The sequence below is a fragment of the Kribbella sp. NBC_01245 genome (genome assembly GCF_036226525.1).
GTDB lineage: Bacteria > Actinomycetota > Actinomycetes > Propionibacteriales > Kribbellaceae > Kribbella.
Window position 1 is genome coordinate 633,752 of the sequence record NZ_CP108487.1, and the last position, 922,746, is coordinate 1,556,497.

Annotated in this window: 801 protein-coding genes, 9 tRNA genes, 6 pseudogenes and 3 riboswitches (1 of these 819 running past the window's edge); of the genes and pseudogenes, 443 read left to right on the forward strand and 373 right to left on the reverse strand. The window is 67.2% G+C overall.

Features of this window, described 5'->3' with window-relative positions:
- A protein-coding gene (locus OG394_RS02705; protein WP_328993195.1) for a sensor histidine kinase crosses the window boundary here: on the reverse strand, window positions 1-248 show its beginning. The gene continues 1,492 nt to the left of window position 1, outside the view; only the first 248 of its 1,740 coding nucleotides appear in the window; its start codon is at window positions 246-248; its stop codon lies off the left edge, out of view.
- Between the two features lie 100 nt (window positions 249-348).
- On the opposite strand from OG394_RS02705, the gene OG394_RS02710 reads away from it, so the two are divergent.
- The 6 genes from OG394_RS02710 to OG394_RS02735 all read left to right on the forward strand — a co-directional run bounded on the left by OG394_RS02710 (window position 349) and on the right by OG394_RS02735 (window position 5,687).
- Window positions 349-1,362, forward strand: a complete 1,014-nt coding sequence (locus OG394_RS02710) for a Bug family tripartite tricarboxylate transporter substrate binding protein (protein ID WP_328993196.1) — start codon at window positions 349-351, stop codon at window positions 1,360-1,362.
- A complete protein-coding gene (locus OG394_RS02715) occupies window positions 1,359-1,874 on the forward strand; it encodes a tripartite tricarboxylate transporter TctB family protein (protein WP_328993197.1) in 516 nt (171 codons plus the stop codon). The genes OG394_RS02710 and OG394_RS02715 overlap by 4 nt, the downstream gene beginning before the upstream one ends.
- Entirely contained in the window at window positions 1,874-3,376 is a 1,503-nt protein-coding gene (locus OG394_RS02720; protein ID WP_328993198.1) for a tripartite tricarboxylate transporter permease, read from the forward strand. The genes OG394_RS02715 and OG394_RS02720 overlap by 1 nt, the downstream gene beginning before the upstream one ends.
- Window positions 3,373-3,765, forward strand: coding sequence for a universal stress protein (locus OG394_RS02725; protein ID WP_328993200.1), 393 nt, complete (start codon window positions 3,373-3,375; stop codon window positions 3,763-3,765). Before OG394_RS02720 ends, OG394_RS02725 begins: the two co-directional genes overlap by 4 nt.
- A gap of 232 nt (window positions 3,766-3,997) precedes the next feature.
- Complete coding sequence (locus tag OG394_RS02730; RefSeq protein ID WP_328993201.1) at window positions 3,998-4,771, forward strand: L,D-transpeptidase; 774 nt, start codon at window positions 3,998-4,000, stop codon at window positions 4,769-4,771.
- 16 nt (window positions 4,772-4,787) lie between these two features.
- Window positions 4,788-5,687, forward strand: a complete 900-nt coding sequence (locus OG394_RS02735) for a hypothetical protein (RefSeq protein WP_328993202.1) — start codon at window positions 4,788-4,790, stop codon at window positions 5,685-5,687.
- A 23-nt stretch (window positions 5,688-5,710) separates the two neighbouring features.
- Here OG394_RS02735 and OG394_RS02740 read toward each other — a convergent pair whose 3' ends face one another.
- Window positions 5,711-6,106 carry a hypothetical protein gene (locus OG394_RS02740; protein ID WP_328993203.1) on the reverse strand — a complete coding sequence of 132 codons (396 nt, stop codon included), beginning with the start codon at window positions 6,104-6,106 and terminating at the stop codon, window positions 5,711-5,713.
- Window positions 6,107-6,367: 261 nt separating this feature from the next.
- Here OG394_RS02740 and OG394_RS02745 point away from each other — a divergent pair, with 261 nt between their 5' ends.
- From OG394_RS02745 to OG394_RS02765, 5 genes and pseudogenes are all read left to right on the forward strand, one after another.
- Window positions 6,368-6,718 carry an AfsR/SARP family transcriptional regulator gene (locus OG394_RS02745; RefSeq protein ID WP_328996792.1) on the forward strand — a complete coding sequence of 117 codons (351 nt, stop codon included), beginning with the start codon at window positions 6,368-6,370 and terminating at the stop codon, window positions 6,716-6,718.
- Window positions 6,628-7,710, forward strand: a pseudogene (locus OG394_RS02750) (BTAD domain-containing putative transcriptional regulator); the annotation flags it as partial. The gene OG394_RS02745 and the pseudogene OG394_RS02750, both read left to right, overlap by 91 nt.
- A 705-nt stretch (window positions 7,711-8,415) precedes the next feature.
- Entirely contained in the window at window positions 8,416-8,946 is a 531-nt protein-coding gene (locus OG394_RS40005) for a tetratricopeptide repeat protein (protein WP_442914295.1), read from the forward strand.
- Window positions 8,947-9,054: 108 nt separating this feature from the next.
- Window positions 9,055-9,498 (forward strand): VOC family protein, encoded by a 444-nt coding sequence (locus OG394_RS02760; protein WP_328993205.1) that lies wholly within the window; start codon window positions 9,055-9,057, stop codon window positions 9,496-9,498.
- A 64-nt stretch (window positions 9,499-9,562) separates the two neighbouring features.
- On the forward strand, window positions 9,563-10,987 hold the full coding sequence (locus OG394_RS02765; protein ID WP_328993206.1) for a dihydrolipoyl dehydrogenase family protein: 1,425 nt from the start codon (window positions 9,563-9,565) through the stop codon (window positions 10,985-10,987).
- Window position 10,988: 1 nt separating this feature from the next.
- Here the strand turns inward: OG394_RS02765 and OG394_RS02770 are convergent, their stop codons facing one another.
- Window positions 10,989-11,990 (reverse strand): ArsR/SmtB family transcription factor, encoded by a 1,002-nt coding sequence (locus OG394_RS02770; RefSeq protein WP_328993207.1) that lies wholly within the window; start codon window positions 11,988-11,990, stop codon window positions 10,989-10,991.
- 56 nt (window positions 11,991-12,046) lie between these two features.
- Between OG394_RS02770 and OG394_RS02775 the strand changes: the two genes are divergently transcribed.
- Together OG394_RS02775 and OG394_RS02780 are read left to right on the forward strand one after the other, a co-directional pair.
- Window positions 12,047-13,024: an NADP-dependent oxidoreductase gene (locus OG394_RS02775; RefSeq protein WP_328993208.1), complete on the forward strand. Its 978-nt coding sequence runs from the start codon at window positions 12,047-12,049 to the stop codon at window positions 13,022-13,024.
- Between the two features lie 13 nt (window positions 13,025-13,037).
- Entirely contained in the window at window positions 13,038-13,595 is a 558-nt protein-coding gene (locus tag OG394_RS02780) for a nucleotidyltransferase family protein (RefSeq protein WP_328993209.1), read from the forward strand.
- Here OG394_RS02780 and OG394_RS02785 read toward each other — a convergent pair.
- From OG394_RS02785 to OG394_RS02805, 5 genes are all read right to left on the reverse strand, one after another.
- Window positions 13,525-14,496: an XdhC family protein gene (locus tag OG394_RS02785; RefSeq protein WP_328993210.1), complete on the reverse strand. Its 972-nt coding sequence runs from the start codon at window positions 14,494-14,496 to the stop codon at window positions 13,525-13,527. The genes OG394_RS02780 and OG394_RS02785 overlap by 71 nt on opposite strands.
- A 5-nt stretch (window positions 14,497-14,501) precedes the next feature.
- Window positions 14,502-16,736: a xanthine dehydrogenase family protein molybdopterin-binding subunit gene (locus tag OG394_RS02790; RefSeq protein ID WP_328993211.1), complete on the reverse strand. Its 2,235-nt coding sequence runs from the start codon at window positions 16,734-16,736 to the stop codon at window positions 14,502-14,504.
- Window positions 16,733-17,734: an FAD binding domain-containing protein gene (locus OG394_RS02795; protein WP_328993212.1), complete on the reverse strand. Its 1,002-nt coding sequence runs from the start codon at window positions 17,732-17,734 to the stop codon at window positions 16,733-16,735. Before OG394_RS02795 ends, OG394_RS02790 begins: the two co-directional genes overlap by 4 nt.
- A gap of 5 nt (window positions 17,735-17,739) precedes the next feature.
- Complete coding sequence (locus OG394_RS02800; protein ID WP_328993213.1) at window positions 17,740-18,231, reverse strand: (2Fe-2S)-binding protein; 492 nt, start codon at window positions 18,229-18,231, stop codon at window positions 17,740-17,742.
- A gap of 99 nt (window positions 18,232-18,330) precedes the next feature.
- Window positions 18,331-19,131 carry an AraC family transcriptional regulator gene (locus tag OG394_RS02805; RefSeq protein WP_328993215.1) on the reverse strand — a complete coding sequence of 267 codons (801 nt, stop codon included), beginning with the start codon at window positions 19,129-19,131 and terminating at the stop codon, window positions 18,331-18,333.
- 270 nt (window positions 19,132-19,401) lie between these two features.
- Between OG394_RS02805 and OG394_RS02810 the strand changes: the two genes are divergently transcribed.
- The 6 genes from OG394_RS02810 (at window position 19,402) to OG394_RS02835 (ending at window position 25,241) form a co-directional block, all read left to right on the forward strand.
- Complete coding sequence (locus OG394_RS02810; RefSeq protein WP_328993217.1) at window positions 19,402-19,761, forward strand: SPW repeat protein; 360 nt, start codon at window positions 19,402-19,404, stop codon at window positions 19,759-19,761.
- A 37-nt stretch (window positions 19,762-19,798) separates the two neighbouring features.
- The gene (locus OG394_RS02815; protein WP_328993218.1) at window positions 19,799-20,413 is read left to right on the forward strand and encodes a TetR/AcrR family transcriptional regulator; all 615 of its coding nucleotides are present in this window, start codon (window positions 19,799-19,801) and stop codon (window positions 20,411-20,413) included.
- A gap of 250 nt (window positions 20,414-20,663) precedes the next feature.
- The gene (locus OG394_RS02820) at window positions 20,664-22,319 is read left to right on the forward strand and encodes a sugar ABC transporter substrate-binding protein (RefSeq protein WP_328993219.1); all 1,656 of its coding nucleotides are present in this window, start codon (window positions 20,664-20,666) and stop codon (window positions 22,317-22,319) included.
- Window positions 22,320-22,327: 8 nt separating this feature from the next.
- The gene (locus OG394_RS02825) at window positions 22,328-23,332 is read left to right on the forward strand and encodes an ABC transporter permease (RefSeq protein WP_328993220.1); all 1,005 of its coding nucleotides are present in this window, start codon (window positions 22,328-22,330) and stop codon (window positions 23,330-23,332) included.
- A complete protein-coding gene (locus OG394_RS02830) occupies window positions 23,329-24,228 on the forward strand; it encodes a carbohydrate ABC transporter permease (RefSeq protein ID WP_328993221.1) in 900 nt (299 codons plus the stop codon). Before OG394_RS02825 ends, OG394_RS02830 begins: the two co-directional genes overlap by 4 nt.
- 23 nt (window positions 24,229-24,251) lie before the next feature.
- Entirely contained in the window at window positions 24,252-25,241 is a 990-nt protein-coding gene (locus tag OG394_RS02835; protein WP_328993223.1) for a LacI family DNA-binding transcriptional regulator, read from the forward strand.
- 1 nt (window position 25,242) lies between these two features.
- On the opposite strand, the gene OG394_RS02840 is transcribed toward OG394_RS02835, so the two are convergent.
- Window positions 25,243-26,007, reverse strand: a complete 765-nt coding sequence (locus OG394_RS02840) for an IclR family transcriptional regulator (protein ID WP_328993224.1) — start codon at window positions 26,005-26,007, stop codon at window positions 25,243-25,245.
- Window positions 26,008-26,146: 139 nt separating this feature from the next.
- Between OG394_RS02840 and OG394_RS02845 the strand changes: the two genes are divergently transcribed.
- The 3 genes from OG394_RS02845 to OG394_RS02855 all read left to right on the forward strand — a co-directional run bounded on the left by OG394_RS02845 (window position 26,147) and on the right by OG394_RS02855 (window position 29,467).
- Window positions 26,147-27,403: a DUF6986 family protein gene (locus OG394_RS02845; protein WP_328993225.1), complete on the forward strand. Its 1,257-nt coding sequence runs from the start codon at window positions 26,147-26,149 to the stop codon at window positions 27,401-27,403.
- 298 nt (window positions 27,404-27,701) lie between these two features.
- Entirely contained in the window at window positions 27,702-28,079 is a 378-nt protein-coding gene (locus OG394_RS02850) for a YciI family protein (protein ID WP_328993226.1), read from the forward strand.
- Window positions 28,076-29,467 carry an RNA polymerase sigma factor gene (locus OG394_RS02855; RefSeq protein WP_328993227.1) on the forward strand — a complete coding sequence of 464 codons (1,392 nt, stop codon included), beginning with the start codon at window positions 28,076-28,078 and terminating at the stop codon, window positions 29,465-29,467. Before OG394_RS02850 ends, OG394_RS02855 begins: the two co-directional genes overlap by 4 nt.
- Before the next feature lie 66 nt (window positions 29,468-29,533).
- Here OG394_RS02855 and OG394_RS02860 read toward each other — a convergent pair whose 3' ends face one another.
- The 10 genes from OG394_RS02860 to OG394_RS02905 form a co-directional block, all read right to left on the reverse strand.
- Entirely contained in the window at window positions 29,534-30,895 is a 1,362-nt protein-coding gene (locus OG394_RS02860) for an 8-oxoguanine deaminase (protein WP_328993228.1), read from the reverse strand.
- A gap of 540 nt (window positions 30,896-31,435) precedes the next feature.
- Window positions 31,436-32,341: a factor-independent urate hydroxylase gene (gene pucL, locus OG394_RS02865; RefSeq protein ID WP_328993229.1), complete on the reverse strand. Its 906-nt coding sequence runs from the start codon at window positions 32,339-32,341 to the stop codon at window positions 31,436-31,438.
- 4 nt (window positions 32,342-32,345) lie between these two features.
- Window positions 32,346-32,678: a hydroxyisourate hydrolase gene (uraH, locus tag OG394_RS02870; RefSeq protein WP_328993230.1), complete on the reverse strand. Its 333-nt coding sequence runs from the start codon at window positions 32,676-32,678 to the stop codon at window positions 32,346-32,348.
- On the reverse strand, window positions 32,675-33,184 hold the full coding sequence (uraD, locus tag OG394_RS02875; protein ID WP_328993232.1) for a 2-oxo-4-hydroxy-4-carboxy-5-ureidoimidazoline decarboxylase: 510 nt from the start codon (window positions 33,182-33,184) through the stop codon (window positions 32,675-32,677). The genes uraH and uraD (OG394_RS02875) overlap by 4 nt, the downstream gene beginning before the upstream one ends.
- 3 nt (window positions 33,185-33,187) lie before the next feature.
- Entirely contained in the window at window positions 33,188-34,477 is a 1,290-nt protein-coding gene (locus OG394_RS02880) for a guanine deaminase (protein ID WP_328993233.1), read from the reverse strand.
- A complete protein-coding gene (gene xdhC, locus OG394_RS02885) occupies window positions 34,474-35,301 on the reverse strand; it encodes a xanthine dehydrogenase accessory protein XdhC (RefSeq protein ID WP_328993234.1) in 828 nt (275 codons plus the stop codon). Before xdhC ends, OG394_RS02880 begins: the two co-directional genes overlap by 4 nt.
- A 10-nt stretch (window positions 35,302-35,311) precedes the next feature.
- Window positions 35,312-37,675, reverse strand: a complete 2,364-nt coding sequence (xdhB, locus tag OG394_RS02890) for a xanthine dehydrogenase molybdopterin binding subunit (protein ID WP_328993235.1) — start codon at window positions 37,673-37,675, stop codon at window positions 35,312-35,314.
- Window positions 37,672-39,126: a xanthine dehydrogenase small subunit gene (locus OG394_RS02895; protein ID WP_328993236.1), complete on the reverse strand. Its 1,455-nt coding sequence runs from the start codon at window positions 39,124-39,126 to the stop codon at window positions 37,672-37,674. Before OG394_RS02895 ends, xdhB begins: the two co-directional genes overlap by 4 nt.
- Window positions 39,123-41,048, reverse strand: coding sequence for a 2-oxo-4-hydroxy-4-carboxy-5-ureidoimidazoline decarboxylase (gene uraD, locus OG394_RS02900; RefSeq protein ID WP_328993237.1), 1,926 nt, complete (start codon window positions 41,046-41,048; stop codon window positions 39,123-39,125). Before uraD (OG394_RS02900) ends, OG394_RS02895 begins: the two co-directional genes overlap by 4 nt.
- A gap of 131 nt (window positions 41,049-41,179) precedes the next feature.
- Window positions 41,180-42,709 (reverse strand): helix-turn-helix domain-containing protein, encoded by a 1,530-nt coding sequence (locus OG394_RS02905; protein WP_328993238.1) that lies wholly within the window; start codon window positions 42,707-42,709, stop codon window positions 41,180-41,182.
- Between the two features lie 139 nt (window positions 42,710-42,848).
- On the opposite strand from OG394_RS02905, the gene OG394_RS02910 reads away from it, so the two are divergent.
- Genes OG394_RS02910 through OG394_RS02925 form a run of 4 tightly spaced genes read left to right on the forward strand, consistent with a single transcriptional unit; the run spans window position 42,849 to window position 47,462 of the window.
- Window positions 42,849-43,676, forward strand: a complete 828-nt coding sequence (locus OG394_RS02910) for a hydroxypyruvate isomerase family protein (protein ID WP_328993239.1) — start codon at window positions 42,849-42,851, stop codon at window positions 43,674-43,676.
- The gene (locus OG394_RS02915; RefSeq protein WP_328993240.1) at window positions 43,673-44,557 is read left to right on the forward strand and encodes a 2-hydroxy-3-oxopropionate reductase; all 885 of its coding nucleotides are present in this window, start codon (window positions 43,673-43,675) and stop codon (window positions 44,555-44,557) included. Before OG394_RS02910 ends, OG394_RS02915 begins: the two co-directional genes overlap by 4 nt.
- Window positions 44,557-46,326 carry a glyoxylate carboligase gene (gene gcl, locus OG394_RS02920; protein ID WP_328993241.1) on the forward strand — a complete coding sequence of 590 codons (1,770 nt, stop codon included), beginning with the start codon at window positions 44,557-44,559 and terminating at the stop codon, window positions 46,324-46,326. Before OG394_RS02915 ends, gcl begins: the two co-directional genes overlap by 1 nt.
- The gene (locus OG394_RS02925) at window positions 46,326-47,462 is read left to right on the forward strand and encodes a glycerate kinase (protein WP_328993242.1); all 1,137 of its coding nucleotides are present in this window, start codon (window positions 46,326-46,328) and stop codon (window positions 47,460-47,462) included. The genes gcl and OG394_RS02925 overlap by 1 nt, the downstream gene beginning before the upstream one ends.
- A gap of 63 nt (window positions 47,463-47,525) precedes the next feature.
- On the opposite strand, the gene OG394_RS02930 is transcribed toward OG394_RS02925, so the two are convergent.
- On the reverse strand, window positions 47,526-48,701 hold the full coding sequence (locus OG394_RS02930) for an RNA-guided endonuclease InsQ/TnpB family protein (protein WP_328993243.1): 1,176 nt from the start codon (window positions 48,699-48,701) through the stop codon (window positions 47,526-47,528).
- Window positions 48,702-48,799: 98 nt separating this feature from the next.
- Between OG394_RS02930 and allB the strand changes: the two genes are divergently transcribed.
- Both allB and OG394_RS02940 read left to right on the forward strand, forming a co-directional pair.
- Window positions 48,800-50,134 (forward strand): allantoinase AllB, encoded by a 1,335-nt coding sequence (gene allB / locus OG394_RS02935; protein ID WP_328993244.1) that lies wholly within the window; start codon window positions 48,800-48,802, stop codon window positions 50,132-50,134.
- A complete protein-coding gene (locus tag OG394_RS02940) occupies window positions 50,131-50,964 on the forward strand; it encodes a bifunctional allantoicase/(S)-ureidoglycine aminohydrolase (RefSeq protein ID WP_328993246.1) in 834 nt (277 codons plus the stop codon). The genes allB and OG394_RS02940 overlap by 4 nt, the downstream gene beginning before the upstream one ends.
- 738 nt (window positions 50,965-51,702) lie before the next feature.
- On the opposite strand, the gene OG394_RS02945 is transcribed toward OG394_RS02940, so the two are convergent.
- Both OG394_RS02945 and OG394_RS02950 read right to left on the reverse strand, forming a co-directional pair.
- Window positions 51,703-52,779: an IS110 family transposase gene (locus OG394_RS02945; RefSeq protein ID WP_328989881.1), complete on the reverse strand. Its 1,077-nt coding sequence runs from the start codon at window positions 52,777-52,779 to the stop codon at window positions 51,703-51,705.
- Window positions 52,780-53,063: 284 nt separating this feature from the next.
- Window positions 53,064-53,195 carry a hypothetical protein gene (locus OG394_RS02950; protein WP_328993247.1) on the reverse strand — a complete coding sequence of 44 codons (132 nt, stop codon included), beginning with the start codon at window positions 53,193-53,195 and terminating at the stop codon, window positions 53,064-53,066.
- Window positions 53,196-53,275: 80 nt separating this feature from the next.
- Between OG394_RS02950 and OG394_RS02955 the strand changes: the two genes are divergently transcribed.
- The 3 genes from OG394_RS02955 to OG394_RS02965 all read left to right on the forward strand — a co-directional run bounded on the left by OG394_RS02955 (window position 53,276) and on the right by OG394_RS02965 (window position 57,633).
- Entirely contained in the window at window positions 53,276-53,455 is a 180-nt protein-coding gene (locus OG394_RS02955; protein ID WP_328993248.1) for a hypothetical protein, read from the forward strand.
- A 62-nt stretch (window positions 53,456-53,517) separates the two neighbouring features.
- A complete protein-coding gene (locus OG394_RS02960) occupies window positions 53,518-55,596 on the forward strand; it encodes a transglycosylase domain-containing protein (protein ID WP_328993249.1) in 2,079 nt (692 codons plus the stop codon).
- Between the two features lie 63 nt (window positions 55,597-55,659).
- Complete coding sequence (locus OG394_RS02965; RefSeq protein WP_328993250.1) at window positions 55,660-57,633, forward strand: acyl-CoA dehydrogenase family protein; 1,974 nt, start codon at window positions 55,660-55,662, stop codon at window positions 57,631-57,633.
- Window positions 57,634-57,639: 6 nt separating this feature from the next.
- Here OG394_RS02965 and OG394_RS02970 read toward each other — a convergent pair whose 3' ends face one another.
- From OG394_RS02970 to OG394_RS02985, 4 genes are all read right to left on the reverse strand, one after another.
- Entirely contained in the window at window positions 57,640-57,966 is a 327-nt protein-coding gene (locus tag OG394_RS02970) for a DMT family transporter (protein WP_328993251.1), read from the reverse strand.
- The gene (locus OG394_RS02975) at window positions 57,963-58,337 is read right to left on the reverse strand and encodes a DMT family transporter (protein ID WP_328993253.1); all 375 of its coding nucleotides are present in this window, start codon (window positions 58,335-58,337) and stop codon (window positions 57,963-57,965) included. Before OG394_RS02975 ends, OG394_RS02970 begins: the two co-directional genes overlap by 4 nt.
- Window positions 58,334-58,894: a TetR/AcrR family transcriptional regulator gene (locus OG394_RS02980; protein ID WP_328993254.1), complete on the reverse strand. Its 561-nt coding sequence runs from the start codon at window positions 58,892-58,894 to the stop codon at window positions 58,334-58,336. Before OG394_RS02980 ends, OG394_RS02975 begins: the two co-directional genes overlap by 4 nt.
- Window positions 58,895-58,955: 61 nt before the next feature.
- On the reverse strand, window positions 58,956-59,480 hold the full coding sequence (locus tag OG394_RS02985) for a carboxymuconolactone decarboxylase family protein (RefSeq protein ID WP_328993256.1): 525 nt from the start codon (window positions 59,478-59,480) through the stop codon (window positions 58,956-58,958).
- Between OG394_RS02985 and OG394_RS02990 the strand changes: the two genes are divergently transcribed.
- Window positions 59,479-60,396 carry an aminoglycoside phosphotransferase family protein gene (locus OG394_RS02990; RefSeq protein WP_328993258.1) on the forward strand — a complete coding sequence of 306 codons (918 nt, stop codon included), beginning with the start codon at window positions 59,479-59,481 and terminating at the stop codon, window positions 60,394-60,396. The genes OG394_RS02985 and OG394_RS02990 overlap by 2 nt on opposite strands.
- Before the next feature lie 191 nt (window positions 60,397-60,587).
- Complete coding sequence (locus OG394_RS02995; protein ID WP_328993259.1) at window positions 60,588-62,888, forward strand: glycoside hydrolase family 97 catalytic domain-containing protein; 2,301 nt, start codon at window positions 60,588-60,590, stop codon at window positions 62,886-62,888.
- A gap of 4 nt (window positions 62,889-62,892) precedes the next feature.
- On the opposite strand, the gene OG394_RS03000 is transcribed toward OG394_RS02995, so the two are convergent.
- Both OG394_RS03000 and OG394_RS03005 read right to left on the reverse strand, forming a co-directional pair.
- Complete coding sequence (locus OG394_RS03000; RefSeq protein ID WP_328993260.1) at window positions 62,893-67,392, reverse strand: glycoside hydrolase family 2 TIM barrel-domain containing protein; 4,500 nt, start codon at window positions 67,390-67,392, stop codon at window positions 62,893-62,895.
- Between the two features lie 111 nt (window positions 67,393-67,503).
- Window positions 67,504-69,216 (reverse strand): glycoside hydrolase family 9 protein, encoded by a 1,713-nt coding sequence (locus OG394_RS03005; RefSeq protein WP_328993261.1) that lies wholly within the window; start codon window positions 69,214-69,216, stop codon window positions 67,504-67,506.
- 209 nt (window positions 69,217-69,425) lie between these two features.
- Here OG394_RS03005 and OG394_RS03010 point away from each other — a divergent pair, with 209 nt between their 5' ends.
- Together OG394_RS03010 and OG394_RS03015 are read left to right on the forward strand one after the other, a co-directional pair.
- Window positions 69,426-70,724 (forward strand): VCBS repeat domain-containing M23 family metallopeptidase, encoded by a 1,299-nt coding sequence (locus tag OG394_RS03010; protein ID WP_328993262.1) that lies wholly within the window; start codon window positions 69,426-69,428, stop codon window positions 70,722-70,724.
- 128 nt (window positions 70,725-70,852) lie between these two features.
- Window positions 70,853-71,515, forward strand: coding sequence for a protein-L-isoaspartate(D-aspartate) O-methyltransferase (locus tag OG394_RS03015; protein ID WP_328993263.1), 663 nt, complete (start codon window positions 70,853-70,855; stop codon window positions 71,513-71,515).
- Between the two features lie 227 nt (window positions 71,516-71,742).
- Here OG394_RS03015 and OG394_RS03020 read toward each other — a convergent pair whose 3' ends face one another.
- Entirely contained in the window at window positions 71,743-73,962 is a 2,220-nt protein-coding gene (locus OG394_RS03020) for an NADP-dependent isocitrate dehydrogenase (protein WP_328993264.1), read from the reverse strand.
- A gap of 146 nt (window positions 73,963-74,108) precedes the next feature.
- On the opposite strand from OG394_RS03020, the gene OG394_RS03025 reads away from it, so the two are divergent.
- Window positions 74,109-74,534: a hypothetical protein gene (locus OG394_RS03025; protein ID WP_328993265.1), complete on the forward strand. Its 426-nt coding sequence runs from the start codon at window positions 74,109-74,111 to the stop codon at window positions 74,532-74,534.
- A gap of 10 nt (window positions 74,535-74,544) precedes the next feature.
- On the opposite strand, the gene OG394_RS03030 is transcribed toward OG394_RS03025, so the two are convergent.
- Together OG394_RS03030 and OG394_RS03035 are read right to left on the reverse strand one after the other, a co-directional pair.
- Window positions 74,545-75,174 carry a formylglycine-generating enzyme family protein gene (locus OG394_RS03030; RefSeq protein WP_328993266.1) on the reverse strand — a complete coding sequence of 210 codons (630 nt, stop codon included), beginning with the start codon at window positions 75,172-75,174 and terminating at the stop codon, window positions 74,545-74,547.
- 272 nt (window positions 75,175-75,446) lie between these two features.
- Complete coding sequence (locus OG394_RS03035; protein WP_328993267.1) at window positions 75,447-75,764, reverse strand: hypothetical protein; 318 nt, start codon at window positions 75,762-75,764, stop codon at window positions 75,447-75,449.
- A gap of 1,162 nt (window positions 75,765-76,926) precedes the next feature.
- On the opposite strand from OG394_RS03035, the gene OG394_RS03040 reads away from it, so the two are divergent.
- On the forward strand, window positions 76,927-78,249 hold the full coding sequence (locus OG394_RS03040; protein WP_328996794.1) for an amidase: 1,323 nt from the start codon (window positions 76,927-76,929) through the stop codon (window positions 78,247-78,249).
- On the opposite strand, the gene OG394_RS03045 is transcribed toward OG394_RS03040, so the two are convergent.
- Complete coding sequence (locus OG394_RS03045) at window positions 78,226-80,952, reverse strand: ATP-binding protein (protein WP_328993268.1); 2,727 nt, start codon at window positions 80,950-80,952, stop codon at window positions 78,226-78,228. The two genes, OG394_RS03040 and OG394_RS03045, sit on opposite strands and share 24 nt — an antisense overlap.
- Before the next feature lie 98 nt (window positions 80,953-81,050).
- Here OG394_RS03045 and OG394_RS03050 point away from each other — a divergent pair, with 98 nt between their 5' ends.
- Both OG394_RS03050 and OG394_RS03055 read left to right on the forward strand, forming a co-directional pair.
- Window positions 81,051-82,130 (forward strand): class I SAM-dependent methyltransferase, encoded by a 1,080-nt coding sequence (locus OG394_RS03050; RefSeq protein WP_328993269.1) that lies wholly within the window; start codon window positions 81,051-81,053, stop codon window positions 82,128-82,130.
- Window positions 82,131-84,245 carry an alpha/beta hydrolase gene (locus OG394_RS03055; RefSeq protein ID WP_328993270.1) on the forward strand — a complete coding sequence of 705 codons (2,115 nt, stop codon included), beginning with the start codon at window positions 82,131-82,133 and terminating at the stop codon, window positions 84,243-84,245.
- A 47-nt stretch (window positions 84,246-84,292) separates the two neighbouring features.
- On the opposite strand, the gene OG394_RS03060 is transcribed toward OG394_RS03055, so the two are convergent.
- From OG394_RS03060 to OG394_RS03070, 3 genes are read right to left on the reverse strand one after another with little or no spacing between them, the layout of a single operon-like run.
- Complete coding sequence (locus OG394_RS03060) at window positions 84,293-84,490, reverse strand: YbdD/YjiX family protein (protein ID WP_328993271.1); 198 nt, start codon at window positions 84,488-84,490, stop codon at window positions 84,293-84,295.
- Window positions 84,490-86,676, reverse strand: a complete 2,187-nt coding sequence (locus tag OG394_RS03065) for a carbon starvation CstA family protein (RefSeq protein WP_328993272.1) — start codon at window positions 86,674-86,676, stop codon at window positions 84,490-84,492. The genes OG394_RS03060 and OG394_RS03065 overlap by 1 nt, the downstream gene beginning before the upstream one ends.
- The gene (locus tag OG394_RS03070) at window positions 86,673-86,924 is read right to left on the reverse strand and encodes a DUF3311 domain-containing protein (protein WP_328993273.1); all 252 of its coding nucleotides are present in this window, start codon (window positions 86,922-86,924) and stop codon (window positions 86,673-86,675) included. Before OG394_RS03070 ends, OG394_RS03065 begins: the two co-directional genes overlap by 4 nt.
- Window positions 86,925-87,146: 222 nt before the next feature.
- On the opposite strand from OG394_RS03070, the gene OG394_RS03075 reads away from it, so the two are divergent.
- The 6 genes from OG394_RS03075 to OG394_RS03100 are packed head-to-tail and all read left to right on the forward strand — an operon-like array spanning window position 87,147 to window position 92,582.
- Entirely contained in the window at window positions 87,147-88,682 is a 1,536-nt protein-coding gene (locus OG394_RS03075) for a sodium:solute symporter family protein (RefSeq protein WP_328993274.1), read from the forward strand.
- Entirely contained in the window at window positions 88,679-89,296 is a 618-nt protein-coding gene (locus tag OG394_RS03080) for an RNA polymerase sigma factor (RefSeq protein WP_328993275.1), read from the forward strand. Before OG394_RS03075 ends, OG394_RS03080 begins: the two co-directional genes overlap by 4 nt.
- On the forward strand, window positions 89,293-89,583 hold the full coding sequence (locus OG394_RS03085; protein WP_328993276.1) for a hypothetical protein: 291 nt from the start codon (window positions 89,293-89,295) through the stop codon (window positions 89,581-89,583). Before OG394_RS03080 ends, OG394_RS03085 begins: the two co-directional genes overlap by 4 nt.
- Before the next feature lie 43 nt (window positions 89,584-89,626).
- Window positions 89,627-90,322 (forward strand): metal-dependent transcriptional regulator, encoded by a 696-nt coding sequence (locus tag OG394_RS03090; protein WP_328993277.1) that lies wholly within the window; start codon window positions 89,627-89,629, stop codon window positions 90,320-90,322.
- Window positions 90,322-91,374 carry a multicopper oxidase domain-containing protein gene (locus OG394_RS03095; RefSeq protein ID WP_328993278.1) on the forward strand — a complete coding sequence of 351 codons (1,053 nt, stop codon included), beginning with the start codon at window positions 90,322-90,324 and terminating at the stop codon, window positions 91,372-91,374. Before OG394_RS03090 ends, OG394_RS03095 begins: the two co-directional genes overlap by 1 nt.
- Window positions 91,371-92,582: a ZIP family metal transporter gene (locus OG394_RS03100; protein WP_328993279.1), complete on the forward strand. Its 1,212-nt coding sequence runs from the start codon at window positions 91,371-91,373 to the stop codon at window positions 92,580-92,582. Before OG394_RS03095 ends, OG394_RS03100 begins: the two co-directional genes overlap by 4 nt.
- Before the next feature lie 5 nt (window positions 92,583-92,587).
- On the opposite strand, the gene OG394_RS03105 is transcribed toward OG394_RS03100, so the two are convergent.
- Both OG394_RS03105 and OG394_RS03110 read right to left on the reverse strand, forming a co-directional pair.
- Complete coding sequence (locus tag OG394_RS03105) at window positions 92,588-93,727, reverse strand: MFS transporter (RefSeq protein WP_328993281.1); 1,140 nt, start codon at window positions 93,725-93,727, stop codon at window positions 92,588-92,590.
- 36 nt (window positions 93,728-93,763) lie between these two features.
- Window positions 93,764-96,553 (reverse strand): ATP-binding protein, encoded by a 2,790-nt coding sequence (locus tag OG394_RS03110; protein ID WP_328993282.1) that lies wholly within the window; start codon window positions 96,551-96,553, stop codon window positions 93,764-93,766.
- Between the two features lie 297 nt (window positions 96,554-96,850).
- On the opposite strand from OG394_RS03110, the gene OG394_RS03115 reads away from it, so the two are divergent.
- Window positions 96,851-98,065 (forward strand): MFS transporter, encoded by a 1,215-nt coding sequence (locus tag OG394_RS03115; RefSeq protein ID WP_328993283.1) that lies wholly within the window; start codon window positions 96,851-96,853, stop codon window positions 98,063-98,065.
- On the opposite strand, the gene OG394_RS03120 is transcribed toward OG394_RS03115, so the two are convergent.
- Entirely contained in the window at window positions 98,062-98,520 is a 459-nt protein-coding gene (locus OG394_RS03120; RefSeq protein ID WP_328993284.1) for a hypothetical protein, read from the reverse strand. The genes OG394_RS03115 and OG394_RS03120 overlap by 4 nt on opposite strands.
- 151 nt (window positions 98,521-98,671) lie before the next feature.
- On the opposite strand from OG394_RS03120, the gene OG394_RS03125 reads away from it, so the two are divergent.
- The 4 genes from OG394_RS03125 to OG394_RS03140 all read left to right on the forward strand — a co-directional run bounded on the left by OG394_RS03125 (window position 98,672) and on the right by OG394_RS03140 (window position 103,185).
- Window positions 98,672-100,801 (forward strand): hypothetical protein, encoded by a 2,130-nt coding sequence (locus OG394_RS03125; protein WP_328993285.1) that lies wholly within the window; start codon window positions 98,672-98,674, stop codon window positions 100,799-100,801.
- A 161-nt stretch (window positions 100,802-100,962) separates the two neighbouring features.
- Complete coding sequence (locus OG394_RS03130; protein ID WP_328993286.1) at window positions 100,963-101,739, forward strand: hypothetical protein; 777 nt, start codon at window positions 100,963-100,965, stop codon at window positions 101,737-101,739.
- A gap of 148 nt (window positions 101,740-101,887) precedes the next feature.
- Window positions 101,888-102,583: a sensor histidine kinase gene (locus OG394_RS03135; RefSeq protein ID WP_328993287.1), complete on the forward strand. Its 696-nt coding sequence runs from the start codon at window positions 101,888-101,890 to the stop codon at window positions 102,581-102,583.
- On the forward strand, window positions 102,580-103,185 hold the full coding sequence (locus tag OG394_RS03140) for a response regulator transcription factor (RefSeq protein WP_328993288.1): 606 nt from the start codon (window positions 102,580-102,582) through the stop codon (window positions 103,183-103,185). Before OG394_RS03135 ends, OG394_RS03140 begins: the two co-directional genes overlap by 4 nt.
- Here OG394_RS03140 and OG394_RS03145 read toward each other — a convergent pair.
- A complete protein-coding gene (locus tag OG394_RS03145; RefSeq protein WP_328993289.1) occupies window positions 103,168-103,743 on the reverse strand; it encodes a hypothetical protein in 576 nt (191 codons plus the stop codon). The genes OG394_RS03140 and OG394_RS03145 overlap by 18 nt on opposite strands.
- A 54-nt stretch (window positions 103,744-103,797) precedes the next feature.
- Window positions 103,798-104,694 carry a hypothetical protein gene (locus OG394_RS03150; protein ID WP_328993290.1) on the reverse strand — a complete coding sequence of 299 codons (897 nt, stop codon included), beginning with the start codon at window positions 104,692-104,694 and terminating at the stop codon, window positions 103,798-103,800.
- Window positions 104,695-104,851: 157 nt separating this feature from the next.
- Here OG394_RS03150 and OG394_RS03155 point away from each other — a divergent pair, with 157 nt between their 5' ends.
- Complete coding sequence (locus OG394_RS03155) at window positions 104,852-108,082, forward strand: BTAD domain-containing putative transcriptional regulator (protein WP_328993291.1); 3,231 nt, start codon at window positions 104,852-104,854, stop codon at window positions 108,080-108,082.
- Here OG394_RS03155 and OG394_RS03160 read toward each other — a convergent pair.
- The gene (locus OG394_RS03160) at window positions 108,063-108,536 is read right to left on the reverse strand and encodes an iron chaperone (RefSeq protein ID WP_328993292.1); all 474 of its coding nucleotides are present in this window, start codon (window positions 108,534-108,536) and stop codon (window positions 108,063-108,065) included. The two genes, OG394_RS03155 and OG394_RS03160, sit on opposite strands and share 20 nt — an antisense overlap.
- Window positions 108,537-108,649: 113 nt before the next feature.
- On the opposite strand from OG394_RS03160, the gene OG394_RS03165 reads away from it, so the two are divergent.
- Together OG394_RS03165 and OG394_RS03170 are read left to right on the forward strand one after the other, a co-directional pair.
- Entirely contained in the window at window positions 108,650-109,234 is a 585-nt protein-coding gene (locus tag OG394_RS03165) for a GNAT family N-acetyltransferase (protein WP_328993293.1), read from the forward strand.
- 66 nt (window positions 109,235-109,300) lie between these two features.
- Window positions 109,301-110,596 carry an ABC transporter ATP-binding protein gene (locus OG394_RS03170; protein ID WP_328993294.1) on the forward strand — a complete coding sequence of 432 codons (1,296 nt, stop codon included), beginning with the start codon at window positions 109,301-109,303 and terminating at the stop codon, window positions 110,594-110,596.
- Here the strand turns inward: OG394_RS03170 and OG394_RS03175 are convergent.
- Window positions 110,593-110,733, reverse strand: a complete 141-nt coding sequence (locus OG394_RS03175) for a hypothetical protein (RefSeq protein ID WP_328993295.1) — start codon at window positions 110,731-110,733, stop codon at window positions 110,593-110,595. The two genes, OG394_RS03170 and OG394_RS03175, sit on opposite strands and share 4 nt — an antisense overlap.
- Window positions 110,734-111,895: 1,162 nt before the next feature.
- Here OG394_RS03175 and OG394_RS03180 point away from each other — a divergent pair.
- A complete protein-coding gene (locus tag OG394_RS03180) occupies window positions 111,896-112,195 on the forward strand; it encodes a hypothetical protein (protein WP_328993296.1) in 300 nt (99 codons plus the stop codon).
- Between the two features lie 72 nt (window positions 112,196-112,267).
- On the forward strand, window positions 112,268-112,786 hold the full coding sequence (locus OG394_RS03185; protein WP_328993297.1) for a VOC family protein: 519 nt from the start codon (window positions 112,268-112,270) through the stop codon (window positions 112,784-112,786).
- Here the strand turns inward: OG394_RS03185 and OG394_RS03190 are convergent.
- Entirely contained in the window at window positions 112,783-113,682 is a 900-nt protein-coding gene (locus tag OG394_RS03190) for a MurR/RpiR family transcriptional regulator (protein WP_328993298.1), read from the reverse strand. The two genes, OG394_RS03185 and OG394_RS03190, sit on opposite strands and share 4 nt — an antisense overlap.
- Before the next feature lie 296 nt (window positions 113,683-113,978).
- Here OG394_RS03190 and OG394_RS03195 point away from each other — a divergent pair, with 296 nt between their 5' ends.
- The gene (locus OG394_RS03195; RefSeq protein ID WP_328993299.1) at window positions 113,979-115,118 is read left to right on the forward strand and encodes a carbohydrate-binding protein; all 1,140 of its coding nucleotides are present in this window, start codon (window positions 113,979-113,981) and stop codon (window positions 115,116-115,118) included.
- Between the two features lie 38 nt (window positions 115,119-115,156).
- On the opposite strand, the gene OG394_RS03200 is transcribed toward OG394_RS03195, so the two are convergent.
- The gene (locus OG394_RS03200) at window positions 115,157-115,888 is read right to left on the reverse strand and encodes a lipoyl protein ligase domain-containing protein (RefSeq protein WP_328993300.1); all 732 of its coding nucleotides are present in this window, start codon (window positions 115,886-115,888) and stop codon (window positions 115,157-115,159) included.
- Between the two features lie 121 nt (window positions 115,889-116,009).
- Here OG394_RS03200 and OG394_RS03205 point away from each other — a divergent pair, with 121 nt between their 5' ends.
- Window positions 116,010-117,350 (forward strand): FAD-dependent oxidoreductase, encoded by a 1,341-nt coding sequence (locus tag OG394_RS03205; RefSeq protein ID WP_328993302.1) that lies wholly within the window; start codon window positions 116,010-116,012, stop codon window positions 117,348-117,350.
- 497 nt (window positions 117,351-117,847) lie between these two features.
- On the opposite strand, the gene OG394_RS03210 is transcribed toward OG394_RS03205, so the two are convergent.
- Complete coding sequence (locus OG394_RS03210; protein ID WP_328993303.1) at window positions 117,848-119,668, reverse strand: alpha/beta fold hydrolase; 1,821 nt, start codon at window positions 119,666-119,668, stop codon at window positions 117,848-117,850.
- A gap of 198 nt (window positions 119,669-119,866) precedes the next feature.
- Here OG394_RS03210 and OG394_RS03215 point away from each other — a divergent pair, with 198 nt between their 5' ends.
- The gene (locus OG394_RS03215; protein WP_328993304.1) at window positions 119,867-120,838 is read left to right on the forward strand and encodes a helix-turn-helix domain-containing protein; all 972 of its coding nucleotides are present in this window, start codon (window positions 119,867-119,869) and stop codon (window positions 120,836-120,838) included.
- Here OG394_RS03215 and OG394_RS03220 read toward each other — a convergent pair.
- Together OG394_RS03220 and OG394_RS03225 are read right to left on the reverse strand one after the other, a co-directional pair.
- Entirely contained in the window at window positions 120,835-121,485 is a 651-nt protein-coding gene (locus tag OG394_RS03220) for a response regulator transcription factor (RefSeq protein ID WP_328993305.1), read from the reverse strand. The two genes, OG394_RS03215 and OG394_RS03220, sit on opposite strands and share 4 nt — an antisense overlap.
- On the reverse strand, window positions 121,476-123,425 hold the full coding sequence (locus OG394_RS03225) for a sensor histidine kinase (protein WP_328993306.1): 1,950 nt from the start codon (window positions 123,423-123,425) through the stop codon (window positions 121,476-121,478). Before OG394_RS03225 ends, OG394_RS03220 begins: the two co-directional genes overlap by 10 nt.
- A gap of 139 nt (window positions 123,426-123,564) precedes the next feature.
- Between OG394_RS03225 and OG394_RS03230 the strand changes: the two genes are divergently transcribed.
- The 4 genes from OG394_RS03230 (at window position 123,565) to OG394_RS03245 (ending at window position 125,780) form a co-directional block, all read left to right on the forward strand.
- On the forward strand, window positions 123,565-124,230 hold the full coding sequence (locus tag OG394_RS03230) for a hypothetical protein (RefSeq protein WP_328993307.1): 666 nt from the start codon (window positions 123,565-123,567) through the stop codon (window positions 124,228-124,230).
- Between the two features lie 74 nt (window positions 124,231-124,304).
- Window positions 124,305-124,640, forward strand: coding sequence for a hypothetical protein (locus OG394_RS03235; protein ID WP_328993308.1), 336 nt, complete (start codon window positions 124,305-124,307; stop codon window positions 124,638-124,640).
- Between the two features lie 2 nt (window positions 124,641-124,642).
- Complete coding sequence (locus tag OG394_RS03240) at window positions 124,643-125,230, forward strand: carboxymuconolactone decarboxylase family protein (RefSeq protein ID WP_328993309.1); 588 nt, start codon at window positions 124,643-124,645, stop codon at window positions 125,228-125,230.
- Between the two features lie 31 nt (window positions 125,231-125,261).
- Window positions 125,262-125,780 (forward strand): hypothetical protein, encoded by a 519-nt coding sequence (locus OG394_RS03245; RefSeq protein WP_328993310.1) that lies wholly within the window; start codon window positions 125,262-125,264, stop codon window positions 125,778-125,780.
- Here the strand turns inward: OG394_RS03245 and OG394_RS03250 are convergent.
- On the reverse strand, window positions 125,756-126,673 hold the full coding sequence (locus tag OG394_RS03250; RefSeq protein ID WP_328993311.1) for a LysR family transcriptional regulator: 918 nt from the start codon (window positions 126,671-126,673) through the stop codon (window positions 125,756-125,758). The two genes, OG394_RS03245 and OG394_RS03250, sit on opposite strands and share 25 nt — an antisense overlap.
- A gap of 87 nt (window positions 126,674-126,760) precedes the next feature.
- On the opposite strand from OG394_RS03250, the gene OG394_RS03255 reads away from it, so the two are divergent.
- The 3 genes from OG394_RS03255 (at window position 126,761) to OG394_RS03265 (ending at window position 129,772) form a co-directional block, all read left to right on the forward strand.
- Complete coding sequence (locus tag OG394_RS03255; protein WP_328993312.1) at window positions 126,761-128,053, forward strand: aspartate aminotransferase family protein; 1,293 nt, start codon at window positions 126,761-126,763, stop codon at window positions 128,051-128,053.
- A 118-nt stretch (window positions 128,054-128,171) separates the two neighbouring features.
- Complete coding sequence (locus OG394_RS03260; protein WP_328993313.1) at window positions 128,172-128,774, forward strand: hypothetical protein; 603 nt, start codon at window positions 128,172-128,174, stop codon at window positions 128,772-128,774.
- Window positions 128,771-129,772: a hypothetical protein gene (locus OG394_RS03265; RefSeq protein WP_328993314.1), complete on the forward strand. Its 1,002-nt coding sequence runs from the start codon at window positions 128,771-128,773 to the stop codon at window positions 129,770-129,772. Before OG394_RS03260 ends, OG394_RS03265 begins: the two co-directional genes overlap by 4 nt.
- Here the strand turns inward: OG394_RS03265 and OG394_RS03270 are convergent.
- The 10 genes from OG394_RS03270 to OG394_RS03315 form a co-directional block, all read right to left on the reverse strand.
- Window positions 129,769-130,443, reverse strand: a complete 675-nt coding sequence (locus OG394_RS03270; protein WP_328993315.1) for a hypothetical protein — start codon at window positions 130,441-130,443, stop codon at window positions 129,769-129,771. The two genes, OG394_RS03265 and OG394_RS03270, sit on opposite strands and share 4 nt — an antisense overlap.
- A gap of 2 nt (window positions 130,444-130,445) precedes the next feature.
- Entirely contained in the window at window positions 130,446-131,012 is a 567-nt protein-coding gene (locus OG394_RS03275) for a carboxymuconolactone decarboxylase family protein (protein ID WP_328993316.1), read from the reverse strand.
- Between the two features lie 135 nt (window positions 131,013-131,147).
- Complete coding sequence (locus tag OG394_RS03280) at window positions 131,148-131,771, reverse strand: RNA-guided endonuclease InsQ/TnpB family protein (protein ID WP_328993317.1); 624 nt, start codon at window positions 131,769-131,771, stop codon at window positions 131,148-131,150.
- A gap of 80 nt (window positions 131,772-131,851) precedes the next feature.
- Window positions 131,852-133,483 (reverse strand): helix-turn-helix transcriptional regulator, encoded by a 1,632-nt coding sequence (locus tag OG394_RS03285; RefSeq protein WP_328993318.1) that lies wholly within the window; start codon window positions 133,481-133,483, stop codon window positions 131,852-131,854.
- A 566-nt stretch (window positions 133,484-134,049) separates the two neighbouring features.
- The gene (locus OG394_RS03290; RefSeq protein ID WP_328993319.1) at window positions 134,050-135,687 is read right to left on the reverse strand and encodes a glycoside hydrolase family 28 protein; all 1,638 of its coding nucleotides are present in this window, start codon (window positions 135,685-135,687) and stop codon (window positions 134,050-134,052) included.
- A gap of 20 nt (window positions 135,688-135,707) precedes the next feature.
- A complete protein-coding gene (locus tag OG394_RS03295) occupies window positions 135,708-137,168 on the reverse strand; it encodes a hypothetical protein (RefSeq protein ID WP_328993320.1) in 1,461 nt (486 codons plus the stop codon).
- A 160-nt stretch (window positions 137,169-137,328) separates the two neighbouring features.
- Window positions 137,329-140,241, reverse strand: a complete 2,913-nt coding sequence (locus OG394_RS03300; RefSeq protein ID WP_328993321.1) for a hypothetical protein — start codon at window positions 140,239-140,241, stop codon at window positions 137,329-137,331.
- A gap of 5 nt (window positions 140,242-140,246) precedes the next feature.
- On the reverse strand, window positions 140,247-141,131 hold the full coding sequence (locus OG394_RS03305) for a carbohydrate ABC transporter permease (RefSeq protein WP_328993322.1): 885 nt from the start codon (window positions 141,129-141,131) through the stop codon (window positions 140,247-140,249).
- Window positions 141,128-142,084, reverse strand: a complete 957-nt coding sequence (locus OG394_RS03310) for a carbohydrate ABC transporter permease (protein ID WP_328993323.1) — start codon at window positions 142,082-142,084, stop codon at window positions 141,128-141,130. Before OG394_RS03310 ends, OG394_RS03305 begins: the two co-directional genes overlap by 4 nt.
- Window positions 142,081-143,346, reverse strand: coding sequence for an extracellular solute-binding protein (locus OG394_RS03315; RefSeq protein WP_328993324.1), 1,266 nt, complete (start codon window positions 143,344-143,346; stop codon window positions 142,081-142,083). Before OG394_RS03315 ends, OG394_RS03310 begins: the two co-directional genes overlap by 4 nt.
- A gap of 648 nt (window positions 143,347-143,994) precedes the next feature.
- Here OG394_RS03315 and OG394_RS03320 point away from each other — a divergent pair.
- The 13 genes from OG394_RS03320 (at window position 143,995) to OG394_RS03380 (ending at window position 159,291) form a co-directional block, all read left to right on the forward strand.
- Window positions 143,995-145,023: a LacI family DNA-binding transcriptional regulator gene (locus tag OG394_RS03320; protein ID WP_328993325.1), complete on the forward strand. Its 1,029-nt coding sequence runs from the start codon at window positions 143,995-143,997 to the stop codon at window positions 145,021-145,023.
- Between the two features lie 66 nt (window positions 145,024-145,089).
- A complete protein-coding gene (locus OG394_RS03325; RefSeq protein WP_328993326.1) occupies window positions 145,090-147,036 on the forward strand; it encodes a cellulase family glycosylhydrolase in 1,947 nt (648 codons plus the stop codon).
- Between the two features lie 75 nt (window positions 147,037-147,111).
- Window positions 147,112-148,410: an ABC transporter substrate-binding protein gene (locus OG394_RS03330; RefSeq protein ID WP_328993327.1), complete on the forward strand. Its 1,299-nt coding sequence runs from the start codon at window positions 147,112-147,114 to the stop codon at window positions 148,408-148,410.
- Complete coding sequence (locus OG394_RS03335) at window positions 148,410-149,348, forward strand: carbohydrate ABC transporter permease (RefSeq protein ID WP_328993328.1); 939 nt, start codon at window positions 148,410-148,412, stop codon at window positions 149,346-149,348. Before OG394_RS03330 ends, OG394_RS03335 begins: the two co-directional genes overlap by 1 nt.
- Window positions 149,341-150,174, forward strand: a complete 834-nt coding sequence (locus OG394_RS03340) for a carbohydrate ABC transporter permease (RefSeq protein WP_328993330.1) — start codon at window positions 149,341-149,343, stop codon at window positions 150,172-150,174. The genes OG394_RS03335 and OG394_RS03340 overlap by 8 nt, the downstream gene beginning before the upstream one ends.
- Before the next feature lie 9 nt (window positions 150,175-150,183).
- The gene (locus tag OG394_RS03345) at window positions 150,184-151,557 is read left to right on the forward strand and encodes a hypothetical protein (protein WP_328993332.1); all 1,374 of its coding nucleotides are present in this window, start codon (window positions 150,184-150,186) and stop codon (window positions 151,555-151,557) included.
- Between the two features lie 22 nt (window positions 151,558-151,579).
- Window positions 151,580-152,455, forward strand: a complete 876-nt coding sequence (locus OG394_RS03350; protein ID WP_328993333.1) for a MurR/RpiR family transcriptional regulator — start codon at window positions 151,580-151,582, stop codon at window positions 152,453-152,455.
- 11 nt (window positions 152,456-152,466) lie between these two features.
- Window positions 152,467-154,701: an FAD-dependent oxidoreductase gene (locus tag OG394_RS03355; RefSeq protein ID WP_328993334.1), complete on the forward strand. Its 2,235-nt coding sequence runs from the start codon at window positions 152,467-152,469 to the stop codon at window positions 154,699-154,701.
- 108 nt (window positions 154,702-154,809) lie between these two features.
- Window positions 154,810-155,643 (forward strand): DUF6597 domain-containing transcriptional factor, encoded by an 834-nt coding sequence (locus OG394_RS03360; protein ID WP_328993335.1) that lies wholly within the window; start codon window positions 154,810-154,812, stop codon window positions 155,641-155,643.
- Window positions 155,644-155,697: 54 nt separating this feature from the next.
- A complete protein-coding gene (locus OG394_RS03365; RefSeq protein WP_328993336.1) occupies window positions 155,698-157,011 on the forward strand; it encodes an FAD-binding oxidoreductase in 1,314 nt (437 codons plus the stop codon).
- Window positions 157,012-157,028: 17 nt separating this feature from the next.
- On the forward strand, window positions 157,029-157,634 hold the full coding sequence (locus tag OG394_RS03370; protein ID WP_328993337.1) for a dihydrofolate reductase family protein: 606 nt from the start codon (window positions 157,029-157,031) through the stop codon (window positions 157,632-157,634).
- Window positions 157,631-158,548 carry an NAD-dependent epimerase/dehydratase family protein gene (locus OG394_RS03375; protein WP_328993338.1) on the forward strand — a complete coding sequence of 306 codons (918 nt, stop codon included), beginning with the start codon at window positions 157,631-157,633 and terminating at the stop codon, window positions 158,546-158,548. The genes OG394_RS03370 and OG394_RS03375 overlap by 4 nt, the downstream gene beginning before the upstream one ends.
- A 257-nt stretch (window positions 158,549-158,805) precedes the next feature.
- Window positions 158,806-159,291 carry a carboxymuconolactone decarboxylase family protein gene (locus tag OG394_RS03380; protein ID WP_328993339.1) on the forward strand — a complete coding sequence of 162 codons (486 nt, stop codon included), beginning with the start codon at window positions 158,806-158,808 and terminating at the stop codon, window positions 159,289-159,291.
- 589 nt (window positions 159,292-159,880) lie between these two features.
- Here OG394_RS03380 and OG394_RS03385 read toward each other — a convergent pair.
- Window positions 159,881-161,290, reverse strand: coding sequence for an FAD-dependent oxidoreductase (locus OG394_RS03385; RefSeq protein ID WP_328993341.1), 1,410 nt, complete (start codon window positions 161,288-161,290; stop codon window positions 159,881-159,883).
- A 166-nt stretch (window positions 161,291-161,456) separates the two neighbouring features.
- Here OG394_RS03385 and OG394_RS03390 point away from each other — a divergent pair, with 166 nt between their 5' ends.
- The 5 genes from OG394_RS03390 to OG394_RS03410 all read left to right on the forward strand — a co-directional run bounded on the left by OG394_RS03390 (window position 161,457) and on the right by OG394_RS03410 (window position 168,665).
- Complete coding sequence (locus tag OG394_RS03390) at window positions 161,457-162,638, forward strand: alpha/beta fold hydrolase (RefSeq protein ID WP_328993342.1); 1,182 nt, start codon at window positions 161,457-161,459, stop codon at window positions 162,636-162,638.
- A gap of 18 nt (window positions 162,639-162,656) precedes the next feature.
- The gene (locus tag OG394_RS03395; protein WP_328993343.1) at window positions 162,657-163,484 is read left to right on the forward strand and encodes a GDSL-type esterase/lipase family protein; all 828 of its coding nucleotides are present in this window, start codon (window positions 162,657-162,659) and stop codon (window positions 163,482-163,484) included.
- Between the two features lie 100 nt (window positions 163,485-163,584).
- On the forward strand, window positions 163,585-164,406 hold the full coding sequence (locus tag OG394_RS03400) for an alpha/beta fold hydrolase (RefSeq protein WP_328993344.1): 822 nt from the start codon (window positions 163,585-163,587) through the stop codon (window positions 164,404-164,406).
- A 9-nt stretch (window positions 164,407-164,415) separates the two neighbouring features.
- A complete protein-coding gene (locus OG394_RS03405; RefSeq protein WP_328993345.1) occupies window positions 164,416-166,431 on the forward strand; it encodes an ATP-binding protein in 2,016 nt (671 codons plus the stop codon).
- Window positions 166,428-168,665, forward strand: coding sequence for a WD40 repeat domain-containing protein (locus tag OG394_RS03410; RefSeq protein WP_328993346.1), 2,238 nt, complete (start codon window positions 166,428-166,430; stop codon window positions 168,663-168,665). The genes OG394_RS03405 and OG394_RS03410 overlap by 4 nt, the downstream gene beginning before the upstream one ends.
- A gap of 16 nt (window positions 168,666-168,681) precedes the next feature.
- On the opposite strand, the gene OG394_RS03415 is transcribed toward OG394_RS03410, so the two are convergent.
- The gene (locus tag OG394_RS03415; RefSeq protein ID WP_328993347.1) at window positions 168,682-170,160 is read right to left on the reverse strand and encodes a hypothetical protein; all 1,479 of its coding nucleotides are present in this window, start codon (window positions 170,158-170,160) and stop codon (window positions 168,682-168,684) included.
- Window positions 170,161-170,482: 322 nt separating this feature from the next.
- Here OG394_RS03415 and OG394_RS03420 point away from each other — a divergent pair, with 322 nt between their 5' ends.
- The 3 genes from OG394_RS03420 (at window position 170,483) to ligA (ending at window position 174,089) form a co-directional block, all read left to right on the forward strand.
- A complete protein-coding gene (locus OG394_RS03420; protein WP_328993348.1) occupies window positions 170,483-170,962 on the forward strand; it encodes a pyridoxamine 5'-phosphate oxidase family protein in 480 nt (159 codons plus the stop codon).
- 88 nt (window positions 170,963-171,050) lie between these two features.
- Window positions 171,051-172,022, forward strand: coding sequence for an alpha/beta fold hydrolase (locus tag OG394_RS03425; RefSeq protein WP_328993349.1), 972 nt, complete (start codon window positions 171,051-171,053; stop codon window positions 172,020-172,022).
- 72 nt (window positions 172,023-172,094) lie between these two features.
- Window positions 172,095-174,089 (forward strand): NAD-dependent DNA ligase LigA, encoded by a 1,995-nt coding sequence (gene ligA, locus OG394_RS03430; protein ID WP_328993350.1) that lies wholly within the window; start codon window positions 172,095-172,097, stop codon window positions 174,087-174,089.
- A gap of 58 nt (window positions 174,090-174,147) precedes the next feature.
- On the opposite strand, the gene OG394_RS03435 is transcribed toward ligA, so the two are convergent.
- The 3 genes from OG394_RS03435 to OG394_RS03445 form a co-directional block, all read right to left on the reverse strand.
- Window positions 174,148-175,026 (reverse strand): alpha/beta fold hydrolase, encoded by an 879-nt coding sequence (locus OG394_RS03435; RefSeq protein ID WP_328993351.1) that lies wholly within the window; start codon window positions 175,024-175,026, stop codon window positions 174,148-174,150.
- Entirely contained in the window at window positions 175,023-175,712 is a 690-nt protein-coding gene (locus OG394_RS03440; RefSeq protein ID WP_328993352.1) for a TetR/AcrR family transcriptional regulator, read from the reverse strand. Before OG394_RS03440 ends, OG394_RS03435 begins: the two co-directional genes overlap by 4 nt.
- 340 nt (window positions 175,713-176,052) lie before the next feature.
- Window positions 176,053-176,445: a hypothetical protein gene (locus OG394_RS03445; protein WP_328993353.1), complete on the reverse strand. Its 393-nt coding sequence runs from the start codon at window positions 176,443-176,445 to the stop codon at window positions 176,053-176,055.
- A gap of 229 nt (window positions 176,446-176,674) precedes the next feature.
- Here OG394_RS03445 and OG394_RS03450 point away from each other — a divergent pair, with 229 nt between their 5' ends.
- Both OG394_RS03450 and OG394_RS03455 read left to right on the forward strand, forming a co-directional pair.
- Window positions 176,675-177,856: an NAD(P)/FAD-dependent oxidoreductase gene (locus tag OG394_RS03450; RefSeq protein ID WP_328993354.1), complete on the forward strand. Its 1,182-nt coding sequence runs from the start codon at window positions 176,675-176,677 to the stop codon at window positions 177,854-177,856.
- Window positions 177,857-177,909: 53 nt separating this feature from the next.
- On the forward strand, window positions 177,910-178,791 hold the full coding sequence (locus OG394_RS03455) for an RNA polymerase sigma-70 factor (RefSeq protein ID WP_328993355.1): 882 nt from the start codon (window positions 177,910-177,912) through the stop codon (window positions 178,789-178,791).
- Between the two features lie 15 nt (window positions 178,792-178,806).
- Here the strand turns inward: OG394_RS03455 and OG394_RS03460 are convergent, their stop codons facing one another.
- On the reverse strand, window positions 178,807-179,379 hold the full coding sequence (locus OG394_RS03460) for an RNA polymerase sigma factor (protein WP_328993356.1): 573 nt from the start codon (window positions 179,377-179,379) through the stop codon (window positions 178,807-178,809).
- Window positions 179,380-179,400: 21 nt separating this feature from the next.
- Between OG394_RS03460 and OG394_RS03465 the strand changes: the two genes are divergently transcribed.
- Window positions 179,401-180,765 carry a serine/threonine-protein kinase gene (locus OG394_RS03465; RefSeq protein ID WP_328993357.1) on the forward strand — a complete coding sequence of 455 codons (1,365 nt, stop codon included), beginning with the start codon at window positions 179,401-179,403 and terminating at the stop codon, window positions 180,763-180,765.
- A 42-nt stretch (window positions 180,766-180,807) separates the two neighbouring features.
- Here OG394_RS03465 and OG394_RS03470 read toward each other — a convergent pair whose 3' ends face one another.
- Complete coding sequence (locus tag OG394_RS03470) at window positions 180,808-182,013, reverse strand: hypothetical protein (RefSeq protein WP_328993358.1); 1,206 nt, start codon at window positions 182,011-182,013, stop codon at window positions 180,808-180,810.
- Window positions 182,014-182,205: 192 nt separating this feature from the next.
- On the opposite strand from OG394_RS03470, the gene OG394_RS03475 reads away from it, so the two are divergent.
- Window positions 182,206-183,807 carry an MBL fold metallo-hydrolase gene (locus tag OG394_RS03475; RefSeq protein ID WP_328993359.1) on the forward strand — a complete coding sequence of 534 codons (1,602 nt, stop codon included), beginning with the start codon at window positions 182,206-182,208 and terminating at the stop codon, window positions 183,805-183,807.
- On the opposite strand, the gene OG394_RS03480 is transcribed toward OG394_RS03475, so the two are convergent.
- The 22 genes from OG394_RS03480 to OG394_RS03585 all read right to left on the reverse strand — a co-directional run bounded on the left by OG394_RS03480 (window position 183,780) and on the right by OG394_RS03585 (window position 213,447).
- On the reverse strand, window positions 183,780-184,478 hold the full coding sequence (locus OG394_RS03480; RefSeq protein ID WP_328993360.1) for a sugar transferase: 699 nt from the start codon (window positions 184,476-184,478) through the stop codon (window positions 183,780-183,782). The genes OG394_RS03475 and OG394_RS03480 overlap by 28 nt on opposite strands.
- A gap of 18 nt (window positions 184,479-184,496) precedes the next feature.
- The gene (locus OG394_RS03485; protein ID WP_328993361.1) at window positions 184,497-185,570 is read right to left on the reverse strand and encodes a hypothetical protein; all 1,074 of its coding nucleotides are present in this window, start codon (window positions 185,568-185,570) and stop codon (window positions 184,497-184,499) included.
- Window positions 185,567-186,904 carry an oligosaccharide flippase family protein gene (locus OG394_RS03490; protein ID WP_328993362.1) on the reverse strand — a complete coding sequence of 446 codons (1,338 nt, stop codon included), beginning with the start codon at window positions 186,902-186,904 and terminating at the stop codon, window positions 185,567-185,569. The genes OG394_RS03485 and OG394_RS03490 overlap by 4 nt, the downstream gene beginning before the upstream one ends.
- Window positions 186,904-188,196, reverse strand: coding sequence for an O-antigen ligase family protein (locus OG394_RS03495; RefSeq protein WP_328993364.1), 1,293 nt, complete (start codon window positions 188,194-188,196; stop codon window positions 186,904-186,906). Before OG394_RS03495 ends, OG394_RS03490 begins: the two co-directional genes overlap by 1 nt.
- Window positions 188,193-189,242 (reverse strand): aminoglycoside phosphotransferase family protein, encoded by a 1,050-nt coding sequence (locus tag OG394_RS03500; RefSeq protein WP_328993365.1) that lies wholly within the window; start codon window positions 189,240-189,242, stop codon window positions 188,193-188,195. Before OG394_RS03500 ends, OG394_RS03495 begins: the two co-directional genes overlap by 4 nt.
- Window positions 189,239-189,676 (reverse strand): hypothetical protein, encoded by a 438-nt coding sequence (locus tag OG394_RS03505; protein ID WP_328993366.1) that lies wholly within the window; start codon window positions 189,674-189,676, stop codon window positions 189,239-189,241. Before OG394_RS03505 ends, OG394_RS03500 begins: the two co-directional genes overlap by 4 nt.
- Complete coding sequence (locus OG394_RS03510) at window positions 189,673-190,833, reverse strand: glycosyltransferase (protein ID WP_328993367.1); 1,161 nt, start codon at window positions 190,831-190,833, stop codon at window positions 189,673-189,675. The genes OG394_RS03505 and OG394_RS03510 overlap by 4 nt, the downstream gene beginning before the upstream one ends.
- Window positions 190,833-191,852, reverse strand: a complete 1,020-nt coding sequence (locus tag OG394_RS03515) for a hypothetical protein (RefSeq protein ID WP_328993368.1) — start codon at window positions 191,850-191,852, stop codon at window positions 190,833-190,835. The genes OG394_RS03510 and OG394_RS03515 overlap by 1 nt, the downstream gene beginning before the upstream one ends.
- Window positions 191,849-193,093 carry a hypothetical protein gene (locus OG394_RS03520; protein ID WP_328993369.1) on the reverse strand — a complete coding sequence of 415 codons (1,245 nt, stop codon included), beginning with the start codon at window positions 193,091-193,093 and terminating at the stop codon, window positions 191,849-191,851. Before OG394_RS03520 ends, OG394_RS03515 begins: the two co-directional genes overlap by 4 nt.
- A 31-nt stretch (window positions 193,094-193,124) precedes the next feature.
- Window positions 193,125-197,351: a right-handed parallel beta-helix repeat-containing protein gene (locus OG394_RS03525; protein ID WP_328993370.1), complete on the reverse strand. Its 4,227-nt coding sequence runs from the start codon at window positions 197,349-197,351 to the stop codon at window positions 193,125-193,127.
- A gap of 27 nt (window positions 197,352-197,378) precedes the next feature.
- A complete protein-coding gene (locus OG394_RS03530; protein ID WP_328993371.1) occupies window positions 197,379-198,728 on the reverse strand; it encodes an RtcB family protein in 1,350 nt (449 codons plus the stop codon).
- A 160-nt stretch (window positions 198,729-198,888) separates the two neighbouring features.
- On the reverse strand, window positions 198,889-200,373 hold the full coding sequence (locus tag OG394_RS03535) for a polysaccharide biosynthesis protein (RefSeq protein WP_328993372.1): 1,485 nt from the start codon (window positions 200,371-200,373) through the stop codon (window positions 198,889-198,891).
- A complete protein-coding gene (locus OG394_RS03540; protein ID WP_328993373.1) occupies window positions 200,370-201,587 on the reverse strand; it encodes a DegT/DnrJ/EryC1/StrS family aminotransferase in 1,218 nt (405 codons plus the stop codon). Before OG394_RS03540 ends, OG394_RS03535 begins: the two co-directional genes overlap by 4 nt.
- A gap of 96 nt (window positions 201,588-201,683) precedes the next feature.
- Window positions 201,684-202,397 carry a response regulator transcription factor gene (locus tag OG394_RS03545; RefSeq protein WP_328993374.1) on the reverse strand — a complete coding sequence of 238 codons (714 nt, stop codon included), beginning with the start codon at window positions 202,395-202,397 and terminating at the stop codon, window positions 201,684-201,686.
- Window positions 202,394-203,035: a response regulator transcription factor gene (locus OG394_RS03550; protein WP_328993375.1), complete on the reverse strand. Its 642-nt coding sequence runs from the start codon at window positions 203,033-203,035 to the stop codon at window positions 202,394-202,396. The genes OG394_RS03545 and OG394_RS03550 overlap by 4 nt, the downstream gene beginning before the upstream one ends.
- On the reverse strand, window positions 203,032-203,676 hold the full coding sequence (locus OG394_RS03555; protein WP_328993376.1) for a sensor histidine kinase: 645 nt from the start codon (window positions 203,674-203,676) through the stop codon (window positions 203,032-203,034). Before OG394_RS03555 ends, OG394_RS03550 begins: the two co-directional genes overlap by 4 nt.
- A 279-nt stretch (window positions 203,677-203,955) precedes the next feature.
- Complete coding sequence (locus OG394_RS03560; RefSeq protein WP_328993377.1) at window positions 203,956-205,287, reverse strand: right-handed parallel beta-helix repeat-containing protein; 1,332 nt, start codon at window positions 205,285-205,287, stop codon at window positions 203,956-203,958.
- Between the two features lie 78 nt (window positions 205,288-205,365).
- Entirely contained in the window at window positions 205,366-206,313 is a 948-nt protein-coding gene (locus OG394_RS03565; protein ID WP_328993378.1) for a sensor histidine kinase, read from the reverse strand.
- Complete coding sequence (locus tag OG394_RS03570) at window positions 206,285-206,950, reverse strand: response regulator transcription factor (RefSeq protein ID WP_328993379.1); 666 nt, start codon at window positions 206,948-206,950, stop codon at window positions 206,285-206,287. The genes OG394_RS03565 and OG394_RS03570 overlap by 29 nt, the downstream gene beginning before the upstream one ends.
- A 141-nt stretch (window positions 206,951-207,091) precedes the next feature.
- Entirely contained in the window at window positions 207,092-208,306 is a 1,215-nt protein-coding gene (locus OG394_RS03575; protein ID WP_328993381.1) for an alginate lyase family protein, read from the reverse strand.
- A gap of 27 nt (window positions 208,307-208,333) precedes the next feature.
- A complete protein-coding gene (locus OG394_RS03580) occupies window positions 208,334-210,094 on the reverse strand; it encodes a glycosyl hydrolase family 28 protein (protein WP_328993382.1) in 1,761 nt (586 codons plus the stop codon).
- Between the two features lie 11 nt (window positions 210,095-210,105).
- Window positions 210,106-213,447, reverse strand: coding sequence for an alginate lyase family protein (locus OG394_RS03585; RefSeq protein WP_328993383.1), 3,342 nt, complete (start codon window positions 213,445-213,447; stop codon window positions 210,106-210,108).
- 178 nt (window positions 213,448-213,625) lie between these two features.
- Here OG394_RS03585 and OG394_RS03590 point away from each other — a divergent pair, with 178 nt between their 5' ends.
- The gene (locus OG394_RS03590; RefSeq protein WP_328993384.1) at window positions 213,626-214,627 is read left to right on the forward strand and encodes a LacI family DNA-binding transcriptional regulator; all 1,002 of its coding nucleotides are present in this window, start codon (window positions 213,626-213,628) and stop codon (window positions 214,625-214,627) included.
- Window positions 214,628-214,664: 37 nt separating this feature from the next.
- Here OG394_RS03590 and OG394_RS03595 read toward each other — a convergent pair whose 3' ends face one another.
- Complete coding sequence (locus OG394_RS03595) at window positions 214,665-218,081, reverse strand: putative Ig domain-containing protein (RefSeq protein WP_328993385.1); 3,417 nt, start codon at window positions 218,079-218,081, stop codon at window positions 214,665-214,667.
- A 56-nt stretch (window positions 218,082-218,137) separates the two neighbouring features.
- Window positions 218,138-220,237: a glycoside hydrolase family 36 protein gene (locus OG394_RS03600; RefSeq protein WP_328993386.1), complete on the reverse strand. Its 2,100-nt coding sequence runs from the start codon at window positions 220,235-220,237 to the stop codon at window positions 218,138-218,140.
- A gap of 74 nt (window positions 220,238-220,311) precedes the next feature.
- Between OG394_RS03600 and OG394_RS03605 the strand changes: the two genes are divergently transcribed.
- Together OG394_RS03605 and OG394_RS03610 are read left to right on the forward strand one after the other, a co-directional pair.
- Entirely contained in the window at window positions 220,312-221,343 is a 1,032-nt protein-coding gene (locus OG394_RS03605; protein ID WP_328993387.1) for a LacI family DNA-binding transcriptional regulator, read from the forward strand.
- A gap of 5 nt (window positions 221,344-221,348) precedes the next feature.
- Complete coding sequence (locus tag OG394_RS03610; RefSeq protein ID WP_328993388.1) at window positions 221,349-222,071, forward strand: alpha/beta fold hydrolase; 723 nt, start codon at window positions 221,349-221,351, stop codon at window positions 222,069-222,071.
- Here OG394_RS03610 and OG394_RS03615 read toward each other — a convergent pair.
- The 4 genes from OG394_RS03615 to OG394_RS03630 all read right to left on the reverse strand — a co-directional run bounded on the left by OG394_RS03615 (window position 222,050) and on the right by OG394_RS03630 (window position 226,857).
- Window positions 222,050-223,609, reverse strand: a complete 1,560-nt coding sequence (locus tag OG394_RS03615; protein WP_328993390.1) for an ABC transporter substrate-binding protein — start codon at window positions 223,607-223,609, stop codon at window positions 222,050-222,052. The two genes, OG394_RS03610 and OG394_RS03615, sit on opposite strands and share 22 nt — an antisense overlap.
- Before the next feature lie 36 nt (window positions 223,610-223,645).
- Entirely contained in the window at window positions 223,646-224,527 is an 882-nt protein-coding gene (locus OG394_RS03620; protein WP_328993391.1) for a carbohydrate ABC transporter permease, read from the reverse strand.
- On the reverse strand, window positions 224,524-225,555 hold the full coding sequence (locus OG394_RS03625; protein WP_328993393.1) for an ABC transporter permease: 1,032 nt from the start codon (window positions 225,553-225,555) through the stop codon (window positions 224,524-224,526). The genes OG394_RS03620 and OG394_RS03625 overlap by 4 nt, the downstream gene beginning before the upstream one ends.
- A gap of 264 nt (window positions 225,556-225,819) precedes the next feature.
- Window positions 225,820-226,857: a LacI family DNA-binding transcriptional regulator gene (locus OG394_RS03630; RefSeq protein WP_328993394.1), complete on the reverse strand. Its 1,038-nt coding sequence runs from the start codon at window positions 226,855-226,857 to the stop codon at window positions 225,820-225,822.
- A 62-nt stretch (window positions 226,858-226,919) separates the two neighbouring features.
- Between OG394_RS03630 and OG394_RS03635 the strand changes: the two genes are divergently transcribed.
- The gene (locus OG394_RS03635) at window positions 226,920-228,503 is read left to right on the forward strand and encodes a glycoside hydrolase family 43 protein (RefSeq protein WP_328993395.1); all 1,584 of its coding nucleotides are present in this window, start codon (window positions 226,920-226,922) and stop codon (window positions 228,501-228,503) included.
- On the opposite strand, the gene OG394_RS03640 is transcribed toward OG394_RS03635, so the two are convergent.
- The 3 genes from OG394_RS03640 to OG394_RS03650 are packed head-to-tail and all read right to left on the reverse strand — an operon-like array spanning window position 228,500 to window position 231,155.
- Window positions 228,500-229,096 carry a GerMN domain-containing protein gene (locus OG394_RS03640; protein ID WP_328993396.1) on the reverse strand — a complete coding sequence of 199 codons (597 nt, stop codon included), beginning with the start codon at window positions 229,094-229,096 and terminating at the stop codon, window positions 228,500-228,502. The genes OG394_RS03635 and OG394_RS03640 overlap by 4 nt on opposite strands.
- On the reverse strand, window positions 229,093-230,448 hold the full coding sequence (locus OG394_RS03645; protein ID WP_328993397.1) for a sensor histidine kinase: 1,356 nt from the start codon (window positions 230,446-230,448) through the stop codon (window positions 229,093-229,095). The genes OG394_RS03640 and OG394_RS03645 overlap by 4 nt, the downstream gene beginning before the upstream one ends.
- Before the next feature lie 5 nt (window positions 230,449-230,453).
- Window positions 230,454-231,155, reverse strand: coding sequence for a response regulator transcription factor (locus OG394_RS03650; RefSeq protein WP_328993398.1), 702 nt, complete (start codon window positions 231,153-231,155; stop codon window positions 230,454-230,456).
- Between the two features lie 139 nt (window positions 231,156-231,294).
- Between OG394_RS03650 and OG394_RS03655 the strand changes: the two genes are divergently transcribed.
- Together OG394_RS03655 and OG394_RS03660 are read left to right on the forward strand one after the other, a co-directional pair.
- Window positions 231,295-231,609: an STAS domain-containing protein gene (locus OG394_RS03655; RefSeq protein ID WP_328993399.1), complete on the forward strand. Its 315-nt coding sequence runs from the start codon at window positions 231,295-231,297 to the stop codon at window positions 231,607-231,609.
- A gap of 118 nt (window positions 231,610-231,727) precedes the next feature.
- Window positions 231,728-234,517, forward strand: a complete 2,790-nt coding sequence (locus OG394_RS03660) for an AAA domain-containing protein (RefSeq protein WP_328993400.1) — start codon at window positions 231,728-231,730, stop codon at window positions 234,515-234,517.
- A 20-nt stretch (window positions 234,518-234,537) separates the two neighbouring features.
- On the opposite strand, the gene OG394_RS03665 is transcribed toward OG394_RS03660, so the two are convergent.
- Entirely contained in the window at window positions 234,538-234,915 is a 378-nt protein-coding gene (locus tag OG394_RS03665) for a DoxX family protein (RefSeq protein WP_328993401.1), read from the reverse strand.
- 274 nt (window positions 234,916-235,189) lie between these two features.
- Between OG394_RS03665 and OG394_RS03670 the strand changes: the two genes are divergently transcribed.
- Both OG394_RS03670 and OG394_RS03675 read left to right on the forward strand, forming a co-directional pair.
- A complete protein-coding gene (locus OG394_RS03670; RefSeq protein ID WP_328993402.1) occupies window positions 235,190-236,029 on the forward strand; it encodes a GTP-binding protein LepA in 840 nt (279 codons plus the stop codon).
- Window positions 236,030-236,106: 77 nt separating this feature from the next.
- Entirely contained in the window at window positions 236,107-237,132 is a 1,026-nt protein-coding gene (locus OG394_RS03675; protein ID WP_328993403.1) for a M14 family zinc carboxypeptidase, read from the forward strand.
- Window positions 237,133-237,161: 29 nt separating this feature from the next.
- On the opposite strand, the gene OG394_RS03680 is transcribed toward OG394_RS03675, so the two are convergent.
- Together OG394_RS03680 and OG394_RS03685 are read right to left on the reverse strand one after the other, a co-directional pair.
- Complete coding sequence (locus tag OG394_RS03680) at window positions 237,162-237,860, reverse strand: response regulator transcription factor (protein ID WP_328993404.1); 699 nt, start codon at window positions 237,858-237,860, stop codon at window positions 237,162-237,164.
- A 142-nt stretch (window positions 237,861-238,002) separates the two neighbouring features.
- On the reverse strand, window positions 238,003-238,713 hold the full coding sequence (locus tag OG394_RS03685; protein WP_328993405.1) for an A24 family peptidase: 711 nt from the start codon (window positions 238,711-238,713) through the stop codon (window positions 238,003-238,005).
- Between the two features lie 296 nt (window positions 238,714-239,009).
- On the opposite strand from OG394_RS03685, the gene OG394_RS03690 reads away from it, so the two are divergent.
- The 7 genes from OG394_RS03690 (at window position 239,010) to OG394_RS03720 (ending at window position 246,136) form a co-directional block, all read left to right on the forward strand.
- A complete protein-coding gene (locus OG394_RS03690; RefSeq protein ID WP_328993406.1) occupies window positions 239,010-239,183 on the forward strand; it encodes a Flp family type IVb pilin in 174 nt (57 codons plus the stop codon).
- Between the two features lie 125 nt (window positions 239,184-239,308).
- Complete coding sequence (locus OG394_RS03695) at window positions 239,309-239,725, forward strand: TadE/TadG family type IV pilus assembly protein (protein ID WP_328993407.1); 417 nt, start codon at window positions 239,309-239,311, stop codon at window positions 239,723-239,725.
- The gene (locus OG394_RS03700; RefSeq protein ID WP_328993408.1) at window positions 239,713-240,798 is read left to right on the forward strand and encodes a pilus assembly protein TadG-related protein; all 1,086 of its coding nucleotides are present in this window, start codon (window positions 239,713-239,715) and stop codon (window positions 240,796-240,798) included. The genes OG394_RS03695 and OG394_RS03700 overlap by 13 nt, the downstream gene beginning before the upstream one ends.
- 22 nt (window positions 240,799-240,820) lie before the next feature.
- Window positions 240,821-241,639, forward strand: a complete 819-nt coding sequence (gene cpaB, locus OG394_RS03705) for a Flp pilus assembly protein CpaB (protein ID WP_328993409.1) — start codon at window positions 240,821-240,823, stop codon at window positions 241,637-241,639.
- A gap of 11 nt (window positions 241,640-241,650) precedes the next feature.
- The gene (locus OG394_RS03710) at window positions 241,651-242,826 is read left to right on the forward strand and encodes an AAA family ATPase (RefSeq protein WP_328993410.1); all 1,176 of its coding nucleotides are present in this window, start codon (window positions 241,651-241,653) and stop codon (window positions 242,824-242,826) included.
- Window positions 242,823-244,202, forward strand: a complete 1,380-nt coding sequence (locus OG394_RS03715; RefSeq protein WP_328993411.1) for a CpaF family protein — start codon at window positions 242,823-242,825, stop codon at window positions 244,200-244,202. The genes OG394_RS03710 and OG394_RS03715 overlap by 4 nt, the downstream gene beginning before the upstream one ends.
- Complete coding sequence (locus OG394_RS03720; protein ID WP_328993412.1) at window positions 244,199-246,136, forward strand: VWA domain-containing protein; 1,938 nt, start codon at window positions 244,199-244,201, stop codon at window positions 246,134-246,136. Before OG394_RS03715 ends, OG394_RS03720 begins: the two co-directional genes overlap by 4 nt.
- A gap of 41 nt (window positions 246,137-246,177) precedes the next feature.
- Here OG394_RS03720 and OG394_RS03725 read toward each other — a convergent pair whose 3' ends face one another.
- On the reverse strand, window positions 246,178-247,041 hold the full coding sequence (locus tag OG394_RS03725; protein ID WP_328993413.1) for an RNA-guided endonuclease InsQ/TnpB family protein: 864 nt from the start codon (window positions 247,039-247,041) through the stop codon (window positions 246,178-246,180).
- Between the two features lie 98 nt (window positions 247,042-247,139).
- Here OG394_RS03725 and OG394_RS03730 point away from each other — a divergent pair, with 98 nt between their 5' ends.
- The 3 genes from OG394_RS03730 (at window position 247,140) to OG394_RS03740 (ending at window position 250,222) form a co-directional block, all read left to right on the forward strand.
- Entirely contained in the window at window positions 247,140-248,054 is a 915-nt protein-coding gene (locus tag OG394_RS03730) for a type II secretion system F family protein (protein WP_328993414.1), read from the forward strand.
- A gap of 5 nt (window positions 248,055-248,059) precedes the next feature.
- Window positions 248,060-248,719: a methyltransferase family protein gene (locus OG394_RS03735; RefSeq protein ID WP_328993415.1), complete on the forward strand. Its 660-nt coding sequence runs from the start codon at window positions 248,060-248,062 to the stop codon at window positions 248,717-248,719.
- A 195-nt stretch (window positions 248,720-248,914) separates the two neighbouring features.
- Window positions 248,915-250,222: a family 43 glycosylhydrolase gene (locus OG394_RS03740; protein WP_328993416.1), complete on the forward strand. Its 1,308-nt coding sequence runs from the start codon at window positions 248,915-248,917 to the stop codon at window positions 250,220-250,222.
- A 20-nt stretch (window positions 250,223-250,242) separates the two neighbouring features.
- On the opposite strand, the gene glyA is transcribed toward OG394_RS03740, so the two are convergent.
- Window positions 250,243-251,553 carry a serine hydroxymethyltransferase gene (gene glyA, locus OG394_RS03745; protein WP_328993417.1) on the reverse strand — a complete coding sequence of 437 codons (1,311 nt, stop codon included), beginning with the start codon at window positions 251,551-251,553 and terminating at the stop codon, window positions 250,243-250,245.
- A 54-nt stretch (window positions 251,554-251,607) separates the two neighbouring features.
- Window positions 251,608-251,703, reverse strand: a riboswitch (glycine riboswitch).
- Window positions 251,704-251,798: riboswitch (glycine riboswitch) on the reverse strand. It lies immediately after the preceding riboswitch.
- Between the two features lie 63 nt (window positions 251,799-251,861).
- Window positions 251,862-252,479, reverse strand: coding sequence for a M15 family metallopeptidase (locus OG394_RS03750; protein WP_328993418.1), 618 nt, complete (start codon window positions 252,477-252,479; stop codon window positions 251,862-251,864).
- A gap of 87 nt (window positions 252,480-252,566) precedes the next feature.
- On the opposite strand from OG394_RS03750, the gene OG394_RS03755 reads away from it, so the two are divergent.
- Both OG394_RS03755 and OG394_RS03760 read left to right on the forward strand, forming a co-directional pair.
- Window positions 252,567-253,250, forward strand: a complete 684-nt coding sequence (locus OG394_RS03755) for a response regulator transcription factor (protein WP_328993419.1) — start codon at window positions 252,567-252,569, stop codon at window positions 253,248-253,250.
- Window positions 253,243-254,355, forward strand: coding sequence for a sensor histidine kinase (locus tag OG394_RS03760; RefSeq protein ID WP_328993420.1), 1,113 nt, complete (start codon window positions 253,243-253,245; stop codon window positions 254,353-254,355). The genes OG394_RS03755 and OG394_RS03760 overlap by 8 nt, the downstream gene beginning before the upstream one ends.
- A 25-nt stretch (window positions 254,356-254,380) precedes the next feature.
- Here the strand turns inward: OG394_RS03760 and vanX are convergent, their stop codons facing one another.
- The 3 genes from vanX to vanH are packed head-to-tail and all read right to left on the reverse strand — an operon-like array spanning window position 254,381 to window position 256,970.
- On the reverse strand, window positions 254,381-254,989 hold the full coding sequence (vanX, locus tag OG394_RS03765; RefSeq protein WP_328993421.1) for a D-Ala-D-Ala dipeptidase VanX: 609 nt from the start codon (window positions 254,987-254,989) through the stop codon (window positions 254,381-254,383).
- Complete coding sequence (gene vanA / locus OG394_RS03770) at window positions 254,986-256,017, reverse strand: D-alanine--(R)-lactate ligase (RefSeq protein ID WP_328993422.1); 1,032 nt, start codon at window positions 256,015-256,017, stop codon at window positions 254,986-254,988. The genes vanX and vanA overlap by 4 nt, the downstream gene beginning before the upstream one ends.
- Complete coding sequence (vanH, locus tag OG394_RS03775) at window positions 256,008-256,970, reverse strand: D-lactate dehydrogenase VanH (protein ID WP_328996795.1); 963 nt, start codon at window positions 256,968-256,970, stop codon at window positions 256,008-256,010. Before vanH ends, vanA begins: the two co-directional genes overlap by 10 nt.
- Window positions 256,971-257,309: 339 nt before the next feature.
- On the opposite strand from vanH, the gene OG394_RS03780 reads away from it, so the two are divergent.
- The 3 genes from OG394_RS03780 (at window position 257,310) to OG394_RS03790 (ending at window position 260,070) form a co-directional block, all read left to right on the forward strand.
- A complete protein-coding gene (locus tag OG394_RS03780; protein WP_328993423.1) occupies window positions 257,310-258,653 on the forward strand; it encodes a UDP-N-acetylmuramoyl-tripeptide--D-alanyl-D-alanine ligase in 1,344 nt (447 codons plus the stop codon).
- A 119-nt stretch (window positions 258,654-258,772) separates the two neighbouring features.
- On the forward strand, window positions 258,773-259,294 hold the full coding sequence (locus tag OG394_RS03785; RefSeq protein ID WP_328993424.1) for a SigE family RNA polymerase sigma factor: 522 nt from the start codon (window positions 258,773-258,775) through the stop codon (window positions 259,292-259,294).
- Window positions 259,291-260,070, forward strand: a complete 780-nt coding sequence (locus tag OG394_RS03790) for a hypothetical protein (RefSeq protein ID WP_328993425.1) — start codon at window positions 259,291-259,293, stop codon at window positions 260,068-260,070. Before OG394_RS03785 ends, OG394_RS03790 begins: the two co-directional genes overlap by 4 nt.
- 31 nt (window positions 260,071-260,101) lie before the next feature.
- Here OG394_RS03790 and OG394_RS03795 read toward each other — a convergent pair whose 3' ends face one another.
- The 7 genes from OG394_RS03795 to OG394_RS03825 all read right to left on the reverse strand — a co-directional run bounded on the left by OG394_RS03795 (window position 260,102) and on the right by OG394_RS03825 (window position 269,913).
- A complete protein-coding gene (locus OG394_RS03795) occupies window positions 260,102-260,857 on the reverse strand; it encodes an aminoglycoside phosphotransferase family protein (protein WP_328993426.1) in 756 nt (251 codons plus the stop codon).
- The gene (locus OG394_RS03800; RefSeq protein WP_328993427.1) at window positions 260,850-264,089 is read right to left on the reverse strand and encodes an AfsR/SARP family transcriptional regulator; all 3,240 of its coding nucleotides are present in this window, start codon (window positions 264,087-264,089) and stop codon (window positions 260,850-260,852) included. The genes OG394_RS03795 and OG394_RS03800 overlap by 8 nt, the downstream gene beginning before the upstream one ends.
- A gap of 59 nt (window positions 264,090-264,148) precedes the next feature.
- Window positions 264,149-265,015 carry a hypothetical protein gene (locus tag OG394_RS03805; RefSeq protein WP_328993428.1) on the reverse strand — a complete coding sequence of 289 codons (867 nt, stop codon included), beginning with the start codon at window positions 265,013-265,015 and terminating at the stop codon, window positions 264,149-264,151.
- 402 nt (window positions 265,016-265,417) lie between these two features.
- The gene (locus tag OG394_RS03810; RefSeq protein ID WP_328993429.1) at window positions 265,418-266,311 is read right to left on the reverse strand and encodes a carbohydrate ABC transporter permease; all 894 of its coding nucleotides are present in this window, start codon (window positions 266,309-266,311) and stop codon (window positions 265,418-265,420) included.
- Between the two features lie 4 nt (window positions 266,312-266,315).
- Window positions 266,316-267,371: a carbohydrate ABC transporter permease gene (locus OG394_RS03815; protein WP_328993430.1), complete on the reverse strand. Its 1,056-nt coding sequence runs from the start codon at window positions 267,369-267,371 to the stop codon at window positions 266,316-266,318.
- Window positions 267,372-267,379: 8 nt separating this feature from the next.
- Window positions 267,380-268,639, reverse strand: a complete 1,260-nt coding sequence (locus OG394_RS03820) for an extracellular solute-binding protein (protein ID WP_328993431.1) — start codon at window positions 268,637-268,639, stop codon at window positions 267,380-267,382.
- Complete coding sequence (locus tag OG394_RS03825) at window positions 268,636-269,913, reverse strand: hypothetical protein (protein ID WP_328993432.1); 1,278 nt, start codon at window positions 269,911-269,913, stop codon at window positions 268,636-268,638. The genes OG394_RS03820 and OG394_RS03825 overlap by 4 nt, the downstream gene beginning before the upstream one ends.
- A gap of 134 nt (window positions 269,914-270,047) precedes the next feature.
- On the opposite strand from OG394_RS03825, the gene OG394_RS03830 reads away from it, so the two are divergent.
- Together OG394_RS03830 and OG394_RS03835 are read left to right on the forward strand one after the other, a co-directional pair.
- Complete coding sequence (locus tag OG394_RS03830; protein WP_328993433.1) at window positions 270,048-271,829, forward strand: glycoside hydrolase family 36 protein; 1,782 nt, start codon at window positions 270,048-270,050, stop codon at window positions 271,827-271,829.
- 13 nt (window positions 271,830-271,842) lie between these two features.
- Window positions 271,843-272,874, forward strand: coding sequence for a LacI family DNA-binding transcriptional regulator (locus OG394_RS03835; protein ID WP_328993434.1), 1,032 nt, complete (start codon window positions 271,843-271,845; stop codon window positions 272,872-272,874).
- An 18-nt stretch (window positions 272,875-272,892) separates the two neighbouring features.
- On the opposite strand, the gene OG394_RS03840 is transcribed toward OG394_RS03835, so the two are convergent.
- Window positions 272,893-275,649, reverse strand: coding sequence for an ATP-binding protein (locus OG394_RS03840; RefSeq protein ID WP_328993435.1), 2,757 nt, complete (start codon window positions 275,647-275,649; stop codon window positions 272,893-272,895).
- A gap of 144 nt (window positions 275,650-275,793) precedes the next feature.
- Here OG394_RS03840 and OG394_RS03845 point away from each other — a divergent pair, with 144 nt between their 5' ends.
- The 9 genes from OG394_RS03845 to OG394_RS03885 all read left to right on the forward strand — a co-directional run bounded on the left by OG394_RS03845 (window position 275,794) and on the right by OG394_RS03885 (window position 284,006).
- Window positions 275,794-276,993 carry a hypothetical protein gene (locus OG394_RS03845; RefSeq protein WP_328993436.1) on the forward strand — a complete coding sequence of 400 codons (1,200 nt, stop codon included), beginning with the start codon at window positions 275,794-275,796 and terminating at the stop codon, window positions 276,991-276,993.
- Window positions 276,990-278,183 carry a hypothetical protein gene (locus OG394_RS03850; RefSeq protein WP_328993437.1) on the forward strand — a complete coding sequence of 398 codons (1,194 nt, stop codon included), beginning with the start codon at window positions 276,990-276,992 and terminating at the stop codon, window positions 278,181-278,183. Before OG394_RS03845 ends, OG394_RS03850 begins: the two co-directional genes overlap by 4 nt.
- Window positions 278,180-279,376, forward strand: coding sequence for a hypothetical protein (locus tag OG394_RS03855; protein ID WP_328993439.1), 1,197 nt, complete (start codon window positions 278,180-278,182; stop codon window positions 279,374-279,376). The genes OG394_RS03850 and OG394_RS03855 overlap by 4 nt, the downstream gene beginning before the upstream one ends.
- Window positions 279,377-279,388: 12 nt before the next feature.
- Window positions 279,389-281,032: an ATP-binding SpoIIE family protein phosphatase gene (locus tag OG394_RS03860; protein WP_328993440.1), complete on the forward strand. Its 1,644-nt coding sequence runs from the start codon at window positions 279,389-279,391 to the stop codon at window positions 281,030-281,032.
- Window positions 281,019-281,384, forward strand: a complete 366-nt coding sequence (locus OG394_RS03865) for an STAS domain-containing protein (protein ID WP_328993441.1) — start codon at window positions 281,019-281,021, stop codon at window positions 281,382-281,384. The genes OG394_RS03860 and OG394_RS03865 overlap by 14 nt, the downstream gene beginning before the upstream one ends.
- The gene (locus OG394_RS03870) at window positions 281,377-281,727 is read left to right on the forward strand and encodes an STAS domain-containing protein (RefSeq protein WP_328993442.1); all 351 of its coding nucleotides are present in this window, start codon (window positions 281,377-281,379) and stop codon (window positions 281,725-281,727) included. The genes OG394_RS03865 and OG394_RS03870 overlap by 8 nt, the downstream gene beginning before the upstream one ends.
- Before the next feature lie 13 nt (window positions 281,728-281,740).
- Complete coding sequence (locus OG394_RS03875; RefSeq protein WP_328993443.1) at window positions 281,741-282,505, forward strand: hypothetical protein; 765 nt, start codon at window positions 281,741-281,743, stop codon at window positions 282,503-282,505.
- A 143-nt stretch (window positions 282,506-282,648) separates the two neighbouring features.
- A complete protein-coding gene (locus OG394_RS03880; protein WP_328993444.1) occupies window positions 282,649-283,047 on the forward strand; it encodes a hypothetical protein in 399 nt (132 codons plus the stop codon).
- Window positions 283,044-284,006 carry a GNAT family N-acetyltransferase gene (locus OG394_RS03885; RefSeq protein ID WP_328993446.1) on the forward strand — a complete coding sequence of 321 codons (963 nt, stop codon included), beginning with the start codon at window positions 283,044-283,046 and terminating at the stop codon, window positions 284,004-284,006. The genes OG394_RS03880 and OG394_RS03885 overlap by 4 nt, the downstream gene beginning before the upstream one ends.
- Before the next feature lie 19 nt (window positions 284,007-284,025).
- Here OG394_RS03885 and OG394_RS03890 read toward each other — a convergent pair whose 3' ends face one another.
- On the reverse strand, window positions 284,026-284,487 hold the full coding sequence (locus OG394_RS03890; protein WP_328993448.1) for a GNAT family N-acetyltransferase: 462 nt from the start codon (window positions 284,485-284,487) through the stop codon (window positions 284,026-284,028).
- Between the two features lie 135 nt (window positions 284,488-284,622).
- Here OG394_RS03890 and OG394_RS03895 point away from each other — a divergent pair, with 135 nt between their 5' ends.
- The 3 genes from OG394_RS03895 (at window position 284,623) to OG394_RS03905 (ending at window position 286,297) form a co-directional block, all read left to right on the forward strand.
- The gene (locus tag OG394_RS03895) at window positions 284,623-285,459 is read left to right on the forward strand and encodes a DUF6597 domain-containing transcriptional factor (protein ID WP_328993449.1); all 837 of its coding nucleotides are present in this window, start codon (window positions 284,623-284,625) and stop codon (window positions 285,457-285,459) included.
- 101 nt (window positions 285,460-285,560) lie between these two features.
- A complete protein-coding gene (locus tag OG394_RS03900; protein ID WP_328993450.1) occupies window positions 285,561-285,899 on the forward strand; it encodes a hypothetical protein in 339 nt (112 codons plus the stop codon).
- A 41-nt stretch (window positions 285,900-285,940) separates the two neighbouring features.
- A complete protein-coding gene (locus OG394_RS03905; RefSeq protein ID WP_328993451.1) occupies window positions 285,941-286,297 on the forward strand; it encodes a hypothetical protein in 357 nt (118 codons plus the stop codon).
- Between the two features lie 351 nt (window positions 286,298-286,648).
- On the opposite strand, the gene OG394_RS03910 is transcribed toward OG394_RS03905, so the two are convergent.
- Both OG394_RS03910 and OG394_RS03915 read right to left on the reverse strand, forming a co-directional pair.
- The gene (locus OG394_RS03910; protein WP_328993452.1) at window positions 286,649-288,532 is read right to left on the reverse strand and encodes a hypothetical protein; all 1,884 of its coding nucleotides are present in this window, start codon (window positions 288,530-288,532) and stop codon (window positions 286,649-286,651) included.
- 4 nt (window positions 288,533-288,536) lie between these two features.
- Entirely contained in the window at window positions 288,537-288,758 is a 222-nt protein-coding gene (locus OG394_RS03915) for a hypothetical protein (protein WP_328993453.1), read from the reverse strand.
- Window positions 288,759-288,838: 80 nt separating this feature from the next.
- Between OG394_RS03915 and OG394_RS03920 the strand changes: the two genes are divergently transcribed.
- Window positions 288,839-289,198, forward strand: coding sequence for a DUF4345 domain-containing protein (locus tag OG394_RS03920; RefSeq protein WP_328993454.1), 360 nt, complete (start codon window positions 288,839-288,841; stop codon window positions 289,196-289,198).
- Between the two features lie 3 nt (window positions 289,199-289,201).
- On the opposite strand, the gene OG394_RS03925 is transcribed toward OG394_RS03920, so the two are convergent.
- Window positions 289,202-289,810, reverse strand: coding sequence for a TetR/AcrR family transcriptional regulator (locus tag OG394_RS03925; protein WP_328993455.1), 609 nt, complete (start codon window positions 289,808-289,810; stop codon window positions 289,202-289,204).
- A 64-nt stretch (window positions 289,811-289,874) separates the two neighbouring features.
- Complete coding sequence (locus OG394_RS03930; RefSeq protein WP_328993456.1) at window positions 289,875-290,255, reverse strand: VOC family protein; 381 nt, start codon at window positions 290,253-290,255, stop codon at window positions 289,875-289,877.
- A 91-nt stretch (window positions 290,256-290,346) separates the two neighbouring features.
- Here OG394_RS03930 and OG394_RS03935 point away from each other — a divergent pair, with 91 nt between their 5' ends.
- Complete coding sequence (locus OG394_RS03935; protein WP_328993457.1) at window positions 290,347-290,676, forward strand: cupin domain-containing protein; 330 nt, start codon at window positions 290,347-290,349, stop codon at window positions 290,674-290,676.
- Window positions 290,677-290,931: 255 nt separating this feature from the next.
- Here OG394_RS03935 and OG394_RS03940 read toward each other — a convergent pair.
- From OG394_RS03940 to OG394_RS03965, 6 genes and pseudogenes are all read right to left on the reverse strand, one after another.
- A pseudogene (locus tag OG394_RS03940) lies at window positions 290,932-291,051 on the reverse strand (respiratory nitrate reductase subunit gamma); the annotation flags it as partial.
- A 226-nt stretch (window positions 291,052-291,277) separates the two neighbouring features.
- On the reverse strand, window positions 291,278-292,651 hold the full coding sequence (locus OG394_RS03945; RefSeq protein WP_328993458.1) for a hypothetical protein: 1,374 nt from the start codon (window positions 292,649-292,651) through the stop codon (window positions 291,278-291,280).
- Window positions 292,652-292,935: 284 nt separating this feature from the next.
- Window positions 292,936-295,866, reverse strand: a complete 2,931-nt coding sequence (locus tag OG394_RS03950; protein ID WP_328993459.1) for a M36 family metallopeptidase — start codon at window positions 295,864-295,866, stop codon at window positions 292,936-292,938.
- 37 nt (window positions 295,867-295,903) lie between these two features.
- On the reverse strand, window positions 295,904-297,379 hold the full coding sequence (locus OG394_RS03955) for a PQQ-dependent sugar dehydrogenase (RefSeq protein ID WP_328993460.1): 1,476 nt from the start codon (window positions 297,377-297,379) through the stop codon (window positions 295,904-295,906).
- Between the two features lie 216 nt (window positions 297,380-297,595).
- Complete coding sequence (locus OG394_RS03960; RefSeq protein WP_328993461.1) at window positions 297,596-298,969, reverse strand: LVIVD repeat-containing protein; 1,374 nt, start codon at window positions 298,967-298,969, stop codon at window positions 297,596-297,598.
- Between the two features lie 84 nt (window positions 298,970-299,053).
- Window positions 299,054-300,439, reverse strand: a complete 1,386-nt coding sequence (locus OG394_RS03965; RefSeq protein ID WP_328993463.1) for an LVIVD repeat-containing protein — start codon at window positions 300,437-300,439, stop codon at window positions 299,054-299,056.
- Between the two features lie 337 nt (window positions 300,440-300,776).
- Here OG394_RS03965 and OG394_RS03970 point away from each other — a divergent pair, with 337 nt between their 5' ends.
- From OG394_RS03970 to OG394_RS03985, 4 genes are all read left to right on the forward strand, one after another.
- Window positions 300,777-304,481: a 5'-nucleotidase C-terminal domain-containing protein gene (locus OG394_RS03970; RefSeq protein ID WP_328993464.1), complete on the forward strand. Its 3,705-nt coding sequence runs from the start codon at window positions 300,777-300,779 to the stop codon at window positions 304,479-304,481.
- Window positions 304,482-304,524: 43 nt separating this feature from the next.
- Window positions 304,525-305,076 (forward strand): RNA polymerase sigma factor, encoded by a 552-nt coding sequence (locus OG394_RS03975; protein ID WP_328993465.1) that lies wholly within the window; start codon window positions 304,525-304,527, stop codon window positions 305,074-305,076.
- On the forward strand, window positions 305,069-305,761 hold the full coding sequence (locus OG394_RS03980; protein WP_328993466.1) for a hypothetical protein: 693 nt from the start codon (window positions 305,069-305,071) through the stop codon (window positions 305,759-305,761). Before OG394_RS03975 ends, OG394_RS03980 begins: the two co-directional genes overlap by 8 nt.
- Before the next feature lie 99 nt (window positions 305,762-305,860).
- Window positions 305,861-307,543 (forward strand): fibronectin type III domain-containing protein, encoded by a 1,683-nt coding sequence (locus OG394_RS03985; protein ID WP_328993467.1) that lies wholly within the window; start codon window positions 305,861-305,863, stop codon window positions 307,541-307,543.
- A gap of 31 nt (window positions 307,544-307,574) precedes the next feature.
- Here OG394_RS03985 and OG394_RS03990 read toward each other — a convergent pair whose 3' ends face one another.
- The 3 genes from OG394_RS03990 to OG394_RS04000 are packed head-to-tail and all read right to left on the reverse strand — an operon-like array spanning window position 307,575 to window position 308,919.
- Window positions 307,575-308,099, reverse strand: a complete 525-nt coding sequence (locus OG394_RS03990) for a hypothetical protein (protein ID WP_328993468.1) — start codon at window positions 308,097-308,099, stop codon at window positions 307,575-307,577.
- Window positions 308,096-308,788, reverse strand: coding sequence for a hypothetical protein (locus OG394_RS03995; RefSeq protein ID WP_328993469.1), 693 nt, complete (start codon window positions 308,786-308,788; stop codon window positions 308,096-308,098). Before OG394_RS03995 ends, OG394_RS03990 begins: the two co-directional genes overlap by 4 nt.
- Window positions 308,776-308,919, reverse strand: a complete 144-nt coding sequence (locus OG394_RS04000) for a hypothetical protein (protein WP_328993470.1) — start codon at window positions 308,917-308,919, stop codon at window positions 308,776-308,778. Before OG394_RS04000 ends, OG394_RS03995 begins: the two co-directional genes overlap by 13 nt.
- A gap of 385 nt (window positions 308,920-309,304) precedes the next feature.
- On the opposite strand from OG394_RS04000, the gene OG394_RS04005 reads away from it, so the two are divergent.
- The 7 genes from OG394_RS04005 to OG394_RS04035 all read left to right on the forward strand — a co-directional run bounded on the left by OG394_RS04005 (window position 309,305) and on the right by OG394_RS04035 (window position 316,892).
- The gene (locus OG394_RS04005; protein ID WP_328993471.1) at window positions 309,305-310,603 is read left to right on the forward strand and encodes an aconitase X catalytic domain-containing protein; all 1,299 of its coding nucleotides are present in this window, start codon (window positions 309,305-309,307) and stop codon (window positions 310,601-310,603) included.
- Entirely contained in the window at window positions 310,600-311,013 is a 414-nt protein-coding gene (locus OG394_RS04010; protein WP_328993472.1) for an aconitase X swivel domain-containing protein, read from the forward strand. The genes OG394_RS04005 and OG394_RS04010 overlap by 4 nt, the downstream gene beginning before the upstream one ends.
- Window positions 311,014-311,125: 112 nt before the next feature.
- Window positions 311,126-312,397: a branched-chain amino acid ABC transporter substrate-binding protein gene (locus OG394_RS04015; RefSeq protein ID WP_328993473.1), complete on the forward strand. Its 1,272-nt coding sequence runs from the start codon at window positions 311,126-311,128 to the stop codon at window positions 312,395-312,397.
- 67 nt (window positions 312,398-312,464) lie between these two features.
- Window positions 312,465-313,559, forward strand: coding sequence for a branched-chain amino acid ABC transporter permease (locus OG394_RS04020; RefSeq protein ID WP_328993474.1), 1,095 nt, complete (start codon window positions 312,465-312,467; stop codon window positions 313,557-313,559).
- Window positions 313,556-315,376 carry a branched-chain amino acid ABC transporter permease gene (locus tag OG394_RS04025; RefSeq protein ID WP_328993475.1) on the forward strand — a complete coding sequence of 607 codons (1,821 nt, stop codon included), beginning with the start codon at window positions 313,556-313,558 and terminating at the stop codon, window positions 315,374-315,376. The genes OG394_RS04020 and OG394_RS04025 overlap by 4 nt, the downstream gene beginning before the upstream one ends.
- An 11-nt stretch (window positions 315,377-315,387) precedes the next feature.
- Entirely contained in the window at window positions 315,388-316,170 is a 783-nt protein-coding gene (locus tag OG394_RS04030) for an ABC transporter ATP-binding protein (protein WP_328993476.1), read from the forward strand.
- Window positions 316,167-316,892, forward strand: coding sequence for an ABC transporter ATP-binding protein (locus OG394_RS04035; RefSeq protein ID WP_442914269.1), 726 nt, complete (start codon window positions 316,167-316,169; stop codon window positions 316,890-316,892). Before OG394_RS04030 ends, OG394_RS04035 begins: the two co-directional genes overlap by 4 nt.
- 77 nt (window positions 316,893-316,969) lie before the next feature.
- On the opposite strand, the gene OG394_RS04040 is transcribed toward OG394_RS04035, so the two are convergent.
- Window positions 316,970-317,350: a VOC family protein gene (locus OG394_RS04040; protein ID WP_328993477.1), complete on the reverse strand. Its 381-nt coding sequence runs from the start codon at window positions 317,348-317,350 to the stop codon at window positions 316,970-316,972.
- 91 nt (window positions 317,351-317,441) lie between these two features.
- Here OG394_RS04040 and OG394_RS04045 point away from each other — a divergent pair, with 91 nt between their 5' ends.
- Window positions 317,442-317,771 carry a cupin domain-containing protein gene (locus OG394_RS04045; protein WP_328993479.1) on the forward strand — a complete coding sequence of 110 codons (330 nt, stop codon included), beginning with the start codon at window positions 317,442-317,444 and terminating at the stop codon, window positions 317,769-317,771.
- Window positions 317,772-317,850: 79 nt separating this feature from the next.
- On the opposite strand, the gene OG394_RS04050 is transcribed toward OG394_RS04045, so the two are convergent.
- Window positions 317,851-318,570, reverse strand: coding sequence for an SGNH/GDSL hydrolase family protein (locus tag OG394_RS04050; RefSeq protein WP_328993480.1), 720 nt, complete (start codon window positions 318,568-318,570; stop codon window positions 317,851-317,853).
- Between the two features lie 233 nt (window positions 318,571-318,803).
- Here OG394_RS04050 and OG394_RS04055 point away from each other — a divergent pair, with 233 nt between their 5' ends.
- Window positions 318,804-319,172, forward strand: a complete 369-nt coding sequence (locus OG394_RS04055) for a hypothetical protein (RefSeq protein ID WP_328993482.1) — start codon at window positions 318,804-318,806, stop codon at window positions 319,170-319,172.
- Window positions 319,173-319,620: 448 nt separating this feature from the next.
- Window positions 319,621-320,691 carry a hypothetical protein gene (locus OG394_RS04060; protein ID WP_328993483.1) on the forward strand — a complete coding sequence of 357 codons (1,071 nt, stop codon included), beginning with the start codon at window positions 319,621-319,623 and terminating at the stop codon, window positions 320,689-320,691.
- 38 nt (window positions 320,692-320,729) lie between these two features.
- On the opposite strand, the gene OG394_RS40010 is transcribed toward OG394_RS04060, so the two are convergent.
- The 10 genes from OG394_RS40010 to OG394_RS04105 all read right to left on the reverse strand — a co-directional run bounded on the left by OG394_RS40010 (window position 320,730) and on the right by OG394_RS04105 (window position 329,364).
- Window positions 320,730-321,212: an AfsR/SARP family transcriptional regulator gene (locus OG394_RS40010; RefSeq protein WP_442914296.1), complete on the reverse strand. Its 483-nt coding sequence runs from the start codon at window positions 321,210-321,212 to the stop codon at window positions 320,730-320,732.
- Entirely contained in the window at window positions 321,127-321,522 is a 396-nt protein-coding gene (locus OG394_RS40015) for an AfsR/SARP family transcriptional regulator (RefSeq protein WP_442914270.1), read from the reverse strand. Before OG394_RS40015 ends, OG394_RS40010 begins: the two co-directional genes overlap by 86 nt.
- Window positions 321,523-321,555: 33 nt before the next feature.
- Window positions 321,556-322,239, reverse strand: a complete 684-nt coding sequence (locus OG394_RS04070; protein ID WP_328993486.1) for a molybdopterin-dependent oxidoreductase — start codon at window positions 322,237-322,239, stop codon at window positions 321,556-321,558.
- Window positions 322,240-322,440: 201 nt separating this feature from the next.
- On the reverse strand, window positions 322,441-322,665 hold the full coding sequence (gene infA, locus OG394_RS04075; RefSeq protein WP_328993488.1) for a translation initiation factor IF-1: 225 nt from the start codon (window positions 322,663-322,665) through the stop codon (window positions 322,441-322,443).
- Between the two features lie 2 nt (window positions 322,666-322,667).
- The gene (locus tag OG394_RS04080) at window positions 322,668-323,468 is read right to left on the reverse strand and encodes a GNAT family N-acetyltransferase (RefSeq protein ID WP_328993489.1); all 801 of its coding nucleotides are present in this window, start codon (window positions 323,466-323,468) and stop codon (window positions 322,668-322,670) included.
- A 220-nt stretch (window positions 323,469-323,688) separates the two neighbouring features.
- A complete protein-coding gene (locus tag OG394_RS04085) occupies window positions 323,689-325,257 on the reverse strand; it encodes a DUF4139 domain-containing protein (RefSeq protein WP_328993490.1) in 1,569 nt (522 codons plus the stop codon).
- A 9-nt stretch (window positions 325,258-325,266) separates the two neighbouring features.
- On the reverse strand, window positions 325,267-326,931 hold the full coding sequence (locus OG394_RS04090; protein WP_328993491.1) for an FAD-dependent monooxygenase: 1,665 nt from the start codon (window positions 326,929-326,931) through the stop codon (window positions 325,267-325,269).
- Complete coding sequence (locus OG394_RS04095; RefSeq protein WP_328993492.1) at window positions 326,928-327,890, reverse strand: MBL fold metallo-hydrolase; 963 nt, start codon at window positions 327,888-327,890, stop codon at window positions 326,928-326,930. Before OG394_RS04095 ends, OG394_RS04090 begins: the two co-directional genes overlap by 4 nt.
- Window positions 327,891-327,945: 55 nt before the next feature.
- Entirely contained in the window at window positions 327,946-328,296 is a 351-nt protein-coding gene (locus OG394_RS04100) for a DUF2200 domain-containing protein (RefSeq protein WP_328993493.1), read from the reverse strand.
- An 84-nt stretch (window positions 328,297-328,380) separates the two neighbouring features.
- The gene (locus OG394_RS04105) at window positions 328,381-329,364 is read right to left on the reverse strand and encodes a GlxA family transcriptional regulator (protein ID WP_328993494.1); all 984 of its coding nucleotides are present in this window, start codon (window positions 329,362-329,364) and stop codon (window positions 328,381-328,383) included.
- A gap of 76 nt (window positions 329,365-329,440) precedes the next feature.
- Here OG394_RS04105 and OG394_RS04110 point away from each other — a divergent pair, with 76 nt between their 5' ends.
- Window positions 329,441-330,241 carry a dienelactone hydrolase family protein gene (locus OG394_RS04110; protein WP_328993495.1) on the forward strand — a complete coding sequence of 267 codons (801 nt, stop codon included), beginning with the start codon at window positions 329,441-329,443 and terminating at the stop codon, window positions 330,239-330,241.
- A 52-nt stretch (window positions 330,242-330,293) separates the two neighbouring features.
- Here OG394_RS04110 and OG394_RS04115 read toward each other — a convergent pair whose 3' ends face one another.
- Complete coding sequence (locus OG394_RS04115; RefSeq protein ID WP_328993496.1) at window positions 330,294-333,140, reverse strand: glycoside hydrolase family 48 protein; 2,847 nt, start codon at window positions 333,138-333,140, stop codon at window positions 330,294-330,296.
- A 291-nt stretch (window positions 333,141-333,431) separates the two neighbouring features.
- Between OG394_RS04115 and OG394_RS04120 the strand changes: the two genes are divergently transcribed.
- Window positions 333,432-334,766 (forward strand): glycoside hydrolase family 6 protein, encoded by a 1,335-nt coding sequence (locus tag OG394_RS04120; protein ID WP_328993497.1) that lies wholly within the window; start codon window positions 333,432-333,434, stop codon window positions 334,764-334,766.
- Between the two features lie 2 nt (window positions 334,767-334,768).
- On the opposite strand, the gene OG394_RS04125 is transcribed toward OG394_RS04120, so the two are convergent.
- The 3 genes from OG394_RS04125 to OG394_RS04135 all read right to left on the reverse strand — a co-directional run bounded on the left by OG394_RS04125 (window position 334,769) and on the right by OG394_RS04135 (window position 338,383).
- Window positions 334,769-335,800 (reverse strand): P1 family peptidase, encoded by a 1,032-nt coding sequence (locus tag OG394_RS04125; protein ID WP_328993498.1) that lies wholly within the window; start codon window positions 335,798-335,800, stop codon window positions 334,769-334,771.
- Window positions 335,801-335,949: 149 nt separating this feature from the next.
- The gene (locus OG394_RS04130) at window positions 335,950-337,149 is read right to left on the reverse strand and encodes a glycoside hydrolase family 5 protein (RefSeq protein WP_328993499.1); all 1,200 of its coding nucleotides are present in this window, start codon (window positions 337,147-337,149) and stop codon (window positions 335,950-335,952) included.
- Between the two features lie 226 nt (window positions 337,150-337,375).
- Window positions 337,376-338,383, reverse strand: coding sequence for a PaaX family transcriptional regulator (locus tag OG394_RS04135; protein ID WP_328993500.1), 1,008 nt, complete (start codon window positions 338,381-338,383; stop codon window positions 337,376-337,378).
- Between the two features lie 164 nt (window positions 338,384-338,547).
- Between OG394_RS04135 and OG394_RS04140 the strand changes: the two genes are divergently transcribed.
- The 3 genes from OG394_RS04140 (at window position 338,548) to OG394_RS04150 (ending at window position 342,886) form a co-directional block, all read left to right on the forward strand.
- Complete coding sequence (locus OG394_RS04140; protein WP_328993501.1) at window positions 338,548-339,594, forward strand: LacI family DNA-binding transcriptional regulator; 1,047 nt, start codon at window positions 338,548-338,550, stop codon at window positions 339,592-339,594.
- Window positions 339,595-339,944: 350 nt separating this feature from the next.
- On the forward strand, window positions 339,945-340,988 hold the full coding sequence (locus tag OG394_RS04145) for a rhamnogalacturonan acetylesterase (protein WP_328993503.1): 1,044 nt from the start codon (window positions 339,945-339,947) through the stop codon (window positions 340,986-340,988).
- A gap of 20 nt (window positions 340,989-341,008) precedes the next feature.
- Window positions 341,009-342,886, forward strand: coding sequence for a rhamnogalacturonan lyase (locus tag OG394_RS04150; RefSeq protein ID WP_328993504.1), 1,878 nt, complete (start codon window positions 341,009-341,011; stop codon window positions 342,884-342,886).
- Window positions 342,887-342,934: 48 nt separating this feature from the next.
- On the opposite strand, the gene OG394_RS04155 is transcribed toward OG394_RS04150, so the two are convergent.
- Together OG394_RS04155 and OG394_RS04160 are read right to left on the reverse strand one after the other, a co-directional pair.
- On the reverse strand, window positions 342,935-344,266 hold the full coding sequence (locus tag OG394_RS04155; protein ID WP_328993505.1) for a helix-turn-helix domain-containing protein: 1,332 nt from the start codon (window positions 344,264-344,266) through the stop codon (window positions 342,935-342,937).
- 96 nt (window positions 344,267-344,362) lie between these two features.
- A complete protein-coding gene (locus OG394_RS04160) occupies window positions 344,363-345,214 on the reverse strand; it encodes a glycoside hydrolase family 16 protein (RefSeq protein WP_328993506.1) in 852 nt (283 codons plus the stop codon).
- A 269-nt stretch (window positions 345,215-345,483) separates the two neighbouring features.
- On the opposite strand from OG394_RS04160, the gene OG394_RS04165 reads away from it, so the two are divergent.
- The 11 genes from OG394_RS04165 to OG394_RS04215 all read left to right on the forward strand — a co-directional run bounded on the left by OG394_RS04165 (window position 345,484) and on the right by OG394_RS04215 (window position 360,723).
- Window positions 345,484-346,833 (forward strand): ABC transporter substrate-binding protein, encoded by a 1,350-nt coding sequence (locus tag OG394_RS04165; protein WP_328993507.1) that lies wholly within the window; start codon window positions 345,484-345,486, stop codon window positions 346,831-346,833.
- On the forward strand, window positions 346,833-347,756 hold the full coding sequence (locus OG394_RS04170) for a carbohydrate ABC transporter permease (protein WP_328993508.1): 924 nt from the start codon (window positions 346,833-346,835) through the stop codon (window positions 347,754-347,756). Before OG394_RS04165 ends, OG394_RS04170 begins: the two co-directional genes overlap by 1 nt.
- Entirely contained in the window at window positions 347,743-348,609 is an 867-nt protein-coding gene (locus OG394_RS04175) for a carbohydrate ABC transporter permease (protein WP_328993510.1), read from the forward strand. Before OG394_RS04170 ends, OG394_RS04175 begins: the two co-directional genes overlap by 14 nt.
- Window positions 348,610-348,621: 12 nt before the next feature.
- Window positions 348,622-350,175 carry a glycosyl hydrolase 53 family protein gene (locus OG394_RS04180; protein ID WP_328993511.1) on the forward strand — a complete coding sequence of 518 codons (1,554 nt, stop codon included), beginning with the start codon at window positions 348,622-348,624 and terminating at the stop codon, window positions 350,173-350,175.
- A gap of 50 nt (window positions 350,176-350,225) precedes the next feature.
- The gene (locus OG394_RS04185; RefSeq protein WP_328993512.1) at window positions 350,226-351,542 is read left to right on the forward strand and encodes an RICIN domain-containing protein; all 1,317 of its coding nucleotides are present in this window, start codon (window positions 350,226-350,228) and stop codon (window positions 351,540-351,542) included.
- An 82-nt stretch (window positions 351,543-351,624) separates the two neighbouring features.
- The gene (locus OG394_RS04190) at window positions 351,625-352,728 is read left to right on the forward strand and encodes a glycoside hydrolase family 43 protein (protein WP_328993514.1); all 1,104 of its coding nucleotides are present in this window, start codon (window positions 351,625-351,627) and stop codon (window positions 352,726-352,728) included.
- Between the two features lie 41 nt (window positions 352,729-352,769).
- On the forward strand, window positions 352,770-354,671 hold the full coding sequence (locus tag OG394_RS04195) for a glycosyl hydrolase 53 family protein (protein ID WP_328993515.1): 1,902 nt from the start codon (window positions 352,770-352,772) through the stop codon (window positions 354,669-354,671).
- Window positions 354,672-354,691: 20 nt separating this feature from the next.
- Window positions 354,692-356,098: a GDSL-type esterase/lipase family protein gene (locus OG394_RS04200; RefSeq protein WP_328993516.1), complete on the forward strand. Its 1,407-nt coding sequence runs from the start codon at window positions 354,692-354,694 to the stop codon at window positions 356,096-356,098.
- Window positions 356,099-356,138: 40 nt separating this feature from the next.
- Window positions 356,139-357,665 carry a family 43 glycosylhydrolase gene (locus OG394_RS04205; protein WP_328993517.1) on the forward strand — a complete coding sequence of 509 codons (1,527 nt, stop codon included), beginning with the start codon at window positions 356,139-356,141 and terminating at the stop codon, window positions 357,663-357,665.
- 23 nt (window positions 357,666-357,688) lie between these two features.
- The gene (locus tag OG394_RS04210; RefSeq protein ID WP_328993518.1) at window positions 357,689-359,332 is read left to right on the forward strand and encodes a carbohydrate-binding protein; all 1,644 of its coding nucleotides are present in this window, start codon (window positions 357,689-357,691) and stop codon (window positions 359,330-359,332) included.
- Window positions 359,333-359,403: 71 nt separating this feature from the next.
- Window positions 359,404-360,723 carry an SGNH/GDSL hydrolase family protein gene (locus tag OG394_RS04215; protein WP_328993519.1) on the forward strand — a complete coding sequence of 440 codons (1,320 nt, stop codon included), beginning with the start codon at window positions 359,404-359,406 and terminating at the stop codon, window positions 360,721-360,723.
- 175 nt (window positions 360,724-360,898) lie between these two features.
- Here OG394_RS04215 and OG394_RS04220 read toward each other — a convergent pair whose 3' ends face one another.
- Window positions 360,899-361,501, reverse strand: a complete 603-nt coding sequence (locus OG394_RS04220) for a hypothetical protein (RefSeq protein WP_328993520.1) — start codon at window positions 361,499-361,501, stop codon at window positions 360,899-360,901.
- Window positions 361,502-361,645: 144 nt separating this feature from the next.
- Between OG394_RS04220 and OG394_RS04225 the strand changes: the two genes are divergently transcribed.
- From OG394_RS04225 to OG394_RS04235, 3 genes are all read left to right on the forward strand, one after another.
- Entirely contained in the window at window positions 361,646-361,837 is a 192-nt protein-coding gene (locus tag OG394_RS04225) for a hypothetical protein (protein ID WP_328993521.1), read from the forward strand.
- 125 nt (window positions 361,838-361,962) lie between these two features.
- Window positions 361,963-362,676, forward strand: coding sequence for a hypothetical protein (locus OG394_RS04230; RefSeq protein ID WP_328993522.1), 714 nt, complete (start codon window positions 361,963-361,965; stop codon window positions 362,674-362,676).
- A gap of 94 nt (window positions 362,677-362,770) precedes the next feature.
- On the forward strand, window positions 362,771-365,170 hold the full coding sequence (locus tag OG394_RS04235; RefSeq protein WP_328993523.1) for a polysaccharide lyase 8 family protein: 2,400 nt from the start codon (window positions 362,771-362,773) through the stop codon (window positions 365,168-365,170).
- A gap of 2 nt (window positions 365,171-365,172) precedes the next feature.
- On the opposite strand, the gene OG394_RS04240 is transcribed toward OG394_RS04235, so the two are convergent.
- Window positions 365,173-365,817 carry a response regulator transcription factor gene (locus OG394_RS04240; RefSeq protein ID WP_328993524.1) on the reverse strand — a complete coding sequence of 215 codons (645 nt, stop codon included), beginning with the start codon at window positions 365,815-365,817 and terminating at the stop codon, window positions 365,173-365,175.
- Window positions 365,814-367,013 carry a sensor histidine kinase gene (locus OG394_RS04245; RefSeq protein WP_328993526.1) on the reverse strand — a complete coding sequence of 400 codons (1,200 nt, stop codon included), beginning with the start codon at window positions 367,011-367,013 and terminating at the stop codon, window positions 365,814-365,816. Before OG394_RS04245 ends, OG394_RS04240 begins: the two co-directional genes overlap by 4 nt.
- A 145-nt stretch (window positions 367,014-367,158) precedes the next feature.
- On the opposite strand from OG394_RS04245, the gene OG394_RS04250 reads away from it, so the two are divergent.
- Together OG394_RS04250 and glnII are read left to right on the forward strand one after the other, a co-directional pair.
- Complete coding sequence (locus OG394_RS04250) at window positions 367,159-368,127, forward strand: SMP-30/gluconolactonase/LRE family protein (protein ID WP_328993527.1); 969 nt, start codon at window positions 367,159-367,161, stop codon at window positions 368,125-368,127.
- Between the two features lie 116 nt (window positions 368,128-368,243).
- Window positions 368,244-369,263 carry a glutamine synthetase gene (glnII, locus tag OG394_RS04255; protein ID WP_328993528.1) on the forward strand — a complete coding sequence of 340 codons (1,020 nt, stop codon included), beginning with the start codon at window positions 368,244-368,246 and terminating at the stop codon, window positions 369,261-369,263.
- A gap of 37 nt (window positions 369,264-369,300) precedes the next feature.
- Here the strand turns inward: glnII and OG394_RS04260 are convergent, their stop codons facing one another.
- Genes OG394_RS04260 through OG394_RS04270 form a run of 3 tightly spaced genes read right to left on the reverse strand, consistent with a single transcriptional unit; the run spans window position 369,301 to window position 373,427 of the window.
- Complete coding sequence (locus OG394_RS04260; protein WP_328993529.1) at window positions 369,301-371,352, reverse strand: glycoside hydrolase family 36 protein; 2,052 nt, start codon at window positions 371,350-371,352, stop codon at window positions 369,301-369,303.
- A gap of 9 nt (window positions 371,353-371,361) precedes the next feature.
- The gene (locus OG394_RS04265; protein ID WP_328993530.1) at window positions 371,362-372,111 is read right to left on the reverse strand and encodes a FadR/GntR family transcriptional regulator; all 750 of its coding nucleotides are present in this window, start codon (window positions 372,109-372,111) and stop codon (window positions 371,362-371,364) included.
- Window positions 372,108-373,427 (reverse strand): L-fuconate dehydratase, encoded by a 1,320-nt coding sequence (locus tag OG394_RS04270; protein WP_328993531.1) that lies wholly within the window; start codon window positions 373,425-373,427, stop codon window positions 372,108-372,110. The genes OG394_RS04265 and OG394_RS04270 overlap by 4 nt, the downstream gene beginning before the upstream one ends.
- Before the next feature lie 141 nt (window positions 373,428-373,568).
- Here OG394_RS04270 and OG394_RS04275 point away from each other — a divergent pair, with 141 nt between their 5' ends.
- The 9 genes and pseudogenes from OG394_RS04275 (at window position 373,569) to OG394_RS04315 (ending at window position 384,842) form a co-directional block, all read left to right on the forward strand.
- Window positions 373,569-375,944: a glycoside hydrolase family 95 protein gene (locus tag OG394_RS04275; protein WP_328993532.1), complete on the forward strand. Its 2,376-nt coding sequence runs from the start codon at window positions 373,569-373,571 to the stop codon at window positions 375,942-375,944.
- Between the two features lie 25 nt (window positions 375,945-375,969).
- Window positions 375,970-376,962 (forward strand): ABC transporter permease, encoded by a 993-nt coding sequence (locus OG394_RS04280; protein WP_328993533.1) that lies wholly within the window; start codon window positions 375,970-375,972, stop codon window positions 376,960-376,962.
- Complete coding sequence (locus OG394_RS04285; protein ID WP_328993535.1) at window positions 376,959-377,909, forward strand: carbohydrate ABC transporter permease; 951 nt, start codon at window positions 376,959-376,961, stop codon at window positions 377,907-377,909. Before OG394_RS04280 ends, OG394_RS04285 begins: the two co-directional genes overlap by 4 nt.
- Before the next feature lie 35 nt (window positions 377,910-377,944).
- Complete coding sequence (locus OG394_RS04290) at window positions 377,945-379,633, forward strand: ABC transporter substrate-binding protein (RefSeq protein ID WP_328993536.1); 1,689 nt, start codon at window positions 377,945-377,947, stop codon at window positions 379,631-379,633.
- 60 nt (window positions 379,634-379,693) lie between these two features.
- A pseudogene (locus tag OG394_RS04295) lies at window positions 379,694-380,785 on the forward strand (alpha-L-fucosidase); the annotation flags it as partial.
- Complete coding sequence (locus OG394_RS04300) at window positions 380,783-381,145, forward strand: alpha-L-fucosidase C-terminal domain-containing protein (RefSeq protein WP_328996797.1); 363 nt, start codon at window positions 380,783-380,785, stop codon at window positions 381,143-381,145. The pseudogene OG394_RS04295 and the gene OG394_RS04300, both read left to right, overlap by 3 nt.
- A gap of 430 nt (window positions 381,146-381,575) precedes the next feature.
- Window positions 381,576-382,148, forward strand: coding sequence for a winged helix-turn-helix domain-containing protein (locus OG394_RS04305; RefSeq protein ID WP_328993537.1), 573 nt, complete (start codon window positions 381,576-381,578; stop codon window positions 382,146-382,148).
- Window positions 382,145-383,395, forward strand: coding sequence for an MFS transporter (locus OG394_RS04310; RefSeq protein ID WP_328993538.1), 1,251 nt, complete (start codon window positions 382,145-382,147; stop codon window positions 383,393-383,395). The genes OG394_RS04305 and OG394_RS04310 overlap by 4 nt, the downstream gene beginning before the upstream one ends.
- Before the next feature lie 31 nt (window positions 383,396-383,426).
- Complete coding sequence (locus tag OG394_RS04315; RefSeq protein WP_328993539.1) at window positions 383,427-384,842, forward strand: CapA family protein; 1,416 nt, start codon at window positions 383,427-383,429, stop codon at window positions 384,840-384,842.
- A 24-nt stretch (window positions 384,843-384,866) separates the two neighbouring features.
- Here OG394_RS04315 and OG394_RS04320 read toward each other — a convergent pair whose 3' ends face one another.
- Window positions 384,867-385,874, reverse strand: a complete 1,008-nt coding sequence (locus OG394_RS04320) for a M28 family metallopeptidase (protein ID WP_328993540.1) — start codon at window positions 385,872-385,874, stop codon at window positions 384,867-384,869.
- A gap of 160 nt (window positions 385,875-386,034) precedes the next feature.
- Here OG394_RS04320 and OG394_RS04325 point away from each other — a divergent pair, with 160 nt between their 5' ends.
- Window positions 386,035-386,511: a hypothetical protein gene (locus tag OG394_RS04325; protein ID WP_328993541.1), complete on the forward strand. Its 477-nt coding sequence runs from the start codon at window positions 386,035-386,037 to the stop codon at window positions 386,509-386,511.
- 43 nt (window positions 386,512-386,554) lie between these two features.
- Here the strand turns inward: OG394_RS04325 and OG394_RS04330 are convergent, their stop codons facing one another.
- Genes OG394_RS04330 through OG394_RS04340 form a run of 3 tightly spaced genes read right to left on the reverse strand, consistent with a single transcriptional unit; the run spans window position 386,555 to window position 389,337 of the window.
- Entirely contained in the window at window positions 386,555-387,361 is an 807-nt protein-coding gene (locus OG394_RS04330; RefSeq protein WP_328993542.1) for an alpha/beta fold hydrolase, read from the reverse strand.
- Between the two features lie 33 nt (window positions 387,362-387,394).
- Window positions 387,395-388,054 (reverse strand): response regulator transcription factor, encoded by a 660-nt coding sequence (locus tag OG394_RS04335; protein WP_328993543.1) that lies wholly within the window; start codon window positions 388,052-388,054, stop codon window positions 387,395-387,397.
- Window positions 388,054-389,337: a sensor histidine kinase gene (locus OG394_RS04340; protein ID WP_328993544.1), complete on the reverse strand. Its 1,284-nt coding sequence runs from the start codon at window positions 389,335-389,337 to the stop codon at window positions 388,054-388,056. Before OG394_RS04340 ends, OG394_RS04335 begins: the two co-directional genes overlap by 1 nt.
- Window positions 389,338-389,365: 28 nt before the next feature.
- Between OG394_RS04340 and OG394_RS04345 the strand changes: the two genes are divergently transcribed.
- Complete coding sequence (locus OG394_RS04345; RefSeq protein WP_328993545.1) at window positions 389,366-389,950, forward strand: DUF308 domain-containing protein; 585 nt, start codon at window positions 389,366-389,368, stop codon at window positions 389,948-389,950.
- Between the two features lie 44 nt (window positions 389,951-389,994).
- Here OG394_RS04345 and OG394_RS04350 read toward each other — a convergent pair whose 3' ends face one another.
- On the reverse strand, window positions 389,995-390,594 hold the full coding sequence (locus OG394_RS04350) for a hypothetical protein (protein ID WP_328993546.1): 600 nt from the start codon (window positions 390,592-390,594) through the stop codon (window positions 389,995-389,997).
- A 75-nt stretch (window positions 390,595-390,669) separates the two neighbouring features.
- On the opposite strand from OG394_RS04350, the gene OG394_RS04355 reads away from it, so the two are divergent.
- Window positions 390,670-391,281 (forward strand): SMI1/KNR4 family protein, encoded by a 612-nt coding sequence (locus OG394_RS04355; RefSeq protein ID WP_328993547.1) that lies wholly within the window; start codon window positions 390,670-390,672, stop codon window positions 391,279-391,281.
- A gap of 10 nt (window positions 391,282-391,291) precedes the next feature.
- Here OG394_RS04355 and OG394_RS04360 read toward each other — a convergent pair whose 3' ends face one another.
- Window positions 391,292-392,179 carry a formylglycine-generating enzyme family protein gene (locus OG394_RS04360; protein ID WP_328993549.1) on the reverse strand — a complete coding sequence of 296 codons (888 nt, stop codon included), beginning with the start codon at window positions 392,177-392,179 and terminating at the stop codon, window positions 391,292-391,294.
- A gap of 181 nt (window positions 392,180-392,360) precedes the next feature.
- On the opposite strand from OG394_RS04360, the gene OG394_RS04365 reads away from it, so the two are divergent.
- The 7 genes from OG394_RS04365 to OG394_RS04395 all read left to right on the forward strand — a co-directional run bounded on the left by OG394_RS04365 (window position 392,361) and on the right by OG394_RS04395 (window position 401,361).
- Window positions 392,361-393,608, forward strand: a complete 1,248-nt coding sequence (locus OG394_RS04365; RefSeq protein ID WP_328993550.1) for an ROK family transcriptional regulator — start codon at window positions 392,361-392,363, stop codon at window positions 393,606-393,608.
- A complete protein-coding gene (locus OG394_RS04370) occupies window positions 393,592-394,434 on the forward strand; it encodes an ABC transporter permease (protein WP_328993551.1) in 843 nt (280 codons plus the stop codon). Before OG394_RS04365 ends, OG394_RS04370 begins: the two co-directional genes overlap by 17 nt.
- Window positions 394,431-395,243: an ABC transporter ATP-binding protein gene (locus OG394_RS04375; protein WP_328993552.1), complete on the forward strand. Its 813-nt coding sequence runs from the start codon at window positions 394,431-394,433 to the stop codon at window positions 395,241-395,243. The genes OG394_RS04370 and OG394_RS04375 overlap by 4 nt, the downstream gene beginning before the upstream one ends.
- Window positions 395,244-396,245 carry an aliphatic sulfonate ABC transporter substrate-binding protein gene (locus OG394_RS04380; RefSeq protein ID WP_328993553.1) on the forward strand — a complete coding sequence of 334 codons (1,002 nt, stop codon included), beginning with the start codon at window positions 395,244-395,246 and terminating at the stop codon, window positions 396,243-396,245.
- Window positions 396,242-397,747: a sulfatase-like hydrolase/transferase gene (locus tag OG394_RS04385; RefSeq protein WP_328993554.1), complete on the forward strand. Its 1,506-nt coding sequence runs from the start codon at window positions 396,242-396,244 to the stop codon at window positions 397,745-397,747. Before OG394_RS04380 ends, OG394_RS04385 begins: the two co-directional genes overlap by 4 nt.
- A 39-nt stretch (window positions 397,748-397,786) precedes the next feature.
- Window positions 397,787-400,204 carry a family 43 glycosylhydrolase gene (locus tag OG394_RS04390; RefSeq protein WP_328993555.1) on the forward strand — a complete coding sequence of 806 codons (2,418 nt, stop codon included), beginning with the start codon at window positions 397,787-397,789 and terminating at the stop codon, window positions 400,202-400,204.
- Between the two features lie 104 nt (window positions 400,205-400,308).
- On the forward strand, window positions 400,309-401,361 hold the full coding sequence (locus OG394_RS04395) for a M4 family metallopeptidase (protein ID WP_328993556.1): 1,053 nt from the start codon (window positions 400,309-400,311) through the stop codon (window positions 401,359-401,361).
- A 57-nt stretch (window positions 401,362-401,418) separates the two neighbouring features.
- Here the strand turns inward: OG394_RS04395 and OG394_RS04400 are convergent, their stop codons facing one another.
- Window positions 401,419-402,330 carry a LysR family transcriptional regulator gene (locus OG394_RS04400; RefSeq protein WP_328993557.1) on the reverse strand — a complete coding sequence of 304 codons (912 nt, stop codon included), beginning with the start codon at window positions 402,328-402,330 and terminating at the stop codon, window positions 401,419-401,421.
- A gap of 126 nt (window positions 402,331-402,456) precedes the next feature.
- On the opposite strand from OG394_RS04400, the gene OG394_RS04405 reads away from it, so the two are divergent.
- Window positions 402,457-403,164 (forward strand): SDR family NAD(P)-dependent oxidoreductase, encoded by a 708-nt coding sequence (locus tag OG394_RS04405; RefSeq protein WP_328993559.1) that lies wholly within the window; start codon window positions 402,457-402,459, stop codon window positions 403,162-403,164.
- A gap of 25 nt (window positions 403,165-403,189) precedes the next feature.
- The gene (locus OG394_RS04410; protein ID WP_328993560.1) at window positions 403,190-403,558 is read left to right on the forward strand and encodes a hypothetical protein; all 369 of its coding nucleotides are present in this window, start codon (window positions 403,190-403,192) and stop codon (window positions 403,556-403,558) included.
- A gap of 48 nt (window positions 403,559-403,606) precedes the next feature.
- Here OG394_RS04410 and OG394_RS04415 read toward each other — a convergent pair whose 3' ends face one another.
- Window positions 403,607-405,115 (reverse strand): serine/threonine-protein kinase, encoded by a 1,509-nt coding sequence (locus OG394_RS04415; RefSeq protein ID WP_328993561.1) that lies wholly within the window; start codon window positions 405,113-405,115, stop codon window positions 403,607-403,609.
- 137 nt (window positions 405,116-405,252) lie between these two features.
- On the opposite strand from OG394_RS04415, the gene OG394_RS04420 reads away from it, so the two are divergent.
- Complete coding sequence (locus tag OG394_RS04420) at window positions 405,253-406,494, forward strand: MalY/PatB family protein (protein WP_328993562.1); 1,242 nt, start codon at window positions 405,253-405,255, stop codon at window positions 406,492-406,494.
- Window positions 406,495-406,575: 81 nt separating this feature from the next.
- On the opposite strand, the gene OG394_RS04425 is transcribed toward OG394_RS04420, so the two are convergent.
- Window positions 406,576-407,130, reverse strand: coding sequence for a TetR/AcrR family transcriptional regulator (locus OG394_RS04425; protein WP_328993563.1), 555 nt, complete (start codon window positions 407,128-407,130; stop codon window positions 406,576-406,578).
- A gap of 62 nt (window positions 407,131-407,192) precedes the next feature.
- Here OG394_RS04425 and OG394_RS04430 point away from each other — a divergent pair, with 62 nt between their 5' ends.
- Window positions 407,193-408,101, forward strand: a complete 909-nt coding sequence (locus tag OG394_RS04430; protein WP_328993564.1) for an alpha/beta fold hydrolase — start codon at window positions 407,193-407,195, stop codon at window positions 408,099-408,101.
- 23 nt (window positions 408,102-408,124) lie between these two features.
- Here OG394_RS04430 and OG394_RS04435 read toward each other — a convergent pair whose 3' ends face one another.
- Entirely contained in the window at window positions 408,125-408,412 is a 288-nt protein-coding gene (locus OG394_RS04435) for a DUF1905 domain-containing protein (protein ID WP_328993565.1), read from the reverse strand.
- A gap of 160 nt (window positions 408,413-408,572) precedes the next feature.
- On the opposite strand from OG394_RS04435, the gene OG394_RS04440 reads away from it, so the two are divergent.
- The 3 genes from OG394_RS04440 (at window position 408,573) to OG394_RS04450 (ending at window position 411,921) form a co-directional block, all read left to right on the forward strand.
- Window positions 408,573-409,085, forward strand: coding sequence for a DUF2461 family protein (locus OG394_RS04440; RefSeq protein WP_328993566.1), 513 nt, complete (start codon window positions 408,573-408,575; stop codon window positions 409,083-409,085).
- Between the two features lie 118 nt (window positions 409,086-409,203).
- Complete coding sequence (locus tag OG394_RS04445) at window positions 409,204-410,514, forward strand: cytochrome b (protein WP_328993568.1); 1,311 nt, start codon at window positions 409,204-409,206, stop codon at window positions 410,512-410,514.
- Window positions 410,515-410,559: 45 nt separating this feature from the next.
- Window positions 410,560-411,921 carry a serine/threonine-protein kinase gene (locus tag OG394_RS04450; RefSeq protein WP_328993569.1) on the forward strand — a complete coding sequence of 454 codons (1,362 nt, stop codon included), beginning with the start codon at window positions 410,560-410,562 and terminating at the stop codon, window positions 411,919-411,921.
- Here OG394_RS04450 and OG394_RS04455 read toward each other — a convergent pair.
- On the reverse strand, window positions 411,836-412,738 hold the full coding sequence (locus OG394_RS04455) for a DMT family transporter (RefSeq protein WP_328993570.1): 903 nt from the start codon (window positions 412,736-412,738) through the stop codon (window positions 411,836-411,838). The two genes, OG394_RS04450 and OG394_RS04455, sit on opposite strands and share 86 nt — an antisense overlap.
- A gap of 75 nt (window positions 412,739-412,813) precedes the next feature.
- Between OG394_RS04455 and OG394_RS04460 the strand changes: the two genes are divergently transcribed.
- A complete protein-coding gene (locus OG394_RS04460) occupies window positions 412,814-413,722 on the forward strand; it encodes a LysR family transcriptional regulator (protein ID WP_328993572.1) in 909 nt (302 codons plus the stop codon).
- Window positions 413,723-413,726: 4 nt separating this feature from the next.
- Here the strand turns inward: OG394_RS04460 and OG394_RS04465 are convergent, their stop codons facing one another.
- From OG394_RS04465 to OG394_RS04475, 3 genes are all read right to left on the reverse strand, one after another.
- Window positions 413,727-415,163 carry a family 43 glycosylhydrolase gene (locus tag OG394_RS04465; protein WP_328993574.1) on the reverse strand — a complete coding sequence of 479 codons (1,437 nt, stop codon included), beginning with the start codon at window positions 415,161-415,163 and terminating at the stop codon, window positions 413,727-413,729.
- A gap of 11 nt (window positions 415,164-415,174) precedes the next feature.
- Window positions 415,175-416,545 (reverse strand): glycoside hydrolase family 43 protein, encoded by a 1,371-nt coding sequence (locus OG394_RS04470; RefSeq protein WP_328993575.1) that lies wholly within the window; start codon window positions 416,543-416,545, stop codon window positions 415,175-415,177.
- Between the two features lie 95 nt (window positions 416,546-416,640).
- On the reverse strand, window positions 416,641-417,324 hold the full coding sequence (locus OG394_RS04475) for a FadR/GntR family transcriptional regulator (protein ID WP_328993576.1): 684 nt from the start codon (window positions 417,322-417,324) through the stop codon (window positions 416,641-416,643).
- Window positions 417,325-417,735: 411 nt separating this feature from the next.
- Here OG394_RS04475 and OG394_RS04480 point away from each other — a divergent pair, with 411 nt between their 5' ends.
- Window positions 417,736-420,120: a ricin-type beta-trefoil lectin domain protein gene (locus OG394_RS04480; protein ID WP_328993577.1), complete on the forward strand. Its 2,385-nt coding sequence runs from the start codon at window positions 417,736-417,738 to the stop codon at window positions 420,118-420,120.
- Window positions 420,121-420,170: 50 nt separating this feature from the next.
- Here the strand turns inward: OG394_RS04480 and OG394_RS04485 are convergent, their stop codons facing one another.
- From OG394_RS04485 to OG394_RS04505, 5 genes are all read right to left on the reverse strand, one after another.
- Window positions 420,171-420,371: a sigma factor-like helix-turn-helix DNA-binding protein gene (locus tag OG394_RS04485; protein WP_328993578.1), complete on the reverse strand. Its 201-nt coding sequence runs from the start codon at window positions 420,369-420,371 to the stop codon at window positions 420,171-420,173.
- 4 nt (window positions 420,372-420,375) lie between these two features.
- Window positions 420,376-421,146, reverse strand: a complete 771-nt coding sequence (locus OG394_RS04490; protein WP_328993579.1) for an enoyl-CoA hydratase/isomerase family protein — start codon at window positions 421,144-421,146, stop codon at window positions 420,376-420,378.
- A 9-nt stretch (window positions 421,147-421,155) separates the two neighbouring features.
- Window positions 421,156-422,352: a hypothetical protein gene (locus tag OG394_RS04495; protein WP_328993581.1), complete on the reverse strand. Its 1,197-nt coding sequence runs from the start codon at window positions 422,350-422,352 to the stop codon at window positions 421,156-421,158.
- On the reverse strand, window positions 422,349-423,854 hold the full coding sequence (locus tag OG394_RS04500) for an amino acid adenylation domain-containing protein (protein ID WP_328993582.1): 1,506 nt from the start codon (window positions 423,852-423,854) through the stop codon (window positions 422,349-422,351). Before OG394_RS04500 ends, OG394_RS04495 begins: the two co-directional genes overlap by 4 nt.
- Before the next feature lie 545 nt (window positions 423,855-424,399).
- Window positions 424,400-425,407, reverse strand: a complete 1,008-nt coding sequence (locus OG394_RS04505) for a glycoside hydrolase family 5 protein (protein ID WP_328993583.1) — start codon at window positions 425,405-425,407, stop codon at window positions 424,400-424,402.
- A 598-nt stretch (window positions 425,408-426,005) separates the two neighbouring features.
- Here OG394_RS04505 and OG394_RS04510 point away from each other — a divergent pair.
- The 8 genes from OG394_RS04510 to OG394_RS04545 are packed head-to-tail and all read left to right on the forward strand — an operon-like array spanning window position 426,006 to window position 437,799.
- A complete protein-coding gene (locus OG394_RS04510) occupies window positions 426,006-427,496 on the forward strand; it encodes an endo-1,4-beta-xylanase (RefSeq protein ID WP_328993584.1) in 1,491 nt (496 codons plus the stop codon).
- A gap of 15 nt (window positions 427,497-427,511) precedes the next feature.
- Window positions 427,512-429,035: a non-reducing end alpha-L-arabinofuranosidase family hydrolase gene (locus OG394_RS04515; protein ID WP_328993585.1), complete on the forward strand. Its 1,524-nt coding sequence runs from the start codon at window positions 427,512-427,514 to the stop codon at window positions 429,033-429,035.
- A gap of 10 nt (window positions 429,036-429,045) precedes the next feature.
- Window positions 429,046-430,686 carry a glycoside hydrolase family 27 protein gene (locus tag OG394_RS04520; RefSeq protein ID WP_328993586.1) on the forward strand — a complete coding sequence of 547 codons (1,641 nt, stop codon included), beginning with the start codon at window positions 429,046-429,048 and terminating at the stop codon, window positions 430,684-430,686.
- A gap of 59 nt (window positions 430,687-430,745) precedes the next feature.
- Window positions 430,746-433,559, forward strand: a complete 2,814-nt coding sequence (locus OG394_RS04525; RefSeq protein ID WP_328993588.1) for a PQQ-dependent sugar dehydrogenase — start codon at window positions 430,746-430,748, stop codon at window positions 433,557-433,559.
- 32 nt (window positions 433,560-433,591) lie between these two features.
- A complete protein-coding gene (locus tag OG394_RS04530) occupies window positions 433,592-435,295 on the forward strand; it encodes a ThuA domain-containing protein (protein ID WP_328993590.1) in 1,704 nt (567 codons plus the stop codon).
- A 26-nt stretch (window positions 435,296-435,321) separates the two neighbouring features.
- Entirely contained in the window at window positions 435,322-435,702 is a 381-nt protein-coding gene (locus tag OG394_RS04535) for a hypothetical protein (protein ID WP_328993592.1), read from the forward strand.
- Window positions 435,699-436,475, forward strand: a complete 777-nt coding sequence (locus OG394_RS04540) for a ricin-type beta-trefoil lectin domain protein (protein ID WP_328993593.1) — start codon at window positions 435,699-435,701, stop codon at window positions 436,473-436,475. The genes OG394_RS04535 and OG394_RS04540 overlap by 4 nt, the downstream gene beginning before the upstream one ends.
- 13 nt (window positions 436,476-436,488) lie before the next feature.
- Window positions 436,489-437,799 (forward strand): ricin-type beta-trefoil lectin domain protein, encoded by a 1,311-nt coding sequence (locus OG394_RS04545; RefSeq protein WP_328993594.1) that lies wholly within the window; start codon window positions 436,489-436,491, stop codon window positions 437,797-437,799.
- Window positions 437,800-437,855: 56 nt separating this feature from the next.
- Here OG394_RS04545 and OG394_RS04550 read toward each other — a convergent pair whose 3' ends face one another.
- The 5 genes from OG394_RS04550 to OG394_RS04570 are packed head-to-tail and all read right to left on the reverse strand — an operon-like array spanning window position 437,856 to window position 442,762.
- Window positions 437,856-438,947, reverse strand: a complete 1,092-nt coding sequence (locus OG394_RS04550; RefSeq protein ID WP_328993595.1) for a Gfo/Idh/MocA family protein — start codon at window positions 438,945-438,947, stop codon at window positions 437,856-437,858.
- A complete protein-coding gene (locus tag OG394_RS04555) occupies window positions 438,940-439,716 on the reverse strand; it encodes a ThuA domain-containing protein (protein ID WP_328993596.1) in 777 nt (258 codons plus the stop codon). The genes OG394_RS04550 and OG394_RS04555 overlap by 8 nt, the downstream gene beginning before the upstream one ends.
- Before the next feature lie 25 nt (window positions 439,717-439,741).
- Window positions 439,742-440,557 (reverse strand): carbohydrate ABC transporter permease, encoded by an 816-nt coding sequence (locus OG394_RS04560; protein WP_328993597.1) that lies wholly within the window; start codon window positions 440,555-440,557, stop codon window positions 439,742-439,744.
- A 13-nt stretch (window positions 440,558-440,570) separates the two neighbouring features.
- On the reverse strand, window positions 440,571-441,530 hold the full coding sequence (locus tag OG394_RS04565; RefSeq protein ID WP_328993598.1) for a carbohydrate ABC transporter permease: 960 nt from the start codon (window positions 441,528-441,530) through the stop codon (window positions 440,571-440,573).
- Window positions 441,531-441,535: 5 nt separating this feature from the next.
- Window positions 441,536-442,762, reverse strand: coding sequence for a sugar ABC transporter substrate-binding protein (locus tag OG394_RS04570; RefSeq protein ID WP_328993599.1), 1,227 nt, complete (start codon window positions 442,760-442,762; stop codon window positions 441,536-441,538).
- 184 nt (window positions 442,763-442,946) lie between these two features.
- On the opposite strand from OG394_RS04570, the gene OG394_RS04575 reads away from it, so the two are divergent.
- Window positions 442,947-443,963, forward strand: coding sequence for a LacI family DNA-binding transcriptional regulator (locus OG394_RS04575; RefSeq protein WP_328993600.1), 1,017 nt, complete (start codon window positions 442,947-442,949; stop codon window positions 443,961-443,963).
- Window positions 443,964-444,377: 414 nt separating this feature from the next.
- Here OG394_RS04575 and OG394_RS04580 read toward each other — a convergent pair whose 3' ends face one another.
- On the reverse strand, window positions 444,378-444,920 hold the full coding sequence (locus tag OG394_RS04580) for an endonuclease V (protein WP_328993601.1): 543 nt from the start codon (window positions 444,918-444,920) through the stop codon (window positions 444,378-444,380).
- Window positions 444,921-445,070: 150 nt separating this feature from the next.
- On the opposite strand from OG394_RS04580, the gene OG394_RS04585 reads away from it, so the two are divergent.
- The gene (locus OG394_RS04585; protein ID WP_328993603.1) at window positions 445,071-445,271 is read left to right on the forward strand and encodes a hypothetical protein; all 201 of its coding nucleotides are present in this window, start codon (window positions 445,071-445,073) and stop codon (window positions 445,269-445,271) included.
- A gap of 58 nt (window positions 445,272-445,329) precedes the next feature.
- Here the strand turns inward: OG394_RS04585 and OG394_RS04590 are convergent, their stop codons facing one another.
- A complete protein-coding gene (locus OG394_RS04590; RefSeq protein WP_328993604.1) occupies window positions 445,330-446,592 on the reverse strand; it encodes a hypothetical protein in 1,263 nt (420 codons plus the stop codon).
- A 10-nt stretch (window positions 446,593-446,602) separates the two neighbouring features.
- On the reverse strand, window positions 446,603-447,574 hold the full coding sequence (locus tag OG394_RS04595) for a hypothetical protein (protein WP_328993605.1): 972 nt from the start codon (window positions 447,572-447,574) through the stop codon (window positions 446,603-446,605).
- Between the two features lie 222 nt (window positions 447,575-447,796).
- Here OG394_RS04595 and OG394_RS04600 point away from each other — a divergent pair, with 222 nt between their 5' ends.
- The gene (locus tag OG394_RS04600) at window positions 447,797-448,555 is read left to right on the forward strand and encodes an IclR family transcriptional regulator (protein WP_328993606.1); all 759 of its coding nucleotides are present in this window, start codon (window positions 447,797-447,799) and stop codon (window positions 448,553-448,555) included.
- 132 nt (window positions 448,556-448,687) lie between these two features.
- Here the strand turns inward: OG394_RS04600 and OG394_RS04605 are convergent, their stop codons facing one another.
- A complete protein-coding gene (locus OG394_RS04605; protein WP_328993607.1) occupies window positions 448,688-449,137 on the reverse strand; it encodes an Lrp/AsnC family transcriptional regulator in 450 nt (149 codons plus the stop codon).
- 157 nt (window positions 449,138-449,294) lie between these two features.
- On the opposite strand from OG394_RS04605, the gene OG394_RS04610 reads away from it, so the two are divergent.
- Both OG394_RS04610 and OG394_RS04615 read left to right on the forward strand, forming a co-directional pair.
- Entirely contained in the window at window positions 449,295-452,795 is a 3,501-nt protein-coding gene (locus OG394_RS04610) for an indolepyruvate ferredoxin oxidoreductase family protein (RefSeq protein ID WP_328993608.1), read from the forward strand.
- A 40-nt stretch (window positions 452,796-452,835) separates the two neighbouring features.
- On the forward strand, window positions 452,836-454,749 hold the full coding sequence (locus OG394_RS04615; RefSeq protein WP_328993609.1) for a hypothetical protein: 1,914 nt from the start codon (window positions 452,836-452,838) through the stop codon (window positions 454,747-454,749).
- A gap of 35 nt (window positions 454,750-454,784) precedes the next feature.
- On the opposite strand, the gene OG394_RS04620 is transcribed toward OG394_RS04615, so the two are convergent.
- From OG394_RS04620 to OG394_RS04635, 4 genes are all read right to left on the reverse strand, one after another.
- The gene (locus OG394_RS04620; protein ID WP_328993610.1) at window positions 454,785-455,567 is read right to left on the reverse strand and encodes an alpha/beta fold hydrolase; all 783 of its coding nucleotides are present in this window, start codon (window positions 455,565-455,567) and stop codon (window positions 454,785-454,787) included.
- 675 nt (window positions 455,568-456,242) lie between these two features.
- A complete protein-coding gene (locus OG394_RS04625) occupies window positions 456,243-456,449 on the reverse strand; it encodes a hypothetical protein (protein WP_328993611.1) in 207 nt (68 codons plus the stop codon).
- Between the two features lie 8 nt (window positions 456,450-456,457).
- Window positions 456,458-456,667, reverse strand: a complete 210-nt coding sequence (locus tag OG394_RS04630; RefSeq protein WP_328993613.1) for an FAD-dependent oxidoreductase — start codon at window positions 456,665-456,667, stop codon at window positions 456,458-456,460.
- Window positions 456,668-456,797: 130 nt separating this feature from the next.
- Window positions 456,798-457,781: an iron-containing redox enzyme family protein gene (locus OG394_RS04635; protein ID WP_328993614.1), complete on the reverse strand. Its 984-nt coding sequence runs from the start codon at window positions 457,779-457,781 to the stop codon at window positions 456,798-456,800.
- A gap of 83 nt (window positions 457,782-457,864) precedes the next feature.
- On the opposite strand from OG394_RS04635, the gene OG394_RS04640 reads away from it, so the two are divergent.
- Complete coding sequence (locus tag OG394_RS04640) at window positions 457,865-458,080, forward strand: CDGSH iron-sulfur domain-containing protein (protein ID WP_328993615.1); 216 nt, start codon at window positions 457,865-457,867, stop codon at window positions 458,078-458,080.
- A gap of 60 nt (window positions 458,081-458,140) precedes the next feature.
- Here OG394_RS04640 and OG394_RS04645 read toward each other — a convergent pair whose 3' ends face one another.
- From OG394_RS04645 to OG394_RS04655, 3 genes are all read right to left on the reverse strand, one after another.
- On the reverse strand, window positions 458,141-458,533 hold the full coding sequence (locus OG394_RS04645) for a 50S ribosomal protein L11 methyltransferase (protein WP_328993616.1): 393 nt from the start codon (window positions 458,531-458,533) through the stop codon (window positions 458,141-458,143).
- The gene (locus OG394_RS04650; RefSeq protein ID WP_328993617.1) at window positions 458,530-459,690 is read right to left on the reverse strand and encodes a carboxylate-amine ligase; all 1,161 of its coding nucleotides are present in this window, start codon (window positions 459,688-459,690) and stop codon (window positions 458,530-458,532) included. The genes OG394_RS04645 and OG394_RS04650 overlap by 4 nt, the downstream gene beginning before the upstream one ends.
- 130 nt (window positions 459,691-459,820) lie before the next feature.
- Window positions 459,821-460,045: a DUF7218 family protein gene (locus tag OG394_RS04655; protein ID WP_328993618.1), complete on the reverse strand. Its 225-nt coding sequence runs from the start codon at window positions 460,043-460,045 to the stop codon at window positions 459,821-459,823.
- A 527-nt stretch (window positions 460,046-460,572) separates the two neighbouring features.
- Here OG394_RS04655 and OG394_RS04660 point away from each other — a divergent pair.
- The 3 genes from OG394_RS04660 (at window position 460,573) to OG394_RS04670 (ending at window position 463,606) form a co-directional block, all read left to right on the forward strand.
- Window positions 460,573-461,526, forward strand: coding sequence for a carbohydrate ABC transporter permease (locus tag OG394_RS04660; RefSeq protein WP_328993619.1), 954 nt, complete (start codon window positions 460,573-460,575; stop codon window positions 461,524-461,526).
- Complete coding sequence (locus OG394_RS04665) at window positions 461,523-462,488, forward strand: carbohydrate ABC transporter permease (protein WP_328993620.1); 966 nt, start codon at window positions 461,523-461,525, stop codon at window positions 462,486-462,488. The genes OG394_RS04660 and OG394_RS04665 overlap by 4 nt, the downstream gene beginning before the upstream one ends.
- A gap of 98 nt (window positions 462,489-462,586) precedes the next feature.
- A complete protein-coding gene (locus tag OG394_RS04670; RefSeq protein ID WP_328993621.1) occupies window positions 462,587-463,606 on the forward strand; it encodes a dienelactone hydrolase family protein in 1,020 nt (339 codons plus the stop codon).
- Between the two features lie 16 nt (window positions 463,607-463,622).
- On the opposite strand, the gene OG394_RS04675 is transcribed toward OG394_RS04670, so the two are convergent.
- Window positions 463,623-464,957, reverse strand: coding sequence for an ABC transporter substrate-binding protein (locus OG394_RS04675; protein WP_328993624.1), 1,335 nt, complete (start codon window positions 464,955-464,957; stop codon window positions 463,623-463,625).
- Window positions 464,958-465,072: 115 nt separating this feature from the next.
- On the opposite strand from OG394_RS04675, the gene OG394_RS04680 reads away from it, so the two are divergent.
- The 4 genes from OG394_RS04680 to OG394_RS04695 all read left to right on the forward strand — a co-directional run bounded on the left by OG394_RS04680 (window position 465,073) and on the right by OG394_RS04695 (window position 473,098).
- Window positions 465,073-466,686, forward strand: coding sequence for a glycoside hydrolase family 43 protein (locus OG394_RS04680; RefSeq protein WP_328993626.1), 1,614 nt, complete (start codon window positions 465,073-465,075; stop codon window positions 466,684-466,686).
- Entirely contained in the window at window positions 466,687-468,648 is a 1,962-nt protein-coding gene (locus OG394_RS04685; RefSeq protein ID WP_328993627.1) for a DUF6807 family protein, read from the forward strand.
- A gap of 185 nt (window positions 468,649-468,833) precedes the next feature.
- The gene (locus tag OG394_RS04690; protein WP_328993628.1) at window positions 468,834-472,130 is read left to right on the forward strand and encodes a pectinesterase family protein; all 3,297 of its coding nucleotides are present in this window, start codon (window positions 468,834-468,836) and stop codon (window positions 472,128-472,130) included.
- A 119-nt stretch (window positions 472,131-472,249) separates the two neighbouring features.
- Window positions 472,250-473,098: a rhamnogalacturonan acetylesterase gene (locus OG394_RS04695; protein WP_328993629.1), complete on the forward strand. Its 849-nt coding sequence runs from the start codon at window positions 472,250-472,252 to the stop codon at window positions 473,096-473,098.
- A 23-nt stretch (window positions 473,099-473,121) separates the two neighbouring features.
- Here OG394_RS04695 and OG394_RS04700 read toward each other — a convergent pair whose 3' ends face one another.
- Window positions 473,122-474,384, reverse strand: a complete 1,263-nt coding sequence (locus OG394_RS04700; RefSeq protein WP_328993630.1) for an MFS transporter — start codon at window positions 474,382-474,384, stop codon at window positions 473,122-473,124.
- An 86-nt stretch (window positions 474,385-474,470) separates the two neighbouring features.
- Between OG394_RS04700 and OG394_RS04705 the strand changes: the two genes are divergently transcribed.
- On the forward strand, window positions 474,471-475,340 hold the full coding sequence (locus tag OG394_RS04705; RefSeq protein WP_328993631.1) for a redoxin domain-containing protein: 870 nt from the start codon (window positions 474,471-474,473) through the stop codon (window positions 475,338-475,340).
- On the opposite strand, the gene OG394_RS04710 is transcribed toward OG394_RS04705, so the two are convergent.
- The 4 genes from OG394_RS04710 to OG394_RS04725 all read right to left on the reverse strand — a co-directional run bounded on the left by OG394_RS04710 (window position 475,279) and on the right by OG394_RS04725 (window position 477,773).
- On the reverse strand, window positions 475,279-475,887 hold the full coding sequence (locus OG394_RS04710; RefSeq protein WP_328996798.1) for an aldo/keto reductase: 609 nt from the start codon (window positions 475,885-475,887) through the stop codon (window positions 475,279-475,281). The two genes, OG394_RS04705 and OG394_RS04710, sit on opposite strands and share 62 nt — an antisense overlap.
- Complete coding sequence (locus OG394_RS04715; RefSeq protein ID WP_328993632.1) at window positions 475,883-476,287, reverse strand: NUDIX domain-containing protein; 405 nt, start codon at window positions 476,285-476,287, stop codon at window positions 475,883-475,885. The genes OG394_RS04710 and OG394_RS04715 overlap by 5 nt, the downstream gene beginning before the upstream one ends.
- A gap of 169 nt (window positions 476,288-476,456) precedes the next feature.
- Complete coding sequence (locus OG394_RS04720; RefSeq protein WP_328993633.1) at window positions 476,457-477,047, reverse strand: GNAT family N-acetyltransferase; 591 nt, start codon at window positions 477,045-477,047, stop codon at window positions 476,457-476,459.
- A 210-nt stretch (window positions 477,048-477,257) separates the two neighbouring features.
- A complete protein-coding gene (locus tag OG394_RS04725) occupies window positions 477,258-477,773 on the reverse strand; it encodes a CbrC family protein (RefSeq protein WP_328993634.1) in 516 nt (171 codons plus the stop codon).
- A gap of 49 nt (window positions 477,774-477,822) precedes the next feature.
- Here OG394_RS04725 and OG394_RS04730 point away from each other — a divergent pair, with 49 nt between their 5' ends.
- Window positions 477,823-479,757, forward strand: a complete 1,935-nt coding sequence (locus OG394_RS04730; protein ID WP_328993636.1) for a hypothetical protein — start codon at window positions 477,823-477,825, stop codon at window positions 479,755-479,757.
- Window positions 479,758-479,822: 65 nt separating this feature from the next.
- The gene (locus tag OG394_RS04735; RefSeq protein ID WP_328993638.1) at window positions 479,823-480,641 is read left to right on the forward strand and encodes an MBL fold metallo-hydrolase; all 819 of its coding nucleotides are present in this window, start codon (window positions 479,823-479,825) and stop codon (window positions 480,639-480,641) included.
- Between the two features lie 128 nt (window positions 480,642-480,769).
- Here the strand turns inward: OG394_RS04735 and OG394_RS04740 are convergent, their stop codons facing one another.
- The 4 genes from OG394_RS04740 to OG394_RS04755 form a co-directional block, all read right to left on the reverse strand.
- Window positions 480,770-481,561, reverse strand: a complete 792-nt coding sequence (locus OG394_RS04740) for a class I SAM-dependent methyltransferase (RefSeq protein ID WP_328993639.1) — start codon at window positions 481,559-481,561, stop codon at window positions 480,770-480,772.
- Between the two features lie 84 nt (window positions 481,562-481,645).
- A complete protein-coding gene (locus OG394_RS04745; protein ID WP_328993641.1) occupies window positions 481,646-481,924 on the reverse strand; it encodes a transposase in 279 nt (92 codons plus the stop codon).
- Window positions 481,925-481,942: 18 nt separating this feature from the next.
- Window positions 481,943-482,587 carry a phosphatase PAP2 family protein gene (locus OG394_RS04750; RefSeq protein WP_328993642.1) on the reverse strand — a complete coding sequence of 215 codons (645 nt, stop codon included), beginning with the start codon at window positions 482,585-482,587 and terminating at the stop codon, window positions 481,943-481,945.
- A 12-nt stretch (window positions 482,588-482,599) separates the two neighbouring features.
- Window positions 482,600-484,063 (reverse strand): PhoX family protein, encoded by a 1,464-nt coding sequence (locus OG394_RS04755; protein WP_328993643.1) that lies wholly within the window; start codon window positions 484,061-484,063, stop codon window positions 482,600-482,602.
- Window positions 484,064-484,490: 427 nt separating this feature from the next.
- On the opposite strand from OG394_RS04755, the gene OG394_RS04760 reads away from it, so the two are divergent.
- Window positions 484,491-489,707, forward strand: coding sequence for a fibronectin type III domain-containing protein (locus OG394_RS04760; protein ID WP_328993644.1), 5,217 nt, complete (start codon window positions 484,491-484,493; stop codon window positions 489,705-489,707).
- A 224-nt stretch (window positions 489,708-489,931) separates the two neighbouring features.
- On the opposite strand, the gene OG394_RS04765 is transcribed toward OG394_RS04760, so the two are convergent.
- Window positions 489,932-491,131 carry a cation:proton antiporter gene (locus tag OG394_RS04765; protein WP_328993645.1) on the reverse strand — a complete coding sequence of 400 codons (1,200 nt, stop codon included), beginning with the start codon at window positions 491,129-491,131 and terminating at the stop codon, window positions 489,932-489,934.
- A 116-nt stretch (window positions 491,132-491,247) separates the two neighbouring features.
- On the opposite strand from OG394_RS04765, the gene OG394_RS04770 reads away from it, so the two are divergent.
- The 4 genes from OG394_RS04770 to OG394_RS04785 all read left to right on the forward strand — a co-directional run bounded on the left by OG394_RS04770 (window position 491,248) and on the right by OG394_RS04785 (window position 495,495).
- On the forward strand, window positions 491,248-491,934 hold the full coding sequence (locus OG394_RS04770; RefSeq protein ID WP_328993646.1) for a TetR/AcrR family transcriptional regulator: 687 nt from the start codon (window positions 491,248-491,250) through the stop codon (window positions 491,932-491,934).
- A gap of 84 nt (window positions 491,935-492,018) precedes the next feature.
- Entirely contained in the window at window positions 492,019-492,927 is a 909-nt protein-coding gene (locus OG394_RS04775; RefSeq protein WP_328993647.1) for an ABC transporter ATP-binding protein, read from the forward strand.
- Complete coding sequence (locus tag OG394_RS04780) at window positions 492,924-494,534, forward strand: ABC transporter permease (protein WP_328993648.1); 1,611 nt, start codon at window positions 492,924-492,926, stop codon at window positions 494,532-494,534. Before OG394_RS04775 ends, OG394_RS04780 begins: the two co-directional genes overlap by 4 nt.
- 367 nt (window positions 494,535-494,901) lie before the next feature.
- Window positions 494,902-495,495 (forward strand): hypothetical protein, encoded by a 594-nt coding sequence (locus tag OG394_RS04785; RefSeq protein ID WP_328993649.1) that lies wholly within the window; start codon window positions 494,902-494,904, stop codon window positions 495,493-495,495.
- Window positions 495,496-495,519: 24 nt separating this feature from the next.
- On the opposite strand, the gene OG394_RS04790 is transcribed toward OG394_RS04785, so the two are convergent.
- Complete coding sequence (locus OG394_RS04790; protein WP_328993650.1) at window positions 495,520-496,809, reverse strand: ArsB/NhaD family transporter; 1,290 nt, start codon at window positions 496,807-496,809, stop codon at window positions 495,520-495,522.
- A gap of 19 nt (window positions 496,810-496,828) precedes the next feature.
- Window positions 496,829-497,275, reverse strand: coding sequence for a CBS domain-containing protein (locus OG394_RS04795; RefSeq protein ID WP_328993651.1), 447 nt, complete (start codon window positions 497,273-497,275; stop codon window positions 496,829-496,831).
- A gap of 562 nt (window positions 497,276-497,837) precedes the next feature.
- Between OG394_RS04795 and kdpF the strand changes: the two genes are divergently transcribed.
- Genes kdpF through OG394_RS04825 form a run of 6 tightly spaced genes read left to right on the forward strand, consistent with a single transcriptional unit; the run spans window position 497,838 to window position 505,561 of the window.
- Entirely contained in the window at window positions 497,838-497,927 is a 90-nt protein-coding gene (kdpF, locus tag OG394_RS04800) for a K(+)-transporting ATPase subunit F (protein ID WP_328993653.1), read from the forward strand.
- The gene (kdpA, locus tag OG394_RS04805) at window positions 497,927-499,588 is read left to right on the forward strand and encodes a potassium-transporting ATPase subunit KdpA (RefSeq protein ID WP_328993654.1); all 1,662 of its coding nucleotides are present in this window, start codon (window positions 497,927-497,929) and stop codon (window positions 499,586-499,588) included. Before kdpF ends, kdpA begins: the two co-directional genes overlap by 1 nt.
- A gap of 8 nt (window positions 499,589-499,596) precedes the next feature.
- Entirely contained in the window at window positions 499,597-501,666 is a 2,070-nt protein-coding gene (gene kdpB, locus OG394_RS04810) for a potassium-transporting ATPase subunit KdpB (protein ID WP_328996799.1), read from the forward strand.
- Between the two features lie 13 nt (window positions 501,667-501,679).
- Entirely contained in the window at window positions 501,680-502,312 is a 633-nt protein-coding gene (locus OG394_RS04815; protein WP_328993655.1) for a potassium-transporting ATPase subunit C, read from the forward strand.
- Window positions 502,313-502,319: 7 nt separating this feature from the next.
- Window positions 502,320-504,887, forward strand: coding sequence for a sensor histidine kinase (locus OG394_RS04820; protein WP_328993656.1), 2,568 nt, complete (start codon window positions 502,320-502,322; stop codon window positions 504,885-504,887).
- Window positions 504,884-505,561: a response regulator gene (locus tag OG394_RS04825; protein WP_328993657.1), complete on the forward strand. Its 678-nt coding sequence runs from the start codon at window positions 504,884-504,886 to the stop codon at window positions 505,559-505,561. The genes OG394_RS04820 and OG394_RS04825 overlap by 4 nt, the downstream gene beginning before the upstream one ends.
- Window positions 505,562-505,720: 159 nt before the next feature.
- On the opposite strand, the gene OG394_RS04830 is transcribed toward OG394_RS04825, so the two are convergent.
- Entirely contained in the window at window positions 505,721-506,140 is a 420-nt protein-coding gene (locus tag OG394_RS04830) for a GPGG-motif small membrane protein (protein ID WP_328993658.1), read from the reverse strand.
- 101 nt (window positions 506,141-506,241) lie between these two features.
- Here OG394_RS04830 and OG394_RS04835 point away from each other — a divergent pair, with 101 nt between their 5' ends.
- Both OG394_RS04835 and OG394_RS04840 read left to right on the forward strand, forming a co-directional pair.
- Entirely contained in the window at window positions 506,242-507,576 is a 1,335-nt protein-coding gene (locus tag OG394_RS04835; RefSeq protein WP_328993659.1) for a TrkH family potassium uptake protein, read from the forward strand.
- Window positions 507,569-508,243 carry a potassium channel family protein gene (locus OG394_RS04840; protein ID WP_328993660.1) on the forward strand — a complete coding sequence of 225 codons (675 nt, stop codon included), beginning with the start codon at window positions 507,569-507,571 and terminating at the stop codon, window positions 508,241-508,243. The genes OG394_RS04835 and OG394_RS04840 overlap by 8 nt, the downstream gene beginning before the upstream one ends.
- Before the next feature lie 59 nt (window positions 508,244-508,302).
- Here the strand turns inward: OG394_RS04840 and OG394_RS04845 are convergent, their stop codons facing one another.
- Window positions 508,303-508,608, reverse strand: a complete 306-nt coding sequence (locus tag OG394_RS04845) for a hypothetical protein (RefSeq protein ID WP_328993661.1) — start codon at window positions 508,606-508,608, stop codon at window positions 508,303-508,305.
- 726 nt (window positions 508,609-509,334) lie between these two features.
- Between OG394_RS04845 and OG394_RS04850 the strand changes: the two genes are divergently transcribed.
- Window positions 509,335-510,561, forward strand: a complete 1,227-nt coding sequence (locus OG394_RS04850; protein ID WP_328993662.1) for a recombinase family protein — start codon at window positions 509,335-509,337, stop codon at window positions 510,559-510,561.
- Between the two features lie 287 nt (window positions 510,562-510,848).
- Here OG394_RS04850 and OG394_RS04855 read toward each other — a convergent pair whose 3' ends face one another.
- From OG394_RS04855 to OG394_RS04875, 5 genes and pseudogenes are all read right to left on the reverse strand, one after another.
- On the reverse strand, window positions 510,849-511,343 hold the full coding sequence (locus OG394_RS04855; RefSeq protein ID WP_328993663.1) for a hypothetical protein: 495 nt from the start codon (window positions 511,341-511,343) through the stop codon (window positions 510,849-510,851).
- Between the two features lie 43 nt (window positions 511,344-511,386).
- Window positions 511,387-511,932: a methyltransferase gene (locus OG394_RS04860; protein ID WP_328993664.1), complete on the reverse strand. Its 546-nt coding sequence runs from the start codon at window positions 511,930-511,932 to the stop codon at window positions 511,387-511,389.
- A 1,825-nt stretch (window positions 511,933-513,757) separates the two neighbouring features.
- Window positions 513,758-514,258 (reverse strand): annotated as a pseudogene (locus OG394_RS04865) (ATP-binding protein); the annotation flags it as partial.
- A gap of 21 nt (window positions 514,259-514,279) precedes the next feature.
- Window positions 514,280-514,666 carry a hypothetical protein gene (locus OG394_RS04870; RefSeq protein WP_328993665.1) on the reverse strand — a complete coding sequence of 129 codons (387 nt, stop codon included), beginning with the start codon at window positions 514,664-514,666 and terminating at the stop codon, window positions 514,280-514,282.
- 28 nt (window positions 514,667-514,694) lie between these two features.
- Complete coding sequence (locus OG394_RS04875) at window positions 514,695-515,276, reverse strand: hypothetical protein (protein ID WP_328993666.1); 582 nt, start codon at window positions 515,274-515,276, stop codon at window positions 514,695-514,697.
- A gap of 210 nt (window positions 515,277-515,486) precedes the next feature.
- Between OG394_RS04875 and OG394_RS04880 the strand changes: the two genes are divergently transcribed.
- From OG394_RS04880 to OG394_RS04890, 3 genes are all read left to right on the forward strand, one after another.
- Window positions 515,487-516,017, forward strand: coding sequence for a hypothetical protein (locus tag OG394_RS04880; protein WP_328993667.1), 531 nt, complete (start codon window positions 515,487-515,489; stop codon window positions 516,015-516,017).
- Window positions 516,018-516,104: 87 nt separating this feature from the next.
- Window positions 516,105-517,004 carry a dienelactone hydrolase family protein gene (locus tag OG394_RS04885; RefSeq protein ID WP_328993668.1) on the forward strand — a complete coding sequence of 300 codons (900 nt, stop codon included), beginning with the start codon at window positions 516,105-516,107 and terminating at the stop codon, window positions 517,002-517,004.
- A 647-nt stretch (window positions 517,005-517,651) separates the two neighbouring features.
- Entirely contained in the window at window positions 517,652-518,350 is a 699-nt protein-coding gene (locus tag OG394_RS04890) for a hypothetical protein (RefSeq protein ID WP_328993669.1), read from the forward strand.
- A 206-nt stretch (window positions 518,351-518,556) separates the two neighbouring features.
- Here the strand turns inward: OG394_RS04890 and OG394_RS04895 are convergent, their stop codons facing one another.
- Together OG394_RS04895 and OG394_RS04900 are read right to left on the reverse strand one after the other, a co-directional pair.
- The gene (locus OG394_RS04895; RefSeq protein WP_328993670.1) at window positions 518,557-520,413 is read right to left on the reverse strand and encodes a hypothetical protein; all 1,857 of its coding nucleotides are present in this window, start codon (window positions 520,411-520,413) and stop codon (window positions 518,557-518,559) included.
- A gap of 269 nt (window positions 520,414-520,682) precedes the next feature.
- Window positions 520,683-520,904 (reverse strand): hypothetical protein, encoded by a 222-nt coding sequence (locus OG394_RS04900; protein WP_328993671.1) that lies wholly within the window; start codon window positions 520,902-520,904, stop codon window positions 520,683-520,685.
- Between the two features lie 219 nt (window positions 520,905-521,123).
- Between OG394_RS04900 and OG394_RS04905 the strand changes: the two genes are divergently transcribed.
- The 4 genes and pseudogenes from OG394_RS04905 to OG394_RS04915 all read left to right on the forward strand — a co-directional run bounded on the left by OG394_RS04905 (window position 521,124) and on the right by OG394_RS04915 (window position 524,029).
- Window positions 521,124-521,273 carry a hypothetical protein gene (locus OG394_RS04905; protein ID WP_328993672.1) on the forward strand — a complete coding sequence of 50 codons (150 nt, stop codon included), beginning with the start codon at window positions 521,124-521,126 and terminating at the stop codon, window positions 521,271-521,273.
- A gap of 703 nt (window positions 521,274-521,976) precedes the next feature.
- On the forward strand, window positions 521,977-522,732 hold the full coding sequence (locus OG394_RS04910; protein ID WP_328993673.1) for a class I SAM-dependent methyltransferase: 756 nt from the start codon (window positions 521,977-521,979) through the stop codon (window positions 522,730-522,732).
- Between the two features lie 292 nt (window positions 522,733-523,024).
- Window positions 523,025-523,270 (forward strand): annotated as a pseudogene (locus OG394_RS40020) (hypothetical protein); the annotation flags it as partial.
- Between the two features lie 297 nt (window positions 523,271-523,567).
- The gene (locus OG394_RS04915; RefSeq protein ID WP_328993674.1) at window positions 523,568-524,029 is read left to right on the forward strand and encodes a hypothetical protein; all 462 of its coding nucleotides are present in this window, start codon (window positions 523,568-523,570) and stop codon (window positions 524,027-524,029) included.
- Between the two features lie 81 nt (window positions 524,030-524,110).
- Here the strand turns inward: OG394_RS04915 and OG394_RS04920 are convergent, their stop codons facing one another.
- A complete protein-coding gene (locus OG394_RS04920) occupies window positions 524,111-526,876 on the reverse strand; it encodes an AfsR/SARP family transcriptional regulator (RefSeq protein WP_328993675.1) in 2,766 nt (921 codons plus the stop codon).
- 158 nt (window positions 526,877-527,034) lie between these two features.
- Between OG394_RS04920 and OG394_RS04925 the strand changes: the two genes are divergently transcribed.
- From OG394_RS04925 to OG394_RS04945, 5 genes are all read left to right on the forward strand, one after another.
- Entirely contained in the window at window positions 527,035-527,280 is a 246-nt protein-coding gene (locus OG394_RS04925) for a hypothetical protein (RefSeq protein ID WP_328993676.1), read from the forward strand.
- A gap of 159 nt (window positions 527,281-527,439) precedes the next feature.
- The gene (locus tag OG394_RS04930; protein WP_328993677.1) at window positions 527,440-527,715 is read left to right on the forward strand and encodes a hypothetical protein; all 276 of its coding nucleotides are present in this window, start codon (window positions 527,440-527,442) and stop codon (window positions 527,713-527,715) included.
- Entirely contained in the window at window positions 527,715-528,761 is a 1,047-nt protein-coding gene (locus OG394_RS04935) for an extracellular catalytic domain type 1 short-chain-length polyhydroxyalkanoate depolymerase (RefSeq protein WP_442914297.1), read from the forward strand. Before OG394_RS04930 ends, OG394_RS04935 begins: the two co-directional genes overlap by 1 nt.
- A gap of 37 nt (window positions 528,762-528,798) precedes the next feature.
- Window positions 528,799-529,317, forward strand: coding sequence for an RDD family protein (locus tag OG394_RS04940; protein WP_328993679.1), 519 nt, complete (start codon window positions 528,799-528,801; stop codon window positions 529,315-529,317).
- A 91-nt stretch (window positions 529,318-529,408) separates the two neighbouring features.
- On the forward strand, window positions 529,409-530,539 hold the full coding sequence (locus tag OG394_RS04945; protein WP_328993680.1) for a patatin-like phospholipase family protein: 1,131 nt from the start codon (window positions 529,409-529,411) through the stop codon (window positions 530,537-530,539).
- Here OG394_RS04945 and OG394_RS04950 read toward each other — a convergent pair.
- From OG394_RS04950 to OG394_RS04990, 9 genes are all read right to left on the reverse strand, one after another.
- Window positions 530,510-531,898, reverse strand: coding sequence for a hypothetical protein (locus OG394_RS04950; RefSeq protein ID WP_328993681.1), 1,389 nt, complete (start codon window positions 531,896-531,898; stop codon window positions 530,510-530,512). The two genes, OG394_RS04945 and OG394_RS04950, sit on opposite strands and share 30 nt — an antisense overlap.
- Window positions 531,895-535,491, reverse strand: a complete 3,597-nt coding sequence (locus tag OG394_RS04955) for a hypothetical protein (protein ID WP_328993682.1) — start codon at window positions 535,489-535,491, stop codon at window positions 531,895-531,897. The genes OG394_RS04950 and OG394_RS04955 overlap by 4 nt, the downstream gene beginning before the upstream one ends.
- Complete coding sequence (locus OG394_RS04960) at window positions 535,472-536,932, reverse strand: CHAT domain-containing protein (RefSeq protein ID WP_328993683.1); 1,461 nt, start codon at window positions 536,930-536,932, stop codon at window positions 535,472-535,474. The genes OG394_RS04955 and OG394_RS04960 overlap by 20 nt, the downstream gene beginning before the upstream one ends.
- Window positions 536,929-538,035 carry a CHAT domain-containing protein gene (locus OG394_RS04965; RefSeq protein WP_328993684.1) on the reverse strand — a complete coding sequence of 369 codons (1,107 nt, stop codon included), beginning with the start codon at window positions 538,033-538,035 and terminating at the stop codon, window positions 536,929-536,931. The genes OG394_RS04960 and OG394_RS04965 overlap by 4 nt, the downstream gene beginning before the upstream one ends.
- Window positions 538,032-539,171: a ComEC/Rec2 family competence protein gene (locus tag OG394_RS04970; protein WP_328993685.1), complete on the reverse strand. Its 1,140-nt coding sequence runs from the start codon at window positions 539,169-539,171 to the stop codon at window positions 538,032-538,034. The genes OG394_RS04965 and OG394_RS04970 overlap by 4 nt, the downstream gene beginning before the upstream one ends.
- A 757-nt stretch (window positions 539,172-539,928) precedes the next feature.
- Complete coding sequence (locus OG394_RS04975) at window positions 539,929-540,528, reverse strand: RNaseH domain-containing protein (protein WP_328996800.1); 600 nt, start codon at window positions 540,526-540,528, stop codon at window positions 539,929-539,931.
- 197 nt (window positions 540,529-540,725) lie between these two features.
- Window positions 540,726-541,013 (reverse strand): hypothetical protein, encoded by a 288-nt coding sequence (locus OG394_RS04980; protein WP_328993686.1) that lies wholly within the window; start codon window positions 541,011-541,013, stop codon window positions 540,726-540,728.
- Window positions 541,014-541,039: 26 nt separating this feature from the next.
- A complete protein-coding gene (locus OG394_RS04985) occupies window positions 541,040-541,843 on the reverse strand; it encodes an SDR family NAD(P)-dependent oxidoreductase (protein WP_328993687.1) in 804 nt (267 codons plus the stop codon).
- A 15-nt stretch (window positions 541,844-541,858) separates the two neighbouring features.
- A complete protein-coding gene (locus tag OG394_RS04990; RefSeq protein ID WP_328993688.1) occupies window positions 541,859-542,581 on the reverse strand; it encodes an SDR family NAD(P)-dependent oxidoreductase in 723 nt (240 codons plus the stop codon).
- Between the two features lie 154 nt (window positions 542,582-542,735).
- Between OG394_RS04990 and OG394_RS04995 the strand changes: the two genes are divergently transcribed.
- Window positions 542,736-543,749: a sigma-70 family RNA polymerase sigma factor gene (locus tag OG394_RS04995; protein ID WP_328993689.1), complete on the forward strand. Its 1,014-nt coding sequence runs from the start codon at window positions 542,736-542,738 to the stop codon at window positions 543,747-543,749.
- A 98-nt stretch (window positions 543,750-543,847) separates the two neighbouring features.
- On the opposite strand, the gene OG394_RS05000 is transcribed toward OG394_RS04995, so the two are convergent.
- The gene (locus tag OG394_RS05000) at window positions 543,848-544,606 is read right to left on the reverse strand and encodes a class I SAM-dependent methyltransferase (RefSeq protein WP_328993690.1); all 759 of its coding nucleotides are present in this window, start codon (window positions 544,604-544,606) and stop codon (window positions 543,848-543,850) included.
- A gap of 235 nt (window positions 544,607-544,841) precedes the next feature.
- Between OG394_RS05000 and OG394_RS05005 the strand changes: the two genes are divergently transcribed.
- The gene (locus tag OG394_RS05005) at window positions 544,842-545,168 is read left to right on the forward strand and encodes a hypothetical protein (RefSeq protein WP_328993691.1); all 327 of its coding nucleotides are present in this window, start codon (window positions 544,842-544,844) and stop codon (window positions 545,166-545,168) included.
- Between the two features lie 416 nt (window positions 545,169-545,584).
- Here the strand turns inward: OG394_RS05005 and OG394_RS05010 are convergent, their stop codons facing one another.
- The 3 genes from OG394_RS05010 to OG394_RS05020 form a co-directional block, all read right to left on the reverse strand.
- Window positions 545,585-546,577, reverse strand: a complete 993-nt coding sequence (locus OG394_RS05010) for a phosphotransferase (RefSeq protein WP_328993693.1) — start codon at window positions 546,575-546,577, stop codon at window positions 545,585-545,587.
- Window positions 546,578-546,676: 99 nt separating this feature from the next.
- Window positions 546,677-547,105: an exodeoxyribonuclease V subunit gamma gene (locus OG394_RS05015; protein ID WP_328993695.1), complete on the reverse strand. Its 429-nt coding sequence runs from the start codon at window positions 547,103-547,105 to the stop codon at window positions 546,677-546,679.
- Between the two features lie 258 nt (window positions 547,106-547,363).
- On the reverse strand, window positions 547,364-548,083 hold the full coding sequence (locus OG394_RS05020) for an SGNH/GDSL hydrolase family protein (RefSeq protein ID WP_328993696.1): 720 nt from the start codon (window positions 548,081-548,083) through the stop codon (window positions 547,364-547,366).
- Between the two features lie 273 nt (window positions 548,084-548,356).
- Between OG394_RS05020 and OG394_RS05025 the strand changes: the two genes are divergently transcribed.
- Both OG394_RS05025 and OG394_RS05030 read left to right on the forward strand, forming a co-directional pair.
- The gene (locus tag OG394_RS05025) at window positions 548,357-554,926 is read left to right on the forward strand and encodes an RHS repeat-associated core domain-containing protein (RefSeq protein WP_328993697.1); all 6,570 of its coding nucleotides are present in this window, start codon (window positions 548,357-548,359) and stop codon (window positions 554,924-554,926) included.
- Complete coding sequence (locus tag OG394_RS05030; RefSeq protein WP_328993698.1) at window positions 554,926-555,300, forward strand: hypothetical protein; 375 nt, start codon at window positions 554,926-554,928, stop codon at window positions 555,298-555,300. Before OG394_RS05025 ends, OG394_RS05030 begins: the two co-directional genes overlap by 1 nt.
- A gap of 144 nt (window positions 555,301-555,444) precedes the next feature.
- On the opposite strand, the gene OG394_RS05035 is transcribed toward OG394_RS05030, so the two are convergent.
- Both OG394_RS05035 and OG394_RS05040 read right to left on the reverse strand, forming a co-directional pair.
- The gene (locus OG394_RS05035) at window positions 555,445-556,152 is read right to left on the reverse strand and encodes a glycoside hydrolase family 3 C-terminal domain-containing protein (RefSeq protein ID WP_328993699.1); all 708 of its coding nucleotides are present in this window, start codon (window positions 556,150-556,152) and stop codon (window positions 555,445-555,447) included.
- A 660-nt stretch (window positions 556,153-556,812) separates the two neighbouring features.
- Window positions 556,813-557,814, reverse strand: a complete 1,002-nt coding sequence (locus OG394_RS05040; protein ID WP_328993701.1) for a LacI family DNA-binding transcriptional regulator — start codon at window positions 557,812-557,814, stop codon at window positions 556,813-556,815.
- A gap of 83 nt (window positions 557,815-557,897) precedes the next feature.
- Between OG394_RS05040 and OG394_RS05045 the strand changes: the two genes are divergently transcribed.
- From OG394_RS05045 to OG394_RS05085, 9 genes are all read left to right on the forward strand, one after another.
- Window positions 557,898-558,251 carry a hypothetical protein gene (locus OG394_RS05045; RefSeq protein ID WP_328993703.1) on the forward strand — a complete coding sequence of 118 codons (354 nt, stop codon included), beginning with the start codon at window positions 557,898-557,900 and terminating at the stop codon, window positions 558,249-558,251.
- Window positions 558,251-561,649 carry an alginate lyase family protein gene (locus OG394_RS05050; RefSeq protein ID WP_328993704.1) on the forward strand — a complete coding sequence of 1,133 codons (3,399 nt, stop codon included), beginning with the start codon at window positions 558,251-558,253 and terminating at the stop codon, window positions 561,647-561,649. Before OG394_RS05045 ends, OG394_RS05050 begins: the two co-directional genes overlap by 1 nt.
- Window positions 561,650-561,876: 227 nt before the next feature.
- Complete coding sequence (locus tag OG394_RS05055) at window positions 561,877-562,890, forward strand: LacI family DNA-binding transcriptional regulator (RefSeq protein ID WP_328993705.1); 1,014 nt, start codon at window positions 561,877-561,879, stop codon at window positions 562,888-562,890.
- 140 nt (window positions 562,891-563,030) lie between these two features.
- Window positions 563,031-564,275 (forward strand): polysaccharide pyruvyl transferase family protein, encoded by a 1,245-nt coding sequence (locus OG394_RS05060; RefSeq protein ID WP_328993706.1) that lies wholly within the window; start codon window positions 563,031-563,033, stop codon window positions 564,273-564,275.
- Window positions 564,275-565,261 carry an ABC transporter permease gene (locus OG394_RS05065; RefSeq protein WP_328993707.1) on the forward strand — a complete coding sequence of 329 codons (987 nt, stop codon included), beginning with the start codon at window positions 564,275-564,277 and terminating at the stop codon, window positions 565,259-565,261. Before OG394_RS05060 ends, OG394_RS05065 begins: the two co-directional genes overlap by 1 nt.
- A complete protein-coding gene (locus OG394_RS05070; protein WP_328993708.1) occupies window positions 565,258-566,208 on the forward strand; it encodes a carbohydrate ABC transporter permease in 951 nt (316 codons plus the stop codon). The genes OG394_RS05065 and OG394_RS05070 overlap by 4 nt, the downstream gene beginning before the upstream one ends.
- A gap of 36 nt (window positions 566,209-566,244) precedes the next feature.
- Window positions 566,245-567,873 carry an extracellular solute-binding protein gene (locus OG394_RS05075; protein ID WP_328993710.1) on the forward strand — a complete coding sequence of 543 codons (1,629 nt, stop codon included), beginning with the start codon at window positions 566,245-566,247 and terminating at the stop codon, window positions 567,871-567,873.
- A complete protein-coding gene (locus OG394_RS05080; RefSeq protein WP_328993711.1) occupies window positions 567,870-568,934 on the forward strand; it encodes an alginate lyase family protein in 1,065 nt (354 codons plus the stop codon). The genes OG394_RS05075 and OG394_RS05080 overlap by 4 nt, the downstream gene beginning before the upstream one ends.
- 13 nt (window positions 568,935-568,947) lie before the next feature.
- Window positions 568,948-569,928, forward strand: coding sequence for a hypothetical protein (locus tag OG394_RS05085; protein WP_328993713.1), 981 nt, complete (start codon window positions 568,948-568,950; stop codon window positions 569,926-569,928).
- Window positions 569,929-570,541: 613 nt separating this feature from the next.
- On the opposite strand, the gene OG394_RS05090 is transcribed toward OG394_RS05085, so the two are convergent.
- The gene (locus OG394_RS05090) at window positions 570,542-571,426 is read right to left on the reverse strand and encodes an AfsR/SARP family transcriptional regulator (RefSeq protein ID WP_328993714.1); all 885 of its coding nucleotides are present in this window, start codon (window positions 571,424-571,426) and stop codon (window positions 570,542-570,544) included.
- A 175-nt stretch (window positions 571,427-571,601) separates the two neighbouring features.
- Here OG394_RS05090 and OG394_RS05095 point away from each other — a divergent pair, with 175 nt between their 5' ends.
- Both OG394_RS05095 and OG394_RS05100 read left to right on the forward strand, forming a co-directional pair.
- Complete coding sequence (locus OG394_RS05095; RefSeq protein WP_328993715.1) at window positions 571,602-572,468, forward strand: TetR/AcrR family transcriptional regulator; 867 nt, start codon at window positions 571,602-571,604, stop codon at window positions 572,466-572,468.
- Between the two features lie 85 nt (window positions 572,469-572,553).
- Window positions 572,554-576,732 carry a carboxyl transferase domain-containing protein gene (locus tag OG394_RS05100; RefSeq protein WP_328993716.1) on the forward strand — a complete coding sequence of 1,393 codons (4,179 nt, stop codon included), beginning with the start codon at window positions 572,554-572,556 and terminating at the stop codon, window positions 576,730-576,732.
- Here OG394_RS05100 and OG394_RS05105 read toward each other — a convergent pair.
- On the reverse strand, window positions 576,721-577,635 hold the full coding sequence (locus OG394_RS05105) for an AfsR/SARP family transcriptional regulator (protein WP_328993717.1): 915 nt from the start codon (window positions 577,633-577,635) through the stop codon (window positions 576,721-576,723). The two genes, OG394_RS05100 and OG394_RS05105, sit on opposite strands and share 12 nt — an antisense overlap.
- Window positions 577,636-577,716: 81 nt before the next feature.
- Here OG394_RS05105 and OG394_RS05110 point away from each other — a divergent pair, with 81 nt between their 5' ends.
- From OG394_RS05110 to OG394_RS05210, 21 genes are all read left to right on the forward strand, one after another.
- The gene (locus OG394_RS05110; protein ID WP_328993718.1) at window positions 577,717-579,528 is read left to right on the forward strand and encodes an NAD(P)/FAD-dependent oxidoreductase; all 1,812 of its coding nucleotides are present in this window, start codon (window positions 577,717-577,719) and stop codon (window positions 579,526-579,528) included.
- Window positions 579,521-581,203, forward strand: a complete 1,683-nt coding sequence (locus OG394_RS05115; protein ID WP_328993719.1) for an NAD(P)/FAD-dependent oxidoreductase — start codon at window positions 579,521-579,523, stop codon at window positions 581,201-581,203. Before OG394_RS05110 ends, OG394_RS05115 begins: the two co-directional genes overlap by 8 nt.
- Window positions 581,200-582,912, forward strand: coding sequence for an NAD(P)/FAD-dependent oxidoreductase (locus OG394_RS05120; protein ID WP_328993721.1), 1,713 nt, complete (start codon window positions 581,200-581,202; stop codon window positions 582,910-582,912). Before OG394_RS05115 ends, OG394_RS05120 begins: the two co-directional genes overlap by 4 nt.
- Window positions 582,909-583,805 (forward strand): thioesterase II family protein, encoded by an 897-nt coding sequence (locus OG394_RS05125; protein WP_328993722.1) that lies wholly within the window; start codon window positions 582,909-582,911, stop codon window positions 583,803-583,805. The genes OG394_RS05120 and OG394_RS05125 overlap by 4 nt, the downstream gene beginning before the upstream one ends.
- Window positions 583,777-589,356 (forward strand): type I polyketide synthase, encoded by a 5,580-nt coding sequence (locus OG394_RS05130; RefSeq protein WP_328993723.1) that lies wholly within the window; start codon window positions 583,777-583,779, stop codon window positions 589,354-589,356. The genes OG394_RS05125 and OG394_RS05130 overlap by 29 nt, the downstream gene beginning before the upstream one ends.
- On the forward strand, window positions 589,340-590,293 hold the full coding sequence (locus OG394_RS05135; RefSeq protein ID WP_328993724.1) for a DUF1702 family protein: 954 nt from the start codon (window positions 589,340-589,342) through the stop codon (window positions 590,291-590,293). Before OG394_RS05130 ends, OG394_RS05135 begins: the two co-directional genes overlap by 17 nt.
- The gene (locus OG394_RS05140; RefSeq protein ID WP_328993726.1) at window positions 590,290-591,219 is read left to right on the forward strand and encodes a DUF1702 family protein; all 930 of its coding nucleotides are present in this window, start codon (window positions 590,290-590,292) and stop codon (window positions 591,217-591,219) included. Before OG394_RS05135 ends, OG394_RS05140 begins: the two co-directional genes overlap by 4 nt.
- A gap of 10 nt (window positions 591,220-591,229) precedes the next feature.
- On the forward strand, window positions 591,230-592,573 hold the full coding sequence (locus tag OG394_RS05145) for a cation:proton antiporter (protein WP_328993727.1): 1,344 nt from the start codon (window positions 591,230-591,232) through the stop codon (window positions 592,571-592,573).
- Window positions 592,570-593,559 carry a DUF1702 family protein gene (locus OG394_RS05150; protein WP_328993728.1) on the forward strand — a complete coding sequence of 330 codons (990 nt, stop codon included), beginning with the start codon at window positions 592,570-592,572 and terminating at the stop codon, window positions 593,557-593,559. The genes OG394_RS05145 and OG394_RS05150 overlap by 4 nt, the downstream gene beginning before the upstream one ends.
- Window positions 593,556-594,482 (forward strand): DUF1702 family protein, encoded by a 927-nt coding sequence (locus tag OG394_RS05155; RefSeq protein WP_328993729.1) that lies wholly within the window; start codon window positions 593,556-593,558, stop codon window positions 594,480-594,482. Before OG394_RS05150 ends, OG394_RS05155 begins: the two co-directional genes overlap by 4 nt.
- 28 nt (window positions 594,483-594,510) lie before the next feature.
- Window positions 594,511-595,785 carry an NAD(P)/FAD-dependent oxidoreductase gene (locus tag OG394_RS05160; RefSeq protein WP_328993730.1) on the forward strand — a complete coding sequence of 425 codons (1,275 nt, stop codon included), beginning with the start codon at window positions 594,511-594,513 and terminating at the stop codon, window positions 595,783-595,785.
- The gene (locus tag OG394_RS05165; RefSeq protein WP_328993731.1) at window positions 595,785-596,069 is read left to right on the forward strand and encodes a 4Fe-4S dicluster domain-containing protein; all 285 of its coding nucleotides are present in this window, start codon (window positions 595,785-595,787) and stop codon (window positions 596,067-596,069) included. Before OG394_RS05160 ends, OG394_RS05165 begins: the two co-directional genes overlap by 1 nt.
- A gap of 105 nt (window positions 596,070-596,174) precedes the next feature.
- On the forward strand, window positions 596,175-596,504 hold the full coding sequence (locus OG394_RS05170) for an SCP2 sterol-binding domain-containing protein (RefSeq protein ID WP_328993732.1): 330 nt from the start codon (window positions 596,175-596,177) through the stop codon (window positions 596,502-596,504).
- Window positions 596,505-596,532: 28 nt separating this feature from the next.
- Window positions 596,533-597,315: a methyltransferase domain-containing protein gene (locus OG394_RS05175; RefSeq protein ID WP_328993733.1), complete on the forward strand. Its 783-nt coding sequence runs from the start codon at window positions 596,533-596,535 to the stop codon at window positions 597,313-597,315.
- A 13-nt stretch (window positions 597,316-597,328) separates the two neighbouring features.
- The gene (locus OG394_RS05180; protein ID WP_328993734.1) at window positions 597,329-597,661 is read left to right on the forward strand and encodes a YciI family protein; all 333 of its coding nucleotides are present in this window, start codon (window positions 597,329-597,331) and stop codon (window positions 597,659-597,661) included.
- 84 nt (window positions 597,662-597,745) lie between these two features.
- Window positions 597,746-599,221, forward strand: a complete 1,476-nt coding sequence (locus OG394_RS05185) for an MFS transporter (RefSeq protein ID WP_328993735.1) — start codon at window positions 597,746-597,748, stop codon at window positions 599,219-599,221.
- Window positions 599,222-599,297: 76 nt separating this feature from the next.
- The gene (locus tag OG394_RS05190; RefSeq protein WP_328993736.1) at window positions 599,298-599,636 is read left to right on the forward strand and encodes a TfoX/Sxy family protein; all 339 of its coding nucleotides are present in this window, start codon (window positions 599,298-599,300) and stop codon (window positions 599,634-599,636) included.
- Window positions 599,626-600,321: a DUF2461 domain-containing protein gene (locus OG394_RS05195; protein ID WP_328993737.1), complete on the forward strand. Its 696-nt coding sequence runs from the start codon at window positions 599,626-599,628 to the stop codon at window positions 600,319-600,321. Before OG394_RS05190 ends, OG394_RS05195 begins: the two co-directional genes overlap by 11 nt.
- A 14-nt stretch (window positions 600,322-600,335) precedes the next feature.
- On the forward strand, window positions 600,336-600,503 hold the full coding sequence (locus tag OG394_RS05200) for a hypothetical protein (RefSeq protein WP_328993738.1): 168 nt from the start codon (window positions 600,336-600,338) through the stop codon (window positions 600,501-600,503).
- Window positions 600,504-600,523: 20 nt separating this feature from the next.
- Window positions 600,524-600,949: a VOC family protein gene (locus OG394_RS05205; protein WP_328993739.1), complete on the forward strand. Its 426-nt coding sequence runs from the start codon at window positions 600,524-600,526 to the stop codon at window positions 600,947-600,949.
- A gap of 17 nt (window positions 600,950-600,966) precedes the next feature.
- On the forward strand, window positions 600,967-601,857 hold the full coding sequence (locus tag OG394_RS05210) for a hypothetical protein (protein WP_328993740.1): 891 nt from the start codon (window positions 600,967-600,969) through the stop codon (window positions 601,855-601,857).
- Window positions 601,858-602,062: 205 nt separating this feature from the next.
- On the opposite strand, the gene OG394_RS05215 is transcribed toward OG394_RS05210, so the two are convergent.
- Window positions 602,063-602,147, reverse strand: a tRNA-Leu gene (locus OG394_RS05215).
- A gap of 98 nt (window positions 602,148-602,245) precedes the next feature.
- Between OG394_RS05215 and OG394_RS05220 the strand changes: the two genes are divergently transcribed.
- Window positions 602,246-603,601 carry a M20/M25/M40 family metallo-hydrolase gene (locus OG394_RS05220; protein ID WP_328993741.1) on the forward strand — a complete coding sequence of 452 codons (1,356 nt, stop codon included), beginning with the start codon at window positions 602,246-602,248 and terminating at the stop codon, window positions 603,599-603,601.
- Between the two features lie 327 nt (window positions 603,602-603,928).
- Window positions 603,929-604,507, forward strand: coding sequence for a hypothetical protein (locus tag OG394_RS05225; RefSeq protein ID WP_328993742.1), 579 nt, complete (start codon window positions 603,929-603,931; stop codon window positions 604,505-604,507).
- A gap of 75 nt (window positions 604,508-604,582) precedes the next feature.
- Here OG394_RS05225 and OG394_RS05230 read toward each other — a convergent pair whose 3' ends face one another.
- Window positions 604,583-605,449: a LysR family transcriptional regulator gene (locus tag OG394_RS05230; protein ID WP_328993743.1), complete on the reverse strand. Its 867-nt coding sequence runs from the start codon at window positions 605,447-605,449 to the stop codon at window positions 604,583-604,585.
- 72 nt (window positions 605,450-605,521) lie between these two features.
- Here OG394_RS05230 and OG394_RS05235 point away from each other — a divergent pair, with 72 nt between their 5' ends.
- Together OG394_RS05235 and OG394_RS05240 are read left to right on the forward strand one after the other, a co-directional pair.
- A complete protein-coding gene (locus tag OG394_RS05235) occupies window positions 605,522-606,760 on the forward strand; it encodes an MFS transporter (protein ID WP_328993744.1) in 1,239 nt (412 codons plus the stop codon).
- Window positions 606,761-606,847: 87 nt separating this feature from the next.
- Window positions 606,848-607,126 carry a hypothetical protein gene (locus OG394_RS05240; RefSeq protein WP_328993746.1) on the forward strand — a complete coding sequence of 93 codons (279 nt, stop codon included), beginning with the start codon at window positions 606,848-606,850 and terminating at the stop codon, window positions 607,124-607,126.
- Here the strand turns inward: OG394_RS05240 and OG394_RS05245 are convergent.
- Complete coding sequence (locus tag OG394_RS05245; protein ID WP_328993747.1) at window positions 607,119-608,081, reverse strand: NmrA/HSCARG family protein; 963 nt, start codon at window positions 608,079-608,081, stop codon at window positions 607,119-607,121. The genes OG394_RS05240 and OG394_RS05245 overlap by 8 nt on opposite strands.
- Before the next feature lie 89 nt (window positions 608,082-608,170).
- Between OG394_RS05245 and OG394_RS05250 the strand changes: the two genes are divergently transcribed.
- Window positions 608,171-608,668 carry a MarR family winged helix-turn-helix transcriptional regulator gene (locus OG394_RS05250; RefSeq protein WP_328993748.1) on the forward strand — a complete coding sequence of 166 codons (498 nt, stop codon included), beginning with the start codon at window positions 608,171-608,173 and terminating at the stop codon, window positions 608,666-608,668.
- A 15-nt stretch (window positions 608,669-608,683) separates the two neighbouring features.
- Here the strand turns inward: OG394_RS05250 and OG394_RS05255 are convergent, their stop codons facing one another.
- The gene (locus OG394_RS05255) at window positions 608,684-608,869 is read right to left on the reverse strand and encodes a DUF5703 family protein (RefSeq protein WP_328993749.1); all 186 of its coding nucleotides are present in this window, start codon (window positions 608,867-608,869) and stop codon (window positions 608,684-608,686) included.
- A gap of 20 nt (window positions 608,870-608,889) precedes the next feature.
- Window positions 608,890-609,831, reverse strand: coding sequence for an aldo/keto reductase (locus OG394_RS05260; protein WP_328993750.1), 942 nt, complete (start codon window positions 609,829-609,831; stop codon window positions 608,890-608,892).
- A 51-nt stretch (window positions 609,832-609,882) separates the two neighbouring features.
- On the opposite strand from OG394_RS05260, the gene OG394_RS05265 reads away from it, so the two are divergent.
- Both OG394_RS05265 and OG394_RS05270 read left to right on the forward strand, forming a co-directional pair.
- A complete protein-coding gene (locus OG394_RS05265; protein WP_328993751.1) occupies window positions 609,883-610,938 on the forward strand; it encodes an LLM class F420-dependent oxidoreductase in 1,056 nt (351 codons plus the stop codon).
- Between the two features lie 7 nt (window positions 610,939-610,945).
- A complete protein-coding gene (locus OG394_RS05270) occupies window positions 610,946-611,773 on the forward strand; it encodes an undecaprenyl-diphosphate phosphatase (protein WP_328996801.1) in 828 nt (275 codons plus the stop codon).
- Window positions 611,774-611,965: 192 nt separating this feature from the next.
- Here OG394_RS05270 and OG394_RS05275 read toward each other — a convergent pair whose 3' ends face one another.
- Window positions 611,966-613,291, reverse strand: coding sequence for an IS4 family transposase (locus OG394_RS05275; RefSeq protein ID WP_328988392.1), 1,326 nt, complete (start codon window positions 613,289-613,291; stop codon window positions 611,966-611,968).
- Between the two features lie 588 nt (window positions 613,292-613,879).
- Window positions 613,880-614,854, reverse strand: a complete 975-nt coding sequence (corA, locus tag OG394_RS05280) for a magnesium/cobalt transporter CorA (RefSeq protein ID WP_328993752.1) — start codon at window positions 614,852-614,854, stop codon at window positions 613,880-613,882.
- 49 nt (window positions 614,855-614,903) lie between these two features.
- Here corA and OG394_RS05285 point away from each other — a divergent pair, with 49 nt between their 5' ends.
- The 4 genes from OG394_RS05285 to mshC all read left to right on the forward strand — a co-directional run bounded on the left by OG394_RS05285 (window position 614,904) and on the right by mshC (window position 618,334).
- A complete protein-coding gene (locus tag OG394_RS05285; RefSeq protein WP_328993753.1) occupies window positions 614,904-615,608 on the forward strand; it encodes a histidine phosphatase family protein in 705 nt (234 codons plus the stop codon).
- A gap of 13 nt (window positions 615,609-615,621) precedes the next feature.
- Window positions 615,622-616,200, forward strand: coding sequence for a DUF3090 family protein (locus OG394_RS05290; RefSeq protein ID WP_328993755.1), 579 nt, complete (start codon window positions 615,622-615,624; stop codon window positions 616,198-616,200).
- A 3-nt stretch (window positions 616,201-616,203) separates the two neighbouring features.
- The gene (locus OG394_RS05295; RefSeq protein ID WP_328993756.1) at window positions 616,204-617,010 is read left to right on the forward strand and encodes an SCO1664 family protein; all 807 of its coding nucleotides are present in this window, start codon (window positions 616,204-616,206) and stop codon (window positions 617,008-617,010) included.
- A gap of 103 nt (window positions 617,011-617,113) precedes the next feature.
- Window positions 617,114-618,334, forward strand: coding sequence for a cysteine--1-D-myo-inosityl 2-amino-2-deoxy-alpha-D-glucopyranoside ligase (gene mshC, locus OG394_RS05300; RefSeq protein WP_328993758.1), 1,221 nt, complete (start codon window positions 617,114-617,116; stop codon window positions 618,332-618,334).
- A 1-nt stretch (window position 618,335) separates the two neighbouring features.
- Here the strand turns inward: mshC and OG394_RS05305 are convergent, their stop codons facing one another.
- The gene (locus tag OG394_RS05305; RefSeq protein ID WP_328993759.1) at window positions 618,336-619,184 is read right to left on the reverse strand and encodes a PAC2 family protein; all 849 of its coding nucleotides are present in this window, start codon (window positions 619,182-619,184) and stop codon (window positions 618,336-618,338) included.
- A gap of 159 nt (window positions 619,185-619,343) precedes the next feature.
- Here OG394_RS05305 and metH point away from each other — a divergent pair, with 159 nt between their 5' ends.
- The 8 genes from metH (at window position 619,344) to OG394_RS05345 (ending at window position 631,533) form a co-directional block, all read left to right on the forward strand.
- Window positions 619,344-622,844, forward strand: coding sequence for a methionine synthase (gene metH, locus OG394_RS05310; protein ID WP_442914298.1), 3,501 nt, complete (start codon window positions 619,344-619,346; stop codon window positions 622,842-622,844).
- Complete coding sequence (locus OG394_RS05315) at window positions 622,841-623,491, forward strand: HAD family hydrolase (protein ID WP_328993761.1); 651 nt, start codon at window positions 622,841-622,843, stop codon at window positions 623,489-623,491. Before metH ends, OG394_RS05315 begins: the two co-directional genes overlap by 4 nt.
- 232 nt (window positions 623,492-623,723) lie before the next feature.
- Window positions 623,724-625,283, forward strand: coding sequence for an ABC transporter substrate-binding protein (locus tag OG394_RS05320; RefSeq protein WP_328993762.1), 1,560 nt, complete (start codon window positions 623,724-623,726; stop codon window positions 625,281-625,283).
- Window positions 625,284-625,516: 233 nt separating this feature from the next.
- Entirely contained in the window at window positions 625,517-626,512 is a 996-nt protein-coding gene (locus OG394_RS05325; protein WP_328993763.1) for an ABC transporter permease, read from the forward strand.
- A 94-nt stretch (window positions 626,513-626,606) separates the two neighbouring features.
- Window positions 626,607-628,334: an ABC transporter substrate-binding protein gene (locus OG394_RS05330; protein ID WP_328993764.1), complete on the forward strand. Its 1,728-nt coding sequence runs from the start codon at window positions 626,607-626,609 to the stop codon at window positions 628,332-628,334.
- A 96-nt stretch (window positions 628,335-628,430) separates the two neighbouring features.
- On the forward strand, window positions 628,431-629,444 hold the full coding sequence (locus OG394_RS05335) for an ABC transporter permease (RefSeq protein WP_328993765.1): 1,014 nt from the start codon (window positions 628,431-628,433) through the stop codon (window positions 629,442-629,444).
- The gene (locus OG394_RS05340; RefSeq protein ID WP_328993766.1) at window positions 629,441-630,469 is read left to right on the forward strand and encodes an ABC transporter ATP-binding protein; all 1,029 of its coding nucleotides are present in this window, start codon (window positions 629,441-629,443) and stop codon (window positions 630,467-630,469) included. The genes OG394_RS05335 and OG394_RS05340 overlap by 4 nt, the downstream gene beginning before the upstream one ends.
- Before the next feature lie 14 nt (window positions 630,470-630,483).
- Window positions 630,484-631,533, forward strand: coding sequence for an ABC transporter ATP-binding protein (locus OG394_RS05345; protein ID WP_328993767.1), 1,050 nt, complete (start codon window positions 630,484-630,486; stop codon window positions 631,531-631,533).
- A 48-nt stretch (window positions 631,534-631,581) separates the two neighbouring features.
- Here the strand turns inward: OG394_RS05345 and OG394_RS05350 are convergent, their stop codons facing one another.
- On the reverse strand, window positions 631,582-632,724 hold the full coding sequence (locus OG394_RS05350) for a hypothetical protein (protein WP_328993769.1): 1,143 nt from the start codon (window positions 632,722-632,724) through the stop codon (window positions 631,582-631,584).
- Window positions 632,721-633,263 (reverse strand): SigE family RNA polymerase sigma factor, encoded by a 543-nt coding sequence (locus OG394_RS05355; protein WP_328993770.1) that lies wholly within the window; start codon window positions 633,261-633,263, stop codon window positions 632,721-632,723. Before OG394_RS05355 ends, OG394_RS05350 begins: the two co-directional genes overlap by 4 nt.
- 2,013 nt (window positions 633,264-635,276) lie before the next feature.
- Here OG394_RS05355 and OG394_RS05360 point away from each other — a divergent pair.
- From OG394_RS05360 to OG394_RS05370, 3 genes are read left to right on the forward strand one after another with little or no spacing between them, the layout of a single operon-like run.
- Entirely contained in the window at window positions 635,277-636,110 is an 834-nt protein-coding gene (locus OG394_RS05360) for an MIP/aquaporin family protein (protein WP_328993771.1), read from the forward strand.
- 30 nt (window positions 636,111-636,140) lie between these two features.
- Window positions 636,141-637,658 carry a glycerol kinase GlpK gene (gene glpK, locus OG394_RS05365; RefSeq protein WP_328993772.1) on the forward strand — a complete coding sequence of 506 codons (1,518 nt, stop codon included), beginning with the start codon at window positions 636,141-636,143 and terminating at the stop codon, window positions 637,656-637,658.
- 52 nt (window positions 637,659-637,710) lie between these two features.
- Window positions 637,711-639,423 carry a glycerol-3-phosphate dehydrogenase/oxidase gene (locus OG394_RS05370; RefSeq protein WP_328993773.1) on the forward strand — a complete coding sequence of 571 codons (1,713 nt, stop codon included), beginning with the start codon at window positions 637,711-637,713 and terminating at the stop codon, window positions 639,421-639,423.
- Between the two features lie 30 nt (window positions 639,424-639,453).
- On the opposite strand, the gene OG394_RS05375 is transcribed toward OG394_RS05370, so the two are convergent.
- Window positions 639,454-639,567 (reverse strand): winged helix-turn-helix transcriptional regulator, encoded by a 114-nt coding sequence (locus OG394_RS05375; protein ID WP_328993775.1) that lies wholly within the window; start codon window positions 639,565-639,567, stop codon window positions 639,454-639,456.
- A 270-nt stretch (window positions 639,568-639,837) separates the two neighbouring features.
- Window positions 639,838-640,224: a hypothetical protein gene (locus OG394_RS05380; RefSeq protein ID WP_328993776.1), complete on the reverse strand. Its 387-nt coding sequence runs from the start codon at window positions 640,222-640,224 to the stop codon at window positions 639,838-639,840.
- Window positions 640,225-640,441: 217 nt separating this feature from the next.
- Here OG394_RS05380 and OG394_RS05385 point away from each other — a divergent pair, with 217 nt between their 5' ends.
- Entirely contained in the window at window positions 640,442-640,576 is a 135-nt protein-coding gene (locus tag OG394_RS05385; RefSeq protein WP_328993777.1) for a hypothetical protein, read from the forward strand.
- A gap of 41 nt (window positions 640,577-640,617) precedes the next feature.
- On the opposite strand, the gene OG394_RS05390 is transcribed toward OG394_RS05385, so the two are convergent.
- The 5 genes from OG394_RS05390 to OG394_RS05410 form a co-directional block, all read right to left on the reverse strand.
- On the reverse strand, window positions 640,618-641,091 hold the full coding sequence (locus tag OG394_RS05390; protein WP_328993778.1) for a carboxymuconolactone decarboxylase family protein: 474 nt from the start codon (window positions 641,089-641,091) through the stop codon (window positions 640,618-640,620).
- 90 nt (window positions 641,092-641,181) lie between these two features.
- Window positions 641,182-642,684, reverse strand: coding sequence for a glycerol kinase GlpK (gene glpK, locus OG394_RS05395; protein WP_328993779.1), 1,503 nt, complete (start codon window positions 642,682-642,684; stop codon window positions 641,182-641,184).
- Window positions 642,684-643,442 carry an IclR family transcriptional regulator gene (locus OG394_RS05400; protein ID WP_328993780.1) on the reverse strand — a complete coding sequence of 253 codons (759 nt, stop codon included), beginning with the start codon at window positions 643,440-643,442 and terminating at the stop codon, window positions 642,684-642,686. The genes glpK (OG394_RS05395) and OG394_RS05400 overlap by 1 nt, the downstream gene beginning before the upstream one ends.
- Before the next feature lie 39 nt (window positions 643,443-643,481).
- Window positions 643,482-646,022: an ABC transporter permease gene (locus tag OG394_RS05405; protein WP_328993781.1), complete on the reverse strand. Its 2,541-nt coding sequence runs from the start codon at window positions 646,020-646,022 to the stop codon at window positions 643,482-643,484.
- Window positions 646,022-646,768 (reverse strand): ABC transporter ATP-binding protein, encoded by a 747-nt coding sequence (locus OG394_RS05410; protein ID WP_328993782.1) that lies wholly within the window; start codon window positions 646,766-646,768, stop codon window positions 646,022-646,024. The genes OG394_RS05405 and OG394_RS05410 overlap by 1 nt, the downstream gene beginning before the upstream one ends.
- 64 nt (window positions 646,769-646,832) lie before the next feature.
- Between OG394_RS05410 and OG394_RS05415 the strand changes: the two genes are divergently transcribed.
- Window positions 646,833-647,636 carry an SDR family oxidoreductase gene (locus OG394_RS05415; RefSeq protein WP_328993783.1) on the forward strand — a complete coding sequence of 268 codons (804 nt, stop codon included), beginning with the start codon at window positions 646,833-646,835 and terminating at the stop codon, window positions 647,634-647,636.
- Here the strand turns inward: OG394_RS05415 and OG394_RS05420 are convergent.
- The 4 genes from OG394_RS05420 to OG394_RS05435 all read right to left on the reverse strand — a co-directional run bounded on the left by OG394_RS05420 (window position 647,622) and on the right by OG394_RS05435 (window position 648,997).
- Complete coding sequence (locus OG394_RS05420; protein WP_328993785.1) at window positions 647,622-647,777, reverse strand: hypothetical protein; 156 nt, start codon at window positions 647,775-647,777, stop codon at window positions 647,622-647,624. The genes OG394_RS05415 and OG394_RS05420 overlap by 15 nt on opposite strands.
- A gap of 311 nt (window positions 647,778-648,088) precedes the next feature.
- The gene (locus OG394_RS05425; RefSeq protein ID WP_328993787.1) at window positions 648,089-648,295 is read right to left on the reverse strand and encodes a hypothetical protein; all 207 of its coding nucleotides are present in this window, start codon (window positions 648,293-648,295) and stop codon (window positions 648,089-648,091) included.
- 139 nt (window positions 648,296-648,434) lie between these two features.
- Window positions 648,435-648,758 carry a Clp protease N-terminal domain-containing protein gene (locus OG394_RS05430; RefSeq protein ID WP_328993788.1) on the reverse strand — a complete coding sequence of 108 codons (324 nt, stop codon included), beginning with the start codon at window positions 648,756-648,758 and terminating at the stop codon, window positions 648,435-648,437.
- Complete coding sequence (locus OG394_RS05435) at window positions 648,755-648,997, reverse strand: RNA polymerase subunit sigma-70 (protein WP_442914271.1); 243 nt, start codon at window positions 648,995-648,997, stop codon at window positions 648,755-648,757. The genes OG394_RS05430 and OG394_RS05435 overlap by 4 nt, the downstream gene beginning before the upstream one ends.
- 105 nt (window positions 648,998-649,102) lie before the next feature.
- On the opposite strand from OG394_RS05435, the gene OG394_RS05440 reads away from it, so the two are divergent.
- From OG394_RS05440 to OG394_RS05450, 3 genes are all read left to right on the forward strand, one after another.
- A complete protein-coding gene (locus tag OG394_RS05440) occupies window positions 649,103-649,516 on the forward strand; it encodes a MerR family transcriptional regulator (protein ID WP_328993789.1) in 414 nt (137 codons plus the stop codon).
- Entirely contained in the window at window positions 649,506-650,462 is a 957-nt protein-coding gene (locus tag OG394_RS05445) for an alkylmercury lyase family protein (protein ID WP_328993790.1), read from the forward strand. Before OG394_RS05440 ends, OG394_RS05445 begins: the two co-directional genes overlap by 11 nt.
- A 70-nt stretch (window positions 650,463-650,532) precedes the next feature.
- On the forward strand, window positions 650,533-651,075 hold the full coding sequence (locus OG394_RS05450; protein WP_328993791.1) for a hypothetical protein: 543 nt from the start codon (window positions 650,533-650,535) through the stop codon (window positions 651,073-651,075).
- A gap of 11 nt (window positions 651,076-651,086) precedes the next feature.
- On the opposite strand, the gene OG394_RS05455 is transcribed toward OG394_RS05450, so the two are convergent.
- Window positions 651,087-651,974: a RecB family exonuclease gene (locus tag OG394_RS05455; RefSeq protein WP_328993792.1), complete on the reverse strand. Its 888-nt coding sequence runs from the start codon at window positions 651,972-651,974 to the stop codon at window positions 651,087-651,089.
- A 162-nt stretch (window positions 651,975-652,136) separates the two neighbouring features.
- On the opposite strand from OG394_RS05455, the gene OG394_RS05460 reads away from it, so the two are divergent.
- The 5 genes from OG394_RS05460 (at window position 652,137) to OG394_RS05480 (ending at window position 657,423) form a co-directional block, all read left to right on the forward strand.
- On the forward strand, window positions 652,137-652,958 hold the full coding sequence (locus OG394_RS05460) for an intradiol ring-cleavage dioxygenase (protein ID WP_328993793.1): 822 nt from the start codon (window positions 652,137-652,139) through the stop codon (window positions 652,956-652,958).
- Window positions 652,959-652,979: 21 nt separating this feature from the next.
- A complete protein-coding gene (locus OG394_RS05465; RefSeq protein ID WP_328993794.1) occupies window positions 652,980-654,143 on the forward strand; it encodes a site-2 protease family protein in 1,164 nt (387 codons plus the stop codon).
- Window positions 654,144-654,155: 12 nt separating this feature from the next.
- Window positions 654,156-655,130 carry a tRNA (adenine-N1)-methyltransferase gene (locus OG394_RS05470; RefSeq protein ID WP_328993796.1) on the forward strand — a complete coding sequence of 325 codons (975 nt, stop codon included), beginning with the start codon at window positions 654,156-654,158 and terminating at the stop codon, window positions 655,128-655,130.
- Between the two features lie 69 nt (window positions 655,131-655,199).
- The gene (gene arc, locus OG394_RS05475) at window positions 655,200-656,942 is read left to right on the forward strand and encodes a proteasome ATPase (RefSeq protein WP_328993797.1); all 1,743 of its coding nucleotides are present in this window, start codon (window positions 655,200-655,202) and stop codon (window positions 656,940-656,942) included.
- 145 nt (window positions 656,943-657,087) lie between these two features.
- Window positions 657,088-657,423 (forward strand): hypothetical protein, encoded by a 336-nt coding sequence (locus OG394_RS05480; protein ID WP_328993798.1) that lies wholly within the window; start codon window positions 657,088-657,090, stop codon window positions 657,421-657,423.
- Window positions 657,424-657,427: 4 nt separating this feature from the next.
- On the opposite strand, the gene OG394_RS05485 is transcribed toward OG394_RS05480, so the two are convergent.
- Genes OG394_RS05485 through OG394_RS05505 form a run of 5 tightly spaced genes read right to left on the reverse strand, consistent with a single transcriptional unit; the run spans window position 657,428 to window position 660,156 of the window.
- Window positions 657,428-658,231, reverse strand: coding sequence for a hypothetical protein (locus OG394_RS05485; RefSeq protein WP_328993799.1), 804 nt, complete (start codon window positions 658,229-658,231; stop codon window positions 657,428-657,430).
- Window positions 658,231-658,374: an RNA polymerase sigma factor gene (locus tag OG394_RS05490; RefSeq protein ID WP_328993800.1), complete on the reverse strand. Its 144-nt coding sequence runs from the start codon at window positions 658,372-658,374 to the stop codon at window positions 658,231-658,233. The genes OG394_RS05485 and OG394_RS05490 overlap by 1 nt, the downstream gene beginning before the upstream one ends.
- The gene (locus OG394_RS05495; RefSeq protein ID WP_328993801.1) at window positions 658,356-658,847 is read right to left on the reverse strand and encodes an RNA polymerase sigma factor; all 492 of its coding nucleotides are present in this window, start codon (window positions 658,845-658,847) and stop codon (window positions 658,356-658,358) included. The genes OG394_RS05490 and OG394_RS05495 overlap by 19 nt, the downstream gene beginning before the upstream one ends.
- Before the next feature lie 37 nt (window positions 658,848-658,884).
- Window positions 658,885-659,652 carry a phosphotransferase gene (locus OG394_RS05500; protein WP_328993802.1) on the reverse strand — a complete coding sequence of 256 codons (768 nt, stop codon included), beginning with the start codon at window positions 659,650-659,652 and terminating at the stop codon, window positions 658,885-658,887.
- A gap of 3 nt (window positions 659,653-659,655) precedes the next feature.
- Window positions 659,656-660,156, reverse strand: coding sequence for an NUDIX hydrolase (locus tag OG394_RS05505; protein WP_328993803.1), 501 nt, complete (start codon window positions 660,154-660,156; stop codon window positions 659,656-659,658).
- Between the two features lie 73 nt (window positions 660,157-660,229).
- Here OG394_RS05505 and dop point away from each other — a divergent pair, with 73 nt between their 5' ends.
- The 12 genes from dop (at window position 660,230) to OG394_RS05565 (ending at window position 670,061) form a co-directional block, all read left to right on the forward strand.
- Window positions 660,230-661,750, forward strand: coding sequence for a depupylase/deamidase Dop (gene dop / locus OG394_RS05510; RefSeq protein WP_328993804.1), 1,521 nt, complete (start codon window positions 660,230-660,232; stop codon window positions 661,748-661,750).
- 54 nt (window positions 661,751-661,804) lie between these two features.
- Entirely contained in the window at window positions 661,805-662,014 is a 210-nt protein-coding gene (locus tag OG394_RS05515; RefSeq protein WP_328993805.1) for a ubiquitin-like protein Pup, read from the forward strand.
- An 8-nt stretch (window positions 662,015-662,022) separates the two neighbouring features.
- Complete coding sequence (gene prcB, locus OG394_RS05520) at window positions 662,023-662,862, forward strand: proteasome subunit beta (RefSeq protein WP_328993806.1); 840 nt, start codon at window positions 662,023-662,025, stop codon at window positions 662,860-662,862.
- A gap of 38 nt (window positions 662,863-662,900) precedes the next feature.
- Entirely contained in the window at window positions 662,901-663,839 is a 939-nt protein-coding gene (prcA, locus tag OG394_RS05525; protein WP_328993808.1) for a proteasome subunit alpha, read from the forward strand.
- A complete protein-coding gene (locus tag OG394_RS05530; RefSeq protein WP_328993809.1) occupies window positions 663,836-664,405 on the forward strand; it encodes an NUDIX hydrolase in 570 nt (189 codons plus the stop codon). Before prcA ends, OG394_RS05530 begins: the two co-directional genes overlap by 4 nt.
- Window positions 664,406-664,644: 239 nt before the next feature.
- On the forward strand, window positions 664,645-665,538 hold the full coding sequence (locus OG394_RS05535) for a bifunctional 5,10-methylenetetrahydrofolate dehydrogenase/5,10-methenyltetrahydrofolate cyclohydrolase (RefSeq protein ID WP_328993810.1): 894 nt from the start codon (window positions 664,645-664,647) through the stop codon (window positions 665,536-665,538).
- A 19-nt stretch (window positions 665,539-665,557) separates the two neighbouring features.
- Window positions 665,558-665,941 (forward strand): chorismate mutase, encoded by a 384-nt coding sequence (gene aroH, locus OG394_RS05540; protein WP_328993811.1) that lies wholly within the window; start codon window positions 665,558-665,560, stop codon window positions 665,939-665,941.
- Window positions 665,938-667,014 carry a prephenate dehydrogenase gene (locus tag OG394_RS05545; RefSeq protein WP_328993812.1) on the forward strand — a complete coding sequence of 359 codons (1,077 nt, stop codon included), beginning with the start codon at window positions 665,938-665,940 and terminating at the stop codon, window positions 667,012-667,014. Before aroH ends, OG394_RS05545 begins: the two co-directional genes overlap by 4 nt.
- Window positions 667,015-667,171: 157 nt before the next feature.
- On the forward strand, window positions 667,172-667,861 hold the full coding sequence (cmk, locus tag OG394_RS05550; RefSeq protein WP_328993814.1) for a (d)CMP kinase: 690 nt from the start codon (window positions 667,172-667,174) through the stop codon (window positions 667,859-667,861).
- A complete protein-coding gene (locus tag OG394_RS05555) occupies window positions 667,858-668,577 on the forward strand; it encodes a lysophospholipid acyltransferase family protein (protein ID WP_328993815.1) in 720 nt (239 codons plus the stop codon). The genes cmk and OG394_RS05555 overlap by 4 nt, the downstream gene beginning before the upstream one ends.
- Window positions 668,577-669,947: a ribosome biogenesis GTPase Der gene (gene der / locus OG394_RS05560; RefSeq protein WP_328993816.1), complete on the forward strand. Its 1,371-nt coding sequence runs from the start codon at window positions 668,577-668,579 to the stop codon at window positions 669,945-669,947. The genes OG394_RS05555 and der overlap by 1 nt, the downstream gene beginning before the upstream one ends.
- Before the next feature lie 40 nt (window positions 669,948-669,987).
- Window positions 669,988-670,061: transfer RNA gene (locus tag OG394_RS05565), tRNA-Pro, on the forward strand.
- 62 nt (window positions 670,062-670,123) lie between these two features.
- On the opposite strand, the gene OG394_RS05570 is transcribed toward OG394_RS05565, so the two are convergent.
- The 3 genes from OG394_RS05570 to ypfJ all read right to left on the reverse strand — a co-directional run bounded on the left by OG394_RS05570 (window position 670,124) and on the right by ypfJ (window position 672,753).
- Window positions 670,124-670,996 carry an SDR family oxidoreductase gene (locus tag OG394_RS05570; protein ID WP_328993817.1) on the reverse strand — a complete coding sequence of 291 codons (873 nt, stop codon included), beginning with the start codon at window positions 670,994-670,996 and terminating at the stop codon, window positions 670,124-670,126.
- A 43-nt stretch (window positions 670,997-671,039) separates the two neighbouring features.
- Window positions 671,040-671,753, reverse strand: coding sequence for a TetR/AcrR family transcriptional regulator (locus tag OG394_RS05575; protein ID WP_328993818.1), 714 nt, complete (start codon window positions 671,751-671,753; stop codon window positions 671,040-671,042).
- Window positions 671,754-671,850: 97 nt separating this feature from the next.
- Window positions 671,851-672,753, reverse strand: a complete 903-nt coding sequence (ypfJ, locus tag OG394_RS05580; RefSeq protein ID WP_328993819.1) for a KPN_02809 family neutral zinc metallopeptidase — start codon at window positions 672,751-672,753, stop codon at window positions 671,851-671,853.
- A 23-nt stretch (window positions 672,754-672,776) separates the two neighbouring features.
- On the opposite strand from ypfJ, the gene abc-f reads away from it, so the two are divergent.
- From abc-f to OG394_RS05605, 5 genes are all read left to right on the forward strand, one after another.
- The gene (gene abc-f, locus OG394_RS05585) at window positions 672,777-674,375 is read left to right on the forward strand and encodes a ribosomal protection-like ABC-F family protein (RefSeq protein ID WP_328993820.1); all 1,599 of its coding nucleotides are present in this window, start codon (window positions 672,777-672,779) and stop codon (window positions 674,373-674,375) included.
- Window positions 674,376-674,432: 57 nt separating this feature from the next.
- Window positions 674,433-675,203 carry an enoyl-CoA hydratase/isomerase family protein gene (locus OG394_RS05590; protein WP_328993821.1) on the forward strand — a complete coding sequence of 257 codons (771 nt, stop codon included), beginning with the start codon at window positions 674,433-674,435 and terminating at the stop codon, window positions 675,201-675,203.
- A 43-nt stretch (window positions 675,204-675,246) separates the two neighbouring features.
- A complete protein-coding gene (locus OG394_RS05595; RefSeq protein ID WP_328993823.1) occupies window positions 675,247-677,130 on the forward strand; it encodes an ABC transporter ATP-binding protein in 1,884 nt (627 codons plus the stop codon).
- Between the two features lie 222 nt (window positions 677,131-677,352).
- Complete coding sequence (locus OG394_RS05600) at window positions 677,353-678,306, forward strand: trypsin-like serine peptidase (protein ID WP_328993824.1); 954 nt, start codon at window positions 677,353-677,355, stop codon at window positions 678,304-678,306.
- 72 nt (window positions 678,307-678,378) lie between these two features.
- Window positions 678,379-679,350 (forward strand): trypsin-like serine peptidase, encoded by a 972-nt coding sequence (locus OG394_RS05605; protein ID WP_328993825.1) that lies wholly within the window; start codon window positions 678,379-678,381, stop codon window positions 679,348-679,350.
- Here OG394_RS05605 and OG394_RS05610 read toward each other — a convergent pair.
- On the reverse strand, window positions 679,347-679,844 hold the full coding sequence (locus tag OG394_RS05610; RefSeq protein WP_328993826.1) for a hypothetical protein: 498 nt from the start codon (window positions 679,842-679,844) through the stop codon (window positions 679,347-679,349). The two genes, OG394_RS05605 and OG394_RS05610, sit on opposite strands and share 4 nt — an antisense overlap.
- 101 nt (window positions 679,845-679,945) lie before the next feature.
- On the opposite strand from OG394_RS05610, the gene OG394_RS05615 reads away from it, so the two are divergent.
- The 3 genes from OG394_RS05615 to OG394_RS05625 all read left to right on the forward strand — a co-directional run bounded on the left by OG394_RS05615 (window position 679,946) and on the right by OG394_RS05625 (window position 682,450).
- Window positions 679,946-681,022 (forward strand): ATP-dependent DNA ligase, encoded by a 1,077-nt coding sequence (locus tag OG394_RS05615; RefSeq protein WP_328993827.1) that lies wholly within the window; start codon window positions 679,946-679,948, stop codon window positions 681,020-681,022.
- Window positions 681,023-681,106: 84 nt separating this feature from the next.
- Window positions 681,107-681,895, forward strand: a complete 789-nt coding sequence (locus OG394_RS05620; RefSeq protein ID WP_328993828.1) for an ArsR/SmtB family transcription factor — start codon at window positions 681,107-681,109, stop codon at window positions 681,893-681,895.
- Between the two features lie 9 nt (window positions 681,896-681,904).
- Complete coding sequence (locus tag OG394_RS05625) at window positions 681,905-682,450, forward strand: kinase (RefSeq protein ID WP_328993830.1); 546 nt, start codon at window positions 681,905-681,907, stop codon at window positions 682,448-682,450.
- Here the strand turns inward: OG394_RS05625 and OG394_RS05630 are convergent.
- The gene (locus tag OG394_RS05630) at window positions 682,447-683,424 is read right to left on the reverse strand and encodes a LysR family transcriptional regulator (protein ID WP_328993831.1); all 978 of its coding nucleotides are present in this window, start codon (window positions 683,422-683,424) and stop codon (window positions 682,447-682,449) included. The genes OG394_RS05625 and OG394_RS05630 overlap by 4 nt on opposite strands.
- Before the next feature lie 90 nt (window positions 683,425-683,514).
- Here OG394_RS05630 and OG394_RS05635 point away from each other — a divergent pair, with 90 nt between their 5' ends.
- Window positions 683,515-685,710 carry a M4 family metallopeptidase gene (locus OG394_RS05635; protein ID WP_328993832.1) on the forward strand — a complete coding sequence of 732 codons (2,196 nt, stop codon included), beginning with the start codon at window positions 683,515-683,517 and terminating at the stop codon, window positions 685,708-685,710.
- 63 nt (window positions 685,711-685,773) lie between these two features.
- On the opposite strand, the gene OG394_RS05640 is transcribed toward OG394_RS05635, so the two are convergent.
- Window positions 685,774-686,757, reverse strand: coding sequence for a zinc-binding dehydrogenase (locus OG394_RS05640; protein WP_328993833.1), 984 nt, complete (start codon window positions 686,755-686,757; stop codon window positions 685,774-685,776).
- Window positions 686,758-686,866: 109 nt separating this feature from the next.
- Here OG394_RS05640 and zapE point away from each other — a divergent pair, with 109 nt between their 5' ends.
- The 3 genes from zapE to OG394_RS05655 all read left to right on the forward strand — a co-directional run bounded on the left by zapE (window position 686,867) and on the right by OG394_RS05655 (window position 689,772).
- Window positions 686,867-687,928: a cell division protein ZapE gene (zapE, locus tag OG394_RS05645; RefSeq protein ID WP_328993834.1), complete on the forward strand. Its 1,062-nt coding sequence runs from the start codon at window positions 686,867-686,869 to the stop codon at window positions 687,926-687,928.
- Entirely contained in the window at window positions 687,897-688,760 is an 864-nt protein-coding gene (locus OG394_RS05650) for a PPK2 family polyphosphate kinase (RefSeq protein WP_328993835.1), read from the forward strand. The genes zapE and OG394_RS05650 overlap by 32 nt, the downstream gene beginning before the upstream one ends.
- 133 nt (window positions 688,761-688,893) lie before the next feature.
- On the forward strand, window positions 688,894-689,772 hold the full coding sequence (locus tag OG394_RS05655; protein WP_328993836.1) for a hypothetical protein: 879 nt from the start codon (window positions 688,894-688,896) through the stop codon (window positions 689,770-689,772).
- 40 nt (window positions 689,773-689,812) lie between these two features.
- Here the strand turns inward: OG394_RS05655 and OG394_RS05660 are convergent, their stop codons facing one another.
- The 7 genes from OG394_RS05660 to OG394_RS05690 all read right to left on the reverse strand — a co-directional run bounded on the left by OG394_RS05660 (window position 689,813) and on the right by OG394_RS05690 (window position 696,265).
- Entirely contained in the window at window positions 689,813-690,595 is a 783-nt protein-coding gene (locus tag OG394_RS05660) for a sirohydrochlorin chelatase (RefSeq protein ID WP_328993837.1), read from the reverse strand.
- Window positions 690,592-691,881 carry a sulfate adenylyltransferase subunit 1 gene (locus tag OG394_RS05665; protein WP_328993838.1) on the reverse strand — a complete coding sequence of 430 codons (1,290 nt, stop codon included), beginning with the start codon at window positions 691,879-691,881 and terminating at the stop codon, window positions 690,592-690,594. Before OG394_RS05665 ends, OG394_RS05660 begins: the two co-directional genes overlap by 4 nt.
- Window positions 691,881-692,783 carry a sulfate adenylyltransferase subunit CysD gene (gene cysD / locus OG394_RS05670; RefSeq protein ID WP_328993839.1) on the reverse strand — a complete coding sequence of 301 codons (903 nt, stop codon included), beginning with the start codon at window positions 692,781-692,783 and terminating at the stop codon, window positions 691,881-691,883. The genes OG394_RS05665 and cysD overlap by 1 nt, the downstream gene beginning before the upstream one ends.
- Window positions 692,780-693,466 carry a phosphoadenylyl-sulfate reductase gene (locus tag OG394_RS05675; protein WP_328993840.1) on the reverse strand — a complete coding sequence of 229 codons (687 nt, stop codon included), beginning with the start codon at window positions 693,464-693,466 and terminating at the stop codon, window positions 692,780-692,782. Before OG394_RS05675 ends, cysD begins: the two co-directional genes overlap by 4 nt.
- Window positions 693,463-693,612 carry a hypothetical protein gene (locus OG394_RS05680; RefSeq protein ID WP_328993842.1) on the reverse strand — a complete coding sequence of 50 codons (150 nt, stop codon included), beginning with the start codon at window positions 693,610-693,612 and terminating at the stop codon, window positions 693,463-693,465. The genes OG394_RS05675 and OG394_RS05680 overlap by 4 nt, the downstream gene beginning before the upstream one ends.
- Window positions 693,609-695,309 (reverse strand): nitrite/sulfite reductase, encoded by a 1,701-nt coding sequence (locus tag OG394_RS05685; protein ID WP_328993843.1) that lies wholly within the window; start codon window positions 695,307-695,309, stop codon window positions 693,609-693,611. Before OG394_RS05685 ends, OG394_RS05680 begins: the two co-directional genes overlap by 4 nt.
- A gap of 380 nt (window positions 695,310-695,689) precedes the next feature.
- Window positions 695,690-696,265, reverse strand: a complete 576-nt coding sequence (locus OG394_RS05690) for a mycothiol transferase (RefSeq protein ID WP_328993844.1) — start codon at window positions 696,263-696,265, stop codon at window positions 695,690-695,692.
- Window positions 696,266-696,389: 124 nt separating this feature from the next.
- On the opposite strand from OG394_RS05690, the gene OG394_RS05695 reads away from it, so the two are divergent.
- The 3 genes from OG394_RS05695 to OG394_RS05705 all read left to right on the forward strand — a co-directional run bounded on the left by OG394_RS05695 (window position 696,390) and on the right by OG394_RS05705 (window position 699,785).
- Window positions 696,390-698,315: a glycoside hydrolase family 9 protein gene (locus OG394_RS05695; protein WP_328993845.1), complete on the forward strand. Its 1,926-nt coding sequence runs from the start codon at window positions 696,390-696,392 to the stop codon at window positions 698,313-698,315.
- A 90-nt stretch (window positions 698,316-698,405) separates the two neighbouring features.
- Window positions 698,406-699,104 carry a hypothetical protein gene (locus tag OG394_RS05700; protein ID WP_328993847.1) on the forward strand — a complete coding sequence of 233 codons (699 nt, stop codon included), beginning with the start codon at window positions 698,406-698,408 and terminating at the stop codon, window positions 699,102-699,104.
- Between the two features lie 84 nt (window positions 699,105-699,188).
- Window positions 699,189-699,785 (forward strand): hypothetical protein, encoded by a 597-nt coding sequence (locus OG394_RS05705; protein ID WP_328993848.1) that lies wholly within the window; start codon window positions 699,189-699,191, stop codon window positions 699,783-699,785.
- 39 nt (window positions 699,786-699,824) lie between these two features.
- Here the strand turns inward: OG394_RS05705 and OG394_RS05710 are convergent, their stop codons facing one another.
- Both OG394_RS05710 and OG394_RS05715 read right to left on the reverse strand, forming a co-directional pair.
- Window positions 699,825-701,273, reverse strand: a complete 1,449-nt coding sequence (locus tag OG394_RS05710; RefSeq protein WP_328993849.1) for a glycine hydroxymethyltransferase — start codon at window positions 701,271-701,273, stop codon at window positions 699,825-699,827.
- 26 nt (window positions 701,274-701,299) lie between these two features.
- A riboswitch (ZMP/ZTP riboswitch) is annotated at window positions 701,300-701,382 on the reverse strand.
- Window positions 701,383-701,384: 2 nt separating this feature from the next.
- Window positions 701,385-702,986 carry an acyl-CoA dehydrogenase family protein gene (locus OG394_RS05715; RefSeq protein ID WP_328993850.1) on the reverse strand — a complete coding sequence of 534 codons (1,602 nt, stop codon included), beginning with the start codon at window positions 702,984-702,986 and terminating at the stop codon, window positions 701,385-701,387.
- Between the two features lie 78 nt (window positions 702,987-703,064).
- On the opposite strand from OG394_RS05715, the gene OG394_RS05720 reads away from it, so the two are divergent.
- The 7 genes from OG394_RS05720 to OG394_RS05750 all read left to right on the forward strand — a co-directional run bounded on the left by OG394_RS05720 (window position 703,065) and on the right by OG394_RS05750 (window position 709,165).
- Window positions 703,065-704,198, forward strand: a complete 1,134-nt coding sequence (locus OG394_RS05720; protein WP_328993851.1) for a YhjD/YihY/BrkB family envelope integrity protein — start codon at window positions 703,065-703,067, stop codon at window positions 704,196-704,198.
- Window positions 704,199-704,349: 151 nt separating this feature from the next.
- Window positions 704,350-705,408 (forward strand): ribosome small subunit-dependent GTPase A, encoded by a 1,059-nt coding sequence (gene rsgA / locus OG394_RS05725; protein ID WP_328993852.1) that lies wholly within the window; start codon window positions 704,350-704,352, stop codon window positions 705,406-705,408.
- Between the two features lie 103 nt (window positions 705,409-705,511).
- Window positions 705,512-705,871: a hypothetical protein gene (locus tag OG394_RS05730; protein ID WP_328993853.1), complete on the forward strand. Its 360-nt coding sequence runs from the start codon at window positions 705,512-705,514 to the stop codon at window positions 705,869-705,871.
- 40 nt (window positions 705,872-705,911) lie between these two features.
- Entirely contained in the window at window positions 705,912-706,487 is a 576-nt protein-coding gene (locus tag OG394_RS05735) for a hypothetical protein (protein WP_328993854.1), read from the forward strand.
- Window positions 706,488-706,565: 78 nt separating this feature from the next.
- A complete protein-coding gene (locus tag OG394_RS05740; protein ID WP_328993855.1) occupies window positions 706,566-707,249 on the forward strand; it encodes a YcnI family copper-binding membrane protein in 684 nt (227 codons plus the stop codon).
- Window positions 707,249-708,943 carry a copper resistance protein CopC gene (locus OG394_RS05745; protein ID WP_328993857.1) on the forward strand — a complete coding sequence of 565 codons (1,695 nt, stop codon included), beginning with the start codon at window positions 707,249-707,251 and terminating at the stop codon, window positions 708,941-708,943. Before OG394_RS05740 ends, OG394_RS05745 begins: the two co-directional genes overlap by 1 nt.
- A gap of 75 nt (window positions 708,944-709,018) precedes the next feature.
- Window positions 709,019-709,165, forward strand: a complete 147-nt coding sequence (locus OG394_RS05750; RefSeq protein WP_328993858.1) for a hypothetical protein — start codon at window positions 709,019-709,021, stop codon at window positions 709,163-709,165.
- On the opposite strand, the gene OG394_RS05755 is transcribed toward OG394_RS05750, so the two are convergent.
- The 7 genes from OG394_RS05755 to OG394_RS05785 all read right to left on the reverse strand — a co-directional run bounded on the left by OG394_RS05755 (window position 709,149) and on the right by OG394_RS05785 (window position 711,611).
- On the reverse strand, window positions 709,149-710,759 hold the full coding sequence (locus tag OG394_RS05755) for an LCP family protein (protein WP_328993859.1): 1,611 nt from the start codon (window positions 710,757-710,759) through the stop codon (window positions 709,149-709,151). The genes OG394_RS05750 and OG394_RS05755 overlap by 17 nt on opposite strands.
- A 170-nt stretch (window positions 710,760-710,929) precedes the next feature.
- Window positions 710,930-711,001, reverse strand: a tRNA-Val gene (locus OG394_RS05760).
- A 17-nt stretch (window positions 711,002-711,018) separates the two neighbouring features.
- Window positions 711,019-711,089: transfer RNA gene (locus OG394_RS05765), tRNA-Cys, on the reverse strand.
- Between the two features lie 23 nt (window positions 711,090-711,112).
- Window positions 711,113-711,185 (reverse strand) — tRNA-Gly (locus OG394_RS05770).
- Window positions 711,186-711,332: 147 nt separating this feature from the next.
- Window positions 711,333-711,407: transfer RNA gene (locus tag OG394_RS05775), tRNA-Val, on the reverse strand.
- A gap of 26 nt (window positions 711,408-711,433) precedes the next feature.
- A tRNA-Cys gene (locus OG394_RS05780) sits at window positions 711,434-711,504 on the reverse strand.
- 34 nt (window positions 711,505-711,538) lie between these two features.
- A tRNA-Gly gene (locus tag OG394_RS05785) sits at window positions 711,539-711,611 on the reverse strand.
- A gap of 120 nt (window positions 711,612-711,731) precedes the next feature.
- Here OG394_RS05785 and OG394_RS05790 point away from each other — a divergent pair.
- Complete coding sequence (locus OG394_RS05790; RefSeq protein ID WP_328993860.1) at window positions 711,732-712,556, forward strand: aminotransferase class IV; 825 nt, start codon at window positions 711,732-711,734, stop codon at window positions 712,554-712,556.
- Between the two features lie 75 nt (window positions 712,557-712,631).
- Here the strand turns inward: OG394_RS05790 and OG394_RS05795 are convergent, their stop codons facing one another.
- Entirely contained in the window at window positions 712,632-713,192 is a 561-nt protein-coding gene (locus tag OG394_RS05795; protein WP_328993861.1) for a CGNR zinc finger domain-containing protein, read from the reverse strand.
- Window positions 713,193-713,291: 99 nt separating this feature from the next.
- Between OG394_RS05795 and OG394_RS05800 the strand changes: the two genes are divergently transcribed.
- Window positions 713,292-713,363: transfer RNA gene (locus tag OG394_RS05800), tRNA-Val, on the forward strand.
- An 833-nt stretch (window positions 713,364-714,196) separates the two neighbouring features.
- On the opposite strand, the gene OG394_RS05805 is transcribed toward OG394_RS05800, so the two are convergent.
- Entirely contained in the window at window positions 714,197-715,315 is a 1,119-nt protein-coding gene (locus tag OG394_RS05805) for a phosphotransferase enzyme family protein (protein WP_328993862.1), read from the reverse strand.
- Window positions 715,316-715,829: 514 nt separating this feature from the next.
- Between OG394_RS05805 and OG394_RS05810 the strand changes: the two genes are divergently transcribed.
- A complete protein-coding gene (locus OG394_RS05810; protein WP_328993864.1) occupies window positions 715,830-716,705 on the forward strand; it encodes an acyltransferase domain-containing protein in 876 nt (291 codons plus the stop codon).
- Here OG394_RS05810 and OG394_RS05815 read toward each other — a convergent pair.
- Window positions 716,702-718,174 (reverse strand): ArnT family glycosyltransferase, encoded by a 1,473-nt coding sequence (locus tag OG394_RS05815; protein ID WP_328993865.1) that lies wholly within the window; start codon window positions 718,172-718,174, stop codon window positions 716,702-716,704. The genes OG394_RS05810 and OG394_RS05815 overlap by 4 nt on opposite strands.
- A gap of 88 nt (window positions 718,175-718,262) precedes the next feature.
- Here OG394_RS05815 and OG394_RS05820 point away from each other — a divergent pair, with 88 nt between their 5' ends.
- From OG394_RS05820 to OG394_RS05840, 5 genes are all read left to right on the forward strand, one after another.
- Window positions 718,263-719,225 carry an alpha-L-fucosidase gene (locus OG394_RS05820; RefSeq protein ID WP_328993866.1) on the forward strand — a complete coding sequence of 321 codons (963 nt, stop codon included), beginning with the start codon at window positions 718,263-718,265 and terminating at the stop codon, window positions 719,223-719,225.
- 196 nt (window positions 719,226-719,421) lie between these two features.
- A complete protein-coding gene (locus OG394_RS05825) occupies window positions 719,422-720,018 on the forward strand; it encodes a TetR/AcrR family transcriptional regulator (protein WP_328993867.1) in 597 nt (198 codons plus the stop codon).
- A 55-nt stretch (window positions 720,019-720,073) separates the two neighbouring features.
- A complete protein-coding gene (locus OG394_RS05830; RefSeq protein WP_328993868.1) occupies window positions 720,074-721,732 on the forward strand; it encodes a sensor histidine kinase in 1,659 nt (552 codons plus the stop codon).
- Window positions 721,729-722,406, forward strand: a complete 678-nt coding sequence (locus OG394_RS05835; RefSeq protein WP_328993869.1) for a response regulator transcription factor — start codon at window positions 721,729-721,731, stop codon at window positions 722,404-722,406. Before OG394_RS05830 ends, OG394_RS05835 begins: the two co-directional genes overlap by 4 nt.
- A gap of 156 nt (window positions 722,407-722,562) precedes the next feature.
- On the forward strand, window positions 722,563-723,867 hold the full coding sequence (locus OG394_RS05840; RefSeq protein WP_328993870.1) for a MinD/ParA family ATP-binding protein: 1,305 nt from the start codon (window positions 722,563-722,565) through the stop codon (window positions 723,865-723,867).
- Here the strand turns inward: OG394_RS05840 and OG394_RS05845 are convergent.
- Window positions 723,864-724,520 (reverse strand): DedA family protein, encoded by a 657-nt coding sequence (locus OG394_RS05845; RefSeq protein WP_328993871.1) that lies wholly within the window; start codon window positions 724,518-724,520, stop codon window positions 723,864-723,866. The genes OG394_RS05840 and OG394_RS05845 overlap by 4 nt on opposite strands.
- A gap of 207 nt (window positions 724,521-724,727) precedes the next feature.
- Here OG394_RS05845 and thrS point away from each other — a divergent pair, with 207 nt between their 5' ends.
- Together thrS and OG394_RS05855 are read left to right on the forward strand one after the other, a co-directional pair.
- Window positions 724,728-726,749, forward strand: coding sequence for a threonine--tRNA ligase (gene thrS, locus OG394_RS05850; RefSeq protein ID WP_328993872.1), 2,022 nt, complete (start codon window positions 724,728-724,730; stop codon window positions 726,747-726,749).
- Entirely contained in the window at window positions 726,746-727,321 is a 576-nt protein-coding gene (locus tag OG394_RS05855) for an HIT family protein (RefSeq protein WP_328993874.1), read from the forward strand. The genes thrS and OG394_RS05855 overlap by 4 nt, the downstream gene beginning before the upstream one ends.
- Here the strand turns inward: OG394_RS05855 and OG394_RS05860 are convergent.
- Window positions 727,311-728,252, reverse strand: coding sequence for a hypothetical protein (locus tag OG394_RS05860; protein WP_328993875.1), 942 nt, complete (start codon window positions 728,250-728,252; stop codon window positions 727,311-727,313). The two genes, OG394_RS05855 and OG394_RS05860, sit on opposite strands and share 11 nt — an antisense overlap.
- Window positions 728,253-728,292: 40 nt before the next feature.
- Here OG394_RS05860 and pgsA point away from each other — a divergent pair, with 40 nt between their 5' ends.
- From pgsA to OG394_RS05880, 4 genes are all read left to right on the forward strand, one after another.
- Window positions 728,293-728,949: a phosphatidylinositol phosphate synthase gene (pgsA, locus tag OG394_RS05865; RefSeq protein ID WP_328993876.1), complete on the forward strand. Its 657-nt coding sequence runs from the start codon at window positions 728,293-728,295 to the stop codon at window positions 728,947-728,949.
- A gap of 5 nt (window positions 728,950-728,954) precedes the next feature.
- Window positions 728,955-729,806, forward strand: coding sequence for a phosphatidylinositol mannoside acyltransferase (locus tag OG394_RS05870; RefSeq protein ID WP_328993877.1), 852 nt, complete (start codon window positions 728,955-728,957; stop codon window positions 729,804-729,806).
- Between the two features lie 3 nt (window positions 729,807-729,809).
- Window positions 729,810-730,922, forward strand: a complete 1,113-nt coding sequence (locus OG394_RS05875) for a glycosyltransferase family 4 protein (RefSeq protein WP_328993878.1) — start codon at window positions 729,810-729,812, stop codon at window positions 730,920-730,922.
- Window positions 730,923-731,019: 97 nt separating this feature from the next.
- Entirely contained in the window at window positions 731,020-731,556 is a 537-nt protein-coding gene (locus OG394_RS05880; RefSeq protein ID WP_328993879.1) for a hypothetical protein, read from the forward strand.
- Between the two features lie 86 nt (window positions 731,557-731,642).
- Here OG394_RS05880 and OG394_RS05885 read toward each other — a convergent pair whose 3' ends face one another.
- From OG394_RS05885 to OG394_RS05900, 4 genes are read right to left on the reverse strand one after another with little or no spacing between them, the layout of a single operon-like run.
- The gene (locus tag OG394_RS05885; protein WP_328993880.1) at window positions 731,643-731,876 is read right to left on the reverse strand and encodes an anti-sigma factor family protein; all 234 of its coding nucleotides are present in this window, start codon (window positions 731,874-731,876) and stop codon (window positions 731,643-731,645) included.
- A complete protein-coding gene (locus OG394_RS05890) occupies window positions 731,873-732,493 on the reverse strand; it encodes an RNA polymerase sigma factor (RefSeq protein ID WP_328993881.1) in 621 nt (206 codons plus the stop codon). The genes OG394_RS05885 and OG394_RS05890 overlap by 4 nt, the downstream gene beginning before the upstream one ends.
- Window positions 732,494-732,521: 28 nt before the next feature.
- Entirely contained in the window at window positions 732,522-733,727 is a 1,206-nt protein-coding gene (locus OG394_RS05895; RefSeq protein ID WP_328993882.1) for an MFS transporter, read from the reverse strand.
- A gap of 30 nt (window positions 733,728-733,757) precedes the next feature.
- The gene (locus tag OG394_RS05900) at window positions 733,758-734,165 is read right to left on the reverse strand and encodes an HIT family protein (protein WP_328993883.1); all 408 of its coding nucleotides are present in this window, start codon (window positions 734,163-734,165) and stop codon (window positions 733,758-733,760) included.
- A gap of 53 nt (window positions 734,166-734,218) precedes the next feature.
- Between OG394_RS05900 and OG394_RS05905 the strand changes: the two genes are divergently transcribed.
- From OG394_RS05905 to OG394_RS05915, 3 genes are read left to right on the forward strand one after another with little or no spacing between them, the layout of a single operon-like run.
- Window positions 734,219-734,569: an ArsR/SmtB family transcription factor gene (locus OG394_RS05905; RefSeq protein WP_328993884.1), complete on the forward strand. Its 351-nt coding sequence runs from the start codon at window positions 734,219-734,221 to the stop codon at window positions 734,567-734,569.
- Window positions 734,566-735,003 (forward strand): SRPBCC family protein, encoded by a 438-nt coding sequence (locus tag OG394_RS05910; protein ID WP_328993886.1) that lies wholly within the window; start codon window positions 734,566-734,568, stop codon window positions 735,001-735,003. The genes OG394_RS05905 and OG394_RS05910 overlap by 4 nt, the downstream gene beginning before the upstream one ends.
- A gap of 9 nt (window positions 735,004-735,012) precedes the next feature.
- Complete coding sequence (locus OG394_RS05915) at window positions 735,013-735,600, forward strand: TIGR03086 family metal-binding protein (protein ID WP_328993887.1); 588 nt, start codon at window positions 735,013-735,015, stop codon at window positions 735,598-735,600.
- On the opposite strand, the gene OG394_RS05920 is transcribed toward OG394_RS05915, so the two are convergent.
- Together OG394_RS05920 and OG394_RS05925 are read right to left on the reverse strand one after the other, a co-directional pair.
- Complete coding sequence (locus OG394_RS05920; RefSeq protein WP_328993888.1) at window positions 735,601-737,754, reverse strand: elongation factor G-like protein EF-G2; 2,154 nt, start codon at window positions 737,752-737,754, stop codon at window positions 735,601-735,603.
- A 213-nt stretch (window positions 737,755-737,967) separates the two neighbouring features.
- Window positions 737,968-738,975, reverse strand: coding sequence for a hypothetical protein (locus OG394_RS05925; protein ID WP_328993889.1), 1,008 nt, complete (start codon window positions 738,973-738,975; stop codon window positions 737,968-737,970).
- 289 nt (window positions 738,976-739,264) lie between these two features.
- Here OG394_RS05925 and OG394_RS05930 point away from each other — a divergent pair, with 289 nt between their 5' ends.
- The 3 genes from OG394_RS05930 to OG394_RS05940 all read left to right on the forward strand — a co-directional run bounded on the left by OG394_RS05930 (window position 739,265) and on the right by OG394_RS05940 (window position 743,810).
- Window positions 739,265-740,698, forward strand: a complete 1,434-nt coding sequence (locus OG394_RS05930) for a tyrosine-type recombinase/integrase (protein ID WP_328993890.1) — start codon at window positions 739,265-739,267, stop codon at window positions 740,696-740,698.
- A gap of 116 nt (window positions 740,699-740,814) precedes the next feature.
- Window positions 740,815-741,423 carry a hypothetical protein gene (locus tag OG394_RS05935; RefSeq protein ID WP_328993891.1) on the forward strand — a complete coding sequence of 203 codons (609 nt, stop codon included), beginning with the start codon at window positions 740,815-740,817 and terminating at the stop codon, window positions 741,421-741,423.
- Between the two features lie 497 nt (window positions 741,424-741,920).
- Window positions 741,921-743,810, forward strand: a complete 1,890-nt coding sequence (locus tag OG394_RS05940; protein WP_328993892.1) for a DUF2207 domain-containing protein — start codon at window positions 741,921-741,923, stop codon at window positions 743,808-743,810.
- Window positions 743,811-743,840: 30 nt separating this feature from the next.
- Here OG394_RS05940 and OG394_RS05945 read toward each other — a convergent pair whose 3' ends face one another.
- Genes OG394_RS05945 through OG394_RS05955 form a run of 3 tightly spaced genes read right to left on the reverse strand, consistent with a single transcriptional unit; the run spans window position 743,841 to window position 747,350 of the window.
- A complete protein-coding gene (locus OG394_RS05945) occupies window positions 743,841-744,368 on the reverse strand; it encodes a ferritin (protein ID WP_328993893.1) in 528 nt (175 codons plus the stop codon).
- Window positions 744,369-744,420: 52 nt separating this feature from the next.
- On the reverse strand, window positions 744,421-746,340 hold the full coding sequence (locus OG394_RS05950) for a DUF2264 domain-containing protein (RefSeq protein ID WP_328993894.1): 1,920 nt from the start codon (window positions 746,338-746,340) through the stop codon (window positions 744,421-744,423).
- Complete coding sequence (locus OG394_RS05955; RefSeq protein ID WP_328993895.1) at window positions 746,337-747,350, reverse strand: hydroxyacid dehydrogenase; 1,014 nt, start codon at window positions 747,348-747,350, stop codon at window positions 746,337-746,339. The genes OG394_RS05950 and OG394_RS05955 overlap by 4 nt, the downstream gene beginning before the upstream one ends.
- A gap of 183 nt (window positions 747,351-747,533) precedes the next feature.
- Between OG394_RS05955 and OG394_RS05960 the strand changes: the two genes are divergently transcribed.
- Entirely contained in the window at window positions 747,534-748,451 is a 918-nt protein-coding gene (locus OG394_RS05960) for a proteasome assembly chaperone family protein (RefSeq protein WP_328993896.1), read from the forward strand.
- A gap of 74 nt (window positions 748,452-748,525) precedes the next feature.
- On the opposite strand, the gene OG394_RS05965 is transcribed toward OG394_RS05960, so the two are convergent.
- Window positions 748,526-748,648: a hypothetical protein gene (locus tag OG394_RS05965; protein ID WP_328993897.1), complete on the reverse strand. Its 123-nt coding sequence runs from the start codon at window positions 748,646-748,648 to the stop codon at window positions 748,526-748,528.
- A 101-nt stretch (window positions 748,649-748,749) separates the two neighbouring features.
- On the opposite strand from OG394_RS05965, the gene OG394_RS05970 reads away from it, so the two are divergent.
- The gene (locus OG394_RS05970; RefSeq protein WP_328993898.1) at window positions 748,750-749,280 is read left to right on the forward strand and encodes a SigE family RNA polymerase sigma factor; all 531 of its coding nucleotides are present in this window, start codon (window positions 748,750-748,752) and stop codon (window positions 749,278-749,280) included.
- A 962-nt stretch (window positions 749,281-750,242) separates the two neighbouring features.
- The gene (locus tag OG394_RS05975) at window positions 750,243-751,082 is read left to right on the forward strand and encodes an aminoglycoside phosphotransferase family protein (protein WP_328993899.1); all 840 of its coding nucleotides are present in this window, start codon (window positions 750,243-750,245) and stop codon (window positions 751,080-751,082) included.
- On the opposite strand, the gene OG394_RS05980 is transcribed toward OG394_RS05975, so the two are convergent.
- A complete protein-coding gene (locus tag OG394_RS05980; protein ID WP_328993901.1) occupies window positions 751,041-751,856 on the reverse strand; it encodes an inositol monophosphatase family protein in 816 nt (271 codons plus the stop codon). The two genes, OG394_RS05975 and OG394_RS05980, sit on opposite strands and share 42 nt — an antisense overlap.
- A 111-nt stretch (window positions 751,857-751,967) precedes the next feature.
- Between OG394_RS05980 and OG394_RS05985 the strand changes: the two genes are divergently transcribed.
- A complete protein-coding gene (locus OG394_RS05985) occupies window positions 751,968-752,549 on the forward strand; it encodes a nitroreductase (protein WP_328993902.1) in 582 nt (193 codons plus the stop codon).
- A 62-nt stretch (window positions 752,550-752,611) separates the two neighbouring features.
- Here the strand turns inward: OG394_RS05985 and OG394_RS05990 are convergent, their stop codons facing one another.
- Window positions 752,612-753,034 carry a nuclear transport factor 2 family protein gene (locus tag OG394_RS05990; RefSeq protein ID WP_328993904.1) on the reverse strand — a complete coding sequence of 141 codons (423 nt, stop codon included), beginning with the start codon at window positions 753,032-753,034 and terminating at the stop codon, window positions 752,612-752,614.
- 63 nt (window positions 753,035-753,097) lie between these two features.
- Here OG394_RS05990 and OG394_RS05995 point away from each other — a divergent pair, with 63 nt between their 5' ends.
- Window positions 753,098-753,961, forward strand: coding sequence for an acyl-CoA thioesterase (locus OG394_RS05995; RefSeq protein WP_328993906.1), 864 nt, complete (start codon window positions 753,098-753,100; stop codon window positions 753,959-753,961).
- Window positions 753,962-754,023: 62 nt separating this feature from the next.
- Window positions 754,024-754,698: a hypothetical protein gene (locus tag OG394_RS06000; protein ID WP_328993907.1), complete on the forward strand. Its 675-nt coding sequence runs from the start codon at window positions 754,024-754,026 to the stop codon at window positions 754,696-754,698.
- On the opposite strand, the gene OG394_RS06005 is transcribed toward OG394_RS06000, so the two are convergent.
- The 4 genes from OG394_RS06005 to OG394_RS06020 are packed head-to-tail and all read right to left on the reverse strand — an operon-like array spanning window position 754,691 to window position 758,948.
- Window positions 754,691-755,530 carry a MaoC/PaaZ C-terminal domain-containing protein gene (locus OG394_RS06005; RefSeq protein WP_328993908.1) on the reverse strand — a complete coding sequence of 280 codons (840 nt, stop codon included), beginning with the start codon at window positions 755,528-755,530 and terminating at the stop codon, window positions 754,691-754,693. The two genes, OG394_RS06000 and OG394_RS06005, sit on opposite strands and share 8 nt — an antisense overlap.
- A gap of 1 nt (window position 755,531) precedes the next feature.
- Window positions 755,532-756,866 (reverse strand): 3-oxoacyl-ACP reductase, encoded by a 1,335-nt coding sequence (locus OG394_RS06010; protein WP_328993910.1) that lies wholly within the window; start codon window positions 756,864-756,866, stop codon window positions 755,532-755,534.
- Between the two features lie 13 nt (window positions 756,867-756,879).
- The gene (locus OG394_RS06015; protein WP_328993911.1) at window positions 756,880-758,157 is read right to left on the reverse strand and encodes an acetyl-CoA C-acetyltransferase; all 1,278 of its coding nucleotides are present in this window, start codon (window positions 758,155-758,157) and stop codon (window positions 756,880-756,882) included.
- Window positions 758,154-758,948, reverse strand: a complete 795-nt coding sequence (locus tag OG394_RS06020) for a TetR/AcrR family transcriptional regulator (protein ID WP_328993912.1) — start codon at window positions 758,946-758,948, stop codon at window positions 758,154-758,156. The genes OG394_RS06015 and OG394_RS06020 overlap by 4 nt, the downstream gene beginning before the upstream one ends.
- A gap of 113 nt (window positions 758,949-759,061) precedes the next feature.
- On the opposite strand from OG394_RS06020, the gene OG394_RS06025 reads away from it, so the two are divergent.
- Window positions 759,062-760,393 carry an acyl-CoA dehydrogenase family protein gene (locus OG394_RS06025; RefSeq protein WP_328993913.1) on the forward strand — a complete coding sequence of 444 codons (1,332 nt, stop codon included), beginning with the start codon at window positions 759,062-759,064 and terminating at the stop codon, window positions 760,391-760,393.
- Between the two features lie 369 nt (window positions 760,394-760,762).
- Here the strand turns inward: OG394_RS06025 and OG394_RS06030 are convergent, their stop codons facing one another.
- The 4 genes from OG394_RS06030 to OG394_RS06045 form a co-directional block, all read right to left on the reverse strand.
- A complete protein-coding gene (locus OG394_RS06030; RefSeq protein ID WP_328993914.1) occupies window positions 760,763-764,350 on the reverse strand; it encodes a hypothetical protein in 3,588 nt (1,195 codons plus the stop codon).
- Between the two features lie 395 nt (window positions 764,351-764,745).
- Window positions 764,746-765,558 carry a hypothetical protein gene (locus tag OG394_RS06035; RefSeq protein WP_328993915.1) on the reverse strand — a complete coding sequence of 271 codons (813 nt, stop codon included), beginning with the start codon at window positions 765,556-765,558 and terminating at the stop codon, window positions 764,746-764,748.
- A gap of 273 nt (window positions 765,559-765,831) precedes the next feature.
- Entirely contained in the window at window positions 765,832-766,986 is a 1,155-nt protein-coding gene (locus tag OG394_RS06040; protein ID WP_328993916.1) for a tyrosine-type recombinase/integrase, read from the reverse strand.
- Between the two features lie 482 nt (window positions 766,987-767,468).
- Window positions 767,469-768,329, reverse strand: a complete 861-nt coding sequence (locus OG394_RS06045; protein WP_328993917.1) for a GIY-YIG nuclease family protein — start codon at window positions 768,327-768,329, stop codon at window positions 767,469-767,471.
- Between the two features lie 653 nt (window positions 768,330-768,982).
- On the opposite strand from OG394_RS06045, the gene cutA (OG394_RS06050) reads away from it, so the two are divergent.
- Complete coding sequence (gene cutA, locus OG394_RS06050; RefSeq protein WP_328993918.1) at window positions 768,983-769,303, forward strand: divalent-cation tolerance protein CutA; 321 nt, start codon at window positions 768,983-768,985, stop codon at window positions 769,301-769,303.
- Window positions 769,304-769,399: 96 nt separating this feature from the next.
- On the opposite strand, the gene OG394_RS06055 is transcribed toward cutA (OG394_RS06050), so the two are convergent.
- A complete protein-coding gene (locus OG394_RS06055) occupies window positions 769,400-769,981 on the reverse strand; it encodes an HD domain-containing protein (protein WP_328996803.1) in 582 nt (193 codons plus the stop codon).
- A gap of 667 nt (window positions 769,982-770,648) precedes the next feature.
- Between OG394_RS06055 and OG394_RS06060 the strand changes: the two genes are divergently transcribed.
- Window positions 770,649-771,542, forward strand: coding sequence for a phosphotransferase family protein (locus OG394_RS06060; protein WP_328993919.1), 894 nt, complete (start codon window positions 770,649-770,651; stop codon window positions 771,540-771,542).
- Here OG394_RS06060 and OG394_RS06065 read toward each other — a convergent pair.
- Window positions 771,539-773,197 carry a hypothetical protein gene (locus tag OG394_RS06065; protein WP_328993920.1) on the reverse strand — a complete coding sequence of 553 codons (1,659 nt, stop codon included), beginning with the start codon at window positions 773,195-773,197 and terminating at the stop codon, window positions 771,539-771,541. The genes OG394_RS06060 and OG394_RS06065 overlap by 4 nt on opposite strands.
- Window positions 773,198-773,494: 297 nt before the next feature.
- Here OG394_RS06065 and OG394_RS06070 point away from each other — a divergent pair, with 297 nt between their 5' ends.
- A complete protein-coding gene (locus OG394_RS06070) occupies window positions 773,495-773,764 on the forward strand; it encodes a hypothetical protein (RefSeq protein ID WP_328993921.1) in 270 nt (89 codons plus the stop codon).
- A gap of 203 nt (window positions 773,765-773,967) precedes the next feature.
- The gene (locus OG394_RS06075) at window positions 773,968-774,810 is read left to right on the forward strand and encodes a class I SAM-dependent methyltransferase (RefSeq protein ID WP_328993922.1); all 843 of its coding nucleotides are present in this window, start codon (window positions 773,968-773,970) and stop codon (window positions 774,808-774,810) included.
- 33 nt (window positions 774,811-774,843) lie between these two features.
- Here OG394_RS06075 and OG394_RS06080 read toward each other — a convergent pair whose 3' ends face one another.
- From OG394_RS06080 to OG394_RS06110, 7 genes are all read right to left on the reverse strand, one after another.
- Window positions 774,844-775,368 carry a hypothetical protein gene (locus OG394_RS06080; RefSeq protein ID WP_328993923.1) on the reverse strand — a complete coding sequence of 175 codons (525 nt, stop codon included), beginning with the start codon at window positions 775,366-775,368 and terminating at the stop codon, window positions 774,844-774,846.
- A 376-nt stretch (window positions 775,369-775,744) separates the two neighbouring features.
- Window positions 775,745-775,954, reverse strand: a complete 210-nt coding sequence (locus OG394_RS06085) for a hypothetical protein (protein WP_328993925.1) — start codon at window positions 775,952-775,954, stop codon at window positions 775,745-775,747.
- Between the two features lie 289 nt (window positions 775,955-776,243).
- Window positions 776,244-776,717, reverse strand: a complete 474-nt coding sequence (locus tag OG394_RS06090) for a hypothetical protein (protein WP_328993926.1) — start codon at window positions 776,715-776,717, stop codon at window positions 776,244-776,246.
- Entirely contained in the window at window positions 776,714-777,718 is a 1,005-nt protein-coding gene (locus tag OG394_RS06095) for a site-specific integrase (protein WP_328993927.1), read from the reverse strand. The genes OG394_RS06090 and OG394_RS06095 overlap by 4 nt, the downstream gene beginning before the upstream one ends.
- Window positions 777,719-777,986: 268 nt before the next feature.
- The gene (locus OG394_RS06100; RefSeq protein ID WP_328993929.1) at window positions 777,987-779,444 is read right to left on the reverse strand and encodes a hypothetical protein; all 1,458 of its coding nucleotides are present in this window, start codon (window positions 779,442-779,444) and stop codon (window positions 777,987-777,989) included.
- On the reverse strand, window positions 779,445-779,780 hold the full coding sequence (locus OG394_RS06105; RefSeq protein ID WP_328993931.1) for a helix-turn-helix domain-containing protein: 336 nt from the start codon (window positions 779,778-779,780) through the stop codon (window positions 779,445-779,447).
- Between the two features lie 2 nt (window positions 779,781-779,782).
- A complete protein-coding gene (locus OG394_RS06110) occupies window positions 779,783-780,916 on the reverse strand; it encodes a tyrosine-type recombinase/integrase (RefSeq protein WP_328993932.1) in 1,134 nt (377 codons plus the stop codon).
- 708 nt (window positions 780,917-781,624) lie between these two features.
- Between OG394_RS06110 and OG394_RS06115 the strand changes: the two genes are divergently transcribed.
- The 5 genes from OG394_RS06115 to OG394_RS06130 all read left to right on the forward strand — a co-directional run bounded on the left by OG394_RS06115 (window position 781,625) and on the right by OG394_RS06130 (window position 786,520).
- Entirely contained in the window at window positions 781,625-782,626 is a 1,002-nt protein-coding gene (locus tag OG394_RS06115) for a nucleotidyltransferase (RefSeq protein WP_328993933.1), read from the forward strand.
- Window positions 782,623-784,131 (forward strand): ThiF family adenylyltransferase, encoded by a 1,509-nt coding sequence (locus OG394_RS06120; protein ID WP_328993934.1) that lies wholly within the window; start codon window positions 782,623-782,625, stop codon window positions 784,129-784,131. The genes OG394_RS06115 and OG394_RS06120 overlap by 4 nt, the downstream gene beginning before the upstream one ends.
- 23 nt (window positions 784,132-784,154) lie before the next feature.
- On the forward strand, window positions 784,155-784,583 hold the full coding sequence (locus OG394_RS40025) for a Mov34/MPN/PAD-1 family protein (RefSeq protein WP_442914299.1): 429 nt from the start codon (window positions 784,155-784,157) through the stop codon (window positions 784,581-784,583).
- The gene (locus tag OG394_RS06125; protein WP_328993935.1) at window positions 784,583-785,395 is read left to right on the forward strand and encodes a DUF6602 domain-containing protein; all 813 of its coding nucleotides are present in this window, start codon (window positions 784,583-784,585) and stop codon (window positions 785,393-785,395) included. The genes OG394_RS40025 and OG394_RS06125 overlap by 1 nt, the downstream gene beginning before the upstream one ends.
- A 300-nt stretch (window positions 785,396-785,695) precedes the next feature.
- Entirely contained in the window at window positions 785,696-786,520 is an 825-nt protein-coding gene (locus tag OG394_RS06130; protein WP_328993936.1) for a hypothetical protein, read from the forward strand.
- A gap of 150 nt (window positions 786,521-786,670) precedes the next feature.
- Here the strand turns inward: OG394_RS06130 and OG394_RS06135 are convergent, their stop codons facing one another.
- Window positions 786,671-787,687, reverse strand: a complete 1,017-nt coding sequence (locus OG394_RS06135) for a hypothetical protein (protein ID WP_328993937.1) — start codon at window positions 787,685-787,687, stop codon at window positions 786,671-786,673.
- 801 nt (window positions 787,688-788,488) lie between these two features.
- Between OG394_RS06135 and OG394_RS06140 the strand changes: the two genes are divergently transcribed.
- From OG394_RS06140 to OG394_RS06165, 6 genes are all read left to right on the forward strand, one after another.
- Entirely contained in the window at window positions 788,489-789,259 is a 771-nt protein-coding gene (locus OG394_RS06140) for a hypothetical protein (RefSeq protein ID WP_328993939.1), read from the forward strand.
- Window positions 789,260-789,580: 321 nt separating this feature from the next.
- Window positions 789,581-789,847 carry a divalent cation tolerance protein CutA gene (gene cutA / locus OG394_RS06145; RefSeq protein WP_328996804.1) on the forward strand — a complete coding sequence of 89 codons (267 nt, stop codon included), beginning with the start codon at window positions 789,581-789,583 and terminating at the stop codon, window positions 789,845-789,847.
- A 431-nt stretch (window positions 789,848-790,278) separates the two neighbouring features.
- Complete coding sequence (locus tag OG394_RS06150; protein ID WP_328993940.1) at window positions 790,279-791,043, forward strand: hypothetical protein; 765 nt, start codon at window positions 790,279-790,281, stop codon at window positions 791,041-791,043.
- Complete coding sequence (locus OG394_RS06155) at window positions 791,040-794,009, forward strand: CHAT domain-containing protein (RefSeq protein ID WP_328993941.1); 2,970 nt, start codon at window positions 791,040-791,042, stop codon at window positions 794,007-794,009. The genes OG394_RS06150 and OG394_RS06155 overlap by 4 nt, the downstream gene beginning before the upstream one ends.
- Entirely contained in the window at window positions 793,999-794,502 is a 504-nt protein-coding gene (locus OG394_RS06160) for a hypothetical protein (RefSeq protein ID WP_328993942.1), read from the forward strand. The genes OG394_RS06155 and OG394_RS06160 overlap by 11 nt, the downstream gene beginning before the upstream one ends.
- Before the next feature lie 147 nt (window positions 794,503-794,649).
- Window positions 794,650-795,504 (forward strand): S1 family peptidase, encoded by an 855-nt coding sequence (locus tag OG394_RS06165; protein WP_328993943.1) that lies wholly within the window; start codon window positions 794,650-794,652, stop codon window positions 795,502-795,504.
- A gap of 186 nt (window positions 795,505-795,690) precedes the next feature.
- Here OG394_RS06165 and OG394_RS06170 read toward each other — a convergent pair whose 3' ends face one another.
- Together OG394_RS06170 and OG394_RS06175 are read right to left on the reverse strand one after the other, a co-directional pair.
- Window positions 795,691-795,882 (reverse strand): hypothetical protein, encoded by a 192-nt coding sequence (locus OG394_RS06170; RefSeq protein WP_328993944.1) that lies wholly within the window; start codon window positions 795,880-795,882, stop codon window positions 795,691-795,693.
- Window positions 795,883-795,997: 115 nt separating this feature from the next.
- Entirely contained in the window at window positions 795,998-796,570 is a 573-nt protein-coding gene (locus OG394_RS06175; protein WP_328993945.1) for a GNAT family N-acetyltransferase, read from the reverse strand.
- A 411-nt stretch (window positions 796,571-796,981) separates the two neighbouring features.
- On the opposite strand from OG394_RS06175, the gene OG394_RS06180 reads away from it, so the two are divergent.
- Together OG394_RS06180 and OG394_RS06185 are read left to right on the forward strand one after the other, a co-directional pair.
- Window positions 796,982-797,566: a hypothetical protein gene (locus OG394_RS06180; RefSeq protein WP_328993946.1), complete on the forward strand. Its 585-nt coding sequence runs from the start codon at window positions 796,982-796,984 to the stop codon at window positions 797,564-797,566.
- Between the two features lie 20 nt (window positions 797,567-797,586).
- Window positions 797,587-800,235, forward strand: a complete 2,649-nt coding sequence (locus tag OG394_RS06185) for a sialidase family protein (protein ID WP_328993947.1) — start codon at window positions 797,587-797,589, stop codon at window positions 800,233-800,235.
- 30 nt (window positions 800,236-800,265) lie between these two features.
- Here the strand turns inward: OG394_RS06185 and OG394_RS06190 are convergent, their stop codons facing one another.
- Together OG394_RS06190 and OG394_RS06195 are read right to left on the reverse strand one after the other, a co-directional pair.
- The gene (locus tag OG394_RS06190) at window positions 800,266-801,462 is read right to left on the reverse strand and encodes a cation:proton antiporter (protein ID WP_328993948.1); all 1,197 of its coding nucleotides are present in this window, start codon (window positions 801,460-801,462) and stop codon (window positions 800,266-800,268) included.
- A 30-nt stretch (window positions 801,463-801,492) separates the two neighbouring features.
- Entirely contained in the window at window positions 801,493-802,197 is a 705-nt protein-coding gene (locus OG394_RS06195; RefSeq protein WP_328993950.1) for a flavodoxin family protein, read from the reverse strand.
- Window positions 802,198-802,452: 255 nt separating this feature from the next.
- Here OG394_RS06195 and OG394_RS06200 point away from each other — a divergent pair, with 255 nt between their 5' ends.
- From OG394_RS06200 to OG394_RS06230, 7 genes are all read left to right on the forward strand, one after another.
- Entirely contained in the window at window positions 802,453-804,630 is a 2,178-nt protein-coding gene (locus OG394_RS06200) for an AAA family ATPase (RefSeq protein ID WP_328993951.1), read from the forward strand.
- A gap of 2 nt (window positions 804,631-804,632) precedes the next feature.
- Window positions 804,633-805,502, forward strand: a complete 870-nt coding sequence (locus tag OG394_RS06205; protein WP_328993952.1) for a hypothetical protein — start codon at window positions 804,633-804,635, stop codon at window positions 805,500-805,502.
- A gap of 30 nt (window positions 805,503-805,532) precedes the next feature.
- A complete protein-coding gene (locus OG394_RS06210) occupies window positions 805,533-807,527 on the forward strand; it encodes a hypothetical protein (RefSeq protein WP_328993953.1) in 1,995 nt (664 codons plus the stop codon).
- Between the two features lie 126 nt (window positions 807,528-807,653).
- A complete protein-coding gene (locus tag OG394_RS06215; RefSeq protein WP_328993954.1) occupies window positions 807,654-808,415 on the forward strand; it encodes an arsenate reductase/protein-tyrosine-phosphatase family protein in 762 nt (253 codons plus the stop codon).
- Window positions 808,412-809,086 (forward strand): arsenate reductase ArsC, encoded by a 675-nt coding sequence (locus tag OG394_RS06220; protein ID WP_328993955.1) that lies wholly within the window; start codon window positions 808,412-808,414, stop codon window positions 809,084-809,086. The genes OG394_RS06215 and OG394_RS06220 overlap by 4 nt, the downstream gene beginning before the upstream one ends.
- On the forward strand, window positions 809,083-809,832 hold the full coding sequence (locus tag OG394_RS06225) for an MIP/aquaporin family protein (RefSeq protein WP_328993956.1): 750 nt from the start codon (window positions 809,083-809,085) through the stop codon (window positions 809,830-809,832). The genes OG394_RS06220 and OG394_RS06225 overlap by 4 nt, the downstream gene beginning before the upstream one ends.
- Window positions 809,829-810,227 (forward strand): arsenate reductase ArsC, encoded by a 399-nt coding sequence (locus OG394_RS06230; RefSeq protein WP_328993957.1) that lies wholly within the window; start codon window positions 809,829-809,831, stop codon window positions 810,225-810,227. Before OG394_RS06225 ends, OG394_RS06230 begins: the two co-directional genes overlap by 4 nt.
- Here OG394_RS06230 and OG394_RS06235 read toward each other — a convergent pair.
- The gene (locus OG394_RS06235) at window positions 810,224-810,739 is read right to left on the reverse strand and encodes a DinB family protein (protein WP_328993958.1); all 516 of its coding nucleotides are present in this window, start codon (window positions 810,737-810,739) and stop codon (window positions 810,224-810,226) included. The two genes, OG394_RS06230 and OG394_RS06235, sit on opposite strands and share 4 nt — an antisense overlap.
- Before the next feature lie 39 nt (window positions 810,740-810,778).
- Window positions 810,779-811,135, reverse strand: coding sequence for a YciI family protein (locus OG394_RS06240; RefSeq protein WP_328993959.1), 357 nt, complete (start codon window positions 811,133-811,135; stop codon window positions 810,779-810,781).
- Between the two features lie 61 nt (window positions 811,136-811,196).
- Here OG394_RS06240 and pta point away from each other — a divergent pair, with 61 nt between their 5' ends.
- From pta to OG394_RS06260, 4 genes are all read left to right on the forward strand, one after another.
- Window positions 811,197-813,278, forward strand: a complete 2,082-nt coding sequence (pta, locus tag OG394_RS06245; protein ID WP_328993960.1) for a phosphate acetyltransferase — start codon at window positions 811,197-811,199, stop codon at window positions 813,276-813,278.
- Window positions 813,275-814,468, forward strand: coding sequence for an acetate/propionate family kinase (locus tag OG394_RS06250; RefSeq protein ID WP_328993961.1), 1,194 nt, complete (start codon window positions 813,275-813,277; stop codon window positions 814,466-814,468). The genes pta and OG394_RS06250 overlap by 4 nt, the downstream gene beginning before the upstream one ends.
- A gap of 120 nt (window positions 814,469-814,588) precedes the next feature.
- Complete coding sequence (locus tag OG394_RS06255) at window positions 814,589-814,864, forward strand: dsRBD fold-containing protein (protein WP_328993962.1); 276 nt, start codon at window positions 814,589-814,591, stop codon at window positions 814,862-814,864.
- Between the two features lie 223 nt (window positions 814,865-815,087).
- Entirely contained in the window at window positions 815,088-816,104 is a 1,017-nt protein-coding gene (locus tag OG394_RS06260) for a zinc-dependent alcohol dehydrogenase family protein (RefSeq protein ID WP_328993963.1), read from the forward strand.
- Here OG394_RS06260 and OG394_RS06265 read toward each other — a convergent pair.
- Window positions 816,097-817,005, reverse strand: coding sequence for a CBS domain-containing protein (locus tag OG394_RS06265; protein ID WP_328993964.1), 909 nt, complete (start codon window positions 817,003-817,005; stop codon window positions 816,097-816,099). The two genes, OG394_RS06260 and OG394_RS06265, sit on opposite strands and share 8 nt — an antisense overlap.
- 219 nt (window positions 817,006-817,224) lie before the next feature.
- On the opposite strand from OG394_RS06265, the gene OG394_RS06270 reads away from it, so the two are divergent.
- Window positions 817,225-817,809, forward strand: a complete 585-nt coding sequence (locus OG394_RS06270) for a DUF305 domain-containing protein (protein ID WP_328993965.1) — start codon at window positions 817,225-817,227, stop codon at window positions 817,807-817,809.
- 8 nt (window positions 817,810-817,817) lie between these two features.
- On the opposite strand, the gene OG394_RS06275 is transcribed toward OG394_RS06270, so the two are convergent.
- Genes OG394_RS06275 through OG394_RS06285 form a run of 3 tightly spaced genes read right to left on the reverse strand, consistent with a single transcriptional unit; the run spans window position 817,818 to window position 819,592 of the window.
- Window positions 817,818-818,666: an aldo/keto reductase gene (locus tag OG394_RS06275; RefSeq protein WP_328993967.1), complete on the reverse strand. Its 849-nt coding sequence runs from the start codon at window positions 818,664-818,666 to the stop codon at window positions 817,818-817,820.
- Between the two features lie 28 nt (window positions 818,667-818,694).
- Window positions 818,695-819,249, reverse strand: a complete 555-nt coding sequence (locus tag OG394_RS06280) for a zinc-binding dehydrogenase (RefSeq protein ID WP_328993968.1) — start codon at window positions 819,247-819,249, stop codon at window positions 818,695-818,697.
- The gene (locus OG394_RS06285) at window positions 819,167-819,592 is read right to left on the reverse strand and encodes an alcohol dehydrogenase catalytic domain-containing protein (protein WP_328993969.1); all 426 of its coding nucleotides are present in this window, start codon (window positions 819,590-819,592) and stop codon (window positions 819,167-819,169) included. Before OG394_RS06285 ends, OG394_RS06280 begins: the two co-directional genes overlap by 83 nt.
- 135 nt (window positions 819,593-819,727) lie before the next feature.
- On the opposite strand from OG394_RS06285, the gene OG394_RS06290 reads away from it, so the two are divergent.
- On the forward strand, window positions 819,728-820,750 hold the full coding sequence (locus OG394_RS06290; protein ID WP_328993971.1) for a serine hydrolase domain-containing protein: 1,023 nt from the start codon (window positions 819,728-819,730) through the stop codon (window positions 820,748-820,750).
- A 4-nt stretch (window positions 820,751-820,754) separates the two neighbouring features.
- Here OG394_RS06290 and OG394_RS06295 read toward each other — a convergent pair whose 3' ends face one another.
- Genes OG394_RS06295 through OG394_RS06325 form a run of 7 tightly spaced genes read right to left on the reverse strand, consistent with a single transcriptional unit; the run spans window position 820,755 to window position 827,312 of the window.
- Entirely contained in the window at window positions 820,755-821,165 is a 411-nt protein-coding gene (locus OG394_RS06295) for a VOC family protein (protein ID WP_328993973.1), read from the reverse strand.
- Between the two features lie 2 nt (window positions 821,166-821,167).
- Window positions 821,168-822,328, reverse strand: coding sequence for a hypothetical protein (locus tag OG394_RS06300; protein WP_328993974.1), 1,161 nt, complete (start codon window positions 822,326-822,328; stop codon window positions 821,168-821,170).
- Between the two features lies 1 nt (window position 822,329).
- Window positions 822,330-822,743 (reverse strand): hypothetical protein, encoded by a 414-nt coding sequence (locus OG394_RS06305; protein WP_328993975.1) that lies wholly within the window; start codon window positions 822,741-822,743, stop codon window positions 822,330-822,332.
- Between the two features lie 32 nt (window positions 822,744-822,775).
- Window positions 822,776-823,648 carry a universal stress protein gene (locus OG394_RS06310; protein ID WP_328993976.1) on the reverse strand — a complete coding sequence of 291 codons (873 nt, stop codon included), beginning with the start codon at window positions 823,646-823,648 and terminating at the stop codon, window positions 822,776-822,778.
- Between the two features lie 53 nt (window positions 823,649-823,701).
- Window positions 823,702-824,748, reverse strand: a complete 1,047-nt coding sequence (locus tag OG394_RS06315; RefSeq protein ID WP_328993978.1) for an ABC transporter ATP-binding protein — start codon at window positions 824,746-824,748, stop codon at window positions 823,702-823,704.
- Entirely contained in the window at window positions 824,745-826,280 is a 1,536-nt protein-coding gene (locus tag OG394_RS06320; RefSeq protein WP_328993979.1) for an ABC transporter permease, read from the reverse strand. Before OG394_RS06320 ends, OG394_RS06315 begins: the two co-directional genes overlap by 4 nt.
- A gap of 15 nt (window positions 826,281-826,295) precedes the next feature.
- Entirely contained in the window at window positions 826,296-827,312 is a 1,017-nt protein-coding gene (locus OG394_RS06325) for an iron ABC transporter substrate-binding protein (protein ID WP_328993980.1), read from the reverse strand.
- A 181-nt stretch (window positions 827,313-827,493) separates the two neighbouring features.
- Here OG394_RS06325 and OG394_RS06330 point away from each other — a divergent pair, with 181 nt between their 5' ends.
- Window positions 827,494-830,100, forward strand: a complete 2,607-nt coding sequence (locus OG394_RS06330) for an AMP-binding protein (protein ID WP_328993981.1) — start codon at window positions 827,494-827,496, stop codon at window positions 830,098-830,100.
- Here the strand turns inward: OG394_RS06330 and OG394_RS06335 are convergent.
- The 5 genes from OG394_RS06335 to OG394_RS06355 form a co-directional block, all read right to left on the reverse strand.
- Entirely contained in the window at window positions 830,097-831,326 is a 1,230-nt protein-coding gene (locus tag OG394_RS06335; RefSeq protein WP_328993982.1) for an RNA polymerase sigma factor, read from the reverse strand. The genes OG394_RS06330 and OG394_RS06335 overlap by 4 nt on opposite strands.
- Window positions 831,323-831,646: a YciI family protein gene (locus OG394_RS06340; RefSeq protein WP_328993983.1), complete on the reverse strand. Its 324-nt coding sequence runs from the start codon at window positions 831,644-831,646 to the stop codon at window positions 831,323-831,325. Before OG394_RS06340 ends, OG394_RS06335 begins: the two co-directional genes overlap by 4 nt.
- 55 nt (window positions 831,647-831,701) lie before the next feature.
- Complete coding sequence (locus OG394_RS06345; RefSeq protein WP_328993984.1) at window positions 831,702-832,310, reverse strand: dihydrofolate reductase family protein; 609 nt, start codon at window positions 832,308-832,310, stop codon at window positions 831,702-831,704.
- Window positions 832,311-832,414: 104 nt separating this feature from the next.
- Entirely contained in the window at window positions 832,415-833,353 is a 939-nt protein-coding gene (locus OG394_RS06350; RefSeq protein ID WP_328993985.1) for a helix-turn-helix domain-containing protein, read from the reverse strand.
- 488 nt (window positions 833,354-833,841) lie between these two features.
- Window positions 833,842-834,093, reverse strand: a complete 252-nt coding sequence (locus tag OG394_RS06355; RefSeq protein ID WP_328993987.1) for a hypothetical protein — start codon at window positions 834,091-834,093, stop codon at window positions 833,842-833,844.
- A 180-nt stretch (window positions 834,094-834,273) separates the two neighbouring features.
- Here OG394_RS06355 and OG394_RS06360 point away from each other — a divergent pair, with 180 nt between their 5' ends.
- Genes OG394_RS06360 through OG394_RS06370 form a run of 3 tightly spaced genes read left to right on the forward strand, consistent with a single transcriptional unit; the run spans window position 834,274 to window position 837,256 of the window.
- Window positions 834,274-835,065 carry a GNAT family N-acetyltransferase gene (locus tag OG394_RS06360; protein ID WP_328993988.1) on the forward strand — a complete coding sequence of 264 codons (792 nt, stop codon included), beginning with the start codon at window positions 834,274-834,276 and terminating at the stop codon, window positions 835,063-835,065.
- 57 nt (window positions 835,066-835,122) lie between these two features.
- Complete coding sequence (locus OG394_RS06365) at window positions 835,123-835,899, forward strand: SDR family oxidoreductase (RefSeq protein ID WP_328993989.1); 777 nt, start codon at window positions 835,123-835,125, stop codon at window positions 835,897-835,899.
- Between the two features lie 46 nt (window positions 835,900-835,945).
- Window positions 835,946-837,256 carry a VOC family protein gene (locus OG394_RS06370; RefSeq protein ID WP_328993990.1) on the forward strand — a complete coding sequence of 437 codons (1,311 nt, stop codon included), beginning with the start codon at window positions 835,946-835,948 and terminating at the stop codon, window positions 837,254-837,256.
- Here OG394_RS06370 and OG394_RS06375 read toward each other — a convergent pair.
- A complete protein-coding gene (locus OG394_RS06375) occupies window positions 837,247-838,848 on the reverse strand; it encodes an adenylate/guanylate cyclase domain-containing protein (RefSeq protein WP_328993991.1) in 1,602 nt (533 codons plus the stop codon). The two genes, OG394_RS06370 and OG394_RS06375, sit on opposite strands and share 10 nt — an antisense overlap.
- Before the next feature lie 196 nt (window positions 838,849-839,044).
- Here OG394_RS06375 and OG394_RS06380 point away from each other — a divergent pair, with 196 nt between their 5' ends.
- Window positions 839,045-840,820 carry a M1 family metallopeptidase gene (locus tag OG394_RS06380; RefSeq protein WP_328993992.1) on the forward strand — a complete coding sequence of 592 codons (1,776 nt, stop codon included), beginning with the start codon at window positions 839,045-839,047 and terminating at the stop codon, window positions 840,818-840,820.
- Between the two features lie 111 nt (window positions 840,821-840,931).
- Here OG394_RS06380 and OG394_RS06385 read toward each other — a convergent pair whose 3' ends face one another.
- Together OG394_RS06385 and OG394_RS06390 are read right to left on the reverse strand one after the other, a co-directional pair.
- The gene (locus tag OG394_RS06385; RefSeq protein WP_328993993.1) at window positions 840,932-843,034 is read right to left on the reverse strand and encodes a bifunctional SulP family inorganic anion transporter/carbonic anhydrase; all 2,103 of its coding nucleotides are present in this window, start codon (window positions 843,032-843,034) and stop codon (window positions 840,932-840,934) included.
- A 159-nt stretch (window positions 843,035-843,193) separates the two neighbouring features.
- Window positions 843,194-844,450, reverse strand: a complete 1,257-nt coding sequence (locus OG394_RS06390) for an RNA-guided endonuclease InsQ/TnpB family protein (RefSeq protein WP_328993994.1) — start codon at window positions 844,448-844,450, stop codon at window positions 843,194-843,196.
- Window positions 844,451-844,526: 76 nt separating this feature from the next.
- Between OG394_RS06390 and tnpA the strand changes: the two are divergent.
- Window positions 844,527-844,846, forward strand: a pseudogene (tnpA, locus tag OG394_RS06395) (IS200/IS605 family transposase); the annotation flags it as partial.
- A gap of 119 nt (window positions 844,847-844,965) precedes the next feature.
- On the opposite strand, the gene OG394_RS06400 reads toward tnpA, so the two are convergent.
- From OG394_RS06400 to OG394_RS06425, 6 genes are all read right to left on the reverse strand, one after another.
- Entirely contained in the window at window positions 844,966-845,844 is an 879-nt protein-coding gene (locus OG394_RS06400; RefSeq protein WP_328993995.1) for a GNAT family N-acetyltransferase, read from the reverse strand.
- A gap of 31 nt (window positions 845,845-845,875) precedes the next feature.
- The gene (locus OG394_RS06405) at window positions 845,876-847,648 is read right to left on the reverse strand and encodes a gamma-glutamyltransferase family protein (RefSeq protein ID WP_328993996.1); all 1,773 of its coding nucleotides are present in this window, start codon (window positions 847,646-847,648) and stop codon (window positions 845,876-845,878) included.
- Entirely contained in the window at window positions 847,645-848,163 is a 519-nt protein-coding gene (locus OG394_RS06410; protein WP_328993997.1) for a GNAT family N-acetyltransferase, read from the reverse strand. Before OG394_RS06410 ends, OG394_RS06405 begins: the two co-directional genes overlap by 4 nt.
- 118 nt (window positions 848,164-848,281) lie before the next feature.
- Window positions 848,282-849,496 (reverse strand): SWIM zinc finger family protein, encoded by a 1,215-nt coding sequence (locus tag OG394_RS06415; RefSeq protein WP_328993998.1) that lies wholly within the window; start codon window positions 849,494-849,496, stop codon window positions 848,282-848,284.
- Entirely contained in the window at window positions 849,493-852,396 is a 2,904-nt protein-coding gene (locus OG394_RS06420; RefSeq protein ID WP_328993999.1) for a DEAD/DEAH box helicase, read from the reverse strand. The genes OG394_RS06415 and OG394_RS06420 overlap by 4 nt, the downstream gene beginning before the upstream one ends.
- A 103-nt stretch (window positions 852,397-852,499) precedes the next feature.
- On the reverse strand, window positions 852,500-854,392 hold the full coding sequence (locus tag OG394_RS06425) for an ABC transporter ATP-binding protein (RefSeq protein WP_328996805.1): 1,893 nt from the start codon (window positions 854,390-854,392) through the stop codon (window positions 852,500-852,502).
- A 223-nt stretch (window positions 854,393-854,615) separates the two neighbouring features.
- Between OG394_RS06425 and OG394_RS06430 the strand changes: the two genes are divergently transcribed.
- From OG394_RS06430 to OG394_RS06445, 4 genes are read left to right on the forward strand one after another with little or no spacing between them, the layout of a single operon-like run.
- Window positions 854,616-855,368, forward strand: coding sequence for a TetR/AcrR family transcriptional regulator (locus OG394_RS06430; protein WP_328994000.1), 753 nt, complete (start codon window positions 854,616-854,618; stop codon window positions 855,366-855,368).
- A gap of 57 nt (window positions 855,369-855,425) precedes the next feature.
- The gene (locus OG394_RS06435; RefSeq protein WP_328994001.1) at window positions 855,426-856,019 is read left to right on the forward strand and encodes a TetR/AcrR family transcriptional regulator; all 594 of its coding nucleotides are present in this window, start codon (window positions 855,426-855,428) and stop codon (window positions 856,017-856,019) included.
- Entirely contained in the window at window positions 856,019-857,752 is a 1,734-nt protein-coding gene (locus OG394_RS06440) for an ABC transporter ATP-binding protein (protein WP_328994002.1), read from the forward strand. Before OG394_RS06435 ends, OG394_RS06440 begins: the two co-directional genes overlap by 1 nt.
- On the forward strand, window positions 857,749-859,755 hold the full coding sequence (locus OG394_RS06445; protein WP_328994003.1) for an ABC transporter ATP-binding protein: 2,007 nt from the start codon (window positions 857,749-857,751) through the stop codon (window positions 859,753-859,755). The genes OG394_RS06440 and OG394_RS06445 overlap by 4 nt, the downstream gene beginning before the upstream one ends.
- A gap of 127 nt (window positions 859,756-859,882) precedes the next feature.
- Here the strand turns inward: OG394_RS06445 and OG394_RS06450 are convergent, their stop codons facing one another.
- Window positions 859,883-860,596, reverse strand: coding sequence for an alpha/beta hydrolase (locus tag OG394_RS06450; RefSeq protein WP_328994004.1), 714 nt, complete (start codon window positions 860,594-860,596; stop codon window positions 859,883-859,885).
- Between the two features lie 189 nt (window positions 860,597-860,785).
- Between OG394_RS06450 and OG394_RS06455 the strand changes: the two genes are divergently transcribed.
- From OG394_RS06455 to OG394_RS06465, 3 genes are read left to right on the forward strand one after another with little or no spacing between them, the layout of a single operon-like run.
- A complete protein-coding gene (locus OG394_RS06455; RefSeq protein WP_328994005.1) occupies window positions 860,786-861,220 on the forward strand; it encodes a DUF3995 domain-containing protein in 435 nt (144 codons plus the stop codon).
- A gap of 2 nt (window positions 861,221-861,222) precedes the next feature.
- Window positions 861,223-861,714, forward strand: coding sequence for an RNA polymerase sigma factor (locus OG394_RS06460; protein WP_328996806.1), 492 nt, complete (start codon window positions 861,223-861,225; stop codon window positions 861,712-861,714).
- Window positions 861,711-862,166, forward strand: coding sequence for a hypothetical protein (locus tag OG394_RS06465; RefSeq protein WP_328994006.1), 456 nt, complete (start codon window positions 861,711-861,713; stop codon window positions 862,164-862,166). Before OG394_RS06460 ends, OG394_RS06465 begins: the two co-directional genes overlap by 4 nt.
- Window positions 862,167-862,207: 41 nt before the next feature.
- Here the strand turns inward: OG394_RS06465 and OG394_RS06470 are convergent, their stop codons facing one another.
- Both OG394_RS06470 and OG394_RS06475 read right to left on the reverse strand, forming a co-directional pair.
- Entirely contained in the window at window positions 862,208-863,431 is a 1,224-nt protein-coding gene (locus OG394_RS06470; protein ID WP_328994007.1) for a M20 metallopeptidase family protein, read from the reverse strand.
- Window positions 863,428-864,366: a 5'-3' exonuclease gene (locus OG394_RS06475; RefSeq protein WP_328996807.1), complete on the reverse strand. Its 939-nt coding sequence runs from the start codon at window positions 864,364-864,366 to the stop codon at window positions 863,428-863,430. The genes OG394_RS06470 and OG394_RS06475 overlap by 4 nt, the downstream gene beginning before the upstream one ends.
- 71 nt (window positions 864,367-864,437) lie before the next feature.
- On the opposite strand from OG394_RS06475, the gene OG394_RS06480 reads away from it, so the two are divergent.
- Window positions 864,438-864,878 (forward strand): Lrp/AsnC family transcriptional regulator, encoded by a 441-nt coding sequence (locus OG394_RS06480; RefSeq protein ID WP_328994008.1) that lies wholly within the window; start codon window positions 864,438-864,440, stop codon window positions 864,876-864,878.
- Between the two features lie 176 nt (window positions 864,879-865,054).
- Here OG394_RS06480 and OG394_RS06485 read toward each other — a convergent pair whose 3' ends face one another.
- Window positions 865,055-866,530 (reverse strand): KamA family radical SAM protein, encoded by a 1,476-nt coding sequence (locus OG394_RS06485; protein ID WP_328994010.1) that lies wholly within the window; start codon window positions 866,528-866,530, stop codon window positions 865,055-865,057.
- 187 nt (window positions 866,531-866,717) lie between these two features.
- Here OG394_RS06485 and OG394_RS06490 point away from each other — a divergent pair, with 187 nt between their 5' ends.
- From OG394_RS06490 to OG394_RS06510, 5 genes are read left to right on the forward strand one after another with little or no spacing between them, the layout of a single operon-like run.
- Window positions 866,718-867,791 (forward strand): L-erythro-3,5-diaminohexanoate dehydrogenase, encoded by a 1,074-nt coding sequence (locus OG394_RS06490; protein ID WP_328994012.1) that lies wholly within the window; start codon window positions 866,718-866,720, stop codon window positions 867,789-867,791.
- Window positions 867,792-867,795: 4 nt separating this feature from the next.
- Window positions 867,796-869,391, forward strand: a complete 1,596-nt coding sequence (locus tag OG394_RS06495; protein WP_328994014.1) for an amidohydrolase — start codon at window positions 867,796-867,798, stop codon at window positions 869,389-869,391.
- Complete coding sequence (locus OG394_RS06500; RefSeq protein ID WP_442914272.1) at window positions 869,388-870,956, forward strand: lysine 5,6-aminomutase subunit alpha; 1,569 nt, start codon at window positions 869,388-869,390, stop codon at window positions 870,954-870,956. Before OG394_RS06495 ends, OG394_RS06500 begins: the two co-directional genes overlap by 4 nt.
- The gene (locus OG394_RS06505) at window positions 870,953-871,702 is read left to right on the forward strand and encodes an OAM dimerization domain-containing protein (RefSeq protein WP_328994016.1); all 750 of its coding nucleotides are present in this window, start codon (window positions 870,953-870,955) and stop codon (window positions 871,700-871,702) included. Before OG394_RS06500 ends, OG394_RS06505 begins: the two co-directional genes overlap by 4 nt.
- On the forward strand, window positions 871,699-872,112 hold the full coding sequence (locus tag OG394_RS06510; RefSeq protein ID WP_328994017.1) for a hotdog domain-containing protein: 414 nt from the start codon (window positions 871,699-871,701) through the stop codon (window positions 872,110-872,112). The genes OG394_RS06505 and OG394_RS06510 overlap by 4 nt, the downstream gene beginning before the upstream one ends.
- Window positions 872,113-873,999: 1,887 nt before the next feature.
- On the opposite strand, the gene OG394_RS06515 is transcribed toward OG394_RS06510, so the two are convergent.
- Window positions 874,000-874,527, reverse strand: coding sequence for a YbhB/YbcL family Raf kinase inhibitor-like protein (locus OG394_RS06515; protein WP_328994018.1), 528 nt, complete (start codon window positions 874,525-874,527; stop codon window positions 874,000-874,002).
- A 166-nt stretch (window positions 874,528-874,693) separates the two neighbouring features.
- Here OG394_RS06515 and cobT point away from each other — a divergent pair, with 166 nt between their 5' ends.
- Genes cobT through OG394_RS06530 form a run of 3 tightly spaced genes read left to right on the forward strand, consistent with a single transcriptional unit; the run spans window position 874,694 to window position 877,817 of the window.
- A complete protein-coding gene (cobT, locus tag OG394_RS06520) occupies window positions 874,694-875,788 on the forward strand; it encodes a nicotinate-nucleotide--dimethylbenzimidazole phosphoribosyltransferase (protein ID WP_328994019.1) in 1,095 nt (364 codons plus the stop codon).
- On the forward strand, window positions 875,785-877,017 hold the full coding sequence (cobA, locus tag OG394_RS06525) for a uroporphyrinogen-III C-methyltransferase (protein ID WP_328994020.1): 1,233 nt from the start codon (window positions 875,785-875,787) through the stop codon (window positions 877,015-877,017). The genes cobT and cobA overlap by 4 nt, the downstream gene beginning before the upstream one ends.
- Entirely contained in the window at window positions 877,014-877,817 is an 804-nt protein-coding gene (locus OG394_RS06530; RefSeq protein WP_328994021.1) for a TrmH family RNA methyltransferase, read from the forward strand. Before cobA ends, OG394_RS06530 begins: the two co-directional genes overlap by 4 nt.
- On the opposite strand, the gene OG394_RS06535 is transcribed toward OG394_RS06530, so the two are convergent.
- Window positions 877,814-878,386, reverse strand: a complete 573-nt coding sequence (locus OG394_RS06535; protein WP_328994022.1) for a hypothetical protein — start codon at window positions 878,384-878,386, stop codon at window positions 877,814-877,816. The two genes, OG394_RS06530 and OG394_RS06535, sit on opposite strands and share 4 nt — an antisense overlap.
- Before the next feature lie 587 nt (window positions 878,387-878,973).
- Between OG394_RS06535 and OG394_RS06540 the strand changes: the two genes are divergently transcribed.
- Both OG394_RS06540 and OG394_RS06545 read left to right on the forward strand, forming a co-directional pair.
- Complete coding sequence (locus OG394_RS06540; RefSeq protein ID WP_328994024.1) at window positions 878,974-879,303, forward strand: MerR family transcriptional regulator; 330 nt, start codon at window positions 878,974-878,976, stop codon at window positions 879,301-879,303.
- Between the two features lie 73 nt (window positions 879,304-879,376).
- Window positions 879,377-879,688, forward strand: a complete 312-nt coding sequence (locus tag OG394_RS06545) for a hypothetical protein (protein WP_328994025.1) — start codon at window positions 879,377-879,379, stop codon at window positions 879,686-879,688.
- Here OG394_RS06545 and def read toward each other — a convergent pair.
- The 5 genes from def to OG394_RS06570 all read right to left on the reverse strand — a co-directional run bounded on the left by def (window position 879,672) and on the right by OG394_RS06570 (window position 882,770).
- Window positions 879,672-880,271: a peptide deformylase gene (def, locus tag OG394_RS06550; RefSeq protein ID WP_328994026.1), complete on the reverse strand. Its 600-nt coding sequence runs from the start codon at window positions 880,269-880,271 to the stop codon at window positions 879,672-879,674. The two genes, OG394_RS06545 and def, sit on opposite strands and share 17 nt — an antisense overlap.
- A gap of 60 nt (window positions 880,272-880,331) precedes the next feature.
- Entirely contained in the window at window positions 880,332-881,144 is an 813-nt protein-coding gene (locus OG394_RS06555) for an LLM class F420-dependent oxidoreductase (protein ID WP_328994027.1), read from the reverse strand.
- Window positions 881,145-881,210: 66 nt separating this feature from the next.
- Window positions 881,211-881,564 carry a hypothetical protein gene (locus tag OG394_RS06560; RefSeq protein ID WP_328994028.1) on the reverse strand — a complete coding sequence of 118 codons (354 nt, stop codon included), beginning with the start codon at window positions 881,562-881,564 and terminating at the stop codon, window positions 881,211-881,213.
- A gap of 44 nt (window positions 881,565-881,608) precedes the next feature.
- Window positions 881,609-882,160: a dihydrofolate reductase family protein gene (locus tag OG394_RS06565; RefSeq protein WP_328994029.1), complete on the reverse strand. Its 552-nt coding sequence runs from the start codon at window positions 882,158-882,160 to the stop codon at window positions 881,609-881,611.
- Window positions 882,161-882,215: 55 nt separating this feature from the next.
- Window positions 882,216-882,770: a dihydrofolate reductase family protein gene (locus tag OG394_RS06570; protein WP_328994030.1), complete on the reverse strand. Its 555-nt coding sequence runs from the start codon at window positions 882,768-882,770 to the stop codon at window positions 882,216-882,218.
- Between the two features lie 103 nt (window positions 882,771-882,873).
- Here OG394_RS06570 and pdxR point away from each other — a divergent pair, with 103 nt between their 5' ends.
- Window positions 882,874-884,301, forward strand: coding sequence for a MocR-like pyridoxine biosynthesis transcription factor PdxR (pdxR, locus tag OG394_RS06575; RefSeq protein ID WP_328994031.1), 1,428 nt, complete (start codon window positions 882,874-882,876; stop codon window positions 884,299-884,301).
- 48 nt (window positions 884,302-884,349) lie between these two features.
- Window positions 884,350-884,850, forward strand: coding sequence for a DinB family protein (locus OG394_RS06580; protein ID WP_328994032.1), 501 nt, complete (start codon window positions 884,350-884,352; stop codon window positions 884,848-884,850).
- On the opposite strand, the gene OG394_RS06585 is transcribed toward OG394_RS06580, so the two are convergent.
- Window positions 884,765-885,487, reverse strand: a complete 723-nt coding sequence (locus tag OG394_RS06585; RefSeq protein WP_328994033.1) for a DUF899 domain-containing protein — start codon at window positions 885,485-885,487, stop codon at window positions 884,765-884,767. The genes OG394_RS06580 and OG394_RS06585 overlap by 86 nt on opposite strands.
- Before the next feature lie 93 nt (window positions 885,488-885,580).
- Here OG394_RS06585 and cpt point away from each other — a divergent pair, with 93 nt between their 5' ends.
- The 3 genes from cpt to OG394_RS06600 are packed head-to-tail and all read left to right on the forward strand — an operon-like array spanning window position 885,581 to window position 888,651.
- A complete protein-coding gene (cpt, locus tag OG394_RS06590) occupies window positions 885,581-886,135 on the forward strand; it encodes a chloramphenicol phosphotransferase CPT (RefSeq protein ID WP_328994034.1) in 555 nt (184 codons plus the stop codon).
- Window positions 886,136-886,157: 22 nt separating this feature from the next.
- Complete coding sequence (locus tag OG394_RS06595; protein ID WP_328994035.1) at window positions 886,158-887,651, forward strand: carboxylesterase/lipase family protein; 1,494 nt, start codon at window positions 886,158-886,160, stop codon at window positions 887,649-887,651.
- Window positions 887,652-887,661: 10 nt separating this feature from the next.
- Entirely contained in the window at window positions 887,662-888,651 is a 990-nt protein-coding gene (locus OG394_RS06600; protein WP_328994036.1) for an SMP-30/gluconolactonase/LRE family protein, read from the forward strand.
- 3 nt (window positions 888,652-888,654) lie between these two features.
- Here the strand turns inward: OG394_RS06600 and OG394_RS06605 are convergent, their stop codons facing one another.
- Together OG394_RS06605 and OG394_RS06610 are read right to left on the reverse strand one after the other, a co-directional pair.
- The gene (locus tag OG394_RS06605) at window positions 888,655-889,482 is read right to left on the reverse strand and encodes a dioxygenase family protein (RefSeq protein ID WP_328994037.1); all 828 of its coding nucleotides are present in this window, start codon (window positions 889,480-889,482) and stop codon (window positions 888,655-888,657) included.
- 42 nt (window positions 889,483-889,524) lie between these two features.
- Entirely contained in the window at window positions 889,525-891,324 is a 1,800-nt protein-coding gene (locus OG394_RS06610) for a BCCT family transporter (RefSeq protein WP_328994038.1), read from the reverse strand.
- Between the two features lie 112 nt (window positions 891,325-891,436).
- Here OG394_RS06610 and OG394_RS06615 point away from each other — a divergent pair, with 112 nt between their 5' ends.
- The gene (locus OG394_RS06615; RefSeq protein ID WP_328994040.1) at window positions 891,437-892,315 is read left to right on the forward strand and encodes an LLM class flavin-dependent oxidoreductase; all 879 of its coding nucleotides are present in this window, start codon (window positions 891,437-891,439) and stop codon (window positions 892,313-892,315) included.
- Here the strand turns inward: OG394_RS06615 and OG394_RS06620 are convergent.
- The gene (locus tag OG394_RS06620; protein ID WP_328994041.1) at window positions 892,312-892,785 is read right to left on the reverse strand and encodes a DUF6328 family protein; all 474 of its coding nucleotides are present in this window, start codon (window positions 892,783-892,785) and stop codon (window positions 892,312-892,314) included. The two genes, OG394_RS06615 and OG394_RS06620, sit on opposite strands and share 4 nt — an antisense overlap.
- A gap of 89 nt (window positions 892,786-892,874) precedes the next feature.
- Complete coding sequence (locus OG394_RS06625; RefSeq protein ID WP_325057449.1) at window positions 892,875-893,078, reverse strand: cold-shock protein; 204 nt, start codon at window positions 893,076-893,078, stop codon at window positions 892,875-892,877.
- A 476-nt stretch (window positions 893,079-893,554) separates the two neighbouring features.
- On the opposite strand from OG394_RS06625, the gene OG394_RS06630 reads away from it, so the two are divergent.
- Window positions 893,555-893,827 (forward strand): protealysin inhibitor emfourin, encoded by a 273-nt coding sequence (locus OG394_RS06630; RefSeq protein WP_328994043.1) that lies wholly within the window; start codon window positions 893,555-893,557, stop codon window positions 893,825-893,827.
- Between the two features lie 54 nt (window positions 893,828-893,881).
- On the opposite strand, the gene OG394_RS06635 is transcribed toward OG394_RS06630, so the two are convergent.
- From OG394_RS06635 to OG394_RS06645, 3 genes are all read right to left on the reverse strand, one after another.
- Window positions 893,882-895,504 (reverse strand): beta-N-acetylhexosaminidase, encoded by a 1,623-nt coding sequence (locus OG394_RS06635; protein WP_328994045.1) that lies wholly within the window; start codon window positions 895,502-895,504, stop codon window positions 893,882-893,884.
- Window positions 895,505-895,587: 83 nt separating this feature from the next.
- Window positions 895,588-896,361 carry a fructosamine kinase family protein gene (locus OG394_RS06640; RefSeq protein WP_328994046.1) on the reverse strand — a complete coding sequence of 258 codons (774 nt, stop codon included), beginning with the start codon at window positions 896,359-896,361 and terminating at the stop codon, window positions 895,588-895,590.
- 33 nt (window positions 896,362-896,394) lie between these two features.
- A complete protein-coding gene (locus OG394_RS06645; protein WP_328994047.1) occupies window positions 896,395-896,679 on the reverse strand; it encodes a YiaA/YiaB family inner membrane protein in 285 nt (94 codons plus the stop codon).
- A gap of 146 nt (window positions 896,680-896,825) precedes the next feature.
- Here OG394_RS06645 and OG394_RS06650 point away from each other — a divergent pair, with 146 nt between their 5' ends.
- From OG394_RS06650 to OG394_RS06660, 3 genes are all read left to right on the forward strand, one after another.
- Window positions 896,826-897,215, forward strand: a complete 390-nt coding sequence (locus tag OG394_RS06650) for a VOC family protein (protein ID WP_328994048.1) — start codon at window positions 896,826-896,828, stop codon at window positions 897,213-897,215.
- A gap of 191 nt (window positions 897,216-897,406) precedes the next feature.
- A complete protein-coding gene (locus tag OG394_RS06655) occupies window positions 897,407-897,814 on the forward strand; it encodes a YciI family protein (RefSeq protein ID WP_328994050.1) in 408 nt (135 codons plus the stop codon).
- Between the two features lie 3 nt (window positions 897,815-897,817).
- Window positions 897,818-898,969, forward strand: a complete 1,152-nt coding sequence (locus OG394_RS06660) for an RNA polymerase sigma factor (protein WP_328994051.1) — start codon at window positions 897,818-897,820, stop codon at window positions 898,967-898,969.
- On the opposite strand, the gene hrpA is transcribed toward OG394_RS06660, so the two are convergent.
- The 7 genes from hrpA to OG394_RS06695 form a co-directional block, all read right to left on the reverse strand.
- Window positions 898,955-903,118, reverse strand: coding sequence for an ATP-dependent RNA helicase HrpA (gene hrpA, locus OG394_RS06665; protein WP_328994052.1), 4,164 nt, complete (start codon window positions 903,116-903,118; stop codon window positions 898,955-898,957). The two genes, OG394_RS06660 and hrpA, sit on opposite strands and share 15 nt — an antisense overlap.
- 425 nt (window positions 903,119-903,543) lie before the next feature.
- A complete protein-coding gene (locus tag OG394_RS06670; protein WP_328994054.1) occupies window positions 903,544-903,921 on the reverse strand; it encodes a hypothetical protein in 378 nt (125 codons plus the stop codon).
- Between the two features lie 67 nt (window positions 903,922-903,988).
- A complete protein-coding gene (locus tag OG394_RS06675) occupies window positions 903,989-904,426 on the reverse strand; it encodes a hypothetical protein (protein WP_328994055.1) in 438 nt (145 codons plus the stop codon).
- 110 nt (window positions 904,427-904,536) lie between these two features.
- Window positions 904,537-904,926, reverse strand: a complete 390-nt coding sequence (locus OG394_RS06680) for a universal stress protein (RefSeq protein ID WP_328994057.1) — start codon at window positions 904,924-904,926, stop codon at window positions 904,537-904,539.
- 57 nt (window positions 904,927-904,983) lie between these two features.
- Window positions 904,984-906,546, reverse strand: a complete 1,563-nt coding sequence (locus tag OG394_RS06685) for a tripartite tricarboxylate transporter permease (protein WP_328994059.1) — start codon at window positions 906,544-906,546, stop codon at window positions 904,984-904,986.
- The gene (locus OG394_RS06690; protein ID WP_328994061.1) at window positions 906,543-907,031 is read right to left on the reverse strand and encodes a tripartite tricarboxylate transporter TctB family protein; all 489 of its coding nucleotides are present in this window, start codon (window positions 907,029-907,031) and stop codon (window positions 906,543-906,545) included. Before OG394_RS06690 ends, OG394_RS06685 begins: the two co-directional genes overlap by 4 nt.
- Complete coding sequence (locus tag OG394_RS06695; RefSeq protein WP_328994062.1) at window positions 907,028-908,026, reverse strand: Bug family tripartite tricarboxylate transporter substrate binding protein; 999 nt, start codon at window positions 908,024-908,026, stop codon at window positions 907,028-907,030. The genes OG394_RS06690 and OG394_RS06695 overlap by 4 nt, the downstream gene beginning before the upstream one ends.
- A gap of 109 nt (window positions 908,027-908,135) precedes the next feature.
- Here OG394_RS06695 and OG394_RS06700 point away from each other — a divergent pair, with 109 nt between their 5' ends.
- Genes OG394_RS06700 through OG394_RS06710 form a run of 3 tightly spaced genes read left to right on the forward strand, consistent with a single transcriptional unit; the run spans window position 908,136 to window position 910,941 of the window.
- Window positions 908,136-908,933: an IclR family transcriptional regulator gene (locus OG394_RS06700; protein WP_328994063.1), complete on the forward strand. Its 798-nt coding sequence runs from the start codon at window positions 908,136-908,138 to the stop codon at window positions 908,931-908,933.
- Window positions 908,911-910,137, forward strand: a complete 1,227-nt coding sequence (locus OG394_RS06705; protein WP_328994064.1) for a CaiB/BaiF CoA transferase family protein — start codon at window positions 908,911-908,913, stop codon at window positions 910,135-910,137. Before OG394_RS06700 ends, OG394_RS06705 begins: the two co-directional genes overlap by 23 nt.
- An 18-nt stretch (window positions 910,138-910,155) precedes the next feature.
- Window positions 910,156-910,941 (forward strand): citryl-CoA lyase, encoded by a 786-nt coding sequence (locus OG394_RS06710; RefSeq protein ID WP_328994065.1) that lies wholly within the window; start codon window positions 910,156-910,158, stop codon window positions 910,939-910,941.
- Here OG394_RS06710 and OG394_RS06715 read toward each other — a convergent pair.
- Window positions 910,938-911,375 carry an SRPBCC family protein gene (locus OG394_RS06715; RefSeq protein WP_328994066.1) on the reverse strand — a complete coding sequence of 146 codons (438 nt, stop codon included), beginning with the start codon at window positions 911,373-911,375 and terminating at the stop codon, window positions 910,938-910,940. The two genes, OG394_RS06710 and OG394_RS06715, sit on opposite strands and share 4 nt — an antisense overlap.
- Window positions 911,376-911,500: 125 nt before the next feature.
- On the opposite strand from OG394_RS06715, the gene OG394_RS06720 reads away from it, so the two are divergent.
- Window positions 911,501-911,923 (forward strand): CHRD domain-containing protein, encoded by a 423-nt coding sequence (locus OG394_RS06720; RefSeq protein ID WP_328994067.1) that lies wholly within the window; start codon window positions 911,501-911,503, stop codon window positions 911,921-911,923.
- On the opposite strand, the gene OG394_RS06725 is transcribed toward OG394_RS06720, so the two are convergent.
- From OG394_RS06725 to OG394_RS06740, 4 genes are all read right to left on the reverse strand, one after another.
- On the reverse strand, window positions 911,924-913,543 hold the full coding sequence (locus OG394_RS06725) for an AMP-binding protein (protein WP_328994068.1): 1,620 nt from the start codon (window positions 913,541-913,543) through the stop codon (window positions 911,924-911,926).
- Window positions 913,540-914,445: an SDR family NAD(P)-dependent oxidoreductase gene (locus OG394_RS06730; RefSeq protein WP_328994071.1), complete on the reverse strand. Its 906-nt coding sequence runs from the start codon at window positions 914,443-914,445 to the stop codon at window positions 913,540-913,542. Before OG394_RS06730 ends, OG394_RS06725 begins: the two co-directional genes overlap by 4 nt.
- A 59-nt stretch (window positions 914,446-914,504) precedes the next feature.
- On the reverse strand, window positions 914,505-915,350 hold the full coding sequence (locus OG394_RS06735; RefSeq protein ID WP_328994072.1) for an alpha/beta fold hydrolase: 846 nt from the start codon (window positions 915,348-915,350) through the stop codon (window positions 914,505-914,507).
- Between the two features lie 101 nt (window positions 915,351-915,451).
- Window positions 915,452-916,408 carry a GlxA family transcriptional regulator gene (locus OG394_RS06740; protein ID WP_328994073.1) on the reverse strand — a complete coding sequence of 319 codons (957 nt, stop codon included), beginning with the start codon at window positions 916,406-916,408 and terminating at the stop codon, window positions 915,452-915,454.
- 70 nt (window positions 916,409-916,478) lie between these two features.
- Here OG394_RS06740 and OG394_RS06745 point away from each other — a divergent pair, with 70 nt between their 5' ends.
- From OG394_RS06745 to OG394_RS06755, 3 genes are all read left to right on the forward strand, one after another.
- Entirely contained in the window at window positions 916,479-917,756 is a 1,278-nt protein-coding gene (locus OG394_RS06745; protein WP_328994074.1) for an MFS transporter, read from the forward strand.
- 47 nt (window positions 917,757-917,803) lie between these two features.
- The gene (gene soxR, locus OG394_RS06750; protein ID WP_328994076.1) at window positions 917,804-918,280 is read left to right on the forward strand and encodes a redox-sensitive transcriptional activator SoxR; all 477 of its coding nucleotides are present in this window, start codon (window positions 917,804-917,806) and stop codon (window positions 918,278-918,280) included.
- A gap of 83 nt (window positions 918,281-918,363) precedes the next feature.
- Window positions 918,364-920,490, forward strand: coding sequence for a RecQ family ATP-dependent DNA helicase (locus tag OG394_RS06755; RefSeq protein WP_328994077.1), 2,127 nt, complete (start codon window positions 918,364-918,366; stop codon window positions 920,488-920,490).
- 216 nt (window positions 920,491-920,706) lie between these two features.
- Here OG394_RS06755 and OG394_RS06760 read toward each other — a convergent pair whose 3' ends face one another.
- Window positions 920,707-921,714, reverse strand: a complete 1,008-nt coding sequence (locus OG394_RS06760; protein ID WP_328994079.1) for a sigma-70 family RNA polymerase sigma factor — start codon at window positions 921,712-921,714, stop codon at window positions 920,707-920,709.
- A gap of 196 nt (window positions 921,715-921,910) precedes the next feature.
- On the opposite strand from OG394_RS06760, the gene OG394_RS06765 reads away from it, so the two are divergent.
- Window positions 921,911-922,702 (forward strand): SDR family NAD(P)-dependent oxidoreductase, encoded by a 792-nt coding sequence (locus OG394_RS06765; protein WP_328994080.1) that lies wholly within the window; start codon window positions 921,911-921,913, stop codon window positions 922,700-922,702.
- Window positions 922,703-922,746 lie beyond the last annotated feature (44 nt).

The following is a 922,746-nucleotide window of genomic DNA, read 5'->3' on the forward strand; positions in this document are numbered from 1 at the left end:
GTGGATTGGATCAGCGGGCCGAGTGTCTCGTAGGCCGCGGGCGCGAGAATCTGTTGCTGCACCAGCGGGGTGCCGGCCAGCTGCTCGGCGAGCGCGGTCACCCGGCGGCCCTCGACCCGGTTGAAGGTGGCCGCCGACTGCGCGAGTGACACCGCGGCTACAGCCAGCAACACCAGCACAATGACCGCCAGCTGGAGAACCAGCAGCTGGCCCGCCAGCGTCAGACGGCGATGTGCTTTTGCGACCACAATGAACTCAACCTTCGCTGCTGACATAAGGCAGACGGCGCGTCTGCTGACGAGTCAAGATCATCGCGCTGAGTCCCGCGAAGCGAAAGAGAGCAACACGATGAGAACCCCGACCAGAGCAATTCTCGGCGTAGCCACGGCAATGTCAGTGCTCGCGCTCAGTGCGTGCGGCGCGACCGCTGGTAAGGGCGAGGCCGATGCACCCGCCGGTGACGGCAAGCCGGTGACCGGGTTGCGGATCATGGTGCCGAACGCTGCTGGTGGTGGTTACGACACTACCGCGCGTACGGCGGCCAAGGTGATGGAGGACGAGAAGATCGCCGCCGGGATCCAGGTGTTCAACCTGCCCGGTGCGGGCGGCACCATCGGCCTCCAGCGCACGGTGAACGAAAAGGGCAACGGCAAACTCGCCATGCAGATGGGGCTCGGCGTGGTCGGCGCGTCGTACACCTCGAAGTCGAAGGCGACGCTGACGCAGACCACGCCGCTGGCCAAGATGATCGAGGAGGCGGGCGCGATCGTCGTACCGGCGAAGTCGCCGTACAAGACGATCGAGGAACTCGTCGCTGCGTGGAAGGCCGACCCGAAGGGGTTCGCGGTCGGTGGCGGATCTTCGCCGGGCGGACCGGACCACCTGCTGCCGATGCGGCTCGCGCAGGCCGTCGGGATCGAGCCGTCGCAGGTCAACTACGTCTCGTACGACGGTGGTGGCGAGCTGCTTCCCGCCTTGCTGGGCAGCAAGATCGCCTTCGGGGCCAGCGGATTCGGTGAGTTCAACGATCAGGTCAAGAGCGGCTCGGTGCGGGTCCTCGCGGTGACCAGTGAGAAGCCGGTCGAGGCGCTGAAGGACGTACCCACGCTGAAGTCGGCCGGGATCGACCTGGTCTTCACCAACTGGCGCGGCATCGTCGCACCGCCCGGGATCAGCGACGCCGACAAGAAGGTCTGGATCGACGCGCTGACGAAGATGCACGACTCCGCGGGCTGGAAGGCCGAGCTGACCAAGCGCGGCTGGACGGATGCCTTCATGACCGGTGACGAGTTCGGCACCTTCCTGACCGAGCAGGACAAGGCCGTCGCCGACCTGCTCAAGGAACTCGGGCTGGCGACGTGAGCGAACAGGTCGCTGTCAAAGACCGGCAGAGCGGGGACCGCGCACAGTACGGGGTGTGCGGATTCCTCGCCCTGGTTGGGATCCTGGTCGTCGTCGATGCCCTCCGGCTCGGCGCGACGACGGTCACCAACGACCCGATCGGGCCGAAGCCCGTGCCGGTTCTGCTCGGCGCCCTGCTGGTGATCGTCTCGATCTTCTACGCCGTTGACGTCGCACGGGGTGGCGAGGGCGAGGCGGAGGCCGGCGAGGACGTCGACCCGACCTCGCCGATCGACTGGCGCACGGTCGGCCTGCTGCTCGCGGCGTTCCTGGTGAACGTCGTCCTGATCGAGCGGCTCGGCTGGGTGATCAGTGGCACGTTGCTGTTCTGGGGATCGGCCTTTGCCCTGGGCAACCGTCACTACTTCCGCAATCTGGCGATCGCCGTCGGGTTGTCGTTGGCAACGTTCTACGCGTTCGCCATCGGGCTCGGCGTCAACCTGCCGGCCGGCGTACTGCAGGGGATTCTGTAATGGAGAACTTGAGCAATCTGTTGACCGGCTTCGGTGATGTGTTGACGCCGATGAACCTGCTGGTGGCGCTGCTCGGCGTCATCGTCGGTACGGCGGTCGGCGTACTGCCGGGCATCGGTCCCGCGATGACCATCGCGATGCTGCTGCCGATCACGTACGGGATGGACGCGACGCAGGCGTTCATCATGTTCGCCGGGATCTTCTACGGCGGCATGTACGGCGGTTCGACCACGTCGATCCTGCTGAACACACCAGGGGAGTCGGCCTCGGTGGTGACGGCGATCGAGGGCAACAAGATGGCGCGATCGGGCAGGGCCGCGCAGGCCTTGGCAACGGCCGCGCTCGGGTCTTTCGTGGCCGGTCTGCTCGGCACGATCGCGCTGGTCGTGGTGGCGCCGTGGGTGGTGCGGTTCGCGATCAGCCTCGGCGCGCCGGACTACCTCGCGATCATGTTGCTGGCGTTCGTCGGCGCGACCGCGGTGCTGGGATCGTCGCGGGTGCGAGGTTTTGCCGCCTTGCTGCTCGGCCTGGTGATCGGTCTGGTCGGCATCGACAAGGTGACCGGGCAACAGCGCCTCACGTTCGGCATCCCGCAGCTCGCGGATGGCATCGACGTGGTGATCGTCGCTGTCGCGATCTTCGCGGTCGGCGAGGCGCTTTGGGTGGCGGCGCATCTGCGGCGCAAGGCCGGCGAGGTGATTCCGGTCGGGCGGCCCTGGATGAGCAAGGCGGACTTCAAGCGGTCCTGGAAGCCGTGGTTGCGCGGTACGGCCTTGGGCTTCCCGTTCGGCGCGATGCCCGCGGGTGGCGCCGAGATCCCGACCTTCCTTTCGTACGCCACGGAGAAGAAGCTTTCGAAGCACCCGGAGGAGTTCGGCAAGGGCGCGATCGAGGGAGTCGCTGGTCCGGAGGCCGCGAACAACGCGTCCGCGGCCGGCACGCTGGTCCCGATGCTCGCCCTCGGCCTGCCGACCAACGCGACTTCGGCCGTGATGCTGGCGGCGTTCGTCTCGTACGGAATCCAGCCGGGACCGCTGCTGTTCGAGCGGGAGTCGTCGCTGGTGTGGACGTTGATCGCCAGCTTGTTCATCGGGAACCTGTTGCTGCTGGTGCTCAACCTGCCGCTGGCACCGGCTTGGGCGAAACTGCTGCAGATCCCGAGGCCTTACCTGTACGCCGGCATCCTCTTCTTCGCCTCGATGGGCGCCTACGTGGTGAACTCGCAGCCGGTCGACCTGGTGCTGCTGCTTCTGCTCGGGCTGATCGGGTTCGGGATGCGGCGGTTCGGCCTTCCCGTACTGCCGCTGATCATCGGCGTGATCCTCGGGCCGATCGCGGAACGCCAAGCCCGGATGTCGCTGCAACTGTCCGGCGGCGACCTGTCGGGTCTGCTCGGTGGTCCGGTGTCGTACGCGATCTACCTGCTGATCCTTGTCGTGATGGTGTGGCCGTTGGTACGACGCTTCGTTCGCAAGCCGAGCCGGGAGAAGGTGTCCGCATGACCGTGCTGGTGGGATACGTGCCGACGAAAGAGGGCGAGGCCGCGCTGGCGGCGGGAGTCGCCGAGGTTCGCCTGAGGCACGAGAGGCTGCTGGTCCTGAACACCTCTCGAGGTGACGCGTACGCCGATCCGCGGCTGGCGCAGGAGCACGATCTGGACATCGTCCGGCGGGATCTGGCCGAACTGGGGATCGACTTCGAGGTGCGTCAGCTGGTCGGCAGCGGGGATGCGGCCGACGAGCTGGTGGCGCTGGCCGCGGCCGAGCACGTGTCACTGCTGGTGATCGGGCTTCGGCACCGGACCCCGGTGGGCAAACTGATCCTCGGCTCGGCGGCCCAGCGGATCCTGCTGAACGCCGATTGCCCCGTCCTCGCCGTCAAAGCAACCTGAGCGACCTTCTTTTGCACTCATTCGTCGCAAACCGCCCTCTCAGCACCGCCTGTCTGTACAGGTCAGTGGACGGCAGAGGGCGGTTTGCGACGAATGAGTGCAAAAGAAGTCAGATCCGAACTCGGCGGTAACAAACCGTGGCGTCTTGCTGCGGATCGCCGTATCGTCACACCACGGCGACTGTCCGCGTTTCTGGCGAGGGCAGCGTCAGGCGAGACGCGGGGAGCGGGCAATGGGCAGGTCAGGCGTGCAAGAGCGGGGTAGTAGCTCCGTTCCGGCCGCGGCCGTGCTGTTGCTGCTCGGTGGTGTCGCCGCCGCCGGGATCCTCGGGGGCGAGGACGACGTCGACCTCAGCAAGCTGGCGAGTTCGACGACGCACGCGACCATCGGCGAAGCGCCGCAGGATTCGAAGCCGTTCGCCACGACCGACGGACTCGTCGTACATCCACGTGCGGAGACGGCCGTTTACACCGCGCCGGATGCGGAGCCGTTCGCCAAGATCGGCCCGCGTCAGTTCGGCCCGACCTGGCTGCCGGTCATCGAGAAGGCCGACGGCTGGGTGCGGGTGCTGTTGCCCTCCCGCCCGAACCGATCGACGGGTTGGCTGCCGGATCGGGACTTGCAGCGCGCCTACTCGCCGTACGCCATCCGGGTGCACACGGGCTCGCGGACGATCGAGGTGCTGCACAAGGGCCGCCGCCAGGGACTGTGGAAGGTGGCCGTTGGTGCGCGGAAGACGCCGACGCCGGCCGGCCGGACCTTCGTGCTCGGAGCGATCACCGACGAGCGGCAGGCGTATTCGCCGGTGATCATGCCGCTCGGTTCACATAGCCCGACGCTGGACACGTTCGGTGGCGGACCGGGTACCGTCGCGATCCACGGCTGGCCGCAGGCGAGCGTTTTCGGGGCGGCCGTCAGCCATGGCTGCATCCGGGTGCCGGCCGCGGCGCTCGACCGACTGCGCCGCATCCCGCTCGGGACGCTCGTGCTGATCGACAGCAAGTGAGAGTGAGGAACCGGAGATGAGTCGAGACTTCAGGCCAACTGTCGCGACGGTCGGAGCTGTGGCCGTTTTCGCCGCGTTCACCCTCGTTGTCGGCTCTCCGGCGGGTAACGCGGCCGACCGCCCGTCCTCGGCGTACGCCATCAGCGCCGAGGGCCAGGTGCCGATCCCGAAGACGCCGTACGCCGAGTCGGTCGACGGCCGCCAGCGGAGTTCGTCCGCGCTCACCGTCCCGGACAACCCGTTGATCTCGGCGCGGGCGGCGACCGTCACCGCCGGGAACGACTCCGCCACGGTGGAGCTCCTCGACGTGACCATCGGCCCAGGTGCGTTCAATCAGCTGAAGCTGCCGCCGGAGTTGAAGGCGGCCTGTGCGAACCTGCCCGCGCAGGGCGGCGACGACCTGCCGGTTCCCAAACTCCCACTCCCAGACCTCGGCCTGCCGCTGCCGCTGCCGGAGCTCCCCAGCACGGACGACCTTCCCGCCAAGAACCTCCGGGAACTCTGCGAACTGTTGCTCACGCCACCGGCTTCGCTGCTCGGCATCGACAGCCTCAACGTGTGGTGCGCCGGCGACAAAGGTGGCACCGACGTCGGCTCGCTGACGTTGCTCGGCCAGAAGATCGCCATCCCGACCACCCAGGACCGCATCAAGATCCCGGCCGCTCCGTTGGCCGAGATCACCATCAACGAACAGGTCACCCGCTCGGACGGCTCGTTCACCATCACCGGTGTGGTGATCAACCTCGGGCAAGGCGCCGAGGTCATCCGGCTGGCCTCGGCGACGTGTTCGAAGCCCACCCCGAAGACCAAGCCCACGCCGAAACCGACGACGACCAAACCCACCAAGCAACCCGAGCGCCCACCGTCCGCGCCGCCGCCCAGCCCGGTCGAAACCCGCCACCCGGTCACCGGCTAGCGGGCCGAGCTAGCGGGCCTGGGCTAGCTGGGCTGGGGAAGCTTCGCGTTCCAGTGATGGAGCTGATCGGCGATCCCGGGGAGCAGCGGATCGCCGACGGTGGTGTCGATGCCCAGGAAGCGGACGCCGATCAGGGCGAGCGCGAGCAGGGCGAGGAGTAGGCCCAGCACGTTGAGGGCGCTGCCCGCGATCTCCGGGGTGCGGGTGGTGATCAGACCGACCAGGCCGGCGACCAGCGCCAACGCGCTCAGCGCCACAGCGAGGCTGAACAAGATCGAAAAGGTTGCCGTGAGCACCGCACCCAGCCCACAGACGAGGGCCGTCTCCGCGGCCATGGACATCCGCACCCGCGACGCCGGCGAACTCTCGATGAGCGCGTCCAGCCCCACCTCACTTTGGCTACCGCTATAAGTCGCCATACTCCAGGCTAGTCCGCAAACGCCCGCCAGACGGCCAAGAAACGGTCACGAACGACCGGCCCGTTCACGCTGGGCCGACCGATGCGGATGCAGAGCTGGTTGTAGGTGGTCGCGGTCCGCTAGCCTCTGGGCAATTGCGCGTGATCCTGTTGGGGACGGGTGGCTTTGAGTTCAGAACGTGCGCTGGAGATCCGGCTACTCGGACCCCTAGAGGTCCTGGTGGACGGCATTCCGGTGCAGCTGGGAGGCGGACGCGCCCGGGTGCTGCTTGCCGTGCTGGCGTTGTCCGCGGGTGAGCCGGTCTCGGCGGACGCGCTGATCGCGCGGGTCTGGGGCGAGCCGAATCTGTCGGCCGAGCGGGGAAACCTCTACACCTACGTACGACGACTGCGCAGCGTGTTGGGGAGCTCGGCCATCGCCACGGCGGGGGCGGATATCGGCTGGACGTGGACCCGGAATGCGTGGACGCGCGCCGGTTCCTGGCACTGCTGGACCGCGCGGACCAGAGCCGGGCCGACCAGCACCAGGACGATGTCGCCGAACGGATGTTGCTGGGTGAGGCGCTGGACCTTTGGCGGAGCGCGCCGTACGACGAGCAGTCGGACTGGTTGAGCCAGTGCGAGGCGCCGCGTTTGACGGAGCGCTACCTGACCGCGTTGGAGCGCCGGGCCGACCTGGACCTCGCGGCCGGGCGCCATGCCGACTTGGTGGCCGAGTTGCGCCGACTGACCCAACAACGTCCGCTGCGTGAGCCGTTGTGGACCCGCCTGCTGGTGGCGTTGGCCAGATCGGGACGGCCTGCGGAGGCGCTTGAGGCCTACGAGACGATTCGCCGCCGGCTGGCCGATGAGCTCGGGGTCGATCCCTCGCCGGAGCTGCGGCAGATCCATGCCGACTTGCTCGAGGGGTCGGCTCCTGAACTGCCGGGAGGCGCGTCGGCGACCCATGGGGTAGACCGCCCGGCGGCCGTCGTACCGCAGCAGTTGCCGGCGGACCTGGCGGGATTCACCGGCCGGGCCGACGTGATCAAGGCACTCGACCGCCTGCTCGACGACGGTTCGGGCGAGTGGAGCGGATCGCCGACTGTGCTCGCGTTGCATGGCGGCGGCGGGATCGGCAAGACGACCCTGGCGGTGCACTGGGGTCACCGGGTCAAGGAACGGTTCCCGGACGGCCAGCTGTTCGTCGACCTCCGCGGCTACGGTCCGGGGAGTCCGACCGCACCGGCCGAGGCTCTGGACGGGTTGCTCCGAGGGCTGGGGATCTCCGGTGCGCAGATACCCGAGGGCGTCGACCCGCGAAGTGCGTTGCTGCGCGGCACGCTCGCGGACCGGCGGGTGCTGATCATCCTGGACAACGCGCGCGACGCGGAGCAGGTACGGCCGCTGCTGCCCGGCGCCGGCGGTCCGGCGGTCGTGGTGACCAGTCGGAGCCAGCTGCGCGGCCTGGCGACCCGCGAAGGCGCCAAGCGCATCGCCGTGGAGACCTTGTCCGGCAAGGAGTCCGTGACGTTGCTGCGTGACCGGCTGACCGACTGCCAGGTCCGCGATGACGCATTGGCCGAACTGGCCGGGCTGTGCGGGCATCTGCCGCTCGCGCTGGCCGTGGCGGCGGAGCGGGCCGGACGTTCCAGCGGCGGCGCGCTCGACCAGTTGCTCGGGGAGCTGCGGGCAGAGCGGGATCGCCTTGACGCACTCGACTCCGGGGAAGACGTTTCGAGCAATCTCCGTTCGGTGTTCTCGTGGTCGTACAACGCTCTCGATCCGGATACCGCCCGGGTGTTCCGGCTGATCGGCCTGCACCCGACGAACCAGCTCGGCGCGATCGCCGCCGCCGCCCTGGTGGGCAATCCGTTGCCGCAGGCAAGGAAATTGCTGGATCGGCTGGTCGAGACCAATCTGCTCCAGGCGACTGGTGACGGTCGCTACGCGATGCACGATCTGGTCCGGGACTACGCCAACGAGCTCGTCGGCACCGCCAGCCCGATCGAGGAGCGGGAGGCGGCGATCTCCCGTCTGGACAGCTGGTACGTCCACACCGCCGCCAACGCACGGAAGGCCCTCACGGGCACCGCCGTCCGCGTCGAGCTGGGCGACCTCGAACCGCGGGTCCATTGCCTGGACTTCAGCAACGACGAGCAGGCCAGAGCCTGGTTCGTGGATGAACGAGTCGCCTTGTTCGCACTCATCGCCAGTAGCGCGCGGGCGAGCCTCTGGCACCTCTGCCAATTCGACGAGGCGGCGGTGCAACTGGAAGTCGCTCGCGAGTTGTACCGGAAAGGCGGGCACCGCGACGGGGAGTGCCGGGTCATGGGTGACCTCGGTCTGGTTTATAGCGACACCGGCCGGCTGACCGAGGCGATCGAGATCACGGAGCAGCAGCATCGACTGGCGCTTGAACTGGGCATGACCTACTACATCAGCCATTCGCTGAACAATCTCGCCACCATGTATCGAGACACCGGTCGCCTCACCGACGCGGTTCGGGCAGCCGCACAGGCGGTGGACGGTCATCGGGGCGTCGGGGACCCGTCGTACCTGTGCCAGGCGCTCGACACCCTCGGTGAGGTACACCTGGCCCGGGGTGCCGCTGACGACGCCGCGGCTTGCTTCGACGAGGCGCTCTGTCTCGCTCGCGAGCTCGGCTATCGGTGGGCTGAGGCGGTGATCCTGCGCAATCTCGGCCTCGCCCGGCTGCGGACAGCGCGAGTCGCGGAGGCTCGGCGCTCGATCCGGGCAGCCCTGGACATCGTGGACGAGATCAAGGCCGAGGATACCGGCGACCTGCGCCGCTCCGACCTGATCGATCTGCTCGCGCAGCTCGATCGCGAGTCCGGCTGAGGTGCTGCCCGGGCATGACGTACAGGGACAGCGTCATTTGACGGGCGCGGGGGAGGGCAGACGGTTTCTACGTTGGGGATTACCCAAACCAGTCTGGAGAAGCTCGTCATGGATCTGAAGTTGGAAGTGCTGGTCGTGCCGGTTGCCGATGTGGATCGGGCCAAGGCGTTCTACGAGCGGCTCGGGTTTCGGTTGGACGCCGACTTCGCGACCGAGGCGGGCTTCCGCGTCGTACAGGTGACTCCGCCGGGATCGGAGGCGTCGATCATCTTCGGGAACGGGGTGTCGGCGGCTGCCGCCGGTTCGGCCCAGGGCTTGCATCTGGTGGTGTCCGATATCGAGGCGGCTCGTGCCGAACTCGTCGCCCGCGGTGCCGACGTCAGCGAGGTCTGGCATGACGCGGACGGCATCTTCCACCACGCCGGCGAGGCGAATCGAGTGGCGGGGCCGCATCCGGCGCGGGCCGACTACGCGTCTTTTCTGTCGTTCAACGATCCCGACGCCAACGGCTGGATCGTGCAGGAAGTCGTCAACCGCGCTCCCGGCCGCTGATCACCGGGCACCTGGCACGATCATTGGGTCTTTAACGAATAGTCCGCTGAACGAGGGAGAGCCAATGGAACCGGCTGCGTACGACGTCATCGTGCTGGGTGGTGGTGCCGTCGGAGAGAACGTTGCCGATCGCGCGGTGCAGGGCGGGCTGACCGCCATCATCGTGGAGAGCGAGCTTGTCGGCGGCGAGTGCTCTTATTGGGCGTGTATGCCTTCGAAGGCGTTGTTGCGCTCGGCACAGGTCCTCCGTGCGGCGCAGCGGGTCCCGGGCGCGGCCCAGGCGGTGACCGGCACGCTCGACGTACCGGCTGTGCTCGCGCGGCGCGATGAGTTCACCAGCCATTGGTCCGACGCCGGCCAGGTCAGCTGGCTGGAGTCGGCGGGTATCGCGCTGGCCCGCGGCCACGGCCGGATCACCGGGCCGAAGGAGGTCACCGTCACCGCGCCCGACGGCTCGACGTCTGTGCTCGTCGCGCGGCATGCGGTGGTCGTGGCGACCGGATCCGACGCCCTCGTGCCCAACATCCCGGGCCTTCGCGAGGCACACCCGTGGACGAGCCGCGAGGCGACGAGCGTCAAGTCGGTGCCGGCCAGCCTCGCGATCATCGGCGGTGGCGTGGTCGCGGCTGAGATGGCGACGGCCTTCACCAGCTTTGGTACGGCAGTGACGTTGATCGCGCGCAGCGGACTCCTCGATGGGTTGGAGCCGTTCGCCGGTGAGCAGGTGGCCAAGGCGCTGCGCGAACAGGGTGCGACGGTGCTGCTCAACACGGGGACCACGCGCGTGAGCCGGACGGAGGACGCGGTCACCATCGAGCTGGGCGACGGCTCGTCCGTGACCGCCGAGGAGGTGCTGGTCGCGACCGGCCGTACGCCGCGAACGGGTGACGTCGGCCTGGAGATGGTCGGGCTCACGCCTGGTTCGTGGCTGGAGACGGACGACACTCTGCTGGTCAAGGGCTTCGACTGGCTGTACGCCGTTGGCGACGTCACGCATCGCGCGCTGCTCACGCATCAGGGCAAGTACCAGGCGCGTGCTGCCGGGGACGTCATCGCCGCCCGTGCCAAGGGCCGCGCCGTTTCGGCCGCGCCGTGGGGTACTCACGTGGCGACGGCCGATCACCAGGCCGTTCCGCAGGTGACGTTCACCGAGCCCGAGGTCGCGTCCATTGGCCTCACCGCCGCGGCCGCCGAAGCCGCGGGCTACCCGATTCGCGTGGTCGACTACGAGATCGGCCGGGTCGCGGGCGCGAGCGTTCGCGCGGATGGGTATGAGGGGACTGCCCGGATGGTCGTCGACGAGCGGCGACAGGTCATTCTCGGCGTCACGTTCGTCGGGCCGGACGTCGGCGATCTGTTGCAGGCGGCAACGGTCGCGGTGGTCGGCGAAGTACCGCTCGACCGGCTCTGGCACGCCGTACCGGCCTATCCCACGATCAACGAGATCTGGCTCCGCCTCCTCGAAACCTACGGCCGCCCGACAACCTGACCTAGGCCGGCCGACGAGCTGATCTGGTGCGGCCGATGAGTTGGTCGCCGAGGTCCGTGCGGGCGTAGAGGACCACGCGTCCCGCACGGGCCTTGCTGACCAGTCCGTTGGCCGCCAGCGTCGCCAACTGCTGGGAGATCGCGCTCGGGCTGACACCCCGAACCCGCGCGAGCTCGACGGTCGACGCCGGCTCATGCAGGTCCACGAGCAGACTCGCGCGGGCGCGCCCGATCAACTCTTCGAGCGCACCCTCCGCACGCTCGGGCGTTGCGGCCCACAGGTTCCCGATCCCGCGTGCCGGATAGGCGACCGTCGGCGGTTCGTCATCACCGACCGGGCTGATCGCGTGCTTGGCGAACAACGTCGGCACCAACCAAAACCCGCGTCCGGCCACCGGTGCGTCGTACTCCAGCCGGTACGACGAGACGCGCAGCCGCAGCACCCCGTTCGACCATTCGGCGCTCGGATCCAACCCAGTCAGAACGGCCGCGGCTCCGTCCCGGGTGAGCAGGCGGGCGCGATGGACCATGTCGGCCTCGAGCACGGCCCGCATCCGCGGCCAATGCGGTTCGATGGCCAACTCCCAGTACGACGCGAGTACGGCGCTGAGCCGATCCCTCAGCACGCGCGGTTGCTCGCAGAGCCGAGCCAACGACGCCGGTAGAGGTCGACCGCCGTACGCGCTGAGCACATCCGCGACGGCACGTTCCGGTGGTGTAGCGCGAACCCGCTCGAGCTCATCGCTCACCTTCGGCAACGGCGAATCCGTCCGCGGCGTAAGGAAATCCGGCAGCCACTGGAGCTCGGGAGTGACCAGTGCCATCAGCAGACCACGATCGGGCCAGTCCGCGAGCAGCGCTTGCGTTCGCCGGATCCAGGGCAGGTGGACGACGTGCGCGGAAGGCTCGTGCAAGGCCCACAGACTGGTCGCGGTTTCGAGCAACGGCGAACTGGCGAAGCGCATATCGGCGAGATCGTCGACGCCGAGCCGGTAGCTGATCATTTAGCTCTAGGCTAACTGTCTGGCTCGCGCCGGCCCGCGACGGCTTGCATGCTGACATGACCGAGATTCACCTGGTGGGCCGCCCGACCGGTATGCCCACGGCCGACCTGTTCGCCTTCGTCGAGCACGAACCACTCGAGCTGCGGCTCGGCACGGCGCTGGTCGAGAACGTGCTGTTGTCCGTCGATCCCTATATGCGCGAGTGCATGGACGAGGAATGGGACCTGCACTCGCCGCTGGAAGGCCGGGCGCTCGGCCGGGTGGTGGAGTCGCGCACACCGGACTACTCGGTGGGTGACATTGTCTTTCACCGGAAGAGCTGGCGAACGCATGCGGTGGTGAGCGCTGCCGAGAGCCGGCGGATCGAAGACCTGCCCGACGTTCCGCTGTCGGCGCATCTCGGCATTCTCGGCGGTACGGGCCTGAGCGCGTACGTCGGTCTCGTGCGGGTCGCGAAGCTGCAACCAGGCGAGACCGTGTTCATCTCGGCCGCGGCCGGCGGAGTAGGTACCGCGGCTGGGCGTTTGGCCAGGCTGCTCGGCGCGGGCCGGGTGATCGGCAGCACCGGTACGGCGGCCAAGGCGAACCACTTGGTCTCGAACGTCGGTTTCGATGCCGCGTTCAGCTATCGGGACGGCCCGATCACCGAATCACTCGCCAAGGCAGCGCCCGACGGCATCGACGTCTACCTGGACAACGTCGGTGGCGACCACTTGGCGGCAGCGATCGACGTACTCAAGCCGCGTGGGCGAATCGCGTGGTGTGGTGCGGTGTCGACGTATAACCATGAGGCCTCGGCAGCGCCGCACAACCTGTACGACATCGTCGAGAAGCAGCTGCGGCTGGAGGGATTCCTGGTCAGCTCGCATCGGGACGCGCGGCCCGAGCTGCTCGAGCTACTGGTCCCGCACTTGCAGGCCGGCCGGGTGGTGTCTGACGAAACCGTGGTCAGTGGGTTCGACTCGATGGTCGAGGCATTTCTGGCGATGCTTCGTGGCGAGAACACCGGCAAGATGCTCGTGCGAGTCGTTTGAGTATCGTGCTGGTGTGATCTTGGGTCTGCTGCTTGCCGCCGGCGCTGGTCGGCGGATGGGCGGGCCGAAGGCGTTGGTCCGGGATGAGGCCGGCGTGCCGTGGGTGGTGCGCGCGGTCGAGGTCCTGCGCTCGGGCGGCTGTCCGTCGGTCGCCGTGGTGGTTGGCGCCGCGGCCGATGAGGTGATGCCGTTGCTGGATGGCCTTGACGTGGCGATCGTGTCGTCGCCCGAGTGGGAGACCGGAATGGCGGCGTCCCTGCGCAGCGGATTGGCCTTTGCCGAGACGACCTCGGCGAGCGCCGTACTGGTGCATCTGGTCGATCTGCTCGACACGGGTGATGCCGTCATCCGCCGCGTCTTGGCCGCGGTGGACGACGCGCCTTCCGCGTTGGCCCGGGCTGGCTATGACGGGAAGGCGGGGCATCCGGTGTTGATCGGGCGTTCGCATTGGGCTGCCGCTGCTGAGGCGGCGTACGGCGATCGTGGTGCGGGCCCGTACCTCACAGCGGCTGGCTGTCCGTTGATCGAGTGTGGTGATCTTGCCTCGGGCAACGACCGCGACCACCGCTAGTTCGAAGAATGTCTGCGGCGATCTCGAGGGCTATCTCGTTCGGGCCTTGTCCGCCGAGGTCTAGCCCGGCAGGACCTCTCAAGCGCTCGTCGACACCTTCTGCGTGCAGGAAGCTGAGTAGACGTTGCAGTCTGCGTTGTGGCCCGAGTACGCCGATATAGCGCGCACTGGTTGCAAGAGCCGCCTTGAGGTACTCGGAGTCTTTGAGGAAGTTGTGCGTCATGACGACCACATAGCTCTCGGAGTCGACTATGAGCTGCCACCCGGGCTCAGGCCGTACTAGCCGGGTGGTGTCGGGGAATCGGGCAGGGTCGAGCAGGAGCCGTCGTTCGTCTACCACGAACGTCTCCCAGCCCTGAATGTCTGCAACCCGCGCTAGCGGCGGTACGTCGTCCCCGGCGCCACAGATCACCACACGTGGTTGTGGCACCATTACTTCCGTAAAGACCGCCACGTCGCCTACGAAGGCCTCTGCCCACCAGCGACGGCCAATGGTTTCCGGTGGTCCGGCTATCACGGTGTGCACGGTAGTAGTCCGTCGAAAGCGCACAACGTCGTCAAGGAAGTCCAGGGCGGGGGAGATGGGCTCAATCAGGATGTGCAGGATCCCGTTGCAGCCCATTCCCCACCCGAGGATGGCCTCGTCGTCGCCCGTGAGGTCGAAGGTCACAACCTTGGCCTGCTGGTCGCGATGGACCTCGGCGGCGGCCTCGACGATCTCCTGGTCGAGGCAGCCGCCGGTGAGGTTCCCGACCGTCCGTCCGTCACTGTGGACGAGCAGACGCGCGCCAGGACGCCGGTACGACGAACCGGTCACCGCCACCAACGTGGCCAGGGCGATGGCGGATGGCGTCCGCAGTTCCGCATGGATGGCGGCGAGTTCGGTGGCGGTGGCGGTCATCGGCGTCAGATCAGGTCTTCCAGCCGGATGGGCAACTGCCGGACCCGGCGGCCAGTGGCGTGCCATACCGCGTTCGCGATGGCCGGCGCTACACCGACCATGGCCACCTCGCCGAGGCCTTTCACGCCGACCGGGTTGAGCCGGAGGTCGGGCTTGTCGACGAAGCTGACGTCGATGTCGCCGATATCCGCGTTCACCGGCACCGGGTATTCCTCCAAGCTGGCGTTGAGGAAACCGCCAAACCGCGGGTCGACCTCGCTGCGTTCGCGAAGTGCCGCACCAAGACCCCACACCACCCCGCCGCGGACCTGGCTGACGGCCGTCACTGGACTGGCCACTCGTCCACAGTCCGCAACGGTCACCACTCGCGGCACCCGCACGCGCCGGGTGGTCGGTTCGACCCGAACCTCGACGAAGTGCGCGATGAAGCTGCAGCTGGTGAACTCCGGATACTCCGGGCCGACGGCCGAGGCCAGACCCGCCGCGGCGCGGTCCCAAATGGCGTCGGGTTGTCCTGGTGCCTTCGTCCGGGCCTGCACCTCCGTATCCGGCAGGCCGGGCGGCAGCGGTTGACCCGGCCGGAGGCCCAGCGTGGCGCGCAGTTCGCGCAGCGCCGCGTGGACGGCGGGCAGCGCGGTCGCCGTACCCCAGGAACCGGCGGTCACGTGTTGCGGCGGCAGGCCTCGGGTATCGCCGACGTCCACCACGACGTCGTACGGCGACAGGCGGAGGTCCTGCGCGACCAGGCGTGCGACGGCGGTCCGGATGCCCTGGCCCATCTCGTGGCCGTCGACCGAGATCGTTGCCTTCTTCCCCTTGTTGGTGATGCGCAGGTGAGCCGTGGCGGGTGCGGTGGCCGCTTTGTAGGCGCCGATCGCGACGCCCCAGCCGACGAGGGAGCCGTCTCGCGCACGCATGGAGCCGGGCGCCGCGGATCGGTCCTGCCAGCCGAACCGGTCGGCGCCGCGGCGCAGGCACTCGGCGAGGTTCCGGGACGTGAAGGGATTGCCGCTGACGGGATCGGTCTGGGTGTCATTGGCGAGGCGCAACGCCACCGGATCCTTGCCGATGGCGTACGCGAGCTCGTCCATGGCCGATTCGAAGGCGAAGGCGGCCGGAGACTCGTAGGGCGCGCGCATGTAACCAGGCGTCTGTACGTCGGTCCTGACCAGTTGTTGCCGGGAGCGGTAGTTCCCGATGCCGTAGAGCCTGGAGGTCAGTTCCGCGTACATGGCCGGGAACAAGTCGTGCCGCGAGGTCTGCTGGTCTACGTCGTGAATAGCCGCCTGTAGACGCCCGGACGCGTCTGCGCCAAGCCTGATGCGGTGATGTGTCGCCGGCCGGTAGCTGCTGGAGTGGAACGTCTGAGCCCGGGGGAGCACCAGCTTGATCGGTCGGCCTAGTTTCCGCGCAGCGACGGCTAGTGGACCGATATGCGGCTGCAGCGAGTTCTTCTGGCCGAAGCCACCACCGACGTACGGCGAGACGACCTCGATCTTGCTCGCGCTGATACCGAGCTGACGGGCTAGACCGTTCTGCACGCCCGCCGCGTTCTGCGTGCCCTCATGGATGACCAGGTTGTCGCCCTGCCATTCGACGACACTGGCGATCAATTCCATCGGGACAGGGTGCTGCTGCGGGTTGCCGTACTCCTGGTCGACCTTGATAGCACTGGCCTCGAACGCCTTGTCGGCATCACCCAGGACGATGTCGTGCAGACGCGGTATGGCCTCGGACTGCAGGACGACCTCGGCTCCTGGCGCATCCAGCTCGACCGCGATCGGCTCAGCGTCGTACTCCGCGGTGACAAGCGCGGCCGCCTCGGTCGCCGCGACGAGGTCATCCGCGACGACCAGTGCGATCGGCTGGCCGCGGTAGGCGATGCGGTCGGACGTCAACGGCTGCAGGCTCTGGAACGCGTAGCCGCCGCCGAGCAGGAAACCCGCGGACGTGATGTCGACGCGGGTCAGCACCAGGCGTACGCCGGGAACGGCCTCGGCAGCGCGGGTGTCCACGCTCACCAGCCGGCCCTTGCCGACCGTCGCGACGGCGAAGATCGCGTGCGCGAGACCCGCCGGCCGGCGATCGGCGCCGTACCTCGTAGTGCCCGTGACCTTGTCACGCGCGTCGACCCGGCGCGTATCGGTCCGCGCCTGGGCGGCGTCGACCGTCAGCGTCGTATTGGCCAGCGCGGCCGTGGCGCCGGCGCCTGCCAGGAAGGTCCTCCGCGTGGTGCTCACAGCGCCCTGCCCTTCGCGATCTGGAGTGCGTCCGCGACCGCGCGAATTCCCAGCTCGATCCGGAACGCGTTGTGATGGCCGGCCTTCGCGCCCGCGAACGCGAGCTCACCAGCGGCGCGGGCCGTGGCGTCGGTCAGGCGTACGCCGAGCAGCGAGCGCTCGGCCGCGACGGCGCGCAGCGGGGTGGTACCGACACCGCCGAGCGCGATCCGGCATTCCCTGACCTCGCCGCGGCGGCTCACCCGGAGGGCGGCCGCGACCGAGACCAGGGCGAACGCGTACGACTCGCGATCCCGGATCTTGTGGTACGTCGAACCGCGTCCGGCCGGTGTTTTCGGCACGCGAATACTCACGATGAGCTCGTCGCGGCCGAGGCTGTGCTCCTTGTCCGGCGTATCGCCCGGTTCGAGGTGGAGGTCGGCGATCGTGACCGTACGGCGTCCACTCGGCCCGGCGACGTCCACGACGGCGTCGAACGCGAGCAGCGCGACAGCCAGGTCACCCGGGTACGTCGCGATGCACGACGTACTGCCTCCAAAGAGCGCATGGCCGCGATCGATACCCCCGATGGCGGCGCAGCCACTGCCCGGATCGCGTTTATTACAAGGGAAAGGCGGGCCGCCTCGGAAGTAGCCGCATCTGGTTCGTTGCAGGAGGTTGCCGCCGAGCGTGGCCATGTTGCGAAGCTGCTGCGATGCCGCGCGCCAGAGCGATTCCGACAACGCGGGGTAGTCGCGCTTGATCACCGGATGGTCGGCGAGGTCGGCCATTCGAACGCCGGCGCCGAACACCAACTCGGTGGGCCGGCTGGTGTCGATGTGGTTCAGCTCGGGCAGGCGGTTGATGTCGATCACCGCCGTGGGCGCCTCGACGCGAAGCTTCATCAGGTCGTACAACGTGGTGCCGCCGGCGAGCAGCCGCGTGCCCGGACCACCGGCCTCGAGCGCCTCGACAGCCTCGGCCACCGAACGCGCTGCGGTATAGGCGAAAGGTCGCATGGTCACTACCTCGTCTCGGCGTTGCGGGCCGTTTCGCGGATGGCGGCGACGATGCCGACGTACGCCCCGCATCGGCACAGGTTGCCGCTCATGTACTCGCGGATCTCGGCGTCGTTGTCGCAATGCCCTTCGGCGATGCAGGCCAGCCCGGACATCACTTGGCCGGGCGTGCAATACCCGCATTGCAAGGCGTCGTGATCGATGAACGCCTGCTGCAAGGGATGAAGCCGGCCGCCAGGCCCGCAGACGCCCTCGATCGTGGTCACCGAGCGACCGTCGGCCTGAACCGCGGGCGTCAGGCAGGAGACCACCCGCCGACCGTCGACGTGGACGGTACACGCGCCGCATTGGCCGTGATCGCAACCTTTTTTGGTGCCGGTGAGATCGAGCCGTTCACGGAGTACGTCGAGCAGGGACTCGCGTGGATCGACCTGCAGTCGCACTGGCCGCCGATTCACTTGCAGCGACACGTCGATCAAAGCCTCAGACCTGGTCATGCGGCTCAAGGTAAGGACGCCAAGCGATCGTTCGCTTTCGCCAGATTGCGCCCTACCCCGCGCGATTGCTCTTTCCACCCAGTGGAACGCTGGCGCCCGTCAAGTGCGGCGGAGGTGGGAGCGGCGGTAGTTCGTGGGGGATTGGCCCAGTTCGCGAGTGAAAGCGGCCGCGAAATGGCTCGGGCTACTGAAACCGCAGAGTGCCGCGATCTGACTGATCGAGGCGTTGTCGGACTCAAGGTGTTTCCGCGCGGCCTGGACCCGAAGGCTGGTGAGGTAGCGGCGAGGGGTCTGCCCCGTCGCCGCTTTGAAGACGCGGAGGAAATGGTAGACGCTGAGCCAGACCTCACCGGCGATATCTGCAAGCGTGAGCGGCTCGTGCAAGTTGTCCCGCATGATCTCGATCGCCCGCCGGACCCGCGCGTCCTCCTTGCCGGGGGCGAGTGGATCAGGCCGGCCGCCATGCCGGGTTTGCAGGTGTACGGCGAGGAAGTGCGCGGCGGCCTCGGCGTACTGATCGTCAATGCCGGCGGCGGCCGCGTCGGCCAGCGCGAGCACAACCTGCGCGAGCACCGGGTCGGCCACGGCGAGCGTGTCTGCGCCGGGCAACGCGCTGTCCGCGCCCCAGAGGTCGGCGGCGACCGTACGCATCAGGCCGCCGGGGAGGTAGACGTGCAGCGTTTCGGTAGGGATGGTGGCTCGCCAGCGCAGATTCGTGGGCCGGCCGGGCGCGGTCATGCCGATCTGACCACGGACATAGCGGGAGCCGCGCCAGGTAGCGCCCGACTTGGACTCCATCCAGGCGCAACCCGCGGTGACGAGTACGACGAGTTGGTCCGGCGACGGCGGTAGGTGCAGATGTTCCACCACCAGGTCGTCCTCAAGGCGCTGCAGGAGCAAGGACCGCCACCCAGCGTCATCCCAACTACAGAACGTGCGACGCGAGTGCAGAGTGCGGTCGTCCCCGAGAGCCTGAAAGCCTTGCACAGCCCCAACTAGACCTCGTACTCCCCAGTTGGACAAGCCAGCCAGGTTTCTACCGGCTCGTCAAGGCAGCCGGCCGGTGCGCTGAAACGTGTCTTGATCGGGCGGTCAGTTAGGAACACACTGAAGGTGATCGGCCCGCCTATGGGAGCGACGGACCAGGAGTGGGAAAGGTGGTCGGTCCGGATGAAAAGATGGACCCACCCGCAGGACTTCATCGTATTGCTCGCAGGTGTCTACGCCTTGCTGTCGCCGATTTGGACGACGACGACCGACAGGGCCACGACGACGATGATCGTGCTCGGCGCCATCACCGCGGTGATCGCGGGCATCGAGCTCATGAGGCCTGACTGGCTTCCGGCCGAGGGCGCGACCGCCCTGCTCGGCATCCTGTTCTTCATCTCGCCTTGGGTGATGGGCTTCAGCGACATCTCGGCGATGGCCTGGACGGCCTGGATCGTCGGTGCCGTGACCTTCCTGATCGGCGCGGCGGACATCCAGCTCACCAGGTCGCACCACGGGGAGGCAACAACCACTCCCATGTGACGGCGCCAGTAGAGAACCGACATTCGAAGGATCTCTGATGGTCCCGGCCGGGGCGGTGGGACCTCGACCTCACCGTGCGCGTACGTACGCGCACGGTGAGGCCACTGCCGCGCGTACGAGGATCCTCGACGCCGCCGAGCAGCTCTTCGCCGAGGACGGCTTCGACGCGACGCCGACGCAGCGGGTCGCCGATCGGGCCGGGGTCGCGAAAGGGCTGTTGTTCTACTACTTCCCAAAGAAGCTGGACCTCCTGCGAGCGCTTTTCGCCGAGCGGTTGCCCTCCCATCCGTTGTGCTCCGTCGGCGCTGTCGCTGTCGCGGGCGACGTACCGGGGTCGTTGCTGCGCCTCGCCCGTGAGCTGGATCTCGGCCGGCGGGAGTCCCGCGTGTTGCGCACGATCCTGTTCCGCGAGGCGAACAAATACCTCGAGGTGCGGGACTACTTGCAAGCCCTGCACGCCGGCCTGATGGACCTGACCGAGCGCGTCCTCGACGCCGCCAGCCCGTGCGCGCTGGACCGGCGCCGGCGTCACCAGGCCGCCGACACCTATGTCGCCGTCCTCCTCCACGACGCCAACTCCCGCCGCTTCGACGGCCCCCTCCCCGACGTAAGCGCCGCCGCCGACGTAGTTGCCCGCGCCCTAGCCACCTAACCGCGGCCCGCGCGAAGCCATCCGGGTGACGTACGACGTCAGCCCCTCCGCGAGTGGACCCGTCATGGCGCGACCAGTCATGCCCGGCGGAGGCGACGGGGGAGTCGGTCAGAAATCTGGGGTTCTCCCTTGCGTCGCGGGGACTGGTGGGTTTACGGTCCGGTTAACGTTTAAGTGATGATCGTTAGTGACTGGTAGCTGGCAGAAAAGATCACTAATGGTCATGCCGGTCGAGAGGAAGGTTCACCCGATGTCGCGTTCCACGGAGAGCAAGTTCAGCCGGCGGAGGTTCCTGGAGTTCGGTGGTGCGGTGGCGGGAGCGGCCGCGTTGGGGTCGGCGCTGACAGCGTGTGGCGACGGTGGTGCGGCGAGTGGTGGCGCCAAGGCGTCCGGTGAGCTGAAGCTTCCGACGTACCAGCCGTTCGGTGGGCTTCGCCCGGAGCTGGCCGGTGCCGAGTCGGGGCTCGAGCCCGGTTTCCTGCGGTTCCCGGAGAACGCGATCGCCAGCGTCAAGGCGCCGCCGCTGAAGAACGCGGTGACCGCGCTGACCGAGACGTTCGCCACGCCGCCGCCGCCAATGGGCAGCAACCCGATGTGGCAGGCCCTCAACCGGGCCCTCGGCGCGGAGTTGCGGCTGACGATCGGCACCGACCCGGGTTACCCGGAGAAGTTCGCGACCTTGCTGGCGAGCGACTCGCTGCCGGACCTGATGTGGCTGCCGCCGAACCAGGGGATTCCGAACGTCGGGCCGATGCTGGAGGCGAAGTTCCAGGACCTGACGTCGTACCTGTCCGGCGACGCCGTGCTGGAGTACCCGAACCTCGCGGCCCTCAAGCCGGCCTCGTGGAAGACGGCGGTGCTGAACGGCAAGATCTGGGGCGCGCCGATCCCGTCGACGCCGTTCGGCCAGGTGATGATGGGCAACCCGAAGACCTGGGCGAAGGTCGGCGGCCTGCAGTGTCAGACGGCCGAGGAGTTCTTTGCCAAGTGCAAGGAGCTGACCGGTGGCGTCAACTACGCGCTCGAGCCGGCGATCATCAACATGATCCACATGTTCGGCGAGTGGTTCGGTTGCCCCAACGGCTGGCGGGTCAACAAGGACCGGTCGCTGACGCACAACTACGAGACGGACAACTACAAGGCCGCCGTCGAGTACGCCGCGAAGCTCTGGGCCGCGAAGGTGTTCTACCCCGATCTCAACCTCGCCGACGCGACCCCGAAGGTGGTCAACGGCCAGATCGCCGCCCAGGTCGTCGTCGGTCCGCGGGCGACCTCCGGATTCCGGGCGGCCGACCCGTCGTTGTTCGTCGACACGCTGATCCCGTTCGGCTGGGACGGCAAGGCCAAGCCGATCTACGACATGGGGTACGGCACTGTCGGGTTCACGCCCTTCAAGAAGACCGACGAGGGGCGGATCCGCGAGCTGCTGGCGTTGATGGACTACCTGTCGGCGCCGTTCGGGACGAAGGAGTACCTGCAGAAGAACTTCGGGACCGCCGGTGAGCAGTACAACCTCGATGCGAAGGGGAACCCAGTTCTCACGCCGGCCGGCACCCAGCAGGCGCCTGGTCTGGTGAGTGCGCTCGAGATCATGAACTCGCCGGAGAGCGTCATCTTCAACCCGGCGTTCCCCGATGACACCAAGAAGATCCACGCGACCGAGCAGAAGCTGCTGGAGTTCGCGATGCGCAACCCGACGGCCGGCACCTACTCCGACACCAGCAGCAAGGTCGGGCCGAAGCTGACCTCGGCATTCCGTGACACGGTCGTCGACATCGTCACCGGGCGGAAGAAGATGGACGCTTACGACGAGGCGCTGAGCCGGTGGAAGAGCGGTGGCGGCGACAAGATGCGGGGCGAGTTCGAGGCTGTCCTGCCCGCCAACGTCCCGGTCACGCAGTCCTGAGCGCGTCGATGGAAACACTCGAAGCCACCCGAGATACCGCTGCGAAGACGGTTGCCCAGGGCAACGGACGTACGCCCAAGAAGAAGAGCAGCCTGCCGATCGGAGTCAGGCTGCGCCGGGATTGGCAGATGCTGGTCCTGATGGTCCCGGGCGTGGTGTTCCTGCTGGCCTTCTTCTACGTCCCCGTGCTGGGGAACGTCGTGGCCTTCCAGGACTTCCAGCCCTATCTCGGGATCATGCACAGCGAGTGGAACGGCGTCCAGAACTTCATCAACCTGTACGGCAATCCCGACTTCTGGGACGCGCTGCGGAACACGTTGGTGCTGGCCGTCGTACAGCTCGCGCTGTTCTTCCCGGTGCCGTTGGCGATGGCGCTCATCGTCGATTCGCTGGTGAGCAACCGGATCCGGCGCGCCTTCCAGACGATCGCCTACCTGCCGCACTTCCTCTCGTGGGTGCTCGTCATCGCGCTGTTCCAGCAGTCGCTCGGTGGCGCGGGATTCGTCAACAACCTGTTGCGCCAGGCGGGGTTCGACCCAATTCCGTTCATGACCAATCCGGACACGTTCCCGCTGCTGGTGGTCGGGCAACTGATCTGGAAGGACGCCGGCTGGGCGATGATCATCTTCCTCGCCGCGTTGTCCGCCGTGGATGTCTCCCTGTACGAGGCGGCGGCCGCGGATGGCGCGGGCCGGTGGCGCCGGTTGTGGCACATCACGTTGCCGTCGCTGCGAACCGTCATCGTGCTGCTGCTGATCCTGCGGATCGGCGACATCCTCAGCGTGGGCTTCGAGCAGTTCATCCTGCAACGCGACTCGGTCGGTCCAGGCGCGGCGGAGGTCCTCGACACCTTCACGTACTACGCGGGTGTCGTGGGCGGCGACTGGAGTAGCGGAGCGGCGGCCGGACTCGCCAAGGGTGTGCTCGGCGCGTTGCTGTTGTGGGGCGCCAACTCGATCGCACACCGCCTGGGGGAGCCGGGCATCTTCCAGAAACGAGGTGGTGAGTCATGAGCGGCCGGACGGAACAGGTCGGGCGGCCGGTCTGGAAGGAACGTCCGGCGCCGCTTTACCAGACCATCAAGGCGATCGTCCTCGGCGGCTTCGCGCTGGCGATCATCGTTCCCATCATGGTGGTGGTCTCGACGTCGCTGGCTAGTGACCAGGACATCATCGAAGCGGGCGGCTACGTGCTCTGGCCGTCACACCCGACCTTCAAGGCGTACGACACGCTGTTCAGTGGTGGGCTGATGGGACGGGCGATCGGGGTCAGCGTCTTCGTCACCGTGATCGGGACGGCGCTGGCGCTCGCCACCACCATCGCGCTGGCCTACGCGACCTCGCGGCCGGTGCTGTTCGGCCGGCCCGTGCTGCTACTCGTACTCTTCACGCTGTTGTTCGCGCCGGGCATCATCCCGATGTTCCTGATCGTCAAGCAGTTGGGGCTGATCGACAGTCTCTGGTCGTTGATCCTTCCCGGGGCTCTCGGTGCGTTCAACTTCGTGGTGATGCGGACGTTCTTCATGAACGTGCCGCAGGAGATCCTCGAGAGCGCCCGGATCGACGGTGCGAGTGACTTCATGATCCTGCGGCGAATCGTGATGCCGCTGTCGAAGGCGGTGATCGCCGTTGTCGGACTGTTCTACGCGGTCGGTTTCTGGAATGCCTTCTTCAACGCGTTGTTGTACATCAACGACACCGCCAAGTGGCCGGTCCAGGTGATCCTGCGGACGTACGTCTTGCAGGGCAAGTCGCTCTCCGCGGACCAGCTCGGCGTCGAGCCGCTTCCGCAGCCGCAATCCCTGCAGATGGCGGTTGTCGTCGTCGCCTTGGTCCCGATCGCGATGGTCTACCCGTTCCTGCAACGACACTTCAACAAGGGCGTCATCACCGGTGCCGTCAAAGGCTAGTGGGCCTCTGGGAGAATGGGGTCATGTCAACCGAGAGCCCGGAACGGCCAACGCTGCGGACGGTCGCGGCCGAGGCGGGCGTCTCCATTGCCACGGTGTCGTACGTGCTCTCCGGTCATCCACGCGCCGAGAGCATCTCCCAGCCGACAGCCCAACGGGTCAAGGCAGTCGCGACCCGGTTGGGCTATCGGCGCAACGACGCGGCCCGGGCGATCCGGACCGGCAAGTCGGACCTGGTGCTGCTCTCGCTCAACGTCCTGGCCGATCCCTGGTCCCAGGCCGTGGCGGCCGCGGTCAGCGCCAAGGTCACGCCGCTGGGCAAGACCGCGTTGATCATCGCGGACGGCGACTGGCGGGCCGTGCTGGCCAAACGTACGCCCGACCTGATCTTCATCGACCACGTCGGCCGCGAGCCGGAGTTGGTCGCCGAGCTCGAGGGCTTCGCGGCCCAGGGCGTTCAGATCGTCGCCTTCAGCGAGGTGCTCGAACCGCGTGGCTTCGACGTCATCCGGTCCGGTGCCGAACCGCGGTGCCACTTGGCCGTGGAGCACTTGCTCGAACGGCACACGCGGATCGGCGCGCTGACCTCCCAGCGGCACGGCGCGCGGTTCGACGCTTACCTCACCACGATGGCGGCCGCGGGGTTACCGGTTGACCGCGTCGCCAAGTTCGCGCCGCATCCCGAGGACGCGTACTGGGCGGCGATGTCCCTGCTCACCCAACCGGATCGGCCGACCGCGCTTTACTGTACGACGGACTTCGCGGCGATCGCGGCGATCCGGGCCGCGCATCGGCTCCGGCTGGACGTACCCGGGGATCTCGCCGTGATCGGGGTGGGGAACACGCCCGACGGCGAGCGGGTCGATCCGTCGCTGTCCACCGTCGGTCCGGTGGGCTTCAACGAGGCGTTGGCCGAGATCATCGCCGGGCGGCTCACCAATCGAGAAGGTGCACCGGGTGAGGTGTTCGACTTCCCTTGGCAGCTGATCGTGCGCGAGTCGACCGGCGGCTGAGTTATCGCAGGTCGTCGGACAGGGCCTGGGCGGCCTTGCTGAGCAAGGGAATCGCCTGTGCGACCAGGTCTTCGGTCATCCGGCCGGCGGGGCCTGAGATCGACATCGCGAGACGGGACGGTACGTCGGGGACGGCTACCGCGATGCAGCGGACGCCGAGCTCCTGCTCGCCCTCGTCGACGGCGTAGCCCTGCTCTTGGGCCTTGCGCAATTGGGCCGTGAACTCGTCCACGTCGGTGATGGTGGTCTCGGTGTGCTTGGGCATGCCGGTGCGTTGCAGTAGTTCGCGGACCTCGGGCTCTCGCAGCTGCGAAAGGATCGCCTTGCCGACGGCGGTGCAGTGGGGGAGGACCCGGCGCCCGACCTCGGTGAACATCCGCATCGAGTGCCGGGATTGAACCTGCGCGAGATAGACGATCTGGTCGCCGTCGAGCATCGCCATATTGGCCGACTCGCCGAACTCGTCGACCAGCCGGGCCAAATGCGGACGTGCCCAGACACTCAACATGTGAGAGGACGTTTCGCCGAGCCGGATCAGCTTCGGGCCGAGCACGTACTGCCGCGACGGCTCCTGCCGCACGTAGCCGAGGTCGACAAGCGTGCGGACGAGCCGGTGGATGGTCGGCAAGGGCAGGCCGGAAGCCGTGGCCAGCTGGGAGAGGCCCATCATCCCGCCCGCGTCGACCATCATCTCGAGCAGGCCGAAAGCGCGCTCGATGGACTGCACGCTGCCGGAGCGAACCTTGCTGCCGTTCTCTTCCGCCACTGTGGCCTCATCCCTCTCAGTCTTTCCGGATTATGGAAGTTTAGCGCCAGATTCCGGAAGATGAGAAGCGTTGCGACTTCCGCAAAGTAGATACTAGTATCCGCATTACGAAATCCCGAGGATCTGAGGTGGTTCGGTCATGACTGAGCTCGACGCTCTCGCCGACGAGCTGGATCGGCGGCTCGCTGATGCCGACGCGGCGCTGAGCAGGCTCTATCCGGGGGATCGCGGGGTTCGGCAGCCCGTTCATACCGTCTACGTGCCTGCCGACCAGTACGACGCCGGCACGGTCGAGCGGTGGGCGGCGGAGGCGAAGGCCGTACTGGCAAGTCACGGTGGATCCGCGGCGGCGTTGGCCGAGGCGCTGGATTTGCCGGCGGACCAGGCGGTTGAGGTCTACGAGCGTGTTCGCGGAAAGCTGGAGCGCGAGCCGATCGAGGACTTGCGCATCGACTTCGAGGATGGCTATGGCACTCGGCCCGATGACCAGGAGGACGCTGCGGCGATCTCCGCGGCGCGAGCGTTGGCGGAGAGCGTCAAGAACGCCTCGGCTCCGCCGTACCACGGTCTTCGGATCAAGTCTCTCGAGGCGCCAAGTCGTCGGCGTGGTGTGCGTACGCTCGATCTGTTTGTCGGCGAGATGGCTCGGGCCGGTGCGTTGACGGACGGGTTCGTGGTGACGCTCGCGAAGGTCACGTCGGTGGAGCAGGTCGAGGCGATGGTGGTCGTGCTGGCCGCTGTCGAAAAGGCGCATGCGGTGCCGTCGGGGTCGTTGAAGTTCGAGATCCAGGTCGAGACGCCTCAGGCGATCCTCGGGCCGGATGGTACGGCGCTTGTGGTGCGGATGATCAGCGCGGGCGCCGGTCGGGTGACCGGGCTTCACTACGGCACGTACGACTATTCGGCCTCGCTGGGCGTCGCCGCGGCGTACCAGAGCATGGAGCATCCGGTCGCCGACCACGCGAAGGACGTGATGCAGCTGGCCGCGGCTGGTACCGGGGTGTTCGTCTCGGACGGGTCTACCAACGTCCTTCCGGTTGGCGAGCGGGATGCCGTACATGCCGCGTGGCGGTTGCATTCACGGTTGGTACGACGCTCCCTCGTCCGCGGCATCTACCAGGGCTGGGACATGCATCCGGGCCAGTTGCCGAGCCGCTTCGTCGCGACGTACTTGTTCTACCGCGAGGGTCTGGAATCGGCCGCCCTCCGCCTGCGCGCGTACGTTGGCAAGGGCGAGTCCGGCTACCTCGACGAGCCCGCCACCGCCACCGCCCTCGCCAGCTTCGTCCTCCGCGGCGTCGAATGCGGCGCCATCGACATGCCAGAACTCGACACCCTCATCGGCATAGACCCCGCCACCCTAGCCACCCTCGCCCGCCGCCCCGCCCGCCCGTGACGCCGCGTCCGCTCCTGACACCGCGGACGTGATCCGCCGGGGACACTTCCGTTCATCGGACCCTTGTGACACGGCGTGTCGCGGTTCATCGGTCCCTTCTGACCAACGCGCGGGCTCCCCGCTCCAGCCGTAGACACCTTCACTTTGCGTTCATTCGTCGGAATCCGCCCTCGCCGACGGCAGCGGGCGGATTCCGACGAATGAACGCAAAGTCGTGGGCGAGAGTTGTCCTCTTGACCTGATCCCGTTCGTAAGGATGATGAAGGCGGGGCCGCCCGCCAGGATTCAGGAGGTTGGGATGAGCCAGTACCTGCTTTCGGTATACGGCCACCGCGAGAGCGGCGAGGTCGACGCAACTGCGGCGAAGCCAGCGGAGATGCAGGCGTACATGGGACGGGTCGCCGCCCTGGAATCCGAGATGGATGCCTCCGGCGCCTTTGTGTTCGGTGGTCGGCTGCACGGCGCCGACGCGTCGACAGTGGTGCACAAGGGCGGCGACGACTTGGTGATGACCGACGGACCGTTCGTCGAGGCGAAGGAGCACATCGCCGGCTTCTACATCATCGAGGCAGACGGACTCGATGCCGCGCTCGCGTGGGCCGGCAAGGTCGTCGACGCCATCGGCCACGCGATCGAGGTACGCCCCTTCGCCGCCACCGGCCACGTCCCGACGTGACCCAACCGCCCGCCCCGGAAGTGGAACCCGGCCCGCATCGCGAGGGCGTCGAGCCCGGCTCGGGTCGGGTCGTCGGGGTGGAGGTGGCGTTTCGGGAGGTCTATGGGCAGGCGGTCGCGACGCTCATCCGGGTGTTCGGTGACATCACCGTGGCGGAGGACGCCGTACAGGATGCGTTTGTCATCGCGACTGATCGGTGGTCGCGAGAAGGCATCCCGCCGAACCCGGCCGGATGGATCATCACGACCGCACGGAACCGCGCGATCGACGATCTCCGTCGTTCCGCTCGCGGCCGGGAGTTGCACGAACAGCTCGCGGTTGAGGCGTCGAATGACCCAGGCGATGACGGGCAGGAGAGCGGACCTGTGAGCGACGACCGGCTGCGGTTGACCTTCACCTGCTGTCATCCGGCGCTACGGATGGAGCACCAGGTCGCGCTCACCCTGCGCCTCCTTGGTGGATTGAGTGTGGAAGAGGTGGCTCGCGCCTTCCTGGTTGCCGAGCCGGCGATGGCGAAACGGCTGGTGCGCGCGAAGTTCAAGATCAAGGCCGCGGATATTCGCTATCGCGTGCCGTCTGATGCCGATCTGCCTGCCCGGGTGCGGTCGGTTCTCGCCGTCCTCTACCTGATTTACAACACTGGAAGGGACGACCCGGCACGCGCCGCCCTGCGCCAGGAGGGCATCCGGCTGGCTCGCGCGCTCGTTGAGCTGATGCCTGACGAGGCCGAGGCGTGGGGCCTCCTGGCCGTCATCCTCCTGTGCGAATCCCGCGAGGCGTCGCGCCGGCATCGCGGCAGCGTCGTACTCCTGCGCGACCAGGACCGGTCCACCTGGAACCACGGCTTGATCGAAGAGGGGCATGCCATCGTGCGCGCCTGCATCCGACGCGATCAACCTGGTCCGTATCAGCTTCAGGCGGCGATCCAGGCCGTCCACTGCAACGCCGCACGGTACGACGAGACGGACTGGTCGCAGATCGTGGAGCTGTACGACCACCTGCTCGCGTTGATGCCAACACCGATGGTCGCGCTCAACCGAGCCATTGCCATGGGGGAGGTCAAAGGCCCGTCGGCCGCGCTCGAGGTGATCGACGCCTTAGCGCCACAGTTGGATGCCTACCACCTGATGCACGCTGCCCGGGGCACCCTGCTGCGGCGCCTCGGACATAGCGACGCCGCCAGGGACGCATTCCAACGCGCCGCCGACCTTGCAGTCCTCGACTCCGACCAACGATTCCTCACCGAGCAACTCGAGGAAATCAACCACCTCGACCCCGTCGATCGAATCGACCGGTTCGCCGACCACGTGACACCAACATTGCTGCGAGTGGTCACGTCTGAACGTTGCACGGGGCACCTACATGCCGCCTGGGCGGATCAGAGGTGACCACTCGCGTGGGGATCAAGCGCGAGTTGTCGGGTTATACGCGACCACTCGCGGACAAAAGGGGGTCTAGCCTGCCTTGGCGATGAGGGTGTGTTGGATTTGCGTCACCCGTGCGGCCAAAGTTGGTTCGTCGACGGTGAGGACGGTGTCGTGTTCGACGACGGGGCGGCCGTTGACTAGCAGTAGTTCCAGCGGGGGTGGCGTGCCGAGGACTAGTGCGGCTACCGGGTCGGCGATGCCTGCGTGGGCGAGGGTGTCTAGGCGCCATAGGGCGAGGTCGGCGAGTTTGCCGACTTCCAGCGAGCCGATCTCGTTTTCGCGGCCAAGGATGCGGGCGCCGTCGAGGGTTGCCATTTCCAATGCAGCGCGTACGTCGAGCGCTTGCGGGCCGCCGCGGGCGCGGGCGAAGAGCAGGGCGTTACGCATCTCCTCGATCAGACTGCCGGCTTCGTTGCTGGCGGCACCGTCTACGCCGAGTCCGACGGGACTACCGGCCATCCGCAAATCAGCGACGCGCGCGATCCCGGCGCCGAGGCGGGCGTTGGAGCTGGGGCAGTGCGCGACACCGGTCCCCGATTGGCCCAGCCGCTTGATCTCCGTGTCGTCGAAGTGGATGCCGTGCGCGAACCACACGTCCGGCCCGGTCCAGCCGAGTTGGCCGGCGTACTCCGATGGCGTACAACCGAACCTCTCCTGACACCAGTCGCCCTCGTCAGTCGTCTCGGCCAGGTGCGTGTGCAGCCGTACGCCCTTACGGCGCGCGAGCTCCGCCGCCTCCCGCATGAGCTCCCCGGTCACGCTGAACGGTGAACAAGGTGCGACCACGATCCGCAACATCGAATCCGGCGCGGGATCGTGCCAACGGTCGATCGCGGCCTCGGTCGCGAGCAGGATCTCGTCACGGTCCTGAACCACGGAGTCGGGTGGCAGCCCACCGTCCTTCTCACTGAGGTCCATCGATCCACGCGCCGGGTGGAACCGCAGTCCCACCTCTTCGGCCGTAAGAATCTCCGCTTCAAGTAGGTCGCCGCCCACCCGCGGAAAGAGATAGTGGTGATCGGCCGCCGTCGTACACCCGGTGCGCGCGAGCCGAGCCAACGCGCCCTGCGCGGCCACATGAACGGACTCGTCGTCAATGCCGGCCCACACCGGGTAAAGCGTGGTCAACCAACCGAACAACCCGGCATCGGCCGCGAGTCCACGCGTCACCCACTGGTAGAGGTGTTGGTGCGTATTGACGAAGCCGGGTGCGACCAGACATCCACGCCCGTCGACCACCCGCGCTCCGTCGTACGCCGGGGCGGGTCCGGGGCCGACGGCAACAATCCGATTGCCCTCGGCAACAACATGACCAGTGGTGAATTCACGACGGCCCTGGTCAAGCGTGACCACGCTGGCACCATCGATAACGATCATCGCCGTACTCATCGACCCACTTTCCTACTCCTAGAGGGAATACGTCTTCTTCACCACGAGCGATCACGCCTAGGCAATCCTGCTCATCGGGCCCTTGTGACGCGGCGTGTCGCGCGTCATCGGTCCCTTCTGACCAGCGGCTAGGGGCCACGGGTCTTTGCATTCATTCGTCGGAATCCGCCCTCCTCCGTCCGCTGACCTGTACCTGCCCGCTTGGCTGAGAGGGCGGATTCCGACGAATGAATGCAAAGGAGAGAGACGGCCGGCCGCCGCGGAGGTCGAGCGTGGTCACATGGGCCCGATGATGCGGGACACGCCGCGTCACAAGGGCCCGATGAGCGGAACACGCCGTGTCAGGAGGGACCTGATGGACGCGCGCGACACGTCACGTCACGTCGCAAAGGTCCCGATGACGCGCGCGACAGGTCACGTCACCTCACGTCGCAAGGGGACCGATGACGTACGCGACGCGTTTCGCAACGTCGCAAGGGCCCGATGATGCGCGACTCGCCGTGTCATAAGGGACCGATGAGTGGGGGTTGGGGGAGGGGGTTAGCAGAAGCCGGGGGTGGCGTGCCAGGCGGAGCCGGGGGTGGTGGCGTCGTCTCGGACTACGGTGGCTTCGATTAGGCCGTAGGGGCGGTCGGCGGCGATGAAGACTTCGCCTGGGTTTTCGACGCCGAAGGGGCTTAGGTCCACCAGGAAGTGGTGTTTGTTCGGGGCCGAGAACTTGATTTCCGCGACCTCCGGGTGTTGCTGGAGGACCGCTTCACCCATGCCGTAAAGCGTTTGCTGCAAGGCGAAGCTGTGGATTTGGGCGAACTGCTCGAGCAGCAACCGCTTGATGTCGTCGTACGACTTGTCCCAGTCGACGTTCGTGTGGTCATAGCGCCAGCGGGCTACCAGTTGCGTGGCGAGGATGCGGTCGTTCGTCTCCGGCAGCGTCGTGTACTTGTCCTTGAGGAACCCGTGGAACTCGGAACCAGTGGACTTGAGTACGACCAGATCACTGATCCCAGACACGACGTACGACTTGCGCTCGTCGCCGCGACCCTCGACGTTGACGACCGTCGTACGGATGCCGCTGCCGGATCGTACGAACGAGTGGTCGTGGCCTTCGCCGTCGACGGTGATCCGGTCCCACGGGTATTCCTGGATCTCGATCCGGGCGCCGTCGGCCGCGGGCGTGGCGTCGATGAAGTGGCCGCCCAGGGTCAACGCGAAGTCCTCGATCGCGCCGACGCCCTTTTCCTTGGCGAAGGCGAAGGCGGTGTTTTTCTGGGTGTCGGTGGGCAGTACGTCGCGCTGGTCGCCGGTCGTGTGCGCGTCCTCGAACCGGCCGCGCAGGGCGGACGAAACGTTCAGGTCGCGGATCTGGTGGCGAGGAGTGTCGCGGTAGATGCGGACGACGCGGCTCTCGGCCTTGCCGTACTGGTTGGCTCCCAGGTGGATCGCCATTGGATCAGCTCCCTCGATAGGTGGAAAAGGCGAACGGGCTGAGCAGCAGCGGTACGTGGTAATGCCGCTCGTCGGTGATCGTGAACGTCACCGTGACCTCAGGAAAGAAGATGTCCTGGCCGGACGCGGCCGCGTAGGCGGCGACGTCGAACCGGAGCTGGTACGTGCCGGGCTGGAGCGCCTCGGGTGTCAACGACGAGATACGCCCGTCGTCGTCGGTACTGCCGATCGCGATGACGACCGACTGGTCGTCGGCAAGACGCGACAGGCGTACCGGGACCTTGCTGGCCGGTCGCCCGAGACCGGTGTCGAGAACGTGCGTGGTGACAGTACTCATGCCGGAACCTCCTGGTCGGCAAGGACTTTGGCAAGCCGGAGTACGGCGATCTTGCGCAACTCATCCCGTACGACGCCGGCCTCGGTGGTCTCGTCGTTCGTCAGCCGCTCGCGCAGACTGGTGAGCATCTGCTCAGCGGACAACCCGGTGGCACAGATCAGGAAGACCCGGCCGAAGCGCTCTTCGTACGAGCGATTGCCGGCCGCAAGCGCCGCGCGGACAGACGCGTCATCGCCGACGCCCGCCTGCTCCCGCCGTGACCACGACGCCTCGGCGCTGTCCCCGTCCGCGCGATCACCGATGCGTGGATGCGCCGCCAGCGCGCGCGAAACCTCGTCATCGGAGAGGTCCCGGGCCGCCTTGTCCGCAACAAAAGCCATCGCGGCGGCGTCCCCATAAGGACGACCGACCAAAACGGCGTCAACCCAGCGAGGTACGTCGCAGCAGGCGGCCAGCATCGGGCGCAGCCGGTCGGCCGGAGTCGCGTTGAACTCAGACAAATCCACCTGTCACACCTCTCCAGAGTTCAACAGCTGACCATCAATCCAGACAGCGCGGACGTCGGCAGGCGTGCCGAGCGTGAAGATCCGCGCCAGCGCTTCCTCGGCGTCATCGGCATGAGCAACACCAACGGCCAACGGCGAGCCATCAGCCGGCCGGAGCAGCTGGGCGTCGAACCGCTTACCTACACTCAGGTCGCCGACCTCGGTCAACCCAAGCGCGTCAGCTCCCGCGCTCGTTGCCAGATGCAACAGATGTGCCGAGTTGAGCGCAAGACCGTGATCGCCCATCAATTGCTGGCAGAAGTAGGCCTGCAGCCCTTCCTTCAGCAACGAGAATCCCGTACCAGCGCCGACGTCCGAGCCGAGCGCGACGCGTACGCCGTGTTGCAGGTGCCGCCCCAACGGGAACAACCCGCTGCCCAAGGCGGCATTGCTCGTCGGGCAGTGCGCAACCGTCGCACCGCTATCGGCGAGCACCTTGAGCTCGACGTCGGTCGGGTGCACGTTGTGGGCGAACACGCTCCGCCGGTCGACCAGCCCATGCCGCTCATAGGTCCGCACGTAGTCGCTGCCACCGAAAAGCTCGGCCACAGTAGCGATCTCCGCGAGATTCTCGTTGAGGTGTGAGGTGAACAGCGCTCCCGGGATGTCCTCCAACGTGGTGTGGCAGGCCGCGAGCAGCTCATCCGTGCAGGAGAGCGAGAAGCGCGGCGTCACGGCGTACCGGTTGCGACCGACGCCGTGCCAGCGAGACGCCAAGGCGAGCGACTCGGCGTGCGCACGCTCCGGGGTCGTGAGCAGCTCCGGCCGTAGGAACCGGTCGCTGACGACCAACCCGCTGGTGATCCGCAGGCCAACGCGTGAGGCGGCCGTAAACAGCGTGCCGACCGCAGAGGCGAAGTGCGCACCGAAGACCAACGCGCTCGTGGTGCCCGCGGCCGCGAGACCCCGCACGAATTCGTCGGCCACCCCCGCGGCGTACGACGCGTCGGCCATGCGGGCCTCTTCCGGCAAGGCGTACCGGTCGAGCCACTCCATCAGCGGCATGCCCATCCCGCCGACCGCGCGGATCTGCGGGAAGTGGACGTGTGTGTCCACGAACCCGGGCAGCACCAGCCCACCCGTCAGGTCGACGACCTGCTCGGCCGGATGCGCGCCGCGGAGCTCGGCAAACGGTCCGCGGGCGGTGATCACGCCATCCTCGACCAGGAGCGCGGCGTCGGTGGCGACGCGCAGAGTGCCACCGTTGAACGGGTTTTGCGGGGTGTCGAGGAACGTACCTCGGAACAGCGTCATGCTTTTGCCTCACGGTGAGCCGGCGCGGAGTTGCGCTCGGCAGTGAATAGTTGGAGCAGCCAGGCCGCCACGCTGACGGCGATGGTGGCCGGCTCCTTGCCGATCAGGTCGGGTAGTCCGATGGGCGTGGTGATCTTGTCGATCGCCTCGGCGGGGATGCCGTCGTCGGCGAGCTTGCGGCGGAACCGCGTCCACTTCGCGCTGGACCCGATCAAGCCGATCGTGGCCAGCTGGCCGCTTCGCAACGCCGCGTCGCAGAGCGCGGCGTCCTCGGCGTGGTCGTGGGTCATCACGAGTGCATGCGTGCCGGACGGCAGTTCGCCGACCACCAGTTCTGGCAGTACGGGGACGTGGTGCACGTGCACGTTCGCCACGGCGTCGTCGAGTACGGACAGGCGCTCGGGCGCGAGTTGGTCCGGGCGCGAGTCGATCAGGTGCAGCTCGACGTCATGCCGGGCCAGGATCCGGGCGAGCTCGAGGCCGACGTGCCCCATCCCGAAAATCGCGACGGACGGGACCACTGGCAGGGGTTCGAGCAACAGCTTGACCTCGCCACCGCAGCACTGAACTGCCTGCTGGTATGGCGCTTTGTCCGACAGCGCGAACTCCATCACCTCCGGCTCGATCGCGCCCTCGGCCAGAAGCGCACGTGCACGCTCGATCGCGACAGCTTCCAGATTTCCGCCGCCGACCGTCGCCCACGTGGCGTCGGTGCCGACGACCATCTTGGCGCCGGCATCCCGCGGCGCGTGCCCGCGGACCGACATGACGGTCACCAGCACGCCAGGCAGGCGTTGCTCGCGTAGGCGTTGTACCGCTCGCATCCAGTCCATCTCACACCCCGCTCAAGACAGCGGGCTCGACGCGGTACGACCGGACCTTGTCCAGCGCCCAGTAGACGGCCTCGGGCGTGGCGGGCGACGCCAGCTCCACGGTCGCACCGGCCGGACCGAACGCCGCGGCCGCCTGCCGCAACGCCTCGCGCACGGAGAACGCGAGCATCAGCGGCGGCTCGCCAACAGCCTTCGAGCCGTAGACGGCGCCGTCCTCGTGGGCCTTCTCCAGCAGGCGAATGTTGAAGACCTCAGGCATCTCCGAAAAGCTCGGCAGCTTGTACGTGCTCGCCGCCTGCGTGGCCAGCCGCCCGCGATTCGGCCCGTCGCTCTCGTCCCAACGGAGATCCTCGAGCGTCAGCCAACCCGCGCCCTGGACGAAGCCGCCCTCGATCTGGCCGATGTCGATCAGCGGGCTGAGGCTGTCGCCGACGTCGTGCACGATGTCGACCCGGCGCAACGTATAGCCGCCAGTGAATCCGTCCACCTCAACCTCCGCGGCGGCCACGCCGTACGCGAAGTATTTGAACGGCTCCCCACGCATGACGTTGGGGTCCCAGTGCAGCCCTTCGGTGCGGTAGAAGCCGGCCGCCCACAGCTGGACGCGCTGGTGGTAGGCGATATTGACGAGCTCTTCCCAGCTCAGGCTCTCGCCGTCAAACGTCAGCCCGTGCACGATGCCGTCGGTGATCCGAACGTCGTGTGTGCTGATACCGAGCCGCCCGCCCGCGACCGGCGAGAGGCGTTCGCGGATTTGCTCGCAGGCGTTCTTGATCGCTGCGCCGTTGAGGTCCGCGCCAGAGCTTGCCGCGGTGGCCGAGGTGTTGGGCACCTTGTCGGTACGGGTCGGCGCGAGCCGGACGCGATCCAGCGGTAGGCCGAGCGTGGTGGCCGCCACCTGCAGCATCTTGGTGTGCAGGCCCTGTCCCATTTCGGTGCCGCCGTGGTTGATCAGCACCGAGCCGTCCTTGTAGACGTGCACCAACGCCCCGGCCTGGTTGAACGCGGTGAGGTTGAACGAGATGCCGAACTTCACCGGCGTCATCGCCAACGCCCGCTTCGTGTCCGGCTGGGTCGCGTTGAACTGCTCGATCTCCGTGCGCCGCCGCTCAACCTCCGCGGTCTCGAGGACCTCGCTCCAGCAGGCCTCCAACCGCTCCGCGTGCCGGACCGGCTGCCCGTACGGCGTTGCCTGCCCAGACTGGTAGAGGTTGCGTCGGCGCAGCTCCATAGCGTCGTACCCGAGCAGGGGTGCGCATCGGCCCAGCAGATCCTCCACGACGAGCATGCCCTGCGGCCCGCCGAAGCCGCGGAAGGCCGTCTGCGAAGTCTTGTTCGTCTTCGCGATCCGGCCGTCGACGCGAACGTTCGGAATCCAGTACGCGTTGTCGATATGGCACATCGCGCGAGCCAATACCGGCTCGGACAGGTCGAGGCTCCAGCCGCCGTCGGCGGTGAGGGTGGCGTCGAGCGCGACCAGGTGGCCGTCGTCGTCGAAGCCGGCCCGCCATTCGCTGTGGAAGCCGTGGCGCTTGCCGGACATCGTGACGTCCTGGGTGCGGTTGAGCCGCAGCCGCACCGGCCGGCCGGTCAACGTCGCGCCGAGTGCCGCGATGGCCGCGAACCCGTGCGGCTGCATCTCCTTGCCACCAAAGGCTCCGCCCATCCGGAGGCACTGGACGGTGACCGAGTGGCTGGCCAGGCCGAGGACGTGGGCGACGATCTCCTGCGTCTCCGACGGATGCTGCGTGCTGCTTTGTACGAAGATCTGGCCGGCCTCGTCGACCAGAGCCAACGCGACGTGCGTCTCGAGGTAGAAGTGCTCCTGCCCAGCGAACTCGAACTCGCCGCTGAACACGTGCGCCGCCTCGGAGAGCGCCGCCTCGACGTCACCGTGCTCGAGATGACGCCCGGTGCCCTGGAAGTTGCCCGCGGCAATCGCTTCGCGGACTGATACCAGCGAGGGAAGTTGCTCGTACTCGACTTCCACGGCCGCGGCACCAAGCCGAGCGGCCTCCAGCGTCTCGCCGAGCACCCAGCAGATGGCGTGCCCGTGGAACATCACCTCTTCGGTCGGGAAGAGTGGCTCGTCATGCTTCACGCCGGCGTCGTTGATGCCAGGCACGTCTTCGGCCGTCAAGACTCGGATCACGCCCGGTACGTCGTACGCGGGCTTGACCTGGAGGTCGATGATCCGGGCATGCGCGTGCGGGGATTGGACCGGCCAAGCGTGCAAGACGTCGCGCGTACGGCCGACGAGGTCGTCGGTGTAGAGGGCCTCGCCGGTCACGTGCAACGCCGCACTCTCGTGTGGTAACGGCAGGCCGACGATGGCTTGCGCTGGTCGTTCGGACAGCGCGCTCATGCGCTCACCTCCTGCTGGGCATAGAAGCGGAGGAGCGATTGGCCGAGCATCGCCGATCGGTACGACGCGCTCGCCCGGTGATCGTCCATTGGTGTGCCTTCTCTCGCCATCACGGCGGCCGCCTCGCGTACCGTCCGCTCGGTCCACGGCTGTCCGGTCAGCGCCTCCTCGGTCGCCCGGGCGCGCATCGGTGTGGCCGCCACGCCGCCGAGCCCGATCCGGGCCTGGCGCACGACTCCGTCCGCGACCTCGACGGCGTAGCCCACCGCGACACTCGAGATGTCGTCGAAGCGTCGCTTGGCGATCTTGTGGAAGGCGCTCATTGGTGCGAGCGGTTGCGGAATCACGATGGTCCGGATCAGCTCGTCCGGAGCCTTCAGGGTTTCCCGGTAGCCCGTGAAGTAGTCCGCGAGGGCAACGACACGCTCGCCACGGCGGGACGCCAGCACGAGCGAGGCGTCGAGCGCCAACAAGGCGGGCGGCGTATCGCCGATGGGTGACGCGGTGCCGAGGTTGCCGCCGATCGTCGCGCCGTTGCGGATCAGCCGCGACGCGAACTGCGGGAACATCTGCGCCAACAGCGGCACCCGTCCAGCCAGCAACCGCTCGATCTCGGACAACGTGAGCGCGGCGCCGATGCGAACCTCGTCCGGCCCGAACGCGAACTCGCGCAACTCGGCCAACCGGTCCACGGCGACGACCAGTGGCGCCCGTACGCCGCGAAGGTTGACCTCCACGCCGACATCGGTCGACCCGGCAACGATCTGCGCATCCGGTTCGCCGGCCAGCAATTCGAGTACGTCGTCAAGCTCAGCCGGCCGGACGAACGATGCTCCCGCTACCGCAAGCCTGGTTGTCGCCGGCGGGGGAGGCGGCGACGACCGGCGAGCCGCGAGCGCGTCCTCGGCCGCAGGATCACCGAGCGCGTACGCCGCATCCCGGATCGGCCGATAACCGGTGCACCGGCACAGGTTGCCGCTCAAGGCGTGCAGGTCGAACCCGTTGGGCCCGTGCTCGTGGTCGCAGACCCCGGCCATACGGTCAGAGCGGTAGTACTCCGCGGCCATGCTGCACACGAATCCCGGAGTGCAGAAGCCGCACTGCGAGCCGCCCCGTACGGCCATTTCCTCTTGTACCGGGTGCAACGCGGTGCTCGTGCCGAGGCCTTCCGAGGTGATGACCTCCTGGCCGTCGAGCGACCCGACCGGCAGCAGGCAGGCGTTGACCGCCGTCCACTCGGTCGGGCTGTCGATCCCGGGCCGGGCCACCAAGACCGAGCACGCGCCGCACTCGCCCTCGGCGCAACCTTCTTTCGCTCCGGTCAAGCCCCGGTCGCGGAGCCAGTCCAGCACCGTGGTGTGGACGGGCACGCCGTCGATCGGGAGGTTCTGGCCGTTGACCTTGATCGCGGCTTTGCGCAAGGTCGAAGGCTGCGGGATCGTCGTACTCATCGGCTGCTGCTCCAGCGGGTCCTCGCGCTGTGGATGGGGTTCGCGTCCTGCAGGAAGTCGTCGTACCGGTAACCGGCGATCTTCGCGATCTCCAGCAGGGCGGCGGCGTGCTCCTGGTTCTCGCAGTTGCCGAGGCGCTCCCGGCCCTGCTCGACGATCCGGTCGAACGACTCCGCGTCCCGTACCGAGATGACGAGCGGGAAGCCGAAGCGCTCGCGGTACGCCTCGGTGACCGCCGCGAGCTCGTCGCGATCAGGCTCGGCCAGGAAGGTCAGCCCGCGCGCGGACTGGTCCCGTAGCGACGCCTCGTCACCAAGACCGTCGGCCACCAGCTGCGAGCCGAGCTGCGGATAGGCCTCAATCAGCTGCCGCTGCTCCTCGTGCGAGCCGGAGAAGAGCGCCTCCTGGAACGAACGGCGCAGGGCGTGGGTGTCGGAAAATGGCCGCATCTCCCACGCCCGCTCGACCGTCCAGCGTGGGCCCTGGAACAGGCCGGCGAAAGTCTCCACGAATTCTTCGCGGGTCATCCGATTCACCTGATCCAACCGTACGGTGTCACCCGGCTGCCCGGCCACCGCGGGGCCGAAGTCCTTGCCGACGTGGTGGAAGAGGATGTTGAGGCCGATCGCGGTGAGGCTGCCGAGCGTGATGCCGCTGCCGAAGATGATCTCGGCCCAGCTGGGCACCGCCTGGGCGACCTGGGGCTGCGCGGTGACGTACATGGCCAGGCCGACGCTGGTCGCCACGATGACCACGTTGCGGTGGTCGTGGAAGTCGACCTTGGCCAGGGTCTGGAAGCCGACGACGGCCACGGTGGCGAACATCGCCAGGGCGGCGCCACCCAGAACGGGGTGCGGGATACCGGCGACGATGGCGCCCGCCTTGGGGACCAGGCCCAGCAGGATCATGATCACGCCGGCGGCCGCGACGACCCAGCGGCTCTTCACCCGGGTGAGCCGGACCAGGCCGACGTTCTCGGCGAAACACGTGTAGGGGAAGGAGTTGAAGACGCCGCCGATGGTGGTGGCGAGGCCATCCGCGCGCAGGGCGCGGGCGATGTCGTCGCGGCTGATCCGCTTCTCCACGATCTCGCCGGTCGCGAACACGTCACCGGTTGTTTCGACTGCGGTAATCAGCATGACCACGATCATCGAGATGATCGCTGCGGCGGAGAATTGCGGCCAGCCGAAGTGGAACGGCGTGGTCACCCCGACCCAGTCCGAGCCGCCGACAGCGTCGAAGTGGGCGTCCCCGAAGGCCCAAGCGACCAAGGTGCCGATGACGAGGCCGGCGAGCACCGCGATCGTCGCCATGAAGCCCTTGAAGACCCGCTGGATCAGGACGATCAGCGCAAGTGTTCCCAGCGCGTACGCCAGGTTCTTGCCGCTGGTCGGGTCGGACGTCGGACCCGCGCCGCCGGTCGCGTCCGCCGCTGCCACCGGCAGCAGGGCCAGACCGATGATCGTGATGACCGAGCCGGTGACTACTGGCGGGAAGAACCGGATCAGGCGGCTGAAGAAGGGCGCGATCAGGAAGGTGGCCAGACCGGCGACGATGACCGCGCCGTAGATCACCAGCAGACCGTCGGTCCCGCCGCCCGCGGCCAGGCCGATCGCGATCATCGGCGAGACGGCCGTGAAGGTCACGCCCTGCAACAGCGGGAGCCGGACACCGACCTTCCAAAAACCAACAGACTGGATTATAGAAGCGATGCCACAGGTGAAGAGGTCGGCGTTGATCAGGTGCACGAGCTGCTCGGTGCTGAGCCCGATCGAGTTCGCCAGCAGGATCGGAACGATCACCGCACCGGCGTAGAACGCCAGCACGTGCTGGGTGCCGTATACGGCGAGCCGTCCCGGGCTGAGTAACTCGTCAACTGGATGACGATTGGCGCGGCGGCTTGGTCGCAGGACTGCCTTCATCGGACACCTTCCAAGGGGTCGCGGCGGATCTGACCTGCACGACAGCTTGGGCTTCGGTCGTCTGCGACGGCTACCGAGGAACCTCCGAAGTTCGGCCCCTTCAGTGGGGCCAAATCTGTGTGATCACACAGTCAGAGGGACTTCAGGGCAAGGAACACGTCCACCCGGTCCTCGAACCACGACAGATCGCGTCCGGTCAGTTGCTCTACGCGTTCGATCCGATAGCGAACGGTGTTCACGTGCAAGTGCAACGCCTCGGCAGTTCGGGACCAAGAGCCCGAACAGGCGAGGAATTCCCGCAGCGTGGCGATCAGCTCGGAGCCCGTCCGACTGTCGTGCTCGAGCACCGGCCCGAGCACGCGATACGTGTACGTCCGTCGTACGTCGTCGGGCACGGTGGCGAGCAGCAGCACGTGCGAGGCGACCTCGTCCGACGTCACCACGGACACCGGCGTCGTACCGGCCCGGGCCACCCGATGGGCGAACCGTGCCTCCTCCAAAGCGCCGGCCAACGCGTCGATGGCGGTCTCACCGCTGATGCCGACCGCGAGCTTCGTCCGCGCGAGCCCGGGCGCGAGCCGGCCGAACGCCCGCCGCAGCCGATCGGGCAAACCGGGGGACGAAGGCAACAACCCGACCAGCAAGTCGTCCCGCCCGGGCGCCACCACCGCGAGGCCGACCATGAGCGCGACGTCCTCGAGCACGGTGATCGCGACATCGTCCGGGCCATCCCGGAGTTCGGCGACGGCGACGACCATCGGCTGGTCCGGCCGGACGCCCGCCTGCTTCAGGCGCGTGGTGACCTCGGCCAGCGGGCTACCGGATTCGATCAAGGCCAATGCGTCTGCCACCAGGGGCCGCAACGCGATTCGGCCCTCATCGCGTCGGACCCGGTCCAGCGCGGCGATGGCACACAGCTCTTGCGCCGCCTCGACGTGGTCCCGCGGCCACTGCGTGTGATCGCCGTCGATGACGAGCAGCCACGCGGTCAGCCGGTTACCGAGCCCTGATCCGACCGGGAACAGGCTGTACGACGCGTCGCCGCTGACGGCGACGGCCGGGGTGAGGTCGGCGGTGAGGAATCGCCGGGTGACCGCGTCGAGGGTCGGATCGTCCAACTCGCCTGGCCCCGGTACGACGTGGCGGCCGGTGGCGGTGATCACGCGGCAGTCGTGCCCGATCTCGCCGGCGATCCGGGCCGCGAGCTCGTCGAGGGTCCGGCCGGACGTGATCGCAGACAGAAGCTCGCGTTGACGCACGAGGCTCGCGGACAACCTGGCGCCCGCGTTGGCCGAACCCGCGGCCGCGACGTACTCGGTCACATCCGCGAACGCGACTTCCGTGGGCACCTCGACGAGCGTGACCTGGTGGTGACGGCAAGCCTCGAGCAGGTCGACCGGGATCGTGCCGAACAACGCCTTGCCGGCGAGGATCGTGGTGGCGCCCCGACCGGCTACCGAGGTCACGAACGTCTCGCTGTCCGCGGCACTCCGGCGCCAGACCAGACCGGTGAGGACCAGCTCGCCACCGTTGAGGTAGTTGCCGGGTTCAAGCAAATCCGTGGTGACCAGCCGCCCGATCGGACGGTCGTACACGTCTTGGGCCAAATGCAGCAGGTGAAGTCCGAGCTCTGGCGCATCGACCAGCTCCGACAGCAGCACGGCACACCTCCTGAAAACCTGGTCCTTGGAGGAACGTACAACGCCGACCCCGCTTGACGCTTCCGGTAACTGCAACTTATCGTCATTTCGCAGAGCAGAAGTGCATTTCCACAATGCGGAATTACGAGAGAGAGGCGCCATGAGCCACAAGCTGCGCTACGCGGTGAACTGCTCGATCCTGTTCACCGAACTGCCGCTGCTGGAGCGCCCGGCCGCCGCCAAGCAGGCCGGGTTCGACGCCGTCGAGTTCTGGTGGCCGTTCGCCGAGGCAGTGCCGCCGGCCGCCGACGTCGACGCGTTCGTGACCGCGATCGAGGACGCCGGCGTACAGCTGATCGGTCTGAACTTCTTCGCCGGCGACATGCCTGGCGGCGACCGCGGCCTGGCGTCGTGGCCCAAGCGGTCCAGCGAGTTCCGGGACAACATCGAGGTCACCATCGGCATCGGTGAACGCCTCGGTTGCCGGGCCTTCAACGCCTTGTACGGCAACCGGAACGACTTCCATTCCGCGGCCGAGCAGGACGACGTCGCCGTGGAGAACCTCACGCTGGCGGCCCGCGCCGCTGCCCGGATCAACGGGACAGTGCTGGTCGAACCGGTCAGTGGCGCAGATCGGTATCCGCTGCGGTCCGCGGCCGACGTACTCGCCGTCATCGACCGGGTGCAGGCGCCGAACGTCGGTCTGCTCGCCGACCTTTACCACCTCGCGTTCAACGGCGACGACGTCGACCGGGTGATCGCCGAGCACACCGGGCGGATCGCCCACGTGCAGATCGCCGACCTGCCCGGCCGCAATGAGCCCGGCACCGGCACGCTGCCGCTTCAAGCCCAGCTGACCGCCCTCGCGGCCCAGGGCTACACCGGCTGGGTCAGCCTCGAGTACAAGCCGTCCACCAGCACCGTCGACAGCTTCGGCTGGCTGCCACGCGAACGTCGCGGCAGCGCCGGATTGGAGAACAAGTCATGACGAATATCGCCTTCATCGGTCTCGGCATCATGGGCAGCCCGATGGCCGTTCACCTCGCGAATGCCGGGCATCAGGTCACCGGCGTCAACCTCGATCCCGAGCGGGCCAAGCCGTTGATCGAGGCCGGCGGGCGGGCCGCGGGCTCCATCGCCGAGGCCGTCAAGGGCGCGGACGTGGTCTGCGTGATGGTGCCGGACTCACCCGACGTCGAGCTGGTGCTCGCAGGCCCGGATGGAGTCTTCCGCAACGCCCAGACCGACACCCTCATCATCGACTTCTCGAGCATCCGGCCCGACGTCACCATCGAGCTGGCGCGCCAGGCCCGCGGGCACGGCTTCCGGATCCTCGACGCCCCGGTCTCCGGTGGCGAGGCCGGTGCGAAGAACGCCGCGCTGTCGATCATGGTCGGCGGTGAGGCCGGTGACTTCCAGTCCGCCAAGCCGCTGTTCGACGCCGTCGGCAAGACCGTCGTGCACGTCGGCGCGAGCGGATCGGGGCAGACGGTCAAGGCTGCCAACCAGCTGATCGTCGCGGCCAACATCCAGGCGCTGGCCGAGGCCGTCGTCTTCCTGGAGGCGTACGGCGTGGACACCAAGGCCGCGCTCGAGGTGCTCGGTGGTGGGCTGGCCGGTTCGTCGGTACTGAACCAGAAGAAGGCGAACATGCTGTCGCACTCCTTCGAGCCCGGCTTCCGGATCGACCTGCACCACAAGGACATGGGCATCGTCACCGCGGCAGCCCGCGAAGCCGGTGTCGCCGTACCGCTCGGCTCACTGGTGGCTCAACTGGTGGCCTCCGCTCGTTTGAATGGCGACGGCGGCCTTGACCATTCCGCGCTGCTGCGCGGCGTCGAACGTCTTTCTGGAAAGGCTTTGAGCTGATGGCACGCATGCGCGCGGTGGATGCCGCGGTCCTGATTCTGGAGAAGGAAGGAGCGGTCCAGGCTTTCGGTCTGCCCGGCGCCGCGATCAACCCTTTCTACAGCGCGATGAGGAAACACGGCGGGATCAAGCACGTCCTGGCCCGTCACGTCGAGGCCGCCTCGCATATGGCCGAGGGCTACACCCGGGCGAAGGCCGGCAACATCGGGGTTTGCATCGGTACGTCGGGGCCGGCCGGGACCGACATGATCACGGGCCTCTACTCGGCGTCCGCCGACTCGATCCCGATCCTGTGCATCACCGGCCAGGCGCCAGTGGCGAAGCTGCACAAGGAGGACTTCCAGGCGGTCGATATCGCCTCGATCGCCAAGCCGGTCGCCAAGTGGACCGTCACCGTGATGGAAGCGGCCCAGGTGCCGGGCACGTTCCAGAAGGCCTTCCAGGTGATGCGTGAAGGCCGCCCGGGGCCCGTGCTCGTCGACTTGCCGGTGGACGTCCAGCTCGCCGAGATCGACTTCGACATCGACACGTACGAGCCGTTGCCGGTGGCCCGGCCGGCCGCCACGCGGGCTCAGGCTGAGAAGGCGCTTCAGTTCTTGGCCGAGGCCGAGCGGCCGTTGATCGTCGCGGGTGGTGGCGTGGTCAACGCCGACGCGGCCGACCTGCTTGTCGAGTTCGCCGAGCTCGTCGGGGTGCCCGTCGTGCCGACGCTGATGGGTTGGGGGACCATCCCGGACGACCATCGGCTGGCCGCCGGCATGGTCGGCCTGCAGACCTCACACCGGTACGGGAACGCCACCCTGCTGGCCTCCGACTTCGTGCTCGGTATCGGCAACCGTTGGGCCAATCGGCACACGGGTTCGGTCGCGACGTACACCGAGGGCCGGAAGTTCGTGCACGTCGACATCGAGCCGACCCAGATCGGCCGGGTGCTCGCGCCGGACTACGGCATCGTCTCCGACGCTCACGCCGCGCTCGAGGTCTTTGTCGAGGTGGCTCGCGAGTGGGCGGCCGAGGGCAAGCTGGCCGACCGTACGGCGTGGGTTTCGGAGTGCCGCGAGCGGCGTACGACGTTGCAGCGCAAGACGCATTTCGCCAACGTGCCGATCAAGCCGCAGCGCGTTTACGAGGAGATGAACCGGGCGTTCGGACCCGACACGCGGTACGTCAGCACGATCGGGCTGTCGCAGATCCAAGCGGCGCAGATGCTGCACGTCTATCGGCCGCGGCACTGGATCAACGCTGGCCAGGCGGGCCCGCTTGGTTGGACCCTGCCGGCGGCGTTGGGCGTCGCTACCGCCGATCCGGACAGCACTGTTGTGGCGTTGTCGGGTGACTACGACTTCCAGTTCCTGATCGAGGAGTTGGCGGTTGGCGCGCAGTTCAACATCCCGTACATCCATGTGGTGGTGAACAACTCGTACCTGGGGCTGATCCGCCAGGCACAGCGTGGGCTGGAGATGGACTACTGCGTGCAGCTGTCGTTCGAGAACATCAACAGTCCTGAGGTCAACGGGTACGGCGTCGATCACCTCAAGGTGGCCGAGGGGCTGGGCTGCAAGTCGCTCCGGGTGTCCGAACCGGACGAGATCCTGCCGGCTCTCGAGCAGGCCAAGAAGCTGATGGTCGAGTTCCAGGTCCCGGTCGTGGTGGAGGTCATCCTCGAGCGGGTGACGAACGTTGCCATGGGCACCGAGATCGACAACGTCGTCGAGTTCGAGGAGCTGGCCGAGCGGCCCGAAGACGCCCCTACCGCCTTGGGTGGCTGATGTTCTCGGTAATCGTTGCCTCTGACAAGTTCAAGGGCACTTTGAGCAGCTCTGAGGTCGCGGGTGCGGTTCGCGACGGCGTACGGCGGGTCCGTCCCGATGCCGTCGTCGGGTCTGTGTTGGTGGCCGACGGAGGCGACGGGACTCTCGCCGCCGCTGCGGCCGCGGGGTTCTCGTTGGTGCCGGTGACAGCCACCGGGCCTACCGGTGAGCGGGTGCGCAGCGGGTTCGTTCGGCGTGGTGAGGTTGCCGTGGTCGAGCTGGCCGACGTGTCCGGGCTGATCCGTTTGCCCGGTGGCCGGCCTGCTCCGATGACGGCGACGTCTCGCGGCGCGGGCGAGTTGGTGGCGGCGGCGATCTCCGGCGGCTGTACTCGGGTGATCCTCGGTATCGGCGGTAGCGCCTGCACGGACGGGGGTGCGGGGTTGATCCGCGCCCTTGGCGGCCGCGTGCTCTCTGGCGATGGTGTGGATGTCGCGGAGGGCGGTGCGGCCTTGGCGACGGCGGTCTCTCTCGACCTGACGGCATTGCGGGAGCGGTTGGCGGGAGTCGAGGTCGTGGTCGCGTGCGACGTCGACAACCCGCTGACCGGTCCAACCGGCGCCGCGGCGACGTACGGAGCTCAGAAGGGTGCCGACGCCGCGCAGATCTCGGAACTCGACGCCGTGCTCGGACACTGGGCGGACCTCGTGGCTCGCTCGACTGGGCACGACCTGCGGGACGTGCCGGGCGCTGGTGCCGCTGGGGGAGTGGGCTTCGCGGCGTTGGCGTTGCTTGGCGCATCGTTGCGACCGGGGATCGAGCTCGTCCTCGACCTGGTCGGGTTTGGTGAGCGGCTCGCCGGTGTCGATCTGGTCGTCACGGGCGAGGGTTCGCTCGACGAGCAGACGCTGCACGGGAAGGCGGTCGCAGGCGTGGCCGCGGCGGCTCGGGCGGCCGGGATCCCGGTGGTCGCCGTCTGCGGTTCGAACCGGCTCGACGCAGCGCGGTTGCGCGAGGCGGGGATCTCGGCGGCGTACGCGCTGACCGACCTCGAGCCCGACGTACGGCGGTGTATTGCCGACCCCGTCCCGCTGCTGCGGCGCCTCGGCGAACGGATCGCTACCGACCACGTCCCGATCGCGACCTTACGATGAGTTCAACCGAGAGGGGCGTCGCTTGACGTCCTCCCCTGCCTGGAGGCGGGGGATTCCATCCCACTACGCGGAGGTAGCGAGATGAGGTTCACGCTTCAACGGCACAGACCTCGTGCCTCGGCGTGCAGTCACGGCCCGTCCGGCCGCGATATTCCTAGCTGCATTCACATCAGCATGCGCGGTATGGCCGCAGGCAACACATCGGAAGGCCGCTTGGTTCTCGCGGTTCTCCGACGCGCAATGCCCGCACTCCGCGCACGTCTGACTCGTATACGCCGGGCTGACCTTCTCGACCCGCCCCGGCGCTTTCTGCTCCAACCGAGCGACAAGCTGACCCCAGCCCTGAGCGAGGATGCCCCGGTTCAACCCCGCCTTCTGTCGCACGTTCCGGCCCGGCTGCTCGACGGTGCCCCGCGCCGACCGGGTCATGTTGCGGATCTTCAGGTCCTCGACCCGGATCACGTCGAACCAGCGGGCCAGGTCGGTGCTGATCTTCTCGACCCAATCCTTGCGCCGATCCGCCTCCCGAGCCTTCAGCCGGGCGATCGCTGCCTTGACCCGGGTGCGACGGTTCGACCCTCGCAGGCAACGGGCCAGCCACCGCTGCAGCCGCTGCAACCGCGCTTGTTCGGTGGCACGCAACCCCGGGCACGCGAGCAGTTCGCCGGTGGACAGCGCGGCCGACACGGCAACACCCCGGTCAATCCCGACAACCTCACCGGTCCCGGGTGCGGGGATCGGGTCGGGGATGGCTGCGAAGGCGATGTGCCACCGGCCCGCCGAGTCGCGGGTGATCCGGTACGACTTGGCTTCGGGCACCCGCCGCGACCAGCGGAACTTGATCCAGCCGGCTTTCGGCACCCACACCCGACCCCACTTGCGGTTGATCCGCTCGACCCGCTGGGCCTGTGGCCCGACGATCCGGAACCCCTCGTGCCGGCCGGCGCTGCGCCACGTCGGCCTGGCATGGGTACCACCCCAGAAGTACCGCCACGCCTGATCAAGATCACGCAACGCCTGCTGTTGCACCGTCTGCGACCCGGCCGCCAGCCACGGCTCCGCGGCGCGGGCTTCGGTCAGTTGCGCCGCCTGGGCCACGTATCCGGGGGTGGGTGGCCGTCCTGGTCGCCACATCAGCCGTTGTTCCAGCCCCAGGTTCCACACGTACCGGGCGTGGCCGCAGTGCCCCAGCAACGCGGTCTCCTGCGCGGGGGTCGGGACAAGCCGGTACCTGGACACACCACCAATGGTGGCGGCCGCCACCGACACTTTCCTGAAGGGAGGGACCGGCGCTACCTCCCCACCCTAAAGGACGGGATTTCCACGCCGGTACGCCGATGACTGCGTTGGACCTTGTCATCCGGGCTCGCCGTGTGCTGAGTACTGCGGGCGAGGGACCGTTGGTCGTCGGCGTCAAGGACGGCCGGATCGCCGCCATCGAGTCCCACGGCTCCGGGCTCATGGGCGCGGAACTGGTCGAACTGGGCGACGACGTGGTGCTGATGCCGGGCGTCGTGGACTCTCACGTCCACGTCAACGATCCGGGGCGCACCGACTGGGAGGGCTTCACCAGCGCGACCAAGGCGGCCGCGGCCGGTGGCGTCACCACGATCATCGATATGCCGCTCAACAGCATCCCGCCGACCTGCGACGTACCGGCTCTTGAGGTGAAGCGGAAGACCGCTCGCGGTCAGGCGTACGTCGATGTCGGGTTCTGGGGTGGTGCGATTCCTGGCAACGTCGCTTCGCTGGAGCCCCTGCACGACGCAGGTGTGTTCGGGTTCAAGTGCTTCCTGCTGCACTCGGGCGTGGACGAGTTCCCGCCGTTGGACTCTGCGCAGCTCGAATTGGCGATGCGCGAGATCAGCTCGTTCAACGGGTTGTTGATCGTGCACGCCGAAGACGCCCACGGGATCGACGCCGCGCCTGTTGCGGACGGGGATAGCTACCTCGGCTTCTTGCGCTCGCGGCCGCGCGAGGCGGAGAACGTCGCGGTTGCGGAGGTGATCGAGCTCGCGCGCCGGACTGGATGCCGGGTGCACATCCTGCACGTGTCCAGCGCCGACGTCCTGCCCTTGCTGGCCGCTGCTCGCCGCGACGGCGTCCCGATCACCGCCGAGACTTGCCCGCATTACCTGACGTTCTGCGCGGAGGAGATCCCGGATGGCGCGACGCAGTACAAGTGCTGCCCGCCCATCCGCGAAGCCGAGAACCGCGAGCTGCTCTGGCAGGGTTTGCGGGACGGGCTGATCGACCTGGTGGTCTCGGATCACTCGCCGTCGACGGTCGACCTCAAACACCTGGACACCGGCGACTTCGGTACGGCCTGGGGCGGTATCGCCTCGTTGCAGCTCGGCCTGCCGGCGGTGTGGACCGAGGCGCGCGAGCGTGGCTTCAGCCTGGCCGACGTCGCCCGCTGGATGTGCCAGACACCTGGCGCGCTTCTGGTCGGTAAGGGTCGGATCGAGATCGGGTACGACGCGGACTTCTGCGTCTTCGCGCCCGACGACTCGTTCGTGGTCGACGTCAACGCCCTCCACCACAAGAACGCCATCACGCCGTACGCCGGGCGGACGCTCGCCGGCGTAGTCCGCAGCACCTGGCTGCGCGGCAAACCCATCGACCTCAACGCCGACCCGGTCGGCCGATTGCTTTCGCGAGGAGACCAATGAACCAGCCGCGCTATTACTCACCGACGGGCGGGCATCCCGCGCAGACCGAGCTGACCACCGACCGCGCAGTCTTCACCGAGGCGTACGCCGTACTCCCGCGCGGCACGATGCGCGACATCGTCACCAGCCAGTTGCCGTTCTGGGAGAACACGCGGCTTTGGGTGCTCGCGCGGCCGCTGTCGGGGTTCGCCGAGACGTTCTCGCAGTACATCGTCGAGGTCGGACCCGGCGGCGGCAGCGACAAGCCGGAGACGGATCCTGGCGCCGAGGCGGTCCTGTTCGTTGTCGAGGGCAACCTTGTGCTCACGGTCGCCGGGGAGAAGCATGACCTCACGCCGGGCGGTTATGCGTTCCTGCCGCCGGCCGCCGACTGGACTCTGCGCAACACCAGTGACCAGGTGGCCCGGTTCCACTTCGTCCGCAAGGCCTACGAGGCGGTGGAGGGTATCGACGTACCCGACGCTTTTGTCACGAACGAGGTCGATGTCGAGGGTAACGTGATGCCGGGCACCGAAGGCGTGTGGTCGACGCAGCGGTTCGTCGACCCGCTCGACGTACGGCACGACATGCACGTCAACATCGTCTCGTTCGAACCCGGTGGCGTGATCCCCTTCCCGGAGACGCACGTGATGGAGCATGGCATCTACGTGCTCGAAGGCAAGGCGGTCTACCTGCTCAACAAGGATTGGGTCGAGGTGCAAGAGGGCGACTTCCTCTGGCTCCGCGCCTTCTGCCCCCAAGCCTGCTACGCCGGCGGCCCATCTCGCTTCCGCTACCTAATCTACAAAGACGTAAACCGCCACCCGAAACTGCCAAGCCGACTCCTCTGACCGCTCACGCCCGGACCGCCAGGTCCACACGACGGCCCGATACAGGGCGAACGAGGACGCATACGGCGACCGCGTGGTGCTGGTCGTCCGCAAACCGGCACAGCCTTCACGACATCTGGGGACAACTCTCCCGCGAAGTGCCTTGTTGTGCTTGCACACGCGCGACATAACCAGGCACCTCGCGGAAGGGGGTGTCCACAAGTCGGCCCGCAGGGTTGGGAAAGTGGGAATCCCCGTGTACGGCGTCCCACGGCCGAAGCCCTCCGGCGGCGACCGGCGAGCTCTACCACTGAGCCCCAGCGGCCCGCCTCCCTCCTCCCGCGAGTGGTCATCCCTGAAGGGGTGGGGTTGTGCAAGGGGCTGGTGGGTGCGTGTTTTGTGGGGTTCCGGTCGGGTTTTGGGCAGCGTGGTGTGCGGCCGGGGTCAGGGCCGGCCGGAGGCCGCCCGGAGGGCTTGGTCTTGACGCTGGTCGTAGACCATCGCCAGCCTTGCTGTGACCGGAATGCCGGTATAGGGGTTGTGGGTCGGTTCTCCATCCCTTGTCTTGTGCAAGGGTCCGGCAGGTCGGGTTGCTCGACTGCCCTGTCATCCCTTCGCCCCGCAGGTCTTGGGGGCATGGAGTGGTTCGGCCCGCAGCGCGCGAGGTCAATCACGTACAACGACCGTGCCCTGGATCACCGGTTCGGGATCGGGAGGTCTGACCACTCAACGACCCTGCGTGCGCTGCGGTCGAGCTACTCATACCGGGTCCTGGCAGCGGGCCAGCGCACGGATCTCGTGGTCGCGCAGCCCGTAATAGACCAGGGTGAGTAGTTTGCGGGCCGCGGCGACCTTGGCGATGTTGGTACCGCGGCGTTGCTCGATGCGGTGCCGGTCGGCAGCGATCTTGGCCACGGTGGCGTGCTGCACGGCCTCCACCGCTGCCCACCGCACCAGCCGGGAGCCCTGCTTGCTGATGTGACCGCGGTGAACGGTCGTGTCGGACTCACGATGCCGCGGGGTCAACCCTGCCCAGCTGGCCAGCGCGGCGGCGTTGGCGAACCGGTGCACATCACCGATCTCGACCACGAACACGGCCGCGAACGTCGGCCCGACACCAGGCAACTGCTGAATCACCCGATACCCCTCATCACCGGCCAGCCGGGCCGCAATCAACGCCGCGAACCGGGCCTCTTCCCGATCAAGATGATCGATCAGATCCAGCAGCGACCCGACCCGGACCGCATACGCCGCCGGCAACCGGCACCCCGCCAGCCATTCGCGCCCGGCGACACCGAACAGGTCACTCACCCTCGCCCCGAGACCATTCTTGGCCAGCACCGCATGAACCTGCGCCTTCAACCCCGACCGGACCTTCACCAGCTTGGCCCGATACCGCACCAGCTCCCGCACCTCCCGCACCGGCGGCGGCGCGATCCACGCCTGCGGCAACCGCCCCATCCGCAACAAATCCGCCAGATCGAACGCGTCCCGGACATCGTTTTTCACCCGCCGGTACCTGAACCCTTTCACCCCCAGCGGATGCGCCAAATACACCTCCGCACCCGCCGCCCGCAGCTCGTCCACCGCCCAGTACCAGCCATACGTGGCCTCGACCACGACCCGCGGCACCGGACCCGCCAACCCGATCTGCTCGCGCAACACCTCACGGTCATTCACAATCCGGACCCACCCCAACGACTCACCAGACTCAGACTGACGAGCAATCACCGAACGCCGCCGATGCAGATCAATACCCACAACCTGCCGACCGTCGTACTCTGCACACATAAGGGGCCTCCTTCCCCACTCGTGCAAAACCTGCACACCGAGCATCACTCGGAAACCACGACGGGCGGGAGGCCCCGCCCCTTCATCGCATCACGTCTGCACCTCCCCAGCATCTGCACATCTTGCAGCGCGGCCGTCGCCCACCCCGCGACCTTCCGCGAGTGGTCAGGTTCGGACGCGACCACTCGCGGGAGGAGGAAGGGAAGGTGGCGGGCGTTCGATCCGGTACCAGGTTTTCCCGACGTCTAGGCGTGGGAGGGTGCGCGGGTCGGACCGCCAGGTTCCTTACGCCGTTGGTAGGCCGAGTGCGGCGCGCAGTCGGTCGGGGCTCATCGCGCCCGGTGCGGTGGCGGCGGGAAGGAGTCGAGCAGCTTGATCAGGTCGTCGCGTCGGGTGGGATCGCCGGCGGCCTGACGCGGTGTGGCTCCCGCAAGCGCCGGAATCGACTCGTCCAACCTCACCTGAGGGAATGAAGTTGTTCGTCACGAAACAGGGTGGCCTTCCGGCACTTCCCGACACCGGTCACTAGGCCGACCCGTCGTTGGCCGAGCTCTCGACGTACGTCACTGACAACCGGACCGTGCCCTTCATGGACCAGCTCTGGCCGAACCCCAAGGTGCAACAGACGATGCTCAGCGGTCTGCAAGAAGTCTTCAGCGGCCAGTCCACACCGGACAAGGTCCTCAAGGCGATGGACAGCGACTACAGCGCCGGCTCCTGACAGGACCAAGTGAGGACTCGCCACGGGTTTTGAGGATCGGATCGCCGAACTAACCTGGAGGTATGCGTGCCGCCAGTGGCGGTTTTGGCAGTGGGGTTCAGTCGGTGATCAAGTTCCTCGGCTTGAGCATACTGGCGGGCGCGCTGGCAGCCGGGCTGGCCGTTCCGTTCGCCGGCTTCGCGGGAATCGGCACCGACAAGATCGTGGAGTCGGTTCACGGCCTGCCGGTCGAGCTGGAAACCGAACCGCTGGCCCTCAGGACCAGGATCCTCGCGGCGGACGGCAGCCTGATCGCCACCCTGTACGAGCAGAACCGCGTCCCGGTGCCGTTGAGCCAGGTCAGCCCGATCATGCGCAGGGCGATCGTGGCGATCGAGGATTCGCGCTTCTATGAGCACGGCGCCGCCGATTTGAAGGGCACGCTGCGCGCGCTGGTCAACAACCAGGTGGAGGGCACGGTCGAGCAGGGTGGATCCAGCATCACCCAGCAGTACGTGAAGCAGAGTCTTCTCGACAAGGCAACGACCGCCGAGGAACGCCGGAAGGCCACGGCCGTGACGTACCAGCGCAAAATGACCGAGTTGCGGTACGCCATCGCGGTCGAGAGCCAGTTCTCGAAGGACCAGATCCTCGAGCGGTACTTGAACCTGGTGAACTTCGGCGACGGCGCGTACGGCATCCAGACCGCCGCTCAGCACTACTTCCGGACCTCGGCCAAGAAGCTCAACCTGCCGCAAGCCGCGCTGCTGGCCGGACTGGTGAAGAACCCGACCGGTTTCGACCCGACGAACAACCTGGAGCGCGCCAAGGAACGCCGCGACCTCGTGATCAACCGGATGCTCGAACTGCGCGTCATCTCCCCGCGGCAGGCGATCAACGCACTCAAGACCCCGGTGATCGACCTCGCCAAGGTGCAGAAGGTCCCTAACGGCTGCGCCAACTCCCGCTATCCCTTCTACTGCGAGTACGTGGTCGCGAAGCTGCTGGATAACCCAGCGCTCGGCAAGACCGTCGCTGCGCGGGACGACTACCTCAAGACCGGCGGCCTGACCGTCAGGACCTCGCTCGACCCGAGGATCCAGGCCGCCGCGCAGGCCTCGATCCGGGAGCACAGCAAGACCACCGACAGCGCCATCGCGGCCATCACGGTCGTCGAGCCCGGCAGTGGTCTGGTGAAGGCGATGGTGCAGAGCAAGCCGTACGGCAAGGGCAAGAACCAGACGTCGTACAACTACAACGTGGAGAAGTCCTACCCCGGTGGTTACGGCGGGTTCCAGAACGGGTCGACGATGAAGGCGTTCACGCTCGCGGCCGCACTCGAGAAGGGCATCCCGCTCAACTACCGGATCAACTCGCCCGACCAGATCGACCTCAGCGGGAAGAAGTTCACCACCTGTACGGGCACGACCCGGGATCCGGACTACCGCCCGCGGAACTCGACCAGGAGCGGCAACCTCACGCTGATCGAGGCAACCCGCTACTCGACCAACACCTACTTCCTGCAACTCTCCCAGCGAACCGGCCTGTGTGCGCCGGCCACGATCGCCGCCAAACTCGGCATGTACAACGCACAAACGCTCAAGCCACTCGATCAGGTCGTATCGTTCACGCTCGGCGTCGGCTACGTGACGCCCTTGATGCTGTCGAACGCGTACGCGACCTTCGCGGCCCGCGGCAAGTACTGCCGACCACACCTGATCACGTCCTTGCTGAACAAAGATCGTCAGCCGATCAAAACTCCGGGCGTCGATTGCAAACAGGCCATCGCGCCTTCCGTGGCCGACAGCGTCAACCGCGCGCTCAGCGCCGTCATGGAGCCCGGCGGCACTGGCGGACGCCTGAACTTCGGCAACTGGGACTTGGCCGGCAAGACCGGGACCATCCAGGACAACGAGGCCGTCTGGTACGCCGGATACGCACCGAATCTCGCGGCGGCCGCGGTGGTGGCCGACGCCAACCTGCCGTACACGAACCTGCAGTACGGCCACACGCTGGACGGTCAGGACATCTCCGATCCGACCGGCTCCGGCACCGCCGGACCGCTGTGGCGAACCGCGATGGAACGCGCGCTGAAGGGCATGCCGCTCGAGCGCTTCATCCCGCCGCCCGCGTCAGCCGCAGGCCCTCCCGAGCCCCGCTGAGTGGTTCCCACTGGGCTACTTACGAGTAAGACTGGTGAGTAGTCAAGCGAGGAGGGATACGGCGTGACCACGGAGCGGATACGTACGGATCAGACCACCGAGGATGAGACCACCGAGGGTACGGCGCGGGATGTCGGCGAGCGCGAGGCCCGGGAAGTCGCGGAAGCGGCACGCGAGACGGGCTGGAGCCGGCCGAGTTTCGCCAAAGGCCTGTATCTCGGCAACTTCGACCTGTCGCTCATTCACCCGCATCCACGGCCCGCCGCGGACGACGTCGCGCGTGGCGAGGCGTTCCTCGCCAGACTCAGAGCCTATTGCGAGACGCTTGACGGCCTGCTGATCGAGCGCGAGGCCAAGATCCCGGACGAGTACATCCAGGGTTTCGCCGAGCTGGGCGTGTTCGGCATCAAGATCCCGACGAAGTACGGCGGCCTGGGCCTGCCGATGTCGTACTACGGCGCGGCGCTGATGCTGGTCGGATCGGTTCATCCCAGCGTCGGCGCACTCGTCTCCGCGCACCAGTCAATCGGCGTACCGGAGCCGGTGAAGCTGTTCGGCACCGAGGAGCAGAAGCAGAACTTCCTGCCACGCTGCGCGGCCGGTGCGGTGACGGCGTTCCTGCTCACCGAGCCCGATGTCGGCTCTGACCCCGCTCGGATGGCGTCGACCGCGACGCCGACCGAAGACGGCAAGGCCTACCTGCTCGACGGCGTGAAGCTCTGGACCACGAACGGCGTGATCGCCGAGCTGGTCGTCGTGATGGCACGGGTGCCGGAGCACGAGGGCGGGCGGGGCGGTATCAGCGCGTTCGTCGTGGAGGCCGACTCGGTTGGCATCACGGTCGAGAACCGCAACTCCTTCATGGGGCTGCGAGGTATCGAGAACGGCGTCACGCGGTTCCACCAGGTCCGCGTGCCGGTCGAGAACCGCCTTGGCCGCGAGGGCGACGGCCTGCGGATCGCGCTGACCACCCTCAACACCGGACGACTTTCCATTCCGGCACTGTGTACGGCGGCCTCGAAGTGGTGCCTCAAGATCGCGCGAGAGTGGTCGGCGGAACGAGTCCAATGGGGCCGGCCGGTCGGCAAGCACGCCGCGGTGGCGGAGAAGATCTCGTTCATCGCGGCCACCACGTTCGCGCTCGAGGCGGTGCTCGACTTGTCGGCGCAGCTGGCGGATGCGGGCAGCAAGGACATCCGGATCGAGGCCGCGCTCGCCAAGCTCTGGTCCAGCGAGATGGCCTGGCTGATCGCCGACGAGCTCGTCCAGATCCGCGGTGGACGCGGCTACGAGACCGCCGACTCCCTCGCGGCACGGGGTGAGCGCGCCGTACCGGCCGAGCAGGTTCTGCGGGATCTGCGGATCAACCGGATCTTCGAGGGCTCCACGGAGATCATGCACCTGCTGATCGCCCGCGAGGCGGTTGACGCGCACCTGGCCGCGGCCGGCGACCTTGCGTCAAAGGACGCCGACCTGCCGGCCAAGGCGAGGGCCGCGGTGAAGGCGAGCGGCTTCTACGCGAAATGGTTGCCGCAGCTCGCCGTCGGCAGGGGAGCGGTGCCCACGTCGTACGCCGAGTTCGGGCCGCTCGCCAAACATCTCCGGTACGTCGAACGGGCGTCGCGCAAGCTCGCGCGGCAGACGTTCTACGGGATGGGCCGGTGGCAGGCGAAGCTCGAATACCGGCAGGGTTTTCTGGCCCGGATCGTGGATATCGGCGCGGAGTTGTTCGCGATGTCGGCCGCGTGTTCGCGCGCCGAGATGCTGCGTAACGACGATCCGGAACGGGGTGCGAAGGCGTACGAGTTGGCGGGCGTCTTCTGCGAGCAGGCGCGGCTGCGGGTGGACCACCTGTTCGAGAAGTTGTGGAGCAATACCGACGACGATGACCGGCGGCTGGCGAACGACGTACTCGATGGCGCGCACACCTGGTTGGAGGACGGCATCGTCGACCTGTCCGAGGGGACCGGGCCGTGGATCGCGCGGTGGGAGCCTGGCGAATCCAAGGCCGACAACGTGTCTCGCCGGTACCGCTGAGACGGGTCAGTGCGCGCTGGCGCCGAGCTCGACGAGGAGCACGCCGGGGGCGATGAGGAGGATGCCGGCACTCATGAGAGCGGTGAGGGGCTCGCGGAAGATGACGCGGGCCAGGAGCGCGGTGAGGGCGACGCCGGTGGCTGCCCAGATTCCGTAGGCGACTCCCAGCGCCATACCTCGATCGAGGGAAAGGCTGATGAAGACGAATGCGAGCACGTAGCCGGCTGCGATCGCGCCGATCCAGCTCTTCTTCCGCATGCCGTCGGAGGCGCGCAGGGACATGGTCGCGCCGACCTCGGCGATGATGGCGGCGATGAGGAACAGCCACTTCATGCCGCCATCTCCTGGTTCTCGTGGTTCTGCCGGTTCTGTTCGTGCTGCTGGGCCTTCTGGGAGCCGAGCTCGACGGTGAGCACGCCCGCGATGATGAGCATGATGCCGAGGCCCATCAGTGCGGTGAGCGGCTCGTCGTACAGGACGGCTGAGAGCAGTGCCGTGACGGTGACGCCGCCGGCTCCCCAGATGCCATAGGCGACGCCGATCTTCATTCCTTGCCGTAGGCAACCAGCCACGAAGATGAACGAAGCGACGTAGCCCGCTATCACCACGACATACCAGGCGGGCTGGTCGAGTGCGGCCTTGAGGGACAGGGTTGCCGCGACCTCGGAGCTGATCGCGGCTGCCAAGGTGAGCCACTTCTTCACAGGGCCGCCTTTCCGTTGAATGCGGGGTTGATCAGGGAGTGGAGTTGAGCGATGAGTGCATCTCGATCCGGGCCTGGCACGAGGACGCCGGTCGCCTCGGCAATCCACAGTCCGTCCGCTGCCAACCGGGCGCTGAGGAGCCGGACGCGGAGGTCTTGATCGACCACGTCGTCGACCTTCAGCCAGCGGCCCATGACCGCTTCCCAAGGAGCGCCGAGATCAGGGTTGGCTAGCGACTCGACGAAGACCGCAAGGTCGGCCCGGCTGATCCGACCGGCTGCGACCACGGCGATATAGGCGTGGATGCGCTCCTGCGCGGTCGTCTCCTCGAAGGGCTTGCCCAGCCAGGTGACCATCGCCTCCTCGACACGCTCGGCGACGTACTCACAGACCGCCAAGACGAGCTCATCCCGGGTGTGGAAGTGGTACTGAACGCCACCTTTGGTGACGCCGGCCTCCTGCGCGGTCGCGTCGAACGTGATGTCGACCGACCCTCCCTCACGCCCCGCCAATCTGAACGCCGCATCAAGAATCTTGGTTCGCGAACTCGGCCTCATAGCCGTAACTATACCATACGGCTGGTGTAGTTACGGCTGCAGGCTCAGGCTCGGGTGCTCGTTAGCCGAACTGGCCGGGCTGGTAGTCGCCGCCGTGTTGGCGGGTGATGACGCCTATCCGGTTGGTGGCGTTGATGAGGGCGATGAACAGCGTCAGGGCGGCGAGTTGCTCTTCGTCGTAGTACTTGGCGGCGTTCGCCCAAGCGTCGTCCGTGACACCGCCGGCCGCGTCGGCGATGCGGGTGCCCTGTTCCGACAGTTCCAGCGCGGCGCGCTCGGCGTCGGTGAAGACGTTGGACTCACGCCAGGCCGCGACCAGGTTGATGCGCGTCGGGGTCTCGCCGGCGTGCGCGGCGTCTTTGGTGTGGACGTCGGTGCAGAAGCCGCAGCCGTTGATCTGGCTCGCGCGGAGCATCACCAGGTCCTGGGTCGCGGTCGGGATGGTGGAGTCGGCGATGATCACCCGGCTCGCCGATGCGATGTACTTCAGGGACTTGGCCGCGATCGGGCTGTCGGTGAGGTTCAAGCGGGTCGGAGTGAAAGTCGATTGACCGTTGGCGGGGTGGGTGTGAAACTCCGTTGCCATGTCCAAGGTCGCGAAGCTGCACGATGACGAGGTGGACATTGACGCGTCGTTGGTGGCGCGTCTGTTGGCCGAGCAGTTCCCGCAATGGGCCGGTGCTCCGGTTGAGGTCGTCGCGTCGTCGGGCACGGACAACGTGACGTTTCGGGTGGGCACCGACCTGGCAGTCCGGCTGCCTCGTACCGAGCGGACGCAGGGGCAGGTGGAGAAGGATCTGACTTGGATGCCGCGTCTGTCCCCTCAGCTTCCGCTTGCCGTGCCCGAGCCGCTGGCTCTCGGGGCGCCGGGCGCGGGCTATCCGTTCAACTGGGGCGTGTACCGGTGGCTGGAGGGCGAGCCCTTCCGGTGGGATCGGCTTGCCGACCCGATGGCCGCGGCGCGCGAGCTGGCCGAATTCGTTCGCTGCCTGCAGGCGGTCGACACGGCCGGGGCTCCGGTTCCGCCGGACGACCCGTTCAGTCGGGGTACGCCGCTGGCGCCGCGTGACGCGCTCTTCCGCGAGGCGCTGGATGAGTTGCGCGACGAGTTCGATACCGGACTCGTGCTTGCCGCGTGGGAGGCGTCGCTGGCAGCCGACACCTGGGACGGTTCGCGCAGCTGGATCCACGGCGACCTCATGCCGGGCAACGTACTGGTTGCCGACGGCAAGCTTGCCGCGGTCATCGACTTCGGTACGGCGTGGGCCGCCGACCCAGCAGGCGATCTTCTGGCCGCCTGGTACTTGTTCGAGGGCGATTCACGACGGGCCTTCCGTGACGCGATGGACGTCGACCAGGACACCTGGATCCGCGCCCGCGGCTGGGTCCTGTCCCTGGAGATGATCGCGATCCCGTACTACCGGACCCGCAACCCCGCCGCGGTGAGCGACGCCCACCCCTTCGTCGCCGACCTCCTCGCCGACTTCACCGCCGACCACTGACCCGAGCTGCCGCGGAGTTCCGGAACCGGGGGTGGGGGATGAGGCGTTGACAGCGTGGGACAGGGGACCTACCTTCCTGCGTGGGTGAGCGCTTGATCGCTCAGGGACACGGCGGTTCGCCCGGTACTGATCCGCCCATCAGTCGAGCCGCCGCGCGCCCCCTCATCGTGGTGGCCAGAGGAAGTGTCCCTATGTCCTTTGTCATGCCCGAAAACGTCAACATTCCCGAAAGCCCCAAGCGTCGGTCGCGACGTCGCGCGGCTGTGGTCGCGGCCGTGGTGATCGCCGGCGCCTTGCAGGGGGTGTCGTCAGCGAATGCTGCTCCCGGCTCGTGGTCTACGGCGCAGCCGGGTGCCTCGAGCGGTGGGTGCGATGGCGTCCGCGCGACCATCGCGCTCGACGCCGTCGGCAAGGCCCGGCTGAGTGCGACCGTCAACTGCCAGGACGCGCTCGCCCCGGCGCAACTTGGGCTGACGACGTCCACCGGTGATTATCGCGACGGCCTCGAGTTCGTCAGCCGCAGCGACGCCACCATCACCGACAACTACACGACCGTCACCGGCAAAGAGCGAGTCCGCAATCGGACGGCGACGCTGACCACTTTCGAATTCCGCAAAGCCGGCAATACCTTCTCGGTCATCCTCCGTACGTCGTCCGCGGGTATCGCCTTCCGCTACCAGCTCGGCACCGCCGGCACCGTGACCGACGACGCGACCGAGTTCGCCGTACCTGCTGACACCTCGGTCACGGCCGCGCCGTACTGGCCGGCGCACGAGGCACTCTGGTCGACCGCCACCATCGGTTCGCTCGCGTCCGGGCTCTACGACTACGCGCCTTTGCTGCGCCGGACCAACGGCGTGAGCGTGTTGCTGGCCGAATCCGATCCGTCCGGGGCGTTCGCCGGCGCCGGTCTTCGCAAGTTCGGGAACGGCTTCGAGGTGGAGGTGCAGACGCCGTCGCTCCAGGTGCCGGCGGGATTCCGGACACCCTGGCGTACGGCGACGATCGGTTCGCCTGCCACCGTGTTCGAGTCGACGTTGGTCGATGACGTGGCCAGGCCGTCGCAGATCGCGGACACCTCGTGGATCAAACCGGGTATCAGTTCCTGGAGCTGGATGGACGGCGGCCATGCGACCCAGCGCGACCTCAACCGGCAGAAGGCGTGGGTCGACTACGCGGCCTCGCAGGGGTGGCCTTACGTGCTGGTCGACGACGGCTGGAAGGACATCACCTGGATGCCGGAGCTGACCCAGTACGCCGCGCAGCGCGGTATCGGCATCTTCCTCTGGTACCACTGGACGGACCTCGACACGCCTGCCGAACGGGATCAGCAGTTCGGCCGGATCACCGGCTGGGGTGTGAAAGGTGTCAAGCTCGACTTCATGGACAGCGACGGCCAGGCGCGGTACCAGTGGTACGACGCCGCCCTCGCCGACGCCGCGCGGTACCGGTTGATGGTCAACTTCCATGGCGCGCGTCTGCCGCAAGGGGTTTCGCGAACCTGGCCGAATCTCCTTACCCAGGAGGGAATTCGTGGTGGTGAGTTCCTCGATGGTTCGCGAACGATCGGGCATGTCGCGGCCGCGCCGTTCGGCCGGGGCGCGGTCGGTGGTGCCGACTACACGCCGATGGGCTTTCAGCATGCCCAGCCGAACAGCGGTGCGGTCGAACTCGCGCTCGGCGTTCTGTATGACTCGGGTCTCTTGCTTCCGGCCGGCTCCCGTTCGTCGTACGCCGCTCGTCCGGCCGCGCAATGGTGGCTGAGGCAACTACCGACCGTGTGGGACGAGACCCGGCTGCTGGCGGGTACGCCGACGACCGGTGCGGTTGTTGCCAGACGCAACAATGGCAGGTGGTACGTCGGAGCGATGCGCGTTGGCGGGCCGACGAGCATTGGCTACTCGACCGCATTCCTGGGTAGCGGGACGTGGCAGGCGGAGATCGTGAACGACACGGCGGGCGGCGGGTTCAGCCGTACCAGCCAGACGATCCAGGCCGGTCAGGCGCTCACGGTGCCGACGACGGTGACCAACGGCGGGCACGTCGTACGGTTCACCAAGGCCGCGACGTTGCCCGTCGAGCCCTCGCGGGTGCTGGTCGAGAGCACTGGGCAGTCGGTCAACGTCGCCTTCGCCGAGCAGACCAATGGCGCGGCCGTGATGCAGTGGCCGGCCAACGACGATCCGAACAGCCGGTTCCGGTTCGAGTCGGTCGGTGATGGGCATGTCCGGATGATCGCGCAGCACAGCAGCAAGGCCGTCGTCACGCTCAACGCCAGTACGTCGGCCGGCGCGCCGATCATCCAGTACAGCTGGGAATCCGGCCCGACCCAGAACGACGAGTGGCTCGCCGAGGACGCCGGCGGCGGCCGCTTCCGCCTCCTCAACCGCGGCAGCGGCCTCTACCTGACCATGCCGAGCACCACCGCTGGAGCCCAGTTCACCCAATCCCCGTTCGACGCATCACCTCGCCAACTCTTCCGCATCGGCTGACTGGTCAGGGTGTGCAGGTGAGGGTGGGCAGGGCCCAGTCTGCGTGGTCATTGCCATTGCCGTCGGCGGCGTCGGTGACGCGAAGCTTGAGCACCTTCGCGGCGCTGACGTCGACCGAAACCGCCAACGGGTCGGGCGTGGAACCTCGCATGACCGGACTCGTCCAGCGCAACTGGTCGTCGGCGTACACCTCGAAGATCACGCTGCCGCCGTCGCCGTTCTCGTCGTCTACGCCCACTTGCGCGGTGAAGTCCGTGCAACGTTTGCCAAGGTAGACCTCGACGATCGATTCGGCGTGTGCGCCGAGCCCCTTGTCGTAGGCCCGGCCGCCGATCCGCATCGGCCGGCCGTCTCCACCGGCGGCTTCGCCATTGCTGGTATCACGTTCGACCGGACCCCAGCCGTTCTGGGACGACAAGAAGTCCAGCGAGCTGACGGCCACCACTCCACGCGGTGGCGGCGGGTCGCCGATCAGAATGAGCGAGGCCGAGGTGAAGACCTCGACACCGCCGGGGGACACGGCCGTCACCTCGGCAGTGAGAGGACGTCGCCCAGCCGCCGAGTCGGCTGCCCGGGTTACCCGGACGGAGAGCTGGTGGGACGCGCCCGCCGCCAGCTGCGGCACCTCGACGGCAGTGGGCGCAACCGACCAACCTGCCGGTGCGTTGAAGGTAGCTGAGACCCTGGAAATCCCAACGGAGCAGGGATTCTTGACCGTTACCGTTACGTCGGTCGACGCGCCAGGCTCGAGGTGCTCGTCTGCCGCACCCAGGTCCACCTCGGGCGTACAGGCCGTCGGTCCACCCGGCTCACCAGTGGTCACCTCCGAACCACTCAACGGCCGAAGCAACAGGCTGTACGCGTACTCCCGATCGGCTCGCGTCTGATACTGCGGCAGTACCGGATGGAAGGTCTCGCTCACGCCACTGACGGAGTGGCTGACGTGGAACGAATTCCACCCGGCGTTGCGCTGCAAGGCGAACGGATAAGCGGCCCGGTCCGAGTCGTCGTACTTGCCGAGGGCAACTTCGAGATCGCCTGCCACCAAAAGCCCACCGGACCGGCCGTCGCTCACCGTGGCCCACCGGACGTCATCGTGGTTGCCGTAGTCCTGCGGCGACGTGTACTCGACGTACTCCTGGTCCACGCTCGACCGATAGACGCCGATGTTCGAGCCGTCCACGCGGTCGTTGTAGTTCTCCCGCGGCCCACGGCCGTACCAGCTGAGCCGGTCCATCGAGTCCGGTACGTCGAGCCGGACGCCGATTCGCGGAAGGTAGGGCAACGCCCGCATCCGCCCCCGCGGATCGACCCGATGCGTGAGCCGAACCTCACCCGTCCCGGTCACCGTGTAGCGCAAGGTCTGCTCGAACGACGCATCGGTCACGCCGGCTGCCGCGACCGTGCCCAGCGCCTCGAGCGTCGCGGAGCCGTCCCGCTGCTTGGTGACGGAGAGCGTGCGGGTGGTCGTGGCGAGCCGGTCGAGCCCGACCGCACGCCAGTCGTGACCCTCTCCCCAGATCTCGTTGCTCACCGGCGGGCGCCACGCGTCGAGCCGCACGCCGTTCTTCAGCAACTCCACGCCTCGAACCCGCATCGACACCAGTGCGCCGGTGGCTCGATCAAAGCGGTACTGGAAGTTGCTACCGGCAACCACAACCGCGGCCGGCGACTCCGTGATCGTCAACGGTCCGGGCCTACTCGCGGAGGTGAGTCCGGCGATCTGGTGACCACCGGCGGAGAACTGGCCGGACGAAACCACGTATCCAGCCGGCGCCCAGGCGGTTTGCCGCTTCAGCACCGCCGTCACGGTCAGCCACCGCTCGGCCCCACCAGCAGGCCTCGGCAAGTCGAACGTCCGGGTCTCGCCGGCTCCGATCACCACTGGCACGACGCCCGAGCGAACCACCCGCCGGCCTTCCGTCAGCCGCCAGCGCAGTTCCAGGTCAGCCGTACTCGCGAAGGCCCGTTCGTTGTGCACGGCAACGGAGCCGTTCCGGCCGGCGCCGATCCGGATGGGGGAGTGCACCGCCGACATCGCGACGGCCTCCGGCTGCGGCACCCGATCCGGGTTGACCACACCGTCGACGCCGCCCTGCCCAGCGCCGTACGACAGGTAGTTGCCTCGGGCATCCAGTCGCTCGAAGTCCAGCGCGAGTGCGGCGTCGCTGACCGGATCGCCGGCCTGCTGATCCGGGGTCAGCGCGCGATGGTAGATCCGGACGGAGTCCACTGCACCATGGGCCATCCGGGTCTGGACGTTCTCCATCATCGTCTCGGCATTGCGCCCGATACTGACCGGTTGGGCGGTCGCCTTGATCGTCCCACTCGCGTCGATCGACCCGAGTTGTACGCCGTCCACCAGCACCCGGACCGTCGTACCGTCGTAGATCCCGGTCACCCGGTGCCAGGTGTCGTACCAGTTGGCCGGCACCTTGGCCCGCACGGCACGCCAGTTGCCCTCGGTGTAGACGAAGAACTCCAGCGTGTCGGCATCCGGCATCTTCAGGGCGTACTCGTGATCGCCCTTCGAGAGCACGGTGAAGTCGCCGGTCCAGGGCTTGGCCGGTTTGACCCAGGCGTCGACGGTGAGCGCCGTACGGTCGACATCCAGCCGGCGGTCCCGGTACACCTCGACGAAGTCGTCCAGCCCGGATAGCGCCAGCGCTTTACCGGCCGGCCCGTCGACGTGCTCGGGCATACCGTTGATCCAGGCAAGGATGTTGTTGCCGGAGGCATCGGGTGTGGTTCGGAGTGGCAACCGGATCTGCTGTTCGATGAAGTCCCAGATGAAGCCGCCTTGAACTTGCGGATACTTTCGCGCCACGTCCCAGAATTCCCGGAAGTTGCCCAGACTGTTGCCCTGGGCATGCGCGTACTCGCCCATCACGATCGGCTTGGCCGTCGTCTTCGCCATGCCCTCCAGGTCCGACGGCGATGGGTAGCGCGGGCCCCAGACGTCGGCGTATGGAGCGTCACCGTTCGGCCCGTTGGGCTGGTGGTAGAGCGGCCGGGACGGTTCGTTCGCGTCGGCCCAGGCGGCCATCGCGTAGTGCGCCTTGCCCAGGCCGGCCTCGTTCCCGGTATCCCAGAACAGCACGCTCGGGTGGTTCTTGTCGCGTTCGACCATCGCCACGAAACGGTCCAGGAAGGCGCGCTGCCACTCCGGTCGTTCGGCCAGGCAGTTGTTCGGGCAATTGTCGTGGTGGTGGGTCTCGATCTCCATCTCGTCGTCGACCCACAGGCCGTACTTGTCCGCCAGCTCGTAGAAGTACGGATCGCTGGGGTAGTGCGAGGTTCGGACGGCGTTCACGTTGTGCTGCTTCAACAGCTTGACGTCGCTGAGGTGGCGAGCCCGCGGCACGTGCCGGCCGTGGTCGGGATCGGTATCGGCGCGGTTCACACCTTTGATCAGGATGCGCTTTCCGTTCACCAGCAGCTGGCGGTCGCGGATCTCGATCTTGCGGAAGCCGACTGGTTGGCGGGTGACGTGGGTGACCCGCTCTCCGTCCAGCAGTTCGACCACAAGCGTGTACAGGTTCGGGGTTTCGTCGGTCCACTTCAGTGGGTTGGCGACCGCAGTGGTCAGGTCCACCTTGGCGGCAGCCGGGGCGGTCGCGGTGGCGACCACCTTGCCCGTCGCGTCATGGACACTCGCGCGCACGGTGCCGCGCGGGTTGACGAGCTCGACGTTCGCACGCAAGGTCGCGTCCCGGTACGTCGAGTCCAGGTCGGTCTGGATGCCGACATCCTGGACGTACGAGTTCGGCGTGGAGTACAGCCAGCTCGACCGGAAGATGCCGGCGAATCGCCACTGGTCGTAGTCCTCGAGGTGTGACCCAGCCGACCAGCGATGCACCTGTACGGCGATCTTGTTCCGCCCGGGCCGGACCACGTCGGTCAGGTCGAACTCGGCCGGCGTGTACCCGCCTTGGTCGTAGCCGACGTACTTGCCGTTGATCCAGACGAAGTACGCGCTGGTGACGCCCTCGAACCGGAGGAACGTCCGGCGGCCGTTCCAGGTCGACGGCACCTCGAAGTCGCGAACGTACGCGCCAGTCGGGTTGACGTCCCGCGGCACCCGGGGCGGATCGTCCGGGTACATCTCGGTCGGGATATTGCGGAACATTGGGTGATCGAGCCCATCGGTCTGCCAGGTATGCGGAACCGTGACGGCAGGCCAGGACGAGACGTCGTACCCCTCGGCCTCGAAGCCACGCGCTACGTCGGCCGGCCGGGGTGCCAGCTTGAGCCGCCATTGCCCGTCGAGCGAGCTGGTCCACGGTGTCTGCGGACTGCCCTGGAGCGCACTGGCGACGTTCGCATAGGGCCGGAGTTCGGCATGCGGCGGCTGCTGGCCCTCGGCCACCACTTCGGGGTTGTCGAGGTAGGTGTAGACGTCGTCCGGTGGTGCTAGGGCCGGCGTTGGGGATGGTGCCGCGACGGCCGGTGAAAGCCCGGCGGCCAACGTCAGGACAAGACCGATCAAGAGACCACGGGGCATGGCGGTGCCCTTTCTGTCCGCGCAACCTGAAACCTGTTCGCACGCTATCGAACACAATTCGACAACGCACGGTATTGGCCTGGCCACAATCGGTCAATGGGCGCGCGAGGATCAGCCTGCGGTTGCGACCGCGAGGAGGAACCAGCCTGTGTGGGGGATCCACTGTTCGGCCCAGCGCCAGGCGTCACCTTCGGGGGCGTCGGGTGGGAGGAAGGCGAGGTCGTTCTCGTCGGTCCAGCCGGACGTGATGCCGTTGACGATTCCGCCCGGCAGGTTGGGGAAGTCCGAGGAGTAGTCGGCGTTGTTGCGGCCGCGCCCTTGCAGCATGGAGCTGTCGAAGGGGTTGCGGCCGACGATCCAGGACAGCTGATCGGCGGCGAACGTGGTCAGCCGGGCGCGGAGGTCTTCGGCGAGTCCGTCCAGCCGTGCGCAGGCGCTGGCGGCGGCCGAGAGGGAGGCGATCGCGGCGTTCTCGCCCTGCCACCAGTACCCGGTCTCGTTGGCGTGGGGGAAGAAGAACGCCTCGCGCGGGGATTCGTCGTACGGCTGGACGAGTCCGCGCGGATAGCCGAAGGGGTTCGGGACGGACGCCGTACGGTCGAGGATGTCGAGCATCGCCTGCACTGCCGTCGCGCGCGCGACCTGCACCTCGGGGGCATCGGGCAGGACGTCGGCGAATCTCAGGAGGGCGAGCATCGGCAGTCCGGGCTCGGCGGCGTGGAAGAACGGCCGGCCTTGTTCGTCGGCGCGGAACCAGCCTGGTACTCCGGCGCCCGGGCGGACGTACCGCTCGGTCAACGACGCGGCTCGCCGGCAGGCGGCCTCGCGCGCTGCTTGGTGGGACCCGTCGGCGGCCGCGAGTTCGGTGGCGGCGAGTAGCGCGGTGTAGTCGTCGATGATCGACTCGGTGCCGTCGAAGAGGTACGCGAGGTTGTGCTTCTCCAGATGAGCGAAGCCGTCGCGAGCCGCGGCGAGGTAGTCGGCGCGGGTGTGGTCACCGTCATCGTCGACGGTCGAGGCGCGAGCCAGAGCGGCGATCGCCAGCCCGCCACCATGCCGATAGGCGGCCTGATAGCGACTGGTTCGGACGCTGTTCTGAAGCGGCGCGGTGATCACGCGCTCCTCCAGCCGCTTGGTCAGAGCGTCGAAGATGCCCGTGTAGAAGTAGCCCTCGGGCGAGCGGAAGCGGGTCAGGAAGTCCGCACCCCACAGCGCCTCGTCGCGTAGGCGCGCGGACAGAACTGGCGCGAGGGCTGGATGTTGGGCGACGAGGTCGTCGCGCGCGGCGAGCATCGCCCAAGCACACAAGGGAATCTGCTGCGGGCTCATGGTCGACGTGTAGGTGAGGTGGGAGAGGAACTTGCTGGTATCACCGCTCGCGTCCAGCCACCCACCGCGCGCATCGACGGTCGCGCCGGAATCGTCATCCCAGCAGCGCGCCGCCCGGTCCTTGCGGTCGATCTCGCCGCTGGACCGCATGGCCTTGAAGTACGCCAGTACGTCGGACATCGTCTGCCGCTGAAGTCGCTCCGGCCCGACCACGAACGGCTCAGACCGCAGCTCGACCCCATCCACGACCACCCGGACCGCGTACGTCCCAGTAGCGAGGTTGTCCGGTAGCGGGATCCGGGAGTACGGCCCGCCAGTCCAGCCGGGCACACGCTCGACCGGGCCCGGCTCCAGCGCAACCGTTCCACCGGGCGCGAGTAGTTCGGCGGTGAGCGGCCGATCGGGCACGACCGCGATCACGGCCTGGCCGGCCCCGATCCCGTAGCCGAGATGGGGGACCAGAATCCCCGGCGTCTTCTCATCCCGCAAGCGCACAACCACACCAGCCTTTCCACTCTGTCCGCGAACGGCCCATCCAACAGCACGACGCCCGAATCCCTTCGGCCGCGAGGCAAACCTGTTGCAAGTTGCTGCAGTTTTCTGGCTATCGCGGTCGGTGCGCGCGACAGTAGCGACCAAGGTCCTGGCGCGCCCGCCATCACAGGTTGCATTTTCCTTCAGTAATGCTGAAAAGGGAGTGAAAGGTGAAGCGAAGCCTGCTCAAGAGATCCCTGGTGGGGTTGGGGATCGTCCTACTCTCGGCCGTCGGAACCGTGGTCGCCGCACCGGCGACGCCCGCCCAGATCACGGCGCGGCCCGATTTCGAAATGCCGTTCCCGTGCGGCGAAATCTGGAATGGTGCCACGTATTCGAACCACGGCGGCGCCGGGAATTACTACCCTCTCGATTTCAACTGGGGTTCGGGTGACGATGATCGCGGCAGACCAGTCCACGCCAGCGCGGCCGGTGTCGCACGCCTCGGATCGGCCGCCGCCGGCGAAATCCTCATCGACCACGGGGGCGGCTGGACGTCGCAGTACCGGCACCTCGAACGCCGGGTGATCGCGAGCGGCACCCAGGTTGCCCAAGGCCAGCTGATCGGAAATGTCGGCGACATCGGAAACTCGAGTGGCCCACACCTGCACTATGCGCAGTTGTACAACGGCACGCCGGTGCACATCGAGCTGCACGGCCAGCTGGTCACGTACAGCTTCAACTACAACGGACCGCCCTTCGAGAGCTTCAACACCTGCAGCGGTAGGGAGAGTGTGAATGGCGACCAGTACGACGACGTGCTCGCCGTTGATCCCGGCAACGTCATGCGGGTGTTCCCGGGGAACGCCAGTGGTGGGTTCGGCACTTCGACGGCGCTCGGAGGCGGGTGGTCGTCGGCGTACAACCGCATCGCGGTAGGGGACACCAACGCCGACGGCCATGCCGACATTCTTGCGACCTCGACCGACGGGAGGCTGCACTACTGGCACAACTCGGGCAGTGGTGCGTTCTCGAAGCTGACCAACTCGGGTGTCGGCTGGACCTCGATCGAATGGTTCGCGATGGTCGACGTGAACCGTGACAAGCGGGCCGACATCGTCGCGCGTGATGGTGGCATCCTCTATTGGTATCCCGGTAGGGGCGCCGGCGCGTTCGATCAGCGGATCAGGATCGGTGAGGGCTGGGCGACGTATCCGGAGTTCGCCGGTGCGGACGCCGATGGTGATGGTGACGGCGACTTGTGGGCGACCGATGCCGCCGGCAACTTGTCCTTCTGGAGGGGCAGCGGCGCCGGCACCTTCTCGACCCGGCAGCCGGTGGGCTCGGGCTGGAACGGCTTCGGCCCGTTCAACGCGCTGGACGTCAACGGGGACAACAAGGCCGACCTCGTTGCCGTCCGCACCAGTGACGGCAAGCTCTTCCGATGGACCGGAAAGGGCGACGGCACCTTCAACCAAGGCGCCGAAGTCGGCCACGGCTGGACCGGATACCGCATGGCGTCGTACTAACTAGTCGTACCAACTTGTCGTACTAACTGAACAGGCTGACGGCGCCAGGTTCCAGGCGCCGTCAGTCGGCGTTTGGGGTGGACTGCCACAGATCGGGTACCGGCGCGGTGCGAGGAAGGGGTGAATCGATGTGCCCTGCGCCGGCTGATCGTGAGGCGGAGCGTGCGCGGCTGGTGGACTATATGGCCCGCCGCGGCATTCACGACGACGCTGTGCTCGCGGCGATGCAGTTGGTGCCGCGGGAGCTGTTCGTGCCGCCGGAGCTGGCCGAGTTCGCCTACCGCGATACCGCGCTGCCGATCGAGGCGGGTCAGACGATTTCCCAGCCGTATGTCGTCGCGTTGATGATCCAGGCGCTGGAGTTGCGTACGGCGGACCGGGTGCTGGAGATCGGTACCGGCTCGGGCTATGCCGCGGCGGTGCTCGGCCGGGTCGCGGGCGAGGTCTACACCGTCGAGCGGCTCGCCGAACTGGCCGGCATGGCCCGCGAGCGGCTGGCGGAGCTGGGCTACGACAACATCGAGGTCCGGCACGGTGACGGCCATGCCGGTTGGCCCGAGCACGCGCCGTACGACGGGATCGTGGTCGCCGCCGCGGCTGGTGAGGTCCCTGAGCAACTGCGCCTCCAGCTGGCCGTGGGGGGCCGGCTGGTGATCCCGGTGGGGGCCGCGTTCGCCCCGCACGAGCTGCTCCGGATCCGCCGTACCAGACCTGACGAGTTCCGAGTAGAAAAGCTCGGCGAAGTCAGATTCGTCCCCCTCCTCCCCGGCCACACCGACACGACAGACTGAGCCCGCTCGCAGTCGGTAGGGTGCTCGCGTTCTGCGTGCGGCTCGCGCGAGAGGCGTGAGCGGGCGGACCAGCTGCTGTCAGGGCGTCATTGCGTTGCGGACCAGCGCGGTGTCGACGAATTGCTCGAAGCGGACGGTGAGTCACTCGGCGCGCGACGCGTTGCCGCGCCTGCGCTGACGAAAGCGCCCGGTGACCAGACAGCTGGTCACCGGGCGCCTCAAAGCAGTCAGCTAAGCGAAGCCAGCGCGTCGTTCCAGGTCTTCGACGGGCGCATCGCCGCCTCGGCCTTGGCCGGGTCGGGCTGGTAGTAACCGCCGAGGTCGACCGGGTTGCCCTGTACGGCGAGCAGCTCGCCGACGATGGTCTCCTCGTTGCCCGCAAGCGTCTCGGCCAGCGGCGTGAACGCCTTGGCCAGCTCGGCGTCGTCGGTCTGCTTGGCCAGCTCCTGCGCCCAGTACAGGGACAGGAAGAAGTGGCTGCCGCGGTTGTCAATACCGCCGACGCGACGGGTGGGCGACTTGTCCTCGTTGAGGAACGTCGCGGTGGCGCGGTCCAGGGTGTCCGCGAGGACCTGGGCCCGGGCGTTACCGGTCGTCTGGGCGAGGTGCTCGAAGCTCGCGGCCAGGGCGAAGAACTCGCCGAGGCTGTCCCAGCGCAGGTAGTTCTCCTTCACCAACTGCTGGACGTGCTTCGGCGCCGAGCCGCCCGCGCCGGTCTCGAATAGACCACCACCGGCCATCAGCGGTACGACGGACAGCATCTTCGCGCTGGTGCCCAGTTCCAGAATCGGGAACAGGTCGGTCAGGTAGTCGCGCAGCACGTTGCCGGTGACGGAGATGGTGTTCTCGCCGCGCCGGATCCGGTCCAGTGAGAACTGGATCGCGTCCACCGGCGCCAGGACCTTCAGCTCCAGGCCGTCGGTGTCGTGCTCGGTCAGGTACTGCTCGACCTTCGCGATCAGGTTCGCGTCGTGGGCGCGGGTCGCGTCCAGCCAGAACACGGCCGGGTCGCCGGTGGCCCGGGCGCGGGTGACGGCCAGCTTGACCCAGTCCCGGATCGGGGCGTCCTTGGTCTGGCAGGCGCGGAAGATATCGCCGGCCTCGACGTCCTGCTCCAGTACGACGTTGCCGTTCGCGTCGACCAGGCGGACCTTGCCCGCTTGTGCGAGCTCGAACGTCTTGTCGTGGCTGCCGTACTCCTCGGCCTTTTGCGCCATCAGGCCGACGTTCGGGACGGAGCCCATCGTCGCGGGGTCGAACGCGCCGTTCGCCCGGCAGTCGTCGAGAACGACCTGGTAGATCCCGGCGTAGCTGCTGTCCGGCAGTACGGCGAGGGTGTCGTGCTCCTGGCCGTCCGCACCCCACATGTGGCCGGAGGAACGGATCATGGCCGGCATCGAGGCGTCGACGATCACGTCGGACGGCACGTGCAGGTTGGTGATGCCCTTGTCGGAGTCGACCATCGCCAGCGCCGGGCCCGAGGCCAGCTCCGCGTCGAACGAAGCCTTGATCGCCTCGCCCTCCGGCAGCGCGGCCAGCCCGGCGTAGATCCCGCCGAGCCCGTCGTTCGGGGACAGCCCGGCGGCGGCCAGCGTCTCGCCGTACTGCTCGAAGGTCTTCGGGAAGAACGCGCGGACCACGTGCCCGAAGACGATCGGGTCGGACACCTTCATCATGGTGGCCTTCAGGTGGACCGAGAACAGCACGTCGTCGGCCTTGGCCCGGGCCACCTGGTCCTTGAGGAACTCGCTCAGCGCGCCAACGTGCATGACCGAGGCGTCGACGACCTCACCGGCCAGCACGGGGACCGACTCGCGCAGCACGGCGGTGGTGCCGTCCGCGGCGGCCAGCTCGATGCGGAGCTCGCCGTCTGCCTCGATCACGGCCGACTTCTCGGTGGAGCGGAAGTCGTTCTCGCCCATGGTGGCGACGTTCGTCTTCGATTCCGGCGTCCAGGCGCCCATCCGGTGCGGGTGGGTCTTGACGTAGTTCTTCACCGAGGCGGGTGCGCGGCGGTCGGAGTTGCCCTCACGCAGGACCGGGTTCACGGCGGAGCCCTTGGTGCTGTCGTACCGGGTGCGGATCTCCCGCTCGGCGTCGGTCTTCGGCTCGTCCGGGTACTCCGGGAGCGCGTAACCCTGGCTCTGCAGCTCCGCGATGGCGGCCTTGAGCTGGGGGATCGACGCGGAGACGTTCGGCAGCTTGATGATGTTCGCTGCGGGCGTCTTGGCCAGGGCGCCGAGCTCGGCGAGCGCGTCCGGGATCCGCTGGTCCTCGGTCAGGTGGTCGCCGAAGACGGCGATGATCCGTCCGGCCAGCGAGATGTCCCGGCTCTCCACGCCAACGCCCGCCTGCGCGGCGTACGCCTGGATCACCGGCAGGAACGAGTAGGTGGCCAGGGCCGGGGCCTCGTCCGTGTGCGTGTAGATGATGGTCGACTCAGTCACCGCGTACTCCGCTTCCTCTGCTCCGGCTATGTCACTCCCGGGTCACCCCGACAGGCATGCCCACCCTAATAGGCGCACCGGCCGCGTCCGGCGCCGAGTGGCGATGGTCACCGCTCGGCGGCTGTGGGTCCACGTAGGGTGGCGGGGTGGATGACGAGCCGAGTTGGCGCGAGAAGCGGCGTGAGGCGGCCGCTTCCCATGCTGCCGCTCTTTCGCATCGTCGGGCTGCGGAGACCGCGCAGGCCCGGGCGCAACTGGCCGAATTCGTCGAGAAGATGAAGGCGGCGGGCGTCGAACCTCGGCCGCTGCGGGCACCGGTGGTGGGGTCAGGGTCGAGCTATCGGACTGGTCTCACCGGGTGGTACCTCCGGCGTAACCGGTCGCTCGGCGTGGACACTGACGCCAACTTCTACATCCTGGGCACGCCCGCCAGCCTCAAGGCCCGGCTTTTCGGCGTGCACGTATTGGCGTCCGACCCACCGCTGATCATCGGCCTCGGCGCCCGCGACGGCGAGTCCTTGCCGCTCTCTCAGCTCCTCCAGCATCGTCTCGACGAGGCGCAGATCCAATAGCGCGGTGACCTTAAGGCGCGCGGTGGTGGCCGGAGCGGGCCAGGCGGAAGCCGAGGTCGTCGATGTGGAACGTCGGATGACTCTTCCGCCGGCAGGACGCGCGGCAACTCCACGGCTGGTCGTACGCTCCGCCGCCACGGAACACCCGGTACGGGCCGTAGACCGCTGGGTCGAAGCGATCCCAGCACCACTCCCAGACGTTGCCGATCATGTCGTACAGACCCCAGGCGTTCGGGGCCTTCGTCCCGACCGGCCTGAGTTGTTCGCCCGAATTGCCGTGGTACCAGCCGATCTCGTCAAGCTCTCCATACCGTACGGCGGTGCTCCCGGCGCGGCACGCGTACTCCCACTCGGCCTCACTCGGCAGCCGATACCCATCAGCCTCCCAGTCGCACTCGGCCTCTAGCCCGTCCGGGTCGTCGCCTATGACGTAGCAGGCGTCCAACCCCTCGGCTTCCGACAGCCGATTGCAGATCAGCAGCGCCTCCAGCCAGGAGATATCGGTCAGGGGTAACTGGTCATCGCTCCGGGTCAGCGGGTACGCCGCCAGTCGGAACGGCTCGACCTTCACCGGCCAGGTCACCCGCGAACCTTCGTCCCGCAGTGCGATCTCGCCGGCGGGTATCTCGATGAGCTCCACGAGCCTGATCATCCCGCGCCCGCTGTCCCAGGCCGTGCGTCGTCCATCTGCGCGGCACGGAGTTTCGCGTTCTGCCAGACGTGATACCTGCGCGGTCATTGCGGCGTATTCGGTGGCACCCGTCCCCCTGAGTTCTTCCGAATTGTCAGGTGGACCCGGGCCGCGTCAAGGGCTTCATCACCTAACGGTGACGCTAACGCGCCCTTGACCCGACCCGGCTCCACCAAATGCAGCGGGCTATCAGGGGGACGGGTGAGGTCTGCCCGTTTGCATCACCTGGTGCCGTTCACGACTGGCCAGGTCATGCCGTTCACGAATGGCCGGGTCATGCCGTTCACGGATGGCCGGGTCATGCCGTTCGCGGATGGCCGGGTGATGCCGTTCACGACTGGCCAGCTGATGGCATTCACGACTGGCCGACTGGTGCCGATCTCGGATGGCCGAGTGGTGCCGTACTCGGCCGGCGGGTTGTCGCGGAATGCTCTTGCCTGGCCGTGGTCAAGAGCCCGATCGCCGCGAGGCCGACGAATCGCGAGGGATAGCCACCGTGCGAGCGGGTTACCACCTCGGATTCCGAGGTGGTAACCCACCTCGCGAATGGCCAGCCACCCCCAACCCCCACTGCTCGCGCCGACGCCACCGGCCGTCGCCCTATTCCGAGGGTCGACTCTCGGAATGGGGGGTGGACTCGCCAAATTTGCCGGGTCGACTCCCTATTCCGAGAGTCGACCCTCGGAATAGGGCGGGCGCTTGCCGCTGTGGAGCTGCGCTTCCCGATCTGAGGGGGTAACCGCCGAGGTGATGGCTTCACCCTCGAGATCGGAGGGGCTAACTCGGCATCTTGGGGGTTAACGTCTGAGATTCTGGGTTCCGGGCCGGTTATTTCGTACCGGAACCCAGCAGATCAAGGGATAACGGCCGACTTGCTGGCGGAAAACCACGGCGAGGGCCCGCGTGGCCGTCTTTGTGAGTCCACTGGACGTTTCCGGGGCCGGGAAATGTCCAGCCTGCTCACTAGGACGACGATCAGACCTATTACCCGACGACTCGGCGCATCGACGGCTGCGGGTGCATCTTCCTGAGCGGACTGGACGTTTTTGCGGCCGGAAAACGTCCAGTCCGGTCGGGAAGATGCCGCCCGGGCGCGGGATCACTCGGCAGGCGTGTTCGAGGACGGACTCGCCCGCCGTGCACGGCACCACCCCGCCATCCGTGCACGGGACCACTCGCGGTCCGTGGGCGGACCACTCGCCGTCGTGGATGGCACGACCCGGGCATCGGTGAGCGGGAGGCGTGATGCAAATGGGCAGACCTCACCCGTCCCCCTGATAGCCCGCTGCCTTTGGTGGACCCGGGACGGGTCAAGGGCGCGTCAGCGTCACCGTTAGGTGATGAAGCCCTTGACGCGGCCCGGGTCCACCTGACAATTCGGAAGAGTTCGGGGGGACGGGTGCCACCAAAAGCCCCGGCCCAAATACCGGGCAGGCGGCGGCGTTGATTCGTCCGAATCCGCCCGCCTACGTTGCCGTACATCTGACCGCCGCGGAAAGGGCGAGCGGATGCGGACGAATCAACGCAGGGGGCGGGAGCGGATTGGGCGAGCGGGGCGGCGGGCGCGACCTCCGTGGTGAGGGGAGCGGCCACGACCTCTGTGGTGAGCGGGGTGGTGGGGAGTGGTGTGATGGGTGGGTGGAGGCGTTGGAGGAGGTTGCGGCGGGGGTGCGGGCGGGGTGGGTGGATCCTGTGGTGTTGGTGGAGGAGGCGTTGGGGCGGGCGGGGGAGTGGGCGCGGCTTAATGCTGTGGTTCATCTGGATGTTGAGGGGGCGCGTAGAGCGGCGGCTGAGCACTCGCGGGAGGGGGCGCTGGCGGGAGTGCCGGTGCTGGTGAAGGAGATCGTTGAGGTTGAGGGGTTGCCGTTTCGGTGCGGGTCGGCGGCGATGGATGTGATCGGGCGGCGGGATGCTGAGGTGGTTGCGCGGTTTCGGGCGGCTGGGGCGATCGTCATTGGGTTGAGTCACTCGCATGAGTTCGCTTACGGCTGCACTGGTACGTCGAATCGCGTCGGGCCATGCCGGAATCCGCATGACCTGACACGGATGACCGGTGGTTCGAGTTCTGGGGCTGCGGCGGCGGTTGCGGCGGGCATCGTTCCGTTGGCGATTGGGACGGATACCGCCGGGTCGGTGCGGATTCCGGCCGCGTTGTGTGGGGTGGTGGGGTTCAAGCCCGAGTACGGCACGTTGCCCGTTGATGGGGTCTTTCCGCTCGCTCAGAGCCTCGACCACGTCGGCGTACTCACCACCACTGTCGCCGACGCGGCATACGCCCTCGCGGCCGTATCCGACACCGTCCGCGCGCCCGCCGGAAATGCTGCGGAATGGCGAGGGGTGGTCGCGGACGACACTGGGCGCGCGCCCGCTCGCGACACAGCTGGGCGGCTAGGGATGGGCGCGAGTGATAGCGGTCAGGGGCAGCGACCGGGCCTGCGGTTGGGGAGGGTGGTGAATGAGGAGTATCTGGATTTCACGGCCGAGGTTGGGGCCGTTTGGGAGGACGCCATCAGGCGGATTGAGGGGGCGGGGGCGGTTGTTAGCGACGTACGGTTGCCGGATTGGGGCGAGAGCTCCCGAGTGGCCGCGGATATCCAGGGGCCGGAGGCGGCGGCGAACCACGCTGGGCTGAGCACCGAGCTCTACCAGGCTGACGTTCAGGAGCGGTTGCGGGAGGCAGCAGGAGTCTCTGAAGAGAGGTATGACGCGGCGCGGGCGAGGGCGGTCGAGATATCCAAGGCGATGGGCGATCTCCTGCGCGAGGTGGATGCCGTTATTACGCCGACCGTTCTCACCACGGCGCCGCCGATCGACGCTGTGGGTACGGCGGCGGGCGCTCTCGCCGTACGGGCGCAGCTGTTGAAGAACACGCGTCTCGCCAATCTGACCGGGCATCCCGCGATCACCATCCCGCTGCCGACCAAGGGCCTCCCGGTCGGGCTGCAGGTGATTGCTGAAGGCAACGATCAGGCGATCGCTGTCGCCCAATGGATCGAAGGGCTAGGCCTTCATGAGGTCGGCTAGTTCGACGCGCGAGTGGATTCCCAGCTTCGCGTAGACCTTGCGCAAGTGGTACTCGACCGTCTTGGGGCTGAGGAACATCGCCGCCGCGGCCTCCCGGGTGCTGTGCCCGGCGGCCAGCAGCAGCGCGATCTGCCGTTCCTGCGGAGTGAGCGCGGCCGCGGTCGCCGGCTCACGACGACGTGCGGTCTCGCCGGTCGCCTTGAGCTCGGCCGCGGCCGCGTCTGCCCAGCCGGCGGCGCCCAGGTCTTCGAAGGCGGCCAACGCCTGGCGCAGTTGGGCGCGTGCATCGATCCGCCGGCGCGCTCGCCGCAACCGGGCGCCGTACGCGAGCCGGGTGCGGGCAGTCTCGAAAACGTCCGGTGTACGCACGTGCAGTGCGAGCGCAGCCCCGAAATGCTCGTCCAACTGCTCGTCGGTCCCGACCAACCCAGCGCAACGGGAAGCCCGAGCGAGCGCCCACGGTTGCCCTTTGGCAGCCGCCCGCTTGGCGAACTCCAAAGCCACCGGCATCGCGTCATCGGCACGTCCGAGGCGCACGTAGCTGTCGACGAGCTCGGCCGCGGGAGACAGATCGGCGTCGAGGGCGCCCGCCACCGACAAAACGGAGAGCAGCCGCTCCAGATGTACGAGCGCATCGGCCGGCGCTCCCCTTCCAAGCTCCAGATCGCCGAGTGCGAACAACGCCCAGGCCTCGCCGAGATGGATCTGGTGTTCCGTACAGATTTCCAGCGCCTCCGCCGCCCGGACCCGGCAGTCGGTCTCACGGCCCTGATGCGCGTGCAGCCAGGCAAGCCCGGCGAGGCAGATTCCGAGTGATGTCGTCTGACCGGTCTCGCGGGACAACCGGATGGCCTCGTCGTACGCCGTCTCCGCGTCGGCCCACCGGTCGGTAGTCGCGTAGTCCCGGGCCAGGTGGAAGAGCAAGGTGGGCATCATCCCGACGGCCACCTGGTCGCGACTTTCCTGCATGGCTTGCTGAATCACCGATCGCGCGGTGCCGGACTCGCGCAGGAAGAGCGGTCCCAGGATCATCCAGACCAACCGTCGCCGGTCGTTCTCGAGTTCACCGGAGGTCGCCAGCAGCTCAACGGCGTACCTGATCTGGTCGGTTCCGTCCTGGCCGGCGATCACCAGGGCCATGCCTTGTGACAGCGATCCGAGGATCCGGATGCCGGGTTTGGTCGCCCGGTCCAGCAGCTTCGCGATCTCGGCGGCGGCCCGCAGCAACGAGGTGGCATCGCCGATCCAGAAGCTCGCGTTGGTGGCGTCCGCGAGCAGACCGATCGCCGCATCCGGTTCGGATTCCGCGCACTCCGCGGCAGCGGCGAACAGCAGATCGCGCGCTGCCACAGGTGAACCGCACTTCACCGCGATGTCGCCACGCAACTCGTACGCCCGCGCCTTGAACGGTGGCGGCGGATCAAGCGCGAGGGCATCGGCGAAGAGTGCGTCGGCGCGCTCCGGCAGCCCCGCAAGCCAAGCGGCCGCGCCGGCGTCCACCAATCGCCGGGCGCGATCAAGCCCAGACGGCGATAGGCGCGCGGCTCGCTCGAATGCCGTGGCCGCGACCGCGTGGGCACCACGTTGGCCTGCGTGATTCGCCGCGAGGTCGAGCGCGGCGGCGGCGTTCGCATCGGTACCGATCACGGTCTCCGAGACATGCCACGCTCGCCGGTCGGCTTGTGCCACAGGCAACGCAGCGGCAAGGGCCTGATGTACGACGCGGCGCTCAGCCGGCTCGGCGCTGGTGTAGACGGCCGACCGCACCAGTGGATGCCGGAACTCGACGCGGCCATCCACGATGGTCACGAGTGCGGCCTGCTCCGCCTCGGCGAGCACGGTGACGTCCACGTCCAGCGTCGCGCAGGCCCGCGCCACGACACCGAGGTCACCGTCCTCGGCCGCCGCGACCAGCAGGGCAGTACGGGCGGGCGGAGTGAGCTGTTCGGCCCGTGCGGCGAAAGCCTGCGCTAGCACTGCTGAAACCGGTGCGGGCGCGCCGGGTGCGGCCCGATCGAAGCGGTCGAGATCGCCCGCCAGTTCGAGTAGTGCCAGCGGATTGCCGGCGACCCGGTGGTGCAACCGGGCAACAAGATCGACCGGTACGCGGCGTACGGACCGGTCCCGGACGATCTGCTGAGCCGCCTCCAGCCCAACGCCCTGGAGCAGCAGCTGCGGCAGATCGGCCTCGGCCAGCGGATTCGGCTCACCCGGACGGCCCGTTGCCAGCAACACGATCGGGTCTGCCAGTAGCCGCCGCGCAGCGAACGCCAGCGCCTCTGCCGACGGCCGATCGAGTAGATGGGCGTCATCGATGAGTACGGCGACCGGAGCGGATTCGGCGTACCGGCAAAGGATGCTGAGCGTCGCGGCACCGATCACGAAGCGGTCTCCCGCAACCCCCTCCCGAAGTGCCAGTGCCGCCGCGAGCGCTCCGCGTTGTGGCGGGGGTATCCACTCGAGCTCACCAAGGGCCGGTCGCAGCAACTGAAGCAGGCCGCCGAAGGGGATCTCGCGTTCGGCGCTGGTGCCCCGGGCACGGAGCACGCGCATACCCGTGGCCAGAGTCGCCGCCTCGTCGATGAGCGAGGTCTTCCCGATGCCCGGCTCGCCGGTGATCACGAGCACACCGCTGGCGCCCACCCGCGCTGCGGCGAGTAAGCGCTCGACCACCCCCAGCTCGTTGTATCTCCCCCTGAGCATGCTCGAGTCTAAGACCAGGTGGGGCACCTGATGCGATGGTGGAGAGCACGGACCTACGGTCGGCCAAAAGCCACTGGACCCACCGAAAGGACCTTGAGATGACCACGACCGAACTGCCGCAGCAGATCGACGGCGACAAGCTGATGGCCTTCGTCTTCCGCGCCGTCGAGGAGGTCGGCGCGACGTTGAACGCCGGGCTGGTCGTGATGGGCGACCGGCTCGGCTACTACCGCTGCCTTCGGGACCACGGCCCCCTTGCGGCGGCGGAGCTGGCCGATCGGACCGAGACCAGCGAGCACTACGCACGCGAGTGGCTGAACGCTCAGGCGGCTGGCGCTTTTGTGGAGTACGACGCTGAGTCCGGGCGGTATTCGCTGCCCTCGGAGCACGCCGTCGCGCTCACGGACGAGACCAGTCCCGCGTTCCTGCCCGGGATGTTCCAGATCGCCGTGGGGACGCTGCACCACACCCCGGAGACGATCGAGGCGGCCCGGAGCGGCGCGGGTATCGGCTGGCACGAGCACAACTCCGACGTACATCTGGGGTGCGAGCGCTTCTTCCGCCCGGGGTACAACGCGAGCCTCGTCCCGGAGTGGCTGCCGGCCCTCGAAGGCGTGGTGGAGAAGCTGGAACGCGGGGCCAAGGTGGCGGACGTCGGCTGTGGACACGGTTCGTCGACCATCTTGATGGCACAGGCGTTTCCGCGGTCCACGTTCACCGGTTCGGACTACCACCCGGCGTCGATCGAGATCGCCCGCGCCCGGGCGGTGGAAGCGGGTGTCGCCGATCGCGTCCGGTTCGAGGTCGCGCCGGCGTCGTCGTACAGCGGCGAAGGGTATGACCTGGTGACGACGTTCGACGCGCTGCACGACATGGGTGATCCGGTCGGAGCCGCGCGGCACGTTCGGGAGACGCTGGCGCCTGATGGCACCTGGATGGTCGTCGAGCCGATGGCCGGGGACCGGGTCGAGGACAACCTGAACCCCGTCGGACGCACGTACTACGGGTTCTCGACGCTGCTCTGCACGCCGGGCTCGTTGTCCCAGGACGTCGGGCTCGCGCTTGGTACGCAGGCCGGGCCGGCGCGAATCCACGACGTCACCACGGCCGGCGGATTCACGCGATTCCGCAAGGCCGCCGAGACGCCGTTCAACATGGTGCTGGAAGTGAGGCCGTAAGTGGAGCGACCCGCGGTTCCTGCCGATGTGGAGGGAGTGGTCGAGCGCGACGGGGTGGCGCTCGCCTACAAGGTGTTCGAGCGGGACCGGCCGACCGTGCTGATGATGCCGACCTGGTCGATCGTGCCGTCCCGGTTCTGGAAGGCGCAGGTGCCGTATCTGGCCCGGCACTTCCGGGTGGTCACGTTCGACGGCCGGGGAACAGGGGAGTCCGGCGTACCGGTGGGGGAGGCGGCGTACCGCGATGAGGAGTACGTCGCCGACACCCTCGCCGTACTCGACGCCACCGGCACCGAGCGGGCGGTCCTGGTCTCGGAGTCTCGCGGCGTTGGATGGGCGTTGACGGTCGCGTTGGACGAGCCGGCGCGGGTGAGCGGAGTGGTCGCGATCGGTTCGGCGACCCACCTGCAGCAGGACGCCGAGAAGCGGAACCGCCGGCTCTGGAATGAGCGGCATGACGGGGACGAGGAGTGGATGAAGTACAACCGGCATCGCTGGTTGGAGGGCGGGTATGACGAATTCCTGGCCTACTTCTTCGCGCAGATGTTCCCCGAACCGCATTCGACGAAGCAGATCGAGGACGGCATCGGCTGGGGCGGTCAGATCTCCGGGGAGCGGCTGGTCGATACGCAAGACGGGTTCCTGGCATCCGACGGGACGGAATTCGCCCGTCGGCTTCAGGAGGTGCGATGTCCGGTCCTGGTGATCCATGGCGACCAGGACACGATCCGCCCACACGCGGAAAGCGTGGCGGTCGCCGAGCTGACCGGCGGTTCGATGATCACCGTCACCGGCGGCGGTCACGGCCCTTCCGGGCGCGATCCGGTGATGGTGAACCACCTGATTAAGGACTTCGTGGACCGGCTTCATCCGGCGTCGGTCAAGCGGACCTGGGTGCGAGCCCTCAATCGACCGAAGCGGGCGCTTTACATCTCGTCACCGATCGGGCTGGGGCATGCCAAGCGGGACCTCGCGATCGCGACCGAGCTGCGCAAACGGCATCCGGAGCTGCGGATCGACTGGCTGGCTCAGCATCCCGTGACCCGGGTGCTGGAAGACGCGCGGGAACAGGTGCACCCGGCGTCGAAGTGGCTCGTCAGCGAGTCCGCGCATATCGAGTTCGAGGCGGACGAGCATGACCTGCACGCCTTCCAGGCGATCCGCCGGATGGACGAGATCCTGGTGAACAACTTCATGGTCTTCAACGATCTCGTGACCGATGAGCATTACGACCTCGTGATCGGCGACGAGGCCTGGGACATCGACTACTTCCTGCACGAGAATCCCGAGCTCAAGCACTTCGCCTTCGCGTGGATGACGGACTTCGTGGGTTGGCTGCCGATGCCGTCCGGCGGTGCGGCCGAGGCGGCGCTGACGGCCGACTACAACGCGGAGATGATCGAACAGCGCGCGCGGTTCCGCCGATTGCGCGACCGGTCGATCTTCGTGGGGGAGCCGGCGGACGTGGTCCCGCAGTCGTTCGGGCCGGGGCTGCCCGGCATCCGGGAGTGGACGTCGCGGAACTTCGATTTCGCCGGCTACGTGACCGGGTTCGACCCGGCCGAGGTCGAGGACCGCGACGCGCTGCGCGACGAGCTCGGTTATCCGCGCGATGCCCTGCTCTGCGTCGTGACGGTTGGCGGGTCAGGGGTCGGTACGTCGTTGCTACGCCGTGTGCTTGACGCGGCGCCACTGGCACGGCGGCTCGTTCCGGATCTGCGGTTTGTCGTGGTCGCGGGGCCGCGAATCGACCCGGCGTCCTTGCCGCAACAGGCGGGCGTGGATGTCCGTGGCTACTTGCCGAACTTGTACAAGCACCTCGCCGCCGCGGACCTGGCCGTCGTACAGGGGGGATTGACCACCTGCATGGAGTTGACGGCAAGTCGTACGCCGTTCATCTACGTGCCGTTGCGCAACCACTTCGAGCAGAACTTCCATGTACGTCAACGCCTCGACCGGTACGCCGCGGGAAGGCACCTGCCGTACGACGAGGCGTCGGATCCGCACGCGCTGGCCGAGGCGATCGCCAAGGAAATCGGTCGCGAGGTCCACTACCACCCAGTCGAATCCAACGGCGCCGCCCGCGCCGCCGCCCTCCTAGCGGACCTGCTCTAAACGCGGGTCACCAGCCGCCGTCGCGGCTGGTGACCCCTGGCCCGGCTTTAGCAGCAGCGTTGTTGGGGGCGTTGGTTCTCGAGGTCCTGGCGGCGTCGTTCGAAGGCGCGCCGATCCAGGGGCGCCTCGTCGGGATGCTTGCGGCACGCCGTTTCGACGTAGCGGTCGTAGGCGGACTCGCCGCTGACCTCGCGCAGGTACCAGCGGAGCCCGCGCCAGGCCCGTACGACGACGGAGGCCGTCACTATCGCTCCTCTGGGCCAGACCCGCCACCGGGCGACGTACCCACAGCAGCCATGGCAGCCTTCTCCTCCTTGGTGGCGATGAGGCCGGAGGGTGCCACCAGGGTGGAGCGGACGTACGGCGCCTCCGAGTCCGTCACCGTCTCCGGAGATCGCAGGGCGCGGATGCAGACCCGAGCGGCATCGACGATGACGACCACGACGATGAGCGCGAAGAACGCGGCGAGGATGCCGTCGACCGTGGTGTTGGTGACGATCTTCCCCATCTCGTCCAGGCTCTTCGCGGGCGGCAGCACCGTGCCGGCGTCGAGTGCATCGGAGAACTTCGCCTGCTGGGCGAAGAAGCCGAGCTTGGGATCGTCGGAGAAGACCTTCTGGTAGCTCGCGGTCAGTGTGACGGTGGCGTCCCAGAGGAGGGGGATACCGGTCACCCAGGCCCACTTCAGCTTGCCGCGTTTGATAAGGATCGTGGTCGCGACGGTGAGGGCGATGGCGGCGAGCAACTGGTTGGCGATACCGAACAGCGGGAACAACTGGTTGATGCCGCCGAGCGGGTCGGTGACACCGGCGTACAGGAAGTATCCCCAGCCGCCGACCACGATCGCACTGGCGACGATGAGGCCCGGCTTCCAGGACACGTCGCGCATGGGCTTGTAGACGTTGCCCAGCGTGTCCTGCAGCATGAACCGGCCCACCCGGGTGCCGGCGTCGACCGTGGTGAGGATGAACAGCGCCTCGAACATGATCGCGAAGTGGTACCAGAAGGCCTGCATCCCGCCGCCGAACGCCGCGGAGAAGATCTGCGACATGCCCACCGCGAGCGTCGGTGCGCCACCGGTTCGGGCCACCAGCGTCTGCTCTTCGACCGCGGCAGCGGCCGCCGCCAGTTGTTCAGGCGAGATCGTGAAGCCCAGCGCGGCCACTGCTTCCGAGGCGGACTGCAAGGAGGTGCCCAACAGCGCCGCGGGCGAGTTCATCGCGTAGTACAGGCCGGGGTCGATGATCGACGCGGCGATGATCGCGCTAACCGCGACGAAGCTCTCGGCGAGCATGCCGCCGTACCCGATCGTCCGGACCTGCGATTCCTTCTCGATCATCTTCGGAGTGGTGCCCGACGCGACCAGCGCGTGGAACCCGGACAGCGCACCGCAGGCGATGGTGATGAAGACGAACGGGAACAGCGAGCCCGCGAAGACCGGACCGTTGCCGTTGAGGGCGAAATCGGTGACCGCCTCGTTCTTCATCATCGGCCGGGCGACCACGATGCCAACGGCCAGCAGCGCGATCGTGCCGATCTTCATGAACGTCGACAGGTAGTCACGTGGCGTGAGCAGCATCCAGACCGGCAGCACCGAGGCCACGAAGCCGTAGATGATCAGGCAGAAGACGAGGGTTTCCTTCGACAACGTGAACGTGTCGCCCAGCGCCGAGCCCTCGATCCAGCCGCCGGCGATCAGCGCGAGCAGCAGCAGGCCGACACCGATCACGGTCGTCTCCATCACGCGACCGGGCCGGACCACTCTGAGGTAGAAGCCCATGAACAGCGCGATCGGGATCGTCATCGCGATCGAGAACGTCGCCCACGGTGACACCGCCATCGCGTTGACCACCACCATCGCGAGCACCGCGAGCAGGATGATCATGATCGCGAACACGCCGATCAACGCGGCGACCCCACCGACCGGGCCGATCTCCTCACGCGCCATCTGCCCGAGGCTCTTGCCGTCGCGCCGCATCGAGAAGAACAGGATGACCATGTCCTGGACGGCGCCGGCCAGGATGACGCCGACGATGATCCAGATTGTGCCCGGCAGATACCCCATCTGCGCGGCGAGCACCGGTCCGACCAGTGGTCCGGCGCCGGCGATCGCGGCGAAGTGGTGACCGAAGAGCACCCGCCGGTCGGTCGGCTCGAAGTCGACACCGTTGTTCTTGCGCTCGGCGGGGGTGGCGCGGGTGTCGTCCACCTCGAGCACCCGCTTCGCGATGAACTTCGAGTAGAACCGATAGCCGATCGCGTACGAGCCGAGGGCCGCGCCGAGCAGCCAGATCGCCGAGATCTCCTCGTCCCGCGCCAAGGCGATGACGCCCCAGCAGATCGCGCCGGCGACCGAGATGGCCGTCCAGATGGCGACTTGGCGCGGATCGCGGCTCCGTCGCTGCGGGGGCTGGGTTGCGGTTGTCGTCACGTTGATCCTCCAGGGGCAGGTGATCGGAGCAGAAGAGCGGCGCCGGCCATGCAGGCGATGCACAGGCCGACCCAGGCGAGCTGGTACCAGTAGAAGAACGGCACGCCGAACAGCCGCGGCTCGTCGCGGGCGTACAGCGGGACCCAGACGAGCCCTGCCACCGGAAGCAGGAGCAGCAAGACACCTGCCCGGCGCCGAGCGCGCCCAGCGCCGGTGCGCGTCAGCGGCATGGTTTCCGGCAAGGCCATCCACCTCCTCTGCCGCGGATCGATCGGGAAAAATGAGCCGTTCCACAAGATGAGTTGCCGATGGCCTCGTTTCGGTTGACACCGGAATCCGGATCACTTGTGATCTCTTCGTAAACCGTCGGACCTATTGACGCAACTTATGGGGGAGTGTGACTCTGCGTCTGATTCCAGGAGCCGGGTCACGGGGAAAGTCCCAGTGTCGACTGTCAGGGTGGTGTGGATGTGGACGTCACCCTGTTCGGCTTCGTGGCGGTCCTGGGCAGCGCCTCAGTGCTCGCGTTCGCGGCAGGCCGCTCGCGGAGCGCTGGTGTCCCGCCGCTCGAGGCGTGGGCGCTGGCCGACCGGCGGTACGGCGCGGTGGCGGTCTGGCTGTTGCTGGGCGGCACGATCTATACGGCGTACACCTTCGCGGCGGTGCCCGGACTGGTCTACGGGGCCGGCGCGATCGGCTTCTTCGCCCTGCCGTACACCATCGTCGTCTACCCGCTCGCGTTCTGGATGTTGCCCAAGCTGTGGTCGATCTCGGCCGAACACGGGTTCCTGACCGTCGCCGACTACGCGCGTGGACGCTGGGGCTCGCATCAGCTCGCGCTCGCGATCGCCCTGACCGGGCTGCTGGCGACGATGCCGTACGTCGCGCTGCAGCTGCTCGGGATCCGTGCGGTGCTGGAGGTCGGCGGCGTCTATCCGGACGGGGTCGCCGGCGACGCCCTGCTTGCCCTGGTGTTCGGGGTACTGGCCGTGGCTACTTACCGCAGTGGGCTGCGTGCACCCGCGCTCATCGCCGTCGTCAAGGGCGTCGTCGTGGTCTCGGTCGCCATCGGTTTGAGCGTTGCCGCACTGGATCGGCTGGGAGGTCCCGGTGGCGTTTTCGAGGTGAGCCGGCTGGACTCCACGGTGGGCTTCTCAGCGTCGCTGGACCCCTCGTTGCACGCGGCCTACGCGACGCTGGCGCTCGGGTCGGCGATGGCGTTGCTCTGCTATCCGCATGTGCTCACTGCCGCGTTCAGCGCGAACTCGGCGGCAGCGTTGCGTCGTGCCGTGGTCGCCATGCCGCTTTGGACCGCGATCCTGGCGGTGTTCGGGCTGCTCGGGCTGGCCGCGCGCAGTGCCGGTATCGAGGCACCGCTGGGCAATGCCGAGGCAGCGCTGCCGATGTTCGTCGCCGACCTGCTGCCGGCGTTGCTCACCGGACTCGTCTTCGGCGCTCTCGCCGTCGGGGCGCTCGTGCCGGCGGCGGTGATGTCGGTCGCCGCGGGGACCCTTTTCACCCGGAACATCTACAGCGAGTACCTCCACCCCGAGGCCACACCGCGCACCCAGACCCGAGTCGCCCGGGTGACGTCGCTGGTGGTGAAGGTCGGCGCACTGGTGTTCGTGTTCGGGCTCCGCGGGCAGGACGCCATCAACCTGCAGCTGCTGGGCGGGGTCTGGATCCTGCAGACCTTCCCGGCCATCGCCCTGGGCCTGTGCACCCGCTGGCTGCACCGCGGCGGGGTGCTGGCCGGTTGGGCCACGGGGATGATCGTCGGCACCTACCTGGTCGCCGAGGGCGGGTTCTCCGCCGTGGTCGACGTGGGCGACGGAACTCAGATGTACGCCGCAGTGGTCGCCCTGATCGCCAACCTGGCGGTCGCGGTGGCGCTCACTCCGCTGCTGGACCGGCTCAGGATCTCCCGAGGTGTGGATGCCACCGCCTCGCGTGGATCTCGTGCGACGACCCGTCCCGATCCGGGTCGGCAAGGGAGGACGGCATGACCGACATCGGGCAGTGGACCGCACGGATCGGCGGCCCCGCCGTGGCCATGCCCCGGGTCGGCAGCGAGGCGGCGGACAATCCGGTCCGCGACCTGGCACCGACCCTCGATCTGCGGGAAGCCGAACGTGAAGCCGCAATCGCCCGCGTCTTCGATCAGTCTCATCCGCAGATGGTCCGGCTCGCCGTACTGCTCGGGGCCGGGCCGGACGCCGAGGACGTCGTGGCTGAGGCGTTCTGCCAGCTCTACCGGCGATGGCCCAAGCTGCGCTCACCCGACGCGGCGCTGGGCTACGTTCGAGGCGCAGTCGTGAACCTGGTGCGGATGCGGTGGCGGCACCTGCAGGTGGTCCGGCGGCACCACGACCGCGTGGTGCGGCCGAGCGACGACGTGTCGGCGGAGAACGTGGCCCTGGCGCGGGAGGACCAGCGAGCTGTGGTCGCCGCGCTGGAGGAATTGCCCCCGCGTCAGCGCGAGGCCATCGTGCTGCGTTACTGGATGGACCTCAAGGAGGCTGAGATCGCCGCTGCGATGGGAATATCGTGCGGGGCCGTGAAGTCGCATACGGCGCGTGCGATGTCCGCGCTCACCCGGGCGATGGGAGAGATCAGATGACAGAGTCCCCGCGCTCCGACGAGTTGCTGCGAGATGTCCTGGAATCGCTGGCGGCACAGGTCACGGTGTCCCCGGATGCCTATCACGAGGTCCGTGCCGAATGGGTGCGCCGGCAGCGCCGCCGCAAGCGGCTCGGCGTACTGATCGCGATCGTGGTCATCGCCCTCGCCGATCTGATCGGGCTGTGGGCACTGAACCGTGCGGACACCGGTGACTCGGTGATTTTCGACGACCGCGCTCCGGCCCAGCGCCAAGAGCAGCCTGTGCCTCGACTCGGACAGCCCTGAGCGGCGGCTGGCGGTGGGAGTTAGACGAGGCTAATGTTCAGGTGTGAGTAGTCAAATTCGTCGGGCCGAGCAGTGTTGCGAGATCGCCCATACCGAGGCGGTCGAGGACTATCTGCGGACGATCTTCAAGCTGGCCGGCCGGAGTCTGCCGGTGACGACGTCGGCGCTGGCCGAGCAGCTGGGCGTGGCACCGCCAACGGTGTCGGCGATGTTGAAGCGGCTGGAGGCGGGCGCGCTGGTCGACCGTTCGGCCGCGCACGAGATCAGGCTGACGGCACATGGTGAGCGGCACGCCGAGGGAGTGACTCGCCGGCACCGTTTGGTGGAGACGTTCCTGGTGCAGGTGCTCGGGCTGACCTGGGATGAGGTCCATGCCGAGGCCGATGCGCTGGAGCACGCGATCAGCGAGCGGCTCGAGGACCGGATCGACAGTGTGCTTGGGTATCCGACCCATGATCCGCACGGTGATCCCATCCCGCCGCGGACCGGCCGGCACGTCGAGTCGTGGGCCGCGCCGCTGGGTAGCGCGGCCGAGGGCAGTCGCTTTCGGGTGCAGCGGGTTGCCGATGACGACAGCGACGCGCTGCGTTATCTCGCCGAGCGCGGTATCCGGCCAGGGGCGGTGGTCGAGGTGGTGAGCCGCGAGCCTTTCGGTGGACCGATGTGGGTGAAGGTCGGCCGGCAGCGTCATGCGCTCGGGCCGGTGCTCGCCGACGTCGTGCACGGGGAGATCGCCTGATGTCCGGGGCGTCTCGTCGAGGATTCATTCTCGGTGGTGCGGGCGTGGCGCTGGGCGCGCTACCCGGGAGCGCGCGGGCGGCGGATGGCGACCCGAGCCCCTCCGCGCACGCCGGTCACGGCGACCCGAGCCCACACGCCGGCCACGGCGTACACGGTGGTGGAATCAACGGGCCGATGTTCCGCGGTGGCGCGGTCGATCACGCGACCAATGGGTTCAACCCGAGTGACGTTCTCCGCGACTTCGACTATGGCAAGGTGTCGAAGCTGCCCAATGGCCGGACGCTGCGTGAGTGGGAGATCTTTGCCGCAGACAAGGAGATCGAGGTCGCGCCGGGCGTGCGATTCCCGGCCTGGACGTTCAACGGACGGGTGCCAGGCCCGACGCTGCGCTGCACGGCCGGCGACCGGTTGCGGGTGCGGTTCGTGAACGCGTCCGAACATCCGCACACGATGCACTTCCACGGCATCCACCCGGCCGAGATGGACGGCGTCCCCGGTATCGGCCGTGGCGTGATCGAGCCCGGCGGCGATTTCGTTTACGAGTTCGACGCCGAGCCGTTCGGGCTGCACCTGTATCACTGCCATGTCGGGCCATTGGCCGAGCACATCGCCCGCGGGATGTACGGCACCTTCATCATCGATCCACCAAAGCCGCGGCCCAAGGCCGACGAGCTGGTGATGATGATGCACGGCTACAACACCACGTTCGATGCCCAGGGCAACCAGCTCTACGCGGTCAACGGCATCCCGTTCCACTACATGCACGAACCGGTGCGGGTGAAGCGCGGCGAGTTGGTGCGCATCTACCTGGTCAACATCCTGGAGTACGACCCGATCAACAGCTTCCACCTGCACGGGAACTTCTTCGACTACTTCCCGACCGGCACCCGGCTGGAGCCCTCCGAATACACCGACACGGTCGTCCAGGCCCAAGGTCAGCGGGGGATCTGCGAGCTGCGATTCCCGCATGTCGGCAAGTTCATGTTCCATGCGCACAAGAGCGAGTTCGCCGACCTTGGCTGGATGGGCTTCTTCGAGGTGACCGAGTGAGCACCCCGCGGCTCCGAGGCAAACCTCCGGTGTGGGTCTTCGTGGCCGCCACCATCGCGGCCGTCGCCGTCGCCCTGACCGCGCTCGCCGTGCTCGGCAGTCGCAGCCTTCCGGCGCGGACGGGCCCGCCGGTCGAACAGCTCGCGGTCGAGCGAACCGTGCTGACGCCAAGCGTCATCGAACTCACCGTACGCAACACCGGCCCCGATCCGGTCCAGATCGCCCAGATCTCCGTCAATGACGCGTACGTCGCCTTCACCGGATCCACCGAACCGCTCAACCGGCTAGGCAAGGACGTCCTGCGTCTGGACTATCCCTGGCAAGAGGGACAGCCGTACGCCGTATCGATCCTGACGTCATCCGGCGCCGTCATCGAACACGAGATCGCGGCCGCGGTGGAGACCCCCGCGACTGGTGGAAATCTACTCGGGTTGATGGTGTTGCTCGGGACGTATGTCGGCGTCATCCCGGTCGCTCTCGGCATGGTCTTCCTGCCCGTGCTGCGTCGAGCCGCTCGCTCGGTGGTGCGGGTGCTGCTGGCGTTGACCGTCGGCCTATTGGCCTTCCTCGCCGGCGATGCGGCGCTCGAAGGGCTCGAACTGGCCGAGAGGTCTGGCGGAGCCTTCGGCGGTCCGCTGTTGGTCTTCCTCGGTGCCGGGATGGCGTTCCTGGCCCTCACCGCGGTCGATCGTTTCCTGACGAACCGGTCGCGCGAGCAAGCCGACAGCCCAGCCAGCTTGGATAGCGCAGACGGCACGAATGGCCGGCGGTTGGCGTTCATGATCGCCATCGGGATCGGCTTGCACAATCTCGGTGAAGGGCTTGCCATCGGTTCGGCGTACGCCGTTGGTGAACTTGCCCTCGGTACGGCGCTGGTGGTCGGGTTCGCCCTGCACAACACCACCGAGGGCCTCGCCGTGGTCGCGCCGCTGACCCGCCAACGGCCTTCGCTACTCCGCCTTCTCGCCCTTGGCCTGCTGGCGGGCGCTCCCGCGATCGTCGGCGCGGTGATCGGCGCGGCAGTCGACAACGCGGCCCTGGCCTCCCTGCTCCTCGGCGTCGGCGTAGGCGCCATCGTGCAAGTCATCATCCAAATCGCCCCCGCCCTCCGAAACCAGACCGGCCGCTACCTAGACCCCGCCACCACCGGAGGCGTGGCAGCCGGCCTCCTGATCATGTACGCCACCGGCCTCCTCGTCGCCGCCTGAGTCGATCAGGTCCGGGTTGCTTCCGCGACGGATTGACGAAGGCCTGCAACGGCGAGGCAGCCGGCGCCGACGGCGCCCAGTACGAACGCAGCCTCGGGTCCTGGCACGGGGGCTACCAGCAGAGGTCCGCTGGTTTGTCCGAGCCGGGTACAGCTCACGAACACGGCGACCGTGGTGCCACGGTTCGCTTCGGTTCCCACGCCGGCCGCCGCGGTCTGGATGGTTGGGATGAGGAGGCCCTCGCCCAGGCCGTAGCAGAGGAGGGCCAGTCCGACCACCGGCAGCGACGGCGCGACGGCGAGGGCCGCGAACGCGATGGCGACGATCGCGAAGCCGGCCGTCAAGACGACGTCGGCACCCCACCGGTTGGTGACTCGTCCGAGGAGCAGCGCCGCCAAAGTGGAGGTCGACGCGGGCAATGCAAGGACCAGTCCCCGTTGCCACGCCTGGAGCTCGAACTCGGTGTCGAGGTGCTCCGGCAACGCGGTCAGCAGGAGCCCGAAGAGGAGCAGGAACACGACGGCTCCAGCGACCAGCCACCTACGCAACCGGGGATCGCGCACCGCGTCGTACGCCGCGCGCAGTTGCCCGGACAGCGGGATCGTGGATCGCGACGACGGTGGCATGGAACGCCGGATCGCTTCAGCTGCCAACAGCCCTCCGGCCGCGGGCAGGCACGCCAGTCGCCAACCTCCCGTACTGGTCAGGAGGCCGCCCAGGGCCGGCCAGGCGATGACGGCGACGCCGATGGCCGCCGCATTACGGCCCATGACGGTGGTGCAGGCCGCGCCTTGCCAGCGGCTGCCGATCTCGGCCATGACAAGCCCGATGAGCCCGGCGCCGCCGACACCCTGGACCAGCCGGCACGCGATGACCGCGGCGAAGGTGGGTGCGAACGCTGTCGCGCAGCCTCCCACCGCAAAGGCGAGCAGACACCCGATCAACAGCTCACGACGGCCGTAGCGGTCGGCTAGCACGCCAAGTAGCGGAGCCAGCACGATTCCAGGCAGGGTCGCCGCCACGGTGACGAGACCCGCTTTGCCAGTAGTGACAGCGAATTCGGCGGCGATCTCAGGTAGGGCCGGCGGCAGCAGCGTGTACGCGCTGACCGCCAGCATTGACACCGACGCGAGAAGAGTCCTCATACGTCCAGACGGTGCCGCCGTCTGGCGCAACGGACACTACGGTGCGGACCGAAGACTCTGGCCCGATAGCGATGCCAGTGAAGCCCGCAGCTCATCCCGCGAGGAGATGCCGAGCTTCTGGTACGTGTGGGTGAGATGCAGTTCGACATTGCGCAGGGTCACGAAGAGGGCCTGCGCGATCTCGGGGTTCTTCAGACCGGACGCCGCCATCCGCGCGACGCGCAGCTCGGAAGGCGTCAGCGCCGGAAGCCCGTGCGTACGGTCACGCTGGGGACGCGCACCCGCCGCGACCAACTCGTCGCGCGCCCGAGCAGCCAGGGCTGTCGCACCGAGAAGGCTGGCCTGGTCCAACCCCTTGGCCAGCCAAAGGCGAGCGTCCGTACGGCGTCCGGCGCGGCGCAGGGCGCTACCCAATTCGACGGCCGATCGCGCGTGCTCCAAGCGTGCGGGGGAGTCGGCGAGAGTCCTCTCGGCATCGGCGAGCAGGTCCAGACCGAGGTCGCCCCCGGCGGTTAGCCCGGCTGCGCGCAAGGAAATGCCGATGGCCGACCGGGTGCCCCAGCGCCGTGCCAGTGGGACTTCTTCCGCGGCGAGCCGCCGAGCTTCGTCGCGATCACCCAACGCGAGCAGGCCGAGGGCGGCTTGCGAGCGATAGGCGAAGACCGCAGGGCATCGTCCCGGCCATACCGACTCGCGCCTGCCCAGCTCCAGGAGATCGTCGACCGCTTCCTGGGTACGGCGTTGCGCCAGGCGTAGCCGACCTCGCGCGGCCAGCAGGAAGTCCATCATGAATGTGTGCGGGATGTCGTCGTGTCCGCCCCACAGCTCCAACTGCGTCTCGGCGTCGTCATACCGGCCCCGCTCGACCAGTACGTCGAGAAGCGCCGACAGCGCGATGAACCCGATCGGCCACCGTCGCTCCGCAGCCGCGTCGAGCGCGAGAAGGGCGTCAGACTCCGCCTCATCGAGATCGCCCAAGCTGAACCGGAACTGCGCCCTGAAACTCGACGCCCGGGCGAACGCCAGCACCGAGCCGCGACGCCTGGCGTCCGCCACCGCTTCGCCCAACGCCTCGGCGGTAGCGTTCACCGACTCGGTCGGCCACAGCGCGCCCAGTGCGTCGTACACGACGTGGTAGTCGGACGTCTGCTCGGCGATCAGCCCGCCGCGAACGGCCCGCGTCGCCAGCTCGGCCACCCGTCCAGCGGGCCCGCCGTCCACGAGGGTCTGCATCGCCAAGGACGCAAGCGCGACGCGCTCGCCGGGGGAGTCGCCCGGGAGCGGTCCCTGAAGGGCACGGAGGTGCCGGTCCGTCGTCTCGCGTGCATCAGGCACCAGCCGGGACACGGTGACGATCTCCGCTGACAGCTGGAGGGCAAGATCCGCATCGGTTACGTGGTCAAGAGCCGTCTCCAGCGCGTCGATCGCTTCGGCATACCGGCCGGGGAGGACGAGCCCGAGCGCGAGTTCGCGAGCGATGCCGACTCGCTCCGCCGGCTCTTCGGTAACCCGCAGGGCCTCCTTCAGGTGGATGACCCCTTCGGGCTGCCCGGAACTCACCTCCGCTCGCCCCAATTCGCGAAGTACAGCGACGCGGTGCTGTGGCGGCTCGGCCAGCGCACGTCGCAGGTACGCCGCGGCCGCGTCCGGCGCGCCCACCGAGGTCTGCCGCGCCGCCTCCCGAAGTGTCTCGACGACGACCTGGTCACCGGCGGGCTCGGATGCCATGAGATGCGTCGCCACCGACCCGGCACCGAGGCCCTCACGCAAGAGCATCGCCGCGGCCGCCCGATGCGCGAGCGCCCTCGCTCCAGACGGCATGCCTTCGTACACGGCACGACGGACGATCGGGTGAACGAAATCGAGGGGTACGCCGGGGCGGAAGACCTGGATCCGTACCAGGGCATCGGCACCGAGTGCGGCGTCGGCCGGGCTGATTCCGGCGAGCTCGGCCGCGTGACGCAGCGCCGCATCCTGGCCAAGTACGGCCACCGACTGGGCGAGGCGCCGCGGGCCCGATCCCAGCAGCTCGAGCCGCCGCAGGACGGCCGCCGATACGGACTGCGGACCGAGCTGACGTACCTGCTCTGCTCCGGCCGGGTGTGCCGCCAGCCCGCGTTCGGCGATCACGACCGAAAGCTCGCGCACCAGGAACGGGTTGCCGCCGGTCACCTCATGGCAGGCCTTGACGAACTCGTCATCGGTCTCAGTGACCTCGATCAGGCCCTGTACGCCGCGCACCGTCAACGGCGCCGGCGCGATCCGGGTCCCCGACTGGTCGCGGATCGCTGCCAGTACTTCGGTATCGGTGGCCGCCTCCCCGGTTCGGTTCGCGAGCGCGAGCAGGATCGGCATGCCGTGGAGACGGCGGGCCACGTAGAGGAGGAATCGCAGCGATGCCGGATCCACCCAGTGCACATCGTCGACCACGATCGCCAACGGGCCCGACGCGGCGAGGTTGGAGGTCAACCAGTAGAGCCCGTGCAGGATCGACTGCTCGTCGCCGGAGGCCGGCCCACCGACGCCGAACATCGGTCCCGCCAAAGCCGCCGACCCCGCGAAGAGCTCGTCCCGCCCAGCGACCAGTCGCTCGAAAAGCTGGCGGACGACGCCGTGGCCGAACTCGCGCTCCCACTCCCCACCACGCGCGGACAGAACCGAGAACCCACTCTCGTGCGCGGCCGCGACAGCGGCATCGAGAAGCGCGGACTTGCCGATACCGGCCGCGCCCTCGAGCCAGAGCAGCTGGCCCTGCCCTTGGGCAACAGCTGCCAGCCTCGCGGCGATCGTCGCGAGTTCCCCTTCCCGCTCGACCAAAGAACTCACGCTAATCAGCGTGGCACACAGCACCCGACTGCCCGGGTAACTCGCCTGGGCAGTCGGGTGACGACCGTCAGGACTTGGTTAGTTGCCGGGACGGTGCTTTTCGTCGGCTGGTGGGTTCGCAAGTTAGGATGTGCGGGCTAACCAATTCTCGATGTACTGCCCGTTGACATAGCCGGTAGGCGGCGTGCGTTCCCGCTTCCTGCCAAACATGGACGGTTGTCGGTGGCATGACGGACCGGTGAAGTCGAACGCCCACGGTCAGATCACCACCCCGACGAGGCAGCGGAAGGTACCACCGTGCCGGCACTTACCGGACGGATCCGCACGCCCGAACACCAGCAGAGCGGCTACGGCTTCGCCCTGCGCACTCCCGGAGCGTGGAAGTTCTTCTTAGCCGGCGTACCGGCCCGGATCGGCATCGCGATGACCGGTTTGGGCATCGTCTGGCTGGTGCACGGTTCGACCGGCTCGTACGCCGCGGCCGGCACCGTGACGGGTGGCTTCGCCGTCGCCGAGGCGGTCGGTGGTCCACAGGTCGCGCGGCTGATCGACCGGTTCGGTCAGACCCGCATGCTGCCCGTCACGTTGCTGGTCCACGCGGCCGCTGTGGCACTGCTGATCGGGTTGACGGTCACCTCGTCCGAGCTCTGGCTGCTCGTCGTCGCCGGAATGCTGGCCGGCGGTTCGCTTCCGCAGGTCGGCGCTCAGACGTCTGCCCGCTGGTCGTACCTCCTGGCCGGCAGCCCGGCCCTTTCGTCGGCCTTTGCGCTGGAATCACTGCTCACCGGCCTGGCCTTTCTGGTCGGCCCGGCGTTGGTTGGGACCGTCAGCGCCCTGGTCGATCCGGTTGCGGGTTCTGCGCTGGCGACGGGCCTGCTGCTGGTTGGTGGGTTCTCGCTCGCGCTGCAACGCCGTACGGCGCCTCCGCCCAGGGCACGGGCGCACCAGGAGAGGTCGGCCCGGCTGATGCGGCCAGAGTTCCTCGCGCTCGTCGGTACGAGCATCGGCGTGGGGCTGTACTTCGGGGCCATGCAGGTGTCTGTCACGGCGTTCGCTGTGGGCGGCGGGATGGCCTCGCTGGCTGGGCCGCTCTACAGCGTGACCAGCCTGGTCAGCGTTGTCGTGGGACTCGTCTACGGCGCGCGCACCTGGCGGATGCCTGCTCCGACGCAAATGGTGCTCGCCCTTGGCTCGCTGGGTCTCCTCAGCCTGCCATTGCTTGTGGCGGACGGACCGGGCGCGCTGGCGATAGCGCTCGCGTTCCCCGGGGCGGCGCTCGCGCCGTACATGGTGTTGTCGGCGGTGATCGCCGAGTCGCGAGTCGAGCCCGCCGTACTCACCCAGGCCTTCACCTGGTTGAACTCCGGCAGCGCGGCAGGGATCGCGGCAGGTGCGTCGATCGCCGGCCGAGTGGTCGATCACTACGGCCCCCACTCGGGTTTCGCCCTGGCCGTAGCGGCTGCCGTCGTTGCGACCACGCTGGCGGTCGTGGTGAGGCGAGGTGTCAGCTAGGGCTGTTTGCTGAGGTCGCCGACTTGCTGGGCGTACCACTCCGACTCGACGAGGTGTTCCGCGATCTGCCGGAGGGGCCAGTCGTCGCCGCGATCCTTGTCCCACTCGGCCGGGTCGACGGCGGCGTAGCGGAGGGCGAACGTGCGGCCGAGTCGCCTTAGTCGCTGCTGGGCTTCCCGCAGATCGTCGGCGGTGAACGGAGCCAGGTCGGCCTCGGACGTCAGTGTGCTGGCCAGCCACTCGTCCGGCTGCGTTGGTACGCCCGCGAGCAGTGCCTCGACCTGGGCCAGATGGTCGACGATGTGGTCCGCGATCCGCCGTACCGCCTTGTGTGGTGTGTAGATCCGGCCGTCCTCTGCCGTGATCGGCTGGCCGTCCCAGGCCGGCCAGGTCTCGATCAGCAGGAGCGAACGCTCGACCGCCTGCTCCACGAGTGCTCCAGGGTTGTCTGTCATGCGCACCACGCTAAGGCCGTGACAGTTCGGCGGTGGTCGAAGTGAATCGGTTGGTTGGGGATCGCGCTTAGACGTGCGTGGAAAGGATCGCGCGTCTGTCGGCTCCGCATGAGGATGTGACGGGTCGATCGGCCTATTGCGAGGAGCACCGATGCGTGCGCGCCTGCACCGAATCCTGTTGTGTGCTGCGATTCTGACCTGCCAGTTGCTGTTACCGACGCAGGCGGCCGGGGACGAGACCTGGAACCCTCTGACTGCTACTCCCGCGGGGATCCCGACTCCTGCCGGGAGTGGGCCGTACTACCAGTACGCGCCGTCCGTCGTACAGCTGTCGCCGACAGAGCGCATGGTCTACTACTGCGCCAACCGCGTCCCAGGGCAGGTCTGGGATCACATAGGCGCCAACAAGGGCACGAAGCAGGCTGACGGCAGCTACGCGTGGAGTCCGACGTACTTCGCCCTCGACCCGCAGGGCGCCGGTACTCCCAGGTGGGCTTCACGGCACCTCTGCGACCCTGAGGTCGTACGGGGCTCGTTCCGGCTTGCAGGCCACACGTACGGCTGGGCGATGTTCTTCCTCGGTTATCCCGACACTGACCGCTTCCCCGGGGAGGACCCGATCAACGTGATCGGGGTCGCGTACGCCGATGCGCCGGAGGGGCCCTGGCGGATCGCGCCTGCCGCGCTGCTGGACCGGCGTACGGAGGGATCCGTGAGCGACTGGGGTATCGGCCAGCCCAGTGCCACCTCGATCGATGGCGCCGGCCGGGTGCTCTTGTTCTACAGCGGTTTGGGCAGTGTCGTACGCCGTGAGGTCGACCTGAGTAACGCCGACAGCCCGCAGCTTGGCTCACGCATCTGGCTGCCGACGGACGGCCTCACACCCGAGCCGGGCGGTGGTGCGTGGTTGCACAACGCCTCGTTCGTGTACGACCCGGCGCGTGACGAGTTCTTCGTATCCCGCGACACCGGGCCTGGCAACGACCGGGTTCAGCAGCACACGGAGATCGACCGGATCGCTGGTGCCGCCATCTGGAGTGGTACGGGCACGTGGTCCGTGGTCGGGCAGGTGACGAGTTGCCTCAGCGGGTATCCGTACAACCACAACTCCGGCATCGTCAGGAACGCGTACGGCATGCTCGGCGACGAGCTCGACGTATACTTCGCCACTGAGCCGACCGGCGGCGGCTTCTGGTCGTACCGGTTGTGGCAGGCGCGGTCCCCACTGAGCTTCGTGAGCGGGAGTAGGCCGGAGGTCATCGCCCAGCAGGACGGCAAGCTGTCCGTGTTCGGGCACACGGCGAACCGGTGTGAGGCGAACGTCTGGAGTTCAACCCAGGCGACCACGGAGTACGGAGCATGGCAGCGCTTTGGCGCGAGCCCCGCGGGTCGGCCGGTGGCATCTCGCCAGCCGGACGGGCGGGTCGTGTTGTTCGCTCGGGCAGCGGATGGGTCGATCTGGTTCAACCTGCAGTCTGCGCCGAACGGTGGGTTTCCTGGCTGGTCGCAGATGGCCGGCTCGGGTCAGCTGCCGGCGGTCGGGGAACCGGTGGTCGGCCGGATGCAGGACGGGCGGCTCGTGGTCGCGATTCGGCGGAACGATGCGCCGGGGTCCCGGGTCTACGTGAACGTCCAGCAGGCGGCGAATGGGTCCTTTGGTAGTTCGTGGCAGGACCTTGGCGCGAGTCCGGCGGGCCAACCGGTCTTCGGGACGAACGAGGACGGTTCGCTGGTGTTGTTCGCCCATGCGGCGAAGGAAAGTGGCGGGCAGATCTGGTTCAACCCACAGCTCACGCCGAACGGTTCGGCGTGGGGTGGTTGGCGAGCTGTTGAGGGAATGGCGTTTGACGGCGAGCCGACGATCGCCAGGCAGGCTGACGGTCGGCTAGTGGTCGCCGCGCGTCGCTGGGAGGGCTCGTTGTCGGTCGTGTACGTCAACACCCAGGTGGCTGCGAATAGCGCCGGCTTCTCGTCCAGCTGGACCAGCCTCGGCGCCAGTCCGGCGTACGACCCTGTGCTGGTCGAGCAGTCCGGCGGCCGGCTCGCGATGCTGGCACGTGCGGCCGACGGCAGTGTGTGGTGGTCGCATCAGGACGAGGGGAACGGTCGTTTCAGTGGATGGTCGAGTCTGGGCGGATCCGCGGGCAGCGATCCGGTGGCAGCTCTCCGCTCCGACCAACGCCTGGATGTCGTACTCCGTCAACCCGACGGCCGCCTCTTCCACCGCCTCCAGACCGCTCCAGGCAGCCCCACCTTCACCGACTGGCAACCCATCCGCTGAACACCTAAGGCCGTCACAAGGGTCCGATGAACGGCGACACGCCGCGTCACAAGGGTCCGATGAACGGGGTGGGGTGTCACGGGTGAGGCGTGAGAAGTGCAGGGGTGGGGCATGACGGGGCGTGGGTGCCCTTTGCGCAGGGGTGGCCGAAGGCTGTTGGTATGAGTGAAACGACTTGTGTGGCACCGAGTGAGGCGCGGCCCGTCGGTGCTGGTTGGCGAAACTGGCTGCGGCATTTCCTGGAGATGGTCGCGGCAATGGTCGTGGGGATGGCCCTCCTCGATCCCTTGTGGAGTGGAATCGTGGGCGACCGGGCGGACGCGCGGGTTTCGGCGATGGCGGTGGATATGGCCATCGGGATGTCCGTGTGGATGGCGTATCGCGGTCATGGCAGGCGGCAGATCGTTGAGATGGCTGCGGCGATGGTGGTGCCGTACGCCGTGCTGCTGGTTCCGTACTGGTTCGGCTGGGTGTCGGGCGAGGGCCTGGAGATGGGCGGGCATTCGGCGATCATGCTGGCGATGGTCGTGGTGATGCTGGTCCGGCGGCGCGAGTACTCCGCCCACCATCACGCGTCGGCTCATCCGGCGATCGTCGCGGTCGGCCGGAGGTGGCCCACCTGGATCGCGCTGGCGGTGACGGCCGAGAACTGGGCGAATCCGTGGGTGCCCAATCCCTGGGTGATGCTCGGCCTGCCCATTGCGTTTGTGCTGGTCGGTGCGATCCGCGGCCGGCTGCGGAATCCGCGCGTCCTCGCGATCCAGCTGGCATCAGGTAGGTTTGCAGTGCTGGCCAGCGATAACCAAGCGACCAGCACTAGCACCACGGTTATACCCTGCAGTGACTGCGGCCGGACGGGCCGTGGCAGCGCGGTGAGCCTTCTTGCGCAGTCGGGCACGGCGATGATCCGCGAACCTCATCTCGCTACCTCCGGGTAGTGGGTGGAACCTCCCGCCTTCAGGCGGGTGGGGGACGTCAAGGTCCGCATGACGTCGCTTGTGTGCCGCCATCGGCCGAGGATCCGGGGCCCCTGGTGCGCCGCGTGATCCTCGGCCTGACCTGCACACCTGGGCCTGATCGCTTCTCGTGCACGGGGTCATCGCCGCGTCCATCGGGCTGACCATTCTCGCGACGGCGGTGCTGCCGCTCCGGCTGTGGACGTTGCTCGTGCAAGCGCGCGCCGGACGCGAGGCGCGGGCCCGGTTGGCCGTGAGCGAGGAGCGTCTGCGGTTCGCCCGCGACGTACATGATCTGCTCGGGCACCAGTTGACCGTCATCGCGCTGAAGGCCGAACTCGCCGCACGACTGGCGGGCGTGGATGCCGAGCGGTCTGCGCGGGAGGCGTCCGATGCGCAACACCTCGCGGCGTCGGCGCTGACGGATGTACGGCGAGCCGTGGAGGGGTATCGCGCCGTCGACCTCGGCGACCAACTCGACGCCACCGCCAGCGTGCTGCGCGAGGCGGGCATCCGGCCGGAGATCGGTGGCGATGCGCTGGACGGTCTTTCCGGCGAGGCGGCGACCCAGTTGGCGCTGGTGCTGCGGGAAGCGTGTACGAATGTGATGCGGCACAGCTCCGCGACATGGTGCAAGATCGACGTCAGCCGGAACGCGACGGAGGTGCGGATGACGATCACGAACGACGGCGCTCGCGCGGGTTCGTCCAAGCCCGGGTACGGCCTGCGCGGAGCCACCGAGCGGTTGGCTGCCGTAGGTGGAACGCTGGACGTCGAGTCGCGCGACGGCCTCTTCAAGCTGGATGTTGGGATTCCCGTCAGGTGATCCGCGTACTGCTGGCCGACGACGAGGAGCTGATCCGGCAGGCCCTCGCGGCACTGCTCGATCTCGAGGATGACCTCGACGTGGTCGCCCAGGCCGCCGATGGACGGGCCGCGGTCGAGGCCGCGCGAGCCCATCGTCCCGATGTGGCGGTGGTCGACCTGCAGATGCCGGAGCTCGACGGCCTGGAGGTGACGGCAGAACTCGCCCGTGCGCTCCCGTCCTGCAAGGTCATCATCCTTACGGGCCGAGGTCGCCCGCCGCATCTCGCGCAGGCGCTGCACGCGGGTGCCAGGGGTTTCCTGCCGAAGGGTTCGCCTGGCGGTGCTCTCGCCGATGTCATCCGCCGCGTGTACGACGGCAGCAGGTACGTCGATCCGGCGCTGGCGGCCGACGCCTTGACCGCGCCGCCTTGCCCGTTGACGCCGCGCGAGTTGGAAGTGCTTCGCCTGGCGCAGTACGACACGCCCGCGACGACCATTGCCCGTCGTACCGGATTGTCGGCGGGAACGGTCCGCAACCATCTCTCGGCGGTAATGACCAAGCTCGGCGTCAACAGCCGAGCCGACGCCTACCGCATGGCCGAGTCAAACGGCTGGCTCTGATCCTCGGCCGACCCACCAGCGACCCAGCAGGCCGCCGGCCGCACAACCGACTGCCATCCCTCCGAAGAGAAGCACGGGCCAGGCGCCGCTCAGGTGCCCGATGACGGCGACGACGGCGCCGCCGACAAGGGCGCCGGTGTGTCCCCAGAGGTAACGAAAGGTGGGTGGGATACGCCGGGACATCGCGCCGATCGTGTAGAACACCGCACCGGAGAGCGCGAGCAGGCCGACCCCGATGTCACGCCAACGGGTGTCGCCTACGGCGATCCCGTAGACCAACGCTCCGAAGCCGGCGACGAAGATGACGCCGAACGGCGCGACCTTCCAGCCACCCATGATGTACAGGCCGCCGCACGCTCCGAGCAGAAGCGCCAGCCCGATCGGAGCGACCATGGCCGCGATCGAGACGGTCATGGCGTACTCGTACGGGTAGACCTCGGCCGCACCCAGCGCGGCCGCGACTATCCCCAGCACCGGGCCGGCGATGACGAGTCCGACCGCTACCCGGGTCGCCGATTTCTCGAAGTGTGCAAGGCGTTCTGTGTTGCGGGACTTCATCGTGCTCCTCTAGCTGGAAGGGCGCGAACCCCCGTGGATTCGCGCCCTGTTCAGTTACTGGCCGTAGGCGCGGGCGGTCCAGCCAAGTAGACCGAGGGAGCCGCCCTTGATGTCGGCGCCGCTCCGGTCCGTCTTGTTCGCGTCGAAGTGCACGGAGGCGGAGCCGGTCGCGGTGATCGCGAGCAGCGGCCGGCCGTTGGGGTGGTTCTGGCAGTAGCCGGTGCTGAGGCTGGTGAAGGCGCCCCAGCCGACGGACCGCAGCACTGTCGAGGCGATGCTGCTCGTCGGGGTGGCCCGCTTGATCCGCCACTCCTTGAGCTCACCGTTGGACTTGCTACCGATCAGCACGTCGACGGCCGCGGTACCCGTGCCCTCGGTGCGCTCGAAGACCAGCGTCTTGACCGTGTTCCACGCCGTACCAGGCAGCTTCACCGGCGCGGAGATCGTCAGCACGCCGTTCGGGTAGGTCACAGTGTGGCGGTAGAGCGCGGTGCCCGCGACCCGGTAGAGGTAGGGGTATCCCCACGCCAGGATCGTGGTCCCGCCGAAGCCGGCCTTGACCCGGGTGGCGGTGTTCTTGGTCATCTTCCAGACACCGTCGGTCCGCGTGGCCGACCGCTGCTGGAGGTAGACGTAGCCGTCGGTCGGGTGCGTGGCGAGCTCGCTGCTGTTGAACGTGTCGGTGTCACCGGACCCGCCGAGTTGCTGGTGCGCGGTCGGCACCCAGGCCAGCTTGTCACCGGCGTACGACGTGACGCTGGTCTTCGAACCGGAGTAGCCGTATGAGACACGTTGCCCGTCGGCGCGGTAGGCCGCGGTGAAGACCGAGCAGTCGGCGGGCACGTCGCCAACAGCCGCTAGGGACGCTTCGGACGACGAGGTGATGAGGACGATCCCGGTCGCGGCGACGGCCAAGGCCGAGGCGGCGGACAGGATGGACTTTTGACGCATGAAGCGCAGTTTCCTCTCTAGATGTGGCGTGGCACTGAGGTTAGAAGGGGCCGCTGGCGGCGTGCTGTCCGTACTTCGCCCGTACCCCTGGGTGGCCGCAAGTTTCCCGGCGGTAAGATCGCCGGGTGCCTCGACCACCGCAGGCCTGCGGGTGCGAATGACGGAGACGAGTTTCGGCGGCCTGCTTCGCGCCCATCGGCGGCGGATCGGGATGACCCAGCGGGAGTTGGCCGACCGGGCCGGCGTGAGCCCGGGCGCGATCCGCGATCTGGAGCAGGGCAGGACGAGAAGCCCGAAGAAGGGCTCGGTCCAGGCCATCGCCACCGCCCTCGGGTTGACGGAGCCCGACGTCGCCTCGCTGCGCGCTGCCGCCGCCGAGGCCCAGCCCGCACAGCGCGCCAAGGCTGGTTCGGCCAGTGGTGGACCGCTGCGGATCCGGGTGCTCGGCCCGATCGAGGTCTGGCACGGCGACGTACAGGCCGCTTTCGGCTCCGACCTGCAACGCACGCTGCTCGCGCGACTCGCGCTCGCGGCAGGCGCGGTGGTCGGCCAGGACGAACTCATCGACCTGCTGTGGGGGCCCGGCGAAGCCCCGCAAGCGGTGAGCCTGCTGCACACCCACGTCGCGCGGTTACGGCGGCTGCTCGACTCCGGCGCGCGCGGCGCCAGTGTGCTCGTCGGCGGTCAGAACGGATACCGGCTCGCGGTCGGCGCCGATCACCTCGACCTGCTGGCGTTCCGCGACCTCACCACGCGAGCGGCGTACGACGCACCGGAAGAGGCGTTGACCCGGCTCACGGACGCCGTCGCGTTGTGGCGTGGTGAGATCGACGTGGACCGGGTGGCGTTGAGCCCGCTCTACACCGCGACAGTCTCGGAGTACGTCGCTGCCGTCCAGGCGTACGCCGAGCTGGCCCGCGATCTCGGCGAGCCGGAGCAGGCGCTGATACCCCTGCGGGAGCTCGCGCATCAGCACGAGCTGGACGAGCCGCTGCACGTCGAGCTGATCCTCACCCTCGCCGCGAGTGGCCGGCAGGCGGAGGCGCTTGCGACGTACGACCGGATCCGGGACGCGCTCGCCGACCAGCTCGGGATCGACCCGGGGGAGTCGCTGCGGTCGGTCCAGCTCGCCGTACTCCGGCAGCAGGACCGGCTGGCAACCGGGCGAACCGCGATCCAGCAGGCGCCGGCCGCGCCGCCGGACTTCGTCGGCCGGGCGGGCGAACTGGCCACGATCGAGGCCGCACTGGCCGGGCCGGACGGGCCGGCGTCATCCCGGATCGTCCTGATCCACGGCATCGCCGGGGTCGGCAAAACCGCGCTCGCGTTGGTCGCCGCGCACCGGGTGCGCGGGCGGTACCCAGACGGTCAGCTGTACGCCGATCTGCGCGGCACCACCTCGACCGCGCCGGAGCCGATGCAGGTACTCGGCCGGTTCCTGCGCGCCCTCGGCGTACCGAGCAGGCAGATCGGGACCGACGAGGCCGAGGCCGCCGCGTTGTTGCGCAGCGAGCTCGCCGACCGGCGGATGCTGGTGCTGCTGGACAACGCTCATAGCGCGGACCAGCTCCGGCCGCTGCTGCCAGGTGCGGGCGGCAGCGACGTGATCGTGACCAGCCGGCGGCGGATGCATGGCCTGGCCGGTGTGAGCGTCGGCCTCGAACCGCTCGATCCGGCGGAATCGATCGCGCTCATCGCCGCTACCGCGGGATCGCAGCGGGTCGACGCCGATCCCGGCGCCGCGAGCGCGCTCGCCGAGGCGTGTGCCCGGCTGCCGCTGGCGTTGCGCATCGCGAGCGCGCGGCTGGCCACCCGGCAGGCGTGGACGATCGACGACCTGACCAGCAGACTGCACGACGAGAACCACCGACTCACCGAACTGTCGGCCGGCGAGTCGAGCGTGCTCAACAGTTTCCAGCTCAGCTACGCCGATTTGAGCGCTCCGGCCCAACGCGCGTTCCGGCTGTGCAGCCTCCACCCCGCGGACGACTTCGGGGCCGACGGCACGGGCGTTCTGCTGGCGGTGCCGACGGCTGAGGCCGATCGACTGCTGGAGGACCTGCTCGAGGCGAACATGCTGATGCAGTACGCGCCGGATCGCTACCGATTCCACGACCTGCTCGGCCTGTACGCGCGCAGACTGCTGAACGACGATCCCGAGCAGGACGCCGCGCGGTCGCGCCTGTACGACTGGTACGCCGACGCGGTGACGGCCGCGATGGAGTGGACGTACCCCCACCTCGTGCGGCTCGGTGGATGTTCGCAGCGGGAAGCGTTCTTCGCCGCCAAGTCCGACGCGCTCGCCTGGCTGGATGTCGAGCTGCCGGCGTTGGTTGCCGTCGTCAACGACGCGGCCGGGTCGGCCGATCCCACGCTGTCCTGGCGGATCACCGACCAGCTCCGCGGCTACTTCCTGGTCCGTCGGCACGTCGACGGCTGGCTGGAGATGGCGGAGATCGGGCTGGAAGCCGCCACCAAGGCCGGCGATGACATCGCACGGACCGCGATGCTGATCAACCGTGGCCAGGCGCTCTGGTGTGTCGGCCGCGACGAGGAGTCGCTGTCCGACTGTCTCGCCGGCGAACAGCTCGCGGCCGCCACGGGATGGGCAACGGCCGTGGCGTACCTCTCTCACCACATCGGTTGGCACTACCTCGAGCAAGGCAAACTCGACGACGCGAACAGGTGGCTCCATCGGGCGCTGGAGCTGACCGAGGACGACCAATCGGGTCACGTACGAGCGGTCGCGCTCAACGGGCTCGGGGTGATGCGGCTCTGCCAGGGCGAACTGGGTGAGGCCGCCGACCTGCTCAAGGCGGCGCTGGAGATCAACAAGGCGACCGGCCGGGAGACTTCGGCGCTGGCCATCCGGGGCAACCTGGCGAGTGCGCTTCGTCAGCTTGGTGCGGAGTCGCAAGCCGCCGAACTACTCACCGAGGTGCTCGCGGGCTATCGAGAGGGATCGAACCTTCGCGGCGAGCTGTCGACGCTGGACGAATGGAGCCGACTGCACCGGCAGCGCGGGGATACCGTCATCGCGCTGGAGGTTGCGAGGCGCGCGCACGAGCTGGCGATCGTAGTTCGCGACCGGAAGGCGACCGCCCAGACCGCGGCCACCGTGGCGTACGCCCATCTCGCGCTCGGCGACACGCCCGCGGCTGCCAGGTGGTTCGAGGACAGCCTGACGATTGCCCACGACACCTACCCGTTCGTCGAGGCACGCGCGCTGGTCGGCCTCGCCGCCGCCCGCCTCGCCGCCGGTGACCCGACCTCGGCGAGCCAGGCCGCCAACCAGGCCCACTCGATTGCCGTCTCCTGCGGCTTCCACCTCCTCGAACAGAAGGCGTCCGCCGCTCTGCAAGCGTCGCTCAGCTCACCGCCTTCTTGATGAGTTCGATGATCGTCTTCTCGTTGGCGGCGGTCAGCTTCGTGACGGCGAAGGAGGTTGGCCACAAGCTGCCATCGTCGAGGTTCGCGGCGTCGTCGAAGCCGAGCGTCGCATAGCGCGACTTGAATTTGTCGGCGGCTTGGAAGAAGCAGACGTTCTTGCCGTTCTTGGTGTACGTCGGCATCCCGTACCAGAGCTTCGGTGCGAGCTCCGGCGCGTTGGCTTTGACGAGGGCGTGGATTCGCTCGGCGAGGACGCGATCCGCGTCCGGCAGCTCGGCGATCTTCTCGAGCACCTTGGCTTCCGCGTCCGCCTTGCCGCGGCGCGGTGCCGCCTTGAGTTCTTCCGCATGTTCCTTCATCGCCGCACGTTCCTCGGCGCTGAAGCCCTCGTACCCCTTGCCCTTCGCGCTCGCCTTACCCTTCGTGCTCGGGGCTGACTTCTTCGTGGCCATGGTGGTTCCTCTCTGCGCGGTCGCTTTCATGCTAGGGAGCCGCCGCGTCGGACACTTCTTCAAAACTGATCGATTCCGTTCCATCCAGGCCCGGCCGTGGCATCGTGTTAGCCATGAGCATCGAGGTGCGCCCGGCTTCGGTCTTCGAGGACGTCCGCGCCGTGCTCGGGCCGAAGTCGCCCGACGCCAACGTCTGCTGGTGCCTGAGCTACCGGATCCCGTCCAAGCTCAACAACGAGCTCCGCGGTCCGGCCCGGGGCGAGTACGTCGCGGAGCTATGCCGTGCGGAGCCGTCGCCGGGTGTGCTGGCGTACGACGGCGACGAGCCGGTCGGCTGGGCCGGGGTGGCACCGCGCTCGGAGACCGCATTCGCGCGCAACCGGAAGATTCCGCAGCTCGACGATCTGCCGGTCTGGTCGCTGTGGTGCATCCGGGTACGCCCGGGTCACCGGAAGGCGGGAATCTCGCACGCCCTGATCGCCGGTGCGGTCGAGTTCGCCCGCGATCACGGGGCACCGGTGGTGGAGGCGTATCCCCTCGACAACGGCGACGCCAGGGTCGACCTCACGATGGCGTACGCCGGAATCCGGAAGAATTTTGAGCGTGCAGGTTTTACCAAAGCCGCCGACACTTCGTCCGTGCTGGCAGGCCATCCCCGCGTCCTGATGCGTCTCGACCTGCGATCACTCAGCCGGTGAGCTATGGACAGCTCCTTACGGAAAGCTGTCTACTCAGCGATTGTGACTGGAATTAGGTTGGACTCTGTGTCCAAGGTGTACAGCGGGGGTTACTTGGCCGTTAACGAGCTGTCCTTGGAGGTCGGGGACGGCGAGTTCATGGTGCTGCTGGGGCCTTCGGGCTGCGGCAAGACGACTGTTCTCCGGATGATCGCGGGCCTGGAGGAGGTCACGGCCGGTGAGGTGTGGTTCGGCCGCACGGAAGGCACGTGGCTCACTCCGCAGGACCGTGGCGTCGCGATGGTCTTCCAGAGTGGCGCCTTGTACCCGAACCGCACGGCCCGCGAGAACATCATGTTCCCGCTGCGGATGGCCGGCGAGGACCCGGTCGAGGCCAGCGCCAAGGCCGCCGGGCTGGCCAAGATCCTGGGCATCGACGCCGCACTCGACCGGCTGCCCTGGACGCTGTCGGGCGGCCAGCGACAGCGGGTCGCCATCGGCCGGGCGGTCATCCGGCAGCCCAAGGTCTTCCTGATGGACGAGCCGTTGTCGAACCTCGACGCCACGATGCGGACCGAACTCCGCCAGGAAATCGGCTCCATGACGCGGGACATGAACATCACGACGGTCTACGTCACCCACGACCAGGTCGAGGCGCTCACGCTGGCCGACCGGATCGCCATCATGCGTGACGGCAAGATCGAGGATGTCGGCACGCCCGGGCAGGTGTACGACGATCCCGCCACGGCTTTCACGGCCGGGTTCCTCGGTACGCCGAGGATCAACCTGATGTCCGCGACCGTCCGAGTGATTGCCCGTCAGAGCGTCAGCCTGGACTTCGGCACCCAGGCGATCGCGCTGCCACCGACCGACCGCAGGTCCGCGATCCTGAGTCACCACGACGGCGAGCAGATCATCGTCGGCGCCCGCTCGGACGCCTTCGCGCTGACGACGGATCCCGCGGCCGTCAACCAGGTGAGCGGGACGCTGCGGGCACTCGAATTCCATGGCAATCAGTGGATCGCGTTCGTCGACAGTGGTATCGACCTCCTGAGCCCAGACCTTGTCGGGCTCTCCCGGCAGCGCCGGACCAGAGCGAATACCGACGGCCGGCCGACCTCCCATAGCGCCGGCTCGCGGGTCCATCGGACCGCCGGGCAGCTGTCAGCTCTGGGAGCCAAGGCCAAAACCCTCATCGTCCGGCCTACCCCGATCACGCTGGAACCACTCACCTCGCCAACGCACCGGCGATCCGACCTGGTCCTCGAGATCGACAACGCCGGCGGCCTGAACGTCCGCGACCAGGTCCGCCTCGCCATCGACGTCTCCCGCGTCCACATCTTCGACCGCCACGGCCAACGAGTCGACCGCGTCCAGCGCTAACCCCTGCGCTCCTGCCTTTGCGGCGGGTCGGACCGCTTGTTGGCAAGCCAGCCGAGCGGTACGACCGCGATGACGTAGACGACGAGCTGGATGAGGGTGGGCACGCAGCTCATCGTCGCGGGGCTCTTGGTGGGCACCCGGCCCCCTGAGTTCTTCCGAATTGTCAGGCCGGTCCGGGCCGCGTCAAGGGCTTCATCACCTAACGGTGACGCTAACGCGCCCTTGACCCGACCCGAACCGGCCAAGGGCGGCTGGCTATCAGGGGGCCGGGTGAGGTCTGACCGGTTGCCTCGCGCCGTCCCGTTCGCTGAGGTCTGCGCGTGCATAGGTCTTCGTATGTCGCAGAGGTCCCCTCGTGCATAGGTCCTCGGGTGCCGCATGGTCGTCGCACGCCGCCTAGGTCGTCGCTTGCGAGGGGGACCATTGCGAGAGTGGGTTACCACCTCGGATTCTGAGGTGGTCACCCTCCTCCGGCATGGCCAGCCACTGCCCGGGCGGCCCATTTGGCCCGAAATCGTGCGTTATCCCCTGAAGTCCTGGGTTCCGGTGCCAGATAAGTGGCCCGGAATCCACAACTCGAGGGGATTACGCACGAATTCGGGCGCTTCCTGAGTGGACTGGACGTTTTCCGGGCCGAAAAACGTCCAGTTCGGTGGGGAAGCTGCGAGTGCGGCCGTCGATTGGCGTCGGGTCGTCGGTTTTGGGGTGATCGTCGTCGTTGTGAGCGGGCCGGACGTTTTTCGGGCCGGAAACGTCCAGTGGGCTCACAAAGCTGGGTCGGCGGGCCGCCACGCAGCCACAACGTGAGAGTGAAGCGCTTCAACCCGGCGGAAGCTGGACTTGTGGCTGCGTAGCGGTCCGCGGCGGACGTGCACCCCCACGCGAGGCACCGAAAAGGCCCGTTTCTGCAGAAAACTGGCCGTCGTGTGGTCGTGCACGTCCGCCCAATCCGACGCGCCAATCCGACGCGCCAACTCGACGCGGCAGCGCCCGGCCCCACACTCGACGCGGCAGCGCCCGGCACTGCCAAACCCGGTCAGACTCCACCCGTCCCCCTGATAGCCCGCTGCCTTTGGCCGGTTCGGGTCGGGTCAAGGGCGCGTCAGCGTCGGCGCTAGCCGATGAAGCCCTTGACGCGGCCCGGACCGGCCTGACAATTCGGAAGAACTCAGGGGGACGGGTGCCCACCAAAGACCCCGGCCCGAAGGCTGATGCCGGGCAGGCCTTTAGCGTTGATTCGTCTGAATCCGCCCGCCCACGCTGCTGGCCAATCGACCCGCCGCGGGAAGGGGCGAGCGGATGCAGACGAATCAACGCAAGGAAATGGGCGGCGCCGTGGCCGGAACGGGTGAGGCCGTGGCGCGGGGTGGCGGGCAGGATGGCGGGCGGGCGTCAGCACTTCACGCGTCGGGTGCACAGGTCCCCGCAGGCCTACCGCCGCGCCTTCCAATCACGCTGAAGTTCTTCGATGCCTACGGCCACATCATGATCCGTGCGGCGATGAACGCAGGTCCGGTGCCCGACAGGTTCAACATGAACGACGCGCCTGGGTCTCCGCCTCACGGCCTCGGCGTCTCGCCGCATCCGGGAGGCGCGTGAGTCGCTGAGTTGCGCCATGGCGAGGTGGTGCGGGCATCCGGCGGGCAGGGGCGCGGTCGGTAGCATCGGGGTGTGGCGATCTTTCGGTTGAATCATGCGGTTTTGTACGTGCGCGACGTTGCCGCGAGTGTCGCGTTTTACCGCGACGTGCTCGGCTTTGGCTACACCGAGGGCGGGGACTCGTTTGAGGGGGCGGCGTTTCTGCGGGCGCCGGGGTCGACCAATGACCATGACCTTGGACTGTTCCAGGTCGGTGCCAACGCCGCATCGTCCGGCGCTGGGAAGACGTCGGTCGGGCTCTACCACCTCGCGTGGGAAGTCGACACGCTAGGGGACCTCGAGGACTTGGCGAAGAAGTTGGCCGATGCCGGTGCGCTGGCCGGCTCGACCGACCACGGCACTACGAAGTCGCTCTACGGCAAGGACCCCGACGGTTTGGATTTCGAGATCGTCTGGATCATCCCGACGGCCCTGCTGACCGACGAGGACCGCCAGAAGACCGGCATGACCCGCCTCGACCTGGCAGCCGAAGTCACCAAGTACGGCCGCGAAGCCCGCAGCGGCCTCGGCATCTCCCGCCCACTCGACTAGTTCGACGAAGGTTTGCGTCTGCGGGGGCGGCGGTCTGGGGGTGCGGGGACGCGGTGGGAGTCGAGGGCTTCCGCGGTTGAGACGAGCAGGTCGAGGGTTTGGCCATGCGTGGTTTGGGCGATGCGCGTGTAGAGGATGTCCAGGATCAGGAATTGCGCATGGCGGTCGGCGAGGGCTCCGGCCGGCTCGATGCTCGTCTGGGACGAAGTAGCGAGGACGAGGTCCGCCACTTCGGCCAGGGGTGACTGCGGTTGGGCGGTGATGGCAACGGTCGTGGCGCCGGCTCGGCGGGCGGTCTGCAGCACTTCGATGGTTTCCACGACCTGCCCGGACGACGAGATGCCGACGAAGACGTCCGTCGTATCGGCCAGGGTGGCGGCGACGATCCCGGTGTGGACATCGGTGGAACTCCAACAGGGGATGGCGATCCGCTGCAAGCGTCGGCGCAGTTCGTCAGCGCTCACCCCGCTGGTCCCGATGCCGAAGAAGTGGCAATGCCGGGCCGCGACCAGTTTCGCGACCACGTCGTCCACGGCGGTCAGGTCGAGTTGTTCGGCGGTTCGGGCGAGCGCCTGGGTATTGGTCGCGACCAGCACCTTGAGCACTTGCTCCGTGGTGTCGTCAGGACCGATCTCGCGACCGATGTCGTCACTCCACCGCTGCGCGCCCGACCGGCCGACCTCTTCGGCCATCGCGACGCGCAGTTCGGCGTACCCCTTGAGGCCGCAAGCGCGGCAGAAGCGGGTCACCGTGCCCTGCGACGTACCGGTGCGCTCGGCCAACTCGGTGATCGTCAACCGCGCCGCCACCGACGGCTCGGTCAACACGAAGTCGGCGATTCGCCGTAGCGAACCGGTCAGGCCCGCATTGGCCGCCCGCACACTGTCCAGGGTCACGGCGCTCTCCTCGCTGGTGGTCGGATAATTATTGCTCAACGGTGCTGAATATGGCAGGGATGGAAAAAATAATCATTCCCAAGTCTTGCCTTCGGCCGCGGCCCGAGCCCATCATCAGGAACCGTAGTCAATCGATCACCGAGCTGACAGCAGACTCCGCCGGCTTGTGGTGCAACGAACCCGCCCGTTCGCGCAGAACCCTTTGAGAGTGAGGCTTTGCCATGCCCGAAAACCGCCCAAGTCCACCTGCCTCAGGTCGTCCGTTCCTTGGCAAGGCGGTGGCGATCCTTTGCAGCATGACGGTCGCGACCGCACTGACGATCACCGTTGCCGGCCAAAGCGCTGACGCCGCACAGCGAGAGGGTTCGGCCGCCGCGGGGGAGTGTGGGGTCATCTTCGACGACTTCCACTACAGCTCCCACACCGACCCGAATCTGCAGGCGCGCGGCTGGAACGCGCGGGACAACGCGGGCGGCCCCGGCGTTCCAGGGGCGAGCTGGCGAGCCGCCAACATCACCTTCCCGACCTTCGACGGCGACAAGGTGGCCCAGCTCGCGGCGTCCACCGACGGAACCAGTGGCGGCACTGTTCACGCCGAACTTCGCCAGACGCAGCAACGCGTGCGGGAAGGCACGTACGCGACTCGGGTCCGCTTCAGCGACGTACCCGTCAGTGGTTCGGATGGCGATCACATCAACCAGACCGCGTTCACGATCACACCACTGCGGTACGACTACGACCCGCTCTACAGTGAACTCGATTTCGCCGAGTACCTGCCCAACGGTGGCTGGGGAGAGACCGGACCCGTCAACTTCCACACCAGTTGGTACACGTATCGGCTCGAGCCGTGGGACGCCTGGCGCGCCTACACCGCCGTACACAACTCGCACGCGGGTTGGCACGATCTGGTCACTCAAGTGGCTGATGGTCACGTGCGGTACTACGTGGACGGCGTGCTGAAGGCCGACCACACCGTTGACGATCGCGGTAATCCCGTCACGCCGCGACAGGACATGACGATGAACTACAACCTCTGGTTCATCGACCTGGCAACTCATTCCGGTGGGACCAGCACCTATCAGCAGCAGGTGGACTGGGCGTACTACGCCAAGAACGAGGTCGTCTCTCCAGCGGACGCCGTTGCCCGTGCAGCGTGGTACCGGGCCGGCGGCACGAGCTTCGTCGACACACTCGTTGCCGGCGGCACCTGCCAGCCCACGACTCCGCCGACCACTCCTCCGACAACCCCGCCGACGACTCCGCCGACCAACCCGCCGACCGATTGTGCCAACGCCCAGGCCTGGAACTGGGGAACGGTGTACTTGGAAGGCCATCACGTCAAGCACGTCGGCAAACTCTGGCGAGCCCGCTGGTGGACCCAGGGTTCGGAACCAGGCCTGACCGCCCAATGGGCTGAAGTGGGCCCCTGCTCCTGAGGCAGTTGCCGAAGGCAACTAAGGCAGTCGGCTCTGGATCAGACGCGGTGGTCGTCGGCGTACGACGCGGCCAGGTCCAGGGTCGCCTGATCCAGTGGTGACGCGTCGACGCCGGCGGCGTACGCGGTGTGGAAATGCTGTTGTACGGCGGCCGCGGTCAGCTCGACGCGTTCGGTCGACACGGAGCCGACGGTCGCCGGGTCGAAGGGGAGCTCCAGGGCGCCGTACACCTCGGTCAGGAGCGACCGCACGCGCGCGTCATCGCCGATCACCGTCAACGAGCTGAACAGCCAGGCGTCGCGGACGACTCGTTGGCCGGTGCCGACGAGCTTGACCGCGCCGCGGGCGTTGATGCTCTGCGCGCCGGGACAGTATTCACCCGCGACCTCGCCGACCCGAGCGTCGATGCCGAGGGCAACGAGTTCGTCGGCGATCAGCTGGCCGAACGACTTGAATCGGCGCTCCTGGCCCTCCGCCGCCCGCGGGTCATGCCGGACGTGGTCGATGACCAGCGATTCGGAGGTGTAGGCGACCGGCCGTCCACCAACCGCCCGGACGAGCGGCACGAAGCCCGCGTCGCGGCCGGCCCGTACGGCGGCCGCGAATCCGGGGTGCCGGGTGTCGCGGCGGCCGAAGACCAGCATCGGCTCAGCCGGCCGGTAGATCCGCAGCGCCTCCGTCAGCTCACCAGCCGACGCCCGTCGGACCAACGCGTTCGCGACCGCCAACTCCATCGCCGGATCGTCGACCGGCCCCGAGAACACCTGCACACCGTCATCCTCCCACCCGTGGGTATGAGCTCGGTCTCAAGAGCTGGGCGTTGGTCGGGAGCCGACTGCTGCTGCAGGTAGATTGTTTAGGTAAGCCTTGCCTAACTAATCTGGGGAGATCGTGAGAGACCTCCGAGTCGCCGTCGTCGGCGCCGGGCCGGCCGGTATTTACGCCGCCGACATTCTGACCAAGGAGTACGACGGAGCCCACGTCGACCTGATCGAGCGGCTGCCGGCGCCGTTCGGTCTGGTGCGGTACGGCGTGGCGCCGGACCACCCGCGGATCAAGGAGATCATCAAGGCGTTGCACCGGGTGGTCGGCCGCGACCGGATCCGGTTCATCGGCAACGTCGAGTACGGCTCCGACCTCAAGCTCGACGACCTACGCCGGCACTACGACGCCGTCATCTTCGCGACCGGGGCGATCGCCGACCGCGAACTCGACATCCCGGGCATCGACCTACCCGGCAGCCGCGGCGCCGCCGACTTCGTCAGCTGGTACGCCGGCCACCCCGACGTACCGCGTGACTGGCCCCTGGACGCCCGCCACGTCGCGGTCATCGGCGCCGGCAACGTGGCGCTCGACGTGGCCCGGATGCTGGCCAAGCCGGCCGACGAGCAGCTCACCACCGAGATCGCGGACAACGTCTACCGGGGTCTGAAGGCCAACCAGGCGACCGACGTGCACGTCTTCGCGCGACGTGGTCCGGCACAGATCAAGTTCACGCCGATGGAACTGCGCGAGCTCTCGCACTCCCCGGCGGTGGACGTGATCGTGCACCCCGAGGGCTTCGAGATCGATGAGGCGAGCCAGCGCGCGATCAACGCCAGCAAGGGCACGCGGCTGATGGTCGACACGCTGATGAAGTACCTCGAGGCCGAGCCGACGGGCGCGGGGCACCGCATCCACATCCACCTTTGCCACGCGCCGGTCGAGGTGCTCGGGACCGAGCGGGTCGAGGGCCTGCGGACTGAACGCACCGAACTGCAGGGCGACGGGTCTGTCCGGGGCACTGGCGAGTACGTCGATACGCCCGTGCAGGCCGTCTACCGCGCGGTCGGGTACCTCTCCTCGCACCTGCCTGGACTGCCGTTCGACCACCAGGCCGGCGTGATGACCAATGACCGCGGCCGGGTGCTCGGCATGGACGACATCCCGCTCGTCGGGCTGTACGTCACGGGCTGGATCAAGCGCGGCCCCATCGGCCTGATCGGTCACACCAAGTCGGACGCGGCCGAGACGATCGCAAGCCTGCTCGACGACATCGACAGCCTGCCGCGGCCCGAGCTGCCGGCCCCCGACGCGATCCTGAAACACCTCGCCGACCGCGGCGCCACCGTGGTCGACGCCGACGGCTGGTCCCGCCTGGACGCCCACGAACTAACCCTCGGCCGCGACCACGGCCGCGAGCGAATCAAGGTCGTCCCTCGCGACGAGATGATTCAAGCCGCCCAGCTCTGAGTGCTGTCCGATTCAGTACGACGTGATGGGCAAGGCAACTTTCTGTGCACGAAGCGGAATGACTCTCCCGGCAAGGTCGCGAAACAGGTGTGATTGCGGTATAGGAATCGATTCGACGATAATTTAAAAGACAATTGTTTATTGGACGGCGTTTTCCAAGGTAAACAGCAGGTAACGCCGAGGATTCATAGGTGAGTTATCACACTTCCACTTATCGAAATTGCCCCGTTTTACTCTCCCGAAGTGACGTCCTGTCACCTAAAGTAGCCACGTCACCAAGAGAGTCAGGGGCTGGGGAGCTTCGTCCGGCGGGGACCTGGCAGGGGGCTGGCAGGGACCGAAAATGGGTCGCCGGAGACTCTGGCGGTGGCGCTGCTCAGCGGGGCGAAAAAGCTGAGCAGAACGGAACGGCGGGCGCGCCTGGCCTTCCGTGGGGCAGCTTTGCCGACCGCATCGGGCGGATACGGCGGCAAAGCTGCCCGTTCCCAAACAGGCGCTTATCGGATGAGTTGGTCAGCGGCCTGGCGGACGTTGGCGGGGATGTGGTCGGTTCGGGACGGGCGGGGTCGGCTTAGGCGGTCGACCGGGCCGGGCTGGGGGTAGACCTGGGTCTCGGCGAACAACGGGGTGGCAGTGCAGACGGTGCGTGCCGGGGGAACGACGTTGTTGAGGAAGTAGGCGTTGACGACGTCGTCGACACATCCTTGGCCCCGGACGCCGTACAGGCCGTGGATACCGGAGTCGTCGACGGCGAGAAGCCGTGCTGGGTACCGCCGGAGGTTGTCGTTGGTCAGCTCGTAGCTGGTGGCAGGATCGAATTCGGACTGTACGGAGACCAGCGGACCGAGGCGGCGTGGGTCGGGGTTGGGAAGCTTCTGCGCGGGGAGGCTCCAGTACGGGCACACCTCCTGCGGGATCGCGTAGGCGGCCAGTGGGTAGCGCGGCCCATCGCGCCGCGCGAGCTGGTCCCACCAGGCCGTGCTGTGCCAGTTGCCTCCGTCACCGCATCGCACCGCGTAGTACACGCCAGGCAGCGGGACGGTAGGCCCAGTGGCGTTCTGGGCGGCGGCCAGCACCGGTAGCAGGCCCTCCGGGCTCGGAGCGGTGAGCTTCTCCGGCTGAGTCAGCAGCGTGCCGGCGGAATGAACCCGCGCCTTCAGCTGGGTGGCGGCCTCTACGCCCTGGTGCTCCTCGAGATACTCGAGCACCCGGATGAGATACGCGAGCGCGCAGGCGTTGATGGCCTCAGGGCTCCAGTCCTGGTTGTCGACCAGGCAGACCTTGAGCTGGCCGAGGGTGTAGCCGATGCCGACGAATCCATCATCGGTGTAGAGACTGCCGCGAATGATGCCGTCGACGGTGTCGCCCGCCGTGGGCCGGCCGGCGTACTTGATGAACGCCGTGCGCACCTGCTCGTAGGTCGCGTTCACCTGCGCGGGGGTGGTGCCGACGTCTTTGGCAAAGAAGTCGCTGCGGTTCGCCCAGGGCACGAACTGCCGTTCCCATCGCCGCTGAAACGCCATCGGCATTCGCTCCCAGGCATCGGCCAGATCGCCCATCCAGCCGGTGTTGGAGTCGAGGACGAGCTTGCCGGCCCGGCTCGGGAACAGCGCGGCGTACTTGGCGCCGAGCCAGCTGCCGTAGGAGTAGCCGACATAGTTCAGCCGCCGCTCACCGAGCACCGCGCGGATCAGGTCCATGTCGTGCGTGGTCTGCCAGGTGTTGATGTACGGCGTGAGGGGGTTGGTGGCGCAGCCGTCGGCGATTGCCTTGAGCAACGTGTGCCGCGCCGCGATCGCCGGAGCCGACAAGTCGCGGGAGTCGTGGTTCGCCGCGCTCGCCGCAGCCGCATCCACTTGGCAGACGAGTTGCGTGCTCTGGCCGACGCCACGCGGATCCATGCCGATGACGTCGTACTGGGCGGCAAGGCTCGGTTGGGCCGTCGCGAGCATCCACGACAGCGTGATGCCAGAGCCGCTAGGGCCGCCAGGGTTGGTGAATACGATGCCCTTGCGTTTCGCGGCGTCGGTCGCCTTGGTACGGCTGATCGCGATGGACAGGTCCTCGCCCTGGCCCGGAGTCCGCCAGTCGCGGGGCACCGTCACGGTCGCGCACTCGGGCACCACGCCGCCGAGGTCCGGCCGGTACCAGACGCAGGCACTCCATTGCACCTTCTGCAATGAATAGGTCGATTGCGTGGCATCCGCCTGGGTCGCGGTGGCGACAACAGCGGTCAACCCGGCCACAAGGGCGGACGCGGTGGTCAGCGCGATGAGCCGCCTTCGACTTTTCCGGTAGGGACTTTTGCTCGGATTCATGGGCAATTCCTTGCGAACGAGGCACACCGAGAGTGATGGCCGAGGGGCGGAAACGTCAACGGACAAAGGGATGTGGGCGCAGAACACACCGTTGCCCACTGATCGGTGATCGTGGCACCATGCGGCTGAATGCGGGAAGCTCCCGGCACGTGCGGGAATACGCAAGTGCGGGAACACGCATCGGTGAGGAGTCCGACCATGCTGGAACCGTTCGACCTCAGCCCGGTCGAGGAGACCCTGTACCTCGCGCTGATCGACACGACCAGCCTCGCCGTCGACGAGATCGCCCTGCTGCTCGACACCACCGAGAATGGCGTCCGCGCGGTCGTCGCCGAACTCGAGTCGGCCGGACTGATCGCCCGGCTGCCCGGCACCCCGCATCGCTACTGCGCCATCGAGCCTGGCATCGGTTTCGCGGCCCTGCTCACTACTCAGCACGAGCGGATCCGCCAGGCGGAGGAACGGGCCGAGCGGGCCCGCGCCGTGACCGGGCAACTGGCCGAACGATTCCGTCTCCGCGGCGCCCGCCACCCGGTCGACCTGGTCGAGATCGTCGTTGGCGAGAGCGCCGTGCGCCAGCGGGTCTACCAACTCCAGAGTGCCGCGCAACGCGAACTCCGCGGTATCGACATCCCGCCGTACCTGACCGAACCCGCTCCCGAACTCGCCAAGCTCGCCGATGGCGTCACCAGCCGATGGCTGTACGACCGTACGGCTCTCGACGTACCGGGGAAGCTCGACGAGATCGGGCAGATGTCGGCCGCCGGCCAGCAGGGCAGGCTCATTCACAATGCCCCGATGAAGCTGCTGATCTTCGACGACAAGTTCGCCCTGATCGCGCTCACCGGCGAGGCCAGCGGCACGGTCAGCGCGCTCGTCGTCAGCCGGTCGATCTTTTTCGACGGCCTGGCGCAGATGTTCGAGAGCCTGTGGCGGTTCGCCGTACCGCTCCGGTCGACCGACCCAGAGCCGGGCACTGACCTGCCGTCGCAGGACGATGGCGTCCTGGTGGCAATGATGGCGGTAGGCCTTACCGACCAGGCGATCGCCCATCGGCTGGGCCTCGGCCTGCGCACTGTGCAGAAGCGGGTGCACCACTTGCTGGAACAGCTCAACGCCGACACCCGCTTCCAGGCCGGCGTCCGAGCCAAGGCCCGCGGCTGGCTCTAACCGGATCCCTGCAGAGCGGCGAGTACGGCGAGAACGCGTCGGTGGTCGTCCTGGGCGCCGTGCAGCCCGAGTTTGCTGAAGATGTTCGCGATGTGGCTTTCGACCGTCTTGAGGCTGACGGTCAGCCGGTTCGCGATCGCTGTGTTGGACCGGCCCTCGGCCATCAGAGCGAGTACGTCGCGCTCCCGCTCCGTCAACGCTGCAAGGGGATCGCTGGCCGAGTCCGCACGCATCAAGTGCCGCACGATCTCCGGGTCGAGCACCGTACCCCCGGCCGAAATGGTGCGCAGGGCACCCATCAGCGTCTCGACGTCGACGACCCGGTCTTTGAGCAAGTAGCCGAACCGCTCGGCATGACGCCGTAGCAATTGGGAGGCGAAGTGGGTCTCGACCGCCTGAGACAGCAGGAGTACGCCGAGCGCGGGCATCCGATCCCGGAGCTCGATCGCCGCCGCGGCGCCCTCATGCGTGTACGTCGGGGGCATCCGGATGTCGACGATCGCGACGTCCGGCTGGTGCCGATCAACGGCCGCGATCAAGCCGGTGGCGTCGGCAACGGTCTCGCAGACGTCGACGCCGGACTCGGCCAGCAGCCGGGCAAGACCTTCGCGGAGCAGGGCGGAGTCGTCCGCGATGACTACGCGCATGGGAGCACCGCCTCGACCCGAGTCCCGCCACCAGGCTGGTCAACGGCGGAGAGCACTCCACCGAGGGCGGCGACCCGGTCGGCGAGGCCCTGGAGACCGCGACCATGGGGATCGACTCCGCCCACCCCGTCATCGAGTACGGCGACACGCAGGTGGGACGGACTCGCCGAAACCCGGATCGTCACCTCGTCAACGCCAGCGTGTTTGACGGCGTTCGAGACCGCCTCGGCGATGACGAACCAGGCCCCGCTTTCCACGGACGCCGGGAATCGCTGGTCCACCACATCGAGCTTCATCCGCACGGGGATCCGGCTGGCCAACTCATCGGTCGCGGCCCGCAGACCGCCTCCGGCCAGGGCGGCGGGTTGCAGCCCACTGGCCAGATCGCGGAGCTCCTGCACCGTCAGCGCGAGATCCGTGATGGCTCGATCGACCTCGGCGCGCAGAACCGTGTCGCCGCCGTTGACGCGAGCGGAACGTAGCTGCAGGGCTATCGCGAGGATCCGCTGCTGAGCCCCGTCGTGGAGGTCGCGCTCCATCCGCCGGCGTTCGTCCAGATGCGCGCCGGCGAGACGGGCCCGCGACTCAGTGATCTGCTCCACCTGCCTGGCGAGTTCCGCCCGCAGGCCCAGGTTGTCGATCTCCGCGGCGGCCTCCTGGGCGACGGCTGCCACGACGGTTCGATCGCAGCGCGACGGGTCGAACTCGATGCGCGCGCTCACCTGCCCCCGACGTACGACATCGACCACGTCTTGGCCAGGCACGGCCACGCGTCCGTCCGAGGTGACCCAACCATCGTCGGCCGGGAAGAGCACACGCGCCTGCGGGTCGCCGGTCGCCTCGACGAGGAGAACGCCGAGGTCGGGCGCGGGAGACTCTGCGAGCCCAGCCCGCACCACCTGTACGGCGTCGAAGCGACGGCGGTTGAAGTGGCGGTCGACGACTCGGCGGGCCCAGGTGTACGCCGGCCGGGCGACCCCGGCCGCGGCCAGCGTGGCCAGGATCGTCAGCAGCTGCGAGTCGGCCCGTACGGGAATGCTCCTGGTGATGACCACGACCACCACACCGAAGACGGCGATGACCGCGCCGGTCGAGATCGCGTACGCCGCCGAGTCGGTGACGATCCGCTCCACGTCGTACAAGCGGTATTTCGCCACGGACATCGCGGCGCCCAGCGCGAGGGTGATGACGCAGACGCTCAGCACCCACCCGGCGGCTTCATCGAATCCGGCGTACGACGCCGCGAACGCCGCGACCACGCATGGCGCCAGCGGCATCGCTCCGGCCACCAGCCACAGCAGCTGCTGGCGTGCCTCACCCCTCGCCCGCCGGAAGGCCGCGACGAGGACGTACACCGAGGCAAGTAGGCAAAGGCCGAGCACGACCACCGAGACGGCGGCCAGCATCCCGATCGGTCCGGCGATTCCTGGGATCGCCCAGGGGCTGACGATCTCGTCGTGTGGTCGCTCGAGATGCGTGGAACGCAACAGGGCGGCAATTTGGTAGACCACGCCGGAGACGACGGTCAGGACCGGCAGGGCGCGGGACGTCGACCGGACGGCAGGGGTGAACTGGAGGCCGAGAGCCAGGAAGACGAACCACCAGACGAAGCTCGTGTCGCTGAAGGTGGCCATCAGCGGCCCGTTCGCGTTTTGGGCCGGGCCAAGCGCGAACTCGGTGTACAGCTCGGCGAACCCGCTCCAGGTCAGGCTGGTGCCGAGTCCCAGGAAGGCCCAGCCGGCGGGCTGGTCGACGACTCGCCAGGTGAGGAGTACGCCCACCGCCCAGCAGACCAGCATGGCGACGAGGTAGAGCACGTCCGCGGGCCCGATTCCCGGCACGCCGCCGAGTCGCTGGTGGATCGCGAGCTGCCAGGCGAAGAGCGCAGGTGCGAGCGGCCAGGCGACCACCCGTGCCAGCACCCGCGCAAACGTGCCCATCTCGTCATAGTGGCAGCAAAATCGCGCGGCGGCCTCAGGGACAGCCCTGATCCGAAGTCCGGTGCCCACTCGGTCGTTCGCGCCTCGGGAAAGTACGACGCTGGACGGACTTGGTCAGCTCGAATCTAGGAGTCCCGTCATGGCAACCAACACCTTGCCCACAGCAACCACTACCTCAGCGAGGAAGGTCGCGTCGGTCGCGTCAGCCCTCTTCGCCGTCGTCTTCTTCTGGACTGTCGGCAGCGTCGACGTACCGAAAAACGCTGATGACGCGAAGCTGCTCGATTGGTGGCAGCAGAGCGAGAACCAGTTGTCCGGCATCGTTTCGCAGTACTGCGCGATCGCCGCGGCCGTGTTGTTCGTCGTACTGATGAACTATTTCAAGGCGCTCACGGCGAAGACCGGCGCCGTGCAGTGGGCGACGTTCGCCCGCACGATGGGGCTGATCTTCAGTACGACGCTGCTTGTGTCCGCGGCGCTGCGTGGAGTGATCGGGCACCTGGTGAAGGTCGACGGAGAACCGCTCCCTGGTGTCGAGATTCTGCGCTACTCCACCGCCCTCAACTACAACCTCATGGGCAGCGTCACGATGACGGCTCTCGGCCTGACGATCCTCGCCGTCTCAGTCGTGATTGTGCGGACGGTTGTTCTGGCCAAATGGTTCGGGTACGTCGGCCTGGTGTGCTCGGCGATCATCCTGGCCGGGAGCGCGGCGATGATCGGGCAGTTCACGATTCCTCTCGCACTGCTCTGGGCCCTCTGCCTCAGCGTCGCCATCTGGCGCCAGCCCGCCACGGTGAACTGAGCAGCTTTCGCCAACCGGGCGGACGTTTCGTCCGCCCGGTGCATACTGGTTTTGTTGAGGGCGAGGCGGGGCAGATGGGCCTGAGATGGCGGTCGAGTGCCCGTGGCGCCGTGGAGCGTCGGGCCGCGTTGCTGGCTGAGCTGAGGCGCGTCGTCTTCGAGGCGCCCGCTCGGACGGAGCCCGCGATCCGTACGGCAGCCGCCACCGGTGGCACGCTGGCTGAGCCGTTGCGGTCGTACGCCACGAAGGTCCGCGACGAGTCCTACCGCGTGACGGATGCCGATGTCGCTGAGCTCAAGGCGGCCGGCGTCAGCGAGGACGAGATCTTCGAAGTCACCGTCGCGGCCGCGCTGGGTGCTGCCTGTCGCCGCGTGGATGCCGGTCTGCGGGCGCTCGGCGAGGAGGCCTGATCATGCGCCTGGCGATCCTGGACGACGGGCACAGGCTGCGGTCGCGGCTGTTCATGCGGGTGGTACGGCGCTTGAGTGGCCAGCGACTCGATCCAGTAGCCCAGACGGCGCTTTACCGGCCCCAGTTCTTCGGACGGCCCATGTTCGCCTTCGGCGGCGACATCTTGCGGGGACCGTCGTACTGGACCGCCGCCGAGCGTGAGTATCTGGCCGTGTTCAGCTCGCGCCTGAACGACTGCCCGTTCTGCGTACGAATCCACACCGAGTTGACCCGGATCGAAGGTGCCGGGTTGCTCGACGTGGATGACACCGGATCGGTGCGACCGCAGGTGGCGGCCGTGCTGCCGCTGCTGGAGAAGGTGACCCGCAACCCCGAGGGCATCGGTCGAGCGGACGTCGACGAGGTCCGCGCGGCCGGCGTCCCCGACGAGGCGATCGCTGATGCCCTCTACGTCAACCTGATCTTCAACTTGATGAACCGGTTGGCGAACGCCTTCGACTTCGCCTGGGATTCCGACGAACACGTCCGCCTCGGCGCGCGCGTGATCCATCGCATCAGCTACCGCCTCCCGAGCCTCTTGACCCGCTGATCACCTCTCTACGCAGGCGTAGTCTGATGGCATGCGGTTCGTGGAGCTGCGTCGGCACACCGAGAACGACGGTGATCGCCTGACGCCGCAGGGTATAGCGGATGCCGTGGCGATCGGTGCCCGCCTGAATCCGCCGTACGCCGCGTTCATCTCGACTGGTGCGGCCCGGTGTACCGAGATGCTGGAGATCCTGCGGCGTGCAGCCGATCAGGACGAGGTACCGATCACGGATGCGGTCGGGCTGCGCTCCTCGGTCGAGGACCGCTGGCGCGACGCGGCCCGCGCTGCCGGCAAAGGCTCGGACCTCGAGGCCATCCGGGCGGTCGATCCGGACCTGGTCGAGCGCGAGTCCTGGCTACTGGGCACGAGTTTGCGCCAAATCGTGGAGGCCCTGCCGGAGGGCGGTCGCGCGCTCGTCGTCGGCCACAGCCCGACCAACGAGGCCGCCGTGCTCGGCCTGACCGCCAAGGTCGTGCCCCCACTGGCCAAGGGCGCCGGAATCCTCGTGACCGAGGACTACGGCCGCTACAAAGTCGAACCCCTGCCTTGAGCCGGACGGCTGGCTTGGCGGAGGGCCTCTAGGACTGTGAGGACGGCGGGGCGGGGTGGGGCGCCGCGGCGTACGACGGCGGTGATCGCGCGGGTGACCGGCACGACGAGGGGTCGGGTGACGACGTGGTAGCGGGGGTCTACGGCGAGGCTCGGCAACATCGCGACCGAGAGGCCGGCCTCTACGTGCCGCAGTAGCGTCGCGTAGTTGCTGAACCGGCCGACCACCCGCGGCTCGAATCCGGCCTGGCGGCACAGCCTGGTGGTCAGGCCGGCCATATATGACTGGGGCCGGTCGAACGCCCACGCCTCATCGGCGTACGCCGCGAGATCGGCCGGTCCCCGGCCCGCGGTTGGGTGCCCCGGAGGAAGGACGAGCACGATCAGGTCGGTGGTCAGCGGGACGAGATCGAGGTCGGGTCCGAGCGGCTCCTCGACAAAGTCCGTGGTGGTGACGATCAGGTCGACGTCCCCGCTCCGTAAGGCGGCCAGGCTCTCGTGCGGCTCCAGCTCCAGCACCTGAATCTCGAGGTGCGGATACGACCGGGCCAGCCGGATCACCGCAGGTGTGGCCAGGCTGTGGATCGCGCTCGCGAACGCGCCGAGCCGGACCAGCCCGGCCGGTTCCGTACCGAAACTGCGCAGCTCGGCCTCGACGGTGTCCATGTGATCGAGGATCGCCTGGGCCCGGCGGGCCAGAATCAGCCCGGCCGGAGTGAGCCGGACCCGTCGGCCGGTCCTTTCCAGCAACTTGGTGTGGGTCTCCGTTTCGAGCAACGCGAGCTGCTGGGACACGCTCGAGGCGCTCAGATCGAGAGCCGTCGCGACGGCCCGGATCGTGCCGTGGGTCGCCAGCTGGTTCAGCATTCGGAGTCGCCAGGGGTTGAGCGTCATACCGGCATTCTTGTGCGGATTTTCTGAACAGCAAGTGCGGGAATGTGTGCTGGACGTGGTGTTCGGGTGGACTCTAGCGTCGTCGGCATGACGATCTGGACAGATATCGACCGGCATCTGGTTCGCTACGCGGGCCCCGGCACGTTCAGCCCCGAGATCATCGACCGCGCGGCCGGCAGCTTCCTGTTCACCGAGGACGGCCGCCGGATCCTCGACTTCACCTCTGGCCAGATGAGCGCGATCCTTGGGCACTCGCATCCCGACATCGTCGCCACGGTCCGGCGCCAGATCGGCACCCTCGACCACCTGTTCAGCGGGATGCTGAGCCGCCCGGTGGTCGATCTCGCCCGCCGGCTCGCCGGGACCCTGCCCGACCCGCTGGAGAAGGTGCAGTTGCTGACGACGGGCGCGGAGTCGAACGAGGCCGCGATCCGGATGGCCAAGCTCGTCACCGGCAAACACGAGATCGTCTCGTTCGCCCGGTCGTGGCACGGCATGACCCAGGCGGCCGCCAACGCGACGTACAGTGCCGGGCGCAAGGGGTACGGGCCGGCCGGGCCGGGGAACTTCGCCATCCCGGCGCCCAACACGTACCGGCCGGACTTCACCACCGCGGCCGGCGAACTCGACTGGCAACGGCAACTGGACTTCGGCTTCGACCTGATCGACGCGCAGTCCGTCGGCAGCCTCGCCGCCTGCATCGTGGAACCGATCCTGAGCTCCGGCGGCATTCTCGAACCACCCGTCGGCTACTTCGCCGCGCTGCAACAGAAGTGCCGCGAGCGGGAGATGCTGCTGATCGTCGACGAAGCGCAGACCGGGCTCTGCCGGACCGGAAGCTGGTACGCCTTCGAGCGAGACGACGTCGTACCGGACATTCTCACGCTGTCCAAGACACTCGGGGCCGGTCTCCCGATCGCCGCCGTGATCACCAGCGCCGAGATCGAGGCGGCCGCCCACGACCGCGACTACCTCTTCTTCACCACCCACGTCTCGGATCCATTGGTCGCGGCCGTCGGCAACACCGTGCTCGACGTCCTGATCCGGGACCGGCTCGACGAACGGTCCGCGAAACTCGGCACCTTCCTCCGGCAAGGACTCGAGACGCTGGCCGATCGCCATCCGATCGTCGGTGACGTCCGCGGCCGGGGCTTGCTGGCCGGCCTGGAGTTGGTCGCGGACGGCGCCGACGAACTCGGCGCCCAGGTGACCCGGCGGTGCCTCGAACTCGGGCTGCACATGAACATCGTCCAGCTCCCCGGCATGGGCGGCGTATTCCGGATCGCGCCACCCCTGACCGCCACCGAAGACGAGCTGTCCCTAGGCCTGGAGATCCTCGACCAGGCCCTGGCCGACGCCGGCCGGTCTAGGCGTTGCTGACCGAGGGCCCGGGCGAGCTCGACGCAGGCTCGGCCGTGGGATAGGGCCTCCTCGCAGCGGACTAACCACCGGCTCAAGCGACCGGTGGTTGGTCCGTGACGGTGTGATACTGCGTTGGGTGAAGATCAAGGACGAGCCGCTCGACGACTTCGAGGCTGCGCTGGCCGATGTCGCGGACGTGCCTGACTGGCGAGCCGTCTGGGGCCCTCGGGCTGGTGGAGGCCCTTCGGCTCTGGCTGAGCTGCGGGAGCGGGTGCTGGCGGCGACGGGGTGGAGCGCTGAGCCCGTGTCCGGGGATGCGGATATGCGGCAGACCGGGTGGTCATTCACGACCCCGCGCGGTTCGTTGGTGGTAGTCGGCGCGGACACCGCGTCCTTCGCGATCAGCCGCGGCGGTTGGTCGGCGTACAGGTTGAGCCAAGAGGACTATCCCGAGGCGCTGCGGATTTTGCAGCACCAGCAATGGCCTCGGTATCTGGAGCTGGTGCGCGGTCGGCTGGGGGAGCCGACGTACGTCGGGAGCTGCGTGGACCCGGGCTTCCCGACCGAGGAGTGGCAGGACGAGTACGACGCTCGCCAGGTCGGGTATCTCGCGGTCTGGCGACGACCAGGTCTGGAGTTCCACCTCTACGCATCGCACGCCGGCTTGGAGTTCGACCCGAAGCATCCGGCGATGAGCGTGCAGCACCGGGTGCGCAGCCGTCGAGGCAACGACGAGTGAAGCGGTCGCTGGCCGAGACTCTGGATGTGCTCGACGCCGAGCACTTCGATCGCGCACGCGCAGCTACGGTCAGCCGAACCCCTGAGCCGAAGACCGTGGCCGAGAGCGAGGCGTTGTTCGAGCAGGCCCGGCTGGAGCTCGTCGCCCGCGGCGTACCGCTGGAGTCTCAGCATGACCTGGCCCACTGGCTCGCGGACGGCATCGAGGCCACCCGGCGTGGCGAACGCTGGTTTGACGTGGACGCCGGTCCGGAGGCGACCCGGCTGTTCTGGGCCGGGCCGACGCTCGACCCGAAGACGGGGGATCCGGTCCGGTCGGAAGACGGCGAGCTCAGCAATATGCAGCTGGCGGAGCTGATCGCCGTCGAGAATCCCGACATCGTGTTGCTGGAGAGCACCACCGACGGCGGCACCATCGAGCGCATGCAGCTGTGGTCCGAGGTGTCGCCGGATCACCTCCAGGCGTTGCGCAGTGAGGATCCCGAGCTGGACGCCAAGATCCGCGTGATGGAGGAGGCCAGGCCTGGTGACGGTTATGCGTTCCAGCGCGAGGTCTGGTCCTGCATGTCGGCTCAGTACGCCCGGGACACCGCTGCGGCGATGGAGGCGAACCCCGCGCTCGAGACCGGCGTGGTCTGCCAGCAGCCGTGGCGGAACACGGAGTACTACGCGGTCGAGTACCCGCAGTTGCGTGCGTATGGCGACCGCGTTTGGTACACCGCACAGGTCCGCACGCCCGGCGAAAACGGCACCTTCAATCCGACACCGGGCCCGGTGACGGACCGCGCCCTGACCGCAGCGGGCCGGGGGATGGACGTCTTGCCGCCACCCAAGGACCCCTTCCCGGAGCTCCGTCCGGTGGATCCTGAGATCGCGCGCCTTCGAGGAACCCTGGCTGCGACCGCGGATGCCCGGGCCGCCGTGACGATGCCGTCGGCCGCGGTTGGAAGTCCCCGCCGGCCGACGGCTACGCCTGGCAAAAGCGAGCTGGAACGCTAGGCAAGTCCTCGTCGTACGTCCGCGGGCGCTTGCTGCTGCGCGTGAGGCGCCAAACCCGGCGACCGGTACATCTCGTACGCGAGCGTCCAGAACGCCACCACGCCGGCCAGGGCACCGACGTACAGTGCAACACCCAGTGGTGCGAAGCGTGTGGTGGCCATGACGACCAGGCCGACTGCGGTGAGCCAGGCCCATGATGGGCTCAGCACTCGGCTGCGGACGATGGCGATGGCGAAGAAGAGGGTGCCGATCCAGAAGATGAGGGCACCGACGACCAGCACCGGGGTGAACCAGGTTGTGAGTTCGACCTGGACGGCGCGAGGGTCGGCCCCCGCCTGGATGCCGGACATGCTGCCCATCTCCATCGCGGGGAGCAGGGCGAACAGCGTGCTGCCCATGACGATGAACGGCACCCCGCGGGCGCTCCAGCGTTCCTCACCCGCTTCGCGGAGGTAGCTCCGGATGGCCAGGAACGCCAGCACCAGGAGACCGGACGCGAGGCCGACCGCGAGATGCGAGAAGCCCCAGCGCGTGTGGTCGGCGTCGAGCGCCGCACCGACCGCTGCCTTGTCGGTGAGATTCGCGATGTACGGGTGGTACAAGATCGCGGCCAGCAGGATCGCCGGAGCAACGGCGACGATGGCTCCACGGAGTTGCGGTGTCCTGTTCATTGCTACCTCCTAGTTGGTGATGATAGGTAGCCGTCGTCGGCGCGGACTCTGCCGATGCGGTCGTAAACGGCGTCGTCTCTGGGAGTGATCGCCCTGAGCCCATCGACGTACCGGTTGAACATGCAGAACGCCGCGGCCACCAGCACCGCGTCGTGGATGTCTTCGTCTTCGGCGCCGGCGGCGCGAGCGCCGGCGATGTCCGCCGAGGTGACGTCGCGGCCTGAGTTCGCCACCTTCGCCGCGATCGTCAACAGCGCTCTCAGCTTGTCGCTCACGGGCGCCGTGTCCACGTCGGCGATCACGGTGCACACCGCGTCGCGGTCACTGTCCAGCAGGTACGCCGCGACCCCGGTATGCAGGTGTGCGCAGAAGTAGCACTCGTTGCGTGATGACACGAATGCGGCGATCAGTTCGCGCTCGCCCGGGCTCAGCGGCGAGGGGCCGCGGAGCAACTCCTGGGCAAATGCCTGGATCCTGCTGCCCAACGACGGCTTGTACGCCATGAGTCCGGCCATTCCCGGAAGCCCATCCGGGACGGCGATGTGTGGTGCGCTTGCGTTGCCGATCATTGTTCCGCCTCCCGAAGGCCGCCTGGTCCGATTACGACGCTAGAGCGGCGATCGGCATGGCCGCGCCGGGAGAAATATGTAATTCGCGCGGTCGGCGGAAAGTGGGTATTTCTCTGTATTGACGTCCTCCAGGCCTCAATGGACCTGGATTCCTTCTGTCCGCGTGTGCGGGCCGGGGTGGGTTCCTGCTTCAACGCGCAGTGCCGGGACCTTCGTCCTGGTCTTACCTGCGCTCTGCGAGGCGTTTAGCCTGTCCGCCCGTCCGGCGGCCAGGATGTTCTTCGCTGCGTTGATGTCGCGGTCGTGGACGGTCCGGCACTCCCGACAAACCCATTCCCGGACGCTGAGGGGTTTGGGGCCGTCCTTGATGCTGCATGCGGAGCAGACCTGGGAGGTCGGCTCGAACCGGCCGATCTTGGCGAAGTACCGGCCGTGTTTGGTGGCCTTGTACTCCAGCATGTTGACGAACGCCGACCATCCGGCGTCGTGCACGGACTTCGCGAGGCGGGTTCGTCCGAGACCTGACACCGCGAGGTTTTCCACGTACACCGCTTGGTTGTCGCGGATGATCTGCGTGGATGCCTTGTGGTGGAAGTCCCTGCGGCGGTCGCCGACACGGGCATGCTGCCGTGCGACTCGGATGCGGGCCTTGGCCCGGTTGTTGCTGCCCTTTGGCCGCCGGTCTCGGTGTCCAGCCCGGCATCCTGCGGCGGAGCGCCGCTGTCGATCATCCGTCAGTACATCGAGAACCAGCAGCACCCAGCGTCATCCTGAAAACAATGCGAACCGTCCGGGCTATCTCCGCCCTGGAAAGACGGGGCCTGCGCCGAAACTATCGGTTACACCAGGTGGTGCTCGTGGGCGTACGCCGTGGCGGCGGACCGGGATCGCATCCCCAGCTTGGCGAGGATGTTGCTGACGTGGCGGGCGACCGTCTTCTCGCTGAGGAACAGTTCGGCGGCGATATCCCGGTTGCTCTTGCCGACGGCAACGAGTGCGAGCACCTGGCTTTCGCGCCGGGTCAGTCCGTTGACCGAGCTCGATGCGGCTACTCCCGATCGCCGCTCCACCTCGGCGAGATCCGGCGCCGCGCCCAGCTCGCGGAAGATCTCGCGCGCCGCGTCGTACTCCAGTTGCGCGGTGTCCTCGTCCCCGGTCTGCCGGCACGCCTGCCCGATCATCACCCGGGCGCGGCCAGCGTCGTACGGCGCTTCCAGCTCGCGCCACGCCTGCCAGGCTCGACGGAGTACGACGAGAGCGGACCTGGCGTCGCCCTCCGCGAGGATCGTCGCTCCTTCGGCGTGTGCGGACATCGCGCGCAGCAGGGGAGCGTCGACGTCGGCGGCGATCCGCGCTAGCTGGTCAGCGGCGACACGTGCCGCGGGGACGTCGTTCGCCGCGAGCGTGATGTCCACCTGCGCCGCGAGTAAGGAGGACTGCGCCGCGGGATTGTGCGCGTCGTCTAGTGCGGTGCGGATCGACGCCTCCGCGGCGCCCACGTCTCCCTGGGCCAGTCGCAACAGCGCCAGACCGGGTTGCGGCGTACGTCCGCATCTGTTGGCTTGCCGGTACGCGTCCTCGGCGGCCACCACCTCGCCCCGCAACCGGTGTAGCTCGCCCAACCGGTAGAGCGCCATGCCGGCCGCCGGCTGCTGCGCGAGCGTCGTACACGCTTGACGAGTCTCCTTGAGGGCGTCCGACCATGCGCCGTGCAGCTGCATGACCTCGGCGCGGTACACCAGGCATTGGCCGCGATAGGGCACCAGGTCGGGCTGAGCCGCGCACCAGTGGGTCAGCGCGGTCGTCCACTCGTGCGCCCGGCGTAGGTCGAACATGGCGTGGCAGGCCTCGATCACGGCGCAGTACACGATTCCGGCGACGATCGACGAGACCTCGCCCGCCACAACCGCGACCATCACCTCGTCCAGCAGCGATGCCGCGTTGCCGAATTCGCCCAGTTGGACCAGCGCTTGCCCCTGGCCGAGCTGTCCCATCGTGACGAGATCCCGCTCACCGAACAGGTCGCCGATCTTGGCCGCCTGACCGAAGGTGGCGTACGCGGCGGCGGCATCGCCTGCCGCGAGTAGCCGCAGGCCGGCCGGTACCAGCAGATACCCCTGCTCGGCACAGTCCCGCGGGGTGTCCTCGAGCAGCCGGTGCGCCCGGCCCAGCCACCCGCCGCCTTGGGCCATATCCCCCTTGAGCAGCAGCGCGAGGGCGAGCCAAAAGGCGCACCTCGCGGCACGTGGCGTCTCACCGAGGCGCAGACACTCCTGATACGCCCGCGCCCACACCTCGGCGCTGTCCCCGTCTTTGCCGATCAGGTACGCCGCCGTCGCCAGCCGCTCGAGATCCGCACGCTCCAGCTGCCCCGCCGCGGACAGCAGGTCGTACGCCTCCGCCCAATCCTGCCGAGCGAACGCCTCCCGCCCCCGACCAACGGAGCCACCCACGCCCTCATTCTCACCCATCCCGCCCCTCACCGTCCGCACCACCGCCACCTGTGCTTCGGGCGCATCGTGGCCGTCGGCCAGAGGTGCGGGAGCATTTCGGGGCGAACAGCCTGCGAGGCTGCCACCGGGTGCCGGAGGCCGTAGCGGATACTCAAGGTGCGATCGGAAGCTCAACCGCGGAACGCCTCCAGGCTGCGAACCCCGGCCGGGCCGATCACGTACGCGTCGGGATACTGGGAGGACGTGGACTGGTTCAGCGTGCCGCCCCGGATCAAGAAAGGCTTCGTCCGCGACGAGCGAACCCAGGCCGCGTATCTGGGCGAGTTGATCGAGCTGTACGCCCGGCACGGCGTACATGGCTGCTTCGTCTACACCTTCGTGTCGCCCGGTTTCCACATCGCATCGACTCACGGTACGACCTCGTCAAGACTCACCCTGATGACCAAGGCCGCTGGCACCCCAAAGCCGCCTTCCGTCAGGTCGCCAGCCGCTACCGTCGGCCTCTCCCACGCTGATCTGGCCCGGCGGTCGACTGACCGCGCTGCTCAAGGGGCCTGGACGGCTCGAGGGCCAGGGTCTGGCTGTCAATGGAGGTTTCCGCCGCAGCGGACGGCATCCGGCGGTACCTCGGTGGTGACCTCGAGCGGGGTGCTTGCCCTGGCCAGATCGTTGCCGACCATGCTGATTCCTGCCGAGCTGCCACCGCTGACCCGAAGGTAGATATCGGTTTCGTGGGGGGCCGTCGAACCTTGGAGGCTGCCGTCACGGGTATCCCGCAGGTCGAGCAGCGCAGTACCTGGGCCCGGGCCCGTTCCGGTCAGCGAACGAAGAGAGAGTTGCTCGACATCATCGGTCACCAGTAGTGGTCGAGGGTCGGGCACGGTGGACCGGATATCGACGTCGGACAGTCTGACATCGCGGGCATGGCGGATATACATCCCGTACGCCGGTAGACGGCCGAACATGCGGGCTTCGGGATAGCTGGCAACCTCCTCCGGTACATGCGCATCCGTCCAGGAGCGCTCGCCGCCTTCGTCGGTCTCGATGCGGATGTCGGAGAGCGTGACATCTTCGACCGGTCGCCCGGGAATGCCGGTGATCGACGAGGTGAGGATGGCGCCGGTGGCGTGGACACCGGAGATCTTGATCCCGCGCAGGCTTCCGGGGGTCGGTATCGGCTGACCCCACCCGCGGTTACCGAGCCGGATGAAGATGGGCGTGCGGACGTTCTGCATCCGGATGTTCGCTATGGACACACCGTCGATCCAGCCGCCGTCGACCATCTCGATGGCGAAGCCCGCGATGACGCGCTGGTTCAGCGGGACGGCACGGTTGTAGATGACCGAGTTGCTGAAGGTGATGTTCTCGAAGCCGCCCCTGGTCGCCGTTCCGAGCTTGAAGCCGTTGCAGCAGCAGGAGAGCACGCAGTTGGTGACGGTGATGTTGCTGGTGACGCGGAGTGGTCCGTACGGGTTCTCGCTCTTCAGGCAGATCGCGTCGTCGCCGGTCTCGATGTCGCAATCGGCGATGAGCACGTTCTGGCAGGCGGTCGGGTCGATGCCGTCGGTGTTGATGCCATGGATCGGATTGCGGATCACGATCCCGCGGATCATCACCGTGTCGCACGCGATGGGGCGCAGGGTCCAGCCTGGCGAGTTCAGTAGCGTGACACCTTCGACGCGTACGTTGCGGCATTCGACCAGCTCCACCATGGGGGACGGGCGGTCGTTGTCGCCGACGGGCTTCCAGTCGTGCGTCGCCACATCGGCCCAGAGTTCCTCCGTCGGCGTGGCGGGCCGGTCGGCCGGCTCCCAGAAGGCCTGTCCCTGGCCGTCCACGGTGCCCAGGCCCGAGATGGCGATGTTCTCGGCGCCGCGGGCGAAGATCAGGTGGCGCTGGTTGGCGTCCTCGTGGGCCGGCGGTCCTGCATGTGCTGGGTAGTCCGACAGATCCGTGCTACCCAGCAATGTCGCTCCAGCCTCGAGATGCAGCGTCACGTTGGTCCTCAGTTCGATCCCGCCAGACAGATATCTGCCGGGCGGCAGGTATGCGATGCCGCCACCTGCTTCGTGCGCGGCGTCGATCGCGGCCTGGATCGCCATCGTGTCCAAAGTCGCGCCGTCGCCGGTCGCACCGAACTCGTGGACGCTGTGGCAACGCTTGTTGCCGACGGTCCGAGGGATGGCAGTGGTGGAGGAGTGGATGAATGGCGCCGTGGACAATTGCGGGTCCTTTCGCATGATCAGCGTTCTGGTGTTGAACCCTGAAGGTGAACGGCCTCCAGGTTGCGGTTCGTGTCCCGCATGAGGTCCGTCATGTCGTGGTAGGGCTGATCCTGCTGATTCACCAACCCCATGTTGAACGCCTCTGTCGAGCCCGGCTTCCGGGTCACGGGCTGGTCGTAGTGCAGGAACCACGCTGAGCCGACGAATACCGGACTTGCGGCCTGCGCTTCGATGAATGCTTTGTGCATTTCTCCGCGGTTGGCAATGCTGGTGGCTGTGATCGAGTTGTTGTGCGAGGTCAGCCCGCGGTCGGGGTGGCAGAACGAATATTCGAGGTTGACGATGGGCTTGTCGTGTACGCCGTACTGGCGTAGGTAATCCGCGCTGTTTGAATACCAGTCGAAAGAGATCGCATCGAGGAACTCGGCGCCGCCGGCATTCCATTCCGGGCTCGTTCTCCAAGTTGGCACCAAGCAGGAGCCGAGGAACAGGTGGTGCGGATCATGTTTCTGAAGCGCGTTCCGCACTTCCCTGAAATAGACCTTCGACGCTTGGGTGATGAACGCTCGCAGATCCGTGCTGGGCAGCCTGTTGATCTCGATCGACTCATCCGCCAGGGCTCGGAACGACTGTGCATTGGTTCCGAGGATCTCGTTGACGCGCGCGAGGTCGTCATCGTAAGCGTCCGCCAGGTAGTGAACGAATGCTCGCTTCGCGGGGAGCTCGGCGTTACTCCTCAGGACGGCGGCGACCACGTCGCGATTCCAGCCGCGCTCGTTCTCGAAGAAGTATCCGATCAGCCACGGGTCGGTGCGGAACCGCCGGAGACCGAAGTCGATGAAGGCACGATCCAGCTTCGCGGAGAAATCAGGGTCGAACGGATCGATCGCCCACAGCACTTTGATGACATCGGTGGGAGTCGGCGCCCGTTCGATGTAGGGCATCGTGACGGCTGGATCGCGGTGCCACTTGCCCTGGGCATTGAAACCCCAGTCGATGAGGCGACGCCGGGTGATGTCGCGCCACTTGTCCTTGTAGTCGTCGCCGTACTTGCGCATCAGATTCGCTTTGAGGAAGCTCACCGTGTGGAGCCCCTGTTCGACGACGGCGTAGGCGGCTGCGAACCGGTCCGGGTCAGGTAGCTCTTCGAAGACCTCGCGTGGGCTGCCGTCGGAGTTCTTGTACAGGGTGCCGTAGCCCCATTCCTCCTCGGAGAACGCGTCGACGGCCTTGAGGAGATAGAGATGACCGGCCGGCGTGACGAACCACCACCGCCCGTCCACCTTCTCCAAGCGGAAGTATCCGGTCGCCGAATGCCGGCCAAGACTCTTCAGACCGCCGTACCGGTCGTAGGTGTCGCCGTCAAAGGTGATGTCGGCGAGCTTCGCGGCTTCCTCGGCGTACTCCCGTCGCAGCTGCGCATCCGAGCTGACCTTGCCCGGCCAGTCCTGGTGCAGGTATTGGCCGTACCGATCCACCAGCAAGGTGGTCGCATCGCTTGCGGGTACGGCGGTCGCGCGCGGGGCACGGATTCCGCCGAGCGTCCCGGCGGCCGCGATCGCGGATGCCCCGAGGAGGAAGTTCCGACGTGTTGTCATGGGCGGCTGTCTCCTTGCCTGGAAGTGGTTGGAGGTGTCGCTACGAGGTGGCGGGGACGCGCACCTGGATTGGACGGGTGAGCGCGGAGGTGTTGTCGGCTGTCCTGACCACCTTCAGCTGGAGCGTGACGACGGTTGTCCGCGGCGGCTGGGTGACGGCACCGCTTGGGGCGATGACGTCGGGACGATCCGTTGACGCGATGGTCAAGCGGAACTGCCGAGCCAACCGGGGGAGTCGCAGCTGCGCAGCCTTCTCGTCCACCGGTGCGAGCGCGGTGATGGAGTCGGCTACGATCTCCGCCGTAACGTCGGCCGTGCCGTTGCGGTGCACCAGCTCCAGAGTCAGGTTGGCGTCGCGCATCGCATCGGTCATCTCGGCGTAGGGCTGGTCCTGCTGGTTGAGGAGGCCGAAGTTGTAGCTCTCGCCGTCTCCCGGCCGGCCGGTGACCGCCTGGTCGTAGTAGACGAACCAGCCCGAGCCGACGAACACCGGGCTGGCTGCCTGCGCCTCGACGAACGCCCGGAACTTGGCGCCTCGCTCTGCGATGGAGCCCGCACGCGCCGCCGCGTTGATCGCCCGCAGTCCGCGGTCACTCGTGTTGAACGAGTACTCGAGGTTGAGCACTGGCTTGTCGTACTGCTCGTAGGCGGTCAGATAGCTCGCGTCGTCGGTGTAGACGTCGAGGGAGATGGCGTCCAGGTGGTCGCGGCCTCCGACGATCCACTCAGGTGCCGACCGCCAGTTCGGCACGAGCGCGGAGCCCAGGAACAGGTGGTTCGGGTCCTGCTTCTTGATCGCTCGCTGGATCGTGGAGTAGTAGGCCTTGGAAGCCTTGGTGATGAAGTTCCTGATGTCGTTGTCCGGCACTTTCGCGATCTCGATCGCGATCTCGGCGAGTGCCTCGAACGAGTCGGCGTTGGTGCCGAGGATGTCATTGACCCGGGTCAGGTCGCCGTCGTAGTTGTCGGACAAGTACGACACGAACGCGCGCTTGGCCGGCAGGCCGCTGTCGCGACGCAACACCTCCGCGACCACCTCGCGGTCCCAGCCGCGCTCGTTGTCGAAGAAGTATCCGATCAGCCACGGGTCGTTCTGGTGAGCCTTGAGGTCGAAGTGGCGGTCGAGTTTCGCAGCGAATTCCTGGTCGAACGGGTCGATGCCCCACAACACCCGGATCACGTCGGCCGGCGGTGTCAGCTGGTCGATGTGCGGCATCACGATCTGTGGGTCGCGTGCCCACTTGCTCTGGGCGTTGAAGCTCCAGTCCAGCATTCGTCGGTAGGTCATGTCGCGCCATGTGTCCTGGTAGTCCGCGCCGTACTTGCGCATCAGGTTGGCCTTGACGAAACTCACTGCGTGGCCGCGGTCGGTTACTGCGTACGCACCGGGGTAGAGGTCTTTGTCGGGCAGCGCGTCGAAGACGTCTCGCCGGCTGCCGTCCGCGTTCTGGTAGAGCGTGCCGTAGCCCCATTCCTGGTCGGACATCGAGTCGACACCCTTGAGGAAGAACGGATGTCCGTCCGGGGTCACGAACCACCAGCGGCCGTCGATCTTCTGTAACCGGAAGAAGCCGGTACCTCCTTGCTTGCCCAGAGCCTTCAGCCCGCCGTACCGGTCGTAGCGGGCGGTGTCCGGCGCGACGTCGGCGAGCCGGTCGGCCTCCAGCCGGGCGTCTTCCCGCAGCTGGGCGTCTGAGGTCACCTTGCCTGGCCAGTCCTGGTACAGGTACTGGCCGTACTCGTCGACGAGCCTGGTGTAGCGGGCAAGTTCCTGCCGCATGCCGTCGGTCGTTGCCGGTGGCGCCGGGTCCGTCCCGACCGGACCGCTGCCGATGGCGAACTCCACTTCGGACAACGGAATGTGGAGGTACTGGTTGTTGCGGGTCAGCTCGATGCGTACGAACCTGGCCGTCTTGTTCGCCATCGGGAGGTCCAGCCGATAGTCGAGCTCGGTACGGGCGCGGACGGCTCGGCCGGCGACGCGATACGTGGTACTGGACTCGGGCCGGTAGGTCACCACGATCTCGTCGAACGCCCAGAACTGGTTCGGCGCCTTGCTGAAGATCGTGATCCGATCGAGGGGCTGGTCCCGCAACAGGTCGAAGACGACGGCGACGTTCTTCGGCGCGGTGGCGTGCCCGCGCCAACCGGCCCCGTCGCCGAGGCGTCGGTCGAACAGCGCGCCGTACTGGAAGCCGATCAGCCCACCGGCCTTGTCGGGTACGCCGTCATCAGGGGAGACCCCGGCGTAATAGTTGCCGACATCAACCATGCCGTCGCGGGGGATCTGCTTGACGGGCCTGGTGGTCTGGGCGACCAGCTCTGTCGCGGACAGGGGCGGCGCGGGATCGATCCCGGCGTCGCCGGTTCCCTGGATCAGTGAGATCTCATTGAGCGGCAAGTGCTGGTACTCGTGCAGTCTGGTGATCGTCACGATGACGAACCGGGCGCGGCGGTTGCCGAGCTCGACGGTGACGGAATGGTTCAGCTGCGATCCCTGGGGGAGTGGGACAGCGGTTCCGTACCAGCTCTGCGTGTGGACTGCGGTGAAGTCCGGCTCGGCCTCAGGACGCGTCCGGACGGAGAACGACGCGATGCCGTAGTAGCGGTTGGGGGCGTTGCTCACCAGCGTCAGCCGAGCCAGCGGGTAGTCACGGTGAAGGTCGAGAACCACGGACACCTGCTTGTACCGAAGCTGCCCGTCCCCGATCCACTGGGCGCTAGCGGTCGTCGAGCCGTCGGTGAGCGCTCCCTCGGAGAGGCCGACAAGGCCGGTGGCGCCTCGGTCGGGACTCGCGCCGGCGGTCGGGGCCTGATCGTAGACGTAGCTGCCGGTCCTGATCGGCGTTCCCGTCTCGGCCCTGACCTCGGCGGGGGCAGCGAGGTGGACACTGAGAATCAACAACAGCGCGGCGACGAGTGCGCGCAGAAGGTACGTCCGTGCCGACCTCATCTGGTTCATCCCTTCAGTCCGGTGAAACCGATGCCGCGAACGATGTGGCGCTGGAACACGAAGAAGAGGACCAGCGGGGGAATGGTCGCGATGAGCATCCCCGCGATGACCTGGTTCTGCTCCGCGCTCTCGGCCAGCCGTGGCAGTGCGACGGCGAGTGGCTGTTGTTCGGTGTCGGAGATGGCGATCATGGGCCACAGGAACTCCTTCCAGGCACCCATCACCGCCAGCAAGGAGACGACGGCGACGATCGGGCCGGACATCGGCATCACGATCTGCCAGAACAGCCGCCACGTTCCGGCTCCGTCGACCATCGCGGCCTCGTACAGCTCCCTGGGCAATGCGTCGAAGAACTGCTTCATGATCAAGACGTTGAAGGCCTGTGCTCCGGCCGGAAGCCATACCGCCCAGGGTGTATTGGCGATCGAGCCACCCGTGACCGGCAGATCGAGAATGGTCAGGTAGAGCGCCACCAGCGAAGTGGTGCCTGGAATGAAGAGCGTGGCGAGCACCGCGGCGTAGACGAGTCGTCCGTACCTCGGGCGCAGCACCGACAGTGCGAAAGCGCCGGTGGTCGCCACCAGGAGCTGGACGAACCATGATCCGCCAACGAGCACCACGGTGTTCAGCAGGTAACGCCCGACCCTCAGCTCCCGCCACGCGAGTAGCAGGTTCTCCCATTGCGGCTCCGATGGCCAGAGCCGCAGCGGTTCCTGGAGCAGCTCCAGAGACGGCGAGATCGCGCCTTTGGCCACCCACAGGATCGGTCCGGCTCCGGCGATCGCGACCGCCAGTAGCAGCACGGCGGTGGCTACCCGGATGGACCAACGCACCGTCGGCCGATGCCGGTCTGCGGCCGAGAGAACGCCGCGGGCGGGTTCGGTGCTCATGTGGTGCTCCATTTCCGGGTCAGGCGCAGATAGACCGCGGACAGCGTCGCGAGGACGATGGCCAGCATCACGCTCAACGCGGCTGCCATGCCGTAGTCGCCGTTGAGGAACGCGTACCGGTAGATCAGCAACAGGATGGTCACGGTCGAGTCCTCGGGACCGCCGTCGGTGAGGATGAACGGCTCGGTGAAGATCTGGAAGGTCCCGATGATCTGCAGCAGCAGCATGATCAGCAGTACGCCCCGCAGGTGCGGCAAGGTCACGTGCCACAAGCGACGCCAGATCGAAGCTCCATCGATCTCGGCGGCCTCGTACAGTTCCGACGGCACGCCGGACAACGCCGCCAGATAGATCAACACGGTGCTGCCGGCATGAGCCCAGGTCGTCGCGAGCACCAGGCTGGGCATGGCGGTCGCGGTCGACTGCAGCCACGAACTCGAGCCGAGACCGACCGCGCCGAGGACCTGGTTGAACAGACCGAAGTCCGGATCGTAAAACCACTTCCACAGCAGCAGGGCGACTACCGGAGGGACGAGGACCGGAAGGTACACCAGGACGCGGAACACGCCCCCCAACCGACGCAGTTCCGACACGAAGAGCGCCAGCAGGACCGGAACAGGGAAGCCGAAGATCAGCGCGAGGACGACGAACCATGCCGTGTTCCGCAAGGTGGTCCACAGCAGGGGGTCCGCGAACAAGTACCGGAAGTTGTCGACTCCGACCCACGTCGGCGGATCCACCAGGTTGGTCTGCTGCAGACTCAGCATCACGCTCTGGCCGATCGGCCACCACCCGAAGTATCCGAAGACCAGCAACAGCGGCAGCAAGGTGATCAGCCCGCCGAGACCGAAGCCCCGGCGGAACCGTCGTCGCGGCGGCGGCGGGTGGTACGCCGACCGGGTCGCCGCGCCGGCGGCCCGTGTCGGCGCTTGCCGCTGCTGCAGTTCGGTCACCGCTGGGCCCGTTCGAGGATCGGGGCCACCTTCTCCTCGGCGTTGCGCAACTCGGTCGCCGGATCGGCGTCCTTGCGGGTGAGCACCGCCTGGACCGCGACGTCGAGAGCGGCGTAGACGTCCTGCCCGGCGACCGGCGGCTCGGGGACGTAGTCCTGGGTCGCCACGCCGGCGGCGTACGACTTGAAGCTGTTCAGTGGAACGTTCGCATGCCGGCGTTCGATCTCCAGTACGGGATCGACGACCTGGGGCTGGTAGAACGGCACGGCCGGTATACCGACGGGGATGTCGTCCGCCGCGTTGGCTTTCGCGCGCTCCTCGGCGGCCGTAGTGTCGTACTTCGGCCGCAGGTAGCGGAAGTCGATCCACTTCACCGCGGCGGCGCGCTCGGCGGTGCCGGCCTTGGGACTGACCACGGCCATCTTGCCGCCGAGCAGGGTCGCGGCGGTGCCACCCGAGGGGAGCGCGGTGACGCCGAACATCGCCGGATCGCCGTTGTACTTGGTGATGTGGTCGCCGTACGTGCTCGGTGTTGCGATCGTCATGCCGATCCGGCCGGCCGAGAAGTCCTTCAGTACGTCGGCACCGTTGCGCAGGTGCTGGCGGCCGATCGAGTCGTCTTCCCACCGCATCGCCTTCAGCCATTCGAGCACCTCCAGCGCAGGCCCGTCATTGAAGGCCGGTACCTGCTTGCCGTCGACTTCTTTCTCGGCCCGGCCGCCGTGGGTATAAGTCATCGCGGTGAGCGTCCACCCACCGGTGTTGTTGGTGGTGGGCTGCGCGTAGCCCGGTATCCCGGTCTTCTCGAAGATCGTCTTCGCGGCCAGGCGGACCTCGTCCCACGTCTTCGGCGGCTTGTCCGGGTCCAGTCCCGCCTTCGTGAAGAGCTGCCGGTTGTAAGTCAGGCCCAACGCCCACTCACTGGTCGGTAGGCCGTAGATGCGGCCGTCCGGGCCTGTCCCCGGTTTCAGAGCGCGACTCTCGAACTTGTCGGCGTGCGGCAGCGCCCTGGTCTCGTCGGTGATGTCGGCAATCTGACGCCGCTTGATCAGTCCGGGGGGTTCGGTCAGCGGCACGATGAACACCGTCTCGAGCTGACCACCGGCCAGCCGGGCGGCAAACGTCTTGGCTTCCCACTGTGAGTCGGTGGCGTTGATCTTGATCTTCGGGTTGTCGCGCTCGAATGCGGCCACCTGGTCCAGGAACTGCTGGCGCGACTTGGCCTGCGTTGTCGGCGGCAGATCCGCCACCGTGATGGTCACTTGGTCATCGGCAGGTTCCGACGCCGAGCATGCTGCCAGGGCGGGTACCAGTGCGCCCGCGACACCGCAGGCGGCAATTCTCACCCATCGCGCTCTCATTCGCTGGACTCCATTCAGAAGTGTGGACAACTCGGGTTGGCGTGGCCGGCCAAGGCCGCCTGGCCGTTGTGGCCGGAATCGAAGTCGGCGCCCGGACAAGGTCACGGAACAACGTGAAAGTGGGCAGCGCTTGGCGTGGAATTCGCGGCCGATGCGGCGACGATCATCGGTATCCAGGATCGGGCGCTATTCCGTGCGGGTGGCTCTTCCGAAATGTCCCGGAATGAGCCAGTTACCGTCTGCGACGTTGCCGACGGCTGCAATGTTTCTCGTTTTCGAACCATCGTGGATTGTTTGGTAAACCGGTTGAACTGGAAGCTAGCATCGGTGCCGACTCGGGTCAACACCTGCTGCGGGTAGAAGTGTGATGCCGTTACCTGCCTAGGTTTCTGCGGTGACTCCGGCGACTTGCGAGTTCTCATAGTCGGCCGCGCTCGGAAACCGGTATACTTCCAAGCGGACCGGCCAGGTCCACGAGAACCGACGGGAGACACCTCCGATGGTGGTGCTGAGATGCTCGACGAGCCGCAGGCCGGCCAGGTGCTTCGGATGACCGAAGAGCGAGACGCGCGGAGGCGTCCGACGATCTCGGATGTGGCTGCCCTGGCCGGTGTGTCCAAGGGGGCGGTGTCCAAGACCTTCAACGGTGGCAAGGGCATCAGCCCGGACACGATGGCGAGGATCCGCGCTGCCGCTGCCGAGCTGAGCTGGATGCCGAGCACCGCGGCCCGCGCCGTCAGCGGCGGCCCGGCGCGCGCTGTCGGCCTGGTGATGCGCCGGCCCGCGGAGCTGCTCGAGCTCGACCCGTTCTTTCCCGCGCTGCTGTCCGGGATCGAGAGCGTGCTGTCGGAGGCGAACTACGCGGCAGTGCTGCGATTCGTCAACGACGCGACCACCGAGCGCGAGTGCTACGCCGAGCTCATCGGCGAGCGTCGCGTCGACGGCTTCGTGCTCACCGACCTGCGTCACCGCGACCCCCGGTTCGAATGGCTCACCCAACTGGGCGCCGCTGTCGTGGTGGCCGGCTCGCCGGGCCGCGGTTGCCCGTTCCCGTCGGTTCGTACCGGTGCGGCGGGCGAGATCCGCGCTCTGGTCCGGCATCTCATTGACAACGGCCATCGCACCATCGCGCACGTTGCCGGCCCGCCTGGCCTGCGGCATGCGCGCCGGCGGCAGCAACTCTGGGCGGAGGCGGTGCTGGATGGAGGGCTGACACCCGGGCCGGTGGTCGTCAGCGATTTCACCGCCGACGGAGGCGGGCGGGCCACTCGTGAACTGCTGGACCACTCGCCGCGACCCACCGCGATCTTCTATGCCAACGACCTGATGGCGATAGCCGGGATGTCCGTTCTCGCGGAGCGGGGTGTTCGGGTGCCCGAGGACATCGCAGTGGCCGGCTTCGACGACATCAGCCTGGCCAATTACGTCACACCGCCGCTGACGACGGTGCACTGCGACTACCGCCGAATGGGCAAGGTGGCTACGCAGATGCTGCTCGCACAGCTCCGCAACGAGGAGGTCGTGCAGCAGTTCACCATCGGCGCCGAGCTGCGGCTGCGACGGTCCACCGGAGGCTGACGCCGCCGCACTACGTGCAGCCGACGACCTGTCGTCGGCCACCCAACGACGTACAGGAGATGCCACATGTCCCCTCTGCTTCCTCTCGTCCGCCCGGCGGTCCAGCTGCCGACAGGCGGACTGACCTTGCTGGGTGCCAACTTCTGGTCCCGGCAGGGCGGTCCGCTGATGTGGCGGACCTTCGACGAGTCCTTGGTTCGCGAGGAGCTCGGCGTTCTTGCGGAGCACGGCCTCGACCTGACCCGGTCGTTCTTCTACTGGCCCGACTTCCACCCGGTGCCGGACCGGGTCGACGAGGAGCTCTGCGCCCGGTTCGGCCGGTTTCTCGACCTGCATACGGAGGCGGGTCTCGGCACCATCCCGACCTTCATCGTCGGCCACATGTCCGGTGAGAACTGGGATCCGGTGTGGCGCAACGGCCGGGACCTCTACCGCGACGTCTGGATGGTGGATCGGCAGGCATGGTTCATCCGTGAGATGGTCCGCCGCTTCCAGCGACATGAGGCAGTGGTGGGCTGGCTGATCTCGAACGAGATGCCGCTGTACGGCGGTAGCGGCGGCGCCCCGACGAGTGGTGACACCACGGGTCCCGGCCACGAGGCGGTGACCGCATGGGCAGGCCTGATGGTGCAGGCGGTCCGCGCGGCCGGTGGTGTCCAACCGGTGTCGATCGGCGACGGCGCCTGGGGGCGCGAGGTCACGGGTTCCGACAACGGTTTCCGGATCCGCGACCTGTCCCCGCTCGTGGACTGGCTGGGGCCGCACAACTACCACATGACCGACGACGCCATCCGGCAGCACTTCGTCCCGGCGATGCACGCGGAGCTGCTGGCCCGGTTCGGCCGGCCGGTCGTGATGGAGGAGTTCGGCCTCAGCAGCGACTTCGTTTCCGACGAAGGCGCAGCGGACTACTACAGGCAGGTCTTGCACACGACGCTGCTCGCTGGTGCGACCGGCTGGATCGCGTGGAACAACACCGACTTCGACCTGCCGGATCAAGATCCGTACCGGCACCACCCGTTCGAGATGCACTTCGGCATCACCACGTCCGAAGGGCGACCGAAGCCCCAGCTGCTCGAGCTGCAACGATTCCGGGAACTGCTCGACAAGCTTGACCTGCCGAGCTGCCGCCGGGCGCCGACCAACACCGGGATCGTGGTGAGCAGCTACCTCGAGGCCGACCACCCTTTTGTCACCGAGGCCGACGCGGCCGCCGTGCGAGACTCGCTGCTGCAGAGCTACATCAGCGCCCGGCTGGCTGACCTCGCCCCCGCGATACTGCACGAGCTGGACGGCGTACCAGCGGCAAAGCTCCTCCTGGTGCCGTCCGTCAAGGCACTGACCGCGCCCGCCTGGAGAGCACTCGCCGAGGCTGCCGAGGCGGGCTCCACAGTGCTGATCACGTACTCGAGCGGTGAGACGCCAGTGCAGCGCGGGCCGTGGTGGCCTGGGCTGGACAAGCTCGCCGGTGTGCGGAAGCTGCTGCGCTACGGACTGACCGAGCCAGTGACCGACCCGGTCGTGACGTGGCACTTCACCGAACACTTCGGAGATCTCGGACCGGGTGACAGCCTGACCTTCGCCGCCGGTGGCACGCCGGACGGCCGCTGCATGCTGCCCGTGGAGCCAGTCGACGCCCGCGTGGTCGCGCGAGACTCGCACGACCGTCCGGCACTGCTCGAACGGGTCGTCGGTGCCGGCCGAATCGTCCTCGCGACCTACCCCGTGGAGTACTTCGCCGCGCGCACCCCGCGGGTCAACCCGGACGCCACCGTCCGGCTCTATCGAGCGGCCGCCGAGCTCGCGGGCGCGCTGCCCGATGTGGTGATCGACGATCCGAACGCGTTCGCCGACATCATCGAGCACGCCGACGGCAGGCGGTTCGCCCTCGTTGTGAGTGAGTCCCCGGAGGCTCTCAAGGTCGGCCTGCGTACCCGCGGGTCCGGCGAGATCGAGCCGGTCTCGCTCGAGCCGTACGGCGTTGAGCTCGTCAGCCTCCCTGCCCGCTCGTGAAAATCATTTGCGCCAGGGGTAGGCAAGCCTCGTCCCAGTGGATAATCTTTTGCGACATCTGATGGGAGGTGGAGTGTGAGGCGCAAAAGGTTCTCGCGGCGGGAGGTGCTCGCCGGGATTGGGGCGGCGGCCGCCGCGGTGGCGGTACCGGCGTGCACCGGTGGCGGAGCGCGGTCGAGTGTTTTGCAGGTGTGGGGCGGGGTGCCGGCGGCGTCAGGGCCGGCAGCGGTGGTGGAGGCGTTCCAGAAGAAGTTCCCGCAGTACGAGGTGAACTACACGCGGTTCGTCAACGACGCCCGGGGCAATCTGAAGCTGGACACCGCGTTGCAGGGCGGGCTGGACATCGACGTGTACTTCACCTACACGCAGGCGTCGATGGCCCTGCGGGCCGGGTCCGGGCTGGCGGCGGACCTGACCGACCGGATCAAGCAGGATCCGCAGCTGCAGCCGTTCCTCGACACCGTGGAGCCGCGGGCGTACATCGACAACGGCAAGGTGAAGGCGCTCGCCAGCGCGCGCGAGCCGGCCTTCGTCCTGTTCAACGAGAAGCTCAGACAGCGGGCCGGTGTCGAGCTCCCACGGCAGTGGACGATCGACGACTACCGCGCCACAGCACGAAAACTCACGCGCGATGACACCATCGGCGCGTACACGATCCCCGACGTCGCCCGGATCGCGCTCGGTCCCAACTACTGGTACGACGGTGATCGGTCGAACTTCGGTGAGCCGCACTTCGTGCAGGGCTTCCGGCTCGGCCAGGAGATGATCGCCGAGGGGTCCGCGTTCCCGTGGACCGAGGTGCTGTCGCGTCACCTCGACGCATACCAGCAGAACTCGTTTCTCGGTGAGGAGTTCCACCTTTGGCCGACGGCGCCGTTCAACCTTCGCTACCTCTACGACGCCAAGAAGTACCCGCACGACTTCAAGGTCTCGTTCGCGCCGCCGCCCACGGTCGACGGCAAGGACTGGAACGGCGGCAGCTACAGCAACTTTGTGATGATCAATCCGAACTCGCCCAAGTCAGACGCCGCCTGGGAGTTCGTGAAGTTCTGGCTGACCGAGGGGTCCGCGCCGATGCTCAGGGCCGGCAAGCTGCCCACCCTCGGCAACGTCACCGACGACCAGGTGATCACCGGCATGCTCGGCAAGGAGCCTGGCAAGTTCTTCGATGTCGAGTCGTTCCGCCGCGTCGTCCTGGACGCGGATCCCAAGCTCGCGACCGACACCCGGCTGACCGCGTTCCCGGAGATCAGCCTCGCGGTGAAGCAGCAGCGCGACCTGTGCTGGCTCGGCGAGTTGGACCCCGGCGCGGCGATTCGTGAGGTACGGCGTCTCGCCGACGCCGCGATCGATCGTGACGAGAGGAGTTCGTGATGGCCACCGCCACCGCCACCGCCACCGTCGCCGCGGCGTCGGCAGCACGGACCGGGAAGGAGCCCGGGATCAAGCCGAGGGGCTGGATCGGGTTCCTGTTCATCGCCCCGAACCTGCTCGGCGTGATCGCGTTCACACTGACTCCATTGATCAGCGTTATCGTGCTTGCCTTCACCGACTGGAACCTGGTGTCCGGTCTCGGCGGCATCACGTTCACCGGCGTGGACAACTTCGTCGCGATCGCCCGTGACCCGGGCTTCTGGAACGCGGTCGGCCTGACGATGGTGTACGTCGGGTTGTCCGTACCGCTGACCGTCGTACTCGGGCTGGCTCTCGGCATCGCGCTGAACCGGCCGCTCCCGGGGCGCGCCGCACTGCGGGCGATCTTCTTCTTGCCGTACATCGTGAACGTGGTCGCGATCGGCATGACCTGGCTGATGCTGATGAACCCGACGGCCGGCCTGGTCAACCAGGTGCTCGGCGCCTTCGGCCTTGAGCCGGCGTGGTTCGCATCGTCGCACTGGGCGCTGCCGGCGCTGATCGTGATGGTCTGGGGTGGTGTCGGCTACTGCTCGCTGATCTACCTGTCGGCGTTGCAGGACGCGCCGCGGCAGCTGTACGAGGCGGCCGACATCGACGGTGCCGGCGCGTGGGCGAAGTTCCGCGTGATCACTTGGCCATCGTTGCTGCCGACAACGATCTTCCTGGCGGTGACGCTGATCATCGGTGCGTCGCAGGGCTTCGGCCTGATCGCGTTGATCACTGCGGGTGGTCCGGGTGACTCGACCACCACGATCTCCTACTACATGTACCAGACGGGATTCCAGTTCTACCGGTTCGGATACGCGTCCGCGATCGGCCTGGTGACATTCGCCGGCGTACTCATCCTGACCCTGCTGACCTGGCGGGCCCAGCGAGGGAGGGCCCTCAATGACTGAACGCAGCATGACTAAGTCGAAGTGGTACTGGGGCATCCCGCTGTGGATCCTGGCAATCGCCTTCCTCGCTCCGTTCGCGTGGATGTTGTCGACCGCACTCAAGGCGGACGTCGATGCCTACAAGATCCCGATGCAGTGGATCCCCGATCCACTCCTGTGGGACAACTTCACCACCGTGCTCTCCGGTGCCACCTCGGTGCTGCCCGCTTTCGGCCGGTCCGTGTTCGTCGCCGTGCTGCGAGTAGCCGGAGAACTGGTCACCGCGACGATGGCCGGCTACGCGTTCGCGCGAATGTCGTTCAGGGGCCGCGACAAGCTGTTCTTGTTGTACCTGGCGACCGCGATCATCCCGGCGCAGCTGCTACTCGTGCCGCGGTTCATCTACTTCCAGCGGCTCGGACTGTACGACACGTTGTGGGCGCTGATTCTGCCCGGCATGTTCACCGTGCTCGGCACGTTTCTGATGAGGCAGTTCTTCATCAGCCAGCCGGCGGAGTTCGCCGAGGCGGCGCGGATGGACGGCGCGAACGAGTGGCGCGTGTTCACCCGGATCTACTTGCCGTTGGCAACACCCGTGCTCAGCGCGCTCGGCATCCTGGCGTTCGTCTGGTCGTGGAACGACTACGAGACGCCGCTGGTGCTGATCAGCAATCCGGATCGCTACACGCTGCCGCTCAGCCTGACCAACTTCGTCGACGAGCAAGGGCAGATCGCGCCCGGGCTGACCATGGCGGCGTCCGTGATCTCGATCGTGCCCGTGCTCATCGTCTTCGTCGTGCTGCAGCGCCGGTTCATCGCCGCGATGACCCATACCGGCATCAAGTAGGGAGTTGCTGTGAACGTCTCAGGTGTCTTCCCGCATCTCGCCCAGGTCGGCGACTTCGGTCCGCCGCGCAGCGAGCTCGGCGTCGGTTCGCTGATGCCGTGGAACGGGAAGCTCTACGTCCAGAACTACAACTCGCACAAGGCGCCGTCCGGTGCCGGGGTGAGCCTGCGCCGGATCGACCAGGACCTGTCGATGGAGATCGTGCCGGAGACGCTGGGCGTGGACGGCACCTACACCAACCGGTTCGTGCACTACCCGACCTCGAAGCTGGTCCTCGGACCGCACGTCATCGACACCGATCACAAGATCGTCACCATCCCCGAGCTCCAGCCGCTGCGAGTCTGCGGCACGTCGCGACACCTGACGAAGCCGGATACCCATGTCTACGTCCTCGCGATGGAGGGTGAGCTGCTCGAGCTGGACCTGACGACCTACGAATGCACCCGGCTCTTCGACCTCAACGACGAACTCGGCACCGACGGTGAGATGAAGGTCCACTACAAGGATTGCTACACCAGCTTCGGCCGGCTGGTGGTTTGTTCCAACGAGTACGCCGAACCCGAGTGGGCCGGCGTCCGTTCGCGGGGACGATTGGCCGAGTACGACGGTCGGTCATGGCAGGTGCTCAGGGCGGATCCGTTCACCGCGATCGGTGGCCGGCACGAATTCGGCGGCACCATTTTCGCGGCGGGCTGGGACCGGGCGTCGGCGATTCTCGAGGTGTTCACCGAGGCCGACCAGCGCTGGACGCGGTACCGGTTGCCCAAGGCGTCGCACTGCTTCGACCACAAGTGGCAGACCGAGTGGCCGCGTATCCGGGAGGTCGAACACGAACGGCTGCTGCTCGACCACCACGGCATGTTCTACGAACTGTCGCCCTGGGCATACGGCGGGCGGATCTGGGGGGTGCGGCCGGTTTCGACCCACCTTTGGGTACTGGGCGACTTCTGCTCGTGGCGCGGGATGCTCGTCGCCGGCGCCGACAACGCGTCACCGAGTCACGGGCTCAGCCCGACCACGGCCGAGCCGCAGTCCGGGCTGTGGTTCGGGAAGACGGACGACCTCTGGAGCTTCGGCAAACCGGCCGGCTGGGGCGGTCCGTGGTGGGAGACACCGGTGGAAGCCGGTGTGCCGTCCGATCCGTATCTGATGACCGGCTTCGATGGGAAGTGCCTGCACCTGGAGTGCTTCGGTGCGGAGTCGCTGACGGTCACGGTCGAGATCGACTTCCACGGGCATGGGCGGTTCGGTGCGGTCGAGCGGCTGACGGTCGAGCCGGGGCGGATCCGGACGTACGTCTTCGCGCCCGGGTTCAGTGCGCACTGGGTCCGCGTGGTGAGCGACACCGATGGTGTGGCGAGTGCCCAGTTCGTCTATACGTGATGATCGCTGAATGGGATCTTCGATGGAGAGAGCCGACAGCCCAAGTCCACTGCAGCTGGTCAGACGTGCGCTGCCGGATCTGCACGGCGCGACGCAGCGGGTCGCCGAGCACATCCTGGCGAACCCGGACGAGGTTGCGCGTGGGTCGATCACCAAGCTGGCCGAGAGCGCCCAGACCTCGGCCGCGACCGTGTCCAGGCTGTCCACGCATCTCGGGTTCGCCGGTTACCCCGCGCTCCGGGCCGCTCTGGCGATGGAGATCGGCCGGGGTCTCGAGGCGGGCTGGGCGAGTGACATAGGCCTGGCGATCGGGCCGGCGGATCCGCCCGAGCAGGTCCTGAACGTGCTGGCGTCGACCCAGGCGAACGCTCTCCGCAATGCGTTGGGCGCGATCGACCTGGCCGCCGCGACGCGGGTCGCCGATGCCATCGCGGGCGCTCGCCGTACGCATATCTACGGCGAATGGGGTGACGCGATCCCGGCGCGCGAGCTGTACATCCGGCTGCTGCGGATCGGGATCCCGGTGTGGTTCTTCGACGGACCGCAGTCGGCGCAGATCGCGGGAGGGCTGCTGGCCCCGGGCGATGTCGCACTCGTCGTCACGCGTTCCGGGACCGATCCGACCACGTTGGAGTTCATCAAGCAGTCGAAGGCCCAAGACGCCCTGACCGTCGCGATCACCGGTGTCGTGAACTCGCCGATCGGGCGAGTCGCCGAGGTGGTCGTCGACACCGGTACGGCGGCCGGTGGGACGTGGACCGAGTTCTTCGCCGGCCGGGCCAGCGACACCTTGACCGCGGGACTGCTGTTCGTCCTGGTCGCGCAGCGCGTCCCCGATCACCTCACCGCCAACCATCCGAATGGTCCGGGGCAACCCGTCGTACATCCAGACACCTGAAAGGTCTGTGCATGCAGCAGCTCGACGTCCACACCGATCTGACCGTCGTCGGCGGAGGTCTCGCCGGAATCTGCGCGGCGATCGGCGCCGCCCGGCAGGGCAGCACAGTCGCCCTGGTCCAGAACCGGCCGGTGCTCGGCGGGAACTCCTCCAGTGAGGTGCGGGTGTGGGTGTGCGGGGCGACCGCCCACGGTGTCCAGCACTTCGCCCGGGAGACCGGGATCATGGGCGAGCTGTTCGTCGAGAACCAGTACCGCAATCCGGAAGGCAACCCGTACTACTGGGACCTTGTGCTGCTGGAAGCGGTCAGGGCGGAGCCGCGGATCTCACTGTTCCTGAACACGGACGTGCGGACCGTGGATGCCGCGGATGGCGTGATTCGATCGGTCACCGGGTGGCAGCTGGGGTCGGAGAAGGAGATCACGTTTCATAGCGCTGCCTTCGCCGACTGCTCAGGTGACGGGTTGGTCGGTCATCTCGCCGGTGCGGACTATCGGACCGGTCGCGAACCTCGGTCGATGTACGGCGAGTCCTGGGCGCCGGAGGTGCCGGACGGCAACACGTTGGGCAGCACGATCCTCTTTTACACCAAGGACACCGGCGCGCCGGCGCGGTTCGTACCGCCGTCCTTCGCGCGGGACATCACCGCCACCGCGATTCCCGATCGCCGGATCATCCGGACGGACCTGAACGGCTGTGCCTACTGGTGGATCGAGTGGGGAGGTGAGTTGGATGTTGTCGACGACAACGAACGGATCCGGGACGAACTGCAGGCGGTCGTCTACGGGATCTGGGACTACATCAAGAACTCTGGCCACTTCGACGCGGACAACCTGACCCTGGAGTGGATCGGTTCGGTGCCGGGGAAGCGGGAGTACCGGCGGTTCCTCGGGGACCACGTGCTGACGCAGCACGACGTACTCGAGCAGATGTCCTTCGAGGACCGAGTCGCCTTCGGTGGGTGGTCGATCGACCTGCATCCTGTCGGTGGTGTCTATGCGTCCGAGCGCGGTTCCAAGCACTGGCATCCCGATGGGAGCTACCACATTCCGTTGCGGTCCTTGTACTCGCGGAACATCGCCAACCTGTGGATGGCGGGGCGGAACATCAGCGCGAGTCACGTGGCGTTCGGTACGACGCGCGTGATGGCGACCTGTGCCCTCCTCGGGGAAGCCGTCGGTATCGCCGCTTCTGTGGCCCTACGCAACGGTCTGGCGCCGCGCGAGCTGGCGCGCGACCGCTTCGAGCTGATGCGGCAGGCCCTGACCCGCGCCGATGCCTCGGTGCTGGGGGTCATCGACGACGACCCGGCCAACCTTGCCCTGACCGCCTCCGTCTCCGCGTCGTCCACCCTGACTCGTCCGGCCGTCGAGGTCTCCTCCGGAACCTTGCCATTGACCACTGACATCGCGATGGTCGTCCCGGTCGATCCCGCGCTTCATGGCCTGCAGTTGCTGGTCGACGCGTCCGAAGATGCCGTACTGACCGTCGAGCTGCACGATCCGCTGAAACCCCAGAACTACCTGCCGTTGGCGCTCATCGACTCGGCTGAGGTCTCGGTGACGGCGGGGGAGAAGCGGTGGATCGACGTACCGCTGGAGTGGCGTCCGGACAAGCCGGCCAACGCGATGGTGGTCCTCAAGCAGAACCCGGTGATCGCGGTCCACACCGCCGCGTCCGCCCTGCCCGGCATGATCTTCCTCGCCCACCGCGACCCGGCTCCGGACGAGCAGTGGACCGAACAGTTTCGCGCCTGGAAACACATCCTCCCCCGAGCCGGCCTGTGCCTCCGCCTCGGCGAAACCTCGGCGTACTCCCCGGACAAGGTCATCGGCGGCTACTCGCGCCCCTACGGCGGCCCGAACCTCTGGTCCTCCGAAGACCTCGCCTGGGACCCCAGCCCGTGGATCGAACTCACCTGGCCCACGCCGGTCGAGATCGCGGAGATCGTTGTGATCCTCGACGCCGACCTCGACGAAGACCTCATCAACCTCCACCACCACCGCACCCCCTTCGAATCCCTCCCCAGCCTCCTCAACTCCTACATCCTCGAAGCCCGCCAGGCATCCGCCGACTGGCGGCCCATCGCCACCATCACCAACAACCACCACCGCACCCTCCGCCACTTCCTCCCCGCCCCCGCCCGGCTAACCGACCTCCGACTTCGCTGCCTCACCACCAACGGCACCCCCAGAGCCCATGTCGTCTCGATCCGCGCGCACGGCGCTTCACAGTCTGGTGGCTAGCCGGTTAACCCGAACCGGCTGCTGCCGGAAGACTTCGGCGTCACCGGCGCGGTGGTCCGCGGCGTCTGATCGGTTGTGGTGGGCCGGTTCGGTGCGAGGATTACTGGTATGGATTCGTACGTCGAGCGTCCGCCGTCGCCGGGGTTGGCGGGCGTGGTGCGGACGGTCTGGATCCAGCGCACCGGTGCGGCGCCGTACGTGCAGCGGCACTTGCCCACGGGCGGGGTCGAGATCCACTTTCCGATCGGTGGCCGGCCCCAGCTGGTCGGTCCGCTGACCGGTCCGGTGGTCGAGGTCCTTCCGGCGCACACGACCATCGTGGGTGTGCGGTTCCATCCGGGGACCGCGCCGCCTCTCCCAACCGTGCTTGACGACTTGGTGAACCAGCGCTTGGGCCTGGGGGACCTGTGGCGAAGTTCGGCGGATCGCCTTGTGGAGGCGATGGCGCTGGCCGGGACGCCTGAGCGGGCACTGGCGTTCTTGCAGGCCCATCTCCTGCAGGAGTTTCGAACCAGGGTCCATGTGGATCCGCTGATGGGCGAAGCCGTGACGGCACTGATGCCGTGGCAGCCGGTCAATATCGACGCCCTGGCCGCTCATTTGGCACTATCCCCGAGCCAACTGCGCCGCCGCTGCCTGCAGGCAGTTGGGATGAGTCCCAAGGTCCTTCAGCGGACGCTGCGATTTCAGGGATTCCTCGCTCTGGCTCAGGCCGGCGCCGCCGCAACGGGCCGGCGTGGCGCAGACGGCATGGCGGGCCTGGCAATCGACGTCGGGTACGCCGACCAGGCACACCTCAGCCGGGAATGCCTCCGTCTGACCGGTCTCACCCCGCGCCAGCTCCTCGGCGTCAACGCCGATCGGTGCGCCTGCGACCATGACCACTCCGGGTCCTACCTGCCCTTCCTGGCCAGTCGTAGCAGGCAGCCGCTCCGAGTCTGACCCTGCGCGATTTGTTCAAGACCCGGCGTCGCGATGGCCCGTAGTTTCGAACTTGTGTCCGACCTAGCCGAGTTCGCCGATTCACTCGACGGCGAGTTGTTCAGCCCAGACTCACCGGGATACGACGCGATTCGCCGCCCGGTCAACGTCGCCTATCGGGAGGTGCGTCCGCGGCTCGTGGTTCGCTGCCTCTCGGTCTCGGATGTCGTTGCCGCGATCAGGTACGCGACAGCCACGGGGGACCGGATCGCGCCTCGCGGCGGGGGACACTGCTTCTCGGGCCGATCGTCGACGCACAGGATCGTGCTCGACCTATCCGGCCTCGATGGCATCTCCGTGGCAGCCGGCGGGATCGCCACGATCGGAGCCGGCGCTCAACTGGGTCCGGTGTACGCGGGGTTGCACGCCTATGGCCGGACGCTGCCGGCCGGGTGCGGCCCCACTGTCGGCATTACGGGCCTCACGCTTGGCGGCGGGATCGGTCTGCTCGGGCGCAAGCATGGGCTGACTTGCGATCGCCTTGTCGGCGTACAGATTGTGCTCCCGGACGGCAGCGTCGTGGATTGCGACGACGACCACGAACCGGACTTGTTCTGGGGTTTGCGGGGCGCGGGCGGCGGCCAGTTCGGGGTGGTCACGTCATTGCGGTTCGACACCGTCCCCGAGCCGATGACCACTCGCATCGAGGCGCACTGGTCGGACGTTGCTCTCGAGGAATTGGTCTCAGCCTGGCAAGCCTGGGCACCGGACGCCCCGGACGAACTCACCGTCAACCTCAGCCTGGTGTCGGAGCCCGGCGCGTCTGTCCAGGCCACCCTCTTCGGAGCGTCCACTCTCGAGGAGGGACCGACTTGCGAGCTGCTGCGTGAGTTCATCGATCAGGACTCGGCGATCGAGTTGCGCGCGGGTTTGCCGTACAGCCAGCTGAAGAGCACCTTTGCCGACCCACGAGAAGTCCCCGAAAGTGCCCTGCGGATCAGGTCGGAATTCTTCTCCCACTCGATCTCCCGCAGCACCCTCGCATCGCTCCTGACTCAGCTCGGCGAGCCGAGGACCACGGGCCGACGGCAGATGTCGTTCACCGCGATGGGCGGGGCGTACAACAGGGTTGCCGAGGGCGCCACCGCGTTCGCCCATCGCGGCGAACGCTTCCTGCTCGAGCACATCGCCGAGCCGGCGGATCCTTGGGTTGATTCTTCCTGGGCGACCGCCCATGCCGACAGCTCGGGACGCGTCTACCTCAACTTCCCCGACCCTGCGCTTGACGACTGGGCAGCGGCGTACCACGCGGGCAACTACCCCCGGCTGACAGATATCAAGAAGGCCTACGATCCGCACCGATTCTTCGACTTTCCCCAAGCCATTTGATCAACAGGAGGAGAGATATGAGCAAGGTCTTCGCCGGCCACGCGGTCTCGGTCGACGGCTATATCAGTGGTCGCACTCCCGACGGCGAAGAGGAATTTGGGCGCGGTTTGGGTGACGCGCCGATGCTTTTCGACTGGTACATGGACGGGGATACGCCGAGCGAGGTGTTCGCCGGATTCAAGCTGAGCGAGCCGAGTGCCCGGTTCTTCGACACGATCGCGGCGCGAGTGGGCGCGACGGTCGCGGGGCGCACCACCTACGAGCATTCCAGCCATTTCGGCGGCGGCAGCCCGCACCCGACGGCGCCACTCTTCGTCCTCAGTCACCGGCCCGCCCCTGAGATCAGCGAGCAGCAGACGCTCATCAGCACCGGCATCGAGGACGCGATCGCGGCGGCACGCGAGGTTGCCGGGGGCAAGGATGTCGCCGTGATGGGCGGCGGTGCGCTGACCTCCGCGCTGGCAGCGGATCTGGTCGACGAGGTGATCCTGCACCAGGTGCCCATCCTGCTGGGCGGCGGTCGCAGTCTCTTTCAGGAGGTCCCGAAGCACGTACGCCTCCGTCTGCTGGAGGCCATTCCGGCGCCCGGCGTGACCCACCTCCACTACGAGGTGGTCCGATGATCCTCGTCACCGGAGGGCTGGGCATGATCGGCGCCCACACCGCCCGCGCGCTCGTCGACCTGGGACACGAGGTCGTCGTCACCTCACACCGCCGGGCCGAGGTCCCGTCGTTCCTCACCGGCAAGGTCGTCGTGGAATCCCTCGACGTCACCGACCGGGATGCGTTTCTCGCCCTCGGCGATCGCCACGACATCAGCGACATCGTCCACCTCGCAGGCAGCATCCCCGAGGATCCGGTCCAGTTCTTCCGCACGGATATGGCCGGCCTGCTCAACGCGCTGGATGCCGCCCGCACGTGGGGCGTCCGCAGGTTCGCGGTCGCCAGCAGCCTCGGCGTGTACATCGGCCGGACCGAAAACCCTTGGCACGAAGGGCTGGAGCTGCCTACCGCGGAGCTGCCGCATCTGATCGTCGCCTACAAGAAGGCCCTCGAGCCGCTCACCACGCACAGCCTGCAAGGCAGCGGCGTCCAGCCGGTCGTACTCCGGATCGGGACCATCTGGGGACCGCTCGTCGACCCGGAAACGCCGTTCTACTACGTCCCGCCGTACATCAGCGCCGTGCTCCGCGGTGAGAAGCCTCAGCCGCTGTACGCCGACGACGGCGGTGACAGCTGCTACGCGCCTGACGCTGGGCGCGCGATCGCCCTCCTGACGACCGCGGAGACCCTGCGGCACGACACGTACAACGTCTCCAGCGGTCGGCCGGTCACCAATCGCGAGTTCGCGCAGGCCCTGCAGGCGATCACCCCCGGCCTGCAGCTCGACCTTCTGTCCGGACGCGAGGCGGGGCCGGGCGACAACCCCTACCTCGACACCACCCGGCTTGCCCAGGAGACCGGCTTCGCACCGGACTTCGACGTCGCCGCGGCGGTCGCCGACTACGTCGCCTGGCGCGCCGCCAACCCTCGCTGAACTCGCCAACCTTCGCTGAAGTCGCTGAGGGAGCACAGCGCGAGTTGGCCATGAAGTACGCGGGTGAGCCGTACCCCCGCGGCGAAGAGCGCGTCGTGCGTGTCATCGAGCCCGACCGCCAGAAAGTCGGTATGGGCTGTGCGGGCCGTACTCGCTTGTGGCGTACGTCATGCGACCGAGCTGTCACAGGGATCGAGTCGCGGGCGTCTTGTGCTCGTCAGTGCATCCGCACGGAGCTCACGAGTGAGGACGAAGTCATGGAAACCCGTTTGGACCTGTTCAGCAACGAGATGGGTATGAAGTTCGCCAAGCGTTTCGCCGGCCTCGGCATGGTGCTCGAGCAATCTTCGCTGCCGAAGGCCACGCAGGAGTTGGTCAGCCTGCGCGCCAGCCAGATCAACGGCTGCGGTTGGTGTATCGACATGCATACCAAGGAGGCTTCGGCCGCCGGCGAAACCGCGGTCCGGCTCAACCTGGTCGCCGCCTGGCGCGAGTCGACGGTCTTCAGCGAGGCCGAGCGGGCCGCGCTGGCACTCACGGAGGAGGGGACTCGGCTCGCCGACGCTCACCAAGGCGTGTCCGATGAGACTTGGGCCCGGGTGCGCGAGCACTACGACGATGACCAGATCGCGACGCTGGTCTCCCTGGTCGCCATGATCAACGCGGCCAACCGGCTCGCCGTGATCCTGCATCAGAAGGGCGGTTCCTACCAGCCCGGCATGTTCGCCGGCGCATTCAACTGAGCCGTCGCGTTCAGCCGAGCCGCCGCGCCCAAGCTGAGCCTCCGCGTTCGGCTGATCGGCACCTCGGTCCGGCTCCCTCGTCCAGCGGGGGAGCCGGCGAGGTTCTTTGACCCTCGCTCGGATGTGTGGGCACGCGAGCCATTTGCCGGACACCAGCGCAGCCAAAAGTCCAGGGCGGAGCATTTCAACCTGCACGGCTGCATGGTTTTGGTTGCGCTGGTGTCCACGCCCGGACCGCCAGGTCCACACGGTGGCCCGAGACAGGCCGAACGGGGCCGAATACGGCGACCGTGTGGTGCTGGGGGTCCGCAAACCCGCAGGGCGTTCACCGCAGAACCCGCGAGGTGTTGGGAATAGGGGATTCGCCGTGTACTGCATCCCATGGCCAACCGGGGCCGAGGCGCTTCCGCGGCGAGCGAGGTCGACCCCGGAACCCAGCGACCGGCCTCCCCATCTCCGCGAGTGGTCGCGTCTGCACCTTCCTCCCATCTCCACCTTCCGCGAGTGGTCAGGGTCGGACGCGACCACTCGCGGAAGAAGGGGAGGCGGCCGGCGGTGCGACCCGTGCATCTGACAGAAGAGCCGGGCTTTACTCCGCCATCGTCGTTGTCAGTTGCTTGTCGACGACGAAGCCGTTCGAGACGGCGGCCGGGCGGTTCCGGCTCCGGCTACGGAGTACGCGGGGCATGAGGCGGGGCGAGAAGAGGGCTTGTGGCTCGTCGATCAGGTTGAGTACCCGTAGGAACGCGGCGCTCACGATCGGATCGTCGGAGACGGCTGCCAGGACGCGATCGAGGTACTTGTTGACGACCCGGTCCATCCAGGTCTGGCTCGCGCCTACGGTCGTCGGGTACCGCAGGTCCGAACCGGTGGCCAGCATCCACGGACCCTTGGCCCGCGCCGCGATCGCACGCTGCGCCCCTCGGAGTGCGCGGGACAGGTCGGCCTGGGAGCGGCAGCCGGCGAGGATGCCCGCCAGTACGTCCGCCTCTTTCGCCGCGACCGTCATGCCCTGGCCGTACGCGGGGTTGAACGCGCAAAGGCTGTCGCCGATCACGAGGAGCCGTCCCGGCATGGCCAGCTTCTCGTAATGGCGCCAGCGATTCGCCGTACGGCGATAGCCCCAGATCGGCGAGACCGGCTGGGCGACGCCGAGGACGTCGGCCAGCAACGGGCTGCGCAGACTTGCGGCGAAGTCGCGGAACCCTTGCTCGTCGGTCGGCGGGTAATCGCCACCGCCACCGATCAGCGTCAGCACCCAGCGATTACCTTCGATCGGGAACATGATGCCGCCGCGTGGCTGGGTCGGCGGCGCGTTCTGGATGTAGACGGACTTCCAGCGAGCGCTGAACCCGGCGGGGATCTCGAACAACCTCGTCGCGTAGCCGAGGAACGAGTCGACGGTGCTTTCCTCGGGAGTCGCGAAGCCGAGCGCCCGGAGCCACTCCGGCAGTTTCGAGCCGCGTCCGCTCGCGTCGACGACGAGATCGGCGGACAAGTCGACCGTCGTACCGGTGTGCCGGCCGCGCAGCGTCAGCCCCGACACGTCGCCCGTAGGCCCGAGCCTCAGTGCGGTGACCTCTTGCTCGGTGCGGAAGCTGATGTTGGCAACCTTCTCGACGTGGCTCCGCACGGTCCATTCGAGTAGGGCGCGGGTAGCGGAGACGAGGCGCTGTGTCGCCGGGAGCGGTTGGGTCCAGCGGTTGGCCGGGGTCAACCAGGCGATGTCCGTCGGTAGGTTCATGGGCACTGCGCCGGCGGTGAGCAAGTCGCTTTCGACGCCCGGGAGCAGGCGCTCGACGACCTCCATCCCGCCAGCCCAGAACGAGTGCACGTGGCGCGCTTGTGGCACGCCTTTGCGGACGTCCGGGCCGTCCGGCAGCCGGTCTCGTTCGATCACGGTGACCTGGTCGAAACGGTCGCTCAGCACTCGAGCGGTCAGGATGCCAGCCATACTCCCGCCGATCACCACGGCGTGGGCCAGTCGGTCCTCGTTCATTCTTATTCCCCCTCGGAATGGTCCGGGGCGGCCACCCGGCCGCGTCCCGTCGGATCACGGTGGCAGCGCGTCGTACGGGAGTCATGAAGAAGATCTGCAGAGCGTCCCGAGAACGGCTGGAGACCACGCGGCCCGTTCGTGGCACACTCTCGATCAGGGGGAACTGATGACTTATCGCTTCCACGACTGCGAAGTGGATCCCCGCGGATTCGTGATCCGGCGGGGTGGCGATCAGGTGCGCGTCGAGCGCCAGGTCTTCGGTGTCCTGGTCCACTTGATCGAGAACCGGGACCGCGTCGTACCGAAAGTCGAGCTTCTCGACGCCGTCTGGGGCAACCGCTTCATCAGTGACTCCGCGCTGACCAGCCGCCTCAAGGACGCTCGCCGCGCGGTCGGCGACGACGGGCAACGGCAGGAAGTGATCGCCACGGTGCACGGCGTCGGGTACCGCTTCGTCGCCCCGGTCGAGGTCGTGGGCGAGGCCGGCTCGCTTTTACCGGCCGCGCGCCAGGCCCAGGAGATCCAGTACTGCCACTCGCCGGACGGGGTGCGGCTCGCGTTCGCGGTCTGTGGCGAAGGCCCGCCGCTGGTCAAGGCCGCGAACTGGCTCACCCACCTCGATCACGAGTGGAACAGCATCATCTGGCAGCACTGGATCCAATGGCTCGCCGGAACGCACCAACTGATCCGGTACGACGAACGCGGCTGCGGGCTCTCGGACTGGGACGTGACCGAGTTCGGTCTCGACGCGTGGGTCGAGGATCTCGAACTGGTGGTCGACTCCGCGGGCGTGGACCGGTTCCCGCTGCTCGGCGTGTCCCAAGGCGGCGCGGTGGCGATCAAGTACGCCGAACTGCACCCGGAGCGCGTCAGCCGGCTCATCCTGGTCGGCGCCTACTGCCGCGGCCGGCTCGCCCGCGCCCGTTCCGAGGAGGAGCGGCAGGAGGCATCCCTCGATCTCGCGCTGGGCCGGGTGAGCTGGCGCCGCGACGACGCCGCGTTCCGGCAGGTGTTCGCCAGCCAGTTCCTGCCGGACGCGCCGCGGGAAAGCTGGGACGCCTTCAACGAGCTGCAGCGGGCGACGACGTCGGCGGAGAATGTCGTCAGGTTCCTGGACGCGTTCGCACACCTCGATGTCTCGGACGTCGCACCGAGAGTTCGCTGTCCGACGCTGATCGTGCATTCACGGCGTGACATCCGGGTGCCCGAATCTCAGGCTCATGAGTTGGCGAAGCTCATTCCGGGCAGTCGCCTGGTGTTCTTGGACAGCGGCAATCACATCATCACCGAGCACGAAGCCGCGTGGCCGGTTCTGGTCAACGAGGTCAACAGGTTCCTGGCAGCCTGATTAGGGGAGGGGATTGAGATGGGGAAGTACGCGAGGTTGTGCGTTGCCGCCCTGGCGGCCGTGGTTGTTTTGGTCGGCTCGACGCCGGCACTCGCTGGACCGTCGGACAGCGATCGCTACTACCTGTCGCTCGGTGACTCGCTGGCTTTCGGCTTTCAAGGGCCGAAGGTTGATGCGGGGCTGCCGCTTAACGCGTTCGAGACCGGCTACTCGCACGTTCTGGCAGGTCGCCTCGAGCACGGAGGCCGGCCGTTGACGCTGGTGAACTACGGATGCCCTGGCGAGTCCACGACCACCTTCACCGCCGGCCCGTGTCCGTGGAAGACCGCGGGTCGTCCGCTGCACGATCCGTTCGTCGGCTCTCAGGAAGAGGCCGCGCTGGCGTTCCTTCGCGGCCACCGTGGCAAGGTCGACGTCATCACCCTTTCTTTGTGGGGCAACGACGCCAACGCTTTTGTTGCCTCATGCAACGGCAACTTGCAGTGCATCATCGACGGAGCACCCGCCGCCATAGCCGCGATCGCGTCGAACCTCTCCCGCACGCTGGCCCACATCCGCCAAGCCGCCCCAGACGCGCGAGTCGTCGTACTCGGTGCCTACAACGCCAACATCGGCACCTTCCCCCTGACCCACCCGATCATCCGCCAACTCAACCTCGCCCTAGCCGACGCCGCCGCGACCAACCGAGCCGCCTTCGCCAACCCATTCCCAACCTTCAACCCCGACGGCGACACCGGCGCCGCCCTCTGCACTCTCACCCTGATATGCACCCACGCCGACGGCCACCCCTCCGACACCGGCTACCTCGCAATCGCAGCCCTACTCCACAACCAACTCGCCAACTAACTCCCGGCCGGTCGAATACCGCCTGTGCTCGTGTCTTGACAGTAGTGCGGCCCGGCCGGATTGTGGATTTGCGAGGTGGGGTCGTCGAACGGTGGGGGACATGGTCGACGTTGTGGGCATTCATGGGATCAGTCAGCAGCAAGGTGGTCGCCTCCAGGTGCTCGAACCGTGGCGGCTTGCCCTGGGGGACGGTATCGAGCGAGCACGCGGGCGCGTTTTTCCCAAGCCCAGCATGGATCTCGTGTACTACGGCGACCTGTTCCTCTCGGATTCGGACTCCAAGGGTGGTCAGGACGACCTGGAGCTCGATTCCGACGCGATCGCGTTCTTCGCGGCGATCCAAGACGAGGTGGTGCACGAGGACGAGCCGGACACTCGGATGTCCAAGGGGATGAAAGGCGTACCTCCGCGGCTGGGCAAACTGGCGAACTGGGTCGAGCAGCGCTTCGGCGTCGCAGGTCGGCTGCTGTTCTTCGGCGATCTTGTGCAGGTGCGCCGCTACCAGAGCGATGACGACCTCGCGAACGCTGTGCACGACCGGATTCGCGAGGCACTCGCGGACCGCCCGTACATCATGGTCGGTCACTCCCTCGGCAGCGTCGTCGCGTACGAGGCCTTGTGCACGATCCCGGACCACGGGATCACGACGCTGGTGACAATCGGCTCGCCGCTCGGGTTGCGCAGTCTTCGCGAAAGGCTGCGCCCAGCAGCAAGACGTCCCGGTCCGCCGCCAGGAGTGGAGACCTGGGTGAACATCTACGACAGCAGAGATCCGGTCGCGCTGGCCGGTCCTCTGCAGCCCTACTGGTCGGCCGTAGTGGACCGCGTCGTGGACAACGGCAACGAACCACATGCCGCAACGCGCTACCTGGGCAAGCTGGCCACCGGTGCCACGATCGCCGACTCCCTGACCGTCGCCTGAGGTCGCCGTATGAGCATGGATGACGTACTGCGTCGCCGCTTCATCGCGATAGCCACCGATACGTTCGTTGCGAATGCCGTCTATCCACCACTCGACGTCGAGTCGGAAGTCGCTGCGGTCGCTGGTTGGCTCATGGACGAGGCCTTGCAGGATCGCCGGTTCTCCAACGAGGGATACGAGCCGCTGGCCCGCTGCCCGACGTCCGACCAGATCAAGAAGCTTGTCACCGGCGCCGAGCTCAGCGCCGGCGACGCGGTGTTCCTCTATGTCACCGGGCACGGCCAGACCGAACAGGGCGTGCACTGGGTCGTCCTGCACGATAGCCAGCCGGGCAGGCTGTCGCACCGGTCGTTGAGTACGGCGGATCTGATCAGATGGATCGCGGCGTACACGGATCTCACGCAGGTCGTCGTCATCGTTGACCTCTGCCAGGCGGCGGACGCTGTTGACGAGCTCCCAGCGGCGCTCCAACGCGATCTGCCGGAAGGATGGTTCGTCCTGTTCACCGCGCCGGCCGGTCGCGATGCCGGCCTCGGAGCCTTCTCGGGCGAGCTCCAGACGCTGATCGCCGATTACCGGGAGGGCCGGGTCAAGGAGAGCAACAGCCTCGACGAGTACCTCGATGCGTCCCCGTTCATCAGGACTCTGAAGCAGCGGATGGCGGTACGGCATCGCCAGAAGATCACCGTCATCAACGAGCCGTACGGGTCGAGTGTCTGTCTGCCGAACCCCAGGTTCGACTCGGCCCGGGTGACTCCTGTCGCGACCAGCCCGGCCCGCCGCGATCTCGCCGTACTGCAAAGTGCGCTTGACACACATTGGCTGCATCGTGCCCCAGTGACGTCTGAACAGGGTTCGGTCTTCACTGGCCGGAAGCGGTTGATGAATCGCTTGATCGAGTTCGCCACCGGTGCGCCCGGCTCCCTGATCGTCACGGGCCGGGCGGGATGCGGGAAGTCCGCCGTACTGGCCCGCTTGGTCACGTGCAGCGATCCGATGTTTCGCGAGCAGTACGCCGACGCGGTGGCCGTGGCCGAGCCGGTTCCCCCGATCGACTCGGTCGACGTCGCCATCCTCGCGACCGGCAAGACCCAGAACCAGATCGCCCGTCAGCTCGCCGAATCCCTCGGCGCGGCGGCACCTCCGGGCAATACCCTCGACGACTGGATCACCGCGATCCTGAGCGAGCTGTCTCGCCGTGATGAGCCGCCAACGGTCGTCATCGACGGACTCGACGAGGCAAGTGATCCGACCGCGGTCGCGCTGGCCCTGCTCGAGCGGCTCAACCCGCCACGGGCTCGGGGCATGCGGCTGTTGATAGGTGTCAGGTCATCCGGATCCGGGGCGGCCGAGGTTCCTGGCGGTCGCCAGTTGGCCGACGTACTCGTCGCTGCTCTGGCCGCGGACCGGCTGCGAGTCGACGCGGACGAGTTCTGGGAACACGAGGATCTCGCGAGCTATGCCGCCCAGTTGCTGGCTCGAGGCAGTACGCCCAGCAATGAGCAAGTCCAGCTGGCCGACCGGATCGCGGCCCAGGCGGAACGGTCGTATCTGCTCTGCGGACTGGCGGCCCGTCACCTGACGGACACGCCGCCTGGCGGGGTCGACGACGAGCGGTTGCGCGAGGTTCTCGGGACCGGGATCAACCAACTGGTGTTCGACGATCTGCAGACCTCGATCGCCGACATACGCGCCAGGGAGAAGGTCTGGCGGCTCTTGCGGGTGGCGGCACTCACCTTCGGACGTGGCGTTCCCTGGCGCGATGTCTGGCCTGCGGCCGCGTCCGCCGTCGATGGGTCGGAGGTGATCGATTCGAGCGATGTCCAGTGGCTACTCGCTCATCGGGTAAGTGGCTATCTCATCCGCGACGTGGAGGACGGCGCTGTCGTCTACCGGCTGTTCCACGACGAGCTGAGAGAGGCGCTGGCCGCGGGGCGAGTGGGAGCGTCCAGTCGGGAGGATGCCCAGAGAGCCATTACGCATGCCCTGCTGGCAATGTCCGGGTGGAATGGGAGGCTGCGATGACCGAGGTGCCGCCGTACGTGCGTAGACACCTGGCCAGCCACGCAGCAGAAGCCGGAATGCTGGAGGAGATCCTGGATCCGGAGAAGCTCCCGTACCTCGATCCGGTCCGCGTGGCCGAGCTACTGCGGTTGACACAACCTCCGTCGTACTCCGAGCTGTGGCAAGTCCTGGGCGCTTGGCGATCCGTACGACATCGCCTGTCCTGGGAGGATCCGCGCGGCAACGCGGCCGCGCTCGACGCCGCGCTGCTCGCCAACGGCATGGTGCCTCCGACCAGGAGCGGACCAGGACTGACCTGGCGGCCACGCTGGTCCACCTGGATGACCGGCGGCACCGTCGTCAGTTCCCCGATCGGCCCTGGCGAGGGAGGGCGACCGACTGCGGCCTTCGGATTCATGGCCGGTCGTGTGGTCCTGGCAGTCGGCGAAGTCAGCGGCGACGTGTCGCTGTGGGAGGCGTCAACGGGACAGGTCCTGGGTGAGCCGCTGCGCAGCCCAGCCGAGCTTGGCGCAGTGGCGATGCGTGGAGCAACGCTCGCCGTCATCAGCCGCGGGGGTCGACTGACGATTTGGGACGCCACCACGCGGGCGCGACTGCACGATCTCACGCTCGATGGCGGCCCCTTCCGAAGTATCGCGATCGCGGAGTGGCGGGGCCGGTACGTCGTTGCCGCCGCAGGTGGGACGGGCCTGTTGTCTTTGCATTGGGCGGATTCGGGCCTTTCGGCGATGGGATCGATCCAATCGCCGGGGGAAGTGCGCTCGGTCGCTCTCGCGGAGACCTCGCTCGGGTTGATCGCAGCTCTTGGGCACGGGCATAGCCAGGCGATCGTGACGCTCTGGAACCTCGACGCCCCGGAGCCGAGGCTCCCTGAGGTCTACGCCGGCGGCGAGGTCAACGCCGTGGACCTGCTCGAGGTCGCGGATCACGAGATCCTGGTCGCCATCGGCACCGAGGCTGGGTTGGCCAGTGTCTGGGAGTTCGGCACGAGGCGCAGGTTGTGCGGCCAGCCTTGGCGGTACGACGCCGAGGTGCGCGCCGTCGCTCTCGGGCTGGTGGAGGGGACGCCCACGCTTGCGGCGGGCGACATGCACGGAACGGTTCACCTAGGCCCAGTCGGCCCAGCGGCCGCGGGCACACACCTACCGCACCCGGACGCGATCACCTCGATCGAGTTCGGACCTGTCGACGGGCGGACCATGCTGGCTTCCGCTTGCCTGGACGGCAACACCCGGCTTTGGGACCCCGTCCAGCCGTCCGCCGCGCGGGTCCCGGCGGAGGGGCATGCTGGGTCGATCGTACTCGTGCAAAGGACCCCCACCGGGGTGCCGGATGTTGTCACAGGCAACGATCTGGCAGTCGTGCAGTGGTGGTCCGGTGCTGAAGGTCGCCTGCTGGGGGAATTCGCCGTTGCCCGTCAAGCGCCGGTGAGGACGGTGAAGCAGTCCCGGAATCCGGTCGCGGACGTTGCGGCCGGCTACGTTGACGACCGGCTGATCGCGCTCACGTCGTACCAGGGGACTGTTGAGCTCCTGGAGTTCGACGATCCGTCCTCCGAACCACCCCGCGTGCTGCACCAGTACCCGGCGAAGGATCGACGCTGGCGACCGGTGACGCTGTACGTCGGTGCCGGCCGCGCGTTGTTCACCGCCCAGGAAGACTGGTCGAGTCCGGTCCGGGTGTACGACGCCTTCACCGGCCGGCCGGCCACACGACAGCACGCTGTGCCTGATGGCTCGACCGTTCGCGGGTTCCATCACGGTCTCGGGCGCTTGTGGCTCGCCGTCACCGAGGACGACCAACTTCTGCGATTGATCGAGGTGGGGCGTCGCGTTCGGCAACTCGGCAGACCGATCCGAACCCAGTCCTGGAACGTCGCCGTCGCGTTGGGTGTGCTCGAGGGTGACGACGTACTCGCTGTGCTCACGCCCGGGCTGCTGCGATTTTGCGATGCGAAGTCTGGAACGGACCGGATACCTCCCGTCGAGACATCCCTCACCTGCTGGGGAGTGAAGTTCGCGCGACTGGGGGAACGCGACCTCGTACTCACGGGTCACCACTCCACTATTCGGGTCTGGAACCCGTATACCGGCCGCATGCTCACGAAACTGGCGTTCGGCACCCCCATCGAGAGCATGGCGGTGTCTTCCGCAGCCGACGGTTCGCTCACCGTGGCAGTCGGCGGCCCAGGCCTTCTGCTGACGAACCTGCGCGAGCCGCAACCACCGCTGTGATCCTGGGCTCCTCTGGTCAGGAGTCCCAGATCGGGCCGAGGGCTGGGATGCCCAAACGCTCCATCCCGTGTACGACCGACCACGTGACCTTCTTGTTCGACACGCAGATCACGGCCTCCGCGTTGGAGGACGAGTACGCCGAGTAGGCCAGCTTCACCATGTCGGGTTTGCCGTGCGCGTCGGTGTCCCAGATGAGGGTGTCGGGTTGGGCGGCCAGGATTTCGTCGACCAGTTCCTGCCCGTACGTCTTCACCGGGTCACGCGTTACCCACACCAGCTTGTACGGCACCCGGGCCGCGAGGACATGCGCGAGGACGGGCCCGATCCCGCTTCCGGTGACTACGTAGACCACTCGGCGGAAGACCGTGCCGTAGTTCGCCATCCCGGCGGTCGCGACGCCCCGTACCCAGACGTGTGACGGTGGGTTGTCGATGAAGTCCCCGGTCCAATCGCCGGCCCGGGACACCGCCATCCGGAACCCTGGTGCACCCGGCGTCGGGATCACCGCGAAGCTGTGCCACTGCCGCAGCGGATGCCGCGAGATCGACCGCGTGGACCCGGCCATCGGCCTACCACGACCACCCCGCACCAGCGCGACATGCGACGACGGCCGCACGACGTCGATCGGGATTCGGCGCAGCAGCATCCACGGCACCAACGAGCTGAGCGTCGTGAGCACCAGCACCCACACCGTCGGCGTACCGGCCAGTGCCGTCGGCAGGGACTCGGCGCCGCGCCGCTCGTCCACGAGCAGCACCGCGCCGATCCAGAACAGCACCGACAGCCCCCACCCTCCGAACCGGTGAACCCGCTCGAACAGGTCGTGCCGCGTGGCCCGGAACCCTGGCCGGGCAGTCATCACGATCGCCAGTAGCAAGAGCGTCTGCACGTAGTACACGAGCAGCAACCCCAAGCCCACCTCGCCGGTCGCGACGACGGTCAGCCCCAGAAACCACAACGTCCCGCACACGGCGCCACCCACATGCAGCCCACCCAGGTGGTACCCCTTCGCCAACGTCCATCGCAGCCGCAGCGGCCACGACTTGGGCACCTTCATCACCGCCCGGGAAAGCCAATTCACGAAGAACTGCTGCCGCACCAGAATTCCCAAGGCGAAATTCACCTGAGTCACCAGCGCGACATTTACCACCTCGAGCCACCAGTGATTTCCCAGTCCCCACCCGAAGATCACCAGGTTGACCATCAACACGAGCAAAGCCAACCGATTGCTCTGCATCAACCGCGGATGTTTCAAAACCCGCCGCCGCCAAGGCAGCGCCTCCGGCAACACCACATCCGGCAACCCGGGGTCCCACCGAATCTCCGGCAATCCCTGCGCCGCTTCGACAGTCCTCGCGGCCCGCGTGCCAACCCCACCCGCAGCCTGCGCCCGCGCCAGCCGTTCAGCCGGCCGCCCGTCATGCCCCAACTTCCGACTCGCCTGGCATTCCACCCCGCCGCGCCCAGCCAACGACGACACCCGCACCGCACCCATGAAATTCCCCCAGAATTTCCGAACCACCCGAAATTCGCCGCATTCATCGAATCCCCACCCGATGACCCACTCCGGCGCCGAGCCTCAATCAACCCGGTAATGCAGGTAGAGACGCCCCTTCACCCATTCGAGTTCGCCCCCACCCCTGTGTCGAACCCCACTGCAACCAAACCTTCACAATCCACTCCAGCCACCAGCCCCAAACCCGCTGGGCCGCGGCGGACGTACTGTGGGGCCCAAGATGTGCTTTGGCGGACGAACTCAGCCAGGCGGCTGAGGGCGCCCGGGTATTCCGCGACCGACCGACGATTGGTGGGGGCGTATGGCTGATGCGCTGGCAGAGTTGCAGGATCGGACCTTCAGTCGCGCGACCGCGGCGACTGCCAAGAGCTATCCGCCGGAGCGTCGACTGACTGCCGAGCAGCTGACGAGTTACCTGAGCCGTCGCGAGTACGCGGTGATCGGTTCGACTCGGCCGGACGGTCGGCCGCATGCGTCGATGTCGATGTACATCAGGAGTGGCAGCGCGTTCTGGCTGCCGACGATGGCGGGGTCGGTCCGCGCCATCAATCTGCGGACGCAACCGTGGCTGACTCTTGTCGTCGCCGAGAACGATGACGACACCCACATCGCGGTCATCGCCGAAGGTCCGGCCGAGGTCGTCCCGCTGGATGACTTGCCCGGCGACGTACGCGCGGTCGTCGATCGGCAGTACGCGTACGTCTGGAAGTGGGTCGACGCCTGGATCTGGGTCAAGACCGAGCGGGTGCTGTCGTACGCAGCCGAAGCCGCCCAACCCTAGAACCCCTCGCCGCTCCAAAGGACCAGTGGCCCTCGCCGTCGGTAATTTGGCCTTGTTCTGTGAGGCTATCCGTTAAGGGGCGGGCGACATGGACATCAACAGGCGAAGGGCATTAGGGCTCGGGGCAGGCGTGGCGGCGGTCCTGACAGGTGGAGCAGCGCAAGCGGCGCAGGCTCAAGCGCAGGCGGGCGCGCCATCCGATGAGGCGCTGGCGAGATCGCTCGGTCTGCGCAGCCGGTACGCACAGGTGAACGGCGTCCGGCTGCATTACGTGACGGGCGGTTCGGGGGAGCCACTAGTGCTGGTTCCGGGCTGGCCGCAGACCTGGTGGGCGTGGCACAAAGTGCTGCCGGCGTTGGCCGAGCGCTATCAGGTGATCGCGCTCGACATGCGCGGTATGGGCGGCTCGGCCAAACCGGCCGGCGGGTACGACAAGAAGACGATGGCAAGGGACATCTTCGAACTGACCCGGCACCTCGGCTTCGGCAAGGTGAACATCGCCGGCCACGACATCGGTTCGATGGTGGCGCACAGCTTTGCCGTCAACCACGCCGCGGCGACGGACAAGGTCGTGCTGATGGACGTCGGCCACCCTGATCCGAGCCTGTACGACATCCCGTTGCTTCCGCGGCCGCACGAGGGGCTCAACCTCTGGTGGTTCGCCTTCAACCAGGTACAGGGACTGCCCGAACAACTCGTGGCGGGGCGTTCGCGTTTCCTGGTGGATCACCTGTTCGACACGATCCTGATGGACCCGGCCTCGATCGGTGAGCGGGACCGCCGGATCTACGCGCAGGCGTACGCCAAGCCCGACGCGATCCGTGCCGGGAACGCCTGGTACCAGGCCTTCCATACCGATATCGCCGACTTCGCGACGTACGGCAAGATCACCGCGCCGCTGCTCGGTCTGGCGTCGGAGTACAGCTACGACTTCATGCAGTACGTCTGGGCCGGGCAGGGCACCGACGTGCGAGTCCAGAAGGTGCCGAACACCGCGCATTTCCTCGCCGAGGAGAATCCCACCGCCGTCCTCTCGGCCCTCACCACCTTCCTCGGCTGAGCTTCAGCATCGTGTATGCCGAGGCGGGCGCGGTAGCGGATTTTGTCGGAGGTGACCGGTAGCGTTCTCGTCGTGGACGTTGGGAAACGCATTCAGGAGCTCGCTGACCAGATCGTGCTGCTGCGCGACGCCTACTACCAGGGTGCGCCGGCGGTGGCGGACGCGGAGTACGACACGATCGAGGACGAGCTGCGCACGCTGATCGAGTCGAACCCGGAGCTGGCGCCGGATCCGAACCCGTTGGACCAGGTCGGTGCGCCTGCAGTGCTGCATGCGCCGGTCCGGCACTCGCGGCCGATGCTCTCGCTGGAAAAGGCGACCCGCCCGGAGCAGGTCGAGGCGTTCTTCAACCGCTTCCCGGGCCGGTCTGTTGTCGTCATGCCGAAGCTGGACGGGCTTTCCCTGGCACTGGTCTACGAGAACGGTCAGCTGGCGCGGGCTATCACGCGTGGCGACGGGACGACCGGTGACGACGTGACCCCGCTGGTGCGGGCGTTGGCCGACGGCGTACCGACCAGAGTCGACGCGCCGGGCCGCGTCGAGGTTCGGGGTGAGGCGGTCATGTTGCGCTCCACCTTCGCCGCCTACAACGCCAACCACCCGGACAGGCCGCTGATCAACCCACGCAACGCCGCCGCCGGCACCCTGCGCGCGAAGGATCCGGCCACGGTCGCCGAGCGCCGCCTGCAGTTCCTCGCGTTCGACCTCCACACCGATCCCGACAGCACGGACTCCGACCTGGACCGGGCGTTGCAGGCCCTCGGGTTCACGGCCGCCGACATGCAGCACTGCGATGACGCGGCCGCGGCGCAGGCTGTGATCACCACGATCGAGAAGCAGCGCAACGACTTGGACTACGACCTCGACGGCGCCGTGCTGCGACTGGCCGATCGCGGCGCCTTCGCCGCGGCCGGGACCCGTTCGAGCTCGCCGCGCGGCGCACTGGCGTTCAAGTTCGCCGCGGAGGAGAAGACCACCGTGCTGGCCGACGTCGTCTGGGATGTCGGGAAGACGGGCAAGATCGCCCCGGTCGCGTGGCTTGAGCCGGTCTTCGTCGGCGGTACGACGGTCACGCGCGCCACGTTGGCCAATCAGGAGGTGATCCGGGCCCGCGGTATCAAGATCGGCGACACGGTTCTGGTGCGTCGAGCCGGTGACGTGATCCCGTTCGTCGCCGGAGTGCTCGACGCGTCCCGGCGTACCGGCGCGGAGCGCGACATCGTGCCGCCCACCACCTGTCCGTCCTGCGCGCAGCCGTTGACCGAGCAAGGCAACAGCCGAGAGTTGTTCTGCACCAACGTCGCCTGCCCGGCCCAGACCGTACGACGGCTGATCCATTGGGCCTCCCGGGCAGCGGCCGACATCGACGCGATCGGCGGGGTGTGGATCGAGCGCCTGGCCGAAGCGGGGATCCTCGAGCACCCGTCGGACTTCTACCGCCTGACCAAAGAGAGACTGTTCGAGTTCGACCGCATCGGCGAGATCTCCGCCACCCGGATGATCGAGTCGATCGACAACAGCCGCCAGGTCGGCCTCCGTCGCGCCCTGATCGGACTCGCCATCCCGATGGCCTCGGAAGGCACCGCAGCGCGCCTTTGCCGCGCGGGCTTCGGTTCCTTGGAAGAGGTCGCCGAAGCGGGCGAGGATGGGCTTGTCGCCGTGGACGACATCGGACCGAAGGTCGCCGCCTCGCTCGTCGAGCACCTGGCCCGCCTCCGACCCGAACTCGAACGCCTTCGCGAAGCCGGGGTATCACTCGACGTCCTCGAGGAAGACCTCCCACCCGTCGTCGCCGCGGGTGCCCCTCTGGCCGGCAAAACGGTCGTCGTCACCGGCGCGATCAGCGACCCTCGTTCCGGCGAAAAGGTCGCCCGGCCGGCTTTCCAGCGTCTTTGTGAGAACGCCGGAGCCACCATCGCCTCGTCAGTCTCAGCCAGCACCGACCTCCTCATCACCGGTGCCGACGTCGGCGCCTCCAAACTCACCAAGGCCGAAAAACTTGGCGTCGGAGTCGTCGACCAAGCCGAAATCTGGCGCCAACTCTCCGCCGCAGGCATCACCCTCTGACACCGGCGTGCGCCGCGAGCGAGAGTCGCCGCGGCCAGGGCGAGGGCGGAGATGAGGCTCAGGTGCTCTGGCGGAGGCCGGCCAGGAACGGGAGGATCGCCTGGATGAAGTGCTCGTTGCGATCGCCGGCGACCATGTGACCGGCGCCTGCCACGTCGATGCGTTGGGCGGCGGGTACTTTCGCGCAGAACTCTGCGGCGATCACGTCGGATACGACGTCACTGATCGCGCCCCGGACGAGCAAGATCGGGACACTGGCGGCACGGGCGGCGGCGAGATAGCGCGCCGGGGCGCCGGGCGTATGGATGCGATCGACGAAGCGTTCGACCAGGAGTGGGTCCCAGTGCCAGATCCAGCGATCGCCTTTCCTCCGCAGGTTCCGCCGAAGTCCGTCGTGGTCTTCCGGACGATCACGATGCGGTAGGTAGGCCGCTACGGAATCGGCGGCTTCGTCGAGGCTTGAGAATCCGTCTGGCCGGCCCGCCATGAAGTCGACGATTCGGCGAGTACCGGCAGGGTTCGGGCGGTGGGCGACATCGACGAGTACCAGGGCGCGGGTGACGGCTCGCGGTGCTTCGCCCGTGGCCAGCAAGGAACTGAGGCCGCCGAGCGAAGCGCCCACGAGCACGGGCGGCTCGCCGAGGCCGGCAACGATCGCGCGTACGTCGTCGGCGAAGAGGTCGACGTCATAGGCGCCGTCGGGCGACCAGTCACTTTCGCCGTGCCCGCGCAGATCCGGCGCGATGACCCTCCACCCCAAGCCAGCCAATAACCGCCCCGCCGCCTTCCACGCGCCGCGAGTCTGGCCGCCGCCATGCAAGAGAACGATCGGCGGCGCGTCCTCCACACCCCAAACGTCCGCCACGAGCCCGATCCCGCCGCTGCCCTCGAACCGCTGCACCAGCGGTACCGGCTCCGCGGCGGCGCTGGTGGTCATGTCGTCTGTCGCGTTGTGGGTCGTACCGTGCGGTGGCTATTCAAGCGGCTCAGGAAGTGGCTGCGTTGTTGGTCCACGGCCGCCGCGGCGAGGGCTACGTCGAGGGCGAGGAGTGCCTGGGCGGCGAATTGTTGCTCGTCGATTTGGCCGGCGATCCATTGGTGCGTTACGCCAACGCTGGCGCTGGCGACGACCCCGGCGAGTGTTGCCACGTCGATGTCGGTGCGCAGCAGGCCTGTGCGCTGTGCGTCGGCGAGAGCGTGCCGCAAGTGGCTGAGTGGGCCGCGGCTGAGGACCAGCCCGCTCTGCTCCCACTCGATGAGGATCCGCCGCGACACACTGGCGTTCTCGATGAACAGGTCGACCGTCTGTGCTACCACTTCCTGTGCGCGGCCGATGGCATCGCGCGTGTGGGCTTCGGCGAGGCGCTGCTCGAGCTCTCCCAGGAAGGATGCGGCGAGGGCCTGCCAAATCTTGTCGCGCGGTCCGACGAGGTTGTAGACGGTCGCGGGCGCTACCTCCGCACGCTCGGCGATCCGCTCGGCCGTCAGGGGATCGTCGGGCCGCTCCCGCAGGAGCTCGCGCGCCGCTTCGAGGATTCGAGTGCGCCGCGCCAGTTTGTGACGCTCGCGCAGGCCTCCTTCACGCAGCTGCGCCGTCTCAAGGGCGGCCCGCTCAGTCGGCATCGCAGTACCTTCATTCTTAGAGGGTGGTCTATTTCTAGAGAGATCTCTAAGTTCCGTCAAGGCTCAACGGCCGCGGTGACGGAGATCGGCGGCTTGCGAGCGCCAGGATTCGACGTTTCGGCGCCGATCTCCAGAGGCTTCGGGCCGGGCGGGAGCGCCCGAACGGGCGAAAGGCTCGCCTGTGCGAGGACTGGCCGCGCGGCGACGGCCCTACGACGGCGTCAGGTGGCCGTCGTAGGGCCGTCGTGCAGCTCACCTTGAGGGCGACGGCAGCTAGCGCGCCGCGGCAGGTGGTGAGGTGCTGCTGGTTAGAACGTGCCGCCAGTGGGCTGGTGGTCGATCACTTGATCTTTACCAGGACGAGCGCGTCGCTGCTCCATGGCCGGTCCGGGCTCTGCCAGTAGAGGGTGATCATTCCGGGCGTGCCGGAGTCGGGCTCGCACACCCGGCTTGCGCTGATGAACTCCTGGGACGCGATCTTCACCGCCAATTTCTCCTTGTCGGCGGTGAACGACGGCTTTCCCTCGAAATTGTCGAGGATGAGCTTGCCGTCCTTGTCGAACTGCCAAAGGGTGTCCCACACGCCCTCGAAGCCGCGGTAGTTATGGCCGGCATAGTCCTCGAGTTTGGTGCCGCACTCGGCCGCGGTGGTCTGTGCCGAGGTGAGGCCGCTGGCGGCAAGGCCGCTGACTGTGGCCACTGCGACGAACTGGCCTACGCGCTGAACGTTCATGGTGGTCTTCCTTCCCCGTAAGGTTTGATTGCGGTAGGTAATCAAACGCTTGCATACCGGTACCACCCCCTAAACCTGTCCACTCAGCGACGATTTCTACCGCGAGAGCCGGGGCGAATGTGGCGTGGGTCACAAAGATCGGGTGTCACGTTCCACCGTCGTTATCTGTCCCATGGCCGTCACCAACCGACGAACCCCGTACCGGTGACACCGACCAGGGAGCAACGACATGAACCACCACCCGCATCGGATCGTCGTCCTCGGCGCCGGTTACACCGGCATGCTGGCCGCAGTGCGGTTGGCCAGGCGGACCCGCAAGCTCGATGTCGAGATCACCTTGGTGAACCCGTCCGCCCGCTTCACCGAGCGGCTGCGGATGCACCAGATCGCGGCGGGCCAGGAACTTGCCGATCATCGGATTCCCGACCTGCTGGCAGGCGCCGGCGTCGAGTTCGTCCAGGGCTGGGCCACGTCCATCGACACGGTTGGCCAGCGGGTCCTCGTCGACGACACCACGGCCCTGCGCTACGACACCCTCGTGTACGCGCTCGGCAGCAGCACGGCCACGGACATCGTGCCCGGTGCCGCCGACCACGCTTGGACCTTGAACGATCCCCGCACCGCACACCGCTTCTCCGAACAGCTCGCGGCGGTCGCGGCCGATGGCGGCAAGGTCGCGGTCTGCGGCGGCGGCTTGACCGGCATCGAGGCCGCGGCCGAAATCGCCGAGAACCACCCGGGACTGACGGTCACGCTGATCAGTGGCAGCCGCCCGGGCGCGATGATGGGCGACAAAGCGCGGGCCTACCTGAACAAGGCGCTGGACCGGCTCGGTGTCGTGCGCGAGATCGGTCACGCTGTCACCAAGGTCCTTCCCGATGCGGTCGAGCTGGCCAACGGCGAGCTGGTTGCCGCGGACCTGGTTCTGTGGACCGCCGGCGTCCGGGTGTCTCCGCTGGCTGCCCAGGCGGGCATTGAAACCGACGCCCGCGGCCTGATCGTCGTCGACCCGGGCCTGCGTTCGGTGTCGCACCCGAACATCCACGCCATCGGCGATGCCGCGGCTGTACGGCAGCCCTGGGGCCAGATCCACGGCACCTGCCAGTCAGGCCTGCCGACCGCCGCCTATACCGCCGACGCGATCGCGCGGGAACTGCGCGGCAAGCAGGTAAAGCCGTTCCGGTTCGGCTACTTCCACCAGCCGGTCAGCCTCGGACGCAAGGACGCGGTCATCCAGTTCACCAACGCCGACGACACCCCCGGACGGTTCCATCTGACCGGACGTGTCGCGGTGAAGTACAAGGAGGCCGTCAGCAGCAGCCCGGTGCCGACCTTCAAGCTGAGCAGGAAGCTGACGATGTCGGTCCAGCTGTCCAAGGACGGCAAGGCGACTCGCGCAGCCAAAGGCTGAAGCGTCAGACATCGCAGCGGCGGATAGGTGAGGCGGGCGGATAGGTTAAGCCGATGGCCGACGTACTGGATCCCTTCATCGAGCATCGACGGCTGCTGTTCTCGACCGCCTACCGGATGCTCGGCACCGTCACCGATGCGGAGGACATCTTGCAGGACACGTGGTTGAAGTGGCACGACATCGACCAGTCGACGGTCACGCACCCCAAGTCCTATCTGGTCCGTACGGTCACCAACCTCTCCTTGAACCGGCTCACGTCCGCCAAGGCCACCCGCGAGACGTACATCGGCCCTTGGCTGCCCGAGCCGCTCCTGACCTCGCCGAACATCGCGGAGCAGACGGAATTGGCCGACACCGTCTCCACCGCGATGTTGGTGGTGCTGGAAACCCTGAATCCGGTCGAGCGCGCGGTGTTCCTGCTGCGCGAGGTCTTCGGCTACTCGCACGCCGAAATCGCCGACACGCTCGACCGGCCCGAGGCCACGGTTCGTCAGATCGCGCACCGCGCCAAGGGGCACGTCCAGTCTCGCCGCCCGCGGTTCGATACCGACCAGGCCGAGCGGTCGCACATCACCGAGCAGTTCATGGCCGCCTGCTCGGGAGGCGATCTCAACGCCTTGATGGATCTGCTCGCCCCCGATGTCACCGCGTGGTCCGACGGCGGTGGCGTGGTGACCGCGGCCCGGCGTCCGTTGCACGGCGCCGACCATGTCGCCCGTTGGATCCTTGGTGTGCTCGCCAAACCGGTCTCCGCGGGCTTCACGCTCGAGTCCGCCGACATCAATGGCGAACTCGGCACCCTCGCCCTGATCGGCGGCAACCCGGGTGCCGCGTTCACCTATGACCTCGTCGACGGCCGCATCCAGAACCTGCGCTTCCAGGTCAATCCCAACAAACTCAAAGGGTTGTACCTGGGCACCGACACTCTCGGCTGAAGCTGAAGGGTGGGCTCAGTCCTGGCGGGGGAGCAGCAGGGGTTTGAGCGATTCGCGAGCCCGGTTGATCCGGGACTTGACGGTACCGACCGGGACGCCGAGTTGGTCGGCGATCTCGTCGTAGCTGAGTTCGTAGACGTCGCGCAGCACCAGCGCGGTGACCGTCTCCGGATGGTGGGTATCCAGCCGCTCCAGCGCGTCGAGCAGATCCAGCCGGGTGCCGGCGACAACGCTGGTGGTGCGCGGATCTGGCCGGTCGTACCTGGCCGGGCGATCGTCCTGCTGCACAGCCGAAGCGTTCTCGACCGCGCGGCGCTTGAGCCGCCGGTACGTTTCCCGGGCGGCGTTCGACGCGACCACGTGGACCCAGGTGGTGAACCGGCTCCGGCCGGAGAAGGTGCCGACCTTTGTCGCGACCGCCAGCAGCGCATCCTGGCAGGCGTCCTCGGCGTCGGCGCGATGAGGTAACACGCGCTGGCAGATCCGCATCACCTGCGGCTGCACTTGCCGGATCAGCTCGTCCAGTAGCGCGGGATCTTTTGCAGCGCGCCGGGCCAGTTCGTCGAGCGCGTCCGCATCGATTGACATGGTGTTGAGGATAATGACGCCATGGTTCAGCCCTCTCACTTTGGCCGCTATGCCGTGGTCCGGAAGCTGGGCAGCGGTGGTTTCGCTGCCGTCTGGCTGGTCCGGGACGAGGAGCTGGACGCCGAGGTCGCGGTCAAGGTCCTGGCCGAGCACTGGGTCGACGACCACGACGTACGCCGCCGGTTCGTCGAAGAGGGCCGCTTCTTGCGCAAGGTCGAGTCGCCGTACGTCGTTGGTGTGCACGACATCGGCACCACCGCGGACGACCGGCCGTTCCTGGTGCTCACGTATGCCGACCGCGGCACGCTGGCCGCCCGGATCAAGGCGGGCCCGCTCGCCCTGTCCGAGACGGTGGACGTGATCGAGCACGTCAGCGCCGGTCTGCAGGAGCTGCACGACCGTGGCGTCCTGCACCGGGACGTGAAGCCGGAGAACGTGTTGTTCCGCAGCACCCCGACCGGCGAACGGGCGATGCTCGGCGATCTCGGCCTGGGCAAATCGCTGGACGCGGTGTCACGGATAACGATGCCGGGCGGCACCCCGGCGTACGTCGCGCCCGAGCAGGTTCGCGGTGACGTCCTCGATCCACGAGCCGACCTGTATGCGCTGGCCGCGGTTACCTACGCCGCGCTGGCCGGCCAACCGCCGTACGGCGCGACCACCCTGGCGGCGGTGCTGGCCGTCGACGGACCGCCCGAGTCGCTGCGCACGGTTCGCGACGACATTCCCGCCGAGGTGGACGCGGTCATCCTGCGCGGACTGCACCAGGACCGCGAACAGCGCTGGCCCGACGTCCGATCGTTCGCCGAAGCCCTCAAGCTGGCCGCGCTGGTGCATAGCCCCGCCGCCGATCGACCTTCGGCGTGGCCCTGGGTGGCCGCAACAGTCGCGGCGGCGTTGCTGGGTGGCGCCGGTGGCTACCTGGGCTGGCAGTACGGCAACGACCGGAATTGGGTGCGGGTCGAGGACAGGCAGGGAATCCTGTCGGTCGATCTACCCCGCGGCTGGGCCGACAGCCGGTCCGACGGGGGCTGGCAGCCGACGGGTTCGACGACTCTGCCCGGTCTGCTGGTCAGCGAGGACAACAAGACCTGGGGCAAGGCCGAATCGAAGGTGTCGGGCGTCTTCACAGGGGTGTTGCCGCGGGGCGGCGAGTTGCCCGCGGCCACCAGTCTGCCGGTGCCGGCGGGTTGTACGGCGACGCCCGTGCATACCTCCGGGACCGCCGCGGTGACCGCCAAGTACGACGGCTGCCCGGACGGCATGACGACGTACGAGCGAGTGATGCTGAGCCAGGGGGCGCTGATCCGGATCCAGGTCCGGGCCGACGATCAAACGAAAGCGGAGCGGGTGCTCGACTCGGTGCGTTACCAGCCGACGAAATGACGAAGGTGCGGCCCCTCCGCGGAGGGACCGCACCTGAAGAAGTCAGTGGCCGAGTTGGTACGGCCGCTTCTCGTCGTGGCCGGTGCCGTTCTTCAAGGGGGCGGCCAGTTCGCAGGTGCCGGTCTTCGGCGCGCACCGGACGATGGCGGTCTGGTTGCCCTGCTCGGCCAGCGTCAGGATGTGGTCGGCGTCCTCCAACACGGTGCCGACGATCGCGACAGCGGAGCCGCCGGACCATTCGCGGATCAGCTTGCCGTTCCGCACGTCCAGGGCTGCGAACACGCCGTCGCCGTAGCCGTCGCGGTAGGCCGGTCCGCCGAGCGCGAAGTCGCCCGCGCCGGGCAACTCGTCCACCGCGTACTTGCAGGTGCTCCAGCGCTTCTTGGCCGACGCCAGGTCGACCACTGCGGTGCAGCTGCCGTCGTCGAGCTGCGAGACGACTCCTGCCGCGAGCTGCCCGTCCGATGACACCGCGGACGGCGTCGGTACGGCGCTGATGGCCCGCGGCTGGTCCGAGCCCGCGGTCCACACGTACAGGGTTTCCTTCGAGTTTTTGCCCAGGGCACTGAAGTAGACCTCACTGCCGATGACCGCGCGCACGATCGGTCCACTCTCGCCAGTGCGCTGCAGCGACATCGTCTCGCCGGAGGGGTTGTCGCGCCAGGTCACCGTGAACCGTGGAAGCTCACTGCCGTCCGCAGCGGTCGGCTGAACAGTGTAGGCGCTGGTCGTGCGATCGGCTGAGGACGCTACGGAGTTCACGCTCTTGACGGTCGCGCCCCTGGAACCCCCGCTCCAGGTGGTGAGCACGGCCGTGCCGTCGTTCTTCGGGCTGTGCAGCACCAGCGCGCTGCCGGCACCGGCGCGGACCACGTCCCAGACCCCGCCGTCGGACGCCGGCAGGGTGAACTCGGTGTCGCCGAAGTGCACTGTCCGGTCCGCGACGTACGGCGTCTTCGGTGCGTCGCCTTGCTTCAGCTTGGTGAGGTCGAGCGTCAGCTTGACCGGAATGGCCGGGTTGCCGGTCGGCTTGTTCGTCGGCGTTGTGCCGGCGGTCCCCGGTGGGCCACTCGGCTTCGTGGACGGCGTCGGCACCGTCGGGGTGCTGGCGCTGCTGTCGATCGGCTTCACGTCGCCGGACGCCGACGCGAGGTCAGGCGACTGCTGCGCGGCGACGAGCACTCCCGCCACCACGGCCGCGAGCGATACGCCCGTGACGAGGCCGGCCAGCTTGATGCTCCGGTTCATAGTGCCCTCCAAAGTGGTTTCTCAGTCTGTCTTAACGGGAGGGTTTGATGGTCCGGGGGCACGTTCGGTTCACGACTTCCTGAAATTTCCCAGATCGGGCTCTGGGACCGGGTTCTACCTGGCCTAGACGGCGTAGGTGCTCTCATCCAAGCGGGTGATGATCACGCAGTGCCATCCCGGGAGCCTAGGGGTATGAGCGAGCCGATCGTCACCGCGCTGGGTCATGCCGGCCTGCGCCTCGACGCGCCCGGAATCCGGCTGCTGGCCGACCCCTGGCTGTCCCCGGGCGGCGCCTTCCTCGGCGCCTGGTTCCCGTTCCCGGACAACTCGCACCTGCTCACGCCCGAGCTGCTCGAGGTGGACCTGGTCGTGGTCTCGCACGAACATCTGGACCATCTCGATCTGGACCTGATCGCCGGCCTCCCGCCGGAGGTGCCGGTGGTGATACCGCGCTATCCGTCGACGATCATGCAGCGCCGGCTCCGCGCGATCGGCCGGACTCGGGTGGTCGTCCTCGATGCCTGGCAGCGATACCCGCTCGGCGACGACCCGGACGACTGGCTCACCGTGATTCCCGAGCAGTGCCCGATGAGTCACGACTCCGCGGTCCTGATCAAGGTGGCCGGGCGGAGCGTGCTGCATACGAACGACGCCCGGATCTCGCTCGCGCAGACCAGGCGGGCGATGGCCGAGGTCGGCGGACCGTTCGACCTGATGGGCGCGCAGATGTCCGGTGCCAGCTGGCACCCGGTCCGGTACGAGTACGACGAGGTCGAGCGGGAGCGGATCTCCACCATCAAGCGGGTCGGCAAGTTCAAAGCGGTCACCCGGCTCGTCCGCTCGGTCCGGCCGCGGCTGGTGATGCCGTACGCCGGTCCGCCCTGCTTCCTCGACGACGAGTTGTTCGAGCTGAACAGTGGGCTCCAGCCGGGTGGCATCTTCCCGGACCAGGGCGAGGCGCTCGCGTGGTTGACCGAGCGCATTCCGGAACAGGCAGGGGTCTCGCTGCTGCCCGGTGACCGGGTGGAGCTTGGTGGGCTGGAGGTCTTCCGTGATCAGCATTGGCAGGGGTTCGCGCTCGACGCCGGTGCCGAGGAACGACGCCGCTACCTGACCGAGTACGCCGCCCGGCGCCGCTCCGCGATCGAGGCTGCCTGGGCGGCGAACCCACCAGCCGCGCCCGGGCTGGCCGAGAGGTTCAAGGCCCACTTCGAGTCGCTCGGGACCTTGTCGGAGTACTTCCTCGCACGGATCGGCATGACCGTCCGCTTCGAGGTCTCCGGCCCGGGCGGGGGCGTCTGGGATGCCCACATCGGCCCGGACCGCGTGGTCGTCGACCTGGACGGCGGCGACTGCCATGCGGACTATCGGCTCGTGCTGGATGGTCGTTGGCTCGACGGTGTCGTGTCTGGCCGTACCCGGTGGGAGGAGCTGCTTCTCTCCCTTCGCTTCACCGCTCGTCGCCAGCCCGACCTCTACAACGACTACCTGGTGGGCCTACTGAAGCATGCCGACCGCGCCGCTCTCCGCGCTGTCGAGGAGTTCGAAGCCGCCCGCGACCCCGAGGAGACCATCGAGATCACCGTCGACGGCCGGCAGATCCAGGTCAGCCGCTTCTGCCCACATGCCGGTGAGGATCTGGCCGAGACAGGTGTCGTGATCAACGGCGTACTGCGCTGCCTGGGCCACAACTTCGAGTTCGACCTGACGACCGGCAGTTGCCTGAACGCACGCTCGGACTCCCTTTACGTGAAGGCGGTCAGCTCCTACGAAGAGGTGTCGGAAGCCGTCTGAACAACGGTGCGTTGGGGGTCCCTCAAACCGGTGACGAACAGTGCGGTCAGGAAGAGATAGTGGATCGTTCGCCGCAGGGAGGGGTCGGCCAGGTACTCCTGGTCCGCGGCAACCCGGATGGGCACGAGGACCTGGAGGTAGTAGGCCTCGACGTCGGACCAGCCCTCGGGAAGGACGTTCGAGCGTTCGCGATAGTGCAGCTGGGCGGGACCGGTCAGGCCAGGACGGGCGAGCAGGATCGCCTGGCACGAAGCGGGGTAGCGGCTGGCAAGGCTGTCGCTCTCGGGGCGTGGGCCGACGAGGGTCATCTGGCCGCGTAGTACGTGCCAGAGCTGGGGGAGTTCGTCGATCGCCGTGCGGCGCAGGAACGCGCCGATGCGGGTGATCCTGGGGTCCCGCTGGGTGGTGACTTCGGGGCCGGAGGCAACCACCCGCATGGTGCGCAGTTTGTAGAGGCGGAACGGCCGGCCCAGTTCACCGATGCGGGTCTGCCGGAAGAAGACCGGCCGCCCGTCGGTCACCAGGATCAGAACGGCGATCACCGCCACGAACGGCGAGACGAGAAGCAGCAACACCACGGCCACGAGGATGTCGAGTGTGCGCCGCACCGGTCCGACGCCGTCGACCTCGGATCGTCGTACTGGAGTGTGGGTTCGGGTTCTCTGCGACATGGGTGTGCACCTCTTCTCTCAGCCGGTGCCGGCGGCAACGAACACCGCGGTGAACACTGTGGCGGCCAGATCACACTCGCGGGCGAACGCGGCATCGTCGCTGGGCATCGCGGACGGTGTCATGTGGGTGACGAGCTGCCGGCCGCGGCCGCGTTGCCGGACGAGTTCGGTCCAGAGCGAGTTCGCGGACAGGTCGGTGCCGAGCAGGCTGACGGTGTTGCCCTGGTACTGCTGCCGCCAGGTCCAGATATCGACTGCCTTCGCCCCGGCGGTGACCGGAATGTCGATGTAGTCGGTGGCGTCGGCGCCTGCCTGTTCGGCCGAGCCCTGATAGCCATCGGGCTCGGCCAGCGCCTTGCGGGCCTGGAGGATCGTCAGTTGCGCCCAGCCCTGGTTCCTGACCCGATCCCACGCATCCGTCTGGGCCTCGCGCTTGGTCAGTCCCCATTTGGCGTAAGTGGAGTCCTCCAGCAAGCCCGTGCTCAGGTCGAGCCGGTCGATCAGCCCGGCGCGCAGGTAGCTCTCCATCGCGGCCGCGGTCGCCGCCGGATACTTCAGTCGTACGCGTTGGGCGCAGCCCTGCTGGTTCGTGCCGCGCCAGGGCAGGCAGCCGAGTTCGGGCACGATCGCGTCCACCAGCAGTTGTTTGCCGGGGGCAACCTTGCCGAGTTCGGTCTTGGACTGCCTGAGGAAGTCGGCCGCTTGGGCCATGGTAATGAGCCCGTCGCGGTAGCCGAGCTCGTCGGACACCTTGAAACCGATGGTTCCCGGCACCTTGGCCAGCTCGCCGAGCCGCGCGATCGCCTGGTTGAAGGCAGCCGGTCCATCCAGCCAGCGGGCGACCAGATCGGTCTCCCACCAGATCGAGACACCGCGTTTGTGGAGGGCGGTGGCCAACCCGACGTACCGGTCGGTGCTGGGGTTCGGTGCCGGGGCGGACGAGGTGGCTGGGGGCGTGGACCCTCCAGTCGGTTGCGATGGCGTCTCCGTGTTCGTGATGCCCGGAGAGGGGGACTGGCCCGCCCCAGGGGTCTCGTTGGAACAACCGGAGAACAGGAGTAGGAGCGCGAGCGGGACGACTGCGACCTTCATGGCGACACCTCGGCAGCTCGTACCGCGCCCGTGCTGTGGCGGGCACGAGTCCGTCCGCTGAGCCGAAGCAGGAGGGCGATCAGAAGCGCGTCCGTGCAGAGGTACGCCGCTGTCGAGGCGGCCGCGGCACCCAGTGCTCCGTAGGCGGGGATCAGCAGCAGGTCGAGAACCACCGTGATGACCAAGCCGATGCCGAGCACGATCGAGTTGAGGCCGGGCGTGCCGCGTCCGTACAAGTAGGCACTGGCCACCCCCGACGCCCCAGCGAGCAGCATCCCGGCGAGCAGCACCCGCGCGGGCGCGACCGCCGGGCCGAACTCCTCGCCGTACAGCAGGCGCATCACCGGCGAGGTCAGCAGGAAGATCGGGATGGCGGCGACCACGATGCCGAGCAGTGTCGGCCGGATCATCCGGCGCGCGACCGAGGCGGCCTCGGTCTCTCCGAGTTTGGCGAGCCGTGGATAGAACACCCAGGTCAGAGCCGTTCCCGGCAGCCGGAGAAGTTCCGCGTACTTCGAGGCGACCGCGTAGCCGCCCAGTACCGCCGGACCTGCCATCGCACCAAGGATCGCGAAGTCCAGGCGCAGGTTGAGCAATGTGATGAACCCGCCAACCTGACCTCGCAGTCCGTACGACGAAACTCGCCCTGCCAGCGCGCGATCTGGCCGCCCCCACCACCCGAAGCCGTTACCCGCCAGGCCGAATCGTCGCCAGCCGAGTCGTCGGCTGACCCTGCGCCAGGCCTCGACGGCGACGACGAGATCCGCCAGTCCGAGTCCGATCACGATCGCCGCCACCCCGTGGAACCCGACCAGGAGCGGCAGCAGGTAGCACGGCAAGAACGCGAGCTCTTCGGCGGCGATCACCACATCGCCACCCCGGCGATCCTCGAGACCCTGCAAGGCCGTCTTGCCGAGAGTCAGCAGTAGTTGGGTCGGAACGGTCGCGCCCGCGACCGCGATCAGGAGGACCGACTCCTGGGGGAAGAACACCTTCGCGACCACCGGTGAGGCGATCAGCCAGCATGCGGTGCCGAGCACTGCACCTCCGAAGCCGATGGCGATGAGCGTCGGCCACAACCTCGGCAGGTCGCGCCGGGGCGACGCGAGGAAGTAGGCCAACGCACCGGGCAGGCCGAGCACGCAGAGGACGCCCACCAGGCCGGGCAGCATGCGGAGCAGTGCGTACTCGCCGACAGCGGCCGGGCCGCCGATCCTTGCCACGAAGACGGTAGCCAGCGTGAGTCCGACGATTGCCAATCCACGGGCGGAGGTGTTCGCCAGTACCGTCCGGAGCAGTTCGCCGGTGACAGGGATCCGCAGCCGGCTGCTCATCAGACCCGCTTCTTCTGACGGTCCTGCATGACAAGAACCAGCACTGCGACGAGGCCGAGCCAGGTCCACAGATGACGGAAGTGCAGGACTTCGTAGAACCCCGCGGCCGTGGCCATCACCGGTCCTATGACAGCGAGCAGCCAGGGCCGTGGCACAAGCTCGGCATAGTCGTCCGGCAGCTTCCCGACCACCAGTCGTACGCAGCGCACGAATACCGCGACGCCGAGAGCCAGCAGGCCGATCGCACCGATCAACCCGCGTTCGAGCAGCGTCGCGAGGTAGTCGTTGTGCGCTTCCTTGACGTACGGCGCCTGATTGGCCGCGAGGGTCGCTTTGGTCCGCGCCGGGCCGAAACCGGTGGCGTCGCCTTGCAGGAACAGGTTGGTTCCTTCGTTCACGATCGTCGCGCGTTCGCTGGTGGAGCTGCCGCTGCGGCCGAAGGAGTCGCGGAGCAGCGGCACGCTGCCGGCCGCCGCTTCACGGATCTGCCCCAGGTCGACCCGTGGCATCACGAAACTGAACATCAGGCCCGCCACCAGCGTCGACGCCGCCAGCGTCGACAGACCGACGACCGCGCCATACCGCTTGTACCCGGTCACCGCCACGCAGAGAGTCAGCGCGACCAGCAGGGTCAGCATGGCGCCGTTCGATCCGGTGAAGCCGATGGCGGCGAGAACGAGGGCGTAGGCGATCCGCCGTACGCCGGGCGATCGCGGACACTTGCAGGCGGCCATGATGAACAGCGAGACGACGAGGTAGTTCCCCGCCAGGTTCGGATCGCCGAACGTGTACGACGCACGCACGCCGTCCTTGGCCGAGACGCCGGTGAGCGCGTTGATGCCGAGGATGTAGGAGAGCGCCATCACGCCCGAGTAGACCGGCGCCGTCCGGCACCAGGCGCGGCTGACGGCGGCGATCACGGCCGGGTTATGCCGTCCCATGACCAGGGCGGCGCTCCAGGCGAGCAGCAGTACGTCCTGGGCCAGCACCAGGCCGACACCGACGGGCGCCTGCGCCACCATGGCCGCGAAAGCACCGCCGAGCACCAGACCGGCGACCCCCACCAGATAAGGCACTTTGACGGGCAGGTGCTCATGAACCGACCACAGCAGGGCAAGTCCGATGCACAGCGTCATGCCGACGTCCGTCAGCGCGGTGTTGGCCGGCCCGGTCGGCAGCAGGAACGGAAGCAGGCAGACGGTGAGCCCCATCATCGTCGCGAGTACGTCACCGCGAGGTGGTCTGGTCCGGGCGATGCCGCCGGGCGCACGTTGTGGAAGCTCGATCGTCATCGGCCTGCCCCCTGTCCGTGGTGATCGGTCGGCCAGAGCGGCAGCCCTGCCAGCAGATCGAGGTGATTACTGCCGAAGTCGTCGTCGTTCGCCAGGGCAGCCACCTCGCCCAGTCCGGTCAGGGCCGCGCTGTACCAGAGGTCAGGCGGCAGCCCGAGGGAGACCAGACCATCGCGCAGGTAGTAGCGGACGAGGTCCGGTAGCCAGCCGTCGCCGAGCAGTCCGTACGTGATGCCGGGCCCGAAGCCGATACGACGGAGGCCTCGGTGCCGCAGCACCCGATGGCCGGGACGCGTGTGCCGGTCGAGGTAGAGGCAGTAGCTGAGGGCGAACCGGACCAGGTCGCGCAGCGGCCAGCCGCTATGAGCTCCGGCCTCCCAGTCGACCACACCTGAGATCACACCGTCGGTCAGGAGGAGATTGCCGAACCAGTAGTCGCCGTGCACCATCGTGCGGGCCACTTCCTGAACGCCGAGCTGGTGATCGGCTGAGGTCAGCCGAACGAGGGCTGCGGCCAAGTGCGGGTGACCTGGCCACCGGTGACGCAGCTGGTCGCCGACCTCCGCGGCCCACTCGATCCGGCCGCGTTCACCCGCGGTCGCCATCTGGAACCGGCGCAGCCAGCCGGCGGCGAGGGCGAAGTCCGTGGCGACCAAATGCGGTCGTGCCGTGTGCAGCCAGTGGTGGTATCCGATGCTCATCGGCGTGCCGCGTAACGCGGTCGAGACGAGTGCGGGCAGGCCGTCGCTGTCGAGAGTGTCCACGTATTGGGGAACGGTTTGGGCCATGCTGCCCATTGGGACCTCGCGGAGATCGAGCAGCATCCGCGTCTCGCTCCTGATCGCGCTCGCGGCCACCGGGGTGGCCGGGATCTTGATGGCCACCGGGCCGTTCGGGTAGGTGCCCGGCGGCGGCGTGACGATGAAGGTCAGCTTGGCGTCCGGATCACGTGAGGTTGCGAGCAGCACGCCGCGGGTGGCCGGCGCGAGCAGCAGGTCGCGCACCGATCGGGGCCGTGGATGGATCGCCCGGGGGGCTTCGGTCATGGTCGTCTCCCCAGCAGAGCGCGGCCAGGTGCGGCGATGCCGGTCCAGCTCCAGGGCAGGTTCCGTGCCAGGGCGAGCAGTGCGGACGCCGGCAGAGCGGTGAATGCCAGGCCCGGCGGGACGGTGGCGATCGCGGACCAGAAGTGGCGGACCGCGGCCTCGGTGTCGTCGATCAGGATCAGCGGGTGGCGCAGCGACGGCAGCACGATGAACTCGCGCTCGACCTCGATGGACAACGTCCGCGCCAGTCGCTGCAGCCGACGGCGGCTCAATGGCCGCTGGTCGATCAGGACGACCGGCAGGTTGGGCTTCAGCTGATCCGCCGTACCGGCGTCGATCGTCCGGGCGTCGATCTCCAAGGTGCCGAGCGGGCACAGGGTCAGCCAGGGCGAGGTCGTGAGCCGGGTGCCGGCGGCCGGCTCGGGGATGCTCATCGCGCCACCAACCCCGCGGTCCGCCCGGTGGAGTAGACCTGGTCCAGCACTTCGGCCAGTCGCCCGGCGTCAAAGTTGGCGCCGGCAAGGACTCGCCCTAGCGCCACCATTCGTTCCGCCGCCCGCGGGTCGTCCAGTACGCCGTCGATCGCGGCCGCGAGCAGGTCCGGCCGCCCGGGCGGAACCAGTACTCCGCTCTCGCCGGGGACTACCAGGTCGGACAGGGAGTTGACCGCGGTTGCCACCACCGGCACGCCGCAGCGCATCGCCTCGACGACCGCACAAGGCAATCCCTCGTAGCGGCTCGCCATCGCGAACACGTCGAACGCGGGCAACAGGGCGGCAACGTCGGACCGTTCGCCGGCGAAGACGAAGCGGTCGACCAGCCCCGCGCGACGGATCAGCCTCTCGGCCTCGGCAAGGCCCGGCCCGGAACCGATCCAGACGGCCATCGCATCCTGGTGCCGCAGCCTGGCGATCGCGGCGATCAGGTGCTCTGGGGCCTTCTGGTAGTCGATCCGGCCGACCGTCCCGATCACCACGGCGCCGTCGCTGATCCCCAGCGCGGCTCTCGCGGCGGCCCGCGACTGCTCGGTCTTCGGCACGGTGATCGCCTCGACCACAGGCGCGATCGTTCGTACGTTTGACGGCGTGGCGAGGCCGCGGCGCAGCGCTTCGGTGGCGACCCCGCTGCCGATCGCCAGGACGGCATCGGTGATGGTGGCGAGCCTTCTTTCGATCGCGACGTACGCCGCCCGGCGTAGCGGGTTCTGGAACTCGTGAAACGGGAACCCGTGGTACGTGTGGACGATCAGCGGTACGCCGGCCCGATGCGCGGCCAGCCGGCCGAGTGCTCCCGCCTTCGCGCTGTGCGTGTGAACCACGTCGTACCGGCCGGCCAGGCAGAGCGCGGTGAGCCTGCGCAAGGCGGTCCTGTCATCGCGAGGGGACAGCGGCGAGACCAGGGACGGTTCGAGGATGACGCGGAAGCCCGCGGCCTCCGCCCGGTCGGTCAAGGAGCCGCCCTGGCCGGTGATGATGGTGACGTTGTACCGATCGGGATCCAGCGGCAGTACTCCGCGCAGCGCGACGCCGCCCGCACCTGCGATGAACCGGGTGACGATCTGCGCGACCTCGATCCGCGCTTGGCCGGACATCACCGCACTCCGCTCGAGCGAGCGGCAGTCAGGAACGGCTGCAACAGTTCGGCCAGACCCGCGCCGGACCGCTCACCCAGTTCGAGCTCGAGACACGGCAGTCGTGCGGCCAGGGAGGCCGCGACCTCTTCGACCGGTGGGTGGACCGGACCGCACTTGGTGGCCAGCGCCAAAACGGACGCGATCGCCCAGAACCGGCGCAGTTCACCGGCGGAGTAGGTCCCCGCGACGATGGCTCGCCTGGCTTGCCGCTCGGAGATGAGCCGCACACTCGGATCGGCCTGCAGCCCGCGACGCAGTACGACGACCAAGCTTGGCCGGAGCGACCGCATCCGCGAGTCCCAGCCGATCTCGCGCCTGCCGTGGAACGTCTTCCGGCCACTGGCATCGGTCAGTTCGGCGGGCAGCCGGAGCGGCTCGGCGACGCCGTACGCGACAGTTCCATCGCAGGCCGCGAGGTTGTCGCACGTCGCCCTGCCACCGGCGGCCAGCTCGCGGGAGACCAGACTGGACTTGCCGACACCACCCGGCCCGGCCAGCAGTACGGCGACTCCGTCGATCTCGACGACCGAGACGTGCAAAGGCGCGAGGCCTTGCTGCATGGCCAGCCACAGTGCCGGATAGTGCACCAGCACCTGGCCGGACAGCGCCCGGTGCCTGGCCGGCAGCAACTTCGCCGCCGCGGCCTCCTTCGCGGTCGGTGTCCAGCGAGACGACACGCGTAATCCGTCCTCGTCGATGCACCACAGCTGGCTGTAGCCCGAGCCGCCGACGCTCTCGACGATGGCCTCGCCACGGCCGGTGGCCCAGGCTCCGCGGGTGATCGGTTCGCACCCGTCGGTATCGAACGGCCGACGGTCATTTTCCAGCGAGAGCACGACGTTGGGCACGTCCGCGTGGGCGATCTCGGCTCCGCCGGTTGCCGCGATCACCGCGCGAACCGCGTCCGGGGATCCTTCGACCGCGACCCGCTGCCCGGCGGTGTGCAGCAGCAGGCGTGTGGTCGTTGTGGCGTTCACCCTTGCCTGCCGAAGCGGCGCTTGGCCGGACCGTTCACGATGCCGAGCACGGGCCAGCGAACGGCCTTGAGCACGTCGTCGAGATCGTCCAGCCGGCGCAGCATGACCGTGCCACCGGAGACGACCACCACTCCCGCCGTCATCTCGTCCTGGGGTGTTACCGCGGACAGCCCGGTGAAGCGCACGTTCGCGAAGGGTGCCTCCATCTCCAGCACGCTGGGCTCCGAGGCATCCTCGATCCCGGGCGGTGCCGGGCTCTTCATCCGCCGCGGCGCGGCCGTGAAGCCCGATAGGGCGTAGAGCAACTGGGTGACAGTGTCGGCGTCCGACTCGTCCGCACCCATCAGCACGACCGCGTCGACCCCCTGACGGCGGGCTGCCAGCGCCATCGTGTTGCGCAACGACCTGATCTCCTCGGTCGACTTGCCGAGCACGGGCGCCTGCAGCAGATGAGCCAGCGCCCGGACGCTCGCCACTCGTGGCCGCATCGTCTCGAGGATCGCGGCGGCGGTGAGGCCCAGCACCAAGCCGAGCAGCAACGCGAGCGCTGCCTGGGGCAGCAGCGAAGATGGGACCTGACTGACCTCGGGCTTGTTCCCGATCGGTACCACGATGTCGCGGGTGGCGTCCTGGACCACGAGCGACGCCCGCTGGTTGGACAGCTGCCCGAGCAGTTGGTCGGCCGCCTGGATCTGAGTCTGGAGGTTGGCACGGGCGTTGATGTCCGCGATGCCCTTCAACTGCGCAGCGAGTCTGTCGCGCTGCACGTTGGCGTCCTCGACCTGCTTGTCCAGTTTCGTCATGGCCGCGTTGAAGGTCGCGCGATCGCCTTGGTTCATGAACAGGGCCACCTGACGGCCCAGCGCCATGACGATCTGGCCGGCCGCGATCGGGTCCTTGTCGGTCACGCTCAGCTGGACGACCGACGACTCACCGAGCCGCTGCGACGCGACATGATTGGCGGCGAAGTCGGCGACGTCGCGTGGGGTGCCGGCCTCCTTCAGTGCGGCGTCGAGCAGGCTGTGCGTGGTGGCCAGGGCCAGGACGCGGCTGCTGATGCCCTCGGCCTCGGTCGCCGACGACGGCGCACCGGAGACCACCTGCAGCCTCATCGAGGCCAGGCTCATCGCCGGCTTGCCTGCCTGCAGTCCGATCGCCGCGGCGACCGGGAGGAGCACACACACCAGGATGATCCCCAGGTGGGCCCGCACGATCCGACGGAACATCTCTTCGATGGTCATCGTTGTGCCCTTCGTCCGTTGGTGTTGTGCCTCACAGCAGCACCCACACCGTCCTTGTGGTGGAGCTGGACAGCCCGACCGTGTCCGTCACCGTCACCCGGACCGTGAACAGGCCGATGTCGGGATAGGTGCAGGTGGTGGTCGGCGTCGTCTGGACCGGCTTCGCTGGTCCGTTGCCGCAGTTGAACTGATAGGTGGCGATCGGCGACTTGTCGACGCTGGTCGACCCCGAGGCGTTCGCGGTGATCGACTGGCCCCTGCGGATGCTCGTCCTGGACAACGTCAGATTCGCCGTGGGCGGCACGTCGGCCAGGATCCTGACCTGTGCTGTCGCGGTGCTGGTGAGACCGGCCGTGTCGTGAACGGTCACTCTCGAGGTGAACGTGCCCGCGTTCGGAAAGCTGCAGGTTGTCGATGACGTCGTCAGCGCACCGGTCGTCTGGCCGTTCCCGCAGTCGAACGTGTAGCTGGCCAGCGGCCTCCCGTCAGCGTCCGTAGATGCACTGGCGTTGAGGACGACGTCCTGCGGGCGGTAGGCCTCGGTGGGCGTCGCGGTCAGCCGTGCGGTCGGGAGTCCGTTCGGCTGGACCACGATCGGCGCGCTGGTCCAGGTGTCGCTGAGACCGGACGCGTCCGTCACCGTAAGCGTCGGCGTGAAGGTGCCGGCCGCTGTGTAGCGGCAGATGCCACTAGAGGTGGCCAATTCCGTGCCGTTGCCGCAGACGATCCGGTACGTCGTGATCGGCGCGCCGAGGGCCGCGCTGCTCGACCCGTTCACAGTTACGTCCAGCGGCGCGAACCCGCCTGCCGGTGTCACGGTCGCCGCGGCCACCGGTCCGACGTACTCGAGTGCTCCGAAGTCGGCGTAGAGGATCGGTCCGACCCCGGTGTTCGCGACCCCCGGGTGGTCGGCGGGAGCGGACCCGTCGCGGTTGGTCGCGGTCCAGCCGGTCACTCCGGTGTCCGCGGCGTCGATCGCGGGGGACTGGCTGGTCAGGTGCAGGTCGCGGCCGGCCACGTTCACGAAGCGCGGGTTGGCCGCCTTGCCGGCGGACTCCTGCCCACTCGCCGCCCGGAAGGCCGCGATCGACTTGTAGTCCTTCGACGCCCACTCGAACAGGGCGCCACCCTCGATGCTCTGGAAGACCAGGTCCCGGTTCAGCGTCGTGCCCGGGATCGACGCCTCGTCCACCCGGATGTCGCTGACCGTCCGGGTGCTGCCGACCGCGTTGTCCATCGCCACGTTGTCGCGGCTGGTGGAGTTGGTCGATCCGCCCTCGAAGTTGATCCCGGCGGTGGCGTTGCGTACGACTGTGTTCGACAGCACCGTGGTGTTCGGCGCGAACGACGTGTCGATGCCGTGATCGCCATTGTCGTAGACGACGTTGCGGCGGACTGTCGTCGCCGTCGAGCCGCTGTAGATCTCGATGCCGGAATCGTCGTTGCCGTACGCGAGGTTCGCCTCGATCAGCGTCTGCTGCGACGACGCACTGACGTCGATACCGGTGGCGATCCGGGTGGACAACCGCTTGTTCAGGTAGGTGACCACGCCGGCCACCGTCACCCGTGTGCTGCCCTGGACGCTGACACCGTGGTGCTGGTTCTCGTGCGTGACCGAGGCGCGCAGTTCGCTGTCGGTCGAGTTGAAGAACCGGACGCCGATCGAGAGGTTGAAGGCCGACTGGATGCCGGTCAGCTTCGCGTTGCTCGACGCGTCTACCGTGACGCCGGGAGCTCCGGCCTGGGCGACGTCCAGATCGGCGAGGGTGACGCGTTGGGTCCGGTCCAGCGCCACCGCGTTGAAGTTCTGCTGGCGCAGCGCGAATCCGGAGATGGCAATGTCGTTGACCTGGCGGACCAGGAATCCGAAGCTGCGGGCACCCGCGGACACGACGTGGCCGGCGGTAGGGTTGGTGCCGCCCGTGTCGACGTACAGGCTCGTGGTGGCGGCGTCGTAGAACCAGCTGTTCGTCGTGGTCGTCGTCGCACTCGTTGCCTTGGGCAATGGCTGGCCGTCCAGGAAGACCTGGGTGGGTGTGACGGCGAAGGCGTGCTTCCAGGCGGTCGTCGCGGTGGTGGTCCAGCCGGCCGCGTCGGAGACGTCGTTCGTGCCGACGATGACCGCGCTCGGCGAGGTCGCCTTCAGCGTGATCGGGTTGGCCGGTTCGCCGCTGCTGGTGAAGCTGACCTGCTCGCGGTACTGACCAGGTCCGACGAGTGCGGTGTCACCCGCGAGGAGCTTCTTGGTGGCCGCGCCGATCGTGCAGAACGGCGAAGCCGCGCTACCCGGACCGGTGTCGTTGCAGGCGGGATTCGTCTGCTCCACTGAGTACGTCTGGAGCGGCCGCGTGCTGACGACCTCTTGCGCGCTCGCCGAGTCGGTGAGACCAGCCGCATCCGTAACGGTCACGGTGATCGCGTAGCTGCCGGGACCGGCGTACTGGTGGCTGGCCGTCGGTGCCGCCTGCGGGCCGACCACGGTGCCGTCGCCGAAGTCGAAGGTGTAGGACGCGATGCCGTTGTTGTCGGCGTCGCTCGAACCGCTGGCGTCGGCGGTCACCGGGACCGAAGGCGGTGCGGCCACGGTGGCCGGGTCCAGGATCAGTGCCGCGTGCGGTGCGTAGTTCGTCGCCCCGGCGACCGGCTGGAACTCCAGCGCGCCGCGGTCGGCGTACGCCGGACTGCCGGCGCCGGTGTTCGCCACGATCAGATCGTCGGCGAGCGGGTCGCCGGCGGGATCGGTCGCGCGGAAGCCTGTCGCGGCGGAGTTTGCCGAGTCGACCGCGGTCGAGCCTGCTGTCAGCCGGAAGTCTCCCGAAGCGGGGCTGACGAGGTCAGGGTCGAGTGATGATCCGTGACTCTCCTGGCCGCTGGCCGCCGCGTACATGGACAACTTCTGGTAGACCGTGGCACCGACCTTGGTGGTCGCCGCGGTGGTGTGGTTGTACGCGGTGTCGTAGTCGCCGCTGAAACCGGAGAGGGAACTCGTGTCGACCAACAGGTTGAACGAGCTCGCGGTGATGCCGTTGTCGACCATCAGGTTGTTGGCCAGCGTGGCGCCGGTGGACGAGCCCTCGACGGAGATGCCGTCGCGGCGGTTCGCGTACGACGTGTTGTTCAGGTAGCGCACGCCGGTCGAGGAGAGCGTGTCGAAGCCGTGGTCACCGTTGGCGTACGCGATGTTGCGGACTACCAGAGCGCGGTGGGACCCGTTGTAGATCTGTACGCCGGTGTCCTGGTTCTGGTAGGTGACGTTGTTGACGATCGTGTTGTCGGGGGAGTTCGTGTTGATGTCGATACCGGTAGAGGTGGTGGTCGGGCTGGACGACGTGTTCGCATAGGTGGTGTTGCCGTCGATCACGTTGTTCGCCGACGTGGACAGACCGATCCCGTGCAGGCCGTTGTGATGACTGGTGGATCCGGTGACGGTGACGCCGCTGGAGCCGGCCACCCGGATGCCGGTGGACAGAGAACCGTCGACCGCTGCCGCGCTGACGACGTTTCCGCCGCCCGGACTGGACTCGATCAGGATGCCGTTGCTCGCGGACTGCGAGGCGGTGACGTGATCGACCGTGGCCCCCGTCGCGGACACCAGTCGGACTCCGGCGAAGTTCGGCCGGATCACCTCGAGGTTGCTGATGACAACGTTCTGGCGGCCGGTCGCGGTCACGCCGAACGACTGGGCGCCCGCCTCGATCAGGTGGCCGTCACCGGGATTGCTGCCGCCCGTGTCGACGTACAGGATCTTGGCGGTCGTGTCGTAGAACCAGCTGTTCGTCGAGGTTGTGGTCGCCGAGGTCGCGGCGGCCAGTCGCTGCCCGTCGAGGAAGACCTGGCGAGGTGCCGAGGGCGGTGCGTACGGCGTACTCCAGGCTGTCGTACTCGTCGCGGTCCAGAGCGCCGCGCCGCCGAGGGCACGGGTGCCGAGCACGACGACACCTGGTCCGTCGCCGATCACGGTGATCGGTTCGGCGGCCGTGCCGGACGCGTTGATGGTGACTTGTTCGCGGTACGTTCCGGGAGCGACGTGCACGGTGTCGCCGGCGACGATCGCCTTCTTGGTCCCCTGCGTGATGGTGCAGAACGGCATGGCCTGCGTGCCGGCGCCGACCAGCGTGTCGCTGCAGTTCGCCGCGGTGTTGTCCACCCAGTACCCCGTGCCGGCCGCTGCCGCCGTGCTGCTCGTGAGTACCAGCAGGCTTGGCGCGGCGAGGATCATGACCGACCCGGCCGCTACCTTCTTGAGCCGTCTGAACATGATCTCTCCCGAATCTGAAGCGACTGGTTAGTGGAGTACGGCGACGGGCCGCATGCGGGCTACGGGCTTGACCAACCCGTTGCGGACAAGGACGTCCAGAGCCGCATTCACGCCGAGGTCGTCGAAGTGGTACGCGTCGGCCGGCGCGGTGTCGTCGTATCGGTAGCGGCGGGTCTTCCGGCCGAGCGGATCGTTGCCGGAGACGCCCCGGGTGACGAGGTCGGAGACGATCGTCCCGGCTCCGTGGCAGGCCGAGTAGAGACTGTCGGCCGCACGGTCGCCCGCGACCGCGAGGTAGCTGGACGTGCGATGCGTGCCGGGCAGCAGAACAGCCTGGCCGGTGTCGGCGAAGGTGGTTCCCGGCGTCATCATCTCGGCGGGGAAGGCACGGCAGGAGTTGTGCCGGTGGACCACGGCCATGGTGTCGCCGACAGGCTCCTCGTAGATGCTGTTGTGCGGTGAGTCGACGACGAGACGACCGGTGGCGCCGCCGAAGGTCTCGGCCGCGATCTTGCGCAGCGCGGCGTACGTCGCGGTCCGGAAGGCGAACCCGTAGTTCATCGCGGCCGCGGTCGCGAGCATCAGCCGCTGACCTTCGTCACTGGCGAGTTCCAGCGGTGTGCAACCGTCGGTGAAGTAGAGGCTCAGCCGGGCCCTCAGCTGGGCGAAGGACCTGGCCGTCCGGAGATGGAACCAGGGCTTGAGCGCGGCGTTGACGGCCTGGATCTGACGCGGGTAGTCCTTGCGGCGGAAGAACAGGCGGCCGATCTCGCCGGTGAAGACACCGCCACCACCGTGGTACTGGATGGTGAGCTGCCCTTCGGCCACACCCAGCTTGGCGGCCCGGTCGGGATCGAGGATCTCCTCGACCCGTTGCAGCTCGACGAAGTGGTTGGTCGGCCCGACCGTGCCGAACCGGTAGCGGGCCAGCTGGAAGGCGAAGCCGGGTAGTTCCGACTGCAGCCGTTCGACACCGCCGTACCGCTCGAGGTCGATCCGGCCGCCTTCCTCGATGCGTTCGAGGTCGTCGGCCGGGGCATCCCACCGGTCGACGCTGAACTGCGAGCCGTCCTTGATCGCCTTGACCACCTCGGAGCGGGACAGTTCGCGGGTGCCGCGGGTCGGATAGGGGAAGCGCTCCCGAACTGCCCGCGTGTAGGTGTCGATCGCCCGGTCGTCCGGTACCTCGCAGTCGACGGCGATCAGCGCCATTCCGCAGTTCACCGACGAACTGGTCAGGTCGGGCCGGATCGTGCCGGTGGTCGCGACGGCGACGCTCGACGGCAGTTCCATCTTCGACTTGTGGTGGAAGTCGGGCAGAACGACAGGCGGTGCGGCCAGGTCCGCGCCCCCGACCTGATGATGCAGCGCTGACACCGTGGTTGGGTGAGCCGGCAGCAGGCTGGGGTCATCAAAGACCGTCGGGGGGGCGTTGACAGTCGAGTCGAGGACGCGGACGTTCGGGAGTGGTCGCCTGCCTTCAGTGGTCATCTCGCCTCGCAGTCGTTTCGGGTGGTCTCTGGCAGCAAGCCGCTGCTCAGAAGTCGTCCGGGTAGGGCGCGCCCGCGGTGGCCGCGGACACCAGCCCGGGCGCCGGCGTGTACTCCGGGACGAGCCGGCGCAGGTGCCGGAACACCTCGTCGGGCCGGTTGTGTGAGGCCGCGTCGTATAGCTCGCGCAGCCCGGCCCGGAAGCCGGGTACGGCGCTCGGCGGGCGCGTCATCGAGATCCGTGGGTGATCCGTCGGCAGTGCTTCCTCCCCGGAGCCGAAGAGTTCCTCGGTGAGCTTCTCGCCGGGACGCAGCCCGGTGTACTTGAACTTCACGTCGCGGATGTTCAGCAGCGTCGCGAAGTTGCGGACCAGGTCGACGATCCGGACCGGGTCGCCCATGTCGAGAACGTAGGTCGAGGAGCCGTCGGCCATCCGGGCCGCTTCGAGGACCAGGCCGACCGCCTCCTCGATGGTCATGAAGAAGCGGCTCACCTCCGGGTGCGTGACGGTCACCTCGGAGCCGCTGGCGAGCTGGTCGCGGACGATGTGCAGGAGCGAGCCCCGGCTGCCGAGCACGTTCCCGAACCGGACCGCTGTCAGCACGGTGTCCGACCCCTTATGTGCCTCCAGCACGAGCTCGGCCAGGCGTTTGGTCGCCCCGAGCACCGAGGCCGGGTTGGCCGCCTTGTCGGTGGAGATCAGTACGAACCGCTCGACGTCGTACGCGATCGCCGCCTCGACCAGGTTCTCGGTGCCGCGGACGTTCGACTTCACCCCCTCGCAGGGATGGCGCTCGAGCACGGGCAGGTGCTTCAGCGCCGCCGCGTGGAAGACGATCTGTGGCCGGTGGTCGCGGAACAGCTGGTGGATTCGCTCGGCGTCGCGAATGTCCGCGACGACCGTGCTCTCGGTGTCGAGCAACGCCTCGCCCCAAAGCTCGAGCTGCGTCCGGTGCAGGTTGGACTCGTCGTGGTCGAGCATGATCAGATCGGCCGGCCGGAAGCCGTACACCTGGCGGCAGAGCTCACTGCCGATCGAGCCGCCGGCCCCGGTGATCAGCACCCGCTTGCCGGCGATCGCGTCGGCCACGCCGCGGCTGACCACGTGCATCTCCGGGCGGCCGATCAGCGGTCCGACCTGAAGAGCGCGCATATCGGTCCCGGCGATCTGGCGTTGCAGAGCCGACAGGAACGGCGGCAGGTGCAGCACCGTGACACCCTGCGCGGCGGCTCGCAGCCCGAGCTGCTTCACCTCGTACGAAGGCATCGACGGGATGGCGACGACGACGACGTCGACGCGGCTGCGTTCCAGCACATCCTCGAGATCCGCGAGCGTGCCCAGTACCCGGCGTCCGCCGTACCGCCGGCCCTGCTTCGCGGCGTCGTCGTCCAGGAAGCCCACCGGCTGAAGCCCGAACGAGCTGACCCGGTGCAGGTCGCGGGCCAGCGCGAGGCCGGCCTCACCGGCCCCGACCACGATGGTCCGCAGCAGGTTCTTCTCTTCTTGCCGTAGCAGCACGGGCTGACTCATTCCGATCCCTTTCTGGAGAACCGCCGGTGCGTGATGTCCGCCAACGCCGCGCACACGGCATCGATCTGGGTGTCGGTCAGCCTCGGGTGGATCGGCAGTGACAGCAGTTGGTCGAACAGCGCGTCCGCCCCGGTCATCCCGCCCGGCGGGATCGATGCGACTCGGCCGAAGTACGTCAGTTGGTGGACGGGGATGAAGTGCACCGAGGTGCCGATCGCGCGGCCGGCGAGTTCCGCGATCACTTCGTCACGCTCGATGCCGGCTGCCAGCCGGATCGGGTACAGGTGCCAGGCATGCGTTCCGGTGCCGGGCTCGGGGCGATGGGGGAGTCCGATACCGGGCTGCGCGGCCAGCAATGCGTCGTACCGGGCGGCGATCTGGGCCCGGCGACGTTGCCAGGCCGGCAGGTGGGCGAGCTGGGCGCGTCCCATCGCCGCCTGGATGTCGGTCATGTTGGCTTTCAGGCCGGCCTCGGCGACGTCGTAGCGCCAGCCACCGCCGGGGAGATAACGCCGCCAGGCGTCCGCGGTCATCCCGTGTAAACGGGCCTGACGCAACCAGCCGGCGCGTTCGGGGTCGTCGGTGGTGACCATGCCGCCCTCACCGAGGGGCAGGTTCTTCGTTGCGTAGAAGGAGAAACAGGTCGCTCCGCACTGCGAGCCGATCGGCGTCGACCCGGCGTAGGTGCCGATGGCGTGGGCCGCGTCGACGACGACCTGGTCGAGCGACAGCCCGGCGGCTTCGGCGAGCGCCGGTACGTCGGCGAGGTCGCCGGCCCAGTGCACCACCGTCATCGCCGCCGGCTGCCCGCAGGCCCGTACGGCGTCCCGCACGGTGGCGGGCGTCGGCATGCCGGTGACCGCATCCACATCGACGAGGACCGGGTGCAGTCCGGCGTGCACGATCGCCTGGACCGCGCCGCAGAACGTCAGCGTGGAGGTGAGGACCACTGATCCGCGCGGCAGTCCGAATGACCGGAGCGCGAGCTCGATTCCGTGCGTACACGAGGAAACGGCGACCGCGTGCCCGGCGCCGACGTACGCCGCGAACTCGGTCTCGAAGCCGGCCACTTCCTTGCCGGTGGTCACCCAGCCGGAGCGGAGCACGCGCAACGCGGCCATCTGCGCCTCGGCCGAGATGTAACAGTCCGCGAACGGTACCTGGACGTCTTCGGCCGGTACGGCACGCGGCAGAGCGTTGGTTCGGGTCGTCATCCCGTTGCCCCCCTCAGAGCACCTCTGTATTGATCCCGACGCTACGGGCTGTGAGCGTGGCTCGCGCCCGACGTGGGGGTGAGAACGCCTACGTCATTAGGGCGATCCGGGTCCGGCCGTGGCCCGGAGATCGTCGATTTCGTCGATGCCTTTCACTCCGTGTGACCGGGCGAAGGCGACCAGCGCCAGCGCCGAGTGCTGGTCCGATCGGCGGAGCAGACTCTGCACGTGGGTGCGGACGGTGTTCATCGACACGAACAAGTGCTGGGCGACCTCGGCCCTGGTCATCCCGGACACCAGACACCGCAGTACTTCGACCTCGCGCGGCGTCAGATCGGCCAAGAAGTCGGCCGCCTCGTCGCGTCCGCGCAGATCCGCCAGCAGGTGCATCAGTACCGGCCGCAACGTCGCGGGCGCGAGATACATCTGACCGTCGAGGACCTGCCAGACGGCGGTGACGAGGGCGTCCAACCGGGTCGTCTTGGACAACCAGCCCTTGGCTCCGCCCTCGAGTGCCTTCACGATCAGGCGCGGCTCGCTGCTTCCCGACAGCACGATCGTGGCCGGCGCGTCCTCGCCGTGCGCGAGTTCGGCAAGGAGGTCGAAACCGGATTCGCCGGCCAGAACGAGGTCGAGCAGGACGAGATCGGGTGGATCCGCGGCGAGCAGGGCGCGCGCCGTGTCCAGCGACCAGGCGCGGCTGACCCGGCCGATCCCATCGGTGGTCACTAGTGCCTCGGCCAGCGCATCCGCGAACACCCGATGATCGTCGACGAGCAGGATGACCGCTCCCGCGGCACCCGAAGTCATCCCGGCGGACCTTCGCTCGACAGGGTTGCCACGTCGACCAATCCGGCTGCTCCGGCGGCCCGGGCGATCTTGCCCCGGCCATGAACGCCGAGCTTCCGCAGGACCTGCTGCACATGGGTACGGATCGTGTGGCGGCTGACGCCGAGCTGGTCTGCCATGCGCTGGGTCGAGTATCCCTGTACGACGAGCCGCAATACTTCGAGCTCACGGCTGGTCAACGTGTCGACCACACCATTGCTCGGTCGGCGCCCTGGCGCCTGCCAGCCATCGCAAACCCGCTCACCGGCGGCGACGCGGTCGATCGTTGCCATCAGCACCGAAAACGGCCTGGACTTGTCGACGACGCCCTGGACGAGTCCTTGTTCGTACGCTTCCCTGACTCCGTCCTGGTACGAGTCGGTGAGCAGGATGACGGCCGGGCTGGGGGCGAGTCCGGCCAGCTGTTCGGCGATCTTCACCACGGATGGGGGACCGGTCAGGATGTCCAGCACACAGATTTCGGGATGGACGTCAGCCGCCTGGTCCATCAGTACCAAAGGGTCGTCCGTGGTCAACACGATCTGGTGACCCTGCTGGGCAAGAGCCGAGGCCAGGACGGACGCGAACAACCATTGCTCGTCGCAAACGGCGACTCTCATGCCGGTCTCACCGGCCGTCGCAGCGCAGGCAGGCAAAGCCGGACAGTAGTGCCGACGCCCGGGCCGCTGGAGATCTCCAGCCGACCCTTGCAGGCTCGGACAGCAGCGGCGACGACCTGCAGGCCGTGACCGGTACCGGAGCTGATGCCGCCGAAACCGGCGCCGTCGTCAACGACCTCGACCGTGGCCTCGTCGGCGTCCACACCGACATTGACGGTCACCGATCCGTTGGGGCCGGCAGCGCGGCAAGCGTTGTCGACCATGTTCCCGACCGCGCGTCTCAGCAGGGTGCGTTCGCCGTGCACGAGTACCTGCTTCGACCGCCGGGCCGTGATCCGGCCTCGATGCGTGAGCCGCGCGACATCGGTGCATTCGGTCGCGAGCTTGGTCAGATCCACCGCGCCGTTGTCCTGGCCGCGGTCGCACTCCACGGCCAGGATCTCGGCGATCGCGGTGAACTGCTGGTGGATCAGGGTCATCCGGGTCTGCCCGGCTTCCTGGCCAGGCCTGGCTTCGGACAGCAAGAGGCCTGCGGCGACGTACTGCCGCAGGTCGTGGCACAGCCTCATAAGCTGCTGCTCCGCACCGCTGGTCGGAGACCCGTCCGCGACGAATGGCTCCGGCACCCTGACAGCGCTCATCTGTGACCCCCCTCAGAGTCATCACCGAGCGATCCGCCTGCCCACGCGGATCCGTGCCTGCTCTAAGCCCACCGACGTCGGTTACGGACAGTTATCCTGTCGTCGCCGCTTCGATGGGTCCCCCAAGAGCAGACACGTCTCGGTCTGAGGGCTCCAGTAGATGCTTTTCCCCGCCTGAAACGACCGATTTTGGTCGAGTCGTCATGATGTGGTCATTTTTCCGTCATCTACCGTTCACCCTGACCGCGCGGCCAGAGTCTCACGGACCGTGACGCCGGTTCAGGGCCGGAACTCGTACGCGCCCAGATCGTCGTACCGGCGCGGTCCCTCGGCGAAGGTGTTCGCCGTCGCGGGATCGTCGTACCGCGCGCGGCCCTCGAGGTCGGTCGCCTGCGCACCCGAGACACCGGAGTGGCCACGGTCGATCGCGGCCGACCCGGCCAGCAGCCGCAGGTTCCACCAGCCGGCCCCGACGAAGCGAGGATCGGCCTGCACGCCATGCGACTCCTGGTGGGTCGCGGCCTGCATGGCGGCCAGCGAGTAGTAGCTCGACTTGAAGACGTACATCTTGCCGGCCTTGGTCAGCCAGACCAGGTTGTGATCGACCACGGTGCTGGCCGGGGCGGAGTCAAAGATCCCGATGTTGCCGGCCCGCCGGGCGCAGGAGATGCCGTTGTAGGCGGGGTAGACGGCGTTGTCGGCGGCGATGTTGTTGAACACCTGGAAGTTGCCCGAGCTGCCCTCGACGTTGATGCCCGAGGTGCAGTTGCGGTAGACGGTGTTGCCGATGATCCGGCCACCGGTGACGTTGAGATTGTCGATGCCGTGGTCGCCGTTGTTGTAGGTGACGTTGAGCGCCGCCAGGTTGTTGTTACCGCCGGTGTAGAACTGGATCCCGGAGTCCTCGTTGGTGTGGGCGACGTTGCGCAGGATGGAGTTGCCGGGGCTGATCACGTTGATGCCATTCGCGTTGCGCCGGTAGCCCTCGGCGTTGAAGCTCGAGTTGTTCCCGGTCACCGTGATGCCGGTGGCCCCGGCGTTGAGCACGATGCCGGTGCCGTTGTTGTGGTGCACCCAGTTGCCGCTCACCACCGAGGAGGTGGCGCCGCGAATGCTGATCCCGGGCGCTGTCTTGCCCGAGGTGGGGCGGCCCGCACCACTGACTCTGTTGCCGGTGATGGTGAGGTGGTCGCCCTTATACACGTAGATGCCGTCAGCTACCGTGCCGGCGAAGGTCAGTCCGGAGAGGATGACGTAGCTGCGGCTGGTCAGGTTGGCGCCGTAGTAGGAGCCGCCGACGATGGTCGGGTTGCGTCCCGACCACTTCGTGATGGTGATCGGCGCCGCCGCGGTGCCGGAGGCGACGGGCTTGATCGTCTCGGCGTAACTCCCGTTGCCGATGTACAGGGTGAAGCCGGCCGCGAGCCGGCTCACCCCCTTGCCGATCGTGCAGTACGGCGTCGTCGCGGTGCCCGGGCCGGAGTCCGAGCATGCCGCGGTCTTGTCGACGTACAGAGACGTGGTCGCGGCCTGGGCGACTGAGGGGATCGCCAGCAGACCGGCCGGCACCAGCGCTGTGGCGCACAGTCCCAGAACCCTGGTCAGTCTCATATATTCACGGTAGGAGCGTGACGGGACCGTCGCATCGCGCAAACGACGTAGCCTCCGGCGTCCACTGGACGAGACCGGTCAGGTCGCTTGGGCGGGCCGCGGCAGGGTGAGTTCGAACACCGCGCCGCCGAGGGGATGGTTGCGGGCCGCGAGCGCGCCGCCGTGGGCCGCCGCGGTCGCGTGTGCCATCGACAGGCCCAGGCCGCTGCCCATCTGCCCGTTCGGCGGCATCCGATGCCAGAACCGGTCGAAGACCTTCGATAGATCCTCGGCATCGATGCCGGGCCCCGAGTCTGTCACCGTGATCGTGCAGGTCGTGTCGAGCGCTTGGCAGCCCACAGTGATCGTGCCGCCGTCGGCGGTGAAGTGCACGGCGTTCTCGACCAGCGCATCGACCGCCAAGGCGATCCACTCGGGATCGAGCGAGACGACGCCGGTCGGCTCGTTGCGGATCCGCCAGTCCCGGTCGGCGCTCGCCGACCAGTTGCGGCCGATCCGCCCGACGAGCTCGGCCAGATCGGTCGGTTGGCAGCGTAGGGCCTCTCCCGCGTCGAGCCGGGCGAGTGCGAGCAGCCGGTTCGACAGGGCCGACATCCGCTCCAGTTGCTGGAGGGCGACGATCAGGTCCTGACGTACGCCGTCCGGCAGTTCGCTCCCGGTCGCCAATTCGAGGTGGCCGCGAGCGATCGTCACCGGCGTCCGGATGGCATGCGAGGCGTCACGGAAGAACTCGCGCTCCCGGTCCAGACCGGCGAGCTGCCGCGCAGCCAGCTCCTCGACCTGTCGCAGCGCGGTCGCCCGGCGCCGGGCGTGCCAGACCATCACGAGCCCGTACGCCAGCGAGAGCGCGACGAACAACCAGTGGAACGGAGCGGCTTCGCGCCCGGGCAGCGCCACCATCAGCCCGACCATCGCCACGACGAACGCGGCCAGGCCGAGATCGACCGCCAGCGCGGCCCCGGGGCGCAGTACCGAGACGGCGGGCGCCGTCAGCGGCTCAGGCGCTCTGGAGCTGATAGCCGACATTCCGCACCGTCACGATGAGATCCGGCCGCACCTTGGCGCGCAACCGGCCGATACAGACGTCGACCACGTTGGTCGCCGGGTCGAAGTCGTAGCCCCAGACCTCGGACAGCAACTCCTGCCGCGAGCAGACCGTGTCCGGGTTGCGCATCAAGTGCAGCAGGAGCAGGAATTCCCGCTGTGACAAGGCCGTGGTCTTCCCGTCGACGAGCAGTTGCCGCGCTTGCAGGTCCAGTACGACGTCGCCGACCTGCAGCGTGTCCCGCCGCCTCGAGCCGGCAGTCTCCTGGAGCCGGCTGCGCACTCGGGCGATGAGCTCCCGGACGGCGAACGGCTTGGCCAGGAAGTCGATCGCACCCTGCTCGAGACAGGAGATCCGCAGCTGGGCGTCCCCGGTCGCCGACAGGACCATCACCCGCATGCTCGGATCCTGTGCCATCAACGCGGACAGCACCGCTTCGCCGTGGACTCCCGGCATGATCAGGTCGAGTATCACCAGATCCGGTCGCTCGGTCAGGGCGAGCCGGATGCCGTCGAGCCCATTCGTCGACGTGAGCACCTGGTAGGACTCTGTTTCCAGAGCCCTCCGGACGAACCTCACCAGGTCTGGTTCGTCGTCCACCACCAAAATTTTGGTCATCTTGCCCCCCTCAGGATGATGACCGTTTGTTGATCCCCCGCGGCCCATTGTGGCCACGGTGGCCTGTCCACGCCAGACCTGGAGGCCCGGAAGGGGGAGAGATTTGGCGAACGGCGCCCAGTGGTTCCGGTGACTCCAGGACTACTTGGCGTAGGCCAGGGTGCCGAAGCCGGTTTGGTCGAAGCCGCCGCTGGTCGATCCGTAGTCGCCGCCGCCTCCCTCCGGGCGGACCTGCGCTGCCATTGCGGAGATGTAGGGCACGGAGAGGGACTTCCGGCGCGTGTAGTGGAAATGCAGGATCTCCCACACCGGCCGGAGCTGGCCGCGACCCGCGCTGGAGATCACCGTGTGCTCGTTATACGCGCAGTTCTGGCCGTTGCCCCAGGTGTACTTGGTGAACGGAACGTCCTGGCCGAGGTTGTACTTCGCGACGTACTGCGCGGCCTTCATGAACCGGTTGCCGTCGTAGCCGTAGAGGTCTTCGCCCTGGTTCCACGCCATCTCGCAGAAGGCACCCATCTGCCCGATGCCCATCACGGTGTGGCCCTGGTCGCGCCCGGCCTCCTGCCACTGTGCGAGCCCCTGGTCGCCGTACACGAACGGGATCGCGTGCCGGATCGAGCCGTTGCCGGCGCCGGTCTTGAAGTAGTTCACCGCCTGGTCGTACTTCGCGGCATCGTCGCACAGGATCCCGATCGCGAGGATCGAGTTCATGGTGCACAGGTCCCAGTTGGCCCAGTAGTTGGTGATGCAGGCGTCGTTGTGGTTGAGCAGGAACTGGTTGTTCAACGGGTAGAAGACGTTGAGCAGCATCGTCTTGAACCGGGCCAGGTCGAAGCCCGGGTAGCCGCGCATCAGTTCGGCGACATTGGCGAACTGGTAGCCGTAGAGGCCGGCCGCCAGGAACCGGTCTGCGTTACCTGTCACCGTCGTGAGCGTGGCGGACCATGCGTTGAGGATGTCGCGCGCGCAGTCACCGTGCGCGCTCGAGCCCTGGACCGACCAGCGCAGGGCGTTCTGGTAGGCGGCGTGGATGTCGTTGTAGAGGATGCCGTAGTTCTGACCGGTGCCGCCGCGGATGATGGTGGCCTGCGGGTTCGGCCGCCAGGTCGATTGGGCGTGAGAGTTGGCCGTCAGGCGGTTCCACCCGGCCAGCCATGGGTCGTTGCCCGCGGCAACCCGCACCTTGGCCCGGTTGAGGTCACCCCAGTTGTGCAGGCCACCCGGGTGGGTGAACGTGGCCGGTGCCGCGTCCGCTCGCCGGTCGAGCGAGACGGCGCCGGCACCGGCCGCCATACCAGCGACGGTCACGCCGGCGGCAGCCTTGAGAATCGTGCGTCGATTGATCTCCTTCATACGGCCTTCTCCTTCGGTGGGGCGGTGCTATCGGACGGAGAGTCGCAGGGGCTTGGTGATGGCGCCGACGACGTTCGACGCGCTGAGCGTCACGTCGTACGTGCCAGGTGTGGTGGGTGCGCCAGAAATGACGCCGGTGGTCTTGTCCACGGCGAGCCCGGCGGGCAGGCCCTGGGCGTCGAAGCCGGACGGGTAGCCGGTCGCGCTGATCGTGTAGACGGCCGATGCGCCGGCGGTGAGCTCGGCCGCTGCGGAACTGGTGATGGCGGGAGGGGCGTCCGTCGGGGCGGTGGCCGAGTCGAGGAACCGAAGGTTCGTCACGTGCTCGTTGACGTGCATGTTGGCCATGTCGGCGACCGTGAACCAGCGAGGCTTCTGCATAGTGGCGGCCATCGCGGTGCCGTTGACGACGAGGTTCTGGAACGTGACGTCCTTGATGGCGTGGGTCTCGTCGTACCCGAGCATCATCGCGGCCTCGGCGTTCTGGCCGGTGTAGCTGAGGTTCTTGACGTAGACGCCTTCGATACCGCGTCCGACCGAGGTGTTGTACGAGCGGTTGTACGCGACGCGCAGGTGGATGAACTGTCCCCAGCGGAAGTCCTCCACCCGGACGTTCTCGATCCGTACGTTGCGGACCAGGTTGCTGTCGCCCGGGTTCAGCGCGATGCAGCCCTGGTACATCTTCTGCGGCTCGCGGTGGTCGAGGATGTCGACGTTGCTGATCGTGAGGTTCTCGAGCAGCTCGGGCTGGGCGGTGTTGCCGTGCGTTCCGACGTTGATCGGGTGCGCCACGTCCGCCCACAGGCTCGAGTTCTGGACGGTCACGTTGCGGGTGTCGCCGTAGTAGTCCCAGCGATGGGTGTAGAGGGCGATGCAGTCGTCGGAACACCGCAGGAACGAGTTGTCGATCAGCACCTCGCTGCTGGAGAAGATGTCGATGCCGTCGCCCCACTGGCCCGCGCTGAAGTAGCCGAAGTCCGTGATCGTCACCTGCTCGGACTGGCCGGCCGTGATCGCGTATCCGGAGGTGAGGTTGAGCATGCTCACGCCGTCGATGCGGATGTTCTTCGAGTCCACGATCGTCGAGCCGCCGGCCTTCGTGCCGTAGATCAGGCCGCGCCCGGCCAGGCCGGCGTTCGTCACGCCTTTGAAGTTCACCGATGCGTTCAGTACGGCGCCACCGGCCAGATAGACGGTCTTGCCGCTCGGCACGACCACCTCACCAGTCGCGGTCGTGTGCACGCCAGGGCCGTAGTAGATGACGTTGGGATCGTCGGCGGTCGGCCGGGTGGCCTCGATCGGCCGGGTCAGCAGGTGCAGGCAGTCGAAGAGCTCGTCGTTCACCTCGACGACGATCTTGCGCGGCTCCGTCAGGGTGAACCTGAGCGTGTTGTCCTCGGCCCGCGGCTCGATCCCGTACGACAGCGGCCGGATCCGCGCCCTGCGCACCGTGCCCTTGGTGTACGTCACCATCACCTCGACCGTGCCGGCGAAGTCGAAGTACGCGAGCGACGACTTCTTGATCTCACCGGCACCGGTCTTGGCGTTGATCATCTTCAAGTTGACCGAGTACGTCGACACAGGCTGCCACTTGCCCTGCGGCGTACGAACCTTCACGTCGAACGTCGCACCCTGCGCGATGCCGTCGGGGATCGGGTAGGTGACAACGAGCGGGGGTGCGGCGGCGGTGGTCGCGTCGGCGGCGCTTGCCTGGGTGGTGAGGTAGCCGGCGGCGATGGTGGCACCGGTGGCTTGAAGCAGGCGGCGACGGGTGAGGTCTCCGGACATGGGCGGACTCCTTAGCTGATCGACACGTGGTCGAAGACAGTGGTGTTGAGGACGAAGGGATCGCGGGAGACGACGACCAGTCCCGCGTGGTACGGCGCATCGCCGAAGCCCGGGATCGTGGCGGGCACGCCGAGCGCGGTCCAGGTCTGGCCGTCGGCAGAGGTTTCGGCGACGAACGCCTCGCCGGTACGACGCAAGCGCAGCCAAGCCGCCGCGCCGACGGCTTCGGTCGTGACGAGACCGGTCGCCACGCGCAGGCGTCGTACGAACTGCGACTTGTCGCCCGTCAGGACTGCGCCGGCCAGCTGGTCGAAGGGGGACAACGACTTGGCCATGATCAGGCCGACCCGGCCGGGCTGGCTGCTGGCGATCCGAGCGGTGATCGTGCGGTCGCCGATGACCGGCACGGAGGCGTAGTGGGCGGCCATGCCTTGATTGATGACGTTCAGGTCGGAGCCGGCGCCGCGCACGGTGAAGCTGCCGTTCTCGTGGCTGGTGATCCCAGGGGTGCGAATCGCGACGGCGCTATACGTGCCGAGTTGACGCTCGTCCAGCACGTGGTCGCCGATATCGCGATAGGCCCAGGGCGCGGGTGGGGGAGACGCGACGGTCAGAGCAACCCGCGCTGTCGCGGCAGCGGTGGCGTTGGCCGCCGTCAAGTCGATCGCGAAATCGCCTTGCCTGCTTGGTGTTCCGGAGATGATCCCAGTGCTCGCATCGACGGATAGGCCTGGCGGGAGCCCGGTCGCAGCGAACGCGGTCGGGTCGTTCGTCGCGTCGATCCGGTAGTGGAAAGGTCTGCCCACGTTGGCGAAGGCGGTCGCCGTACCGGTGATCACGGGTGCCGGCGGGTTGGGCATCGTGGCAGCGGCTTCCTTGGAGCGCGGACCGGCGCCGGCGACGTTGGTCTTGGTCACCGCGTAGTGGTACGTCGTTCCTGGCACGCCGGACGCGTCGCGGTATCGCGTCTCGACGCCGAAGCCCACGGCCGACACGCCCTCGGCGATCACCCCATACCGGCCACCGGGCGTCGTACTGCGGTGGACCGTGTAGGTGGCGGACAAGTCGGGATCGGTCCAGGCAAGCTCGACGGCGCTCGTCGCGCTCCTCGCGGTCAGCTCGCCGACGGGCGCGTCCGGACGCCGTACCGACCAGCCAGGTGCCGAGACGTTGTCGAACGCGGCGGTGGTCGTTTCGGCGTCGCCCAGGGCGGAGCAGGCGGCGATTCCGACGTACAGCTGGTTGCCAAGGCGGACCTTCGACGAACCGACCTCGGTCCAGGTCTTGCCGTCGGGGGAGATCGACCCGGTGAACCTGTCGCCCTTACGAATAATGCGGACCCAATACGGGCGCCGGAGGCGATACCCGTCGCTGGCGGCCTCGACGTACGGCGCGGCCAGCGGGGTGGCGGACTGCGGCAGTGTGCCGAGGTTGGAGATGGGGAAGCCGGCGTTGACGGTGATGGCCTGCTGCTGTGAGGGCGGGACGAGAGTGCTGCCCGCTCCCGTGGACGGCGCTCCGGTGGACGGCCGGACCGTCCAGACGCCACTCCACGTGTGCAGGGGGAGTCCCTTGATCAGCATCGACGCGTGCGCGGAGTTCGCGGCGAGGGACTGCCGCATCATCACGCCGACGGTGGCGTATTGCGAGCTGACCGGATGGACCACCCGCGCGGTGACGACACCATCACCCGACATCGGCAGCCAGATGAACCGAAAGCTGTCCGCGACCCCGCCGACGTCCGTGCCGGCCGCCTCGAGCACGAACGTCTCGCCGTCGAAGTCCGTGCTCCCCGGACGGTTGGTCTGGCCGACGTCTTTCGTTGCCCACGGCAACGGCAGGGATCCGGTGCGACGTACCGGGAGCGAGTCCGCGCTATCGCCGACGGCGTTGGACGCCGAGACCGTGTAGTAGTACGCCTGCCCTTTCCTGGCGGTCGAGTCGGTGTAGCCGGTGGTCGTGACCCGGCTCGCGATTGGTTGGAACGGACCGGTCGCGGTCGCCGCCCGTTTGATCGTGTAGCTCGTCGCGTCCGAGCAACTCGCCGGCTCGACGGATCGGGCCCACGCCAGTACGACGCCGTCCGCCGAGCTCCGCGCGGTGAGACCGGACGGGCTGCCAGGTGGTGCGGTTGGCGCCGATCCGGTGACTGGTGGCTGCGCGTGAGTCAGGGTTCCCCAGCCCGGGTGGTCGTCGCTGCCGCCTTCGACGAATCGGGTGCCACCCCGGAACACCACGCCCTCCAGGTACGGCGTACTCAGGCCGCGACGGCTGCGGTAGTGCGCGTACGCGAGCTCGTAGATCGGCTGGAACTGTCCTCGGTTGCCGACGGCAACGGCCTTCTTGAGGTACTTGCCGGTGCGATCGAGGTCGGGAACGAAGGGAATGCCGTCGTCACCGAGGTTGTAGCGGGCCGTGTACTCGAAGCCGCGCAGAATCCGGTCGCCGGCATGCCCGAAGAGGTCGACGCCTTGGTTCCAGGCGACCGCGGCCGTGTTGACGAGCAGACCGAGCGCCAACTGGGCGTACGCCTGACTGCGCCCGCTCTCCTGACCCTGGCCGCTCGCCTCGACGATGATGTGCTCGATCCGGCCGTTGCCGGCGCCGGCCACCGCGTACCGGATGGCGTCGTCGAACATCACCCGGTCGTCGCAGAAGACCGCGATACCGAGGATCGCCTGCAACGCCGCGACGTCCCAGTTGCCGTTGGCGAACAATGCGGTGCCGGAGAACGAGCGGTACCAGACCGCCCGGAACGACTCGACGCACTTCTCGACGTCGGCCGCCGCCCAGCCGGTGTAGCCGCTGTGCCGCAGGAGCTCCGCCGCGTTGACGAACTTGAAACCCTGTAGCCCCGAACCCAACTGGCCGTCCGCACCGGTGATCGCCTCGAGGCTAGCGGCCCACACGTTCAGGATGTCGCGGGCCTTGTCGGCGTACCGGACCTCGCCGGTGACGCACCACATCAGCGCGTTCTGGTACGCCGCTCCGGAGTCGCTGACCGCCTCGTTCATGAAGTTCGCCGGGCCGCGACCCCAGGAGGTGATGTGACCGGCGTTGCGGATCACATAGTCGTACGACGACCTGCCGTGCGCGGCCAGCGCCTGGAACCCGTCGTAGATCGGGGATTGCCGCAGGGCGACCGCGGTTCGCATTCGCGCCAGGTCGTCGGCTGTGTGCAGGAGACCGGGGTGGGCGAACCCCTGCTCGGGACCGGACGGCGTGCCGATCCCGGCCGGTGCGGCGGCCGGTGCGGCGTCCGCTGTGGCGTCCGCGAACTCGAGCTGCGAGGCGAGCACGGCTCCGCTGGTGGCGATCAACAGGGTGCGGCGGCTCACGTCTGGTACTGCCATGGAGCACTCCCTCAGCAGGCGGGCGGGGCGGGCATTACCCTTCCGGGCGTCTTTGGACCGGTCAATACCAGGTCCTGTTTGGAAAGTTTCGGGCCGATTTGATCGATCGAATAGCTTCCCAAGAGCTCTCTGCGGGCCACAATTGGACCGTTCAAGCCACAAGCCAAGGGGGCAGCCGGTGGTCACGATCAAAGACGTCGCACTCCGTGCGGGAGTGACCAAGCAGACGGTCTCCAACGTCATCAACCAGCGGCCGGTGGTCAAGGCCGACACCCGGGCCCGGGTCGAACGCGCGATCGCCGAGCTCGGCTACACCCCGAGCCTGCTCGCCCGGGGGCTGGCGACCGGGCGGACGATGATGATCGGCCTGGTGCTGCCGACGCTGGCGAATCCGTTCTACACCGAGCTGATCGAGCGGCTCGAGCGCGAGCTCGAGGCCCACGGTTATGGCATAGCGCTCTGTACGACGGACGGTGACGCGGAACGTGCGGCCAGGCAGTTGACGACGCTGAAACGGCGGTACATCGACGGCCTGATCCTCTTCGACGACGGCAATGTCGGCCATCACCTCGACCTGGTGCGAGAGCTGTCGCTGCCGTTCGTCCTGTGTGGGGCCGAGGCCGAGATCCCGGCCGGCGCACCCGTGGTGACGTTCGATCACGGGCAGGCGGGCTATCTCGCCGGCGAGCATCTCCGCGAGCTCGGCCATCGGGAGATCGCGGTGGTCGGCGAGTTCCCGGCGCATCGCGTGCGGCTGAGGGGTGCGGAACGCGCACTGGCGGAAGGCTCGATCGCCATTCGTCCGGCGCGCATCCAGGACACGACGGCGAAGTCTCTGCACGGAGGTTTCGAGGCCGCGACGCGGGTGCTGACCGAGTCCCCGGACGTGACGGCCGTCATCGGGACCCACGATCTGCTGGCCCTCGGCGTACTGCAGGCCGCTGCCGCACTTGGCCGGCGAGTCCCGGAGGACCTCTCAGTGATCGGTATCGACGACATCGCCGCGGCCGGACAGGCGTATCCGCCGTTGACCACCGTGGCGTTCCCGATCGCGAAGCTTGCGCAGGAGTCCGTCCACAAGCTGCTCGGGCAGCTCGCGTCCCGCGTCGATGATGCCGAGGTGATCTCGTTGGCGCCCCGGCTCGTCATCCGCGAGAGCACCGCGCCACCGCGGCCGTGACCAGGTCCGGGCGGGATCGGCCCGGACCTGGCCGCTGCTACCGAGGTAGATCGTGGAACTGGAGGAACTGCACCTCGGCGAGATTGGTGTTGCCGCCGTGTTCGTCGAGGATGCGGACCATCGGCACCGACGCGTGCTGCGGCAACGTGAACGAATACCACTGCTGGTCGCTCGTGACGCCGCTGATCGTGGCAAGCGTCTGCCAGGTGGCACCGCCGTCGGTCGATCCCTGCACCGTGGTGCCGTTGGCCCGGGCCGGGAAGGTCGCGCGTGGCCGTACCCGGACCGCGTCGAAGTCCACCAGAGAACCGTTGGTGGGCGTGACCGTCACCCATCCGTTCGCGCTGGTGGTGTCGGTCGCGGTGGAGACGTCGCCGTCGAACATGCGCCAGCCGTTGTCGGCCGTGGTTCCGGTGCCCGGCCATGCGGGCGTGGACGCGTTCACCCAGGCCCGGTCGACCGCGACGAGCTGGACGTGGTTGTTCCACAGCTCGAGCGTCGACCCATCGGTGGTCTGGTAGACGGTCGCGCCCGGCTGACCATCGTCGGTCGTGTAGTCGACAGCGAATCGCAGCGCACGCCCGTAGCCGACGTTCTCAGGTAGCACCGCAGTGGCCCGCCAGTGCTGGTTGTCGCTGCTGGTGACGTTGGCGTTGACGCCTTCGATCGTGGCAGTGACGGCGCTCAGCGGCCTGGTGGCGACGAGGTCGAGGGTGACGGTGTCGCCGTTGATGGCCTTCGCAGGTTCCGGGTTACTGGAGGAGAGCGTTGCCGTCGAGATCGCCAGTGCCGTCTCCACGCGGACGCCGTGGATCCTTAGCTCGCTGAAGGACGAGAGCCCCGGGTACGCCGGATCGGTCGGCACACCGGGGTGGTCGACTTGCACCTTGAAGAACCGGAAGGTCTTTCCCTGTACGTCGTTGCGCACGGGGATCGTCTCCATCGCGAACCCCTGGGCGGTGGTATCGGTCGTCTCCCGCGAGGTCAGGAGCGTCCAAGTCGTACCGTCGTTCGAGCCGTAGACGTTCGCCCCTTGCGACCGATTCCCGAAGTTGTAGCGGGCCTGCAGACCAAAGGCGTCCGCGCGGACCCGGAAGCCGGCACCGAAGTCCAGCGTGAAGGGTGCCCGGAGGTCGCCTGAGAACGTATTGATGTCGTCGTCGATCAGGTTCGCCGGTGCCGTGGCGGACAGCGTCGTGGTGACCAGGCCCGGGTACTTGAGAGAACCGTCAGCGAGCTGCGGGTTCAGGAGCTGCAGGTTCTTCACCGCGTCCTGCAGCGTGACGAGACCGGCGAGGAAGGTGCCGTCGTCGGCCGTGTCAACTGATGCCTCGACCGCGGCTCGAGTGGCGTTGAGCCGGTCGAGCGTCGCCTTGACGTACGTCGCGTCGGGGTCGAATCCCTCGAGCGCGGCACTGACAGCGTGCTGGCGGTTGGGGGCGACCACGACGGCGACGTTGAGCACCGTATTCGTCGTACCGTCGGATGCCACGACGTACGTCTGATGCCTGCGGACCTGATCACTCGTGGGCGTCCACGTCAGTGTGCCCGCTGCTGGGTCGAGCGTCGCACCGTCAGGCAGCGACTGGGCCTCGTAGGTCACGGTCTCACCCGGCTTGTCGGTTGCGGCGAGCGACCGCGACAGGGAGGCGCCGGCAACGCCGATGAGCGTGACGCGCTGCCCTTGGGGGAATGACGGCGGGGTGAGCTGTGCCTTCGCTTGGAGGTTGACGTGGTCGATGTCGACGCTGACCTTCGATGAGCCGACGACTGTGTAGTACGCCAGGTTCTCGCCGCCGGTGCTGCCCGGAAGTACGGCGTAGTCCATGTCGTACGTCAGATAGCGCCACTGGCCGTGGGTGTCGGGCAGCGTCAGGGAGTGGTAGGGGGCGAGGGACCGGTCCTTCCTGATCTGAAGCGTCGACCTGCCGTTGGTGCGGATCCGGATCCCGACCGGGCTGTATCCGTTCCGGTTGTCGTAGAGCAGGGTCCGGATGGCGATCGTGGTGCCGTTGTTGCCTGAGGCATGCATTCGGACGAAGCCGAGGTCCGGCTCGCGCAGCACTGCCGAGCGGTCGTCGAACGCGAGGCTGCGGTTCTCGACCTGGACCAGCGCGTTGGTCTGCGGGGGACGGGCCTGTCCAGCGACGGCCGGCGGCAGCGAGAGCCAGTAGTCCGGGTTGTAGTCGGGGTTGCTGTTCCAGAAGTTGTACGCCGAGGTGCCCCAGTGGAACTTCGGTCCGTCAGCCTGTCGGCGCATTTGCGCGACGCTGGGCGCTTGCCTCTCGACGTCGACCCCGAGGGCGTACTTGTAGACGTCGTACAGCTCGTCGCTCGGTTCGAACTGCCGGCCGCGATAAGCCTCGGACAACTTGCCGCGCCTGCCCGTGGTGTCGATCCAGGGAACGTTCTTGCCCATCATGTAAGCGAAGAACGCCTCGGCCCCCGCGAGGAGCCGGTTGTCGCGGAACCGGTACGGCGATACGGCGTTGCTCCGGGTCGACACGGTCCCGTTCACCGGGTCGAGCCGGGTGCCCTGCACCGTGAGCATCCGGGCCGTCGTGGTCAACGCGTTGACGCCGTCCCACGCGTGCGCCTGGTCGCGCCCCATCTCCTGGACCTGCACGAAGGAGTAGCCGAAGGGGTTCAGCGGGTCGCCCTTGTCGATCCGCCGGATGTACGACGCCAGCGCGCCGCTGGTGTGATGGTTCGGGCTGGTGGAGTTGACCGAGAACCACTCGACCCCCTCGCGGTATCGCGGGAGATTGTCGGTGAAGATGTAACCGGCCAGCGCGCCGACGTTCGCGTAGGCCTGCTGGTTCATGAAGTAGCCGTTGTGGTAAAGGAAGGTGTCAGTCAGCGGTACGACGAGGTTCGTGGTGAGGTTGGTGGTGTCCGAGTCGTGCCACGCGACGTCGTACCCGGACTCACCGGGGTTGACGCTCGAGTAGCGGATGAGCTCGGCGGCCGCCAGCAAGCGCATCAACGGGATAGGGCTGTGGATGCGGGCATCGGGGTACACCGCGTACTTCGCCGGAGCCATGTGGCTCCAGATGCGGACGATCCGCAGGCCGTTCTCCCGGTGGACGGGATCGCCGGTGATGACATACAGGATTGCCTGGGTGTAGGCGGCGAACGCGTCCTCGATGAACTTCGACTGGATCGCCTGCGAGTTGAACGCGTCATTGGCCGGCAGATCGGTCTGGGCTCCGGCGTTGGCGGAGCGAACGGTCCGCGACGCGAACCTGGTCTCGATCATCGCCGCGTAGTAGGACGCCCAGGGCTCGACACCGGCGAGCACCTGCTGACGCGCGTTTACCAGGCTTTGCGCGCTCACGCCGATGCCCGGATGGACGAAACCCGCGCTACTGGTGACCTGGTTCAGCACCACCGTCGGGTAGGGACCTTGCTGCGCCGCGTCGGCCGAAGGCGAGACGGCGATGAGGCTGGCCAAGGCTGACACAGTTGCCAGCCATCTCATTGGGGTCTGTAATCGCATGAAAACTCCAATCAATAAAGGCGGAGGAGTCGTGCCGAGTGACTTGCGGGAAGGGCGATCTCGAGTGCGTGTTCTCCCCGTGCGTTCGTGACGACGTCGACGATCTCGCCGCCCCAGCGCGGGTAGAGCACCTCGACTTCCCGAGCCGCATCGAGGGGAAGGGTGAGCTTGGCGTCGCCATCGCGCCGCCAGACGGCCAGGAGCAGCTCATCGCCGGTACGACGGCCGACCGCGATCCACTCGTCGCGCCAGGCGGGGAGGCCGAGCGGCCACCACGGCGTACCGGTTGACACCGTGGAGCGCAGTTCGCGGTAGGTGCTGAGGGCTTCGCGCACAACCGCTCGCTGGGCCGTTGACAGGGTGTCGATCCGGCCGGCCAGGTGAACGCGGAACAAGAGGCTGGTGATGAGGGAGAACGCGAGTTCCTCATCCGACATGGATCCGTCTACGGATGCCCAGACGCCGGCCTGTTCCGGGGTGATCGCCAGTGGCGAGGCGGCGACGATGGGCGGCATCAGCCGGAAGTTCTGCTGGTCGGTCAGCGACTGGATCGGGAAGACCGCGCCTGACGCTCCATCCGTCCGGCTTCCGCCCGCCGAACACCCCTCGACCGTCAACCCGGGATGGCGATCCATCAGCTCGCTCACCCAGGCCAGGTACGCACGATTGTGCTCGAGCAATCCGGCACCGATGCTGCCGCCCACGTCCGTTCCCGCGCCGATATCGATGTTGTAGTCGAGCTTCAAGTACGCAAGGCCGAACTCGGCCATCAGCCGATCGACCACGCCGTCCAGGTGCGCCTTTGCGGCGGGATGACGGAGGTCGAGCTGGTGCCGGCCCCACTCGGTCAGCCGCTGTCCGTCCCGCTGGAAGAACGCCGCATCGGGCAGTGAGCGCGCGATCGGACTCCGTACGCCGACGACCTCCGGCTCCAGCCATAGCCCGGGTCGCAGTCCGGCCGCCCGGATCCGGTTGATCAGCGCGCCGAGACCACCGTCCGGGAAGCGGTTGACGGATGGCGTCCACTCGCCGACCGCGTCCCACCAGCCGCCACCCTCATCGTCGTACCAGCCGGCGTCGATACAGAACACTTCCGCACCGAGCTCGGCGGCCGCCTCGATCAGCGGCAACTCGCGCTCGGTCGTCGGATCGGCCATCAGCCCGTTGAGGAAGTCGTTGTAGATGATCGGTGCCTGCGTGGTGTCGGCATGCGGGCGGCGGATCCGGCGGCGGTGCGCGGTGAGGGCTGCCACTACGCCTTCGAGGTCGTTGCCGAGGACAACGGTCGCCGGGACGGTCCGGAAGGTCTCGCCCGGTTCCAGGCGCTGCGACCACTGGTGCTCGGCGGCTGTCGGCCCAGAAGCGGTGAGATAGACCGCGTCGTACCGATCGCCGAGTTCGTAGTGCCAGGCGCCGTTGTGCTCGATCTGCCAGCCGAGCAACCGGCCCGTGCGTTGATCCTCCAGCAGCCCCATCGGTAGCCGTTCGGAGGTCGACCAGCTGCCGGTGCTCGTCACAGCGATGCGGTTCTTGGACCCGGTCTGGTCGTAGGCGACCATGCCGACGTCGTACAGACCGAGCTCGGCCAGCGACGCGGAACGCCAGCGGAACTCACCACTCCAAGGGTTCGCGGCCTGCCACAACGCCAGCTCGTCCTCCCACCGCCGGTCCTGGCCAAGGCCCGACAGGGTGAAACTCGAGACATAGTCCAGTACGACGCTGCCGGTCGTCGCGCTGACCTCCGCCCAGGTGTGGAGAGCGGGTACGCCGTTCGCGATCGAGTAGTGGACCTTCACCTCGAGGCCGTGGTCCCGGTCGGCGAGATCGAGCAGCAACCGATGGACTCCGTCATCCACGTGTTGCTGCCAGGTGACCAGCCGGAGGCCAAGCCCTGCCAATCCATCGACGTGGCGCTTGCCCGACGTACCGTGCCGTCCGCCGCCGGCCAGAGCGACCTCGACAACGGGCAGGGCGGAGCGTAGGAGGGTGCCTGGATCAGGGTCCTGGTCGCCGGGAATCGTCAAGGCGAGCAGGCGTGGCGGCTCGTGCTCGCCATGGGCGATGTGCAGGCGCAGGCCGTCGTTGCCCCATTGAAAGATCGGCACATTCATGTCGCGACCGCCTCGCCGAGGCAGGTATCGAGCCGGAAGCTTCCGCTAGGGGAGGAAATCGCTATCATCCCTTCATGGCAACGAATTCGCGGACCAAGCGCGCACCCGTTCTCGACGATGTCGCGCGGCTTGCGGGTGTCTCGGTGCCAACCGTCTCGCGGGTGCTGACCGGGTCGAAACCGGTCAGCCCGGAGGTCGAGCAGCGGGTGCGGCGCGCCATCGACAAGATCGGCTACCGGCCGAACGGCGCCGCCCGCATGCTCGTCTCGGGCCGGCGGTCGCTGGTCTCGGTCATCGCCGGAGGTACCGCGAGCTACGGTTACGCGAGAACGATCGAGGGCATCGAGCACGCCGCCCGGAAGGCGTCGATGGACGTCGGGATCACGGTGATCGACTCCGCCAGGCCCGAGGCGGTGGCGGCGACGATCGACCAGGTGCTCGTGCAGCCGGTGGCGGGCACGATCATTCTCGAGTTCGACCGGCCTGGGCTGGCCGTGATCGAGGCGATGCCGGCCGGCGTTCCGACCGTGGTCGCGGGTGGCGGTTCGCGCCGTACCGGTCCGCGGGCGTATGCGTTGATCGATGAGCGAGCGGGTGGGCGTGAGGTCACGTCGTACCTGCTGAGTCTGGGCCACAAGACCGTGCATCACGTCGCCGGTCCAACGATGGGGAAGCACTCCGGTCGCACCGACGGCTGGCGGGCTGCCCTCAAGGCGGCCGGGGCCAAGGTCCCCGAGATCATGCACGCCACCTGGGAGCCGCGCAGCGGATATGCCTGCGGGGAGCAGATCGCCAGACGGCGCGATGTGACCGCCGTGCTGTGCGGCAGTGACGACATCGCCGCGGGCGTCCTCCGGGCCTTGCTGGACATCCAGGTCCGGGTGCCCGAGGACATATCGGTCGCGGGCTTCGACGACCAGCCGTACGTCGAGATGCTGCGTCCCGCGCTCACCACCGTCCGGCAGGACTTCAACGACCTCGGCGCTCGCTCGTTCGACGCGTTGGCCCGCCTTCTGGCCGGTGTCCGGGACGTTCCGACCTCCGTCGCCACGCCGTCCCTCGTCATCCGTGAGTCCACGGCCGCCGTGCGGGCGCGCCGCCGGTGACGTTGATGGGTAGGTCACGACTTCTCCTTGTTCACGGTTGGGGAGCGGATCGCCGGTCATGGGACGACATCGCCGAACTGGTGGCGCCGTGGGCCGACGTGCTCGCCCCTGATCTCGCGGGCCATGGCGAGGCCCCGGCCGCGAGCGGCCTGACGATCGATCAACTCGCCGACGACCTGGCAGAGCTCGTCGCGGATGGTGGCCCAGTTGTTGCCGTGGGCCACTCGATGGGCGGGCAGGTCGTCGTATCGCTCGCGGCTCGCTATCCCGAACTGGTGCAGGCGATTGTCGTCATCGATCCGGCGTACGGCGCCGACGAGGCCGAGATCGCGCACAGTCCCGACGTACTGGCGGATCTGCGGCGGCGCGGGACCGAGGCAGGCGTCGAGTTCGTCGATCGGGCGCTGGCCGGCAACGCCCTCCATGAAGAGGTTCGGGCACAGATGTCGCGGACACCGGGTTCTGTGCTGGCAGACCTCTTCGAGTCGATGTACCTGGCGCCGGGCAGCATCGGTGCGCGGGCCGCGACGAGGGCGTTCCAGCCGAGGCTGACCCAGCCGTGCCTCAGTCTCTACTCGACCGAGTCCGCCGCGGACTTCGCCCGCTCGCTCACCTGGCCGGCCGGCTCCGCCATCGAAGTCTGGCCCGGCGCCACCCATTACCTCCACCAGCAGTACCCGCGTCGCTTCGCGGAGCTGCTCAGGCGTCAGCGGTTGGCCGAGAGGTAGGCGTTGGCCTGTTTTTCCATCTCGGCCTGGACCTTGTCGAGACCGGCCGACGAAACAGCCTTTTTCAGCTTGTCGAGGCCGGCGTCGACGTCCACCGCGCCGAAGAACAACGGGTTCCCGTACTGCGTGAAGGCCTGCGAGATCTGCGCGTCCTCGCGCTTCACCGGGGTGACGTCGGGGATGAAGCCCGCGAAGGTGTCGACGGTGAAGTTGTCGTAGTCCTGCGCCCAGGTGAACCAGTCGGCCTCGGACTCCGTCATCTGCGCCGACCGCCGCTCGAGCGAGGTCCGCCAGCAGAGCGCGAAGCCGGGGAACGCGTACGTGCTCAGCGGCTCGAACTTGTCCTCGCCGACCGGCTTCCAGTCCTTGCCCTCGACCCCGTACGAGATGAGGTCGTGGTTCGCCTTGATCGACAGCCAGTCCTCGAGCTGCATCGCCCGCTCGTTGCTGGCGCCCTTGGCGTTCAGGACGGTGAAGTTGTCGGACTGGAAGGTCTGGTTCGGCTTGGCGGACTTGCCACCCTTCAGCGGGATGACGTTCGCCAGCTTGGCCGCCGGCACGGCCTTCAGCAGACCCGGCAGCAGGGTCGTGGTCGACAGGCCGTCCGTGGTCGCCCACGCACTGGCGGTCTGGCCGTTGGTGAACAGGCCCTTGGACGTCGCCGCGTCCGCGTTCAGCGCGTCGCGGTTGATGATGCCGTCCTGGTAGTACTTCCGGATCGTCCGCAGCGCGTCGACCACACCAGGCTCCTCCCAGAACGGGATCGGCCGGGAACTGCCGGTCGTCTTCGCGTCCGCGGCCAGGAAGAACGGCATCGAGTTGCCGCTGAAGCTCTGCCCGATCCGGGTCGGGTTCTCCCACGCGTGCGCGTTGAACATCGCGACCGGGCCGGGCACGCAGGTCAGGTTCGACTGGTTCTGGCTGAGCGCGATCGGGACGATCTTCGAGTCGCGCTGCTTGACGTCGTACCAGAACTTCTCCAGCGCGGCGTAGTCGCTGATCTCGCTGGTGCCGTACTTGTCGGCCAGGTCCTGGCGAATGGCGAAGTGGTGGATCCGGCCCGCGCTGTTGACCTGCGGGATGCCCCACAACTTGCCGTTCCACTTGTTCAGCTGGAGCAGCTTGTCGTTCAGCGTCTTCTTCAGGTTCGGGTACTTGTCGATCAGCGGCCCGACGTCGACGAGGGACCCGCTGCCGGCCAGCTGCGACATGTTCAGCCAGCGCGCCTGCAGAGCGGTGTCGAAGTTCTCGCCGGCGGTGAATTTCAGAAGTGCCTGATCGCCGTAGTTGGTCCAGTTGATGAACTGCGGCGCGATCGTGAAGCCGAGGTCCTCCTGCAGCTTCTTGTTGACGGCGGTTAGTACGGCGTCCCAGCCGTCCGGCACGGCTCCGGGGAGCAGGAGCTTCAGGCCGTCGGCGCTGCCGCCAGAGGCCTGACCTCCATCGCTACAAGCGGTGAGGCCGAACAGAGCGGCCAGCGAGACGCCACCGCTGGCAGCCAAGAAGCCGCGTCGGGACAAGGAATGTGGTGCGGACATGGAGAGCTCCTGCTTTGTGAAAGATGGGGTACTCGGTCAGCCTTTGGTGGCGCCGAGAGTGAGGCCTTTGACGAAGTAGCGCTGCGCGAACGGGTACGCGAGCAGGATCGGGCCGATGGTGACGGCCGTGAGCGCGAGCCGGATCTGGTAGACCGGCGCTGCCTGGGCGGTGGTCTGCGGCAGCGTCGCCGCGTTCGTGACACTGGAGATCAGGTTCTGCAGCAGCAGCTGCAGGGGGTACTTGTCCGGCTCCGAGATGAACAAGAGCGCGTGGAACCACTCGTTCCAGTAGGTGACGGCGTAGAAGAGCCCGATCACCGCGAGGATCGGCTTCGACAACGGCAGCGCGATCTGGAAGAAGATGCGCAGCTCGCTCGCGCCATCGACCCGGGCCGACTCGAGGATCTCCTCGGGGAGCTGGCGGAAGAAGCTGACCTGGATGAACACCAGGAACGGCGCGACGACCATCGGCAGGATGACCGCGTACAAGCTGTTCTGGAGTTTCAGGTACTGCGTCACGAGTAGGTAGAGCGGGACGAGTCCGCCGGTGAACAGCATCGGGATGTACGTGAAGATCGCCAGCGGCTTGCTGAGGTACGGCAGCCGCCGGGCGATCACCCACGCGATCCCGGACGTCGCCGCGAGCGAGAGCGCCGTACCGACGATGGTGATGAACGCGCTGGTGCGGTAGGCGCTGAGCACCGCCGGCCCGGTGAAGATGGTCTGGTAGGCGTCGAGTGAGAACGGCTTGGGGAACAGGCTGTAGCCGCTGACCGAGAGCTTCGACTCGTCGGTGAACGAGCCCGCGATGATCATCCAGAACGGAACCAGGCAAACGATCGCGAACGCGGCCACGCCGATCACGCTGATCACGGTGAACGGGTCGACGGAACGCCGTCGTACTGAGGTGCTGCTCATAAGATGCTGGAATCCTTCGCGTAGCGGCGTTGCACCATCACGGCGGCGACGACCAGAACGAACCCGACGACGGACTGGAACAGGCCGATGGCGGCGGTGGTGCCGAAGTCGCCGAGTTGGCGCAGCGATCGGAAGACGTAGGTGTCGATCACGTCGGTGGTCGGGAACAAGGTGCCGTTGTCGCCGACGATCGCGTAGATGGTGCCGAAGTCGCCGTAGAAGATCCGGCCGATGCCGAGCACCAGCAGGACGGCCGCGGTGGGGCGGAGCAACGGGACGGTGATCCGCAGCGCCATCTGGGCGCGGGATGCGCCGTCCATCATGCCGGCCTCGTACACCTCCTCGGGAATGGCGGTGATCGCGGCCAGGAAGATGATGCTGAGATAGCCGCCGAGCTGCCAGACCTTCACCACCGTGAGGATCCACGGCCACGGACCGGGCTCGGTGTACCAGCTGACCTCCGGCAGGCTGAACACCTTGAGCAGGTCGTTCGCCGCACCGCCGGAGCCGCCGACGCCGGCGAGGAGGACCTGCAGGATGATGCTGATCACGATCGGCGAGACGAAGTACGGGAAGAAGATCACCGACTGGACGGATCGCTTGAAGAGCTTGTGCCGGACCTCGTTCAGCATCACGGCCAGGCTGATGCCGGCCAGCATCGTCGCGGCGAGGAACAGCAGGTTGAGGAACAGCGTGTTGACGAGGATTCGTGGCGCGTCACCGGAGCTGAAGAAGTACCGGAAGTTGTCGAGCCCCGACCACGGACTGCCGAAGATGCCGAGGTTGACGTCGAAGTCCTTGAAGGCCACCACCAGGCCGGCCATCGGGGCGTAGCTGAACACGACGAAGAAGGCGACCGCGGGCACCGCCAGGATCAGCAGGGCAAGCTGTGGACGATGCCCGGCCCGGTTGCGGGTCTTCCGCGTCCGCTGCCCGGGCGCATGGTCCGGTTCGGTGGCGGAGACAGGTCGGGGAGCACGTACCTCGGGCTCTTTCCCGGGTGCAGTGGTGCTCAGGCTGGGGCCCACGATGGCCTCCTCCAAGGGGTTGATAGGCAAACGCTTTCCCGCAACGTACAAGGGGGAAACGGCGTTGACAAGACCCTGGAATCGGACTGTTGCCGGACGCCCCGACCGAAACTTTCCGTGCTCTTCGACGCCTTGACGGGGTCGAGTTCGGCGCCTTAGCTTCCCGGCCAGGCAAACGTTATCCCGCTACGTGGGCCGGTTCCCTGAGTGGAGGAGTTTCCTGGTGGCGTGTGTCGACCGGAGAAGGTTGCGCGAAGGCGGGGTTCACCGCGGCGGTGGCGCGGTGGACTCGCGGATGACGAGCTCGGTGGGCAGCTCGAGGTGCCCGGTGACCTCCTCGCCGCGCATCCGGCGAGCGAGCAGCTCCAAGCCGGTCCGGCCCATCTCGATCAACGGTTGCCGGACGGTGGTGAGTGCCGGGACAGTCACCCGCGCCTCGGTGACGTCGTCGAAGCCGACGACGCTGAGGTCCTTGCCGACCTGCAGGCCATGGGCGCGGATCGCCTGGCCTGCCCCGACCGCCATCAGATCGGAGGCGGCGAACACCGCTGTGGGCGGTTCTGCCAGCGACAGCAGCTTCTCCATCGCAGTCCGCGCTTCATCCTCGTGGAAGTTGCCGTCGAGCACATACTCCGGCTGTACGTCGATACCGGCGTCGGCCAACGCGGATCGGTACCCGGCGAGCCGTGCCCGGGCACAGAGCTTGGGCGGACTGCCGCCGATGTGCGCGATCCGTCGATGACCCAGCTCGAGCAGGTGCCGGGTCGCGGCGTACGCGCCTTTCTCGTTGCTCGCGGCAACAGTCGGTACGCCGTCCGGCGGGCTGGTGATCGGGTCGACGATGACGCATGGGATGCCGAAGTGGGTGAGCCACTCGTGCTGCGCGGCCGTCGTTTCGACGAGCACGAGCAGCACACCGCCGGTGCCACGGTCGATCAAGTGGTCGAGCCAACCGCCGCTGGGGGACTCGCGTCGGCGCAGCTCGGCCTCGGAGGCGGCGACGACGATGTCGAGACCGGTTTCGCGAGCTGCGGCTTCGATGCCACCGAGCACGCTGGCCGCGTACGTGCTGCGCAGGCCGTGCAGGACGACGTCCACGAGCCGTCCGGAGCCACGCGGATCGGCCGGCGTACTGGGAGCGCGCAGGTAGCCCACCTGCCGGAGCGCCTCGGTGACCCGGTCCCGGGTTGCGGCGGCGACTCCGCCACGTCCGTTCACCACCTTGCTCACCGTCGGGACCGAGACCCCGGCCATCCGCGCGACGACCGCCATCGTCGGCCCGGACCGAACCGTCTCGACCATCTATGCCACCTCCGCTCGCCATCAGTATCTCTGGTCGAGCCTCGAACGAAACTTAGGGTGAGATGACCAACGCAACCGTCCGGAACCCGATCCTGCCGGGGTTTCATCCGGATCCGTCGATCCTGCGGGTCGGGGACGACTACTACCTGGCGAACAGCACGTTCGAGTGGTATCCGGGTATCCGGCTGCATCATTCCCGCGACCTGCGCGAGTGGCGGCCGATCGGGCATGCCCTAACTGGTGAGGCGATGCTGCCGCTGCGCGGCGTACCGGACTCCGGTGGGGTGTGGGCGCCGTCGCTCAGTCATCACGACGGACGGTTCTGGCTCGTGTACGCCGTGGTTTATACGACGGCCGGTCCGTTCAAGGATCTGGACATCTTCCTGGTGAGCGCGACGTCGATCACCGGGCCGTGGTCAGCGCCGGTGAACCTCGGTGGTGGCGGTTTCGATCCGTCGATCTTCCATGACGACGACGGGCGAAGCTGGCTGGTGAACATGAGCTGGGACGCCCGTCCGGATCGCGCGCCGTTCGCCGGAATCGTGCTGCAGGAGCTCGACCTCGAGCGTGGCTGCCTAGTGGGGGAGCAGCGGCGGATCCTCACCCACGACGAGTTGGTCGAGGGGCCGAACCTATACCGCCGCGACGGCTGGTACTACCTGATGCTGGCCGAGGGCGGTACCGGCTGGAACCACGGCATCCTGATGGCGCGATCGCGCACCATCGACGGTCCGTACGTGCTGGATCCGGACGGCTCTCTGCTGACCTCGCGCGACAACCCAGGGCTGACCTTGCAGAAGGCGGGCCACGGTGAGGTCGTGCAGACGCCGACCGGCGAGTGGTACCTGGTCCACCTCGCGAGCCGCCCAGTCCTGGCCCGCGGCGAACGCCGTTCGATGCTTGGCCGCGAGACCTGCCTGCAACGAGTCCACTGGACGTCCGACGGCTGGCTCCGCCTCGCCAACGGCACCCACTGGCCTGACACGTTGGTGGAACTGCCCACTGGTCCAGTCAGCGACGACTTGGTTCCACTTGTGGAGCGGGATGAGTTCGTGGAGGGATCGCTGTCCGTCGAGTGGAGTTCACTTCGGCAGCCGATGACCGCGAACTGGTTGAGCTTGACCGAACGCCCGGGCTGGCTGCGGCTGCGAGGACGCCAGAGTCTGCGGTCGCGGTTCTCGTTGAGCCTGGTGGCACAACGGCTGACGAGCACCCGGGTCGCGGTGACGACCTTGATCGACTGCACGCCGGTATTCCCCGGGCAGCAAGCAGGGCTGCTCTTCTGGTACGACACCACCACGCACTTCTTCATCGGCGTCACTGGCTCCGAGGCAGGCCCTCGCGTCGTACTCGCGAGCTCTGACGACGGCCGCTACACCGAACACGTGACCGAGATCGAGGTGAACGCACCGCTGCGGTTGCGCGGAACACTCGACCACGCGAGTCTCCAGTTCGCGGTGTCCTTCGACGGCGAGAAGTGGCACGACGTCGGTCCACTGCACGACGCGTCCGTCCTCTCCGACGACTACGGCAGTGCCTTGCGATTCACCGGGGCCTTCACCGGCCTCGCCGCCGTCGACTCCTACGCCGGCCGAATGCCCGCCGACTTCGCCTTCTTCGAAATCGCCCAGGAGCCAACGGTTTAGGGCGAGGTGAGGGAGGCGTAGTCGGAGGCTTTCAGTGGGTTGGTGGTGAGTGCGCCGTCTGCGAGAAGTGCTTCGACGGGTGCGCCGTCGCGGATCAGGCGAACCTCGTCGACCGTGGGGAGGGCGGTGATCGAGAGGACGATCTGGCCGACCGCGAGCACGTTCTCTGTTGGGGATCGGCCGTCTGTGTCGCCTGACAGCTCCAGGTCCACCAGTTGTCCTTGGTGGGCGATGACCGTCAATTGCAGGTCCGGCGGTAGCGCCGAGGCGATTGCCCGACCTTGCTCGAGATCAGTGGGTCCCGCGGTGAGCGACTGCAGGACGGACTCGATCCGGGCGGCTGGCGGTGTCCGCGGTGCTTCGCGACGGAGGCCGACGAGACGATCGTCGCGCACGAAGTACACCGTCACGGCGGAGGTGGCCGGGTCCGACGTACTCGGGGGTGCTGGTGTTTCCGTGGCTCCGCTGCGCAACTGGCTCGGGATGGCGGTGGGGTCGATCCCGACGGGTTCATTCTGGCCGGCGACGCCGCAGCCGGTCGCCGCGATCAGCAGCGCGCCGACAGCGGCCAGAAGCGAGGTGCCCGGCCTCATGCGGGCTCCGCTGGGAGTCGTACGACGAAACGCGCTCCGCCGCCTGGCGTTTCCGTACACCAGACGGCTCCCTGATGGGCGGCGGCCGTCTCGGCCACGAGGGCGAGGCCCAGGCCGGTTCCCGAGGACGATCCGCGTCCGGTTCGGCCGGTGGCGAAGCGGTCGAAGATGCGCTCGCGTTCGGGTGGCGGGACACCGCGGCCCTGGTCGTCGACCAAGATGACGACATCGCCATCGGTTCGGGAGGCGGTGACGGAGATCAGGCCGCCGCCGTGCCGGTCGGCGTTCTCGAAGAGGTTCCGGAACAGCCTGCCGAGCCGCGCTTTGTCCCCGCGCACGCGGATGGGTCCGCCGGAGGTCAGGAGTTCGGGTCCGTGGCCCACCTCGGCCAGGACATGCGAGATCAGCAGGTCGACCTCGATCGGTTCTTCGGTGTCGTTGTCGAGACCGGCGTCGGAGCGCGCCAGCTCCAGGAGGTCGTCGAGTAACCGCCGGAATCGGTCGAGGTCCGCGGTGACCAGATCGAGGGCCTGGCGCGAGCGTGGCGGCAACTCCGACCGCCGGGCGTTGAGCAGGTCCACGCTGGCGACCAAGGTGGTCAGGGGCGAGCGCAGTTCGTGACTGACGTCCGCCGCGAGCCGGGCGTCGCGGTTGATGCGTTGCTGCAAGGTGTCGACCATGCTGTTGAACGAACCGACGATGGTGGCGAGTTCAGGGTCGCGGGTATCGGGCAGCCGGCTGTCCAGGCGCCCGGCGGCGATCGCGGCCGCCGTACCGGCGACCCGGTTCAGGGGTACGACGACGGCGCGGCTCGCCCAGGCGCCGAGGCCCGCGCCGGCCGCGGCCGCGAGCAGCGCTCCGCCGATGAGCACGATGCTCAGCACGTTCAGGATTCCTTCGAGCTCGGTCAGCGGCGCCAGCTCGTAGAACTCCGCATCGGCCGACGGAATCTGCACCCCAACGGCGAGGACCGGTCCGGCGGCCGTCTGGATGCGTTGCGAGGCCGCTCCTCCTGACGAGATCCTTGTACGCAGCGCTTCGGGTACCGTCTCGCGGCCGTGGTCGAGCGAAGAGGCGTACCACCGGTCTTGCCACCTGAGCACAACCGTGGTGTCAGCAGGCGTTCCGGCCGCTGTCAGTACGGCCGAGATGTCCGCGTCGGCCGTCTCCAGCCTGCGCCTTACGAAGTCCGCATCGGCGAAAGTCTGATGCTGGACGGTGCGCTCGCGCTGGGAGAGGAGGTAGTTCCGTGACAGCTCGTAGGTGCTGATCGCGAAGATCGCCGGCACCAGCAGGGCAACCGCCGCGATGGCGAGGATCAGCCGGTGTCGCAGCCCCAGCGGGCCGGCCACGAAGCTCACTGTGGATCGACCCGGTAGCCAAGGCCGCGGACGGTCACGATCAAGCGTGGCTGGGAGGGATCGCGTTCCACCTTGGTACGCAGGCGGCGAATGTGCACATCGACGATTCGCTCGTCGCCGTAGAACCCGTGCTCCCACACCGAGGCCAGGAGCGCCTGGCGGCTGAGCACCCGGCCAGGCACCTGCGCGAGTTCGGACAGCAGGCGGAACTCGGTGACGGTCAGGTGTACGTCGGTGCCGTCAAGTCGTACGGCCCCTCTGGATCGGGACAGAACCAGGCTGCGCCGGGGATCGCCGTCGAGTACGACGTCCGGCTCGGCCGCCTCGGTACCCGTACGGAGCCGGCGCCGTAGTGCCCGAAGCCGGGCGGTGATCTCCTTGATCTGGAAGGGTTTGGTGACATAGTCGTCGGCGCCTGCTTCCAGACCGGCGACGATGTCGTGGGTGTCCGACCTGGCGCTCACCACGACGATCGGGATGTCGCTGAGGCGCCGGACCTCACGGATGCAGGTGTAGCCGTCGATCTCGCCCAGCATCAGGTCGACGATCATCAGGTCGGGCATCGCCTGGTGCACGTGTGCCAGCGCCGTCTCGCTGTCGGGCGCTTCGCTGACCTCGTAGCCCTCATCCTCCAGCGCGAGCCGGAGGACCGCCCGGATCCTGTCATCGTCCTCTACGACAAGAACTTGGAGTGGCATCCGCCCATCGTCGCAAACCAGCCTCGAACGTGTCGGTTGATGCCGATCTCGTCATCTGATCGTAAAGAACCGGTTCGAACGAACTCAAAGTCCGGCGCGGAGGCTGGAGGCCAGCTACACGAGGTCGGAGGCACCCGTCATGACCCACACCGCCCACAGCCCGTTGCCGCAAAAGGCGATCGTGACCCTGTCCGACGAACTCCTCGCGGACGGCCTATCGGCGTTGCGCTGGCGCCTCCGAGACCTGGTGATGGACGGCGTCTGCCTGGTCGTGATCGACATCTCCGACGTAGAACAAATCGAGTCGACCCTGCTGGCCGCCCTCCTCGACACCCACCGCGTCTGCCGCCAACGCGGCGGCGGCGTCGTCATCCGCCACGCCGACCGCAAAGCCGCCGACCTCCTCCGCCGCACCGGCCTAGACCGCGTCTTCAAAGTAGAAGACGACTCCTAACCACCAGTCGGCTCTTCGTTAGCGACACGCGGAACCACCGCGTCCGCGAACAGCATGTCACTACAGTGAGTAGTCGTCAGCGCACGAGCAGCGCTGATGTCGACGTCCTGGGGGAGGCATGCGCAATCCGCGACGTGAGGCCATCCTGGTTCGCAATGCCAGGACAGGGCGCTTCGACGACAAGACGCTGGAGGTCGTCAGCTACGCACAGCGGGCGGACGGAAGGATCGAGATCGTCTTCACCAGCAGCTCCAGGCCGTACCCGTACGGTCCGGAGCGAGTGCGGATCCTCGGACAGCCCGAACATGTCACTCTCGGCCAGGGGCAACAGATCGAGGTTGACGGTGTCATCTGGGAGAACGCGACGGAGGTCTGCACCTTTCCTGGCGACGATGGGTCCTGGTCACGCGTCTTCTATACGACGACGGAACGGGGCGAGGCGCACAGCATGCGACCGGCATCGCAGGTACGGATTATTTCGAATGTCGCAAACAATCCGGCGGCCGCGGACATTCTGGGCTACTGGCGCGACATCGTGTCCCGCCTGCCGACTGGCGACTCGCTCCGGTCGGTGTACGACTCGCTGGACTTCGTTCACCCCGAGAGCGCTTTGGGGCGGTACCTGGAGGGCTCACCGATCGAGGCAAGGGAACTCGGCACGGCCCCGATCTATCCCTTTCGCTGCAATCTGAGCCAACGGCAAGCGGTCGAGAACGCCCTCACCCACTCGATCTCCGTCATCGAGGGTCCGCCGGGCACCGGCAAGACCGAGACCATCCTGAATCTGATCGCCAACATCATCACGACCGGTTCGGCGACCGTCGGGGTGGTCTCGTTCGGTAACTCGGCTGTCGACAACGTTCGGGACAAGCTCGAGGCCCTTGGATTCGGGCACGTGGTTGCTCGGCTCGGCAACGTGGACATGGTCAACGACTTCTTCGCTCGTCAGCCGCACCGGAACGCGGAGCTCAAGGAGTTCGTGAACCAGACTCCGCCCGAGCCTCCCGCCGAGAGACTGGTCGAGCTGGACAGGCGCCTCCGCGGACTGCAAGAGGCAGAGCGGGATCGCGCGCGACTGCGCCAGGAGGTCGATGCCTACAGCTTGGAGCTTCGGCACTTCGAGAAGCACGTCGCGCCGGGTGACCTGTCGCAGCTCGACCGCCTACCGTTGCTCCGCCGCTCGTCCGACCGCATTCTCGACTACCTCGCCGAGTCGGAGCTGGAAGCGGGCCGGCGTCGCGGTCTCGTCCGACGGATCAGGACGTATTTCAAGTACGGATCGCTGCGTGGACTCGACCCCAGCGAGACGGCCGTGGTGCTTAGCCTGCAACGGGCGTTCTACGACCAGCGGATCGCCGAACTGACTTCACGGCTTGCGCAGCTGGATGACGAGCTGAGCAGAGCCGATTTCGCCGGGCTCCTCGACGAGCACAGCCGGCTATCGGTCCAGGCCCTGTACGCCGCACTCGGCGTCCGCTACCAGGGCCTTGAATCCAGGATCTTCACCGCCCGTGATTACCGACAGAATTTCACGCGCTTCGCCGCTGACTATCCGGTGCTGCTGAGTACCTGCCACTCACTGCGCCGAAACCTTCCGTCAGGGCAGCTTCTCGACTACCTCATCATCGACGAGGCGTCGCAGGTCAGCCTGCTGGCCGCGGGAGCGGCGCTGGCCTCTTGCCGGAACCTCGTCGTGGTGGGGGATCTCAAGCAGTTGCCACACATCGCGGATGGCGACGCCGCGCGCGACGCCATCGCGCCGCAGCCTGCGTACGATTATGAGGCGCACAGCATCCTTTCGTCGCTGAATGCCCTGTACCAGCAGGACCTCCCGAGCACCTTGTTGCGTGAGCACTACCGTTGCGACCCGGCGATCATCGGCTTCTGCAACAAGTCCTTCTACGACGGCCGGCTCGTCCCCTTCACCCGGAGCGAAGGCGAGCAGCCGATGATCGTGTGGCGCACCGCCGAGGGCAACCACATGCGCCGGCATCAAAGCGGTGGCCGATCGAACCAGCGCGAGGTGGATGTCATCGTCAACGAGGTCATCCCGCAGAACTGCGCGGCTATCCCTCGCTCGGACATCGGCATCACCACGCCGTACCGGCGGCAGGCCGATCACGTCAGCCAGGCCTTCATTACCGAGATCGACAAGATCGATGCGAACACCGTCCACAAGTACCAAGGGCGGCAGAAGGACGTCGTGATCATGACCACCGTTCTGGACGAGACCTGGCCTGGGCAGACCGGACTCAAGTTCGTCGACGACCCACAGTTGATCAACGTGGCGGTGTCGCGTGCGGTCAAGAAGTTCATCCTGGTGACGAACCACGACAAGCTCTCCAAGAGCCGGTACATCCGTGACCTCATTGACTACATCGGCTACCACGACGTCGATGGCGGCGTGCTCGATAGCCAGGTCGTGTCGATGTTCGATCTGCTCTATCGCGAGTACTCCGAGCGGCTGAAACCGCTGGCCGCGCGGTTGCGGAACGAGCTGAAGTACCGGTCGGAGGACATCGCCTGGACTGTGCTGCACGACATCCTGGCCGAGGAGCAGTACCAGCACCTGACCGTGAGCTCCCAGGTGCTGGTGCGGAACCTGCTGGCCGATGTCGAGCGACTGACATCTCGGCAGGCGACCTATGTCGGTAATCGGGCATCCGTCGACTTTGTCGTCTACAACCGGGTGAGCAACCGCCCGCTGCTCGCTATAGAGGTGGACGGGTTCGCGTACCACGAGAACAATCCGGCCCAGCTCGAACGCGACGCCCTCAAGAACGCGATCTTCCAGACGTACGGCCTGCCGCTGCTGCGGCTACCGACTACGGGCAGCGGCGAGGAGCAGAGGATCCGCGCGGAACTGGATCGCGCCGAGACCTATCGGACCGAGTCGCCCACCCGGTGAATCTCTGCGTCGCGATGCTGTCAGCCGACTCGTAGGAGATCGACTGCTAGGACTGCGAGTGCTGAGGTGGTGAAGATGGAGTAGGCGAGGAGGGCGCGGCCGCGGTCGCCTGCGCGGAGTTGCCGGTCGAGGGTCCAGCCGAAGATGAGCGTCTCGATGGCGGCGCCGATGACGCCGACCAGTGGGGTCCAGAGGCCGATGATGACGGCGACGGCGCCGACCGTGTGCAGGCTGCCCAGCAGGGTGACGACCCAGAGGTTGCGGCCCTGCAGGACGCCGAGGCGGGTCAGCTCGTCCAGACGGGCCAGGGCGACACCGAGGCGGGGGAGCTGTGTCGCCGCGGACGGCACGACCTCGAGCAACAACAGCACCGTGACCACAACAGCCAGTGCGAACATTCCCACCCCTACAAGCCCACGCGGCCGAACGACCGACGCCCAGACCCTACGCGCGGCAGCACTGAGGACCGCCGGAAGGTCTGGCGGAAATCGGAGGCGGGGGCTTGTTTGAGCGGCCTACGATGTTAGGAGGCCGGTGGGTGGGGGGAGTGATGGCTGGTTATGGCAGCGGTAGTCAGGTGCGGATCCGCGTGAGCGGGGTGGTCTGGTCATGATTGCTGTCCGGCGTGGCGGGCGCGGGCGCCGGCGGCGGCCGTTTTCGGTTGAGGCGCGGTTGGCCGAGCATGTGGACCGGTTGGGTGAGGAGCATCCGCCGATTCCGCTGGGTAGCGCCGACTATTCGATGGCGCGGCCGGAGTTGCTGGCCGAGAGGTTCGGTCCGGTGCTCACCTACATGTCCAGGGTCGAGCTGGAAGTCGAGCGGAACGTGCTCGAGCTGAATTTCCTGCTGCCGGATCCACCTGTTGTCGACCGGCACTTCTACACCGACGTGTGGCTTCCGCAGGAGACCCACCATGGCCTGCTGCTGGATCGGTTGCAGTCACTGGCCGGTCTGCCGCCGGCGGACCCGAACCTCACCTCGGTGGCGTTCAGCTTCCGCGTGCTCGGTTCCCTCGGGCGATGGAGCGCCGTACAAGACGTGAGCCGGATGCTGTATTACCTCACCGGCGTAGCGACGGAGCAGTCGGCCATTCTGGCGTACAACAAGCTTCACCGGGGATTGCTGGACCTCGGCGAGCGCGCTGTCGCCACGACCATCATCGCGCCGATTCGTCGCCAGGAGCCGGGCCACTTCGCCTACTACAAGATCGCCGCACAGGGGTTGTGGACGGAGCTGGGCTCGTGGCAGAAGTGGCTGGTCCGGACGCTGCGGCGCCATACGTTCGAACCGGTTGGCGCGTATACCAAGAGGCAGTGGGCGGAGTTCGGCGCGGTGATGCACCATCTCGGCATCACGGCGGAAGGTGGCAGCGGGTTGACCCGCTACGCCCAGCAGATCGGGCGGCTGGAACTCGAACTGTTGTGGGCGCGTAGGCAGGGGTTGCGTGTGCCTGCGTACGTCGTGGACGCCCTCAGGTCCGCCGCCAAGCTCGCGGCAACCGACCGCATCTAGAGACCCGTCGAGCTGTTGCAGGGGGTCATCGGGGTTATTAGTGTCGAGAAGATAACCCCTTCTGGGAGGTGCCCGCCATGCGCAGATCGATGCTTGCGTTGCTGGTGATGAGCCTTGCTGTGGCCACCACGGCGACCGCGACCGCTGATCCACAAACCGTCCCGAATGGCCCTTGGGTGCAGGATTCCCAGCAGGTCAGTCTGCAGCGCCTGCATTCGTACGACGAGATGGTCAAAGCGCTCCGGCAGATCGAGCAGCGTTCCAAGGGACGCGTCTCGCTGGAGACCGTCGGCCGCTCGAACGAAGGGCGGAACCTGTACCTGGCGAAGGTCGGCACCGGCCCGACCAAGGTCCTCTACATCACGCAGCAGCACGGCAACGAGCCCCTCGGAACCGAGGCCGCACTGCAGCTGCTCCAGCGGCTAGGCAACGGTGGCGCCGGCTGGGACAGCATTCTCAGCAAGGTCACTCTGCTGGTCATCCCCAAGGTCAATCCGGACGGCTCCGAGCGGTTCCAGCGAGAGAACCACGATCCGGACTGCTCCGGCGCTTTCTGTACCCCAGGCGTCGGTTTCGACGTCAACCGCTGGCACGATCCGGCAGTCGCGCCCGACGCGAACCCGGTGCCAGAGGCTGCCGCGGTGCAGCGGGTCGCCATCCGGTACCAGCCGAAGATGGTCGTCGACTTCCACCATCAGGGCTCTTATCGCAGCGCCGACGGTGACCTGATCACCGCGTCGATCTTCTGGCCGAACCACCCGGACGCGCCGGCCGCGGCGATCGCGCTGTCGCGGCAGATGTGCCTGGTCATCTTCGACACCCTCATGCACTACGGGTTCGCGGAGGTCAGCCAGTACCCGGGCACGCTGCCGCGTGGAATCGCGCGCAACTCGTACGGCATTCGCGGTGCCGGCAGTGTCCTGGTCGAGCTGCGTGGTGACATCGGGCAGAAGAGTTCCGGGATGCTGGTCCGGACGGCGTACGTGACGATGGCGGCGCTGCTGGAGTCGATCGCCGAGGGCACGGTCTTCACCCAGGATCCGGCCCGAGCGGACACCATCCCGCTGCGCGGCGTCTTCGTGGACAACCCACACGAGGAGTAGGACGCGCCACCCACTAAGACGCGCCACCACTAAGCGGAGGCGGTGAGCTCCGGCTTGATCAGGCCCAGCCGGAACGCGGTCATCATCGCGTTCGCACGGTTCGGCGCGCCGAGCTTTTCGTACAGGCGGGACACGTAGGTCTTGGCCGTCGAGAGGCTGACGAAGAGGGTGGCGGCGATCGCGGGGACGGAGAGGCCGGCGGCGAGCAGGGTCAGTACCTCGCGCTCGCGCGGACTCAGCGTCAGGCTGACGGCGAGGTCGCCCGCGGTGACCTGGCTGATGGCGGGTTGCCCGGCGGCGACCTGGCTGCGGCGGGCGACGGCATGCGCGAGACCGGTCGCAGTGAAGGAGGCGGCAGCAACCGCGGCATGGCGGATGGCGCCGAGGACTTCGGTGGTCGGGGCGGTCTTGGCGACGAACGCGGAAACGCCGGTCTCCAGGGCCCGGAACAAGACGTCGTCCTCCGCCTGGGCCGTGAGTACGACGATGCCGAGCTCGGAGTGGCGGTCGCGGAGTTCACGGGCCAGGCGCAGCCCGTCGGCATCGGGCAGTGCGACATCCAGTACGACGACGTCCGGGTGTTTGGACACGACCAGAGCGTGTGCCTCGGACGCGAGGCCGCCTTCGCCGACGATGGTGATGTCAGCGTCAGCGCTGACCAGTCGGACCAGGCCGTACCTGGTCAAGGTGTGGCCGTCGATGATGACGACCTTGATCGAGCTCCGCATGGCGTGTCCCCCGTGAACCTTGCTTAATACAGGAGAGTGACTGAAGTCACCTGCTGTAACAGTGATCGGGGAATCCCTACGGTCCGTTACGGAATCTGCTCGGGTAGTTTGTTTCTAAACAGTTGAGTGCTTGGTTATCGAGTCACGCGCCGGCCAGAACGGCCAATAGGGCACCACCGAGCATGAACGGCCCGAAGCTGATCGCGTGTTGGAGGGTGATCCGGCGGGCGAGCAACAGCCCGAGGCTGACCAAGCCCATCAGCACGAAGCCCAAGGTCGCCCCGGCGACGAGGGTCGGCCAGCCGAGCCAGCCCAGCGCGATGCCAAGTCCGCCGGCGAGCTTGACGTCGCCGCCGCCGAGCTGCCCCCGGCTCGCGAGCGCAAGCACCAGGTAACCGCCGCCCAGGGCCAGCCCGCCCAGCAGCGCGCGAAGCAGGTTCGCTGGTTGTCCGGTCAGCACAGTCGCGACTCCGAACAGGACGATCAGACCTGGATACAGGAGCAGGGTCAGCCGGTCCGGTAACCGCTGGACAGCGATGTCGATGGCCGCCAGTGCCACGCCCAGCGCGCCGATGAAGACGAAGGCGGCCGCATCCGCGCGAGCGGCGAATCGCCAGAGCAGCAAGGCGAGGACGGCGGCGGTGGCCAACTCGAGGACGAGCGGCGTACCGAACCAGCCATGACAGCGCGCGCACCGGATCCGCAAGGGAACCCCGAGCGGGGTCGCGCACCGCGAACAGCTGGTGCGGTCCGGCTCGCCGGAGGCCACCGACAGCCGGAAAACCGTGCTGCGCAAAGCCATTCCGGCGACGAAACCGATCGCACCTCCGGCGACCATCCACGCGATGTCCATGCCGGCCAAGCTAACCGCGCCCGTGCCGGTGACGGAATCACGCCGCGGCAGAACTGGCCGAGTGGCGCCGGATGGTGACTGACCGGCCGACGGGTGTCGTCCGATCGCCCGACAACCCTGTCGTCCGATGTCCGCCGATCGACAGGCCGTGTCAGCCGATCAGTGGCCTCGTTCTGACCGGTTGACCGATGTCCTGCCGGTACGCCGATGCCGCACGGTTTCGGTACCGATCGGCAGCTCGCCGCTCGAACGATTCGGTGGGGTCCGACACCCGCCGGCAGAAGGAGGAGTTCCAAATGCTCAAGAACCTGCAGACCCTGCTGAAGGAAGCCCGTCGCGACGAGCGCGGCGCAACGATGGTCGAGTACGGCCTGATGGTGGCTCTGATCGCCATGATCGTGGTTCCGGCGCTGGTGATCCTCGGCCCGGCCATCGCGCTGCTGTTCCAGAACGTCGCTGGCAACCTCTGATCGATCCGAGCGATCTGCCGATCCACTCAGTTCGATCGTGTGGTGCGGCCCGGCCGAATCGGCCGGGCCGCCGCTGGTCTCGACACCAGCCGCCAAGAATCACCTTTCAGCAACCGGGAGAAGTCATGAACCTGCGACGAGGAAGTGGCAGCGCGGATCGTGGTGCTGCCGCGGTGGAGTTCGCGCTCCTGCTTCCCCTGCTGCTGTTGCTGGTGCTGGGCATCGTCGACTTCGGCCGGATGCTCAACGCCCAGCAAACCCTCACCCAGGCCGCGCGCGAAGGCGTCCGGCTGGTCGCGCTCGGGCAGCCGAATGTGGCCGGTCGCACCCAGGCCGCCGCGACCGGGTTGTCCCCGGTGGGCGTGGCGATCCAGTCGTCCTGCCCGGCCGGCGCGGGACCAGGGAGCAACGGCGTTCTCGACGCCAGCTACAGCTTCCAGTTCACGCCCGGGCTCGGTTATCTCGTCAGCCTCTTCGGTGGTTCCGGCTTGACCGGCCAGACCACCTTGTCCGCGCGGGGAGTCATGCCATGCGAAACCTAGTCCGGCCAGTGCTGCGGGATGACCGAGGTGCCTTCGGCGTCCTGGTCGGCATGCTGTTCGGGAGCGCCGTGCTCCTTGGTATGGCCGCGCTGACCATCGACGTCGGCACCTTGTACCAAGAGCGTGCCGAGTTGCAGAACGGCGCTGACGCCGGCTCGATCGCCGTCGCCAAGACGTGCGTGATCGGCCCGACCTGTGCGCCGGGAACCGCCGTGCCGTACGCGAATCTCAACTCCAAGGACGGCGTTTCCGCGGTGAGCCTGGTGTGCGGTCAATCCAACACCGGCGGCCTGCCCGGTTGCCCGGCATCGACCGGCACCATGATCGACTGCCCGAGCGCGCCACCGGCTGGTACGAACTACGTCGACGTGCATACCGCGACCAGGACCACGGGCGGATCCTCACTGTTGCCCCCGGTGTTCTCTCGTGCGCTTGCGGGGAACGCGGGATACCAAGGCAGCACGGTTCTCGCCTGCGCCCGCGCGATGTGGGGGCCGGCTATCCAAAGCTCGAAGTCGCTGGCGATGACGCTGTCCCTTTGTGCGTGGACGCAGGCGACGGGTGGCACTCCGCCGACCTTCGGCGTCGACGTCAGGATCTTCGTCCGCGACGCGCCGAACGCGCCCACCTGCGACGGCCTGAGCCAACCCGGTGAGTTCGGCTGGCTGAACGACGTCGGCGGCTGTACTGCCGAGGTCGACCTCACCCAGAACGGGTATGCGTCGGGCAGCGACCCCGGCAAGAACATCTCCAAGGCCTGCCAGGACGCGCTGACGTCGTACGTCGCGAACGGGACGCCGATCTACATCCCGATCTTCGACACGACGACGGGATCGGGCAGTGGTGCTAGTTATCACCTGATCGGCTTGGCCGCGTTCATCCTCACCGGCTACGCCAACATGAACCCGCTGCACGACGACATCCCGGCACCGTTCACCAACGCGTCCTGTCCGAACGGGCACACGACTCCGTCCTGCATCTACGGCCACTTCACGCAGGCCCTCGTACCAATGACCACCACCATCGGCGGCGGCACCTACTTCGGTGCGACCGCGATCAAGCTCGCCGGATAGTACGGCCAGGAAAGAGAAAGCCATGAAACGTCGAGTTGTGACCATCATTCTGGCCGTGGCGCTGGCCGTGCTCGGAACGGCCGCCGTGCTGGTCTATGTCAACCACGCGGACGCCCGCGCGGTGGCAGGACAGCAGGCGGTGACCGTGCTCGTGGCGGACAAGGCGATCCCGTCCGGAACCACTGCGAAGGACGCGAAATCCTCGCTGCGTAGGGAGATTCTGCCGGCCTCCTCGGTGTCGACCGAGGCGATCACGGAGATCACGGCGAAGCAGGAGGAGCTGGTCATCTCGGCCGACCTCAGTCCCGGCCAGCTGCTACTGCACTCGATGCTGGTGGCTGCGAAGGACGCCGGGGGACTGGTCATTCCGGACGGCAAGGTGGCGGTCACTTTCACGCTTTGCGCGCCAGAGATCGTCGCAGGCAACGTTCGGGTCGGTTCGGACGTGGCCGTGTTCGGCACGGTAGTTGTCAATGGCAACGGTGATGTCAGCGCGCAGCCGAACTGCACCGGCCAGCACAAGCAGCAGATCGGCAAGGGCCTCGGCACCACCCGCGTCGTCGTACCCAAGGTGCGGGTGATCGCGATCGGTCCGGCATCCTCCTCGACCCCGCCCGAGGAGGATGCCAAGGCCACCGGCAACACGTTCTCGCAGAGTGGCGCAGGCCCGCAGAACGACCGGACGCTGGTGACCGTCGCGGTGAACCAGGACGACGCCGAGCGGCTGATCCTCTTGACCCAAACGGGGTTGCCGTACCTGGCGCTGATCGGACCGTCGGCCCAGATCACCCCCGACGACCACGTCGTACCGCAGTTCCCACCACCGGCGAAGAAGAAGTAAGGAGGAGTGCGATGACCATCCTTTGCCAGACGGCCGCATGGCCGGCCGTAGGCACCTCGATCGTCGGTGAAACCGTGCGCGCGGTCGATGACCTCGATGCCGCCCTACGCGCCCTGAGCGACGACCCCGCCGAGTACCTAGTCGTGGTCGGACCGGAGGCTGACACCGCAGAGGCGCTGCGGTTCGCCGCGCACCTCCGGCTGGAACGGCCGGCCGCCGGCGTGATCCTGGTCCGCGATCAGGTCGACGTCGCACTCCTTACCGAGGCGCTGCGGGCCGGCGTACGGGAAGTGGTCACGGCCGGCGATACCGAGGCGCTCACCGCCGCCTGTGATCGCTCGTTGGCGCTGTCGAGGCAGGTGCACGTCGATGTGCGTGACACCGACGAGCCCGAGCCGGAACACGAGGGCAAGGTGGTCACCGTGTTCGCCGCCAAGGGTGGCTGCGGCAAGACCACGATCGCGATCAACCTGGCCGCGGCACTGGCGGCGAGCGAGACCCACCGGGTCTGCGTGGTCGACCTTGATCTGTCGTTCGGCGACGTGGCGATCAGCGTTCAGCTCGAGCCGGTGCGCACGATCAGCGACGCGTTGACGATGGCCGGCCACCTCGACACGACCGGGGCGGCGTCGCTGCTCACGTCGTACCGGCCGGGACTGGACATGCTGCTGGCCCCGGTCACACCTGGCGACGGCGAGAAGGTTCCCGCTGCGCTCGTCGGCGAGCTGCTCGCCGTACTGCGTGGAATGTATGACTTCGTCGTCGTCGACACCCCGGCCCAGTTCAGCGAGCACGTGCTCACGGCGATGGATGTCTCCGACCACCTGGTGCTGCTGACCACGCCCGACACCCCGGCGATGAAGAACCTGCGGATCACGCTGGACATGCTCGACCTGTTGTCCTATTCGCGCGATATCCGCTCCGTGGTGGTGAACCGCTCCGACTCGAAGGTCGGGCTGTCGGGCAGTGACGTCGAGCGGGTGGTGCGGAGTCCCATCAACGGCAACGTTCCCTCCAGCCGCCACGTTCCGATCTCGATCAACAAGGGGATCCCGATCGTGTTCGGTACGCCGGGGCATCCGGTCAGCCAGGCGATCACGCGGTTCGCCCACGAACGTCTGCTCGGCGGGGCCGAGCCGGCCCGGACCAAGGTGTACGCGCGTCGTGGTGTGAGGAGGCGAGGATGAACCTGACCGAGCGGCTGGCTCAGCAGCAGGCAGGGGGGTCGCGCGCGCCAAGGCCGCAGGCGACCGTCGGGGTGCCCCGCCGTACGGCGCGGAACGCCGACCCGTTCGCCGGCGTGAAGCGCAGCGTGCACCAGGGCCTGCTGGAGACGTTGGGGCCCAAGTTGTACGACGCGCATCTCGACCAGCGCGAGCTCGAGACACGGGTTACCCAAACCCTGCAGGCGGTTCTGCAGCGGGACGACACCCCGATGACCGCTGCCGACCGCGCGCGCGTCGCGCAAGAGGTCGCCGACGAGATCCTCGGCCATGGCCCGCTCGAGCCCTACCTGCGCGACGCCGGTGTCTCCGAGATCATGGTCAACGGCCACGACCAGATCTACGTCGAGCGCGACGGGCGGCTGGAAGCGGTCGACGCGGCGTTCACGGACGAGGGGCACCTGCGTCGTACCATCGACAAAATCGTCTCCCGGGTCGGCCGCCGGGTCGATGACGCCAGCCCGATGGTGGATGCGCGGCTGCCCGACGGTAGCCGGGTGAACGCCGTCGTACCGCCGGTCGCCCTGGACGGGTCGCTGCTGACGATCCGGAAGTTCGCCGCCGACCCGTTCAGCGTCGAGGACCTGACCTCGTTCGGCACGCTGACCGCGCCGGTCGCCGAGCTGCTGCACGCGTGCGTCAAGGGCCGGCTGAACGTCCTGATCGGCGGCGGCACCGGCTCCGGCAAGACGACCACGCTGAACGTGCTGTCCTCGTTCGTGCCGGACGACGAGCGCATCGTCACCATCGAGGACGCGGCGGAGTTGCAGCTGCGGCAGGAACACGTGCTGCGGTTGGAGTCCCGGCCGGCCAACGTGGAGAAGCGCGGCGAGATCGCGGTCCGCGACCTGGTCCGCAACGCGTTGCGGATGCGCCCGGACCGGATCATCATCGGTGAGGTTCGAGACGGCGCCGCGCTGGACATGTTGCAGGCGATGAACACCGGGCACGACGGGTCCATCACGACGGTGCACTCCAACGCGCCGCGCGACTCGCTGGCCCGCCTGGAGACGATGGTGCTGATGGCCGGGATCGACCTGCCGCAGCGGGCGATCCGCGAGCAGATGGCGTCCGCCATCGACCTGATCGTGCACCAGTCCCGGCTCAAGGACGGCACCCGCCGGATCACCCACATCACCGAGGTCACTGGGATGGAGGGCGAGGTCATCACCCTGCAAGACCTTTTCCTGTTCGACTTCCGAGCCGGTGTCGACGAGCGCGGCTGGTTCCGCGGCACGCTGCGATCCACTGGTCTGCGCCCGGGCTTCCTGGACCGGTTGGCTGAGCGGGGCGTGTACCTGTCGCCGCGGATGTTCGGCCTGGATGAGGTGCCGCGATGACTGGGGGACTGCGCGCATTCGCGGCCGCTGTCGCCTGTCTGGCCGTGGCGCTGCCGACCGCTGCGCAGGCGGACAGCAAACCGTCGGCCCGGATCGACTCCGTGCAGGTCAGCCAGGGGCGTGCCAGCTTCGTCCTCACCACCGCCAATGTCTCCGGAAAGCTGGACTCGAAGACCGTCCGGGTCGACGCCGGCGGCACCGCGTTGCCCGCGAGCGTCACGCCAGTCAGCAGTACGACGACGTCCTCCGCCCCGCCGCGCGGAGTGATGATCGTGCTCGACACCAGCGGCTCGATGGCGGCCTCGGGGATCGCCGCCGCGCGGCAGGCGGCGTTGAGCTACCTCACCGCGCTGCCGAGCGACGTACAGGCTGGTCTGCTGACGTTCTCCGACCAGCCCCGGCTCGTCGTACCGCCGACTGCCAACCGCGCAAGGGTTCGCAACGCACTGGCTGACGTGCAATCAGCTGGGGCCACGGCCTTGTACGACGCAGTCCGCGCAGCCGTTGCGGCCCTTGATGCCGCCAAGCTCGGCCCTTCCGCGCAACGCCGATTGGTCGTGCTGTCGGACGGCGTGGACACGACCAGCACAGCCACGCTCACCTCGGTCACCGGCCAACTCGCGGCCTCGCGTATCCCTGCCGACGTGGTCGCGTTCCGGTACGGGAACGGCGACGCGTCGGCGGCCCAGCAGATCGCGGCGGCCGCGGGCGGACGGACACTGACCGCCCAAGGCGCGGACGAGCTGACGACGGCATTCGCTGCCGTGGCGCGCAACTTCACCGCCCGCGCGAAGGTCGATGTCACCGTGCCGGACGCACTGGCCGGCCGACGTACCACCCTGCGCGTCACCATCGGTTCGGTCAGCGCGACGACCACGGTGACCTTTGCCGCGATCCCAGCGGCGAAGCCCTCAGCTACGCCGATCCCGACAGAGGCCGCTGCCGTGCCGGTCCGGACGATCTGGTCATGGCTGTTCTTCGCCTTACTCGGTGCGGTCTTCGGCGTGGTGTTGCTCGTTGTCGTCCTGCTGCGGTGGCAGGGTGTTCGCCAAGACGCCGCGCGCCGGTTGGACCGGCAGATGAGTCACTACGGACCCCGTCATGACGTATTAGTCGCGAGCGAGTCCGAGGGTGCGGCCGCACGGACGGCGGTCGGGTTCGTCGGCCAGGCCCTCCGCACCACGGGCGCCGAACAAGGACTCGCGAAGCGGCTTGACCTTGCCGACGTACGACGGAAGCCGGCCGAATGGACGGTGCTGGCGTTCTGCGGCGGCGCCGTACTGGCGGCCGCGTTGATGCTCATCGGTGTCACACCGCTGCTGAGTGTGCCGATCGGACTTGTCGCCGCCTGGATCCTTCAGCGCCTGTACCTCAGCATCCGCATCAGTCGCCGTCGCGCGGCCTTCGGCGAACAACTCCCGGACGTGCTGCAGCTGATCGTCGGCTCGCTTCGCTCCGGGTTCTCGCTGGCCCAAGCCATCGACTCGGTCGTACGCGACGGGACGCAACCCGCCGCGGCGGAGTTCTCGCGCGCGCTGGCAGAGACCCGGATCGGCGTACAGCTCGAAGACGGACTGGACCATGTCGCGGACCGGATGGAATGCGGCGACCTGCACTGGGTCGTGATGGCCACCCGGATTCAGCGCGAGGTCGGTGGCAACTTGGCCGAGGTACTGAAGAACACGGTCGACACCATGCGTGAACGGGCTCAGACCCGTCGCCAGATCCGTACCCTCAGCGCCGAAGGCCGACTCTCCGGCTACATCATCGTCGGCCTGCCGATCGTGCTCGGCACCTGGCTGACGTGGAGCAAACCGGAGTACATGAGTCCGCTTTTCACCACCCCGGTCGGCCTGATGGTGGTGGCCGGTGGCGGCGTTCTGATCATCATCGGCGCGTTCTGGATTCGCGTGCTGGTCAAGGTGGAGGCGTGAATTGACGTCCTCCCCGCCGTTACCGACGGGGATTCCAACCACTACGAGGAGGTAGCGAGATGAAGTTCACGCTTCAGCGGCACAGATCTCGTGCCTCGGCGTGCGGTCACGGCCCGTCCGGCCGCGATGTTGCGTGCTGCGTTGACGTCCGCGTTTGCGGTGTGGCCGCAGGCACCGCATCGGAAGGCCGCTTGGTTCTCGCGGTTCTCCGACGCGCAATGCCCGCACTCCGCGCACGTCTGACTCGTGTAAGCCGGGTGGACCTTCTCGACCCGGCCTGTCGCCTTGTGTTCAAGACGCTGGATGAGGAGGCCCCAGCCCTGGGCGAGGATGCCCCGGTTCAACCCGGCCTTCGCCGCGACGTTCCGTCCTGGTGCCTCGACGGTGCCGCGTGCGGCGGGGATCGGCTTGGGGATGGCGGCGAAGGCGATGTGCCACCGACCCATCCGGTCACGGGTGATCCGGTACGACTTGGCTTCGGGCACCCGCCGCGACCAGCGGAACTTGATCCAGCCGGCTTTCGGCACCCACACCCGACCCCATTTACGGTTCAACCGCTCAACTCGTTGGGCCTGTGGCCCTACGATCCGGAACCCCTCGTGCTGGCCTTCCTTCCGCCACGTCGGCCGGGAGTGGGTACCGCCAAAGAAGTTCCGCCAGGCTTGGTCAAGGTCGCGCAGCGCTTGCTGCTGCACCGTCTGCGACCCCGCCGCCAGCCACGGTTCCGCCGCGCGGGCCTCGGTCAGCTGCGCTGCCTGGACCCTGTATCCGGGGGTGGGTGGCCGTCCCGGTCGCCACATCAGCCGTTGTTCCAGCCCCAGGTTCCACACGTACCGGGCGTGGCCGCAGTGCCCCAGCAACGCGGTCTCCTGCGCGGGGGTCGGGACAAGGCGGTACCTGGACACAACATCAATGGTGGCGGCCGCCACCGACACTTTCCTGAAGGGAGGGACCGGCGCTACCTCCCCACCCTGAAGGACGGGGCTTCCACGCCGGTACGCCGATGACGACTACCTTGCTCCTGGTCAGCGGCGTTGCCGCGATCTTTGTCGCTGTTGTGCTGGCAGTAGTCAGTGTTTCCGCGCGGCCCGTCGATACTGGCGTGGCCAGGGCGCTCGCCACGATCGACAGCCACTACACGCAGCACGCGCCGGTCGAGGCTGAGGCAAAGCGCGATCCGTTCGCGGCGCTACCTGGTTGGTTGCGGGGCTTGGCGTTGCGGCTCTCGCCGTCGGGAATCACCACCACGCTGCAGCGCCGGCTCGACCTCGCAGGCAACCCGTCGGGCTGGACGCCGGACCGGATCCTGGCCGCGAAAGGTGTCGGTCTGTTCGTCCTCGGTGGACTCGGAGCTCTGTACGGCATGCGCACCGTCGGCTGGCTCATCGTGGGCGGCGCGGTGGCCGCGACCGTGGGGTTCTTCCTGCCGGACCTCCTGCTGTACAACGCCGGCATCAAGCGTCAGGACAAGATCCAGAAGGCCTTGCCCGATGCGCTGGACATGCTCACGGTCTGCGTCGAGGCCGGACTCGGGTTCGACGCGGCGCTGGCGCAGGTCTCCCGCAACACAGTTGGCCCGTTGGCTTTGGAGTTCTCCCGGGTGCTGCAGGAGATCCAGATCGGGAAGTCCCGCTCGCAGGCCCTGCGCGCGCTGACGGATCGGACCACGGTGCCCGAGCTGCGTTCGTTCGTGTCCGCGCTGATCCAGGCAGGCGAGCTGGGCATCACGATCGCCGACGTACTGCGTGAACAGGCGAAGGAAATGCGGCTGCGCCGTAAGCAGCGCGCTGAAGAGAAGGCGCAGAAGGTGCCGGTCAAGATCCTGTTCCCGCTGGTGTTCTGTCTCTTCCCCTCGATATTCATCGTCATCATCGGGCCGGGCGCGCTCAGCATCGTCAACGTCTTGTTCGGAAAGTAGGAATCATGACCATCGTCAAGACCGAGACCAGCTCCCGCCGAATGGACGCCGGACGTCTGGTCATGGTGCCGCTTTGTACGCTGATGCTGACCGCCGACGCCATCATCCTGACGCAGTCGGTCGGACCGGGATTCGCCGGCGTGCTGCGGTGGATCAGCAACGCCCTGGTCGGAGCCTTCTACGTCCTGATCATCTGGGCCTACCTGCGCCGCGGACCCGCCAAAGCAACGACTACCTCGGTCGTGGCCCGCACGGCGGCGGTCACCGGGACGCTGACGCCGTTCGTCTTTCCCATGCTCCCCAACGGCACGGTCAGCATGTCACGGGAGTTGGTCGCCGACGTCTTTCTCGTCACCGGCACGGTGTGGTCGCTCTGGTCGCTCCGCACCCTGGGCAAGAACCTGTCGATCATCGCCCAGGCGCGCGAAGTCGTTGAACACGGCCCCTATCGGTGGATTCGTCACCCGCTCTACACCGGCGAGATCGTGTCCTCCCTCGGACTGGCCATCGCCGTAGGCACCGTCCCCGCCGCTGCCGTCTGGTGCACGCTGGTAGCACTCCAGGTCTACCGCGCCAGCCAGGAAGAACAAATCCTGATCACCACCCTGCCGCCCTACACGGCCTACCGCGCCCGCACAGCCGCCCTACTCCCCGGCGTCTTCTAACGGCGAAAGCCCGCAGCCTCTCGGCGCCGTGGCATGGTGCGGCCAGCGGAAGCCGGCGCCGGTCGCGGTGCCAGATCCGTAGGTTGCGGAGCGCGGAGCGCGGGCAGATCCTGTGGTGCTGAGGTCTCGTCAGAGCAGGTGAAACGATGTAAAGCTCAGCTCCACAGGTTTCCGCCCCACCTGAGGAGTGTTGTGATGCGCAGACGAGTTCCGGTGCTGCTGACGGCGCTGGCCCTGCTGGCCGCCCCCGTCGTGCCGGCCGCGGCAGGTGAGCAGGCCACGACGGCCGCCGTATTCCCGCAGACCGTGATCGCCGAGGATTTCCCCGATCCGGACGTTATCCAGGTCGGCAACACCTGGTACGCCTACTCCACGAACAACGGCCGCGGTCATGTGCCCGTCGCGAGCGCCCCCGCGCCGAACGGTCCGTGGACGATCCGCGGCGACGCGATGCCGGGTGGACCGTCGAGCGGTTGGGCGCAGGCCGGGCGGACCTGGGCGCCCGACGTACATCGCAACCCTGACGGCAGTTTCACCCTCACGTACACGGCTTGGCACCGGTCGACCGGGCGCCAGTGCGTCGGCGTCGCGACCGCGAGCTCGCCGCTCGGGCCGTTCAGCCCGGCCGGGGGAGCGCCGATGATCTGCCCGCTGAACCTCGGCGGTGCGATCGACGCGAACACCTTCGTCGCCAACGATGGCACGCGATACCTGCTCTGGAAGAACGATGGCAACGCGGTCGGCGTGAACTCGACCCTCTGGCTGACCCGGACCGTCAACAATGGCACGGCCCTGAGCGGAGGCAACACCGCCCTGTTGTCCTCCAGCGGCGTGATCGAGGCTCCGGACCTGGTCCAGCGTGGCAGCAGGTTCGTGCTGTTCTACTCGGGAGGTGGGTACGTCGATTGCAACTACCTGACCTCGTACGCGACGGCGACCTCGCTGAATGGTCCGTGGACGGTGGCGTACCGGCCGCTGATGACGACGGCCAGCTTCGACAACCGGGTCTGCGGTCCGGGCGGGGCCGACTTCACGGCCGACAAGGTGTTTCTGCACGGCTGGGTCAACGGATCCAGACACCTGTACGTCGCGGATCTCGGCTGGGCCAATGACTACCCGGTCGTCCGCGGGAGCCGGGTGCGGTATGAGGCCGAATCCGGAACGCTGAACAACTGCCGGGTCCGGACCGGCGCGGCCGGGGCCTCCCAAGGAGCGGTCGCGGCGTACATCGACTTCGGGGATTCCTGGGTCGAGAACACGGTCTACGCACCCCGGTCGGGTAGCTACACCCTGCACGTCGGCTATGCCAACGGCACGAGTGGCACCGCCACCCACGGTGTCGTTGTCAACGGCAACAATCAGGGGTCGGTGAGCTATCCCGCGACCGGCTGGGACAACTGGCGGCAGGCCTCCGTTTCGATCAGCCTCAACGCCGGGTTCAACCGCATCCGGCTGACCAAGGGCGCCGCCTACGCCGAGGTCGACTACCTCGAAGTCCAATAGACCCTGCGCCGTCGGGCAGGTCAGAGTGCTGGGTAGAGCGGGAATTTCGTTGCCAGGTTGGATACTCGGGTCCGCAGCTCGAGGGTGAGCTGCTCGGTCGGCTGATGGATGAGCGCGGTCGCGATGATGTCCGCGACCTCGGTGAACTCGGCCGGGCCGAAACCACGGGTGGCGAGTGCGGGGGTGCCGATGCGCAGTCCCGAGGAGACCATCGGCGGCCGCGGATCGAACGGGACGGCGTTGCGGTTCACGGTGATGCCGACCGTATGAAGCCGGTCCTCGGCCTGCTGCCCGTCGAGTTGCGAGTTCCGCAGGTCGACCAGCACGAGATGGACCTGGGTGCCTCCGGTGAGAACGGAGATTCCGGCCGCCCGAACGTCGTCGGCCAGTAGTCGTGCCGCCAGCGTGCGCGCACCCGCCAGAGTACGGCGCTGCCGGTCGCGGAACTCCTCGGTCGCGGCCAGCTTGAACCCCACTGCCTTGGCGGCGATCACATGTTCCAGCGGTCCGCCTTGCTGACCTGGGAAGACCGCTGAGTTGAACTTCTTCGCCAGGTCCGCGTGATTGGTCAGGATCACACCGCCGCGAGGTCCACCGAGCGTCTTGTGCGTGGTCGTTGTCACGACGTCCGCGTGCGGGAGTGGGTTCGGGTGCAGGCCCGCGGCGACGAGGCCGGCGAAGTGGGCCATGTCGACCATCAGGTACGCGCCGACGAGGTCGGCGATCCGCCGGAACTCGGCGAAGTCCAGGTGCAGTGAGTACGCCGACCATCCGGCCACGATCAGTTTCGGCCGGTGCTCGAGTGCGAGCCGCTCGACCTCGGCCATGTCGACGGCGAAGTCGGTGTCGCGGACGTGGTAGGCGACGACGTCGTACAACTTGCCGCTGTAGTTGAGGCGCATGCCGTGCGTGAGGTGGCCGCCGTGCGCGAGGTCGAGGCCGAGGATCGTGTCGCCGGGATCGAGCAGGGCGACCATGGCGGCCGCGTTCGCCTGGGCGCCGGAATGTGGTTGGACGTTCGCGAAGCCGGCGCCGAACAACTGTTTGACCCGATCGATGGCGAGCTTCTCGACGACGTCGATGTGCTCGCAGCCGCCGTAATAGCGGCGACCGGGGTAACCCTCGGCGTACTTGTTGGTCAGGACGGAGCCTTGTGCCTGCATCACCGCGATCGGGGCGAAGTTCTCGCTGGCGATGAGCTCGAGAGTGTCCTGCTGGCGTCCGAGTTCTGCCTCGATCGCGGCGTGGATCTCGGGATCGAAGTCGGCCAGCGACTGGTCGTGGGTGCTCAGGTCGCGGGTGTGCTTGGACGTATCGCGCGATGTCGTCATCAGTGGGAGGCTCCCTTGTCAGACACCGCAGGTTGCGGTGCCACGGTTGGGTGACCTCCCCGCTCTGTCATCGGTACCTGAGAGCTTCACCGCCGGTGGGCGGCTTGCACCGTGGGCGCAGGACCAGGGTCCTGTCTTTCCAGAGTTCGCCTCATCGGAGCGGTAATTGGGCCTGAGAGATTCTGGGGAGAGTTGCTCCTTCGGCGCCTCGCCATGGTGGACGAGAGCTCTCCCGCCCCGATTCGAGCGGCGCGATATGCAGTTGGGCCGCTGACTCTAGGTCGAATCCCGCAACATGGTCAACACGGTCATTGCTGCATCCTTGGATCGTGGGTGGGGTCGGCGTACATCGGAGGGCAACCATCACCGGTCGCCTGGGGGCGTAGCTCGTAGTGCCAGGGCTCGTTGCGGTAGATCTGGCACAGTCCGTACTTGGCGCCGTGGTCGGACAGCCACGCCTTGGCATCGGCGTGCCCGATGTCGACCGCGTGCCCGGACACGTGCGGAGACTTGTCGGGGGTGGCTACCCATCGGGAAGCTTCCTCTGCCGAGCCGTACTTCGAGATCGCCTCGCGAAGAAGCTGATTCTGGTACGCCGGGGAGCGCCATCCGCTGTTGATGTAGAACTCGACGCCGTCGTCAACGGCATCGGTCGCCGCCTCGCGCAGGGCCTGGAGCAGCTCGGGGTCGAGGTTGGCCACGCCGGGATACTCGTCGTCGAACACTGTGACGCGGTCGGGGAGGGAGCCGCCATCCTCGGTGGTCGTACCGCCTTGGCCGCTTTGGTCGCCGACTTCGCCGAATGAGGGCGTCAAAGCCGACCGATAGACGAAGAGTCCGATGACCGCGGCGGTGACGACGACCAGGCCGACGGCGTAGGACCGGGGAGTCCTGCGGGAGGTTTTTCCTGTTGCCGTTTGACTCATGCTGTCAGTCAAGGCATCGCGAGGTTGCCAGCACGTATGGCGTTTTGAATACGCCGACGATATGCGCCAACTCGTAGCATCGGGAGTATGCGTGTGCTGGTTGTCGAGGATGAGCCCTACATGGCCGAGGCCATCCGCGATGGCCTACGCCTGGAGGCGATCGCGGCCGACATCGCCGGCGACGGGGACACCGCGCTGGAACTGCTGAGCATCAACACGTACGACATCGCCGTCCTCGACCGCGATATCCCGGGCCCTTCCGGCGACGAGATCGCCAAAAGCATCGTGGCCTCCGGCAACGGTATGCCGATCCTGATGCTCACCGCGGCCGATCGGCTCGACGACAAAGCCACCGGGTTCGAGCTCGGCGCTGACGACTACCTCACGAAGCCCTTCGACCTTCGAGAACTCGTGCTCAGGCTCAGGGCACTCGACCGCAGGCGCGGCCACAACAGACCGCCCGTGCGGGAGATCGCAGGCCTGCGGCTGGATCCGTTCCGCCGCGAGGTCTACCGCGATGGACGGTACGTCGCGCTCACCCGGAAACAGTTCGCCGTGCTCGAGGTTCTCGTCGCTGCCGAAGGCGGTGTCGTCAGCGCCGAAGAGCTACTGGAACGAGCGTGGGACGAGAACGCCGACCCCTTCACGAACGCCGTGCGGATCACCGTCTCGGCACTGCGCAAACGGCTCGGAGAACCCGGGATCATCGCCACCGTGGCCGGCGTCGGCTACCGCATCGACACAGGAGCTGAGGGAGCCGACCGTGGCTAGGGCGCCTGGTTGGAGCGTTCGCCTCAAGCTGACCCTCAGCTACGCGGCGTGCATCATGCTGACAGGCGTCTTGCTGCTCGCGGTCGTGTGGCTCTTCCTGCTGCGGTACATACCCTGGGTGATCGTCGACCCCCGCACCCGGCGGGACGGATCGCCGGGCCTCCCGGGGACGGGCGTTCCCGACCGCTCGGACCTTCTGATCGCCTTTGGACCGAAGGCCGCCGCGATGCTGGTCTTCCTGCTGCTGTTCGGCCTCGTCGCAGGATGGATCCTCGCCGGCGCCATGCTCGCGCCGCTGGCTCGCATCACCCATGCCACTCGCATGGCCGCGAACGGATCTCTCGCGCACCGGATCCAGCTGGAAGGACGCACGGACGAGTTCCGCGAACTCGCCGACGCCTTCGACACCATGCTCGCGCAGCTCGAAGCCCACGTCGCCGAACAGCAGAGATTCGCGGCCAACGCCTCCCACGAACTGCGCACCCCGCTGGCGATCACGCAGACGCTGCTCGATGTCGCCCGCAATGATCCGGACCGCGACAATGGCGAACTCGTCGAACGCCTCCACTTCGTCAACACCCGGGCGATCGACCTCACCGAGGCAATGCTCCTGCTCAGCCGCGCCGACCAACGATCCTTCACCCGAGGACACGTCGACCTGTCCCTGATAGCGGAAGAGGCCACCGAAACGCTGCTCCCGCTCGCAGAAAAACGTGGTCTCACCATCGAGACCTCCGGCGACCCGACTCCCACCATCGGCTCACACGCGCTCCTGCAGCAACTGACGACGAACCTTGTGCACAACGCGATCGTCCACAACCTGCCTGACCAGGGGACCGTGTGGGTCACGACCAGCGTCCGCCCGGAAGCCGCGGTGCTCACCGTCGAGAACACCGGCGAGAAGCTCACCCCACAAGTGGTTTCCACGCTGGTCGAGCCGTTTCAGCGCGGCACTGGACGGATCCGCACCGACCACGCAGGTGTCGGCCTCGGTCTGGCCATCGTCAAGAGCATCACCCGAGCACATGACGGAACCCTCACCCTCACCCCGCGCCCCGGCGGCGGGCTCCGCGTCACGGTGCAACTACCGGCCGCTGGTAGCTGACGATCAGCGGAGCCCTGCGGCTCGACTAGGCGATGGGAAAATCGAAATAGGTATCCGGGTAGGGTTCTTCTTTCAGCGCGTAGTGCCACCACTCACTGTCGTACCGCCTAAAGCCGCAGGCCTCCATGATCGAACAGAGGTACTGACGGTTTTGCGCTTCGGTCGGCGTGATCCCTGCTGCTCCGTGATGTGAGATCGAATCCATCAGATCATGATCGCCGCCCATCGGGGCGAGTTCACCAGTGGTCAGGTGATAGAGCGTCAAGTCAACGGCGCTGCCCCGGCTGTGGCCCGACTTGGCGGACACATATCCTTGGTGGATCATCTCGGCTCTCTCGATATTCGGATAGTGCCGTGGCTTCGTCCGCCCGTCCTCCGGCTGCCTCGACCAGCGCAGAAAGCAATCCACGGCGCGTTGCGGGCGATAGGCATCCCAGAGAAGCAAACCGAAGCCGGCGGATTCGGCCTTTTCGCTCGCCCTTTCCAGGGCCGCGCACAAGGCCTTCGTACCGACGATTCGATTTGCCAGATATCCGTCCACCGGTTTGCCGGTGAAGTTGTCCCAGGTGGCGTACTTGGCGTCCCAGCGCACTTCGGCCGCAAGCTCGTCTACGAAGACGAAATCACCCTTCATCGTCTACTCCTCGTCAACGCGAGCGACACCAAACGGTCGATCACCTCGGAGAGCGGCAAACCTGCGGCTGCCATCATTCGCGGGTAGCGGCTGTAGGAAGTCATGCCAGGCAAGGTGTTGACCTCGTTGAGGGCAACCGTTCCATCTTCCTTGAGGAACATGTCCACCCGGGCCAGTCCGCTGCATCCCAGGGCACGGTAGATGGCTTTTGCGGTTTCCTGAACAAGCAAGCGTGTCTCCGCGGGGATGTCCGCGGGGACGATCGGCGTCGAGTTTTCGGAACCGACTTCCGGCTCCTCCTCCTGGTGGATTCTGAAGAAGCCGTGAGTCAACGCGATTCGATCTACCTCGCCGGCAACCAGATCGCCATCGTTGCCCAATATGGCGCAGCCGACCTCGCTGCCGACCACAGCCTCTTCGATCAGCACCTTGGAGTCGTACTGTCTCGCGGTGTCCAACGCGGCCGGCAGTTCTTCTTTTCGGGACACTTTGCTGACACCGAAAGATGAACCCGAGCGGGCCGGCTTCACAAAGACGGGATAAGTGAGCCGGTCAGGATCGATATCCTCCTTCGCCGTGACGGTCCAGAAGTTCGGCGTTGCGATTCCCGCACTAGCGGCGACGACGTAAGCAAGGGATTTGTCCATGCACAGAGCGGAACTTTGAACATCGCAGCCCACGTAGGGGATGCCGGAGAGCTCCAGCAGGCCTTGTATCGCACCATCCTCGCCAAGCTTGCCGTGCAGGACGGGCAACACCAGGTCCAGACTGATCGTCTCGTATAGCCCCTGCTGCAGGACAAGCAACCCCTGCGCGCTCCTGTCCGGTGAGAGCACGGCTGGACGGCCGTCTTCCCAGTTTTCGCCTGGGCCGTCACACAGCTTCCAGGCGCCACTCTTCGTGATCCCGATATAGAACGGTTCGTACTTTTCGGTATCGAGGTGTTTTGCGACCTCTTGCGCAGATTTGACCGAGACGGGATGTTCTTCGGAACAGCCCCCGAACAAGATTCCGATCTTCATATCCATTGCTGCTTTCTGCTCTCGAATTTCAGACAATTGGCGATAGAGTTTTCGACAGTGTCGCGCAGGGCGTGGTCTGTGTAGTAGGCGGTGTGTGGAGTAATAAGCACATTCGGGAGTTTTTGCAACCGCAGCAACGATTGGCTTTCGATGGGTTTGTTTCTGCAGTCCGCGTAGAAGACTCCTTCCTCTCCTTCGAGGACGTCCAGCGCCGCACCGCCCAATCGGCCGCTCTCCAGGGCTGAGAGAAGGGCCTCGGTGTCGAGAAGTGAACCGCGGCCGGTGTTGACCAGGAAGGCGCCGCGCTTCAGTCGCTCGATACGCGCACGATTCAGGAGATGGTGGGTGTCGGCGGTTAGCGGCGTGTGAAGCGTCACGATGTCGCTCTGCGCTAGCAACTCATCGAGAGGAACGTATTCAGCGGAGGTGCTGGGGTGGTTGTCGTAGGCAAGTATTCGGCAGCCAAAGCCCTGCAGCCTGGCCATGACCGCTGCGCCGATACGACCTGTTCCAGCGATTCCCACGGTCAGATCGCGCAATTCTTTCCCGCGGACATCACTCAATCTGTAGTCATGCACCTCGGCACGCCTGATAGTGGATTTCACGTGCCGCACCGCCATCAGCATCAGCATCAAGGTGTAGTCGGCCACGCTGTCGGGTGAATAGGCGACGTTCCCGACGGAAATGCCGACACGCTCCGCGTACGTCACGTCGAGATGGTTGTATCCGATGCTTCTGGTCGAGATGTACGCGACACCGGCTTGGCTGAGCGCAAGAAGAGTGGGGTTGGTGATCTGGCTTTTGTGGCCAACGCTGATGCATCGATTGCCAATTGACAGCTCGATAGTGGCCTCGGAGACCGCCGCCGTTGTGATGGTCGGCATGACGCCAAAGCGAGGCGCCAGCTCCCGGAACAGATCCGCCTCGTCCGGCCCGCAACCGTAGATCGTCATTCCCATTCTGGGAACCGCCGAGGAGGCCCACGACGCCAGCGGCCGCGCGCGGCTGTCGGCTATTCGTGCTGATTCGCTGTAGGTCATGCGCCGAGTCAAAGCGGCGTGGTGTTGCCAGCGTGTATGCGGTTTTCAATACGCCGACGAAATATTACCCCGCGGTAGCATATCGTCGGCATATCGAAAACCGCATACCTGCTGGCAACACCACATTTCCTTCACTGGAGGCGTGACCAATACCTTCTGCCTCCTCGCGCTCGCCGCCGTCTTCGTGATCCGCGCTCTGCGCATCGGAGCCCAGCGGCGGCGAGAGCGCGCAAATACCGGCACCCAGGGCGGTTGGGCATGATTCCGCTCAGGCTCGACGAGATCGCGGCGGTTGTCGGCGGGACGGTCGAGGGCGACGACGCCGTGACGGTGACCGCGCCAGCCGTGCTCGATGGCCGGCAGACCGAGCCCGGCGGTCTCTTCGTTGCCTTCGCCGGTGAGCACGTCGACGGCCACGACTACGCCGACCAGGCCGGCCGGGCCGGCGCGGCGGCCGTGCTCGGCTCCCGGCCCACGCCGCTTCCCACCGTCGTCGTCGAGGACGCCCAAGCCGCGCTGCAGGCGCTCGCCGCTCACGTTGTGGCCCGGCTGCGCGACGGGCTGACCGTCGTTGGGGTGACCGGCTCGCAAGGCAAGACCAGTACGAAGGACCTGCTGGCGGCCGTGCTTTCGAGCGTCGCGCCCACGATCGCCACGATCGGCTCGCTCAACAACGAGCTCGGCGTGCCGCTCACCATGCTGCGCGCCAACGCGGCCACCCGGCTCCTCGTCCTCGAGATGGGAGCCCGCCGCATCGGCCACATCGCCCAACTCACCGGCCTGGTCCCGCCCGACATCGCCGTCGTCCTCAGCGTCGGGCAGGCCCACCTCGGCGAGTTCGGTTCGCGCGGGGCGACCGCCAAGGCCAAGGGTGAGCTGGTACAGGGGCTGGCGCCTGGCGGCACCGCCGTACTCAACGCCGACGATCCCCGGGTGGTCGCCATGCGCGCGCTCACCGACGGCCCGGTGCTCACCTTCGGCCGGGCGGAGCACGCCGACGTACGAGTGCTCGACTTGGCGCTGGACCGGCTCGGACGGCCGTCCTTCACGTTGCGGACCGCCGACGCCTCGGTCCCGGTCGCGCTGCCGCTCGTGGGCGCCCACCAGGCGCTCAACGCCTCGGCTGCCGCGGCGGTGGGGCTGGCGGCCGGCGTACCCCTCGACGTGGCCGCGGCGGCGCTTGCCACCGCCTCGCTGTCGAAGTGGCGCCTGGAGTTACGCGACCTCGCGGTCGGCGCGACACTGCTCAACGACTCCTACAACGCCCATCCCGAAACGACCCGCGCCGGCCTGGACGCCCTGGCGGCGGTCGAGGGCGGGCGCCGCATCGCCGTCCTCGGCGAGATGCTCGAGCTCGGTGACGACAGCGAGGCCGAGCACCGCGCCGTCGGTGAGTACGCCGCCTCCCGGGCTGACGTGGTGGTCTCGGTCGGCGAGGGCGCCCGGCCCATCGCCGACGGCGCGGGGGAGCGGGCAGTGGCGCTGGCCGACAACGCCGCGGCCGTCGACTGGCTGCGTGGCCATCTCGCCGTCGGCGACGTGGTGCTCGTCAAGGCCTCCCGCGAGGCGCGCCTCGACGAGGTCGCCGCCGCACTCGCCTAGTTTGGTGGGCCCGCCGAGCCGGGCGGTGGGGCCTGCAGCTAGGGATTGCCGCGTCCTGCCGTAACTTCCTGCGCCCTGCCAGGCATCTATGCAGGCAGAGGAGCAGCGAAGGGGAGCGGATGAAGGCAAGTGAGCAGGCCGATCTCAGGGACTACGTGATCGCCCGGAAAGCGGCGCTGCTGCGTACGGCGTATCTGCTGTCCGGCGACTGGCACAAGGCCGAGGACCTCGTCTCGATGACCGTCCTGAAGTTGTACGGTTCCTGGCGCAAAGTCCGCGCAGCCGCCTACCCGGATGCCTATGTACGGCGAATCCTCGTGCGGGTCTTCCTGCAGGAGAAACGCCATCCCTCTCGGCGCGAACACCCGACCGACCTGCTGCCGGAGACAGCGTCCGCGCCGGCAACGACCGACCTGGACCACCGGGAGGATCTCCGCCGCCTCCTTGACCGAATGCCGCCACGGCAGCGCGCAGTACTCGTCCTCAGGTACTACGACGACCTGTCGATCGAACAGACCGCCGAAGTCCTCGGATGTTCGGCAGGCGCCGTGAAGTCCCTGACAGTCCGGGCCATCGACTCCATCCGGGGCCTGTTGCCGGCAGGCGTGACCACTCGCACCGATTACGAGGAGGCGTTATGACCGACCGCGAAGTCCGCGCTCTGCTGGCCGACCTGGTCGACCAGGATCCACCGGTCGACGTCGACGTCGATCTGCAGCTCACACGCGGTCGCCGCCGAGCCCGACGTCGTACGGCAGTGGTCGTGGTCGCCCTGGCATTGCCGATCGCGGCCGCCACCGGCACCTACGCCGTCACACAGCAGCAGTCCGAACCCGTCGTTCTGGGCAGCCCTCCGTTGGACCTCCCCGGCGAGCCTGTCGCCAAAGCGCCGAAGTTCCCGTGGGGGCTCCCGGACGGATGGGACCTCCCGTCGGAGAGCGAATCGCCGCAGTCCAAGCGATTGGCCAGCGAGCTGAAGCAGCTGACCCCCGAGCTGAAGAAGTACCCGCAGGCCCAGGTGCGCCAGTTCGGCTGGTACGGCAGCAACAGGGGTCTCACCCCGCACCACAGTGCCGTCGCCGGCCACCGCCTGCGCGACGGGGCCGAGCTGGTCGTCGTACACGTCGAGATGGTCGACCGGAAGGCCGGTTTCGGCACCCCGTGGGTTTGCGAGTCCGAGTACGAGAAGGACGACCCCTGTGATGCGATCAGGAAGTTGCCGGACGGTTCCTACGCCTTCGTCAAGAGCAGCACCGACAAGTCGGCGGTCGTTCACGGTGTGCGGCTGGTCCGCCCTAACGGTACGCAGATCATGATCAGCAGCACCGTGCGGTTCCCCTACAAGAACTTCACCAAGCCGGTGCTGTCCCCGAAACGCCTGATCGAGATCGCGAGCAAAATCACCGTCAAACCCTGACGATCCGGCTGGGCCGTGCGCCTCCCGTGGGTCAGCGAAGGTCGGCTAGTTGGTTGAGGGCCACCGTCAGGTCGTGGTCGCGACCGGCGGTCAGCATCCGCTGGTAGGTGGGGTCGACGGCGGCGGCTTGGGTCATCAAGGCGAGCTGCAGGGTCAGGCGTTCGGCGATGAGGTCGAGGATGTCGCCGGTGGTGCCTTGCCAGCCGTACTCGCGGAGGAAGAGCGCCAGCCGGGGCATCCGCGAGTCGAGGTCGGTGAAGCCTTCGGCGGCCACGACGTGGGAGGCGTGCAGTGGCGTCCAGGAAAATGCGACCCAGGCGACATCCAGCTCCAGGCGCACCGGCCCCGCCATGTCCCAGTCGACGAATCCGACCAGGCCGTTGGCGTTCCCCACCGCGTTGTACGGCGCCGCGTCGTTGTGCGCGACGATCATGCCCGGGCGCCACGCCTCCCCTTCGCGCCAGCACGCGTCTGCCGGCGGAACGAAGTCGGCAACAGCCGCGTGATAGCGCCGCAGCCACCGCGCAACGTCCATCAACGCAGGCGAACCATGCGTCCACGACGGCCAGGGCCGCGCGTTCCCCACCGTCTGACCGGGCAGGAAGCTGACCATCTCCCGCCTGTCGGCATCCACTCCCAGCGCGCGGGGCGCCCCCGGGAACCCGGCAGCCTCCAGATGAGCCAGCAGCGCATGGACCGATGACGTCCACGCTCCCGCGGTGCGCCGTACCACGCCATCGACCAGTGAGGCTCCGCCGTCGAACCCACCCTCCAGTCGCTCATCCATGCCGCACATACTGCCCGTTCATTCGGCTCAAGATGTCTCGTACGGCGGTGGCCTCGGGCGAGCCGAATGCCTTGAACAGGCGAAGTGCCTCGGCGAGGTGATCCGGCCCGGATCCGGCCTCGCCCAGGACACGGTGTGCGCGAGCGGTGCCGAGGAGGTAGCCGGTCTCCCGTTGGATCGCCAGGGCCTGTTCGCCGTACTCGATCGCGGCGTCGGGGCGGCCAAGGGCCAGCTGGACCCGCGCGAGCACGACGAGCGCCTCGCCTTCGTGCAGGCGGTTCGCGCCGGCGGCGAGTTCGAGCGCGACGCGCGCCCGGGATTCGGCGGCGACCAGGGCCGACTCGGCCAGGTCGGCCAGCGCCAGTCCGCGGATCGCATGGGTGCGGTACTCCCGGAGCAGCTCGGAGTCCGACCACTCGGCGGCTTGCTCGAACTCGGCGCGCGCCTGGACCTGGTCATCGAGGGCCAGCCGGCAGTAGCCGAGCTCGTTCCGGATGTGGATCCGGAGCCGCAGCAGGTCGAGCTCATCGGCACGGCGTCCGGCGGCCAGCAGAAGGTCCTGGGCTTCTTGGACGCGGCCGGCTTCGCGGTACCAGGTCGCCCGCGTATAGGCGTGCACACATGCCCACGCGTCGTCCTGCAGCTGCTCCGCCAACTGCCGGGCTCGGTCCAGCAGGTCACCGATTCCGTCCAGTCGACCCAGTGCGATCCGCCCGTGGCACATGTTCAACAGGCCGGCAATCGTCAGACTCGGCAACTGGTCGCCGGAGAGCTGGACCATCCGCTCGAGGGCATCCACCGCGCTGCGGAGATCTCCTTCGGTGAAGGCGGCGTTGCCCAGGTGGAGCAGAGTCAGGCTCTGGCCGGCGGTGTCACCGGCGCGTTCCTGAGCCTCCAGCGCTCGCGTCAGGTAGTCCTTTGCGGCAGGCGCGTCGTTACTCCGCACCTGGACGGCGCCGGCGACGTACAGGCCGAAGCCCGACACAGCGTCGTCGCGGGAGTTCTCGGCGGCGGTGAGCATCTCGGCGATCTCTTCTGACGACAACGGCCGGCCGGCCAGACTGCCGATCATGCCCAATTCTCCAAGGGACAAAGCGATGGCGTGCTGGTCGCCCGCGGACCGGGCCGTGGCCACGACGATGTCCAGCATCGACAGCACCTCGCCGCCGTGTCCGTGCCGCTCCATGTCGGTGACCACGCCGAGGGCGAGATGCCAGCACCAGTGCGCGGGACCGTTGTCCGCACAGTCACGGATGGCGGCGAAGATGTTCTGGAACTCGGACTTCAGCCAGGCGATCGCTTCGCCCCTTGACGCCAAGCGCACCCGCGGTACCTCGGGCAGCGGGGGACAGGGTGGTTCGAGGCGCCACGCGATGAGAAGGTCGGCGGCGGCCTCCCTGCCTCGGTAGTACCAGGTGTTGAGCCGGTTGAGCGCCTCGGCCCGCTCATCCTCGGTCTCCTCGGTGAAGGCACGCTGTGCCGCGTAGCTCCGGAGCAGATCGTGAAAGCGGTAGCGACCGGCGGCATGCTCGTCGAGCAGGTGAGCGCCGGTCAGCTTCCGGAGGGCGGCCCGCGCGTCAGCCACGGTCGACGCGCTCAACGCGGCCACCGCGTCCACGGTGAAATCCAGGCCGGGGATGAGGCCGGCCAGCCGGAACACGCGCCGTACACCTGGCTCCAGATGGTGGTAGGACAGATCGAACGCGGCAGCGACGGCGGACTGCTTGTCGTCTTCCAGAGCGAGTACTGACAGCCCACGCTCACGGAGTTCGAGGAGGTAGTCGGCGACTGGGCGATGGGGCTCGTCGGCCAGCTGTGCGGCGGCGATTCTCAACGCCAGCGGCAGGCCCGCACAGGCCTGGACCAGGTTGGCGATGTGCTGCGATTCCGCGTCGATCCGCTGCCTGCCGAGGAGGCGGACCAGGAGATCCCGGGCCGAGGCGGCATCCAGAGTGCCGAGGCTGATCCGGTGTGCGCCTTCCCGGGCGATGAGGCCGGACAACCGATTGCGGCTGGTGATCAACGTGAGGGAGCCGGAACCCGCCGACAGCAACGGCCGAACCTGTTCGGTCGAACCCGCGTTGTCCAGTAGCACCAGCATCTTCCGGCCGGCGACCAGAGACCTGTACTCAACGACGGCGTCCGTGACCGTCTCCGGAACGCGGTGGGCGCCCAGCCCGCGGAGCAGGTGACCCAGCGCCTCCAGCGGGTCCAGTGCCGGATCCGGCGAGTGTCCGCGGAGGTCGAGGTACAACTGACCATCGCCGAATCGGTCCGCGACCTGGTGTGCGTAATGGACGGCCAGCCCGGTTTTGCCCACACCTGCCATGCCTGTCAGTACGACGAGACCACCGAAATCGTCGGTGGCCGTGATCCGGTCCAGCTCGGCATGTTCGGCTTCGCGGCCGAGGAAGGCGCCTGGCGCGGGTGGCAGCTGGGCCGGCTGCCGCATCGGTCCCGGGTCATCGGCAGGGGCGAGCCGTGGTGTGTCCAGGCCTGGATCCTCAGCGCGGATCGACTCGAAGAGCTCACGCAGCTCCCGGCCGGGCACGGCCTTGAGGTCGCGTGCCAGCCGCTGACGGGCGGCCTGGTAGGTCACCTCCGCCCTGGACTGCCGGCCGGATCGGTACAGCGCGAGCATGAGCTGGCCGATGATCCGCTCGCGCAGTGGGTAGGCGGCGACCAGCTCGGTCAGCTCGGGGACGATCTCGCGCGCCCGGCCCAACGCCAGCTCGGCGTCGTACAACTCCTCGGCGGCGATCAGCCTCGTCTCGGCCAGCCGGTTGGCCTCCGGGGTGACCAATTGCGTCTCGGCGACATCGCCGTACGGCGCGCCTCGCCACAACCCCAGCGCCTCGCGGAAAGCGGCCACGGCGCGCTCGAGGTCGCCCACCGACACGGCGTTCCGGGCCGACGAATGGAGGGCGGCGAAACCGAACGCATCCAGTTCGTCCGGGCCGACCTCCAGCTGATAACCAGCCGAGACACCTCGCAGCCGCTCTGGCCGATCCAGCACCTGCCTGAGCCGGTGCACATGGACCTGAAGACTGTTGGCCGGTCGCTGCGGCGCGCCGGTTTCCCAGAGCGCGCCGACCAGAGTCTCGACCGATACCGGGCGATTCGCGTTGACCAGGAGCACGGCCAGGAGGCGGCGACGCAACTCGGAGATCGGCCTGACCTGTCCATCGCTGATCACCTGGACAGTCCCCAGCACCATGAACCGCACGGCCACCTCCCGAGTCGAGCCCCCATCATCGGCTACCGATGGGGGCTCGGCTCAGGATCGGCCGGTCAGTACGCCTGCGTGCCGACCGCCTTGCGGAAGGAGGCCGTGCAGAACGCCTCGAAGTTGGCGCTGTTGGTGATGGTGCCGCTGGATCGGCCGATTCGGCGCAGCACGGAGGTCGAATGGGACTCGGTCTGTGAGCCCCACTGGCCGTCGATGCCGGTGGACAGACCCCAGACCTGGCGGCAGGCCGCCTGCACGATGTACGTCTGTGACGACGATCCGGTGCTGTAGTAGCAGTCGTCCAGCTCGCCGTAGATCGCGTTGTCGACGTGGATGTGGTTCCAGTGTTCCCCGTTGTCCATGTAGGTGATGACGTGGCGGAAGCGGCGCATCAGGCCGGCCGCCGTGCCCCAGTAGCGGCGCTTCCACCAATCCGCGTTCGCGTAGTTGCGCCACACGTCGTACCGCATGCTGATCCACTGCGTTCTGCCGTCGCTGTTGAGGTACTTGATCCTGCCGATGTCGAAGGCCCGGCCCTGTCCGTGCATACCCGGCTTGTCGGTGTATGCGCCGTAGGAATAGATCGTCTCGGCCCAGCCCCAGGAGTCCGGTGTGTTGTTGTTGATGTACTCCTTCCAGGCGGCCAGTTGGCTGTAGAAGCCCGACTCGAAGGTGAAGTTCGTGGTGTTGCCGGTCGGTTCGTAGGCAAGATGGCAGCCGGCCGAGCCGAGATAATTCCTCGTGATCATGCCCATCGGGACCATCGCGCCGGGCTCGGGAAGTCCGGCGGGTTCGCTGGATACCGCGGGTTGGCCTGGCTCGGTGGCTGCCGCCCGGCCGGGCAGGATCAGCCCGCCGGCCCCGGCGAGACCAGCCGCGCCGGCAATCAGCAAACCGCGCCGGGATAAGCCATTGCTTTCAGATGCCATCGCGAACTCCTTGGTTTATGGGCGGACCCCGTCAGCAGCCGCCGAGCGACACGGCGGGACGCTATCCGGGTCCGACCGCCGGCAATAGGCGCCTTCAGCGCCCGGAAATCATCCGGAAAGCCAGTAGAAATGGGCGTCTCACGGACTGGCGGCCGGTCCACCTGGGCCGGCAAGCGAACGGAAAGGCCGCAGAAAGGCCTGTTGTGTTCACTGGTGAGTGCTCGGCCTCCGCTTCGGCATGAGGCTACGGGGGCGATGACCAGGAGGAGGGCGGCTGCGACGGCGACGTGCTAGACGCCGTGGATGGCCGGGGGCTAGATCCAGGCAGCCCCTTCTCCAGGTCGGTGTGGTCGCCACCCAATCGGGCGGCGACCACACCGTTCCCACCGCACCGAATCGGGCTCATCGGCCGCCGGTGAACGTGATGCCATTGGTGATCTGCTTTTGGGCGAGGAAGAAGATCAGCAGGCACGGAAGCGTGATGAGCACTGAGGTTGCCATCAGCAACGGGGTGTCGGTGCCGTTGACCGACTGGAAGCCGGCCAGAGCGAGGGGGAGGGTCTTCCACTGGTCGGAGTTGATGTAGATGGCCGGCCCGAGGAAGTTGTTCCAGTAGCCCATGAACAGCAGGATCGAGACTGCGACGACGGCCGGCCGTGCCAGCGGCAGATAGACCAGCCAGAACATCCGGAACCAGCCGCACCCGTCCACCACCGCGGCGTCGGCCAGTTCGACGGGCATCCGGGCGAAGAACTGGCGGAACAGGAAGATGTAGAACGGGGAGCCGAAGAACGCGGGCAGGATCAGCGGGTAGAGCGTGTCGATCATGCCCAGGTTGTTGAACAGCATGAACTGCGGAACCATCGTCACCTCGCCGGGCAGCAGCATCGTGGCCAGCACGACCGCGAAGACCACACCGGAGAAGCGAACCCGCAGCCGGGCGAAGGCGAACCCGGCGAGGGCGCAGGACAGCACTGTGCCGACGATCGGGATGAGCGTGGTGAGCACCGAGTTGAGCGCGTAGCGCCAGAACGGGAACGAGGTGATCGCCCGCGTGTAGTTGTCCCAGCGGAACTCGCTCGGCCAGATGCTCGCGCCGGCGCTGCCGACCCCGGCCAGCGATCGCAGCGACGTCGCGATCATCCACAGGAACGGGTAGACGAAGGCGAGCGACCCGAGCACGAGGACGACGTACAGGATCAGGGTGAGCGGCAGGTTGCGGCGCCAGTACGGGCGGTCGGCGCGGCGGCTCGTTGTCACCTGCCGCGGGGGAGCGGTCTCGACCAGCACTGCCATGGGTTCAGCCTTTCCTCACGCGCAGACGGCGGGGCCGGCCGCCCATGTCGGTCTCGTAGTAGATGGCGAACGCGCTGCCTCGCAGGGTCACGGCGGTGAGCGCCATGATGATGACGAACAAGATCCAGGCCAGTGCCGACGCGTAGCCCATCCGGAAGTTCTGGAACGCGTTGTCGTAGAGGTAGTAGACGAAGAACAGCAGCGAGTCCTTCGGGCCGCCGTTGGCGACGAAGCCCTGGGTGAAGATCTGCAGCGCGCCGATGATCCCGGTCAGCACGTTGAACAGGATGATCGGGCTGAGCTGCGGCAGCGTCACATGCCAGAACAGCCGGAGCACGCCCGCCCCGTCGAGCGCCGCGGCCTCGTACAGGGTGGTCGGCACGTCCTTCAGGCCGGCCAGATAGATGACCATCGCACCGCCGACGGTCCACAGGCTCATCAGGATCACCGCCGGCAACGCCCAGGACGCGTCGCTGAACCAGCCGGGCCCCTGGATGCCGATCTTGCCGAGCAAGTCGTTGGCCAGGCCGTACTGCGGGTTGAACACCCACAGGAACAGGACGATCTGCGCTACACCGGACACCAGGCTCGGCAGGTACCAGATCGTGCGGAACAACCTGATGCCCGGCAGGTCCACGTTCATCAGCAGCGACACCAGGAACGCGAGCGCGGTCTGCAGTGGCACGCTGATCAGCGCGTACAGCAGGGTGACCTTGATCGCCTGCCCGACCCGCGGATCCTGGAACGCCTCGGTGTAGTTGGCCACCCCGACGAACTTCGGTGGGGTGATCAGGTCCCAGGAGGTCAGGCTGACGAAGATCGAGGAGATCATCGGGCCAACGGTGAAAACCAGGAACCCGATCAGCCAGGGGGAGATGAACAGCCAGAACGCGATCGTCTTGTCGGCCCGCGGCCAGTTGCGCTTCGCCCCGTACGCCGCCAGTCCGATGACGGCGTACAGGACGGCCAGCAGGACCAGGAACGGGACCAGCGGCACCAGGACCGCGGGGACTCCCCAGGATTCCGCGAGCTGGCGGATCCATCCAATGGTCGGGTTCACGGTCTACCTCACTGCTTCAGCGCTGCGGTGCACTTGTCATTGAGACCGGGGAGCACCTTCGCCACGTCGTCCTTGCCGCTGCCCAGCGGCGTGTAGCTGGTGATGCCCTTGTCAGCGTCGCCGGAGATCTGGGCCTCGCGCGGCACCGACGGGGCTACCACGCCGGTCTTCATCGCGGTGGTGAAGGCGGCCAGGTTGCGCTCCTTCGGCAGCACCTTCTCCAGCGTCGGAGTGGAGGCGGCGATGATCGGTACGCCGAGCGCGGTGTTGCCCTGGATCAGCAAGTCCTGAGCCACCTGCTGCGTACTCGCGAACTCGACGAACTTCTTGGCCGTCTCCAGTCGCTTGCCGCTCGCGTTCTTCGCGATCGCCAGGCCGCCGACCTCCATCGGGAATCCCTTGCCCGGCACGGGGACCAGCGTCCAGTCCGGCTTGCTGATCTTGGCGAAGTCGGCGACGGTCCACGGCCCGAAGTCGCTGAAGGTGCCGAGCCGCCCGGCTGCGAACCACTGCGCCTGGTCCTGACCCTCGATGTCCAGCGTGGTCGGCGCGTACCGGTCCTTCTGCAGGTCGACGATGTACTGCGCGGTCGCCACGCCCCGCGCGTCGCCGAACGTACAGGCCGTCGCGTCAGCGTTGTAGAAGCCGCCGCCGGCCGCGGTCAGCCAGCCTTTGAACCAGAGGTTGCTGGTGCCGAAGACACGCTTCTTGCCTTCGCCGTGCGACAGCTTCGCCACGATGGTCCGGAACTCCTCCAGCGTCAGGGGAGTCGTCGGACTCGGTAGCGGCAGCCCGGCCGCCTTGAACGCGTCCACGTTGATGGCCATCACCTTCGGCTTGGCGGTGAAGGGCATGGCGTAGTACTTGCCGTCGTACTTGAGCGCCTCGGCGATGTTCGGCTGGACGAACTTGCCGGCGTCGACCTGCTGCTCGGTGAAGCTGGGCGCGAAGCCGGCCAGGCTGGTGTTGCTGATCTCCATCACGGTGGACTGCGTGCCGGCAGCGATCGAGGTCTGGAGCTTCTGCTCGTAGTCGGACTGGATCCAGTTCGTGGTGACCTTGGTGCCGGGGTTGGCCTGCTCGAAGGCGGCCGCGATGGCCTTCAGCGAGGCCGCCTCGGAGTTGGTGCCCCAGAACGAGAAACTGATGTCGCCGTTGTCGCCGGCGCCGGTATTGGCGGCGGGCTGACTGCCAGTCGCGCAGCCGGCGGCGAGAAGGAGTGCGGCGAGCCCGGCCCCGACCGGGAGCAAGCGGTTACGAAACTTCATGAGAGGTCCTTCGTCTCAGTGGTCACCCGGGCGGAGTCGCCGGGTGCGAGGGTCCAGGAACCGGCTGGTCCGACGGTCACCGTCAGCGGCCCCGGTCCGCTGTGCACGGTGATGTGTGTCGTGTGCCGTCCTTCTTGGGCGATACGTAGGTCCCACTCGCCGACCCGGACGTGGTCGGCGGTCAGCCGGCCGACGTCGTCCGGCAGGTGGGAATCGATGGTCAGGGACGCCGATGCCGCGTCCGGCCGCAGGCCGAGCAGACCCGCCACCAGGTGGTGCACCACGGTGAAGGAGATCTCCGGGTAGTCGTCGCGGCTGTCGATCAGGTGCCGCAGCCAGCGCCAGGCCGACTCGTCGCGGCCGTGCCGGAAGAACACCTCCGGCAGGTAACTGAACGCCTCGATGTTCTTCGGCGGCGACAGCTCCAGCTGCTGCTCGATGAAGTCCAGGAACAGCTCGTTGCGCTGCCCCTGCCCACTCAGTCCGGTCATCGGCACGATCCAGGTCGACTCCAGACCCCAGCCGAAGTCGAGGCCGTGGTCGCTGGTTCGGCCGCGGGCGAAGCGACCGAGCGACTCATCCCACCAGGTCGACAGGAACTGCTGCTGGATCCGCTCGGCGCGCTCCTGGTACGGGTCCCCAGACAGTTCGGCAAGCGCGGTCAGGGCGGCGTACTGCAAGGCGATGCCGTCGCCGGCGACGATCAGCGGGTGCTCCGCGTCCTGTTCGTTGTAGGTTGCGGAGCCGACGAAGATGTCGCCCGTGCCGGGCGCTTCGGGGATGCCGTCCCCGTCACTGTCATGAGCGATAACGAAGTCCTCCACCGACCGCCGGTAGTAGGCGGCCAGATCGGGGTCGTCGAGCCAGCGCCGGTCGCCGGTCCAGCTGTACTGCTCCAGCGCGCGCCAGGTCAGGTCGAACACGGCGGGGATCTCCCGCACGAAGTGGTCGTCATCGTGGTAGTCGAGCTCGGCGATGCCGCCGTCGAAGTGGAACGCCCACAGCGGGTACCACTTCCGCGCCGCGGTGGCGGACCCGGCGAAGTGGCGCAGCATCGCGAAGTTCTCTGCGTCGAGGCCGAGCAGGTGCGCGCCGACGGCCTGGTGGCAGACGTCGCGCGAGTAGAACATCGGCCGGGACGGGTAGCCCGCCCAGTACGACGGCAGGTTGCCCGCCTCGGCGTTCGTCTGGACCCACGCCAGCGCTCGCGAACGCGCCCAGGCGAAAGCATCCTCGACGTATCGGCGGTCCGACGTGACGGTCAGCTCGGCCATTGCCGCCCCTTTTCGGAGATTCGGATAATAGCGGTAAAACTAGGCAGCCGACCGGAATTCGTCAATAGCTTCTCCGGATCAAATTTTACCGCTATAGTCAGCAATGTCAGGGAGCGCCAAGACAGGAGTAGCGCATGACGTCAGCACTGCCACCGGCCGGCTTCGAGGTCCGCTCGCCCGACGGCGGGACCACCCGGATCGCCGAAGTCTCGGCCGGCGTGACAGTGACGGAGCTGCCCGAGCCGGCGCCCGGAGTGCAGCTGATCGAGTTCGCCATCGCCAGCCCGCGGGCCGAGCCGGCGCGGATCCGCTGGACGTGGCCGGTCGAGGCGGCAGTGACACTGTGGGAAGCGACCCAGGCATCGCGCCGCAACCTGCCGACCGACTGGGGATCACACCGCGACATCCGGTCGGTCCGGTCCGCCCCGGTCGCCTCGCTGGTCCGTGCCGACGGCCTCAGTCCGTTGACGGTCTCACTCTCCTCGAGCGTGCGCGGCTGCGACTTCGCCGTCGGGGTGAACGAGGAGAGTGCCGAGCAGTTGGTGCAGCTCAGCGTCGACGACGTCGAGCCGGTCGACGGGGTCTACCGGTTCACGCTCCGGATCGACCTGCGCGGGCTGCACTTCGCGGCCGCCCTGCGTGGTGTCACCGATGCCTGGGCCGCCGAGCTGGGCGACCGGATCGCACCGGTGCCAGAGCTCGCCCGGCAAACGATGTACTCGACCTGGTACTCCGATCACCAGCACGTGTCCGCCCAGTCGGTCGAGCGGCACGCCGCCGCGGGCGCGCAGTTCGGTTGCCGGGCGGTGATCGTCGACGACGGTTGGCAGACCCAGGACACGGCCCGCGGCTACGCGCACTGCGGCGACTGGGAGCCGACCAGCAGCACCTTCCCGGACATGGCGGAGCACGTGCGACGTGTGCATGCCATCGGGGTGGACTACGTGCTGTGGATCGCGCCTCCGCTGATCGGCCGGAACTCGAAGGCGTGGGAGCGGTTCGAGGACCGCGTCCTCGGCTACGTCGACGGGCTGAGCGCGTCGGTGCTCGACCCGCGTTACCCAGAGGTGCGTGAGCACATCGTCGAGTGCTGCGTGCGCCCGGTGCGCGACTGGGGCGTTGACGGGCTGAAGATCGACTTCATCGACACCTGGGCCTGGCCCGACCCCCGACCCGCACCCGGCGCCGACTGCGAGACGGTCGACGAAGGAGTCGAGCTCGTCCTGGCCGCGGTCACCGCGGAGCTGCGACGCCTGCGATCGGATCTGCTGATCGAGTTCCGGCAGGACTACGTGAACCCACGACTGTGGAAGTTCGGCACCTTTCTGCGCGCCGGCGACTGTGCGATGGACCCGGTGGAGAACAGGGTTCGCACGGTCGACGCGAGGTTGCTCGCCGGCGACCGCGCGGTCCATTCCGACATGCTGATGTGGCATCCGGCCGCCGCGCCGGAAGCCGTCGCGGAGCAGTTCATCGGCGCGCTCTTCAGTACGGCGCAGGTATCGGTCGAGCTCGACTCGTTGTCACCCGAGCACGACCGGGTGGTGCGGTTCTGGCTCGGCTTCCTGCACGACCACGCGGAGACCTTGCTGCACGGCGAGCTGGTACCGGTCCGCCCGGACGCGCGGTACACGCAGGTCGCTGCGATCTCCCGCACCGAGACGATCGTCGCGGTGTACTCCAACCCGATCGTCCGCCTCGCTGCTTCGGCCGAGGTCGTCCTGCTGATCAACGGCGGCAACGAACCGATGATCCTGCTCGACGGAGCGGGTGCTGAACCCGTCGAACTCCTAGTGTCGGACTGCTCTGGAACAGAGTTGTCAAGGACCATGGTCACTCCACCCGAGGGGTTGTGGGCGATCGACGTACCGGTGGGCGGAGTGGCCCGGATCGCGCCTGTCGAAGTGCGAGCCTGACGAAGGGGGCTGAATGGCGACCGAGCGGAAGAAGACGCTGGTCCATCGCCGGACCACGGTGGCCGACGTGGCCCGGAAGGCCGGCGTGTCCGCGATGACGGTGTCGAACGTGCTCAACGCACCGCACCGGGTCAGCGACCATACGGTGCGCGTGGTGAAGGCCGCGATCGACGAGCTCGGATATACGCCGAACCATGCGGCCCGCGCGCTGTCGTCCGGGCGCAGCCAGGTGATCGGCCTGCCGCTGTATCTGGACGACGACTTGGTGAACGAACAGAACCCGGGGCTGGGCGGATTCATGCACGGCCTGCTCAGCGGCCTGGTGAAGGCCGCTGCCGTGGGCGGGTACGGCGTGCACGTGACGACACCGACCGAGGGCAAGACCGAGATCGCCCTGTACGAGCAATTGATCGCGGCACGGCAGGTGGATGCGATCGTCGTTCTGGAGACGATGCCGCTGGACGCGCGAATCGAGTTCCTCAGCACGAAGGGGTTCCCGTTCGTGGCCTTCGGGCGGACGGGTCCTGAGCAGCGGCAGTGCTGGGTCGACGTGGACAACGTGCAGTCGATGGCCGCGATCGGTTCCTACCTGCGGTCGACCGGGCGGTCGCGCGCGGTCTACCTGGGGACGAAGAGCAGCCTGCCGTGGGTGCACCAGCGGCATGAGGGTTTCCTGCGGGAATTCGACTCGCACCAGGTGTCGCGGTCCTTCGACGATCTCGACGCGGTCGGGGCGTTCGTCGCGGCGGCGATGGACGGCGCGGACCGGCCGGACGTGTTCGTGGCGGACAACGACGCGTTCGCGGTGATGGCGATCCGGGCATTGCAGCGGCGCGGAATCACGGTCGGGCAGGACGTCGCGGTCACCGGCTTCAACGACTTCCCGTTCGCGAGCATGCTCGACACCCCGTTGACGACCGCTCGCATTCCGCTGCCGGACATCGCGCGCTGCCTGTTCGATCGCGCTCTGCGGGAGATCGACGGGGAGGCTGACCAGCCCGGTCAGCTCGTCACCGCTGACCTCATGGTCCGCTCCAGCGCCTGACCGAATCGAGACGGGGACTTACCAGCGGACGAGTTTCCATACCTCGGGGCGGAGTTCGTCAGTGGGGTCGAGTTTTGTGCCGTGGGGGTCGCCTACTTCGGCGAAGAGGGCGACGGCTGCTTTGAGGTGTCGCATCGTGGCGTCGGGGTGGCCCAGGGCGTGGTGCAGGTCGGCGAGGTTGTTGTGCAACGCGGCCTCGCGGTGGCGGTCGCCTTCCTCGGTGCAGAGGGCGAGCGCGGTGTTGGCCAGGGCGAGCGCGGGTTCGAGTTCTCCCTGGGCGCGATGGGCGAGGGCGAGGTTGTTCAGGGCGGCGACACGGCCGGGCAGGTCGCCGATCTGTTCCGCGAGGTCGTGGCCGGTGCTGAGATGCCGGACGGCGTCGTCGATGCGGCCGTCGGCGGTCGCGAGCATGCCGAGCATGTTGTGTGCCTGGCCGAGGGCTCGTCGATCGCCGGACTCGGTGGCGAACGCGAGCGCCTGGCGGGCGAGTTCCGTCGCGCCTGCCGTGTCGCCGGCCTCGTGGTGGGCAAGGCTCAGGTCGGCGGTGACACGGGCGTGCTCGGCGGGCTGGTCGGCCGGCAGGGTTTCCAAGGCGGCGCGGAAATGGGCCTCCGCGAGTGCCCACTCACCGCGCCGGTGACGCAGGCGCCCGAGCCGGTGTTCGATACCGGGCAGGTTGGCGGCAGTCGCGTCGGCGGCCGCCAGTTCGTAGCTGCGCACCGCGGCGGCGTAGTCCCCGGCGAGCGTCTCGAGGTCTCCGATCGAGGCGTGCAGCGTGGACGGATTGTCGTACCCGAGCGCCAGCGCAGCGTGGAGGTGTTCGAGGGCCTCAGCGTTGGCGTAGACCTTGCGGGCTTGGTCGGCGGCGGCAGCGTAGGCCTGCGCGGCCTCCTGGTCCTGGCCGGCGAGTTGGAGGTGGTGTGCGATGACCGCTGCCGGGCCGTGGACGGCACGGGCCGCGCGAGCGTGCAGCAGCCGGCGCCGGGCGAGGCTGGTGTCGTCGGATACGAGCCTTCGCAGTTGGTCGTGGACGAAGTCGTAGTCGTGGGCGCCTTCGCGGACCAGCCCGCGGCGTACCAGCTCCTCCAGCGAGGCGACGGTCTCCTCGTCAGTGCGCCCGCTGACCGCACGGACCGTGTCGACGTCGAACGACCGCCCGAGGACTGCCGCGGCGGCCAGTACCTGCCTGCCGGTGTCGCTGGCCCTGTCGAGGCGTGCGCGCAGGAGGTCGTTGACGCCGGTCGGCACCGGCCAGTTCTCCTCGGCACCGGTGGTGAGCGCGTTGAGGTATTCGACGACCAGTAGCGGCACGCCCTCCGTCTCGTCGTACAACCTGCGCGCCAGCTCGGGGTCCATCGAGGGACGCGCGGTGGCGAGCAGCTCGGCTATCGCGTCCACGTCCAACCGCTCGAGCCGCCGTACGGCGCCACCGCCTCGCGCGACCTCCGCCACGACACTGCCGACCGGGTGATCGGCGGGAGTTCGCCAGGTGAGGGTGATCAGCAGTGGGCGGCCCGCGAGCCGGCGGAGGCCGTACCTGAGGAGGACCAAGGACGCCTCGTCCAGCCAGTGCGCGTTGTCGAGGTGGATCACGCCGGGGACCGGCCCGGACACCGCCGCCGCGAGGGTGTCCCAGAGGGCGGCCAGGAACCTGGCTTCGGCACCCGGTCCTTCGGTCTGAGGTTCGGGGCGGGCATCAGCGATTTCCGGCAGCAGCCGGGACAGCTCGGCGATCGTCTGGGCCGGTACGGCGTCCACCCAGCGCGCGTCCTCGCGGAGCCGGGCCCGCAATGCGTCGACCAGTGGCGCGTACGCCAACGCGGCCTCGTCCTCGTACGCCCGGCCGGCCAGTGCGGCGGCGCCGTTCTTGCGCAGGTCGACGAGCAACTCCTCGACCAGGCGGGTCTTGCCGATACCGGCCTCGCCTTCGACCACGACCAGCCGGCCGTCGTGATCGATCGCGTCGTAGACCGCGCGGACGGCACGGAGGTCGCCGCTCCGTCCGACAAACGGCATAACCACCGAAGCCTCCGCAGGCTCTGCAACATGCGGTGACGAGGCGGCAACCAGCGTGCCCGTGTTGACGGCCTCGTACAGCTCAGTGGTCTCCGGCAGCGGCGAAACCCCCAGCTCGCGGGAGAGCGTGCGGACGCACTGGCGGTACTGGACCAGCGCCGCGGCCCGATCCCCGGTGAGCGCGTACAGCCGGATGAGCGCGCGATGGGCCGGCTCGTGCAGCGGGTCGAGCGCCAGCCACCTCCGTACGTGCACAAGCGCGGCCGAATAGTCGCCGGCCTCCTCCAACCCGGCCGCCAGTCGTGCCAGCGCGCCCGTCAACTCGCGGCGCAGAATGTCGGCCTGGTTACGTGCCCAATCCTCGAAGTCCGGGGCATCCCGCAGCCCGAACCCCTCCAGGAATTCGCCCCGGAACAGACCGACAGCGGTGTCCAAGTCGCCGTCGGCCACTAGGGACCGAAAGGCGTCGACATCGACGTACAGACCCTCGCTTTTGATCAGGCGCACGTGATCGCGGGTGGTCTCCAACGAGTCAGGCCCGATCGCGGTGCGCAGCGAGGACAAGGTCCGCCGGAGCGCACCGCGGGCGTGCTCGATGTCGTTGTCCGGCCAGAGCAGATCAGCCAGCGCATCCCGCGGGCGCGGCCGGTCGGCCAGCGCCAGATGGGCGAGCAGCGCCACCGCCTTGCGGGTGTCGAACGCGACCAGCGTTCCCGCCCGCTCGACCCGAGGCGGACCCAACAGGCTGACCTCGATCACGACACCCCCGCCCGTGCGCCGGCTGCGCGGCGGACCGCGCACCGAAACCGTAACGATTCTTGCACGGGTGACTGCGAGCGTGTCGTCCATTGGGGAATCAGCCGTTCCATGCCAGCAGGGGGGAGGGGGCAAGTGAGGGTCCGAATGAGTGCTGCCCGGCTGGCTTGGTCGGTGTGGGGATTGTGCGTCGTGCTCACCGCAGTCGCGCTCGTACTCTTCGTCATCAACGGCCCCGCCCGGCCGGCGGGTTCGTACGGCTCCCTGGATGCCGTCATCGACGTCGCCATCCTCGGCTTTCCCACGGTCGGCGCGATGATCGCCGCACGGCAACCGGACAACGCGATCGGCTGGCTGTTCCTTGCCACCGGTCTGGGCAACACCGTCGCGCAGGCCTTGCTCGAGTACGGCGCCTACGCCCTGCTGCGCGCGCCGGGCACTGTGCCTGGCGGCGCCTGGGCCGGCCTGGTCGCCGATGCCGTGATCTGGCCCGCTGTCGCGGCGACCACGGTGCTGGTTTTCGTCTCTTTTCCAACCGGGCGCGTGCCGTCGCGGAGATGGCGATGGCTTGTGTGGGCAGTGGTCGTAGATGTGGTGGCCTACGTCGTCGGGACGTTGCTGTCGCCAGGGCCGCTGTACTACTTCCCGACGGTCTCGAACCCGGTCCCGGTATCGATCCCCGTCCTGCCGGCGATCGGCGATCTCGCCGCACCGGCGCTGGGCGTCGCGCTGCTCTTCGGGATTGTCGCTCTGGCAGGTCGCTTCCGACGATCGCGAGGGGTGGAGCGACTGCAGATCTCCTGGCTGTTCTACCTCGCGGCCATGCTGATGCTGTCCATTCCAGTCACTACGGCGCTGCAGAGCACCAACCTGACGGTCGGCAGCATCCCGGTCTCCGAACTGGCCTTCGCGGCGGTGCTGCTGGCCATCCCGGTGGCCGTCGGTGTCGCGATCCTGCGGTATCGCCTGTACGACATCGACGTCGTCATCAACCGGACGCTGGTGTACGGCGCTCTGACCGTGACGCTGGGTGCGGCGTACGTCGGCAGCGTCTTGTTGCTGCAGTTGGTACTGAGCCCGGTGACGCAAGGATCGGGTCTTGCGGTGGCGGTGTCGACACTCCTGGTGGCGGCGCTGTTCCGCCCGGTGCGGTCCCGGATCCAGGCGATGGTCGACCGGCGATTCTTCCGGCGCCGGTACGACGCGGCGCGGACCCTGGAGGCGTTCGGCACCCGGTTGCGGGACCAACTGGATATCGATGCCCTCGGCAACGACCTACTGGCCGTCGTGCGCGACACCATGCAGCCGGCCAACGTGTCGCTGTGGCTGCGAAAGGCCGATCGATGAGGGCCCGCTGGCTGGCGTGGAGCCTGTTCGGGCTCTTCGTCGGGCTGGCCCTGGCGACGCCTGTCCTCGTTGCGGTTCGGCACGGCAACGCGTCCGACTCGCTGGTCGCGATCGGGATCGGCTTCGCCCTCGTCGGTGCGCTGGTCGCGTCACGGCACCCCACGAACGCGGTGGGTTGGCTGCTGCTCGTATCCGCTGTCGCCCTGGGCCTGGACACCTTCATGACCGTGTACGTCAGCCGGGGGTCGTTGCCCGGTGCGGCGTTCGCGGGGTGGCTCAACAGTTGGTTGTTGTTCGTATGGCTCTATCTGCCCGCGCTGTTCCTCCCGCTGGTGTTCCCGGCGGGCCGGGTGCTGTCGCGCCGGTGGCGGGCAGTCGTCTGGCTCGGCGTGAGCGCTGTCGCGGCCACGGTCGTCGGCACCGCCTTCGCCCCGGGTGTTCTCGACATCCCCGCGAACCGCCCGATCCGCAACCCGCTCGGCGTAGGGGGACCGGTTGGCCGTGCGCTGCCCTGGCTGTCCGGCGCGGGCAATGTGCTCGCCGCCGCGACACTCGCTCTCGGCGTCCTCTGTCTGGTCTTGCGCCTGCGGCGATCGCGTGGTCGTGAGCGTCAGCAGGTCACGTGGTTCGCCTTTGTCGGCGCGGTGGCGCTCGTACCGTTCGTCGTTCTCGTGCTGGTGAGCGTGCTCGGCGGCGATGGCGGCGGTCCCTGGCTGAACGCACTCGCCCTGACCGCCTGGTGGTCACTCGTCGCCCTGGTCCTGGTCGGCCTGCCGTCGGCCATTGGCATCGCGATTCTGCGTCATCAGCTGTACGACATCAACGTCGTCATCAACCGGACCCTCGTGTACGGCGCTCTGACCTTGACGCTGGGTGCGTCGTACCTCGGCAGCGTGCTGCTCCTCCAACTGGTGCTGAACCCGTTGACGCAGGGGTCGGATCTGGCGGTGGCGATGTCCACGCTCGCGGTGGCTGCGTTATTCCGCCCGGCGCGGCGCCGGATCCAGCTGCTGGTGGATCGGCGGTTCTTCCGCCGCCGGTACGACGCCGCCCGGACCCTGGAGGCGTTCGGCTCGCGGTTGCGGGACCAACTCGACATCGATGCCCTAGGCAACGACCTGCAAGAGGTGGTGCGCGACACCATGCAGCCGGCTCATGTGTCGTTGTGGCTGCGGAGGGCGGACCGGTGAGTGCCCGGGGCCTTGCCTGGATTCTCGGCGGCGTGGCTGTGGCGCTCACCGCGCTCGCGATCGGTCTGACTGCTGCTGCCGGGACGATCGGGTTGGGCCGGACAGGGCTGAATGTCGTGATGGTGCTGGTGTTCTGCATTGTCGGGATCCTGATCGCGCGACGGCATCCGCGTAATCCGATCGGCTGGATCTTCTGTGCGTCCGCGGTGGCCAACGGCCTCAGTGCCTTGGCCAGGGGGTACGCCGACTACCGACAGGCCGGGGCAGGTTCGGCCGGCTCCATGGCCGAGGTGGCCGCGTCGTACGCGACTGTTTCATGGATTCCGGCCGTCCTGGTGCCGGCGGCGTACCTGCCGTTGCTGTTCCCGGACGGCCGGCTGCTCTCCAGACGGTGGCGACCGGTGGCCTGGTGCGGTTTGCTCGGTATCACCGGACTCTTCCTTGCAAGCGCCGCCAAGCCGGGCGCGCTCGAGGACTTCCCGACCCTGACGAACCCGTACGCGGTCGACAGCGCTGTACAAACCATCGGCGAGGGTGTGTCCGCGATGACGGTGCTAGGCCTCCTCGTGGCCTCATCGGTGTCGTTGATCCTGCGGTTCCGCAGAGCCGGCTACGAGCAGCGGCAGCAGATCAAGTGGCTGGTCTGGGCCGGTGCGCTGGCCGCCGCGACGATCGCGATCGGCACCGCCGCCTATGAGCTGCTGACGCCCCCGGTGGCCAACGCCGCGATCCTGCTCAGCATCCTCGGTCTACCCGTAGCTACAGGTATCGGCATCCTGCGCCATCGCCTCTACGACGTCGACGTCGTGATCAACCGCACCATCGTGTACGGCGCCCTGACCGTCACGCTGGCCGCCGGATACCTGGGCAGCGTGCTGCTGCTTCAACTGCTGTTGCGTCCGGTGACGCAAGGCTCGGGGCCGGCCGTGGCGGTGTCGACGCTGGCGGTCGCGGGGTTGTTCCGGCCGCTGCGGGCGCGGATCCAGGCGGGGGTCGACCGGCGCTTCTTCCGGCGCAGGTACGACGCGGCTCAGACGCTCGCCGCGTTCGGCGTACGGCTGCGCCATGAACTCGACTTGCAGGCATTGGCGATCGACCTGCGCAACGTCGTACACGAAACCATGCAGCCGACCCACGTCTCGCTGTGGCTGCGGACCGATGACCGTAACGATTCCCGGACGAGGCATCAGTAGAAAGGGCTTGTGATGGTCGCATTGAGCAGCACCTTCCGCCGACTCCGCAGGCGAACAGCCGCCGGGGAAGGCCAGCCAGTGCCCGACGACCAGGTGCGACCGGTCCCGGGCGACGAGGTGACGCCGGTCGACATCGCGGCCAACGACCCGCTGCTGGCATACCTCCAGAGCGCGAGCGGCGCGGTGGACGTGGAGGCGTTGGAGCTTGACTCGCCTGCCCTGGAAGAGCTGAAGGCCGCGGGCGTCAAGCTCGCCGTACCGCTGGTGAGCCAGGGCGAGCTGATTGGCGTACTCAACCTCGGCCCGCGCCGGTCCGAGCAGGAGTACTCCAGCGACGACCGCAAACTGCTCGACAACCTCGCCGCGCAGGCCGCGCCGGCCTTGCGGGTCGGCCAACTGGTCCGCCAGCAAGAGGCCGAGGCCCGTACCCGCCAGCGGTTCGAGCAAGAGCTCGAGGTTGCCCGGCTGATCCAGCAGAACTTCTTGCCCAAAGAGCTTCCCGACTTGCCCGGCTGGCAGGTCGCGGCCTGCTACCAACCGGCCCGCGAGGTGGGCGGCGACTTCTACGACGTGATCCCGCTGGACGACGGCCAGATCGGCCTCGTCATCGGCGATGTCACCGACAAGGGCGTACCGGCGGCGCTGGTCATGGCCGCCACCCGCAGCGTGCTGCGCGCCGCCGCGCAACGGCTGGTCGAACCCGGCGCGGTGCTCGAGCGGGTCAACGAGCACCTCTGCCCGGACATGCCCGAGAAGATGTTCGTCACCTGCCTGTACGGCGTTCTCGACCCGACCACTGGCCACTTCCGGTTCGCCAATGCCGGGCACGATCTGCCGTACGTCAAGACGGCCCTTGGCTCGGTCGAGCTGCGCGCCCGCGGCATGCCGCTGGGGCTGATGAGCGGGATGAAGTACGAGGAGCGCGAGACGCTGCTCGCCCCCGGGGACTCGTTGCTGCTGCACTCCGACGGCATCGTCGAGGCACACGACCCACAGGGACAGATGTTCGGGTTCCCGCGCCTCAAGGAACTGGTCGCGCGGTACCCGGGTGGCGGCGAGCTGATCGACCTGGTGCTCGCGGACCTGCACGCCCACACCGGACCGGACGCCGAGCAGGAGGACGACATCACCATGGTCGTAGTGCAGCGGGAGCAAGTGATGGGGGAGCTGCTCGTCGAGTTCGAGGTGCCGAGTGTCCAGGGCAACGAACGGCTCGCTCTCGAACGAGTGGCCGCCACGGTCGCTCCGCTCGGCCTCGCACCCGCCCGGCTCCGCCGCCTCGAGACCGCGGTCGCCGAGGCCACGATGAACGCGATGGAGCACGGCAACTCCTACCGCGCCGACCGTCCGGTCACGGTTCGGGTGTACGCCGACCCCGGCCGGATCCGCGTCGAGGTCGCCGACCTCGGTGGCACCCGGTCGGCGCCTGGCCAGGCCGAAGTGCCCGACCTGCAGGCGAAGCTGGCAGGCCTCCAACGGCCTCGCGGGTGGGGTCTGTTCCTGATCAAGAACATGGTCGACGAGGCGCGCGAGACCGCCGACGGGGAACGCCACACCGTCGAGCTCGTCATGCATCTCGAACCGGAGCCGCATCTCGAACCGGAGCTGCATCTCGAACCGGAGCTGAAGGAAGAAGGCGACGATGACGACACGTGACGCGCTCGCACACGTACGCCGGCGGGATGGCGTAGCGATCATCGAACTGGTCGGTGACCTCAACGCCGCGGCCGAGCGCGCGCTGGACGAGGCCTGGACCGCGGCGACGGAGGTGCGACCCGACGCCGTGGTGCTCAGCTTCGAGAAGACCGGCTACATCAACTCGACCGGTATCGCTCTCGTGGTCGGCCTGCTCGCCAGTGCGCGGGCACACGGCATCCCGATCCGGGCGTACGGCCTTACCGACCACTACCGCGAGATCTTCGAGATCACCCGGCTGGCCGACTTCATGGCGATCAACACCGACGAGGACAGCGCCGTACAAGGCGTGGGAGGGGACGGAAATGGCTGAGGCAACAGCGACATTCGACGTACGGCGGGAAGGAAGCGTCGGCATCGTCGACATCCAAGGCGACGTCACGGCGGGGTCGGAGGACGTGCTCATGAACGCCTACGAGAGCGCCGGCAAAGTCACGGCGGTGATCCTCAACTTCACGGGACTGTCGTACATGAACAGTGGCGGCATCGGACTGCTGGTCACTCTGCTGGTGCGCGTCCGGCGGCATTCGCAACGGCTGTTGGCGTACGGCCTGTCCGAGCACTACAGCCAGATCTTCGAGCTGACCCGCCTCGACGAGGCGATCGGCATCCACGACACCGAGCAAGATGCGCTGGCTGCGGCCGGCGCGGCCTAGGGGAGCGCACGCCATGACCGACAACAACGACAAGCCCGACGCGGCCAACCGCGACGCGGCCAACTGGGCGAAAATGGTCTCCCGGTTGAAGGTCTCGCAGGTGCCCGAAGGTGCCATGAACCTCAACGTGGACGGCCGCCAGCTCACCAGCCCGATCCAGGGCTTCGGCAAGATGTGGCAGAAGACCTACCTGCTGCGGCTGCCGTCCGAGCGCGTCACGCCGACCGATCTCATCGCCACCTGGCGCAAGGACTTCGGCGAGTTCTGGCCGGCCGGCAACCACTTCTACGCACCGCTCACCGGCATCGAACCCGGTGACGTCGCTCTCCTCAACCTGCGGCTGCCCGGCGGCACCACGCTGTCGACCGGCGTGATGGTGCTGTACGCCGACGAGGAGTCATTCACGTTGATGACTCCACAGGGGCACATGTTCGCCGGCTGGATCACGTTCAGCGCATCGCAGCAGGGCGACACGACCGTGGTGCAGGCGCAGGTTCTCATGCGCGCTTCGGACCCGATTTTCGAGCTGGCGCTCATGATGGGTGGCCATCGCGAGGAGGACCGCTTCTGGAGCCAGACCCTCGGCAACCTGGCCGCACACTTCGGCCATCCGGACGCGGCCGTCGACACCAAGATCGTCTGCGTGGACAAGAGACGCCAGTGGTCGAAGTGGCGCAACGTGTGGCACTCCTCGGTGATCCGCTCAACGATCTACATGCTGGAAGCCCCCGTCCGCGGCGCCCGAGGCCTCGCCCACCGCCAGCGACCAGCTGCCTGACCCGCGGTCGACAACTTTGTTCGCCTTGGGCGCATCTAGCAGGTGTCCAAGGGGGCAACGTGAATTCCTTTCACAGCACTGGTTCTGTCCATCTCCGCCGACCTATCCGCACCGCAATCGCAGGTCTCGCAGCTGTCGTATTGATGGCGACAGGTGTGGTCGTCGTGGGTAGTACGCCCGCGTCGGCGCACAAGGCCGGGCACGTCTCGGTCAAGTCATCTCTCAAGGTCCGGCCGCCTCTTCTGAAGAGGCCGCGGGTCAGGTGCCACGAGTCGGGCGCAATCGTCGTTATCACGCTGCGCAACCGCAGCCGGACGGCCCTGCACTTCGAGGTCAGGTTGTCTGCGGGCGAATACCAGGAGGCCCTGCCGGTGATGTTGTTGCCCAGAGGTACTGACAGCGTTGAGTTTCACGGCGTCCCGGATGGCAGCTATCTGACCGAGGTCTTGAACGACGTCGGGGAGTACGTCGCCGATCGCCGTTTCCGGGTGAGCTGCAACGCCGCGCCGGCACCTGCGGATCACCGACGGACCGAGTCGTGAAGACTGCCGTCAGACTTCCGGACCACTACACCGTCCGCCCGCCCGAGCCTGGTGATGCCGAGGCGATCTTCGGCCTGCTCTCGGCCTACAACACGGCGGTGATCGGGGTCGCCGACTGCGCGCTCGAACCCATCGCCGAGTGCATTGTCGAGCCGGGCTTCGATCGCGGTACCGACGGCTGGCTCGTGCTCACGGACGACGGCCTGCCAGTCGGCTATGCAACCGCGTTCGGCAAGGGCGACCGGCAGGTGGTCGAGGTGGAAGTGGCGTCGCAGGACCCGGTAGTGGCCGAGTGGCTGTTCGATGAGGCGATGCGCCGGGCACGCGAGATGGGACGCGAGCGCGGCCATGGGGAGATCACCGTCGACTCCTGCGTCTACCGTGCTGACGAACCACTCCGTGCGCTGTTCTTCGCTCACGACTTCGTGACTGGTACGACGTACCACCGGATGCGGATCGACCACACCGCAGGCACCGCCGTTCCGAAGGTCCCCGCGGGCGTCGTCGTACGACGTGGTGCCTTCGACGACGCCGCTCGCTGGGCTGCGCACGAGGTCATCATCGAGAGCTTCCGCGGCCAGTTCGGGTTTGTCGCCCGCCCGCACGACGAGTGGGTCGCGTGCCTCGAGGCCAAGTCCGCCTTCGACTGGTCCCAGCTCACCTTGCTCGAGGTGGACGGGCGAGGGGTCGCGGTCCGCACGTGCGGCGACGAGTTCGTCGAGGGGGAGAACTGCGGCCACATCGGCACGCTCTGCGTCATCGAGGAGTTCCGCGGGCAAGGACTCGCGAAGTTCCTCCTGCACGACGCCTTCGCCATCGACGCGGCGGCTGGCCGGGCAGGCACGATCCTGAACGTCGACACGAACAACCCAACCCCGGCCCTCGGCCTCTACCTCTCCGCCGGCATGAACCCCGTCCTAATCTTCGACGGCCTACGCCGCGTCCTCCCCACCACCTAGGCCGCCGCACCCTCGTCGACTACCCGGCAGACGCCGACGGGGGACTGCCTAGGTCTCGCAGGAACCGGGACGATGTGCCTGCTTGGGTGGTGTATCCGCGGCGCTGGTAGAACTCGTGGGCGTCTTGCCGACGGTCGTTGCTGGTGACCTCCATGCGGCGGCAGCCGCGTGTGGCAGCGAAGGATTCCGCGGCCGCGACAAGTTGGGAGCCGACGCCGCGGCCGCGTGCTCGATCGGAGACAACCAGGGCTACGATCCGGCCCCAGGAGCCGTCACGTTCGAAGAACGGGCCGACGTGTACGGCGATGACCCCGAGTAGCTCGTCGCCGGCCTCGGCCACATATGCCGCGCTGGACGGATCGTCGGCAAAGGTCTGGATTCGGTTTGCCGTCGCCGCGTGGTCGTCTTGTGGATAGCCCAGCTGGTCCAATAGCTCGGTGACGGCCGAGGTGTCGGCACGGCGTACCGGTCGGATCTTCATATTCTGCAACCTGTCGGTGTTCGTGCTGGTTCGCTTAGGGCACGCCTTCAGTCAAGGCAGCGCGGTGCTACCAGCACGTATGTGGTTTTCGATATGCCGACGATATGGTGCTGGAGCACGCGGTAGCCTCGCCGTATGGACCTCGTCTCCTGGCGCGAAGAGTCCGAGCTGGGCACGTGGACGCAGCTTGCCGGCCGGCCGAGCGCGCTCGCGGGCCTGGTCGAGTCCATCTGGATGTTCGACGGGAAGCTCAGTCGCCGGGAGCGTTTCTACCCGACGGGCGAGCTCGATCTGATCGTGCAGTTGGACGCGCCGTTCCGCGTCGTCGAGGGCCAGCCCGCGGGCGCGTGTCCGTCATCCTGCCTCACGGGGCTCATCGTGGCACCGCTCGTGATCGAGACACCCGCGACGTCGCGCGTGATCGGCGTACGCCTAAGGCCCGCAGGGGCTTTCGCCCTCTTCGGCATTCCGCTGCACGAGCTGACCGGGACCGCGGTCGATCTGCAGGACATCATCGGCAGCGAGGCGCGTCGCCTCACCGAGCGCCTCGACGATGCGGGCTCCGATGAAGAGCGCTTACGGCTTCTGGGCCGGTGGATCACGGATCGGTTCGCAGGAGACACCAGTACCGATCCGCGTGTCGCCTACGCCGTCTCCGAGATCGAGAGCGCCGGCGGGAAGGTACCGATAAGGAACATCGTCGGGCAGATCGACGCCTCTCCGAAACGTTTCGCCAGCTTGTTCGAGGAGCAAGTCGGCGTGAAGCCCAAGCTCTTCGCCCGAATCGTCCGGTTCCGCGAGCTGGCGGCCGCGCTTTCTACCGCGGTTGATCCGTTGAGCCAGACAGCGATCGCGTACGGCTACTACGACCACTCGCACATGAACCTGGAATTCAGGGAGTTCGCGGGGATGTCTCCCAGCCAGTTCCTAGCCGCCACCCCGTATCCGGAGATCCTCGCCCTGGCCGACTGAGCGACGGCGGATTTTTTCCAAGACGCGAGCCCTCGCCGTCCTTACCGTGAAGACGTTCACGTCGGACGGAGGACTTTCCTTTGGCAAACAACGTTGTCCCGATGGATAGCGAAGACGTCCCAACGGTGGCGTACTTTCTGGTCCTGCTGCACCCAGCGCCCAGCCGGGACGCGGCCGAGCCGCCATGGAGCGCGCACGTCGCGTTCATCGACACGATGACGGAGCTCGACGTGGTTCTGCTCGGAGGCGAATTCGGGAGCCCCGTCGCAGGTGCGGAAGCGGCCTACCTGCTCCATACGGCGACGCGGCAGGAAGCGGAGACCTGGGCTCACAAGGACCCGTTGGTTCTCGACCGGTACTACGTTCCGGAAGTCGTCGAATGGCACCTGGTGGGTGTGGCCCCCGGCGCGATTGATCCCGTTCTGAGGCTGCCGAAGTGACGGCGCCAACGCCAACACCGAATCGAATGGAGCACCGTTCAATGTCTGCATCGAACTTTGCGAATGTGGTGGGCGTGCTGCCTGTCACCGACCACGCGGAGGCCGTTACCTGGTACCAGAAGTGGATCGGGCGTGGTCCCGACGTCAAGCCTATGGACGATATCGCCGAGTGGCAGCTGGCCGAGAACGCTTGGATCCAGGTATCCGTCAATCCCGAGTCCGCCGGCCGTACGACCGTTGTCGTCGGCGTCGTGGACATCGACACCCAGCTCTCCACATGCGCAGCCGCTGACGTAGCCGTGGGCGAGGTCAACGACTACGGCTTCATCAAGACAGCGGAAGCGATCGACCCCGCAGGCAACAAAATCCTGTTCGTCCAGGAAGTGCCGCAGGATTAAGCGCTGATCCAGAACCGAACCCTCGACGCCGACCGACTGCCACCGGAGGCCAAGATCTATGACGTGCCTGCGCGGCCGCGTGGGCAACGATTTTTGGCGAAAGTGTGGACATCGTCTGCCGCGGCTCGTGGTCTCGAGGTCGACCCGGCACTGATCCGTCTTCGCGGCCAACGACATCGTCGCGGCGGGCGCGCCGGCCTGTCCGGGCTCGACAAGAACGCCGACCCCTTTGCCCACCAGCGCCCAATCACCACCCTCGGCACCTCAGTAGTCATCCGCGACTCAGTCACCCCGCCCTCACGAACGCTGCCTGCCCCCTCGCCCAGACGCTGACGTCCTCACGCTTTGCGCCTACCTGTCTCGGTCGGTGCCCCGGTCGGCGTCTCGTCCGGCGCCGGTCGGGCGGTGGCGTAGATTCTGGTCGCCGGCACCGTCCGAGATGCGTTGAGCCGACGCGGGCGTGGGGTTGAGCCCAGCCCTCATTGCTGCCGCCAGTTCGGTGCTTTCCCGCGTCGCTTGGCGCGCCCCGGGCTGCGTCGGGTCCCCGGTCAAACCTGATTGAGCCTTCGGAACCTCGCTGCTCACCGCCGGGTTCACCCCGTTGATCGCCGCGGAGATACGTTCACCGCTGTCGGGCGCGGGCTGCGACCGCTCGAACTCCGCTGTCGTCTTCAGCAGCATCGTCAGCCCCTTGACCAGCTTCAGATCAGGCGTCGGGTTCGAGACCAACTGCCGCAGCGCCGTGCGGGCGTCAGTCGCCATCTCCTCCCTTATCGCAGGGCTGACGAGATGCATCCATGCAGTCAGCGGCGGGGTCTCCGCCGAGAGGTTGAGCGGCGTGTCCTGCCAAGGCTGCGAGCTGCCGGCGGCCATCACGATGCTGGTCATGCACTCGGGCAGGCTGTGCTCACCGCTCACCACCATGTCCGCGACCGCGAACGCCATCACATCCGAGGCCTCCTCGAACGACAGCCGGCCTTCGTGATGAAGCATCGTCGTCGCCGTCATATAGCAGGCCGAACTGCTCGACCGACCGCCGACGAACCGATCCGGCATCGCATTCGAGAGGTTGTAATACCAGTCGATATTGCTGACATCGACCGTACTCGGTGGCGGCAGCTTGCCGTTGTACGGCTCGGGTGCCGGATGCGCGGCTTCGGTGAACATCGCGTCGCCACCGAGCCTGCGGTACGGCGGCACGTTCACGTCCCACCGGGTCTCGCTGACGTTCAGGCGTGTCCGCGCCGGGCCCAACGTCTGCCCATAACCGCGTTCGGGCGCTTCCGCGTTGTTGTAGAGGTCCCGGATACGTTCGAACAGTTCATCGTTCACGGCCAGGCTTTTCCCGCGGTTGCGTTTCTCGGGAGCACCGGCGCCCGGCAGGTGCATGCCGACGCCTTCGTTCACCCGTGTACGTCCCTGGTGGTAGGCGAAGGTCTCGAGCGTCGCCGTCCATGCTCCGTTCGCGAGGTGATCTCGCGTCCCGGAATCGGTGTCGTGGATGGTCATCGCACCGGTCGATTGGTCCTTGTGGAGCTCGATCGTCGAGCCGACGGCGAACCCGCGATTGCCGACCGGCCCCTCGAGCACCGTCCCACGCATCGTCACGTTTCCGGCACCGCCATCGGCCACGGCGTCGACTCTCAGCCGTAGCTCGTCGCCCTCCGAGTGCACCCGGACAACGTGATTGACCCAATCAGCCGTCGCGTCCGCCGACGTTTCGGCGTCAAAGCTGCCCACATGCCGTGAGATCGCGCCGTCGGACAGCATCGCGTACATCGTGTCGCGCTGGTAGGTCATACCGAACAGCTGCTGGGGGTCGTCCGGCGGCGGATGCTCGCGCGCGGCCCCGATGGCGTCGAGCTCAGCCCGGTTCGTGCCGGTGACCGCGTAGCCGTTCGATTGCAGGAACCACACCGGTTGGTTGGCCTCGACCCCCGGTGTTACTTCGCCCATCTCGTGCTGGAAGAGCTCCCACGAGTCCCGGTTCGGCGCGTTGCCCGCATTGCGGCTCGCCAGCTCTGCGCGCCAACTGCGCTTCTTCGCCTGGAGATAGCTCGCCATGGTGGTGATTTCGGCTTCTTCGTCGATTCGCGCATGCAAGCCGTACGCGAGCTCGGGCGCCGTACTGCGTTCGAGCGCCGCGAGTCGCTCCGCGGCCGTTTCATGCTGACCGAGGATCCCCGCGATGACCGCGTCCTCAGGCCCCGTCTCGTTACGGCGTTGGGCGGGCAACGAGTCACGCCTCGTCGATCGCCCGACGGATCTCGCGCTCGACGAAGTCCCAGGCGTAGTTCGCCGCGATCTGGTCGTCGTAGTACTCGGCGAGTGCTTCCTCGGTCAGCTTGCGCACCAGCGCCTCGCCGCCGAGTGCGGTCAGGTCCACCCGCCGCGGCCTCAACTTGGCAAGCGTGCTCACCCGGATCGCGTCATAGCGGTCCTGCTCGTTCGTATAGCGCATCTTCGTGATGGTAGGACGTCGCGGGGTCCTGACCCGCGCGGTAGACCTCAACCCTCAGGCCGGACGAGTAATCTGTTGCAATGATTGCAATAGTCACGGCGGCGGTGTTCTTCTCCGGCATGGGGGTCTACGGGCTCGTCGCACCCGCTGCGCTGGTCCGGCCGTTCGGGATCCAGGTGACCGGGGCCCACGCACGCACCGAAGTGCGCGCGGTGTACGGCGGTTTCGGGCTGGCTTTCGCCGGGCTGCTCGTCGTCGCGGCGATCGACGCCGAGATTCGCCGGGGTGCAGTGATCGCGGTGGCGGTTGCGCTGGCCGGGATGGCGGCCGGGCGATTGGTCGGTCGAGTGTTCGACCGGCCGGCCGCCTTCTATCCGACCTGGTTCTACTTCTGGGCCGAGCTGGTGCTGGCCGTGGCACTGTGGCTCGCGGTCGACTAATTGTCAGTCGACCAGTAGTCCGTGGGCAAAAGCCTCCGTCGCTACCCGGAGCAGTCGGGCGAGCTCTTCGTCAGTACGGCGCAAGCGATCCGGCCGCCAGGCGAGACTGATAATCCCGTTCCAGGTGGCCCACAGGACAGTCGCCACCTCGTCGGCATCGACGGCGCGGATCGCCCCGGCGTCGATGCCGCGCTTGATCGCCTCGACCATCCGCGTGTTCTGCTCGTCGACCGAGGCTGCGAGCCGGTCGGCGAGCTCACGCCCGGCCTGGTAGGCACCCGGATCAGTGGGGAACGCCAGCATGCGGAAGTACTCGGGGTTCGCCAGGTAGAAGGCCAGATATTCCTCGGCGGCCGCGTAGAGCTGTTCGGTCGGGCTGCGTCCGTCGACGTACGCGAGGTCCATGAAACGCCGGTCGCTGTCGATGGCGCGTTCGATCAGTGCCGCGTGCAGTCCGGCTTTCGAGCCGAAGTGGTTGTACACCGAGCCGACCGCCACGCCCGCGGTCGCCGCGATCTCTTCGACGGTCACGTCCGCCACTGCCCGTGCGGTGAACAGTTGTTCCGCGCTGCGGAGCAATGCGTCGATCGTTCGTTCCGCCCGCGGATCCACCCGTCGCCTCTCTGAGAACCGTTGCAAGAAGTATTGCCGAGCGTGGGCGCGATCGGCCGGCGGGCTATGGGATGGGCGCGCCTTCGGGGGTGTAGGTGGCGAGTTCCACGTGGTAGCCGTCGGGGTCTACGAGGGTGATGGCTTGGGCCGGTGCGGTGGCCGCGGTGCGTGGATGGACCGAGCCGTGTACGGCGTGCAACTCGTCGGCTCGGTCGTACAGCTCGTGGATCGATGCGTCCGCGATCAGGCAGATGCTCACCGAACCAGTCGGCGCCGGTGTCCCTTGGCGCAGCCGGATGGCCTGTCCGCCGACGAGGAGAGAGACCTCGCCCTCGTAGTCGTGCGTTGTCCGTGAGCCGGTCAGCTCGGACCACCACCGGGCGCTCGCGTCGACGTCGGAGACAGAGAGGACGACATGGTCCAGGTATGTGGTGCGGATCTTCATGGCGACTCCTTTCACCAATTCCGACTGTGCTCCGCGGGACCGCCGAACGTCCATACCCTGAACCATCCCGGCGTCGTGCGATGATCGACTGATGGATGTTGCGTCGATCAACGAACTGGCGGCTGACCTGCTTGCCAACGCGGCGTCTGCTGAGAGCGGGCGCAGCTCGGTGACGGTCTACAGCAGGACCGGCGCCCGGCTCCGGCAGACGCTGACGGCGCTCGCCGCGGGGCGGGTGATGGGTGAGCACAAGAGTCCTGGGGACGCGTCGGTGCTCTGCCTGCAGGGTCGCATCCTGGTCCATGCCGGTGACGCCGAGGTCGAGCTGGGCCCGGGTGACCTGGTCGCGGTGCCGCCGCAGCGTCACGAGGTCGAAGCGCTGGAGCCGTCTGTCCTGCTGCTCACAGTCGCATTGCACTGACCGTTGGCCTGCCGCTGTGATGGCTTGACCCTGCGGTGTTCCTGCTGAACCGATGGGTGCTGCCAGAGATACGGCGACGGGACAGCTCAGCCGACGCGGTCCCAGCCGCAGCGGGGCGGTGGGGTGCCGAGGTGGGCGTTGTCGCGGCTGCGGTAGACGATGTAGGGGCGGGTGAGGTAGCCGACCGGTGCGCTGCATCATCACCTTGTCCATCCGCGTCGTGGCGGAAAAGACGGGTCCGACGGTGCGTCGGCGGTAGATCAGGATCGCCATGCCGACCACCGTCATTACGCCGGCCATGAGGCCACCGGTGACGGCCACCACGTGGTAGGAGTGCTCGCTGACGCCGACAGCGTCCGTCCAGGATTGCGGCACCAGTAAGCCGATGATGCGATCTAGCGGAGCTGTACGGAGCTCGACGGCTGAGGATCTCCTGCAACGGAAAAACGCAGGTGGCTGATGTGTGCTTCGGCCGCCCAGGAGATTCGTCGAGCCAGGGTTCGGCCAACGGCGCGGGCCGGCGTCGGCCCGCGCCGTCTGTGGAGGGCGGCGGAGTGCCGCGGCCGTTCGTCCATTCCTGTTTGAAGGTGTGCCCGGCTCCCTAAGGGATCGATACGTGGTTGGTCTGTGGGTTGAGGTGGTCGACCTTCACCACGGGCCCTCGGACCTCAGGCGCGCTCACATCCCAGATGTAGAGGCCGCGCCTCGTGTCGCTTTCGTAGATGCGCCCGTTGTACCAGTACGAGGACCAGTCGCCGCCACGGAAGTTGGTACGGCCGCCTGGGCTCGTGTCTGAGGGCGGATCGAGCGGGTCGGGGTCCATCCAGGCGACCTCGTAGGCGTTCGCCACGTCGGTGAAGTCCACCAGCGCCGTGCCCGACTGGTAGGAGCCATGGACGAGGAGATTCCTCGTCGGATGGGGGACGACGTTGTAGTTGTGGATCGTGCAGTTCTCGTACTGGGACTGCGGGCGGGGCAGGACGTGCCGGCCGATGATTTCACCCGTTGCGCCGTCATGGAAGAAGAGCGTCTTCATCTCGTCCGTCTGTACCGAACTGCCGGCCGTGGGTGGGCTGATCGGGTTGCCCGTCGCCTGGCAGCGCGGCAGCGTGCCGCCGCCGGGCTCCCAGCCGGTGACGAGGATCGAGCCATCCCAGCTCCAGGCCGCGGAGTGGAAGCCCGTGACCGTCGGAGCCGTGGTCGCGTAGAGGAACACCGGGTTCTCGAGATCGGAGATATCGAAGACCGGAACCCCGGGGTTGCCTGCGCAGGCTGCCCGGTTCACCGAGCCAAGGATCACACCCATGTCGTGGCAGGTGGTGATGACCCGGCCGTCGGGCATCTGGCCAAGGGAGAACGAGCCGATGACGCTCGCCGAGCCCGGGTCGGAAAGCGGAACCTCCACGATGTCCTCGCGATTGAACGGTAAGCCCGGACACTGGTTGCCGTACTTGCCGGGATTCGCTTGGAGACCCGCTCCGCTGACGCTGTTATAGATCAGGACACGGTTGCTCTCTGGGTCAGGGACCACTGTATGGGTGTGAGATCCACAGTCGAGTGGGATCGACGCGACGAGTTCGATGTTGCTCAGGTCGCTGATGTCGAAGACCTGGATGCCCTCGAAGCCCGTACAAGGCGCGGACACAGGTGCGCAGTCGGCGTCGGGCGGATTCCCCGATTGCGCCACGGCAGAGCACTGATCCGTTCGCTGCGGCGAATCGACCGAACGGAACACGAGGTTTCCATAGACTCCGACGTCACCCTGTGGGCTGACGCAGGTGAAGAACGCCCGTTCCGCCGGATTAGCCGGCGCTCGAACGTCGATGACCCGGAAGCCGTCGTAGCGCCCCTGGATCACGGTGCCGCCCCAGAACGCCAGATCGGTGTTCCGGGTATCCCACGGAACATCGCCAGGGCCAACTGGCGGTGGGCCGGTGACCGCACCCGCACGGAGGCTGGCACCGAGCAGGTGCATGTTCTGGCTGTGTGGGCGGTCGGGAGTATCGTCCGGCGGCGCAGCCGTAGCCCACGATGGAATGGCCAGGGCAGTGACGACACCGCAAACGAGCGCTGCGAAGAACCGTCCTTTCGAGGCATGCATGAGCGGAACCCCTTTCTCTTCTGATCGTTGCGCGCACAGCGGCAGTTGCTGAAGGCAATGACTCTGTCAATGCGGCTCTCACGATGACGAGCCCGGAAGGGCACCTCACCCGGATCTGTCGAGTGAGGATGCCCTTCACGCCTATCTGAAGCTCCCTTCTACTGCGCGAAGGCCTGGAACTCGGCCACTCGCACGTTGCGCGCCTGCGGGCTGGCGGTGGCGCAGTCTGTGTTCGCCCGTGGGTCGGCGTCCTGCTCACCTGCGTAATCCGGCGCGCCCGTGCACTGGTTGGTGAGCACCTCGAGCCGCAGGTGCGTCGCCGTGACATCTGGTATGTCGAAGGACCTGATCGTCAGCTCCGGCGCCCGCGGCCGCGGCGCGATCGACGGGAACGGGTCCGCTGGACTGGTGAAGACGACCTGGAACTGTGTCGGGTCAGAGCAGGCGACCGCGCCACCTGCCGTGCACGCCAGCAGCCGGAACTGCCGCAGTGCGGAGAACCGGCTCTGAGTCGCGGCATCGGGGTCCGTAGCGATCGGCGGCCGCAGCAACGCGCTGACCTGGATGTGCCTTACCTCTTGGACACCACCGGCCAGGTCCACGGTGACCTGCTTGCCGGCGACCGCGCTGCCCAGCGATGCCCAGTTGGTCGCTTCGTCGTCGTCGACGATCCTGGCCAGGTTGACCCCGTCGCCGCTCGCGGTGGCGCCGCCGGCGCTCGATGCGAGGTTGCGCGGCATCGGTACGACCAGGTCGCTTGCCTGCCCCTGGCCAAACGAGGTCGCACCGAGTCGCGCATGCCCGAATCCGGGGGCCTGAGCGATGAAGGTGTACGAGCCGGGCACCAGCCGCACCTGGTTGGTGAGAGGCGTGGCTGGGTCGGTGTCGGCTACCGGGACCGCCCGTGCCTGGTAGTCGCCGACGAACAGCCTCGCACCGGGTACGGCCTGCCCATTCTCGTCCACCGGACGGAAGGTGATTGTCGCCTCGGTTGCGAATGGCGAGGTGAAGCCGGGCCTAGGGTTGGGGTCACCGGCGCCGTTGCTGAACGCCGTCTCGCCGAGGCCGCGCTTGGCGAACGCGTTCCACAGGATGTCCTGGTTGGTCCCGCCGAAGCGGATCTGGTCCGCCCCGAGCAGCGCGTCCCGCGCGTCGACCATGCTGTTGGCGCTATTCGCCATGAGGAGGAACGAGTCGAACACGAGCTGGGCCCACCGCCGGTTGCCCGGGCAGGATGTCACCGGAGTCTGGCCGTTGGCGCACGACTTCTGCAACGCCGGCGTTCCGGCGCCGTACCGCTGGATCATCGCAGACCGGATGTCGAAGTTCGTCGCGCTCCACAGCTCGCCCGAGGCATGGACCTGCAGCCCGACGAAGTCGTAGTCGACGCTGCTGTAGTTGAGCGGGCTGTTGCTCATGTTGTAGTTGCGGATACCGGCGATCGGGTCGGTCGTGACGTACTCGCCGATCGTGAACGCCCGGATGCCGGCCGGCGCGTAGCCGTGCTCGGTGAGGTACTCCATCGCCATCAGGTCCGACCAGCTTTCGCTCATGCCTTGGGGCGAGCTGAGACCCATGTCCGGGCCGGCGACCATCCGGTTGGTGATGGCGTGGGTGTACTCGTGGCCGATGACCGACATGTCGAAGTCGCCGTCGACACACGGTGCGTAGAAGGCGCCCGCGATCGGCTGCCACAGGTACATGTTGGTGATGGGCCGATGCCCGTCACGCGGCGTGATCTGGTTGGCGTTGTCCCGCGCGGCGAACGCCGGCGGTCCACCCGTGACGCCACCGGCTTGCGCGTTGCCCTGCTCGGGGTCGTTCGCCTTGCCGCCCAGCTTGAAGTTGTCGTCCTGCAGGTTGAACGTGGTCTCCGTGAAGCCGAGGTGGTAGGACCAATCGTGCATGCGGTTGTGCATCGCGAAGAGGTTGGCCCGGGCGGCATCGATGTCGTTGCGCGCGGCCGTTTCGAAGACGGCAGGTGAACACCTTTCCCTGAGCCATTGGTTGGTCCAGGGATAGACGTACTCACGCGTCGGGCTTGGTGTCGCCATCTCATGCCCGACCTTGAACGGATTGTTGGTGAACCAGTTGTGAACGGCGAAGGCGTTGTTGCCGTCCGTGGTCTCGCTTGGCTTGCCGTTCTCGGGCTTGATGTCCCAGGCGAGCGGTGATGCGGAGGTACCGACGATCTCGTCACAGCCCGGCCCGGCGGCAAAGCACCAGCGCTGCCTGGTGTCGGCCGAGGAATAGTCGGTCGGCGGCGTGTTGGGGAACACCTGCCACTCTGGGTTGTCGCTGTCCGAGTCGACGAGACTCTCCCGAACGAGAACGCTGCCGTCCCTGGCGTCGACGTAGGTCGTGTACGCGACTGGTTCGGCGCCGTTGAGGTCAGAACCCAGAGCGACTTCGTACGCGGCGCGCGCACCGCGATCCGGCGTTGGAACCGCGACCAGGCGGGTCTCCATGATCCTCGGGTTCGAGACACCGGCATCGGTAGCTGCAATGCGCTCGGCGTCGGCTGCGGAGATCGTTGCCGGCTGCGGTGCGCCGGCGTCGCGGGCCAGCGACGAGCTCAGGTACCACACCTTGCCGTCGCGCACGCCCACCGACAGCAGGCCGTCGCGACCGGCGATGAGATCGCCGAATCGTTGCCGGAAGACGACCGCCGTGCCTTTGCCAATGGGCGCAACAGTCAGGACCTCGAGCGCATCCGTTCCGCGCTGGGTGAGACCGAGTACATCGCGGTTGGCGGCGATGTACGCTTTGGCCGCCTGGACCGGGTCCGCACCGAGACCGGTGGCCAATGACGTCCTGGTCGCGGCAAGCACGGCCGGTGTGCCCAGGCGATTCCATCGAGCCCGGGCACCCAATGCGGCGGCGCGCGCCAGCTGCCGGGCGGTCGGCGCGACTACGCCCTTCCTGTTGTCCTTTTCCTTGGTGGGTTGATGATCCCCCTGGACGCCGCTGTCCACGGCGTCTTGATCACGGGAATCGGCTGCGAGGCCAGCCGTTCCGCCCGCGAACGTGATGGCGGCTGCCGTCAGCAGCGCGGTTGCCAGCACTAATGGTCGGGATGGTTTGCGCACGTCGTCACCTCCTGGTGGCGTCTTTGCCACCGTGGTCTTACTTCCTGAAGATCTCGAAGATCGTGCCGGTCGACAGCGACACCACGAACAAGTTGCCATTCGGGCCGGTCTCAATGTCGGTACTGACGCCGAAGCCGCTGCCGAACAGCAGGCTCTCGCTCTCGGTGATGTCGTGCTTCGCGTTGTTGTCCGCGACGCGGTCTTGCAGTCGTCGGTCGTCGACGGCGATCATGCGCCGGTTGCCGGTCAGGTTGAAGTGGAACAGGTGGCCACCGGCGGTCAGCGGCGTCGCCGCACCGACGAACAGGTCGTTGGCGTACTGCGGACCGAGCCCGCCGCTCGACAGGAAGCCGATGGCCGCCGGGGGTACGGCGAACTTCCAGCTGAACTCCGGATCGCTGTATCGCGAACCGGGCAGCACGAACAGCCTCGACAGAGCCTGCTGCGGGCTGTCGGCGATGTTGGTCGCCGGCCACCTGATCTGCTGCAGCTGTGCGCCCGCGAGCCCACCCGATGGCGGCAGCGCGAGCTCTATCTGCTTGAACTGCGCGACCCGGGACACCGGACCCATGGCCTGGATCCACCCGCCGTTCATGCCCGGTTCGACCCGGTTGAGCTCGTCGAACGCGTCGTCGGCGTTCTGCTGGTCCCACAGGTCCCCCGACACCGGGTCGACCGCGATCCCGAAGGTGTTGCGCAGACCGTACGCGAACACACGCTGGATGTTCGCGCCGACTTCCCCGCCGATCTGGGCACCGACGTCGAAGAACGGGTTGTCCGAAGGCGTCGCCCCGTCATCGTTCACCCGGAGGATGACGCCACTCAGGTGCGCGTCGTCGGGAGCAGGTCCGCCGAACTGGTCGTCAGCCGTCGGAGGCGTCGGCCCCAGCGGGAGATTCTGCATCTGGCCGCGGCGCCCCAGGTCGCCGACCGGGACGTACAGCTTCCCGTCGGCCCCGAACTCGATGGCGCCGCCGTCGTGGTTCCCGCGCGCCGGCTGAGCACTGTCGTTCTGACCGGGGGGCTCGGGCGCGCCGTCGTGCTGGAACGACCGCAGCATGAGCAGATTGTGGTCGAACACCAGCGCCGAGCCCGTCCACTCGAAACGGTCGACGCGGTTTCCGAGCAGCGGGACGGCCAGAATGTTCGCGCTGTCAGCTCCCGCCTCCGGAGTCTCGGCGCATCGCTCGCGCCTTGGGATGAACGGATTGCTCGCGTCCGGAGGTGGAGCCGCGCAGCTCCAGTACAGGTAGACACCCGGATCGTCCGGGAAGTCCGGGTGCAACGCGATGCCCAGCAGCCCTCGCTCAGACGCGGAGTTCACGGCGAGGTCGAGCACAACCCCCTGCGCAGTCCCGTCGACAACGCGCTTCACGTTGCCCGTGTTCTTCTCCAGCACCAGGAAGTCGTTCGGGCTCAGGAACGCCATCGTGCTCGGCGTAACCAGCCCGCTGACCACAGTCCTGACGCTGAGATCGGGGTCCACCACCGTCGGCCCGGTTTGCGCCGCCACCGGTGACGTTGCGGCTCCCACGGAAGCTGCCAGCCCAGCAAAGGCGGCCACCGCCGCGAGCCGTGAAGCCGTCGCACACAATCGGTTCATGAGGCACCACCCCTCGATCGAACTCATTCGGTATCTCTGGTTGGCGTTGTCACCTCGTGGTCGACAGAGTCGCCGGCCGGGGCCCGGGTGCTGTTGGCGGGCCCTGGCCGGCGGATGCCGTCGCGATCACGAGAGTGAGAACTCCTGCGTTTGCGGGTTGAGGTGGCCGAGGCGCAAGCCGTCAGCCACACCGCTCAGCCGGAAGACGTTCAGCCCCTCGGTGATGCTCGACTCGTAGATGAAGTTGTTGTACCAGTACGACGACCACGCGCCGCCGAGGTCAGGTGGTGCGATGACAGGCGGGTCGGACCAGCCCACGGTGATCGGGTTGGCTGGATCGGTGAATTCGGTAACCCAGGTACCGGCCTGGTAATGCCCGCCGACGGCGACGTACCGGCCGCTGCGCAACGGCACGATGTTGTAGTTGTGGATCGTGCAGTTCTCGCTCGCGCCGTCCTGGGCTCGTGGCAGGGTCCATTGGCCGAGCTTGGCGCCGGTCGTGGCGTCGTAGAAGAACATGCTCTTGTCGACCGCGGGATCGGTGCTCTGACACTCCGGCTCGACGCCGCCACCCGGTTCCCATCCGGCGGCGATGACTTTGCCGTCCCAGGTGAAGGTGCCTGAGTGCCACCGTCCGTTCGTGCCGGCCTGGCCGACGCCTGGTTCGGTGATCGTCAGCAGAAGGGCCGGGTCCTCGGGGCTGCCGCCCGGCGTACTGTTCGCGCCGATGTCGAAAACGTTGATCGTGTCGGCACTGGCGCAGACCACCTTGTTGACGGTCCCCAGGATCGCCCCGGCATCGTGACACCCGGTGCGTACGTCGGTCGTCGGTCCGGCGAGTGGCTCGCGGTGGATCAGGCTTGCCGAAGACGGATCGCCGACCGGAACCGCGATGACGTCCATGAAGTCACCGACCGGGTCGTCCAACGCGCGGGAGCCGTCGACACAGCCCGAACTGCTCGAGTTGTTGCTGTAGACGATCAGCCGTCCATCCGAGACTCCGGCACCCGTGAGGGTGTGGGAGCCGCACGGCAGCGAGACGGAGGCCACGAGCTCGGGATCCGCGAGGTTGCTGAGGTCGAAGACGTGCACGCCTTCCCACTCGGCCGGGACTGTCTGGCCGTCGCAGAGCCGCGCAGTGGGCTTCTTGGAGTTCCACGACCGGACCAGGATGTCGCCCCGGACGTAGATGTCTCCCTGGTCACCGTTGCACCGCTGGTGCAGCAGCTCTTGCGGGTTATCCGGGTCGGCGATGTCGATCACCCTGAAGCCGTCGTAATTGCCGTGGAATGCCAATCTGCCCCGGAAGGCGATGTCGGAGCTGACATGGCGCACGCCGTCCGGCTCCCCCAGGAATGTGGCCGGATGCGGGCTGTGCCCCTTCGCGTGCATGTTCGGTGTGTGCGGGTCGGTCGCGTGGTCGGCGACGGCGATCCCAGGAACCACCAAGATCCCAGCGCTCAGAACCGCGCCGAGGACAAGTCGAATGTGCCGTGACATGAACGTACTCCTGACTGGTGACAGTGGCTGTCAGACACAGGCCGGTGGGTCGGCCCCGGCGGCACCGGGGCCGACCGCCGGACGTCAGCGGAAGAGGACTTCCTGAGTCTGCGGATTGTCGCGGTTGAGGATCGCCGCGCCGGCCACCGCCGGATGGGTGATGGAGAAGACATCGAAGCCACGGTTGATGTCGTTCGCGTAGATGAATCCGTTGTGCCAGTACGACGACCAGGTATTCGCGGCGATCGGGTCGCCCGCCCGGTAGAAGCCGATCTCCACCGGGTTGGCCGGGTCGGTGATGTCGGCGACCGTCGTACCGCCCGTGTAGGCCGCCGAGACGAGGATGTCCCCGCTCACACCTGGCACCAGGCTGAAGTTGTGCATCGTGCAGATGCCGGTCTCGGCGCGTGGCAGCTTGTAATGGCCCAGCTCCGCGCCCGAGGCGACGTCGTAGATCCACACCGCTCCGGTCGTCGGCGGGTCCTGCGCGCGGCACCGCGGAATCACGCCGCCACCCGCCTCGTCACCGAACACGACCCGCTGGCCGTCCCAGGTGAACTGCGCCGAGTGCCAGGCCCGGACCTCCTCGGTGGTCAGGGTGTGCAGCACCTTCGGCGCCGTGGGATCGCTGATGTCCCAGATCTGGCCGACGCTGAGGCACGCCGCCGCCGCAAGCTCGAGCGGCTTGAGGACCGTGATGTCGTGGCAGCCTCTGGTGTCCAGCAGCGCGCCCGGCGGTACGAGATCGTCGAGCTCGAGACGGGACGCATCGAATACCGGTACGTCGGTCGTCGGGGGCGTGGCGACGACCATCGCCTTCTCCGGGTTCTTCGTCGCGACGTGGATCACCGAGATCTTGCCGTGGTCCTGCTGGCAGTGCGGTCCGATCGAGCCTGGGGTCAGTCCGTACGACGACACGTAGATGAACACGCTGTTCCGCCCCGCGGGAGAGAGCGTGTGGGTGTGCGAGCCACAGTCCGTGCGCACCGACGCGACGTGCTTGACGTTGGCCGGATCGCGTACGTCGAAGATCCGCACACCTTCCCAGGCCGTCGGGTTCGAGGCCGTGGTGTTGGCGCTGTCGCAGCTGGGTTTGGTCTGCGGCGTGTCGACCGACGAGAACAAGAAGCCGTTGTAGATCGACACGTCCCCTTGACCGCCGTTACAGGGGAAGAACGTCACCTGCTGTGCGGCCGCCGGGTTCGAGATGTCGATGATGCGGAATCCCGTGAATGTTCCCGCGTAGGCGAATCGGCCTTCGAACGTCAGGTCGGACTGGGTCGCTGCGTCGACTTTCGGGAGATTCTTCAGCAGCGTCATGTTGTCGCTGTGCAGGTCCGGTGCACCACCGCCTGTGGGCGGATGGGTTCCGTGACCGTCTTCGGGATCGTGTGCGCCCGCCGAGATCGGGACGAGCGCCAGGCCCGCCACCATCGTCCCGATCGACAGGAGGCGCCATCGCCGCCTCATGTCCACTCCTTCCGAGAGACGCGCAGTAGCCCAGTTGCCACTGCACGCGAGCAGCCGTGATCGGGCCGGAGTGTCAACCTGCAAATCGCATAACTGCACCTCAGCGCGCCGGCTGACGTGACCAGCCGAGGGCTGATGTCCCCAGATCGCTCGACTACCCGGACGCCCCCGAGGATGCGCGACCTCTACCGACGATCCGCAGCCCTACCCCCGATGTCAACGGCTCAAGGCCGTAGGGCTTTGCAGACCTCTCTGGTGGGGCTACCGTCACGATAGGTCGGTAGCTCGGGGGTGGGCTCCTGCGGAGGTCGAGATGCGCCGAAATATCGCTGTTTTGATGGCTGTGACGACGACCCTGGCCGTGTCGATTTCGTGGCTGGGGGTGCCCGCCGGGGCGACGCAGCTCGAGCGGTCCGCGGCGGAAGTGGCTGACCTGCGCGACCGGCGCGTGGTGCTTTTCGCCGCCGACGGCATGCGGCCGGATCTGGTTGACCGGTACGCCGCGGAGGGCGCCGTACCCACGATGGCGGCGCTACAGGCGGCAGGGGTCAAGGGTGCCAACGGCCTCACGCAGGGCTTCCCGCCGAACACCGGTGTCGGCTGGGCGACGCTCGCGACCGGCACCTGGCCCGGTGAGCACGGTTCGACCAACAACACCTTCCACCGCACCGGCGAGGGCAACTTCAACAACCGTACGTCGTTCGCGGCGACCGGGATCCTGCAGAGCGACACCATCGCCCAGGCGGCGGAGCGAGCCGGGAAGACGGTTGCCGCGGTCGAGTGGGTCGGCGCTCGCAGCTATGCACCAGCACTGCGGGGTCCGGTCGTCGACTTCCGCAGCTTCTTCTCCGACCGCGGGGTGTTGCTCAACTACGACCTCCCCGGCCAGCCTGCGGGCGCGAATGCGTTCGGCGTCACCTACAACCGGGTCGACCTTGACGCGGCGACCGGCTGGACCGACGTACCGGTGTCGTACAGCCCCGCCAAGCAGGAGCGGCTCAAGCTGACGAATACCGCTTTCCCAGCTGCCGACAACGTCGACCGGTTCTACGACCTGTACATCTTCGACTCCACCGACGACGCCACGACCAACTACGACCACGTGCTCGTCGTCCCGGCCACTGCCGGCAAGGACGGCGACGCGGCGGCAGCCGATCTGGGTCAGGGGGAGTGGGCCGACGTCAAGGTCAGCCTCACCGGCGGTCGTGCCGGCCTCACCGCGGGGTTCTACCTCAAGGCAGTCGACCTGGCGCCCGACCTGTCGAAGTTCCGGATCTACTTCACCTCCATCGCCCGCTCGAACGCGACCTACAACGGCTGCACCTACGCGCCGGGGTGCTCGGCGCCGAGTGGCTTCGAGGAGACGCTCAACGCCCGGTTCCCCAGCTCCACCGCCGCGGACTTCGCGCCGCTGGAAGCGGGGATCGTCGACGAGGACACTTACATCCAGCAGGGCCTGATGTGGAAGGACGCCCATTTCGCCTATCTGCGGTTCTTCTTCGAGGACCTCGGCGTTCGGCCGGACCTGCTGCTCGCCGGCACGCCGGTGACCGACGAGTTCAGCCACCAGTTCATGGGGCTCGTGACACCGACCGACATGGACGGCGACCCCAACCCGTACTTCGACGACGTGACCGGTGACGGCAATCCCGACGGGCGGCTCGCGGTGCGGGAGGGCTACATCCGGTCCGCCTACGCCGAGGCCGACGACACGCTCGCGCTCGCCAGGTCGCTGATGGGTGGCGACCCGACGACGGTCGTGTCGAGCGACCACGGCTTCGCCCCGCAGTGGCGGGCCGTGAACACCAGCAAGGTGCTCGCCGATCTCGGCCTGGGCGCCGAGCAGATCAGCAACTGCCGCGCGGCGCCCGGCGCCAAGGCGAAGGAGTGCCACGCCGGCGGGACCGCTCAGATCTACCTCAGCGTGGCCGGCCGTGACCCGGGCGGTGTGATCCCGGCCGACCAGTACGACGCTGTGCGCGACCAGATCGTCGCGGCCTTCCAGGATCTGAGCGACCCGGAGAACCCAGGCAAGCAGGTGGTCGACAAGGTGATGCGCAAGGAGGAGCTGCGCAATGTCGACGGCTCCGACTCGTTGCACCCCACCCGCAGCGGCGACGTGGTCGTGGTGTTCCGGCCGCCGTACCAGACCGATGCGGCGACACCCGGGCAGCGCTTCTCGTTCTCGCAGTTCTTCGGTCAGCACGGCTACCTGCCGAACCTGGTCGACCTGGCGCATAACGTCAACATGCATGGCACTTTCATCGCCGCGGGGCCGGGGATACGGCCGGGCGCGCCGCTGCCCGGTGTACGGGCGATCGACGTCGCGCCCACCATCGCCGTCCTGCTCGGAATCCCCGGACCGCACAACGCGCGCGGGAAGATCCGGTACGACGCGCTCCAGGGCACCGGGTCGCTGCGCGAGGTCACGGTGCTCGACATCAGCGACTACCACGGCCAGCTGGTGCCGCTGTCCGAGACGGCCGACACCCTGGCCGGCGGCGGCGCGAGCAACCCGTCCTTCGCGATCGGCGGGGCCGCGTTCCTCAAGCCGTGGTTCGACGCCTACCGGGCCGAGGCCCGGGACGGGCACGTCACGCTCACCGCGGGGGACGCGGTCGGCGCGACCCCGCCGATCTCGGCCTTCTTCGGCGACAAGCCGACGATCGAGATGATGAACCTGATGGGATTCGGGCTCGACGGCCTCGGCAACCACAACTTCGACCGCGGCGAGCAGTACCTGCGGGAGCAGCTCATCCCGCTGGCCGACTTCAAGTACGTGTCCGCGAACATCCTCGACTCCCGGACCGGTGACGTTCCAGAAGAGTGGTCGAAGTCCCGCGTACTCCGGTTCGGCGACGTGCGGGTCGCCTTCGTCGGGTTCTCCAATCCCGACATCCCCGAGCTGACCAAGCCGGGCGCGCTCGGGCCGTTCGTCGTCACCGACCCGGTCGCCGCGGTGAACCAGCGAGCCGCCCAGCTCGAGAAGCAGGGGATCAAGGCGATCGTTGCCCTCGGCCACCTGGGCGCCACCTCGGGCACGCTGACCAGTCCGTCCGGTCCGCTCGTCGACCTGGCCGACGCGGCTCGCAAGGTCGATACCGTGATCGGCGACCACACCGACTTCCAGGTGGTGTCGACCCGCAGCAATGGCGTTCTTGTGGTGGAGAACCGCAGCAAGGGTGTCCGGTTCACCCGGGTCCGCCTCGTCATCGATGGTGCCACCGGCAACGTCGTCTATCAGACCGCCGACTTCCACCAGCCTTGGAACATCGGAGTGACGCCGGACGCGCGGATCCAGGCTCGCCTGGATGAGCTCAACGCCCAGCTACGACCCGTCCTCGGCACAGTCATCGGGAACTCGACCGTGTTCGTGCCGCGCACGGACTCCTGCGGCAACACGGCAGGCCGTACCTGCGAGTCACTGGTCGGCAATGTGGTGAGCGACGCCATGCGAGCGACGTACGGCGTGGATTTCGCGATCACCAACTCCGGCGGTCTGCGCGCTGACCTCACATGCCCGACGACCGACAGTCCCGACGACTTCTGCCCGGCGTACACGCCGCCACCGTTCCCGATCACCCGCGGGCAGGTGCTGGGGGTGCTGCCGTTCGGAAACGTCGTCGTCACCCTGCAGGTCAACGGCGCCGAGTTGAGGACCATGCTGGAGAACGGCCTCTCGGCGATGCCCGCCGTGTCGGGCCGTTACCCGCAGGTGTCGGGTCTGTGCGTCGGCTATGACATCGCCCGGCCTGCGGGCAGCCGATTGACCAGCGCGGTTCGTCAGGCTGCCGACGGGTCGTGCACCGGCGCAACGCTGGACCTCAGCGCCGCATCGACGTACACCATCGCCGAGAACGACTTCATGGTGGCCGGCGGCGATGGCTACCCCGACTTCCGCAGCCGGGCGACTTCTCGGGACGTCATGGACCAGGTCGTCGCGGACCACATCGCCGCCGCGGGCACCATCTCGCCGGCGATCCAGGGCCGGATCGTGTGTGCGACGAGCGGGGCGGTCGCCTGCCCGGTTCCAACCGGCTGACAACGCGTTGAATCCGTCGCACCCACCGGCGCGTACTACCAGTGTGGGTCTATCCGACGAGTCGCTGCTGGCCGGCCTTGCTTCGGCCGACCCGGACACGGCCGCGGCGTTCGTCCGGAGGTTCCAGGGCCGGGTGTTCGGCCTGGCGTACGCGATCCTTGGGGATCGGGAGGCGGCGACGGAGGTAGCGCAGGAGGCGTTCGTCCGGGCCTGGCGGCACGGCGCGGTGTATGACGCTCGTCGCGGAACGGTCGCCACTTGGCTGCTGACCATCACTCGCAACCTCGCGGTAGACGCGGTCCGGCTGCGGCGCACAGTGCCGGTCGACCCGATGGTGCTGAGCGCGTTGCAGCTGCCGAGCACCGAGCCGGCGCCCGGGGAGGAGCTGACCAGCCCCGCCGAACTGGAGCGGCTGCGTCGGGCGCTCGATCGGCTCCCGGCGGCGCAGCGGCGGTGCCTGTTGCTCTCGCTGCTCCACGGCCTGTCCGGCCGCGAGATCAGCGAGCTGGACGGCGTACCGCTGGGCACGGTGAAGACCAGGATCCGAACTGCGCTGCTCACGCTTCGGTCAGATCTGGAGGTGCGCGATGACTGACACCCGGCGGTGCGCGCAGGTGCGGGAGCTTGCGCCCGAAGTGGCGCTCGGCGTGGCGTCGGTCGAGGACCGCGCGTTCGTGCTCGGGCACGCCACCTCGTGCGCGGAGTGCCGGTCTCAGCTGGCTGACCTGTCCACTCTCGCCGACGACCTGCTCACCTTGGTGCCGCCGGTCGAGCCGCCGAACGGGTTCGAGACGACGGTGCTGGGTCGGCTCGGCGGCCCCGCGGCGGCCCCGCGCCATCGGGAACGGCGCCGACTGCTCGGCCTGGCCGCCGCCCTGTTACTGGTCGCGTCGGCGTCCGGCGGGGCGGTGTACTGGTCCGGCCGTGACGACCGGGAGGTTGCGGCCGGCCTGCGGAGCAGCCTGCAGACGGCGAACGGTCAGTACTTCGTCGCGTTTGCGCTGCGCGATCTGGGCGGCGTACAGCGAGGTGCGGTGTTCGCCTACCAAGGCAATCCGGCCTGGATGTTCATCACGGTGACCGAGGGGCTACCGGCCGGCGGGTACGCGGTCGAGTTGGTGATCCACGACGGCAGCACCCGTCGGCTCGCCGCCGGTGTCGACCTGGCCCGATCGCGCGGTTGGGGCGCGGCGATTCCGGTGGCCGTGCACGACGCGAGGCTGCTGCGGATCGTCGACGGCGACGGCCGGCTGGCGCTGTCAGCCCGACTGACCCGCTGACCGAGCAATCCGCGCGGGCGGCCACGCCGTACTACCTAAGTGGTCGGCGCTGGAGGCGCCGACCACTAAGGAGCTCTCAGCCACAGTGGGGTGGTCACCATGCGTCGTACACCGAAGCTGCCCGTGTCCCGACTCTTGCTGGCGGCGGTGATGGTGCTCGGCGTCGTACCCGGCGGGACGGCTGTGGCCGCCCTCGACGCTGAAACCCCGCAGGTGGTCAGATTCCACGGTGGGGGCTACGACCGGGCCGACTCGATCGCGGTTGACCCCGCCGGGAACGTGTACGTCGGCGGCTCCGTGGACAGCGCCGGCGGCGGATCTACGTTCGCGGTGGTCAAGTTGAGCCCGCAGGGCACCGTGCTGTGGACCGGCCGGTACAGCGGGTCCCGCGGCGGAGTCGGCGGCAGCGCCCTGGCCGTCACCGCCGATGGCGCGGGCAACGTGTACGCCGCCGGATGGACCGGTGATGGCGTCATCTTCAACAACAACATCGACTACCTGGTAGTGAAGCTCGGGCCCGACGGAGTCGAGCGCTGGGCCCAGCGGTACGACGGCCCGGCCCGGGGATTCGACCAGGCCACCGAGGTGGCGGTCGACGGAACCGGGAGCGCCTACGTCAGCGGTTTCTCCTACGGCCAGAACCAGAACCAGGCCTTCGACTGGACGACCCACAAGTACAGCTCCACCGGCGCGCTGCTGTGGGAGCGCCGGCACAGCGGACCGGGGACGAACGACGACCGGGTCGCCGACCTGATGCTTGCGCCGGATGGCAATCTCGTCGTCACCGGCTTCACCAAGAACTCCGGCGACGGGCTGACCAACGACCTGGAGACGCTCAGCTACGACCCGGCCGGGAACCTCGTCTGGCAGACCCGCTGGACCGACACCGCCGGGAGCCACGAGTCACCGGCGGACCTCGACCTGGACGCCGCCGGCCGGATCACAGTGACCGGTACAACAGCCGAGAACGCCGGCCCGTACGCGGTGCCGACGCCGATCACCCTGCGATACGACCGCAGCGGGAATCTGCTGCAGACGATCCGGGCCGGCGGGGCGAGCGTGGACGCCGACACTTCCGGTGGGTTCGTGCTCGCTGGGTTCTTCCTCGAGCCGCCGGGGGTGTCGTCGGTCGCCAGGTACGACGCGACGGGCGCGCGAGTGTGGTCGACCCCGCTCACGGTGAACGCGGAGGACGCGCTGTCCGGGCTGTCGGTCGGGGCGGATTCGACGGGGGCGGTAACGCTGGCCGGTACCGCCAGGAACGTGTTCGTGCACAACGACGACTACCTCACCGTTCGCTATGCCCCGGACGGCCGGGAGCTGTGGCGGCACCGATTCAACGGCCCGGCCGGTGGCGATGACCGGGTCGCCGGGCTCGCTGTCGACGGCGCCGATACGGCGGTCGTGACCGGCACCTCTTGGAACGGTTACCTGTCGTCCAAGGGGACAGCCGACGACATCGTGACGCTGCGCTTCCCGGCCGCGGCCGCGCCCGCGTTGGTTGCCCCCAGCAACCTGGCCGCGACCGGGGTGTCGGCCGGCCAGATTCGGCTGACCTGGCAGGACAACGCGGGCACTGAGGACGGCTTCCGGATCGAGCGCTGCCAGGGCATCGGCTGCACCGGGTTCGTGCAGGTCGCGACGGTCGGGCACGATGTCACGGCGTACACCGACGGCGGGCTGGCGCGGAACACCCAGTACAGCTATCGGGTCCGCGCCTTCGACGCCGACGAGGTCTCGCCGTACTCGAACACGGCCACCGGCAAGACCCGTCGGCGCTGACCCCACGCCCTCAATCGACGCAGCGGCAGAATCAGCCGTTGAACTTGAAGATCCAGAGGCCGCTGTCGCGGTCGCTGGCTGCGACGTACTCCTGCCCGTTGCTCCGGAACACCTGGACGCCCCAGAAGTTGTTGCCGTCAGGGTCGATGTAGTGGCCTTTCTCGACGATCTTGTCGTTCTCGATCTCCGCGACGCGGAAGCCACCGGAGTAGTAGGAGAAGTACAGCCTGTTGGCCACCTCGTGCGACGTTGCGACCTCGTGGACCGAGAGATCGCCGAACCCGCTTGCGAACGCGGGATCGTGCGCCTGCGGGATGGCGTAGGTGTCAAGCTCGGTCATCTTCCCGTTCTGGTTCCGGAACAGGTGGACGTAGCCCCAGCCGTCGAAGTACGACGAGAAGCTCAGCGTGTCACCTGTCGCGCCGAGGGCGATCGGCGCCTGCTGCGTACCGTCACCGGCAAGGCAGGCCGCATCGTCGTACGGCGCGCCGAAGATCGCGAAGCCCTGGCCGCGCGGGGCCACGCCGAAGGTCGGGATGTCACCTGCAACGCTCATGCCCAGGGACTGGGCACGAGGAAGCCGCTTTCCGCCGCTTCCGGATCCGGGTCGGTGAAGTCGGTGTCACCGAGATACACGGGATTGTGCACGTTGGTCATGTCGACCTTGACGTAGCCGGCGTCCCAGTACGACAGCAGCATGACCTGCTTGCCGTTGATCTGCTTCACGACCATGTCGTGGAGGAACACCTCGACCAGGTTGTCCGGCGCGGCCTGGAGGATCTGCGGGAACCTCTCGTGCAGGTCGTACTCCGCGGTCAGGAACGCCTTCTTCGGGTTGGTGATGTCGATGATGTCGACGTCCATACCCTCCTCGTTGTCCACGATGACGGCGTAGGCCTTGTCGCCCGCGTCCCACGCGAAGACGCTGTGGATCTCGTTCGCTGCCTTCTTACCCTGCCCGTTGACGGTGAAGTCGCCGATTCCCTCGGCCAGCGGGGTCGGGTGCTCGGGATTCGTGACGTCGTACAGGTTCATCCCGCCGAAGCCCGCTTTGTCGTTGCACTTCTCGTTGTTGGACACGAGCAGGTCGCCGTTGAAATACGGGGTGTCGATGTGCAGCGCCTGGACGCCCTCGCCGGGGTAGCTTCCTTCCTTGGCCTGGATGAAGGCGACTTCACGGGGATGGGAGACATCGGCGATGTTGACCACGTGAACGCCGTTGTACTTGCAGGTTACGACGCCCATGCGGCAAGGTAGGCATAGTTGCCGAGGACACCGACGTCGGCAATCTTCTCCGGTACGACGTTCTTCAGCTTCAGCTTGCTGACGAGGTCGACATTGGCCGTCTTGCTCCCCGGCAAATGGCCCGTAGTCACGCGATGCTGCTGTGCGTCACGTGAACTGTCGGACACGTGCAGGCCACCGTCGGACTCCGGTTCTGGGTGTGCAGCTGCGATTCCGCTCATTGTGGTCATGGCCAGCGCACTGACGACGACGCCGACGAGACCTCGATGCGATCTTCTGGGCATGGATGCTCCACTGATATCCAGGCCCGTCGCTGCGGGCGTCTGGATCCCCGAGCACTTGCAGCTAAGCAGAGATCGTGTGGTTGAGAAGACCGACATCGCTGTCACGTCAGAGGTTGACAGGGGACCACGATCCCGCTCGAACGCCAGTTCGCGACTTGGATGGCGTAAAAAGGGGCTGTGAACAACAAACGTCGTGCCCGGCCGGCGCGCTGAACCTGGCGGTGGAAAGCGGATGTCCAGGACTCAGCTGATCCTCACGGCCGATGAAGCGCGGATGCTGCACGGTGCGGATGGCGACGGGGTCGCTCTGGCGATGCGGGTTCTGGTCGGCCTCAGCCGGGCCCTTGGGGCGTCGCGGCTCGTCGAGATCACCTCGGCGCATGTCGACTCGTGCCTGTACCACGGCAAGGTCAGCCTCGACTTCGCCAACCGCCTGGTCGAGCTTGGCGGGTCCGTGCGGGTGCCCACCACGCTGAATGTCGGGTCGATGGATCTGCTCCACCCTGGTCTGGTCCGCACGAAGACCGACACCGAGCGGGAGGTCGCACTGAAGGGGCGACAATTGATGTCGGCGTACCTGGCGCTCGGGTGTCAGGCCACCTGGACCTGCGCTCCGTACCAGTTGCCGGGGCGTCCCGCCCTGGGCGAGCACATCGCGTGGGCGGAGTCGAATGCCATCGTGTTCGCGAACTCGGTGCTCGGTGCGCGGACGGACCGGTACGGAGACTTCCTGGACATCTGCGCCGCGATCACGGGCCGGGCACCGTTCTCCGGCCTCCAGACGGACGAGGCCAGGAGAGGAACAGCCGTGTTCGACTGCGGCGCTCTCGGACGCGACTTCCTCCAGACCGAGCTGGCCTACCCACTACTCGGTCACTACGTCGGCTCGGTGGCCGGTGCTGAGAATCCAGTTCTGGTCGGCATACCCACTGATGTCAGTGAGGACAGGCTCAAGGCCTTCGGTGCGGCCGCGGCATCGTCCGGTGGCGTTGCGATGTTCCACGTCGTCGGTGTGACGCCGGAGGCAGCCACCCTCGAGCATGCGCTGCAGGGCAGGCCTCCGCAGAGCACCCGCGAAGTCGGCCGGGAGGTCCTCCGGGCCACCCGGGCCGAGCTGTCGACGTTCTCGTCGGGCCGCCTCGACGCGGTGAGCGTCGGGACACCACACGCGTCGTACGCCGAGTGCGAGCTGCTCGCCGACCTACTCCGCGAGGGTCCTCCGATCCACCGCGACGTGGCGTTCTACCTGTCCACCGGCCGGGCGACGTTGGCACAGGCCGAGCAGAGCGGCGTACTGCGGATCCTCGAGTCAGCCGGCGTCACCGTAGTCGTCGACACCTGCACGTACGTGACGTCGATCCTGGCTCCGGGCTTGAAGAACGTGATGACCAATTCGGCGAAGTGGGCCCATTATGCGCCCGGCAACATCAACGTCGATGTCGTGCTCGGATCGGTCCACGAGTGCGTTGCATCCGCCCGGCTCGGACACGTTGCTCTGGACAACTCTCTCTTTGTGGAGGGACCGCCATGATGGTTCAGGCCGAGGCGCTCACCAACGGTGCCGCAGTAGGCTGCACGATGCGGCTGACCGAACCGCTCTCCTTGTGGGGCGGCACGGACGACAGTGGGCGCATCGTCGATCCGCACCACCCGCAGTACGGCGCAGTCCTTGTGGGCCGCGTGCTCCTGATGGAGTCTGGACGTGGATCGAGCTCGAGCTCGAGTGTGCTGGCCGAGCAGATCAGGTCGGGAGCGGCCCCGGCCGCGATCGTGCTGGCCAGGGCAGACGGGATCCTCGTCCTCGGCGCGATCGTCGCCGCCGAGCTGTACGGCCTCGCTGTTCCGATCCTTGTGGTCGAACCACAGCGGCACGCAGACATTCCGGGGGATCTCGTGGTCCGGGTCCGAGCCTCGTCAAGCGGCGGCACGATCACCTGGTAGCCGCCTGGGCACGTGGAGTTGTAGTTGGATCCTGCCGTCCCGACTCGGAGTAGCATCGATTCAGTCGCCACCGACTTCGTGGCGCAGCAGGCAACCTCCTGGAGGAGGTGCGATGGGTACACGCAGGTATCAGTTCGTGGCCTGTCTCGTCGGTGCGTTGGCGCTGGTCGGCGCCGCTTGCGCTCCTGAGGAACAGAAGGCCACAGAGTTCACGCCGGGCCCGTTGGGCGCCGTCACCGTCGAACCAGGGGCACCGATCAAGATCGGGCTCATCCAAGCGATCAGCGGCGACACCGCGAGCCTGGGGCAGGACCAGGTGCGGGCGGTCGAGATCGCCATCGAAGACAAGGGCGGCAACCTTCTCGAGCACCCGGTCCGAACGCAGGTGGAGGACGACCTGTGCAAGGCCGAGGGCGGGACCATCGCCGGTCAGAAGCTCGCGGCCGATCCCCAGATCGCCGCGGTCGTCGGGAGCAGTTGCTCGGGTGCGGCAGTGCCGGCCATGGAGATTCTGTCGGGCAAGGGCGTCGTGATGATCTCGGGGTCGAACACCTCCCCGAGCTTGACGTCCGACCTGCGGGGCAAGCAGGGCGGTGCCTTCAAGAAGGGTTACCTCCGGACCGCTCACAACGACATCATTCAGGGCCAGGCGGCGGCGACCTTCGCCTTCCAGAAGCTCGGGGCGAAGCGGGCGGCGACGATCCACGATGGTGATCCGTACACCGAGGGGTTGGCCAATGCTTTCGGCTCCTCGTTCAAGGAGTTGGGTGGCACCATCTCGCTGGCCACCGCGATCAGTAAGGGCGACACGGACATGCGGCCTGTGCTGACCGAGGTCGCGGCGAGCAAACCCGATGTGGTGTTCTTCCCGATCTTCCAGCCGGAGGCCGACTTCATCGTCAAGCAGGCGAAGGGGTTCCCGCTGCTGGCCGACACGAAGAAGCTGTTCGGCGCCGACGGTCTGCTTTCGGACACGTTCGTCGTCATCGGCCAGACGGAGGGCATGTACTTCTCCGGACCCGCCACGCCGACCGGGCCGACGTACCAGGAGTTGGTCGGCAAGTACGAGAAGAAGTACGGGGAGAAGCCCATCCAGGCCTTCCACGCGCACGCGTACGACGCCGTCAACATGATCTTCGCCGCGATCGAGAAGGTGGCGGTGAAGGACACTGACGGGACGGTCCACATCGATCGCCAGAAGCTCATCGACGCGATGTACGCGACCAAGGACTACCAAGGGCTGACCGGGACTCTGACGTGCGACAAGTTCGGCGACTGTGCCGACGCGAAGATCGACATCGTCCAGAACTCCCCGACGCAGAAGACGATCGACCAGGTCCGGGGGAACGTGCTGTTCACGTTCGTCCCGCCGGAAACCGGTTGACCGCGGGCGACCGGGCACCCGCGCACACCGGGTGCCCCGGCGCCTGACTGACGGCTCGAGGAGGCACATGGCCAGAACCAACCTCGTGCCGCCCGGACCTGTCATCGGCAAGCGGGCATTCCAGCTCCCGGTCGTCGACGGCTTCCTCTGGCTGGTGCGGATCGCAGCGATCGCGCTGATCCTGATCGGCGCCACCCGCAGCATCGCCAGCGCACGCCTGAGTGGTCAGCAGTGGCGCGACCTTGTTGTGTTCGGGATCGCGCAAGGTTCCGTCTACGCGTTGGTTGCCCTCGGCTACACGATGGTCTACGGCGTGCTCCGGTTCATCAACTTCGCCCACGGCGAGGTGTTCATGATCGGCGCGATGACCGGCTACTTCGTTACCGACGGACTCGCGCGAACGGCGCTCTGGGAGGCTGCCCCGTTCCTGTCGCTGTTCATCGCGCTGATCTGTTGTATGACTGTGTCGGCCCTCGTTGCCCTGCTACTCGAGCGCGTCGCCTACCGGCCGCTGCGAGGTGCACCGCGGCTGATCCCTTTCATTACCGCGATCGGCGCGTCGTTCTTCCTGCAGTACACGATGGCGAGTCTGTTCGGCACGTCGGTGAAGTCCTACCCGGAGGTGGAGGTACTGACCGGATCCTTTACGTTGCTCGGTTTCCGGGTCCTCAGGGTTCATCTCCTGGTGATCGTCGCGGCGCTGGTGATCATGGCCGGCTTGTATCTGTACGTCGAGAAGACCAAGGCGGGCAAGGCGATGCGTGCTGTCTCCGAGGACCAGGAGACGGCGAAGCTGATGGGAATCAACGTCGACCGCACCATCGCGAGGGTCTTCGGAGTCGGCGGCGCGATGGCGGGCGCGGCCGGTCTGCTGTTCGGGCTGGTGTTCCAGAACGTGTTCTTCCTCAGTGGGTTCCTGCCAGGCATCAAGGCCTTCACCGCCGCGGTTCTCGGTGGCATCGGCAACATCCCCGGCGCCGCGGTCGGCGGGCTCACCCTTGGCATGGTCGAGTCGATGGGGCCGAGCCTCGTCCTCGTCGGGCTCGGGATCCCCGCGGCCCATCAGCTCAAGGATGTGGTGGCCTTCGTGACGCTGGTTCTGGTACTGATCTTCCGTCCCACCGGCATTCTCGGCGAGCGGGTGAGTGAGGATCGAGGATGACGGCGACCGGTGAGCTTGCCGCTCTCGACCTCGTCCCCGCCGCCAAGGCCGGTCCGAGGGCTATCCGGCTCGGGCTCGTCGGGGGAGCAGTCGCTGTTTTCGTGTCGGTCAACGGCATGGTCGAGGCGTTCTCCGGGCGTCTGTTGCTCGGTTCCCTGACCCTTGGTGAAGCGTTGCTGCTGTCCGTCCCGCTGCTCATCGGCTACCTGGCGGGCCGGCCGGAGCCGGTGCTCGAGGGGTTTACCGCCCGGCGTCCTGGCTGGCGGAATGTCCTCGCCGGGCTGGTGGCCGGGCTCGTGAGTGGCGTGTCGATTGCGCTGTTCGTGTTGTTGCTCGCGAGCTTCGATATCCGCGGCGTCTTCCTGAACGCCACGCCCGAACTCGTCCGCGATGGTCCCCGGATCCTGACCTTCGGGCTGAACCTCGGAGCGGGATTGGGCTTGTTGCTCGGCCTTTACGTCGCGCTGGGCAGTGCCGGCGGCGTACTCCAGGTGCTCCCCGGCGAGATCCGCCGGGCGATCCTGACCGCGCTCGGATGGGTGGCGGGGCTGGCGTTGATGCAGCCCGCCGTCGCCCAGGTGCTCCGCGGGCTCCAGGAGGAGTTGCGGATCTGGACCGCGCCGCTCACCGACTTCCTGTACGACGCCGGCGGCGCGCTGAGCGTCCCTGGGATCGCCACGATCGCGGCAGCGGTGTTCTCCCTTCAGTTGCTCGCGTCGCGCCGGCATCGCAAACCAGTCCGGACTCGGCTCGAGGAATTGCCCGACCGGTCCCGCCGCATCCTCAGAGTCGCAATCCTCGCCGCCCTCCTGCTACTCCTGGGCCTGCTCCCGCAGGTGATCGGGCCGTTCCTCAGCGAGGTGCTCAACATCGCCGGCATCTTCCTGCTGATGGCGCTCGGTCTAAACATCGTGGTGGGTTTCGCCGGGCTGTTGGACCTCGGCTATGTCGCGTTCTTCGCGGTAGGCGCATACACGACCGCGCTCTTGACGTCGCCGCAGTCGAGCATCGGTGTCGGGTGGATCTTTTGGCTCGCCGTGCCGTTCGTGATCCTTGCCGCCGCGGTCTCCGGGCTGATGGTCGGCACACCGGTACTGCGGATGCGCGGCGACTACCTCGCCATCGTCACCCTCGGGTTCGGCGAGATCGCGAGGCTGCTGTTCATCTCCGACTGGCTGAAACCCTTGTTCGGCGGGGCACAGGGGATCATCCAGGTCGGTGACATCAGCGTCGGGCCGGTCCAGATCCGGACGCCGGAAGCGTTCTTCTACGTCCTCTTCATCTTCGTGCTTCTCGCGGCTTACGCGACCTACGCCCTGCAGGACTCACGGATCGGCCGGGCGTGGATGGCGATGCGCGAGGACGAGGCGGTCGCCGAGGCGATGGGCGTCAACATCGTCACCGCCAAACTCTCCGCGTTCATCGTCGGCGCCGTGCTGGCAGGTTTCGGCGGCGCACTGTTCGCCACCAAGATCGGCTCGGTGTTCCCGCACAGCTTCAACGTGATCGTATCGATCACCGTTCTCGTCGTGATCATCGTGGGCGGTATGGCCAGCGTGCCAGGCGTCGTACTCGGCACCCTGGTACTTGTGGGTCTACCCGAGCTGCTGCGCGAGTTCGAGGAGTACCGCTTCCTCATCTATGGAGCGCTGCTGATCTTCATGATGCTGAAGCGGCCGGAGGGCTTCATCCCGAGCGGACGCCGGGCCGAGGAGCTGCACGAGCAGGAGGTCGCCCAGGACGAGTGGCTGGGCCCGCAGGCAGCCGGATCCGACGAGACCCGTGCGACCGATGCCGACCGTAACGAACCGAACTGATCGGGGTCAGCATGGCACTGTTCGAGATCCGCGGGCTCACCAAGGACTTCGGTGGAGTCCGGGCTGTCGACGGACTCGATCTAGACATCGACGAGGGCGAGATCGTCAGCGTCATCGGTCCGAACGGTGCCGGCAAGACCACCCTGTTCAACCTCGTCACCGGGATGGTCACTGCCGACCAGGGCGCTGTGACCTTCCAGGGCCGCGCCATCGCCGGCCTTCGACCGAGCCAGATCCTGCAGCTGGGGATAGCGCGGACGTTCCAGAACGTCCGCCTGTTCCCGGAGATGACCGTGCGGGAGAACGTCATGGTCGCCCGTCATTGCCGGACGCGATCGGGAATGCTCAAGGCGGTCCTGAGGCCGCCGTCATTCCGGCGGGAGGAGAAGGAGACGCGAGAGCGAGCGGAGCGAGCACTCGAGTTCTTCGGCAGCAGGCTGGTCGGCTGGCGGTTCGACACCCCGGCGCGCTCGCTGTCGTACGCCAATCGCCGGCGGCTGGAGATCGCCCGGGCCCTGGCCTCGGATCCGAAGCTGCTCCTGCTGGACGAGCCGACCGCGGGCATGAACCCGCGGGAGACAGAGGAACTCATCGAGCTGATCCGGCGGATGCGGGACGATCTCGGCGTCACGATCGCCCTGATCGAGCACGACATGCGGCTGGTGAAAGGGGTGTCGGAGCGGGTCGTCGTACTCGACTACGGGCAGCTGATCGCCCAGGGCCGGTACGACGAGGTGGCGAGCAACGACCGAGTGATCGAGGCTTACCTCGGCCGGAAGGCGACGACGGCATGATTGGTACCGAGACGATCCTGGAGCTGCGCAACGTCAGCACCCATTACGGGGCGATCCAGATGCTGCGCAATGTCGACGTCGAGATTCGCCGCGGCGAGGTGGTTTGTCTGCTGGGCGGCAACGCCAGCGGTAAGACGACGATGTTGAAGACGATCCTCGGTTATGTCGCCCCGACCCAAGGCGATGTCGTGCTCGACGGCCACCGCATCACCGGACTGCCGACGCAGCGAGTGGTCGACCTCGGGGTGTCGATGGTTCCGGAGAACCGTCGGCTGTTCAAACGCATGACGGTCCGCGAGAACCTGGAACTCGGCTGCTATCTCAGACATGACTCCGGGGAGATCGCGAAGGACTTCGAGCGGGTCTTCACCCTGTTTCCCAAGGTGAAACAACGGCTGAGCCAACGGGCCGGGACGCTGTCCGGCGGCGAGCAACAGATGGTGGCGATGGCCCGGGCACTGATGGCACGTCCGAAGCTGCTCCTGATGGACGAGCCGTCGATGGGACTGGCTCCCGTGCTGGTCGAGCAGAACTTCGAGATCATTCGCGAGGTCAACCAGCAAGGGACCACAGTCTTCGTAGTCGAACAGAACGCCAGAATGGCCCTCTCGATCGCCGACCGCGGCTACGTGCTGCAAACGGGCAAGATCGTCCTCGCAGACACGGCCAAGAGGCTGGTAAGCAACCCACGAATGCAGGAGGCCTACCTCGGCAAGCTGTAAGCCCGAGTCTTCATGACACTAGCATCACCTCGGTATGGGTCGCGCACCGCACGGCGAACACGGAGTTGCCCTGCGGGCTATGGGATGGGCACGCCTTCGGGGGTGTAGGTGGCGAGTTCCACGTGGTAGCCGTCGGGGTCTACGAGGGTGATGGCTTGGGCCGGTGCGGTGGCCGCGGTGCGTGGATGGACCGAGCCGTGTACGGCGTGCAACTCGTCGGCTCGGTCGTACAGCTCGTGGATCGATGCGTCCGCGATCAGGCAGATGCTCACCGAACCAGTCGGCGCTGGTGTCCCTTGGCGCAGTCGGATGGCCTGTCCGCCGACGAGGAGGGAGACCTCGCCCTCGTAGTCGTGCGTTGTCCGTGAGCCGGTCAGCTCGGACCACCACCGGGCGCTCGCGTCGACGTCGGAGACAGTGAGGACGACATGGTCCAGGTATGTGGTGCGGATCTTCATGGCGACTCCTTTCACCAATTCCGACTGTGCTCCGCGGGACCGCCGAACGTCCATACCCTGAACCATCCCGGCGTCGTGCGATGATCGACTGATGGATGTTGCGTCGATCAACGAGATGGCGGCTGACCTGCTTGCCAACGCGGCGTCTGCTGAGAGCGGGCGCAGTTCGGTGACGGTCTACAGCAGGACCGGTGCAAGGCTCCGGCAGACGCTGACGGCGCTCGCCGCGGGGCGGGTGATGGGTGAGCACAAGAGTCCTGGGGACGCGTCGGTGCTCTGCCTGCAGGGTCGCATCCTGGTCCATGCCGGTGACGCCGAGGTCGAGCTGGGCCCGGGTGACCTGGTCGCGGTGCCGCCGCAGCGTCACGAAGTCGAAGCGCTGGAACCGTCTGTCCTGCTGCTCACAGTCGCATTGCACTGACCATTGGCCGAGCTGGCTTTCCTGGACCAGATCCAGGAAAGCCGGCTCGCATTGGATCCGCGAGACTGCCGGTCCCCGTCTACATCGTTGCCAGTAGTGGCCGGATCGACTTCATGAGGATCTCAGCCCAGAACGCTGTTCCGGTTCCGGCCTTTGGGTGGACGCCGTCGGACAGGTAGTGGGTGATGTACGACGGACCCCGGTACTGCAGCCACATGCTCCAGGGGATGACTCTTGCCGACCCCAGCTTGTCGTGGATCTGCACGTTGACCCAGCCGGAGTTGCGCTGGTCCGCGACCTGGACATCTGCGGATAGCGACCAGCGGGATGCGTGCGTGTCGACCCAAAGCACCTTCGTGGTCGACGGGACTCCGGCCAGCAGCCGGGTGATCTGCGCGGACATGACCGACGGGTCGAAGATGTCATTCGTGCCGGTGGCCATGACAAGAATCTTCGGCTTCGTGGTCAAGGACAGAACCCAGTCGACGGCCGGGGCTGTCGGACGGCCGGACCAGTAGTTGATCGCGACCGTATGGCCTTCCGCAGCGATCGCGGCGGTGATGTCTGATCGGCCTAGGGTGGTGATGGAATCGCCGACGACGAATACGTCTGCGACAGGATCGCCGTCGGCTTCAGTCACATCGCCGATAGTCCCGTGTGCGCTCTTGGTCCAGTCACCGATCTGGCCGCTACCGAAGTCGATTTCCGTGTCGCGGGCTCCGGCCGGACCGATCAGGCCGGCCGCTATCGCAACTGCGAGGACGCTGGTCAGGGCCAGCCGGATGGTGCGTTTGGTCATGGTCGCCTTTCGTTGAGCCAGGTCGCAATGAGCGTAGTGCGGCTCAGTGCCGGGGGGGATGGCGCCGGCGAATGTTGCACTTTGTTGCAACTGCCTCTGCCGTCGGTGATTTGGCGGGTCGGGAAGTGACAGGGAAACGACAGCGGCGTCTGGCATTGTCCGTGCTCGGCTGGGATTGGGCACTGGCTCTGACGTGGAGGTGGGCTGTGGGGCTACAGGGGTGGGCGCGCGGAATGTCCTGGGTGGTGGCGCTGCTCGTGGTGGTGATGGGGGCGGCCGGGCCGGTGGTCGCGGCCGCGCCACTGGCAGGTCGGGAGGCCGTCGCTGCGGTGTCAGTGGCGGAGGCGCCTGACACCGCGTCGGCGCTGGTGGCGGCGAGGCGGCAGGGGACACCGGTGCTGGTGGCGGACCTGACGACCGAGACGCGGCTGGTGCGGGCCAAGCCCGACGGGGCGATGGTCGCGGAGCTGACGACCGTACCCACCCGGGTGAACCGTGGCGGCGCATGGACGAACGTCGACACCACGTTGGCGAAGCGCCCGGATGGAATGGTGGCTCCGCGGACGGCGGTGACGGAGCTGGCGTTTTCCGGTGGTGGATAGGGGCCGCTGGTGCGTTACCAGGTTGGGGATTCACGACTGGTGCTGTCGTGGCCGTCGCCCCTGCCGAAGCCGGTGCTCTCGGGCGCTACGGTCACCTATCCCGAGGTGTATCCGGGCGTGGACCTCGTCATGAAGGCGGACAACGCGGGGTACACGCAGCACGTCGTGGTGAAGACCAAGCAGGCGGCGGCCCATCCCGGCGTACGGCGGATCCGGCTGGCCATGACCGCCCAGGGCGTGCAGGTCAAGGTCGGCGCGGATGGCTCGATCGAAGGCGCGGACGCGGCGGGCAAGCCGGTGTTCCGCTCGCCGCCGTCCCTGATGTGGGACTCGGCGCAAGTCCGCAAGGAAGCCGTGGCCGCAGTAGCGGTCGAGGCGGAGGCGCTGGCGTTGCGGCCCGACGCGAAGCTGCTCGACGCTCAGCGCGCAGAACCATCGGCTCTACTGGGTGCAAGGCCAGTACGGCCCAAACGTTGCCTTTGGCAACCAGCCGGGCCACGTCGCCGTCAACACGCAGGCGATCAAGGGCGCCCGAGCGGGGTGCGCCGAGCCGGGCGATCACCACGTCGGCTTCGATACTGCCGGCCACATCACGTTCGGCGGCTACTCGAGCTACTTCATCGCGGCGGCCGACGAGAACAACCAGGCGGCGTGGCGCAAGTACGACCAGAACCGCACGGTTCTCTACATCGAGGACAACACCAAGCCGAACAAGCCGACGGAGCTGTCGGTCACGCCGTGGCGCGCGCCGTGCAAGCACTGCGGCGGCAAGACGTACCTGGGCGATGACCTGATCACGATCCGGGCGCGGGTAACCGACCCCGACGGTGACCAGATGCGTCCGTATTGGACCGTCAACGGCGGCGCCTACTACGGCGGCGTCGTCGGCTCGTGGGCGTTGGCGACGAGCAAACTGGACGTGCGCGGCAAACCGGACCACACGCCGTACACGTGGTCCGTGGCCGCGGTCGACGCGCATGCGGGGCCGACGGCTGCCGGCCCGTCGTTCGTCATCGATCGGCAAGCGTCTCGCAAGGCGGCCACCGTGGGCAGCGATCTGTATCCGGCGGACAACCGGTGGCACGGGGGAGTGGGAGCTCCTGGCCGGTTCACGTTCACGCCGAACTACGAGGACGGCGAAGTCCGCGACGTCGACCATTTCCGTTACGGCTGGGATGACGGTGCGCCGTACAAGGTGGACGCCACCGTGCTCGGTGGTTCGGCGTCCGTGCTACTGACGCCGCCGGGTGACGGTCCGCGCGACCTCTACGTGTACGCCGTCGACCGCGCAGGCCGGCTCGGCCCGGTCACGAGGCATCACTTCTACGTGCGCGCGGGCAACGGCCCGTTGGCACAATGGTCCTTCGAGGGCAACGCGAGGGACAGCGCGTTCCTCGGCGACCGCCACGGCACCCTTGAAGGCGGTACGTCGTACACGCCCGGCTTCCGACGCGACCAGACTGAAGAGCTGATTGCGGCTGGTGATGAGCGCCAGACAGCCGGCCGATCCCGGCAGTAATGGGCGAACCTGGTGGACATCGCGGACGTTGTCCAGGATCACCAGCAGTCGTTTCCCGGCCAGGACGGTCCGGTAAAGGCCTGCTCGCGACTCAGCATCGACAGGGATTCGCTTCGCCGGTACGCCGAGCGCGTCGACCCGGTGACGGCCATCGGAAGCTGCCGCGGAGCCAGGCGACCGGGCGCGGACGAGGGACGTCGGCTACCAGTGCCGGCCGTGGTTCGTCTGAGCAACTGCGCGTGGACGTCTTGAAGCTCGGGACCAGGGTCGGCGCCGAGCTCATCGGCAAGGTCAGCGCGCAGCGCATCGTACCGACGAAGAGCCTCGGCGGACCGGCCCACCTGGTCGAGGGCCAGGAGCAGCCGGGCCAGCAGAGGTTCTCGCATCGGATACTGGGTGGCGAGCTCGGTGAGCCGCGGTAGCTGGCTCGCGGCCTCATGGCGGTTGAACGCGAGATCCGCGCGACGCTCGACCGCCGCCAGGAACCGCTCGACCAGGTTGGGCCGCTCGAACCGGTCGATCGATCGTCAACCGGTATCCAGCAGGCCGGGTTTCGATCAACTCCGCGCCAACCCTCGTACGAAGTCTGGAAATCAATGTGTGCAGGCTGTTGCGTGAGTCTTGCGGTCGGTTGGTGTCCTCCCACGCGGCCGCAACCAGCCGCTCGACTGGCACTGTTTGCCCTGCGGACAAAGCCAAGACCACCAGCAAGATCCGTGATCGACGGCTCGTCAGCAACAGCGGGCGACCACCCCTGTCCAGCTGCAATGGCCCGAGACAACTCACCACCAACCCACCCACTCGCACAGTCTGCCAGTCCACCCGGGCCACCCGGCGACGGAGCGGCAGCCCTCCAGCGGATCCTTATGGTTGGCGCGTTGGTGGGTGGCGGTGGCGGGCGCCGCGGGAGCTGAGGAATCTGATGGGGCGGATCAGGGCGCGGTAGAAGGGGCGTACTGCCCGTCCGGGGACGAGGCCGTGGCGCTCCTCTTCCCAGACCCGGCCCCGGGGATGGCTCCTGAGTAGAGGGCCTTCGGTGGTTGGCGGGGCCGTGGTCAAGAGCTCGATGCGGGAGAGGTGCTTGACGTTGATGTAGCCGTACTGGCTGGGGCTGACCAGGCGGGCCGGCGCTCCGTGGTCGCTGTCGACCGGTTGGCCGTTGAGATTCTGGGCGATGAGTACGTCGTCGGCAAGGATGTCCTCGATCGTCACCGCGGCTGCCCACCCGTCGAGTCCGCGGCACTTGAGGTGCGTGATCGATGTTCCAGGCGGAATCGCCGGTTCGATCAGAGCGCGGTAGAACGTCTCGAACGAGACGCCTTCCCACGTGAGGCCGGTCGCCGTCCAGCCGGCCACGCAGTGGAAGTCGGCCGTGATCTCCTTTCGCGGCAGGGACCAGAGCGAGGCGAGTGGAAGGGCGAACTCTTCGGTCACCGCTCCGCGTACCTCGATCACCGGGTCGGCCGGAATGGCCGGGGCGGGTCGGGACAGGTGCGTGCCGAAACGGGGAAACCCCTCGACCCGGCGCTGCCCTGGAGGAAGTCCCATTGATCAAACCCCTTTCGCACTTCGTACCAGCATCGTCGTAGACCGCCGTGCCCGCAGCGATCCGGATCACCATCTCCCCAGCCGACCAGCACGAGATCACCCATGAGAGTGAGTCCGCTCCTTCGCAGGAGTGGCGTGACTTCGATGCGGCGGTGCGGTAGTCGCCAGATGGCAACCACCGCACCCGCGGTGGGGGTGGGGTCAGGTTCGGTAGCGGAAGGTGATTCGGCCTCGGGTCAGGTCGTAGGGGCTCAGCTCCACCAGGACGCGATCTTCGGGGAGGATCTTGATGTAGTTCTTCCGGATCTTGCCGCTGATGTGGGCGAGGACCTGGTGGCCGTTGGTGAGTTCGACCCGGAAGTTGGCGTTGCGAAGGCACTCGATGACGGTGCCTTCGACTTCGATGCCGCCTGAATTTCTGGGCATCGTCAGGCCTTTTCCTGCTGGTGGACCAGCTCCAGATTGCTGCCGGTCCGGCGGGCGCCGAAGCTCTCCAACAATGCCAGCGCGGCCTCGTTGGTTTCGTTGACCTCGGCCGAGGCCGTTTCGATCCCGGCGCGGTGCAGGTCAGCCAGTACGTGGCTCAGCAGAGCCCGGCCGATCCCGTGACGTCGCTCGCCGGCCCGGACCGCGATCAGCCCGATCCGCGGCTGACGGGTCATCGTCGCCAGCCGGACCAGCCCGACGTACTGATCGTCCTGCTTAGCGACCGTGTACTTCGACGGGTCGATCGGCGTCGTCCCGCCTTGCCAGGGCAGCACTTCCGCCGGCATCGTCTGCCAGCCGACCGTGGCCTGGACCTCGGTACGAATCGCGTGGTCCAGCTCGCGAAGCGGCCCCTCGGCCACCTCGCCGGCCGTCGCGATGACCACCCCAGTTGGCAGCGGCGCCGAGGTGATCCGCGGATCAGTGGGTACGACGAATTCCCGCTCGCGACGCCAACTCGTGAACCCGGCGCGTTCCCAGCTGGCCGCCAGGTCACGGTCGGTCTCGTCGACCACCGTGTACAGCGGTGTCGACTGGTCGGCCAGCATCGCGTCGGCAAGCCGGTCGAAGACGGCGCCGCGCCACGTGTCGATGCTGAGGAAAGTCCGGCCGTCGAGTCGGCGCGAAGCATGACCGCGGCCGACGACCAGGTCGTTCTCCACCGCGTGCCACTGATTCTCCGCGACCCGGGAGACCGTCACGGTGTGGGCACCAAGCCCTGGACTGAAAGGCAAAGAGTTCATAGGTGTTTCCTTTCGGGAGTGCCGAACTTCTCGAGGCGCTCCCGGCGACACCTACGTCAATCGCCCGCCCGTGACCACGAGAGGGGGAGCACCCACTGCGCTACAGCGTTCATGGGGTCTCACCTCCAGGCGTGATGTCACGGACCACGGCACGGTATCAACCCGACCACCGCGCCGGCCAACCGTTTTACGGCCGGCCGGAACGGTCGGGTAGGTCGTTCTATTCGCGCCAGCCGGTGAGTTCGACGGACTTGGCGGTGTCGACCCGGAAGGCGAGCCTGGTCACGAGTTCGGCGCCGGGGAGCAGGTCGAGCTTCCAGGTGACGACTCCGAGGTCGGTGGTTTCGGCCGGCTCCGGTTCGGCGGTGATCGGCTTGACGGAGATCTCGTGGTCGCGGGGTACCGGCAGCTGATCGAGGAGCGTGACCCGGGCCGGGCGCGGGGTGTGGTTTTCGATCCGGGTCTCGTACTCGACCTCCCGCCGGCGCGTCGATCCGAGCGTCGCCTTGGTCGCGGTTCGGCGTACCAGTTTGCGCTCGACGCGGATCCGGTCGTCCAGGCCGAGGGCGAGCTCGACGTCTTCGCCGGGGGCCCACATCGGCAGCGCGGCCGAGCCGACGAAGTCCGCCTCGTGGAAGACAGCGGCTCTTCCGGCGGGCAACGTGTGCGCTGACGAGTTCACGACCGTGGCCCGCAGGTGGACGTCGGTTGACCGGACCGGCGCAGTGACGTAGTCCAACTCGGTGTCGAGGTCGACGGACGCGATCGTCGCACGGTGTGAGGCGCCGTCCGCGGGCACGGCGACCGGTCTCGGTGGGGTGTAGGTCGCCGCCGTGACACCCTGTTCGACGGTCGCGTCGAGGTCGGCAAAGGCGGGCGCCGCTGCTGCCTGAACGCTCTCGTCGGCGCCGTACGAGGCCTGCCTGGCAACGCCAAAACTCATCGGGGCGCCGGCCGGAGCGAGCGGTACCGGCGGGTGGTAACGGTCGAGGTACCAGGGGTCGAGCTCAGGTACTTTCGCGGCCACCATGGGGCGAGCCGTCGACAGGGTGAGGTCGCACTCGGGCCAGTCCTCGCCGGTGTGCTGGGTGATCAGGCCGTACCAGCTCAGTGTCAGCCGATCTCCCGTGAGGCGGATGTCGTACGAGCTGGTCCAGCCGGCGCCGGGCACGACGTACGAAAGCTCGACCTCCACCTCCGCCTCGGAGTCCAGAGCCAAGCCGATGGCAGCCGAGCGGCGGTCGGGAGTGCGTTGCTGCGCGACCGCGGCAAGCCGACGGTCGGCGGCCGCGAGTCGTTCCTCGGCCTCGTGCCGCTGCTTGGCGAGCTGCCGTCGTTTCGACCGTACGGCGGTCAACCGGCCGGCCAGAGACTCGGTGAACTCGCCCAACTCGACGCTCGCGTCGCCCGCGGCAAGGGTGCGGGCGAATGTGCCCCCGGCTCGTCGGCCCAACTGTGCCAGGAAGGTGTCGAGCTGAGCCTGGACGTCATCGGCGTCGGTCAGCTCCTCGACCTCGGCCTGGGCCTCGCGGCGTTGGCGCTCCAGTTCGGCCACGGTCTCGTCCGGCGCCTGCGGATGATGCCGCATTGCCAGGTCCACCCCGAGCACGGTGGCCGGTCCGCGGCCGGAGACCCGGACGGAGTCTTCCTGCAAGGCGAGCGGGAGCGACTCGACGTACACCGTCTGATCACCGGCCGGCGCCGTGATCCTGCCCCGCCGGGTGATCCGGGCCCGGTCGGGATAAACGGCCACGGCCACGATCGGGGCGTCCATCACGAGTTCGGTCATCTCCCGACACTAACCCGCCGCGGACGCCGTCCGGGCCGGATCGGTGGGATCCGGCCCGGACGGTTCAGGACGCTTCCTGGGGGTCAGGATGCCCAGTCCTCGGCGGACGGCAGCGGCCACGGTTTGCGGTGTGGGCTCGGCGAGGATCGCCGCGACATGACCATCGGGGCGCACCAGCCATGCCTCGCGCGGGTTGGCGCCTAGGACGGTCGTGACGGCGTCATCGTGGTCGATGTCCGCCAAGCGGATCACTCGGCAAGGCGCGTTGGTGACCTCCTTAATGGCAGCCGCGACGGCGGCCGCGTCGACGTTGTCGGTCGTGAGCACAAGGAGTCCGTCGCGGACGAGTTCGCGCAGACGACTCGCGCCCAGCATGGCGACCGGTACGTCGGGGACGAGGATGCCCGGGCCGGGCGACGGGGGTTGTCCGCGCAGTGGCCGTCCGGCAAACGGCCTCGAGGGATCGGCGGTGGTCAGCGGCGACTCGACGTACCAGAACGGCTCGGCGAACCGTCCGGAATCGACGGCTGCCCGGGCGGCGGGATCGGTGACCGCTGCGTCCAGCAGCGTGCGCCGGGCCTGCCATTGCGTCTCGTCCTGCGGGACGAGGAACCGCATCGTCGCGCCGGTGACCTCGACGTTCTCCCGAGCCGCCGCGTGCCGCTCGTCGTGGTAGCTGGCCAGCAACGCTTCGGGGCTCCAGCCGTGCAGCACGAAGGCCAGTTTCCAGGCGGCGTTCTCGGCGTCCGCGACGCCAGAGTTGAGTCCGCGAGCGCCGAACGGCGCGAAAAGATGGGCACAATCGCCCGCGAGCAGAACGCGACCGACCCGCATCCGGTCGGCCAGTCGGGAGTGGAACCGATACACCGACTTCCACACGATCTCGTACGGCGTATCACCGACGATGGACCGTATCCGCGCGTCGAGCGCGCCGCTGGCGACGTCGGCCTCCAGGTCGAAATCGGCCGGCACCTGCCAGTCGATCCGGTACGTCGAGTCAGGACAGGGGTGGATCAGCACCTGCCGGTCCGGATTCCACTCGGGGTCGAAGTAGAACCGTCGCTCGGTTTCCCACCTGGGGAGTTCGGCACGGATGTCGCAGATCAGGAATCGATCCTCGAAACTCTGCCCGTCGAAACTGACGTCGAGCAACCTACGGATCTGCTCGCCCCGAGCGCCGGCGCACGCGACTGCGTACGCCGCCCTGAGCCGAGCACCTGTTCCGCAGGTCACCGTGAGGCCGCTGAGGTCTTCGGTGAGGTCGACCACCTCATGTCCCCAGCGAACGTCGATCAAGGGCTGGTCGGCGATGCGGTCGTCGAGAAGCTGTTCGGTGCGGCTCTGAGAGATGTTCACGAAGGGCGGCAACGACGACTTACCCGGGTCGGCGAACGACCACGCGAAGAGCTCGCGATCCCGGTAGAAGGTCCGGGCGGTGGTCCAGGTCAGCCCTTCGGCGGCGATCTGTTCGGCCCCGACTGCGGCCCACACGTCGAGCACGTCGCGTTGCTGGCAGATCGCCTTCGATCCCACGGCGTCCCGCGCCGCCCGTTGGTCGAGCAGTAGGACCGGGATGCCCCAGCGGGCGAGCAAAAGGGCGGTCGTCTGCCCGACCGGTCCGTTGCCGAGAACCGCTACCGGCGGACTGTCGTACCGAGGTGCCCGGGCGTTCATGTCTGCAGCCGATCCCAGACCTCTCGGTCGCGCTGGCTGGTCCAGATCCGGGGCCAGTCGATCCCGTCGAGCTCGTCCCACACCCGCTGGACGTCGAAAGGCAGGCAGTGCTCGAAGATCGGCCAGCGACCGAACTTCGGTGCCAGTGCCTCGTGCGTGGACTCGAACGCTTCCTTCAGTGTGCCGCCCGCCGCGTGCACCGTGCCGACCTTCTTTCGCATCACCAGCAGGAAGTCGCGAGTCTGCTCGATCGCCGCGTCGACCGCGGCACGGCCCTGCGGAACCGCGCCCCGCCCACCGACAAGCGTCTCGGCCTCGAACGCCTTGACCCGGTCGAGTGTCGTTGTCGACCAGTCCGTGTGGAAGGCATCGCCGGTGTACAGGGCGGCTTGCGCCTCCACCAGGTCGCCCGCGAAGAGCACCCGTGGCCGTGGCAGCCAGGCGACGATGTCGCCTGCTGTGTGGCCGCGGCCGCAGTACTGGAGGACCAACTCCCCGCGGTCACCGCCGAGGTCGATGGTCAACCGGTCGGAGAAGGTCAGGTCTGGCCAGGTCAGGCCCGGGATCGACGCCGGTTCCTTGAACAGCCGCGGCATCCGGCCGTACTCGCTTTCCCAGTCCTCCTTGCCGCGTTCCTGGATCAGCTTGCGGGTGTTCTCGTGTGCCACGATCACCTCAGCACCGAAAGCCGACGCTCCGAGCACCCGTACGGCGTGGTAGTGGCTGAGCACCAGGTATCGCACCGGCTTGTCGGTGTGTTCACGCAATCGGTCCAGCCACTCGCGCGCTGCCACCGGGGTCGCGCGGGCCTCGAACGCGACGATGAAGTCCTCGCCCTCGATCGCGCCGACGTTCGGATCGCCCGCCGCGGTCAGCGCGTACACCCCGTCGGCGAGTACCTCCAGGGTCTCGGCCTTTTCGCCCAGATCGGCCGACGATGCGAACGGCTTCGCTGTCATGGTGCACTCCTCTTCAGTTCGGGTCATGCCGCTGCCGGCGGGTCACCGTCGCCAGCTATTCTCGCAAGACTTTCTCCATCGCTTTTCCCTTTGCCAACTCATCGATGAGCTTGTCCAGGTACCGAATCTCTCGCATGGTCGGTTCCTCGATATCTTCTACTCGAACACCACAGACCACGCCTTTGATCAGAGCTCGCGAGGGATTCAGCCGAGGAGCTTTCGCAAAGAAGGTCTCGAGGTCTGTCTGATTCTCCAGTTGGGCTTCGAACTCATCCTGGCTGTATCCGGTCAACCAGCGGATGACCTCATCGACTTCCGTCTTTACGCGTCCTTTTCTCTCCACCTTGGCGACATAAAGGGGATAGACGCTCGCAAAGCTTGTCGTATAGATCCGGGGCTTTGTCATAACGCTCCTTTGGCTGTCATTCTCGCGACCACTGGAGTCGGAAGCGCCGCGGCGGATGGTTGGTGTAAAGAATAGTGCCGTCGTTCAGACTGATCTGCGGCGGAAGACGGTTCGGTAGTCGCGGGGACGTCGGCCGATGTGTCTTGCGAAGAGGGCGGCGAAGGTACCGGAGTCCTGGTATCCGACGGTGGCCGAGATGCTGGCGACGGTCAGGTCGGTCGTCTCGAGCAGGTGGCGAGCGCGACGAACGCGCGAGCCTTGCAGGTACTCGAGCGGGCTTGAGCCGGTCTCGTCCGCGAAGCGCCGCAACAAGGTACGGGTGCTGACGTCGAGACTACGAGCCAGGACCGCGAGGTCGTACCGGGCGGCCAGATTCTGGTCGAGTTGGCGCATTACCCGCCTGGAGAACTCGTGGCCGGTTGTCGGGAGCAGCCGCGAATCGACGTACGGCGCCTGGGAGGAGCGGGCGCCGTCGAGCAGCGCGACGTGTGCGGCTTTCCGCGCGACCTCGGACCCGCTGTGCGCGCGAATCAGCTCCAGCGCGAAGTCGTACATGGCACTGAAGGCCGCAGTCGTGGTCACCCCTGTATCGGTGACGACGATCTGCCCGGCCTGGACCTCGGTGTCCGGACAACGGCGTGCCAGCTCGTCCGCGAACAGCCAGGAGGTCGTCGCCCGGCGACCCTCGAGCACGCCGGCTTCGGCAAGCAGGAAAGCCCCCACGCAGATCGAGACGACGCCGTTCCCGGTCGCGGCATGCGCTCGGATCGCTGCGATCTCGGGAGTCAATGCCGCGAGCATCGATTCCACCTCGAGCCCCGGCCCGAGTTCGAAGCCGGGCACCACCAGGACGTCCACCTGACGCAGGGGTGAAACCGCAACGGCCGCGCCGCCCGATGCGATGACCCGCCGACGAGGTGACACCACCGTCACCTCGTAGCCGCTCTGCTCCGGACCGGCGAGGTGCGCGGCCATCGTCAGAAGATCAGGGACGCCGAACACCTCGGAAGCAAAACAGCCCGGATAGGCCAGAACGCCAACCCGCAATGCACCCACGATCTTCTCCAACCTGTGGCGAGATCACCTTAATACCTGGCGATCTGGCCACTGGGCAAGCAAGAAGGCGCGCGGTCAGTATGTCGGCATGAACGACGCGATTGCGGACTTCGCCGACCGGCTCGTGGACGTCGACGGGGTGGTGAAGACGGTGTACGTCGCTGGGTCCGGGCCGGCGGTGGTTCTGATGCCGGAGATGCCGGGAATCAGCCCTGACGTGCTCCGGTTCGCGCGGTGGCTCGCCGACGCGGGGTTCACCGTCTACGTGCCATCTCTCTTCGGCGTCGACGGCGCCTATCCGACCACCGTAGAAGGTGAGCGCATCGCACGCCGCGCGTGTGTCAGCGCCGAGTTCCGCGCGTTCGCCGGGGGTGGTACCAGCCCCGTCACGGCCTGGCTCCGTGGACTCGCGCGCCAGGCCCATGCCGATTGCGGAGGCCCTGGTATCGGCGCGATCGGCTTGTGCTTCACCGGCAATTTCGCACTCACCATGGCTCTCGAACCGGCCGTCATCGCACCTGTGGTCAACCACCCCTCGTTACCTCTCGATGATCCCGCCGGTCTCGAACTGAGCGAGGACGACGCGGTCGCGGTCCGGGACCGGATCAACCGTGACGGCCTCTCGGTTCTCGCCTATCGCTTCGATAGCGATCGCTGGTGCACCGGGCAACGGTTCGCCGCGTACCGGAAGCTGCTCGGCGACGCGTTCGACGGACGCGTCCTGCCGGGAAACTCCGCGAACACCGAGCCGCCACCGTTCTTTCGCGACGTGGTGCAGACACCGCACAGCGTCGTGACCGCTCATTTCGTCGACGAGGAGGGACACCCGACGGTGCAGGCCAGAGACGAGATCCTCGCCCATCTGACCGCCCGCCTGCGCCCATCCTGACGGGACGCGCCCCCGGCGAGGTGCCGAGGGCGCGCGTCAAGCCACGCCTGGGTTACCCGAACAGCTCGGCGTGCAGCGAGAACGCCGTGGCGATCTCGGCCTGCGCCCAGAACCGGTGATAGGTGAAGGTCGGAGCCGGGCCGCCGTTCAAGTGCTGCTGCACCTTCGGCCAGTCCGGGTCGTTCTTGAAGTACGACCGGATCGACAGGAACGTGGAGTCCTGGCCGATCACGTCGCCGTTCGGCATCTTGCCCGTCCAGCCCGGCGGGACGTACGTGCCCTCGCCGGTCGTCGCGTTGTACGTGTCGTCGAAGCGGCCGTAGTCGCTCCGCGTCTCCGGGATGGCGATGCCCTTGGCGTCCTGGTGCGCCAGCAACGCCGTGAGCAGACCCTCACCGGTGGACCGCGCCGGGGCGGTGCCCGACTTGGCCGCGTAGTTCAGCAGGGTCTTGGCGAACGCCGCCGCCACGCCGACGTCCTGGCTGTGGTTGAGCACGCTGACCCGCAGGTTCGCGTTCGCGCCCGGCGTGCCCGGGTTCCACGTGTCGGGCGCACCGGTCCATTGCAGATCCGACGGGATCTGGAAGTTCCCGCTCGTGCCCACAGTGGTGTTCGCGATGGCCCACGGCACCCACTTGTCCAGGATCTTCTTCGCCCGCGCGTCACCGGTCATCCGGTACAGCGCGGCCGTGCGCTCCATCTGCCACACCTGGAAGCCGAACCACCGGTTCGACGGCGGGTCGCGCCAGACCGGATGGGCGTCGTAGAACATGCCGTAGAACGTCGGCGTGCCCGGGGGAGGCGTGCCGTAGTTGCCTTCCCAGCTGTTCGTGACACCGCCGGCGATCCCGCCGTCGGCCGACTGCAGCCATTGCAGGACTTCCAGCTGCCGGTCCATGCTCTTGGCCCAGTCCTGCTGACCCGTGGCCGACTTCGGCTTCAACGAGGGAACCTTCGCGAGCGCGTACGCCGCCAGCGGGTTCTGGTAGCCCTGGTGCGAGGCGCCGGTACCGATGCGCCACGCCCAGCCCGCCGAAGTGTCCGTCGCGCCACCCCACGCGTAGTACCAGGACATCAGGTAGTGCGAGCTGTCCTTGCCGGTGGCACCGGGGCAGGTCGCGGCTCCCACACAGTTGCCGACCTTCTTGAAGTACTTGTCGAACATCGCGTACCTCAGGTAGTCGCCCATCTTCGCGGCCTTCTCCAGCTCCGGCGCGATCAGGGCCTGCTTTCCTTGCGCGGTCGCCCACTGTTCGGCGAACAACGCCACCTGCACCGCACGGGCGTCCGCGTCCGGTGCGTTGGTGTACTTCCACTGCTTGGCGTACGAGCTGTCCTTGGTGAACAGGTCCAGATACCCGTTGGGACCGCCGTGCTTGAACGTGTCGCACGACGGCTGCGGGATGGTCTCCCACACCGACTCCGACGAGCCGCGCTGATAGGTGTTGATGTACGACGGTGCCGTGGTGCCGTCGCCACACCGGCCGAAACCGAGGGTGTTGTCGACATCGATCAGCCAGTGCATGCCGTAGATGTCGTTGGTGCCGTACGCGGACTTCAGTTCAGCGGCGATCGGGTCCTGACCCACTGAGACGGCCGGGTCCAGTACGGACGGATACTTGTCCATCCGGTCGTGCTCGGGCGCGTAGGTGGCGGGCTTGGCCGGGCTGTACTTGTCGTTGGTCGGCTGATCGGCCTTGGCTGGGATGATGAACTTCTCCATCGAGGCCCACGCCGACTTGAACGGAGCCCAGTCCCCGCTGATCTTGCCGTAGCTCGCCTCCAGCCACAGGTAGTAGCTGAACGCCTCCGAGGTCGTCTGGTGCCCGTGGTCCGGCGCCTCGACCATCAGCGTCTCCACCGCGTGGTACGGCACCAGCAAGTCGCCGAACTTGCGGAAGTAGCCGCTGGCCGGGTCCTTGATCTTGTTGTACTGAGTAAGGAACGCCTCCTGGAACGGAGGGATGGTCGCCGAGATCTCCTTGACGGTCACCGAGGCCGCCGCATAACCGGTCGCGGTGGCGGAGAAGACGGCTGACACCAGGTCGCCGCCGTTGGCCGCCGAGGTGACCGTCACGTTCTGCGGCGTGTTCCAGTTCGTCGTGGTGAACGTCAGGGATGTCGGTGCCACCGTGAGGTCAGCGCTGCCCGACGAGCGGGCCACCGCCACCGTCACCGAGGACGACGGCTGACTCGCCAGCGTCACGCCGTACGGCACTGTGCCGCCCTGCTTGACGTTGAGCGTCGTCGGCGTGGCCACGATCGTCGCCCCGGCCAGCACCTTGATCGGCACGGGTGCCGTCGTGGTCGCGAGGCCGCGCTCGTCGGTCGCGCGAGCCGCGATGGCGTGGTCACCGACGGACGCACCCGGCCAAGAGCCCTGGTACGGAGCGGTCAGGTCGGTGGCGACCACGACGCCGTCGGCCAGGAACTCGACCTTCGACACCGTGCCGTCGCTGTCGGACGCGGTGGCCTCGAGCGGGATCGCCTGCCCGTTCTGGAACGACTGACCCGCTGTCGGCGAGGTCACCGCCACAGTCGGGGCCTTGTTGCCACCGGTGCACGACACGCCATTGACCGCGAAGTCGGACGGTTTGCCGTTCGTCGCTCCTCTTGTGCCCTGGAAACCGACGGTCGCGGTGCCGCCGGTGCCGATGTTCCTGTTCCAGTCCACCGGTGTGACGGTGACCTTGGCACCGGACTGCGTGTGGCTGCCGTTCCACAGGTTCGTCACCTGCTGGCCGTCCGGGAAGGTCCAGGTGAGGGTCCACCCGTTGATCGGGTCGCCTTCGTTCTTGATCGTCACGTCGGCGACGAAACCGTTGCCCCACTCATTCACGACGTTGTAGTTCACCGAGCAGGCCACGGCGGCATGCGCCACCGGCGCAACCAGCGGCATGATTCCCACCGCCATCGCCATCGCTACTGCCAAGGCAAGCGGTCTGGTGCGCCACCGTCTCGCTCTCGTCCGGTTCCTCATCCGTCCTCCTCCGTCATGGGTCAGCTGCAGGGTCTCCAGGCGGTCTGGGAGCGCTCCCACTCCTGGCAACGTAAGGCCGGGCTGCGTGTGCGAGAAGGGCCCTAAACGTTTCGGGGCTCTTTACCGCCGGTTTCCGCGCGGTTACTGTTCGAATGGATCTGGGAGCGCTCCCAAACGTCATGCCGCCCAACCGACGCTGCGAGGACCTTCATGCGATCAAGAAGACTGAAATCCGCCGCCCTGGCGCCTTGTGCCGCTGTCCTGGTGGTGGCGCTCGTCGCGAGTGCCGCCACCCTTGCCACTGGGCGAAGTGCCCATGCCGCCGGCTCGCCGTTCTACGTGGATCCGAGCACCAGCGCGGCGAAGTGGGTGGCGGCAAACCCGAACGACTCCCGGACGCCGATGATCCGGGACCGGATCGCGGCCACGCCGCAGGGGAAGTGGTTCACCACGACGAACACCGGCACGGTACGAGCCGAGGTCGACGCGTACGTCGGGGCCGCCGCGGCGGCCGGCAAGGTGCCGATCATGGTCGTCTACAACATTCCCAACCGCGACTGCGGTGGTGCTAGTGGCGGCGGAGCGCCGTCGCACGAGGCCTACCGGGCCTGGGTCGATCAGGTGGCGGCTGGTGTAGCGGGCCGGCCGGCAGCGATCATCCTGGAGCCGGACGTCCTACCGATCATGACGAACTGTCAGTCGGCAGACCAGCAGAACCAGACGAAGGCGTCGATGGCGTACGCGGGCAAGAAGCTCAAGTCTGGTTCGGCGCAGACGAAGGTGTACTTCGACATCGGCCACTCCGCGTGGCTGACGCCGGGGGAGTCCGCGGCGCGGTTGCAGGGTGCGGACATCTCGAACAGCGCCGACGGAATCGCCACCAACGTGTCGAACTACCGGGCGACCGCCGACGAGGCTGCCTTCGCCAAGGCCGTACTGAACGCGGTGGGCGACTCGCGCCTTCGTGCGGTGATCGACACCAGCCGCAACGGCAACGGGCCGTCGGGCAGCGAGTGGTGTGACCCGGCGGGCCGGGCGGTCGGCAACCCGAGCACGGACCAGACCGGTGACGGGCAGATCGCTGCGTTTCTGTGGGTCAAACCGCCGGGTGAGGCCGACGGATGCATCGCCGCGGCGGGTCAGTTCGTGCCGCAGCGGGCGTACGAGCTGGCGGCCGCCGCCAACTGGACGCCGCCGCCCACCACAACGCCTACGCCTTCGCCTTCGCCGCAGCCTGGTTTGTGCAAGGTGACGCACCGGGTGGTCAACACCTGGGGGTCCGGCTACACCGGCGAGATCGTCATCGAGAACCACGGCGCGCCTGTCGACGGGTGGACGCTCACGTTCTCCGCGCCCGGTGTCACCGTGACCCAGGGCTGGAACGCGACGTGGACCGACACGGGCGACACCGTCCGGGTCGTGAACGCTTCCTGGAACGGCAAGCTCGCCACCGGTGGTTCCGCGACGATCGGCTACAACGCGGACTACAACGGTGGCAACCCACCGTTCTCCTCCTCAACCCTGAACGGCGTTTCCTGCACCTGAACCTATAAGCGACCCGCTGCCGACAATCGCTGGATCACCGCCTGGTGTGGCACGGCGTGACTGACGCGACCACCCTTACCGGTCGTCGTGACGGCGCCGAACAGTGAGTTCAAGAGCGACTCCTCAACGGTGTCCATGACGGCGCCGAAGACCGGGTTGATCTCCCCGTCGGGGATGGCCGGCTGATCGGATTGCGCCGTGCTGAACGCGATCGCGTAGTCGCCGCTGGCATTGCTGTACGACGCTCCCACCCGACCCATCGCGAAAATGGCGCGCCGGGCGACTCGTCCGAGCTGGCGGGCGTCCAGAGGTACGTCGGTGGCCACCACGATCATGCACGAGTTGCCGGGCGGTTCGGTTCGATCAGCGTCCGGAATGAGCTCATCGACCGGCAGCGGAACACCGAGAGCGGTGAGAACTCCACCGAAGTTGGACTGGACGAGGGCGCCGATAGTCGCCTGGCGCCCGAGCACCCGCACAGTCCTGGAGGACGTCCCGATACCGGCCTTGAAACCGAGAGCGGCCGTTCCAGTGCCCGCCCCGACGCAGCCTTCCATCGGCGGTTCGCCGGACGCCCCGGTGATAGCGGCGAGCACGTGCTCCTCGGTGATCGGGCGCCGGCGGATATCCGATAGATGGCCGTCGTTGGTCTCGCCTACCAGCGGGTTGAACGACAATCCGTCCGGCCTGCGGTCCATCAGATAACTCAATAGCGCGTCTGCGGCCCGGAACACGGACAGGGTGGCAGTGAGGACGATTGGCGACTCCAGTACGCCCAGTTCGTCGACCTGGGTCGAGCCGACGAGCTTCCCGTGCCCGTTGCCCGAATACACGGCGGCCGGCAAGGTCCACCGTTCCGGGCCAAGCTGACTCGGTACGACGGCAGTGACACCGGTATGCAGGTCGATACCGTCGTCGATGGTCGTGTGACCGACCAGGATCCCGTCGACGTCGGTGATCGCGTTGTGACGACCGGTGGGCAACGTGCCAACGACGACTCCGAGGTCACGGGCGCGGCGGCCTAACTGATTCACGATGCTCCTGTCGTCGACGGACGGTACGGCGATGCGAGCATCTTGCGGCATCTGGCGGGTCGAGTTCGCCGGGCGCCTCGCTCGAGGCCGGCAGGGGACTGCGGCCGCCGAGCGAGGCGCTGGGCTACTTGGGACCAGGGGCCGGGCTGCTACCAGCCGGCGCCGTACCGGATGTCATTGATGATTTCCTGTTGGGTCACCGAATTGGAGCTCCGGTTGAAGAGCGCGAAGCCGTAGCGCCCGTTTACGCCGTTGTCCCAGTAGAAGGTCGCCGCGCCGTATCGCTTGGCGGTGGCCGCGACGGCATACCCGAAGTCGGCACGATAGCGGTTGTTCGACCAGTCGAACGAGGTCTTGTCGATCGAACCGAACTCGCCGACGACTACCGGATATCCTCGCACGACGAACTTGTCGTACATCAGTTTCAACTGCGAATTCAAATAGTCTTCCTGTCCCCAGGTCGACTTTCTCCGCGGATCGGTGGACGCGCGTCCCCACTGCGTAATGGTGCCGTTTTCTTCGCCGGCGAAATCCCAGGGAGCGTAGTAGTGAACCGAGATCATGATCCGGCGCTCAGTACTGGGAATGGTGGGGTCTCGATACTGGTCCGTCGGGACCACGAAGCCGTAGTTCCCGGCGGTGTAATCGATGTTCGTGTTCCAGCCGGGAACGAGCAGCCATCTCGAACTGTTCTTCCCGCCGGATCTCCGGACGGTGTCCACGAAGATCTGGTTGTAAGCGTTGATGTTCGAGTAGCACGGCTGGGTCGGGCGGCCGTACTGACCGTCGAAATTCTCGTTCATCGATTCGAGGATCAGGCGATGATCGTAGTTCTGGAACCGCCACGCGATCTGTTGCCAGACGTTCTGGTACTTGGCCTTGATCGCCGTCTGGTTGGAGGCATCGCAGATCAGCCAGGCGTAGGGGATGGACTTGTAGCCGTCGCCGTGCATGTTGATCATCACGTGCATGCCCCGGTTGTAGGCATAGTCGACGACCTGCTGGATCCTGTTCAGCCAGGCGGAATTGATCGTGTAGTTCGGACCGGGGCCGATGTGCCGCAGGTAGGAGACCGGGATGCGGATCGATTTGAATCCGGCCGCCTTGACCTTGTCAATGAGCGCCTGGGTGACGGTCGGATTTCCCCACGCCGTCTCGCTCGGGTATCCGTTGGAGTTGGCCTCCAGTGCATTTCCGAGATTCCAGCCGGCGCCCAGGTCGGCCACGATTGTGGCAGCGCTCGATTGCGCCTTGGTGTCGGCCGATGCGATGTTCAGGGGTACGGCTACGGAAACCGTCAATATGGCGGCAAGGAAAATGCTCCTGATCTTGCCTATTCTGGGCGCCATACTTATTGCCTCACTTCTTGTCTCAAGGATCTCGTGGGGGCAGGGCGGGTGGTTGTCGAAGCGCTTCGATAACTGATGTTCGCGAATCCTGTGAAGGTGCACAGCGGGTAGGCGGCGGTTCGTGTAGATGGAACCGCATCGGGTGGGCCTGCGCAAGAGTCAGTAGACAGAAATCTGGGAGCGAGCCGTAGAAAGTGTCAACTATCACCCCACGCACACTCGCCGCCTACCTGAGAGAGGAGGGCCGCATCAGGCTCAGCTTGGCCACGGTGTGGGCCTGAATATCCGGATAGGGGCCATCGGCAACCTGCGCTATGACGGCCCGCATGTGTTCCTCGGCCGGCTCGGCCACGCCGTCGTAGACCGCGACGAACAGTTCCCTCGCGCGGCCGCGTGGCCAGTCCGGCGGCATCAGTTCGTCCGGGAGCAGCGGGTCCAAGCTTGGAAAACGGCGATACGTGTCCATCACCTCGGTCCGGGCTGACACGGCATCTGCGCCGGTGATGGCACCGGACGAGATCCGGGGGAGCAGCGGTTCCCACCGCCGGCTGAAGGTTTCGTACTGCTCGGCGATGCCTTCGATGTCCCAGGCGTGAATGGGGTTGCGGGTAGCCTCCGACTGGAAGTGCACGTGCTGCGCGCGGAATACCGTCATGACTCCGGGGTTCACGGCAACCAGTTCCGCGTGTTGCTGTTCTGTCAGTGGGTGCGGCGACACCCAGACCCCGTCGTACAGAGGCGCGAAGCCCCACCAGCGCAGTTGAGCTCGTACGGAACTCCGCCCGGCCTTCTCCTCCTTCGGCAGGGTGAAGCCGACGAGGGTCCAGGAGCCGTCCCAGGAGTCTGCCTCGGCGGCGAACCTAGCGATCGAACTGCCGCCGACCAACAGGTTGTCCGCCGCGGGCTCGGTCAGGCGATAGTCGGTGTGCCGGCGCTGCCGTCTGCCTTCCAGGACACCGCGGCGGGCCAGCCGGCTGACCGCGGCCCGCGCGGCGCCCGTGGTCACACCGAACTCACCCAGCACGACCACAATCGCCGTACTCGGCAACCAGGCCCGAGTGCGCAGGGTGTAGTCCGCGATCAGTGTCACCGCCAGGCCCTGGGGTGAGCTGCCGCTCTGCCGACGCGGCAACCGAACCGAGCCGCCGGCGACGTCCGGGAAGATCTCGTTGACATCGAACAGGCTGACCACGGTGTGCTCCGGCGCGGATCGGCATGAGGGCGCGACGCTCACCCTATCGAGACGGGCATCCAAAGGCGCTGACAATCCAGTACGACACCGCCGTTGTCGCGGACGGTGTGAACGTACACAGGCGGTTCACAACCAGGCGAGTGTCAGCCTGGCAGTACGTCGTGGCGAGGTAAAGTCGTGACCACGACTGCGGCAGATGAGGATCGATGACGGACACTGCGCCAGACCGGAGCGGGCGAGCTCGAACCAAGCGCCCGCCGACCATCCACGACGTCGCCGCGCACGCGGGGGTTTCACGCGGTACCGTCTCACGCGTTCTGCAGGGCGGGCGCAATGTCAGCCCGGCCGCCCAGGAGGCGGTCAACGCCGCGATCCGCAAGCTGGACTACGTGGTGAACCGGGCGGCGCGCAGTCTGGTCACCCAGCGGGCCGGGTCGGTCGCGTTCCTGCTGTCAGAGACCCAGGACGTGTTCTTCGAGGATCCCAATTTCACGACCCTGCTGCGCAGTTGCACCGCAGCCCTCGCCGACCACGACATCCCGCTGGTCCTGATCACGGCGGGTACGGAGGCGGAGCGCCGTCGCATCGCCCCATACCTCTCGGCGCACCACGTTGACGGCGTGCTGCTGTTCTCCTCGCATCGCGGCAATCCCATGATCGAGCACCTGCAGCGGGCCGGTCTGCCGTTCGTTTGCTGTGGCAAGCCGCTCGGCCGGCATGGCGCCGTGTCGTACGTGGCAGCAGATGACCGCGAGGGCGCCCGGACCATGGTCCGGTATCTGTTCGAGTCCGGCCGGCGGCGCATCGCGACGATCGCCGGTCCGCAGGACACGCCCGGTGGATTGGAGCGGCTGCTGGGCTATCGCGAGATGCTCTCGGAGCACGGCGTGCGCTTTGCGAAGCGCCTGGTGGCGATCGGCGACTACAGCCGTGCGAGCGGCGAAGCTTGCATGCGGCAACTGCTCGCCCAGGAGCCGGATCTCGACGCCGTCTTCGTCGCGTCGGATCTCATGGCTGAAGGTGCGATGAGCGCGATCGAGCGCGCCGGTCTGCGCATTCCCGACGACGTCGCCGTTGGCGGCTTCGACGATTCACCGGTCGCGACCGGGCTCGACCCGCAGCTGACCACGATCCGGCAGCCGTGGGACCGGATCAGCGAGACCATGGTGCGCCAGCTGCTGGCTCAGATCGATGGCGAAGGGTTGGCCACCGTGATCCTGCCGACGGAGCTGGTCATCCGCGCGTCGGCCTGACCGCACCGCCCTTTCCTGCCACGGCACGTGACGGCTTCAGGTCACGGGCGGTTTGACAGTTGTTGACAACTTCAGCCCGAAGAAGCTGTCCGTACCCCGCCTCAGCGGCCTCGCCGCGGTGTGGCGGCGGCTCCTGCCGATCGCTGTGTACGTTCACAGAATTCGCATCCTGGCCTTGTCAGGCGCACGAACATGCGCTTTCATCTCCGAGAACAATGCGTTGACTGTGAGTGTGGGTACGTTCACAGTCTGCTGGACCAATCGTCCCCGCCCCGCCCGACGAACAGCCGCTGGACCCCGTAGCGGCAGCGCTGTTCCCCTCGTCCACAGCAAGGAAGAGGTACCGCCCCATGACCTTCAGATCCACGCTGGCTCTCACCACCTTCGCGGTGACCGCCGCCGCACTGGTACCGACCTCCAGTGCGGCGGCAGAGCAGGCGTTGCCCCCGCAGTGTTCGGGGACGTTGCCGATCAGATGCCACTTCAACGTTGCCCCAGGCAACTACCAGGTCACGGTCGACCTGGGCAGCCCGGACAAGGCGGCCAATACGTCGATGTCGGTGGAAGCCCGACGACAGGTCCTCTCCGCGGTCTCGACCGGTGCGGGCCAGATCGTCCGCACCGGCGCGACAGTCAACGTCCGCGTACCCGAAGGGCAGCCAACGGGGCAGGGGGGAACCGGTACGTCGGGGCTCAGCATCACCTTCGGCGGGAGCGCGCCGGCGGTTCGGTCGCTGACGGTGGCGCCGGCAAGTGCCCCGATGGTGGTCTACCTCGCCGGTGACTCGACCGTGTGCGATCAGTTCTACGCGCCGTACGCCGGGTGGGGCCAGGCGCTTCCCACCCGGGTCGGCAGCGGCGCGGTGATCGCGAACTATGGGGATTCCGGCGAAAGCTCCGGCAGCTTCTTGTCCAACCGAGCGCTATTCCCGACGGTCAAGCCGCTGATCAAGAGCAAAGACCTGGTGTTCATCCAGTTCGGGCACAACGACAAGGACACCACCTCGACCGCGTTCCGGGACAACCTCGCCCGGATGGTCAGCGGTGTGCGTGAGCGGGGCGGTACGCCGGTGTTGGTGACGCCGCCGGTTCGGCGGCTTTTCAGCGGCAGCACGCTCACCCGGACCGCCCTGCACGTTAACAGCCGCGGCGTGGATCTGCCCGCGGTGATGCGGACACTCGGCCGGAGCGCGAACGTCCCGGTGATCGACCTGACGGCGAAGAGCAAGGCGCTGGTGGAATCGCTCGGCGCCTCGGCCTCCCAGTCGCTTTATCTCACCCGGGAGAAGGGGGACAACACACACTTCTCCATGTACGGCGCGACGGAGATGTCGAAGCTCGTCGTCCAGGGCGTCCGCGAGCTCAACCTGCCGCTGGTTCCCTACCTGCGATGACCAACCGATTGGAGAATCCCATGCAGAGATTGGCAATCAGCCGCCGGCTGGTCGTCGCGGCCGTCGGCATAGCGACAGTAGTCTTGGTGCCGAACACCACGGCGGGAGCGATCGATATCCCGCCCTCGGCGGCCACTCCGCAACCGGCGAAATCACAGACCGACAAGCTGAACCGCGGTGTGATCAGCGTGCACACCGCGAACGGCAACCGCGTCAGCTGGCGGCAACTCGCCGACGACCCGGCCGGCACCACCTTCAACGTCTACCGCAACGGCAGCAAGGTGAACCGCACACCGGTCAGCGGTGCGACCAGTTTCGTGGATGCCGGCGCCCCCGCGGGCTCCAAGTACACGGTGCGGTCCGTGGCCGACGGGGTCGAGCGGCAGTCCAAGTTCGCGGCGGAAGACTCGCTGACACTCAACGCTGTGAACGGTGCTACCGGGATCACGGCCAGTTCCAGGGACGTGCCGATCCAGCCTCCGGCGGGTGGTACGACGCCATCCGGCGAGAGGTACACCTATGTCGCGAACGACACGAGCGTGGGTGATCTCGACGGGGACGGGCAGTACGAGATCGTGCTGAAGTGGGACCCGACCAACGCCAAGGACAACGCCCAGGCCGGCTATACCGGAAACGTCTACCTGGACGCGTACAAGCTGAATGGCACCAGGTTGTGGCGCATCGACCTCGGCCGCAACATCCGGGCCGGTGCGCATTACACGCAGTTCCAGGTGTTCGACTACGACGGTGACGGCCGTGCCGAGGTGGCGGTGAAGACCGCGGACGGCACCCGGTCCGGTACCGGCCAGGTGATCGGCAACGCGACCGCCAACCATCGCAACTCCAGCGGCTACATCCTGGCCGGTCCGGAGTTCTTGTCGGTGTTCCGCGGGACCGACGGCGCCGTGCTGGCGACCGCGAACTACCAGCCACCACGGGGAAACGTCTCGTCCTGGGGTGACAACTACGGCAACCGCGTCGACCGCTTCCTCGCCGGTACGGCGTACCTGGACGGGACGCGGCCGAGCATCATCATGGCGCGCGGCTACTACACCCGCTCCGTCATCGCAGCGTGGGACTACCGCAACGGCGCGCTGACCCAGCGCTGGATCTTCGACTCCAATACGGCCGGCAGTCAGTGGGCCGGCAAGGGCAATCACAACCTGTCGATCGCGGACGTGGATGCCGACGGTCGCGATGAGGTGATGTACGGCTCGATGGCGATTGACGACAACGGACGAGGTCTGTGGCAGAACAACACCCACCACGGCGACGCGTACCACGTCAGCGACTTCATTCCGTCCCGTCCCGGACTCGAGGTGTTCAAGCCGTCGGAGTGGACCAACGAGCCGACGCACTGGATGGGTGACGCGCGCACCGGTCAGATCATCTGGAGCGCGCCGTCGTGTGGTTGTGACAACGGCAGGGGAGTGGCCGCGGACATCTGGGCCGGCAACCGCGGTGCCGAGGCGTGGTCGGCGTCGGTCGGTGGCCTGCGCAGTGCCACCAACGGGAGCCAGGTCGCCGCACGCAAGCCGGGCTCGATCAACTTCGTGATCTGGTGGGACGGCGACGCCCAACGTGAGTTGCTCAACGGGACGCAGATCGACAAGTACGGCACGAGCGGCGACACCCGGCTGCTCACCGGCTCCGGCGTCTCGTCGAACAACGGCACCAAGTCGACGCCCGCGCTGTCGGCCGACATCCTCGGCGACTGGCGCGAGGAAGTGATCTGGCGGACGTCGGACAACCGCGCATTGCGGATCTACTCCACCACCGACAGCACCAGCATCACCCGTCCGTCCCTCATGCAAGACCGCCAGTACCGCGTAGCCGTCGCCTGGCAGAACACCGCTTACAACCAGCCGCCCCACCCCAGCTTCGCCATCGGAAGCTGAGCTAACAGGCGAGCGGCCGTGATCGAGAACGCTCTCGATCACGGCCGCTCACAGGTCGGTGAGCAGGTCCTCGCAGCGGTCGCCGAGCCGGAGGCGCAGCCGGTCGAGTTCGTGGTTGATGCGAATGCTGCCGGCCGACTGGGCCGCGTCGAGCACCGGACGGGCCACGGCAATGGCCGCGTCGAAGGCGCCGCCACAGGCCTGGCTGTCGGCGAGGCGAAGCGTCAGCAGCAGGCGGCTCGCGGGCATCCAGGGCGGCACATTCGCGAGGGCTGACTCGGAGAAAGCCACCGCACGACTCGCGATCGCCCGGTCTTCGGTCGTCTCGGTCAGGTCGCGCAGGGCCCCCGCGAGGTGGGAGGCGATGTACGTCGCCCCTTCGGCGTCGAACAACCAGGGTGCTTCGAGGCGGTCGCGGTCGCCGAGCCGGTCCGCGGCGCGCTGCGCCTCATTCGACAATCGGTCGACCTCTCGCCAATCGCCGAGCAGCGCATGACCACGCGCCTCGACGAGGCCGGCCTGTACGACGGTCCACCGCCGCCCGCGGTCGACCGCCGCCACTGCCCGGGCGTACTCCACCGCCGTCGCGCCATCGCCCTCCAGTAACGCGAGGCCGCTCATACTGCTCAGCGCCCCGCACGCCGCCGCGTGATCGCGAGATGCCGACGCCCATTCGACGCTTCGGTGCAGCCACGTCATCCCGATTCCGTGCTGGCCGTGGTTGATCCGCTGCTTCGCGGCGAGATCGGCGTACTGAGCCGCGAGCCGGAGCAAGGCGATCGCCACCGCCTCGGGAGCCTTGGGCACGAGCCCCACGATGGCTCTCAGCGTTTGCTCCAAGGGCGCGGAGAGAAGGCAACCGCCGCCCACCAGATCCGCTTCGATGTAGGAGACCAGCATCGCGGCGAGACCGTGCACGGTCTCGGCACCCACGGTCCGCGCAGTGTCGCCGACCAGGCCCTCCAGGCCTTCGGCGGGAGCTGTCACCGCGCAGCCGTCCACGCCGTGCAGCGGGCACGCCACGCCGAACGAGGGAAGGTGTACCCGCCGGGCCGGAGGCGGGGGCGCCGCGAGGATCGCGACCGGAGGCCGGGGCAGCGGCACCCCGACCGTCCCGTCCGCGAAACCACGATCGTCCTGCTGCCGCCGCGCCCTGACATTCGTCGCCAGCGCGATCAGCGAACCACCCGCACCGAGCAGCTCGTCAGCACCACCAGCGAAGGCGATCCGCGGCACCCGCGAACCGCCCTCCAGCTTGGAAACGTACGTGTGGTTGTACCCGAGACGAGTGGCCAGCTGAACCTGCGTGAGCCCAGCCTTTTCCCGCAGGCGGCGAAGTTCGCGCCCGAACCGGTCGTCGCCCGTCTCAGCCTCGCGCATACCCCGTTATAGCGTCGCGGGCACCATTTGTCAGCCGCTAGTTGCCAGCCGCAACGAACCTTGGCCGGAATCGGTCGCAGCCGCACCAAGCCTTGATTACTTACGGTACGAGCGGAAGTAATCGATGACGAATTCCTTCGGCCTGGGGTCCGAGGGATCGACCGGTCCGGTCCAGCCGGCGTTCTCGTAGATGCCCAGCAGGAACAGCATCGGGTACGTCGGGGAGACGTTCATCGTCTTCTTCAGCACATTGTCCACGTACAGCTTCATCTGCGTCGGAGTCCACTCGAGGGCATAGATGTGCATCTCGCTCGAGATATTGAAGTCGACGGCGATGTTGTGGTGGATCTCCTGGGCGTTCGGATCACCCCACTTGAACATGCCGAAGTTGAAGTTGCGCGGGAATCGGCCCGCGTGCTCGAGGATGTCGACTTCCGCGGACTGGCTCGGGGTGTCCTGTTTGCCGATCACCCAGAAGGCGGTGTGCAGGCCGCTTCGAGCGGAGCTCTTCGCGCGAATCTCGAAGTAGCCGTACTTGGCCGTGTACTTCATCACCGTCGGAATCGAGTGATCGTAAGCATTGTTCTTGTGCAGGCCCGTCCGCTGCCCTGTCTGCAGGCTGGACACCTTCATCGGGTTGTTGGAGTAATAGGTCGGCTGGTTGTTGTCGATTCGCAGCACCAGGGCGTTGTTGCGGAATCCGTACCGGGCCCTGGATCGCCATTCCGGCGTTCGCGATTCGAGGTAGTTGGTGATCCACAGGTTGCGGTCCAGGCTGCCGTTGAACTCGTCGTTCCGGTCGAGGATCCAGCCGGGCTTCTGGAGCGGATTCGGGGGTTGATCGGCAGCTTCGGCCGCGTGGGTGGTGCCGACCGTCGCGGCGGCCACGAGTGACCAAGCCGCGGCCAACGTGATGAGTGTTCGAAGACCTGACCGTGCGTTCTTCACGCTGCCATCTCCTTGCAGACGGGCGCACCACGGTAGGAGCGTGAAGAGGTTTCGGGCTGCCGGACAAGGGTTTTGTCAACTTTCGTCAAGTGCGGATCGTTCGCCGCTGCGCTACGTTCTGGGAACGCTCACAGCCGTTACTGATCGTGCTTTCGCCATCGCAATAACGGTAAATGAGCTATTGACACCGAACATGGCTGCATCAAGGCTGTGAACGTTCCCAACAACTCTCGCCGACGGATCCTGTCGGTCTGCCCCTGGAGGTCGGGATGAACGCTCGGATCACGCGACGCCGGTTTCTGGCCGGATCCGCATTGGCAGCGGGTGGAGTCGCGACCGGGCTCACCGGTTGCAACGCAGGCACTTCCGGCTCGTCAACGGGCGGCGGCGCCGGCGACACCGTGACGCTGACCGTGATGTACAACAACAACGAGCTGACCAAGAGCCACATCGCCGACTTCCAAAGGGCCAATCCAGGGATCCGGATCGAGTTCATTCAAAGCGATGGCACCCGGCTCAACGCGATGCTTGCCTCGGGCAACCCACCGGACTTCGTCCGGGCGACGGCGGTCGGTAGCGCGAACACCAATGCCCGTGGACTGGCCGCGGACCTCACGCCGTACCTGGAGAAGAGCCAGGTTCTGCGGGCCGATGACCTGCTGGGGGTCAACGACAGCTTCCGCTGGGACGGCAGCAAGATCGGGCAGGGACCCTGTTACGGCATCGTCAAGGACTGGAGCCAGGACGCCACTCTCTGGTACAACACGCGGCTATTCGACCAGGCCAAGGTGCCGTACCTGAACGACACCGAACCGATCGGCTACGACGAACTGCTTGCCATCGGCAAACAGTTGACGGAGCGCAGCGGCGGCAAGGCCAAGGTCTACGGCCTCGGTCTGGAGTGGGCCTGGAGTCTCTGGGCGCCGATCATGACGATGATCCTGCAGCAGGGGGAGCAGGTCTACAGCGACGACCTCACCAAGGTCGACCTGACCACGCCGGCGGCACGGCGCGCGATCGCCTGGTACGTCGACTTCGGTCGCGCGGGTGTCGGGCCTACCTCGCTGGACCCGTTGCCGGACGGCGCCGATCTGACCACGTTCCTCGCGAAGCGGATGGCCATCACCCAGGACGGCTACTGGTTCGGCGGAAACTTCGTCACGGAGAAGGCGCTGCAGAGCAACCTACGGATGGCGCCCGCACCGGTGATGGGCGATCGGCGGATGAGCCCGACGTACGCCGGTGTGGGCGCCTATATCCCGGCCAAGGCCAAGCACAAGGACGAGGCCTGGAAGCTGATGGAGTTCTTCATGGCCGGGCCACCGGCCGAGGAACGGGCCAAGAGCGGTTGGGGTCTGCCCGCGCTGAAGTCGCTGTTGCCGAAGCTCCCGCAAGAGCTGCCGTATCAGAAGCAGGCCTTCCAGGTCGCCCAGAACGAGCTGAAGTACGCCGGACCCCTGCCTGACTCGCCGTACGTCACGAGCGACAAGTGCAACAGCGTCATCGACAAGCACATTCAGCGGGCGATCAAGAACCAGGCGACGGTGGAGGAGGCCTGCCGGGCGATCACCGACGAGCTCAATCAGCAGCTCAGCCAAGGCAAAGAGCAGATCGGGTGATGGCGGCGCGGAGCTGGTCGCGATACTCCAACCGCACCTTCTACCTTTTCGTCTCGCCCTGGGTGGCCGGGTTTGTGCTGTTGACCGCGGTCCCGCTCGTCTATGCGTTCGGGATGAGCCTGACCAACTTCGACGGCAGCTCGCCGCGCTGGCGCTGGGTCGGGTTGCGCAACTACGCCGAGCTGTACCGCGACACCGACGCCTGGGCGTCCCTGCTGCGCACGTTGGGTTTCACCGCGATCGTGGTGCCGCTCAGCGTCGCCGGCGCGCTCGGACTGGCGGTGCTGCTGAACCGGCGGCTGAAAGCGGTAGGGCTCTGGCGCACGATCTTCTTCCTGCCGTCGGTCGTGCCGGTGGTCGCGATGGCGATCATGTGGAAGCTGGTGTTCAACCGGGACGCCGGTCTTCTCAACGCGGTTCTCGCCGTGGCGGGAATCGACTCGATCACCTGGCTGGTCGACCCGGTGGCGTTCTACGCGCTGGTCACGGTGTCGCTGTGGGGGCTGGGCGGCGGCATGGTGATCATGCTCGCCGCGCTCCAGGGCGTGCCGCCTGAGCTCGAGGAAGCCGCCGTGGTGGATGGCGCGAGCCGCTGGCGGGTATTCCGGCACGTCACTGTGCCGATGATCTCGCCGGTGCTGTTCTTCCAGGTGGTCACTGGGGTGATCGCCTCGTTCCAGATCGTCGTACAGCCGTTGCTGCTTGCCGAGACGAACAGCATCTCGGGAGTGGGCCATGTGCCGCGCAGCACCCACCTCTACATGGTTCAGGTCTACGAGGAGTTCTTTCAGTCGAACCGGTTCGGCTACGGCTCGGCGATGTTGTGGGTGTTCTTCATCGTGATCCTGGCGATCACCCTGCTGGTGCAGCGATCGAGCCGTCTCTGGGTGTACTACGAGGTGGACAGCGATGGCCGGCACTAGACGCGCGCACCCGCAGCTTGCCCGGCCGCGCTTCCAGCCGAGCGCTGCCGCGATGTACGTGCTGCTGCTGGTGTTGGCGATGCTGTTCGTCGGGCCGATCGGCTGGCTGCTGCTCGCCGCGCTGAAGTCACGCGAGGAGTGGGGGGCCATACCGACGCGGCTCCTGCCCGAACAAGCACAGTGGGACAACTTCGGCCGGGCTCTCACGGACATCAACTTCGCGGCCTACACGGCCAACTCGCTCTTTCTCTCCACGATGTACGCCCTGCTCGTCACCGCGACCAGCGCACTCGTCGGCTTCGGGTTCGCCCGGCTGCGCGGACGAGGCCAGCACGCGCTGTTCCTGGTGGTGCTGTCGACCATGATGCTGCCGCAGATCTTGACGCTGCTGCCGACGTACGTGCTGTTCGCCCGGATCGGCGTGGTCAACACGTACTGGCCGTGGGTGCTGTGGGGGCTCGGGGCCTCGCCGTACCTGGTGTTCCTGTTCCGGCAGTTCTTCGCGGCGATCCCGCGCGAACTGGAGGACGCGGCCATCATGGACGGCTGCGGCTGGGCCCGGATCTTCGGCCGGATCTTCCTGCCGCTGTCGTGGCCCGCCCTGATCACGTCGTTCCTGCTGTCGTTCACCTGGACCTGGGGTGACTACATCGCCCCGGCGCTGCTGCTCGACGTGGACCACACGACGCTCTCGGTCGCGATCACCGCGTGGTACCGCGATCCGCGCGGCAACGCGATTCCAACCGTGCAGGCTGCCGGTGCGGCTCTCTACACCATTCCGGTCCTGCTCATCTTCCTGTTCGCCCAGCGGTACTTCATCCGGAGCGTCGTCGCGTCCGGGATCAAAGGATAAGTGGAGGTTGCTATGAAGCACGGGAAAGTCGCGGCCGTCTTGACGGTCACCGCCCTCTCGACCGCCCTGCTCACCGCCCCCGCCGGAGCGGCGTCCAGCCTCACCGGGCGTGACGCCGAGGTGTCGACGCCCTCGAGCGCGGTCGCCGCGACGAGCCGGTACGAGGCCGAGTCCGCACCCGCCGTGTGCAGTGGCGCCGTCGCCTCAAACCACTCCGGCTACTCCGGCAGCGGTTTCTGCGACACGTCCAACGCCGTAGGCAGCGCGGTCACGTTCACGGTGAACGCGGCGGCCGCGGGCACGGCGACCCTGGCGTTCCGGTACGCCAATGGCAGCGGCGCGAACCGTCCCGGTGACGTGAGCGTCAACGGCTCGGTGGCACAGGCCGGGATGGCGTTCGCGGCCACCGCCTCCTGGACCACGTGGGCGACCAGGACCCTGACCGTGCAGCTGAACGCCGGGGCCAACACCGTACGGCTGGCCGCGACCACCGCCGGCGGACTGGGCAACATCGACTACCTCGAGGTCACGACCGGCGACGTCGGTAACGACACGATCATGCGTGGCGCGGACGTGTCGACGCTGCAACGGGCCGGCGACCTCGGTACGAAGTACTACTACGCCAACGGCACCCAGGGTGATGCGCTGGACATCCTCAAGAGCGCCGGCGTCAACTACGTCCGGCTGCGGATCTGGAACAACCCGCGCAGCGGCTACAACAACAAGGCCAAGGTCCTGGAGTACGCGCGCACGGTGAAGGCCAAGGGCCTGAAGCTGATGATCGACTTCCACTACTCCGACACCTGGGCGGACCCGGGCAAGCAGTACAAGCCCGCCGCGTGGGCCAACCACGGCATCGGCCAGCTGCAGACCGACGTCTACAACTACACGTACGACGTCTGCAACAGCCTGAAGGCGCAGGGCACCACTCCGGACAGCGTGCAGATCGGCAACGAGATCAACACCGGCATGCTCTGGCCCGAGGGCGCGGTGAACAACAGCAACTTCACCAACCTCGGTCTGCTGCTCAAGGCCGGCTACAACGCCACCAAGGCGTGTAACAGCGGCACCCAGGTGGTCATCCACACCGCGAGGGTGGAGAGCGGCGCTCGCTGGTTCTACGACGGCATCCGGTCCCAAGGCGTCCAGTGGGACGTCACCGCGCTGTCCTACTACTGCTACTGGCACGGCAGCATGTCCGGAATGGCCGGTGTCGTCTCCGACATGAAGTCGCGGTACGGCAAGCCGGTGATCCTCGCCGAGACCGCCTACCCCTTCACCACGGCCAACTACGACCACGCCGGCAACATCATCACCTCCTCGCAGCCCTGCGCCGGCCACTCGGCCACACCGTCCGGCCAGCAGGCCAACTTCGCCGCCGTGCAGAACACCTCCCGCAACGCCGGCGCGAGTGGCGTCTTCTACTGGGAACCCACCTGGCACGCCGCCGTACCCGGTAACGGCTGGGACCCGGCCGACATCAACAACTCCGGCAATGCCTGGGAGAACCAGGCCGTCTTCGACCGGACCGGTCGCATCAACCCCAACATCCGCTGGCTCCCGTAACAGCGCCAGCCCCTACGCCCCCAACCATTCCTGCCCCCAAGGAGTCATCTATGACCATTCAACGTCGTTCCTTCCTCAGGCTCACCGCCGCCGCCGGCGTCGCCGGAGCGGGCCTGTCCCAGCTCGGCGCAGCACAGGCACTCGGGATTCTCGGCCCCCAAGGCGACGCGCCGTCGACACCGTTCGCGGTCGGCGTGCGCCGCTACAACTGGACCCGCGGCAGCCGCCCGTGCACCACCTACGTCTACTACCCCGCGACCGGCACCGCCGGCGGCAACCCGGTGACCGACGCCCCTGCCGCCGGCGGTGTCTTCCCCATCTACAACTTCACCCACGGCTTCGGCAGCAGCCCGCAGGGTTCTCTGTTCATCATCAAGGCCTTGGCCGCGGCGGGCTTCATCGTCCCCGCCCCGCACTTCAACCACAACTTCAGCGACGTCAACAACGGCAACACCTCCAAGGACGTCTCGCAGATCCTCACCAACACCCTCGCGCTCAACGCGAGCGGACCACTGGCCGGGCACATCAACACCGGTATCGGCGTCGGCATCTCGGGTCACTCCCTGGGCGGCATGATCACCCATGGCCTGCTGACCTCCTGGCCCGACAGCCGGGTCATCTCCGCCAACCCGCAGTCCTGCGTGGACATGGGCAATCCGTCCAGTTCGGTCTCGGCCAAGGTCCTGTTCGTCCACGGCGACCGGGACGGGACCACGTCGTACTCCTCGGCCCGGCAGGCGTACACGGAGATGACGTGGCCCAAGGCGTTCCTCACCTTCGTCGGCGGCAGCCACACGAGCTTCTGGAGCGACCAGCGCTTCCCGAGGACGGTCGTCGACTGGGCCCGCTGGACCATGTACGGCGACACCGCGGCACGGGACCGCCTCCCCGCCGATGCGGCCGGGGCCAACACCAGGTGGGAAGCCCGGCTGGGCGACACGCAGCCCGGTCCGGCCGCCTACAGCCTGGTGGCTCAGCACAGCGGTAAGGCCGCCGATATCAGCGGGGCCTCCACCGCAGCCGGGGCACGGCTCGTCCAGTGGGCCGCCAGCACCCGCACGAACCAGCAGTTCGAGTTCGTGGACGCCGGCGACGGCCATGTCCGGATCAAGGCCCGGCACAGTGGCCTATTCCTCCAGCCTTCCGGCACCGCGGCCGGCGCGGACGTCGTCCAACAGGCCGACAGCGGCGCCACCGGCCAGCAGTGGCGCGTGATCGATCACGGCAGTGACGTGATCAGCCTCGTCAACCGCGCGTCCGGCCTGGCCATGGATGTCTGGGAGCGCTCGACCGCCGACGGCGCCCGCATCGCCCTATGGACGTACAGCGGCAGCCCCAACCAGCGCTTCACCCGCCGCCGCGTCTGACCCGTGACCTGTCCGGGGCACCGCTCGGCCACCAAGGCGAGCGGTGTCCCGCAACCCTTCGCAACCACCCTGGACGGATCCGATGACACAGTCCTCCCTCGATTCGACCCCACCGCGGCGTCCGCGCGGACGCCGTACCGCACTCGTCCTCGTCGGCGCCCTGATCGCGAGCGCCATCGCCTTGGTCGCAGGAACGTCGGCGAACGCGGCCAACCAGCAGGAGCTCGACGCTGCGCCTGCCTCGACGTACGCCGGCTATCTGTTCTCCTACTTCACCGGCGAGAACACCTCCGCGGGCGAGCAGGTCTACTTCGGGCTCAGTCAGGGCAACGACCCGACCCGGTGGCGCCAACTCAACGCCGGACGGCCCGTGTTGACCACGACGGTGGGGACCCGCGGCGTGCGGGACCCGTTCATCATCCGCTCACCGCAGGGCGACAAGTTCTACCAGATCGCCACCGACCTGCGGATGTACGGCAACGGCAACTGGGACCAGGTCCAGCGGACCGGCAGCAAGTCGATCGTGGTCTGGGAGTCGACCGACCTGGTGAACTGGAGCGCGCCGCGCCTGGCACGCGTCTCGCCGGATACGGCAGGCAACACCTGGGCGCCGGAGGCGTACTACGACGAGGGCCTCGGCCGGTACGTCGTGTTCTGGGCGTCGAAGCTGTACTCCGCCAGCGACCCGAACCACACCCGCACCACCTACAACCGCATGATGTACGCCACGACGTCCGACTTCCGCACGTTCAGCGCTCCACAGGTCTGGGTCGACAAGGGCTACTCCACGATCGACTCGACGCTCATCAAGCACAACGGGACCTATCACCGCTTCACGAAGGACGAGCGCAGTTCGTCCCAGTCCGCGTGCGGGAAGTTCATCCTCGGCGAGAAGTCGACGACCATCCTCAACCGCAACTACTCGTTCGTCGCCGAATGCCTCGGCAAGAACGCGATCAGCCGGGGCGAGGGGCCGCTGGTCTTCAAGTCGAACACGGCCGAGCGCTGGTACATGTTCATCGACGAGTACGGCGGCAGGGGCTACATCCCGTTCACCACCACGGACTTGAACGCTCGGCAATGGTCGCCCGTGTCCGGCTACACGATGCCCGGCCGGCCGCGTCACGGCACAGTCCTGCCGGTCACCCAGGCCGAGTACGACCGCCTGCTGCAGCGCTGGGGCTGAACCCCGCGGTCATTTCGAGCCATTCGTCTCAGGAGGCAACAATGAGCAACAGGCACATGCTGCGCGCCATCGCGGGGCTGACCGCTCTCGCGACCGTGGTGGCAGCCGGGACCCAGGCGACGGTGCCGGCCCACGCCGTTTTCGGCACCGCGGACATCAAACCGATCGAAAGCAACATCGCTGCCAAGTTCTGGGCCTCGGCCACGGCGAGCAGCGGCTCGTCCACCGCCCGGCGGGCCATCGACGGCGATCCCGCGACGGCCTGGGCCACGGACAAGGCCGGCCCACAGCGGCTGACCGTTGATCTCGGCGGCGCCTACGACAACCTGCGTAAGGTGCGGGTCCGGTTCGCGGATCCGGGCATGGTGAACAGGTACGTCGTTGAGGCGTCGTCCGACGGTCGCCGCTGGTCCAGAATTGCCGACCGGTCCGACGCTCGCGTCCGATCGCGTGGTGCCGTCCACTTGTTCACCCGGCCTGGAACGCGTTTCGTGCGGCTCACCATCGCCGGCCGTGCCGGAGTGGGCGTCAGTGAGCTCGAGGTCTTCAACTACCTGCGCGACGATCTCGTCCTCGGTGCCGACCTGTCGTGGATAGACGACTACCAGACCCGGGAGTACTGGGTCGATCCGCTGGCGGCCGATCGCGGCGCCGGGCCGAACTTGCTGGACGTGGTCAAGGATCGCGGCATGCAGCACTCGAGGTTGCGGATCTGGAACGAGCCGAGGAGCGAGAGCACCGGGGAGCCGACACCCGTTCCACGCCAAGGGCCGGAGCGATCGCTTCAGTCGGCACAGTGGATCAAGCAGCGGGGCATGGGCCTCGGTATCGACTTCCACTACGCGGACTCGTGGGCAGACCCGAGCAAGCAGCCGAAACCACGCGACTGGGCTGAGCTGGAGTTCGACGAGCTGACCCGTTCGGTGTACGACTTCACTGCCGACTATCTTCGCCGGCTGGCCGCGCAGGGCACCGTTCCGGACAAGGTTGCTGTCGGCAACGAGATCATCAACGGCTTCATGTACGGCAGTGAGGCCGCCCTCATCGGTACGACGGCCCCGCCGTACTTCGTCGACCAGGCCTCGATCTACCAGTCCAAGCCCGGTGGCGGCCTGCTCTGGAAGTACTGGGGATCGGCCGATCCCGTCGAGCAGCGGCTCTACAACGAGGCGTGGGACCGATTCACCACGCTGGCGGCGGCCGGGATCAAGGCGGTCCGCGACGCGTCGCCACGATCCAAGGTGGAGATCCACGTCATCGTCGGCACCGGGCGATTGGCCAAGACGATGGAGTTCTGGCACCAGTTCCTCACCCGCGTCAAGGCCAAGGGGCAGGACCCGGACGTGCTCGCGATCTCGTACTACCCGGAGTGGCACGGCACGCCCGAAGCCCTCGACGTCAACCTGCACACGATGGCCACCACCTACCCCGACTACGAGCTCGACGTCGCCGAGACCTCCTACCCGGCGTCGGGCGGCAACGGCACACCGATGCCGAACTCACCCTTCCCGCGCACCATCCAGGGGCAAGCGGATGCGATCCAGCGGGTCTTCCAGGCCGCCAATGACGTGGTCGACAACCAGGGGAGTGGCGTGCTGACCTGGGAACCGGCCGGCTGGCAATCGATGTTCCGCGCCGTACCCAATCTGCCGAACACCTGGGAACCGCACGCGTCGATCAACGTGTACAACGCCAGCCGGGCAAAGCACATCCTCGAAGACACCGTCTACGTCACCACTGCGGTGGGCGCGACGCCGGTGCTGCCGCGCACCATCCGCATGCTCACCACCGCGACCAGAAAGGTCAGCGCCGTCCCAGTCCGCTGGCAGCCGCTGCCGCCCGCAGCGACTGACACCCCGGGCCAGATCGTCCTAGCCGGCGCGACCGAGAAGGGACCGGTGTCTGCCGTCATCGATGTGGTCGAACGTACATCCGCCCCTTAACCACAGCACGGAGACCAATGATGGAACTCAGATCGTCGTTCATCGCTGCCACCGTTATCGCCTGCTCGGCCGTCATGTTGCCGGCCGCACCCGCATCGGCGGCACCGACCCGGTACGAAGCCGAGTCCGCGCCGGCGACGTGCAGCGGCACCATCGACACGGACCACGCGGGCTACTCGGGGACAGGATTCTGCAACGGTGCGAACGCCGTTGGCGCCGCGGCACAATTCACTGTCAACGCCACGACGTCGGGCACCGCTACGGTGGGGATCCGATTCGCGAGCGGTACCACGACCGCCCGGCCCGCGGACGTCATCGTGAACGGCTCGAGGGTCTCGGCCACGACGTTCGAGGGAACCGGTACCTGGTCGTCGTGGTCGACCAAAACCCTTGCGGTGCAGGTGAACGCGGGCAGCAACACGATCGGGCTCAGCCCGACCACCGCCGCCGGCCTTCCCAACGTGGACTACGTCGAGTTCGAGGTGACGGCCGGCGGGTCGCCTGGCACGGGCCGGCTGGATGACCCGAACCTCCAGTACTACGGTCGCTGGAATCGGTCGAACTCGTCCTTCTACACGATGGGCTGGGCCGGCGGCTACGTCGATGCGCGGTTCACCGGGAGCTCAATCGGCGTACGTCAGCGAAACGCCATCGACCTGTTCTACTCCATCGACGGCGGATCGTTGCGCTGGCGTCGTAACGTCTCGGGGAACGTCACTCTCGCCACCGGGTTGGCGACTGGCTCGCACAGCGTGCGCATCGGCTATCGGGAGCGAGCCGGTTCGTACAACGGCGATGCGGGCTTCGGCGGCCTCATCCTCGCCGGGGGAGGGCAGACCGCGCCGGTCGCCCGGCCGCAGAACCTCGTCGAGTTCATCGGTGACTCGATCACTGTCGGCCAGCCCAACGCCGACCGGCCTTTCGTCGCCTACCCGTGGCGGGCCGGCGAGGCGCTCGGAGCGGGGCACACCCAGGTGGCTGAAGGTGGCGCCTGCCTGGTCAGCCGGGACTGCGTCGGAATGATGGACTGGTTCCGCCGCTCGACGTCGCGGGCGACAACCGACGACTGGAACTTCTCGACCTATCAGGCGACCGGGGTCGTCATCAACCTGGGCACCAACGACGTCGGTCATGGCGTATCCGCGGCGCAGTTCCAGCAGGGGTACGTCGTCCTGCTCGAGCGGGTTCGCCGGGCCTACCCGAATGCTCACATCTTCGCGATGCAGACCTTCCGGAACCGGTACGTGCCGGAGACGCGCAACGCCGTCGCGGCCCGCACTGCGGCCGGAGACAGCAAGGTCCACTTCGTCGATACGACCGGCTGGATCAATACGACCACTGACCTGGTCGACGCCGTCCATCCCAGCCCGACCGGCCACGCCAAGATCGCCCAACGGCTGGCGCCGATCCTCGACCAGTACCTCTGATCACCGCAATGGCACAGGTAGCCCAAACAGAGGAGTCAAAATGATGAGGAAGTTTTCCAGACGAACGATGGCAGCGGCGCTGGTCCCCCTTGCGCTGACTTTGACGTTGGCCGGCGGCATCTCGACCGCAGGCGCAAGTACGCCGGCGCTCCAGCCTGCCGCGAGTGCCACGATACAAAATGACGTGTTCTGGAAGGACACCGCCGGGAATCCGATCTATTCCCAGGGTGGCGGCGTGCTGAAAGTCGGCAGCACGTACTACTGGTATGGAGTGAAATACAACGGCGCGGTCACCTATTACAACAACCCCGCCGCTGGAAAGAATAGCAACACTTCCTTCAATGCCATCACCATCTATTCTTCCACCGATCTGGCGAACTGGAAGTTCGAGGGCAACGCGATGACGTCCGCGGAGCTCAGGGGCGGCTGGATCGGCCGGGTGGGCGTTGCGCGCAACCCCACCACGGGCAAGTACGTGCTGGTCTCTCAGCTCGACAGCGGGCTGGTTTTCGCCACCAGTAGCACGCCGAACGGCCGCTTCACGCGGGCGGCCACCCAGTCGAACATCGCGAATGTCACCACCGGCATGTCCGGGGATCAATCGATCTTCACCGACGACGACGGCCGAGCGTACGTGATCTTCAGCAACAAGAGCGGTAGATCCCACCTGTACGTTTCACCGCTCCGCACGTCCGACTACCTGCACGTCGAACCCGCTAGGAATATTTACAACAGTTCTTCGGGTGGGCGTGAAGGCAATATCATGTTCAAGAACGCCGGGACGTATTACTTCTGTTCTTCCGATCTGCACGGCTGGAATTCCTCCCGGACGTACTGCATCACCTCCAGGAACATCTATGGCCCGTATTCTTCGGAGTTCGTGTTGCAGGGCACCAGTGCCGATTTCTCGCACGTGACGCAGACCGGTCTGGCGTTTTCGGTGAACGGTTCCGCGGGGTCGTTCGTCATGTTCGGCGGAGATCGCTGGAGCGACTTCGCCGGAAACGGGATCGGCTACAACGACTGGATGCCGGTCACCTTCAACGGGACGACGCCGGTCTTCCATTCGCTGAACCAGTGGAACGTCGACGCCGCCGCGGGGACGTGGTCCGTCGGCAGCGGCAACAACTACGTCCTGAACCCGAGCGTCGAGGCCGACCGAGTTGCCCAGAACAAGCTCGCCGGGTGGACGAACGCGGACAACGTCAGCGGCGACCCGAACAGCAACAAACTCGGCGGGCACACTGGACGCTGGGCGATGTCGCAGTACTACTCGTCCGCTTACAACGCCAGCATGTCCCAGAACATCTCGGTGCCGAACGGAACCTATACCTTGTCGGCCTGGGTCAAGAGCAGTGGCGGGCAGAAGAGGGCGAACATCTTCGCCAAGAACTTCGGTGCAAGCGAGCTGAATCGTTCGATCAGCCAGTCGATGGGCAGCTGGACGAAGATCAGCGTCCCCGGCATCACCGTGACCAACGGGTCCATCCAGGTCGGCGTGCTGTCCGACGCGAATGCGGGCAACTGGGTGAACGTCGACGACTTCAGCCTCGTGCGAACCATCTAGCGTCGACACCACGGAGACCGACGATGAAACTCACGTCCTGCCTCAAGATTTCCACCGTCTCTGCCGCCCTGCTGGCCGTTGCGGCAACCATCTTCTCCGCCATCGTCGCGACGGCGGCTCCGACTCGGTACGAGGCCGAGTTGGCGCCGGCCACGTGTGACGGAGTTGTCGCTTCCACGCACGCCGGCTACTCCGGCAGCGGGTATTGCGATGGCAGAAACGCCGTCGGCGCGGCAGCCCAATTCGCGGTCGACACCTCCGCGGCCGGGACGGCGAAGCTCACGGTGCGGTTCGCCAACGGCACCGCGGCCATCCGCCTCGCGGACGTCGTGGTTAACGGTTCGAAGGCTGCGGCGGTGGCATTCGACACCACCGGCGGCTGGGCGACGTGGACGACGACGACGGTGACGCTGTCGTTGAACTCCGGCACCAACACCGTGCGGTTCAGCCCCACCAGCGCTGACGGCTTACCCAACATCGACTACGCCGAGTTCGACGTGACGGCCCAGTCTCGCTCGGAGGCCGAGGTGTCACCGGCGACCTGTGACGGCACTATCGACTCGAACTACGCAGGCTTCTCCGGGACCGGATTCTGCAATGGCGCCAACGCGATCGGCGCGGCGGCACAATTCGTCGTCAGCGCTACGGGGGCAGGATCGGTGACGCTGTCGGTCCGGTTCGCCAACGGTACGACGGCGCGACCGGCCGACGTACTGGTGAACGGAACCAGGGTGCAGTCGACATCGTTCGAGAGCACCGGCGCGTGGGCGACGTGGTCGACAAAGACGATGACGGTGTCGCTGAACTCTGGCAGCAATACCGTGCGGTTCAGTCCGACCACGTCCGGTGGACTTCCGAACATCGACTACCTCGATCTGACGCTGGAGCCCAACCCGACACCGTGTGATCCGCCGACGACCCCGCCAACGACTCCGCCCACGCAGCCCCGGGTCACCATCTGGCTGGCCGGCGACTCCACGATGGCGAACCCTTCGGGCGGAGCAACCTGCCCAGTCGGGTGGGGCCACCAATTCGCCCAGTACTTCAACAGCAATGTGACCGTGAAGAACAGCGCTGTCGGCGGCCGAAGCATCCAGACGTGGCTGTACGACCCCAACGTCAGCAGCAGCAAGAACTCGGCCGGCGAGTGCATCATCAATCCGGTCACCTATTCCGAACGTTGGCGGGCGATGCTCGACTCGGCCAATGGCATGAAGCCCGGCGACTATCTGTTCATCCAGTTCGGAATCAACGACGGTTCCAGCACCTGCCCGCGGCACGTGGGGTCGGCACGCTACCGCGAGCTGCTCGGCATGATGGCAAGCGCAGCCAAGGCACGCGGCGCTCATCCCGTGTTCCTGACTCCGGTCGCCGCGCTGAGGTGTTCGGGCAGCACCGCGGTGGGCAATCGTGGGTTCATCACCGAGACGAACACGGCCGCCGGCACCAGCCAGGTGCCCGTCATCGACCTGCACAGGCTGAGTTACACCCTCTACAACACGCTCCGGTTCTGCCCCTTCAACGGCGATTGGGGTTCCGGTCCGGTGGGCGCCTTCTTCTGCAACGACCACACTCACTTCGATGTGACCGGAGCCCGGCAGATCGCCGGTGTTGTCAGCAAGGCGGTCCGCGATCAGCGCATCCCGCTTGCCGCCTACCTCAAGTGAGCCCGAACCTCGGAGGAGCTCGAATGTATGTCGATCACCGGCGAACCCGCCGGCCTCACTGGCCTCGGGCCGTGGCGGCGCTGGTCGCGGTGGCCGTCGGTCTCGTCGTACCAACGGAGGAAGCCGGTGCGGCAGATGGCGTATTCATCGACGAGACGTTCAGCGTGCAAACGATGCCCGCGAATTTCGGGTTCCGTACGGGAGCCGAGGTGAGTAACGGTGTTCTGAACGTCACCAAAGGGATGGGCAACTACACCACCTCGGTCAAGCCGTTCGACGCCGACGTGGCGCAGGCGAAGACGCTCGACCTGAGCTTCGACTGGCGGACGGCGGTCGCCAGCAGCGGCCACAAAACGGGCATCGAGCTCCGCGATGGCCAGGGCAACCTCGTGTTCGCCCTGGCCGGAACGGGCACCCAACTCCGGTACGGCGTCACCGGTCCGGTGTCCGCCTCGACGTCCGCACCGGACTCCCTCAACCCGGTCTGGACCAAGATCGCCTTCGACCGCGCCAAGTGGCACACGGTGAACCTGCACCTCGACTTCACCCTGCAGCGAGTGCAGTACCTGATCGCCACCAGGGAGACCTCCGCGACCGTGATGGCATCCGGCACGGCGAGCATCACCGGCAAGAACCTCGCCAAACTCGTCGCCTGCAACTACTACGGAACCGGCGTACAGTCCATCGACCACTTCCGCCTCACCGAGCCGGCGAACCCGGTCAACGGACGGTTGAAGAACAAGAGGGTGTACGCCTTCGGCGACAGCATCGTCCAGGGGCACACGTATGCGCGCAGCTTCGTGAACCTCGCGGCCGAACGCGAACTCATGAGCCTGACCAAGTACGCGAGGAACGGTGCGACGATCGGCCCGGGCGGCGTCTCGGGCGGCCAGATCGTCACCCAGGTGCGGGGCGCTACCGCGCTGGCGCCCGACCAGGTGGTGTTCAACGGCGGCACCAACGACGCCGAGCAGATCTACAACAAGCAGTACCGGGTCGGCACGATGGCTCCCGGCTTCGACCCCGCCACCTTCGACAACTCCACCTACGCCGGCTCGCTCGAGACCATGCTCTCGACCATGCGCACCAAGTGGCCGACCACGCGGATCGTCTACGTCGCCGTACACAAACTCGGATCGCGCGACTGGAACACCCAACTCGCCATCCGCTCAGTGACCCTGCAGATCTGCGGCAAGTGGGGCGTCAAGGTCGTCGACGTCTTCAACGGCACCTCCCTCGACACCCGCATCGACAGCCACCGCGTCGCCTACACCTTCAACACCCTGGTCAACGGCTATCCCGGCACCAACGGCACCGGCACCCACCCCAACCTCGCCGCAATCACAACCTTCTACCTCCCAGCCCTCAGCACCGCCTTAACCCAACCCTGACCCCTCGGAAACCGTGCGGTCCGAGACCAGAACGCCACGCACGTGATGCCGTCATCATGGCGGTGGCGGGGAGTTCTCGCTCGGACGGCCCTGCTCGACTTTGAGCTGGGAACAGACCGCCGAATCGGCTGTCCTGCTTTGGTGGGTGGCCGGTTTGTCCGTCGGCCGACGGGTCCTACCGTGGCGGTCTGGGGCGCTTGGCTTGGACCAGACCGTCGGCAAGGGCGAGAGCGTGTAGGCGGCCGGGGCAGGCGTGTGGGCCGGCGCCGAATGGTGAGTCGGCTAGGTCGATCTCGACTGTCGTGCCGTCGGGGGCGATCCGTCGGGTCTTGGGCACTGGCGGGTCGGTGCGGCCCGCGACGATGTTCGTCACGAGGGCAGTTGTTGCGTCACATGCCTGGACGAGCAGGGCGATCCGGTTGGCGGTGCGCTCGTCGGCGGTGCCGATGATCTGTACGAGGCGGTCGACGGCGTGATCGGCCGCCGGAGTGATCGTGGTGTGTGGTTGGTAGGACTTCGCGATCACGGCGATGTCGTCGGCGACAGTGGCGGGTAGCCCGAGGGCTTCGGCCAGTACTTCGACCGGGCCGGTGCCGCGTCGCAGTGCCAGTGCTCGCAGGGTCTCCGGGTCGATGGCTGCCAGCTCGGCCTCGGCCAGTGCACGTCGTCGTTCATGAGTGGCACCGTTGCTGAAGCGTGCGACGGAAGCCCGCAACCAGGCGACGCCGCCGGGGGAGTAGGGCGGGGACGGTACGAGGTAGTTCGGATCAGTCAGCACGCGACGAGAGTAAAGCGCGATCGCTTCGTCGCCGGCCGAAGCGATCAGGAGTCGATCGCGTTCGTCTTGGGACTGCTGGGTGTGCTGGTTGCGTCAGTTGCCGCTGGCGCCTATCTCGCACGGGCAAGGTCCTTGGGTTGGCGCGTGGTGGCCGGCGTCGCCGCCGTACTGATCGTCGGTCTGGTCATCTGGTTGGGGCAGACCGCGCTGACGGCGCTGCCTGGTGACAGCTGGGTGCAGGAGGAGGCGATCTTTGGTGTGGTCGGACTCCTTGCCGTAGTCGCGGCGATTGCAACCCTTCGCCGGCCCGCAGGCGCTGGAGCGGCTGCCGGCTAGCCCGCAGGCAGTGGACCCGCCGCCCCGCCAGCTGCGTGGCCGGCCGCTTTAAGGCTGTCTGAAGGACTCCGCGCAGGCTGCGAAGAGGCCGGACAACGGGCCTGGCCTGATCAGGGGAGGAAACCATGAACAAGTACCGGCTGGCCGGAATGGTCGCGGCGCTCGGCGTGCTCGGCGCGGGCGGAGTCGCCTACGCGGCGATCCCGGATCCGCAGGGAGTGATCAACGCCTGCTACAAGAAGAGCGGCCTGCTGCAAGAGCCCGGAGCACTGAGAGTCTCGGACACCGGCTGCCGCACCACGGAAATCCCACTCGCCTGGTCACAGCGCGGTCCAGCCGGTCCACAGGGAGTGCCGGGCGCGCAAGGCGTACCTGGCCCGCAAGGCATTCCCGGCCAGCAAGGACTGCCTGGCCAGCAAGGGCTGCCCGGTGAGAAAGGCGAGAAAGGCGAAACCGGGCCTCAAGGTGTGCCGGGCTTCTCGGACGCCTACATCGGCAAGGAGGGCAACACCCGCCTCCTCAATCGACAGTGGACCACCGTGATGTCGGTCGATCTGCCCGCCGGCTACTACGTCGTACTCGGCAAGGCCGGCCTCTTCTCCCACCACAGCGCCAAGGACGACGCGAGGTGTGCACTGCAGAAGACCTACCGTGACGACAACACCCACGTCACCCTCGGCGCCAACTCCACCTCGGCCGACTCCCTCGAGGTCAGCCTGCAAGGCGTCGCGATCCTCGGCGCACCCACCACGGTGACCATGATCTGCCTTGCCCAGAACGGCTTCGCCTCACCCCAACTCACCGCACTCAAGGTCGGCGAGCTTCATCTGCCGAACTAGCCGCGCCCGAAACTGCTCGGTAGTTGGCTATTGACGTCACTTCCGCGCATCCAACAGAGTATCCGGACGGCCAGCCAACCCTGAGGAGTCCACCGTGCCGTCCAGCCTGCGTCGTCGTACCCTGCTGCAACTCGGACTGGCCGCGGCGGCCGTCGCCGCCACTGACTTGAGGCACACGCCGGGTGCGCTGGCGGCCGACGAGTTCGATGCGCTCCGGTTGCGGTGGCTGGCGCTCAGCACCGGCGGAGCGATCGACCCGGCGGACCCGATGTATGCGGCCGGTCTCGCGCGGCTTGGCGCTGACGCGGTCACCTACCGGGACACCATGCTCACGTCGGCGGACCGGTCTGCGCTTTGGCCGGATCTGCCGTTGAGTTCGGCCTCGGGGAACTTCTCGATCAGCTATACCCGGCTGCGGACGATGGCGCTGGCCCGGGCGACCCGGGGTACAGCGGTCACCGACGATCAGGGTGTGGGGGAGCAGATCGTCGGCGCGCTGGATTTCCTGTACGCCAAGGCCTACAACGAGACCAAGCCGGAGACCGGCAACTGGTGGTTCTGGGAGATCGGGGCACCGCGGGCTCTCACGGAGACCTGTGTCTTCGCGTACGACGCACTCGACGCGACCCGGATCTCGACGTACCTGAAGGCCGTCGACCGGTTCGTCCCGGACCCCAATCGACGTACCAACTCGCCGAACCTGCGGGAGACCGGGGCGAACCGGGTGGACAAGGCGGTCATCGTCGCGTTGCGCGGCATCCTCGGGCGTACGGCGGCCAAGGTGGCCGCGGGGCGGGACGCGTTGAGCGACGTCGCCGAGGCCGGCCGGAACAGCGTCTTCAAGTACGTCGAGTCGGGCGACGGCTTCTATCGCGACGGCTCGTTCATCCAGCACGGGAACCTCGCCTATGTCGGTACCTACGGCAACGTCGCGCTGAGTGGAGTGGCGAACCTCTTCTACCTGCTTGGTGGTTCGTCCTGGGAGATCACCGATCCGAATCGGGTGGTGATCCTGGACGCGGTCGAGGCGAGCTTCGCGCCGTTCATGTCGAACGGGCTGATGATGGACTGCGTCTCCGGCCGTGCGATCTCTCGCGAGCGCGCCGGCGACCACCGGCATGGCCACGGCACGACCTCGAGCGTGCTGCTGCTCGCCGGCGGTGTCGACGAGCCTTTCGCGTCGCGGTTCCGCCGCCTCGCCAAGGACTGGATCACCAGCGACCGGCTGGACGACTATCTCGCGGAGGCGTCCATTCCGGAGATCGCCCGGGCCAAGGCGGTGCTGGCGGATCCCGAGGTCCGGCCGTTGCCCGAAGCGCTCCGGCACGACCAGTTCTACAACCAGGACCGGGTGGTGCATCGTCGCCCTGGCTGGACGTTCGCGATCGCGATGTCGTCGCGGCGGATGGCGCGGTACGAGTGGGGCAACGGCGAGAATCTGCGCGGCTGGCATGTCGGAGACGGCATGACCTATCTGTACAACGACGATCATGGCCAGTTCAATGACGCCTTCTGGCCCACGGTTGATGCGATGAGGCTGCCTGGTACGACGGTCAGCACTCGGCAGCGCGTACCGCACGGCAGTACGGGCGGCACGGGGACGACGTCTGCCTATGCGGATTGGGTGGGCGGAGCGTCGTACCGCGATGTCGCCGGCGCGGTCGGCATGCATCTGATCAACCACGACAAGAGCGTGCAGGCCAGGAAGTCCTGGTTCTGCCTGTCCGACGCGGTCGTCGCCCTGGGTGCCGGCATCAGCGGCACTGACGGTCACCCGGTCGCCACGATCGTCGAGAACCGCAATCTGCACACCGACGGCGTGGACGCACTCGTAATCGACGGCGTGGCTCAGCCCCCGGTCCAGGGTTGGACGGCGGAGTGCAGCGGGGCGACTTGGGCGCACCTGGCAGGCACCGGGGGATACCTCTTTCCCCTTGGTGGCGACCTGCACGGGCGGCGGGAGGAACGGACCGGTTCCTGGCGCGAGATCAACACCGGCAACGACACCGGCGGTTCTACGACGCCGCACACCCGGCGTTACCTGTCGCTGTGGCTGGACCACGGCATCAACCCGACGGCGGCCGGTTACGCCTACGTTCTGTTGCCTGGAGCAACGATCGAGCGGACCGCGGAACTCGCGTCGGACTCCGGCTTCGAGATTCTGGCGAACTCGGCCATCGTCCAGGCGATCAGGGCAGTTCGGGACCGGCTGACGCTCGCGAACTTCTGGGCTGCGGCCACGGCCGGTGGAATCGTGACGACCGGCCCGGCCTCGGTGGTCGTGGGTCTGGATCACGGCACCGTGCATGTCGCGGTGGCGGATCCGGGGCGCACGCAGCAGACGGTCCGAGTGACGATCGACGAACCAGCGCGCATCGCCATCGCTTCCGACCCGGCCGTGACCGTGGTCGCCACCGGCAGGCGCCTCGTGCTCGACGTGGCGGTGGGCGGGACCCGCGGCGCCACGCACACCGCGAGCTTCAGTCGTGCCTGAGCTCAGGGGCCGGCGTTGCTGGCGGGTGGGCGGATGATGTGTTGTTCGATGGCGCGGGCGACGGCGGCGGCGCGGGTGTCGACCTCGAGTTTGGTGTAGATGTGGGACAGGTGCGACTTGACCGTCGCCTCGCTGACGAACAGGCGTTTGGCCAGTTCGCGGTTCGACTGGCCGGTGGCGAGTAGGCCGAGGATCTCCACTTCGCGTTCGGTCAGGACCGGTCCCGGGGAGCCGGCCCGCTTCACCAGGCGGGCCGCGACCGCCGGGGCCAGGACCACTTCGCCGCGGGCGGTGCCGCGGATCGCGCGGAACAGGTCCTCGGGCGGCGCGTCCTTCAGCAGGTAGCCCGAGGCGCCGGCGTCGATCGCGCTCAGGATGTCCGCTTCGGTGTCGTACGTCGTGAGCACGAGCACCCGAGGCGGTTCCGGCAGCGCGCGCAGTCGTACGGTGACCTCGACGCCACCGGGACCGCGGCCGAGGTTGAGATCCATCAGTACGACGTCCGGCCGCACCGCCGCGACGAGTTGCTCGGCGCTGTGCGCGTCGGACGCCTCGCCGACCACGGTCAGGTCGTCCTGCCCGTCGACCAGTGCGCGCATCCCGGCACGGACCACTGGATGGTCGTCGACCAGCGCCACCCGGATCACGGGCGTTCCAAGGGGACCGAGGCAGCCAGCGCCGTACCTTCGCCCGGCTCGCTCTCGAGAACCAGCGTGCCGCCGAGCTCCTGGAGGCGATCGCGGATACCGGCCAGTCCCCGGCCGCGGTCCGGGGCGGTCGGTCGTGGGTCCTCGGGCAGGCCGCGGCCGTCGTCGCGTACGTCGAGCGCGACAGCGTCCGGCTGATAGGTGAGCGTGACCACGGCTGTGCTCGCGGCGGCGTGCTCGAGCACGTTCGCCAGGGCACCGCGCGCGGTACGCAGCAGTGCTGTCTCGATCTCCGGGCCGAGGCGTACCGGTGTTCCGTGGACCTGCACGCGGACCTCCACTTCGCTGTGCGCGGCGAGCCGTTCGCAGGTCTGCCGGAGTGCGTCGGCCAACGCGGGATCACCCGGTTCCGTCGCGAGCTCGGCGGGAGCCAGGTCGCGGACCACCCGACGTACCTCGTCCAGGCCGTCGCGGGCGGTCGCCGCTGCCTGGGTCGCGTGCTCGCGGGCCGCCGCCGGCCGGTTCTCCCACTCGCTGTCGGCAGCCTGCAGCAGCAGGTTGATGCTGGACAGGCCCTGGGCGACGCTGTCGTGGATCTCCCGCGACAGCCGTGCCCGCTCCGCCAGTACGCCGGCCCGGTGCTGCGCGTCGGCCAGGTCACCCTGCGCCGCGCGCAGCTCGTCCAGCAGCGACTGCCGGGCGAGCGCGTCCCGTTCCAGCACCCGGTACGCGCCGACCGCGAGCACCGCGACGCAGACCGGGCCGAGCAGGATCGTCGGGTCCAGGCGGTCCGACATCCGCGTCCACGTGACCACGGTCGTCACCACCATGGCGGCGACCACCGCACACGCCGGCCGGAACGGCAGCACGCGGAGCGCGACGAAGGACAGTGGTACGGCGCACCACGCGAACGAGGGGGCCAGCAGCACCAGGCCGAACCAGCCGGCGACGAGCAGGGCGAGCCAGAGCCAGCCGGGGAGCACCCGGTGCGCGGCGTACGTCGCCAGCAGGATCGCCGCCCCGGTGAGCACCCAGGGGGCCCGGTCGCCGAACCCGTGCCCGGACAGGTACCGCACCGCGGACGCCGCCACGAGAACGACGAACGTCGCGTGCAGCGCGGTCACCAGCCCGTCGGCACGGCCGAGGATCCCGGCGGCCCAAGCGGGGGTGGTCGGACGCGAACTCGAGGTGGTCATCTCGAGCCGATGGTAAGCCCGCCGGATCGCGGACCGAATCATCCGATCGGCTACTTCATGGTGGCCGAACGCCTGTCGTGCGCGGGTCGTCCGCCGACCAGGCTTGACCGTGTCGACCATCCAGCACCCTTGATGCGAGGTACTCATGTCTGTTCGTTCCGTGTCCGCGACCCTGGCGTTGTCCGCCGTACTGCTCGGCGCCGGGATGCCGGCGGCGTCCGCCCGGCCCGCCGCCTACGAACTGCCCGGCGACCCGGTGGTGAACGGTGCCGGCGGGTCGAAGTACGAGGGGATCGGGTACGACGCGCGGACGGAGCGGTTCTACGTGTCGGAAACCACCGGCGGCGAGATCCACCGCGGGTCGCTACGCTTCACCGCCGCCACCGAATGGCTGGCCGGTGACGGTACCGACGGCCGGTGGACCGCGCGCGGCGTCACCGTCGACGGACAGGGGCGGGTGTACGTCGCGGGCGGGCCGAACGGCATCGACCACCCGGGCGCGCCCGACATGTGGGTGTACGACGGGTCCGGCCGGCTGCTGGCCGCGCTGCGCACCGGCGTACCGAACGCATTCCTGAACGACGTCGTCATCGGCCCGGACGGCGCGGCGTACTTCACCAACTCGAACGCGCCGCAGGTGTTCCGCGTCGCCGAGCGGGACGGCTGCTGGACCGTTCGCACCTGGGCCGACGCGACCGGGACGATCCAGACGCAGACCGGGTTCAACCTCGGCGGCATCGTGGTCTCCGCGGACCGCCGCGCGGTGGTCGTTGCCCAGGGCAACGTCGGCAAGCTGTGGCGGTTCGACCTGCGCAGCGGCGCGGTCTCGCCGGTCGGGACCGGTGGCGCCGACTTGGTGAACGCCGACGGCCTGGTGCGAAGTGGTGAGTTGCTGTGGGTGGTGCGGAACTTCTCTCGGGTCCTGACCACGCTGCGGCTGTCCGACGATGGCAGCACGGCCACGCTGGTCGCGGCGACGCCCACCGACCCGAGCCGCGTGTTCACCACCGCGAAGCTGGCGCAGGGGCGCTTGCTGCTCGTCGACAGCAAGTTCGACGAGCCGGTGGGGCTCCCGCCGTACCAGGTGGTCGCACTCACCCCGCCGCGCCAATGAGGGGGTTAACACGCTGTTCACAATCGGGCAACAGGTCCGTAATGGCCGATTGACAATGTCGACATCGGCCGGTTCAGGAACGCCTGAGGGGACGGCCACGATGAAGGGACAGACGGTTGACCTACAAGGCCGAGTACATCTGGATCGACGGTACCGAGCCGAGCGCGCGACTTCGCTCGAAGACGAAGATCCTCGCCGACGGCGCCGAGCTGCCGGAGTGGGGCTTCGACGGTTCGAGCACCAACCAGGCACCCGGTGACAACTCGGACTGCGTACTCAAGCCGGTCTTCTCGTGTCCCGACCCGATCCGCGGCGGCGACCACAAGCTGGTGCTGTGCGAGGTCTACCTCGTCGACGGCACCCCGCACCCGACCAACAACCGGGCCAAGCTGCTCCCGATCGCCGAACAGTACGCCGAGCAGGATTCCTGGTTCGGCATCGAGCAGGAGTACACCTTCTTCCAGGAGGGACGCCCGCTCGGCTTCCCGGCCGTCGGCTTCCCCGCCCCGCAGGGCCCGTACTACTGCGGCGTCGGCGCCGACGAGGTCTTCGGCCGCGAGATCGTCGAGAAGCATCTGGACGCCTGTATCGAGGCGGGTCTGACGATCTCCGGCATCAACGCCGAGGTCATGCCCGGCCAGTGGGAGTTCCAGATCGGCCCGGTGGGTCCGGTCGACGTCGCCGACCACCTGTGGGTGGCCCGGTGGCTGCTCTACCGCATCGCCGAGGAGTACGACGTCGCCGCGACCCTGGACGCCAAGCCGGCCAAGGGTGACTGGAACGGCGCCGGTGCGCACACCAACTTCTCCACCCGGGCCATGCGCGAGGGCTACGACGCGATCGTCACCGCTTGCGAGTCCCTCGGCGCCCCAGGCAAGGTCGAGGAGCACATCGCGGGCTACGGCCACGGCATCGAAGAGCGCCTGACCGGCGCCCACGAGACCGCCCCGCACGACGTCTACAGCTACGGCGTCTCCGACCGCGGCGCTTCGGTCCGCATCCCGTGGCAGGTAGAGGTGGACAAGAAGGGCTACATCGAGGACCGCCGCCCCAACGCCAACATCGACCCCTACAACGTCACCCGCCTGCTGGTGAACACCTGCTGCGCCGCGCTGGAAAAGGCCGGCCAGGTCTGAGCACAGCGGCTCCGACGTCAGTCGGCCATGGCGGGCGTCAGTCGGCCCTGGCCGGCGTCAGGCGGAGGACGCGGGCGGAGGGTTCGGAGGTGTTCGTGGTGATGGTGAGCGCGTCGTCCGTCCAGCTGTAGGTCCAGTCGGCGAGGTCAGCGGGGAAGTGGGGTTCGATCCTTGCCCGGCGCAGGGGCAGCGTGATGGTGGACGGGCCAGCGGCGCGGTGCCAGAGGGTCAGGTAAGAGGCGTCGGGACCGTTGAGGGCAAGGGCGATCCACTCATCGGTCCACGCCGGCAGGCCCATCGGCCAGGCAGGCACGAGCGATTCGAGGTCATCGAGGATCGCGCGATGGGCGGACAGCGCCGAACGGATCAAGTCGAGCTCGGCCGGCGTCATTCGGTTGAGGTGGCCCGAGAGGTAAAGGCGGCCGGGAATACCGTTGACGAGCGCGAAGATGAACTCCTCGCGAGTGGTTCCGCTGATCGGGTAGGCCCAGTGGCCGGCTTGCTCGGGGAGTACGGCGGCCGGGGCGGCCGCGGTGATCGTTGCGTAGAGCAACGGATGTTCCTGGTCCGAGGTCGACTGCAGATGGAGCCGGGACAGCATGGCGTAGTCCGTTCGCATCGCACCCGAGGCGCAGTTCTCGATCAGCAGGTCGGGGTGACGTGTCTGCAGATCGTCGAGCCAGCCGAGCAGCGCGCGCTGGTGTTCCAGCAGCCCGTGACCCAGCGACGTACCAGCCTTGTCGGTGCCGGGGCCGGTCATCGTGTTGTTGTCGAACTTGAAGAAGCCGACGCCGAACTCGCGGATCAGCCGGTCGACGGTGTCGTCGAGGTGTGCGCGGGCGGCCGCGCTGCGCAGGTCGAGCAGGTACCGGCCGGACTCGGCGACCCGACGGCCACGGCGGCTCAGGAACGCTTCGTCGGGTAGGTCGTTCGCCATCGGCGAGCGCGTGCCGATCACCTCGGGTTCAAGCCAGAGGCCAGGCACCATGCCGCGTAAGTGGATCCGGTCGATCACCTCGGCGAGGCCGTTCGGGAAGCGGGTCGTCGACGGTTGCCACGCTCCGACCGTGTTCCACCAGTCGCCTTCGGCATACCAGCCGGCATCGATGCAGAAGTAGTCGGCTCCGGCCTCGGCGGCTGCGTCGATCAGCGGCAGCAGCTTCTCCGTGGTCGGATCGCCCAGCAGCGTGTTCATGTAGTCGTTGAAGACCACCGGCATCCGGTCGTCGATCGGACGGCGATGACGTATCGCGCGCCGTTGACGCGTGAGCGCGGCGAACACACTGTCGCGGTCTGCACCGGCGACGAGGGACACCGGCACTGTCGTGAATGGCTTGTCGGCCGTGACCTCGACACTCCACTGATGTTCCTGGTCGGTCGGACCGCTGAGCAGCAGGTAGCCGCCGTGGCGGGTCTCGCCGAGCTCGTAGTGCCACGGTCCGTTGTGCTCGATCTGCCAGCCGAGGGCGTACGGCGCACTCCGGTCGACCAGGACACCGACAGGCAGCCACTCCCCGCTGGACCACGAATTCGAGCTGGTCACCGCGTGCCGGCTCCTGGCGACATGGCGGTGCGAGTCGCGGACGATGTCCGCCAGCGCCGCACTCCGCAATGGCCGAGTCGACCAGCGGCTTTCCGCCATCCAGCTGTTGGCGGCGGAAAGCAGGTCGGCGTCGATCGACGCGAGGCCGACCACGAGCGACGACAGGAACGTGAGCTCCAGCGATCCCGTGCCGATCATCGAGGCTTCGCTCCAGGCCCGTACGCCGGCTCGCGCTTCGAACCCACTCGTGACGCACAGACCGGTGGCGGGGTCCTCCTGGGTGATGCGCAACGTCGTCTCGGTTTCCTTGTGACGGACGTAGCGCAACTGTTGCCCGAGACTGGTGTCGACGTGCCGGTTGGTGCTCGGCGATAGTCCGTGTCCGACGGCGGAGACCTCGACCAGTGGCTGGCTGGGATCCGCCGTACTGCTGTCTGCTGGTGCGGCTTTCTGTGAGGCTTCGCGTACGGCGATCAGCCGCACCGGGCCGTCGTCGAGGGCGAACGTCAGCGTCAGGTCAGGCGTACTCCAGTGCAGCAGGTCCATCGGCGCGTCTCATTCCGTGGTCGGGCTCACCACGCCTCGTTCGAGGAGGTAGTCCTCGACGGTGAACAGGTGGGCGGCCATGCGGGTGCGTGCTCGGTCGGGGTCGTGGGTGGTCAGGGCGGCGAGGATCGAGAGGTGTTCGGAGTGGGCGGTCTCGTCCGCGCCGGGCTGCGAGATGGATCGGCGCAGCCGGTCGCGCATCGTGCGTCCACCCAGCGCGTCGATGAGTGCGGTCAGCACCGGGTTGCCGGCCGCCTCCGCGATGATGCGGTGGAAGGCGATGTCGTTCTCGATCACCGTCTCGTGGTTCGGCTCCTCGAGCGTCAGTTCGGCCCCGTTGTGACGCAAGAGCTCGGCAGCGGCGTCGAGCTCCGCCGAGGCGATCCGCAGCGCTGCTGAGGCGGCGGCCTCGGTCTCGAGGATCCGGCGTACCGCGTGCAGATGATGTGTTCCGCTGCCCTCCTGCAGGTCGACAACGAAGCCGAGCGGAGCCAGCAGCATGGACGGATCCAGCTTGGTGACGTAGGTACCGTCACCTTGCCGCGTCTCGAGAACTCCCATCATCGACAGTGCGCGGACCCCCTCGCGCAGGGGATTCCTCGACACGCCGAGTGCCGCGGCGAGGTCTTTCTCGACGGGAAGCCGGTCGCCCGGCCGGAGCCGGCCGTCGATGAGCATGTGCCGGATGCTCTCGACCACGATGTCGGTCTGTGAAACGCCTGGGGTGCGAGACGGCTCAGCCACCTTGCCGGTGGTCATGGCAGCGGGTCTCGTTCCGCGCGTGATGCCCAGTAGGTACCGTCCGGGAATTGGTAGGTCTTGAGTGACGTCCTGTGCATCTCGGCACTGTAACCGGGCGCGGCCGGAAGCACGTACGCGCCGTTCCTTACCACGCAGGGATCGACGAAGTGTTCGTGCAGGTGGTCGACGTACTCGGTGACGCGGCCGTCGAGGCTGCCTGACACGGCGACGTAGTCGAAGACCGCGAGATGCTGAACGAGTTCGCACAGACCGACGCCACCCGCATGTGGGCAGACCGGCACGTCGAACCAGGCAGCGAGAAGGTAGACCGCGAGTACCTCGTTGACGCTGCCGAGCCGGGCCGCGTCGAGCTGGCAGTAGTCGATGGCGCCGGCCTGGAACAGCTGCTTGAACAGAACCCGGTTCATGCCGTGCTCGCCGGTGGCGACGCCGATGGGTGCCACGGCTTTGCGGATCGCGGCGTGACCCAGGATGTCGTCGGGACTGGTCGGTTCCTCGATCCACAGCGGGTCGAACTCGGCCAGCGACTTGATCCATTCGATCGCCTGCGGGACCTCCCACACCTGGTTCGCGTCGATCATCAGATGACCGTCCGGCCCGAGGACCTCGCGGGCGATGCCACAGCGCCGGATGTCGTCGGCCAGATCGGCGCCGACCTTGAGTTTCACATGTTTGTAGCCTGCGGCAACGGCTTCCTCGCAGAGCCTGCGCAGTTTGGTGTCGGAGTACCCGAGCCATCCGGCGGAGGTCGTGTAACACGGGTAGCCGGATGCCTCGAGCTGCTCGATTCGTTGCTTGCGGCCACCTACCTGCCGCTCCAGCAGGGTGATGGCTTGCTTCGGCGTCAGGACGTCGGCGAGATACCGCAGATCGGCGGCCGCGACGAGTTGTTCGGGTGACATGTCGGACAGCAGTCGCCACAGCGGTACGCCGGCCCGTCGGGCGGCGAGATCCCACACCGCGTTCATGACCGCGGCCAGGGCCAGATGGATGACTCCCTTGTCCGGGCCGAGCCATCGCAGTTGGCTGTCCGACTGCAGTTCCCGGTAGATCCCGCCGGGGTCATCGCACAGCTCGTCGACGTCTCGGCCCACCAGTGGTACGGCGCGCTGAGCGGCGGCGGCGACGCACAGGTCGTTGCCGCGCCCGATGGTGAAGGTGAAGCCGTGCCCGGCGAGATCCGGGTCGTCTGTGTGCAGCACGACGTACGCCGCGGAGTGGTCGCCGTCCTTGTTCATCGCGTCGGATCCGTCGCTGGTCAGCGACGTCGGGAAGCGGACGTCGACGACCTCCACCGACGTGATGCGTGGCATGGCGGGCCCCTCTCGATCAGCAATAGATGGGATCTTTCTACGCCCTTGATGTCGTTCAGTATGGACCAAGCTCCGTCACGGCGCTACGATCCCGGAAATTCATGGGATTAATACCTCGCCGTCTCGAGGGAGGACCGTGGTATGGGCAACCTGGTGAGCTCGGACCGCTCCGGTATGCAGCGGCTGTTCTACGACCGGCCCGCCGAAACGTGGCTGGAGGCGCTGCCGCTCGGCAACGGCCGGATCGGCGCGATGTGCTTCGGTGGTGTCGGCCAGGATCGGATAGGGCTGAACGACGAGACTTTGTGGTCTGGCAGTCCGGAGACCGCTCGGTCTTTGTCCACTCCGCTCGGTGCGACCGGTGCCGACGCCGTACAGGCGCTGCGCGACGCTCTCGCGGCGGGTGACACTCGCCGGGCGCATGAGTTGGCTTGTGGTTTTCACTCCGGCTACTCGCAGGCGTACCTGCCGCTGGGCGATCTCCTGCTCGAGGTTCGCGTCGATGGCGCAACGCCTGCTGCCGGAGATGTCACGCAGTATCGTCGCGAGCTCGATCTCGACGCCGCGATGGCCACGGCAGAGTTCGCGATCGGGGGAGTAGCGGTTCGGCAGGAGGTCTTCGTCAGCGCGCCGGACGGCGTACTGGTCCACCGAATGACCGCGTCCGAGCCGGTCCTGGCGCTGACTTGCCGGTTGACCTCGCAATTGCGATCGCGCCCACACGCAGTCGAGGACGGGCTCGGACTGCTCCTGCAGGCACCAGCCGATGTCGCTCCTCCACATCGCGACGTGCCACAGCCGATCCGGTACTCCGACGGTTCGGATCGCGGCATGGCAGCCGCTATCGCGTTGCGTACCTCGACCGATGGCGAGATCGGGGCGAGTGCCTCGGAGCTCGGCATCGAGGGCGCCACGGAGATCACCTTGGTTCTCTCGACCGCCACGGGCTACGACGGTCCGTTCACGGCGCCGACCCGGACGGCGCAGGAGTGCTGGTTCGCCGCGGATCAGACCGTGCGCGCGGCTCTCGATCGCGAGTACGGGCAGCTCAAGTCCGATCATCAGCGGGATCACCGGCGACTGTTTCGTCGTACGGCGCTCGAGCTGGCCGGGTCGGCGGAGCAGGCGGAGCTGCCGACCGACGTGCGGGTTGCCCGGGCGGTCGAGGTCGAGGACCCTGCCCTGGCTGCGCTGATCTTCAACTACGGCCGCTACCTGATGATCGCGAGTTCGCGACCAGGTGGTCTGCCGACCAACCTGCAGGGGATCTGGAACGACATCCTGCGGCCGCCGTGGAGCTCGAACTTCACGGTCAACATCAACACCGAGATGAACTACTGGCCGGCGGAGACGACGAACTTGCCGGAGTGCCACGAACCGTTGCTTCGATACATCGGTCAGCTTGCCCAGGCGGGGCGTCGTACGGCTAGCGATCGGTACGGTTGCGGTGGCTGGACTGCGCACCACAATGCCGACGCGTGGTGCTGGACGCTGCCGGTCGAGGGCGATCCGCGGTGGTCGAACTGGCCGATGGCCGGTGCGTGGCTGGCCCGGCATCTGTGGGATCACTACGAGTTCACCGGGGATCTCGAGTTCCTCGGCGAGTCCTGGCGCGTCTTGCGGGGTGCAGCGGAGTTCTGCCTCGACTGGCTGGTGGAGATGCCGGATGGCAGTCTCGGTACGGCGCCGTCGACGTCGCCGGAGAACGACTACATCGCCCACGACGGGCAGCCGGCATCCGTGACCGAGTCGTCGACCATGGACCTGGCGCTCATCTCAGAGCTGTTCCAGCGGGTTGAGCAGGCGGCCGAGTTGCTCGATGTCGTGGACCCGATCGTCGGCGAGATGTCCACGGCCCGGAAGCGACTGCCCGAGCCATCGATTGGCGCACAAGGCCAACTGCAGGAGTGGGCAGCCGACCTACCGGAGGAAGACCCGCACCACCGCCACATGTCGCATCTGATCGGCGTACATCCTGGCAACGCGATCACGCCGGACAGCACGCCCAGCCTCGCCGCCGCGGCCACGCGGACGCTCGACCTGCGCGGCGACGAGGCGACGGGATGGTCGCTGGCGTGGAAGATCTGCCTGCGGGCGCGCCTCCGCGACGCGGCGGCCGCTCATCGCCTGGTGCGAGCGTTCCTGCGGCCGGCGGACGACACGGCGACGGGGTATTCCGGCAGCGGGGCGGGTATCTACCCGAACCTGTTCTGCGCCCATCCGCCGTTCCAGATCGACGGCAACTTCGGTGCGACGGCAGGAGTCGCGGAGATGCTCCTGCAGAGTCACACCGGCGAGATCGAACTCCTGCCCGCCCTGCCTGCTTCATGGGCCAGTGGACGAGTGACCGGCCTCCGGGCCCGTGGGGGTGTGGTCGTCGACATCGCGTGGACGCCGTACGGCATCGAGTCGGTGCTGACCGCTGACCGGGACCAGGAGCGGGTCGTACGCCGTGGTGGCGAGCGGGTGCCGGTCCGGTTGACGGCCGGCGTCGGTCACCGCGTGAGCTCGAGTTGATCGACGGCTTGGACGAGGAGGTCCCATGGCAACCCTGACAACCATCCGTCCACCGGCCGGTGAACAAGCGACCCGGCCCAAGCGACGACGGCGGCGTGAACGTACCACCCTGACCGGTCTGTGGCGGAGTCTGGTCCGGCACTGGACCCTCTATCTGCTGATGGTCGTGCCGCTGATCTGGTTCGTGGTGTTCAAGTACATCCCGATGTCGAATGCCGTGCTGGCGTTCAAGAACTACAACGTGGTGGCCGGTATCTGGGGCAGCCCGTGGCTCGGTTGGCGCAACTTCGAGATGTTCTTCTCGAACCCGGTGTTCTGGACGCTGCTCAAGAACACGTTCCTGCTGTCCGTCTACACCGTTGCCGCCAGCTTCCCGCTCGCGATCATCCTCGCGCTCGCGCTGAACGAGGTGCGGACCGGGTTGTTCAAGAAGACGGTCCAGCTAGTGACGTACGCGCCGTACTTCATCTCCACCGTGGTGGTCGTCTCGATGACGATCCTGATGCTGTCGCCGCGACTGGGCATCGTCAACGAAGGGCTGGGATTCTTCGGCGTACCGGAGGTGGACTTCCTCGGCAATCCGGACTACTTCCGGCATATCTACGTCTGGTCCGATGTCTGGCAAACGACCGGGTACTCGGCCGTGATCTACCTGGCGGCGCTGGCCGGGATCGACCCGGCTCTGCACGAGGCCGCCAAGGTGGACGGCGCCGGCCGGCTTCGGCGGATCATGCACGTCGACCTGCCCGGCATCATGCCGACGGCGGTGATCATCCTGGTCCTTGCCGTCGGCAACATCATGGCGATCGGGTTCGAAAAGGCGTACCTGTTGCAGAACCCGCTGAATCTCAGTGAGTCCGAGATCATCGCCACCTACGTCTACAAGACCGGTCTGCTGAACGCCGACTTCAGCCTGGCGACCGCGGTCGGTCTGTTCAACTCCGTCATCAACCTGGTCCTGCTGCTGGTGGTCAACATGATCGCCAAGCGCATCACCGGAAACGGACTGTGGTCATGACCGCCGGGAGCGAAACCGCGACGCGTTTGAGCCTGCGGACCGAGCGCCGGGCGGCGCGGGCACGGCGGATCCGGGAATCCCGCACGGACCGGATTTTCATGTTCTGTGTGTACCTGCTGCTGACGGTGTTCCTGGCGATTGTGCTGCTGCCGTTGCTGTACATCGTGGCGAGTTCGTTCAGCAGCCCAGAGGCGGTGTCAGCCGGCCGGGTGCTGTTCTGGCCAGTGGAGTTCTCGCTGCGTGGATACCAAGCGGTGTTCGAGAACCCGCAGATCCTGCAGGGCTACGCGAACTCGTTGTTCTACACGGTGGTCGGCACGATCGTCAGTGTCGTGATGACGATCGCGATCGCGTATCCGATGTCGCGTCGCACGCTGGTCGGCCGGAATCTGGTGATGAGCCTGATCCTGTTCACGATGCTGTTCACCGGCGGGCTGATCCCGACGTACCTGGTGGTCCAGCAGGTCGGATTGCTGGACACCCGGTGGGCGCTCATCGTGCCGCAGGCCATCGGGGTCTGGCAGGTGATCATCGCGCGAACGTACTTCCGCACCGCGATCCCGGACGAACTGGCCGAGGCCGCGCAGCTCGACGGTTGCGGCGACCTGCGGTTCCTGTGGTCGGTGGTGATTCCGCTGGCCAAACCGATGATCGCCGTGGTCGCGCTGATGTACGCGATCATGCAGTGGAACTCGTACTTCGACGCGCTGATCTACCTCAAGAGCCCGGACCTCTTCCCGCTCCAGCTGGTGCTGCGCAACATCCTGATTCTCAACACCTACAGCGGCGGCGCGATCGACGCTTCCGTCGTCCTGCAGCGGCAGCAACTGGCGGATCTGCTCAAGTACTCGCTGATCGTCGTGGCGAGTGTGCCGGTCCTGCTCATCTACCCCTTCGTCGCGCGCTACTTCACCAAGGGAATCCTGATCGGCGCCGTCAAGGGCTGATCCTTCGCACCACCTCTACCCCTGTGAGGGACAACATGACAACTCAGCTCAGGAGAACCAAGTCCGCGGTGGTCGCCGGCGTCAGCGCGCTGGCGCTCGGCCTGGCCGCCTGCAGCGGATCCGGTACGACGGCGGAGAGCAAACCGTTGCCCACCGTGACCGGCAATCCGGCCGTGACACTCGACGTCTTCGCGCCACAGGGCGCCGAGACCAACCTGGCCACGAACGAGTTCACCCAGAAGATGAACAAGAAGTTCAACCTCACCTTCAAGTGGCAGACCAGCACGTTCGACGGCGGCCCGGCCAAGGAGAAGCGGCAGATCTCCCTGGCCAGTGGCGACTACCCGGACCTGTACCTGCTGATCCCGTGGGTCGACCAGTTCACCCCGGCCGAGCTGATGAAGCTGGGCAGCCAGGGTGTCGTCGTACCGCTGAACCAGCTGATCGACCAGTACGCGCCGAACATCAAGAAGGCGCTGGACTCCACGCCCGAGTGGAAGGCGATGGCGACCGCGCCGGACGGCAAGATCTACGGGATGCCGCAGTGGGTCGACTGCTTCCACTGTTCGTACCCGGACAAGCTGTGGATGAACTCGGCGTGGCTGAAGAAGCTGGGCCTCGAGCAGCCGAAGACCACCGAGGACATGCGGAAGGTGCTCCAGGCGTTCAAGACCCAGGACCCGAACGGCAACGGCAAGGCCGACGAGATCGCGCTCAGCGCGAACGTCCGCGACAGCCTCATCCCGTACTTCATGAACGCCTTCATCTACGACCCGCAAGGGCAAAACAACAGCGGCGGCAACAACGCCACACTGGTTCTCAACAACGGCAAGGTCGACGTCCAGGCGAACAAGGACGGCTGGCGCGAAGGCCTGCGGTACATCAACTCGCTCTACAAAGAAGGCCTGATCGACAAAGGCGCCTTCACGCAGAACCCGGACGCGATGCAGCAGCAGGGCAACCACGGCGGCTCGGTCATCGTCGGCGCGGGCACCGTCATGCACTCCGGCATCTTCGTCAACATCGGTTCGGCGGACGGGCGGGACAAGCAGTACGACGCGGTACCGCCGCTGACCGGTCCGAGTGGCGCGAACTACGCCGGCTACGTCTTCCCGAGCTTGCCCGGCGCAACGTTCGTACTGACGTCGAAGGCCACACCGGAGAAGCAGATCCAGGCGATCAAGATGCTCGACTACATCTTCACCGATGAGGGACAGAACAATGGACAGTTCGGCACGGAGGGCAAGGCCTGGACCAAGCCCGGTCCCGGCGATGTGGCGCTCGACAAGTCGCTGAAGCCGAGCTTCAAGCAGATTCCCCTGAAGCCCGGGTCGAAACCGCGGAACAGCGGCTGGGGTCCGCTGGCGCAGTACAACAACACCGCGAAGTACCGCAACTCCGAGGTCATCGACACCGACATCCACTCGCAGGCGGGGTACGAACGCAAGCTGTTCGAGGCCACCAAGCTGTACGCCGGCCACGAAGACAAGGCCCAGATCTACCCGTTCTGGAAGGTGTGGATCGACCCGACCCTCGGCAACGAGGTCGCGACGCTGCAGACCAACATCGAGAACTACATTCAACAGAACGCGCTCCAGTTCGTGACCGGTTCGAAGAACATCGACACCGACTGGGACAGCTACGTCAAGGGTCTCGACGGCCTCGGTCTCAAGCGCTACCTGGAGATCCAGCAGACCGCCTACGACAAGATGCCCAACAAGTAGGTCGACCCTGGACCGGCCGGCGCACGCCGGCCGGTCCACACTCCCAACAACCACGAGGAGCGATCAGTGCCGTTCGACGCAACCTTCGAATCCCTGGCCACGTTCGAATGCCCTGACTGGTTCCGGGACGCGAAGCTCGGTATCTGGTCGCACTGGGGACCGCAGTCAGTGCCACGGTACGGCGACTGGTACGCACGCAACATGTATCGGGAGGGCAGCGATCAGTATCGCTACCACCTCCGGACGTACGGGCACCCCTCGGAGTTCGGCTACAAGGACGTCGTACAGCAGTGGAAGGCCGAACGGTTCGACCCCCACGAGCTGATGGATCGTTTCGTGGCGGCCGGTGCTCGGTACTTCGTGGCGCAGGCCGTGCACCACGACAACTTCTTCAATTACGAGTCGGCCATCCACCGCTGGAACTCGGTGAAGGTGGGTCCGGGCAAGGACATTCTTGCGCTCTGGAAGGCTGCCGCGGACGAGCGCGGGCTGCCGTTCGGAATCACCGAGCATCTCGGCGCCGCGCTCGGATGGATGGCGGTCAACAAGGGCAGCGACAAGGACGGGCCCTTCGCCGGTGTGCCGTACGACGGCAGCGATCCGGCCCACCGGGACTTCTACCTCGACAACAGCCGATACCTGCCAACGCGTGACGTGGACGTGCCGGACCCTTGGTACTGCGACGATCCCGAGTGGCATCGTCACTGGCTCGAGGCGGTGACCGAGATGATCGACCGGTACCAGCCCGATCTCCTCTACTCCGACGGCCCGTTGCCCTTCGGCGACGTCGACTACACACCGGGCCTTGGTGCGGTTGCTCATCTCTACAACATCAGCGCGCGGATCCACGGGACCAACCGTGCCGTTTACCAGCAGAAGGATCGTCGACCCGAAGTGAGCGGGGTCGGCGTGATGGACGTCGAACGAAGCCAGATGCCTGACATTCACCCGGCTCCCTGGCAGACGGACACCTCGGTGGGGGACTGGTTCTACAACGTTCGCGACGTCTACAAGACTTCCGGCCACGTGATCGAGCTGCTGGTCGACATCGTGTCGAAGAACGGCAACCTGCTGCTCAACGTGCCGCAGTTGCCGGACGGGACGCTCGACGCCGAATGCACGCGGCTTCTCGATGACCTCGGCACGTGGATGCGGGTGTGCGGTGACGGCATCTACGGCACGAGACCGTTCCGGGTGTTCGGAGAGGGGGCGTCGAGCGTGATCATCGACGGGTTCACCGAAGACCGCGTGAGGTGGACCCCGTCCGACTTTCGCTTCACCCGCCGGGACAACACGGTCTACGCGTTCCAGCTGGCTTGGCCGAGCGACGGGCGGGCAGTGATTCGCAGCCTCGCGGACCATGAGGCAGTGACCGGCGTCAGGCTGCTCGGCCACGGCCCGGTTCCGTTCGAGCAAGCTCACGGCATCTTGGTCGTCCGGCTCCCCGAGGTCCGCCCGGTTGACGTCGCGAACTGCCTCGCACTCGACCTCCGCGACCTCCGCGAAGGATGACTGTCGGATGAAGTGTATCGGGGACGACAGCCGCTCGATCATGGTCTGGGAGTCGACGGATCTGGTGAACTGGGGGGAGGGCCGGCTCGTGAAGGTCGCACCGCCCGAGGCGGGCAACACCAGGGCACCGGAAGCGGTCTGGGACCCCGAGCAGGAGGTCCACCTCGTTCACTCGCCGTTATGTCCCCTTCGAGACGACCGACCTCGCCGCCGGCGAGTGGATCCCGTCCATGGGGCCACCGCCTGCCCGAAGACCCTGCCACGGCGTCGTACTGCCGGTAACCGCCAAAGAGTACGAGGGGCTCACCAACGCCTGGACCTGAGGCCCGACCGTAGACGAACCAGGTGGCGCCTTCGCCGACTTGCCGACCGACCATACGCTTGCAGAAGTTTCTTTGCATAGATTCTTCTGCAAGCGTATGGTCGGCTCATGAGTCAGGGTGACAAGGTGGTGCGCGAGGGGGAGGAGCTCAAGGCCCTCACCCATCCGCTGCGATTGCGGATGCTGGGCGCGTTGCGGGAGCACGGGCCGGCGACGGCGACCGAACTGGCTCGGCGGTTCGAGACCGACACCGGCGCGACGAGCTACCACCTGCGGAAGCTCGCGCAGTACGGATTCGTCGAGGAGGTCGCTTCGAGCGGTCATCCGAGGGCGCGGCGCTGGCGAGCGGTGCACGTGACGACAAGCTGGAACAACTCCGAGATGGCTGCGACCAGTGCAGGCCGTACGGCGGCCGGTTGGTTGCGCAGGCAGCAGGCGGAGATCCTGGTGTCCAACGTCGACTCGTTCGAGCAGAACCAAACCACGTTGCCCGCGGAGTGGGTGGATGCGGCAGGGATTGGTGACCTGCTGGTCGATCTGACGCCGGCCTCCGTTGAAGAGCTGTGGCAGCGGTTCTACTCACATGTCGACGAGTTGAAGGCCAGAGACGCCGGGAACGCCGACGCGGCCAAGGTCTCCATCGTGGTCAGCGCCTTCCCACAAGCCGGTGAGCGATCGTGACCCCTTCGGGGGCAGCTCGACGCTTTGCGCTGATCAGCTTCCTGAGTTGGCTCCCGACCGGCCTCTTCATTCCAGTGCTGGTTCTCCTGCTGCTGGACAAGGGGGTGAGCCTGACCGCCGTCGCGGCGCTGGGCGTGGTGTACTCCGTCGCCATCATGGTGCTCGAGTTGCCCACCGGCGGGCTCGCCGATGTCGTTGGCCGTCGTCCCATGATCGTCGCGTCGGCGGCGGCAAGTCTGGTCGCTCTGCTCTTGCTCGGCCTGGCCGAATCCATCCTGCTACTCGTTGCCTCGAGCATCCTCCGGGGGATCGGGCGGGCGTTGGGAAGCGGTCCGATCGAGGCCTGGTTCGTGGACACCGTGCAAGCGCGATCCGAGGTGTCCGAAGCTGAGCTGAGCCGTGGATTGTCGTTCGGACTGATGGCTTCGTCAGTGGCGCTGGCGGTCGGAACGTTGGCCGGCGCGCTGATCCCGTTCGCCTTGCACACCAGCCTTGCGGTGCCGGTTCTGATCGCCGCCGCGTGTGATGCGGTGCGGCTCGTCGTGACGATCTTCGCGATGCCCGAGCCGAAGTACGCGCCCACAAGTTTGCGTTCTGTGCTGAGAGGGGTTCCTGCTGCGATCGCGATCGGACTGAGACTCGGTGTACGCAACGCGTTGCTGATCCGGATCCTGGTGACCGGGGCCGGGATGATGGCTGCGCTGGCCGTCATCGAGCTGCTGACCCCGGCTTGGATGGGTGAGTCGGCGGGCTCACCTGATCGGGGAGTGCTTGCCTACGGCATCGTTGCCGCAGTCGGGTTCTCGGCCGACGCAGCGGGTAGCGGACTGAGTATGAGGCTGACGCGCAGACTCGCTTCGGCCAGAGCGGTTTGCCTGGTGGGGCTCTCGGTGAGCGTGTTCTCGCTGGTGTGTCTGGCCGGGGCGACGGCCGTGAGCGGCCTCGGCGGAATCTTCGCGGCGGGCGGAGCGTACCTGCTGATGTTCGTCGGTCTCGGAATCGTCGGCGGCCCGATGGGGCAACTGCTGCACAGCCAGGTGGCCGCCGCCGAGCGGGCGACCGTCCTATCCGTCCAGTCGCTGATCGGGTACCTCGCCGGAGCGGTGGGTGCGGTCGCGGTGGGGCAACTCGCGGTCGTGACCACCATGGCGGTTGCGTTCGGAGTCGCGGCCGTCCTTCTGGCCGTGCCCGGCTGGCTGCTGGTCACCGCACCCACCCGACCCGAGTACCTCCCGGTCGAGGTCTGACGACCAGGCCGTGACGGCCTACCGTGGCGAGATGGAACGTGCCCGGGTATTGCTTGGCTTGCTCGCACTGACCGTCGCGACGGCGGCCTGTACGACGGCGGATCCGGCCGCGGCCCCGACCACCAGCCCGAGCGCGGGTCCGACGACGGCACCGAGCGCGAGCCCGACGGCGGCGCCGAGCGCGAGCCGGACTGGCGGCACCCCGGCGACGCCTCCGGCCGTCGGGCGAGAACCGCTGGTGATCGCCGTCCACGCGAGCCGGGTCCCACCCGCGCTCGACCTCGCCGCTGCCCGGGCCCTGGTCGCCGTACGTCGGACGGCTGACCCCGCGCGGGCCATCCGGACGGTTGAAGCCGATCCGCGCGCGATCGCCGTCGTACCGGCCTCGGCGGTCGGACCGACGGTGCGGGTGGCCACGGTCGCCGGGGTCCACCCGCTACGGGAGCCGGGCCGCTATCCGCTGACCACTCCGGCGACGACCCGCGCGGCTCCACCCGGGCCGGTGCTGACGGTGACGATCGGCGGCGACGTCATGCTCGGCCGCCGGGTCGGGGCCGCCGCCGCGCGTACCGGCGACCCGGTCGCGCCGCTGCGTGCGCTAGGCCCTCGGCTGGCCGCCGCCGACCTCACCGTACTGAACCTGGAGAGCACGATGTCACGCGCCGGAGCTCCCCGGCAGGGGAACGACTCTTTCGCGGCCCCATCCGCGGTCGCCGCCGGGCTGCGGTCACTCGGCGTCGACGTCGTGTCGCTGGCGAACAACCACACCGGCGACTTCGGCACCCGCGCCCTGCTCGACACGGTGACCGGCGCCCGTCGCGCCGGCCTCGCCACCGTGGGTGCCGGCAGCAACTCGACCGAGGCCTGGCGGCCGGTGATCGTCACCCGGGGCGGCGTCCGGTTCGGCTTCATCGCGTTCAACGCGATCGGCGAGACCCCGCGCGCGACCGCCACCGCGCCCGGTTCGGCCGAGGTGCGGATGCCGCCGCGGACCGGGCCGCTGAACAGGGCCGACGTCGCCGCCCTGAGCACCGCCGTCCGGAACCTGCGCCGTGCCGCGGATGTTGTCGTCGTACTGCCGCACTGGGGAGCGCAGTACACCCACCGGCCGCACCCGGCCCAACGCACCGTCGCCAGGGCCGCGCTGGCCGCGGGTGCCGACCTGGTCGCCGGCGGCCACCCGCATTGGGTCCAGGGTATCGATGCCATCGGCAACAAACTGGTCGTGCACTCGCTCGGCAACCTGGTGTTCGACATGGACTTCGCCGTCCAGACTCAGCGCGGCATGCTGCTGGAGCTGACCTACTGGGGGTCGGTGCTGAAGGCGGCCGAGCTGGTGCCCTACCGGATCGGCCCGGACTTCGCGCCGCGGGTGGTCACCGGCACGACCGCGACGGCGATCCTGGCGCCGGTCTGGGCGAACAGCACCGGCGCGTTCAGCCCCTGATCCAGGCGGGCCACACCGGCGCGTTCAGGCTCTGATCCAGGCGAGCAGCAGCCGGCCGGTGCGGTCGAGCTGTGCCCGGCTCACCACCGGCGGAAGGTCCCGGGCGCTGTGATATTCGGCGTACGGCGTGCTTCCGAGCCGTACGCCGGACAGCCCGGTGCGGGCGAACGACCAGTGGTCGCTGGATCGGTTCGCACACCGGCGGGTGCCGGCCCCGGCCCGTGCCGCCGCCGCGACCAGCTCCGCCTGCAAACGCCGGTCGGCGGACCGAGCCGTGCACACCGGTACGACCGACCCGACCCCGACCCGGTCGAGCGACACCATGCCGCGCAGCGCCGTACGGGCCGCGGCCGGCAGCGAGGCGACGTACGCCCGGGAGCCGTAGTGGTGGCGCGCATCGCCGGCACCGCGCGGCTCCTCGGCGCCGAAGGCGACGAGCACCAGCGGCAGCCGCGGCCGGGCGCCACCCGACGGGGCGAAGGCCCGCGCGACCTCAAGCAGGACAGCGATCCCGGACGCGTTGTCCTCCGCCCCGGGCGCCTGCGGCACGGTGTCCAGGTGCGCGCCCACCAGCAGGTACGGCGCGCCGGCGACCACGCCCGGGGTGGTGGCGACAACGTTCCAGGTCTGCCCGGCCGGCACCGGGACACCCCAGGACACACCGGCCGGCACCCGCACCGGCTGGCGCCGTACGTCGTATCCGGCCGCCCGCAGCCGAACCGCGAGCCAGTCAGCCGCCGCCCGGTACCGCGCGCTAGTCGCCTCCCGCGGCCCGATCGTCCCGGCCAACTGGCGCACCGTCGCAACCGCCGCGGCGGAGTCGAACCTCGGCGCGGGCGCAGGCGTCGCCGAGCCGGTCGGCCGGGGCGGAGTCGGAGTAGGACGAATCGAACTCGCCGTCGCGCCCGACGGCACCGCCGACCTGACCGACCGCGATGCCGGCGACTCCTGACCGGCGCCCGTCTCGGCGCCGCCGGTACAGGAACCGGCGGTGCTCAGGGCGATCACGGCTGCGGCCAAGGCAATGCGCACGACGCCATGATCGCTCGTCTGCGGTTCGGCGACCACGGCCGACGCGATCCAAAGCTTTCCCGAAGCTTCTCCGAAGCCTGCGCTGCGAGCATCTCCACTGTTAGGCAAGAGCTTGCGGCGCATACGTCGTCGCGCATTCGTCTTACCCGAAGGAGAGATCATGCTCAGTAGACGAATCTGGGCCGGGCTGACCGTGCTGGCCCTGCCCCTTACCCTGCTGGTAGCCCCGGCCGCGAATGCCTCCGTGGCCCGCAGTTTCGACCTTCGGAGCGAATGGGGATCGGAGCCGCACAACGGCCAGGCCCATGCCTGGGGAACCTTGACCTGGCACAACACCACCAAGGTCGTCGTCACTGGACGGATCAACGACATCTGCCCGGGCGACAACTACGGCGCCTACATCGAGTACAGGGCGTACTACATGAATGGCGGCTACGCCACGGAGTTTGGAGCCGCGTACGACGCCGGCGGATGCAGGGACGAGGGCGGGGACGGGAAAGCTTTCGAACCGATCGAAATCGCCGTCTCGCCGCGGTGGATCAAGTATCTGCATTTATGCGTCGTGGAGTTCGACAGGCAAACCCAGGACTATGGGAACACCGACTGCGAGAACTACTACAACCCGTACACCTCATAACGGGCAGGTAGTTGTGGGCAAGTCCCGGCAGGAGGAGCGCCCGTCAGGGTGCGGCTAGGAAGTCGGTCACCAGTGGGCTCGCGACGGCCTGGAACTCGTGGAAGTACGCGTGCCGGGCGCCCTGGATCAGCTCCGCGCGGGCGTCGGGGATGCGGTCGGCCAGCAGTCGAGCGTTCGCCGCCGGGCTGAAGACGTCGTCGGTGCCGTGCAGGACCAGCGTCGGCGCCTTGATCGACGGCAGCTCCGCCCACGCCTCATGGCTGTTGCTTGCGACCAGGTGCCGGCCCTTCGCGTATGCCGGCATCGCGGTGTCGCCGAGTACCGGGTACGGCCCGGGGTGCCGCCGTCGCCACTGTGGCGTGTACATCAGGTCAGCCAGTACGTCGTCCCGTGCAGCCTGGTCGGGATTGGCGAGGGCTCGGCGGATCTCCTGGCTGCGCTCGAAGCCGTGCGCCTTACCCGGCGACGTACAGCCGAGCACGAGCGCGCGGACGCGGTCCGGGTACAGCACGGCAACCCACTGCGCGACCCGGCCGCCCATCGACGTGCCGTAGACGTCCACCTGGCGAAGTCCAAGGTGGTCCAGGACGGCGACCACGTCCGCGGCGAAGCCGGGCGTCGAGTAGGGCTCGTCCGGCTTGTCGCTTGCGCCACTGCCGCGGTAGTCGATGGTGATCGTTCGACGAGCGAAGTCGTCACGGACCGGGTCCCACCAATGGTGGCTGTTCGACTGCCCGGCGAGGAGGAGCAGCGGCGGTTGGTTGCCTTCGGCACCTTCCAGTTGGCAGGCGATCCGCGCCCCATCCGGAGCGGTGGCGAAAGAGTCGGGTGACGATGATGGCGCTGGCACGACACCAGTCTGCCCTGCCATCGATCAATCGTTTCAGGGGTAGAGACCGGCTAGGAAGGTGAACGAGACAAGTTGTGCTCGATCTCGTGCGCCTACCTTTGTCATGGCTCGCACGGCATGGGTCTTAACGGTGAACGGTGATACGAACATCTGGGCCGCGATCTCGTCGTTGGCGAGTCCGCTGGCGATGAGGACGACGACCTCCCTTTCCCGCGGGGTCAGGGCGCGGAAGCGATGAAGCAGTTCCTGATCGGCGACCGCGGCCGGCCTGTCCGTCATGTGGCCGATGAGCGCAGCGGTCGCCGCTGCGGAGAGCGCCCCGCCACCGGTGACCACCTCGGCGATCCCGGCGACGAGTTCACCAGGGCTGACGGTCTTGCTCAGGAAGCCGTTGGCGCCGGCGCGGAGGGCCGCAAGAACAATCTCGTCCTGGTCGAAAGTGGTCAGCACGATCACCCGTACTTGCTCGGCCGGGTACTCGCTCCGGATCCGGCGGGTCGCCTCGACGCCGTCGATACCGGGCATCCTGATGTCCATCAGGACCAGGTCGACCGGGTGCTCGCGCAAGAAGGGGACGACCTGGAGTCCATCCGAAAGGTCTGCCACCACGACGAGGCTGGGGTCGAGCAGGAGCATCCCCCGAATGCCGGCCCTCATGTCGTCCTGGTCGTCGACGATCAGTACTCGCGTCATCAGCCGACGGCTCCCAGAGGGCTGAAGTCCGCACTGACGCGGAAGCGCCCGTCGGCGTTGTCGATCGTCAGCCGCCCACCGGAGGACTCGACGCGCTCACGCATCCCCACCAGCCCGAGCCGGCTGCCCGAGTTGGAACCGCGCGGCGAATGACCGATGCGGTTCTCCACGGTGACGCAGATCCTGCCCTCGCGCTCGCGTACCTCCACCGTCGCCGTCCCGTCTCCGTGCCGGTGGGCATTCGTGAGTGCTTCTTGTACGACCCGGTAGACCGTCACGCCGACGCTGGGCTCCACGAAATCGGCGGGGACATCGAGCGAGGGTTGCACATCGAGGCCGATACTCCTGAACGAGGCGATCAGTCCTTCCAAGCCGCTGAGAGCCGGCGTGGGCCGGAGCGCCTCGTCGCCGGAGATGTCGTCTCCGCGGCGGAGGAGCGCGAGGATCCGTTGCGTCTCGACGACCACGGTGCGGGCGCTGGACCTGGCTGAGACGAGGGCCTGCCGGGACGACTCGGCGCCCTGAGGCAGCCCTATCTCCGCCACACCGAGGTGCACGCTGAGCATCGCGACCTGATGGCCCATGACGTCGTGCAGGTCACGGGCGATGCGGAGTCGTTCTTCGGTCACTCGTCGGGTGGCCTCGATCTCGCGGGTGGCGATGGCACTTTGAGCCCGTTCCTCCAGGGTCCACCAGTGGTCTCGGTAGATGCGGAGCGCGGCCCCTGTCGCACCGCCTGCGATGGCCGAGAAGAGGGCGGCGGTTCCGACGATCGCCCCGCCCCGAAATCCTCCCACCGTCATGAATGCGCCCAGGAAGGACGCCGCCACGATCGTGGTTCCGGCCAGCGGATGCTTTCCCCGGAAGGTGACCGAGAACAGCACGAGCACCGCCATCATCCACAGCGACAGGGGGTCGTCGCCCACCGCCGTGACGACGAAGGCGGTTGCGCTGGTCACGACCAGCCCTGCCCACGGCTTCCACCATGAGAGGGCGACGCCGCCGCCTGCGAGCAAGACGGAGAAAGCTGTCGGCCAGTCAGACCCGCGCAGTATCACCGCCACGACCTGGCCGGTGAAGACGAGCCCGGCCACTGCATAGGCCACGAGGTTCACCAGGTCGGGACGGCGGATCCACAGGGGTACGGCGGCCTCGTCGTCCTTGCTCTGCGCCTTGACCATGACCTGATTCTCGTTCACGCGCGTTGCGGCCAAGTACTTCGTTCGAAGTACACGGTCCTGCTCGAGAACGCCGAGACTCGTCAGCGAGACGAACCGCCTCACACCATCACGATCCACGCAGGGACACTCGATGACTCAGACCACCGCACCTTCGACCACGACGTCGGCCTCCGAGCTCCGATCCGTCTACCTGATCCGAACCGTCTTCTCCCTGATCTGGGTGGCGCTCGTCTTCACGACCTCCACCTCACTCGTGTCGACGGACAAGCCCACGGTGATCGCGGCAGTGCTGCTCACCATCTACCCCCTGTGGGACGCCATCGCCACGCTTATCGAGCGAAGGATGGCCGGCGTCGCCGCTACGAACCGCGTCGGTGCAGTCAACGTTGCCCTTGGCCTTGCCGCGGCCGTCGGGATGCTTGTCGCAGCCTTCTCCACCGTTGGCAAGACACTTCTCGTCTTCGGCGTCTGGGCCCTGTTCTCCGGAGCAATCCAGCTCGTGGTGGCGGTCCGGCGCCGACACGTCGTCGGCGCCCAGTGGCCCATGATCATCAGCGGCGGACTATCCGTCCTCGCCGGCGTCACCTTCGCCGGGATGTCCACCTCAGCGACGAGCGGCCTATCCACTGTCGCGGGTTACTCCGCCTTCGGCGCTTTCTGGTTTCTCGTGTCCGCCATCGCACTGACAGTTCGGAGTCGCCGCTCGACACATTGAACTCGTCACCACACGGGGCGCGCCCCGTGTGGTGACGTCGGCGATCATTCGCAGGTGTCGCAGATTCCGTTGGCTGGAGTCTGCAGGTTGCACAGGGGGCACTTGTTGATCGGGCGTTCGGCGATCGCGGCCTTGCGGGCTCGCGCGCGGGCGGCGCCGAGCTTCGGCGGGATCATCGGGCTGCCACCACCCGCGGGCAGGCCGGCCGCCTCGAAGAGACGGTAGCTGGCGAGGCGCTCGTGGGAGGCGTGTACATCCGGGTCCGGGGGAGTGGTACCGGTTGCGGCACCCACGATCGCGGCGTACCCGTCGAAGACGCTCTCGTCGGGGTTGACGCAAAGAGCCGACAACATCGGCTCACCCAGCCGCAGGCTCTCCGCAGACACCTCGGCGAGCACGCCACCGATCCAGTGCCGGGCCGGCTGCTTGGTGCGGATGCCGGTCAGCTCCTGTACGCCGGTGGCGATGGCCTTTTGCTGCACGACAGCCTGGTACTTCCTGGCCGCGACGAGCAGCATCTCCCGCGCGGCGCCCGCCCACTCGACCCGTGCGGCGGCGACGCCGACATCGGACACATCGCGCCAAGCGCGTTCCTCTACGTCCGGCGGGATCTGGTCTGGTGCGGCGACATCGAAAATGGACACCCGGCAGACCCTAACCGGGTCACCTCCAACCACCGAATCCGCCGCCTTCAGGTCGAGTTTCGCTAGCCTCTGCGCATGGGCGTGGTGACCGAGGCGTGGGCGCGGATCGAGGGCTGGCTTGGGCGGCACGCGCCGGTCAGCGCAGCCGTGCTCGCGCCACCAGCCGACCCGGGTGAGATCGCCGCTGCGCAGGTCACGCTGGGGCTGACTTTTCCAGCCGAGCTGATCGAATCGCTGCGCCGCCACGACGGCTTGCTCAAATGGGCGAACGTCCTTCCCGAGAACCCGCCGCTGTCGGTAGCGGGTATCGTCGAACACCGGCAGATGTGTATGGACGTCGCTGAGGGTTTCGACGGTCTTACCCCAGCCGAACCGGGCGATGAGCCCTGGTGGCACGAGCTGTGGCTGCCATTCGCCGGCGCCGACGGGGACTCGCAGGTGATCGACCTGCGGTCGGGGCCGGGGTACGAGCGGTTGGGCTGGGCAGTGCACGACGGCACCGGTTCCTTCGACGGCGCCTGGCCTACGTTGGGTGCATACCTGACGGATACCGCTGAAGCCCTGGACAACGGCGTTGGGGTGAACGGCTGGTACCCGTACCTGACCGCCTTCGGCGAGCTCTGGTGGAGCACCGCGAACCAAACCGACCTCAACGGCGAGCCACTCCGGCCCGCTCCAACCGCGTAGGCAAGACCCGTCACCAGGCGCAGCGGAAGCCCACGTTCCCGGCTGAACTGGATGGTTCGTTGGAGGAGCGGGCGCCGACGCGATAGCGGTTGCAGTACGACGCGTGGCACAGGTAGGACCCGCCGCGCATGACCCGGTTTTCGCCCGTGTCCCAGTGGTCCGCTGTCCACTCCCAGACGTTGCCGGAAACTTCGTACAGTCCGAATCCGTTCGGCGGATAGCTGCGGACCGGCGCCGTACCCCGGTGGCCGTCCTCGGCGGTGTTCTTGGTGGGGAAGGTTCCCTGCCAGATGTTGCAACGATGTTCGCCGCCCGGGGTGAGCTCGTCGCCCCAGGGGTAGCGCTGCTGCTCCAGTCCGCCACGGGCCGCGCGCTCCCACTCGGCTTCGGTCGGGAGCCGGCTGCCCGCCCAGCGGCAGAAGTTCAGCGCGTCCGTCCAGGACACGTGGACCACAGGGTGATCGGGCCGGCCGGCCAGGTCCGATTGCGGGCCCTCCGGCCTCCGCCAGTCGGCACCGGTCACCCCACACCACCACGGAGTCGCCGCCGGCCGTTGGCTCACCTTGCGGATCTCGGCCGGTAGGAAACCGGCGAAGACGAAGCTCCAGCCGAATCGCTCGGCCTCGGTGACGTACTCCGTGTCCTCGACGAAGGCCGCGAACTGGGCGTTGGTGACCGCAGTGACCCCGATCGAGTAGTCGTCCAGACTGACCGGCCGCACCGGGCCTTCGCCGTCCGCCGGGAATCCATCCGGGTCGGCCGTTCCCATCAGGAAGGTGCCTGCCTCGATCCGGACCTGCGGCAGGTCATCCCCGGCTGAGGCCGATGGAGCGACCTCGGCCTGCGAGCCCGCACTGGACGACGCCCGCGCCGGAGCACAGCAAGCGTGGTCGGCCACCCTTCTCCTCCTCAGGACACCACCGATCGGCTCGCCGAGACCGTTCGGCGCCAGGACGTCGCCGACGTTAGCACTGGAATCAGGCGGTCTTCACGAGCCTTCCGTAGAGCGTCCGCACAAATCGGCAGTTCATTTGTCCGGACCCTTGTCGGAAAAATTGGCCCGCTCCTACAGTGCGGTCATGTCCAGCCCGTACGGCGTCCACGCCCTCGTCCGGCGTACCCATGAAGACCGCGTGCTGCGCGCCCTCCGCGAGGGCGGCGCGATGAGCAGAGGCGAGATCGCCGAGGTGGTCGGTCTGTCGCGGTCGACGATGTCAGAGATCACCGGCAGCCTGCTGCACCGTGGCGCGATCGTGGTCGTGAGCACCGACGCGGGGTACCGCGCGGGCAGCGGGCGGCCGGCCGAGCGACTGGCCCTCGACCCGGGCTCCGGTCAGTTCATGGGCGTTGACTTCGGTCATCGGCGGGTCCACGTCGTGGTGGCTGACGCCTCGCACGAGATCTTGCTGTCGGGCTCGACGCCGTACGAGAACGACACCCCCTGGCCGACCCGGATCGAGCGGGCGTTCACGTTGATCGATCAGCTGAGTACGGAGGCGCGCGTTCACTTCGGCGCTCTCCAGGGCATCGGGATCGGCGTTCCCGGGCCGTACCCGACTCCTCCGACCGCCAGGCCGCGCCTCGCCGGCGACGCCGTGGGGCAGCCGTGGGCCGACGGCGTGGACGCCGCCTTCATCCATCGATTCGACGCTCCGGCGATCGTCGACAACAACACCAGGCTGGCGGCGCTGGCCGAGGCGATCAGCGGTGACCACTGGGTCGAGGACCTGCTGTACGTGCGCCTCGGTGACGGAGTCGGCGGCGGGCTGGTCGTGGGTGGCCGGCTGGTCACCGGCTCGAACGGTCTGGCCGGCGAGTTCGGTCACGTGACCGTGAAACCGGACGGCAAGCAGTGCCGCTGCGGCAAGCTCGGCTGTCTCGAGACTGTTGCCTCCGTTCCGGCCATCCTTGCCACCTGTCAGTCCAGCGGTGTCGCGGTGAGCAGCCTCGACGACCTGCAGGCAGCCGTTCACCGTTCGCATCCGGTCGTCGATCAAGTACTACGGGACGCGGCCGCCGCCGTCGGTGAAGTGGTGGGACGAGCGGCGATGACGTTGAACCCGGCCAGAATCGTGATCGGTGGTGAGATCACCAGGATCGCGCCGGTCATCGTGCAGCAGGCCGCCGCCACGGTCGCGTACGAATTGTTCCCCAGTGGCGTCGCGCGGCCGCCGGTCCGGGCCGCGGAGCTCGGTGAGGACGCCGGCGCTCTCGGCGCACTGGCAGCGCTGTTCCACAACAGCCCATTGCTGGCGGGCTACCCCGAAACCGACGCGTCCGACCGCGCCGATACCTCTGAAGGAATGGCTCATGGCCGTGCTCACTAGAAATCGCGCCGCCTCGGCGCCGTCCGCTCTGCCGCAGGACGGCCCGCCGGCGGCGCCGACCACCATCCGCGGCACGCGGCGGCGCCGGATTCCGCTCGGCGGCTTGAACGTGCTCTCCGTGCTCCTCGGCATCGCTGTCTGGTGGGCCCTCGCAGTCTCGGGTCTCAAACTGCCGACACCGCCGGAGGTGGTCGGCCGGGCAGTGACCTTGATCGGCAACGGCACCCTCGGCGAGGACGTCCTCGCCAGTCTGATCAGGGTCGTGACCGGATTCGCCCTGGGCACCGCCGCGGCTGTCCCGATCGGCTTCCTGATGGGGTGGTACCCCGCGGTGCGGGGCCTGGTCGAACCATGGGTCCAGTTCTTCCGCACGATTCCGCCGCTGGCGATCATTCCGCTCGCCATCGTGCTGATGGGCATCGGCGAGGCGCCCAAGATCTTCGTGATCTTTCTCGCCGCGTTCCTCGCCTGCGTGATCTCGACCTTCCAGGGGGTCGTGAACGTCGACCGGACGCTGATCAACGCGGCACGGGTGCTCGGCGCGAACGACCTCACGATTTTCCTGCGCGTGGTGGTGCCCGCCTCGACGCCGTTCATTCTGGTCGGCATGCGGGTCGGACTGGGCTCCGCCTGGGCAACGCTGGTCGCCGCCGAATTGATCGCGGCGCAGCAGGGCCTGGGGTACCGGATGCAGAACGCCCAGTTGTACTACGACCTGCCGACCATCTTCGTCGGCCTGATTTCGATCGGCATCCTCGGGCTTGTGATGGACCGGCTGCTGCTGATGACCGAGCGCAAGCTCACCGGATGGCAGGAGCGCCGATGACCACCACCGCCAAGATCTCGGTTCAGGGCGTGACGAAGACGTTCCCCCTCGGCCAGGAGACGTTCACCGCGCTCGGAAACGTGTCGCTCGACATCGGCGACAACGAGTTCGTCACCGTCGTCGGTCCGTCCGGCTGCGGCAAGAGCACGTTGATGAACATCCTCGCGGGCCTGGAGGAGCCGACGCACGGCCGGGCCCTGGTCGACGCCGTACCGGTGTCCGGTCCGTCACCCGAGCGGGGCGTGATCTTCCAGCAGTACGCGCTGTTTCCCTGGCTGACGGTGCGCCAGAACGTCGAGTTCGGCCTGCGGACCGCGGGGGTGTCCAGGGCCGAACGGCGAGAGCGAGCGCAGTACTTCATCGACATGGTCGGGTTGCAGCAGTTCGCCGACGCGCTCCCGAAGATGCTGTCCGGCGGCATGCGGCAGCGCTGTGCGATCGCCCGGGCGTACGCCGTCGACCCGTCGATCCTGCTGATGGATGAGCCGTTCGGCGCGCTCGACGCGCTCACCCGGGTCAAGCTCCAGGAACAGCTGCTGGACACGTGGAGCAAGGAACGGCGCACCGTCCTGTTCATCACCCACGACGTGGACGAGGCGGTGTTCCTGGCCAACCGGGTGATCGTGATGGCTGCCCGGCCGGGACGCATCTACGACGTCGTCGAGGTCAACCTGCCCTATCCGAGGTCGGAGGAGTTCCGGCTCAGTCCGGCGTTCGCCGCGCTGCGCAACCGCGTCTGGCGCTCGGTCTACCACCAGGACGGCCCGACCGCTGCCGTCACCGACGGCCTGATCAAAAAGGACCTATAGATGGCTTTCTCACCGACCCGCCGGCGCTTTTTCGCTGCTGTCGCGGGCATCGTATTGATCACCACGGCCGTCGCGTGTGGCGACGACGGCAGCGCGGCCGGCGGCACCGAGGACGTGAACTTCGGTTACATCGGGGACTTCAACGGCACCAGCCTGATCGCCGTCGCCAACGACCAGGAACTGTGGAAGAAGCACGGCCTCAAGGCGAACGCGAAGGTGTTCACCAACGGCCCGCTGCAGATCCAGGCTCTCGGTACCGGCGACCTCGACTTCGGCTATATCGGGCCAGGTGCCATGTGGCTGCCCGCGACGGGGCAGGCCAAGGTCGTGGCCGTGAACACCCTCGGCAATGCCGACCGGGTGATCGCCCAGCCGGGCGTCAACTCGATGGAACAGCTGAAGGGCAAGACCATCGGCGTACCAGAGGGCACCTCCGGCGACATGATCCTCACCCTTGCGCTGCAGAAGGCCGGGATGACGAAGGCCGACGTCAAGGTGGTGCCGATGGACGCGTCGACGATCGTGTCGGCGTTCTCGTCGAAGAAGATCGACGCGGCCGGTTTCTGGTACCCGGCGATCGCCACCATCAAGAAGCAGGTGCCGGAGCTCGCGGAGCTGGCGAAGAACTCCGACTTCGAAGCGCAGGTCTCGTTCCCGACCGCGTTCGTGGCCGGCAACGACGTCGTTGCCAAGGAGCCGGACAAGACCAAGAAGGTGCTCGCGGTGCTGCGGGAGGCGATGCAGTTCCGGTCGGCCAACACCGACAAGACCATTGAGCTGACCGCCGAGATGCTCGGCGTCAGTCCGGACCAGGTCAAGGCCGACGCGGCGAACGTCAAGATTCTCAGCGTCGACGAGCTCGACACGATGACCAAGGACGGCACGATCGTGAAATGGCTGACCGGGATGAACGACTACTTCGTCCAGGCCGGGAAGCTGGAGCAGCCGGTGGATCCGAAGACGTACTACACCGGCGACCTGTTCACGGCGGCCGCCCAGTGACGAAGCCGGCCAACATCCTGTTCCTGATGACCGACCAGCACCGGGCCGACACACTCGGTGCCTATGGCAACAGTCTGGCCGCCACGCCGGTGCTCGACGAACTCGCCCGCACGGGCACCAGGTTCGATCGCTGGTACACGCCGACCGCGATCTGCACACCGGCCCGGGCCAGCCTGCTGACCGGTCAGGCCCCCTTCCGGCACAAGCTGCTGGCCAACCACGAACGCAACGTCGGCTACATCGAAGATCTGGCCGACGGCCAATTCACCTTCTCTGCCGCGCTGCGCGAGAAGGGCTACAACTGTGGGCTGATCGGCAAATGGCACGTCGGGACGCATCGTACGGCCGCCGACTTCGGGTTCGACGGTACGCATCTGCCCGGCTGGCACAATCCAGTCGATCACCCGGACTACCTGGCCTACCTGGCCGAGCACGACCTCCCGCCGTACCGGATCAGTGACCACATCCGGGGCACGCTACCGAACGGCGGACCAGGCAACCTGCTCGCCGCCCGCCTGCATCAACCGGTCGAAGCGACCTTCGAGCACTACCTGGCGACCAGGGCCATCGAGATGCTCGAGCGGTACGCCGCGGACCAGCGCGACGACGGCCCGCCGTTCTTCCTCGCACTGCACTTCTTCGGTCCACACCTGCCCTACATCCTTCCCGACGAGTACTTCGACCTGTTCGACCCGGCGGACATCGAGCTGCCACGTTCGATCGCGGAGACCTTCGAAGGCAAGCCGCCGGTGCAGCGCAACTACAGCGCGCACTGGACGTTCGACACCATGCCGATCGAGGCCACCCGCAAGCTGATCGCCGCCTACTGGGGATATGTCGCGCTCATCGACCGGCAGATCGGCCGGGTGATGGACGCGATGGAGCGACTCGGTCTGGTCGACGACACGGCAGTGTTCTTCACCTGCGATCACGGCGAGTTCACCGGGGCACATCGGCTGCACGACAAGGGGCCGGCGATGTACGAAGACATCTACCGAACCCCGGGTCTGCTCCGGGTCCCCGGCGCGCCCGCGGGCGTGGTGCGGTCGGAGTTCGTCAGTTTGCTCGACTGCACCGCGACCATTCTCGAACTGGCCGGTATCGACCCCAAGCCCGCGATCGACTCACGCAGCCTGCTCCCACTGGTCAGCGGAGGCGAGGCAGAGTGGGACGACGACATCGTCTGCGAGTTCCACGGACACCATTTCCCTTACCCACAACGGATGTTGCGCACCGATCGCTACAAACTGATCGTCAACCCCGACTCCGTCAACGAGCTGTACGACCTGTCGGCCGATCCGGACGAACTGCTGAACGTCTACCGGCTCCCCGAGCTGGCCGAGGTCCGCAACCAGCTGATGCGGCGGCTGTACACCGTGCTGCGTGACCGTGGCGACAACTTCTACCACTGGATGACCTCGATGTACGACGTCGGCGACGTCGCCTACGACCCCACCTTGAGCGGGCTCGACGAGGCCAGCTACCAGGGCGGCGCGCGATGACGGATGCCTCCATTGTCACGACCCAAGGAGATCTCGCGCATGACCAGTCATGAGAACGGCTTTCCCGTTGGCCGGCGGTCCGTCCTGAGCGGTCTGGCCGGTTTGGCCGGAGCGGCGATGCTGCCCTCCGGTGCGGCGTCCGGCGCCCCCGCACCTGGACTCGAGTCGGTGGACCCGGCGTGGGGGCGGCGCTACCCAGCACCCTGGCCCGAGCTCGCGCCGTACGGCCTGGCTGACACCCGGACCGACCTGTGGCCGCGAGAGGACAACTCCTTCGTGCTGCCGCTCGAGCTCCGCCCCCGCGATGAGGAACTTGGGCGGGTGTGGATGCGCGACACCTACGTCAACTGCTTCGTCGTCGACGGCCGGCCGCTGTACGTTGCAACGGGTACGACGCGTGTCCCCGGACTCCCTGCGGCCGGACCGTGGAACGACGGAATCTTCGTTTGGCTCGCGCCATCGCTGCATGGACCGTGGCGGCTCGCCGACACGTCCGGAATCAGGCCCGACGCGGAGAAGGGCAAAGTCTGGTCGTCCGAGTTCGTCGGCGAGAACCGGGCCGGGCGCACCGTGGTCGCACCGTGGCAGGAGTTCTGGTACGACGACCAGTTCGGCAAACGCGGCCAGGTCTGGGCCCCGGAGCTGCACTACTTCCGCGGCACCTGGTACATCGTCGCCTGCATGGGCGACCACTCTCGCAAGGTCGGCTCCTTCCTCCTCATCAGCGAGGGCGGGGTCGAGGGTCCGTACCGCCTTGCCGAGGGCAACGTCGAGAAGCCGTTCGGGGACTCCTTCATCGGCGGGCCGAAGTTCATCGAGCCCGGCGCCTACCACCACATCGACGGGAGCCTCTACACCGAAGGCGACGACGCGTGGCTGGTGCTGCACAACGACCTGTACGCCAGATTCCGCGACGACCTGGAAGACATCGTCCCCACTACCGCCTTGCCCAAGTTCCAGCAGAGCCCGTACTCACCCGAGCCCTATCTTGAGGGGTCGTACGTCTTCAAGCACGGTGGCAAGTACTACCTTTTGCACGCTGCGTGGGACCGCGCCTCGACCAACGCCGACGGCACCACGCGGAACGCCTACGACCCGCCCGGGCCGGGGCGCGTTCAGTACCAGTACGACGCTGTGCTGGCGGTCTCCGATCACTTCGAAGGGCCGTACTCGAAACGGTGGACCGCGGGTGTCGGCGCCGGCCACAACAACCTCTTCGAGGACGCGAGCGGCCAACTGTGGGCGACGTTCTTCCGCAATCCGGCCTTCGGCTATTGGGCCGACCCGGCACGCATCGGCGAGGCGGCGGTGCCGGGCGTCGTACGCCTGGAGTGGACCGGGCCGGCGAGCAACCGCATCTACGTCCAACGACGAGGGCGCCGGATGCAACCGTTGCCCGCGCTCGGTGCGCTCGGGGCCAACTTCAACGAGAATCTGGACCAGCTGAACTATGGCGAGCTGAACTCGGCTCACGCTACCTGGATCCGTGGCTTCTACGCCGTGAACGAGGCCGACGACGTGCCGCCCGAGCAGAGCGCCGGCCTCCGGGTGATCCGCGAGGCACACGAGCGGGGCTTCCGGACCATCCTGAGCTTGAAGTTTCCCAAGACCGACGTCGCCTTTCCACGACCGGGCAGCGCGGAGATGACCGCCGAACTCGGGCGCCTGGACCGCATCCTGCCGCTCGTGCTCGGGACGGCCGACATCGTGACGATCGGCAACGAACCGTTCATCGAAAGCATGCCGAGCCAACGCGACCAGCGGCTGAACGAGTTCTACGAGACCGTGGCGCGCCACGTGATCGCGGCCCGGGCGAACAACAGTCCCGCCCCGTATTCCACCCATCTGTACATGGGAGCGCTGAACCGGCTGGATCTCCCCGAGCAGCGCACTCCCGCCGTCGAGCGCTACCTCGCGTTCGCCCGCAGAACGCCAGCCATCGAGGGCGTGGACCTCCATCCGCACGTGCGCGACGAGGCCCGGATCCAGGACTTCCTCGACTACACGCTGCCGCGCCTTCGGCCCGATCAGACCTTCCTGGTCACCGAGTTCTCCATCGTCTGGCACTGGCAACAGCACCTGACCGATCGGATCCCGGCCGCCTTCGCACGGCATTACGGCTACTCGCCGGACGTCCAGGTGTGGCAGGTCATCGGCGAGGCGATCAAGCAGCCGTTCCCCGCGCAAAAGTGGAACGATCTCCTGTCCCAGAGTCCATGGTTCGAGTCCAGGAAGCACTTGCTGCGCGACGAAATGGCGCGGTTCCGCAGTACGGGCAGGCTCGCCGTCGCGACGTACGGCTTCCGCCAGATCCCATCGATGACGGCCAACTGGAGCGCCACCAAAACACCCTGGCTGCTGAACAGCGTGTTCGCGCCCCTAACAGTGCGACCACGCGCCGACGGCACAGCCACGCCGGGCTACGCCTGGATCAACGACTTCCGCTCGCTGCAGTGACCGTCAGTGCAGGGAATCCCTGAACCTTTGCATTCGCCCTTCCTCCACTTAAGCGCGCGACTTACGTTGTGACGGCATACCCCTGCGTCGATACGGAGGCTCCGATGGCGCCGAAGACCTGGACCACCACGCTCGCCCTGACCGCGACCGCGGCCCTGACCCTGGCGCCCGCGCTGACGGCGTCCGTCGCCAGTGCGAAGCCGCCGGCCGGCAACACCACCGCGAAGGCGCTGGTCTTCATTCCGAACCCGGTGCAGTCCAGTGGTGACCAGTCCCTCACCGACCAAAAGGACTCGGCGACGGCGGTTCCCCGCGGTGAGTACTACGAGGTGACCCTGACCGACTTGGACGGCTCCGGCTACCTGCGCGGTAGCTGGGCGAACGTTCGGAGCAGCACCGGCACCCCGGCATACAGCACGAACGGCACCTACTTCTACAACCGGCACGACGACCAGTTCGAGCAGGTGATGTCGTACTTCTGGGGCACTGAGGCACAGAAGTACCTGCAGTCGCTCGGCTTCGGCAGCGAGCTGCCGCCGGTGAACGCCGAGAGCCAGGACTACAAGGTCGACCAGTACGGCCTCGACAACTCGTTCTCCTGGGACAAGCACGACACGATCACCCTCGGCAAGGGCGGCGTGGACGACGCCGAGGACGGCGAGGTGATCGTCCACGAGTTGGGGCACGCCGTACATGACGCCCAGGTGGCGGGCTTCGGCGCCTCGCTCGAGGCCGGCGCGATCGGCGAGGCGTGGGGCGACTACTTCGCGGTGACCGTCGGCGACTGGGTGGCGAAGAAGTACGGCGTCGCGGTGAAAGCGCCGCTGGCCTGTGTGATGGACTGGGACGCGACGTCGTACACGTCGACGGTTCCGCACTGCCTGCGTCGTCTGGACACCGGCAAGCACTACCCGGAGGACGTCGTAGGCCGGGTACACGCGGACGGGGAGATCTGGTCGCAGGCGCTGTTCCAGATCCGCACCGCGCTCGGCCCGACGGCGGCCGACCGGATCATCGTCAACGCTCAGTTCGCCTTCGCTCCGGACACCACCTTCGCCGCTGCGGCCCGGCAGACGGTTGCTACCGCACAGTCGATGTACGGCGCCAGGCAGGCCGCCGTCGTCCAAAAGGCATTCGCAGACCGCGGCATCCTCTAACCCCGCAGCCGTTCACCGCGCGAGCACTCCTCGCGCGGTGGTGCGTGGATGGACCACCTACCGGTAGGGATCCTCCGCCGGCAGCCAGCAGGTCGAGAGGTCCGCGCAGAGGGGTGGGATGTCGTCGGTCAGGGCGTGGATGGTGGACTGGATCGCTGCGCGCGGGTCGGCGCGGCGAGAGATGAGAGACCAGGTCCAGTACGGCGCCGGCTCGACCACCGGGCGTTCGGTCAGGTCTGGCGGGGTCTGCGTCGTGGTGCGCTTCGGGTTGTTGAGGACCGGGCGGCGGAGGCGGCGGATGTGTTCGTGGAAGGCGGGGCCGGTGAGGCCGCCGTCGTCGACGTACTCCAGGCGCGCTCCGGTCGCGCGGGCCCACTCCTCGGCGTAGTCGTTCCACGAGGACCAGGTCGCGATGTCGGAGTCGACGAGTACGACGACATCCTTCGCACGGACCGGTGAGTCGTCGGGGCCGGGCGATACGGCGTACAGGCGGTCGGCGCCGATGAAGCGTGCCTCCAGGCCCTGATCGGTGAGCGCGGAGGTCTTGATCCAGGCGATCGCCAGGTCGACACTGCCGTCGGCGACGCGCGCGGCCTGGGTGTGGGACGGCATGACCCACGCGTCGATACGCAGTTGCGCGATCCCGGCGACGCGGGTGAGCAGGTCCGGTGGGTGCCAGCTGACGTATCCAAGGCGGACCGGCTCCGCTTTCGAGAGGCCGGCCGCCGAGCGACGGAGCTCATCGGCTTGTTTCAGCAGGTCGCGGGCGGGCGCGAGGAGCGCCTCGCCGGACGAGGTGAGCGTGACCGAGCGACGGTCGCGGTTGAACAGGCGAATGCCGAGATCGCGTTCCAGCGCCTTGATCTGCTGCGACAGCGATGGCCCCGCGATGTGCAAGGTGGCGGCGGCACGGCCGAAGTTGAGTTCATCGGCCACCGCGACGAAGTACCGGATCTGCCGCAGTTCCATCTGCTGATCGTAGGCGCTGCCTCTCAGCAGGGAGGCAACAAGTCGTGGAAAGCCAGTCGGAGCCGCGCCACCATCGGATCAACGGAGAACGATCGCTCTCCACCGATCACAGAAGAGGGCCGGACAGTGAACACCCAGAAAGTCGCAGTCATCACCGGAGCATCCCAGGGCATCGGCGCCGGGCTGGTGACCGCCTACCGCAAGCTCGGGTACGCCGTCGTGGCGAACTCGAGATCCATCGAGCCCTCCGACGACCCATTCGTCCTCGCCGTACCCGGTGACATCGCCTCGCCCGGCGTCGGCAACCGGATCATCGAGCAGGGACTGCGGTCCTTCGGCCGGATCGACACCCTGATAAACAACGCCGGCGTCTTCATGGCCAAGCCGTTCACCGAGTACACAGATGAGGAGTTCGACCTGGTGGCCGGGGTGAACCTGCGCGGCTTCTTCGAGGTCACCCAGGCCGCGATCAAGGTGATGCTCGACCGGGACGGCGGCCACATCGTCAACGTGTCGACCAGCCTGGTCGACCACGCCAACACCAACGTTCCGTCCGCCCTCGCCTCGCTGACCAAGGGCGGCCTGAACGCGGTCACCAAGTCGCTGGCGATCGAGTACGCCGCCCGCGGGATCCGGGTCAACACCGTCGGCCTCGGCATCATCCGTACGCCGATGCACCCGGAGGAGACGCACGCGGCGCTGGCAGGTCTGCACCCGGTCGGCACCATCGGCGACGTCTCCGATGTCGTTGGAGCCATCACCTATCTCGAGGATGCGCCGTTCGTCACCGGCGAGGTCCTGCATGTCGACGGCGGCCAGAGCGCCGGCCACTAGACCTCTGCTTGAAGGAGCTCGAAATATGAACACCACCACCAGCATTCTCACCACGGTCCTCGACCGGTGGAAGGTCGGCGTCGACGCCCACGACCCGGAAGCCGTTGCCGCGGTCTTCACCGAGGACGCGATCTTCCAGGGCCTGCACCCGTACAGCATCGGCCCGGCGGGCGTAGCGGCGTACTACGCCTCGCAGCCGCTCGGCATGAAGGCCGACTACGACCTCCTCGAGACCCGGCAGCTCGCCGACGACCTCGTCCTCGGGTACCTCAAGGTCGCCTTCTCCTTCGTCGACCGGCCGACCGTCGAGGTCTTCCTCAGCATCGTTGCCCGTGGCAACGATGCGGAAAACTGGCGGATCGGCCACTACCAGGTCTCGAAGCTGGCCGGCTAGTGCCTGGGCTGGAGCTCCTGCCTACTGCAGGAGCTCCTGCTTGGCGCGCTAGTTGCCCTGGACGAGCGTGCGGTCGAGTTGGCCGAGCAGGGCGGTGATCTGCGGCGTGGGGGTCCAGCGGCCGTCCCGTTGCGCCTCGGCGAGCCGCTTGCCGGTATCGCGGTACTTCTCGGCAGCCTTGTCGGTCTCACCGGCAGCCAGGTATGCAATGACCTGATCGATGTCCCTGGCTGCTGCTCTTCCGACCTTGCCTTCGCGACCACGGGATTGTTCGCGCAAGAGCTGCGCAAGGGACGTCAGTGTTGCCCCGGTATTCAGGCGGGCAGCGGTTGGCGTCGTGCTGCCGGCCGACGTGGGCGTTGAACGGGTTGCCGGCGGCGAAGACGGCCGCGGCGAAGATGGCCGTGGCGCAGCCGTGGCCTTTGTGGTCAGGCCGGGTTGCGGTTGGCCGGCGTCTGTCGACGTCGTGCTGTCGCGCCACACCGCTACTGCGGCGGCGACGATGAGAGCCGCCGTTGCGATGGCGGCGATCGGCAGAAGCCTGTGACGGCGCCAGGTCGTTGACGCGTCGGGTCGATGAGTTGACTGGTCGCCGTGCGCGGCTGCCGTCGGAGCAACGGAATCGAGGACCGGCAGCACCTGTGTTTGACCCGAGGGGTCTAGTGCTCGGCTACCGCTCACCCCTGCGCTCACCGCTTGGACCGAGGCCGGCCGGCGGGCCGGGTCCTTCGCCAGCAGCGCCATGACCACGGCGGCCAGGTCCCCATTCACGTCGGGTCGGATGGTTTGAATCGGGACCGGGGCGGTGTGGATGTGCTGGCCGAGTACTTCCTCGAGCGTGTCGGCGACGAACGGCGGACGACCGGCGAGTAGTTCGTACAGGACGCACCCCAAGGCGTACCAGTCGCTGGCCGGCGTGGCGGGCTGGCCGCGAACCTGCTCAGGAGACACGTAGGGCGCAGTGCCGAGCAACTCCCGGTCCTGCCCGGAACCTGTGGATGCGGGGATGCCTACGGATATGGCTGCGATGCCGAAGTCGGTCACCTTCACCGTGCCGTCCGGCGCCAACAGCAGGTTGCCTGGCTTGATGTCACAGTGCACTACGCCCGCTGCGTGTGCGGCGTCCAACGCCCGAGCTATCTGTACGGCGATCTCGGCGACCTGCGCGGACGCTGCCTGACCGTTCGCCGTGGTTCGCAGCACCTCGGCAAGATTCGGGCCGTCGACCAGCTCCATCACCAGGAAGGCGGGACTGTCGTCACCGGCGACCACGTCGTACACCGCGACAACGTTCGGGTGGACCAAACGTGCGGCCTTACGCGCTTCGGCACGAATCGCATCCGGAGGCGCATCGCCAGTCGTACCGGACTGCCGGAGTAGTTTGACCGCAACCGGTCTACCAAGCTCCAGGTCGTCGGCACGCCAGACCTGTCCGGCACCACCGTGACCGAGCAGATGAGCCAACCGGTACCGTCCGGCGAGCAAATCGCCGCCGACAGGCTGACGACGGCCCCGAAGTCGCCCGGGTTCTGGCAGTTCGCTCCAACCATCCGACACCGCACCATCCAAACACAGCCGCCCGACCGGGCGGAGGGCGGCGACAGGCGGTGTCGTACGGCAGGCCCCGATCCGACACCCTTCGTCAGCGGCACCGTAGTGTCCTTGCCGCATCGGCTGGAAGGGGCTGAGTTTTGATGAACGAGCCGTCGGGTGGCGTGGCCAACCCGCTTGAGCAGCTGACTCCGCAAGAGCTGCGGGAGCGCACCAGCCTGAAGTGGCGGACCCATCCTGCGGACGTATTGCCGCTGTGGGTCGCGGAGATGGACGCCGTGCTGGCCGAACCGGTCGCCGAAGCGCTGCGGGCGGCCATCGACCGCGGGGACACCGGGTACCCGTTCGGGACGGGGTACGCCGAGGCGCTGGCCGCGTTCGCGGAGCGGCGTTGGGGTTGGTCAGGCGTGGAGGTTTCGCGTACGGCGATCGTTCCCGACGTGATGCTCGGAATCGTCGAGGTGCTCCGACTCATCACGGATCGCGGCGACACCGTCGTGGTCAGCGCGCCGGTCTACCCGCCGTTCTACGCCTTCGTCAGCCATGACGGCCGCCGTGTTCTCGAGGCTCCCTTGGCCCCGGACGGACGGGTCGATCTCGCCGTGCTCGACGCTGCGTTCAGCAGGGCCCGGGCGCAGAGCTCCCGCGTCGCGTACCTGATGAGCAACCCGCACAACCCGACCGGGGTCGTGCACTCCCACGCGGAGCTCGAAGGCATCGCTGCGCTCGCACGGCGTCACGGCGTCCGGGTGGTTTCCGACGAGATTCACGGCCCGCTGGTCCTCCCCGGGGCCACGTTCACCCCTTACCTCAGCGTCGACGGTGCCGAGAACGCCTTCGCGGTCACTTCCGCCTCGAAGGCGTGGAACCTGGCCGGTCTGAAAGCAGCCCTCGCCATTGCGGGACCGGAGTCACGCTCCGACTTGGCTCGCCTGCCGGAGGAGGTGAGCCACGGACCCAGTCATCTGGGCATCCTGGCCCACACCGCAGCGCTCCGCCACGGCGAGCCATGGCTGGACGCCCTTCTGATCGGGCTCGACCAGAACCGCGCGCTGTTGGGCTCGCTGCTCGCCGAGCACCTCCCGGAGGTCCGGTGGACGCCCCCGCAAGGTACCTACCTCGCGTGGCTCGACTGCCGCGAGCTCAGCCTGTATGACGCCCGTGCTGAAACCGACGGCGTAGGGGAAGGGCCCGGGATCGTCAGCGAGCTCGCCGGACCTGCGCGCTTTTTCCTTGCTGAGGCCAAGGTCGCGCTCAGCTCCGGGCACGTCTTCGGCGCCGGAGGGGCAGGACATGTCCGGCTGAACTTCGCGACCTCACAAGCCACTTTGACCGAAGCCGTGACCCGAATGGGCCGCGCCACATCCCGCGCTGCGACCACGTGACGAACGTCGTCTCGTGCCTGATCGTCCGGATCGCTCGCGGGTGGGATGGTGGCGCGCTGCTTGTCTACGCTGAGCGTCAGGTCAAGACGCTGCGAGGGCGCGCACCGCGCGTTCGATGGTGGGGCGCAGGTCGAGGGTGGGGTCGACGGTGAGGCGGTGCAGGAGCAGGCCGTCGGCGAGTGCCATCAGGGCGCGGGTTGCCGGCACGGGGTCGGCGATGCCGACGGCGATCACAATCCGCTCGGTCCACCGCTCGAACTCGCGGCGCTGCCGCCGCAGCGGCTCGCCAAGCTCAGGGTCGCCGGTGAGTTCGAGGAAGAGGGCGTAGCGTGCGCGGGTGCGCGTGGCGAACAGCCCGGTCTGCAGTTCGGCCATGGCGCACAAACCCTCGATCAGCCCGTCGAGTCCCGTGATCGCAGGCATCGCGGCCGGGTCGAAATCGGCGCGCTCGCGCTCGGCGATCCAGTCCACCACGCCGGCGAGCAGCGCCCGGCGGGTGCGGAACCAGTTCGAGGTGGACCCGGGCGGGAGGCCTGCCCGTTCGTCGACCCGCGCATGGCTCAACGCGCGCACACCCTCCGCGCCGAGCAATTCCACGGCCGCCTCGAGTGCGCGTTCCCGGGTGGCCGCCGGCATGGACGTCCCCTTCCAAGAGATCTACTATAAAAATAGTAGTCCACCGCACGAAGGAGGCGGCCATGACCACGCCCGATCCCCGCATCAACCGTTCCGTCGACGTCTCGGCCTGGTCGCCGCCGCTGCCAGAGGCCGCCGGCTTCGAGCATCTCGTCGTCGAAACGCCAGGCCTTCGCACTCATGTCGCCGCGATCGGGGAAGGCCGGCCGGTCGTGCTGCTGCACGGATTCCCGCAGCACTGGTGGCAGTGGCGCGCCATAGCTCCGGCCATCGCCGCAGGTGGCTACCGCGTCATCTGCCCAGATCTGCGCGGGGCCGGCTGGACCGTGGCCGCCGATCCGCGGGTCGAACGCGAGACCCGGCTCCGCGACCTGCTCGCCCTGTTCGACGTACTCCACATCGAGCGCGCCGACCTCGTCTCCCACGACATGGGCGTCATCACCGCGATGCAGCTGAGCTACGAGCATCCCGAGCGGGTACGCACGGCAGTGCAGCTCGCCGTGCCGCCGGGCTTCATGACGTTCAGCCCGAAGTTACTCCCGGGCTTCCGGCACCTGCCCGCGTTCATCTGGCACCGCCCGGGCGCCTCACTGCGCGGTACCTTCTCCGAGGCGTACGTCGCCCGCCCGATGTCGGAGGCCACCGTCGAAGCCCACCTCGCCCCGTTTGCCCGACCCGACATCGACGGCGCGGTGCGTCCGCTCACCCGCGGCATGATCCTGCCCGAAGCCATGCGCATCATGCGCGGGGTCTACCAGCGCCGGCGGCTCACGGTGCCGACCCTCGTCGTCTTCGGCCGTCGCGACCACCCTTGGACCGAGAAGAACATGCGGCGGGTCTGCCGCAATCCGGAGCGGTACGCCGATCGCGTCGAGTTCGCCTACGTCGACGACGCAGCGCATTTCATCACCGACGACGCTCCCGCCGCGGTCGCCGACCTCGCGCTCGACTGGTTCGAACGTGCCGCATGACGGACGGGTAGTTCACCACTAGGTCAGACGGCCACGAAGAGGCGGACGGTGATGGTGTCGCCTTCTTCTATCTGCTCGGCTTTCCGGATGACCGTTTTGAGCGGTACGACGTAGCTGCCGTCCTTGGGCCACAGGGATGTGGTCCACTCGGTTTCGCCTACACGGGCTGTCACCGGGATCATTCCCCAGCCGTAGCTCACGTAGGTGGAAGTGGCCTGTAGGTCGAGGAACTCCTGATCCGGGACTGTCACGAAGTACCAGGGCGCAGGCCCCCGCCAGTACCAGACCTCTCCGCTGAACTCGACATGCATGCCCGCCAGCATAGGAGGATCTAGGCTGCCAGTCGTGACCAGTGATTTCGAGGGGTGGCCGCGGGCCGCTTTCGATGTGCTGCTCCAGCTTGACGGTGATCCTTCCGCCGAGGTCAGGCGGCGATGGAGGCGAGACCGGGAGGAGTTGGTTCGCCGTCCGATGATTGAGCTGCTCAATGCGGTGGCTGAGGCGGATCCGGCGTACGAGGACTTCTCTGTCTGGGGCTACGGCGAGGTTCTGGTGGAGGCATGGCAGCGGCAGAGCGCGATCGTTCGGCTGGGCCGGAACGTCGAACTGAGCGTCCGGTTCGATCTCGACGGTCTGGAGGTCGGCGTGGCGTGGTGGTACGCGCCGGCGGTGCAGATCGAGCGGTATCGGGCCGCGGTCGCGGATTCCGGTTCCGGGCGGCGGCTGACCGGGATCGTGCGGAAGCTCGAGGGGGAGGGGTTCGTGATCTCGGGTGACCTGCTGAAGCGGCCGTTGCGGGGGTATCCGGCCGACCACCCGCGGGCGCAGCTGCTGAGGCACCGGTCGGTCATCGCGACCCGGCCGCTCGGCTGTGACGACTGGATTCACACACCCGCCGCGGCCGACCGAGTGATCTCCGCTCTCACCCAGTTGCGCCCGCTGGCCCGGTGGCTGGTCGAGAACGTGTCCCAGCCCCGCCCCTGACGCCGCCAAAGCACCGCGAGCGTGATGTGTGACACGGGATGTCACAGGCGCGATGGCTGCGGGGTCGTATGGGTGACCGCGTAGTGCGGCCCGGCTGGATGACAGGAGGGGTCGAGCCATGCATCGCCCGTGGAGCAACCTGCGAGCAAGGGTATTCCCCGACCACTGGTCGCTGCTGTTCGGCCAGATCGCCTTCTACAGCTTCGTCGTGATCGTGCTCAGCGGCGTGATTCTGACGGTGTACTACGAACCGTCGGTCGATCATGTCGTGTACGACGGACCGTACGCACCGCTGCGCGGCGTACCGATGTCACGTGCACTGGAGTCCACCCTGGCGATCACCTTCGAGGTCCGCGGTGGTCTGCTGATGCGCCAGATCCATCACTGGGCCACGTTGATCATGACGGCGGCTATCACGCTGCACTTGTTGCGGCTGTTCTTCACCGCTGGATTCCGTCGGCCACGGCGGGTGAACTGGCTCGTCGTCTTCGGGGTCCTGACCGTCACGCTGGCCGCCGCCCTCACCGGCACCTCACTCCCGGATGACATGGCGTCCGGCACGAGCCTCGCCGTACTCGATGGTGTCCTGCAAGCGACTCCGGTCGTCGGCCCTGCTCTCTCGGCGGTGCTGTTCGGGGGCCAGTTTCCGGGCGATGTGCTCTCGTGGTTCTACCCGTTGCACGTCGTCGTCCTGCCCGCCGTACTTGTAGTCCTCTTCGTTGTCGGTGCGGTCCTCGCACTCAGGCACAGGCCCGCGCAGTTCACCGGACCCGGGCGAACCGAGGACAACGTGGTGGGACGTCCGGCACGCGTGGCTGCGGTCAAGAGTGTTGGTCTGCTCTGCTTCGTCGACGGCGCGCTCCGGCTGGCACCAGGCTGGGAATTCGTCGTGCAGGGCAAGACGATCACCCTGGCGGTACTCCTGCCGGTCACGGTCTGCACGCTGTTCCTCGCGCTCGTCGCCGTCTACCCGTTCATCGAGGAGCGTCTGACCGGCGACCGTAACCATCACCACCTCCTCCAGCGGCCGCGCAACAACCCGACCCGAACGGGCATCGGAGTCGCCGGCATCACCTTCTATGGTGTGCTCTGGGCCGCAGCCGGGGCGGACACGATGGCCGTGTTGTTCCACCTTTCGGTGAACTCACTCCTGCAGCTCTTCCAGGTCCTCCTGATCCTGGGCCCACCCGCCGCACTGGTGATCACCCGCCGCATCTGCCTCGGGCTACAAGAACACGATGCACGGATCGCGGAGCTCGGCGTCGAGACCGGCATCGTCGTCCGGCGGCCGGACGGTGGGTACGTCGAACAACACCGCCCAGTCGACGAATATCGGCGCCAGCAGCTCGTGGGCGCATCCACCGAAAACCGCGCGGCCGGGGATCCTGGTCCGCCGCGTCGGCGCCTGCTGGGCAGGACGTCCGCCTAACTGAAGTAGCAGGTTGATATGTGGGGTGTCGGGTACTGATCTGCGGTGCTGGTTGCGAAGCGATACAGACTCGGTCCGTCCATTGCGCGGGGTGGCATGGGAGAGGTGTTCCGTGCCACCGATGAGCAACTGGGCCGGCTGGTCGCGGTCAAGCTGCTGTTGCCGTCACAGGATCCGGACGCGGGTGAGCGGTTTCATCGCGAGGCACAGGCGGCCGCGAAGCTGAGCGACCCGCACGTGGTCTCCGTGTACGACTTCGGCCGGCACGGGGACGGGTTCTTCCTGGTGATGGAGCTGGTCGAAGGCCGGACTGTCGCCGAGGAACTCGCCCAGCGCGGACCGCTGCCGAAAGATCGCGCGATCGACATCATCGAACAGGCTGCCGCGGGCCTGGCCGCGGCGCATCGGGTGGATGTCGTCCATCGGGACGTGAAGCCGCGCAACCTGTTACTGACCGCGGACGGCTTGGTCAAGGTCGCGGACTTCGGCATCGCCCACCTGCCGGCAGACGAGGCGACTACGTTGACGGCGACGGGCCAGATCATCGGCAGCGCCCATTACCTCGCACCTGAGCGAGCAAGCGGCGGCCGCGCGGTCAAAGCCTCGGACGTGTACTCGCTGGGTTGCGTGCTGTACCAGTTGGTGACGGGTCAGCCGCCGTTCGTTGCGGATCACCCCACGGCGATTCTCTACCAGCATGTCGACGCTGCTCCGGCACCTCCGAGTCTGCTCCGGCCCGAACTGGGCGGACCGTTCGAGGACATGCTGCTCCGGATGCTCGCCAAGGATGCCGCCGATCGTCCGTCGGCCGCCGAGATCGCGGCCGGCGCCCTGCGCGTCGAACCGCTCGGAGACACCTTCAGTGCCGCCCGGATGCCGAGCAACACCCTGCTAGCCGGCCTGGTCGCAGCCCTCGCGACGGTAGCGGCCGTGATGGCCGGAGTTCTTCTGTACGGCAGTGAGACGAAACAGCCGCCGACGACCGACATCGACCCTGCACCGGGAATCAGGTCCAGTACGCCGAAGACTGACGCGCCGGAATCCCAGACCACCACCGGCCGCACCCAGCCCGGCTCTGTTGACCGGCCGACCACATCGACACAGCCATCACAAAGCGCCTCTTCGCAACCAACACCGTCTACCGCCTCTCCCAGCAGCACCTCGCCTGGAGCTACGCCTTCTCGTACGCCCACGCAGAGCAGCACGCCCACTCAGCGAACGCCTTCGACGGCACCTTCGCCCGCCAGCACGCCGCCACCCCAGAGCGCGTCGACGGCCACCCCGTTAACAGCCACTCCTTCGACAGTCACTCCCTCGACTTTCACTTCCTCAACTCGAACACCGGCGACTGGTACGCCGGCAACACCGGCATCCGACTCGGCCACTGGATTACTGCTGCCGCGCTGAGTACGAGGGCAGCGCCGGCCAGTTGCACCGCGCCGAGGGACTCGTTGAACGCTGCTGCCGCAAGGCAGACCGTGACGACAGGTTCAAGCGTCGACAGGATCGACGCGGCTGACGGACCGACCCGTGCCATTCCTGCGAAGAAGAGGAGGATCGCGGCGACCGTACTGATCACGGCGATTGCTGTCACCCATCCCCATCCGGTGGCACCGAAGTCGAGCTCAGGCCCACCCTGCGCTGCGCTGGCCACGCTGAACGTCCCGGCCGCGCCCGTACAGACGAGCGCGCTCAGCGCCAGCGGCGGGATGCGCGGGCCGATCCGATCGCCGGTCAGGATGTAGACGCTGTAGGCGAGTGCGGCGCCGAAGCCCATCGCCGTACCAACACCGTCCAGGCTGCCCGATGCTGCGCCGCCGAGGACGAGGGCGGTCCCGGCCGAGGCGACCAGCAGCGCGACGATCCGGCGTCCGGTGGCCCGCTCGCGGCCGAGGGCGACCGCGCCGACCATCACGAGGGCCGGGTACGCGTAGAGGATCAGCACAAGCAGGGACGCATCCATCCGCTCGAGCGCGCCGAAGAACAGGCCGGACTGCGTCGCGTAGCCGATCCCGCCCATCGCGAGCCCGGCCATGATCGAGCGGCGCGATAGACCACGCAAGGCGCCGGTCGCGTGAGCGACGGCGAGCAGCAGCGCGGCCGCGATCGCGAAGCGCAGGAGCAACAGGTCTCCGAGCTCGACCCCCTCGTCATACGCGTATTTCCCGAAGATCGCCATGGCGCCGAAACAGGCGGCGGACAACAAGCAGAGGGAGGCACTCACAGGACGATGCTGGCATCGTCAACTATTCACGTCCATCTCCTCTTTGTGCATGGAACCAAGTAGCATTTCTGAACGATGCTCGATCTCCGCCGCCTCCGACTGCTCCGCGAACTCGACGCCCGCGGAACCGTTCACGGCGCCGCGCGGGCGCTTGGCTACACACCGAGCGCCATCTCCCAGCAGCTCGCGGTGCTCGAGCGTGAGGCAGGCGCAAAGCTGCTCGAACGGGCCGGCCGGAACGTGCGGCTTACCGACGCGGGCCGAGCGCTGGTCCGGCACGCGGCCGCCCTGCTCGATGGGATGGAGGCAGCCGAGGCCGAGGTGGCCGCGATCGCCGCGGGCCACCCGGCGGGCGTCGTACGGGTGTCTGCTTTTCAATCCGCCTTCCTGCGCATCGTGGCTCCTGCTGTCGCCGCGCTCGGTCGAAGTCACCCCGACATCCGGGTCGAGGTGACTGAGGCTGAGGTCGAGGAGGCGGTGCCGGCGCTTCGCCTGCGGCAACTCGACGCGGTGGTCGGCGACGAGTACTCCGGCCAGCCGCGGCCGGTGCATCGCGACCTGGCTCGGGAGTCGCTCGTGCGGGAGCACGTGCGGCTGGTCCTGCCGCTGACACATCCGCTGGCAGCCGAAGACCCGGTCCAGATGACGCAACTCGCCGACGCCCGGTGGGCCGCCTGCCAGCCGGGCACCGGTCATCGTGAGATGCAAATCCGCGCCTGCCGAGCACTCGGCGGCTTCGAACCCGACCTGCGCTACGCCTCCGATGACTTCCTGATCCTCGTCGAGATGGTCCGCACCACCGGCGCCTGCGCCCTCCTTCCCGACCTCGTGCTCGGCTACGGCGTTCCCGGCGTCGCGGTCCGCTCCCTCGCCGAGGGCGCCCTCGATCGCGAGGTCTTCCTCCTCACCCGTGCAACCAGAACCCCTGCGGTCGAAGGTGTCGCCGCCGCCCTCCATGCGGCTGCTCAATCCAGCGCGACGTGACGTGTCATTCCAGTACGAACGTGGCGTCCGCGCGGGCCTGCGCGTCGGTCACTGGTTGCAGGTAGAGCAGTCCGTTGCTGTGCCGGATATAGCGGCCGGTGAAGTTCAGGGACTCGAACGACACGGCCGAGCTGGCGGCGAGTCCGGCGCGCTGAGTGAAGCTGGCGTCGTTGCGGAACAGGGTGCTGCCGTCGTTGCGCTCGACCCACAGTTCGTTGTTGCGGTGCCGCAGGTGGTAGCCGGGGAAGTTGGTCGACTCGAACGACACAGTGCCGGAACCGGCTAGGCCCGTCACCATCTTGAACTGCGAGTCGGCCAGCGGGGCCACGTTGGCTTCGAGCTTCGCGCGGAACTCCCAGTGCCGTACGAAGCGGTCAGCGTTGTACGACTTGAGCCGGACCGGCGTCGGGCCGTCGGCCACCGGGATGCCGAAGTCCGGTGTGCCGTCGGCCTTGTAGTAGACCTTCTGTACGCGCGTACGGCGGTTCGGGTCGTTGAGCGGATCGCCGACGATGTCGCGGTAGTTGCGGTCGTGGTAAACCATGATGTCGCTTTGGCCGTCCTCGGACACCGTGAACGAGTTGTGGCCCGGTCCGTACTGACTGGTCGCGGCGTTGCTGGCGAACACGGGGTTGGGGCTCTTGGTCCACGATGCCGCGTTGAGCGGGTCCGACGAGGCGGACGCGGTCAGCATGCCGAGGCAGTAGTTCGCGTCGGTGGCGCTGGCCGAGTACGTCAGGAAGAGCTTTCCGTTGTGCTGCAGGACTGTCGGCCCCTCGGCGACCTTGTGTCCACGGGTCTCCCAGGTCAGCGTCGGCACTGTCAGCCGGGTCACCTGGCCGGTGATCGTCCACGGGTTCGCGCCCATGCGGGCGACGTACAGGTTGGAGTTGGTAGCGATACCCGGTTCCTGCTGTGCCCAGGTCAGGTACCGCACGCCGTTGTTGACGAACGTGGAGGCGTCCAGCGAGAAGGTGTCCCACGGTGTCGTGACGCGGCCGCGTTCGGTCCAGGTTCCGGTCAACGGGTTGGCACTCGAGCTCTCCAGCACGTACATCCGGATCCGCCAGATGTCGTCACTACGCCCAGCCGCGAAGTAGACGTACCACTTGCCATTGATGAAATGGATCTCCGGTGCCCAGATGTGGGCGGCCATCTCACCGCTGGAGTGCTTGCGCCAGATCACCGTCTCCGCCGCCGTGGCCAGGCCTTGGATCGTGGTCGCGCGGCGCAGGACGATCCGGTCGTACTCCGGGACGGTCGCGGTGAAGTAGTAGAAACCGTCGGTGTGCTTGAAGATGTGCGGATCGGCACGCCGCTCCGCGATCGGGTTCGTGTTCCGCACCGCCGGCGTCGCGATCGCCTGCGGCACAGGCAGACCGGCAACGCAGGTGACGGTGATCAGTACCAGCACGAGCAGGCGATGGAGTGTGGTTTTCATCGACTGTCCTTTCAGGCTAGTGGCGCGGAAAGGGTGAACGACGCGTCACGTGCGAACGCCGCGTCCGAGGTGCGCCAGTCGACGCGCACCTCGAAGTTGTAGTGGCGCAGGTACCGGCCGGGATGGGCGTAGGACTCGAACGACGTGCTGGTGCCTCCGGCCAGACCGGCACGGCCGCAGAACGTGGCGTCGCGGGCGAACGTCGAATCACCGGAGTTGGTGTCGAGCCGGACGCGGAAGGCGTAGTGCCGCAGATAGCGGTCCGGGAAGTTCACCGACCGGAACGAGTAGCAGTTGCCGTTCGCCAGTCCCGGCACGATGGTGAACGTCGCGTCCTGGCGAGCGGTGACGCTGCTGGACGAGCTCACCGGCTCGACGTACGCCAGATTGTCGCGGTGCCGGACGTAGCGGTCGGGGTGGCTCACCAAGCGCAGGGACCGGTTGCCCGTCGGTACGGCGGTGGTGTCGCCGGAGTCCTCCCGCAGCACCGTGAAATGCCGCGCGACGCCGGACAGCCCGGGCATCTCGACCTTGCCGCCGAAGGAGTTCAGGTTGGAGCTGTCGGCGTAGTAGTACCGGCGCTGGCCGTACTGGTCGAAGTAGATCCGCCAGCGGCCGTCGGGCAGCCGCACGACCGCGGGCCCCTCCAGCCCGGCACCCCAGCCCGCCCAGTTGCCCGTGCCGACGAACGTCCACGGGCCGTTCAGCGAGGTGGCGGTGGCGTGCTCGATGTACTTCGTCGTCTCGTTCTTGAGGAAGTTGTGGTACGTCCCGCCGACCTTGACCACGAAGCTGTCGATGAAGTTGGCCGGGATGCCGAGCGCGACCGGGCTGCTCCATGCCGACAGGTCCGAGTTCGTCGCGGTGATCCGGTACGGCCGGAACTGTCCCGCCGTTCCGGTAGTGGACGCGGAGAAGATCACGTGCACGCTGCCGTCGGAGTCCTTGAACCACTCCGGCGCCCAAGTGCTGCCGGTGGCTCCGTTGAGGCCGACCCGGACGTTGCGCAGAAACGTCCAGCTGACGTAGTCCGCGCTGCGGGCGAAACCGATCGTGTCGCCGGTCCAGTTCGTCGTGTAGACGATGTAGTAGTAACCGTCGGTGTGCCTGATCACGCTGGGATCGCGGATGAGGCCCGACGGCGGTGTGTAGGCGTTCGCTCTGACCTGGGTGAAGTTGGTCGCGTTCGCGGAGTCGTAGACGTACATGTTCGACTCGCTGCTGTTGGTGAACGCCGTCATCAGGTAGTGCGGCGCAGGGCCGGCGGCTGAAGCGACCGATGGGACGACGACGATGCTCGCCACGGCGGCGAGTACGGTCGCGACCGCGGTCAGCATGAACCGCCGGACAGAACGCGCATTGCGGGGCGGGGACGAGCGCATTTGACCAGATCCTTAGTGTGGGCGGCACCTGGGAAGTTAGCGCTAACATAATGTTGCATGCCCACCCGTCTGGCAATGGGGAGTGCCGGCCGGAGTCAGCCGAAGACTCGGCGCTGGATCTCTCGGCGGTAGTCCTCGAGCGTGTTGTCGAGGTGGAGGGCGGTGGCCTGTGCCGCTGCCTCGGGGTCGCCGTCCCGGATGGCCTGGAAGATTGCGGCGTGCTCCTCGGTGGCTTCCGCCGCGTGGCCACCGACCGTGCCGTGCAGGCCGATGGTGGTGGACTGGTATTGAAGGCGGCGGGCCTCGCGCACCGAGGCGATCAGAAAGTTGTTGTGCGAAGCGGTGGCGATGCCGAGGTGGAAGTCGTCGTCGCCGCGATTGAACACCGCGGCCTGCCCGGTCAGGTGACCATGCCGGCAGGTCTCGGCGGCGGCTTCGATGGCTCGCAGTTCGGCCGGCGTCGCGCGGGTCGCTGCCAGTCGGCTGGCAGCGGTCTCCTGAACCCGGCGGAACTCGAAGAGCATGTACACGTGATCGAGATCGGTGGGATGGAAGAACCCTCCCCATCGTGACGAGCCCAGCATTCCCTCGTCATCGGAGACGTAGAGTCCGCGGCCTTTCTGGGCCCGGATTCGGCCGATCGCTGAGAGGATCTTGACCGCTTCCCGCACCACGGTACGACTGGAGCCCAGGCGTGCGGCGAGTTCGTTCTCGGTGGGCATGCGGTCGCCGGGCCGCAGTTCCAGCTCCGCGATGAGCTGCAGGATCTGCTCGGCCACCAATTCGTAACCGGGCCGGTACGGGCCGGCCTGCGGCTGATGCGTGGATGCGCCGGTGTCGGCCGGAAGGGACGCGCTGTCCACCTGCCTGCCCCCTTCGTGTAGGACCGCCAGACTTGCGGACGCCGGTCCGAGGATACAGCCAGTTGGGTCTGCAAAGGCTCCCAGATCGAAAGATTAGTAAGTCTCATCTCTTGACTGAGTGTCATCTGCCGATTGTTATGTGTTACCTAAACATAACAATCCGCCCTCGTGAGCCATCAAACGTCACATCGTCGCGCACGACGCATTGCCCTGAGGCCTCAGATGAGTCAGACACATTTCACGGACTGACTGCCTCGCCCTCGAACTGCCCGCCCGCACTCAACCGACCGGATCAACCAACCCGCCCTCCGGAAAGGTGATACACCCATGCCCCCAGGCACCAGCTCGTTGATCGCCGCGACCATCGCGGCGACCGCCCTCACCGGGTCGATGCTCGCCGTCCCTCCCGCACAGGCCGCTGACATCGCGGCCGTGCGGATCGTGGTCGCCCCGCACGGCAACGACCGCAACTCGGGTTCCACGGAGAGCCCGGTCGCCACCCTCGCCAAGGCCCAGGAAATGGCCCGTGCCCAGTCCGGCGAGACCGACGTGGTCGTGGAGCTCGCAGGTGGTGTCCACCGGCTGTCCGAACCGCTGAGGTTCACCAGTGCCGACTCAGGACGCAACGGCCACACCGTCACGTGGCAGGCCAGCCCAGGCGCGACACCAAGGGTGTCCGGCGGCCAGCCTGTGACCGGCTGGACGCAGCACGACGCGGGCGCGAACATCTGGGTCGCGTCGGTCCCTCAGGGCGTCGACTCCCGGCAGCTCTACGTGGACGGAACGCTGGCGCCGCGCGCGTCGATCGCCATCTCGCGCAACGATGTGCGGATCACGAACAGCGGCATGACCATCACGAACTCCGCACTCAACTACCTCGCCACGCTGCCGCAGCAGAACCGGATCGAGTTGGAGAGCCTGAACTCGTTCACCGACCGGTACTCGCCCGTACAGAGCATCAGCGGCACCACCATCACGATGCAGCAGCCCGCGTGGAACAACAACAACTGGGGGTACGACACCCTCGCCAGGCCCTTCGCGGGCGGCGGTCTGACGCTGCACAACTCCTACTCGTTCCTGAGGAACGCCGGACAGTGGTACCTGGACCCCCAGGCCGGACGGCTCTACTACAAGGCAGCCGCCGGCCAGTCGCCCGTCGGGCGGGACATCGTGCTGCCGCGCCTGACCTCGCTGGTCCAGCTGAGCGGCAGTTACGCCGACCCGATCCGCAACATCACCATGCGGGACATGGTCTTCGAGCACACCACCTGGCTGCAGCCGGGAACCTCGATCGGTTATGCGAATCAGCAGAGCGGCGCCTTCATCCCGGCCGCCCACCAGATGCCCGGCGACTTCCTGACCTCGTGTCAATCGGGCTGCCGGCAGTTCGAGGGCACGCGCAACGGCTGGGGGCAGGTGCCCGCCGCCGTACAGGTCTCAGCTGCCACCGGAGTCACCTTCACCAACAACACCTTCCGCCACCTCGGCCAGGTAGGCCTGGGGATTGGCAATGACGCCAACGCGCACCAGTCGGGTATCGGCCTCGGCGCATCCAGCATCACCGTTACCCAGAACACCTTCACGGACCTTTCCGGTGGCGGGATCCTCATCGGCGGAGTCCGTCCGGACGCGCACCACCCGGCCAATCCCGCGATGGTCAACAGGGACATCCTGATCAAGAACAACCTGGTGACCGATGTCGCCAAGGACTACAAGGACATGGCAGGCATCCTGTCCACGTACGCCACCCGCGCCGTCATCGAGCACAACGAGGTGTCCAACCTCGCGTACGACGGTATCGACGTCGGCTGGGGCTGGGGCGCCAACGATCCCGGCGGTAGCCAGGACTACCGCAACCGCGGCCTGTACGACTACCAGCCGGTCTATACGACTCCGACGACGTTGCGCGAGACGATCGTCAGGTACAACGTCGTCCACGGCACCAAGAAGTCCCTCCACGACGGCGGCAGCCTCTACAACCTGTCCGCCAACCCCGGTGGCTCGATCGACCACAACCTCGTCTATGACAACCGAGGCACGGTCGGCCTGTATCTGGACGAAGGCTCGCGCTATGTCTCCGTGTCGAACAACGTGGTCATCGACAGCGGGGTCTTCGCCTTCACCAACGCCAGCAACACCAACAACACCAACGACAACGTCTTCGCGGACAACTGGTACAACACCGGCGTGACCAACGTGGCCACCGGGCCGCCGCACAACAACGTCGTCCGAGGGAACGTGCAGGTGAGCGGTTCCTGGCCCGTCGGCGCGCAGCAGGTCATGGCAGCGGCAGGCATCGAACGCGCTCTGCGCCCCAGCACCGGTGAGGTCTTCGCGCTGGCCGCGGGCAAGTGCCTGGACGTTCCGAACAACAGCACCACCCCAGGGACACAGCTGAACATCTGGGCATGCTCCGGCGGCGCGAACAAGATCTGGACCCGTACGGCAACGGGCCAGCTGACCGTCTACAGCGGCGGCAACACCCGGTGCGCGACCGCCCTGAACAACCAGACCACCAACGGCACCGAGGTCGTGATCTCGCAATGCACCGGGGGAGCCAACCAGCAGTGGCAGTTCAACACCAACGGCACCATCACCGGTGTGCAGTCCAGGCTCTGCCTGGACGTCAGCGGCGCCGGCACCGCCAACGGCGCCAAGGTCCACCTCTGGACCTGCCACGGCGGCGGCAACCAGCAATGGGCGCTCTCCTGATCACAACCTCGGTCTGACGTGTGGGCGAAGGCCCGAATGAGCGAAGGAACTCATTTCGGGCCTTCGTCCTGCAAGGCGATCCGGAGCGCGTGCAGGCCGTAGTGCAGTCGGGAGCGGACGGTGTCCCGCGGCACGTTCAGCGCCTCGGCCAGTTCGGCGACCGACTGACCCAGGTAGTAGGCGCGGACCACCACCGTCCGGTGGTCCGGTGTCAGTCGGCTCAGCGCTTCGGCGACCTGCAACGGTTCCATTCTGTTAGGTGGCGCGTTGGAAGACAGGCGTGCGCTTGGCCAGGAACGCATCCGTCCCCTCGCGCATGTCCGGTGTGGTGAACGCCTGCCGGAACGCCGCCGCCTCCAGCTCGAGGCCGGTGACGACGTTCGTTCCGCGAGCGCCGTTGATCGCGTCCTTGCACAGGGCCACCGCGACAGGCGAGTTCTGCGCGATCTCGCGAAGGGTACGGGCGGCGGCCGCGAGCATGTCCTGCCTGGAATCGAAGACCTCGTTCACGAGTCCGATGCGCTGAGCCTGCGCGGCGTCGATCTTGCGGCCGGAGTAGATCAGTTCACGGGCCAGGCCGGGACCGACCAGCTGCTGCAAACGCACGCAGCCGCCGAAGCCGGGAATCAGTCCGAGCAGCACCTCCGGCTGGCCGAACACGGCCTTCGAGGTCGCATAGATGAAGTCCGCGGCCATCGCCAGTTCGCATCCGCCGCCGAGCGCGTACCCGTCCACGCACGCGATGACCGGTGCGGGCACGCTCTCCAGCAGATTCATCACGGTCTGACCGAGCCGGCCGAACTCGGCACCTTCGGCCGGAGTCATGGCCGCCATTTCGCGGATGTCCGCGCCGGCGACGAACGCGGGTCCAGGCGCACCGGTCAGGATCATCGGTTTGGACGCGGTACGGAGGAAGTGCTGCAGTTCGGTCAGCACCCCGGCGGACAACGCGTTGCGGGCGGATGGGCGGGTGATGGTCAGCGTCACGATGTCGCTGTCCTCGACGTGCAGGTTCAGGTAGTCCATGGTGTCTCCTCACGAGTCCCAGATCGCGCCGAAGGCCGGAATGCCACGCATCTCCAGCTCCTCGACGATCTGCCAGGTGGTCTTTTTGTTGGAGATGCAGATGACCGCCTCGGCGCCCGACTGGACGTAGGCCTGATAGGTCAGCGCGAGCAGATCGGGTTTGCCTGCCGCGTCGGTGTCCCAAATGACCGCATCGGGCTGTACGGCAAGGATTTCGTCGACCAAGGCGTCGCCGTACGTCTGCCGTGGGTGCCTGGTCGACCAGACCAGCAGCGACGGCGTATCGGCGGCGAGCAGATGCGGCAGGCACGGGCCGATGCCACTGCCGGTCGCGACCCAGACGACCTTGCGGAACAACTTGTCGATGTTGCCGACCCCCGCGGTCGGGATGCCCTTGACCCAGACGTACGCCGGCAGGTCGTCGATGAGCGCGCCCGTCCAGTCCCCGGCGCGCGAGATCGTCAGCCGGAACCCAGCCTGCCCCGGCGTCGGTACGTTGGCGAAGGAATGCCACTCGAGCAAGGGATTCCGGCTCACCGCGGTGGATGATCCGGCGAACGGCGTCACCCCGTAGTCGAACCACACGAGCGCGACGTGCCGGGACGGACGGTCGATCCGGACCGGCACCCGGCGCAACCGCAGCCACGGCAGGGCAACGCTGAACCCCACGACCGAGAGCACCCACAGACTCGTCGTACTGGCGGTCGCCCCCGCATGCAGTGCGAACAACGCGAGGACGGACCAGCCACCGAATCGATGAGCTCGTTCGAACCAGTCGTGCTGTCGCGCCCGTAGTGCCGGCAGAGCCAGCACGATCATCGCGATCAGCAGCGCCAGAATCACCCAGGTGAGGGCGAGGGAGGGCGCGGTGAAGGGAAACCAGGCGGTGGCGCAGATCGACGCGCCGACGTGCAGGCCACCGAAGTGGTACACCTTGCCCATCGTCCACCGGATCCGCAGTGGCCAGTGCGTGGGCACACTGGTCGCCAACCAGAACAGCAGGTTGATCACGTACTGCTGGCGGATCAGTACGGCGAGGGCGAAGTTGGCGAGCACCATCGACGACGCGTCGACGATCGGGACCAACGCCAGGTTGAGCAGAACGACGGCGGCGGCGAGCCGGTTGTGATGGGTGAACGGGCGGCGCTTGACCCTTGCGCGCAACGACCGCCCCGGGCCAGGGAGCGCGAGCTGCGTCGTCGTCATGCCACGGTGTCCAACCGGGACACCAGGGCACGCCGGTCGATCTTCCCGCGCTCGGTCATCGGCAGTTTGTCCACCGCCACGATCAGGGTCGGCGAGCAGTAGTACGGCAGCAGTTCCTCGACGACTTGCCGGGCCACCTCCGGCTGGACGGTCGCCGGGCTGACGAAACCGACCAACCGGTCCTGGTGCAGCACCACGGCGGCGCGAGTGCATCCGGGAGTCTGCTCGAGCGCCGAGGTGACGGCGTCCAGTTCGACCCGGAATCCCCCGATCTTCACCTGGTCGTCGGTCCGGCCGTGGTGTTCCAGCTGACCGTCCGGAGTCCATCGGGCCAGATCTCGGGTGCGGAACATCCTGTTCGCACCACCGAGGAACGGATCCGGCCGGTACCGTTCGGCGGTCAGCGCCTCGTTACCCAGGTACCCGTCGGTGACGCAGGCGCCTCCGGCCCACATCTCGCCGATCTCGCCGATCGGGCACGGCCGGAGCTCGTCGTCCAGGATGTACACCGTCGTGTTGGGCACCGGTCTGCCGATGGTCAGCGCGCCGTCGTACCGCTGCATCGTGTTGACGATGGTGACCTCGGTCGGGCCGCAACTGTTGTAGAAGGCCGCGCGCCGCGACCAGGCCGCGGCGAGGGGCTGTGGGCATCGTTCACCGGCCACGGCGACCGTATGGACGGCCTGGCATCCTGTCGGGTCCAGAGTGGACAAGATACTCGGCGTCGCGATGATGACGTTCAGGCTTTCCGCGGTGCTCGCCAGGTTGTTGCCGCGGACAACCAGTGTGCCGCCGTGCGCGAGCGTGCCGAGGATCTCCCAGGCGGCCATGTCGAAGGCGATGTTCAGCAGTTGCCCGACCCGGTCACCCGGCCGGATTCCCAACGACCCCGGCTCGGTGAGCAGAACGTTGCAGAGGTTGGCGTGGGTCACCTGGACGCCATTCGGCTGTCCGGTCGTGCCGGACGTGAAGATCACCACGGCCGCGTCCCCGGACCGCTCGGCTCGAGCTGGGCCGGGCTCGGCCGCGATGGTGTCGATCGAAACGACCTGGCCGAGCTCCGCGGGAAGCTCGTGGTCGTGGGTGGTCAGGATGACCTGGATGCCGGCCGTGCTGACGACGTGGCGCAGGTGTCGTGGTGGCGTGATCCGGATGTCCTGCGGCACGTAGGCGGCGCCGGCCTTGAGGATGGCCAGGATCCCGACGACCATATGCGCCGAACGTGTGAGGAACAGACCGACCCGATCACCCGGCCGGACGCCGAGTGCGGCCAGCCGGGTGGCGACGTGTTCGGCCCGCCGGTCGAGTTCCTGATACGTGAGGCGAACGCCGAGGTGTTCCACCGCGATCGCCTGAGGACGGGCGCGCGCCTGGCCTTCGACGGCGTGGTGGATGCGGCTGAAGGCCGGCCTGCAGACGCGGCCGTGACCGTAACGCTGGAAGAGGATTCGGTCGGCCGGAGCGAGTCCGTGCAACCCGGAAAGCTGAAACGGTGTGGCCATCCCCATGAGACCTCCTTGGTCGGTACTGGGTGTAGCTGCATGATTACGGAGTGCATTGACCTGTGGACGTGACGTGTCCGCGCTCCCGCCGACGCTCGCGCCGACGGCTACGACACGCTGGTGAGTGCCCGAGTGGTCACGCGCATTCCTGCGCGTACTCAAGAGCAGTTAAAGCTGATATCTGCAATGACGAAGCTGGCATTGTCGAGGAACTTCCGCAGAACGCATTGGGACCTCCGGTGTGGGGCGGTTCCGCGGTCGTTGCCATGGTCAAAGGAAAACACTGTGGTGACGACCGGGAAGGACACCGTAGAACTATGATTGAAAATGAAGCTACCACAAAGAAACATTGGCCCACCATGGTTTGGGTGGGGTTTCCGGGCATAAAGCGAGGGCAGATCGGCCGTCGCCGATCTGCCCTCTGACCTGGTTTTCTATTGCTATCTGTATTTAATTCTGAGCATTCTTCTCAACGGCCTGCAGTGCTGGTCTGCGACCGTGCTGGAATTACCGAATCAATTAATCACCCAGGGCGTGGATCCGATTCATAGCCCCCAGCCGTACCTGATCCGGTCACGACCGGAGGAATTGCGGACGGTCAGGTTGAGGTTGGTGCCGCTACCGCTCAGGGCGAACATCGAATACCAGTCATAACCGCCGCCGTTGGTGCGCTTGCCGCCGAGCGCGGGCCAGTAGGTGCCACCCATCTGATTGTCACGCATGACCTGTGTGACGGCGCGAACGTAACGCACGAAATTGTCGGTGCTGGCCGCATTGGCATAGTTGAGGCCGGTGGACATCGGCGCGCCGTACTCGGTCATGACCGCGCGGGAAGCGCAGTTCCCCAGGCGCGTCTGAATATGGCTTCGGAAACCGTCGTACGTCATTGGGCCATAGAAGAAGGTGTAGTAGTGGAAAGACAGCAGCGTTCCACTGAAGCGGCTGTCGTTGCAGATATCCCGTAGGTCCTGGCTGAAGCCGGTGCCGCCGATGAGCACCCGGCTGGGCACCGCCGAATAGTGGTAGCGGAGCCAGTTCGCCGCGACATTGCGCCAGTCCGTCGAGCTGTAGCCGTGGGGCTCGTTCATCGGCTCGAAATACACGTTGGTGTTGGAGCCGTAGGTGCTGGTCACACGGGACCACATGGTGTTCCACGCGGCGTAGTTCGTGACCTTGCCACCCGAGGCGGCGCCGTCCTCCCAGTAGGCGAGAATGACCTTGAATCCGCGCTCGGTCGCGGCGTCGATGGCACCCCGATAGTTGTTCCACCAGGTCGTGCCCACGGTGTGGGTGTTGATCGGCAGCCGGACGGTGTTGACGCCCATCGCCGCCATGTCGTCGTACAGGGCATTGGCCTTGGCCCGCACGGTCGCGTTGCTGTCGGTCTGGCTCAGGCCCGAGATGACGAGCGGGCCCCTGCTGAAGTTGTCACCCAGTACGGCCCAGTTCATCCCTCGGAACTGGTTGGTGGCGGCGCTGGCGGGCGCCGGGGTGGCGACAACCCCGCCCACCGCGAGTGCGGTCGCCACAACAAGGCTCAGCAATCGGCGCAACGATCGAGTGTTCCGCGATGGTTTTGCTACGTACTCGTGCGGTCTTCCGTTCATGTTTTCGCCTCTCCGAGCGGCTCGAGGGCTACGCCGCTTCGGCTGGTGCGCGGCGTGACATGTTCAAGAAATATGGCCCCCGAGCCAGACCGTGTCCATCAGCCGATCAGAGGTGGGCAAGAACGTTCAGAATCGAACAAATACGCTTGATCACGGTGGCCGGCGACCGAAGTCGCGGGCCGACTGCCGAAGGGAAGGCACAGCGGTCCGCCCTAATAAGACTGAACCATTTTGGTACACCAAACTTGATGAGACTGAAGCATTGCGCTCTCCGTAATGTGTCGCGTACGGTCTGCAACTGACCGAATCGGATCGACACCCCCGCCCGGGAGTCTCATGGTTCAACCGCGAATTTCCAGTGGCGCGCTCGTCGCCGGCGCCAGCCCCCCGCCCCCATCGCAGGACGGCCTCCGAGTCAGCTGAACAGGCTGGCGATTCTGGGGGCGCCAGCCCCGCTATCACCGCCGACCTCACTGGCTTTCCCGACCTTAACTTGGGAGCGCTCCCATTCGCAATGGGTCGCTTCACCGACAAAGGAGGACGTATGACCCCGCAGATCCATCCCGCCCGATGGTGGCGCCGGCCACTGCTTCGCTGGGCGATCGCCTCGCTCGCCGTCACCAGCACCGTGGCACTCGTTCCGAACGCACCCGGCGCCGCCGCATCCGTCGACGCGGCCGACGCCGCCACCACCCTTGGCGCGGCAGCTGCCCAGTCCGGCCGGTACTTCGGCGCCGCGGTTGCCGGCGGCAAGCTGGGCGATTCGCAGTACACGACCATCCTCAACCGCGAGTTCAACTCGATCACCGCCGAGAACGAGATGAAGTGGGACCACACCGAGCCGTCCCGCAACAACTTCACCTTCGGCTCGGCCGACCGGATCGCCAACCACGCACGCAGCCAGAACAAGCAGTTGCGTGGTCACACGCTGGTCTGGCACTCGCAGCTGCCCGGTTGGGTCAGCGATATCCGAGACGCGAACACGCTGCGCGGCGTGATGAACAACCACATCAACGTCGTGGCGGGCCGTTACCGCGGCCAGATCCACTCGTGGGACGTGGTGAACGAGGCATTCGCCGACGGCAGTAGTGGCCAGCTTCGTCCCTCGGTGTTCCGCGATGTTCTCGGCACCGGGTTCATCGAGGAGGCGTTCCGTACCGCTCGTGCCGCGGATCCCGCCGCCAAGCTCTGCTACAACGACTACAACATCGAGGATTGGAACGCCGCCAAGACGCAAGGTGTCTACAGGCTGGTACGCGACTTCAAGTCCCGCGGTGTGCCGATCGACTGTGTTGGCCTGCAAGCGCACTTCGGCAGCGGCGGTGCGCCCGCTACATTCCAGACCACGCTGGCCAACTTCGCGGCACTCGGCGTCGACGTACAGCTCACTGAACTCGACATCGCGCAGGCGTCGCCGACCGCCTACGCCAACACTGTCCGGGCGTGCTTGAACGTGTCGCGATGCACCGGAATCACCACCTGGGGCGTCCGGGACATCGACTCCTGGCGCGCGAGCGAGAACCCGTTGCTGTTCGACCGGAGTGGCAACAAGAAGCAGGCTTACGACGCCGTGCTCACCGCGCTGAACGGCGCGAGCAGCGGCAGCCCGATCCAGATCGGCGTCAACTACCGGCTGGTGGCGCAACACAGCGGCAAGGCCGCCGATATCGCCAACGCGTCCACGTCCGCCGGTGCCGTGCTGCAGCAGTGGTCGGTCAGCGGTGGGTCCAATCAGCAGTTCGACTTCCTCGATGCCGGTGGTGGCTACTTCCGGATCAGGGCACGCCACAGCGGCCTCGTACTCCAGGTGTCGGGGTCGAGCAGTGGCGCGGACGTGACGCAGCAGCCGGACACGAATGCCGCGAGCCAGCAATGGCAGGTGACCGACCACGGCAACGGTGCGGTGAGTCTGGTCAACCGGCAGAGCGGCCTGGCGCTGGACGTGTGGGCAGCGTCCGCCGCCGATGGCGCACGCATTTCGCAGTGGACCTACACCGGCAACGCCAACCAGCGCTTCCAGCTCCAGCGCCTCTAGCCGAAGGAGAAGGACATGCATCGCATGAAGAGGACCCGGTACGGCCGGCGCCCGACGGCGCTCGGCCTGGTGATAGCCCTTGTGGCCGGTCTGCTGGCTGCGGTCGGCGTGATTCCGGCACAAGCGGCCACTGTCGACCCGAACGCTTGGTACGTCTTGGTCAACCGCGCCAGTGGCAAGGCAATGGATGTCTCGGGGGCGAGCACCGCCAACGGCGCCGCCATCCAGCAGTGGTCGCGGCACGATGGCACCAATCAGCAGTTCCAGTTCGTGGATTCCGGTGGCGGGTACTACCGGCTGCGGGCACGGCATTCCGCCAAGGTGCTCGACGTGCTCAACGCCTCGACCGCCGACGGCGCCGGCATCGCGCAGTGGACCGAGCACAACGGAACGAACCAGCAGTTCCGGTTGGCCGACTCGCCAGACGGCAACGTCCGGCTGATCAACCGCAACAGCAACAAGGCTCTCGAGGTCCCGAGTGGTTCCACCGCGAACGGGACGACGATCGTGCAGCGCTCCGACGGCGGCGGGACCAACCAGCAGTGGCTGCTGGTCCCCATCGGCGGCGGCAACCCAAGCGGTCCGCTGCCGTCCACCTTCCGGTGGTCCTCCAGCGGTGTGCTTGCCGGGCCGAAGGCCGACGCGCAACACCCCAACCGCTACGCCATCAAGGACTTCTCGGTGGTACGCCACAACAACCAGTGGCTGGTCTACGCCACGACGGCCGGATCGAACGGGTGGGGCCTGGTGAACTTCAACTTCGGTGACTGGTCACAGGCCGCGGCAGCTCCGCACACCTACCTGGATACGGCCTCGGCGATCGGGCCGGGCTACCGTGCCGCCCCGCAGTTGTTCCATTTCGCGCCGCAGAACCTGTGGTACCTGGTCTACCAGACCGCGCCACCGACGTACTCGACCAGCACCAACCCGGCCGATCCGCGATCGTGGTCGGCACCGCGCACGTTCATCGCCACCGAACCCGACATCGTGCGGGAGAACAAGGGTGACGGTACCTGGATCGACTTCTGGGTCATCTGTGACACCACGAACTGCTTCTTGTTCTTCAGCGACGACAACGGCCACATCTACCGGGCACAGACCAGCCTGGCCAACTTCCCCAACGGATTCGGCAACACGCAGATCGTGCTGTCGGATTCCAAGTTCGCCCTGTTCGAGGCGACCAATGTGTACAAGGTGGCCGGGTCCAACCAGTACCTCCTGATGCAGGAGGCGATCGGCGGCACCGGACGGCGGTACTTCCGGTCCTTTGTGTCCAGCAGCCTCACCGGCAACTGGACCCCGTTGGCCGCAACGGAAAGCCAACCCTTCGCCGGCCGCAACAACGTCACCTTCCCCAACGGCGCCTGGACCCAGGACATCAGCCATGGCGAGCTGGTCCGCGCAAGCAACGACCAGACGCTGACGATCAATCCCTGCCGGCTGCAATTCGTCTACCAGGGCCAGGATCCCGGTGCCGGTGGCGACTACCTGAAGCTGCCTTGGCGGATGGGCCTGCTCACCCAGACCAACTCCTGCTGAAGGAGCAACGATGATCACTCGATCACGCGGCCGACTGGTCGCCATGGTAGCGATCGCGGCGTTGGCACTGGTGACGCTGGGGCCTGACCGGCAGCCGGCCGGCGCGGCGCCTGGCAGCCCGGCGCTCACTCCGCCGTTGGGGTGGAACAGCTGGAACAGCTTCGGCTGCGGCGTCACCGAGACAGCGGTGCGCCAGGCGGCGGACGCGATGGTCTCGTCGGGGATGCGGGACGTGGGCTACCAGTACGTCGTGGTCGACGACTGCTGGTTCGATCCGCAGCGTGATGCCCAGGGCAATCTCCGTGCCCACCCGACGAAGTTCCCCAGTGGCATGAAGGCATTGGGCGACTACATCCACAACCGCGGCTTGAAGTTCGGGATCTATCAGGTGCCGACCGAGCGCACCTGCGCTCAGGGCGGCGGCGCACACCCGGGTTCCACCGGCAGCATGGGGCACGAGGTGCAGGACGCGCGCACCTTCGCGTCCTGGGGAGTGGACTACCTGAAGTACGACTGGTGCTCCCCGAACGGCACGCGGGACCAGCAGATCGCCCGGTTCTCGATCATGCGGGACGCGTTGCGTGCCAGTGGACGGCCGATCGTGTACAGCATCAACTCGAACAGCTATCACGCCCCCACCGGCGACAAACACAACTGGGGTGATGTCGCCGACCTGTGGCGCACGACCGAGGACCTGCTGGACATCTGGCAGAACGGCAACACCAACAGCTATCCGATGGGCGTGGGCAATGTCGTCGACATCACCGCGCCCCTGGCGGCACAGGCTGGGCCAGGCCACTGGAACGACCCGGACATGCTCGTGGTCGGACGCCCCGGCCTGACGCTGACGGAGTCCCGATCGCATTTCGCACTCTGGGCTCTGATGGCCGCACCATTGATGGCGGGCAACGACATCCGCACCATGTCCGCCGAAGTGAGCGCGATCCTGCGTAACCCACGGCTGCTGGCGGTGAATCAGGACAAGCTCGGCGCCGGCGGCCGCCGGGTGCGCGACGACGGCGCCACGGAGGTATTCGCCAAACCGCTGTCGGACGGATCGGTCGCGGTCGGCCTGTTCAACCGCGGCAGCGCGACCACCACCGTCACCACCACGGCGGCGCAACTCGGGTTGTCCGGCGGGTCGTTGAGGCTGACCGACCTGTGGACCGGGGCAACCTCCAGCAGCGGCGGACAGATCTCTGCCGTCGTCCCGGCCCACGGGGTGGCGGCATATCGAGTCACCGGCGGTACCCCAGTCGCCAGTACGACCTCCAGATTTCGGGGTACCGGCTCGGGCCGTTGCCTGGACGTGAGCAACGGCTCGACCGCGTCCGGCGCGGCTGTGGTGATCTGGGACTGCCGCACCGCGGCGAGCCAATCATGGACGACCTGGGCCGGTGGCGAGATTCGGGTCTTCGGTGACAAGTGCCTGGGCACCGAGAACCAGGGCACCGCCAACGGCACGCGAGTGGTCACCTCGTCGTGCAATGGCCAGACCGGCCAGAAGTGGGCCCTCAACTCCGACGGATCCCTGACCAATGTCGCCGCCGGCTCCTGCCTGGATGTCAACCAGGCCGCCACCACGAATGGATCACCGCTGATCCTCTGGAGCTGCAACAACCAGGCCAACCAGAAATGGTCCCGCACCTGAGGCGCCGAACAGGCACTGGACCTTCACCCGTTCTCTGAGATCAAAGGTGTGACTTTGCTATGAGAATCAACGTCAAAGCGGCGATCTCCGCCGCCATTCTGGTGGCCGCCGGTTTGACGGCGACCGCGATCGGTACGGCGCCGCCGGCCGCCGCGCACGCGGTCAACCCCGCCGACTTCCAGCAGGTCGAGCTGGCGCGCGGGGTGGCCGAGATGGGCGAGCCGATGTCGCTGGCGGTGTTGCCGGATCGCTCGGTGCTGCACACCGCACGCAATGGGACCGTACGGCGAACCACGGCGGCCGGGGCGACCAACGTGATCGGCACGCTGCAGGTGTATTCGCACGACGAGGAAGGTCTGCAGGGCATCGCGGCCGACCCGAACTTCGCCACCAACCGGTTCATCTACCTGTACTACTCACCGCCGTTGTCCACGCCGGGAGGTGACGCCCCGGAGAACGGGTCGGACTTCTCGGTGTGGAACGGCGTGAACCGGCTGTCGCGGTTCACCCTCAACGCCGACTTCACCATCAACATGGCCAGCCAGGTGACCGTGCTGGACGTGGCGACCAGCCGGGGTGTCTGCTGCCACGTCGGCGGGGATATCGACTTCGATGCCGCAGGCAACCTTTATCTGTCCACCGGGGACGACTCGAATCCGTTCGCCTCGAGCGGCTACACCCCGATCGACGAGCGCACCAGCCGTAATCCCGCTTTCGACGCACAACGCAGCGCGGGCAACACCAACGACCTGCGCGGCAAAGTCCTGCGAATCAAGGTGAACGCCGACGGGTCGTACTCGATCCCGCCCGGCAACCTCTTCCCGCCCGGCACCGCGCGGACGCGCCCGGAGATCTACGCGATGGGCTTCCGCAACCCGTTCCGGATGAACGTCGACAAGGCCACCGGCGTGGTCTATCTCGGCGACTACGGACCGGACGCCGGTACGGCGAGCAGCAGCCGCGGGCCGGCCGGCCTGGTGGAGTTCAACCGGATCACCTCGGCGGGCAACTACGGCTGGCCGTACTGCGTGGGTTCCAACAACACCGCGGAAACCTATGTGGACTACACGTTCCCGTCCGGGCCGTCCGGGGCGCGGTTCAACTGCGCCGCACCGGTCAACAACTCTCCGCGCAACACCGGGCTGACCAACCTGCCGGCCGCTCGCCCGGCGTGGATCAAGTACGACAACTGTTCGCTGGCGGCGTTCGGCTGCGGGTCGGAGTCCCCGATGAGCGCGCCGGTGTACCGGTACGACGCGGCCAACCCGTCGTCGGTGAAGTTCCCGCCCGCGCTGGACGGCCACGTCTTCGCCGGCGAGTTCGGCCGGCGCTGGATCAAGGTCATCGACGTGAACTCCGACGGGTCGGCCGGGCAGATCAACCCCTTCCCGTGGCGCGGCACCCAGGTCATGGATTCGGCCTTCGGCCCGGACGGCGCGCTGTACGTACTCGACTACGGCACCGGCTGGGGGAGCGGTGACGCGAGCTCGGCGCTCTACCGCATCGAGTACAACCCACAAGGCAACCAGGCGCCGGTCGCGCGGGCCAGTGCCAACCGGACCTCCGGCTCCGCACCGCTGGCCGTGACCTTCTCGTCGGCCGGCTCCTCGGATCCGGAGGGCGGTGCGCTGACGTACGCGTGGAACTTCGGCGACGGAACCACGTCCACGGCGGCGAACCCGAGCCATACCTACACCGCGAACGGCCAGTACACGGCCTCGCTCACGGTGACCGATCCCGCCGGCCGCTCCGGCAATGCGAGTGTGATCATCTCGGTCGGCAACACAGCGCCGACGGTCACGCTGAACACACCCGTGAACGGAAGCCTGTTCAGCTTCGGGGACACGAAGGCGTACACGATCACGGTGTCCGATCCCGAGGACGGCACGATCGACTGCAGCCAGGTCAAGCTGAGCTATCTGGTGGGGCATGACAGCCACGCGCACCTGATCACCTCACGGAACGGCTGCTCGGGCACCCTGACGATCCCGCCGGACGGTGAGCACGACACAGCGGCGAACCTGTACGCGGTGTTCGACGCCGAATACACCGACAAGGGCGCGAACGGGCAGCCGCCGGTGACCACCCACACGCAGCACGTCCTGCAGCTCCGGCATCGCCAGGCGGAGCACTACACCACCCAATCGGGTACGGGCCTGTTCGACAAGGCGGTCGCGGAGGGTGGCAAGACGGTCGGTGACATCCACAACGGCGACTGGATCGCGTTCCAGCCGTACGCGCTCGGCGGCGAGACCCGGTTCACTGCCCGGGTTTCCTCCGGCGGCTCGGGCGGCATGCTGTCCGTGCGGACCGGTTCGCCGACCGGGCCCGTACTCGGCACGGTGACCGTTCCGGTGACCGGTGGCTGGGAGACCTTCACCGAGGTGTCCACGACCCTGTCCAATGTCCCGAGCGGAACCGGCACGCTCTACCTGACGTTCGCCGGCAGCGGCACGGGTTATCTGTTCGATCTGGACGCGTTCACCTTCGGCACGTCGACAGGCGGCGGCGCCGGGCCGATCGCCGGGATCGGTGGCAAGTGCGTCGATGTCAGCGGCGCGACCTCCACCGATGGCGCCAGGGTCCAGCTCTGGACCTGCCACGGCGGCGCCAACCAACAGTGGACCCGCACCGGCAACACGTTCCAGTCGCTCGGCAAATGCATGAATGTCGCCGGCACCGCTGATGGCAGCCCGGTACAGCTACTCACCTGCAACGGGACCTCCGCGCAGAGCTGGTTCGTGCAGGCCGACGGCACCATCCGCAACGGCACCAAGTGCCTCGACGCCACCGGAGCCAGCTCCGCCGACGGCACCCAACTCGTCATCTGGACCTGCAGCGGTGGCACCAACCAGCGCTGGACCCAGCCATGAACCACCTGCACGGGAAAGCGAAGTGATTTGAGATGAAGCACTCCTTCACCCGACGCGCGCTTGGCCTGGCTGTCGCCGCGCTCGTCGTCTTCGCGGCCAACACCGGTCCGCCGGCCGGCGCCGCTGACACGCCGTACGACGTGCTGGTGTTCTCCAAGACCGCGGGCTTCCGGCACGACTCCATCCCGCAAGGCATCCAGTTGATCCGGGACCTGGGCGCGGCCAACGGTTTCACTGTCACCTCGACCGAGGACGCGAACGCGTTCAACGGCTCGAACCTGGCGCAGTACGAGGCGGTGGTGTTCCTCAACACCACGGGCGACGTACTCAATGCCACCCAGCAGGGCGCGTTCGAGTCGTACATCCGTGGCGGAGGCGGGTACGCCGGCATCCATTCGGCCGCTGATACCGAGCACGACTGGCCGTTCTACGGCGAACTGGTCGGCGCGTACTTCGTCTCGCATCCCGCGATCCAGCAGGCGACCGTACGAGTCGAGAACCGGGCGCACCAGGCCACTCAGCACCTCGCTCCTGCCTGGGTACGTACTGACGAGTGGTACAACTACCGCACCAACGTCCGGTCCAGCGCCCGAGTCCTGGCCACCTTGGACGAGTCCACCTACTCCGGTGGCTCGATGGGCGCCGACCATCCGCACACCTGGTGCAAAACAGTCCAGAGCGGACGGTCCTTCTACACGGGAAGCGGCCACACCCAGTCCAGCTTCGCCGAGAGCGGTTTCCGGTCCATGATCCTCGGTGGCATCCGGTACGCGGCGAACCGGACGAAGGCGGACTGCCGCCCGGAAACCGGCTACACCACGCTCTACAACGGATCCACCACCGGCTGGTCGCAAACCGGGCCGGGTGGCTTCGCGAACAATGACGGCACGCTGACCTCCTCCGGCGGGATGGGCATGCTCTGGTACGGCGCCAAGGAGTTCCGTTCGTACTCGCTCAAGCTGGACTGGCGGATGCCCGGTGACGACAACTCCGGCGTGGTCATCGGATTCCCGGCAGGCAGCGACCCGAACACCGCCCTCAGCCAAGGGTATGAGGTGCAGATCGACGCCACCGACACGGCCGACAAGACCACCGGCTCGGTCTACGGTTTCAAGGCCGCCGACCTCGCCGCCCGCGACGCCGCGCTCAACCCGCCGGGGGAGTGGAACACCTACGAACTGCTCGTCGAGGGTGAGCGGCTGCAGGTGTTCCTGAACGGCGTGAAGATCAACGACTTCACCAACACCGACCCGGTGCGCTCGTTGACCTCCGGCCACATCGGTATCCAGAACCACGGCACCGGCGACGACGTGTCCTTCCGCAACATCCGGATCAAGGAACTAGGCGGCACCATCCCGCGCACCGGGCCGATCACCGGCCCCGGCGGCAAGTGCGTGGACGTCAGCGGCGGCAGCACGGCCGACGGCACCAAGATCCAGCTCTGGACCTGTACCAACGGGCCCAACCAGCAATGGACGGTCGATGGCACCACGTTGCGTGCGTTCAGCAAATGTATGACCGTCGCCGGCGGCAGTGCGGCCAACGGCGCACCGGTGCAACTGTCCACGTGCAACGGCAGCGGAGCCCAGAACTGGACGGCCGGCGCCAACGGCTCACTAGTCAACACCCAGTCGAACAAGTGCCTCGACGCCAACGGCGGCAGCACGGCCAACGGCACCCAACTGATCATCTGGACCTGTCACGGCGGCACCAACCAACGCTGGACCCGGCCATGAACCCAGCCCAGAAGAGGAGCATGCCCATGACGAAGAGGCACTATCGAGTCCGGTGGTGGACGCAGATCGTCGTCGCCGCACTGATTGCTGCCGGTGCAGGCGTGGCCGACGCCCGGCCGGCTCCCGCGCCCGCTGCTTCGCTAGCCGCGTCGCCAGGCTGCGGCAAGGCCCCGACGTTGACCAGCGGCACGCACACGATTCAGAGCAACGGCAAGAGCCGCTCGTTCATCCTCAGGCTCCCCGACAACTACACCAACTCCACCCAGTATCGGTTGATCTTCGGTTACCACTGGCGGGGCGGCACCGCGGGCGACGTCGATTCAGGCGGAACCGACGGCTTCAATTGGTCGTATTACGGATTGCGGCACAGCGCTTCGCCCTCGGCTTCAGCTACGGCGGCGGCATGAGTTACGCACTCGCGTGTGCCAGGGCGACGACCTTCCGTGCGGTCGCGGTCTACTCCGGCGCGCAACTGAGCGGGTGCAGCGGCGGCACGCAACCGATCGCGTACATGGGGATTCACGGCATCAGCGATTCGGTGCTCAGCATCTCTTCGGGACGGTCGTTGCGGGACACGTTCGTCCGGAACAACGGCTGCACCGCGCAGAACCCGCGCGAACCCGCAGCGGGCAGCCGTACTCACATCACCACCACCTACTCGGGGTGCCGCGCGGGGTATCCAGTCGTCTGGGCCGCGTTCGACGGAGGTCATGGCCCTGGTCCCATCGACGGCGGCGGCGAGGGCTGGCGTACCTGGACTTCAGGAGAGGTCTGGAGGTTCTTCACTGGCGACACGACACCGACCCCGACCGCGTTCCGGTTGCGCAGTGAGTCGGCCGGTAGGTGTCTGGATGTCAGTGGTGCGAACGCTGCCAACGGTACGCCGATGCTTGTTTGGGATTGCCACACCAATGCCAATCAGCAGTTCACGCGCAGCGGCCAATCCCTGCAGGTATTGGGCAAATGCCTCGAGGTTCCCGTCAATGCCGGCGCCGGCACCCGGTCGCGGATCTGGGATTGCAATGGCGGCGCAAATCAGCAGTGGAACGTCAACGACAACGGCACCATCACCAGCGTGCAAAGCGGATTGTGCCTGACCACCGACGGTACCGCCAACGGCTCGGCCGTGACCGTCGCGACCTGCACCACCGGCACGAACCAACGCTGGACCCGCCCATGAAAAGGAGCAAATCATGAGAGAAAGACGGCTGCTAAGCCGCTGGTTGGCACCGATTGCCATCGCCGCGCTGGTTCTCACCGGCGCCGGCGTGGCCGAAGCCCAGCCGGCTGCCGCGCCCACGGACGCTGCTTCCCTTGCCGCGCCCCTTGCCGCGTCGCCCGGCTGTGGCAAGGCCCCGACGCTGACCAGCGGCACGCACACGATTCAGAGCAATGGCAAGACCCGCAGCTTCATCCTGAGCGTGCCCGACAACTACGACAACACTCGGCAGCACCGGTTGGTCTTCGGATTCCACTGGTGGGGTGGCACCGCGCAGCAGGTCGCCTCGGGTGGCAGCGACGGCGACGTCTACGCCCACTACGGACTGCGGCGGCTGGCGAACAATACGGCGATCTTCGTTGCGCCGCAGGGCATCGGCAACGGCTGGGCCAACTCCGGCGGCGAGGACGTCACCTTCACCGACGACATGATCCGGCGGATTGAGAACGACCTCTGCGTCGACACGGCACAGCGCTTCGCCCTCGGCTTCAGCTACGGCGGTGCCATGAGCTACGCACTCGCGTGTGCCAGGGCAACGACCTTCCGTGCGGTCGCGGCGATCGCAGCACCCGGCGCGATCAGTGGATGCAGCGGCGGCACTCAACCATTCGCGTACATGGGAATCCACGGCATCTCGGACAACATCGGCGCCGGACGAGGACTGCGGGACAGGTTCGTCCGCAACAACGGCTGTACCGCGCAGAACCCGCCAGAGCCGGCATCGGGCAGCCGTACTCACATCACCACCACCTACTCGGGGTGCCGTGCGGGATACCCAGTGGTCTGGGCCGCCTTCGACGGAGGTCACCAGCAAGGTCCCGTCGACGGGTGCGCCGGCTGTGAGAGCGGCGCCAGGAGCTGGGTCAAGAACGAGGTGTGGAAGTTCTTCACCGGAGACACGACACCGACCCCCACGGCGTTCCGGTTGCGTAGTGAGTCTGCCGCGCGGTGCCTGGACGTCAGTGGCGCGAACTCGGCCAACGGTACGCCGATGCTCGTTTGGGATTGCCACACCAATGCCAACCAGCAGTTCACCCGAAACGGCCAATCCCTGCAGGTACTGGGCAAATGCCTCGAGGTGCCCATCAATGCCGGGACCGGCACTCCATCGCGGATCTGGGACTGCAATGGCGGCGCCAACCAACAGTGGAACGTCAACGACAACGCCACCATCACGAGCGTCCAAGGCGGACTGTGCCTGACCGCCGGCGGCACCGCGAACGGCTCAGCCGTGACGGTTGCGACCTGCACCACCGGTGCCAACCAACGCTGGACCAAAGCCTGACCGACTCGTCACCACACGGGGCCATCCCGTGTGGTGACGACGGCAATCAGTCAGGCTCAGGGTTCCAGGCCTACGACTTTGAGGACGTCAGGCCAGGCTTGGAGGGCCGCGAGCAGTGTCGGGTCCTCGACTGTCGCCAAGGCCTCGGCGTAGGCGTCGGTGATCACCTCGGCGACGCGGACCGGCGTACCGAGAGTGGTTGAGCGTACGGCGGCTTCCACCATGGCGAGGCTGATCACGTTGCTATGCGCCTCTGATTGCGGGACCGTCGACGCCCGCACCGCGTCGACGAACTCCACCAGGGAACCGGCGATCTGCTCAGGGTCCTCCGGTAGTTCCACCGCCAGGGCTTCGCCGGAGGCCAGCTCCGCGATGGGCGCGTGGTCGCCGTCCCAACTCGCCGTACCGCCGGCGGCGCATGCTCGCCACCGGCCGTTCCATGATGTCTCCAGGCCGGGTGCGCACCAGCTGCCGTCGAACGAGAACCGCGTCCCGTCGGCGAACCGGAAGATCGCGGACGCGGCCGCGTTGCCGTCAAACCAGCTCCAGGCCGGGTTGTACGACTCGCAGTAGACCGATACCGGCTCGGAGCCGATCAGCTTGCGAGCCAGATCGAACTGGTGGATCGCCATGTCCACCAGGAGCGGCTCGGCCATCCGCTCGCGGAAGCCACCGAAGTGCGGGGCCTTGAAGAACTCGCACGACAGCGATCCGATCGTGCCGAGTTCGGCGATCTGCCGGCCGAAGGCGGAGCCGGCCCGGAAGTAGCGGCGAGACTGCGACACCATCAGCAGTTTGCCGCTCACCTCCGAGGCGGCGACCATCGCCAGCGCCTCCCGTACCGTCTCGGCCAGCGGCTTCTCACAGAGCACGGGAAGCCCACGCAGCAAAGCATCCACGCTGACCTTGGGGTGAGCGACCGGCACCGTCACGTCGATGACCGCGTCGGCTCCGTCGGCCAGCTCGTCGATCGAGGTCGCCACCGCGACGGCGCCGTAGCCGTGCTCGTCGGCGGCCGCGCGGGCCACGTCGAGGTCGAGGTCGACCAGGCCGGTCAGGACGACGTCAGGGTTCTCGGAGATGGTCCGGAGCCAGGCCCGGCCCATGCCGCCGGCGCCTACCTGCAAAAGCCGCAAGGGGTCAGGCATCCGCAGGCTCCTCGATCGGTCCGGCGTACCCGTGACCGTTGAAGAAGTCGCCGGACTCGTACCGCAGCAGCGTCGGCACCGCCCGCTCGGCACGGTCGCTGTTGACCCAAGCGACGCCGTTCGCGATCACCTTGCGGACATCCTTGTGGTGGTAGACGGGGAAGTCCTGGTCGCCGGGGGAGAAGTAGAAGATCTTGCCATGCCCGCGGCGGAAGGTGCAGCCGGAGCGGAACACCTCGCCGCCGGAGAACGAGGAGACGAAGATCAGTTCGTCCGGAACCGGGATGTCGAAGAACTCGCCGTACATCTCTTGCTGCTCGATCACGATCGGGTGCGGCACACCCTGCGCGATCGGGTGGGTCGGGTTGACCGTCCAGACCAGTTCGCGGTCCCGTTCGCTGCGCCAGCGCAGCGTGCACGAGGTCCCCATCAGTTTGCCGAAGATCTTCGACCAATGGCCGGAGTGCAGCACGACCAGGCCCATCCCCGCCAGCACGTGCTGGTAGACCCGGTCGACCACCTTGTCGTCAACCTCGTCATGCGCCGCATGCCCCCACCACACCAGCACGTCGGTCGCCGCGAGCACCTCCTCGGTCAGGCCGTGCTCGGGTTCGTCGAGTGTCGTCGTACGGACCGTCGCCTCGGCGCCGAGGTTGTCGCCGATCCCGGCGGCGATGGTGCTGTGCATGCCGTCGGGGTAGATCTCGGCGACGTGCGGCTCCACTTGCTCGTGCCGGTTCTCGCCCCAGACGAGTACGCGAATCGTCATATTCTTCACAGTCCTTTGGAATAGGTCATTTGACGGCTCCGCCGATGGCGCCGGCGGCGATGTACTTCTGCGCGGCGACCAGGAGCACGATGGCCGGGATCGCGGAGAGCACCGCGGTCGCCATCACTGCGTTCCAGTTCTGCACCTGGGTGCCGAGGTACTGATAGATCCCGAGCGTCACCGGCCGTACGTCGCCCTTGGTGGTCAAGGTGAGCGCGAACAGGAAATCGCTCCAGGAGAAGAGGAAGCTGAACAGTCCTGCGGTGATCAGCGAGTTCTTGCTGACCGGCAGCACGATCGCGACGAACGCACGGAACAGCCCGGCGCCGTCCACCCGCGCAGCCTCCACCAGGGACGGCGGCAGCGAGAGCATGAACGAGCGCAGGATCAGGATCGCGAAGGGGATCGCGCTGCTGCAGTTGGCCACGATCAGGCCGGGAATCGAGTTCAGCAAGCCGATCCGTTCGTACGCCGTGTAGAGCGCGTTGGCGATCACGATGCCAGGGATCATCTGGGAGACCAGGATGGCCAGCAGTCCGGCCGACACCCAGCGGGACCGGAACTGCGAGAGCGCGTAGGCACACGGGGCGGCGATCACCAGGCTGAGCACCACGGTGCCGGCCGCGATGAGCATGCTGGTGACCAGGTTGCCACCCTGTTCGCTGAGCGCTCGCCGGTAGCCGGCGAACGTCGGGTCGAGCGGCAGGAACCCGGCGGTCAGAGTGTTCCCGGACGGCTGCAGTGAGGCGTTCAGCATCCAGTAGACGGGGAAGAGCATCACGCACAGGATCAGTACGCCGGTCACGGTGTAGATCGCACGACGGACAGTCGAGTCGGTCATCGTCGTACCCCTCCTACTCGTCGACGGCACGACGGGTGCCGCGCAGGTAGAGGACCGCGAACACCAGCGAGATCGCGATCAGGATGTTGCTCAGCGCGGCGCCCTGACCGAACTCGAAGTCGACGAACGACCGCTCGTACGACTGGGTGGCGAGCGTCTGGGTGGCATTGGCCGGGCCGCCGCCGGTCAGGCCGAGGATGATGTCCAGCACCTTGATCGTGTAGACGACCCCGAGCATCAGCAGCACACTCGCCACCGCTCGCAGGTTCGGCCAGGTGATGTACCAGAACGCGCGCCAGCCGGTCGCGCCGTCCAGGTGCCCGGCCTCGTACAGTTCGTCAGGGATCTCGGTCAGACCCGAGTACAGCAGCGTCACGTTGAACGGGATGCCGATCCAGATGTTCACCCCGATCACGACGATCAGGGCGACCGACGGCGAGTTCAGCCACGGCACCGGATCGTTGATGAGTTGGAGTCCGACCAGGGTGCGGTTCAGGATGCCGCTGTCCTGCTCGAGGATCGAGCGCCAGGTCGCACTGGACACGATCAACGGCAGCAGCCAGGGCAACAGGAGCAGTGATCGCAGAACGCTGCTGAGCGGGAACTTCCGGTGGAAGAACAACGCCAGCGCCAGTCCGATGGTGAACTGGAAGACGATCGAACCGAGGGTGAACAAAACCGTGTTGATCATCGCCTGCGAGAACAGCTGATCCGTCACGACGGCGGTGTAGTTCTTCAGGCCGACCCACGGAGCCTGTCCGGTGAAGAAGGTCCGCAGACCGTAGTCCTGCAGGCTCATCAGCAGGTTCTTCACCACCGGGTACCCGAACAGCGCGACCATGGCCAGGACGGCCGGCAACACGAACAGCAGCTTGGTCAGATCCTCACCCCGGTGGCGCCGGCCACGAGGCCTGCGAACAGGCTCCGGGCCGGACGCCGCGGCGTCGTTACGGGTCAGCGTCGCATGGGCCATCGCGATCAGCCGCCGGAAGCCTGCTTGAAAGCGTCCTGGGCAGAGGCCTTGCCGGTCAGGGCCAGGGCGATCGCCTGATAGATCACCTTGGCGGCATCCGGCCACTTGTCGCCCAGCTTGCCGGTCCTGGCTCGCGCGTTCACCACCTGCTCGGTGAAGGCCTTCATGGACGGGACATCCTTGACGTACTGGTCGAGCAGTGCGGTTCGCGTCGGCACCGTGAACCGTGCCTTCGCCCAGGCCATCTCGTTCTCGTCCGAGCTCAGGCACTTCACGAAGTCGGCGGCCTTCTGCTGCTTGGCCTGGTCCTTGTTGAGTGGGACCGTCCAGGCCTCACCGCCGAGTGGCGCGGTCGGAGTCTGGCCGACCTGGTTCACCGGGAACTGGACCACGTCCCACTTGACGTTCGGCGTCTTCTGCAGCGCCGGGATCTGCCAGGGGCCGTTCACCATCATCGCGGCCTTGCCGGCGACGAACTGGTCCTTCGCGTCGCCTTGCGTCCAGTTGATGACACTCTTCGAGGCCGAACCCGACTGCACGAGATCCACCCACAGTTGCAGGGCTTCCGCCACCTGCGGGCTGGCCAGATCGGTCTCGTCACCACCGTTGGTCCACATCGCGGGCAGGAACTGCCAGGCACCTTCGTACGTCGCGTTCGCGTTGAAGGCGATCCCGTAGCGGCCGGGCTTGGTGAGCTTCTTGGCCGCGGCCTTCAGCTCGGCCCAGGTCTTCGGCGGTTGAACGCCGGCGTCGGCGAGCATCTGGGTGTTGTAGAACAGCGCGATCGTGTTCACCACCGGCGCCAGTCCGTACAGTTTGCCCTCGTACGACGTGGCGTCCACGATGCCCTGGGCGAACCCGTCGGCGCTGATCCCCAAGTCGTTCAGCGGCGCCAGCGCTCCGGTCGCGGCGATCTGCTGTACGTCCGGGTTGTCCAGCATCAGAACGTCGGGAAGAGTCTTCGACGAGGCCTGCTGCAACACCTTCTGGATCAAGGCGTCACCAGGCACGGTCTCCCGCTGGATGGTGATGCCCAGCTTGCCGGCGCAGGCGTCGAGTCCCTTCTGGACGAGCGACTTGTCCGGGTCGTTGTTGTAGTAGTCCAGGATCGACAGGCTCTTGACCGTGTCGCCGGACGAGGACGGCGACGAGCCGCCGTCGCCGCAGGCCGCCAGCACGAGCGACAGGGACGTCGCACCCGCCAGCACAGCGGTGATCCGCTTGCTGATCATGACATTGCGCTCCTTCGGTGGATGGTCGGTGGCCACAGAGGTGCGCTGATCTAAGCGCTTAACCAGGGCCCGATGAAGAATGCCGCTCGCTTGTACTGGGGGGAGTAAACCGCTTAACTGAGATTGCCAAGGACTATGTTCCTTGGGTCACACCGCTGTCAAGAGTTCAGGGAGGGCCGGCTCGATGGTGACCATGCGGGACGTTGCGGATCGCGCCGGCGTGTCGATCGCGACTGTCTCCTTCCTGCTGAACGACACCAAACCGGTGACCGCGGCCACCCGGGCGCGGATCGAGCAGGCGATGGCCGAGCTCGGCTACAGCCGCAACGTGGTGGCCCGTGCGCTGGCCAGCCGGCGCACGCGCATCATCGCGATGGCGTATCCGGCCCTCGACCATCGGTTCGGCTTCTCGGCGGCCGAGTTCTTCACCAGTGCGGCCACCGCGGCGCGCAAGCAGGACTACCACCTGGTGCTGTGGCCGGTCGGCAACGACGGCACCGAGCTGCACGAGCTGGTCGGGGAGAGCCTGGTCGACGGCGTCGTGCTGATGGAGGTCCAGCTCGACGACCCTCGGGTAGCCATCCTGCAGAGCACCGGGACGCCGTTCGCGATGATCGGCCGGACCACTGAGCTGGACGGCCTGTCCCACGTCGACATCGACTTCGACGCGACCGTCGAAGACGCGATCGGTCACCTGTACGGCCTGGGCCATCGCAAGCTCGCGCTAGTCGCGGGGGACCTCGCCGATCCGCGCTTCCACAACCACGGGCCATACGTCCGTACCGAGGCGGCGTACCGCCGGGTCTGCGCGGACTACGGCTTGCAGACCGTCGTGCTGGTGTGCGCGGACACGACCCGAGCCGGCCAGGAGTCCGCGGCGCGGCTGATGCGCGAACACCCTGACACCACGGCCGTGCTGGTCATCAACGAATATGCCGGTCTCGGGGTCGCCTCCGGCCTCAGCCGCCTCGGGTACGACGTACCGGCGCAGATCTCGGTCCTCCCGCTCTTGATGGCTCCCGAAACCGCGGCCCTGTCCAACCCCGAACTCACCATCATGCGAACGCCCGGCCCCGAACTGGGCCAGCTCGGCACCGAAGCCCTCATCCGCCAACTGGAAGGCGCCGCCTCCCTCCCACCCCAACTGATCCCCGCCAAACTCCAACCCGGCGCCACCACCGCCCCACCCCGCCCGAACTGACAGGCGAGACATGACCAGACACCTTGCGGGAGAGATGTCCACAGATGGCGCCCGCGGGCTTGGGGAATGGGGACGCACCCTGTACGACGGTCCACGGCCGACCGGGCCGAAGCGCTCGAGCGACCGACCGAGGCTGCACCGACTCCCCGGTGACCCGCCTCCCCCTTCTGCGGGTCGGAACGCGTCCACTCGCGGGCTGTGCGGTCGCGACGACTCGTGGGGGGAGGGGAGGCGGCCGCCTGCAAATTGTGGCTGTCGGCAACGAAGTCGCCAATGCGGTCAGCCTGGAACAACGGGAAGCACTAATCCTCGGCCTATTGATATAAGGGGAGTGAGGCATGCCTGCCTGGCGGTGCCTTTCAGATCGAGCCTTCGGCGCCGAAGTGCGAGTATTGCCGACCGCCACATCAACTACTACTGCCCCGCACGAGCTCTGCGCGCGGCCTCACGGGCGACCCTCAGCGGCTCCGGCGTGCGGTGGTCGACGAGTGAGGCTGTGACGACCTCGACGGCGGTATCCGGATCGGTTCGCCAGCCGGCGTGTACGACGAGTGGCCGGGTTCCCGGTTTGGTGCGGACCCAGGTGGCGACATGGTCGGTGCCGATGGTCAACGGTGAGGTCGCACCGGGCTTGTCGGAAGGCCAGGCTCCTTCGGCCAAGAGCGGACGGTGAGTCACGCCCACCGTGGGCAGATCCTCCGTTGCTCCGAAGTGCAGCGCCAGGCCGGCCCGCCGAGGGTGATCACGTCCGGTCGCATCCAGCAGTACGACGTCCGGCCGCGGAGCGAGACGCCGTATGAGGACCTCCAGCAGCGGACCCAGCCTGAGCGCTAGCATCCCTGGAACAAACGGCGCTGATGCGCGACCGTCGAGCACGCATCGTCCGATCACGCGGCGGCCGTCCATGACGACGGCGGCAGCCCAAGCCGGATCATCTGCATCGCCAGGACCTGACATTCCGCGAGGAAAGCAGACCCAGCATCCGGCCACGAGGTAGCCGGTCGGCGGTGTCCAGGGCGTGGGCGTCACTCGAGCGAGCTCATGCTGCAGCGAGGCCAGCTCAGCCGGTTCCGTCGGCCACACGGCGCCTTCATTTCAGTCGTGGAGGTGAGTACGGAACCAGTCTCGCGCCAGTTCGGCGACTCGCGCGAGGGCGCCGGGCTCCGCGAAGAGGTGGGTGGCATGTGGCACGACCTCAAGACGGTTGACGCACCGCAGTTGCCTTGTCGCCTGATCCGTCTCACCGGCTACGGCAACGACACCAACAACTGGACCAGCATCATCGAGCTGGACTTCTTCGCCCCCTGACGCCTAGTGGCCTACACGGAGTACTCGTGGTACCAGTCGACCTCGCACGTCGCGGGCGTCAGATGCTCGCCAGCCATCCTCGGAGCGAGGCTGGTCGGGCCAGTCCAACGTCGTGGGGGATCCTGCCGTTCGACCGGCCGGTGGTGCGCCGGAGCGCTTGACGGATGGTCAGCGGGCGCCCGCCCGGTGGGGAGTGGGGGTTGTAGCCGTTGGTACGCATGATGCAGAAGATCCGCTTGTCCGACGTGTGGTTGAGCCGGCGGACGTGGACCTCCCCAGCCGTGTCGGTGACGTCGAACTCGAGGATCAGGTCGTCGCGGCCGTGGTGGTTGGGGTCGTAGATCCACAGCTGCACCACCTGGCCGCTCTGCGAGTAGGCGAAGGCCAGGACCTGGTGGTTGCGGCCGACGTCGAGCGTGTCCGTCTGGATCAGTCCGATCGGCGACAGCCGCCCGGCGTCGATGTCGTCCCGGATCCGAGGCCACTCGTCCCGGTAGGTGACCCAGGCCCGGCCCCGCGCCAGCCCCGCGACCTGGATGAATCCCTCGTCGCCGTTGGGGTAGTGGGGCGACGAGTACCCGAGCCAGCGATGGCCGGATCCGGCGATGTCGAAGCTGTCCAAGAGCCGGTCCCGGATGAACTGGAACAGCGGGTCGTCTGCGGAGGTTGGTGCCGACGTGGCGGCCGGAGGTCGCTCGCCCGCGGCGTGGTAGTCCATCGCCGCGAACACCATGCCGCCGCACAGCCCGGCGTCGGCGTGGGTCAGGGGCAACCAGTTGTCGTCCACCCGGGCGATGCCCAGCGGTCCCGCGGCGCTGCCCAGTTCGTCGAGCATGCGGTTCCACAGGAAGCCGACGGTCATGGCCGGCAGATCCGGGCTCCACGAGTTGTCGAACTGGAAGCCGTTGACCGACGGGGTGAACCCCCGGACCTCGCGCCGGGCGCTGTCCCGGAAGCGGATGATCAGCCGGGCGCTGTGGCCCTGGCCGCCGCTGTAGGCCGCCTCGAACCCTGCCGGCGCCCACACGTGGAAGGTGTTGCCGTACTGCGATTCGACGAGCGGGCTGTTGAAGTGGATGTAGAGGTGCCGGTTCGGGTCGCCGTCAACCCGGTACCAGACGCTGCCCTCGGTGCCAGTGGTGGGGCCGAGGAACAGGTCGCCCTCGGCTCGCCACTCGGCGGTGGTCCCCGGGGCGATGGGGCTGCGGGCCGACGGGTACCAGGGGCTGGTCCACTCGCCCCAGGGCAGCTCGTCCCGCTCCCACACCAGGGGGACCGACGACTCGTTGCGGATCTCGACCGCCATGCGTATGCGTGACACGGCAGCCCCCTCAGCTGGCGCTCACGAGGACGCGGACCAGGCCGGTCCCGCTCGGCAGCTCCGTCAGGGCCTTGCCGACCACCGCTCCGAAGGCGCGCTCCCGCTCGGTCACCCGGCGGGCGTGCCCGGGCGTAGACGAGGTAGTCAGCAGGTCGCCGCAGTGGATCGGCGCCTCGGAGGCGTCGGCCAACACCCAAAGCTTGCCCATGAGGGCGACCGGCGCGCCGCCGTCGTGGCGGTCGAGGACCAACGCCGGCCGGACGCCTCCAGCGCCGGAGACCACACCGGCGACCCGCGGGTCGTAGTCGTCGATACAGGGCCGGATCCTTCCCTCGTCGTCCAGGACGACCACCATGCCCGGGGCCACGGTCGGCTCGGCCACGGTGAGCTCCTCGGCGTAGTCCGCCCCCTCGAGCAGGAGGTCACCGGTCACCACCACATCGCCCTTGAAGTAGCCGGCGGGGGCTCCCTCGCCGTAGACGCCGGGTCCCTGGTGGGACAGCTGGTACCCGGCGACGCCGGCCATCCCCGGCGCCCGGGCGTGACCCTTGACACCGACGCCGCCGTTCAGGCCCTCGCCCAGTACGCCAGACGAACCGGCCGCGGCGTCGGCGTGGGTCTCGCCGTAGACGCCGATCCAGGTGCGGCCCACGCCCGAGACGCCGGTGGGGCCGTCACCAGCCACGCCGTGGCCCCCGGTCGTCGACTCGGTGTGGCCGAAGACGCCGTGCCAGGTCTTCCCCTCGCCGACCACCCCGACGCCGTTGCTCTGCCCGTACACGCCCGGCCCAGGGTTCTTGGCCGGGTCAGGCGGATCGGGGATGGGCACCTCGCTGATGCCGACGACAGCCCCGTGCCCCGGGGCGTAGCTGACGCCACGCACGCCGTTGAACACGTTGCTCTCGCCGTACACACCACCGTCGAAGTCCGCATGTCCGGTCTGGTTCCGGCTGATGACTGGATCGTCCTTGTACGCAGGCATAGGTGATCTCCCTTTGATTACTGGCTGTTGTTGGCCTCTATGAGCTCGCGGCCAGGTCCGCTGCTGAGTAGAACGCTGTCACTGCCGACTCGCCCAGACCAGCCGAGCGTGTCACTGAGTGACCTCGCGGCTCCCAGGTGTGCCTCTTTGGGCAGCAACAGATCCCAGCGGAAGTGTCATGCTGGCGGCGGGGTGTAGTTCTGCGATGACAGAGGGGGAGATATGGACGATCACACGGTGGCGGGGCGGGTAGCGGCGATTCTTGACGCCGTCTCTGCCGGCCCAGGGCCGGCAACGTTGGCCAGGCTGGCAGCCGAAACATGCATTCCCAAGCCCACTGTCCGCCGGATCGCCAACCAACTCGTCGACCAGCGCATGCTCCGGCGCGATCCCCAGGGATACCGCCTTGGCCTTCGCTTGATCGAGCTGGGCGGTGATGCTGCGACGCAGCTCGGCACAGCGGAGCTCGCGGCGCCGTTTGTACACGAGCTGCACGAGCGAACTCGCCAGATCGCCTGGGTGGGCACAGTCGACCATGACTCGCTTGTCGTCCTGGACACCGCCTATGCGCGGGAGCACGCTCCGATTATGGCCGCCGCGTGGTCCTCACGGCTTCCGATGACTGCACCAACGGCAGCAGCAAACCTCATCCTCGCGGCGAAACCAGCGCACGTGGAGCAGATTCTCCGATCCGGCGGCCCGACCAGGCTCACCCCCCACACCGTCACCAGCCCGCGCCTGCTACTCGGCAAGCTGCAGCGCGCCGCAGATACCGGCATCGCCCACGAGTGGGAAGAGACGCGACTCGGCTGGTGGTGCTGCGCCATGCTGGTACCCGCTCCCGCAGCGACCTACATCTTCGGTTTGACTGCGGAGACACACCGGACGCCAATGGCCTGCGGTGTCACCCAACTGCAGCGGGTCGCCGAACACTTTGGGCGCGAAGTGAACTGGCAGGCGCGGGTGTCGACGGCTCGGTAGTAGCCCACGAGGACGGCTGTGGCCTGATTGCCGGGTGCCGTCTTGGACAAGCCAGATCAGCAGCTCGTAGGTGTCGCGGCGGCGCACCTCCGGGAGAACCATCTGCTCGGTATCGAGTGCACGCTTCTTTTGTCAGCCGCGGCGGGTCCATTGTTCGAGGACTACGAGGGTTTTGGTGCTGGCGATGGCTTCGGCGGACCGTAGCGAGCTGACGACCCGGCGCAGGTCCTCCACGCCCTCGACCTGGATCCGGACCAAGGCGTCGGGGTCGCCTGCGAGCGTGAGCACCTCCTGGACCTCGGGGATCTGCGCGACGAATTCCATGATCTGCGCGAGGTCGAGGTCGTCGGCGAAGTGGAGTTCGGTCATCGCCTCGATGCCGGTCGCGATCCGGCCGTGGTTGATCTTCACGGTGTACCGCTCGATCACGCCGAGCTTCTCCAGCCGCGCGATCCGCCGCTGCACCGGCGCGACGGTGAGCCCGACCGCGGTCGCGATCTCGCGCAGCGGGCGGCGGGCGTTCTCCCGCAGGAGATCGAGGATCCTTCGATCGGTCTGGTCCAGGGTCGCTTGATCGGTCACGCAACAAACTCTACTCCGCAGGCGAGGTTTGTTGCGTGCGGAACTGGCTAATCGTCGTGGAGGTTGCGGGTCGTCGCCAAACTCGACGATGCAGCTTGTGGCGCAGCCGCTCAGACCTCAGGCTCGGGGGAACCGCCGCGGAACCCCTGGAGAGCCGATGACGACGACCATCGACCCCGCCGAGATCACTGTGGAGCGCGTCGCCGCGCCGCCGTACGACCTCGACGATCGGTTCCGGCCGTCCGGGCCGCCGACGCTGCTGACCGGCGTACAGGCGATCGCGCGGCTTCTCGTCGAGCATCGCGCGCTCGACCGGCGTCGGGGGATGCGTACCGCCTCCTTCGTTTCCGGCTACCAGGGCAGCCCGCTCGGCGGACTCGACAAGCTGTTGGCTGATCTGCGGGAAGTGCTCGACGAGAACGACATCCGCTTCGTCCCCGGCCTCAACGAGGAACTCGCCGCGACGTCGGTCTGGGGCAGCCAGATCGACCTGCCGCGGGGGACCGGCACTCACGAAGGCGTCACCGGCTTCTGGTACGGCAAGGGCCCAGGCGTGGATCGCGCGACCGACGCCCTGCGCCACGCCAACATGTACGGCGTCAACCCGCGCGGTGGCGCCGTACTCCTGGTCGGTGACGACCCAGCCTCGAAGTCCTCGACCGTGCCGGCGGTGAGCGAGCGGTCGTTGGCGGCGCTGGGTATCCCGGTCCTCTTCCCGCGCAACGCGGCCGAGATCGTGACGCTCGGCCTGCACGCGATCGAGATGTCGCGGACGACGGGTTGTGTTGTCGCGCTCAAGATCGTCGCGGACGTCGCCGACGGTGCTTGGGCCATCGACCCCACCGTGGGCGACGTCATCCCGGTCGCGCCCGCGATCGAGTGGGAGGGCAAGCCCTACCGCTACGAGCAGCGCCCGATGGTCCTCCGCCCCGACGCCATCGTGCGCGCCGAAGCGGATCTCGTTGGTCCCCGAACGGAGCTCGTTCGCACGTACGCCGTCGCGAACGGGCTCGACGTCGTCGACATCGACCCGGCCCACGCCACCGTCGGATTCGTTGCCTCGGGCAGCTGTTATGACTCGATGCGCCAGGCCATGACCGATCTCGGCGTCAGCGAAGAAGCACTCGCTCAGGCGGGCATCCGGGTGCTGCGGCTCGGTCTGATGAGCCCTGTTGCCCAAGGCACCATTCACTCGTTCGCCGCGGGACTGGACCGGATCGTCGTGGTCGAGGACAAGACGTCGTTCGTCGAGACCCAGATCCGCGAGATTCTCTACGGTACGCCGGGGGCGCCGCAGATCCTCGGCAAGCGCGACGCCGTCGGCCGTGCCCTGATCCCCGCCGACGGCGAGCTCACCTCGGGCCGCCTGCTCGCCCCGCTGCGGCACGTGCTGGCGGAGCTGGTGGCGATCACGCCGCCTGCCGCGAAACGCATCCCGCTGCCGCTGCTGTCCACCAGCCGATCGGCGTACTTCTGCAGTGGTTGTCCCCATAACCGTTCCACCGCGCTGCCCGAGGGGTCGATGGGCGGTGGTGGTATCGGCTGCCACGCCATGGTCACCATCTCCGATCGCGAGGACAGCGCCGTCACCGGTGTCACCCAGATGGGCGGCGAGGGGGCGCAGTGGATCGGCCAGGCATGGTTCACCGATGCCGGCCACATCTTCCAGAACGTCGGTGACGGCACGTTCTTCCATTCCGGGCAGCTCGCGCTCCAGGCCTGCATCGCCGCCGGCGTGAACATCACCTACAAGGTGCTCTACAACGACGTCGTCGCCATGACCGGCGCCCAGGACGCCGAAGGCGCGCTCAGCGTGCCGCAGCTGACCCACAAGCTGCGCACCGAGGGCGTGAAGAAGATCATCGTCTGCGCGGACGAGCCGGGCCGGCACCGCCGCCGCGACCTTGCGCCCGGCACTCTGCTCTGGGACCGGGACCGCCTCGACGAGGCGCAGCGGATGCTGCGGGAGATCCCTGGCGTGACAGTGCTGATCTACGACCAGCACTGCGCCGCTGATGCCCGACGCCAGCGCAAACGCGGCAGCATGCCTGCCCGTACCCAGCGCGTCGTCATCAACGAGGCGGTCTGTGAGGGCTGCGGCGACTGTGGCGTGAAGAGCAACTGCTTGTCGGTGCAGCCGGTCGAAACCGAATACGGCCGTAAGACCCGTATCGAGCAGACCTCCTGCAACACCGACTTCAGCTGTCTCGACGGCGACTGCCCGTCATTCGTGACCGTTGAGACCGCGCCTCGTCGTACACGCAAAGCTCCTTCCCGCAAGAAGCGTGCGGCCTTCCCGGCGCCGCCGGCGGTTGCGCCGAGCAGTGCGGAGGAGCGGATCACCGGTACCCAGAATGTCTTCATGGCCGGCATCGGCGGCACTGGCATCGTCACGGTGAACCAGGTGCTCGCCACTGCTGCGTTCCGGGCCGGGTATGCCGTCGAGTCGCTCGACCAGACCGGCCTGAGCCAGAAGGCGGGCCCGGTCACCGGTCACCTCCGGTTCGCCGACGGTGACCTCGAGCCGGCCAACCGGCTCACTCCCGGCTCTGCGGACTGCCTCCTCGGCTTCGACCTGCTCACCCTCGCCGAAGACCGGAACCTTGCCTACGGCAACGATGCCTCGACGCGGATCGTCGTCTCGACCAGTCGCACCGCGACCGGCGCGATGGTGTACGACCCGGCCGTGCAGCACCCTGAGGAGAAGGGACTCCTGGAGCGGGTCCGGACCGCGGGGCGCGACATGTTCGACTTCGACGCACTGGAGGCGGGGGAGCGGATCTTCGGCAACACGATCGCCGCGAACTTCCTGCTCGTCGGCGCCGCCTACCAGACCGGCGCTCTCCGGCTCCCCGCCGCGGCCATCGAGGAAGCCATCGAGATCAACGGCACCGCGGTCGCCGCGAACATCGCCGCCTTCCGCTGGGGCCGCGCGGCGGTCACCGACCCCGGCGCCTTCCGCGCTGCGGGAACTACCCCCACTCGGGCGGTGGAGCGCGACGTACCGGCCTCGGTCGCGGCCGCCGGCCTCCAGGGCGAGGTACTCCGCCTCGTCTCCCAGCGCGCCACCGACCTCGTCGCGTACCAGAACCTGAAGCTCGCCAACTCGTACGTCGACTTCGTCGCGCGGATCGCGGCCGCCGAACAGGCCGTCACCAGCGAGACCCGCTTCACCGAGGCCGTCGCCCGCAACCTGTTCAAGCTGACGGCGTACAAGGACGAGTACGAGGTCGCCCGACTCCTCACCGACCAGGAGTTCCTCGACTCCACCGGCGAGTCCTTCCCAGGTGGCGTGGTCTCCTTCAAGCTGCATCCGCCGGTGCTGCGGGCAATGGGCCGCACGAAGAAGATCTCCTTCGGCCCGAGGTCCCACGGGACACTGCGTGTGCTGGCACGGCTGAAGCCGTTGCGCGGCACCCGCGCCGACCTCTTCGGCTACGCGCACCTCCGCAAGGTCGAGCGCGACCTGCGAGACCACTACCGCGCGATGGTCACCAAACTGGGCGCCGAACTGGACCTCGCGTCGTACGACCGCGCAGTGGAACTCGCCAACCTCCCCGACCTAGTTCGTGGTTACGAGTCGGTCAAACTGCGCAACATCGAGGTGTACGCCGATGCCCTGCGGGACCTGGGCATCGACCCGCCCTCCTCGCGATAGCCTTTGCGTGGCCCGGCGTTCGCGTCGTTAGGTTGGGGCCATGCCGGAAACTTTCAAGCTCGGGGCCGGGTCCGTAGAGGTGGGCGACGACGGATCGGTGGTGGCTGTTTCGCATCCGGGCCGCGGGCAGTCGATGTTGCTTCAGGACAACGCCTGGCACGACTCCGCGCGCTATTGGGGCAAGGGCTTCGTGATCACGTCGCGGGGCAGCCACCGGTTCGACGCGCCCGCCTTCACCCGGTGGCGGCAGACCGGGATCGACCTGCTTTACCGGTTCGGCGAGCTGGAGTTGCGGGTCGGGCGGCGGTTCGGCGAGCAGTGGATCGAGACCTATGAGTTGCGCAATACCGGTGCCAGCCCGGTGGAGGTCGGTTCGCTCGCGATCAGTACGCCGTGGCGCGATCTGTACAGCTCGAGCCGCGAGAGCCTGCGCGAATCCGTCCACGCCCACGTATGGACCGGCGGTGCCGACGCGTGGGTCTGGACGGTCCCGATGGACGGCAGTGGACCCGGCCTTGGCCTGCGGCTACTCGAGGGAGAGCTCTGGTCGTACTCGATCGAGTCACGCGACAGCGCGACCAGCAGCAACAGTCGCGGCCACATCTACCTGCACGTCACCGACCACGCGCGGGCGCCGCACATGCTTGGCGGTCAGTCGCCGCTGACGCTCGCGCCAGGTGCATCGTACCGTTGGACCTGGCAACTGGAGTGGTTCGATTCGCTGGCCGACTTCCGGGCGAGCCGGCAGCCGCTCGTGGACGCGCCCGTGCTCGCCGCCGAGGTCGGACAATCGCTGGAGCTGCAGTTGGCTGACGGTGTCGCCGGCCCTTCGGTTGTCAGTTCGACGACGCCAGGTGTCCAGTACGTCGAGGTCACCGACGGCCACCGGCGGTCCCGGGTCGGGGTGCTCTTCCATGAGCCATTGCGCGAGATCGTCGAGCGCCGGGTGCGTTTCGTCCTCGACCACCAACGACCCGTCGAGCTGAGCGACAGCCGGCGGTTCTCCTTCGTGCCGTACGACGCTCGATCCGGGCTGCGGGTTTTGCCGGGAGGCTGGCGCGACTGGTCGGACGCGCGAGAGCGGATCGGGACGGCGTTACTCCTGCAGCAGGCGCGCGATCGCAGGTGGGGAGATCGCGCCGAACTGGACGAGGCGCTCAGCGGGTACCAGCAGTTCGTCTTGGAGCATCTGGTGTCGGCCGATGGCACGGTCGCGGACGACAGCGTGCACGAAGGGCACGTGCGGCTCTACAACTTTCCGTGGTTCGCTCGTTTTCTGCTCGGCCAAGGCGACAACGCAGGCGCCATCCGAATCCTCGACCGCTATTACGAACTCGGTGGCGAGCACTTCCTCGCCTTCGACCTCGGCCCGCTCCTTCGCGAGCTTGCCGCCACGGCTGACGCTGAGACGGCGGCCCGGCTGCGTGGGCATCTCGCTCGCCATGCCGGCGCATTCCTCGAGTACGGCGACGACCTGCCGCCTCATGAGGTCAACTACGAGCAGTCGATGGTCGCGCCCTTGCTGGAGCTACTGCTGGCCGCCTATCAGGAAGCGCCGGGCACGATCGACCCGTCCGAGCTGACCCGTCGACTGCCCTGGCTGACCGCGTTCGCCGCCGACCAACCCGACGTACGGCTCCGGCATGTCCCGATCCGCCACTGGGACGGGTACTGGTTCGGGCTGCTGCGTCTGTGGGGAGACGTCTTCCCGCACTACTGGTCTGTCCTCAGCGCGGCCGTCTATCTCTCCTGGCCCGACGAGCTCGGCCCGACCGAGGGACTCCGCGCCGCCGGGCAGGCCATCCTCCGCGCCAACCTGGCCAACTTCCACGCCGACGGCACCGCCACTTGTGCCTTCGTCTATCCGAGCGCGATCAACAACCTCCCGGCCCACATCGCCGACCCCCTCGCCAACGACCAGGACTGGGCCCTCGTCTACGCCCTGCGCTTCTAGCACGTACGGGCGACCGGTGCCGGCGTGTTCGACGCTCAGCGGTGCTGGTCGAGGAACATGGTGAGTTCCGCGAGAAACTGCGGGCGGTTGTCGCGGCGTACTGAATGGCCGGCACTGGCGATGTGTGCCGCCCGGAATTCGCCGGCGGCTGCTCGGGCGCATTGCTCCGCGTACTCGGTGGAGATCAGCGAGCCGCGTTCGGTGTCCCCATGGATCAGCAGTACCGGGCACGTTATCGCCGCCAGCAGTTCGGTCAGCGGGGCCGCTTCCTGAAACGGCAGATCGAACAGATCGGGGTTGAGTCGCGCCTTCGATACGGCCCAGGGCTCAAGCTCGTCATCGGGCCAGTGGGGGTCCTCGGATCGGCCCCGCGCGATCCGTGCAGGCAGATCGAGTGCTCGGAGGTCCGCGAGCCAACTCGGTTCGGACCACGATTCCTCCTGTTGGCCGGCAGGCGGCGCTCCAGTTGGCGGGTCCTCCAGCACAACCGCACGGACCAGGTCCGGCCTCGACGCGGCCAGGTAGGCGGCCGACATCGCGCCCATCGAGTGGCCGACCACGACCACCCCGCCGTCACGGGGCTGGCTCGACAGGACGAGGGCGGCATCGTCGCGCTGTGCGGAATAGCGGAGTGGTTCCACTGGAAGCCCGGACTCACCGTGCCCGCGCGCATCGATCGCGAGTGCCCGAATCCCAGGCATCGCGCCGATCAGTGGCTCCCAGCACTGCGCAGAGTCGGAGAAGCCGTGCAGGAAGGCAACCTCGGCCGCCGCCTCATCGGTCCGGTACCACGCCAGATGGGCCGTCCTGCCCCGCACACCGAACATGGTTGCGGACAATAGCGCAAACAGGCGGTCGAGACGTACGGCGGCTTCCCGCATCACTTCGTGGGCTGAGCCGGCGCCGCAAGGTTCCGGCCGGGCTTGGGCACCGTCTCGCACGTTATCTCAGTGCGTAGCGGCGGATCACCGTCTGCGCCAGAGTGGACCGTCGCGCGATCACCTTCGCCTTCAAGGAGACGTATTTCGCCTACCGGGGTGGTAGGGGATGCGGCGGCGGGGCGTTCGGCAGGTGCTATTTGGATAGTGAATTGAAGAACTCGCGGACGTCGCCGATCAGCCAGGTGATCCCAGCGTGCACCTATCGGGCGGAATGGGCGGATCCGACTCCTGCGGCCTGGCCGCGGTGCGTGCACAGTCAGCGGTGCAACGCCTTGCGGATCAAGTCTCTGGTCCGGTCCATAGGAGGTACGTTCGGCCGGTCTATCGCCTGGTTTGGTTTGCGATGGTTTGTTCGGTGGCTGGAGCGGTTCGACGGCGGGTCCGTTGAGGGACGCGGCCGCCGATGAATTCTTTGCCGACCTTCAGGTGAGCGTCACCGATACGAATGGCGTCGCTCTCGACGTCAAAGGTAGATCGGGTCCAGTCCTCCAGATCGGCGTACATCCTCGGTGTCTGGATCGGCGCCGGTTTCATGGCCGTTGCCGACGACGATCAGTCAGTTCGGGCCGGGGTGAGCCAGGGACGAGTGAACCGAGTCGGCGAATCGATGGAGATCGTCATGCTGCGAGGCGCGGGTTGGTTCAGGCGCACGGCCAGGGCGTACGAACGAGACGGCCGCAGCCTGGCGAAGTAGCCACCGACCAGGCCCGGGGGCAGCAGGGACGCGACGGCGACCTGGTTGGCGCGGACGGTTCCCATCGGGGTGGTCAGTTCACCGTTCGGTCACGTTGTTGCTTGAGATCGGTCACTCGGGTTTCCTCGAGCACGATGCCACCGCCGGTCGTGACCGCGGCGGCGATCCCGGCCAGATATCGACCGGGATGGAAGTGGAGCCGGTTGTCGAACCGCACTGCCGCCCGCTTCCCGGTCGTGTAGCCGGTGGTGCCGGTTCGCCTGGAGAGACAAGCTGAAGCCACTGGCTTTGCCAGTTCTTGAAAGTGCTGGCAAGGGAGTTCGGCCAGTAGTTGCTCCTGCACTCATCGCGCTCCAATACCCCAACGCACCGGCCCCAGACAGTGGTGGTCGCTACAGGAAAGAATTCCGTGCTCAGCTAGCCACGCAGCGCGGTTTGGTGGAGGGGGTGGCCCAACTGTCGAGGAGGTGCTGGGCGAACAGGTTGTCCAGGCCCAGACAGCAGGCTGCTCCGAACAGGATGTCGCCGACGGCGTCGGGGTGGTCCTGGGCGTAAGAATCGCAAAGGTCATGGGCCGCGATCTGCTCGTGGACCGCGTCGGCCTCGACGTGCTCGGTGAAGTATCGAGATGCGGCCGGGTCGGCTCCGAGGCGGGTCGCGCCGGCGGCGTACCGGCGGTTCGGCATCGTGGAGGTCATCTCGAGGGCGGCCAAGTGTCCAAGCAGCGCCCCGGTCCAACGGCGATGCACGGCGAACAACGACATGACGTTCGAGAATGCCAGGGTGACGGCCGGGACTTCGGGCACGTACCGGCCGTAGGTGTCGTCCAGGTCGAGCCAGCGCATCGTCGTACGGAACAGCTCGGCGTGCATCCGTTCCGGACGGCCGCCGCCGTACTCGTCGGCCTGAATCTCCACCAGTGCGGCCTTGGCCGGCCCGTCGAGGCGGGGGATACCGAAGCTGTGCGGATCGGCTTCCTTGAGTTGGTAGACCGAGCGGTTAAGGACGAACTCCCTGAATTCTTCCCGGCCGGCGTGACGATGCAGGTACGCCGCGAGCTCGGGGCCGTCGTCAGCGGCGCACAGTTCCCGCAGCGACTGGGACGGCCGATCGCCGGTGGTGGCGGGTCGGTAGCTGGCGGTCAACCATTCGAGCCAGGGACGTTCGAGTTCGGCACGGAATGCCAGGACGTCCAGGTCCCACTCCGCCGTGTCGTCGACGTCGTCGAATCCTCGGTAGTGCAGCTCGTAACAGCACCACAGGGCCAGTTGCAGGTCATCGTAGGCCCACGGTTGGCCGGCTCGGCCGTCGACCAGTGGTGGCGGAATGGTCCGGCTGCCACGTAGGTGGCTCGTCAGCCAGTTGGTCAGCGGCCCGCGGGGTGGGGGCAGGTACATGGTGTTCCTCCTTCGACCCCGCGCCGGTACCCCACGGATCGAGGCCTCAAGCCTTTTTGGTTGACGGCGGGTACCGGCACCGGATGAGTGAACCGCCAACCGACGTTGCCGTCATCCGCGCCTACGAGGATGGGCCGCTCCTCGTCCGGGGTACCTTCGAGCTGCGCGACGAGAGCGGCGCGGTGATCGATCCCGGCCGCGCGACGATCGCCCTGTGCCGCTGTGGCAGATCCGCCCTGAAGCCTTTGTGCGACGGAAGCCATTCGCTGGTCAAGAAGCGGCAGCGGTCGCCCGGATGATCACGACGTATTCTTCGTCGACATCGGCGGGGATCGTCCCCGCCGCTTGCTGCGCCCGCATCAGCGGACCCCAGCGGCCCCCGCTTGCACGCTCGCACCTCGACATTGACCAGGCCGGCCCGGCGCAGCCGCTCCAAGGTGGTGTCGGTGCCGATGAGGGACGAGTGGACGAGGAGCAGCGCCCCAGGGTGCGAACGTCCGGCCACGGAGCGTTCGGACGCGAAGGCCGTACCGGATGGCGTTCAGCCGGACCGTGAGCAGGGCTCGCCGAGAGACGTCGATCGCGGTTGTGGTCGCGCCGCACTGCGCCGCGGTGAGGGCGAGGACTCCGCTCCCGGTGCAGATGTCGAGCGCCTTCGAACCCGGTCCGAGGGGTTCCTGGCGGATGGCGTCGGCCGGCATCCACGAGTCGGAGATTGGGGCGAAGACGCCCGGAAGGGTCAGCAATTTCATGACGTGAACACCTCGGCGAGCCACGGGACCACGCCCTCGGGACCGAGCGATCGGAGGTGCTCGACCGGCGGGTACTCCACTATTGCCCGTACGTCGTCCAGGCCGCCCGGCGCGTACGGTTCGGTCGCGTCGATCAGGTCGTGGAGGCAACGGCGCGTAGGTCGGGCCTCGCCGGTGCGGAGGTCGAGGAGCTCCCCGCCGACGCCGTCGCGCAGCGCAGCCCACCGGTTCTCCGCGATCCGCCAAGTCGGCGCCGGCGGCTGGAGCTCGCCGAGGTGGTGCAGGTCGGTGAGCCTGGCGGCGAGCGCGTGTACGAGTCGGGCGATCGCGCTGGTCCGATCCGTGGTCGCCTGTACGTCGAGGACCCGCAGCTCAAGTGTGCCGTAGCGCAGGTGTGGTCGGAGCTCCCACCACCACTCCGACGCGTCGGCCACCGCGCCCCCTCGGACCATCCAAGCGAGGTCGTCGGCGAGTTGGTCCCAGGAGGCGATGATTGGGGGCACGCCTTGGCGGGGCAGCTGGGAGGCGATTACCGGACGGACCGAGCACAGGCCGGTGTCGCGTCCGGCGGCGAATGGGGCGGCTCCTGCGAGCGCGGCGAGCTCCGGGAGAAGATCCCGCAGCGCGTGATAGACGCCCAGCGTGCAGTCGGCGTCGCCGAAGGCCAGGTGCATCTGCAACGACGAGACGAGCTGCCGGCCAATGATCTCGCGGTAGCGGGCGCCGAGTCTGGCAGCTCGCTCCGTGGGCGACAGCGGGGTGGGTCCGCCGAGGAGAGGGTGGACGGGCGCGGCGATCGCGGCCAGGTCGGGACCGCAGGCGGCAGCGATCAATGCGCGACACGAACGCAGCTCGTCGATGGCACCCGCCGCGTCAGCGTGGACGGCAGTGGCGATCTCGAGCTGGCACGCCGGCAGCTCGGGCTTCACCCGGGCGTCGCCGATGCCCGCTAGTACGGCGGCGGCATCCGCAGGCAGCCAGTCATCCCGGCGCACCAGCAGCAGTTCCTCCTCGAACCCCACGGTCCCGCGAACAGTGTTCGAGAACAACGACCGCAGTAGCGCGCCGTCCAGGGGTGCGCCCTCGCCCTCGCCGTACGTCGGGGTGCCCGTGAATCCGTGGAAGCCGCTCGCATCGACCAAGGGCGCGCCCAACACCGGATGGCTCCTTCTCACCCCCGCTGCGGGGCGGACGGACTTGGCATCGGTCACGAGAGGCCTCCGGTTCGTGCCGGGCGCACCGGCTCACGCGGACCACAAGCGTGCAGCGCGACCCCGTGAGGGTCGATCACTTCTTCTTGGCTGCCGCTTTCCCGCCCTTGCGGCCGGCCTCCTTCTTCTGGGCAGTAGTCCCGCCCTGCTTGCTGCTACTGCCCTTGCCGCTCTGTTGGCCGCCGTGTTCGCTGGACTTCGGCGAGTTGGAGATCTTCGCCGCGCGCTCCTTGGACATTCCCTTGTCCTTGAGGGCTTCGTACTGCTTCTCGTTCTTGACGTTCGCCGACTTCCCAGGCATCGCTACCTCCAGTTCATCCAGCTAGCCGGTACCCGACCCCATTCGCCTGCTTCCACCGAGCCCTGCCGGACATCGGAACGTCAAAGCGCGTCCGCGTGGATGCTTTGCCGATGAGGCTTACCCCTCGGTGAAAGGGCGCGTGCGCACCTAGGTGATGCACCAGCGTCTGCTCAAGCATCTGCCGGTACAACCGGCCACGGTGCTGGACGTCCGCGGTGGAGGGGCGACGCTTCGAACTCAGCGAGCTCCTGCGGAGCCGGGGTGTATCACCGGTGTGCTGGTACGGAGTATGGCTGTTCGCCGACTGGCTCGATTTCGGTGGAGCCGAGTTGGACGCCGGAGCTTCAGAGCAACTAGCCGCGATCGCCGCAGTCGAAGCAGACGAGCCCCCTACGTCATCTGGGAACCGGTTCCCCGACCGAACGGCGGCCACGATCTTTGTATTCGGTCAGATGTTGACGCCATCTGCCCAGTACGTTTCACTAACGGGAAACCGGTTCCCCGTTCCCGGCGAGAGTGGAGAATTCATGACCGTGCTCAGTACCGCTGCGCCGCCGGCGGCCAATGCGCCGCGGCGGAAGCGGCAGCAGCGGCAGAAGCGGAACCGCCCACGGGAGCGGTGGACGCCGTACCTGCTGCTGGCCCCGGCGGGCATACTCCTCGCGGTCTTCTTGATCTATCCGATCGGCAGCGTCGTCTACTACAGCCTGTACAAGTACAACGTCACCAAGCCGTGGGACAACGGATTCATCGGGCTCGAGAACTACGCGACGATGTTGCGCGACGACCTGTTCTGGCAGTCCTTGCGCTTCACCGCCCAGTGGGTCGTGGTGGAGGTGTCGCTGCAGCTGGTCTTCGGTCTGGCGCTGGCTCTGGTGATCAACGAGACCTTCGTCGGGCGTGCCATTTCCAGGGCGATGGTGTTCTCGCCCTGGGCGGTCAGCGGCGTGCTGACCACCACCATCTGGCTGCTCATCTACAACCCGACGACCGGCTTCGGACGCTATCTCGCGGACGCCGGCGTGGGGTCGTACGGCACGAGTCTGCTGACCGAGCCGGGCACGGCTTTCTGGGCCGCCGTACTGGCCGAGCTCTGGCGTGGCGTCCCCTTCTTCGCGATCCTCATCCTCGCCGACCTGCAATCCATTTCCGGCGATCTGTACGAGGCCGCCGAGGTCGACGGCGCCGGTCGGTTCCGCCGGTTCTGGTCGATCACGCTGCCACACCTGCGCGCCGCCATCATCTTGTCCACGCTGCTCCGGGCCGTGTGGGAGTTCAACAACGTCGACCTGCTCTACACCCTGACCGGCGGCGGACCGGGCAACGCCACCATGACCCTTCCGCTGTACGTCGCCCGCAAGGCGGTGGACGCCAAGGAATTCGGCTACGGCTCGGCGCTGACCATGTCGGCGTTCGTGATCCTCGCTGTGTGCTCCGTCACCTACCTGTGGCTCGCCCGCGCGGGGAAGGAGACCGCATGACTCCCGTTGCAAGAACCGCCGAGAGGAACGACGACCAGATGACCAGCGCGACCGCGGTGACCGGCCCCGAGCAGGACGCGACGGAGACGGTGGCGGCTGGTCCGCGTCGGCCCGGTCGTCGGCCCGGTCGTCGGCCGACGGGCAGCGCCGCGGCACGACGGGCGCCGCGATGGGCGATCTACCTGCCGTTGGCGGCGTACCTGTTGTTCACCCTGATCCCGTTCTACTGGATCCTGCTCTTCGCCTTTCGCGAGACCGGATCCACCGCGCTCGTGCCGTGGCCGCTCACCTTCGAGCACTTCGACACTGTCTGGAACGGTGCCGGGTTCGGCGTGTTCTTCAAGAACTCGGTGATCATCGCGGTGCTGACGGTGCTGCTGACGACCGTGATCGCCCTGGCCGGCGGCTATGCCCTGGCCCGCTTCCGCTTCCGTGGCAAGAACGCATGCATGGTGCTGATGCTGTGCACGCAGTTCGTACCGGGCGCGATGATGCTGATCCCGCTCTTCGACATCTTCCGGACCACTCATCTGATCAACACGCTGTGGAGCATCGTCGTGGCCGATGCCGTCTTCCACCTGCCGCTGTCGATCATCCTGATGGCGGGCTTCATCAGGAACATCCCGATCGAGCTCGAAGAGGCATCCTGGGTCGACGGCTGCGGAAGGTTCAGCGGCTTCCGGATGACGGTGCTGCCGCTTCTGCGTCCTGGTGTGGTGGCCATCAGCTCGTTCGCCTTCATCTCCTCCTGGAACAACTTCCTGTTCGCGCTGATGTTCCTCAACTCCCAGGACCAGTTCACGATCCCGGTCGGCCTCAGCTATATGCTCGGCGAGTACAGCGTCGACTTCGGGGCACTCGCGGCCGGCGGCGTCGTCGCCGTGGTACCGGTGGTTCTGGTCTTCGCCTACGTGCAGCGCTTCCTGGTTCAAGGGCTGTCGGCCGGCGGGGTGAAAGGCTGAGCGCGTCGCGGCGCCCGTCGGCGATCGGCGGGTACGAGGACTGGCCCGCTGTCTGGCGCGCCGGCCCAGTCCTTGCCGGGGACGCTGTCACCACGGACGTGGCCACGGCGCTTGGCGTGCTCGCCCCGGCAGAGGTGCCACCGGTCGAGGTCGACCGGTGGCGCCATGACGGCCTGGTGACCACCGAGCTGTCGTGGCAGACCGCCTTCGGTCCACCGACCCGCGCCTGGCTCGTACGCCCCGAGCACGCGGATGACCGACCACTGCCGGGTGTACTCGCCTTGCACTGCCACGCGGGCGTCAAGCACGTAGGGGCGGAACGACTGGTGACGACGAGGACGCCTTCTCCGGGTGCGCTGAGGCTCCGTACGGCCTGCTACGAGGGACAGGCGCTAGCGGATGGCCTGGCCCGCGAGGGTTTCGCCGTACTGGCTCACGACGCCTTCGGCTGGGGATCACGCGGCTTCCGGCTCGATCCGCCATCTTGGCGGCTGCGCACCACGATGGCGGCTTACCGATCCCAGTGGTCGCACACCGGGCAGACTCCAGGCCCGGATGAGGTGTACGACGTTGCGGCGGCGGAGCACGAGGCGACGGTGGCGAAGTACGCCGGCGTGATGGGTACCTCCTTCGCAGGCGCGGTCGCCTACGACGACTTGACCGCCCTATCGGTTCTCGCCGCGACGCCCGGCGTGGACCGTCGGCGCCTGGGCGTCGTCGGCTTCTCCGGTGGGGGAGGCCGAGCCGTTCACCTGGCGGCGCTCGCCCCGGAGGTCTCGGCGAGCGTGGTGGTCTGCATGATGAGCACGTTCGCGGCCCTGTATCCGGCTTACCTGGATGCGCACTCCTGGTTGCTCGCCACGCCGGGGATCGGCCGGGACAGAGAATGGCCGGACCTGGCGGCCGCTCGTCGACGCCATCACCAGCTCGTCCTGTATGCCGAGGATGACGAACTGTTCCCTCCGCAGGGAATGGCGGATGCGGACGCGCTCTTGCGCCGCCACTTCGAGGGCGCCGTCGGTTCGTACCGCGGTGTCATGCTGCCCGGGCCGCACCGGTTCGACCGGGCCATGCAGGACCTGGCGGCGGCCTTCCTCACCGACACGCTCGCCAGGTGACCGCATGGCGACGCGGCTACTTCCCCGCGTGCTCGACGTACTCGGCTTGCGCCTTTTCGAACCGGTCGGCGTACTTGCTCAGGAAGGCCTCCGCGCCCAGCTTGCCTTGCAGGACGGACTGGAAGTCGGGCTCCATCTCGGTCTTCAGGATCGATCCCCAGTCGGGCAGGTAGGTGGGCAGCTGGATGTACTGCGTCTTCGGGTTCTCGGCCACCTTGACGATCTCCGTCAGCGGTTGAGCCTTCGAGATCCACGGAGCCTTCTGCGCCTCAAGCGACGCCGGCACCTGGCCCACGGTCTCCGCCCATTGGGAGTTGCCGTCGGTACTCACGAACTCGGCGAACTTCCAGGCCGCGGCCTTGTGCTTGCTCTTGGCAAGGACCCCGAGACCCGACACGGCAGGCGAGGTCGCGGTGACGACGCCGTCCGCGTTGGGGAACGGCTGCACGCCGGCCACGTTCTCGCCGCCGAGGGCTTTGAGGTGGTCCTGGTAGGAGCCGAGGTTGTGATGGGTGGCCCAGGCCGAGCCACCGTCGAACGCGGCGACGATCTTCGCGTAGTCGTTGGACAGGTCGGCCTTCGCGCTCACCGTGCCGTAGAGGGAGATGTACTTCTTGAAGGCCGCGACGTTCTCCGGCGCGTCCAGAGTCGCCTTGCCGTCCTTGGTCATGAACTCGCCGATCCCGGACATGCCGTACGTCATGGCGAACATCGGCGGCATCGCACCGGGGCCGCCACGGAACGCGAAGCCGAACTGGTTCGACTCCGGCTTCGTGAGCGTCTTCGCGGTGGCGAAGAACTCCTCATAACTGGCCGGTTCCTTCAGTCCGGCCTTCTTGAGCCAGTCCGTCCGGTACCAGATCACGTCCGACAGGGCGCTCAGCGGGAGCTTGAACAGCACCTTGTCGGCGGAGTTCCGGCGCTCGTTCTCGACCATCTTCGGGTCGATCTTCGCCTCCAGCCCAGCCTGCTTGAACGCGTCGTCCAGCGGCGCCAGCGCCTTCTGGGCGATCAGGTTGGCGACGTCGTTGCCGATCAGCAGCACATCGGGGACCTCGCCGGTCGCGAGCGCGTTGTTCACCTTCTGCAGGTACGACGAGTTGGGCAGCCCGACGTACTTGACCTTGATGTCGGGATTCGCGTCCTCGAACTTGGCGATGAGCTTTTCCCATTCCGCGGTGAGCCGCGGGTTGGCATTGGTGTCCCAGAACTCGATCGTGCCCGTGGGACCACCCCAATCGTCCGTTCCGGGCTGTGCCTCGCTGGTACCGCCCGGGCCGGCGCAGGCGCCGAGACCGATGGCCATTGCCGCCGCCACAGCGGCGAGACCGCTGACACGTCGCTGGTTCATGGTCCGCCTTCTCTCTACGATGACGTTCTTTGTCATGACTCCGGTGAGAAACCGGTTTACGAAATCGGACCATAACAGCTCGGGAACCGGTTTCCTATAGGTTAGGATCGGGGATATGAGGCGAGAGGATGCGATGAGCGGCTACGTGAATCCGGTGCTCGACGCGGACTGGCCCGACCCGGACGCCGTGCGCGTCGGCGACGACTACTACCTGGTGGCGTCGAGCTTCAACCGGGCCCCGGGACTGCCGATCCTGCACTCGACCGACCTGGTCAGCTGGGAGATCGTGGCGCGGGCGCTACCGCAGGTTCCGCCCGTCGAGCACTACCGCATCCCGCGGCACGGCAGTGGGGTCTGGGCGCCGAGCATCCGTCATCACCGCGGCCTGTTCCACCTGACGTACCCGGATCCAGACCACGGCATCTACGTCCTCACCGCGCCTGATCCGCGGGGACCGTGGAGCGAGCCGCTGCTGCTGATGGCGGGGACCGGTCTCATCGATCCTTGCCCGCTGTGGGACGACGACGGCCTGGCGTACCTGGTGTTCGGATGGGCTCACAGCCGCAGCGGTCACATGAACCGCCTCAGCGTGGTCGAGGTGACCGAGGACCTCCAAGCCGTCGTGAGTACGCCGCACACTGTCGTCGACGGGGACGAGATTCCCGGCTGCCGAACCTTGGAAGGTCCCAAGTTCTACCGCCGCGACGGGTGGTACTGGATCTTCGCACCCGCGGGGGGAGTGGCTACCGGATGGCAATCGGTGTTCCGGTCGCGGGAGGTCTACGGTCCCTACGAGCACCGGGTGGTGCTCGCGCAGGGCAGCACCCCGGTGAACGGGCCCCATCAAGGGGCGTGGATCGACACGCCTGAAGGCGAACACTGGTTCCTGCACTTCCAGGACCGTGGGGTGTTCGGCCGGGTGGTCCACCTTCAGCCGATGACGTGGGACGCGGACGGCTGGCCGGTCATCGGCGCGGCGCCGCCGGGAGCGACGACCGGAGAACCGGTGCTACACCACGTCCGCCCGGCGTTGGCCTCGCCACCGGCTGAACAGCGGGAGCCCGTCCGTAGCGACGCCTTCGAGTCCACCGAGCTAGGGCTGCAGTGGCATTGGCAGGCGAATCCCGAGCCCAACTGGCACGTCCTTCCAGGAGACGGGACGCTGCGCCTTCGCCTGGTCCCTGACGACCTCGGTGATCTACGCCGGCTCGGTCACGTACTGGGTCAGCCGCTGCCCGGTCAGCCTTCGGAATGGGTCACGTCCGCGCGACTCGGCCCTGCGCCGGACGGAGCGAGGGCCGGACTGGTGGTTCTCGGTGCGGCGTACGCGTGGATCGGTCTGATGCGGACGCCGGGCGGATTCCACGTGCTCTGCCGGCGATCGATCGACGGTCCGGGGGAGCAGACGTTGGCCCAGGCGGCCTTGCCGGAGGATGACGACGAGGTCGAGTTGCGGGCCCGGTGCGACGCGCGAGGGGTGGTGACGTTTGCCTGGCGTCTTTCCGGAGGCGTGGAATGGCAGCAGGTTCCGTCTTCGTTCACCGCCCAGGCGGGACGCTGGATCGGTGCGGACGTCGGACTGTTCGCGGCTGCCCCGCTCGGCACGCCGGGCGGGATCCGCACGGTCAGCCTGATGGCGGGAGACGATACTGCGGCAGAGGTCGTGGGAGGCTACGCCACGTTCCACGCGGTTCGCGTGGGCATGGGATCAGGGGAGGGCAGGGTCTAGATGGCACGGCAACTCAAGAGCGGCACGACCATCGGCGAGGTCGCAAGGGCCGCGCAGGTCTCGCGTTCCACGGTTTCCCGGGTGATGAACGGCCAGGCGAACGTCGCACCCGAGATCGCGGCCCGTGTCCACGCCGCCGCCGACCAACTGCGGTACCGGCCGAGCAAGCTGGCCCGCGGCCTTTCCCTGGGCCGTACCAATACCGTTGCCCTGGTGGTTCCCGACCTGGGCAACCCGATGTTCCAGCAACTCCTGCGCGGCGCCATGGCGGCGGCCGACGAGATGGGATATCGCATCCTCGTCGCTGAGACGGTGGAGAACCCGGCCCGGGAGGCCGAGGTGGCGCTGGAGGCACGTCTTCGTTGTGACGCGGTGATCCTTGCCGCTCCGAGGATGCCCGAGGAGGAGTTGCTCGCTCTCCTGCCGCAGGTGAAGCCGGCCGTGTTGTTGAACCGGCTGGTCGAGGGGGTGCCGGCCCTGACGGTTGACTACGCCATGGGGATAGGCCTGCTGGTGGATCATCTGGTGGAGAACGGTCACCAGGATCTGGCGTACGTCGCCGGGCCGCCGAGTGCCGCGTCCCACCACGTGCGGGCCAAAGCCCTGGAGGAAGCCCGGACCCGGCATCCGTTCCTGCGGGTGCGAACCATCGCGGGTGGCTCGACGGTGGATGCCGGTTACCGGGTGGCTGACCAGGTGCTGGAATCCCGCGCCACCGCGGTCGTGGCGTTCAACGATCTGGTGGCTTTCGGCCTGCTCGCCAGGCTGAACGAGACTGGTGTCGCGGTGCCTGGGGACATCTCGGTGACGGGCTTCGACGACATCGAACTGGCGCGTTTCGCCACGCCGTCGCTGACGACCGCGGTGGTGCCACAGGCCGAGGTCGGCCGGCGCGCCTGGGCACGATTGATCGCGAGCATCGAAACGGCGGGCGTCGAGCCGGGTGAGGTCGAGGTCATCGAGCCTTCTTTGGTGGTGCGCTCGAGCACCGGACCAGTGCCCCCGGCCCGGCGCCTCGGCGCGCCTTCGTCCGGCACAGCCGGCCTGATTCACCGCAATCTGGACAACGGGCTCACCGCCGAGTGGAAGCTCGAGGATGACGGTGCCGTGTTCGAAGGCCTCGACGTACCTCTGACGCACTACGTGAGCGGCGCGGCCATGCCGCGGGTCCACAGCCCGAGGCCGCACTTGCACCCGGTCCACTCGCTGTCCGGCCGAGCGTTGACCCTGACGAGCCCGGTGGACCATCGACACCAGTACGGGCTGTCCCTGACAGTGGCGGACGTGGATGGAACGACGTACTGGGGTGGCCGTACGTTCTTGCCCGGGCAGGGCCCGACCCTGCTGTCGAACCATGGGCGGCAGATCAGCACGCGACTGACCGTGGAGGGGACAGCCGGGCTGGTCGACCGGATCATCTGGGCCGATCAGAACGATCGCCAGCAACTGCTCGAGGAACGCCGACTCACCGGTGTGCTCATCGCCGAAGCGGAGGCCTGGGCGTTGGGCTGGCACAGCGCGCTGACGGCGCCGTCCGGCGCGACGATCGCGAGCCCGGCCGTCAACGGCCGCCCAGGAGCCGGGTACGGCGGCATCTTCTGGCGCTTCCCCTTTGCTGAACGCACCGAGCTCCTCACCGTCGACGGCACCGGCGAGTCGGACGCGCACGGCTCGAAGTCGCCGTGGTTGGTGGTCAGTGCCCTGTACGGCGACACGTGGACGTCGGTCGTACTGGTCCAGGATGCCGAGGAGCCGCTGCCGTGGTTCGTCCGGTTGTCGGACTACGTCGGCGCCGGTCCCTCGCTGGCGTGGGACTCGGCGCGAGTGCTGGCGCCAGGCGAGACCTTCGACACCTCGTTGGTCGCGCTCGTCGTGGATCGACGGCTCAGTCAGGCGGATGCCTCCGACCTGGCGGCACTCGCCGTGGCCCGGGTGGATTCGGCACGTCGTACCGCCGGCTGAAATCGCCGAACCCCGGTTGGTCAGAAACCGGTCCCTCACCCGATCGTGGTGAGAATTCCCTTCGCTGGCTGGCGAGACCTTGCCGAACAGCGAGTGCGCCATTAGCCTCTGAGAAACCGGTTCCCCAGCAGTGGACGAAGGCTGTCCCCGACGGTTGAGCCCACCGCCCATCAGAAAGGCGAAGGATGTACTTCACATCAGCTGAGCCGACCCCGCCAATCCGCCCCAAGGCCCGTTCGTTCCTCGTCGCCTGCGCCGCAGTGGCTCTGGTCAGCGTGCTCGCGACCCCCTCACCGCAGCTCGCGGCGGCCGATCCAGGTCAGTCCGCTGCGGCCGTGACGCCCGACTTCGATCGCCAAAGGCTCGCGCCTGGAGACGGCTGGGCTTCAGCCGACGGCGGTACGACGGGCGGCGCGGACGCGGCGCCCGGCAACGTCATCGACGTCGACACCCGCGACGAGCTCGCCGCCGCGGTGCAGGGAGACGTACCCAAGATCGTCCGCGTCATCGGCGACATCGACGCACGCCGGCGGGCCGACGGCACTGCGATCAGTTGCGTCGACTATCAGCGTGACGGATACACGCTGGAGAACTACCTTCAGGCCTTCGACCCGGCGCACTGGTCCGGTCCGGCCTCAGGTCCGATGGAGCTCGCCCGCAAGGCTTCGGCAGCCGCCCAGGGCCAACAGGTGAAGATCAGGGTCGGGTCCAACACGACTCTCATCGGTGCCGGACAGGTCAGCCTGACCGGGCTGCAGGTGGACGTGGAGAAGGTCAGCAACGTCATCATCCGGAACCTGCGGATCTCCGACGCGTACGACTGCTTCCCCGGCTGGAACGGCGAGACCTGGAAGACGGAGTACGACAACCTGGTGGTGAGCGGGTCGACGCACGTGTGGCTCGACCACCTGACGCTGGACGACGGGGAGACCGTCGACGCGGAGCAGCCGGAGTACTTCGGACAGCGCTTCCTGCGGCACGACGGCCTGCTGGACGTGGTGCGCCAGGCCGACCTGGTCACGATCTCGTGGAGCCGGCTGGCCGGCCACGACAAGTCCATGCTGTGGGGCAACGGCGACACGGTCACCGCCGACCGCGGCAAAATCCGCGTCACCCTGCACCACAACGAATTCGTGGACCTGGTCCAGCGCGCGCCCCGGCTGCGGTTCGGCCAAGCGCACGTTTACGACAACCTCTACCGGGTGACCGACCCGGCCCACTATGAGTACTCGTGGGGCGTCGGTGTCGAGTCGAGCATCATCGCCCGGCAGAACACGTTCGAGCTCGCGGCAGGCGTCGAGGCGGCCGACATCATCCACGGCTGGGGCGGCACCGGCATCGATGCGGTTGGGACCTGGGTGAACGGCCGCGAGACCGACGTGCTCGCCGCCTACAACGCTGCCCACCCCGAGGCGCCGCTGTCCGGCGTCGTCGCAGGTACGGCCGGCCCGCACGGCGTCATCCAGCCCGCGGATCTCGCGCGGCAGGCGGTTGAATCGTGGGCAGGAGCAGGCCGGCTGAGTGCCGGAGCGGACCCGACCGATCCGAACGTGGCCGCCGCCGCGCTGCTCACATCGATGGGCGCTCCCTCGACCACGAGTACCGACGGCCCAGTGTGGTCGCCGCTGGCAACTGGATTCGCCTCAACGGCAGACGCCGAGCACCCCCGCGGGACGACTGGAGGCACCGGCGGCCGGACGGTCACCGTCACCACGGCGGCAGAGTTGGCCCGCGCGGCCGTCAGCCCGGAGCCGCTGACGATCCTGGTCAGCGGAGAGATCGCCGTGCAGCCATGGGGCTCCATGATCAAGGTCGCCGCTGACAAGACGATCGCGGGCATCGGACGTAACGCTGCCCTGGTCGGAGGCGGCCTGTTCGTTGACCGTGTGGACAACGTCATCATCCGCAACCTGGTGTTCCGGGATTCCTATATCCCGGGCGACTGGGACGGTAAGCGGCCCGACAACGACAACGACGGCATCCGGGTCGACACGTCCAGCCACGTCTGGATCGACCACAACGAGTTCGCCCGGTTGGGCGACGGGCTGGTCGACGTACGGAAGGACTCGACCGCCGTAACCCTGTCGTGGAACGTGTTCCGGGACCACAACAAGGCGATCGGCGTCGGCTGGACGAGCAACGTCGTCACCACGATCACGTTGCACCACAACTGGATCACCAACACCTACCAGCGCAACGCGAGCATCGACAACGTGGCCGCGGGCCATCTCTACAACAACTACCTCGACGGCATCGGCCAGTACGGGACGATGTCGCGGGGAGCGTCGCGGCTGGTCGTCGAGAACAGCGTGTACGCGAACGCGGAGGACCCGATCGTCGTCAAGGATCCGGCTTCGAAGCTGCACTCCCGCGGCAACCGGTTCACCGGAACGCACGGGCGTCGCGACAACACCGGCCCGACCTTCGACCCCGCCTCCTTCTACGCCTACAACGCTGATCCCGTGGATGGCGTGGCCGGCCTGGTGATGGCTCACGCGGGAACGATGGCCACCGATGAAGTGGTCGGCGATCAGGTGCGCGTGGCGCTCGACGGCTCGGGTGACACGGCAAGCATCAGTGCCGCGGTCGGCGCGGCCGCACGGGCGAACCACCCGGTCACGGTGCTCGTTGCGCCAGGCAACTACCGGGAGATCGTACGGCTCTGGCCGGACGCGGACGGTGTCACGATCCGGGGCGAGAGCGGAAACCCGGCCGATGCGATCCTCCAGTACGACCTGCCGGCCGGCGGAGCGAAGTTCTACGGCGGGACGTACGGCGCGAATCTTTCCGCCACCCTCGGGAGCCTCGCGGCGAACGTGCGGTTCGAGGACCTGACGATCCTCAACGCCTACGACGAGAAGGCGAACGGATCGAGCCAGGCGCTGGCCCTGCGAACGACCGGCGATCGCACCATGCTCGACAATGTCCGGCTGCTGGGCAACCAGGACACCTATCTCGCCGACACACCGAGAAAGGATGTGATCTCCCGGGTCTACGTCCGCCACTCCTTCATCGAGGGCGATGTGGACTTCGTCTACGGTCGCGCCACCGCGGTGTTCGACCGGTCGACCATCAACTCGGTCGACCGCGGCTCCAGGGTCAACGGCTACGTCACGGCTGCCTCAACCCCCGAGGGGCGGCGCGGGTTCCTGTTCACCGAATGCCGCTTCGTCTCCGAGGCGGCTCCGGGCACGGTGTTCTTGGGCCGGCCCTGGCACCCGAGCAGCGACCCATTGGTCGACCCCGCCGTGGTGGTCCGTGAATCCTGGCTCGGTGCCCATATCGGCACACCGGCCTGGACCGACATGAGTGGCTACTCCTGGCGGGATGCGGAGTTCTTCGAGCACGCCAACACCGGCCCAGGGGCGGTGGGCGACGAGCCCGTCGACGGTCGGCCCCAGCTCAAAGGGACGGAGGCCAAGGCGCATACGCCCGCGGCCTACCTGAACGGCACCGACGGCTGGGCGCCCTGGCGTAGTTGACGTTTCGCGGCAGGCTCCGGGAGTTCGGCTCCCGGAGCCTGTGTCGCCGGACCGCTCGGGTCCGGCTCGTGGTACCGCCCGCGTCAACCGACGGGCGCCATCGACGGAAAGGATTCGACATGCGATTCCAACGTAACGCGGTGAGGCGATGGGTCCCGATCGTGCTCACCTCGGCGATGCTCGTTGTCGCCGCCGCCGGCCCAGCTTCGGCACAGTCGGCCCGCCCGGACAGCGAACGACCGTTCACGGTCTTCGTCGCGGGTGACTCGACCGCCTCGATCTACGCGGCGGCCGAGGCGCCCCGCACCGGATGGGGGCAAGCTCTTCCGCTCTTCCTCAACCACGACGTACGCGTCGACGACGAGGCGATCGCTGGTGCCAGTTCCAAGAGCTTCATCGCCCTCGGCGGCCTGTCCCGCATCGCGTCCAAGATCCGGCCGGGCGATTATCTGCTCATCTCCTTCGGCCACAACGACGAGAAGATCACCGATCCCGCTCGGGGAACCGATCCGTACACCACCTACCAGGACTATCTGACGCAGTACGTCGAGACCGCGCGGGCCCACGGCGCGACACCGGTGCTGGTGACGTCGGTAGAGCGCCGACGCTTCTCGGGCGACACCGCCGTACCGAGCCATGGCGAATATCCGGCAGCCATGAAGAAACTCGGTGAGACCTTGAACGTCGCCGTCATCGACCTGTCCGCGCTCAGCATGAACCAGTGGCAGGAGCTGGGACCGGAGCGGACCAAGGATCACTTCCTCTGGCTGGCCCCGGGGGAGAACCCCAACTACCCGGAAGGGATCATCGACAACACCCACTTCCGTGCCCATGGCGCCATCGAGGTGGCGCGCATCGTCGCGGCCCGGCTGAAGGACCAGCGCATCCTCCACCCCGACGCCGTCACCAGGCTCGGCGACCCGATCGACGAGAGCGCCATCACCTGGCCGGACCAGCGCCCCACCTGAGCTCGCCGGGCTTGACGGCCGCGCTAGTTGCCCTGGGCAACTGTATGGCCCGACGCTGCCGGCTCGGTCTCGTAGTCCTCGAGATTCCGCAGGTGGCGAATCGGGCTGGCCCAAACCAGCAGTGGCCCGAGCAACATCAAGGGCGCAGTGAGCAGCAGTGTCGTCCGTACGCCGATCACCTCCGCCAGCCCGCCGGCGGCCAACCCACCGGCCGGGATCAACCCCCAGGACACGAACCGTACGGTCGCCATCACCCGCGACAACAGTTCCGGCGGGCTGGCCACCTGGCGGTAGGTGCGAGTCACTACGCTGCCCGGCACGACCGACCCGGCGAACAGGCAGTTGCCGACGGCAAACAAGATCCAGCCGGTCAAACCGTGCCCCCACGGGATGATCGTGGCCGCCACGGCGCCAAGCACCCCTTCGGCGAGCAGTACCCGCGCCGAGCCGATCCGCCGGACCAGCCACGGAGTAAGTGACGCGAAAACCAGCGCGCCCACGCCTTCGGTTGCCAGCAGGAGTCCCACCACTCCGGGCGGGGCTTCGAGATTCCGCACCAGGTAGACGGCGAACAGCGCCAGCTGCGCGCCGCATACGAAGTTGACGACGCAGGCCCACCAGGTCGCGGGAGCCATCACCGGATGGCGGGACACGAACCGCCATCCGTCGGCGATCATGGCCCGCATACTCGTACGCGCTTCGCCAGAGTCCACCGGATTGCGTTCAGGGAGCCGCCGAAGCAGCACGGCGGACGCGACGTACGACACGGCGTCGACGAACAACGCCGGCACCGCGCCCATCAGCTGGACGAGCAAACCGCCCAGGGACGGTCCACCCAGCTGTGTCACCGCGTGGGTGCCCGACATCAGGCTGTTGCGTGCGTTGAGCTCGTCCTTCGGAACCACCGAAACCATGAACGTCGAACTGGCGGCGAAGAACAGGACCTCGGCGAAGTTGATGACCAGGGCGGTCGCGACGAGTTGACCGATGGAGAGGTAGCCGAGCCACCACACGACGGGAACCGACGCGATCGCGAGGGCCCGGACGAGGTCGCAGGCGATCTGCGTACGACGGAGGGGGAGCCGCTGGGTGATGACCCCGGCGGGCAGGCCGATCAGGGCCCAGGCGAGGTACGACGCGGCCGCGACCAGGCCGAGCTGGAACGGCGTCGCGTCGAGCACCGTGACCGCGGTCAGCGGCAGCGCGACGGCGGTCACCGCCGTGCCCGTGCTGCTGAGCGTGCTCGCGCCCCAGTAGTTCCAGAACGCCCCGGCGTCGCGCCTCATCCTGCCCCCTGTCTGAGTGGGTTCCGAATTGGAACCCTATGCGATGATGGCGGTCGACGCCACGCCGATTCCCAGGAGCTGACTCCGTGCGCCACGAGGATCTTGCCGAGACCGACTGCGGTATCGCGCAGGCACTGGGCGTGGTCGGCGATTGGCAGACGTTGCTGGTGGTCCGGGAAACCGCCGCTGGGGTGACCCGGTTCGACGCCCTGCAACGCGAGCTCGGTATCAGCCGACGCGCGCTCGCGGAGAAGCTGGCCCGCCTGGTGGAGCAGGGGATTCTGCAGCGGCGCGCGTACTCAGATCGGCCGCCGCGATACGACTACGTCTTGACGTCGATGGGTGAAGGACTGCTGCCGGTGCTGCTCGCGCTGCAGGACTTCGGCACGCGGTATGTGATGGGCGACGGTTCGGCCAGCGCCGCACCGGCGAGCCTCGAGGTTCAGCGCCTCGAGCGACTTGTCGGCACCCGGCTGCCGTCTCTGGAACTGGTTGGTCACGATGGGGGACCCGTGGTGCTGCCAGGCGACCGGCCGACGGTGTTGTTCTTCTTCCCGGCGGCTTGGCCGCCACACGCGAACGGCTATCCGCCAGGATGGGGCGATATCCCGGGCGCTCGCGGCTGTACGTTGGAGTGCCTGTCCTTCGCCAAGGCCCACGACGAATTCGTGGCCGCAGGCGCTCAGGTGATCGGTGTGAGCAGCCAGCGGCCCGACCAACAGGCGGCCTTCGCAGCTCACGCGAAGCTGCCCTACCTGCTCGCCTCGGACCAAGACGGCCGCGCGGCAACCGCGTTGAGGTTGCCGGTGTTCCGTGCCAGCGGCGGCGAATGGCTCAAGCGCGTCACGATCCTCATCGACCACGATGGCGTCGTACGGCACGTGCAAGCCCCGATCACCGACCCGCAGGGTGCAGTCCAGGAGATGCTCGCAGTCGTGAGCACTGGCAGCCGCTGAGGTCTCCGCTATCGACCGGTGGTGGCGAGGCTTTGGGGGAGTGTGTTGCGGGCGCCGGCTGTGATGCCGTGGGGGCTCGCGGTGTTGATGTGTCTTGCGCGATCACCCATGCGAGGGCCAACTGACTGGTGCTGGCTCCTTTCGCTTCGGCAAGCCGTCGCAAGGTCTGTACGACGCGAACGTTGTGGGCGATGTTGGCGGGGGAGAACCACGGCAGTGTCAGTCGTACGTCGTCGCGTGCGAGGTCGTCGACGCTGGTGATCTCGCCGCTGAGGAATCCGCGGCCGAGCGGGGAGTACGGTACGAACCCGATGCCCAGCTCACGGCACGTGTCGAGTACGCCATTGGTCTCCGGGTCGCGGGCGAACAGCGAGTACTCCGACTGCACCGCAGCGAGCGGATGTACGGCGTGGGCTCGGCGGATGGTCGCGGCCGACGCCTCGCAGATGCCGACATGGCGAACCTTGCCTTCGGCAACGACCGCCCGCGTCCGGGTTGGGCGAGGCGCACCGGCATGCCGATGAGCGGAGGGTTCGTAGCGGCTAATCGGCCGCGACCTGGACGGCGCTCAGGAGGCTCGACAGGCTGGCCGGGTGGGCCATCGTCAAGTCTGCGAGATCGCTGGGCCGGACCCAGCGAAGATCGTCGTGCTCCTCGGGTGCGGCGTTGACAGGTTCTCCGTCCCAGCGCGTGACGAGGAACGCGTGCATGTCGAGGGTGGGGTCACTGACCGTCATCGGGATGGGTACGGGGTCGTGGACGTGGACACCGAGTTCTTCGAGGCATTCCCGACTGACGGCTTGATGAGGCAACTCGCCCGACTCGACATGCCCGCCGACGAGGTCCCAGCAGTCGGGATACCACCGACGCGATGGGTGGCGATGCACCAGGAGCACGAGACCGTCGCGCACAAGTACAGCGACTGAGATCGGAATCTTGGCGACCATGCTTGCACCCTAGGCGCGAACGCACTCTCATCCCGCGTTGGACGAGCGGCGTACAGCGACGTCACATTGGCGCGGCGCGACGGGTTCACTCATCTGTTTCGACTCGTCGACGCCCATTCCCCAGAAGCGCGATGCAGCCCGGCTGGCATCCTGGTGCACGTCTCCGGCCTCATGCAGGATCGACCGTTTTCACCATGACGCAGTTCTTCAGCCCTTTGGGCCGGTCGTAGGTGAAGCCGAGCCGCTCGTAGAGCCGACGGGTGCCGTTGTAGAGGAACGACGATGACATCTTCTTGATCTGGTCGGTCAGGTCGTGGGGATAGCTCTCGACCCGCCCGCCGCCGGCCTGGGCAATCAGGTCGAGCGCACCAGTGATCGCCAGCTCCGTCACGCCCCGTCGCCGGTGGCGCTTGTCGACGAAGACGCAGGTGATTCGGTAGTCGGGATCCGCGGTCTTGGTGGCGTCGTACCCCTTACGGTGGTGGAGGGTGGGCAACTCGGCCGGGGTGCCGTATTCAGCCCACGCGATGGCCTCGTCGCCGTCCATCACGAGTGCGGCGTGTGCCTTGCCTTGCTCGACGTAGGCCTTCTTCAGAGCTCGGTTGGCCTCCGCGCCCTGGCCGCGCTCGGGCCCGTCAGGGTGAAACCAGATGCACCAGCAGCCCCCGAAGATGCCGTTGTGCCGCTGCACTAGCGCGTCGAAGGCCGGCCACGTCTCGGGGCTGAGAGGCGCAATCGTGTACGACGACTCGGTAGCCATGCCCACCTCATCCCGTTGGGCCCGCAGGGACACATCGATCGTGGCCTTGTCGTGCTGAGATTGATACCGGAAACGATAGTGCTCATTCCGCACGACCCGTCCACCCCGAGCCGCGGAGCCGCAGCTGAGCGTGGTACGCATCTTGCGCAAACTCGCCGCTAAGGTCGACTCTCGTGAGGTCGGCACGGACGAGGTTGGCCCGGCGTGGGATCAGGAAGCGTCGGCGTAGGCGAGCTTGGTCCCGCAATGGCGACAGCGGAACAGGTAACCGGTCAGGTCACCGTCGGCTCTCATGTACTGGAGAATCTCGCTATCCCACCCGTCGGCGGCCAGGGCCTGGAGCACACTCCGCACGTTGGCCACATCCCCATAGCCCACCCGGCCGAGGTACTCAGCGGCATCCGAGCAGTGGAAGAGCCACCGCTCCTGTTGCCACCCAGCGAACCCGGGGGTGCGGTGCAGCACTTCGTCCAGCACGGCCATAGGAACGTCCGGCGGCGCCCCGTCGACCGTCGTGAAGTCGGCATCAAACTCTCGAGCCGCGCCGCCGTCAGCTATGCACCACGGGCAGATGACTTCGATTTCGTCCACCGCGTAGATAGGCCCGGAGTACATGAGACCGCGAGCTTGGCCACATCGTTCGCATGTGTCCGAGGGGCCGCCCGCTTCTCGGTCAGCGTGCGACGGAGCCGGCCCTTCCGTGAGCGCCGTTCGGCGGGCCACCATGTACTGACAATGGGTCCGAGGGGCGTCGCTGCGACCGTAGACTCTCAAGGTGGCCACTGAGCCTGGTGTCAACGTGGGCGTCGCGATTTACGATGCCCTCGCGGCGTTCCAGAGCGGACAGGTCCAGGCGGGGATCGACGAGCTGTCCGCCGCGCTGCGCGGCTTCACCGATGCCGGCAGCGTCCGGCAGGCGGCGGTCGCGTGTGCCCGCCTCGGCTGGGCCTTCGAGACGTACGTCGGCAACCGCACCGCCGCCAGGGTCTGGTTCCGTCGGGCCGCCCGCCTGCTGCGCGACGAACCGGACTGCCTCGAGCAGGGCTGGGTCGCGATCGCCGGCGCGGGCTGCGACGTGGACGATCCGAGCGAGCTGCGCTCCAAGGCCGAGCTCGCGCTCGACCGGGCACGCCGCTTCGGCGACGTCAACCTCGAGGCCAAGGCCCTCGCGGACGGAGGTCTCGCCTGCGTGCAGGCGGGCGAGGTCACCGAGGGCATGTTCATGCTCGACGAGGCCATCGCGCTCTGGTGCGGCCCTGCCGACGACCGCGACGCGGCGGCCATGGGGGTGTGCTCGTTCTTCACCGCCTGCTATTTCTCGGCGGAGTTCGACCGCGCGAGCCACTGGGTGGACGACCTGCGCCGGGTCGGGTTGATCGGCCCTGCACCCGGACCCGGGGTCCTCCTCAACGGCCACTGCGCCGCCGTCCAGGCCACCGCCCTCATCGAGCTGGGCCGGTGGAGTGAGGCGGAGTCGCTCCTGGCCAGGTCCATAGCGGAGTTCGAGGCGTGCATGCCGATCCCCAGCTGGCATCCCGCGATCGCCTTGGCCGACCTGCGGATCAGGCAGGGGCTCCTGGCCGATGCGGAGGCTCTGCTCGTCGGCAAGGACGCCCATATGCAGGCCCTGCTGCCGGTGGCGCGGCTTCACCTGGCCCGCGGGGAGGTCGACCTGGCGCACGCCACTGCATCGCGTGGCCTGCGGATGGTCGGGTCTGACCGCCTACGGGGCGTCGAGCTGCTCGCCCTGGTGGCCGAGGCCGAGCTCGCGGCCGCACGCGTCGAGGCCGCGAGAGCAGCGTGCGACGAGCTGATGAAGCGGGCCCGTGGGCTGGACGTGCCTCGCCTCCGCGCGCAGGCGAGCCGCGCGCATGCCCTCCTGCTGGCCGCCTCGGGAGACCTGGCCGAGGCGATCAGCACGATGGAGCAGGCCCTGGATGCCGTGCCGAGCGGCCTGCCAGTCCTCCGGGTGGAGCTGCTCCTCGGCCTGGTTCGCCTTCACGAGAAGGCCGGCAACCGGGCGGCGGCCACCGTGGAGGTGGCCCGCGCCACCAGTGTCCTGGCCGGGCTCGACGTGGCACTCCCCGCCCGTGACACCGCCCTTCTGCAGCGCTTCGCGAGGACCGCGCCGCCCACGGGCACTACGGCGTTGCTGACCCGCGACGGAGCCGTCTGGAGCGTGAGCTGCGACCGGGTGAGAGTCCGGCTGCCCGCGACGAAGGGGCTGCGCTACCTGGCCGAGCTGATCCGCGCTCCGGGGGTCGAGCGCCACGTACTGGACCTCGTCGACGAGGTCGAGGGCGTCGCGGTCGACGGCCCGGACCGCCACCACCTGGGGGACGCGGGTGAGCTGCTCGATTCGGCTGCCCGCCGGGCCTACCGCCACCGGGTGGAGGAGCTGCGCACAGCCGTGGAGGAGGCACTTGCCGACGGCGCCGACGACCGGGCCGCAGGCCTGCAGCGGCAGTGTGACGTGCTCGTCGGCCAGCTCGCCTCGGCCTTCGGCCTCTCCGGCCGGAGCCGCACGGCGTCGTCGGCGGCGGAGCGCGCCCGCCTCAACGTCACCCGCTCGGTGCGCACCGCGGTCGCGCGCATCGGTGCGGAGCTGCCAGCTGCGGGCCAGGTGCTGGACCGACGGATCCGCACGGGCCTCTACTGCGCCTTCGAGCCGGCGGCCGACGACCCGGTTCGCTGGATCGTTCAGTCCTGACTGAACGTGCCGGGCTCGAACTGAACGCCTCCGGGGTGGCGACGAACGCAATCCAGGAGGCTCCGATGGAAGAGATCTACCACCCCGCACCCGACGTGCACGTGCTGCCGACGACCCTGCCGATTGGTCCTGCGGAGGTGCTGACAGTGAACGCCTTCGTGCTGGCCGCACAGGAACCGGTGCTGGTCGACACCGGTCTCGGTCAGTCCGGCGACGAACTCCTCGATGCGGTCGACGCCGTTGTCGGCCTGGCCAACCTGAAGTGGCTGTGGCTGACACACGACGACGCCGACCACACGGGCGCCGTCCAACGTGTCCTGGCAGCGGCACCCCAGGCCCGGTTGGTCACCCACGCCTTCTCGGCGATCCGGATGTCGACGTGGTGGCCGGTCCCGCTCGATCGCGTCCATGCGATCCGTCCGGGCGATCGGCTGTGGGTGGGAGACCGCACCCTGCGCGCCGTCGCGCCGCCGCTGTACGACAACCCGATGTCCGTGGGCCTGCTCGACGAGTCCACCGGCAGCCTGTTCAGCGTCGACTCATTCGGTGCAATACTGCCCGCTCCGACGCAGGACGCCGCCGAGGTGCCCCAGGACGCGCTGGCCGGGGGGATGCTGGCCTGGTCGGTGATGGACTCGCCGTGGTCCTCGATGCTGGACCGCGAAAAGTTCGCGGAGGTGCTCGACGACGTCCGTCGGCTGGAACCGAGCCGGATCTTCTCCTCGCACCTGCCGGCCGCGAGCGGGACCTCGCTCGAGCGGTTCCTCGACGTGCTGGCGAGCGCTCCGTTCGCCACGCCCGTCCCGGCCCCGAGCCACACCGAGTTCACCGCGATGATCGAGGGCATGCAGGCGAAACTCGAGGCGGCCGCGCCCGCCGGCTGACGGCAGCACCGAACACAGGTGGCCGAAGTCTCCGTTACGGGCTCAGCGAAGTTGGTGGGGTCGGGCTGGCACAGCGCTCCACTTGGCCGTACGGAGACTCGGCCGTCTCGGCCGGCCCCACGGCTGGGTCAGCCCGGCTTGACCGCCAGCGTCGCAAAATAGTGCGACATGTATTGAGCGGATGCGTTGGATTGGTGCGGCGCTTCCGCGAAGCCGGTGAGGACGAACCCGGCGGCGAGTTGCCCGCCGATCTGGTCGGTGAGGGTGTGGCTGTATTCAAGAGCGGCATCCGCGCCGAACTTCGTGGCGCGTTCCTCGGCGGAGTACTGCGTGACATCGCTGTAGGGCAGCTTGTGCACGACGATCAGCTCGCCGCGCTCGTCGAGCGCCTCGTGGTCGAACAAGTACACATCAGGGTTGAGGAAGCCCACGAGCAGAGTTCCGCCCGGTCGCAGGACGCGGAAGCACTCACGCCACACCGGTGCCAAGTCTGGTACGAAGAGGTTGGAGACCGGATGGAATACGACGTCGAATGTTGCGTCGCCGAAGGCGCTGAGGTCGCGCATGTCGCCTAGGACGGTGCGCAGCTCGAGCCCGTCGCGCGCCGCCACCATCTGGTCCTGGCCGAGCTGGCGGGGTGAGTTGTCGAATACGGTGACCCGCGCCCCTGCGGCGGCGAGGATCGGACCCTGCTGGCCACCGCCGGAGGCCAGGCACAACACGTCCTTGCCGGTCAGGTCCGTCGGCAGCCAGGAGCGGTCGACTGGCTCACGCCCGATGAGAACAATCGACCAGTCGCCCATGCGGGCGCGCTCGACATCCTCGGAACTCACCGGCGTCGACCACTCGTTGCCCTCTTGGACATACTTGTCCCAGGCTGCCCGATTGTGGGCAACGGGGTCGACAACACTGTCCTGCACGTTCAACTCCCTGCTACAGCCGAGCGAACACCTGCGGTACTGACAGTTCGGTGCCGCTAGCTAACACGATTGCAGGGTGCGGGCTCAACGAAATTGGCGGGCATCGAGGTGTCCACGGGCTCGACGGGTGGTCGCGCAGCGGGTGCGTAAGCGCTGGTTGCCGGGGTTGCGGAAGCCGTAGGCGTCGCGGGCGATGGTCTTGATGACCCGGTTGGTGCCTTCGGAGCCGGCGTTGGTGATCCCGGTGTGCAGGAACGCAAGGATCTCTGGCCACCATGTCTCGACGGTTGTGGCTAGGCGCTGCAGTTCGGGAAGGTCGGCGTTGGCGCATCGGCGGTAGAACCGCCGGCAAAGCCGCACCATTAGGCGCGCGGCCGCCGTTCACGGAAGACCACTTGCGTCGTGGCTGGATTGAGGTTGGTAGCCGGGCCCCGCTCGCCGGCGGCGCACCGATGCAAGCAGGACGATCCACGCCCCCGCCCAGAGCCAGCCGACGAGAAGGTCGGACGGGTAGTGCCGGCCGAGCACCAGTTGGGACAGCCCAACGACGGCCACGAGTGCGGCCGCACCGAAGGCAGCGACCCGGCCGTGCAGAATCATCACCAGTCCGCCGACGAGGGCTAGCGTGTTCGCGGCGTGACCGCTCGGGAAGCTGTACTCCGAGACCGACGCCGGCAGCGGCCAGAGGTCGGGACGCGACCGCCCGACGACCTCCTTGAGCAGTGGGTTCACCGCCCAGACAACGGCGACCCCCGCAACGAAGTACGAGGCGTCCGCCGGCCGGTGCGTGGCGAGCAATCCGATCAGTACGCCGACCGCGACGACGGCGAGCGGGACCAGCTCGGTCAGGTCGCTGACGACCAGCGCGGCTCGATCGAAGGTTCCGCCCGTGTCGTGGATCCAAACCAGAGCACGCCGCTCGCCAGGCAGCGGACCCGCGAGCATGACCCAGCTGCCGAGCGCCAGCACTCCGAGCGCGAGCGCGCCACTCGTCAGTGCGAGGCTCAGACCATCCCAGCGCCGCATCTCACGGACGCGTCAGACGCCGATTCGATGCCAAGGGCCCCAGATGGCGAAGGTCAGGCCGTTGCTGGCCTGGATATTGACGAACAGGGTGTGCCCGTCCGGACTGAACGTCGAGCCGGCGAACTCGTCGGCGGACCGGTCCGCGCCGGTACTGCTGGTGAGCCGGTTCAGGGCGATGTCCCAGAGCTGACCGCCACGGGACAGCCCGCGAAGGTAGTTGTCCTCGGTGTTGTCCTCGCAGAGCACCAGAGTCCCCCGCCGGCTGGTCGTCACGTTGTCCGGGAAGTCCAGCGTCGCCCGGTCCGGCGACTGGTAGATCAGCTGCAGCTTTCGCGCCCGGGTGTGGTACGCCCAGATCTGGCCGAAGCCGTTCCCGTAACCGCCGACCGAGTCAGGGCCGGTTTCCGCCGGACCGCCACCTTGGGTCGAGCAGAAGTACACGACGTTGTTGTCGTAGACCTGGCCCTCGAGCCGGGAGAAGTACGCCGCACCCTGCGCCCGTCCCTGATCACCGACGTACACCAGCGCCTGGTCGTTGGTCGTCGGTGCAGGCTGGCCCGGGGTGTACGGGAACTGCGGCGCCGGGTCGTCGATGTCGACCCACGTCACGTCGTACGTCGCTCGCTGTGGCTGCTCGGCGGCCAGGTTCAGGTTCGGACGACCCCGTACGGCGAGCATCTGCAGCCGACCATCGTTGTCGAGCCCGCCGGACTCCATCGGGTTCGTGGCCGGGAGGTAGCGGTAGAACCCGGAGGGAAACGCGAAGTTGTCCTCGGTCAGGTACAGGATCCCGTCGGCCGGGTCGAAAGCAACGGCCTCGTGCGCGAAGCGGCCGGCCCGGGTGATCGGTTGCCGGTCGGACTGGCCGCCGGCCGGGACCTCGAAGATGAACCCGTGCGGCTTGGTCAGCGTCACGTTCGGCCTACCGGTGAAGTCGGGCCCGACGTCCGGGCCGTTCACCGTTTCCTCGCAGGTGATCCAGCTGCCCCACGGCATGATCCCGCCGCTGCAGTTCATCATCGTGCCGTTCAGGCTGGTGTAAGCGTCGACGACCTCGCCGACCGGGCTCACCTCGACCGTCGTCGTCCCGCCCTGCGCGCGGGAGTCGTACGGCGCACCTGGGCCGAACGGGGTGCCCGGGTTGTTCAGCTCGTGGTTGCGGACCAGGAGAACGTTGCCGTTCGGCAGCGCGAACGCTCCCATGCCGTCGTGCCGCCCGGGCAGCCGGGTGCCGTCCCGCAGGACCACCGGGAACTCCGTGTCGTGGAACGACCGGTAGGAGAACCCCTCCGGCAGGTGCAGCCTGACCTTGCCGTCGCGCAGGTCCGGGATCGCGCGTAGCTCCCGGGACGGCGCGTTGCCCTTCGGACCAGCCATCGCCTCCCGGGCCACGAACCCCTGGAACGGCCCACCGGCCAGGATTCCGCCCGCGACCGCCATGCTGCCCGCGAGGAACGTCCGACGTTCGATGCTCATCTGTCCATCCCCTTCCGCTCCACACCCCTGCTTACCGAAGCTAGCGCCCAGCGAACCTGGCGGACAGTCTTCGGGCGGGCTGCGTCAGTCGCGGGCTGCGGCAGTACGGCGGTCCAGGCGGCGGGCTAGGGACATCAGGCAGCGCCGGCCAGGCGCCCCGACGTACCGGCCGTTGTCCGGGCCGTAGGCGTCCACGACTATGCCGTGCACCAGGTACGTCGCGAAGAGCGACGTGAGCTGTGGGCGTTACAGCTGATCGGCGGTACGGGCGGAGTACGGGCAGTGGCGTGACGGGTGTGGTCACCAGAATCGGCCCCCGCCGGTCTGGTCGACCCTTCCTGGAGGTCTTTCCCTGATGCGCAAGTCAATCGTGGCCGCGCTCCGCCCCAGTAGGACGAGTGCTCGGGAGATATCAGTGCGGCGACTCATGCGGTACCTCGTTGTCTTGGCCGTGCTGGCCACAGGACTGCACGCGACGTCGACCATCCAGCCCTCGGTGGCCGTGGCGGCCCCTAACTCCACCGCGGCGCCCACGGCGGCGGCTGCTGCCGCTCCTGGTGCCGGTGGCGGGTTGTACGTCCCGCTGGCAACCACTCAGCGGCTCTACGACTCCGGGACGACACTGGTCCAGGCTCAGGAGACAAAAACAGCCACCTTCACGGGCCTCGGCGGGATCCCGGCCACCGGAGTAACGGCAATCGCCGCGACGGTCCAGGTCCTCAGCCCGACCGCGTCCGGCTCACTGCCCGCGTGGCCGGCCGGCGAGACCCGGCCGGCGGTGTCGGGGCTGCTGTTCGCGGCGAACATGAAGTACATGTCCGGCTCGGCGGTGATCCGGCTGAACGCGTCAGGTCAGGCGAGCTTCTCCAATAAAAGCGCAGGGACGCTACGCATCCGCGTCGACGTCACGGGCTACTTCACCGGCGACACCGCGACCACCGCGGGTTCGCGGTTCGTCCCGCTGAAGCAGTCCCGGATCGTCGACACCCGCGCCAAGATCGGCGTGGGTGGAACCGCCCCGGTGGCAGCGAATGGAACCATCACGTTCCAGGTGGCCGGAGTCGGAGGCCTGCCTGCGGCCTCGTCGATCTCGGCGGTCGCCGTGAACGTCACGGCCTTGGTTCCGTCGGCTTTCGGTGGCTGGACGCTGTTCCCGGCTGGGGCTACCCGTCCTGGCGTGAATCACGGCTTACACGTGCAGACCCGGCCGAAGACCGGCAGCTCGATCGTCAAGGTCGCGACCGACGGCCGCTTGTCGCTGACCAATACCTCGACCGGCACGACGCACTTCACGGTGGATGTGACCGGCTATTTCACCAGCGCCTCGAACGCGACCGCTGCGTCCAGCCGCGTGGTCGCGTTGTCGTCACGCCGGGTCCTCGACACGGGCACCACGCTGGTCGCGGCCGGCGGCACGGTGAATCTGCGGCTGACCGGCGTGGGCGGGATACCGGCAAGCAACGTTGCGGCGGCGGCGATCAACCTGGTCGCGTCCGGGTCGGCCACGTCGGGCGAGTTCAAGGCGTATACCGCGGGACAGTCCGCACCTGCCGCGACCGATGTGATCTTCGCTCCTAGCCCACACCAGTTCAACCAGCTGTGGGTCCGGCCGAACGCCTCCGGCGACATCACCATCGCCAACCGCACGAACGCCGCGGCCCGCCTGTATGTCGATGTTCAGGGCTACGCGCTCAACCCAGGAAAGCCCCAAGCGCCCACGAACGTGATCGCGCAGGCGGGCGACCGCTCGGCGGCAGTCTCCTGGACTGCGCCCGCCGACACCGGTGACCTCACCATCAGCGGCTACACGGTGAAAGTCAGCCCGGGCGGTGCGGAGATCCCTTCGGCGACGCCCAATGCTTCGATCCCGAACCTCGACAACGGCACGTCCTACACCTTCACCGTGACGGCCCGGACCGCGACCGGGAGTTCGGCTCCGTCCGAGCCGAGCGCCGGTATCACCCCAGCCAAAGTCGGCCCGCCGGGAGCACCGGTCATTACCGGTGTTGCCGGGATGGACTCAGCGGCCATTGTGGAGTGGTCACCGCCACCTGAGACCGCGGGTGCCGTCACCTCGTACACGATCACTGTGCAGCCGGGCGGCCGGACCGTCCAAGCGGCCGCGGATGCGACGTCTACGACGGTCACCGGTTTGACGAACGGTTCGACCTACCAGTTCACGATCGCGGCGACGAACGCACACGGAACGGGTGCGGCATCGCCGCTGTCGAGGCCGGTCACGACCCGGCCCGCGGAAGTTCCGATGGCACCGGTGCTGGACAGCGTCGTCGCGGGACCCAACCGGATCGACGTGCAGTGGGCGCCTCCGGCCGACGGTGGGGCGCCGATCACCTCCTACCGGGTCACGCTGACACCGGGCGGCCAGCAGCAGATCGTCGAGGCCGACACCACGGTCGCGGCCTTTGTGAACCTCACCAACGGCACCTCGTACAGCGCCAGCGTGGTGGCCGTCAACAAGGCCGGTACCAGTGAGCCGGCGACAAGGGCGGGTCTCGTTCCGGTCGCCACCAGGGTGCCGGGCCGCCCGCTGAATGTGAGTGTCTCGAGCACCGCCAGCGGCAGCCTGGTGGTCACCTGGCAGCCTCCGACCGACCCCGGTTCAAGCGCGGTCACCGGCTACACCGTGACCGCTGCACCCGGCGGGCGGACCGCGACGGTCGGCGCCACGGCGCGGACGGCCACCATCACGGGGCTCGATCCCGCGGCCAGCTACACGGTGCGCACAACGGCGTCCAACGCTGCCGGCGCCGGTACGGCTGAGGTTTCAGAACCGACGCGGGCGTCGGTCACGGCCACCAGCGCCACCCCGAATCTGTTGTCGGCCGAATCGCTGGCAGGCCTGGCCGAGTACCGCACCGACGGCACCCTGGTCTTCTCCCGGCCTTCGGCACAGGTCAACGCGTTCAAAGTCGGCGACGTCGTCGCGTCCCTACCCGACGCGAAGCTGCCGTTGGGCATCATGCGCCGCATCACCCAGCGGGTCGTTCAAGGCACCGCGCTGTTCTTGTCGACCGAGCAGATGCCGCTCAACGGTCTCTTGACCGCCGGTGGCATTACCTCGGACCAGGTCCTGACCAACGACTCCACCACCGAGCTTTTGAGCGCGCCGGGAACCAAGCGCTCGCAGCCGCTCATCGACGGAAAGACCCGCCGGCAAGGCGCGCCGCGCCGCGAGCAGGTCAACAAGATCCAAGGTGGCGAAGTCACCCTGATGGACGGGCAGTACACGTTCACGTTCTTCGCCGAAGTGGGCGCGGAGCAGGGCTTCGCCGGTGCGGTCGAAGGATCGGTGAGTGTGAAACCGAACCTGATCACCAAGATCGACTTCGGCACGCCGACGAAGACCGAGTGGGGCTACACGGTCGACGCCCATGCCGACATCCGCTGGCGCGCCGGCTTCGTCGCGAAACTGCTCTCGAAGGAATGGGAGGTCCAGCGCATCCGGGGACCGCGGATCGTCGTGATGGCCGGACCCGTGCCCATCGTCTTGACCACCGAACTGAAGATCATGATCAGGCTCGACGTCGAAGGCAACGTCGGCGTACAACTCCGGTACAGCTACGGCCGCGAGGTCGGCGCCAAGATCAAGACCGAGGGAAGCACGATCACGCCCGAGGTGGTCAACCGGACCTATGACGTCAACGCGGGTGACGTCCAGCTCTACGCGGCCGCCACCGCGCGGCTGGCGGCGCCGATGATCGGCTTCTACGTCTACCTGTGGGACGTCGCCGGCCCGGGCATCCTGGCCAGCCCGTTCACGGAGCTCGAAGTCGACCTCACCCAGGACCCCTGGTGGACACTCGACCTCGGCGTCCAGCTCGGCGCCTACCTGGGCATCAGCGACGACATGAAGAAGATCTTCGGCCAGGAGTTCGGGTGGGAGGACGACTCGCTCCTCGAGGTCAAGGTCACGATCGCGCACGCGGGCGGCCCGTTCGCCGGTCTGAAAGTCGATCCGGCCAAGGCGGAGATACCAACGAACACACCACTGAAACTGAACCCCACCGTCATCGTCGCAGGCGTACCAACGACCCCGGACAACGTGGAGTGGTCGATCGTCAAGGGGCCGGGATCGGTCGCCGCTGACGGCACCTACGTCTCTCCCGTCTCGGGTGCCGCCCTGGTCAAGGCGCACATCGACGAGACCCCGGCCACCGAGGAGATGAACTTCGAGGTCGGCATCCTGGTCGGCAACGGTCCACCAGCGGCACCAGCCGCGCCGTACGTCGAACCCGGCGCCGGATCCCTGAACATCTCCTGGCGGCCGCCCACCCATAACGGCGGAGATCCCGTCAAGCGGTACGCCATCACGACCGTTCCCGCGACCTCGACGACCTGGGTCGAGGCCCCGGCCCGGACCGCGCGCATCCGCGGCGTCACCCCGGGCCGTACGTACCGAGTACAGATCGCTGCCGCCAACAGCATCGCCCTCGGTCCACTCAGCACACTCAGCGCCGAAGTCGTACCAGTGAGCATCGGCCTGACAATCACCGGCACCCCACAAGACATCAACACCACTGAGTACGGCGCGCCCAACAACAGCGGATACACCACTGACTTCAAGATGTCCGGCGACGGCCAATACGTCTACTTCGCCGCCGCCGGCCACTCCAACGTGATCCCGCTCGAGGCCCGCTCCGGCATCGCCTACCAGTATCTGGTCCGCCGCAGTCTCTGGACCGGCCGCATCGACCTCATCTCGCGGGGCGACGACGGTGTCACTCCCTGGCCGATCGAGGGCGGAGTCTCCACGTTGCCTCAAAACGGCGTCTTTATCGGTGTCAGCCGCACCGGAGACCGCGTCGCCTACCAGGAGGACGGCAATCCATCCTGGACCGGTGACATCGTCGTTCGGGACCTGCCCACCGGGCGCACCATCGGTCGATACCCGCTCCCGGCCGGCGAGACCCTGTACGGCATCAAGCTCAACGACGACGGAACCGTGCTCAGCTTCTCCACCCTGCTACCGAGAAAGCCCAGCGGAGCACCCAATGCCAATCTCTACCGAGCCCAGCCCGGGGTGAGCGGATCGGCAACCGAGATCGCCGGTTGCTTCATCAGCTGCGCCGACGATCACGAAACCACCAACTTCGACATGGACGGGTCCGGCAACACGATCGTCTGGGAGACCTGTGGCGGCCCAACGGACGGCTGCCGGGTCCGGCGTTGGGCCGGTGGCACCAAAACCGATCTTCTGTCTCAGCCGGTCGACTCCGAAGAGGCCCATGACCCGAAGATCTCCGACGACGGTAGCTACATCGCGGTGGCCTACACCAACGCCGCCGGCAGCAGCAAAGGTCTGGCGGTCGTACCCGCCGGAGCAGCCAGAATCACCGCGCAGGCCGTACGAGCCACCTACGCCGCGGACCGGGAGGTGATGCCCATGAATATCAACCGCGACGCGACGAAGATCATCTACGCCGTCGGCGCCGCCAGCGGCACAGGCGCTCAACCCGCTTACATCCTCAACCGCTCCAGCGGCGCGGCAACCCTGCTCGCCCCCAGCGAGTCAGTGGTCATGGCCGACAACAGCGACGACGGAACCCTCGCGGCCTACACCCAGTACCTCGGCCCCTGCTGTAGCGGCACCTTCGGAACGAAGATCCTGGTGCGCAAAACCTGACCACACCGCCTTGAGCGATGGGTGCGGCGCCTGCCGCACCCATCGCCAAGCCACGAACCACGGCTCGCACTTCATCTACATGGCCCGCGCGAACACCGACCACCCGAAGACTCCTCCGGGTACCGGGAGCCCCTCGCGGCCGCGCGCAGTGCCACCCAGCGGCGCCGGGCACTACCCGAGGGCATAGAGCTGAGGGGGCAAAGATCGTCTCGCGCCTGAGCGTCTTAGTGGTCGTCTGCGGGCTCGGTTGGCTTCTTGTCCGGTATGAGGTCGACGTCGGCGAACGAGCGGGCTACGACGATGTCGGTGGATGAGTGCGCCACTATCGACAACACGATGGTGAGAGCTACCAGGTGGAAGACCTCGTCGGCGGCGGGGATGTCGGCCTCCAGCACCAGTAGCCCGTAGACGACTGACGCGAAACCCTTGGGTCCGAACCACATCGCGGCGAGTTGTTCTCTCCTGCCCAGCCCGGATCGTATGAACGACAGCGCGAGTGCGACCGGCCTGGCGACAACCAGCGCGAAGATGGCGAAGACCCATCCCTGCCAGGTGATCTCGCCGAGGAATTCGACTGAGATCAGCGCACCGAAGACGAGCAGCGCCGCCAGCTTGAGGGTTTCCGCGATGAGTTCACCGAAGTGCTCGAAGGCCGCCCGTTGACGCGGTCCGAAGGTGGCCACCGTGATGCCGGCGGCGAAGGCGGCCAGGAAGAGGTTGCCGTGCATCGTCTTGGCGAGGGCCAGGACGAGTACGCCGATCGCGACGGCGTTGAGCGGCTCGTACTGAGTGGAAGCCGAGAAGATCTTGAGCCGTTCCAGCCGGATCGCCAGCCAGGGAACGGCGACACCGATCACGACACCGATCGCCAGTTCGAGCCCCAGTTCGTCCAGGTGCAGGTTCCCGGAGCCGGCCGCTATGGCCAGGAACACCATCACGAACGGAAGCGCGAGGCCGTCGTTGACGCCGGACTCGACATTCAGCAGGTGGCGAAGCCTGGCCGGAACCCGCTGATTGCCCACCAGTGCGGAGGCGAACACCGGATCGGTCGGTGCCAGGATCGCTCCGATCAGCAGCGCCTGCGGCCAGTCCAGGCCCACCAGGTAGTGCGCCACGACCGCGGTGATCGCCAGCGTCAATGGCAGGCCCCAGCCGAGCGCGCGGCCGGGAAGGCGCCACGCTGAGCGGAGGTCGGTCCAGCCGACGCGCATGCCGTCCGTGAACAAGACCGCGAACAAGGCGAGTTCCGCCAAGAGGGCAACGACGGGGGAGTCGGCTTGCAGGTCGAGCACGCCGCTGGTTTGAGGGCCCAGGGCGATGCCGGCAGCGAGGAACAGCACCGCGGTGGACAAGATGGTGCGATGGGCCAGGCTGGAGACCAGGACGGCCAGTAGCAGCACTACCGCAAAGCACAGCAGCAACAAGACGTTCCCTCTTTCAGCCGGGCTTGGGCAGGTTCGGTCGTGCGCGGTGAACGTTAGCCGGTGATGGGATGACTACCGCTTGCGCTGCCATTGAACGTGCGTTTAATGTATTGAACATGCGTTCAACGGCTCGCTCCGACGCCTCGGCACCCGGTGGTGCCGGGCCGTCGACGTCTGAGCGGATTCGGGACGCTGCCGTGGCTCGGTTCGGGCGCGATGGCTTCTCCGTCGGCTTGCGGGCGATCGCCGCGGATGCCGGGGTGACGGCCGGGTTGGTTGTGCATCACTTTGGTTCCAAGGAAGGCCTGCGCGACGCTTGCGACAAGTTCGTGCTGGGGGTTATTCGCTCGGAGAAGATGCGGGCGACCACGTCCGGTAGTGCCGCGGGGATGCTGGCGCAGTTGGCGGAAATCGAGCAGTTCGGTCCGTTAGCGCTGTACGCCGTACGCAGCATGCAGGCCGGTGGCGAGCTCGCGACCGCCTTTGTCGAGCAGATGGTCAGCGACGCCGAGGACTACCTGGCCGCGGGGGTGGAGGCCGGCACGATCAGGCCCAGCCGCGATCCGGCCGGTCGCGCCCGGTACCTCACCTACCAGGGCATGGGCTCGCTGATGCTGTGGATCTCGCTGCACCCCGACATGGTGTCGGTCGACGACTTCCGCACCGCGCTGCGGGAGATCTCCGACGAGATCACTTTGCCGGCTCTCGAGTTGTTCACCGAGGGCCTGTTCGTCGATCGCGCGATGCTCGATGACTATCTGATGTACGTCCCTGATCCGCCCGGCGGCCCGGCCGTTTCGTAGCGGAAACGCGCTCTGCTTCGGCGAGCGCCGGAATCAGACGACATCACGCCGGGAATCCCGGAATCATCAGAATGAGGAACAGCCATGAGCGCTGCCCTGGAAATCCAGCAATTGCACAAATCCTTCGGCCAAGTGAAGGCCCTGGACGGACTCGATCTGTCCGTACAGACCGGTCAGGTGGCGGGCTTCCTTGGTCCGAACGGTGCGGGCAAGTCGACCACGATCCGTGTCCTGCTTGGGTTGTTGCGATCGGACTCGGGTTCGGTCGAGGTGCTCGGCCGGCACCCTTGGGACGACGCCGTCGAGTTGCACCGCCGCCTTGCCTACGTGCCCGGCGACGTGAGCCTGTGGCCGAACCTGACCGGCGGTGAGGCCATCGACCTGCTCTGCCGTCTCCGTGGTGGCGCGGACAAGCAGCGCAAGGCCGAGCTGCTGGAACGTTTCGAGCTCGACCCCACCAAGAAAGGCCGCACGTACAGCAAGGGCAATCGGCAGAAGGTGGCCCTGGTCGCGGCGCTGGCAGCCGACGTCGAACTGCTCGTTCTCGACGAGCCGACCTCCGGCCTCGATCCGTTGATGGAGACGGTCTTCCAGGACTGCATCGCGGAGGCTAAGACGGTCGGGCGATCGGTCCTGCTGTCCAGCCACGTCCTGGCCGAGGTGGAGAAACTGTGTGACAGCGTGACGATCATCCGGTCCGGACGCGCGGTCCAGTCCGGCACCCTCGCCGAGCTACGGCACCTGACCCGTACGACGATCACCGCCTCGATCGACAGCGCTCCCGGGCAGCTCGCCGCGTTGCCGGGCGTGCACGATTTCGAGGTGGACGGCGACGTGGTGACGTTCGACGTCGACCACGATCAGCTGGCTGCCGTCGTTCAGGCGCTCGGTGCTCTGGGCGTGCGCACTCTCAACAGTGCCCCGCCATCCCTCGAGCAACTCTTCCTGCGCCAGTACGGCGAGGCGCTGGTCGCGGACGAGGTGTCGGCATGACGACTCACCGGGAAAGTCTCACCGCGACCGCTGACCTGGTCCGGTTCGCGCTGCGCCGGGACCGGGTCAAGTTGCCGATCTGGGTGGGCGGGATCGGCCTGGGCATGCTGTACGCCGTATCCGCGCTGCCGGCGGCCTACTCGACGCCCGAGGAACGGCAGGTGCGGGCCGAGCTGATGGACTCGCCCGCCGCGACCATGATGTCGGGACCCGGTTATGGTCTCGACAACTACACCCTGGGCGCCATGATCACCAACGAAATGGTGCTCTGGCTCGTTGTCCCGGCCGCGATGATGAGCATCTTCCTCGTCGTTCGGCACACCCGGGCGGAGGAGGAGACAGGTCGCGCGGAGCTGATCCGTTCGGCCGTGGTGGGTCGCCATGCGGCACCCGTCGCCGCGCTGATCGTCGCGCTGATCGCCAACGCCGGCGTCGCCGTACTGACAGCACTGGCGATGATGAGCGGAGACCTGGCGGTCGCGGACTCGCTCGCGGTCGGCGTGGGCATCGGGATGACAGGACTCGCGTTCGCCGGCGTCGCGACCTTAACGGCCCAGTTGACCGAACATGCCCGATCGGCGTCGAGCCTGGCGATGGCCGTGGTCGGCGCCGCGTTCCTGTTGCGCGCGATCGGGGACGCGGCCCAGCCTGGCGGCAATCTGGTGTCGTGGTTCTCGCCGCTGGCCTGGGGCCAGCAAATGCGTCCCTTCGTCGACCTGCGCTGGTGGCCGCTGCTGTTGTCGGGCGCGGTCGTGCTCGGGACGGTTGTCGCCGCCTATGCGCTGTCAGGGCGGCGGGATGTCGGCGCGGGCCTGGTTCCGCCGCGGCTCGGCCGGGCAGACGCGCCGCGGTCGCTGTCCACGCCGTTCGGGCTGGCCTTCCGGCAGCAGCGTGCCTCGGTGATCGGCTGGGGGATCGGCCTGTTCATCTTCGCCTTGGCCAGTGGTTCGTTGAGCGACTCGGTCACCGAAGCAGTCGCCGAGAATCCCGACATGGGCGAAGTGTTCGCGGCCAACGGCCAGGAGCCCACTGACGGCTTCTACGCGACCATGGCGTTGTTCTTCGCGTTGTTGATCGCAGCGTTCGCCGTGAACTCGGTGCTGAGGTTGAGGTCCGAGGAGCGCAGCGGTCATACCGAAGCCGTTCTAGCGACAGCGGTAAGTCGTAGTCGCTGGATCATGGCGTGGTTGTCCTTCACGATCCTGGCGTCCTTGTTCCTGCTGGCGATCAGTGGGCTCGGAGTCGGACTCGGCGCGGTCAGCGGCGCCGCCGGCCCTGCCGTCATCGCCGAGGTAACTGTCGCCACGGTTGCCTTCCTGCCCGCCGTACTGGTCGTGATCGGCTTGGCCGCCGCCCTCTTTGGACTCCGTCCTGGATTGTCCGCTTGGGTCTGGCTGCTGGTTGGCTATGCCTTCTTCTTCGGCATGTTCGGCGCTTTGCTGAGTCTGCCGGACTTCTTCGCCGACGTCTCTCCGTTCAGCCACCTCACGGTCATGCCGCTGCAGCAGATCGAAACCCTCCCTTTGGTCGCACTGGTCGTGATCGCGGCCGGTCTCACCGGCGCCGGCAGGGCCCTGTTCCAGCACCGGGACCTCGACGCCCCCTGACCAAGCGATCGACCATCTTCGCCCCATGGCGCCGGCGCACCGACTGCGGATGGCGCCATAGGGCGAATCGACCGAGCCCCGCGGCGTGCCGCTTCAGCTGATCGCGGACCAGGCGTTAGCCAGGTGACTCGCCGAGGCCTCGCACGGTGACGGCGGTGGGAAATGGCGGTACCGTCGTTGCTGGTGTGCCGGGAAGCGTTCTGCTTCCTGAGGGCTGGAGGCGCTGATGCATGGCGATGGACCTCGCGACCGGGAGTGCTTCGTTCCCGCCGGTGAGTCCGGGATGCGCATCTACCGCTTCCTGTGGTGGACTCTCGCCGTACCGGTAGGGCTCCTGGGAGTCGCTGGTGCCTTCACTTCTTCCTCGGTGCTGACGGTCGTCGTTGTGTTCGCGATCCTGGCTCTGTGTCTTGGCACCCTGGCGGCCACCCTGCAATCGTTAGACGGAGAAGGGCAAGCGAGCGGACCGATTTCGCTGTCGATCGTCCTGAGGCACGGCTGTGCGGCCGGCGTAGCCGTGGTGGCTTTCTACGGATTGGCAAGTCTGATCGGGGCCGGCGTCATCCCACTAGTCCTTCTGTTAGGCGTTACCTGTCCTGTGGTGGTGGCCCGGTGGTGGCCTCGCGGACGATCGCTGCTGCTCGAACAACTCCGCGAGAGAGTTCACGAACCTTCCGTTGCGCCAAGTGATGACAGTGGTGAGATCGCTACGCCGGCCGTCGAGGCGATGACGGTTCCTGAGTTGTGCTCGGCATGGCGGCGAAGCTTCATCGAGCTCCAACGCACCGGGTCCGCTGAGACGAGATCCGTGATCGCGGCGCATCGGCAACAGATCCTCGAGGAACTGGAGCGACGGAACCCCGACGGGTTCGGTGATTGGCTCGCCTCGGGCGCACGAGCCCCGAGCGACCCAGCGAAGTACCTCCTCGATCGCCCTGGCGGGAAACACCTCTCGCAGTGAGCCGCCGTTCCTCACCTGCGCCGGTCAGGACAGGACGAAGTACCGCAGCCACAGGTACGGCGCAGCGACGATGATCGTGATCGCGGTGATCACCACGCCCTTGCGGGTGAACTCCCAGAAGCTGATCGGGCTGCCGGCGCGCAGCGCGATGCCGATCACGACGACGTTCGCGCTGGCACCGATCGCGGTGGCGTTGCCGCCGAAGTCGGCGCCTGCCGCCAGAGCCCACCACATCGCATTCGCGTGGGCGGGGTCGGCGATGCTCTTGGTGAGTTCGAGGACGACCGGGCTCATCGTCGCGACGTACGGGATGTTGTCGATGACGCCGGACAGGACCGCGGACACCACGAGGATCAGCATGACCGCGAGCAGTGGTTTGCCGTCGGTGGCATTGCCGACCTGTTCGGCGAGGGCGCCGATCACACCAGTCTTCACCAGGGCGCCGACCATGATGAACAAGCCGGCGAAGAACAGCAGTGTTTGCCATTCGACGCTGCTCATGTAGTCCTTGGTCGGTACCCCGGAGATCAGCACCAGCAAGCCCGCGCCCAGGAGGGCGACAACCGACGGCTCGACCTGGAACACCGAACGCCCAACGAACCCGGTGAAGACGAGCAGCAGCACGACGCCGCACTTGATCAGCAGACCGGTGTCCTGGATCGCCTCGCGTTCGTTCAGGCGCAGGACGTTCTCGACCCTGGCCGGGTCGACGGTGAACGAACCCTTGAACAATCGCGGTAGCACCAAGGTGAACACGATCAGCTCGATGACGACCAGCGGAGTCATGTGGATCAGGAAGTCGTTGAACGTCAGCCCGGAGCGGCTGGCGATGATGATGTTCGGTGGATCGCCGATGAGCGTGGCGGCGCCGCCGATATTGGAGGCCATCACCTCGGCGATCAGGAATGGCACGGGGTTGATCCCCAGCCGTTCGCAGACCAGTAGCGTCACGGGCGCGATCAGCAGCACCGTGGTCACGTTGTCCAGGAACGCCGACGCCACCGCGGTGATCAGGGTCAGCAGGATCATCACCCGCAGCGGCGAGCCCTTGGACCTTTTCGCGGCCCAGATCGCGATGTACTCGAAGACGCCCGTACGGCGCAGGACCCCGACGATGATCATCATGCCGAGCAGCAGGAAGATGACGTCCCAGTCGACGCCGGTCTCGTGCGAGTAGAAGGCGTGCTCGGAATCGGTGACACCGAGCGCGAGCAGTACGGCGGCACCGCCGAGCGCGGCGAGCAGCTTGTGAGTCCACTCGGTCGCGATCAGCACATAAGCGACGACGAAAACGACGACGGCGATCACGGTCATGTGATCACCCGGCCGTCGATCAGTGTGGCGCAGTCACCAGTTGCAGCAGCCGGGACGCGCTGATCGCGCCCACGATCTCCTTGTCCTTCATGACCGCCACCAGCGGGCACCGCAGCCGCGCCATGATCGCGGCCACCTCCAGCACGGTGTCGTCGTGATTGACCACCGGCAACTCGACATGCTCGGTCGGCAACAGCTGCCGCACCGTCTCGTTCGCCAGCTTGTCGGCCACCTGATCCGCAAACGACTCGTCGATCACCCGCGCCAGAGACGGATCGTCCTGCACGTAGCTCGGTACCAGGAAGCGCACCACCTGGGACGCCGGCAGCACCGAGTGCGGCTTGCCCTTCTCGTCCATCACGATCAGACCCGGCAGTCGCCGCGATGCGAGCAACTGCACCGCCTCGGCAGCCTCTGTGTCCAGGCTCACCACCGGAAACTCTTCGGCCATCTGCTCTGCGTGCATGTTCGCACGATACGCCCGCCACGACGCGACTACCGAGCGGCTGCCTGTCGTCATTTTGACCGTGCCATGCCGCCAGTGTCACGCCGCCTCCGGGGTCGTGGACCAGCTCGCACCCCGGTCGGGGACGAGCACTGCCGACCAGACTTCCCGGCGCACCTGGCCCCAGCCTCTCTCATCGACCCGCTCTGGCGCAAACGATCTCAGTACGCGAGCACGCCACGTCGCTCTTGCCCTAGGCAACGGGTCCGACCGGGAAACGCTCCCGCGACCGCACCCGCCGTCGCCCGCGGCTAGTGCCGGGCTATCGAGCCGATTGGCGACAGATCAGTTCTTCCGGCGAGGCATCAGGTGGCGAGCGCGGTGTGAGAGAGATGTGAGAGGTGAGCGGGCGGTCGTGAGAGGTCTGCGAGAAGGCTGCTGATGGGGCAAATAGCGGTGTGCAGTGGTCTCATGCGTACTTTTGCCATCGGGCGGGGCCGATCATGAAAGACCTGCTGTATCTCGCGGTCTGCGTAGCTGTGTTCGCGTCCATCTGGTTCGCCCTGCGAGGGGTGGAGAAGCTGTGAGCGCCGAGAACATCGTCGGCCTGGTGGTCGCCGCGGCCCTGGTCCTCTACTTGATCGCCGCCCTGATCTTCCCCGAGAGGTTCTGATGTCCGACACCGCTGCCGGCCTGTTGCAGGTCGGCCTCCTGGTCACGCTCCTCGCGGCCGTCTACCGGCCACTAGGCGGCTACATGGCCCGGGTCTACACATCCGACAAGGACACCCGTGTGGAGCGCGGCGCTTACAAGTTGCTGGGGGTGGATTCGAAGGCCGAGCAGACGTGGAGCGTGTACGCCCGGTCCGTACTCGCCTTCTCCTTCGTCGGTTTGATCCTGCTGTACGTCTTGCAGCGCGTGCAGGCGCATTTGCCGTTGTCCCGCGGACTGCCGAACGTCGAGCCAGGACTGGCCTTCAACACGGCCGCGTCATTCGTCGCGAACACCAACTGGCAGTCGTACTCGCCTGAGGTCACGATGGGCCACCTGGTCCAGTTCGCAGGCCTCGCCGTACAGAACTTCCTCTCCGCCTCGGTGGGGATCGTCGTCGCGATCGCGGTGATCCGGGGCTTCGCCCGGACGAAGACGGACCGGCTGGGGAACTTCTGGGTCGACCTGACCAGGACTGTCTTGCGAATTCTGCTGCCGATGGCAATCGTCGGCGGTCTCTTGCTGGTGGCTATGGGAGTAGTTCAGAACTTCTCCGGCGGTCACGAGGTCACCTCTGTGGTGGGCCAGACCCAGACCATTCCCGGCGGCCCGGTGGCCAGCCAGGAGATCATCAAGGAGCTCGGCACCAACGGCGGCGGCTTTTACAACGCGAACTCCGCGCACCCGTTCGAGAACCCGAACGGCCTGTCCAACCTGTTCGAGATCTTCCTGCTGCTGGTCATCCCGGTCTGTCTGACTCGCACCTTCGGCGTGATGGTCAAGGACAAGCGCCAGGGATACGCGATCCTCGGCGTGATGACCACTCTCTGGGTGGCGTTCACGTTCGCGGCGACCATGTTCGAGTCGCAGGGCTCGGGTACCGCCACCCAGGCGGCCGGCGCTGCGATGGAGGGCAAGGAGACCCGGTTCGGTATCTGGGCATCGGCGTTGTTCGCCTCTTCGACAACGGGTACGTCGACGGGCGCGGTGAACTCCGCTCACGATTCGTTCACGCCGTTGGGCGGCGGCACGGCGTTGTTCCACATGATGCTGGGAGAGGTCACGCCCGGCGGCGTCGGATCGGGGCTGTACGGCATGCTCGTGCTGGCCGTTCTCACGGTGTTCGTCGCCGGGTTGATGGTCGGCCGGACCCCGGAATACCTGAAGAAGAAGATCACCGCCCGCGAGATGAAGCTGGTCTCGCTGTACATCCTGGCAACACCGACCCTGGTTCTGGTCGGCTCGGCGGTGGCGATGGGTTTGGCGACCGCCAGGGCCTCGATCTTCAACACCGGCAGCCCGCACGGGTTCTCGGAGGTGCTCTATGCGTTCACGTCGGCCGGTAACAACAACGGCAGCGCCTTTGGCGGTCTCAGCGCCAACATCCCCTTCTACAACACGGCTTTGGGCATTGTGATGCTGCTCGGCCGCTTCCTTCCCATGGTGATAGTGCTCGCGCTGGCAGGGTCGTTCGCGCGCCAGCAACCTGTCCCCGTCAATGCCGGCACGTTGCCCACTCACAAGGCCTTGTTCGTGACGATGCTCGTCGGAGTCGTACTGATCGTCACCGGTCTGACCTATTTCCCCGCACTCACTCTCGGACCCCTCGCGGAGGGACTGTGACCACGCTGATGAAGCCGCCCGCGTCCAAGGCGGCCACGACCTCCAGGAAGACACCTTCGGGTGTGTTCGACCCGAAGATGTTGCTCACCTCGCTGCCGGACGCGCTGCGCAAGCTCGACCCCCGGGTGATGGTGAAGAACCCGGTGATGTTCGTGGTCGAGGTCGGCGCTGTCGCGTCCACCATCCTGGCGTTCACCGATTCGTCGGTGTTCGTCTGGTCGATCGTCGTCTGGTTGTGGCTGACGGTCATCTTCGCCAATCTGGCGGAGGCCGTCGCGGAAGGTCGCGGCAAGGCCCAGGCCGAAACGTTGCGTCGGGCAAAGACCGAGACGACCGCCCGCCGGCTGGCGGACGACGGGACCGAGGAGGAGGTCCCGGCGACGGCGCTGCAGCTCGGTGATCGGGTCGTGGTCGAGGCGGGCCAGATCATTCCCGGTGACGGCGACGTGGTGGAAGGTGTCGCCAGCGTCGACGAGTCGGCCATCACGGGGGAGTCCGCACCGGTGATTCGCGAGTCCGGCGGTGACCGGTCGGCGGTCACGGGTGGTACGAAGGTGCTGTCCGACCGGATCGTCGTACGCATCACGACCAAGCCCGGCGAAAGCTTCATCGATCGGATGATCGCGCTGGTGGAAGGCGCATCCAGGCAGAAGACGCCGAACGAGATCGCGCTGAACATCCTGCTGGCAAGCCTGACGATCGTGTTCCTGATGGCGACCGTGACGTTGCCGCCCTTCGCCGAGTACGCGGGCGTCGACCTGAGCATCGTCGTACTGGTCGCCTTGCTGGTCTGCTTGATCCCGACCACGATCGGCGCGCTGCTCTCGGCCATCGGTATCGCGGGCATGGACCGGCTGGTGCAGCGCAACGTGCTGGCGATGTCCGGCCGGGCGGTCGAGGCGGCCGGTGACGTCAACACCCTGCTGCTGGACAAGACCGGCACCATCACCCTCGGCAACCGGCAGGCATCCCAGTTCGATCCGGTCGGCGAGGTCACCGAGGCCGAACTCGCGGACGCCGCTCAGCTGTCGAGCCTTGCCGACGAGACGCCCGAGGGCCGATCGATCGTCGTACTCGCCAAAACCCGTTATGGCTTGCGGGAACGGCACACCGGTGAGCTGCCGCACGCGACGTTCATCGAGTTCACCGCGCAGACCCGCATGAGCGGCGTCGATGTGGATGGGCGTCAGGTCCGCAAGGGTGCCGCCGGTGCCGTCACTGCGTGGATCCGGGACCAGGGCGGGGCGGTCGACACCGCGCTCGAGGGCATCGTCGACGGCATTTCCGCCTCGGGTGGTACGCCGCTCGTGGTGGCCGAGAGTCGCGACGGCGTCGTACGGGCGCTTGGTGTCATCCACCTGAAGGACGTGGTCAAACCGGGGATGCGGGAGCGGTTCGACCAGATGCGGGCGATGGGCATCCGAACCGTGATGATCACCGGCGACAACCAGCTGACCGCGAAGGCCATCGCCGAAGAGGCCGGGGTCGACGACTTCCTGGCCGAGGCGACGCCCGAGGACAAGATGGCGTTGATCAAGAAGGAGCAGGAAGGCGGCCGGCTGGTCGCGATGACGGGCGACGGTACGAACGACGCGCCCGCGCTGGCCCAGGCGGACGTCGGGGTCGCGATGAACAGCGGTACGTCGGCCGCGAAGGAGGCCGGCAATATGGTCGACCTCGATTCGAACCCGACCAAGCTGATCGAGATCGTCGAGATCGGCAAGCAGTTACTGATCACCCGTGGCTCGTTGACCACGTTCTCGATCGCGAACGACGTGGCGAAGTACTTCGCGATCCTGCCGGCGCTGTTCGCGACCGCGTACCCGGGACTGGACCGGCTCAACATCATGCGGCTGGAGTCGGCCGAGTCGGCGATCCTGTCCGCGATCATCTTCAACGCGCTGGTGATCGTGGCATTGGTGCCGCTCGCTCTCCGCGGTGTGAAGTACCGGCCGTCCTCGGCGTCCGCCATGTTGCGGCGCAACCTGCTGATCTACGGCGTCGGCGGGCTCGTCACCCCGTTCATCGGTATCAAGCTCATCGACCTGCTGATCTCGCTCATCCCGGGCATCGGCTAAGAGGAATAGAGAAATGGCAAGTAATCGAAGAGGGACGCTGGCCCAGTTCGGGGTCGCAATCCGGGGCATGGTCGCGCTGACCATTCTGCTCGGCGTCATCTACCCACTGGTCATGACCGGCGCCGCGCAGGCCATTTTCCCGGCCAACGCGAACGGCAGCGTCGTACAGGTCGATGGCAAGGATGTGGCGTCCGACCTGGTCGGGCAGGCTTATACCCGTGATACCGGCGCCAAGGACGATGAGGGTAACCCGGTGATGGAGGCGGATCCGCTGTGGTTCCAGACCAGGCCGTCCGCTGTCGAGTACGACGCGATGGGTAGCGCGGCGTCGCAGTATGGGCCGAACAACGCGGACCTGTTGGCGGCGATCGAGGAGCGGCGAAAGACGGTCGCGACGCTGGAAGGAGTCGACCCGTCGCAGGTTCCCGCGGACGCACTGACCGCCAGCGGCAGTGGGCTCGACCCGCACATCAGTCCGGCGTACGCCGCCCTGCAGGTCAATCGGGTCGCGCGTGAGCGTCGTCTCGCCGTTGCCACGGTTCAGGAGCTGGTGAAGGAGAATACGAAGGGCCGCGCTCTTGGGTTCTTGGGTGAGCCCACTGTCAACGTTGTGACTCTCAACCGCGATCTAGCCGAATTGAGTTGAGGTTTGGATGAGCACTCGCGGGCATCTGCGGATCTACCTCGGCGCGGCACCAGGTGTCGGCAAGACGTACAAGATGCTTGGCGAGGGGCAACGCCGGCGGGAACGTGGCACGGATGTGGTGGTCGGTTTCGTGGAGACCCACGGCCGGGCGCACACGTCCGAGATGCTCGACGGCCTGGAGGTGGTGCCACGGTGCATCCTCGACCATCGCGGTGCGAGCTTTACCGAGATGGACCTGGACGCTCTGCTGGCCAGGCGGCCTGAAGTGGCGCTGGTGGACGAGTTGGCGCATACCAATGTGCCGGGCAGTAGGAACGCCAAGCGCTGGCAGGACATCGACGAACTACTTGCCGCGGGCATCGACGTCATCTCGACGGTGAACATCCAGCACCTGGAATCGATCAACGACGTGGTCGAGAAGATCACTGGCGTCCCGCAACGGGAGACCGTTCCGGACGTGGTCGTACGGGCCGCTGACCAGATCGAGTTGGTCGACATGACGCCAGAGGCTCTACGCCGCCGGATGGCTCACGGCAACGTGTACGCGGCGGACAAGATCGACGCGGCTCTGAGCAACTACTTCCGCGTCGGCAACCTGTCGGCTCTCCGCGAGCTGGCGCTGCTCTGGCTGGCGGATCGGGTCGATGCGGGCCTGCAGCAGTACCGGGCCCAGCACGACATCGACTCGACCTGGGAGGCGCGGGAGCGGGTAGTAGTCGCCGTGACGGGCGGTCCCGAGGGGGAGACCCTGATCCGTCGAGCAGCGCGTATTGCCGCCAGATCGTCGGGTGGCGACCTACTGGCGGTGCATGTCACCAGGTCGGACGGTCTGACCGGAGCCAACCCCACCGCGCTAGCGAACCAGCGGCGGCTAGTGGAAAGTCTGGGCGGTACGTATCACCAGGTAGTCGGTGACGACGTACCAGCTTCACTGCTCGCGTTTGCCCGGGCAGAGAACGCGACCCAGCTAGTGCTCGGTGGTAGCAGGCGTTCCCGGTTGGCGGCGCTACTGACCGGACCAGGTATCGGTGCGGGCACTATCCGCGACTCGGGCGACATCGACGTACACATCGTCACGCACTCGGAGATGGGCCGCGGTCGGCTCCCACGGCTGGGAGGAAGCCTCTCGCGACGGCGGAAGGTGTACGGCTTCGTCCTCGCCGTGGTCCTGCCGCCGGTGCTGGCCGTGCTGCTCGGATTCGGCGGTGACACTCTCAACCTGACCAGCAACGTGCTGGCGTTCCTGCTGGGCGTGGTGGTGGTCGCGCTGGTCGGGGGCCTTTGGCCGGCCCTGGTTACTGCCGTGGGCGGTTCGCTGGTGCTGAACTACTTCTTCACCCCGCCGACTGGCACTTTCACGATCGCAGAGCCCAACAACGTGCTGGCGTTGGCGATTTTCGTGCTGGTCGCCGCGATGGTCAGCTCAGTGGTCGACCGAGCCGCGCGTCGTACCCGGGAGGCGGCCCGATCCGCCGCGGAGTCCGAGACGCTCGCGACCCTGGCGGGCAACGTCCTCCGCGGTGAAACTGCCCTGCCCGCGTTGTTGGAGCGAGTCCGCGAGGCCTTCGGCATGACCTGCGCGGTGTTGATGGAACGGCTGGAGACCGACGAACTCACCGAGACGTGGCAACCGATCGCCTCAGCCGGTACGGCGACCTGCCGGCGTCCGGAGGACGGGGACGCCGAGATCCCGGCCCGCGACGACCTGGTGCTGGTGCTGCAAGGACGTTCGCTGGCGGCGGACGAACGGAGATTGGTCGGCGCTTTCGCGGACCACGCCGCCGCGCTCGTCGACCGGACCCGGCTGACCGAAGCGGCCGCGGAAGCCAAGCCGCTCGCCGAGGCGGACAAGGTCCGTACGGCATTGCTACGGGCCGTCGGACATGACTTGCGTTCACCGCTGGCGTCGGCCAAGGCATCGGTGACCAGCCTTCGCGGCTCGGACGTCGAGTGGACCGATGAGGAACGGCACGAATTGCTCGCGACGGCTGACGAATCTCTGGATCGCCTGAGTCGGCTGGTGGACAACCTGCTCGACCTCAGCCGCCTGCAGGCCGGCGTACTGGCCGTCTTCGCCCGGCCGCTGGCGGTCGACGAGATCATGCCCGGGTTATTGGGCGACCTCGGCGATGTCGTCGTGGACATTCCCGACGGGCTTCCGTTGGTCGAGGCCGATCCAGCTCTGCTGGAACGAGTGCTCGCGAACCTGCTGGCGAATGCGGTCCGCTACTCGCCTCCAGGCCGGCCGCCGCTGGTGACGGCGAGCGCACTCGGCGATGTCGTGGAGATCCGGGTCGTCGATCGCGGGCCGGGTATTCCGCGGTCCGATCGCAACCGGGTCTTCGCGCCCTTCCAGCGCCTCGGAGATACCGACAACACCACCGGGGTCGGGCTCGGCCTGGCCCTCGCGCGCGGACTGACCGAGGCGATGAACGGCACCCTGCAGCCGGAGGACACACCCGGCGGCGGGCTCACCATGATCGTTTCGCTGCCCAAGGCCGAGTCCAGAGCAGTCGACGCGCCGGTGCCGGGCAGGCGTGAACGGCCCGCTCTGGGAACGGGGGAGAAGGCATGACCAGGGTGCTGGTTGTCGACGACGAACCACAAATCGTGCGCGCGTTGGAGATCAACCTGAAGGCCCGGCGCTACGAGGTGCACACTGCCGCGACCGGTACGGCGGCGCTATCGGTGGCGGCGGAACATCCGCCGGAACTGGTCATCCTCGACCTTGGGCTACCAGACCTCGACGGTATCGACGTGATCCGTGGGCTGCGCGGCTGGACCGAGGCGCCGATCCTGGTGCTGTCAGGCCGTACGGACAGCTCGGACAAGGTGGAAGCGCTCGACGCGGGTGCCGACGACTACATCACCAAGCCGTTCGGTATCGACGAGTTGCTGGCCCGGTTGCGCGCGCTATTGCGGCGAAGCACCTTCGTTCCCGATGAGCCGGTGGTTGCCTTCGGCCACATAAAGGTCGACCTGTCCGCCAGGCGAGTCGTGCAGGAGGGCGGTGAGGACATCCGGCTCACGCCAACGGAGTGGCATCTGCTGGAGGTGCTGGTCCGTCATCCCGGCAAGTTGATGTCCCAGGGCCAACTGCTGACCGAGGTGTGGGGCCCGGGCTACGAGACAGCCAGCGGCAATCTACGTTTCTACATGGCTCAGCTGCGGCGAAAGCTGGAAGCCGACCCGGCCCGGCCGGCGCATCTCCTCACGGAGGCAGGGATGGGCTACCGCTTCGAGCCCTGACGTCCGCTCGAGAGCGAGGACGCGCGGCCAGCGCTCACTTCGGGGCCGTGCCCAGCTCCGCTCCCAGTCTCCAGAGCCGTCTCTTTGAACCGCACTCGATGCGCCGCGAGGACGGTGGCCGGGAATCCCTGCCGGGCCAGTTCCCGCTCGGCAGCCAACTCAGCCAGCTGGTTGAACTAAGTGCAAGGCTGCTCTGACGAGTCCTTCTGACGGAGCTGTGAGAGGTCTGTGCGAGTGCCGTGGGAGATCCGTTAGCAGGCCACACTTCAGGTGAGTAGGTGCCCAGGGTGCCGGGTGCTCAATCTCGAGCTCGCCCGAACCCACAGGGACGGGGCGGCTCATGCTGACGTGTGTCAGTCGATATAGCTGCCGCTGACAAGGGCCCAGAACCAACCCAGCAACGATGAGGATGCCGCCCACGATAGTTCGACGTCGCAGCACCGCGACGAGCCCGGAAACGGCCAGGATGACGGCGATGATCCAGAACAGTGTCGGGAAGGGCATCTGCCAATGTAACCGCGATAGCCCAGGGGCGAGCGGCTTCTGACGAACCTCTAACACCCGACGATTCACCGGCATGTCGCGGTGGCGTAGTGCCTCGCGGCAAGGGACGGCGATGGTGCAACCGATGACACTTGACCGAGTAGGCTCCGGCGGGGCATCGCGTGACGGAGGTATGGATGAAGTGGCGCCATCCTGGCCAGCTGGTGGTGGCTGGGTTCGCAGGGGTGACGGTCCTCGGCACGGTGTTGTTGATGTTGCCGGTGGCCTCGGCTGAAGGGCAATCGACCGGCGTGGTGCCGGCACTGTTCACCGCGATATCAGCGGTGTGCGTCACCGGTCTGATCGTGGTGGACACCCCGACGTACTGGTCAGGCTTCGGCGAGGGCGTCATCCTCGGGCTGATTCAAATCGGCGGACTCGGGGTCATGACTTTGGCCTCGGTGCTCGCGATGCTGGTAGCGCGCAGGCTTGGCCTGCGGATGCAACTGTCGGCTCAGGCTGAGACGAAGGCGCTGGGACTCGGCGACGTACGCCAGGTCGTGGGCGGCGTGATCCGGCTCAGCCTCGCTGTCGAGGCCGTCATCGCGGTTCTGCTGGCCTTGCGTTTCGGGCTCGGGTACGACGAACCGTTCGGCCGCGCGGTCTACCTCGGGGTGTTCCACTCGATCTCGGCGTACAACAACGCCGGGTTCGCCCTCTACAGCGACAGCCTGATCGGGTTCGCCACCGACCCGTTCATCTGCGTCCCGATCATCGCTGGGATCATCATCGGCGGCCTCGGCTTTCCTGTCGTTCTGGAGCTACTGCGGCGCCGTCGCCGGGAGGGGCGTGGCCGGCCGTGGTCGCTGCATACCCGGATCACGCTGGCCACGTACGGCGGCCTGCTGGTCATCGGGGCCGCCACGGTGACAGTGACCGAGTGGCGCAACCCAGCCACGCTCGGTGCGATGGATCTGCACCACAAGCTGCTGGTGGGCCTGTTCCACGGCGTGATGCCCCGGACCGCCGGCTTCAACAGCCTCGACGTGGCCCAACTGGAGCCGACCACGCTGCTGCTGAACGACGTGCTGATGTTCATCGGCGGTGGGAGCGCCGGCACAGCGGGCGGCATCAAGGTGACCACCTTCGCACTGCTGGCGTTCGTGATACTCGCCGAGATCCGCGGCGAGCCCACCGTGCACGTGCTGAACCGGCGCCTGCCCGGCCAGGTCCAGCGCCAGGCCCTCACCGTGGCGCTGCTCGGCGTCGGCACCGTCATGGCCGGAACTTTCGCTCTGCTCGCCATGACATCGTTCAAACTGGACGACGTGCTGTTCGAGACCATCTCGGCCTTCGGCACCGTTGGCATGTCCACCGGCATCACCGCGAAGATTCCGGTCGCGGGACAGTTTGTTTTGATGGCTCTGATGTTCATCGGCCGGCTCGGACCGATCACCATGGCCTCGGCGCTCGCGATCAGAGAACGTCCACGCCGCTACGAACTACCTGAGGAGAGACCCGTCGTTGGCTGACACAAAGCGCCCCAACCGGACATCGCGGATCGTCGTGATCGGGCTCGGCCGCTTCGGCAGCTCGCTGGCCCGCGAGCTCGCCCGCGGTGGCTACGAGGTCCTCGGCATCGACGCCGATCCGCGTCGCGTCCAGGCCATCTCCGACGAGGTCACCCACGCCGCTGTCGCCGATACCACCGACGAGGAGGCTCTGCGCCAGCTCGGTGTGCCGGACTTCGAACGTGCTGTCGTGGGCATCGGCAGCAACCTCGAAGCCAGCATCCTGACCACCGCCTTGCTGGTCGACTTCGCCATCCCCAACATCTGGGCCAAGGCCACCAACCGGCAGCAAGGCCGCATCCTCGAGCGCATCGGCGCCCATCACGTCGTGCTGCCCGAACACGACATGGGCGAACGCGTCGCGCACCTGGTCACCGGGCGGATGCTGGACTTCATCGAGTTCGAAGACGACTACGCCATTGTCAAAACCATCGCGCCAACCCAGACCTACGACCGGCCGCTGGGCGAGAGCCGGCTGCGCTCCAAGTACGGCGTCACCGTGGTCGGCGTCAAACGCCCCGGCGAAGGATTCACCTACGCCACCGCCGACACCGTCGTCCACCGCGGCGACATCCTCATCGTCGCCGGCAAAACAGCCGAGGTAGAAACCGTCGCCGACCTCGACTGACCGCGACGGTTTGTCACCCATCGCCCCGTACACCGGCTAACCGCGCGACATCGGCGCCATCAGCCAGCAGGCCGGACCTGAACGACATCGTCAGCGGGAGTCAGCGCCGCCAGGTTGGGCGTCACGCAGCCCATGCGAGCAGCGACTGCGGCAACTGCTTCCGCAAAGCCATCGAAATCACCGGTGATCGTCAGGAACTCGCCGGAGACATGATCGATCTCGACGGTCAGCACGCGCTGATCGTTTGGTGGAACTTCCAACACATACACGCCCGCGCCCGCGATCTCCGGCCAGGAGAACCCGTGAGTGCCCCCAGATTCCGTTGTCCAGATGCCATTTTCGTCGGCTACTACTCGCGCGCTCACGCCTGCACTCTAACGAACGCAAACCACGCGCCCTTGCCGACCGAGCACTCCACATCCGTCGTCGTCGCCTGCTCGACCGCCGGGGAACGCTGTGGACACTTGGCGCCGCGAACGCAGCGCAGGTCATGGCGTCGCCTGCATCGATCACCGCACTGGTGATCGATGCCCCCGCACTGGCCTTCGTCGCGACGGCCGCAGCCGCCGATCCTGTACTCCTCCGGCCATTGCAATCGCAAAGGGCGACATCGCCGCCCACAACGACCCTGACAGCCGCAGAGCCCTGTTCGCGATCTCCGGGCTGTTCAACGAGATGACCTGGGAGCCCTCAGGAGCATTTGCAGGGCGAGCCGTGGGCCCCTCGGCGCTCACCTCTTAGCTCACCTCAATGGGCGGCCGATGATGGCAAATAGTCGGCGATGTCAGCATGCCTGTCGGGGCGTACGGCGAGGTCGCGAGCCATTTTGAGGAATGCTGCAACTTGGTAGAAGGTCTTGGCCGGTAAAGCGGTGATTAGGTGCCGTGGGAGCGGCGGAGTCGGTCTGGCGAGATCCTGGCCGCGCTCAAGGACCCGAATCATGGTTGGACGGGCTGGTGGTGGGGGAAGCCACGCGGTGTTGGTTCGGTAACCAGTTCAGCCTTACGTGGCCGAGGTTCGATCGCTATGGAGTGTCGCTGTGGATTCCTAGCCTTGGTGGTCGGTTCGATCCTGAGAACACGGTGCACGACATGGCGATGACCATCAGTGGTGGTCTGTCGAAGAGTGAGCGTCAGCATGTTCAGCGTCGGGTGCGGGCTGCGATGGCGGCGCCGGTGTTGATCGACGGCAAGCATCAAGGTGGGCGGGCGCCGTACGGATATGTGGTTGATGCTGGGCCGCACCCGAATCCGCGTAAGGCTCAGGAGGGTTATCGGCTCCGAGTGTTGGCGTTGGACGAGGTGGCGGCGCCGGTGGTTGAGCGGATCTTTGCGATGTACCTCGCGGGTCTGGGGTTGAAGGCGATCGCGGAGCAGTTGAATCGTGAGGGGGTGCCGTGTCCGTCGGCCCATACGCCGCGTCAGAACCGACACCGTGCTGGTGACGGTTGGCAGCACTCGACGGTGAAGGCCATTCTCGACAACCCGCGATACACCGGGTACGCGATCTACGGGAGATGGCAGAAGGTTGAGGAGCTGCTGGATCCCGACGATGTCGCGGCGGGTCACGTCGTGCGGTTCCGGCGTTCGGCGCAGTCGAAGATCGTTCGGTCCCGCGAGCCCGCTCATCCCGAGATTATCTCGGTTGAGGACTTCACCCGGGTTCAGTTTGAGATGAGGGCCCGCCGCGGCTCGAGCATGTCAGCGCGGGCCTCGCAGCCACGAACACGAGCAGTGGCGCGGGTGCCGTATTTGTTCCGCGGGGCGATCAGTCACGAATCGTGCGGGCGGAAGATGGAAGGGGCCCGCCGCAAGCACGCGACCTTCTACCGGTGCGCGGCGCGGACCCTGGTCCCGGGAACATTGACGGCGGTGGAGCATCCGCCGACGGTCTATCTGCGGGAGGACCATTTGGCGGGCGGGGTGAACGAGTGGATTTCCCGGCTGTTCAGTCCGGAGAATCTTGATGAGACTGTTGCAATTCTGGCCGACGCTCATGGCGAGCCGGACCCGGCGGAGGCCGCTGAGGTCGCGTTCCGGCAGCGACTAGCAGCGGCCGAGTCGACCATGCGAAGACTGCAGAAGGCGCTGGAGGCGGGCTGGGATCCGGAGGCGCTGACGAGCCAGTACAACGCTGCTGTCGCGGAGAAGCGCGCGGCGGAAGCTGGTATTGATTCGTTACAGCCGACAGCACTTCTGACCAGCACCGAGATCCGGGCCATGGTCGACGAGCTGGGGGACATGAAGCTCGTGCTGGATACAGCGGATCGTGGCGATCTAGCGGACCTGTACGACGCTCTACGGCTGAAGGTGTCCTAGAACGAAAAAGCGCGGGTGGCTGATGTGTTCTCAGCCTTGCCCGCGTCTTGCACTACCTGTGTCCGAGGAGGAACACGCACCTTAACCACATGGATTGATCTCTGATATCGGACGAGCACTGAGTGAAGTCAGACTTCTGGAGCAATCGACGTGCTAATGAGAAGAGCAGCTACCAGCGGCACGTGGATGCGCCCTCTGTGCGGTAGGCCTTGGTCTTGGAACCGCGACTGAAGGAGATCGAAGAGTGTGTGAAGGGTCAACGCGGTTTTTATCCCGGCCACCTGATGTCAGGTGTCGGTGAGTGGCCCGAGGTCGAAGCGGATCAGCGAGCTGCCGAGGGCCGGGCCCAAGGCTGCGAGCTCAGCGACGGTCGGCTCATGTCCCTTCGGGCTCCGGATCCCCATCCGCTGCGCCGAGCCGCCGGTGTCCAGCGACTTGCGGACCGCGGCTGCCATCTCCTCCGGGCTCACCCGGACGAGCGTTCCGTGCGTACGGTGCGCCTGGCCGCGGTAGGTCAGCGTCACAGGGCTGCGGCTCTCGAAGTTGTGGCGCCACGGTGCTTTGGTGAACGCGGTGACGACGTCGTCCACGAGATTCATGTTGACCGGCACCTTGATCGTGCGGCCGCTGCGCCTGCCCTGGAACTCCAGCAGCATGACGCCTGTGAACCGTTGGCCGAGGGGCGAGGCGAGCAGTGGTCGCATCACGTGGTTCATCGTCCGCAGCACCCATGGCGGGGGCGGTGGCGCGAGCCGGACCTCGGCCGGGGAGTCGGGTTGCATGTCTCCTCCTGTGTATCGAAACGGACCTGTTCAAACGTCCTGGTCAGACCGCCAGGGCCTTGAGCATCCTCATGGCGCCGGCGGTCTCGATGAGGGCCTCGGGGCGGAAGCCGGCTGCGTCGAGCAGCGCGCCGAGCTCGGCCGGCGTACGCTCCCGCCCGCCGGTGACCGCCAGCATGATCACGTCGAGCGTGGCTGCGCGGGGGTCGTCGGCAGCCTCGTCACGGATCCCCTCGATGATCAGCAGGGTCGCGCCCGACGAAGCCGCGCTGCGGATCGCACGCAGGATCGCGATCGCGTCGTGGTCGCCCCAGTCATGGACGATCTCCATGAGCAGGTAGCAGTCTGCCCGCGGCAGCGGGTCGGCGAAGAAGTCACCGCGGTGGTAGCTGAGGCGGGCGTCGGGCTCCGGCAGGGAGTCCACCACGCCAGGCAGTTCGAACAGGATGCCCCGCGCGTCGGGAGCCGCCTCGAGGATCGCGCGGAGCAGATGGCCACGCCCGCCGGCGATGTCGGCGACCGTCGTGAACGGGCGGAAGTCGTAGGCGGACAGCACGGCTCCGATGTCGGCCTGTGCTTTCGCCTCCATCGCACGGTTGAAGACCTCGGTCGCTGGTGTCGCCGAGTGCGTCAGCGACCGCGATGCCGAAGGCGTCGACCAGGAGTACGACGTGAGGTGGTGGCCGCCAGGACTCGACGGGTCCGCAGGCGCGATACAGGCGCTCCGCCTGGTCGAGTTCACCAGCCGTCACGTAATTGTGGGCTGCGGCCACATGGGCGATCAGCCCGATGAACCGCAGCAGCTCCGGGTTCTCGGCGATCAGCGCGTTCGCGTCCCTTGACCGCCGGTCCGGGCCGAGATGCCGGCCGATCACCGTCAGCAGCCCCGAACGCAGCACCGGGCCGGCCTCCATACCCGTCGGCCCGATCAGCGTGAATGCCTCGTCCTCGAGCCGCAGCGCGTCGGCGTACCGGCCCTGCGCCTGCGCAAGAACCGCCCGGCATCGGACGACTTCGAAGCGGGCCGTGAGCCAGCCCAGCGACGAGGCGCACCGCGCCATGGCGTCGACCTCGTCGGCCACCCGCCGCAGGTCGCCGCGCTCGAACGACACGTCGATCTGCCACAGGCGAGCCGCCAGCTCGATCGAGGCATCGCCCTCGCGAGCGGCGAGTTCGAGCATCCGCGCGGCGAGCTGCTCCCTCTCGGTCAGACCCACAGGTCCCGCGCAGACGAGCCGGCGCGCTCCCATCGCCGCACCCAGGGCGGCGCTGTCATCGCAGGCCGTCGCGATCGCGAGCGCTTCCTCGCTCTCCGCGGCGACCGTCTCGAGCTCCCTGCTGAACACGTAGGTCTCGACGACCCTCGCGAGAAGCCTCGCGCGCGTCGTCGTCGGCTCAGGGCCGATGGCCCGCAGTGCCTCCTGGCAGATCCTGCGAGTCACGACGTCGTAGCCCGGGGCGGTTGGTGTCACCTCCATCACGAGAGCCGCATCCGCGAGAAGGTCCGGTCGCCTGACCTCCCGGGCGATGTCCGCGGCGTCCATGCACGCCTGGAGCCGGCCGGGCAGGTTGCCCGAGAGGTTGTCGGCTCGACCGATCCGCAGCAGCAGCCGGGCACGCTCGGCGGGAGGCGAGTCGGCCTCTGCCAGTGCGAAGGCGCGGCGGAGCAGCATCGCGGCGTCTTCGAAGGCGAGCTGGCTCATCGCCCGGTCGGCGGCACGCTCGAGCCAGGCGGAGGCGACCAGACCGCCGCCACCGACCGTTGCCGCCTCCGCACGGTGGTGGGCGATATCGAAGACGTGGCTTCCCAGCGAGTCGCCGAAACGTGCCTCCAGGGCGTCCGCGGCCTGGCGATGGAGCCGAGCGCGATGCTCCGGGGGGAGCGCCGCCAGGACCGCGTCGCGCACGATCGCGTGGGCGAACCGCCACCGTCCGGGGTCGTCCGACGGCTGGAGCAGCGCAGCTCGCTGCGCCTCGCCGAGCAGCCGTACGATCTCCGCCGGCTCAGCACCCGCCAGCCGGGAGAGGTCAGAGACAGACACCTCCTCGCCGAGCACGGCTGCGGCCCGGACCACCTCCGCCCCGGTCTGTGTCTGGCCGCCGAGTCGCTCGGCGATCGCCGCCAGTATCGACGCGGCGACGGGAGTCCGACCAGGACGTACTGGCCCGCCGGCGAGCGCCCGGCCGACCTCGCCGACGAAGAACGGGTTTCCACCCGTCGACGTCTGGACCTCACCCACCAGGTCGTCGTCGACGGTGAGCCCGGGGATTCGGAGAAGCTGCTGGCGGACCGCCGGCCGGTCCAGCCCTTTGAGCGGAAGCTCAGTCGCGACCTGCTCGCGCAGCAGCCCGGCAAGGACGTCGACGTCACCGGCCGCGGGCTGCTGGCGTGCGTTGACCAGGAGCATGAGCCGTTCGTTCTCCATCCCCTTCGCAACGTGCTGGAGCAGCCGGAGACTGGCGTCGTCGGCCCAGTGCATGTCGTCGAGCACCACCAGCAGTGGCGAGTGCTGGGCCACGACCCGCAGCAGACGAGCGATGGCGTCGAACAGCCGGAACCGGTCCTCAGGGGTGGCGCCCAGCGCTGGCTGGGCGGCGCCCCAGAGTCCCGACAGCTGCAGCCCTAGACCTCGCTCCCGAGCCAGCTCGTCGAGCCCGATGACCTCGTCGATACCGCGTAGACCCTGCCACCAGCACCAGTACGGCGGTGCGCCAGAGGACTCGGGTGCCGTCCCGTAGCCCGTGAGGAAGCCCCTTCCCCGGGCCGAGCCGACCAGCGCCCGGGCGAGCCGTGTCTTGCCCACGCCGGGCTCACCGCGACAGGCGACGAGCTGGGGCCGCCCCCCTCGGGCCGCCTCCAGGCATGAGGTGAGCGCGGCGAGCTCTCGGTCCCTCCCCACAAGGTCGCCTGACATGAGCACCCCCAGCGGTCCGCCCTAGTACGTCCAGTGCACCACGTCGAACGCCGCGAGGTCACTCTCGCCTGACCCGGCCACGCGCATGGACGGACTCGGCGCCAGGGCGGGCCGGGCTACTCCGGCCCGGGAATCGGCGCCCACCGGTACGACGAGATTCTGTCGCCCCAACTGCCGCCTGGGGCGCCCGTCGTTGAGACGCAGCCGGGCGGGTCCGATTCGGGAACGGACACATGCAACTGGCGCACCGCCGCACCACCTAAACACCCGCCGACCGTCGGCGGCGTCGAGGGTCAACTCCTCCCCGCCGTAGTCATTGTGTTCGAAGAAGGAGATGGCCCGGGTGGCCGAGATCACCAGCGCACTCGAGCCTCTGTCTTCGATATCGGTATCCGGCCACCACTTCACAGGGATGAAGTTGTAGTGCCCAAGGTCCTCATGGCCGTCCTGGTGAAGGAATCCGACATGGCTGGTCAACGGAACCCGGTGGGCGAGTGCGGTGGCAGTCGAGTACAGGCCCTGGGTTCCGGTCGCCCAGGTCGTGAGGCCCGCTGCCGTGTTCACCGTGTCCAGCCGGAAGCGTGATCTCACCCGTGTCCAACGTCGTGCCCACTCTTCCGCGAACGACGAGCTGCACGCCGAGCCGCCGAGCGACCGTCCCCGCGGCCGGATCGAAATTGGGTGTGGACAGCTCGGTGAGCACTGGGGGCAGCGCGATCGTCACCGCCTGAGCGTCGAGCGTCCCGCTCACCACGGCAACATCTTGGAGCACGTTGCCGCTGGGCAGCTCGGTGAGTCGCCAGCGCAGATAGACCTGGATCTGGTCGGCGATGTCATGTACCCCGATCGGCACGCTTCCAGAGATCGACGCGATCCAGTCCTCGAGCGCGCCGGCGTTGGGCGCTGTAGCGAGACCTGCGGTGACGTTTTGGAGCACGGTGGTGGCCGCCGCCGGTGGTGGCCATGGGGTGATTCCGGTCTCCGTCGGCAACTGCACATGTTTCAGGATGACGCTCATGTCGACGGGCCCGGTGAGTACCTCGACGGTGGAGATGCCCAGGATCTCGGTCGCCGTGGCGGTGAGTTCGATCGGGCTACCCGCAACGACCGGGCCCGTAGGAACCTCTCACGACTCTAGGTGTTAACACGACGGGGAAGAAGGCGACGCCACGGAATCGGAGCTACTGCAAGCCGCTAGTGCGCCGCTTTCAGCCTTAGCCATGGCTGGGTGGTCGACGGGATCACCAATCAGTCCAACCCTCTGCTCCGACGCGTCGCGCGCGGCGTACACGCACGATCCCGACGTAAGGCGCAGGCCACTCGAGCGGTTCGGCATCTCGCCGGCCATTGCCATGCCCGACATCATCTTGACGGGACTGTCGGAATTCTGGCGAACGCTCAAGGCGAGCTAGACCCGCCGGAGGCGGCTGAAGCCGCGTTCAGGCAGCGGATCACGGCTGCTGAGTCGACCATGCAGAGATTGCCGAAGGCGTTGGAGGCCGGCTGGGAGCCGGAGGCGTTGACGAGTCAGTACAACGCTGCGGTAGCCGAGAAGCGGGCCGCGGAAGCTGGTATCGATTCATTACAGCCGACCGAGCGTCTGAGCAGCACGGAGATCCGGGCGATGGTCGACGAGCTAGGGGAGATGAAGCTGGTGCTGGATACAGCGGATCGGGGCGATCTAGCAGAGCTGTACGAAGCTCTGCGGCTGAGAATCTCCTACAACGAAAAAACGAGGGTGGCGTCGGTCGACCTCTGATCAGGCTCGCGACGCCACGTTGAACCAATCGTCGACGGCAGCCGTTCTACATTGGGTAGTGGCCACAGAATTTGCCAAGGAGGGGCGATGACTGAGATCCAGAAGTATCTCGCGGAGGAGGTCGGGGAAGACCTCGCCGACGGCATCATCACGCGGAGGGAGGCGGTGCGGCGCCTCGGCTTGCTCGGTGTGACCGGGACCGCGGCGACAGGGCTCCTAGCGACGTTCACGGCCGCTCCAACGGCCGCCGCCGAACCGGGTAAGGCGACCGATCACGGCAAGCAGAGCAGCTCAGAGACGAGGTGGGCGCCCGTCGCCCGCGAGTCGATCACGTTCCCGGGACCGCGCGTGCCACTGATGGCGGCTTGGGCACCCGCGGCCAAGCCGCGCGGCGGTGTGCTCGTCATCCACGAGAACCGCGGCCTGACCGAGCACATCCGTACGGTCGCCGGCCGGCTCGCCGCGAGCGGTTACTCCGCGCTAGCGCTCGACCTGCTCTCCGAGGAGGGCGGCACCGGGGCGTTCCCGGACGAGGCCGCGGTGGCGGCGGCGCTCGCGGCGATTCCTCCGGAGCGCTTCGACGAGGACATGAAGGCGAGCGTGTCCGAGCTCAAGCGCCGCGTCCGTGGGAAGAAGCTGGCAGCGATCGGCTTCTGCTTCGGCGGCGCGATGGTGTGGCGCCTGCTGGCCGCAGGCGAACCACGCCTGGCCGCGGCCGCGCCGTTCTACGGACCGTTCCCGGAGGGCGGCAACCTCGAGGATTCCCGCGCGGCGGTGCTCGGGGTGTACGGCGGCCTCGACACGCGCGTCAACGCGACCATCCCCGCAGCCAAGGCGGCACTCGAGGCCGCCCGGCTCAAGCACGAGCTGCTGACATTTACCGAAGCCAACCACGCGTTCTTCAACGACACCGGGGCGCGCTTCAACGCGCATGCCGCGGCCGAGGTGTGGCGGCGAGCGCTCAATTGGTTCGACGAAGCTGACTGAAAGGGGTTGACCAAAGTCAGCTCGACGGGCGAAGGTTGCGGCCGCCGGCTACCGCCGGCTCGTAGCGTCCTTCCCTCACCGTGCCACCTGTGGGACTGGGGTCGGTTCTCAACCTGGGATGCGGAACTGGCGACACCTGGTGAGCTGCTCGATTCGGCTGCCCGCCGGGCCTACCGCCACCGGGTGGAGGAGCTGCGCACAGCCGTGGAGGACGACCCGGCGGCTGATCACCGCGACTCGCTGATCCGCAATTATGTTCACGCTCCATCCAGTGATCGTGATGCCGGCAGGCCGATCCCCAAGATGGTCGAGTTGGGGCAGGGCTGCGGACCTAGCTGAGGCAGCCGCGCACGCAGCGCCTGACCACTGGGGAGATCGGCTGGCTGTGGATGAGCTCGGAGCCATGAATGCGGTCCCAGACCGAGACGATCTGGCCGAGCTGCCCGCGACTCTGGGGCTGGAGGGGCTTGCAATGAAAAGAGCCGCTGATCTGTGTAGACCTGCGGCTCGTTCTGTGTCCGAGGAGGAACACGCACCTTAACCACACGGCTACAGCTCGGTGCTTGAGTGGCGCGAGCGATGACATCTACCAGTTGTCGGCCTGAGTGCGTACGTCGAGGCGTCAGTCGTGGGAGAGTTGCCCAACGATGACGATCTTCACGTTCCACCTGGCGGAGCTGCGTCCGGCGACGACGGTGGGGGCGCTGTGGAAGGCGCCGAGTGTGCCTTCCACGCCTGGGTTGCGGTACGCCGAGTGCCTGGCGCTGATGCGCCTAGGTGCCGCGACCGTCTCGCCGGACCGGATGCAGCTGCGTCGGATGGCGATGTTCGCGCGGTGGGAGGACGAGGCGGCGGTCGAGACCTTCCTGGCGGACCACCCCCTGGGCAGGGAGTTGGGTGCAGGCTGGCACGTGCGCATGCAGTTCCTGCGCCGTTGGTCGCGGCTTGCGGCGCTGCCCGACCTGCCGGCGAGAGCGGGGGAGTGGGACCCTGCCGAACCCGTCGTCGCGGTCACGCTGGCCCGCATGCGCCTCCTGGAGGTGCCGAGGTTCCTCAAGTGGGGCAAGCCCGTGGAACGGCTCGTTCGCGACCATCCGGGGACCACCCTGGCGCTGGCCGCGATGCGCCCGCCCCGGACGATCTCTACGTTCTCGGTCTGGCGGTCCGTACGGCAGATGGAAGAGATGGTGCACGGCCACAGCACTGTCCCGGAACCCGACCGCCATGCCGCCGCAATGGGCGAACGCCGGCGCAGGGACTTCCACCACGAGTTCGCCACCCTGCGGTTCCGGCCGCTGTCGGAGCACGGCTCGTGGCAGGGGCGGAGCGGGATCGTTCCCCGGTAAGGCGCTCCGGCTCCGACCTCCTCACCAACGCCGGCGTCAGCATCGCCACTGCCCTGATCCTCCTCGCCGTCGCCTACTTCGACCGCGACCTCGCGCCCTCCGCACCACACTGACTCCATCTATCAGCGTTCCATCGCGCGGCGCCACTACCGCCGGTCGCCCATCTGGGCGGCCGGCGGGTTGTTGTGGCTGCGGCTCGAACGGGCTCAGGAGTCGTCGCTGAAGGTTCCTCCGAAGTGGTCGGAGTTGCCGAAGGTCGCCGGGCAGTCGTTGTTGGGTCCTGGGCGCAGTTCCGTGGAGTGCGTGGCCGGCAGTTCGGCGGCCGCGGCTTGGTCCTCCTTCTTGTCTCCGACGATGGGTTCAGTGGTGCCGGCCAGGACGTCTTCGACGAACGCCTGACGGTAGGTGTTGATGGCGGGGCACACGGCTCCGTTGCGCATGTCGTTCCAGACGGCGGAGCCGTAGTCCCGCGTTGCGACGGCGTAGTTGTAATCGCCGAGGAACTCTGAGGTCAGGCTGTTGGCGCTTGACGCCCGCCCGTCGCCTACTGCGCCACGCAACAGTGTCGTGAACGCGCCGACGGTGTGGGCCGTGCCGGCGATGTCGGCGTGCCGTACCACGCCCAGCACCCGGCGTGGGGAGGTTGTGTCGTTGCGCCACGGGTCGAGCCAGGCGTTGTAGACCAGCCACGCATCGGTGCCGTCAGGCGAGATCGCCACCGCCGGGAAGTTGGCTCGGTCGCTGCCCTCGCTGACCACCACCTTGGCCGAGTAGGTGCTGCCGCCGTTGGTCGAGCTCACCAGGAACGCCTTCTCGAGGTTGGTTCCCTGACTGTCGTCGGACCAGGTGAGCAGGATCTGGTCGGTGGCGTCCGCACCGGTCGGCGCACCGTTGGCGATGTCGAACGACGGGAAGGTGTTGGTCCGGGCGCCCGCGATGCCGTCGATCGTGAACCGGCCCTGCGCGGGGTCGAACTGCCCGATTCCGCCGAGTCCTGAGACAACGGCCCTGGGGCGCTCGAAATTCTGGCCACCGTTGAAGGACCGGGCCTGGAAGAAGACGCCCTGGCGCGTTCGGATGTCGGTGCCGATCCACACCACGTAGACCACGCCTTGGCTGTCGGTTCGGATGGCACAGCCCTGCCGTCCGCCGGTCTGGTTGTTGTTGGTTGCCGCGGACAGCTGGCGCGTGGTCCACGTGTCGCCGCCGTCGGTGGAACGAGCGAACAGCACCGGTTCGGCTCCGGCGGCCCCGCGGAACCCGACGTTGCAGACGTAGGCGTTGCCGAAGTGGGGGCTGGTCTCGGCGTTGTCGGCCCAGATCTGTTCCTTGTCGCTGAAGAGGGCCTGGTTCTGCCTGGTCACGACCACCGGGTCCATCCAGGCGTCGTTGTCACCGGCGATGGCGCCCGCCAGGTCATCGGTGCGGGACACCGCGATCGCTCCAGCGCCGGGAAAACCGGGATTGCCCGGGAAGTTGGTGGCGATGTTCGCGTAGTACAGCCGCTGCCCGTTGGTCCAGGAGAAGTTCCCTGAGGCGTCGGGAACGGGACCGAAGACCAGCTCTGGGTCGCCGTTGGAGACCATGCCGTTGACGTCGTAGTTGGGCAGCGTGCCGATCGGGCCGTTGGGATCGGGCACGCAGCCGGTGTCGCCGACCGGGGGTTGGCCAGGCGCGACGTCGGGTGCGCCGAGGCAGGACGGTGTGACGCGCGCCGAGAAGCCGGTGTACGTCGGCTGCGTCCACGTGCGGCCGGAGTCGGTCGAGAATTGGATGCCGGATAGGCCGACGCCCGGGGTGAACGGGCAGGTGCGGTCATCGCCGGCGTTGCACGCCTCCAGGTCGATGTTGTCGTTGGCTCCCGCCGCGAGAATCGCGGGGTTGACCGGGTTCACGGCCAGACCCGGCTCGTTCTGCTTGTTCTGGGAGAACAGTTGGTCATTGCTGCCGACGGTGACTTCCGTCGACCCGCCGGGTGTGATTGGCACGGCCTGGGCTGGCATCGGGAGAAGTAGTGCTGCGACTGCCGCGGCGACCGTCGCGGCGACGTTGATCCTGCGCATGACGCTCCTCGGATAGATGGGATCGTTCTGCGCGGCGCGCCTGGCTGCCCCGAGCACCGGCCAGGTGGTCGCAACCTCTCAGTTTCGTCCGCTCGCGGCGCCCCGGCAAGGAGCTGAGCCGATCCAGAAGGTGCTGAGCCGCACACGGCCCGAGCGTTCCGCGCGGTCACTTCCTGTCATCGGCTGATCCGGTCGTAGGAGCGGCGTGCGTCCGATCCGGTTGCCCTCTACAACCGGTTCCGGACAGACAGCCGGCTAACCCGGCTCGATCACTCGTTCAGGGGCTCGGGGTAGCAGTTGCGGCCGCGCCAGATCCATCCGCGGCCGGTCTCTTCGTAGCCGAGTGCCCAGGCGGCGGGATCGTTGATGGGATCGGTGCGGCCCATTCGCCGGGCTGCGAGGATGCGGTCTTTGAAGTCCTCGGCGTAGTAGACCTCGCCGTGGCGGGGGCCACCTTCGAGCCGGGTCTCATGTCCGCGGTGGTTAGCCATCGATGTCTCCTCCCGGGCGCAGTTGCTTGGCCGGCACCCAGCTGGACCAGCCGGTGGTATCGCGAACCAGGCCGGAGCCATTCGCCTCTTTCGCGGATCCAGACATCGATGACGCAGTCGCCGCGCCAGACGGGCTGAGGGGTTTCCAGCCGTCGTACGGCATCGGCCGCGCGCTGCCCGGTGGGCGTCGAACTGGATATCAAGCGAGATGACCACCTCGTGGCGTCGGCAGCGGCGGTCTACTACTACGACGTGGTCGCCAACCTGGACGGCAAGTGGAAGGCCTACGGCAGCTACTCCTGGTACGACTACAACTACTCGAGACTCTGCGTCCGTACCTATAACTCGGTCGCGGGCGCCGAATCGTAGGCGGAACTCCGGTCGATATCCCCCTCCGAATACTTGATCGGCAAGGTTTGGGACAGGAAGCCCCTCGACGGCGATGCGAACTGCATCCCCCTCAGCGGAACTTCGCTCGGCCGGGAGGTAAGCCTCGACGTTGTGCACTACAACGCTGCAGGCGTCCTCGACTCCGCCGGCACAGACAGGTTCGTCGTAGGACGGTGACGCCCCAACCCGTACGGGGCACCAGCGCCCCGGCCAACTAGCCGCAGCGAGTTCCGACACACCAACGCCACCGTGCAGAGGCATTCAACGCCACGTTGAAGGCCTCTTGCGTTTTCAACGTCACGTTGACAACGGACAGGCAACCCGGCCAGCGAGATATGGAGGTCGAAGCGGATCCAGACGAGGATGCCCAGGCCGGCCGTGGTCGCCGTGTAGGTGGCGACGTGGCGCAGACAGGTCAGCTGTCCGGCGGTGTTTCGGTGCCCCTTGGTGATCGCCTGATGTGAGGTCTGGATCCAGTGGTTTGACGCCGGATGCGCGGTCGACGCGACGCAGGTAGCGCTGCTCGAAGCGCCGAACACGGCGATTGACCGAGCGGATCAGCTCGCGCTATCCGCGGGCATGCGCGGACGGGTTGTCCTTGCGAAAACCATTGGTGCCCGGCTCGCTCCGCTGATGGACTGACGTCCCACCGTGAGTCTGCCGCGTGACGGAGGTAGTGGTTGTGACGGATTATGACGTGCTTGCCGAGGTGTACGAATGGCTCATCTCAGATGCAAAGTTGCCTCCAGCCGAGTTCGCTGCGTCGTTCGATGACGTCCTCAGTCTCCTGCCGTCGAACGCTCACGTCCTCGACTGTTCGTGCGGAACCGGACAGTTGGCGGTTGGCCTCGCCGGTCGTGGCATGCAGGTTGTCGCAACTGACGCCAGCGAAGCGATGGTTCGTCGGACTGCAGAGTTGTCTGAGGAGTTCGGGGCATCCGTCCGGGCCGTGCGGGCGAACTGGGAAGAGTTGCCTGACCATTTGGAGGACGACACGTTCGACATGGTGTTCTGCGTTGGCAACTCGCTTCACCATGCCGCGGGCGCGACAGGCAGGGGTGCTGCTCTGGAGTCGATGTCACGCCTTCTGCGCCCTGGCGGGCGCTTGGTACTCACATCCCGCACTTGGGAACTCGTGAGGGCCAGAGGTTCCCGGCTCGACATCAGTGACCGACTCGTCCGCCGGAACGGTCGCGATGCCGTCGTGGTCTACCGCTGGGAGATTGCGCCGCATTGGGAGGAGGAGCACCACATCGAGATTGCGATCGCGCAAGTTGATGCGACTGGGTTGGTTCTTGTCCGCTCAGAACTGCTGTCCTGCTGGCCCTACCGGTACGAGGAACTCGAAGTCGAGCTGCACCGGGTCGGACTCCGGACGGAAGTGAGCACGTTCGATCTTGAGGCCGAGAACTACATGGTGGTCGCGAGCAAGGTATAGACACCGGGCTCTCAGCCCCTGGCCGGACCGCGCGGTTGCTCGCAGGACGCTTGCGCCCTCTAACGCCATACCACTGGAGTCGTCGCTGATCTGTAGTGCAGAGGAAGCCTGAGCCACTCCTGGGGACCATCGACCCAGGCCCACCGATACTGCGCAACAGCCCAAGGTCCCAGCTGAAAGTTGACCTAACCTCCACTTCTCCATTTCGTCGCAATCGAATGTCGAACGTATGTTCTAGTATACATTCGAGATTGCTGGGGTGCTTGCAGCAGCGACAACGGGGAGGTGCCGGGTGGGGTACAGCAATCCGCCGATTCCCTGGTCGAAACTCGAGCAGAAGCTGTCAGGCACGGCTCGACCAAGCGAGCGACTCTGCACCGAAGCTAAGTTCAGTAAAGACGGCGGCGACAGCCCCGCCTGGAGTCAGCACCGAGGCCCGTACGTGCCGCCGGTGGAGGAACTCCCATCCCGTCCGGCCGGGCCGGTGACGCCGTACGCCGAACTGCACTGCCACTCGAACTTCTCATTCCTCGACGGACCGGTGCTTCGGGCAACTTCTTTCCCTCGACCCACCGGTGCACGAGCGTGTCGTGGTCAGCAGATGTGAAAGATCCACCCCCGCACTCTAGGACTCGAAGTTCGCCGACGTACCGGAATTGCCTGGGATCCCTGCAACCAGGCCGGTCGTCTCCGCGCTGTCCCGGACCAGATCTGGGGTCAAGGTTCTCCGAAGGTTCTCCGAAGGCGGAGTCAGCAGACTTGCGGCGACATCAGCACCGGGACGGCCCACGGTCGCCACCGAAGCGCTGACCTACTCGACGGAGGATGCCTTCATATGAGCCGAATTTCTCGCCTCGCCACAATCGCGCTGCTGACCGGCGCGACCGCCCTGACAGCCGGAGCGCAGCCCGCCTCGGCGGCTACCACAGACGCGGGCTGGTGCCACGGTGAAGCCGTCAGCACCTGTATCAAACTCGAGGTGGACGGTGGCAACGTCAGGGCCCTCGCCACCATCCGCGATGTCGCCGGCGGCACCGACTTCGGCGTCGACGTCAGGTGGGTGAAACTCCAGATGTACAACCGGGCGGTCGGCAGGTGGGTGGACGTCGCCGTCACCACGGAGGAGAAATTCGAGTACACCTATGACGTCGCTGCCACCGGCTGGAGGACTTGTGCCGGCCAGGGTGGTGTCGCACAGTTCCGCGCCGCAGGCTGGTACAAGTGGCGCAACCCGAGCGGGGCGGTGTTCTTCGACGAGATGACGACCGCTGCGCACGGAGTCCCCTGCGCTCCCTAACGCTCGCCGGCCGCGAGGACGGGGTTCTCCTGCAACGCCGGCGGGAACCCCGTCCATCTGCGGATCGAAGAGCACCGCTGATCAGCTGTGCTCTGACGAGTTCAGTTTGTCGCGCAGTTGTTCGGCGAGCGGGTGCCCGAGCTCCTCGAAGACCACCAACGCGCGCGCCCAGGTCTCGCGTGCGGCGGTCAGGTCACCCGCTTCCGCCTGGACGTCACCGAGTCTCTGTAGTCCGGTGGCCACGTAGAACCTGTCGTCGATCGTGCCGAACAGCTGAACCGCCTGCTGGTAGGCGCGAATGGCCTCGTCATGCTGACCTCGCCGGCGGTTCAGATAGCCGAGTGTGTCGTGCGCGGCGGCCTGCGCCTTGAGATCGCCGGATTCGTCAGCGATCTCCAGGGCCCGGCGCGAACAAACGATTGCGTCGTCCATCTCACCGAGCTGTGCCAGGTACCAGCCGATGGATACGAGCGTCCGGAGCTGTCCGGGCCGGGATCCCTCCGCCTCGTAGAGCGCGAGGGAGTTCTCCGCGTAGGCGAGCGCACTCCGGTAACGCGGACGCTGGGCCATCACGAATCCGCCGACACCCAGGGCGTAGGCCAGGCGAAGTCGGTCGCCGGACGCACGAGCCAGCTCGAGTGCGCGATGGATGTGCTCCCGGCCCTCGGCATGTCGGCCAGTCCGCGCACAGTAGTAGGCGAGGCCGCGATGAATCAGGCCCATGGCGCCCGGATCGTCGAGTGTCTGCGCCGCCGCCAGACCGACCTGCTCGACGGCGATCGCATCGTCACAGCGCCCCTGGCGACCGAGATACCTGGCGACCAGGTCTGCGAGCTGCCAGCAGTGGGCCGGAAACGCCGCGCCTGCGGCCACATCGACCAATCTGACCAGGACCGAGAGTTCGGCGGCGAACCAGTCGAGCGCCGAGCTGCTGTTCACGGGGTCGTCGGGCTGCACGCCGGTTAACGGCGGATCGAGCGCGAACACGTCTCGGCTCGGATTGAGATGGCCGACCGCGCGGTACGCGGTATGGAGGTAGTGGTCGAGGACGCGTCGTAGTGCGGTGTCCCGGTCGGCCGGAGATATCTCTGCGGCAACCTCGCCGGCATAGGCGCGCAGCAGGTCATGGTGAGAGTGCCGGTCCGGGCCGGAGTTGCTGAGCAGGGTGGCTCGGCACAGTCGGCGAAGCACCAATGCCGTTTCCGTCCGGCCGCTCCCTGCCAGACTCGCTGCTGCCGAAACGGAGATGTCAGGACCGGGATGCAGGCCGAGTAATCCGAACAATCGCTGCGCCGCGGGATCCTGTGCGTCGTACGACCAGGACAGCACCGTGCGTACCGAGGTCATCGGATCGGCGGTGTCCAGCCGATCCAGCCGATGCCTGCCGTCGGCGAGCTGGTCGGCCAGCGTCGCAAGCGAAAGCTCCGGCGTTTGCGCCGCCTCCGCGGCCAGCACCGACAGCGCGAGCGGCAGGTAGTTGCACTGCTGGGCCAGGGTTGCCGCAGCGGCAGGCTCCGTGGCCACCCGGTCCGAGCCGATCCGCTCGGACAACAGCGTCTCGGCATCCGCGGGACTGAGCAGATCCAGCGTGATCGAGTGCGCGCCGAACTCGGCGATCAATCCGGTCAGGTGGTTGCGGCTGGTCACCAGTACGACGCTCCCCTGTGCCGCCGGGATCAGCGGACGCACCTGCTCGGCGTCCCGGGCGTTGTCGAGAACCATCAGCAGCCGACGATCGGCGGTGAGACTGCGAAACAGTGCCACCTGTTCCTCGAGTCCCTGCGGCACCCGATCCGGGTGGGCGCCGAGAGCATCGAGGCAGGCGCGGACCGCCTCGGCCGGAGCCGTCGGCTTGCCGGTCGGATCGAAACCGTGCAACTCGACGAAGAGCTGACCGTCCGGAAACCGGTCTGCGACCCGGTGCGCCCAGTGCAGCGCGAGAGTCGTCTTACCGATGCCAGCAGTTCCCGCGATGGCGGAGATCACGACGGCCGAAGCGTCCTCGCCGGCGGCGAGCATCGTATCGAGGTTCGTCAGCTCGGCATCCCGGCCGGCGAAATGCCGGGTGATCGGGGGTAGTTGCCGCGGCACGTCCCGGGCGGTCGGGTACTGCCGACGACCTGCCACCTTCGATTCGCGGCGGAGAATGGCCAGATGGAGTGACTGCAACTCTTCGCTCGGCTCCACCCCGAGCTCGTCGATCAACCGCTCACGGAGCTGGGCGTAACACCTGAGTGCCTCGGCGCGACGGCCCGTGCAGACGAGGGCGCGGATCACGAAGCTGCAAAGGGGTTCGGACAGCGGGTAGTCGCCGATCAGCAGCGCAAGGTCGTCCGACAACTCGCCGAGCGCACCCGAAGCGTCCATCCGCTCGGCGAGCAGTAGCCAGGCGGACAGGCGATCATTCGAAAGCGATTCGCGGTAACGCGCTGCCCAGGAGCTGTCCAGGCCCGAGAGCGGAACACCACGCCACAACCCGATCGCTTCCCGTAGATCGGCGGTTGCCGCCTCCCGCTCCTTGGCCCTGATCAGGCCCTGGGCGAAACGGACCGCGTCGACAGCGGTCTCCGGTACGTCGAGAACGTAGCCGCCGCCGCGGCGCGTAAGCCCGATGCCGGTATCGCGCAGTGCACGCCTGAGCGAGCTGAGATACGGATACAGGGTCGCAGCGGGTTGGTTGGGCGGATGGTCGCCCCAAACCCGATCGACGATCACCTCGGTGGGCACTACCCGCCCTGGTGCCACGGCGAGCGCAGCGAGCACCAGTCGCGGCTTGGCAGACCCGACGTCGAGTTCCGCGCCGTCGGCCCACACCTCGACCTGGCCCAGCAGCCGAATCTCTGTCACCCGCGCCTCTCCCCGTCGTTCACTGCCGCCCCGGTCCAGGATGGCACTGACGGCCAGGGCAGCGCCTAGGATTGCGACCGCGGCAGCGACTGACAAGGACCTTCAGCCATGGCCGAATATGCCGTTCGTCGCGAACACTCGGCCGTTTCGGTCAGGTTGTGAGCTATGCCGGCGGCACGCCGACCACCACCTACCAGTCGCTGCTTCGCTGCGCGCTGGGGGAGGAGGCCGCAAACCAGGCCTGGAACCCCGATCTGCTGCTCTCCGGCCAAAGCCAGCTGTGGACCGCGATCACCACTACTCAGGGGCCCCTGCGGCTCGCCCGGCCTCATGTCCAGCGATGGGCCAAGGACGACCTCAAGAGCGCCAACGCCGTCGCGGCGATTTCTGGACCGTCGCGGTGACGGCGGGGGAGTCGAACCGGGACCTGATCCTGACCCCTGTTCAGTCCGGAGAATCTTGATGAGACTGTTGCAATTCTGGCCGACGCTCATGGCGAGCTCGACCCGGCGGAGACCGCTGAGGCGGCGTTCAGGCAGCGGCTAACAGCGGCCGAGTCGACCATGCGAAGACTGCAGAATGCGCTGGAGGCGGGCTGGGATCCGGAGGCGCTGACGAGCCAGTACAACGCTGCTGTCGCGGAGAAGCGCGCGGCGGAAGCTGGTATTGATTCGTTACAGCCGACGGCACGTCTGACGAGCACCGAGATCCGGGCGATGGTCGACGAGTTGGGGGACATGAAGCTGGTGCTGGATACAGCGGATCGGGGCGATCTAGCGGAGCTGTACCACACGCGTAGAGCTCAATGTCTGAGCATCGCTCGAGCTCGCAACTACTGATGGTCACAGTCGGCCAAGGTGACCTGCGTGCCGCATCGAGGACACACTGGGCGGACGGGGTTTGTGGGTTGCGGGGACATGGTCGGGGTGGGCAAGGCGTGTCATCTTCGGTTGGAAGGAACCGTCCCGGAGGTGTGGCTGATGAATCTCCGTCCATTCGTAGCAATGTTCTTCGCTACTGCGCTGATCTGTGGGCTCACCGTCCCTGCGACCCACGCGGAAGCTGCGAGTCTGGAGGAGGTCACGGGTTTTGGGTCGAATCCGGGGGTCTGAGGATGTTCCGCTACGTCCCGCCTGGTCTCGGGGAGGGGCGCCCGGTGGTGGTGGCCTTGCATGGTTGTACTCAGTCTGCGGCCGCGTACGACGACGAGCCGGGTTGGGTCGCTCTCGCGCAGCAGGCGGGATTTTCGCTGGTTCTGCCGCAGCAGCAGTCGGCCAACAATGCGAGCAAATGTTTCAACTGGTTCGAGCAGGCGGATACGGCGCGGGGTTCCGGGGAGGCCTTGTCCATCAAGCAGATGGCCGACCGGATGGTTAGCGATCTGGGTTCGGATGCTGAACGGGTGTTCGTCACGGGTCTGTCGGCAGGTGGTTCGATGGCCGCCGTGATGCTGGTGACGTACCCAGAGGTGTTCGCCGGTGGCGCTGTTGTGGCTGGGTTGCCGTATCGCTGCGCGACCTCGCTCGCGCAGGCGTTCGGCTGTCAGAATCCGGGCGCCGATCTGTCGCCGCGGCAATGGGGCGACAAGGTGCGCGCGGGGGCGGGTAGCGCTGGCCGGTGGCCGAAGGTCTCGATCGGGCACGGTACAGCCGACTACACGGTTGCCTATCGCAACCTCACAGAGCTGATGGAGCAGTGGACCGACCGATCCTGGCGCGGGAGCCGACCAGTGTGGCGTCCCCGCGCCGTACATCCTCGATGTGAACCTCTGTGCGGCCGTCCACATCGCACACTTCTGGGGCATCGCCTAGCTGCACGAGCAACGAGCCTCGGAGTACGGGTGGAGGTACGGGCAGCACGATGTCGGTGGCGAGGCCTAGCTTAGTTGCCGAAGGCCCCGAGCTGTCGATAGAGCGGATCGCATGAGTATGTATATAGACCCGGTGAATGTGCTGGGGCCGCAGATCGCCAAGCGAGTCGCGCCGTTGGGTGACGGGCGAAGGTATGTGCGCGCGGGGGAGTGGACCCGGCTTTTCGCGTGGCTGGTGGACTTCGTGGTGTGCGTGTTCGGCATGGGGATCGGGTTCGTTGCCCTCGCGCTGATGGATCCCGGCAATGACACGTTGCTGCTCGGCCTGATTGGGCTGCTGTTCGGGGTTCCCCTGGTGTACGGGTTGTTCTACGGCAACGGCCGGGTCCTTGGCGCTGTGCTGACCGGTACGCAGCTCGTCCGGCTGAAGGACGGTGGCCGGCTGGGCTTCTGGGCGCCGTGGGCGATGCTGGTTCGGATCTTGCTGCTGCCGCTCGTGATTTTCGGCGTGCTGGTGGGTTCGTTCGGCGGCGGGGGATCGCCGCCGGGGACGTTCTACAGGGTCAGCCTTGACCGCGACGCCACCCGCTGGCTCTGGGCAGCGGAGTCGGCCAGCGTCAATCCCTCGTAGCCCAACCTGCGCGGCAATGGACAGCCAGCCTGTACGGACGCAGACTGGAAACGTCGTTCCGGGTGGGGACCGCGGGGAACGAGGGGGAGAGATGCAGGTTGATCAACCGCATGCGGGTACGGCGTTGTGCCTGTCTGGTGGTGGGTATCGCGCGATGTTGTTCCATGCGGGCGCGTTGTGGCGTCTCAACGAACTCGGCCAGCTGGCTGGGCTCAAGCGGGTATCGAGCGTCTCGGGTGGTTCGATCACAGCGGGCCTGCTCGGTCTGCGGTGGTCCGGACTGGGATGGCAAGACGAAATTGCGAGCGATCTGCGTGCGCAGGTGATCGATCCGCTGATCGAGCTGGCCGGCCACACGATCGACGTACCGGCCGTTCTCGCCGGTGTGTTGCTGCCGCGGATCACGGTGAGCAGCCGGATTCAGGCCGCCTACGCGCGGCGCCTGTTCGGCGACGCCACCCTGCAAGATCTCCCCGACAGCCCCCGCTTCGTCATCACCGCGACGAATCTGCAGACCGGTTCGCTGTGGCGGTTCACCAAGAGGTCCATGCGTGATTGGCAGGTCGGCGGGGTGGCGAATCCGACGACGCCGCTCGCACTGGCCGTTGCCGCCTCGTCGGCCTTCCCGCCGGTGTTGTCACCGACCGTCCTCCGGGTGCCCGCCACGGACTGGGAACCCGACTGGAACATGCCCGGAATGGAACAGTTCCGTCGCCGGGTCGTCCTGTCCGACGGCGGGGTCTACGACAACCTCGGCCTGCAACCTGTGATCGAAAACAGCGAAGTCATCCTGGTCAGCGATGGTGGCGGTGAGCTGAAGAAGCAGCGGCGGATACCGGTCGACTGGCCGCGTGCCATGGTCCGGGTGATGTTCGTGCTCGATCGTGAGGTCCGCGCCCAGCGCTCGCGGGCGCTGGTGGACGGCTACCGCCGGGGCGAGTACGGCGGTGCTTACTGGGGGATCCGAACACCGATCGATCGGTACGACGTAGCGGGCACACTGCCCTGCCAGCCTGACGTGACGGCCGCCATCGCCCGTACGCCGACCCGGTTGAAGGCGTTGCCGCTCGTACGGCGCCAGCAGTTGGTGAACTGGGGCTACGCGGTTTGTGACGCCGCGATGCGCCATCGACCCGCGATCGGCGCCGAGCCACCGGACGGCTTCCCGTTCCCCGACCAGGCACTCGATGGATCAGAAGCCCACCACCTGGTCGGGCGGTAGCTCCTGCGCGGCGATGACCTTGAGCCGGTGTGGCAGGGCCCGCAGTGCCTTGTGGAGCGGCGCGATCGCTTGCACCGATGACGTCACCACCGTCGTGTCAGCGGCGTACCCGGCGGCCGCCTCGACGGCTGCCCACTCCGCTGCGGCCAGCGCCTCCGGACCGCTTGCGTCGACTAGCACGGACTCCACCTGGGCAGGGATACGCACCGGGTTCTTCATGATCTGCACGCCCATTCGCCAGGACTCTTCCGCGAGACACTTGCGAACGCGCGCGGCGACAATGGACGGGTCACGCTGGGCATTGGGCGGCGTGCTGGGGTCGCGCAGCAAGGGGTTTTCCGAGAACGAGACCTTCTCCGACCCGATGCCGGCGCCGCCGATCTCGAGCAGCAGCCACAAGATGCGCGGCAGGTTGCGGACCGGGCGGCCTTCGCGGACGAAGTTCCGGACGCAGGCCGTCAGCATGTATTGCCGCGGATAACACTCGAGAAACGTTGCGCCCAGGTCCGGCAGGGTGAATTCGAGTTCCTCGAATGCCCGTTTGATGTCGAGGTTCCAGACGAACCATGCCGCCTGGTGGAGGAGGAAGGGCCTGAGCGCCTTGTCGACGACATCGTTCCAGCCCGCGTCCTCGCCGACGTCGAACGGACCGACGCGGATATCGTTCGCCGTCAGCCAGACGGTGCCGGGCCGGCCCGAGGTCGGCTCCAATCCCAAGTCGGGGAACAGGATGCCCTTCCGCTCGAACAGCGCCCGTCGTAGCGAGGACACGGCCTCGGGCGTCCGTTCCGCGTTGCTCAGTGTCTTCGCCGCGACTTCGAGCTTGAGTTGTGGCGTGCAAGTGGCGAGCACGCGTTCGCCGAGCTCCTCGGCGGAGACCTCGGGCGCTGCGGCGATTCGCGAGTCGAGGCCGGGCGGCGTACTCGGACTAACCGGCTGTACGGCGAAGCCGTGGTCAACGACGTACGCCGAAACCGGGTCCGGCGAATCGCCCAGCAGCAAGGAGAGCCGACGCCGTAACCGCTGATCGATCTCGGAGACCAGTTTGTCCGGATTGGCGTGCAGGCCGGGGTCGATGCCGACGGCAACGGGTCGGCCGCCGATGGCGAGGTCCACGGTGGAACCTGCGCCGGGCTGTACGCGCACGTCCGGATCGATCTGTACGTCGAGCATCGTCATCCGCTGCGACAGCAGATCCTCGATCAGCCGTTCAACGATGCCCCAGTTCTGCCGACCTGCCGGTACGCGGAGCTCGATCGGGAGGAGAGCCTTGGCCGGAGGCAGCTCAGCGACCGGATCGCTGTCCGGGACGCTCTTTCCCTTCATCGCCCGGAGGAGCTCGCGTACCAACTCGGTCATGGCAACTCCTCCGCTGCGAGGATCCGGATCCTCGCAGCCTCGGTGGCGAGCAGCCGCCACACGAACGGACGCAAGCGATGGTCGGCGACCTCGATCGGTACCACTCCCCGCGCAGCCGGCTGGGTGTCGAGCCAGTCGCGAAGATCGGCGATCAACCTGGCCGCCGGCTCACGATTCATCGACCAGGCCCAGCTGCCGTCCGGGTTCAGCCCGGTCGCGGCCTGCTGCTCCAGCTCGGCCGGTAGTGCGAGCGGTGCTGTTCCGCGCTCGAGACCGAGCCGGTGAGCTCCGAGCCGTCTCCTGACCACGCGCAGTGTGTCCATTGGACCGTGGGCCATCGTGGAGTTCTCGGTCTCCAGGCAACCCTCCAGGATGAGCTTCCGGTCGACCACTGGCACGTGCTCGCGGAGCAGCAACCTGAGCACTCGCGCGACGCGCAGCCGGGCGCCGGGCGTCGGTGGTTCGAGACCGTCCGGCACCGATCCGGTCGGGTCCCAATCCCGCAACCACAGCGGGATGTCGTCTACGACGATCAGCCGGTAGAGCTGAGCGCGCACCGTACACTCGAGCATCTCGTGGAGCTCGACGGCCGCGACGCCTGCGTCCTGATCAAGTTGGCTCCTCGCCATGACCTGGTCGTACAGCCGAACCGTGGCCGAGCGTTGCGCCGGATCAACGTGTTTGATCCGGACACCGGGTATCTGGACTCCCATGGTCCGGATCAGGTCCGCGCGCAAGCCGCCGATCGCCTGGCCCAGCCAGACGTTGTCCCGCAAGTAGGCGTGCTCGGCATCGAGCCGGGCGTCGATCGGCGATACGAACGGGAGCATTTCGGGCTCGGGTACGGCGTCGCGGCGCAGCCGGTACACGCTGTCCATCGGCAGCCGCTCGATCACCCGGGTGAGCTCGGCCTTCTCCTCTGTGGCCTTGGCGCAGTCAACCAGTGCGTCGCGGTGCGTCCACCAGGACGGTACGTCGCGGGCGAAGACCTGGAAGACCTGCTCGAGCACCGACGGGTTGTCGTCCTCGTCGCGACGAGCGAGAGCGGCAACTGTCGTTGGTAGTGGCGTTTCCTCCAATTCGACCCCGGCGAAAGCCAGCCGAGCGGTCAGGTCGCCGTGAACCGTGCTGTCGACATCCAAGAGGTCGACCACCTGCGCCAGCCGGCGCCAGTCGGCGTTGGCCGACGCGAGGTCGCCGTCGTCGTGGACCTTTCGGTCGCCACGGTCGAGCAGTGCCTGCGCGGCCCGCTCCAGCCCGAGTCGAGCCTCCGGAACTTGGTGATCTCGACACAGACGCTCGTACAGGTCGAGCGCGGTCTCCGGATCCCAGCTGGACATGGCGGTCCGCGCCTGGGCAGCCAGCTCCGACGGATCATCGTCCTGACGTGTGACAGACCGCAGTTCGCCGATCCGCTCGTCGGCCGCGCGGGCCAGGTCGTCCAGGACCGGCAGCGACCGCCCGGCCGGGAGGATCTGGCGCAACAGCTCGAACTCCATCGTCTTCATGTGCACCAGGTCGTGAACCGTCGGCGTGGAGGCGATCCCTTCCCGCAGCAGCCGTTCGCCCTCGTTCAGCTCTTCTTCATCGTTGCCTCGGGCAAGCAACATCTGGCCGAGGTCCCGTCGAAAGGCCGAGTCCGCGGGCGATCGTTCGAGCAGGTCGGTCTGGAGAGCGATGGCGTCGTTCAGCTCGCCGCACTGGAATGCGGACCAGGCCGCCACCGCGCTCGAGGTGAGCGTGTCGCGGTCCTTCCAGGAGGCGCGAGCTTCGGCCCGGGCTCCGGCTGGGTTCTCCAACAGGGACAAGCAACCGGCGCGCAGATAGGTCAAGCGTTCGTCTTCGCCGATCAGGACTCCCAGCGCTTCGGAGTACTGCTCCAGCCGGATAAAGGCAAGTGCCTGCTGAAGGATCAGGTCGACGTAGTCCGGCCAGATTGCCAACGACTTTGTCGCGTCGGCCAACGCGCCCTCGTAGTCGTCGAGATCGAGCTTCGCGCCAACCTGGCGAGCGGCGGTGTAGGGGTGGCCGTGGCCACTTTGGAGGCCTTCCGTCGCGGCCTCGAGCGCCTGCCTCGGCAGTCCCGCGAGGCGCAGGAAGGTGGCGAGGAATCCAGGTGCGACCTGGCTTTCGGGGTCCAGCAGCAAGGCCCGCTCGCACAGCAGCGACGGGTCTTGGTCATCGTCTGGCCACACCCGCTTGCGGTAGTAGGCGATCAGCGCCGCCGACAGCAGGACCCACGCCTCGCTCCGCTTCGGCATTCTGAGCTCGAAGCCGGCTGCAAGGTGCTTCGCCGCCGCTTGGATCGCCTTGGCGTCGACGACCCCGTCGGCGTCTACTGCCTGCTCCCGAAGCGCGTCGGCGTACGACCAGTGGTGCTCCGCGGCCTCAGGAGCGAGCTGGCATGCCTCCTTCAGCAACTCACGCGCTCGGCCCGGTGCGCCGGATTCGGAGAACGCGACGCCCGCGGCATGGTAGGCCGCGCCGGCCGCGGGGCTATCCGTGCGCTTCAGGAGTTCGGCCTTCTCGCTCAGCGCTTCGCGCGCCGGTTGGGGTCCGACGCCGAGGATGCCCCGGTCGATGGCCCGGTCCAGCAGGGCGAGTGCGGCCTCAGGATCGTTGGCCTTGCGCGATAGCCGCCACAACAGATTGGCCGGGACCGGGCGCAGCAATTGCGATTTGGTGAGGTCGACCCGGTTCCGGATCGCGGCTGCGGTGGTGAAACGAGCAATCGCTTCGTCGTACAGGTCGTTGGCGAGGCTCGGGTTGTCCTTCGCCATGGCGAGCGACGCGGCGGCCAGGTAGGCGTCGAGAGCGGGTTCCGCGGCCTTCAGAGCTCGGCCCAGTAGCTGGTCGGCCGTGCCGAGCTCACCCTGCTCGATCCGGACCTCCGCTTCCACAGCGATCGCGAGGCCCTCCAGGCTTGATACTTCCTCGGCTCGCCTGGCTCGTGGCGCGACGCGGAGGGTCTCGGCCGCTACCTGCCCGGCGCCGTCGTGATCGGCAAACCAGTAGAGAAGGGCGCGGGCTCGCAGCACGCCGAGCTTGACCCTTGCCTCAGATGGGAGGTCGGCGTCGAGCAGTTCACCGGCCGCGTCGGGCACGTTCCAGACCTCGTCGTCGCGCATGGCCGCGGTGAGCCGGGTCATCGGATCGGCGAGCTTGGCCTCGAGGTCCGTGGCCCCCGGAAGAGCGATCACCTCGTCGCACCGGGTCCACTGCTCCGCGGCCAATGCCTGCAGCCATGTCTTGACCCACAGGGACGTTGGAGCCGAGAGGGCGGAGGCCCGATGGCGGCTCAGCTCGAGGATCCGCAACCGCCACCAGATCGGCCCGAGAGGGTCGCTGGCGGCAGCGTCCATCTCCGCGGCCAGCACTCGGGACTCGACGCCGGACAGTACGTCGTCGATCTGCCGCAGGTCGAGTCGCCAGCGGGCAATCGACTCGCGGATCTCCTCGGGCTTACGCCGCCGCAGCGCGCCGACCATCACCCGCGCGACCGGCTTGGCCGGCGCGGACAGGTCGAGCTTCTGCAGTCGCTCCGCCGCGGCGGAAAGGGCTGCTTGTGCCTCACTATCCAGTGCGTCGGACATCGCCGCTCACTACCTTCAGCATGTTGCGGAACACCACTACCCTTGAGGAATCGTCCACTTCCAGCTTCATCCGGGCACGGAGTGTGCGGTCGAGGCTGGCCTCGTCCGAGGCGATCCGGTCGACCCACTTTTCCAGGCCTAGCTTGCTTGCAGCATCCAGGTTGCAGGTCTGCACGACGTCGAGCAGCTGCCGCCGGATCGGACTCTCCCGGATCGGCCTGTCGACGGTGAAGGAGGGGCCGCTCAACGCACCGACAGGTGCGTTGTCGGGAATCCGCACCGGGCCGTCCGCACACCGCAGGTACAGAGCGGGGGCGCCGAACCAGCGCATGTCATGGTTCTTCTCACGCATGGCCTCTCGCGCGGTCTGGACTGCCTGGCCGACCGCCTTGCCCTCCGCCAGGTCCTGGTAGAAGGTCTTCAGCGTCTCCTGTGCCTTCCGGGCTCCCAAGGGGTACTGCATCGCCAGCACCGCCGGGATGCCCCGATTGATGAAGTCCGGTGCGAGCCGCTCGAAGTTCTCGCTCGGGTCACACGCGTCGCCGATCCACTCGCACAGGTGCAGAACGACCAGCTTGGTACCGGTGGCCGAACCGTAGCCCTGCTCGCGACCGGACATCTCCACCAAGGCGTCGATCAGTGCTCCGGGGGTGTGCCAGTCCGCCCGCTCGCCGGGCAGGCTGTAGAAGATCTGCGCGTTGCCGTGCACGCCCCGGCAGGCGCCGATCAGATGGATCACATCCGGCGCCGTCTCGTTGACCAGGTTGCCGCCGGCCAGAGACGGGTCAGGCGGCCACTCGTCAACGGTGATACCGACCTGATCAAGACTGCGGAGATCGTCGATCATCCGGTTCACCCTGATGTGCTCGTCGCCGAATCCCGCATCCTCCGGCAGCGCGAGGACGAATCGGACCTCGAGCGGTCCTTTGGTCGGATCCAGGTTGTGTTCCTCCGTCGTCCGGACATATCTACTCAGCACCAGCTTCGCGCGGGCCGCGACGAAGAAGCCGAGCGGGCAGTAGAGGAACTCCCAGGGCAGCCCCATCAGCCGGAGGGTGTCGGAGTCCGTTCCCTCGAAGGAGATGAGCACCTGCAACGCGCGTCCGTTGCGGTCCTGCTGGATGGCGTCCTTCAACGCCGGTCCGACAGTGTTGCCGGCGAGGATCAGCTGCCACAGGTGGCGTCCGAGTACCTTGAACGTCCGGTCGGTGAGAAGGCTCTGCCGGCTTCGGCCGAGACTCGGCCTGGCCGTGTCGCTCATCAACTTGTCGAGCACGTCCCAGCTGTTGAGCAGATCCTCGAGCAACCCGATCGTGTCGATCTGGAGCTGGTCAGGGGAGATCTTGTCAGGGCCGATCGCCTGCTCAGCTGCCTCCGGAGTCGAGTAGGTACCGGAGACCGTCGTTGCCGACACGCGGATCTCGAATTGGTAGCGGCTCACTGCTTCCCCTCCTGCTCCGGTTCGGCCAGCAGCGGGTCGTCGCTGTGCAGATACACCACCGGTACGCCGATGAGGCCGGCGCCGATTTCTGGAGCTGCGATCACGGATCGCGCGGTCTGCACAGCCACGTCGGGCGGTTGCCGCCGGGCTAGTTCGCGGTAGAACGTCGTACTGAAGCTGGTGGCGGTGTTGTTGGTCACCGGGTATTGCATCGCCACCACGCACTGGACCCCGGCTCGGCACAGCTGCGGAGCCACGCCGGCGAAGCCCGCCTCGTAGTCGGTCGCCCCTCCATCGCAGGCATGCAATACGACGGCACGCGGCACCCAGTTGGGCGACACGAGCAGGTCGGCCATCCTGGCATCTGGCACCCAGTTGGTCTCGCCGCCCGGATCCGCGAAGGCCAAGCGGCCCTCGCCACGGCCAGGGTCGTATCGACCGTGACCCATGAATTGCACCAGGTGTGGCTGCCAGGAGGCGACGATCTCGCCCAGCTCGGTGGCCGATGGGCTGTACACGACTTCGGGCTCGAGATCGCACTGCTTGGCGGCGTCGTGGATGCCGGCGAGCACGCCGTCGGCATCCACCTTTTGCTCGGTTTTCGGTTGGGACACGATCGCCAGTAGCCTGGGCCGCACGATCGGGTCCAGGTGGGGGATCCCGCGGCGGGACGGGATATGGCGCGACAACGTGTACCCGTGTTGCCCGGCGAGGAACCAACCCTGCTCGAACTGCTTGTCCGGCTGGTACAAGAACTCCCAAGGCACGGACGCGAGTCGCGCGTGTTGTGACTCGCTGGGGAAGGTCAGCGTGAGCCGGACCAGCGCGTGACCCTCGGATGCCTTACGGATCCAGGTCCAGACCTCCGGTGGAAACAACGCGCGGTGCAGCAACGCGCCGAACGTGCGGATCTCGGCAGGGATCCACGGGCGTCCGCGCACCTGCAACCAGCGCTCGAACAGCCGGATCAGCCGGACGTCGAGGTCATCCGCGGCGGCGGTGAGAGGCATCGGCACCTTGCCGGAGAAGGCGTTCGCACCCACGACACGTGCCTCGAGCATGCCGTCCTCGTCGACCTCGACGGCGATCCGCTGGCTGCTCATGCCACCGGCTCGCTCGTCATCGCCACCTCGATACTGAGCTCGCCATCCCCGCGGTATCGGGTCCGGTAGCCAAAGCGGCTGCGAAGGCACTCGTCGTCCCACGGTTTAGTGAATTCGGTGTCGTAGTTGAACACCAGCTCGGCACCATCTGGCGCGCCCTTCACAACTGTGGCGATCGCAGGCGCGTCCGGATGGCCGAAGTAGCTGCCGTTGCTGGAGACCAGGTAGTGCCGGGCAGGCAGCAGCCCGATCAGCTCGGCGGTCAGGTTGTTCTGGCTGCCGTGGTGCGGCAGCTTGAATGCGTCCAGCGGGAAGACGTCTGCACCGTCACCGCGTTCAGCGATGAGTCGTCGTACGGCGGGGATCAGCTCGCCGGGTGTGGCGTCTCCGGCCAGCAGGACGCGGACGCCCTTGTACTCGGCGAGGAGGACGATGCTGCTCGCGTTCGCGACCGACCTGTCGGTGCCGGTGCGATCGGCCGCGAGCTGATCGGGATCGAGCTCCTCCGGCCCCAGCCACTCGTCGCCTGGTGTGTGCAACCTCCTGCTGCGCTTGGCGAAAGCGGCCAGCGCGCCTTCCTCCGATTCGAGTGTTTGAAGGTCAAGCCCTTCCTCCCGGCAGGTCTCGACCCAAACCTCGGCGAGCCGGTTGAGTTCCTCCGGCGCCGGGGCGAGCAACGTCAGCCGCAACCCACCTGGCAGCTTGTCCACTGGCAGCGGGGCATCTGGCGGCGCGACCACCGCGTCGCCCCCGAACGCCTTGTTCCAGTCGATGCCGCGGCGCTTGATGATGGCGGACAGGATCTCTCCATGGACGGCATCGAGGTAGTCGCCGAGCTGATCCCAGCTGTTGTGCCACACCTGGTCGATCTGCAGCGGAAGGTCGGCGTCGTTGACCAGCTTGATCGTGCCCTCGACATGGTCGGCGTCGACGTGCGTCAGTACCAGCAGGTCCAGCTTCCCCTCGGCCGCGACCTCGCGCATCCTCGCGCTCACGTCTTTGTATGCCCACGCCGGACCCGCGTCGACGAGCATCCGGTGCCGTTCCGCGGCACCACCCCAGGTCAGCAGGATCGCGTCCCCATGACGCGCAGGCAGAAGTTCGACCGTTAATCGGTCGTCTCGTGACTCATCCATTCGGCCCCCCTCACGGACAGTCTCCATTGCACTCCCGAAACTGCGGCTTGTCTACAGCCAGGTCACCCTCAGCGACATTGAGGGTGACCCGTGTCCAAGCCGATGCTCTTCGGGCGGAATCGATCGGGGAGATAGATAGCAATTTTCGCCCTTGGCTCAGCTAGCAAGTGTCCAAGGGGGCAACGTGAAATCCTTTCACAGCAATCGTTCTGTCCATTTTCGCCAACCGATTCGCAACATACTCACAGGTTCCCTTCTGGCGGCGGGCTGCAACCGTCGACTCCGGCGAAGAGCACTTACATCCGATGGGTCTATACCGGCAGGCTGAGAACCATCAGTCTCTTCCAGAACAGTGGCTCGCTGTCAGTGGCGTCACCTCAGGTCCGCGACTACGCGAAGACTCTTGATGGCGCTACCGCCGGACCGAAGGACGAAGCAGTGTTTGCATAGGCAGGTGATCCCAACATCGCGATCGATGCCGCAGATGCCATCCGGCGGTACGCCGACACCTGAGTCTGACCGGCCACGGGTTCCGGTCGTGGAGCCTCACTCTCGTCGGGGACCGGCCACAGGAGGTCAGCCGCCGAGGAATCCGATCGCGGCGCTCGCTACAGCGGCGCCGATGGCCTCGGTCTCAGCATCGGCAGCGACTCACGCTAACCATGCGCGTTGAGAGCCCAGCTTCAGGACGTGAGTCGGGGGATGCCCTCTGGATCGATGGCTGGTTGTAACGCGCGAGTTGTGACGCGCGCCGCTATCAAGCTAACCCGCTCGACGCTGAGGGTCTGCAGGGGCACAACGAAAAGAGCCGCTGGTCTGGGTTAGACCTGCGGCTCGTTTTGTGTCCGAGGAGCAACACACACCTTAACCACACGGGCTTGCGGGCATCCGCGGTTGATCGCTTCCCGCTGGAGCGGTCGACGGGACGTGGGATCTCGTCCGAATTGTTGCAGCGGACGATGGCGAGGTCTCGTACGACGCTGAGGTTGAGTCCGGGCAGCAGGGCGGTCGCGAACTTCTGGTTCTGCAGCCCGGGCCAGAAGCTCCGCGTGCCCGGGGCGTCGACGAACAGCACGACGGGCCCCGGCGGCAGCGCGTCCAGGATCGGCTCTACGTACGAACGCGTGGCAGCCGCCTTCTTCCCACGACCGTGCTGTTGCGATCCGATGGAGCCGGCGTGGAAGTCGGCCAGCGCGTCTGGTTGCGCGATCCACTCACCTTTCTTGTCGCTCCACATGCGAATCGGCCAGGGCAGACCCGGCGTGCTGGAGGCCTCGATGTCAACGAAGGTGAGCACTTGACGTGGCGGTACGCCGCGGCGCTGGTAGCTCTGCGATCGGGAGTGGATCCCGACCAGATGGACTTTTGTCGTGGATGAGCCTGCGAGGAAGGTGCCGAGGGCGGATCGGGCGTGTTCCGGTCGCTGACTTGCCCACTACCACACTCGGAATGGCCGGTCGCAATGTCGAGTTGACCGAGGTTGAACTGGTCAGCGTGCACCGCTAAACGCACGCGGCGCGCTCGCAGGTAGGCGAGCGCACCGCAGCGTCGTGTCTAGACCGAGATGGTGACGTAGAAGACCTTCTGGCAATAGGTCACCCGGTTGTCGGCATCCGTCAGGGCCACGTAGACCGTGCCCTTCTTGTCGGCGCCGTGATGGATCTCGATGGTGAAGTTCGCACCGGAGAAGCTGGACGCGTTGTGTTTCTCAACGTGGTCGCCGCTCCTGTCGTTCCAGCCGACGACTGCGAGGCCGTATCCGGTGAACCATCGCCCTGGCGATCCCACGCCCCAAGCCGCGGCCGGCGCCCACGACGACCGCCGTCCTGCCCGAAATGTCATTCATTGTCGTGCTCCTCCGCGGTCTCTTAGTCGGGGATGGCGCCGAGGCTCATGTTGGCCATGGTTCCGGCGATTCCGCTCGCCCGGTCCGAAGCGATGAACGTGACGACCTCGGCCATTTCCTGAAGGCTCGGCAGGCGTTTGCGGTGCGTGCGCTCGGTGACCATGTCCTGGAACTGGTCGCGAGTGATTCCGTGGGCCTTGGCATGAATGCCGAAGACCTCCTCGATCGTGCCGCTGTCCGGCATTCCCTGGGTCCGGACCCCGGCCACGCGGACGCCGTGCGGCGCGAGCTCGACTGAGAGGTCCCTGATCAGGGCCTCCTCGGCCGCCATGGCCAATGCGACGCCACCCATGAGGGGGTTGGCGATCCGGGAGGGAATCGAGGTCACGGTCATGATCACGCCCGAGCCTTTCGCCGTCATGTGCCGCCCGGCCAGGCGGGCGGTCAGGAAGTTGGCTCGCACGTGCTCGGCAATGGGTCGCATGAACTCGTCGACGTTGAGATCGACGAGCGGAACGCCCTGCAGGGTGGTGTTACGGAGCCCGACGGCGTTGAACGAGATGTCGACGCCGCCCGCCTTCTCGATCACGGTGTCGAGGTGCTCGGCCACGGCGTTCTCGTCGAGCGCGTCGACTTGCGCGGCCTCGGCCACGCCCCCAGCGGTGACGATCTCCTTGGCGAGTACCTCCGCCTTCGACAGGGTGCGCCCGGCAAGAAAGACCCGCGCCCCTTCGCGCGCGAATGTCTTGGCGACGGCGTGACCGATGGCACCGCCGGCTCCGTAGATCACGGCGGTCTTGTCCTGGAGCAGCAAACTCGTGCTCATTGGTATGCCCTTCCGTTACTGGTTCTGCGCCGCGGAAACGAGCGCCGCGTTCTCGCGCTCGAGCGCCTTCACCGCACCGCTGTTCCAGCTGTCGGCAAGCGCCTGCGAGAAGGGATCGGGGAAGATCTCGTCTTCTCCCTTGGCAAGCCCGTCGAGGATGGCCCGGGCTACCGACTGCGGTGACGCCTTCGGAATGTCGAGGTCACGCACCATGTCAGTGTCCACGGGACCGGGCAGCACGGCATGAACGTCCACGCCCTGACCGGCGAGCGTGGCACGCAGGGACTGCGTTAACGAGAACGCGGCCGCCTTCGAGATCGAGTACGCAGGACTGATCGGCACGGCAGCCACCGCTGCCATCGACAGCACATTGACGATCGCGCCCTTCGACTCGACAAGTCGAGGCAAGAGTGCCTGGATGACGCCATAGGGGCCGAAGAGGTTAACCCCAAGATGCCGCTCCAGGCCGGCTCGATCGGCCAGGTCTTCATAGCCGTAGACGCCCGCATTGTTGATCAGGACGTCGAGTGAACCAACCGTTTCCGAAGCGGCGGCGATCTGTCCGGCGTCGGTCACGTCGAGGGTCAGCGGCGTGACGCGCTCATCCGCGTGGGTGAGGGCCTGTCGTGTGCCGGCGTAGACCCTTTTGGCGCCTCTGCTCAGCGCCTCGTCGACCAGCGCCTTCCCGATGCCGCGGCTGGCTCCAGTCACCAGGACCGTCTTGTCCGCGAGTGTCATGCGTTCTCCTCGTCAGGTGGAAATCGAACTGTCGAGAGTGCAGACACCACACCGCCGGCAAAATGGGCGGCGCGTGATGCGCCCAGTTTTCGGCCCGGCCGGTGTCACAACTGAGGAAGACTGGCGAACCTGACACCAGGCGAGGTGATGACACGTGACCGCGAGCGAGCTGATCGCAAGGGCGCGGGATGGGGATGACGAGGCGTTCCGGCAACTGACAGAGCTACATCGCCGGGAGCTGCACATGCACTGCTACCGGATGCTCGGCTCGTTCCAGGACGCCGAGGACGTTCTGCAGGACACGCTGCTCGCCGCATGGCGCGGTCTCGACCGGTTCGAGGGGCGGTCCACGATCCGCACCTGGCTGTACCGGATCGCCACCAACCAGTGCCTCAACGTGATTCGCTCGGCCAGCCGCCGCCCGGCAAAGGAGTGGGACGTGCCCGAGATCGAACCACCGGAGCCGAACCGGCACGGCGAAATCGTCTGGCTCGAGCCATACCCCGACGCGCTCCTCGACGGCGCGATCGCCACGCCGCCCGGCCCGGAAGCACGCTACGAGCAGAAGGAGTCCATCTCGCTGGCGTTCGTCACCGCGCTGCAGCTCCTGCCCGCCCGCCAGCGGGCCGTCCTGATCCTGCGCGAGGTGCTCGGCTACCCGGCAGCCGACGTCGCCGACATCCTCGACTCCTCCGTCGAATCGGTCACCAGCGCGCTCAAACGGGCACGCGCCACGCTGCAACGGCGCATCCCGCCGGACGGAACCACCGCTTCATCGCCGACGCTCGCCTCACCGGCCGAGCAGGCACTCGTGGCGAGGTTCACTCGCGCGTACGAAGCCGGCGACATCGATGCCTTGGTTGCCCTGCTCACCGACGACGTTCGGGTCTCGATGCCGCCGATGCCGCTCGAATACCTCGGCCGCGACGCCGTCGCCGGTTTCTACACCGCGCTTATGAGCGCCAACCGCGAGTACCACCTGGTCCCCACGCGCGCCAACGGCCAACCGGCCTTCGGCACCTACCTCCGCGCGCCCACCGACGGCATCCGGCACGGGACCGGGCTTCTCGTCCTCACCCTGGCCGGCGACCGGATCTCCGCCGTGACCCGCTTCGACAACAGCGTCCTTCCCTGGTTCGGGCTCCCACGTTCCCTTCCCAGCCACTGATTCCTCCGTCAGTCGTATCCGCCCGAGACACGCGAAAGGTTGGCGACGCTGCTCGCGCGTTCCTGTCGCGTCATACCGCTCCGGGAGTAGCGCCCGCGCTAGTCCGGTCGGCGGGCTACCGCGAGCAGCGAGCCACCGGCGGGGAAGTTCAGCCCGGCGCGAACCAGAGCCGACTCGAGCCGCATCACGCCGTAGCAGGCCTTGTTCAGCGGGGCGGCCATGTCGAGCTCTTCCTCGACGTTACCGGCGTCCTTCTTGAGCAGCCGCGACACCATCATGGCCGGCAGCAGCAGGGAGACGAACGACGCGACCCGGCTGACTTCGAAACCGGCTGCCCGAAGCTCGTCGGTCAGCTCGCGCTTCGTGTACCGCTTCACGTGGTGCGCCGCGACATCCGCCTCGCTCCACAACCACTTGTGCTGCGGCACGGTGACCAGCAGACCGCCGCCGGGCTTCAGCGCCTTATACATCCCAGCCAGTACGGCAGGGGCGTCCTCGACGTGCTCGATCACGTCGAACGCACCGACCACGTCGAACTCGCTGTCGTAGGGGCTCTGGGTGGCGTCCTGCTGGCGGAGCTCGACCCCGGAAGGCATTCGGATCCGGGCCTTAGCCAGACCCTCCTCGAACAGCTCGGTGCCGACCAGCCGCCAGTCCGGGTGCACCTCCCGGATCCGGCTGATGACGTATCCCGTCCCGCAGCCGAGTTCGAGGAACGACTTCGCGGCCGGGAAGTTGCGATCGAGGGCCCAGTTGATCAGGTCGCTGCGGCCCCGGAACCAGAAACTTGCCGCCTCCAGCGCGAAGAGCTTCTCGAAGTGCTGTGGGTCGTAGCCCCCGACGGGTGAGCTGGCCATCGCCCGAATGTACGGCCGCCGCGGGGCTATGCCAAGGTGGACGCTGAAACCGCGCTGGACTCCTGGAACGCAGCCAGCCCCGGCAGTACCTCGCCCTCACTCTCCGGTACCGGCATCGAGGGGCGTCAGCCGATGACCGTTTGCCGAACAGCAGCCGAGGTTAAGAGATTGGATTCTCTTGTTACGCTGGGTGATTCCCTCTCCTAGCCAACAATGACTGAAGGGTTCTCCCCTCATGGGCATCTTCGACTCCCTCAAGGACAAGGCCACCGAGCTCCTGTCGGGCGCCACCGACAAGGTCACCGAGGCCACCGGCATCGATTTGTCCGGCGCCTCCGACAAAATCGCCGAAACCACCGGTGTCGACGTCAGTGGCGTCACCGACCAGGCCACCCAGGCCACTGAGGGTCTGGCCGACCAGGCCCAAGGCCACGCCGAGGCGGCCCAGGACCAGGCCAACTCCGTCAGCGACCAGGTCACCGGTGCCACCGGTATCGACCTTCCCACCGAAGGCCTGACCGACCAGGCCACCGACAAGTTCGGTGAAGCCACCGGCCGCTGACCGGCAGCCGTTCCCGACGATCCGCTCCCGCCCTCCCGTGGGAGCAGGTGGACTGCTCACCATCTCCGCGAGCCCGACGTTCGGCGCCGAGGCGTGTGGTCGAGGCTCTGACCATGCTGGACGTCCGCGGAATCTCATACCTGATCGGTGAGGACACCGACGAGGTACGACGAGACCTCGAGATCATCGCCCGGGATCTGCGCTGCACCACGATAATGCTGATCGGCGGCGACCAAGAGCAGTTGGTCGCCGCCGCCCGCCGATCACGCCGTTCACGGAATGGCCGGTCTTGTCAGCTCTCTGAAAGGCAATCCTTCGGGCCATTCCGAGGTCGCCGTCCTGGTGCCGAAACCGCCGTCGCCTGGTACCGGCGGGTGTCGGGAGTGGTGTGGCTGCCCCGTAGCCCGCCACTCGGTTCAGCGCTGGTCCTGTGTACTGCCGGAGACCCCTGGAGCGCCTTGGTCAACCGGGCGTGTTTGATCCGGCACGGGCAGTGGCAGCCCGAGGGCCGCTGCCACCCACATCAGGTTGATCGACGCGAGGTCGATGAACACGCGACGGAGCCAATCTGGCTGCTCGCTCACGCAGGCGCGCTGCAGCGACGGTCCCGCAAGCCTCGCGATGAGGGGTGCGGGTTCGGTGCACACCTGCCACGGCGGCGGACCACCCTCCAGGTGAAGCGTGGGGAGCAGCTGCACGAGGTCGTGCAACTCGTGGCCGGCGCCGGCGTGCGACCAGTCGACGAGGCGACCTTCGCGCTCGCCGGCGTTGCTGAGGATGCACACGTTATCGCTGCGGACGTCGCCGTGCACCAGGTATGCACCGAGCTCGAGAGCGGTGTCCGCCTCCGCGTCGACGGCGGTTAGGGTCTCGGCATTCGCCTCGAGCCAGCCGGGGTTGACGACACCGACATCGACAAGCCGGTCGGCCAGCTCGATAACGCGCGGCCACTGTGGTCCCGGCCAGCTGGTCGTCCGCGGCAGCTCGGCAGGGAGCGGCGCTCGGCGCAAACGGTCGAGCGTGCGGCGGAGAACGTCGATGTCGCCGGGTCGCCAGACCGTCGACGTGCCGCCGCCCGGATTCTCGGCGCCGGCCGCAGGCCAGTAGGCGGCGGATAGGTCCTCCGTCACCAGCAACGGCTGTCCGGCGCCGTCGTCCTGCCAGCCGAGAACCTCGGGGGAGAGGCTGGTGCCTCGCAGGTGATCGAGGATCCGGTGCTCGTTGCGCAGCCAGCCCGCGGTCTCTTCGGTCGTCGCCCCTTTGACAAACGCGGCGCTGCCATCGCTGAACGTGATGACGAGCCGGTCCGCAGCCGACAGCCCGAACTCAGGTGCACGCCAGGCCGCCGCAGTCTTGCCGAGCAGCGATCCGACCGTCCCGGCGATCACAGGCGTTTCGGCAGCTGTCACGCCCTAGGTATAGCAGGCATCTTCGATGCGCCGGCACCAGCACCAGTCGGGCCGAGGGCGCCGCCCGCGACATCGTCGAGGAACTCACCGAAGCCAAGGTCAGGCCCGTTGTCGGCCGCAAACATGCGACGTTCTATCGCTGTGCCGCCTGGACTTTGGTGCCTGGCTCGGCGACGGCTTTGGAGCATCCGACAACGGTCTACTTGCGGGAGATCCATCTGGCCAGCGGGATGAATCAATGGAGTCTGCGAGGAGGGCGGGCCGCTGTACGGCGTACGCAGCGAAGAGCCGGGCCAGCCGCGCCGCGACGGCATATCGACGACCCCGGCGTAGCTCGGCCTCGGCATCGGTGTCGAAATGACCGAGGTGTCGTGCGACCGGCTCGCACCAGACCTCGTCGAGCGACTCGTCGAGCACCGCTAGAAGCGGCCACGCCATCGCGTCCGAGACCCAGGGATCGTCGTCGGCGGTGCCCAACACCGCTGACACCAGGGACCGCGGTGATGTGAAACGAACTCCGGCACACACGCCGTCGCCTCACCCCGGCGCGGCGCCTAACCGGTGCTTGGCATCTCCTTCGGCGACGGCCTCGAGCGCACTCGACCTCAAGCAATAGCCGACGCGAGGTCTGGAGCATCCGCCAACGGTCGATCTGCGCGAGGACCATTTGGCCGATGGCGTGAACGAGTGGATGTCTCGTCTGTTCAGTCCGGAGAATCTTGGCGCGACTGTTGCAACTCTCGCGCAGGGCGCCTGCATTGGATCCGCGGACTGTCAGTTCCCCGTCTACGTGGTCGCCAGTAGCGGCCGGATCGACTTCATGAGGATCTCGGCCCAGAACGCTGTTCCGGTTCCGGCCTTGGGGTGGACGCCGTCGGACAGGTAGTGGGTGATGTAGCCCGGACCTCGGTACTGCAGCCACATGCTCCAGGGGATGACTCTTGCCGGCCCCAGCTTGTCGTGGATCTGCACGTTGACCCAGCCGGAGTTGCGCTGGTCCGCGACCTGGACGTCTGCGGATAGTTCCCAGCGGGATGCGTGTGTGTCGACCCAAAGCACCTTCGTGGTCGAAGGCACTCCGGCCAGCAGCCGGGTGATCTGCGCGGACATGACCGACGGGTCGAAGATGTCGTTCGTGCCGGTGGCCATGACAAGAATCTTCGGCTTGGTGGTCAAGGACAGAACCCAGTCCACGGCCGGGGCTGTCGGACGGCCGGACCAGTAGTTGATCGCGATCGTACGGCCTTCCGCATTCATGGCGGCGATGAGGTCTGAGCGGCCCAGCGTGGTGAGGGAATCGCCGACGACGAATACGTCTGCGACAGGGTCGCCGTCAGATTCGGTCACATCGCCGATAGTGCCGTTTGCGCTTTTGGTCCAGTCACCGATCTGGCCGCTACCAAAGTCGATTTCCGTATCGCGGGCTCCGGCCGGACCGATCAGGCCGGCCGCTATCGCAACTGCGAGGACGCTGGTCAGGGCCAGCCGGATGGTGCGTTTGGTCATGGTCGCCTCTCGTTGAGCCAGGTCGCCAACGAGCGTAGTGCCGCTCAGCGCCGGATTGGGTGCTGAAGGCGACCGTTGCAGGTTCCTGCAATTGCCGTAACAACGCTTGGAGTGGTCTCGATGTGGCCGGTGCCGGCCTGCCGATGAACCCGTAAGTCATCGGCTTTCCGTCCCCCCACGGGCCGGCAGGAAGCAGGTCCCATGTACGCGCTGGATCGTCCACGGCAGGCCCGGTTACGAAAAGTCCCCCAGTATGTTGCAGCTGTCGTGTCGATGGCCCTGTTGGCAGGTGCCCTCCAGGGGCCGTCCGCTGTCGCCGCTCCGGCGGCGGAGGCGACGCCTGCCCCGAAGGCCGTTTCGAAGCCCGACGTGATTTCCGCGGCGCTGACGGCGCGGTCGCAGGGCGCCAAGGTCGAGGTGGAGTCGCTGCGGTCCGAGACGTCCACGACCTGGGCGAACCCGGACGGAACGATGACCACCGAGGCGCACATGTCGCCGGTCCGGTTCAAGACGGCGTCAGGCGATTGGCAGTCGGTCGACCTGAATCTGGCCAAGGAGCAGGACGGTCTGATCGCGCCGAAGAGCCACAGCCTGGACTTGCGCCTCGGCAAGCAGAACGCCGCCGCGGGTGGTGTCTTCGCGTCAGCCATCGCAGGTGCCGGTCGGCAGGTCGAGTGGCTGGCTCCCTGGAAGTTGCCGGAACCGGCCCTTGCCGGGACAAAGGCGACCTATGCCGAGGTCGAGCCCGGTGTCGACCTGACGGTGGACGCGCGTCGCAGTGGCTTCGAAACCGACTTGGTCGTGAAGACCCGTCCCTCGACGGCGCCGGTCTGGCGTTTCCCGTTGCGGACCAAGGGGCTGACGGCACGCCAGGCCAAGAACGGCGTGATCGAGTTCACCGACGCGAAGAACGTCGTACGCTCGCGGATCCCGGTTGCCTACATGTGGGACTCTGCGGTCAACAAGGCGACCGGTGATCCGCTGAACAAGGCGATCGTCAAGGTGACGGTCGAGCAGGTGTCCCCGGGCAAGGCGACCCTGGTCGTTGCCCCGGACAAGCAATGGCTGCTGGATCCCGCGCGTGTCTTCCCGGTGACCGTCGACCCGACGTACGTGGCCGTTACCGCGCTGCCGAGCTTCGACACGTTCGTGCAGACCAGCGTCACCACTGACCTGTCGTCTCTGGTTGACCTGCGCGCGGGCAAGAACGGCACGCACATCGAGCGGTCGTTCCTGAACTTCCCGACCGCGCCGTTCGCCGGCAAGGACATCGTCAGCTCTCATCTATCGCTGTACCAGTACGGCGCGATGACTTGCACGCCGACCGCCATCAACGTGCACTCGGCGGACCCGGCTTCGACGTCGACCACCTGGACGGCGCAACCGGCCACGGGCACCACGGTCCTGGGCACCGCGACGGTCGCGAAGGGGTTCTCCAGCGCCTGCGCGTCGGGCCGGATCAGCGTTCCGATGACCGCTCTGGCCAAGCAGTGGGCCGGCTCCAGCGCGGCGACGGTGGGCCTGGCCCTCAAAGCGGGCAACGAGTCGGATGTGAACCACTGGAAGCGCTTCGGCTCCAGCGAGTCCGGGACCGATCCGTTCGTATCGTTCACCTGGAACCGCAAGCCGAACGCGCCCGCGACGGTTGAGCCGAGCGAGGCCGTCGCCTATGCCGCACCTGATGAGACCACCTCGTCGCTGTACTCGCCGAGCCTGCGCCCCTGGGTGCGGACCAAGGCCACCGACCCCGACGGGAACACGGTCAAGTACATCTTCGAGTTCTACACCGGTTCCGGCCCGACCTTCAGCCTGAAGGGCACCTGCACCTCGTCGGTCTACGCCTCGGGTACGACGGCCGGCTGCCGCCCGGCCACGGATCTGCCCGACAACACGCTGCTCTACATCCGCGCCAAGGCCAACGACGGCCGCGTCGACGGCCCCTGGGTCAACTACAACCAGCGGCTGCGGACGGGGGCCGTCGCTCCGCCGGAGCCGGTGGTGACCTGCCCGTCGCCGTACGACGAGTACGACAAGTGGCACGACACCGCGCCCACCGCGGACGTGGTCTGCACGATCACCGCGACCGGCACCGGGTACAACGCTCCCGGCTACCTTCGGTTGATCGTCGACGGCAAGCAGCCGACCACCAACGTTCCCGGTGGTGCAGCAGGCCAGATCCGGATCACCCCGTCGAGCGACCCGGCTGTGGCGAAGTGGGACGTGACCTTCCCGAAGGACAAGGCCGGCCTGCACACGATCGTCGTACAGGCTCAGACGCCGGCCGGAAAGCTGTCGCCGAACAAGACGCACAAGTTCGGCTGGGGCGGTTCGTCGCTGACCTCGCCGACCTCCACGCCGCGCATCACGACCGCGGACAACATCCGCGTCACCGCTTCAGGCCCGCCGCGGGGAACCGCCTCGACGGTGACCGCGCGCGTCAAGTGGCGCGTGTCCGGGTACGGCGGTGACGACGACCTGGTCGGCTGGAACGAGGACGCGACGGTTCTCCCGGTGACGGACAACGGCACCGGTGGTGTCACGGTCAACACCTTGTGGAACACGGACAACGCAAAATCCGACGCCTTCCTCGACTCCGATCCCAGCACCACGGTCATCGAGCCGACAGTCCTGAACGACCGGATTCCGGTCAAGCTCGACGTCCAGGTCTGCTTCAAGTACGGCTCGACCGAACAGTGCACCTGGTCGCAATCGCCCGGCACCACCGTGCAGCGCCTGCCGCACGCCTTCGGCGACGGCTTCCCCACCGCTGACGCCGGCCCGGGGCAGGTGGCGCTGTGGACCGGTGAGTTCAACGTGTCTGGGACCGACATCTCGGTGCCGGGCTACACCGGTGACCTGTCGATCTCGCGTTCGCACATGACCTACGAAACGCCCACCAACCAGATCAACGGGGCTTTCGGTCAGGGCTGGATCGCTCAGTTCGATGGCGCCGATGCCGGTGCCGCCGGACTGCAGGTGATCGACTCGACCAAGATCGACGGCACGCTCACGCTGCTCGACGGTGACGGCACGGCACTGACGTATGAGTCTCCGACGGCCGCACGTCGTACGACCGCCGCGTTCGAGCTCGGTGACTGGATCCCCGTTGGCGAGGAGACCGAGCAGGACGGCTCGCGGCTGAAGGTCACCGGCACCGGGACCAGCACCGTGATCTCCTACATCGAGGATGACGGCACGACCACGACCTGGTCGCCCACCGCGGCACCAGTCGCGACAGCGGCCGCGCAGTTCCGGGCCACCGGCATCTCGGAGCCCGGGATCTCCGGCAAGACGACGTTCGCGTACGACGGAAACGGCCGGGTCGTCCGGATTCTCGCCCCGGCGGCACCGGGTGTGACCTGTGGCGCGTACAACCCCACGGCCCCGCTGACGGGTATGAACCCGGGCTGCCGTGCGCTGCGCTTCAACTACATCCTGATCGGCGCGAGCCGATACCGGCTGAGTGAGGCCTGGCTCGACATCTACGACCCCGCCAAGACCGGTGGGGCCGGAATGACCTCGATCAAGGTCGCCGCCTACACCTATGACGTCAACGCCTTGCTGACCAAGGTGACAGACCCTCGCTCGGGCCTGTCGACGGAATACACCTACACCGCCTCGAACGCGATCAAGACGATGAAACCGTCAGGTCAGGTGCCCTACGAGTTCAACTACGTGACCGTCGACCAGCGCGAGAAACTGGACTCGGTGACCCGGGCCCGTCCGGCCGGTGACCCGGCGGGTGGCGTCGCGACACTCGGGAAGTACATCTACGAGATCCCGCTGTCCGGTGACGGTCTGCCGGACCTGTCGGGTACCTCGGTAGCCCGTTGGAACCAGAAGGCCACACCGACCCGTGGATTCGCGGTCTTCGGCCCGGACCATCCGCTGACGGGTGCGCCCGGTGCTGCTGACTGGCAGTATGCCGATCTGCAGTACACCGACGCGGCCGGTTACACGGTCAACACGGCAAAGTTCGGCGCTGGTGGTTGGCAGTACACCTCCAGCGACTACAACGAGCTGGGCAACGTCGTCCGGCAGCTCGACGAGACGGCGCTCCGGGCGGTCATCGACGGTCAGATCCCGGCCGGTGCCTCGGTCGACCAGCTCGCCACGCTGACCGTGTACAACCCGGACATCAAGAACACCGCGGGCGACACGGTTCTCACCCCGGCGGGCACGCTGGTGACCGACACGTACGGCCCTGCCCGCTACGCCACCCTCAAGGACGGCACGGTTGCCTGGGTTCGTCCGCACACGCACACCAAGTTCGACCAGGGCGCACCAAACAACGGCATCAACGCGACGACGACCTTGCCGTACCGACTGCCGACGACAGAGACGTCGTACGCGAACGATCCCGGCACCGGTACGGATCTGGAGATCACCGGTCAGTCGCTGACCGACTACTCCGCACCGGTCTCGGGTGACGCCGACGGCTGGGCACTCGCCCAGGCCGGCAAGACCATCACCGATGTCGACCTCGACGGCACGAGTAGCGCCGGCGACATCGTGGAACTCACGCGTTACGACACCGAAGGCCGCGTCATCGAATCCCGGCAGCCTGCCTCCAACGGCAACGACGCCGGCACGACCAAGACGGTCTACTTCACGACCTTCGCCAACAGCACCTTCCCGGAATGCGGCGGCAAGCCGCAGTGGGCAGGCCTGAGCTGCAAGACATACCCGGCCGCTCAGCCGACCTCAAGCGCCGGTACCACGCCCACGCTTCCGTCGTCGATCACAACCGGCTTCAACTACCTGCTCGCCCCGACCACCGTGGTCGAGACGTCCGGTTCGGTCACCCGCACCAACACCACGGAGTACCTGCTTGACGGTCGCGTCGACACGAGCACAACCACCGTCGCCGGTCTGGCCGGCTCGACGCCGAACACCGCGAAGAAGACGACGTACGACCTGGTCACCGGCGCTGCGACAGCGATCACCGCAACCGCGGCCGACTCCACCTCGACCACCATCACCACCGGGTACGACACCTGGGGCCGACCGATCAGCTACAAGCCCCACGGTGAAACGGCCACGACCACGGTGTACGACGTCGCCGGGCGAGCCGCCACGGTCACCGACCCGAACGGCACCACCACCTACACCTACGACGGCAACGACGCCAACAGCCTGGCCGAACGCCGGGGGATGGCCACCAAGGTGGAGGTCACGACCGGCGGTAAGACCTGGTCGTCCACCGGCGCGTACGACGCCGGCGGGTCCATGACCGTGCAGAAATTGCCCGGTGGTATCACCCAGATCAACGAGTCCGACAACGCCGGAGAGCCGACAGGCCTTCGCTACACCGGCCAGACCACGACCACCGCCGAAGACGGCACCACGACCGTGGACCCGAACGGCGCCTGGCTGTCGTGGTCGATCGACAACGACGTCACCGGCCGGGTCGTCCGCGAGTGGACTCCGGACGGCGCAGCCTTCACCGGTGGCGCCGGTACCGATCCCGGTGACGCCGTTCCCTACGACCGCGGCTACACCTACGACAACGCCGGTCGTCTCACCTCGGTCAAGGACCGGACGGCGTCCGCCACGGGCGTCGACATAACCGACCCGACAGCCACCCCGTGCGTAACCCGCACGTACGGCTTCGACCGCAACGACAACCGCCTCACCAAGTCCACGGCCTCGAGCGGTCCCGACGGCACCTGCGCAGTCTCGGGTGGAACCACCGTCACCCGCGCCTACGACACCGCCGACCGCCCGACCACCGGCGCCAACGGCTCCGGCACCTACGTCTACGACCAACTAGGCCGTACGACAACGCTGCCCGAGTCCGACGCCCCCAACCCAGCCGCGGGCAACATCACCCTCGCCCACTACCACAACGACCTGGCCCGCTCCATCACCCAGGGCGCCACCACAACCACCTTCACCCTCGACGCCGCCGACCGCCGCACGGTGGAAACAATCACCGAAGGCACCACCACAACCCAGAAGGTCCGCCACTACACCAACACCGGCGACAACCCCACCTGGGTAACCAACGGCCTCGAATCCACCCGCTACGTCGAGCTGATCGGCGGCGACCTCTCCCTAACCGTCGACCAAACCGGCACCGCCGACCTAACCCTCGCCAACAACCACGGCGACATCGCCACCACAATCGACCTGCCTGCTTCCGGCCAGCCGGCCAGCAGTATCGGTGGCTGGAACACCTACGACGAATACGGCACGCCTGCGGGCGACAACACCTCGCAAACTGGAGCTGTCGACTATGGGTGGCTGGGCGCGAAGCAACGTGCCGCATCAGGTGCGGGCCTGGTGCTCATGGGCGTCCGCCTCTACAACCGCATAACTGGTCTCTTTACCAGCATCGATCCAGTCGAAGGCGGCAACGCCAACGCCTACAACTATCCGACTGACCCGATCAATATGGATGACCTCGACGGTCGTTGGGGAGGGTTTAAGAAGGCTTGGAACTGGGTTAAGACCCACAAGATCGAGACGGTCATGATCGCCGCGAGCTTCGTTCCTGGCCTCGGAGCTCTAGCCTGGGGGTACCGTGCCTACAGGGTTTACAGGGCCGTTCGAACCGTCCAAAAGGCTGCACGGCTGGCGCGCAAGATAGGTAAGAATAGGGTGTTCCAGACGACCAGAAGGTACCGCTATCAGTGGGATATTGCTGGCAAGTCACATTTAAACAAGACTGGAAAGTATGCAGGTCGCCGTGTCCCAACGCCGCATTACAAGCGCTCTGGCCGTAATCCCAAATCCCCTAATGGATGGTCTGCTTTCCGGCGGGATGTAGATGGGCCGATGAAGAGGAGGCATGTGAATCGCGTGTGGCGATACTGCAAGAGACGAAACTGGGATTGTTGATGATTACGCCATTGGCTGTCGGTTGGAGCGACCGGACGGGTGACTGGGTGCTTGAGCCGTTCGGAAAGCTATCGACGGCAGCGCTAAATGAATGCGACGTCGTACGAGTTTCGCTCGAAACCACGGATGGGCCAGCAGGTTTAGCTATCGTTGACATCAAGGCACCGGATGTCGTCCCCACCTTCCGGTTGTATTTCGAGACGAAATCAGCTTCTCTCAAGTTGGAGAAGATTGATATTGAAGATCCCGTCGATGAATACGGGCGGATCGACGATACGTCTTTCGCGGAGCCTGACTGGTATTTTCTGAGAACATTTCGGTGTGATCTGGAGATATATTCGGATCGGCAGTATTTTGAATGGCTCGGGTGGTAGAGCGGCCCGTGTGGTTAGTGCTTGAGGGACTTGCCAACGTTGGATCAATCGCTGGTCTACTCGGTGACGACAGTCAGGGTTCTGAAATTGAAAAGGTGGGCATATTTTACATTGCGAAAGAAGGTCAAAGGTCACTTGAATTATTCAAAGTTTAACTAACTCAAGACTCTCTGCAGATTGGGCGGTGCGCTTGTGCTCGACGAGGTCGATGCCGCGAACGCGCCGCCCGATCCGCTGCAGTGTTCGACAATTGAATAGGCTGATGGCCGGACATAGGCGAGGGGTTACAGAAGAATGTGGGAGCCCAAATAGTGACGGCGCATGACCCGCGTTGACCACCACGACCGTGCGGGGATTGGCTGCGGCGACCCGGCGGACCGGCTCGGCATGATGCCCGAGCAGGCTTAGGTCGGACTGGTCGAAGCCTTCCGCTTCGATCCGTTCGGTCGTGGCGACGACGACCATGGCCACGTCGGCGGCTCGGGCTGCGGCGACGGCCTCGGCAGGGGCATGTGCCGTCGCAATGGGATCCAGAGACGCTGGCGAGCCATACAACTCGGCCGTAGCCGAGAAGCGCGCGGCGGATGCTGGTATCGATTCGTTACAGCCAACGGCACGTCTGACGCGCACCGAGATCCGTGCGATGGTTGACGAGCTGGGAGAAATGAAGCTCGGGCTGGATACAGCTGAGGATCGCCTACAACGAAAAGAGCCGCTGGTCTTGTTGGACCTGCGGCTCGTTTGTGTCCGAGGAGCAACACGCACCCTAACCACACGCCTACTGCTCAACCTCTGAGCCGGCGGATTGATCGGGACTCCGTGCTGGTCCGGGCGGGGTCTGCTGTTCGGCATGCTCCTGAAGTACCTGCAGCATCTGCGGAGGCTCGCGTGTTCGGTCAGTGGTTGCGGCGTACTAGCAGGAGCCCTCTCTGGGGACCTTCTTCAGCGGGAGCAGGTGCCCGTCCTTGGCAAGGCGGTCGAACAGGTGCGGGCGTCGACCGGGACGTGTACGGGTGTGGCCTCGCTGGACTGGGGGATCTCCGGCCACAGTGACGCCGGGACCTCTCGCAGGTCGTCTATCAGACAGCCAGGTGCGCCCGATCGAGAACCGCTCGCACAGGGGGAGTCTCGCTGAGCTGCGTCAAGATGGTGACGAAGCTTCGCGGATCCTCGATTGAGTGAAGCTGCGGGTCGGCAGTCCGGTAGGAAAAGTGTCAGAGGGTCACCGTCGGCTCCTCGTTAGCGCTGCATTGACATTACGTTACGTCAGGTCGGTGTCACCCTCTACTAGAGGTCTGTCTGACGTTACGATTTCGAGCTCGTTGCCCCATCTGACCCCAACAAGCGCCAGCAGGATCGCAGCTTTAGGTCGACGAACCGCACTGGCAGAAATGCGGCGGGGTGGATGGCCTGGCTTCAGCCGGTCACGCTCGCCGCGGAGTCGGCATTCCCCGACCCGCCTGAGTCCTACTTCAGCGGTGACTGCGACACGGGGCGGTCGCCGGCGCCTGGTCAGGCGTCGGCCAGGGCCGTCGCCGAGTCGCGGACGACAAGCTCGGGCTCGGGATCGGCGATGATGCCGCCGATGTAGGGGCGTCCCGCCATCAGGTCGTACAGCGCGTCGACGCCGGCCCGGCCGAGCTCGTACATGGGCATCCGGACTGCGGTCACGGCTGGGCGCAGGTGTTCCATCAGGCCGACGTCGTGGATCCCGACAACCGACAGCTGGTCGGGTACGGCGATGCCGAGGTCCCGGGCGGCGGCCAGTACCCCGACGGCGCTCATGATGTTGTTCACCACGACCGCGGTCGGCGCGGCCGGCAGTTGCAGCGCCTGTCGCAGCCCGTCGGCACCGGCCTGCTCACCGAACCCGGTGGCCAGGTGCGGCGCCGGTTCCAGCCCGGCCTGCTGCATCTCCTGCTGGTACCCGAGATAGCGCTGCCGGAACGCGTGTCCGGTCGCCCCACCGATGAAGACGATCCGGCGATGGCGCAGGTTGAGCAGGAATCGGGTCGCGATCTCGCCCGCGCGGCAGTCGTCGATGCCGACCCATGGGTGGTCCTGGTCGTAGTCCAGGCTGAGGATCGGCTTGGGATGGGAGCGAAGCTCGGCCATAACGTCGTCGTCAAACAGCGAGTCGTCCCGGATCAGGATGCCGTCGACGGTGCCGTGGCTGAGCAGCCGGGTGACGAACTGGCTGCCTGAGCGCATCGTCTCGGCGTCGCCGAGCAGGACTGTCCCACCGCGCTCGGCCGCGGCCCCGTAGACGCCGCTCAGCAGGTCGGTGTAGACGGGATTGTCGAGCTTGTGGAGGATCAACGCGATCATGCCGGTGCGGTTGAGCCGCAGCGACCGGGCCGCTTGGTTGGGCTGGTAGTCGAGGCTCTCCATGGCCTCGATGACCCGCGCACGGGTGGCCTCGCTCATCCGGGTGTGGGTGGAGCTGTTGAGCACGGCCGACACCACCGCGACCGATACCCCCGCTGTGCGGGCGATGTCCCGTTGCGTTGTCACGCTTGCGCACCTCCTCGAACCGTTGACGTAACGTCTCAACCAAGTCTACGGTGAATTAACGATACGTCACCTAGGGAGCGCGCATGGCATCAGCACGCCGCTCCGTGCTCCCGCCGAACTTTCTCGACGACGACGTTCGGGACCGGCTCGACGGCGCCGACTTCGTCTGCTGCCGCGAATCGCTGACCCTCGCCACCTTCCGTGGCCAGAAGAACACCAGCGCCGGCGTCGCCTTCGGGCCGGACGGCACGTTCGCGTTCGACCACACGGACATCGGCGCGGCTACCCGCCTGCTGGACAGTCCCGACCTGGAGTCGAAGGACTCAGCGAGCACTCTTACGAGTCATGAGGAGATGGGATGCAACGAAGACTTCTTCGGCGGAGCACTCGCCGCCGTGCCCGTGCGTGGGCTGCGACGACAATCGCGGTGGCTCTGATGGTGACGGGTCTGTCACCGGCCCGGGCCGCCACGACCGGCATGTCGGATCTCGGTGAGCTGCTCGACCTGACGCGTCCGGGGCTCGCCCGCGTGGCGGCGGAGCTTGTCGCCGGCGATGAGGCGGGCGCCGCGGCCGAGCTCAAGGTCTACTACGCGGGCCGCTCGGGTATCGAGTACCCGGGGGTGGGCGGGGGAGGAGGCGGCGACGCGACCGCCGACGAATTGGCGGCGGGGATCTTCCGGTTCGGCACCGTGACCCGTGACTTCTTCGACGATGCCGCGCAGCGGATCGACGTGGACTGGGCGGACCTCTGGGGCGGGACGGAGACCACCCCAGGGAGTGCACAAGTTCTGATGAGTGACTTCGCGTTCCTGTCGACGCTGACGAGCGCTTATCTGAAGGAGAGCGACCCGCAGAAGCGTGCGGCGTACGCGTCGGCGTGGATGGACATCTCCCTGGACTTCTTCGCCGACAATCCGAGCTGGCCGCAGAACCGCAACCTGTCGGGCGGGAAGCGGCTGACCCAGCTCGTCAGCGCGTTCTCCGTGTTCCGGACGGAGCCGAGCATCGACGCGAATGACCTCGTGGCGTACCTGTCCGGGGTGCACGCGACGACGGATCGCCTCGCGACTGTGCTGCAGATCCATGTCGGAAACAACTGGTATGTCTCGATGGCCCGCGCGATCTACGTCTCGGCGGTCTATCTGCCCGAGTTCAAGGCGTCCTTCGGCTGGGAGCCGTTCGTGGTGCGCTCGGTCGAGCGGTTCCTGCGCGCCTGGGTGAAGGGCGACGGCGTGTACCGCGAGCCGACGTTCAACTATCAGGCCTACGTGGCGGATCTGATCAACACGATGATCGAAGTAGCGGATGCCAACGGGCGAACCCTGCCCAACGGGATTGTTCGGTCAGCGGATTGGATCGCGGATGCGCTGTTCGCGACCCGTCAGCCGAATCTCGAGACAGCGCTCGTCGGTGATTCTCCGAACACGGACGCGGGCGAGAGCGCGATTCGGAAGACCGGTGAGCGTAACTCCTGGTCCGACTTCACCTGGGTCGCCTCCGGGCGCACCGAGGGGACCGTCCCGAGGCTGTCGTCCACGGTGTTCCCGATCAGCTATGCGGTCCAGCGGTCCGGGTGGGACGCCGACGCCCAGTACATGCTGATCAACAACCAGAACTCCAGCTATACGGCCTCCCATCGGCATCCCGACGACCTCAGCCTGGTGATGGCGGCGTACGGGCGTCCGCTGATCGTCGACCCCGGAGCGGGGGACTACAGCGCCACCCCGACGAACGACTGGATGCGCCGCACGACCGAGGCGCACAACACCATCGAGGTCGATGGACAACCGCAGCCCGCCGGCCCGCCCCGCTCGACGTCGCTGTGGCGCTCGAACGCGGGCCTCGACATCTACCGCGGTAAGACGCAGGCCTACCGGCCGATCGCGCACGATCGCGTCGTCTACTTCGTCAAGCCCGGCTTCTGGGTCGTCTCCGACGACCTTACGGGTGACACCGGCGCGCACGACTACCGGCAGCTCTGGCACTTCCCTGGCGATCCGGTCGCCGTCGACCTGAACACGAACGTCGCCACGGTCGGGTTCGACACGGTGCCCGGCGCCACACCGGTTGCCGGCGTGCAGCTCGTCCCCGTGGCCCAGCCCGGCGCCGATCTCACGTCGAGCGTCCACAAGAACGGCGCCGTGCGCGTGGGCGAGCAGGTTCTCACCGACGTCGACTACCTGTCGTACGACTGGTCCGCCACCGGCGCCACAGGAGTGGACACGGTCGTGGTTCCCGGCAATGCCGGCGCCGCACCCTCGGTGAAGGCGTCGCGCATCGATCTGCCCCAGGTGGATCACTCGGTAGCGAGCGCCATGGAAATCGACCTGCCGAAAGCGACCGGCCGCTTCTACCTGTCGCGCGAGGCGATTCCCTCGTCGAGGCAGTTCGGGGCTGCCGCGACCAACGCCGAGACCGCCTACCTCGAGCGTGCCAACAAGGGCGGCGGGCTGACGCGGTACGCGCTGACCCAGGGATCGTCGCTGGTCGACAACGGGGACACCGTCATCAAAGCCTCCGGAGTTGTGTCCGACGTCAGTGTGGAACTGCAGGGCGCTACCGCCCAAATCTCGCTCGGGGACCCCTTCACCGGCACCCTCTCGATCAACGCGCCGAAGGCACGCGCGGTGAAGATCAACGGCACCCCGACCGCGTTCACCCGCACCGGCGACCTCGTCACCGTGTCGGCCAAGGCGGCCTTCGCCCCGAAGCCGTTGCTCAACGAAAAGTTCACCGACGCGAGCCTGGACCGCACTGTCTATGACTTCAATGGCTCCCTTGACGGCTGGACGCCGGTGCAGGGCACCTGGACCCTGGGCGGCGCGCAGCCTGACACGCAGCTGGTGCAGACCTCGAGTACGGACACGCAGTCGTTGGCGGTGCAGCAGGACGTGCCGGATGACGTGGTCGTGACTGCCGACATCGTTCCGGGGACACGAAACCAGACGACGGCAACGACAGGTCTCGCGTTCCGCTACCACGATTCCCGCAACTACTACCGGGCCGATGTCGTCAGTACGCCGGGCGGTGCGAAGCTGCAGCTCGTGAAGGTTTACAACGCGACGTCTACGCTTCTCGCGGAGACGGAGCTGCCCATCAACGCGGACAGCGCGCACACGCTGACCGTCTCCGCGGTCGGGAAGCATCTGATCGCCACGGTGGGCAACACGTCGATCTCCGCAGACGACACGCAGTTGCCGACCGGTGGTGCCGCCGCCTCCACACATGGCCGGGCCGCGGCCTTCGACAACATCACGATCAAGGAAGGGCTCGACCAGGCCACTTGGCGGGGTATCGCGGGAAAGGTGTCCGTCAACTCGGGTCAGTTGAAGCTCGCGCCTACCGATAGCAGGGCGCACGTGCTGGCCGACTCGACGCTGCCGTCACGCTTCTCCGAGACGTGTGACTATGCCGCGAAGGCCACGGTCACGATCAATGGATCCGTCGGCACCGCAGGCATCTCGCTGCGAGACACCTCGGACTCCTATGGGTACCGGATCCACCTCGGCAAGACGAGCAGTAGAACTCAGTACGCCAGTATCATCCGCGAGGCTCACGCGTCCGGTCCGGTCACGGTGGGCACGGTAGCCCTCAGCAACCCGTTGACAGGGCCCGTCGAACTTGGTGCGGCGATTCACGGCGACCGCATCACCGTGACATTGAACGGCGTTCAGATCCTGGAGGGTCGCGACACCGTTGTCCGCAACGGCGGCGTCGGGCTCTACTCATCCACGGAGAGCACGTTCGAGAACCTCACGGTCGCACGCTCCTGCGAGCGAAAGCCCGTCCGTCCAAGTGTTCCCGGCGCAGGCCGGCGCCCAGGTCCACAGTGAAGAACCTTTCCGGTTGAGCCGGTGGTGACGATGTGATCACGTGAGGCCCCGGGAGAGCAAGCCAGATCTCCGGCAGAGATCTGGTTCATTCCCGGGCCTCACCCCTGTCCGGTCACCGTGACGTCTGTCCGCTACCGAAGACGGTGTTCGCCGAGGCTCCGGTGTTCCCTTCCTGGGCGTCGCCTCCGTTGATCGGCGTCAAGGGCGGGGGCGGTTACGCTGGCGGCATGACCACGATCAAGGACGTTGCGAAGCGGGCCGGGGTGTCCACGGCCGTGGTTTCCGCGGTGGTCTCCGGGGCTCGCGGCAACGTCCGGATGAGCGAGGCGACCCGGCTGCGCGTCGAGCAGGCGATCCAGGACACGGGCTATCGCGTCAACCACGCCGCGAAGTCGCTGAGTCTGTCCCGATCGGGAGTGATCGCGGCGGTGGTGCCGAAGATCGCGAACCCGGTCTTCGAACTGGCGATTCGTGGCATGCATGCGGCCGCCGAGGAACACGGTGATGTGCTGTTGCTGGCCGACGCGCTGTGGATCGGGCCGGATAGCCACCTGATGAGCCGGATCGTCGGCACCGGCATGGTCGACGGGGTGTTGTTGCGGTCCACCCAGTGGGGGAACGAGACCGCTGAGGAACTCACCAAGCGGTCGATCCCGTACGTGATCCTGCAGAACCCGCGACCGGACGACTCCGTGTCGGTGTGGATCGACGACGCGGCCGGGATCGGTCTGGCCACGACGCACCTGCTGGGTCTCGGGCACCGCCGCATCGGACTCGTCGGCGGCCCCGTCGTCCCGATCGCCAGTTGCGCCCGGGTCGATGGCTACCGCTCGGCGTTGCGGGCAGCGGGGGTGCGTTTCGACCGGTCGCTGATCAAGCAGGTCGGTTACGAGCCGCCGGACCTGGCGGCCGCGACGCGCGAACTGCTGGGCTCGGCCCGACCGCCGTCCGCGCTGATCATCGACAACATCGCCGCGGCACAAGGAGCGATCGCGGCGGTCGTCGATCTCGGCCTGCGGATTCCCGCTGATCTGTCGATCGTCGCGTACCAGGATCTGCCCATCGCCGACGCCATGCGGCCGGCACCGAGCACGGTCCGGATGCCTGTGCAGCAAGCCGGAATGCGTGCCTACACGACACTACGACGGATGATCGACGGCCGCCGTGTCCAGTCAGCTCTGGTGACGCGGCCGGCGCCGAAACTGATCGATCGGGGATCGACAGCACCGTACGCCGGCTGAGCGCCGATCTGCCGTGAGCCCATGGTCGCGGGCTCATAGGACCTTGATTAACCGGTGAATCACCGGCATGATGCTCGTCGTTGCTCTGAATCGACCGTAAGCCCACCGCTGCTCGAGATGGGCTGGACAGGGAATTCTTCATGGTTCACGTCGTTCTCGTCTCCGGCTGGCAAACCGTCAACATCGGCGACGTCGCCCATACGCCAGGCGCGCTCCGAGCCTTTCAGCGCTACGCACCGGAGGCGAAGCTGACGCTGTGGGCTCGCAGCATCGACGAGGGCGTACGGCAGATGCTCGGCCGCTACTTTCCGGACGTCGAGATCGTCGAGGACCGGGTCGTGCCCGGCGAGCCGCTCAGCCCGGATCTGGAACGGTTGTTTGCCGAAGGCGACCTTTTGGTCCACGGGTCGGGGCCATCGCTCGTTGCCAAGGTGGAGGTCGCCGAATGGCATCGGCGGACCGGAAAGCCGCATGGCATTTTCGGGGTGACAGTAGATCCGCTCCGGCCGTACGGCTCGACGCTGGCCCGGGCGGCGAGCATGGTCAGCGCGATCGACGGTGACCTGCTCAGCGAGCTCGAGCGCGAGGTGCTCGACACGGCCGCGTTCGTCTACTGCCGGGACTCGTTGACCGAGCGGTTCCTGGCCGGCCAGAACCTCAGGGCGTCGACGACAGCGTTCGGTCCGGACGCCACCGTGATGTTCGACGTGGTCGACGACGGTGACGGCCAGGCGGTCCTCGCGGAGTACGGGTTGAAGCCCGGACGCTTCCTCTGCGTCGTACCGCGGCTGCGTTTCACGCCGTACCACCAGATCCGGAACTACCCACCCGGGGCCGAGGATGTTCGCCGGACGGCCTACAACGCGGGCTATCTGAAGTCCGACTTGGACGTTCTGCGGCAGACCGTGATCGGCTGGGTGCGAGCCACTGGCGAGCCGGCGCTCATCGTGCCGGAGATGAGCTACGCGATGGAAGTCGCCGAGGCCGAGTTCGCGGGGACCTTCCCTGCCGACGTGGCGGGCCTGGTTCACATCCTGCCGCGGTTCTGGGACCTGACCGAGGCGGCCGCGGTGTACCGGCGGGCTGGCGCGGTCGTGAGCATGGAGTGCCACTCACCTCTGATCGCGTTGGCGGAAGGTGTGCCGTCGGTCTACCTGCGTCAGCCGACCGACACGATCAAGGGCCAGATGTACAACGATCTCGGACTGCCGTTCGTCGAGCTGGGTCCGGGGGCCGAAGCTGAGGCCGGGCAACTCCTGCAGAAGATCGTCGACGACCGGCCGGCCGCGGCCGAAGGCGCGCGGCAGGCGCGGGACGGCGCGCAGGAGCGCGTGCGGGGGATGGTCGAGGTCGCCATCGCAGCGGTCGGCAGCAGGATCCACTGATGTCGTCGGGGATCAAGGTGCGGCCGGAGGCCGGCGCAGATCCCGGTGCGCCGGCCGGCCGCGAGACGCGCGTCCGCGGACAGCTCGCGGCCCGATGGCACCGGGACCGGGTGCTGCTCGTGCTCGCAGTACCGGGCGTGATCGTCCTGGTGCTGTTCCACTACCTGCCGCTGCTGGGCAACGTGATCGCCTTCCAGGACTACCAGCCGTTCCTCGGCATCAGCGGATCGGATTTCGTTGGCCTGAGCAACTTCTCGGTCATCTTCAACGGTGACCCGGAGTTCCTGAACGCGCTCGTCAACACACTGATCATCACGATGGTCCAGGTGCTGTTCGTATTCCCGTTGCCGATCGCGTTGGCCCTGGTCCTCAACTCGATGCTGAACGAACGAGCCAAGCAGCTGACGCAGTCGATCCTCTACCTGCCGCACTTCCTGTCCTGGGTCATCGTCGTGGCGTTGTTCCAGCAGATGTTCGGCAACGGCGGAATGCTGAACGAGTGGCTGCGTTCCGCGAACCTGGGAACCTTCCAGATCATCGGCGTACCGGAGCTGTTCAAACTGCTGATCACGTCGCAGGTGATCTGGAAGGACACCGGATGGTCGACCATCATCTTCCTGGCCGCGCTCTCCAAGGTCGACCTGAACCTGTACGAGGCAGCGGCGATCGACCGGGCCGGCCCGCTTCGGCAGCTGTGGCACGTCACGCTGCCCGCGATCCGGCCGGTGATCGTCCTGCTGCTGATCCTGCGGCTGGGTGATTCGCTCACGGTCGGGTTCGAGCAGATCCTCCTGCAGCAGGGTCCGGTCGGCGCGCAGGCTTCCGAAGTGCTCGACACCTACGTCTACAACAACGGGATCATCGGCGGGAACTGGGGTGTCTCGGCCGCGGTCGGCTTGGTGAAGGGCGTCGTCGGCGTGGTTCTCGTCCTCGGAGCGAACCGGCTCGCCCACGCTATGGGGGAGCGGGGGGTGTACTCGAAATGACCGGACTACTGGAGACCACCGCTGAACGCCGGGCGCGGCGCAACCGTCAACCGGCGTCGGACGAGCGGCCTGCCTGGATGGGACGGCAACCGCGCTGGGTGACCGCGGCGCGCGGTGCGGTGCTGACCGTCGCCTGCTTGGCGGTGATCGTCCCGTTCGTCGCCGTCGTGATGACGAGTCTGGCGCCGCAACGCGACATCAGCGCGCGCGGCGGGCTCGTCCTCTTCACCAGCGAGCCGTCGCTCGCGGCGTACCGGGCCGTTCTGTCGGGAGGAGTGGTGACGCGGGCCCTCAGCGTGTCGGTGGTGGTCACCGTTGTGGGCACCGTCCTGTCGCTGGCCTGCACCATCATGCTCGCGTACGCCCTGTCGCGGCCGGGATCGCTGTTGCACAAGCCCATCCTGCTGATGACACTGTTCACCCTCTTGTTCAATCCGGGCATGATCCCGATGTACCTGACAGTCAAGCAACTCGGGCTGATCGACAACCTGGCGGCGTTGATCCTGCCGGTGGTGGTCAACGCCTTCAACGTGATCGTGATGCGGTCCTTCTTCCTCGAGCTGCCCAGTGAGCTGACCGAGTCGGCGAAGCTCGACGGGGCCGGCGAACTCCGGATCCTCACCCTCATCGTCCTGCCGCTCTCGAAGGCCGTCGTCGCGGTGGTCGGCTTGTTCTACGCGGTCGCCTACTGGAACGCGTTCTTCTCTGCCCTGCTCTACCTGCCGTCGCCGGAGAAGTGGCCGCTGCAGCTGGTCCTGCGAACGTTCGTCGTGAACCAGACGCCGCTCGGTACGGACGAGCTCTCGGCGTCGACCGAGTCGCTGCCACCCCAGGCATCGATCCAGATGGCGATTCTGGTCATGTCCATCATCCCGATCCTGATCATCTACCCGTTCATCCAGAAGCACTTCAGCAAGGGACTTCTGATCGGCGCCGTCAAAGGCTGATCGACCGGACGCCCGCCATGAGGAGGGACCTTAACCATGGATTCGCTTTCGCGCCGTACGTTGCTCAAAGGGCTGTCCGCGGCAGCCGTCGCAGGTGCCGCCGGATCAGCTCTCGGCTGCTCCGCCAAGACGACGACGAGTTCCTCCGGCCGAATCGGAGCGGACATTCTCCCGACGTTCGTCCAGGCAGGGAACGCCGAACCCGCGCTGAAGAGCGCAAGCCCGCTCGGCATGAGCGGGTACTTCGAGTACCCGCCGAACCCCGTCGCGGCGGTCAGTAAGCCCCCGCTGCCGGGTGGCCAGGTCTCCGCTCTCACCTACACCTTCGACCCGGTGGCGCCCGGCAAGTCCGGCAATCCGCTGTGGCAGGAGGTCGACAAGCGACTTGGTGGAAAGCTCGACATCACGTACGCGCCGGCGGCTGACTACGCTCAACGGTTCGCGACGACCGTGGCCGGCGGGGATCTGCCCGATCTGGTGTCGATCTACGGCTCGGTGCAGCAGTTGCCCGCGTTGCTGAAGGCAAAGTTCACCGACTTGACCGAGTACTTGTCGGGCGATGCCGTCAAGGACTATCCGAACCTGGCGGGTCTGTCCACCGATTCGTGGCGCAAGACCGTGTACGGCAACGCCTTGTGGGGAGTACCGATCGCCCGGGTACCGATCCCGTCGGTCGCCTGGATCCGCGCCGACCTCGTCGCCGGTACCGGACTGCCCGCGCAGCCCAAGAACGTCGGAGAGTTCAAGGCACTGCTGAAGGGGCTGACCAACGAGCGCAAGTCCCGCTGGGCCTGCGGCGATCCGGGCAGCACCCTGACCATGATCGCCGCCTCCTTGGGCATCCCCGGCACCTGGATCGAGGACGGCGGGAAGTTCACCTCCAACATCGAGCTCGAGGAGTACGAGAAGGCGCTGGCCGACACCCGCGAGCTAGCCGACGCCGGCGTCTTCCATCCGGACGGCCTGGTGGCGTCCAACAACCAACGCAACGACTGGTTCACCAACGGGACCACGCCGATCGTCTTCGGCGGGTACGCCGGCTGGAGCAAGTACGAGATGTGGGGAGCCGAGGTGCCGGGCTTCAAGCTCGGGTCGCTAGCGATGTTCGGCTACGACGCGACGAGCAAGCCCTTACATCCTCGGGGGAGTGCGGCTCAGGCGTTCACCGCTGTGACCCAGGCCGAACCGGACCGGGTCCGCGAGGTGCTCCGGGTACTCGATTGGCTGGCCGCGCCGTTCGGATCTTCCGAGTATCTCCTGCGCAACTTCGGGATCGAGGGACAGACATTCAAGTTCGAGGGCAAGGAGCCGATCTTGAACTCGCGTGGCCAGAATCTGCGGCTGGTGCCGTTCGGGTACGTCTCCGGACCGACCCTGGCCATCTACGACCCGGGCCGGCGCGATGTCACCCAGGCTCGCTTCGACTACCAGGAAGCCGCTCTGCCGATTCTCGCCCCTGATCCGACCCAGGGCCTGTACTCCGAGACCGATGCGGCCAAAGGTCTGCAGTTGGGCAAGGGCCTGACCGATGCGCGGAACGGCATCTTGGCTGGACGCGCACCCGTGTCGAGCTGGAAGGAGGCCGTGACCAAGTGGCGCAACGGCGGCGGCGACAAGATCCGGGCTGAGTATCAGCAGGCTTTCTCGGAGGCGGGACCCAAATGAGCCGTCAGCTGGTGGCCCGAGCCGACGAGTTCCTGGCCGGTCGGCCGTACTCCATCCTCGACCGTGAGCCGTCGGACTGGGCCGGAGATGCCCACGACTACTACTCGGTCGGCAACTACTCCTGGCCGAATCCGGAGACAGCCGACGGTCTGCCGTACATCAGGGTCGACGGCCGGCGGAACCCGGACGCGTGGAGCGATCGCTACGACAAACGGCGGTTCCGGCAGACGGTCGCGGCCGTCAACACCTTGGTGCAAGCTCACCTCCGAACCGGCGAGGCACGCTACGCCGACGCCGCGGTCGAACGTCTCGAACGCTGGTTCCTGGACCCGGCGACCGCGATGCGCCCCAACTTCGCTCACGCTGCCGCGCTGCCCGGTCAGCACGACGGTGCGGCGATCGGGCAGATCGAGGCGACGCTGCTGACCGACCTCCTGGATCACGTCGACCTGCTGGTGAGGGCCGGACGATTCACCGAAGGCCTCCCGCTCCTGCAGGACTGGTTCGCCGAGTTGACCCACTGGATGCGGTCGAGCGAACTCGGCCGGCAGGAAGAATTGATGCCCAACAACCACGGAGTTTGGTGGGACGCGCAGGTACTGCGCTATCTGCAGTTCGTGGATGATCGGACCGCACTCACCGAGATCCTCGATCGGTTCGACATCCGGCTGCGCCACATCGCTGCCGGCGGCGCGCTCCCGAGAGAACTGGCTCGTCCCGACTCGTTGCTCTACACCGTCTACTGTCTACGAGCCTTCGCCGTCTGCTGTCGAGTCGCAGCTGCTGAAGGCCGCGAGCTCTGGAACGCGCCCGCCGAACCCGGCTTCGGCAGTCTCCGCGACGCGTTCCACTTCTGGGCCGGCCACGCCAACGACGACCGTCGATGGATCTGGCCCCGGCAGCCCTCAGACCTCGACCGAACCGCTCTCTGGCTCGCCGACGAAGCCGCCGCCGTCTACCAGACCCCGAGCCTCAAAGCGTTCGCGGAAACCCTGCGAAGGCAAGACCTACCCGCCCCCGAGATCCCGTCAACCGCAGCCATGGAACAGACCCCGACTTAAAGGAGTGACACAGATGCAGATCCCAGCACCTAGTCGACTTGCTCGACAGACGATGGCCCTCGCCGTGGCGTTGACCCTGAGCGCCTCGGTGGGTGTCGCCGCCGTGACGAACCCACAACCCGCCAGTGCGGCGGCAGCCGCGGTCCCCAGCTACTCGGCGGGTATCGCCGGCCGGACCTGGACGATCGAGAACGCCGCTGCGTGCAGTGCGGAGATCGGTGCCGGCGGCAACCTCAGGGAGGGCGAAGGCTACTTTCCGGGCAAGTGTCAGGGAGCCGGGGAGGCACCCCAGATCACCGGGACCTCGGAGGCGCGGGCGTTGACGTTCCGCACGGACAAGGACTTCAGGTACCCAGGCGCTATCGTTGAGGACGCCGCCAAGAACACCTGGAAGGACGCTGCTGGAAATACCCTCCGGGACCGCTCGGAGCTGGCGACGGGGTGGGATCTGCCGTTCCACACCGATGTGTGGGTCGGGTTCGACGTTCGTATTCCTGCGGGCGTCGATGACGTGACGGGCAGCGGGGCGTACGTGCTGCAGCTGTGGCAGTGCACCGCGAACCCGATCGGCGGTGTGCGCATCCAGTCAGGCGCCGGCAACGGACACAATGTCCAGTTCGTGCGCCGTGGCGAGGCGCCGGGCGTGGACTACAACACGTCGATGGCGACCAGGAGCGTCGGGGTCAACGAGTGGCATTCCTTCGTCATCAAGTATCACGTGAAGCCCTACCACGACGGTGCGGCGAAGGGGAGTATCGCGGTCTACCACAAGAGAGTGGGAGCGACCACCGTTGAGGAGAAGGTCTTCGAGCAGGATGAGTACTTCGGCTACGCGACGCGTTCCATCTGCAAGGATGACTCCTTCAAGAACGAATTCAGGATCAAGTTCGGCATGTACAAGGACTACCAGCCGGGCGCGACGTTCCGTTCCGACTTCCGCAACGTGAGGATCGGCGCCAGCAAAGCGGCGGTGCAGCCCTACAACCGCGGTTGACTCCCGCGCACGGGAGTTGCCGCTGATGCGGCAATTCCCGTGCTTCGTCTCCCGCGACCTGGCATGCACGGGAATTGAGCGGCTCTCGGTTCAGTCCGGTTCGCAGACGTAAGCTCCGGCCGCGTTCAGGCAGCGGATCGCGGCTGCGGAATCGGCGATGGCCCGGCTGCAACGGGCGTTCGAAGCGGGTTGGGGTCCGGAGGCGCTGACCGGTCTGTACAACGCGCCGTCGCTGAGAAGAGGGCGGCCCAGGCGGGGCTCGAGTCACTGCAGCCGACGCAGCGCACGACTAGTCGGGGGGATCCGGATAGCCTTGGGCCAGTTCGGTGGCATGACAGCAGTGTTCGACCAAGCGGACCGGCACGAGTTGTACGCCGCTGAAAGGCCACAAGGTCTCTGCAACTAAAAGAGCCGCGGGTCTGTGTTAGACCTGCGGCTCGTTTGTGTCCGAGGAGGAACACGGACCTTAACCACACGCCTTGAGCTTGTTCCACACGGACCGCAAGGTCCGTGGTTGGTCGGCTGATCCACACTTGGACGTCGGGACGGACATGCTTCCCGGCGGACCCCCAGGCGTGTCTGCTTCCGTCGACTCCTGGCATCGCTAAATGCCTTAGCCGGCGCGGCCCGAGGTCGATGCCAGTTCGCGTTGCGTGTCACCGCCTGACGTGCGCGGGAAGTCTTGCCGGACTCGGGCCTTCAACGTCAGCATGTCGTGGCTCGGAGCGATTCCGAGGTCGCGAGTCAGCGACTCGAGGAAGGTGCTGATCCGCTGTCGCGCGTGTGCGAGGCGCCCGTGTGCGAGGTCGGCCTCGACGATGGTGATGATGGCGAGCTGGTTGTACGGGTCGTCGATCAGCATCTGGTGGGCATATTCGAGGGACTCGTCGACCTGGCCGCGCACGCCGTGGATCTGTACGAGACGTAGCAGTGCCTCGCGCTGTAGCGCCTGGTACCGGCGGCGATGCGGCGTGAGCCACTGTTCCTGCGAGTTGTCGTCTTCCAGGAGCCGCCTGTTCATGTGGCCCACGACCTTGCCGTAGTAGAAGCAAGCCCGCTGTGCGTCCCCGCGACTGTCGCTCATGCGGCCCTGGTCGAAGAGGCGGTCGACCTCGGCGGTGTCGGTCCACCACTCGTCGTCGGCCTCGAAGCGGTAGAAATTGTTGCTACTGCGGCGGATGTATGACGACTCCTTGCCTGGGCGCAGGTCCGGTTCGAGCATGCGGCGCAGGCAGTGCATTGCGACGTGGAAGCTACTCGCGGCCTTGTCCGGTGACGCCGCGGGGAACGCCAGGTCGATCAGCTCGTCGATCGAGCGCGGTTGGCCCGGATTGAGCAGGAACCACTTCAGCAACAGTTGAGCCTTCTCTCTGCGCTGGCTGCGCTGTCCCAGCGCCTCGCCGTCCCGGAACACCCGGAACGGGCCGAACAGGTACGCGCGATAGACCGCCTTGTGCTCTCGCTCTCTGGGATGAACCCATTCCAGTGGCTCAAGCATCCCCACCCTACGGTTAACGCTGTTCACTCTGATTGCCCTCCGTAACCCCAGTCGGTTGGCGTACGGCTTGTTAATGCCATTTAGGGTGAATGTGGTTCACTGGAGTTGTCAAGCGTTACTGTTGCTCTGAAGGGCTGCGTTCCCTGTCGCAGGCCCTCATGGCCGGAGGTTGGCAATGACTCAGCGTGAATCCAGAGGTGAGGGCCATGACCGTCCTGTCCTCACCCGCCGGGAACGTCAACGGCTAGCGACCTTCGACGAGATCGTCGAGATCGGGCGATCGATGTTGCGCGACGGCCGGGAAGTGACGTTGCGAGCTCTGGCAACAGAGATGGGCCTGACGCCGCCCGCGCTGTACCGCTACGTGAAGAACCCGGCGGCCCTTAATGAACTGCTCTCGGACGCGATCTTCGCTGACGTCGTCCGGGAGATGGTCGAAGCCGGCGAGGTGTACGGCGACCAGGATCCCGCGGCTCAGATCGTGGCGGCCGCGACTGCGTTCCGTGATTGGGCGCTGAGCAACAAGTCCGAGTTCCAACTCGTCTTCGTGACCAACTCATTGTCCGGTGAGCGGACAATCCGAACCGAGTCGGGCAGTTCCACCCACCCGCTGTCGCGTGGAGTCAGCGGTACCGGGACCCACGGTGTCGAACTGTTCGCTGACCACTTCGGCGGCATCCTGGCGAGGCTGTCGAAGCAGCGGCCCTTCCCGGTGCCTGCTCCGGAGACCCTCGATCCCGAGTTCGTGGCGATCCACAGTCACGCCTCAGGGGCGCAGTCCGAGCTGGCCGCGTTGCTGGGCAGGGATGCGCTGGGGATGGTCTGGTTGTTCGAGTTCGCCTGGGCGCAGTTGTTCGCGATCGTGACGCTGGAGGTCTACGGTCACATCCGGCCGCAGTTGATCAGGTCCGGGGTGCTGTTCCGGGCCCAGATGCGCGAGATCGGCGCCCGCGTCGGCATGGACACCGACTGGGAGCGGCTGATCGGGGTCAGTCAGGCGGTCGCAGACCGCCGGGCGAAGCAGCGGGTGGGCATCGACTAGCGGATTACGACTTACGCCGGTGATATGCCGTCTGTAAGTCACTGGGCGGATGGTCGAGCGGGAAAGTCCGCCGTGAGGAGGCCATGTGCTCAGGTGCCTCGTGATCATCGGGCGGGGAGCACCCGCCCTGCAGGCAATCCATGCTGTCCGTGACCTGAACGCGGACCTGCCGCCGGACCGATCGGTGAGTGCGGTGGTGCTCCACCTCAGCGAGGACAGGTCCGCGCGCTTCGTCCGCGACGCCGACGTCGCTGTGGAGCTGGGGCCCGTCAGGAACCACCTACATGGCGACGGTTCCATTTTGCTGCGGGTGCTGACCGATGTGGGCGCGGATGCCGTCTGGACCGGCGGTTGGCCCGATGCGGACGACTGCGTACGCGAGGTGTGCCGGACTCTCGGGATCCCGCTACTCGGTGCCGACTGTGAGCCCGCTGTCCCGGGGTTCGTCGTCGGCTCCGGCGCGATCGTTGCTGCCGGCATCGATCGTCTGATGGCAGAGCTCAGGATCGCTGCGAACCTGCCGCCGGACACTCCCGCCGTGGTGGTGCCTGCGTTCGCGGCCGCCGCGCAGCTGCGGTTGGTCGACCTGGACAATGGGTCGGAGGTCGGCCGCCGCGTGCGCCTGCTGGAGTTGCCCGGCGGCGCGGGGATCCACGTGGATCCCGGAGTGTCCCAAGGCGATGCCGTTTGTGCCCTGGGGAGCCCAGTCCTGGCGCACATCACGGCGTACGGCGCGACCGCGGACGAGGCGGTCGCCCGGTTGGGGCGCGCCCTCATGGGTATGACGGTGGTCGCAGACGGGGCAACTACCACCAAGGGCGAGCTTTTGACGGAGCTCACCAACCGGTATCCGGAGACCGCCGGCCGGGTCGCTCTGGTCACGGCGGCGGTTGAGGCGCATGCCCGTGCACTCGCCGAGGAGGTCGCTACGTTCCTGGACACGGCCGCGCGCGGGCTGCCCGCGCTGGGGCCGGACGACGGACGCACCTTTCACCTCGGACTCGACAGGATCACGTATCGCGTGAACGTGCTCCAGCGCACCGAGGACATTTACCAGCTCTCCATCCACAGCGAGGCCGGTGCCACCGCCGACGTCGAGGTGCACGTCGAAAGCGTCGACGACTACCGGCGGCGGCTCACCATGGACCGCCTGGCGATCAATGTCGTCACCTCGGCGCACGGGGGGTTCGAGCTCGTGGAGGTCGCGGGTCATCCGATCCGGATCGAGCACAGGGACGGGTCGATCATGCGATCACCGATCCCGGCCATCGTCGTCCAGCAGTCCGTTGCCGAGGGCGATCGTGTCGCCGCGGGTACGCCGCTTGCCGTACTGGAGTCGATGAAGCTCGAGTCGGTGGTCCGGGCGCCGTTCGACTGCGAGGTCGGGGAGTGGTACGTCCGGCCCGGGGCGCAGGTCGCATACGGCGCCCCTTTGGTTCGGGTCGGGTCTGTCCTCTTCGAGGCTCGGCGGCCGGCAACAGACGATGTCCTGAGCGGCGCCACCGGCCCGAGTCCGCTGCTCGGTCGTCACGACGAGATGCTGGCCCAGATCCTCGGGTTCGATGCCGACGAAGCGATCGCAAGTGCCCGGCTCGCGGCCTACCGGACCACGTCGGGTGGTCCGCCTTGTGACGAAGAGGTTGACCTTCTGGCCGCATACGCCGACCTGGACGACCTGTTCCGGCGCGACGTTCCGGTCGGGGCAGCGGGGTGCACAGGTGCGCCCTACGACGCGTTTCACCACTATCTGCGCTCGCGCAGCTTGGACGACGCGGACGGCCTCCGGAGTCGGCTCAAACGTGTGTCGTCCTGGTACGGCGTTGCGGAGCCGCCACCGGCCGACGTGCTCCTCCGGATCTGCAGGGCCCATCGCCGGCATGGTTCGACGGCCAAGCAGGTGGCCGAGGCGCTGCTCCAGCGCTGGCTTCACGAGCGCCCCTCGACGGCGAGAGGCGCACCGGCAGTCCTGGACCGGCTGTCCGAGCAAGGCCGGGCGCGGCAGGTTCGGGATCTCGCAATGGCAGTTCGCCATCTGTGGTACGAGCGGCCGCTGCAGGACCCAGCCGTCGATCGACTGATGGAATCGCCGGATCAGCTCGTGGAACTGCCGGGCGAGGCGGCTCGGCTGGGCCTTCATCGGCTGGATCTGTTCCAGGTCAAGCGCTTGCCGTCAGAAGTGCTGCTGTACGAATGCCGCGCAGCCGTCAACCCGTCGGATCGCCGGCTGGTCGCGATCGGCGAGGTCGCCGATCCCAACGACCGTAACGCCGTCGAGCAGGCCGTCAACGATTGCATGGCTGCCGTCCGAGTCGCCCGGGCCTCGGCACAGGCCCGCCCCGGCCGTGTCCACATCTGGATCCACGGTGCCGAGCCGACGGCGGTCGACGAACTGGCCCCACTCGTTGATGATCCGGACCTGGAAGAACTGATCCTGCATGGGCGGCCGGGCCGGCGACTGACCCTCGATCCGCTGAGCCGGGCTCCCGTGGTGTCCGACGCCCCGGTTCTGGACGAGCCACTGCGGCCATTCGACGCGGACGACCTGAGGGTCCGGCAGGCGAGCGGGCGTGGGTATCCCAGCCCGCACCACCTGGGCACCTTCCTCGCGGGCGCGGCCGGGTGCTTCGCCGAGCTCGACCTTGACGCGGGCGGCGCCCTTGTCCCGGTCGATCCCGGTTCTCCCCGCGGTACCGCGGGGATCGTCGTCGGCCTTGTCAGCACTATGGTCCCCGCGTATCCCCAGGGCATGACCCGAGTGCTGATGTGCGGTGACCCGACCCGTGCACTCGGTGCGGTAGCCGAGCCGGAATGCCGCCGGATCATCGCCGCGATCGACCTGGCCGAGCGACTCGGCGTGCCTGTCGAATGGTTCGCACTGTCCTCCGGAGCGCGGATCTCCATGGACTCCGGCACGGAGAACATGGACTGGGTCGCTGCTGCCTTGCGCAGGATCGTCTCGTTCACGCAGACCGGCGGCGAGATCAATGTCGTGGCTGCGGGCATCAACGTCGGTGCGCAACCGTACTGGAACGCCGAGGCAACGATGCTCATGCACACCAAAGGGGTGCTGATCATGACGCCGATGAGCGCGATGGTGCTGACCGGCAAGCGGTCCCTCGACTTCTCCGGCGCGGTGTCGGCCGACAGCGAGGTGGGTATCGGCGGCTATGCACGCGTCATGGGCCCGAACGGGCAGGGCCAGTATTGGGCTCCGGACCTTGCCGGCGCGGCGGGCATTCTGATGCGGCACTACGACCACACGTACGTCGCGGCCGGCGAGACCGGGCCACCGCGGGTGCCGACTACCGACCCGGTGGATCGGGATATCAGCGAGTACCCACATGCCGTCGACGGTTGTGACTTCCGTACGGTCGGCGAGATCTTCTCCATCGCTCACAATCCGGAGCGCAAGAAGGCCTTCGACATCCGGACCGTCATGCGCGCGGTCATCGATCAGGACTCGACACCGCTCGAACGCTGGGCCGACATGGCCGACGCCCAGAACGCGGTCGTCCTGGACGCTCGCCTCGGAGGACACGCCGTCTGTCTACTCGGTGTCGAGTCACGACCGACGCGCCGGCAGGGCGTGGTCCCAGCGGACGGACCGCCGATGTACAGCGCCGCAACGCTGTTCCCGCAGGCGTCGAAGAAGGTCGCGCGCGCCATCAATGCCGCGTCCGGGAACCGCCCGCTCGTGGTGCTCGCCAACTTGGCCGGCTTTGACGGATCTCCGGACTCGTTGCGGAACCTGCAGTTGGAGTACGGCGCCGAGATCGGCCGTGCGGTCGTCAATTTCAAGGGGCCGATCGTGTTCTGCGTCGTCGGCCGGTACCACGGCGGCGCCTTCGTCGTCTTCTCCAAGCGGCTCAACCCGAATCTCACCGTGCTGGCCGTCGCCGGCGCGCGCGCCTCGGTGATCGGGGGCGCTCCGGCGGCGAACGTCGTCCTCGCCGGCGAGGCCAGGCGGCGTGCTCAGGCCGACGGCCGGGTCGCAGCCCTCGAGGCAGATCTGCGCGGCATCACCGGGCCCGAGCGGTTGCGCATCGGCCTGGACCTCGCCGATGTGCGTGACGCTGTTCAGGCGCAGATGCTCGGCGAGCTCGCGCACGAGTTCGATCGCGTCCACGACGTCGAGCGCGCGATCGCAGTTGGTTCTGTCGACGCGGTGATCCCACCGCACAGGCTCCGGCCGGCGATCATCTCGGCCGTCGAGGCGGCCTTGCAACGTGCGGGCCACCAGGACGCGGACGGCTCAGCTCGATGACGACAGTCGCCGGCGGAGCGCCAGGATCCGTGGGCTCGGTCGCGTTCCGAGGTCGTCCTTCAGCGTGTGCACGAAGCGGTCCAGCTCCGACATCGCGGCCGCGAGGTTGCCTTGTGCGAGGTGCACCTCGACAAGCGCCGTGACCGCGCACTCGGAGTACGGATCGCGGTCCAGGATCCGCTGTGCGAATGCCAGTACCTCGTAGCGACGACCCAGATCGCCGTACAGCTTGAGGAGCGCATGGAGTGCCTCGTCGTGCTTGCGGTCGTGGAGGTCCCGAAAAGGCGTGAACGCGTCCTCGTACAGCTCCTCCGGAAGGAAGCCCCGACTGTAGTGGTCAACGAGCTGCAGCAGCGTCGCGATCGCTGCGGTGTGGTCGTCGCGCTCGGCGAACGCCTGCACCGATCGCCACAGCCAATCCACCTCGCCGACGTCGGTCCACCAGTCGTCCTCGTCGAACCAGTACCGCCCGATCTCGTCGGTTCGGACGAAGCGGGACGGACTCCGGCTGGGTAAATCCGGGTCCAGAACGCGGCGCAAATAGTGAAGGGTCACGTGGAGATTTCTAGTGGCGAACTTTGCGTTTCCGTTCGGCCACAGAACGTCACACAGTTCCGCTGCGGTGAACGGTCGTCCAGGGTTCAGCAGAAACAATTTCAGGAGCGTCCGTGCGCTTTTTCGTCCCCACGCCTGATCAGCGATGTCTGTGCTGCCCCGGGCGACCCGGAACGGGCCGAACAGCCAAGCACGAAAGGGCTTCTGAGGGACGAGCGTTTGATTTTCCGACCGGGCACCCAACGTAGCCTCCCCGCGACAAAGGGTGATGCAGCATCTGGACCCGGCTAAGCCAATTACCCCGGGCGACGAGAGTACTACGGTTTCGGGGTCGTTTTGGCGTAACAACGCGTTTACCTTTCAAATCAGGTAAGTCTCGCGTAATCGCACCACGGCAGCCTGTTATCAGGATGACGACAGGGGGATGCGATGACGCAACAGACCCGAGTCCGGATCGCCGATTTGCCCGCGGACAAGCGGGCCCAACTGGTCGAGGCGCTGAAGGCCAGACCCACCGTCGAGAGTGCAGGTCCGAACCACTACGACGTGGTGATCATGGGCGGCGGCGTGGCCGGCCTGACTCTGGGCCTGCAACTGCGCAAGGAACGTCCGGGTGCCCGCCTCCTCGTTGTGGAGCGGCTGGAGCACCCGGTGCCGGAGACCACTCACAAGGTGGGGGAGTCGACTGTCGAGATCGCCGCGCACTACCTCAGGGACGTCCTCGGGCTGGGTGAACATCTAGAGACCCGGCAGATCCGCAAGTTCGGCCTCCGGATGTACTTCTCGAACCATGACAACACCGACATCACCCAGCGCGTCGAGCTCGGCAGTTCGGTGTTTCCGCCGCACGCCACGTACCAGCTCGACCGGGGCCGCCTCGAAAACGAACTCGGGCGGCTGTGCGCGGAGCAGGGTATCGAGCTCGTAACCGGGAGCAGAGTCCAGCAGGTCGACCTCGACGCCGAGCGGACGCAACACCACTTGCGGGTGGCTACCGGCGGCGAGGAGCGCGACGTCTCGGCGAGCTGGGTGGTCGATGCGACCGGGCGCAACCACATGCTGCAGCGCAAGCTCGGTCTGCAGAGAGAGGTCGGCCATGCGGCGAACGCGGCGTGGTTCCGGGTCGGTCACCCGATCGACGTCAGCACCTGGACCGACGACGCCGACTGGCAGGGACGGGTCGAGGGCCGGCGCGAGCTGTCGACCAACCATCTGATGGGGCCGGGATACTGGGTCTGGCTGATCCGGCTGGCCTCCGGGTCGATCAGCATCGGCATCGTCGCCGAAGCCAGGCAGCACAGCTTCGACGAGTTCAACACCCTGGAACGCGCACTCAGCTGGCTGGCCGAGCACGAGCCGCAGTGCCACGCAGAGATCCGGCGGCACGTCGACAAGGTGCAGGACTTCCGGGTCATGAAGGACTACTCGTACAGCTGCGACCAGGTGTTCGACGGCCGCGCTCGTTGGTGCCTGACCGGCGAGTCCGGGATCTTCCTCGACCCGCTGTACTCGCCCGGGCTGGACCTGATCGCGATCGGCAACAGCCTGGTGGCGGACCTGATCGGGCGGTCGCTGGACGGCGAGGACGTGACTGCCGCGGCGGCGATCCACGACTCGCTCTTCCGGCGGATCACCGAGATGTGGCTGGCGATCTACGAGAACCAGTACGCGCTGATGGGCAACGCCCGGGTGATGAGCTCGAAGGTCATCTGGGACACCGCCTTCTACTGGGGTGTGTTCGGCCTGCTGTTCTTCCAGGATCAGTTCCGCAACGTCGCGGCGAGCCCGACGGTCGCGAACGACCTGGCCCGGCTCACCGATGTCAGCAATCGGATCCAGGCGTTCTTCCGCGAGTGGGCCGGCATCGACGACCGTGAGCTCGAACCACGGTTCGTGGATCTGTACTCCCCGCTGAACTTCATGGTGAAGCTGCACGCCGGGATGGCCGACGAGCTGTCCGACGCGCAGTTCGCCGAGCGGTTCTCGGCCAACACGCGGCTGTTCGAGCAGCTGGCAGGTCAATTGATCACCACTGTCATCGACACCCATGGCGACCGCTACGAGGACGACCACGTGGTCGCCCAGATCCAGGCCTGGCAACGCGACCCACTGATCGGCGAGCTGGTCGCAGCCTACCGGCGCGAACGGCGCCGCAACCCGACCAGCGAGGGCTGGATGGTCCTCGGCCCGAGCGGAGCGAACAACCGTGAACAGAAGATCGAAGAGGTGACCTATGCCTGACATCGCCGGCCGGTACGACGTCGCCATTCTCGGCGGCGGGATCACCGGACTGACCCTTGCACTGCAGCTGAAGCGGACCGACCCCGACCTCGAGGTCACGGTGATCGAGCGCAAGCATCATCCGGTCCCCGAGGCCGCACACAAGGTCGGCGAGTCCAGCGTCGAGGTGCAGGCGCACTACCTGCGAGACGTGCTCGGGCTCGAGGACCACCTCACCCGGGATCAGCTGCACAAGTTCGGCCTGCGGATGTTCTTCAGCCACGACGGCAACGCGGAGATCGCCCATCGGGTCGAGTACGGCCAGGTCTCGGCCGCACCGCTGCCGTCGTACCAGCTGGACCGCGGCCGGCTGGAGAACCACCTCGGCGAGCTGATCGCCGAGCACGGGGTCAAGTTCGCCCACAGCAAGGTGAGCGGTGTCGAACTGTCCGAGGACGGGAGTGACCACGTCGTCGAGTTCCAGGACGACGACGGCAGGCACCGGATTGCGTCTGGCTGGGTCGTGGACGCGACCGGCCGGGCCGGACTGCTGAAGCGCAAGCTCGATCTGGCCAAGCCGGTCGGTCATCGGGCGAACTCGGTCTGGTTCCGGATCGCCCACCCCGTCGACGTCCAGGGCTGGTCGGCCGACGAGTCCTGGCAGGAGCGGGTCTGCGACGGCCAGCGGCGGCTCTCGACCAACCACCTGATGGGTCCGGGCTACTGGGTCTGGTTGATCCCGCTCGCCTCGGGATCGACCAGCGTCGGGATCGTCGCTGAGGACAGCGCGCACTCGTTCCAGGACTTCAACACCCTCGACCGGGCCCTGGACTGGCTGGCTGCGCACGAGCCGCAGTGCGCCGCGGAGGTCCGGCTGCACAGCGACAAGATCCAGGACTTCCGGGTGATGAAGGACTACGCGTACAGCTGTCAGCAGGTGTACTCCGAGAACCGCTGGTGCCTGACCGGCGAGGCGGGGGTCTCGATCGACCCGCTGTACTCGTCCGGCGGCGACCTGATGGCGATCAGCAACGGTCTCATCACCGACCTCGTCATCCGGGACCGCCGCGGCGAGGACATCGAGGACATCGCCGCCGCTCACAACCAGGTGTACCTCGTCCTGAGCGACATCTGGCTGGTCGCGTACGAGAACCAGTACCCGCTGATGGGCAACCCGAAGGTGATGGTCGCGAAGGTCATCTGGGACACGATCATCTACTGGGCCGTGCCTGGGCTGCTGTTCTTCCACGACAAGCTCCGCCGGCTCGGTGACAGCCCACGCGCCTTCGGGAACCTGCAGCGGACCTGGGAGCTGCACACCCGGGTCCAGCAGTTCCTGCGCGAGTGGCATGCCGTCGACTGCGAGCCGGCGGCGGATACCTTCGCCGACCCCTACAGCCTGCTGGACTGGATCGTGGACCTGCACAACGGGATGGCGGCAGGCCTTCCCGACGAGGAGCTCGAGGACCAGTTCACCACGAACGTGATCCTGCTCGAGCAGCTCGCCGGTCAGCTGGTCACCACGGTCATCGACCAGCTCGCGGCCCGCGGCGTCGCCCAGGACCAGATCGAGCTGTGGCGCTCCGACGAGTTGCTCCAGGAGGTCGTCGAGCGGTTCCGTGAGTACGATCCGGTCAACCCGATCGACAGCGCCTGGATCACGTTGGGCAGTGAACCCGCGGCGGTGGCCTCGTGACGGGCGTGCCCGCCGAGGTCGACGTCGCGATCCTCGGCGGGGGAGTGGCCGGCCTGACCTTGGCCCTGCAACTGCACAGACAACGGCCGGGCACGCGGATCGCCGTACTGGAACGACAGAGCCATCCCGTGCCGGAGACGACGCACAAGGTGGGCGAGTCCACCGTCGAGATCGCCGGGTACTACCTGCGCCAGGTTCTGGGCCTGCAGGAGCACCTGCGGACCGAGCAGCTGGACAAGTTCGGGCTCCGGGTCTTCTTCTCCCACAACGGCAACGACGACATCACCCGCCGGGTCGAGCTCGGCCACTCGGTGCGCCCGCCCGGGGCGGTCGGCACCTACCAGCTCGACCGGGGCCGGCTGGAGAACGCGCTCGGCCGGATGCTCGTCGCCGGCGGCGTTCAGTTCTTGTCGGGCGTCAAGGTCGAGTCCGTCGAACTCGAGCCGGAGTCCGACCACCACCGGGTCACCGTTCGCGACACCGACGACGTGACCGGCGAGATCCAGGCCAAGTGGGTCGTGGACGGGACCGGGCGGAGCGCGATGCTCAAGCGCAAGCTCGGCCTGGCGAAGAAGGTCGGTCATCGGGCGAACGCGGTCTGGTTCCGGATCGCGCACCCCATCGACATCGACCGGTGGTCCGACGACCCGGACTGGCACGACAGGGTGGTCGAGGGGCGGCGCGAGCTGTCGACCAACCACCTGATGGGACCCGGGTACTGGGTTTGGCTGATCCGGCTCGGATCCGGCGCGATCAGCATCGGCATCGTCACCGATGCCGACGTGCACGCCTTCGGCGAGCTGAACACCTTCGACCGGGCCATGCAGTGGCTCACCGAACACGAGCCGCAATGCGCGCGGATGATCGACGAGCACAGCGACAAGCTGCAGGACTTCCGGATCATGAAGGACTACGCCTACAGCAGTGAACAGGTCTTCTCCAGCGACCGCTGGTGTCTCGCAGGCGAGGCCGGCGTCTTCCTGGATCCGTTCTACTCCCCAGGCCTGGATCTGATTGCCATCAGCAACGGCCTGATCGCGGACCTGGTCGGCCGGGCACTCGACGGCGAGGACGTCGAGGAGATCGCGGCGATCCACAACACGGTGTTCTTCCTGCTCACCGACGGCTGGCTGACCATTTACGAGAATCAGTATCCCCTGATGGGCAACGCCCGGGTGATGACCTGCAAGGTCGTGTGGGACACGGCCGTCTACTGGGCCGTACCGGGCCTGCTCTACTTCCAGGACAAATGGCGAGTGCTGGCCGATCACCCGGGCCTGCTGGAGGGTCTGGCCGGCTTCGGCACTACCAGCAAGGAAGTTCAGCGCTTCTTCCGCGAGTGGGGTGCTGTGGACGAGGAGCCGCCGGACCAGGCGCCGTTCGTGCGCTTCTACGACTTCGGCTTCATGCCGCGGTTGCATCTCGGCATGACCGCCGATCTGAGCGACACCGATATGCAGGAGCGGTTCGACGCGAACGTCCGGTTCATCGACCAGCTGTCCGGCCAGCTGATCGCGACGGTGCTCGCGGAGTTCGAAGCCGATCCGGACCACGCCGCCAAGCAGGAGCAGGCGCAGCGTTGGCGCAAGGACGAGGTCCTGATGTCCCTGGTCGAGGTCTACGAGGCCGAACAGCCGGCGAACCCGGTCGACGATCACTGGATCACCCTCAGGCCGACCGTCGACACCAGTACCGGAGACAGCCGATGACCGCCAACACGCTCCCTGAAAACTCCCTGCTGCACGAACGGATCACCCGCCTGACAACCGACAAGCGCGCGCAGCTCCTCGCTCGGCTGCGGGCTGAGCCGTCCCGCGAGGACACGCCGTGGCTCGTGCGGTTCTCGCGCGGTGACGCGCCGGGCATCCGGCTGTTCTGTTTCTCGTACGCCGGAAGCGGTGCGTCGATCTTTCGCGGCTGGACCGACGGGCTACCGGCCGAGGTCGACGTGTGGGCGGCGCAGCTGCCGGGCCGCGAGACCCGCGTAGGGGAGCAGCCGCTGGGGCGGATGGCTCCCGTCATCGATGCGCTGCACGAGGCGATCCGTCCTCAGTTGGACCTGCCGTACGTCTTCTTCGGTCACAGCATGGGTGCGCTCGTCGCGTTCGAGCTCGCCCGGCGGTTGCGAAGCGCTGGTGATCCTGAGCCTGCGCACCTTTTCCTGGCGGCGTTCCGGGCCCCGCAGCTGGCCAACCCGAACATCAAGATCTACCACCTGCCGGACGAGGTGCTGAAGACCGTCCTGCTCAAGGAGGGCACGCCCCAACAGGTTCTGGAGAACGACGAGCTGATGCGGGCGCTGCTGCCCACGCTGAGGGCCGACTTCGAGTTGTGCGACACCTACGAGTACGGCGCTGAGCCGCCGCTGCGGATGCCGGTCTCCGTTTTCGGAGGCCATCAGGACGTGCGGGTCGGCCGGAGCGATCTGGAGCCCTGGCGCGACCAGGCGGCCGGCCCGTTCCGGCTGGCGATGATTCCCGGTTCGCACTTCTTCCTGCACAGCGCTCAGGACCTGCTGCTCACCGAACTCGTCCGCGACCTCGGGAGCGCCGCACTGATCAAGGAAGGGGAACATGTCCATGACCGACCGATCGCCGGCTGACCGATCCCGTGACCCGATCGCGATCGTAGGAATCGGCTGCCACTTTCCTGGCGGTGCGAAGGGCCCAGGTGCTTTCTGGGACCTGCTGTGCAACGGAGTCGACGCCACCCGGGACCTGCCGGCCGACCGCTGGGAGACGGGTAAGTTCTACGATCCGGCCGGCGGCAAGCTCGGCAAGATGAGCACGTTCCACGGTGGGTTCCTCGAGCGGATCGACGAGTTCGACGCCCAGTTCTTCGGCATCTCGCCGCGCGAAGCCATCTGGCTGGACCCGCAGCAGCGCCTGTTGCTGCAGGTGGCCTGGGAGGCAATGGAGGACGGCGGGCAGGTTCCCGACCGTCTCGCGGGAAGCGAGGTCGGCGTCTTCATGGGCGGCTTCACCCTCGACTACCAGCTGCTCCAGAACTACGGCGTCTACAGCCGCTACGAGCTTCAGACGCATTCGGCCACCGGCATGATGATGACGATGCTGGCCAACCGGCTGTCGTACTCCTTCGACTTCCGGGGCCCTAGCCTCGCAGTGGACACCGCGTGCTCCGGTTCGCTGGTCGCCGTCCACCTGGCGGCGCAGGCGATCGCGAACGGCGAGTGCTCGATGGCCCTGGCCGGCGGCGTGAACGTGATGATCGCCCCGAACATGACCATCGCCGAGTCCAAGGGTGGATTCCTGTCACCCGACGGCCGGTCGAAGGCGTTCAGCGCGTCCGCGAACGGATACGCCCGCGGTGAGGGCGCCGGTGTGGTGGTCCTCAAGCCACTGAGCGACGCGCAGCGCGACGGCGACCCGGTCTACGCACTGATTCGGGGGAGCGCGGTCTCGCAGGACGGGCACACCAACGGCATCACCGTGCCGAACGGCGATTCGCAGGCTGCGGCGATGCGCGCGGCGTACCTGCGCGCCGGTATCGCACCCCACGAGGTCCAGTACGTCGAAGCCCACGGAACCGGGACCCCCGTCGGCGACCCGATCGAGGCAGGCGCGATCGGGCGGGTGCTCAGCGAGGGCCGTGCCGACGCGGACTGCGTGGTCATCGGGTCGGTGAAGACGAACATCGGTCACCTCGAGGCCGCGGCCGGTGTAGCAGGACTCATCAAAACCGCGCTGGCCCTCAAGCACGGCAAGATCCCTGGCCAGCTGCACTTCGAGGATCCCAACCCGGCCATCGACTTCGACCGGCTCAGGCTTCGGGTGCAGACCCGGCTCGGCGACTGGCCGGCGGCGTCCGCTCGTCGCCTTGCGGGGGTGAACTCGTTCGGGTTCGGCGGCACCAACGCGCATGTCGTCCTCGAGGGACCGCCTGCCCAGCCGGCCCCGGCCCGGCGCTCGCACGACCGGCGTTACCTCCTGCCGCTGTCGGCTCGCTCACCCGAGGCGCTCACGGCAGCGGCCGCGTCGACAGCCGAGCATCTGTCCGGGAACGCCGTTCACCTGCTGGACGTCGGGCACACTACCGGCCTCCGCCGCAGCCACCACGAGCACCGGCTCGCGGTCGTCGCATCGACGCCGGCCGACGTCACGAAGTACCTGCGTGAGTTCAGTGCCGGCCACGCCACCAAGGCGGTCACATCCGGCCGGTCACCCGCAGGGGGCAAGCCCAAGCTCGCGTTCGTCTTTTCCGGCATGGGCCCGCAGTGGTGGGCGATGGCCCGGCAACTGCTGACCACGGAGCCGGTGTTCCGGGCCGCGGTCGAGAGGTGCGACGAAGAGCTTCGCAAGTACACCGGCTGGTCGCTGCTCGACGAGATGCTCGCCGCCGAGGACATGTCGCAGATGGCGGAGACGAGGATTGCCCAGACGGCGAACTTCGCCGTCCAGATCGGTCTGGCCGAGATGTGGCGGACCTGGGGCATCGAGGCCGACGGCATCGTCGGTCACAGCACCGGCGAGGTCGCCGCGCAGTACCTGTCCGGTGTCTTGTCGTTCGAGGACGCCGTGAAGGTGAACTACTACCGGAGCAGCCTGCAGCAGCACGCGACCGGCACCGGCCGGATGCTCGCGGTCGGGCTCACTCCGGAGACCCTCGACAAGGCCGTCGCGGACGCGGGTCCATTGGTATCGGTTGCCGCGATCAACAGCCCGTCCGCGGTCACGCTGTCCGGCGACGCGACGATCTTGGAGAGCATGGCCGCGCAACTGGAGACCTTCGGCGTCTTCCACAAGTTCCTCAACGTGAAGGTGCCCTACCACAGCCACTGCATGGACCCGCTGCGCGACGACCTGCTGGCCGGACTCGCGGATCTGAAGGCCCAGTCGGCGACCGTCCCGCTGTATTCCACCGTGACCGGGACCAGAATCGACGGCGGCGGCGTCAATGCGCACTACTGGTGGCAGAACGTCCGTGCCACCGTGCTCTTCGCGTCCGCGTTCCGGGAGATGCTTGCCGACGGATACACGCACTTCCTCGAGATCGGTCCGCACCCTGTGCTCGCCGGCTCAATGAAGGAGCTTGCTGCCGAGCAGCAGGCCGACGTTCTGGTCGTGCCGTCACTGCGCCGCGACGAGGCTGATGACGACGTCCTGCTCGGTTCGCTCGGGTCGCTCTACTCCCACGGGCAGAGTGTGAAGTGGGAGGCCTTCTACGGCGACGACGGCGGGCACCTCCAGCTGCCGACGTACCCGTGGCAGACCAAGCGGTACTGGAACGAGTCGGTCGAGGCGCGCGAGGACCGTCACTACACGCAGGTCCATCCGCTGCTCGGTCAGCGGGTCAGCGCCAGTCAGCCTGCCTGGGAGCGCGAGTTCGGTGTCGGCGTGCTGCCATACCTCGCCGATCACCGGATCCAGGGGACCACCCTTGTCCCGGGCGCCGCGATGATCGAGATGGCGATGGCGGCCGCTCACGAGGTGTACGGCGATGACTGCTACACGGTTGAGGATCTCGAGTTCCGCAAGGCCGTAGTACTCCCGGAGACCGCTGACCCGAGGTTGCGGACGACCCTTCACCAGGAGTCGGGGCGTGTCGAGATCGCCGGCTACACCGCCACGCCGTCGGGCGACCGTACCTGGACGATCCATGCGACCGCCCAGCTCGGCCGGCGGACGACGACGCCCGCGCGCCGGGACCTGGCTGCCGCTCGGGCCGGCTGCGACCACGATGTGCCGCGGGACGACTTCTACGACCAGTCCCGGCAGATGGGGTTCGAGTACGGTCCGGTGTTCCAGGCGGTTCAGGACATCGTCAGCGGACCGCGCTCGGCCGTCGGCCGGGTCACAGTCCCGGAGCAGATCCGCGACGACCTCTCCTCGTACCGGTTCCACCCCGCCCTGATCGATGCCGCGTTCCAGGTCCTGCTGACGGCCGCGACGCCACTGACCACGGACGGCGAGAGCTCCGGTACGCCGTACCTCCCGGTCGGAGTCGACAGCATCACTGTCCACGAGCCGCCGCGCGACGAGATGTTCGTCGTCGCCGAGGTGGTTCAGGCCGATGCCCGGGTCGTTGTCAGCGACCTCGCCCTCTGCGATGCGGACGGCTCGGTGCTGGCCGAGATCCGGGGATTCCGGGCCCAGTCGCTGCAGGCCGCGCCGAGCCAGAGCCTGGACCGTCTGGACAGGAATCTGCACGAGCTGTCCTGGCGGGAGCAGCCGCTCGAGCCCACCCCAGCTGCGGAGCCGGACTCCGCCGCCTGGATCGTGTTCGCCGATTCCTCCGGCATCGGCGGCGACGTCGTACGGCGCTTGCACGAGGCAGGCCGCCAGGTGATCACCGTCGAACACAACGACGTACCGAAGCTGGTCGAGACAGAGCCCGGCTTGTACGTCGTGAATCCCGCGGACGCCGGCCAGTACAAGGAGCTGTTCCGCAAGCTGGGACAGGAGTTGTCGGTCGGCAAGGTCCTGCATCTGTGGAGCCTGGATGCACTGTCCGGCGACGACGTCTCGGCGGACTTGCTCGAGGACGGCCAGCTGCTCGGCTCGGTGTCGGTGCTCAATCTCATGCAGGCACTGGCGGCTGAGCTCAATCACCAGCTGGCGCAGGTCTGGTTGGTGACGCGCGAGGCACAGGCGATCGGCGGCGTGCCGGGACCGGTCGCCGTGTCCCAGGCGCCGATGTGGGGTATCGGCCGGCTCGTCGGCCATCAGGAGTTCCCGAGTCTGTGGGGCGGGCTCGTCGACCTCGGACCCGGCGACGATGCCGGGCAGGCAAGGCGGCTGATCGAGGAGATCGACTCGGCCGCCGGCGAGGACCAGGTCGCCTATCGCCACGACCGGCGCTTCGTGGCCCGGCTCGCACCGAGTACGAACTTGACGCCGCCGTTCCCGGTCCGCCTGCGCCGCCACGGCAGCTACGTGATCACCGGAGGACTCGGGACCCTCGGACTCCTGGTCGCCCGCTTCCTGGTGGATCGCGGTGCACGGCACGTGGTCCTCATGGCGCGGACCGCCGTACCGTCGCGGGACACCTGGCGCGACCTCCCGGCAGACCACCCACAGCGCGCTTTGATCGATCAGTTGCTGACGCTCGAGGCGAGCGGTGCGACGGTGTCGTGCGCCGCGGTCGACTCTGCTGATGAGGACCAGCTCCATTCTTGGTACGACGATCATCAGCGCAATCACCGGCCTCCGATCAGCGGCATCATCCACACCGCGGGCGTGGTCGAGGACGAGCTGATGGTCCGGATGACGCAGGCGTCGTTCGATCGGGTCATGCGGCCGAAACTGCGGGCGGGATGGCTGCTGCATCGGCTGTTCGCCGACGTGCCGCTGGACTTCTTCGTCTTGTTCGGTTCCACCGGATCCGTCATCGCGTCGGCGGGCCAGGCGAACTACGCGGCCGCGAACGCCTTCCTCGACGCGTTGGCCGCCTACCGCCACCGACAGGGCCTGCCGGCGTTGACGATCGGCTGGGGACCCTGGTCGATCGGCATGGTCGAGAAGCTGAACCTCGAGCAGATGTACGCGCGCCGCGGCATCGAACTGATCACGCCGGAGTCAGGCACGCAGATCCTGGCGCGAGTCCTCAGCCAGCGCCCGGCCCACCTGGTGGCGATTACGGTCGATTGGCCGGCCGCCCGGGCGGCAGCGATTGCCGGTCAGCTCCCGCCGATGTTCGCCGAGCTCGGCATCAGCAGTGGCGAGGAGCAGTCGTCCGAATCGGTCGTCGATGCGGACTCGATCCTGGACGGCATCCGGCAGGCCCCCGAGGACGAGCGGGCCAACCTGCTCCGGGACCTGCTGCGCGACATCGCGGCCGGTGTACTGAATCTCGAGGCCTCCGAGCTCGGGGACGAGGAGAACCTGAGCAATCTCGGCATCGACTCGATGATGGCCGTTGAAGTGAAGGCCCGGATCGACATCATGCTCCGGGTCGACATCCCGGTGCTCGACCTCCTCCAGGGCGTCAGCGTCGTCGACCTCGCGGCCCGCATCCTGCCCCGGCTGAACCTCGATGCGACCCCGGCCGACCGGCCGGAGTCCACACCCGCTGTGGCGGAACCGAGTGACGACGAGCTCGAGCAGCTCCTCGCCACGGCCTCACCCGACGAGCTGGAGGCGCTGCTTGCCGAGCTCGAGCGCGAAGAAGGGATGGATCATGAGCCAGCTCCTTAGCCGGTTGCGAAGAGCGGTCATGGGTGTGCCGGATCGCGAAGCCACCGGGTTCAGTCGCGGCGACACGCCGAACTGGAATCACCTGAAGACCGTGGTCCGGTCGGCTGTCGGCGGATACCACGCGGTGCTGGACGGCCACCGGCTGGACAAGCTGGTCCCGCGACTGGACGAGACCCCGCTGGAGTTACGCGGCTATGCCTACGAGGGCGCGGCCATGGGCCTGACCGGGATGGACCTGTTCCTGCCTGGGTCCCGGCTGCAGCGGTACATCGATGGGCCCGGCCGCCCGCACATTTACATGGTGCACATCGGCGCGGGCGAGGCGTTGGCCAGGCTGAAGCGTAAGCCGGAGCCTTTCCTGGCCAAGTTGCCCGACCCTGCCCTGCGCTGGTTGGCGATGGACGGGTACGGCTTCCACGAGGGCTTCTTCAAGCCGGCCAGGTTCGTCCAGGCGAAGCGGGTCCCGTCCCACCTGTCACCCTTCGGCCGACGCGTCTTCGACCAGGGCGTCGGACGCAGCATCTGGTTCGCCTCGGGCGCGGACGTCGGCGAGATCACGCGGACGATCGCGGCCTTTCCGGCGCACCGGCACGCGGACCTCTGGCTCGGCGTCGGTGTCGCCTGCGGGTACGTCGGCGGCGTCGACCGGGCCACGGTCGAGCAACTGCGCGACGCCGCGGGCCGGCATCTCGCCCGCGTCGCGGTCGGGACGGCGTTCGTCGCCAAGGGCAGGATCCGCGCGGGCAACCCGATTCCTGGCACGGAGCTCGCGTGCGAGGTGCTGTGCGGCATGACGAGCCGAAAGGCGGCCGAGCACGTGGACGAGGCGTTCCGGAATCTGCCGGACAGCGCGGCCCGGCCGGCGTACGGCGTACTTCAGGACCGGCTGGAGGCCGTTTTCAGTCCCGCCGAGCAGAGTCTAGGGGAGCCGGCATGAGTCTCTTGGGAACCTTGCTGCGACCGGTCTTCGAGGTCACTCCGACCGATGTCCCGGTACTTACCAGCGGAGACGGCCCGACGGCCGAACGGCTGAGCAAGGTGGTGTTCACCGTCACCGAGTGCTGCGAACTAACCCTGGTGACGCGGCGCCACAAGCTGGTGGCCAAGCTCGACGCGTACCCGGAGGAACTACTCGGGTTCGCCTACGAAGGCGCGGGTGTCGGGCTGGCCGCACTCGACGACTTACTGCGGTGGAAGCAGCGCACCCGATCGTTTGTCGACGGACCCGCGCGCGACTACGTCTTCGCGGTCTACCTCGGTGCCGGCATGGGCCTGGCCCGGCTGCGCCGCAATCCCGAGCCGTTCCGCCGTCGGCTCGACGACCCGGTGATGGGCTGGGCAGTGCTCGACGGGTACGGCTTCCACGAAGGCTTCTTCGCCTACCGCCGGCACGTGCAGGAGCGTGCCACGCCGCGACACCTCAGCGGCTACGGCCTACGGGTTTTCGACCACGGTCTCGGGCGTGGCCTCTGGTTCGCGACCGGCGCTGATGCCAAGCGGGTCCACGCCACGATCGACGGGTTCCCGCCGTACCGCCAGGGCGATCTGTGGGCCGGGATCGGGCTGGGCTGCGGGTACACCGGCGGTGTCGACGAGCAGGTGCTCGACACCTTGCGCACGCTGGCCGGCCGGCATCTGCCGCGGCTGGCCGAGGGGGTCGTCGTGGCCGCCCGCGCGCGCCATCAGGTCGGCAACCCGGGCGACACCGTCGAACTCGCCTCCGGCGTGATCTGCGGACTGAGCAGTCAGGAAGCCGCCGAGATCGCCCGGAACGCACTGGACGATCTCCCGACCGACGACATCGAACCCGCCTACGAGCTCTGGCGGCAGCGCATCCGCTCCCAGTTCCCGAATCCGTCCTAGGGGATCACTCATGACTCAATCAGAGTTGGCCATCCACTTCTTCCTTCAACTGGCGATCATCCTGGCCGTCTGCCGGGTGGTCGGCCTGCTGGCCCGCAGGATCGGGCAGCCGCAGGTCGTCGGCGAGATGATCGCCGGAGTCCTGCTCGGACCCTCGCTGTTCGGGCTGCTCGCACCGCACTGGCAGCAGGAGCTGTTCCCCAAGGGCCCGGCGATGACGATCCTCTACGCGGCCAGTCAGGTCGGGTTGGTGCTGTACATGTTCCTGATCGGCCTGGACTTCGACACGAACCTGATCAGGCACCGGGTGCCGAGCGCGATCTCGATCTCGGTGGCCGGAGTCACCATGCCGCTGGTTCTCGGGTCCCTCGTCGCGCTGCTGCTGATCAAGGACGAGGGGAGGTTCTTCGCCGGTGGCGTGAAGACCTGGCAGGCGATGCTGTTCATGGGAGCGGCCATCGCGATCACCGCGTTCCCGATGCTCGCCCGGATCATCTTCGAACGCCGTCTCTCCGGTACGTCGCTCGGCACGCTCGCGCTGGCCGCCGGTGCGACCGACGACGCGATCTCGTGGTGCCTGTTCGCCGTCGTGATGGCCGTGTTCAAGCACGACCCGATGATCGCCGTTCTCGCCATCGGCGGCGGCCTCGTGTACGTGCTCACCGTCCTCACCGTTGGGCGGCGCCTGCTGCACCGCTTCATCGGCGACCGCGCCGAGCGGCAGGGAGGTGTCAGTTCCCCGATGTTCGCCGTGATCCTGATGCTGCTGATGTGTGCGGCCTGGTTCACCGACTTCGTCGGCATCTATGCGATCTTCGGTGCCTTCGTCCTCGGCGTAGCGATGCCGCGGGGTGTGGTCGCGACGGAGGTTCGCCGGTCGCTGGAACCGCTCGTGACGAACTTCCTGCTGCCGTTGTTCTTCGTCTTCTCCGGGCTGAACACCCAGATCGGACTGGTCAACAGCGTGGGGCTGCTCGCGATCGGACTGCTGATCCTGGCTGCGTCCGTGCTCGGAAAGGGTGTCGCCTGCTACTTCGCGGCCCGCCTGAACAAGGAACCGCAGCGTGAGGCGCTCGCGATCGGGAGCCTGATGAACGCACGCGGCCTGATGGAGCTCATCCTGCTCAACCTCGGGTTGCAGGCCGGCCTGATCACACCGACCCTGTTCACGCTCCTGGTGATGATGGCCATCATCACGACGTTGATGGCCACGCCACTCTTCCAGCAGTTCTACGGCCGGTTCCGGAAGCTGCCGAAGGTCACCTCGGTGAACGCCGGCGCTGCTCCCAATGTCGTTGTCAACGGCAACGTTCCGGCTGATCTCGCTCCGGCGACGAGGGGAGCAGAACGATGAGGCTGCCGCTCGGAAAGCTGCTCAAGCCCGTCTTCCCGTTGTCCGCCGAGGCGTTCCCCACGATGGCCGCCGAGCGGTTCGGCGCCCAGGAGGACATGGACAAGACCTGGCTCACCTTCGAACCGGTCGCCCGCACGCTGGTCGACACCTTCTACACCACCCTCGACGATCCACGGCACAGCGTGCTCGTGCCGCACCTCGAGTCGATCGAGCCCGAGCTTCGCGGAATCGCCTACGAAGGCGCGGGGATGGGCCTGATGCTGCTGGATAGCCTGTTCCCGTTCAAGAAGCGGTTGCCGGCTTTCATCCACGGCCCGGGCGCGCCGTACCGGTGCCTGATCTACATCGGCGCGGGGCTCGTGCTGCCGCGAGTACCGATCAGCCCGAAGCGGTTCCTCGCGCAGCAGGACCCGCTGCTGCGCTGGCTGGTCATGGACGGGTACGGCTTCTACCAGAGCTTCTTCGCCTGGCAGGAGACCGTCGAGAAGCACCAGGTGCCGAGGTCGGTCCGGGGATACGCCAAGCGCGGCTTCGATCAAGGCCTGGGCCGCAGCCTGTGGTTCTCGACCGGTGCGAACGTCGAGCGGATCATTGCCACGATCAACGGATTCCCGGCCGATCGGCAGGGAGACATCTGGAGTGGGATCGGCCTGGCCTGCGCGTACGCCGCCGGTGTGATGGACCGCGCTGCTGTGGCGACCCTCTTCGAGGCCGCCGGCCGGCACCGGTCCAGCGTCGCCGTCGGTAGCGCGATCGCGTCGATCTTCCGCGAGCAGTCCGGGCTGGCGGCCCCGCACACCGGTCTCGCCTGCGACGTCATCTGGGGGAAGGACGCCAACGCGGTCGCGGCGATCGCCCATCGGGCCGGCCTCGGTCTCGGGCACGACGGCCCGGATCCGGCGTACGAGCTCTGGCGTCAGCAGATCGGCAACGCCTGGAGCTGCACGCCGGTCGTCGAGCCCACGGTGACGGAGATCGGAGCATGAGCACCGTCGGCCGGCTCCGCCGCAAGATGTTCGGGATCCCCTCGGCCAAGGCGGTGTTCTCCCGGCCGGGATTCGCGCCCGAGGCGTGGACGCGGTTCGCCCCGGTGGCAGTGAACCTGATGGAGGGGTACCACGCGACCCTCGAGGATCCGCGGCTGTCGTCACTTCAGGTCCGTCTCGACGCGGTCGAACCGGAGTTCCGCGGCTTCGCCTACGAGGGGGCCGGGATGGGACTCGCGGCTCTCGATGCGGTCGCGCCGTGGAACAACCGGCTCAAGACGTTCGTCGAGGGCCCTGGGGCGGCTCACATCTATCCGGTCTACGTCGGTGTCGGGCTCGCCTACGCACGACTTCGCCGTACGCCGGAGGCCAACCTCGCGGGCCTCGATCCGTTGCTGGGCTGGGTGACCGCGGACGGGTACGGCTTCCACGAGGCCTTCTTCAAGCGGCGCCGGTACGTCGAGCAGCACGCGGTGCCGACCCGGTTGTCGCACTACGGCCGGCGGTTCTTCGACCAGGGGATCGGCCGGGCGCTGTGGTTCTCCGGCGGTGCGTCGGTGGACCGGGTCATCCGGCAGATCGCGGGATTCCCGGTCGCCCGGCACGCCGACTTGTGGAGCGGCGTCGGCCTCGCGTCGGCGTACGGCGGAGGTGCTGACGCCGAGGAACTGCGGTCTCTGCTCGACAGGGTCCGACTGTTCCAGCCGCAACTGGCCCGCGGGGCCGCAACCGCGGCCTGGGGTCGCGAACACGCCGGTAACCAGGCCGCGCACACCGACCTGGCCTGCCAGATCTATTGCGGCTGCAGCGGCCGGGAGGCGGCCGCCGCGCTCGAGGAAGCCGCCCGCGACCTGCCCGTGATCAGTGTCGAACCGGTCTACGAGATCTGGCGCCGGCGTACGGAGAAGAGCCTCGCCGCCTAGCTCGACCGCCCAAGCGAAAGGATCCGACGTGTACGACGCGATCGTGGTCGGTGCCCGGGTTGCCGGCGCCCCGACCGCCATGCTGTTGGCCAAGAAGGGGTACCGGGTGCTGTTGCTGGACCGGGCCACCTTCCCGAGCGACACCGTCTCGACCCACATGATCACCGTGGAGGGCAGCGCGTACTTGAGGCGCTGGGGCCTGCTCGGCCAGATCGAGGCGTCCGGGTGCCCGCCGGTGCGAAACATCGTGCTCGACCTGAATTTCGAGCGGTACGGGCACTTCACGCTCACCGGATTCCCTTACCCCGACGAGGACGGGTTCGGCGCCATCTACGCGCCCAAGCGCACCGTGCTCGACAAGCTGCTCGTCGATGCGGCCGCCGCGGCCGGCGTCGTCGTCCGCGAGGGCTTCTCGGTCCGTGAGGTGCTCACCGACGGGGACCGGGTGGTCGGCGTCCGCGGCCGCGGACCCAGCGGTATCACCGTCACCGAACACGCGAAGATCGTCATCGGTGCCGACGGCCTGCGGTCGGTTGTCGCCGAGACGGTGGGTGCGCCGGAGTACCACGTCGTACCGCCCAAGGCGTTCGGGTACTACACGTACTGGGAGGACGTCGCGCTGGCGGGGCTGGAGTTCTACACCCGGCCCGGGTCCACCGTGATCGCGTTCCCGACCCATGGCAACGAAGCCGCGGTGTTCATCGAGCGGCCCGAGCGTGACTTCGCCGGTTTCAAGACCGACGTACACGCCAGGTATCTCGAGACGGTGAACGAGATCGCGCCGGACCTCGGCCGGCGGATCGCGGGCGGGCGGCTGGTGCAGAAGCTGAAGGGCGCGGGCAACCGCCCGAACTTCTTCCGGCGGCCGTACGGTCCCGGCTGGGCACTGGTCGGCGATGCGGGCGTCCACAAGGACCCGATCACTGCCCAGGGCATCACCGACGCGTTCCGAGACGCCGACCTGCTCGCCGATGCGATCGACGCCGGCTTCTCCGGGCGCAAGCCGATCGACACGGCACTGCGGACCTACGAGTACAAGCGCAACCAGGCGCTCAAGCCGCTGTACGACTTCATCGTCGACCACGCCGCGATGGAGCCCTTCGACGACGCCTTCCAGGACGTGCTGGCCGCGATGCGCGGTAACCAGGACGCCATCAACCAGTTCTTCGGCGTCATCCAGAACACCGTCCCCTGGGACGAGTTCTTCTCGCCGTCGAACCTGTCGCAGCTGATGGGCCTGCCCGACGCAGACGTCATCGCCGTACCCATGCCGGAAGAACTCGAGCTGGCGGAGGCGGGCTGATGACCTACGTGATTACCCAGGCCTGCATCGGGAGCAAGGACACCGCGTGCTGGGATGCCTGCCCGGCCGACGCGATCCATCCAAGCCCGAACAAGGCCGAGTTCGCCGACCACGAGCAGATGTACATCGACCCCACGGAGTGCATCGACTGCGGCGCCTGCGAGCCGGCCTGCCCGGTCGAGGCGATCTACCCCGAGGACGAGGTTCCGGACGAGTGGGGGGACGCGATCGCGCTGAACCGCGACTACTTCGCGAGCCCAGCCTGTAACACAGCGTCGAACTAACTTTCACGCCGAGTAAGCCAGCCGGAAGTCACCGGTCCTACCGTCATCCTCAGGGCCCCTTGTGCGCCCTGAGGTCGTGACGACCTGGAGGAAGGAAGTAAGGCCATGACCATGACCGTCGGAGAACTCTTCGAAGCCCTCTCGACCCGGTTCGACAGCGATGCCGCTGCCGGTCTGAACCGGACCCTGCAATGGAAGATCACCGACGAGGACCCGGGAGTCTGGGCCTTCGAGATCACCGACGGCCAGGGCCGCCTCATCCCGGGCGGTGTCGACGCCCCCGACACGACCTTCACCACCACCGGCGAGACCTGGATGGCCATCGCCGAGGGCCGGCAGGACGCGATGCGCGCGTTCATGACCGGGAAGCTGAAGGTCAAGGGGGACATGATGCTCGCGATGAAGGTGCCGAAGCTCTTCCGGACCGGTTTCTGACGGCGACAACCCAGAGGAGTTGAGCATCGTGCCGCAGCTGACCGAAGCCACGTCAGACCCCGAGAAGGTCCGCCTCGAGCGGATCGCCGCCCTCACCGACCCGGCCACCATCCGCTACCTCGAGGCGATCGGGGTGAAGGAGGGCTGGACCTGTGCCGAAGTCGGAGCCGGCGCCGGCTCGATCGCCCAATGGCTGTCGAACCGGGTGGGCCATTTCGGCAAGGTCCACGCCATCGACACCGAGCCGAGCTACATGGACGGGATCACCGCGCCCAACCTGGAGGTGCGCGAGCAGGACATCACCACGACGCCGCTGGACGAGGGTACGTACGACCTTGTCCACTGCAAGATCCTGCTGATGCACCTCGCGGACCGCGAGCGGGTCCTCGGCGAGTTCGTCCGGGCGCTCAAGCCGGGCGGTTATCTCCTGGTCGAGGAGGCGGACATCCGCAGCATCCAGCGCGTCGATCCGCCGTCGCCGCTGCTCACCCGGGCAGCTGCCGCGCTGGAGACGTTCTTCTACTTCGGCGGGGCCGACCCGGGCTACGGGATGAAGCTGCTCCCGGCGGTACGCCGTACCGGGCTCAAGGTGCTGGGCACCGACTGCCAGTTGACCGCCGTCCAGGCCGGGACCCCGGAGGTCGCCACCATCTCGATGAGCCTGGCGAAGCTGGCTCCGATGATCGTCACGGCCGGCCTGATGGGCCAGAAGGAGGTCGAGGCCGCGTTCGACCAGCTCGAGCAGCCCTCGGACACCGTCATCTACACGCCGACCACGGTGTCGGTGTGGGGCCAGCGCAGCGACGACTAGAAGGAGTCAGACCATGCTCTACGTAGTGATCGCGTACGACGGCACCGAGCCGGGCACCTTCGAACGCCGGATGCTGGTCCGGCCCGCGCACATGGCCAATGGCGAGAAGATGATGCAGGACGGGTCGTTCCTGTTCGGCGGCGGCATTCTCGACGGCGCCGGGAAGATGGCCGGCGGTGTCCTGATCGTCGATTTCGAGAGCCGTGCGGAGATCGACGAGTGGCTCGCGAACGAGCCCTACATCCTCAACAAGGTCTGGAACCGGGTGGAGGTCCATCCGTTCCTGGTTCCGCCGCAGTTCCTCAGTCTGTTCCCCAAGTACCGGCCCGAGCCGGTCGCCGGTTAGACCGCCCGCCCGCAGTCCAACGGTCCTGACCAGTCAGCCCACACAACCACGTGCGGGCGTATGCCCTATCGGAGAGCTCAGGAAATGAACACCACCTCACGCCGTACCGGATTATTGACCTTGCTGGTCACCAGTCTGGGATCCTTCATGGTCCTCCTGGACGGGTCGATCATCTTCGTGGCCCTGCACGAGATCCAGAAGGATCTTGGCGGCGAGTTGTCCCAGTTGCAGTGGACTGTGGACGCGTACACCCTTCCGTTCGCGGCTCTGATGCTGACCGCCGGAACCCTCGGCGACCGGCTGGGCCGGAAGAAGGTCTTCCTGACCGGCCTTGTCCTGTTCGTGCTCGGATCGGTCCTGTGCGGTTTCGCGCCGTCGGTCGGTCTGCTCATCCTCGGGCGGGTCGTGCAGGGGCTCGGCGCCGCCGCGATCAGCACCGGCAGCCTGTCGCTGCTGGTGTCGACGTTCACCGACCCGCCAGGGCGGGCCAAGGCCATCGGCATTTGGACCGCGGTGTCCGGAGTCTCGATCGCCCTCGGTCCGCTGCTGGGCGGCATCCTCATCGAGTCGTTCAACTGGCAGGCGATCTTTCTGCTGAACGTGCCGATCGGCATCATCGCGCTGCTCCTCGGCGTACCGCGCCTGATCGATTCCAGGAACCCGGCCGCACGCAACGTCGACCTGCCGGGCCAGGTACTGGCTGCGGCTGGGTTGTTCTGCCTGGTGCTGGGTCTGATCGAGGCCGGGCGGGAGGGCTGGGGTTCGCCGCAGATTCTGGCGCTGCTGGTCGGCGCGGTCGTACTGCTGGGCGGGTTCCTGGCCGTGGAGCTGCGCAGCCAGGAACCGTTGCTGCCGCTCGAACTGTTCCGGAATCGCACCTTCGCGACAGCCTGCCTGATCGCGTCCCTGCTCGGGTTCGTGATCGTCGGCGTGATGTTCTTCATGGCGCAGTACTTCCAGGCCGTGCAGCAGCACGATGCCCTCTCGACCGGTCTGCGACTGCTGCCGCTGACGCTGGGCATCTTCTTCCTGTCGCCGCCGGCCAGTCGGATCGCGGGCAAGGCCGGTCCGCGGATCCCGATCATGGTCGGTGCGGTGCTGGCGACAGTCGGCTTCCTCCTGCTGTCGACGATCGAACCCACTTCCGGCTTCGGCAGCGTCTGGTGGAAGCTCGGTCTGGTCGGTATCGGCATCGGCTGCATGTTTGCTCCGCTGACCCTGGCGGTGATGGCGTCGACGCCGCCGCAGCGCGCAGGGCTCGGCTCGTCGATGATCAACACCACCCGGATCACCGGCTTCACGGCTGGGGCGGCCGTGCTCGGCACGATCGTCGTCAGTCAGACCGCCGGACCCCTCGCGGGCGGTCCGGCGGCGGCGCAGCAAGCGTTGGTGGACGCCTTCCACACCGTGTTCTACATCTGCGCGGGTTGCACGATTCTCGCCTTCGTCGTCGCGGCGACCACGATGGTTCGTGGCCGGCTGCCCGGGCCGGGGCAGGCTCCCGGCCGCGTCGTGGCCGCGCCGGGCGACAGCCAGGCGGCGGTCTCGCCGCAGGGGTGATCTCCCTGGCATCGTGATGACATGGCGAAACGGGGCGGTGGCTGCGGTCACCGCCCCCGAGGAAAGGATCTGGGCAATGGCGTACGACCAGGATCTCGCAGACCGTATTCGCGAAGCCCTCGCCGGGCGGTCGGTGCGGGAAGTGAGCATGTTCGGCGGCCTGACCTTCATGGTCAACGACAAGATGACCGCGACCGCGAACACCCATGGCGATCTGATGATCCGGTGCGACCCGTCGCGGGCGGAGGACCTGCTCGCGCGGGACGGTGCGGACTGGCCAGAAATGCGTGGCCGCAAGATGAGCAAGGGCTGGATCGTCGTCGACGCGGAGCGCGTCGAGTCCGACAAGATCCTGGAGTCCTGGCTCGAGGAGGCCCTCGACTACAACGAGAAGGTGACCGGAAGTGGCGACTAGGGAAGTGACGCACTTCGGCGGTTTCCCGCGCGCGTTGTTCGAGTTCCTTGCGGGGCTGGAGAAGGACAACTCCAAGTCCTATTGGGACGCCAACAAGGCGACCTGGGAGACCGCGGTCCAGGAGCCGGTCCAGTCGCTGATGGCCGAGCTCGAGCCCGAGTTCGGCCCGCTGCGCACCTTCCGGCCCAACCGCGACGTCCGGTTCTCCAAGGACAAGTCGCCGTACAAGACCTGGGTGGGCGTCACCACCAGCGAGCGGTCGGTCGGCGGCATCGGGTGCTTTCTGCGGCTCGAGGCCGGCAGTATGCGGCTGGCCTGTGGGTCGATGGTGATGGCCACCGACCAGCTCGAGCGGTTCCGGGCGGGCATCGACAACGTTGCGTCCGGCGCCGAGTTCGTGAAGTTGTCCGGCCGGCTCGCCGACAAAGGCCTGCTGGTAGGCCCGGGCCGCCAGGACCCGCTCAAGCGAACCCCGGCCGGCTACCCCAAGGACCACCCGCGGGAAGAGATCTTGCGGTGGAAGGGAGCCGTCGTTGTGAAGGAGTACGAGCAGGCGGCCTGGATGTACAAGGCCGGCGCCGTCGAGAAGATCCGCGAGGTCTGGAGCGGGGCTGTTCCGCTGACCAAGTGGATCGAGAAGTACGTGGGGGAGAGCACGATCCCGGTACGCCGCCGGGGCGACTGAGCAGGCCGGCAGCGATGAAGTCCGCGCCTGGCATCAAGAGGCTTCGGGCGGTGCTGATCTGTGTCGCCCTGCTCTGTGTCTACGTGATCGGCTACACCCTGCTTCTCAGCCTGCTCTACGGAGTACTGCCTGGGACCATCATCAATCCATGGGCCACCCACCCGGGTTTGGGCCACCCTTAGACGATTGGCGGAATGCTGTCATGTCCCATCTGGATCTGGTCACCCTCCTCACCTACGACATGGAACGCACGAAGGCCTTCTATTGCGAGCTGCTTGGCTTCGAGGAGGTCCCCGAGTTCTCCCGCGGCGAGCACTTCTCCTGGCTGCGCTCCAAGAAGCGAAGCTCCAGCATCGCCTTGTTCCACGCCCGCGAGAAGGCGGAACGGCCGACCGTCGCCCACATCCCCGACGAGAGCGGCGGCGTGATGCTGGGCTTCGAGGTCGACAGCGCCGCGGAGTACTACGAGATCTGGAAAGCGCGCGGGGACATCCCGCTGCGCACCGAGGTCTTCGACATGGGCAAGGGTTTCACCTTCGGCTCGCAGGACCCGGAGGGCAACTTCCTCCAGGTCTTCGACGTCCACCCGCACTTCCGTGAGATCCAGCAGCGCATCGGAATGGACTGACGACGGACGAGACGCGCTTGGGCCGGAGTCGGCTCCACCCGTTCAGCCAGGTATACGCCGAGGCGCTGAACGTCGGTGCTGGCGTTTACACAGCCGCCGACCACTACTCGCCAGTGCTGGATGCGTGGGGTCGTGACCTGTACGACGCCGTCGACCCCGGCCTGCGCGGCGCCGCCCTCCATCTGGCGAACGCAGCCGCGTGCGGCCGGCCGAAGAGGGACGTGTTCTTCCGGCTGGCCGACTGGCTCGGCCGGGTCGAACCAGTCGTCTGGTACTCCGAAACCGGGTTCCTGCAGGCCGCGTGGATGCTACGCGACCGCCCGACCATTGAGGATGCGGCGAGCTTCCTGCACGGTTGGCCGACCGGTGCGTACTCGAGCGAGTGGCGCGATCAACTTGACCACGTCGTGGACGAGGACGCCGGTCAGAACCCTGTCCGCGACGATGCGGAGCCCGCGGTTGAGGCCCTCGTCGAGTGCGGCCTGTTCGCACTCGACCGTGCCGCCTTCGTGTGGCGCCGGGAATCGATGCGAAACATCATCGACAACCTGTCCCGGGTGCACGGGGTTGATCCCTCGGTGCAGACGGTCGGCCCCGATCGCGGCGACATGTGGGATCTGGAGGAGCTGCTCAACGAACCGCTGCAGGCAACCGTGAGGTCTTTCGCCAGGACGACCGCCCGGAGGCTGTGCGCTCAGTTCGGCATCGCTCCGGATACCCCAGCGCCGGATGGCCATCCGGTCTACGAAGTAGGCGTTGGCGTCTGCAATGCCGCCGTCATGGCCGCGGTCATGCCCCTGGTCCACTCCGCGCATCTGCGCGAGATGGAAGCGTTCAGACTCATCGCCTTGGGCCAGCCGCTCCCCGAGCCACCAACCTGGCTGCGGCCCATCGGAGAGAGCGGCTAGCTCTGGAACCGGCCGAACGCCTCACAGCTCAGGAGCTGCACGCGATACTCGACGAGCTCGGTGATATCCAGCGAGTCCTGGCCGAGGCTGATCGCAAAGATCTGGCCGATCTATACAGTGGCCTGCGCCTCACGGTGGTTTACGACCACAAACAAAACAGGGCCGATGTCTCCATCAGCCCTGAACCACATGTGGTTAAGTTGTGTGTCCGAGGGGGGACTTGAACCCCCACGTCCCGTAAAGGACACTAGCACCTCAAGCTAGCGCGTCTGCCATTCCGCCACCCGGACGAGTGGTCTGCCTCGCAAAACCTTCTGCGTGGCCCGACCGGAGAACCATAGCAAACCCCACGGGTGAAATTCACATCGGGCCCAGGCAGGATGGGGGCATGACTTCTTCGACCCCTCGCGAGACCCGTGGTGAGACCTCTGGCGATCGGCGTGGCTATGCGCCTGAGGCCGATGTGGTGGAGCTGTGTAGTGAGTTGATCCGGATCGACACCACGAATTACGGCAATGGGAAGAGCGTGGGGGAGCGGGTCGCCGCGGAGTATGTGGCGGCCAAGCTGGACGAGGTCGGGATCGAGTCGACCATCTACGAGTCGGAGCCCGGCCGGGCCACGCTGGTGGCGCACTGGGAGGGGGAGGACCAGTCGGCCGATCCGCTGCTGGTGCACGGCCACCTCGACGTCGTACCGGCTGATCCGAAGGACTGGAAGGTCGATCCGTTCGCCGGGGAGATCTTCGACGGGTGCGTTTGGGGCCGGGGCGCGGTCGATATGAAGGACTTCGACGCGATGGTGTTGTCGGTGGTGCGGGCGCGGCAGCGGGCGGGCGTCAAGCCGCGGCGGCCGGTACGGCTGGTGTTCACGGCGGACGAGGAGGCCGGCGGGGCGTACGGCGCGCACTGGCTGGTGAAGAACCATCCGGACACGATCGCGGACTGTACCGAGGGGATTGGCGAGGTCGGCGGGTTCTCGATCACGGTCAAGGACGATCTGCGCCTCTACCTGATCGAGACGGCGGAGAAGGGCATGTCGTGGATGCGCCTGAAGGCCAAGGGCACGGCCGGGCACGGCTCGATGATCAACGACGACAACGCCGTCACGAACCTGGTCAACGCGGTCACCCGGCTCGGTAACCACCAGTGGCCGTTGCGCGTGACGCCGACCGTGCGGCAGTTCCTGGGGGAGCTGGAAGATGTGCTCGGGGTCGAGCTCGATCCGGAGGACATGACCGAGACGCTCTCCAAGCTCGGCAGCTTCTCGCGGATGTTCGGCGCGACGCTTCGCAACACCACCAATCCGACCATGCTGAGCGCCGGCTACAAGGTGAACGTGATTCCCGGCGATGCCGAGGCGTACGTCGACGGCCGGTACCTGCCGGGGTATGAGGACGAGTTCTTCGCCACGATCGACGAGTTGATCGGCGACAAGGTGACGCGCGAGGCCGCCGTAGAGGACATCGCGCTCGAGACCGAGTTCAGCGGTGACCTGGTCGAGGCGATGAAGGCCTGTCTCGCGGCCGAGGACCCGCAGAGTCGTACGGCGCCGTTGCTGATGTCGGGTGGTACGGACGCCAAGGCGTGGAGTCGGCTCGGTATTCGCTGCTTCGGGTTCGCGCCGTTGCAGCTGCCGCCGGATCTCGACTTCATGGGCATGTTCCACGGCATCGACGAGCGGGTGCCCACCTCGGCGCTGGAGTTCGGCTCCCGCGTCCTCGACCGCTTCTTCGACCAGGCCTGAGCACCCGTTGAGCATCAAGGCCTGAGCGCCAAGGCCTGAGGCGCCGTAACAACCGGACCGGGGATTCTCGAATCCCCGGTCCGGTTGCTATCTACTTCACGGTTTGCCAACAAGTGTGCACGCTCACGCTGGCCGAATATCCCAGCCGCATCACAGCTGTAACCAACCCTTGACAGAGTGTGACAAAGCTGGCGAATATTTGTGCGGTCACCGCCATGACAAGGTTGTCAACTCCGCCACGGTTTATCACCAGGTATTCCGTTGTTGGCCGCTTCATGGCGGCCGGCGACAGGTATTCCTTGTGAGGACTCGGAGGAAAAGACGACCATGAATGAATTCGGTAAACGACTGACCATGGTGTTCACCATGCTGGCAGCGGCAGCGTTGCTCGGCAGCGCACTGCCCGCGGGCGCCACCTCGTCTGAGGCCCGTGACGTCAGCGCGGTCACCAGTGCCGACAGCCAGGCCATCACGGTTCAGGCCAGCGTCGCAAAGGCCGCCGCCAACCCGGGCGTCACCCGGTTGAGCACGGCAAAGGTCGCCAAGAAACCCGCCAAGATCCAGGGTTTCCCGACGCCCAACGCGCGGTCGTACACGATCACCAGCTCCTGCAGCCAGTGGGCGAGCCAGATTCGCCAGGGCGCCGCCGCTTGGAACAACCTGACCGAAGGTGGCGGCACGCCCGTCTCCTGCGTGCCCAACTACATCACCGACTGCGGCGGCGGCACGGTCATCGGCTGCAACTACGGCGCCGGCCAGCGGATCACCCTCGTCGCGGCTCGGGTCGGCGATGTCGCCCTGCTGGCCGCGCACGAGTTCGGCCACGACTGGTTCGGCCACTCCGGCACCGGCTGCGCCGACTGGAGCAGCGCGGACGCCATTATGCGTACATCTATTTGCGGCTAAATCCCAGCGAATTGCCCGGTCCGAAAGGGCCGGGCAATTCCTGTGAAAGCCTAGATCGAATTCCAGTTGTAATATTCACGGCCGACGCAGGCCGAGTTCGCGCCGCAGCGTCGGGAGAACTCGCAGAATTCGCGGATCCGGCGTGCTGGGCGTTACCAGGCTGAGCGTCAGCCGATACCGGAATGGCGCAGTCACGAGCCGCTCGCCCGGCTGCAACTGCCCGGCCAGGGCACTCCGCGGTACGACGGCCGGCTGGGCGCGGCGCCGGGCCATCGCGACCGTCGTGGCCAGCGTCACGCCACGACGAGCGTTCGCGCCCAGGGCGATCAGCCGGGCCCGGATCTCGTCAACGCCCCGGTCGTACGTCGAGAAGGGCACGTCCAACCCCTTGAGCGGCTCTTTCCGGCCGCGCGGCGGTTCGACCCCGGCCGGGAGGAACGTCATCAGCTCCTCGTGCCCCACCGGTTGAGCGCGGACGGTCCGCGGCAGCGTCAGTTGGTCGGCGATCGCGATGAACGCGGCCTGCATGGTGCCTTCGGCAACGAATTCCACCAGCTGCTGGCCGTGGTCGACGCGTTGTTCGACAGTCAGCGGCGCGAGTTCCTCGTCCAGGATCGGGAACAGTACGGCGCCCAGGCTCGCGAAGGTGCCGACCACCAGGCGTGGATCCGCCGCGGCCGCGCGAGTGGCGTCGTACACGGAGTCGAGCCGGCCGAGGATTTGCGCCGCCTGCCGGGCCAGCTCGATGCCCGCGGCGGTCGGGCGTGCGCCGCGCGTATCCCGGTCGAACAGGCGGGTGCCGCACGCCCGTTCGAGCCGGGCCAGTCGCTGGCTCGCGGAGGGCTGGGCGATTCGCAGCTCCCGGGCCGCCGTACCGACCGAACCAGCCGCGCTGATCGCCAGTACGAGCTGGAGATCCTCTACCGAGGGCAATGAGGCCATAGGTACAGCCTATGACCAACACCTAGCCGCTGCTCGCTACCGGCGACGCAGGCCGGATAGCAGGATCAAGGGGTGAAAGCACAACGGGAGGCGGTCGCGCTGCTTATTGGGGGAGGCGTGGCGGACCTTGCGTTCCGGATCAGCCAGGTGGCGTTCCCGCTGGTGGTCCTCAGCGAGACGGGGTCCGTGGCCGCGACGGGGCTCGCCGGTGGCGCTGCGGGGATTCCGGTGTTGCTGTCGCCGTGGTGGGCGCGGAAGGCTCGTCAGTGGGTCGATTCCGGCGCCCGGCTGGCGGCAATCGCGACCGTGGCGGCGTTTGCGCTGGCCATGGTTCCTGCAGCGGCTATGGCCGGGCTTCTCCATCCCTGGCTGTTGATAGCGAGCGGTCTGCTCCTAGGGACTTGTGAGGCTCTCTCGACGCCTGGGCGATCGGCACTCCTTGCAGACACTGGAGATCGGTGGGGTCCTGACAAGGCGGTAGAGCTGCTTACCTGGCAAGACGGCCTTCGTAGAGTTGGCATGCTGGTTGGGCCGTCGATAGGCGCTCTAGCCGTCACTGCTGGCTTCACCCTCGAGCTCCTCTGGCTAGAGGCCGCCGCGGTGCTTGTAGCCGGTCTGCTCGCGACAGCCGTTAGGGGCAATCCGAGATCGCTAGACGTACCTGAGGCGCCGTCGATTCGTGCAGTTCTCCGTGGCCGCAGGGACGTCCTCTTGGGCTGGATAGCGCGGGGGACCGGTTGTGTCACTTGGTTCGCATTCACCCTCGGCCTATCGGTTCTAGGCGCCGAACGCGGACAGCCCGGCATCTACCTGGCGTACGGCATGACCGGGTACGGCGTTGGGTCCGTCCTGGCGTCCGTACTCGCCGTACGCCTGGTTAAACGGGTGCAGCCCGCGCTGCTGGCCGGAGGCGCGTGGACCGCCCTCGGGTTCTGCTGGACCGGCATGGGCCTCTGGGCAACTCCGCCCGCTATTGCGGCGTTCGCCTGCCTCGGCGGCGTCAGCGTCGTACTAGGTGTTGCAGCCATCTCTGCGGTCATAACTCGCTCATCCATTGGTGCCGAACGGCGAGCGCTCTTGTCCGGGCAGAGCGTCGTGGTCAATGCAGGCAGCGCTGCCGGCCTACTGGCGGGTGGACCGCTACTGGCCGCTTTCGGCGCGGAACACACGCTTGTCGGCGCGGGCCTGCTGACGTCCGCAGTGGCGTTCGCGGTCTTGCTGGCCAGCCGAAAACCAGAAGCGGCCGGAAATCCGCGATGCGAGACTTCGGGACATGTCGATCGAGATCACCACGCTGGCCGAGCGGCCTGAACTGGCCGAGCGCTTGTCCAGGCCAAGGGCCATCGCACGCTCTACGCCCCGGTTCGCCCGAACGGCAAGACGGACCCGAAGCTGCCGATGACGTCGTACGTCGAGCAGGTGCGGGCCGACGGTCTGCCGGTCGATCCCTGGCTGCGCGTACACGTCAAGGCCGGCGCCACCATCGTGAAGGTGGCACCGGCCTCGATGGTCGTACCCGGATCGCTGGCGCAGTGGCGCGAGTGGACCGGTCTGCCCTTCGACACCGACGGCTTCGTCGAGGTGCCGAAGGCGCTCGTCCCGGTCCACTGCTCACTCAGCCACGACTACGCGGTCTACGTCGAGCCCAACGTCTGGGTCGAGCACGACCTCAGCTGAGGGGAATGTCGGCCTTGTTCGCCTCGAGCCAAGTGCGGAACGACTGGAGTTCCGGGTTGAGCTTGCGGACCTGGTCGAGGTCGCGCCGCCCGGTGAAGCCGTCGGCGTCCTCGGCGTAGTACTGGAACATGTTGCCGAGCTCGACCGCCCCCGGGAACCCGAGCGCGCGGTAGTCGTCGAACCCCAGCGGCTGGTAGTCCACCTGCTCGCCGAGGACCTCGGTGAAGGTCTGTGCCAGCTCCTTACCGGTGACGTGGTCGCCGGCGATGCTCACGGTCTCGCCGATGAACTCGGAACCGCTCGCGAAGACGCCGAACGCGGTCTTGCCGATGTCCTCCGTGGCGATGCCCGAGATCGGCGCCGAGTCCATCGGCAGCGTCAGCACGAGCTTGCCGTCCGGCGTGCGCGCGGGGCCGAGACCCTGCTTGAACGCGTCGAAGTAGAACGTGGTCTGCAGGAAAGTCGTCGGCACGCCGAGGTCGGTGAACAGCCGGTTGGCCTCACTCTTGGCGTCGAAGTGCGGCACCTTGTAGGTCTCCTCGACCGTCGGCACGCGCTCATCCGAGCCGAAGTGGTCGCGGGTGTCCTCGAGGGTCGACCAGATCAAGTGCTGGACGCCCGTTTCCTTGGCCGCGCGAGCCGCGATGCCGGCCTGCTCCAGCTCCATCTCGGCCGGGCTCTGACCCGCCTTGGCCGGGGTCTGCCAATAGTTCGTCACCACATAGGCGCCGTACGCGCCGTCGAAGGCCTTCCGAATGCTCGCCTCGTCATCGAGGTCCGCCTCCACCACCTCGGCGCCGAGAGCCGCGAGGGCCTGGGCCTTGTCCGAGGCCGCGTTGCGCGTCAGGGCGCGCACGGCGAACCGTCGTTCGGGATCGGCGAGGATCGCTCGCACCAGGCCGCCGCCCTGGGCTCCGGTGGCACCGGCGACGGCAATGATCTTCTGCTCGCTCATCGAGGTTCTTCTTTCAGGAAGGTTTGAGTTGATGTGTCAACTCTAGCTCGCTGGGTTGATATGTCAACCCAAGCGGTACAGTGGATTTCATGGACGACGAGAGCCCCTGGCTGACCGACGAGCAGCAGTCCGCCTGGCGGGCGTACATCGAGGTCCGGCAACGGCTCGACACGCACCTGTACCGGCATCTGCAGCGGGATTTCGGCCTGTCCGGCAGTGACTACGAGATCCTGGTCAACCTGTCGGAGGCGCCCGAGGGGCGGATGCGCGCGTTCGCGCTGGGGGAGATGACCCGGTGGGAGAAGAGCCGGATGTCGCACCACATCAAGCGGATGGAACAGCGCGGGCTGGTACGACGTGAGGCGTGTGCCGGGTCGAGGTTCCCGGACATCGTGCTGACCGAGGCCGGCTGGGATGCGATCAAGACCGCGGCGCCGAAGCATGCGGCGAACGTACGGGCGTTTTTCGGTGTGGGCGTGGGGGACGAGCGGCTGGACGTCTTCGAGGCGGCGTGCAAGGGCATCGTGGCGGCGATCGATGAGCACGAGCGGATCAACTGCCCACTGGAGAACGCCGAAGACTGCTAGACCACCGCGGAACTGCTAAAAGGTCCGCATCACCTTGATGATGCGGCGGCGCAACCAGACTTTGCGGGTGCCGTCGGGATAGCGGCGCAGGCGGGCGAGCTCCCAGCCGCCGTACTCCGCGTGCTCGGCGAGCATTCGGCGGACCGCACCGCGCGGCAGAGTCCGGGAAACCTCGAACTGCTGGATCTCGTATTCGGCCATCCGCACCTCACTGACTGCTGTTAGGAAACGTCCTCCAAAGCCGCCACGATCGCGGGTGGCAGAGCGAGCTCCTCCACCCCGAGCACCGACTTCAACTGCATCGCCGTCCGGGCCCCGACGATCGGCGCGGTCACCCCCGGGCGGTCCCGCACCCACGTCAGCGCCACCTCCAACGGTGACCAGCCCAGCCCGTCCGCGGCCCGTGCCACCGCCTCCACGATGCCCGAACCACGCGCATCCAGGTAGGGGTCGACGAATCTGGACAAATGCTGGGACGCCGCGCGCGAGTCCGCCGGAATCCCGGTGCGGTACTTCCCGGTCAGCACACCCCGCCCGAGCGGCGACCACGCGAGCACCCCGATGCCGAGCCCGGCCGCCGCGCGGATCGTGTCCGACTCGGCGTCCCGGGCCAGCAGGGAATACTCCACCTGGTTGGAGACCGGTACGGCGCGACCGGGCCACGCCTGTTGCCAGGTGACGGCCCGAGCCGACTTCCAACCAGCGTAGTTGGAGACACCGACATAACGGACCTTGCCGGAGTTGACTGCCGCATCGAGCGCCGAAAGCGTCTCCTCCAGCGGCACGTCGTCGGACCAGGTGTGCAGCTGCCAGAGGTCGACGTACTCCACATTGAGCCGGCGCAGCGAGCCCTCGAGATCGCGCAGCAACGCACCCCGCGAGGTGTCGGTGATGCGCTCACCGCGGCGGATGCTGAACCCGGCCTTGGTCGCGATCACCAGGTCGTCGCGATGCACGACATCCCCAAGTAGTGACCCGAGCAGGCGCTCGCTGTCACCATCGCCGTACGCCGCGGCGGTGTCGACGAGCGTGCCGCCCGCGGAGACGAAGGCGGCGAGTTGCTCGCGGGCCTCGTGCTCGTCGGTGTCGCGGCCCCACGACATCGTGCCGAGGCCCAGTCTGCTCACCGCCAGACCGCTGTGACCCAGATAGCGCTGCTGCATGTCCCGAGCCTATTGCTCAGGTGTGGATCGGACTCGTTAGGCTCGCCTGTCATGCGACTCGGACTCAACATCGGCTTCGTGCTCGGTGGGCAGGATCACCAAGATCATCTGAAGCTGGTACGGGAGGCCGAGCAGCTCGGCTACTCCGTCGCCTGGGCCGCGGAGGCCTACGGCTCGGACGTACCAACCGTGCTGGCCTGGCTGGCGGCTCAGACCTCCACCATCGACGTCGGAGCGGCCGTGTTCCAGATTCCGGCGCGTACGCCGGCGATGACGGCCATGACCGCCGCGACCCTCGACACGCTCTCCGGCGGCCGCTTCCGGCTCGGACTGGGCGTAACCGGCCCACAGGTCTCAGAGGGCTGGCACGGCGTCCGCTTCGACAAGCCGCTCGCCCGCACCCGCGAGTACGTCGAGATCGTGAACGCCGCCATGCGCCGGGAGACGGTCGCGTACGACGGCAAGCACTTCACGCTGCCGCTGCCCGACGGGCCGGGTAAGGCGCTCAAGCTGTCGATCCACCCGGTCCGCGAGCATGTGCCGGTCTACCTGGCCGCGATCGGGCCCAAGAACCTCGAACTCGCCGGCGAGATCGCCGACGGCTGGCTCGGCATCTTCAACGATCCGTCCTACCTGGGAGAGCAGTTGTCGCAAATCACAGCGGGCCGCGCCAAAGCGGGCCGCTCCGACCTGGAAGGCTTCGACGTGGTGGCCTCCGTACCGACCGTGGTCGGCGATGATCTCGCCGCCTGTGCGGATCCGATCCGTGGGTATGCAGCGCTGTACGTCGGCGGCATGGGCAGTCGTGAGAAGAACTTCTACAACGCCTTGGCTGTGCGTATGGGGTATGCGGATGAGGCCAAGGAGGTACGGGAGTTGTACCTGGGGAAGCGCCATCGGGACGCGATGTCGGCGGTGCCGCAGAAGTTCATCGATTCGGTGTCGCTGCTGGGGCCGAAGGAGCGGATTGCCGAGAAGTTGTCGGCGTACGCCGAGGCGGGAGTGACGACGCTCACTGTGACGCCGTTCGAGTCCAGTGTGGATGGGCGGATCGCGACGCTGCGAACGGTGTCCGAGGCGCTCGACCTCGCCGGGATCGGTGACTGACAAGCCCATGTCGATCTGGGAAGCCATTGTCCTCGGCATTGTCGAAGGACTCACCGAGTTTCTGCCCGTTTCCAGCACTGGTCATTTGACCATTACGTCCAAGATTCTTGGGCAGCCGATTGATGATCCGTCGATTACCGCATTCACCGCGGTCATCCAGTCGGGCGCCATCGCCGCGGTCGTCCTGTTCTTCTGGTCCGACATCAAACGCATCGCGATCGCTTGGGTGCGGGGGTTGGCCAAGCCCGAACACCGCGGCGAGTTCGACCACCGCATGGGGTGGTACGTCATCGTCGGCTCGTTGCCGATCTGCGTGGTCGGATATGTGTTCCGCGATCTCATCTCGGGGGATCTGCGGAGCATGTGGTGGGTGGCCGGGTCGCTCATCGCCTGGTCGTTCGTGATGGTCGCGGCTGAGCGGTTGGGGAGCAAGAAGCGGCCGCTGGAGAAGATCACGTTCTTCGACTCACTGATGATGGGGCTGTTCCAGTGCCTCGCGCTGATCCCGGGTGTCTCTCGGTCGGGGGCGACGATTTCGACCGGGTTGTTCTGTGGGTTGGATCGGGTCGCGTCTACGAGGATGGCGTTCCTGCTGGGGATTCCGGCGTTGGTGGGGGCGGCGATCTTCGAGCTGCAGCACGCGCTTGACGGCGAGGTCGGGTTGATTCCGGTTCTGATCGGTACGGCGGTGAGCTTCGTCGTGGCGTACGCGTCGGTGGCATGGCTGCTCAAGTTCGTCCAGAAGCACAGCACGGAGATCTTCGCGTTCTACCGAATCTGCCTCGGCGTGGTGATCCTGATCCTGCTGGCTACTTCGACGATCACTGCTACGTAATCGTTGGGATTCGCCGCGAGGTGCCTTGTTGTGCGCGCCTTTGGCCGCTTCCGCGTGACCTCGATCGATGGCGCCAGCGGCAGGCGCTTGCGGTCTTCCTATTCCGAGGGTCGACCCTCGGAATGGGGAGTGGACTCGCGAAACTTGGAGGGTCGACCCCAAGGCCGGTTAGTTAGGCGGGTTGGTGGGCTGTCAGGGCGGTGGAGTGAGGATGTCGATGTTGATGGTGGCTTGGTAGGTGGTGCGGTTGGTGTTGGGTCCTTTGGCGGGGTATTTGGAGGTGGATCGTTTGACGGTGCGGGGGCCGAGGCGGGTTCGGCGTGGGGGTAGCAGGTTGGCCAGGACGAGTCGGCCGATGTGGCCGACGAGGTCGATTACGGTGCCGGCGATGACGCCGGTGGCTTGGATGAGTTGGTCGCGGGCGGCGTTGAGGGCGATGGTGAAGCTGGCCCGGTCGGGGTCGGTGCCGGGTTGGGTGTCGGTGGCGTCGGTCATGGCTTGGCGCAGGACCTGGTAGGTGATCAGGAGTGCGTAGACCTCTTGGGTGATGCCTTCAGGGGTGCGGGCGCGCAGGACGTGTCCGCCGAGGATGGTCGATTTGATCGCCAGGTAGGCCGACTCGATTTCCCAGCGCTGGTGGTAGAGCTTGACCAGGTCGATGGCCGGGTGGTTGCCGGGGTCGAGCAGGGTGGTGACGAGCCGGTAGGTGCCGGTGCGTCGGCCGTTGCTGGTGGCGATGGTGACCTCGGCCTCGATCACACGGACTGGAGTCGTATCCCACATCGACAGGTAGGAGCCATCGCGGTGGCGCTGCAGAACAGGGAGTTTGCGGTTGTCTTTGCAGCGGATCAGCAGGTCGGCGCCGGCGTCTGTGATCGCGGTGATGACCTGCCGGGCGGCGAAGTTCCGGTCGGCCAGCACGATCATCCCGCGGCGCAGGCTGCGGGCCAGTAGCGGCGGCGCATAGCGGGTTTCCCCGATCAGAGCTGACCCGAAGGCCGCGTCGATGATGGTGCGGGTGCCGCAACACACTACGACCATCAGCCGTAACAGCGGATAGCCCGATCCGCCGTGGCTGCCGGTCTGTTTGGTGAACACGCCCAGATTGGTGGCGGTGTCCGGCACGGTCATCGTGGTGCCGTCGATCGCGGTGACCAGCAGTCCCCGCCACCGCACCCCGGCAGCGGCGATCGGCGCGGACGGGCCACGGAGCAGGTCGAACAAGGCCTTCAACGGTGCAGCACCGAGTCGCCGCCGGGCATGGGTCAACGCGGCCGCGGTGGGTGTCGCGACGGTCAGGCCGTGCAGCCCGGCCACCAGCCGGTGCCACACCTGGCCATAGCCACGATCGCTGAACAGGCACCCCGCCAAGACCAGATACACCACCACCCGGGCCGGCAGATCACGCACCCGGGCCTGCGTCCTGCCAGTCTGGGCGAGAGCCTCATCGACCATCTCGAACGGAATGAACTGGGTCAACTCGCCCAGATGACCAGGCGCGAACGCACCCTCAGCCACCCTGATCGTGCGAGTAATGACAGACTGAACAGGCAGCGGAGCCTCACCGGTAGCTGGTTGTCTCGCGAGGACAAACCTGTCTACCCGCGGAGCTCCGCTGCTCGATGTCCAACACGCCCACCCAGTCCTGGGCAACCACCCGAAACGCCTAACTAACCGGCTTTGGGGTCGACCCCCCAATTGGGAGGCCGACCCTCGAAAGTCGGCGGCATCCGGTCCTCGCCGGCCGGGATCGGCTGAACGTAGAGGGTTAACCATCAAGATGGTGGGTTATCCCTTCTGATCTGCAGGGGTGACCCGCGATCTTGGGGGTTAGCCACTGAAATTCTGGGGTTCGGTCCGCATATATGTCACGCGAACCCGGGAATTCGGCCGCGGACCCGCGCCGGAGGCTAATCGACGGCCCGGCGGTCAGCCTCCCGAGCGGACTGGACGATTTTCGGGCCGGAAACGTCCACTCCGCTCGGGAAGTGGCGACGCAAACGGTCAGACCTCACCCGTCCAACTGATAGCCGGCGTGACCATTCGGAAAGAGGGCGCAGCAAGGTGGAGGGGTGGGCGTAGGAAGGTGAGGGGGCTGGGGTGGGGTTAGAGCCAGCCGGCGCGGCGGAAGGCGGCGTACATGGTGGTGCAGATGGTGGCCATGAGGGCGAGGATGATGAAGTAGCCGTAGTACCAGCGGAGTTCGGGCATGTTCTCGAAGTTCATGCCGTAGATGCCGGCGATCATGGTTGGCACGGCCGCGATGGCTACCCAGGCGGCGATTCGGCGCATGTCGTCGTTTTGCTGGACGGATACGCGGGCCAGGTGGGCGTTGAGGGCGGAGTTGAGGAGGGCGTCGAGGGCTTCTGTCTGGTCGGAAACCCGGATGACGTGGTCGACCACATCGCGGAAGAACGGGGCCGCTTCGGGGTCGATGCCGCGTACGTCGCCGTGGGCGAAGAGCTCCATCGGTTCGCGCAACGGCACGATCGCTCGCCGCATTTCGAGGACTTCGCGTTTGAGGGTGTAGATGCGTTCGGCGTCGCTGGTCCGGTCCTTCGAGAAGACCGAGGACTCGATCTCGTCCACGTCCACCTCGACCGAGGCGGCGACCGCTTCGTAGCCGTCGACGATCGAGTCGCAGACGGCCCACAGTACGGCGGGCGGGCCGTGGCCGAGGACGGACGCGCGCTCTTCGAGTTCCTGGCGGGCGGTGGCGAGGCCGCCGCCTTTGCCGTGGCGGACGGTCACGACGTACCGGTCGCCGACGAAGATGCTGACCTGGCCGGTTTCGACGGCGTCCTCGGCATCGACGTACCAGAGGGTTCGGAGCACGACCACCAGCGACTCGCCGTACCGCTCGATCTTGGGGCGTTGGTGCGGCTTCAACGCGTCCTCGACGGCCAGTTCGTGCAGGCCGAAGAGCTTCTGGACGGTGACGAGCTCTTCCGGGTTCGGCTCGTGCAGGCCGACCCAGCCGAAGCAGCCCTTGTGGTCGACGAGGGCTTGCGCGACGGTCTCCGGGGTACGCGGCAGCTCCTGCCGGACACCCTCGGCGTAGACCCCACAGTCGACGATCACACCCCGAGTCTGCCACTCGGGACTTGGCCGGACCGGATAACGTGCGCACATGCCCACGGTGATTCTGGTTCGGCACGGTCGCAGCGGTGCGAATACCTCCGGCATTCTGGCCGGGCGCAGTCCGGGGGTGAAGCTGGACGAGACCGGTCTGACCCAGGTCGCCGCCGTCGCCGAGCGCCTCGCCTCGCTGCCGCTGGCCGCGATCGTCACCTCGCCGCTCGATCGCTGCAAGCAGACTGCGGCCGCCATCGCGACAGCCCAAAAGCAGCAGGAGCAGCAGTTGCGTCCGGCAACCGACCGACGGCTGACCGAATGTGGGTACGGCGATTGGACCGGCAAGAAGATCTCGGCGTTGGCGAAGGATCCGCTCTGGTCCGTCGTCCAGCAGCACCCTTCGGCCGTCACCTTCCCGAACGGCGAGTCGATGCGGGGCATGCAGCAACGAGCCGTCGACGCCATCCGCGACCACGACGCGCGCCTTGCCGAGAGCCACGGCCACGACGCCGTCTGGGTGGCGGTGAGCCACGGCGACGTGATCAAGGCGATCGTCGCGGACGCGCTCGGTCAGCATCTGGACACGTTCCAGCGCATCGTCGTGGACACCGCCTCGACCACGATCATCACCTACACGCCGCACCGGCCATTCCTTGTCAGGCTCAACGACACCGGCTCGGAGCTGGCCTCGTTCGCTCCGAAACCCGCGAAGAAGAAGCCCACTCGGCGGGCATCGGATGCCGTCGTTGGCGGTCGGTAATAGGGTCTAAGCCATGGCGCGTGTTGTGCATTCGTACGACGACCCGGACAGGTTCGTCGCAGGTACCGTCGGGGAGCCCGGGGCCCGGACGTTCTTCCTCCAGGCCCGGACTGGTACCAGGCTGACTTCGGTCGCCTGTGAGAAGGAACAGGTGATGGCCCTCGCGGAGCGGCTCGATGTGATGCTGGACGAGGTCGCGCGCCGGTTCGACCGGGAGCCGAAACCGGTGACCGAGATCGACGACACCGATCCGCTGGAGCAGCCGATCGAGGAGGAGTTCCGGGCCGGCACCATGACGCTGGCCTGGGAGGCCGACGCCGAGCGGGTGGTGATCGAGGTGTTCGCGGTCACGGTGACCGGCGTCGATCCCGAGGCCGAGGACGCCGAGGCGTTGGTCGCGGCGGCGCTGGAGACGGAGGACGAGGGCGAGGTCTTCATCGTCCGGATCAGCGAGCAGCAGGCCCGGGCCTTCGCGCGCCGGGCCGTCGCCCTGGTCGCGGCCGGCCGGCCGAACTGCCCGTTCTGCGGTCGCCCGATCGATCCCGAAGGGCACATCTGTCCACGGGCCAACGGCTACCGGCGTCACGTCTGAGCCATGACGATGTTCGCCGCCACGAGCCTCGACCTCCTGCGTGACGGGGAGCTCTCCCTGCACGGCCGGCTCGTCACGGCCTCCAACGCCACCTTCCAGGGCACGCTGAGCCGCGGCGACGACACCGCCACGGTGGTCTACAAACCCGTCCGCGGGGAGAAGCCACTCTGGGACTTCCCCGACGGCACGCTGGCCCAACGGGAGTTCGCGGCGTACGTCGTGTCCGAGGCGCTCGGCTGGTCCGTCGTACCGCCGACCTTGTTGCGCGACGGGCCACTCGGCGAGGGCATGGTCCAGCTTTGGGTGGACGAGGCCGAGCCGACCGAGGACCGGACCGAATTGGTCGACATCGTGCCGCAGGGCCAGGTGCCGCCGGGTTGGCTTGGCGTGCTGGATGCGCTCGACGGCCGGCACAACCCGGTGACCCTGGTGCACGCCGATACCGTCGAGCTGCGCCGGATGGCCGTGTTCGATGCCGTGGTCAACAACGCGGATCGCAAGGGCGGGCACGTGCTCGATGCCCAGGGCAAGGGTGTGTTCGGCGTCGACCATGGCGTCACCTTCAACGCCGACGACAAGCTGCGCACGGTGTTGTGGGGCTGGGCCGGGTCCGAGGTGCCGCGGGAGTTGCTCGACGACGTCCAGCGCCTAGCGGACGAGCTCGCGGGCGGACTTGGCGCCGAGCTCAGGCAGCTCATCACCGGCATCGAGCTGACCGCCACCCTCGAGCGCTGCCACGCACTGGTGCGGACCGGCAAGTTCCCGCTGCCCAGCGAGGACTGGCCCGCCATTCCTTGGCCAGCCTTCTAAAACCCGACGCACTTTAGCCCGGACCGCGGTGAGCGTGTGATGCTGCTCATGTTCCGAGATGCCCGCGGTGAAGCGCTTCAGCGCACTGGATAGGCTCCATCTCATGCAGGCGTGGGCTGAACCAGAGATCCCGGAAGTTCCCGGCCAGGCGCGGGTGCTGCGCCTGTTCGACACGGCCTCGAACGGGCTGGTCGAGGTGAGCCCGGTCGGCGACGACCCGGCCCGGATGTACGTCTGCGGCATCACGCCGTACGACGCGACGCATATGGGCCATGCCGCCACATACGTCACGTTCGACCTGATCGGGCGGATGTGGCGCGACGCCGGCCACCAAGTCAGCTACACGCAGAACATCACCGACGTGGACGACCCGCTGCTCGAACGTGCCACGGCCACCGGCGTCGAGTGGACCGACCTGGCCAGCCGGGAGATCGACCTGTTCCGCGAGGACATGACCGCGCTCCGGGTCATCCCGCCGCAGGCGTACATCGGTGCCGTCGAAGCCATCCCGCTCGTCATCGACATGATCGTCGACCTCCAGAAGGCGGACGCCGTCTACGAGGTCGACGGCGATCTGTACTTCGCGGTGAAGGCGGATCCGACTTTCGGCGGCGTGTCAGGGTTCGACGCCGAGACGATGCGGGCGCTGTTCGGCGAGCGCGGGGGAGACCCCGACCGCGAGGGCAAGCGGGACCCGCTGGACTGTCTGGTCTGGCAGCTCGAGCGTCCGGGTGAGCCCGCGTGGGACTCGCCGTTCGGGCGCGGCCGGCCGGGTTGGCACGTCGAGTGCTCTGCGATCGCCCTGAAGTACCTGGGGATGACCGTCGACATCCAGGGTGGCGGCTCGGATCTGGTCTTCCCGCACCACGAGATGTCGGCGTCCGAGGCGCAGGTGGCGACGGGGGAGCACCCGTTCGCCCGGGCGTACGTGCACCAGGCGATGGTCGGGCTCGACGGCGAGAAGATGTCGAAGTCCAAGGGCAATCTCGTGCTGGTCTCGAAGACGCGCAAGGCCGGCGTGGACCCGATGGCGATCCGGCTGGTGCTGCTCGCGCATCACTACCGGACGGACTGGTTCTGGACCGAGGACGACCTGACCGCGGCCCAGGAGCGGCTCGACGTGTGGCGTGGCGCGATCACTCGCGGTACGGCGGCTGAGGCCGCGCCGGTCATCGACGCCATCCGCGCGGCGCTGGCCGAGGACCTGGACACCGCGAAGGCGCTCGCGGCCGTCGACGCGTGGGCCGAGTCGAACGGCGACGACCCGTCCGCCGCCGCCGACGTGGCGATCGCCGTCGACGCTCTCCTCGGCGTACGGCTGTAAATCAGCTGTCGGGGCGGTCTGTGTTGCGTCGGCGGAGGTAGCGCTCGAATTCGGCGGCGATGGCGTCACCGCTGGCCTCGGGCAGATCGGTCGTATCGCGCTGCTCCTCGAGCGACTGCACGTACTCCGCGACCTCGGGGTCTTCCTCGCTGAGCTCGTCGGCGCCACGCTGCCACGCACGAGCCATCTCCGGCAGATCGCCCTCGGGAATCGCGAGATCGGTCAACGCCTCGACCTTGCCGAGCAACGCGAGCGTCGCCTTCGGGCACGGGCTACCCGCGATGTAGTGCGGGATCGCCGCCCACACGGACACGGACGGGATGCCCAGCGAGCTGCAGGCGTCGGAGAACACGCCGGTGATGCCGGTCGGCCCCTCGTACTTCGACGGCTCCAGGCTCCACGCGGTCGCGAGCTCGGTATCCGTGGTGGTGGCGCTGACCGGGATCGGCCGGGTGTGCGGCGAGTCGGCCAGCAGCGCACCGAGCACGACGACCAGCTGGGCGTCCGCGTCGTCGACCATGGCCAGCAGCTCGTTGCAGAACCCACGCCAGCGCATGTTCGGCTCGATACCGCGGATGAGCACGATGTCGCGGCCCGCGCCCTCCGGCTTCGCGACATACACCCTCGTGGTCGGCCAGGTCAGCGCGCGCTCGCCGGCCTCGTCGAAACCGACGCTGGGGCGATTGACCTGGAAGTCGTAGTAGTCCTCGGGATCCACCTCCGCGATGAGCTCGGCGTCCCACTCGTCGATCAGGTGGTCGACAGCGCCGGTGGCGGCCTCGGCCGCGTCGTTCCAGCCCTCGAATGCGGCGATCACCAACGGGTTGTTCAGTTCGCCCAGATCCGGCACCGGACATCCCCTCCTTCTCGTGATCGAGCCTGCAATCCATTCATCTGGCGTCCAGCCTAGCCGCGGCCACCCCCACTTCGGAGTTTGAGACGAGTGACCGGATGTCGGAATATGGACGTGGAACTGAGAGACTTCAGTGATCCACTAGTCGTTCCCCTAATGCTGGAGGTAGTTGTGCCCGATCGTCCCGACCTTCGCCAGGTGCTCAAAGAGCGCGTAGTCGTGGCGGACGGAGCGATGGGCACGATGTTGCAGGCCTATGACCTGAGCCTGGACGAGTTCCAGGGTCACGAGGGTTGTAACGAGATCCTCAGCATCACCCGGCCGGACGTCGTGCGCGCCATCCACAAGGCGTACTTCGACGTCGGCGTGGACGCCGTCGAGACGAACACCTTCGGCGCCAACTTCGCCAACCTCGGGGAGTACGGGATCTCCGACCGGATCTACGAGCTGAGCGAGGCGGGCGCGCGCCTGGCCCGTGAGGCCGCCGACGAGGCCTCGACGCCGGACCAGCCGCGGTTCGTGCTCGGCAGTGTCGGGCCGGGCACGAAGCTGCCGACGCTCGGTCACACCACCTTCGAGATCCTGCGCGACGCCTACGCGGAGAACGTGCGCGGTCTGGTCGACGGTGGCGCCGACGCGGTCATCATCGAGACCACCCAGGATCTGCTGCAGACCAAGGCGAGCGTGATCGGCGCGAAGCACGCGCTGGCCGCGGCCGACTCGACCATCCCGATCATCGTCTCGGTCACCGTCGAGACCACCGGCACGATGCTGCTCGGCAGTGAGATCGGCGCCGCCCTGACCGCGCTGGAGCCGCTCGGCATCGACCTGATCGGCCTGAACTGTGCCACCGGGCCGAAGGAGATGAGCGAGCACCTGCGCTATCTCTCTCGGCACTCGACCATCCCGCTCGCCTGTATGCCGAATGCGGGTCTGCCGCAGCTCACCGCCGACGGCGCTTACTACCCGCTGACGCCGGAGGAGCTGGCCGACGCGCACGAGACCTTCGTCGAGTCGTACGGCTTGTCCCTGGTCGGCGGCTGTTGCGGTACGACGCCGGAGCACCTCCGCCAGGTCGTCGAGCGGGTCGGCGGGCGTGCCTCCAAGGTGCGCGAGCCGAAGCCCGAGGCCGGAGTGGCGTCGCTCTACCAAACGGTGCCCTTCCGCCAGGACACGTCGTACCTGTCGATCGGTGAGCGCACCAACGCGAACGGGTCGAAGGCCTTCAAGGAGGCCATGCTCGCCGAGGACTGGGAGGGCTGCGTAGAGATCGCGCGCGCCCAGATCCGCGACGGCGCGCACCTGCTGGACCTCTGCGTCGACTACGTCGGCCGGGACGGCGTGGCGGATATGAAGCAGATCGCGAGCCGCCTCGCGACGGCGTCGACCCTGCCGATCGTGCTGGACTCGACCGAGCCGCAGGTGCTCGAGGCCGGTCTGGCCATGCTCGGCGGCCGTTGTGCGCTCAACTCGGTCAACTTCGAGGACGGCGAGGCGCCGGATTCGCGGTTCGCCAAGATCGCCGGTCTGGCCAAGGAGTACGGCGCTGCCGTGGTGGCGCTGACGATCGACGAGAGTGGCCAGGCGCGTACGGCGGAGACCAAGGTCGCGATCGCCGAGCGACTGCTGGAGACGCTCGAACGGGACTACGGGATCGCCGGTCACGACGTACTGATCGACACCTTGACCTTCACCCTGGCCACTGGTCAGGAGGAGTCGCGTCGCGACGGTATCGAGACGATCGAGGCCATTCGGCTGCTGAAGCAGCGCCGGCCGGATGTGCAGACCGTGCTCGGCCTGTCGAACATCTCGTTCGGCCTCAACCCGGCCGCGCGGCACGTGCTGAACTCGGTGTTCCTGCACGAGTGCGTCCAGGCCGGGCTCGATTCGGCCATCGTGCACGCGAGCCGGATCATGCCGATGTCGAAGATCGCCGACGACCAGCGCGAAGCGGCGCTCGACCTGATCTACGACCGCCGGCGCGAGGGGTACGACCCGCTGCAGCACCTGCTGGAGCTGTTCGACGGCGTCAAGTCGGCCGACGTCAAGGCGAGCAAGCTGCAGGAGCTGCTCGACATGCCGGTCGATGAGCGCCTGAGGCAACGAATCATCGACGGCGAGCGCAACGGCGTCGAGGCCGACCTGGACGAGTCGATGGCGGCAGGCAAGAAGGCGCTGCAGATCATCAACGAGGACCTGCTCGAAGGCATGAAGGTCGTTGGCGAGCTGTTCGGTTCGGGCCAGATGCAGCTGCCGTTCGTGCTGCAGTCGGCCGAGGTGATGAAGACCTGCGTGGCCTATCTCGAACCGCACATGGAGAAGGTCGAAGGCGACGAGGGCAAGGGCACGATCGTGCTCGCCACGGTCAAGGGCGATGTGCACGACATCGGCAAGAACCTGGTCGACATCATCCTCACCAACAACGGCTACAGCGTGGTCAACCTCGGCATCAAGCAGCCGGTGAACGCGATCCTCGAGGCCGCCGAGGAGAACAAGGCCGACGTGATCGGCATGTCCGGGCTGCTGGTGAAGTCGACCGTGGTGATGAAGGAGAACCTCGAGGAGATGAACCAGCGCGGCCTCGCCCAGAAGTGGCCGGTCCTCCTCGGCGGCGCCGCCCTCACCCGGGCGTACGTCGAACAGGATCTGGGCAATCTCTTCGAAGGCGAAGTGCGGTACGCACGCGACGCGTTCGAGGGGTTGCGCCTGATGGACGCCGCGATGGCGGTCAAGCGCGGGGTGCCGGGCGCGAGCCTGCCCAAGCCGCGCGAGCGCCGGGTCCGCGCGACCACGAGCGTGCTGGACCTTCCGCTGGAGGAGGTCCCGGCCCGGTCCGACGTCGCACTGGACAACCCGATCCCGACGCCGCCGTTCTGGGGTGACCGGATCGTCAAGGGCATCCCGCTGGGGGAGTACTCGGGCTATCTCGACGAGCGCGCGACGTTCCTCGGCCAGTGGGGTCTGCGTGGCACCCGCGGCGACACCGGACCGTCGTACGACGAGTTGGTGGAGACGGAAGGACGGCCGCGGCTGCGGATGTGGATGGACCGGGTCAAGACGGACGGCATTCTCGAGGCGGCCGTGGTGTACGGCTACTGGCCCTGCTATTCCGAGGCGAACGAGCTGGTCGTGCTGGATCCGGCCGACAAGTCCACGGAGTTGCACCGGTTCGAGTTCCCCCGGCAGCGGCGCGATCGCTTCCTCTGCCTGTCGGACTTCTTCCGGCCGAAGGACTCGGGCGAGCTCGACGTGGTCGCGTTCCACCTGGTCACGATGGGGCCGAAGGTGGCGGAAGTGACCGGCGAGCTGTTCGCGAAGAACGCCTACCGGGAGTACCTCGAGCTGCACGGGCTGTCGGTTCAGCTGACCGAGGCGCTCGCGGAGTACTGGCACGCGCGGGTCCGCGACGAGCTCGGCTTTGGCAAGGATGACGGCGATCTGGACCGGATGTTGCGGGACCAGGAGTACCGGGGTTCGCGGTACTCGTTCGGCTATCCGGCCTGCCCCAATTTGGAGGACCGGGCAAAACTGGTGGACCTGTTGAAGCCGGAACGGATCGGGGTCGAGTTGTCCGAGGAACTGCAGTTGCATCCGGAGCAGTCCACCGACGCGCTGGTGGTGCACCACCCCGAGGCGAAGTACTTCAACGCCTCGTGACGGTCAAAGCGGTGCTCTGGGACATGGACGGCACCTTGGTCGACTCCGAGCCGATCTGGGGCCGGGTGCAGATCGAGGTGCTGGGTGAGCTCGGCGGACACTGGACCGACGAGGACAGCCTCAAGCTGATCGGGAGTTCGCTGCCGGACGCTTTGAAGGTCTGGCTCGCGGCCGTGCCGGAGGGCGCGATCGAGGCGGACGCGCTGGGCGAGCGGATCTACAGCGAGGTCGTGCGCGCGCTGAAGGAATCGGTCGTGTTCCGGCCCGGCGCGCGCGAGCTGCTGGAGGCCCTGCGGGATGAGGGCACACCGTGCGCGCTCGTCTCCGCGTCGTACCGGACCATGATCGACGCGGTGCTGTCGCATTTCCCGCCGGGATTGTTCGAGGTCGTGGTCGCGGGGGACGAGGTCGTGAACGGCAAACCGCATCCCGAGCCGTACCTCACCGCCGCGCGCGAGCTGGACGTCGATCCGGCCGACTGCGTGGTCATCGAGGACACCCTCAACGGCTCGGCGTCCGGCCTTGCCGCGGGCGCTTTCGTGGTCGCCGTACCGCAGTGGGTGCCGATCCCCACGGAACCGCGTCGAGTGGTTTTGGACACCCTCGCGGGCGTTACTCCAGACGACCTGCGCAAACTAGTGTCCTGAGTCAGAGGCTCGCACCCCATCTCCGGCGCCCAGGCACGCACCTCGCGGCGTTGTCGTCGGGTCACAATCGAAAAAGATTGCTCCCCTCCTCCGCCTTGCGATGCACGCACCTGGACACCGGAGCTGGGGCACGAACCTCTGACTCAGGACACTGGCTTTGGCGACCTAACCCCCGGGGCGGTAGCGTTCCGGGGTTGGGTGGTGTGCTTTGCGTGGGCTTCGAGAGGGTGGAATGGTGATTCTGGACAAGCGCCGTACCGTGGCGATCACGGCGGCGGGTGTTCTGGCGGTGAGCCTGAGCGCTTGTGCCCAGGGTGGTACCACGGGCAGCACCACGAAGGACGTGACCATCCGGGTCGCGACCGCCGAGGGCGTCACCGCACTCGACCCGGCCGGGGCGTACGACACCGGCTCGCGGACGGTGCACGCGAACATCTACCAGACCCTGCTGACCATCATCCCGGGCAAGGCGACGCCCGTGCCGGATGCGGCCGACTGCCAGTTCGACACCCCCACGACGTACACCTGCACCCTGAAGTCCAAGCTGACCTTCCACAACGATCACGACCTGCGCGCGTCCGATGTGAAGTTCTCGTTCGACCGGATGGTCAAGATCAAGGACCCGCAGGGCCCGTCGGCGTTGTTCGCGACCCTCGGCAACGTCCAGGTCGTCGATGAGGTCACGGTCACGTTCAACCTCAAGCGCGCCGACGCCACCTTCCCGTACCTGCTCACCACGACGGCCGCCGCGATCGTCGACGAGCAGGTCTTCCCGAAGGACAAGCTGCTGCCCGATACGAAGGTCGTCGGCAGCGGCCCGTACCGCCTCACGTCGTACAAGCCGGGCGAAAGTGCCGTGCTGGAGAAGTTCGCCGACTATCACGGGGTGCGTCCGCCGGAGAACAACCGCGTCGACATCAAGTGGTACAAGGCTTCCGCCGACGTCAAGCAGGCCCTCACGAACGGATCCGCCGACGTCGGTTTCCGGGGGATCGGCCCGCAGGACCTGAAGACCCTGCGCGATACCGACAGCCTCCAGGTGGTCGAGGGGGACGCGGCCGAGATCCGCGCGTTCGCCTTCCACTTCAAGTCGGCCATCGTCAAGAAGACACCGGTACGACGTGCCGTCGCGCAGCTGATCGATCGCGCGACCATCACCAAAAAGGTGTACGACGGTCAGGTGACGCCGTTGTTCTCGTTGATGCCGACCGGCTTCGGCGGGCACACCGAGTCCTTCAAGAATGAGTACAAGGAGCCGTCGCGGGCGAAGGCGGCCGCCATCCTCGCGGAGGGCGGTATTGCGGCACCGGTGACGCTCACCCTCGGCTACACCCCGACCCACTTCGGTGGTTCGGCGGGCGCGGAGGCGGCTGAGGTCAAGCGCCAGCTCGAGGCGTCCGGCCTGTTCAAGGTGACGTTGAAGAGCGCGCCCTGGCCGCAGTTCCAGCAGCAGGCCCGCGCCGGGACGTACGACCTGTTCCACCTCGGCTGGGTGCCGGACTTCCCGGACGGTGACAACTTCCTCGCGCCGTTCCTGAAGGACGGCGGGTTCTACCAGAACGGCTACAAGTCGCAGCTGGCGAACCGGCTGATCGAGCTCGAGGTCGGCTCGCAGAACAACGTCGACCGCGACTCCACCTTCCGCGATCTGCAGACGCTGGTCGCCAACGACGTACCGGCCATCCCGATCTGGCAGGGCCGCATGAGCGTCGTAGCGGGCAAGGACGTCAAGAACGTCCTGGAGACCCTCAACCCGCTCTTCTACTTCTACTACTCCTACCTGACGAAGTAGCTCCCGCCTGACCCCTTGGCGGGACACGCTTGCAATGTCGTCGTTACCGTCTGCGAGGGGCGTGCGACGCTACGTTGAGTAGTTGATGGTGCCGCGATACCAGGAAGATTTCCCGCGTATCACGATCGGGCAACGCACTCTTCCGGCGTTTGACGCGGGCATCGTCTGAGCGGCAGGTTAAGGCGGCAGCAATCGGCGATGTTCAATGACGAACAGGCAGGGGTGTCCATCGCGTGACCACACCACTCGAGGTCTCACCCGAGGCGGCAACGGCGGATCCCGAAGCCGTCCTGAAGGGTGTCGGCAAGATCGAGGGCCGCTCACTCGGGCAGATCGCCTGGATCAGGCTGAAGAGGGACAAGGTCGCGATCGCGGGAGCGGTCGTGGTGGTACTGCTCATCCTGATGGCCGTGTTCGCGCCGCTGATCGTGAACCTGCTCGGCTCACCGCCGAACGAGTTCCACCAGGACAAGATCGACACTCAAGGTGGCACGCTGGCCCCCTTGGGCAGGTTCGGGGGCATGAGCTCCGAGCACCTGATGGGGATCGAACCGCTGAACGGCCGGGACATCTTCAGCCGGGTCGTCTACGGCTCCCGGATCTCGCTGCTGATCGCGTTCTTCGCGACCCTGCTCTCGGTTTTCATCGGTACCACCATGGGCATCATCGCCGGCTTCTTCGGCGGCTGGGTGGACGCTGTGATCAGCCGGCTGATGGACGTCTTCCTGGCCTTCCCGCTGCTGGTCTTCGCGATCGCGCTCGCGGGTGTCGTACCGGACGACGCGTTCGGCCTCGGCGGTGACACGCTGCGCATCTCGGTGCTGGTGTTCGTGATCGGATTCTTCAACTGGCCGTACATCGGCCGGATCATCCGAGGTCAGACGCTGTCGCTGCGCGAACGCGAGTTCGTGGACGCGTCCCGCAGCCTCGGCGCGCGGAAGCCGTACATCCTGATCACCGAGCTGCTGCCGAACCTGATGGGTCCGATCCTCGTCTACGCGACGTTGCTGATCCCGACCAACATCCTCTTCGAGGCGGCGTTGTCCTTCCTCGGTGTCGGCGTCCGGCCGCCGACTGCCACCTGGGGTGGCATGCTCTCCGACGCGGTGGCGTACTACACGATGCCGCACTTCATGTTCTGGCCTGGCATGGCGATCTTCATCACCGTGCTGGCCTTCAATCTGTTCGGTGACGGGCTGCGCGATGCGCTCGATCCCCGGGCTCGGTGAAGCCACACGCACGCACGCAGGACCTGCTGCTGTTGTAGCTCGTTACTAGAAGGGGTGTACCCGCACAATGACGAAGAATCGATTGAGACTCGCGGTGGCTGCCAGCGCAGCGCTCGCGCTTGTCCTTTCGGCCTGTGGTGGCGGAACGGACACGACCGGCGGAGGCGGTGGTGCGACCGAGGAGTTCAACGCGTCGCTCACCAAGGTGTTCAACCCTTCTGACAAGAAGGGCGGCATCATGAAGTTCGCCCACTCCGACCAGCTGGACACGGTCGACCCGGGCGAGACGTACTACGGCGTCTCCTGGAACTTCCTGCGTACCTACGGCCGTTCGCTGTTGATGTACAAGGTCGCACCCGGTGCCGAGAGCAACGAGTTGACCGGTGACCTGGCCGAGGGCCCGGGCGTGCCGTCCGACGGTGGCAAGACCTGGACCTACAAGCTGCGCGCGGGCGTGAAGTTCGAGGACGGCACTCCGGTGACCTCCAAGGACGTCAAGTACGCCGTACTGCGGTCCACGGACAAGGAGACCTTCCCGAACGGCCCGGCGTACTTCGAGGCGTTCCTGAACCTCCCCGCCGGCTACAAGGGCGTCTACAAGTCCAAGGGCGTCAACACGGACTCGGCGATCACCACGCCGGACGACCAGACGATCGTCTTCCACCTGAAGCAGGCCTTCGGCGGATTCGACTACATGGCCGCGCTGCCGCAGACGGTGCCGATTCCCGAGGCCAAGGACACGGGCGCGAAGTACAAGCAGCACGTGATCAGCTCCGGCCCGTACATGTTCGACAAGGTCGAAGAAGGCAAGGGTTACACCCTCAAGCGGAACCCGAACTGGGACCCCGCGACCGACCCGAACCGCAAGGCGCTGCCGGATGGTTACGAGGTCACGCTCAAGGTTGAGGGCAACGACCTCGACAACCGTTTGATCTCCGGTGACATCCACATCGACCTGGCCGGCACCGGTGTGCAGCCGGCCGCCCAGGGCAAGGTGCTGAGCGACCCGGAACTGAAGAAGCGCGCGGACAACCCGACCATCGCCCGCCTCTGGTACACCTCGATCAACCCGAAGGTGGCGCCGTTCGACAACATCGACTGCCGTAAGGCCGTCATGTACGCGGTCGACCAGACCGGCTACCAGACCGCCTACGGAGGCGCGTTCGCCGGTGGCGACCTGGCCACCACGATCATGCCGCCGATGATCGCCGGCTACCAGAAGTTCGACCTGTACCCGAACGGCGCCGACCACAAGGGTGACATCGCGAAGGCCAAGGAGCACCTGACCGCTTGTGGTCAGCCGAACGGTTTCAGCACCAACATGGTGTACCGCTCGGACCGCGCCAAGGAGAAGGCGACCGCGGAGTCGATGAAGCAGTCGCTCGAGCGTGTTGGCATCAAGCTGACCCTGAAGGGCTACCCGGCGGGTGACTACTTCTCGCAGTACGCCGGCAACCCGCCGTTCATGCTCAAGAACAAGATCGGTCTGGCCACCAACGGCTGGGGCGCGGACTGGAACGACGGCTTCGGCTTCCTGTCGCAGATCGTCGACAGCCGGGTCATCCGGGACACCGGCGGTTCGTCGAACATCAGTGTTCGCGTTCCCGAGGTCGACAAGATGCTGGACGCGGCGGTCAGCGAGACCGACACGGCCAAGCGCGAGGCGGCCTGGGGCGCGATCGACAAGCGCGTGATGGAAGAGGCCGTGATCTACCCGGGCGTCTACGCCAAGAGCCTGGTGCTGCGTGGCAAGGGCGTCACGAACGTCTTCTACAACGAGGCGTTCGGCCAGTACGACTACATGGCCATGGGCCTGCAGTAGTCCGCAGCTCTTCCACCGCATCGATCCGTTAGGCAGGTGAGGGCGCATGGCACCCGGTCCGGGTAATCCCCGGACCGGGTGTCGACGCCAGCCATTGTGGTCACTTACATCTTGCGACGGTTGCTGGCCGCAATTGGTCTGCTCTTCGTCATCAGCGTCATCACCTTCTCGATCTTCTACCTGGTGCCGCGTCTCGCCGGTTCAACGCCGGAGACGATGGCCACCCGTTACGTCGGTCGCGCCGCCACCGAGTCGACCGTCAAGGCGACCGCGGAGAAGCTCGGCTTCTACGACCCCATCGCGGTCCAGTACTTCAACTGGGCCAAGGGCGTCGTCGTGGGCAAGGACTACGACTATGGCGCCGGTGTCGAGCGCTGCCCGGCGCCTTGTGTCGGCTACTCGTTCATCACCAAGCAGGCCGTCTGGCCGGAACTGCTGGACCGAATACCGGTGACCCTGTCGCTCGCGGTCGGCGCCGCCCTCATCTGGGTGGTCGGCGGTGTCGCGATCGGCGTGCTGTCCGCGCTGAGACGCGGCAGCTTCTGGGATCGCGCGGCGATGAGCGTGGCCCTGGCCGGCGTCTCCCTGCCGATCTTCTTCACCGGCCTGATCTGTCTGGCGTTCTTCAGCTATCAGTTGCAATGGACCAAACCCGGCGGAAGTTATACGCCGTTCCAGGACAACCCGATCGTCTGGGCTCAGTCGCTGACGTTGCCCTGGATCACGCTGGCCTTCCTGTTCTCCGCGCAGTACGCACGGATGACGCGTGCGGGCATGCTCGAGACGATGAACGAGGACTACATCCGGACCGCGCGCGCCAAGGGTCTGCCCGAGCGCACGGTCGTCGTCAGCCACGGTCTGCGGGCCGCGCTGACGCCGATCCTGACGATCTTCGGTCTGGACGTCGGCCTGCTACTCGGTGGTGCCGTACTGACCGAGAAGACCTTCTCGCTCAACGGCCTCGGCAAGTACGCCGTCGACGCCATCGTCGCGAACGACCTGCCGAAGATCCTCGGCGTCACCCTGGTCGCGGCCTGCTTCATCGTCATCGCCAACCTGATCGTCGACCTGCTGTACGCCGTGGTCGACCCGAGAGTGCGGGCCTCATGAGCGAATCCTCAGCCTTCCTCGACGTTCGCGATCTGAAGGTTCACTTCAAGACCGACGACGGCATCGTCAAGTCGGTCGACGGGTTGTCGTTCCAGCTGGAGCGCGGCAAGACGCTCGGCATCGTGGGCGAATCGGGCTCGGGCAAGAGCGTGACCAGCCTGTCGATCATGGGTCTGCACAAGCGTGGTTCGGCCCAGATCAGCGGCGAGGTGCTGCTGGACGGGATGGACCTGGTCAGCGCCAGCCCGGAGGAGGTCCGCCTGCTCCGCGGTAAGCGGATGGCGATGATCTTCCAGGACCCGTTGTCGGCGATGCACCCGTACTACACGGTCGGGCACCAGATCATCGAGGCCTACCGGGTGCACAACAAGGTGACCAAGCAGGTCGCCCGCAAGCACGCGATCGAGATGCTGGACCGGGTCGGCATCCCGCAGCCGGACAAGCGGATCGACGCCTACCCGCACCAGTTCTCCGGCGGGATGCGGCAGCGCGCGATGATCGCGATGGCGCTGTCCTGCGACCCGGAACTGCTGATCGCGGACGAGCCGACCACCGCGCTCGACGTCACGGTACAAGCGCAGATCCTGGACCTGATCCGGGATCTGCAGCAGGAGTTCAACTCGGCGGTCATCATCATCACCCATGACCTGGGTGTGGTGGCCGAGCTGGCCGACGACATCCAGGTGATGTACGCCGGTCGCGCGATCGAGTACGGCGCGGCGGAGGACATCTTCGACCGGCCGCAGCACCCCTACACTTGGGGGCTGCTCGGTTCGATGCCGCGAATCGACCGGGAGCGGACCGAACGGCTGATCCCGATCCAGGGCACGCCGCCGAGCCTGATCAACGTTCCGCCGGGTTGCGCCTTCAACCCGCGCTGCAACTATTCCGAACTGAATGGTGGCGCCAGCGAGACGGAACGGCCCGAACTGCTGGACGTCGGCGACGGTCACAAGGTGGCCTGCCACCTGAACGCCGCGCAACGCCAGCAGATCTGGGAAACCGACATCCTGCCGAAGTTGTGAGCGACGGAGCTGCTGTGACGACTGCCAACACCGAACCGGCCCCGGCGCCCGCTTCCGCGCGCGAAGACCTCCTGACGGTCACCGGACTGGTCAAGCATTTCCCGATCCGCAAGGGGCTGCTGCAACGCCAGACCGGCGCCGTACAGGCCGTGGACGGACTCGACTTCACTGTCGCGAAGGGCGAGACGCTCTCCCTGGTGGGGGAGTCCGGCTGCGGTAAGACCACCACCGGTCGCCTGCTGACCCGTCTGCTCGAGCCGACGGCCGGCAAGATCGTGTTCGAGGGCCGGGATATCACGCACCTGTCCGAGGGCAAGATGCGCCCGCTGCGTCGCGACGTACAGATGATCTTCCAGGACCCGTACGGCTCGCTGAACCCGCGCCACACGGTCGGCAAGATCGTCGGCGCGCCGTATCGGCTGCAGAAGGTCAAGACGGAGGGCGGCACGAAGAAGGCCGTCCAGGAACTGCTCGAGCTGGTCGGTCTGAGCCCGGAGCACTACAACCGCTACCCGCACGAGTTCTCGGGTGGTCAGCGGCAGCGCATCGGTATCGCCCGCACGCTCGCGCTACGGCCGAAGCTGATCGTGGCCGACGAGCCGGTCTCCGCGCTGGACGTGTCGATCCAGGCCCAGGTGGTGAACCTGCTGGAGGACCTGCAGAACGAGTTCGACCTGACGTACGTGATGATCGCGCACGACCTGTCCGTCGTCCGGCACGTCTCGGACCGGGTGGCGGTGATGTATCTCGGCAAGATCGTCGAGGTCGCCGACCGCGTCTCACTGTACGAGAAGCCGATGCATCCGTACACGCTCGCGCTGCTCTCCGCCGTACCGATCCCGGACACCAAGCGGAAGGCCAAGCGGGAGCGCATCCGTTTGCAGGGCGACGTACCGAGCCCGATCAACCCGCCGCCCGCCTGCCGCTTCCACACCCGGTGCTGGAAGGCGCAGGAGATCTGCAAGACGGTCGAGCCGCCGCTGCTCCAACTGGCTCCCGGCCACCAGGTCGCGTGCCACTTCCCGGAAAACCAGCCCGGCGAAAAGCCGATCGACGTCACCTGACGTACTGAAGGACCTTGGGCATCCCAAGGTCCTTCAGTACGTTCTGCCTCAGTTCAAGGTTTCGCCGGTGGGGGCGACGAAGGTGATCTTGGCGTCGTCCTCCTCGTACGGTGCGACCGCGGCGGCGCTGGTTTCGCAGTTGCGCATGGTGAGCGAGCAGGTGAGCAGGTCGAACGGCTTACCGGGGCTGCCTGCCAAAGCCACGAAGCGCTCGTAATCGAGCCACTGGGTTACGAACAGGTACTGGTGTCCCGGGTGGGAGATCGGTATCGCCTGCGTTTTCGACAGCCGGTAGATCATGACCTTGTCGCCTGATGCGGTGGAGAGTGAGGTGGCAGCGCTGCGATCGAGCTGAGGCTGGTGCCCGGGATAGGCAGGGCTGGTCGCCGCCGGATTCTTGCTCACCACGGTCGAGCCGTCCGGCCGGAGGACCGCGAAGGTACCGTGGACGACCGCCTCGACCGCTGATGCGGCCACTCCGGTGACGAAGTTGCTTTCACCGGCCGGAAGATTCACCCGGACGAGCCGGTCCGGCGCCACCCCGACGTAGACGTTGTCGCCGTCGACGGCCACCGTGCCGAGCGGCCCCAACTTGTGCGAGCCGTCCGTCGAGCGACTGGCGACCACCGTCTGCTGGGACCGGATCTTGCCGTCGGAGTTGGCGATGACCAGCGTCGGCTGATCCCGCTGCTCCATCCAGATCACGGTCTTGCCGTCGGCGCTGACCTCCAATCGGATGTGTTCGTTGCGGGACCCGATCTTCTTTGTGCTGGTGCCGTCGGTGAAGTAGACCTCGCGCTGACCATTGATGAAGAGGAAGCCGTCGTTGGTCTGGACGAAGGCCCGGATCTGGCCGGTGGTGACCTTGAACTCGTCTTTGCCGTAGTGAATGGTCCCGCGGTCCGCCCAGGACGGCACGTTCGTCGACGCGAAAGGGCCGGTCCGCACCGGCGAGGGGGTGGTGTGATGGGCGACGGGGGGCTCTCCTTGGTCCGGCCCGTCAACCGCGCCGACGAGCCCGACGCCGACCGTCGCCACCACCGCGGCGAGGGCGGCAACACCGGCTGCGCCGACGGCACGGCGCCGGCGGATCCGCTTGTTGCCAGTGGCAACGATGGCGTCCAGGTCGAGCGCGGGTGGTGCCTGGTGGTCGGCCTTTTCGGTCATCACGTTCTTCAGCAATCCGGTCATTCCGCGATCGCCACCCTTCCGATTCTGGGGCCCGTCAGTTGCAGTACGTCGACCCCAAGGCGTTCGCGGAGTCGTTTCAGGCCGTCGGACACCTGGCTCTTCACGGTGCCGACCGAGCAGTCGAGGATCTCCGCGGTCTGCGCCTCGGTCAGGTCCTCGTAGTAGCGCAACACGATCGCCGCCCGCTGCCGAGGCGCGAGCTTTTGCAACTCGTCCCATAGCCAAGCGCGCGAGGTGACGTCCTCCGCGTGGCCTAGGTGCTCCAGCTCCGGTACGTCATCCCGGGGGCGCTCGCCCTGCCAGGCCTTCCGCCGCCACCACCCGATCGCGGTGTTGGTGATCACTTTGCGGACGTACGCCTCGGCGTTGTCGGCACGCTGCACCCGGCCCCAGGCGACGTACGTCTTGGTCAGCGCCTCCTGCAGCAGATCCTCCGCGAGCCCGCGCTCACCGACCAACAGGTAGGCGTATCGGTACAAGGCAGGCGATCTCGCCCCCGCGAACTCCACGAAGCCGCTGGTATCCCGGCCACTTCTCATCTAGTCCTCCATGATGGCGGCGCCCCTGTTGGCCCCGTCATCCCCAGAGAGGTGCTGGCCCCTGCGAATGGTTGGGCGCCGAGTCTCCCATCTGCCCAGCTGAGCCCTCCTTTGGTCGGACGCCGAGGCCTGCCGGGGGTATTTGGGCCGGTGCTTTTGGTGGGGCACCCGTCCCCCTGAGTTCTTGCGAATTGTCAGGCCGGTCCGGGCCGCGTCAAGGGCTTCATCACCTGACGGTGACGCTGACGCGCCCTTGACCCGGCCCGAACCGGCCAAAGGCAGCGGGCTATCAGGGGGACGGGTGAGGTCTGCCCGTTCGCTACAAGCACTCCCGTTCACGGATGGCCAGCTGATGCCAAGCACGGATCGTCCGGGTGCCGCCCGCGCCCGGATCGGCCGGGTAATGCCGCGCTCGGGATGCCGGGTGATGCCAGGTTCGGATTGGGCGGGTGCTGCCACGCTCGGGATGGCCCGGCGTGCCGTGCTCGGGTCGGCTGGGTGGTGCCGTCCTCGGGATGGCCGGGCGGGTGCCGTGCTCGGGTTGGCTGGGTCGTGCCGTGCTCGGGAATGGACGGGCGATGCCATGTTCGGATGGCGGGTCCTTCATCGTGCCCGGCTGCTGGGTTGATCCCGTGCCCAACTGGCGCCTTCCCGAGTGGACTGGACGTTTTCCGGCCCCAAAAACGTCCAGTCCACTCGGGAAGCGCGCGGCCGTCGCTGCCCGCGCCGAGTCGCCAGATTTGGGGCCGATCACCGTCTTTGTGACCTGGTCGGACGTCTTTTCGGGCGTGAAACGTCCAGCCAGCTCACAAAGATCGACCCGCAGGCATTCGCGGGCGCTTTCGCGCCCACAAACCGGCGGTTATCCCCTCATCTCCTGGGTTCCAGTGCCAAATAGCCGGCCCGGAACCCGGAATCTCAGACGTTAACCCTCCAAATCGGGAGCGCCACTCCAATCTGGGAGAAGCGCCGTCCATATCGGGAAGCTCCCGTCCCATTCCGAGGGTCGACCCTCGGAATAGGGAGTCGACCCGGCAAGTTTGGCGAGTCCACCCCCCATTCCGAGGGTCGACCCTCGGAATAGGACGACCGTCGGGTGGCGTCGGCGGGAGCAGTGGGGTTTGGGAGTGGCTGGCCATTCGCGAGGTGGGTTACCACCCCGGAATCCGAGGTGGGAACCCGCCCGCACGGTGGCTATCCCTCGCCAGGCGGGCGCATCTGCGACAACCCGCCAGCCGAGAACGGCACCACTCGGCCATCCGTGAACGGCATGACCCAGCTATTCGCGAACGGCACCAGTCGGCTATTCGCGAACGGCATCAGCGGGCCATTCTCGAACGGCACCGCTCGCCATCCGGGTACGGCCTCACCTGGCCATTCGTGAATGGCACCTGGCGGGCAATCGTGAATGGGGAGGCGCGAGGCAAACGGGCAGACCTCACCCGTCCCCCTGATAGCCCGCTGCCTTTGGTGGACCCGGGACGGGTCAAGGGCGCGTCAGCGTCACCGTCAGGTGATGAAACCCTTGACGCGGCCCGGGTCACCTGACAATTCGCAAGAACTCAGGGGGACGGGTGCCACCAAAAGACCCGCGGCCAAAACTCCATACCGGGCAGGCGTTTAGCGTTGATTCGTCCGAATCCGCCCGCCTACGTTCGCTTCCACTCTGACCCGCCGCATAAATGGGCGAGCGGATGCAGACGAATCAACGCATGGACACGGGCGCAGACGCCAAGGGGCAGGCGGTCGTCCACGCGAGGGCAGGGTGGGTCGTCCACGCAAGGGCAGGTGGGCGTCGGCGGGAAGGTGGCGGCGAGCGGGGAGCGGCGAGTGGCGGGCATGGAGGGTCGGGGGTGGCGTCTGGGGCAGGGGGCGGCTCGGGTGGGTTCGACAATGTCGAACGGGGTGGATTGTGGGTGGGGGGAATGGGTCTTAGGTTTCACGCAGCCGTGGTCTCACGGCCCTCAGGACGTGACTGTGCACAAGTAGGCACGTGGAAGGGAGACCAAGTTCATGGCAACTACCGAAGCGGTCAAGGCGAAGACACTGCTGGGGGAGTGTTCCGCTGAACTCGCGGGTACGTTCATCCTGATCCTGTTCGGCTGTGGTGTGGTCGCACAGGTCGTCGCCGGAGGTATCGGCGACCACGATTCGATCGCCTGGGCCTGGGGCCTGGGCGTCACGCTCGGCATCTACACGGCCGGGCGGATGACCGGCGCACACCTGAACCCGGCGGTGACGATCGCTCTGGCGGCGTTCCGCGGGTTCTCCTGGAAGAAGGTGCTGCCGTACTCGGTGGCGCAGTTCCTCGGAGCGTTCCTGGCGGCGCTCGTGGTTCGCTGGAACTACACCGAGGCGCTGAACAAGTTCGACCCGGGGCTGACCATCAAGAGCCAGGGCGTCTTCTCCACCCTGCCGGGTAACGGCAGCACGGAGCTCGGCGTCGAGATGTGGGGCGGCTTCCGGGACCAGATCATCGGTACGGCGATCCTGATGTTCCTCATCCTGGCGATCGTCGACATGCGTAACACCTCGCCGGCCGCGAACCTGGCGCCGCTCATCGTCGGCCTGGTGGTCGTCGGGATCGGGATGGCGTGGGGTACGAACGCCGGCTACGCGATCAACCCGGCTCGCGACTTCGGCCCGCGGTTGGCGTCGTTCTTCACCGGGTACGGGGGAGCCTTCAAGGATCAATTCGGGGATCTCTACTTCTGGGTGCCGATCGTGGCACCGATCCTCGGCGCACTTGTCGGTGCCTTCCTGTACGACTTGCTGGTGGGGCGGAACCTGCCGATCGCCGACGAGGAAGAAGAGCCCGGCCGGATCCCCGAGGACAGCGCGGCATGACCACCGGTACTTCAGAAAGGACCATCACAAATGGCTGACTTCGTCGGCGCCGTCGACCAGGGCACCACCAGCACCCGGTTCATGATCTTCGACCACTCCGGTAACGAGGTGGGCAAGCACCAGCTGGAGCACAAGCAGATCCTGCCGCAGGCCGGGTGGGTCGAGCACAACCCGGTCGAGATCTGGGAGCGCACCAGCTCGGTCATCCGCACCACGCTGAATGCGGGCGGTCTGCATGCGAGCGACCTGGCGGCGCTCGGTATCACCAACCAGCGCGAGACGGCCGTGGTCTGGAACCGCAAGACCGGCCGGCCGTACTACAACGCCATCGTCTGGCAGGACACCCGCACCGACCGGATCGCGTCCGCCCTGGAGCGTGAGGGCAAGGGGGACATCATCCGCCAGAAGGCCGGCCTGCCTCCGGCGACGTACTTCTCGGCCGGCAAGATCCAGTGGATCCTCGAGAACGTCGAGGGTGTGCGCGAGGCCGCGGAGGCCGGTGACGCCATCTTCGGCAACACCGACACCTGGCTGCTCTGGAACCTCACGGGTGGTACGGACGGCGGCTCGCACGTCACCGACGTGACGAACGCCAGCCGGACCATGCTGATGAACCTCGAGACGCTGGACTGGGATGACGAGCTCATCTCGTTCTTCAACATCCCGCGCCAGATGCTGCCGGAGATCCGCCCGTCGTCGGACCCGAACACCTACGGCGAGACGCTGACCAGCGGCCCGCTCGGTGGTCAGGTGCCGCTGACCGGTGACCTCGGCGACCAGCAGGCCGCCACGGTGGGACAGGTCTGCTTCGCTCCCGGCGAGGCGAAGAACACGTACGGCACGGGTAACTTCATGTTGCTCAACACCGGCACCGAGCTGGTCCGCTCGAAGGCGGGCCTGCTCACCACGATGGCCTACAAGTTCGGGGACGAGGCGCCGGTCTACGCGCTGGAGGGCTCGATCGCGGTCACCGGTTCGGCCGTGCAGTGGCTGCGCGATCAGCTCGGCATCATCTCGGGCGCGAGCGAGACCGAGACGCTGGCCCGCCAGGTCGCGGACAACGGTGGCGTCTACTTCGTGCCCGCGTTCTCCGGCCTCTTCGCGCCGTACTGGCGCTCGGATGCCCGCGGCGCGATCGTCGGGCTGTCGCGCTTCAACACCAACGCTCACCTGGCGCGCGCCACCCTGGAAGCGATCTGTTACCAGAGCAAGGACGTCGCCGACGCGATGGAGAAGGACTCCGGTGTCAAGCTGGAGGTGCTCAAGGTCGACGGTGGTGTCACGGCGAACGAGCTGTGCATGCAGATGCAGGCCGACATCCTCGGCGTATCGGTGAGCAAGCCGGTCGTCGCGGAGACCACGGCTCTCGGCGCGGCGTATGCGGCGGGTCTGGGCGTCGGTTTCTGGAACAGTACGGATGAGCTCCGGCAGAACTGGAACGAGGCCAAGCGCTGGGAGCCGGAGTGGAACGATGAGCAGCGTGACAAGGGCTATGCGGGATGGCAGAAGGCCGTCCAGCGCACCCTTGATTGGGTAGACGTCGAGTAGCCGCCCTCACCCGACGATCAGACGAGTAGCGAGTTCGGAAAGGAACATCACAGTGGGCGCAGTGGCTCTGTCACCACAAGCACGTGCGGAGGCCATCGACGCGATGGCGGATGGCCGCGAGTTGGACGTCCTGGTCATCGGCGGGGGAGTGGTCGGCACGGGCTCGGCCCTCGACGCCGCGACCCGGGGTCTGACCACCGGTCTGCTGGAGGCGCGCGATTTCGCGAGTGGTACCTCCAGCCGGTCCAGCAAGCTGGTGCACGGCGGGCTGCGTTACCTGGAGATGCTCGATTTCCGGCTGGTGCACGAGGCGTTGCAGGAGCGCGGTCTGCTGCTGCAACGCCTCGCACCGCACCTGGTCAAACCGGTGCCGTTCCTCTACCCGTTGCAGCACCGGTGGTGGGAGCGGTTCTACGCCGGCGCCGGTGTCGCGCTGTACGACGCGATGGCGGTCAGCTCCGGCCTCGGCGCGGGCCTGCCGATCCACAAACACCTGACCCGGCGCGGCGCGATGCGGCTGGCGCCGAGCCTGAAGAAGTCGGCCCTCGTCGGCGCCTTGCAGTACTACGACGCCCAGGTCGACGACGCCCGCCACACGATGGAGCTCGCCCGCACCGCCGCGTCGTACGGCGCTCACGTGGCCAACCGGGTGAAGGTCACCGGGTTCCTGCGCCAGGGCGAGCGCGTGACCGGGGTGAAGGCGAAGGACCTGGAGACCGGGCGCGAGTTCGAGGTCCGCGCGAAGCAGATCGTGAACGCGACCGGCGTCTGGACCGATGACACGCAGGCGATGGTCGGCGAGCGCGGGCAGTACCACGTGCGCGCCAGCAAGGGCATCCACTTGGTCGTGCCGAAGGACCGGATCCAGTCCAACACCGGCATGATCCTGCGCACCGAGAAGTCCGTGCTGTTCATCATCCCGTGGGGCCGGCACTGGCTGATCGGCACCACTGACACCGACTGGGATCTGGACAAGGCCCACCCGGCCGCGACCAGCAAGGACATCGACTACCTGCTCGACCACGTCAACGCCGTGCTGAACACCCCGCTGACCCGTGAGGACGTCGAGGGCGTGTACGCCGGACTGCGGCCGCTGCTGGCGGGAGAGTCGGAGAGTACGTCGAAGTTGTCCCGCGAACACGTCGTCGCGCACACCGCGCCGGGTCTCGTCGTAGTTGCCGGCGGCAAGTACACGACGTACCGGGTGATGGCCAAGGACGCGATCGACGCCGTCGCGAACGCACTCGACGGACGCGTCCCGAAGTGCACCACCAAGAACATCCCGCTGGTCGGCGCCGACGGGTATCACGCCAAGTGGAACCAGCGAAAGCTGATCGCCGAGCAGTCCGGCCTGCACGTGGCCCGGATCGAGCACCTGCTCAACCGGTACGGCTCGCTGATCGACGAAGTGCTCGCGCTGGTCGCGAAGGACCCGTCACTGGGGGAGCAGCTGCCCGGCACGCAGGACTACCTCAAGGCCGAGGTGGTGTACGGCGCGACCAACGAAGGCGCCCGCCACCTGGACGACGTACTCGCCCGGCGGACCCGGATCTCGATCGAGGCCTGGGACCGTGGCGTCGAGGCGGCCGAGGCGGCGGCACGGTTGATGGCGCCGGTGCTCGGCTGGACCGAGGCCGAGATCGAGCGGGAGATCGCGTACTACCTGCGCCGCGTCGAGTCCGAGCGCGCCTCGCAGGACCAGCCCGACGACGAGTCGGCCGACAAGGTCCGCCTCGAAGCCCCGGACATCGTCTCGCCGGCCTGACCTTTTTGAAGGGCCCCGTGTTGGGGCCCTTCAAACGCGTCCGATCACCGGCACGAGCTCGAGGCCGGCCTCGGTGAGGGCGTACGCGTAGCGGGTCGGCCGGTCCTGGTAGGCCTCGCGCCGCACGATGCCGCCTTCGACCAAGGTGTTGAACTCACCCTCGTACGGTGGGTCTTAAGCCAGGGAAGGGGAACGGCATGTATCACCGGTTCGTGGCGGGTCGGGTTCGGAAGGCGTTCGCGGAGATCAGCGCGGGCAATTGGCAGGCGATGGTGGATCACCGACCGCGAATCCGCGGCCGTATGACCCCTCTTCTTGCGTTCATCGGTCCAAAACTGCCCTCTCGGCACAGCGGACCTGTACAGGTTCAGCTGCGGGAGAGGGCAGTTTCGGACCGATGAACGCAAGAAGAGGTCAGGAGACGGTGACCCAGTAGTCGGCGCCGTCGTCGGTGTAGTGGTAGACGCCGGCCTTGTCGATCTTGATGGCGCCGAGGTTGTCGTCGGCGTCGGGCCAGTCGCCTTCCATCAGCGTCAGCACGTCGCCGGCGTTGAAGGTGACGCCGGTGATGTCCTTGCTGTCGCCCTTGGTCATCTGGGTCGGTCCCCAGATCGTGTTGCCCCCGGCAACCAAATAGGCGTCGTCGGCGCCGTTGATGTCCTCCTGGGTGACACAGGTGATGTGCGTCACGCTGAGCGCCGCGGCGGGGCTGTCACTTGCGGCTTCGGCCACAAGCGGTCCGAGGCAGACGGCGGCCGTGCCGAGGGCGGACGTGATGATGAGACTGCGTACTGCGGACATTGCTTCCTCCCGAGAATTCGTCAGTGGGCAGGTCCGAGACGCTAGGCAGCGGATATCTCACCCGGCCGTCGGCTGAATCACGGAAAAACCTCTTCGGGCAGCGCCGAAAAGGCTTGGCGAATCACCGCCGGATGTGTGTCGATTTGGTTGCGTCAGGCCCCTATCTGAAACGAATCCGGGTCGGAACGCGATACAACCCGTAAGCAGGAGGTGGGGCATGACGGCGGAGACCGCGCGGCGGCTCGTACTGCTCCTCGGCCTGCTCGAATGCCCGAGTGGTGGCGAGCAAGAGGACGACGCTCTGCTCGAGTCGTGGTTCGGCCCAACCAGCCCCTTCTGCCAGGACGGCTAAGGCAGGCGGGCCGCCCGGAAGGTGACGGCCCGCCTAGACAGCTATCCGAACATCCCGACCTTGTAGTCGCCGGCCGGCTGCTGAACCATGACGTTCAGCCGGTTGAAAGTGTTGATGACCGCGATGAGGGATACCAAGGCGACGAGCTGTTCCTCGTCGTAGTGCTTGGCGGCGTTGTCCCACGCCTCGTCCGTGACACCGCCGGCCGCGTCGGCGATGCGGGTGCCCTGCTCCGCCAGCTCCAGCGCGGCACGCTCGGCATCGGTGAACACCGTCGCCTCCCGCCAGGCCGCGACCAGGTTGAGGCGAACCGACGTCTCGCCGGCATGCGCGGCTTCCTTCGTGTGCATATCGGTGCAGAAGCCGCAGCCGTTGATCTGACTGGCGCGGAGCCTCACCAGCTCCTGCGTCGCGGCCGGCAGCGACGATTCCCCGACCACCTTGTCCGCGGCGACGATGTGCTTGAAGATCTTGGCCGCCTGCTGGCTGCCGAACAGATTCAAACGCGCATCCATGAGGTGCACTCCTTTGCCCTTGTTGGTTACACCCCTTAGGACAAAGAGACCCCGGCAAATCGTGACACGAACCCAATGTGACCCGGGACACTAATTCCGGATCCACCCGAAAGTGCGTTGTACGGCGGCCTGCCAGTTCGCGTATTCGCTGGCCCGGCGATCGGCGTCCATATGCGGAATCCATTGACCCGCGCGATGCCAGTTACTCCGCAGCCCTTCCAGATCGGGCCAATAGCCAACCGCCAAACCAGCGGCATAAGCGGCACCGAGTGAGACCGTCTCCGACACCATCGGCCGCACCACCGGCACGTCGAGCAAATCCGCGAGGAATTGCATCAGCAGGTTGTTAGCCGTCATCCCGCCATCGACCTTGAGCGAGGTCAACGCGATCCCCGAGTCGGCGTTCATCGCCTCGACCACCTCGAGCGTCTGGAACCCGGTCGCCTCCAGCACGGCCCGGGCCAAATGACCTTTGGTGATGTACGACGTGAGCCCGGCGATCACACCACGCGCCTCACTCCGCCAATGCGGCGCGAACAACCCGGAGAACGCCGGCACGATATACGCCCCACCGTTGTCCTGGACCGTCCGCGCAAGCGTCTCGATCTCCGCCGCGGTATGGATCAACCCGAGCCCATCCCGGAACCACTGCACCAGCGACCCGGTGACGGCCATCGAACCCTCCAGCGCGTACGCCGCCGGCTCGGAGCCGATCTGGTAAGCGACCGTGGTGAGCATCCCGTGCGTCGACCGGACGATCTCCTTGCCGGTATGCAAAAGCAGGAACGACCCGGTGCCATACGTGCACTTCGCCTCACCCGGGCTGAAGCACGTCTGCCCGAACAGCGCCGCCTGCTGATCCCCGAGCGCGGCCCCGATGCGCACGCCCGGCAGCACCTCGGTCGCCGTACCGAAAACGCCGGATGACGGGCGGATCTCCGGCAACACCGCGCGCGGTACGGCGAAGGCGTCGAGCAGTACGTCGTCCCACTCGAGCGTCTCGATGTTCATCAGCATCGTGCGACTGGCGTTGGTGACATCCGTGACGTGTAGTCCGCCCGACGGCCCGCCGGTGAGGTTCCAGATCAGCCAGCTCTCCATCGTGCCGAACAGCACCTCGCCGCGTTCGGCCCGTTCCCGCAGGCCCGGGGTGTGGTCGAGCATCCAGCGCAACCGGGGCGCCGAGAAGTACGTCGTGAGCGGCAACCCGCATCGGTCCGCGAACCGGTCCGCGCCGCCGTCCTCGGCCAATGCGGCGACGAGGCGATCCGTACGGGTGTCCTGCCAGACGACGGCATGACCGATCGGCTGACCGGTACGGCGATCCCACAGCAGGCTGGTCTCGCGCTGGTTGGTGATACCGATCGCGACGATCTGCTCGGGGGTCGCGCCGATCTGCCGGATCGCGGCAGGCACCACCCGGGTGACGTTGCGCCAGATCTCGGCCGCGTCGTGCTCGACCCAACCCGGCTTCGGGAAGTACTGCCGATGCTCGCGTTGTGCCACCGAGACGAGCCGCCCGCGCCGGTCGAAGAGGATGCACCGGGTCGAGGTGGTGCCCTGGTCGACGGCAACGACGTACTGCTCGGCCATCAGGGCACCGCCTGTACGTCACGGCCGATGGCCTCGGCGGCGGAGCGGACCATCGTGACCAGGTCCGGGAGGAACCGGCCGCGGCTGTCGCAGATCCGCTCGATCCGGCCGGTCAGTCCGACCGAACCGACGACCAGGCCACCCAATCCGCGAATCGGCGCCGCGATCCCAGCCAGCTCCACCGTGTGCTCCTCGAACTCCCTGGCCCAGCCCGCCGACCGCACAGACGCCAGCTCCGCAGCCAGGGCGACTGGCTCGACGATCGTGCGAGTGGTGTAGGCCTCCAGCTTGCGGGGACGAGCCGCGCCCGTGGTGTCGTACGCCAGCACGGCCTTGCCGAGGGCACACGCGTGCGCCGGCAGCGTCGTACCGACGTCGAGGTCCTGGTCGCTGTCGTCGGGCCGGAAGACGTGGTGCACGACGGTGACCTTGCCCGAGACGAGCCGGCCCACCCGGACCACCTCGCCACTGCGGGAGGCCAGTGAGTCGGCCCAGTTGATCGCGCGGCCGCGGAGCTCGTTCACGTCGAGATAGCTGTCGCCGAGCCGGGCGAGCGCCGTACTCAACTGGTAGCGGGCGCCCGCGTGGTCCTGGGTGACGAAACCGACCTGCTCGAGCGTTCGGACGATGCCGTGCACGGTCGCCTTGGCCAGGCCGAGGGCGTTACCGAGCTCGACCACGCCGAGGCCTTCCGGCGCGACGGCGAGCAACCGCAGCACTGCGGCCGCCCGCTCGATCGATTGCACGCTGCCCGGCATGTCGGCAGGCTACCCGCGCTCAGGCTTTAACGGAGCGGTTTACTCAGTGCCAATCGCTTCCAGTACGTCGAGCCGGGCCGCGCGCCGGGCCGGCCAGGCCGCCGCGAGCACTCCGACGATGGCGGCGACGACAACCGAACCGAGGATCTGCAGCAGTGGAACGTCCCGGACAGCCATGCCGTCGTCGGACATCACGGTCTGCATACCCGTTCCGAAGAAGACGCCGATCCCGGCACCGAGCAGCGCGCCCAGCAAGGCGATCGTGACCGACTCGATCTGCACCATCCGGCGCAGCTGGCCGCGGTCCATGCCGATCGAGCGCAGCAGCCCGATCTCGCGTGTCCGCTCCACCACGCTGAGCGCCAAGGTGTTCACGATGCCGAGCACCGCGATCAGGATGGCCATTGCGAGCAGCATCAGCATGATGTTGCGCATTAAGTCGATCGGCCCGCGCTCGGCCTCGGCGTACGCCGCCTGGTCCCGGACCTGCACACTCGGATAGTCCGCGAGCGCTTTGGCCAACGGTTGCTGGACCTGCTCGATCGTGACGCCTTCGTCCAGGTCGACGTACAGCACCGAGTCCGTGCCACCGCCGCCGACCTTGCCGAAGGTGTCGAGCGAAACGATCACGCCGTTCAGCTGACGGTTGGCCGCGATCACGGCCGCGACCTTGAGGTTGTGGCGACCGCTCTCGGTCACCAGCGTGAACGTCTCGCCCGCCTTCAGCCCGAACTGCCGCGCGATCGGCCGGACGATGACGGCCGCACGCCTCGACAGCCCGTCCAACGAGCCTTGTTCGACCTTGGTGATCACCGGGCCGTCGAACACCGAACGGTCGGCGCCGGTGACCTGGACCTGCTGGCCTTCGAGCTGCCCGGCCATCGCCCGGACACGGCTGACCCGGGCCACGCCGTCGACCTCGGCGACCAGCCCGGCCACCTTGCCGCTGATCGGCTCGCCCTCGTCACCGGAGACCAGGACGTCGGACGTGCCGATCGCCTGGCGTACTCCGTGATCGACCGAGGCCTCTGCCGACGCCGCGAGCACGCCCAGACCGCTGATCAGGGACAGCGAGATCATCAGCGCGGACGCCGTCGCGGCCGTACGGCGCGGGTTGCGGCGGGCATTCCGGGCGCCGAGCAGCGCGGGCGTGCTGCGGCCGAACGGCAACGTCAGCACCTGTACGGCGTACTGGCCGATCAGTGGTCCGGCCATCACCACACCCGCCACGGCCGTCGCGGCACCGAGACCCATCAGCACCGCGGCAGGCAGTCCGCGCGCCGCGATGGTGGTGACGTACGCCGATAGGCCCATCGCGATCAGCAGCAGGCCAATGATGAGCCGGGCGCGGGCCGACTTGGCCGGCAGTGTGATGTCCTGGCGCATCGCGGCGACGGGTGGCATCTTGCCGGCCCGGCGAGCGGCAGGCCAGGCGGCGGCGCAGGTGACGCCGATGCCGACGACGTAACTGGTGACAATCGTCCCGGCCCCGATCTGCAGGGATCCGGTCGGGACGTCCAGGTCGAGCTGGCTGAACGCGGCCTGCAGCAACGCGGCCACACCGGCGCCGAAGAGCAGGCCGAGCGTCGCGCCGGCTGTTCCGATCACGAGCGCCTCGACCAGAACGGTCCAGGTGACCTGCCGCCGCGAGGCGCCGACCGCCCGCAGCAGGGCCAGTTCGCGGGAGCGCTGCGCGACCAGCATCGAGAACGTGTTGACGATCAGGAAGGTGCTGACGAACAAGGCGACCGCGGCGAACAATAGCAACACCGCGCTCAAGCCGCCGAAGGCCCGATTCAGCACGGTCTCGCTGTCCTGGGTGACCTGGGCGCCGGTTTTGACGTGTACGCCGGGGCCGCCGAGCTCGCGGATCTGCTGCATCACGGCGGCCTGGTCCTGGCCGGGTTTCAGCGCGATGCCGATCGACGTCCAGCCGGGCTCGCCGAGTAGCAGCAACTGCGCGGTGGCGGAGTCGAACGCGATCAGCGGTGCGCCTGCGGCTAGACCGGCCGTACCGGGCGTGATCGTGCCGGTAATGCGCGCGGTGATCGTGCCGGTCGGCGTGACCACCCGGACCTCGTCGCCCACCTCGAACCCGGTTCGCTTGGCGGTCCTGCCGTCGAGCGCGATCTGCTTCGGCCCCCACGGCGGTGTGCCGCCGGTCAGCTGGAACGTCGCGGTCTCGGTATAACGCGGCCAACTCGCGCCGAACGTCGGTACGCCGTACGTGTCGACCGGCTTGCCCGCTTTGTCGAGCAGTTGGACGCCGCCGAGGAGCAGGGCCGGGTCCGTCGCGGCGACACCGGGCAGGGCGTCGATCCGGGTGGCCAGGTCGGCGTTCAGCGTCGGCGGCCGGGCGTTGCTGCCGCCGAGATTCACGTCCGTACCGCCGAGGCCCGATACCGGGGTGACGACGATATCCGCGGTCGCGGCGGCGAAGTTGCGCTTGATCGCGGTGGAGAAGGTGTCGGCGAAGATCAGCGAGCCGGCCACGAAGGCGACTCCGAGTACGACCGAGACCAGGCTCAGCAGAAAGCGCAGCCGGTGACTGAGCACCGTGCGCAGACCCAGCTTGAGCATCAGTCGAGCTGCTTCATCATGTCGAGCACCGCGTCCGCGGTGGGATCGAGCAGCTCCGAGCGCAGCCGTCCGTCGGCCAGGAACAGCACCCGGTCGGCGTACGACGCGGCAGTCGGATCGTGCGTCACCATCACCACGGTCTGGCCGAACTCGCGCACCGACTGGTGCAGGAAGCCGAGGATGTCGGCCGACGAGCGCGAGTCGAGATTGCCGGTCGGCTCGTCCGCGAACACCACCTCCGGACGCGAGACCAGCGCCCGCGCACAAGCCACCCGCTGCTGCTGGCCGCCGGACAACTCGGTCGGGCGATGCGTCAACCGGTTCTCCAGGTTGAGCGTACTGACGACGGTGTCGAGCCACTCCTGATCGGGTTTGCGGCCGGCCAGGTCGAGCGGCAGGGTGATGTTCTCCAGCGCGGTCAGCGTCGGCACCAGGTTGAACGCCTGGAAGACGAACCCGATCTTGTCGCGGCGCAGGTGCGTGAGGGTCTTGTCGTCGAGCCCGGTCACGTCCACGTCGCCGATGAGGACCCGGCCGGTCGTTGGGCGGTCCAGTCCGGCGAGGCAATGCAACAACGTCGACTTACCCGAACCGGACGGGCCCATGATCGCGGTGAACCGGCCCCGGCCGAACTCGACCGTCAACTCGGCCAACGCGTCGATCCGGGTATCGCCACTGCCGTAACTTTTGCCGACGGCCTCGGTCCGAACCGCATGCCCCTGCCCGACAAGATCAACCGTGCTCATGCGCGAACGCTATCCGGCCGCCGGTCCTCCTCAGCTCGACCGGGGTGGTGTGTAGCGTGCGGGCGTGCGAATTCTTGTGGTCGGTGGCACCGGCTTCCTCGGTAGGCAACTCGTTGCATCGGCTTTGGGTCATGAGGTCGTCGGCACGTACTTCAGCGGCGCCGCTCGTGATGGCTGGTATCAGCTGGACCTTTGCGACCGGGCTGCCGTCGACGAGGTGGTGGCCGCCGTACGGCCGGACGTGGTGATCAACGCGGCCTATAGCTCGTCCGACTGGAAGACCACGGCGGATGGCGCTGCGTATGTCGCGTTGGCGGCCGTTCGGTACGGCGCTCGCCTGGTGCACGTGTCGACTGACGCGTTGTTCTCGGGGAAGGACGTCGTTTATGACGAGACGGCGGTGCCGGATCCGATCAGCCCGTACGGCGCTGCGAAGGCGGCCGCCGAGACCGCCGTACGCGCCATCGATCCGGGCGCGGTGGTCGCGCGTACGTCGCTGATCATGGGCGCGGGTTCGGAGACCGAACAGCTCGTCCGGCAGTTGGTGGCCGGTGGCGACGGCGTGCTCTTCACGGACGACTTCCGTTGCGTGGTCTCGGTGGACGACCTCGCCTCGGCACTGCTCGAACTGGCCGAGTCCGACCGCTCGGGCATCCACCACCTCGGCGGCGCCGAACCCATCGACCGCTACAGCCTGGGCCAGCTGATCGCCCGCCACCTCGGCCTCGACCCGTCGGCCATCCGCCCCGGCACCCGCGCCGCCTCCGGCATCCCGGGCCCCCTCGACGTACGCCTCGACAGCACCAAGACCCAGTCCTTCCTGAAGACCCGCCTCCGGGGTGCCACCGCCTTCCTACCCCCGGCCTAGCGCCTCGGCGATCATCCGGTGGCCCTGCTGCTCGAACGACTCGTCGCGCACCTGGTACGCCCACACGGCCGTCCCGATCGCCTCGCGAGTCGGCACCAGCTGGGCCGTCGGCGTGGGCCACGACTCCACCTGCTCGCGCAACCGCCGAGCGATGCGTCACGAGCAGCTTGGCGTCTTCGTCGCCCTGAACGAAGACAGGCGCGCGGCCCCGCGTCGTCCACGGCTCGAGCCACTCGCGATGCGCACGCAACTCCCGCGCCAGGTGGTGATCGCTCTCATCGCCCGCCTTGGCGATGTACCGAGCGCCGTCGTCCCGCAATTCGAGCACGGTGGTCCCGACCAGCCCCCAACTATGGTCCTTGACCACCCCGGCCCAGGCAGCCAGTCGTCCAACAACGCCCGCTGCCGCTCGCTGAGTTGCTCAACCCCCAAAGTCATCGGCCAATGATGCCTCAGCCCGCTGCCAGGTCGGCAGACAGTTGGGCGTGCAGCCGGGCGGGGTCCAGACCGTGCGCTGTCAGGATTTCGGCAGCCGGATTGCTCGCGCCGATGCTCCATCCCAGCTGGGCCAGGTTCTTGCGGCCGCGTCGGCCCAGGCCGGTGCCGAATGGGTCAGCCGCATCTTGCAGCACGCCGTACAGCAGGCACTCCGGACCCACGTCGCGCCACCGCCGGCTGTCCGCGTACTCGGCCGCGAGGGCCAAGGCCCGTTTGGCGAAGAACGGCTTCCCGCACAGCGGGTTGCGGCGTCGACCACCACCACGCCACCACGGCCGTCGAGTGGCTCGCCAGACCGCCTCACCGAAGGCGTCGGGGCCGAAATGCGGCCGTCAGTTGACGTTCGACCTGGCCGATGTCGATCCCCACCGTGCGCAGCGTCGCGGCATCGTCGTCGCGCGACTGTGGGATGCGCCCGTCGGCCGTGAGTCGCACGAGATCGATCCGCGCGGCCGCGAGATCCAGGCCGTGCTCGTGGAGAAACCGCTGGGCCGGTCCGGCGTCATCACCCAGCAGGCCGAGCAGGACATGCTCGTCGCCCAGGTAGCCGTGGCCCAAGTCCTCGGCCTCATCCAGCGCGGCGGCCATCACACGCCGCGCCGGTGGGGTGAGCCGGTCCATCATCGACCCGGCCGGCTCCGGAATCGCAGGGCGTGCTTGTAGTGCACCGCCTGCTTGGTCACACCCAGCCGGCGGGCGATATCCCGCCAGGACCAGCCCTGCGCCCGGGCGTTGTCGACTTGCAGCATCTCGAGCACCTCGACCAGACCACGCAGCGCGACCACCGCGGCCAAGCCGGTCTCCGGATCCGGGCTTGTCGCCGCCTCGACCATCTGCCTCGCCTCATCAAGCTCGACGCCCACACCGTCAAGCTAGATTGACGCCCGGTGAATCGTCAAGGCTCTTTGACGACCCGTCAGACTCAAGGGGTTGACTCCGTAGTTGGGTCCAGGGTTGACGATGGGGGCATGCGAACCAGTGAGCTGGCCGGCCAGGCCGGGGTGAACACCGAAACCCTGCGCTACTACGAGCGCCGTGGACTGCTGGCCCAGCCGCCCCGGACACCGGGCGGGTACCGCGACTATCCGGCCGCGACGGTGGAGTTGTTGCGGTTCATCAAACGGGCGCAGGAGCTCGGTTTCACGTTGGGCGAGGTCGAGGAACTCTTGCACCTGGAGGGCGGTGGCCCGGATAGCTGCGATACGGCCCGGGCGCTCGCTGAGCACCGCCGAGCCGATCTGGCGGCGCGGATCCGGGACCTGCAGCGCATGCACGACACGCTCGCCGATCTGGTCGCGACCTGCGACCTGCCCCGCGCCGACCGCAGCTGCGCACTGCTGGAAGCGATCGAGCACCGTCCGGAGGCGACCCATGAAGCTTGAAGTTCTCCACGTCCCGGACTGCCCGAACCTGTCACCGATGCTGGAGCGGCTCGCCGCCGTCACCAACTTGCCGGTCACCACCCGCGTCATCGACAACGACGCCGAGGCCGTGCAATTCGGCATGGCAGGCTCACCGACGCTGCTGATCAATGGGGTCGACCCGTTCACCATGCCCGGTCAGGGCGAGTGCGGGGTGTCGTGCCGTTTGTACCGCGACGAAGGCGGCCGGGTCGTTTCCGCGCCATCAGTCAAGCAGTTGCGTGAGGCGATCACCGCCGCCGGGGAGCACCAGCCCTCGACGCCTGGAGAGGTACTGAGCGCCTGGCGGACCCGCGCCTTGCCGTTGGACCCGGTCGAGCGGGCAGCACACCAGGCAATCCTGCGCGCCTTCGCCGCCACCGGTCGCCCAGCCGCGGACTTCGACCTTGATCCGGTCACTGCCGGCAGCGGTCGCAGCCAAACCGAGGTACTGAACGCACTACATGAGGTCGACGCAATCCGGCTGGCCCCCGATGGTCAGATCGCGGTCGCCTACCCGTTCTCCGCCACACCGACCAGGCACCGGGTCCGGATCGGGGACCAGGTCGACGTCTACGCGATGTGCGCGATAGACGCACTCGGCATTGCTCCCATGCTGTGTCACGACACCCTGATCGAGTCCGCCGACGTGACCACTGGTCAGCCGATCACCGTCACCACGATCGGCGGCCACACGAGCTGGGAACCCGCCGGAGCGGTGGTGTTCATCGGCGCCGACGCTACCGGCGGTCCCTCGGCGGACTGCTGCTGCGACTACCTCAACTTCTTCACTGACCGAGACGCAGCCGAGGCCTGGACCAGCGCTCACCCGCACGTCCCAGGCACGATCCTCGACCAGACCGACGCCCAAGACCTCGGCGCCCGGCTATTCGGACACCTACTCAACGCCACCGACACGAGGCCTTGACCTCGGACCCCAGTACAAGGTCAAGCATCGAAACACAGCGATCCGCACGCAGCGACATCCGGAGGCAGCCGTGACCGATTCCCCTTCCCACACAGTGAAATCCAGCCTCGAGCGCAGTTGGCGCCAGATCGGTCCAGTTGGCACGGCGTCACGGCTCGCGCTGGGTGGCTACCTCGTCTGGACCCTGGTCGATTCACCTTTTCCCCAGGGAGTCTCACCGTGGTCGATCGGCCTGGGTGTTCTCGTATTGCCGGCCTTGTTCACCGGCTGGCAGTGGCTGCGGGCTCGTCGCCGCCCGGCGCCACTGGCAGCGACCGGGCCGCTGGCCACCGCGATCAACTTCGCCGGATTCCTCGCGCTCTATTTCACGCCGGTCTATGCGCCGCCACTTGCCTGGACCCAGGACGCCGCCGTCCTGTTCTACGGAGTGGCGATGCTGCTCGCCGCGATCCGCGGCTACGCCGGCTGCGAAGTGCTGGCCATCTCAAACTGGCTGCTGCGCCGCGACGACCACATCGGCTGCCTCGTCTTCTCCCCGATCGACCAGCTCGAACGCCGATGGATGCCCGCCGCCGCTCTCGCCCAGCCGCGATCGTGCTGGAAAAGACGATAAAGACGCGGGCGTTAGCCGTCGACGCCGATTAGGTCGACGTTGGCGGACTCTTGGGCCACCTCTTCGACCGAGCGGTTGGGCAAGGGCGGGGGAGTGCCGCCCCAAGCGGGGCAGAGGGCTTTGTGGTCGCACCAGTCGCAGAGCGGGCCTTTGCTCGGACGCCAGTCGCCGGATTCCAAGGCGCGGGTGATGGCCTCCCAAAGGGCGCCGACCTTGCGCTCGCAGGCGAGGAGGTCAGCCTCGTCGGGCACGTACCGCACGATCTCGCCGTTGCCGAGGTAGACGAGTTGGAGCATCGCCGGTACGACGCCGCGCAGGCGCCAGAGCACGAGCGCGTAGAACTTCATCTGGAACAGCGCCTTGGCCTCGAAGAACTCCGAGGGCGAACGGCCGGTCTTGTAGTCGACGACGCGGATCTCGCCGGTCGGCGCCACGTCCAGCCGGTCGACGTACCCGCGCAGGGTGAGACCTGAAGCCAGCTCGGCCTCGACGTACAGCTCGCGCTCGGCGGGCTCGAGCAGATTCGGATCCTCGAGGGTGAAGTACTTCCCGAGGAGTTGGTGGGCGCCGGCCAGCCAACCGGCCAGCTCCTCGCCGCTGGCGTCGTCGGCGAACAACTGGGCGGTCTCGGGCTCGGCCTCGAGCAACTGCTGCCATTGCGGCTCGACCATCTCGATCGCGTGCTCCAGCGTGCGCTCGCCGCGCGGCAGGTCGTACAGCCGCTCGAGCACGGCATGCACGACCGTGCCGCGGACGGCGGCGGAGGACGGCTTCTCCGGCAGTCGGTCGACCACCCGGAAGCGGTATTTGAGCGGGCAGCTCATGAAGTCCGCCGCGCGCGACGGGGACAACGCCCCCCGCGGGTGGCCGTGCTCATCAACAGCTGCTGTGACGCTCATGCCGCAAGGCTAGGGGAGGCCACCGACAGTTCTGGATCCGACACCGGCGAGCGCTGCCAGCGAACTCCCAGCAAACCCACAGCCGGGTCACCGACGGCTTTCGGTGAACTATCGGGTCGACGCTCAAAGATTGGTGACAAGCCAATACAAAGGAGCGGAGTAATGACCCACGAACACGACCGCGGTCTGGTCTACGACCTCGGCACGTTGATGCAGCGCCGCAACGCACTCCGCCTTTTCGCGGGCGCCGGCCTCGCCGCCCTGGTCGGCTGCTCGGCCGACGAGACCGCCGGATCCACCCCGAGCACCACCGCGACCACATCCAGCCCCAGCGCGTCGTCGACGACGACTGCGAGCTGCGAGGAGATCCCGCAGGAGACGGCCGGTCCCTATCCGGGCGACGGCTCGAACGGCCCGAACGTGCTGACCGAGTCGGGCATCGTCCGCAGCGACATCACCAAGAGCTTTGGCAGTGCCTCCGGTGTGGCCAGTGGTGTGCCTCTAACCGTCGAGTTGACCCTGCAAGACGCAGGCGCCTCTTGTGGACCTCTAGCCGGTGCAGCCGTCTACCTGTGGCACTGCGACGCCGAAGGCCGGTACTCGCTCTACTCCAACGGCGTACAGAACGAGAACTACCTGCGCGGCGTACAAGCTGCAGACGCCAACGGCAAAGTCACGTTCACCACGGTCTTCCCAGGGGCGTACGCCGGTAGGTGGCCGCACATCCACTTCGAGGTCTACGCGAGCCTCAACGAAGCCACTGCCGCCGGGAAGATCAGTGCCACCTCACAGCTCGCATTCCCGGAAGAGCCGTGTCTGGCGGTCTATGCCTCCGATGGGTACGACGGCAGCTCGCAGAACATGGAACGGACCAGCCTGTCGGACGACAACGTGTTCGGCGAGGACGACGGCGCACGGCAGTTGGCGACCGTCACCGGCAGCGTTCAGCAGGGTTATGTCGCGCGTCTGACCGTTCCGGTGTAGCCGCACGGTAGGTTTGCACCGATGTCCGAGTCGCGTGAGCCTTCCCCACCCCAGCCGCAGCCCAGTCAGCCGTCCGCCACGCCGCCCGGCACCTGGGTTCTCGGCCGTGTGCAGGGCATTCGCCTGACGATGCGGGTGACCTGGCTGCCGATCGCCGTGCTGCTCGCGGTCGGGTTCTCCTCGATCATCGGTCAGCAGTTCCCGTACCTCGGCTCCTGGCGGTATGTCGCCGCCTTCGCGTTCGTGGTCGCGTTCACCGTGTCGATCCTGATCCACGAGCTGGCGCACGCGCTGGTCGCGCTGCGGTTCAAGATCCCGGTGACGGAGATCAACCTCGGCTTCTTCGCGGCCGGCACGCATATCGAGGGCGAGCGCAAGTCGCCGTTCGAGGAGTTCGCGATCTCCGTGGTCGGGCCGGTGGCGTCGCTACTGGTCGGCGGGCTGTCGCTGCTCGGCGCCCGCTCGATGGACGAAGGGGTCGCCGAGGTCGCGCTGTACGAGCTGGCCATCGCGAACCTGATCGTCGGCGTCACCAACCTGCTGCCCGGTCTGCCGCTGGACGGGGGCTGGGTGCTGCGCGCGATCGTCTGGAAGGCCACCGGCAACATGCACACCGGCACGGTCGTCGCGGCCTGGGCCGGCCGGGGCCTCGCCATCGTCGTGCTCGCGCTGCCGGTGCTGGCCGAGGTGCTGTTCGACCGGACACCTGGCATCTTCGACTTCGTGATCGCCGGCGCCGTCGCGTTCTTCCTCTGGATGGGGTCGAGCCAATCGTTGCTGCAGGCCCGTTTACGCCGCCGCCTGCCCACTCTTCAGGTCCGTAGCCTCGCCCGCCGCGCGGTCGCCGTTCACTCCGGTACGCCGATATCGGAGGCCATTCGTCTAGCGGGCGTGGCGCAGGCGGGCGCGGTGGTGGTGATCGACGGCGAGGGCAAACCGCATGCCCTGGTCAACGAACAGGCCGTCGCCTCGATCGCGCCGGGTCGGTTGCCCTGGACGACGGTCAGCGAAGTGGCCACCCGGATCGGCGCCGGCCACATCCTCGGCATCAACGACACCGGCGAGGAGATCCTCGCTTCGCTGCGCACCAATCCCGCCTCCGAGTACCTGGTGCTCGACCAGAACGGGGACGTGTACGGCGTGCTGGCGACCGCCGATGTGGAGCGGGCCTTCCGCAACCAATAGGCTTCGCGGTCTATGTCCGAATCACAGACTCATCCCTTTCCCGACGCCGCGTTCTCCGGGGTGCACCACGGCCCCCTGCAGCCGGGCGAGTGGATCACGCTTTCCGACACCAAGGGCCGCCGCCACTCGGTCAAACTCGAGCGCGGCAAGATCTTCCACACCACCAAGGGCGGGATCAGCCATGACGAGCTGATCGACGGCCCGGACGCGGTCGTGGTGCGCTCGGTCGGCGGTGTGGAGTACCTGGCGTTGCGCCCGCTGATGGCGGACTACTCGGTGTCGATGCCCCGCGGTGCGGCCGTCATCTACCCCAAGGACACGGCCCAGATCGTCACCATGGCCGATATCCACCCGGGCGCGAAGGTGGTCGAGGCGGGTGCCGGTTCGGGAGCGCTGACCTGCGCGTTGCTGCGCGCGGTCGGTACGACGGGCTCGGTGACGTCGTTCGAGCGGCGGGAGGATTTCGCCGCGGTCGCGCGCAAAAACGTGACCGACTTCTTCGGTGGCGAGCACCCGGCCTGGACGTTGCGCACCGAGGACCTGCTCGACGGCACGGACCTTACTGGTGTGGACCGGATCGTGCTGGACATGCTGGCGCCCTGGGAGTGCGTGGACCTGGTCTCGGACGCGCTCGTCCCTGGCGGCGTGATCTGCGCATATGTTGCCACCACCACTCAGTTGAGCCGTACGGTCGAGACGCTCCGGGCCCACGGCGGCTTCACCGAGCCCCGCGCCTGGGAGTCGCTGGTCCGGGACTGGCACGTCGAGGGTCTGGCCGTCCGGCCGGGCCACCGGATGCAGGGTCACACCGCCTTCCTGGTCACCGCACGGCGGATGGCACCGGGGTTCGTGGCGCCGCGGAAGAAGTCCCGGCCGGCGCCCGGCGCGTACGGCGAGGACTATTCCGGGCCCCGTAGGTCCGATAACCCAACCGTTACCTCCAATGGGGTACCCGAAGCAAGCGAATCATCCGCAACCGACACGTGATGGGATTCGCCTTGCCCAGCCGTGTTTTCTGGGTAAGGTCCTATAGGTCGAGCCCCACATGGTGAGGTGATGATCGTGGCTGGAGACGAGAGCCCTACTGCGGCAGAGCTGCGCAATCAGGTGCGCTATCTGGAGGCGGAGGTCGCAGCGTTGCGACGCCGTCTTTTGGAGCACCCGGCCGAGAGCCGGTCACTTGAGAGCAGGCTGGCCGAAACCCAGGCGTCCTACGCGAGCGTGACCGCTCAAAACGAGCGGTTGGCTGAAACGCTGCGCGAGGCCCGAGAGAAGATCATCGCCCTCAAGGAAGAGGTCGACCGGCTGGCGCAACCGCCATCCGGTTTCGGCACTTTCCTGGGTCGCAATGACGACGACACCTTGGACGTGTTCACCGGAGGACGCAAACTCCGGGTAGCGGCCAGCCCGTCGATCGATCTGGACACGCTGAAACTCGGTCAGGAACTGATGCTGAACGAGGCACTCAACGTGGTGCAGGTGTGCGACTTCGAGGTCGTCGGTGAAGTGGTGATGCTGAAGGAGCTGCTCGCCGACGGTGAGCGCGCCCTGGTGATCGCCCAGGCGGATGAGGAACGGGTGGTGCGGCTGGCCGCGCCATTGCTGGACCAGCCCATTCGCGCGGGTGATTCGCTACTGCTGGAGCCCCGCTCCGGCTACGTCTACGAACGGATCCCGAAGTCCGAGGTCGAGGAGCTGATCCTCGAAGAGGTCCCGGACATCGACTACACGCAGATCGGCGGCCTCTTCGGGCAGATCGAACAGATCCGCGACGCCGTCGAGATGCCGTATCTGCACAAAGAGCTGTTCCTGGAGCACGAGCTCAAGCCGCCGAAGGGTGTCCTGCTGTACGGCCCGCCGGGCTGTGGCAAGACGCTGATCGCCAAGGCGGTGGCCAACTCGCTGGCCAAGAAGGTGGCCGAGAAGACCGGTGTCGAGGGCAGGTCGTTCTTCCTCAACATCAAGGGTCCCGAGCTGCTGAACAAGTACGTCGGCGAGACCGAGCGGCACATCCGGCTGGTCTTCCAGCGGGCCCGTGAAAAGGCCTCCGAGGGTATGCCGGTGATCGTGTTCTTCGACGAGATGGACTCGCTGTTCCGTACCCGTGGTTCCGGCGTGTCCTCCGACGTGGAGAACACGATCGTGCCGCAGTTGCTGAGCGAGATCGACGGCGTCGAAGGCCTGGAGAACGTGATCGTGATCGGCGCGTCCAACCGCGAGGACATGATCGACCCGGCGATCCTGCGCCCGGGCCGGCTGGACGTGAAGATCAAGATCGAGCGGCCGGACGCCGAGTCCGCCCGCGACATCTTCTCCAAGTACCTGACCACCACGCTGCCGTTGCACGCCGACGACCTCGGCGAGTTCGGCGGCAACCGGTCCGACTGTGTCAACGGCATGATCCAGCGCACGGTCGAGCGGATGTACACCGAGACCGACGAGAACCGCTTCCTGGAGGTCACCTACGCCAACGGTGACAAGGAAGTCCTGTACTTCAAGGACTTCAACTCCGGCGCGATGATCCAGAACATCGTCGACCGGGCGAAGAAGATGGCGATCAAGGCCTTCCTCGACGACAAGCAGAAGGGTCTGCGGGTGCAGCACCTGCTGCAGGCGTGTGTCGACGAGTTCAAGGAGAACGAGGACCTGCCGAACACGACCAACCCGGACGACTGGGCCCGCATCTCCGGCAAGAAGGGCGAGCGGATCGTCTTCATCCGTACGCTCATCTCCGGCAAGCAGGGCACCGAGCCCGGCCGGTCGATCGACACCGCGACCAACACCGGTCAATACCTGTAGCACCCGGCGATCGCCGGACAGTACGCCGTGCAGGGGCGTACTGTCCGGCGATCCGCTTTCCGGGCCTGTTTGGCGACGGTAAGCGCGGGGTTGGTCGGGGTCATCCCTGATGCCCGGTGCACCGTTGACGGCGTACCTTCCTCGCATGGCGACAGATGAGGCTCAGAAGGACCTGCGAGCCGCGATGGCAGCCCGGCAGGAGCTCGGTGCGGACTACGAGCCCGAGATCATCGACGCCTTCCTGGAGAAGGTCGACGCCCGGATCGCCGAGCGCGTCGCCGCCGTACCGGTCCCACAGCCGCAGTTGCCGCCCAAGGACGACCCGGGCGGCCTCGCCCTGGCCATCGTCTCGGTGGTAGCGGGTATCCCGATCACCGCGATCGCCGCCAACCAGGAGGGCACGATCGCCATCATCATCTGCTGGGGCGGCATCGTCGGCGTCAACCTCGCCCGCTCCATCAGCCGCTTCATGGGCCGCTGAGGCCCTAGCCGAGCTTGACCTCTAGACCGTTCGCGTCGTACGCGCGGAATTCGTCGTGGGCGTGCATGCGGTTCCGGTTGGCCGGCGTGCCCCAGACCGTGTAGGTGACCAGCGCGTAGCCGTTGGCGACGATCGGCGACTCGTACCAGTCCGAGGCGCCGTTGTCCCACGCACGCCGGGCCTGGAGCCGGGCGACCTTCGGCGGCACCCGGACGAAGCTGTCCGACCGCATCGTGGCGTATTCGGGGCGCTCCTTGTCCCACGCCTCCGCCAGCTTGTTCTTGCCGGCGCTCGCCTCCACCTTCTTCTTGGCGCCCACCATCAGCACCTCGCTCTCCTTGCGGCAGGAGGAGTCGGTCACGTAGTAGTACGCGTTGCCGACCGTGAAAAGCATGCCGACGGCCGGCTTGTTGAACCCGGCCATCGACGTGTACGAGTACATCCGGGCGTAGAGCACCTCGGCCTGCGCCCGCTTCTTGGTCGAGCCGTGCCAGTAGAGCAGGCACTTGTCCATGGCATTCGCGATGGCGGCCGCGTTGGCACGCCCCTTGTCGGTCGTGACCACGCGGCCGGCCTGCGCCTGTCCCGTCGTACTCGCCGGTGCGGGCTCGCCGTGCGTCCGCGCGCCGTGGACGGCCACGCCCACGCTCACGCCTGCGACCGCGGTGGCGGCCACCAGCGCGGGGGCCCAGCGTCGTGCGGCGGTCGGCTGGTGGACCGGCCGGGTCTGGTCGAGGATTCGGCGGCGCAGCCGGGCACGCGTGCCCGGCGGCAGCGGCGGAACGGGTGGCGGTTCGAGCTTGGTCATCAGGAGTTCTCCTCGAGCAGGGCGGCCTCCGAAACCAGCCCAGGCAGGCGGCGGCGGGCACGATGGATACGGGCTTTGACGGTTCCGTCCGGAACGCCGAGGGCGGCGGCCGTCTCGGCGATCGTCAGGCCGGCCCAGACCACCAGCTCGAGCGTGTGTCGCGCTCGTGGGCGGGCAGTTTGGCGAGGGCGCGCCGGACCTCGGACATCCGGCGCTCGTCGTCGAGCCGGCGAGCCACGTCGGCCGCTGGGTCAGGGGCGTCGGCGGGTGCCGATACGCGCTGGACCAGCGCTTTGAGGCGTTGCACGGCCCGGAAGTGGTTGCGGCATTCGTTCCCGGCGACGACGAGCAGCCAGCCGCGGGCCGACTCGCCGCGCAACGGGCCCGGATCGCGGCGCATCAGCCGCTGCCAGGTGCTGACGAAGGTGGTCTGCACGACGTCTTCGGCGATCGCCCACGACGCCGTACGCCGGAACGCGAAGGCGTGCACGTCGTCGGCGTACCGGTCGAAGAGTTCGCCGAGCGCCTGCTCGTCACCGGCGCGGATCCGGTTCCACAGCACGTCGTCGGGCGTTGGCGGATCGGTCGAGGTGCCGGGCTGGCTGGTGTCGGTCATCGAGGTCCTCACACAGGGGAGTGTCCGGACCCCCAGGTCAAGGTTGCACGAGCCGCGAGGTCACTCCGGCAAGACCGCTTTGGACCAGCTCTGGCCGCTCGGTGTCGAGCCCGAACAGGACCTCGTACCAAGGCCCGAGTCGGTGCCACGCGAGCGCCCGTCGCTTGACGTCTTGGTCCGGCTCGTACGACGCCGCGACCGCCTCGGCCACGATGGGTTCAGCGCCGTACAGGAGCCACGACAGGTCGAGCGCGGGATCCCCGATATGCGCGTCGGTCCAATCGATCACGCCGGTCACCGCGTCACCCGTGACGAGGATGTGGTCCGGCCCAAGGTCTCCGTGCACCAACTGCGCGTACGTCGCCTGAGCGATCTCCGCGAGTAGGTCCTCGCCACGCCGCCTGACGTCCTCCGGGAGCCTCGGGAGGACCTCTGCCGCCATACGAGCCTGTACGGCGCTCCGCTCGGCGTGAGCGGCCTCTGCGTCCTGTGCGCTGTGTTGGACGGCCTCGGCCGGGTCTACCGCGTGCAGGGCCCTGAGGAAGCTCCCGAGCGCCTTGCCGACAGGAGCGTCTTCGAGCGGCACACCCGGCAGCAGGCGGTGCCGGACACCAGTGGCCGTCAGCTCGGGCACAGGGACTGTTAGCGGGAGCTGCGGCGCAAGCCAGGGGAGTAGGGCCGCCTCAGCGAGTAGGCGCGGCACGACCTCGGGACGGCGTGGGTCGCGGTAGAGCCAGACGCCGTCGGTCCAGGCTTTGCTGTCCCAGCCGTTGTCCTGGATCGTCGCAAGTCCGTCGTCGGTCACCCGTCAGAGCATGGACCGGACGTAGTCGCCAAGCAACGCATTTGTGTCAGGCATGACCGGCCAGTCAGGGTCGTCCAGACGGGCTACGAGCTCCTTCGGGGACATCCAGGCGCCCCACTCGACTTCTTCCGGCTGGTGCCGTACAGGGCCATCCCAGACGCACTCGTAGAGGTACGCGTGGTACGCCGTGTTCTCGTCGGCGTAGTCGCCTTCCGGGAGCTTCACCAGGTCTACGCCGGTAATACCCAGCTCCTCGTCCAGCTCGCGCACCACCGCGTCGTACGGCTCCTCGCCGGCCGCGACGACACCTCCCGCGGCGAAGTCGTAGTGGTGCGGATAGACGTCCTTGGTCGGCGTACGACGGTGGACGTAGATCTGGCCATCGCTGTTACGAACGAGCACGCCGGTCGCGCAATGGCGAAGGTTTTCCCGCCGCATCACCGAGCGTGGTGCCGAACCCGTGACCACGCCGTTCTCGTCCACCAGAGCTACCAATTCGTCCATCTGGTCAGTGTTTCATCCACAGGCTGGGCGGAATCGCCAGCACGTGGGGGTCCTACCGCGTAGGCTCATTCGTATGAGTGTTCGGCGGATCATGGGGACCGAGACCGAGTTCGGCATCTCGGTGCCGGGGCAGCCCGGGGCCAACCCGATGCTGACCTCGAGCCAGGTGGTGAACGGCTATGCGCAGACGCAGCCGCTGGCCCGGAAGACGAGGTGGGACTTCGACGAGGAGCACCCGCTCCGGGACGCGCGCGGCTTCGACCTCAGCCGGGAGGTGGCCGACTCCAGCCAGCTCACCGATGAGGAGACGGGGCTGGCCAACGTCATCCTGACCAACGGCGCGCGGTTGTACGTCGACCACGCCCACCCGGAGTACTCGTCACCCGAGTGCACCAACCCGCGCGACGTGGTGGTGTGGGACAAGGCCGGCGAGCTCGTGATCATGGAGGGCGCTCGCCAGGCGCACCAACTGCCCGGGTCTCCGCGGATCAACCTGTACAAGAACAACACCGACAACAAGGGCGCGTCGTATGGCGCTCATGAGAACTACCTGATGCGCCGGTCGACGCCGTTCGCCTCGATCGTGCGGCACCTGACGCCGTTCTTCGTCAGCCGCCAGGTGGTCACCGGCGCCGGCCGCGTCGGCATCGGTCAGGACGGCAACAACCACGGTTTCCAGATCAGCCAGCGGGCCGACTACTTCGAGGTCGAGGTCGGGCTCGAGACCACGCTGAAGCGGCCGATCATCAACACCCGCGACGAGCCGCACGCGAATCCGGACCGGTATCGCCGCCTGCACGTCATCATCGGCGACGCGAACCTGTCCGAGATCTCGACCTACCTGAAGGTCGGCACCACCGCGCTGGTCCTCTCGATGATCGAGGAGGGCTGGCTGACCGCCGACCTCTCCGTCGACCGTCCGGTCACGGCGCTGCACGAGGTGAGCCACGACCCGAGCTGTACGCATCTGCTCACGCTCAAGGACGGCCGCAAACTGACTGCTGTCCAGCTCCAAATGGAGTATCTGGAGCAGGCCCGCAAGTACGTCGAGGACAGGTACGGCGACGACGCCGATCGTCAGACCCGCGACGTGCTGCAGCGCTGGGAGCGCGTGCTGGACCAGCTGTCGCTCGACCCGATGACGCTGTCCGACCAGCTCGACTGGGTCGCCAAGCTCAAGCTGCTCCAGTCGTACCGTGATCGCGACAACCTCGGCTGGGACGACTCCAAGCTGCACCTGGTCGACCTGCAGTATGCGGATCTCCGCCCGGACAAGGGCCTGTACTACCGCCTGGTCAAGAACGGGCGGATGCAGCGGCTGGTCTCCGACGAGGAGATCCGGATGGCCGTCACGCACCCGCCGACGGACACCAGGGCGTACTTCCGCGGTCGCTGCATGCAGAAGTACGCCGGCCAGGTGGCGGCCGCCTCGTGGGACTCCGTCATCTTCGATCTGCCCGGCCGGGAGTCGCTGCAACGCATCCCGACCCTCGACCCCCTGCGGGGTACGAAGGCGCATGTCGGGACCTTGCTGGACCAGTGCGACACCGCGAGTGACCTGGTTCGCACCATTACTGGGGGTGCCGCCGGGTAGGGTCGCTGTAGGAGGCCATTAGGAAGGCTTCCAGGTGTGGCCTAGGAGGTTGGCATGGCTAAGGACGGCGGGCAGCAACACAAGCAGACGAAGCGATCCGGCACGGAGGAAGAGGTCGCCGAGGTCACCGCGTCGGAGGAGGTCGCCGAGCGTAAAGAGCGGCTCGACGACGACGTGGATTCGATCCTCGACGAGATCGACGAGGTGCTGGAGGAGAACGCGGAGGAGTTCGTTCGCGGATTCGTCCAAAAGGGCGGGGAGTGAAGCACTAGATGACAACCGATGCCTTCGGCCGACTGCCGGAAGCCTTTCTGACCCCGGGCAACTCGTCGTTCGCGGACTTCCTGGCGGGGCATGCCCCCGACCTGTTGCCCGGGCGACGAGGCGTGCCCGCGGGTGATCTGTCCCAGCAGGTGCCGCACGGCACCACGATCGTCGCCGCCACCTTCGAGGGCGGCGTGGTGATGGCGGGCGACCGCCGCGCCACCATGGGCAACATCATCGCCCAGCGCGATATCGAGAAGGTGTTCCCCGCCGATGAGTACTCGGCCGTCGGCATCGCCGGTTCGGCCGGTCTCGCGGTGGAGATGGTGCGCCTGTTTCAGGTCGAGCTGGAGCACTACGAGAAGCTCGAGGGTGCCACCCTCAGCCTCGACGGCAAGGCGAACCGGCTCAGCGCGCTGATCCGGGGCAACCTGCCGATGGCGATGCAGGGCCTGACCGTCGTGCCACTGTTCGCCGGCTACGACCAGGACCTGAAGGGCGGCCGGATCTTCTCGTATGACCCGACCGGCGGTCGGTATGAGGAGCAGTCGTTCTACAGCGTCGGCTCGGGCTCGCTGTTCGCCCGCGGCTCGCTGAAGAAGCTGTACAAGGAGGGCCTGTCGGCCACCGACTGCGTGACGGCGACCATCCAGGCGCTGTACGACGCGGCGGACGACGACTCCGCGACCGGCGGCCCGGACCTGGCCCGGCGGATCTTCCCGGTGGTCGCCGTGGTCACCGGGGACGGTTACCGCCGGATGCCCGACGACGAGGTCGGTGGTCTCGTCGACACCATCGTCGGCGCGCGCCTGCAACGACCCGACGGCCCGGCCGCCTCCCTGACCTGATCCGGCCCTCGCGCCGCTTTGATTGATAGAGGACCTGAATGAGCGTTCCGTTCTACGTCTCACCCGAACAGCTGATGCGGGACCGGGCCGACTTCGCCCGCAAGGGCATCGCCAAGGGTCGCAGCGCGATCGCCCTGCAATATGCCGACGGCATCTTGTTCGTCGCGGAGAACCGTTCTCCCGCGCTGCACAAGGTGGCCGAGATCTACGACCGGATGGCCTTCGCGGCCGTCGGGCGCTACAACGAGTTCGAGAACCTGCGCATCGCCGGCGTGCGACTCGCCGACATGCGGGGCTACTCGTACGACCGGCGCGACGTCACCGGCCGTGCGTTGGCGAACGCGTATGCCCAGACCCTCGGCGCGATCTTCTCCTCGGGTGGGGAGAAGCCGCTGGAGGTCGAGATCCTGGTGGCCGAGGTCGGCGATACGGCCGCGGATGACCAGATCTACCGGCTGACCTACGACGGCTCGATCGCGGATGTGCGCGGTTATGCCGTCATGGGCGGTCCAGCCGAGCAGGTCGCGGACTACATCGGCGAGCACTACGCCGAGGGCATCTCCCTGGCCGGGGCGCTCCGGCTGGCGGTCGACGCCCTCGGTCACGACGGTACGGAGACCCGTCAGCTCACGCCGGACCAGATCGAGGTCGCCGTACTGGACCGGACCAGGAGCCAGGTGCGCAAGTTCAAGCGCATCTCGGACGAGACGCTGGCCCGGATCCTGGCCGAGTCCAAGCCCGACACGAGTTCGGCCGCCGAGACCTCCGACCACCACAAGCCGGAGGGCTACGAAAGCTCGTCTGACGTGTCCGGCTCTGGCGACACGGCTGGTGCGGCGGGTTCGGTGGACTCGGGTGAGGTCGAGGACGTGCCGATCGCGCCGCCGGTCGAGGACGACGACGCGCCGGTCGCGCCGCCGGTCGAGGACGACGACGCGCCGGTCGCGCCGCCGGAGGACCCGGACCGCCCTGCGTGAGCAACAACCCGATCGATCGGATTGACCCGATCGCCTGGGAACTGGTCGACGAGCGGCCGGCGTACGACGGGTTCCTCTCCGTCAAGGTGCGCCGGTACCGCCTGCCCGACGGCCGCGAGTGCGACTGGGACGTCTTCGGTCCCGAGGCCGGCACTGGTGCCGGGGTGACGGTATTGCCGCTCACCCCGGACGGCCGGATCGTCACGGTCCGCATGTTCCGCGCCGGCCCGGACCAGGTGGTGACCAACCTCCCCGGCGGCCTGATCGACCCCGGCGAAGAGCCCGCCGCGGCCGCCGTACGCGAACTCGAAGAGGAAACCGGCTACACCTGCGAGTCGGTCGAAATCGTCGGCTGGTGCCACGCCGCGTCCTCCTCGACCTTCCGCAAACACGTCGCCATCGCCCGCGGCTGCCGCCCCGACGGCAAACAATCCCTGGACGAATTCGAAGACTGCGTCCCGGTAGAACTAACCGTCGACCAGTTCCGCGCCCAACTCCGCACCCCCGGCGCCATGACCGGCACCGACGCCGCCTACCTAGCCCTAGACCACGCCAACCTCCTCTAGCCCCCTCGCGCCCCAGGACCTCGCGCGAGCGGCCGCGGGCGCACAGGCCTTTCCACAGATTGCGCGGATGGGGCGTAGGGGGTGGGGGCGGGGAGGTAGGTTTGGGGGTGGGCTGCGACTGGCGTTGGGGTGGAGTACCACCGGGGAGTGGTCCGGGCCGATTCGGCGATGTGCCGGGCGGTTCCTTGAGCCGCGCGCCTGGGCGACGACTGAGGTCGGTGAGCCCGGAGGCGTACGCGATGACCACTGCAAACCTGATGGACGGGACCGCCGTTGCGGCCCGGATGAACGAGACGACCGCCGACCGCGCGCGGGAGTTGCGCGAGGCAACTGGTGTTGAGGCTTGTCTCGCGACTGTGCTGGTCGGCGATGACCCGTCGTCGGCGACGTACGTGCGGATGAAGCAGAACCGGTGCCGCAAGGCCGGGATCGCCTCGCGCAGCCTGGTTTTGCCCGCGAGTACGACGACCGCCGAGCTGGTGGCGGCGATCCGGGAGCTCTCCGATGACCCGGCGGTGCACGGGATTCTGCTGCAGCACCCAGTGCCGGACCACATCGACGAGCGGGCCGCGTTCGAGGCGATCGACCCGGCGAAGGACGTTGACGGCGTGACCATGCACTCGTTTGCCGCGATGGCGTTCGGGCTGCCCGGGTTCCAGTCGTGTACGCCGGGCGGGATCATCCGCCTGCTCGACGAGTACGGCGTGGACCTGGCCGGGCGGCACGCCGTCGTACTCGGGCGAAGCCCCATCCTCGGTAAGCCCGTCGGCATGCTCCTGCTTGCGAAGAACGCCACTGTCACCTACTGCCATTCGCGCACGCAGGGTCTTGCCGAGCTCGTGGCCCAGGCCGACGTACTCGTTGCGGCCGTCGGAAAGCCCGAGTTCGTCAAGGGGGACTGGCTCAAACCGGGCGCGATCATCGTCGATGCGGGCTATCACGAAGGCGGGCGCGGGGACGTCGATCAGGCTGCCGCGGCCGAGGTGGCGAGCCTGCTGACACCGGTGCCAGGGGGAGTGGGCCCGATGACGATCGCGGTGCTGCTGGCCCAGACGGTCGACGCGGCGGTTGCGCAATCTGGACCTGGTGTCCGGGATGTGGCTGTGGACACTAGGGTTCGAGTAAGCAAGTAGGCACAGCGGGCGCGAAGGCATGGAGGCAGAGACAGTGGCGGTACGGGCGATCCGGGGCGCGACCCAACTCGACGTGGATGAGCGGGAGCATCTGCTCGAGCGGTCCGCGGAGTTGATCACCGCCGTGCTGGAGGCCAACCAGTTGAGTTCGGACGACCTGATCAGCGTGCTGTTCACGGTCACGCCCGATCTGCACGCGGAGTTCCCGGCGGTGGCGGGCCGCCAGGTCGGCCTGGTCGACGTACCGCTGATCTGTGCGCAGGAGATCGCCGTGCCGCACGCGCTGCCGCGAGTCGTCCGGATGATGGTGCACGCCGAGACACCGATCGCCCGGGAGAAGATCCAGCACGTTTACCTGCACGGCGCGGTCAGCCTCCGTCCCGACTTGACCGGCGCGCAATGAACAGACTGAAAGGTCCGGTCCGCGTCGTCGGCACCGGCCTGATCGGCGCCTCGATCGGACTGGCGCTCGGCAGGCTCGGTGTGGCCGTGCAACTGGTCGATACCGATGACGAGTCGGCCCTGATGGCCGAGCGGATCGGCGCCGGCACCAGGCAGGTCGACGGCGAGCCCCAAGAGCCGCAGGTGGTCGTCGTCGCCGTACCGCCGGACCACGTCGGTGCCGTCATCGCGGCACAACTCGCGGAGACGACCACGGCCATCGTCACCGACACCGGCAGCGTGAAGTCGAAGCCCCTCATCGACGCGGCCGCGTTGACCGACGACCTCAGCCGGTACGTCGGAAGTCACCCGATGGCCGGGTCCGAGCGTTCGGGGCCGTTGGCCGGCCGGGCGGACCTGTTCGACGGCGCGACCTGGGCGATCACCCCGCACGAGGGCAATCCGCCGGACGCCGTCGACCTGATCCGGGAGCTCGCCGAGACGTGTGGCGCCAAGACGGTCGAGCTGTCGGTGGACGACCACGATCTCGCCGTCGCCCGGGTCTCACACCTGCCGCACCTCATGTCGGCGCTTGCCGCGGGCACCCTCGTGGACGCGCCGGACTCACACCTCGAGCTCTCGGGCCAGGGCGTCCGCGACGTGACCCGGATCGCCGGGGGAGACCCGCGGCTGTGGACGCAGATCGTCGCGGCGAACGCGCCCGCGCTGACCACCCTGCTAGAGCGGATCCGCGGCGACCTCGACCGGATGCTGATCGCCCTCGGCAAAGACGACGGCTCCAGCGACATCACGAGTCTGCTGACGAACGGCGTGACCGGCGCGGTGCGCGTCCCGGGTAAGCACGGCGCGCCGCATACCGACGACGCGACCGTGCTGGTCAACATCCCCGACCGCCCGGGCCAATTGGCGAAACTCTTCGCTGACGCGGCCGCCTCTGGCGCGAACGTCGAGGATCTGCGCATCGATCACAGCCCAGGTCTGGCCATCGGCCAGGTCGAGCTCGCGGTCAAACCGGCCTCGGTCGATCAGCTGGTGAAGGTGCTGACCGAGCGCGGCTGGGTCGTCCACCGCTGACCCTTCCCTTTGCATTCATTCGTCGGAATCCGCCCGCTCAGCACCGCGGATCTGCAAAGGTCAGGCTGCGGGAGAGGGCGGATTCCGACGAATGAATGCAAAGGGAAGGTGGGCCGCTATGCAAGGAACGTCGGTGGGCAGCGGTAGCCTCTGCGGCATGATCATCGCGGTTGACGGCCCTAGCGGTTCCGGAAAGTCCAGCACGGCACGAGGTGTCGCGACTCGCCTGGGTCTGCGCTATTTAGACACCGGCGCCATGTACCGGGCGGTGACCTGGGCGGTGCTCGACGCGGCGATCGACCTGATCGATATCGACGCGGTCGCGACGACGGCCCGCGAGCTGGACATGGCCATCGCGACGGACCCGTCGGCACCGACGTTCAGCGCCGGCGGTACCGACGTCACCGCGCTGATCCGCGACCCCCGCATCAGCGAGAACGTCAGCAAGATCGCCACCAACCTCGGCGTCCGGGCCGAGCTGGTCCGTCGCCAGCAGGAGATCATCGCGGCCGCGCAGGCCGGCGGCGGCATCGTCGTCGAGGGGCGCGATATCGCGACCGTGGTGGCGCCCGAGGCCGAGTTGAAGGTGCTGCTGACAGCCGACCCGGAGGCCCGGATGGCCCGGCGCAAGGCCGAGCTGGCCGAGGGCGCGGTCACCTCTGACGAGCTGCGCGACCAGATCGTGCGCCGCGACGCGGATGACTCGACCGTCGCCCAGTTCCAGGTGGCGTCCGACGGCGCGGTGGAAATTGATTCGACCAACATGTCGTTGGACCAGGTTGTCGAAGCGATCTGCCAGCTGGCCAAGGAGGCGGCTGATGCCGTCCCTCAGGATCAGGAGTCATGACCAGCGGAGATCAACACCTGCAGCCGCCCCGCACAGATGACCTGAAACCCCTTCCGCATCGGCTGCACCTGGCGATGCGACAAGGTGTTCGGTTCTATCTCGGCCGCAAGTACGAGGTGGTCAGCCATGATGTGCACCACGTTCCGCGCACCGGCCCAGTGATCCTGGCGCCGAACCATCTCGGCATCCTGGATGGACCGCTGCTCGGCGCCTACTCGCCGCGGATGATCCACGCGGTGAGCAAGATCGAGGCGTTCACGGGTTTCCAGGGCTGGCTGCTGACCAAGGTCGGGCAGATCCCGATCGACCGATTCAGCGTGGACACCCGCGCCGTACGGCAGGCCATCCGCACTCTCCGTGACGGCCGAGTACTGAGCGTATATCCCGAGGGCGTCCGTGGCACCGGCGACTTCACCCAGGTCCGGACCGGAGTGGCGTACCTGGCCATGGTGACGGGGGCGCCGATCGTGCCGGTGGCGCTGCTCGGCACCCGGGCGCCAGGGCAGGATGTCGACTCCAAGCCGCCCAAGGGATCCCGCATCGACGTGGTATATGGCGAGCCGATCACGATAGACCCCGTATCCTTTCCCAGGAGGCAGTTCGACGTACGTGCGGTTGCCGACGAGATCGGCGCCGTCCTGAGGACACATGTCCAGAAGGCCGTCGTTGCCACCGGCAACCCGCTCCCGGGTCTGCCAGGACACAAAGGAACGTGATGACTGACCTGCCCACCGGGTACGACGAGGCCAACTTCGAAGCTGAGGCGACCGGCCCGTTGCCCGTGCTGGCGATCGTCGGCCGGCCCAACGTCGGCAAGTCGACGCTGGTGAACCGCATCATCGGCCGCCGCGAGGCGGTCGTCGAGGACACCCCGGGTGTCACCCGCGACCGCGTGTCGTACGACGCCAACTGGGGTGGCCGCCAGTTCACCGTGGTCGACACCGGCGGCTGGGACCCGGACGCCGTCGGCATGGCCGCGAAGGTGGCCGCCCAGGCCGAGGTCGCGATCATGGCCGCGGACGCGGTGCTGTTCGTGGTGGACGCCACCGTCGGTATCACCGACTCGGACGAGGCCGTCGTGCGAGTGCTGCGCAAGTCCGGTAAGCCGGTCGTGCTCGCGGCGAACAAGGTCGACGACCAGCGCACCGAGGCCGAGGCGATGAACCTCTGGAGCCTGGGCATCGGCGAGCCGTGGCCCGTCTCCGCGATGCACGGCCGCGGTTCGGGCGACCTGCTCGACGCCGTCCTGGCCGCCTTGCCGGACGCACCGGCCGAGACCGACCCGCAGCTCGGCGGTCCGCGCCGCGTCGCCATCGTCGGTAAGCCGAACGTCGGCAAGTCCTCCCTGCTGAACAAGGTCGCCAAGGAAGACCGCGTCGTCGTGCACGACCTCGCCGGTACGACGGTCGACCCGGTGGACGAGTTGATCACCCTGGGCGGCCAGGTCTGGCGCTTCATCGACACCGCGGGCATTCGCCGCCGCGTCCGTACGGCGTCCGGTCACGAGTACTACGCCAGCCTCCGCACGCATGGCGCGATCGAGCGGGCTGAGGTCGTCGTCGTGGTGGTGGACGCGTCCGAGCCGATGACCGAGCAGGACCTGCGCATCATGACCGCGGTGGAGGAGGCCGGTAAGGCGCTCGTCATCGCGTTCAACAAGTGGGACCTGGTCGACGAGGACCGGCGCTACTACCTGGAGCGCGAGATCGACCGCGACCTGATCCAGTTCCGCTGGGCGCCGCGCGTCAACATCAGCGCGTTCACCGGCCGGCACATGGAGAAGCTCGTGCCTGCCATCGAGGCGGCGCTGGAAGGCTGGCAGACCCGCATCCCGACCGGCCAGCTGAACGCGTTCCTCGGCCGGCTCGTCGCGGCTCACCCGCACCCCGTGCGCAGTGGCAAACAGCCCAAGCTGCTGTTCGGGACGCAGGCCTCCACGATGCCTCCGACCTTCGTCATCTTCACGTCCGGCCAGATCGAACCGTCGTACCAGCGGTTCATCGAGCGGCGCCTGCGCGAGGACTTCGGTTTCGTCGGAAGTCCCGTGCATGTCCAGGTGCGCCCCCGTAAAAAGAAGGTCCGCTGATGCGGTATGGTTTACCCGCTCGCTCCTCGGAGTGAGTGCTCGGGCTGTGGCCTAGTTTGGTAGGGCGCTTCGCTGGGGGTGAAGAGATCGCAGGTTCAAATCCTGTCAGCCCGACAGAGTAAATGAGGGGCACCGGACATCCGGTGCCCCTCATTTCTTGTTATACACAAGGCTTTCTAGCGGAAGTCCTCGACGTGATCGCGGGCCCACTCCGCAAACGTGCGGCCCGGTTTGCCGGTCGCGTCGCGCACACCAGGCCAGGGTTTGAGCAGTGCCGAGTAGTCCGGCTCCTCGCCCGATCCGCTCGCGGACGACCCGCCATAATCGACAAAGCCGAGCAGAAAGTCCGCGTTCGCAGCCGCGAAACCACCTTGCTCCTTGAGCAATTCGCGGGCCTCTTCGCGGCTGACCTCCTCGTAGCGAACCTCTTCGCCAAGCGCCGCGCCGATGGCCTCGACCTGCTCGCGATACGTGATCTGCGCAGGGCCGCTCAACGTGTACGCGCGACCCGCGTGCCCGTCCTCCAGCAACGCGGCGACCGCGACCTCCGCGACGTCGGCTTCATGCACAGGTACGCCGATCTGCGTCGCGAAGGGATGCCGAACCACGCGCTCGGCGCGGATCGACGGCGCCCACACCGGCTGCATGTTGGTCATGAACTCGCCGGGCCGTACGTGAGTCCACTCAAGGCCCGACGCTTCTACAGCCTGCTCAACTCGCGGGTGGTGGTAGGTGTCGAGTCCAACGGTCACAGCGGCCGCAGACAGCACCACGATTCGCCGTACGCCGGCCGTCTTAGCGAGAGCCACAACTTCCGTAGCCGTCTCTGGAACCGGGAAGAGGTAGAGGCGCTCAACGCCTTCCAGTGCGGGCGCCACGGTCTCAGGATCGGTCAGATCGCCCTGATAGACCTCAACGCCCGCTGGGAACTCCGCCTTCGCTGGATCGCGTGTGAGAGCCCGTACGGCGACGCCGGCGCCGATCAGCCGCGTGATCACCTCGCGACCGACCAGCCCGGTCGCACCTGTCACTAGAACCTTGGTCGTCATGACGTGGACGCTACGGGCAGTAGCGGCCAGGTTCCGGCCGCTACTAGGCGAGGTTGAAGGAGTCGGCGAGGGTTTCGGCTTCGGCTAGCAGGAGGGCTGAGGGGGTGAAGCCCATGCCGTTGAACTGGCCTTCGACCTCGAGGCTGATGACGCCGTGGAAGCGGGTCCAGGCCTGGATGGCGCCGGCCAGCGCCGTACCGCAGACCGCGAGGGTGGGCTTGCCGTCGAGGTAGCCCGTCACCCAGCCGCGGACCTGCTCGTCGTCGCGGACCCAGGCCGTCAGCTCCTTCACCACCGGGCGAATCGCGGCCGTGGGCTCGCCTGCCGCGAAGGCCGGAAGGAAGGGCCCGAGCGCTGCGCGTGCCCGTGCCACCGTGTCCGGCGGTGCCTCGTACCCGGGCAGGGGAGCGCCCGCGATCAGCAGGTACCGATGCGGCACGGCTTGAGCCCAATCCCGGAAGGCCGTCGCCAACGTGACCAGGCGCGCCCGGGGAGCGACGCTCGCCGCGGGTGTGGCCTGCTCGATCGCGGTGGCGAGTTCGTCGTACGAGTCGCGGATGAGGGCGTGCAGGAGGTCGTCGCGGCCCGCGAAGTACCGGTAGAGCGCCGGGCCGGACAGGCCGAGCTCCTTGGCGATCCGGGTCAGCGCGATCGACGAGACGCCACCCTCGGCCAACTGCCGAAGCGCCAGCTCCTTGATCTCGTCCCTGGTCTGCTCGCGATACCGCGCGCGCGGACTGCGCACTGCCTCTGCCATCGAGTCCTCTCCCACCAAACCTGCAACACGTTGCTACGCAGGCTAGCAAATGTTAGAGGACCTAACCAATACCCTGGAGGGCACCGTGCGTTGCCGTTTAGAGGTCGTCGGTGGACCAGGTGTCGCAGGTGGTCATGTCGCCCGTCTCCATGCCGTTGCGGAACCACTTCTGGCGTTGCTCCGCCGTACCGTGGCTGAAGTTCTCCGGGTCGACGCGGCCCTGGGTCTTCTGCTGGATCCGGTCATCGCCGACGGTCGCGGCGGCGTCGAGCCCGTTGGCGATGTCGTCGTCGGTCAGATCCTGGATGAGTGTCTTACCGTCCTTGCCGGTGACTTTCGTAGCGTGGTTGGTCCAGACGCCGGCGAGGCAGTCGGCCTGCAGCTCGGACCGGACCGAGTCCGAGCGGGGACCCGTGCGGGACTTGATCTGGCCGAGGATGCCGTACAGGTTCTGGATGTGGTGCCCGTACTCGTGGGCGACCACGTAGGCCTCGGCGAAGTCACCACCCTTGGCGCCGAGCTGGGTCTGCAGCACCTTGAAGAACGAGATGTCGAGATAGACCTTCATGTCCGACGGGCAGTAGAACGGCCCGACGTCGCTGGAGGCTGCACCGCAACCGGTGTTCACGCCGCCGTCGAAGATCTCCATCCGGGCGCGGGTGTACTTCTTGCCGCGCCGGGGGAGCTCGCCGGCCCAGAAGTTCTCGATGGAGTTCTGGTAGATCACGAACCGGCAGTCCCGGTTCTGCTGCAGATCGGCGCCACGCTTGCAGGCGCCGAGGTTGCCCGCGGCCGTGTTCGGCGCGGACGGCTCGCCGCTGTCCTCACCGCCCGGCAGGCCGCCGTTCAGCAGCAGGATGATGACCAGCACGATGATGCCGCCGATGCCTCCGCCCATCGGCAGGGCCACCCGGCCACCCGGAAAACCACGGCCGCCACCGCTGCCGCGCACGTCGTCAACGCCGCTCGTATCCAAGTCGGCGTCTGGATTGAATTTCACACTACGTACACTAGTGCGGGCCCATGATCACTGTTACCAATCTTGAGGTCCGTGTCGGGGCCAGACAGCTACTTTCTCCCGCGTCTTTTCGTGTCGGACCGGGTGACAAAGTCGGTCTGGTCGGCCGTAACGGAGCAGGCAAGACAACCCTGACCAAGATCCTCGCCGGCGAAGCTCTGCCGGCCTCCGGATCCGTTTCGTCGTCCGGTTCGATCGGGTACCTGCCACAGGACCCGCGCACCGGCGACCTGGAGATCCTTGCCCGGGACCGGATTCTGTCCGCCCGCGGCCTGGACGACGTCGTTCGGCGCCTGAGGTCCGCCGAGAAATCGATGGCGAGCGCGGATGACCGCACTCGCGACAAGGCCATGCGCCGGTACGAACGGGCCGAGGCCGACCTGCACGCGGCCGGCGGATACGCGGCGGAGTCCGAGGCGGCTCGCATCTCGGCCAACCTCGGTCTGCCCGACCGGGTTCTCGGTCAGCCGCTCGGCACCCTGTCGGGTGGTCAGCGCCGCCGGGTGGAGCTGGCGCGGATCCTCTTCGCCCAGGCGGAGACGCTGCTGCTGGACGAGCCCACCAACCACCTGGACGCGGACTCGATCGTCTGGCTCCGGGACTTCCTGAAGCAGTATCCCGGTGGCGTCATCATGATCAGCCACGACGTGAACCTGCTCGAGGAGACCGTCACCCGGGTCTTCCATCTGGACGCCAACCGCGCCGAGATCGACGTCTACAACGTCGGCTGGAAGGTGTACCTGACCCAGCGCGAGACCGACGAGCGGCGCCGCAAGCGCGAGCGCGGTAACGCGGAGAAGAAGGCCGATCAGCTGATCAGCCAGGCCAACAAGATGCGCGCCAAGGCGAGCAAGGCCAGCGCCGCCCAGCAGATGCTGAAGCGCGCCGAAAAGCTGATGTCCGAGCTCGAGGACGAGCGCGTGTCCGATCGCGTCGCGAAGATCTCGTTCCCGACGCCCGCGCCTTGTGGCAAGACGCCTTTGATGGCCAAGGAGCTCTCGAAGTCGTACGGATCGCTGGAGATCTTCACGGACGTCGACCTGGCCATCGACCGCGGCAGCCGGGTCGTCGTACTGGGCCTCAACGGTGCCGGCAAGACCACCCTGCTGCGGGTGCTCTCCGGGATCGAGAAGTCGGACACCGGCGAGGTGCTCGACGGTCACGGGCTCAAACTCGGGTACTACGCCCAGGAGCACGAGACCCTGGACGTCAACCGGACCGTGCTGGAGAACATGAAGTCGGCCGCGCCCGACCTCAACGAGACCCAGGCACGCAGTGTGCTCGGCTCGTTCCTCTTCAGCGGGGACGACGCGGACAAACCGGCCAAGGTGCTCTCCGGTGGCGAGAAGACCCGGCTGGCCCTGGCCACGCTGGTCGTCTCGGCGGCGAACGTGCTGCTGCTGGACGAGCCGACCAACAACCTGGACCCCGCCTCCCGCACCGAGGTCCTGAACGCGATCCGCTCGTACACGGGCGCGATCGTGCTGGTCACCCACGACGAGGGTGCCGTCGAGGCGCTCGAGCCGGAGCGCGTACTGCTGCTGCCGGACGGCGTCGAGGATCTCTGGTCGCCCGACTACGCCGACCTGGTCTCACTGGCCTGACGAGTAACACCGCCCAGACCTCTGGGCGGTGTTACTCGTTGGTATATCGTTCGCCGCATGACGGATGGTGGCGTGCGATTCTCGGTGGACGGGCCTGTTGCCCGCGTGGTGCTCGACCGGCCGGAGGTGCGCAACGCGCAGACGCCGGCCACCTGGCGGGCGCTGGCGAAGTTCGGCGCGGAGCTGCCGTCCGACGTCCGGGTGGTGATCGTGTCGGGGAAGGGCCAGTCGTTCTCGGCCGGCCTCGATCGGCGCCTGATCATGGGCGAGCCGATCGACGGCGAACCGCCTCTGCTCACGCTTGGCGCGAAGGCTCCCGAGGAGATCCACGCCGAGATCGCGGCCTTCCAGGGCGGATTCTCCTGGCTGCGCGATCCGTCGTTCGTCAGCATCGCGGCGGTCCAGGGGCACGCGGTTGGTGCCGGCTTCCAGCTCGCGCTCGCGTGTGACCTTCGGGTCGTCACGCCGGACGCCAAGTTCAGCATGCGCGAGCCCGCCCTCGGTTTGGTGCCGGATCTCGGTGGTACGCATCCCCTCGTCGAGCTGATCGGGTACTCCCGCGCCCTGGAGATCTGCGCGACCACTCGCTGGGTCGAGGCGGAAGAGGCCCTGCAATGGGGTCTGGCCAACATCGTCGTACCGGCCTCGGAACTCGAGTCGGCCGTTGCCGACCTGAGCGCGGCCCTACTGGCGCCGCTAGTTGGCGCGGTGCGTGAGACCAAGGCGCTGCTCATCGAGGCGCAGAGCCGGTCGTACGACGAGCAGCTCAAGGCCGAGCGCGAGGCCCAGGCCCGTCGTTTGGTCGAGCTGATGGGAAGTTTCGGCTGAAAAACGGTGTTGACTAGGTCCTGAGAGGTGGAGGGCTTTTTCAATGTCAATGCGCATGGGCTCGATGGGCGGTAGCCCGATGAGCTGGCGACGCCAGGATCTGTCGGTCGTCAACCAGAAGCTTGCCAAGGGCACGCTGAAGCGCATCCTGACCTTCGCCAAGCCGTTCACGCTGCAGATCACGTTTTTCTTGCTCTTGGTGATCGTGTCGGCCGTTCTGGTGATCGCCTCGCCACTGTTGTTCAAGAAGATCGTTGACGACGGCATCATCAAGGGCGACGCCGGTCTGGTCACCATGCTGGCGCTGATCGTCGCGCTGCTCGCGGTGGTCGAGGCGGGCCTCGGGCTGGTCCAGCGCTGGTTCTCCGCGCGGATCGGTGAAGGCCTGATCTTCGACCTCCGGACCAAGGTGTTCGCGCATGTGCAGCGGATGCCGGTCGCGTTCTTCACCCGCACCCAGACTGGCGCGCTGGTGTCCCGGCTCAACAACGACGTGATCGGCGCTCAACAGGCCTTCACGTCGACTTTGTCCGGCGTCGTCTCGAACGTGATCAGCCTGGTGCTGGTCGTCGGCGCGATGCTCGTGCTGTCGTGGCAGCTGACCATCGTGGCGATCCTCTTGCTGCCGGTCTTCCTGTTGCCCGCGCGCTACCTCGGCCGCCGGCTGGCCGCGATGACCCGGGAGCAGATGCAGCTCAACGCGGACATGTCGACCGCGATGACCGAGCGCTTCAGCGTCGGCGGCGCCCTGCTCGTCACGCTGTTCGGCCGTCCTGACGTGGAGAACGCGCAGTTCGCCGAGCGCTCCGGCCGGGTCCGCGACCTCGGTATCCGGATCGCCATGCTCGGCCGGGTCTTCTTCACCGCCCTCACCCTGGTGGCTGCGCTCGCGACGGCCCTGGTGTACGGCGTGGGCGGCAACCTCGCCGTCCGGAACACGCTCACCGTCGGGACGTTGCTCGCCCTGGTGGCGCTGCTCGGCCGGTTGTACGGCCCGTTGACCGCCTTGTCGAACGTCCGGGTCGACGTGATGACCGCGCTGGTCTCGTTCGAGCGCGTCTTCGAGGTGCTCGACCTCAAACCGATGATCGCCGACGCTGCTGATGCCACCGACTTGCCGCGTGATGCCGCGACGGTCTCCTTCGAGCACGTTGGTTTCTCCTACCCGACCGCGGAAGAGGTCTCGCTCGCCTCGCTGGAATCCGTTGCAGTGCTGGACAAACGCGCCTCCGCCGAGGTTTTGCGCGACGTCAGCTTCACCGTTGCCCCCGGCAACATGGTGGCCTTGGTCGGTCCGTCCGGTGCCGGCAAGACGACCATCACAAACCTCGTGGCCCGCCTGTACGACGTGACTGCGGGCGCGGTGCGGATCGGCGGCCACGACGTCCGCGAGGTGACCTTGCGATCCCTCCACCAGGCCATCGGGTACGTCACCCAGGACGCGCATATGTTCCACGACACCATCCGCGCCAACCTCGCCTATGCCCAGCCGGAGGCCACCGACGAGGAGATGGCTGACGCGTTGCGCGCGGCCCAGGTGTGGGACCTGATCGCGGCCTTGCCGGATGGGCTCGACACCGTGGTGGGGGATCGCGGTCACCGGCTTTCGGGTGGCGAGCGCCAGCGGCTCGCGATCGCGCGGTTGCTGCTCAAGGCACCGCGCATCGTCGTACTCGATGAAGCCACGGCACACCTCGACTCCGAGTCCGAGGCGGCCGTGCAGCGTGCTCTCGACAGTGCCCTCGAAGGCCGTACGTCGCTCGTGATCGCGCACCGCCTCTCCACCGTGCGCAACGCCGACCTGATCCTCGTCGTCGACGCCGGCGGCATCGTCGAACGCGGCACCCACCTCGAACTCCTCGCCCGCGACGGCCTCTACGCCGACCTCTACCGCACCCAATTCGCCCCGGAGCCCAACCCCGTCTGACCTCGTTCGTGAGCAATACGCGGGCGGTGTTGACGATGAGTGTGCGAGCTGTTGCTTTCCGCGACAGGTTTGTTTAGCCTCCCCGTTCAGCGCGCTGAGTACCACCCGGTAACCGCGGAGCCACCGCGGGCTGCCGGGTTGTAAGTCCATGGGCAGATACCGCCAGATCCCCGTCGACTTGCGGCCGGCGTCACCTCGCCGGTCCGGAAAGTGTGGCAGCAGATGAAGCGTCCCACCTTGCGTCTGAGCTTGCTGGCCGCCGCCAGCGTCCTGCTCGTCTCCGCACCACTTAGTACCGCCTCCGCCATCAACGACAAGCCCGCGCCGGTCAGTGCGGCCGCAGCCGTTACTGCCGCCCAGCAGGCCGATGTGACCGCCTACTGGACGCCTGAGCGGATGCGCTCGGCTACACCGATGGACCAGCTCGTACGACGTACTGGGCTGCCGTCGTCGGTAGACGTGCCTAAGGGCGCTGCGACGTCCTTTGCCCCGACAGCCTTTCCCAACGGCGGTAGCGCCTGGACCGGCGGGGGAGCGATCGTGAAGACCGAGGGCCGGGTCTTCTTCACCTACACGGGCCGTACGGCGTCCTGCAGTGGTACGGCCGTCACGAGTGCCAACAAGAGCACGGTCATCACTGCCGGGCACTGCGTCAAACTCGACGGGGCGTTCCACACGAACTGGGTGTTCGTCCCGGCGTACAACAACGGCGCCACGCCGTACGGCACCTGGACCGCCAAGAAGACGTTCGCGACACCGCAGTGGGTCGCGAGCGAGGACATCAACTACGACATCGGTGCCGCCGCGGTGAACTCGCTGAACGGCCAGTCGCTCACGGACGTCGTCGGTGGTCAAGGCGTCGCGTTCAACCAGGCGCGCGGGCAGCGGATGTACGCCTTCGGATACCCGGCGGCGGCGCCGTACGACGGGTCCAAGCTGATCTACTGCAGTGGCACGGTCTTCAACGCCTTTATCAGCAACGGAATCGGCATGACCTGCAACATGACCGGCGGTTCCAGCGGCGGCGGTTGGTTCCTCAACTTCAGTGAGACCACTGGACTCGGCACGGTCAACTCTGTGAACAGCTACAAGATCAACTTCTTCCCCAACTGGATGTTCGGGCCGTACTTTGGCACTGACGCCCAGAACGTGTACAACGCCGCCCAGGCCGCATAGTTCCATCGGAGCGGGCCCGGTCTCGGGGCCGGGCCCGCCTCGCATGTCTTCCCGAGAGTGAGGCAAATCGCCATGCGTACAGTCGTTCGCGCCACTTTGCTGTCGTTTTCGTTGCTCGCCGCGCCTATTTCGGTGCCTGCGGCAACTGCTGCCGCTCCAGCCGGAATCACGACGGTCGGCCCATCTGCGCAGGCCCAGGCCCGGTCGTACTGGACGCCGTCCCGGTTGCGTGCGGCCGTACCGGTCGAGAAGTTGATGCCTAAGGCAACTCTTCGGTCCACGCTGCCCGTCCGCCTCGGCGCTCCCGCCGTGGTGCAACCAACCGCGGCAGCCGCAGCACCAGTGAACGCCGGCTCCGCGTGGACCTTCGGTGGCGCGATCGTGAAGACCGAGGGCCGCGTCTTCTTCCTGTACGGCGGCCGGAAGGCGTCCTGCAGCGGCACGGCCGTCACGAGTGCCAACAAGAGCACGGTCATCACCGCAGGGCATTGCGTCCGCCTCGGAGGCGCCTGGCACACCAACTGGGTGTTCGTGCCGGCGTACAACAACGGCACCGCGCCGTACGGGACCTGGACTGCCCGCCTGACCAGCGCCCTGCCGCAGTGGGTCGCGAGCGAGTCCTTCAGCTACGACGTGGGTGCTGCGGTAGTCGATTCGCTAGGCGGCAAGCTGCTCACGGACGTCGTCGGCGGGCAGGGAATCACCTTCAGCTCAGCCTTGCTCAAGCAGGTCTACGCCTTCGGCTACCCGGCAGCAGCGCCGTACGACGGCACCAAGCTCATCTACTCGAGTGGCGCGGCAGTGCTCGCCATACCGCTGTTCTCCGACGGCTACGGCCTGGTGTCGAACCTGACCGGTGGTGCGAGTGGTGGTGGCTGGTTCCAGTCGTTCGACCCTGCGACCGGCAGAGGCCTTCTGACCTCGGTGAACAGCTACAAGATCGCCCTGTCAAATTTGGGCGTGCCACTGGACGTGCCGGCGATCTTCGGGCCCAAGTTCGGTGCGGACACGCAGACGCTCTACAACGCGATGCAGAAGGCTTAGGAGGTCTTCTGCTCGTCGTGCTCCAGTAGGTGCAGAACCGGTACGCCGAGGTGGCGGCGGGCCTGTGCGGACCAGTCCACGTGGAAGAACTCGGCCACGACGTGTGGCCGGGTGAGGATGATGACCTCGCGGCCGTCGACCTTCTCCACGGTCTGGGTCAGCGCGGTGATCGCCCGTTCGTGGCTGATACCACCCTCGGCGATCTGACCGAGTGCCTGCAGCCGCGCGACGCTCCGGCCACTGCAGCCCTTGGCCTCATCGTCGATCGCCCGCTGCGCCGCGGCCAGGTCGTTGCGCTGGTCGGCGATACCCGCGCCGTACAGATCGGCGGTGCCGAGTGCGGCGAGGGAGGCCTCCACTCCGGCCTCGGCGTTGTGGCAGGGGATGACAACGTGGTACTTCACTGGTTCGGGAATATCCTCGTGCAGCGTGACGACCTGTTTGGCGTCTTCTTCCGTCAGCTCTTGCTCGACGAGCAGCACAACGTCGTACATCTGAGCCACCTCCGGTGTTGCCTAGGGCGTTCTGCTTCCATCATGCCGCGAATTGGGCCTGGAGCGGCAGAAGCGGACGGTTTCTGGGGTAAGAAGGTGACATGCGACTTCCCGTGATGCCGCCGGTCGCGCCGATGCTGGCGAAGGCGGTCAAGCAGATTCCGGACGGCGACCTGAGCTTCGAGCCCAAGTGGGACGGTTTCCGGTCGATCATCTTCCGCGACGGGGACGAGGTGGAGATCGGCAGCCGCAACGAGAAGCCGATGACCCGCTACTTCCCGGAGCTGGTCGAGGCGTTCCTGGCCGAGCTGCCGGAGCGCTGCGTGATCGACGGCGAGATCGTGCTGGTCGGTGCCGACGGCAACCGGTTGGACTTCGAGATGTTGCAGCAGCGGATCCACCCGGCCGCGAGCCGCGTGAAGATGCTGTCCGAGACGACGCCGGCGCGGTTCGTCGCGTTCGACCTGCTGGCGCTCGGCGATGTCGACTACACCGAGCGCCCGTTCGCCGAGCGGCGTGCTGCCCTGGAGAAGGCGCTGGCCGGCGTCAAAGCGCCGGTCCACCTCACCCCGGCGACCGCGGACAAGGCCGTCGCGCAGGAGTGGTTCGAGCAGTTCGAAGGCGCCGGGCTCGACGGTGTGATCGCGAAGCCGCTCGACGGGCATTACCTGCCGGACAAGCGCACGATGTTCAAGATCAAGCACGAACGTACGGCGGATTGCGTCGTCGCGGGTTACCGGCTGCACAAGAGTGGGCCGGAGCGGATCGGCTCGTTGCTGCTCGGGTTGTTCAACACCGACGGCGTGCTGGCCAGCGTCGGCGTGATCGGCGCGTTCCCGATGGCTCGGCGCGAGGAGTTGTTCCAGGAGTTGCAGCCGTTGGTGACCGACTTCGACGATCACCCGTGGGCGTGGGCCAAGCAGGAGGAAGGTAATCGGACCCCGCGCAACGCCGAGGGCAGCCGCTGGCAGGCCGGTAAGGACCTCAGCTTCATCCCGCTGCGGCCCGAGCGCGTTGTCGAGGTGCGGTACGACCATATGGAAGGCGTCCGCTTCCGTCACACCGCGCAGTTCGTCCGCTGGCGCGAGGACCGGACGCCCGAGTCGTGCACCTACGAGCAGCTCGAGGAGCCGGTCAAGTTCGACCTCGACGACGTGCTGAACGCCAACATCGTCTGAACCGAGTTGACCCCGGGTTGACATGCAACCAATCGGCTGCCTATTTTGTTTAGGCAACCGATTGGCTGCCTATTGAGGTGTGATGTGGACGAGGTATTCAAAGCGCTCGCGGATCCGACCCGGCGAGCCCTGCTCGACAGCTTGAACGAGCACAACGGGCAGACGCTGAGTTCGCTGTGCGCATCCCTCGACCTGACCCGGCAAGCGGTGAGCAAGCACCTCGCCGTACTCGAAGCCGCCGGCCTGATCGCGACGGTCCGCAGCGGCCGGGAGAAGTTCCACCACCTCAATGCCGAGCCGATCAACGCCATCGCCGATCGCTGGATCAACCGCTACGACAAGCAGCGGGTCCAGGCGCTCGCCGACCTGAAGATCGCATTGGAGCAACCTATGACCGCACCGGAATTCGTCTACGTCAGCTACATCAAGACCACGCCCGAGAAGCTTTGGCAGGCGCTCACCGAGCCGGCCTTCACCGAGCAGTACTGGGGCGTCACCCTCGACTCCGACTGGAAACCCGGCTCAACCGTCACCTTTACCCAGGCCGGCGTGACCATCGAAGACCCGGAGCAGGTCGTGCTCGAGGCCGAGCCGGGCAAACGCCTGTCGTACACCTGGCACACCTTCACGCCCGAGTTCGGCAAGGCCTTCGACTTCGACGACGAGTGGATCGCGACGGCCGCCGCCGAGCCGCGCTCCAAAGTCACCTTCGACCTCGAGCCCAGCGGCGACCTCGTCAAACTGGCCGTCACCCACGACGCCTTCCCGCCCGGCAGCGTCGTCCTCGCCTCCGTCTCCCAGGGTTGGCCACACCTCCTCAGCTCCCTCAAGTCCCTCCTGGAAACCGGCCACCCGCTCCCCGAACCTGCCTAAACTCCCGGGATGACTGGTGAGCTGGGGACGCGATTGGTGGTCCTGCGGGGGAACTCGGGGTCCGGCAAAAGCACTACGGCGCAGGAGTTGCGGGCGCGGCTCGGACGCGGCGTCGCGTGGGTAGAACAGGACTACTTACGCCGAATTCTCCTGCGCGAGCACGACTTACCGAGCGCGCCGAATATCGGCCTGATCGATCAGACCGTGCGCTATGCCTTGGATAGCGGGTACGACGTGGTCCTCGAAGGCATCCTCAACTCGCAGGCGTACGGCGAGATGTTGCGGCGGTTGATCGGCGACCACAAGGGCGTCACCGGCACGTACTACTTCCAGCTCTCGCTCGAGGAAACCCTGCGACGGCACGCCGGGAGACCGCTGGCCAAGGTGGTCACGCCTGACGCGATGCGGGGTTGGTATCAGCCGTACGACGTGCTCGGCGTACCGGGTGAGCACGTGTTCGACGAGACGAGCAGTCTGGACGCAACGGTCGAGCGGATCCGCGCCGACCTCGATTGGAAGCAAGGCGCCGTACTCCGGGGTCTGCTCGACGATTAGCGCGGGTCGAGTACCACCGGGTGGGCGTCCGGGTGGTCCGCCCACCAGGGCCGCACGGCGGCGTGGGCCGCGATGGTCTCGCGGTAGGTGGCGACGAACGCCTCGTGGATCAGATCCGCGTCGGTCTGCGAGATGCGCTCCGGCCGCCAGCGCAACGCACGTCGCCAGAGGACCGGCTGACCGGTCAAAGGCAGAATGACCGCGTTCGGGATCGGGCGTGAGGTCGGCGCGCACAGGCAGACGCCGCGCCCCGCGCCGATCAGCTGCTCGATCTCGACGCTGTCCAGGTTGCCGTACCGGAACTCCGGTTCGAACCCGGCCGCCTCGCAGGCCCGGCGCAGGTCGGCCACATCGCCGTCCTCCTTGCCGGCCGGTGGCGTGATCCAGATATCGTCGGCCAGCTCGGCGAGGTTGATCTCGTCCTGACCGGCCAGCCGATGCGCGGTCGGCAGCGCGATCGCGGCCGGCTCCGGGTAGACCATGGTCTGCTCGACCACGCCGGTCGGGCAGGGCGCCGCGTGGCCGGTGTCGCCGCGGCCGAGCATCACCACATCGACGACCTCGACGGCGAGCAGCTCGTTGAGCGCCACCCAGGAGGCGTCCACCTGGGTGATGATCTCGCGGTCCGGCAGGAGTTCTTCGAGCCTGGCAAGCCAACTGCCGAACATCACCATCCGCACCGATCCGAGCCGCAGCGGCCGCGGTCCGGCGGCGTACCGTCTGCTGCCACCGATCAACTCGTCCATATCGGCCAACAGGATTCGCGCCCGGCCAAGCACATGTCTGCCCAGTGGTGTGGCCCGCACGCCGCTCGGCCCGCGCTCGAACAACGGCCCGCCGATCGCGTCCTCGATCCGGTGAAGCTGTGCGGTGAGAGCCGGCTGGGAGACCCCGCAGGCCGCGGCGGCCTTCGAGATGCTGCCGGTGTCGGCCAGTCGGCAGACGACCTTCAGATGGCGAAGTTCCAGCTCCATAAGGTTCAGGTTATGCCCTGTCGGGATAAGACGCGCCATACCGCGGACTGCGACTCTCAGGGGAATCCGCCCTGAGATTGGAAGTTTCCCGTGAAGAACCGAGCCCTCCGCCTGACCGCGGCCGGCTGCGTGCTGGGTCTGGCCGTCGCCGCCACGTCGGTCGCCGCCCGCATGTCGCCCCCAGCCGCCGCGGCCTCAGGCGGTGCCTCAGTCGGTACCTCCGCCGGTGCCGAGGCAGCCGCCGTACCGCCCAACGACCCACGCGCCGCCATGCAGGACGTGCTGGCCAAGGTCGAGCGTTTGATCGCGACTCGTCCCGCCGAGCTGAAGGCCGGTTCCGCCGACCGGTTCGTACGCCGCGGCGCCATCAGCACCCCGTGGGGTCTGCGCTACGTGTCGTACGACCGGACCTACCAGGATCTGCCGGTGGTCGGTGGCGACTTCGTCGTGACGACCGATGCCCAGGGCAACAGCCGGGGTCTGACCGTCGCGCAACAGCGGCCGATCAAGGTGTCCCGCAAGGCGACCGTCAGCCAGGACCGCGCCAAGAACGTGGCCCGGACGGCGCTCGCCGATGGACGGGTCCAGCAGGACAAGCCGCTCCTGGTCGTCTATGCGGGCGGTACGCAACCCGCGCTGGCCTGGGAGACCGTTGTCGAGGGCAAGGACCGCGGTGAGCCGAGCCGCAAGAAGGTGTACGTCGACGCGCGCACCGCCAAGGTGCTGGGCGCCATCGAGCAGATGGCCGCAGGCACCGGCACTGGCGCCTGGAACGGCGCCGGCCTCACGATCGGCACCACGCAGTCGGGGTCGACGTACACGATGACTGATCCCGCCCGACCGAACCTCAAGTGCGCGGACCTCAGCACCGGCGCGGTGTTCTCCGGTGCGGACAACGTCTGGGGCTCCGCGGTGAAGACCAGCAAGGAGGCTGCCTGCGTCGACGTGATGTACGCCGCCGCCGGCGAGTGGGACATGCTGAAGGACTGGTTCGGCCGGAACGGGCTGGACGGCCAGGGCCGGTGGGCGGACGCGGTCGTCGGACTCGGCGACACCAACGCCTTCTGGGGCTCGGGCCATAACCCGGACGGGGTCGTCTTCGGGTACAACATGAATCGCGAGTGGATCACCCAGAACGACGTGGTCGCCCACGAGTACGGGCACGGTCTGGACGCGAAGACGCCGGGTGGTCTCTCGGGCTGGCCCACCCAGGAAGCCGTCGCGGATATCTGGGCGACGCTCACCGAGCAGTACCTCAACAACCCGAACGACGTGCCGGACTATGAGATCGGCGAGAACGTCGACGTGTTCGGCGATGGCCCGATCCGCTATATGTACGAGCCGGCCAAGGCCGCCGGGCACCCGAACTGTTACTCCGCGAACCTGCCGCAGTCGGTGCACGCCGCGGGTGGTCCGATGAACCACTGGTTCTACCTGTTGGCCGAGGGATCCGCGCCGGGCAATGGCAAGCCGAACAGCCCGACGTGCAACAACGCCGTACTGACGGGGATCGGTCAGAAGGAGGCCGGCCGGATCTTCTACAACGCGATGCTCGCGAAGACCACCGGTATGACGTACCCCAAGTGGCGCCTCAACACGCTCGCGGCGGCGAAGAGCCTGGACCCGACCTGCGCCTGGCACGCGAAGGTGAAGGCGGCGTGGAACGCGGTCAGCCTCGGCGCCCAAGCCGGTGAGGTCAGCTGCGTGGCGGCCGCCGACGACTACACGCTCTCGGTCACGCCGACGTCGGCATCCGTCCAGCCCGGCGGCTCCACGACCGCGACGGTCAACACGACGATCGGCAACGGCTCGGCCCAGGCCATCCAGCTCACCGCGTCCGGCCTGCCGACCGGCGCCACGGCCACCTTCTCCCCGGCGTCGCTCCAATCCGGCACGTCGTCCCGGCTGACCATCACCACCAGCGCGACCACACCCAACGGAACGTACGACGTACGCCTCGCCGCCGATGGAACGTCGTCCGACCGTACGGCGACCTTCCGGCTGACGGTTGGAGCGGCAACGACCGGCACCGTCACGGTCACCAACCCGGGTGCGAAGGCCTGGTTCACCCGAATTGCCATCTCACCGCTGAAGATCGCGGCCACCTCGAGCCGTGGTCTGCCGATCACCTTCAAGGCGACCGGGTTGCCGCCCGGACTGATGATCAGCGCGACGGGCGTCATCTCCGGAACGCCCACCACCGCAGGCGTCTACACCGTCACGGTGACGGCGACCGACAGCGGAGGCGCGAGCGGTACGACGACCTTCAAGTACACGATCTACTAAGTACTGACCCGCCCTGATGCCAGCGAGCGGCCCGGCTTCCGTCCCCCGGGCCGCTCGCTACTTCTACGGCACCAGGACGACTTTGCCGGTGGTTTCGCGATCTTCCAGGGCTTGGTGCGCGTCGGCGGCTTTGGCCAGGGGGAAGCGGGTGGTGAGGGGTTTCCAGCGGCCGTCGATCGCCTCCGCGAGGGCGGCGGTTTCGAGGCCGCGAAGACCGCCGGGGCGCTGGAAGAGCTTGGGGCCGATCGCCCAGCTCACGGTCAGACCCCGGGCCACGATGTCGTCCGTCGTCAGCGCGGTCGGCTTGCCCGCGGACCAGCCGAACATCACCAGCCGACCGCCGATACCCAACTGCTCGAAGGCCGCCCGACCGGATTCACCGCCGACGCCGTCGAGGACGACCGTGACTGCTCGGCCGTCGAGTTCGGCCCGGACCTGCTCCGGCCAATCGGAGTCGCGGTAGTCGATCGCGATCTGCGCGCCAAGTGAACGGACCTCCTCGACTTTCGCGGGACCACCCGCGAGGGCCACGACGGTGGCGCCCGTGTTGCGGGCGGTTTGCACCAGCAGGTTGCCGATTCCGCCCGCGGCGGCGGTGATCAGGACCACGTCGTCCTTGGTCAGGCGCGCATCGGCGAGAACGCCCATCGTCGTACGGCCGGTGCCGATGATCGCCACGGCATCAGCCGCATCGAGGTGATCAGGTATCGCGTGTACGGCCTCCGCCGACGCGACGGCCAGTTCGGCGTAGCCACCGGGGACCTGACCAAGATGTACGACGACCCGCCGGCCGAGCCACGACTCGTCGGTGCCGGGGCCGACGGCGTCGACGCGGCCTGCCACCTCGCGGCCGGGGATGGTCGGGAGGTCGGGTGGTGCGACCGGTCCGCCACCGCTGGTACCCGCGCGGAGGACGGTGTCGAGCAGGTGGACGCCCGCGGCCTCGACCCGGATGCGGACCTGGCCCGCGGCCGGTTCGGGATCCGCCGTCTCCTCGTAGCGAAGATTGCCGGCCGGACCGAACTCGTGCAGGCGGATGGCGTGCATCGTGGGACCTCCTGTTGTCGTGGTGCCGCTCACGCTAAAAGCTCCAGTGGACTTGAAGTCAAGCCCGCTCGTGCCGGGGCGTCGGACCGGGCTGAGTAGGCTGTGCGGCATGCCGATCCGCCTCATCGACCGCCGGCCGGACGTCAGCCCGGACCGGCTGTTGTCCGAGTGCGTGCCGCCACCCCGGTTCGCGCCCGTGCGGTTCGAGACCTACCGCCCGGACCCGTCCGAGCCGAGTCAGGCGGCAGCCCTCGCGCTGCTCCGCGAACGCGGTACGACGCTCGCCGGGCCGCGTACGGAGACCCGGTCGTGGTGGCGTTTCGGCCGGGGCTCGCAGGAGGTGCCGGGGAAGGCGGGCGTCTATCTCGATGGCGGGTTCGGTGTGGGCAAGACGCATTTGCTCGCGTCGCTGTGGCACGAGTCGTCGGGCCCGAAGATGTACTGCACGTTCGTCGAGCTCACCAACCTGGTCGGCGCGATCGGGATGCGCCGGGCCGTCGAGGTGCTCACGCCGTACCGGTTGATCTGTATCGACGAGTTCGAGCTGGACGATCCCGGCGACACCGTGCTGATCTCGCGACTGCTCGGGCAGTTGGTCGAGGGTGGCGTGCAACTCGCCGCGACCTCGAACACGTTGCCGGATCGGCTGGGGGAGGGCCGGTTCCAGGCGACCGACTTCCTGCGCGAGATCCAGGGATTGGCCGCGCGGTTTGACGTACTGCGGATCGACGGGCAGGACTACCGGCACCGGGGTCTGCCGACAGCGCCCGCGCCGTTGACCGATGACGAGGTGGCGCGGTTGGCGTCGGCGCGGGAGGGCGCGTCGTGCGACCACTTCGTCGACGTCCATCGGCATCTCGCGGAGTTGCATCCGAGCAAGTACGGCGCGCTGCTCGACGGGGTGACGGCCGTGGGGCTGGTGGACATCCGCGAGATCACCGACGAGAACGTCGCGCTCCGGCTCGTCGTACTGGCCGACCGGATGTATGACCGGGATATCCCGTTGCTGGCCAGCGGTGTGCCGTTGGACCGGATGTTCGACGAGCGGATGCTCAAGGGCGGCTATCGCAAGAAGTACCTGCGCGCGTTGTCGCGGCTGATCGCGCTGGCGCGAGCCGGGATGGGGCAGGATGGCGGGCATGGCGTCGAAGAAGAACGAGAAGAAGTCTGAGGGTTTGTCCAGCGCACTACGGGTCAAGGCCGGTCCGGTCGACCTGAGTTCGTTCGACCCGCGGGCCACGACGGGCTTCAGCGGTACCAAGGAGGAAGGCCGCGAGGCATTGGCCGCGCTGGCGCCCGAGGTGTCGGACTGGCAGGAACGCCTGTTCGCCGAAGGCCGCAAAGGCGGCGAACGCAGCGTGCTGCTGGTGCTGCAGGGTATGGACACGTCCGGCAAGGGTGGCGTGATCCGGCACGGCGCCGGCCTGATGGACCCGCAGGGCTTGCGGATCACGTCGTTCAAGGCGCCGACGCCGGCCGAGAAGCGGCGCGGCTTCCTCTGGCGCATCCGCCAGGCCTTGCCGGCACCGGGCCAGATCGGGATCTTCGACCGGTCGCATTACGAGGACGTGCTGATCGCGCGAGTGCGGAATCTCGTCGCCGCGCCGGTGTGGAACCGCCGGTACGACGCGATCAACGAGTTCGAGACGGAGCTGGCGGGTGCCGGGATCACGGTGGTGAAGTGCTTCCTGCATATCTCGCCGGAGATGCAGAAGGAGCGGTTGCAGGCGCGTCTCGACGACCCGACGAAGCACTGGAAGTACAACCCGGGCGATGTCGACGAACGCCAACTCTGGCCCGCCTACACCGAGGCGTACGAGGCGGCCATCGAGAAGTGCAACGCCGACCATGCGCCTTGGCACGTCATCCCCAGCGACCGCAAGTGGTACCGCAACTGGGCCGTCACCACCCTCCTCCTCGAGACCCTCCAGGACCTCAACCCCGAATGGCCCAAAGCCGACTTCGACGTGGCGCTGGAGAAGAGCCGCGTCGCCGAAAGCTGAGCCCGGACCGCCACGCAGGTACAACCTGTTCGTCGAAGGCCTAGGAATGCGGTTTGGTGGGGTTGTGCCTGCATGGCGGTCCGCCTGTGGATAACAAACGCCGCGTTCGTCGTCGGTGCTCCATCATTGACGGGTGGGCGACGTCGTGGACATTCTGCGCAGGGTCGGTGGCACCGCGACTTTTGCCGACTTGCGCAGGGTGACGTCGGCCCGCTCGATCCGGCTGGCTCTAGCGGACCGGCGAATTAGGCGGCTGGCGAAGGGCTTCTACGCGTTGCCCGAGCAGCCATCGCCAGTGGCGGTTGCGCATGCCTATGGTGGCGTGCTGTCCCATGAGAGCGCAGCGCTCTACTGGGGATTCCAGGTGGTGGCGCGGCCGGCAGTGCCGCATGTGACGCTCGGACGCAAGCGGCGGTTGCGGGCGACGGACCTGCGATGCCAGCCACATTGGGCGTCTGTGCCGGTGCTGGACGACGCCACCACACCACTGCGAACCGTCATCGATTGTGCGCGGGCGCTCCCCTTCGGCGAGGCGCTTGCCATTGCCGACTCGGCGTTGAGATCGGGGAAGGTCGAGCCCTCGGAGCTGTTGTCGGCGGCCTACGCGTTGGGCGGAAGTGGGCGGCAGCGAGTGATCCGCGTCGCGGAGTTAGCCGACTTCCGCTCGGAGTCGGCGTTGGAATCGATGCTCAGAAGTCGGGTGATAGAGGCGGGCTTCGACGACTTCGTGCCCCAACTTGTCATCGAGGATGACGAATTCCATGCTCGCGTCGACCTGGCGAGCGCAGCACGGCGGATTGCCTTGGAGGCTGAGGGGTTCGAATTCCACCACACGAGAAGTGCGCTGCGCCGGGATTGCAAGCGGCACGTGAATCTTGCGATGCGAGGCTGGCAATCGCTGCGCTATTCCTGGGAGGACGTGATTCTCGACGAGACCTGGGTCGGCTTGTCCCTCGGTGAAGTTGTTCGCGGACGTGCATGCAGGCACAACCCCCTCGAGAGAGCTGCATAAGCCCGTCTCGCCGGGGTTGTGCCTGCATGGCGGTCCGCTTCTACGCCGTGCGGACCAACGTGGGCCTGGGTGCGGCGGGGGCTAGCGTGAGGAGGTCTAGGCCGGCTACGCCGTAGCGGAGGAGGACTAGGCGGGCTAGTTCGTTGCTTACGCCTAGGGGGCGGGAGACGGCGACGGCTCCGGCTTTGCGGGCGGTTTCCTCGGCCTTGTCCGGCAGCAGTCCGGGCGCGAGGAAGAAGGCGCCGACGGCTACGTGGCGACGGCCTTCCAGCCTCCACTGGAGGACGGCTTCGGCCGGGGTCGGGCTCGCCGAGGTGATGAAGGCGGCCGTGACCGGGAGGCGGTGGCGTTGACCCCAGATGCGGGCCAGCCTGGAGACCGCCGCGTTGGCCTGGTGGTCGCTCGACCCGACGCATGAGAGCACGAGCGCGTCGAGCTCACGCACGCGGCTGTTGCGCAGCTCGGCCCGCATGCGCCGATCGAGCACGTCCAGCAGCGACTCGTCGTACCCGAGCACGTCGGACGCGATGATCCGCAGGTCCGGGTAGCGTCCGCGCGCCTCGTCGATCACCGCGGGGACGTCGACCTTGGCGTGGAAGGCGTCCGAGAGCAGCAGCGGGACGACGACGATCTCCTCGACGCCGTCAGCACCGAGCTTCTCGAACACCTGGTACGGGGAAGGGGGGCAGTGGTCCAGGAATGCCGCTTCGATCCGCAGGTCGTCGCGCGTCTCGCGCAGGCAGTCGACCATGGCGTGGACAGTGGCGGCCGAGCGCGGGTCCCGGCTGCCGTGGGCGAGGATCACAAGTGCTGGAGCAGTCACAGCGGTTCCCCTTCTACGTCGTCGATCATGCCGGCCGCCAACGTCCACCCGTCGTGGGCGTCGATCAGCAGGAACGATCCGGTGATGGCATTGCTGGAGTACGGATCGGCGGCCAGCGGTGCGGCGACCTTGAGCTGCACCTTGCCGATGTCGTTCAGGTTCAGCTCGGTGGCATCGATGACGCCGAGCGTGTCCAGGTCGAGAGCGCCACCGATCTTGGTGACGATCGCCTGGGCAGTCGTGGTGGTGTGCTTGATCAGCACGCGAGCGCCGACCGTCAGCGGGCGGTCGGACAACCAAGCGACGGTGGAGGCCAGTTCCCGGCGGGTGCCGGGGGAGCTCTCCGCCGCGACGATGACCGAACCGCGAGCCACGTCGAGGTTGTCGGCGAGCCGGATGGTGACGGCCTCCCCGGCAACAGCGGTACCGCCCGAGGCGACGCCGGCGGCCGACGAGGTCACCACGGCCCGGTCAACCCCGGCCACGGTGGTACGGCGACCGGCCGGCAGCACGATGACCGAGTCCCCGGCGGAAACCTTGCCGGCGGCAACCGTCCCGGCGTATCCCCGGTAGTCGCGGTACTCGTCGTCAGTCTGCGGCCGGATCACGTACTGCACCGGGAACCGCAACGGCTGCGACGAGATGTCGTCCCGTCCGTCCGCGTTCTCGAGGAACTCCAGCAGCGTCGGCCCGTCGTACCAAGTGGTGCGCGTCGAGCGGTCCACCACGTTGTCCCCGGCGAGAGCCGAGACCGGAATGGCCTTCACGTCGCTGATCCCGAGCTGGTCGGCCAGGTCGACGACGTCCTTCGCGATACCCGTGAAGACGGCCTCGTCGTAGTTGACCAGGTCGATCTTGTTCACCGCGAGTACGACGTGTGGCACCCGCAGCAGGCCGGCCACGGCGAGGTGCCGCCGGGTCTGCTCCAGTACGCCGTGCCGCGCGTCGACCAGGATGATGACGACGTCGGCCGTGGACGCACCGGTGACGGTGTTCCGGGTGTACTGCACGTGTCCCGGGCAGTCGGCCAGGATGAACGAGCGCTTGTCGGTGGCGAAGTACCGGTAGGCGACGTCGATGGTGATGCCCTGTTCGCGCTCGGCCCGCAAGCCGTCGGTCAGCAGGGCGAAGTCGAAGTCACCAGCGCCACGGGTCGACGAGACGTGCTGCACATGGGCGATCTGGTCGGCCAAGATCGCCTTGCAGTCGTGCAGCAGCCGTCCGACCAACGTGGACTTTCCGTCGTCGACCGAACCGGCGGTCGCGAGTCGCAGCAGTGTGCTCATCAGAAGTACCCCTCGCGTTTGCGGTCTTCCATGGCTGCTTCGCTGACCCGGTCGTCGGCGCGAGTGGCGCCACGCTCAGTCAGTTCACTCGCGGCGACCTCGATGACGACCTCGGCGGCCGATCGAGCCTCACCCAGTACGGCGCCAGTGCAGGACATGTCGCCGACCGTTCGGTACCGAACAATCTGCGACGAAACGATCTCGCCGGCGCGCGGTTGCGAATAGGGGCCGACGGCAAGCAACATGCCGTCGCGCTCGAACACGTCCCGGCTGTGGGAGTAGTAGATCGACGGCAGGTCGATCCCCTCACGGTCGATGTAGTTCCAGATGTCGAGCTCGGTCCAGTTCGACAGCGGGAACACGCGTACGTGCTCGCCGGGCTTGTGCCGCCCGTTGTACAGCGACCACAGCTCGGGCCGCTGGTTCCGCGGATCCCACTGGCCGAACTCGTCGCGCAGGCTGAAGATCCGCTCCTTCGCGCGGGCCCTCTCCTCGTCACGACGGCCGCCACCGAAGACGGCGTCGAACCGGTTGCCGTTGATCGCGTCCAGCAGCGGCACCGTCTGCAGCGGGTTCCGGGTCCCGTCGGCCCGCTCGCGCAGACGCCCGTCGGCCAGGTAGTCCTCGACCTTAGCGACCACCAACTTGAGGCCCAGCTCAGAAACGACCCGGTCGCGATACTCCAGCACCTCGGGGAAGTTGTGCCCGGTGTCGACGTGCAGCAGCGTGAACGGCACCGGCGCCGGCGCGAACGCCTTCCGCGCCAGGTGCAGCATCACGATGGAGTCCTTGCCACCGGAGAACAGCACGACCGGGCGCTCGAACTCGGCGGCGACCTCACGGAATACGAACAGCGACTCGCTCTCGAGCGCGTCCAGCTCACTCACGATCGTTGTGCTCATGTGTGCAACCCGCATTCCACCTTGCCGGAACCGGCCCAGCGACCGCTGCGCGGGTCTTCGCCCGGCGCGACCTGCTTGGTGCACGGCTGGCACCCGATGGACGGGTAGCCGTCGTACTGCAGCAGGTTGACCAGTACGCCGTTGTCGGTGATGTACGCGTCGAGGTCGGCCTGGGTCCACGGCGCGATCGGGTTGAGCTTCACCATGTCGCGCTTCGCGTCGTACTCGACGATCGGGGTGTTGGCCCGCGTCGGCGCCTCTTCACGCCGTACGCCGGTCACCCAGGCCTTGTAGCCCGAGAGCACCCGGTTGAGCGGCTCGACCTTGCGCAGCGCGCAGCACTTGTCGGGCTCCCGCGCGAACAGGTCTTTGCCGTACTCGGCGTCCTGCTCGGCCACGGTCTGCTTGGGCGTCGCGTTGATCAGGTTGATCGGCAGCGTCGCCGCCACGGCGTCCCGGGTGCCGATCGTCTCGGCGAAGTGGTAGCCGGTGTCGAGGAACAGTACGTCGACGCCGGGCGCCGCCTCGGCCGCGAGGTGGGGGAGTGCGCCGTCCGCCATCGACGCCGTCACGACCAGCTCGTCACCGAAGGTCTCCCGCGCCCAGGCCAGTACCTCGACCGGGGACGCGTCTGCTAACCGTTCGTTGGCCTCTTCGGCCAGGGATTTCAAGTCGGTGCTCATTCCACACTCACCCGCAGTCCGATCATCTTCAGCTGGAACACCCGTGCACAGGGCCGGCACTCCCAGGTGCCATGCCCGTCCTCCGCGGGACGCAAGTCCTCATCCCCGCAGTAGGGGCAGTACAACGGCGCAGCGCGTTCGCTCACTGAAGTGCTCCTTCTTCGGCACGGACGACCCATTGGGCGAAGCGCTCGCCCTCGGACCGCTGGGACAGGTAGTTCCGGGTGACGCGTTCGACGTAATCGGCCAAGTCGGTCGAGGTGACCTTGTGACCGCGCAACTTGCGGCCGAACCCGGCGTCGAGGCCGAGCCCGCCGCCGAGGTGGACCTGGTAACCGGGGACTTGCTTGCCCTCGGCATCGAGTACGAGCTGGCCCTTGAGGCCGATGTCCGCGACCTGGATCCGGGCGCAGGAGTTCGGGCAGCCGTTCACGTTGACCGTGATCGGCACGTCCAGCTCGGGGATGCGCTCTTCCATCTCACCGATCAGCTCGGCGGCGCGGCCCTTGGTCTCGACGATGGCCAGCTTGCAGAACTCGATCCCCGTGCAGGCCATCGTGTTCCGGCGCCAGGCCGACGGACGAGCCTGGAAACCCAGACCCGCGAGGGCGGTGACGAGCGACTCGACCTGGGTCTCCTCGACGTCCAGCACCAGGAGCTTCTGCTGGGCCGTCGTACGGATCCGGTCCGAGCCGTGTGCGGCGACCACGTCGGCGACCTTCGCCAGCGTCGCGCCGTTCACGCGGCCGACGACCGGGGCGACGCCGATGTAGAACTTGCCGTCCTTCTGCTTGTGCACGCCGATGTGGTCACCCTGTACGGCGGGAACCTCCGGCGCCGGGCCGTCGAGCAGCTTGCGCTTGAGGTACTTCTCCTCGAGCACCTCGCGGAACTTCTCCACACCCCAGTCGGCCACCAGGAACTTCAAGCGGGCGCGAGTCCGCAGCCGGCGGTACCCGTAGTCGCGGAAGATGCTGCACACCCCCCACCAGGCCAGGTGCACCTCCTCCAGCGGCACCCAGACGCCGAGCCGCTTGGCCAGCATCGGGTTCGTCGACAGCCCGCCGCCGACCCAGAGGTCGAAGCCCGGGCCGTGCTCAGGGTGGTTCACGCCGACGAACGCGACGTCGTTGACCTCGGGCACCACGTCGTGCGAGGGGTGGCCGGTCAGCGCGGTCTTGAACTTGCGCGGCAGGTTCGAGAACTCGGGCGAACCGATGTACCGGCTGACGATGTCGTCGATCGCCGGCGTCGGGTCGATGATCTCGTCCGCGGCGATCCCCGCCACCGGGCTCGCGATGATGATGCGCGGTACGTCGCCACAGGCCTCGGTCGTGTACAGCCCGACGGCCTCCAGCTTCTGCCAGATCGCGGGGATGTCCTCGACCCGGATCCAGTGCAGCTGAATGTTCTGCCGGTCGGTGATGTCGGCCGTGTCCCGGGCGTACGTCGTAGAGATGTCGGCGATGACCCGGAGCTGCTCGGTGGTGAGCTGGCCGCCCTCGATCCGGATGCGCAGCATGAAGTACTTGTCGTCCAGCTCTTCCGGCTCCAGGGTCGCGGTCTTACCGCCGTCGATCCCGGGCTTGCGCTGGGTGTAGAGACCCCACCAGCGGAAGCGGCCGCGCAGGTCCGCCGGGTCGATCGAGTCGAACCCGCGGTGGGCATAGATGTTCTCGATCCGAGCCCGGACGTTCAGGCCGTCGTCGTTCTTCTTGTTCTCTTCGTTCTTGTTCAGCGGCTCGCGGTAGCCGAGCGCCCACTGACCCTCGCCCTTGCCTTTGCGCGGGCGTGGTGCTTTAGCGGCGGGATTCCTGGTGGCTGGGGTGGCGCCAGTCGTCATCCGGAACGGGTCCTTGTCTGCGAAGACAGGTGCGTCCGCGAGGCGAGCTCGAAACGTCGTCGGTTCGAAGCGGTCTGCGCGAAGCGCACCCAGCGATGATCATCGGTAGGCCCTGCGGAGGGGCCGGGCTGGGGTCAGCTCGAAGGACGACACATGGCACTGCGCATACGCCCGAGGTCGAGATGAATCCGACCTACGAGATGCGGCGTGTGGGCAGCGAACATGCTGATAAGAGTCGGCTTGATTGCGCCGTAAAGCAACTGGTCATCCCATTATGTGGGACCAGATCTCATGATATGAGCAGATTTCGAGTTTATTCCCAACGACTCAGCCGAATTCAGTGCTGCGCATCACACCGCTGCGAACAAGCGATCGTGGACTCAGCCGACGGGCTGCCAACCAGGGGGCGGGTCCTCGCCGGTGCGACCATCGACGGCTTCGCGGAGGAGGTCAGCGTGGCCGGTATGCCGCCCGTACTCCTCGATCAAATCGCAGACGAGTCGTCGCAAACTGGCGTGCTCGCCTTCCGGTGTCGAGACGTGGGCGGGCTGATCGAGGCCGCCGTCGGCGAGCGCCGCGGCCAGTGTCGCGCGGGAGCGCTCGACCGCGCCGTCCCAGAGGGCGTACAGCCGCTCGGGGGAGTCGTTGGCGGCTGACTCGAACTCCCAGTCGTTATCGCCGGTCCAGCCGAGGCTGGTCCACGGTTCGCCCACTTGTTCACCGCGGAACTTGGTGGTGAAGGTGTAGTCCTCCACGGCTGCCAGGTGTTTGAGCAGGCCGCCGATCGTCAGCCTCGAGGCGCCGATGCGGGTCTGCAGCCCGGCCGCGTCGAGGTCGTCGGCCTTCCAGCGGAAGGTGAACCGCAGCCGGTCGAGCGCGCCGGCGAGGTGCTCGGCCTCCGTGCCGGCAAATGGTGGTTCCCATGGGATGTCGGCTGGTGGTTCCCAAAGTGTCATGCCGAAAACCGTATCTCCGGCCATGGACAGTTTTCGGTGCCGCTGCTCTTGCCGGGGCGGCGGGGAGGCCTTAGCGTTCCGATCGTTAGGAAAGTTTCCTAATAGTTCGAGAAGGAGCGCGGTTGTGAGATCGTCTCGCCGGGTTGTGCTGGCCACGTTGGCCGTCTGTTCGTCCATAGCCGGTACCGCGGTCGTGGTGGGGTCCACCGCCGGTGCCACCGAGACCGACGGCGCCATGCAGGACGCCGTCACGATGCAGGATGCGGTCACGATGCAGGACGCGGTGACACCGCTGGTCCGGGTCGATCAGCTCGGGTTCGGGGTCGGCGAGGCGAAGTGGGCGTACCTGATGAGCCCGCAGGCCGCCGCGGGCAAGCCGTTCACGGTCCGGGATCGCCAGGGCCGGCAGGTCCTGACCGGTCGCGCCGGGGCCGACCTGGGCAAATGGAACGACGCCTACCAACACGTGTACGCCCTTGATTTAAAGGCATTGCGCCTCCCCGGCACCTACACCGTCGACGTCGGCGGCATCACCTCGCCGGCGTTCCAGGTCGGTGGCCCGCGGATGTTCCGGAAGGCCGCGGACAAGGCGATCACGTTCTTCGCCTCACAGCGCGACGGGCTCAACGTCGTACCGGGGGATCTCGATCGGAAGCCGTCGCACCTGACGGACAAGGCCGCGCAGGTGTACGAGTTGCCGGTCTTCGCCGGGGATGACACGGACGTGACGGTTGGCGAGCTCAAGCCGATCGCCGGTCAGACCGCGGACGTCGAAGGCGGCTGGTTCGACGCGGGGGACTACCTCAAGTTCACGCACATCGCGGCGTACACGGACACGATGTTGTGGGCCTCTGCTCGCGACGCTCGGCACGCTGACGCCAAGGTGGTGCGCGAGGCGCGGCACGGGCTCGACTGGCTCGACAAGATGTGGGACGAGAAGACCCGCACGCTCTACATCCAGGTCGGCGTGGGCACCGGCAACACCGAGGGCACGTTCGTCGGCGATCACGACATCTGGCGCCTGCCCGAGGAGGACGACGCCGACAACGAGCCGGCACACCGCTTCCTGAAGAACCGGCCCGTCTTCCGTGCGGCGGCGCCCGGCGAGAAGATCAGCCCGAACATCGCGGGCCGCATGGCCGCCGCCTTCGCGATCGCGGCCCAGGTCGAGCCGGACCGGGTCAAGGCGCGCCGCCACCTCACCACCGCCGCCCAGATCTACGCGCAGGCGCAGACGACCGGTGTGACCCAGCTGATGACGTCGCTGCCGTTCGCGTTCTACCCCGAGAGCGCCTGGCGGGATGACCTCGAGTTGGGCGCGGCCGAGTTGGCGCTGGCCGGGAAGCGCCTCGGCGATCCCCGGTCGAAGGTCTGGCTGGGACAGGCCAGGCATTGGGCCGGGCAGTACCTCGCGCACGAGAAGGGCGACACCCTCAACCTGTACGACGTGAGCGCGCTCGCGCATGCCGACCTCACCCGCGCGATCCGGGCCCACGGTGGTACGGCCGCCTCGACGCGCGACCTGGTCGGCGATATCAAGGCCCAGCTCGACCGGGGTCTCGCCAAGGCGACCAAGGACCCGTTCCAGGCGGGTGCGGCGTACGACGAGTTCGACTCCGTGCCGCACGCCTTCGGCCTGTCCGCGACGAGCGACCTGTACCGCAAGGTCACGGGCGATCGCCGGTACGAGGCGTTCGGCACCCAGCAGCGCAACTGGTCGCTCGGCGCGAACGCCTGGGGTACGTCGTTCATGGTCGGCGTCGGTACGTCGTACGAGCGCTGCCCGCATCACCAGATCGCGAACATCCAGGGCAAAACCGCCGTCGGCGCGGTGGTCAACGGGCCGAACAGCGAGGGCCTGTTCGCGGATGGCCTCGGTGACAACCTGGATCGGATGAACCCGTGCCCTGCGGACGGCATCGACCGCAACGAACAGTTCACCGGCCGCGGCTCCCGCTATGTCGACGACGTCCGCTCGTGGCAGACGTCCGAACCCGCCGACGACTTCGCCGCCATCGCGGCGTACGCCTTGACGCTCGATGGGAAGTAATTCACGGATTGGTTGACTGATCAGTGGGTAAGGTCCAGGACTGCTCCGGCCAACCGGTCGGGGCAGTCCTGTCTGATGTGGGGGAACAGCATGCGCTGGAAGTCCTTGTTCGTCGTCGCCGGCCTGGTGGGTAGCGCTCTCGTGGTCAGCGCGCCGATGGCCCAGGCCGCAACGACGAACGCCGCTGCACCAGCCGCCGGGCGTTGCAGCCTCGTCCCACCGACCCGCCTAGTCATCTCGGCGCCGTACCGCGCGGTCACTCTTCGCGTCGGATCCGACTGCGTCGCCGGAGGTTGGGACAACGCCGGCTGGACCAGCTATCACCCGACCAGGGGAGTGCAGGAGGTCGCCTACTTCTTCCGCACGTCGACCACCATGGTCATGGATCTCTACGACTACGCGGACCTCGGCCGCTGGACGTGGCGCCCGAACGGCGCCTACGACACCAACAACCTCCCGATGACCCAGAACAGCCCGTACAGCGACGTCAAGGTCGGCTCCTGGGCCGGCCTGACCGCCTCCCGCAGCGGCTCAAAGGTCACCTTGAACGTATCCGCCGCCCGCTACGCCACCAGCCTCAACAAGTTCATCCCCTACACCGCCGCCATCGGCCAACTCCAGTACAAGGCCCCCGGCGCCACCACCTGGATCGCCCTCAAGTCGGTCAAAACCACCTCAACCGGCAAATACACCTACGCCTACACCTCAGCCGCCGCCCGCGACTACCGCGTCTACTTCCCAGCCACCGGCCTCATCTGGAACGCCGCCAGCACCACCATCCGCAAGTAGCCCCCCGCACATCACGAAGGCGTCGGTTCGGGACCACTGGTCTCGGACCGACGCCCTTTCTACCAACAGTAGATGTAACGCTGCGTGGTCGATTCCGATGTAGCGGGCAGGGTTGGGGAACGGGTGGTCATCTCGACGCCATATCGAGCCATCACCCTCCGCCTAGACAGCAACTGCGCGGCTGCGGGTACGTCGTATGCGGCCTGGGACGCCTACCACGCGACCGGAGGCTGGCAGCACATTGCGATCTTCGACAACACGTCGTCGGACGTTTGGGATCTGTACGACTGGGAGCAGCTGGGGCGCTGGACGTGGCGTCCTGGTGGCGCCTGGGACCACAGCTACAACGATGTGTGGCAGAACCAGCCGTACAGCGACATCAAGATCGGCTCGTGGGCCGGCGTGACGCCGACGCGGTCGGGCGCGAAGGTGACGCTCAACGTGTCAGCGGCGCGGTATGCGGTCAGCCTCAGGAAGTTCGTCCCGTCCGCGGCGGCTGTTGGGCAGTTGCAGTACAAGGCGCCCGGCGCGACCAAGTGGATCGCGCTCAAGTCGGTCAAGACCAGCTCGACCGGCAAGTACACCTACGCCTACACGTCGACGGCAATTCGCGACTACCGCGTGTACTTCCCGGCGACCAACGTGATCTGGAATGCCGCCAGCGCGACTGTCCGCAAATAGAGAACGGCCCGGGATCAGCCGGGCCGTTCCACTAATGCGTCAGTTGAGGTCGAGGCCCGGGTAGAGCGGGTGGACGTCGAGCAACTCGGAGGCGGCGGCGCGGGTCTTGTCGGCGACGCCGTCGGCCAGGACGTACTTGGCCTTTGACGGTGCGCCCGCGGCGGTGTTGGTCGGGGTCGTCGCGGACAGGACGTCCACGATGAGCTCGGCCACGCGGTCGAAGTCGTCCGCGCCGAAGCCGCGCGAGGTCAGCGCGGGCGTGCCGATCCGGACGCCCGAGGTGTACCAGGCGCCGTTCGGGTCACGCGGTACGGCGTTGCGGTTGGTGACGATGCCCGCGTCGAGCAGGGCCGACTCGGCCTGCCGACCGGTGATGCCGTACGACGAGACGTCCAGCAGCACGAGGTGGTTCTCGGTGCCATCGGTGACGATCTTCGTGCCGCGCTTCATCAGGCCCTCGGCGAGCGAGACGGCGTTGTCCGCGACGTTCTGCGCGTACGTCTGGAAGGACGGCTGCTTCGCCTCGGCGAGCGCGACGGCCTTGGCCGCCATCACGTGGCTGAGCGGACCGCCGAGCACCATCGGGCAACCACGGTCCACCGCGTCGGCGTACTCCGGCTGGCAGAGCACCATGCCGCCACGCGGGCCGCGCAGCGACTTGTGCGTGGTCGTGGTGGTGACGTGGGCGTGCGGTACCGGGTCGAAGTCGCCGGTGAAGACCTTGCCTGCGACCAGACCGGCGAAGTGCGCCATGTCGACCATCAAGGTGGCGCCGACCTCGTCCGCGATCTCGCGCATCTTGGCGAAGTCGACCTTGCGCGGGTAGGCCGAGTAGCCCGCCATCAGGATCAGCGGCTTGAACTCGCGGGCCAGCCGGGCGACCTCGTCGTAGTCGAGCAGACCCGTCTCGGTGTCCGTGCCGTACGACGTCTGGTGGAACATCTTGCCGGAGATGTTCGGGCGGAACCCGTGGGTGAGGTGACCACCCGCGTCGAGCGACATGCCGAGCATCTTCTGGTCGCCGAGCGCCTTGCGCAGCTTGGCCCAGTCCTCGTCGGACAGGTCGTTCACGTGCTTCGCGCCGGCCTCGGCCAGGGCCGGGGACTCGATCCGCTGAGCCAGGATCGCCCAGAAGGCGACCAGGTTCGCGTCGATGCCGGAGTGCGGCTGGACGTACGCGTGCGGGGCGCCGAACAGGTCCTTCGCGTGGTCTGCGGCGAGCTGCTCGATGGTGTCGACGTTCTGGCAGCCGGCGTAGAAGCGGTGGCCGACGGTGCCCTCGGCGTACTTGTCCGAGAACCAGTTGCCCATCGTCAGCAGCACGGCCGGGGAGGCGTAGTTCTCACTGGCGATCAGCTTGAGCGAGGCCCGCTGATCGGCCAGCTCGGAGCGGATGGCGCCGGCCACGGTGGGTTCGACCGCGCCGATCACCTCCAGCGCGTTCTTGTAGGCCGCGGATGCGGCGGAGGCGTCGAACGATTGCGTCATTGCTCGTCTCCAGAAGTGTGTGCATGGCGTGGCACCCAGGCGCGCGGTGCCGACAGGTTCTCGCTCCCCGGTGGTCGATCCCACCCAAGCGCCAGTCGCGACGGACCGAGCCTAGTGGACCAGTACCCGGTCGACGATGCCGGGCAGCTCTACTGATGGTGACAACGTCCCGAACACGCCAGACCAGTCGCCGCCGAGCCTTGAAGCGATAAACGCGTCAGCAATCTCAGGCGGCGCGTGTCGGGCCAGTAGCGAGGCCTGCAGGACTACAGCCATCCGTGCCGCCAGTACGCGCGCACGCCCTTCGATACCGTCCAGGTCGGCCAGCATCGTCAGTACGTCGGTGATAGCCCGGTCCAAGTGGCTGCTGTACCCCTTGGCCGTCCCAACCTCCGTGAGCCAGGCATCGAGCGATTCGGGCCGCTGTAAAGCTCTCAACACGTCTAGCGCGTTGACGTTGCCCGAGCCTTCCCAGATCGAGTTGAGCGGGGACTCGCGGAACAGCAACGGCATACCCGACTCCTCGACGTACCCGTTGCCGCCCAGACACTCGAGCGCCTCGGCCACCATCATCGGGGTCCGCTTACACACCCAGAACTTGGCCAGCGGCAGCGCGATCCGCCGGAACGCCGCGTCGGCCTCACCGGCGTCGACCGCGGCCGCGAGGCGCATCGCCAGCATCGTCGCGGCGGCCGACTCGAGGGAGAGGTCGGCCAGTACGTTCCGCATCACGGGCTTGTCGCGCAGCAGGCCACCGAAGGCGCTGCGATGGGTCGCGTGCCAGGTCGCCTCGACCAGGGCCCGGCGCATCAACCCGGCCGAACCGAGCACGCAGTCCAGCCGGGTGGCCGCGACCATCTCGATGATCGTGCGAACGCCCGCGCCTTCGTCGCCGAGGCGGTGCCCGACAGTGCCGTGGAACTCGACTTCGCTGGACGCGTTCGACCGGTTGCCGAGCTTGTCCTTCAACCGCTGCAACGCGAAGACGTTCCGTGAACCGTCTTCAAGGACGCGAGGTACGACGAAACAGCTCAAGCCACCCGGCGCCTGCGCGAGTACGAGGAAGACGTCCACCTGCGGCGCCGAGCAGAACCACTTGTGCCCGGTCAACCGGTACGAGTCGCCAACCGGTTTGGCCTCGGTCAGGTTGGCCCGGACATCCGAACCACCCTGCTTCTCCGTCATCCCCATCCCCGCGAGCGCCCCCGGCCCGGAACCACCCGGGTTGTACGACGGAGCGGCCAGGCGGGGAACCCAGTGCTCCGCAAGCGCCTTGTCCGCACGGAGGGCCGGCACCGCGGCGTACGTCATGGAGATCGGACAACCGTGTCCCGGCTCGACCTGTCCCCAGACGAAGAACCCGGCCGCGCGACGCAGATGGGCCGACGGGTGATCCGACAACCAGGGCGCGGCCTGCAACCCGAAACCGACGGCCTTGTCCATCAGCCAATGCCAGGACGGGTGGAAGTCGACGCGGTCCACGCGGTTCCCGTACCGGTCGTGCGTGCGCAATACCGGGGGATTCTGGTTGGCGGGCAACGCCTGGTCGAGCGCCTCGCGACTGCCCGCGAGGGCGCCGATACTCGTGAGCTTGGCGTCGTTCGCGAGGTCGCCGTACGGCGTGAGGGCATCGCGCAGGGACGCGTCGGCCGTGAAGAAGTTCACGCCGTCCAGCGGGGGAGGCTGGTTGGTTACCGCAAATGGGTCCGCCATGTCAGTACGGTAAGCGGTATGGCACGCGTGGGGTCTGAGACCTCTGTCTCACTGGTCTGGATCCGACGGATACTCGGAGTGACCTGGAAACTGCTCACCCAGACCGTCGGCACCTGTCTGCGCTATCGCGTGACGGGTCTGGCGGCGGAAGCGGCGTTCTTCGCGATCCTGTCGCTGCCGCCGCTGATCTTCGGTCTGGCCGGGTCGATCGGTTTCATCGTCTCGCGGTTCTTCGACGCGGCCACGATCGACCAGATCAAGCTCGAGATCGCCGAACTGGCCGCCCGCGCGCTGACCGACGACTCGGTTCAGGCCGTCATCGTGCCGACGCTGGACGACGTGCTGGCCGGTGGCCGGCCGGACGTAATCTCGATCGGTTTCCTGCTGGCCCTGTGGTCCGGCAGTCGAGCGCTGAACGTCTTCGTCGACACCATCACGATCATGTACGGCATGGGCGGCAAGCGGGGCATCGTCCGGACCCGAGCGCTGTCGTTCAGCCTGTACTGCGTCGCGCTGCTGATCGGCGTGATCGTGCTGCCGCTGGTGCTGGCCGGTCCCGAGGCGGTCGCCGACGTGCTGCCGGCGCGAGTCGAATTCCTGAACCAGCTGTACTGGCCTGTCGTCACGGTGCTGTCCGCGGGCTTCCTGAACACGCTCTACCACTTGTCCGTGCCTGTGCGTACACCTTGGGTGTCCGATCTGCCGGGGGCGTTCCTGGCGTTGTCACTCTGGATCCTTGGCAGCTTCCTGCTGCGCTGGACCCTGCAGTCGACCGTCGGTGGTACGTCGATCTACGGGCCGTTGGCCGCACCGATCGCCGTACTGCTGTGGCTCTACCTGACGGCCATCGCGGTGCTCATCGGCGCCGCCCTGAACGCGGTGATCGACCGGATGTGGCCGGACAAGGCGCGCAAACCCGCCAAGGCCTCCCGGAAGCGCGCCGAGCCTGAGATGAAGGCCGAGCCGGAACCGGTGCACGCGCACGCTCAAGACCTGGACGACGTCGATGAGGTGGTGGCGGAATCGCCGGAGCAGCGGCAGCGGCCGGAGGTGAAGGTGGCCGAGGCGGTCGAGTCGCTGACGTCCGACAAACCCGTCGTTCCCGGGCCGCCGGACCCCGAACCTGTGACTGAGGTTGCGGGTAAACCTGAGGTCGAGAGTGAGCCCGTCGGAAAACCCGGTGCGCCCGCGAAAGCCGACGACGTACGCTGACCGTGTCGCGACAAGCCGCCCCGAGACCCGGGCGCGGTTCTGAACCCGGAAGGAGTGAGCGATGACCCAGCACCTGGCCATCGAGGCCGCTCCTGTTCCGTCCGGCCGCTGAGCTGATCCGCCGCCGGACCTCTTGAAAGGTTCGTCGCAGATGTCTGCAACGCTGACCGCTCTCGGCCTCGACGGCCCGACGGCGGAGTACTTCGAAACACTCGACTTGATCCCGGGCCGCGTCGCCCGGGTCGACAAGGGCCTGAGCACGGTTCTCACCGCGGACGGCCCGGTGCGGGCCTCCTGGTCCGGCGACATCCTGGCGGCGATCGCGCTCGACGCGGAGGCCACTCCGTGCACCGGTGACTGGGTCGCGTTGCGGCTCTGGCCGGATGAGCGCATCACGGTCGAGGCCGTCGCCCCACGCCGTACCAGGATCATCCGGGCCGAGGCGGGCAAGACCTCCCGCGGCCAGGTCCTCGCCTCGAACGTGGACGTGGTCGCCATCGTGGTCGGCCTCGAACCCGAACCCAACATCGGCCGCATCGAGCGATTCCTCGCCCTGGCGTGGGAGAGCGGCGCGCATCCCGTCGTGATCCTGACGAAGGCCGACCTGGTCAACGACGCCGAGGATGTCGCGGAGGACGTCGCGACGGCCGCGCCCGGCGCCGACGTACTCGTCTGCAGCGTGACCACCGGCGAAGGGGTTTCTCGCGTTGCTGAGCTCCTGGCCGGCAACCAGACGCTCGCGCTCCTCGGCGTCAGCGGCGCCGGCAAATCGTCCTTGGTGAACGCCCTTGCCGGTGCCGAGGTGCTCTCGGTCCAGGCGATCCGTGATGACGGCAAAGGCCGTCATACGTCCGTACGACGTGAGCTCATCCCGATGCCCGGAGGTGGTGTCGTCATCGACACCCCAGGGCTGCGAACCGTTGGCCTGCAGGAATCGGGCGACGGAATGGCCTCGGCCTTTCCGGATGTGGCCGCGCTGATCGACGGCTGCCGCTTCAAGGATTGCTCCCACCAGAACGAGCCGGGTTGCGCCGTACTGGCCGCGCTGGACGACGGCACGCTGCCGTATCGGCGGTACGAGAGCTGGGTGAAGTTGCAGAAGGAGGCGGCCTGGATGGCGCGGCGCAACGACCTGCGGATGCGGTCGGCGGTCAAGAAGGAATGGGCCGCCCGGACGAAGGCGCACAAGCGGGATATCAAGCCACGCTGAGATGCCGGGTTTCCACCTGCGAACGCCTCGCAGGTAGAACTGTCGGAGCGATGTGATTAGGTGGCTCCGCCTCGGTAGATCGGGGCGGAGAGGAGTTCGTGTCTTGTCCAAAGCCAGTTTTGGGCTGGCGGCTTTGCTGCTGGTCGTGTCGGCTTGCTCTGGCCCCAAGCCCGCTGATGAGCATGCCGGTCATCCCGCGGGTGCGATGGTCGACGTCAAGATCGAGTCCGGCAAGACGGTGCCGAGTGGTGCGGTGGTGAAGGTCTCGAAGGACGAGCAGATCACTGTGAACATCACCAGTGACATCGACGACGAGATCCACGTGCACTCGACTCCGGATCACTCGTTCCAGATATCGGCGGGGCAGAAGCTCGAGGAAACCTTCAGCTTCGGCGCCACTGGGACCTATGAGATGGAGTCTCACCGGCTGAAGAAGTTGATCGTCAAGTTCGAGGTGCGCTGAGGCCCGCAAAGGCTTTAGCGGGATTGGATAAAGTTCAGTCGTGAATTCGCCCGGCGCCGGCGCATTGCGGTCGATGCGCGCAGCCTTTGTGGCCATGCTCACTGTGGGCATTGCCGCGGGCAGTCACGTGCTGGGCGGGGGAGCGGCTCCCCATCCGCTGACGCTGCTGATCCTGAGCGTGCTGGCGATGATCCCGGTTCACCTGCTGAGCGGCCGGCGGCTTGGCTTCGGCCTGCTGCTGGTGCTGCTGGGCGGTGGGCAGTTCGCGATCCACCACCTGCTGATGGCGGTGGCCTCGATGCCGCCTGGCGGGCATCCCCACGAGCTGGCGCATCAGGTTGTGGCGGCGCCGAGTGACGGTCCGGGCATGCTCCTGGCCCATGTGATCGCCACGCTGCTGACCAGTCTGCTGCTCGCTCACGGCGATGCCCTGCTCTGGGCGCTGTGGACTCTGCTGCGGCCGTTGCTGGTCGTGGCTTTCGGCGTTGTCGTCGCCATGCCGAGGCTGTTGCCTGCGGCATCCATCCCGCGTCCGCTGCTTCTGCTGGCGGGGCCGCGGCCGGATCGCCCGCGCGGACCGCCTGAGCGGCTCCGGACCCCATCCCTCACCTGGTAGGCCTTTTGAGCTGACCAGGTGCTCGGTGGTGTGTCCATGGACCCACTCATCCGTTCTCCGCTCAGAGAAAGCTCTTCCATGTTGAATTCCGCTCTGCGTCGTACCGCTGCCATTGGTTGTGTGGCCGGCGGCCTGCTGCTCTTCGGTGCCGGTACGGCGTCCGCCCACGTCGGCGTCAAGCCGAGCACCACGGCCGCGGGTGCCTACAGCGTGCTGACGTTCGCCGTACCGCACGGCTGCGACGGCTCGGGCACCACCAAGGTGTCGATCAAGATCCCTGAGCAGTTCGCGTCCGTCACCCCGACGGTAAACCCGAACTGGCAGGTCCAGAAGGTGATGACGAAGCTCGCTACCCCGATCAAGGACAGCCACGGCAACGAGGTGACCGAGCGGGTCGGCGAGGTCGTCTACACCGCGAAGACCCCGCTGCCCGACGGCTACCGCGACACGTTCGAGATCCAGGCCAAGCTGCCGGAGAAGGTCGGCGAGTCGCTGGTCTTCCCGACCGTGCAGACCTGCGAGAAGGGCGAGACCGCCTGGGTCGAGGTGCCCAAGGACGGCAAGTCCGCGGATGACCTCGAGGCGCCTGCTCCGACCGTCGTCGTGACCGCTGCTGAAGAGGAGCCGGTTGCTGTGAAGCCCGTAGCTGCCACCACGTCTTCGTCGGACGGGGTGCCCGCGGTCACTTGGGTGGCGCTCGCGATCGGCGTGGCCGGCCTGGCGGCAGGCGGCGCCGCGCTGGTGCGCACTCGTAAGTCCTGATGCTGGAGCATTGCTCCCAGCGGGCGCGGTGGACCGGGTTCACCTGGTTCACCGCGCCCGCGGGGCTCCTCCTCGCGCTCTTCTTTCTCGGCCTGACGGCGGCGCCGGCGTCGGCGCACGCCACCCTGCTCAGCACCGATCCGAAGAACGACGCGGTGCTGGCGAAGGCGCCGACGGCGGTCACGCTGACGTTCGACGAGGCGGTGGTGGTCTGGCCGACCTCGATCAGCATCTTCGATCCGGCGGGCGAGCGGTTGGAGGTGGGCGTCAAGGGCATCGACAAACGAGCCGTCGCGACCCTCCCGGCGAACCTCGGCCAAGGTACGTACACCGTCACCTGGCGGGTCATCTCGGCCGACGATCATCCCGTCTCGGGCGGTTTCGCTTTCACCATCGGCAAGCGGACGACGCCGGTCGCGGCAGACCTCGACAACGAGCCGACGCGCAGCCTGAACGTCGTCCGCCTCGCCGCGACGGCCCTCGGCTATCTCGGGGTGCTCGGCTCGATTGGTCTGGCGGTCTTCGAGCTGTTCCTGCTGGACGCGACGGCCGGTGCGATGGCAGGTCTTCGCCGCCGGCTGCGCTGGACCGGGCGTGGGCTGATCGCCCTTGCGGCGTTGGGCTTCTTCGCCTCGATACCGCTGACCACGGCATGGCAACAGGCCGGAAGTCTCGCCAGTCTGGGCGATGGCGCGATCTGGTCTGACGGGTTCAGCTCCGACCTGCTCACGAGCGCCGTACTGGCTGTGGCGGGTCTGCTCGTGGTGGCCCTGCTCGTCGGGCGGCCGTACGTCGTACTCGCGCGTGTGGGGGTGGCCGTTGGGGCCTTGGTGGCTCTGGTCTCGTTGCCGTGGACGGGGCATACCCGGACTTATGGGCCGACTTGGCTTGTGGTCGCGTCGGACCTCATCCACGTTTCGGCTGGAGCGATCTGGGCGGGCGGGATCATCGGGTTGGCGTTGACGTTGGCCAAGTCGTCCGAGGCATCACCTCGGCGGGCGGCGTCGACCGCGGCCCGGTTCTCGGCCGTCGCGGCTTGGGCGGTGCTGGCTGTCGCGATCTCCGGCACGGTGATGGCTTGGCGCATTCTCGGGTCGATCCCGGGGCTGTGGGAGACGTCGTACGGCAAGGCGTTGCTGGTCAAGCTCGGCGTCGCGCTGGTGATCGTTGGGATAGCGGCGTGGAACCGGTATGGCTTGGTGCCGAAGGTGCTGCGAGAGCCGCGCGACAATGACGCACGCGGCCTGCTGCGGTCCGCCGTACGGGCTGAAGCGGCTTGTTTCGTCGTACTGCTGGCGGTGACCGGCGTGCTCGTCACGCAGCCGCCTCGCGAAGAGGCCGCGGCGTCGGGTCCAGGGGAGCAGGTGAGCCGGGCGCGGGGGATCGAGGCGCGGCTCGGGACGAACCTGGTGCGGATGCGGATCTCGCCGATCACGACCGGGTCGAACTACGTGCAGCTCTATTTGCGCGATGCCGCCGGGAAGGCGCTGGAGCCGTTGAGCGCGCCGTCCGTGCGATTCACCCAGGCCGAGGAGGGGATCGGGCCGCTCAGTGCGCCGATGACCCGGGTTGGGCCGGGGCAGTACGAGGGTCGCGTCGCTCTGCCGGTCTCGGGGGATTGGGCGATCCAGATCACGGCCCGGACCTCGAAGTACGAGTCGCCCTCGGCCGAGCTGGCGGTGCATATCTACTGAGATCGGGCCGTTTACTCAGTGATGATCGCTACTTACACTGAGTGAACGGCCCGCCCTCATCGCAAGGAGGCGCCTATGGTGCCCGAGCACATCGCGGGATTGCCGATCGAGGAAATCCTGCTTGCCGTGGGCCTCGCGATCGCGCCGATGCTGGCCTATCTCGGCTGGGAGATCTGCTCACGGTTCCAGCGGTTGCGCCGGAGACTCACCGGTCAGGACTGACCGGGTCGTACTCACAGGCGCTCTTCAGGTCCTGCTGACCGTTCTCGTCGATCTTGCCTGGCTTCGACGGAGTGGTCGGCTTCTTCGTCGGGGTGCCGGTTGTCGGACCGGTCGACGTTGACGGCTTGCTGGGCGCTGTCTTGGGCTTCAGCGCCTTCGCGACCACGGCACGCAGGCCGTCGTAATCCGGGTGCGGGTAGGCGAACTTGAGCGCCTTGCCGTCCAGCGGCACGGCCGCGACCTTGGCCCCCTTGACCTTCAGCCCGAGCTTGATGAACTCGGGCAGCAGGTTCTGCGGGATGTCCGTGCGGATCAGGTCTTTGCCGGCAGCGGCGAGCTTCTGATAGCTCAACACCAGGTTGGCCGGGTTGGCCTTCGCCGCGATGGCGTTGATGGCGCACCGCTGGCGCGCGCTGCGGGCGTCGTCCGGGTTGGGGATCTGGTAGCGACCGCGGGCATACCAGAGGGCCTCTAGACCCATCAGGTGCTTGTTCGGCCCGGGCTGGAGGTAGTAGTTCGGCGGGCGTTTGGCGTCGTCACTACCGCCGACTGGAATCGGGTAGTTGATGTTGACGGTGATACCGCCCAGAGCGTCGACGATCGACGTGAAGCCCTTGAGGTTGATCTGCGCGTAGTAGTCGATCTCGAGCCCGACAGCCTCGCCCACGGACACCTTGAGGATGTCGGCGCCCTCGTTGTCGGACTGGCCCAGAATGCCCGGGTACTTGTCGGGGATGTTCTGGTACATCGCGTCGAGCATCCACTCGAGCCGCTCCTGCAGGCTGATGCCGTCCTTGCCGAAGCCGTCCGGGTACTTCTCGTGCAGCGGCGAGTCCTCGGGGAAGGGCATGAACATCAGCTTGCGGGGCAGCGAGATGAGCGCGGTGGCGCCGGTCTTCGTATCGATACTGGCCACGATGACCGTGTCGGTCCGCACGCCCTTGCGGCCCGGACCGTCGTCGGCGCCGAGCAGCAGGATGTTCAGCCGCGGCTTGCCGGCCCACGGGTCGTTCTCGTTCGCGACCTCTTTACGGGTGGCGCTCTTGCCGTCGGCGAACACCTTGTTGAGCAGGTCCCGCTGGACCATCGCGGTCTCGGCGGCCAGAGCCATCGGCGCGGTGATGGCGAAGCAGAGCAATCCGACCAGAGCCGCGCCCAGTGCCCTGCTACCGGTGCTGCCGCCCTGGGGGCGCAACATCCGGTGACTCGTGATGATCACGGCCACCCAGCCGACGACCAGCAAGACCATCCCGACGGTGACGAGCAGCAGCTGCGTCGGGTTGACGGCGAGCTCGAGCACGTCACTGCCCTTGATGACGACATAGCCGCCGGCGATGACGCCAAGGAACAGAGTGAAACCGAGCACGGTGGCGCCGAGGCGGCGACGGCCGGCCATCAGGTAACCGGAGCCGGGCAGCAGCGCGCTGACCAGGGTCAGGCCGAGCGCCTTCGCGGTCGATCGACCGTCCTCGGCCCTACGGCTGCTCGGCTCGGCTCTACGGCCGGTTGGCTCGGCTTTGCGGACGCGGCGGCCTTTGGGCGCGGCGCGGCGGGCACGGCCCCGCGTGGGCGTGGGTTCATGATGGCTTGCCATCTGCGCCTCAACTGCTCCGTTCTCGAGCTGCCGGAACTGCGGAGCGGTACTGCCCGCACTTGGCTAAGACGCTACCGAGCGCGGAAAGGTTTACCCGATCCAGACCTGCCGTGGGCCGGAAACGCAGAGACCACGCCGCGTGATGCGTCGTGGTCCCTGTGTAACCGATGTGGGCGATACTGGGATCGAACCAGTGACCTCTTCCGTGTCAGGGAAGCGCGCTACCGCTGCGCCAATCGCCCGGGTCTGTTGAGGGTCGAGGTGGAGACGGGATTCGAACCCGTGTACACGGCTTTGCAGGCCGTTGCCTCGCCTCTCGGCCACTCCACCAAAAGAGGCGTGCTGACCCCTCGAGCGGATGACCGGGTTCGAACCGGCGACCTCAACCTTGGCAAGGTTGCGCTCTACCAACTGAGCTACATCCGCGTTGCGCTCCGGTTTCCCGGGTGCGAAGAGAACATTAGCACCTCTTCGGGACAGTTGTGACAAGGGGGTACCGGTGTGTCGGATGGGGCTGGATTGCCTTAAAAACAAGAAGCTCCTCACCGATTCGGTGAGGAGCTTCAGGAGTTCTGGTGGGCGATACTGGGATCGAACCAGTGACCTCTTCCGTGTCAGGGAAGCGCGCTACCGCTGCGCCAATCGCCCAGGATTTACCGCTGGGATGTTTCGAGAGGTGGAGACGGGATTCGAACCCGTGTACACGGCTTTGCAGGCCGTTGCCTCGCCTCTCGGCCACTCCACCAAAGAGATCGATCGGGCCTGCATGACCTTCTCCGAGCGGATGACCGGGTTCGAACCGGCGACCTCAACCTTGGCAAGGTTGCGCTCTACCAACTGAGCTACATCCGCACTGCGACCGGCTTTCGTACTCTCCGGCGCGAGACAGAACATTAGCCCATCTCGGCCGTAGTGCAAAAACGGGTTACCCGTCGGCTTGGCCGTAGGGTGCACGGGTCGGAAGGAGCAGTAATGATCACCTGGGTCAACGGCATGCTGCAGGACGATCCCGCAGCCGCCACGATCTCGCCGCTGGACCACGGCCTGACCACCGGCGACGGGGTCTTCGAAACCCTCAAAGTCGTTGCAGGCCAGCCGTTCGCGGTCACCAAGCACCTGGAGCGACTGGCGCGTTCGGCCGTCGGTCTGGGGCTGCCCGAGCCGGACGAGCACGAAGTCCGCGCGGGTATCGCCGCGGTGACGAAAGCCGACCCGGATCTCGCCTTCGGGCGGCTGCGGATCACGTACACCGGTGGCGTCTCGCCGCTGTCGTCGGACCGTGGCGATTCCGGTACGACGTTGGTGGTGGCGAGCCAGCCGATCGAACAGCCCGCACCGTCTTCGGCGATCGTGACGGTGCCCTGGGTGCGGAACGAGCGAAGCGCCGTGGCCGGGCTGAAGACCACGTCGTACGCCGAGAACGTGCGGGCGCTCGCCTATGCGAAAGCGCGTGGTGGTAGCGAGGCGATCTTCGCGAACACCGTCGGCGATCTGTGCGAGGGCACGGGATCGAACATCTTCTGCGTGTACGACGGTGAGCTGGTCACGCCGACGCTGGAGTCGGGCGCACTCGCCGGAGTCACTCGCGGGCTGGTGATCGCGTGGTTCGGCGCGGTCGAGCGCGACGTGCCCCTGGCGCGTCTGGCCGAGGCCGACGAGGTGTTCCTGACGTCGACCACGCGCGACGTACAGGCCATCCACAAGGTCGACGACCGCGACCTGGCCGCACCCGGCGAGGTCACGGCCGAAGTAGCGCGCGTCTTCGCCGAGCGATCAGCAGAGGACATCGACCCGTAGACCGTCACGTCTTCGGTTTGCCCCGGCGGGATTGGTGCGACGTGGTCCGGTGGGACTTGTCGCCGGCTTGCCGGGCTAGTCGCCGGCGGATTTGCGGCGCTCGCGATAGGCGGCGACGTGCAGCCGGTTGCCGCAGGTGCGGGCGTCGCAATAACGCTTCGAGCGATTGCGGGACAGGTCGATGAGAGCGTCGTCACAATCCGGCGCCTCGCACCGGCGCAACCGCTCGCGCTCCCCGGACGCGATCACCTGGGCCAGCGCGATCCCGCACTCCACGGTGATGCGCGAGGCCAGCGAGGCGTCGTCGCGGGAGTAGTGCACGTGCCACGGATGACCGTCGTGGTTGGTGAGTTTCGGCGTCGAGGCACCGCGCGCGATGATCCCGTTGATCAACCCGGCCGCCTCGGCGTCGGAGCCGGTCGTGAACACCGGCGCGAACATGCCGCGCAGTGACCGGACCTCCTCCAGATCAGCGGTGGTGAGCTGACCGACCGCGCTGAACTCCCGGTCGTGAACGAACTTGTCGAGGTCCTCGAGAGTCTCCATCTCATCGACCTGACTACCCGGTGCGGGCAGCGTGTTGACGAGACGGACCAACGTGCCGAGGGCCTGCTCGGTGTCGTGCGAGAAAGTCACAATCACATCTCCAACGCGACGGGGTCTCCGTCTTGCCGGCAAGCCTAGCCGGACCCGATTCGTACGTCGCGGATTCGTGCGCTATGGTTACACCCGCTTGGGCGATTGGCGCAGTGGTAGCGCGCTTCGTTCACACCGAAGAGGTCACTGGTTCGAACCCAGTATCGCCCACCGAGCAGCCCCAGCCCGTCCTGTCCCTCAGGCCGGGCTTTCTGCTTTCCTCGGCCCGTCGCGGACGCCTGCGGGGTTGGGTATCGGTTCGATTACGGTTGGTCATTCGCTACTCGGCGCGTCGGTCTGCGAAGCCTCGACGAGTGACGTGAGTGCATCGATGATCGGCTTCTTGGCCTCGGGCACAACGTCGGGATCAAAGGTGTACCCGTCGAGTTTCGATGCGACAGGCCTCGCCCCGCGATCCCCTTGATTCGCTCGATGAACGCATCGACGCACGGTTCCACGCTCGGTGTGTGTGCGAGCGATTCGCGATCCACTCCGAACGTGAGGTGCCTGACCCCGAACCACTGGTCGCCGGCGAGCAAGGCCCACGCCGGATGGCGCGTTGCGCAGTTCAGTCCCTCAACGCCGCGCCGGGGCTATGCCTAGCCGAGGAAGCCGGTCGCTATTGCTGCGATGGCCGCGCCAGCTGTTTTGGTGCTGGCGCTGATGGCGGTTTTAGCGAGCCACGACGTAGATGTGGCCAACAACGGGTTGTATGGCTTGCGCCGATGCCATTGGCTGGCTGGACCTGTGGTGGGATGGGATCGGACCCTGGCACCGCTGAGCAGCCCCGCAGCAGCTCCGGGAGTAGCCGGGGTGCGCCCGCCCTGATCGCGCGTGCGCGGACACGCCATGCCACCCGAGCTGACAGCGGCATGACCCAGTGGCCACAGTGGCTCGCCGGGACGGCTTGGGAGCTCGCCACGACCGCTCCGGCCGGCCATTGACCGAGCTCGCGGCAGTGTTGCCTCATGCCGCGAGCCCGTGACATGCGCGCAGCGCGTGACTCAGCCTCGCAACGACGCAATCGCCTGGGCAGCTAGTCGTTCGGCGTGCTCGGGGCGCGCGAGCCAACCGATCCACCCCTCGTCCATCGGCGGGGTGGACCCGCTGCGCGCCGACTGCCGGTAGTCGAGGCACGCCAGCCACAGCGGTCGCATGGCCAGTACGCCGGGCAGCCGCTCGAGCTCTTCACCGGTGAGCTGGATGTGCTCGCGATACCCGCGCGCGACCGCGTCGATGCCCTCGCCGTTGCCCTCGCCCGCGGTCGTCAGCAGCCAGGCGAGGGCGGGCAGGCGGGGTCCGCGCCCGGACCCTGCCCAGCCGACGATGGCGAGGTTGCCCGGCCTGCCGACTGCCGCCCATGCGTGGTAGTTCCCGTGGGTGAACGCCTCGGGCAGGCCCTCCGCGTCGTCGGCGTGCTCGACCTTGTCGCGGAGCCACTCGAACATCTCGCGGCCCTCGGGAGCGACGGCGTCCTCGACGCTCACCAGAAAGCTCATCGCCGCCGCGAGATCCTGCTTCGGTCGTCCCGCGAAGAAGGCGCCGTCGTGCTCCTCCGACCCACCGTCCCGAGCGACCGCACCACCGGCCGCGGGCAGTTTGTGCAGGCGGCCGAGCAGGCTCGCCAGCTCGTGGAGCACCGCCGGTGACTGGGTCGGGCGGCCACCCTCGACGTAGTCGGTCACGATCACGCCGCTGCCCTCGAACACCGACACGGGACTGTCGTGCGCGGGCCGTTCGGCGGGGAAGTCGTGTAAGGCCAGGAACCGCAGGATCTCCGCATCGCCCTCGACGCGGCCGACCGTGTCCGCTGCCGACGAGAAGACTCGAGCGATCCAGGGCGAGCCGTCCGCTCGCTTGACGACCAGCGTCCAGGGGTAGTGGCCGACCCAGGACCCGCTCGGCCGCGTCTCGGGGTCGTCGTCGATGGGCGCGATCGAGGTGATGCTGATGCCGAATCGCGTCTCGAGGTGCGCCCTCAGTTCCGCGAACTCAACGGGGCGAGTACGCGCAAACGGCGACATTCGGCCCTTCTCCAGCGCGGCGCGGGCCTCGGTGTACCGCAATCCGGTCGCTTGTGCCCGCTGGCGCACTGCGCGCTTGAAACTGCCCTCTTTGGTCATGACAAGCCTCCTCGACGTGCCCCATTCCCCCAGCGAAGCGGCACTCGAAACAGGCCTGAACGACAGCAGCCTTGAGGGCAGAATCCCCTTCGCCTTCTCGAGGGCCCGGCTGGGGCAGGTCCTCAGGAGGCTGGGCGTCGGCAACGCCGTGCATTGATCGTGCCGGGGCCGAGCGGCCGTGTCAACGACCGACTACTTGGGGGAGTACGCCGTGTTCGATGTGACGGGAGTCGTCGGTCGCCGACTGCGAACTGCTGCCAGAAGAAGGGAGCGAGAGCGGCCTGGGCGGCCTGTAGGTGGGCGATCGCCTCCGCTGCAGCTGACTTCAGGTCGGCGCCCGCTCGTCCGTAACGATCCCAGCTCGTCGGCTCGGATCACCCAGCACGAACTCCAGAGTCGCCGCAAAGCAGTTGCGGCTCCAGGAGCCGATGGCCTGCGCGATCAGCCACGAGGCCCGTTGGGAAGGAATTCGATCGATTGACGGGCGGCCGGGTGCGCGAAAGCATCCGTAGCCATGACTGTTGCCGAGCTTCCTGATGTTGTCGAGGCACGCGAGTGGTTGCGGTGGCTTGGGGTGCCGGAGGTTGATGTTGAGCCGGTGGTGGCTGGGCTTGCGGCGGCGGCGGATGATCCTGAGGTTGCGCGGCGGTACGAGGAGCTGTGCGCAGGCGTTGGGCGGGTTGGGGCCGCGCCGGATTGGCCTGTTGCGAGTACGCCGTACGGCGATGTGTACGTCTATCTCGCGGCCTTGCCTTTGATCCGGAAATGGCATGCGGATAACGGGATTTCGCCGGCGGTTTCGCGGCATACGTTGCAGGATTTGGGCGCGAAGGTGGCTGGGTATCGGGAGATGCATGGGCGCGGGGGATTCGATCGGCAGAACTGGTTGAGTCGGCATTTCCGTGGCACGTTGGTCCGACTTGGCCGGCTGCAGTTCGAGCGAACCACTCTGAAGGAGTCGGACCACGAAGGCCTCCATGAGGTGCCGCCGGGATCGCCTGAGCCGGGTGACGACGTACTGGATGTGCATATTCCGGGGGACGGGCCGCTGACACCGGAGGCGTGTGCGGAATCGCTGGCGATGGCGAGGGAGTTCTTTCCGGCGTACAAGCAGGTGATCTGTCGTTCGTGGCTGCTTGATCCGCAATTGGCCGACTACTTGCCGGCCGAGTCGAACATCGTGCGGTTTCAGCGGATGTTCACGAACTACCCGCGCGAATTGGATGGTGACGCGGACGTGCTGGAGTGCGTCTTCCTGGCGCCGGATGGGCGAGCGGTGATCGATGACCTTCCGCAGGAGACCAGCCTGGAACGCGCGGTGGTCAAGCACCTCAAGGCGGACAAGCATTGGCATTTACGCATCGGCTGGGCACCACTCGACACCGTTTAGTAGAAGCGGCGCAGCTCCGGCCAAAGTGCCGACCACGGCTTGATGGGACCGGCGCACAAGGCGATCGGCGCACCCTCCTCGCCGTTCGCAATTCCGGCCGCATTCGAGACGGTGCCGACCACGCGGCAGTCGGTGAAGTGCCGCTCCAACGCCCGCTCGGCCTCCGGATACTGGACCAGCAGCACAGGCCCGGTCGCGCTGTCCGGGGGCGCGGCCCAATCCCAGTAGCTCATATGGCCCGAGTACAGCGTCGGCAATCCGCGCGACGGGCCGAACCGCTCGATCGCTCCAGCCTCGCCGTAGTTCTGCGTGAAGATGACCGCCCGATCGCGTTGGTCGGCAGGAATCTGGGCCCATCCCGCCGCGACCGCATCCGCGAGCTCAGGCCAACCCACCTGCTCAGCCTGCTCCTTATTGATCGGCGTGATCGCGTCGAGCGCCGAAGCCGGCAGCACCGGGAGAGTGATCACTGCGGACGTGATCGCGGCCAGGGCCAGACCGGCAGCCAGCACACCCCGGCGTACCGGCTGCTCGGCCCAGCGCACGACGGGCTCGCACCCGGCCGCGACTAGTACGAGGAGGAGCGGCAGCGCGTAGTACGGCTTGCCGCCAATCGCGAGGACCAGTACGGCGAGCAGCGGATAGGCGTAGGCGACAGCACGGAACTCGGGTCGTCGGGCCAAGTGCACGAAGCCCGCGATCCAGAAGGGCACGAGGACCGGTGACAACTGCGCGAGCTGCAGCGGGATGAACATGAGCCGGTTCTCAACGCCGTCGTCCTCGCTGATGCCACTGGCTACCGTCAGCTGCGGCCAGTCGTTGATCGCCTGCCAGTAGAGGTTCGGCCCCGCCACCACGAGCGCGACGGCCACACCGGCCAGCAGCCAGCGACTCCGGAAGACGGTTCGCGGGCCCACCACCAACTGCGCGACGAGCAATGCCGCCACCAGCAACAACACCAGGTACTTGTTCTGGACCGCGAGGCCCAACGTCAGCCCGAGCGCGATCCACCACCGGCCGTCGCCGGTCCGGAGCAGCTTCAGCGCGAACAAGCCGATCGCCAGCCACGCCAGCAGGTCGAACGTCGCGGTCGACACCATGTGGCCCACAGCAAGGAACTGCCCGGACACCGCGACCGCGACGGCCGCGAGCGTCTGCGCCCGGGCACTTCCGCCGAGCTCCCGCGAGATCAACGCCATCGTCACGACGATCCCGGCCGCGGCCAGCGTCGCGATCACGCGAAGCCCCATCACCGTGTCACCGAACACGGCCGTACTGAGCCGGCTGAGCAGCGGTGTGAGCGGCGGCTGGTCGACGTACCCCCAGGCGAGGTGATCGCCCGCGGTGAGGAAGTACAGCTCGTCGCGGTGATACCCGTAGCGCGCGGACAAAGCCGTCAGGACGATGACCACGATCGCGGTCACTACGGAGACAGGACGAAGGGCGAACGCCGGGCGGGAATCCGTCATGAACCGAGAGTGTCAGCCCACGGGACCATCCGCCGGGTCATTCGCGAGGCGAACGCGTCTGACCGATCGGTCAACTAGCGTCGACCACATGAAGATTCGCCGTCTGATCGTGCTCGCGATGATCCCTGTGCTGCTGTTTGCCAGCTCCTGGGCGTACGGCGCGTGGGATGACCGGAAGGCGGAGATGACCACCAGCGGGCCCTTTGAAGCGTCGGCCGAGTCGCTCAACCGTCATCCGGTGCCGAAGTGGTTCGAGGACGCGAAGTTCGGCATCTTCATCCATTGGGGTCTTTTCTCGGTACCGGGCTACGCACCCAAGGGCAGCTACACCGACGTGTTGCGCGCCGACTACGGCCACGCGATGACCCGCAGCCCGCACGCCGAGGACTACTGGAACGCGATGCGCGATCCCGGTTCGCCGACGGCCGCGTTCCACCGCCGCGCGTACGGCGAGCTGCCGTACGAGGGGTTCAAGCCGATGTTCGAGAAACAGCTCGAGGGGTGGAGCACGGACCGATGGGCAGACCAGTTCCAGCGTGCCGGCGGCAAGTACGTCGTGATGGTGGCGAAGTACCACGACGGGTTCGCGTTGTGGCCGACCAAGGTCAAGAACCCGCACAAGGATGGCTGGTTCACCCAGCGGGACTTGGCTGGTGAGCTCGCGGCCGCGACCCGTAAACGCGGGATGAAGCTCGGCGTCTACTACTCCGGCGGCGTCGACTGGACCTTCCAGCGCAAGGTGGTGAAGACGCTCGGCGACTACACGTACCTGGATCACGGCAGCGATTACGCCGACTTGCGGATGCGCAGGTGCGCGACCTCCTCCTCAACGTCGGACCCGCGGGCGGCCGAGGCGCGATCCCGCCCGAACAGGCCCGCCGGCTGCAGGGATTCGGCGACTGGCTCCGCGCGAACGGGCCGGCGGTGTACGGCAGCCGCCCGTACGACGTACCCCAAGCCCGTACGGCGGACGGCCTCGAGGTTCGTCTCAGCCGGAGCGGCAAGGTGGTGTCGGTGGTGCTGGTGGGGCGGCCGAAGGGGCGGACCGTGACGCTCAAGGGAGTCGCATTACCAGCCAGAAGGGGCAAACTCGTCGCCGATGGCAAGGTGGTCACGGTGACTAGGCGTGGTCCGGACAGCGTTCTCGTCTTCCCACGGGATCTGTCCGGGGTCTACTCTCCGGCGATAAGTATTCAACCGGTTTGATCAAATCCGGTGTTGCGCTGGCGGGCGCTGGAGGTGGGGCGATGGCGGTGACGGCCGAAAGTGGTGTTGTTGAGGGTGCCCGGCGAGGGCAGATCATCGACAGCGCGATCCAGCTGATCGCGGAGCAGGGCCTGGCCCGGACTTCGCTGTCGCGGATCGCGGAGAAGGCCGGGATCTCGAAGGCCGCCGTGCTCTACCACTTCAAGAACAAGGACGAGCTGCTCGACGAAGTGCTGGCCCGCGTTCTCGGTGGTCTGGTCACGCAGGTCGGCGCGCGGGTCGATGCCGCCGAGACGCCGCGGGATGCGGTTTTCGCCTACCTCAGGGCGATGATCGGGCACCTGACGGCCAATCCGGACCACGTCCGCGTGATCACCGAGGCGATGGCGATCGCCGAGCTGGCCGGCCACAACGCCGTACGGGCCGATCCGTCGCGGTGGAAGGCGCTGGCCGATCTGCTGGCCGCCGCGCAGTCCGCGGGGCAGATGCGCGAGTTCGACACCAAGACCGTTGCCCTGGTGATCGGGGGAGCGATCGATGGTCTGGTCGGGCAGTGGATCGCGGAGACGGACTTCGACCTGACCGCGGCCGCGGCGGAGCTGGAGACGTTCATCCGGCGGGCGACCGACGTGCGGTGAAGACCCGACGATCGGCAGTACGAAACTGTCGGTAGCGCTGTGTAGCGTCTGCCGGGTGAATAGAGCACGCCTGCCGACGCTGCTCCGGGACCTCGCCTTCTGGCTGGTCGCCGGCGGTCTTGTCGTGCTCGAGTCGGTGGTCCGAGGCGAGCCCTGGTTCATGACCACCCTGGCGGCGCTGGCCTTGGCAGCGGCGGTGGGGTTGCGCCGGCGCTACCCGCTGCTCGCGCTGACCGTGCCGTCCGCGTTGATGCTCACCTGGCTGATGGTCACCCTGGGTACGACGTCGGGCGTCCCGATCGCCTACGTGCCGGCCATCTCGGCGCTGGCGTTCCTGGCGGGCGTCCGTTCGCCGCGCGGATGGGTCTTCGCGGTGATGGTGCTCGCGGCAAGTCTGTTCTTCCTGGTCGGCAGTCTGCTCTTCCGGAACGATCAGACCGGCACCGAGGACGTGCTCAACTGGTTCATCCTTTGCCTGCTCATGCTGCTGTTCGTCGTCCTGCCGTGGTTCGTCGGGCGGTATCGGGCCCAGAGCGCGCTGCTGGTGTCGGCCGGCTGGGAGCGGGCCGAGCGAATAGAGCGCGAGCAACGGCTGCGCCTGGACGAGGCGCGTCTGCGCGAGCGATCCCGGATCGCCGAGGACATGCACGATTCGGTCGGTCACGAGCTGAGCCTGATCGCGCTGCGGGCCGGCGCCCTCGAGGTGGATGGCGAGTTGCCCGAGCGCTACCGCACGGCCGCCGCGGAGCTGAGACAGGCGGCGGGCACCGCGACCGAGCGCCTCGGCGAGATCATCGGCGTGCTGCGTGAGCCGGATGAGGCCGCTCCGACCACTCCCGCGGATGAGTCGATCGCCGAGCTGGTCGAGCGCGCTGCCGCCTCGGGTCTGCCGGTGCGGTTGATCGAGGAGGGCCGGGTCGAGCCGTCGCCGATGCTGGACCGGGCCGCCCATCGCGTCGTCCAGGAGGGCCTGACCAACGCGGCCAAACACGCGCCGGGCGCCGCCGTGACCGTCACGGCGGCAGCTGACGGCGGCGATTTCGTGCTGCGCATCGTGAACGGTCCGCCGACAAGACCAGTGGGGGATGGCGCCGTATCGGGCGGGCATGGGCTGGTGGGTCTGGCTGAGCGTGTGCGGCTGGTGGGCGGCACGTTGCGGACCGGCCGTACGGCGGATGGCGGGTTCGAGGTGGTCGCCCGGATGCCGCTGACCGGTGGGCCGATCGAGCCTGCGCCGGAAGTTGAGACCCGGTCGGAGTCGGCGACCGAGCTTGAGTCCGTACGGCGAAGAGCCCGGCGTGGGCTGGTCACCGCGATCGTCGCGCCGTTGGCCTTGGGCGCGGTGGTCGGCGTGGTGGCGTTGGGGTACTACCTCGTGATCGGGTACAGCTCGATATTGCGACCGGTCACGTATGAGCAGCTCCGGCTGGGGCAGACCCGCGAGGAGCTCGACAGGTCGTTGCCGAAGATGGAGATGCTTGATCCACCCAGCGAGCGATCAGGCCGACCTGCCGGCGCCGATTGTGAGTACTACCGTCCGGGTGGTCCCTTCACCACGACCTACGCTTTCCGGCTGTGCTTTGTGTCCGGTCGGCTCGCCAGCAAGGACGCGCTACAAACCGGCACCGTCCAGCCGGACTACGACCCGACCCAGACACCGACTCCGACAGTGACTGTGACGACGACACCGACTGCAAGCGAGGGGACACCGTGACCGGCCAAAGAATTCGGGTGCTGCTGGCCGACGACGAGGCGATGGTGCGAGCCGGCGTGAAGGCGATCCTGGCCTCCGACGACACCATCGACGTCATCGCCGAGGCGGCGGATGGTGCCGAGGCGGTCGACGCGGTGCAGCGTCATCGGCCGGACGTGGCCGTGCTGGATATCCGCATGCCGAGGATGGACGGCCTGGCCGCCGCGGCCGAGATTCGCCGGACGACGCCGGAGACGGCCGTGGTGATCCTGACGACCTTCTCGGAGGACGCCTATATCGCGAAGGCGCTCGGTGATGGCGCAAGCGGGTTCCTGCTGAAGTCCGGCGATCCGCGCGAGCTGATCGCCGGGATCAAGGCCGTCGCGGCTGGCGCGGCCTATTTGTCGCCGAAGGTCGCGCACCGGGTGATCACCGAGCTGGGCGCCGGGCCGGGCGGCCGGATGACGAGGACGGCGGAGGCGCAGAAGCAGATCGAGCCGTTGACGCCTCGCGAGCAGGAGGTGCTCGCCCTGGTCGCGGCGGGTCTGTCCAACGCGGAGATCGCCGGCCGGTTGTTCCTGGTCGAGGGCACCGTGAAGGCGTACGTGAGCGCGGTGCTGACACGCCTCGGCGTGAAGAATCGCGTCCAGGCCGCGATCATCGCGTATGAGGCGGGTTTGGTCCCGAGTGCCTGATGGACGGCAATCACTGAAGGAACTTCGGACACAGGGCCAGTGGTCGGCTGATCGAGCCAGGCGCATGGGATAGTAGGGACTTCCGCTCGGGTACCAGTCCAGCTTCCCGGGGAGCGGTAAACGCGCCCCACGTACGAGAATCGGGGGATTGCGGTCGTGACCGACACCCACAACACCGGACGTGAGAAGGACAGAGAGGCCGCGGCGGCCGAAGTCCGGAGGATGTGGCAACCGCTGAGCGTGCAACCGCCTGCGGTTGATCCGCTGGCCTCGACCTTGACGACGCCGGAACACACCGCCGCCGAAACGGCCCAGGCCAACCACGCGGCCCACGCTGCCCAAGCCGGCCAGACCGCCCAGGCAGAGCCTGAGGTTGACGAAGAAGCGGCCGAGGCGCAATGGCACACCGCCACGCCCGGTCAAGCCGCGGCAGGTCAGGCCGCGCATGGTGGTGGCGGTCCGCAGCCGTGGGAGCTGCCTTCGTCCTACGAGAACCAGCAGCAGCAACAACCGCCGCCGTCGTACCGAGCGGACGAGCTGATCTCGGCACTGCCGTTGCCGCGTGAAGCTCCGGCCGAGAAGGGCGTGCGCAGCGTGCTGCGGATGCGTCCCGGCGCGTCCGAGCGGATGGAGCGGCTCGCGCGGGAGCAGGCGGCAACGCCGTTCCGCCGGCCCGTCACGATCACAGTGGCGAACCCGAAGGGCGGTTCGGGCAAGACGCCGACCACCCTGCTGCTCGCAGGCGCGCTCGGTCAGGCCCGTGGCGGCGGCGTCGTCGCCTGGGACAACAACGAGCTGCGCGGCAACATGCACCTGCGTACGCACGACACGAACAGCCGGTCCACCGTGACCGACCTGCTCCGCGCGATGCCGATGCTGACTCTGCCGGATGCACGCGTCGGCGATGTAGGGGCGTACCTTCGCCACCAGACCTCCGGCCAGTACGACGTGCTCACGTCCGCCACCACGACGTACGCGCAGATCGAGGCGGGCGACTTCGGCCAGATCCACAAGATCCTCAGCCGGTTCTACAAGGTGCTGGTGATCGACACCGGGAACAACGAGGGTTCGAGCAACTGGCGCGAGGCGATGAAGGCCTCCGACGCGATCGTCATCCCGATCAAGTGGAAGAGCCTGTCCTGCGCTGCCGCCGTGCAGATGCTGGAGGAGCTCGACCAGCAGGGTGCGGCGGCGCAGCAGTTGATCCGGCGGGCCGTGATCGCGGTCAGCAACGGCCCGGGTGACGTGAACAAGGATGTCGAGAAGCAGCTCCGGCCGTACTTCGAGGCTCGCGCTGCTGCGGTCGTCGATATCCCGACCGATCAGCACATCGCGGCCGAGGGTCCGTTGGACCACAACGCGCTGCAGCCGGCCACCCGGCGCGCAGCCCTGGAGCTGGCGGCCAAGGTGGCCGAGCAGATCAACAGCACCCTGCGGACCCAGCAGGGCAGCGGCCGCTAGCGCTCGGAGCCGACCAGCTCAGGAGTGTCAGACGACGATGGGGCGGCAGCAGCGGCGCGACGTTTGCGCAGCTGGTGCCGCACCACCTCGACGATGATGGTCACACCCATCGCCAGGCCGATGCCGAGTGCGACGCCCGCGAGCGGGTTCTCCTCGAACGCCTTACCGCCGATGAAGCCGATCAGCGCGCAGTAGATACCCCAGCTGGCAGCGGCGAGCGCGGCGTACAGGGTGAAGGAGCGCAACGGGTAGCGGACCGTGCCCATCGTGAGCGTCACGGCCGTGCGTCCGCCCGGGATATACCGCGCGACGACCAGCACGAGGCCGCCACGTTCAGCCAGCGCATTCCGCGACCACCTGAACATCGCGGCCTTTTTGGATCCAGGTGGGAAGCGGTTGATCACGCGGGCCCCGGCACCACGGCCGATGAAGTACGAGATGTGGTCGCCGAGGAACGCTCCGGCGGCCGCGACGACGATCACGCCGTACAGGTTGGGCTCGCCGAGCGCGGCGAAGACGCCGGCCGTGACGACGAGGGTCTCGCTCGGAATGGCCGGGAAGAACCCGTCCAGCGCGGCGAACCCGAAGAGCGTCAGGTAGATCCACCACGAGGACATCAGGTCGTGCGCGAGTGCCAGTATCGCGTCGTTCACTTTGGGCCACCCCTCCAGGCTTTCGATGTGCCCTAAGCCTGTCCGGCAGCGACCCTGGTCCACATCAGACCAACGCCCTGACGTACCCCCTACTTTCGTCAGGCCTCAATGTCCTGAGGCTGGTACCAGGGACCGAGGGAGAACTCGATACCATCGCGGGGTCGGCGTTCACAGCAGGTGAATCCGGGCAGAACCTGAGGAGTAGACGTGTCAGAAGTCAAGGTCCATCTGATCGGCGTTGAGGGCGAGGCCGAGCGGAGCGTGACCGAGACGACGACGATCGGGGAGCTGTTCGCCTCGATCTTCGGCGCGGACCGCTCCGCCATCGCCGCCAAGGTCAACGGCGAGCTGCGGGATCTGAACAAGGTGATCGAGGACGGCGACGAGATCGAGCCCGTCCGCAACGACAGCGAGGACGGCCGGGCGATCATCCGGCACTCCACCGCGCACGTGCTGGCCCAGGCGGTGCAGGAGCTGTTCCCGGACGCGAAGCTCGGCATCGGCCCGCCCGTCGAGAACGGGTTTTACTACGACTTCGACGTGGCCACGCCCTTCACCCCGGAGGACCTGACCAAGCTCGAGAAGAAGATGCAGCAGATCATCAAGGAGCGGCAGCGGTTCAGCCGCCGGGTGGTCAGCGACGACGACGCGCGGATCGAGCTGGCCAACGAGCCGTACAAGCTCGAGCTGATCGGCATCAAGGGCAACAGCGCGGAGGCGGCCGACGGTGCATCGGTGGAGGTCGGCGCCGGTGAGCTGACGATCTACGACAACCTCCGCAAGGACGACAGCGTCGCCTGGAAGGACCTCTGCCGCGGGCCGCACGTGCCCGCCACCGGATATCTCGGCTCCTTCAAGCTGATGCGCGTCGCCGCGGCGTACTGGCGGGGCAGCGAGAAGAACCCGCAGCTCCAGCGCATCTACGGCACGGCGTGGGAGTCGAAGGACGCCCTCAAGGCGCACCTGAACCATCTGGAGGAGGCCGCCAAGCGCGACCACCGCAAGCTCGGCACCGAGCTGGACCTGTTCAGCTTCCCCGACGAGATCGGTTCGGGGCTGGCCGTCTTCCACCCGAAGGGCGGTGTGCTGCGCAAGGAGATGGAGGACTATTCCCGCCGCCGGCACGTCGAGGACGGCTACGACTTCGTCTACTCGCCGCACATCACCAAGGGCCAGCTGTTCGAGACCTCCGGGCACCTCGATTGGTATGCCGACGGCATGTACCCGCCCATGCACCTCGACGAGGAGCGCGGCGCGGACGGCGAGATCCGCAAGCAGGGCCAGGACTACTACCTGAAGCCCATGAACTGCCCGATGCACAACCTGATCTTCCGCTCGCGCGGCCGGTCGTACCGTGAGCTGCCGTTGCGGCTGTTCGAGTTCGGTACGGTCTACCGGCTGGAGAAGTCGGGCGTCATCCACGGCATGACCCGGGCCCGCGGCTTCACCCAGGACGACGCGCACATCTACTGCACGCGCGACCAGATGCGCGACGAGCTGAAGAACCTGCTGACGTTCGTGCTGAACCTGCTGGCCGACTACGGCCTGGACGACTTCTACCTCGAGCTCTCCTCCAAGAACCCGGACAAATTCGTCGGTTCGGACGAGGTCTGGGAGGAGGCGACCAACACTCTGCGCGAGGTCGCCGAGGAGTCCGGCCTGGACCTGGTCCCGGATCCGGGTGGTGCCGCGTTCTACGGCCCGAAGATCTCCGTGCAGGCTCGCGACGCCATCGGCCGGACCTGGCAGATGTCGACGATCCAGCTGGACTTCAACCTGCCCGAGCGGTTCGAGCTGGAGTACACGGCCTCCGACGGCTCGCGCCAGCGCCCGGTGATGATCCACCGCGCCCTGTTCGGGTCGATCGAGCGGTTCGTGGCCGTGCTGACCGAGCACTACGCGGGCGTCTTCCCGCCGTGGCTCGCGCCGGTCCAGGTCATCGGCATCCCGATCACGGACGGGCACGTCGACTACCTGTTCGACATCGCGAAGCAGCTCAAGGCCAAGGGCATCCGGATCGACGTGGACGCCTCGGATGACCGGATGCAGAAGAAGATCCGCAACGCCCAGAAGTCCAAGGTGCCGTTCATGCTGATCGCGGGTGACGAGGACGTGGCCAACGGCAACGTCTCGTTCCGCTTCCGCGACGGCAGCCAGAAGAACGGCGTCCCGATCGCCGAGGCCATCGCGGAGATCGTCGAGGCCGTCGAGAAGCGCGTTCAGGTATGACCGGCACCCCGGATTCGCCGTACCAGCCCGGTGAGGTCGCCGAGCAGGGCGGCACCGGGGCGCAGGACGCGTTCATGCGGTTGTGGACGCCGCACCGGATGGCCTACATCACCGGCGAGAACAAGCCGGTGGGTACGTCGGCCGGTGACGGCTGTCCGTTCTGCCGGATCCCGGGCCTTCCCGATGAGGAGGGCCTGGTGGTCCGGCGGGCCGAGACGGCGTACGCCGTGCTGAACCTCTACCCGTACAACCCCGGCCATCTGATGGTCGTGCCGTATCGCCATGTCGCGGATTACACCGAGCTGACCGAGGCCGAAGTGGCCGATTTGGCGATGCTGACGCAGCAGGCGATGCGGACGATCCGGGCGGTTTCGGGCGCGCACGGGTTCAACATCGGCATGAACCAGGGCGACGTCGCCGGCGCCGGGATCGCGGCTCACCTGCATCAGCACGCCGTGCCGAGGTGGGGTGGCGATACCAACTTCATGCCGGTCGTCGCGCAGACACGGGTCCTGCCGCAGCTGCTCAGCGACACGCGCGACCTGCTAGCGAAAGCGTGGATCACCGAATGAACAGCGGCAGGATCGGCCCGACCGTGTCGTACAGGCGGTCCCGCGACACCTGCCGCCACGGATCGGCCAGTGCCGAGACGCGAACGACCCGGCGCCCGCCGCGGAAGACCAGCTCGTTCTCCGAGCGCAGGTAGTAGCCGCCGTCGAGGATCGGCACTCGCTCCGGCGGCGGCTGGCGGCGTGCCTCGGGGATATCGTCCGGCCGGGTCGACTCGACGATCGCGACCGTGGCGTCGACCGAACCCCAGATGCACGTCACCGCGCCACTCTCGGTCCGGTAGTCCCGCCGTAGCTGGGCGCTCACCCCGAGCACCTGGTCCGCGCTCGATCCAGCCGGCGCGCAGGCCGCGTCGGTGATTCGCGCCGGCCTCGCCACGGCCGGTACGGCGTCCAGCACCGCGCGCCCGATCGCGAGCTGGCGCTGCGGGGACAACCCGCCCGCCGCGCTGATCCGCACCGCCCGCCCGAACGCCGTGAACGCCACGCCCAACCGGCCGGATCGCGCATCCGGGGTCAACGAGGTGAAGGGCTTTGGCGCACTGCCGAGGACCGTGCCCAACCGGTCGAGGGAGTTCGGTTGTGCGGTCAGGGCGCTGACGCCGATCCGGATCTCGTCCTTGCCGACGAGCAGCGCGCACAGGTCGAGACTCGGCAGCCCGCCGTCGTTCCAGGACTTGGGCCGGGCGGTGACCTTCGCGCCCAGCGTCGTCGTCAGGATCGGGCCCGCGATCGCCGTACACGCGTTCGGCCCGTCGAGGCCGGCGTTGCCGTTGAGACCCGGCGCGGGTGGTGGCGCGATCGGCGCCAGACCGGCCGGGGGAGCGGTGGTGACGACCGGATCCAGCGGGCGCCGGTCGGCGTTTCGGGCCGTCGTACAGGCCGGTGCACAGACCAGCACGACCGCAACACAGACCACGATGGACCCCCGCATGAGGCGCCTCCCGGGCTGGTTGGACTACGATCGCGTCGCCATGCTTAACAGATTCCGGCAGTTCTGGACCACCATCATCTCTCCGATCGCCAATCTTTTGCTGCGGCTCGGGGTCAGTGCCGACGCGGTGACGCTGGTCGGCACCTTCGGCGTATGCGCCGGTGCGCTGGTGTTCTTCCCGCGCGGCGAGCTGTGGATCGGGTGCCTGGTCATCACGGCGTTCGTCTTCAGCGACCTGATCGACGGCTATATGGCCCGCAAATCCGGCACATCGTCCAAGTGGGGGTCGTACCTCGACTCCACCCTGGACCGCCTCGGCGACGGCGCGATCTTCGGCGGCCTGGTGCTGTTCTACTCGCGCACGGGCGACGACATCATGTCCGGCATCGCGCTGTGGGCACTCGTCATGGGCGCCACCACGTCGTACGCGCGAGCCAAGGCCGAGAGCCTCGGCCTGCACGCCAGCGGTGGTCTGGCCGAGCGGGCCGACCGGCTCGTGGCCGTGCTGGTCATCGCCTTCTTCGCGGACGTGCTGGACCTGCCGATCCTGCTGAAGATCGTGCTGTCACTGCTGGCGATCGCGAGCACCATCACCGTCGTGCAGCGCACCCTGTCGGTGCACGCCCAGGTCAAGGCTGAGCGTGCAGCCTCCAGCGGCGCAGAAGCAGACGCTGAGCCTGACACGCCGACTGCCTGACTGAGATGGCTGCTGTCGATCTCGCCTTTGCCGCCGGCTGGGGCACGGTCCGCCGACTGCCCGAGCCGGTGGTCACCTGGCTGTTCAACCACGTCGCCGATCAGGTCGTACGTCGCCAGGGCAACGGGGTACGACGCCTCCGGTCCAACCTCGCGGCGGTCCGTCCCGACGCCGGTGATGCCGAGCTCGACGCGTTGACGCGGGCGGCCATGCGGTCGTACTTGCGCTATTGGCAAGAGGCCTTCCGCCTGCCCGACTGGAACGACGCGCGAATCGTCGGCCGGGTGAAGACCGTCAACGAGAAGCTGTTGCGGGATGCGCACGACGCCGGCCGTGGCGTGATCTGCGCGCTGCCGCATCTGGCCAACTACGACCACGCAGGCGCCTGGGCAGGTCGGACGGGCATGCCGGTCTCGACGATCGCGGAACGGCTGCGGCCGGAATCCGTCTACGAACGGTTCATCGCCTATCGCAGGAAGCTCGGCATGGAGGTGCTGCCGCTCACCGGCCCTGGTTCCGAGGACGCCGTCGCGGTGCTGGCCGAGCGGCTGCGCGCGGGTGGTTTCATCTGCCTGGTCGCCGATCGGGACTTGTCCGAAAAAGGTGTACCGGTCGACTTCTTCGGCCGCACGGCCCGGATGCCCGCCGGCCCTGCCGCGCTGAGCGTACGCACGGGCGCACCGCTGATCCCGGCCACCCTGCATTACGACGGCCCCGACCTGGTGATCACCTTCCACGACGTGGTGGAGAAGGGGCCGTTGGCAACGATGACCCAGCAGTGCGCGGACGCCTTCGCCAGCGGTATCGCCGCTCATCCGCAGGACTGGCACATGTTGCAACGCGTGTTCCTAGACTGAAGCATGAGGATCGGGCTGGTCTGTCCTTATTCGCTCGGCACTCCGGGTGGCGTTCAGAACCACGTCCGCGATCTGGCCGAGGCGCTGCTGGCCCGGGGGCATGACGTGTCGGTGCTCGCGCCACTCGAGGAAGGCGCCACCCCACCGCCGTACGTCGTCTCCGCTGGCCATCCCGTTGGCGTGCCGTACAACGGGTCGATCGCCCGGCTGACGTTCGGGCCTCGTACGGCGGCTCGCGTCCGTTCGTGGCTGGCCGATGGGGCGTTCGACGTCGTCCATGTGCACGAGCCGACTACGCCGAGTGCCTCGATCATCGCGTTGTGGTCGGGGGAGGGGCCGTTCGTCGCGACGTTCCACACGTGGCAGGTCCGATCGCGCGCGATGAGTGCCGCCGCGGGGTTGTTGCGGCCCGCCTTGGAGAAGATCGACGCGCGCATCGCGGTCTCGGAGAACGCGCGCTCGATGATGGTCCAGCACATCGGTGGCGAGGCCGTCGTGATCCCGAACGGCCTGTACGTCGACAGCTTCGCGAGCGGGCGGATCCGGCCGGAGTGGCAGGGCGAAGGCGGCACGATCAGCTTCCTCGGCCGCCTCGACGAACCCCGCAAAGGCCTCGGCGTCCTCCTCGCCGCCGTACCTCAACTCGTGTCCCGTCGACCTGGCCTCCGGGTGTTGGTCGCGGGCGCGGGTCATTCCGAAGACGCCCGCCGGTCGTTGCCTGCGGAGTACCGGGATGCCGTCAGTTTCCTCGGGCCGATCGACGACCAGGCCAAGGTCGACATGCTCACCGGGTCAGACCTGTACGTCGCGCCACACCTCGGTGGCGAGAGCTTCGGCATCGTCCTGCTGGAAGCGATGGCCTCGGGCGCCCCCGTCGTCGCGAGCGACCTCGCGGCCTTCCGCCAAGTCCTCGACAACGGCCGCCTCGGCGAACTCGTCGAACCGGGCAACGTCCCCGCCCTCTCCGACCGCATCCTCACACTCCTCGCCGACCCCTCCGGCCGCGACAAGCTCCGCCAGGCCGGCCTCACCGCCGTCCGCCGCTACGACTGGTCCGAACTAATCGACGAAATAACCGCCGTCTACGACCTGGTCACCCGAGGTCCGGCAGGCTGACCACGCCCGCACGGCCGGGATGAGGCTCGCCGCCACAGACCCATTGGTCGACCACAGAACCGTCCATCGATCCAGGCTGCGAGGGTAGGCTCCGAGCATGAGCGAGATCGTCTCTGCTGGGCGCCATGACGATGGACTAGAACCTCCATCGTGGGAGATTCCCGGCCTGATAGCGCTCGAACGAATTGTCTCCCGCTCAGACGACATCGCGATCTCGGTCGGACCGATTCAGCTATACACGACCGGCGCTCTGCTAACTCTGAACGTTCGGTTCCATTCGGGCGTGGACGCCGGGAGTGCACGCGTGCACACCGAGCTCTTGAAGTTGCTTAAGCAGGACCCGACACCATCGGCGGACCGGTTAAGTCTGCGTGTTGATTTCGATGACCAGGTTCGCACCAACCTGGATTCGACAGCTGGTTCCACGCCGTCGCCTCGCGGTCCGCGCCTCGACTTGCTCAGCGGGGGAAGTCAGGGCTCTGGTTGGACTCTCAGGTACTGGGTCTCGCCAGCGCCGATCGCTGCCATCACAGTTCAGGCGTCTTGGTCAGGGTTCGTCGTCCCAATTGGAGAAGTGACGATACCGACTGAGCTGCTACAAGCGGCGAGGGACTCGATTCAGCAGCTCCGCTGACGGTTCGTACAGGCATGGAGCGGCGGTCCGACAGGAAGTTGCCGTACCGCCGCTTTGTTCGGTCGACGCCGCCGTTTACGCCCTAGTCACCCGAGCTTCCTGAAGGCCTCGAGCAGGGTGGCGCGGGTCTCGGGCGGGAGGTCGCCGGGGGGTAGGTCGCCGAGGGTTTGGACGGTGGCGCGGATTTGGTGGAGGTAGGCGTCGCAGCCGTCGCAGAGGGCTAGGTGGTCGACGAAGCGGCGTTCGGCGGCGGGGTCGAGCGCGCCGTCGAGGAACGCGGTGACCATTTCGACGAACTCGGCGCAGTGCAGATCGGTCACGACCCGGCCCTCCTGAAGTATTCCTCCAGCTTGCCACGGACGAACGCCCGCGCGCGGTGCAGCAGCACTCGCTGGTTCGCGGCTGAGATCTCGAGCAGTTCGCAGACCTCGGTCGCCGTACATCCCTCCACATCGCGAAGCGTGATCACCGCACGCTGCCGCTCGGGCAGTTCCGCGAGGGCGGCGGCGAGTTCGGTATGGATCTCGGCGGCCATCGCGAACTTCTCGGGCTGCCAGGCCTCGGGGAACTCGCGCCAGTGGCCCGGATACGGCTCGCCCTGCTGCTGGAACCGGTCCGGCGCGACGGTGGGGCCGGCGTCGGTGAGGCTCGTCATCGGGGTGATGCGATGTTCGCGAACGCTCCGGCGCTTGGCAATGTTGGTGAGGATCCGGTAGACCCACGTCTTGACCGATGACCGCTGCTCGAACCGGTCGATGCCCTGGATCACCGCGAGCCAGGTCTCCTGCACCACCTCGGCCGCGGAGGCGTCGGTGGAGACGAAGGTGCGGGCCAGTCGCGTCATACCGCCCGACCATTCGTCCAGCAGCAGCGCGAAGGTCGCTTCGTCGCGAGCGCGCAACCTGGCGACCAACTCGGCGTCGGGCGGTACCACCATCGGCTCAGCGTAGCCAGGCATCGGGTTGTCATCTGCTCTCCAGGAGGACACGCTCGGGCTCGGCGCTTATCTTGCGAAGGCTGCCCCAAGCGAGGGCGAGGCCGGCGAGCACGATGACGCCGGTGAGCAACCAGCCGGCCGTGTGTACGCCGTCCGCCTTGCTGGTGCTGCCCATCGCCAGCGCGAACGGTACGAACGCCAGCCACGAAACCGCGCCAACCCCGGACGCCACTCCCGCGCGTACGGTCGAGTCGACGGCGTCGTGCATGACCCGGGTGAGGTGGATGCCCGCCACCACGACGAGCAGCGCGAGCGTCACGAAGGCGGCAGTCACTCCGAGGAACGGGACGGCCGTGGTCAGCACGAGGCCCGTACCGATCATGACCGCTACCACGCCCGCGATCGTCGTACGGCGGCCAAGGTCGATCCGTCCCGCGAGTAGTCCGCCGAGGCCCAGCGTGGCGACGAGCACGGCCCAGAACGGCCCGTACAAGACGGCAGGCGAGGCCAGGTCGATCAACCAGAGCGGGCCGAATTCGAACACCGACTGCAGGATCACCGTGGTCGCGATCGACGCCGCCACCAGGGGCAGCAGGCGGCCGCGATGCAGGATGGCCCGGTAGGTCAGCGCGAAGTGCCTGCGCAGGTCGGTGCGCTCGCTCCCGCGATGAAGCGTCGGCTCGCGGAATCGCGTCAGGGCAAGCACAGACGCTATGACGAACGGGATCGAGAGGAAGTAGGTGCTACGAGTCCCGGCCAACGAGGCGATCCAGCCGCCGGCCAACGCACTCGTCACCAGCGCGATGCTCTCGATGAGCCTGACCTGGCCGATCCGCCGCTCGAAGCTGGCGCTGTCCCCGGTCTCCTCCAGCACCGTGTCGTACACGACGGCGTCCAACGTGCCGGAGAACATCGCGAAGTAGACGCCAAGCGCCATCGCCGCCGCGATGTACGCCGGAACGCCGTCGCTGAGCCCACCGCCGACCGTGCTCACGGCCAGCGCGATACCGGCGATCATCAGCACGCCGCGCCGGCTCCAGCGATCGGCTAGCACCCCGGACGGGATCTCGACCACGGGCACCAACGCGGCATAGGCCGCCGCCATCAGGCCGACCGACGCCGCGTCGAACCCGATCTCGGTCATGAACAACTTCTCCACCGGCACCCACAGCGCGAAGCCCTGGAGAAATGTCGCCACCTGCAAGGGGAGTAGTCGCTTGCCTAGTGTGCTCATGCCACTGCAGTGTCATGAGCGGCGCAGGCGTTACACCTTCAGTTTGGCGGCGACCTCGGCAATGGCGTCCGCGTCGCCCGACGACGGGATCCACGGGAGCTTCAGCGGGTCGTCCTGGTAGCGCGGAACGACGTGCAGGTGCGTGTGGAAGACGCTCTGCCAGGCCACTGGCCCGATGCAGCTGAGCAGGTTCGCGCCGTCGGCGCCGAGGCGGTCGATCACGCGGGTGACCAGTTCCTGCGCCATCAACGTGGCCGCGGTCAGGTCCTCCGCCTTGGCCTCGCGAAGGTCGGTCGAATGCGCTCGCGGGATCACCAGCAGATGCCCGGGCGTCGCCGGATTGATGTCCATGAACGCCACCGCCAGGTCGTTCTCCTCGATCAGCTGCGAGGGGCTGGTTCCAGCCGCAATCCCACAGAAAAGACAGTTCTCAGCCATGGACCCACCCTATCGATTTGATAAGTAGGAGAAAACCTACCTATAGTGTTCTGGTGACTCCAAGACCATCGGCCGTTGCCGAGAGCACCGAAGACCGGATCTTCAACGCCCTCGCCAGTCCGGTACGGCGCAAGGTGCTCGGGCTGCTGCGGGACAACGGCCCGACGCCGGTTCAAGACCTTGCCGACCATTTCGACATGGCCCGGCCGAGCCTTTCCGAGCATCTGCGGGCGCTGCGAGAAGCCGGCCTGGTCAGCGAACGCAAGGAAGGCCGTCAGCGGTTCTACCGGCTGGAGGCGGTGCCGCTCGCGGAGTTGCAGGACTGGCTCCACCCGTACGAGCGGTTCTGGCGCGAGCGCCTCAACGCGTTCGGTGACGTGCTCGACCAGATGGAGGACGAGTGAATCTCAGCAGCATCGAGGTGGACCAGTTCTTCCCACATCCGCCGGCCAAGCTTTGGCGAGCGCTGACCGAGCCGGAGTTGATCGCGCAGTGGCTGATGCCCGGCGACTTCAAGCTGGAGGTCGGCCATGTCTTCACGCTGCAGGGCAAGCCGATCGACGCGACGGGGTTCTCAGGGCTGATCCGCGTCGAGGTGCTCGGCTTCGAACCGCTGACGTTCCTCCGTGTCGGCTGGCAGGACGCGGCCGATCCCGACGCCGTCGACTGGACCATCACCTGGACGCTGCGCCCGGAGGGCCGTGGCACGAGGTTGTTCCTCCTGCATGACGGCTTCGATCCCGACAACCCGCTCCAGCAGCAGGCGCGTTCGATCATGAACGGCGGCTGGCGGACCGGCATACCGAAAGCACTCGCGAAGCTTCTTGACCAGATCTGAGAGGAACAAATGTCCAAGCAGGCCGATCGTTTCGAGCGAGTCTCCGCCGATTTCCTGGCACGCGTCACGGCTGTACCGGCCGATCGGTGGGACGCGCCCACCCCGTGCCCGAACTGGAACGTCCGAGAGGTCGTCGCCCACGTCATCAACGAGCAGCGCCGCATCCTCGCGACGGTGCGCAAGACCGAGGTCAAAAGCCTGTACGGCGTGCGCGTCGCCGAGATGGGCGTGATCCCTGAGCTCGAGCCGGACGCGGACCTCGCCGCTGCGTGGCAGGAGGTCGCCGACGGACTGGTGGTCGCGATCGATGACCCGGCCTGCGCCGAGGTGGCCATGCCAACGCTGGTCGGACCGTTGCCGTTCGCCGACGTGGTCGAGGCCTTGCCGGTGGACGTGCTGATCCACTCCTGGGATCTCGCGCGTGGCACTGGGGGCGATGACCAGCTCGACCAGGAGGCCGTCGTACACGTCTTCGAGAAGCTCAAGCCGCTCGACGACGCCATGCGGCAGCCGTGGGCGTTCGGTCCGAAGCTGACGCCGCCGCTGGGTGCGGACGTACAGACGGAGTTCCTCTGCTTTGTCGGGCGCCGGCCGTGATCACGCGGTGCTGAGCTTGGCCGCCTGCGAGTCGGGCATGGGGTCGTACCGCTCGAAGGTGCGGGTGAACGACGCCGCGCCGTGCGAGAGCGAGCGCAGGTCGATCGCGTAACGCGTGATCTCCAACTGCGGGACTTCGGCCTTGACCAGAGTCCGATCCTCGCCGACGCGTTCGGTGCCGAGCAGGCGGCCGCGGCGGCCGGACAGATCGCTCATCACGGCGCCGACCAGGTCGTCCGGTACGAGCACCGAGACGAGGTCGACCGGTTCGAGCAGGTTGATCTTGCTGGCGTTCGCCGCGTCGCGCAGCGCGAGCCCACCCGCGGTCTGGAAGGCCATATCCGACGAGTCGACGCTGTGCGATTTGCCGTCGAGCAGCGTCACGCGGATGTTGACGAGCGGATAGCCCGAGCCGACACCACGTTCCATCTGGGCGCGGACGCCCTTCTCGACGCTCGGGATGAACTGCCGCGGTACGGCGCCGCCGACGACCTTGTCGACGAACTCGAAATCCGTGCCCTGGGGGAGTGGTTCGACCTCGACATCGCAAACGGCGTACTGCCCGTGGCCGCCGGATTGCTTGACGTGCCGGCCGTGGCCGCGCGCCTTGCCGCCGAAGGTCTCGCGCAACGGCACCCGGAGTTCCACGGTATCGACGGTCACGCCGTACCGGTTGGCGAGCGCGTCGAGCACGACGTCCGAGTGGGCCTCACCCATGCACCAGAGCACGATCTGGTGCGTCTCGTTGTTGTGCTCGATCCGCAGCGTCGGGTCCTCGGCCGCGAGGCGCTGCAGACCTTGGGACAGCTTGTCCTCGTCGGTCTTCGCATGAGCCTGTACGGCGATCGGCAGCAGCGGCTCGGGCATGGTCCACGGCCTGAGCAGCAGTGGGCGCGCCTTGTCGGACAGCGTGTCGCCGGTCTCCGCACGCGTCAGCCGGCCGACGGCGCAGAGGTCTCCCGCGATCACCGCCGACGAAGGCCGTTGCAGTTTGCCGAGCGGGATCGACAGGTTGCCGATCCGCTCGTCCTCGTCGTGGTCGTCGTGACTGAAGCGATCCCCGAAGAAGGACATGAAATGGCCCGACACGTGAACCGTCGCGTCGGGCCTGATGGTGCCGGAGAAAACCCGCACCAGGCTAACCCTGCCGACGTACGGGTCCGACGTCGTCTTCACCACCTCTGCGAGCAGTGGGCCGCCCGGATCGCAGGCCAGCTTCTTCTGCGGTACGCCGTCCGGGTTGAACACCTCCGGCAGCGCGTGCTCGGGTGGCGAGGGGAAGGCGCTGGTCATGATCTCGAGCAGTTCGGAGGTGCCGACGCCGGTCGAGCTGCAGACCGGGATGACGGGGAAGAAGGAGCCGCGGGCAACGGCACGCTCGAGGTCGTCGACGAGAACGGTCTGGTCGATCTGTTCGCCGCCGATGTACCGCTCCATCAGCGACTCGTCCTCGGACTCTTCGATCACGCCCTCGATCAGGGTGCCGCGCTGCAGTTCGAGCTCATCGGCGTACGACTCATCCGGGCTGGACTCGCTGCGCTTGCCGTCCGAGTGGTCGTAGTGGATCTGCGAGAGCAATCCGATCAGGCCGGTGGTGGCGCCGTCTTTGCCGCGGACTGGCAGATAGAGCGGCAGGACTTTGTCGCCGAAGGCCGCTTGAGCCGCCATGAGGGCCGACTCGTAGTTGGCCCGGGCGTGGTCGAGCTTGGTGACCACGACGGCCCGCGGCATGCCGACTCTCGCGCACTCCTGCCAAAGGGTCTTGGTCGGCTCGTCGACACCCTCGTTCGCGGCGATCACGAACAGGGCGCAGTCGGCGGCACGCAGCCCGGCCCGCAGCTCGCCCACGAAATCGGCATAGCCCGGGGTGTCGATCAGGTTGACCTTGATGCCGTCCTGGATCAGCGGCGCGAGCGCCAGCCCGACCGAACGCTGTTGCCGGATCTCCGCATCATCGTGATCGCAGACCGTCGACCCATCGGTGACGGTCCCAGGTCTGGACAGCACGCCGGCCGCGACCAGCAGCGCCTCGACCAGGGTGGTCTTGCCGGCCCCCGAAGGACCGACGAGCACCACGTTGCGAATGGCCTCGGGCCGTTCCACCGCGGGAACTGTCGCACCGTTGCCCTGGGAAGTGATCGTCCGCTCTGCCATAACGGAACCTCCTAGAACGACCACCATTCCCCCATCCACCCACCCAGCACAAGAGTCAGCCTTTCCCGCTCTCCCCTCGATGCCCCCGCCAGCACCCAAAGATCGCGGCGATGCGGCGCCCTGCGGCCAACAGTCACCCCGTCCCACCGTCTCCTCGCGACGGCCTCCACCTGTGCGCGGAGGTCGCGGGGATGCGGTGCCCCGGGCGGACAGTCAGGTCGTCGGACCGTCCCCTCGCGCGGCGCCGACGGCCTCCACCAGTGCGCGGAGGTCGTCGGGATGCAGTGGTTGCGGCCCGCCTTCGGTCCGCAGTCTCTCGGCACGCAATGCCTCTGCTCGCAGGCGGTCGGCTTCTGCCTTGGCGCCGGCCAGTTGGGCCGTGAGCTGTTCTACGCGCGCTGCATGGGAAGATAGTTGCGCCGTCAGGTTGTGCCGCTCGGTCTGCCACTCTTCCGCGAGCTTCCCGGCCTGCCGACCTGCTTCTTCCTGGTGCGCGACCAGCGCCTCGTCGGCCGCGGCCCTAGCGGTTTGTGCCGCATCGGCCGCACGACGGGCCTGTTCGCGCTCGACCTCGGCGTCGTTGGCTCTCTTCTGTACGTCGTTGAGCTCGGCGCGGAGTCGGTCCATCTCGACTGACCGCTGCTGCTCATCGGCGCGGAGCGCGTCTCGCTCGACGGTGGCGCGTTCTGCCGCAACGAACGCCGTACGCGTCTCGCGCTCGGCCGCCGTCGCTCGCTCAGCCTCTTTCTCGGCGCGGGCCTCTGCCTTCTCAGCGCGGGCCTCTGCCGCCAGTCGCGCGGCGACGGCCTCTTCCGCCTTCTGCCGCGCTGCACCCAATGCTTCGGTCGCCGCGAGGGCTTGCTCTGCGGCAGCGGTCGCGCGCTGTACGGCGTCCGCTCGTTCCTTCCCAGCGCGTTCGACGGCCGCGGTGCTCTGACGCGCGCGTTGTTCGGCATGGTCGCGCGCTTCCTCAGCGGCGACTCGTGCCCGCTCGGCCTCGGCCACCTGCCTATTCGCGGTGTCGACAGCAGCCACGGCCGCAGCCTCAACCTCATCAAGCCGGGTCGTCACGGCGGCCAGTGCGGCGGTCAGGTCCTCAACAGGCCCGCGGACCACATCCAGCTGCTCCCGCAGCCTCTCCGCGTCCAGCCGGAAGGTCGTACTTCCAGCATCCAGTCCCAGCCCTAGCGCTCCCAGGGCATCTCTCTCCGCCCTGGCCATCTGGGCGCAAGTCCGCCCGCCCTCCCAGCGCGTGTCCTTGCAGAATCCGCGCCGGCGTCCTCCCTGCGGCCCAGGGGAGGGCAGTTCTGCCCGGCACTTGCTATATCCGCAACGCGCAGCCTCATCGATCATGCCTGAACCCTATTGGTTAGCAGGTCCAAAACCTAATTAACTAGTTTGAGTTGGGAAAACTAAACCAAAACCCCACGAAACCGGTGTTTTGTTGGTTCTCGATCAAGGCCCGGCGTGGAGACTGGGTTCGCCTGGATCGGTCGGCAAAGATCACTCCGTGCCCACAACCGCCGCACCTTTTCCGGACCCATCCACGCCTGAAAACCGCGCCGCAACAGGCCAGCCCGAGTCCGGAGCGCTCGTCCTGCTGGAGTCGCTTCCGCGGAAGGCAAGCGGCGACTTCGGCACGGCCGCCGGCGAGGGGATTGGGGAGCGGACTGGCGAGGGGATGGGGGAGGGCGGCTGGCCGGGCGTGGCTGACCCGGAGGTCCTGCGGGAGCAGATTGCGGAGTGGCTGCTGGCCTACGCGAATGCCGGCACCAGGCGGACCTACGCGTACGCCCTAGGGCTTCCGGTCGCCTGGGTAGACGCGCTGGCCGGCGTGCCGACTGGGGCGTCCGGGGCGAGCGGCGGTACGTCGGCAGAGGCAGAGGGCGCAGCCGCATCGGCCGAGGGGAAGAGGGCCTCTGTGCCGAGGGAGGTGGGGGCGTTGCATGGGTTGGCGTGGTTTCGGTGGTGTGCGGGGATGGGGCTTGATCCGCGAGCGGCTACGGGTACTGAGGTGAAGGCGTGGTTGCATGCGCTTGACGCGGCTGGGGCGGAGAAGCGTACGCGGCAGCGGATGCTGTCGACGCTCTCGGCGTTTTACGGACACCTCACGGAGACTGGCGTCGTACCGGCCAATCCCGCGGCGTTGAACCGCGCGAGGCTCGGCCTCAGCCGGAGTTCTCGTGAGGCGTCGCCGACGATCCGGCTCACGGCCGCACAGCTTCGCGCCTTGCTCGACGCCGCGGCCCAACTCCCGAACCGCACCCGCCATCGCGACCTCTTCGCCTTCCGAGCAGTCGCCGTCGTCGCCCTCCTGACGCTAGGCCTTCGCGTATCCGAGCTAGTCGGGCTCAATCGCGACGACCTCGTCGTATCGGGTGGCGAGCCAATGCTGCGGGTGCTCGGCAAGGGCGGCGTACGGCGGGAGGTCTACCTCACCGACCTCGCGGACGCGGCGCTGCGCGATTACCTGGCTGAGCGCGACCGCCTTAGCGAGGCGGCCACTCCCGCGTTGCGAGGCAGACCGAATGCCGCGCGTACGCCGATGGTCGCCACGCGGGACGGCGGACGGTGTTCCAGATTCGACATCAACGCTTTGCTGAAACGGATCGCCACCCAGGCCGGCCCGGCCCTTGAGGATGTCGCGCATCTGGTGCATCCGCACGCGCTACGGCACGCCTACGTGACGATCGCGCTGGAGCAGGATGCCCGGATCCAGCACGTCCAGGCCGATGTCGGTCACGCGAGCATCGCCACCACGCAGTACTACGACCGCGGCCGCCGTACCCGCGACACCACCGCCGCAGACCTCGTCGCCGCCGCCATCACCGCCGCCGCCACAACCGACACCAACACAACCGCGCCCAACACGACCGTCACACCGAGCGACACGCCAGTGGATTGGGCGTTGGTAAGGAACGTGTCACCAGCGGCAAACGGGTGAAGATCCGGCGCTGTCGGCATACGGGGCTCGTGGTATCGACGGTGGGTAGTGGCAGGCGTAGCGTCCGGAATGGATCGACTGACCGGCCGAACCACGTCCGCTGAAAGGAGCCAGCCGTGTTTGTCCAGGTGATTCAAGGACACGTCGACAACCCAGAGCAGGCACATGTGGCGCTCGACCGCTGGGCGCAGGATCTTGGGCCTAGTGCAGCGGGCTGGCTCGGCACTACAGCGGGTGTGACCGATGACGGCAGATTTATTGCCATCGCCCGGTTCGAGTCAGCGCAGACAGCTCAGCAAAACAGCGACCGGCCGGAGCAGGACGCGTGGTGGACGGAGACCTCCACGCTGTTCTCTGGCGATGCCACCTTCACCAACAGCACAGACGTCGTCGTCGACACAATCGGCAACCCCGACAACGCCGGCTTCGTCCAGATCATGCAGGGACGCGGCACAGATCCCGACCGGGCGCGGGAGCTGATGGGACAGGACTCGGAAGCCTGGGCGGCGTTCCGTCCCGAGATCATCGGCAGCGTCGCGGCACAACACGAAGGCGGCGCCTACACGATGGCGCTGTACTTCACTTCCGAGGAAGAGGCGCGCGAAGGCGAACGTAAGGAACCGCCGCCAGAGTTGAAGGCGCAGATGGACGAGCTGAACGAACTCAGCGCCGGAGTACCGGATTTCTTCGACCTGAAGCAACCCTGGCTCTACTCCCCGCGCTGACAGCCTTATCCGAGCGCCGAACGAACCATCGAGGTGCTCGCAGACCTGGACCTGTTCGACGACGACCGGGCGCCGCGTTCGAGTCCTGGCTGGACCGCTAGCTCGCCAACGTTGCCCCAGGCATCTGTCGCGACGTCGAACGCTGGCTGCGGACACTTCGCGAGGTGGGCCCCGCGCCAAGGCCCGCAGCCAGCACACCGTCTGGGGCTACCTCGCCGGCGTCCTCCCGGTGCTCCTCGACTGGTCAATCCGTCACCACCACCTGCGCGAGGTCACCCGCTACGACGCGCTCGCGGTCGCCAAATCCTCGACCGACTCCCCGTCGCCGTGTTCGTTGTCCTCGTCGAGACCGGCCTCGTCATTTCCGGGCTCCTGCTGCTCATCACCGGCGGCTAACCCACAGAAGCCGCTCGCTCGTCTGCGGCTGGTGACAGCGTTCTTACCGACACCCCGAGGAGACGGGCTGATTGGCCCTCGGCGGTCGTTAGGGTCGCCGCATGCGTAGAGGTCTGACCGCACTGCTGCTCGCCGTCTTCGGCGTACTCCTCCTCACCTTCACCGCGACACCGGCCTCGGCCGCGCCGGTGGACGACGTCATCGATTCGTTCCAGATCGGCTACCAGGTGACGCCCGACGGTGTGCTCCAGGTGAAGGAGACGATCGTCTACCGGTTCGGGCAGAGCTCGGGCCGGCACGGCATGTACCGCGACCTGGTCATCCGGGAGAAGTGGGCCGACGACGACTCCAAGGACCAGCGGTACGACGTCTCGAACGTGCGGGTCTCGAGCCCGTCCGGCCACAGCGACGAGTTCACCGAAGAGGTCTTCAAGACCAACGGCCATCGCAACCAGTCCCTGCGCCTCAAGATCGGTTCGGCCGACCGGACCATCATCGACGCCACCGCGACGTACGTCATCCAGTACGACGTCCGCGGCGCCCTGCGGCACTTCGACGACCACAGCGAGCTTTACTGGGACGCGACGGGCGCCGACTGGAAGGCCACGATCAAGACCGTCACGGTCTCGGCGCAAGTACCCGAAGGCGTCACCCGCGTCGAGTGCTTCACCGGCCCACCCCGTTCGACGCAGCAGTGCCAGCAGAAGTCGGTCCAGGCCGGCAAGGGCACGTTCATCCAGACGAACATCGAGCCGGGCGACCAACTGACAGTCGTCGCCGGTATCAAGGCGGGCGTGGTCAGCAACGACACCCCGATCGTGGTCGACCCGCCCGGCCCGCTCGAGCGCGTCGGCCTGTCCCTTTGGGCGCTGCTCGCCTCGCTCGTCACGACCGCGATCGCCGTGACGGCAGGCGTGATGTACCACAAGCGCGGTTTCCGGGATGAGCGATTCGCCGGCATGCCACCAGGCGCCTTCCCGCCCGCCGGCGCAGTAGCGCCGGCCGTGGTGAAGGACGACCTGGACGAGGACCAGATCCCGGTCGCGTTCGCGCCGCCGCCGATCGCGGTCGGCGAGGCGGGTCTGCTCATCGACTCGGTCGCGAATACGACGGAAACCGCCGCGACGCTGATCGACATGGCCGTGCGAGGCGGCGTACGGATCGAGAACCACGGCACCGAGCAACGTGCCGTACTGCTCGATCCGGCGGTCGCCACTCGCCATCACGAGCAAGTCCTGTTGCAGTCGCTCTTCCCGGGCCTGCAGCCGGGCACCGCCCTCACGCTCGAACGGCGCCCCACCGGCGACAACTCGATGCGTCAAGCGCACGACGTGATGATCGCGGCCTTGCGTGGACAAATCACCCAGTACAACTGGTACATCAAGCAGCCTCGCGGTGCGGCGATGAGTGGCGCCAGCGCGGTGCGATGCGGCTGCCTGGCCATCGTCATCTTCTTCGCCGCCATCTTCGGCCTCGGTGGCGCGGTGGCTGCGGCGTCCGCTGGTGGAGCCGGCCCGGCGACGGCGGTGGCGTTGCCGCTACTCGGCGGCATCGTGGCGCTGGTGCTCTACTTCAGCAAGAAGGGCAAGGGCAAGAAAAACGCCACCGGCCGGGCGATCGCGGATCAACTCGTCGGCTTCCGGACCTATCTGGCCACCGCCGAGGCGGACCAGTTGCGGTTCGAGGAAGGCGAGGACATCTTCAGCAAGTACTTGCCTTGGGCAATCGCTTTCGGGATCGCGGACCGCTGGCAGGCGATCTGTGCGCAGTTGGTCGCGGCGGGGCGCATCCCGCCCGACCCGTACTGGTACTACGGCCCCTCGTACTACACCTCCGGCTACTCCGCGCACGACCTGGAGCGGACCGTCGCCTCGACGTTCGACCTGCCACCACCCCCGGCCAACAGTGGCGGGGGCGGCGGCAGTTCGTCGGGCTTCAGTGGAGGCTCCTCCGGTGGCGGCGGGGGTGGCGGCGGCGGGGGATCCTGGTAAGCCAGGCTTTAGACCGAGTAGGCCAGGCCCTTAGACCGACCCACCGGCCGCACGCGGCGCGGTCGGATCGGAACCCAGATCGCCGACGGTCTCGCGGGCCAGGAAGTCCTCGAGAGCGAATAGGTTGTCACCGGCGCGCTTCGCAACGTTGACCAGCGTGTTCATCGCGGCGACCTCCTCGACCTGCTCCTTGAGGAACCACTGCATGAACTGCTCACCGACGTAGTCACCCTCGTCACGCGCGGTGCGCGCCAGCGTCTCGACCTGCTTGGTGACGGTGATCTCCTGCTGCAGCGCGAGCTCCAGCGGCGCGAGCGCGTTGTCGAACTCGTTGGTGACGTCACTAATACCCGGGATCGTCGGCCGCACATCCTTGTCCAGCAGGTATTGGACCATCATCATCGCGTGGTTGCGCTCTTCGAGGGCCTGCTTGTAGAAGTGCGAGGCCAGCTGCGGCAGATCCTGGTCGTCGAACCATACCGCGACAGCGATGTACTGCTGCGAGGCCAGGAATTCGTTACGGATCTGTTCCTGAAGAAGCTTCACATAGGTGCCCATGCCGCCCAATGTAGACCCGCGGCCGGGAATTCTCATCCAAAGCGAGCCTTCCCTAAGCGGCCCCGAAACCCTGTCCGAGTTCGACGATCTCGACCGCGCCATCGGGTAGCGTCAGGCGCACCTGGTTGCCCTCGACAACAATCGTGAGACCGGTCGAGATCGACTCCGGCTTGACCGTGTCGCGGTTCAGCAACACGGCACTGACCAGCACGACCGGCTCACCCGGATGAGTCACGGTCAGGTACGGCGTGGCCGAGTGCGGGCCGAACGCGCTCGCGCCGAGATCACGATGTACGGCGGCATCGTCGTACCCGTGCAACCCGACCACCGTCGAGTACAAGCCACCCGCCTCGGCCGACGCCCACGCCGGACTCTTGCCAGTGGTTGCCGTCGGCAAGGATTGCCCGGCGACGGGATAGCCGCCGCTGCGCACGGTCGCGCCAGCCGGGCCGTCGACCAGCGCACACCGGATCTCCCAGCCGCCGTACACGACCGACGCCGTCTCGATCCGCCATGGGCCTTCGGAACCGAGCCACGCCTTGTGCCAGGAAGAGGCGCTGCGCTCCCCGACGGCGATCCGGCGGATGCGGCCGCGATAGCTGGTACGGCCAGCGCCGTCGACCAGGGCCAGGTTGTTGTCGACACGGTCGAGTTGTGCCTGTCCGGACAACTCGGGCCCGGTGTGGTTCGAATACGCCAGCCGGTCGTAGTGCGGGTCTCCCGGCGGCTCAACGCCCTCCGGCTCCGCCACCGGGGCATGGTCCGCGCCGTGGTTGAGGAGTCGTACGAGCTGGTCATGCCGCGTGGCGTGCACAATCCAGCCAGGTGCCGGCATCGAGCGGACCTGGTCGGCCTCGTCGAGCGGAAGCACCTCCTCGCGCTCGGTCCAGACAGGGTGCTCCGGCGGCAGCAGCAGACCGACGAACCCCTTACTAGCCCAGTACGGCGATCCCGGGCCGGAGTACGACTGGGTGGTCGGCAGGAAGGTGTCGTACCAGCCAAGCGTCAGTACGCCGCGCTCATCCGGCACCCCGCGCTCCACGAAATGCCTGGCGATCGACGAGCACAACCGACGCGTCGTACCGGGTGAGAGCGGCGTCGCGTCCAGCAGTGCCCCCATCCAGTACGGCGCCGCCGCAGCCATCCGGTACGTCAGCGAGCGCCCCTGGTGGATAGGCGCGCCATCACTGCCTACAAGGTGCACTGCGTCTTCCAGGAACAGCCGGAGCCTGTCGCGGTAGACCTGCAACCGGTCGTCGTACGCCGCTCCAGGCGTTGCAGCCGCCATCCGCGCCCAGAGGCCCGGGTAGAGGTGCATGGCCCAGCCGATGTAGTTGTCGAAGTTCTGGCCGGATCCGTCGGAGTACCAGCCGTTGCCGACGTACCAGTCCTCAATACGGTCTAGGCCCGCCTCAATCTCCTGCTGCGAGTGTGGCGCGCCTACGGAGGCCAGGAACTGCTCGGAGACGACCTGGAACAACCGCCAGTTGTTGTCGTGCGTACGTGATCCGACAAAGCCGCCGAGCCAGTCCGCGACCTTCTCCTGGTCGGTAGTGCTCAGGCGGTTCCAGATCCACTCGCGCGACTCGTGCAGCGCTACGGCGATAGCGGCGGCCTCAACCAACGGCTGGGCCAGGGGAGTGAGACGCGGCCAGGCCTCGTCACTGTCGCGATCAGCGCCTGCAACCAGTCCACGGCTGTACCGCTCGATCAAGTCCTCACAGCCGACACCACCGACTCCGGCGATCCGGAACGCCGCCAGCATGAACGACCGGGCGAACCCCTCTAGGCCATCACTGACAACACCAGACCGGCTAGGCCGGCCAGGAAGGTCTACGCGGGCTCCGCCGGGGGAGAAGTACGGGATGAGCGAATCGAGCAGGTGGTCGGCCAGTGCCTCCCAATGCGCCCGGGACCAGCCAGTCCAGGTTGAGAGCACTCGATCCGGGCCAGGCAGGATAAGGCGGCTCATGCGATCCTCTCGAGTTCATGGGCGGCAATAGCGTGCTGTAGCGGCTCACCGGCGACCAGGCGCTCCAACTCGCTCACGGCCACGTCGCCGAGGCGGTTCACCTCGTTGCCGAGGGCACCGGCCAGGTGCGGGGTGACGAAGACGTTCGGCAGATCCAGCAACGGGGAGTCGGCCGGCAGGGGCTCGGGGTCGGTGACGTCGAGAATGGCGTCGATCCGGCCCGAACGGCACTCGGCCTCGAGCGCGGCAGCGTCGATGACCTTGCCGCGAGCCGTGTTGATCAGCACCGAGCGGTCCGGCATCAGGCCGAGCAGCCGGGCATCGACCAGCCCGGTCGTCTCGGGCAGCAGTGGCGCGTGGATGCTGACGATGTCGCTGCTCGCGAACAACGTGTCGTTGTCACACAACCGCGCGCCCATGGCGGCAGCGTCGTCGGCGCTCAGATACGGATCGCTGATCAGTACGTCGAAGTCGAACGCCTTCAGCCGCTCCGCGACCAGCCGGCCGATGCGCGAGGCGCCGAGCAGGCCGACCGTACTGCGGTGGTTCCCGATCGGGGCGTACCCGTGGCTGTCCGGCTTCTTCCGGTTGGTCCGGTACTCCGCGGCAAGCCGGAACGCGCGCTTGCCGCCCATGATGATGGCGGCCACGGCGTACTCCGCGACCGGTACGGCGTTCGCCGCCACCGCGGAGCTGACCTGGATACCGCGCTCGAAGGCCGACGGGTCGACGATGTGCTTGACGCTGCCGGCCGCGTGCAGGATGGCCCGCAGCTTGGGCGCCGCGTCTAGCACGTCACGGGTGATCGGGGGACAGCCCCAGCCGGTGACCAGCACTTCCACGTCACCGAGCACCGCCGCCACGTCCGGCTCATCGAGGAACGAGGCGGCCGGCCGGACGTCGAGCACCTTGCCCACTGCGTCCAGCCGGGCGCGCAGATCGGGCGTGATCACCTGCGCGAGGGTGGAGTCACTCATCGCGAGCAGGACCAAGGGCGGGGAAGCAGTCACGGACCGAACGCTAGCAAGCGCTTTCCCATCTTGTCGCCCCGGGCGGCGTGGTCGCCTGTGAGAAAAAACCCGCCAATGTCGTCTGAGGCGGAATTCCTGCCCGCCGGGAGGGCGTTGTCACCTATGCAAGGCAGGATGGGTAACGGATCCACCCGCCGACCGCCACCGCGAAGGAGACCCGAGATGCTGCGACCGGACGACCTCTACGAGATCGTCGACGAGTCCGTCGCGACCGGACCGGCCGCACCGCCGCGAGTCCTGGTCCACGCGCTCGACGGCTTCATGGACGCGGGCCAGGCCGGCCGTGTCACCGCCGACCACCTCCTCGACGTACTCGAGAGCCGTGTGGTGGCCCGATTCGACGTTGATCTGATGCACGACTACCGCGCCCGGCGGCCTGAGGTGACGTTCGCCGAGGACCGGTTCATCGACTACGACCCGCCGGAGCTCCTGCTCCACCTGCTGGTGGACGACGCCGGGGTCGAGTTCCTGCTGCTCGAGGGCGCGGAGCCCGATATGCACTGGGAGCGCTTCGCCGCCGCCGTGCGGAACCTGATCGAGCGCTTCAACGTGACCCTGACCATCGGCGTGCACGGCATCCCGATGGGCGTGCCGCACACCCGGCCGCTGGGCCTCACCGCCCACGCGACCCGGCCGGAGCTCGTCACCCGTTCGAACATCTGGGACGGCGAGATGCGGCTGCCCGCGAGCGTGGCCAGCATGCTGCAGGTCCGCCTCGGTGAGGCCGGGCGTGACGCGATGGGCTTCGCCGTGCACGTGCCGCATTACCTCGCGGAGAACCGCTTCCCGGGTGCCGCGCTGGCGCTCGTACACGCGGTCTCGGCCGCGACCGGGCTGCTGCTGCCGAGCAAGGCGCTCCTCGACGAAGCTGCCGTCACCGGCCGGATGGTCGATGAGCAGGTCCAGGCCTCCGAGGACGCGACCGCCGTGGTGAGCGCCCTCGAGACCCAGTACGACGCTGCCGCCGGCTCCATCAGCCGTGGCAGCCTGCTCGCCGCCGAGTCGATCCCCTCCGGCGACGAGCTCGGTGCCGAGCTCGAGCAGTTCCTCGCCGACCTGAACCGCGACGACGAGGTCTGACTCTTCCCGAAAACGCCCGCAGGACCCTGGCTGAACCAGAGTCGTGCGGGCGTTTTTGTTGCGTACGCCGGCGCTCAGCTGCGGGCGTCCGCCATCGTCATGCTGCGGTTCGGCGCCTTGCGGAACAGGTTGTCGAGGCTGAATCGGCCCGCGCCCACCGCGGCGACCGTCAACGCGAGCAGCCCGAGCACGGCCACAAGCTCCCAGCCGCCGTCGGCCGCGAAGACGCCGTTCTCGCGGTTGAGGCAACCTGATGGTCGTGACGATGCCTCTATATTAGGAGAGGAGGCTGACGCCAATGGCTGACGACGGGTTCCACGAGTTCGTTATCGCGGCCTCGCCCAGGCTGCTGGGCTCGGCGCGCCTCATCTCCCGGGACTGGCACACGGCAGAAGATCTAGTCCAGGAAACGCTGATCCGCGTCTGCCTGCGCTGGTCCACTATCGCCGATCACGGTAACGCCACGGCATACGCGTACCGAACGCTTGTGCGACTGACTCGACGTTCCGGCCGTCGGCTATATCTCTCACGCGAGCGTCCGACCGGCGGGCATTGGGAACTGGACCAAGTCACTTCAGCGATGTTCCGCGCTTCGGACGACTCGGATGGTTTGTCCGATGTGGAAGCGCAACTCGCCCGGCTTCCGAGCAGGCAACGACAAACGATAGTCCTGCGCTACTTCGCCGACCTCAGTGTCGAAATGACAGCCGAGGTCATGCAGTGCAGCGCCGGCACCGTGAAGAGCCAGACAGCCAAAGGGCTGGCAGTGCTACGCGAACGGCTCACCACAAACAGTCAGCTAGCCCCACGAACGGGACCACCGAGATGATCCACGACGAAGACGTTGCCGCATTGGTGCGGGACAGCATTCCCGAAGACCAACTTCGCTCCGTCGATCCTGACAAGATTGCGGCTGCGGCCGCTCGGCGGTACAGGCGCCGCCGCTGGACGGCCCTGGTCGGCGCGACGATCGCGACTGTAGCTATCGCCAGCGGAGGTGTGTTAGCTCAGTCGATGCGCAGCCCGGACGCAACAGTGGCGCCGTCGTCAACACCTTCGAAGGACGCTCTTGCGCCGAGGGACCCCGAGTCATGCAACGGCTTGCCAGCCATAGACATTGTCGGCGCCCCGTCTGCGGGGCTGTACTCAGTCTCCGCTCGGGCCGCGACGGCTGTCGTTATCAATGCCGTAGTACCCGCGCAAGACGTAGCTCTCCTTGACGGAGCCCTCGTCGTCGGAATCCCCGGAGCCACCACCGGACGGTCCATAGACGTTGGAGCAACCTCACCGAACCCCTTGCCTCCGACCGACATCGGCAGACCGGAGAACCAGCTGGTGCGGCAGAGCCTGCGACAAGGTGAGCCGGCAACCCTGCAGTTCACCGCAGCCAAACCTGGAGACTACCCAGTCTTCTACTCCTGGGAGTCACGAGGCCCAGCTCGATGCAATGCACAAAGCGGGGCTGAGACTCAATCAGGGACGGGCATCATCGCGATCATCCGCATCACATAACGGAGTGCGGGGCACTTCGGGTTCAAACGCTGAGCGCCAACGGCTGTACCGCTGGTCCCCAAGGCCGCCTCTCACTCGGTCAGTCGCCGTGGAGCGAGCGCCCTCATGCGCGACCACTCAACCCTGCAACGAACATCTCGGCCCCGATCCGACACCGCCTCCCGAATTTCTCCAAGGAACTTCTGGTAGCCAGCGGACGACCGACAGGTTGGTATGGTGCCCGGGCTGTGCCGCTTGGAGCGATTCGGCGGCTCTCGACGGGAAGGGGCAAGGCGAACCATGCAGGCGACAGAGGCCCAGCGTGCGGTGGCTGCCGCCATGTCGATCGCGTCATCACTCGGACTGCCAGTCGACGACGCGATCGTGCTCAATGACTCGAACAAGCTCGCTCTGCGTCTTCTGCCTTGTGACGTCCTGGCCCGGGTGGCACCTGCGGCCGAGCAGGTCGCACAGTTCGAAATCGAGCTTGCTCAACGCCTCACCGAAGCCGGGAGCCCCATGGCTGCTCTCGAGCGTCGAGTGGAGCCGCGTGTCTATGAACGTGATGACTTCGTGGTCACGCTGTGGACCTACTACGAACCCGTCACACCTGAAGTGGTCTCACCAGCCGACTACGCACATGTGCTCGAGCGGCTGCATGCCGGCATGCGCAAGGTCGATGTCCCAACGCCGCACTTCACAGATCGAGTTGAAGACGCCCAACAACTCTTGGCAAGCCGCGACCACACACCAGCGCTCGCCGACGCCGACCGGGAGCTCCTCAGTACGACGTTACGACGTCTGAGGCGAGCGATCGAGGAGCGCCGCCCCGCCGAGCAACTCCTGCACGGCGAGCCGCATCCAGGCAACCTCCTCAACACCAAGAACGGACTGCTGTTCATCGACCTTGAAACGTGCTGCCGTGGCCCGGTCGAATTCGACCTCGCCCATGCACCCGAAGAGGTCAGCGAGCACTATCCAGGTATCGATCAAGACCTGCTACGCGAGTGCCGGATCCTCATGCTGGCGATGGTCACAACATGGCGCTGGGATCGAGGTGACCAACTCCCCAACGGGCGCCAACTGGGCACAGAGTGGCTAGGCCAGATCCGAGCGGCGCTCGGTCATAGCCACAGCTGATCGGGGGCCATCGATGTACGTCGGGTATTGAAGCGCGGTGAGCAACTGACCGTGCAAGTTGGCGTTGGAGTACAGACCACCGCCTTGATCGCCCGAATTCCCTCCGGTTCGATCGGTGAAACGGCCGCCCGCTTCCTCGACGAGGAGAATCCAGGGCGCGTGATCCCAGAGGTGGTAGCGCTCGACCAAGAAGGCGTCGATTTCGCCACGTACAAGCTCGACCAGCGGAAGCGGGCTTGCCGGTGCGCGCGCCGCACTCAGCGGGAGACGGGCCTTAGGCGTTTCGTGCAGAACATCGAGCCGAGCATCAGCCAACACCGAAGTGGTGCTGACCTCGAGGCGCTTCGTTGTCTTTTCATCGCGTGGCCACGACGACTCGAAAGCACCGCCGCCTCGGGTCGCCCACCAGCAGCGTCGCAGCGCAGGAGCTGTCACGACCGCGAGCACAGTGATGCCGGCAACCTCCAACGCAATGTGGACTCGCCAGTTCGGGTCACGCCGACTGAAGAATGACGTGCCGTCAACCGGGTCGATGATCCAGACGCGATCGGACTCGCCGAGTCGACCAAATTCCTCGCCGAGAAGCGCATCCTCTGCCCTCGCCGCGGACAACCTCTCGCGAAACAACCGCTCGACTGCCCGGTCAGCCTCCGTGACCGGTGTGCCGTCGTCCTTCAGCGTTGCCGAAACGCCAGCCTCGAAGTAGCCGAGCGCGAGTTCCGCCGCCAGATCCGAAGTGTCGAACGCGAGCCGCAAGTCATCAGCGCCATCCACAACCGCCGACGCTATCAGGGGAAATCGACTCACTCGGTGTAGAGGTTGCGACCAAGCGGCGGCAGTCGCGCTCAACGCAGTGCGATCCGGATCACCAATTGCCGTTCAGGCGTGCTGAAGACGGTAGAGAGCGCTCCGTCGAGTGGGAACCTCCAGCCGTGGCACGTGTACGTCCTGACCGGTGAGCCCTTGGCCGAATTGAAGAGGCGCGCGACGGCCCGGGCATTGGCGGGAGACCCGGGTGATGAGCGGGAGTATCCGATGTACCCGGCTAAGCTGACCTCGCCGTACGTCGACCGCTTCTCCGCTGCGGCTGCCCAGCGGTACAAGGCGCTGGGAATCGAGCGCGACGACCCCGACAGGCCCAGGAAGATCGCCGCGTTGAACTCAGAGGCGTTCCAAGCGCCGGTCGTACTGTTCTGCTACCTCGACCGGACCATGGGGCCCGGCCAGTGGGGCGACGCCGGGATGTACTTGCAGACGGTGATGCTGTTGCTAAGGGCGGAAGGGCTGCACAGCTGCCCCCAGGTGATGTGGACGATGTATCGCAAGTCCGTCAGCCAAATAGTCGGAGCCGACGAAGGCCTCGTACTCTTCTGCGGCGTCGCGGTCGGATACGAGAAGGAAGGCGTGCCCCGGCTGCGCACCGGCCGGGCGGACCTGACAGAAACAGTGACCTTCATCGGCGCATGACCGCTAGTGGTCAAGCTCCGCCCGGGCGGATGGTTAGGGCGAGGGCGGGCGTGTTGCCCGCACTACTGAGTTATTGGTGTGCCTTGGTGGTAGAGGATCTTCCAGCCGGCTTCTTCTGAGCCTTGCCAGACGCTGAGACGTCTGGTCAGGCGGTTTGGCTGGCGCAAGGTGTAGGTGAGGAGGTAGGTCAGCGGCGCGATCTCGCGGAGGTGGTAGTCGCTGAGTTCCCAGCCGTCGGTCTCGTACTCGTCCGGCTGACCGGAGGCGAATCGGTCGATCATGGTCGCGATCACGAAGTTCCGGCTGAAGCGGCGACCGGAGGCGCCGACCTCCCAGAAGTCGTCCGCCGTCTCGCGTTCGACGTCCGCCGGCGAACTGACGAGCTCGCGCCGGTGGAACAGAGGTTCACGCTTCTTGAGGTGAGCCAGCACAGGCAGTAGTGCCGGGGCGGTGATCAGGTCGGGTTCCATGGTGATGTCGGCCATGCTCCGAGTGTGGCGGGTCCTGAATCCGTCGGTCAGCGACATCCGGGCTGGCAGGATGGGGGTATGCCTGAGTCGTTGGAGGACCTGGTCGAGTTGCTCGACCTGGAGATGATCGATACCGACGTTTACCGGGGGCGGCAGCCGGAGACCTCGATGCAGCGGGTTTTCGGGGGCCAGGTGCTCGGCCAGGCCTTGGCGGCGGCCACGCGCACGGTGGATCCGGAGCGGCTGGTCCACTCGTTGCACGGGTACTTCCTGCGCCCGGGCGATACCGCCGTACCGATCGTTTATCGCGCCGAGCCGACGCGGGACGGCAAGACGTTCAGCAGTCGCCGGGTGGTGGCGTCGCAGCACGGGAAGCCGATTTTCTACATGTCGGCGTCGTACCAGCGGCCCGAACCCGGGTTGGACCATCAGGACGAAATGCCCGCAGGCGTCGTACTGCCTGATGACGCACCTACGCTGGCCGAGGTGCTCGAGGCGCGTTCGGGCCGGAAGGCCGACGAGTGGAACAAGGAGTGGGCCGCGCTCGACGTGCGGATCGCGAGTGCCACCGGCAAGCAGTTCTGGATCCGGGCCGCGGGCAAGCTTCCGGACGAATCGCCTTTGCACGCGTGCGTTCTGGCGTATGCGAGTGACCTGACGTTGCTCGGCGCGAGTCTGCTGCAGCACGGGCTCATCATCGGCGATCCCCGGATCCAGCCGGCGTCGATCGATCACGCGATGTGGTTCCACCGGCAGGCGCGAGCTGACGAGTGGTTGCTGTACGACCAGGCTTCGCCCTCGGCGTCGGGCGCGCGGGGGTTCGCCACCGGCCGCCTGTTCACGGTCGACGGCGTACTGGTCGCCAATGTCGCCCAGGAAGGCCTGATTCGCCCGATCGGACTAGACCCGGATGACCTGAGGCCCGACCTGACACAGACCTGAGACACTCCGACACGTAACGCTCATCAGTCACCACTCGATGTAGTCCTCGAACAGGGGGCGAGATGACGTTGTGGGAGGAAGCTGCTGCGGAATACCCCGGCTTGGTGCCTGACCTGGCCGAGGTGGCGCACGGTGTCAACGTGTTTCGTGAGGCGTTCGAGGCCCACGAGGTGCACGGCCCGTCGTACCGCGCGTTGTTGCAGGAGGAGCCGCGCGCACCCGGCGGCTTGTTCGGCCACGGCCTCTGGTTCGGCCTCCAACTAGCAGAGCCCGTGCCGGCGGTATTCGTGCAGCCTGGGTTAGCGCCGTTCGAGGGATTACCGATTCAGCAGACGCCGTTGTCGTCGCGCAGGCTGATCGGGAGGCGTGGGTTCGGCTGGCCCAAGACGACGTACGCCGTGGGGCTGCCGGCGCCGCAACGCCTGGCCGACGCCCGCATTGGCGCGGTTGGTCGGGCGGCAAAGCCGATCGCGTCCGCGCACGGGAGGGATGTCGTCATCACCGGCTCGCAGCGTTCGTGGGTGCGCGCGTTGATCCCGGAGTTCGCGCTGGGACCGCTCTTCGGCAGCTGGTGCGAGGTCGCGGTGACCGCGGACGCGATCGGCGAGATCCGCGAGCTCGTCGTACGCGATGACGGCGCCGTCGTCGGACACGTCGTCGGCGGACAGCCTGGCTTCTACACCCTCTTCCAGGACATCGAGTACGCCCTACGCGTCGACGGCGCCGTCCTTAGCTGAGCTTCCCGATGAGGTGCGTGACCTCGCGCTTCTCGTCGTACAACGCGAAGTCGTCACCGTGATGCGCGAACCAAACCCGCGAAGGCAGCAACAACGGCTTCTTGAACTCGACCCGCGCCGTGAATGCCTCCGGCAACCCGGCTGACCGCTCGATCGATGCCAGCGCGGCCGCCTTCGCCCACATGCCATGCGCGATCTGCCGCGGGAAGCCGAAGGCCTGTGCGCTCAGCTTGAACAGGTGGATCGGGTTGCGATCACCCGAGGCGGCCGCATACCGCCGGCCGAGGTTGCCCTTCAGATCCCACGACGCCGTCGGCTCGAGCGCCAGATCGGGCAACAGATCGGCCTTCGTCGAGGAATCACCCGCACCCCGGCTCAACAGCGTCGTCTGATCAGTCCACACGACCTCGCCGTCCTGGCTGACCTCGCTCACCACGTCGAAGACCGTGCCCTTCGCATGCTGGCGCTCCGGGCCGCTCCGCACCTTGACCGACAGCTCCGCGTGGACCGGAATCGGCCGCACCTGCTTGATCGTGTTGGCCAGATGCACGATACCCATCGGCTTGTACGGGAACGACGGATCCAACATCAGGTCCAGGTGCAACGGGAACGCCAGGATGTGCGGATACGTCACCGGCAGCGTCGGCCCGGCCGCGAAGCCCGTCACGTCCCGGTACGACGCGAGGTGGTCGGCGTCGACCGTTGCCCGCGGCAACTCCAGGGTCAGGCCGTCCTCGTCCGGCTCGTACTCCGCTTTGCGCAACGTGGCCTTGACCGTCCGGGCGTACAGCGAACCGAGCCCGGGGGAGTCGTCGTACCTGCGGGTGGGCATGTCAAGCGCCCAGCAGGCTCTGGCCGCAGACGCGGACGACGTTGCCGTTGACCCCGGCCGAGGCCGGATCCGCCAGCCAGGCAATGGTTTCCGCCACGTCGACCGGTTGACCGCCTTGCTGCAGCGAGTTCATCCGGCGACCGGCTTCTCGGATCATCAGCGGCACCTTTGCGGTCATCTGGGTCTCGATGAACCCGGGTGCGACCGCGTTGATCCGGATCCGCGGCGCGAGCGCCTGGACCAGCCCGATCACGCCTGCCTTGGAGGTGGCGTAGTTGGTCTGACCGTTGTTGCCGGCGATACCGCTGATGGACGCGACACCGACGATGGTCGCGCCGTCGCGCAGCACGCCCGAGTCGAGCAGATGCGCGGTGATGCGCTCGGGGGCGCGCAGGTTGACGTCGAGCACGGCATCCCAGACTTCGGTGCGCATGTTCGCGAGGCGCTTGTCGCGGGTGATGCCGGCGTTGTGTACGACGATGTCGAGGCCGCCGTGGTGCTCGGAAGCGTGGGCCGCGATCCGCTGCGGGGCGTCGACCGCGGTCACGTCGATCAGGAGCTCGCTGCCGCCGATGCCCGAGATCACCCGGCGCAGCTCGTTGGCCAACTGCGGCACGTCCGCGCCGATGACGGTCGCGCCGTCACGGGCAAGCGTCTTCGCGATCGCCTCGCCAATACCCCGGGCCGCTCCGGTAACGAGTGCCACCTTGCCGGCCAGCGGCGCCGCCGGGTCGTTGCCCCCGGCAACCGAGGCGGTGCCGACCCGGACGACCTGTGCGTCGACGTACGCCGATTTGGGGGAGAGGAAGAACCTCAGCGTGGAGTCGAGCTGGTGATGCGCGTCCGGCGCGACGTACACGAGATTGACCGTGGCGCCGCGCTTGACCTCTTTACCGAGAGAGCGCGTGAATCCCTCGAGCGCGCGCTGGGCGATCTGCTGCTCGGGGGTGTCGGCCAGCTCCGGCGTACGCCCGACGACGATGACGCGCCCGGCCGCCGCGAGCTGGCGGATGACGGGGGAGAAGAACCGCTGCAGCGAGGTCAAGTCCGCCGTGGACGCGACGCCGGTCGCATCGAAGACGAGCGCCTTCGGCCGGAGCTCGCTGGAGGCCACGCCCTCGGCCACCGTGCTGAACGAGGCGCCGATCTCGCGCAACAGCTCCTGGATCTCCTTGCCAGTATCAGTGTCGCCGACACCGCCGACGATGACCGGTCCGTCGATCACCGGCGAACCCTCGCGCCAGCGCGGCAACGGGGTCGGGTCCGGGAGGCCGAGGTTCTTGACCAGGGTCTGGCCGAACGGCGTACGCGTGAAGTTCTGGTAGCGATCAGTCATCTCTGGCTCCTGCTCACTTCTCGAGAATGGCGACGACGCCCTGGCCACCGGCTGCGCAGATCGAGATCAGGCCGCGACCGCCGCCGTTCTCGTCGAGCTGCTTGGCCAGTGCGGCGACGATTCGCCCACCGGTCGCGGCGAACGGGTGGCCCGCGGCCAGCGAGCTGCCGTTCACGTTCAGCTTGGCGCGGTCGATCTCGCCCAGCGGGGCATCCAGACCGAGGCGCTCCTTGCAGAAGATCGGGTCCTCCCAGGCCTTCAGCGTGGCCAGCACCTGCGCCGCGAAAGCCTCGTGGATCTCGTAATAGTCGAAGTCCTGCAGCGTCAGCCCGGCCCGCGCCAGCATCTTCGGTACGGCATACGCAGGCGCCATCAGCAGGCCCTCGGCACCCTTCACGTAGTTGACCGCGGCCGTCTGCGAGTGCGTCAGGTACGCCAGCGGTCGCAGCCCGTGCGCCTCGGCCCACTCGTCCGTCGACAGCAGCACGGTCGACGCGCCATCGGTCAACGGCGTCGAGTTGCCCGCGGTCATCGTGGCCGTCTCGCCCTTGCCGAAGGCGGGCTTGAGCTTGGCCAGCTTCTCCACAGTGGTGTCGGGACGCATGTTCTGGTCTTTTTCGAGACCGAGGTAAGGCGTGATGAGGTCGTCTTGGAAACCACGCTCGTACGACGCGGCGAGGTTGACGTGCGAGCGGTAGGCCAGCTCGTCCTGCGCCTCCCGGGTGATACCCCACTCGAGCGCGGTCAGGGCGGTGTGATCGCCCATAGACTTCCCGGTCCGCGGCTCGGCGTTGCGCGGGACCTCCGGCACGATGTCGCGCGGGCGCAACTTGGTCAGCACCTTGAGCCGAGCTTGCGCGGTTTTGGCGCGATTGAGGTCGAGCAGCACCTCGCGGAGGTGGTCGTTGACGGCGATCGGCGCGTCGGACGCGGTGTCGACACCACCCGCCACACCCGAGTCGATCTGGCCGAGGGCGATCTTGTTGCCGACGAGGATCGCCGCCTCGAGACCCGTGCCGCAGGCCTGCTGGATGTCGTACGCCGGGGTGGTGGCGGCCAGTCGCGAGCCGAGCACGACCTCGCGAACCATGTTCCAGTCGCGGTTGTGCTTGAGCACGGCTCCGGCCACAACCTCACCGAGCTCCTCGCCGGCCAGCCCGGTCCGCTCGATCAGGCCGTCGAGGGCCGCGCCGAGCATGTCGGAGTTGGAGGCGTGCGCGTAATTCTTGTCCTGCCGCGCGAACGGGATGCGATTCCCCGCGACGACGGCAACCTTGCGGATCTCGGTCACGTGCTCTCTCCTGCGGCTCGGCTGTTTCGGGTCTTACTTGTCGCGGTCTTGCGTGGCTTGGTGCTGGCCTTTTGGCTCGGCTTCTGGTTCAGCTTTTGTTGTAAGGCGAGCTGGCCGACAGCGGTGGCGAGGGTGGCAGTGATCGCGGTCGCCCGCACAGTGGCGATATCGGCATGATGCACGACCGGATGGCCGGGAGTATCGCCCGACACGATCAGACCCATCCTGGCCATATGCATCGCGCCGAGCGTCTGCGTGTAGAGGTGGTTCGCCAGGTAGTCGGCGTCGACCGACTCGAACACCCCAGCCGCCTGCCCGGCCCGCAGCACGGTCGCGATCCGGCCGAGTGCCGTGGCCATCGCCGTACCGAGTTTGAGCATCACGTGCTCGGTGATCTCGCCGAACAACTCCTCGCCCGTACGTCGGAGCAAACTCATTGCGCAGTCAGCGAAAGCGGGATACTCCAGGCAGAAGTCGACGAACACTTCGGACAGCGCGCGCAACCGGTTCAGCGCCGTACGCCGTGAGTTGTCGATGCCGACCATGCGCTCGTCGAGCTGGCCGAGGTAATCCACCAGGGTGAGCGCGAAAAGCTCTTCCTTACCGGCGAAATGGCGGTAGATCAGGGCCTTGTTGATGCCGACCTTCTTCGCGATGTCGTCGATCTGGGCGTCGATTGCGCCGCGGGTGTCGAACAGCTCCCGGGTGGCCGCGATGATCTCCCGCTCCCGGTCGCGACGGCGCTCCGCCGTGGTCCGGCGGCGTCCGATCGCGAGCAACGCGGAGCTCATGCACCGATCTTAGTCACACCACTGGCTCCAAGTGCAAACGGTAGTTACACTCGTGGGTAACATCACTGTTGTACCCCTGCAGCTGTTCCCTGCTTGTTCCGGAGGATCCCCTGATGACCGTGACGGACGCGAAGAGCACCGTGCCGCCTGCCCTGTCGGCTGACGTGATGACGCTGGCCGGCGAGTTGGCCGCCGAGCGCTCCAAGCCCGAGTGGCGGAAGTTCTCGCTCGAGCTGAACGACGAGCAGAAGGAGATCCAGGCCTGGGCGCACGAGTTCGCCGCGTCGGTGATCCGGCCGGCCGCCTCAGAGTGGGACGAGAAAGAGGCCACGCCCTGGCCGGTGATCCAGGAGGCCGCCAAGATCGGCCTCTACGGGCTCGATGCGAACATCAACCTCTTCATCGACCCGTCAGGCCTGCTGATGCCGCTCGTGCAGGAGGAGCTCTTCTGGGGTGACGCCGGCATCGGCATGTCATTGATGGGCACGGGTCTCGCCAGCTCTGCGATCTTCTCCAACGGGACGCCCGAGCAGTGGAGCGAGTGGCTGCCGCGTTGTTACGGCACGCTCGACGACGTCAAGGTAGCGGCGTTCTGTTCGTCCGAGCCGGGTGCCGGTTCCGACGTGTCCGCGATCCGCACGCGCGCGACGTACGACGAGAAGACCGACGAGTGGGTCATCAACGGGCAAAAGGCCTGGGCGACCAACGGCGGCATCGCCGACATCCACGTCGTCGTGGCGAGCGTTGACCCGACTCTCGGCAGCAAGGGCCAGGTCGCGTTCGTCGTACCGAAGTCCGAGGTCAAGGGCCTCGAGATGGGTACCAAGCTTAAGAAGCACGGGCTGCGGGCTTCGCACACCGCGGACGTCTTCTTCGACAACGTGCGCATTCCGGGGAAGAACGTGCTCGGCGGCAAGGAGAAGCTCGACGCGCGACTGGCGAAGGCGCGCGAGGGCGGTTCGTCGCGGGGCAACGCGTCGATGGCGACGTTCGAGATGACGCGGCACATCGTGGGTGCGCAGGCTGTCGGTATCGCGCGCGCGGCGTACGAGTTCGCGCTGGACTACGCGAAGGGGCGCGAGCAGTTCGGCCGGCCGATCATCGACAACCAGGGGATCGCGTTCAAACTCGCCGACATGGCGATGGAGATCGACGCGGCCCGTCTGCTGGTGTGGCGCGCCGCCTTCATGTCGGCGGCCCTGATGCGCGGCGAACAGCCCGACTACCGCAACGGCGAAGGCTCAATGGCCAAACTCAAGGCCGGCGAGGTCGCCGTCAAGGTCACCGAAGAGGCCATCCAAATCCTCGGCGGCAACGGCTACACCCGCGAATACCCCGTCGAACGCATGCACCGCGACTCCAAGATCTACACCATCTTCGAAGGCACCTCCGAAATCCAGCGCCTCGTAATCTCCCGCGCCATCTCGGGGATGCGCCTCCGCTGACGTTTCCGCAGGTCAGAGGTTGATTCCAGGCCCTCCGGCAGACAGGCCGCCATCCGGCTCCCACGTGGTAGTGGGGGAGCGGACGGCGGCCTGCTCCGTCACTGCTCCGTGAGACTTCAGAGAGAAGAGACGGGCCAGCCTGGAGTCCACAGCCTTCCGCGCCCGCTCATGCGAGGAAGGCAACATGTGGGTGTAGAGCCGGAGCGTGAAACCGGGGTCGCCGTGACCGAGATACTCAGCCAACTCCTTAATGTTGACCCCGTCAGCCAGGGTGATGCTCGCGTAGTAGTGCCGCTTTGGCAGTATGGCGATCGCGCCCGGATCAAAGCGCTCTGCACTAGCTTGTTCTGCCGTCTACAACGCAGAGTGCTAGGGGTACTCCTCCAAGAGTCCGGCTGACGCCCGCTCGCGGAGTCTGTCCGTGGTCGTCCGAGCCCACCGGACCAATTCTTCCGGCTCGCCGACGAGGCGATTCAGGAAAGTCTCGATCTCCGCATCGAGCGTTGGGGATTCGCCGCGCCAGTAGCTGACGAACACCGATGCGATCAGCGCATCTGCTACGGCTGCATCGTCAGGGAACTGAGTGATCAGGAAACGTGCCACCGGCCCGATCTTCCCGCCGCCCAGGCTGATAAGGGAGGCCACTACGGTGGCCCTCGCGCTGTCGCTGTCGATCCAGCCGGCGGCCGTCGCTACGTCCGCGGCTTCGCCCAGCTGACGTTCCGCCGCGTCGCGGAGCCGAGTTGAACCGGCCGCGATGCTGTCCATGATGCGTCGCCAGATGTCCGGATGCGAGGCGGCGCAACTGCTCAGCAGGTTCGGCTCATTGAGGTCGCGAGTCCGGACGCGGTACCGACCGGACTCGATCAGGCCGATGACTGCGTCGATGAGGACGTCTGGCTGGGTGGTCAGTTGGCGCCGCGCGAGACGGTCCCAGTCCCATTCCTCCTGACGCAGCTGGGGGTAGTGCGACCGCTGGGCCACCAGAACCGCGACCAGAGGGTCAATGGCATCGATCCATGGCGGACGGCGGTACAGGAGGAATGATACGGAGTCGACAACCGCGTTGTAGTCGTCCTGGGTTCGAATCCGCTGCGACCAGTCGGCGACGAGATGGCGGAGGTCGGCCTCATCCAGCTCCCATCGACCAAACGCCAGGGTGGGTGCGCTGCTTGCCGCTGACAGGTCAGTGGCCAGCGTCAGAACGCGCGCCCATGCGGCGTCGCTCCGCGGGCCGCGCACCGAGATCCGCACCTGGCTGTGGCTGTCCATGCCAGCCCCTGCGCCTTTGTCGAGGAACCGGTCGAACGTGCCAGGCTGCGCTGCCTCGACTACCTCGAGATATCCGACCAGCCCCGCTTGGTCGTCCGGGGCGATCCGAGCTAGCGCGGTCTCGATGGCGGCGTCCTCAGCAGCGATGTCTCCTAGTACGTGTCCGATCTCGTACGAGGCTGGAGGTAGCTGCTCCAGGATCTCCAGGAGGAGGCCGACGCGGCGCGCCTCGTCCACCTCGTCGAGTGCAGCTCTGATTCGTTGCTGAAGTTCCTGTTCGTCCCGAAGTTCCCAACGGCTGACCTCGGCCAAGAACCGCACAGTGGCCTCGGGGCTCGCCGGGGGGAGAGATTTTGCAATTGTGTTCAGATCCTCGACAATCTTTCCGTCCTGGTCATCGTCGTAGAGGCCTTGTAGTTCCAGGATCTTCGCGCGCACTGGACCCAACTGCTCCTCCGGAAGTCGTGCCAGTGCGGGCGCGAGGTCGGACTGGAGGATGGGGAAGCCCAGAAGCGGATGGACCGCGTCGGCCAGACCCGACGCGGCAGCCTCGGCGACGCCGGTATCAGTATCGGTCGCCAGTGCGCTCAGGACACGGATCGCGCTCGCCTTGTAGTCCCAAGCATCGCCCCAGGTGGCCGGGAGCCCGCGGCTCTCGATGGCCATCCGGCCCTGCGCTCGCAGCGATCCGAACGCCAGCTCATCCGGGGCGACGGCGCGAACTGCCGCTGCGACTGCCAAACAACGTTCTCGGACATCGGATGACGACTGGAGTTGCTGCAAATAGCCCTGTCGCACGGCCGGTGTCGCAGCGGTCGCCGGCAGGATCGTGCCGAACAGGCCGACGAAGCGGTCCCTTGGGGAAGGCTGCACATCGGAGTGGGGCACCGGGAGCGTACGCGCGATCCGCAGCAGCAGATTGGCCGCTCGGACAAAAGTCGCAGATCCCCAGGCGAGTCGCTCCAGCGCGTACTCCGCACCACTCCAGGAATCCATGAGCTTAGCAAGGTGCTCATCGGCGGTGGCCTCGAGCACCTTCTCGAGCCGTTCGCAGATCTCGTCGGGTGCCAGGACGGCCAGATGCGAGAGCAACAGGTCGGTGGCTCCGGGCTGATCCGGGCCGATGGTGCCAAGTCGGCCGTCCGGCCCGAGCACGTTCCGGACCGCCTTCTGGCCGGCCTCGAAGGCGCCGAGTTCGGCGGCTCGCTGAAACAGACCGGCCAAAACGGGCTCACTCGCCGAGGGCAACAGCCGGTCAAGGATCCGGTCCTGCAGAACGTCCCAGCAGTAACGAGCCAGGTGCGTGGCCAGGGGCTGCGGATTGACGCTGACCGAGGAGCCTTCACGCGTGAGCATTCCCAGATCGCTCAGTTGACGGATTGCCATGCGAAAGCTGGTCACTGGGATGTCAAGGGCGGCGGCGAGCTCGTCCAGCTGCTCTGTCGATCCAGGTTGGTGCTCGACTCGCGGAAGGAGTGCGATTGCGGCACAGGCGACCAGATCGGCCGCTCCGGTGGGCAGGCCGTCGGTGATGTAGGTGTTGATGATCTGCGGGGTGATCAGGTCATCGGCAGTGGCCTCGGGACGCTGGGTGAGTGCATCCGCAAGGATCTGAGCGAGGCGCGGGTTGCCGGCGCAGTTGTCGACGATGAACCCGACCTTCTCCTGAGACAGACCCGCTTGCTCGGACTTGATCAGCTTGGTCAGCGCTTCGTCCTCGAGCTGCTCGGCCATGAGCGGCGTACGACGGCCCTGGTACACGGTCGGTTGGCCGATGGTGATCAGCTTTACGGGTGACTGCACGCGGACAAAGCCGGCGAGCGCCTCGTGCTCCAGTGCCGAACACCCGTCGACGACCAGAACGCAGGTCCGCTCCTGCGTCTGCAACTGGCTCAGCAGACCTTCTGGAAGCTGGTCGTAGGCACCGACGTAGGCGACGACATCGGCATACGAGTGGTTCCGGAGGGCCTCCAGGACCGCCCGGGTCTTGCCGATTCCACTTACGCCTTCGATCCGGAGGTCGGGATAGTCCGTGCTCGTGACGAAGTGATCAACGACGCGCGCCAGTTCGTCTCGTGATGCCGAGGCATGCCATTCCGCTCGTAGCCGGTCGAGCTCAGCCCACTGAGCGAGCGGAATCGCGACGTTTCCGATTCCCCCGAGGAGGCGTGAGACAGCCACCGCCGGGTGCTGCTCGGCCCAGTCTGCGAGATCGCTCGCCTGCAGTACTTCGAACATACCCGGGAGGACCTTGATGCCCAGACTCGCGGCTGCTGCCTCGAGCGCTTCGCGTCGACGCGTCACCTTGTCGTCGGTCAGGTCAGCACCCAGCACCAGTCGGTAGGAGGCGCCGTTCCGGACTGCTTCGAGCGCCGCAGACGGCGACTTCTTCTTCAACCTGAGCAGCTCCTCCTTGCAGTCTGCTGGTTCCAGATCGCCGGCCTTGAACTGGAACTTGCTGTCGCCAAGTGGGAAGTACCGTGTTTTCGCCGCGCCTTTGATGCCGGCGTCGATGCCGCCGTCGCCGATGTTCTCCGCGTTCGTCGTGGTGACCTGCCCGCCGTCCATCTGAGCAGCCGCGGCTTCGGCGCGCAGTAGGGCGTTGACGAACGGCACGAAGTTCTTGCCCAGCGACGTGATCTGCTCCGAAGACACCGAGAACGGTCCGAACGCACGATCAGCCACACAACACCTCCAACTCACCTGGAACCGCCCACCCAGGACGGCACACTCACATTACCTGGGCTGTGCCACCCAACCCGGCGCGGACACGATCGTCGTAGACCAAGTGCCCCGGGCGAGAGAATGGAGGTCGAGGTGTGCACAAGTACCGTCGGTGTTCCGTTGCTGTGCGCATCGATGTACAGGTGTCCCGGGTCGGAACCCCGCGGGCCGGCTCCGGGATGGCGATCGACTTCGGACAGCCGGTGAGGTTATCGGGGGACGAGGTCGACACTGTCCGGGATGTCATCGACGAGTTGATTCCCACGTGCGGTGCGGAAGTAGTCCGAGGACCTGCGCTGACGGGATCCGCCTCGGAATCCCATGAGTTCAGATGCTATCCGCTGGGCTCGAGGGAGTCAGTCGTCGTCCGGCTCGTCGGAATGTTCCGCGACGTACTCCCAGAACGCTTCATGGTCCCACTCTGCGGGCACGAGTTCGGGCGTCGGCCCAACGGTGAGAGAGCCGAGGTATTCGCTGATCTCGATGAGCCGCAGTAGGTACTCATAGGTGTGCTTCATCAGGTCGGCGTCGGTTGACCAGACGCCGAATTCTGCGTGTTGGCGAGCGTTGTGAGTCCAGTTCGCCGAGCCGAGCCAGACCCGGTGCGGGTGGAAACGCTGGATGTCACCGCTGAAATCCTCGTCATTCTCGTAGTACGTCGTCACGCCGAGGATCAGCAGCTTCGCGTGCAGTTGAGGTAGTAGACGATTGGACTCATTCCTGCTCCACCCGGCGACCCGCACGGGTCCGAGCAGGACCGGATCGGGCATCCCGCCGTACGGGTGGATCACATGTGGCCTGCCCCGTTCATCCGGCAAGGAGATCTCTTCGAATCCGTCCAGATAGGCGCTGGAAATCGGTGTGCCGATGTTGTCGAGAATCCGGACGGCGCGATCCGTCTGCTGTCGTTTGTCGACGACAATGCAACACGCTCCGAGTTTGCCGAGGGCGTTCGCCACGTCCCGGTCGGAAAAGTAGGGCACGCATCCGATAGCCGCGGGGGTGGGCTCAAGCCGCCGCCAGTAGTCGTTGGTCGACGACCCCCGGTGGTCGTCGACCCCACGCACCAAGTCATCGACGACACCGGGACCGAAGATGGCGCTGTCCTTTGTGGCCCCACGCCACGGCAGCGGTCCCAGCGACGGAAACCTCGATTCGGCAGCAGTCATCGGCTCAGGCTACTCAAGGTCGACGTTCGCCCGCGGGCGGGCTCGATCTCTACCAACGCTCGACAACAATGGCCGCGACGATCACGGCGCGCAGGGAACGCTGACACCGCTCGGTCGCTCGCATGATCGGTCGGCAAGGTTGTCATGAGCACTGTCGCGCTGGAGTTCATTCAGACAACTTCGACAGTGAACAGGCAAGCGATGTCGATCCGCGCGCCGATCTGGCCGGTCGGGAGGTCGCACGCCCGTCATAGCGGACGTGGATCTGGTGGGTCAGAGGCTGATTCTAGGCTCTCCGGCAGATAGGTCGACATCCGGATCCCACGAGATTGTGGGGGAGCGGGCGGCGGCCTGCTCCGTCGCTGTTCTGTGAGGCTTCAGAGTGAAGAGACGGGCCAGCCTGGAGTCCACAGCCTTCCGCGCCCGCTCATGCGAGGAAGGCAGCATGTGGGTGTAGAGCCGGAGCGTGAAACCGGGGTCGCCGTGACCGAGATACTCAGCCAACTCTTTGATGTTGACCCCGTCAGCCAGCGTGATGCTCGCGTAATAGTGCCGCAGTGCGTGCATCCCGTTCGCTCGGCTGGAGAAGTACTGCTTCCGCCCTCGGGCGTCCCTCGACGGCTCACGTATGACCCCGGCATGAAACAGAGCCGGCTTCCACACCAGTTCGTCGTACGTCCGAGCCCGGATGTGCTTGTCATCGGTCCAACGGAAGAGAAGCTTGACGGTATGCGGTGCGCCGTCGACCTTCTCCCACGGCAGCGTGTACGCCCGCGGCGCGGTGGCATCGATGTGCTCTTTGAGGATCAAGGCCGTCCCGTCAGACATCGGGACCGTCCGCTCGGTGTCGTTCTTCGGCAGCGCGAACACGAACTCCCTCCCGAGCTTCTTCACCTGTCGCCGCACATGGATGACCATCTCGTCGAAGTCGACGTCCTCTACCGCGAGCCCGAAGATCTCACCTTGCCTCAGACCGCACGCCGCACCAACGGACGCGATCGGCCTGTACCGCGGCGGGTGCCCCTCTGCGATCCGCAGTACGACGTCATCGCCCCAAGCGACGACTTTCCCACCCTTCGGCGAAGGCACCTTGACCACTCGCGCCTTCGCCGGATTGCGCTTGATCGTCTCGTCATCGACTGCCAAGGCGAGCGTCCCGTGCAACACCAGGTACGCCGTACGCGCGGTTGACGATCCGAACCGCGCATCCAGGTCAGCGACCCAGGCGGCGATCTCCGAAGGCTTGATAGTCCTCAGTTGCCGCCGCCCAAACACCGGATTCACGTGCAACCGAAGCGCCGACTCGTACTTGATCGCGCTCGACGGATCAACCACCCGGGACGCCAACCACCGCCCCGCAACCTCCTCAAACCGAACCTTCCCAGCCTCCGGATCGATGTACTCACCACGCTCCCGATCCGTCTCCATTGCATTCGCATGCCGCTCAGCTGGCACCTTGGTGCTGAATGCCTTCGTCCGTTCGTTGCCGCTGGGATCAATCCACCCGGCCAACCACCTCTTGCCACGCCCCCACCGCGCAGTTCGCACTCGTACGGTAGATCCGTCGTCTTGCTTCACTGGCCGAGTCCATTGATCCTTCACGTACGCCATCGCTCGCCAAACCCTTCGGTGGACTATCAGATTCGCGAGGCTCAACGCATGGGGAAGGGGCCAGGCTGTGCGCGGGCGTAGCGAGCAGTGGGCACTGCGGGCTGGTCCAAATGCACGGTTCGCTGATCAGTACGCTGCGTCTCAGCGCAGTCTCAAGCTCGCTCCGAGTGCGAATCGGATGTCGGAGCACGGCGAGTGCCCGAGATACGGCACGAGAAGCAGTGACCGCCGAACACCCCTTGTCGGGTCGAGTAGCTAGCTCGCGCGGCGGCCGTCCAATTCGTCTGCGTGTTGGGAAATCAGTTCCGATTCATCCCGTGCGTGCGGCTGTCGAGCGCGAGCTTCCAGAACGACTCGCGCTTGAGTATCGTCTCGGCCTTCGTCTTCGGGTCGAAGATCTCGAGGATGGAGTACTGGAAGTTGCCGACGATGTGCTCGCCACCGAGGTCGACCCGCATCCGCTCCAGCTCCCTGTTGCCGCCGGTGAGGTTGCGCAGGTGCGCGTAGCCGGCCCACCTCTGCCAAAGCCCGTTGGCCTCGCCTGAAGCCGATCCCACGTACAGCCGGCCGCTGCTGAGGTCCGTGATGACGTAGACGCCCTTCACGCTCGAGAGCGCGTCCTTCCAGCTCGGCTCGTCGTTGGCGATGATGCGTTGGAGCTCGTGGTGCTTGAGCCTGACGTTCTGGTAGCCCGGAAACGTGCCGAGCTTGGTGTCGGGAGCCAGCTCGTGCACCTCGGGGTTGAGCTTGCTGTCCTGCAGCGTCTCATACCAACGCAGATAGAGGTCACGGCCGACCGGCCTCTCCAGCTTGATGATGAGCCGCTTGATGTACTCCGAGTGCTGGGGGAGAGGGATCAGCGCGTACCCCGGGCCGCCGATGAGCTCGGGCACGACCGGCGTGACCCGGAAGAAGCCGCCGAAGATGAAGTATTGGGGTCCGTAGGGGTAGTACTGCGCGAAGCTCAGCAGGTATCGGGCGCGGCCGAGGTTGTTGTTCTGATGCCGCTCCCGATGGCGGTTCATGTCCAGCCAGTCCTCGGGGTCGTCGGCGAGGAGCAGGTCCCACGCCTCCGCGCCGCCCACCCCGGCCCGGATGTTGAACTTGACCTTGGTCAGCCCTGGCTCCGGCACCGTCATGAAGTCCGTGAACCTGATCAACGCTGCTCCCTCGTTCTTCCGACCTCGTGTTCTCACGCTCGCGTCGAAGGCCGCCCGAGGTACCCCGGAGTCAACCTACGCGGAGTCGACTCGGTACGGCTGATGGGTGCTCTCGACCCAGTTTGGCCCCCACAAGTAGACCGGCGCCGGAGACTTCTGGTGGCAGTCCTCTTGGACGACCATTCTGTCGCCTACGCCCGCTTGAGTTGCGATAGCAGCATGTACCCCTCGTGACGATGTCCTCGCCAGTCAGCCTTTCGGGAGACAGCGCAAGATCGGCCGAGAACGCAGAGAGGTCGCCACGGTTGAGATCGCGCCTGATCTCGATCGCCTCGCGGTTTGCGTCGAGCGCGTCTGTTCCCTGCCGGAGCTCGGCGTAGATGTTGCTCTGGTTGGTCAGCGCCGAGGCGAGCTCGTTCAGGTAGGCGACCGGATGCTTGCGGGCCCAAACTGCTTCCTGCATGCCGTCGGCGTCAACGGCTGACGTCGCCGGCCGCGATGCCTTCCAGCACCTTGACCGCGACGCCGCGCTGGATCAGGTCGTCAGCACGATGAGGCCTTCGAGCAGGTTCCGGCCGAGCCGGTCGACCTCCTGCACGGTCGGCATATCGCCGACACTCTAAGACCGGTACTCGCTCCGTAGACTGCTGGCTATGTCTGGCTATTTGCAGGTCTCAACGACGACGGGGACTCGGGACGAGGGCGTTGAGCTCGCTGCCTCGGCGGTGAAGGCCGGGCTTGCAGCGAGTGCGCAGGTTCAGGGCCCAGCGGTGTCAGTTTTCTGGCATCAGGGCGAGTACGGAGAGTCGGAAGAGTGGCAGGTGACTCTGAAGACGTCTGACTCGCGGTACGCAGACCTGGAAACGCATCTGCGTCGAGCGCACAGTTGGGACAATCCGGAGATCTCGGCCGTCAGGTTGGAAGCCGGGTCAGCAGACTACCTAGCTTGGATCGACCGTACGACGAGCGTCTAGCCGCAGGCTCGTTCGAGAATGGCCTTCAGCCAGGGCACCTCATCGAGAAGTCCGAGACCAGCTCGTCCTCGGCTGGGACTGAGTGGGCATGGCTGATCAGCGGTCGCGCCAGGCGAGTGGTGAGACTGTTAGTGCTGCATCGGCGAGGCGTTTGCCGAAGGGGGTTTGGATGTTGGAGCGGGAGGATTCGATCCAGCCGTCGACGCGGGCGTAGCCTGCCTCGCGGTATTCGACGGCTTGCATGAGGCATTCGAGGCGATCGGCGTCCTTGGCGCAACGTGCTTCTAGCGTTCCGCCGGATTCGTACTCGGCTACGGCCTCGCGGATGCTTTTCGCGGTGCGGTCGGGGAGGTTGGCTATCTGGTCTTCGGTGATTCGTTCGTTTGAGGCGACATCGACGTACGGCCGGGCACTATGTGGGATGTCTCCGATGCGGGTCTCCTGGGAGTCATGCCACATGCCCATGTACGCGGCCCGCGCCGGGTCACCGCCTTCCTCGGCAGCAATCAACGCCGCGAGTTGTGCGACTCGGAGGCTGTGCTCGGCGACCGACTCGGGATCGCGGACGCCGACATGCCACCAGCCAGACCTGCGAAGGCGCTTGAGCACGCCCATCTCGTAGGCGAAGGCGACAATGCCCGAAGCATCCTGATCTGTCGTGTCGTCTGCCACGGTCATCCCTTCGTCAGCGGCCAGCAAGTTGCACAGCACATCGCAAGTTAATCAATTCGTCTCTTGTATCGCGATCGAAGCCCGCGTCGAGCGCTTCTTCGACGCGAGTCGTGGCTTCGCACGCGGCCTCCTGTACTGCCTCAGGAGGTCGGCTTGGCGAGAACGACTGTCCAAAGGCCGTGAATGTCGAGATGGTCGTGAACCTGATCGTCTAGATGCTGAAGAAGGTGTTCTGCCAGGCGCCGGCAAGACCAAGCGTGGTTATCGGCACCGGCGGTCAGGCACGAATCGTCGGCATACTACTCCGATATCCCACCTAGCCGATGGGCCCAGTAGGCAAGGTCCGCCGCAGTGTGCTGATCGCTGCTGAGTGTGGTCTTGATGAAGTAGCGCAGGGGATCAGGGTCTCCGCGACGAGCCAGCACGAGTCTCGCTGACCGGGCAACAATTCCGGTCGGCAGGTCGGTGCAACTTTCGACGAACCGTCGCCTGTCCTCCTGAGTTGTGGCTTCAGGTCGGAAGCTCAACGTCTGGAGGGACGGCCAATCGGGTTCGGAGGCGAGCAGCGAGCCTTCATCGGTAGGTCTGGGAGACCGGACGGCTGAGGCTTCCCGTATAGCATCGGAAGCAGCTTGGCGGTGGTCGATTCGACGATGTGTGCGAGAGGATGCCTGTGCCTCGGAGTGTTTCGCCGTTGGACTCCAGCAACGCGTTCGAGGCGCTTGTCGCCGCTGCGAGCAGAGTGGATCTCGACGCGAGCGAGGCCGAGTTGATCCGGATCGGTTCGAGTGCAGTTTTCCGGTTCGCATCGGAGCCGATCATCGGTCGGGTGGCTCCAAGCATCGACAGGCTGGACTCGGCATCGCGCGAGGTAGCGGTTGCCAGCTGGCTTGAGTCTGTCGGCATTCCGGCGGTTCGGGCGATCAAGATCGAGCAACCGCTGACTGCCGACGGTCGTGTAGTGACGCTGTGGCATTCGGCGTCGGAGAAGGTCGAGTACGGCAACACTACCGAGCTCGCTCGGTTGCTGCTGGAACTGCATTCGCTCGAGCCGCCGCTGCAGTTGCCGGTTCACGACCCGCTGCGCAAGGCGGCCGAACGGATCGCTGCGGTCGACACCATGGAGGTCAAGGATCGGGACTTCCTGCAGGATCGTTTCGAGGAGCTGGCAGGGGCCTATCGCGAGCTTGAGTTCGAGTTGGCGCCTGGTGTGATCCACGGCGACGCGAATGTTGGCAATGTGATTCGGAACCGAGAAGGTACCGCGATTCTCGCGGATCTCGACGGGTTCGCGATTGGTCCGCGCGAGTGGGACCTAATCCTGACTGCGTTGTACTTCGAGCGCTTCGGCTGGCACACCGAGAGGGAGTACGCCTTGTTCACGGAGACGTACGGGTACGACGTGATGAAGTGGTCGGGCTACCCGACGATGCGAGATCTTCGTGAACTCTTGATGGTTGCCTGGCTGGCCCAGAGCGTCCGAAGCGACGATGGTCAGCGGGAGCTGGCGAAGCGCATCGAGACGTTGCGTACGGATGGCAGCAGGACTGACTGGTCGCCGTTCTAGGTCGAGTTTGTGATGGCCGCCGACTCCCAGAGTGGGTTGTCCTCCATGGATGCGACCAGGTCCCGCACGGCGGTCGAGGTCTCGAAGGGCTCCAGCTGCCGCCTGAAGTCTGTGAGGTAGCGGATGCACCTGGCTGACTTCAATTGGCTGCCGGATCTAATCGCTTCGCTGGCTACGTCACAGGCGAGATCTGGATCTGCATGTGGCGAATCGGGTGTTGCCAGATGGCTTGCGGCTTCGACCATCCTGACGAAGAAGTCGCTGCGATTGGATGCCCCGGAGGTGGCGCGCGCGGCGTACGTCAAGGCATCTTTGTGGCGTCCGAGATCCCGGAAGCAGTGGCTGAACTCGGCGCTCAGTTCGGTGTCGTCGAAGTAGCTGATCCACTCCGGATCGCGGCCGGGTTCGCGCTTCTCGAAAACGCGAACTGTCGAATTCAGCGCCTTGCCCGCGCCAACGGAGTCGCCGCCGACCGCGAGCGCTCGGGCTTCCATGGCGTGGAAATGCGCGGTTACGCCGGCGGTGGCGATGCCGCGGGTGCCGGATCTTGCGGCTCGGGCGAGGTTGACGGCGTCGGCGGAGCGGCCGAGGTAAGTGGCCTGGTGGCTCATCGCGTCGAGGATTGTGCCGCCGAGCAGTGGGTTGTCGGCGACATCGGCCAACTTCAGGGCCTGGATGAAGTACCGCTGGGCGAGGCCGTGCAATCCGGCGTCGTAGGACATCCAGGCGGCCAGCAGTGTGCCCTCTGCAGCGGCTGAGAATAGAGCGGGTTGAGACGCTTCCGTCAGTCGCCCAGTGAGCATGCCGGCAACGTCGGTGTGGAGGTATTGAATGAGTGCCTTGCGGGCGTGGCCGCCGCCGAACCTGTCGTCAAGGCTGGCGAAGGCGTCGATCGTTGCGCGCAGTGCCTGTACGTCGCCGTTCCCGATGGCTCGCCCAACTGCGTAAGTCGGTTGGTGGCGGGTGTCGCCGCTCTCGGCCCGCAGGAGCCATTGCAGGGTCGCCCCTGACCAGGCGTGGGCCTCAGGTTCAACGCTCACCACGGTCCGGATGTCCTGCAGATCGGCGTTCCAGAGGGTCTCCAAGGGGCCGACGTTTTGACCGTCCGCAGTGTCGTAATCGAGACCCAAGCGTGCGTCGACTGACTGAGAAGCAGTCAGGCCAATGTCGTCCAGGCTGAACGATCGCCCAGTCTCACTCGAGAGCACTTCGGCGATCAGCCACGCTGTCGCCTCCCGCGGTGTCGTACCCGAAAGCCAGCGACTGACCGACGTGTGGTCGCAGCGGATTTCGCGGCCGCGGCGAGCGGACAGCTCCTGCACGCGCCTCGCGAGCGCCTTGTTGGAGAGGCCCGCCAGGCGCAAGATCTCAGCCAACCGCTCGTTCGGCACCGCGCTCCTCCCCACCTGATCCCGAAGGGGCGCATGCACATTTGCGCCCCCATTTGCGCCCTGTCGAGCACGTCGTAACCCCTGCAAGCTTCTGCTCATGAAAGGCAACGGCGAGCAATCGACACGATACCCCCGGTCACTGGCCGCCGTCGCGGAGTTGTGCCCGCAGGGCGTGGCACCGCGGCGCGTTATCTGTGTCTGGCTGGGGCCCATCCGATTGTCAGCGATGAGAACGAGGCCGAGGCTGCTGCTGTCTTTGAGCACGCGCTGCGCTGTCGGTATCCCTCTTGCCGGGTCATGAACGATCGGGCGGATCAGGCGAAGGCAACCGTCGCGCCATGCGTAGGTGTGGAGCTCCGATGAGTCTGCAAATGGCCCTTCTCTATCTCATCGCAGGGGTGCTCTATGTCGCGATCGTCAGTTCGGTTCGGCGGGAACTCCGGGATTGGCCCGCTCGGCTAGACGGGCTTAACGGACCTCCACGGGGGCGGGGAGATGGTGGCAGTGGCAGTCGGTGAAACAAGAGCGGCAGCTCTGGGGTACATCCGGGAGCACTTTCTGATGACCGAGGTCGAGATGGCGAACGCGCGCCAGAATCTGGTGGACCTCGCCGTGTCACAGGCTCTCGATCTCAGAAAAATCTACGTCGAGCGCATCGAGAGCGCACCCGACGCATTCGACGCCCTGCTGACCGAGGTCACACAGGGCGGCGTGGAGCGGATTCTTGTGCCCGGGCTCCATCACCTTGCGGTCATCGGCGATCCACGGGCGATCCGTAACGACCTACAAAAGGACGGCGTCGATGTCCTGATCGCGCGTCACATCGACTAGGCGATCGCGGTTCACCCCTGTGCCGGCGGGACCGGCACCCAACCTCTGGCGCGGAGTGATCGCCGCGCGGTTCCGGTCCCGCCTCACCAAGCTGGAGCCGTCGGCTTCCGAGGCTGACGGCTCCCTTCACAGACCAGCGGGCGGGCGCACAGCCAGCAGAGCGGACGCCCGCCCGCTGTTCCACGTCGACAATTAGGAGTGCAATGGATACACATCTAGTACCTGTGGATCGACCGGCCGTCGATCCGGAGATCGAGACCCATTACTCGACACGCTGGGACGAAGCCGCACGGCTCAGTTCCACTGTCAAAGGTCGCCTGGAGCAAGCCCGGCTTTACGACTTCCTCGGCGAGTGGTTCCCGTCGGCTCCCGCTCGTGTCGCTGACATCGGCGGCGGACCGGGGGTGCATGCGGAATGGCTTCGCGAGCAGGGGTACGACGTCGTGCTGCTAGACCCGGTTCAACGCCACATCGACCAGGCTGCCGCCGCTGGAATCTCCGCTCAGCTCGGCGACGCGCGCCGATTGCCGTGGCCGAACGAGTCCTTCGATGCCGTCCTGATGGCGGGGCCCCTGTACCACCTGCCCGACGCGAGCGACCGTCGCCAGGCACTCCGAGAGGCGCTCCGAGTGCTGCCGCCGGGCGGCGTCGTGGCGGCCGTCGCGATCAATCGGGCCGCCAACCTGATCGGCTCGACGCTAGCCAACACGCTGCTGGCTAGGCAAGGCATCGTGCGGGACATTCTTGACAACGGACACAGCGCAGCGAACGAACGGATGGCCCACTGCTACTACCACCGCGAGAGCGAGCTGCGCAGCGAGCTGATCAACACCGGTCTGCGACCCGTGAAAATCTTCGGACTCACCGGGCCCGGTGGCTGGTTAACGGTGATGCTCGACGCGCACTTCAAGTCTCGGCCCTACTCTGGCAGCTTGGCCGAGTACGACCCGCTGGACACGGCGCTGGAGTGCTCGCGGCTGGCTGACCGGATGCCGGAGCTGGTCGCGGCGAGTTCGTTGTTCCTAGCTGTGGGGGAGAAGGGCTAAAGGACGATGTCCAACTGCGCGGTCAGTAAGGCGTCAGCCGAGCTGACCGTACAGCTCCACGTGCTCTTGCTCAGCCCGAAGCACCTCCGAAAGGACGGCATCGGCGCTCGGCAACGGGTGAAGCGGAAACTTCGATCCGTCCCAGTGCAGTCGTCCGTTGGCTGTGGTCGACGGTGGAATCACGACAGGGGTTCCCGGCGCGATGTATTCGACGCCGGTCGCCAGCGGACCCAGGTCGCCGTCAGGCTGGAGTGTGCAGGTGATCCAGTCACCATCTGGCAGCTTCATCGTTGGTGGCCACACGCCGGGACGCTGCTGCTCGTAGAGCCGCTTGCCGTACGCGCCGGCGACCCGTGGCAGACGCCAGACAGCCACGGCCGGACACGAGGTGATCGCCAAGCTCGGTGGTTCGTCGACGTCCCAGACAGCGCGTACTGCTTCCACATCGGTGATCCATTCGCCGACTGGAGTGCCGCTAATCGTTGCCGCCTGCACCGGAATACCGCGCTCTACACAGGCAAGTGCCGTGTCCAACAAGGCGTTCTTGCGTCGAATCATCTGACCGGCCGTCCTCCCGTTTCGGAGACATCATTGCCGCGCTACCGCATGGCTTGTCAATCCGGACCAACGATCACTGACACCCCAACCAAGCGAGGAACCACATTTACGCCGTACAGCGGCTGCAGGAACAGCTGTTCCAAGTCTCTACCGAGGCTGGCGGTGGCCTCACAGGGGCCTGGAACAACGGTCGCCGAAAGCGTCAACTACAAAGCCCATGGACAGAGGGCCGACTGCTCCCGTGATCGACTCGGACCTGAACTCTATGCGGTTCCCGAGTCACGCCGAGCCAGCGATCAACATTGCCGGAAATGAGACGTTGTCCAGGTCCGAATATTGCTCGGATGACGTTCTGTAGGAATCGCGATCGGGCAGCTCACTGCGTCCGCTGCTGCCTCTGTGAGCCATCGACCAAATCCCACCCGCGATACCCACTGCGAGGGGAGACCAACCGCATTTCTGCGGTTGACAGAGCCTCACGCAGCGCGGCGTTGGCGCGCTGAAGCTCGGCGACTTGGAGTTGCAGCCGATCAACCTCCGCAAGCAAAGCGTTGAGGCGTACGGCGTCGCCTACCGCGGCCTTCATCTGAAGCTCTCGGCGGCTCCGCCAGCGGCGAAGGCGACAGCGATCCGAGCAGAACCGTTGGTCGGATCTGGTCGCGGTGTAGGCGGTGGCACAGCGCTCACAGATGTGCCGTCGCACGGCCAAATCGGCGCCAACTGAAGTCTCCGAGTTGTCCATTCTGGCTCAACGCCCGAGCGGCGACTTGGCGGAATAGCCGTTTCGCTCGACTGAATACTGGTGGAGCTTCCTGTTCGACTGTCGCCAGATGTCATACCGGATCAACGTTTGACGTAGGCAGGGTTTGCGGTGGTCAGGGCTGGTCGGTGGTGCTGCCGGTTTGGGCGGGTCGGCTGGTGGCGTAGGTCTTCCAGGTTGCGCCTGCGTCGGCGGCGATGCGTTGTGCTCGTTGGTTGTTGTAGTTGAGCATTGCTGCCACGACCGGCGCTGGTGCTTGGAGCAACAGTTCGCGGATGGCTCTGGTTCTGGCGTTGAGGTTGGGGATGCCGAGATTGTGCAGGCGTAGCCGGATGCTGGTGGGGTGGATGGGCTGGCCTGCGCGCCGGCCGGGGAACAGCAGTTGGCTGCCTGGGTTGGTCGCGGTGGTGAGGTTCGGGCGGTTGGCCAGGTAGGTCGTGACGATGTCGGCGAAGGGTTCGGGGACGGGCACTGGTGGTTCGCCGAGACGGATCGATAGCTGATCGCCATCGTGGGTGATGTCGGCGAGGGTGAGGCGGACGATCCGGGTGAGTGGCTGGGCGTAGAGCAGGATGAGCAGGCCGATCACACGGTCGATCGGCTTGATGGTGGGGTCGGTGTGGATGCGCCGGATGAGGTCGATTCGCTGCCGGTTACTGATCGGTGGCGAGTGACCGGTGATTGCGGGTCCATCCCGAGCGCGTCGCGGTAGGCCGCGAGCCGCTTGTTCAGCTGCTGCACCCCGACCCGCGGGCCACGCTCCGACGGCCACGCCGCTGGGTTGTTCCCCGCACCGAAGAGCGGCCGGATCTCGGTGAACCACTGCTCGAGAACCTCGCTGGTCCAGGCCCACACCGCCAGCACAGAGCGGCGTTTCGGTGGGGATCCGCGTTGTGCTTTGCCGTGCCGGACGTAGCAGACGCCGTACTCACCGAACTCAGGACCTTCGGGATTTCGGCCGAAGTCGACGGCATCGAGCATCCGGGTTTCGTTGCGGCGTGTCCCGTAGCCGTAGGCGATCTTGAAGATCGTGGCGTCCCGAAACGCCGACAACCAACCCTTGCGGCCCAGCGCGCGTTTGCGTGCCACCTCGTCGTCGGCGTAGTCGAACAGCGCCTGCAGTTCGTTCCGGGTGAATGCGCGCCGCGCCGGTCCGGCCTCGGAATCAGCCACATGTGCGGCGGCGTTCACCTCGTGAATGACCTGGATCGGGTGCGTCCCAAACCGCAGTTCGCACTCACTGGCCCAGCCATAGACCGGGTCGATCAGGTAGGCGCAAAAGCCGCGGATCGCGACCTGGTAGCTGCGCACGGTCGACCGTGACACATGCCGGATTGCGCGCAGATCACTGAACCAGTCGTCGGCCAGATGCGACGACCAGACCCACGGGAAAGCATCCGCATGACGGGTAAACGCCCGCAGTTGATGCTCGCGATTCTGCACCGTCGGGAACGCCAGATTCCTGGCCAACTGCTGGTTCGCGAAGCCCTCCAGCATCGCCTCGAACACCTGCTCCTCGGGATGAAGCAGCGACACTCCATCAACCAGAACCAGGCCGGCCGCGCCCGGAACCTCACCGCGATCCTGCACCGAAACCACTCTCCACTCGCCCGCATCAGATGCGGGATCATCGCATCAGATGCGAGGCCCCGGGAAGAGCGCAGGTCAGGCGACTATTCAGATACCTGAACCGCAAGATCTCGGCTAACGTGACTTTCGGATTGCGACAACCGGCCTCCCGCTGACCAGCGGTGGAGTGAAGAACCCGGCACATCCCACACCGTCGCCAGATCGCATCTAATCGTTTCGGCGCTAGAATGTCGGCGGAGGGGTCGTATTCGAGTTGGGCGGGTTCGGGTTAGTGTGCGCGGTCGGCGATGTAGCCGGTCCAGTCGCGGGCGGCGAGTTTGGCCCAGTTGGCGGCGGTGGTGTTGGCGATTCCTAGGAGTTCGGCCAGTACTGGGGCTGGCGTTTCGCCGGCGAGTTGGAAGAGTGCGGCTTTGCGTGACTCGTGGGGTTTGATGCCGATGGCGACGAGTTGGGCGCGGATGTTCTCGGTGTTGAGGTGGCGTCCTGGTTTTCCGCCGGGGAACAGCCAGTCGGTGTTGCGGGAGGCGTAGAGGCTCTTGCCTCGCTGTTGTAGGTGGTTTCTGATGATCTGGTCGACGATGGCGGGCATCTGGACTGGGATGGTGCTGAACGTGATGTCGACGCGGTCGTCGGTGGTGATGGTGATCTGATTGGTGCGGATGGCAACGATGTTTGACAGGGGTTGGGCGAACAGCAGGGTGAACAGGCCGCCGAGGCGGGTGTAGGTGCGAAGGGTTTGGTCGTGCAGTAGGCGTTCGACGTGTTGCCAGCGCTGTTCGTCGGAGATCGTGACCGCGGGTGTGCCGGCGGGGGCGTGGGGGATGCGCAGTTGGGTGTTGATCCGGCTGCGGCGCAGCCAGGTGATGAAGGTGTATTCCGATGCCAGGCTGATGTTGTGGATGGTTTGGTAGTGCTCGAGTTGTTCTTGGGTGGCGGCGACGGCCGCGGTGGCGTGGTGCTGGTCGAGGTAGGCGAGGAATCGGATCGCTGTGCTGATGTGGTCGCGGGCGTTGTCGGTGGTTGCTTTGGTGAGGTGTCGTTGTCGGGCGACGTTGCGGAGGTGGCGCAGCACGTGCCAGTGGGCGAATCGCCTGACCAGGTCGGCGTGGTTGGCGGGGAGTGGGGCGAGTTTCAGGTCGAGCCAGGGCAGGATCCGTTCGATCCGTGGCTCGTAGGCGGGCAGCACACCGGCCGAGGCGAGTAGCTCACGCAGGTAGTTGTGGGCGCGATCGGAGGTTAGGGCTCGGAAGGTGTCGTGACTGATCTCGAGTTCGCCGCGGGCCATTTGGCCTAGCAGCCGTGGGCCGATGCCGGGTTGTTTGCGCAGCCACCAGATCCCGGTCTGGGGGCGTTCGGAGTCGGCCAGTTCGTCGAATATCGGCCGTAGCCGGGCGTGGATCTGGCCGGTGTCGGGGTCGGTGAGCAGCGTGGTGAGCCGTTCGCGCAGGATGCAGCGGGCGCAGCGGCTGGCCCCGTAGGGGTGGTCTTCTCGGCCGCACTCGCTGCAGGCGAAGACCGACTCGGCGCCGGCGCAGGATGCGCAGACGATCGGTGTGTCGTCGGCTCGGTCGGTCAACCGGTAGGCCAGTGGTCGGGTCGCCTGGCAGCCCGGGCAGGGCTGGGGATGGTAGTGCCGCCGCCGGCGGCACGCCTTGCACATCCATGCGTGTGGCAGCCGGGTGTGGGTGCTGGGGTTGCCGCAGTCGAAGCAGGAAGTCTCACTCATTTATCGATCGCCGGGACGGCGGACGCGGGCACGGATCGGCCGCAGGTCACCGATGCCTGGGCCGGTATCGCCGACAGCCGGTGCCTGCCGGACCTGCTCGTGACGCAGCTCGAGCAGGTCGTTGGGGGTGCAGTCCAAGATGTCGCATAGTGCCGCGAGCAGGTCCACGTTGATCCGTTGCGGGGCCTTTGTGACGATCCGATGCACCATCTGCCGCGACATTTCGACACCCTGTTCACGCAGCGGCTCTACCAGGTCGCTGGTCTGAAACATGCCGTTCTCGGCCATCACCTGGCGCAGATTCCATCGGATCACCGGCCTCGCGCCTTCGCTCATCGTCATCGTTCCTCCCGGCTCTTGGTGTCGTCGGGGGTGCTGGTGTTTGTTCCGTAGACCCGCTGGAGTGCGGCCTGCAGGGTCTTGGTTTTGAAGTCGTTGGACACCGAGGTGTAGATCGCTGTGGTCGAGGCGTAGGAGTGGCCGACCTGCTCGGTGACGAACCGTTCGGGGTAGCCGAACTCGATCAGGTGGGTGACATAGGAGTGCCGCAGGCAGTGCAACGTCAGATCGGTTGGCAGCCCTGCCTGCTGGCGCAGGAACGCGAACCGTTTGTCGGTCGTTTTGACCGACACCTGCTGCTTGCGTTCGGTCAGCCATAGTTCCTGGCGCGGCCCCGGGCCTAGCAGCGGACGGGCCTGCTCGACCCACTGCCGTAGCCCGTCGATGGCCCAGTCGAACTCCGGGACCGCCAGTACCGTGCGGCGCCTGGGTGCGCTGCCCCGGCTGGATTTGGCATAGCGGACATGCACCGCGCCGAAGGTTCCCCACTGCGGCATCCGCGGGTTCGGGCGCAGGTCTGCGACATCAAGGAAGCACAGTTCGCGTCGTCGCAACCCGAACGCGTAGGCCGTCTTCACCATCTGCGCGTCCCGCATCGCCGCCAACGCCCCCTTGCGGCCCGACCGGGCGACGACCTCGACCCGGGAATCCAGGAAATCGAACAGGGTCTGCAACTCGTCATAGGTGAACGGCCGGCGCTCGGGTTTGCCCTCGTAGTCAACCAGGTGCGCGGCGGTGTTGTAGTCATGGCAAACCTGCGACGGGATGGCCCCGAACCGCTCCTCGCACTGCCCGACCCAGCCGTAACGGCCATCCAGTAGATAGTCGCAAAACAGCCGCAACGTCAGGTGATAACCCCGGATTGTCGACGGCGCCAACCGGCCATCGCCCGACATCAGACTGCTCGTGAAATCCTCCACATCGCCGGCCGTCCAATCCCACGGATGCGACCCGGCAAACTCGCTGAATCGCCGTACCAGCAGCAGTCTCGCCTCGATCGTGGCGTCGGCCAGCAGCCGCGACTTCTGCTGTCTAGCCCACCCCGACAACATCGCCTCAAACACCGCCGACGGCTCATCAAGATGCACCACACCGGGCGCCAGAACCAGATGGGCAGAGCCCGGAATGCTCACACAGACCCCTCAAAGGCTGTCAACTTAGATGCGACAATGACAACCTGAAGTTACCAGCTCCAGCTTCATATTCCTGCGACCAGCGCATCCGCAGCGCGCCACGAAATCTGGCAAAAGCACTCGCCCCGTGCACCACCGGAACTCGCCTCGTGCGACACCCGGATCGGTCAATTCTGAGTTGATTCGCGGCCTTCACGCCTTAAGTGCAAGAAGTGTGACAGCGTTGGGGCATTCGAGTCGGCAGCCACGGCGGTCGAAGGGGTGGCCGTCCGTCTGGCCTGACGGCGACGTCCACTCGGCATCGGCGTGCCTCGGCTAGTGCACTCGCGGACCAGTGGCGAACCGGCTCAACAAGCCGACACGGAATTGAAGGCGCGATCCGAGACAGTTGACGCGTGCTGCAAGGTAGTCGAGAGCGATGCCGACACGCCCGCCAGCGCCTGTGGCTCGGGCCGGGCTCGCTACTGCGCTGGGCGGGCCTGCGGACTTCGACGGGTGAGGTTGGGCCGTGTGCGTGCCCGAGTCGCGCTAGCAGCTGGGGCGACCTGAGCTCAAGGCTCGGAGAAATAGAGCCGAATGACATTTGCGGAGCGGCGTCGACAAGCGGCAAGGACGGATCCTCTGGGTGGCGCACAGGTTTTGTCGGTGCCGCCTCCTACTCTGTTGGAGATACCAGCATCGGCTGTGCAACCGGAAGGGGGGAACGTTATGGCGCTCCTCAGCAAGGAGTTCAAGAACGCCTTGTCGGCGATCGAGCCCGGCGTAGACGCCGAACACGCGCGTGATGCACACGCCGAGGTTCGTGACGTCTTGGACATGGACGATGAGTTGAGGGGATGGGGACTGAAGACGCTCCTCATAGGCTCGTATGCACGGGAGGTGTCGATCAGGAGAGTTAAGGATGTGGATGTGTTCTGCGAACTGCCCGAGCTACCTGATGGCTATGGGCCACAAGACCTGCTCGGCAAGATGGCGGCCGTGCTCGCCGACGAGTATGGCGACCGCGTGGCCGAGAATGATCGGTCCGTGAAGGTCGAGTTTCCTGAATTCGACATGCATGTGGACATTGTTCCGGCACGTTCGTGCGGCAACGCGTGGGAGATCCCGAACAGGGACGGTGGCTGGGAGAAGACTGACCCCGTTGAGTTCGGGAGCCTGTCCAGTACGAGAAACGCTGACTTTGACCAAAACTACGTGCCCGTCGTGAAGCTCGCCCGGCAGACACGGCGCGCCCTCCTGGGAGAGGAGAGCAAGCCGGGTGGCCTGTTTGTGGAAGTGGCGGCGTACCACGCATTCGCCAACCTGCCGCTCGCGACCGGCGACGACGCGCTGGGATCTACAGCTGAGTATTACACGCGCGCCCTGGCTCAGATGGCGCCCCTGATCCGCGGTCACGCTGACGGATCCGAACGTCTGACCAACCCGGCACTACCCGACCAGGAACTAGAGGTCCGCGCGACTCAGGATGAGTTCGACGCACTCGCCGACAAGTGGGAAGAGGCCGCGATGACCGCCGAGGAGGCGTTCGAATCCGAGGATGATCACGACGCGGCGGAAGGGTTCAAGTCGCTGCTCGGCGAAAACAGCGACGGCGACGAAGTATTCCCAGTTCCCGCCGTGCCGAGTGAGGCGGCCGCGGCCGCAACTGATGCCTTGCGGACGCCGGGGCGCAAGTCCCTGCCTAGCGGAGACTCGCCGACCTTCGGATGACGGATTCGGATGTCGACTCGCATGTCGAGGTTGTCCTCCGCTGTTTCGACGAGGACTTGAATCGGGCGGGATTCCGCACTGTGTCCACCAGTGACGCCCCGGGCGAGTGGAAGTGGGTAGGAAAGGTTGGCCTGAACGACGAGAGGGTGGAGATCAAACTCACTGATCAGTTTCCGTACGGTCCGCCTGACGTAGTCCTCCCTGACCGCCCCAGCGAAATGAGTTGGCACCGCAGTGCCGGCGGCGTTCTGTGCCTGTGGGACAGACACTCAATGGGCGACCTTCCGTGGCTAGAAGTTCCTGCTCTGCTCGATCGCGTGCTTGTGTGGATTGAGCACGACGAGAACGGGTGGATGGACGACGAACCCGCCCTCGACCTCGAGGCATACCATCAGCCGTACTGGATGAGTTGGGGCCAACGAATCGGCGTTCCACTGTTTGTTATCGACGAATGGCCGGCCTTGGCCGGGTATTGGTTTCGGGCGGCACGACCGAACCAATACGGTTCCTTCAGTGTTGCTGGTGGACGACGGTCCGCGCCGCCAGTTGGTGGCAAACCAAAGACCCGGCAGCGGGGCCGTCAGCGCAGTCACCAGCCCTTGAATGGTATTGCCGTCGACTTAGGCGAGATGACTGTCCCGCTGGTCAACAGTGCTGACCTATTGGCCGCCCTCGGGCAGCATCGAGCATCCGCGGAGAAGGTACTCGCAGTGGGATGGCCGGTGCTACTCGTCTGCAGGTACACGCGACTCGGCGCTGTCGGACTCATCGGGTTCTGGATAACGCGCTCCGGAGGCGAACTCAAGCAACCCTACTTTGAGGTCGCGGAACGATTCGCCTCCCAACGCAGACGTGCAGGGCCTCAGGTCTCCAAGGTCGAAGACCGGACGGTCTCTGTGATCGGAGCAGGAAGCGTTGGGTCGTACGTCGCGGACATGCTTCATCGGAGCGGAGTCCGCCACCTCAGGATCCACGACGATGACCACCTCAAGCCGGGAAACCTTGTGAGGCATGCGGCTCCCTCCTGCTACACAGGAGCGCTCAAGACAGACGCCGTACGTGGTGTCGCCGCCGACCGGGCCCCCATCCCTCAGATCGGACAGGGGGGAGCGATCAAGAAGCTCGTCGATGCGATCGTCCTCCTGCGTGAACGCGACCTGGTGGTCGACTGCACTGGAGACCGGCTCACCTGGCAACTCCTGCTAGCCGCATCGAGGCTAACGGGTAGGAGGTTCCTGCGCGTCGCCGTAGAAGGACACGGTCAGTACGCTCGTGTCGATGTCTGTCCGCCATTCGACGGCTTTGACAATTTGCCTAGTGACGGTGTGCGAGGAATGACGCTTTCCGAGCGTGAGGGTGGATGCGGCGATCCAATCAGCCCGACCCCTCCGATTGCCGTGATCGAGACGGCGGCGATCGGAGCCCGGACGGCAATACGGATGCTGGCTGGCGAGCCGGTTCCGCCGGCTGGGGAGCGCCGCGAACTGTTTCCGGTTGTGCCATGAATTTCCTCTGGGTTGGCAGCTCGATGCTCGACTGCATGGCTGACTCTGGACGCGCAGCATTGCCACGCGAGACCGGCGGTATCCTCCTTGGCTACTTCCTTGATGGTGAGCCGACTGTGACTGTGGCCCCGGTTGTTCCCGACCCCAGAGCTACTCGCATCCGATACCGGCGTGACGCCCGAAAAGCTGCTCGCTCGCTCAGGCATCACCTGGCGAACGATAAGTCCTCTCTTCTCGGCTACTTGGGTGAATGGCACACGCACCCCGTCCCATTAGGCCCAAGTGGAATGGATCGAGGGGCGATAGGAGCGCTGGCTGGCCAGGGGGAGTACGACGTGTATCTGCTGGTCCTTTCCCTGGGAGTCAGAGGATGGAGATCGCACGGCCTTCGCGCCTGCGCAGACGGTACTGTCACGAGGATCAACGTGCGGATTCGGGAGGTTGAGACGTGATGACGAGCAGAGACGAGCGATTGCGGGCAGCCTTCCTGCAGAAGCAACGCCAGCTGCTGGTCGCTCTTGAAATCGTGCCCGAACTGACGGCCCATGGAACGACGATCGGTGATGACTCTGAAGCAAACTGGGTTCGGGTGCTCCGCGAGTTCCTTCCTGCCCGTTATGGGGTGGCTGCGGGAATTGTCATGGATGCCGACGGCAACATGAGTGAGCAAATGGACGTGCTTATCTACGACCCCCAGTATTCGCCGCTCCTAGCTCAGACTTCTGCAGGTGATCTCTTCGTACCGGCCGAGGCGATCTACGCCGCATTCGAAGTCAAGCAGGAGATGAACAAGACGCTGATGGACTATGCGGGGAAAAAGGTCGCGAGTGTTCGGCGACTGCGCCGCACGAGCATCCCTATCCCGCACGCAGGTGGAATGTATCCAGCCAAGCCCCCGGTCGACATCATTGGCGGCATGGTCACCACAAGGAACGGGTGGTCGGATTTGGAGGGGAAAGCCGCTGTCCAGCAGATCATGGGACTACCCGGCGATCGGCGCATTGATATTGGGTGCGCCCTGGCAGCGATTTCCTTCGATCGCCCGGACGACCCAGAAGCCGATGTGCCCGAGTACAGCGATGATGAAACTACACTCCTCTTCTTTCTCTTCCGCTTGTTTCGCCGGCTGCAACGTCTAGGCACCGTTGCGGCGATCGACATCAGCTCATACACGAACCGACTCGACTTGAGCGCCGAGCCGCTGAGCTCAGACGAGTTGACGCCCGAAAGTCTTAACCTCGAACCCAAGCTCGGAGACGCCTGAACCTACTGGGCCTGTGCGGCCGTCGCAGCCTGGCGCGTCAGCAAATCTGCTGAGGGTCTCGGTTGCAGATCCTCAGCATGGCGATGACCGGACCAGCTCCCGATGTCTTGTCGAGGTGGCGACGGGCCTGGCTAACGCCCAATTGACACCAACAGCACCGTTGAATGGCCTGCTCCGTCACCGCTCGCGCCCCGCGGTCGCCGGAAGCGCGCGTCGGGCGCGCTCTAGAGTAGCTGCCGGCTACCCGATGGGCCTACGCAAATCGTGCTGAAGACTGCCCAACAGCGAGATGATGTTGCCATGGACTGGAATACAATCGGCTCTGCTGGGGATGCGGTCGGCGGTGTGGCCGGCACTGCTGCCGCCTTTGCCGCAGCCATCGCGATCCTCACCACAAAGCGGGATCAGACCAGGCGAGACGCATCAGGCCTCCATGGCGAGATGTACTTCCAGGCTCAGGAACTTCCGCTCGATGTCGATCTACCCGACGAGCCAGGAGCTTGGTCGGACTCCGAAATGGTCTGCAAGGTCAGGAACTCTTCCGGACACCCTTACTACAGTGTCGTCGCATCGGTGTTCCTGCGGTCACGGCAGCAGCGTTACGCGGCCCGTGCTGACGTCATCGGGCCTGCCACCAGCCTCTGTGCTTCCTTGGGGTTGGTCATTGGATGTGACCTAGCCGCAATGAACGACGACGTACAAGTTGTGCTGACCTTTGTAGACAGCCAAGGCCGTGGGTGGCGGCGTGATGAGACCGGGATCCTGAAGCGTCTGCCACGGTGGAAGATGTGGCGCAGAACGCGTCAAGGCGCCTCCGTATACCCCGGTAAGGCGGCAACCTTGCATGGATTGCGGGAAAAGGAAACAGTCGAGGAGAGCTCCGCGCCCGGTAGGTGGCAGATCGTCAGCTCCGAGCTGGTTGATGCCGAGGGGTGTATCACTCAGCTCGTCATACTCGGCCCCGGCGAGGATCAAGTGCAGGCTGATAAGGCGGCTCGGCCACCAGTGTCTGTGGAGCGGCAGGAGCTTGTCAGTGATCTCGAGTTGCAAGGCTGGCCACAAATGCCGAAGCCACGATGGGGAAGCCGGTGGCTCAAGGGAAAGCCTCGCGGCAGGAAGCAGTAACGCCGTCAGGCAAGGATCGCCGTCGACCACCTGGCTACATCGCCAAGTTGGAACGCGTATCGGAAAGACTCCGGCTGTACTCGGCGTTCTGACCGGCCGCGAACCTGGGGGCGTGCCGGTGCGTCAATGCCCCGTGCTTGCAATCGGTGATTAGCTGAAGGCAGTGGCAGGGAACCGCTTCTCGAGCTGATAGATGTAGGAAAACCTGTCATCGGCCTTGCGTATGTTGCGGGAAGCGATATTGATCGCCAGGCCGGAGAGCGCAACCGCTCCAGCAGTTATCAGGGGTCCACCGTGCAGGCCTGCGGCGAGTGGAGCAGATATCGCGACGGTGACCGCGACTGATCTAGTAGCGATATCCCCGAAGCGTGCCCGCGCACCTGACCGCAGTTCCGTTAATGCGGCATCGATCTTCTCCTGCGTCTCCCAAACCAATTCGGAAGGATCGTCGATACACTCTCGGAGATCGTTCTGTAGATCCCGGACCGCCCGCACGCAACCTCGCCGCTCATCTTCGAACTCGGCGCGAAAATCCAAAACCCTCTCAAGTGGTGTGTCCTGTGGAGGCACAGGTAGAGCACGACTCACGTCGAGCACCCAACTAGGGGTCACTTGAGAGGCCGCAGTTGGATCTGTGGCGCATCGATCGGCGAATTCGTCACTCGTACTCGGTATGAACCTGCTCCGGCCGGGTATGCGTTGCAACTGCGTGGCGGCCTGGCTGGCAGCGAGGCTTAGGAGCGCGCTTAGCATCCCGGCGTGACCTCGAAAGGCGCCAGGCTGCGTGTCATCCGGCACGATTAGTCCGCTGGATAGCAGGTCGTGTTCGATTCTCAACGGCAACTTCCCCTGCCACAGCCGGGTGTACATATTGAGTTGCTCGCTGGGCGGGTGATGGTAAGTGTCGAAGAGGCTCGAAATCTGCGCCAACTGGTCGACGAGAGCGTCGTATCCGGGAAGGTTATCGTCAAGGAGAGTCGGCGTGTATATCCCTTCGTCTCTTAGTAAGCCCAGTTCATTTGAATTCCCAAACGCTGAAAAGTAGTTGACGTTGGTAGGGACTAGGCTGGTCAACCCGTCCCAGTACAGCACGGCCTCGAAGAGTGTCAATTTGGGTGGGTGTACAAGCGGATAGAACAGCATGGTGTATGTGGTCCCGACCGGCATGGTCTAGCCCTTCCTGCCCACGCAAACAATGTGCGGAAGATTGCAATTGTGGATGCAAACCTGTTCGCGTGCAAGCTCAGCGAGCTGTGCTCGGCCGCTGGTCCGTGTCCGTGTCCGGTTGGGCATCGGATAGTCGGAGAGCGCCGAGGGAAGAACCCATGGGGCAGTAGCTGACGCTTTCTGGACGAACTGCTCGCACGCTTCCTAGCGTCAGCCGCGTTCGGAGGTGACTACCAACAGGCCATAGGGCCCTCGCCGAGAGGGCACAGGTTGTGCCATCTTCGACGCTCCTCGTATGTGAGCGAGTCGTTCAGGCCATTGGCATAGACATCGGGAACCTCGCCAAGGCTCCCGCGCGAGTGGCCCAGGACCTCAGTCGGCTCCGCCTCCATCGGCAAAGCGAAGCAGCCGAGGAACGCGAACGCTGTCTCGACCTAATCGACCAGCTGACCGAGTTGCGCGCAAACGGCCTGGCAGAATTCATCGACAACCAGCGATGACGCATTCGAGCGGAGGCTGAAAGGGAAGCATGATCAGTCTGACGCTGTTGCCCACCGTCGTTTTGCGGGCTCAGGGCGGTGCCTCCGGGTCATGTCATAGCGACGAACTCGATCGAAATGGCGGGAGACTGGGCGGTCCGAGCATGGAACCTAATGGAGGGCGTCAGATGACCGGCGTGCGTCGTGACGGGTTGGGGCGTCGGCCGTGAGCCCGGCACGGAACTACAGGGCTGCGGTGCGTGCGGCCCTATTCATGCTGAGCCGAGGCCACTGTTATGCCCCGAAGTGCCCGGAGCAGGTGATGCGGTTCATCGACGGCGAACCGAGCATCAACATCCAGATCGCGCACATCTGCGCCCTCGACGAAAAGGGTCCCCGGTTTGAAGTGCACATGCCAGTTGCTCAGCGCAACAACTTCGGGAACTTGTTGCTGCTGTGCCAGGCACATCACATCCGGGTAGACAGCAAGGCGTACGAACACGTGTACCCGAAGGCCAAACTCCACGGTTGGAAGCGAGCTCGCGAGGGCGAGGCAGCCGCGGACCTGGCCGACGTTCAGGTTGCGGACGCACGCGAGCTGCAGGACGTGTTCACCGACGTTGTCACTGATGCGAAGGAGGATATCCTCGAGGCGATCGCGCGGGTCGAGGACATCAGTACCAACAGTGCACGAATGTTGCGGTCGATGGTCGCTGAGGTGTTCGACCGGCCGAGGCTGGACCTGGATGCGGTCGAATCGCTGGAGCGGTCGGCGAACATGCTGAGAAACCTTGAGGACACCGCCGGAATGCTCCATACCGCAACCGCCACGATCAACGACGACACGGTCTTTGGGTTGCAGTCGGCTGCCACCGAGTTGGCGGACGCGGTCAAGGACGCCGAGGACGTCAGCAGGTCGCTGTCGGCCGGGACCTCGTCGGCGAGCCGTGGCGGCGAGCCACAGGTGCACTACTACGTCGATGATGACCGGCGATGGCAATTCTTCGCCCGTGGAATGGCTGTCGGTGCCGGAGTGATCCTGGTGATCGTGGTGGCGATTCTGATCGCACGCGCCACCGGCAGGTCTGGCTGATCCAGCGACCAGGCCGTCCCGGCTGCGTGTCCGCCGGACAGTCCGATCGGGCTCCTGGCCCAGATCGGAGATCTGCACCTACCACGCTCAAGAGGTTGCTATCGGCAAATTCCTGCTCCGTCACAGCTCCGTGAGAGGCTGACAAACGATAGTCAGCACTGATCACCGACGAGAGACAGACAAACCTGCACGTCAGAGGGCGGAGCAGCCCATCGGCGCGGAAGCCCGTGCCATGCTGCAAAAGACCTACACCATCTTCGAAGGCACCTCCGAAATCCAGCGCCTCGTCATCTCCCGCGCCATCTCCGGCATGCGCCTCCGCTGACGTCCCCGCCCCCCACGACTGTCGAGGGCTCGGCACATAGCGAGGTCCAAGGGCCTGCCACGTCTGTCTTCTGGCACGAATGTGAGTACGGGGAAGCCGAGGAGTGGCAAGTCACACTCAAGACGGCCGAGAAGAGGTACTCGGAGTTGGAGTCTCACCTTCGCCGTGAGCACTCATGGCAGAACCCTGAGGTTTCAGCTACTGCACTGGTGGCAGGTTCAGCTGAATATCTGGCCTGGATTGATCGAACGACGAATAACTAACCGCGAGCTCGTTCGAGCACGGCCTTTACCTCGGGAGTTCCTAAGTGAACGAGGCGTCGTAGTACACCTTGAATACGTTCGCCCGGACGGAGCGAGCCGACGCCGGTCGCCAGATCTAGCGCCTGTTCGCAGACGGCTGCTGCCTGAGCCGGGTCGTCTGCGTCGATGTGTGCGTGGGCCAACCAAGTTAGATAGAGGGCCTTGTCTCGTGAGTCAGTGTCGTCGTATCTCGCCGTGGCCGACTGCAGCACCGGAATCGCGCGGTCGGGTCGCCCAAGCTCTGACCAGCAGCGTCGTCCGGCCTGACAAAGGCCATCGGCCGTCGGGCCCGAACCTGTATCGGATGCCGGCGGTCATTGACGATTGCCGCGCGACCGAATCCAATGGACTTCCAGTCCGCCCTGTGCGGATTCCTGACGGAGGGGGCCGCCATGGACGACGACGTGGGCGCGAACAGGGCTGGTCGTGAGGTTCCGCCAGACATTGAGGAGACATGGGCGGAACTGCGCTGCGCGTACTACCGCGAGCGTGTGGCGGAGGAGGGGAGTGCCGACGATTACGTCGGGCTCGTCCGGGCGATGCTCCAGCTCCATGGGATGGGTGTGAACGACGCACTAGAGGAGGCGTTCGGCGTATTGTGCGATGCCGTAGATCGTCATCCGCGGTCGGTCAGCGCCTGGGAGCACGTCGCCTACGTTTCGTCCGTCACCAGGCGGTCTGAGGAGATGGCGAACGCGCTGGCCGTACTCGAGCGACTGGATCCAACATCGCGAGTCCTCGCCGCGGCCGGTGAGCTGAGGGCCGACGACTCCCGGCAATGGGCGCATGACGCGCATGAGCGCCAGTGGAACCTGCTCGACGAGGCCGGCTCTGGCGACGCAGACACCAGGGCGGCGGCCGTCGCGGAACTCGAGCGTTGGGCACGATCATTCCCGGCGAACTCCACCTACGCCGTGAACTACGCGCTCGGGTTGTTGGCGGCAGATCAGCCGGCCGAATCGCAGCGAGTCGCTCTCGCGGCCTGGGCCATTGAGGACGGAAGCTTCGCCGACGCCTACAACGTTAGTTTGGTCCTGCGAGAGACGGGAGCGCAGGACGAAGGGCGGGCAATTCTGATGACCGCAATGGAACGCGCCTCGTCCGACCAGGAGCGCCAGTTGGTCGCGGAGGCCGTCGCCGAGGACGGTCCGGGATGACCACTGATCCTCTGGTCGAGACGCTGCTGGCTTCGGAGACCGTGGCCGCCGCGATCGAGGTTGTGCGCGTGTCGCGGCGCCCACCCACCGAGGTCGCAGGTGCACTGCTTGCGCATTCCGTCGAGGTCGGCGAGGCGAACCCAGCGACTGCGGCTGCCGCCGACTTCCTCGCCCGGGCAATCTCCGATCTCGAGGCTCCTCGGGCCTGGTTGAGCCTCGACCACATTTCCGGCGAGGTCAACGGTTTGCTGCGGGAGGCCAGCCTGGCCAGTGGCTGGCCTGGAGCCCTATCTGTTCTCCGCGAGCAGCGTTCGCTGCTCGACCACGACGTGATGTCGTCCGTGGCAGCGTGGCACGCGGACTTGGCGAACCATGGTGTTTCACCGCATGCCAACGGGACCGCGATGGTCATCACCATTGGCGCGCTACTGGGCGGCCGGTCGCGCATCCTCGCCCATCTCATCTGGGCGCGCGGCTGCGTGGCGACGTCCATGCCGCGTGCCGAGTGGCATTTCGAAAAAGCACGAGCGCTGGCAGTTGCCGAGGGTGAAGGTGATCTTCAGGCAGCCGCCGAGATGGCGATGGACTCGCTGCACCGGCACTCCGGTGGCTATGCCCAACAGCGCGCGGCTGAGCCACTTGACGATGTCACTCCGGTAATGGTCCCGATCTACGAGGCGAACGCATTCTCGTTGCGTGATTCGGGCAGGTATCTCGACGCCCTCCGGCTCCTCGATCAGAGCATTCCGGTAGCAGCTGAGGTGGGCCTCGAAGAGAATCTGATGCGAATGCTCAATGTGCGCGGGCTGATCCATGACGACCTCAGCCACTACACGCGGGCGGAGGACGATTTCCGCGAGGCGGCCCGGCTCGCCCGACAGCTTGGCGACGACCCGCGCCGCTTCGAAGCTCTGAACAACGCGGCGGCGAGCTACCTGAAGCGCGGCCAGCCATTGCGGGCGTTGCCGGCGTTCCGCGCGATCCTTCGTGAAGCCGACAGTTCTGGCCTTAGAGGCAGGAGGATCGCGGCACGAAACAACCTTGCGCTCGCCTACGCAAACGGTGGAGATCCTCGGTCCGCACGGGACCTGTACCTGCAGGCATTGGAGCTCTTGGGCGACGATCTCAGCAGCGGTTCTTTCTGGATCACCGTCCCGGGCCTGGCTCATGCCTACAGCGACCTCGGCGACGAGAAGTCCTATCTCGAAGTGGGTCAGCGGCTCTGGCAGCTGTGGGCTGAGGAGGGTAACGAGAACGCCCTCGTCACCTACATCACTTCGGTCGCGCGGGATTTCAGCAATCCGGAGGTGCGCTACTTGGCCGATCAGGTTGCGGAAGCCCTCGTTTCCCACGGTGACCTCCTGCTAGCCGGGACGCTCGCGCTCAAACTTGCCGCTGACGACCGTGAGCGCGGCGACGACCGTCGCGCTCTCGAGCGCCTCGACGCCTTTATCGAGGCGTTCGCGGACAGCCGTTCCAGCGTGGCCGTCTGCATTCATGCGGAGCTCGCGGCCGCTGCGATCGAGAACGAGACACCGCGGGGGCGGACAGCGGCTATCGCTCGGCTCCGGTCAGCAGTCGCCTCGGTCGAGGAGCGAGTTCGTTTGGCCGAGCAGGCGATCGACGGAGACTGGTTGCTCGACACCGCCCGCCCTCTGTACCTCGGGCTGGTCGACGCGCTGCTGGAAGACAACTCACCAGAAGCTCGTGTGGAAGCATTCTGGCTGCATGAGGCCAGCCGCCCCGTGACGCTGACAGGCGCGCTGCGCCCGGGTGGAGGAGTTGATCGCACGAGAGGCGTGAGTGCGGGTCGTGTGGCAGGGATTGACGATGTCCGCAGCGCGCTCCGCATCGAGGATCGCCGGGCCACTGCAGTCGTCTCCTTCGTGGAGACCGAGACTAGGGTCGGGGCGTTCGTGGTCACTTCCGGTGGGGAAGGCGCGAGCTGGGTGCCGTTGACAGTGACCGCGGCCGAGCTGGATGCGGCGGCCGAGAGTCTCAGCATTGCGTTCAACGGTGACCCGACCCGGTTTCCCCCGCGCGCTCCGCTGGCTGCTATCAAGTTGGCGGCGGTGGATCTGACGGCGACCGAGGACGTCCTGGCGCGCCTTGGTGAGGTTCTTCCCGTCGTCGGGACACCTGACGTCGTCTGTGTCGTGCCGAGCAGTTCGATGGAGGGGCTGCCTTTGCACGCAGTGCGCGACCGGCTGGGCGTCCGGCTGCTCGAGAGGGCCGCAGTTGTCGTGCAACCGAGCCTGAGCAGCCTGGTAGCAGCAGCCGCTGTGCCCCCTGCCGTAGCTGGCCCCAAAGCCGTCTTCGTGGCGGGCGTTGCCGCGGCCGAGGACGGGCACCCCGAGTTTTTTGAGGATGACGAACGGGTATTCAACGGCCTGGATGTGGAAGTGACCACCCGTTTGGGAGCAGATGCGACACCCGCCGCGGTGCTCGAGGGAGTACGTACCAGCGACTTCGCACAACTCGCGTGCCACGGCTTCGTCGATACCCACGACCCGCTAGGTTCAGGTCTTCTGCTCAGTGACGGCCAACGGCGTCCGTCGCGTCGTACTCAGTCGGTTCCGTTGCTCGAGCGCGCTGCCTTCGAGCTGACCGTCCGGGACCTGGCGCAGGAGTCGCTCGGGCTGGAGCTCGTGGCACTGCGTGCGTGCTCGACCGCACGGAGGGCGGCGGTGGCGGCCAAGGAGGAGTCGAGCACTCTGACCCGGGCGCTGCAGGCGGCCGGCTGCCGCACCATTGTCAGCGCGCTGTGGAACGTGGACCAGCGGTCGTCCTTGGCATTGTTCGAGGACTTCTACGCAGCCCACCTGGGTGAGGGATTTCCTGCCTGCGAGGCCTTGGCCATTGCTCAGCGCAAGATGCTCACCTCCGGTCCGCCGTACTCTCATCTTTACCACTGGGGTGCCTTCATGGTTTCTGGAGACTGGAGGGGTTCGGACAATGAGCGGTAATGACATCGCGGATCGCGTCGGAGCACTGAGCAACCAAGACAGCGAGCGCTTGCTCCAGGCCGTGATGGACCGGCTGTTGGCGGATACGGCCCCGCTCGAGGTCGACGATGAGGAGTCCGCCCGCGAGCTGGTCGCAGCGTTCGTGACCCGGCCCGACGAGCCAGTGGCGCCCGACGACGTGATTCGCCCATCGGTAGACGTGGACACCTACGTCCGGGCTGCATTGACTTTGCTCGTCGAAGACTCCGAGACCGCGCCAGTGGTGGAGGAGTCATTGACCCGGCTTCCTGACGAGACTCAGATGTTCGCTGACCCGGTCACGGCGGCGCTCGTTCTCGGCGTGCTCGTCGCCTTTCTGCAGACGAAATTCGACGTGAAGGTCAGCCGTAAGGACGGCAAGGTCGACTTTGACTTCTCTGTCGGCAAGGAGGCGGCCTCGGACGAGACCGTCGCCAAGGTCGTTGATGCCGTTCGTGGGGTTGTCGATCGCTGACTCGGCGGCTGGCGAGCCGTTGCCCGTAACTCCGGACGGGCAGATACTCCTGAGTGTCGGCCAGTGGTGTCACGGCTACGTGCCGCCACCAGCCCGACGGTTCGAGGGACCCCGTCCATCGGTCCCGTTCACTCCTCGGAGGAACAGATGAGGCTCGAACGCACGTCAGTCTGGAGCCGCCTGCGCCGGCCCGCCCAACTCGTGGCCGTGGTGAGCGCGATCGCGGCATCCCTGTACGCCGTACCGGCCGCTGGAGCCGCCGTACCTTCGCCGGCCGCGCAACTGTCTGCCGCAAACGCCGCGGTGGAACGGTCAGGGGTGAAGGGCATCGCTTGGTACACCGACGCGGCCTCCGGCAAGGTGGTCGTCACCGCGGACAGCTCTGTGTCCGCGGCGGGACTCGCCGCGCTGAAACACGATGCGGTACAGGTCAATCGCACGCGCGGCGTTTTCAGGCCGCTGGTCTCGGCGGGTGATGCGATTTACGGCGGCCAGTACCGCTGCTCGCTCGGCTTCAACGTGGTGAAGGGCGGTACCTACTACTTCCTCACCGCCGGCCACTGCGGGAAGGCGGCGAAGACCTGGTACACCAACTCCAACCACTCCACGCTGATCGGCCCGACAGTGGGCTCCAGCTTCCCAGGCAACGACTACGCGCTGGTCCGATATGACAACGCCTCGCTGAGCCACCCGGGTGGATTCACCGCGGCCAACGCGTTCGTCGGAGAGACGGTCACTCGCAAGGGCTCGACCACCGGAACCCACAGCGGCAGGGTCACCGCACTCAACGTCACCGTCCGGTACACCGGCGGTGGCAAGGTCGGCGGACTGATCCAGACGACCGTGTGCGCGGAGCCGGGCGATTCTGGCGGCCCGCTGTACGACGGCACGAAGGCGCTCGGCCTGACCTCCGGTGGCAGCGGCGACTGCACCCGCGGGGGTACGACGTTCTTCCAGCCCGTGACCGAAGCCGCGAGCGTCTACGGTGTGACCATCTACTGATCCGACCGATGACCCGGCCGTGCCTACGAGGCGCGGCCGGGTCAGTCGTCCTCCGCCGAGCCGCGTGCTGTTCGGCGTACAGGGGTCAGGTCAAGACTGTGCGAGGGCGTGCACGGCGCGTTCGATGGCGGGCGCAGGTCGAGGGTAAGGCAGTACCTCTGTTTGTGTCCGAGGAGGAACACGCACCTAGGTGCTTGCTGATCCGCGGGCGTGTTGCTCGATCGTCTTGGTGACGTAGCCGAGTGTCTCCGCGACGATCGCGATCGACTTCCCCCCCGAGCTGTTCGCGCGGCCCAGGCCGCGAAGGCGGTGGCGTCGTGAGGCCGGCGTCCGGCGGCCAATCAGCCGTTGAGTACGCAGGCGTAATACGCCATCCATGAAGTTGATCGTCGCGCCGGGTGATGTCTTGGATTCGCTGGGACGTTGGGGCCGCCCTGAAGCTTTAGCGGCCGCATGAACGGCAACGAATGCAGATGTGGTGCTGCACCTTGACTCATCGGCTGTCGGATGCACCGAGCGGTTTCTCGAAGTGGATCAGCGTCCAGTGCCATTCAGGGCGCGTCTCGGTACGGACGCCCTTGTAGCCGAGCGCGCGGTAGAACGCGACCGCTTCCGGTTGATTGGTGGCCGTGTTCAGCACGACCTCGTCGTATCCCAAGGCGAGAGCGCGCTCTTCCAATGCCGTCATGAGCCGGCGGCCGATCCCGCGCCGTCGGGTGGCCGGGTGTACTCGGACGAAGACGATTTCGGCGCGGCCCTGGCCGTGGTCCCAAAGCCCGCCCATCGCCACGATGTGGCCATCGATCTCGCCGACCAGCAGGTCGCCACCGGGCAGGGCATCAGGGTCGGCCAGTACCGGGAACGCCGTCGGTGGCTCGGCCGCGGCCGGCAGCGGCAGCGGCGCCGACGGATCGGCGGTTGCTCCGATGTGGGGCATCGTGGCCAGCGTCCACACCTGGGGCAAATCGCTGCGTCGATGTCCGCGAATGGTAACCATGAAGCCCATCGTTGTCGGCGGACCGGCCTGGCTCAAGCGGATATTGGCAGTGTTCCGGTTGCGGACCATCAGCTCCCGCGACAGCGGCGCGGGCAGCCCAGAAGGACTCGGCGTGCAGCGGCTGGGGCCCGGGGCTGTAGACGTCGGTTGAATCGGTAGGCGGTTGCTGCCAGCCCGGAAATCGCATCCTCGAGGCTTGGGGGTCACCAAACCGTTCGGGCGCGCTGCCAGTCGGAGTCGACGCGAGTGCCGCGCCAGAGTCGACGATTCACCTTTTCGCGTCTCGCTGAGGGCGGTGCGTGCCGGCGACCACCGTCCGGCTCCCACGATCTCCAAAGTTGGCCAGGGCCTGGGATTGTGCGGGGCCGGGATGGGTGCGATCGAGCTCTTGCCGTGGTCTCAAGCTGGGTTTAACTTCGGTCATGTGCCCGTGCGGGGGGCCGCTGACAATGCGGCAGCGCTCGGGCTGGGGGTCAGGCCATGGCAGCACGGGGATTTGCGGCTGCATTCCTGCTCATCGTGGGCGCGTTGCTCGCGCTGCCGGGGTGTAGCGACGACGAGGGCCAAGGTGGTCCGACGCCGGCACCTGTCACGTCTCCAACAAGCTTGCCGACGGCAAACACGTCGCCGGCCAGCCAGGCCACCCCTCGACCCGATGGTCTGATCCGGATCATCGCGGTGGAGGTCGCATCTGAAGACCCGTCGCCGGGCGGCCAATATGTGCTGCTCTTCAACGGCACCAGCAAGGCGGTGGACCTCGCCTGCTGGACCGTTCGATCCGCATCGACGGGTAGCTCCGCACGCGTTTCGATCGCTGCCGCGATCCCGCCGGGAGGCGCGGCTCGACTGTTTCCGGATGACCGCCTGTTCGGTTCGGCGGACACCGTCGAGCTGAGCACTCGCGACGGACACCAGGTCGATCGGACGCCACGCATCACTGACCGCACCGGCGACGACCAGGTGTGGTTCCGCGACCAGACCGGAGACTGGCGGTTTGGGCGTGGGTTGGCTCTTCCGTCACAGGTGGTCGACGGACGGTTGGCGATGCGAACAGAGAGTTGTTGACACCAGCAAGTGGGGGAACTGTGAAACACCGACTATTGCGGGCGTCTGTCGCCTGCAGCCTGATTCCGCTGACCTGGCTGGGCACGAGTACCGGGCCGGCGACGGCGAACCATGTGACCACACCGGTCATCCGAGACGTGTCGATGGCCAATCTCGCCGCGAGCGAGCGCGAGTTGCACATCGTCGTCGATCCGAACAACGCCAATCACCTGGCCGCCGGCGCGAACGAGCGCGGCGGTGGCAACAGCCAGGAGTGGTACACCTCCACCGACGGGGGACGCAACTGGACCAGCGGCGACCTGCCGTTCGGCACGCTGACCGTCACCGACGTCGGTGGCGACGGTGACACTCTGCTGATGAGCGACCCGGCGGTTGATTTCGGCGCCGGCGGGCGGATCTACTATTCGGCGCTGGTGCACCGCGGCAGCGAGGATCCATGCACGCTGTTCGTCAGCTCATCCACCGACGACGGCACCAACTGGACTGATCCGGCCAACGGTATCGTCGCGGCCGGCGGCACGACCATCTGCAACGACAAGGAATTCATCCTGGTCGACCGGGCCGCCAATGACAACGTCTACGTGGCCTGGACGCCCTTCGGCGGCGCGAACAACAACGAGGTCGCGTTCTCTCGCGATCTGAACGGGGCGGGCGACGGCTTCGCTTTCTCGGCACCTCTGATCCTGTCGACCGACGCTGCGCAGAACGGCTGCCTGAACCACGGTGCTGAACTGGCCCAGGAGGCCAACAGCGGTGACCTGTACGTCGCCTGGACGACGCTCTGCAACGGGATCGGCGACGGTGCCGACTCGTCGGTCTGGGTGGCGCGCTCGACAGATGACGGGCAGAACTTCGGCGCGCCGGTCCAGGTCGCGACCCTGGACAACGTGAACCCGGCGATCGCGACCGGTTTCCGGGCCCGGTCATTCCCCAGCATCGACGTCGACCCGGTAACCGGCCGGGCTTTCGTCGTGTGGGCCGACTACACCGACGCTGACGGTGGTGACGCCGACATCCTGATCTCGTCCGCGATCGACAACGCAGGGTGGACGGCGCCATCCGGCGTGGATGTGGAGGCAGAGCCGGACGGCCAGTTCATGCCTTGGGTCGACGTGGGGCAAGGCCGGGTGCACGTTGCCTACTACAGCAACGATGACGAGACGAACAACCACAACGTCTTCCTGTCGTACGGCGCTGTCGCTGCGACGCCTGCCTTCACCGCGGTGCAGGTGAATTCGCAGCCAACGCCTGAAGCGACCGGCTTCATCGGCGACTACCTGGCAGTCGACGTCGGCCCCGACAACGTCGTACACCCCTCCTGGGGTGACGGCCGAGCTGGAGTCGGCGGTGCCACCGACGGTTGGAGCGCACGGGTCGACTTCTCGCCACCCACAAACGTCGCGGGATCGGCTAGCCCGAACCCGCTCCCGTGGGGACAGAGCACCACCGTGACCGCGACGGTCACCGGTGCGCACGGCGAGAACGAACAGTTCATCCCGGTTCGGTTCACCGTTGCCAGCAGCGGTACGCCGTCGGACACGAGCGGAACCGGTACGACGAACGCGGCCGGTCAGGCGACCTTCTCGTACTCCAACGGCACCGCGGGTTCGGACACCGTGACCATCTGGGCGGACCTCGACGAGGACACCACCCAGGATGCCGGTGAGACCACAACGGTGACGGTGACATGGCAGAAGCACCCGACCACAGCGGCGTACACCGGGCCGACCAGTGGCGAGTACCACGATCCGCTGACGGTCAGCGGCACGTTGCGGGACGCGCTCACTTCGGCAGCCTTGCCGGGCGAAACCCTCACAATCGGGTTCGGCACCGACACCTGCACCGGCGTGACGAACGCGAGTGGCGTAGCGACCTGTGGATTCACTCCGCAGCAGGTGCCGGGACCGTACACCGCTACGGCGAGCTTCGCGGGTTCGGCGCAGTACGAGGCGACCACCTCGCCTGGCGTCGCATTCACCCTCAACAAGGAGCAGACCACGCTCACGTACACGGGTCCCGCGTTCGTCGGCAACGGTGATCCGGCAACTCTGTCGGCTCGCCTTACCGAGGACGACCCGACGCCGGTCGCCGGCCGGACCGTCCAGCTCACCCTCGGCACGGGACCGGGAGCGCAATCCTGCTCCGGAGTCACGACTGCCGGCGGTATCGCCAGCTGCACGATCGCATCGGTGAACCAACCCGGCGGGCCGACGACGGTTTCGGCCGCCTTCGCCGGCGACGCGTATTACTTGCCGTCGGCAACGAGCGCGTCCGTGGTGGTGTTCACCTGGACACCGGGCGGCAACTTCGTCATCGGTGACGGCAACGACACCGTCGGAGCCACAGCGACCTTCTGGAGCGACACGTGGTACCTCGCGAACTCGGTGAGTGGCGGGACCGCCCCGAAGAGCTTCAAGGGCTTCTCCAACGACCCGGCCGGACGGACCACGTGTGGCGGGACCTGGCGCTCCCTGCCGGGGAACAGCCCGCCGCCATCGAATGTCCTTCCGGAATACACCGCGGTACTGGTCACGTCCAGGGTGGTCAAGAACGGGAACATCATCAGCGGCACCAAGCCCGCAATCGCCATCGTGCGAGTGAATCCCGGCTATTCGCCGAGCCCGGGTAAAACCGGCACGGCAACGGTCCTCGGCCTCTTGTGCGGATGACCTGACGACAGCTGGGGGACCGCACGGCACTCACGCCGCGCGGTCCTCCACCTGCGAGACCTGCCTGAGTAGGGCCAGGGCGAGGGCGGGGAAGAGGAGGACGGAGAGGAGGCCGGCGCAGACTAGGGCGGCGGCGGTGATGGGGGCCATTAGGCCGGTGGTGACGCCGATTTGGGTTGCGGTGACGATGAACGGCAGGGAGGTCGCTTGGAGGAGCGCCACGGCGGCCGTCGAGCGGGGGCCGAGGGTCCGGATTGATAGGAGCGCCGGCACGCCGCGGACGACGAGCAACGCAACCAGGAAGAGCGGGACTCTGGCGAGGGCGGAAGGATCGTCGATGAGCCCGCGCAGGTCGAGGCGCAGTCCGCTGGTCACGAAGAAGACCGGGATCAGGAAGCCATAGCCGAGCGCCTCCAGTTTGATCCGGAAGCGGGGATGCGAACTCGCGTCGCGGTCAACCAGCCCGACCACCGCGCCGGCCAGGAAGGCACCGAGGATCGTCTCCAGACCGAATTGCTCGGCAAGCGCGACAAAGGCGACTAGGAGTACGACGGCTGCACGGACGCGGATCTCGGCCGTCGTGTCCTGCAGGCGGAACAGCACGGAACCGATTCGCCGGGAACGTCCCGCGGTCGCGACCACGATGCCCGTGACCACGACGAGCACCGCGAACAGGCCGACCATGATCAGGCGCTCGCCCGGGCTGCCGCCTTCGGTCGAGAACACCAAGGACAGCAGGAGAACCGCGGCGAAATCGGCCACTGACGCCGCGGCGATGGTGAACTGGCCGACGGCGCCATCGGCCTTCCCCGCGTCCTTGAGCACCGGCACGACCAACCCCAGGGAGGTCGCGGAGAGGGTGACGGCGAGCAGCAACGCGCTCTGAACCCAGCCGGCCGCCGAGAATCCCGCGCCTGCGACACCGCCGAGCGCCAGCGTCACCAGATAACCCAGCACCGCCAGCCGCAGCACCCGACCGCGCAGCTGATGCACATCGATCTCCAGACCGGCCAGGAACAGCAGGAATCCCAGTCCCAGCAGGGAAACGATCTGCAGCGGTACGTCGACCTCGACCAGCCCGAGGCCGTGTGGTCCGATGACGATGCCGGCCACGATCTCAAGGACGACGGCCGGCACCCGAAGCCGCGGTGCCAGGCCGAGCAGTAGTGGCGCGAGCAGTGCGATCAGGGTGACCGCAAACAGGTTGGTGAACTCCACGTCGGGCATGGCGGATCAGAGTCGGCGACCGGGCCGGGTTCAGCGGTATTCGGGGTTTTCGAAGTCGAAGCGGCAGCCGGCGTCCCATTCGGAGCGCTGGTTGCCGTACGCCGGGACGCCGCCCGCGTCTTTCAGCATCCTTGCCAGGTGCAACAGGTTCCAGGTCATGAACGTGGTGTTCCGGTTGGTGAAGTCGTTCTCCGGCCCACCGGAACCCTTGTCCAGGTACGACGGACCCGGTCCCGCCTCGCCGATCCATCCGGCGTCCGCCTGCGGCGGGATGGTGTAGCCGAGGTGCTGTAGCGAGTAGAGGACGTTCATCGCGCAGTGCTTTACGCCGTCCTCGTTGCCGGTGATCAGGCAGCCGCCGACACGTCCGTAGTACGCGTATTGCCCGTGTTCGTTGAGGATCGACGAGTTGCCGTACAGGCGTTCGATGACCTGCTTGGTGACCGAACTGTTGTCACCCAGCCAGATCGGTCCGGCGATCACCAGGATGTCGGCCGCCATCACCTGCTCCTGGATCGCCGGCCAAGCGTCCGTCGCCCAGCCGTGCTCGGTCATGTCCGGCCAGACACCGGTGGCGATGTCGTGGTCGACGGCGCGGATGAGGTCGACCTGGACGCCTTGTTTCTGGAGGATCTTCCGGCTGACGTCGATCAGGCCCTCGGTGTTGCTGACTTCCGGTGATCGCTTCAGGGTGCAGTTGACGTACAGCGCGCGGAGATCGTCGTACTCAGGCATGGTGTTCTCCTTAGTGGTAAGCCGCGACACGGATCTCTGAAGGATCTATGCCGACCATAGGCCTGGAGTTACACGAGGAGACCGCTACAACGGACGAACGTTCGCTGGCCGTAACCCGTCGATACCTGCCGCCACCCCGGGCTTTCAAAACTCAGCTGCGGTGTGCTTGACGGCGTTCCGGCTTGGGTGAAACCTGAGAGTAGCTGAGCCGACGCTGTGCGGGGGTGGCAGAAGGTGATCAAGCTCGAGCGTCCCATGAGGATCCCGGCTCCGCTCCTGACCGCGGCCGCCGAGCGCACCCGGGCGAACGCGGAGGAGTGGGCGCAGGCGCAGGAGCGCGCCGCCGCCTCGAAGTCCAAGCTGGTCCAGCAGTTGGCGTTCACGCCCGATCGCCGCATCGTCCAGGCCCCGGCGATCCGCGATGCACTGCTTGCCGCTCAGCACCGGAAGTGCGCGTTCTGCGAGTCAGCGCTGGTGGCGGTCCCTGCGGATGTCGAGTGGTTCCGGCCATCCAGCAGTGCCGTCGACTCGTCCGGGTTCTCAAGCCTTCCGCACTACGCGTGGCTGACCATGGAATGGAACAACCTGCACATCTCGTGCCCCAACTGCAACCGCTCGAAGGGGCGGCGGTTCCCTGTCGACGGCCCTCGCTGTCCGGTCGGGACGCAGTGGCCCGACCTCGCCGCGGGCGAACATGCGCTGCTGCTCGACCCGTTTGTGGACGACCCCGACTCGCACCTGCTGTTCACCGACGACGGGTTGGTCAGTACCGATACTTCGGAGGGCCGCGCCACCATCGACTGCTTCTCGCTCAACCGGGCCGAGCTCGTCGAGGCCCGGCGGGAGGCGGTGGCTCGCGCTATCCAGGAGTGGGAAATCGGTGCGGTCGATGACGCTGTGGCGCCCGAGCAGCCGTACGCCGGCGCCCGTCGGCACGCCATCCGTCGGCTGGCCGAGCAGCAGTCCGACAAGCCCGCCTCGGTCGTCGACGCGGGGAAGCACGTGGTGGTCAGCGGGGTGCGGATGCGCAAGGTCACCGATGCGCAGCAGTTCGCGGCCGTCGCCGCCGAGTCCCAGGCCGCGATGGCGCAGAGCGACTATTCGCTAGACGACCCGACGGCGAACCCGACGTACTTCGCCACCACGAAGTACATCCACGCCATCGAGGTCAGGAACTGGAAAGCCGTGCGGCACGTCCGCGTCGACGTCCCCGGCAGTACAACGGAACGCGCCCCATGGCTGACCTTCCTAGGCGAGAACGGCGCGGCGAAGTCCTCCCTCCTCCAAGGCGTCGCCCTCGCGCTGCTGGGCCAGCGCAGCCGCGACCGGCTCCAGCTGCGCCCGGACGCGTTCATCCGCAACGGCGCGCGGAGCGCGGAGGTGAAGGTGTGGCTCACCGGCATCGCGGAGCCCTGCGTCCTGACCGCGCGGCGCGGCGACACGCGCTTCGGGGGCAGCACGGACCCGAAGGTCTTGGTTCTCGGGTACGGCGCCACACGGCTCCTTCCAGGTGCGAGCCATGGACCCACGCAGCCGTCGGTGCCCGCGACCGACGACATCGCCGACGTGGACAACCTATTCGACCCGTTCGTCCCGATGGCCGACGCCAACGGGTGGTTGCTGAGCCTGGACGACAAGCAGTTCGAGGCCGCCGCCCGCGCGCTCCGGGTGCTCCTCGGGCTCGAGGGGACCGACGCCCTGCTGCGCTTCCGGAGCGCAGGGGAGGTCCGATGCCGAACGCTCGGCGCTGTCGTCCCCCTGGCGCGGATGAGCGACGGATACCAGTCCGTCGTGGCGGCGGCCTGCGACATGATGGCTGTGCTGCTCAGCCGGTGGGGTGACATGGCGGCGGCCGAGGGCATCGTCCTGCTGGACGAGCTGGGCGCGCACCTGCACCCACGCTGGCGGATGCGGATCGTGGAGAGTCTGCGGGCCGTGTTCCCGCGCGTGCAGTTCCTGGTCACCACCCACGACCCCCTTTGTCTTCGCGGACTCGGCGAGGGAGAGGTCGCGCTCGTCGAGCGGCGCCAGGACGCCGCGGCGACGGTCGTCGTACGACAGGACCTCCCGCCGATTGCGGGACTCCGGGCGGACCAGCTGCTGACCTCGGAGCTGTTCGGGCTTAGGTCGACCGTCGACCCCCAGCTCGAGGCCGCCTTCGACGAGTACTACCGGCTGCTGGCGCTGCGCCGTCCGAGCCAGGCCCAGGGGCGGCGGATCGACGAGCTCAAGGACCAGCTGGATGGGTTGCGCACGATGGGCGACACCACCCGCGAGCGGCTTGTGTTCGAGGCGGCCGACCGTTGGCTGGCGACGCGTCAGGAGCGGGAGGAGCCGGCCTCCGTGCGCCAGGACAACGATGCGGCGGTGGCCATGCTCGCCGAGGTGTGGGCCTCGGAGTCCCCGGAACGCTTCGCGAAGAGGAGCCGCTGAGCATGCGCCGCGTCGAGCGTGCGGTGACCCCGCCGAGCCTCGACGGCCCGGCCTCGGCCGGGGGAATGGAGCTCGCGGCCGCGAAGGAGTTCTTCAAGCGCACGGCGGGCGGGTCGTTCGAGTTCAAGGCGTACAAGCGCCCGGACGTTCGGGCCGCGATGCGGGCGATGTTCCACCGCAAGTGTGCCTACTGCGAGAGCTTTTACGCACCGGTGATGCCCGACGACGTTGAGCACTACCGACCCAAGGCGGCGTACATTGACAGGGGCAAGCAGCACAAGCCGGGCTACTGGTGGCTGGCCATGGAGTGGAGCAACCTGCTGCCCTCCTGCGCCGACTGCAACCGGGCCCGGATCCAGGAGATCGTGGGGCTCGAAGGGCGGATGACCGCAGGCAAGGCCAACCAGTTTCCCTTGGCAACTGGATCGGTCCGCGGCAGTGCCGCGAAGGGTGTCGCCCGGGAGAAGGCTCTGCTGCTCGACCCGACGGTGGACAATCCGGCCGAGCACCTCGAGTTCCTGGCCGACGGGGGCGTGCGGCCCACCGAGGTGGCCGGCAAGGACAGTGCGCGTGGCCGGACGACCATCAACGTCGTGGCCCTGCAGCGCCGCGACCTCGTTGACGCCCGGTCAACGGCCGCCCTCGCGACGCGCGCCGCCATCGCGCACGTCATCGACACGATGAACGACATCGCGAGGTTCGAGTCGATGCCAGGCCTCCCGAAGAAGCAGCGTGAGGCGCTGGTGGCGGAGTTCCGCGAACGGCTGGCCCGGAACCTCCGCGAGATGGAGGCGAAGGCGGCCCCGGAGACGCCGTACTCGGCGGTCGCCGAGGCGATGATCACGGACTTCAAGGCTGAGCGAGGTCTGTAGGCACACGGACGAAACAGGGAGGCGTGGCCGATGGCGACGTCAGGAACGCAGGACCAGACCGCCAGGATGACGGAGCTGTCGAGCCGAGAGACCTATCTGGATCCAGGACTCCGGGAGTGCGACATCGTCATGAAGGGTGGCATCACCAGCGGCGTCCTCTACCCGCTTGCCGTCTGCGAGCTGGCGACGCGCTACCGGATGCGCAACGTCGGCGGGACCTCGGCCGGTGCCATCGCGGCGGCCGCGGCCGCCGCCGCAGAGGTCGGCCGGACATCGGACCAGCCGGGCAGCGGCTTCGACGGGCTGGCCCAGCTACCGCGCTGGCTTGGCGGCGACGAGCACCTCCTCGGGCTGTTCCGCCCTCCTGGGACTACCCGGCGCCTGCATAGCCTCCTGGTACGGATGGTGGCGCCCGGCGCAACGCTGCTCCGGAAGGTGGTCGCCGTAGTCGGCTCTGGCCTCGTGTCGTCATGCTGGTGGCTGCCCGTCCTCACGGCGCTTCCGGGACTGTTCCTCGTCGTCGCCCTGCTGGTGGGCGGCGTGGAGTCGCCTCTAGCTTGGGTCGGCGCGGTGGTGGCCCTCCTCCTCGCTGCCCTGGGGCTGGGCCTCGGGGCGGTGGCAGCCGTGCTCCTGACGGCTGGGCAGGCTCTTGAGAAGAATCACTACGGCATCGTGGCGGGATCCCAGGCGTATGACGGCGGGGCCTCGCTTTCCGACTGGCTAACCGACCAGATCGACGAACTGGCTGGCACACCGGGGGAACTTCTCACCTTCGGCGACCTCCGGAAGGCCGAGGTGAACCTCGAGATGATGACGACCAACATCACCGAGTGCCGCCCGTACCGGCTGCCGCACGACCTGGGCAGCAGGTTCTACTTCAACGAGGACGAGTTCCGCCTGCACTTCCCGCAGCGGGTCGTCGACCACCTCGTCACCCATGCTCCGGGGCCGAGGACCGCGACCGGGCTGGTGCCGCTGCCGCCGGCCGAGCAGCTCCCCGTGGTCGTTGCGACGCGGATGAGCCTGAGCTTTCCCCTGCTCCTTTCGGCGGTGCCGATGTACAGCGTGGACCGCTCGAAGCTCGAATGCCGCGAGGAGACCTACGAACGGAGCTGGTTCTCCGACGGGGGCATCGCCTCCAACTTCCCCATCTCGTTCTTCGACACTCTGCTGCCGTCGCGACCGACCTTCGGGATCAACCTGCGCCCGCTCCACGAGTGCCATCCGATTAGCGACGACGAGCGTCGGAACGTCTGGATGCCACGCACCAACGTCGGCGGCATCCTCGAGTGGTGGGCGCAGTGGCCGGACGGGAAGGGCCTACGGAGCGTCGGCTCGTTCCTGTGGACGATCATGCGGACTATGCAGAACTGGGTGGACAACACCCAGACGCGGGTTCCCGGCTACCGGGACCGGATTGTGCATATCTCGCACACCGATGAAGAAGGTGGGATGAACCTGGCCATGCCGTCCGAGACGCTCGCGCGGCTCAGTGAGCGTGGAAGGTGCGCGGGTGAGCGGCTGTGGGCGTACTACACGACCCCGCCAGGGGAGCCACTCCCCGTCGAGGAGCTCGAGCGGTTGGACCAGGCCGAGTCGACACCCAGGGCGGTCTCGTGGGAGAACCACCGCTGGATCCGGCTGCGCACCTCGCTCGCGCTCGTCGCCGACGCGATCGAGTCGGTGTCCAACGCCGTGGACGACCATTACACCAATGACCTGATGGCGCGTATCGACGCAGCGGTGGGCTACCGCTTCGCGAATAAGGACCAGCAGGCACTGGCGCAGGCCCTCGTGCTGGGCGCCTCGGGCCCCACCAGCCCGACCGACCCGACGCCGCTGGTGCAACTCTCGGCGGGGCTGCGGCAGCTGGCCGACGAGATCAGCAACGTCGAGAGCCGCGGTGCGAGGGTGCCCTTGGGTGTTGGGGCTCCCGCCCCTGCGCCCATGTTGCGGATCGCACCCGGCTTTCGGCAGGCGCCGGTCAGATTGGCCCCCGGCGACGGGGCCGGCCCGGAGGGCTAACTGTCGCTGAAGGTGCCGCCCGCCAACACCCGCTGGCCAGCCTGACTCGGCGGCCCGCACGAGCTCCCCACGGGATTCCAAGGCGTGGATTGACATCGGCCTATTGACTCAGTGATCATTGAGTCAATGAGTATTGAGCGAATCTCCTTGGTTGAGCGGGCGCGGATTCATGCGGCGCTCGGTGATCCGGCGCGCTTGGCGATTGTGGACACGCTGGTGGCGGGGGATGCGGCGCCGGGCGAGCTCGGGCTGGTGTTGGAGATGCCGACCAATCTCGTCGCCCATCACTTGAAGGTGCTGGAGGATGCCGGGCTGGTCGTGCGGTCGCGGTCCGAAGGGGATCGGCGCCGGACCTATGTGCAGTTGGTGACCGAGGTCTTGGCGTCCGTTGTCGCGCCGTCGTTGACCGCGGCTCCTCGGGTGGTGTTCGTGTGTACGCAGAACTCGGCTCGTTCCCAGTTGGCCGCTTCGATCTGGTCGCGGCGCAGTCACATTCCCGCCCTCTCCGCCGGCACGCAGCCCGCGGCCAAGCCGCACCCGCGAGCAGTGCGGGTCGCGCGCAAGCACGGGTTGGATCCCAGCGGCTGGCGTACGAGCCAAGTGAGCGACGTCGTGGAGCGCGACGACCTGGTCATCGCGGTGTGCGACATCGCGTACGAGCATCTTCCGGCCGGCGCGCGGCCGCGGCTGCACTGGTCGGTGCCGGATCCGGCGGCCACTGACACCGATGCGGCCTTCGAGGCCGCCTACAGCGAGATCGCCGACCGGATCGACCGGTTGGCGCCCGCGCTTCAGCCGACCGAGGCGACCACGCCGACCGAGGCGACCGGGCCGACTGAAGGCGCCACGCCGACTGAGGCGACTGATACATCCAGGAGTCGACCATGACCGAACTCGCCGGGCACCACCGAGAAGACTTGTCCATCGACCAGCAACTCGCCCTGCGTACGGCGGCGAGGAGGCTTGGTGAGGAATTCGCCGGCATCTACGGCACGGAGACGATCGAACGGTTCCTCCACTCCAGTTACGACCAGTTCGCCAGCGGCAGCACCGTGCCCAACTTCCTTCCCCTGCTGGCCGAGCGGTTCGCCCGGCAGCGTCTGACCGCGCTCGCCAGGGTTGAGGGGCACCACGACGACGGCCGTCCGGTCGTACTGTTCCTTTGCGTGCACAACGCCGGCCGCAGCCAGATGGCACTCGGATTCTTCGAGCACCTGGCCGGTGAGGCGGCGATCGCGTGGTCCGGCGGGTCCGAGCCTGGCGTCGAGGTCAACCCGTCCGCGGTCGCCGCGATGGCCGAACGCGGTATCGACATCTCCACGGAGTACCCGAAACCGTGGACCGACGAGGTCGTCCGGGCCGCCGACGTGGTCGTAACGATGGGCTGCGGCGACGCCTGCCCGATCTTCCCCGGCAAGCGGTACGAGAACTGGGTCCTCGACGACCCCGAAGGCCAGGACGTGGAGCACGTCCGGCCGGTGCGTGACGAGATCGAGCGCCGCGTCCGCGTACTCCTCGACGAACTGTCCGTCCCCGCTGCTCACCTGGGCCGCCAGTGAGCAGCATCGCGCCGCTGTGGCGACGGGTGGTCGCCGAGGCCGTCGGTACGGGCTTGCTGGTCACCGTCGTGGTCGGCTCAGGGATTGCCGCCTCGGCGCTGTCGCCCAATGACGTCGGCCTGCAATTGCTGGAGAACGCGTTCGCGACGGCGCTCGGGCTCGCCGTACTGATCCTGATGTTGGGACCTGTGTCGGGCGCACACTTCAACCCTGTGGTCTCAGCCGTCGACTGGTGGCTTGGGCATCGGAGCGGCACTGGGCTGACGCTGCGCGACCTGGCGGCGTACATCCCTGCACAGATTGTTGGTGGCGTGGCGGGCGCTGTGCTCGCCAATCTGATGTACGACGAGGCGGCCGTGTCGTGGTCGACCACTGAGCGCAGCTCCGGCCACTTGTGGTTGGGCGAGGTGGTCGCGACTGCGGGACTCGTCGTACTGATCTTCGCGCTGGCCTGGTCCGGACGTGCCGCGCTCGCACCTGTTGCCGTGGGCGCCTATATCGGATCGGCGTACTGGTTCACCTCGTCGACGTCGTTCGCCAACCCGGCGGTGAGTATCGGCCGTGCTTTCAGCGACACCTTCGCCGGGATTGCGCCCGGATCCCTGCCTGGGTTCATCGTTGCGCAACTGGTCGGTGCCGTCGTCGGCGTCGGATTGCTCGCCGTGCTGTACCCCGAGGCCGGGCGGGCCGCCGGCGAGATCGTCACCCCACACACTGACACCACAAGTTCTGGAGTAGCCAAGTGAGCAAGCCTGTCGTCCTGTTCGTCTGCGTGCACAACGCCGGCCGGTCCCAGATGGCCGCCGGATGGCTGCGGCACCTGGCCGGCGACGCCGTCGAGGTCCGGTCCGCCGGCTCCGCGCCTCGTGACCAGATCAACCCGACCGCCGTCGAGGCGATGCGGGAGGTCGGTATCGACATCACGGGCGCCATCCCGCAACTACTCGAGTACGACACCGCTCGCACTAGCGACGTCATCGTCACGATGGGCTGCGGGGACGCGTGCCCGATCTTTCCTGGCAAGCGGTACGAAGACTGGGAGCTCACCGACCCCGCAGGACAGTCGATCGAGGTCGTACGTCAGGTGCGCGACGAGATCCGCGGTCGCGTCGAGAAACTCGTCGGCGAACTCCAGGTCTAGTCCGTCAGGGTGAGTTGGCGGCGGTGGAAGTCGTAGTGCTGGGTGGGGAAGTGGTAGACGTCGGCCAGCGTCATGTAGTCCTTGAAGAACGGGTCCCAGCGAGTCGGGTAGTGCATGCCGCGTTCGAGGTCCGCGTCGGTCTCGGCGTCGAGCCGCTGATGCAGTTTGGCGATGACGTGGTCGAACATCACCGTCATGCGGTTCGGAGTCAGGGTGTTGCCGCCGAAGTAGGAGCCGAGGAAGTTCACGGCATCGAACGGCTTTGTCCCGGCATTCAGTAGTCGCGCGAAGACGCGGCTGAAGACGCGAGGCAGCCGGCCGAAGACGCGAACCAGCGTTAGCAGGGCCCGGATGATCAGGTACCCCAGCAGCATGTGGAAGAGCAGTTGCCGATTGTTCCAACGGGTGCCGTTGGACGGCCGGCGCAGACTGGCTTTGTCGGCTCCCGCCACCAACTGGCGGAAGTCATTCCGGGCACGCTCTAGCTCGTCGTGGATCAGCGCCCTGTCCATAACTTCATAGTCCACGGCTTCCAGAGAGCAACCAACAGTTCAGTCGGTTGTTGCTTCGGCGATGGACCGGGGCGCACGTACCTGGGTGAAGTGGAGGTTGCCGGCGGGCATCATCCAGGTCATGACGTTGACGTCCAGGCGGCCGGCCCGCACGGCCGGGTCGCCTTCGGCGTGAGCTCGGGCGGTCGCTTGGTCCACCGACCAGATGGAGAAGCCGCGGAAGCGCTCGTCGTCCTGGTCCATGAGTGGGCCGCGAGCCAGGACCAGGCCGCGATCCTGCAGGGCGGCGCCGTACGCCAGGTGCCGGTCCTGGAGCTCGGCCGCCTGGTCGTCCGTCATGTCGGGCGCGTCCGGCCGCAACGTCAACATGATCACGGTGTAGCGGTCGAATCGCATGTTCCGAAACCTACTCGGCCGGACCGCACGAGTGTCCTGCGGACCTGGTTAGGGTTCGGTTATGGGTAACAGCGTTTACGTCGCTTCGGTGGAGGGCTATACCGGCAAGTCGACGGTCGCTCTCGGGCTACTCCAGCAGTTGTCCCGGCGAGTGGAGCGGGTGGGGGTGTTCCGGCCGATCGTGCGCGCCGACTTGGCCGGCCACGGCGGCCGGGACTACGTGCTGGACCTGCTCACGGCGCACGACGCCGTCCCGCTGGCGTACGACGACTGTGTCGGGGTGTCGTACGACCAGGTGCACGCGGATCCCGAGGCCGCGCTCGACGAGATCGTACGTCGGTACCACGCCGTGGCGGACCGGGTCGACGCCGTACTCGTCGTCGGCAGCGACTACACCGATATCGGCACGCCGACGGAGTTCTCCTACAACGCGAAGATCGCGGCGAACCTCGGCGCTCCGGTGTTGCTCGTGCTGAACGGTTTCGCCCGGACGCCACAAGACTTGCGGGCGATCACCGACATGGCCGTCGCCGAGTTGCAGGCGAACCACGGATCACTGTTCGCCGTGATCGCGAACCGGGTCGGCAAAGACGAGCTCGAGTCGGCCGTGGCCGCGTTGAAGTCGGTGGACGTACCGGCGTTCGCGCTGCCGGAGGAGCCGCTGCTGAGCCAGCCGTCGGTCGCCGACCTGCTGGGCCCGATCGACGGCCGGCTGCTCAGCGGCGACCCGCAGCTGCTGTCGCGGGAGGTGACCGGCCTGATGGTCGCGGCGATGACCATCCCGAATGTGCTCGACCGGCTGTTCGAGGGCGCGGCCGTCGTCACTGCCGGGGACCGACCCGAGGTGGTGCTCGGTGTGCTGATGGCGCACGCCTCGCGGACCTTCCCGCAGATCTCGGCGATCGTGCTCAACGGTGGCTTCACCCTGCCGGCCCAGGTGCAACGGCTGATTGAGGGGCTCGGCGTCACCTTGCCGGTCGTCGAGACCGATCTCGGCACGCAGGCGACTTCGGCCGCGCTCACCGCCGTACGAGGGCGGCTGACCAAGGAATCGCCGCGCAAGGTGGACACGGCGCTCGCATTGTTCGACCGGTACGTCGACGGCCGCGCGCTGCTGGATCAGCTCGCGGTGGCGCGCAGTACGGCGGTCACCCCGTTGATGTTCGAGCACCAGCTGCTCGACCGGGCCGTTGCCGACCGCAAGCACATCGTGTTGCCGGAGGGCGAGGAGGAGCGGATCCTTCGGGCCGCCGACATGCTGCTGCGTCGTGGGGTTGCGGAGCTCACGTTGCTGGGCGACCCGATCGCGATCAGTGCGAAGGCGGCCGCCATCGGCGTGGACGTCGCCGCGGCACGGATCATCAACCCGGACGATGACGAGTTGGCGGAGCGGTTCGCCGCGGAGTACCACCGGTTGCGCCAGCATCGTGGCGTCGATCTCGACCGGGCCCGGGAGTTGGTCAAGGACGTCTCGTACTTCGGCACGATGATGGTCCAGCTCGGACTGGCCGACGGCATGGTGTCGGGTGCCGTCCACACCACCGCGCACACGATCCGGCCGGCGCTCGAGGTGGTCAAGACGGTGCCGGACGTGTCCGTGGTCTCGTCGGTATTCTTCATGTGCCTGCAGCACCAGGTCCTGGTGTACGGCGATTGCGCGGTCAACCCCGACCCGACCGCCGAGCAACTGGCCGATATCGCGATCTCCTCGGCGGCGACGGCGCTGGCCTTCGGCGTCGAACCGCGGGTCGCGATGTTGTCGTACTCGACCGGTTCGTCCGGCACCGGGACCGACGTACAGAAGGTGTCGGAGGCGACCGCGATCGTCCGTGAACGTGCGCCACAGCTGCTCGTCGAGGGGCCGATCCAGTACGACGCCGCGATCGACAGTGCCGTCGCGAGGACGAAACTGCCGGGATCACCGGTGGCCGGCCGGGCGACGGTCTTCATCTTTCCCGACCTCAATACCGGCAACAACACGTACAAGGCGGTGCAGCGCTCAGCCAACGCCGTCGCGGTCGGTCCGGTCCTGCAGGGTCTGCGGAAACCGGTCAACGACCTGTCGCGCGGCGCGACCGTACGCGACATCGTGAACACGGTCGCGATCACGGCGATCCAGGCTCAGCAGGGGGAGAGGCGATGAGCGACTACGTTCTAGTGATCAATGCGGGGTCGTCCTCTCTGAAGTACAGCCTCGTTGACGGCGTCTCGGGGGAGGCGGTGGCGAGCGGTCTCGTCGAGCGCATCGGTGAGTCGCAGGGGCACCAAGTGCACCGCGGGCCGGACGGCGAGTCCAATGGCGAGCTGTCGATCGCCATGCACGAGGATGCGCTGCGGGCGGCGATCGACGCGTTCGGGACGTACGGGCCCTCGCTCGACGACGTCGACATCGCGGCCGTCGGTCATCGCGTGGTGCATGGGGGTTCGCGCTTCGCGGCGCCGGTCCTCGTGGATGACGCGTTGGTTGCCGAGGTCACCGATCTGGTGCCGCTGGCGCCGTTGCACAATCCGGCGAATCTCGAGGGGATCGAGGTCGCGCGGCGGCTCTTTCCGGACTTGCCGCACGTCGCGGTTTTCGACACGGCTTTCCACCAGACTCTTCCGCCACACGCGTACACCTACGCCGTGCCGTCGGAGTGGCTGGAGGAGTACGGGATTCGCCGGTACGGCTTCCACGGCACGTCGCACGCGTTCGTCTCGGGGCAGGCGGCCCGGCTGCTCGGGCACGATCCGGCCGACGTGAACCTGATCGTGCTGCATCTCGGCAACGGGTGTTCCGCGACCGCCGTACGAGGTGGTGAGTCAGTGGACACGTCGATGGGCCTGACGCCGCTGGAAGGTCTGGTGATGGGGACACGGTCCGGCGACCTGGACCCGGCCATCCAGACGCACCTGGTGAGGGAGCTCGGATGGTCGGTCGACAAGATCGATCACGCCCTGAACCATGACTCTGGGTTGAAGGGCCTGACCGGCGACAACGACTTCCGCGAGCTGTCCCGTCGGCAGGCGGCCGGCGATGAGCGGGCACAACTGGCGTTTGAGGTGTACTGCTACCGGATCAAGAAGTACGTCGGCGCGTACTACGCCGTCCTGGGCAGGGTGGACGCGATCGTCTTCACAGCAGGCGTGGGGGAGCACTCCGCCGAGGTCCGCGCGGCGTCGCTCCAAGGTCTCGATCGGCTCGGCATCCAGGTCGACCCCGACCGCAACACCGCGCCCTCCAGCACTGCCCGTTCCGTCTCGACCGACGACAGCTCCGTGGCCGTACTCGTCATCCCCACCAACGAGGAATGGCAGATCGCCCGCGAGACACTCGCCGTCATCCGCCCCTGACCACGCCCATCCCCGGACTTGGGCAAAAGTGCCCTGCCCGCAGATCGTAAGTCCCTCCCCAACGGGACTCGAAGGGGTCAGGATGAGAAGAGCGGAATCTCCTTCGAGAAGGTGAGTGCGATGACGGCGACAAGACAGTGGAAGGTCGACATCTTCATCGACGAGCACGAAGACCAGCGATTCACGCGGGCTGAGGCACGGTTGCAGACCAACGACCCGACCCATCTGGTCGGCCACGGAGAAGCCCATCGGCATCCCCGGGACGTCGAGGTCGCCGAGATCGGTGATGAGCTGGCCGCGGCGCGGGCCTTGGCGAACCTGTCCCATCTGTTGGTGGACGCGGCGACCAAGAACATCGAAGCCATCGCGAGCCGCCGGACGGCGCCCCGCCCCTGAGCGGTGGTGGCAGCCGACCAGCAGCGTGACGGTGGCGAAGGTCTTGTCCTGGGCTGGCTTCGGTCAGGTACGGCGATGCGGCAGACGAGTCAGACCGCGCCGGGGCCTCGGCGGACGGCCATGCGGACGTGCACGTCCACGCGAGGCCCCGAAATGGCCCGCTTTGCCGAAATTGGGTCGTCGTGTGGACGTGCGCGTCCGCTGTTTCTGAGATGGTCGGGGGATGAGTGAGCGGATGGCGGCGTGGGCGGTGGAGCGGCCTGGGCCGATTGACGGGAGGCCGTTGCGGCTGGTCCAGCGGGCGGTGCCGGAGGCGGGGGCCGGCGAGGTGCTTGTCAGCGTGCTCGCCTGCGGTGTCTGCCGGACGGACCTGCACCTATGCGAAGGCGACCTGGCGCCACGCCGACCCGGAGTCGTACCCGGCCATCAGGTGGTGGGGGAGGTGGTCGCGCTTGGGCCGGGTGCGGAGCGGTTCGCGTTGGGTGAGCGGGTCGGGATCGCCTGGTTGCGCGGCACCTGCGGGAGCTGCGAGTTCTGCCGGCGCGGAGCGGAGAACCTTTGCCCGCGGTCGACGTACACGGGATGGGATGCCGACGGCGGCTTCGCCGAGTACGCCGTTGTGCCGCAGGACTACGCCTACCGATTGCCCGGCGACCAGGCTCCCGAGGCGCTCGCTCCGTTGCTCTGCGCGGGCATCATCGGCTACCGCGCCCTGGTGCGCTCCAACCTCCCGCCAGGCGGACGCCTCGGGCTGTACGGCTTCGGCTCGAGCGCGCATCTGACCGCACAACTGGCAGCCGCCCAGGGAGCCGAGGTCTACGTGATGACGCGTGGCGAGGCCAACCAGCGGCTGGCCCGGGAGCTCGCGGTCGCCTACGTCGGTGCTGCGCAGGACACTCCGCCCGTACAGCTGGACTCGGCGATCGTCTTCGCGCCGGCGGGCGAGCTCGTGCCGCTCGCCCTGCAAGCGCTGAAGCCTGGCGGGACCGTCGCGGTGGCGGGGATCCACCTCAGCGATGTCCCGACGTTGAACTACGACCGCGACCTCTTCCGCGAGCGCGATCTGCGCAGCGTCACGGCGAACACTCGAAGCGACGGTGAGAACCTCTTCCGGCTGACGAGCCGACTGCCGGTCGTCGCTCACACCACCGTCGTACCGTTCGGGCAGGTCGATCGGGCGTTGGCCGATCTGGCCCATGGCCGCGCGTCCGGCTCCCTAGTGGCAACGCGGGTCAGCTGACTTGCAGGTCAGCCGCAGTGGCGTCCGCTTCCCAGCGGGCTAGGTCGGAGGCGGAGACGAGGCCGGTGACGTGGCCTGCCGCATCAACAACGGGGACGACGGCGCAGTGCGAGCGGGCGAGGATCGCCGAGAGCTCGTTGGCGGGTGTGTCCTCGGAGACGGTGACGATATGGGTGTCCATCACTTCCCGGGTACGACGAGCGGTCAGCTGCAGTGGGGCGTTTGCCGGTTCTGCCGAGACCAGCTGCTGCCGCAGGGGCGATTCGTCCGGACGGAAAGGCGCGAGTGCCTCGGCTAATTCCACTGCCGCGTTGCACGGCCGCCGTACGACCCGCTGAAGGCGACGGCTGCTTCGGGTACTCGCCAGGGCCGCGTCGAGTATGCGGCGCAACGCTCTGGTGTCGTGGTGGGCCAGCTGGCCGGTCGTGGCGACTCCGGCGGAGGTTCGCAGACAGAGGCCGAGGAGCTTCACGACTCCCGAATCACTCCAGACGATCGACCCGCCTTCGATGCGGCCGTGGTAGAGGCCGGCGGCGTGCGCGGTCGCGAGTGCTTCCGCGGCCTCGGCAATGAGTTCTACCGCCGTGTCGGTGGTCAGCAGGCCACGTTCGTCCAGTTCGGCGAGGCTCCTGCCCGTCACCCATTCCGTCGCGATGAACCCTGCCTCGGGGACGAGATCCAGCACCTCGACAAGCCGGTCGTCGGTGAGCCGGCTCAATCTGCGAACGGCGTCGGACTGCCGACGGGCTTCCGCTCGTGATGTCGGGAGAAAGTGGATGGCGACGGGCCGGTTGAGGAGCTCATCCCTAGCCTGCCAGCTCCGGTTGGATCCGCCGAGCGGCCGCTCCAACCGGTATCGGCCGTCCAGCGGTTCCTCACCGCGGTCCTCACCTTGATCCATCTCTGCCCGCCCGCTTCGTCCCTGCCAGCCAAACCGCGTCAAAGCCCTGCCGGGCTGACGATGTGCCCGGCAACAACCCTCTTCAATCCCAGTACCACTTAGCGCCCGATCGAAACAGGACGACAAGACAGACGTGCCTCCCAAACTTGTCGTGCTCTAGCATCGGGGCATGTCCGGATCGGGTCGTGTCACGCCGCGGGCTACAGCGAGGACTCATAAGTGAAGAACCGCAAACGAGTTGCCGCCCTGGTCGTCGCCGTGGCGATTGGGGTGGCTGGGTGTGGGGGTGAGGCTGGGGACGGCTCGGTGGCGGGTGGGGGGCCGAGTGGGTCGGCCGTCTCGCAGGGGCAGTTCAATGAGGCGGATGTTGAGTTTGCGAGCCATTTGATCGCGCACCAGCAGCAGGCGGTGCAGCTGGCGAATATGGCCGCGAGGCGTGCGACTACGCCGGCGGTTAAGAAGCTCGCCATGGCGATCAAGGCCGGTCAAACGCGGGAGATCCAGCTGATGTCCGGTTGGCTGAAGGCGTGGGGAAAGCCCCTTCCTGCCACCGGTCACGGGAGCCACGGGACGCCGCTGCCGGGGAAGCTGACCGAGGACGAGATGTCGGCGCTCGGCCGGACCGACGGGCCTGAGTTCGACCGGCTGTGGACGCGGATGATGATCAAGCATCACAAGGGCGCGATCACCATGGCGAAGACCCAACGCACCACCGGCAAGAACGAGGCAGCGGTCGCGTTGGCCAAGAAGATCGAAACCGCCCAGACGCGTGAAGTCGCGACCCTGCAGCGGATGCCGAAGTGACGTAACTACTAGCGGTCGATCATCCGCATTTGGTGTTCGTTGTGGTGGTCGCAGGCCGGGGGAGTGAGGTCGTTGGGCTTGCCGAGTTGGTCGCCGGTCAACTCGATCCCCTCGGCCGCGATGTTCTCCTCCACCCGCGAGACCCGCTTCGTACCGGGAATCGGCGCGATGTCGTTGCCCTGGGCAAGAAGCCAGGCCAGGGAGACCTGCGCCGCGGTGGCGCCGACCTCGGCGGCGATGGCCTCGACCTCGTCGGCGATGCTCAGGTTCTGCTGGAAGTTCGTACCGGTGAAGCGTGGATTCGTCGCGCGGAAATCGTCAGCGTCGAAGTGGTCCGTCGAGCGGATCTGCCCGGTGAGGAAGCCGTGGCCGAGCGGCGAGTAGGCGACGAAGCCGATCCCCAGCTCGCGCAGGAGCGGCAGCACCGCGGCCTCGGGGTCACGGGTCCACAGGGAGTACTCCGACTGCAGTGCGGTGATCGGGTGTACGGCGTGGGCCCGGCGGATGGTGCTCACCCCGGCCTCGGACAGCCCGATGTGGCGAACCTTGCCCTCGGCAACTAGTTCCGCCACGGCGCCGATGGTGTCCTCGATGGGTGTGTTCGGGTCGACGCGGTGCTGGTAGTAGAGGTCGATGTGGTCCGTGCCCAGCCGGGTGAGCGAGCCTTCGACCGCCGTACGGATGTTGGCCGGGCTGCTGTCGAGATTGCCGGGCCCGCCCTCGGCATGCGACACCATGCCGAACTTGGTCGCCAGTACGACGTCGTCGCTGCCTGCTCCGGTGTAGGCGAACGACATCCCCATGGTGCCCAAACCGATGCGAGCGACGTCCAGATTGCCCAGTTTGATGTGCTTCACCGTCCATACTCCGATTCTCTCGCGGCCGTCAGGCGCGGACGAGGACCTTGAGGGCCTTGCGGTCGGCCATGGCCTGGTAGCCGTTGGGCACGTCATCGAGGCTGATGGTGCTGTCGAAGACCCGGCCGGGCTGGATCGTGCCGTCGAGGATGTCCGGCAGGAGCTCCTCGATGTACGCGCGAGCGGGCGCGGCGCCACCGGTGAGGGTGATGTTGCGCATGAGCGTGCCGAATCCCATCGGGACGTCGGTGTACTGCGATACGCCGAGCCGGCTCACCACGCCGCCGTCGCGGACCACGCCGAGAGCCGTCTTCAGCGACTGCTCGGTGCCTACGCATTCCACGACCGCGTGCGTACCGTCGCCGCCGGTCAACTCGCGGACCCGCTCGACGGCCTCGTCACCGCGTTCGGCGACCACGTCGGTGGCGCCGAAGTCACGACCGAGGTCGGTGCGTACGGTGTGGCGGCCCAGCAGGATGATCCGCTCGGCGCCAAGGCGTTTAGCAGCCAGTACGGCGGACAGCCCGACCGCGCCGTCGCCGACAACCGTCACCGATTTGCCCGGCGTGACCCGCGACGTCACCGCGCCGTGGTGGCCGGTGCAGAACACGTCGGACAGAGTCAGTCTGCAGACCTTCTGAGCAGAAGTCGCAGGTGTTGTCCGCCCACACGAACGGCGCGACCACGACGTCACCGGACTTCAGCCCGGACACCGCCGAGCCGATATCCTCCACGACGCCCAGGAACTCGTGGCCCATCCGCCTGCCCTTTTCGGAGGCGGGCATGGAGGCGTATGGCCACAGATCGCTGCCGCAGATACACGAGCGCAGGACCCGCACCACGGCGTCGGTAGGCTCGCTCAGCTTCGCGTCGGGGACGTTCTCCACCCGCACATCGCCAGCGCCGTACATCACGGTTACCCGCATCAGGTTCCTTCCATCGATTCATCGGACTCTCTCCCCATCAAAGCCCGGTCGTAGCGATCCGGGGAGGACCCGTCGTGCCAGGTAGTGGCATTACCCCTTAACCAAGTCGGCCGTCGGCTAGGGCAGAGTGTGCGGATGCCACTCTGGGAGCAACGCCTGCAGGAAGTCCTCGACTCACTGGTTGCCGCAGGCGCGGCTGGAGTGCTCATGCACTACCGCGACGATCACGGGACGTGGCGCGGCGCAAGTGGAGTGGCGGAGCTCGGCACCGCGAAGCCGGTCGATCCCGCAGGCTCGTTCCGTATTGGCAGTGTGACCAAGACCTTCACCGCGACCGTCGTACTGCAACTGGCGGGCGAGGGCATGCTGAGTCTGGACGACAAGCTGGACCGTTGGCTGCCCGGTGTGGTGCCCGCCGGCGATGGGATCACGCTTCGCCAGCTCCTGAACCACACGAGCGGGCTCTACAACTACACCGCCGATCTGCCTGATGCCGCCGGGATTGTCCGGGAGCGATTCGTGCACTGGGATCCGTCGCGCGCAGTCGGTATGGCCACTGAACGCGGTCCCTCGTTCGAGCCGGGGGCAACGCGTTCGTACTCCAACACCAACTACATCCTGCTGGGGTTGGTTATAGAAGCCGCCACTGGCCGGACGTACGACACTGAGGTCCACGACCGCATCCTGAGCCCACTCGATCTGCAACAGACTTTCGTGCCGGGAGACGACGTGACGCTGCCGGAACCGCACGCTCACGGCTACCTGGCAGTGGACGGCGTACTGGTGGACATGGCCGAGTTCAACCCGTCGCAAGCGTGGGCCGCGGGCGAGATCGTCTCGACGGCGGCGGACCTCAACCGCTTCTACGCCGCGCTCCTGACCGGCGAGCTGCTCCGACCAGAGGAACTCCGAGCACTGCAGACGACCGTGCCTACGGACGAAGCCTTCCACCTCGGGGGCCTGGGCATCAGCCGGTTGAATCTGCCGAACTTGGTCGTCTGGGGTCACAGCGGTGGGATCTTCGGCTACCGCACCTGGAGCTATCACTCAGCTGACGCCACTCGGCAGGCCACCGTGTCGCTTTCCACCACCGACGCGGCTGCACCTGAGACCTACGATCTGCTCGTCAGCGTGTTCGACTCGGCCAGCCAGGCGTAGGGCATCACGTGTAGAGGCAGAAGGGGTGGCCTGCGGGGTCCAGGAGGACTCGGACGTCGTCTTGGGGTTGGTGGTCCGGTAATTCGGCGCCTAGAGCAACTGCTCGGGCCGTTTCGCCTTCCAGGTCTGTGACTTCGAAGTCGAGGTGCAGCATCATTTGCTGGCTGCCGGGTTGGGCCGGCCAAACAGGTCGTACGTAGTCGGGGTTGCGCTGGATGGCGAGGTACGCGACGCCTTCGCCCAGGTCCAGCGCCGCGTCGTTCTCGTCCTGCTTCCAGATCGGCCAACCGCGCAGCTTCGAATAGAACTGCGCGAGTTCGTCGACATCCGGTGCATCGAGTACGACGCCCCACCAGTCCTTCCGCTGCCACCGATCCCGCGTCTCGTCAGCTCGTCCCGCTGATTCCTGGTCCATGGTCAGCCACGCTCCGGGCCGGTTGGTTGTTTGGGGCCGGCCTGGGGGCGGGTGACCTGTTGGCCGGGGGTTTGGCCGCCGCGGTTTGGACGGGCGCCGTCGGCTTGGCCGGCGGTCGGGTTGACGGCGCCTGCGGCGGGAGCCTGGCCGCCGTTCATCATGGCTCGAAGCTTCGCCACATCAGGCGAAACTGCCGCGTTCCCGCCCTGAGCCCCTTGCCCAGCCGTCTGTTGGCCCGCCTGTTGCTGAGGGCCGGCCTGTTGTTGGGCGGTCTGCTGTGGACCGACTTGCTGTTGTTGGGCGGCGAGTTGTTGGTACTGGTTGTGGTAGTGCTGCTCGATCCGCCCGACTTCCTGGTCCATGCTGGCCAGGCCACGGTCCGCCGCGTCGGCGGACAAGGTCGCCTTCTGGGCGCTGGTCAGGTTCGGGTCCGCGCTCACCGCGGGCAGGGCGGCGAACTCGTCGCGCAACGGAGCGGCGACCTGCGCGCGAACGGTGTCGCGGTGGCTCTCGGGCATCAGGCCGGACAGTCGCTGGTCGATGACCATATCGGCGGCGACGTTCCAGCGCTGCGTTCGCTCGGTGCCGATCAGCTGGTTGCCGACCTGATCACTGGTCTGCCCCGTCCGGGCGGCAAGTTCGCGGTTCAGGTTCGCCGAGGCCTGGGTGTACGCCGGATACGCGTTGAACGTCGGCTCGGACAGTACGCCGGGAGCCGCCTTGTCGAGCCCGACATCGGCGATGACGTTGTCGACGTTGCGGTGGGTCCAGTTCTCGGCCTGGCCCTCCTCGAGCGCTCTTGCCGGGTCATCGTGGCTCTGATGCGCGCCTGGAACCGACTGATCCCCGAAGTGGCCGGAGAGGTGGACCGCCTCGTGCGTCACCGTCGCGGCCGCGTCCCGGGCCCGGTAGTTCTCCTGGGAGGTCAGCGGACGGCCGGCGGTGTAGGCGAGCTTGACCGGCTCGATCACCTTGGCCCGGTTCACCGTCATCGAGCCGTCCGCGTGTGCCGTGCCGAGGTAGTCCGGGTTCTGCTCCTCGAACACCCGCCCGTTCCACCGAGTAGGTGATCCGGTCCGCTGCTCCACCGACCGGATGACGCTCGCCACCCATTGGTACTCCGGCGACGACTTCGGGAGCTCCGGGCCCTTTTGGCTGGACAAGTCAGCCCCGTTGGCTCTCGGTCCGTAACTCCTCGATCAGCCGGGCAAGGGACGAGTTCATCCGCAGGATCGTCCCCGACTCCCGATCGGGTGCCTGACCGGCCAGCGTGGCGATCTCCCGGACCGCGGATTCGGCGACGGCGATGCGCTGATCCGCAGAACCCTGCGCGCTCATCGCCCGGCCATGCACCTGCACCGCGCGCTCGAACTGCTCGCTGGTCCCCGCCGCCGGTCCGGAGATCAACTCGGGCAGCCGGTTGATCCGGGCCATCGCGCGCGTCCGCCACAGCTCGTCCGGGATCAGCGCCGCGAGCTCCTGCAACCGGCTCATCTCGCCGGCCACGGTCGCGGGGTCAGCCCCCTGCAGCGCGTCCGAAAGCTCCCGAACCTGCGCGTCCACCGTGTCGAAATCCATCCCGACAGACTAACGAAAGACCAGCCGACCGGTCAGCGAACCAGCGCGACCGGCCGGTCGGCGTGGTGGAGCACGGCGTGTGCGACCGAGCCGACCAGCAGGCCGGTGAAACCACCGCGACCGCGCGAGCCGACAACGATCAGGTCGGCGGTATAGCCCTGCTCCACCAGGATCCGGTCGGGCCGGCCCATCACGAGGCGGATCTCGACGTCGACGTCCGGGTAGTCGGCGCGCGCACCGGCCAGCGACTCGGCGACGAGCAGCCGCGCGGCCTTCTCGATCTCGTCCAGATCGAAGAGCAGCGGAGTGGGTTCGCCCTCGGGACTGGTGACCGGACTCGTCCAGGCATGTACGGCGACAATGCGACCGTGGCGGGCACTGGCCTCGGCGAAGGCGAAGTCGATCGCGTCTGCGGACACCTTCGACCCGTCGACGCCGACGAGGATGACCGGTTCCGGCGTGGGAGCGGGGGACTCCGGCCGTACGACGACGACCGGGCAGCGCGCATGCGCACTCACCTGGATGCTCACCGAACCGAGCAGCAGGCTGGTCAGCGCACCCAGGCCGCGAGTGCCGAGAACGAGCATCCGCGCGTGCTCGGATTCCTCGATCAACGTCGCCGCGGGAGTGCCGGTCAGCAGCGCGCCGGTCACATCGAGGCCGGGGTGATGCAGCCGGAGGTCCTCGATGATCGCGTCGAGTCCCTTCTGGCGGGCAGTGCGAAGGCCTTCGAGCGGTACGACGGCCCCGGGTGACGGGTGGGTCGTGATGACCAGCTCGAAAACCTCGACGATTCGGAGCGGGAGTCCCGTGCTGACCGCCTCGACGGCGGCCCAATGCAGGGCTCCACGGCTGACGGGCGATCCGTCATATCCGGCGACGACTGGTGCGATTTGTGACCGCATGGCGCCTCCTTCAGTACTAGGCGTACACCTCCACCATGCGCCTCGGGCCGATCTCAGTCGAGCAGAGTGACCGCCCCAGCGGGGTCAGGGCTGATCTCGATGCCGGTTCGTTCGCCCGGCTGTACGTCGACGGGCCCGGCGATGCGGACGTTCAGCACGCCGTCGAGGTCGTCGACCTGGACGCTGACCATCGCGTCGTGCCCGTAGAAGCACACGTCGATCACCGTGCCCTCGGCATACGCCTTTCCAGCCGGCGTCAGACGCAACTGCTCGGGCCGCAGCAACACCTTGCCCGACCGCGGGCCATCGACCGCCGCGAGCGGCAGAGAGCCGAGCGCGGTCAGGGCAGCCGCACCGTCAGCCCTGGCCGGCAGCAGTACGGCATCGCCAACGAAATCCGCCACCCAGCGATCAGCCGGCTGGTGGTAGATCTCCTGCGGTGTGCCCGATTGCGCGACGGTGCCATCCCGAACCACGGCGACGAAATCGGCCATCGACAACGCCTCCTGCTGGTCATGCGTGACCAGCACGGCGGTCGCGCCAGTGGCACGGAGCGCGTTGCGTACGTCGGCCCGAACCCCGGCTCGGAGAGTCGTGTCCAACGCGTTGAACGGCTCGTCGAGCAGGACGACCTGCGGACGAGGCGCGAGTGCGCGGGCCAGCGCGATGCGTTGTTGCTGGCCGCCGGAAAGCTCATGCGGCATCCGGTCGCCGAAATCCGCGAGACCGACCAGTTCGAGCATCTCGCCCGTACGACGCCCGCGCTCATCCCGGCCGAGGTCGCTGAGTCCGAAGGCCACATTCCGCGCCACGCTCAGGTGCGGGAACAACGCACCTTCCTGCGGCACGATCCCGATCTGGCGGCGCTCCGGCGGCACCTGGACCGAAGGCCCGCTGACAACGCGTCCGCCAACGCTGACCGTGCCCGCGTCGGCGCGCAGGAACCCGGCGATGATCCGCAACAAGGTGGTCTTGCCGCATCCGGACGGCCCGAGGACGGCGGTGAGCGCGCCACTGGGCACCGTGAGGTCCAGCCCGGTCAGCACCGCCGCGCCGGCAGCGTAGGACTTGGTGAGCGACTCGATGTGGAGGTCGTTCATGGTCGATGCCTTCCGAGCAGGTACGAGGGGATGGCAGCGAGCAGGATCAGCGCGGCGGCATACGGCGCGGCCGCGGCGTACGAGCCGGTCCCCGTCTCGGTCCAAAGCCGAATGGCCAACGTATCCATCCCGGTCGGGCGCAGGAGCAACGTCGCCGGGAGTTCCTTCATGCAAACGACGAACGTCAGCGCCGCACCAGCCGCGACGCCTGGTGCCGCCAGGCGCACGGTGACCTCCCGCAGTACGCGCAGTGGCGTACGGCCAAGAGAGCGGGCCAGATCCTCCAGAATCGGCGGCGCCTGCAGAACCGCGGCACGGGTAGCCGCGACTGCAACCGGCAGGAACAGCACAGCGTACGCACAGATCAGCAGCGGCAGTTCCTGATAGACCGGCCTCGCGTAGCGCACAGCGAAGAAGACGAGCGACAAGGCGACAGTGATGCCGGGAAGCGCGTGTCCGGCGTACGCGGCCTGCTCCAGCAGATGCGCCGTCCTCCCGCGGTAGCGCGCAGCGATCACGCCAACGGGCAGGGCGAGTGCTGTGGTCAGCGCAGCGCCAGCCGCGGCGACGCCAAGCGTGGTCCACGCAGCGGCTGCAAGCCGGGCGCCGTCCCAGGTGGCGGAGTTACCCACGGCCAGCCAATACGCGAGCGTCGCGAGCGGGAACGCCACAGCAGCGGCAGTGACAACGCACAGCCACCCGAGCGCCGGTACGCGCCACCGCCCGAGAGCAGCGGGAGTAGCCGGCCGTGCGGCGCCTCGGCCGTTACGCGCATGCCCTGCCCGGCCACGCGAACGAGCCTCGGCCGCGACCAACGCCACGGTCATCACCACCAGTACGACGCTGAGGGCGGCGGCCGGCGTCCGATCAAAGCTCGCCCGGTACGACGTATGGATCGCCCGGGTGAACGTGTCGTACCGCATCAGCGAGACAGCGCCGAAGTCGGACAAGACGTACAACGCGACAAGCAACCCACCACCGGCAGCGGCCGGGCGCAACTGCGGCAACGTGACCCGCCAAAGCGCGGCCATCGGCCCAAGTCCCAGCGAGCGCGCCGCCTCCTCCTGCGCGGGGTCGATACCGCGCAGGGTGGCAGCGACCGGCAGATAGACGTACGGAAAACTCACCAGCGTCAACGCGAGCGCGGCCCCGGTGAATCCGGCCAACCCCGGCGCCGCGCTGAGCCAGGCGAACGCCGCAACGTAGCTCGGCACGGCCAGCGGCAACGTCGCAAGCACGGACCAAAGACCCGCACGAGGCACTGCCGTCCGGACGATCAGCAGGGCGAGCGAGACTCCGAGCACGAGGCTGCCGAGTACGACGACGGCCGCGAGCCCGAGGCTACGGGCCAGCAGTACGACGGTTCGCCCGTCGGCGATGACGTCCCAGGCGTAGCCGACGCCTCTGTCCAGTGCGCGGACCCCGAGATACCCGAGCGGCAGCAGCGCGAGGAGAGCGGCCGCGCAGGCAGGGACGAGCAGCACCAACGGCGGCCGGTTCGAGCCGGATCCGCGCAGCGCGGTCGTGTGCACACCAGGCACGGCGGCTCAGACCAATCCGACGCCCTGGATCATCGCCAGCGTCTCCTTGAGCGAGTCGAGCTGACCGAGGTCGATCTTGGGCGGGTTGAGGGAGCTGAGGGCCGGCAGTCCCTTGGCCTGGCTCACGCCCGCGGCCAGCGGATACTCCTTGGTGTCTTCGGCGAAGTACTTCTGCGCCTCTTCCGAAAGCAAGTAGTCGGCGGCCTTCTGGGCGTACTCGCTCTGCTTCTCGTCCGCACCCTTCAGCATGCCGACACCGGCCACGTTGACCAGACCGCCCGGGTCGCCGGCCGGCAGGTAGTGCACCTTCGCGGTGACGCTTGCCTCGCCCTTCTCCGCGACGCGCTCGTACCAGTAGTAGTGGTTGAGCAGAGCGATCGAGACCTCGCCCGAGTCGACTCCGTCCAGCGCCTCGATGTTGTTGCCATAGGCCTTCGGGCTGTTCGCCTTCAGCCCCTCCAGCCACTTGCGCGTCGACTCGTCACCCTCGAGCACTCGCATGCCGGTGACGAAGGCCTGGAAGGACGCGTTGGTCGGCGCATACCCGATCTTGCCCTTCCACTCCGGCTTGACCAGGTCGTGCACGGACGCCGGGGGAGTCGGCACCTTGCCCGGGTTGTACACGAGGACGCGGACGCGACCCGAGACGCCGACCCAGTCGCCCTTGGCGCTCCGGTACGCCGCGTCCACCCGGTCGAGCGTCGCCTGCGGCAGACCGGCGAGGCGGTCTTCCTTGGAGAGCGCGCCGAGGGCGCCCGCGTCCTGGGAGAAGAACAGGCCCGCCTTGGTGTTCTCGCCCTCTTCCAGGATCTGCGCGGACAACTCGGCGCTGTCGCCGTACCGGACCTCGACCTTGGTCCCGATCGCCTTCTCGAGTTTCTGCAGGATCGGCTCGACCAGGCCCTGGTTCCGGCCCGAGTAGATGACGAGGCCGGCGTCGTCGCCGCTACAGGCTGTGAGCGTTGGGACGAGCGCGGCCACCGCGACGAACGCGGCGAGACGATGGGACCACGAGCGGGTCATGGTGGAGCCTTCCTGCACGGCTACGCGGCCACGCGAGGACGCGGGCGCGAAGGATCTGGGACATGCCATGAATAAGGTAAAGCTAACCTCACGTCAAGCGGTACTCGGCCGAGATAACGATCACCTGGTCCTAGCGTGGTGAGCACTATTCAATGAGGGTTGCCTTACCTACGATGCGCTCGTGAACCACCCATCCACCGAGCGAAGCGACGTCTGCGCTGTCGCGTTCGCCCGAGATTTGGCCTCTTACGGGGACCAGATCGCCGTCATCACAACGGACGGCTCGGTTACTTTCCGTGATCTCGCGGCACGCGTGGCTGCGACCGCCGACCGCCTCGGTCCCGAGCGGCGGCTGGTCTTGCTGGCCGGCGGCAACCACCTCGACGCCCTGGTCGTATACCTGGCGGCGTTGGCCGCGGGGCATCCGCTCTTGCTGGTGCCGGGGGACAGCCCCGAGTCCACTCAATCGCTGATCGGCGCCTACGACCCCGACGTCGTCGTACGGCCAACATGCGGGCCGAACGGCGCCCGATGGGAGATCGACGAGCGACGCCCGGTGAGCGCGCATCGGCTGCATCCCGATCTCGCCCTGCTGCTGAGTACGTCGGGGTCGACGGGATCGCCGAAACTCGTCCGGCTGTCGCACGAGAACTTGCAGGCCAACGCGGAGTCGATCGCGTCGTACCTGGGGATCCGTTCAACCGATCGAGCCGCGACCACTCTGCCGATGCACTATTGCTACGGGCTTTCCGTGGTCAACAGTCATCTGCTGCGTGGTGCCGCGCTCATCCTCACGGACTTGTCGGTGTCCACGGAGGCGTTCTGGCAGTTGTTCCGCGAGGCGGGAGGGTCGACCTTCGCCGGCGTGCCGTACACCTTCGATCTGCTGGAACGAGTTGGTTTCGCGGAGATGGACTTGCCGCGGTTGCGGTACGTCACGCAGGCCGGCGGTCGGCTCGCCGCCGAGCGCGTCGCTGGGCTCGCGTCGCTGGGCCGGCGCAAGGGGTGGGACCTGTACGTCATGTACGGCCAGACCGAGGCGACCGCCCGGATGGCGTACCTGCCGCCGGATCTCGCCGCCAGCCATCCGCAGGCGATCGGGCGCGCTATTCCGGGCGGCTCGTTCCGGCTCGAACCACTGCCCGACTCGGTGGATGGCGTTGGGGAGTTGGTGTACGCCGGTCCGAACGTGATGCTCGGGTACGCCGAGACGCCGGCCGACCTCGCCGAAGGCCGGACCATCCACGAACTTCGTACCGGTGACCTCGCCCGGCTCCGCGTTGATGGTCTGTACGAGATCGTTGGCCGTCGGAGCCGGTTCGCGAAGGTCTTCGGGTTGCGGATCGACCCGCAGCAGGTCGAGGCGGCGCTTGAGGTGCACGGCTATTCGTCGTGCTGCCTGGGCGAGGACGACGAGTTGGTGGTCGTTGTCGAGGGTGAGGCCGAGGCCGACGAGGTCAGGAGATTGGCGGCAGCCGCCTGCGGGCTGCCCGTGCGAGCCGTACGCGTCCAGTTGGTCGACGCCTTCCCGCGGCTGGACACCGGGAAGCTGGACTATCGGGCCATTGGCGAGCTGGCATCCGATCGTCCCGCGGAGGTCGTTGCGGCTGGTGCCACGGTCTCGGACCTGTGCCGCCTCTACGCCGAATTGCTCGACCGGAGCGACGTCACACCCGACAGCAGCTTCGTCAGCCTCGGCGGCGACTCGCTGTCGTACGTCGAGGTGTCGGTGCGGCTCGAAGAGGCGATCGGCCGGCTGCCCACCGACTGGCACAGCCGCCCGATCCGCGACCTCGCCGAGCCGGCGGCGCCCATCGCCGGACGCCGTCGCATATTTCGGATGATGGAGACCGGCGTCGCGTTGCGGGCGATCGCGATCGTCCTGATCGTCGGCTCACACATCCAGCTCTTCCAGATCAAGGGCGGCGCGCACCTGCTGCTCACCGTTGTCGGGTACAACTTCGCGCGCTTCCACCTCACTTCCGCCGTACGGCGTGACCGGATCCGCTACTTGGCGCAGACGGTCGCCAGGATCGCCGTACCGAGCATGGCCTGGGTGGCGGTCGCGTTGTTCATCAGTACCGACTACCACTGGGAGAATCTCTTCCTCCTCAACAGCGTCGTCGTGCCGGACGACAACGGCCCGGGGATGTATCTCTGGTTCGTCGAGACCGTCGTCTACCTGCTGATCCTGGTCGCTGTCGCGTTGTGCGTGCCCGCGTTCGATCGGCTGGAGCGCCGGTTCTCCTTCGGCCTGCCAATCACCATCGCCACGATCGGTCTGGTGACCCGGTACGACCTGCTGGAGCTCGACGCGCGCAACGCCCTGCCGTCGATCGTGACCGTCTTCTGGCTCTTCGCCCTCGGCTGGGCCGCTGCGAAGGGCCCGGCCGTTTGGCAACGAGTGCTGGTGACCATCGCCGCCGCGATCACCGTGCCCGGGTTCTTCCCCGGCGAGCTCATGCGCGAGTCGATCATCGTGGTCGGATTCGCCTTGCTGGTCTGGGTTCCGCGTCTCCCGAGCCTCGGGCCGCTGACCCGTGTCGCCGGTGTGCTCGCGTCCAGCTCGCTCTACATCTACGTCACCCACTGGCAGATCTACCCGCACATCGCTCAGTACAGCGACGTACTCGCCCTCTTCGGCGCCTTAGCCTTCGGCATCGCCTACGCCGCCCTCACCACCAAAGTCCTGCGCCTACTGTCCTCCACTGGCCGTTCGGTCAAGACGTGGAGACTAGGTCTGAACTGGACGCTCCCGGCATCGATCCGCGCGCGGTCAGAGGCCTAAGTCCCCAGCTGGTCGCGGCGGCGGGTGAGGTAGGCGATCTCGGCGGTGTTGCCCGCGAGCTCGATGGCTTTGTCGTACGCCGCGCGCGACTCCTGACTGCGGCCCAGCCGGCGCAGCAGGTTGGCGCGGGTCGCGTGGTAGGCGTGATAGTCGGCCAGCTTGTCCTCAAGACGGTCGATGGCCGCCAACGCCACGTCCGGGCCGTCGATCTCGGCGACCGCGATGGCCTGGTTGAGGGCGACGATCGGCGAGGGGTCGAGGCGGACGAGCTGGTTGTAGAGGGCAACGACCTGCGACCAGTCGGTGTCGCGTACGTCGCGGGCCGAGGTGTGCACGGCGTTGATCGCCGCGAGGATTTGGTAGCGACCCGGAGCCACTCCGGCGGCCAGTCGTTCGCGCACCAGGCGATGGCCCTCGGCGATCAGGTCCGCGTCCCAGGCCCCACGGTCCTGCTCGTCCAGGGAGACCAGTTCGCCGCTGGCTGAGACCCGGGCGGTGCGGCGGGCCTCGGTGAGGAGCATCAGCGCCAGCAGCCCGGCCACCTCACCGTCCGCCGGCATGAGGGCACGGATCAGGCGAGTGAGCCGGATGGCCTCGGCGGTCAGCTCGTGACGTACGGGATCGGTGTCGGGGCCGGTCGCCAGGTAGCCCTCGTTGAAGACGAGGAAGAGAACGGCGAGTACGCCGGAGACGCGGGCCGGGAGATCCTCCGCGGACGGCACCCGATACGGGATGCGGGCCGCCTTGATCTTAGACTTGGCACGAGTGATCCGTCGCCCCATGGCGGTCTCCTGCACCAGGAAGGCGCGGGCGATCTCGGGCACTGTCAGACCGCCGACCATGCGCAGCGTCAGCGCCACGCGGGTCTCCAACGCGAGCGCCGGGTGACAGCAGGTGAAGATCAGCCGGAGCCGGTCGTCGTCGATCGCGCCGAGTGGCTCGGGCGGGTCGTCGTCGTACAGCATCTGACCCTCCTTGTGCTTGTCGTCGCGCTTGCTCTCGCGCCGGATCCGGTCGATCGCCTTGCGGTTGGCGGTCGTGGTCAGCCAGCCGCCGGGGTTGGGAGGTACGCCTTCGGCCATCCAGCGCTCGACGGCGGTCGCGAACGCCTCGGCCGCTGCCTCCTCGGCGATATCGAGGTCACCGAAACGTCGGGTCAGGGTTGCGACAACCCGCGCCCACTGCTCGTGGTGGGCCTGGGTGATCGCCTCCTCGATGTCGCTCACTGGAACGGCCGCACCTCGATCTTCCGATCGCAGACCTTCGACGCCTCGGTGGCGAGCTTGAGCGCCACCTCCAGATCGGGGGCCTCCCACACCCAGACGCCGGCGAGGTACTCCTTCGACTCCACGAAAGGCCCGTCGCTGAACACCACCTGCTCGCCCCGGTTGTCGACGACCGTGGCCGCGTCGGTGTCCGCGAGTCCTCCCGCGAAAACCCAGTAGCCCTCGGCGATCAGTCGTTCGTTGAAGGCGCTGATGGCAGGCTGCCGGTCCGTGCTGCCGGGATTGCTCTTGTCATCGATCACGGAAACCAGGTACTGCATCTCGGATCATCTCCTGTGATTCGGGTCGCCCCTCGTGGGCGGTTCGACGGTATCTTCAGTCGGCCGTGGCCGGTGCGTATTGCGGGCGGCCGTTGGGCCGGTAGACGTGGATCGTTATGCCCTCCGGGGTGGCTCGAGCCTCGACCAGGTCGAGAGCTGCGTCTGGGCCGGTGGCGGGGAACAGCCGCGTGCCTTGGCCGACGATCACGGGATAGGTGAGCAGGATGAGCTCGTCGGCAAGCTGGTTGTCCAGCAGCCAGCGGACGAGCTCGCCGCTGCCGTGCACCTGCAGCTCGCCACCTGGCTTGGCTTTCAGCTCGCGGATGGCGGTGTCGGAAAGGACGGTTGTATTCGCCCATTGCGGGTTGGTGAGCGTGGTCGATGCGACGTACTTGGGCCGGGTGTTCAGCGCCGCTCCGATGGGGCTGCTGCTCGGGTCCTCCATCACGCCCCAGGAGCCGGCGAAGATCTCGTAGGTTCGTCGGCCGAACAGGAAGGCGTCGGCGCGTTGGTAGACGTCGCCGAGGTAGGTCTCGGCCTCGCCCTCGAACAGGGGTAAGGCCCATCCGCCGCGCTCGAATCCGCCCCTGCGATCCTCGTTTGGGCCGCCGAGTCCCTGCATCACGCCGTCGACGGAGACGTTTGTGGTGATTGTCAGTTTCATGGTCGCGGTTCCCTTCTCGCTCGTCGTGGGCTCTCACCTCTATTACGAACAGTTCAGCCGCGATCCGACACTGCTGCCGGGATTTGTTGCGAGGACTTTCTGGGTTAGCTGTCGAGAAGGTGGCGGCGTTGGGCGTGGACGCCGGCCTGGAACCTGGTGCGGGCACCGAGTAGGTCCATCAGTTCGGCAACGCGGCGTCCGACCGTACGGCTGCTGAGCGTCAACTGCCGTGCGATCGCGTCATCCTTGAACCCGGCCGCGAGCAGCGTCATCATTCGCGCGTCGAGCTGGTCGGTGCCCGGCGCCTGGACGATCGGCACCGCCTGGTCCCACAACAGGCCGAACATCTCGATCAGCGCGTCGAGCAACGCGCACGGATGCACCACCAACGCACTGTCGACCAGCTCGTCCACCGACAACGGCAGCAGCGCGGCCTTCGCGTCGAAGACGGCCAGCTTCATCGGCACCTGCGGATGTACGCGCGACGTCTCGCCGGCATCCGCCGCGCTGTACGCCTCGTCGACCCCGCCCGGCACATCCAGCGAATCGGGCGAGTAGATCCCGCGCACGACGACGCCCTCGCGCATCAGACCGCGAACGGCCTGGTCCGATTCGTCGACCCTCGCGGCGTACGGCGGCCGGTCGAGTACGAGCAACTCGCGCTCAGTACCTTCCAGCAGTTGCGCGAACCGGGCCGCGATCGCCTCTTGCCCGACGATGACCTCGACCAGGTTCTCCGGCCGGTACCGCTCATGCGCGCGGACCTCCGACAGCATCGTCTGCGCCTCGGCCTGGACCTTGTCGAGCTCAGCCCGCTGCCGCGCGATCAACACGCCGATCGCGACATCGGGTCGGGCCGGCACCAGCTGATCGCCGTTGCGGCTGACCAATCCGAGCGCCTCGAGCTCTTCCACAGACAACGCGACCTCGGCCGGCGATCGTCCAAGCCGACCGGCTAGCTCATCACCAGTACTACCCGGCGCCGCCAGTAACGCCCGGTAGACCTCTTCCTCGGCAGCCGCCACCCCGACCGTCTCGAGCATCGCCCCTCCAACCCTCGCCTCGCGCGCCAGGCTAACCCCCGAACCGGATCACCGCCCCAGGTTTTCCGTCGGCCCAATGTCCTTTGCATTCATTCGTCGGAATCCGCCCTCCAGCCACCGCAAACCGGTACAGGCCAGTGGACGGAGGAGGGCGGATTCCGACGAATGAATGCAAAGAGGCGCTCGCCGTATCAACGCGGGAAACCGCGCGCTGTTCGCAAGGTCCCGACGACCAGGTGAACCCGCACCGCGGATGTTCATCGGGCCCTCGTGACCCGGCGTGTCGGCGTTCATCGGTCCCTTGTGACCACGCGGATCCGCACCTTGCATTCATCGGTCCCAAACCGCCCTCTCCTGTCTGCTTACCTGTACTGCCAAGCGGTGGTGGAGGGCGGTTTGGGACCGATGAATGCAAGGTGGGGTGCTGGCCGGCCATTGCTGCTCCGGCGGCCGCTTTCTGGTCAGTAGGGCCCGATGAATGGAAAGGGTCAGTGTTCGTGGACGTGGGTGCCGTGTTGGTGGTGGCGGTGGCCGTTGTGGAGGTGGTCTAGGTGGTCGTCGTGCTGGATGGTTTCGCAGCCGTCGCCTTCGGTGTGGACGCCTTCGTGGGACGGGTGGAGGCGGGCTTCGGGGTGGTGCTCGCCGTCGTGGACGTGGTCGACGTGGTCCTCGTGCTGGACCGTCTCGCAGCCGTCGTCGGGTAGGTGCTCGTGGTCGAGCGCCTCGGCATGTACCGTCATCGGTTTTTCCCTTCGTTCCGGGATTTTCACCCTTCACCTGGCGCCCCCGGAAGGCAAGTGCCGGATGGTTGCCGAGGGCAAGCTGTGAACAACCCGCGCAATTCCGCCCGGCCTTATTCCGCGCGACGAACACGCGATAAACCAGTGGGCGGATCCGGGTCGGGGGAGGAGGATTGGGGGATGATCGAGAGCTTGGGGTATCGGACGGATCTGATGCTGCTTCAGTTGGGCGGCAGCGAGGTCTCGGACCGTGGGGATTACCTGGTTGTCCGGACACCCGGCAACCCGACTTTCTGGTGGGGGAACTACCTGCTTTTCCGTACGTCGTTCGGCCCGGGCGATGTCGCGGCGCGGGTGGCGACGTTCAAGGCGGAGTTCCCCGATGCCGGGCACGTCGCGATGGGGGTCGATACGACGGAAGGCTTGATCGGGGCGGACGGGGAAGTCGCCGCGGCCGGGTTCGAGGTTGAGACGAATACGGTGATGTCGGCGACCTCGGTGCTACCGCCGGCCCGGCCGAACAGCGACGCGACCATCCGGCAGCTCGTCAGCGATGACGACTGGGACCGCCATCTCGCGTTATCCCTTGCGGTACACCGGATGGACGTCGCGGGCTACGAGGAATTCGCGGCCGCCCGCAACGCGACGTACCGCAAGCTGGTCGAGCACGGTCGCGGTGCATGGTTCGGCGCCTTCGAAGGGGCCGAGCTGGTCTCGGCCCTGGGGCTGGTGTCGGATGGCGGCGAGGTCGCGCGGTTCCAGCACGTGCAGACCCACGAGAGCGCGCGCGGTCGCGGTCTGGCGAGCACGCTGGTGCACCACGCCTCGGAGTACGGCCTGACCGAGCTCGGCGCGAAGACTCTCGTCATGGTGGCCGACCCGGAGTACCTGGCGATCCGCATCTACCGCGCCCTTGGCTTCTCCGACAACGAGAAGCAGCTCCAGCTCACCCTGCGGCCGTCTGGGGACTGAGGCTCAACGGCTACCCGCCGAGCGGTCAGGTGTTGGACGCCGTGGCAGGGTTGGGGCATGACTTTGCGCGATGACGTCTCGAGTGGGGATCAGGTCGAGAGCAACGGGACGGCGCTGGTGACGGGCGGCAGCCGGGGGATCGGCGCCGCCGCGGCGATCGCGCTCGCGGCCGACGGCTGGAACGTCGGTCTGAGCTATCGCACCCAAGCCGACCAGGCCGCCGCGGTCGTCGCCGCGTGCGAGCGACTCGGCCGCAAGGCTGTCGCGATCCAGGCCGATGTGGTGGATCCGGCCGACATCGAGCGACTCTTCGACGAAGTCGCCGCACAACTCGGCCCGATCGGCGCGGTGATCAACAATGCGGGTGTGATCTCGCCAGCGGGCCGTGTCGCCGAGTACGACGTCGAACGGCTCGAGCGCGTACTGCGAATCAACGTGACCGGCGCCTTCCTGGTTGCGGGAGCCGCCGTACGCCGGATGTCCACCGCCCGCGGCGGCACCGGCGGCGTCATCGTCAACGTGTCGTCCCGCGCGGCCGTCCTCGGATCTGCCGGGGAGTACGTCGACTACGCCGCCTCGAAGGCCGCGGTCGACGCCCTCACCACCGGCCTCGCGAACGAGGTCGCCGAAGAAGGCATCCGCGTCGTCGGCGTACGCCCAGGCCTGATCGAAACCGAGATCCACGAACCCGGCCGCCTCGACCGCCTAGGCGCCACCCCACCCCTCGGCCGCCCCGGCAAACCGGACGAAGTCGCCGAGGCGATCGCCTTCCTGGCCTCCGCCCGCGCCTCCTACATGACCGGCACCACCCTCGACGTCAGCGGCGGCCGCTAACCAAATCCGGACGAGCACCGTCCGCAAACAGCCCTATTCTGGGGCGATGAGCGAAGCGAGTGGCGGAGAGGACTGGCGGGGCGTTGGCGTTGGCGCAAGTGCTTGGTTCGACGCGCCGTCGCTGACCGCAGGTGCGGCGCTGGTCGGCCGCATCGCCGAATTGGCAGGCGGCACCGGCCTGCCTGACGTGGATCTGCGCCCCAGCGGGGTGCGCGTGCGGATCGGCGCGAGCGGCGCTGCGGATCTCAACGACGCTGATCTCACCGACGCGGATCTCGGCGAGGCGGACGTGGCGCTTGCGCGCGCGATCTCGCGGGCGGCTCGGGAACTCGGCTTGGCCGCCGATCCGTCGGCCCTGCAGACCGTACAGCTCGCGATCGATGCGGCTGACACGCCTTCGGTGATGTCGTTCTGGCGTACGACGCTTGCCTACGAGCCCGTCGGCGACGACGCCCTAGTGGATCCGCTGCGACGGGATCCAGCGTTCTCGTTCCACCCCCTGGATCAGCCACGCCCACTACGCAATCGGATCCACGTCGACGTCAGCCGGGCGCCCAACGCCGTGGATGCGGTCAAGGCCACCGTCGGTCAGGAGGCGTACGGCGCCTATCAGCTCACCCTCGCCGACGCCGAAGGAAACGAGGTCGACCTAGTCCCAGGCGGTGAACTCTCGAAGGAGACCGCCGACTGGCGGACGATGTTCGGCGCGATGACCTTCTACCCAACCGCACCCCCTTCGCAGGCAAGCGAGCTCGCGACGACCGTCGCAGGTCTGGCCGACGACGCGGGCTTGCCAATGCTGGTCGACCTACGGCCAGACGGCGTCACGATCGACAGCGGAAAGGACGAGTGGGAGGACGACGAGGGCGCGGCCGAGAGCCGATTCGTGGACCTGGCCAGTCGGATCCAAACCGCAGCGCGCGAGATGGGCCTCGCCGCGGACCCAACGCGCCTCCGCTTCGTACAACTCGGCATCGACGCTCTCGACGTTCCCGCGGTACGGGCCTTCTGGACGACCGTGCTCGGCTACCAGCACGACCGACGGCCTTTCCTGGCGGACATCCACGATCCGCGCCGACTCAACCCGGTCATCATCTTCCAGCAGTTGGACCCGGCGGACGAGGAACGGCGCCGGCAGCGCAACCGCATCCGCTTCGACATCTCCGTCCCGTACGACCAGCTCGAAGCCCGCATCAACGCGGCCCTCGCCGCCGGCGGCCGGATCGTCACCGACGAGACCCCGGGCGAGCAGCGAGATCAGCACCACGAGTTGAAACGCGGCCGCCGTTGCACGCTCACCGACCCGGAAGGCAACGAGCTGGACCTCGTCTCTTCTCCCGCGAGTGGTCACATCTGACCGTGACCACTCGCGGCAGGAGAAGGGTGGGGGACGGCCAGCGGGGTCGGAGTGGGGCGGCCGCGGAGGGTGGTTTGGCCGTGAGGGTGCCAGTGGGCGGCCTCGGTGGGGCTGGCCTCGGTCACGGCGGACATGGCGGCGATCAGGCGGCCGGGTACGGACTTGGCGAGTTCGGTGAGGCGGGCAGCTTCGTTGACCGGGTCGCCGATGACGGTGTACTCGTGGCGGCGTTCGTCTCCGACCGTACCGGCGACCACCACGCCCGCGGTGACGCCGATGCCGGCCGTTGCCTCGGGCAACTCCTCGGCCAAACGGCCCGCCAATGACCGCGCGGCGGCCAGACTGTTGCCTGCGGCATCGGGTAGTTCGGTGGGCGCGCCGAAAACGGCCAGTACGGCATCACCCGCGAACTTGTTCACAAGCCCGCCATGCCGGTCGACCTCGTCCACCACGATCGCGAAGAACCGGTTCAGCAACGTCACCACTTCGGCCGGTGGACGCGTCGCGGCCAAACCGGTGGACCCGACCAGGTCGACGAAGAGCACGGCCACGAAGCGTTCCTCACCACTGAGACTGCCGACGCCGTTGAGCTGGTCTCGCGTCAATGCGTCGCGGACCACCTCCGGCCCGACGTACCGGCCGAAGAGATCGCGAATGCGCTCGCGTTCGCGCAGCCCGGCGGCCATCTGGTTGAACCCGGCCTGAAGCGAGCCGAGTTCGGTGCCGTCGAACACCGGGATGCGAACGTTCAAATCGCCGCCTCCCATCACCGTGAGAGCGTTACGCACGGAGCGGACCGGGACCACGACCGACTTCGCCGACAGCACAGTCAGCACGAAGCCGAAGATCAGCACGACCCCACCAAGCGCCAGCATGATCACCGCCAGCCGAGTCGCCGATACGTCCTTCTCGATCAGCGAAACGATTGCTGCCAGCATCAAACCGGCCACCGGTACGGCTGAACCCGCCGCCCAGAAGAAGATCGTGCGCGCCTTCAACCCGGCGGCGAGCAGGCGCTTCGGGGGCGCGGAGTCGAGCAGCGCCCGGGCCATGATCGGCCGCAGCGAGAACTCGACCAGCAGGTACGTCGCGGCGCACGTCACGATCCCACCATCGAGCGTGGTGACGAACGACCGCAGCATGCTGTCCGGATCGATCACCAGGTCCACCACAGTGAAGAAGACACTCGCCAGCAGCCAGAAGAACGCCACGATCATCGTGACCTGAAGCGGCAGCCGCAACGTCGCGACCTGATCCCGCCGGCTGGCGGGCCGGCCTTCCTGCACCCAACGGGTCGCGCGTAAGCACCGCTTGGTGGCCCAGGCGGTGCCGATGACAAGGGCGACCGCGGCGTAGCCCGCGGCGATGAGAGCGTGTGTCAGCCGCCGATCTGACGAAGGCCCGGGCAGGACGAAGACGGCCAGGGTGAAGGCGACGGCCGCGCCGGTGAGATTCGCACCGATCAGGAAGAAGGTGAGCAGGATCTGAGCCCGGACACGCAACGTCGTCGGGCTCTGATCGGCAGGTCCAAGCAGCCACGATCCGAAGGGTCGCCGCTGCAGAACGCGGGCCGGATTCTGCTCCGCCATCATGGCTCCAGTCTGCGGCAAAGCCGGGCACCACCGGGGTTACCGGTAGATGTAAGTAAGGACACGCTAACCCGTGACGCTGTTGCGCCGTGACGCTTTTTCGCCACTGCACCGGGCCAAACCGTGGGTAAGGTCCTCCGGACGAACACCGCAGTACTGCAGCCACACCGGACGAATAACGGCCACACCAGGAGTACCCGTGACCCACGACCGCCACTCATATGCCGAACCGACCCTGGTCCGGACCCGGCATCTCGAGCTGGATCTCGAGCTCGACTTCAGCGCCAAGGTGCTGAGCGGCTCCGCAACGCACACCCTGGACTGGGCGGAGGGTCCCGCCGATCGGCTGCAACTCGATACCCGTGGTCTAACCGTGATCGCGACCGAGGGCGCACATGATGCCGACGACTGGGAGCCGCTCGCGTTCGAGCTGGCGCCGGCCGATCCCGAGCTGGGATCGGCGCTGACCGTTCGGACGGCCGGGCATCGCAAGGTGCGGGTGCACTACCGGACGGCGCCGACCGCGACGGGTCTGCAATGGCTCGAGCCGGAGATGACCGCGGGCGGCGTACTGCCGTTCATGTTCAGCCAGTCGCAGCACATCCACGCGCGCTCGTGGGTGCCGGTGCAGGACACCCCGGGCGTCCGGTTCAGCTACGCCGCCCACGTGACGGCGCCACCCGAGCTGATGGTGCTGATGAGCGCCGACAACGGAACCACGTCACGCCGTACGGGCTCGTATGACGTGGTCATGCCCGAGCCCATCCCGTCGTACCTGCTGGCCATCGCCGCGGGTGACCTGGTGTTCGAGGCGACCGGGCCGCGGACCGGGGTGTGGGCCGAGCCGGAGATGGCCAAGCGGGCGGCGGCCGAGTTCGCCGATACCGAGCAGATGATGCGGGTGACGGAGGCGCTGTTCGGGCCTTACCGCTGGGGGCGGTACGACCTGCTCGTGCTGCCGCCGTCGTTCCCGTACGGCGGGATGGAGAACCCGCGGATGACGTTCGCGACGCCGACCGTGGTGATCGGGGACAAGTCGCTGGTCAGCCTGGTGGCGCACGAACTCGCGCACAGCTGGTCGGGCAATCTCGTCACGCAGGACAGCTGGGACGACATCTGGCTGAACGAGGGCTTCACGTCGTACGTCGAGAACCGGATCGTGGAAGCCGTCTATGGCACGGAGTTCGCGGTGATGGAGACGGCGATCAAGCAGCACGCCATCGTCACCAAGCTGGAACCGCTCGACCCGGCGACGCAGGCGGTCGAGCTGCCTGGGCTCGACCATCGCAGCGAGTACCACGGGTCGACCGGGCTGGGTGCGCTGAAGGGGTCGTGGTTCCTCGCCTGGCTGGAGCAGCGGTTTGGCCGGGAGGCGTTCGACCCGTTCATTCGCGGGTACTTCGACCGGTTCGCCTTCCGCAGTATCTCCTCGGCGGACTTCGTGGGTCATCTCGAGCGGGTGCTGCTGGCCGAGCATCCAGGCGTTGTCAGCGCGGAGGAGCTGGCCGCTTGGTTGAACGAACCTGGCATCCCGGCGTTTGCCGAACGTGCCGCGTCGGCCCGGTTCGCGGCCGTTGACGAGGCGCGGGCGAAGTGGCTCGAGGGTGGGTCATTGCCTGCGGCAACGGCCGGCTGGGCCACGCAGGAGTGGCTTCGCTTCCTGGACGCGATGCCGGACGTGCTGACCGTTGCGCAGTTGCGAGCGCTCGACCTCGAGTTCGGCTTCACCGGTACGGCGAATGGCGAGATCGCGCGGCGCTGGTACTCGATCGTGGCGGCCAGCGGCTACCAGCCGTCGTACGACGAGATGCGCCACTTCCTGCTCCGCGTCGGCCGGATGAAGCTGGTGCTCCCGGTGTACAAGGCGCTGGTCTGCGCGGGCGCGTCCGACCTCGCTCGCGACATCTACACCGCCGCCCGCCCCGGCTACCACCCAATCACCTCCGCCGCCGTGGAGAAGATCCTCGGCGCCTGACCTCTTATGGTTGCGTTCATTCGTCGCAATCTGCCCTCACCGACCGCGGACCTGCAGTGGCCCGCCTCCTGCAGAGGGCAGATTGCGACGAATGAACGCTAAAGGTGGACGTTAGAGGTGGTTGAGAGGGGCGGTGGCGGTGGCTAGTTCTTCGTCGGCGCGGATTAGGTAGGGGTCGCGGTCGAGGACGAGGCGGGCGGCGGCTGCGCCGATGTCGAAGTAGAGGCCGACGAGCTCGAGCCGGCCGGCGTTCTCGGCTTCGCGGACGCAGGCGAACGTGCGCAGGTTCTGCAGTTGGATCGCGACGTTCGTGACGGACAGCTTGTCCGCTGCGCTGAGGGTAATGCCGGTGACCGGGTCGATGATGTCGGGTCGTTCGGCGGCTCGACGCACGCTCGGCTCGAGGTGGCGCAACCAGCTACGCAGGGCCGGACCGTCCGGCGTGGCCTCACCCATCGCCGCAGCCGCCGCGCCGCAATGGGAGTGGCCGCACACCACGATGGAGGCGACCCCGAGCACCTGTACGGCGTACTCGATGGCAGCGTCGACGGAATTGTCGCCCGAGTCGTCGCCCGAGCGCGGCACGAGATTCCCAACGTTGCGAACGCAGAACTGGTCGCCCGGGCCGCTGGTGGTGATCATCGTCGGCACGATCCGCGAATCCGCGCAGGTGATGAACAACTGGGTCGGCCGCTGCCCATCCGCCGCCAGTCGCGCCAGCATCGGCCTGACCTGGTCCGCGGCGGTCGCCTCGAACTCGCGAATACCCAGCAGGATCGACGTACGCTGAGGGCGGGTGTCGTCCTCGCGGCGTTGAGCCGGGTCGAGGATCTTGCCGCCACGGGCGATGTGGCCGCGACGCCAGTCCTGGATGGCCTCGTACGCCGCGTGGTCGAGGTGGTTGACCCGTACGTCGAGGCGAACCGCCGCGCCGGGTGGCACCATGCGCAGCGTGCGGATCAGGGACGAGACGCCGAGGAAGACCAGGGTGCCGCGAATGCGAATGGTCCAGACGCCGTCGTCGCCCTCGGTGGCCGTGACCGTTGCCCTGGACAACCGATACAGCACGCGCCCCAAGGCAAGCGCCAGGCCCGCGAGCACCCCCTCGGCCAGACCGAGCAACGCCACCCCGGCAGCGGTCACGACGTACACGATCAGCTCGTCGTGGCGTCGCAACGTCCGGATGTGGGCGAGTTGGACGAGCCGCAGGCCAGTCACCAGCAGCACGCCCGCGAGGGCCGCCATCGGGATCAGCTCGAGCATCGCGCCGGCGGCCAACACGAACGCGGCGATCCAGAGGCCGTGCAGGATGGCCGAGGCGCGACTGCGGGCGCCTGCCGCGACGTTCGTGGAGCTGCGCACGATCACACCCGTGACGGGCATGCCGCCGAGTGCGCCGGAGACCGCGTTGGCCGCGCCCTGGCCGATCAGCTCGCGATCGAGATTGCTGCGTTGGCCGCGATGAAGCTTGTCCACGGCAACGGCCGAGAGCAGCGACTCGACACTCGCGACCAGCGCGATCGTCAGTACGGCGCTGACGATGTCGAGCCATGGGCCGTGGGGTAGCGCGGGCATGACCAGCGAGCGGAGCGGATCGGCCGGCAGGTCGACGCGGGTGACGCTGACCGCGAACACCGAGGCGAGCACGGTGACGGTGACGACCGCGACCAAAGGTGCCGGAATCACCTTTACTTTGGGCAGTTTCGGCCAGACCAGCAGAATCAGCACGGTCAGTAGGCCGACCAGCACCGAGGCCGGATGATGGGCGACGAGCTGGGCGGGCAGGGCGGCGAGATTCGCGAGGAGCGAACTCTCGGCCTGACCACCCAGCACCACGTGTAATTGCTGGACGGCGATGGTCACGCCGATGCCCGCGAGCATGCCGTGCACGACCGCGGGGGACAGCGACAGCGCGAGCCGCCCGATCCTCGTGATGCCGAGCAGAATCTGCAAAAGCCCTGCTGCACAAGTGATTCCGGCGGTCGCCGCCCAGCCGAACTGGGCAACCAGCGAAGCGACCACCACGGTGAGACCGGCCGCCGGACCACTGACCTGTAGCGGGGACCCTCCGAGTGCCCCCGCGACAACGCCACCGACCACGGCGGCGACCAGCCCGGCTATCAACGGCGCGCCGGACGCCGCGGCTATGCCGAGCGACAGCGGTATTGCTATCAGGAACACCACCAGCGAGGCCGGCAGGTCATGGCGAAGCACGGACCTCAAAGTGGTCCGGTCATGGGCAGGGTGAGATGACTCGGTGGTCGGCACGGGTCCTCCGGCGTTGAGTGCTCTGGGCAGCGGAACGTCGAAACAAAGAGTGTCGATCTGGTCACCGAGTGTACTTGGTGATTCAGGCAACCACGAATGCAGTTGTCATGGGCAACAATTGACGTCCTCCAGGCCATAATGGACCTGGATTCCTTCCGCCCGCGTGTGCGTGCCTGGGTGGGTTCCTGCTTCAACGCGCTGTGCCGGGACCTTCGTCCTGGTCTTACCGGCGCTCTGCGAGGCGTTTGGCCTGTCCGCCCGTCCGGCGGCCAGAATGTTTTTCGCTGCATTGATGTCGCGGTCGTGGACGGTCCCGCACTCGCGGCAGATCCATTCCCGGGCACTCAATGGTTTGGGGCCGTCCTTGATGCCGCATGTCGAGCAGACCTGAGAAGTCGGCTCGAACCGGCCGATCTTGCCGAAGTGCCGGCCGTGCTTGGTAGCCTTGTACTCCAGCATGTTGACAAACGCCGACCATCCGGCGTCGTGCACGGACTTCGCGAGGCGGGTCCTGCCGAGACTGGACACCGCGAGGTTTTCCACATACACCGCTTGGTTGTCGCGGATGATCTGTGTGGATGCCTTGTGATGGAAGTCCCTGCGGCGGTCGCCTACACGGGAGTGCTGCCGTGCGACTTTGATACGGGCTTTGATCCGGTTCTTCGACCCCTTGGCTTTGCGGCTGAGGTCTTTCTGGAGACGCTTGAGCTTCTTCTCAGCCCGGCGCAGGAACTTCGGAGACGAAATCTTGGTGCCGTCTGCGAGAACCGCGAAATGCGTGAGCCCGACGTCGATGCCGGTCTCGGTGTTCATCTCAGGCAGGAAGTCCGGCTCGGTCTCCACAACGAAGCTCATAAAGTACCGGCCCGCAGCGTCCTTGATGAGCGTGACGGAAGTCGGCGCCGAGGGAAGCGGCCTGGACCACTTCACCTTGATATCGCCGACCTTGGCGATGTAGACGGTGCCATTGCCACGGACGCTGAACCCGTTAGCGGTAAGCCGGATCGACTGCCTGTTGTCCTTGCGGCTCTTGAACCGGGGCGGGGCGACCTTCGGGCCCTTGCGCTTACCGGTCACCGAGGAGAGGAAGTTGCGGTAGGCGGTGTGCAGGTCGCGAAGGGACTGGACCAGCACCACCGAGGACACCTCGCCCAGCCATGCGCGCTCTTCGGTCTGCTTGGCTGCGGTGATGACCTGCTTCTGGAGGTCGCCGTCCTTGATGTACGGCAAGTCGGCGCTGCGGGCCTCACGCCGGGCACGGAGCCCGTCGTTGAAGACCACCCGGGCACACCCGAAAGCCCTGGCCAGCGCGATGGCCTGACCAGGCTCGGGGTAGGCCCTCACGTTGTACCGAAGCTGCACACCGAGGATCGTATTTCGCTTGGTCTTTGGACACAATTTCTCTGACAACCGACGTGGCAGGCATGTGGTTTCAGCAATGCACGTCCACCTGGTCTTCGTCGCGAAGTACGTCGAGGTGTCTTCACCGACGAGATGACGACGCGCTGCGATGAGATCATGCGAGAGGTCTGCCAGTCCTTCGAGGCGCAACTGTCGAGTTCAGCGGCGAAACCGATGGCGTGCACCTTCTGGTGCACCACCGCCGAAGATGTCTCTCCTGGCCGGTGGACAGCCTCAAGGGAGTCTCCGCCCGGTACATCCGCCGCTGTGGCCATGCCCTCGTACACGAGCCCCTGTGGTCACCGTCCTACTTTGCCGCATCCCGGCGGAGCGCCACTATCGATCATCCGTCAGTACTCCAGCAGCAGGGCCCAGCAGCGTCCTGGATCAGTGCGGACCGTCCGGGCTATCCCGGCCGCGTGCACCAAGAATATCGGTCAGGCGGCGCCGGTAAATAAGTTGTCGCAGGCAACTAACTAGATGTCGAGCTGATACATAAAAGTGCGATGGGTGGGCAGGTAGCCGAGTTTGTCGTTAATGCTGCGCATATAGGTGTTGCTGTCCGCAGTATCGGTCAACAGACCGCTGAGCTCGGGGTAGTCGAGCTTGGCCCGGCGGATCGACTCGGCCTTCATCCAGCGGGCCAGACCATGACCGCGATGTTCGGGCAGTACGCCGGTGCCGTAGTGCTGGGCGTCGCCGCGATGATCGCCGGGCACGACCAGTTCGCTGAAGCCGGCGATCGAACCATCGTTGACGTCGATCGCGACCACGGTGTGCAGGTGGTTACCGCGCTTCGCGATCCGCTCGGCCGCGGCCCGGACCCGGTCGACGTCCCACGTCTCGGGACCGTAGTCCGCGTCGTCCATCGGCATATCGTCCATCGCCTTGCGGGACGCCGCGAACGACTCGGCCAAGTCGTCGGGCACAGTGCCCTGCCACGTCTCGAGCCGATAGCCCGGATGCGGGCGGCCGGTGAGCTCGGTCAGCGCGTCGAGATCGACCTCGGCCATGGGGAGACGGGCATAGGTCAGCGTGAGCACCACCCGGAAGTCGCGCGCCGCGAGGAACTTGTCGCCTGCCGAGTCGGCCTCGACCTGGACGACCAGGGATCGCCGCCGCTCGGCCTTCGCGGCAGTGGTGGCGGCGTCGAGCAGGCGGCTGCCGATGCCGGTACGACGTGAGTCGGGGTGGACGGTGACCTCGAGCTCGCCGAGGTGATCCTGGCCGGGCGCGGTGAACATGCGCAGGAACGCCGACCCCACCGGCGCGGAGTCGGCATCGCTCGCCAGCCAGGCCAGCCGGTAGCTGGTCGGGGTCCGGTCGGGATCGGTCAGGGCGGTGATCAGTACCACTTGTCTCCTTATTTCAAAGGCTCTTACCGACTTAACGACCGACAGCGTAACCCTGCATGCCGCGTGGGTTGGCCCCGGCGGTGAGGACGCCGTCGGCCTCGCGTCCGACCGCGCAGAGGCGGCCGAGGCTCCACGGATCGGCGACGGTGACATCGTGACCGCGCCTGCTGAGCTCCTCGATCACACCCGGCGCGAAACGGTCCTCGATCGTCAGCCCGGCCGGCTCGATCTCACGCGGCCAGAACGAACTCGCGAACGACCGCGTGTGCCAGGCGGGCGCGTCGATCGCCTGCTGGAGCTCGCGGCCTTGGGCCAGGTGGCGGAGCAGGAAGATCAACTGCCACTGGTCCTGCTGGTCGCCACCAGGTGATCCGCAGGCCAGCACGAACCGCCCGTCGCGATGCACCATCGTCGGCGTCAGCGTCGTCCGCGGACGCTTGCCCGGGGCAAGGGATGACGCGAGGCCCGGCTCCAGCCAGAACATCTGCATCCGGCTGCCCAGGCAGAACCCGAGCTCGGGAATCGTCGGCGACGACTGCAACCAGCCGCCGCTCGGAGTCGCCGAGATCGCGTTGCCCCAGCGGTCCACCACATCGACATGGCAGGTATCGCCGCGAGTCCGCCCGTCGGCCCGCACGGTCGGCTCGCCGGTCGACGGGTCGCGGTCCAGGGGCGGTTTGCTTTGCGTCGGCATCGCCGGGCGGCGGCCGTCGGGACTGCCCGGCCGTTGCTCCGCACTCGCCTCGGGCCCGATCAGCGCGGCGCGGGTAGCGGCGTACTCGGGGGAGAGCAACACCTTCAGCGGTACGTCGAACCCGTCGCCGTACCAAGCCTCCCGATCCGCGAACGCGAGCTTGAGCGCCTCGGTCACCACGTGCACGCCGTCGGCCTGCTCCAGCTGGAGGTCCTTCGGATCGCCCAGCTGGCTGAGAGTGGCGAGCGATTGCAGCAGGACCGGGCCTTGACCCCACGGGCCGGTCTTCGCGACCGTATGGCCGTTCCAGTCGAGGGTGGCGGGTGGCTCCCAGCTCGCCTGGTACGACGCGAGGTCGTCGCCGGTGACCAGGCCCGGGTGGTCGCGGCCGCTGGAATCGCGATGGGGGATACGGGCGAAGCGGTCGATGGCCTCGGCGACGAATCCGGTGCGCCATTCGGTACGGGCGCGTTCGATCTGCGCGACGCGGTCGGGCCCGGCGGTCTCCGCGATTTGGACGAGCCGTTCGAGGGTTTCGGCGTACGCCGGATTGCGGAAGAGGTGGTTCGGGGTTGGCGGGCGACCGTCGGTGAGCCAGAGGGCGGCGGAGGTCGGCCAGTGCTCGCGGAACAAGTCGTTGACCAGGGCAACGGTATCGGTGGCGCCGGCAACCAGCGGATGGCCGTTGCGGGCGTAGCCGATCGCCGGCTCGAGCACCTCGCGGATGGTCCGGGTGCCGTGGTCGCTCAGTAGTAGCAGCCAGGCGTCGACCGCGCCGGGCACAGCGGCGGCCAGCGGGCCCGAGCCGGGGATGAGGTCGAGACCGAGGTCGCGGTAGTGCTCGATTGTCGCGGCCTGCGGAGCGGGACCTTGACCGCAGAGGACCTGAGGCGTGGGGTCGTTGGCCGTCGCGATGATCGCGGGGACCTCACCACCCGGGCCATTGAGGTGTGGCTCGACGACGTGCAGCACGAACCCGGCGGCCGCGGCGGCGTCGAACGCGTTGCCGCCGAGTTCAAGCAGCCGCATCGCCGACTGGGATGCCAGCCAATGCGTGGACGAGACCATGCCGAACGTGCCGCGGAGCGTCGGCCGCGTAGTGAAGCTCACTGGTCCCAGGCTTTCGCGTAGTAGATCGTGCCGGTCGGATGCGGCCGCGAGTCGTCGAACACCTGCGCCATCATCGCGTCGCCCGCTTCGAACGTCGCCCGCAGCCCGAGCCGGGAGGCGGGAGCGAAACCGAAGCGCGGGTAGTACGTCGGATGGCCGAGCACGACGACCAGGTTCTCGGGTTGTGCCCGGGCCGCGGCCAGGGCGGCGCGGATGACGGCCGAGCCGACGCCTTGGTTCTGCCAGTCCGGTACGACGCCGCACGGGCCGAGCGCCAAGGCGGGTGCCTCGTCGATCCGGCAGCGGGTGATCAGGGCATGGCCGATGATCGCGCGCGTGGTCGCTTCTTCGGCCACCACGGACAACTCGGGAAGCCAGGTGTCCGGATCAGCTCGCAGCCCGTCCAGCACGTCGCCCAGGTGAGGCTCGGCCGGAAAGGCCTGAACGAGCAGGGACCGGATCGCCGGTATGTCGGCAGGAGTCTCAACCCGTACGTTCCACACCTGATCTGGCACACGCTCTCCTCTACATCCGACGCCCCGCGCCGCCCAATATGCCAGCCACCTCCGAGATCCGCCTCAGCATTTACTGACCGCCCGTCCAGGGTGCCAGGCTGCACCCTGGACGGGTCGGCTAAGTGTCGAGGGCGGTGAGGACTCCGACGGGGTCTCGGTCGGGGGGACCGGTGGGGGTCCAGGCGTTGTTGACTAGCTCGTACGGGTGCCAGCGGCCGACGTGGTCGAGTCTGAGCTGGCGTGACTCCGTGCCGCTGGTGAGGGTTAGGCGGTTGTCGGTCAGGTCGACTTCGAGGGTGTCGTCGTCCCAGGCTGCGACCAGTTCCGCTCGGGCTCTCGCGGCTTCGCCGGTGGTAGGCGTCCACGAGTGTTCGAGAACGTCCAAGCCTTCGGCGCCGCCGTACGTCCAAGCCTGCACGGCCGTCGGCAATTCGGCGGGTCGTCCGGTCGTGGAGGCGAGTCTCGTCGCGAGTGGCGGGTACGACGCGGCAAGTCGTACGGCGTCCTGCCACTCGTCCAGCTCGGCCGGCGGGGTTTCGTCGGCGACGAGTCGTGCGAAGAGCCGTCGAGCCCGTCCGACCGCATCGATCACCAGCAGCGGCAAGGTGTTCGGGTCGAACCCAGGTGGCGGCTCGATCCCCGTGATCGGCAGATCCTCGACCGCCAACTGCCCGGGGGCCGTCGGCACCTCAGGCAGTCCCTCCCGAACCGGCCGTTCCGACGAGGCCTGAGCGACGGCCGGTGTGAGCGGCTGGGGTGCTTCCACCGCGACGGTGTGGTGGAGGCGGTCGAGCAGGGTGTCGCGGCCTTGCCCGCGCAGGAGCAGCAGGATGAACGGGTCTTCGTCGAGCAGCCAAGCGGTTTGGTAGCAAAGCGCTGCCGCATGCTGGCACGGCAGTTCCCAGGATTCGCAACTGCAGGACGGATCGAGATCACCGATGCCGGGCAGCAGCGGCACCCCGGCATCACCGGCCGCCTCGACCAGGGCGTGCGGCATCTCCCCATCGAGCAGCGCCGCGAGGAACCCGGAACGCGCCGCGATCTGCTCGATGAACCGGTCCCAATCCGCGTCCGACAGCTGATCGACCAACACCACCGAGTCGTAACTGTCCTGCGGCCCATGCACGGTCGCCGCGATCCGGCCTGGGCTGACCGTGATCGTGCCGACCTGACCCGAGTTCGCGTAGCGACGGCCCTTGCGGAGCTGGTCCGAATCGAGCGACGTGTCCTCCATCGCCTGCACCCACGCCCGTCCCCACCAGGACTGCCCGCGCGTACTCCTGCCCTTGTGGGCTGGGAAAGCCGGGAACCCGCGAGCCTGTTCGCCGTTCATCGGGCACCCCGCAGCTCGACCAGGTCGGCCAGTTCGTCATCGGACAGCTCGGTCAGCGCAGCCTCACCCGAGGTCAGTACGGCGTCGGCCAGGTCGCGTTTGGCCGTGAGCATGGCGGCAATGCGGTCCTCGATCGTGCCCTCCGCGATGAGCCGGTGCACCTGGACCGGCCGGGTCTGGCCGATCCGGTAGGCGCGGTCGGTCGCCTGATCCTCGACGGCCGGATTCCACCAGCGGTCGAAGTGCACGACGTGGTCGGCCCGGGTGAGGTTGAGCCCGGTCCCGGCGGCCTTGAGCGACAGCAGGAACACCGGCACCTCGCCGGCCTGGAATCGCTCGACCATCTCGTCCCGCTGGCGCACCGGCGTACCACCGTGCAGGAGTTGGGTGGCGATACCGCGACCGGCCAGGTGCCGCTCGAGCAGCCGCGCCATGGCGACGTACTGGGTGAAGATCAGGACCGATCCGTCCTCCGCGACGATGGTGGCGAGCAACTCGTCGAGCAGTTCGAGCTTGCCCGAACGCCCGGTCAGCTTGGCCGTATCCGGCTCCTTCAAGTACTGCGCGGGGTGGTTGCAGATCTGCTTGAGCCCGGTCAGTAGTTTCACGATCAGACCGCGTCTGGCCATCTTGCCGCCGGCCTTCACCTCGTCCATCAGCTCGCGCACGGTCGCTTCGTACAGCACGGCCTGCTCGCGCGTCAGCGAGACGTTCTGATCGGTCTCGGTCTTCGGCGGCAGCTCTGGCGCGATACCCGGATCGGTCTTCTTCCGCCGGAGCAGGAACGGCCGAACCAGCTGCGCGAATCGCTCGGCCGTGTCGGCATCCTTGTCCGCCTCGATCGGCACGGCCCACCGGCTACGGAAATGGCTGAGCCGCCCGAGCAGCCCGGGCGTGGTCCAGTCGAGGATCGCCCAGAGCTCGGACAGGTTGTTCTCAACGGGCGTGCCGGTGAGCGCCACTCGCGCCTTAGCCGGCACCGCCCGCAGCGCCTTCGCCGTACCGGACGAAGGGTTCTTCACGTGCTGCGCCTCATCCGCAACAAGCAGACCCCAGTCATGCGCACCGAGGCGGGCCGCGTCCCGCCTCATAGTCCCGTACGTCGTGAGGACGAACCCGCCCTCGGCCTTCGGCAACGAGCGCCCGGTGCCGTGGAATCGGTGCACGGGCACGCCCGGCGCGAACCGTCGAACCTCGCGCTCCCAGTTGCCGAGCAGTGACGCGGGACAGACCACGAGAGTCGGACCACTGGTCTGGGCATCGAGCTGGCGATGCAGGTGCAACGCGATCAGGGTGATGGTCTTGCCTAGACCCATGTCATCGGCCAAGCAACCACCGAGCCCGAGCGACGTCATCCGGACGAGCCAGCGCAGACCGCGCAACTGGTAGTCCCGCAAGGTCGCCTGCAACGCCGCCGGCGCCTCGGGCGGATCGTCGGCGCGATCGGGATCGGCGATCCGGGTGCGCAGCTCGTCCAGCCAGGCGCTCGCGCTGACCTTGACCTGGCGGCCGTCGATCTCGGTGGCACCGGTCAGCGCTGCCCCGAGCGCGTCGATCGCGGTGACGGGTTTGAGCATCCGGTCGCGGGCTTTGCGGGCCAGCTCCGGGTCGATCAGCACCCACTGGTCGCGCAGTCGCACCACCGGGCGGGTCGCCTCGGCCAGCGCGTCCATCTCGGCCTCGGTCAGCGGGTCGTCGCCAAGCGCCAGCTGCCAGCTGAAGGTCAGCGTGCTGTCGCCACCAAAGAAGCTCGGCATATCCGAAGGCGCGGCCTCACCGGCACCGATCGCGGCGCGCGCCGTCAGCGTCCGCTCGAGCCCCTTCGGCCAGTGCACGTCGACCCCGGCTGCCGCGAGCCGGGCGGCACCACTCGCGAGCAGGTCACCGACTTCCTCGTCGGACAACGGCATCTCAGCCGGTACGGCGGAGTCGAGCAGCCGGGCCAACGGCGCCCAGCTCCGCGCCGTACGCCGAATCGCCAGCGTAGTGTCGATCCGCGCCCGCGTTCCGAACCCCGGAACCTCCCCGGCCCAAACCTCCCGAGCATCCCGCACCAACGTCGGATCACTCAAGCTGTGCAGCTGCACCACGGCCACGAACTCCCCAAACCGCGAGTCGGCCTTTTGGCTCAATTGGTCCAGCCCAGTCAATTCGTCGGAGCCGTCACTCAGGGCCGGCGCCCGGTCGAGGTCGAGGCGCAGCGAGATCCGCACACCGGAATCGAGCCCGGCCGAAACCTCGTTGGACCACGAGCGCAACTTCGGCACCGGCTGCGGGGCCTTGGCCGCGAACGGCAGCGTGCCATGCGCGGCGACCGCCGCGGGGGAGCGAGGCATCCCATCCGCCACCGCATCCAAAAATGCCCGAACCAACGCCTCCGCATCACCCCCGCTGGCGCCTGAGACGTCGGCTCCCGCGACTGCGCCTGCCGGGTCAGCTCCGGCGCCCGCGGATGCCGAGTCGGCGAGTGCACCGGCCGGGAGGACCTGCGCGAGGTGCTGGATGCGCTCGACGTCGCTGGCCTCGAGCGGCCCGACGCGCCACGCGTCGTACCCCTCGGGACTGACACCAGGCAGCAGCCGCCCGCGGGCGACGAGTTGGAGAGCGGTCAGCGCCGCCGTACCCCAGAAGGCCGTCGTCGGATGCGAACCACCTGCAGTCCGCGCCCGCCCGAGCACCGGCACAGCCGCACTCACTGGCACCAACACGACCCGCCGCACGCCCTCACTCCCAGCGCCCGGATCCACGACGAGCTCAGCCGTCTCGCCCAGATCCAAGGGGAGGTCTTCGCCGTCGGGCGACCAGAAGGCCATGCGGCTATTGCGGGGCGGGTCGGCCGGCTGGAAGGCCACTGCGAAGTGGCCGAGCCGATTCGTCGCCTCGATCGTTCCCTGCGTCACGCCTTTGTCGCTCCCCGCCTCGTATCCGTCAAAATCCCCGCCAGAAGTCCGATCGACCGGCGCGACGCTTGGTGGTCGACGACGTGCCGACCGCTCAGCCCATTCAGCTCGCCCCCACCTCAACTACGTCTTCGTCCTTCGGCGCGGCGGGCTGGTCGAACTGAGTCCGGTAAAGCTGCTCATACCGCCCACTCGCCGCCAGCAACTCGGTATGCGTGCCCCGCTCGACGATCCGCCCGTCCTCGACCACGAGAATCACGTCGGCCGCGCGAATGGTCGACAGGCGATGCGCGATGACCACCGCAGTCCGCCCGGCGAGCGCCTCGCTGAGCGCGGCCTGAACGGCGGCCTCGGAGGTCGAATCCAGCGCGGCCGTCGCCTCGTCGAGGATCACCACGCGCGGCTTGGCCAGCAGCATGCGCGCGATCGTCAAGCGCTGCCGCTCACCACCCGAAAGCCGGTAACCCCGCTCACCGACAACCGTGTCGAGGTCATCCGGCAAGGTGCGGATCAGGTCGGCCAGCCGCGCCCGGGTGAGCGCGTGCCACAGCTCCTCCTCGGTCGCCTCGGGCTGGGCGAGCAGCAGGTTCTCCCGGATGCTCTCGTGGAAGAGGTGCCCGTCCTGCGTGACCATGCCAAGGGTGTCGCGCAACGACTCGGCGGTCACGTCGCGCACGTCCACGCCGGCCAGCCGGACCGAGCCGGAATCCACGTCGTACAACCGCGGAATCAGCTGGGCGATCGTCGACTTGCCCGCACCGGACGAACCAACCAGCGCCACCATCTGCCCGGCTTCGGCCTTGAAGGACACCTCGTGCAGCACCTCGATACCACCACGGGTGTCGAGCTTCGCGACCTCCTCCAAGGATGCGAGCGAGACCTTGTCCGCCGACGGGTACGCGAAGCTGACCCGGTCGAACTCCACCTGCACCGGCCCGTCGGGCACCTTGCCGGCGTAGGGCTTGTCCTTGATCAGCGGCTCCAGATCGAGGATCTCGAAGACCCGCTCGAAACTCACCAGCGCGCTCATCACCTCGACGCGGGCACTCGCCAGCGCGGTGAGCGGCGCGTACAACCTGGTCAGCAGCATCGCCATCGCGACAACGGCACCGGCGTCGAGCTGATCGCGCAGCGCGTAGAACCCGCCGAGGCCGTAGACCAGAGCGAGCGCGAGCGCCGAGACCAGCGTCAGCGCGGTGATGAAGATGAACTGCACCATCGCCGTGCGCACACCGATATCGCGCACCCGCCGGGCCCGGTTGGCGAACTCCGCCGACTCCCGCGCCGGCCGGCCGAACAGCTTGACCAGGGTCGCGCCCGGTGCCGAGAAGCGCTCGGTCATCTGCGTGCTCATGGTGGCGTTGTGGTTCGCGGCCTCGCGCTCGAGCCCGGCCAGCCGGGTGCCGATCCGGCGGGCGGGGAACACGAAGACCGGCAGGATGACGAGCGCCAGCAAGGTGATCTGCCAGGACACTCCGAGCATCACCACGAGAGTCAGCGCCAGCATCACCAGGTTGCTCACCACGCCGGACAATGTGTCGCTGAAGGCCCGCTGCGCGCCGATGACGTCGTTGTTCAACCGGCTGACCAGGGCGCCGGTCCGGGTCCGGGTGAAGAAGGCGATCGGCATCCGCTGCACGTGGTCGAACACGGCCGTGCGCAGCTGCAGGATCAGGCCTTCACCGATACTCGCCGACAGCCAGCGCTGGACCAGGCCGAGACCCGCCTCGACTATCGCGATCAGCGCGATCAGCAGGGCGAGTCGCAGCACCACGCCGAAGTCGGAGCCGTCCACGATCGCGTTCACCACGCGACCGGCCAGCACCGGCGTCGCGACGGCCAGCACCGCGCCCGCCGTACTGAACACGAGGAAGAAGATCAGTAGCCGGCGATGTGGTCTGGCGAACGCCAGAATGCGTTTCAGCGTCTCGCGCGAGAACGGTCGCTTGTCGTCCTGCGCGTGCATCGCGTGGTACAGCGAAGTCCACGCGGTCATCTCCATGCTCACACCGAATCACCGGTTCCAAGGTCACGAAAAACAGGGATGTTCTGATGGTGACAGCCGCCACCGACAATTTCGTGTGAGCCTAGAACCTCAATAAAGCTTGAGGTCAAGTTCCGCCCTTCGCCGACAACTTCACGAACTATCTGGGTACAGTGTACGAGGTAGCGCAAGGACATTACCCGAAGATCACCCAGTTGACGACCGAAGGTGGCACGTGACGACTGAGTACAGCGGCAGCGGCGACCCTGTCCGCACACTAGAACTGCTCTGGGGTCTTCAGGCGGTCCCGACCCGCGGTCCGAAGCCGGCGCACACGGTGGCCGACGTCGTCCGCGCGGCGATCGAGGTCGCGGATGCCGAAGGCCTGACTGCGATGTCCATCCGCCGCGTCGCGGACCACCTCGGCGTCGGCGCGATGACGCTCTACCGCTACGTCCCGGGCAAGGCCGAGTTGCTCGATCTGATGGTCGACACGGTCCTCGGCGAGCTCACCCAGGCGGCGCCAACGAAAAACTGGCGCGCGGATCTGGAGGCGATGGCGCGCGACACCCGCGCGTTGTACCTGCGGCATCGCTGGCTGATCCAGGTCGCGACCAGCCGTCCGCCGATGGGCCCGAACGTGATGGCGAAGTACGAGCGCGAGCTGAGCATCGTCGAGGGCATCGGCCTGTCCGATATCGATATGGACGCCGCGATCGCTTTGATGAACGAGTACGTGCACGGCGCCGTCCGTGGTGCGATCGAGTCCGACCAGATTCAGAAGGAGAGCGGGCTGACCCACGAGGAATGGTGGGTCAAGCTGGCGCCCGTTCTCGCGCGAGTGCCGCAGCTGGTCGACTATCCGCTGGCGAATCGGGTCGGTACGGCGGTCGGCGTCGAGTTCAATGCGCCGTACGACCCGGACTACTCCTTCGAGTTCGGCCTCGGCCGGGTCCTGGACGGAATCGAGAGTCTGCTCAAGGCATAACGCGCAGCGCGGTAAATCGTTTTGGAGTGAGCACTCACTCAGCTATCGTCGAATGCCATGAGCCCTCGCGCGCCGGCGATGACACCGGACGAGCGTCGTGCCGCCATCGTGGCCGCCGCGACGCCCTTGCTGTGCCAGTTCGGCAAAGACGTCAGCACCCGCCAGATCGCGGAAAGCGCGGGAGTCGCCGAGGGCACGCTGTTCCGCGCCTTCGGTAGCAAGGAGGCGTTGATCGAGGCCGTGCTGGCGGACGCGTTCGACCCGCTGCCGATCCACAGCGAGCTGCTCGCCATCGACCGGGACCTACCGCTGCGCGAGCGGATGACGGCCGCGATCGACGTACTGCAGGCCCGTCTGCGTGGTGTCTTCGGCCTGATCTTCGCGCTCCGGATGCACCGGCCGCCCGACCACGAGAAGCCGCGGCACGGGAATCTCGACGCGAACGAGATGATCCTGTCCGCGATGGCCTGGCTGCTCGAGCCGGATGCCGCCTCGTTGCGATACGAGCCGGAGGAGGTCGCCCGCCGGATCCGGCTGGTCACCTTCTCGGCCACCCACCCGCTGATTTCCGACGGTCGACCACTGGCCGCCGGGGAGATCGCCGACCTGTTGCTCGACGGTGTCCGCACTAACGAACCCGGGGACCACTGATGCTACTTCGCCTGTTACGCACGTACTTGCGTCCGTACGCCGGCAACCTGTCCATGGTCGTCGTCCTGCAACTCGTCGGGACGATCGCCTCTCTCTACCTACCCAGCCTGAACGCGAGCATCATCGACAACGGTGTGGCCAAAGGCGATACCGGCTACATCATGAGCCTCGGCGGTTGGATGCTGGCCGTCAGCCTGATCCAGGTCGTCTGCTCGATCGGCGCGGTCTACTACGGCGCCAAGACCGCGGCCGGCTTCGGCCGGGATGTGCGCGCTGCCGTCTTCCACCGGGTCGGCGAGTTCTCCGCCCGCGAGGTCGGGAAGTTCGGCGCCCCCACGCTGATCTCCCGTTCCACCAACGACGTCACCCAGGTCCAGGTGCTCGTGGTGATGACGTGCACGATGCTGGTCGCGGCTCCGATCACGATGATCGGTGGCGTCTTCATGGCCATCCGCGAGGACGTCGGCCTGTCCTGGCTGGTCGCGGTCGCCGTACCGCTGCTGGTGCTGTCGATCGGCCTGATCGCGCGCCGGATGGTGCCGCAGTTCCGCAAGATGCAGGTGAACGTCGACAACGTGAACCGGGTGCTGCGCGAGCAGATCACGGGCATCCGCGTGGTGCGCGCGTTCGTCCGCGAGCCGCACGAGGTGAAGCGCTTCGGCGAGGCCAACGAGTCGCTGACCGAGACCGCGCGTAATGCCGGTCGCCTGATGGCACTGGTCTTCCCGGTGGTCATGCTGATCCTGAACATCTCGACCATCGGCGTGCTGTGGTTCGGCGCTTCTCGCGTACAAGACGGGCAGATGCAGGTCGGTGCGCTCACCGCGTTCATGAGCTATCTGATCCAGATCCTGTTCTCGGTGATGATGGGGACGTTCGTGATGATCATGGTGCCGCGCGCCGCAGTCTGTGCCGAGCGGATCAGCGACGTGCTCGAGACCGAGTCGTCGGTCCGTCCGCCGGAAAGGCCGATGGGGGCGACGACTGGACGCGGCGAACTGGTCTTCGACCACGCCACCTTCCAGTACCCGGGTGCCGCCGAGCCCGTGTTGCGCGACATCAGCTTCGCCGCGCGGCCGGGACAGACGACTGCCGTCATCGGCAGTACGGGCGCGGGCAAGACGACCCTGCTGTCGTTGGTGCCGCGCCTGTTCGACGCGACCGGTGGTTCGGTCCGGGTCGACGGCGTGGACGTTCGCGACTTCGAGCCCGACGCGTTGTGGCGCCGGATCGGCCTCGTGCCCCAGCGTCCGTACCTCTTCTCAGGGACCGTCGCGAGCAACCTGCGGTACGGCAATCCCGACGCGACCGACGGGGAGCTGTGGGAGGCGTTGCGCATTGCCCAGGGCAAGGACTTCGTCGAGGCGATGGCGGAAGGGCTGAACGCACCGATCTCTCAAGGCGGTACGAACGTGTCCGGCGGTCAGCGCCAGCGGCTTGCGATCGCCCGGGCACTGGTCCGTAAGCCCGAGATCTACCTGTTCGACGACTCGTTCTCGGCGCTCGACCTGTCCACGGATGCCCGGTTGCGGTCCGCCCTCGCCCCGGTCACGGCCGACGCGTGCGTCGTAATCGTGGCGCAGCGGGTGTCCACCATCGTCGACGCCGACCAGATCGTGGTGGTCGAGGACGGCGCGGTGGTCGGCAAGGGCACCCATGACGAACTACTCCAGACCTGCCCGACGTACGTCGAGATCGTTGAGTCCCAGCGGTCCGCGGAGGAAGCAGCATGAGCGAAGAGACTGAGAAGCCGGCCGCGGGCGAGACCGTAGCCGCGACCCGGCGGCCGACGACTGGCTCCGGATTCGGCCCGCCACAGGGCATCCCGGGGGACAAGTCGATGACCTTCGGGCCCTCGGCCAAGCGACTGCTCAGGCGGTTGCGGCCGCATCGCGTCCAGGTCTTCGGCGTCATCCTGCTCGCGATCGGCAGCGTCGTACTGGCTGTGCTTGGTCCGAAGGTGCTCGGCTGGGCGACGGACATCATCTTCGCCGGGGCGATCGGCAAGGACCTGCCGGCTGGTACGACGCCGCAGCAGGTGGCCGACGCCGCCCGTGCCGAGGGCAACAATCGGTTCGCCGACCTGATCGAGGGGATGCGCGACCTGGTGCCGGGTTCGGGTGTCGACTTCGATGCCTTGCGCAACGTTCTGATGATCGCGCTGGCCCTTTACCTCGGCGCCTTCCTGTTGTCCTGGGCGCAGGGCTACATCCTGAACGGCGTCGTGCAGCGCACGGTCTACACGCTCCGCGAGGAGGTCGAGGCCAAGCTCAACCGGCTGCCGCTGAGCTACTTCGACGGCGCTCCGCGGGGTGAGCTGCTGAGCCGGGTCACCAACGACATCGACAACATCTCGACCAGTTTGCAGCAGACGCTGAGCCAGTTGCTCACCTCGCTGCTGACGGTGATCGGCGTCGTCACGATGATGTTCGTGGTGTCTCCGCTGCTGGCCCTGATCGCGCTGGTGACGATTCCGATCTCGATGGTGCTGACCGCCGCGATCGCCAAGCGGTCGCAGAAGAAGTTCGTCGCGCAGTGGATGCACACCGGCGCGCTGAACGGCCAGATCGAGGAAGCCTTCACCGGACACGAGCTGGTCAAGGTCTTCGGCCGCCAGAAGGAGGTGGAGGCCATGTTCGAGAAGAAGAACGAGGAGCTCTACCAGGCCGCCTTCGGCGCACAGCTGATCTCCGGCATCATCATGCCCGCGATGATGTTCATCGGGAACCTGAACTACGTCGTGATCGCCGTCGTCGGTGGCCTCCGGGTTGCCTCGGGCAACATGACCCTCGGCGACGTGCAGGCCTTCATCCAGTACAGCCGTCAATTCACCCAGCCGCTCACCCAGGTCGCCTCGATGGCGAACCTGTTGCAGTCCGGCGTGGCCTCGGCCGAGCGCGTCTTCGAGGTGCTGGACGCGAAGGAGCAGATCCCGGACGTCGCCGAGCCGGCCGTGGTTCGCGAGTCGCGTGGCCGGGTCGAGTTCGAGCACGTGGCCTTCTCGTACAGCCCGGACAAGCCGCTCATCGCCGACCTGAGCCTCGTCGCCGAGCCGGGACAGACCGTCGCGATCGTCGGCCCGACCGGCGCCGGCAAGACCACGCTGGTCAACCTGGTGATGCGGTTCTACGAGCTGAACGCGGGCCGCATCACGCTGGACGGCGTCGACATCACCGAGCTCACCCGGCATGACCTGCGGTCGCGGATCGGCATGGTGCTGCAGGACACGTGGTTGTTCGGCGGCACGATTCGGGACAACATCGCGTACGGCAATCTCGACGCGACCGAGGAAGACATCATCGCCGCGGCCAAGGCGACGTACGTCGACCGCTTCGTGCACAGCCTGCCCGACGGCTACGACACGATCATCGACGAGGAGGGCAACAACGTCAGCGCCGGCGAGAAGCAGTTGCTCACGATCGCCCGGGCCTTCCTGGCCGATCCGCAACTGCTGATCCTCGACGAGGCTACGAGTTCGGTGGACACGCGGACCGAGGTGCTGGTCCAGCGCGCGATGGCCGCGTTGCGATCCGACCGTACGTCGTTCGTCATCGCGCACCGGTTGTCCACCATCCGCGATGCCGACCTGATCCTCGTCATGGAGGACGGCCGCATCGTTGAACAAGGCAACCACAACGAGTTGCTCGCGGTGGACGGCGCCTACGCCCGCCTCTACGCCGCCCAATTCAGCGGCGCCGCCATAGACGTAGACGAGCCAGAAACCGCCCCCGTCTAAGGAGATCCCCTCGCACGAGTGGTCGCATCCGCCCCACCGCCGTTGGGTCAGACGTGACCACTCGTGAGGGGACAGGACGGACTCGGGTGTTTGCCATGGCCAGGGCCGTCCGCAGCCATGTCGGGCTTCAGCGTCCGAACGCCCAGGCCACCATCAGCGGGAACTCGGCTTGCCAGAAGGGGTCGCCGTGGTTTCCGGTCCGTTCGGTCATCACGAGGTCCGCATCGGCATCTCGCAGCGCGTCCGCCCACCGGGCTGCGTTCTCGAGGAACCACGGCTCCAGCGTTCCGGCGACAAGATAGGTGCGCGGAAGAGGGCTCGGCATCACAGCAGGCGGGCGGTAGCCGCCGCCGGGCGAGGCGCAGAAGACCGCTCCGTAGACGTCCGGATGCCGAAGCCCCATGGCGAGCGCGAGCTCTCCACTCGCCGACACACCGCACACCGCAGTGCGTTCGGCCGGCAACGTGACGTTGAAGCGCGACCGCACCCAGCTGCGGACGTCGTCAACGAAGAAGCTCTCGTGAGCCGCGAACCGTTCCTCGTCGAACGACGGCGAATACTCGCGGATGCGCGCCATCTCATCCTCATCGTCCGTCCGGTAGGCACCGACGATCATCGTGGGCGGTACATCGGCCGCCTCGAGGTGCCCACCCCACTGCGAGATCAGCTGACCGTCACCGGCGAACACGACCGCCTCAGGCGGTTCCGGCGGCACGTACACCGTGACCTGCCGGCCGCCGTCGTACTCGAACGTCTCGGTGACGAGCTCTCCCGCAATCGGATCAGCACGAGCTGGTTCCGGCGCCGATTCGGCACCACCGGCGCCCGCCTGGTCATCCATTGGTGGCCGCACCTCGATCTATCACGGTCGTAACCCTAGCGACGCGGGCCGCCCCACAACGAGAGCCGACTGGCTGTGCGCAGATGCGACCACTCGTGGAGGCTGGGATGTGAGCTCCTTCACGTCGGGGAACGTTTGGGGTAGTGGGGTCCTCTTCATGGCGTATCGGGCGTTTGGAGGAGGAGTGGGATGAAGGTTCGTGGGGCTGTGGCTGGGGTGCATGGGGTGTTGGCGCTGGTGCATGTGTATTGGGCGACGGGGGTTACTTGGCCGGCGGGGGATCAGCGGGTGTTGTCGGAAGCCGTGTTGGGGCGAGTGGTGTCGTTTGCGCCGGGGGTGGTGTTGCCGTTGGCTGCGTTGCATTTGGTGTTGGGGGCGGCTGTGTTGGCGAGTGGGCGTTATCGGGTCGCCAGGTTGGTGATGGGTGGGTTGGTGGCGGGGTTGGGCGCGCGGGCTGCGGCCGGGGTGGTTTGGGCGCTGGGGATCGGCGCTGATTTGGGGTCGGCGTTCTATTGGTTGAACTTGGTGGTCTATACGCCGGCGTGTTTGGTGTTGCTGGTGGCTGATCTGCGGTTGCTGTCGGCTGGGCGGGTCAAGGCCTTGGTGGGAGACTCTCGCGGGTGACGATGGAGTTGGGGGAGCTGGTGAGGGCGGCGCAGGGTGGGGACACGCTGGCGCTTAACGAGCTGCTCGATCAGTTGGCGCCGTACGTCGGGCGGATTTGCGGGCCGATCGCGTTGGGGAACGGCGCGGATGCGACGCAGGAGGCGTTGGTGGTGATCGTGCGGTCGCTGCGTACGCTTCGGGATCCGGCCGCGGTCTTCGGGTGGGCGCGGACCATCGCGGCGCGGGAGGCGGTTCGGGTCGCGCGGCGGGATGAGCGGCAGGTCCCCGGCGAGCTGGGCGAGCTGCCGGATCGCGGCGACCCGCAGTTGTCGGTTGACGTGCGGGATGTGTTGGCAAGGCTGTCGCCCGAGCATCGCGCCGTACTGGTGTTGCGCGATCTCGAAGGGCTGGACGAGCAGACGGCGGCGGCGCTGCTCGACGTACCGGCAGGAACGGTCAAATCCCGGCTGCATCGAGCGCGGGCGAGTTTCCGGAAGGCGTGGTCGTCATGACGCAGAACTGGCCAGCGGTCGAGTTGGACAACGTCCGCCGACTGCATGTGCTCGCGGCGGGTATCGCGGGAGCTGCTGTCACCGAGAGGGTGATCGACGCGCCGTTCGAGCGGGTCTGGGTGTTGTTGTCGGATCTACAGGGGGCGTTCGGGGAGATTCAGCCGGACATGCGTTCGCTGCGGGTCGAGCGACGCGAGGGGGAGCGAGTCACCGCTGTTGCGCAGAGCCGGTTCGGGATGCGGGCTCGACTGGATGGTGTGGTCAGGCCCGGGTGGTGTTGGTTGCAGAGCCGGTTTCTGCTTATCGGTATGGCCGCGACGCCCGAGCCTGGGGGAGGGACGCGCGTCGCGATGACCGGTGGCGTGAGGGTGCCGGGCCGGGCCGCGCTCGTGCCTATCGGCGTACGCCGCGAGGCTGAACGTGCGCTGGCCCGGCTGGCCGACAAGGTCTGACGCCGCGCAACGTCAGCCCCAGAAACGTCAACCCGAGAACGTCAACCCCGCTTGAGGCGGCGGATGGCGAGTTCGGCTAGGAGGGCGGAGGCGTCGGGGAGGATCGAGTCGTCGAAGTCGGCCTTGGCGGAGTGGTTCGCGGGGGCGTTCTCGTAGTCGGGTACGCGGCAGGCGCTGATGTTGACGTACGCGCCGGGGACCTCGTTCAGGACGAACGACATGTCTTCGGCGCCCACTCGCGGGTGGGGCCGCAGGCGGAACCGCTCCGGGCCGAACACGTCCACGATCGTGTCCCGCGCGAACTCGAACTCCGTCGGGTCGTTCACCGTGACGGGATATCCCAGCTGGTACTCGGCCTCGACGGTCAGACCGTGTGCCGTGGCGATGCCCTCCACCAGCCGTACGGCGGCCTCGGCCACGTTGTTCCGGGACTTCTCGGAGAACGTCCGGACCGTCGCGTCGAAGAAGGCGTCATCCGGGATGATGTTCTCCTTGGTGCCACCGGCGATCTTGCCCACCGTCAGTACGACGGGGTCGAACACGTTGAACTGCCGCGTCACCATCGTCTGCAACCCGGTCACCATCTCGCACAGCACCGGGATCGGGTCCTTCGCGCGATAGGGCTCGGCGCCATGCCCGCCCGCGCCGACGACCCGCACGTGCAGCTGGTCCGCGGCGGCCATGAACGGCCCGGGCCGGCTGCTCCACATGCCGCGTGGATTGCCCGCGGACTGGACGTGCAGGCAGTACGCCGCGTCGACCCGGCGTCCGGCTGCTTCCAGCACGCCTTCGCGGATCATGATCGGGGCGCCGCCGGAGGTCTCCTCGCCCGGCTGGAACATGAAGACGACGTCGCCAGCCAGGTTGTGCCGGAGCTCGTGCAGGATCCGCACGGCACCGACCAGACCGGCGGTGTGGAGATCGTGGCCGCAGGCATGCATATAGCCCGGGTGCTTCGAGGCCCAAGGCACGTCGACGTTCTCCGTGACAGGCAGGGCGTCCATGTCACCTCGGAGCAGTACGACAGGACCGGGGCCTTTGCCGCCGCGCAGGACCACTGTCACCGCGGACAACGTCTTGCCGAGGGTGATCTCGAGGCCGTCGAGATGTTCGAGGGCGTCGAGGACGAGTCGCTGGGTCTTCGGCAGATCCAGGTCGTACTCGGGGACCTCGTGCAGGGCCCGGCGCAGCGCGATCGTGTCCGGGCCGAACAGGTGCCCTAATTCGAGAGCAGTGCTCTCGTTTCTGACCGAGCGACTCGTCACTGCGGCTGGCCCATCGCGGGCAGGGGCTGGCCATTGAGCGCCATCATCACCCGCTGGGCGCTACCACCGAGGTCGAGGCGATCCACCAGCTCGAGCCACGCCTCGGGATGCTTGACCTCACCCGGCAGATGCGCGTCGAATGGTCCGACCGGCGCGTCCGTCGCCACGGCCACGACCTTCGGCGCGACGTCCAGGTAGTCGGCGGAGTCGAGGATCTTCCGTTTCACCGACGGCGACATCGGTGTGGCGGGATCGGCGGCCGCGGCCCGGATCGCGTCGAGATCGCCGTACGTCGTGATGAGCGAGGCGGCCGTTTTCTCGCCCACACCCTTCACACCCGGCAGACCGTCCGAGGCGTCGCCGCGGAGCGTGGCGAAGTCGGCATAGCGGTTGGCGGGGATCGTGTACTTCGCGAGCAGCGCCGCCTCGTTCAGCACGTCCGCCCGGCCGACGCCCTTGGCCGCGGTGTAGATGACCCGGATATCGCGCGAGTCGTCGATCAGCTGGAAGAGGTCCCGGTCGCCCGTCACCACGTCGACCGGCATCTGCGCGCGGTGGGCCAACGTGCCGATCACGTCGTCGGCCTCGTGGTCCGCTGCACCCACGATCGGGATGCCGAGGGCGTCGAGGCACTCGCGGATCAGCGGCACCTGCAGCTCGAGGCGGTCGGGCACGTCCTCGACCTGCTCGCCACCCTTGGCGACGTACTCGACCCGCTGCGCCTTGTACGACGGGATCAGCGCGACTCGCCAGGACGGGCGCCAGTTGTCGTCCCAGCAGGCGACCAAGTGGGTCGGGTGGTGGTTGTCGATCAGTCGCGCGATGAAGTCGAGCAGCCCGCGCACGGCGTTGGTCGGCGTACCGTCCAGGGCCTTCATGGTGTCGGGGACACCGAAGAACGCCCGGAAGTACAGCGAGGCGGTGTCGAGCAGCATCAACCGGTCGGGAGAGTCAGACATGGGCAAATGCTTTCATGCCCGGTACCGGCGGCAGTAGGGTCTCCAGGATGGAGGACCTGGATCGCAAGATCGTCGCCCTGCTCGCCACCGACGGCAGGATGAGTTTCACCGACCTCGGTAAGGCGACGGGCCTGTCGACCTCAGCCGTGCACCAGCGGGTGAAGCGGCTCGAGCAGCGCGGCGTAATTCAGGGGTACGTGGCAACGATCAACCACGACGCCCTGGAGCTGCCGCTGACCGCGCTGATCTCGATCCGGCCGATAGACCCGTCCCAGCCGGACGACTCGCCCGAGCGGTTGCGAGAGGTCCGCGAGATCGAGTCCTGCTACTCGGTCGCCGGCGACTCGAGCTACATCCTCATCGTCCGCGTCGCCACACCCGGCAAACTCGAAGAACTCCTCGCCGTCATCCGCGCCAAGGCCAACGTCTCCACCACCACGACGATCGTCCTCTCGACCCCGTACGAACGCCGCCCACCCGCCGTGTGACCCGGACCGCGCGCCCGCGAGCGCTTTCTTTGCGACGGCGAGCCCACCAGCACTTTTCTTTGCGACGAGTGGACGCGTTTTGCCGCTCGTCCGCTGCCTGTCAGGTGCAGGCTGCCTCGCTGCGGCAAAACGCGTCCACTCGTCGCAAAGAAAAGGCGGCTTGGCCGGCTGCGACGTCAGGTGATCTGGATCAGCTTCTGCGACTCCGAGGCGCCTCGGGACGCGGCGGCGCGGCGTTCGGCTTCGGCCAGGGAGTCGCCCGCGTGTTGCGTCCACCAGGCCTGGCCCTCGGCGGGAAGCGTGTCGATGGGGTCGTAGTACTCGTACTGCCGGTTCAACGCCTCCGGGTCCTGGTGCTCGATCCCAGTGCGGTAGTTCTTCCGCCAGTACGAAATCCCGCGCACCTCGTCGTACTCGTCCAGCTGGTGCACCCAGCGCTTACCGACATACGGCACGTCGCACACGATCCGCGGCGTAGCGAAGCCCGGGAGGTACCCGAGCATCCCGTGCTGCAAGTGCTGCGCGTCCCGGACCGATACCCGCCAGTGCTCGGAGAACGGGATCATGTCGCACATGTAGAAGTAGTACGGCGTGATGGTCGCGCCGTCGAGCAACGCGAAGCACAGATCCAGCAACTGCGGCACAGAGTCGTTAACCCCGCGCATCAGCACGCCCTGGTTCCGTACGTCGCGCAGCCCCGCCTCGAACATCGCCTTGGTCGCCTCGGCCACTAGAGGCGTCACCGACTGAGCAGCGTTGACGTGGGTATGCATGGCGATCATCACGCCACGCTCCCGGCCAAGACGCGCCACTCGCTCCACACCGGCCCGTACGTCGTCCGAGAGCCAGTGCTGCGGCATACCCATCAGAGCCTTCGTGGCGAGCCGGATGTCGCGGATGTTCTCAATCTCCAGCAGGCTAGTCAGGAACGACTCCAGCCGCGGCCAGGGCATATTCGCCACATCGCCACCTGACACGACGACGTCCCGGACGCCGGGGGAGCGACGCAGGTAGTCGAGCATGTCGTCCAGGCGCTGCTGCGGCTTGATCGTGAACTTCAGCTTCTCGATCACCGGCGTGGAGTTGCCGACGAGGTCCATCCGGGTGCAGTGACCGCAGTACTGCGGGCAGGTCGGCAGGATCTCCGCCAGCACCTTGGTCGGATAGCGGTGGGTCAACCCCTCCGTGGCCCACATCTCGTGCTCGTGCAGTGAGTCGCGCGCCGCGTGCGGGTGTGACGGCCAGTCGATCCTCCGATCGGTGAACACCGGCAGCATGTAGCGGCGGACCGGGTCCGCGTAGAACTCTTCGGTGTACGCCGATCCGGCCGCGGCACCAGCAGGAACGATCGTGTTGAGCATCTGCGGCGGCAGCAGCATCGACATGGTCGCGCGCTCGGCCTGGTCCCGCTCGAGGTCGGCGTACACCCGGTCCTCGAGCAGGTCGCCCATCACGTCACGCAGCTGCTTCACGTTCTTCACGCAATGCGAGCGCTGCCACTGGACGGATCGCCACTCCTCGTCCGTGACGTCCTTGTAGCCCGGCATCCGGGTCCAGTCCGGCTCCGTCAGTTCGACCCGGCTGTACGCATACGGCTGCTCAGCCAGTGAGTCGACGGCGGCGGTGACGGCCGGGTTGATCAGATCGGTCACGCGAGTCCTCCCAGGGGCTCCACGACGTGGTGGTTTCATGTGAGGATAGCGATAGAACGTCCTCTAGATGCAACAGTACGCCGCAAGATTTCCTCTCAACAACCGCAGAAGTAGTATTTTGCGCGGCCGTGAGGCGTAATGACGCAGACACCACGAACAGCCGAAAGACCTAGATACAGGAGGCGAAGTGCCGACCAGAGCCGGTTCACCCGTAGGCCTGCACCGGGTGCTCGAGCCCGCGGGCGTGCTGCCCCAGGCGGCGCAGCGCCTCGACCCGACGCCCGAGTTGTGGCCGGACGAGGTCCGCATCAGCGTCGAACGGCTCAACCTGGACGCCGCGTCGTACCGGCAGTTGGCCGAGGCGCACGGCGGTGATGGCGAGCGAGTGAAGAAGGCCGTGCTCGACATCATCGAGGCGCGCGGCAAGATGCAGAACCCGGTCACCGGATCGGGCGGCATGCTCGTCGGCGTGGTCGACGAGGCCGGCCCGGAATCGCCTCTCGGCGTACGCAAGGGAGACCGGGTCGCGACCCTCGTCTCGCTGACGCTGACGCCGCTCCAGATCACCGACGGTCTGGCGCGTTGGGACGGCGGGAGCGAGCAGGTTCCGGCCGAGGGGCACGCCATTCTGTTCGCCCGGTCGATTGTCGCGAAGCTGCCCGATGACCTCGCGCCGGAGCTGTCGTTGGCCGTGATGGACGTCTGCGGCGCACCTGCGCTGACCGCTCGGATAGTGCAACAGTATGTCGACAAAGGCATAAAGCCTGTCGTGTCAGTAATTGGCGCCGCAGGTAAGAGTGGCTCGCTTTCGCTGGCCGCGGCCGGCCGGGCCGGAGCCGTCCGGACGATCGGCGTCGTGCCGTTCGAGCGTGAGGCGCAGAGCATGCAAGCCGCCGGCCTGGCCGACGTGGTGACCATCGCGGATGCGCGCGATCCGGTCGCGTTGGCCAAGGCGGTCGAGGAGGCTGGCGGACCGGCCGACATCACCGTGGTCTGCGTGGACGTGCCCGGTTGCGAGCATGGCGCCGTACTCGCCACAGCCGCTGGTGGCACGGTCATCTTCTTCTCGATGGCGACGTCGTTCTCGGCGGCGGCCCTTGGTGCCGAGGGGCTCGCGGCGGACGTGACGATGCTCGTCGGGAACGGCTATGTGCCGGGACATGCCGACTATGCGATGGAGCTGCTGCGGACCGAATCCGGCGTACGGCAGCTGTTCGAGGCGAGGCTGGCGGCCGAGGCGGAGCGCGAGAGGCAGGATTAGCTCTGTGCGCACACTCCTGACCAATGGTTCCGTCTATTCGCCCGCCGACCCCCACGCGACCGCCATCGCCTTCGACGACGGGGTGGTGACGTGGATCGGTGACGACACCGGCGCCGCGTCGTACGCCAACGGCGCCGATGAGGTCATCGACCTGCAAGGCCGCCTGGTCACGCCCGCCTTCGTGGACTCCCACGTGCATTCAGGGATGACCGGCTTCAAGCTGCTAGGCATCGACCTCGGAGCTCCGGCGACGCTGGCCGATGCCCTGGACGCCGTGCGGGATCACGCGGCGAAGCACGACGGCCTCGTGCTCGGGTTCGGCTGGGACGAGACGCGCTGGCCCGAGCATCGCGTGCCGACCGGCGCCGAGCTCGAGAACGCCGCGCCCGGTCGCCTGATCTACCTGTCCCGGGTCGACGGCCACTCCGCGGTCATCTCGCCCGCGCTCGCCGCCAAGGTGCCGGACCTCGCGGCACAGCCCGGCTGGACCGAGGACGGCCGCGCCGAGCGCACCGCCCACCACGTCGTACGGGATGCCATCGCCAAGATGATCCCGGACCACCAGCGCCGTGCCGCGTTGCAGGCCTCGCTGGAGGCGGCCGCACGGCTCGGCATCGGGTCGATCCACGAGCTCGGTGCCCCGCACATCTGTCCGGCCGACGACATGCTCGTGATCAAGGAGCTCGCGGCCTCGATGGGTCTGCACGTCGTCACGTATTGGGGTGAGCTCGGCGCCTTCGCAAAGGCTCGCGAACTCGGTGTCGCCGGCCTCGCGGGCGACCTGGTCGCCGATGGCGCGGTCGGTTCGCGGACGGCTGCCATGAGCACGCCGTACGCCGACGCCGGTCATACCTGCGGGCACGCCTACCTGACGGCTGACGAGGTCGCCGAGCACGTCATCGGCTGTACGACGAACGGGCTGCAGGCGGGTTTCCACTGCATCGGTGATGCCGGGGTCGGCGCCGTCGTCGAGGGTTTCGCGAAGGCCTCGGACAAACTCGGCGCGGTCGAACTCGTCGCGGCGCGCCATCGCCTCGAGCACGTCGAGATGATCGACGCGGCCGGGATCGACATTCTGAGCAAGAACGGCGTCGTGGCGAGCGTGCAGCCGATGTTCGACGCGCTCTGGGGCGGCGCCGAGGGCATGTACGCCGAACGGCTGGGCGATCGCTGGCAAGGGATGAACCCGTACGCCTCGATGGCCCGTGCGGGTGTCGCCCTGGCCTTCGGCTCGGACAGCCCGGTCACCGCGCTCGACCCGTGGGGAGGCGTTCGCGCCGCCGCGTGGCACCAGACGCCGTCGGAGCGCATCACCGTGCGCGCGGCCTTCGCGGCCCACACTCGCGGCGGCTGGCGAGCGGCCGGGATCGATGACGCGGGAGTGCTCGCGCCCGGGACGGCAGCGACGTACGCCGTCTGGGATCTGAGCACCGATTTGGTCGTGCAGACGCCGGACGAGCGGGTGGCCGCCTGGTCGACCGACGTCCGTGCGGGAGTGCCCGTGCTGCCGGATTTGCAGCCTGATTCCGACCTGCCGACGTGTCTGCGGACCGTCGTCGGTGGGCGGGTTGTCTACGAGAGCGAAGGATGGCGCACGTGAGCCGTGCCGTGAAAAAGCTGGACCTGGATCCGGTCACCGTCCGGAAGGCCCGGTCGCTGGCGCGCAAGGCCGGCCGGCCGATCGTGAACCTGGCCAAGCAGCACACCACCGTGTCGGTGGAGCGTGCCGTGCTGCGCCTGGCCGGGCTGACCGGTGCCGACAGCGACGGCATCCCCTGGGTGAACCGGCTCGCGGACACCGTCCGGGCCGACGTCGGGCTGGAGCACGGGCTCGCGCTGCCGGTGTGGGACGCGTTGGTGCGTGGTGAGGCCGAGGACTTGTCCGTGCTGGCGCAGAAGGCCGCATCGGGTTCGGTCACGTTCCGCCTGCCGGAGGGGCGCGACGCCGTACGGGCCCGGTCTGCCGCGCGGAAGGCCGCGTCGGTCGGGATGAAGCAGATCGACGGACGGCGTCGCGAGCGCGATCGCCTGATCAAGCGGCACGGCGATCCGAAGCAGCGGCCGTGGATCTACCTGATCGTGGCGACCGGGGACATCTACGAGGACATCCCGCAGGCCCAGGCAGCGGCGCGCGCGGGTGCGGACATCATCGCGGTGATCCGGTCGACCGGGCAGTCGCTGCTCGACTACGTGCCCGAGGGCGCGACGCGGGAGGGCTTCGCCGGGACGTACGCCACGCAGGAGAACTTCCGGCTGATGCGGGCCGCGCTGGATGAATCGTCGCGGGAGCTCGGGCGGTACATCCGGCTGACGAACTACGCGTCGGGTCTGTGCATGCCGGAGATCGCGACGCTGGCCGGGCTGCAGCGGCTCGACATGATGCTGAACGACTCGATGTACGGCATTCTCTTCCGCGATATCAACCCGATCCGGACGTTTGTGGACCAGCGGTTCAGCCGCCAGATCCACGCCCGTGCCGGGATCATCATCAACACCGGCGAGGACAACTACCTCACCACGGCGGACGCGGTCGACGCCGCGCACACGGTGACGGTCTCGCAGCTGCTGAACGAGTACTTCGCGAAGGAGGCCGGGCTCGAGGATTGGCAGCTCGGTCTGGGGCACGCGTTCGAGATCACGCCGGAAATTCCGGATTCGTTCCGTCTCGAATTGGCGCACGCAATGCTGGCCCGGCAGTTGTTCCCGGACGCGCCGTTGAAGTGGATGCCGCCGACGCGGCATATGACGGGTGACGTTTTCCGTGGGTATTTGCTGGACGGCTTCTTCAATCTCGTCGGCGCGCTGACCGGCCAGGGGATTCTGCTCGTCGGCATGATGACCGAGGCCGTGGTGACGCCGTGGATCTCCGACCGGGATCTCGCGCTGCAGAACGTGCGGTACGTGATGGGGGCCGCGGGCAACCTTCACGAGGACTTCCACCCGGCGCCGGACGGCTTCATCGCTCAGCGCGCCCGCCAGGTTCTCGGTGAGTCGGTCGAGCTGCTCGAACGCATCGTGGACGACGGTCTGCTGAACGCGATCGGTGACGGCACCTTCGGCCTGATGAAGCGCCCTGCTGATGCGGGCCGCGGTCTCGAAGGTGTGGCGCGTCGTTCCTCGGAGTACTACAACCCGGCGATCGAGTTGCTGGAGGCAACTTCATGAGCATCATCAGGCCCTACGGGGACACCACTGGTGACGGCATGGTGCAGATGTCGTTCACGCTGCCCATCGCGCATGACAAGCGGGCCGAGGGTGCCGCCGTACAGCTCGCCAACAAGATGGGCATGGATCCGGCGCTGGTCGTGCACGCCAAGCCGATGGGGCCGGACTTCACCTTCTTCGTGGTCTACGGGCCGGTGAACCACCTGGTCGATACTTCGAAGGTCGAGGTGATGGAGCGGGACTACCCGCTGCTGTCGCCGAAGGACGCGAACCTTGCCATCCGCAAGGGTCTGCGTCGGCGGCTGACCGTGGTGGGCGCCTGCATCGGTACGGACGCGCACACCGTCGGGATCGACGCGATCATGAACATCAAGGGCTTCGCGGGAGAGAAGGGCCTGGAGTACTACCGCGAGATCAAGGTGGTGAACCTCGGCGCCCAGGTCGCCGTACCCGAGCTGGTACGACGTGCCAAGGCCGAGAAGGCGGACGCCATCCTGGTCTCCCAGGTGGTGACCCAGCGGGAGGCGCACGTGCTCAACACCAAGGAGATGTCGGCCGCCTTCCGCGAGGCGTATGCCGAGCACGCGCGACCGGTATTGGTTGCCGGAGGCCCCCGTTTCACCGAGCAGATGGCGCCGGAGCTGGGCGTGGACCGGGTGTTCGGCCGTGGTACGACGCCCGGTGAAGTGGCGAGCTATCTCGTCGATGCCCTTGTCACCCGTCGTTCCTTGAGGAGTGCTTCATGACCAACGCCTCGGTCGGTCTGACCGTCACGCATCGCCGGTACATCCCGTACAGCCACGCGCATTACGCCGGCAACCTGGTGGACGGTGCGTACGTGCTCGGTCTCTTCGGCGACGTCGCCACCGAGGTCTGCATTGTTGCCGACGGCGACGAAGGCCTGTTCGCGTCGTACTCGGATGTTCAGTTCTTGCAGCCCTTGCGGGCCGGCGACATTGTGGAGGTGAAGGCAACCATCTCCCGGGTCGGCAATCGCAGTAGGGAGATCACCTTCGAGGCATCGGTGGTGTGCCGCGGCCGGGCCGATCTGTCGGAGTCCGCGGCGGAGGTCCTGGCCGAGCCGTTGCTGATCACCAAGGCCGTCGGAACGGTCGTCGTTCCTGTTTCAGATTCTGTTGCAGATAAGACACAGTAAGCGCGCGATCTTCGCGGGGTGATCACGATCCGCGTCTTCATGACTCTGTAACGTGACGGGCCTTTCTTTGGCTCGTTGGGGGAGCGTGACGCTATACAGAGCGTGGCCGGTTTCGGCAAATGTGTAACAACGATCTGTCTGACCATCGCAGAGGTTGACACCAGCCTTTTGGGCGAGCAATGTTTTGCGAGTCGTCAGAACGAAATCTCCAACGGTTCAACAGAAGTTCGGCCACCGGATGATCCCGCGACGCTGACCAGGCCAGTGCCAGGCCTGAGTCGACGGGGGCTGAGATCCCTGGTGGTTAGCCCCCCGCGGGGCAGAGGTAAAAGAGGCTCGGCGCCCAGTAGACAACGGCCGAGCGGACCGCACCCAGCGGCCCGCCGTCCGGTCCGAAGGGTACGCCGAGCCTCTTTCCTTTTTCCCCCACCCGCGTCCCTTCCGCCGCACGCACTTCCGCGCCGCCGCGACCCTTTCCGCCCGCCGCCGCGGACTTCCTCGCGGGCCGCCGCGCACCGTCCGCCGGCTGGCCGCCGCCAACCCGCGCGGGCCCCATCCACCTCGCGACGTCCACCTCCTCCACCTGCGTTGATTCGTCTGCATCCGCTCGCCCCTACCCGCGGCGGGTCAGATGTACGGCAACGTGGGCGGGCGGATTCGGACGCATCAACGCTAAAGGCCCACCCGGTACCAGCCTTTGTGCGGGTGGTGTTGGTTGCACCCGTCCCCCTGAGTCTTCCGAATTGTCAGGCCGGTCCGGGCCGCGTCAAGGGTCCAGATCGGCTAGCGCCGACGCTGACGCGCCCTTGACCCGACCCGAACCGGCCAAAGGCAGCGGGCTATCAGGGGGACTGGTGAGGTCTGCCCGGGTTCCAGGTCATCCCGTTCACTGAGGTCTCCGCGTGCATAGGTCCTCGGGTGCCGCATAGGTCGTCGCTTGCGAGGAGGGAGCCATTGCGGGCGTGGGTTCCCACCTCGGATTGCGAGGTGGTAACCCACCTCCGGCATGGCCAGCCACTGCCCGGGCGGCCCGCTTGGCCTGAATTCGTGCGCTTCCTGAGCGGACTGGACGTTTTCCGGGCCGAAAAACGTCCAGTCTGCTCGGGAAGCTGCGCGCGCGGCCGTCGAGGTGGGTCGAGTCGTCGGGATTTGGGGCTGGTGGTCGTCGTTGTGAGTCGACTGGACGTTTCTCGGCCCGAAAACGTCCGGTTCGCTCACAAAGCTGGGCGCGCGGACCGCCACGCAGCCACAACCTGCGAGTGAAGCGCTTCAACCCGGCGGAAACCCGACTTGTGGCTGCGTGCCGGTACGCACGGGACCTAGGAAGGCCGAATCGCCCCTAAGTGTGACCACCGCGTGGACTTGGGCGCCGGCATACCCGACGGGTCAGACGCGACCACTCGCGGCAAAGCTTCGCGCGCGCCAGCACGCGCGCCAACTCGGCGCGGCAGCGTTCACATCACCCGGTAGCGTGCAGACCACCCGGCGGCTCGGACGCCAGGTGGGCCTGCGGCACGCACAGCACTCGGTGCCGCAGTGTGCACAGCACCCGGCAGTACGCACGGCACCCGGCGCGTCAGCGTGCGGCGCAACCACACCACCCGGCAGTGCTCACAGCACTTGGTGCGGCAGCATGCGACAACCCGGCGCGGTAGCGTGCGGCACAGCCACACCCGGTCAGACTTCACCCGTCCCCCTGATAGCCCGCTGCCTTTGGCCGGTTCGGGGTGGGTCAAGGGCGCGTTAGCGTCACCGTTAGGTGATGGAGCCCTTGACGCGGCCCGGACCGGCCTGACAATTGCGACCACTCAGGGGGACGGGTGCCAACGAATGTCCCGGGCGCGGCAGGCGGTCCGGCAAACTCAAGGCCCGCAGAGGGTGGAGGACCTACGACTGTTGGTAGGTGGGGGTGAGGATGGCGCGGGCGAGGGTGTGGAAGGCCAGGTTGAAGCTGACGACGGCGGGGGTGGCGTCGGCGTCTACGTCTAGGGCTTCGGTGTCGATGGCGTGGACTACGAAGTAGTAGCGGTGTACCTGGTCGCCGGCGGGTGGGGCTGCACCGGCGTACGCGAGTTGGCCCATGTCGTTGCGGACGTGGAAGGCGCCGTTGTCGAGGCGCGGGGTTGAACCAGCGCCGCTAGGCAAGGACGTGACCGAGGCCGGCAGGTTGACCAGGACCCAGTGCCAGAAGCCCGACGGCGTGGGGGCGTCCGGGTCGAAGCAGGTCACCACGAAGCCCTTGGTCTCGGCGGGGAAGCCTTCCCAGGTCAGCTGCGGCGAGGTGTTGCCGGCCGCGAAGACCTGGTCTTCGGGCATCGGCTTGCCGTCCGTGACGTCTTCGCTGGTCACGGTGAAGGTGCCGGCCGCGGGGAGCAGCTCGTAGGGGTCCGGGGCGACTGGTCGGTCGAGCGACATCGATCTCCTCCAGGGTGATCGCCAAATGGCGTGAGCGCAAAAGTGTGTTGAAGCCGACATTACTGTCCGTCCCGGGCGGCAGCGGTCGGGGGTTTCGGCCGCGGGTGCGAAGATGCGGGTGGACAGTCGATGGGTTCACCGTGGTGTGCCCTGTGAAGGGAGTGCGGTGGAGAAGTATCTGGCCCGGATCGTGCCGGCCGACGAGGTGGCGATGCGCGCGGCGACGGAGCGTCAGCTGGCGCTCACGAAACCGACCGGCTCACTCGGGGTGCTGGAGGAGCTGTCGATTCGCGTGGCCGGGATGACCGGCACCTGCCCGCCCGCCGTACCGAATGCCGCGGTGGTTTCGGTGTTCGCCGCGGATCACGGGGTGCACGCGCAGGGGGTTTCGCCCTGGCCGCAGGAGGTCACGGCCGCCATGCTGGCCAACTTCGCCGCTGGTGGTGCCGCGGTCAACGCCTTCGCGGCCAACAACCGGGTCGACGTACGGGTCGTGGACGTGGGGGTCGCGGCGGACGTCAGCGGGCTCGACATCGTGCACGCCAAGGTCCGGGCCGGCACGCGCGACATGTCGCAGGAGCCGGCGTTGACCGGGCAGGAGGTGATGACCGCGATCCAGGTCGGCTTCGACCTCGCGGACCAGCTCGTGCGTGACGGCTACACCTGTCTGCTCACCGGCGATATGGGTATCGCGAACACGACGGCGAGTGCCGCGTTGATAGCCACCTTCACCGGCACGACCGCCGATGACGTGACCGGTCGGGGGACCGGGATCGACGATCAGACGCTCGCGCACAAGACCGAGGTGGTTCGGGCGGCGTTGATGCTGCACGACGTACCGGCGTCGGACCCGATCGGCGTGCTGGCGGCGTACGGCGGACTGGAGCACGCCGCTCTCGCCGGGTACATCCTCGGTGGTGCGGCGAACCGCGTGCCGGTCATCCTCGACGGCGTCATCGCGGGTGCCGCCGCATTGGCCGCGCAGGCGATCCACCCGTCGGCGATCGACTACTGCGTCGCGGGCCACCGTTCGGCGGAGGCGGGTCATGCCGTCGCGTTGAAGGCCCTCGCGCTGCAGCCGTTGGTGGACCTCGACCTTCGGCTCGGCGAAGGCACCGGCGCTGTGCTGGCGTACCCGATTCTGACCTGCGCGGTGCGTGCATTGGCCGAGATGGCGACCTTCGAGTCAGCCGGCATCGATGACGCCGCGGCCGACTCGGCTGAAGCTGAAGAAGGAACCGCGGAAGGAGTGCAGGCATGAGTGAGCATGCGCCGTACCTGTCCGGTCTGGTCCTGACCGATCGCCGCGTCGTGGTCGTCGGCGGCGGCGGGGTCGCCCAGCGGCGGCTGCCGCGCTTGCTCGAGACCGGCGCGAAGATCGACCTGATCTCGCCCGCGATCACCCCGACCATCGAAGGTCTGCTCGGCAATCCCGCACTCAACTGGATCCAGCGCGGCTACGTCGCCGGCGATCTCGAGGGCGCGTGGTACGTCGTCGTGGCGACAGATGTTGCCGAGGTCAACGATCAGGTCTCGGCCGAGGCGGAAGAGCGCCGCATCTTCTGCGTACGCTCCGACGACCGCTCCCGCGCGACCGCCTGGACGCCGGCCTCGGGCCAGCATGACCACGTCACCATCGGCGTACTCGGCGGAGGCGACCACCGCCGCTCGGCCGCCGTCCGGGACGCCATCCTGGAAGAGCTTCGTACGGGCGCACTGGGCGCGCGCGATTCCGTCGACAAGACCGCCGGCGTCTACCTCGTAGGCGGCGGCCCGGGCGATCCCGACCTCATCACCGTGCGCGGGCGGCGGTTGCTCGCCGAGGCCGACGTCGTCGTGGCGGACCGGCTCGCGCCGCAGCAGCTGCTGGAGGAGCTCCACCCGGACGTCGAGCTGATCGATGCGGCCAAGCTGCCGCGTGGACGGGCCGCCCAGCAGGAGGAGATCAACCGGATCCTGGTCGATCGCGCGCAGCAGGGCAAACTCGTGGTGCGGCTCAAAGGCGGCGATTCGTACGTCTTCGGCCGCGGTTTCGAGGAGGCCATCGCGTGCGCGGACGCGGGCGTGCCGTGGACGGTCGTGCCGGGTATCACCAGCTCGATCTCGGTCCCGGCCGCCGCTGGTATCCCGGTCACGCATCGCGGTGTGGCGCACGAGTTCACCGTGGTGTCCGGTCATATCCCGCCCGGTCATGCCGATTCGCTGGTCAACTGGGAGGCGCTGGCCCGGTTGCGCGGCACGCTCGTACTCCTCATGGCCGTAGAGAATCTGCCGGAGATCGCGAAGACGCTGATCGGGTTCGGCCGCGACGCGAGTACGCCGGCGGCCGCGATCGCCGATGGCACGTTGCCCGGGCAGCACTCGGTCACGTCCGACCTCGCAGGGATCGCTCAAGCGATGTCGGCCGCGGGAGTGGGCGCACCGGCGATTGTTGTCGTCGGCAACGTTGTCGCCGTGGCGGAGGAGATCAGCGGGGTGCGCAGCGAGTGAGCAGGCTGATCTCGATCACCGATGCGGCGGATGAGCGCCTGGGTGATTACGTGAAGCTGCGCGAGGTGAGCCTGCGCAAGTTGCTCGAGGCGGAGCACGGGTTGTTCATCGCCGAGGGGGACAAGGTGATCCGGCGGGCGGCCGACGGTGGCTACGAGCCGCGGTCGTTCCTGCTGGCCGAGCGCTGGTTGCCGTCGCTGGAGGACGTGCTGGCGCGTTGGCCGGATGTGCCGGTGTACGTCGTATCGCCCGAGCTGGCCGAAGAGGTGACCGGGTTCCACGTCCACCGCGGCGCCCTCGCGTCGTACCACCGCCGCCCAGGGCCGGACCTCGACGTATTGCTGGAGAGCGCCCGCCGGATCGTCGTACTCGACGACATCGTCGACCACCAGAACGTCGGCGCCATCTTCCGGAACGCCGCCGGCCTCGGGGTCGACGCGGTGCTGGTCACGCCGGGGTGTGCCGATCCGCTGTACCGGCGTTCGGTGAAGGTCTCGATGGGCACGGTCTTCCAGGTGCCGTGGACGCGCTTGACCGCTTGGCCGGGCGACCTCCAGCGCATCCGGGACCACGGGTTCGTGACCGCCGCCCTCGCGCTGGACGACGACTCGATCACGCTCGACGAGCTGGCCGAGCGCCGACTGCCGAAGTTGGCGCTGCTGTTCGGTACGGAAGGCCACGGGCTCAAGTCGCACGTGCTCGAGGCGACCGACCTGACCGTACGGATCCCCATGTCGGGCGACGTGGACAGCCTCAACGTCGGAGCCGCGGCCGCCGTCACTTTCTACGCCACCCGCTAAAGGTCGAGACGGTCCGCGTCGTTTTGGAGTCGCGCGAGCATAGTGAGGTTGGCGCCGGGCGGGAGCTCACCCTCGCCCAGCCCCGGCAGGCCGTGGACCTCGAGGAATCGCAGCATGTTCGATTCCACGTTGTCGCCGAGCCGGGCGAGACGCTCAGCGAGTTGTACGTCGCGAGCAGGGCCGTGTTCGGGATAGTCGACCTCGTCCAGGCTCGCCAGCAGATCGACGTACGTCGGTGAGTCGCCAAGCGCACCTCGGCCCGCCCGGAGATTGCGGATCAGGGCCAGTCCGAACGCGGTGGGCAGCACGACCCGGCCCCACTGCAGGCGATCCACGTTCACCCCACCGGTGTGGTCGGCCAGCCGGCGGCCGAGATCGCGCATTCGCTCGACGGTCGGCCCGTTCGACCAGGTGATCTGCCAGTCCTTGGCGAACCGATGCGGCGTGGTGCCCGCACGCCAGCGAACCCCGACGTCGATACCGGTGAGAACGCCAAGCCGGTAGGCGAATCGGGTCACCTGGCGGCCGTCTCGACTGAGACGACCGGGACGTGCGGGGAGCAGGGTCATCGGAACAGACCTTCGCGACCTGTCGCGTGCGACTGGTGGATCGGTTGGACCCGTCGACGCGAGTTGCGCGGACGCTAACCCAGCGCCGACCCGAAATCCACGCCCGGTCTCGACAACGTAGGACAACGCCTGCCAATTGCAATGTCGGCGCAGTCGGCTCGTGATGTTAACGAACCACATCCGCGGTCGGAGCGGAAATAGTACTGGCGGCGACTGTCGAGTATCTGTCTCGCCGATTAACGAAAATCTGACGTGATGATCCTAGATTTTCGCCAGGCAGCGAGGTAGCGTTTTTGGTAGTTGCCAGAGTTGAACAAGACGAAGAGGCGTTGACAGCAACGGCTGTCCGAGACGTACCAGTGGTTGTTGTAGTGGGACCGGCCCGCCGGAGCCTCGCAGTCAGAGACTCCGGCGGGTGCCGGAATCCAGTGAGCCGACCGCACGGAAAGAGGTGAGGATTCCATCCACGAGATGCCGGCCGACCGGCCGGTAGATGTCAATCCAACCCGTGGGCCCCGGCGCGATGGCGTCGGGGCCCCTCGACATGGAGGTGCGTTTGACCGTAATCCCGGCAGATGGAGGTACCGATGACCCAAGACTCAGTGGCCGACGTGCCGCACTTCGATGACGACGACTACCCCGCTTACACGATGGGCCGGGCCGCCGAGATGCTCGGCACCACGCCCGGTTTTCTGCGCAGTCTGGACGAGGCGAAGCTGATCGAGCCGCAGCGTTCCGATGGCGGGCACCGGCGCTATTCTCGGCACCAACTGCGTTTGGCCGCCCGCGCCCGTGAACTGGTGGATCAGGGCACCGCGCTGGAGGCGGCGTGCCGGATCATCGCCCTCGAAGACCAGTTGGCCGAGGCGCTGCGCGTCAACACCGAGCTCCGCGAGCGCCACGAGCCGACCGGCTGAGAGGTCATATATCGGGTGACCGATGGCGCGCCATTCGGCAAACTACGCGAGGCGACTCGAGGAGGACCGACGAATGGCGCGCGTGGTGATGGTGACCGGACTTCAGGCCGCCGGCAAGAGCACGGTGGCGCCGCTGCTCGCGAGCCGCCTCGGCCCACCGGCGGCGGCGTTCGACGGCGACGTCTTCTACCGGATGGTCGCCGCCGGCAAGGCCGACATGACCCCGAATCCCACGCCCGAGGCGGTCCGCCAACTCGAACTGCGGTACGACCGGGATGACCGCGGCGGAAACGGCCGAGGCGATCCTTGCGGACGGCCTCGGCTCGTCGACGTACTGAACGCGCCGAATTGGGCGGTTTTACGCGGTTTTACTCGGCGTCGGTGAGTTCGTTGTCAGGGTCGTAGATCGGGCTGACGGGCCAGTCGGCCGGGTAGTGGGGGGACAGCTCCTCGGCTTCCGCGTACAGGCGCTTGCGGTATTTGCGCGAGATGCGATCGCCGAAGACCGTGCCCTGAGTGTGGTCGGTCTCGTGCTGGAGGCAACGCGCCAGCAGTCCGAAACCCTCGAAGGTGACGGGCTCGCCGTTCTCGTCGACACCGGTGACGCGGGCCCAGTCCGGCCGGGCGCACTTGGTGAACGCGCCGGGCAGCGACAGGCAGCCCTCGTCGCCCTCGTCGAGTTTGCGGTCCTTGCCCTCGACGACCTCGACCGTCGGATTGCAGACGACACCCTGGTGCCGGACGCCGTCCTTGTCCGGGCAGTCGAACACGAACAACTGCAGGTCCACGCCGACCTGGTTGGCCGCGAGACCGACACCCTCGGCGGCGTTCATCGTGGCGACCATGTCGGCGACGAGCTTCTTCAGCTGGTCGTCGAACTCCGTGACCGGCCGGCAGAGCTGATGCATGACGGGCTCACCCCAGCGGGTGATGGGCAGAACCGTACCGTCGGTAGGAAGCGTGGGCATGAGCAGAATCCTAGCGTTGCGCCGGGGAACCTCGCGCCGAGGTTCCCCGGCACCAGTGAGCTACGCCTGGTTCTGCTCGTCGCGCCAGCTGATCCACTCGCGCAACAGACCGAGGTCGTGCGACGGGCCGCTCGAGCTGACCGTGAACAGCCGGGTGCCGACATCGAGCAGACCCTTGCCGACCTTCTCCGGCGACTCGCTCACGGCGACCGACCGCTCGATCTCGCCCGGGTCGCGGCCGACGTCGGCGCAATGCCGGTCGAGGACGGCGTGCTTGTGCGCGACCGTCTCGGCGTTACCGAAGCCGTGCCAGATCGTGGCGTGCTTCGCGACGAGCTTCAGCGTCTTCCGCTCGCCACCGCCGCCGATCAGCACGGGGATGTCGCGCGTCGGCTTCGGGTTGAGCTTGCTCCAGCGCTGCTCGATCCGCGGCAGCGCCTCGGCCAGGTTGTCCAGGCGGCCGCCGGCGGTGCCGAAGTCGTAGCCGTACTCCTGATAGTCCTTCTCGAACCAGCCCGAGCCGATGCCGAGGATCAGCCGGCCGTCGCTGATGTGGTCGACGGTCCGGGCCATATCGGCCAGCAGCTCGGGATTGCGGTACGAGTTACAGCTGACGAGAGCGCCGATCTCGACCCGCGAGGTCGCCTCGGCCCACGCGCCGAGCATGGTCCAGCACTCGAAATGCTTGCCCTCGGGCTCACCGTTCAACGGGAAGAAGTGGTCCCAGTTGAAGACGATGTCGACGCCGGCCTCCTCGGCGTCGGCGACGGTCTGCCGGATCTGGCCGTAGTCGGCATGCTGCGGCTGGACCTGGTACCCGATCCGCACCGGGAAGGCGTCGTACGGACGGCTGGGGGATTCGGTTGATGTCATGTCATCGAGCCTATCGCCGCGATCCAGGCCGTTTCACGGGCCTTTCGGCGTCACAGCCTTTTCGGGTTATGGCCAGCCACCGCCGGTCGGTTTGGGTTTCGCGACGATGCGCTTGCAGGCGGCCATCGACTGATCGTGCACCCAGGTTGGGCTGAGCTGGTTCTTGGCCTTCAGCGCCTTGGCCTGCTTGACGATGGTCCGGAGTTCCAGGTACTTGTCCATGCTCAGACCCATGTGCTGGTAGTCGTACCCCTTGTCAGGCTTGCCGCTCAGCATCTCCGCGGCCCAATAGTCGAGCTGCTCGGCACAACTCGCGACGGGGTCTTTACTCGGCGTCGGGCTGGGCGTTGAAGCAGGCTCCCCACCACAACCCACCAACAGGCCGACGAAGGCCAACGCGAGAGCGGCGCGTTTGAGCATGCGCCCAAGTAAACCAGGGCTCCTGGTGCACCGACGGCCAAAATTCAGCGAACGCGATAACGGATATGAGTAGCGGCAGGCGTATTGATCACCTCAACGATTTCCAGTTCGATCTCCGCCGGCAACACATCGAACAAGCGGCGGCCTCGGCCCAACAACACTGGAATCAGATGAATCTGCACTTCGTCGAGCACCCCGGCCGCCAGCGCCTCCCGCACGGTATAAGCGCCACCACGTAGCTGCACATTCTTGTCTCCGGCAGCGGCTTTTGCCTGCGCCATCGCGCTTTCGATCCCGTCTTGCACATAGGTCACCAGCGGATAGCCCCAGCGGGCAGCCGGTGCGGGCGGCCGGTGACTGGGAACAAAGATCGGGTTGCCGTTGTGGTCGCCACCCCAGTGATCCATCAGCTCAGCAGTCCGCCGGCCCGATAGAACCGCACCCGCGGCGTCCCATTCTTCTTGGAACTGCCCCGCCGTTCCGGGGTCATCGGCCCACTTGTGTAACCGCTCACCGTCGACGCCACCGAGGTAGTCGTCGGAATCAGCGACATACCCATCGAGTGACATCGACATATCCAGCACTGATACAGCCATGATTGATTCCTTCTTGGTCGGTTCCGGGCCAGCGGTTCATGGTGCAGGCCTCGGCTTAGTTCTCGGCGCGGATGCGGTAGTCCAGGATCACGATTCCTGAGCTCAGTGCGGTGGTGTTGACGAGGTTGAACCGGGTCACGCCGGTGTCGCGGTACAGGAGGTCTTGGGTGCCGCCGTGGCCGACGAAGAAGGGGTGGACCCAGAGGCGGAGGCGGTCCAGGAGGCCCGCGGCGATGAGCGTGCGGGTGACCGGGCCGAATCCGTATTGGACGATGTCGTCGCCTGGTTCCTCCTTCAGCTGTTCGACCGCGGCTACGAGGTCGCCCTGGATGACGTGCGCGTTGTTCCAGGCGGGATCGGTGAGGGTCGTGGAGGCGACGTACTTGGGCATCGAGTTCATCTTGTCGGCGGTGTCGCCGGACAGGATCGGCCAGACCCCGGCGAAGCTCTCATAGGTGTGGCGGCCCATGAGGACGGCCGAACAGGATTGGATCAGCTCCGCTTGAACCTTGTTTCCCTCGTCGGAGAAGCCACCCAGGCCGGGCCACGTCTCGGGGTGTTCGACGATGCCGTCCAGGCTGATGTAGGTGGAGTTGACGATCTCGCGCATCTTGGTCCTTCCATCGGGTGGATGGCCTCCAGCCTGTGGTCGAATCTGCTCTGGCTGAAGGTCCAATCCGACGAGCCGGCAGTGGACCACTTATGGAGGCGTCATGGCCGTGCAGTGGAAAGGTGACGGGCCCGGCCTGCTGGTGCAGCTGGACCGGGACGTACCCCGGCAGCTCGGACACCAGTTGCAGGAGCAGTTGCGCTCGGCGATCCGTGCAGGGGCAATCCGCGCCGGCGAGCGACTGCCCTCGTCGCGGAGCCTCGCCGATCAGCTGGGGATCTCGCGTGGACTCGTGGTCGACAGCTACGCGCAGTTGTACGCAGAGGGCTACCTCGTCACTGAGGTGGGTTCCGGTACGCGCGTGGCCGAGCGGGCAGGGACAACATCCCCTGCCGAGACGCCATTGCCGAGGGTGGATCCAGCCAGGACGAAGAGCGAGGTCGACTTTGAGTACGGCGTACCGGATCTGGCCTCGGCGCCGATACGGGACTGGCTCTGGGCGCTCGGCGACGCGGCCCGGCTCGCTCCCGCTGCCTTGATGGGTGACGAGCCTGATGGGGGTGACCAGCGGCTGCGAGAAGTGCTGGCGGCGTACCATCGCCGGGTCCGAGCAGGAGCTGCGTTCGCGGAGCACACCGTGGTGACGGCCGGTTTCCGGCATGCACTCACGCTCGTCTTCGCAACGCTGGCAAGCAATGGTGTGAAACGCGTCGGGCTGGAGAGCCCCGGCCCACGAGCGCACGATCGGATCGCCGAGCGGTTCGGCCTGCAGGCGGTGCCGGTGCCTGTAGACGAAGACGGCGTCGACGTAGGCCGGCTGGCGGCCAGCGGAGCACGCGCCGTCGTGGTCACTCCTGCGCATCAGTGCCCTACTGGCGTGGCACTCAGCCCGGAGCGCCGGCACAAGCTGCTGGCCTGGGCGGAGGCGGTCGACGGCTTCGTGATCGAAGACGACTACGACTCGGAGTTCCGCTACGACCGCCAGCCGGTCGGCTCCCTGCAGGGTCTGTCGCCCGAGCGGGTGATCGCGCTGGGGTCGGTGAGCAAGACGCTCGCGCCGGGAATCCGGATCGGCTGGATGTTCGCGCCGCCGGGCCTTGTCGACCCGCTCGTCGAGACGAAGGCTCTGACCAGTCGCGGAGCTCCCGCCCTCGACCAGCTCGCGCTGGCCCGCCTGATGGAGTCCGGTCGATACGACGGGCACCTCCGCCGAATGCGGACGACCTACCAGCGTCGACGCAGCACACTCATCACAGCGGTGGACGAGTTCCTGCCGACCCTTCGGCTGGACGGGCTCGCGGCAGGCTGCCACGCCGTACTCCGCCTGCCGGACGGTGTACGGGAAGCAGACGTCGTGACCGGGGCCAGGCAGCGATCGGTGGAAGTTCGCGGCCTAAGCGAGTACTGCTTCGGAGCCGGCGAGCTCGCCGCACATCCGGCGCCGGGCCTCGTCCTCGGCTTCGGCAACGTCAACGAGTCACGCATCCGGCGTGGAGTAGGCGTCCTGGCCGAGGTGATCGGAGCAGGTTAGGCGTTCTGCCGGCAAAGAACTGTCGGTGCGTCGTACTAGGTTGCGGCCATGGAGAACACCACGCGCCCCGAGCCGCCGCTGTACGCCGACGAGAAGGCGACGGTCGTCGGTTTTCTCGAGTTCCTGCGCGCAACTCTGCGCTGGAAATGCGAGGGCCTGACGCCGGAGCAACTCGGGCTGCGGGCGGTCGAGCCGTCGGAGATGTCGCTACACGGGTTGATCCGCCATCTGACCGAGGTGGAGCTCAGTTGGTTCGTGGAGTGCTTCACCGACGAGGAGATGGTGTATCCGTACACGGCCGACAGACCCAACGGCGACTGGGCTGATCTCGATCCCGCGTCCTATGCCGCAGACCTCGAGCGGTACGACGCTGCCGTGGCGCGGGTCCGCTCGATCGTCGACGGGCTCGAGCCGGATGCCGTGGGGAAGTGGCGAGGTGAGCCGATCACCTTGCGCTGGGTGCTTACGCACATGGTCGAGGAGTACGGGCGCCACTGCGGGCACGCCGACCTCCTGCGCGAGCGCATCGACGGCCGAACGGGGGAGTGACGTCAGATGTCGTACTCGTCGGGAACGCGCATGTTGGGGCCGCCCGGAGGAACGCGCTGATGCCCGGCTGTTCCTCGCCGTTCATGTCGTCCGTCCACGGTCCGTCGGTCCATGGTGTGCCGGCCTCGGTGAGTTCGGCTTCGGTGCGGAAGTGGAGCAGCACCGGCGCGACCCGGTTGTCGAGGGTGGCGTGGAAGTCGTAGTTGAAGTCGCTGCCGTACGACGAGTACCAGGGGAACGTCCAGCCCATCCGCTCGCGGTAGGCGGCGAGCTTCTCGTAGGGCGCCCGCGATACGGCGACGAGGGTGGTGTTGCGCACGTGCAACTGCCGCAGCCTGCCGATCCCGTCAGCGGCAGAGGAGCAGCTCGAGCAGCCCTCGTCCCAGTCCGGGCCGTACATGAAGTGGTGCATGACCAGCTGCGGCCTGCCCTCGAACAGGTCGAGCAGACTGACCGTGCCATCCGGTCCGTCGAACGTGTACGGCTTGTCGATGCGGACCATCGGCAACCGGCGGCGCTCGGCGTTGAGCCGGTCACGCGCCCGCGTCAGCTCCTTCTCCTTCGCCAGCAGTTCCTTGCGCGCGGCGAGCCACTCGTCGCGTGACACGACCTGGGGTAGATCTCCCGCTGATGTCATCTCGATTCTCCTAACGATTCTCGTGACACCCTCGCCTCGGGGGAGTGGCGTTATTCGCGAGCGGTGTCAGTGGTGGCGGGCTAGCGTGGGCGCATGGTGGCGCGGATGCTCGTACTCAATGGCGGTTCCAGCTCGGGCAAGTCCGGCATTATTCGCTGTTTACAAGCGATTCTGCCCGATCCGTGGCTGACGTTCGGCGCCGACGGTTTTGTCGAGTCGATGCCGGCCGCGCTGCAGGCCTCGGACGCGGGCATCGAGTTCGGTCCGGCCGGTGAGGTGATCGTCGGGCCGGTCTTCCGGCAGTTGGAGGCCGCCTGGATGACCGGCATCATCGCGATGAACCGGGCCGGCGCCAACGTCATCATCGACGAGATCTTCCTCGGCGGAGCGGAGTCTCAACGCCGCTGGCTCGACGCCCTCGACGACTTCGGCGACCTCGAGGTCCTTTGGGTCGGCGTGCGCTGTGCCCCTGACGTGGCCGCCGGCCGCGAGCTCGCCCGAGGCGACCGGACCGTCGGCATGGCCGCTTCCCAGGCCGACCTCGTGCACGAAGGCGTCAAGTACGACCTAGAGGTCGACACCACCCACACCGAGTCCCTCACCTGCGCCCAAACCATCGCCCGCCACCTCGCTTCGACAGGTGGGTGATTGACGGCGCAGTATGGCTGGCATGCAGCCGACGGTCGTACTGAGTGCAGGCAAGGTCCGGGGGAGCACGGTCGACGGAGTCTCCTCGTTTCTCGGCATCCCGTACGCCGCGGCGCCGACCGGGGCCGCGGCCTTCGCGGCGCCGCGTCCGCCCGCGCCCTGGGACGGCGTGCGGGATGCCACCGCGTACGGTCCGACAGCGCCTCAGCCCGGCTACGACCCGCCGTACGACCGGCTGCTGGCCAACCCGCTCATCGACGGCGCGGACTACCTCAACCTCAACGTGTGGACGCCGGCCGAGGGCGGTGAAGGCCTGCCGGTGATGGTGTGGCTGCACGGCGGCGCCTTCCGGAACGGCTCGAACGCTGTGCCGACGTACGACGGGCAGGCCTTCGCGCGCGACGGCGTTGTCCTGGTCAGTGCGAACTACCGGCTCGGCCTCCTCGGTTTTGGCGTGGTCGAAGGCGCGCCGGCCAATCGCGGATTGCTCGACCAGATCGCGGCGTTGAGCTGGGTACGGGAGAACGTCGCCGCGTTCGGAGGCGATCCCGACCAGGTCACGGTTTTCGGCGAATCGGCGGGCGGAATGAGCGTCGCCACGTTGATCTCGATCCCGGCGGCGCGCGGGTTGTTCCAGCGGGCGATCGTGCAGAGCGGTTCGGCCGAGGCCGTCGCCGAGCAGGCTGACGCCGCGCTGGTCACGCGCGAGGTGGCCAAGCGGCTGGGCGTCGAGCCCACGGCGGAGGGCCTTGGCGGGGTCGAGCTCGCCAAGTTGGTCGCGGCCCAGGGAGCGGTCGCGAGCGAGTTGCGGGCGCAGCCGGATCCACTGCGCTGGGGGCGTACGACGATCGCGGCCGGCGGCGGGATCATGCCGTTCTTGCCGGTGATCGATGGCGAGCTGATCACGAGGCTGCCGCTGCACGCGATCATCGACGGCGCCGGCCGGGACATCGACCTGCTGACCGGGACCACCAGCGAGGAGTTCCGGCTGTTCATGGTGCCGAGCGGTATCACCGCGGCGATGACGGCCGAGGCGCTACCGCCGACCTTGGTGCGGCTTGGGCTGAGTCCGGAACTCGCGGCGGTCTACGCGGCCGGGCGGCCCGGGTATTCGCCGGGTGATCTGCTGGCGGCGATCGTGACGGACAATTTCTTCACGATGCCGACGGTCCGGCTGGCGGATGCGCACGCGTCGACGGGCGGGAAGTCCTTTGTGTACGAGTTCGCCTGGCGGAGCGCAGTCGGTGGGCTCGGTGCGTGCCATGCGCTGGAGCTCGGTTTTGTCTTCGACAGCCTGGGCGAGGCGGCGGCGTTGCTGACCGGGCCGGACGCGCCGCAGGAACTGGCCGACGAGGTGCACGCGGCGTGGGTCGCCTTCGCGAAGACCGGCGATCCCGGCTGGGGCCGGTACGGCAACGGCGCCCGGCCGGTGCTGCGATTCGACCACCCCGAGTCGCGCCAACTCGAGAACCCGCGACCCGACGAACTCGCCCGCTGGACGGTGGAAACCCACTAGGGTTCGCGGTATGAGCCCGAAGTCGAGCATCGCCCCCGTTCGCTGGACCCCGCCGCCCGCCGTACCGCCGCACGCCAAGCGGGCGATCTCGGTCACGGTCGTGCCGATGCCCGGTGAGGGACCCGAGGACACCCTGCTCGATGCCGAGGGCAACATCCTGACCGGCTTACTGGACGGCCGGATTCTCCGGATCAGCGCGGATACGAAGACCATCACGGAGCTCGCGAACACCGGCGGCCGTCCGCTCGGCCTGGAGTGGTTGCCCGACGGCAAAGTGCTCGTCTGCGATGCCGGCCGCGGTCTGCTCCGGCTCGACCTCGGCACCGGTGAGCTGGAGACGCTCGCGGCTGAGATCGACGGCGTGCCGATGAAGTTCTGCAACAACGCTGCGGTCGCCGCCGACGGCACGATCTACTTCACCGACTCGTCGACCCGGTTCAGCGTGGACGAGTGGATGGCGGATCTGCTCGAGCACTCCGCGACGGGCCGGCTCTTCCGGCGTACGACGGATGGGAAGGTAACCAAGCTCGCGGACGGCCTGGCCTTCCCGAACGGCGTGGCGTTGAGCGCGGACGGCAACACGCTGTTCTTCGTCGAGACGGCCGGCTATCGGCTGCTGAAGCTCGACCTCACGACCGAAGGCGCGAAGCCCGAGCTCGTGGTGATGCTGCCGGGGCTGCCCGACAACATCTCGACCGGGTCCGACGGCCTGATCTGGATCGCGATCGGCTCGCCGCGCAACGCCCTGCTGGACTTCCTGCTCGACAAACCGCCCGTGCTGCGCAAGATCGTCTGGGCGTTGCCGGATGCGTTGAAGCCGAAGGCCGCGTCGGTGATCGACGTCCAGGCGTACGACGAGACCGGGCGGCTGGTGCATGACTTGCGCGGCCGGCATGCGGGGTTCCACGGGCCGACCGCGGCGCGCGAGGCGGACGGCAAGGTCTGGCTGGCCAGCATCATGGGCACCAGCCTCGCCGTCTTCGACGTACCCGAAAACTAAGAATCAGCCGATCTGCCACGAGCGCTTGGACAGGCCGTACCAGAAGCCCTCGATCACGCTGTCGGCCTTATCCAGCTCGCGATCGGCCGCGCCAAGCGTCACGAACAACGGCGCGAAGTGCTCGGTCCGAGGATGGGCGATGCGAGCCGCGGGCGCCTTGTGCAGGAAGTCGATGAGTGCGTCGACGTCCTGCGCGGCCAGGGCCCGTTCCGCCCAGTCGTCGAACTCCTTCGACCACGCCGGCGGGGTCTGCGCGGCCTCGCGGCTCATGTCCATCTCGCGCAAGTTGTGCGTGGTGAAACCGCTGCCGATGATCAGCACACCCTGGTCCCGCAACGGCGCCAGCTTGCGGCCCACCTCGTACAACGCGAGCGGATCCAGCGTCGGCATCGACACCTGGAGGACCGGCACCTCCGCGTCCGGGTACATCTCCTTCAGCGGCACATACGCCCCGTGGTCGAGCCCGCGGTTCGGGTCGTCGTACACCGGAGTGGCGGGGGAGTGCAGTAGCTTGCGGACCTGGTCGGCGAGTTCGGGGGCTCCCGGAGCGGCGTACTCCACCTGGTAGTAGCGCTCCGGGAAGCCCCAGAAGTCGTACAGCAACGGCACGGTCTGGGTGGCGGCGAGCGTCAGCGGCGCCGCCTCCCAGTGTGCGGACACGATCAGGACGGCCGTCGGCTTGCCCAGCCGCGAACCGATCCCGGCCAGCTCACTGGTCCAGGTCCGGTCGTCGGCCAACGGCGGCGCACCGTGGCTGAGGTACAGCACGGGTGTCCTGCTGACGGTGTCGCTCATGATCGTGCCTTTCGCGTCGTTCCTGCTCTCACCCATCTCCAACATAGTTGAACACTAAACATATTCCCAGTGAGCGACTTACGGCTTCGGTGCCGGCACCTCGCCGCGCGGCTGTTCAGACTCCGGTACGACGGGCCGCGGGTGCTCGTCGCCATTACCGCCATTGCTGCCATTGCTGCAGACGACTAGAGCGAAGTCGTCGCCATGGGCGGTGACGCCATCGATGACGGCCTGTTCGACCGCCTCGGTGCCGAGCTCCTTGCGCAACATCAGGGGATCGGTGCGCAGGTCCTTCGCCAGCGCCACGGCCAACCCGACCATCACGATCGCGAATGGCAAGGCCGCGACGATGGTGATGTCCCGCAACCCGGTCAACGCCTCCTCGCCGCCGGCCTTCAGCATCACGGCCGCGACTGCACCGGTGAGGCAACCCCAGAAGATGACGAGCCCCTTCCGCGGCTCGATCGCACCACGCGACGACAGCGTGCCCATCACGATCGACGCGGCGTCGGCACCGGAGACGAAGAAGATCGCCACCAGGGCCACGACCAGCACCACCGTGATCGAGCTCAACGGGAACGTCTCGAGCAGTCCGAACAGCTGAGCCTCCGGCTTCGCCTGGCCGGCCAGGTCAACGCCATTGCGCTGACTGTTGATCGCCGCACCGCCGAAGACGCAGAACCACACCAGGCTGACCAAACTCGGGACCAGCAGTACGCCGGTGACGAACTGTCGAATGGTCCGGCCGCGGCTGATCCGGGCGATGAACATACCGACGAACGGCGTCCACGAGATCCACCACGCCCAGTAGAAGACCGTCCAGCCGGACAGCCACTCGGCCATCGCGTCACCACCGCTGGCCTCCGTCCGCGCAGCCATCGACGCCAGATCGCGGAAGTAGTCGCCAACCGCGGTCGGCACCAGGTTGAGGATCAGCACCGTCGGGCCGACCACGAACACGAAGGCCGCCAGCGCGATCGCCAGCACCATGTTCACGTTCGACAACCACTGGATGCCCTTCGCGACACCCGACACGGCGGACGCGACGAAGGCGGCGGTCAGTACGGCGATGATCCCGATCAGGACGGCATTGCCCGTCTGGTCGAGCCAGCCGAGGATCCGCACCCCCGAGCCGATCTGCAACGCGCCAAGCCCGAGCGACGCGGCCGAACCGAACAGCGTCGCGAAAATGGCGAGACTGTCGATGGCCTTGCCGATCGGCCCTTCGGTACGGCGTCCGAGCAGCGGGGCGAAGGCCGAACTGATCAACTGCGAACGCCCACGGCGGAACGTTCCGTAGGCGATCGCGATCCCGACCACGGCGTAGATCGCCCACGGGTGCAGGGTCCAGTGGAACAAGGTCGTGGCCATCGCGGTCTGCAACGCCTCGGGCGAACCGCCCTCGACCGTACGCGGCGGTGGGCTGGCGAAGTGTGCCAGTGGTTCGCTCACGCCGTAGAACATCAGGCCGATCCCCATGCCCGCGCTGAACATCATCGCGACCCACGAGACGGTCTTGAACTCAGGTTGCTCGTCGTCATGCCCGAGCGGGATACGCCCGTACTTACCGGCTGCGAGCCAGATCACAAAGACGACGAAACCGGAGGCCAGTAGGACGAACAGCCAGCCGGTGTTGTGCTCGACCCACTCGAGGGCCGAACCGGACGCCGTACCAAGACTGCCGGCGTCGGTGAAACCCCAGACCACGAAGGCCAGGGCGATGATGGCGGTGACACCGAAAACGACGGTATCGAGACCGGAACCGCGACTTCGGCTGCCGGGTGGTGGGGCGGTGACAAGTGCCGGGTGCTCGTTGTGCTCATTGCCTGGTTGCTGGCTCGGTTCGATCCGGGTGCCGATGGCCACAGCTGAAATCACGCCTCGCTTCGGCGCGCCTCCTGATTCTTGACTAGCGGGTAACAGCCTTCGACCGTGCCGGAGATCGATGCAAAATGCAACTTTCCTGCCTAACGGCTCTAGGGTGAAGGTCATGCGTTTCGGAATGACAGTGCTGCCCGAGTACACCTGGGCCGAGGCCGCGCCGAAGTGGCGCCGGGCCGAGGAGCTCGGCTTCGATCACGCCTGGACCTACGACCACCTGACCTGGCGTGGCCTGCAGGATCACCCCTGGTACGGCACGACGCCGACGCTGACGGCGGCCGCGCTCACCACCTCGACGATCCGCCTCGGCACCTTTGTCACCTCGCCGAACTTCCGCCACCCGCTGACGCTCACCCGCGACATCCTCGCGCTGGACGACATCTCCGGCGGCCGGTTCATCTGCGGTATCGGCTCGGGCGGAGGCATCGACTCGACCATCCTCGGTGGCGAGCCGCTCACGCCGCGTCAGACCGTCGACCGGCTGGCCGAGTTCGTCGCGCTCCTCGACCGTCTGTTGCTGGAGGACGGGGTGACGGTCGAAGGCGAGTACTTCAGCACCAACAACGCCCGCACCCGGCCGGGATGCGTCCAGCAGCCGCGAGTGCCGTTCATCATGGCGGCGAACGGGCCGCGGTCGCTGCGCCTCGCCGTCCAGTACGGCGCGGGCTGGGTCACCACCGGGCGCAAGTCCGACGACTTCGAGACCTGGTTCGCCTCGGTGGCCGAGCTCAGCGCGAAGCTAGACGAAACCCTCGCCAAAGCCGGTGGTCGCGATGGCTTCCAGCGCCACCTCTCCCTCGACACCTCTCGCTACTCCCTATCCAGCCCCGAGGCGTTCGAGGACGTCGTACGACGTGCTGCCGCCCTCGGCTTCACCGACGTGATCTCGCACTACCCGCGCCCCTCGGGCGTTCATTCCGGTTCAGAGCAGGTGCTGACCGAGGTGGCGACGGAGGTCATCCCGAGGCTGCGCAGGGAGCTGGCCTAGTCGTTGTTGCGTTTGACCCAGGCGGGGAGGACGTACCAGAGGAGTAGGAAGCAGATGAGGACGACGCCGTCGACGATCAGGGCGACCGTGCGGGAGAGCACGACGTCGATCGCCAGCAGCAGGCCGCCGGCGATGGCGGCGACCAGGAAGACGAGGCCGGCCGCGGCGAGTTTGTCCGCGATCGGGATCATCCGGTCCCGGACCTTCTGCTGGAAGACGATCCGGTGGAACGACACCGGTGCCAGGAACAGCCCCATCGCCAGCGCGGTCGTGACGAGCGTGACGGCGAAGACCGTGTGGGTGAACGCGTCCGCGTCCTGGAATCGCTGCTGGAAGGCGATGCTGAGCAGGAACGCGAAGAGGATCTGCGTGCCGGTCTGAGCCAGCCGCAGCTCCTGCAGCAGCTCGTTCCACTGGCGGTCGAGGCGCTCGCCTTCGTCCTCTCTGGGACGTGTGTACCGTTCGCTCACCTGACCATCCTCGCGAGTAACAAGCGAAAGGGCCACACACCGGAGTGTGTGGCCCTTCGTTTACCGCTTTGTCTCGCTCAGACCGGAGGTCACAGCGGGCGGATGTTCTCCGCCTGCAGGCCCTTCTGGCCCTGGGTGATCTCGAACTCGACCCGCTGGTTCTCGTCCAGCGAGCGGAAGCCCGAGGTCTGGATGGCCGAGTAGTGCGCGAACACGTCCGCGCCGCCGTCATCCGGGGTGATGAAGCCGAAGCCCTTGTCAGCGTTGAACCACTTGACAGTACCGACAGCCATTGTTGTCTATCTCCTTGATGGCTTGTAACAAACCGCGACCCACACCTCATGAGCCGCGTGTCGCCGAAAGGCCCCAGACGACAAAACCGGCCATGCAGCACAGCGAAAGTCAATGGGAGTCCAAAACTGCAACGCGATAACTGTAACCGATGGAGCGGCTCGTGTGGGGGGTGATGTCAGAGTCGTGTCGCGGAAAGTTGTGAGCTGTCGCGCTGTGTCGCAGACCGGAAATGCGGGTAGGGGCCGGTCGCCTCGGTCCTGCGTAGACAACGAAACCCCTTGCCGACCTGCTGATATATCACCGGGCGCGTTTTCCGCCGCTCAGGCCGCCGAGACAAGGGTGGACAGCGCCGAACCCCGCGTTCCGGCGTGTCGCGGCCGGATCGAATGTGCGTCGGTTGCCCGGGTACTGGACAGTTGCTTCAACGGGCCGCATCGTTGGCCCCAATCGACGCTGCGACGGGAGCTGGTGAGCGGTGATAGTGACGGTGGTCCGCAGTGGCGGATTCGCCGGGCTAGTGGCCCGGGGCGAGATCGATACGAACACGGCCGAGGACGGCGGCAGGCTGGAAGAGGCCGTACGGCGGCTGGACCCGGCTCAACTCGGCACAGGGCGTCCCCAGCCCGACAGGTACATCTACCGCCTGCAGGTCCGCCCGGAGGCAGAGGCGGACCCCACCGAGATCACGGTCGCCGAGCAGGACCTGAACCCGGACCTGGCCTGGTTGGTCGAGCGCGTCCTCGGGTGAAAACAGAACGTCCGGAGAACCCAGACGGGCTCTCCGGACGGTAGAGGTCTGTGCTTAGCGCCAGGGGATCTCAGGCGCGCGGTAGAAGTTCACGCTCAAGGCGTCCCAGCGTGAGCCCTGGGAAGCCAGCCGGTCCTTGTAACCGTCCCAACCGAGGTCAGCCTCCTTGGACCAGCCCAGCTCGGCGATACCCGGCAGGCGCGGGAAGGCCATGAACTCCACCTTGTCGAGATCGTCCAGCGTCTCGCTCCACAGCGGCGCCTCGACCCCGGCGACGGAGTTGGCCGGCAGGTTCGGGATCAGCGTGGACGGGTTCCACGAGTACGACCGCTGGACCGAGACGAGGCCCGCCCAGTCGAGACCCCACGGCGTACTCGCGTTGTATTTCATGTCCAGGTAGGCGCGGTTCGCGGGGGAGAGCACGACCTTCGCGTTCTGCGCGGCGGCCTTGCGGGCGAGCTCCTGCGACCGGGCGTCGTCGGTACCCCAGTACTGCGCGATGCTGCCGGCCGGCAACGGGGTCTCGGCGATCTCCTGCCAGCCCATCACCTTCTTGCCCTGGCCGCTGACCAGCGCGGACGCCTTCGGCAGGAAGTCGAGGTACTCCTGGTGTGGCGTCGAGTGCGCCTCGTCGCCGCCGAGGTGCAGCACCGGGCCCGGGTTCTGCTGGGCCACCTCGCGGAAGACGTCACCCAGGAAGTCGTACGTGATCGGCTTCGTCGTACACAGTGAGCTGAAGCCGACGGCCGTGCCGGTGTAGAGCGGCGGCGCGACGCCGTTGCAGTTGAGCTGCGCGTACGACGCGAGCGCCGCGTTGGTGTGGCCCGGCGTGTCGATCTCGGGGATGACCGTCAGGTAGTGATCCGACGCGTAGCGCACGATCTCGGCGTAGTCGGCCTTCGTGTACGAGCCGCCGGGCGTGCCGCCGACCTCCAGACTGCCGCCGTACGTCGTGAGGCGCGGCCAGGAGTCGACCTGGATCCGCCAGCCCTGGTCATCCGACAGGTGCAGGTGGAACTTGTTGATCTTGTAGAGCGAGATGAGGTCGATGTAGCGCTTGACCTCGGCCACGGAGAAGAAGTGGCGCGACACGTCGAGCATGGCACCGCGGTACTCGTACCGGGGTTCGTCCGCGATCGCCACGCCGGGCACCTGCCACGGGCCGGCCTGCCGGGTGGCGGCCTCGGCCTTCGCGGGCAGCAGTTGGCGCAACGTGGTGACACCTCGGTAGAGGCCTTCGGGCGTCGCCGCGACGACGTCGATCCCCGAGCGGTCCGAGCGCAAGTTGTAGCCCTCGGCGCCGAGAGACGCTGGGCCGTTGGTGGAGAGCGTGATCGCGGCGTCCGTCGCGGGCCCGACCGGCAGGCTGTAGCCGGTCGAGCGGCGGAGCTGCCCGGCGAACTGGTGCGCGATCTTGAGGGCGGCCTGGCCCTCCTTGAGCGAGGTCTCGATGCCGACGCGGCTCCAGCGGTTCAGGCTGAAGGTCTGCCCGGCGAGCGCGCGCTGGGAGGACGGCTTGGGAATGAGGCCAGGTGCTGCGGCAGTGGTCACAGCTTCGGTGGGGGTGACGGCCACGGCGGTTCCACTGGCGGCGAGCATCGCCGGGGCGGCGAGGGCGACGGCCGTGACGAGGTTGACGAGGGATGGATGGCGACGAGGGCGGGGTTGTCGACTCATGCCCGAAAGTGTTCGACCGATCACTGTGCGAGTCAAGAGTGATCAGCCATATTTCGGACAGTTCCTTGCTTTAGTCGTCGTTCCTAGTCGAACTTGCGAGCCATCGCGAGCGCCCTCGGCACGTAGGCGGCGCCGAAGATGACCACATGGGTCATCAGCGGGTGGAGCTGGTGGAGCCCGATCCGGGACCACCAGCCGTCCGCCAGCGGATGGACCTCGTTGTAACCACGCAGCACACGCTCGAGCAGTGGGAAGCCGAAAAGGTCGAGCATCGCCAGGTCCGTCTCGCGATGCCCGCCGTGCGATGCCGGGTCGATCATCGTCACGCCATCGGCACACCAGACCGCATTCCCTGACCAGAGATCGCCGTGCAGCCGCGCCGGGTGGTCGGACGGATCGTCGTACACGCCGCTGGTGAGTTTGGCGCAGAGCTGATCGAAGACGGCGAGGTGGCTGGTGTCGATCACGCCCTTGTCGTACGCCGCTCGCAGGTACGGCCGGAGGCGGAATTCGGCGTAGAACTCGCCCCACGACGCGACCGGGGTGTGCGCGTGCGGCAGCGGGATTGGACCGATGAAGCCGTCGGCCTGCCAATCGTCGGGAGGTACGCCGAACCAGCGGGCGCCGGCGTCGTGCGTGACCGCGAGACGCCGGCCGAACTCCTCCGCGAGCAGGCCCGTCGGCGGCACGGCCGAGAGCCGCGGCGTGGCGAGCCGGCCGGGAGCGACCTCCAGCGGCGGCACCACCGGCACGCCGCCGGGCACGGCCAGCCAGCGCAACCCGGCCGCCTCGACCTCGAAGAAACCCGCGGGCGCGCCGGGTTGCTCCTTCACGAAGACACCCTCCGGGACGGCCATGGGCGAACTCTGCCAGGTCGCGCCGACAGGGTGTTACTTCTGGTTGAACGGATCATGTTCGGCGAGCAGTTTGTCCACCCGGGCCTGGTCCAGCCGGTGCACGAGCACGCTGCTCTCCTGGGCGTCGCGGATCACCTTGGCGAGCATGAACGACGAGGTCACCAGGTACATCGTGCCGAGCCCGAGGAAGGCCCGAATCCAGGTATCGACCGGCAGGTAGAGCACACCGATCAGGACGGAGACCAGGGCGATACCGAACGAGATCGCGGCCTGGGCGTAAAAGGCGGTGGTGTTCTTGGCGTTCGAGGGAGTGTCCATGTGGGTAAGCCTGTCCGGGCCGCCGCACATCGGCATGAGTGTGACTACTCAACAATCCGTGTTGGTGGATGCGAAGTGTCGGTGCGACCTGTCATTGTTCTCGTCGGCAACACAACGCTGTCTGTAGAGAGGGACGTGTAAAGCAGATGTCACAGGTAACACAGGCGTCGAGCCCCTTCATCGGGATCGACCCAGTGGTACTGGACTGTCAGGACCCGCGCGAGCTGGCCGGGTTTTACTCGGCGCTGCTCGGCCAGGAGGTCGACCCGAACGGGGACGACGACTGGCAGAGCCTTGCGGAGCCGGGGCTCTCCCTGTGCTTCCGGCGGGTGGAGGGAGCCGTGCCACCACCGTGGCCGGTCAGCCGTCCGCACCTGGATCTGATCGTGGAGGATTTCGCCAGCGGCCATGCCACGGTGGCCAGGCTGGGGGCCGTCCCGCTGGACCCGGTCGAACCCCCACCGGCGGAGGGCGACCGCCGGCAACGGGTGTACGCCGATCCGGCCGGCCATGTCTTCAGCCTCTGGCTGGACTAAGGGGGCTTTCTTTGGTTGTGACCAACTGACGTAGGAGATCGGCCGCCAGTCGTCCGGTTCGAGCCGTTACCGAGCGACTCGAACGACGCCTGGCGGTCCGATGACCTTTCCGATGTCGAGAATGCGCTCCTGGCTGCGTCCCCGCCGTGATCACGGCCAGAATGGGCCGTACCGCACCAAGGAGAACCAAGATGGCCAAGTACCTGCTGCTCAAGCACTACCGGGGCGCGCCGGCGGCGGTCAACGACGTGCCGATGGACCAGTGGACGCCGGAGGAGGTCTCGGCCCACATCCAGTACATGCGGGATTTCGCCACCCGGCTCGAGGCCACCGGCGAGTTCGTCAGCGAGCAGGCGCTCTCGCCGGAGGGCACGTTCGTCCGGTACGACGGTGAGGGGCGGCCGCCGGTCACCGACGGCCCGTTCGCCGAGACCAAGGACGTGATCGCCGGCTGGATGCTGATCGACGTCGAAACCTACGAGCGGGCGCTCGAGCTGGCCGCCGAGTTGTCCGCGGCTCCGGGTGCGGGTGGCAAGCCCATCCACGAATGGCTCGAGCTGCGCCCGTGCTACGGCGTGACCCCGACCATCACGGAGTGACACATGGTGGATGAGGCCCTGCTGCGGACCCTCACGCCCACGGTGATCGGGATCCTCGGCCGCCGCGGAGCCGACTTCGCGGCGGCCGAGGACGCCGTCCAGGACGCCTTGGTGGAAGCCGTGCGGGTGTGGCCGGACGATCCGCCGCGGGACCCCAAGGGCTGGTTGATCACGGTGGCCTGGCGCAAGTTCCTCGACGCCAACCGGGCCGAGGTCTCCCGGCGGAACCGCGAGGCGCGCGTCGAGGCGGAGCCCTTGCCCGGCCCGGGCGAGGTGGCCGACGACACGCTCCAGCTGTACTTCCTGTGCGCTCACCCGTCGCTGACGCCGGCGTCGGCCGTCGCGCTCACGCTGCGCGCGGTCGGCGGTCTGACCACGCGGCAGATCGCGCAGGCCTACCTCGTGCCGGAGGCGACGATGGCCCAGCGGATCAGCAGGGCCAAGCGGACCGTCTCCGAGGTCCGCTTCGACCAGGCCGGCGACGTCGCCACGGTGTTGCGCGTGCTCTACCTGGTCTTCAACGAGGGCTACTCCGGCGACGTCGACCTTGCCGCCGAGGCGATCCGCCTCACTCGCCAGCTGGCGGCGGCGATCGACCATGAGGAGGTCGCGGGCCTGCTCGCGCTCATGCTGCTCCACCACGCCCGGCGCCCGGCGCGGACACGTACAGACGGCAGTCTCGTGCCGCTTGCCGAGCAGGACCGCAGCCTGTGGGACACCCGGATGATCGCCGAGGGCGTCGACATCCTCCAGGCGGCCCTCGCCCGCGACCGGCTGGGCCAGTTCCAGGCCCAGGCCGCCATCGCCGCGCTGCACGCCGATGCCCAGACGGCCGAGGAGACCGACTGGGTGCAGATCGTCGAGTGGTACGACGAACTGGTCCGCCTCACGGACAGCCCGGTCGCCCGTCTCAATCGGGCCGTCGCGGTCTGCGAGGCCGACGGCGCGCGGTCCGGCCTGGCCGCCCTGGCGGAGCTCGACCCCGCCCTGCCGCGCTACACCGCCGTCGCGGCGTACCTCCACGAACGCGACGGCGACCTGGCGACCGCGGCACGCCTCTACAACGAAGCCACCCGATTGGCCTCCAGCCTCCCTGAAAGCAACCACCTCACCATCCAGGCGGCCCGCCTCAATGCGCAGCTAAGCGCTGGTTAGGGCCTTGCGGATGCGCTTTTCCGACACGGGGTAAGGCGTACCGAGGGTTTGGGCGAAGAGGCTGATGCGGAGTTCCTCCAGCATCCAGCGGATGTCGAGGAGCTCCGGGCTCGGGTATTTGCCGGCCGGTACAGCGTTGAGCCGGCGCTGGTATTCCTCGGTCAACGTGTGGACGAGGAACATCCCCGTACGGTCACGCGTCGCGTTGGCGCCGACCTTGTCGAGGCGTTGCTCGATGCCCTTCAGATAGCGGACCAGGTCGGGCAGCCGGTTGGCGCCCGCCTCGGTGACGAACCCGCGATGGACCAACCCGTTGAGTTGGCCGCGTACGTCGGTCAAGGCCTGCAGCAGCGCCGGACTTGCCGCACGCGAGATCTGCCGGTCGACCGCACGCGCGGATGCGAGCACGGTCTCGACCTGGCCGAGGATCGCCAGCACGGTGTCGGCCAGATCCGAACGTACGGCGTCACGCAGCCGGCCGAAGTCCTCGCGGTTCCACACGGGTGCGCCGTTGTCCCGCATCAGCTTGTCGACGGCGGCCGCGACGCAATCGTCGAGCAGGTCGCCGACGTTCTTGTGCGGGTTGTTCGTCAGCGTCATCTTCTGCTGATTGGTCAGGTTGCGCTGGACGACCTCGATCACCGACGGCATCGTGAGCAGCAGTAACTTGCGCAGCCCGAGCCACATCGACGCGGCCTGATCCCGCTCGGACTCCTGCAACCGGACGGCGACACTGTTGCCCTCGTCAACGAGCGCCGGAAACCCTGCCACCGTAAGGCCGCCGCGTTGCTCGGAGAAGCTCTGGGGGAGAGCGTCGATCGTCCAGTCGGTTAGGCCGCTGCGCTCCAGACCACTGATGGCCTTGGCGGCGACCTGGGAGATCGCGGCCTTGGTCTTCGGTTTGAGCCGCTCCTTCGACGCGCCCAGGTCTTTGCCCTCGGCAACCTTCTGGCGTTTCTCGTCGATCACCCGGAACGTCATCCGCAGGTGCTCGGGCACCCGCGCCCAGTCCCAGTCGTCGTCCTCGATCACCACGCCACGGAGGGCCCGCAGCTCGCGCGCGAGGACCTCGGTCAACGGGCCGGCGTGCGGGTCGAGGTTCGGCAGGACCTGGCGGGCGTGGTCCGGCGCGGGCACGATATTGCGCCGGATCTGCTTCGGCAACGACTTGATCAGCGCGGTGACGAGCTCTTCGCGCAGACCCGGGATCGACCACTCGAAACCGTCCGCGCTGACCTGGTTCAGCACCAGCAGCGGGATGTGCACGGTCACGCCGTCCGCATCCGTACCGGGCTCGAAGGCGTACGTGAGGTCGAAGACCATCCCGTTCTGCGTCCAGGTCGTCGGGAAGTCCTCCTCCTTGACCTCGGCGCCTTCGCGAACGACCAGGGACCGCTCGAAGTCCAGCAGATCGGCGTCCGCCTGCCGGGCCTCCTTCCACCAGGTGTCGAAGTGCCGCCCGGTGACGACGTCTGCCCCGATTCGCTCGTCGTAGAAGGCGAAAAGCGTCTCGTCGTCGACGAGCAGATCCCGGCGCCGGGTCCGCTCCTCGAGCTCCTCGACTTCTTCGATCAGCTTGCGGTTCTCGTGGAAGAACTTGTGCCTGGTGTCCCAGTCGCCCTCGACCAGTGCATGCCGGATGAACAGCTCGCGCGCGACGACCGGGTCGATCCGCCCGTAGTTGACCTTGCGCTGGGCAACGATCGGTACGCCGTACAGCGTGACCTTCTCGTACGCCATCACCGCGCCGGCCTTCCGCTCCCAGTGGGGCTCGGAGTACTGCCGTTTGACCAGGTGTACGGCGAGGTCCTCGGCCCACTCCGGCTCGATCCGCGCGTTCACCCGGGCCCACAGGCGCGAGGTCTCGACCAGCTCGGCGGCCATCACGAATTGCGGGGGTTTCTTGAACAGTGTCGACCCGGGGAAGACGGCGAACCGGGCGTTGCGGGCGCCGATGTACTGGTGCTGGTTGGCGGGGTCCTTCATCCCGATGTGCGAGAGCAGACCCGCCAGCAGCGAGACGTGCACGCGTTGGGGATCGGCCGGTGCGCCGGTGTTGAGGGTGACGCCGATCTGGGCCGCGACCTGGCGGAGCTGCGCGAAGATGTCCTGCCATTCGCGCACGCGCAGGTAGTTGAGGTACTCGCTCTTGCACAGCCGGCGGAACTGGTTGCCGGACAGCTCCTTCTGCTGTTCCTTCAGGTAGTTCCACAGGTTGAGGTACCCGAGGAAGTCCGAGTTCGGGTCGCGGAAGCGCGCGTGCTGCTGGGTGGCCTGCGCCTCAGCGTCGGTCGGGCGCTCGCGTGGATCCTGGATCGAGAGGCCGGCCGCGATCACCATCACCTCGCGCACGCAGCCGTTGCGGTGGGCCTCGATGACCATCCGGGCCAGGCGCGGGTCGAGCGGGATCTGCGCGAGCTGCTTGCCGACGGGGGTGAGGCGTTTGCGCGGGTCCTTCTGCGCCGGGTCGATCGCGCCGAGCTCGGTGAGCAACTGCAGGCCGTCGGTGATGCTGCGCTTGTCCGGCTCGTCGATGAACGGGAACTTCGCGATATCCCCGAGTCCGATCGACGTCATCTGCAGAATGACCGAGGCCAGGTTGGTGCGCAGGATCTCCGGATCGGTGAACTCGGGGCGTCCCTCGAAGTGCTCCTCGGAGTACAGCCGGATGCAGATGCCGTCGCTGGTCCGGCCGCAACGGCCCTTGCGCTGATTCGCACTGGCCTGCGAGACGGCCTCAATCGGGAGGTGCTGGACCTTGGTTCGATGGGAGTACCGGCTGATGCGCGCCGTACCGGGGTCGATCACGTACTTGATGCCCGGCACGGTGAGCGAGGTCTCGGCAACGTTCGTGGCGAGCACGATCCGGCGGCCGGGATGCGACTGGAAGACCCGGTTCTGCTCGGCGTTCGACAGGCGGGCGTAGAGCGGCAGCACCTCGGTATTGCGCGGGTTGTGATCGCGCAACGCGTCGGCCGTATCGCGGATCTCGCGCTCGCCGCTGAGGAAGACGAGGACGTCGCCGTCCGGTTCGAGGGCGAGCTCGTCGACCGCGTCGATGATCGCCTGGGTCTGGTCGCGGTCGATCGTGGACGGGTCGTCGGGGTCGTTGATCGGGCGATAGCGGACCTCAACCGGGTACGTCCGGCCGGACACCTCGACGATCGGTGCGGGTTTACCGTTCGTGTCGGCGAAGTGCTCGGCGAACCGCTCGGGGTCGATCGTCGCCGAGGTGATGATCACCTTGAGGTCGGGACGGCGGGGGAGCAGTTGCTTGAGGTAGCCGAGGATGAAGTCGATGTTGAGACTGCGCTCGTGCGCCTCGTCGATAATGAGGGTGTCGTAGCGGCTCAGCTCGCGGTCGCGCTGGAGCTCCGCGAGCAGGATGCCGTCGGTCATCAGCTTGATCAGGGATCGCTCGGACACCTTGTCGGTGAACCTGATCGCGAAGCCGACGGTATCGCCGAGTTCGGTGCCGAGCTCGGACGCGATTCGGTCCGCGACGGTCCGGGCGGCGAGGCGGCGCGGCTGGGTGTGGCCGATGTAGCCCTCGACGCCGCGACCGAGCTCGAGGCAGATCTTCGGGATCTGGGTGGTCTTGCCCGAACCGGTCTCGCCGGCGACCACCACGACCTGGTGGTCCCGAATGGCTTTGGCGATCTCGTCCTTGAGCTGGCTGACCGGGAGCTGCTCCGGATAGGTGATTTCCGGTACGGCGCTCCGCCGGTTCTCGACGCGCTGCTCAGCTTGCGCAAACGCCGTCTCCAGCTCCGCCAGCGCCTTCCCCCGCTTACCCGCCTCCCGAATCCCCCGCACCCGCTCAAGCCGCCGCCCCAACTGCTCCGCGTCGTACCGCGTCAAGGTGCCAAGCCGCTTGGCCAACTCCCCCAAACCCACACCCTCCCCGCTACCCTCACCGCCGCCGGCCTTGCTCGCGGTGTCGGCGCCTTCGCCCGCGGCGGCCGCGGTCGTCGGTGCGGTGTCGGCGGGCTGTGTGCCGGGCTTTTTGGTGGGCCTCCGGCGGCGCTGGTTCCGCCGGCGCGACGGCTGCTCCCCGGCCGGTGCGGAAGCGCGACCGCCATCGGTCGACGCGGAAGCGGCTACGGAGGGCTGGTGGTCGTTCGGCGATTCGATCCGGGCATCAGGCATGGCACCCCAAGGATAGGTGCCCCCCGCCGCCCCCACACCCGAGTTTCCCCCACGCCCACCCACCCCGACACGCCAGGCGAACCCTGTATCCCGTTCATCGGGCCCTTGTGACGCGGCGTGTCGGCGTTCATCGGACTCTTGTGACCAGCGCGCGCGGACTTTTGCGGCAATCCGCCAGACACCTGCACGTTGGCATTCATCGGTCCGAATCCGCCCTCTCCTGGGTGCAGACCTGTACAGGTGCGCGGTGGTCAGAAGGCGGATTCGGACCGATGAATGCAACGTGCGGTAGGCGGTCGCCGTCGGTCAGAAGGGACCGATGAACGCCGACACGCCGCGTCACAAGGGTCCGATGAACGGGATACAGACGCGCCGAGGCCGGGGCGCGGGGGCGGGGCGGGGCGGGGCGGGGCGGGGGGGAGGAGTTACCCGGTGCAGGTGGGGCAGGGGATCCAGCCGATTTCTTGTTCGTAGATGTTCGGGTCGCCGACGTACTTGTAGGTGACCTTTACCCAGACGTAGTTGCCCCTGCGGTCATTGGGCTTCGGCATCCACGGTGCGCTGACCTTGATGCTGTGATTGCCGACCTTGACGCTGCCCTGTGAGTACGCCCACCACTCGGCGTTCACGTACATGTCCAGACGCCAGCTCGCCGGGGTCTGGCAGACGCCGGTGACCGTCACGGTTCCGCTGCGGCCTGCGGTGGATGAACTCCATTTGCCGCTGGTGGTACCGCAGAAGATCTCCGTCGTGCCGGCGTTTGCGCTCGCCGGGGCAATCGCCAGCAACAATCCGAGTGACATTGCAAGTACGAGCAATTTCCTTGACATTCCCGCCATGGCCATGCCTTTCATTCCGTCGGGTCGGCTATCAGAAGGGGGAGGCGATGGGCCAGCAAAGCTTCTTGTCCTTCTTGGATCCGTACGGGATCTTCAACTCGGCGTGCGCGATGATGCAGGCGTATTCTGGCCGGCTCGGGGGCACGGACGGAACGATGACGGTCTTCACGTAGCTGGTCGCCTTGGTGCCGAGCCACTGGGAAAAATAGCTATGGTTCGTGGTCGTGTTGATCACGTCCAGGTTGTAGATCTTCGACTCGTTGGTGCCGCCACAGCCCATGCTGGTCGTGGTCACCCACCAGCCGCCCGTCTGGTCGTTGTCGAAGTACTTCGAGATGATTATTTCCTTGCAAGTCGGCACGGCCGCCGTGGCAGTCGGCGCTGTGGCCTGCGCTGGTGGCGCGACCAGGGCGCTGGCGCCAAAGGCCAGTGCGACAAGCGGGAGAAATTTGTGGAATCGAGCAGACATCGCAACATCTCCTAACGAATTCGTCCGGAGAAACCCTCCGAGAATTCGACGCTAGAAGCATGCCGCGGCTCAGACCACGGACAATCCGTACATTTCACCCATACAAGTCGTCAGGCTTTGACGGCCAGGACCGGAATCGGCGATTCGAGCAGGACGCGTTGGGCCGTGCTGCCGAGAATGAGTTTTCCGACCGGCGTACGGCGGCGCAGGCCGATTACGATGAGGTCGGCGTTTTCGGCGACGGCCGCGCTGAGTAATTCGGCCGCGATATCGCCACTGCCGACGCCGTGGCGGATGGTGACTTCGACGCCTCGTTCGCGCAGGCCGGCTTCGGCGGCGTCGAGCTCGGCCTGGTTGGCGTAGCGCTCGTCGACGTACGCGTCGCCGCGGCTGGTGTTGACCAGCACGATCGAGGCGGAGCGCAAGACCGCCTCGGTCGCCGCGGCCTCGAGAGCGGCTTCGCCCTCGGGCGTAGGTACGTAGCCGACCAGGATCTTCATCTCCACTCCATCCCATTCACGTCCCAAAGGAAACCAGCGGGGTGTTTCGGCCGCATGTCAGTCGTCCTCCCCGAAGGTGAGGCGATCGCGGGTCGGCTCGGTGCCGCGGAGCTTCGCGATGATGCGCGGCAGGTACGGCACGAAGAGCGCCAGCACGGTCAGCACGATGATCACCGCACTGAGTGGACGGGTGAGGAAGACGCTCAGGTCGCCGTTCGAGATGACCAGTGAACGGCGGAACTGCTCCTCCATCGTCGGCCCCAGGATCACGCCGAGAATGACCGGCGCGATCGGGAAGTCGAGCTTGCGCATGAAGAACCCGGCCCCACCGATGAGCAGTGCCATCAGCACCTCGTACCCGCTGCCGGACAGCGAGTAGACGCCAAGGCAGGCGAAGACGAGGATCCCGGCGTACAGCAGCGGCCTCGGTACTTTGAGCACCTGGACCCAGATCTGGATCAGCGGCAGGTTCATGATCAACAGGATCAGGTTGCCGACGTACAGCGAGGCGATCAGCGTCCAGACGAGCGTGCCCTGGTCCTCGAACAGCTGCGGCCCGGGCTGCACGTTGAAGATCTGGAACGCCGCCAGCATCACCGCGGCCGTCGCCGAAGTCGGCAGACCGAGCGTCAGCAACGGCACCAGGACGCCGGAGAACGACGCGTTGTTCGCGGCCTCGGGCCCGGCCACACCCTCGATCGCGCCATCGCCGAACTCGTCCGGGTGCTTCCGTCCGGCTTTGCGAGCCCGGCGCTTCTCGATCGAGTACGACAGGAACGTCGGCACCTCGGCACCACCCGACGGAATCGCGCCGAACGGGAAACCCAGCGCGGTGCCGCGCAACCAGGGCGCCCACGAACGCGCCCAGTCGGACCGGCTCAGGTATCCCGACCGCAGCCGGCCCTTCTCCAGCGGCGCGACCCGGTCCGGCGTACCGCGGAGTTTGGACGCCACGTGCAAGGTCTCACCGATCGCGAACAGGCCGACGATCACGATCACCACGTCGATGCCGTCGAGCAGCCGCAAGGTGCCGAAGGTGTAGCGCGGCGCGCCGGAGAGCCCGTCGAGACCGACCAACCCGATGAACAGGCCGACCGTCAACGACAACAGACCGCGCACGAGCGAATGCCCGACCAGCGCGGTGACCGCCACCATCGCCAGCAGCGTGATCGCGAAGTAGTCGGTCGACTGGAACTGCCCGGCCAGATTGCCGATCGGCTTCGCGACGAAGGTCAGCAAGACCGTCGAGATCGTACCGGCGATGAACGAGCCGATCGCGGCTGTCGCGAGGGCCGCCCGGGCTCGACCTCTGAGGGCCATCTTGTGCCCCTCGATGGCGGTCGCGACCGAGGACGATTCGCCCGGGGTGTTGATCAGGATCGAGGTGGTCGAGCCGCCGTACATCGCGCCGTAGTAGATGCCGGCGAACATGATGAACGCGCCGATCGGGTCCGAGAAGTTGAACGTGATCGGCAGCAGCAGCGCGATCGTCAGCGCTGGGCCGATCCCCGGCAGGATGCCGACGATCATGCCGAGCGTCACGCCGAGAACAGCCCAGAGCAGGTTCATCGGGGCGAGCACGGTACCGAAGCCGTGCAGGAGATCTCCGAAGACGGTCACAGGCCCAGCACCCCTTCCGGCAAGGAGATGTCCAGGAACTGGGTGAAGGCGATATAGACCAGCACAGACAGTACGACGGCCACGATCGCGTCGCGCCACGTGTTGCGGCTACCGAGCACTCTGGCCGCTCCGAAGAACAGCAGCAGGGTGGCGATGATGTAGCCGAGTGGTACGACCAGGAAGGCGTAGAGCACGAGCAGTACGGCGATCGCGACCGGCTCGAACCACGTCCGGCCGTGATCGGTCCGCGCACCTCGGGGCGATCGCAGGCCTTCGACCAGGTAGCCCAGCGACAGCAAGACCCACGCGGACGTGACGATCAACGGAAAGAACCGCGGCCCGGCCGGATCGAGACCCTTCGGACTACGGATGTCGAAGACGCCAACCAGAAAGGTCACACTCAGCACCACCAGCACAATGGCAGCGATGATCCTGACCAGTCTCGACGCTTCGACGTCGGGGGAAGTCTCCTCGGCAGTGGTCATACGATGCCCAACTCCCTCAGCAGCGCCTGCACCCGGGTGGTCTCCTCCGCGATGAACGCCGTCGCTTCGTCACCCGTACGCCAGAAGTCGGTCCAGCCCTGCTTCTTGCGGATCTCGGCCCAGGCCGGGGTGTCGTGGGCCTTCGAGACGAACTCGATCAACCGCTGGCGGTCGGCGTCCGGGATGTCCGGGGGAGCGACGATGGCTCGCCAGTTGAGCACCTCCGCGTCGTACCCCTCGGACTTCAGCGTCGGAAGGGTCTTGCCGGCCATGGTCACCGGCTCGGTACCAGTGGTGGCGAGGACGCGCATCTTGCCGGCGGCGATCTGCTCCTCGAACTCGCTCACGCCGGAGATGCCGACCGTGACGTCACCCGAGAGGATCGCGGCCGTGGCCTCGCCGCCACCGGAATAGCTGATGTACTTCACCTTCGACGGGTCGGCGCCCGCGGCCTTGACGAGTGTGCCGGCGACGATGTGGTCGGTGCCGCCGATGGTGCCGCCGCCCCAGCTGACCGAGGTCGGATCCGCCTGGTACTTCGCGACCAGGTCCTTCAGCGTCTTGATCGGCGAATCGGCCTTCACGACCAGCACCTCCTGCTCGGCGGTGATAGTCGCGATCGGAGTCGTATCGGTGAGCGTGATCTGCGATTCGTTCAGCGTCAGCGCGCCGACCATGACCAGACCCGTGATCATCAACGTGTGCGGGTCTTTGCGGTTCTTCGTGACCAGCTTCGAGATGCCGACCGCACCACCCGCACCGGTCACGTTCACGACCGAAATAGAGCGATCAGGCAACAAATCGTCGTCCTGGATGACATGCTGGAGTTGTCGCGCCGTCAGGTCCCAGCCACCGCCTGGTGCGGCCGGCACCATGATCTCGACATTCCGCGACGGGAAGGGGCCCGCCACACTGCCGCCCTCGAGCGCCGAGCAGCCGCTCAGCATCAGACTCCCGGCGATCAAGCCGACTACTGCCCTAGGTCGTAAGGGCATGGTCACCTCCCGATAGGTCTGGCTGGGACGGTAGCAGCATTCCATCTAGAGGACTAGTGGTACCACTAGGCGGACTGGCGCGTTATCCTCGTCGCCAGGAGGTGGCGGAATGACGGATGGCGACTTCACGCCGGATGGCGGCCAGGGTGGCGTGCGCAGTGTGCATCGGGCCCTCGATCTGCTGGAGCGGTTCGACGACGAGCACCCGGTCTGGACCCTGGCGGAGCTGACCCAGGCAAGCGGGCTGCCGAAGACGACCGTGCTGCGACTGGTGATGACGCTCGAGCAGCGTGGACTCGTGGTGGCGATCGGCCCCGGGCGTTTCGCGATCGGGCCGGGCTTCCTTCGTTGGTCCCGGTTGAGCAGCGCCAGCATGGAGGTGCCGCCGACGGTCCGCGCGGCGATGGGCCGGTTAGCCGAGGAGACGGGCGAGACGGTCAACCTCTACATCCGCGTCGGGCGTTCGCGGGTCTGCCTGGCGCAAAGCCCGGGCACGTTGAGCGTGCGCCACACCATCGGCGTCGGCGTGGCCCTTCCGTTGTGGGGAGGTGCCGCGTCCGCCGTACTGCTGAGTGATCCGCCGCTGCTCGTGCCCGGTCCGACCGTGGTGGACGAGATCGCCGCCGAGTCTCCGCACGGCGAGGCGTACGCCGATCACCTCCGGGCCGCCGCGGCGCGAGTGGTCGAGCGCGGATACGCCGTCACGCATGGCGAACGCGAGCTCGGCGCCTCCGGCGTGTCCGCGCCCGTACGGCGTGCCGACGGCCGCGTGGTTGCCGCGGTGGGCGTGGGTGGTCCCACGACGCGGTTCAGCGATGACCGGCTGCCGGCGTACGTCGATGCCGTCAAACGTTGTGCGCGACTGATTTCGTCGAGTGGCTGGAGTGGATTCAGTGCCGCTGCCTGACGCGGATCTGCTCAATGGCGTGCGGGTGCTCGACCTGACGAATGTGCTGGCCGGGCCCTTTGCGGGGTATCAACTCGCCCTGATGGGTGCCGACGTGGTGAAGGTCGAGGTGCCGTTGACCGGTGACCTCGCGCGGAACCTCGGCGCCTCGCCTGAGCTGTCTGCTAAAGGCCTGGGTATCTCGTTCCTGGCGCAGAATTCGGCCAAGCGGTCGCTGACGGTCGACCTCAAAACGCCTGCGGGTAAAGAGGTGTTGACCAGGTTGGTGGCCGGGGCCGACGTACTGCTGGAGAACTTCCGGCCTGGCGTGCTCGAGCGGTTGGGGTTCGGGCCGGAGCGGCTGCGTGAGATCAACCCGGGGCTGGTCTATTGCGCGGTGTCGGGATTCGGGCAGACCGGGCCGATGCGCGCGCGGCCGGCGTACGACCAGATCATCCAGGGTTTGTCCGGGATCATGGCCGTGACGGGGATGCCCGACACGTCGCCGACTCGGACCGGCTTCCCGATCTGCGACACGCTTGGTGGGTATGCGGCCGCCTTTGCGATCTCGGCGGCGCTGGTGAAGAAGGCGCGTACGGGGGTCGGGTCGTACCTGGATGTCTCGATGCTGGAGACGGCGGTCGCGGCGATGGGATGGGTGGTGTCGGACTACCTCGTCGGTGGGCGGACGCCGCGGGCGATGGGCAACGAGAACGTGACTTCGGCGCCGTCGGGGACGTTCGAGACGGCTGCTGGTCAGCTGAATATCGCGGCGAACAAGCAGGAGCAGTTCGTCACGTTGTGCCGGGTGCTGGATCGGCTTTCGCTGGTGGCGGATCCGCGCTTTGCCACTCGCGAGGCGCGGAAGGCCAACCGGGTGGAGTTGAAGGCCGAGTTGGAGACGACGCTGCGGACGCGTACGGCGGTCGAGTGGGACGAGTTGCTCGCGACCAGTGGGGTGCCGGTGGCGCCGGTGCTGACGCTGGAGGAATCGCTTGGGCTGCGGCAATTGGCAGAGCGGGAACTGCTGCACGACGTACCGATGCCTCAGGGTGCTGCCGCGGAGTCGTTGCGGGTATTGGGGAGCAGCGTGCATATCGATGGGCGCGCGATCGGGCCGGCGGGTGGGCCGCCGGGGTTGGGGGAGCACACCGATGAGGTGCTTGCCGATGCCGGCTACACGCCTGATGAGATCGCCGCGCTGCACGAGGCGGGCGTCGTATGACGGAGGAGGTGGTGGGTTGTGACCGAGGCTGAGGACTGGTGGTCGACGGGTATCTCCGATATCTCGCCGGGCACGATTCGCTTGCGGGGTTATGCGATCGAGGACCTGATCGGGTCGGTGTCGTACGCCCAGATGGTCTGGCTGATGACGCGTGGTTCCCTGCCGTCGGCGGCCGAGGCGGCTCTGCTCGAACTGACCTTGGTAGCGGCCGTGGATCATGGCCCGCAAGCGCCTTCGATTGCTGCCGCCCGGATGGCCGCGTCGTGCGGGCTCGACCTCAACAACGCGATGGCAACGGGCGTGAACCTGCTGGGCGACGTTCACGGTGGTGCCGGTCAGCAGTGCATGGAAGTGCTTCGCTTGTTGGTCGACTCGGCGCTGTCGCCGGCCGAGGCGGCTGCGGAGTTGGTTGCCTCGTACAAGGAGCGACGGGCCTACGTACCGGGATTCGGGCACCGCTTCCATCCGCGTGACCCGCGTCGGGATCCGCTCATGAACGCCGTCGCGGAGGCTGTTGCCGAAGGCACCGTTTCTGGCCGGTACGTCGAGGCGGCCCTTGCGCTCGAGGCAGTACTGGCCGGGGGAGCGAAGCCCGTTCCGATGAACATCGACGGCGCCACCGCCACCATCTATTGCGAACTCGGCTTTGCCCCGGAGTTGGGCCGCGGTCTCTTCGTCCTATCCCGCTCAGTCGGCCTTCTGGCGCACGCCTGGGAACAGCAGAACGAGCCGACCCGCATCAAAGGCCCGCTGCCACGCTCCGCCAACCCCACCTACACCGGGCCTCCACCTCGCACCCTCTAACGTGATTCGAGGAGGGATTTGAGGCGGGCTAGGTCCTTGGCGTTGGCCCGACGCATCGCTGCCGCCATGACGGGTGCGGCGATCGAGGCGAAACCGGACGGCTCGCCTCGGTTGCGAAGGCTCATGTAGGTGCCGCTGCCCTCGGCCATCCACTCGTAACTGGTCTCCATCGGGAACGGGCCCTGGGCGGTCCGCATCACGAGTCGCTGCGACGCGATCAGCTCGACGATCTCGTAGGTATAGGCCAGCCGCCGGCCGAGGAAGTGCGCGACGAAGGCAATCCGGGAGCCGACCGTCGCCGGTGGCGGCGTCTCCCACACCACGGACTCGATGTTGGTGTACCAGTTGGGCGCATTCGACGGGTCGCCCGCATACCCGGAGACCACGTCTACGGGCCGGTCGATGACGATCTCGGTCAGGACGTCGACGCTCACGGAGCACCACCCCTTCATTGCCAGCATAGGCCGCGAGGGCGCGCTTGGTTGAGGGCTCAGCTATGGCGTTGGGCGGCGTGGCGGCGTAGAACGGCGGGTATCGGATACTTCTTTGGGAGGGGATCATGTCCAATCGTTCCGCCATCGCCACGGCAAGCGCGGTGCTCGCGATCGCCACATTCGGGCTACCCGCCGCGACCGCGGCACCCGCAATCCCGCTGAGCGGTGGCCAGGAGACTGCCGCGGCAGATACCGACGGGCACGGGTTCTTCACGTACTCCATCGACGGTACGACGTTCTGCTGGACCCTCAGCTGGCAGGACATCCAGGCGCCCACCGCGGCCCACGTGCATGTCGGGGCGCGGCACGTCGCCGGGCCGGTCGTCATTCCTCTGGATGCCGACGGACTGCCCGGGCCTGACATGGCCGGTTGCGTCACGATCAGCGCCGCACTTGCCAGCGCGATCACGGCGGACCCGGGCGACTACTACGCCAACGTGCACAACACCACGTTCCCAGCAGGCGCGATCAGGGGCCAGCTCAAATAACTAGGTCGGCAGTTTGTTGCGGAGGACTTTGCCGGTGGCGTTGCGGGGGAGTTCGTCGACCAGCACGACCTGGCGTGGGGTTTTGAAGCGGGCCAGATTGGTGCGGACGTACTCGCGGAGGGCGTCGGGGTCGGCGGGACGGCCGGGGGTGGGTACGACGTAGGCGATCAGGCGTTGGCCGAACTCCTCGTCGTCCACTCCGACCACGGCGACATCCGCGACGGCGGGATGGGCGGCGAGGCAGTTCTCGACTTCGACGGGGTAGACGTTCTCGCCGCCGGACACGATCATGTCGTCCTCGCGCCCATCCACGAACAGGCGGCCCTCGACGTCGAGATGACCCAGGTCGCCGGTGCTCATCCGGCCGTCGACAACGGTTTTGCTGCCGCCGCCGAGGTAACCGCCGAAGACCAGGCCGCCGCCGGCGAAGATGCGCCCGGTCTCGCCGGCGGGTAGCGGCCGGTCGTACTGGTCGAGGATGACGACCGAGCTGCCGAGGCATGGCCGTCCGACCGTCCCGGGCGCGGCCTTGAGGTCGGCCGGACCGGCCAGGGTGGCGATGCCGATCTCGCTCGAGCCGTACGCGTCGCAGAGGATCGCGCCGTAGCGGGCCATGAAGCGCTCGGCGAGGGCCGGGCTCAACGCGGATGCGCCGGAAACGACTGCCCGCAAGGAGGTCAGGTCGTACTTGGCGACCTCGTCGGCGGGTAGCTCGAGCATGCGTTGCAGCATCACCGGCACGGCGACGATCGACCCGGCCCGGTGTCTCTCGACCGCGGCCAGGGCGACGGCCGGGTCGAACCTGCGCATGAGAACGAGTGGTGAACCGAGGAACAGCGCGAGCATCGCGGTGAGCAGCCCGAGCCCATGGAACAACGGCGGGCAGATTAGCGCCGGCTCACCCGCGCGCAGGCCGACGCGTCGCAGCACTGTGCCGGTCAAACCACTCAGCGACGCGGCGGTCGGCACTCGCGGCGCAGCCTTGGGCGTGCCGGTCGTGCCGGAAGTGAGGATGACGATTCGCCCGGGATGGTCTGGCGCGGCCGGCTCGGGCCAGTTGCCCGCCGCGAGGCGATCCAGCGAGGCGGCGCCGGTGTCGTCGTCGTGCCACGCGAGCAGTCGGCGGACACCGCGGCCGCTCTCCTCGACGAGCGGGACGAACTCCTGGTCGAGGATCAGCAGGTCTGGGTCGTTGCGCTTCAGCAACTCGTCCAGCTGGGGAGCGGCAAGGCCGGTGTTGAGGAAATAGACGTCCGCGCCGAGGCGGCCGGCCGCGAGCGTCGCCTCGAGAAAACCCTTGTGATTGCGGCAAAGCACGGCCACCTTGCTGCCCGCGCCGATGCCGAACGACGCGGCCAGTCCCGCGGCCTGGGCGGCACACCGCCGATCGAGCTGCCGGTACGTGATGGTGCCGAGGTCGTCGATCACCGCCGGCCGATCCGGGAAGCGGATCGCGGCCACCGCGCCCAGCGTCGCGACGGACTGGCCGAACTGGTGCAACGTACGCCCGATCGGCATCAGCTGACCCGGCCCGGCGGCACGCCACACGCCCGAGCGCAGCAGCGAGGCCGGTATCGCGCAGGCCTCGGCCGCCGTACGGAGCCGGTTGGTCAGCTTCACCGAGGCGACCCCGGTGTGTTGTCCCCGGGCTTGGGTTTTGGCTCGGTCCGGCGGTAGTACTGCCGGAAGAGCCGGTCGGTCGGCGTGCGGAACAGGTCGCCTATCGCGCCGGCCGGGCGGACCCAGGCCGCCACGAGGTGGTGCGGCCGCTTGGCGACGGCTGCGCAGACCTGGTTCGCCGCCTGCTCGGGGGTGAGCCCGGGCAGGTTCTTCAACTCGGTGGTCGGCTCGCTCATCCGGGTGTGCACGAGGCCCATGTACACCGTGGAGACGGTGACGCCGTCGTCGCGAATCTCCTGCGCGACGCTGCGCAGCCAGATGTCGAAGGCGCCCTTCGACGCGAGGTACGCCGACCAGCGGGCCATCGGTGGGGTCCGCACGCCGGCGGTCGAGATGTTCACGATGTGGCCGGATCCGCGCTCGCGCATGGACGGCAACAACTCCAGCACCAGCTTGGCCGGGCCGAGGTAGTTGATCGCGTTCGTGCGCTCGATGTCGTGGAAGCGCTGGTACGAGTCGGCGATCGACCGGCGGATCGACTTGCCCGCGTTGCTGACGAGCACGTCGACGTGGCCATGGTCGTGCAGCACGCGTCGTACCAGCTCCTCGATGGCGTGCGGATCGGTGAGGTCGGCCGGATAGCTGTACGCCGAGCCGCCGGCCTGGTTGATGCCGTCGGCAACGAGTTGCAGTTGGTCCGCCGTCCGGGCGACGAGCAGCACCGTCGCACCGGCTCCGGCCAATCGCCGCGCGGTCGCCTCGCCGATCCCGAACGACGCGCCCGTGACCAGCACGACCTGGCCGCGGACGGCGTGAGCGAGGCGGTCGGGGGAGAGCCGGACCCGCCCGTTCGCCAGGGCGACGAGCAAAGGCCAGCCGGGACGGCGTTTCCTGGGCTCCATGATCGGATATTACCGGCAGGTAGCCATTGGCGGTAGGACCCGTTCAGTCTTTGGTCCATTCACACCATCGCTCCCACCTCGGTCTCGGCTGCCGCGCCGCGCGACGAGGCCGCGACAGCTTCCATCACCCGATCGAGCCACTCCGAGATGAGCCAGTCGAACAAGGCCGGCTGCTCGAACTGCAGGTTGTGCCCGGCGCGGTCGAGCACGACGAACGACGCACGCGGGTAATGCGGAAGCAGATCGTACTGCTCGGCGTAGCCGACGGACGCGTCCTGTCTGCCAGTCAAGACGAGGGTCGGCCGCGGGTAGACCGGACCGGACTCGGGCTGCACCGCGAGCACCCAGTCGCGCCGGATGACCGCGAGCCGATCCTGGTCGGCGGCGGCCAGACCGGGAACGACGTCCGACCTGAATCTGCGCAGGGTTTCGGGCGATTGCACGACCGCGAGCTCGGCGAATTCGGCGGCCTCGGCCGGATCGAGGGAGGCGAGCAACGCCGGATCGGCGCGGATCACCTGGTGCTCGGGCACTATTCGGTCGGCATAGTCCAGGTTCTTCCCGACCGGACAGATCAGCGCCAGCCCGAGGATCTGCTCGGGCCGGCGAGCCACGAGGCTGCGCGCGAGCAATCCGCCGAACGATTCGCCGATCAGGAGGAACGGCTCCGAGCCGATCTGCTCGTCGATGAAGGCCAGCACGGCGGTGAGGATGTCTTCGGCGCTGTAGGCGTGATAGCCCGGGCTCTGGCCCATGGCCGGGAGGTCGGGGTAATACCGCCGATAGCCGGGACGCTCAGCGAAAATCGGCTCCAGACAGCCGGTCATCAGCCGGTGGTCCGGCGTCCAGCCGTGCAGCGCCAGCACCGGGGTGCCCTCGCCGTACGCCACGAAATGCAGGGTCATGCGGTCTCTCCTCAACCAGTCTTGCGATGGCCAAAGAACTATCAGGCCCCGCCGACAGTTTCCGTTCCACCCGCTCGACCGTCCGCAGATGAGCCCGCTTTTCAGCCGGCGCGGAAGGTTTTGCGGTAGGCCAGCGGGGAGACGCCGAGCTCGGTGCGGAGGTGGTGTCGCAGCGACGCCGCCGTACCGAGGCCGGCCTCCTGTGCGACCCGGTCGACCGGCAGCGCGGTCGTCTCCAGCAGATGGCACGCGTGCCGCACGCGCTGTTGCAGAAGCCAGGCGCCAGGGGAGAGGCCCGTCTCGGCCTTGAAGCGACGGCTGAACGTCCGCACGCTCATCCGCGCATGGTCTGCGAGTGTCGCGAGATCGAGCTCGGTTTGGAGGCGCTCGATCGCCCAGGCTCGCGTCGGCGCCGTACCGTCGGAACCCTCCTCCGGCACGTTGCGGTCGATGAATTGGGACTGCCCGCCTTCACGCCAGGGCGGTACGACGCAGTGCCGCGCGGCCCGGTTCGCCACCTCGCTGCCATAGTCGATCCGGGCGAGGTGCAGGCAGAGGTCGACGCCCGCGGATAGCCCGGCCGAGGTGATGAGGTCGCCGTCGTCGAGGAACAGCTGGTTCTCGTTGAGTAGGACCTTCGGATAGAGCGCGCGGAATTGGTCGACGTAGCGCCAATGTGTGGTGACGGGCCGCCCGTCCAGCAGGCCGGCCGCCGCTAGCGCGAAGGCGCCCGTACAGATGGAGGCGATGCGCGTGCCCGGCCGGATCCTCGCGAAGGCGGCCGCGAGCTCGTCCGGCAACGTTCCCTCATACCGCGGCCCGTGGATGCGCGTGCCGGGCACGATCACGGTGTCGGCCTCGGCGAGGATCTCCGGACCGTAGTCCGGCACGATCGTGAACCCGAGGCTCGCGCGGACCGGGCCGTCGTCGAGCCCGCAGACCTTTACGTCGTACAGCGGCGTGCCGTCGGCGAGGGTCGCGGCGCCGAGCACGGTCGGCGGAATGGTCATGTCGTAGCCGACGACTGGTGCCAGGGCGAGAACGGCAACCTGATGCATGGCCATATCTTGACACATGTTGGCGGTCTGGCCACTCGTTCCGTTGATCGCCAGACCGCAGAATCGCCGGGTGACGGAGATTTTGGAGCGGAAGAAGACGGCCAGGTTGCATCGCGCCTGGATCGTCGCGGGGATCGGGTTCGTGACGTTGATCGGTGCGGCGGGCTTCCGCTCGGTGCCGAGTGTGTTGCTGGATCCGTTGCACGACGAGTTCGGCTGGTCGCACGCGACGATCGGCTCGGCGGTGTCGATCAATCTGATGTTGTACGGCCTGATCTCACCGTTCGCGGCGGCGTTGATGGACAAACTCGGCATCCGGAAGGTCGTCGGCGGCGCACTGGTGCTGGTAGCGGCCGGTAGTGGGCTGACGGTGTTCATGACGTCCAGCTGGCAGCTGCTGCTCTGCTGGGGTCTGCTGGTCGGTGTCGGCACTGGTGCAATGTCGATGACCTTCGTAGCCACTGTGACGACTCGCTGGTTCTTTGCCCGGCGTGGACTGGTTACCGGGATCCTGACGGCCGCTGGCGCCACGGGGCAGCTCGTGTTCCTTCCGTTGATCGCGAAGCTTGCTGGCGACTACGGGTGGCGTTTGCCGGCGCTTCTTGTCGCTGGGATCGCGTTGTCCGTCGTACCGCTCGTGCTGATCTTTATGCGGGACTACCCGAGCGATGTGGGTTTGCGGGCGTACGGCGCTCCTGAGGGAAGCACGGTCGGCCTGCGGGTTGCGGCTGTTGGGAACAGCGCGGTGCGGGCGCTGGTCGCTCTGAAGTCTGCTGCTCGTACTCGGACGTTCTGGTTCCTTGCGGGTGGCTTTGCGATCTGTGGCGCGTCTACCAACGGGCTAGTGGGTACGCATTTTGTGACGGCTGCGCACGATCATGGGATGCCTCACACGACTGCGGCGTCTCTGCTGGCTCTGGTCGGCATCTTCGACATTGCCGGGACTGTCGCGTCTGGGTGGCTTACGGATCGCTGGGATCCGCGCTACTTGCTGATCGGGTACTACACGCTGCGAGGCGCGTCGCTGCTCGTGCTGCCGTCACTGTTCTCGGAGCACGTTGAGCCGAGTATGTGGGTGTTCATCATCTTCTACGGGCTCGACTGGATCGCTACCGTTCCGCCGACTGTGGCGTTGTGCCGGCAGTGGTTCGGCGCGGACGGGCCTATCGTCTTCGGCTGGGTCTTCGCGTCACACCAGGTCGGCGCGGCAGTCGCGGCGACTGGTGCGGGTGCGATCCGCGACGCCTTCGGGACCTACAACCTGGCGTGGTACCTGGCGGGTGGGCTGTGCGCGTTCGCGGCGTTGATGTCCTGGCGGATCCGGCCGTTGCCTCAGCCCGTTCCCTGAGGTCGGTAGCCTCAGCATTAGTTGAGGTCCGACCGGAGGGATACAGAATGGACCAGGGTGAGCTGACCGTCGGGCAGGTCGCGGAGCGCAGTGGTGTGGCGATCTCGGCCCTGCATTTCTACGAACGGCAGAACCTGATCGTCAGTCGTCGTACGTCGGGCAACCAGCGCCGCTACAAGCGCGATACCTTGCGCCGGGTGGCGATGATCCGGATCGCGCAGCGCGTCGGTATTCCGTTGTCGAACGTCGCCGCGATCCTCGCGCTCTTGCCCGACGGGCGGACGCCTACCCGGCAGGACTGGGCGCGGATCTCGGAGTGCTGGCAGGCCGAACTCGACGATCGCATCAACCACTTGCTGCAACTGCGCGACGACTTCAAGGACTGCGTCGGCTGCGGCTGCCTGTCCATCGACCGTTGCGTGCTCGCCAACCCGTACGACGCGCTCGCGGCCCGCGGTGCCGGGCCTCAACGTCTTGTGGACGCTGATGGCCGGCCGCGCACTCGGTGCGTGCCCGCTAGCTGAATTGTCTCGACCTGTAGTCGAGGTCGAGTGGGTTATCCACAGGCGTCCGCGGAATGGGGGTGGTTGCGTCTAGGGTTTCGGACATGGGCAATTCGATGGCGTTGGCATTGTCGGACTCGCGGTCCGCCACGGCCGCACAGGTGATTCAGGCGATCGCGGGGGAGTCCGCCCGGCTGCGGGCGGACCAGGAGACCGCGGTCGCCGCGCTGTGCGAGCCGAGAGCCCGGGTGCTCGTCGTCCAGGCCACCGGGTGGGGCAAGTCGGCGGTCTACTGGGCCGCGACGGCGATCCGGCGGTCCGAGGGTGCCGGGCCGACGCTCGTGGTCTCGCCGTTGCTGTCGTTGATGCGTGACCAGGTGGGTGCGGCGGCCCGGGCTGGGTTGCGCGCTGCCACGCTGAACTCGTCCAACTTTGACGCTTGGGATGGGATCGAGGCGGAGCTGCGCTCGGGAGCGATCGACGTGCTGCTCGTCTCGCCGGAGCGGCTGGCCAATCCCGGCTTCGGTCGTCGGGTGCTGGATGGGCTGGCGGGGCAGATCGGGCTGCTGGTGATCGATGAGGCGCACGCGGTGTCGGACTGGGGGCATGACTTCCGGCCGGACTATCGCCGGGTGTCGGATGTCCTGCAGAAGCTCAACCCGGACACGCCTGTGCTGGCAACTACTGCGACGGCGAACGCGCGAGTGACCGAGGATGTCGCGCATCAGCTGGGCGAATCGACGCTGGTGTTGCGCGGGCCATTGGCCAGGTCGAGCCTGCAGCTCGCGGTGGTGAACGCGTTATCGCCGCTCGACCGGTTCGCGTGGGTCGTGGATCATCTGCCGAAGTTGCCGGGCTCGGGCATTGTTTACACGCTCACGGTGTCTGACGCGCAACGCCTTGCCGCGGCGATCCAGGAGGTGCACGGGCCTTCGCTTCCTGTCGCGGCGTATACGGGTGGGCTGGAGGCGTCGGAGCGGGAGCAACTCGAGGACGCGTTGCGGGACAACCGGTTGAAGGCGCTGATCGCGACGTCGGCGCTGGGGATGGGGTATGACAAACCCGATCTCGGTTTTGTCGTGCACGTGGGGTCGCCGCCGTCGCCGGTGTCGTACTACCAGCAGGTCGGTCGTGCTGGGCGCGGGATCGACCATGCGATCGTGGCACTGCTGCCGTCCGACGCGGATGCGGGCGTATGGGACTACTTCGCTACGGCGACGATTCCGGATCCGGATCAGGTGAATCGGCTGCTGGCTGGGCTCGAGGCCTACTCGGGGGATGAGCCGGCGACCGTTCCTTCGCTCGAGGCCGAGACCGGGTTGCGGCGCGGGCGGGTTGAGTTGATGTTGAAGCAGCTCGCGGTGGATGGTGCGGTTGAGCGGGTCGATAAGGGCTGGGTGCGGACTAGTGCCGACTGGTCGTTCGACGCGGCGCATTACGACGGGATCATCTCGGTACGGCGACGCGAGGCCGACATCATGCGCGCCTACACTCGCGGCGAACGTTGCCTGATGCAACTTTTGCAGGAATCGCTGGACGATCCCTCGGCGGTGCCGTGTGGGCGGTGTTCGGTTTGTCTGGGGTTGTTGCCCGATCCGCTGACGGCGGCGCCCGATCCGGAGACGGTCACGGCGATCACTCGGCTGTTGCGCGGCGAGACGCATGTGCTGGAGCCGCGGAAGATGTGGCCGGGTGGGTCGTTCGGAGCCAAAGGGCGGATTCCGCCGGCGCTGGCGGCGGATCCGGGGCGGTCGATCGTGTTCGCGGATGCGCCGGAGTGGCGTGAGGTGATCCGCGCGGTCTTCAGCGATCAGGGCGGCGACGCGGTTCATTTGGACGCGTTGAAGGTCGGCTGTGTGAGCGCGTTGTCGAAGTGGCGCGACGCGTGGTCGCGCCGGCCCGAGGTGGTGGTTGGTCTGCCTGCGGCCGGCTACCGCCGCTTGGTGACCGAGGTGGCCGACCACCTGGCCGAAATCGGCCGCCTCGAGCGCGCCGACCTCACGGTGGATGGCGCCGCCTTCGCCGACGGCATGTCGTCAGCGGAGGAGGCAAAGGTCTGGCGCGACGGCATCACCATCACCCCAGACGTCGCCCAGACCCTGGAGAACCGCTCCGTCCTCCTAGTCGTCGACGCCTCCTCCTCCCAATGGCCCATCACCGTCACCGCCGCCAAACTCCGCGAGGCAGGCGCCGCCGCCGTCCTCCCCCTCCTAATCCACCGCCGCCCCTAACCACGCCAACACCGGCAGACGCCCGCGGTTCGCATCCCCTAAGCACTGCGTCGATTGGTCTGGATTCGACCCGCTCCAGCGGCGGGTCAGCATCCAAACCCACGGTCTGCGGTCGAATCCTGACCAATCGACGCTAATCGCCCGCCACGAACCACGCCCGCCCGGACGGTTCTGGCCGTCGTACGTCGAAACCATCCCGGTTAGTAGTTGTGGTGACTATGGGCTCGGGAGTGATCGCGGCAGGCCGAACGATGGGAGGACACTGTTTTCGAAGCGGGTCATGGCGCAGATCCGGTCGCCGGTGAGGGTGAGGACGTAGAGCCCGATCCCGTGGCTGATGCCGTTGGGGGCGCGCAGGTAGGCGCCGAACGCCGGCTGACCGTTGGCTCGTGTTGGCACGAGATCGAACCTGCGACCTGCGCGGAAAATGCTGGCGCAGAAGCGACCCACGACGTCTCGGCCTTCGTATTCGAAGGGCATCGGTGGCATCGACATGAAGACGTCGTCGGTCAGAAGGGCCACCAGCGCGTCGAGATCGGCCGACTCCCAGGCGCGAACGAATTTCGCCACGATCACATCCTCCGAGGGTGAGCCGGAGGCTGGCGGTGGTTCGCGGTCGTCGGCCGTGGGCCGTTGGTGTTGCAGGCTGCCGCGCGCCCGTTTGAGGGCACTTTTGACCGAATCGACGCTCGAGTCCAGCATGTCCGCCACCTCGTTCGCGTGGAATCCGAGGACATCGCGCAAGATGACCACCACGAGCTGGCGGGGCGGCAGGACCTGAAGTGCGGTCACGAAAGCCAGCGAGATGGATTCGGTCTGCTCGTAGCGGGCCTCCGGGCCGAGCGGCACATCGATGACACCCTCAAGTAGGGCGTCGGGAAATGGCTCAAGCCAGACGACCTCGCCGAGCCGGGTCGGCTCGGGCGGTTCAACATTGGGCACGTCCCACTCCTTGGCCAGGCGCCGGCTGGCCGACCGGCGCGCGTTGAGGCACCGGTTGGTGGCGATCCGGTAGAGCCAGGTGCGCAGCGAGGCGCGTCCCTCGAACCGTGCGAAGCCCTGCCAAGCGGCCAACAGCGTGTCCTGCAAGGCGTCCTCGGCGTCCTGGAACGATCCGAGCATCCGGTAGCAGTGCACCTGCAGCTCTCGGCGGTATGGCTCAGTCAGCTGCCGGAACGCGTCGCCGTCCCCGGCCCGCGCCTTGGAGATCAGATCGGCTGCCACTTCTCCCACCCTCGGGTCACCCTCTTCCGCATCTTGTCGCACTCCTTGTATGGACACCGGCCGAGGGGCGAAAGGGTCGGTTGGCGGGCGCCCCTTTCGCGACTTGGCGGTGTCTACATCATCGACGGCTCAGCCGTCGGTCTTCACTCACGAGGTGGGCAAGTGTGACCACCCATGGCGCAGAAAGGAACCAGAGATGATCCTGAAGGACAAGGTCGCGGTGATCTACGGAGCCGGGGGAGCGATCGGCGGTGCTGTCGCACGCGCCTTTGCGGACGAGGGGGCCAAGGTATTTCTCACCGGGCGCCTCCAGGCACCGGTCGAGGCAGTCGCCAAGGACATCGTTTCCGCCGGCGGATCCGCCGAGGCGGCCGAGGTCGACGCTGTCGACGAGCAGGCTATCGGCAGCCATCTGCAGTCCGTGATCGATAAGGCGGGCCGCGTCGATATCTCGTTCAACGCGGTCGGCATCCCGAATACGAAAATTGTCGGTGTCCCTTTGGCCGAGCTGGATGCCGAGCAGTTCTCCCTGGCGATCACGGCCTACACGACGTCGTATTTCCTGACCGCACGCCTGGCCGCAAGGCACATGATCCCCAACAAGTCGGGGGTGATCATGACTGTCACCGCACTCCACTCGCGGACTGGCATCCCGTTGGTGGGTGGTTACGGTCCGGCGCAGGCCGCCAAGGAAGCGCTCACTCGAGCTCTATCCGCCGAGCTCGCACCGCAGGGCATTCGCGTCGTCGGCCTGCGACCACAGGGCATGCCGGAGTCACGCACGATCAAGGAAGCCTTCGAGCCTCGCGCCGAAGCAACGGGAATGTCCTGGGAACAGTTCCAAGGGTTTCTCGCCAGCAAGACCCACCCGCAACGGCTTATGACCCTCGCGGAGATGGCCAACGTCGCGGTCTTCATGGCTTCCGACAAGGCAAGCGGGATGACGGGAACCACCGTCAACCTGACCATGGGCAGCCTGGACGACTAGCGACCGACGCCTGACGGCCGCGATTGGCTTCCCGCGGCACACAA

Coding starts and splice junctions, on each gene's coding strand:
- OG394_RS02710 (WP_328993196.1), top strand. CDS start 349: ATGAGAACCCCGACCAGAGCAATTCTCGGCGTAGCCACGGCAATGTCA.
- OG394_RS02720 (WP_328993198.1), top strand. CDS start 1,874: ATGGAGAACTTGAGCAATCTGTTGACCGGCTTCGGTGATGTGTTGACG.
- OG394_RS02725 (WP_328993200.1), top strand. CDS start 3,373: ATGACCGTGCTGGTGGGATACGTGCCGACGAAAGAGGGCGAGGCCGCG.
- OG394_RS02730 (WP_328993201.1), top strand. CDS start 3,998: ATGGGCAGGTCAGGCGTGCAAGAGCGGGGTAGTAGCTCCGTTCCGGCC.
- OG394_RS02735 (WP_328993202.1), top strand. CDS start 4,788: ATGAGTCGAGACTTCAGGCCAACTGTCGCGACGGTCGGAGCTGTGGCC.
- OG394_RS02740 (WP_328993203.1), bottom strand. CDS start 6,106: ATGGCGACTTATAGCGGTAGCCAAAGTGAGGTGGGGCTGGACGCGCTC.
- OG394_RS40005 (WP_442914295.1), top strand. CDS start 8,416: ATGGGTGACCTCGGTCTGGTTTATAGCGACACCGGCCGGCTGACCGAG.
- OG394_RS02760 (WP_328993205.1), top strand. CDS start 9,055: ATGGATCTGAAGTTGGAAGTGCTGGTCGTGCCGGTTGCCGATGTGGAT.
- OG394_RS02765 (WP_328993206.1), top strand. CDS start 9,563: ATGGAACCGGCTGCGTACGACGTCATCGTGCTGGGTGGTGGTGCCGTC.
- OG394_RS02770 (WP_328993207.1), bottom strand. CDS start 11,990: ATGATCAGCTACCGGCTCGGCGTCGACGATCTCGCCGATATGCGCTTC.
- OG394_RS02775 (WP_328993208.1), top strand. CDS start 12,047: ATGACCGAGATTCACCTGGTGGGCCGCCCGACCGGTATGCCCACGGCC.
- OG394_RS02785 (WP_328993210.1), bottom strand. CDS start 14,496: ATGACCGCCACCGCCACCGAACTCGCCGCCATCCATGCGGAACTGCGG.
- OG394_RS02795 (WP_328993212.1), bottom strand. CDS start 17,734: ATGCGACCTTTCGCCTATACCGCAGCGCGTTCGGTGGCCGAGGCTGTC.
- OG394_RS02800 (WP_328993213.1), bottom strand. CDS start 18,231: ATGACCAGGTCTGAGGCTTTGATCGACGTGTCGCTGCAAGTGAATCGG.
- OG394_RS02810 (WP_328993217.1), top strand. CDS start 19,402: ATGAAAAGATGGACCCACCCGCAGGACTTCATCGTATTGCTCGCAGGT.
- OG394_RS02815 (WP_328993218.1), top strand. CDS start 19,799: ATGGTCCCGGCCGGGGCGGTGGGACCTCGACCTCACCGTGCGCGTACG.
- OG394_RS02820 (WP_328993219.1), top strand. CDS start 20,664: ATGTCGCGTTCCACGGAGAGCAAGTTCAGCCGGCGGAGGTTCCTGGAG.
- OG394_RS02825 (WP_328993220.1), top strand. CDS start 22,328: ATGGAAACACTCGAAGCCACCCGAGATACCGCTGCGAAGACGGTTGCC.
- OG394_RS02830 (WP_328993221.1), top strand. CDS start 23,329: ATGAGCGGCCGGACGGAACAGGTCGGGCGGCCGGTCTGGAAGGAACGT.
- OG394_RS02835 (WP_328993223.1), top strand. CDS start 24,252: ATGTCAACCGAGAGCCCGGAACGGCCAACGCTGCGGACGGTCGCGGCC.
- OG394_RS02845 (WP_328993225.1), top strand. CDS start 26,147: ATGACTGAGCTCGACGCTCTCGCCGACGAGCTGGATCGGCGGCTCGCT.
- OG394_RS02850 (WP_328993226.1), top strand. CDS start 27,702: ATGAGCCAGTACCTGCTTTCGGTATACGGCCACCGCGAGAGCGGCGAG.
- OG394_RS02860 (WP_328993228.1), bottom strand. CDS start 30,895: ATGAGTACGGCGATGATCGTTATCGATGGTGCCAGCGTGGTCACGCTT.
- pucL (WP_328993229.1), bottom strand. CDS start 32,341: ATGGCGATCCACCTGGGAGCCAACCAGTACGGCAAGGCCGAGAGCCGC.
- uraH (WP_328993230.1), bottom strand. CDS start 32,678: ATGAGTACTGTCACCACGCACGTTCTCGACACCGGTCTCGGGCGACCG.
- OG394_RS02880 (WP_328993233.1), bottom strand. CDS start 34,477: ATGACGCTGTTCCGAGGTACGTTCCTCGACACCCCGCAAAACCCGTTC.
- xdhC (WP_328993234.1), bottom strand. CDS start 35,301: ATGCGAGCGGTACAACGCCTACGCGAGCAACGCCTGCCTGGCGTGCTG.
- xdhB (WP_328993235.1), bottom strand. CDS start 37,675: ATGAGCGCGCTGTCCGAACGACCAGCGCAAGCCATCGTCGGCCTGCCG.
- OG394_RS02895 (WP_328993236.1), bottom strand. CDS start 39,126: ATGAGTACGACGATCCCGCAGCCTTCGACCTTGCGCAAAGCCGCGATC.
- uraD (WP_328993237.1), bottom strand. CDS start 41,048: ATGAAGGCAGTCCTGCGACCAAGCCGCCGCGCCAATCGTCATCCAGTT.
- OG394_RS02910 (WP_328993239.1), top strand. CDS start 42,849: ATGAGCCACAAGCTGCGCTACGCGGTGAACTGCTCGATCCTGTTCACC.
- OG394_RS02915 (WP_328993240.1), top strand. CDS start 43,673: ATGACGAATATCGCCTTCATCGGTCTCGGCATCATGGGCAGCCCGATG.
- gcl (WP_328993241.1), top strand. CDS start 44,557: ATGGCACGCATGCGCGCGGTGGATGCCGCGGTCCTGATTCTGGAGAAG.
- OG394_RS02925 (WP_328993242.1), top strand. CDS start 46,326: ATGTTCTCGGTAATCGTTGCCTCTGACAAGTTCAAGGGCACTTTGAGC.
- allB (WP_328993244.1), top strand. CDS start 48,800: ATGACTGCGTTGGACCTTGTCATCCGGGCTCGCCGTGTGCTGAGTACT.
- OG394_RS02940 (WP_328993246.1), top strand. CDS start 50,131: ATGAACCAGCCGCGCTATTACTCACCGACGGGCGGGCATCCCGCGCAG.
- OG394_RS02945 (WP_328989881.1), bottom strand. CDS start 52,779: ATGCTCGGTGTGCAGGTTTTGCACGAGTGGGGAAGGAGGCCCCTTATG.
- OG394_RS02960 (WP_328993249.1), top strand. CDS start 53,518: ATGCGTGCCGCCAGTGGCGGTTTTGGCAGTGGGGTTCAGTCGGTGATC.
- OG394_RS02970 (WP_328993251.1), bottom strand. CDS start 57,966: ATGAAGTGGCTGTTCCTCATCGCCGCCATCATCGCCGAGGTCGGCGCG.
- OG394_RS02980 (WP_328993254.1), bottom strand. CDS start 58,894: ATGAGGCCGAGTTCGCGAACCAAGATTCTTGATGCGGCGTTCAGATTG.
- OG394_RS02990 (WP_328993258.1), top strand. CDS start 59,479: ATGTCCAAGGTCGCGAAGCTGCACGATGACGAGGTGGACATTGACGCG.
- OG394_RS02985 (WP_328993256.1), bottom strand. CDS start 59,480: ATGGCAACGGAGTTTCACACCCACCCCGCCAACGGTCAATCGACTTTC.
- OG394_RS02995 (WP_328993259.1), top strand. CDS start 60,588: ATGTCCTTTGTCATGCCCGAAAACGTCAACATTCCCGAAAGCCCCAAG.
- OG394_RS03000 (WP_328993260.1), bottom strand. CDS start 67,392: ATGCCCCGTGGTCTCTTGATCGGTCTTGTCCTGACGTTGGCCGCCGGG.
- OG394_RS03015 (WP_328993263.1), top strand. CDS start 70,853: ATGTGCCCTGCGCCGGCTGATCGTGAGGCGGAGCGTGCGCGGCTGGTG.
- OG394_RS03045 (WP_328993268.1), bottom strand. CDS start 80,952: ATGCTCAGGGGGAGATACAACGAGCTGGGGGTGGTCGAGCGCTTACTC.
- OG394_RS03050 (WP_328993269.1), top strand. CDS start 81,051: ATGACCACGACCGAACTGCCGCAGCAGATCGACGGCGACAAGCTGATG.
- OG394_RS03070 (WP_328993273.1), bottom strand. CDS start 86,924: ATGGCCTTGCCGGAAACCATGCCGCTGACGCGCACCGGCGCTGGGCGC.
- OG394_RS03080 (WP_328993275.1), top strand. CDS start 88,679: ATGACCGACATCGGGCAGTGGACCGCACGGATCGGCGGCCCCGCCGTG.
- OG394_RS03085 (WP_328993276.1), top strand. CDS start 89,293: ATGACAGAGTCCCCGCGCTCCGACGAGTTGCTGCGAGATGTCCTGGAA.
- OG394_RS03095 (WP_328993278.1), top strand. CDS start 90,322: ATGTCCGGGGCGTCTCGTCGAGGATTCATTCTCGGTGGTGCGGGCGTG.
- OG394_RS03105 (WP_328993281.1), bottom strand. CDS start 93,727: ATGAGGACTCTTCTCGCGTCGGTGTCAATGCTGGCGGTCAGCGCGTAC.
- OG394_RS03120 (WP_328993284.1), bottom strand. CDS start 98,520: ATGACAGACAACCCTGGAGCACTCGTGGAGCAGGCGGTCGAGCGTTCG.
- OG394_RS03125 (WP_328993285.1), top strand. CDS start 98,672: ATGCGTGCGCGCCTGCACCGAATCCTGTTGTGTGCTGCGATTCTGACC.
- OG394_RS03130 (WP_328993286.1), top strand. CDS start 100,963: ATGAGTGAAACGACTTGTGTGGCACCGAGTGAGGCGCGGCCCGTCGGT.
- OG394_RS03145 (WP_328993289.1), bottom strand. CDS start 103,743: ATGAAGTCCCGCAACACAGAACGCCTTGCACACTTCGAGAAATCGGCG.
- OG394_RS03150 (WP_328993290.1), bottom strand. CDS start 104,694: ATGCGTCAAAAGTCCATCCTGTCCGCCGCCTCGGCCTTGGCCGTCGCC.
- OG394_RS03155 (WP_328993291.1), top strand. CDS start 104,852: ATGACGGAGACGAGTTTCGGCGGCCTGCTTCGCGCCCATCGGCGGCGG.
- OG394_RS03160 (WP_328993292.1), bottom strand. CDS start 108,536: ATGGCCACGAAGAAGTCAGCCCCGAGCACGAAGGGTAAGGCGAGCGCG.
- OG394_RS03165 (WP_328993293.1), top strand. CDS start 108,650: ATGAGCATCGAGGTGCGCCCGGCTTCGGTCTTCGAGGACGTCCGCGCC.
- OG394_RS03180 (WP_328993296.1), top strand. CDS start 111,896: ATGCAGACGAATCAACGCAAGGAAATGGGCGGCGCCGTGGCCGGAACG.
- OG394_RS03195 (WP_328993299.1), top strand. CDS start 113,979: ATGACGGTCGCGACCGCACTGACGATCACCGTTGCCGGCCAAAGCGCT.
- OG394_RS03210 (WP_328993303.1), bottom strand. CDS start 119,668: ATGAATCCGAGCAAAAGTCCCTACCGGAAAAGTCGAAGGCGGCTCATC.
- OG394_RS03215 (WP_328993304.1), top strand. CDS start 119,867: ATGCTGGAACCGTTCGACCTCAGCCCGGTCGAGGAGACCCTGTACCTC.
- OG394_RS03220 (WP_328993305.1), bottom strand. CDS start 121,485: ATGCGCGTAGTCATCGCGGACGACTCCGCCCTGCTCCGCGAAGGTCTT.
- OG394_RS03225 (WP_328993306.1), bottom strand. CDS start 123,425: ATGGGCACGTTTGCGCGGGTGCTGGCACGGGTGGTCGCCTGGCCGCTC.
- OG394_RS03230 (WP_328993307.1), top strand. CDS start 123,565: ATGGCAACCAACACCTTGCCCACAGCAACCACTACCTCAGCGAGGAAG.
- OG394_RS03235 (WP_328993308.1), top strand. CDS start 124,305: ATGGGCCTGAGATGGCGGTCGAGTGCCCGTGGCGCCGTGGAGCGTCGG.
- OG394_RS03240 (WP_328993309.1), top strand. CDS start 124,643: ATGCGCCTGGCGATCCTGGACGACGGGCACAGGCTGCGGTCGCGGCTG.
- OG394_RS03245 (WP_328993310.1), top strand. CDS start 125,262: ATGCGGTTCGTGGAGCTGCGTCGGCACACCGAGAACGACGGTGATCGC.
- OG394_RS03250 (WP_328993311.1), bottom strand. CDS start 126,673: ATGACGCTCAACCCCTGGCGACTCCGAATGCTGAACCAGCTGGCGACC.
- OG394_RS03255 (WP_328993312.1), top strand. CDS start 126,761: ATGACGATCTGGACAGATATCGACCGGCATCTGGTTCGCTACGCGGGC.
- OG394_RS03270 (WP_328993315.1), bottom strand. CDS start 130,443: ATGAACAGGACACCGCAACTCCGTGGAGCCATCGTCGCCGTTGCTCCG.
- OG394_RS03275 (WP_328993316.1), bottom strand. CDS start 131,012: ATGATCGGCAACGCAAGCGCACCACACATCGCCGTCCCGGATGGGCTT.
- OG394_RS03285 (WP_328993318.1), bottom strand. CDS start 133,483: ATGGGTGAGAATGAGGGCGTGGGTGGCTCCGTTGGTCGGGGGCGGGAG.
- OG394_RS03300 (WP_328993321.1), bottom strand. CDS start 140,241: ATGAGGTCGGCACGGACGTACCTTCTGCGCGCACTCGTCGCCGCGCTG.
- OG394_RS03305 (WP_328993322.1), bottom strand. CDS start 141,131: ATGAGCACCGAACCCGCCCGCGGCGTTCTCTCGGCCGCAGACCGGCAT.
- OG394_RS03320 (WP_328993325.1), top strand. CDS start 143,995: ATGACCGAAGAGCGAGACGCGCGGAGGCGTCCGACGATCTCGGATGTG.
- OG394_RS03325 (WP_328993326.1), top strand. CDS start 145,090: ATGTCCCCTCTGCTTCCTCTCGTCCGCCCGGCGGTCCAGCTGCCGACA.
- OG394_RS03335 (WP_328993328.1), top strand. CDS start 148,410: ATGGCCACCGCCACCGCCACCGCCACCGTCGCCGCGGCGTCGGCAGCA.
- OG394_RS03340 (WP_328993330.1), top strand. CDS start 149,341: ATGACTGAACGCAGCATGACTAAGTCGAAGTGGTACTGGGGCATCCCG.
- OG394_RS03350 (WP_328993333.1), top strand. CDS start 151,580: ATGGAGAGAGCCGACAGCCCAAGTCCACTGCAGCTGGTCAGACGTGCG.
- OG394_RS03355 (WP_328993334.1), top strand. CDS start 152,467: ATGCAGCAGCTCGACGTCCACACCGATCTGACCGTCGTCGGCGGAGGT.
- OG394_RS03360 (WP_328993335.1), top strand. CDS start 154,810: ATGGATTCGTACGTCGAGCGTCCGCCGTCGCCGGGGTTGGCGGGCGTG.
- OG394_RS03370 (WP_328993337.1), top strand. CDS start 157,029: ATGAGCAAGGTCTTCGCCGGCCACGCGGTCTCGGTCGACGGCTATATC.
- OG394_RS03375 (WP_328993338.1), top strand. CDS start 157,631: ATGATCCTCGTCACCGGAGGGCTGGGCATGATCGGCGCCCACACCGCC.
- OG394_RS03380 (WP_328993339.1), top strand. CDS start 158,806: ATGGAAACCCGTTTGGACCTGTTCAGCAACGAGATGGGTATGAAGTTC.
- OG394_RS03385 (WP_328993341.1), bottom strand. CDS start 161,290: ATGAACGAGGACCGACTGGCCCACGCCGTGGTGATCGGCGGGAGTATG.
- OG394_RS03390 (WP_328993342.1), top strand. CDS start 161,457: ATGACTTATCGCTTCCACGACTGCGAAGTGGATCCCCGCGGATTCGTG.
- OG394_RS03395 (WP_328993343.1), top strand. CDS start 162,657: ATGGGGAAGTACGCGAGGTTGTGCGTTGCCGCCCTGGCGGCCGTGGTT.
- OG394_RS03400 (WP_328993344.1), top strand. CDS start 163,585: ATGGTCGACGTTGTGGGCATTCATGGGATCAGTCAGCAGCAAGGTGGT.
- OG394_RS03405 (WP_328993345.1), top strand. CDS start 164,416: ATGAGCATGGATGACGTACTGCGTCGCCGCTTCATCGCGATAGCCACC.
- OG394_RS03410 (WP_328993346.1), top strand. CDS start 166,428: ATGACCGAGGTGCCGCCGTACGTGCGTAGACACCTGGCCAGCCACGCA.
- OG394_RS03415 (WP_328993347.1), bottom strand. CDS start 170,160: ATGGGTGCGGTGCGGGTGTCGTCGTTGGCTGGGCGCGGCGGGGTGGAA.
- OG394_RS03420 (WP_328993348.1), top strand. CDS start 170,483: ATGGCTGATGCGCTGGCAGAGTTGCAGGATCGGACCTTCAGTCGCGCG.
- OG394_RS03425 (WP_328993349.1), top strand. CDS start 171,051: ATGGACATCAACAGGCGAAGGGCATTAGGGCTCGGGGCAGGCGTGGCG.
- OG394_RS03435 (WP_328993351.1), bottom strand. CDS start 175,026: ATGACCACCAGCGCCGCCGCGGAGCCGGTACCGCTGGTGCAGCGGTTC.
- OG394_RS03440 (WP_328993352.1), bottom strand. CDS start 175,712: ATGCCGACTGAGCGGGCCGCCCTTGAGACGGCGCAGCTGCGTGAAGGA.
- OG394_RS03445 (WP_328993353.1), bottom strand. CDS start 176,445: ATGAACGTTCAGCGCGTAGGCCAGTTCGTCGCAGTGGCCACAGTCAGC.
- OG394_RS03450 (WP_328993354.1), top strand. CDS start 176,675: ATGAACCACCACCCGCATCGGATCGTCGTCCTCGGCGCCGGTTACACC.
- OG394_RS03455 (WP_328993355.1), top strand. CDS start 177,910: ATGGCCGACGTACTGGATCCCTTCATCGAGCATCGACGGCTGCTGTTC.
- OG394_RS03460 (WP_328993356.1), bottom strand. CDS start 179,379: ATGTCAATCGATGCGGACGCGCTCGACGAACTGGCCCGGCGCGCTGCA.
- OG394_RS03465 (WP_328993357.1), top strand. CDS start 179,401: ATGGTTCAGCCCTCTCACTTTGGCCGCTATGCCGTGGTCCGGAAGCTG.
- OG394_RS03470 (WP_328993358.1), bottom strand. CDS start 182,013: ATGAACCGGAGCATCAAGCTGGCCGGCCTCGTCACGGGCGTATCGCTC.
- OG394_RS03475 (WP_328993359.1), top strand. CDS start 182,206: ATGAGCGAGCCGATCGTCACCGCGCTGGGTCATGCCGGCCTGCGCCTC.
- OG394_RS03480 (WP_328993360.1), bottom strand. CDS start 184,478: ATGTCGCAGAGAACCCGAACCCACACTCCAGTACGACGATCCGAGGTC.
- OG394_RS03485 (WP_328993361.1), bottom strand. CDS start 185,570: ATGAAGGTCGCAGTCGTCCCGCTCGCGCTCCTACTCCTGTTCTCCGGT.
- OG394_RS03490 (WP_328993362.1), bottom strand. CDS start 186,904: ATGAGCAGCCGGCTGCGGATCCCTGTCACCGGCGAACTGCTCCGGACG.
- OG394_RS03495 (WP_328993364.1), bottom strand. CDS start 188,196: ATGACGATCGAGCTTCCACAACGTGCGCCCGGCGGCATCGCCCGGACC.
- OG394_RS03500 (WP_328993365.1), bottom strand. CDS start 189,242: ATGACCGAAGCCCCCCGGGCGATCCATCCACGGCCCCGATCGGTGCGC.
- OG394_RS03505 (WP_328993366.1), bottom strand. CDS start 189,676: ATGAGCATCCCCGAGCCGGCCGCCGGCACCCGGCTCACGACCTCGCCC.
- OG394_RS03510 (WP_328993367.1), bottom strand. CDS start 190,833: ATGTCCGGCCAAGCGCGGATCGAGGTCGCGCAGATCGTCACCCGGTTC.
- OG394_RS03520 (WP_328993369.1), bottom strand. CDS start 193,093: ATGACCATCGAAGAGATGTTCCGTCGGATCGTGCGGGCCCACCTGGGG.
- OG394_RS03525 (WP_328993370.1), bottom strand. CDS start 197,351: ATGTTCAGACGGCTCAAGAAGGTAGCGGCCGGGTCGGTCATGATCCTC.
- OG394_RS03535 (WP_328993372.1), bottom strand. CDS start 200,373: ATGAGTCAGCCCGTGCTGCTACGGCAAGAAGAGAAGAACCTGCTGCGG.
- OG394_RS03540 (WP_328993373.1), bottom strand. CDS start 201,587: ATGACGACCCGAACCAACGCTCTGCCGCGTGCCGTACCGGCCGAAGAC.
- OG394_RS03545 (WP_328993374.1), bottom strand. CDS start 202,397: ATGACTTCGGGTGCCGCGGGAGCGGTCATCCTGCTCGTCGACGATCAT.
- OG394_RS03550 (WP_328993375.1), bottom strand. CDS start 203,035: ATGAGAGTCGCCGTTTGCGACGAGCAATGGTTGTTCGCGTCCGTCCTG.
- OG394_RS03555 (WP_328993376.1), bottom strand. CDS start 203,676: ATGAGCGCTGTCAGGGTGCCGGAGCCATTCGTCGCGGACGGGTCTCCG.
- OG394_RS03560 (WP_328993377.1), bottom strand. CDS start 205,287: ATGAGACTGACCAGGGTTCTGGGACTGTGCGCCACAGCGCTGGTGCCG.
- OG394_RS03565 (WP_328993378.1), bottom strand. CDS start 206,313: ATGTCGGCTATCAGCTCCAGAGCGCCTGAGCCGCTGACGGCGCCCGCC.
- OG394_RS03570 (WP_328993379.1), bottom strand. CDS start 206,950: ATGACCAAAATTTTGGTGGTGGACGACGAACCAGACCTGGTGAGGTTC.
- OG394_RS03575 (WP_328993381.1), bottom strand. CDS start 208,306: ATGAAGGAGATCAATCGACGCACGATTCTCAAGGCTGCCGCCGGCGTG.
- OG394_RS03580 (WP_328993382.1), bottom strand. CDS start 210,094: ATGTCCGGAGACCTCACCCGTCGCCGCCTGCTTCAAGCCACCGGTGCC.
- OG394_RS03585 (WP_328993383.1), bottom strand. CDS start 213,447: ATGGCAGTACCAGACGTGAGCCGCCGCACCCTGTTGATCGCCACCAGC.
- OG394_RS03600 (WP_328993386.1), bottom strand. CDS start 220,237: ATGAATGTGCCGATCTTTCAATGGGGCAACGACGGCCTGCGCCTGCAC.
- OG394_RS03605 (WP_328993387.1), top strand. CDS start 220,312: ATGGCAACGAATTCGCGGACCAAGCGCGCACCCGTTCTCGACGATGTC.
- OG394_RS03610 (WP_328993388.1), top strand. CDS start 221,349: ATGGGTAGGTCACGACTTCTCCTTGTTCACGGTTGGGGAGCGGATCGC.
- OG394_RS03615 (WP_328993390.1), bottom strand. CDS start 223,609: ATGTCCGCACCACATTCCTTGTCCCGACGCGGCTTCTTGGCTGCCAGC.
- OG394_RS03620 (WP_328993391.1), bottom strand. CDS start 224,527: ATGAGCAGCACCTCAGTACGACGGCGTTCCGTCGACCCGTTCACCGTG.
- OG394_RS03630 (WP_328993394.1), bottom strand. CDS start 226,857: ATGGTCGAGACGGTTCGGTCCGGGCCGACGATGGCGGTCGTCGCGCGG.
- OG394_RS03635 (WP_328993395.1), top strand. CDS start 226,920: ATGACCAACGCAACCGTCCGGAACCCGATCCTGCCGGGGTTTCATCCG.
- OG394_RS03640 (WP_328993396.1), bottom strand. CDS start 229,096: ATGAGGCCGGGCACCTCGCTTCTGGCCGCTGTCGGCGCGCTGCTGATC.
- OG394_RS03650 (WP_328993398.1), bottom strand. CDS start 231,155: ATGCCACTCCAAGTTCTTGTCGTAGAGGACGATGACAGGATCCGGGCG.
- OG394_RS03655 (WP_328993399.1), top strand. CDS start 231,295: ATGACCCACACCGCCCACAGCCCGTTGCCGCAAAAGGCGATCGTGACC.
- OG394_RS03660 (WP_328993400.1), top strand. CDS start 231,728: ATGCGCAATCCGCGACGTGAGGCCATCCTGGTTCGCAATGCCAGGACA.
- OG394_RS03665 (WP_328993401.1), bottom strand. CDS start 234,915: ATGTTCGCACTGGCTGTTGTGGTCACGGTGCTGTTGTTGCTCGAGGTC.
- OG394_RS03675 (WP_328993403.1), top strand. CDS start 236,107: ATGCGCAGATCGATGCTTGCGTTGCTGGTGATGAGCCTTGCTGTGGCC.
- OG394_RS03680 (WP_328993404.1), bottom strand. CDS start 237,860: ATGCGGAGCTCGATCAAGGTCGTCATCATCGACGGCCACACCTTGACC.
- OG394_RS03685 (WP_328993405.1), bottom strand. CDS start 238,713: ATGGACATCGCGTGGATGGTCGCCGGAGGTGCGATCGGTTTCGTCGCC.
- OG394_RS03690 (WP_328993406.1), top strand. CDS start 239,010: ATGCTCAAGAACCTGCAGACCCTGCTGAAGGAAGCCCGTCGCGACGAG.
- OG394_RS03695 (WP_328993407.1), top strand. CDS start 239,309: ATGAACCTGCGACGAGGAAGTGGCAGCGCGGATCGTGGTGCTGCCGCG.
- OG394_RS03700 (WP_328993408.1), top strand. CDS start 239,713: ATGCGAAACCTAGTCCGGCCAGTGCTGCGGGATGACCGAGGTGCCTTC.
- cpaB (WP_328993409.1), top strand. CDS start 240,821: ATGAAACGTCGAGTTGTGACCATCATTCTGGCCGTGGCGCTGGCCGTG.
- OG394_RS03710 (WP_328993410.1), top strand. CDS start 241,651: ATGACCATCCTTTGCCAGACGGCCGCATGGCCGGCCGTAGGCACCTCG.
- OG394_RS03715 (WP_328993411.1), top strand. CDS start 242,823: ATGAACCTGACCGAGCGGCTGGCTCAGCAGCAGGCAGGGGGGTCGCGC.
- OG394_RS03720 (WP_328993412.1), top strand. CDS start 244,199: ATGACTGGGGGACTGCGCGCATTCGCGGCCGCTGTCGCCTGTCTGGCC.
- OG394_RS03730 (WP_328993414.1), top strand. CDS start 247,140: ATGACGACTACCTTGCTCCTGGTCAGCGGCGTTGCCGCGATCTTTGTC.
- OG394_RS03735 (WP_328993415.1), top strand. CDS start 248,060: ATGACCATCGTCAAGACCGAGACCAGCTCCCGCCGAATGGACGCCGGA.
- OG394_RS03740 (WP_328993416.1), top strand. CDS start 248,915: ATGCGCAGACGAGTTCCGGTGCTGCTGACGGCGCTGGCCCTGCTGGCC.
- glyA (WP_328993417.1), bottom strand. CDS start 251,553: ATGACGACATCGCGCGATACGTCCAAGCACACCCGCGACCTGAGCACC.
- OG394_RS03750 (WP_328993418.1), bottom strand. CDS start 252,479: ATGAGTCAAACGGCAACAGGAAAAACCTCCCGCAGGACTCCCCGGTCC.
- OG394_RS03755 (WP_328993419.1), top strand. CDS start 252,567: ATGCGTGTGCTGGTTGTCGAGGATGAGCCCTACATGGCCGAGGCCATC.
- vanX (WP_328993421.1), bottom strand. CDS start 254,989: ATGAAGGGTGATTTCGTCTTCGTAGACGAGCTTGCGGCCGAAGTGCGC.
- vanA (WP_328993422.1), bottom strand. CDS start 256,017: ATGGATATGAAGATCGGAATCTTGTTCGGGGGCTGTTCCGAAGAACAT.
- vanH (WP_328996795.1), bottom strand. CDS start 256,970: ATGGGAATGACGATCTACGGTTGCGGGCCGGACGAGGCGGATCTGTTC.
- OG394_RS03780 (WP_328993423.1), top strand. CDS start 257,310: ATGATTCCGCTCAGGCTCGACGAGATCGCGGCGGTTGTCGGCGGGACG.
- OG394_RS03785 (WP_328993424.1), top strand. CDS start 258,773: ATGAAGGCAAGTGAGCAGGCCGATCTCAGGGACTACGTGATCGCCCGG.
- OG394_RS03790 (WP_328993425.1), top strand. CDS start 259,291: ATGACCGACCGCGAAGTCCGCGCTCTGCTGGCCGACCTGGTCGACCAG.
- OG394_RS03795 (WP_328993426.1), bottom strand. CDS start 260,857: ATGGATGAGCGACTGGAGGGTGGGTTCGACGGCGGAGCCTCACTGGTC.
- OG394_RS03805 (WP_328993428.1), bottom strand. CDS start 265,015: ATGGCATCTGAAAGCAATGGCTTATCCCGGCGCGGTTTGCTGATTGCC.
- OG394_RS03810 (WP_328993429.1), bottom strand. CDS start 266,311: ATGGCAGTGCTGGTCGAGACCGCTCCCCCGCGGCAGGTGACAACGAGC.
- OG394_RS03820 (WP_328993431.1), bottom strand. CDS start 268,639: ATGAAGTTTCGTAACCGCTTGCTCCCGGTCGGGGCCGGGCTCGCCGCA.
- OG394_RS03825 (WP_328993432.1), bottom strand. CDS start 269,913: ATGGCCGAGCTGACCGTCACGTCGGACCGCCGATACGTCGAGGATGCT.
- OG394_RS03830 (WP_328993433.1), top strand. CDS start 270,048: ATGACGTCAGCACTGCCACCGGCCGGCTTCGAGGTCCGCTCGCCCGAC.
- OG394_RS03835 (WP_328993434.1), top strand. CDS start 271,843: ATGGCGACCGAGCGGAAGAAGACGCTGGTCCATCGCCGGACCACGGTG.
- OG394_RS03845 (WP_328993436.1), top strand. CDS start 275,794: ATGAGTGCTGCCCGGCTGGCTTGGTCGGTGTGGGGATTGTGCGTCGTG.
- OG394_RS03850 (WP_328993437.1), top strand. CDS start 276,990: ATGAGGGCCCGCTGGCTGGCGTGGAGCCTGTTCGGGCTCTTCGTCGGG.
- OG394_RS03860 (WP_328993440.1), top strand. CDS start 279,389: ATGGTCGCATTGAGCAGCACCTTCCGCCGACTCCGCAGGCGAACAGCC.
- OG394_RS03865 (WP_328993441.1), top strand. CDS start 281,019: ATGACGACACGTGACGCGCTCGCACACGTACGCCGGCGGGATGGCGTA.
- OG394_RS03870 (WP_328993442.1), top strand. CDS start 281,377: ATGGCTGAGGCAACAGCGACATTCGACGTACGGCGGGAAGGAAGCGTC.
- OG394_RS03875 (WP_328993443.1), top strand. CDS start 281,741: ATGACCGACAACAACGACAAGCCCGACGCGGCCAACCGCGACGCGGCC.
- OG394_RS03880 (WP_328993444.1), top strand. CDS start 282,649: ATGGCGACAGGTGTGGTCGTCGTGGGTAGTACGCCCGCGTCGGCGCAC.
- OG394_RS03890 (WP_328993448.1), bottom strand. CDS start 284,487: ATGAAGATCCGACCGGTACGCCGTGCCGACACCTCGGCCGTCACCGAG.
- OG394_RS03895 (WP_328993449.1), top strand. CDS start 284,623: ATGGACCTCGTCTCCTGGCGCGAAGAGTCCGAGCTGGGCACGTGGACG.
- OG394_RS03900 (WP_328993450.1), top strand. CDS start 285,561: ATGGATAGCGAAGACGTCCCAACGGTGGCGTACTTTCTGGTCCTGCTG.
- OG394_RS03905 (WP_328993451.1), top strand. CDS start 285,941: ATGTCTGCATCGAACTTTGCGAATGTGGTGGGCGTGCTGCCTGTCACC.
- OG394_RS03915 (WP_328993453.1), bottom strand. CDS start 288,758: ATGCGCTATACGAACGAGCAGGACCGCTATGACGCGATCCGGGTGAGC.
- OG394_RS03920 (WP_328993454.1), top strand. CDS start 288,839: ATGATTGCAATAGTCACGGCGGCGGTGTTCTTCTCCGGCATGGGGGTC.
- OG394_RS03930 (WP_328993456.1), bottom strand. CDS start 290,255: ATGAAGATCCGCACCACATACCTGGACCATGTCGTCCTCTCTGTCTCC.
- OG394_RS03935 (WP_328993457.1), top strand. CDS start 290,347: ATGGATGTTGCGTCGATCAACGAACTGGCGGCTGACCTGCTTGCCAAC.
- OG394_RS03945 (WP_328993458.1), bottom strand. CDS start 292,651: ATGCACCTGCTCGGTGCCAGCCTCCGTGCGGGTGCGGTCACCGGCCCA.
- OG394_RS03960 (WP_328993461.1), bottom strand. CDS start 298,969: ATGTCACGGCACATTCGACTTGTCCTCGGCGCGGTTCTGAGCGCTGGG.
- OG394_RS03965 (WP_328993463.1), bottom strand. CDS start 300,439: ATGAGGCGGCGATGGCGCCTCCTGTCGATCGGGACGATGGTGGCGGGC.
- OG394_RS03970 (WP_328993464.1), top strand. CDS start 300,777: ATGGCTGTGACGACGACCCTGGCCGTGTCGATTTCGTGGCTGGGGGTG.
- OG394_RS03980 (WP_328993466.1), top strand. CDS start 305,069: ATGACTGACACCCGGCGGTGCGCGCAGGTGCGGGAGCTTGCGCCCGAA.
- OG394_RS03985 (WP_328993467.1), top strand. CDS start 305,861: ATGCGTCGTACACCGAAGCTGCCCGTGTCCCGACTCTTGCTGGCGGCG.
- OG394_RS03990 (WP_328993468.1), bottom strand. CDS start 308,099: ATGAGCGTTGCAGGTGACATCCCGACCTTCGGCGTGGCCCCGCGCGGC.
- OG394_RS03995 (WP_328993469.1), bottom strand. CDS start 308,788: ATGGGCGTCGTAACCTGCAAGTACAACGGCGTTCACGTGGTCAACATC.
- OG394_RS04005 (WP_328993471.1), top strand. CDS start 309,305: ATGTCCAGGACTCAGCTGATCCTCACGGCCGATGAAGCGCGGATGCTG.
- OG394_RS04010 (WP_328993472.1), top strand. CDS start 310,600: ATGATGGTTCAGGCCGAGGCGCTCACCAACGGTGCCGCAGTAGGCTGC.
- OG394_RS04015 (WP_328993473.1), top strand. CDS start 311,126: ATGGGTACACGCAGGTATCAGTTCGTGGCCTGTCTCGTCGGTGCGTTG.
- OG394_RS04020 (WP_328993474.1), top strand. CDS start 312,465: ATGGCCAGAACCAACCTCGTGCCGCCCGGACCTGTCATCGGCAAGCGG.
- OG394_RS04025 (WP_328993475.1), top strand. CDS start 313,556: ATGACGGCGACCGGTGAGCTTGCCGCTCTCGACCTCGTCCCCGCCGCC.
- OG394_RS04030 (WP_328993476.1), top strand. CDS start 315,388: ATGGCACTGTTCGAGATCCGCGGGCTCACCAAGGACTTCGGTGGAGTC.
- OG394_RS04035 (WP_442914269.1), top strand. CDS start 316,167: ATGATTGGTACCGAGACGATCCTGGAGCTGCGCAACGTCAGCACCCAT.
- OG394_RS04040 (WP_328993477.1), bottom strand. CDS start 317,350: ATGAAGATCCGCACCACATACCTGGACCATGTCGTCCTCACTGTCTCC.
- OG394_RS04045 (WP_328993479.1), top strand. CDS start 317,442: ATGGATGTTGCGTCGATCAACGAGATGGCGGCTGACCTGCTTGCCAAC.
- OG394_RS04050 (WP_328993480.1), bottom strand. CDS start 318,570: ATGACCAAACGCACCATCCGGCTGGCCCTGACCAGCGTCCTCGCAGTT.
- OG394_RS04055 (WP_328993482.1), top strand. CDS start 318,804: ATGTCCTGGGTGGTGGCGCTGCTCGTGGTGGTGATGGGGGCGGCCGGG.
- OG394_RS04070 (WP_328993486.1), bottom strand. CDS start 322,239: ATGGGACTTCCTCCAGGGCAGCGCCGGGTCGAGGGGTTTCCCCGTTTC.
- infA (WP_328993488.1), bottom strand. CDS start 322,665: ATGCCCAGAAATTCAGGCGGCATCGAAGTCGAAGGCACCGTCATCGAG.
- OG394_RS04080 (WP_328993489.1), bottom strand. CDS start 323,468: ATGAACTCTTTGCCTTTCAGTCCAGGGCTTGGTGCCCACACCGTGACG.
- OG394_RS04085 (WP_328993490.1), bottom strand. CDS start 325,257: ATGACCGAACTCGTGATGGACGCCCCGATCGTGGCCGTGGCCGTTTAT.
- OG394_RS04090 (WP_328993491.1), bottom strand. CDS start 326,931: ATGAACGCCCGGGCACCTCGGTACGACAGTCCGCCGGTAGCGGTTCTC.
- OG394_RS04095 (WP_328993492.1), bottom strand. CDS start 327,890: ATGACAGCGAAGCCGTTCGCATCGTCGGCCGATCTGGGCGAAAAGGCC.
- OG394_RS04100 (WP_328993493.1), bottom strand. CDS start 328,296: ATGACAAAGCCCCGGATCTATACGACAAGCTTTGCGAGCGTCTATCCC.
- OG394_RS04110 (WP_328993495.1), top strand. CDS start 329,441: ATGAACGACGCGATTGCGGACTTCGCCGACCGGCTCGTGGACGTCGAC.
- OG394_RS04115 (WP_328993496.1), bottom strand. CDS start 333,140: ATGCCGCTGGTTGCGCCGGTGGCGCATGCCGCCGTGGCCTGCTCGGTG.
- OG394_RS04120 (WP_328993497.1), top strand. CDS start 333,432: ATGCGATCAAGAAGACTGAAATCCGCCGCCCTGGCGCCTTGTGCCGCT.
- OG394_RS04130 (WP_328993499.1), bottom strand. CDS start 337,149: ATGGCGCCCAGAATAGGCAAGATCAGGAGCATTTTCCTTGCCGCCATA.
- OG394_RS04140 (WP_328993501.1), top strand. CDS start 338,548: ATGACGGACACTGCGCCAGACCGGAGCGGGCGAGCTCGAACCAAGCGC.
- OG394_RS04145 (WP_328993503.1), top strand. CDS start 339,945: ATGACCTTCAGATCCACGCTGGCTCTCACCACCTTCGCGGTGACCGCC.
- OG394_RS04150 (WP_328993504.1), top strand. CDS start 341,009: ATGCAGAGATTGGCAATCAGCCGCCGGCTGGTCGTCGCGGCCGTCGGC.
- OG394_RS04155 (WP_328993505.1), bottom strand. CDS start 344,266: ATGCGCGAGGCTGAGACGGGCGACGACCGGTTCGGGCGCGAACTTCGC.
- OG394_RS04165 (WP_328993507.1), top strand. CDS start 345,484: ATGAACGCTCGGATCACGCGACGCCGGTTTCTGGCCGGATCCGCATTG.
- OG394_RS04170 (WP_328993508.1), top strand. CDS start 346,833: ATGGCGGCGCGGAGCTGGTCGCGATACTCCAACCGCACCTTCTACCTT.
- OG394_RS04175 (WP_328993510.1), top strand. CDS start 347,743: ATGGCCGGCACTAGACGCGCGCACCCGCAGCTTGCCCGGCCGCGCTTC.
- OG394_RS04180 (WP_328993511.1), top strand. CDS start 348,622: ATGAAGCACGGGAAAGTCGCGGCCGTCTTGACGGTCACCGCCCTCTCG.
- OG394_RS04185 (WP_328993512.1), top strand. CDS start 350,226: ATGACCATTCAACGTCGTTCCTTCCTCAGGCTCACCGCCGCCGCCGGC.
- OG394_RS04190 (WP_328993514.1), top strand. CDS start 351,625: ATGACACAGTCCTCCCTCGATTCGACCCCACCGCGGCGTCCGCGCGGA.
- OG394_RS04195 (WP_328993515.1), top strand. CDS start 352,770: ATGAGCAACAGGCACATGCTGCGCGCCATCGCGGGGCTGACCGCTCTC.
- OG394_RS04200 (WP_328993516.1), top strand. CDS start 354,692: ATGGAACTCAGATCGTCGTTCATCGCTGCCACCGTTATCGCCTGCTCG.
- OG394_RS04205 (WP_328993517.1), top strand. CDS start 356,139: ATGATGAGGAAGTTTTCCAGACGAACGATGGCAGCGGCGCTGGTCCCC.
- OG394_RS04210 (WP_328993518.1), top strand. CDS start 357,689: ATGAAACTCACGTCCTGCCTCAAGATTTCCACCGTCTCTGCCGCCCTG.
- OG394_RS04230 (WP_328993522.1), top strand. CDS start 361,963: ATGAACAAGTACCGGCTGGCCGGAATGGTCGCGGCGCTCGGCGTGCTC.
- OG394_RS04245 (WP_328993526.1), bottom strand. CDS start 367,013: ATGACCACCTCGAGTTCGCGTCCGACCACCCCCGCTTGGGCCGCCGGG.
- OG394_RS04250 (WP_328993527.1), top strand. CDS start 367,159: ATGTCTGTTCGTTCCGTGTCCGCGACCCTGGCGTTGTCCGCCGTACTG.
- OG394_RS04260 (WP_328993529.1), bottom strand. CDS start 371,352: ATGGACCTGCTGCACTGGAGTACGCCTGACCTGACGCTGACGTTCGCC.
- OG394_RS04265 (WP_328993530.1), bottom strand. CDS start 372,111: ATGACCACCGGCAAGGTGGCTGAGCCGTCTCGCACCCCAGGCGTTTCA.
- OG394_RS04270 (WP_328993531.1), bottom strand. CDS start 373,427: ATGCCACGCATCACGTCGGTGGAGGTCGTCGACGTCCGCTTCCCGACG.
- OG394_RS04275 (WP_328993532.1), top strand. CDS start 373,569: ATGGGCAACCTGGTGAGCTCGGACCGCTCCGGTATGCAGCGGCTGTTC.
- OG394_RS04280 (WP_328993533.1), top strand. CDS start 375,970: ATGGCAACCCTGACAACCATCCGTCCACCGGCCGGTGAACAAGCGACC.
- OG394_RS04285 (WP_328993535.1), top strand. CDS start 376,959: ATGACCGCCGGGAGCGAAACCGCGACGCGTTTGAGCCTGCGGACCGAG.
- OG394_RS04290 (WP_328993536.1), top strand. CDS start 377,945: ATGACAACTCAGCTCAGGAGAACCAAGTCCGCGGTGGTCGCCGGCGTC.
- OG394_RS04300 (WP_328996797.1), top strand. CDS start 380,783: ATGCGGGTGTGCGGTGACGGCATCTACGGCACGAGACCGTTCCGGGTG.
- OG394_RS04305 (WP_328993537.1), top strand. CDS start 381,576: ATGAGTCAGGGTGACAAGGTGGTGCGCGAGGGGGAGGAGCTCAAGGCC.
- OG394_RS04315 (WP_328993539.1), top strand. CDS start 383,427: ATGGAACGTGCCCGGGTATTGCTTGGCTTGCTCGCACTGACCGTCGCG.
- OG394_RS04325 (WP_328993541.1), top strand. CDS start 386,035: ATGCTCAGTAGACGAATCTGGGCCGGGCTGACCGTGCTGGCCCTGCCC.
- OG394_RS04335 (WP_328993543.1), bottom strand. CDS start 388,054: ATGACGCGAGTACTGATCGTCGACGACCAGGACGACATGAGGGCCGGC.
- OG394_RS04345 (WP_328993545.1), top strand. CDS start 389,366: ATGACTCAGACCACCGCACCTTCGACCACGACGTCGGCCTCCGAGCTC.
- OG394_RS04355 (WP_328993547.1), top strand. CDS start 390,670: ATGGGCGTGGTGACCGAGGCGTGGGCGCGGATCGAGGGCTGGCTTGGG.
- OG394_RS04365 (WP_328993550.1), top strand. CDS start 392,361: ATGTCCAGCCCGTACGGCGTCCACGCCCTCGTCCGGCGTACCCATGAA.
- OG394_RS04370 (WP_328993551.1), top strand. CDS start 393,592: ATGGCCGTGCTCACTAGAAATCGCGCCGCCTCGGCGCCGTCCGCTCTG.
- OG394_RS04375 (WP_328993552.1), top strand. CDS start 394,431: ATGACCACCACCGCCAAGATCTCGGTTCAGGGCGTGACGAAGACGTTC.
- OG394_RS04380 (WP_328993553.1), top strand. CDS start 395,244: ATGGCTTTCTCACCGACCCGCCGGCGCTTTTTCGCTGCTGTCGCGGGC.
- OG394_RS04390 (WP_328993555.1), top strand. CDS start 397,787: ATGACCAGTCATGAGAACGGCTTTCCCGTTGGCCGGCGGTCCGTCCTG.
- OG394_RS04395 (WP_328993556.1), top strand. CDS start 400,309: ATGGCGCCGAAGACCTGGACCACCACGCTCGCCCTGACCGCGACCGCG.
- OG394_RS04400 (WP_328993557.1), bottom strand. CDS start 402,330: ATGGAACTGCGGCAGATCCGGTACTTCGTCGCGGTGGCCGATGAACTC.
- OG394_RS04410 (WP_328993560.1), top strand. CDS start 403,190: ATGAACACCACCACCAGCATTCTCACCACGGTCCTCGACCGGTGGAAG.
- OG394_RS04420 (WP_328993562.1), top strand. CDS start 405,253: ATGAACGAGCCGTCGGGTGGCGTGGCCAACCCGCTTGAGCAGCTGACT.
- OG394_RS04425 (WP_328993563.1), bottom strand. CDS start 407,130: ATGCCGGCGGCCACCCGGGAACGCGCACTCGAGGCGGCCGTGGAATTG.
- OG394_RS04430 (WP_328993564.1), top strand. CDS start 407,193: ATGACCACGCCCGATCCCCGCATCAACCGTTCCGTCGACGTCTCGGCC.
- OG394_RS04435 (WP_328993565.1), bottom strand. CDS start 408,412: ATGCATGTCGAGTTCAGCGGAGAGGTCTGGTACTGGCGGGGGCCTGCG.
- OG394_RS04440 (WP_328993566.1), top strand. CDS start 408,573: ATGATTGAGCTGCTCAATGCGGTGGCTGAGGCGGATCCGGCGTACGAG.
- OG394_RS04445 (WP_328993568.1), top strand. CDS start 409,204: ATGCATCGCCCGTGGAGCAACCTGCGAGCAAGGGTATTCCCCGACCAC.
- OG394_RS04460 (WP_328993572.1), top strand. CDS start 412,814: ATGCTCGATCTCCGCCGCCTCCGACTGCTCCGCGAACTCGACGCCCGC.
- OG394_RS04465 (WP_328993574.1), bottom strand. CDS start 415,163: ATGAAAACCACACTCCATCGCCTGCTCGTGCTGGTACTGATCACCGTC.
- OG394_RS04470 (WP_328993575.1), bottom strand. CDS start 416,545: ATGCGCTCGTCCCCGCCCCGCAATGCGCGTTCTGTCCGGCGGTTCATG.
- OG394_RS04480 (WP_328993577.1), top strand. CDS start 417,736: ATGCCCCCAGGCACCAGCTCGTTGATCGCCGCGACCATCGCGGCGACC.
- OG394_RS04485 (WP_328993578.1), bottom strand. CDS start 420,371: ATGGAACCGTTGCAGGTCGCCGAAGCGCTGAGCCGACTGACACCGGAC.
- OG394_RS04490 (WP_328993579.1), bottom strand. CDS start 421,146: ATGGACTACCTGAACCTGCACGTCGAGGACAGCGACATCGTGACGCTG.
- OG394_RS04495 (WP_328993581.1), bottom strand. CDS start 422,352: ATGACGACGACGCAGCTCGCGCTCCCTGGCCCGGGGCGGTCGTTGCGC.
- OG394_RS04500 (WP_328993582.1), bottom strand. CDS start 423,854: ATGGCCACACCGTTTCAGCTTTCCGGGTTGCACGGACTCGCTCCGGCC.
- OG394_RS04510 (WP_328993584.1), top strand. CDS start 426,006: ATGACCCCGCAGATCCATCCCGCCCGATGGTGGCGCCGGCCACTGCTT.
- OG394_RS04515 (WP_328993585.1), top strand. CDS start 427,512: ATGCATCGCATGAAGAGGACCCGGTACGGCCGGCGCCCGACGGCGCTC.
- OG394_RS04520 (WP_328993586.1), top strand. CDS start 429,046: ATGATCACTCGATCACGCGGCCGACTGGTCGCCATGGTAGCGATCGCG.
- OG394_RS04525 (WP_328993588.1), top strand. CDS start 430,746: ATGAGAATCAACGTCAAAGCGGCGATCTCCGCCGCCATTCTGGTGGCC.
- OG394_RS04530 (WP_328993590.1), top strand. CDS start 433,592: ATGAAGCACTCCTTCACCCGACGCGCGCTTGGCCTGGCTGTCGCCGCG.
- OG394_RS04535 (WP_328993592.1), top strand. CDS start 435,322: ATGACGAAGAGGCACTATCGAGTCCGGTGGTGGACGCAGATCGTCGTC.
- OG394_RS04540 (WP_328993593.1), top strand. CDS start 435,699: ATGAGTTACGCACTCGCGTGTGCCAGGGCGACGACCTTCCGTGCGGTC.
- OG394_RS04545 (WP_328993594.1), top strand. CDS start 436,489: ATGAGAGAAAGACGGCTGCTAAGCCGCTGGTTGGCACCGATTGCCATC.
- OG394_RS04550 (WP_328993595.1), bottom strand. CDS start 438,947: ATGCCTGACCCCTTGCGGCTTTTGCAGGTAGGCGCCGGCGGCATGGGC.
- OG394_RS04555 (WP_328993596.1), bottom strand. CDS start 439,716: ATGACGATTCGCGTACTCGTCTGGGGCGAGAACCGGCACGAGCAAGTG.
- OG394_RS04560 (WP_328993597.1), bottom strand. CDS start 440,557: ATGACCGACTCGACTGTCCGTCGTGCGATCTACACCGTGACCGGCGTA.
- OG394_RS04565 (WP_328993598.1), bottom strand. CDS start 441,530: ATGGCCCATGCGACGCTGACCCGTAACGACGCCGCGGCGTCCGGCCCG.
- OG394_RS04570 (WP_328993599.1), bottom strand. CDS start 442,762: ATGATCAGCAAGCGGATCACCGCTGTGCTGGCGGGTGCGACGTCCCTG.
- OG394_RS04575 (WP_328993600.1), top strand. CDS start 442,947: ATGGTGACCATGCGGGACGTTGCGGATCGCGCCGGCGTGTCGATCGCG.
- OG394_RS04580 (WP_328993601.1), bottom strand. CDS start 444,920: ATGTCAGGTCCTGGCGATGCAGATGATCCGGCTTGGGCTGCCGCCGTC.
- OG394_RS04595 (WP_328993605.1), bottom strand. CDS start 447,574: ATGCCTGCGTACAAGGACGATCCAGTCATCAGCCGGAACCAGACCGGA.
- OG394_RS04600 (WP_328993606.1), top strand. CDS start 447,797: ATGGACGATCACACGGTGGCGGGGCGGGTAGCGGCGATTCTTGACGCC.
- OG394_RS04610 (WP_328993608.1), top strand. CDS start 449,295: ATGACGACGACCATCGACCCCGCCGAGATCACTGTGGAGCGCGTCGCC.
- OG394_RS04615 (WP_328993609.1), top strand. CDS start 452,836: ATGCCGGAAACTTTCAAGCTCGGGGCCGGGTCCGTAGAGGTGGGCGAC.
- OG394_RS04625 (WP_328993611.1), bottom strand. CDS start 456,449: ATGGGAACCGTCCGCGCCAACCAGGTCGCCGTCGCGTCCCTGCTGCCC.
- OG394_RS04635 (WP_328993614.1), bottom strand. CDS start 457,781: ATGTACCTGCCCCCACCCCGCGGGCCGCTGACCAACTGGCTGACGAGC.
- OG394_RS04640 (WP_328993615.1), top strand. CDS start 457,865: ATGAGTGAACCGCCAACCGACGTTGCCGTCATCCGCGCCTACGAGGAT.
- OG394_RS04645 (WP_328993616.1), bottom strand. CDS start 458,533: ATGAAATTGCTGACCCTTCCGGGCGTCTTCGCCCCAATCTCCGACTCG.
- OG394_RS04655 (WP_328993618.1), bottom strand. CDS start 460,045: ATGCCTGGGAAGTCGGCGAACGTCAAGAACGAGAAGCAGTACGAAGCC.
- OG394_RS04660 (WP_328993619.1), top strand. CDS start 460,573: ATGACCGTGCTCAGTACCGCTGCGCCGCCGGCGGCCAATGCGCCGCGG.
- OG394_RS04665 (WP_328993620.1), top strand. CDS start 461,523: ATGACTCCCGTTGCAAGAACCGCCGAGAGGAACGACGACCAGATGACC.
- OG394_RS04675 (WP_328993624.1), bottom strand. CDS start 464,957: ATGAACCAGCGACGTGTCAGCGGTCTCGCCGCTGTGGCGGCGGCAATG.
- OG394_RS04680 (WP_328993626.1), top strand. CDS start 465,073: ATGAGGCGAGAGGATGCGATGAGCGGCTACGTGAATCCGGTGCTCGAC.
- OG394_RS04685 (WP_328993627.1), top strand. CDS start 466,687: ATGGCACGGCAACTCAAGAGCGGCACGACCATCGGCGAGGTCGCAAGG.
- OG394_RS04690 (WP_328993628.1), top strand. CDS start 468,834: ATGTACTTCACATCAGCTGAGCCGACCCCGCCAATCCGCCCCAAGGCC.
- OG394_RS04695 (WP_328993629.1), top strand. CDS start 472,250: ATGCGATTCCAACGTAACGCGGTGAGGCGATGGGTCCCGATCGTGCTC.
- OG394_RS04700 (WP_328993630.1), bottom strand. CDS start 474,384: ATGAGGCGCGACGCCGGGGCGTTCTGGAACTACTGGGGCGCGAGCACG.
- OG394_RS04715 (WP_328993632.1), bottom strand. CDS start 476,287: ATGGTCGCCAAGATTCCGATCTCAGTCGCTGTACTTGTGCGCGACGGT.
- OG394_RS04720 (WP_328993633.1), bottom strand. CDS start 477,047: ATGGCTACCGAGTCGTCGTACACGATTGCGCCTCTCAGCCCCGAGACG.
- OG394_RS04725 (WP_328993634.1), bottom strand. CDS start 477,773: ATGGTGGCCCGCCGAACGGCGCTCACGGAAGGGCCGGCTCCGTCGCAC.
- OG394_RS04735 (WP_328993638.1), top strand. CDS start 479,823: ATGGAAGAGATCTACCACCCCGCACCCGACGTGCACGTGCTGCCGACG.
- OG394_RS04745 (WP_328993641.1), bottom strand. CDS start 481,924: ATGGTGCGGCTTTGCCGGCGGTTCTACCGCCGATGCGCCAACGCCGAC.
- OG394_RS04750 (WP_328993642.1), bottom strand. CDS start 482,587: ATGCGGCGCTGGGATGGTCTGAGCCTCGCACTGACGAGTGGCGCGCTC.
- OG394_RS04755 (WP_328993643.1), bottom strand. CDS start 484,063: ATGAGCATCGAACGTCGGACGTTCCTCGCGGGCAGCATGGCGGTCGCG.
- OG394_RS04760 (WP_328993644.1), top strand. CDS start 484,491: ATGCGGTACCTCGTTGTCTTGGCCGTGCTGGCCACAGGACTGCACGCG.
- OG394_RS04770 (WP_328993646.1), top strand. CDS start 491,248: ATGCGTTCAACGGCTCGCTCCGACGCCTCGGCACCCGGTGGTGCCGGG.
- OG394_RS04775 (WP_328993647.1), top strand. CDS start 492,019: ATGAGCGCTGCCCTGGAAATCCAGCAATTGCACAAATCCTTCGGCCAA.
- OG394_RS04780 (WP_328993648.1), top strand. CDS start 492,924: ATGACGACTCACCGGGAAAGTCTCACCGCGACCGCTGACCTGGTCCGG.
- OG394_RS04790 (WP_328993650.1), bottom strand. CDS start 496,809: ATGACCGTGATCGCCGTCGTCGTTTTCGTCGTCGCTTATGTGCTGATC.
- OG394_RS04795 (WP_328993651.1), bottom strand. CDS start 497,275: ATGCACGCAGAGCAGATGGCCGAAGAGTTTCCGGTGGTGAGCCTGGAC.
- kdpA (WP_328993654.1), top strand. CDS start 497,927: ATGTCCGACACCGCTGCCGGCCTGTTGCAGGTCGGCCTCCTGGTCACG.
- kdpB (WP_328996799.1), top strand. CDS start 499,597: ATGAAGCCGCCCGCGTCCAAGGCGGCCACGACCTCCAGGAAGACACCT.
- OG394_RS04815 (WP_328993655.1), top strand. CDS start 501,680: ATGGCAAGTAATCGAAGAGGGACGCTGGCCCAGTTCGGGGTCGCAATC.
- OG394_RS04820 (WP_328993656.1), top strand. CDS start 502,320: ATGAGCACTCGCGGGCATCTGCGGATCTACCTCGGCGCGGCACCAGGT.
- OG394_RS04825 (WP_328993657.1), top strand. CDS start 504,884: ATGACCAGGGTGCTGGTTGTCGACGACGAACCACAAATCGTGCGCGCG.
- OG394_RS04830 (WP_328993658.1), bottom strand. CDS start 506,140: ATGCCGGTGAATCGTCGGGTGTTAGAGGTTCGTCAGAAGCCGCTCGCC.
- OG394_RS04835 (WP_328993659.1), top strand. CDS start 506,242: ATGAAGTGGCGCCATCCTGGCCAGCTGGTGGTGGCTGGGTTCGCAGGG.
- OG394_RS04850 (WP_328993662.1), top strand. CDS start 509,335: ATGGCGATGACCATCAGTGGTGGTCTGTCGAAGAGTGAGCGTCAGCAT.
- OG394_RS04855 (WP_328993663.1), bottom strand. CDS start 511,343: ATGCAACCCGACTCCCCGGCCGAGGTCCGGCTCGCGCCACCGCCCCCG.
- OG394_RS04860 (WP_328993664.1), bottom strand. CDS start 511,932: ATGGAGGCGAAAGCACAGGCCGACATCGGAGCCGTGCTGTCCGCCTAC.
- OG394_RS04875 (WP_328993666.1), bottom strand. CDS start 515,276: ATGAGCGTCATCCTGAAACATGTGCAGTTGCCGACGGAGACCGGAATC.
- OG394_RS04885 (WP_328993668.1), top strand. CDS start 516,105: ATGACTGAGATCCAGAAGTATCTCGCGGAGGAGGTCGGGGAAGACCTC.
- OG394_RS04890 (WP_328993669.1), top strand. CDS start 517,652: ATGACGATCTTCACGTTCCACCTGGCGGAGCTGCGTCCGGCGACGACG.
- OG394_RS04895 (WP_328993670.1), bottom strand. CDS start 520,413: ATGCGCAGGATCAACGTCGCCGCGACGGTCGCCGCGGCAGTCGCAGCA.
- OG394_RS04900 (WP_328993671.1), bottom strand. CDS start 520,904: ATGGCTAACCACCGCGGACATGAGACCCGGCTCGAAGGTGGCCCCCGC.
- OG394_RS04915 (WP_328993674.1), top strand. CDS start 523,568: ATGAGCCGAATTTCTCGCCTCGCCACAATCGCGCTGCTGACCGGCGCG.
- OG394_RS04930 (WP_328993677.1), top strand. CDS start 527,440: ATGCGAAGACTGCAGAATGCGCTGGAGGCGGGCTGGGATCCGGAGGCG.
- OG394_RS04935 (WP_442914297.1), top strand. CDS start 527,715: ATGGTCACAGTCGGCCAAGGTGACCTGCGTGCCGCATCGAGGACACAC.
- OG394_RS04940 (WP_328993679.1), top strand. CDS start 528,799: ATGAGTATGTATATAGACCCGGTGAATGTGCTGGGGCCGCAGATCGCC.
- OG394_RS04945 (WP_328993680.1), top strand. CDS start 529,409: ATGCAGGTTGATCAACCGCATGCGGGTACGGCGTTGTGCCTGTCTGGT.
- OG394_RS04950 (WP_328993681.1), bottom strand. CDS start 531,898: ATGACCGAGTTGGTACGCGAGCTCCTCCGGGCGATGAAGGGAAAGAGC.
- OG394_RS04955 (WP_328993682.1), bottom strand. CDS start 535,491: ATGTCCGACGCACTGGATAGTGAGGCACAAGCAGCCCTTTCCGCCGCG.
- OG394_RS04965 (WP_328993684.1), bottom strand. CDS start 538,035: ATGAGCAGCCAGCGGATCGCCGTCGAGGTCGACGAGGACGGCATGCTC.
- OG394_RS04970 (WP_328993685.1), bottom strand. CDS start 539,171: ATGGATGAGTCACGAGACGACCGATTAACGGTCGAACTTCTGCCTGCG.
- OG394_RS04980 (WP_328993686.1), bottom strand. CDS start 541,013: ATGACATTTCGGGCAGGACGGCGGTCGTCGTGGGCGCCGGCCGCGGCT.
- OG394_RS04985 (WP_328993687.1), bottom strand. CDS start 541,843: ATGAGCACGAGTTTGCTGCTCCAGGACAAGACCGCCGTGATCTACGGA.
- OG394_RS04990 (WP_328993688.1), bottom strand. CDS start 542,581: ATGACACTCGCGGACAAGACGGTCCTGGTGACTGGAGCCAGCCGCGGC.
- OG394_RS05000 (WP_328993690.1), bottom strand. CDS start 544,606: ATGGCCAGCTCACCCGTCGGGGGCTACGACCCACAGCACTTCGAGAAG.
- OG394_RS05005 (WP_328993691.1), top strand. CDS start 544,842: ATGGGCATCTTCGACTCCCTCAAGGACAAGGCCACCGAGCTCCTGTCG.
- OG394_RS05020 (WP_328993696.1), bottom strand. CDS start 548,083: ATGACCAAACGCACCATCCGGCTGGCCCTGACCAGCGTCCTCGCAGTT.
- OG394_RS05025 (WP_328993697.1), top strand. CDS start 548,357: ATGGCCCTGTTGGCAGGTGCCCTCCAGGGGCCGTCCGCTGTCGCCGCT.
- OG394_RS05030 (WP_328993698.1), top strand. CDS start 554,926: ATGATTACGCCATTGGCTGTCGGTTGGAGCGACCGGACGGGTGACTGG.
- OG394_RS05035 (WP_328993699.1), bottom strand. CDS start 556,152: ATGCCGAACAGCAGACCCCGCCCGGACCAGCACGGAGTCCCGATCAAT.
- OG394_RS05045 (WP_328993703.1), top strand. CDS start 557,898: ATGGCATCAGCACGCCGCTCCGTGCTCCCGCCGAACTTTCTCGACGAC.
- OG394_RS05050 (WP_328993704.1), top strand. CDS start 558,251: ATGGTGACGGGTCTGTCACCGGCCCGGGCCGCCACGACCGGCATGTCG.
- OG394_RS05055 (WP_328993705.1), top strand. CDS start 561,877: ATGACCACGATCAAGGACGTTGCGAAGCGGGCCGGGGTGTCCACGGCC.
- OG394_RS05060 (WP_328993706.1), top strand. CDS start 563,031: ATGGTTCACGTCGTTCTCGTCTCCGGCTGGCAAACCGTCAACATCGGC.
- OG394_RS05065 (WP_328993707.1), top strand. CDS start 564,275: ATGTCGTCGGGGATCAAGGTGCGGCCGGAGGCCGGCGCAGATCCCGGT.
- OG394_RS05070 (WP_328993708.1), top strand. CDS start 565,258: ATGACCGGACTACTGGAGACCACCGCTGAACGCCGGGCGCGGCGCAAC.
- OG394_RS05075 (WP_328993710.1), top strand. CDS start 566,245: ATGGATTCGCTTTCGCGCCGTACGTTGCTCAAAGGGCTGTCCGCGGCA.
- OG394_RS05080 (WP_328993711.1), top strand. CDS start 567,870: ATGAGCCGTCAGCTGGTGGCCCGAGCCGACGAGTTCCTGGCCGGTCGG.
- OG394_RS05085 (WP_328993713.1), top strand. CDS start 568,948: ATGCAGATCCCAGCACCTAGTCGACTTGCTCGACAGACGATGGCCCTC.
- OG394_RS05090 (WP_328993714.1), bottom strand. CDS start 571,426: ATGCTTGAGCCACTGGAATGGGTTCATCCCAGAGAGCGAGAGCACAAG.
- OG394_RS05095 (WP_328993715.1), top strand. CDS start 571,602: ATGACTCAGCGTGAATCCAGAGGTGAGGGCCATGACCGTCCTGTCCTC.
- OG394_RS05110 (WP_328993718.1), top strand. CDS start 577,717: ATGACGCAACAGACCCGAGTCCGGATCGCCGATTTGCCCGCGGACAAG.
- OG394_RS05115 (WP_328993719.1), top strand. CDS start 579,521: ATGCCTGACATCGCCGGCCGGTACGACGTCGCCATTCTCGGCGGCGGG.
- OG394_RS05125 (WP_328993722.1), top strand. CDS start 582,909: ATGACCGCCAACACGCTCCCTGAAAACTCCCTGCTGCACGAACGGATC.
- OG394_RS05130 (WP_328993723.1), top strand. CDS start 583,777: ATGTCCATGACCGACCGATCGCCGGCTGACCGATCCCGTGACCCGATC.
- OG394_RS05135 (WP_328993724.1), top strand. CDS start 589,340: ATGAGCCAGCTCCTTAGCCGGTTGCGAAGAGCGGTCATGGGTGTGCCG.
- OG394_RS05140 (WP_328993726.1), top strand. CDS start 590,290: ATGAGTCTCTTGGGAACCTTGCTGCGACCGGTCTTCGAGGTCACTCCG.
- OG394_RS05145 (WP_328993727.1), top strand. CDS start 591,230: ATGACTCAATCAGAGTTGGCCATCCACTTCTTCCTTCAACTGGCGATC.
- OG394_RS05150 (WP_328993728.1), top strand. CDS start 592,570: ATGAGGCTGCCGCTCGGAAAGCTGCTCAAGCCCGTCTTCCCGTTGTCC.
- OG394_RS05155 (WP_328993729.1), top strand. CDS start 593,556: ATGAGCACCGTCGGCCGGCTCCGCCGCAAGATGTTCGGGATCCCCTCG.
- OG394_RS05165 (WP_328993731.1), top strand. CDS start 595,785: ATGACCTACGTGATTACCCAGGCCTGCATCGGGAGCAAGGACACCGCG.
- OG394_RS05170 (WP_328993732.1), top strand. CDS start 596,175: ATGACCATGACCGTCGGAGAACTCTTCGAAGCCCTCTCGACCCGGTTC.
- OG394_RS05180 (WP_328993734.1), top strand. CDS start 597,329: ATGCTCTACGTAGTGATCGCGTACGACGGCACCGAGCCGGGCACCTTC.
- OG394_RS05185 (WP_328993735.1), top strand. CDS start 597,746: ATGAACACCACCTCACGCCGTACCGGATTATTGACCTTGCTGGTCACC.
- OG394_RS05190 (WP_328993736.1), top strand. CDS start 599,298: ATGGCGTACGACCAGGATCTCGCAGACCGTATTCGCGAAGCCCTCGCC.
- OG394_RS05200 (WP_328993738.1), top strand. CDS start 600,336: ATGAAGTCCGCGCCTGGCATCAAGAGGCTTCGGGCGGTGCTGATCTGT.
- OG394_RS05205 (WP_328993739.1), top strand. CDS start 600,524: ATGTCCCATCTGGATCTGGTCACCCTCCTCACCTACGACATGGAACGC.
- OG394_RS05220 (WP_328993741.1), top strand. CDS start 602,246: ATGACTTCTTCGACCCCTCGCGAGACCCGTGGTGAGACCTCTGGCGAT.
- OG394_RS05225 (WP_328993742.1), top strand. CDS start 603,929: ATGAATGAATTCGGTAAACGACTGACCATGGTGTTCACCATGCTGGCA.
- OG394_RS05230 (WP_328993743.1), bottom strand. CDS start 605,449: ATGGCCTCATTGCCCTCGGTAGAGGATCTCCAGCTCGTACTGGCGATC.
- OG394_RS05240 (WP_328993746.1), top strand. CDS start 606,848: ATGACGTCGTACGTCGAGCAGGTGCGGGCCGACGGTCTGCCGGTCGAT.
- OG394_RS05245 (WP_328993747.1), bottom strand. CDS start 608,081: ATGAGCGAGCAGAAGATCATTGCCGTCGCCGGTGCCACCGGAGCCCAG.
- OG394_RS05250 (WP_328993748.1), top strand. CDS start 608,171: ATGGACGACGAGAGCCCCTGGCTGACCGACGAGCAGCAGTCCGCCTGG.
- OG394_RS05255 (WP_328993749.1), bottom strand. CDS start 608,869: ATGGCCGAATACGAGATCCAGCAGTTCGAGGTTTCCCGGACTCTGCCG.
- OG394_RS05260 (WP_328993750.1), bottom strand. CDS start 609,831: ATGCAGCAGCGCTATCTGGGTCACAGCGGTCTGGCGGTGAGCAGACTG.
- OG394_RS05265 (WP_328993751.1), top strand. CDS start 609,883: ATGCGACTCGGACTCAACATCGGCTTCGTGCTCGGTGGGCAGGATCAC.
- OG394_RS05270 (WP_328996801.1), top strand. CDS start 610,946: ATGTCGATCTGGGAAGCCATTGTCCTCGGCATTGTCGAAGGACTCACC.
- OG394_RS05285 (WP_328993753.1), top strand. CDS start 614,904: ATGCCCACGGTGATTCTGGTTCGGCACGGTCGCAGCGGTGCGAATACC.
- OG394_RS05290 (WP_328993755.1), top strand. CDS start 615,622: ATGGCGCGTGTTGTGCATTCGTACGACGACCCGGACAGGTTCGTCGCA.
- OG394_RS05295 (WP_328993756.1), top strand. CDS start 616,204: ATGACGATGTTCGCCGCCACGAGCCTCGACCTCCTGCGTGACGGGGAG.
- mshC (WP_328993758.1), top strand. CDS start 617,114: ATGCAGGCGTGGGCTGAACCAGAGATCCCGGAAGTTCCCGGCCAGGCG.
- metH (WP_442914298.1), top strand. CDS start 619,344: ATGCTGGAGGTAGTTGTGCCCGATCGTCCCGACCTTCGCCAGGTGCTC.
- OG394_RS05320 (WP_328993762.1), top strand. CDS start 623,724: ATGGTGATTCTGGACAAGCGCCGTACCGTGGCGATCACGGCGGCGGGT.
- OG394_RS05340 (WP_328993766.1), top strand. CDS start 629,441: ATGAGCGAATCCTCAGCCTTCCTCGACGTTCGCGATCTGAAGGTTCAC.
- OG394_RS05350 (WP_328993769.1), bottom strand. CDS start 632,724: ATGACCGGATTGCTGAAGAACGTGATGACCGAAAAGGCCGACCACCAG.
- OG394_RS05355 (WP_328993770.1), bottom strand. CDS start 633,263: ATGAGAAGTGGCCGGGATACCAGCGGCTTCGTGGAGTTCGCGGGGGCG.
- OG394_RS05360 (WP_328993771.1), top strand. CDS start 635,277: ATGGCAACTACCGAAGCGGTCAAGGCGAAGACACTGCTGGGGGAGTGT.
- glpK (WP_328993772.1), top strand. CDS start 636,141: ATGGCTGACTTCGTCGGCGCCGTCGACCAGGGCACCACCAGCACCCGG.
- OG394_RS05380 (WP_328993776.1), bottom strand. CDS start 640,224: ATGTCCGCAGTACGCAGTCTCATCATCACGTCCGCCCTCGGCACGGCC.
- OG394_RS05385 (WP_328993777.1), top strand. CDS start 640,442: ATGACGGCGGAGACCGCGCGGCGGCTCGTACTGCTCCTCGGCCTGCTC.
- OG394_RS05390 (WP_328993778.1), bottom strand. CDS start 641,091: ATGGATGCGCGTTTGAATCTGTTCGGCAGCCAGCAGGCGGCCAAGATC.
- glpK (WP_328993779.1), bottom strand. CDS start 642,684: ATGGCCGAGCAGTACGTCGTTGCCGTCGACCAGGGCACCACCTCGACC.
- OG394_RS05400 (WP_328993780.1), bottom strand. CDS start 643,442: ATGCCGGGCAGCGTGCAATCGATCGAGCGGGCGGCCGCAGTGCTGCGG.
- OG394_RS05405 (WP_328993781.1), bottom strand. CDS start 646,022: ATGCTCAAGCTGGGTCTGCGCACGGTGCTCAGTCACCGGCTGCGCTTT.
- OG394_RS05410 (WP_328993782.1), bottom strand. CDS start 646,768: ATGAGCACGGTTGATCTTGTCGGGCAGGGGCATGCGGTTCGGACCGAG.
- OG394_RS05430 (WP_328993788.1), bottom strand. CDS start 648,758: ATGATGGACCGGCTCACCCCACCGGCGCGGCGTGTGATGGCCGCCGCG.
- OG394_RS05440 (WP_328993789.1), top strand. CDS start 649,103: ATGCGAACCAGTGAGCTGGCCGGCCAGGCCGGGGTGAACACCGAAACC.
- OG394_RS05445 (WP_328993790.1), top strand. CDS start 649,506: ATGAAGCTTGAAGTTCTCCACGTCCCGGACTGCCCGAACCTGTCACCG.
- OG394_RS05455 (WP_328993792.1), bottom strand. CDS start 651,974: ATGAGCGTCACAGCAGCTGTTGATGAGCACGGCCACCCGCGGGGGGCG.
- OG394_RS05460 (WP_328993793.1), top strand. CDS start 652,137: ATGACCCACGAACACGACCGCGGTCTGGTCTACGACCTCGGCACGTTG.
- OG394_RS05465 (WP_328993794.1), top strand. CDS start 652,980: ATGTCCGAGTCGCGTGAGCCTTCCCCACCCCAGCCGCAGCCCAGTCAG.
- OG394_RS05470 (WP_328993796.1), top strand. CDS start 654,156: ATGTCCGAATCACAGACTCATCCCTTTCCCGACGCCGCGTTCTCCGGG.
- arc (WP_328993797.1), top strand. CDS start 655,200: ATGATCGTGGCTGGAGACGAGAGCCCTACTGCGGCAGAGCTGCGCAAT.
- OG394_RS05480 (WP_328993798.1), top strand. CDS start 657,088: ATGGCGACAGATGAGGCTCAGAAGGACCTGCGAGCCGCGATGGCAGCC.
- OG394_RS05485 (WP_328993799.1), bottom strand. CDS start 658,231: ATGACCAAGCTCGAACCGCCACCCGTTCCGCCGCTGCCGCCGGGCACG.
- OG394_RS05495 (WP_328993801.1), bottom strand. CDS start 658,847: ATGACCGACACCAGCCAGCCCGGCACCTCGACCGATCCGCCAACGCCC.
- OG394_RS05505 (WP_328993803.1), bottom strand. CDS start 660,156: ATGGACGAATTGGTAGCTCTGGTGGACGAGAACGGCGTGGTCACGGGT.
- dop (WP_328993804.1), top strand. CDS start 660,230: ATGAGTGTTCGGCGGATCATGGGGACCGAGACCGAGTTCGGCATCTCG.
- OG394_RS05515 (WP_328993805.1), top strand. CDS start 661,805: ATGGCTAAGGACGGCGGGCAGCAACACAAGCAGACGAAGCGATCCGGC.
- prcB (WP_328993806.1), top strand. CDS start 662,023: ATGACAACCGATGCCTTCGGCCGACTGCCGGAAGCCTTTCTGACCCCG.
- prcA (WP_328993808.1), top strand. CDS start 662,901: ATGAGCGTTCCGTTCTACGTCTCACCCGAACAGCTGATGCGGGACCGG.
- OG394_RS05535 (WP_328993810.1), top strand. CDS start 664,645: ATGACCACTGCAAACCTGATGGACGGGACCGCCGTTGCGGCCCGGATG.
- aroH (WP_328993811.1), top strand. CDS start 665,558: ATGGAGGCAGAGACAGTGGCGGTACGGGCGATCCGGGGCGCGACCCAA.
- OG394_RS05545 (WP_328993812.1), top strand. CDS start 665,938: ATGAACAGACTGAAAGGTCCGGTCCGCGTCGTCGGCACCGGCCTGATC.
- cmk (WP_328993814.1), top strand. CDS start 667,172: ATGATCATCGCGGTTGACGGCCCTAGCGGTTCCGGAAAGTCCAGCACG.
- OG394_RS05555 (WP_328993815.1), top strand. CDS start 667,858: ATGACCAGCGGAGATCAACACCTGCAGCCGCCCCGCACAGATGACCTG.
- der (WP_328993816.1), top strand. CDS start 668,577: ATGACTGACCTGCCCACCGGGTACGACGAGGCCAACTTCGAAGCTGAG.
- OG394_RS05570 (WP_328993817.1), bottom strand. CDS start 670,996: ATGACGACCAAGGTTCTAGTGACAGGTGCGACCGGGCTGGTCGGTCGC.
- OG394_RS05575 (WP_328993818.1), bottom strand. CDS start 671,753: ATGGCAGAGGCAGTGCGCAGTCCGCGCGCGCGGTATCGCGAGCAGACC.
- abc-f (WP_328993820.1), top strand. CDS start 672,777: ATGATCACTGTTACCAATCTTGAGGTCCGTGTCGGGGCCAGACAGCTA.
- OG394_RS05590 (WP_328993821.1), top strand. CDS start 674,433: ATGACGGATGGTGGCGTGCGATTCTCGGTGGACGGGCCTGTTGCCCGC.
- OG394_RS05595 (WP_328993823.1), top strand. CDS start 675,247: ATGTCAATGCGCATGGGCTCGATGGGCGGTAGCCCGATGAGCTGGCGA.
- OG394_RS05600 (WP_328993824.1), top strand. CDS start 677,353: ATGAAGCGTCCCACCTTGCGTCTGAGCTTGCTGGCCGCCGCCAGCGTC.
- OG394_RS05605 (WP_328993825.1), top strand. CDS start 678,379: ATGCGTACAGTCGTTCGCGCCACTTTGCTGTCGTTTTCGTTGCTCGCC.
- OG394_RS05610 (WP_328993826.1), bottom strand. CDS start 679,844: ATGTACGACGTTGTGCTGCTCGTCGAGCAAGAGCTGACGGAAGAAGAC.
- OG394_RS05615 (WP_328993827.1), top strand. CDS start 679,946: ATGCGACTTCCCGTGATGCCGCCGGTCGCGCCGATGCTGGCGAAGGCG.
- OG394_RS05625 (WP_328993830.1), top strand. CDS start 681,905: ATGACTGGTGAGCTGGGGACGCGATTGGTGGTCCTGCGGGGGAACTCG.
- OG394_RS05630 (WP_328993831.1), bottom strand. CDS start 683,424: ATGGAGCTGGAACTTCGCCATCTGAAGGTCGTCTGCCGACTGGCCGAC.
- OG394_RS05640 (WP_328993833.1), bottom strand. CDS start 686,757: ATGCACGCCATCCGCCTGCACGAGTTCGGTCCGGCCGGCAATCTTCGC.
- zapE (WP_328993834.1), top strand. CDS start 686,867: ATGCCGATCCGCCTCATCGACCGCCGGCCGGACGTCAGCCCGGACCGG.
- OG394_RS05650 (WP_328993835.1), top strand. CDS start 687,897: ATGGCGTCGAAGAAGAACGAGAAGAAGTCTGAGGGTTTGTCCAGCGCA.
- OG394_RS05665 (WP_328993838.1), bottom strand. CDS start 691,881: ATGAGCACACTGCTGCGACTCGCGACCGCCGGTTCGGTCGACGACGGA.
- cysD (WP_328993839.1), bottom strand. CDS start 692,783: ATGAGCACAACGATCGTGAGTGAGCTGGACGCGCTCGAGAGCGAGTCG.
- OG394_RS05675 (WP_328993840.1), bottom strand. CDS start 693,466: ATGAGCACCGACTTGAAATCCCTGGCCGAAGAGGCCAACGAACGGTTA.
- OG394_RS05685 (WP_328993843.1), bottom strand. CDS start 695,309: ATGACGACTGGCGCCACCCCAGCCACCAGGAATCCCGCCGCTAAAGCA.
- OG394_RS05690 (WP_328993844.1), bottom strand. CDS start 696,265: ATGACACTTTGGGAACCACCAGCCGACATCCCATGGGAACCACCATTT.
- OG394_RS05700 (WP_328993847.1), top strand. CDS start 698,406: ATGCGCTGGAAGTCCTTGTTCGTCGTCGCCGGCCTGGTGGGTAGCGCT.
- OG394_RS05710 (WP_328993849.1), bottom strand. CDS start 701,273: ATGACGCAATCGTTCGACGCCTCCGCCGCATCCGCGGCCTACAAGAAC.
- OG394_RS05715 (WP_328993850.1), bottom strand. CDS start 702,986: ATGGCGGACCCATTTGCGGTAACCAACCAGCCTCCCCCGCTGGACGGC.
- rsgA (WP_328993852.1), top strand. CDS start 704,350: ATGTCTGCAACGCTGACCGCTCTCGGCCTCGACGGCCCGACGGCGGAG.
- OG394_RS05740 (WP_328993855.1), top strand. CDS start 706,566: ATGTTGAATTCCGCTCTGCGTCGTACCGCTGCCATTGGTTGTGTGGCC.
- OG394_RS05745 (WP_328993857.1), top strand. CDS start 707,249: ATGCTGGAGCATTGCTCCCAGCGGGCGCGGTGGACCGGGTTCACCTGG.
- OG394_RS05750 (WP_328993858.1), top strand. CDS start 709,019: ATGGTGCCCGAGCACATCGCGGGATTGCCGATCGAGGAAATCCTGCTT.
- OG394_RS05755 (WP_328993859.1), bottom strand. CDS start 710,759: ATGGCAAGCCATCATGAACCCACGCCCACGCGGGGCCGTGCCCGCCGC.
- OG394_RS05790 (WP_328993860.1), top strand. CDS start 711,732: ATGATCACCTGGGTCAACGGCATGCTGCAGGACGATCCCGCAGCCGCC.
- OG394_RS05805 (WP_328993862.1), bottom strand. CDS start 715,315: ATGACCAAAGAGGGCAGTTTCAAGCGCGCAGTGCGCCAGCGGGCACAA.
- OG394_RS05810 (WP_328993864.1), top strand. CDS start 715,830: ATGACTGTTGCCGAGCTTCCTGATGTTGTCGAGGCACGCGAGTGGTTG.
- OG394_RS05815 (WP_328993865.1), bottom strand. CDS start 718,174: ATGACGGATTCCCGCCCGGCGTTCGCCCTTCGTCCTGTCTCCGTAGTG.
- OG394_RS05820 (WP_328993866.1), top strand. CDS start 718,263: ATGAAGATTCGCCGTCTGATCGTGCTCGCGATGATCCCTGTGCTGCTG.
- OG394_RS05825 (WP_328993867.1), top strand. CDS start 719,422: ATGGCGGTGACGGCCGAAAGTGGTGTTGTTGAGGGTGCCCGGCGAGGG.
- OG394_RS05855 (WP_328993874.1), top strand. CDS start 726,746: ATGACCGGCACCCCGGATTCGCCGTACCAGCCCGGTGAGGTCGCCGAG.
- OG394_RS05860 (WP_328993875.1), bottom strand. CDS start 728,252: ATGCGGGGGTCCATCGTGGTCTGTGTTGCGGTCGTGCTGGTCTGTGCA.
- pgsA (WP_328993876.1), top strand. CDS start 728,293: ATGCTTAACAGATTCCGGCAGTTCTGGACCACCATCATCTCTCCGATC.
- OG394_RS05870 (WP_328993877.1), top strand. CDS start 728,955: ATGGCTGCTGTCGATCTCGCCTTTGCCGCCGGCTGGGGCACGGTCCGC.
- OG394_RS05875 (WP_328993878.1), top strand. CDS start 729,810: ATGAGGATCGGGCTGGTCTGTCCTTATTCGCTCGGCACTCCGGGTGGC.
- OG394_RS05880 (WP_328993879.1), top strand. CDS start 731,020: ATGAGCGAGATCGTCTCTGCTGGGCGCCATGACGATGGACTAGAACCT.
- OG394_RS05890 (WP_328993881.1), bottom strand. CDS start 732,493: ATGGTGGTACCGCCCGACGCCGAGTTGGTCGCCAGGTTGCGCGCTCGC.
- OG394_RS05895 (WP_328993882.1), bottom strand. CDS start 733,727: ATGAGCACACTAGGCAAGCGACTACTCCCCTTGCAGGTGGCGACATTT.
- OG394_RS05900 (WP_328993883.1), bottom strand. CDS start 734,165: ATGGCTGAGAACTGTCTTTTCTGTGGGATTGCGGCTGGAACCAGCCCC.
- OG394_RS05915 (WP_328993887.1), top strand. CDS start 735,013: ATGTCCAAGCAGGCCGATCGTTTCGAGCGAGTCTCCGCCGATTTCCTG.
- OG394_RS05920 (WP_328993888.1), bottom strand. CDS start 737,754: ATGGCAGAGCGGACGATCACTTCCCAGGGCAACGGTGCGACAGTTCCC.
- OG394_RS05925 (WP_328993889.1), bottom strand. CDS start 738,975: ATGGCCAGGGCGGAGAGAGATGCCCTGGGAGCGCTAGGGCTGGGACTG.
- OG394_RS05940 (WP_328993892.1), top strand. CDS start 741,921: ATGCGTAGAGGTCTGACCGCACTGCTGCTCGCCGTCTTCGGCGTACTC.
- OG394_RS05945 (WP_328993893.1), bottom strand. CDS start 744,368: ATGGGCACCTATGTGAAGCTTCTTCAGGAACAGATCCGTAACGAATTC.
- OG394_RS05950 (WP_328993894.1), bottom strand. CDS start 746,340: ATGAGCCGCCTTATCCTGCCTGGCCCGGATCGAGTGCTCTCAACCTGG.
- OG394_RS05960 (WP_328993896.1), top strand. CDS start 747,534: ATGCTGCGACCGGACGACCTCTACGAGATCGTCGACGAGTCCGTCGCG.
- OG394_RS05970 (WP_328993898.1), top strand. CDS start 748,750: ATGGCTGACGACGGGTTCCACGAGTTCGTTATCGCGGCCTCGCCCAGG.
- OG394_RS05975 (WP_328993899.1), top strand. CDS start 750,243: ATGCAGGCGACAGAGGCCCAGCGTGCGGTGGCTGCCGCCATGTCGATC.
- OG394_RS05990 (WP_328993904.1), bottom strand. CDS start 753,034: ATGGCCGACATCACCATGGAACCCGACCTGATCACCGCCCCGGCACTA.
- OG394_RS05995 (WP_328993906.1), top strand. CDS start 753,098: ATGCCTGAGTCGTTGGAGGACCTGGTCGAGTTGCTCGACCTGGAGATG.
- OG394_RS06000 (WP_328993907.1), top strand. CDS start 754,024: ATGACGTTGTGGGAGGAAGCTGCTGCGGAATACCCCGGCTTGGTGCCT.
- OG394_RS06005 (WP_328993908.1), bottom strand. CDS start 755,530: ATGCCCACCCGCAGGTACGACGACTCCCCCGGGCTCGGTTCGCTGTAC.
- OG394_RS06010 (WP_328993910.1), bottom strand. CDS start 756,866: ATGACTGATCGCTACCAGAACTTCACGCGTACGCCGTTCGGCCAGACC.
- OG394_RS06020 (WP_328993912.1), bottom strand. CDS start 758,948: ATGAGCTCCGCGTTGCTCGCGATCGGACGCCGCCGGACCACGGCGGAG.
- OG394_RS06025 (WP_328993913.1), top strand. CDS start 759,062: ATGACCGTGACGGACGCGAAGAGCACCGTGCCGCCTGCCCTGTCGGCT.
- OG394_RS06035 (WP_328993915.1), bottom strand. CDS start 765,558: ATGACTGCTGCCGAATCGAGGTTTCCGTCGCTGGGACCGCTGCCGTGG.
- OG394_RS06040 (WP_328993916.1), bottom strand. CDS start 766,986: ATGGAGACGGATCGGGAGCGTGGTGAGTACATCGATCCGGAGGCTGGG.
- cutA (WP_328993918.1), top strand. CDS start 768,983: ATGTCTGGCTATTTGCAGGTCTCAACGACGACGGGGACTCGGGACGAG.
- OG394_RS06055 (WP_328996803.1), bottom strand. CDS start 769,981: ATGACCGTGGCAGACGACACGACAGATCAGGATGCTTCGGGCATTGTC.
- OG394_RS06070 (WP_328993921.1), top strand. CDS start 773,495: ATGACCGAGGTCGAGATGGCGAACGCGCGCCAGAATCTGGTGGACCTC.
- OG394_RS06075 (WP_328993922.1), top strand. CDS start 773,968: ATGGATACACATCTAGTACCTGTGGATCGACCGGCCGTCGATCCGGAG.
- OG394_RS06080 (WP_328993923.1), bottom strand. CDS start 775,368: ATGATTCGACGCAAGAACGCCTTGTTGGACACGGCACTTGCCTGTGTA.
- OG394_RS06085 (WP_328993925.1), bottom strand. CDS start 775,954: ATGAAGGCCGCGGTAGGCGACGCCGTACGCCTCAACGCTTTGCTTGCG.
- OG394_RS06100 (WP_328993929.1), bottom strand. CDS start 779,444: ATGAGTGAGACTTCCTGCTTCGACTGCGGCAACCCCAGCACCCACACC.
- OG394_RS06105 (WP_328993931.1), bottom strand. CDS start 779,780: ATGAGCGAAGGCGCGAGGCCGGTGATCCGATGGAATCTGCGCCAGGTG.
- OG394_RS06115 (WP_328993933.1), top strand. CDS start 781,625: ATGGCGCTCCTCAGCAAGGAGTTCAAGAACGCCTTGTCGGCGATCGAG.
- OG394_RS06120 (WP_328993934.1), top strand. CDS start 782,623: ATGACGGATTCGGATGTCGACTCGCATGTCGAGGTTGTCCTCCGCTGT.
- OG394_RS40025 (WP_442914299.1), top strand. CDS start 784,155: ATGCTCGACTGCATGGCTGACTCTGGACGCGCAGCATTGCCACGCGAG.
- OG394_RS06125 (WP_328993935.1), top strand. CDS start 784,583: ATGACGAGCAGAGACGAGCGATTGCGGGCAGCCTTCCTGCAGAAGCAA.
- OG394_RS06130 (WP_328993936.1), top strand. CDS start 785,696: ATGGACTGGAATACAATCGGCTCTGCTGGGGATGCGGTCGGCGGTGTG.
- OG394_RS06135 (WP_328993937.1), bottom strand. CDS start 787,687: ATGCCGGTCGGGACCACATACACCATGCTGTTCTATCCGCTTGTACAC.
- OG394_RS06140 (WP_328993939.1), top strand. CDS start 788,489: ATGCGGTTCATCGACGGCGAACCGAGCATCAACATCCAGATCGCGCAC.
- OG394_RS06150 (WP_328993940.1), top strand. CDS start 790,279: ATGGACGACGACGTGGGCGCGAACAGGGCTGGTCGTGAGGTTCCGCCA.
- OG394_RS06155 (WP_328993941.1), top strand. CDS start 791,040: ATGACCACTGATCCTCTGGTCGAGACGCTGCTGGCTTCGGAGACCGTG.
- OG394_RS06160 (WP_328993942.1), top strand. CDS start 793,999: ATGAGCGGTAATGACATCGCGGATCGCGTCGGAGCACTGAGCAACCAA.
- OG394_RS06165 (WP_328993943.1), top strand. CDS start 794,650: ATGAGGCTCGAACGCACGTCAGTCTGGAGCCGCCTGCGCCGGCCCGCC.
- OG394_RS06170 (WP_328993944.1), bottom strand. CDS start 795,882: ATGGATGGCGTATTACGCCTGCGTACTCAACGGCTGATTGGCCGCCGG.
- OG394_RS06175 (WP_328993945.1), bottom strand. CDS start 796,570: ATGGTCCGCAACCGGAACACTGCCAATATCCGCTTGAGCCAGGCCGGT.
- OG394_RS06180 (WP_328993946.1), top strand. CDS start 796,982: ATGGCAGCACGGGGATTTGCGGCTGCATTCCTGCTCATCGTGGGCGCG.
- OG394_RS06190 (WP_328993948.1), bottom strand. CDS start 801,462: ATGCCCGACGTGGAGTTCACCAACCTGTTTGCGGTCACCCTGATCGCA.
- OG394_RS06195 (WP_328993950.1), bottom strand. CDS start 802,197: ATGCCTGAGTACGACGATCTCCGCGCGCTGTACGTCAACTGCACCCTG.
- OG394_RS06200 (WP_328993951.1), top strand. CDS start 802,453: ATGAGGATCCCGGCTCCGCTCCTGACCGCGGCCGCCGAGCGCACCCGG.
- OG394_RS06205 (WP_328993952.1), top strand. CDS start 804,633: ATGCGCCGCGTCGAGCGTGCGGTGACCCCGCCGAGCCTCGACGGCCCG.
- OG394_RS06210 (WP_328993953.1), top strand. CDS start 805,533: ATGGCGACGTCAGGAACGCAGGACCAGACCGCCAGGATGACGGAGCTG.
- OG394_RS06215 (WP_328993954.1), top strand. CDS start 807,654: ATGAGTATTGAGCGAATCTCCTTGGTTGAGCGGGCGCGGATTCATGCG.
- OG394_RS06220 (WP_328993955.1), top strand. CDS start 808,412: ATGACCGAACTCGCCGGGCACCACCGAGAAGACTTGTCCATCGACCAG.
- OG394_RS06235 (WP_328993958.1), bottom strand. CDS start 810,739: ATGGACAGGGCGCTGATCCACGACGAGCTAGAGCGTGCCCGGAATGAC.
- OG394_RS06240 (WP_328993959.1), bottom strand. CDS start 811,135: ATGCGATTCGACCGCTACACCGTGATCATGTTGACGTTGCGGCCGGAC.
- pta (WP_328993960.1), top strand. CDS start 811,197: ATGGGTAACAGCGTTTACGTCGCTTCGGTGGAGGGCTATACCGGCAAG.
- OG394_RS06250 (WP_328993961.1), top strand. CDS start 813,275: ATGAGCGACTACGTTCTAGTGATCAATGCGGGGTCGTCCTCTCTGAAG.
- OG394_RS06255 (WP_328993962.1), top strand. CDS start 814,589: ATGACGGCGACAAGACAGTGGAAGGTCGACATCTTCATCGACGAGCAC.
- OG394_RS06260 (WP_328993963.1), top strand. CDS start 815,088: ATGAGTGAGCGGATGGCGGCGTGGGCGGTGGAGCGGCCTGGGCCGATT.
- OG394_RS06265 (WP_328993964.1), bottom strand. CDS start 817,005: ATGGATCAAGGTGAGGACCGCGGTGAGGAACCGCTGGACGGCCGATAC.
- OG394_RS06285 (WP_328993969.1), bottom strand. CDS start 819,592: ATGCGGGTAACCGTGATGTACGGCGCTGGCGATGTGCGGGTGGAGAAC.
- OG394_RS06290 (WP_328993971.1), top strand. CDS start 819,728: ATGCCACTCTGGGAGCAACGCCTGCAGGAAGTCCTCGACTCACTGGTT.
- OG394_RS06295 (WP_328993973.1), bottom strand. CDS start 821,165: ATGGACCAGGAATCAGCGGGACGAGCTGACGAGACGCGGGATCGGTGG.
- OG394_RS06305 (WP_328993975.1), bottom strand. CDS start 822,743: ATGGATTTCGACACGGTGGACGCGCAGGTTCGGGAGCTTTCGGACGCG.
- OG394_RS06310 (WP_328993976.1), bottom strand. CDS start 823,648: ATGCGGTCACAAATCGCACCAGTCGTCGCCGGATATGACGGATCGCCC.
- OG394_RS06315 (WP_328993978.1), bottom strand. CDS start 824,748: ATGAACGACCTCCACATCGAGTCGCTCACCAAGTCCTACGCTGCCGGC.
- OG394_RS06325 (WP_328993980.1), bottom strand. CDS start 827,312: ATGACCCGCTCGTGGTCCCATCGTCTCGCCGCGTTCGTCGCGGTGGCC.
- OG394_RS06340 (WP_328993983.1), bottom strand. CDS start 831,646: ATGCAGTACCTGGTTTCCGTGATCGATGACAAGAGCAATCCCGGCAGC.
- OG394_RS06345 (WP_328993984.1), bottom strand. CDS start 832,310: ATGAAACTGACAATCACCACAAACGTCTCCGTCGACGGCGTGATGCAG.
- OG394_RS06350 (WP_328993985.1), bottom strand. CDS start 833,353: ATGCTCGAGACGGTCGGGGTGGCGGCTGCCGAGGAAGAGGTCTACCGG.
- OG394_RS06355 (WP_328993987.1), bottom strand. CDS start 834,093: ATGACGGTACATGCCGAGGCGCTCGACCACGAGCACCTACCCGACGAC.
- OG394_RS06360 (WP_328993988.1), top strand. CDS start 834,274: ATGATCGAGAGCTTGGGGTATCGGACGGATCTGATGCTGCTTCAGTTG.
- OG394_RS06365 (WP_328993989.1), top strand. CDS start 835,123: ATGACTTTGCGCGATGACGTCTCGAGTGGGGATCAGGTCGAGAGCAAC.
- OG394_RS06370 (WP_328993990.1), top strand. CDS start 835,946: ATGAGCGAAGCGAGTGGCGGAGAGGACTGGCGGGGCGTTGGCGTTGGC.
- OG394_RS06375 (WP_328993991.1), bottom strand. CDS start 838,848: ATGATGGCGGAGCAGAATCCGGCCCGCGTTCTGCAGCGGCGACCCTTC.
- OG394_RS06415 (WP_328993998.1), bottom strand. CDS start 849,496: ATGAACGGCGAACAGGCTCGCGGGTTCCCGGCTTTCCCAGCCCACAAG.
- OG394_RS06425 (WP_328996805.1), bottom strand. CDS start 854,392: ATGACCGCGTGGACTTCGCTGTACCACGCGATGCACGCGCAGGACGAC.
- OG394_RS06435 (WP_328994001.1), top strand. CDS start 855,426: ATGAGCCCTCGCGCGCCGGCGATGACACCGGACGAGCGTCGTGCCGCC.
- OG394_RS06440 (WP_328994002.1), top strand. CDS start 856,019: ATGCTACTTCGCCTGTTACGCACGTACTTGCGTCCGTACGCCGGCAAC.
- OG394_RS06445 (WP_328994003.1), top strand. CDS start 857,749: ATGAGCGAAGAGACTGAGAAGCCGGCCGCGGGCGAGACCGTAGCCGCG.
- OG394_RS06450 (WP_328994004.1), bottom strand. CDS start 860,596: ATGGATGACCAGGCGGGCGCCGGTGGTGCCGAATCGGCGCCGGAACCA.
- OG394_RS06455 (WP_328994005.1), top strand. CDS start 860,786: ATGAAGGTTCGTGGGGCTGTGGCTGGGGTGCATGGGGTGTTGGCGCTG.
- OG394_RS06460 (WP_328996806.1), top strand. CDS start 861,223: ATGGAGTTGGGGGAGCTGGTGAGGGCGGCGCAGGGTGGGGACACGCTG.
- OG394_RS06465 (WP_328994006.1), top strand. CDS start 861,711: ATGACGCAGAACTGGCCAGCGGTCGAGTTGGACAACGTCCGCCGACTG.
- OG394_RS06475 (WP_328996807.1), bottom strand. CDS start 864,366: ATGCTGCTCGACACCGCCTCGCTGTACTTCCGGGCGTTCTTCGGTGTC.
- OG394_RS06480 (WP_328994008.1), top strand. CDS start 864,438: ATGGAGGACCTGGATCGCAAGATCGTCGCCCTGCTCGCCACCGACGGC.
- OG394_RS06505 (WP_328994016.1), top strand. CDS start 870,953: ATGAGCATCATCAGGCCCTACGGGGACACCACTGGTGACGGCATGGTG.
- OG394_RS06510 (WP_328994017.1), top strand. CDS start 871,699: ATGACCAACGCCTCGGTCGGTCTGACCGTCACGCATCGCCGGTACATC.
- OG394_RS06515 (WP_328994018.1), bottom strand. CDS start 874,527: ATGTCGCTCGACCGACCAGTCGCCCCGGACCCCTACGAGCTGCTCCCC.
- cobA (WP_328994020.1), top strand. CDS start 875,785: ATGAGTGAGCATGCGCCGTACCTGTCCGGTCTGGTCCTGACCGATCGC.
- OG394_RS06535 (WP_328994022.1), bottom strand. CDS start 878,386: ATGACCCTGCTCCCCGCACGTCCCGGTCGTCTCAGTCGAGACGGCCGC.
- OG394_RS06540 (WP_328994024.1), top strand. CDS start 878,974: ATGACCCAAGACTCAGTGGCCGACGTGCCGCACTTCGATGACGACGAC.
- OG394_RS06545 (WP_328994025.1), top strand. CDS start 879,377: ATGGCGCGCGTGGTGATGGTGACCGGACTTCAGGCCGCCGGCAAGAGC.
- def (WP_328994026.1), bottom strand. CDS start 880,271: ATGCCCACGCTTCCTACCGACGGTACGGTTCTGCCCATCACCCGCTGG.
- OG394_RS06555 (WP_328994027.1), bottom strand. CDS start 881,144: ATGACATCAACCGAATCCCCCAGCCGTCCGTACGACGCCTTCCCGGTG.
- OG394_RS06560 (WP_328994028.1), bottom strand. CDS start 881,564: ATGCTCAAACGCGCCGCTCTCGCGTTGGCCTTCGTCGGCCTGTTGGTG.
- OG394_RS06565 (WP_328994029.1), bottom strand. CDS start 882,160: ATGGCTGTATCAGTGCTGGATATGTCGATGTCACTCGATGGGTATGTC.
- OG394_RS06570 (WP_328994030.1), bottom strand. CDS start 882,770: ATGCGCGAGATCGTCAACTCCACCTACATCAGCCTGGACGGCATCGTC.
- pdxR (WP_328994031.1), top strand. CDS start 882,874: ATGGCCGTGCAGTGGAAAGGTGACGGGCCCGGCCTGCTGGTGCAGCTG.
- OG394_RS06580 (WP_328994032.1), top strand. CDS start 884,350: ATGGAGAACACCACGCGCCCCGAGCCGCCGCTGTACGCCGACGAGAAG.
- OG394_RS06585 (WP_328994033.1), bottom strand. CDS start 885,487: ATGACATCAGCGGGAGATCTACCCCAGGTCGTGTCACGCGACGAGTGG.
- cpt (WP_328994034.1), top strand. CDS start 885,581: ATGGTGGCGCGGATGCTCGTACTCAATGGCGGTTCCAGCTCGGGCAAG.
- OG394_RS06595 (WP_328994035.1), top strand. CDS start 886,158: ATGCAGCCGACGGTCGTACTGAGTGCAGGCAAGGTCCGGGGGAGCACG.
- OG394_RS06600 (WP_328994036.1), top strand. CDS start 887,662: ATGAGCCCGAAGTCGAGCATCGCCCCCGTTCGCTGGACCCCGCCGCCC.
- OG394_RS06605 (WP_328994037.1), bottom strand. CDS start 889,482: ATGGGTGAGAGCAGGAACGACGCGAAAGGCACGATCATGAGCGACACC.
- OG394_RS06615 (WP_328994040.1), top strand. CDS start 891,437: ATGCGTTTCGGAATGACAGTGCTGCCCGAGTACACCTGGGCCGAGGCC.
- OG394_RS06625 (WP_325057449.1), bottom strand. CDS start 893,078: ATGGCTGTCGGTACTGTCAAGTGGTTCAACGCTGACAAGGGCTTCGGC.
- OG394_RS06635 (WP_328994045.1), bottom strand. CDS start 895,504: ATGAGTCGACAACCCCGCCCTCGTCGCCATCCATCCCTCGTCAACCTC.
- OG394_RS06640 (WP_328994046.1), bottom strand. CDS start 896,361: ATGGCCGTCCCGGAGGGTGTCTTCGTGAAGGAGCAACCCGGCGCGCCC.
- OG394_RS06645 (WP_328994047.1), bottom strand. CDS start 896,679: ATGGACACTCCCTCGAACGCCAAGAACACCACCGCCTTTTACGCCCAG.
- OG394_RS06650 (WP_328994048.1), top strand. CDS start 896,826: ATGTCACAGGTAACACAGGCGTCGAGCCCCTTCATCGGGATCGACCCA.
- OG394_RS06655 (WP_328994050.1), top strand. CDS start 897,407: ATGGCCAAGTACCTGCTGCTCAAGCACTACCGGGGCGCGCCGGCGGCG.
- OG394_RS06660 (WP_328994051.1), top strand. CDS start 897,818: ATGGTGGATGAGGCCCTGCTGCGGACCCTCACGCCCACGGTGATCGGG.
- hrpA (WP_328994052.1), bottom strand. CDS start 903,118: ATGCCTGATGCCCGGATCGAATCGCCGAACGACCACCAGCCCTCCGTA.
- OG394_RS06670 (WP_328994054.1), bottom strand. CDS start 903,921: ATGTCACTCGGATTGTTGCTGGCGATTGCCCCGGCGAGCGCAAACGCC.
- OG394_RS06675 (WP_328994055.1), bottom strand. CDS start 904,426: ATGTCTGCTCGATTCCACAAATTTCTCCCGCTTGTCGCACTGGCCTTT.
- OG394_RS06680 (WP_328994057.1), bottom strand. CDS start 904,926: ATGAAGATCCTGGTCGGCTACGTACCTACGCCCGAGGGCGAAGCCGCT.
- OG394_RS06690 (WP_328994061.1), bottom strand. CDS start 907,031: ATGACCACTGCCGAGGAGACTTCCCCCGACGTCGAAGCGTCGAGACTG.
- OG394_RS06695 (WP_328994062.1), bottom strand. CDS start 908,026: ATGCCCTTACGACCTAGGGCAGTAGTCGGCTTGATCGCCGGGAGTCTG.
- OG394_RS06700 (WP_328994063.1), top strand. CDS start 908,136: ATGACGGATGGCGACTTCACGCCGGATGGCGGCCAGGGTGGCGTGCGC.
- OG394_RS06720 (WP_328994067.1), top strand. CDS start 911,501: ATGTCCAATCGTTCCGCCATCGCCACGGCAAGCGCGGTGCTCGCGATC.
- OG394_RS06730 (WP_328994071.1), bottom strand. CDS start 914,445: ATGGAGCCCAGGAAACGCCGTCCCGGCTGGCCTTTGCTCGTCGCCCTG.
- OG394_RS06735 (WP_328994072.1), bottom strand. CDS start 915,350: ATGACCCTGCATTTCGTGGCGTACGGCGAGGGCACCCCGGTGCTGGCG.
- OG394_RS06740 (WP_328994073.1), bottom strand. CDS start 916,408: ATGCATCAGGTTGCCGTTCTCGCCCTGGCACCAGTCGTCGGCTACGAC.
- soxR (WP_328994076.1), top strand. CDS start 917,804: ATGGACCAGGGTGAGCTGACCGTCGGGCAGGTCGCGGAGCGCAGTGGT.
- OG394_RS06755 (WP_328994077.1), top strand. CDS start 918,364: ATGGGCAATTCGATGGCGTTGGCATTGTCGGACTCGCGGTCCGCCACG.
- OG394_RS06765 (WP_328994080.1), top strand. CDS start 921,911: ATGATCCTGAAGGACAAGGTCGCGGTGATCTACGGAGCCGGGGGAGCG.